This is a genomic window from Streptomyces sp. NBC_01294, assembly GCF_035917235.1.
Taxonomy (GTDB): Bacteria; Actinomycetota; Actinomycetes; order Streptomycetales; family Streptomycetaceae; genus Streptomyces; species Streptomyces caledonius.
This window is the reverse complement of sequence record NZ_CP108423.1, coordinates 7,213,508-8,121,189: the sequence shown is the minus strand read 5'-3', so window position 1 is coordinate 8,121,189 and position 907,682 is coordinate 7,213,508. Positions and strand designations below refer to the sequence as shown.

At 72.0% G+C, this 907,682-nt stretch carries 801 protein-coding genes, 1 tRNA gene, 48 pseudogenes and 3 riboswitches (2 of these 853 running past the window's edge); of the genes and pseudogenes, 377 read left to right on the top strand and 473 right to left on the bottom strand.

The genetic code is table 11. The annotated features are described in order from the left end of the window. Positions 1–22: the start of an ArsR/SmtB family transcription factor gene (locus OG534_RS36875; RefSeq protein ID WP_326593338.1), read on the bottom strand. It extends 296 nt beyond the left edge of the window; only the first 22 of its 318 coding nucleotides appear in the window; its start codon is at positions 20–22; its stop codon lies beyond the left edge, outside the window. Between the two features lie 101 nt (positions 23–123). Here OG534_RS36875 and OG534_RS36870 point away from each other — a divergent pair, with 101 nt between their 5' ends. The 3 genes from OG534_RS36870 to OG534_RS36860 all read left to right on the top strand — a co-directional run bounded on the left by OG534_RS36870 (position 124) and on the right by OG534_RS36860 (position 1,777). Continuing rightward, entirely contained in the window at positions 124–468 is a 345-nt protein-coding gene (locus OG534_RS36870) for a putative quinol monooxygenase (protein WP_326593337.1), read from the top strand. Positions 469–551: 83 nt separating this feature from the next. Beyond that, complete coding sequence (locus tag OG534_RS36865; protein ID WP_326593336.1) at positions 552–1,070, top strand: hypothetical protein; 519 nt, start codon at positions 552–554, stop codon at positions 1,068–1,070. A gap of 218 nt (positions 1,071–1,288) precedes the next feature. Further along, positions 1,289–1,777: a lamin tail domain-containing protein gene (locus OG534_RS36860; RefSeq protein ID WP_326593335.1), complete on the top strand. Its 489-nt coding sequence runs from the start codon at positions 1,289–1,291 to the stop codon at positions 1,775–1,777. A gap of 591 nt (positions 1,778–2,368) precedes the next feature. Here the strand turns inward: OG534_RS36860 and OG534_RS36855 are convergent. The 9 genes and pseudogenes from OG534_RS36855 to OG534_RS36815 all read right to left on the bottom strand — a co-directional run bounded on the left by OG534_RS36855 (position 2,369) and on the right by OG534_RS36815 (position 9,947). Then, a complete protein-coding gene (locus tag OG534_RS36855; protein ID WP_326586096.1) occupies positions 2,369–3,070 on the bottom strand; it encodes a 2-phosphosulfolactate phosphatase in 702 nt (233 codons plus the stop codon). Positions 3,071–3,358: 288 nt separating this feature from the next. After that, positions 3,359–4,278: pseudogene (locus OG534_RS38855) on the bottom strand (SDR family oxidoreductase). A gap of 202 nt (positions 4,279–4,480) precedes the next feature. Next, positions 4,481–4,924, bottom strand: a pseudogene (locus tag OG534_RS36840) (2'-5' RNA ligase family protein); the annotation flags it as partial. Positions 4,925–5,146: 222 nt separating this feature from the next. Beyond that, entirely contained in the window at positions 5,147–5,713 is a 567-nt protein-coding gene (locus OG534_RS36835; RefSeq protein ID WP_326593333.1) for a hypothetical protein, read from the bottom strand. Positions 5,714–5,952: 239 nt separating this feature from the next. After that, positions 5,953–6,739 (bottom strand): annotated as a pseudogene (locus OG534_RS38850) (class E sortase). Positions 6,740–7,029: 290 nt separating this feature from the next. Beyond that, positions 7,030–7,392 carry a hypothetical protein gene (locus tag OG534_RS36830; protein WP_326593332.1) on the bottom strand — a complete coding sequence of 121 codons (363 nt, stop codon included), beginning with the start codon at positions 7,390–7,392 and terminating at the stop codon, positions 7,030–7,032. 80 nt (positions 7,393–7,472) lie between these two features. Then, positions 7,473–7,715, bottom strand: a complete 243-nt coding sequence (locus OG534_RS36825) for a response regulator transcription factor (RefSeq protein ID WP_326593331.1) — start codon at positions 7,713–7,715, stop codon at positions 7,473–7,475. Positions 7,716–7,910: 195 nt separating this feature from the next. Beyond that, positions 7,911–8,673, bottom strand: a pseudogene (locus tag OG534_RS36820) (crotonase/enoyl-CoA hydratase family protein). A gap of 317 nt (positions 8,674–8,990) precedes the next feature. Next, entirely contained in the window at positions 8,991–9,947 is a 957-nt protein-coding gene (locus OG534_RS36815; protein ID WP_326593330.1) for an alpha/beta fold hydrolase, read from the bottom strand. A 125-nt stretch (positions 9,948–10,072) separates the two neighbouring features. Between OG534_RS36815 and OG534_RS36810 the strand changes: the two genes are divergently transcribed. Beyond that, positions 10,073–10,696, top strand: coding sequence for a TetR/AcrR family transcriptional regulator (locus OG534_RS36810; protein WP_326593329.1), 624 nt, complete (start codon positions 10,073–10,075; stop codon positions 10,694–10,696). 48 nt (positions 10,697–10,744) lie between these two features. Here the strand turns inward: OG534_RS36810 and ligA are convergent. Then, a pseudogene (ligA, locus tag OG534_RS36805) lies at positions 10,745–12,815 on the bottom strand (NAD-dependent DNA ligase LigA). A gap of 357 nt (positions 12,816–13,172) precedes the next feature. On the opposite strand from ligA, the gene OG534_RS36800 reads away from it, so the two are divergent. After that, positions 13,173–13,517, top strand: coding sequence for a hypothetical protein (locus tag OG534_RS36800; RefSeq protein ID WP_326593328.1), 345 nt, complete (start codon positions 13,173–13,175; stop codon positions 13,515–13,517). Between the two features lie 66 nt (positions 13,518–13,583). On the opposite strand, the gene OG534_RS36795 is transcribed toward OG534_RS36800, so the two are convergent. Both OG534_RS36795 and OG534_RS36790 read right to left on the bottom strand, forming a co-directional pair. Then, positions 13,584–13,715 (bottom strand): hypothetical protein, encoded by a 132-nt coding sequence (locus OG534_RS36795; protein ID WP_326594024.1) that lies wholly within the window; start codon positions 13,713–13,715, stop codon positions 13,584–13,586. A gap of 8 nt (positions 13,716–13,723) precedes the next feature. After that, complete coding sequence (locus OG534_RS36790) at positions 13,724–14,041, bottom strand: hypothetical protein (protein WP_326593327.1); 318 nt, start codon at positions 14,039–14,041, stop codon at positions 13,724–13,726. A 15-nt stretch (positions 14,042–14,056) separates the two neighbouring features. Here OG534_RS36790 and OG534_RS36785 point away from each other — a divergent pair, with 15 nt between their 5' ends. From OG534_RS36785 to OG534_RS36770, 4 genes are all read left to right on the top strand, one after another. Next, complete coding sequence (locus OG534_RS36785) at positions 14,057–14,317, top strand: hypothetical protein (RefSeq protein WP_326593326.1); 261 nt, start codon at positions 14,057–14,059, stop codon at positions 14,315–14,317. A 681-nt stretch (positions 14,318–14,998) separates the two neighbouring features. Then, positions 14,999–15,271 carry a hypothetical protein gene (locus OG534_RS36780; RefSeq protein WP_326593325.1) on the top strand — a complete coding sequence of 91 codons (273 nt, stop codon included), beginning with the start codon at positions 14,999–15,001 and terminating at the stop codon, positions 15,269–15,271. A 300-nt stretch (positions 15,272–15,571) separates the two neighbouring features. Then, positions 15,572–17,299, top strand: coding sequence for an ABC-F family ATP-binding cassette domain-containing protein (locus OG534_RS36775; RefSeq protein WP_326593324.1), 1,728 nt, complete (start codon positions 15,572–15,574; stop codon positions 17,297–17,299). Between the two features lie 255 nt (positions 17,300–17,554). Beyond that, positions 17,555–18,295: a class I SAM-dependent methyltransferase gene (locus tag OG534_RS36770; RefSeq protein ID WP_326593323.1), complete on the top strand. Its 741-nt coding sequence runs from the start codon at positions 17,555–17,557 to the stop codon at positions 18,293–18,295. Between the two features lie 298 nt (positions 18,296–18,593). On the opposite strand, the gene OG534_RS36765 is transcribed toward OG534_RS36770, so the two are convergent. Beyond that, positions 18,594–18,785 (bottom strand): hypothetical protein, encoded by a 192-nt coding sequence (locus OG534_RS36765; protein ID WP_326593322.1) that lies wholly within the window; start codon positions 18,783–18,785, stop codon positions 18,594–18,596. Positions 18,786–19,231: 446 nt separating this feature from the next. Between OG534_RS36765 and OG534_RS36760 the strand changes: the two genes are divergently transcribed. From OG534_RS36760 to OG534_RS36745, 4 genes are all read left to right on the top strand, one after another. After that, entirely contained in the window at positions 19,232–20,686 is a 1,455-nt protein-coding gene (locus tag OG534_RS36760) for a phenylacetate--CoA ligase family protein (RefSeq protein WP_326593321.1), read from the top strand. 1,435 nt (positions 20,687–22,121) lie between these two features. Further along, positions 22,122–22,640: a GNAT family N-acetyltransferase gene (locus tag OG534_RS36755; protein WP_326594022.1), complete on the top strand. Its 519-nt coding sequence runs from the start codon at positions 22,122–22,124 to the stop codon at positions 22,638–22,640. Beyond that, positions 22,637–22,804, top strand: coding sequence for a hypothetical protein (locus OG534_RS36750; RefSeq protein ID WP_326593320.1), 168 nt, complete (start codon positions 22,637–22,639; stop codon positions 22,802–22,804). Before OG534_RS36755 ends, OG534_RS36750 begins: the two co-directional genes overlap by 4 nt. A 92-nt stretch (positions 22,805–22,896) precedes the next feature. After that, entirely contained in the window at positions 22,897–23,142 is a 246-nt protein-coding gene (locus tag OG534_RS36745; RefSeq protein WP_326593319.1) for a hypothetical protein, read from the top strand. A 486-nt stretch (positions 23,143–23,628) separates the two neighbouring features. Here the strand turns inward: OG534_RS36745 and OG534_RS36740 are convergent, their stop codons facing one another. Continuing rightward, positions 23,629–24,060, bottom strand: coding sequence for a hypothetical protein (locus OG534_RS36740; protein WP_326593318.1), 432 nt, complete (start codon positions 24,058–24,060; stop codon positions 23,629–23,631). Here OG534_RS36740 and OG534_RS36735 point away from each other — a divergent pair. The 3 genes and pseudogenes from OG534_RS36735 to OG534_RS36725 all read left to right on the top strand — a co-directional run bounded on the left by OG534_RS36735 (position 23,984) and on the right by OG534_RS36725 (position 26,703). Next, the gene (locus OG534_RS36735) at positions 23,984–24,292 is read left to right on the top strand and encodes a LuxE/PaaK family acyltransferase (protein WP_326594020.1); all 309 of its coding nucleotides are present in this window, start codon (positions 23,984–23,986) and stop codon (positions 24,290–24,292) included. The genes OG534_RS36740 and OG534_RS36735 overlap by 77 nt on opposite strands. Positions 24,293–24,523: 231 nt before the next feature. Then, a pseudogene (locus OG534_RS38845) lies at positions 24,524–25,536 on the top strand (acyl-CoA reductase); the annotation flags it as partial. Next, positions 25,534–26,703 carry a phenylacetate--CoA ligase family protein gene (locus OG534_RS36725; protein ID WP_442807268.1) on the top strand — a complete coding sequence of 390 codons (1,170 nt, stop codon included), beginning with the start codon at positions 25,534–25,536 and terminating at the stop codon, positions 26,701–26,703. The pseudogene OG534_RS38845 and the gene OG534_RS36725, both read left to right, overlap by 3 nt. Positions 26,704–27,445: 742 nt before the next feature. On the opposite strand, the gene OG534_RS36720 is transcribed toward OG534_RS36725, so the two are convergent. Continuing rightward, positions 27,446–27,949 carry a MarR family winged helix-turn-helix transcriptional regulator gene (locus OG534_RS36720; protein ID WP_326594017.1) on the bottom strand — a complete coding sequence of 168 codons (504 nt, stop codon included), beginning with the start codon at positions 27,947–27,949 and terminating at the stop codon, positions 27,446–27,448. Positions 27,950–28,181: 232 nt separating this feature from the next. Here OG534_RS36720 and OG534_RS36715 point away from each other — a divergent pair, with 232 nt between their 5' ends. Further along, positions 28,182–29,312, top strand: coding sequence for an NADH:flavin oxidoreductase (locus OG534_RS36715; RefSeq protein WP_326586110.1), 1,131 nt, complete (start codon positions 28,182–28,184; stop codon positions 29,310–29,312). A 374-nt stretch (positions 29,313–29,686) separates the two neighbouring features. On the opposite strand, the gene OG534_RS36710 is transcribed toward OG534_RS36715, so the two are convergent. Further along, positions 29,687–30,442 (bottom strand): RNA-binding protein, encoded by a 756-nt coding sequence (locus OG534_RS36710; protein ID WP_326586111.1) that lies wholly within the window; start codon positions 30,440–30,442, stop codon positions 29,687–29,689. Between the two features lie 265 nt (positions 30,443–30,707). Between OG534_RS36710 and OG534_RS36705 the strand changes: the two genes are divergently transcribed. Further along, on the top strand, positions 30,708–31,232 hold the full coding sequence (locus OG534_RS36705) for a hypothetical protein (protein ID WP_326586113.1): 525 nt from the start codon (positions 30,708–30,710) through the stop codon (positions 31,230–31,232). A gap of 160 nt (positions 31,233–31,392) precedes the next feature. On the opposite strand, the gene OG534_RS36700 is transcribed toward OG534_RS36705, so the two are convergent. Both OG534_RS36700 and OG534_RS36695 read right to left on the bottom strand, forming a co-directional pair. Beyond that, positions 31,393–32,733: a S28 family serine protease gene (locus OG534_RS36700; RefSeq protein ID WP_326586114.1), complete on the bottom strand. Its 1,341-nt coding sequence runs from the start codon at positions 32,731–32,733 to the stop codon at positions 31,393–31,395. Between the two features lie 245 nt (positions 32,734–32,978). Next, positions 32,979–33,440 carry a hypothetical protein gene (locus OG534_RS36695; protein WP_326586115.1) on the bottom strand — a complete coding sequence of 154 codons (462 nt, stop codon included), beginning with the start codon at positions 33,438–33,440 and terminating at the stop codon, positions 32,979–32,981. A 562-nt stretch (positions 33,441–34,002) separates the two neighbouring features. Here OG534_RS36695 and OG534_RS36690 point away from each other — a divergent pair. Beyond that, positions 34,003–35,708 (top strand): annotated as a pseudogene (locus OG534_RS36690) (glycosyltransferase family 2 protein). A 14-nt stretch (positions 35,709–35,722) separates the two neighbouring features. Continuing rightward, a pseudogene (locus OG534_RS36685) lies at positions 35,723–38,738 on the top strand (acyltransferase family protein). Positions 38,739–38,805: 67 nt separating this feature from the next. On the opposite strand, the pseudogene OG534_RS36680 reads toward OG534_RS36685, so the two are convergent. Further along, positions 38,806–39,435 (bottom strand): annotated as a pseudogene (locus OG534_RS36680) (flavodoxin family protein). Between the two features lie 146 nt (positions 39,436–39,581). Here OG534_RS36680 and OG534_RS36675 point away from each other — a divergent pair. Then, positions 39,582–39,926: a MerR family transcriptional regulator gene (locus OG534_RS36675; RefSeq protein ID WP_326586117.1), complete on the top strand. Its 345-nt coding sequence runs from the start codon at positions 39,582–39,584 to the stop codon at positions 39,924–39,926. A 140-nt stretch (positions 39,927–40,066) separates the two neighbouring features. After that, the gene (locus OG534_RS36670) at positions 40,067–40,714 is read left to right on the top strand and encodes a sortase domain-containing protein (protein ID WP_326586118.1); all 648 of its coding nucleotides are present in this window, start codon (positions 40,067–40,069) and stop codon (positions 40,712–40,714) included. 68 nt (positions 40,715–40,782) lie between these two features. Here OG534_RS36670 and OG534_RS36665 read toward each other — a convergent pair whose 3' ends face one another. The 9 genes and pseudogenes from OG534_RS36665 to OG534_RS36630 all read right to left on the bottom strand — a co-directional run bounded on the left by OG534_RS36665 (position 40,783) and on the right by OG534_RS36630 (position 47,554). Continuing rightward, the gene (locus OG534_RS36665; RefSeq protein WP_326586119.1) at positions 40,783–41,061 is read right to left on the bottom strand and encodes a hypothetical protein; all 279 of its coding nucleotides are present in this window, start codon (positions 41,059–41,061) and stop codon (positions 40,783–40,785) included. A gap of 246 nt (positions 41,062–41,307) precedes the next feature. After that, a complete protein-coding gene (locus tag OG534_RS38840; RefSeq protein ID WP_326586120.1) occupies positions 41,308–41,667 on the bottom strand; it encodes a hypothetical protein in 360 nt (119 codons plus the stop codon). A 151-nt stretch (positions 41,668–41,818) separates the two neighbouring features. After that, positions 41,819–43,227 (bottom strand): annotated as a pseudogene (locus OG534_RS36660) (HAMP domain-containing sensor histidine kinase). After that, a pseudogene (locus OG534_RS36655) lies at positions 43,224–43,965 on the bottom strand (response regulator transcription factor). The pseudogenes OG534_RS36660 and OG534_RS36655 overlap by 4 nt, the downstream one beginning before the upstream one ends. A gap of 113 nt (positions 43,966–44,078) precedes the next feature. Then, the gene (locus tag OG534_RS36650; protein WP_326593315.1) at positions 44,079–44,687 is read right to left on the bottom strand and encodes a hypothetical protein; all 609 of its coding nucleotides are present in this window, start codon (positions 44,685–44,687) and stop codon (positions 44,079–44,081) included. Positions 44,688–44,772: 85 nt separating this feature from the next. Next, a pseudogene (locus tag OG534_RS36645) lies at positions 44,773–45,554 on the bottom strand (cytochrome c biogenesis CcdA family protein). Beyond that, complete coding sequence (locus OG534_RS36640) at positions 45,551–46,180, bottom strand: TlpA family protein disulfide reductase (RefSeq protein WP_326593314.1); 630 nt, start codon at positions 46,178–46,180, stop codon at positions 45,551–45,553. Before OG534_RS36640 ends, OG534_RS36645 begins: the two are co-directional and overlap by 4 nt. A gap of 113 nt (positions 46,181–46,293) precedes the next feature. Beyond that, positions 46,294–47,061: a thioredoxin family protein gene (locus OG534_RS36635; protein WP_326593313.1), complete on the bottom strand. Its 768-nt coding sequence runs from the start codon at positions 47,059–47,061 to the stop codon at positions 46,294–46,296. Between the two features lie 307 nt (positions 47,062–47,368). Beyond that, the gene (locus OG534_RS36630; RefSeq protein WP_326593312.1) at positions 47,369–47,554 is read right to left on the bottom strand and encodes a hypothetical protein; all 186 of its coding nucleotides are present in this window, start codon (positions 47,552–47,554) and stop codon (positions 47,369–47,371) included. 91 nt (positions 47,555–47,645) lie between these two features. On the opposite strand from OG534_RS36630, the gene OG534_RS36625 reads away from it, so the two are divergent. After that, positions 47,646–47,918 (top strand): hypothetical protein, encoded by a 273-nt coding sequence (locus OG534_RS36625; RefSeq protein WP_326586127.1) that lies wholly within the window; start codon positions 47,646–47,648, stop codon positions 47,916–47,918. 433 nt (positions 47,919–48,351) lie between these two features. Here the strand turns inward: OG534_RS36625 and OG534_RS36620 are convergent, their stop codons facing one another. Both OG534_RS36620 and OG534_RS36615 read right to left on the bottom strand, forming a co-directional pair. Continuing rightward, on the bottom strand, positions 48,352–48,756 hold the full coding sequence (locus OG534_RS36620) for a CAP domain-containing protein (RefSeq protein ID WP_326593311.1): 405 nt from the start codon (positions 48,754–48,756) through the stop codon (positions 48,352–48,354). After that, positions 48,669–49,148 (bottom strand): hypothetical protein, encoded by a 480-nt coding sequence (locus tag OG534_RS36615; RefSeq protein ID WP_326594060.1) that lies wholly within the window; start codon positions 49,146–49,148, stop codon positions 48,669–48,671. Before OG534_RS36615 ends, OG534_RS36620 begins: the two co-directional genes overlap by 88 nt. 312 nt (positions 49,149–49,460) lie before the next feature. Between OG534_RS36615 and OG534_RS36610 the strand changes: the two genes are divergently transcribed. Further along, positions 49,461–50,192, top strand: a complete 732-nt coding sequence (locus OG534_RS36610; protein WP_326593310.1) for a hypothetical protein — start codon at positions 49,461–49,463, stop codon at positions 50,190–50,192. Between the two features lie 72 nt (positions 50,193–50,264). Here the strand turns inward: OG534_RS36610 and OG534_RS38835 are convergent, their stop codons facing one another. Together OG534_RS38835 and OG534_RS36600 are read right to left on the bottom strand one after the other, a co-directional pair. Then, on the bottom strand, positions 50,265–50,660 hold the full coding sequence (locus tag OG534_RS38835) for a TetR/AcrR family transcriptional regulator C-terminal domain-containing protein (RefSeq protein WP_442807267.1): 396 nt from the start codon (positions 50,658–50,660) through the stop codon (positions 50,265–50,267). A gap of 490 nt (positions 50,661–51,150) precedes the next feature. Then, complete coding sequence (locus OG534_RS36600) at positions 51,151–51,588, bottom strand: DUF3592 domain-containing protein (RefSeq protein ID WP_326586131.1); 438 nt, start codon at positions 51,586–51,588, stop codon at positions 51,151–51,153. A gap of 230 nt (positions 51,589–51,818) precedes the next feature. On the opposite strand from OG534_RS36600, the gene OG534_RS36595 reads away from it, so the two are divergent. From OG534_RS36595 to OG534_RS38830, 3 genes are read left to right on the top strand one after another with little or no spacing between them, the layout of a single operon-like run. Continuing rightward, the gene (locus OG534_RS36595; protein WP_326593309.1) at positions 51,819–52,475 is read left to right on the top strand and encodes a TetR/AcrR family transcriptional regulator; all 657 of its coding nucleotides are present in this window, start codon (positions 51,819–51,821) and stop codon (positions 52,473–52,475) included. Then, the gene (locus tag OG534_RS36590) at positions 52,465–53,424 is read left to right on the top strand and encodes a hypothetical protein (RefSeq protein WP_326593308.1); all 960 of its coding nucleotides are present in this window, start codon (positions 52,465–52,467) and stop codon (positions 53,422–53,424) included. Before OG534_RS36595 ends, OG534_RS36590 begins: the two co-directional genes overlap by 11 nt. Continuing rightward, complete coding sequence (locus OG534_RS38830; RefSeq protein ID WP_442807266.1) at positions 53,334–53,681, top strand: GNAT family N-acetyltransferase; 348 nt, start codon at positions 53,334–53,336, stop codon at positions 53,679–53,681. The genes OG534_RS36590 and OG534_RS38830 overlap by 91 nt, the downstream gene beginning before the upstream one ends. A gap of 93 nt (positions 53,682–53,774) precedes the next feature. Here OG534_RS38830 and OG534_RS36585 read toward each other — a convergent pair whose 3' ends face one another. The 5 genes from OG534_RS36585 to OG534_RS36565 form a co-directional block, all read right to left on the bottom strand. Next, a complete protein-coding gene (locus tag OG534_RS36585) occupies positions 53,775–54,233 on the bottom strand; it encodes a kelch repeat-containing protein (RefSeq protein ID WP_326586134.1) in 459 nt (152 codons plus the stop codon). Between the two features lie 277 nt (positions 54,234–54,510). Then, positions 54,511–54,984: a GNAT family N-acetyltransferase gene (locus OG534_RS36580; RefSeq protein ID WP_326586135.1), complete on the bottom strand. Its 474-nt coding sequence runs from the start codon at positions 54,982–54,984 to the stop codon at positions 54,511–54,513. Then, positions 54,974–55,282, bottom strand: a complete 309-nt coding sequence (locus tag OG534_RS36575; RefSeq protein ID WP_326593307.1) for a hypothetical protein — start codon at positions 55,280–55,282, stop codon at positions 54,974–54,976. The genes OG534_RS36580 and OG534_RS36575 overlap by 11 nt, the downstream gene beginning before the upstream one ends. Positions 55,283–55,427: 145 nt before the next feature. Next, the gene (locus tag OG534_RS36570; RefSeq protein ID WP_326593306.1) at positions 55,428–56,024 is read right to left on the bottom strand and encodes a GOLPH3/VPS74 family protein; all 597 of its coding nucleotides are present in this window, start codon (positions 56,022–56,024) and stop codon (positions 55,428–55,430) included. Positions 56,025–56,326: 302 nt separating this feature from the next. Then, positions 56,327–56,806 (bottom strand): VOC family protein, encoded by a 480-nt coding sequence (locus OG534_RS36565; RefSeq protein WP_326586137.1) that lies wholly within the window; start codon positions 56,804–56,806, stop codon positions 56,327–56,329. A gap of 371 nt (positions 56,807–57,177) precedes the next feature. On the opposite strand from OG534_RS36565, the gene OG534_RS36560 reads away from it, so the two are divergent. Beyond that, positions 57,178–57,366, top strand: a complete 189-nt coding sequence (locus tag OG534_RS36560) for a hypothetical protein (protein WP_326594059.1) — start codon at positions 57,178–57,180, stop codon at positions 57,364–57,366. A 71-nt stretch (positions 57,367–57,437) separates the two neighbouring features. Here the strand turns inward: OG534_RS36560 and OG534_RS38825 are convergent, their stop codons facing one another. Together OG534_RS38825 and OG534_RS38820 are read right to left on the bottom strand one after the other, a co-directional pair. After that, positions 57,438–57,962: a ferritin-like domain-containing protein gene (locus OG534_RS38825; RefSeq protein ID WP_442807194.1), complete on the bottom strand. Its 525-nt coding sequence runs from the start codon at positions 57,960–57,962 to the stop codon at positions 57,438–57,440. Then, the gene (locus OG534_RS38820; protein WP_442807193.1) at positions 57,956–58,213 is read right to left on the bottom strand and encodes a hypothetical protein; all 258 of its coding nucleotides are present in this window, start codon (positions 58,211–58,213) and stop codon (positions 57,956–57,958) included. The genes OG534_RS38825 and OG534_RS38820 overlap by 7 nt, the downstream gene beginning before the upstream one ends. 129 nt (positions 58,214–58,342) lie before the next feature. Between OG534_RS38820 and OG534_RS36550 the strand changes: the two are divergent. Further along, positions 58,343–58,680: pseudogene (locus OG534_RS36550) on the top strand (PadR family transcriptional regulator). Between the two features lie 965 nt (positions 58,681–59,645). Here the strand turns inward: OG534_RS36550 and OG534_RS36540 are convergent. The 3 genes and pseudogenes from OG534_RS36540 to OG534_RS36530 all read right to left on the bottom strand — a co-directional run bounded on the left by OG534_RS36540 (position 59,646) and on the right by OG534_RS36530 (position 61,102). Next, positions 59,646–60,470 (bottom strand): annotated as a pseudogene (locus OG534_RS36540) (class I SAM-dependent methyltransferase). Between the two features lie 207 nt (positions 60,471–60,677). Beyond that, the gene (locus OG534_RS36535) at positions 60,678–60,833 is read right to left on the bottom strand and encodes a DUF6841 family protein (RefSeq protein ID WP_326593304.1); all 156 of its coding nucleotides are present in this window, start codon (positions 60,831–60,833) and stop codon (positions 60,678–60,680) included. Further along, the gene (locus tag OG534_RS36530) at positions 60,821–61,102 is read right to left on the bottom strand and encodes a DUF6841 family protein (protein ID WP_326593303.1); all 282 of its coding nucleotides are present in this window, start codon (positions 61,100–61,102) and stop codon (positions 60,821–60,823) included. Before OG534_RS36530 ends, OG534_RS36535 begins: the two co-directional genes overlap by 13 nt. Before the next feature lie 230 nt (positions 61,103–61,332). On the opposite strand from OG534_RS36530, the gene OG534_RS36525 reads away from it, so the two are divergent. The 3 genes and pseudogenes from OG534_RS36525 to OG534_RS38815 form a co-directional block, all read left to right on the top strand. Next, complete coding sequence (locus tag OG534_RS36525; protein ID WP_326586141.1) at positions 61,333–61,740, top strand: RidA family protein; 408 nt, start codon at positions 61,333–61,335, stop codon at positions 61,738–61,740. Positions 61,741–61,871: 131 nt separating this feature from the next. Further along, positions 61,872–62,702 (top strand): annotated as a pseudogene (locus OG534_RS36520) (aldo/keto reductase). Between the two features lie 145 nt (positions 62,703–62,847). Continuing rightward, positions 62,848–63,035: pseudogene (locus OG534_RS38815) on the top strand (hypothetical protein); the annotation flags it as partial. A gap of 771 nt (positions 63,036–63,806) precedes the next feature. On the opposite strand, the gene OG534_RS36510 reads toward OG534_RS38815, so the two are convergent. Beyond that, positions 63,807–64,655, bottom strand: coding sequence for a dienelactone hydrolase family protein (locus tag OG534_RS36510; RefSeq protein WP_326593302.1), 849 nt, complete (start codon positions 64,653–64,655; stop codon positions 63,807–63,809). 246 nt (positions 64,656–64,901) lie between these two features. Here OG534_RS36510 and OG534_RS36505 point away from each other — a divergent pair, with 246 nt between their 5' ends. Continuing rightward, positions 64,902–65,387 carry a VOC family protein gene (locus tag OG534_RS36505; protein ID WP_326593301.1) on the top strand — a complete coding sequence of 162 codons (486 nt, stop codon included), beginning with the start codon at positions 64,902–64,904 and terminating at the stop codon, positions 65,385–65,387. Between the two features lie 47 nt (positions 65,388–65,434). Here OG534_RS36505 and OG534_RS36500 read toward each other — a convergent pair whose 3' ends face one another. Further along, on the bottom strand, positions 65,435–66,067 hold the full coding sequence (locus tag OG534_RS36500) for a hypothetical protein (RefSeq protein WP_326593300.1): 633 nt from the start codon (positions 66,065–66,067) through the stop codon (positions 65,435–65,437). A 97-nt stretch (positions 66,068–66,164) separates the two neighbouring features. Here OG534_RS36500 and OG534_RS36495 point away from each other — a divergent pair, with 97 nt between their 5' ends. After that, complete coding sequence (locus OG534_RS36495) at positions 66,165–66,815, top strand: HAD family hydrolase (protein WP_326586147.1); 651 nt, start codon at positions 66,165–66,167, stop codon at positions 66,813–66,815. A gap of 222 nt (positions 66,816–67,037) precedes the next feature. Beyond that, positions 67,038–67,871, top strand: coding sequence for an ammonia-dependent NAD(+) synthetase (gene nadE, locus OG534_RS36490; RefSeq protein WP_326593299.1), 834 nt, complete (start codon positions 67,038–67,040; stop codon positions 67,869–67,871). Between the two features lie 130 nt (positions 67,872–68,001). On the opposite strand, the gene OG534_RS36485 is transcribed toward nadE, so the two are convergent. Then, the gene (locus OG534_RS36485) at positions 68,002–68,802 is read right to left on the bottom strand and encodes a hypothetical protein (RefSeq protein WP_326586148.1); all 801 of its coding nucleotides are present in this window, start codon (positions 68,800–68,802) and stop codon (positions 68,002–68,004) included. Positions 68,803–69,090: 288 nt separating this feature from the next. On the opposite strand from OG534_RS36485, the gene OG534_RS36480 reads away from it, so the two are divergent. Further along, on the top strand, positions 69,091–69,636 hold the full coding sequence (locus OG534_RS36480; RefSeq protein WP_326593298.1) for a hypothetical protein: 546 nt from the start codon (positions 69,091–69,093) through the stop codon (positions 69,634–69,636). Positions 69,637–69,729: 93 nt separating this feature from the next. Here the strand turns inward: OG534_RS36480 and OG534_RS36475 are convergent. Further along, a pseudogene (locus OG534_RS36475) lies at positions 69,730–70,559 on the bottom strand (IclR family transcriptional regulator domain-containing protein). Positions 70,560–71,437: 878 nt separating this feature from the next. Beyond that, positions 71,438–72,016 (bottom strand): RNA polymerase sigma factor, encoded by a 579-nt coding sequence (locus tag OG534_RS36470; protein WP_326586150.1) that lies wholly within the window; start codon positions 72,014–72,016, stop codon positions 71,438–71,440. 515 nt (positions 72,017–72,531) lie between these two features. On the opposite strand from OG534_RS36470, the gene OG534_RS36465 reads away from it, so the two are divergent. From OG534_RS36465 to OG534_RS36455, 3 genes are read left to right on the top strand one after another with little or no spacing between them, the layout of a single operon-like run. Further along, positions 72,532–74,463: a hypothetical protein gene (locus OG534_RS36465; protein WP_326586151.1), complete on the top strand. Its 1,932-nt coding sequence runs from the start codon at positions 72,532–72,534 to the stop codon at positions 74,461–74,463. 56 nt (positions 74,464–74,519) lie between these two features. Next, positions 74,520–74,792: a hypothetical protein gene (locus OG534_RS36460; RefSeq protein ID WP_326586152.1), complete on the top strand. Its 273-nt coding sequence runs from the start codon at positions 74,520–74,522 to the stop codon at positions 74,790–74,792. Beyond that, a complete protein-coding gene (locus OG534_RS36455) occupies positions 74,749–75,780 on the top strand; it encodes a monooxygenase (protein ID WP_326593297.1) in 1,032 nt (343 codons plus the stop codon). The genes OG534_RS36460 and OG534_RS36455 overlap by 44 nt, the downstream gene beginning before the upstream one ends. A 41-nt stretch (positions 75,781–75,821) precedes the next feature. On the opposite strand, the gene OG534_RS36450 is transcribed toward OG534_RS36455, so the two are convergent. Then, entirely contained in the window at positions 75,822–76,436 is a 615-nt protein-coding gene (locus OG534_RS36450; RefSeq protein ID WP_326593296.1) for a hypothetical protein, read from the bottom strand. A 135-nt stretch (positions 76,437–76,571) separates the two neighbouring features. Between OG534_RS36450 and OG534_RS36445 the strand changes: the two genes are divergently transcribed. The 4 genes from OG534_RS36445 to OG534_RS36430 are packed head-to-tail and all read left to right on the top strand — an operon-like array spanning position 76,572 to position 78,706. Beyond that, a complete protein-coding gene (locus tag OG534_RS36445; RefSeq protein WP_326586156.1) occupies positions 76,572–77,249 on the top strand; it encodes a response regulator transcription factor in 678 nt (225 codons plus the stop codon). Continuing rightward, entirely contained in the window at positions 77,242–77,853 is a 612-nt protein-coding gene (locus tag OG534_RS36440; RefSeq protein ID WP_326594058.1) for a hypothetical protein, read from the top strand. The genes OG534_RS36445 and OG534_RS36440 overlap by 8 nt, the downstream gene beginning before the upstream one ends. Then, positions 77,850–78,146, top strand: coding sequence for a HAMP domain-containing protein (locus tag OG534_RS36435; protein ID WP_326594015.1), 297 nt, complete (start codon positions 77,850–77,852; stop codon positions 78,144–78,146). The genes OG534_RS36440 and OG534_RS36435 overlap by 4 nt, the downstream gene beginning before the upstream one ends. Then, positions 78,065–78,706 carry a sensor histidine kinase gene (locus tag OG534_RS36430; protein ID WP_326594014.1) on the top strand — a complete coding sequence of 214 codons (642 nt, stop codon included), beginning with the start codon at positions 78,065–78,067 and terminating at the stop codon, positions 78,704–78,706. The genes OG534_RS36435 and OG534_RS36430 overlap by 82 nt, the downstream gene beginning before the upstream one ends. A 20-nt stretch (positions 78,707–78,726) precedes the next feature. Here the strand turns inward: OG534_RS36430 and OG534_RS36425 are convergent, their stop codons facing one another. Then, positions 78,727–79,038, bottom strand: coding sequence for an NIPSNAP family protein (locus OG534_RS36425; protein WP_326593295.1), 312 nt, complete (start codon positions 79,036–79,038; stop codon positions 78,727–78,729). A 42-nt stretch (positions 79,039–79,080) separates the two neighbouring features. Beyond that, positions 79,081–79,968, bottom strand: coding sequence for a nuclease (locus OG534_RS36420; protein WP_326586158.1), 888 nt, complete (start codon positions 79,966–79,968; stop codon positions 79,081–79,083). Between the two features lie 547 nt (positions 79,969–80,515). Here OG534_RS36420 and fusA point away from each other — a divergent pair. From fusA to OG534_RS36405, 3 genes are all read left to right on the top strand, one after another. Next, positions 80,516–82,585 carry an elongation factor G gene (fusA, locus tag OG534_RS36415; protein ID WP_326593294.1) on the top strand — a complete coding sequence of 690 codons (2,070 nt, stop codon included), beginning with the start codon at positions 80,516–80,518 and terminating at the stop codon, positions 82,583–82,585. Between the two features lie 139 nt (positions 82,586–82,724). After that, positions 82,725–83,264: an FABP family protein gene (locus tag OG534_RS36410; protein WP_326593293.1), complete on the top strand. Its 540-nt coding sequence runs from the start codon at positions 82,725–82,727 to the stop codon at positions 83,262–83,264. A gap of 195 nt (positions 83,265–83,459) precedes the next feature. Further along, entirely contained in the window at positions 83,460–84,230 is a 771-nt protein-coding gene (locus OG534_RS36405) for a polysaccharide deacetylase family protein (protein WP_326593292.1), read from the top strand. Positions 84,231–84,252: 22 nt separating this feature from the next. Here OG534_RS36405 and OG534_RS36400 read toward each other — a convergent pair whose 3' ends face one another. Then, positions 84,253–85,602 carry a cation:proton antiporter gene (locus OG534_RS36400; protein ID WP_326593291.1) on the bottom strand — a complete coding sequence of 450 codons (1,350 nt, stop codon included), beginning with the start codon at positions 85,600–85,602 and terminating at the stop codon, positions 84,253–84,255. A gap of 597 nt (positions 85,603–86,199) precedes the next feature. Between OG534_RS36400 and OG534_RS36395 the strand changes: the two are divergent. The 6 genes and pseudogenes from OG534_RS36395 to OG534_RS36370 all read left to right on the top strand — a co-directional run bounded on the left by OG534_RS36395 (position 86,200) and on the right by OG534_RS36370 (position 92,443). After that, positions 86,200–87,095: pseudogene (locus OG534_RS36395) on the top strand (sigma-70 family RNA polymerase sigma factor). A 402-nt stretch (positions 87,096–87,497) separates the two neighbouring features. Then, the gene (locus OG534_RS36390) at positions 87,498–87,842 is read left to right on the top strand and encodes a DUF1398 family protein (RefSeq protein WP_326586164.1); all 345 of its coding nucleotides are present in this window, start codon (positions 87,498–87,500) and stop codon (positions 87,840–87,842) included. A 99-nt stretch (positions 87,843–87,941) separates the two neighbouring features. Continuing rightward, positions 87,942–88,493 carry a GNAT family N-acetyltransferase gene (locus OG534_RS36385; RefSeq protein WP_326586165.1) on the top strand — a complete coding sequence of 184 codons (552 nt, stop codon included), beginning with the start codon at positions 87,942–87,944 and terminating at the stop codon, positions 88,491–88,493. A 146-nt stretch (positions 88,494–88,639) separates the two neighbouring features. Further along, positions 88,640–89,179: a 2'-5' RNA ligase family protein gene (locus OG534_RS36380; RefSeq protein WP_326586166.1), complete on the top strand. Its 540-nt coding sequence runs from the start codon at positions 88,640–88,642 to the stop codon at positions 89,177–89,179. Positions 89,180–89,649: 470 nt separating this feature from the next. Continuing rightward, complete coding sequence (locus OG534_RS36375; RefSeq protein ID WP_326593290.1) at positions 89,650–91,659, top strand: RICIN domain-containing protein; 2,010 nt, start codon at positions 89,650–89,652, stop codon at positions 91,657–91,659. 145 nt (positions 91,660–91,804) lie between these two features. Continuing rightward, on the top strand, positions 91,805–92,443 hold the full coding sequence (locus OG534_RS36370; RefSeq protein WP_326586168.1) for a hypothetical protein: 639 nt from the start codon (positions 91,805–91,807) through the stop codon (positions 92,441–92,443). A 65-nt stretch (positions 92,444–92,508) separates the two neighbouring features. Here the strand turns inward: OG534_RS36370 and OG534_RS36365 are convergent, their stop codons facing one another. Together OG534_RS36365 and OG534_RS36360 are read right to left on the bottom strand one after the other, a co-directional pair. After that, positions 92,509–92,844, bottom strand: a complete 336-nt coding sequence (locus tag OG534_RS36365) for a hypothetical protein (protein WP_326593289.1) — start codon at positions 92,842–92,844, stop codon at positions 92,509–92,511. Further along, positions 92,793–93,371, bottom strand: coding sequence for an ATP-grasp domain-containing protein (locus tag OG534_RS36360; RefSeq protein WP_326593288.1), 579 nt, complete (start codon positions 93,369–93,371; stop codon positions 92,793–92,795). The genes OG534_RS36365 and OG534_RS36360 overlap by 52 nt, the downstream gene beginning before the upstream one ends. Positions 93,372–93,818: 447 nt before the next feature. Here OG534_RS36360 and OG534_RS36355 point away from each other — a divergent pair, with 447 nt between their 5' ends. Beyond that, entirely contained in the window at positions 93,819–94,706 is an 888-nt protein-coding gene (locus OG534_RS36355) for an endonuclease/exonuclease/phosphatase family protein (protein WP_442807265.1), read from the top strand. Here OG534_RS36355 and OG534_RS36350 read toward each other — a convergent pair. From OG534_RS36350 to OG534_RS36320, 7 genes and pseudogenes are all read right to left on the bottom strand, one after another. Further along, complete coding sequence (locus OG534_RS36350; protein ID WP_326594012.1) at positions 94,701–95,675, bottom strand: NAD(P)-dependent alcohol dehydrogenase; 975 nt, start codon at positions 95,673–95,675, stop codon at positions 94,701–94,703. The two genes, OG534_RS36355 and OG534_RS36350, sit on opposite strands and share 6 nt — an antisense overlap. Next, complete coding sequence (locus OG534_RS36345; RefSeq protein WP_374778168.1) at positions 95,675–95,911, bottom strand: helix-turn-helix transcriptional regulator; 237 nt, start codon at positions 95,909–95,911, stop codon at positions 95,675–95,677. Before OG534_RS36345 ends, OG534_RS36350 begins: the two co-directional genes overlap by 1 nt. Further along, positions 95,908–96,336: a hypothetical protein gene (locus OG534_RS36340; RefSeq protein WP_326593286.1), complete on the bottom strand. Its 429-nt coding sequence runs from the start codon at positions 96,334–96,336 to the stop codon at positions 95,908–95,910. The genes OG534_RS36345 and OG534_RS36340 overlap by 4 nt, the downstream gene beginning before the upstream one ends. Positions 96,337–96,528: 192 nt before the next feature. Continuing rightward, positions 96,529–97,272 (bottom strand): SOS response-associated peptidase, encoded by a 744-nt coding sequence (locus tag OG534_RS36335; RefSeq protein WP_326593285.1) that lies wholly within the window; start codon positions 97,270–97,272, stop codon positions 96,529–96,531. Between the two features lie 144 nt (positions 97,273–97,416). Beyond that, positions 97,417–99,457: pseudogene (locus OG534_RS36330) on the bottom strand (helix-turn-helix domain-containing protein). Positions 99,458–99,580: 123 nt separating this feature from the next. Continuing rightward, positions 99,581–100,972, bottom strand: coding sequence for an MFS transporter (locus OG534_RS36325; RefSeq protein ID WP_326593283.1), 1,392 nt, complete (start codon positions 100,970–100,972; stop codon positions 99,581–99,583). Between the two features lie 1,123 nt (positions 100,973–102,095). Next, positions 102,096–102,587, bottom strand: coding sequence for a hypothetical protein (locus OG534_RS36320; RefSeq protein WP_326593281.1), 492 nt, complete (start codon positions 102,585–102,587; stop codon positions 102,096–102,098). Positions 102,588–102,918: 331 nt separating this feature from the next. Between OG534_RS36320 and OG534_RS36315 the strand changes: the two genes are divergently transcribed. Continuing rightward, entirely contained in the window at positions 102,919–103,500 is a 582-nt protein-coding gene (locus tag OG534_RS36315; protein WP_326593280.1) for a dihydrofolate reductase family protein, read from the top strand. A 162-nt stretch (positions 103,501–103,662) separates the two neighbouring features. On the opposite strand, the gene OG534_RS36310 is transcribed toward OG534_RS36315, so the two are convergent. Next, entirely contained in the window at positions 103,663–104,178 is a 516-nt protein-coding gene (locus OG534_RS36310) for a DUF4158 domain-containing protein (protein ID WP_326593279.1), read from the bottom strand. Here OG534_RS36310 and OG534_RS36305 point away from each other — a divergent pair. After that, on the top strand, positions 104,161–104,346 hold the full coding sequence (locus tag OG534_RS36305; protein ID WP_326593278.1) for a hypothetical protein: 186 nt from the start codon (positions 104,161–104,163) through the stop codon (positions 104,344–104,346). The genes OG534_RS36310 and OG534_RS36305 overlap by 18 nt on opposite strands. Positions 104,347–104,382: 36 nt before the next feature. Here the strand turns inward: OG534_RS36305 and OG534_RS36300 are convergent, their stop codons facing one another. Further along, positions 104,383–105,003 carry a methyltransferase family protein gene (locus OG534_RS36300; protein WP_326593277.1) on the bottom strand — a complete coding sequence of 207 codons (621 nt, stop codon included), beginning with the start codon at positions 105,001–105,003 and terminating at the stop codon, positions 104,383–104,385. A gap of 164 nt (positions 105,004–105,167) precedes the next feature. Then, positions 105,168–105,503 (bottom strand): ArsR/SmtB family transcription factor, encoded by a 336-nt coding sequence (locus tag OG534_RS36290; protein WP_326593276.1) that lies wholly within the window; start codon positions 105,501–105,503, stop codon positions 105,168–105,170. Between the two features lie 151 nt (positions 105,504–105,654). Between OG534_RS36290 and OG534_RS38810 the strand changes: the two are divergent. The 3 genes and pseudogenes from OG534_RS38810 to OG534_RS36285 form a co-directional block, all read left to right on the top strand. Next, positions 105,655–105,780, top strand: a pseudogene (locus OG534_RS38810) (zinc finger domain-containing protein); the annotation flags it as partial. An 82-nt stretch (positions 105,781–105,862) separates the two neighbouring features. Continuing rightward, positions 105,863–106,420, top strand: coding sequence for a recombinase family protein (locus OG534_RS38805; protein ID WP_442807192.1), 558 nt, complete (start codon positions 105,863–105,865; stop codon positions 106,418–106,420). After that, complete coding sequence (locus tag OG534_RS36285; RefSeq protein ID WP_442807264.1) at positions 106,321–106,695, top strand: hypothetical protein; 375 nt, start codon at positions 106,321–106,323, stop codon at positions 106,693–106,695. The genes OG534_RS38805 and OG534_RS36285 overlap by 100 nt, the downstream gene beginning before the upstream one ends. A 9-nt stretch (positions 106,696–106,704) precedes the next feature. Here OG534_RS36285 and OG534_RS36280 read toward each other — a convergent pair. Next, positions 106,705–107,513, bottom strand: a protein-coding gene (locus OG534_RS36280; RefSeq protein WP_326586176.1) for an IS5 family transposase whose coding sequence is annotated in 2 segments (ribosomal slippage) — positions 106,705–107,163 and positions 107,166–107,513 — 807 coding nt in all. Because the reading frame shifts where the segments join, the coding sequence is not laid out codon by codon here. 1,394 nt (positions 107,514–108,907) lie between these two features. Further along, positions 108,908–109,042, bottom strand: coding sequence for a hypothetical protein (locus tag OG534_RS36275; RefSeq protein ID WP_326593275.1), 135 nt, complete (start codon positions 109,040–109,042; stop codon positions 108,908–108,910). A 35-nt stretch (positions 109,043–109,077) separates the two neighbouring features. On the opposite strand from OG534_RS36275, the gene OG534_RS36270 reads away from it, so the two are divergent. The 4 genes from OG534_RS36270 (at position 109,078) to OG534_RS36255 (ending at position 112,001) form a co-directional block, all read left to right on the top strand. Continuing rightward, positions 109,078–110,328, top strand: coding sequence for a hypothetical protein (locus OG534_RS36270; RefSeq protein ID WP_326593274.1), 1,251 nt, complete (start codon positions 109,078–109,080; stop codon positions 110,326–110,328). Next, complete coding sequence (locus OG534_RS36265) at positions 110,306–110,689, top strand: hypothetical protein (RefSeq protein ID WP_326593272.1); 384 nt, start codon at positions 110,306–110,308, stop codon at positions 110,687–110,689. Before OG534_RS36270 ends, OG534_RS36265 begins: the two co-directional genes overlap by 23 nt. A 72-nt stretch (positions 110,690–110,761) precedes the next feature. Beyond that, positions 110,762–111,187, top strand: a complete 426-nt coding sequence (locus tag OG534_RS36260) for a hypothetical protein (protein ID WP_326593271.1) — start codon at positions 110,762–110,764, stop codon at positions 111,185–111,187. 541 nt (positions 111,188–111,728) lie between these two features. Further along, the gene (locus OG534_RS36255) at positions 111,729–112,001 is read left to right on the top strand and encodes a hypothetical protein (RefSeq protein WP_326586180.1); all 273 of its coding nucleotides are present in this window, start codon (positions 111,729–111,731) and stop codon (positions 111,999–112,001) included. A gap of 202 nt (positions 112,002–112,203) precedes the next feature. Here the strand turns inward: OG534_RS36255 and OG534_RS36250 are convergent, their stop codons facing one another. The 11 genes and pseudogenes from OG534_RS36250 to OG534_RS36200 all read right to left on the bottom strand — a co-directional run bounded on the left by OG534_RS36250 (position 112,204) and on the right by OG534_RS36200 (position 127,453). Beyond that, complete coding sequence (locus OG534_RS36250) at positions 112,204–112,377, bottom strand: hypothetical protein (RefSeq protein WP_326586181.1); 174 nt, start codon at positions 112,375–112,377, stop codon at positions 112,204–112,206. A 331-nt stretch (positions 112,378–112,708) separates the two neighbouring features. Continuing rightward, entirely contained in the window at positions 112,709–113,677 is a 969-nt protein-coding gene (locus tag OG534_RS36245) for an MASE1 domain-containing protein (RefSeq protein WP_326593414.1), read from the bottom strand. A 70-nt stretch (positions 113,678–113,747) separates the two neighbouring features. Continuing rightward, a complete protein-coding gene (locus OG534_RS36240; protein ID WP_326586182.1) occupies positions 113,748–114,578 on the bottom strand; it encodes a PP2C family protein-serine/threonine phosphatase in 831 nt (276 codons plus the stop codon). A 990-nt stretch (positions 114,579–115,568) separates the two neighbouring features. Then, positions 115,569–116,630: a hypothetical protein gene (locus tag OG534_RS36235; protein ID WP_326593270.1), complete on the bottom strand. Its 1,062-nt coding sequence runs from the start codon at positions 116,628–116,630 to the stop codon at positions 115,569–115,571. After that, complete coding sequence (locus OG534_RS36230; protein ID WP_326586183.1) at positions 116,609–117,001, bottom strand: hypothetical protein; 393 nt, start codon at positions 116,999–117,001, stop codon at positions 116,609–116,611. The genes OG534_RS36235 and OG534_RS36230 overlap by 22 nt, the downstream gene beginning before the upstream one ends. Before the next feature lie 553 nt (positions 117,002–117,554). Beyond that, positions 117,555–120,398, bottom strand: a complete 2,844-nt coding sequence (locus OG534_RS36225; RefSeq protein WP_326586184.1) for a TIR-like protein FxsC — start codon at positions 120,396–120,398, stop codon at positions 117,555–117,557. After that, positions 120,391–121,344: an AAA family ATPase gene (locus tag OG534_RS36220; RefSeq protein WP_326593269.1), complete on the bottom strand. Its 954-nt coding sequence runs from the start codon at positions 121,342–121,344 to the stop codon at positions 120,391–120,393. Before OG534_RS36220 ends, OG534_RS36225 begins: the two co-directional genes overlap by 8 nt. Further along, positions 121,341–123,413: a hypothetical protein gene (locus tag OG534_RS36215; RefSeq protein WP_326586185.1), complete on the bottom strand. Its 2,073-nt coding sequence runs from the start codon at positions 123,411–123,413 to the stop codon at positions 121,341–121,343. Before OG534_RS36215 ends, OG534_RS36220 begins: the two co-directional genes overlap by 4 nt. Next, complete coding sequence (locus tag OG534_RS36210; protein WP_326586186.1) at positions 123,410–124,408, bottom strand: hypothetical protein; 999 nt, start codon at positions 124,406–124,408, stop codon at positions 123,410–123,412. Before OG534_RS36210 ends, OG534_RS36215 begins: the two co-directional genes overlap by 4 nt. Positions 124,409–124,789: 381 nt before the next feature. Continuing rightward, positions 124,790–125,888, bottom strand: a pseudogene (locus OG534_RS36205) (MFS transporter); the annotation flags it as partial. A gap of 329 nt (positions 125,889–126,217) precedes the next feature. Then, the gene (locus OG534_RS36200) at positions 126,218–127,453 is read right to left on the bottom strand and encodes a PP2C family protein-serine/threonine phosphatase (protein ID WP_326586187.1); all 1,236 of its coding nucleotides are present in this window, start codon (positions 127,451–127,453) and stop codon (positions 126,218–126,220) included. A gap of 118 nt (positions 127,454–127,571) precedes the next feature. Between OG534_RS36200 and OG534_RS36195 the strand changes: the two are divergent. Next, a pseudogene (locus OG534_RS36195) lies at positions 127,572–127,703 on the top strand (TerC family protein); the annotation flags it as partial. A gap of 38 nt (positions 127,704–127,741) precedes the next feature. After that, positions 127,742–127,888: pseudogene (locus tag OG534_RS36190) on the top strand (carbonic anhydrase); the annotation flags it as partial. An 18-nt stretch (positions 127,889–127,906) separates the two neighbouring features. Here the strand turns inward: OG534_RS36190 and OG534_RS36185 are convergent. Both OG534_RS36185 and OG534_RS36180 read right to left on the bottom strand, forming a co-directional pair. Continuing rightward, a complete protein-coding gene (locus tag OG534_RS36185) occupies positions 127,907–128,119 on the bottom strand; it encodes a helix-turn-helix transcriptional regulator (protein WP_326586188.1) in 213 nt (70 codons plus the stop codon). Next, complete coding sequence (locus OG534_RS36180; RefSeq protein WP_326586189.1) at positions 128,116–128,535, bottom strand: hypothetical protein; 420 nt, start codon at positions 128,533–128,535, stop codon at positions 128,116–128,118. The genes OG534_RS36185 and OG534_RS36180 overlap by 4 nt, the downstream gene beginning before the upstream one ends. Positions 128,536–129,388: 853 nt before the next feature. Between OG534_RS36180 and OG534_RS36175 the strand changes: the two genes are divergently transcribed. Then, complete coding sequence (locus OG534_RS36175) at positions 129,389–130,789, top strand: MFS transporter (protein ID WP_326586190.1); 1,401 nt, start codon at positions 129,389–129,391, stop codon at positions 130,787–130,789. A 404-nt stretch (positions 130,790–131,193) separates the two neighbouring features. Here OG534_RS36175 and OG534_RS36170 read toward each other — a convergent pair whose 3' ends face one another. Continuing rightward, the gene (locus tag OG534_RS36170) at positions 131,194–131,487 is read right to left on the bottom strand and encodes a hypothetical protein (RefSeq protein ID WP_326593268.1); all 294 of its coding nucleotides are present in this window, start codon (positions 131,485–131,487) and stop codon (positions 131,194–131,196) included. Between the two features lie 161 nt (positions 131,488–131,648). Here OG534_RS36170 and OG534_RS36165 point away from each other — a divergent pair, with 161 nt between their 5' ends. The 6 genes from OG534_RS36165 (at position 131,649) to OG534_RS36140 (ending at position 143,489) form a co-directional block, all read left to right on the top strand. Next, the gene (locus OG534_RS36165) at positions 131,649–132,269 is read left to right on the top strand and encodes a hypothetical protein (RefSeq protein WP_326593266.1); all 621 of its coding nucleotides are present in this window, start codon (positions 131,649–131,651) and stop codon (positions 132,267–132,269) included. Positions 132,270–132,599: 330 nt separating this feature from the next. Further along, entirely contained in the window at positions 132,600–135,821 is a 3,222-nt protein-coding gene (locus tag OG534_RS36160) for a non-ribosomal peptide synthetase (RefSeq protein WP_326586192.1), read from the top strand. Next, complete coding sequence (locus OG534_RS36155) at positions 135,821–137,767, top strand: non-ribosomal peptide synthetase (protein WP_326586193.1); 1,947 nt, start codon at positions 135,821–135,823, stop codon at positions 137,765–137,767. Before OG534_RS36160 ends, OG534_RS36155 begins: the two co-directional genes overlap by 1 nt. 1 nt (position 137,768) lies before the next feature. Then, positions 137,769–139,562, top strand: a complete 1,794-nt coding sequence (locus tag OG534_RS36150) for a non-ribosomal peptide synthetase (protein WP_326586194.1) — start codon at positions 137,769–137,771, stop codon at positions 139,560–139,562. Then, a complete protein-coding gene (locus tag OG534_RS36145; protein WP_326586195.1) occupies positions 139,552–142,536 on the top strand; it encodes a condensation domain-containing protein in 2,985 nt (994 codons plus the stop codon). The genes OG534_RS36150 and OG534_RS36145 overlap by 11 nt, the downstream gene beginning before the upstream one ends. 395 nt (positions 142,537–142,931) lie before the next feature. Continuing rightward, complete coding sequence (locus OG534_RS36140; RefSeq protein ID WP_326586196.1) at positions 142,932–143,489, top strand: aldo/keto reductase; 558 nt, start codon at positions 142,932–142,934, stop codon at positions 143,487–143,489. A gap of 140 nt (positions 143,490–143,629) precedes the next feature. On the opposite strand, the gene OG534_RS36135 is transcribed toward OG534_RS36140, so the two are convergent. Together OG534_RS36135 and OG534_RS36130 are read right to left on the bottom strand one after the other, a co-directional pair. Further along, positions 143,630–143,995, bottom strand: coding sequence for an FAD-dependent oxidoreductase (locus tag OG534_RS36135; protein WP_326586197.1), 366 nt, complete (start codon positions 143,993–143,995; stop codon positions 143,630–143,632). 49 nt (positions 143,996–144,044) lie between these two features. After that, positions 144,045–145,694, bottom strand: a complete 1,650-nt coding sequence (locus OG534_RS36130; protein WP_326586198.1) for an MFS transporter — start codon at positions 145,692–145,694, stop codon at positions 144,045–144,047. 535 nt (positions 145,695–146,229) lie between these two features. Here OG534_RS36130 and OG534_RS36125 point away from each other — a divergent pair. Further along, positions 146,230–147,762, top strand: coding sequence for a hypothetical protein (locus OG534_RS36125; RefSeq protein ID WP_326586199.1), 1,533 nt, complete (start codon positions 146,230–146,232; stop codon positions 147,760–147,762). Positions 147,763–147,831: 69 nt separating this feature from the next. Here OG534_RS36125 and OG534_RS36120 read toward each other — a convergent pair whose 3' ends face one another. The 5 genes from OG534_RS36120 to OG534_RS36095 all read right to left on the bottom strand — a co-directional run bounded on the left by OG534_RS36120 (position 147,832) and on the right by OG534_RS36095 (position 150,958). Then, entirely contained in the window at positions 147,832–148,119 is a 288-nt protein-coding gene (locus OG534_RS36120) for a hypothetical protein (RefSeq protein ID WP_326586200.1), read from the bottom strand. Positions 148,120–148,626: 507 nt separating this feature from the next. Next, on the bottom strand, positions 148,627–149,022 hold the full coding sequence (locus OG534_RS36110) for a hypothetical protein (RefSeq protein ID WP_326593265.1): 396 nt from the start codon (positions 149,020–149,022) through the stop codon (positions 148,627–148,629). Between the two features lie 197 nt (positions 149,023–149,219). After that, on the bottom strand, positions 149,220–150,167 hold the full coding sequence (locus tag OG534_RS36105) for a class I SAM-dependent methyltransferase (RefSeq protein WP_326586201.1): 948 nt from the start codon (positions 150,165–150,167) through the stop codon (positions 149,220–149,222). 139 nt (positions 150,168–150,306) lie between these two features. Beyond that, a complete protein-coding gene (locus tag OG534_RS36100) occupies positions 150,307–150,675 on the bottom strand; it encodes a hypothetical protein (RefSeq protein WP_326586202.1) in 369 nt (122 codons plus the stop codon). A 157-nt stretch (positions 150,676–150,832) separates the two neighbouring features. After that, positions 150,833–150,958, bottom strand: a complete 126-nt coding sequence (locus OG534_RS36095) for a hypothetical protein (RefSeq protein ID WP_326586203.1) — start codon at positions 150,956–150,958, stop codon at positions 150,833–150,835. Positions 150,959–151,208: 250 nt separating this feature from the next. Here OG534_RS36095 and OG534_RS36090 point away from each other — a divergent pair, with 250 nt between their 5' ends. Both OG534_RS36090 and OG534_RS36085 read left to right on the top strand, forming a co-directional pair. Next, complete coding sequence (locus tag OG534_RS36090) at positions 151,209–151,442, top strand: hypothetical protein (RefSeq protein ID WP_326586204.1); 234 nt, start codon at positions 151,209–151,211, stop codon at positions 151,440–151,442. Then, positions 151,442–151,702, top strand: coding sequence for a hypothetical protein (locus OG534_RS36085; RefSeq protein ID WP_326586205.1), 261 nt, complete (start codon positions 151,442–151,444; stop codon positions 151,700–151,702). The genes OG534_RS36090 and OG534_RS36085 overlap by 1 nt, the downstream gene beginning before the upstream one ends. Before the next feature lie 127 nt (positions 151,703–151,829). Here OG534_RS36085 and OG534_RS36080 read toward each other — a convergent pair whose 3' ends face one another. Both OG534_RS36080 and OG534_RS36075 read right to left on the bottom strand, forming a co-directional pair. Then, positions 151,830–152,270 carry a hypothetical protein gene (locus tag OG534_RS36080; RefSeq protein WP_326586206.1) on the bottom strand — a complete coding sequence of 147 codons (441 nt, stop codon included), beginning with the start codon at positions 152,268–152,270 and terminating at the stop codon, positions 151,830–151,832. Between the two features lie 198 nt (positions 152,271–152,468). Continuing rightward, positions 152,469–152,630, bottom strand: coding sequence for a hypothetical protein (locus OG534_RS36075; protein ID WP_326586207.1), 162 nt, complete (start codon positions 152,628–152,630; stop codon positions 152,469–152,471). 255 nt (positions 152,631–152,885) lie between these two features. Between OG534_RS36075 and OG534_RS36070 the strand changes: the two genes are divergently transcribed. Continuing rightward, a complete protein-coding gene (locus tag OG534_RS36070; RefSeq protein ID WP_326586208.1) occupies positions 152,886–153,551 on the top strand; it encodes a hypothetical protein in 666 nt (221 codons plus the stop codon). Positions 153,552–153,771: 220 nt separating this feature from the next. Continuing rightward, the gene (locus OG534_RS36065; protein ID WP_326586209.1) at positions 153,772–154,077 is read left to right on the top strand and encodes a hypothetical protein; all 306 of its coding nucleotides are present in this window, start codon (positions 153,772–153,774) and stop codon (positions 154,075–154,077) included. Between the two features lie 509 nt (positions 154,078–154,586). On the opposite strand, the gene OG534_RS36060 is transcribed toward OG534_RS36065, so the two are convergent. Together OG534_RS36060 and OG534_RS36055 are read right to left on the bottom strand one after the other, a co-directional pair. Further along, positions 154,587–154,826, bottom strand: a complete 240-nt coding sequence (locus tag OG534_RS36060) for a hypothetical protein (RefSeq protein WP_326586210.1) — start codon at positions 154,824–154,826, stop codon at positions 154,587–154,589. Positions 154,827–154,945: 119 nt separating this feature from the next. Next, positions 154,946–155,356: a hypothetical protein gene (locus OG534_RS36055; protein WP_326593415.1), complete on the bottom strand. Its 411-nt coding sequence runs from the start codon at positions 155,354–155,356 to the stop codon at positions 154,946–154,948. 256 nt (positions 155,357–155,612) lie between these two features. Here OG534_RS36055 and OG534_RS36050 point away from each other — a divergent pair, with 256 nt between their 5' ends. Then, on the top strand, positions 155,613–156,053 hold the full coding sequence (locus tag OG534_RS36050; protein ID WP_326586211.1) for a hypothetical protein: 441 nt from the start codon (positions 155,613–155,615) through the stop codon (positions 156,051–156,053). Positions 156,054–156,168: 115 nt separating this feature from the next. Here OG534_RS36050 and OG534_RS36045 read toward each other — a convergent pair whose 3' ends face one another. The 3 genes from OG534_RS36045 to OG534_RS36035 form a co-directional block, all read right to left on the bottom strand. Next, entirely contained in the window at positions 156,169–157,440 is a 1,272-nt protein-coding gene (locus tag OG534_RS36045; protein WP_326586212.1) for a DUF4241 domain-containing protein, read from the bottom strand. A 176-nt stretch (positions 157,441–157,616) separates the two neighbouring features. Continuing rightward, positions 157,617–157,814 carry a hypothetical protein gene (locus OG534_RS36040; protein ID WP_326586213.1) on the bottom strand — a complete coding sequence of 66 codons (198 nt, stop codon included), beginning with the start codon at positions 157,812–157,814 and terminating at the stop codon, positions 157,617–157,619. A 78-nt stretch (positions 157,815–157,892) separates the two neighbouring features. Continuing rightward, positions 157,893–158,885 carry a GlxA family transcriptional regulator gene (locus tag OG534_RS36035; protein ID WP_326586214.1) on the bottom strand — a complete coding sequence of 331 codons (993 nt, stop codon included), beginning with the start codon at positions 158,883–158,885 and terminating at the stop codon, positions 157,893–157,895. Between the two features lie 71 nt (positions 158,886–158,956). Between OG534_RS36035 and OG534_RS36030 the strand changes: the two genes are divergently transcribed. From OG534_RS36030 to OG534_RS36010, 5 genes are all read left to right on the top strand, one after another. Beyond that, complete coding sequence (locus OG534_RS36030; RefSeq protein WP_326586215.1) at positions 158,957–159,277, top strand: cupin domain-containing protein; 321 nt, start codon at positions 158,957–158,959, stop codon at positions 159,275–159,277. A gap of 177 nt (positions 159,278–159,454) precedes the next feature. Further along, on the top strand, positions 159,455–160,039 hold the full coding sequence (locus OG534_RS36025; protein WP_326586216.1) for a DoxX family protein: 585 nt from the start codon (positions 159,455–159,457) through the stop codon (positions 160,037–160,039). A gap of 131 nt (positions 160,040–160,170) precedes the next feature. Continuing rightward, positions 160,171–160,530, top strand: coding sequence for a hypothetical protein (locus tag OG534_RS36020; RefSeq protein ID WP_326586217.1), 360 nt, complete (start codon positions 160,171–160,173; stop codon positions 160,528–160,530). 358 nt (positions 160,531–160,888) lie between these two features. Then, positions 160,889–161,062, top strand: coding sequence for a hypothetical protein (locus OG534_RS36015; RefSeq protein ID WP_326586218.1), 174 nt, complete (start codon positions 160,889–160,891; stop codon positions 161,060–161,062). 160 nt (positions 161,063–161,222) lie between these two features. After that, positions 161,223–162,686, top strand: coding sequence for an APC family permease (locus OG534_RS36010; RefSeq protein WP_326586219.1), 1,464 nt, complete (start codon positions 161,223–161,225; stop codon positions 162,684–162,686). 229 nt (positions 162,687–162,915) lie between these two features. Here OG534_RS36010 and OG534_RS36005 read toward each other — a convergent pair whose 3' ends face one another. The 4 genes from OG534_RS36005 to OG534_RS35990 all read right to left on the bottom strand — a co-directional run bounded on the left by OG534_RS36005 (position 162,916) and on the right by OG534_RS35990 (position 166,862). After that, positions 162,916–163,560, bottom strand: a complete 645-nt coding sequence (locus OG534_RS36005; protein ID WP_326586220.1) for a GAP family protein — start codon at positions 163,558–163,560, stop codon at positions 162,916–162,918. A gap of 404 nt (positions 163,561–163,964) precedes the next feature. Beyond that, positions 163,965–164,432 (bottom strand): SRPBCC family protein, encoded by a 468-nt coding sequence (locus tag OG534_RS36000; protein WP_326586221.1) that lies wholly within the window; start codon positions 164,430–164,432, stop codon positions 163,965–163,967. Positions 164,433–164,952: 520 nt separating this feature from the next. Continuing rightward, the gene (locus OG534_RS35995; RefSeq protein WP_326586222.1) at positions 164,953–165,852 is read right to left on the bottom strand and encodes a hypothetical protein; all 900 of its coding nucleotides are present in this window, start codon (positions 165,850–165,852) and stop codon (positions 164,953–164,955) included. Further along, positions 165,849–166,862, bottom strand: a complete 1,014-nt coding sequence (locus OG534_RS35990) for an SPFH domain-containing protein (RefSeq protein ID WP_326586223.1) — start codon at positions 166,860–166,862, stop codon at positions 165,849–165,851. Before OG534_RS35990 ends, OG534_RS35995 begins: the two co-directional genes overlap by 4 nt. Before the next feature lie 156 nt (positions 166,863–167,018). Here OG534_RS35990 and OG534_RS35985 point away from each other — a divergent pair. Then, a pseudogene (locus OG534_RS35985) lies at positions 167,019–167,141 on the top strand (TauD/TfdA family dioxygenase); the annotation flags it as partial. Positions 167,142–167,270: 129 nt separating this feature from the next. Here the strand turns inward: OG534_RS35985 and OG534_RS35980 are convergent. Continuing rightward, positions 167,271–167,450 (bottom strand): transposase, encoded by a 180-nt coding sequence (locus tag OG534_RS35980; RefSeq protein WP_326586224.1) that lies wholly within the window; start codon positions 167,448–167,450, stop codon positions 167,271–167,273. A gap of 132 nt (positions 167,451–167,582) precedes the next feature. After that, complete coding sequence (locus OG534_RS35975) at positions 167,583–168,398, bottom strand: methyltransferase domain-containing protein (protein ID WP_326586225.1); 816 nt, start codon at positions 168,396–168,398, stop codon at positions 167,583–167,585. A gap of 1,147 nt (positions 168,399–169,545) precedes the next feature. Here OG534_RS35975 and OG534_RS35970 point away from each other — a divergent pair. Then, positions 169,546–170,805 carry a Gfo/Idh/MocA family protein gene (locus OG534_RS35970; protein WP_326586226.1) on the top strand — a complete coding sequence of 420 codons (1,260 nt, stop codon included), beginning with the start codon at positions 169,546–169,548 and terminating at the stop codon, positions 170,803–170,805. Between the two features lie 4 nt (positions 170,806–170,809). Here OG534_RS35970 and OG534_RS35965 read toward each other — a convergent pair whose 3' ends face one another. The 8 genes from OG534_RS35965 to OG534_RS35930 all read right to left on the bottom strand — a co-directional run bounded on the left by OG534_RS35965 (position 170,810) and on the right by OG534_RS35930 (position 181,887). Beyond that, positions 170,810–171,511: a formyltransferase family protein gene (locus tag OG534_RS35965; protein ID WP_326586227.1), complete on the bottom strand. Its 702-nt coding sequence runs from the start codon at positions 171,509–171,511 to the stop codon at positions 170,810–170,812. After that, a complete protein-coding gene (locus tag OG534_RS35960) occupies positions 171,508–175,104 on the bottom strand; it encodes an amino acid adenylation domain-containing protein (protein WP_326586228.1) in 3,597 nt (1,198 codons plus the stop codon). Before OG534_RS35960 ends, OG534_RS35965 begins: the two co-directional genes overlap by 4 nt. Next, the gene (locus OG534_RS35955) at positions 175,101–176,252 is read right to left on the bottom strand and encodes an NAD-dependent epimerase/dehydratase family protein (RefSeq protein WP_326586229.1); all 1,152 of its coding nucleotides are present in this window, start codon (positions 176,250–176,252) and stop codon (positions 175,101–175,103) included. The genes OG534_RS35960 and OG534_RS35955 overlap by 4 nt, the downstream gene beginning before the upstream one ends. Then, positions 176,237–178,312, bottom strand: a complete 2,076-nt coding sequence (locus OG534_RS35950) for a fatty acid CoA ligase family protein (RefSeq protein ID WP_326586230.1) — start codon at positions 178,310–178,312, stop codon at positions 176,237–176,239. Before OG534_RS35950 ends, OG534_RS35955 begins: the two co-directional genes overlap by 16 nt. A gap of 5 nt (positions 178,313–178,317) precedes the next feature. Next, positions 178,318–179,220, bottom strand: coding sequence for a hypothetical protein (locus OG534_RS35945; RefSeq protein ID WP_326586232.1), 903 nt, complete (start codon positions 179,218–179,220; stop codon positions 178,318–178,320). 9 nt (positions 179,221–179,229) lie between these two features. Continuing rightward, on the bottom strand, positions 179,230–180,288 hold the full coding sequence (locus tag OG534_RS35940; RefSeq protein WP_326586233.1) for a 3-oxoacyl-ACP synthase III family protein: 1,059 nt from the start codon (positions 180,286–180,288) through the stop codon (positions 179,230–179,232). A gap of 517 nt (positions 180,289–180,805) precedes the next feature. Then, positions 180,806–180,964, bottom strand: a complete 159-nt coding sequence (locus OG534_RS35935) for a hypothetical protein (protein ID WP_326586234.1) — start codon at positions 180,962–180,964, stop codon at positions 180,806–180,808. 260 nt (positions 180,965–181,224) lie between these two features. Continuing rightward, positions 181,225–181,887: a deoxynucleoside kinase gene (locus OG534_RS35930; RefSeq protein ID WP_326586235.1), complete on the bottom strand. Its 663-nt coding sequence runs from the start codon at positions 181,885–181,887 to the stop codon at positions 181,225–181,227. A 706-nt stretch (positions 181,888–182,593) separates the two neighbouring features. Here OG534_RS35930 and OG534_RS35925 point away from each other — a divergent pair. Beyond that, on the top strand, positions 182,594–182,989 hold the full coding sequence (locus OG534_RS35925) for an Imm7 family immunity protein (protein WP_326586236.1): 396 nt from the start codon (positions 182,594–182,596) through the stop codon (positions 182,987–182,989). A gap of 149 nt (positions 182,990–183,138) precedes the next feature. Here the strand turns inward: OG534_RS35925 and OG534_RS35920 are convergent, their stop codons facing one another. Next, positions 183,139–183,456 carry a hypothetical protein gene (locus OG534_RS35920; RefSeq protein WP_326586237.1) on the bottom strand — a complete coding sequence of 106 codons (318 nt, stop codon included), beginning with the start codon at positions 183,454–183,456 and terminating at the stop codon, positions 183,139–183,141. Positions 183,457–183,847: 391 nt separating this feature from the next. After that, positions 183,848–183,979, bottom strand: a pseudogene (locus tag OG534_RS35915) (IS701 family transposase); the annotation flags it as partial. A 234-nt stretch (positions 183,980–184,213) separates the two neighbouring features. Here OG534_RS35915 and OG534_RS35910 point away from each other — a divergent pair. The 7 genes from OG534_RS35910 to OG534_RS35880 all read left to right on the top strand — a co-directional run bounded on the left by OG534_RS35910 (position 184,214) and on the right by OG534_RS35880 (position 192,131). Beyond that, positions 184,214–185,080, top strand: a complete 867-nt coding sequence (locus OG534_RS35910; RefSeq protein ID WP_326586238.1) for an SDR family oxidoreductase — start codon at positions 184,214–184,216, stop codon at positions 185,078–185,080. A gap of 390 nt (positions 185,081–185,470) precedes the next feature. Continuing rightward, the gene (locus OG534_RS35905) at positions 185,471–187,018 is read left to right on the top strand and encodes a carboxylesterase/lipase family protein (protein ID WP_326586239.1); all 1,548 of its coding nucleotides are present in this window, start codon (positions 185,471–185,473) and stop codon (positions 187,016–187,018) included. A 98-nt stretch (positions 187,019–187,116) separates the two neighbouring features. Further along, positions 187,117–187,437 carry a hypothetical protein gene (locus OG534_RS35900; protein WP_326586240.1) on the top strand — a complete coding sequence of 107 codons (321 nt, stop codon included), beginning with the start codon at positions 187,117–187,119 and terminating at the stop codon, positions 187,435–187,437. Positions 187,438–187,991: 554 nt separating this feature from the next. Further along, positions 187,992–188,285 (top strand): hypothetical protein, encoded by a 294-nt coding sequence (locus OG534_RS35895; RefSeq protein WP_326586241.1) that lies wholly within the window; start codon positions 187,992–187,994, stop codon positions 188,283–188,285. A gap of 147 nt (positions 188,286–188,432) precedes the next feature. After that, positions 188,433–190,268 (top strand): glycoside hydrolase family 15 protein, encoded by a 1,836-nt coding sequence (locus tag OG534_RS35890; protein ID WP_326586242.1) that lies wholly within the window; start codon positions 188,433–188,435, stop codon positions 190,266–190,268. Positions 190,269–190,632: 364 nt separating this feature from the next. Further along, on the top strand, positions 190,633–190,905 hold the full coding sequence (locus OG534_RS35885; RefSeq protein WP_326586243.1) for a carboxylesterase family protein: 273 nt from the start codon (positions 190,633–190,635) through the stop codon (positions 190,903–190,905). Positions 190,906–190,913: 8 nt separating this feature from the next. After that, positions 190,914–192,131, top strand: coding sequence for a carboxylesterase/lipase family protein (locus OG534_RS35880; RefSeq protein WP_326586244.1), 1,218 nt, complete (start codon positions 190,914–190,916; stop codon positions 192,129–192,131). Here OG534_RS35880 and OG534_RS35875 read toward each other — a convergent pair. Next, on the bottom strand, positions 192,118–194,166 hold the full coding sequence (locus OG534_RS35875; RefSeq protein ID WP_326586245.1) for an ATP-binding SpoIIE family protein phosphatase: 2,049 nt from the start codon (positions 194,164–194,166) through the stop codon (positions 192,118–192,120). The genes OG534_RS35880 and OG534_RS35875 overlap by 14 nt on opposite strands. 101 nt (positions 194,167–194,267) lie before the next feature. On the opposite strand from OG534_RS35875, the pseudogene OG534_RS35870 reads away from it, so the two are divergent. The 5 genes and pseudogenes from OG534_RS35870 to OG534_RS35850 form a co-directional block, all read left to right on the top strand. Beyond that, positions 194,268–194,528: pseudogene (locus OG534_RS35870) on the top strand (VOC family protein); the annotation flags it as partial. A 75-nt stretch (positions 194,529–194,603) separates the two neighbouring features. Continuing rightward, positions 194,604–195,533, top strand: a complete 930-nt coding sequence (locus OG534_RS35865) for an alpha/beta fold hydrolase (RefSeq protein WP_326586246.1) — start codon at positions 194,604–194,606, stop codon at positions 195,531–195,533. Positions 195,534–195,586: 53 nt separating this feature from the next. Next, a complete protein-coding gene (locus OG534_RS35860) occupies positions 195,587–196,477 on the top strand; it encodes a hypothetical protein (RefSeq protein ID WP_326586247.1) in 891 nt (296 codons plus the stop codon). Between the two features lie 208 nt (positions 196,478–196,685). Then, positions 196,686–197,738 carry a DUF4259 domain-containing protein gene (locus OG534_RS35855; protein ID WP_326586248.1) on the top strand — a complete coding sequence of 351 codons (1,053 nt, stop codon included), beginning with the start codon at positions 196,686–196,688 and terminating at the stop codon, positions 197,736–197,738. A gap of 35 nt (positions 197,739–197,773) precedes the next feature. Beyond that, entirely contained in the window at positions 197,774–198,871 is a 1,098-nt protein-coding gene (locus OG534_RS35850; RefSeq protein ID WP_326586249.1) for a helix-turn-helix transcriptional regulator, read from the top strand. Here OG534_RS35850 and OG534_RS35845 read toward each other — a convergent pair. After that, positions 198,862–199,833 carry an SDR family oxidoreductase gene (locus OG534_RS35845; RefSeq protein WP_326586250.1) on the bottom strand — a complete coding sequence of 324 codons (972 nt, stop codon included), beginning with the start codon at positions 199,831–199,833 and terminating at the stop codon, positions 198,862–198,864. The two genes, OG534_RS35850 and OG534_RS35845, sit on opposite strands and share 10 nt — an antisense overlap. Positions 199,834–200,343: 510 nt before the next feature. Next, positions 200,344–201,771 carry a hypothetical protein gene (locus OG534_RS35840; protein ID WP_326586251.1) on the bottom strand — a complete coding sequence of 476 codons (1,428 nt, stop codon included), beginning with the start codon at positions 201,769–201,771 and terminating at the stop codon, positions 200,344–200,346. A gap of 120 nt (positions 201,772–201,891) precedes the next feature. After that, positions 201,892–202,029: riboswitch (cobalamin riboswitch) on the bottom strand. Between the two features lie 80 nt (positions 202,030–202,109). After that, positions 202,110–202,242: riboswitch (cobalamin riboswitch) on the top strand. 109 nt (positions 202,243–202,351) lie between these two features. Between OG534_RS35840 and OG534_RS35835 the strand changes: the two genes are divergently transcribed. The 7 genes and pseudogenes from OG534_RS35835 (at position 202,352) to OG534_RS35805 (ending at position 210,984) form a co-directional block, all read left to right on the top strand. Then, positions 202,352–205,318, top strand: coding sequence for a prenyltransferase/squalene oxidase repeat-containing protein (locus OG534_RS35835; RefSeq protein ID WP_326586252.1), 2,967 nt, complete (start codon positions 202,352–202,354; stop codon positions 205,316–205,318). Beyond that, positions 205,315–206,232, top strand: coding sequence for a hypothetical protein (locus OG534_RS35830; RefSeq protein WP_326586253.1), 918 nt, complete (start codon positions 205,315–205,317; stop codon positions 206,230–206,232). Before OG534_RS35835 ends, OG534_RS35830 begins: the two co-directional genes overlap by 4 nt. A 4-nt stretch (positions 206,233–206,236) precedes the next feature. Then, positions 206,237–207,439 carry an energy-coupling factor transporter transmembrane component T gene (locus OG534_RS35825; RefSeq protein ID WP_326586254.1) on the top strand — a complete coding sequence of 401 codons (1,203 nt, stop codon included), beginning with the start codon at positions 206,237–206,239 and terminating at the stop codon, positions 207,437–207,439. Then, a complete protein-coding gene (locus OG534_RS35820) occupies positions 207,436–209,091 on the top strand; it encodes an ABC transporter ATP-binding protein (protein WP_326586255.1) in 1,656 nt (551 codons plus the stop codon). The genes OG534_RS35825 and OG534_RS35820 overlap by 4 nt, the downstream gene beginning before the upstream one ends. A 53-nt stretch (positions 209,092–209,144) precedes the next feature. After that, a complete protein-coding gene (locus OG534_RS35815) occupies positions 209,145–209,996 on the top strand; it encodes an ECF transporter S component (protein WP_442807205.1) in 852 nt (283 codons plus the stop codon). Between the two features lie 284 nt (positions 209,997–210,280). Next, positions 210,281–210,598: pseudogene (locus OG534_RS35810) on the top strand (GyrI-like domain-containing protein); the annotation flags it as partial. Positions 210,599–210,699: 101 nt separating this feature from the next. Beyond that, positions 210,700–210,984, top strand: coding sequence for a hypothetical protein (locus OG534_RS35805; RefSeq protein WP_326586257.1), 285 nt, complete (start codon positions 210,700–210,702; stop codon positions 210,982–210,984). Between the two features lie 91 nt (positions 210,985–211,075). Here the strand turns inward: OG534_RS35805 and OG534_RS35800 are convergent. Then, a pseudogene (locus OG534_RS35800) lies at positions 211,076–212,805 on the bottom strand (BCCT family transporter). A gap of 599 nt (positions 212,806–213,404) precedes the next feature. Here OG534_RS35800 and OG534_RS35795 point away from each other — a divergent pair. Beyond that, complete coding sequence (locus OG534_RS35795; protein WP_326586258.1) at positions 213,405–216,752, top strand: S8 family peptidase; 3,348 nt, start codon at positions 213,405–213,407, stop codon at positions 216,750–216,752. A gap of 467 nt (positions 216,753–217,219) precedes the next feature. Here the strand turns inward: OG534_RS35795 and OG534_RS35790 are convergent. Beyond that, positions 217,220–217,338: transfer RNA gene (locus OG534_RS35790), tRNA-Gly, on the bottom strand. 216 nt (positions 217,339–217,554) lie between these two features. Next, positions 217,555–218,514: an alpha/beta hydrolase family protein gene (locus OG534_RS35785; protein ID WP_326586259.1), complete on the bottom strand. Its 960-nt coding sequence runs from the start codon at positions 218,512–218,514 to the stop codon at positions 217,555–217,557. Positions 218,515–218,692: 178 nt separating this feature from the next. Between OG534_RS35785 and OG534_RS35780 the strand changes: the two genes are divergently transcribed. Further along, positions 218,693–219,289: a TetR/AcrR family transcriptional regulator gene (locus OG534_RS35780; protein ID WP_326586260.1), complete on the top strand. Its 597-nt coding sequence runs from the start codon at positions 218,693–218,695 to the stop codon at positions 219,287–219,289. Between the two features lie 119 nt (positions 219,290–219,408). Here OG534_RS35780 and OG534_RS35775 read toward each other — a convergent pair whose 3' ends face one another. Beyond that, the gene (locus tag OG534_RS35775; RefSeq protein ID WP_326586261.1) at positions 219,409–219,750 is read right to left on the bottom strand and encodes a hypothetical protein; all 342 of its coding nucleotides are present in this window, start codon (positions 219,748–219,750) and stop codon (positions 219,409–219,411) included. Between the two features lie 240 nt (positions 219,751–219,990). Between OG534_RS35775 and OG534_RS35770 the strand changes: the two genes are divergently transcribed. Continuing rightward, positions 219,991–220,950, top strand: coding sequence for an SDR family oxidoreductase (locus OG534_RS35770; protein ID WP_326586262.1), 960 nt, complete (start codon positions 219,991–219,993; stop codon positions 220,948–220,950). Between the two features lie 577 nt (positions 220,951–221,527). Here the strand turns inward: OG534_RS35770 and OG534_RS35765 are convergent. Further along, positions 221,528–223,066: a hypothetical protein gene (locus OG534_RS35765; RefSeq protein ID WP_326586263.1), complete on the bottom strand. Its 1,539-nt coding sequence runs from the start codon at positions 223,064–223,066 to the stop codon at positions 221,528–221,530. Positions 223,067–223,405: 339 nt separating this feature from the next. Between OG534_RS35765 and OG534_RS35760 the strand changes: the two genes are divergently transcribed. Beyond that, complete coding sequence (locus tag OG534_RS35760) at positions 223,406–223,669, top strand: hypothetical protein (protein ID WP_326586264.1); 264 nt, start codon at positions 223,406–223,408, stop codon at positions 223,667–223,669. Between the two features lie 10 nt (positions 223,670–223,679). Here the strand turns inward: OG534_RS35760 and OG534_RS35755 are convergent, their stop codons facing one another. Then, positions 223,680–225,269 carry a hypothetical protein gene (locus tag OG534_RS35755; protein WP_326586265.1) on the bottom strand — a complete coding sequence of 530 codons (1,590 nt, stop codon included), beginning with the start codon at positions 225,267–225,269 and terminating at the stop codon, positions 223,680–223,682. Between the two features lie 512 nt (positions 225,270–225,781). Here OG534_RS35755 and OG534_RS35750 point away from each other — a divergent pair. The 3 genes from OG534_RS35750 to OG534_RS35740 are packed head-to-tail and all read left to right on the top strand — an operon-like array spanning position 225,782 to position 229,069. Continuing rightward, the gene (locus OG534_RS35750) at positions 225,782–226,759 is read left to right on the top strand and encodes a Kelch repeat-containing protein (protein WP_326586266.1); all 978 of its coding nucleotides are present in this window, start codon (positions 225,782–225,784) and stop codon (positions 226,757–226,759) included. Beyond that, positions 226,731–227,918: a Kelch repeat-containing protein gene (locus tag OG534_RS35745; protein ID WP_326586267.1), complete on the top strand. Its 1,188-nt coding sequence runs from the start codon at positions 226,731–226,733 to the stop codon at positions 227,916–227,918. The genes OG534_RS35750 and OG534_RS35745 overlap by 29 nt, the downstream gene beginning before the upstream one ends. Beyond that, entirely contained in the window at positions 227,915–229,069 is a 1,155-nt protein-coding gene (locus OG534_RS35740; protein ID WP_326586268.1) for a Kelch repeat-containing protein, read from the top strand. Before OG534_RS35745 ends, OG534_RS35740 begins: the two co-directional genes overlap by 4 nt. Positions 229,070–229,085: 16 nt before the next feature. Here the strand turns inward: OG534_RS35740 and OG534_RS35735 are convergent, their stop codons facing one another. Then, positions 229,086–229,598, bottom strand: a complete 513-nt coding sequence (locus OG534_RS35735) for a universal stress protein (protein WP_326586269.1) — start codon at positions 229,596–229,598, stop codon at positions 229,086–229,088. A 385-nt stretch (positions 229,599–229,983) separates the two neighbouring features. Here OG534_RS35735 and OG534_RS35730 point away from each other — a divergent pair, with 385 nt between their 5' ends. Further along, positions 229,984–230,250: an SAV_915 family protein gene (locus tag OG534_RS35730; protein WP_442807023.1), complete on the top strand. Its 267-nt coding sequence runs from the start codon at positions 229,984–229,986 to the stop codon at positions 230,248–230,250. A 14-nt stretch (positions 230,251–230,264) separates the two neighbouring features. Then, positions 230,265–231,629 (top strand): diaminopimelate decarboxylase, encoded by a 1,365-nt coding sequence (lysA, locus tag OG534_RS35725; RefSeq protein ID WP_326586271.1) that lies wholly within the window; start codon positions 230,265–230,267, stop codon positions 231,627–231,629. Here the strand turns inward: lysA and OG534_RS35720 are convergent. From OG534_RS35720 to OG534_RS35710, 3 genes and pseudogenes are all read right to left on the bottom strand, one after another. Continuing rightward, entirely contained in the window at positions 231,626–231,799 is a 174-nt protein-coding gene (locus tag OG534_RS35720; protein WP_326586272.1) for a hypothetical protein, read from the bottom strand. The genes lysA and OG534_RS35720 overlap by 4 nt on opposite strands. Before the next feature lie 76 nt (positions 231,800–231,875). Then, a pseudogene (locus OG534_RS35715) lies at positions 231,876–232,357 on the bottom strand (hypothetical protein); the annotation flags it as partial. Positions 232,358–232,774: 417 nt separating this feature from the next. Continuing rightward, the gene (locus OG534_RS35710; protein WP_326586273.1) at positions 232,775–233,767 is read right to left on the bottom strand and encodes a hypothetical protein; all 993 of its coding nucleotides are present in this window, start codon (positions 233,765–233,767) and stop codon (positions 232,775–232,777) included. A gap of 265 nt (positions 233,768–234,032) precedes the next feature. Here OG534_RS35710 and OG534_RS35705 point away from each other — a divergent pair, with 265 nt between their 5' ends. Further along, positions 234,033–234,761 (top strand): GbsR/MarR family transcriptional regulator, encoded by a 729-nt coding sequence (locus OG534_RS35705; protein ID WP_326586274.1) that lies wholly within the window; start codon positions 234,033–234,035, stop codon positions 234,759–234,761. Positions 234,762–234,826: 65 nt separating this feature from the next. Here the strand turns inward: OG534_RS35705 and OG534_RS35700 are convergent, their stop codons facing one another. Continuing rightward, positions 234,827–235,429: a TetR/AcrR family transcriptional regulator gene (locus OG534_RS35700; RefSeq protein ID WP_326586275.1), complete on the bottom strand. Its 603-nt coding sequence runs from the start codon at positions 235,427–235,429 to the stop codon at positions 234,827–234,829. Positions 235,430–235,565: 136 nt separating this feature from the next. On the opposite strand from OG534_RS35700, the gene OG534_RS35695 reads away from it, so the two are divergent. Continuing rightward, the gene (locus tag OG534_RS35695; protein WP_326586276.1) at positions 235,566–236,996 is read left to right on the top strand and encodes an amidase; all 1,431 of its coding nucleotides are present in this window, start codon (positions 235,566–235,568) and stop codon (positions 236,994–236,996) included. A gap of 78 nt (positions 236,997–237,074) precedes the next feature. On the opposite strand, the gene OG534_RS35690 is transcribed toward OG534_RS35695, so the two are convergent. After that, positions 237,075–238,058 (bottom strand): hypothetical protein, encoded by a 984-nt coding sequence (locus OG534_RS35690; protein WP_326586277.1) that lies wholly within the window; start codon positions 238,056–238,058, stop codon positions 237,075–237,077. 51 nt (positions 238,059–238,109) lie between these two features. After that, positions 238,110–238,274 carry a hypothetical protein gene (locus tag OG534_RS35685; RefSeq protein ID WP_326586278.1) on the bottom strand — a complete coding sequence of 55 codons (165 nt, stop codon included), beginning with the start codon at positions 238,272–238,274 and terminating at the stop codon, positions 238,110–238,112. A 304-nt stretch (positions 238,275–238,578) separates the two neighbouring features. Between OG534_RS35685 and OG534_RS35680 the strand changes: the two genes are divergently transcribed. Continuing rightward, positions 238,579–238,815 (top strand): hypothetical protein, encoded by a 237-nt coding sequence (locus tag OG534_RS35680; RefSeq protein ID WP_326586279.1) that lies wholly within the window; start codon positions 238,579–238,581, stop codon positions 238,813–238,815. After that, on the top strand, positions 238,808–239,896 hold the full coding sequence (locus OG534_RS35675; protein ID WP_326586280.1) for a response regulator: 1,089 nt from the start codon (positions 238,808–238,810) through the stop codon (positions 239,894–239,896). The genes OG534_RS35680 and OG534_RS35675 overlap by 8 nt, the downstream gene beginning before the upstream one ends. A 125-nt stretch (positions 239,897–240,021) precedes the next feature. On the opposite strand, the gene OG534_RS35670 is transcribed toward OG534_RS35675, so the two are convergent. The 4 genes from OG534_RS35670 to OG534_RS35655 all read right to left on the bottom strand — a co-directional run bounded on the left by OG534_RS35670 (position 240,022) and on the right by OG534_RS35655 (position 243,692). Then, positions 240,022–240,810 carry a hypothetical protein gene (locus tag OG534_RS35670; protein ID WP_326586281.1) on the bottom strand — a complete coding sequence of 263 codons (789 nt, stop codon included), beginning with the start codon at positions 240,808–240,810 and terminating at the stop codon, positions 240,022–240,024. Positions 240,811–241,306: 496 nt separating this feature from the next. Beyond that, positions 241,307–241,876, bottom strand: a complete 570-nt coding sequence (locus OG534_RS35665; protein WP_326586282.1) for a TerD family protein — start codon at positions 241,874–241,876, stop codon at positions 241,307–241,309. Between the two features lie 234 nt (positions 241,877–242,110). Continuing rightward, complete coding sequence (locus OG534_RS35660; RefSeq protein ID WP_326586283.1) at positions 242,111–242,755, bottom strand: CatB-related O-acetyltransferase; 645 nt, start codon at positions 242,753–242,755, stop codon at positions 242,111–242,113. Positions 242,756–242,876: 121 nt separating this feature from the next. After that, positions 242,877–243,692: a sulfite exporter TauE/SafE family protein gene (locus OG534_RS35655; RefSeq protein WP_326593416.1), complete on the bottom strand. Its 816-nt coding sequence runs from the start codon at positions 243,690–243,692 to the stop codon at positions 242,877–242,879. A 464-nt stretch (positions 243,693–244,156) separates the two neighbouring features. On the opposite strand from OG534_RS35655, the gene OG534_RS35650 reads away from it, so the two are divergent. Then, entirely contained in the window at positions 244,157–245,200 is a 1,044-nt protein-coding gene (locus OG534_RS35650) for a PP2C family protein-serine/threonine phosphatase (RefSeq protein WP_326586284.1), read from the top strand. Between the two features lie 80 nt (positions 245,201–245,280). Here the strand turns inward: OG534_RS35650 and OG534_RS35645 are convergent, their stop codons facing one another. The 8 genes and pseudogenes from OG534_RS35645 to OG534_RS35610 all read right to left on the bottom strand — a co-directional run bounded on the left by OG534_RS35645 (position 245,281) and on the right by OG534_RS35610 (position 253,662). Further along, positions 245,281–246,318, bottom strand: coding sequence for an aldo/keto reductase (locus tag OG534_RS35645; RefSeq protein ID WP_326586285.1), 1,038 nt, complete (start codon positions 246,316–246,318; stop codon positions 245,281–245,283). Beyond that, positions 246,315–246,815, bottom strand: a pseudogene (locus tag OG534_RS35640) (ATP-binding cassette domain-containing protein); the annotation flags it as partial. The pseudogene OG534_RS35640 and the gene OG534_RS35645, both read right to left, overlap by 4 nt. Before the next feature lie 385 nt (positions 246,816–247,200). Then, the gene (locus OG534_RS35635) at positions 247,201–248,586 is read right to left on the bottom strand and encodes an LLM class flavin-dependent oxidoreductase (protein WP_326586286.1); all 1,386 of its coding nucleotides are present in this window, start codon (positions 248,584–248,586) and stop codon (positions 247,201–247,203) included. After that, a complete protein-coding gene (locus OG534_RS35630; RefSeq protein ID WP_326586287.1) occupies positions 248,570–249,376 on the bottom strand; it encodes an ABC transporter ATP-binding protein in 807 nt (268 codons plus the stop codon). Before OG534_RS35630 ends, OG534_RS35635 begins: the two co-directional genes overlap by 17 nt. After that, positions 249,352–250,413 (bottom strand): ABC transporter permease, encoded by a 1,062-nt coding sequence (locus tag OG534_RS35625; protein ID WP_326586288.1) that lies wholly within the window; start codon positions 250,411–250,413, stop codon positions 249,352–249,354. Before OG534_RS35625 ends, OG534_RS35630 begins: the two co-directional genes overlap by 25 nt. After that, entirely contained in the window at positions 250,410–251,474 is a 1,065-nt protein-coding gene (locus tag OG534_RS35620) for an ABC transporter substrate-binding protein (protein ID WP_326593263.1), read from the bottom strand. The genes OG534_RS35625 and OG534_RS35620 overlap by 4 nt, the downstream gene beginning before the upstream one ends. Before the next feature lie 44 nt (positions 251,475–251,518). Beyond that, the gene (locus tag OG534_RS35615; RefSeq protein WP_326586290.1) at positions 251,519–252,013 is read right to left on the bottom strand and encodes a flavin reductase family protein; all 495 of its coding nucleotides are present in this window, start codon (positions 252,011–252,013) and stop codon (positions 251,519–251,521) included. 395 nt (positions 252,014–252,408) lie between these two features. Continuing rightward, a complete protein-coding gene (locus OG534_RS35610) occupies positions 252,409–253,662 on the bottom strand; it encodes an ROK family transcriptional regulator (RefSeq protein WP_326586291.1) in 1,254 nt (417 codons plus the stop codon). A gap of 575 nt (positions 253,663–254,237) precedes the next feature. On the opposite strand from OG534_RS35610, the gene OG534_RS35605 reads away from it, so the two are divergent. Next, entirely contained in the window at positions 254,238–255,776 is a 1,539-nt protein-coding gene (locus OG534_RS35605) for an SDR family NAD(P)-dependent oxidoreductase (protein WP_326586292.1), read from the top strand. A 39-nt stretch (positions 255,777–255,815) separates the two neighbouring features. On the opposite strand, the gene OG534_RS35600 is transcribed toward OG534_RS35605, so the two are convergent. From OG534_RS35600 to OG534_RS35590, 3 genes are all read right to left on the bottom strand, one after another. Then, a complete protein-coding gene (locus OG534_RS35600) occupies positions 255,816–258,296 on the bottom strand; it encodes a SpoIIE family protein phosphatase (RefSeq protein WP_326586293.1) in 2,481 nt (826 codons plus the stop codon). A 205-nt stretch (positions 258,297–258,501) separates the two neighbouring features. Beyond that, positions 258,502–259,107 carry an HAD family hydrolase gene (locus OG534_RS35595; RefSeq protein ID WP_326586294.1) on the bottom strand — a complete coding sequence of 202 codons (606 nt, stop codon included), beginning with the start codon at positions 259,105–259,107 and terminating at the stop codon, positions 258,502–258,504. A 9-nt stretch (positions 259,108–259,116) separates the two neighbouring features. Then, positions 259,117–260,394 carry an MFS transporter gene (locus tag OG534_RS35590; RefSeq protein WP_326586295.1) on the bottom strand — a complete coding sequence of 426 codons (1,278 nt, stop codon included), beginning with the start codon at positions 260,392–260,394 and terminating at the stop codon, positions 259,117–259,119. A 170-nt stretch (positions 260,395–260,564) separates the two neighbouring features. Between OG534_RS35590 and OG534_RS35585 the strand changes: the two genes are divergently transcribed. Further along, positions 260,565–261,323, top strand: a complete 759-nt coding sequence (locus OG534_RS35585) for a DeoR/GlpR family DNA-binding transcription regulator (RefSeq protein ID WP_326586296.1) — start codon at positions 260,565–260,567, stop codon at positions 261,321–261,323. Here the strand turns inward: OG534_RS35585 and OG534_RS35580 are convergent. Together OG534_RS35580 and OG534_RS35575 are read right to left on the bottom strand one after the other, a co-directional pair. After that, positions 261,271–261,852: a hypothetical protein gene (locus OG534_RS35580; RefSeq protein WP_326586297.1), complete on the bottom strand. Its 582-nt coding sequence runs from the start codon at positions 261,850–261,852 to the stop codon at positions 261,271–261,273. The genes OG534_RS35585 and OG534_RS35580 overlap by 53 nt on opposite strands. Before the next feature lie 487 nt (positions 261,853–262,339). Then, complete coding sequence (locus OG534_RS35575) at positions 262,340–262,564, bottom strand: hypothetical protein (RefSeq protein ID WP_326586298.1); 225 nt, start codon at positions 262,562–262,564, stop codon at positions 262,340–262,342. Positions 262,565–262,757: 193 nt separating this feature from the next. Here OG534_RS35575 and OG534_RS35570 point away from each other — a divergent pair, with 193 nt between their 5' ends. Further along, a complete protein-coding gene (locus OG534_RS35570) occupies positions 262,758–263,888 on the top strand; it encodes an alpha/beta hydrolase family protein (RefSeq protein ID WP_326586299.1) in 1,131 nt (376 codons plus the stop codon). Between the two features lie 40 nt (positions 263,889–263,928). Here OG534_RS35570 and OG534_RS35565 read toward each other — a convergent pair whose 3' ends face one another. The 3 genes from OG534_RS35565 to OG534_RS35555 all read right to left on the bottom strand — a co-directional run bounded on the left by OG534_RS35565 (position 263,929) and on the right by OG534_RS35555 (position 265,015). Then, positions 263,929–264,342 carry a DUF1152 domain-containing protein gene (locus OG534_RS35565; RefSeq protein ID WP_326586300.1) on the bottom strand — a complete coding sequence of 138 codons (414 nt, stop codon included), beginning with the start codon at positions 264,340–264,342 and terminating at the stop codon, positions 263,929–263,931. A 128-nt stretch (positions 264,343–264,470) separates the two neighbouring features. After that, positions 264,471–264,710, bottom strand: coding sequence for a hypothetical protein (locus OG534_RS35560; protein WP_326586301.1), 240 nt, complete (start codon positions 264,708–264,710; stop codon positions 264,471–264,473). 62 nt (positions 264,711–264,772) lie between these two features. Further along, positions 264,773–265,015: a protealysin inhibitor emfourin gene (locus OG534_RS35555; protein WP_326586302.1), complete on the bottom strand. Its 243-nt coding sequence runs from the start codon at positions 265,013–265,015 to the stop codon at positions 264,773–264,775. Positions 265,016–265,276: 261 nt separating this feature from the next. Here OG534_RS35555 and OG534_RS35550 point away from each other — a divergent pair, with 261 nt between their 5' ends. Then, positions 265,277–265,987 carry a hypothetical protein gene (locus OG534_RS35550; protein WP_326586303.1) on the top strand — a complete coding sequence of 237 codons (711 nt, stop codon included), beginning with the start codon at positions 265,277–265,279 and terminating at the stop codon, positions 265,985–265,987. Positions 265,988–266,021: 34 nt separating this feature from the next. Here OG534_RS35550 and OG534_RS35545 read toward each other — a convergent pair whose 3' ends face one another. The 5 genes from OG534_RS35545 to OG534_RS35525 all read right to left on the bottom strand — a co-directional run bounded on the left by OG534_RS35545 (position 266,022) and on the right by OG534_RS35525 (position 269,709). After that, the gene (locus OG534_RS35545) at positions 266,022–266,654 is read right to left on the bottom strand and encodes a hypothetical protein (RefSeq protein WP_326586304.1); all 633 of its coding nucleotides are present in this window, start codon (positions 266,652–266,654) and stop codon (positions 266,022–266,024) included. Positions 266,655–267,050: 396 nt separating this feature from the next. Further along, complete coding sequence (locus tag OG534_RS35540) at positions 267,051–267,488, bottom strand: hypothetical protein (protein ID WP_326586305.1); 438 nt, start codon at positions 267,486–267,488, stop codon at positions 267,051–267,053. A gap of 335 nt (positions 267,489–267,823) precedes the next feature. Continuing rightward, positions 267,824–268,453 carry a hypothetical protein gene (locus OG534_RS35535; protein WP_326586306.1) on the bottom strand — a complete coding sequence of 210 codons (630 nt, stop codon included), beginning with the start codon at positions 268,451–268,453 and terminating at the stop codon, positions 267,824–267,826. 73 nt (positions 268,454–268,526) lie between these two features. Then, positions 268,527–269,009, bottom strand: a complete 483-nt coding sequence (locus OG534_RS35530; protein WP_326586307.1) for a DUF6114 domain-containing protein — start codon at positions 269,007–269,009, stop codon at positions 268,527–268,529. Positions 269,010–269,085: 76 nt separating this feature from the next. Beyond that, complete coding sequence (locus tag OG534_RS35525) at positions 269,086–269,709, bottom strand: DUF6230 family protein (RefSeq protein WP_326586308.1); 624 nt, start codon at positions 269,707–269,709, stop codon at positions 269,086–269,088. 417 nt (positions 269,710–270,126) lie between these two features. Here OG534_RS35525 and OG534_RS35520 point away from each other — a divergent pair, with 417 nt between their 5' ends. Beyond that, a complete protein-coding gene (locus OG534_RS35520; RefSeq protein ID WP_326586309.1) occupies positions 270,127–271,440 on the top strand; it encodes a cation:proton antiporter in 1,314 nt (437 codons plus the stop codon). 247 nt (positions 271,441–271,687) lie between these two features. Next, the gene (locus OG534_RS35515) at positions 271,688–273,709 is read left to right on the top strand and encodes a DUF7019 family protein (RefSeq protein WP_326586310.1); all 2,022 of its coding nucleotides are present in this window, start codon (positions 271,688–271,690) and stop codon (positions 273,707–273,709) included. 311 nt (positions 273,710–274,020) lie between these two features. Here the strand turns inward: OG534_RS35515 and OG534_RS35510 are convergent, their stop codons facing one another. Continuing rightward, positions 274,021–275,256 (bottom strand): cytochrome P450 family protein, encoded by a 1,236-nt coding sequence (locus tag OG534_RS35510; protein WP_326586311.1) that lies wholly within the window; start codon positions 275,254–275,256, stop codon positions 274,021–274,023. 250 nt (positions 275,257–275,506) lie between these two features. Here OG534_RS35510 and OG534_RS35505 point away from each other — a divergent pair, with 250 nt between their 5' ends. Beyond that, entirely contained in the window at positions 275,507–275,761 is a 255-nt protein-coding gene (locus tag OG534_RS35505; protein WP_326586312.1) for a hypothetical protein, read from the top strand. A 25-nt stretch (positions 275,762–275,786) separates the two neighbouring features. On the opposite strand, the gene OG534_RS35500 is transcribed toward OG534_RS35505, so the two are convergent. Beyond that, positions 275,787–276,956 (bottom strand): alanine--tRNA ligase-related protein, encoded by a 1,170-nt coding sequence (locus tag OG534_RS35500; protein ID WP_326586313.1) that lies wholly within the window; start codon positions 276,954–276,956, stop codon positions 275,787–275,789. 783 nt (positions 276,957–277,739) lie between these two features. On the opposite strand from OG534_RS35500, the gene OG534_RS35495 reads away from it, so the two are divergent. From OG534_RS35495 to OG534_RS35475, 4 genes and pseudogenes are all read left to right on the top strand, one after another. Continuing rightward, a complete protein-coding gene (locus OG534_RS35495) occupies positions 277,740–278,795 on the top strand; it encodes a helix-turn-helix domain-containing protein (protein WP_326586314.1) in 1,056 nt (351 codons plus the stop codon). An 80-nt stretch (positions 278,796–278,875) separates the two neighbouring features. Further along, a pseudogene (locus OG534_RS35490) lies at positions 278,876–279,009 on the top strand (IS5/IS1182 family transposase); the annotation flags it as partial. Between the two features lie 149 nt (positions 279,010–279,158). Then, positions 279,159–279,650, top strand: coding sequence for an SRPBCC family protein (locus OG534_RS35485; RefSeq protein ID WP_326586315.1), 492 nt, complete (start codon positions 279,159–279,161; stop codon positions 279,648–279,650). Between the two features lie 410 nt (positions 279,651–280,060). Then, a complete protein-coding gene (locus OG534_RS35475; RefSeq protein WP_326586316.1) occupies positions 280,061–280,303 on the top strand; it encodes a response regulator transcription factor in 243 nt (80 codons plus the stop codon). A gap of 82 nt (positions 280,304–280,385) precedes the next feature. Here the strand turns inward: OG534_RS35475 and OG534_RS35470 are convergent, their stop codons facing one another. Beyond that, positions 280,386–281,627: an erythromycin esterase family protein gene (locus tag OG534_RS35470; RefSeq protein ID WP_326593262.1), complete on the bottom strand. Its 1,242-nt coding sequence runs from the start codon at positions 281,625–281,627 to the stop codon at positions 280,386–280,388. A 212-nt stretch (positions 281,628–281,839) separates the two neighbouring features. Between OG534_RS35470 and OG534_RS35465 the strand changes: the two genes are divergently transcribed. Then, entirely contained in the window at positions 281,840–282,397 is a 558-nt protein-coding gene (locus OG534_RS35465; protein WP_326586318.1) for a hypothetical protein, read from the top strand. A gap of 102 nt (positions 282,398–282,499) precedes the next feature. Then, entirely contained in the window at positions 282,500–283,714 is a 1,215-nt protein-coding gene (locus OG534_RS35460) for a hypothetical protein (protein WP_326586319.1), read from the top strand. Positions 283,715–283,814: 100 nt separating this feature from the next. On the opposite strand, the gene OG534_RS35455 is transcribed toward OG534_RS35460, so the two are convergent. The 5 genes from OG534_RS35455 to OG534_RS35435 form a co-directional block, all read right to left on the bottom strand. Further along, complete coding sequence (locus OG534_RS35455; RefSeq protein ID WP_326586320.1) at positions 283,815–285,176, bottom strand: carotenoid oxygenase family protein; 1,362 nt, start codon at positions 285,174–285,176, stop codon at positions 283,815–283,817. Between the two features lie 95 nt (positions 285,177–285,271). Continuing rightward, a complete protein-coding gene (locus OG534_RS35450) occupies positions 285,272–285,712 on the bottom strand; it encodes an SRPBCC family protein (protein ID WP_326586321.1) in 441 nt (146 codons plus the stop codon). Between the two features lie 60 nt (positions 285,713–285,772). After that, the gene (locus OG534_RS35445) at positions 285,773–287,230 is read right to left on the bottom strand and encodes an MFS transporter (RefSeq protein WP_326586322.1); all 1,458 of its coding nucleotides are present in this window, start codon (positions 287,228–287,230) and stop codon (positions 285,773–285,775) included. Positions 287,231–287,330: 100 nt separating this feature from the next. Then, positions 287,331–287,897, bottom strand: a complete 567-nt coding sequence (locus OG534_RS35440) for a TetR/AcrR family transcriptional regulator (protein WP_326586323.1) — start codon at positions 287,895–287,897, stop codon at positions 287,331–287,333. Positions 287,898–287,966: 69 nt separating this feature from the next. Then, positions 287,967–292,718, bottom strand: coding sequence for a HEAT repeat domain-containing protein (locus OG534_RS35435; RefSeq protein ID WP_326586324.1), 4,752 nt, complete (start codon positions 292,716–292,718; stop codon positions 287,967–287,969). A 149-nt stretch (positions 292,719–292,867) separates the two neighbouring features. On the opposite strand from OG534_RS35435, the gene OG534_RS35430 reads away from it, so the two are divergent. Together OG534_RS35430 and OG534_RS35425 are read left to right on the top strand one after the other, a co-directional pair. Further along, positions 292,868–293,821, top strand: coding sequence for an endonuclease/exonuclease/phosphatase family protein (locus OG534_RS35430; protein ID WP_326586325.1), 954 nt, complete (start codon positions 292,868–292,870; stop codon positions 293,819–293,821). Between the two features lie 386 nt (positions 293,822–294,207). Then, positions 294,208–294,879: a hypothetical protein gene (locus tag OG534_RS35425; RefSeq protein WP_326586326.1), complete on the top strand. Its 672-nt coding sequence runs from the start codon at positions 294,208–294,210 to the stop codon at positions 294,877–294,879. Positions 294,880–295,020: 141 nt separating this feature from the next. On the opposite strand, the gene OG534_RS35420 is transcribed toward OG534_RS35425, so the two are convergent. Beyond that, positions 295,021–296,418 carry a hypothetical protein gene (locus OG534_RS35420; protein WP_326586327.1) on the bottom strand — a complete coding sequence of 466 codons (1,398 nt, stop codon included), beginning with the start codon at positions 296,416–296,418 and terminating at the stop codon, positions 295,021–295,023. Positions 296,419–296,536: 118 nt separating this feature from the next. Continuing rightward, positions 296,537–297,709: a PP2C family protein-serine/threonine phosphatase gene (locus OG534_RS35415; protein ID WP_326586328.1), complete on the bottom strand. Its 1,173-nt coding sequence runs from the start codon at positions 297,707–297,709 to the stop codon at positions 296,537–296,539. 427 nt (positions 297,710–298,136) lie between these two features. Between OG534_RS35415 and OG534_RS35410 the strand changes: the two genes are divergently transcribed. Further along, the gene (locus tag OG534_RS35410) at positions 298,137–299,246 is read left to right on the top strand and encodes a sugar ABC transporter substrate-binding protein (protein WP_326586329.1); all 1,110 of its coding nucleotides are present in this window, start codon (positions 298,137–298,139) and stop codon (positions 299,244–299,246) included. Between the two features lie 57 nt (positions 299,247–299,303). On the opposite strand, the gene OG534_RS35405 is transcribed toward OG534_RS35410, so the two are convergent. Next, complete coding sequence (locus tag OG534_RS35405) at positions 299,304–302,036, bottom strand: WD40 repeat domain-containing protein (RefSeq protein ID WP_326586330.1); 2,733 nt, start codon at positions 302,034–302,036, stop codon at positions 299,304–299,306. A 164-nt stretch (positions 302,037–302,200) separates the two neighbouring features. On the opposite strand from OG534_RS35405, the gene OG534_RS35400 reads away from it, so the two are divergent. Next, a complete protein-coding gene (locus tag OG534_RS35400; RefSeq protein ID WP_326586331.1) occupies positions 302,201–302,875 on the top strand; it encodes an ArsR/SmtB family transcription factor in 675 nt (224 codons plus the stop codon). Beyond that, positions 302,872–304,305 (top strand): MFS transporter, encoded by a 1,434-nt coding sequence (locus OG534_RS35395; protein ID WP_326586332.1) that lies wholly within the window; start codon positions 302,872–302,874, stop codon positions 304,303–304,305. Before OG534_RS35400 ends, OG534_RS35395 begins: the two co-directional genes overlap by 4 nt. 13 nt (positions 304,306–304,318) lie before the next feature. Here OG534_RS35395 and OG534_RS35390 read toward each other — a convergent pair whose 3' ends face one another. The 5 genes from OG534_RS35390 to OG534_RS35370 all read right to left on the bottom strand — a co-directional run bounded on the left by OG534_RS35390 (position 304,319) and on the right by OG534_RS35370 (position 309,284). After that, positions 304,319–305,734, bottom strand: coding sequence for a serine hydrolase domain-containing protein (locus OG534_RS35390; RefSeq protein ID WP_326586333.1), 1,416 nt, complete (start codon positions 305,732–305,734; stop codon positions 304,319–304,321). A gap of 214 nt (positions 305,735–305,948) precedes the next feature. Then, complete coding sequence (locus tag OG534_RS35385) at positions 305,949–306,431, bottom strand: phosphate-starvation-inducible PsiE family protein (protein WP_326586334.1); 483 nt, start codon at positions 306,429–306,431, stop codon at positions 305,949–305,951. 87 nt (positions 306,432–306,518) lie between these two features. Continuing rightward, positions 306,519–307,601 (bottom strand): hypothetical protein, encoded by a 1,083-nt coding sequence (locus tag OG534_RS35380; RefSeq protein WP_326586335.1) that lies wholly within the window; start codon positions 307,599–307,601, stop codon positions 306,519–306,521. A gap of 140 nt (positions 307,602–307,741) precedes the next feature. Further along, positions 307,742–308,539, bottom strand: coding sequence for a 3-hydroxybutyrate dehydrogenase (locus OG534_RS35375; protein ID WP_326586336.1), 798 nt, complete (start codon positions 308,537–308,539; stop codon positions 307,742–307,744). Positions 308,540–308,723: 184 nt separating this feature from the next. After that, positions 308,724–309,284 carry a pyridoxamine 5'-phosphate oxidase family protein gene (locus OG534_RS35370; RefSeq protein ID WP_326586337.1) on the bottom strand — a complete coding sequence of 187 codons (561 nt, stop codon included), beginning with the start codon at positions 309,282–309,284 and terminating at the stop codon, positions 308,724–308,726. Positions 309,285–309,526: 242 nt separating this feature from the next. Here OG534_RS35370 and OG534_RS35365 point away from each other — a divergent pair, with 242 nt between their 5' ends. Then, entirely contained in the window at positions 309,527–310,051 is a 525-nt protein-coding gene (locus OG534_RS35365; RefSeq protein ID WP_326586338.1) for a hypothetical protein, read from the top strand. Between the two features lie 80 nt (positions 310,052–310,131). On the opposite strand, the gene OG534_RS35360 is transcribed toward OG534_RS35365, so the two are convergent. Together OG534_RS35360 and OG534_RS35355 are read right to left on the bottom strand one after the other, a co-directional pair. Continuing rightward, complete coding sequence (locus OG534_RS35360; protein WP_326586339.1) at positions 310,132–310,830, bottom strand: HAD family hydrolase; 699 nt, start codon at positions 310,828–310,830, stop codon at positions 310,132–310,134. Between the two features lie 140 nt (positions 310,831–310,970). Continuing rightward, positions 310,971–312,422 carry a L,D-transpeptidase gene (locus OG534_RS35355; RefSeq protein WP_326586340.1) on the bottom strand — a complete coding sequence of 484 codons (1,452 nt, stop codon included), beginning with the start codon at positions 312,420–312,422 and terminating at the stop codon, positions 310,971–310,973. A 166-nt stretch (positions 312,423–312,588) separates the two neighbouring features. On the opposite strand from OG534_RS35355, the gene OG534_RS35350 reads away from it, so the two are divergent. Continuing rightward, positions 312,589–313,095 carry a GNAT family N-acetyltransferase gene (locus OG534_RS35350; protein WP_326586341.1) on the top strand — a complete coding sequence of 169 codons (507 nt, stop codon included), beginning with the start codon at positions 312,589–312,591 and terminating at the stop codon, positions 313,093–313,095. A 54-nt stretch (positions 313,096–313,149) separates the two neighbouring features. On the opposite strand, the gene OG534_RS35345 is transcribed toward OG534_RS35350, so the two are convergent. Then, a complete protein-coding gene (locus OG534_RS35345; RefSeq protein WP_326586342.1) occupies positions 313,150–313,620 on the bottom strand; it encodes a hypothetical protein in 471 nt (156 codons plus the stop codon). Between the two features lie 221 nt (positions 313,621–313,841). On the opposite strand from OG534_RS35345, the gene OG534_RS35340 reads away from it, so the two are divergent. Next, entirely contained in the window at positions 313,842–314,831 is a 990-nt protein-coding gene (locus tag OG534_RS35340) for an NAD-dependent epimerase/dehydratase family protein (RefSeq protein WP_326586343.1), read from the top strand. 61 nt (positions 314,832–314,892) lie between these two features. Here the strand turns inward: OG534_RS35340 and OG534_RS35335 are convergent, their stop codons facing one another. The 9 genes from OG534_RS35335 to OG534_RS35295 form a co-directional block, all read right to left on the bottom strand. After that, the gene (locus tag OG534_RS35335) at positions 314,893–315,543 is read right to left on the bottom strand and encodes a MerR family transcriptional regulator (RefSeq protein ID WP_326593418.1); all 651 of its coding nucleotides are present in this window, start codon (positions 315,541–315,543) and stop codon (positions 314,893–314,895) included. A gap of 102 nt (positions 315,544–315,645) precedes the next feature. Next, complete coding sequence (locus tag OG534_RS35330; RefSeq protein WP_326586344.1) at positions 315,646–316,467, bottom strand: class I SAM-dependent methyltransferase; 822 nt, start codon at positions 316,465–316,467, stop codon at positions 315,646–315,648. A gap of 115 nt (positions 316,468–316,582) precedes the next feature. Then, positions 316,583–316,927: a hypothetical protein gene (locus OG534_RS35325; RefSeq protein WP_326586345.1), complete on the bottom strand. Its 345-nt coding sequence runs from the start codon at positions 316,925–316,927 to the stop codon at positions 316,583–316,585. Positions 316,928–317,295: 368 nt separating this feature from the next. Further along, on the bottom strand, positions 317,296–318,177 hold the full coding sequence (locus OG534_RS35320) for an ABC transporter ATP-binding protein (protein WP_326586346.1): 882 nt from the start codon (positions 318,175–318,177) through the stop codon (positions 317,296–317,298). After that, a complete protein-coding gene (locus tag OG534_RS35315) occupies positions 318,174–319,178 on the bottom strand; it encodes an ABC transporter ATP-binding protein (RefSeq protein ID WP_326586347.1) in 1,005 nt (334 codons plus the stop codon). The genes OG534_RS35320 and OG534_RS35315 overlap by 4 nt, the downstream gene beginning before the upstream one ends. Continuing rightward, positions 319,178–320,095 carry an ABC transporter permease gene (locus OG534_RS35310; protein WP_326586348.1) on the bottom strand — a complete coding sequence of 306 codons (918 nt, stop codon included), beginning with the start codon at positions 320,093–320,095 and terminating at the stop codon, positions 319,178–319,180. Before OG534_RS35310 ends, OG534_RS35315 begins: the two co-directional genes overlap by 1 nt. Beyond that, on the bottom strand, positions 320,092–321,060 hold the full coding sequence (locus OG534_RS35305) for an ABC transporter permease (RefSeq protein WP_326586349.1): 969 nt from the start codon (positions 321,058–321,060) through the stop codon (positions 320,092–320,094). The genes OG534_RS35310 and OG534_RS35305 overlap by 4 nt, the downstream gene beginning before the upstream one ends. Then, the gene (locus tag OG534_RS35300; protein WP_326586350.1) at positions 321,057–322,727 is read right to left on the bottom strand and encodes an ABC transporter substrate-binding protein; all 1,671 of its coding nucleotides are present in this window, start codon (positions 322,725–322,727) and stop codon (positions 321,057–321,059) included. Before OG534_RS35300 ends, OG534_RS35305 begins: the two co-directional genes overlap by 4 nt. Before the next feature lie 271 nt (positions 322,728–322,998). Continuing rightward, a complete protein-coding gene (locus OG534_RS35295) occupies positions 322,999–324,681 on the bottom strand; it encodes an amidohydrolase (protein WP_326586351.1) in 1,683 nt (560 codons plus the stop codon). A 127-nt stretch (positions 324,682–324,808) separates the two neighbouring features. Between OG534_RS35295 and OG534_RS35290 the strand changes: the two genes are divergently transcribed. Beyond that, positions 324,809–325,522: a TetR/AcrR family transcriptional regulator gene (locus OG534_RS35290; RefSeq protein WP_326586352.1), complete on the top strand. Its 714-nt coding sequence runs from the start codon at positions 324,809–324,811 to the stop codon at positions 325,520–325,522. A gap of 89 nt (positions 325,523–325,611) precedes the next feature. Here OG534_RS35290 and OG534_RS35285 read toward each other — a convergent pair whose 3' ends face one another. The 3 genes from OG534_RS35285 to OG534_RS35275 form a co-directional block, all read right to left on the bottom strand. Next, the gene (locus OG534_RS35285) at positions 325,612–327,279 is read right to left on the bottom strand and encodes a serine/threonine-protein kinase (RefSeq protein ID WP_326586353.1); all 1,668 of its coding nucleotides are present in this window, start codon (positions 327,277–327,279) and stop codon (positions 325,612–325,614) included. Positions 327,280–327,392: 113 nt separating this feature from the next. Beyond that, positions 327,393–329,426, bottom strand: a complete 2,034-nt coding sequence (locus OG534_RS35280; protein WP_326586354.1) for a prolyl oligopeptidase family serine peptidase — start codon at positions 329,424–329,426, stop codon at positions 327,393–327,395. Next, a complete protein-coding gene (locus OG534_RS35275; protein ID WP_326586355.1) occupies positions 329,416–330,477 on the bottom strand; it encodes an AI-2E family transporter in 1,062 nt (353 codons plus the stop codon). Before OG534_RS35275 ends, OG534_RS35280 begins: the two co-directional genes overlap by 11 nt. Before the next feature lie 158 nt (positions 330,478–330,635). On the opposite strand from OG534_RS35275, the gene OG534_RS35270 reads away from it, so the two are divergent. Then, the gene (locus OG534_RS35270; RefSeq protein WP_326586356.1) at positions 330,636–331,925 is read left to right on the top strand and encodes an MFS transporter; all 1,290 of its coding nucleotides are present in this window, start codon (positions 330,636–330,638) and stop codon (positions 331,923–331,925) included. A 21-nt stretch (positions 331,926–331,946) separates the two neighbouring features. Here OG534_RS35270 and OG534_RS35265 read toward each other — a convergent pair whose 3' ends face one another. The 3 genes from OG534_RS35265 to OG534_RS35255 form a co-directional block, all read right to left on the bottom strand. Continuing rightward, positions 331,947–332,120 carry a hypothetical protein gene (locus OG534_RS35265; protein ID WP_326586357.1) on the bottom strand — a complete coding sequence of 58 codons (174 nt, stop codon included), beginning with the start codon at positions 332,118–332,120 and terminating at the stop codon, positions 331,947–331,949. A 504-nt stretch (positions 332,121–332,624) separates the two neighbouring features. Continuing rightward, the gene (locus tag OG534_RS35260; RefSeq protein ID WP_326586358.1) at positions 332,625–333,425 is read right to left on the bottom strand and encodes an MBL fold metallo-hydrolase; all 801 of its coding nucleotides are present in this window, start codon (positions 333,423–333,425) and stop codon (positions 332,625–332,627) included. Positions 333,426–333,533: 108 nt separating this feature from the next. Beyond that, complete coding sequence (locus tag OG534_RS35255; RefSeq protein WP_326586359.1) at positions 333,534–334,472, bottom strand: aldo/keto reductase; 939 nt, start codon at positions 334,470–334,472, stop codon at positions 333,534–333,536. Between the two features lie 99 nt (positions 334,473–334,571). Between OG534_RS35255 and OG534_RS35250 the strand changes: the two genes are divergently transcribed. Further along, on the top strand, positions 334,572–334,709 hold the full coding sequence (locus tag OG534_RS35250) for a hypothetical protein (protein WP_326586360.1): 138 nt from the start codon (positions 334,572–334,574) through the stop codon (positions 334,707–334,709). A 203-nt stretch (positions 334,710–334,912) separates the two neighbouring features. Then, positions 334,913–336,430, top strand: a complete 1,518-nt coding sequence (locus OG534_RS35245) for a UDP-N-acetylmuramoyl-L-alanyl-D-glutamate--2,6-diaminopimelate ligase (protein ID WP_326586361.1) — start codon at positions 334,913–334,915, stop codon at positions 336,428–336,430. A gap of 160 nt (positions 336,431–336,590) precedes the next feature. Here OG534_RS35245 and OG534_RS35240 read toward each other — a convergent pair whose 3' ends face one another. From OG534_RS35240 to OG534_RS35230, 3 genes are all read right to left on the bottom strand, one after another. Beyond that, the gene (locus tag OG534_RS35240) at positions 336,591–337,328 is read right to left on the bottom strand and encodes a VOC family protein (protein WP_326586362.1); all 738 of its coding nucleotides are present in this window, start codon (positions 337,326–337,328) and stop codon (positions 336,591–336,593) included. A 236-nt stretch (positions 337,329–337,564) separates the two neighbouring features. Next, positions 337,565–338,233 carry a hypothetical protein gene (locus OG534_RS35235; protein ID WP_326586363.1) on the bottom strand — a complete coding sequence of 223 codons (669 nt, stop codon included), beginning with the start codon at positions 338,231–338,233 and terminating at the stop codon, positions 337,565–337,567. Positions 338,234–338,339: 106 nt separating this feature from the next. After that, positions 338,340–339,284 carry a DUF5937 family protein gene (locus OG534_RS35230; protein ID WP_442807206.1) on the bottom strand — a complete coding sequence of 315 codons (945 nt, stop codon included), beginning with the start codon at positions 339,282–339,284 and terminating at the stop codon, positions 338,340–338,342. 112 nt (positions 339,285–339,396) lie between these two features. Between OG534_RS35230 and OG534_RS35225 the strand changes: the two genes are divergently transcribed. Next, a complete protein-coding gene (locus OG534_RS35225) occupies positions 339,397–340,305 on the top strand; it encodes an oxidoreductase (protein WP_326586364.1) in 909 nt (302 codons plus the stop codon). A gap of 105 nt (positions 340,306–340,410) precedes the next feature. Here the strand turns inward: OG534_RS35225 and OG534_RS35220 are convergent, their stop codons facing one another. Together OG534_RS35220 and OG534_RS35215 are read right to left on the bottom strand one after the other, a co-directional pair. Then, entirely contained in the window at positions 340,411–340,659 is a 249-nt protein-coding gene (locus OG534_RS35220; RefSeq protein ID WP_326586365.1) for a hypothetical protein, read from the bottom strand. A 44-nt stretch (positions 340,660–340,703) separates the two neighbouring features. Continuing rightward, complete coding sequence (locus tag OG534_RS35215) at positions 340,704–341,210, bottom strand: hypothetical protein (RefSeq protein ID WP_326586366.1); 507 nt, start codon at positions 341,208–341,210, stop codon at positions 340,704–340,706. Positions 341,211–341,488: 278 nt separating this feature from the next. Between OG534_RS35215 and OG534_RS35210 the strand changes: the two genes are divergently transcribed. Then, the gene (locus OG534_RS35210; protein WP_326586367.1) at positions 341,489–341,863 is read left to right on the top strand and encodes a toxin Doc; all 375 of its coding nucleotides are present in this window, start codon (positions 341,489–341,491) and stop codon (positions 341,861–341,863) included. 78 nt (positions 341,864–341,941) lie between these two features. Here OG534_RS35210 and OG534_RS35205 read toward each other — a convergent pair whose 3' ends face one another. From OG534_RS35205 to OG534_RS35160, 10 genes are all read right to left on the bottom strand, one after another. Further along, positions 341,942–342,328, bottom strand: a complete 387-nt coding sequence (locus OG534_RS35205) for a hypothetical protein (protein ID WP_326593422.1) — start codon at positions 342,326–342,328, stop codon at positions 341,942–341,944. Positions 342,329–342,640: 312 nt separating this feature from the next. Beyond that, positions 342,641–343,570, bottom strand: coding sequence for a MurR/RpiR family transcriptional regulator (locus OG534_RS35200; RefSeq protein WP_326586368.1), 930 nt, complete (start codon positions 343,568–343,570; stop codon positions 342,641–342,643). A 64-nt stretch (positions 343,571–343,634) separates the two neighbouring features. Then, complete coding sequence (locus tag OG534_RS35195) at positions 343,635–344,342, bottom strand: NADPH-dependent FMN reductase (RefSeq protein WP_326586369.1); 708 nt, start codon at positions 344,340–344,342, stop codon at positions 343,635–343,637. Positions 344,343–344,467: 125 nt separating this feature from the next. Further along, positions 344,468–344,800: a TcmI family type II polyketide cyclase gene (locus tag OG534_RS35190; protein ID WP_326593423.1), complete on the bottom strand. Its 333-nt coding sequence runs from the start codon at positions 344,798–344,800 to the stop codon at positions 344,468–344,470. A 29-nt stretch (positions 344,801–344,829) separates the two neighbouring features. Continuing rightward, entirely contained in the window at positions 344,830–345,309 is a 480-nt protein-coding gene (locus OG534_RS35185; RefSeq protein WP_326586370.1) for an SRPBCC family protein, read from the bottom strand. A gap of 1 nt (position 345,310) precedes the next feature. Then, the gene (locus tag OG534_RS35180; RefSeq protein WP_326586371.1) at positions 345,311–345,565 is read right to left on the bottom strand and encodes an acyl carrier protein; all 255 of its coding nucleotides are present in this window, start codon (positions 345,563–345,565) and stop codon (positions 345,311–345,313) included. A 54-nt stretch (positions 345,566–345,619) separates the two neighbouring features. Further along, complete coding sequence (locus OG534_RS35175; protein WP_326586372.1) at positions 345,620–346,858, bottom strand: beta-ketoacyl synthase N-terminal-like domain-containing protein; 1,239 nt, start codon at positions 346,856–346,858, stop codon at positions 345,620–345,622. Continuing rightward, the gene (locus OG534_RS35170; protein WP_326586373.1) at positions 346,855–348,126 is read right to left on the bottom strand and encodes a beta-ketoacyl-[acyl-carrier-protein] synthase family protein; all 1,272 of its coding nucleotides are present in this window, start codon (positions 348,124–348,126) and stop codon (positions 346,855–346,857) included. The genes OG534_RS35175 and OG534_RS35170 overlap by 4 nt, the downstream gene beginning before the upstream one ends. Next, positions 348,123–348,566: a cupin domain-containing protein gene (locus OG534_RS35165; RefSeq protein WP_326586374.1), complete on the bottom strand. Its 444-nt coding sequence runs from the start codon at positions 348,564–348,566 to the stop codon at positions 348,123–348,125. Before OG534_RS35165 ends, OG534_RS35170 begins: the two co-directional genes overlap by 4 nt. Positions 348,567–348,695: 129 nt before the next feature. Continuing rightward, positions 348,696–349,793 carry a SchA/CurD-like domain-containing protein gene (locus tag OG534_RS35160; RefSeq protein ID WP_326586375.1) on the bottom strand — a complete coding sequence of 366 codons (1,098 nt, stop codon included), beginning with the start codon at positions 349,791–349,793 and terminating at the stop codon, positions 348,696–348,698. Between the two features lie 275 nt (positions 349,794–350,068). Here OG534_RS35160 and OG534_RS35155 point away from each other — a divergent pair, with 275 nt between their 5' ends. Next, positions 350,069–351,703, top strand: coding sequence for an FAD-dependent oxidoreductase (locus OG534_RS35155; protein ID WP_326586376.1), 1,635 nt, complete (start codon positions 350,069–350,071; stop codon positions 351,701–351,703). 50 nt (positions 351,704–351,753) lie between these two features. Here the strand turns inward: OG534_RS35155 and OG534_RS35150 are convergent, their stop codons facing one another. After that, a complete protein-coding gene (locus OG534_RS35150) occupies positions 351,754–351,981 on the bottom strand; it encodes an acyl-CoA carboxylase epsilon subunit (RefSeq protein ID WP_326593260.1) in 228 nt (75 codons plus the stop codon). Between the two features lie 239 nt (positions 351,982–352,220). On the opposite strand from OG534_RS35150, the gene OG534_RS35145 reads away from it, so the two are divergent. Both OG534_RS35145 and OG534_RS35140 read left to right on the top strand, forming a co-directional pair. Next, positions 352,221–352,541, top strand: a complete 321-nt coding sequence (locus OG534_RS35145; RefSeq protein WP_326586378.1) for a hypothetical protein — start codon at positions 352,221–352,223, stop codon at positions 352,539–352,541. A 317-nt stretch (positions 352,542–352,858) separates the two neighbouring features. Continuing rightward, the gene (locus tag OG534_RS35140) at positions 352,859–354,304 is read left to right on the top strand and encodes a glycoside hydrolase family 16 protein (RefSeq protein WP_326586379.1); all 1,446 of its coding nucleotides are present in this window, start codon (positions 352,859–352,861) and stop codon (positions 354,302–354,304) included. Between the two features lie 166 nt (positions 354,305–354,470). Here OG534_RS35140 and OG534_RS35135 read toward each other — a convergent pair whose 3' ends face one another. The 3 genes from OG534_RS35135 to aceA form a co-directional block, all read right to left on the bottom strand. Further along, the gene (locus tag OG534_RS35135; protein ID WP_326586380.1) at positions 354,471–355,358 is read right to left on the bottom strand and encodes a 3-hydroxybutyryl-CoA dehydrogenase; all 888 of its coding nucleotides are present in this window, start codon (positions 355,356–355,358) and stop codon (positions 354,471–354,473) included. Continuing rightward, positions 355,355–356,953: a malate synthase A gene (gene aceB / locus OG534_RS35130; protein WP_326586381.1), complete on the bottom strand. Its 1,599-nt coding sequence runs from the start codon at positions 356,951–356,953 to the stop codon at positions 355,355–355,357. The genes OG534_RS35135 and aceB overlap by 4 nt, the downstream gene beginning before the upstream one ends. A gap of 90 nt (positions 356,954–357,043) precedes the next feature. Further along, on the bottom strand, positions 357,044–358,345 hold the full coding sequence (gene aceA, locus OG534_RS35125; protein ID WP_326586382.1) for an isocitrate lyase: 1,302 nt from the start codon (positions 358,343–358,345) through the stop codon (positions 357,044–357,046). Between the two features lie 386 nt (positions 358,346–358,731). On the opposite strand from aceA, the gene OG534_RS35120 reads away from it, so the two are divergent. The 6 genes from OG534_RS35120 (at position 358,732) to OG534_RS35095 (ending at position 365,981) form a co-directional block, all read left to right on the top strand. Next, entirely contained in the window at positions 358,732–360,147 is a 1,416-nt protein-coding gene (locus OG534_RS35120) for a short-chain fatty acyl-CoA regulator family protein (RefSeq protein WP_326586383.1), read from the top strand. 56 nt (positions 360,148–360,203) lie between these two features. Continuing rightward, a riboswitch (cobalamin riboswitch) is annotated at positions 360,204–360,374 on the top strand. A 187-nt stretch (positions 360,375–360,561) separates the two neighbouring features. Beyond that, positions 360,562–362,061, top strand: coding sequence for a CoA-acylating methylmalonate-semialdehyde dehydrogenase (locus OG534_RS35115; protein WP_326586384.1), 1,500 nt, complete (start codon positions 360,562–360,564; stop codon positions 362,059–362,061). Then, positions 362,058–363,209 carry an acyl-CoA dehydrogenase family protein gene (locus tag OG534_RS35110; RefSeq protein ID WP_326586385.1) on the top strand — a complete coding sequence of 384 codons (1,152 nt, stop codon included), beginning with the start codon at positions 362,058–362,060 and terminating at the stop codon, positions 363,207–363,209. Before OG534_RS35115 ends, OG534_RS35110 begins: the two co-directional genes overlap by 4 nt. Then, the gene (locus OG534_RS35105) at positions 363,206–364,300 is read left to right on the top strand and encodes an enoyl-CoA hydratase/isomerase family protein (RefSeq protein WP_326586386.1); all 1,095 of its coding nucleotides are present in this window, start codon (positions 363,206–363,208) and stop codon (positions 364,298–364,300) included. The genes OG534_RS35110 and OG534_RS35105 overlap by 4 nt, the downstream gene beginning before the upstream one ends. Next, positions 364,297–365,199, top strand: a complete 903-nt coding sequence (mmsB, locus tag OG534_RS35100; RefSeq protein ID WP_326586387.1) for a 3-hydroxyisobutyrate dehydrogenase — start codon at positions 364,297–364,299, stop codon at positions 365,197–365,199. Before OG534_RS35105 ends, mmsB begins: the two co-directional genes overlap by 4 nt. Beyond that, positions 365,196–365,981 (top strand): enoyl-CoA hydratase, encoded by a 786-nt coding sequence (locus tag OG534_RS35095; protein WP_326586388.1) that lies wholly within the window; start codon positions 365,196–365,198, stop codon positions 365,979–365,981. Before mmsB ends, OG534_RS35095 begins: the two co-directional genes overlap by 4 nt. A 66-nt stretch (positions 365,982–366,047) precedes the next feature. Here the strand turns inward: OG534_RS35095 and OG534_RS35090 are convergent. Then, positions 366,048–367,254, bottom strand: a pseudogene (locus tag OG534_RS35090) (helix-turn-helix domain-containing protein); the annotation flags it as partial. A 116-nt stretch (positions 367,255–367,370) separates the two neighbouring features. Between OG534_RS35090 and OG534_RS35085 the strand changes: the two are divergent. Continuing rightward, complete coding sequence (locus OG534_RS35085) at positions 367,371–368,414, top strand: LacI family DNA-binding transcriptional regulator (RefSeq protein ID WP_326586389.1); 1,044 nt, start codon at positions 367,371–367,373, stop codon at positions 368,412–368,414. 73 nt (positions 368,415–368,487) lie between these two features. Here the strand turns inward: OG534_RS35085 and OG534_RS35080 are convergent, their stop codons facing one another. Beyond that, positions 368,488–369,138 carry a DUF4360 domain-containing protein gene (locus OG534_RS35080; protein ID WP_326586390.1) on the bottom strand — a complete coding sequence of 217 codons (651 nt, stop codon included), beginning with the start codon at positions 369,136–369,138 and terminating at the stop codon, positions 368,488–368,490. A gap of 255 nt (positions 369,139–369,393) precedes the next feature. Between OG534_RS35080 and OG534_RS35075 the strand changes: the two genes are divergently transcribed. Continuing rightward, positions 369,394–371,202 carry a galactose oxidase-like domain-containing protein gene (locus OG534_RS35075; protein WP_326586391.1) on the top strand — a complete coding sequence of 603 codons (1,809 nt, stop codon included), beginning with the start codon at positions 369,394–369,396 and terminating at the stop codon, positions 371,200–371,202. A 34-nt stretch (positions 371,203–371,236) separates the two neighbouring features. On the opposite strand, the gene OG534_RS35070 is transcribed toward OG534_RS35075, so the two are convergent. Then, positions 371,237–371,839 carry a HutD/Ves family protein gene (locus tag OG534_RS35070; RefSeq protein ID WP_326586392.1) on the bottom strand — a complete coding sequence of 201 codons (603 nt, stop codon included), beginning with the start codon at positions 371,837–371,839 and terminating at the stop codon, positions 371,237–371,239. Positions 371,840–371,844: 5 nt separating this feature from the next. Beyond that, positions 371,845–372,285 carry a MarR family winged helix-turn-helix transcriptional regulator gene (locus tag OG534_RS35065; protein WP_326586393.1) on the bottom strand — a complete coding sequence of 147 codons (441 nt, stop codon included), beginning with the start codon at positions 372,283–372,285 and terminating at the stop codon, positions 371,845–371,847. 233 nt (positions 372,286–372,518) lie between these two features. Between OG534_RS35065 and OG534_RS35060 the strand changes: the two genes are divergently transcribed. Both OG534_RS35060 and OG534_RS35055 read left to right on the top strand, forming a co-directional pair. Further along, entirely contained in the window at positions 372,519–374,000 is a 1,482-nt protein-coding gene (locus OG534_RS35060) for an MFS transporter (protein ID WP_442807191.1), read from the top strand. Positions 374,001–374,122: 122 nt separating this feature from the next. Beyond that, the gene (locus OG534_RS35055) at positions 374,123–374,641 is read left to right on the top strand and encodes a mycothiol transferase (protein WP_326586395.1); all 519 of its coding nucleotides are present in this window, start codon (positions 374,123–374,125) and stop codon (positions 374,639–374,641) included. A 21-nt stretch (positions 374,642–374,662) separates the two neighbouring features. Here the strand turns inward: OG534_RS35055 and OG534_RS35050 are convergent, their stop codons facing one another. Both OG534_RS35050 and OG534_RS35045 read right to left on the bottom strand, forming a co-directional pair. Continuing rightward, positions 374,663–375,325 carry an NADPH-dependent F420 reductase gene (locus OG534_RS35050; RefSeq protein ID WP_442807024.1) on the bottom strand — a complete coding sequence of 221 codons (663 nt, stop codon included), beginning with the start codon at positions 375,323–375,325 and terminating at the stop codon, positions 374,663–374,665. Between the two features lie 167 nt (positions 375,326–375,492). Beyond that, positions 375,493–376,854, bottom strand: coding sequence for an FAD-dependent oxidoreductase (locus OG534_RS35045; RefSeq protein WP_326586397.1), 1,362 nt, complete (start codon positions 376,852–376,854; stop codon positions 375,493–375,495). 207 nt (positions 376,855–377,061) lie between these two features. Between OG534_RS35045 and OG534_RS35040 the strand changes: the two genes are divergently transcribed. The 3 genes from OG534_RS35040 (at position 377,062) to OG534_RS35030 (ending at position 378,909) form a co-directional block, all read left to right on the top strand. Next, a complete protein-coding gene (locus OG534_RS35040) occupies positions 377,062–377,253 on the top strand; it encodes a DUF5302 domain-containing protein (protein WP_326586398.1) in 192 nt (63 codons plus the stop codon). A 182-nt stretch (positions 377,254–377,435) separates the two neighbouring features. Beyond that, a complete protein-coding gene (locus OG534_RS35035) occupies positions 377,436–377,846 on the top strand; it encodes a rodlin (protein WP_326586399.1) in 411 nt (136 codons plus the stop codon). 217 nt (positions 377,847–378,063) lie between these two features. Beyond that, on the top strand, positions 378,064–378,909 hold the full coding sequence (locus OG534_RS35030; protein WP_326593425.1) for a glycoside hydrolase family 19 protein: 846 nt from the start codon (positions 378,064–378,066) through the stop codon (positions 378,907–378,909). A gap of 11 nt (positions 378,910–378,920) precedes the next feature. On the opposite strand, the gene OG534_RS35025 is transcribed toward OG534_RS35030, so the two are convergent. From OG534_RS35025 to OG534_RS35015, 3 genes are all read right to left on the bottom strand, one after another. Then, positions 378,921–381,689, bottom strand: a complete 2,769-nt coding sequence (locus OG534_RS35025; protein ID WP_326586400.1) for a helix-turn-helix transcriptional regulator — start codon at positions 381,687–381,689, stop codon at positions 378,921–378,923. A 236-nt stretch (positions 381,690–381,925) separates the two neighbouring features. Continuing rightward, a complete protein-coding gene (locus OG534_RS35020) occupies positions 381,926–383,689 on the bottom strand; it encodes a S8 family peptidase (protein ID WP_326593426.1) in 1,764 nt (587 codons plus the stop codon). 435 nt (positions 383,690–384,124) lie between these two features. Further along, positions 384,125–384,886: a DUF1838 family protein gene (locus OG534_RS35015; protein ID WP_326586401.1), complete on the bottom strand. Its 762-nt coding sequence runs from the start codon at positions 384,884–384,886 to the stop codon at positions 384,125–384,127. A 148-nt stretch (positions 384,887–385,034) separates the two neighbouring features. Between OG534_RS35015 and OG534_RS35010 the strand changes: the two genes are divergently transcribed. The 3 genes from OG534_RS35010 (at position 385,035) to OG534_RS35000 (ending at position 387,454) form a co-directional block, all read left to right on the top strand. Further along, on the top strand, positions 385,035–386,039 hold the full coding sequence (locus OG534_RS35010; RefSeq protein WP_326586402.1) for a DUF1996 domain-containing protein: 1,005 nt from the start codon (positions 385,035–385,037) through the stop codon (positions 386,037–386,039). A gap of 84 nt (positions 386,040–386,123) precedes the next feature. Next, positions 386,124–386,735 (top strand): sigma-70 family RNA polymerase sigma factor, encoded by a 612-nt coding sequence (locus OG534_RS35005; protein ID WP_326586403.1) that lies wholly within the window; start codon positions 386,124–386,126, stop codon positions 386,733–386,735. Continuing rightward, complete coding sequence (locus OG534_RS35000) at positions 386,732–387,454, top strand: anti-sigma factor (RefSeq protein ID WP_326586404.1); 723 nt, start codon at positions 386,732–386,734, stop codon at positions 387,452–387,454. Before OG534_RS35005 ends, OG534_RS35000 begins: the two co-directional genes overlap by 4 nt. Before the next feature lie 411 nt (positions 387,455–387,865). Here OG534_RS35000 and OG534_RS34995 read toward each other — a convergent pair whose 3' ends face one another. After that, positions 387,866–388,597, bottom strand: coding sequence for a DUF7873 family protein (locus OG534_RS34995; protein ID WP_326586405.1), 732 nt, complete (start codon positions 388,595–388,597; stop codon positions 387,866–387,868). Between the two features lie 9 nt (positions 388,598–388,606). Continuing rightward, positions 388,607–390,028 (bottom strand): hypothetical protein, encoded by a 1,422-nt coding sequence (locus tag OG534_RS34990; RefSeq protein ID WP_326586406.1) that lies wholly within the window; start codon positions 390,026–390,028, stop codon positions 388,607–388,609. Positions 390,029–390,179: 151 nt separating this feature from the next. On the opposite strand from OG534_RS34990, the gene OG534_RS34985 reads away from it, so the two are divergent. The 3 genes from OG534_RS34985 to OG534_RS34975 all read left to right on the top strand — a co-directional run bounded on the left by OG534_RS34985 (position 390,180) and on the right by OG534_RS34975 (position 392,877). After that, positions 390,180–391,085 (top strand): ATP-grasp domain-containing protein, encoded by a 906-nt coding sequence (locus OG534_RS34985; RefSeq protein WP_326586407.1) that lies wholly within the window; start codon positions 390,180–390,182, stop codon positions 391,083–391,085. Then, a complete protein-coding gene (locus OG534_RS34980; RefSeq protein ID WP_326586408.1) occupies positions 391,082–391,879 on the top strand; it encodes an ATP-grasp domain-containing protein in 798 nt (265 codons plus the stop codon). The genes OG534_RS34985 and OG534_RS34980 overlap by 4 nt, the downstream gene beginning before the upstream one ends. A 143-nt stretch (positions 391,880–392,022) precedes the next feature. Beyond that, a complete protein-coding gene (locus OG534_RS34975; RefSeq protein WP_326586409.1) occupies positions 392,023–392,877 on the top strand; it encodes a DMT family transporter in 855 nt (284 codons plus the stop codon). Between the two features lie 18 nt (positions 392,878–392,895). Here the strand turns inward: OG534_RS34975 and OG534_RS34970 are convergent, their stop codons facing one another. Next, positions 392,896–395,217 (bottom strand): bifunctional polysaccharide deacetylase/glycosyltransferase family 2 protein, encoded by a 2,322-nt coding sequence (locus OG534_RS34970; RefSeq protein WP_326586410.1) that lies wholly within the window; start codon positions 395,215–395,217, stop codon positions 392,896–392,898. 102 nt (positions 395,218–395,319) lie between these two features. Continuing rightward, a complete protein-coding gene (locus OG534_RS34965; RefSeq protein WP_326586411.1) occupies positions 395,320–395,871 on the bottom strand; it encodes a hypothetical protein in 552 nt (183 codons plus the stop codon). A gap of 829 nt (positions 395,872–396,700) precedes the next feature. On the opposite strand from OG534_RS34965, the gene OG534_RS34960 reads away from it, so the two are divergent. Further along, positions 396,701–397,096, top strand: coding sequence for a hypothetical protein (locus OG534_RS34960; protein ID WP_326586412.1), 396 nt, complete (start codon positions 396,701–396,703; stop codon positions 397,094–397,096). A 13-nt stretch (positions 397,097–397,109) separates the two neighbouring features. On the opposite strand, the gene OG534_RS34955 is transcribed toward OG534_RS34960, so the two are convergent. The 8 genes and pseudogenes from OG534_RS34955 to OG534_RS34920 all read right to left on the bottom strand — a co-directional run bounded on the left by OG534_RS34955 (position 397,110) and on the right by OG534_RS34920 (position 406,078). Continuing rightward, positions 397,110–397,835, bottom strand: coding sequence for a maleate cis-trans isomerase family protein (locus OG534_RS34955; protein WP_326593428.1), 726 nt, complete (start codon positions 397,833–397,835; stop codon positions 397,110–397,112). Between the two features lie 63 nt (positions 397,836–397,898). Further along, the gene (locus OG534_RS34950; protein WP_326586413.1) at positions 397,899–398,819 is read right to left on the bottom strand and encodes a fumarylacetoacetate hydrolase family protein; all 921 of its coding nucleotides are present in this window, start codon (positions 398,817–398,819) and stop codon (positions 397,899–397,901) included. Between the two features lie 18 nt (positions 398,820–398,837). Next, positions 398,838–399,956: a cupin domain-containing protein gene (locus OG534_RS34945; protein WP_326586414.1), complete on the bottom strand. Its 1,119-nt coding sequence runs from the start codon at positions 399,954–399,956 to the stop codon at positions 398,838–398,840. Next, the gene (locus tag OG534_RS34940; RefSeq protein ID WP_326586415.1) at positions 399,953–400,972 is read right to left on the bottom strand and encodes a carbon-nitrogen hydrolase family protein; all 1,020 of its coding nucleotides are present in this window, start codon (positions 400,970–400,972) and stop codon (positions 399,953–399,955) included. The genes OG534_RS34945 and OG534_RS34940 overlap by 4 nt, the downstream gene beginning before the upstream one ends. 12 nt (positions 400,973–400,984) lie before the next feature. Further along, entirely contained in the window at positions 400,985–403,297 is a 2,313-nt protein-coding gene (locus OG534_RS34935; RefSeq protein ID WP_326586416.1) for an oxidoreductase, read from the bottom strand. Continuing rightward, positions 403,279–403,905: an acyl-CoA thioesterase gene (locus tag OG534_RS34930; RefSeq protein ID WP_326593429.1), complete on the bottom strand. Its 627-nt coding sequence runs from the start codon at positions 403,903–403,905 to the stop codon at positions 403,279–403,281. The genes OG534_RS34935 and OG534_RS34930 overlap by 19 nt, the downstream gene beginning before the upstream one ends. Then, positions 403,882–405,501, bottom strand: a pseudogene (locus OG534_RS34925) (AMP-binding protein); the annotation flags it as partial. The pseudogene OG534_RS34925 and the gene OG534_RS34930, both read right to left, overlap by 24 nt. A 136-nt stretch (positions 405,502–405,637) precedes the next feature. Further along, positions 405,638–406,078, bottom strand: a complete 441-nt coding sequence (locus OG534_RS34920; RefSeq protein WP_326586417.1) for an ATP-binding protein — start codon at positions 406,076–406,078, stop codon at positions 405,638–405,640. 229 nt (positions 406,079–406,307) lie between these two features. Between OG534_RS34920 and OG534_RS34915 the strand changes: the two genes are divergently transcribed. Together OG534_RS34915 and OG534_RS34910 are read left to right on the top strand one after the other, a co-directional pair. Further along, positions 406,308–407,300 carry an alpha/beta hydrolase gene (locus OG534_RS34915; RefSeq protein ID WP_326586418.1) on the top strand — a complete coding sequence of 331 codons (993 nt, stop codon included), beginning with the start codon at positions 406,308–406,310 and terminating at the stop codon, positions 407,298–407,300. 190 nt (positions 407,301–407,490) lie between these two features. Then, positions 407,491–408,357, top strand: a complete 867-nt coding sequence (locus OG534_RS34910; protein WP_326586419.1) for a phosphatase PAP2 family protein — start codon at positions 407,491–407,493, stop codon at positions 408,355–408,357. A gap of 77 nt (positions 408,358–408,434) precedes the next feature. Here OG534_RS34910 and OG534_RS34905 read toward each other — a convergent pair whose 3' ends face one another. From OG534_RS34905 to OG534_RS34895, 3 genes are all read right to left on the bottom strand, one after another. After that, positions 408,435–409,442 (bottom strand): LacI family DNA-binding transcriptional regulator, encoded by a 1,008-nt coding sequence (locus tag OG534_RS34905; protein WP_326586420.1) that lies wholly within the window; start codon positions 409,440–409,442, stop codon positions 408,435–408,437. A 68-nt stretch (positions 409,443–409,510) separates the two neighbouring features. Then, positions 409,511–411,076, bottom strand: a complete 1,566-nt coding sequence (locus tag OG534_RS34900; RefSeq protein ID WP_326586421.1) for a carboxylesterase/lipase family protein — start codon at positions 411,074–411,076, stop codon at positions 409,511–409,513. A 112-nt stretch (positions 411,077–411,188) separates the two neighbouring features. Beyond that, entirely contained in the window at positions 411,189–411,932 is a 744-nt protein-coding gene (locus tag OG534_RS34895) for a phosphatase PAP2 family protein (RefSeq protein WP_326586422.1), read from the bottom strand. A gap of 663 nt (positions 411,933–412,595) precedes the next feature. On the opposite strand from OG534_RS34895, the gene OG534_RS34890 reads away from it, so the two are divergent. The 3 genes from OG534_RS34890 (at position 412,596) to OG534_RS34880 (ending at position 416,792) form a co-directional block, all read left to right on the top strand. Continuing rightward, positions 412,596–413,849, top strand: coding sequence for an MFS transporter (locus OG534_RS34890; RefSeq protein ID WP_326586423.1), 1,254 nt, complete (start codon positions 412,596–412,598; stop codon positions 413,847–413,849). 131 nt (positions 413,850–413,980) lie between these two features. After that, positions 413,981–414,910, top strand: coding sequence for a 5'/3'-nucleotidase SurE (gene surE, locus OG534_RS34885; RefSeq protein ID WP_326586424.1), 930 nt, complete (start codon positions 413,981–413,983; stop codon positions 414,908–414,910). A gap of 148 nt (positions 414,911–415,058) precedes the next feature. After that, a complete protein-coding gene (locus OG534_RS34880) occupies positions 415,059–416,792 on the top strand; it encodes a carboxylesterase/lipase family protein (protein ID WP_326586425.1) in 1,734 nt (577 codons plus the stop codon). A gap of 81 nt (positions 416,793–416,873) precedes the next feature. Here the strand turns inward: OG534_RS34880 and OG534_RS34875 are convergent, their stop codons facing one another. Then, positions 416,874–417,494, bottom strand: coding sequence for a hypothetical protein (locus tag OG534_RS34875; protein ID WP_326586426.1), 621 nt, complete (start codon positions 417,492–417,494; stop codon positions 416,874–416,876). Positions 417,495–417,720: 226 nt separating this feature from the next. Then, positions 417,721–418,836: an AI-2E family transporter gene (locus tag OG534_RS34870; protein WP_326586427.1), complete on the bottom strand. Its 1,116-nt coding sequence runs from the start codon at positions 418,834–418,836 to the stop codon at positions 417,721–417,723. Between the two features lie 182 nt (positions 418,837–419,018). Here OG534_RS34870 and OG534_RS34865 point away from each other — a divergent pair, with 182 nt between their 5' ends. Both OG534_RS34865 and OG534_RS34860 read left to right on the top strand, forming a co-directional pair. Further along, positions 419,019–419,756, top strand: coding sequence for a class I SAM-dependent methyltransferase (locus tag OG534_RS34865; protein ID WP_326586428.1), 738 nt, complete (start codon positions 419,019–419,021; stop codon positions 419,754–419,756). Between the two features lie 98 nt (positions 419,757–419,854). After that, a complete protein-coding gene (locus OG534_RS34860; protein ID WP_326586429.1) occupies positions 419,855–420,934 on the top strand; it encodes a S1C family serine protease in 1,080 nt (359 codons plus the stop codon). Between the two features lie 25 nt (positions 420,935–420,959). Here the strand turns inward: OG534_RS34860 and OG534_RS34855 are convergent, their stop codons facing one another. After that, on the bottom strand, positions 420,960–422,051 hold the full coding sequence (locus OG534_RS34855; protein WP_326586430.1) for a DUF2330 domain-containing protein: 1,092 nt from the start codon (positions 422,049–422,051) through the stop codon (positions 420,960–420,962). An 86-nt stretch (positions 422,052–422,137) separates the two neighbouring features. On the opposite strand from OG534_RS34855, the gene OG534_RS34850 reads away from it, so the two are divergent. Further along, on the top strand, positions 422,138–422,647 hold the full coding sequence (locus OG534_RS34850) for a hypothetical protein (RefSeq protein ID WP_326586431.1): 510 nt from the start codon (positions 422,138–422,140) through the stop codon (positions 422,645–422,647). Between the two features lie 7 nt (positions 422,648–422,654). Here OG534_RS34850 and OG534_RS34845 read toward each other — a convergent pair whose 3' ends face one another. The 5 genes from OG534_RS34845 to OG534_RS34825 are packed head-to-tail and all read right to left on the bottom strand — an operon-like array spanning position 422,655 to position 427,455. Continuing rightward, positions 422,655–423,317 carry an HAD family hydrolase gene (locus OG534_RS34845; protein ID WP_326586432.1) on the bottom strand — a complete coding sequence of 221 codons (663 nt, stop codon included), beginning with the start codon at positions 423,315–423,317 and terminating at the stop codon, positions 422,655–422,657. After that, entirely contained in the window at positions 423,314–424,417 is a 1,104-nt protein-coding gene (locus tag OG534_RS34840; RefSeq protein ID WP_326586433.1) for an ABC transporter ATP-binding protein, read from the bottom strand. Before OG534_RS34840 ends, OG534_RS34845 begins: the two co-directional genes overlap by 4 nt. A gap of 4 nt (positions 424,418–424,421) precedes the next feature. Beyond that, entirely contained in the window at positions 424,422–425,417 is a 996-nt protein-coding gene (locus OG534_RS34835; RefSeq protein ID WP_326586434.1) for an ABC transporter permease, read from the bottom strand. After that, positions 425,405–426,292 (bottom strand): ABC transporter permease, encoded by an 888-nt coding sequence (locus OG534_RS34830; protein WP_326586435.1) that lies wholly within the window; start codon positions 426,290–426,292, stop codon positions 425,405–425,407. Before OG534_RS34830 ends, OG534_RS34835 begins: the two co-directional genes overlap by 13 nt. After that, positions 426,292–427,455, bottom strand: a complete 1,164-nt coding sequence (locus OG534_RS34825; RefSeq protein WP_385149415.1) for an ABC transporter substrate-binding protein — start codon at positions 427,453–427,455, stop codon at positions 426,292–426,294. The genes OG534_RS34830 and OG534_RS34825 overlap by 1 nt, the downstream gene beginning before the upstream one ends. A gap of 232 nt (positions 427,456–427,687) precedes the next feature. Between OG534_RS34825 and OG534_RS34820 the strand changes: the two genes are divergently transcribed. Beyond that, positions 427,688–428,482 carry a GntR family transcriptional regulator gene (locus OG534_RS34820; RefSeq protein WP_326586436.1) on the top strand — a complete coding sequence of 265 codons (795 nt, stop codon included), beginning with the start codon at positions 427,688–427,690 and terminating at the stop codon, positions 428,480–428,482. A gap of 5 nt (positions 428,483–428,487) precedes the next feature. Here OG534_RS34820 and OG534_RS34815 read toward each other — a convergent pair whose 3' ends face one another. Next, on the bottom strand, positions 428,488–429,462 hold the full coding sequence (locus OG534_RS34815; protein WP_326586437.1) for an NAD-dependent epimerase/dehydratase family protein: 975 nt from the start codon (positions 429,460–429,462) through the stop codon (positions 428,488–428,490). Between the two features lie 71 nt (positions 429,463–429,533). Here OG534_RS34815 and OG534_RS34810 point away from each other — a divergent pair, with 71 nt between their 5' ends. Further along, on the top strand, positions 429,534–430,448 hold the full coding sequence (locus OG534_RS34810) for a LysR family transcriptional regulator (RefSeq protein ID WP_326586438.1): 915 nt from the start codon (positions 429,534–429,536) through the stop codon (positions 430,446–430,448). Continuing rightward, the gene (locus tag OG534_RS34805) at positions 430,445–431,986 is read left to right on the top strand and encodes a hypothetical protein (protein ID WP_326593258.1); all 1,542 of its coding nucleotides are present in this window, start codon (positions 430,445–430,447) and stop codon (positions 431,984–431,986) included. The genes OG534_RS34810 and OG534_RS34805 overlap by 4 nt, the downstream gene beginning before the upstream one ends. 85 nt (positions 431,987–432,071) lie before the next feature. On the opposite strand, the gene OG534_RS34800 is transcribed toward OG534_RS34805, so the two are convergent. After that, positions 432,072–432,800 (bottom strand): response regulator transcription factor, encoded by a 729-nt coding sequence (locus OG534_RS34800; RefSeq protein WP_326593432.1) that lies wholly within the window; start codon positions 432,798–432,800, stop codon positions 432,072–432,074. Between the two features lie 71 nt (positions 432,801–432,871). Then, positions 432,872–433,762 carry a sensor histidine kinase gene (locus OG534_RS34795; RefSeq protein WP_326586440.1) on the bottom strand — a complete coding sequence of 297 codons (891 nt, stop codon included), beginning with the start codon at positions 433,760–433,762 and terminating at the stop codon, positions 432,872–432,874. A 133-nt stretch (positions 433,763–433,895) separates the two neighbouring features. Between OG534_RS34795 and OG534_RS34790 the strand changes: the two genes are divergently transcribed. The 3 genes from OG534_RS34790 to OG534_RS34780 all read left to right on the top strand — a co-directional run bounded on the left by OG534_RS34790 (position 433,896) and on the right by OG534_RS34780 (position 438,499). Then, a complete protein-coding gene (locus OG534_RS34790; protein WP_326586441.1) occupies positions 433,896–434,606 on the top strand; it encodes an ABC transporter ATP-binding protein in 711 nt (236 codons plus the stop codon). Continuing rightward, a complete protein-coding gene (locus OG534_RS34785; RefSeq protein ID WP_326586442.1) occupies positions 434,603–436,912 on the top strand; it encodes an FtsX-like permease family protein in 2,310 nt (769 codons plus the stop codon). The genes OG534_RS34790 and OG534_RS34785 overlap by 4 nt, the downstream gene beginning before the upstream one ends. A 108-nt stretch (positions 436,913–437,020) precedes the next feature. Beyond that, the gene (locus tag OG534_RS34780; protein WP_326586443.1) at positions 437,021–438,499 is read left to right on the top strand and encodes a condensation domain-containing protein; all 1,479 of its coding nucleotides are present in this window, start codon (positions 437,021–437,023) and stop codon (positions 438,497–438,499) included. A 49-nt stretch (positions 438,500–438,548) separates the two neighbouring features. Here OG534_RS34780 and OG534_RS34775 read toward each other — a convergent pair whose 3' ends face one another. The 3 genes from OG534_RS34775 to OG534_RS34765 form a co-directional block, all read right to left on the bottom strand. Then, on the bottom strand, positions 438,549–439,778 hold the full coding sequence (locus OG534_RS34775; RefSeq protein ID WP_326593434.1) for an RNA polymerase sigma factor: 1,230 nt from the start codon (positions 439,776–439,778) through the stop codon (positions 438,549–438,551). Between the two features lie 68 nt (positions 439,779–439,846). After that, complete coding sequence (locus OG534_RS34770; protein ID WP_326586444.1) at positions 439,847–440,206, bottom strand: YciI family protein; 360 nt, start codon at positions 440,204–440,206, stop codon at positions 439,847–439,849. A 130-nt stretch (positions 440,207–440,336) separates the two neighbouring features. Continuing rightward, positions 440,337–440,606 (bottom strand): hypothetical protein, encoded by a 270-nt coding sequence (locus OG534_RS34765; protein ID WP_326586445.1) that lies wholly within the window; start codon positions 440,604–440,606, stop codon positions 440,337–440,339. A gap of 117 nt (positions 440,607–440,723) precedes the next feature. Between OG534_RS34765 and OG534_RS34760 the strand changes: the two genes are divergently transcribed. Next, on the top strand, positions 440,724–441,062 hold the full coding sequence (locus OG534_RS34760) for a thioredoxin family protein (RefSeq protein WP_326586446.1): 339 nt from the start codon (positions 440,724–440,726) through the stop codon (positions 441,060–441,062). A gap of 48 nt (positions 441,063–441,110) precedes the next feature. Here OG534_RS34760 and OG534_RS34755 read toward each other — a convergent pair whose 3' ends face one another. Next, positions 441,111–442,127 (bottom strand): BtrH N-terminal domain-containing protein, encoded by a 1,017-nt coding sequence (locus OG534_RS34755; RefSeq protein ID WP_326586447.1) that lies wholly within the window; start codon positions 442,125–442,127, stop codon positions 441,111–441,113. A 118-nt stretch (positions 442,128–442,245) separates the two neighbouring features. On the opposite strand from OG534_RS34755, the gene OG534_RS34750 reads away from it, so the two are divergent. After that, positions 442,246–442,599, top strand: coding sequence for a DUF1304 domain-containing protein (locus OG534_RS34750; RefSeq protein WP_326586449.1), 354 nt, complete (start codon positions 442,246–442,248; stop codon positions 442,597–442,599). Positions 442,600–442,634: 35 nt separating this feature from the next. Then, positions 442,635–443,228, top strand: a complete 594-nt coding sequence (locus tag OG534_RS34745) for a TetR/AcrR family transcriptional regulator (protein WP_326593435.1) — start codon at positions 442,635–442,637, stop codon at positions 443,226–443,228. 96 nt (positions 443,229–443,324) lie between these two features. On the opposite strand, the gene OG534_RS34740 is transcribed toward OG534_RS34745, so the two are convergent. Next, positions 443,325–443,531: a cold-shock protein gene (locus tag OG534_RS34740; protein ID WP_326586450.1), complete on the bottom strand. Its 207-nt coding sequence runs from the start codon at positions 443,529–443,531 to the stop codon at positions 443,325–443,327. Between the two features lie 215 nt (positions 443,532–443,746). Beyond that, a complete protein-coding gene (locus tag OG534_RS34735) occupies positions 443,747–444,115 on the bottom strand; it encodes an HGxxPAAW family protein (protein ID WP_326586451.1) in 369 nt (122 codons plus the stop codon). A 92-nt stretch (positions 444,116–444,207) separates the two neighbouring features. On the opposite strand from OG534_RS34735, the gene OG534_RS34730 reads away from it, so the two are divergent. Both OG534_RS34730 and OG534_RS34725 read left to right on the top strand, forming a co-directional pair. Next, positions 444,208–444,702, top strand: coding sequence for a MarR family transcriptional regulator (locus OG534_RS34730; protein WP_326586452.1), 495 nt, complete (start codon positions 444,208–444,210; stop codon positions 444,700–444,702). Positions 444,703–444,759: 57 nt separating this feature from the next. Beyond that, positions 444,760–446,238 (top strand): DEAD/DEAH box helicase, encoded by a 1,479-nt coding sequence (locus OG534_RS34725; protein WP_385149465.1) that lies wholly within the window; start codon positions 444,760–444,762, stop codon positions 446,236–446,238. Between the two features lie 148 nt (positions 446,239–446,386). On the opposite strand, the gene OG534_RS34720 is transcribed toward OG534_RS34725, so the two are convergent. The 3 genes from OG534_RS34720 to OG534_RS34710 are packed head-to-tail and all read right to left on the bottom strand — an operon-like array spanning position 446,387 to position 447,871. After that, a complete protein-coding gene (locus tag OG534_RS34720) occupies positions 446,387–446,869 on the bottom strand; it encodes a hypothetical protein (RefSeq protein WP_326586453.1) in 483 nt (160 codons plus the stop codon). After that, positions 446,866–447,171: a hypothetical protein gene (locus tag OG534_RS34715; RefSeq protein ID WP_326586454.1), complete on the bottom strand. Its 306-nt coding sequence runs from the start codon at positions 447,169–447,171 to the stop codon at positions 446,866–446,868. The genes OG534_RS34720 and OG534_RS34715 overlap by 4 nt, the downstream gene beginning before the upstream one ends. Positions 447,172–447,220: 49 nt before the next feature. Continuing rightward, on the bottom strand, positions 447,221–447,871 hold the full coding sequence (locus tag OG534_RS34710; RefSeq protein ID WP_326586455.1) for a TetR/AcrR family transcriptional regulator: 651 nt from the start codon (positions 447,869–447,871) through the stop codon (positions 447,221–447,223). Between the two features lie 212 nt (positions 447,872–448,083). Here OG534_RS34710 and OG534_RS34705 point away from each other — a divergent pair, with 212 nt between their 5' ends. Continuing rightward, positions 448,084–449,295 (top strand): NAD(P)/FAD-dependent oxidoreductase, encoded by a 1,212-nt coding sequence (locus OG534_RS34705; RefSeq protein WP_326586456.1) that lies wholly within the window; start codon positions 448,084–448,086, stop codon positions 449,293–449,295. Here OG534_RS34705 and OG534_RS34700 read toward each other — a convergent pair. From OG534_RS34700 to OG534_RS34675, 6 genes are all read right to left on the bottom strand, one after another. Then, a complete protein-coding gene (locus tag OG534_RS34700; RefSeq protein ID WP_326586457.1) occupies positions 449,292–450,152 on the bottom strand; it encodes an alpha/beta fold hydrolase in 861 nt (286 codons plus the stop codon). The two genes, OG534_RS34705 and OG534_RS34700, sit on opposite strands and share 4 nt — an antisense overlap. A 273-nt stretch (positions 450,153–450,425) precedes the next feature. Then, positions 450,426–451,073, bottom strand: a complete 648-nt coding sequence (locus OG534_RS34695) for a GNAT family N-acetyltransferase (RefSeq protein ID WP_326586458.1) — start codon at positions 451,071–451,073, stop codon at positions 450,426–450,428. A gap of 5 nt (positions 451,074–451,078) precedes the next feature. Further along, entirely contained in the window at positions 451,079–451,813 is a 735-nt protein-coding gene (locus OG534_RS34690; protein WP_326586459.1) for an SDR family oxidoreductase, read from the bottom strand. A 139-nt stretch (positions 451,814–451,952) separates the two neighbouring features. Further along, positions 451,953–452,510: an SRPBCC domain-containing protein gene (locus tag OG534_RS34685; protein WP_326586460.1), complete on the bottom strand. Its 558-nt coding sequence runs from the start codon at positions 452,508–452,510 to the stop codon at positions 451,953–451,955. 170 nt (positions 452,511–452,680) lie between these two features. Further along, positions 452,681–453,310: a hypothetical protein gene (locus OG534_RS34680; RefSeq protein ID WP_326586461.1), complete on the bottom strand. Its 630-nt coding sequence runs from the start codon at positions 453,308–453,310 to the stop codon at positions 452,681–452,683. A gap of 31 nt (positions 453,311–453,341) precedes the next feature. Then, on the bottom strand, positions 453,342–454,592 hold the full coding sequence (locus OG534_RS34675; protein WP_326586462.1) for an NUDIX hydrolase: 1,251 nt from the start codon (positions 454,590–454,592) through the stop codon (positions 453,342–453,344). Between the two features lie 252 nt (positions 454,593–454,844). On the opposite strand from OG534_RS34675, the gene OG534_RS34670 reads away from it, so the two are divergent. After that, positions 454,845–456,590 (top strand): VanW family protein, encoded by a 1,746-nt coding sequence (locus OG534_RS34670; protein WP_326586463.1) that lies wholly within the window; start codon positions 454,845–454,847, stop codon positions 456,588–456,590. A gap of 239 nt (positions 456,591–456,829) precedes the next feature. Next, the gene (locus OG534_RS34665; RefSeq protein ID WP_326586464.1) at positions 456,830–458,056 is read left to right on the top strand and encodes a heparan-alpha-glucosaminide N-acetyltransferase domain-containing protein; all 1,227 of its coding nucleotides are present in this window, start codon (positions 456,830–456,832) and stop codon (positions 458,054–458,056) included. Positions 458,057–459,427: 1,371 nt separating this feature from the next. On the opposite strand, the gene OG534_RS34660 is transcribed toward OG534_RS34665, so the two are convergent. After that, positions 459,428–460,030 (bottom strand): GNAT family N-acetyltransferase, encoded by a 603-nt coding sequence (locus tag OG534_RS34660; RefSeq protein ID WP_326586465.1) that lies wholly within the window; start codon positions 460,028–460,030, stop codon positions 459,428–459,430. 306 nt (positions 460,031–460,336) lie between these two features. Continuing rightward, the gene (locus OG534_RS34655) at positions 460,337–460,789 is read right to left on the bottom strand and encodes an iron chaperone (protein ID WP_326586466.1); all 453 of its coding nucleotides are present in this window, start codon (positions 460,787–460,789) and stop codon (positions 460,337–460,339) included. Positions 460,790–461,127: 338 nt separating this feature from the next. Here OG534_RS34655 and OG534_RS34650 point away from each other — a divergent pair, with 338 nt between their 5' ends. Then, the gene (locus OG534_RS34650; protein WP_326593438.1) at positions 461,128–462,987 is read left to right on the top strand and encodes an RNA ligase family protein; all 1,860 of its coding nucleotides are present in this window, start codon (positions 461,128–461,130) and stop codon (positions 462,985–462,987) included. Next, positions 462,987–465,923: a poly(A) polymerase gene (locus tag OG534_RS34645; RefSeq protein ID WP_326586467.1), complete on the top strand. Its 2,937-nt coding sequence runs from the start codon at positions 462,987–462,989 to the stop codon at positions 465,921–465,923. The genes OG534_RS34650 and OG534_RS34645 overlap by 1 nt, the downstream gene beginning before the upstream one ends. Before the next feature lie 18 nt (positions 465,924–465,941). Here OG534_RS34645 and OG534_RS34640 read toward each other — a convergent pair whose 3' ends face one another. The 3 genes from OG534_RS34640 to OG534_RS34630 form a co-directional block, all read right to left on the bottom strand. After that, on the bottom strand, positions 465,942–466,859 hold the full coding sequence (locus OG534_RS34640; RefSeq protein WP_326593440.1) for an NADP-dependent oxidoreductase: 918 nt from the start codon (positions 466,857–466,859) through the stop codon (positions 465,942–465,944). 294 nt (positions 466,860–467,153) lie between these two features. After that, positions 467,154–467,750 (bottom strand): HD domain-containing protein, encoded by a 597-nt coding sequence (locus OG534_RS34635; RefSeq protein ID WP_326586468.1) that lies wholly within the window; start codon positions 467,748–467,750, stop codon positions 467,154–467,156. A gap of 66 nt (positions 467,751–467,816) precedes the next feature. Next, complete coding sequence (locus OG534_RS34630) at positions 467,817–468,893, bottom strand: RNA ligase (ATP) (RefSeq protein ID WP_326586469.1); 1,077 nt, start codon at positions 468,891–468,893, stop codon at positions 467,817–467,819. 178 nt (positions 468,894–469,071) lie between these two features. Here OG534_RS34630 and OG534_RS34625 point away from each other — a divergent pair, with 178 nt between their 5' ends. After that, a complete protein-coding gene (locus OG534_RS34625) occupies positions 469,072–469,815 on the top strand; it encodes an SDR family NAD(P)-dependent oxidoreductase (protein ID WP_326586470.1) in 744 nt (247 codons plus the stop codon). 24 nt (positions 469,816–469,839) lie between these two features. Here OG534_RS34625 and OG534_RS34620 read toward each other — a convergent pair whose 3' ends face one another. After that, the gene (locus OG534_RS34620; RefSeq protein ID WP_326586471.1) at positions 469,840–470,031 is read right to left on the bottom strand and encodes a peptidoglycan-binding domain-containing protein; all 192 of its coding nucleotides are present in this window, start codon (positions 470,029–470,031) and stop codon (positions 469,840–469,842) included. Positions 470,032–470,949: 918 nt separating this feature from the next. After that, complete coding sequence (locus OG534_RS34615; protein WP_326593441.1) at positions 470,950–472,092, bottom strand: MFS transporter; 1,143 nt, start codon at positions 472,090–472,092, stop codon at positions 470,950–470,952. Between the two features lie 377 nt (positions 472,093–472,469). Between OG534_RS34615 and OG534_RS34610 the strand changes: the two genes are divergently transcribed. After that, positions 472,470–472,919, top strand: a complete 450-nt coding sequence (locus tag OG534_RS34610) for a hypothetical protein (protein ID WP_326586472.1) — start codon at positions 472,470–472,472, stop codon at positions 472,917–472,919. A gap of 124 nt (positions 472,920–473,043) precedes the next feature. Continuing rightward, entirely contained in the window at positions 473,044–473,334 is a 291-nt protein-coding gene (locus OG534_RS34605; RefSeq protein WP_326586473.1) for a hypothetical protein, read from the top strand. A gap of 8 nt (positions 473,335–473,342) precedes the next feature. Here the strand turns inward: OG534_RS34605 and OG534_RS34600 are convergent, their stop codons facing one another. Next, positions 473,343–473,777 (bottom strand): hypothetical protein, encoded by a 435-nt coding sequence (locus tag OG534_RS34600; RefSeq protein WP_326586474.1) that lies wholly within the window; start codon positions 473,775–473,777, stop codon positions 473,343–473,345. 144 nt (positions 473,778–473,921) lie between these two features. Between OG534_RS34600 and OG534_RS34595 the strand changes: the two genes are divergently transcribed. Then, the gene (locus OG534_RS34595) at positions 473,922–474,467 is read left to right on the top strand and encodes a hypothetical protein (protein WP_326586475.1); all 546 of its coding nucleotides are present in this window, start codon (positions 473,922–473,924) and stop codon (positions 474,465–474,467) included. Positions 474,468–474,761: 294 nt separating this feature from the next. Next, positions 474,762–475,493: a hypothetical protein gene (locus OG534_RS34590; protein WP_326586476.1), complete on the top strand. Its 732-nt coding sequence runs from the start codon at positions 474,762–474,764 to the stop codon at positions 475,491–475,493. Between the two features lie 56 nt (positions 475,494–475,549). Here the strand turns inward: OG534_RS34590 and OG534_RS34585 are convergent, their stop codons facing one another. After that, a complete protein-coding gene (locus OG534_RS34585; protein WP_326586477.1) occupies positions 475,550–475,846 on the bottom strand; it encodes a hypothetical protein in 297 nt (98 codons plus the stop codon). Between the two features lie 97 nt (positions 475,847–475,943). Here OG534_RS34585 and OG534_RS34580 point away from each other — a divergent pair, with 97 nt between their 5' ends. Together OG534_RS34580 and OG534_RS34575 are read left to right on the top strand one after the other, a co-directional pair. Beyond that, complete coding sequence (locus tag OG534_RS34580; RefSeq protein ID WP_326586478.1) at positions 475,944–476,396, top strand: hypothetical protein; 453 nt, start codon at positions 475,944–475,946, stop codon at positions 476,394–476,396. A 93-nt stretch (positions 476,397–476,489) separates the two neighbouring features. Beyond that, positions 476,490–477,362, top strand: coding sequence for a GNAT family N-acetyltransferase (locus tag OG534_RS34575; RefSeq protein ID WP_326586479.1), 873 nt, complete (start codon positions 476,490–476,492; stop codon positions 477,360–477,362). Here OG534_RS34575 and OG534_RS34570 read toward each other — a convergent pair. Next, entirely contained in the window at positions 477,349–477,819 is a 471-nt protein-coding gene (locus tag OG534_RS34570; RefSeq protein WP_326586480.1) for a GNAT family N-acetyltransferase, read from the bottom strand. The genes OG534_RS34575 and OG534_RS34570 overlap by 14 nt on opposite strands. Positions 477,820–477,991: 172 nt before the next feature. Between OG534_RS34570 and OG534_RS34565 the strand changes: the two genes are divergently transcribed. After that, on the top strand, positions 477,992–478,945 hold the full coding sequence (locus OG534_RS34565; protein ID WP_326586481.1) for an IS481 family transposase: 954 nt from the start codon (positions 477,992–477,994) through the stop codon (positions 478,943–478,945). On the opposite strand, the gene OG534_RS34560 is transcribed toward OG534_RS34565, so the two are convergent. Beyond that, complete coding sequence (locus OG534_RS34560) at positions 478,942–479,967, bottom strand: helix-turn-helix transcriptional regulator (protein ID WP_326586482.1); 1,026 nt, start codon at positions 479,965–479,967, stop codon at positions 478,942–478,944. The genes OG534_RS34565 and OG534_RS34560 overlap by 4 nt on opposite strands. Positions 479,968–480,090: 123 nt before the next feature. On the opposite strand from OG534_RS34560, the gene OG534_RS34555 reads away from it, so the two are divergent. Beyond that, positions 480,091–480,510, top strand: a complete 420-nt coding sequence (locus tag OG534_RS34555) for a DUF3224 domain-containing protein (protein WP_326586483.1) — start codon at positions 480,091–480,093, stop codon at positions 480,508–480,510. 393 nt (positions 480,511–480,903) lie between these two features. On the opposite strand, the gene OG534_RS34550 is transcribed toward OG534_RS34555, so the two are convergent. Both OG534_RS34550 and OG534_RS34545 read right to left on the bottom strand, forming a co-directional pair. Beyond that, a complete protein-coding gene (locus tag OG534_RS34550; RefSeq protein WP_326586484.1) occupies positions 480,904–483,636 on the bottom strand; it encodes a DNRLRE domain-containing protein in 2,733 nt (910 codons plus the stop codon). Positions 483,637–483,821: 185 nt separating this feature from the next. After that, complete coding sequence (locus tag OG534_RS34545; RefSeq protein WP_326586485.1) at positions 483,822–484,418, bottom strand: helix-turn-helix domain-containing protein; 597 nt, start codon at positions 484,416–484,418, stop codon at positions 483,822–483,824. Between the two features lie 78 nt (positions 484,419–484,496). Between OG534_RS34545 and OG534_RS34540 the strand changes: the two genes are divergently transcribed. From OG534_RS34540 to OG534_RS34525, 4 genes are all read left to right on the top strand, one after another. Continuing rightward, entirely contained in the window at positions 484,497–486,095 is a 1,599-nt protein-coding gene (locus OG534_RS34540; protein WP_326586486.1) for an MFS transporter, read from the top strand. Between the two features lie 138 nt (positions 486,096–486,233). Further along, a complete protein-coding gene (locus OG534_RS34535; RefSeq protein WP_326586487.1) occupies positions 486,234–486,536 on the top strand; it encodes a hypothetical protein in 303 nt (100 codons plus the stop codon). Positions 486,537–486,704: 168 nt separating this feature from the next. Further along, positions 486,705–487,166, top strand: a complete 462-nt coding sequence (locus OG534_RS34530) for a Crp/Fnr family transcriptional regulator (protein ID WP_326586488.1) — start codon at positions 486,705–486,707, stop codon at positions 487,164–487,166. A gap of 422 nt (positions 487,167–487,588) precedes the next feature. Beyond that, positions 487,589–488,032 carry an SSI family serine proteinase inhibitor gene (locus OG534_RS34525; RefSeq protein ID WP_326586489.1) on the top strand — a complete coding sequence of 148 codons (444 nt, stop codon included), beginning with the start codon at positions 487,589–487,591 and terminating at the stop codon, positions 488,030–488,032. A 49-nt stretch (positions 488,033–488,081) separates the two neighbouring features. On the opposite strand, the gene OG534_RS34520 is transcribed toward OG534_RS34525, so the two are convergent. The 4 genes from OG534_RS34520 to OG534_RS34505 all read right to left on the bottom strand — a co-directional run bounded on the left by OG534_RS34520 (position 488,082) and on the right by OG534_RS34505 (position 490,879). Beyond that, on the bottom strand, positions 488,082–488,531 hold the full coding sequence (locus tag OG534_RS34520) for a sel1 repeat family protein (protein WP_326586490.1): 450 nt from the start codon (positions 488,529–488,531) through the stop codon (positions 488,082–488,084). Positions 488,532–488,609: 78 nt separating this feature from the next. Then, on the bottom strand, positions 488,610–489,476 hold the full coding sequence (locus OG534_RS34515; protein ID WP_326586491.1) for a GNAT family N-acetyltransferase: 867 nt from the start codon (positions 489,474–489,476) through the stop codon (positions 488,610–488,612). After that, positions 489,473–490,411 (bottom strand): ATP-grasp domain-containing protein, encoded by a 939-nt coding sequence (locus OG534_RS34510; RefSeq protein WP_326586492.1) that lies wholly within the window; start codon positions 490,409–490,411, stop codon positions 489,473–489,475. The genes OG534_RS34515 and OG534_RS34510 overlap by 4 nt, the downstream gene beginning before the upstream one ends. Before the next feature lie 42 nt (positions 490,412–490,453). Next, positions 490,454–490,879 carry a hypothetical protein gene (locus OG534_RS34505; RefSeq protein ID WP_326586493.1) on the bottom strand — a complete coding sequence of 142 codons (426 nt, stop codon included), beginning with the start codon at positions 490,877–490,879 and terminating at the stop codon, positions 490,454–490,456. A 162-nt stretch (positions 490,880–491,041) separates the two neighbouring features. On the opposite strand from OG534_RS34505, the gene OG534_RS34500 reads away from it, so the two are divergent. Beyond that, positions 491,042–491,776, top strand: a complete 735-nt coding sequence (locus OG534_RS34500) for an SIR2 family NAD-dependent protein deacylase (protein ID WP_326586494.1) — start codon at positions 491,042–491,044, stop codon at positions 491,774–491,776. Between the two features lie 91 nt (positions 491,777–491,867). Here the strand turns inward: OG534_RS34500 and OG534_RS34495 are convergent, their stop codons facing one another. From OG534_RS34495 to OG534_RS34455, 9 genes are all read right to left on the bottom strand, one after another. Continuing rightward, on the bottom strand, positions 491,868–492,353 hold the full coding sequence (locus OG534_RS34495; protein WP_326586495.1) for a VOC family protein: 486 nt from the start codon (positions 492,351–492,353) through the stop codon (positions 491,868–491,870). Positions 492,354–492,478: 125 nt separating this feature from the next. Further along, on the bottom strand, positions 492,479–496,057 hold the full coding sequence (locus tag OG534_RS34490) for a bifunctional glycosyltransferase/CDP-glycerol:glycerophosphate glycerophosphotransferase (protein WP_326586496.1): 3,579 nt from the start codon (positions 496,055–496,057) through the stop codon (positions 492,479–492,481). Between the two features lie 197 nt (positions 496,058–496,254). Beyond that, positions 496,255–496,629, bottom strand: a complete 375-nt coding sequence (locus OG534_RS34485) for a hypothetical protein (protein WP_326586497.1) — start codon at positions 496,627–496,629, stop codon at positions 496,255–496,257. A 131-nt stretch (positions 496,630–496,760) separates the two neighbouring features. Further along, positions 496,761–497,180, bottom strand: coding sequence for a roadblock/LC7 domain-containing protein (locus OG534_RS34480; RefSeq protein WP_326586498.1), 420 nt, complete (start codon positions 497,178–497,180; stop codon positions 496,761–496,763). A 71-nt stretch (positions 497,181–497,251) separates the two neighbouring features. Further along, positions 497,252–498,043, bottom strand: a complete 792-nt coding sequence (locus OG534_RS34475; RefSeq protein WP_326586499.1) for a transcriptional regulator — start codon at positions 498,041–498,043, stop codon at positions 497,252–497,254. Continuing rightward, positions 498,040–498,480 (bottom strand): hypothetical protein, encoded by a 441-nt coding sequence (locus tag OG534_RS34470; protein ID WP_326586500.1) that lies wholly within the window; start codon positions 498,478–498,480, stop codon positions 498,040–498,042. The genes OG534_RS34475 and OG534_RS34470 overlap by 4 nt, the downstream gene beginning before the upstream one ends. Before the next feature lie 160 nt (positions 498,481–498,640). After that, entirely contained in the window at positions 498,641–498,883 is a 243-nt protein-coding gene (locus OG534_RS34465; RefSeq protein WP_326586501.1) for a helix-turn-helix domain-containing protein, read from the bottom strand. 209 nt (positions 498,884–499,092) lie between these two features. Beyond that, positions 499,093–499,713 (bottom strand): DUF6461 domain-containing protein, encoded by a 621-nt coding sequence (locus tag OG534_RS34460; RefSeq protein WP_326586502.1) that lies wholly within the window; start codon positions 499,711–499,713, stop codon positions 499,093–499,095. A gap of 56 nt (positions 499,714–499,769) precedes the next feature. Next, positions 499,770–500,333, bottom strand: coding sequence for a TetR/AcrR family transcriptional regulator (locus OG534_RS34455; protein WP_326586503.1), 564 nt, complete (start codon positions 500,331–500,333; stop codon positions 499,770–499,772). A 162-nt stretch (positions 500,334–500,495) separates the two neighbouring features. Between OG534_RS34455 and OG534_RS34450 the strand changes: the two genes are divergently transcribed. After that, the gene (locus OG534_RS34450) at positions 500,496–501,761 is read left to right on the top strand and encodes a PucR family transcriptional regulator (protein ID WP_326586504.1); all 1,266 of its coding nucleotides are present in this window, start codon (positions 500,496–500,498) and stop codon (positions 501,759–501,761) included. Here the strand turns inward: OG534_RS34450 and OG534_RS34445 are convergent. From OG534_RS34445 to OG534_RS34430, 4 genes are all read right to left on the bottom strand, one after another. Beyond that, positions 501,679–503,619, bottom strand: coding sequence for an APC family permease (locus OG534_RS34445; protein WP_326586505.1), 1,941 nt, complete (start codon positions 503,617–503,619; stop codon positions 501,679–501,681). The two genes, OG534_RS34450 and OG534_RS34445, sit on opposite strands and share 83 nt — an antisense overlap. 51 nt (positions 503,620–503,670) lie before the next feature. After that, positions 503,671–505,089 (bottom strand): PucR family transcriptional regulator, encoded by a 1,419-nt coding sequence (locus tag OG534_RS34440; RefSeq protein WP_326586506.1) that lies wholly within the window; start codon positions 505,087–505,089, stop codon positions 503,671–503,673. Between the two features lie 161 nt (positions 505,090–505,250). Beyond that, a complete protein-coding gene (locus tag OG534_RS34435; protein WP_326586507.1) occupies positions 505,251–505,706 on the bottom strand; it encodes a (2Fe-2S)-binding protein in 456 nt (151 codons plus the stop codon). A gap of 23 nt (positions 505,707–505,729) precedes the next feature. Then, positions 505,730–507,994 carry a xanthine dehydrogenase family protein molybdopterin-binding subunit gene (locus tag OG534_RS34430; protein WP_326586508.1) on the bottom strand — a complete coding sequence of 755 codons (2,265 nt, stop codon included), beginning with the start codon at positions 507,992–507,994 and terminating at the stop codon, positions 505,730–505,732. Positions 507,995–508,481: 487 nt separating this feature from the next. Here OG534_RS34430 and OG534_RS34425 point away from each other — a divergent pair, with 487 nt between their 5' ends. Further along, a complete protein-coding gene (locus OG534_RS34425) occupies positions 508,482–509,903 on the top strand; it encodes a PP2C family protein-serine/threonine phosphatase (protein ID WP_326586509.1) in 1,422 nt (473 codons plus the stop codon). A gap of 111 nt (positions 509,904–510,014) precedes the next feature. Here the strand turns inward: OG534_RS34425 and OG534_RS34420 are convergent, their stop codons facing one another. Continuing rightward, entirely contained in the window at positions 510,015–511,502 is a 1,488-nt protein-coding gene (locus OG534_RS34420) for a DNA-binding protein NsdB (protein ID WP_326586510.1), read from the bottom strand. Positions 511,503–511,732: 230 nt separating this feature from the next. Between OG534_RS34420 and OG534_RS34415 the strand changes: the two genes are divergently transcribed. Next, positions 511,733–512,857 (top strand): aminoglycoside phosphotransferase family protein, encoded by a 1,125-nt coding sequence (locus OG534_RS34415; RefSeq protein WP_326586511.1) that lies wholly within the window; start codon positions 511,733–511,735, stop codon positions 512,855–512,857. 244 nt (positions 512,858–513,101) lie between these two features. After that, a complete protein-coding gene (gene kstD / locus OG534_RS34410) occupies positions 513,102–514,904 on the top strand; it encodes a 3-oxosteroid 1-dehydrogenase (RefSeq protein ID WP_326586512.1) in 1,803 nt (600 codons plus the stop codon). A 33-nt stretch (positions 514,905–514,937) separates the two neighbouring features. Here the strand turns inward: kstD and OG534_RS34405 are convergent, their stop codons facing one another. The 10 genes from OG534_RS34405 to OG534_RS34360 all read right to left on the bottom strand — a co-directional run bounded on the left by OG534_RS34405 (position 514,938) and on the right by OG534_RS34360 (position 524,853). Beyond that, positions 514,938–515,438, bottom strand: a complete 501-nt coding sequence (locus OG534_RS34405) for a hypothetical protein (RefSeq protein ID WP_326586513.1) — start codon at positions 515,436–515,438, stop codon at positions 514,938–514,940. 110 nt (positions 515,439–515,548) lie between these two features. Beyond that, positions 515,549–515,827, bottom strand: coding sequence for a hypothetical protein (locus OG534_RS34400; RefSeq protein ID WP_326586514.1), 279 nt, complete (start codon positions 515,825–515,827; stop codon positions 515,549–515,551). Then, positions 515,827–516,309 (bottom strand): maleylpyruvate isomerase N-terminal domain-containing protein, encoded by a 483-nt coding sequence (locus OG534_RS34395; RefSeq protein WP_326586515.1) that lies wholly within the window; start codon positions 516,307–516,309, stop codon positions 515,827–515,829. Before OG534_RS34395 ends, OG534_RS34400 begins: the two co-directional genes overlap by 1 nt. Before the next feature lie 172 nt (positions 516,310–516,481). Beyond that, positions 516,482–519,364 (bottom strand): ATP-binding protein, encoded by a 2,883-nt coding sequence (locus OG534_RS34390; RefSeq protein WP_326586516.1) that lies wholly within the window; start codon positions 519,362–519,364, stop codon positions 516,482–516,484. A gap of 186 nt (positions 519,365–519,550) precedes the next feature. Next, the gene (locus OG534_RS34385) at positions 519,551–519,967 is read right to left on the bottom strand and encodes an ACT domain-containing protein (protein WP_326586517.1); all 417 of its coding nucleotides are present in this window, start codon (positions 519,965–519,967) and stop codon (positions 519,551–519,553) included. A gap of 129 nt (positions 519,968–520,096) precedes the next feature. Continuing rightward, positions 520,097–520,324 (bottom strand): DUF397 domain-containing protein, encoded by a 228-nt coding sequence (locus OG534_RS34380; RefSeq protein ID WP_374778183.1) that lies wholly within the window; start codon positions 520,322–520,324, stop codon positions 520,097–520,099. A 145-nt stretch (positions 520,325–520,469) separates the two neighbouring features. Beyond that, a complete protein-coding gene (locus tag OG534_RS34375) occupies positions 520,470–521,636 on the bottom strand; it encodes a thiolase domain-containing protein (RefSeq protein WP_326586518.1) in 1,167 nt (388 codons plus the stop codon). Further along, positions 521,633–522,697, bottom strand: coding sequence for a thiolase domain-containing protein (locus tag OG534_RS34370; protein ID WP_326586519.1), 1,065 nt, complete (start codon positions 522,695–522,697; stop codon positions 521,633–521,635). The genes OG534_RS34375 and OG534_RS34370 overlap by 4 nt, the downstream gene beginning before the upstream one ends. Then, on the bottom strand, positions 522,697–523,656 hold the full coding sequence (locus OG534_RS34365; RefSeq protein ID WP_326586520.1) for a Zn-ribbon domain-containing OB-fold protein: 960 nt from the start codon (positions 523,654–523,656) through the stop codon (positions 522,697–522,699). The genes OG534_RS34370 and OG534_RS34365 overlap by 1 nt, the downstream gene beginning before the upstream one ends. Before the next feature lie 396 nt (positions 523,657–524,052). Next, positions 524,053–524,853, bottom strand: coding sequence for a crotonase/enoyl-CoA hydratase family protein (locus OG534_RS34360; protein WP_326586521.1), 801 nt, complete (start codon positions 524,851–524,853; stop codon positions 524,053–524,055). Between the two features lie 198 nt (positions 524,854–525,051). Between OG534_RS34360 and OG534_RS34355 the strand changes: the two genes are divergently transcribed. Beyond that, positions 525,052–526,683, top strand: a complete 1,632-nt coding sequence (locus tag OG534_RS34355) for an acyl-CoA synthetase (RefSeq protein ID WP_326586522.1) — start codon at positions 525,052–525,054, stop codon at positions 526,681–526,683. A gap of 311 nt (positions 526,684–526,994) precedes the next feature. Here OG534_RS34355 and OG534_RS34350 read toward each other — a convergent pair whose 3' ends face one another. After that, a complete protein-coding gene (locus OG534_RS34350) occupies positions 526,995–527,852 on the bottom strand; it encodes an alpha/beta fold hydrolase (protein WP_326586523.1) in 858 nt (285 codons plus the stop codon). Between the two features lie 107 nt (positions 527,853–527,959). Here OG534_RS34350 and paaK point away from each other — a divergent pair, with 107 nt between their 5' ends. Then, complete coding sequence (gene paaK, locus OG534_RS34345) at positions 527,960–529,261, top strand: phenylacetate--CoA ligase PaaK (protein WP_326586524.1); 1,302 nt, start codon at positions 527,960–527,962, stop codon at positions 529,259–529,261. 99 nt (positions 529,262–529,360) lie between these two features. Further along, a complete protein-coding gene (locus OG534_RS34340; RefSeq protein ID WP_326586525.1) occupies positions 529,361–530,224 on the top strand; it encodes a YhjD/YihY/BrkB family envelope integrity protein in 864 nt (287 codons plus the stop codon). An 81-nt stretch (positions 530,225–530,305) separates the two neighbouring features. Here OG534_RS34340 and OG534_RS34335 read toward each other — a convergent pair whose 3' ends face one another. Next, positions 530,306–531,811, bottom strand: a complete 1,506-nt coding sequence (locus OG534_RS34335; RefSeq protein WP_326586526.1) for a fatty acyl-CoA synthetase — start codon at positions 531,809–531,811, stop codon at positions 530,306–530,308. 262 nt (positions 531,812–532,073) lie between these two features. Between OG534_RS34335 and OG534_RS34330 the strand changes: the two are divergent. Beyond that, a pseudogene (locus tag OG534_RS34330) lies at positions 532,074–533,678 on the top strand (penicillin acylase family protein); the annotation flags it as partial. Between the two features lie 444 nt (positions 533,679–534,122). Here OG534_RS34330 and OG534_RS34325 read toward each other — a convergent pair. The 4 genes and pseudogenes from OG534_RS34325 to OG534_RS34310 form a co-directional block, all read right to left on the bottom strand. Then, positions 534,123–534,284, bottom strand: a pseudogene (locus OG534_RS34325) (pirin family protein); the annotation flags it as partial. Positions 534,285–534,404: 120 nt separating this feature from the next. Beyond that, positions 534,405–534,596, bottom strand: a pseudogene (locus OG534_RS34320) (SulP family inorganic anion transporter); the annotation flags it as partial. Positions 534,597–534,723: 127 nt separating this feature from the next. Next, positions 534,724–535,128 carry a pyridoxamine 5'-phosphate oxidase family protein gene (locus OG534_RS34315; RefSeq protein WP_326586527.1) on the bottom strand — a complete coding sequence of 135 codons (405 nt, stop codon included), beginning with the start codon at positions 535,126–535,128 and terminating at the stop codon, positions 534,724–534,726. 156 nt (positions 535,129–535,284) lie between these two features. Then, positions 535,285–535,569: an SHOCT domain-containing protein gene (locus tag OG534_RS34310; RefSeq protein ID WP_326586528.1), complete on the bottom strand. Its 285-nt coding sequence runs from the start codon at positions 535,567–535,569 to the stop codon at positions 535,285–535,287. 181 nt (positions 535,570–535,750) lie between these two features. On the opposite strand from OG534_RS34310, the gene OG534_RS34305 reads away from it, so the two are divergent. The 3 genes from OG534_RS34305 to OG534_RS34295 all read left to right on the top strand — a co-directional run bounded on the left by OG534_RS34305 (position 535,751) and on the right by OG534_RS34295 (position 537,665). Continuing rightward, positions 535,751–536,215: a Crp/Fnr family transcriptional regulator gene (locus OG534_RS34305; protein ID WP_326586529.1), complete on the top strand. Its 465-nt coding sequence runs from the start codon at positions 535,751–535,753 to the stop codon at positions 536,213–536,215. Between the two features lie 40 nt (positions 536,216–536,255). Next, positions 536,256–536,900 carry a CBS domain-containing protein gene (locus tag OG534_RS34300; protein ID WP_326586530.1) on the top strand — a complete coding sequence of 215 codons (645 nt, stop codon included), beginning with the start codon at positions 536,256–536,258 and terminating at the stop codon, positions 536,898–536,900. A 72-nt stretch (positions 536,901–536,972) separates the two neighbouring features. Then, positions 536,973–537,665 (top strand): response regulator transcription factor, encoded by a 693-nt coding sequence (locus OG534_RS34295; protein ID WP_326586531.1) that lies wholly within the window; start codon positions 536,973–536,975, stop codon positions 537,663–537,665. Positions 537,666–537,679: 14 nt separating this feature from the next. On the opposite strand, the pseudogene OG534_RS34290 reads toward OG534_RS34295, so the two are convergent. From OG534_RS34290 to OG534_RS34280, 3 genes and pseudogenes are all read right to left on the bottom strand, one after another. After that, positions 537,680–539,413 (bottom strand): annotated as a pseudogene (locus tag OG534_RS34290) (GAF domain-containing protein). A 114-nt stretch (positions 539,414–539,527) separates the two neighbouring features. After that, positions 539,528–539,731 (bottom strand): annotated as a pseudogene (locus OG534_RS34285) (DUF1918 domain-containing protein); the annotation flags it as partial. 669 nt (positions 539,732–540,400) lie between these two features. Next, the gene (locus OG534_RS34280) at positions 540,401–540,820 is read right to left on the bottom strand and encodes a CBS domain-containing protein (RefSeq protein ID WP_326586532.1); all 420 of its coding nucleotides are present in this window, start codon (positions 540,818–540,820) and stop codon (positions 540,401–540,403) included. A gap of 591 nt (positions 540,821–541,411) precedes the next feature. On the opposite strand from OG534_RS34280, the gene OG534_RS34275 reads away from it, so the two are divergent. From OG534_RS34275 to OG534_RS34245, 7 genes are all read left to right on the top strand, one after another. Continuing rightward, a complete protein-coding gene (locus OG534_RS34275) occupies positions 541,412–541,612 on the top strand; it encodes a hypothetical protein (RefSeq protein ID WP_266616581.1) in 201 nt (66 codons plus the stop codon). Positions 541,613–541,665: 53 nt separating this feature from the next. Beyond that, positions 541,666–542,100, top strand: coding sequence for a CBS domain-containing protein (locus OG534_RS34270; RefSeq protein ID WP_326586533.1), 435 nt, complete (start codon positions 541,666–541,668; stop codon positions 542,098–542,100). A 359-nt stretch (positions 542,101–542,459) separates the two neighbouring features. Further along, positions 542,460–543,329 carry a universal stress protein gene (locus tag OG534_RS34265; RefSeq protein WP_326586534.1) on the top strand — a complete coding sequence of 290 codons (870 nt, stop codon included), beginning with the start codon at positions 542,460–542,462 and terminating at the stop codon, positions 543,327–543,329. Between the two features lie 28 nt (positions 543,330–543,357). Further along, the gene (locus OG534_RS34260) at positions 543,358–544,044 is read left to right on the top strand and encodes a CBS domain-containing protein (RefSeq protein ID WP_326593256.1); all 687 of its coding nucleotides are present in this window, start codon (positions 543,358–543,360) and stop codon (positions 544,042–544,044) included. A 246-nt stretch (positions 544,045–544,290) separates the two neighbouring features. Then, positions 544,291–544,899, top strand: coding sequence for a CBS domain-containing protein (locus OG534_RS34255; RefSeq protein WP_442807208.1), 609 nt, complete (start codon positions 544,291–544,293; stop codon positions 544,897–544,899). A gap of 12 nt (positions 544,900–544,911) precedes the next feature. Next, on the top strand, positions 544,912–545,538 hold the full coding sequence (locus tag OG534_RS34250; protein ID WP_326586537.1) for a CBS domain-containing protein: 627 nt from the start codon (positions 544,912–544,914) through the stop codon (positions 545,536–545,538). A 9-nt stretch (positions 545,539–545,547) separates the two neighbouring features. Next, positions 545,548–546,204 (top strand): CBS domain-containing protein, encoded by a 657-nt coding sequence (locus OG534_RS34245; protein ID WP_326586538.1) that lies wholly within the window; start codon positions 545,548–545,550, stop codon positions 546,202–546,204. 291 nt (positions 546,205–546,495) lie between these two features. Here OG534_RS34245 and OG534_RS34240 read toward each other — a convergent pair whose 3' ends face one another. From OG534_RS34240 to OG534_RS34220, 5 genes are all read right to left on the bottom strand, one after another. Next, positions 546,496–546,687, bottom strand: coding sequence for a hypothetical protein (locus OG534_RS34240; protein ID WP_008734969.1), 192 nt, complete (start codon positions 546,685–546,687; stop codon positions 546,496–546,498). A 368-nt stretch (positions 546,688–547,055) separates the two neighbouring features. Beyond that, positions 547,056–548,531: a bifunctional aminoglycoside phosphotransferase/ATP-binding protein gene (locus tag OG534_RS34235; RefSeq protein WP_326593443.1), complete on the bottom strand. Its 1,476-nt coding sequence runs from the start codon at positions 548,529–548,531 to the stop codon at positions 547,056–547,058. Positions 548,532–548,634: 103 nt separating this feature from the next. Further along, positions 548,635–549,510 carry a universal stress protein gene (locus OG534_RS34230; protein WP_326593255.1) on the bottom strand — a complete coding sequence of 292 codons (876 nt, stop codon included), beginning with the start codon at positions 549,508–549,510 and terminating at the stop codon, positions 548,635–548,637. A gap of 223 nt (positions 549,511–549,733) precedes the next feature. Continuing rightward, the gene (locus OG534_RS34225) at positions 549,734–550,270 is read right to left on the bottom strand and encodes a hydrogenase maturation protease (protein WP_326593254.1); all 537 of its coding nucleotides are present in this window, start codon (positions 550,268–550,270) and stop codon (positions 549,734–549,736) included. A gap of 719 nt (positions 550,271–550,989) precedes the next feature. After that, positions 550,990–554,637, bottom strand: a complete 3,648-nt coding sequence (locus OG534_RS34220) for a hydantoinase B/oxoprolinase family protein (protein ID WP_326593253.1) — start codon at positions 554,635–554,637, stop codon at positions 550,990–550,992. A gap of 102 nt (positions 554,638–554,739) precedes the next feature. Here OG534_RS34220 and OG534_RS34215 point away from each other — a divergent pair, with 102 nt between their 5' ends. Continuing rightward, positions 554,740–555,795: an NAD(P) transhydrogenase subunit alpha gene (locus tag OG534_RS34215; protein WP_326593252.1), complete on the top strand. Its 1,056-nt coding sequence runs from the start codon at positions 554,740–554,742 to the stop codon at positions 555,793–555,795. A 17-nt stretch (positions 555,796–555,812) separates the two neighbouring features. Here OG534_RS34215 and OG534_RS34210 read toward each other — a convergent pair whose 3' ends face one another. Further along, positions 555,813–556,451 (bottom strand): hypothetical protein, encoded by a 639-nt coding sequence (locus OG534_RS34210; protein ID WP_326593251.1) that lies wholly within the window; start codon positions 556,449–556,451, stop codon positions 555,813–555,815. Between the two features lie 406 nt (positions 556,452–556,857). On the opposite strand from OG534_RS34210, the gene OG534_RS34205 reads away from it, so the two are divergent. After that, positions 556,858–557,322, top strand: a complete 465-nt coding sequence (locus tag OG534_RS34205) for a cyclic nucleotide-binding domain-containing protein (protein ID WP_266616605.1) — start codon at positions 556,858–556,860, stop codon at positions 557,320–557,322. Positions 557,323–557,392: 70 nt separating this feature from the next. Then, positions 557,393–557,656 (top strand): annotated as a pseudogene (locus OG534_RS34200) (CBS domain-containing protein); the annotation flags it as partial. Between the two features lie 223 nt (positions 557,657–557,879). On the opposite strand, the gene OG534_RS34195 reads toward OG534_RS34200, so the two are convergent. Continuing rightward, complete coding sequence (locus OG534_RS34195; RefSeq protein WP_008734998.1) at positions 557,880–558,287, bottom strand: STAS domain-containing protein; 408 nt, start codon at positions 558,285–558,287, stop codon at positions 557,880–557,882. Between the two features lie 503 nt (positions 558,288–558,790). Here OG534_RS34195 and OG534_RS34190 point away from each other — a divergent pair. Together OG534_RS34190 and OG534_RS34185 are read left to right on the top strand one after the other, a co-directional pair. Beyond that, a complete protein-coding gene (locus OG534_RS34190) occupies positions 558,791–559,873 on the top strand; it encodes a lysylphosphatidylglycerol synthase transmembrane domain-containing protein (RefSeq protein ID WP_326593248.1) in 1,083 nt (360 codons plus the stop codon). Positions 559,874–560,102: 229 nt separating this feature from the next. Then, positions 560,103–561,011 carry a universal stress protein gene (locus tag OG534_RS34185; RefSeq protein WP_326593247.1) on the top strand — a complete coding sequence of 303 codons (909 nt, stop codon included), beginning with the start codon at positions 560,103–560,105 and terminating at the stop codon, positions 561,009–561,011. Between the two features lie 114 nt (positions 561,012–561,125). On the opposite strand, the gene OG534_RS34180 is transcribed toward OG534_RS34185, so the two are convergent. Further along, positions 561,126–562,301 carry a site-2 protease family protein gene (locus OG534_RS34180; RefSeq protein WP_326593246.1) on the bottom strand — a complete coding sequence of 392 codons (1,176 nt, stop codon included), beginning with the start codon at positions 562,299–562,301 and terminating at the stop codon, positions 561,126–561,128. Between the two features lie 592 nt (positions 562,302–562,893). Further along, entirely contained in the window at positions 562,894–563,445 is a 552-nt protein-coding gene (locus OG534_RS34175; RefSeq protein ID WP_326593245.1) for a CBS domain-containing protein, read from the bottom strand. 374 nt (positions 563,446–563,819) lie between these two features. On the opposite strand from OG534_RS34175, the gene OG534_RS34170 reads away from it, so the two are divergent. Then, positions 563,820–565,163 carry a phosphoribosyltransferase family protein gene (locus OG534_RS34170; protein ID WP_326593244.1) on the top strand — a complete coding sequence of 448 codons (1,344 nt, stop codon included), beginning with the start codon at positions 563,820–563,822 and terminating at the stop codon, positions 565,161–565,163. A 276-nt stretch (positions 565,164–565,439) separates the two neighbouring features. On the opposite strand, the gene OG534_RS34165 is transcribed toward OG534_RS34170, so the two are convergent. Both OG534_RS34165 and OG534_RS34160 read right to left on the bottom strand, forming a co-directional pair. Further along, complete coding sequence (locus tag OG534_RS34165; RefSeq protein WP_326593243.1) at positions 565,440–566,003, bottom strand: DUF5994 family protein; 564 nt, start codon at positions 566,001–566,003, stop codon at positions 565,440–565,442. A gap of 817 nt (positions 566,004–566,820) precedes the next feature. Then, complete coding sequence (locus tag OG534_RS34160; protein WP_326593242.1) at positions 566,821–567,732, bottom strand: universal stress protein; 912 nt, start codon at positions 567,730–567,732, stop codon at positions 566,821–566,823. 323 nt (positions 567,733–568,055) lie between these two features. Here OG534_RS34160 and OG534_RS34155 point away from each other — a divergent pair. From OG534_RS34155 to OG534_RS38795, 3 genes and pseudogenes are all read left to right on the top strand, one after another. Beyond that, a pseudogene (locus tag OG534_RS34155) lies at positions 568,056–568,411 on the top strand (universal stress protein); the annotation flags it as partial. Between the two features lie 45 nt (positions 568,412–568,456). Next, on the top strand, positions 568,457–568,942 hold the full coding sequence (locus OG534_RS38800) for a universal stress protein (RefSeq protein WP_442807263.1): 486 nt from the start codon (positions 568,457–568,459) through the stop codon (positions 568,940–568,942). A gap of 60 nt (positions 568,943–569,002) precedes the next feature. Continuing rightward, positions 569,003–570,087, top strand: a protein-coding gene (locus OG534_RS38795; RefSeq protein ID WP_442807180.1) for an IS630 family transposase whose coding sequence is annotated in 2 segments (ribosomal slippage) — positions 569,003–569,456 and positions 569,456–570,087 — 1,086 coding nt in all. Because the reading frame shifts where the segments join, the coding sequence is not laid out codon by codon here. A gap of 332 nt (positions 570,088–570,419) precedes the next feature. Here OG534_RS38795 and OG534_RS34135 read toward each other — a convergent pair. Next, positions 570,420–571,688, bottom strand: coding sequence for an IS256 family transposase (locus OG534_RS34135; RefSeq protein ID WP_442807262.1), 1,269 nt, complete (start codon positions 571,686–571,688; stop codon positions 570,420–570,422). Positions 571,689–571,923: 235 nt separating this feature from the next. Between OG534_RS34135 and OG534_RS34130 the strand changes: the two genes are divergently transcribed. From OG534_RS34130 to OG534_RS34120, 3 genes are read left to right on the top strand one after another with little or no spacing between them, the layout of a single operon-like run. After that, positions 571,924–573,135 carry a lycopene cyclase family protein gene (locus OG534_RS34130; protein WP_326593241.1) on the top strand — a complete coding sequence of 404 codons (1,212 nt, stop codon included), beginning with the start codon at positions 571,924–571,926 and terminating at the stop codon, positions 573,133–573,135. Positions 573,136–573,144: 9 nt separating this feature from the next. After that, complete coding sequence (locus OG534_RS34125; protein ID WP_326593240.1) at positions 573,145–573,855, top strand: class I SAM-dependent methyltransferase; 711 nt, start codon at positions 573,145–573,147, stop codon at positions 573,853–573,855. Then, positions 573,852–575,408 carry an FAD-dependent oxidoreductase gene (locus OG534_RS34120; RefSeq protein ID WP_326593239.1) on the top strand — a complete coding sequence of 519 codons (1,557 nt, stop codon included), beginning with the start codon at positions 573,852–573,854 and terminating at the stop codon, positions 575,406–575,408. The genes OG534_RS34125 and OG534_RS34120 overlap by 4 nt, the downstream gene beginning before the upstream one ends. Before the next feature lie 28 nt (positions 575,409–575,436). On the opposite strand, the gene OG534_RS34115 is transcribed toward OG534_RS34120, so the two are convergent. The 4 genes from OG534_RS34115 to OG534_RS34100 are packed head-to-tail and all read right to left on the bottom strand — an operon-like array spanning position 575,437 to position 580,176. Then, positions 575,437–576,429: a DUF5914 domain-containing protein gene (locus OG534_RS34115; RefSeq protein ID WP_326593238.1), complete on the bottom strand. Its 993-nt coding sequence runs from the start codon at positions 576,427–576,429 to the stop codon at positions 575,437–575,439. Then, positions 576,426–577,418, bottom strand: a complete 993-nt coding sequence (locus OG534_RS34110; RefSeq protein WP_326593237.1) for a phytoene/squalene synthase family protein — start codon at positions 577,416–577,418, stop codon at positions 576,426–576,428. Before OG534_RS34110 ends, OG534_RS34115 begins: the two co-directional genes overlap by 4 nt. Beyond that, positions 577,415–578,953: a phytoene desaturase gene (locus tag OG534_RS34105; protein WP_326593236.1), complete on the bottom strand. Its 1,539-nt coding sequence runs from the start codon at positions 578,951–578,953 to the stop codon at positions 577,415–577,417. The genes OG534_RS34110 and OG534_RS34105 overlap by 4 nt, the downstream gene beginning before the upstream one ends. Beyond that, positions 578,950–580,176, bottom strand: a complete 1,227-nt coding sequence (locus OG534_RS34100; RefSeq protein ID WP_326593235.1) for a polyprenyl synthetase family protein — start codon at positions 580,174–580,176, stop codon at positions 578,950–578,952. Before OG534_RS34100 ends, OG534_RS34105 begins: the two co-directional genes overlap by 4 nt. 505 nt (positions 580,177–580,681) lie before the next feature. On the opposite strand from OG534_RS34100, the pseudogene OG534_RS34095 reads away from it, so the two are divergent. Together OG534_RS34095 and OG534_RS34090 are read left to right on the top strand one after the other, a co-directional pair. After that, positions 580,682–580,889: pseudogene (locus OG534_RS34095) on the top strand (hypothetical protein). A 32-nt stretch (positions 580,890–580,921) separates the two neighbouring features. Further along, complete coding sequence (locus OG534_RS34090; protein ID WP_326593234.1) at positions 580,922–581,503, top strand: DUF4383 domain-containing protein; 582 nt, start codon at positions 580,922–580,924, stop codon at positions 581,501–581,503. Positions 581,504–581,551: 48 nt separating this feature from the next. Here the strand turns inward: OG534_RS34090 and OG534_RS34085 are convergent. Continuing rightward, a pseudogene (locus OG534_RS34085) lies at positions 581,552–582,690 on the bottom strand (ferrochelatase). Positions 582,691–583,027: 337 nt separating this feature from the next. Between OG534_RS34085 and OG534_RS34080 the strand changes: the two are divergent. The 8 genes and pseudogenes from OG534_RS34080 to OG534_RS34045 form a co-directional block, all read left to right on the top strand. Beyond that, on the top strand, positions 583,028–583,402 hold the full coding sequence (locus OG534_RS34080; RefSeq protein ID WP_326593233.1) for a Mu transposase domain-containing protein: 375 nt from the start codon (positions 583,028–583,030) through the stop codon (positions 583,400–583,402). A gap of 27 nt (positions 583,403–583,429) precedes the next feature. Further along, positions 583,430–583,570: a hypothetical protein gene (locus tag OG534_RS34075; protein ID WP_326593232.1), complete on the top strand. Its 141-nt coding sequence runs from the start codon at positions 583,430–583,432 to the stop codon at positions 583,568–583,570. Between the two features lie 437 nt (positions 583,571–584,007). Further along, complete coding sequence (locus OG534_RS34070; RefSeq protein ID WP_326593231.1) at positions 584,008–585,231, top strand: IS110 family transposase; 1,224 nt, start codon at positions 584,008–584,010, stop codon at positions 585,229–585,231. Between the two features lie 210 nt (positions 585,232–585,441). Next, positions 585,442–585,672, top strand: a pseudogene (locus OG534_RS34065) (DUF427 domain-containing protein); the annotation flags it as partial. A gap of 293 nt (positions 585,673–585,965) precedes the next feature. Then, on the top strand, positions 585,966–586,460 hold the full coding sequence (locus tag OG534_RS34060) for a TspO/MBR family protein (protein WP_326593230.1): 495 nt from the start codon (positions 585,966–585,968) through the stop codon (positions 586,458–586,460). A 38-nt stretch (positions 586,461–586,498) separates the two neighbouring features. Beyond that, the gene (locus OG534_RS34055; RefSeq protein WP_326593229.1) at positions 586,499–587,458 is read left to right on the top strand and encodes a MerR family transcriptional regulator; all 960 of its coding nucleotides are present in this window, start codon (positions 586,499–586,501) and stop codon (positions 587,456–587,458) included. 67 nt (positions 587,459–587,525) lie between these two features. Further along, positions 587,526–587,869 (top strand): annotated as a pseudogene (locus OG534_RS34050) (transposase); the annotation flags it as partial. Positions 587,870–587,887: 18 nt separating this feature from the next. Beyond that, positions 587,888–588,814 (top strand): annotated as a pseudogene (locus OG534_RS34045) (penicillin acylase family protein); the annotation flags it as partial. Between the two features lie 27 nt (positions 588,815–588,841). Here OG534_RS34045 and OG534_RS34040 read toward each other — a convergent pair. Next, positions 588,842–590,026: a calcium:proton antiporter gene (locus tag OG534_RS34040; RefSeq protein WP_326593228.1), complete on the bottom strand. Its 1,185-nt coding sequence runs from the start codon at positions 590,024–590,026 to the stop codon at positions 588,842–588,844. Positions 590,027–590,222: 196 nt separating this feature from the next. On the opposite strand from OG534_RS34040, the gene OG534_RS34035 reads away from it, so the two are divergent. Then, positions 590,223–590,951 (top strand): hypothetical protein, encoded by a 729-nt coding sequence (locus OG534_RS34035; RefSeq protein WP_326593227.1) that lies wholly within the window; start codon positions 590,223–590,225, stop codon positions 590,949–590,951. Positions 590,952–591,016: 65 nt separating this feature from the next. Here the strand turns inward: OG534_RS34035 and OG534_RS34030 are convergent, their stop codons facing one another. Beyond that, positions 591,017–592,591, bottom strand: coding sequence for an acyl-CoA synthetase (locus OG534_RS34030; RefSeq protein ID WP_326593226.1), 1,575 nt, complete (start codon positions 592,589–592,591; stop codon positions 591,017–591,019). Positions 592,592–592,596: 5 nt separating this feature from the next. After that, positions 592,597–593,712, bottom strand: coding sequence for an NAD(P)H-dependent flavin oxidoreductase (locus OG534_RS34025; RefSeq protein ID WP_326593225.1), 1,116 nt, complete (start codon positions 593,710–593,712; stop codon positions 592,597–592,599). Between the two features lie 289 nt (positions 593,713–594,001). Here OG534_RS34025 and OG534_RS34020 point away from each other — a divergent pair, with 289 nt between their 5' ends. After that, on the top strand, positions 594,002–595,870 hold the full coding sequence (locus OG534_RS34020; RefSeq protein ID WP_326593224.1) for a serine hydrolase: 1,869 nt from the start codon (positions 594,002–594,004) through the stop codon (positions 595,868–595,870). Positions 595,871–595,888: 18 nt separating this feature from the next. On the opposite strand, the gene OG534_RS34015 is transcribed toward OG534_RS34020, so the two are convergent. After that, positions 595,889–596,044, bottom strand: a complete 156-nt coding sequence (locus OG534_RS34015; RefSeq protein WP_442807190.1) for a hypothetical protein — start codon at positions 596,042–596,044, stop codon at positions 595,889–595,891. Between the two features lie 167 nt (positions 596,045–596,211). Here OG534_RS34015 and OG534_RS34010 point away from each other — a divergent pair, with 167 nt between their 5' ends. After that, positions 596,212–597,594: a S41 family peptidase gene (locus tag OG534_RS34010; protein WP_326593223.1), complete on the top strand. Its 1,383-nt coding sequence runs from the start codon at positions 596,212–596,214 to the stop codon at positions 597,592–597,594. Between the two features lie 287 nt (positions 597,595–597,881). Here the strand turns inward: OG534_RS34010 and OG534_RS34005 are convergent, their stop codons facing one another. The 5 genes from OG534_RS34005 to OG534_RS33985 form a co-directional block, all read right to left on the bottom strand. Then, positions 597,882–599,201: a hypothetical protein gene (locus OG534_RS34005; RefSeq protein WP_326593222.1), complete on the bottom strand. Its 1,320-nt coding sequence runs from the start codon at positions 599,199–599,201 to the stop codon at positions 597,882–597,884. 19 nt (positions 599,202–599,220) lie between these two features. Further along, complete coding sequence (locus OG534_RS34000; RefSeq protein ID WP_326593221.1) at positions 599,221–599,517, bottom strand: DUF1876 domain-containing protein; 297 nt, start codon at positions 599,515–599,517, stop codon at positions 599,221–599,223. Positions 599,518–599,573: 56 nt separating this feature from the next. Beyond that, positions 599,574–600,665 carry a mechanosensitive ion channel family protein gene (locus OG534_RS33995; RefSeq protein WP_326593220.1) on the bottom strand — a complete coding sequence of 364 codons (1,092 nt, stop codon included), beginning with the start codon at positions 600,663–600,665 and terminating at the stop codon, positions 599,574–599,576. Between the two features lie 216 nt (positions 600,666–600,881). After that, on the bottom strand, positions 600,882–601,259 hold the full coding sequence (locus tag OG534_RS33990; protein WP_326593219.1) for a VOC family protein: 378 nt from the start codon (positions 601,257–601,259) through the stop codon (positions 600,882–600,884). A gap of 9 nt (positions 601,260–601,268) precedes the next feature. Then, positions 601,269–601,898, bottom strand: a complete 630-nt coding sequence (locus OG534_RS33985; protein ID WP_326593218.1) for a TetR/AcrR family transcriptional regulator — start codon at positions 601,896–601,898, stop codon at positions 601,269–601,271. 148 nt (positions 601,899–602,046) lie between these two features. On the opposite strand from OG534_RS33985, the gene OG534_RS33980 reads away from it, so the two are divergent. Next, complete coding sequence (locus OG534_RS33980) at positions 602,047–603,255, top strand: FAD-dependent monooxygenase (RefSeq protein ID WP_326593217.1); 1,209 nt, start codon at positions 602,047–602,049, stop codon at positions 603,253–603,255. Between the two features lie 38 nt (positions 603,256–603,293). Continuing rightward, positions 603,294–603,743 carry a nitroreductase family deazaflavin-dependent oxidoreductase gene (locus OG534_RS33975; protein WP_326593216.1) on the top strand — a complete coding sequence of 150 codons (450 nt, stop codon included), beginning with the start codon at positions 603,294–603,296 and terminating at the stop codon, positions 603,741–603,743. 69 nt (positions 603,744–603,812) lie between these two features. On the opposite strand, the gene OG534_RS33970 is transcribed toward OG534_RS33975, so the two are convergent. From OG534_RS33970 to OG534_RS33950, 5 genes are all read right to left on the bottom strand, one after another. Then, positions 603,813–604,136 (bottom strand): hypothetical protein, encoded by a 324-nt coding sequence (locus OG534_RS33970; RefSeq protein WP_326593215.1) that lies wholly within the window; start codon positions 604,134–604,136, stop codon positions 603,813–603,815. 28 nt (positions 604,137–604,164) lie between these two features. Beyond that, the gene (locus tag OG534_RS33965) at positions 604,165–604,368 is read right to left on the bottom strand and encodes a hypothetical protein (RefSeq protein ID WP_326593214.1); all 204 of its coding nucleotides are present in this window, start codon (positions 604,366–604,368) and stop codon (positions 604,165–604,167) included. Positions 604,369–604,564: 196 nt separating this feature from the next. Further along, complete coding sequence (locus OG534_RS33960; protein ID WP_326593213.1) at positions 604,565–606,133, bottom strand: phytoene desaturase family protein; 1,569 nt, start codon at positions 606,131–606,133, stop codon at positions 604,565–604,567. Beyond that, positions 606,130–608,265 carry a serine/threonine-protein kinase gene (locus tag OG534_RS33955; protein WP_326593212.1) on the bottom strand — a complete coding sequence of 712 codons (2,136 nt, stop codon included), beginning with the start codon at positions 608,263–608,265 and terminating at the stop codon, positions 606,130–606,132. Before OG534_RS33955 ends, OG534_RS33960 begins: the two co-directional genes overlap by 4 nt. A 26-nt stretch (positions 608,266–608,291) precedes the next feature. Continuing rightward, a complete protein-coding gene (locus tag OG534_RS33950) occupies positions 608,292–609,182 on the bottom strand; it encodes an oxygenase MpaB family protein (RefSeq protein WP_326593211.1) in 891 nt (296 codons plus the stop codon). A 141-nt stretch (positions 609,183–609,323) separates the two neighbouring features. Between OG534_RS33950 and OG534_RS33945 the strand changes: the two genes are divergently transcribed. Then, the gene (locus tag OG534_RS33945) at positions 609,324–609,716 is read left to right on the top strand and encodes a TOBE domain-containing protein (RefSeq protein ID WP_326593210.1); all 393 of its coding nucleotides are present in this window, start codon (positions 609,324–609,326) and stop codon (positions 609,714–609,716) included. 74 nt (positions 609,717–609,790) lie between these two features. Here OG534_RS33945 and OG534_RS33940 read toward each other — a convergent pair whose 3' ends face one another. The 7 genes from OG534_RS33940 to OG534_RS33910 form a co-directional block, all read right to left on the bottom strand. Continuing rightward, on the bottom strand, positions 609,791–610,225 hold the full coding sequence (locus OG534_RS33940; protein ID WP_326593209.1) for a DUF11 domain-containing protein: 435 nt from the start codon (positions 610,223–610,225) through the stop codon (positions 609,791–609,793). A gap of 80 nt (positions 610,226–610,305) precedes the next feature. Further along, entirely contained in the window at positions 610,306–612,171 is a 1,866-nt protein-coding gene (locus tag OG534_RS33935; RefSeq protein WP_326593208.1) for a glycoside hydrolase family 15 protein, read from the bottom strand. 285 nt (positions 612,172–612,456) lie between these two features. Further along, positions 612,457–612,867 carry an enediyne antibiotic chromoprotein gene (locus OG534_RS33930; RefSeq protein ID WP_326593207.1) on the bottom strand — a complete coding sequence of 137 codons (411 nt, stop codon included), beginning with the start codon at positions 612,865–612,867 and terminating at the stop codon, positions 612,457–612,459. 249 nt (positions 612,868–613,116) lie between these two features. After that, a complete protein-coding gene (locus OG534_RS33925; protein ID WP_326593206.1) occupies positions 613,117–614,079 on the bottom strand; it encodes an FAD binding domain-containing protein in 963 nt (320 codons plus the stop codon). Further along, positions 614,076–616,655, bottom strand: coding sequence for a molybdopterin-dependent oxidoreductase (locus tag OG534_RS33920; RefSeq protein WP_326593205.1), 2,580 nt, complete (start codon positions 616,653–616,655; stop codon positions 614,076–614,078). The genes OG534_RS33925 and OG534_RS33920 overlap by 4 nt, the downstream gene beginning before the upstream one ends. Positions 616,656–616,848: 193 nt before the next feature. Then, the gene (locus tag OG534_RS33915) at positions 616,849–617,004 is read right to left on the bottom strand and encodes a hypothetical protein (protein WP_326593204.1); all 156 of its coding nucleotides are present in this window, start codon (positions 617,002–617,004) and stop codon (positions 616,849–616,851) included. Between the two features lie 16 nt (positions 617,005–617,020). After that, positions 617,021–617,890, bottom strand: a complete 870-nt coding sequence (locus OG534_RS33910) for a DUF3152 domain-containing protein (RefSeq protein WP_326593203.1) — start codon at positions 617,888–617,890, stop codon at positions 617,021–617,023. A gap of 190 nt (positions 617,891–618,080) precedes the next feature. Between OG534_RS33910 and OG534_RS33905 the strand changes: the two genes are divergently transcribed. The 3 genes from OG534_RS33905 to OG534_RS33895 are packed head-to-tail and all read left to right on the top strand — an operon-like array spanning position 618,081 to position 620,952. Beyond that, complete coding sequence (locus tag OG534_RS33905; protein ID WP_326593202.1) at positions 618,081–618,770, top strand: response regulator transcription factor; 690 nt, start codon at positions 618,081–618,083, stop codon at positions 618,768–618,770. After that, entirely contained in the window at positions 618,767–620,389 is a 1,623-nt protein-coding gene (locus OG534_RS33900) for a HAMP domain-containing sensor histidine kinase (RefSeq protein ID WP_326593201.1), read from the top strand. The genes OG534_RS33905 and OG534_RS33900 overlap by 4 nt, the downstream gene beginning before the upstream one ends. Continuing rightward, positions 620,386–620,952 carry a hypothetical protein gene (locus OG534_RS33895; protein ID WP_326593200.1) on the top strand — a complete coding sequence of 189 codons (567 nt, stop codon included), beginning with the start codon at positions 620,386–620,388 and terminating at the stop codon, positions 620,950–620,952. Before OG534_RS33900 ends, OG534_RS33895 begins: the two co-directional genes overlap by 4 nt. 69 nt (positions 620,953–621,021) lie before the next feature. On the opposite strand, the gene OG534_RS33890 is transcribed toward OG534_RS33895, so the two are convergent. From OG534_RS33890 to OG534_RS33875, 4 genes are all read right to left on the bottom strand, one after another. Then, positions 621,022–621,501 carry a hypothetical protein gene (locus OG534_RS33890; protein ID WP_326593199.1) on the bottom strand — a complete coding sequence of 160 codons (480 nt, stop codon included), beginning with the start codon at positions 621,499–621,501 and terminating at the stop codon, positions 621,022–621,024. Between the two features lie 97 nt (positions 621,502–621,598). Next, positions 621,599–622,150, bottom strand: coding sequence for a VOC family protein (locus OG534_RS33885; RefSeq protein ID WP_326594005.1), 552 nt, complete (start codon positions 622,148–622,150; stop codon positions 621,599–621,601). A gap of 273 nt (positions 622,151–622,423) precedes the next feature. Then, positions 622,424–623,284, bottom strand: a complete 861-nt coding sequence (locus OG534_RS33880) for an NPP1 family protein (protein ID WP_442807189.1) — start codon at positions 623,282–623,284, stop codon at positions 622,424–622,426. Positions 623,285–623,371: 87 nt separating this feature from the next. Further along, a complete protein-coding gene (locus tag OG534_RS33875) occupies positions 623,372–624,397 on the bottom strand; it encodes a hypothetical protein (protein ID WP_326593198.1) in 1,026 nt (341 codons plus the stop codon). A gap of 252 nt (positions 624,398–624,649) precedes the next feature. On the opposite strand from OG534_RS33875, the gene OG534_RS33870 reads away from it, so the two are divergent. Together OG534_RS33870 and OG534_RS33865 are read left to right on the top strand one after the other, a co-directional pair. After that, complete coding sequence (locus tag OG534_RS33870) at positions 624,650–625,042, top strand: hypothetical protein (RefSeq protein WP_326593197.1); 393 nt, start codon at positions 624,650–624,652, stop codon at positions 625,040–625,042. An 88-nt stretch (positions 625,043–625,130) separates the two neighbouring features. After that, the gene (locus OG534_RS33865) at positions 625,131–626,132 is read left to right on the top strand and encodes an ArsR family transcriptional regulator (protein WP_326593196.1); all 1,002 of its coding nucleotides are present in this window, start codon (positions 625,131–625,133) and stop codon (positions 626,130–626,132) included. Positions 626,133–626,175: 43 nt separating this feature from the next. Here OG534_RS33865 and OG534_RS33860 read toward each other — a convergent pair whose 3' ends face one another. From OG534_RS33860 to OG534_RS33830, 6 genes are all read right to left on the bottom strand, one after another. Then, entirely contained in the window at positions 626,176–628,476 is a 2,301-nt protein-coding gene (locus OG534_RS33860; protein ID WP_326593195.1) for a SpoIIE family protein phosphatase, read from the bottom strand. Between the two features lie 149 nt (positions 628,477–628,625). Beyond that, complete coding sequence (locus tag OG534_RS33855) at positions 628,626–628,838, bottom strand: MbtH family protein (protein ID WP_326594002.1); 213 nt, start codon at positions 628,836–628,838, stop codon at positions 628,626–628,628. 77 nt (positions 628,839–628,915) lie between these two features. Beyond that, positions 628,916–645,721 (bottom strand): non-ribosomal peptide synthetase, encoded by a 16,806-nt coding sequence (locus OG534_RS33850; RefSeq protein WP_326594000.1) that lies wholly within the window; start codon positions 645,719–645,721, stop codon positions 628,916–628,918. 2,199 nt (positions 645,722–647,920) lie between these two features. Next, positions 647,921–649,393, bottom strand: a complete 1,473-nt coding sequence (locus tag OG534_RS33840) for a sialidase family protein (protein WP_326593194.1) — start codon at positions 649,391–649,393, stop codon at positions 647,921–647,923. 319 nt (positions 649,394–649,712) lie between these two features. Further along, on the bottom strand, positions 649,713–651,338 hold the full coding sequence (locus OG534_RS33835; protein WP_326593193.1) for an ISAzo13 family transposase: 1,626 nt from the start codon (positions 651,336–651,338) through the stop codon (positions 649,713–649,715). 197 nt (positions 651,339–651,535) lie between these two features. Beyond that, complete coding sequence (locus OG534_RS33830) at positions 651,536–651,652, bottom strand: DUF6308 family protein (protein ID WP_326593999.1); 117 nt, start codon at positions 651,650–651,652, stop codon at positions 651,536–651,538. Positions 651,653–652,216: 564 nt separating this feature from the next. On the opposite strand from OG534_RS33830, the gene OG534_RS33825 reads away from it, so the two are divergent. Next, entirely contained in the window at positions 652,217–652,432 is a 216-nt protein-coding gene (locus OG534_RS33825) for a hypothetical protein (RefSeq protein ID WP_319191762.1), read from the top strand. A gap of 640 nt (positions 652,433–653,072) precedes the next feature. On the opposite strand, the gene OG534_RS33820 is transcribed toward OG534_RS33825, so the two are convergent. After that, positions 653,073–653,651 (bottom strand): SRPBCC family protein, encoded by a 579-nt coding sequence (locus tag OG534_RS33820; protein WP_326593192.1) that lies wholly within the window; start codon positions 653,649–653,651, stop codon positions 653,073–653,075. Positions 653,652–653,819: 168 nt separating this feature from the next. Here OG534_RS33820 and OG534_RS33815 point away from each other — a divergent pair, with 168 nt between their 5' ends. Then, a complete protein-coding gene (locus tag OG534_RS33815) occupies positions 653,820–656,171 on the top strand; it encodes an arylsulfatase (protein ID WP_326593191.1) in 2,352 nt (783 codons plus the stop codon). A 50-nt stretch (positions 656,172–656,221) separates the two neighbouring features. Here the strand turns inward: OG534_RS33815 and OG534_RS33810 are convergent, their stop codons facing one another. Further along, complete coding sequence (locus tag OG534_RS33810) at positions 656,222–657,208, bottom strand: formylglycine-generating enzyme family protein (protein WP_442807188.1); 987 nt, start codon at positions 657,206–657,208, stop codon at positions 656,222–656,224. Between the two features lie 114 nt (positions 657,209–657,322). Next, on the bottom strand, positions 657,323–659,017 hold the full coding sequence (locus OG534_RS33805) for a SulP family inorganic anion transporter (RefSeq protein ID WP_326593189.1): 1,695 nt from the start codon (positions 659,015–659,017) through the stop codon (positions 657,323–657,325). A gap of 405 nt (positions 659,018–659,422) precedes the next feature. On the opposite strand from OG534_RS33805, the gene OG534_RS33800 reads away from it, so the two are divergent. The 3 genes from OG534_RS33800 to OG534_RS33790 all read left to right on the top strand — a co-directional run bounded on the left by OG534_RS33800 (position 659,423) and on the right by OG534_RS33790 (position 660,720). Next, a complete protein-coding gene (locus OG534_RS33800) occupies positions 659,423–659,914 on the top strand; it encodes a hypothetical protein (protein WP_326593188.1) in 492 nt (163 codons plus the stop codon). A gap of 98 nt (positions 659,915–660,012) precedes the next feature. Next, positions 660,013–660,426: a DUF1622 domain-containing protein gene (locus tag OG534_RS33795; RefSeq protein WP_326593187.1), complete on the top strand. Its 414-nt coding sequence runs from the start codon at positions 660,013–660,015 to the stop codon at positions 660,424–660,426. Positions 660,427–660,435: 9 nt separating this feature from the next. Continuing rightward, a complete protein-coding gene (locus tag OG534_RS33790) occupies positions 660,436–660,720 on the top strand; it encodes a hypothetical protein (RefSeq protein WP_326593186.1) in 285 nt (94 codons plus the stop codon). Positions 660,721–661,291: 571 nt separating this feature from the next. On the opposite strand, the gene OG534_RS33785 is transcribed toward OG534_RS33790, so the two are convergent. Continuing rightward, complete coding sequence (locus OG534_RS33785) at positions 661,292–662,482, bottom strand: acyl-CoA dehydrogenase family protein (RefSeq protein WP_326593185.1); 1,191 nt, start codon at positions 662,480–662,482, stop codon at positions 661,292–661,294. Between the two features lie 144 nt (positions 662,483–662,626). Here OG534_RS33785 and OG534_RS33780 point away from each other — a divergent pair, with 144 nt between their 5' ends. Together OG534_RS33780 and OG534_RS33775 are read left to right on the top strand one after the other, a co-directional pair. After that, entirely contained in the window at positions 662,627–663,178 is a 552-nt protein-coding gene (locus tag OG534_RS33780; protein WP_326593184.1) for a DinB family protein, read from the top strand. A gap of 78 nt (positions 663,179–663,256) precedes the next feature. Beyond that, entirely contained in the window at positions 663,257–663,943 is a 687-nt protein-coding gene (locus OG534_RS33775) for a hypothetical protein (protein ID WP_326593183.1), read from the top strand. A 56-nt stretch (positions 663,944–663,999) separates the two neighbouring features. On the opposite strand, the gene OG534_RS33770 is transcribed toward OG534_RS33775, so the two are convergent. From OG534_RS33770 to OG534_RS33760, 3 genes are read right to left on the bottom strand one after another with little or no spacing between them, the layout of a single operon-like run. After that, positions 664,000–664,530: a hypothetical protein gene (locus tag OG534_RS33770; protein ID WP_326593182.1), complete on the bottom strand. Its 531-nt coding sequence runs from the start codon at positions 664,528–664,530 to the stop codon at positions 664,000–664,002. 38 nt (positions 664,531–664,568) lie between these two features. Next, positions 664,569–665,405, bottom strand: coding sequence for a class II fructose-bisphosphate aldolase (locus tag OG534_RS33765; protein WP_326593181.1), 837 nt, complete (start codon positions 665,403–665,405; stop codon positions 664,569–664,571). Continuing rightward, the gene (locus tag OG534_RS33760; RefSeq protein ID WP_326593180.1) at positions 665,402–666,304 is read right to left on the bottom strand and encodes an SIS domain-containing protein; all 903 of its coding nucleotides are present in this window, start codon (positions 666,302–666,304) and stop codon (positions 665,402–665,404) included. Before OG534_RS33760 ends, OG534_RS33765 begins: the two co-directional genes overlap by 4 nt. 190 nt (positions 666,305–666,494) lie before the next feature. On the opposite strand from OG534_RS33760, the gene OG534_RS33755 reads away from it, so the two are divergent. Further along, a complete protein-coding gene (locus OG534_RS33755; protein ID WP_326593179.1) occupies positions 666,495–667,274 on the top strand; it encodes a DeoR/GlpR family DNA-binding transcription regulator in 780 nt (259 codons plus the stop codon). A 111-nt stretch (positions 667,275–667,385) separates the two neighbouring features. Here OG534_RS33755 and OG534_RS33750 read toward each other — a convergent pair whose 3' ends face one another. From OG534_RS33750 to tdh, 4 genes are all read right to left on the bottom strand, one after another. After that, the gene (locus OG534_RS33750) at positions 667,386–669,347 is read right to left on the bottom strand and encodes a S41 family peptidase (RefSeq protein WP_326593178.1); all 1,962 of its coding nucleotides are present in this window, start codon (positions 669,345–669,347) and stop codon (positions 667,386–667,388) included. A 71-nt stretch (positions 669,348–669,418) separates the two neighbouring features. After that, complete coding sequence (locus OG534_RS33745; protein ID WP_326593177.1) at positions 669,419–670,333, bottom strand: LysR family transcriptional regulator; 915 nt, start codon at positions 670,331–670,333, stop codon at positions 669,419–669,421. Positions 670,334–670,363: 30 nt separating this feature from the next. Beyond that, positions 670,364–671,572: a glycine C-acetyltransferase gene (locus OG534_RS33740; RefSeq protein WP_326593175.1), complete on the bottom strand. Its 1,209-nt coding sequence runs from the start codon at positions 671,570–671,572 to the stop codon at positions 670,364–670,366. Between the two features lie 101 nt (positions 671,573–671,673). Then, positions 671,674–672,702 (bottom strand): L-threonine 3-dehydrogenase, encoded by a 1,029-nt coding sequence (gene tdh / locus OG534_RS33735; RefSeq protein ID WP_326593174.1) that lies wholly within the window; start codon positions 672,700–672,702, stop codon positions 671,674–671,676. Between the two features lie 214 nt (positions 672,703–672,916). Between tdh and OG534_RS33730 the strand changes: the two genes are divergently transcribed. Further along, the gene (locus OG534_RS33730) at positions 672,917–673,825 is read left to right on the top strand and encodes an alpha/beta hydrolase (RefSeq protein ID WP_326593173.1); all 909 of its coding nucleotides are present in this window, start codon (positions 672,917–672,919) and stop codon (positions 673,823–673,825) included. Positions 673,826–673,872: 47 nt separating this feature from the next. On the opposite strand, the gene OG534_RS33725 is transcribed toward OG534_RS33730, so the two are convergent. Then, positions 673,873–674,610 (bottom strand): class I SAM-dependent methyltransferase, encoded by a 738-nt coding sequence (locus OG534_RS33725; RefSeq protein WP_326593171.1) that lies wholly within the window; start codon positions 674,608–674,610, stop codon positions 673,873–673,875. Positions 674,611–674,824: 214 nt separating this feature from the next. On the opposite strand from OG534_RS33725, the gene OG534_RS33720 reads away from it, so the two are divergent. Beyond that, positions 674,825–677,008 (top strand): SpoIIE family protein phosphatase, encoded by a 2,184-nt coding sequence (locus OG534_RS33720; RefSeq protein WP_326593168.1) that lies wholly within the window; start codon positions 674,825–674,827, stop codon positions 677,006–677,008. Between the two features lie 223 nt (positions 677,009–677,231). Further along, entirely contained in the window at positions 677,232–678,785 is a 1,554-nt protein-coding gene (locus OG534_RS33715) for a S8 family peptidase (protein ID WP_326593167.1), read from the top strand. A gap of 127 nt (positions 678,786–678,912) precedes the next feature. On the opposite strand, the gene OG534_RS33710 is transcribed toward OG534_RS33715, so the two are convergent. Together OG534_RS33710 and OG534_RS33705 are read right to left on the bottom strand one after the other, a co-directional pair. Next, the gene (locus tag OG534_RS33710) at positions 678,913–680,742 is read right to left on the bottom strand and encodes a glycoside hydrolase family 15 protein (protein ID WP_326593166.1); all 1,830 of its coding nucleotides are present in this window, start codon (positions 680,740–680,742) and stop codon (positions 678,913–678,915) included. Between the two features lie 64 nt (positions 680,743–680,806). Continuing rightward, on the bottom strand, positions 680,807–681,373 hold the full coding sequence (locus OG534_RS33705) for a DoxX family membrane protein (protein WP_326593165.1): 567 nt from the start codon (positions 681,371–681,373) through the stop codon (positions 680,807–680,809). Positions 681,374–681,492: 119 nt separating this feature from the next. Here OG534_RS33705 and OG534_RS33700 point away from each other — a divergent pair, with 119 nt between their 5' ends. Beyond that, complete coding sequence (locus OG534_RS33700; RefSeq protein WP_326593164.1) at positions 681,493–681,957, top strand: MarR family winged helix-turn-helix transcriptional regulator; 465 nt, start codon at positions 681,493–681,495, stop codon at positions 681,955–681,957. Positions 681,958–682,012: 55 nt separating this feature from the next. Continuing rightward, positions 682,013–682,303 carry a YkvA family protein gene (locus OG534_RS33695; RefSeq protein ID WP_326593163.1) on the top strand — a complete coding sequence of 97 codons (291 nt, stop codon included), beginning with the start codon at positions 682,013–682,015 and terminating at the stop codon, positions 682,301–682,303. An 89-nt stretch (positions 682,304–682,392) separates the two neighbouring features. On the opposite strand, the gene OG534_RS33690 is transcribed toward OG534_RS33695, so the two are convergent. The 4 genes from OG534_RS33690 to OG534_RS33675 all read right to left on the bottom strand — a co-directional run bounded on the left by OG534_RS33690 (position 682,393) and on the right by OG534_RS33675 (position 685,314). Continuing rightward, a complete protein-coding gene (locus OG534_RS33690) occupies positions 682,393–682,764 on the bottom strand; it encodes a VOC family protein (RefSeq protein ID WP_326593162.1) in 372 nt (123 codons plus the stop codon). 68 nt (positions 682,765–682,832) lie between these two features. Next, a complete protein-coding gene (locus OG534_RS33685; RefSeq protein ID WP_326593161.1) occupies positions 682,833–683,468 on the bottom strand; it encodes an alpha-ketoglutarate-dependent dioxygenase AlkB in 636 nt (211 codons plus the stop codon). Between the two features lie 64 nt (positions 683,469–683,532). Beyond that, positions 683,533–683,898 carry a VOC family protein gene (locus OG534_RS33680; protein ID WP_326593160.1) on the bottom strand — a complete coding sequence of 122 codons (366 nt, stop codon included), beginning with the start codon at positions 683,896–683,898 and terminating at the stop codon, positions 683,533–683,535. A 195-nt stretch (positions 683,899–684,093) separates the two neighbouring features. Next, positions 684,094–685,314, bottom strand: coding sequence for a hypothetical protein (locus OG534_RS33675; protein ID WP_326593159.1), 1,221 nt, complete (start codon positions 685,312–685,314; stop codon positions 684,094–684,096). 366 nt (positions 685,315–685,680) lie between these two features. Here OG534_RS33675 and OG534_RS33670 point away from each other — a divergent pair, with 366 nt between their 5' ends. The 8 genes from OG534_RS33670 to OG534_RS33635 all read left to right on the top strand — a co-directional run bounded on the left by OG534_RS33670 (position 685,681) and on the right by OG534_RS33635 (position 693,569). Further along, positions 685,681–685,908: a CbtB domain-containing protein gene (locus tag OG534_RS33670; protein ID WP_326593157.1), complete on the top strand. Its 228-nt coding sequence runs from the start codon at positions 685,681–685,683 to the stop codon at positions 685,906–685,908. Between the two features lie 12 nt (positions 685,909–685,920). Next, the gene (locus OG534_RS33665; protein ID WP_326593155.1) at positions 685,921–686,751 is read left to right on the top strand and encodes a CbtA family protein; all 831 of its coding nucleotides are present in this window, start codon (positions 685,921–685,923) and stop codon (positions 686,749–686,751) included. Positions 686,752–686,867: 116 nt separating this feature from the next. Continuing rightward, entirely contained in the window at positions 686,868–687,218 is a 351-nt protein-coding gene (locus OG534_RS33660; RefSeq protein WP_326593154.1) for an ArsR/SmtB family transcription factor, read from the top strand. Positions 687,219–687,339: 121 nt separating this feature from the next. After that, positions 687,340–688,689 carry an MFS transporter gene (locus tag OG534_RS33655; RefSeq protein ID WP_326593153.1) on the top strand — a complete coding sequence of 450 codons (1,350 nt, stop codon included), beginning with the start codon at positions 687,340–687,342 and terminating at the stop codon, positions 688,687–688,689. A 179-nt stretch (positions 688,690–688,868) separates the two neighbouring features. Continuing rightward, the gene (locus tag OG534_RS33650) at positions 688,869–690,299 is read left to right on the top strand and encodes a hypothetical protein (RefSeq protein WP_326593152.1); all 1,431 of its coding nucleotides are present in this window, start codon (positions 688,869–688,871) and stop codon (positions 690,297–690,299) included. A 67-nt stretch (positions 690,300–690,366) separates the two neighbouring features. Beyond that, positions 690,367–691,707, top strand: coding sequence for an AAA family ATPase (locus OG534_RS33645; protein ID WP_326593151.1), 1,341 nt, complete (start codon positions 690,367–690,369; stop codon positions 691,705–691,707). Further along, positions 691,704–692,942 (top strand): vWA domain-containing protein, encoded by a 1,239-nt coding sequence (locus tag OG534_RS33640; RefSeq protein ID WP_326593150.1) that lies wholly within the window; start codon positions 691,704–691,706, stop codon positions 692,940–692,942. The genes OG534_RS33645 and OG534_RS33640 overlap by 4 nt, the downstream gene beginning before the upstream one ends. Before the next feature lie 150 nt (positions 692,943–693,092). Next, on the top strand, positions 693,093–693,569 hold the full coding sequence (locus OG534_RS33635; RefSeq protein WP_326593149.1) for an HIT family protein: 477 nt from the start codon (positions 693,093–693,095) through the stop codon (positions 693,567–693,569). Between the two features lie 42 nt (positions 693,570–693,611). Here OG534_RS33635 and OG534_RS33630 read toward each other — a convergent pair whose 3' ends face one another. From OG534_RS33630 to OG534_RS33590, 9 genes are all read right to left on the bottom strand, one after another. After that, positions 693,612–695,084 (bottom strand): hypothetical protein, encoded by a 1,473-nt coding sequence (locus tag OG534_RS33630; protein WP_326593148.1) that lies wholly within the window; start codon positions 695,082–695,084, stop codon positions 693,612–693,614. A 16-nt stretch (positions 695,085–695,100) separates the two neighbouring features. Beyond that, on the bottom strand, positions 695,101–696,387 hold the full coding sequence (locus tag OG534_RS33625) for an OmpA family protein (RefSeq protein WP_326593147.1): 1,287 nt from the start codon (positions 696,385–696,387) through the stop codon (positions 695,101–695,103). Continuing rightward, positions 696,384–697,286 carry a hypothetical protein gene (locus tag OG534_RS33620; RefSeq protein ID WP_326593146.1) on the bottom strand — a complete coding sequence of 301 codons (903 nt, stop codon included), beginning with the start codon at positions 697,284–697,286 and terminating at the stop codon, positions 696,384–696,386. The genes OG534_RS33625 and OG534_RS33620 overlap by 4 nt, the downstream gene beginning before the upstream one ends. Positions 697,287–697,428: 142 nt before the next feature. Continuing rightward, positions 697,429–699,729, bottom strand: a complete 2,301-nt coding sequence (locus OG534_RS33615) for a hypothetical protein (protein ID WP_326593145.1) — start codon at positions 699,727–699,729, stop codon at positions 697,429–697,431. Next, a complete protein-coding gene (locus OG534_RS33610) occupies positions 699,726–700,358 on the bottom strand; it encodes a toll/interleukin-1 receptor domain-containing protein (RefSeq protein ID WP_326593144.1) in 633 nt (210 codons plus the stop codon). The genes OG534_RS33615 and OG534_RS33610 overlap by 4 nt, the downstream gene beginning before the upstream one ends. Positions 700,359–700,831: 473 nt before the next feature. Beyond that, entirely contained in the window at positions 700,832–702,151 is a 1,320-nt protein-coding gene (locus tag OG534_RS33605; protein ID WP_326593140.1) for a helix-turn-helix domain-containing protein, read from the bottom strand. 142 nt (positions 702,152–702,293) lie between these two features. Then, the gene (locus OG534_RS33600; RefSeq protein ID WP_326593138.1) at positions 702,294–704,720 is read right to left on the bottom strand and encodes a SpoIIE family protein phosphatase; all 2,427 of its coding nucleotides are present in this window, start codon (positions 704,718–704,720) and stop codon (positions 702,294–702,296) included. After that, complete coding sequence (locus OG534_RS33595; protein WP_326593137.1) at positions 704,717–708,760, bottom strand: HAMP domain-containing protein; 4,044 nt, start codon at positions 708,758–708,760, stop codon at positions 704,717–704,719. Before OG534_RS33595 ends, OG534_RS33600 begins: the two co-directional genes overlap by 4 nt. 232 nt (positions 708,761–708,992) lie before the next feature. Continuing rightward, on the bottom strand, positions 708,993–709,337 hold the full coding sequence (locus tag OG534_RS33590) for an STAS domain-containing protein (RefSeq protein ID WP_326593136.1): 345 nt from the start codon (positions 709,335–709,337) through the stop codon (positions 708,993–708,995). Positions 709,338–709,547: 210 nt separating this feature from the next. Between OG534_RS33590 and OG534_RS33585 the strand changes: the two genes are divergently transcribed. From OG534_RS33585 to OG534_RS33560, 6 genes are all read left to right on the top strand, one after another. Next, positions 709,548–710,474, top strand: coding sequence for a SigB/SigF/SigG family RNA polymerase sigma factor (locus OG534_RS33585; protein WP_442807187.1), 927 nt, complete (start codon positions 709,548–709,550; stop codon positions 710,472–710,474). Between the two features lie 8 nt (positions 710,475–710,482). Next, positions 710,483–710,935 carry an STAS domain-containing protein gene (locus OG534_RS33580; protein WP_326593134.1) on the top strand — a complete coding sequence of 151 codons (453 nt, stop codon included), beginning with the start codon at positions 710,483–710,485 and terminating at the stop codon, positions 710,933–710,935. Further along, a complete protein-coding gene (locus OG534_RS33575) occupies positions 710,932–711,912 on the top strand; it encodes a sensor histidine kinase (protein ID WP_326593133.1) in 981 nt (326 codons plus the stop codon). The genes OG534_RS33580 and OG534_RS33575 overlap by 4 nt, the downstream gene beginning before the upstream one ends. 68 nt (positions 711,913–711,980) lie before the next feature. Continuing rightward, positions 711,981–712,454, top strand: coding sequence for an ATP-binding protein (locus OG534_RS33570; protein WP_442807186.1), 474 nt, complete (start codon positions 711,981–711,983; stop codon positions 712,452–712,454). A gap of 123 nt (positions 712,455–712,577) precedes the next feature. Continuing rightward, entirely contained in the window at positions 712,578–712,700 is a 123-nt protein-coding gene (locus tag OG534_RS33565; RefSeq protein ID WP_326593132.1) for a hypothetical protein, read from the top strand. 40 nt (positions 712,701–712,740) lie between these two features. After that, positions 712,741–713,403 (top strand): DUF4230 domain-containing protein, encoded by a 663-nt coding sequence (locus OG534_RS33560; RefSeq protein ID WP_326593130.1) that lies wholly within the window; start codon positions 712,741–712,743, stop codon positions 713,401–713,403. 27 nt (positions 713,404–713,430) lie between these two features. Here the strand turns inward: OG534_RS33560 and OG534_RS33555 are convergent, their stop codons facing one another. Next, complete coding sequence (locus OG534_RS33555; RefSeq protein WP_326593128.1) at positions 713,431–714,498, bottom strand: mechanosensitive ion channel family protein; 1,068 nt, start codon at positions 714,496–714,498, stop codon at positions 713,431–713,433. Positions 714,499–714,747: 249 nt separating this feature from the next. On the opposite strand from OG534_RS33555, the gene OG534_RS33550 reads away from it, so the two are divergent. Then, positions 714,748–715,197, top strand: coding sequence for an SRPBCC family protein (locus tag OG534_RS33550; protein WP_326593126.1), 450 nt, complete (start codon positions 714,748–714,750; stop codon positions 715,195–715,197). A 76-nt stretch (positions 715,198–715,273) separates the two neighbouring features. Here OG534_RS33550 and OG534_RS33545 read toward each other — a convergent pair whose 3' ends face one another. The 5 genes from OG534_RS33545 to OG534_RS33525 form a co-directional block, all read right to left on the bottom strand. Further along, positions 715,274–715,840 carry a VanZ family protein gene (locus OG534_RS33545; RefSeq protein WP_326593124.1) on the bottom strand — a complete coding sequence of 189 codons (567 nt, stop codon included), beginning with the start codon at positions 715,838–715,840 and terminating at the stop codon, positions 715,274–715,276. A gap of 106 nt (positions 715,841–715,946) precedes the next feature. Continuing rightward, on the bottom strand, positions 715,947–716,378 hold the full coding sequence (locus OG534_RS33540) for an ATP-binding protein (RefSeq protein WP_326593123.1): 432 nt from the start codon (positions 716,376–716,378) through the stop codon (positions 715,947–715,949). Positions 716,379–716,641: 263 nt separating this feature from the next. Further along, positions 716,642–716,815 carry a CsbD family protein gene (locus OG534_RS33535; protein ID WP_326593121.1) on the bottom strand — a complete coding sequence of 58 codons (174 nt, stop codon included), beginning with the start codon at positions 716,813–716,815 and terminating at the stop codon, positions 716,642–716,644. Between the two features lie 99 nt (positions 716,816–716,914). Then, positions 716,915–717,070 (bottom strand): DUF6131 family protein, encoded by a 156-nt coding sequence (locus OG534_RS33530; protein WP_326593119.1) that lies wholly within the window; start codon positions 717,068–717,070, stop codon positions 716,915–716,917. Positions 717,071–717,167: 97 nt separating this feature from the next. Beyond that, positions 717,168–717,656 (bottom strand): flavin reductase family protein, encoded by a 489-nt coding sequence (locus OG534_RS33525; protein ID WP_326593117.1) that lies wholly within the window; start codon positions 717,654–717,656, stop codon positions 717,168–717,170. Between the two features lie 233 nt (positions 717,657–717,889). On the opposite strand from OG534_RS33525, the gene OG534_RS33520 reads away from it, so the two are divergent. Further along, a complete protein-coding gene (locus OG534_RS33520) occupies positions 717,890–718,342 on the top strand; it encodes an SRPBCC family protein (protein WP_326593114.1) in 453 nt (150 codons plus the stop codon). A 272-nt stretch (positions 718,343–718,614) separates the two neighbouring features. Further along, entirely contained in the window at positions 718,615–718,848 is a 234-nt protein-coding gene (locus OG534_RS33515; RefSeq protein ID WP_326593112.1) for a DUF6479 family protein, read from the top strand. 41 nt (positions 718,849–718,889) lie between these two features. Here OG534_RS33515 and OG534_RS33510 read toward each other — a convergent pair whose 3' ends face one another. Next, complete coding sequence (locus OG534_RS33510; protein WP_326593994.1) at positions 718,890–719,984, bottom strand: carboxylate-amine ligase; 1,095 nt, start codon at positions 719,982–719,984, stop codon at positions 718,890–718,892. A gap of 314 nt (positions 719,985–720,298) precedes the next feature. On the opposite strand from OG534_RS33510, the gene OG534_RS33505 reads away from it, so the two are divergent. The 4 genes from OG534_RS33505 (at position 720,299) to OG534_RS33490 (ending at position 725,041) form a co-directional block, all read left to right on the top strand. After that, entirely contained in the window at positions 720,299–720,547 is a 249-nt protein-coding gene (locus tag OG534_RS33505; protein WP_326593110.1) for a hypothetical protein, read from the top strand. Next, on the top strand, positions 720,544–722,904 hold the full coding sequence (locus tag OG534_RS33500) for a heavy metal translocating P-type ATPase (RefSeq protein ID WP_326593108.1): 2,361 nt from the start codon (positions 720,544–720,546) through the stop codon (positions 722,902–722,904). The genes OG534_RS33505 and OG534_RS33500 overlap by 4 nt, the downstream gene beginning before the upstream one ends. Before the next feature lie 236 nt (positions 722,905–723,140). Further along, the gene (locus OG534_RS33495) at positions 723,141–723,623 is read left to right on the top strand and encodes a copper chaperone PCu(A)C (protein WP_326593106.1); all 483 of its coding nucleotides are present in this window, start codon (positions 723,141–723,143) and stop codon (positions 723,621–723,623) included. Positions 723,624–723,706: 83 nt separating this feature from the next. Then, positions 723,707–725,041 (top strand): hypothetical protein, encoded by a 1,335-nt coding sequence (locus OG534_RS33490; protein ID WP_326593104.1) that lies wholly within the window; start codon positions 723,707–723,709, stop codon positions 725,039–725,041. 37 nt (positions 725,042–725,078) lie between these two features. On the opposite strand, the gene OG534_RS33485 is transcribed toward OG534_RS33490, so the two are convergent. Then, entirely contained in the window at positions 725,079–726,140 is a 1,062-nt protein-coding gene (locus OG534_RS33485) for a YihY/virulence factor BrkB family protein (RefSeq protein ID WP_326593102.1), read from the bottom strand. Between the two features lie 167 nt (positions 726,141–726,307). Here OG534_RS33485 and OG534_RS33480 point away from each other — a divergent pair, with 167 nt between their 5' ends. After that, positions 726,308–726,676, top strand: coding sequence for a PRC-barrel domain-containing protein (locus OG534_RS33480; protein WP_326593100.1), 369 nt, complete (start codon positions 726,308–726,310; stop codon positions 726,674–726,676). A gap of 317 nt (positions 726,677–726,993) precedes the next feature. On the opposite strand, the gene OG534_RS33475 is transcribed toward OG534_RS33480, so the two are convergent. Both OG534_RS33475 and OG534_RS33470 read right to left on the bottom strand, forming a co-directional pair. Further along, complete coding sequence (locus OG534_RS33475) at positions 726,994–727,416, bottom strand: SsgA family sporulation/cell division regulator (protein ID WP_326593099.1); 423 nt, start codon at positions 727,414–727,416, stop codon at positions 726,994–726,996. Between the two features lie 176 nt (positions 727,417–727,592). Next, positions 727,593–728,126 (bottom strand): SMI1/KNR4 family protein, encoded by a 534-nt coding sequence (locus tag OG534_RS33470; RefSeq protein WP_326593097.1) that lies wholly within the window; start codon positions 728,124–728,126, stop codon positions 727,593–727,595. A gap of 224 nt (positions 728,127–728,350) precedes the next feature. Here OG534_RS33470 and OG534_RS33465 point away from each other — a divergent pair, with 224 nt between their 5' ends. The 4 genes from OG534_RS33465 to OG534_RS33450 all read left to right on the top strand — a co-directional run bounded on the left by OG534_RS33465 (position 728,351) and on the right by OG534_RS33450 (position 731,731). Then, on the top strand, positions 728,351–729,487 hold the full coding sequence (locus OG534_RS33465) for a PP2C family protein-serine/threonine phosphatase (protein ID WP_326593095.1): 1,137 nt from the start codon (positions 728,351–728,353) through the stop codon (positions 729,485–729,487). Positions 729,488–729,636: 149 nt separating this feature from the next. Further along, positions 729,637–730,641 (top strand): dihydroxyacetone kinase subunit DhaK, encoded by a 1,005-nt coding sequence (dhaK, locus tag OG534_RS33460; protein ID WP_326593093.1) that lies wholly within the window; start codon positions 729,637–729,639, stop codon positions 730,639–730,641. 50 nt (positions 730,642–730,691) lie between these two features. After that, positions 730,692–731,324 carry a dihydroxyacetone kinase subunit DhaL gene (gene dhaL, locus OG534_RS33455; protein ID WP_326593091.1) on the top strand — a complete coding sequence of 211 codons (633 nt, stop codon included), beginning with the start codon at positions 730,692–730,694 and terminating at the stop codon, positions 731,322–731,324. Continuing rightward, a complete protein-coding gene (locus OG534_RS33450; protein ID WP_326593090.1) occupies positions 731,321–731,731 on the top strand; it encodes a PTS-dependent dihydroxyacetone kinase phosphotransferase subunit DhaM in 411 nt (136 codons plus the stop codon). The genes dhaL and OG534_RS33450 overlap by 4 nt, the downstream gene beginning before the upstream one ends. Before the next feature lie 145 nt (positions 731,732–731,876). On the opposite strand, the gene OG534_RS33445 is transcribed toward OG534_RS33450, so the two are convergent. Further along, the gene (locus OG534_RS33445; RefSeq protein ID WP_326593089.1) at positions 731,877–732,269 is read right to left on the bottom strand and encodes an RNA-binding S4 domain-containing protein; all 393 of its coding nucleotides are present in this window, start codon (positions 732,267–732,269) and stop codon (positions 731,877–731,879) included. A 134-nt stretch (positions 732,270–732,403) separates the two neighbouring features. Here OG534_RS33445 and OG534_RS33440 point away from each other — a divergent pair, with 134 nt between their 5' ends. From OG534_RS33440 to OG534_RS33430, 3 genes are all read left to right on the top strand, one after another. Continuing rightward, positions 732,404–732,799, top strand: coding sequence for a TOBE domain-containing protein (locus OG534_RS33440; RefSeq protein WP_326593088.1), 396 nt, complete (start codon positions 732,404–732,406; stop codon positions 732,797–732,799). 169 nt (positions 732,800–732,968) lie between these two features. Further along, positions 732,969–733,787, top strand: a complete 819-nt coding sequence (modA, locus tag OG534_RS33435) for a molybdate ABC transporter substrate-binding protein (protein ID WP_326593086.1) — start codon at positions 732,969–732,971, stop codon at positions 733,785–733,787. 340 nt (positions 733,788–734,127) lie between these two features. Further along, the gene (locus OG534_RS33430) at positions 734,128–736,110 is read left to right on the top strand and encodes an ABC transporter permease (protein WP_326593085.1); all 1,983 of its coding nucleotides are present in this window, start codon (positions 734,128–734,130) and stop codon (positions 736,108–736,110) included. 162 nt (positions 736,111–736,272) lie between these two features. On the opposite strand, the gene OG534_RS33425 is transcribed toward OG534_RS33430, so the two are convergent. From OG534_RS33425 to OG534_RS33415, 3 genes are all read right to left on the bottom strand, one after another. Then, positions 736,273–738,342 (bottom strand): SpoIIE family protein phosphatase, encoded by a 2,070-nt coding sequence (locus tag OG534_RS33425; RefSeq protein WP_326593083.1) that lies wholly within the window; start codon positions 738,340–738,342, stop codon positions 736,273–736,275. Positions 738,343–738,354: 12 nt separating this feature from the next. Next, on the bottom strand, positions 738,355–739,086 hold the full coding sequence (locus OG534_RS33420; protein ID WP_442807261.1) for a response regulator: 732 nt from the start codon (positions 739,084–739,086) through the stop codon (positions 738,355–738,357). Between the two features lie 94 nt (positions 739,087–739,180). Next, the gene (locus OG534_RS33415) at positions 739,181–740,437 is read right to left on the bottom strand and encodes a sensor histidine kinase (protein WP_326593079.1); all 1,257 of its coding nucleotides are present in this window, start codon (positions 740,435–740,437) and stop codon (positions 739,181–739,183) included. Between the two features lie 126 nt (positions 740,438–740,563). Here OG534_RS33415 and OG534_RS33410 point away from each other — a divergent pair, with 126 nt between their 5' ends. Next, positions 740,564–740,812 (top strand): hypothetical protein, encoded by a 249-nt coding sequence (locus OG534_RS33410; RefSeq protein WP_326593077.1) that lies wholly within the window; start codon positions 740,564–740,566, stop codon positions 740,810–740,812. A gap of 420 nt (positions 740,813–741,232) precedes the next feature. Here the strand turns inward: OG534_RS33410 and OG534_RS38790 are convergent. Further along, positions 741,233–742,540: pseudogene (locus tag OG534_RS38790) on the bottom strand (DUF6777 domain-containing protein); the annotation flags it as partial. A gap of 93 nt (positions 742,541–742,633) precedes the next feature. On the opposite strand from OG534_RS38790, the gene OG534_RS33400 reads away from it, so the two are divergent. Continuing rightward, the gene (locus OG534_RS33400; protein WP_326593076.1) at positions 742,634–743,917 is read left to right on the top strand and encodes a streptophobe family protein; all 1,284 of its coding nucleotides are present in this window, start codon (positions 742,634–742,636) and stop codon (positions 743,915–743,917) included. Positions 743,918–743,998: 81 nt separating this feature from the next. Here the strand turns inward: OG534_RS33400 and OG534_RS33395 are convergent, their stop codons facing one another. Continuing rightward, entirely contained in the window at positions 743,999–744,670 is a 672-nt protein-coding gene (locus tag OG534_RS33395) for a hypothetical protein (RefSeq protein ID WP_326593075.1), read from the bottom strand. A 6-nt stretch (positions 744,671–744,676) separates the two neighbouring features. Further along, positions 744,677–747,073, bottom strand: a complete 2,397-nt coding sequence (locus OG534_RS33390; protein ID WP_326593072.1) for an ABC transporter ATP-binding protein/permease — start codon at positions 747,071–747,073, stop codon at positions 744,677–744,679. 179 nt (positions 747,074–747,252) lie between these two features. Between OG534_RS33390 and OG534_RS33385 the strand changes: the two genes are divergently transcribed. The 5 genes from OG534_RS33385 (at position 747,253) to OG534_RS33365 (ending at position 752,458) form a co-directional block, all read left to right on the top strand. Next, complete coding sequence (locus OG534_RS33385) at positions 747,253–748,260, top strand: cation diffusion facilitator family transporter (protein WP_326593069.1); 1,008 nt, start codon at positions 747,253–747,255, stop codon at positions 748,258–748,260. Positions 748,261–748,318: 58 nt separating this feature from the next. Continuing rightward, the gene (locus tag OG534_RS33380) at positions 748,319–748,798 is read left to right on the top strand and encodes an NUDIX domain-containing protein (RefSeq protein WP_326593068.1); all 480 of its coding nucleotides are present in this window, start codon (positions 748,319–748,321) and stop codon (positions 748,796–748,798) included. A gap of 48 nt (positions 748,799–748,846) precedes the next feature. Continuing rightward, positions 748,847–750,100, top strand: coding sequence for a Tm-1-like ATP-binding domain-containing protein (locus OG534_RS33375; protein ID WP_326593067.1), 1,254 nt, complete (start codon positions 748,847–748,849; stop codon positions 750,098–750,100). A 154-nt stretch (positions 750,101–750,254) separates the two neighbouring features. Continuing rightward, the gene (locus tag OG534_RS33370) at positions 750,255–751,853 is read left to right on the top strand and encodes a serine/threonine-protein kinase (RefSeq protein WP_326593066.1); all 1,599 of its coding nucleotides are present in this window, start codon (positions 750,255–750,257) and stop codon (positions 751,851–751,853) included. After that, positions 751,850–752,458, top strand: a complete 609-nt coding sequence (locus OG534_RS33365; protein WP_326593065.1) for a hypothetical protein — start codon at positions 751,850–751,852, stop codon at positions 752,456–752,458. The genes OG534_RS33370 and OG534_RS33365 overlap by 4 nt, the downstream gene beginning before the upstream one ends. Here OG534_RS33365 and OG534_RS33360 read toward each other — a convergent pair. After that, positions 752,436–752,768, bottom strand: a complete 333-nt coding sequence (locus tag OG534_RS33360) for a DUF6191 domain-containing protein (RefSeq protein ID WP_326593064.1) — start codon at positions 752,766–752,768, stop codon at positions 752,436–752,438. The two genes, OG534_RS33365 and OG534_RS33360, sit on opposite strands and share 23 nt — an antisense overlap. A gap of 292 nt (positions 752,769–753,060) precedes the next feature. Continuing rightward, positions 753,061–754,350 (bottom strand): ATP-binding protein, encoded by a 1,290-nt coding sequence (locus OG534_RS33355; RefSeq protein WP_326593062.1) that lies wholly within the window; start codon positions 754,348–754,350, stop codon positions 753,061–753,063. Positions 754,351–754,510: 160 nt separating this feature from the next. Between OG534_RS33355 and OG534_RS33350 the strand changes: the two genes are divergently transcribed. Both OG534_RS33350 and OG534_RS33345 read left to right on the top strand, forming a co-directional pair. Beyond that, positions 754,511–756,055, top strand: coding sequence for a hypothetical protein (locus OG534_RS33350; protein ID WP_326593061.1), 1,545 nt, complete (start codon positions 754,511–754,513; stop codon positions 756,053–756,055). A gap of 281 nt (positions 756,056–756,336) precedes the next feature. Beyond that, positions 756,337–757,113, top strand: a complete 777-nt coding sequence (locus tag OG534_RS33345; RefSeq protein WP_326593059.1) for a trypsin-like serine peptidase — start codon at positions 756,337–756,339, stop codon at positions 757,111–757,113. Between the two features lie 31 nt (positions 757,114–757,144). On the opposite strand, the gene OG534_RS33340 is transcribed toward OG534_RS33345, so the two are convergent. After that, the gene (locus tag OG534_RS33340) at positions 757,145–758,335 is read right to left on the bottom strand and encodes an acyltransferase family protein (protein ID WP_326593058.1); all 1,191 of its coding nucleotides are present in this window, start codon (positions 758,333–758,335) and stop codon (positions 757,145–757,147) included. 186 nt (positions 758,336–758,521) lie between these two features. On the opposite strand from OG534_RS33340, the gene OG534_RS33335 reads away from it, so the two are divergent. Next, a protein-coding gene (locus tag OG534_RS33335) for an IS5 family transposase (RefSeq protein WP_326593992.1) occupies positions 758,522–759,321 on the top strand; the annotation gives its coding sequence in 2 pieces (ribosomal slippage) (positions 758,522–758,861 and positions 758,861–759,321; 801 coding nt in all). A 9-nt stretch (positions 759,322–759,330) separates the two neighbouring features. On the opposite strand, the gene OG534_RS33330 is transcribed toward OG534_RS33335, so the two are convergent. The 4 genes from OG534_RS33330 to OG534_RS33315 form a co-directional block, all read right to left on the bottom strand. Continuing rightward, positions 759,331–759,837, bottom strand: coding sequence for an NUDIX hydrolase (locus OG534_RS33330; protein ID WP_326593056.1), 507 nt, complete (start codon positions 759,835–759,837; stop codon positions 759,331–759,333). Positions 759,838–759,874: 37 nt separating this feature from the next. Then, complete coding sequence (lnt, locus tag OG534_RS33325) at positions 759,875–761,512, bottom strand: apolipoprotein N-acyltransferase (protein ID WP_326593053.1); 1,638 nt, start codon at positions 761,510–761,512, stop codon at positions 759,875–759,877. Between the two features lie 176 nt (positions 761,513–761,688). Further along, positions 761,689–762,204 carry a hypothetical protein gene (locus OG534_RS33320; protein WP_326593051.1) on the bottom strand — a complete coding sequence of 172 codons (516 nt, stop codon included), beginning with the start codon at positions 762,202–762,204 and terminating at the stop codon, positions 761,689–761,691. Positions 762,205–762,378: 174 nt separating this feature from the next. Next, positions 762,379–763,476 carry an FAD-dependent oxidoreductase gene (locus OG534_RS33315; RefSeq protein WP_326593049.1) on the bottom strand — a complete coding sequence of 366 codons (1,098 nt, stop codon included), beginning with the start codon at positions 763,474–763,476 and terminating at the stop codon, positions 762,379–762,381. A gap of 104 nt (positions 763,477–763,580) precedes the next feature. On the opposite strand from OG534_RS33315, the gene OG534_RS33310 reads away from it, so the two are divergent. Together OG534_RS33310 and OG534_RS33305 are read left to right on the top strand one after the other, a co-directional pair. Continuing rightward, positions 763,581–764,171, top strand: a complete 591-nt coding sequence (locus OG534_RS33310) for a TetR/AcrR family transcriptional regulator (protein WP_326593047.1) — start codon at positions 763,581–763,583, stop codon at positions 764,169–764,171. After that, the gene (locus tag OG534_RS33305; protein WP_442807185.1) at positions 764,150–765,115 is read left to right on the top strand and encodes an ADP-ribosylglycohydrolase family protein; all 966 of its coding nucleotides are present in this window, start codon (positions 764,150–764,152) and stop codon (positions 765,113–765,115) included. Before OG534_RS33310 ends, OG534_RS33305 begins: the two co-directional genes overlap by 22 nt. On the opposite strand, the gene OG534_RS33300 is transcribed toward OG534_RS33305, so the two are convergent. Next, positions 765,085–766,707, bottom strand: a complete 1,623-nt coding sequence (locus OG534_RS33300; protein WP_326593045.1) for an ATP-binding cassette domain-containing protein — start codon at positions 766,705–766,707, stop codon at positions 765,085–765,087. The genes OG534_RS33305 and OG534_RS33300 overlap by 31 nt on opposite strands. Positions 766,708–767,392: 685 nt before the next feature. After that, the gene (locus tag OG534_RS33295) at positions 767,393–768,184 is read right to left on the bottom strand and encodes a glutamate racemase (protein ID WP_326593044.1); all 792 of its coding nucleotides are present in this window, start codon (positions 768,182–768,184) and stop codon (positions 767,393–767,395) included. Positions 768,185–769,064: 880 nt separating this feature from the next. Here OG534_RS33295 and OG534_RS33290 point away from each other — a divergent pair. The 5 genes from OG534_RS33290 to OG534_RS33270 all read left to right on the top strand — a co-directional run bounded on the left by OG534_RS33290 (position 769,065) and on the right by OG534_RS33270 (position 775,421). Further along, positions 769,065–770,243, top strand: coding sequence for a glycosyltransferase (locus OG534_RS33290; protein WP_326593043.1), 1,179 nt, complete (start codon positions 769,065–769,067; stop codon positions 770,241–770,243). A 246-nt stretch (positions 770,244–770,489) separates the two neighbouring features. Then, the gene (locus OG534_RS33285; protein ID WP_326593041.1) at positions 770,490–770,990 is read left to right on the top strand and encodes a DUF6643 family protein; all 501 of its coding nucleotides are present in this window, start codon (positions 770,490–770,492) and stop codon (positions 770,988–770,990) included. A 51-nt stretch (positions 770,991–771,041) separates the two neighbouring features. Further along, on the top strand, positions 771,042–771,866 hold the full coding sequence (locus tag OG534_RS33280) for an MOSC domain-containing protein (RefSeq protein ID WP_326593039.1): 825 nt from the start codon (positions 771,042–771,044) through the stop codon (positions 771,864–771,866). A 269-nt stretch (positions 771,867–772,135) separates the two neighbouring features. After that, entirely contained in the window at positions 772,136–772,747 is a 612-nt protein-coding gene (locus OG534_RS33275; protein ID WP_326593037.1) for an Rv1733c family protein, read from the top strand. Between the two features lie 202 nt (positions 772,748–772,949). Beyond that, entirely contained in the window at positions 772,950–775,421 is a 2,472-nt protein-coding gene (locus OG534_RS33270; protein WP_326593035.1) for a right-handed parallel beta-helix repeat-containing protein, read from the top strand. Here OG534_RS33270 and OG534_RS33265 read toward each other — a convergent pair. Beyond that, a complete protein-coding gene (locus OG534_RS33265) occupies positions 775,354–777,879 on the bottom strand; it encodes a hypothetical protein (RefSeq protein WP_442807260.1) in 2,526 nt (841 codons plus the stop codon). The two genes, OG534_RS33270 and OG534_RS33265, sit on opposite strands and share 68 nt — an antisense overlap. Positions 777,880–778,139: 260 nt before the next feature. On the opposite strand from OG534_RS33265, the gene OG534_RS33260 reads away from it, so the two are divergent. Next, entirely contained in the window at positions 778,140–778,628 is a 489-nt protein-coding gene (locus OG534_RS33260; protein ID WP_326593033.1) for an SRPBCC family protein, read from the top strand. A gap of 176 nt (positions 778,629–778,804) precedes the next feature. Here OG534_RS33260 and OG534_RS33255 read toward each other — a convergent pair whose 3' ends face one another. Beyond that, on the bottom strand, positions 778,805–779,950 hold the full coding sequence (locus tag OG534_RS33255; RefSeq protein ID WP_326593032.1) for a PLP-dependent cysteine synthase family protein: 1,146 nt from the start codon (positions 779,948–779,950) through the stop codon (positions 778,805–778,807). 199 nt (positions 779,951–780,149) lie between these two features. Between OG534_RS33255 and OG534_RS33250 the strand changes: the two genes are divergently transcribed. After that, positions 780,150–780,698 carry an ATP-binding protein gene (locus tag OG534_RS33250; protein WP_326593031.1) on the top strand — a complete coding sequence of 183 codons (549 nt, stop codon included), beginning with the start codon at positions 780,150–780,152 and terminating at the stop codon, positions 780,696–780,698. Between the two features lie 69 nt (positions 780,699–780,767). Here OG534_RS33250 and OG534_RS33245 read toward each other — a convergent pair whose 3' ends face one another. Next, on the bottom strand, positions 780,768–782,027 hold the full coding sequence (locus OG534_RS33245; RefSeq protein WP_374772658.1) for an ROK family transcriptional regulator: 1,260 nt from the start codon (positions 782,025–782,027) through the stop codon (positions 780,768–780,770). A gap of 43 nt (positions 782,028–782,070) precedes the next feature. Then, positions 782,071–782,736, bottom strand: coding sequence for an alpha-ketoglutarate-dependent dioxygenase AlkB family protein (locus tag OG534_RS33240; RefSeq protein ID WP_326593029.1), 666 nt, complete (start codon positions 782,734–782,736; stop codon positions 782,071–782,073). A 37-nt stretch (positions 782,737–782,773) separates the two neighbouring features. Between OG534_RS33240 and OG534_RS33235 the strand changes: the two genes are divergently transcribed. Further along, a complete protein-coding gene (locus OG534_RS33235) occupies positions 782,774–783,517 on the top strand; it encodes a maleylpyruvate isomerase family mycothiol-dependent enzyme (RefSeq protein WP_326593028.1) in 744 nt (247 codons plus the stop codon). 152 nt (positions 783,518–783,669) lie between these two features. Further along, complete coding sequence (locus OG534_RS33230) at positions 783,670–783,921, top strand: DUF6332 family protein (protein WP_326593027.1); 252 nt, start codon at positions 783,670–783,672, stop codon at positions 783,919–783,921. 20 nt (positions 783,922–783,941) lie between these two features. Here the strand turns inward: OG534_RS33230 and OG534_RS33225 are convergent, their stop codons facing one another. After that, positions 783,942–785,015 (bottom strand): saccharopine dehydrogenase family protein, encoded by a 1,074-nt coding sequence (locus tag OG534_RS33225; protein WP_326593026.1) that lies wholly within the window; start codon positions 785,013–785,015, stop codon positions 783,942–783,944. 70 nt (positions 785,016–785,085) lie between these two features. Here OG534_RS33225 and OG534_RS33220 point away from each other — a divergent pair, with 70 nt between their 5' ends. After that, the gene (locus tag OG534_RS33220; RefSeq protein ID WP_326593025.1) at positions 785,086–786,045 is read left to right on the top strand and encodes a helix-turn-helix domain-containing protein; all 960 of its coding nucleotides are present in this window, start codon (positions 785,086–785,088) and stop codon (positions 786,043–786,045) included. 251 nt (positions 786,046–786,296) lie between these two features. Here the strand turns inward: OG534_RS33220 and OG534_RS33215 are convergent, their stop codons facing one another. Then, positions 786,297–787,127 carry a VOC family protein gene (locus tag OG534_RS33215; RefSeq protein ID WP_326593023.1) on the bottom strand — a complete coding sequence of 277 codons (831 nt, stop codon included), beginning with the start codon at positions 787,125–787,127 and terminating at the stop codon, positions 786,297–786,299. Positions 787,128–787,287: 160 nt separating this feature from the next. Here OG534_RS33215 and OG534_RS33210 point away from each other — a divergent pair, with 160 nt between their 5' ends. Continuing rightward, positions 787,288–787,929, top strand: coding sequence for a TetR/AcrR family transcriptional regulator (locus tag OG534_RS33210; RefSeq protein ID WP_326593990.1), 642 nt, complete (start codon positions 787,288–787,290; stop codon positions 787,927–787,929). A 295-nt stretch (positions 787,930–788,224) separates the two neighbouring features. Here OG534_RS33210 and OG534_RS33205 read toward each other — a convergent pair whose 3' ends face one another. Further along, entirely contained in the window at positions 788,225–788,734 is a 510-nt protein-coding gene (locus OG534_RS33205) for a hypothetical protein (RefSeq protein ID WP_326593022.1), read from the bottom strand. A gap of 242 nt (positions 788,735–788,976) precedes the next feature. Continuing rightward, a pseudogene (locus tag OG534_RS38785) lies at positions 788,977–789,222 on the bottom strand (hypothetical protein); the annotation flags it as partial. Between the two features lie 137 nt (positions 789,223–789,359). Here OG534_RS38785 and OG534_RS33200 point away from each other — a divergent pair. After that, a complete protein-coding gene (locus tag OG534_RS33200) occupies positions 789,360–790,613 on the top strand; it encodes a hypothetical protein (RefSeq protein ID WP_326593021.1) in 1,254 nt (417 codons plus the stop codon). 116 nt (positions 790,614–790,729) lie between these two features. Here OG534_RS33200 and OG534_RS33195 read toward each other — a convergent pair whose 3' ends face one another. The 4 genes from OG534_RS33195 to OG534_RS33180 form a co-directional block, all read right to left on the bottom strand. Continuing rightward, positions 790,730–791,284 carry an SMI1/KNR4 family protein gene (locus OG534_RS33195; RefSeq protein WP_326593020.1) on the bottom strand — a complete coding sequence of 185 codons (555 nt, stop codon included), beginning with the start codon at positions 791,282–791,284 and terminating at the stop codon, positions 790,730–790,732. A gap of 111 nt (positions 791,285–791,395) precedes the next feature. Next, the gene (locus OG534_RS33190) at positions 791,396–792,718 is read right to left on the bottom strand and encodes a hypothetical protein (protein WP_326593019.1); all 1,323 of its coding nucleotides are present in this window, start codon (positions 792,716–792,718) and stop codon (positions 791,396–791,398) included. A 215-nt stretch (positions 792,719–792,933) separates the two neighbouring features. Beyond that, complete coding sequence (locus OG534_RS33185) at positions 792,934–793,182, bottom strand: hypothetical protein (RefSeq protein WP_326593018.1); 249 nt, start codon at positions 793,180–793,182, stop codon at positions 792,934–792,936. Between the two features lie 122 nt (positions 793,183–793,304). Then, complete coding sequence (locus OG534_RS33180) at positions 793,305–793,652, bottom strand: hypothetical protein (RefSeq protein ID WP_326593017.1); 348 nt, start codon at positions 793,650–793,652, stop codon at positions 793,305–793,307. Between the two features lie 122 nt (positions 793,653–793,774). On the opposite strand from OG534_RS33180, the gene OG534_RS33175 reads away from it, so the two are divergent. Beyond that, positions 793,775–793,903 (top strand): hypothetical protein, encoded by a 129-nt coding sequence (locus OG534_RS33175; RefSeq protein WP_326593015.1) that lies wholly within the window; start codon positions 793,775–793,777, stop codon positions 793,901–793,903. 27 nt (positions 793,904–793,930) lie between these two features. Here the strand turns inward: OG534_RS33175 and OG534_RS33170 are convergent, their stop codons facing one another. From OG534_RS33170 to OG534_RS33155, 4 genes are all read right to left on the bottom strand, one after another. After that, complete coding sequence (locus OG534_RS33170; RefSeq protein WP_326593014.1) at positions 793,931–794,143, bottom strand: hypothetical protein; 213 nt, start codon at positions 794,141–794,143, stop codon at positions 793,931–793,933. Positions 794,144–794,167: 24 nt separating this feature from the next. Beyond that, positions 794,168–794,290, bottom strand: a complete 123-nt coding sequence (locus tag OG534_RS33165; RefSeq protein WP_326593013.1) for a hypothetical protein — start codon at positions 794,288–794,290, stop codon at positions 794,168–794,170. 131 nt (positions 794,291–794,421) lie between these two features. Continuing rightward, positions 794,422–795,366: a spherulation-specific family 4 protein gene (locus tag OG534_RS33160; protein ID WP_326593012.1), complete on the bottom strand. Its 945-nt coding sequence runs from the start codon at positions 795,364–795,366 to the stop codon at positions 794,422–794,424. A 172-nt stretch (positions 795,367–795,538) separates the two neighbouring features. Continuing rightward, the gene (locus OG534_RS33155) at positions 795,539–796,237 is read right to left on the bottom strand and encodes a TetR/AcrR family transcriptional regulator (protein ID WP_326593011.1); all 699 of its coding nucleotides are present in this window, start codon (positions 796,235–796,237) and stop codon (positions 795,539–795,541) included. A 158-nt stretch (positions 796,238–796,395) separates the two neighbouring features. Between OG534_RS33155 and OG534_RS33150 the strand changes: the two genes are divergently transcribed. Then, positions 796,396–796,854, top strand: a complete 459-nt coding sequence (locus OG534_RS33150) for a nitroreductase/quinone reductase family protein (protein WP_326593009.1) — start codon at positions 796,396–796,398, stop codon at positions 796,852–796,854. Between the two features lie 250 nt (positions 796,855–797,104). On the opposite strand, the gene OG534_RS33145 is transcribed toward OG534_RS33150, so the two are convergent. Beyond that, on the bottom strand, positions 797,105–798,304 hold the full coding sequence (locus OG534_RS33145; protein WP_326593989.1) for a geranylgeranyl reductase family protein: 1,200 nt from the start codon (positions 798,302–798,304) through the stop codon (positions 797,105–797,107). Between the two features lie 520 nt (positions 798,305–798,824). Here OG534_RS33145 and OG534_RS33140 point away from each other — a divergent pair. Further along, the gene (locus OG534_RS33140) at positions 798,825–800,189 is read left to right on the top strand and encodes a dipeptidase (RefSeq protein ID WP_326593007.1); all 1,365 of its coding nucleotides are present in this window, start codon (positions 798,825–798,827) and stop codon (positions 800,187–800,189) included. Between the two features lie 166 nt (positions 800,190–800,355). Next, positions 800,356–801,051: an MBL fold metallo-hydrolase gene (locus tag OG534_RS33135; RefSeq protein WP_326593005.1), complete on the top strand. Its 696-nt coding sequence runs from the start codon at positions 800,356–800,358 to the stop codon at positions 801,049–801,051. Between the two features lie 306 nt (positions 801,052–801,357). On the opposite strand, the gene OG534_RS33130 is transcribed toward OG534_RS33135, so the two are convergent. Further along, positions 801,358–802,395: an NUDIX hydrolase gene (locus OG534_RS33130; RefSeq protein WP_326593004.1), complete on the bottom strand. Its 1,038-nt coding sequence runs from the start codon at positions 802,393–802,395 to the stop codon at positions 801,358–801,360. A gap of 189 nt (positions 802,396–802,584) precedes the next feature. Here OG534_RS33130 and OG534_RS33125 point away from each other — a divergent pair, with 189 nt between their 5' ends. Further along, complete coding sequence (locus tag OG534_RS33125; RefSeq protein WP_326593988.1) at positions 802,585–803,571, top strand: LacI family DNA-binding transcriptional regulator; 987 nt, start codon at positions 802,585–802,587, stop codon at positions 803,569–803,571. 64 nt (positions 803,572–803,635) lie between these two features. On the opposite strand, the gene OG534_RS33120 is transcribed toward OG534_RS33125, so the two are convergent. Next, a complete protein-coding gene (locus OG534_RS33120) occupies positions 803,636–803,830 on the bottom strand; it encodes a hypothetical protein (protein WP_326593003.1) in 195 nt (64 codons plus the stop codon). A 142-nt stretch (positions 803,831–803,972) separates the two neighbouring features. Next, positions 803,973–805,057, bottom strand: a protein-coding gene (locus OG534_RS38780; protein ID WP_442807010.1) for an IS630 family transposase whose coding sequence is annotated in 2 segments (ribosomal slippage) — positions 803,973–804,532 and positions 804,532–805,057 — 1,086 coding nt in all. Because the reading frame shifts where the segments join, the coding sequence is not laid out codon by codon here. Between the two features lie 78 nt (positions 805,058–805,135). On the opposite strand from OG534_RS38780, the gene OG534_RS33105 reads away from it, so the two are divergent. Then, positions 805,136–807,400: a WD40 repeat domain-containing protein gene (locus OG534_RS33105; RefSeq protein ID WP_326593001.1), complete on the top strand. Its 2,265-nt coding sequence runs from the start codon at positions 805,136–805,138 to the stop codon at positions 807,398–807,400. Positions 807,401–807,451: 51 nt separating this feature from the next. Here OG534_RS33105 and OG534_RS33100 read toward each other — a convergent pair whose 3' ends face one another. The 5 genes from OG534_RS33100 to OG534_RS33080 form a co-directional block, all read right to left on the bottom strand. Further along, positions 807,452–808,750, bottom strand: a complete 1,299-nt coding sequence (locus OG534_RS33100; protein ID WP_326592999.1) for a DUF6986 family protein — start codon at positions 808,748–808,750, stop codon at positions 807,452–807,454. 174 nt (positions 808,751–808,924) lie between these two features. Beyond that, positions 808,925–809,887 (bottom strand): electron transfer flavoprotein subunit alpha/FixB family protein, encoded by a 963-nt coding sequence (locus OG534_RS33095; protein ID WP_326592998.1) that lies wholly within the window; start codon positions 809,885–809,887, stop codon positions 808,925–808,927. Between the two features lie 59 nt (positions 809,888–809,946). After that, positions 809,947–810,732, bottom strand: a complete 786-nt coding sequence (locus OG534_RS33090) for an electron transfer flavoprotein subunit beta/FixA family protein (protein WP_326592997.1) — start codon at positions 810,730–810,732, stop codon at positions 809,947–809,949. Between the two features lie 200 nt (positions 810,733–810,932). Beyond that, a complete protein-coding gene (locus OG534_RS33085) occupies positions 810,933–811,478 on the bottom strand; it encodes a flavin reductase family protein (protein WP_326592995.1) in 546 nt (181 codons plus the stop codon). 335 nt (positions 811,479–811,813) lie between these two features. After that, positions 811,814–812,191, bottom strand: a complete 378-nt coding sequence (locus tag OG534_RS33080; protein ID WP_442807184.1) for a TlpA family protein disulfide reductase — start codon at positions 812,189–812,191, stop codon at positions 811,814–811,816. 234 nt (positions 812,192–812,425) lie between these two features. Here OG534_RS33080 and OG534_RS33075 point away from each other — a divergent pair, with 234 nt between their 5' ends. After that, positions 812,426–813,148, top strand: a complete 723-nt coding sequence (locus tag OG534_RS33075; protein WP_326592994.1) for a lysophospholipid acyltransferase family protein — start codon at positions 812,426–812,428, stop codon at positions 813,146–813,148. A gap of 95 nt (positions 813,149–813,243) precedes the next feature. On the opposite strand, the gene OG534_RS33070 is transcribed toward OG534_RS33075, so the two are convergent. Further along, positions 813,244–814,443: an alginate lyase family protein gene (locus OG534_RS33070; RefSeq protein WP_326592992.1), complete on the bottom strand. Its 1,200-nt coding sequence runs from the start codon at positions 814,441–814,443 to the stop codon at positions 813,244–813,246. A gap of 165 nt (positions 814,444–814,608) precedes the next feature. Further along, positions 814,609–815,169 carry a CGNR zinc finger domain-containing protein gene (locus OG534_RS33065; protein WP_326592990.1) on the bottom strand — a complete coding sequence of 187 codons (561 nt, stop codon included), beginning with the start codon at positions 815,167–815,169 and terminating at the stop codon, positions 814,609–814,611. 81 nt (positions 815,170–815,250) lie between these two features. Between OG534_RS33065 and OG534_RS33060 the strand changes: the two genes are divergently transcribed. After that, positions 815,251–816,504 (top strand): MFS transporter, encoded by a 1,254-nt coding sequence (locus OG534_RS33060; RefSeq protein ID WP_326592989.1) that lies wholly within the window; start codon positions 815,251–815,253, stop codon positions 816,502–816,504. Here OG534_RS33060 and OG534_RS33055 read toward each other — a convergent pair. The 5 genes from OG534_RS33055 to OG534_RS33035 form a co-directional block, all read right to left on the bottom strand. After that, positions 816,440–817,039 carry a transglutaminase-like domain-containing protein gene (locus OG534_RS33055; RefSeq protein ID WP_326592987.1) on the bottom strand — a complete coding sequence of 200 codons (600 nt, stop codon included), beginning with the start codon at positions 817,037–817,039 and terminating at the stop codon, positions 816,440–816,442. The two genes, OG534_RS33060 and OG534_RS33055, sit on opposite strands and share 65 nt — an antisense overlap. 77 nt (positions 817,040–817,116) lie before the next feature. Beyond that, positions 817,117–818,211, bottom strand: a complete 1,095-nt coding sequence (locus OG534_RS33050; RefSeq protein ID WP_442807183.1) for a threonine aldolase family protein — start codon at positions 818,209–818,211, stop codon at positions 817,117–817,119. Continuing rightward, entirely contained in the window at positions 818,190–818,951 is a 762-nt protein-coding gene (locus OG534_RS33045) for an SDR family oxidoreductase (protein ID WP_326592984.1), read from the bottom strand. Before OG534_RS33045 ends, OG534_RS33050 begins: the two co-directional genes overlap by 22 nt. Positions 818,952–818,977: 26 nt before the next feature. Next, complete coding sequence (locus OG534_RS33040; RefSeq protein WP_326592983.1) at positions 818,978–820,384, bottom strand: DUF6421 family protein; 1,407 nt, start codon at positions 820,382–820,384, stop codon at positions 818,978–818,980. Positions 820,385–820,620: 236 nt separating this feature from the next. Further along, positions 820,621–821,742: an LLM class flavin-dependent oxidoreductase gene (locus OG534_RS33035; RefSeq protein WP_326592981.1), complete on the bottom strand. Its 1,122-nt coding sequence runs from the start codon at positions 821,740–821,742 to the stop codon at positions 820,621–820,623. Positions 821,743–821,791: 49 nt separating this feature from the next. Here OG534_RS33035 and OG534_RS33030 point away from each other — a divergent pair, with 49 nt between their 5' ends. Beyond that, positions 821,792–822,460, top strand: a complete 669-nt coding sequence (locus OG534_RS33030) for a PadR family transcriptional regulator (RefSeq protein ID WP_326592979.1) — start codon at positions 821,792–821,794, stop codon at positions 822,458–822,460. A gap of 223 nt (positions 822,461–822,683) precedes the next feature. Beyond that, positions 822,684–823,343: a glycerophosphodiester phosphodiesterase gene (locus OG534_RS33025; protein ID WP_326592977.1), complete on the top strand. Its 660-nt coding sequence runs from the start codon at positions 822,684–822,686 to the stop codon at positions 823,341–823,343. Positions 823,344–823,356: 13 nt separating this feature from the next. On the opposite strand, the gene OG534_RS33020 is transcribed toward OG534_RS33025, so the two are convergent. Beyond that, positions 823,357–823,896 carry a GNAT family N-acetyltransferase gene (locus OG534_RS33020; protein ID WP_326592976.1) on the bottom strand — a complete coding sequence of 180 codons (540 nt, stop codon included), beginning with the start codon at positions 823,894–823,896 and terminating at the stop codon, positions 823,357–823,359. 131 nt (positions 823,897–824,027) lie between these two features. Here OG534_RS33020 and OG534_RS33015 point away from each other — a divergent pair, with 131 nt between their 5' ends. From OG534_RS33015 to OG534_RS33005, 3 genes are all read left to right on the top strand, one after another. After that, the gene (locus OG534_RS33015; protein ID WP_326592974.1) at positions 824,028–824,561 is read left to right on the top strand and encodes a DUF5134 domain-containing protein; all 534 of its coding nucleotides are present in this window, start codon (positions 824,028–824,030) and stop codon (positions 824,559–824,561) included. A gap of 80 nt (positions 824,562–824,641) precedes the next feature. Further along, positions 824,642–825,583 (top strand): M56 family metallopeptidase, encoded by a 942-nt coding sequence (locus OG534_RS33010; protein ID WP_326592973.1) that lies wholly within the window; start codon positions 824,642–824,644, stop codon positions 825,581–825,583. A gap of 112 nt (positions 825,584–825,695) precedes the next feature. Next, the gene (locus OG534_RS33005) at positions 825,696–826,343 is read left to right on the top strand and encodes a phosphatase PAP2 family protein (protein WP_326592971.1); all 648 of its coding nucleotides are present in this window, start codon (positions 825,696–825,698) and stop codon (positions 826,341–826,343) included. 112 nt (positions 826,344–826,455) lie between these two features. Here OG534_RS33005 and OG534_RS33000 read toward each other — a convergent pair whose 3' ends face one another. Then, entirely contained in the window at positions 826,456–827,103 is a 648-nt protein-coding gene (locus OG534_RS33000) for a hypothetical protein (protein WP_326592970.1), read from the bottom strand. Between the two features lie 79 nt (positions 827,104–827,182). On the opposite strand from OG534_RS33000, the gene OG534_RS32995 reads away from it, so the two are divergent. Both OG534_RS32995 and OG534_RS32990 read left to right on the top strand, forming a co-directional pair. Next, positions 827,183–827,509 carry a hypothetical protein gene (locus OG534_RS32995; protein WP_326592969.1) on the top strand — a complete coding sequence of 109 codons (327 nt, stop codon included), beginning with the start codon at positions 827,183–827,185 and terminating at the stop codon, positions 827,507–827,509. Positions 827,510–827,649: 140 nt separating this feature from the next. Beyond that, a complete protein-coding gene (locus tag OG534_RS32990) occupies positions 827,650–828,309 on the top strand; it encodes a TetR/AcrR family transcriptional regulator (RefSeq protein WP_326592968.1) in 660 nt (219 codons plus the stop codon). Here OG534_RS32990 and OG534_RS32985 read toward each other — a convergent pair. Then, entirely contained in the window at positions 828,300–829,784 is a 1,485-nt protein-coding gene (locus tag OG534_RS32985; RefSeq protein ID WP_326592967.1) for an LVIVD repeat-containing protein, read from the bottom strand. The two genes, OG534_RS32990 and OG534_RS32985, sit on opposite strands and share 10 nt — an antisense overlap. Positions 829,785–829,859: 75 nt before the next feature. Between OG534_RS32985 and OG534_RS32980 the strand changes: the two genes are divergently transcribed. Genes OG534_RS32980 through OG534_RS32970 form a run of 3 tightly spaced genes read left to right on the top strand, consistent with a single transcriptional unit; the run spans position 829,860 to position 832,395 of the window. Next, positions 829,860–830,564: a DUF305 domain-containing protein gene (locus tag OG534_RS32980; RefSeq protein ID WP_442807182.1), complete on the top strand. Its 705-nt coding sequence runs from the start codon at positions 829,860–829,862 to the stop codon at positions 830,562–830,564. A 52-nt stretch (positions 830,565–830,616) separates the two neighbouring features. Further along, complete coding sequence (locus tag OG534_RS32975; RefSeq protein WP_326592966.1) at positions 830,617–831,975, top strand: FAD-dependent oxidoreductase; 1,359 nt, start codon at positions 830,617–830,619, stop codon at positions 831,973–831,975. 12 nt (positions 831,976–831,987) lie between these two features. Further along, entirely contained in the window at positions 831,988–832,395 is a 408-nt protein-coding gene (locus OG534_RS32970; RefSeq protein ID WP_326592965.1) for a hypothetical protein, read from the top strand. A 14-nt stretch (positions 832,396–832,409) separates the two neighbouring features. Here the strand turns inward: OG534_RS32970 and OG534_RS32965 are convergent, their stop codons facing one another. From OG534_RS32965 to OG534_RS32955, 3 genes are all read right to left on the bottom strand, one after another. Continuing rightward, positions 832,410–832,775, bottom strand: a complete 366-nt coding sequence (locus OG534_RS32965) for an ArsR/SmtB family transcription factor (protein ID WP_326592963.1) — start codon at positions 832,773–832,775, stop codon at positions 832,410–832,412. 140 nt (positions 832,776–832,915) lie between these two features. Beyond that, positions 832,916–834,025, bottom strand: a complete 1,110-nt coding sequence (locus tag OG534_RS32960; RefSeq protein WP_326592962.1) for an NADH:flavin oxidoreductase/NADH oxidase — start codon at positions 834,023–834,025, stop codon at positions 832,916–832,918. A gap of 79 nt (positions 834,026–834,104) precedes the next feature. Beyond that, positions 834,105–835,433, bottom strand: coding sequence for a wax ester/triacylglycerol synthase family O-acyltransferase (locus OG534_RS32955; protein ID WP_326592960.1), 1,329 nt, complete (start codon positions 835,431–835,433; stop codon positions 834,105–834,107). A 221-nt stretch (positions 835,434–835,654) separates the two neighbouring features. Between OG534_RS32955 and OG534_RS32950 the strand changes: the two genes are divergently transcribed. Further along, positions 835,655–836,746, top strand: coding sequence for a WD40/YVTN/BNR-like repeat-containing protein (locus OG534_RS32950; RefSeq protein ID WP_326592958.1), 1,092 nt, complete (start codon positions 835,655–835,657; stop codon positions 836,744–836,746). Between the two features lie 106 nt (positions 836,747–836,852). Here the strand turns inward: OG534_RS32950 and OG534_RS32945 are convergent, their stop codons facing one another. Next, positions 836,853–837,530: a uracil-DNA glycosylase gene (locus OG534_RS32945; protein ID WP_326592956.1), complete on the bottom strand. Its 678-nt coding sequence runs from the start codon at positions 837,528–837,530 to the stop codon at positions 836,853–836,855. A gap of 243 nt (positions 837,531–837,773) precedes the next feature. Between OG534_RS32945 and OG534_RS32940 the strand changes: the two genes are divergently transcribed. Beyond that, positions 837,774–838,688: a sirohydrochlorin chelatase gene (locus OG534_RS32940; protein ID WP_326592955.1), complete on the top strand. Its 915-nt coding sequence runs from the start codon at positions 837,774–837,776 to the stop codon at positions 838,686–838,688. 146 nt (positions 838,689–838,834) lie between these two features. Here the strand turns inward: OG534_RS32940 and OG534_RS32935 are convergent, their stop codons facing one another. The 3 genes from OG534_RS32935 to OG534_RS32925 all read right to left on the bottom strand — a co-directional run bounded on the left by OG534_RS32935 (position 838,835) and on the right by OG534_RS32925 (position 841,913). After that, positions 838,835–839,896: a lactonase family protein gene (locus OG534_RS32935; protein ID WP_326592954.1), complete on the bottom strand. Its 1,062-nt coding sequence runs from the start codon at positions 839,894–839,896 to the stop codon at positions 838,835–838,837. Positions 839,897–839,950: 54 nt separating this feature from the next. After that, positions 839,951–841,087 carry a nitric oxide synthase oxygenase gene (locus OG534_RS32930; RefSeq protein ID WP_326592953.1) on the bottom strand — a complete coding sequence of 379 codons (1,137 nt, stop codon included), beginning with the start codon at positions 841,085–841,087 and terminating at the stop codon, positions 839,951–839,953. Positions 841,088–841,325: 238 nt separating this feature from the next. Further along, the gene (locus tag OG534_RS32925; RefSeq protein ID WP_326592952.1) at positions 841,326–841,913 is read right to left on the bottom strand and encodes a GNAT family N-acetyltransferase; all 588 of its coding nucleotides are present in this window, start codon (positions 841,911–841,913) and stop codon (positions 841,326–841,328) included. A gap of 135 nt (positions 841,914–842,048) precedes the next feature. Between OG534_RS32925 and OG534_RS32920 the strand changes: the two genes are divergently transcribed. Further along, positions 842,049–844,358, top strand: coding sequence for a HelD family protein (locus tag OG534_RS32920; RefSeq protein WP_326592951.1), 2,310 nt, complete (start codon positions 842,049–842,051; stop codon positions 844,356–844,358). Here the strand turns inward: OG534_RS32920 and OG534_RS32915 are convergent. From OG534_RS32915 to OG534_RS32895, 5 genes are all read right to left on the bottom strand, one after another. After that, entirely contained in the window at positions 844,348–845,850 is a 1,503-nt protein-coding gene (locus OG534_RS32915; RefSeq protein WP_326593984.1) for an FUSC family protein, read from the bottom strand. The two genes, OG534_RS32920 and OG534_RS32915, sit on opposite strands and share 11 nt — an antisense overlap. A gap of 300 nt (positions 845,851–846,150) precedes the next feature. Continuing rightward, positions 846,151–847,212 carry a winged helix DNA-binding domain-containing protein gene (locus tag OG534_RS32910; RefSeq protein ID WP_326592949.1) on the bottom strand — a complete coding sequence of 354 codons (1,062 nt, stop codon included), beginning with the start codon at positions 847,210–847,212 and terminating at the stop codon, positions 846,151–846,153. A gap of 168 nt (positions 847,213–847,380) precedes the next feature. After that, complete coding sequence (locus tag OG534_RS32905) at positions 847,381–847,809, bottom strand: universal stress protein (RefSeq protein ID WP_326592948.1); 429 nt, start codon at positions 847,807–847,809, stop codon at positions 847,381–847,383. A 9-nt stretch (positions 847,810–847,818) separates the two neighbouring features. Further along, on the bottom strand, positions 847,819–849,327 hold the full coding sequence (locus OG534_RS32900) for an APC family permease (RefSeq protein WP_326592945.1): 1,509 nt from the start codon (positions 849,325–849,327) through the stop codon (positions 847,819–847,821). Between the two features lie 51 nt (positions 849,328–849,378). After that, on the bottom strand, positions 849,379–849,972 hold the full coding sequence (locus OG534_RS32895; RefSeq protein ID WP_326592943.1) for a histidine phosphatase family protein: 594 nt from the start codon (positions 849,970–849,972) through the stop codon (positions 849,379–849,381). A gap of 70 nt (positions 849,973–850,042) precedes the next feature. On the opposite strand from OG534_RS32895, the gene OG534_RS32890 reads away from it, so the two are divergent. The 5 genes from OG534_RS32890 (at position 850,043) to OG534_RS32870 (ending at position 854,710) form a co-directional block, all read left to right on the top strand. Beyond that, the gene (locus OG534_RS32890) at positions 850,043–850,804 is read left to right on the top strand and encodes a YoaK family protein (RefSeq protein WP_326592941.1); all 762 of its coding nucleotides are present in this window, start codon (positions 850,043–850,045) and stop codon (positions 850,802–850,804) included. Positions 850,805–850,829: 25 nt separating this feature from the next. Beyond that, positions 850,830–851,309, top strand: coding sequence for an Lrp/AsnC family transcriptional regulator (locus OG534_RS32885; RefSeq protein WP_326592940.1), 480 nt, complete (start codon positions 850,830–850,832; stop codon positions 851,307–851,309). 45 nt (positions 851,310–851,354) lie between these two features. After that, positions 851,355–852,044, top strand: coding sequence for an HAD family hydrolase (locus OG534_RS32880; protein WP_326592938.1), 690 nt, complete (start codon positions 851,355–851,357; stop codon positions 852,042–852,044). A gap of 117 nt (positions 852,045–852,161) precedes the next feature. Then, entirely contained in the window at positions 852,162–853,529 is a 1,368-nt protein-coding gene (locus tag OG534_RS32875; protein WP_326592936.1) for a cytochrome P450, read from the top strand. A gap of 104 nt (positions 853,530–853,633) precedes the next feature. Then, on the top strand, positions 853,634–854,710 hold the full coding sequence (locus OG534_RS32870) for an FAD-dependent oxidoreductase (protein WP_326593983.1): 1,077 nt from the start codon (positions 853,634–853,636) through the stop codon (positions 854,708–854,710). A 23-nt stretch (positions 854,711–854,733) separates the two neighbouring features. On the opposite strand, the gene OG534_RS32865 is transcribed toward OG534_RS32870, so the two are convergent. From OG534_RS32865 to OG534_RS32855, 3 genes are all read right to left on the bottom strand, one after another. Then, on the bottom strand, positions 854,734–855,552 hold the full coding sequence (locus OG534_RS32865) for a hypothetical protein (protein ID WP_326592935.1): 819 nt from the start codon (positions 855,550–855,552) through the stop codon (positions 854,734–854,736). A gap of 216 nt (positions 855,553–855,768) precedes the next feature. Further along, a complete protein-coding gene (gene mltG / locus OG534_RS32860) occupies positions 855,769–856,632 on the bottom strand; it encodes an endolytic transglycosylase MltG (protein ID WP_326592933.1) in 864 nt (287 codons plus the stop codon). Positions 856,633–856,695: 63 nt separating this feature from the next. Next, entirely contained in the window at positions 856,696–858,558 is a 1,863-nt protein-coding gene (locus OG534_RS32855; protein WP_326592931.1) for an ABC transporter ATP-binding protein, read from the bottom strand. A gap of 133 nt (positions 858,559–858,691) precedes the next feature. Here OG534_RS32855 and OG534_RS32850 point away from each other — a divergent pair, with 133 nt between their 5' ends. From OG534_RS32850 to OG534_RS32835, 4 genes are all read left to right on the top strand, one after another. Next, a complete protein-coding gene (locus OG534_RS32850) occupies positions 858,692–859,144 on the top strand; it encodes a MarR family winged helix-turn-helix transcriptional regulator (protein ID WP_326592929.1) in 453 nt (150 codons plus the stop codon). A gap of 40 nt (positions 859,145–859,184) precedes the next feature. After that, positions 859,185–862,121, top strand: coding sequence for an FAD-binding and (Fe-S)-binding domain-containing protein (locus OG534_RS32845; protein ID WP_326592927.1), 2,937 nt, complete (start codon positions 859,185–859,187; stop codon positions 862,119–862,121). Positions 862,122–862,280: 159 nt separating this feature from the next. Continuing rightward, positions 862,281–864,125: an ABC transporter ATP-binding protein gene (locus OG534_RS32840; RefSeq protein WP_326592926.1), complete on the top strand. Its 1,845-nt coding sequence runs from the start codon at positions 862,281–862,283 to the stop codon at positions 864,123–864,125. Further along, the gene (locus OG534_RS32835; protein ID WP_326592924.1) at positions 864,122–865,903 is read left to right on the top strand and encodes an ABC transporter ATP-binding protein; all 1,782 of its coding nucleotides are present in this window, start codon (positions 864,122–864,124) and stop codon (positions 865,901–865,903) included. Before OG534_RS32840 ends, OG534_RS32835 begins: the two co-directional genes overlap by 4 nt. 26 nt (positions 865,904–865,929) lie before the next feature. Here OG534_RS32835 and OG534_RS38775 read toward each other — a convergent pair. From OG534_RS38775 to OG534_RS32815, 3 genes are all read right to left on the bottom strand, one after another. After that, positions 865,930–867,002, bottom strand: a protein-coding gene (locus OG534_RS38775; RefSeq protein WP_442807181.1) for an IS630 family transposase whose coding sequence is annotated in 2 segments (ribosomal slippage) — positions 865,930–866,553 and positions 866,556–867,002 — 1,071 coding nt in all. Because the reading frame shifts where the segments join, the coding sequence is not laid out codon by codon here. Between the two features lie 58 nt (positions 867,003–867,060). After that, the gene (locus OG534_RS32820; RefSeq protein WP_326592920.1) at positions 867,061–867,855 is read right to left on the bottom strand and encodes a hypothetical protein; all 795 of its coding nucleotides are present in this window, start codon (positions 867,853–867,855) and stop codon (positions 867,061–867,063) included. A gap of 83 nt (positions 867,856–867,938) precedes the next feature. Then, entirely contained in the window at positions 867,939–868,730 is a 792-nt protein-coding gene (locus OG534_RS32815; RefSeq protein WP_326592919.1) for a metal-dependent hydrolase, read from the bottom strand. 144 nt (positions 868,731–868,874) lie between these two features. On the opposite strand from OG534_RS32815, the gene OG534_RS32810 reads away from it, so the two are divergent. The 3 genes from OG534_RS32810 to OG534_RS32800 all read left to right on the top strand — a co-directional run bounded on the left by OG534_RS32810 (position 868,875) and on the right by OG534_RS32800 (position 872,819). After that, the gene (locus OG534_RS32810; RefSeq protein ID WP_326592918.1) at positions 868,875–871,397 is read left to right on the top strand and encodes a DEAD/DEAH box helicase; all 2,523 of its coding nucleotides are present in this window, start codon (positions 868,875–868,877) and stop codon (positions 871,395–871,397) included. Between the two features lie 88 nt (positions 871,398–871,485). Next, positions 871,486–872,409, top strand: a complete 924-nt coding sequence (locus OG534_RS32805; RefSeq protein WP_326592916.1) for an acyl-CoA thioesterase — start codon at positions 871,486–871,488, stop codon at positions 872,407–872,409. 8 nt (positions 872,410–872,417) lie between these two features. After that, the gene (locus OG534_RS32800; protein ID WP_326592915.1) at positions 872,418–872,819 is read left to right on the top strand and encodes a YchJ family protein; all 402 of its coding nucleotides are present in this window, start codon (positions 872,418–872,420) and stop codon (positions 872,817–872,819) included. Here the strand turns inward: OG534_RS32800 and OG534_RS32795 are convergent. Next, complete coding sequence (locus OG534_RS32795) at positions 872,783–873,646, bottom strand: DUF6397 family protein (RefSeq protein WP_326592913.1); 864 nt, start codon at positions 873,644–873,646, stop codon at positions 872,783–872,785. The two genes, OG534_RS32800 and OG534_RS32795, sit on opposite strands and share 37 nt — an antisense overlap. 119 nt (positions 873,647–873,765) lie before the next feature. After that, entirely contained in the window at positions 873,766–874,164 is a 399-nt protein-coding gene (locus OG534_RS32790; RefSeq protein WP_326592912.1) for a roadblock/LC7 domain-containing protein, read from the bottom strand. A gap of 106 nt (positions 874,165–874,270) precedes the next feature. Here OG534_RS32790 and OG534_RS32785 point away from each other — a divergent pair, with 106 nt between their 5' ends. Further along, complete coding sequence (locus OG534_RS32785) at positions 874,271–874,708, top strand: PPOX class F420-dependent oxidoreductase (protein WP_326592910.1); 438 nt, start codon at positions 874,271–874,273, stop codon at positions 874,706–874,708. A gap of 83 nt (positions 874,709–874,791) precedes the next feature. Here OG534_RS32785 and OG534_RS32780 read toward each other — a convergent pair whose 3' ends face one another. The 5 genes from OG534_RS32780 to OG534_RS32760 form a co-directional block, all read right to left on the bottom strand. After that, positions 874,792–875,517, bottom strand: a complete 726-nt coding sequence (locus OG534_RS32780) for a GTP-binding protein (protein ID WP_326592908.1) — start codon at positions 875,515–875,517, stop codon at positions 874,792–874,794. After that, positions 875,517–875,897, bottom strand: a complete 381-nt coding sequence (locus tag OG534_RS32775) for a DUF742 domain-containing protein (RefSeq protein ID WP_326592907.1) — start codon at positions 875,895–875,897, stop codon at positions 875,517–875,519. The genes OG534_RS32780 and OG534_RS32775 overlap by 1 nt, the downstream gene beginning before the upstream one ends. Positions 875,898–875,913: 16 nt before the next feature. Next, positions 875,914–876,357: a roadblock/LC7 domain-containing protein gene (locus OG534_RS32770; RefSeq protein WP_326592906.1), complete on the bottom strand. Its 444-nt coding sequence runs from the start codon at positions 876,355–876,357 to the stop codon at positions 875,914–875,916. Continuing rightward, positions 876,357–878,924, bottom strand: a complete 2,568-nt coding sequence (locus OG534_RS32765; protein ID WP_326592904.1) for a sensor histidine kinase — start codon at positions 878,922–878,924, stop codon at positions 876,357–876,359. The genes OG534_RS32770 and OG534_RS32765 overlap by 1 nt, the downstream gene beginning before the upstream one ends. 271 nt (positions 878,925–879,195) lie before the next feature. Continuing rightward, positions 879,196–879,975: an MHYT domain-containing protein gene (locus OG534_RS32760; protein ID WP_326593980.1), complete on the bottom strand. Its 780-nt coding sequence runs from the start codon at positions 879,973–879,975 to the stop codon at positions 879,196–879,198. Positions 879,976–880,152: 177 nt separating this feature from the next. Between OG534_RS32760 and OG534_RS32755 the strand changes: the two genes are divergently transcribed. Further along, on the top strand, positions 880,153–880,752 hold the full coding sequence (locus OG534_RS32755; RefSeq protein ID WP_326592903.1) for a class I SAM-dependent methyltransferase: 600 nt from the start codon (positions 880,153–880,155) through the stop codon (positions 880,750–880,752). A 51-nt stretch (positions 880,753–880,803) separates the two neighbouring features. On the opposite strand, the gene OG534_RS32750 is transcribed toward OG534_RS32755, so the two are convergent. Then, positions 880,804–881,718, bottom strand: coding sequence for an oxygenase MpaB family protein (locus OG534_RS32750; protein WP_326592901.1), 915 nt, complete (start codon positions 881,716–881,718; stop codon positions 880,804–880,806). A 135-nt stretch (positions 881,719–881,853) separates the two neighbouring features. On the opposite strand from OG534_RS32750, the gene OG534_RS32745 reads away from it, so the two are divergent. Both OG534_RS32745 and OG534_RS32740 read left to right on the top strand, forming a co-directional pair. Next, entirely contained in the window at positions 881,854–882,633 is a 780-nt protein-coding gene (locus OG534_RS32745; protein ID WP_326592900.1) for a hypothetical protein, read from the top strand. A 219-nt stretch (positions 882,634–882,852) separates the two neighbouring features. Continuing rightward, complete coding sequence (locus OG534_RS32740; RefSeq protein ID WP_326592899.1) at positions 882,853–883,851, top strand: polyprenyl synthetase family protein; 999 nt, start codon at positions 882,853–882,855, stop codon at positions 883,849–883,851. 127 nt (positions 883,852–883,978) lie between these two features. Here the strand turns inward: OG534_RS32740 and OG534_RS32735 are convergent, their stop codons facing one another. Beyond that, positions 883,979–884,161: a hypothetical protein gene (locus OG534_RS32735; protein WP_189967292.1), complete on the bottom strand. Its 183-nt coding sequence runs from the start codon at positions 884,159–884,161 to the stop codon at positions 883,979–883,981. A 190-nt stretch (positions 884,162–884,351) separates the two neighbouring features. Between OG534_RS32735 and OG534_RS32730 the strand changes: the two genes are divergently transcribed. The 3 genes from OG534_RS32730 to OG534_RS32720 all read left to right on the top strand — a co-directional run bounded on the left by OG534_RS32730 (position 884,352) and on the right by OG534_RS32720 (position 889,804). Then, on the top strand, positions 884,352–887,375 hold the full coding sequence (locus OG534_RS32730) for a DEAD/DEAH box helicase (RefSeq protein WP_326592896.1): 3,024 nt from the start codon (positions 884,352–884,354) through the stop codon (positions 887,373–887,375). A 3-nt stretch (positions 887,376–887,378) separates the two neighbouring features. Next, positions 887,379–888,668 carry an SWF or SNF family helicase gene (locus OG534_RS32725; protein ID WP_326592895.1) on the top strand — a complete coding sequence of 430 codons (1,290 nt, stop codon included), beginning with the start codon at positions 887,379–887,381 and terminating at the stop codon, positions 888,666–888,668. A 182-nt stretch (positions 888,669–888,850) separates the two neighbouring features. Beyond that, positions 888,851–889,804, top strand: coding sequence for an IS481 family transposase (locus OG534_RS32720; protein ID WP_326586481.1), 954 nt, complete (start codon positions 888,851–888,853; stop codon positions 889,802–889,804). Between the two features lie 160 nt (positions 889,805–889,964). Here OG534_RS32720 and OG534_RS32715 read toward each other — a convergent pair whose 3' ends face one another. Then, positions 889,965–890,402, bottom strand: coding sequence for a hypothetical protein (locus OG534_RS32715; RefSeq protein WP_326592894.1), 438 nt, complete (start codon positions 890,400–890,402; stop codon positions 889,965–889,967). Positions 890,403–890,603: 201 nt separating this feature from the next. Here OG534_RS32715 and OG534_RS32710 point away from each other — a divergent pair, with 201 nt between their 5' ends. Both OG534_RS32710 and exaC read left to right on the top strand, forming a co-directional pair. Continuing rightward, positions 890,604–891,995 (top strand): GAF domain-containing protein, encoded by a 1,392-nt coding sequence (locus tag OG534_RS32710; protein ID WP_326592893.1) that lies wholly within the window; start codon positions 890,604–890,606, stop codon positions 891,993–891,995. A 55-nt stretch (positions 891,996–892,050) separates the two neighbouring features. Further along, on the top strand, positions 892,051–893,574 hold the full coding sequence (gene exaC, locus OG534_RS32705; RefSeq protein ID WP_326592891.1) for an acetaldehyde dehydrogenase ExaC: 1,524 nt from the start codon (positions 892,051–892,053) through the stop codon (positions 893,572–893,574). A gap of 488 nt (positions 893,575–894,062) precedes the next feature. Here exaC and OG534_RS32700 read toward each other — a convergent pair whose 3' ends face one another. Beyond that, on the bottom strand, positions 894,063–894,347 hold the full coding sequence (locus OG534_RS32700) for a hypothetical protein (RefSeq protein WP_326592889.1): 285 nt from the start codon (positions 894,345–894,347) through the stop codon (positions 894,063–894,065). Positions 894,348–894,353: 6 nt separating this feature from the next. Between OG534_RS32700 and OG534_RS32695 the strand changes: the two are divergent. From OG534_RS32695 to OG534_RS32665, 7 genes and pseudogenes are all read left to right on the top strand, one after another. After that, a pseudogene (locus OG534_RS32695) lies at positions 894,354–894,545 on the top strand (MerR family DNA-binding transcriptional regulator); the annotation flags it as partial. Positions 894,546–894,793: 248 nt separating this feature from the next. Next, positions 894,794–895,132 (top strand): MerR family transcriptional regulator, encoded by a 339-nt coding sequence (locus OG534_RS32690; RefSeq protein ID WP_326594056.1) that lies wholly within the window; start codon positions 894,794–894,796, stop codon positions 895,130–895,132. A gap of 172 nt (positions 895,133–895,304) precedes the next feature. Next, complete coding sequence (locus OG534_RS32685; RefSeq protein WP_214346405.1) at positions 895,305–895,631, top strand: PadR family transcriptional regulator; 327 nt, start codon at positions 895,305–895,307, stop codon at positions 895,629–895,631. After that, positions 895,628–895,984, top strand: a complete 357-nt coding sequence (locus tag OG534_RS32680; RefSeq protein WP_326592885.1) for a DUF1048 domain-containing protein — start codon at positions 895,628–895,630, stop codon at positions 895,982–895,984. The genes OG534_RS32685 and OG534_RS32680 overlap by 4 nt, the downstream gene beginning before the upstream one ends. 1 nt (position 895,985) lies before the next feature. Next, complete coding sequence (locus OG534_RS32675) at positions 895,986–896,312, top strand: DUF1048 domain-containing protein (RefSeq protein WP_326592883.1); 327 nt, start codon at positions 895,986–895,988, stop codon at positions 896,310–896,312. Between the two features lie 329 nt (positions 896,313–896,641). After that, a complete protein-coding gene (locus OG534_RS32670) occupies positions 896,642–897,628 on the top strand; it encodes an ATP-binding cassette domain-containing protein (RefSeq protein WP_326592881.1) in 987 nt (328 codons plus the stop codon). Continuing rightward, positions 897,625–898,416, top strand: coding sequence for an ABC transporter permease (locus OG534_RS32665; protein ID WP_326592879.1), 792 nt, complete (start codon positions 897,625–897,627; stop codon positions 898,414–898,416). The genes OG534_RS32670 and OG534_RS32665 overlap by 4 nt, the downstream gene beginning before the upstream one ends. 387 nt (positions 898,417–898,803) lie before the next feature. On the opposite strand, the gene OG534_RS32660 is transcribed toward OG534_RS32665, so the two are convergent. After that, positions 898,804–899,319 (bottom strand): universal stress protein, encoded by a 516-nt coding sequence (locus tag OG534_RS32660; RefSeq protein ID WP_326592877.1) that lies wholly within the window; start codon positions 899,317–899,319, stop codon positions 898,804–898,806. Between the two features lie 148 nt (positions 899,320–899,467). Here OG534_RS32660 and OG534_RS38770 point away from each other — a divergent pair. Next, positions 899,468–900,552 (top strand): IS630 family transposase gene (locus OG534_RS38770; RefSeq protein ID WP_442807180.1). Its coding sequence is split into 2 segments (ribosomal slippage): positions 899,468–899,921 and positions 899,921–900,552, totalling 1,086 coding nucleotides; the frame shifts between segments, so codons are not numbered across the junction. Positions 900,553–900,616: 64 nt separating this feature from the next. On the opposite strand, the gene OG534_RS32645 is transcribed toward OG534_RS38770, so the two are convergent. After that, positions 900,617–903,097: a sensor histidine kinase gene (locus OG534_RS32645; protein WP_326592873.1), complete on the bottom strand. Its 2,481-nt coding sequence runs from the start codon at positions 903,095–903,097 to the stop codon at positions 900,617–900,619. A 176-nt stretch (positions 903,098–903,273) separates the two neighbouring features. Continuing rightward, the gene (locus OG534_RS32640; RefSeq protein ID WP_326592871.1) at positions 903,274–903,561 is read right to left on the bottom strand and encodes a hypothetical protein; all 288 of its coding nucleotides are present in this window, start codon (positions 903,559–903,561) and stop codon (positions 903,274–903,276) included. A gap of 54 nt (positions 903,562–903,615) precedes the next feature. On the opposite strand from OG534_RS32640, the gene OG534_RS32635 reads away from it, so the two are divergent. Continuing rightward, positions 903,616–904,347, top strand: coding sequence for a MerR family transcriptional regulator (locus tag OG534_RS32635; RefSeq protein ID WP_326592869.1), 732 nt, complete (start codon positions 903,616–903,618; stop codon positions 904,345–904,347). A 15-nt stretch (positions 904,348–904,362) separates the two neighbouring features. Here the strand turns inward: OG534_RS32635 and OG534_RS32630 are convergent, their stop codons facing one another. After that, positions 904,363–904,686, bottom strand: a complete 324-nt coding sequence (locus tag OG534_RS32630) for a hypothetical protein (protein ID WP_326592867.1) — start codon at positions 904,684–904,686, stop codon at positions 904,363–904,365. A gap of 716 nt (positions 904,687–905,402) precedes the next feature. Between OG534_RS32630 and OG534_RS32625 the strand changes: the two genes are divergently transcribed. From OG534_RS32625 to OG534_RS32615, 3 genes are all read left to right on the top strand, one after another. Beyond that, a complete protein-coding gene (locus OG534_RS32625) occupies positions 905,403–906,209 on the top strand; it encodes an SDR family NAD(P)-dependent oxidoreductase (RefSeq protein ID WP_326592866.1) in 807 nt (268 codons plus the stop codon). Between the two features lie 160 nt (positions 906,210–906,369). Next, complete coding sequence (locus tag OG534_RS32620) at positions 906,370–907,146, top strand: GNAT family N-acetyltransferase (protein WP_326592864.1); 777 nt, start codon at positions 906,370–906,372, stop codon at positions 907,144–907,146. Positions 907,147–907,163: 17 nt separating this feature from the next. Beyond that, positions 907,164–907,682 carry the 5' portion of an alpha/beta fold hydrolase gene (locus OG534_RS32615; protein ID WP_326592862.1) on the top strand. 309 nt of this gene lie beyond the right edge of the window, so 519 of the gene's 828 nt are visible here — the first part of the coding sequence; it begins with the start codon at positions 907,164–907,166; the stop codon falls past the right edge of the window.

The window sequence follows — 907,682 nt, the reverse complement described above, 5'->3', positions numbered from 1 at the left end:
GGTGGCCTTCACCATCGGGCATGCGGGACACCTTCCTTCAGGTACGGATTGCATCGTACCTGCGCGTTCGGTACCGTCCAGTAGGTACGAAATTGGTCGTACCTACTGGGGAGGGAACCCTGCATGTCTCAGCCATTCGCACTCGTCGGCACCGCTCACCCCAAGCCCGAACGCGCCGAGGAGCTGAAGCGGCTTCTGCTCTCGTTCGTCGAACCGACCCGACAGGAGGCCGGCTGCCTCGCGTACCACTTCCACGAAGACCGCAATGAGCCCGGCGTGTTCGTCTTCTACGAGGCCTGGCGCTCCCAGGCCGATCTCGACGCCCACCTTGCCCTCCCCCACATGCGAGCCTTCTGGGAGCGGCGCATGGACTACCTGAAGACCGACTTCGCCATTCACTTCCTCACCATGCACAGCCCCTACCAGTCGGCTGACCACCGGACCGGAGCGGAAGCCCCAGCCGGCTGAACCGGAACCCTCCGCATCACGGCAGGGCCCCGCCCCTCGCTAGGCTCCTCCGGCATCATCTGCACCCCGTGCCGGAGGAAGCCGTGGAGATCCGAGAAGCGCAGAAGCTCGCCTGGGCCAACAAGCTCGAGAAGGGGTTCAACACCACCGACGTGCCCCTGGAGTTCGGCCTGCTGACCGCCGAAGTGGGCGAGGCCTTCACCGCCTGGCGCAAGCGCCTGCCGGACTTCGGCGAAGAACTCGCCGATGTCGTGCTCTACGTCGCCGCCCTCGCCGAGATGGATCGCGTCGACCTGGCCGCCGAAGGTCGAGCAGAAGATCAACAAGAATCAGGCGCGCGCATACGAGCGCGACAGCCGGGGCGTCCTCATCCGGGTGCGCGAAGCGGGCGAGTGACGCACCGAAGTCGTCGATGGCGGAGAAGTATTCGCACGCCGGAATCGTTTCCGCAAGCGCATGCGAAGGAACGGCGAGGCCGGCTGTTACAGATTCCTGCACTCGTTCGGCGCAGGGACGAATCGGGCGGTCGAGGCCGGGCTTCCGGTGCCGGATGCCCCTGCTCGCAGGCGCCCCACGGGCTCGCGTCGAACTACTGCCCCTGAGGCGTCAACCCCGGCTTTGACGGTTGTCCGATACCAAGGGAGAGTTACGGACACATATCCGGATTGCGCCTGGCACGGGACGAACAGGCAGCATTCAGGGGCGAATGGGCGCCAAAGTATGGCTCCTACTCGGCAGGATGCCGAGGTCGTTCCGAGCCCTGCCGGCTTTGCACGAAGGCCGGGCCGGGCCGTCTGTTGAAGTTGAAGGGGTCATGTTCATGTCTGCTTCTCTCGCCACCCGCCGTGCTTTCGCCGCACTCCTGGCCGCCGGCACCCTGATCGGCGCGGCCGCTCTGCCGGCCGCCGCCGACGACCACCGGCGCGACCACCGCAGCCCTCACTCCTCGATCGTCATCGGCGGCGTCCAGTCCGACGGCCCCGGCCGCAGCAACGACCGCTCCAACCGCGCCCTGAACGGGGAGTGGGTCGAGGTGAAGAACACCGGCCGCCACTCCGTCAACCTGCGCGGCTTCACCCTCACCGACCGTGACGGCAACCGCGCTACCGCTGCAACGACTTCCGCCTGGACGGCCGTTCCAGCGTCAGGGTCCACCACCGGCGAGGGCCGCGGCTCCCGCCACGACGTCTACCAGGACCGCCGCCAGCAGGTGTGGGACGAGCGCGACAGCGCCACCCTCCGCGACAACCGCGGCAAGGTCATCGACACCGAATCCTGGAACCGCCGCGGACACCAGCACCGCGGCTGATCCTGACCGGCGGCCACTCCCCCAGGGGCAGTGAGCCGCCGGCCACCGAGGACGGCGTGCCACGGCTAACCAGCCGCGGCACGCCATGCCCATGCCCGCGGCGCAGTTCTTGGGCGCGGCGCGGTGGCGGACACTGCATGACGTGCCCGCTCACGCTCGTCCGCGACGCCGTCTCCTTCTGACGGGCCGACCTCCCGGCTCGCCCGATCCGTCCAACCCGCCCGAGGATGACCCTGAGGCGACCACGACTCTGCTCCATCGCCGGCCCCGTCTCGAAGACGTCGCCTACGCCGCAGCCTTCCTGACCTCCGACCGCGCGCCGACCATGACCGCCACAGAGGTCAATATCACCGGCGGTGCCGTCGTCGACTGAACGCACTCGCCGAGCTGTCCCCGTCTCGCATCGGCACGAGGGTCTCACGCGATGTGGCGCTCAGTCGGATTGCCCAGCTCCGTGCTCGCGGGGGGCCTTCCCCTGGCCGGGGAGTTCAGCGAACGCATCCGCATGACCACCGCCATCGGTGATGCAGTTGACACTGCATCCCCGACAGGGTGCTCGCTCTCGATGATGAAGTGAGGCCCCACCAGCGATCAGACCGGTTCCTCGTCAGTCAGCGAAGGCATCGAGCGTGGACGCAGGACCATGAGCGAGCCTTCCGACGTCGCCACCATGGCGAAGGGGAACCGGTCGACCTCAAGACAGAGCGCAACGTCATCAGCATGGACTCCTTGGCGCACCCCCTCCGCCAGTTCGGCGGCGGCGCGCGACTCAGCAGCGCGGCGGAGGTACTCGGCAGCATCCGTCCCGGCCTCGGTCGCTCTCCGAGCGATGTACTGAGCACACGCCAGATCTTCATCGGCCTGCCCATTTTCGCCGGTCACCACGAACGTGACACTGTCACTCTCGCGCGTCCGCAAGAGCCCAGCCGTTGCCCCCGCCACCACGAAACTCGCGCACAGCACCAGCGACGCCTCCTTCACCGCAAGGGCGCCCACCGTCCCCGCCGTGGTTTTCTGCACGACGGTCCGTCCGCCAAGGTCAATGGACCGCAGCAGACCCGGGGAGTTGACGGTGTCGAACCCGGGCGCGGGCGGACCGTCCTTGAGCGCCACCCAATCCGGGTGGCGGGCCTTGAGCGCCAGGGCTTCGTCCAGCGACTCAGCGAGAACGATCTTTTCCGCCCCCTGGGCAAAGGCCCAGGCAGCCACGGTGAAAGCACGCATGACGTCGACTACGACCGCCACGGACGGGACTTCGACCAGATCAGGGATGCCAAGGAAACGAGTGTCCATTCCGGTCATGATCGCGCATGCCCGACCCAAGGCACCCGGAGAGTGATACGCGTGACATCGAGGGCTCGGGACGCTGCCGCCAGCCAAGCCGCCTGCCGCCTGCCGCCTGCCGCCTGCCGCCGACGTACAACGGTCGAAGTCGACTGACCGGCACCATCATGCCCAGGTGTGTTCTGTCGCCTGGCGGTCACCGTACGTTCGCGGAGAACAGAGTCGGAGCTGTCACCATCTGCATACCGCCCACCATGCCCGCACCCCTTCAGAAGCGCCAGAAGTCAAAGAACGAGCTCAGGGTGCCCCCCAGCTGTCCGGCCGGGTCCCGTCGATGTCCGGTGAACCCGTATTCCCTCGCGAGTTCCGCTGACGGTGACCGACCCGCTGGTTCCACCGGGCGCGATGCGGGTCCGCGGCCAGGGCCGCGACGGCGCGGCCCACGTACCGCGGTGACTCCGACTGCGCGAAGCCTTCCGGTGCGGTCGGGTGGCCGTCGCTCCTGTCGGGGCACAGCGCGTCGCGCCAGTTGGCCTCCGTGACGCCGAAGTTGTCGAGCATCATCTCCGAGCGGAGCCATCCCGGGGTGATCGCGACCGCGGTGGCTTCCGCGTGCGGGTGCAGCTCGTGCCCCTGGGAGAAGGCCAGCCGGTTCACGGCGGCTTTGGCCAGGTCGTAGAAGACCGAGATCCGGTACCACGACGCGTTGATCTCGGTCGTCCCGTCCGTCACCTCGACGAGCAGGCCGCCGGGCTCCTCGATCAGCAGGGGCAGCAGGTGATGGGAGGTGATCAGGTGCGTGTCGACGGCGAGGTCGCCGATCCGCCAGGCCGTCGTCGAGATCGATGCTCCCACAGCGGCGTGTTCCACTGTGCGGGGCCGCCCTTGAGGAGTTCGGCCCCCCAGATGTCGTTGACCAGGACGTCGATGCGGCCGTGCTCGTCGCGGATCCGTGCAGCCAGACGGCGGACCTGTTCGGGGTCGAGATGGTCGACCTGGACGGCGATCCCCGTTCCGCCGAGCCGCGTGACCAGGTCCGCGGTCTCCTCGATCGTCTCCGCACGGTCGTAGTCCGACGCCGTCCTGCCGCTCACGCTGCTCCGCCCGGTGCAGATCACCGTCGCCCCCGACTCCCCCAGCGCGGTGGCGAAGCCACGCCCCGCACCCCGGGTCGCTCCCGCCACGACGGCAACGATGACCACGCAACGCGTCGGGATCCGGTGACCACACCATGGTTCGACTATCCCACCGGCCGGCGGCACCTGTCCCGGAGGCGGCGCCGCATCCGGTCCCGCACTGCTCACTCCGTACGGCGGCCGTCGCCGGGCCCGGGGTGAGGTGTCGGAGTCGTGGTGCCAAGTGCAGTTCGCCCGTGCCCAGGCGGATCGTGAGACGGGGTTGCATGGGCTCGTCGTCACGGCGTGAGACCACCACGATCTCCTGCACCTGCGCCGACAGGCTGCCCAGGCGGGCGGCGCACTCCGTGGCCAGGCGACGCGGATCGTGGGTGCGCCCCAGCGACAAGTGCGGCGTGAACGACGGGAACCGGCCGCGGCATCGGGGGAAGGGCTCCGCCAGGGCGCCCTGGAGGGCTGTCCACGGGGCCAGGCCGGCCGCGGCGGGGTCCAGCCACACGGTGGCGTAGCTGCGGTGCCGGAACGCGTGCACTCCGCTGAGGCGGATGGAGAAGGGCTCGATGTCGGTGGCAGCGGCGGCCAGCAGTGGGGCCGCCCCGTCGAAGTCGGCCTCCGGGACGAAGCCGAAGATCAGGTTCACGTGCGGAGGCCAGCGTCGGATCTGGGGGTCGTGCTCGGCGCGGATGTCCTGGATGGGGGGCCACAGTCCGGCCGGAGGCAGCCACACGACGGCGGTCCGAGGTGTGGGAGCCACCTCGAGGAACCCTGGGACGCCGGCTCCGCCACCGGCGGTCGGGAACGCGTTCACATGGCCATGATGCCCCTGCACGCCGGCCGGGCGGCTGTGCCGGGGCCGAGGCCGTGAGCCGGGGTGGCCGGGGACGACCTCGCAGGGTCCGGGGCGGGCCCTGAAACTCCAGCCCGCCCCGCCCTGCGCTGTGCCGCAGGCTCAGCGGAACAGCATGGACGCGTCCCCGGCCGGGGTGGCGACGGAGCCCGGGCACAGGAAACTGCCCGAGGTCTTGGCGGCGGTGAAGGCCCGGTTGACGTACTTCCGGCTCACTCCGTCGCGGTCCCACACGATGTTCGTCGCCTTGTAGCGACAGGAGATGAAGCTCTGCCGGCCGGTGATGTCGATCAGGTCGGTCCGCGCCGTGCCGGCCGCGTCGTCGAAGGTGAAGGCGGGGTTGTTGTTGAGGGAGGCGGCGATGCCGCCGCCACAGGCCAGGTTGCCTCCCGGAGCGTTGATCGTGGTGCGGTCGACGGTAAGGGGGGCGGGGGCGGCCGCGCTGGTGCTCGCGTTGGTCCAGCTGCAGCTGTTGCCGGCGACCACGATCACGCCGTCGACCTTCTGGTCGGCGGCCGCGGCGCCGGGGCTGTGCGCGAGGGCGGTGCCGGTACCGGTGAAGGCCGCCGCGACGAGCAGCGTCGCGATGCCGGCGATGCGCGAGACGCGGGTGCCATGGGTCCGGCGGCTGGTGGTGGTCCTGCTGCTCCTGTGCACGATGTGCTTCATGATTCGCTCCTCCATGCCACGTACTGGTGGGGGTGGGCGAGGCGCTGGGCCTCTCAGAGGGTGCGGAGTGCGTGCCGGGAGGGTCCCACAGCCACCTCTAAGTGTCAGGAGCATGTCAGCTGCGTGCCGAGAATTGGCTGGAATTACCGGTCGGTACGAGTCCGCGCGGGGAGCCGACCAGCCAGGAGTCGGCTTCCCTCGCGGAGCGGGGCAATGGCGCGATCCGCCTCTTGCCGCGCTCAGCCGGCGGCCGGGGCCGGGGCCGGGGAGGTCTTGCGCAGGACGCCTATCTTGTCGATGCGGTGCTCGGGGTTGCCCTGGGCGTCGCTCCAGGAGTTGCCCTCGGCGTTGGTCCTCCGGTGTGGCGCAGGTCGAGATCGTGATCATGGCCTGGGTGGGGGCCACCCCGGGCTTCCCGGGCACTGCCGCGCGCTGTTCGCTCAGCGAGCGCTCCGACCGGAAGGACGTCTTGCGGGTCGCGACGATCTCGTAGGTGTACTCCACCGCACCCGCGGTCACGCGGACCGTGTCGCCCTTGTCCACCGCGGGCAGGTCGCGCGGCGGAAGCCGCCCGCCGACAGGCGCAGTGCGCGGTGACCAGGAAGTTGCCCACCTGACCGGGGTCCGGCTCCGCCCCGCTTCCCGTACGGGCTCGCCGCCACGCCGCGGTCCTGGATGCGGGTTCCCGCGACGTCGTCGGTGGTGCCCTCGTACGCGCTCCACGCTCAGTCCGGAGATGCCCGCAGAGGGTATGGACAGCACCGAGGCCTGGGTCCGGAGGTCGACGCCCGGGTCCGCGGCCGCCGGGGCGGAGGGAGTGGTGCTGGGAGCGGAGGCGGGCGCCCGGGCAGGCGTGGACGCCGCGGAGGCCGCGGGCGGGGCGGCCGGAGACGAGGCGGGTACCGCCGCCGTCTGCGATCGTGCCGCGGCACCGGCGGCGGCCGAGGGCGCGCACGCCACCAGCAGGGCGGTCACGGCGCCGGCCAGTACGGCGGGCAGGGCACGGGACGGGAGCGGCAATGACATGGGCGTTTTCCGTGTCGGTCGGTCGTCCGGGTCGCGTGGCAGGCGGGTGACCCGATTCACCGGCCAGAGTGACATACGGAGCAAGAGGTCCATAAGGGTCCCGCCCTGTGACCTCCCTCCCCCGACCGGGCACCACGCCGGTTACGTCCTGGAGTCGGCCGCGACGTGAGGGTGGCCCGCGAGGCGGCGGGCTTCGGCAGTGACCGCAGCACTGACCTCATCCACGGCTCCGTCGCCGTATTCGGCTTCGAGCATGCCGTACTCGTCGTCGAGTTCGACGAGCCGTGCAGTCAGAGCCAGGTCGTGTCCATTGCCGGTGGTGGATACGGTGCGTGAGGTCCCAGGGCTCCAGCTCGCCCGGCCAGCATGCGGCGTGCGAGCGCTTCTCGCTGGCGAGCTTCCTCGGCGGCTTCGCTGCCGGCCGGAAGGAGGGTGAGGCCGAGCTCGTCGAGCGCGGGGGGAAGCAAATCGTGCACGTCATAGTCCGCCTCGGCGCGCGTGCAGGCGGCCAGGATGCGAAGAGCGGGGCTGTCGAGTCCGGCGACGAGCGCATCGCAGGCGGCGCTGACGACATCGGTCGCACAGCCTTCGCCCACGCGCCAGAGGGAGGCATGGTCCTGCAGGGCGCTTGCCGCTGATTCGGTGGGGGTCACCCGTTCATGATCCGGGTTTAGGGCGTCCCGGTCCAGGAGTTTTCACCAAAACTGCTGGTCAGCTGCCTGGCGGCTGGGTGTCACAGGCCGAGGCTCATGGCCAGGCGGGTGAGCTCGGCGGTGGTGTGGACGTTCAGCTTGGCGCGGATGCGGCGGAGGTAGGCGTCGACGGTGTGCTTGGAGAGTCCCATCTGGCGGGCCGTCTGCAGGTAGGTGTGACCTGCGGCGATGTATCCCAGGGCCTCCTGCTCGCGCGGGGCCAGTGCCACTGCGGGGGCCTGCGTCTGGGTCTGGGTCTGCGGCATCGTGAGGGTGAGGCTCATGGGATTTCCTCCGCCGGATCGGCTCGGTCATCGCTGCTCACGGCTTCGGAAGCAGAGGGCTTAATGCCCTGGTTTGTTCCTGTATGAAGAGCTTGGCCGGGCGACTTCGCGAGCGTGTCCGCCGACTGATCACAGGCGTGTGACAGGCCACGAGCGCCGGGCCAGGCGTCAGCTGCGACCGCGGTGCTGTGCTGATCAGCCGCTGAAGGAGCCGTGGCCGCCGGCTCCGGCGGCGAATCGGTCGGCGCCCGCCTGGGTCTCCCCCGCCGTGAGCGGAACGAGGCCGTGGCGGTACTCGACGGCCAGGGCCTCCTGCTCGGTCAGGCCGTGCTGCTCCCGTACGGAGAGCCGGTCGTGCCGCAGGCACACCTGCGGGAACCCGGCGATCTCGTGGGCCAGTCGCTCCGCCGCGCCGCGGGCTTCCCGGGCGGCACGAGGCGGTTGGCTGAGGCCGATCTCGTACGCCTCGGTTGCGGCCACCGGGCGGCCGGTGAGGATCAGGTCCATCGCGCGGCTCTCGCCGATCAGGCGCGGCAGCCGCACCGTACCGCCGTCGATCAGCGGCACGCCCCAGCGGCGGCAGAACACGCCGAAGGTCGCGTCCTCCTCGGCCACCCTCAGGTCGCACCACAGGGCCAGTTCGAGTCCGCCCGCCCACGGCGTGGCCGCTGACCGCGGCGATCACCGGTTTGGTCAGGCTCATCCGCGTGGGGCCCATCGGCCCGTCGCCCTGGGCGAGCACCTGGTTGCCGCGGTCGGTACCGACGGCCTTGAGGTCCGCGCCCGCGCAGAACGTACCGCCCTCGCCCCACAGCACGGCGACGGCCGCACTCTCGTCCTCCTCGAACGCACGGAAAGAATCGGCGAGTTGGGCCGCCGTCGGGCCATCGACCGCGTTGCGGACCCCGGGGCGGCTCAGGATCACCGTACGGACGGGGCCGTCTCCTTCGATCCGCACGGCAGGCGGATCGACGGGCGTCGTCCCGGGCGTTTCAGAGGTCGTGGCCACAGCGGAACTCCATGGGTCCAGTGGTGCTGCCGGATGCGCAGGGGTACGAACGGGGTGCGAACGACCACTCTGTAGCACTTGCGGCGGCGGCACCAGAAGCTGCGGAGCCACGCCTCGCCGGTCCTGCGCTCCGGACCGCCCACGTCCGGATCGGCACGGTCGTCCAGTGGCGCATGTACCTGGACACCCCGGAAGTCCGCGAGCAACTGTCGGTCCAGGACGGCCAGGAGCACGAGAGGCACCCGCCCTCCCGCGGGCCGTGGGGATTACGCGTCGACGGGCCCGCGGGCTGCGGCCGGGTCGAGGGAGTCGATGTCCTCCATGAAGCTCAGCATCCGGGCGTTGACCAGGTCGGGGTGGTCGATCTGCGGTCCGTGCCCGGTCGCGGCGACGATCTCGGCGCGGGCGCCCGGGATCAGGCGCGGTACGCGTTCCAGCTGCCGCTGCGGGTGGACGAGCAGGCTGCGCTTGCCCATGATCAGGTAGAACGGCGTTCGGATGGAGCCCAGTTCCGCGTCCGAGAGCGGCAGCGGGGCGGGGCGGCGGATCCGGAAGGCCTTCACGCTGGCCTGGATCATCGCGCGGAGCTCGGGGACGACGATCACCGGCTGCTCCAGCCACTTGGCGAGGCGGGGGCGCCACGCCTTGGGGGCGTAGGTGGCGAAGAGGCTGGCGAAGATCCATACGAAGAAGCGCAGGCCGACCTTCTCCAGACCGCCCGGGTCGAGGGCGGTGACCGAGGCGAGCCGCCCGGGTCGAAGGTGGGCCTGGTTGATGACCAGCCAGCCGCCGTACGAGGAGCCGACGAGGTGGACATTGTCGAGGCCCAGCGCGTCGAGGGCCTCGTCCATCCACTGGGCCGCGCGCTCGGGCTGCCACATCGGTTCGCGCTGGACGCTGCGGCCGGGGTCGCCGGGGGTGTCGAGGGCGTAGACGGGGCGCTCGGCGCTGAGGGCAAGGGTGTTGGGGTACCACTGGGCGGAGCAGCCTCCCGAACCGTGTATCAGGACCACGGGCGTGCGTGACTCGGCTGCCGGGTCGGCGGGGCCGTACCGGTAGACGTGCGTGGTGCCGAAGCTCGTCTCGACGTCCGTCTCGGAGCGGGCGGGCGCGCCCAGCGCGTCGAGCGCGTCGCAGGCGGCGAAGTACCGGTCGCGCAAGGTGTCGTTCACGTAGCGGCCGATGTCGCGGCGCGCGCGGGTTCGGGTCGTGTTCTCGGGCACGGGGCACCTCCGGGAAGATCCGTTCTTCGTAATACGAACGTACCATAAAAATGGTACGGCGGTATCATGAAGAGTCCGGCGAGACCGGACCGCGAACGCACCACCGACGGGCGGAGACACGACACATGCCAAAGCGCGTGGACCACGAGGAGCGGCGAACGCAGATCGCCGAGGCGCTCATCCGGGTCGCCGGACGGCGCGGACTGCACGCGGTCGGCATGCGTGACGTGGCAGCCGAGGCCGGAGTGTCACTCCGGCTCGTGCAGTACTACTTCCAGACCAAGGAAAGACTTCTCTTCTACGGGCTCCAGCACCTGACCGACCGCTTCACCGCACGTGTGGGCGCCCGCCTCCGCGCCGCAGGCCCCGACCCCGGCCCGCGCGCGACCATCGAGGCGCTGCTGCTGGCCTCTCTCCCCACCGACGAGGAGAGCCGGACCTTCCACCTCCTCTACAGCTCCTACTCCATCCTGTCCGTGACCGACGAGGCCCTGGCCGCGCAGCCCTTCATCGACAACCCGGACGCCGCGGAGAACGCCGTGGCCGGCCTCATCGAGCAGGCGCAGGAGGCCGGACTCGCCGACCCCGACGCCGACGCGCGCACCGAGGCGATCGGCCTGCTCGCCATGACGGCGACCATGGGCACCAGCATCCTCGTGGGCCAGCGGGGGCCGGAGTCGGCCGTCGCGGTGCTCCACCACCACCTCGACCGGATCTTCACCACGGCCGGCCTGACCGCCGCGCCGTAGCGGCTCGGCGGCTCGGCGGCTCGGCCAGGACGACGGCCGGGACAAAGGTCAGCCCAGGTAGTCGGTGACGAGTTCGGCGAAGGCCTCCGGGGTGAGGACCGTGACGCCCAGTTCCGTGGCCTTGACGGCCTTGGAGCTCGGCTTCCCGCTCGCGGACGGCGCGCAGACCAAGTAGGTGGTCTTGGAGTTGACGCTGCTGCCGGCCCGGCCGCCGGCCTTCTCGATCAGCGCGTTCATCTCCGAGCGCCCCATGTTCTCCAGCGGACCGCTCATCTTGCCGGTGACGACGACGGTGTTGCCCGCCAGCGGGCCTTCGACCGCCGCCTGAGGCTGCTGCGGCTCCTTCATGTTGACCCCGGCCGCGACCAGCTTGTCGATGACCTGGGCCAGGGCGGCGACCTGTTCGACGATGACAGGAGCCTTCTCCCCGCCGATGCCGTCGACTTCCTGCATGTCGGAGGCGTCGGCCTGCCGGATCGCGTCCATCGTGCCGAAGTGCGCGGCGATGCGGCGGGACATGCTGCGCCCGGTGCCGAGCACGCCCAGGGCGCAGAAGACGCGGTTGAGCGGGCGGGACTTGGCGGCCGCTATCTGCTCGGCCAGCTTCGCCCCGCGCTTCGCGCTGCCGGAGGCGGTCGTGAGCTGGTCCTCGGTGAGGGTGAACAGGTCGGCGACGTCGGTGACGTCACCGGACTCGATCAGCGCCTTGACGTACGTCTTGCCCAGCCCGTCGATGTCGAGCATGTCGCGCCCGGCGGCGTACTCGATCAGCGCGGGCAGCGCGCACGCCGTCCCCTTCGCACAGCGCCAGCGCTCCTGGTCCTTGTTGATCTCTCCACCGCAGTTGGGGCATGCCGTGGGCAGCGGCACCTCCGGTGCGCCGTCCGGGCGGCGTTCCACGACGGCCGCCTGAACGCGGGGGATGATGTCGCCGGCCTTGTAGACCGTCACGGTGTCCCCGAGGTGGAGGTCGCGGCGGCGGATGTCCGCGGGGTTGTGCAGGGTGGCCCGGGTGACCGTGGATCCGTCGATGTCGACCGGCTCGAGGATGGCCGTCGGGGCCAGGACGCCGGTACGGCCCACGTCCCAGACGACATCCTTCAGCACGGTCTGCCGCTCGACCGCCGGGAGCTTGAAGGCGATCGCCCAGTACGGGAACCTGCTGCCGAAGCCGGCCGCCGCCTGCTCGGCCGCGTCGTTCGCCTTGATCACGACCCCGTCGATGCCGAACGGCAGGGCGGGGCGCAGCGCCGCGATCTCGTCGACCTTCTGCTGCGCCTCGGCGAGGGTCGCGGCCACGTGCAGACCCGCGGGTGTGTCGGCCGTGGTCTGCACCCCGGCCCCGGCCACGGCGGCCAGGGCCTCGGCGTGCGTGGCCCCGGAGGGCGCGAAGGCGACGCCGTCGAGCTCGACCGCTCCGTACGCCCAGAACGTCATCGCGAGCCGGTACGGACGGTCCTTCGCGCGCAAGGTGCCGGCCGTGCCGTTGCGCGGGTTCGCGAAGACCTGCGCGCCGTGTGCGGTGCGGACCTCGTTCGCGGTCTCGAACTGCGCTTGCGTGAACAGGACCTCGCCGCGCACCTCGAACGTGGCCGGCACGGGCAGCTGCTCGGGCAGGCCCTCGATGGTGCCGATGACGTGGCTGACGTCCTCGCCGTGGGTGCCGTTGCCGCGGGTGATGATCTGCTCCAGCCCGGCCGGCCCGGTAGCGGGCGGCGACGGCCGCTCCGTCCATCTTCGGCTCGACGGTGAAGCCGCCCGTGGGCACGTGGCCCAGGCGGCGCTCGAGGGAGGCTCCCCATGCGGTGAGGCCGGCCGGGTCGAAGACGTTGTCGAGGCTGAGCAGGCGGGTGGTGTGCGCTATGTCGCCGACCGGGGCGGCGCCGTCCCCGACCAGGCCGGTCGGGGAGTCCTGGGCGGCCTCGTCGGGGTGCGCCGCCTCCCAGGCGAGCACGGACAGCCGCAGCCGGTCGTAACCGGCGTCGTCCAGCATGCTGTTCTCGCCGCCGTAGTACGCCTGCGACGCCTCGCGCAACTGCTGGAGCGCGGCGCCGTATTCGGCACGGCTGGACAGGGTGGGCAGGCCGGACAGTGCCTCATCGGCGGAGGTGATCGTCATGAGAATGATCCTCTCCCATGGGTCTGACAATGCCCGGCCGGCATGGCGGGTCGCGGCGGCGCCCGGGCCCGCGCCATCGAGCTCCGCGGTGGCTGTTCGCGCAGGCCAAGGCCCTCTTCGCGGACGGCCGACCGCCCCTGCGGGTGCGAGTCTCGGCCGGATGGGGGAAGCTGGGCATGGTCTCAGCGCCGACGGTGGGACCGACAGGCGAGGAGGGCGTCGTGGACGCATCAGGCGACGGACGGCACGTTCGTGCACCCCGGTCCAGAATGCGGACAGCCACTCTGCTGTGCGCGGCGGCAGCCCTGGTGGCGGCCACCGTCCCGGCCTCCGCTCACACCCGGGCCGCACCGGCCGGTGCCCGAGCCGGTCGTGGTCGTCGACTGCTTCTCCAAGGCCCAGGTGCGCCCCGAGGAGTACCTGCTGGCCTGTGGCGACGGCAACAACCGCCTCGTCGAGCTCCGCTGGGACACCTGGGGGCCGCGGACCGCGACGGCCACGGGCATCGACATGGTGAACGACTGCAACCCCTACTGCGCGGCGGGCCGCTTCCGGCCCTACCCGGTGACGGTGACCCTCAGCAGTCCGGAGACCTGGCCGGAGCACCCCGATGTCCGGCGCTTCACCATGATCCGACTCCTGTACACGGACACAGCGCCGGACCCGGTCCCGAAAGACGTCACCTACAAGCTGGTGTACTGACGGCTGACGGACACTGACGGCTGACGCCTGACGGACAGGGCCCGATGGTGCCCGGCGGTCCCGGCTTCAGCTGCGTTCGAAGCCGTGCGTCTGGCCGATGACGGAGAAGCCGCGGCGCTCGTACCAGTGGCGCGGCCAGTCGTTCGCGTCGGCGATCAGGAACCGGGTGTCGCAGCCCTGGTCGACGGCCCTGCCCAGTGCGGTGCTCAGAACGGCGTCCCCGTAACCATGCTTGAGGTGGGCCTCGAGGTGATCAGGTCCTCGATCTGGGCGATACCGGTCGCCGGGTCGAGGTAGAGGTCGGCCCAGGAGGCGACGTCACCTTGCGCCGCGCGGGCACCGATGAAGTACACGACGTCGGCTCCGCGCCGGCGAGCCTCGCGCCGGTCGACGAGCTGCCGCAGGACCTCTTCGCCGGCGTCCGGAAGGAAGCCCTGCCAGCGCCGGGTCAGCGGGATGCGCAGTGCTTCCAGGTCCACCTCTTCCGCCGGCCCACCGGCCCGCACCACGCCCGTGTGCAGCATGATCAGATAGGTGGAATGGCTGTATCCGGCCCGGATCAGCGGCTCCGCGCACGCCGCTCCGATTTCGTCGTCGAGGACGGAGATCAGGCGGTGCGAAAGGTGCTTCAGCGCTTCCTCCGCGATGGCCGGCAGGGCTTCGGGGTCGACGGCGGTGTCGATGACGAGGTGGTTGTTCGCGTGGGAGTGCGCGAGTGCCTCGTCGTACGCGGCGAACCCGCCGGGGACGTCGACGGTGCGCGCGGCCTGACGGCGGGCGAAGGCGGAAGCAGGCGTTGATCCGCTGTATCTCTGAGCTCGGCATGGGGGAATCGTATGCAGTCCAGCACCCTGCGGCCTGCGGATTCCCCCGGGCGGCCCGCAGGCGCCTCGTGGACGCGCGGCGTGAGACCGGGACGGCTGGCCGACTCCAGGTGATGACTCCGCTGCGCTGGTCGAGTCCCCAACGGTCCGCCGAGCCGAGCCCCCACGAGGTGTGCGCGAAGGCAAGCTGTTCGATCACGTCTTCACCCTGGAGGAGAAGCGTCCCCAGGTCCGACTGATCGGTCTCCGTCGAGGCAACGGCTTCCGGCTCGGCGCTTCGCTTGAACAATCGCATGCCCTGGACGTCTGGCAGGAGCCTGCGGCGCGCTGGGCAGCGGTCGGGTCGAGCGGTGGGCCGGAGCGGCTTCCGGCCGGAGGGACAGGGCCCGCCGACGGCCGGTGGCCTGCGGTGAGGTGTGCGCCGAGCAGCGGATGGCCGGCCGGCTCTCGGGCGCTCGAAGCCCCAGCGGGTGCGTGCGGCAGGGGGCTGCTCTAGCGTCGAAGGAGGGAGGGGAGGCCCTGCCGAGCCGGTCCGATGCGGGGGCCCGGACCCGGCGGCTGTACGCCGGCCGCGTGCGCTCGGCGCCGTTCCACACACGGATCCGGCACCCCCAGGTCCGGGCCGTGCGACGATCCCGGAAAGAGCAGGTGCGTCCCATGCGCACGTCGACCCGTATCGCAGGTGTCCTCACCGGCCTGACCCTCGCACTCGGTGGCGTGGCCTTCACTGCCCCGGCCGCCCACGCGGACGTCTCGGCCTGCATCAACCAGGTCGAGCGAGAGCTCCAGGGTGGCGAGGCCCCGGCCTCCGTCCGGACAGCGTGCAGCGTTGGCTACAGCGGCAACCACGAGGAGTGCGTGTCCGGCCTGACCAGCGGCGGCGTGACCAACGGGACCGCGGTGACCGCCTGTCGGGCCTCCGTCAGCTAGGAGCTCCGCCGGGAGTTCCACGCGGCCGCGCCCCTCGGCGCCGCTCCAGCGCGAGCTCCCTCCCGGCTCCGACGTGGTTCGTTCGCGACCTCCGCCACCCTCCCCGCGCACTGCGGGATCGGGGTGGCGGAGGCTCGTGTGCCACTGGTGTGGTGGTTCCGTCGATTTAATAGGTTGAGACGAGACGCATCGTCTTGTTATGGTGAGTGCATGGCCTTCTTCTGCTTTCTCTGAGTCCGGGCACGGCCGACGCCGCCGTCTCTGCTGCCCGTAGACACTTCTCATCCCAGGGAAAGCCCCATGCGCGAACGCGCCCACACCTCTGCGCCCGCTGCCGTGCCGCAGCTGTCCGTCAAGGACGTCACCAAGTCGTACGGCACCCGAACCGTCCTCGACCAGGTCTCCTTCACCGTCCGCCCGGGTGAGAAGGCCGCCGTCATCGGCGAGAACGGGGCCGGCAAGTCCACCCTGCTGCGGCTGCTCGCCGCGGCCGAGGTGCCGGACTCCGGGGAGATCACCGTTCACTTTCCCGGCGGGACGGGCCACCTCGCCCAGACCCTCGACCTCGACCTGACCGTGCAGGACGCGATCGACCTCGCCCTCACCGAACTGCGCGACATGGAACGCCGACTGCGCACGGCTGAGGAGCACCTCGGCGGGGCATCGGAGGACGAACTCGCCGCGCGTCGGCGAGCTGCTGATCGCGTACGAGCAGCGCGGCGGCTACGACGCGGACGCCCGCGTCGACGCCGCCAGGCGCAGCTCGGACTCGGACCCGGACCCGGACTCGCCGGGATCACCCGCGACCGCCTGCTCGGCTCGCTCTCCGGCGGCGAGCAGTCGCGGCTCGCGCTCGCCTGCGTGCTGGCCGCCTCCCCCGAACTGCTGCTCCTCGACGAGCCGACGAACCACCTCGACGCCGTGGCCGTGCGCTGGCTCGAGGAGCACCTGCGCGCGCACCGCGGCACGGTCGTCGCGGTGACCCACGACCGCGGCTTCCTGGAGCGCATCGCCACCACGATCCTCGAGGTCGACGCGGATGCGCGCACGGTGCGCCGGTACGGCGACGGGTGGCTCGGCTACCGAGCCGCGAGGGCCGCCGCCCGCCGTCGCGCGGAGCGGGAGCACGCGGACTGGCTGGAGGAGGTGGCCCGTACCGAGGAGCTGCTCGATGCCGCCGGGAAGCGGCTGGCGACCACCGGCAAGGACCCGCGGCAGGGTTTCGGCAAGCACCGCCGCTCGCACGAGGCGAAGCTCGGCGGCCAGGTGCGGGCGGTCCGGGAGCGGCTGGCCCACCTGCAGCGCAACAGGGTGGCGGCGCCGCCGGAACCGCTGCGGTTCACGGCGGCGCTGTCGGCGGCAGGCGGCGGGCATCCCGTCGACCGTCCGCTCGCCGAGCTCGACGGCGTGGCGGTCGGCGAACGGCTGTGGCTGGACGGGCTGCTGACGGTCGCTCCGGGGCAACGGCTGCTGGTCACGGGCGAGAACGGGGCCGGCAAGACGACGCTGCTGCGTGTCCTGGCGGGCGACTTGGAGCCGGATGCGGGGGCGGTGCGCCGCCCTGCCCGCATCGGGTACCTGGCGCAGGAGCTGCCCGCGCGCTCCACGCGACTCCCGCTGCTCGCGGCCTTCGCGGCCGGACGGCCCGGGCTGCCGGAGGAGTACGCCGAACAGCTGCTGGAGCTGGGCCTGTTCCGTGAGGAGGACCTGCCCGTGCCGGTCGCGGCGCTGTCCGCGGGACAGCAGCGACGGCTGCAGATCGCGAGCCTGGTGACCCGGCCCGCGGACCTCCTCGTACTCGACGAGCCGACGAACCACATCGCGCTCGACCTGGTCGAGGACCTGGAGGCCGCGCCCGGCGTACCCGGGAGCGGTGGTCGCGGTCTCGCCACGACCGCGGCTTCCGCGAGCGGTTCCCGGGGAACGGCTGGAGCTGCGCGGCGGCCGGAGGCGCTGGTCCGCGCCGCCGAAGGGGAGCCGACGCATGACACCTGCGCAAGCCGGCTGTCAGGCACACCTTCGAGTTGAAGAGCGTGGAGAAACCCTTGAGGGCCAGATCGCACATCGACGGCGCCGCAATGCCCCGATCCTCCAGCCCGCGGTCCGCGCAGCGCCTTCCTCTGCTCATGGACCCTGTTTCTGGACTCACCGCAGCGGTTCCCCCCGCGTGCTTGTACCTTCCACCCGTCACGAACTCCCGTGAGCACGGGCAGGGAGACTTCCCGCCGAGGGCCGCGGCTCATCCTGAGAGCCGACGCCACAAATCGAGGGGGAACCACCACGATGAGTGGTCAGTTGTACGACGGCATCGGCGAAGCATTCGAAGGCTTCAAGACCCTGCCCATCATTCGTTACACCGAGGTACCAGGCTTCCTCGCCCTGGTCGGCGACGTCACCGGCAAGTCTGTACTCGACATCGCCTGCGGTACGGGATTCTACAGCCGCGAGCTCAAGCGCCGTGGTGCCTCCCGTGTGTTCGGGTTCGACATCTCCAGCGCGATGATCGACGCCGCCGAAGCCCGCGAGCAGTCCGAACCCCTCGGCATCGCATACGAAGTCGGGGACACGGCCACCTTGCGGGCCTTCGATCAGCCCTTCGACGTCGCCGTGGCCGTGCAGGCATTCAACTATGCGACCGACGTCGCCGAGATCGAGCAGATGATGCGCAACATCCGGCGCAGCCTCGTTGCCGGCGGTGCATACTTCCTGTTCGCGCAGAACCCGGGCTTCGACTTCGACGGCCCCTCGCTGGCCAAGTACGGGTTCCTGTGCGAGGCGACGGGCAAGGACAACGCGATCGGCCGGGGGACGCGGATCACGGCCCTGCTGGATCCTCCCGTCTCGTTCGAGGCCACCACGCCGTCGAAGGAGACGTACGAGAGGACACTGACGGCGGCCGGATTCACTGGGATCGAGTGGGTTCCGCTGGACGTCTCGGATGCCGGCGTGGAGAAGTTCGGCGAGGAATTCTGGGCGGACTACGCCACGAACCGGCCGCTGATCATGATCCGCTGCACCGCCTGACCGACAATCTCCGGGACAGGTCCGGCCTTTCGGGGCCGGACCGTGCCCTGGCGCGGCGGTAACGGGTTGGCCACGGCCTTGATTGAGAAATGGCCGCGCGACGGCAGTGACGGCGCCAGCCGAGCTGAGCCAGGCGACGCGGAGGCCCCGCTCGAGGGCGGGGCCTTTCGCGGGCGCGCAGTGTCATTGGCGCGTCGCCGGCACTCTCGACCTCCTCTTCGACGGCCCAGTCATGCACAGGGCACCTTCCGGCCTCGACTCAACGAGGGCTTCGAGCGCGTTCGGTACGTTGGCGTTGTCAGCCCAGTCGTGGCGAGGGCCGGCAGGCCCGCGGCGCCGAAGCTGCGCGCCTGCCTCGAAGGCGCCTGAGCATTCCGCCGGCCTGTTCCCGCTTGCGCGGGTCGGAAGCTGCACGCCGCACCGATGCGATCGCCCTCTGCCCCTGCGGGCTGCGGCTGAACTGCTTGATTTTTGCGAATAGTCCGGACATAAGCCCTCCCGGTATGGCCCATCGTGACGCTACGTGGTGCCTCGAGGCCTTCCTCCTCCAACGGCGGGTGCCCGCCGAGGGCAGACGGCCCCAGGCCGCATCCCGGCAACGGGAGGGCAGAGCGGGCCGGAGCACGGACCGGGCAGCGTGTGAGGCTCCTGCGGGCACCCGGTCGATCAGCGTACGGGGCGCCGACCGCTACCCGGCGGGACGTACGGAGGAAATACCAGGGAATATGGCCGCATTGGCTGGAAATCCATGGCCAATTTGGTGATAAGTACACCGATGTTTCATCATCATGACTGCACGTCAGCTCTTGGCGTGCGTCGAGGGAGGCGGGGGCGCCGGGGCTCCCCCGTGCACACCGCGCTCTTCGATCCCGCAGCAGCGCCCTCGCCGCCGCGCCTGCCGGGCTCCGTCCCGTTCCCGTCACCAGGCAAAGGCCCATGTCCGCCCAGCAGCTCTCGGACCTCATACGTTTCGCCCGTCACAACTCACCCTTCTACCGGGACCTTTACGCGTCCTTGCCGCCGCACGCCGACCGCCTCACCGACCTCCCGGTGGTCGACCAGCAGGAGTTCTGGGCGGCCAACACCCTGCACGACAACCGCGTGCTGACCGGCCCGCTCAGCGAGGCCACGGTCTACAAGACCGGCGGAACCACCGGTTCAGCCAAGTTCTCCGTCTACACCCGCGACGAGTGGCGCACGTTCGTCACCTCCTTCGGCCAGGGGCTCGTGGACGCGGGCCTGCGCCCGGGACACCGCGTCGCCGACCTCTTCTACGCCGGGGAGCTGTACGCCAGCTTCCTCTTCGTCCTCGACTCGCTCGCCCACGCACCCGTGGACAACGTCCGCCTGCCCATCGGCGGCGGCGCGCCGCTGGAATCGACGATCCCCACGCTGCGCGATCTCGCCGCCCAGGTACTGGCCGGCACGCCCACCACCCTGTGCCGGCTCGCCGAACACGTCGTCTCGATCGGTGCCCGGCTCGACTCGGTGGAGCTGCTGCTCTTCGGCGGCGAGGCCCTCTTCGACGACCAACGGCGGCTGCTGGCCGCCGCGTTCCCACGCGCCGAGGCCCGTTCCGGTCGGGTACGCCAGCGTCGACGCCGGCCTGCTCGGCCGCCCCGTGCCCGGCTCCGGCCGCCCGGGCGCATCCGGGCGCTCACCCCGTACTCGGTCGTCGAGATCCTCGACGACTCCACCGACGAGCCCATCACCGAACCGGGGCGGCCGGGCCGGGTCGTCGTCACCAGCCTCTTCCGCCGCCTCATGCCGATCATCCGCTACCCCGCCTGCCGGCGACCGGGCCGAATGGACCGCGCACCGGGCCCCGGACACTTCCGGATCCTCGGCCGCGCCGAGGAGGGCGTACGGGCGGGGTCCCGTCTCCCTCTACACGCAGGGACGCCCAGGACGCCGTGGCCGCGGCGGACACCGCGGGTCACGTGGTCGGCATGCAGCTCGTCGTCCGCCGCTGGGACGGCCGCGACGGGCCTCGTCCTGCGGCTGGACGACCGCCCCCGGCGACGACGCGTCCGGTGGAGGTCGCGAGGGGTTCAGGAGGCGCCTGGCTGCAGCCGTCGTCGCGCGTGGAGCTGGAGGCCGTGCGGCCAGCTGCATCCGGACAGCGTGCGCGCCGGGTTCGTGCACCCGCTGTCCGTGGAGTGGGCACGCCATCGCGACCTCGCCGTCAACCCGCGCTCGGGCAAGCTCGTCCGGGTCCTCGACGAGGAGGCCGACCGCATGACCGCCTGCACCGGCACTCCTCACCCGCACCCTCGCCCGCGCCCTCACCCGTGGCCACGCGTGGGAACGACGTCGGGGCTGCTGCCGGGACTGCTGCCGAGGCCGCTGCCGGAACCGCCGGCGGGACCGACGGCCGGCGCGCTCCGCTGATCCTGCGCAACCGCGCCTTCGCCGCCGTATGGCTCGGCCAGGTTCTGACCCAGGGCGCCGTCCGCATGTTCCAGGTCGGCGTGTCCTGGTGGATCGTCGCCCACGCCGTGCGCGAGGCCCCCGGTCTGGCCTCCGGGCTGTTCGGCGGCGGTCTGCACGCTGCCGCGCCGCGCGTCGCGCCCTCGTCGCAACGGGGCCATCGCCCGGTTCGCCCACCGTTCCGTACTGCGGACCGCCGCCGGCCTGGCCGGGACCGCATCGGGGGCGCTCGCGCTGTGGGCCCACGGCGGCGGCCTGCCGCTCACCGCCGTGTACGCCGCCGCCCTCGCCCTGGCCACCTGCCAGGGCGTTCTTCGACCCTGCCTGACCACGTCGACTTCCCGGAACTTCGTCGGACGACGCCGACATCGAGGCGGCCACCGGCTTCGAGCTGTCCACCCAGTCCCTGGCCGGCCTCGGAGGAGCGCCGCTCGGCGCCCGACCGTCGACCGGGCGGGGGTGGCCGGGCTGGCCGCCGGCTGCGCGCCGTCACCTCGGGGCCGCCCTCCTCGTCGCGAGCGCACGTCGGCACCGCGGGAGCTCCCGGAACCGCCGCAACCACGGCGACCACGACGACCGCGACGACCGGGACCGCTGCGTCCGACCCGGCCACGGCCACGCCCCAGCGGCGCCCGCTCCGCCGCATCCTCGCCGAACTGCCCTACGTACGGCGGATCCTGATCTGTTTCACCGCGGCGAACCTCTTCACGACCGCCGTGTTCGTCGTCATCCCCCTCTACACGCGCTCGGTCCTCCGGGGCGGTGGCGGCACCGTGGCACCGCGCCAGCGCCTCCTGGGCCTCGGCGCGCTCATCGGGGCCTTCACCGGCACCCGTCTGCCGGGGCGCCCCACGGTCGCCGGTGCCTACTGCCTCGGTGTGATGGCCCTCGCCCTGGCGCTGCCCGGACTGGTCGCGCACCGTCCGGCCGTCGCGGGCTGCCTGGCCGTGGCCGGCTGGTGCGCCGGGGCCGTCAGCGTCCGCTTCGTGGCGCTCTTCCAGCGGCTGGTGCCGGCGGACAAGCCCGGCTTCTTCGCCGTGATGCAGGCCGTCCTGGGTGCCCGTGCTGCCGGTGGCGTCCCTGGTGTTCGGCTCCGCCGGCGACTTCCTGTCGCCCCAGACGCTGTGCCTGGTGCAGGGCGTCGGCCTGCTCCCCGCCGCCTGCGCATCGGCCTGCTGGTCCTGCTCCGGCACCGCCCGCCGCGGGATCCGGAAACGGAAACGGAAACCGGCCTACCGCCGAGTGCGCGCGGAACGCCGGAGGCGACCGGTGAACCCCGTCATCACCCCGGCCACCTGCGCCGACATCGCCGAACTGCGCCAGCTCTACTACGCCGTCTACGGGCCCCACTACCCCGTGGCCCTCGGCACCGACCCCGCCGAGATGGCCTGCCCTTATCGAGGGACCTGCACTTCAGGCTACTGTCGCCCGCTGCGCCGGCACCGGGGCCCTGACCGCGTCCGCCGCCATCCACGGCGAGGCGGGCAGCCGCATCGGACGCCTGGAGGGCATCGCCGTACACCCCGGGCACCGCTCGGCGGGCCTGGCCGCCGCCCTGACCGAGGCCCTGTGCGCCGGGATGCTGGACACGGGACGGCTGGACTCGGTGTACGCGACCGTGCGCACCGTCAGCGCCGGTCCGCAGCGCGTCGTCGCCCGCAACGGCTTCCGCCCGCTGGGCATCCTGCCCAACGCGGTGGATCTCAGCACCCGCGAAAGCCTCGCGCTCTACGCGCGTCACTCCACCGGCGTGCTCGACCGCCGGATCCCCGTCACCGCGCCTGCCCTGCTGGTGCTGCTGCTGCGCACGGCCGAGTCCGCGCTCGGCATCGGCTGGCCCTGGGGTCCGCGCCGCCGGCCTGGCGCCTGCTCCCGCCGGCCCCTCCGCACGGGGCCGTCGAACGGCTGGAGATGATCGAGGCGCCGGCCTTCGTACGCCGCCGCTTCCGCGAGCGGTTCCCCGGCGCCGAGGGCTGGTTCTACCCGCTCCACACCCCGAACGTGCTGCTCACCCCGGAGGACGGCCGCTTCGAGGTCTACGCCTACGCCTCAACTGCTGGCGGGTACGGCCCTCGCTGACCGCCCACCCCGACCCGGCCGCCGCGGCCACCCACCTCGAACCCGTCACCCGGGCCCTGGCCCGCGCGGGCGCCGGCTACGTCGAGGCCCTGGTGCCGCTCGCCCACCAGGAGGCCCTTTCGGCCTTCCTCGCCCAGGGTTTCGTGGCCGGGGCCCTCTACCCGGCGATGCGCGCGGACGGCGACGGCTTCCACGACTACGCCGTCCTGTCCCGCTCCAGCGAGCGGATCGACTTCCGCGGCGTCGCCGTCGAACCGCCCCTCCAGCCCTATCTGGACTGCTACGTGTCGGCCTGGGCGTCGGCACACCTGCCCACATCTTCCGAGGTTGCCTCATGAGCCCCGTCAACCCCCATCTCGCGCCGGTCGCCGTACCCGACCCGGCCCTGCTGCCGCACGTACAACAGCTGTGCGACCTGACCGACCCGTACGCCTCCGGGCCCGAGCAGGACGAACTGTTCGCCGCGGCCATGGCGGAGACCAACGCCTGGCACACCGAGCGCTCCCCGTTCTTCCGCTCCCTGTACGAGGCCACTCCCCCGGCCGAGCCGTACCGCACGCCGCTCGTCCACGCGAACTTCTTCAAGCGGCACGAGGTCCTCTCCATCCCCCGCGAGGACGTCGAGCTGCACCTGACCTCCTCCGGCACCACCGGCCAGAAGTCGCAGATGTTCTTCGACCACTGGACCATCCGGTCCGCCCAGCGCATGGTCGCCCGGATCTTCGAGCGCAACGGCTGGATCACCCCCGACCAGGAGGTCAACCACTTCTGGGCGCCAAGCGAGCCGCCCCTTCCTGAACCTCGGCACCGTTCTCCACCGACAACTACCGCGCGATCTCCTCGCCCCGGCGCAGCGTCGCGTACGCGCTGCGCAACACCGGTGCGAGCACGAGTTCGTCTCCTCCGGCTGATCGCCAGCGCTGCGCCGCTTCGAGCAGGAGGACGCGCCGGTCCGCATCCTGGGCTTCCCCGCCTTCCTCTTCTTCACCCTGGAGCGGATGCGGGCCATGGGCCTGCCGCTGCGCTCGCCCGGAGGTGGCCCTCATGTCCTCGGCGGCGGCTGGAAGGCACGCCGACCACGCATCGGCAAGCGAGGAGCTGTACGCGCGCGTCACCGAGCAGCTCGGCATCCCTTCGGGGTGAGCGGATCCGGGCACCTTCGGGTCGGTCGAGCACCGCATCCCGTACATCGAGTGCGACCACCACCGGCTGCACGCTCCCGTCTGGTCGCGGGTGACGATCCGCTCGACGCGCACGCTCGAACCCCTGCCGTACGGGGAGCGGGGCTACCTGCACCTCGTGTCGCCGTACATCACCTCGGTGCCGGCGCAGAGCGTGGTCATGGGCGACCTCGCCTCCCTCCAGCCGGGCGACGCCTGCGGGTGCGAGCTGCAGACCCCCTGGTTCACCGTCCACGGCCGTGCCGGGGTGAGCCGCAACCGCAGCTGCGCGGTGGCCGCAGCGGAACTGATGAAGGGAATGGCGTGACCATGACCGTGCACCACCACTACTGGCAGGGCGAGTTCATCGGCGACGAGGAGGCCGGGCGCCGCCTCGCCGACCTGCCGGCCGCCGTCGAGGACGCGCTGGCCGCGGTGCTGGAGACCGAGACCGTCCTGGCCGCCTGCGACGCCCTCGCCACCGCCCTGCACGACCCGGCCCACCCGGTGCACGCCAGGCTCGCCGCGCACCTGCCCGAGGGCGAGGACCTCGGCCGTCCTGGCCGAGCTCGGCGGCCTCCTCGGCCGTCGGGAGCTGACCCGCAAGCTGCGCCGGGAACTCGGCAGCGCGACGCCCGGGCGGCTGAACCGGGCCGATCCGCGCGAGACGGTCTACGAAGCGTGGGCGCCCGTCGGCCTGGTCGCCCACATCGCGCCGGGCAACGCCGCGACGGTCGCGCCGCTGAGCATCATCGAGGGCCTGCTCGCCGGAAACGTCAACGTCCTCAAGACCAGCAGCGCCGACACGCTGCTGACCCAGCACCTGATGGCCGAGCTCGCGGCCCTGGACCCCAGCGGCGCCCTGGCCGCGCGGATCGTCGTCCTGCGCTTCCCGTCCTCCCGGCAGGAGTGGCTGCGGCTGATGTGCGCGCCCGCGGACGCGGTCGCCGTCTGGGGGGCGAGGGCGCCGTCGAAGGAGTGGCGGCCCATGTGCCGGCCGGCTGTCGGCTGGTGGAGTGGGGGCACCGGATCTCCTTCGCGTACCTGACGGTCGACGCCTGGTCGGACGCCGGCACGCTCGACGCCCTGGCGGGCGACGTGTGTCTGTACGAGCAGCAGGCGTGTTCCAGTCCCCAGGTGGTCTACCTCGACACCGAGGACGAGGACGAGGTGTTCGCCTTCGCGGAGCGGTTCGCCGCGGTCCTCGCGACCCGGCCGCCGGCCGTGGCCGCCGCTGCGGCGGGCGCGCCGGATCCGGCGCAGGACGCGGAGCTCACGACGACCGAACTGATGGCCCGGCTGGAGGAACACCTGGGCCTGACCCGGGTGTTCACCGCGCCGGACGGCTCGTGGCGGGTCATGGCCGACACCCGGTCGCCGCTGACCGCCTCGCCGCTGCACCGCAGCGTGTGGGTCAAGCCGCTGCCCCGCAAGCGGCTGATCGCCACCCTGCGCCCGATGCGCCGCTACCTGCAGACGGCGGGTCTCGCGGGCAGCCCGACCGACATCGCCGAGCTGTCCCGCACCGCCCTGGCCGCGGGCGTCACCCGTGTCACTCCGGTCGGCGCCATGCTGGAGAGCTACGCGGGTGAGCCGCACGACGGCGTCTACGCCCTGCAGCGCTACAGCCGCCGCGTCGCGGTCCAGGCCGATCCGGCCCGCTTCGCGACCACCGCCTGCCTGGACGACCTGGCCCGGCCCGTGGTCCTGCCGCGGCCGACGGGCCCGCTGCTGGGCAAGGAGGACGTGCAGGAGCCGGGCCGGCAGCTGGCGCGGGCCGATGCCGAGCTGTACTTCCGCAGCGGCGGCAGCACCGGCGCGCCCGCGCTGTCGGTCTTCAGCTACGACGACTACGACACGCAGATGCACGCCGCCGCGCGCGGCCTGCTCGCCGCCGGTTACGACCCGGTCGGGGACCGCACCGCCAACCTCTTCTACTGCGGCGGCATGTACGGCAGTTTCATCAGCTTCTTCTCCGTGCTGGAACGGCTCGGCGGGGTGCAGCTGCCGCTGTCCGCGGGGCCGGACCACCGCGCCACGGCGCAGGCGGTCATCGACCTCGGGGCCGACACCCTCTTCGGCATGCCCTCGTACCTGTGGCAGCTGCTGCACGCGGAGGCGGACGCGCTGCGGGCGTACGGGGGCCTGCGCAAGGTCTTCTACGGCGGCGAGCACTTCACCGAGGATCAGCAGCGCACCCTGAGGGACGACTTCGGCATCGAGGTCGTCCGCTCGATCACCTACGGCAGCACCGATCTGGGTCCGCTGGGCTACCAGTGCACCGAGAGCTCCGGCGGTGTCCACCACTTGCACGCCGACCTCCACACGATGGAGATCCTGGACCCGGCCGAGGACCGGCCGGTGGCCCCGGGCGAGACGGGCCGGCTGGTGTTCACCACCCACGCCCGGCGCGGCCAGCAGCTGGGCCGGTACGTGATAGGCGACCTCGGCCGGGAGATCCCGGGCCGCTGTCCCTGCGGCCGGCACGCGCCCCGGTTCGAGCTGCGGGGGCGCACCGGCGACGTGATGCGGGTGGCGACGTACTTCCTCAACCACCGCCGCTTCCTGGAGCTGGCCGGGGAACGGGGCGGTCATCGCGGCGAGTTGCAGGTCCGGCTCGACGGGACGGACGCGCGTGAGCGGCTGACCGCGTACGGGTGGAGCGGGCCGCGGCGACGGATCCGGAGCGGCTGGGGAGGTGTTCCTCGCCCAGCCATCCGGAGCTGCGCTCGGCGGTGACGGAGGAGGGGCTGCTGGACCTGGTGGTCGAGGCGGTCGACCGCGCGTCGCTGGACCGCAGCCCGACGAGCGGCAAGCTCCTCGCGGTGGTGGACGCGCGCCGCTAGGCCGTTTTCCTGCGGCTCATCGTGCTGACCTAGATGAAGATGGCGCCGAGTAACGAAGGCAGCGCTGGGGTCCCCGCACCAGGCGGGGACCCTGGGCCTGAGTACCTATGTCTCATCCCGGAACCCGCAGGTCAGCGTTCCGAGGTAGCCGTCTGGGCAAGACGAAGGCGTTCGCTGAACGGTCACTTTGACGGATACGCGAACGGAACTGCCGGGGCCTCTGGGACCGCTGTCCGGTGCAGCTGCGGGTGCGGCGGGGGCCGTGCTCGACAAGCTGGCCGGTACGCACAGCACGCACTGGAGCATGCGGCCAGGCGAGTGGTGTGGAGCGGTTGAGGGCGGAGGTGATGATGGCGGCGGCCATGCCGTCGTGCGGGTCGAGGCCCGCCAGGACGGTCGCTTGGTGGGTGGCGCCGTCGCGGGGAAGGCCGGGCAGGCCGTTGACCTCCAGGAGGTGGAGGGCCCCGTGGCGGTCGAGGCGGAAGTCGGCTCGCGCCATGTCCCGAAGGCCCAGCCACCGGATGCGCCACCGTCCATCCCACCCCGACCCGCCCCTGCCGACCGGGCCCCGGCCGCTCGCCGGGTCTGGGCGCCGTCCGATGCACCGGCGTTCCCACGGGGGGCCGCCGGCGGTCCTACGGGGCGGGAGTCGCGGGTGCCCGCGGAGCAGGAGTCGGGGTTTCGTGCGGAACCGGAGGGTGGCAGGCGGCGCGGGTGTCGTCTTCCTCCGTGCGCGGCCAGTACCGTCCTTCGAGGGCCTCGGCGCTGCGGTTGAGCCGGACCAGGGCGTCCTCCAGCTCCCGTACTTCCTCAGGGGACCAGTCGGCGACCACCCGGGCCAGGCAGGACCGGTTGACCTCACGGTCTTCGGCGAGCCGGCGCCCGCCTTCAACGGTGATGCACAGCTTGCGGGCCATGCCACCGTCCGGGTCCGCGACGCGCTCGGCCAGTCCGCAGCGCAGCAGTGCGGCCGTCTGGCGGTTCACGGTCGAGGTGTCGAGCCCGAAGGCCTCCGCCAACTGTCCGATGGACATGGGCCCTTGTGTTTCGATCCGGCTGAGCAGCAGATACGCCGACCGCTCCAGGCGTTCGGGGTCGCGCTCGCGCCGGGCCAGCACCTGGTGCCGCGAGAGCAGCATCAGCTCCCGCTCCAGTTTCTCCAGCACTACGCCTCCCGCTCCTTCCGGCGCTCCATTATCGCGGACCTGTGAACCCGGGGACCGGCGGCCCCCTCCACGGCCCCTTCACGACTCGGTCCGTCGGGCGGCGCTGACCGACGGACCGACGGCAATATGCATGATACATAACATGCGTAGTATGCACTCCTCGTTGCCACCCCGACGAGCCACAGCCTCAACCCGGAGGACCCGCATGACCGTCACCACGTCCACCGCCTCCCGCGCGGCCGAGATCTTGTCCCGGCCCGTCAAGCTGAACGGCCTGACCGTCCCCAACCGCATCGCGATGGCGCCGATGACGCGGATGTTCTCCCCCGGCGGCGTGCCCGGCGAGGACGTGCAGGCGTACTACGCCAGCCGTGCCGCCGCGGGTGTGGGCCTGATCGTCACCGAGGGCACCTACGTCGGCCACGACTCCGCCGGGCAGAGCGACCGGGTGCCGCGGTTCCACGGCGAGGACCAGCTGGCGGGGTGGGCGAAGGTCGCCGCGGCCGTGCACGAGGCGGGCGGCACGATCGTGCCGCAGCTGTGGCACATAGGCATGGTGCGCAAGCAGGGCGAGGCGCCGTACGCCGACGCCCCCGCCGTCGGCCCCTCCGGCATCCGCGTCGACGGCACCGAGGGGACCGGCAAGGCGATGACCCGCACCGACCTCGACGACGTCATCGGTGCGTTCGCCGACGCCGCCGCGGAGGCCGAGCGGATCGGCTTCGACGGCGTCGAACTGCACGGCGCTCACGGCTACCTGCTCGACCAGTTCCTGTGGGAGCGGACCAACCGCCGCACCGACACCTACGGCGGCAGCGCGGTGGCCCGTACGAAGTTCGTCGCGGAGATCGTGGCCGCGGTCCGCGAGCGCGTCCCGGCCGACTTCCCGGTGATCTTCCGCTACTCGCAGTGGAAGCAGGAGGCCTACGACGCACGGCTCGCGCAGACCCCGGAGGAGCTGGAGGCGATCCTGGCCCCGCTGGCGGCGGCGGGCGTCGACGCGTTCCACGCCTCCACCCGGCGCTACTGGCTCCCGGAGTTCGAGGGTTCGGACCTGAACCTGGCGGGCTGGACCAAGAAGCTCACCGGCCGGCCGGCCATCACCGTCGGCTCGGTCGGCCTCGACGGCGACTTCATCCGCGCCTTCGTCGGCGAGGGTGCGGCGCTCGGCGACATCGACAACCTCTTGGACCGCATGGAACGCGACGAGTTCGACATGGTCGCCGTCGGCCGGGCGCTGCTCCAGGACCCGCAGTGGGCGGCGAAAGTCCTCGGCAACCGCTTCGACGAGCTGAAGCCGTACGACGCGACGGCGCTCAGGTCTCTCAGCCGGTAGCCGCAACCCGTCCGGACAGCCGGTCCGAGGACGCCCTGTGACATCGGTCCGTCGAGGTCACGGGGCGTTCGCGCGCCGGTCAAAGCTGCCGAGCCTCGCAGCGGCCGCGGCGGCCCACGCCCTCGCCCTCGCCCGACCAGATCACCGAACATGCCGAGCGGAACCTCAGCCTCAGGGGGCCAGAGCGACGGGGGCGGGCCACCGAGCATCGGGACGAGGACGGCCTTCGGAATGTTGCTGCAGCGCACGAGGTCGGGCCCGCTGTAGTTGCTGTAGACCTGGTTGGCGGCACCGTCGCGAGTGTGGAAGACGTCCTCGGGCTGCGTCCGCCCCTGCTGCACGGCACGAGCCGGCGCCACCCGGCGCGAGCCGCGTCACCACTGGGCGCGCAGCACGCCGTCGCTGCCGGGCAGGGCGGCGCGTAGAAGCGGGTGGCGTTCGTCGAGGTACAGGGCAGGGGCGCAGGCCGCCCGGGCGCCTGCCACCAGGGCGGCGAGCTCTTGGTACTCGGTGTCGTCGACGATCGCGTGTCTGATCGTCCCGTCCTGTGCCTCCCAGACGAACTCCGCGGATCCCTCCTCTGGCAGCGCGGCGAGGACCGCGTCGACATCGGGGTTCAGGCCGGGCCAGACGGCCAGCAGGGCGCGCGGGCTGAGACCGGTACGCACCACGTCGAGGTTCTCCGGCGTGGGGCGGTGGAAGCGTGCAGTGTTACGGACGAAGCCCTCCTCCAGGAGCACTGTCTGCCATGAGGCCAGCGCCGTGCGCACGCGCGCCCAGAAGCCCTCGTCGGCGGCTTCCGTCACGTCCGGTTCCTCCAGCTCCGCCGCGTAGGGGGAGGTCGTCATCGGTTCCGGGAAGAGGCCGAGTTCCCGTGTACGGGCCACGGCGTCCGCGCAGAGCCGGTCGCTGCCCACGTACACGTACTGGTCCCACCCGACGTGCACGGTGAACACGTCCCCCGCCTCCAGGCGACACCAGGCACCTTGGTCGCGGAGCATGGCCCGGACCAGCTCCAGAGCGACCGGAAGGGAGACCTCTGCCCCGTCGTGATAGCCGGCGAGGTCGGGCGGGAAGAGCCCGCCCAGGCCCTGTCCGCTTCGACCTTCGGCGATGGCAATCTCGGCCACGCGGCGCAGGGCGCTCCGTTACGCCGCGTCATCGCCCGGTCCCCGTGGCCCGCAGCGCCTCGGAGAGCCAGCTGGTCATGGGGACGACCGGGCGGTCCTGGAGTACGACCGCGGCCGCATCGGCAGGCTGCGTAGAGTACCTGCGGTCATCGGACGGAGAAAACATTGGACGCGGTCGAGTTCCCTCCTCAGCGCTCGGGTGCGCCGGGCCCGGCGATGGTTTGTGGCCGCGAGCACGGCGGGTGCCGTACTCGCGGGAGCCGCCGTGGCATCCGTGGTGGCCGACGCCTCCGGCTGGGTGCCGGTGCCACGGGGCGTCCAGGCGGGCCTGGTGCTGGTGACGCTGTTCGTGCTCCCCGTCGCATGGGTGGGAGTGCGCGCCGTCTGGGTGCTGCGCGGACGTGCCGAGCTGTTCGCCGCCGCCGGCGAACACCGCCGGCGGCGGCCCACCGACCGGCAGCTGGTCGACCACCTGAGCGACGAGCACCCGCTCACCCCGCTGTGGTGGATGCTGGCCGTCCTCGGCGGCCTCGGCACGCTCTGCCTCGGGTTCGCGCTTCCGTTCGCCCTGGCGGGCGGGGCCGTACTCGCCGGAGTACTCCTCGGCGCCGGGTTGGCCTCGTCCCTGACCGCTCTGGCCCTCGCCGTGCCCGGGATCCGCCGCGCCGACCGCCAGGGTGCGCGGGACCGGAAGCAGCGTACCGAGCTGTGGTCGCTGCCCAACGCCGTCGCACGCCGTCTCGCCGTCCCCCTCCTCGGCACCGGTGACGGGGCACACCTGGGCGCCTGAACACACGGCCAGGGCAGCCAGAAGCAGCCATCCCACCGCGCAGGCTCCCACGCCGGACAAGAGGGCGCCGGCGGGCCCCGGTTGACGCGCGCGGACAGGGGATGGGCCCCGCCCGGACGGAGTTCGCCGCGGCCACGATCGGAACTGGTGGCGCACAACTTCAACGGGCCGCTGTCTCCGTCTGGCCGGCCCACCGGCGCAGTGCCGCGGTGGCTTGTTCGGCGTCGTTCGGACGCAGGCCGGTGATGGAGATGTGGTGGTTGGCGTCGGGCACGTTGAAGAGGTAGGAGTCGTAGGTGCCGTTGCCTGGGCGGAAGTGTTCTGCGACTGCGATGTCGTTCTCGCCGTTGACGAACATGAGTGAGCTGCCGTGGCGGCGTACCCAGCGGTCGATGTCCGCCATTGCAGCGGGCTGGAAACGCAGGGGGATGTCCCGTGGCACATAAGTACGGATCTCCTGGATGCCCGGGTAGCGCAGCAGTCCGTCCAGGTAGGGGGTGGCGAACTGCGGGTAACCGAGCTGGGTGCCCAGTTGGTAGAAGTACGGCGTGAAGGATTCGACGGTCTGGTCGGTGTAGACGGGGAGCTGGGTCACCTTGGCGACCCATAGGTAGAGGGCATCATCGGTCGCTGTGGAGGTGGGTATGGATGCGCAACCGTCCGTGGACTGATGCATCCAGAACATCATCGGCAGGCGCACCACGGCGAGTTCGAAGGCACGGTCCACGCTGCCGATGGTCCCGAAGGTCTTCTTCTCGCCTTCGGCCCACCGGGCGTAGCGTTCCGTCATCGCCTCGCGCCGTATCAGCGCATCACGCTGAGCGGACTTGATTGCGGCGCGGCACTCGGTGGTGCCGACCTGTTCGAGGCGGGCGTCGTACGCGGTGTCGTCCCGGTCGTCCGTGTTGTTGGGGGCGGAGTAGGCGACCGTACCGGCCACGTCATCCGGATAGAAGCGGCGGTGATAGACGGCCGTCATCCCGCCTTTGCTGCCGCCGGTGGAGATCCACGCGCCGTGATACATCGTCTTGAGTGCGGTGATGAGGCGATGATGGTCACTTGCTGCCTGCCAGATGGTGAGCTTGGACCAGTCCGGGTCTTCAGGCCGGGACGTCCCGAAGAAGCGTTGCTCCGTGGTGATCTGGTTGGCGTCCAGCAACTGGGCCGGCTCGGTCATCCGGTTCGGCGACGATCCGAGGTCGTAGCCGCTGGAGTAGAGCACCATGGGGCGCTGGGTCGACTTGTGTACCAGAGTCAGCCTCTGGTCGAAGGAACCTTGGTCGGCGTGCCGATGGTCGGTGGGCTGCCGGTAGGTGAGGTCGAGGACGACCTGGCCTGGGGTGGCAGGCCGTTCGCCGAGCACGCGCATTCCGGGGATGGCCTCGATCCGGGCCCGGATGTCGCCGTCCGGCGGCTGCGCCAGAGCCGGTACGGACAGCCCGGTGGCCGTCAGCACGGTCATCAGGAACAGAGTGAGCAGGCGTCCTGTCGTGTTCTTCATGCCCTCAGACAACCGCACGCGGTGGGCCCGCGGATCCCCCGAGCGTGGAAGGCGTCTCCCTCTCATGGGGGGAGACAATCCATGTCCTCTGGCGTAGTCGTCACAGAAGCACGGTCAGAGCCTTGAATCTCCCCACCTCGCACCCAGGTCTCCCCGACCTGCCTACTTGCGGCAGGCTGCTTGGTCCTGCCCGGGCCAGGGGATTGTGGCTCCGCCTCGCGGAGCCGCAATCCCCAGATGCCGGACTAGGGAAGCTTCAGCCAGGGGCTGCGGTAGGGGTACGGAGGCGCCCACGACCCGTCACTCCACTGCACCTGCATGTACGTGGCGTACCCCTCGCCTTCCTCGTGGTGGCTGTCGTTGAAGTCGGGCGCCGCGAACCGCTTCGTCCGGAAGGCACCGGAGGGGCACGTGTGGACCTTGTTCGAGACCACCCTCGACCCGCCGGTGCGGACAGCGCGGATGAAGACCTTGCACGCCGGGTGGCCGGAGCGCAGGGTGAGGAATCCGTCGGGGCGCCCGACGCCGTGGCTCGGGGCGCTGATGCACACCCTCATCTCGATGAACCTCTCCCGGATCACCCCGGAGGAGTACCCGGCGCAGCCGCCCCCGCTGGCCGCCTGCGCGTTCGTCCCCGTCAGAACGGTGGTGGCCAGAATGCCCGCGACCGTGGTCACACGAGCGGCCGCGTTGATCAGTCGATGCAAAGGAACCCCCTGAGAAGGCTCGCCATCATGGGCGAGTGGTCACCGTGCACGCTAGACCCGCGCCGGACCGCTCAACCGGTGAACGGCGTGGCTCTGAGGACTTCGAGCTTTCCGCCCGGCCCACACGGAGGCCGGGAGGGACTCGACGACCACGGGGAACAGGACTGGGCGCAGTACCGCCCCAACTACCGGAAGCCGGTGACCGAGGTCGCCCGCACCGGAGCTTGGGCCGTCTCTTCCGGATCATCCGATCGTGGGTTGACGCGTGTCGTTGACTGACGCCCAGTGGGCCCGTATCGAGCCGCTGCTACCGGACCGGACTCCACATCGCCGCCATCTTCATCTGGTCAGCGAGGCGATCCGAAGGAAACGGCCTCGGCGGTCGCGCGATCCGTCACCCGTGATGCGCCGTCGTCTCCGGTCCGCGCACCGGGGACGACGGCGCATGTCGGCCAAGCTCCTTGAGTTTCAGGACTGTTCATCCCCGCGTGACAGTGGTCTATACCTTTAACACTAGGCTGGGTCACCTGAAACAGGTACATGCACAGCCGTGGGGGGCTTTATGACCTTTCATCATCTTCCGCAACCACCTTCCGACGAAGAGCTCTACTGGTACTTCGGACCCCAGCGCCGCTGGGTCCTGGTCACCAGCTCGCTCGCCTTCGTGTTCACGGCGGCGACCATGTTCACCTTCGCCCTGCGGACACCGGCCCTGTGGGCCTTCCTCGCCGTCCTCGGGCTCAACGTCGTGGCCCTCGCGCTCTCCTCCGTCAACAGCCTGCGCCCGCGCCGGCTCACCCGGCGGTCGCACGAGATACTCGTCCACGCCTGGCAGCCGGCCGCACCGCCGGGCGTCGACTTATACCTGCCGACCTGCGGCGAACCGCTCCCCGTCCTGGCCAACGCCTACCGCGCGGTCGCGGCCGTCGACTGGCCCGGTGCGCTGACCGTCTGGATCCTGGACGACGCCGACCGGCCCGAAGTCGCCGCGCTGGGCGCCTCGTACGGCTACGCGTACGTCGTACGCCCCGACCGGGGACACCTGAAGAAGGCCGGGAACCTCAACCACGCGCTCACCCTCAGCAGCGCGGAGTTCATCGCGATCCTCGACGCGGACTTCGCGCCCCGGCCGGACTTCCTGCACCACCTCGTGCCGTACCTGGCCGACCCCGCCGTCGGCATCGTGCAGAGCCCGCAGTGCTTCGACACCGACGCGACCATGGACTGGATCCAGCGGGCCGCCGGCTCCGCCCAGGAGTGGTTCTTCCGGTGGATCCAGCCGTCCCGGGACGCGAGCGACGCCGCCATCTGCTGCGGCAGCAACGCCGTCTACCGGCGCAGCGCGATCGACCTGGCCGGCGGCTTCGCCCGGCTCGACCACAGCGAGGACCTGTACACCGGCCTCGCCCTCCACGAGCAGGGCTTCCGCACCCAGTACGTCCCGGTACTGGTCGCCAAGGGCACCTCGCCCGACCGGCTCACCTCCTTCGTCAACCAGCAGTACCGGTGGGCGATGGGCAACCTGCACCTCCTCGGCGCCCCCCGTGCTGGGACGGATGCGTGCGCCTGGCGGATGCGGCTGTGCTTCTACGAGGGCGTCGTCCGGTACCTGACCACGGCCGTGAACACCTTCGCCGCGCCGCTGCCCCCGCTGGTGATGATGTTCTCGGTACCCGGACCACATCCGGGCCCTGGCACGTGCTGCCGCTGCTCGCCCCACTGTGGCTCTGGCACGTGCTGCTGCCGCGGATCGAGCCGGACCCGCTGGCGGGTCGAGGTGATCCGGGCGAACGTGCTGACGAGCGTGGCCGCCGCGACCGCGTTCCTGCACACCCTGCGGGGCGCAGCGCCGCCTGGGTGCCCACCGGCGCGCGGCGCGCGGGGGCAGCGGGCGGGATGTCCCGCCGGGTGGTGGCCGTCTCGCTCGTCTGGCTCGTCGTCTCCAACGGCGCGGCCGCGGCGGGCCTCGCCCTGGCCGTGGCCCGCAACGGCTGGGAGCCTAACTGGGGCCTGCTCCTCTACCTCCTGGTGCAGTGCCAGATCAACGGCCCGCTGATCCGGGACCTGATGGCCGAGCTCCGGCCGCGGACGGTGTCCGGGCGGGCGGAGCGCCGGTCGCTGCCTGCCCGCGTACGGGCCTCCCTGCGCTCCCGTACCGGGATGCTGCCCCGCCGCTGGCCCGAGACCGTCGCCGCCTCCGCGGTCCTCCTGCTCACCGGCCTGCTGGCATCGGGGTGGGTCGACCCGATGCTTCCCTGGCTGAGTTGAAAGGCCCCGCCACCATGTCCTTCCTCGTGACACCCGGCCGGCGCCGCCTTCGTGGGCGCGCCGCCCCGCAGTCCGCCGGACGGCTGCCGTCCGGGTCCCGCTCCGGCAGCGAGTCCGGGCCCAGCCCGCACCGGTCCGCCTTCCGGCCCGACATCGAGGGGCTGCGCGCGGTCGCCGTCCTCGCGGTCCTCGCCTTCCACGCCGGGATTCCCGGGACGGTCGGCGGTTTCGTCGGCGTGGATGTCTTCTTCGTCATCTCGGGCTACCTGATCACCGGTCTGCTGGTCCGCGAGGCGATCACCACCGGTCGGATCCGGCTCGGGGACTTCTTCTCCCGGCGTGCCCGGCGGCTGCTGCCCCTCGGCCGCCGTGGTGCTCGGCGCGGTGGCGGTGGCCGGGGCCTGGCTGACCGTACCGCTGCGCCGCACCGACGTGGAGTACGACGTCGTCGCGGCAGCCCTGTCCCTCGCCAACTGGCGGTTCGTGGCGCAGCGGACCGACTACCTCGCCGCCGGGCACGACCAGAGCCCGCTGCTGCACTTCTGGTCCCTCGCCGTCGAGGAGCAGTTCTACCTGTTCTGGGCGCCGCTGCTGGCGGTGCTCGCGCCTGCGCGGCCCGGGCGGTCCGCCGGGGCCGCGCCGTGCGCTGCGTCGTGGTGCTGGTCGCCGCGCCGCTGACGCTCGCCTCGTTCGGCCTGGCCTGTACTGGACGCGGCACTCCGCATCGCTCGCGTACCTCGGGACACCCTCGCGCGTCTGGCAGTTCGGCGTCGGCGCGCTGCTCGCCCTGCTGCCCTGGCACCTGATGCGCGGGCCGCGACCGCTGCGGCTGCTGTGCGGCTGGGCCGGGGCCGCGGCGATCGGCTGGTGCGTGGTGGCGTACGACGCCGCGACCCCGTACCCCGGCTGCGCGGCGCTCGTGCCGACGCTGGCCGCCGCCGCCGTGATCCTCGCCGGGATACCCGGCCGGGGCGAGCGGAACGCCCCGGGGGCCTGGGAAGTCGGGCGGCTGCTCGCGGGTCGGGCACCCCGGGCGGTCGGACGGCTCTCCTACAACCTGTACCTGTGGCACTGGCCGGTGCTCGTCCTCGCCGAGGCCCGCCTCGGCGCGCTCGGCTGGCCCGCGAAGACCGCGCTGACGCTGGCGGCCGTGCTGCCCGCCCTCGCCACCCTGCGCTGGGTCGAGCGACCGCTGCGGCGCAGCCGCACGGTATCCGAACTCCCCCGCCGCGGACTGTCCGTGGGCGTGACGGCCGTCGTGCTCCCGGTCGTCCTCGCCCTGGTGGTGGGCACGACGACCCTGAACCTGCTGGGCCCGGCCGCCCCGGTCGACCCGAAGGGACTGCCCCCGGGCGCCGCCTCCGGCCCCACCCTGCTCGCCCGGACCCCCGGCACGCCGCTCGTGGACGGCCCGGTGGTGCCGACCCCCGCCCAGGCCCGCGGGGACTTCCCGCCGGACGGGGCATGCGAGGTCGCCCCGGCCGAGACGCACAGCCCGGACTGCCTGTTCGGCGCGGTGGACAGCCCGGACCGGATCGTGCTGCTCGGCGACTCGCACGCCGGGCAGTGGTTCTCCCCGATGCTGGCGCTGGCCGCCGGACGGGGCTGGGCGTTGCAGGAGTTCGTGAAGCAGGGCTGCCCGCTGCCGGAGCTGACGGTGAACAGCCCCCAGCTGGGCCGCGCCTACCGGGAGTGCGACGCCTGGCGGGCGAACACCCTGGAGCGGCTGAGGCAGCAGCCGAAGCCCCGTCTCATCGTCATCGCCTCGCTCAACCGCTACACCGCCGACGCGGCGCTCCTGGCCGAGGGCTGGGAGAAGACGCTGCGGCAGCTGCGGGCACTGGGCGTGCCGATCGTCTATGTCGAGGACACCCCCGTACCCGGTACGGACGTCCCCGCGTGCGTCTCCGGCAGCCCGGACTCCCCCGCCGACTGCGCGTTCGGCCGCGAGGACGCCCTGCCGCCCGATGCGCTGGCACGGCGGATCGCGTCCGGCGAGCTGCCCGGCGTACGGAGCGTCGGCGTGAACCCGGTGCTGTGCCCGGCGACGACCGACCTGCCCGGCCGTGCTCGACCGGATCCTGCTCTACCGGGACGACGCCCACCTGACCAACGTGGCGGCCGTCGTGCTGACCAACCGGCTGGAGCGGCTGCTCACGGAGGCCGGGGCGCTGCCCCGCTCCGGCCGCAGCCGCTGCGGTGCCCGGTACGGGCGGGTGGACTCAGCTGCTGCGCGACGACTTCGACGGCCCGGCGGGCAGCCCGCCGTCCGCCGCGAACTGCTCCACGACCTCGGTACGTGCACCCGGGCTGCCCCGCGCCGCAGTGGGGCACCGGCGAGATCGAGACCATGACGGACTCGACCGACAACGTCCGCCTCGACGGGAACGGCGCGCTGGAGATCGTCCCCACCCGCAAGGAAGGCGCGTGGAGTTCGGGGAGGATCGAGACACGGCGCTCCGACTTCGCGCCGCCGCCCGGGGGCATCCTGCGGATCGAGGCCTCGATCGCCCTGCCCGACGTGACCGGGGCGAAGGCGGCGGGCTACTGGCCGGCGTTCTGGACCCTGGGGACCCCGTTGCGCGACGGGTGCACGGGATGGCCGGGCATCGGGGAGATCGACGTCATGGAGTCCGTGAACGGGCGGGACACCGTCTTCGGCCCCTGCACTGCGGGGTCCTCGAAGGCGGTCCGTGCCAGGAGCCCGTGGGCCTGACCTCAGGTCCGCAGCCGTGCCCCGGCTGCCGTACGGCCTTCCACTCGTACGCCGTCGAGGTCGACCTCGCACCGGGTGCGGAGGAGGTGCGCTGGTACCTGGACGGCCGCGTGTACCACCGGGTCGCGGCCGCCCGGATGGACGCCGGGACGTGGAACCGGGCGGTGGACCACGGGCTGTTCCTGATCCTCAACGTGGCCGTCGGCGGGAAGCTGCCGCTCGCCGACGGCGCGACCGCGGGCCCCGCCACCGAACCGGGCCATCCGATGCGGATCGACCACGTGACCGTCTCGGCCCTGAAGAGGGGCATGTAGGGAAGCGGCGCCGCCCGGTCCCCCCGCGCCCGGGCGGCGTCGCTTCCGGTGCGGCCCGTGCGGTCGGCTACGGCCGGTCCGTCTCCTCGTAGGGGAACCGAGCGAGCGGGGCCTCCCGCTGGAAGAAGGTCTTGGCGCGGACGGCCGCCGCTCGTCGCCCCGCACCTGGCCGGGCCGCGAGCCGTTGCCGAACAGCACCCCGCCGAAGCGCATCCGCAGGTAGGCCGCCGAGTGGTTGAGGCTGGTCACCAGCCCGTCGGCGACGACCTCGTCGTGGTCCGACATGACGGTCACGCCCCACAGGGTCCGGCCCGCCATCCGCTCCTTGAAGTCCGAACCGGGCACCGTCAGCCAGCCCGACCAGTAGTCGAGGTAGCGCTTGGCGTGCGCGGACAGGGTGTACCAGTACAAGGGCGAGACGATGACGACGTCGGTCGCCTCCAGGGTGGCCTGCCGGAGCAGTTCCTCGTTCTCCCCGACCGGCCAGGTCTCGGTCTCCGTGCCGCCCGTCCTGGAAATCGGGCAGCGGCAGGCGGGTCAGGTCCACCCAGCGCTGCGGGACGCCGGTGGGCAACTGTTCGGCGGCCGCCCGCGCGAGCATCTCGGTGTTGCCGTCCGGGCGGGAACTGCCGAGAACGAACAGGAACGAACGGGGAGTCGCCGCCGAGCCGTGGTCCTGAACATCAGAGGAAGACATGTCACTCCAGCATCGCGAAATCGAGTAGGGGTGCGAGGCAGAGCGAGCGACGGCGTGGACGGACCCGGCCGCGGAATGCCTGCTCACGCGGCGACGTTAGGGCTTCACATCAATGTGAAGGTCAAGTCCGGATGGGAGCAGGTCACATGCTGATCGGCGAATTGTCCCGGCGCACCGGGGTCAGCTCCCGGCTGCTGCGGTACTACGAGGCGCAGGGACTGCTCGACGCGAGGCGCGGCCCGAACGGGTACCGCGACTACGCCGAGGACTCGGTGGTCACCGTGCGGCAGGTGCGGGCGCTGCTGGACGCGGGGCTGACCACCGAGGTGATCCGTTCGGTGCTGCCCTGCATCCGGGGCGAGGAGCCGCGGTTCCACTGGTGCGCGGAGCTCCGGTCCCTCCTCGACCGGGAGTTGACGGCCATGGACGAGCGCATCAGCACCCTCCGGCACAGCCGCGACACCCTCTTCGGGTACCTGGCGCAGCCCTGACCCTGATCCTGGCCCTGCCCTGAACCCTCGGCTGCCACCGACTGCGTGCCCCTGCCGCATGCGCTCCCCTGTGCGACGCTGGAAGAGGCAACAGGGCCGGCCTGACCCCGCGCGGCCCCGGCCGACCCACGGACTCCGCCATGACCCAGCACCCGCGCACCGCCTCCCGTACCGCGCCGATGGCGCTCGCCTGCGCCGCGCTCGCCGTCCTGCTGACCGCTCCCGGCGCGCCCGCGGCTACGTCCGCCGCGCCCGCGGCCCGCGTCCAGGCAGCCGCCGGCATCCAGCAGGCGACGTTGTCGATTCCCGCAATCGGCGTGTCGGGGCTGCCCGTGATCCCGTACCCGGGCAGTCCCGACGACGCACCGGGCACCCGTATCCAGGACCGGGGCGTTGCCGCCAGCCCGTACGGGCCCGGCGGCGGCGTCGGACCCGGTGACGTGGGCAACTACATCGTGACCGGGCACCGCATCTCGGCCGGTGGGCCGCTGGGCAACCTGCCGTCGCTGCCGACGGGTGCGTCCGTGTTCGTGACGGCCGGCGGCGTGACGTACCAGTACGTGATCACCACGACCCGGACGACGTCCTTCCGGTCTCAGGCCTCCATCGACGCGCAGCGCGCGGCGGTCCCCGGCTCGCCCGGCGCGACCCCGACCCGCGCGATGATCACCGTGACCACGTGCCTGACGCCCGAGGACGACGCGGCGGGCAACTTCTGGCGGGACGCGCAGAACAATCCCGAACACCGCCTCGACAAGATCGGTGTCCTCACGTCGACCAAGCCCTGACCCGCACCCCGGACGCGGGGGTTCCGGCCCGCGGCGAGCGGGAGACGACAACGGCCCGCTCAGGGCTGTCAGTTGCTCGTGAGGTCCACCCATATCCACGGTGCGTAGTCCCAGGAGCTCACTCTGCCGACGACCAGTTCGACGGTGGTTCCCACCGGCGGGAGGTCCTGCGCCAGTCGTCTGACGCCCGGCTCGCCGCTGCGGCGGATGGTGTCGAGTGATGCGCCGACCGGCTCGTAGTCTCGGAGTTCCGCCGTGATGCCCCATGGCTGGTGGCTCGTGATGGTCGCTCGGACGGGTTCGCCCGGGTGGAGCTCGCTGAGAGGACGCTTGGATTCATCTGTCATGCCGACATCATCTCCCCGTCACCCGGCCGGACGGGGTCGCACGCCTCGGCGTCCGACGGGGCCTCTCGACCAGCGCGCGCCCTGAGCCCGCCGGGAGGAAAATCGAAGCGGGCGGGGCGTGCCAAGGCTCCCCGCGAGGGGTCCGCCCCGGTGAGGGCCACCCGGGCCCGGGACTCGACGCCGCCGCTTCACCCTGAGCGGTACAAGGGCCGCCGCGCCCTTCGTCACGGGACGGTCGGCCTGGAGTCAGTGGACGACGGTGAAACTGCGCCAGGGCCGGCTGGCGGGGGCCGTTACGTCCGAGAGGGTCGTGGCCACGTAGATGCTGTCGGCCTGCTCGGTCTCGCGGCAGTTCTCCGTCCGGTACAGGACGATGTCGACGAGGGTGTTGTTCTCGACGTGGGTGGCTCCCTTCGGGATGGCGATCTTGTGGCATCCCTTGACCAGGGTGTTGGAGTAGCTCAGCTCGATCGGCGAGTCGTGGCCGCGGAAGCTGAGCATGCCGACGGTGGTCCGGCCCAGGCCCGAGCAGGCGGTGGCGCTCAGCAGCACTGCTGCGGCCCCCGCGATGATGCTGATGCGTCGGATGCGTCGGCTGTGGGGCATGGCGCGGTCCTCGTCTGTGCGGTGGTGACGATCCTTGCCCACAGCCTGACCCGGCGGGGCGCCGGTGGCTTGCGCTGCTCGGCCGTCCGGATGAACGCCGGCGGCCGGCAGCGGGAAGGAGCCCGCGGAGGGAGCCCCGTCACGACCGCCGTCACGACCGCCGACGCGGCCACGTGGGCCGCCGTCGGGACATGCGTGGTCTGCGCTCGGACAGCGGCGATGGGGCGAGCGCGAAGGCCACGGTGATGTGGGCGCCTCCCCGGGGGGCCTGTGCGATATGCATCGAGCCGCCCGTGACGGCCGCGGCCCGTCGGGCGATGTCGAGGCCGAGCCCCGAGGAACCGGTGCTGCTCCCGCGGGAGAGGGCCCGCTCCGGTTCGGGGATGCCCGGCCCGCGTCCTCCACGATCAGCTCCACGGCATGGGCGGTGCGGACGACACGGACGCCGAACGGGGTTCCGGGCGCGGTGTGGCGGAAGACGTTGCCGATGAGCGCGTCCACGACGGCGGCGATGTCGTCGTCGGAGAGGCTGACGGCCGTGGGCTCCTGGGTGACGTCCAGGGAACAGGGCCGGTCCTGCTGCTCGGCCAGGACCGCCCAGAAGGAGGTCCGGCGCCGGACGACCTCCGCGGCCTCGCAGCGGGGCCCGGACGGTCCCGCGCCGGGCGCGGGCTGGACCGTGGTCGTCGTGTCCCCGCTGCGCATGCCGTGGCCCATGGGGCTGACCGCGAGCGGGGTCCGTGCCGCGGTGATGATGGCCTGGAGTTCCGTCTCCAGCGCGTGCACCGCCGCCTCGACCCTGGCCGACTCCGGTGTGCCGGCCATCCGCTCCGACGCCAGGTGCAGGGCGGTCAGCGGGGTGCGCAGCCGGTGGGACAGGTCGGCGACCAGTTCGCGTTCGATGGCGAGCAGCTCGGTCATGCGGTGGGCCATGGCGTTGAAGGCGACGCCCGCGTCGCGCAGTTCCTTGGGGCCCATGGGGTCCACTCGGGTGTCCAGGTTGCCCTCCCCCAGCGTGCGCGAAGCCTGCGCGAGCCGCTGCGAGGACCTGACGACCTTCGAGCCGAGGCGGTCGGCCACCAGCACCGAGCCGCCGATCAGACCCACGGCGAGGAGGACCATGACCGCCCAGGAGGCCTTGACCCCGCGGGTCAGCTCCTCCTCGGGGACGAAGTTCTCGATGACGGCGACCCGGTCTCCGGGGAGCACCACCGGCTGCAGGCAGATCCAGCCGCTGGGAATCTGCCGGGAGATGGACTCGCGCCCCTGCTGTGCCCGTTCGAGCAGCGCCTTGGGGGCCTGGGAGTTGCCGAGGGGCTGGGCGTCCGGCAGGTGGACGACCAGGTGCTCGGTCGCGTCCAGGCTGGCGGCGGATTCCCGGAGGGCGGACGGGTCCGTGGTCAGCGTGAGGACGGGCGCCAGGGCTGCGGCGCGCTGCTCGGCCGCGGTGACGCTCTGCTCCTTGACCAGCGACATCACCAGCGCGGCCAGGGGTATGAGGAAGGAGAGGGCGACCATGGACGTGACGGCGAGCGCCACTCCGGCCAGTGAACGTCTCAACGCGGCGCCACCAGTTTGATGCCGACACCGCGGACGGTCAGCAGGTAGCGCGGGGCCGCCGCGCGTTCGCCGAGCTTGCGGCGCAGGGACGACAGGTGGACGTCGACGGTCTGGTCGTCCACGTACGGCTCGCGCCAGACCTCGGTCAGCAGCCGGCGTTTGGAGACGACCTGGCCGGTGTGGTGGGCGAGGAAGGCCAGGAGGTCGAACTCCCGGCGGGTGAGGTGGAGCTCACGGCCGGCCAGGTGCGCGGTGCGCGCACCCGGGTCCACCGCCAGCTCGCCCACGGTGGCGGGGCGCAGCGGCTCGGCCGCCGGCGCCGGCCCCGAGCCCTGCCCGGTGTGGGCGCCATGCGCGGTGTGGGCGGCGGGCGCGTGGCTGGTGCGCCGCAGGACGGCGGAGAGACGTGCGATGAGCTGTCCCCCGGAGAAGGGCTTGACCAGGTAGTCGTCGGCGCGGCGTTGAGGAGCTTGATGATTTCCGTCTCGTCGTCGCGGGCGGTGGGCCACCAGGACGGGAACGGAGGAGATGCCCCGGATCATGCGCAGTGCGTCGCCTCCGTCCAGATCGAGGCAGCCCCAGGTCGAGGACCACCGCGTCGACGGGCATCTGGGTGACCTCGCGCAGGGCGCCGAACCCGTCGCCCACGCTGCGTACGGCATACCCGTGCTCCGCCAGGACCTCGATGAGTGACTGGCGGATGCTGGGGTCGTCTTCCACGACCAGGACGCTCGGCATGGGGACACCTTAGGGGCTCAGTCCGGGGAGGTCGTGGACAGGTGACGGAGGACCGGCTCGCGAGGGACGGGGGCGGGGGGCGGGCGCGGGGGCCGACGCGGGGGCGGCCGATGCTAGGAGGCGCCGAAGGTCGGGCCGTCGTCGGTGACGCGCAGGTGTACGGGGCGGTCCGTGACCGGAATCGTGCAGCCCTGCTCCGTGCTGCAGCTCGCGTAGCCGAGCAGCACCGTCGCGTCCCCGTTGCCGTCGGCGTGTATGGGCAGGGTGGCGGTGACCGGGCCGTCCGGATAGACGGGGACCGGGGCGTCGACGCCGGGCACGCTGATCGTCCGTACGCCTGCGGCGGCCGTCAGTTTCCCGTCCGCCTTGAGGATTCCGGTGACGTCCACGGTGGTCGGTCTGCCCACGCCCTCGATTCCGGTGGGCGGCAGATCGGTGCTGTAGAGGTGGAAACCCTTCTCCTCAGGGGTGAAGACCGCGGTCAGGGTGCCCTTCGAGGCCTGCCAGTCGGACACCGAGAGCGTGACGGTGACCCCGTTCTCGCTGAAGCGCGTCGTGGGCGCGGTGTCCGCGGTGTCCGCGGCGGCGCTCTTGGCGGGCTGCTGCTGCTCGCCGCATGCGGTGAGCGCGGCGAAGGAGAGGAGGGCGGCCGCGACGCGGGCCTTCCGGGAATGCCCGAGGGACGCCATGCGCGGTGTGGGCAGGGAAGCGTTCACGTTCATCTGTGTCTCTGTGCTCCTGTGTCTCTGTGTCAGGGGAGCGAGCAGGTCTGTTCTTGGTCTTCAGGGCGAACAGCGGCCCTGGAAGCTAGAAGGCGGTGGTGAAGTCCGCGCTCCACAACTGCAGCCGGTACACCAAGTCGTTCACGACGCCCGTGGCCAGCAGCACGCCGACGAGCACGAGCAGGCCGCCGCCGATCCGCAGAACCCACTGGTAGTGGCGTTTGACCAGGCCGAAGGCGCCCAGGGCCCGGCGGAAGGCCAGCGCGGCCAGGATGAACGGCAGGCCCAGCCCGAGGCAGTAGGCCGCCATCAGCAGGGCTCCGCGGGCCGCACTGGCCTCGCCCAGGCCAGCGCCTGTACGGCGGCCAGTGTCGGGCCGATGCAGGGGGTCCAGCCGACCGCGAACACCGCCCCCAGCAAGGGGGCGCCGGCCAGTCCGAGCGCGGGGCGCCGGTGGCTGCGGAACTCCCGCTGTGTGAAGCCCGGCAGGAGGCCCATGAAGGACAGCCCCATCAGCACGGTGAAGACGCCGAGCACCTGGGTGACCACCTCCTGGTGGGCCAGCAGGGACCGGCCGAAGTACCCGAACAGGGCGCCCCCGGAGACGAGGACGGCCGTGAAGCCCAGGACGAACAGCGCCGCGCCGGCCGCCATGAGGCTGCGGCGCCCTCCGCGGGCGTCCGCCAGGTCGGAGACCGACAGGCTGGTCACGTAGCTGAGGTAGCCCGGTACGAGCGGCAGTACGCACGGCGAGAGGAACGAGACGAGTCCCGCGACGAACGCCACGGGAGCGGCGACGGCCAGCGTCCCCTGGAGGAGGGAGGGGGCGTCGGCGGCGGCGAGCGTCCAGCCCGTGACCGTCGTCATGACTCCTCCTCCACCACGCGTGCGAGCAAGGGCCTCAGCTCTTCGTCGGTGACGGCTCCCCCGATGCTGACGGCGATGCGTCCGCGCCGGTCGATCACGAGGGTCGAGGGGATGGCCTGCGGGTTCAGGAGCGCGGGCGGGAAGCGGAGCAGGAGTTCCCCGTTCGGATCGTGCAGGCTGGGGAAGCCCAGGCCGTGGGCGCGTACGAAGGACTGCGCCGCCGCCCGGTCCCGGTCGCGGGTGTTGATCCCGAGGAACCGGACCCCGTCGGCCCGGGTCTGCAGGCTGAGCCGCTCCAGGTCGTCGGCCTCCGCCCGGCAGGGGGCGCACCAGGATCCCCAGACGTTGAGTACGACGACGTGGCCCCGGAACTCGGCGAGGCTGACCGGCTTCCCGTCGAGGTCGTCGCCCGCCAGGGCGGGCGCGGCCGGCCTGGCGCCGGAGTCCACGACCGTGGCGGCCGCCGCGGCCCTGATCGCACCCGCCTGCCCGGCCGGCGCCCCGGCACTGTTGCCGGCTTCGGCACCACTGCCGCCGTCGGCGCCGGTGCAGACGGCGGCGAGGACGCAGCCGGCCGCGGCCGCGAGGCCGCCAGGACCGCGGTGCGCACCCGCATCCGGCGCCATCCCGCGGGCAGGGCGGGGCCCGGCGGATTCCGCCGCCGGGTGTCCCGGGTGTCCCCCGTCTCCCGGGTCTGCCTGGCCACCCGGGTCCTCCTGGCCTCCCTGGCCCGGTCGTCTCATGACGCCCACTGGCGCAGGAAGGAGTTGATCCCCTCCGAGGTCAGGGAGGGGTTGCCCGTGGCGTGGGTGTCGGTGCGGACCGTGCCGGACGGCGTGACGACGATCAGGACGGGCATCTTGTAGCTTCCGCCCGAGGGGCTGTACTTGCGCAGGAGCGCGGAGTTGGCGGAGCTGTTGCCGCCAATGTCGATCTTGACCAGGTGGTACGAGGCTCCGAGGATCGCCGCCGTCTGCGGCTGGGCGAACACCTTGTCGGCCGCCTTGCAGTTGCCGCACCAGTTGGCTCCGAAGTCGAGCAGCACCATCCTGCCGTCGGCCTTGGCCGCCGCCAGCGCCGCGTCGATCTGCTTCTGCGCGTCGGCCGAACTGTCGTAGCCGGGCCCGGGTATCCGTGCCGGCGCGGGCGCGGCGGACGTACGGGACGGCTTGGGGGCGGCCGAACCGGTCTTGGCGCGCGAGGGCGTGGGCGAGGAGGACGGGGTGGCGCTGGCGGACGCCGACGGCGAGGCCGACGCGCTCGGGGACGCCTCGGCGGACGTGGACGCGGAGGCGGACGCCGTCGCGGAGGGGAGGGCCGACGACGACTGTCCGGCTGTGGACTGCGCGGCGGACCCGACGGGCTGGGAGGACGGTCCGCACGCGGTCGTCAGCCCGGCCGCGACCACGACCGCGGCGACCAGCGGCAGCCGCGCCCCGAGGGGCGCGGCGGAGCGGGGCTGCGCACGGCGGTCGGCGCGGACGGGTCGGAGTATGCGAGAAGTCATGGTGAAGACACCCCAAGGCACGGTGAGGACGACGGGAAGGGCGAAACGCCTCCCGGTTCGGTGAAGCCGACGGCCCGACAGTTCGCCGGGGCCGTCGGGCCCGGGCGCCGAGGGCCGCTCGGCTGACGCGAGCATAGGACCGCTCAGGGCCGCCCGGACCGTGTGGGCGTGATCTTGAGGTTCCCCTAAGGAAGAGCTCACCTTCCGCTTCACCGGAACTCGGGCGATGAGGGCACGCAAGGAGGCGAATCCCACAAAAGGGATCAGGAGGGCCGAGTGGTGCGGACCGGCCGAATCTGCCGGTCCCTCAGAACGAGGTCTCGCGGACGCTGGCCTTCGCCGACGGGACGATCGTCGCGGTGATGACGGAGCGGTGGTCCTCGCCGGCGAAGGTGACCGTGAGGGTGTCGTCCGCGGTCTGTGACGTGGTGGCCTTGAAGCCGCGGCTGGGGATCGCGGAGATCAGGCAGACGCCGCGGCCGCCGTACCGCACCGTGACCTTGCCGCCCTGCCGAGGGGACGGTGTGCAGGCCCGGGCCGCCTTCCTGACAGTCGACGGAGGGTTTCGGCGCGAGGGGGTCCGCGTGCTTCCCGACGAGGCCTTCGAGGGCGTGGGCGTCGAAGCCGAGGGCGACGGCCGATCCGTGGGCGTGGGCGAGCCGCCGGCGGACGCGGAGGGGGACGGCGGGCTCGGCGACCCGCCCTGGCCCGCCAGCCACGCAGGGGGCGAATCGAAGACCATCGGGGCGGACCGCGCGACGGGAGGCGTATGCCGGGTCGAGCCGACCACGAACTGGACCGTGGCGAGCACGGCGGTCACGCTGGTGGCCGTGCACGACAGCCATATGAACAGGTAGCGCGGAATTCGAGGCACCGCCCCATAGTGGCCGACGGGTCAAGCCGTCCGTCACCGCCTCCCCCGGAACTCGCCTCCGCAGCCGCGCGTACCGGTCCAGGGACGGGTACGGAGGGCAGCGCGGGCGTGGCGGCGCCGGGCGGCGCCGGGCGGCGCCGGGCGGCGCCGGGGCAGGGGGCGTCAGACCAGCGGGCGGCAGACCATCGGTGGGCGCGGTCGGCGCGGTGGGGGGCGATCCCCGGCACGGTCGACGCGGTTGGCGGCGGGCCCCGAACGCCGACGTCCTCCTGGCCCGCGTACGGGTCGGAGGACGTGCGCCGCTCGGCGGCCCTTCCGGGCGGCCGATGCCGGCGCGGGGTTCCCGGCGGACGATCCCGGCGAAACGAAGACGCACGTTCCCCAGGATCGTATGGAGTTGCCGGTCGGGAGGTTTCCTACTTCGACGCGCCGAAGTTCTGCGTCCACCACGGGCCGCCGTCGCCCTTGTGGACGCCGATGCCGATCTCCCGGAAGGCGCAGTTGAGGATGTTGGCCCGGTGGCCGGAGCTGTTCATCCAGGCCTTCATGACCGCGTCGGCGTCCGACTGGCCCCGGGCGATGTTCTCACCCAGGCGCGACCACGCGTATCCGGCGGCCTCCACCCGGCTGGTCATGGTGGACCCGTCGGGTCCGGTGTGGGACATGACGCCACTGCGGGGCCGCGGTGCTCGCCGGCACGCCCGCGCCGCGGCGTTCAGCTTGGCGTTCGCGGTCAAGGGACCCGCACCCGGGCCGCGGCACGCTCCTTGAAGCTGACCAGGGCGAGGACCGCGGACCTCGGCGTTCCGTGGAGCCCGCATCGCCGGAGGAGCCTCCGGAGCCGCTTCGCCGGTGGTGGTCGCGGCAGTCGTCCGTGCGGGCTTGGCCGGCTGGGTCGACGCCGGCTTGGCCGGGGTGCTCTCCGCTGCCGCGGGCTTTCGTGCGGGGTGGCGGATCCGGTGGCGCCGCCGGTGGGCGTTCCGGGCGGCATCGCGCCCGGCGCGGCGGCCGCGTCAGCGGTGAGCGTGGGGACGGCCTCGGTGGGGGTTGCCGTCGCCGCCCCGTCGCCGGAGGCCGCGGTACCGGACTTCGGGCCGGTGCCGCCGTCGGCCCGCTGGTCCACGCGCGCACCACCGTCGGAGTCGGCCACGGCCACGCCGACCGCCACCGCAGCGGCGGCCGCGGTGAGCGACAGGACGATGCGCGTGCGCACCGCCTTCTTCCTTCGCGCCTCGACGCGGGACGGCATTGCGGGAGTTCGGCTGCGACTCATGCCTGTAGCACCTCACAGAGAAGGGAACGAGGGGGTCCGACCGAGCCTAGGGCGGTGACCAGCGAAAAGATCGCTTTGGAGGCGTTCTTCAAGGTCCCTTAAGGAAGCCCGCAGGGTCGTCACAGGGACGAGCCGGGACAATCACCCCAACGTGAATCGGGAGGGCGGTCGGGCCGGGTCGGACCGGGTCGGGTGCGCACCGGCAGCCCGTGTGATCATGACGTCGGCACATCCGCACCTCATGGGGGGACCATGCGCACCCGCACCACCACCGCCACGACCCGCCTCGCCGTCGGGCTCGCAGCGCTGCTCGTCCTGACGGGTTGCAGCACCGCGGGCGAGAGCCGGTCCGGGGCGGCGACCTCCGGCGCTGCCGCTTCCGCCTCCGGCCCCGCCGCCGCGCCCGCGCAGAGCGGTGGGTCCGGGTTCGAAGGACCCCGGCCGCAGGACCAGAACCTGTTGGCGTGGACCGGCGACCCCAATGACGCGGGGCACGTCACCGCGCAGTCGGCCGCCGGGGTCGGCGGGCGGGTCACCTTGGTACGGATCGTCCTGCGCGAGCAGATCACCTGGTCGAACATCTGGCTGGGCCTGGCCGGCATCGACCCGAACGCCCAACTCGCCAACTGCTACCTCGGCGTGTACGACGCCAAGGGCAAGCTGGTCGCGACCACCCCGGACATCTCGCCCCAGCTGATGACCGACGCGATCGCCAAGCCGCTGGCTCTCGACAAGCCGTTCACCGCCGCCCCCGGCACCTACTTCATCGCCCTCCTGCTCAACGGGAACTGGACCACGAACCTTCTCACCCTCAAGTCCACGGGCGCCGGCATCTCGGTCAACGCCGGCCTGACGCCGCCGCAGCTCAGGTACAGCACCCTCCTGACCGGCCAGACCTCACTGCCGGCCAACGTGAACCTGACCGAGCAGTCCCAGAGCACCATCAACACGGGCTGGGCCAGCCAGTGGTACGCCATCTCCTGAGCTGAGCCGAGCGGGTCGGGCCGTCCGGGCTCCGCGGCATTCCTCTGGAACGGTTGTCGGTCCAGGCGGACTTCAGGACGGCCGCGTTGCCGTCCTGGCGGCCACCAGCGACTCGAAGCCGTCGAGGAGCCGCTCCAGGCCGAAGGCGAAGTGGTCGAAGTCGCCCGAGAAGGCGTTGTCGTCGAGCGCCGCCATCAGGGGGAACTCCCCTGTGGCCATGGCTCGGGAGAGCACGGGCGTCTGGGCCTGCCAGAACTGCTCTTCGCTGATTCCGCTGTGCCGCTCGGCCTCGACGGCGTTGACGTGCGTGCGGGCCACTCCGGCGACGTATCCGTCCAGGGTGACGATGACGGAGATGAGTTCCTGGTCGGTCAGGCCGTTCATGGTGTTGATGCGCGCCAGAGTCCGCTCCAGATGGCGTACGGCGTTGGGCCCGAGCACCGGGCGTGCCTGGTTGACGTGGAGCAGCCACGGGTGGCGGTGGTAGAGGGCCAGTGCCGCGCGCGCCGTGGCCTCCAGCGCCGCGAACGCGCCAGCCGCGGGCCCCTTCGAGGGCGGCGTGCGCTTCCTTCTGCACGCGGTCGAGCATCAGGTCCAGGAGTTCGGCCTTGCCGGGCAGGTAGCGGTACAGCGACATGGTGCCGACGCCGAGTTCGGTCGACAGGCGGCGCATCGAGACCGCTTCGAGGCCTTCGGTGTCGGCGGTCGCGACCGCCTTGTCGATGATCTTCTCCAGTGTCAGGCCGGGTTTGGGGCCGCGGCTGGGCCGCTGTCCGGCACCCCACAGCAGTTCCAGGCTGCGTGAAATGTCGCCGCTGCCCGAGCTGTCCGTCGTCGTCATGCGATCACCCTGTTCCTCTGGACGAAAACTGAGTACACCGTACTCTCAATAGAGTACACAGTACCCAGTTTCATGGCGAGCAGGATCTCGGAAATGGCCGGAAACGCCGGCCTCGATTCAGAGCAGGCTCAGCACCGCGAGGAGGACGCCGAACAGCCCGAGACCCGCCAGAATCAGGAGGGTCAGCACCGTGCGCACGGCGCCCCGGCCCGCTTCGACGAGGACCGCTCGCTCCGGGCTCGACGGGAGATAGCACAGTCGCATCGGCGCACCCAGGGGCCGCCGCCGTTCGGTGTCGAGGTCGAGCCGGTACTCGCGCCCGTCGACCGCGCGGAAGCCCACGATGGCGTGCTGCAGACCCGCCCGGCCCTGGTCTCCCGGGAGCACGTAGGCATCCAGCACTCTGCCCTCGGCAAATAGCCCTTCGTTGAACATCTTGCGGATGAACAGCCATCGACTGCAGGTCCGCACCGCGAGTGCGAAGGAGACCGATAGGGCGAGGAGCCCGACACCACCGAGCAGCAGCCGGTGGCCGTCCTCGCGCAAGAAGTCCATGACGCCCCTCCACGTCGACCTACCGCCGGGCCGCCGTCCGTGGCACTCCCGGACGAAATCTACCGCTCGTGCTGCCGCCAAGCCCTCGGCGACTGTGTCCCACCACAACCAGCCGCAGGGCCCCGCCGCACGGCCCCGCCGGACGGCCGGAATCGGCAGGGCACTACTGGGCACAGTCGGGTGGACCACCGGGGTGTACCACCAGTACACCCCGGTGGTACGGTGCGGTCATGCCTCTTCCCCGTTTCGATCGCCTGCCCGCAGAGCGCCGGGAGCTCATCCTGGGCGTGGCGCGCCGGCACTTCGCCGAGCACGGCACCGAAGGCGCCTCCTACAACAAGATCATCGAAGCCGCGGGGGTCTCCAAGACCGCCGCCTACCACTATTTCGACGGCCGCGAGGACCTGCTCACCGCGGTCCTCGACGGGGTGTTCGAGCGACTGCTCGACGCCCTCGGCCCCTGGGTCCCGGCCCGCGACGAGGCCGACTTCCGGGCCCGGTTCGCCGGCGGCTCCGCCGCCCTCGCCGCCCACCTGCGGGACCACCCCGAGGACCTGGCCCTCGCCGACGCCGCCATCGGGCGCACCCACGCCGGCCCGTGGCTCGCATGGTTCGGAGACCTGGTCACGGACGGACAGCGGCTCGGGATGATCCGGACCGATGTGGACCACGGGCTGCTGGTGTCGGCGACCGCGGCCGTCATCCGGGCCGCCGACGCCTGGGCCTTGGCCCGTATGACGACCGAGCGCGTCCTCCCCGAAGCCGCGGACTTCCCGGAGGACGGCGAGGCCCCGGCACAGCTGTGGTGCCTGTTGTACGGCCTGTGGGGCGGGGCAGTCACCGCGGCCGCCACAACTGCCGGAGAGGACCGGACCGATGCGCGGTGACGTGCAGATCTCCTGGGAGATACCGGCCACCCCGCCCGGCCTCGCGGGACGCCTGGAGCGGTTCATGGGCCCCGGCAAGTCCCGTTCCGAGTCCGTGGTGGAGACCCTGGGCCTCCTCGGCTGCGCCCTGCTCCTGGCCGCCGGCCTGTGGACCTCGGGGGTCGCGCGCGACCTGTCCACCGCGCAACTCGTCGTGGTCGCCCTGGCCGGGCTCGACCTCATCGGCGGGGTGTTGACCAACGCCACCAATGCCGCGAAGCGTTGGTACCACCGGGCCGACCCCGCGGCCAGGCGCGCCCGGCTGCTGTTCGTCTCCGCACACCTGATCCACCTCGCCGCGATGGGGCTCGTCGTCCTGTCCGGTGACCTCAAGTGGACGCTGGCCAACGCCGCGCTGCTGCTCGGCGGGGCGGTGGTCGTGGAATTCGCGCCCGTGCACCTCAAACGGCCGGTGGCGATGGCCCTGTTGATGGCCGGCCGTCCTGGTCAACCTGTTCTGGCTGCCGGTGCCCGCCGCGCTCGCCTGGTTCGCGCCGCTGTTCTTCCTCAAGCTGCTCGTCCTGCCACCTCGTGCCCGAGGCGCCGCTGGAGCGGAGGCGGGATGTCTGAGGCCGGGGCGGAGCGTTCCTGGCGGATCGACACCGACCCCGACCCGGTCGCCTGCGCCGACCTGCTGGCCGCCGCGTTCGCCCGGGAGCCCGCCGTCTCCTGGATCTGCGGCGGCTCGGCCCGCGCACGGACCCACTGGTTCCGGGCCACCCTGCGCACCCACGCCCGCCTCGACGGGGCCCGCCGTACCGCGCTCGTGGGCGCGGACGGCGGCTCCTCGCGGCGGCGGTCCTCACCCCGCCGGGCGCGATCCCGGCCGCGGGCGCGCGCGTCCTCTGGGCGGCCCGCACCGGGCTGCGCTGCGGGCCGCGCGCCCTCGGCCGGACCCTGCGCTACCTGAACGCCACCGACGGGGGCGCACCCCCGGGGGCCTGGACCCTGGAGTTCGTCGGCGTCCGTCCCGACCTGACCGGACGCGGCGCCGGCCGCCTCCTCCTGAACCACGTCCTGGCGACCACACCCGCCCCGCACGGCCTCTACCTGACCACGGCGGACCCGGCGAACGTCCCCCTCTACCGCCACTTCGGCTTCACCACGCTGCACGAAACCCCGCTGGGGCCGTTGACCGTCACCTCCATGAGCCGCACGGAGAAGTGATCCGGCACTCCTGACGGCGGTCGGCAAGGGCCGGCCCGTCCACCACTGCGCCGCCGGGGCCCGCCGTACGGGGACTCCGGCGGCGCTCGCGTGTCAACCCTGGGAGGGGATCGGAGGGTCGAGGGCTTCGAGCGTGGCTGAAACGCCGGTGTCTGCGTATCCGCCGGAGGCATAGACGCAGGTGCCGTCGATCCCGGGCGGGCAGCGCATGCTCGCGGCGCCGAAGCCGGCCCGGGGCGTGGGCATCGAGGGCAGGGCCGTCCAGATGTTGGAGGCAGGGTTGTACGAGTAGACGTGGCCCGACGTTCCGACTGCCGCCAGGCCACCGAGTGCGTAGACGCAGGTGCCGCCCTGACCGGGCGGGCAGGTCGCGGCGGCCGAGGCCACGTCCGAACGCGCCGCGGGCATCGACGGCAGCGTGGTCCAGATCGTGCCGTTGTTGGCGGCCGCGGGGAGCGTCGCGGACAGGAGCGCGGCAACGGCCAGGACCCCGGCCACGGCGAGTCGCCCGCGCCATCTCCTTCGGGACCTGGTGGGCGGTGATGTGCGCATGGGGGCACGGGGTCTCCTCCTTCGGCGAGCGGGGCATCTCCGGGGATGTCCCACGCCACGCCGCGGACCACGGCCGCTGCCGGCGCGTCTCCTTCCGTCGGCCCAGGCAGGCGCGGCGGACGGAGCAACCTCGCCGGCGCCGGTCCGCCGCACGGGCATGCACGGCGGGCGCTCGTCACGCAGGTGGTCGCTGGATGAGGAGAACCGGTCGCGGAAGTGACGGCACCCGCGCCGGCCTGGCGCCGCCAACGGGGTCCCGCGCCGGAAATGGATCTCATCAGGTGTCGAGTGGAAGTTCCAACAGCCCCTCTGGGGGCTGGAAACCGAAGCCCTGATAGAGCGGAGTGCTGCGCTCTGACGGCCAGACGATCAAGCCCTCGAGGCCGGCGCTGCACGCATGCTGCTTCAGCGCCTCGAGGAGCGCCGAGCCGGCTCCCTTGTTCCGTTGCGACGGCAGGACGAAGAAGTTCGTGACGTAGCCGTACGGGTTGTTGTCCAGGTAGGGCTCCGGCATCCGCTCCACCAGGCAGAGGAAGGCGTGACCGCAGACTTCGCCTTCGGTCTCCGCGACCCAGGCCAACCAGTGGCCATCCCTGAGCCGGTCGCGGATCCAGTGTTCTGCCTCTTCGAGGGGCCGCGCCGGAGCCGGCGGCCGCCCTTCGTGGTCCTCTTGCTTGAACGTCCAGCGCAGTTCTGCCAGGCGGCGCGCATCGGCGGGTCGGGCCGGGCGCACGGTGAAGTCAGTGGTCATGGGGCGAGTTTCCGTGCCGTACGGCTTGGTGAGAAGCCGTCCCGGAGATGACCCGCACGATCTGGCGGGGGGGCAGCATCCAGCTGGTGGGGGGTGTGACCTGCTTCCAGTCCTCGACGACCTTCGTCACGAACATCCCCCGTACCACGCGCCGGGTGAGCACGACCGCTCCTTCGCCGTACTCAGGCAGCTCTTCGAACGCCTCCGCCGCCGAGTCACAGACGAGCTTTCTCCCCTTCGCGTTCTGGATGACCCATTCCCTGTCATGGCTGACGCCGATGCCAGTAGGCACTGACATGAGCGCCACACCTCCTCGACCTCCACACATTGCGCATTCTATGCAAATCGGCCCATCTCGACCGTCAAGGCAGGGAGGGCTGATACACAGCAGACGCCGACCCGACCCGTGCGCTGACCCGGGCCCTCGGACGGCGCACGGGTTGTCAGAGGCCGCGCCAGATGTTGTCGAAGGCAGCCTGCTCGATGCCCCGCTTCTGTCGTTCGGCCTCCAGTTCCAGCAGTGCGTCGTTCACGGCGGCAAGCACCGTCGCCACCGCATAGTCCGCAACCTCTGGTGGCTCTCCGGTCCCGCCACGGATCCCCAGGCCTTCCGCCAGGCCGACAAGGACCGGCTCGGCGGATTCCCAGCGCTCCACTGCCTGATGGCGGGAGGGCGAGGCGACGAGGACTCTCTGCCCGTCTCGGAAGGTACGACCCCCTTGCCGCGCGACCACCCCTTCCGCCTCGAGGGCGGCCATATAGGTCCCGGCCAGGGAGTCACCCCTGCGCCACAGCCAATCGCCGACCGACTCGTACGGCTCTTCCATCATGAGCGAGGCGGCGGCCTCCACCAGGAGGCGATCCGCCGGGAGCGGCAGGTGGCCCGGCACGATGCGGCCGCCGTCCAATCGGATGGTCGGGCTCTCCAGCAGGTCGATCAGCTCGGCTCCGGCGAGCGCGAGCGAAAGGTCACCCGGTCCGATGGGGCGGCTGCCCGCAATGTCCATGGCGACGATCAACAGATCCCGCGGCGTGGTCATGAAAGCCTCACGTCCCAAACGTCGTGACCGCCAGGCCCATGCGCGGGCCGATGCCCTTGCTGAGAGACACCCTCGCGCCCTCGTGGTCGGCCGCTATTTCAGCAGTGATTCCATGTGGTGCGCGGCGTCGGCGGACGCCTCATCGGGAGTCCGGCTGTTCTCACAGGCGACCATATACGCGGCATACCAGTCCCACCAGTGGTGCTCTGGGGCCGATGCCTCGTACGGGCCATGGCGCTCCGAGGTTTCGTGCAGAAGTGTTGCCAACGCGGCTACGTCCACGGCTATGGCCTCCTGACTTGTCATCGTCCAGGCAGTCGCTCCTGCACCTCTTGCATCAACCACCCGTTTCCGTCCGGGTCGCTGAACGAGGCGTAGGAGGCGTAGCTTCGGCCGTCCGGATCGCGGCCGTCGACCTGCACTTCAGCGCCGGTGTCGTAGACCTTGTGGAAGATTTCGCTTACCTCGACACCGTGACTGACGAGGTCGGCGCGGGCTTTGTCGAGGTCGTAGACCACGAGGTAGCCATCGGCCGATCCAGGGGGCGCGGAGACGACCCCGCGGCCGAAGATGATCGAGCATTCCGACCCGGGCGGCGTCAGCTGGGCAATCCGGAATTCCGGGCCGGCCTCGAAGTCCGCATCGAGCCGCCATCCCATGCCCTGGTAGAAGCTCAGGGCACGATCGACGTCGGCGACCGGGATGAGGTGGACCTCGAGCTTCATGTCCACGGTCGCCTCTTTGACGCCGCCCTGTGCACCGCTCTGCTCTTGAGTGCTCATAATCGTTTTCCCTGCGCCCGATTGCCCAGAAATCCATGAGGACGTGGCCACGCAGCTCTGGGCGGCCGAGCGGCTTGGTATCGAGGCCCCGCCACACAAGAGGGCATGTGTGATCGGTCGGTCAGGCACGGGCCTACCGGAGGGAACGGAAGACCGTGCGCAACTCATCCACGAGGGGTTCCGGCTGCTCCCAGGCGGCGAAGTGCCCGCCCTTGGGCAGCTCGTTGCAGTGACCACCCCGTGCCACCTACATCCCACGTTAGACCGATGGGGTACACGATGCACCCGGGACAAGCCCCGAGGTGCGCTGTGGCTGTACCCCGTGGCTGCACCCCGGGGGTCTGGAGTTCGCGGGACTTTCGTGACGGGTCGTGAGTTCTCCCGGCGGCCTGATCCGGCCGACCGGACCGGTGGTGGACGGACCGGTGGTGGACGGACCGGTGGTGGACGGACCGGTGGTGGACGGACCGGTGGCGGACGGACCGGTGGCGGACGGACCGGTGGCGGACGGACTGCGGGTCGGCTGTCGCGGCGGGTGGTCACCGGGCTCCACGGGGTGAGGTGTTGCCGGTCAGCCGGGGCCGCGGGCAGGCTCCGAGTGACCAACGCGGCCCGGCACGCCGACCCGAGGTCACACGCCCGAGTCCGAGCCCGCGCCCGCACTCGCACCCGTCCCCGCGCTCGCCCCCACCCCCGCCAGTACGGCAACCGGGCCGCCCGACATCGCGCGGGCCATCCACGGAGGAGCGCAGGGTCTGCACGACGAAGGCGCCGCGGCCCACCCGAGGTCCGCAGGGCCGGGCCGTGGTCCACCGCGACCAGGGCGGCGGCGCCCCAGCAGTCCGCGCCACCCGGCCGTCACCGCCCGGCGGGCAGGCGGGGGCAGCCCGGCGAGGCCCTCCCGCAAGCGCAGGCAGTGGAACAGGACGTGCCGCCCCTCGTCCGCCAGGATCCGGCCCGCGACCTCGGAGGTCAGCGGGTCGGCGGCGCCGTCGCGCAGGGCCCGGTAGTACCCCAGAGCCACCACCTCGGCGATCATCAGCACCAGCAGCTCCACCCGCAGTCCGAGCAGCCGCCGCACGCGGACGAATACCGCGTCGCTCCAGTGCCCGTCGAGGGTGCCGGCTCCGCCGGCCGCCAACAGCAGCTTCAGCATGCGCGCTGGTTCTGCTCATCGGCGATGAAGAGCCGGACGGCCTCGAAGTAGACCGGATCGCCCGCGAGGTCGGCCTTGCCGGAGAGCGCGGAGCCGTCGCCGTCCTCGCCGACCTGGAACTTCTGGATGCTGCGGACGATCTCGGCCGGCAGCTGCGCACCCTTCCCCCAGTCGGGGTCGCCCAGAGCCGCCCGGCGCTCCCGCTCGGCCTCGAACTCGCCCACCCACGCCTCGTACCCAGTTTTGATCATGTTCAAGAATCTACCGACTGTTGAGCGTGTTCAAAAGGATGGGAATGTCATGGCCGCGTAACAGAACCGGCCGGCGGGGATCTACGGACCGGCGACGACATATGCCGGTGAGTGACTTACCATCCAGGCATGAGTGATCGTGCGATGCAGGAACCGACCCTCCTCCTCCTGACCGCCTTGGCGGACGAGCCCCGCCACGGGTACGCGATCGCACGCGAGGTGGAACTGATCTCGGGCGGACGCGTCAAGATGCGTACGGGCACCCTGTACGGAGCCCTGGAACGCCTCCTGGGTCAGGGACTGATCGAAGTCCACGAGGAGCAGATCGTGGACAGCCGGCTGCGGCGCACCTACAGCCTCACCACCACCGGCCGCCAGAGCCTGGCCGCAGAGGCGGAGAGGATCGCCGCCACCGCACGCGAGGCCGCTCGCCGCCTGGGCGTCCCGGAAAGACGGCCACGGCGTGAACCCTCGTCTGCTGCGCCTGTACCCCGCCGGTTTCCGCCGCGCCTTCGGCGACGAGATAGCCGAGGCCTACCGGGAGGCGACCGAGGATGCCGGCCCGGTCACCCGCCTGCGGGAAGCCGGAGACATCGTGGCGCACGCGCTGCGCCTTCGCCTGGGGGTGGGGTCCGCGCACCGCGGCGGACGCCTCTTCGCGGCCGCGGCGCCCTTCGCGCTGGCCGCGACGGGCGCGCACGCCGCCTTCCGGCTCGCTTCGACCGTCAACCTCGCGTACGTGAGCGGACAACCCGACTTCGCGGATCCCCTCGGCTACGCGATCAACGGGAGCTTCCTGCTCACCCTCATCGGCGCGGTCGTGGCACTGAGCGGACGCTTCGCCGTCGGCGCACGGTGCGCCTTCGCCGGAGCGGCCGGAACCGCGGCCTGCCTGCTCGTCGCGGTGCTGCCGGGCGCCCTCGACATGCCGCTGGAACACGCGGCCTACCTCGCGCCGCCGCTGCTGGTCGCCGCCATCCCGCTGGTCTGCCCTCCGGACCTGCGCCCACCGGGCCGGATCAGGAGCGCCGCGGGTCTCGTGGCGCTCCTGCTCTGGGCTCCGCTGTCCGTGGTGATCCTCGCCCTGCTCGATGCGGGCGGGCTCGGCATGATCGTGCTGTGGCGCTTCACCGTGGCGGTGGCCGCCGCACTGGTCCTGGCGGGGCGGCCCGCCCTGTCCGGTGTCCGCACCGCAGGCCAATTCGCCCTGGCCGCCACACCGTTCCTCGTCACCGGCTACTTCGCCGGGGGCGGTGGGCGAGGACACCGCGCTCCCGTGCCTCGCGCTGCTCGCGTGCACGGCCCTGGCCGTGCGCCTGTGGCGCCGCAGGAGCTCCGACTGCGGCCGGACACGCCTGAACCACGCGACTGCTCGGGACCGCGCGCAGCCGTCGCGGGCCGGGTCCGGTGCGCGGTCCGCTGCCCGGGGCGGTCAGGCGTGGTACCCGCCGGCACCGACGCGGATCTTGGACTGGCCGTGGCCGAGTTCCTCCCAGTCGTCCATGAAGCGGGCGGCCAGCCCGTGCTTCGCGGCGAGGTCGACGAGGGTCTGGGTGCGGTAGTAGAAGTCCTCGCGCAGCACCTGGTGTTCGGCGCCGGTGGTGCTGCCGGTCGAAGGTGAAGTCGAAGTAGCCCCCGGGCGCCAGCACGCGGCCCACGTCGGCGAAGCACTCGTCGATGACGTCGATCGGCGAGTGCGAGAACACGCTTGTGCGCGTGGACGACGTCGAAGTAGTCGTCGGGGAGGAAGTCCAGCTTCAGGTTTTTGGTGATGGTGAGGTGCGGGACCTTGGCCTGCAGCCCCCGGTCGGTCAGGGTCTGCTTCGCGGCGATGAGGATGTCGGGCGAGATGTCGATGCCGTAGTAGTGGCCGGCTTCGAGGTAGTCGATGAAGCGCCAGCCGGCGCGCAGGTTTCCGCAGCCGATGTCCAGCATGCGCGCCTCGGGCGTCAGGCCGTGCGCGAGGAGGTAGTCGAACTGCATCCGCCCCAGCGCGAGCCAGCGCTCGTGGGTCTGGCTGCCGACGGCCGCCTCGGGGTTGGCGGCGTCGTCCGAAGGCCATCACGGCCCGGCCGGCCGCTCCACGTGTGGTCGGGGTGCCGGGCGGCCAGTCCACCGGTCACGGGCGGCCCGCTTCAGGTACGGGGCGATGCGGTGCGGGCGGCTCGCGGCGTAGCGGACCTTTGTGGACGAGGGACTCCCGGTTCCGCGGTGAAGGTTCTCCTCGTGGCCAAGGGCAGCTCCATCTCCGTCGCAAGGCGAATCTCCGGCTGCAGGCAGGTGCGGGCTGCACGGCCGAGGAAGGCGCTTCAGGTCTCCACCATGCGTCGCCAGACCGGCCATCGCCCAGGCCACCTGAGTGACACTGCGAGCGGAGGTCCCCCTCGGGTGCGCAACGATGCGCCCGCAGGGCACCGCTGCGGCGCGGACCCACATACGCGAGGGGGCGCACCCGGGCCCCCACTCAGGGGGAGAGGATCGCCGAGGCGGTGGTCCGCCACCCGGCGACCGTTCTGGCCGCGAGGTACAGCACGCGTACGCGCTGGAACTCGCTGCCGCCGCTGTCATGTCGCGCCCAGGTCACCTCGATGAGCGCGGACCGCTCGTTCAGGGCGCGCACTTCGGGATCGAGCGCCGTGCTGCCTCCGTCCAGCCGGCGTCCCGCCGGGTCTGCTCGCTCGGCGAGGTCCCGCGGCGAGCGCGGCGATCGGAGGCGAGCACCGGGACATGGGCGGCGTCCGTGGTCATGGTGATCGGCGCATCGAAGTAGTCGAGCAGCGGCGCCGGGTCGGTACGCCCGGCGGCAGCCAGGCCGATGAAGGTGGCCACGTACTGGTCGAACCAGGTCCTGACGTCCGCTTCGACTGCGGAGAGATCCGTGTGCGGCATGCGCTTCCTTGCTCTCGTGCAGGGCCGGGCCGACCGCCGACTCACCCGGACGGCCCAGCAGAGAGTCGGCGGATGTGTGGAGTGTGGCGATATGTCCCAGATTGCCACTCGGTGCGCCGCGGGCCAACGCAACGCGCCCGCCGGCCGGGGTCCGGCAGGCGCGGTGCTGCGCGAGCCGGCGGCTCAAAGGCGCGACTCACCGTCAGTTGCCGTTCTGACACTATGAAGAGATGAAGAAGAGCATGCGTCAGACCGTCGGTTCCGGGTCACCGCTGGAGCCGCAGATCGGCTTCTCACGCGCGGTGCGGGCAGGAGACCACGTCGCCGTTGCGGGGACGGCTCCCATCGGGGACGACGGCTCGACCGTCGGCCCCGGCGACGTCCACGCCCAGACGGTGCGGTGCCTGGACATCGCCGAGAAGGCACTGCAGGACGCCGGGGCATCGATCGAGGACGTCGTACGGACCCGCATCATGCTCACGGACGTGACGCAGTGGAAGGAGGCCGCACGCGCGCACGGCGAGCGGTTCAGCTCCATCCGGCCCGCGTGCACGTTCGTGGAGGTCTCCCGTTTCATCGACCCCGACTGGCTCGTCGAGGTGGAGATCGACGCGGTGATCACTCGGGAACGGAGCTGATTCGCTGAGGAGCCGAAGGGGGCTGAGGGGGCTGAGGGGCCGCGTCCGCGCCGCGGATCCGGAGGAGGAATCACCGAGGTGGCAGCCAACCACACTGTTGGCGTTGCCTCTTGATCGAGGGGAGATGTCACATGTCATGGAGCACGTTTCGGATCGGCGGGGACCTGGAGGTGGGCAGGCTCGGGTTCGGAGCGATGCGCCTGCCGACCGGGCCCGGCCCTGCCCGTGAGGCCTCCCTCGCGCTGGCGCGGAGGGTCGTCGAGCTGGGCATCACGCTGATCGACACGGCCCACCTGTACGGCTGGGGAGCCAACGAGGAGCTTCCTCGCCGAGGCCCTGCACCCCTACGCGGAGGGGCTGCTCATCACCCACCAAGGTCGGCGTCGCCGATCGGCGCCCGGCGAGGGGCATCTCGACGGCCGGCCGGACGAACTGCGCGATCAGGTCGAGCAGGGCCTCCGCCGGCTGCGCGTGGAGCGGATCGAGTTGCTCCAGCTGCACCGCATCGATCCCGAGGTACCGCTCGCCGACCAGCTCGGCGCGTTGCGGGAGCTCCAGGTCCAGGGCAAGGTCGGCCGGATCGGCCTGTCGGAGGTGACCGTCGCCGAGCTCGGCCAGGCACGCGAGATCATCGAGGTGGCGAGCGTGCAGAACCGGTACAGCCTGGTCGACCGCGCACACGAGCCGGTGCTCAAGGCCTGCGAGGCGGCGGGGATCGCGTTCCTGCCGTGGCGGCCCGTCGCCGGAGCCGGTGTCCGGCGCGACGCGGTCGAGATCGCCGCCGTGGCGGCCGGGCTGTCCGCCACCCCGGCGCGAAGGTCTCGCTCGCGTGGCTGCTCGACCACTCGCCGGTCATCCTCCCGATCCCGGGCACGGCGCGGCTGGAACACCTCGAAGAGAACCTCGCCGCGGCGCAGCTCCGCCTGTCCCCGGCCCAGCGCGACCGGCTAGGCCGTGTCTGATGATTGATCAACAGGGTGCTGTGGCGGCTGCGGACCGGTGCTCCGCAGCAGCAGGATCCTCACTGCGCCCAAGCGGTACGGACCGTGGCAGACCGCCTACGAACGCTCCGCCCCCTGGGAAGCCGGTTGCACACGGGCCGAGCACCGAAACGTCGTGGAACGCTGCTTCGAAACCGCCTCAAACAGTTCCGGGCCGTCGCCACACGGTTCGACAAGCTCGCCACCCGCTGCCAGGCTGGACTGCATCACCAGGTTCGCTCATCCTCGGCGGCTACGCGCGACTTCCGGTGCCGTGACCACAGAGCGAACAGACGTCGCCGCCTGCGAGGTTGAGTCGTGAACGCCGCTTGCGGGACACCCAGCGCATCGAGCCGTGACGCCCAGGCTGAACCTCTTGCTCTGATGTGACAGCGATCCACAGGGCTGTGCCCGTGTCGCTGGCGCTGAAAGACTCTCCTCGACTTCCCCGTCGCCACGCCTCGGCGCCAGATCGTGTAGGGAGCCGCCTTGGCCAGAAGCACGTCGAATTGCGTGTCGTCGCGGACATCGATGTCGATCCCCATGCCAGGGTCACCTTTCGCAGAGCGGACGCCCTCGGCCACCTCGTTGGAGGCCATTGACAACACCTGCTCGTACGCGGGCGCCACTTCCCGTGGCCAGGCGATATCACTGTAGGCATCGACGTAAGCCGTCTCGATGCTCGCGACACGGACGTCCGCCTCACGGTGAGCACGTACCGCGTTGCTGTCCGCCTCCGAGGCCGTCTCGCAGGGACAGGGTTTCGACGGCTGGTTCATCGGCTTCGCTGGTCATGCGGATCAGCCTTTCACACGCCGATGTCGTCCGTTTCCAGCGCCTGACCTTCGCGGCTGTGGCTGCCGTTGTGGCACGCAGCTGACGACTTCGCTACGCAACAGGCGCAACGCAACCCTCCATGACGACCGGACGACCGGACGACCGGACGGCCTGCCGGCTCCAGCCGCCCGGTCGGGGATCCCTGATGCGGGGTGGGACCGGATCGGGCCGTTGGCGGAGCCGCTCGGATCCGGTTTCGGACCGGACCGGTCCGCGCGGTCGCCCGAGGGCGCCGCGCCGCTGGTCGCGTCACGCGGTCCGGGACGGCTGCTCCCCGAGGAGCCGGATGCGGAACAGGTCGAGGACCGTGTCGAGCGCCTGCCGCGTGGGCTGTCCGGGTTCGTCGATGAGGTGCTCCGTCAGGACGGAGTGCGGAGCGAGGGCGCTCGCCGGGTTCGCGGCCTCGGCGTCCAGCTCGACAGCGACGAACGCATCGCCGAGTTCGCGCCGCAGGTACGCGAACCGGTCGCCGGGTACGAGCCGGTCGCCCCGGAAGCGCAGCCCCAGGACCTGGAGCCCGTCGCGCTCGCAGCGCCGGCGGACGACCGCGAGTTCCCCGGGGCTGATGTCGATGGCTCCCGCGCGGCTTCGGGTACAGGCCAGCGGAAGCGACGGCTGGGGGGGGGGGACAGCACGGGCGGCGACGAGGCGTTCGTCCGTGGCCATGGCCAGGGCGAATCCGCCGGTCAGGCACATGCCCACGGCGCCGACTCCGGGGCCGCCGCAGCGCTCGTGTTCGGCGGCGGCCAGGGCGCGCAGCCACCGTACGACGCGTGAGCTCCGTCCCGTGGCCAGCAGCGTGAACTCCCTGCTCACGCAGACCTGCCACAGCGACGAGGCCAGGGAGCGGCCGACGCTCGGCCAGCCGACGGCGGCGGGATCCGTGTCACGGCCGGGCTCGCCGAAGAGCACGGGCAGCACGGCCGTGCAGCCGGACGCCGCCACGCGTTCGGCGAATCCGAGGACCTTGGGGGTGATGCCGGGGATCTCCGCCATGATGATCACTGCGGGGCCGGTGCCCCGGCGCAGTAGCCGGCGGGTGGCTCCGTCGTGGGTGAACGTGCTCTTCGTGAAGCCGGTCAAGTCGTGGTCTGCCATGCGCCCTGCTCCTTCCCTCTGCCCTTCTGGATCCACCTCAAATTACCGATAAGTAGAGGGGTGTGGGGTCTCACGCTTCTGCGAACTGCGGCGCGACAGCTACCGCGCGCCGCTTCTCGGCACGTCGGCCCCGGCGCGGCACCGGCCGGGCCGACGTCTGCACCTTGACCTCAACCAAACCTGAGGTCCTAGCTTCGTTGCAGAGCCGCAGGAGCCCACCGGCGGCACTTTACGAAGAGGTTCGCCATGACCGAGCACACCGTCCCCGTCGAGATCCCCGACCGCTACCGCTACGCCGTGGTCCCTCACATCATGGTCGACGACGCAGCCGCGGCGATCGACTTCTACCAGCGGGCCTTCGGCGCCCGTGAGGAGTTCAGGCTCGACGCCCCGGGAGGCGGCGTCCTGCACGCCGAGATCAGCATCGGACGGTCGGCCCTGATGCTGGGAGACGCCGGCGTGGACGAGGCGGAGGCCGCCTCCTTCGCCGCGCCGGCTGCCCTCGGCGGCACGTCGGTGACGCTGCACGTCTTCGTGCCGGACGTCGACGGCCTGGCGAAGCGCGCGGAGGCCGCCGGCGCCGAGATCCTCCAGCCGCCGACGGACATGTTCCACGGCGACCGCACCGTCATCCTCAAGGACCCTTCGGGCCACATCTGGGTCTTCCTGACCCACATGGAGGACGTCTCGAACGAGGAACTCCGGCGTCGTCTGGCCGCCTTCGCCGAGTGACGGGTGCGGCGACCGAGCCGGCCTCCGACGAGAACACGCGCGATGTTTCAGCCGGTGCGCGTCCACAGGGTGAGGTCACTGCTCGTGGCGACCGCGAGCGTCCGCCCCGACGGGGAGAAGCCGACTGCCCGCAGTTCCGAGTAGGAGGAGTGGAAGATGTGCCACCACCGCTCGCCGTGCGGGCCGGAGTGAGGCAGTCCGCCATCGGTGGAGAGCAGTACGCGGTCATTCGGCCAGGCAGGGCTGACGACTTCCAACGTCCAGCCGTCGGCGGTCGTATGGTGCAGGCCGCCACCGTAGAGCCCCGCAATGTGCACCCAACTGCCCGATACCGGACCCAGACCGGGGCAGACGAGGCCGGGCGTCGCGTCCGGGGTGCTGTACTCGGGGTCGGGGTCCCGGTCGCGCACGATCTTCTCCCCCGTGACCGTGTCGAAGAGGCCGTGGCCGTCACGCGAGACGACCATCACCAGGTCGTGGCCGGTGTCGGCGTGCGAGGCGAAACCGATGCCGAGAAGGCCCCCGACAGGGACACAGGGATCGAACACCGGTCGCCAGGCAGCAGGGGCCGGGACCACGGGGGCGGCGAGCAGCCGGTCCCGCAACTCTTCCTGATACGGGGACAACCCTGTCGTGCTGCTGACCGACGCGGGAGTCGACTCCGTGTTCCATTTCGCCACCGGGCCATGATGCCGCAGGACCCCGCCCGGGCGAGGTGGAAGACCGGGACGGACCGGGACCGGGACCGGGACCCGGACCGGTGTCTATGCTGCCGGAATGATCAAGCCTATTGAACTCGTGATATTCGACTGCGACGGTGTGCTGGTCGACAGCGAACGCATCGCGCTCCGCATCCAGGTCGCCCTGGGAGCGGAGTTGGGGTGGCCGCTCACCGAGGACGAGATCGTCGAACGGTTCATCGGGCGCTCCAGATCCTCCATACGCGAGCAGATCGCCGCCCGGCTCGGCGAGGGGACGGCCGACCTCTGGTGGGAGCGGCTCGAGCAGCACCACCGTGAGGCCGTGGACACCGGGTTGTCCGCCGTCGACGGACTGCCCGAGGCGCTCGACGCGATCACCCTGCCGACCTGCGTCGCCTCCAGCGGCTCCCACGAGAAGATGCGGCACACGCTCGGCCGCACCGGTCTCTACGCACACTTCGCGGGCCGCATCTACAGCGCCTCCGAGGTAACCCACGGCAAGCCGGCCCCGGACCTCTTCCTGCACGCCGCACGGCAGATGGGTGTCGACCCCGCGGCGTGCGTGGTGGTCGAGGACAGCCGGCCGGGCGTCCAGGCCGCCCGCGCCGCCGGCATGCGGGCGTTCGGCTATGCGGGCGGGCTGACCCCGGGCGAGCGGCTCGAAGGCGCCGACACCATCGTCTTCCAGGACATGCGTGACCTGCCCGGTCTCATCGCCGGAGGGTGACAGCGGGCAGGACGGCACGGGCCAGCCGCTCCCCCGCCCGATCACCAGGGAGGTCGGGCGGGCAGGCGGACGGACGGGCTGGCGGGCCGGCGGGAACCGCTTCGCGCACACGCCCTGAGCAGGGCTTCGGAGGCTTCCTCTAGAGTGCTTCCGTCCCCGTACGCGCCCGTGGCCTGGCCCCGCGGCACGTGCCGATCCCACCGCGCCGACCGAGGAGCAACCGTGACCGACCTGGCGTCCGCCATATCCCTGCGGCAGGAGATCGCCCGGGATCTCCAGGTGAGCGCGTCCTTCGACGTGGAGCAGGAGATCGAGCGCCGGGTGGCCTTCCTCACCGCCCAGCTGACCTCCACGGGCCTGCGCTCGCTGGTCCTGGGCATCAGCGGTGGCGTGGACTCCACCACGGCGGGGCGGCTGTGCCAGCTCGCGGTCGAGCGGGTGCGGGCCGCCGGGCAGGACGCGACGTTCTTCGCGATGCGGCTCCCGTACGGCGCCCAGGCCGACGAGAAGGACGCGCAGCTGGCGCTGGAGTTCATCCGGCCCGACCGGATCCTGACCGTCGACGTGAAGTCCGCGAGTGACGCCGCGCTGGACGCGGCGCTGGCCGGCGGAACGGTCTTCCGCGACGCGCACCACCAGGACTTCGTGCACGGCAACATCAAGGCCCGGCAGCGCATGATCGCCCAGTACGCGGTGGCGGGCGCGCACGAGGGTCTGGTGGTGGGCACCGACCACGCCGCCGAGGCGGTCTCCGGCTTCTTCACCAAGTTCGGCGACGGCGCGGCCGACGTGGTGCCGCTCACGGGCCTCACCAAGCGGCGCGTACGGGCCTTGTCGCAGGCTCTGGGTGCGCCGTCCACGCTGGTCCTCAAGACCCCGACCGCGGATCTGGAGACCCTGAAGCCGGGCCTGCCCGACGAGGACGCGCTCGGCGTCGCCTACGACGACATCGACGACTTCCTGGAGGGGAAGCCGGTCGAGGAGGCCGCCCTCGCGGCCATCGTCCGCCGCTACCGGCTCACCGAGCACAAGCGACAGCTGCCGATCGCCCCCTGATCCCCGAGGCCTGGGACGCCTGGGGGCGCCCCGGGCAGTGCACTCGTCCACGGCCGTCAGGGTGACGGCCGTGGAGGTACCCCCGACACGGATCACCCAGGGGCGGAGGCCGTTCCGCCGCCCCCGGTCGTCAGAGCCGTACGGTGCGGGCGAGCGCGGTCATCACGGCCCGGGTCTTGGTCTCACCGAAGGCCGGCGGGCTGATGTCTCGCTCACGGAGAGCACGGCCGAGCCGCTCCTGGACCTCGGCCGCCTCGGCGATGGCCGTGCGCACCGAGACCTCCAGGAAACGCAGGCCCTGGCCGGTGGTCCATTCCTCGATCGCCACGGTGCCGGGCAGCCCGTCCCACTCCTCCTTCCATTTGGCCGCGTGCACGGGACCGAGCGCCGTCAGGCCGTCGAAGCGGTCCTCGCCCGGCCCGCCGGCGTCCGACAGGTCCAGCAGCTCCAGTTGCTCCAGCAGGCCCAGTAGTTCCAGCTGCGGCTCGATGAGCATCCGGTCGGGTGAGCCGGCCTCGGCTTCCAGCGCCGACCCGAACTTCCCCTCCGCCTCCAGCGAGGCCGACAGCATGGCCTCGAACGCGGGGCCGGTCCGGTCCTCCTCGATCCTGAACTCCCAGTCCTCTCCCTCGCGGCTCTCCCGCCAAGGGGTCGGCAGCGCGGGACACGGCCGCAGCTTCACGGTCATGTCCGCATCACGCTTGGTTTCGAGCTCCTCGTTGTCCCGGCGCAGGCGCAGGATGATTCCCCGGTCCAGCAGGGGCAGTGCGACGCCGTCGCCGGCCGACCTCTCCGGCCGGTCCCAGAAGTGGATGACGCGATGGCGCGCCTCGTCACGGTCGAGCGCCAGCGCCTCGAATGCCGCCCCGGCCTCCGCACCCGCGAAGCTGATCTTGATCTCTGCGGCCTCGGCCGCGGGGGACTCTCCCATGGGGCCGTTATCCCACGGCGGGCGGAGGCACGCACCTGCGCGTCCCCCTCCCGAGCAGGCGCGCGAACGACCAGGCCCGCCGGAACGCAGCGGACGCGGACGGGCGCCCGCAGGGTCTCGGCGACCAGCTCCAGCTGGTCGAGCGCCTGCCCTCAGCGGTGCGCGATTACCCTGGGCCGGACGCAGGTGATGCCGGGCCACTGCGCACGGCAGGGTGCGGAACCGCGTGTACGGAGCAGAGAAGGGCGGGAGATGGATTCGGCAGAGCGCCACCCCTCCAACGACCAAATGACTGGGACGCAAGAATGGGAGCCAGTGGCGGCGCTCCCGGACGGTGAGCCCGAGCGGAGTTTCCACGGGCAGTGGCAGTACCGTTCGCGGCTGAACGTGCCCGGGCCGTTCTACACGGCCGGCGCGGACAGCGGCTGGACCGGGCGCGGGTACGCACCCCGGCACGTGCTCTACGGCGACCGGCTCGAGGGATACGGCGAGTTCGTGTACCGGCAGCCGAAGACCCCCGATGAGGTACGCGCTCTCGCGCTGGCCGCAGCCGAGGACCTGCCGGCCGCGTGGGCCTGTGACGGCGACCTGCAATGGACGCCCGCTGCCGTGCGGGAGTGGTGGCACGCCAGAAGAGAGGTCGAGGAGTACATCGCGACCATGCTCGTGGAGTGGGAGGGGAGCGAGCAGGAGGACGAGCGCGAGGCGGCCGAGGGCTTGCGGGACTACGAGGCATACCTGGCCGGTGAGTTGGCGGACGACCTGCGGGCGTACATCTTCCGGCTGGAGCACGGCCGTTATCCGGGTGACGAAGACGTGCTGCCGGAGCTGTGAGAGCACGGAGAAGGGGCCGGATGTCCTGTGACATCCGGCCGCCCCTCACCGACATTCCCCGAGCCCGCACCAGCCGAGTGGCTGCCGGCCGGTCTAGGCGGTGGTGGACAGGATGGTGTTCTCCGGCGTGCGTGCCGTGGGCCGGGTGCTGCCGGCGACGATCAGAGCGAGTAAGACCGCGGCCGCCTCGCTCTGCAGGATCCGGGCGGCCTGCTTCGGCCGGCCGGGGTCGGGGACCGGGATGGACAGGGCCACGCACTCCGGGTTCGGGCCCGCGGTGATCGGCACGGCCGCGCACACCGTCCCGAGCGCGTACTCCTGCAGGTCCAGCAGCGGTGCGTTGGGCGGGCGGGTGTCGAGCTGGTGGAAGAGGGCCTGCTGGCTGGTCAGGGTGTGGGTGGTGAAGCGGGTGAGCCGGTGGCGGGCCAGATGGTCCTCCCGGTCGTCGTAGTCGAGCTGGGTCAGCAGGGCCTTGCCCACCGCGGAGGCGTGGGCGGCGGCCCGGAAGTCGACCCATTCGTCGACGACGGGCGTGGCCGGTCCATCGGCGTACTGGGTGATGGAGACCTCGCCGTCGGTGTAGCGGGCGACGTAGACGGCGGCGCCGACCGCGTCCCTCACCCAGGCGAGGGTCTCGCGCAGGTGCCGCGGCCCTCTCCGCTCGCCGAATCGGCCAGCAGGAGCGCGTTGCCGGCGACGTACGCGTCCGGTCCGATCGGGGTGGCGAGGCTCGCACGGATCAGCTGCTCCATGGCCCGGGCGAGGACCAGTTGCGGCAGCCCCGTCTCGCGGGCGATCTGCGTCAGGTTCACACCGCCCGAGTAGCGGTTGATGACCTCCAGGACACGCAGTGCCTGGTGGACGGATTCCAGCGCGGCGGGTGCCGGGCGTCCTTCGGGGGACTTGCGGGCGGCGTGCGTCAGGTGGGGCTGCTTGAGTGCTTCGAAGGCCCACGCTTTCGCCTCGTCCGTCAGGTGCAGGGGATTGAGCCGTGCGTTCTGTGCGACGGCGACCGCGACCTGCGGCCCGGGGGTGAAGACCTCCCCCAGGTCGGGGTGTTCCTTGCGGGGCCGCGCCATCAGGGCTTGGCGCAGTCGCGTCGGGAGTCGGAACGGTGGGCGCCCGGCCCCGCCCGGGCCGCCCGTGAGGGCGGTGAGGTCCTGGGTCGTGATGGGCGGGGACGTCCAGATGACCGAGGCCCCGAGGGCCTCTTCGAGGCGTTCCGGGATCGGCGGCAGGGGCGGCAGGTGATCGTCGGGGGGCAGGGTCTGGGCCTGGCGCATCCAGTAGCGGGCGGTCGCGACCTCCGCACGGGAGAGGTGCTGGAGGTAGAGGCAGCGCGCGGCGGTCTGCGAGCCCGCGCCGGCCGCGTACTGGAACCAGAACTGCGCCCCCTCCATCCGGTCGGCCAGGTGGAGCAGGCAGCCGAACAGCAGCGCCGAGTCCACGCCGTGGGGCCAGGAGTCGACGTCCAGGGCGAGTTCGGCGAAGGACCGGCTCTCCACGAGGGACCAGGTGAGGTCGTCCAGGCCGCGGGCGGCCCGTACGTGGCAGGCGGCGTCCAGGACCAGGTCGTCGGTGGCGGTGGCGGCGGACCAGCCCGGCTGCCTCCGCGCCGGTACGCCTGGGCCGCAGGTGGTTCCCCGCGCCGAGCGGGCACGGTCGGCGACGATCCGGCGGGCGATCCGGCGCCGGGCGGCGCCCTCGTCGTATCCGGCGTACTCCTCCGCGAGCACCGTCGCGTCCTCCAGGGCCGCGTCCAGTTCACACAGCGGCATGTCGCGGTTGCAGGGCATGTCGCTCACTGGTCCTTCTCCTCTCCGGGGATCCAGGCCACCCCGAGCTTGCGGGACAGGGTTCGGCGTGCGCCGCGGATGTGCGAGCGGACCGTCGCGGGGGAGATCCCCATCATCCGGGCGACCGTGTCGGAGTCGTTGCCCAGGAGGAAGGCGAGCAGCACCACGTCGTACTGCCGCTCGGTCAGGCCGGCGATGGCCGCGTACAGCCCGAGCTTCGACTCCAGCAACTCCAGCCGTTCCCGGGAGGAACGGCGCAGCGCGGCGAACCACGCGGTCTCCACCATCGCGACCTGCCGGCCCAGGACCGCCAGCCGTCTCTCGACGTGCTCGCGCAGCACCGCCCACGCGAAGCCGTGGAGGCTCGCCTCCTTGAGCGCCTGGCGCCACACCTTCAGCAGGAAGGTGAAGACGTCGTCGACGACCTCTTCGGCGTCCTTGGGGTTGCCGAGCTGCAGGTGGGCATAGCGCAGGTAGGCGCGGTGCTGCTGGGAGTGGAAAGCGGTGAACTCCACCGGCAGCACACCGGCCAGCTCGCTGGAGACCGCCTGGTCCCCCGATGGATCGAATTCGCCCTCGCTCATACGCTCCCCCACAGCTGTTCGCCGCCGCTCACCGGTGCGGCGGCGGGGACGTCACGGACACGGATTTCGAGAAAACGGACCGCGGTGGCGACTAACAGCGCGAGGGGGACCATCTCGGCAACATTCACGTCGTCGCGAAACCTTCCAAGTGGACTAGGTGTAACCGGCATGCCTGCCCCCGGACCAGCAGCCGCGGAGCTCCAGGCGCTCCCAATCACCACCCCATCGGAAAACGAACCCGATCGTGCAGGCCGGTCTCCGAAAATCTTCGAAAGCAAGCGCATCCGCTTCGCTGCGCGCCCCAGTCCGCCCGCGCACGCCCCCGGCCGCCCCCGCCCGCCCCCGGTCGGCGCCGCTGCTTCTTTCACACGATCGGATGTCGATGCGGCCCCATCCGGTGGGACACGGCCCGACTCCCCCGCCCTCAGGACCGGATGCCTGCATGGTGGGTCCAGCTTCGGCGCCCCGGCACCTCCCGCCCCGCGCGCCCGTCTCATGGAAGGGCCTGTATCCGAATGGCGTTCGCGAGGACCCTGCTGCCCGCCCTGATCTCCCTGACTCTGGCCGCTGTTCCCGCCGCGCTCCCGGACGCCGCGGCCGCCGCGCTGTACGAGGGTCAGGTCCTCCACGAGACCGCGCTGTTCAGCGTGAAGTCCACCAACAACGCGGCGGCCCAGGCGTTCACGGTGGACGGCACCCGGCTCTCCCGGGTGAGCGTCTGGCTGGGCAGCGGGGCGGCGACGGGCACCGTGACCGCCCAGATCCGCCGGGTGCGCGCGGACGCGGGTTCGGTGATCGCCTCGAAGACCGTGGACCTCGCCGCCCTGGGCGGCGCCGGGGCCGGCTGGGTCGAGTTCCCGGTCAGCGCCTCCGTCACCGCGGGCGCCACGTACTACCTGTTCGTCCAGGCGACCACCGCGGAGAACAAGCCGGTCGCCTGGTACGGCACGCGCCGGTCCGTGCCCGGTTCGCAGACCAGTTGGAACTACGACCGGGCGTACTGGGGCGGCTGGCACGCCGATGCCTCCCGGCTGGCCTTCCACGTCGATCCCACCGGCAGTGAGCGCTGCGGGGAGACCGAACCCTGCTACGTACCCTCCTCCGCGCTCGCGGCCCGTACGTCGGGCCTGCTGGCCAACCGGGTGGGCGGTACCGAGGCGGTGCTGCCCTCCTTCGCCGTGGGCGCCTCCTACGTCGACGGGAGCAACGTGCTGCGCCTGCCCTCCGGCAGGTGGCGGTACCTGCCCGACGGGGCCTCGGCGTCGGTCGTGGTCGCGGCGGACGACCCGGGCGCCCTGGCGCAGGCCGAGGAGAGCCGCGCCTGGCTGGCCGCGGGCCGGGTGCCGGGCGCCACCGCCGCGCAGCGGGCCGCGGCGCAGCGTTCCCTGCTGTCGATGCGTGCGCTGCTGAAGCCCAACGGGGCGTTCGCCGCGGGGTGGTCGCCGCCGTGGGAGTACTCCTGGCCCCGGGACGGCGCGTTCGCCGCGGCCGCGTTCGCCGCCACCGGGCACGACGAGGAGGCGTACCGGATCCTGGGCTTCGACGCCCGTACCCAGCGGTCGGACGGGACCTGGGAGGCCCGTACGAAGCTGGACGGCAGCGGACCGCCCGACGCGCGGAAGTGGCAGCTGGACGGCAACGGCTGGGTTCCCTGGGCCACTTGGCAGTGGTACCAGGCGGCAGCGCCCGACGGGCGGGACGAACGGCTGCGCGAGCTCTACCCGATGGTGCGGAAGGCGGCCGACCACGCCGCGCGCTCCCTGGGGCCGGACGGGCTGCCTCCGGCGTCACCGGACTACTGGGAGCTGGACACGACGACCACGAACATCGGTACCGCCGCTCCCCTGCTGGCCGGGCTCAACGCCTCGGCCGACCTGGCCGCCCGGCTGGGCATGGACGGGGACGCGGAGCGCTGGGCCGACGCGGCGCGGCGGCTGTCCGCCGGGATCGCCGCCGCCTTCGCGCCGCTGGGGTACCAGCGGACCGTCGACGGCAAGCACGGCCGGGACAGCGCGGTGGCGTTCATGGCACCTCCGTTCAACGCCGCGCCGCCCGGTCTCGGCGAGGCGCTGGACTCCACCTACCGGGCGCTGCTGCTGCCCAACGGCGGCGTCTCGCCCGGCAACGACCCCGATTTCAGCTGGGGGTCGTACGCCTGGACGGCCAGCACCTCCTTCTTCGCCCTCGCCTGGTCGGGTACGGGCGAGCAGGCGAAGGCGGGCAGGGTGCTCGACTGGGTGCTGTCCAAGCGCAACGGCCTGGGCGAGCTCCCCGAAACCGTGAACGGGGCCGGTCATCCGTCCGCGGTGGCGCCCTTGGGCTGGACGAACTCGCTGGTCGTGCTCACCGCGCTGGCCCTCCAGGGCTCCGCGCAGCCCACCCCGCCGGCCCGGCCGGGTCCGGCGGCTTCCCCGGGTCCGGATCCGGCGCCGGGGCGGAATGAGTAGCATTGTCCGCCGCAGAACGTCGGTCACGTGCAGGGTGTTTCGACAGGAGGCGGTCAATGCGGGGCGGAACGGTCGCGGTGGTCGGCGGGAGCATCGCGGGCTGCGCCATCGCCACGGCGGCGGCGCGGGCGGGCGCCGGTGAGGTCGTGGTGCTGGAGCGCACGCGCGGGCGGCTGGAGGACCGGGGCGTCGGCTTGTGCATCCACGACGAACGGGCCGTGGAGCTCGGCGCGAGCGGGCGCCTGCCCGAGGGATCGCGCGCACCCGCTCCGGCGGCGCCGCTGGGTGGTCCGGGACGACACCGACGGGGCCGGCGGAGCCGGTGGTAACGGTGGTGCCGGCGGCAGCGCGGGCGGGCGGGTGATCTGGGAGCAGCCGTTCCCGTTCCACTCCTACCACTGGGGCCTGCTGTGGCGCGGGCTCCGGGCGTCCGTGCCCGACTCGGTGGTCTACCGGCAGGGGGAGACCGTCACCGGCGTCGAAGGGACCGGGACCGCGGGCGCCGAGGTGCGGCTCGCGGGCGGCTCCGTCGAGCGGTACGACCTGGTCGTCGGCGCCGACGGGTACCGGTCGGTGGTGCGCGCGGCGGTCTGCCCGGAGTCCCGGCCGCACTACGCGGGGTACGTGTGCTGGCGCGGGAACCTCGACGCGGCGCGCCTCGCGGAACTCGGCGGCCCGGCGGACTCGGTGCCCGAGGCGGTGACCACGGTCTGCTTCCCGGGCGGCACCTGCGTCGTCTACCGGATCCCCGGGCCGACCGGGCCCCGGGTGAACTGGGTGCTCTACGCCCCGCCGCCGCGTGACGGGCAGCTGCGCTTCGACGACCCCACGAGCTTCCCGCCGGGCGGTCTGACGCCCGAGCTGGCGCGGCACCTCGCCGCGTTGCTCGACCGGGAGTTCCCGCCGTACTGGGGCCGGGCGCTCGCGCTGACGGACCCGGCGGACACCTTCGTCCAGCCCATCTACGACCTGGAGGCCGCGCGCACCGCCGCCGGCCGGCTGCTGCTGGCGGGAGACGCGGCCAGTGTCGTACGCCCGCACAACACGAGCGGCGCCGCGAAGGCCCTCCAGGACGCCACCCCGCCCTCGCCGACGGGTGGCGCCGCGCCGGGTCACTTCGAGGGGCTGCTGCGCGGCTACGAGGAGACCCGCGGCGCCGCCGGACGGGAACTGGTCGCGCTGGCCCGCCGGCTGGGCCGCGCCCAGGTCGAGCGGACTCCGGCCTGGGCGGGCATGAACGGCAGCGAGATGGAGGCGTGGTGGCGGGGGCAGCTCGCCGGGGCGCCGGGCATCGGGGGCCGTGCCATGACTCCGTAGGCCCGGCCCTGGCGCGCGCGCCACCTCGCGGTGCGGCGCGGCTACCGGTCGACGGTGGTGCTGCTGGTGACCGTGCCGTCCGTGCCGGACACGGTGACCGCGTGCCGGACGCCGTCCGGTCCGAGGACCACGGCCAGCCAGGCGCTGCCGCCGCCTTCCTGCCCGACCACGCGCAGGCTCTCCACCTTCCCGCCCGTCACCGCCGCGGCGGCCTTGTCGGCGGCGTCGCCGATGGCCAGGGACGGAAGGGGCGCGGGCGCCGCCTTGCGCAGTTCCCCGAGGCCGCCGGGCCCGGCGGGTCCGGCAGGCCCGCCGAGCTTTTCGCGCAGCTTGGGGCCCACCTGACCGGGACGGCCTTCCACCTCGCGGTCGTGGGGCGGCTCGGCAGCCTGCGGACCGCGCTTGAGCCCGCCCTTGCCGCCGGGCTCGGACCAGACGATGTGCGGGCCCCGGTCCGCACGCTGGTGGTGGTCGTGGTGATGGTCCGCCACGGCCACCACCACCGCTCCGCCGCCCACGACCACCACGGCCGCGCCGGCCGCCACCCAGCGGGCGCGCTTGCCGCGGGGTACCAGGCGGCCCAGGACCGCGCGCTTGCGGGCTCCGGCCTCGGGGGCGTACTCGGGCTGCTCGGCCGGCGGGACAGAATCAGACATACAGGCACTCCTCAGGACAACCGGGCGTTGTACCCGGCTCGTTGCAGAGCATGCTGACCGGAACCTGAAGCCCCGCTGAAGCCACCTGAAGACCTCTTCAGCCGACCGCGGAGCGGTCCTGAGATCCTGTTCGACATGCGCGTACTGGTGGTGGAGGACGAACGGCGGCTGGCCGTGGCCCTGCAGCGAGGGCTGCAGTCGGAGGGCTTCTCGGTGGACGTGGCCCTCGACGGGCCCCAGGGCCTGTGGATGGCCACCGAGCACGACTACGACCTGATCGTGCTCGACATCATGCTGCCCGGCCTGAACGGCTACCGGGTCTGCGCGAAGCTGCGCGCGGCCGGCAACGAGTCGGGGATCCTGATGCTCACGGCGAAGGACGGCGAGTACGACGAGGCGGAGGCCCTGGACACCGGCGCCGACGACTTCCTGTCCAAGCCGTTCTCCTACCTCGTCCTGGTCGCCCGGCTGCGCGCGCTCGGACGGCGTACGGGCCGTCGGCGCCCCCAGGTGATGCAGTTCGGTGACCTGCTGCTCGACCCCGCCCGGCACTCCTGCTCCCGGGGCGGTACGGAGATCCGGCTGACGGCACGGGAGTTCGCGGTCCTGGAGTATCTGGCCCGGCGCTCCGGCGAGGTGGTGCCCAAGCGGGACATCCTGGAGCAGGTGTGGGACAGCGCCTTCGACGGCGATCCCAACGTCGTCGAGGTCCACGTCAGCGCCGTGCGCCGCAAGATCGACGCACCGTTCGGCCGCGCCGCGCTGGAGACCGTACGCGGCGCCGGGTACCGGCTGGCGGCCGACGGTGGCTGAGCGCACCCGCCTCCACCGCCGCGTCGGCGCCGCCCTGGGCGTGCTCGGCGGCGCGGCCCTGAACCGGTGGCCGGCGCTGCGCCGGATGTGGCCCACCACCGTGCGGGCGCGGGCCACCGTGGGCGCCAGCGTGGTGGTGGCCGCGGCCCTCGCCGTCGCCTCGTTCGCCCTGCTCGGGCTGCTGGAGGCCAATCTGCTCCGCAACGCGGAGAACGACGCCCGGCGGCAGGCCGAGACCGTGGCCCAGCTCGCCGCCACCGGGAAGCTGGGACGCGCCCGTCTGCCGGCCCGCGGGGTCGAGTTCGTCCAGGTGGTGAGCGCCGACGGGCGCATCCTGTTCGCCAGCCCGAACCTGCCCGGAGTGCCCGGCCCTTCCGCCGGCCGGCCCCGGCGGGCCGGGGACCCGCTTCCACACCTGGAACGTCCGCCCGCTCGACGGCGAGCACCGTCAGCGGGTCGTCCAGGTCATCACGAGCACCCCGGACGGCCTGGCCACCGTCTATGCCGGTGCCTCGCTGCAGGAGGTGGACGCGGCCGACGACACCACCACCGCCGCCCTCGTCATCGGCATGCCGGCTGCTGCTGGCCACCGTCGCGCTGGTGACCTGGCGGGTCACCGGCCACGCGCTGCGGCCGGTGGAGGCGATCCGCGCCGAGGTCGCCGCGATCTCCGACCGCGACCTGCACCGCCGGGTGCCGGTGCCGGCCACCCACGACGAGGTCGCCCGCCTGGCCGAGACCATGAACGCCACCCTGGACCGGCTGGAGGCGTCCGGCATCCGCCAGCGGCAGTTCATCGCCGACGCCTCCACGAGCTGCGCAGCCCCATCACCGTCCTGCGCACGCAGCTGGAGGTCGCCCTGGCCGTCCGGGACCCCGAACTGTGGCCCGAGCTGATCGGCGGGGCCCTCGAGGACATCGAACGGCTTCAGCACCTCGCCGCCGACCTGCTGCTGCTCGCCCGCATCGACGCGGCCCAGCCGGCGAGGGCCGAGCCGCTGGACCTGACCGTCCTGGTGCGCGAAGTGGTGGACAGCCGCCTCGGCGACCGGGTCCCCGTGGAGGTGAGGCTCGAACCGGGTGTGGAGGTGACCGCGAACGCGCTGTGGCTCGGCCGCGTCGTCACCAACCTCGTCGACAACGCCCAGCGCTACGCCGATCGGCGCGTGGACGTCACGCTGCGCACCAGGAGCGGTAGCGGTAGCGGTCCACGGGCGCAGGTCGCCGTGCTGGAGGTCGTCGACGACGGTCCCGGCGTCCCCGCGGCCGACCGGGAGCGGATCTTCGAGCGCTTCACCCGCCTCGACGACTCGCGCAGCCGTGACCACGGCGGAGCCGGGCTGGGCCTCGCCATCGCGCGTGACCTGAGCGCCCACCACGGCGGCACGCTGACGGCCGAGGACTCCGCGCGGGGCGCCCGGCTGGTGCTCCGACTGCCGACGACGCATCGGCCCTGACCGCGGTGGGGCGGCCCTGCCTAGGGGTTGGTGTCGAGCGGCCGGAGGAAGCGGCGCTCGTATCGCTTGATGCAGCGGGTGCGGCGGGCGAGTTCGAACGCGGCCTGGCATTCCGGATCGGACATGCTGTCCGTGCGGTACTGCTCGTAGGCGGCGAAGCTGGGGAAGGAGAAGAGGGCGTAGGCGATGTCGCTGTCGCCCTCGCTCGGCAGGAAGTAGCCGTGATGGGTCCCGCCGAAGCCGTTGACGAGCTTGACCCAGAGCCGACCGTACTCCTCGAAGTCCTCGAGCCTGTCGGGGTCGATCTCGTACTTCAGATGAATGGTGATCACAGGCACATCATGCCGTGCGCCGGCTCGGCCCCGCGGCGATCTTCACTTCTCGTCGAAGAGGATGTCCTCGGCTGGGTGGGTCATCCGCAGGGTCCGGCTGTTGGTGATCTCGACCACCTTGTGCAGGCCGGTGATGAGCTCGCCGTCCGGCAGGATGCGGAACGTGTCCGCGGCCCCTGCCAGGAAGGCGGGGAAGCAGTCCAGTGACGCGTTCGCGGGGGCGGAGTCCAGATAGTCCTTCAGCCGGCGGAACAGCTTGGGTAGGATCACCACACCGTCCGCGTCCGTGATCGAGGAGATGTCCTCGATCTTCGCACCCTTGACGGTCACGTCGTCGGACCACAGCCCCTTGGGAGGTGTGGCCCCCCGCGCCGCCAGGGCAGCGGCCTTGAGGACTTCGCGCAGGTGGGCGGGCAGACCCGTGTAGAAGGCCGGGTAGGCCAGCCCGATCGAGACCAGGTGGTGGTTGACGGTCCGCTTCAGCATCTCCTCGTCGACGTCGATCTCGTAGCCGCCGTATGCGGGCGGGGTGCGGCGGCCGACCAGGGCCACGCAGCGGCCGTAGGCGTCGGCGCCACGGGTGAGGAGGAAGCCGGGAACGCTGTCGGGCATGGTGGTGACGCACTCGTCCGGGTGCCGGTCGATGCTGGTGAAACCGAGCCAGGTCAGCATCGCGTCGGCGGCCCTGTGCGCGAACTTCAGCGGTTGGTGCCGCACCGGTCCGTAACTGCCGTTGCTGTAGTGGGTCTCCAGCGCGTCGATGCCCTCCAGGCGCACGCTCGCACGACCGTCCGCCTTGGGCACGATCTGGCTGCGCCCCGGCACGAGCTTCCAGTCCTCCACGTCGTCGGGGATGAACGGGATGGTGTCGCCGTCCGGCTTGGCACCGCCGTTCACCCGGAACGACCCTCTGATCAGCAACATGGACATGGCGGCTCCCGCGAACGTCGAGGGCGATCACTTTGCGTAGCAGTTCGTCACTCAGGGTACATGTCGGGGTGGGTTCGTGGGCGAACGCTGGACGCAGACGGTGACGGGAGCGGCGGCCGACGGTTCGCGGTGGCGCGAGCCCGTGGCTCGGCCCCGTGGCTCGGCCCCGGAAAATCCGGTGACGGCGGCCAACCCGCTTCTCTAGACTCGCCGTGCGCGCTGCCGACAGGGCACCGCGCACCTCATGCCGAGTGAGAGAGGCGAGCCGCGCCAGTGCACGTACTGCACCGCCGCCTTCGCTCCCCGGCTGTCCCGGTACGACGTGATCCCGGTGTCTCGCAGCGCGCGGTGCCGGCTGCGCGGCCGTCTCCGTATGCCCGTGACGCACCTTTAGGTTCCGTCCGCTTCCCGCTGCTCCCCGTAGCCCCCTGCCCGGACCTCTTCCGGGCAGGGCGGCGACGGTGTCGCCGCGGCTGCCCGCGGGACCGAAGCTGCCGTCCTGGAATCGCGCTGCCCTTTTCTCTCCTCACTCGAAAGGCCTCGGGCCATGCGCGCCAACCGGCGACCCTTCACGACCACTTCCCCCTCCGCCGTCCGCAATCTGGGCATCCTCGCCCACGTCGACGCCGGCAAGACCACGATCACCGAGCGCATCCTGTTCGCGACCGGCGCCATCCACAAGCGGGGCGAGGTGCACAACGGCACGACCGTCACCGACTTCGACGCCCAGGAACGCGACCGCGGCATCACCATCTTCGCCGCGGCCGTGAGCTGCACGTGGGGCGGTCACCGCGTCAATCTGATCGACACCCCGGGTCACGTCGACTTCTCCGACGAGGTCGAGCGCTCCCTGCGGGTGCTGGACGGGGCGGTCGCGGTGTTCGACGCCGTCGCCGGCGTCGAACCGCAGAGCGAGACGGTGTGGCGGCAGGCCGACCGGCACGGTGTGCCGCGGATCGCGTTCGTCAACAAGCTGGACCGGGCGGGCGCCGACCTCGACACGGCGGTCGCGTCGATCCGCGAGCGGCTGGGCGCCGTTCCCCTGGTGGTTCAGCTGCCCTATCGGGGCAGGACCCGCTCACCGGCGTCGTCGACCTGCTGGCATGCGCGCGCTGCACTGGCACGCCGACACCGGCACCTACGAGGAGGGGCCGGTCCCCGAACCGCTGCGCGAAGAGGCGCAGCGTCGGCGCCGCTCCTGGAGGAGACGGTGGCGGAGCTGCACGCCGACGCCCTGGAGGAGTTCTGCGCGACGTCGGCGCTGGCCGAGGAGAGCCTGACCCGCGCCCTGCGGGAGCTGACCCTGCGCGGGGACGGCGTCGTGGTGCTCTGCGGCTCGGCGTACCGCAACCGCGGGATCGAGCCGTTGCTGGACGCGGTCCTGGCGTACCTGCCGTCGCCCGCCGACATGCCGCCCGTACGGGGCATGGCCGACGGCGCGGAGCAGGAGCGCGCTCCCGATCCGGCGGAGCCGTTCGCGGCCCTCGCCTTCAAGGTGACGGCGACGGCGACCGGGCGGCTCACCTACCTGCGGGTCTACGCGGGCACCCTGCGCAAGGGCGCGACGGTACTGGACGCGGCCACGGGCCGTACGGAGCGGGTCGGCCGGATCCTGCGGGTCCAGGCCGACCGGCACGAGGAACGGGAGGAGGCGGTGGCCGGTGACATCGTCGCCGTGGTCGGGCTGAAGGCGGCCCGGGCGGGCACGACCCTGTGCGCGCCGGGGGCGCCGCTGGTCCTCGAACCGCCCTCGGTGGCCGAACCGGTGGTGTCGGTGGCGGTCGAGGCCCGTCGCAGCGTCGACACCGGCCGGCTCTCGTCGGCGCTGGCGCGGCTCGCGGAGGAGGACCCCTCGCTGGTGGTGCGGTCCGACGCGGAAACCGGCCAGACCGTGCTGTCGGGGATGGGCGAACTGCATCTGGAGGTCGCGGTGGAGAAGATCCGCAGCGGCCACGGGGTGGAGGTCGTCGTCGGCCGGCCGCAGGTCTCCTACCGGGAGACCGTCGTGCGCGGGGTGAGCGGCCTGGTCTACCGGCACGTCAAACAGGACGGTGGCGCGGGCCAGTTCGCGCACGTCGTCCTCGACGTCGAACCGGTGGAGGAGGCGTCCTTCGCGTTCCGCTCGACGGTCGTCGGCGGCCGCGTGCCGCAGGAGTACGCGCGCGCCGTCGAGGCCGGCTGCCGGGACGCCCTCGCCGAGGGACCGCTCGGCGGGTTCCCGGTGACGGGGCTGCGGGTCACGCTCACCGACGGGGCGACCCACTCCAAGGACTCCTCGGAGATGGCGTTCCGGGCGGCGGGCCGGTTCGCGCTGCGCGAGGCCCTGCGCCAGTGCGCCGTCGAGCTCCTGGAGCCGGTCGTGGAGGTCACCGTGACCGTCCCGGAGGACGGCGTCGGGGGCGTCCTGGGTGATCTCGCGGCCCGTCGCGGCCGGGTCTCCGGGTCCACGTCCGAGGGCGGGACCGCGGTGATCACGGCGGTCGTGCCGCTGGCCGAGCTGTTCGGCTACGCGTCCCGGCTGCGCGGCCGGACCCAGGGCCGGGGCACGTTCACCACCCGGCCGGCCGGTCTGGCGCCGGTACCGGCCTCGGTCGCGGGTGCCCTGCCGGCCCGGTGACCCCGCGGCGCGCGCCGCGCCGTACCGGGCCTGCCCCGTCCCCGACTTCGGGGGCGGGGCGGGCCCGCCCCGCCGCTGGTCCGCAGCCGGTCGCGCTAGGCTGCGGATCCCGGGGTATCCGCAGACAGGCAAGGTGAACATGTTCGAGTCGGTGCAGGAGAATCCCTACCCTGACAGCCACGTCCTCGGTGAGGGCCCCGAACCGCACCCCCTGCTGGGGCCCGTGCTGCCGCTGCTGGGGCGCTGGCACGGGCGGGGGCAAGGCGAGTACCCGACGTTGGAGAAGGACTTCCGGTACGAGCAGGAGATCACCTTCAGCCACGACGGGCGCCCCTTCCTGCGGTACGAGGCGCGCGCGTGGCTGATCGACGACTCCGGGACCCCGGTGCGGCCGGCGGGGCGCGAGGCCGGGTGGTGGCGGGTGACGCCCGAGGCCTCCCTGGAGGTCGTGCTGGCCCACCCCACCGGCATCGTCGAGACGTACGTCGGTCACGCGTCCGGTGCGGAGATCGAGATCGAGACCAAGGACGTGGCGCTGACCCCGCTGGCCAAGGAGGTCACCGGCACGCGGCGTCGCTACACCGTCCGGGACGGGGAGATGACGGTCGTTCACGACATGGCCGCGGTGGGGCAGCCCCTGCAGCACCACCTCACGACGCACCTGCGTCTGCGTCCCTGAACCGTCGTCGCCCGTCCGCCCCGGTGGCTTCCCTCCTCGGCTGCGCTCCCCCGGCCGCGGTGGTCGTCGTACGCGTCCTCATCGGCCGGGATCACCCAGGTGCCCGGCACGGCTGCGGGTGCCAGGGCGCCGTCATCGCATAGTCGAGACGGGCCCGCGACGGCGGCGCCGGCGGAGGGAGTGGTGGTTGTGGTGGTGGGACGACGTACCGCCTTGGCGGCGCTGCTGGCCGCGGGGCTCGTACCCTGCTCCGGCGCGGCCGCCGCCCCGCGGCGCACGGCACGGGCGTCCGCCGGCAGCGGCGCTCACGCGGGGCCTCGCCCGCCGGCCTCGCTGCTCGGCAACGAGATCCGCCGGCTGCCGACGTCCCGCAGGGTCGTGGCGCTCACCTTCAACGCCGCCTGGGACGAGGCCGGGATCGACACCGTGCTGACCGAACTGCGGCGGCGCAGGCTGCCCGCCACCTTCTTCCCGACCGGCGACTTCGCCGACGCCCACCCGGCGGCGGTGCGCGCCATCGGCGCGGCGCACGGCCTCGGCAACCACTCCTACAGCCATCCCCACTTCGGCGAACTCAGCACCGCGGAGCGCGCGGACGAAGTGCGCCGCGCCGACGCGGCGATCCGGAAGGCGTCCGGGGCCGAGCCCCTGCCGTTCTTCCGTTTCCCCTACAGCTCCACCACCCGGCAGTCCGTCGCCGACGTCAACGACCTGGGCTACGCGGCGATCGAGTTCACCGCCGACACCAACGGCTACCTCGGCCCCCGGGGCGGCATGAGCGTGGAGAAGGCGGTCAAGCGGGCCGTCGACGCCTTCACCCCCGGCGCGATCATCCAGATGCACGTCGGCAGTTCCGGCGACGGCGTCGTCCTCGACGCCGACGCCCTCCCGCTGATCATCGACGCGGCGCAGGCCGACGGCTACGAGATCATCGACCTGCGCGGCTTCCTCACGGAGGAAGCCTGATAGGCCTGGGCGGCCTCGATGGTCAGACCTGCCCCGATCTCTGCCGCTGCCGTGGCGGGCCGGTCGCGGTCGGCGTCATGAGTCGGTCCGCCACCTTCGACAGCCGGAACCCCGCGATCTGTGAGGTCGCGAGGGAGACGAGCACCAGGACCACGAAGAACTGGTCGTTGATCAGCTCTGCCTGACGGGTGACGCCGGCCAGGACGATGCCGATCGTGCCCCGGGCGTTGAGCGCGACCGCGAGGGACGAGGAGAACACCCGGTCCTCCCCGGCCAGGCGGGCCGCCGCCCAGATGCTGACCATCTTGACGCCGCAGGCGAGCGCCAGGAACCACAGGAAGAACAGCGGGTCGAAGGCGCGCACCAGATCCAGGCGCATGCCGACCAGGACGAAGAAGACGGGGATGAAGAACGCCATCGAGAACTGGCGGATGGCGGACCAGACCGCCGGTTCCCGTCCGGCCTCGCGGGACGCCTCGTTCTCGGCCGCCTGATCGCCGCGGGCGGCGCAGACGCCCGCCATCAGCGCGCCGAACACCGCGTTGATGCCGAGGCCCAGGCACAGCAGCACCATGGCGCACAAGAAGATCAGCCGGAAGGCCACCGGGCTCTGGCGGGCGACGATGTTGGCCCGGTGGCCGGCCAGCCGGTGGAAGAGCCGGGCGCCCCAGGTCAGGCTCGCGGCGAAGAACAGCAGGCTGACGACGGTGAAGTAGACGGCCGTCGGCACGACCGCGGTGGTGCCGATCACGTCCCACAGGCCGACCGGGCTGCTGGTGCCGGTGCGGGCGAGGCCGACGACCACGGCGAGGACGACGTAGAGGATGACGTCCTCGATCACGGCGACCATCAGGACGATCCGGCCGAAGGCGGTGTCCATGATCTTCAGGTCCATCATGATCCGGGAGATGACCGGAATGGCCGCGACCGCCATCGCGAGTCCCACGACGAGGGCCGTCGTCACCGTGGAGCCCGCCGGACCGGAGAACGCGCCGGGGACCAGTACCGCGATGCCCGCGCCGGCCGCGAAGGGCACCACGAGTCCCGCCGCGGCCACGATCGCCCCGGTACGGCGTTCCCGGCCGCCCGCCCGGATGCGCAGCTCCGCTCCGGCCAGGAACATCAGCAGCAGCTGGCCCAGTTGATAGATCGCGTCCAGGGCGCTGGTCACCGCGCCGGAGGCGGGGAACAGGGCCGCCCTGGCCTCGGGGGCGACGAGACCGAGGAGCGAGGGGCCCAGCAGGATGCCGCCGACCACCTCGCCGATGACCGGTGGTTGGCGCACGGCGCCGAAGAGGAAGCCGCATCCGTGGGCGGCGGCGCAGATCACGGCGAGCGCCGCCAGCAGCCGGATCGTTTCGCCCGCCGTCATGTCGTTGCGGGTGGGGCGGACAGAACGGACGGAGTGGACGGGACGGACGGGACGGGCGGGACGGGCGGGACGGACAGGGCGGACGGGACGGGCGTGGTGCACGTGGTGGACATCGTTCTCCTCGTTTCCGTCGCGGGCGGGGCCGGTCGTACTCAGGGCCGCCACCCGTGACACGTCGGCGAAGGGGAGCGCTGTTCAGTCGACTGCTCAACGATGGTGCGACAAGGGCCGGTTCGGCGCGGCCACCATTGAATACCGTCCGCCGTGCCCGGGGTGAAAAATCCCGGTGCGTATCGGGCCCGCCGACCCCACCGGGACTTCGTCGAGGCCTCCGAGGAGGCGCTGGACCGCGCGCCCGTCGAGGGAACGCCCACCATGGAGGTCAACAGCGTGGTGGTCCCGATGGGCAACCAGGCTCTCCACACCGACCGCAACCGCCTCTACCGGCACCTCAGGAAGCAGGTCCAGGCCCAGGCGGTGCCTGCGGGAAGTGGCGTGTCCATTCGATCCTCCAACTCGTTGGATTCCAAGGCTCGTTGCACTGGTCGGTTATCGTCCGTCTCTGAACCGACGGATCAGAACACGGGGATGTGACGGGTGAGCGGGAAAGACGTTCTGGCGCAGCACTTCGAGGAGCACCGTCCCCACCTGCGGGCGGTGGCCTACCGGATGCTGGGCTCGCTCAGCGAGGCGGAGGACGCCGTACAGGAGGCCTGGCTCAAGCTGAGCCGCTCCGACGCGTCCGCGGTGGAGAACCTGGGCGGCTGGCTGACCACCGTGGTCGGCCGGGTGTGTCTGGACATGCTGCGCTCGCGCACCACGCGGCGCGAGGATCCGCTGCACGACCAGGACGGGCAGGTCCGGTTCCCGATCCGATCGTCAGCCGCGCGGAGGGGCTCGACCCCGAACAGGAAATGCTCCTGGCCGACTCGGTCGGCATCGCCCTGATGGTCGTCCTGGAGACCCTCGCCCCCGCCGAGCGCCTGGCCTTCGTACTCCACGACCTGTTCGCCGTGCCTTTCGACGAGATCGCCCCCGTCCTCGGGCGCACCGCCGCCACGACCCGGCAGCTCGCCAGCCGCGCCCGTCGCCGCGTCCAGGGTGCGGCTCCCGCGCCGGAGCCCGACCGGGCCCGCCTGCGCGAGGTCGTCGACGCCTTCCTCGCCGCCTCGCGCGGCGGGGACTTCGACGCCCTCGTCGCCGTCCTCGACCCCGAGGTCGTGGCCCGCTCCGACGGCGGGACGCTGCGCCCCACCCTCGTGCGCCGCGGCGCGGCGGATGTCGCCTCCCAGGCGATCACCTTCGCCCGGTTCGCCGAGGCCGCGCGTCCGGTGCTGGTCAACGGGACGCCGGGAGCGGTCTCGATGGCGGAGGGCCGGGCGCTGTCGGTCATGGCGTTCACGGTCCGGGAGGGCAGGATCACCGCGCTCGACATCCTCACGGACCCGGAGCGCCTCGCGTACCTCGAACTGGGCATGGTGCTCGACGACTGAACCTGTGGTTCTTCCGTCCAGGCTTTCGCACCGCCCGGCCGGCCGGGCCCGCTCGCGTCGTCGTCCTCGTGGCGGTGCACCTGGTCGATCAGGCGGTGCAACAGGCCGCGTGCGGCGGCGATGTCGGCCTCGGGGATGTCCGCGGTCACCGTTCGGTGGATCGCGTCGGCGCGGGTCGTGATCCGCTGGAGCGTGGCACGGCCCAGCGGCGTGAGGGCCAGGAGCGGTGACCCGCGGTGGTCCGGGTTGGGCTGGAAGTCGGCCAAGGCCTCGCGGACGAGGTCGTTGGCGACGCGCTGGTCCCCCTGACGGGCGATCCCGAGGCGGCGGGCGGCCCGCGCGACGGTCAGCGGCTCCTCCGCGACGCTCTGGAGCGGGCGTCCGCCGTCCGGCTGAAGGTCGGTGGCTCCCTGCCTCGCCGAGACGCTGCGCCGGGCCGGCGTCAGCCACTGCCGGATGGCCGTGCCCTCCAACGCCATGCTCTACCTCACCGGCGCGGGGCCGGTCGCCGTCCAGGGCGAACCGCTGTGCACCGGCATGGTCAACGTCGCCCCCTTCGACCGCGAAGCCCTCGTGGCCGCGCTGCGGCGCGACCAGGCCGGGGAGACCACGTTCCCGGAGTTCGTCCAGGGCTGCTGGGAGGCCGGTGTCGTCTGGTACGACGTCGACCTGAACGCACGGACCTGCTCCTACTACGGAGCCGACGGCGCCGGCTACACCGAGGCCTACCCCGCCGTCGACATCTGACCGGGCGACAAACGCGGCGACCGCGGCCGGCATGCCCACCGCGCCCGCGCCTCGACCTACTCGATCGCTCCGCGCCGATGATCTTGCTAGATTGGCCCGATGTCTGAGTTGCGAACCGAACGTCTTGTGCTCCGCGGATGGCGCGAGTCCGATCTCGAACCCTGGGCCGCGCTGAACGCCGACCCCGAGGTCCGCGAGTACTTTCCCGGCGTGCTCACGCGGGAGCAGAGCGAGGCGTCCGCGGCTCGCTTCCAGGCCGACATCGACCAGCGGGGCTGGGGTTGGTGGGCAGTCGAGGTGGCGGCCACCGGTGAGTTCATCGGGTTCGCCGGGCTGGACCCGGTGGATGAGGACATGCCGTTCACGGGAGTGGAGGCCGGCTGGCGCCTGGCCCGCTCGGCCTGGGGGCACGGCTTCGCCACCGAAGCCGCCCTGGCCGCTGTGGCCTTCGGGTTCGAGACCCTCGCCCTGCCGGAGATCCTTGCGGTGACGACGGCCACCAACGTCCGCTCGCAGGCGGTGATGCGCCGCATCGGCATGACGCACGACCCGGCCGCAGACTTCGACGACCTCAGCGTGCCCGACGGACCACTGCGCGCGAACGTCGTGTACCGAATCCCGAGCGGGGTCCAGCGGCCCGTCACACGGTAGGGCCGACCAACCGCCGAGCGCGCGAGTCGCGATCCCGCCCCCCGAAGGGCCGGACCGGCACCGGGACATCGACTCTGCGGCGACGGTCGTGACCGTGCAGGAAAAGGTGCCGTGCCGCCTGCGGCAGGGTGACACCATGCGGCGTCATGACGCATGACAGCACCAGCACCTTCCTGGCGGGCCAGACGGGACTCATCGTCCGGATCCCGGAAGCAGAACCGGCCGTCCGCGCGTGGCGCGAACGGCTCGCCCCCTCAGCCCGAGCCGGCATTCCGGCACATGTCACCGTGCTCTTCCCGTTCCTCGACGAGAGCCGAATAGATGCGCTCGTCCACGCAGCCCTCGCGGACGTACTGAGCAGCCACCAGGCCTTCGACCTGCGGTTCGAGACGTGCGGGCGATTCCCGGAAGTGCTGTACCTCGCCCCCGAGCCGGACACGCCCTTGCGGCGGCTCACCGAGGCGATCGCGGCTCGTTGGCCCGAGGCTCCGCCGTACGGCGGCCGGTTCACCGAGGTCGTGCCGCACCTGACCATCGCTCAAGGTCAGGAAGACGCCGCCCTGCAGGACATCGAGGCCGAACTGATCAACCAGCTCCCGCTCACGTCTCACGTGGCGTCGGTCGAGCTCCTGGTGCACGACGGCTCCAAGTGGCACGTACGGGCGTCGTTCGCACTCGGAGGATGAGCAGACCTCAACCCCCGTACCACCACGGCCGGACCCGCCCGTCCGGCAGGAACTCCTGTGCGCCCCGCGAGGATCCGCGGCGGTGCGAGGCCGTGCGCACGAGGGGTTCCCTCACCGGTCGTGACGGAGGGAATTCGGCAGGTAGTAATTAGGTGAATTCCTGACTGAATTCCCGTCAATAAGCCCGCCCTCCATATCTCGATTTGATAACAACCCACCCGGAAAGGCCTGGACCATTGGGGCGCGACGCGCGTAACTCGCCTTTATTTATTGAGAGTTGAGTGTTCGTCAAATCAGACCGACAGGTAACGGAATGATTTCTCGCAGCACGCTCCCCTTTGTCCGAATTCTCCGCGGCATTCGTCTGGCAGGCTTCCGCGCACCCAGTCATCCGACAACGATTTGAGGTGCCCATGACAGGACGTCGTAGACGGCCTACCGCCGCCGACCACCGCCGCAAACCCCGGCGGTTGATACTCATCACCGCCGCCACGGCAACGGCGGCGGTGATCGCCGCAGGCATCGCCTACTCCGGGCTCGGCGACGGCGCCCAGGCGGTGGCGCCCGTCCAGGCCGCGGAGGCCGCCGCACCGGCCTCCGCACCCGCCCGGGACCATGAGCCGGAACCGATCGCGGCCGCACCCGCCAACGAGGGCGCGCGCGGCATGGTTTACGACGGTCTCGAAGCCGCACCGAAGGGCGACCGGTGCGTCGGCGTGTACCGCACCGACACCGGCCTGTGCACCCACGGACCCGACGCCCCGCCCAAGGGCGTGGACATCACGAAGGAGGTCGCGCCCGCCGTCAAGGAGACGGCTCCGGCGGCCGATCCGGCCCGCCCCGCGGCCGAGGACCCGGCCACCAAGGAAGGCGGCGGGCGTCCTCAGGACGCGCCCGCCGCGGACGCCGCCGCCACCAAGGCCACCGCACCCGAGCCGGCGGCCTCGTCCGCCGGCCAGAGCGTCGCCGCGGGTCCTGCGGGCCAGACCGTCCAGTGCGAAGGCGACGGCAGCACCGGCAATCGCGTGCAGGTCGTGTACGTCCACGCCCCCGGCAAGGACCGCTACTCCGAGTACGTCGCCTCGTTCCGCAAGTGGGCGGCCGACGCCGACCTCATCTACTCGGCGAGCGCCCAGGAGACCGGCGGAGTACGCCACATCCGCTACGTGACGGCCGCCGACTGCACCCCCACCGTGCTCAACATCGAGCTCCCGGCCTCGGCACTGGGCGAGTTCAGCGCGACCAACAACGCGCTCGCCGCCAAGGGCCTCGACCGTCGCGACCGCAAGTACATGATCTTCGCCGACTCCCAGGTCTACTGCGGCATCGGCACCTTCGCGGGCGACGAGCGTCCCGGCCAGGCCAACCAGAGCAACTTCGGCCCGTCCTACGGCCGTACGGACTCCGGCTGCTGGGGCGGCCACACCGCCGCGCACGAGCTCGGCCACAACCTGGGCGCGGTCAACAACAGCGCCCCGAACACCAGCCGCGGCGCCCACTGCACCGACGAGTTCGACGTCATGTGCTACTCGGACACGCCGTACTACCCGCAGATGCGCAACATCTGCACCAACCAGGCGTCCGAGAACATCCTGGACTGCAACCACGACGACTACTTCCACACCAGTCCCAAGGCCGGAAGCTACCTGGCCACGCACTGGAACATCGCGGACAACCAGTTCCTGATGCGTACGAAGGGCGGTGGCGGAACCGACCCGGGTCCGAACCCCAACCCGACGCCCACGCCGACCAAGAAGCCCACGCCGACCCCGACGAAGAAGCCCACCGGCGGCCCGGCCGCGACGGCCGGCGACATCCGGCCGGACTCCGTCGTGGTGAGCTGGCCCAAGGTCGAGGGCGCCGCCTGGTACCAGGTCATGCTGAACGGCAAGCACCTGACGTGGGTCCAGTCCCAGGTGCTGCGCATTTACAACCTCCAGCCCAACACCTCGTACACGGTCACCGTCTCCGTCCGCGACGGCTCCGGCCGTGACAGCGGACCCGGCAAGGCCGCGTCCTTCCGTACGACGGGGGCGGGCGGCGGCGCGACCACGCCGGGCGCCCGGTACGTGCTCGGCAACGGCAGCACCGGCATGGCCGCCGAGCTGTGGGGCGGCCGCACCGCCGACGGCACGGTCCTCGTCGGGGGCCGCACCAACGGGTACGCGCAGCAGCAGTGGTACTTCGACGACGCCGGCAACGGCCAGGTCCGCATCCGGTCCGCGGTCTCCGGCAAGTGCCTGCAGCCCGGCGGCACGCCCGCCGCGGGCATGTGGGTCGCCCAGCAGCCCTGCAACAACGGCAACGGGGCGCAGGCCTGGCGGCTGACGTCCCGCGGTGGCACGGTGACGGTCACGGACCCGGGCGGCGGCTTCGCCCTCACCGTGAGCAACCGCCCCTACTACGGGAACTGGCTGCTCGACCTCCAGCGTGCGGACGGCCGCGCGGCGCAGGCCTGGTCCCTCCAGAAGACCGGCTGAGCACAGCCGCGACTCGCTGAATCACCGGCTCACCAACTCGCTGACGCCCCGGCGTCGTGACGCCGTGAACCCGCCCCGCCCCGGCGGACGGCCGCCCCACGCGGCCGTCCGCCGGTCCCCTCATCTCGACCGGAGCACCCCGACGATGCGCATACGAATCGCTCTCTCGGCCGCCTTGACCGCACTCGGCCTCATGTTCCTGACCCCCGCCACGGCCCACGCCCACGGCGACACCTTGAAGGTGGTGGTGACCGGGCAGCGGGAGGGCCGTGTCACCGCCGACATCACCTGGGAGAACGACGGGGACGCCATCGACGAGACCGTCGCCGCCACTGTGAACGCGGTCAGCGTGGACGGCACCCGCACCCTGGGGCCCTGGCGCCTGATCCGCGACCCCGCTGCGGCCCCGGCCGGCTGGACCACGGCCGAGGCCCTGCCGCCGGGTACCTGGAAGGTCAGCGTCGACGTCGGGTTCCCGGCCCTGGGACACGGCGAACTCGAAGTCGGCGTACCCGTGGTGGACCCGGCCCCGGGCACCGGTACCGGCACCCCGGCCGCTTCCGCCCCGGCTCCCGTCGCGCCGTCCGCCACGCCGCCGTCGTCTTCCGCCTCGGCTTCCGCCGCGTCCGCCACGGCTTCGTCGCCGAAGCAGGGACCGGCCGCCGAGACCGAGGGGCAGGCCGTCTGGTGGACCACGGCGGGTGTGGCGGTGACGGCCCTGGCCGGAGCAGCCGTCGGGCTCCTGTTGCGCCGCCGCCGGACGCGCCTCGGACGGCTCGGGTAGCAGGAAGCAGAAGGCAGAAGGCAGAAGGCAGGTGTAACGGTCGATGGGGCGGCCGGGGCCGACGGCTACGCCGTGGCGTCCCGGCCCGCGGCCGTCACGGCCTCGACGAAGTGCTTCAGCCCCTGCGGGTTGATCCGCAGGAACAGGTTCGGCTCGATGAGCTCCAGTTCCATGACCACCGGTTCCCTGGCCCCGTCCAGTGCCAGGTCCACCCGGGCGAACAACAGGTCGCCCGGGGGCGGAACCGCGGCCAGCGCCGCCCGCGCCGTACGGAGTTCCGCCTCGGAGGGCTCGTAGGGGGCTGCCCCGGGGTGCGGCACCCGGAAGTTGTCGATCAGCCCCGCCTCGGTCAGCAGGGGCTGCTTGCGGATCGCGTGGCTGAACTCCCCGGCGAAGAACACCAGGGCGCGCTCCCCTCTTCCACGAGGGGCAGATACGGCTGGACCATCGCGGTGCGGCCCTGGTCCAGCAGCATCCGGGCATGGCGCAGGGCGTCCGCCCCGTGGCCGGGCTCGTAGCGAGCGGTGTCACGCGCGCCCGAGGAGACCGCGGGCTTGACCACCACTCCGTGCGCCGCGTCGAAGTCCTCTTCGTCGCAGTGTCCGCCCGGTTCGACGAACCGCGTCGGCACGACGGGGACTCCGCGTTCGGCGAGTTCCAGCAGATAGCGCTTGTCGCTGTTCCAGCGCACGAGCGGGGCCGGGTTCCACAGCCGCGTGACCCGGGCCGTCGCGTCGGCCCATGCCAGGAACTCGCCCAGGCGTCCCGCGTAGTCCCAGGTCGACCGGATGACCGCCAGATCGAACCGCTCGCACGCCTGCGGGCCCGCGCCCCAGGCCACCGCCTCCGCGGACAGGCCCGCCGCGCGCAGCGCCCCGAGGATCAGCGGGAGGTCCGCGTCCTCGTCGGCACCGGTGTCGCTCGTCACGACCGCGATCCTTGCCGCACCCATCCGACTCTCCCGTCGTCGTCACGTCCAGGGCCGCTCCGTGCGGCCGGACCCCCCGGCGCACTCTTCCACACGCCCCGCGCGGCGCCCCGCGGTGGTGCCCGCGGTGGCGGACTGCGCTGACGGCATGCGGTGATGGCCTGCGGTGACGGGCCTCCGGCGGGTGGGAACCCCGAGCACCGGATCATGCGTCGTACCGGGCAACGTCGTGCTCATGGCTGCGGGACGGGGAAACCGGTCCGAGGCGGACGGCGGACGGCGGACGGCGGACGGAGCGGGGCATTGGCGGAGCGGGCGAGCAGCGGCGGGCGTCGCACCGGCCTGTCGCAACGGGGCGGGGACGCGCGAAGCAGGAACGCACGAGGCGGGGACGCACGAAGCCGGTCTCGCTGGGCGCGCGGGCGCGTTCCCGCGTCGCTCGCCGCCCTGACCGCCGGCCTGCTGGCGTTCCACTCCGCCGTGCCCAATGCCGTGGGCCGGCTGGGCAGTCTGCTGGAGGCCTTCCTGCCCTGGCTCGGCCTGGCGGTTCCGGTCCTGCTCGTCTGGGCACTCGTACACCGCTCGGCCACCGCGCTGGTGGCCCTGCTGCTGCCCGCGGCCGCGTGGGCCCACCTCTTCGGCGGGCTCCTCCTCCCCGCGGACCGCGGCGCACACGACATCACGGCGCTCCAGCACAACGTCGGCGACGAGAACCCCGATCCCGCGGGCACCGCGAACGCCCTGATCGCGTCCGCACCGGATCTGATCGCCCTGGAGGAGCTGACGCCCGCGGCCCTGCCGGCCTACCGGGCGGCCCTGGCAGCGGAGTACCCCCATCACGCGGTCGAGGGCACGGTCGGGCTCTGGTCGAAGTACCCGCTGACGGGCGTCCGGCGCCTGGACATCAAACCGGCGGGGATCGGGGAGGGCTGGAGCCGCGGCCTGCGGACCGGCGTGCGCACGCCACGGGGCGAGATCGCCGTGTACGTCGCCCACCTGCCCTCGGTCCGCATCCGGGCGAGCGGCTTCGCTTCCGGCCTGCGCGACGAGAGCGCACGGCTGCTGGGCGCGGCCATCGCCGCGGAGGAGCTGGAACGGGTGGTGCTGCTGGGCGATCTCAACAGCACGGTGGACGACCGGGGCCTCGCCCCGGTCACCTCGCAGCTGCAGGCGCCCCGGCGGGGACTCGCCTTCAGCTGGCCGGCGGCGGTCCCGGTGTCCCGGATCGACCAGATCCTGACCCGCTCGGCCACCGCCGCCGAGGTCTGGACCCTGCCCGCCACCGGCAGCGATCACCTGCCGATCGCCGCCCGCATCACGCTCGGCGCGTCATAGCCGGATCACGATCTTCCCGCGTACGTGGCCCTCTCTCAGGTAGCGGATGGCATCGGGTACCTCGGCCAGCGGGTAGGTCCGGTCGACGACGGGGGTCACCGAGCCGGCCTCGATGAGTTCCGTGAGGACCTGGAGCTCGCTGTGGTGGTGCTCCATGGCGGCGAGTGCGCGAAGGCGGTGGCCGACGAACGGCGACATCAGGAGCACGCCCAACTGCCGCTCGTTGCCGCCGATCCACCGGCCGCCGCCTTCCCCGCCGACGATGACGAGGGTCCCGCGGGCGGTCAGCGCGCGGCGGAGCCGCGAGACGGGTCGGTTGCCCGCGATGTCGAGGATGAGGTCGTAGCGACGGCTGCCGTCGGTGGGGTCCGTGTGCGCGTAGTCGAGGACCTCGTCGGCACCGATGGAGCGGACCAGGTCCGCCTTGGCGCCGCTGCAGACCCCGGTGACGTGCGCCCCGAAGGCCTTGGCCAGCTGCACGGCGAAGGTGCCCACACCTCCGGACGCGCCGAGGACGAGGACGCGCTGCCCGGTCTCGACCCGTCCGCTGTCGCGCAGGGCCTTCAGGGCGGTGCACGCGGAAACGGGCACGGCCGCGGCTTCCGCGAAGCCGATGTTGCGCGGCTTCGGCGCGAGCGCGTCCTCCTTGGCACACGCGTACTCGGCGAACGAGCCGTCGCAGCTGCCGTACACCTCGTCGCCCGGCTGGAAGCGCGTGACGTCCGGGCCGACGGCCTCCACCTGCCCCGCGACGTCCATGCCGCGCACGCGCACCTTGGGCGCCCGCAGCCCGAACCCCATGGCGCGCAGTGCGTACGGCATGCCCGCCATCAGGTGCCAGACGCCCTGGTCGACGCCGGCCGCGTGGACCCGTATGAGCACCTCTCCGCGGCCCGGCACCGGCCGGTCCGTCTCCTCGAGCCGCAGGACCGCGGGCGGTCCGTAGGTGTCCTGGACGATGGCCTTCATCATGCGTCGTCTCCCTCTGCCTCGGTCACGGAGTACTGGAACACTGCGTCGAGCGGTACCGCGAACACACGGGCGATCTGGAACGCCTTCTCCAGGGAGGGCGAATACCGGCCCTGTTCGATGGCGATGACGGTCTGACGGGTCACTCCGATGCGGCGGGCGAGTTCGGCCTGCGTCATCTCGCCGTTGGCGAAGCGCAGGGCCCGGATCGAGTTGGTGACGCGCGTGGGCCTCACCACGGCTGGAAGCCCAGCCGGTAGGCGACGATCTTCGCTGTGGACCCGAGCAGCGCGGACAGGACGAACGCCAGGTAGATGGCGTTGGCGATCCAGAACTGGTCCACCTCGGCCATCGCCAGGACGAGCCCGGCCACGCCGCCGATCACGACGAACGACTGGCCGATGTACTCACCGAAGTGGTGGATCTCCCGGTCGCGCTGGTCCTTGGTCTTCTCCTCCTCGGGCGAGAGGAGGGCCACCGTGATGTGCAGCGCGATCGAGGCGACGATCGCCGCGCCGACCGTCCACAGCAGCGCGGACACGTACGGCTCCTGGGCGAGGGGCCCGTCCCCGGACCGCCCCAGTACGACGATCAGGTACGCCGCGTACGACACGACCGTGACCACGATCATGATCCACGCGCGTTTCTCCTCGACTGCCACTGCCACTCCCCATGTAAAGAAAACCCGACACCCGCAGTGTCAAGCAAGCAGGACATGGTGTCAATATTTCTTTACTCGCTCGGCCAGGTCGGTGCGCGCGAAGGGGGCAGGGTGAACGGTGGAGGGTGGTGCGCACGGCGGCGCGCCGAGCGCACTACGGGAAGGAGAGGGGTGCGGAGGCGGGGGGGCGTGTCAGCGGCCCGGGGCGGGAACCTCGTCCAGGAGCTCCGGCCCGTTGTTGCGCACGCTGTTGACCGCGGTCGACACCGCGCGGACGTCCAGCCGGCCGCCCGCGGGAGCCGCGAGCAGGGCGCGCAGCTCGTGCGGGTCCTGGTGGGACGGGTCGAGCCAGGCCTCGTAGTCGGCCGGGGCCAGGGCGAGCGGCATGCGGGGGTGGACGCGGCCGGCCGCGTCGGTGGCCTCGGTGGTGATGATGGTGCAGGTCGCCCGCCACGCCGCCGGATCGTCGTCGTCGGCGACGGCGGGGTCGCGCCAGAACTCGTACAGCCCCGCCATCGCCATCACCTCGCCGTCCTCGGGGCGGATGAAGTACGGCTGCTTGTACGCCTTCGCGGTGTCGGAGGCGGGAACGGCCTCCCATTCGTAGAACCCGTCCGCCGGCAGCAGACACCGGCGCTTGGCGAAGGCCCGCCGGTACGCGGGCTTCTCGTGCACCGTCTCCACCCGCGCGTTGATCATCTTCGCGCCACTGGACGCGCTCTTCGACCACGACGGCACCAGCCCCCACCGCAGGGGACGCAGTCGCCGCTCCAGTACGCCGCTCTCCCGGTCGGCGCGCTCCAGCACCGCCCACACCGCATCGGTGGGGGCGACGTTCCAGCTCGGATCCAGTCCGTGCCCGGCATCCGGGGGCGTGGCCTGGAAGAGACCGGACAGGTCCTCGGGACTGCGGGTGGAAGCGTAACGGCCGCACATACCGTCCACCCTGCCACCTGATCGCCGTTCCCGGAGGTTGCGCCGCGAAATCGCTCCTCGCCTCCGGGACGGTGGAGGAGCGCCGGGCGTCCGGCGGCAGTAGCCGTACGACCGGACGCGTACGGCCCACGGGACGGCTTCGGGCTAGGTGGTCGGCCGACCCGCATCGTCGTGGCGGCTCACCTGGTCGATGCGCAGGGCGAGTTGAAGCTCCAGTGCCCGCTCCGGCCGCTGCCAGTCCCGGCCGAGCAGCCGGCCTATGCGATCCAGGCGCTGCACCACGGTGTTGACGTGTACGTGCAGGGCTTCGGCGGCCCTGGCCTGGCTCGCGCCCGCGTCGAAGTACACCCGGAGCGTGTGCGTGAGGTCGGTGCCGCGCTTGGCGTCGTACGCGAGCACGGGGCCCAGCGTCTGCCGCACATAGCCGCCCAGGTCCGTCTGGTCGCCGAGCAGCACGCCGAGGAAGCCCAGGTCGCGCAGGGCCGCCCCGGTGCCTTCCCGGCCCAGCGCGCGCAGTGCGGTCCGGCAGCGGCGGGCTTCGGCGTGGGCGTCGGCGAATTCCGCGGGACCGGCGACCGGCCCCGCGGCTCCGACGGTGACGGGACCGGCGAGGATCTGGCCCAGTTCGCTCGCGAGGCTCGCGGCGCCGGGGCCGGGAGCCTCGGCGGGGAACACGAGGACCACGTCGTCGTGGTGCACCCCGGCCCAGGCCCTGCGCTGCCCGCACCAGGCGATACGACAGGCCGCGGCGGCCAGCAGTCGTGGCCGGGGCGCGGTGTCGGTGCCGGCGTGGAGGACGAACACCGCGTGCGAGATCGTGACCAGGTTCACGCCCAGTCGGCCCGGCGCGGGCCGGCAGGCCGGCCAGGTCCGCCGCCCCGGTGACTCGAGGAGGTCTCCCAGCAGTTCGCCCCGTGCCCGGTCCTCCGGTCTCGGCGACCGAGCGGCGCAGCAGCAGGAGCAGGGCGGTGACGACGCTGGCCCGTTCGAAGAGGCGGCGGTCGGCGTCGTCGAGGTCGGCGCGGCCGGTCAACGCGATGCTGCCGAGCAGTTCGTGCCCCGCGAGGACGGCGCACACCCAGGTTCCGTGGACGGACACGGCGCGCCCGCCGGCCCGGGAGGCGGCGACGGCCCGGGCGGACGGCGGGCGGGAGTCGGTGCCAGCTCTGGCGAGTTCGGCGCCTTCCGCGTCGTGGATGAGGGTGCCGCCCTGCAGGACGGCGCCGATGGCGGTGGCGACGTCGGTGATGTCGCCACCGCGCAGGACCAGGTCGGTCAGCCGGTCGTGGGCGTCCTCGGCCCGGCGCATGGCGTCGCTGTGCGCTTCGATGGTCCGCGAGGCCGCGTTGAGATCGACGAGCGCGGTACGCGTCTCGTCCAGCAGGCGGGCGCCGTCGATGGCGATGGCGGCGTGGTCGGCCAGGGAGGACAGCAGGGCGACTTCGTCCGGTGTGAAGGTGCGGGCGGTGCGGTCCGCGGCGTAGAGGACGCCGATCACCCTGGTGCCCAGGCGCAGCGGTACGCCGAGGATGGCCCGGAGGCCCTCCTCCGTGACGGCGCTGTCGATGGTCGTGGTGTGCCGGAAGCGCTGGTCGTCGCGGTAGTCGCCGGTGGAGTACGGGCGGGCCGTCTCCGCGACCAGTCCGCCCAGGCCCTCCCCCATGCCCAGGCGCACCTGTTGGAACGCGGCGGAGACCGAGCCGTCGGTCACCCGCATGTACGTGTCGCCCGCTTCGTCGTCGTTGAGGGACAGGTACGTCACGTCCGTGCCCAGGAGCAGTTTGGCGCGGTGGACGATCGCCTTCAGCACGGCGTCCGGGTCCCTGAGCCGGGCGAGGTCGCCGGCGGTGTCGAAGAGGGCGGCGAGTTCGGCTTCGCGGCGGCGGTGCTGGCTGAGGGTGCGGCGGATGCGCAGCGCGACCCGGGTGGCTTCCGCGACCGCCGCCGCGTCGGCGTCGGAGAGGTCACCGCCCTGGGCCGCGCCGGCCGGCGCCGTGAACTGCTCGGGCGGCGCGCCCCGGTCGAGCAGGTCCAGGAGGTTGTGCAGGTACCGCAGCGCGGTCGGGGACACATCAGTGGCGGTACTGGGGGTACTGGCGGTGCTGGTGTTGCTGGTGTTGCTGGCGGTGCTCACGCTGCTGCCCGTACTGGCGCCGGTGCTCACGTTCTTCCGGGTGGTGGGCATCGGGCGCTCTCCGTGGTGAGGGACGCGGACGGGTCGAGGAACGCCGGTCGAGGCGGCCCGCCGCCCGCCGCACCGCGCACGCGACGGACGGCGGTGGGACGGGCGGACCGCCCCGACCGGAGGTCAGCTGTCGGCCGGCACCTGGTCCTTCCCGGCCTGACGGCGGGCGGGAACCGCGGCGCCGACCGGGCCGTGCTCCCGGGCCAGGCTACGCCCGCGGGTCTCCTTGGCCACCAGGACGGTCAGCGTCGTGACCGCCGCCGCCGCGGCGAGATAGATCGAGATGGGCACGGAGGAGCCGTAGCCGTCGAGCAGGGCCACGGCGATGATCGGGGCGAGCGCGCCGCCGATGATGGAGGCGAGTTGGGATCCCATCGAGGCACCGGAGTAGCGGACCTTGGTGTCGAACATCTCGGAGATGAAGGCCGCCTGCGGTCCGTACATCGCGCCGTGCAGGAGCAGCCCGGCGGTGACGGCCGCGGCGATCACGGGGAAGGACTTGGAGTCCAGCAGCGCGAAGAACACGAACGCCCAGCCGATCATGCCCACGGAGCCGATGAGGGTGACGCTGCGGCGGCCGATGCGGTCGGACAGCGCTCCCCAGGCCGGGATGGTCACGAAGTGGACGGCGGAGCCGATGAGGACGGCGTTCAGGCCGTCGCTCTTGGGCAGCCCGAGGTGGCTGGTGACGTAGACGAGGAGGAAGGCGGTGATGATGTAGTACGAGATGTTCTCGCCGAGGCGGGTGCCGATCGCGGTCAGGACGCCGCGCCAGTTCGTGCGGAACACCTCGGCGATGGGTGCTTCGGCCCGGGCCCCGGCGGCCGCCTGCTCCGCGGCCTTGGCCTGCGCCTCCAGGAACACCGGGGACTCGGAGACGGACACCCGGATCCACAGGCCGATCATCACCAGCACGCCGGAGAGCAGGAAGGGGATCCGCCAGCCCCAGGCGAGGAAGGCCTCGTCGGACTGGACGGCGGCCAGGAGCGCGAGTACGCCGGTGGCCAGCAGGTTGCCCCCGGGCGCACCCGCCTGCGGCCAGGAGGCCCAGAAGCCTCGGTTCTTGTCGTCCCCGTGCTCGGAGACGAGCAGGACCGCGCCGCCCCACTCGCCGCCGAGCGCGAAGCCCTGGATCAGGCGCAGCAGGGTGAGGAGGATGGGCGCTCCGACGCCGATGCTCGCGTGGGTGGGGAGCAGGCCCATGGCGAAGGTCGCGCCGCCCATGAGGAGCAGGCTGAGGACGAGCAGCCGCTTGCGGCCGATCTTGTCTCCGTAGTGGCCGAAGACCAGGCCGCCCAGCGGGCGGGCGGCGAAGCCGATCGCGTAGGTGAGGAAGGCGAGGAGGGTGCCGACGAGGGGTTCGCTGCCGGGGAAGAACAGCTCGTTGAAGACCAGTGCGGCGGCCGAGCCGTAGAGGAAGAAGTCGTACCACTCGATGGTGGTGCCGATCAGGCTCGCGGCGACGATTCTCCGGATGCCTGACGGGGCCGGCGTAGCCGTTGCTGGGGAGACCATGTGCACCACTTCCGGGGGTCTGCGGGGACGTTCCGTGTCGCCACACCGTAGAAGCCCGCAGGTCAGCCGCGTATGTGGCGGTCCCTCACATTCGAGTACCGATCTGTGTGCCCGCCCACCACACCGCGGACACAGGCACGACAAGGGCCTCCGGAGGCCCACAACGGACTCCTGCCGGAAACACGCATTTCGACCCGCTTCGGAGCCACCGTGCTGACTCCCGTGCTGGTTCGGTGCTGACCCGAAGTCCCACGTCAGCACCCCTGATCACCTCTCCCGTGCTGACGCGTCGAGGGCGGCGAGCGGCGGCCCGCCCGGGCGTCGCTACGACGACGGCCCCCCACCGCGCTGGACGTCCCATGCGGCGAGGATCCCCCGCCCTCGGGCGCCGAAACTCAGCCGTCGAACTCGGCCCAATCAGCGTGGCCGTCGCCCGTGGCCGGGCAGGCCGGCCGGGATCGCGTACACGCTGGAGCCGCCGCTGCTGGGCACCGGCTCCGCCCGCCACCCTTGGGCCGGCGCGGGTGGGACCATGCGCAGCAGCCCGTCCACGACGGGGCGGGGAGCGGCCGGCGTCCTGTTCGGCTCTCCGGACAGCGGGCAGCGCTCCCAATCTGGCATGGGGTGCTGGGCGAGAGTGTCCTTGTGGGTGATACGGGCCCAGGTGCCGCAGGCGCACTCGTAGCTGTTCGTCAGCTCTTTGCCGGTCACGACCATTTCACCGGACTTCGGGCAGATGCCGGGGCACCCTGGCGCGGGGTCCTCGTAGAGGTGACCGTTACGCAGGCTCGCCTTCGTCGGGGTACCGCACTCGGGGCAGAGGATCAGCTTCGTTGGGGCAAGAACGCGCCTGGGCATGTCGTCACCCTTCAGCCGGCCGGCCCTGCCGCCTCGGTCAACTCTTTGCCTGCGGGCGGCCTTTTGGTTCTCCCCTGCTCCGCTGCCGCGCACACCCGCACGACCTGGCGCACCTGCTCCTGATATTCCGCTCGCTGGTCCGCAAACAGCCGGACCGCTGCTGGGACTTCATGCGGGGCTACGACCAGTCCTTCGAGCGGCTGGCCGATGCCGTCGACCCCGCCGCGAAGGCTGGACCCCATGCGTGCGGCACGCGTGTGCCTTCTCAGCGCAGGACTTCGACCAGCGCGATCCAGGAGATGACGAGCGCCGTGATGATTGCGACGATCGAACCGGCGGCGAACCATACGATGCCCTGTGGTGAGCCGGCGACAAGGAGCGCGGCACCGACGAGGTATGCGAATGGCGCCACAAAGCCGATGGCAGACTTACCGAACTTCATCTGATTGTCGGGGTGGCGGTTCTCGTAGATCCGTCTTGCCGCCTGCACCTGCAAAAGACCTGCGCCGACTGCGAGTGCGACCATTGACAACCCGTACGACACCGGCGAGACCTCGGGGACAAGCCCCACTGCAGAACCCGAGAGCGCCAGTACGAGGCCGGCGATGCCGCCAGCCAGTCGCGATGTGAGCGACGGCGCTTTGACGACCTCGGCGATGTTGACGCTTGCCGCCACGATCACAAGACCGGCGAGCGCCCCCGCCGATCCCATCATGGCGACATTGAAGTCATTCCAACCTTCCAGGTATTCCTCCACATTCACACCCTATCGGCATTGATGAGAAATTCACCCGAAGGCTGCCTGTGTGTGGCGGCCGCCGCCAGTCTTTTGAATGCCCCTCTGGCTCCGCCGGCTGGGGCGACCTCGCCTGTGGCGCAGGCTACTTCGACCAGGCCCACTTCGGCCATGAGTTCCGGGCGTTCACCGGGCTCACGCCGACCCGGTACGCCGAAGTCCGGCGGCGGTTCCTGCGCGAACATCCTGGCCACGCGCTGGACGGCTGGCCGCTGCCGGCCAATTGATTTCTTACAAGAGCGACAGCTCACGACACGCTAATTTGGGGCACCCCAAAGCAGAGGAGAGCCCCGTGGGCAAGGTGGTCATGTACAGCTCGGTGTCGGTGGACGGCTTCGTCGCGGACGAGAATGACCAGCCCGGACCACTGTTCGACTGGTTGTCCAGCGGTGACGTCCCGTTGGACGAGAGCGGCGAGCTGAAGGTGTCGCAGACGTCCTACGACTACACCCGGCCGTACTGGGACCAGATCGGAGTCACGATCGTCGGCCGCCACGTCTTCGACCTGACGGACGGCTGGGACGGGAAGCCTCCGGGCGGGATCGACCACGTGGTCGTCGTGTCGCACCGGCCGATGCCCGAGGGCTGGGACCCCGAGGCGCCGTTTCACTTCGTCGACGGCGTCGAGGCAGCCGTGGCCAAGGCGCAGGAACTTGCGGGTGACCGCATGGTCGAGGTCGCGGCTGGCGACGTCGGTGGCCAGGTGCTTGCCGCGGGCCTGATCGACGAGGTGCGCATGGACGTCGTACCCGTCGTGTTCGGGTCCGGCAAGCGCTACTTCGGGTCGGTCCACGCGCAGCACCTGTTGGAGGATCCTGACGTGGTGATTCAGGGCAACCGGGTGCTTCACCTGCGCTATCAAGCGCGCCGTTGACCGATCTGAGCGGGTACGCGAAGAAGTCCACTGCGAACAGTGATGTTTTGGGGTGGCGAATCGGCGCGGTCGGGAGGTGTCGATTGCGCGAGGTCGGGTGGTGTCGATTGCGCGACCACCGGTGGTAGCGAAAACGCAACCACCGGCGCAACCTGCGGTTTTTCAGGTTCTGGAGCGAAAATCGGGGTGAAAGCCGAGGTCGGGGGCCGCAGATTTCACCCTCGGCGCACGCCGATTTTCGGGGGCGGGGCCCGCCCGGTCGCCGGGTTCGAGGTAGGTCGGCGACCCGATTTCGGGGGCGCACCCTCCCGCCGCGGCTGTCAGCGGTTCGCTGACGTCATTGTGTGGGTGTGCGACATCCCGTGGGTTCCCCTGCGCGTACTCATACCGGTTCTGTCGCCGCGCCCCGTACGCGGCGAACTCGTCCGGCCCGACGTCGAGCTGCTCGGCCGCGAACCGCACCACCGCGGCCGGCACGACGGACACGTCCTCGGTCGGGAACACCCCGAGCATCCGCACGCAGCCCCACTGCACCGCCCACCCCAGCCGGTTCGCCGAGGCCAGCTTCGCACCGGCCAGGGCGAGCGCCTGCGCGTCCAGGCGGAAGAACTGCTCCGGCCCCGGGGACCAATGGAACCGTGGTTGGCGCCGAGATTGCTCTTGGATCAGCGGGAGCACGACGTCCTGGGCGAGGACGTCGCCTGGCTCTCCCCCCTACGGCACGCGAACCTCAACGTGCTGGGCCGCTACAGCTTCTGTGTCACCGTTCCGGTCGGCGGCGGCCTGCGCCCGCTGCGCGACCCGGGCGCCGCCGACCTCGATGACGAGGACGACCGGGAGGAGTGAGCCACCTGTGCCCCGGCTCCAGGTGCGGCGTCGCAATCACGGCGAGGGCGCGCTGCGGCCGATGCCGGGAAGGAAGCGTCCGGTGCGGTGGGTGTAGCGGGCGTAGGCCGGGCCGTGGGCTGTCGTGAGGTAGGGCTCTTCCACGACGCGGACCTGGAGCTGGATCGCGGTGACCAGTGCGGCCAGCGCCACGAGGGAGACCCAGTTGGGGACGATCAGGGACAGGCCGAGCGACGCGGTGACCATGGCGGTGAAGACCGGGTTGCGTACGTGGGCGAACAGTCCGTCGGTGACCAGTGCGGTGCGCTCACCGGTGTCCACGCCCACGCGCCAGGAGGTGCCCATGTTCGTCTGGGCCGCGGCGGTGGCCGCCAGTCCGGCCAGTGCGATCGCCAGGCCCGTCCAGCGCAGGGCGGGGCCGGCGGTGCCGGGCAGCGGGCCCAGTCCGGCGAGGGCGGCTGCCGGAGCGGCAGCGCCGCCGAGCAGGGCGGCGACGAAGAGCACTCCGGCCCACCATGAGGGCTGGCCGGGGCGGCCGGAGATGCCCCTAAAACCCGTGTCACCGGTGCGGTGGCGTTGCTGGGCGGCGCGAACGCCGAAGGCGAAGGCCGTCCAGCCGAGGTAGAGCAGCAGTGCGGTCCATGCCCAGGCATTCATTTCCGGTTCCCTTCTGACGGGGTGCAGCAGGCGCATCCCGGGCGGCAGCTGCATGCATCGGTCTGCCCGGCCGGGACGGCGGCGGCGGCGGGGGCTGCGCAGCAGCCCTTGCCCTGCCAGCACGTTCCTGCGGGCCGGGCTGGGGCCGACGGATATCGCGGTCATCAGCAGCAGCCCTTCGACTCGGCTTCGACGCACGTTCGGTCGGTCTCGACGGCCACCACGGCCGTACGCAGGTCGTCCAGCGCGTGGCCAAGTCGTTCGTCGGCCAGCTCGTAGCGGGTCCGCCGGCCGTCGGGCATGGCGACGACCAGGCCGCAGTCGCGCAGGCACGCCAGATGGTTCGACAGCCGGGTGCGGGAAATGCCGAGGGCGTCGGCGAGGTCGGCAGGGTAGGCGGGGGCGTCGCGCAGGGCGAGCAGGATGCGGCAGCGGATCGGATCGGCGAGCGCGCGGCCGAACCGGGCCAGAACCTCGATGTCACGGGCGAGAGTCAGCACCCCACGACAGTACACGCAATCCTGAATTCAGGAAACCTTGAACTCTCACAGATGACCATCTGTGAGAGTTCCGCGAGAGCCCCGGAAGTGATCACGTTTCCGCAGGTCGCCACTCGCGAAAAGCTTCTCAAAACCTGCATGTTGTGCTGCATTGGCGGTAGAACGTCACGACTGCCCGAACTGTGAAGCACCCGCTGGCAGCGCCTGCCGCACCCGGGGCGGAAAGACCGCCGCGAAGTACCACACCCTCCGCTTCGTCCTCGTCCCCGCGCTCCGCGCTCCGCGAGGAACTGGAGATCCCCGTACCCGCCGACCGGCTCCCCGGCCCGGCGTGGAAGCAGGGCCCGGCGCTCGCTGTCGTGCCCGCGCCCCGCACCGAGCGGCCGCTCCGGATCGGGTACGCCCGCACCTCGACCGCCCGCCAAGAGCCGGCGAGTCAGCTCGAAGCCTTCCACCGTGCGGAATGCCACAAGGTCTTCAAGGAGCAGATCAGCACCCGCATCAAGCTGCGGCCCGAACTGGAGAAGGCGCTCTCGCCAGCCCACCAGTTCAAGGAAGCCGCCCCGGAGACACCCGTCATCCTCACAGTGCAGGAGCTCAAGCGTCTGGCCAGGAACGCGGCCGAGCTGATGACGCTGTCCGTCGACCTCCAGGCCGGCGGCATCCAGGCCGGCGGCATCCAGTGGCTACAAGACCATGGAACGCTACCGAGCCATCGACAAGCCCGGCGGAGACCACCACTTCTTCTACGAGGAGAAATAACATGCGCACCAGCGAGGACAACCTCGTCGAACTCATCCGGGGCAGCGGCCTCGAAGTGGACAGGGTCCAGGGCAACGAACCTGGACCCTCGGTCGAAACGGCCTGGCGTGCCATGGCGGGATTCGGCGTGGAGCCCAGTGCCTCCTTCCCCTTGAAGGGAGACCTCGGAGGAGTCCACCAGATGTGGCTCGAACATGCCCGCCGAGCCGATGTCATCGGTGTTGACGGGACGTTCCTCCTCACGGCGGTCGTGACGGGGAGTTCCGGGGTCGGCTGGGTCCGCGTGCGTCTCACGGACAGTGCCGACGTCGCCCGCCTCATCGATGACCAAGGACGGATCGAATTCATCGCCCGGTCCTCCTCCGGCGACCACATCTGCGGCATCACCGCGGAGGAGTACGACTACTGGATCGTCAGCCTGACCCTCTAAGAGGTCGTTTCATTTGGTGAGGCGGCGGTGACAGATGAGTGCTGCAGCTATGCCGACGAAGGCGAGGAAGTGTTCGGCCTTGCGCTCGTATCGGCGGTGGAGCCGACGGCAGCCGGCGAGCCAGGACACGGTTCTTTCGACGACCCACCTGTGGCGGCCGAGCCGTTGTGAGGACTCGATACCACGGCGGGCGATGCGATGGCGGATGCCGCGTTTGCGGAGCCATCGGCGCAGGTGGTCGTAGTCGTAGCCCTTGTCCGCGTGGAGCTTGCCGGGGCGCCGTCGACGAGGTCCTCGCCGGGACCGGATCGGCGGGATGCCCCGCACGAGTGGTTCAAGACCGAGACTGTCGTGCATGTTCGCGCCGGAGACGCCCAGCGAGAGCGGCAGCCCGTTCCGGTCGGTGATCAGGTGGATTTTCGATCCCGGCTTGCCACGGTCGGTCGGATTCGGTCCCGTCAGAGGCCCCCTTTTGCAGCCCGCATGCTGACCGAATCGATCGCGCAGCGCGACCAGTCCAGTTCCCCGCGGGCCCCGAGTTCGTCGAGGATGACGCGGTGGAGCCGGGCCCAGACCCGGGCCCGGCTCCACTGGGCAAATCGTCGGTAGACGGTCTGCCAGCTCGGGCCGAACACCGGCGGCAGCTGCCGCCAGGTGCAGCCCGACGTCGCCACGAAGATGATTGCGGCCAATGCCTCGCGGTCACCCGCTCGACGCCGGCCGCCACCCTGTGGACGTATGACCTCCGTCGGCGGTACCACCCGCCGAAACAGCACCCACAACTCGTCCGGCACCAGCCGCTCAACCAGATCCGTCATGCACGGTTCAACGAACGATCACGCCATAAGAAACGACGTCTAAATGCCCCCTTCACTCGATCGCCCCGGTTCAACGCGTAGCGGCGGCCGTAGCCGCACTCCCCCGGTGGACTCTCCGGCGCGCAGCCGGTCGCGTCCGGGCAACGGCAAGCGACAAGCGGCGTTCGAAGGCGAGGGAATCGCGACCGGTCCGTCGCCGGTCGACCGGCGGAAGATGCCGGACTGGGCACTCAGGATCTACGGTGCGGGCGCCCCGATCGGGCTCACGTCGGCTGGACGCCGGCACCGTCAGGATGCTGCGCGAGCAGGTCTTCGGGAGTGGTACGGGCTCGCAAGATCCACACCTCCGCGCTCACCTGACGCCCGTGGGTTCGACGTCCGGGAAGCCGCAACGACAGCGGCGGGCGCAGCCCGCGCCCGTCGCGCCGCGGCCGACTCCGACAGGGGCCGGGCGGGTCGGCGTCGGAAGGCCGTCGGGGGCCGGCCGTCGTATCGTCGGGGCGTCAGAAGCCTGTCGCGAGGCCGACGAAGTGAGGCGGGAGCCATGAGCGTGCTTCAGATCGCGCTGCAGGAGGACTTCCAGGGCGAGCACGTCGTGGTCACGGTGGACGGAACCGTCATCCTGGACGACCCCTCGGTGCACACCAGACGGCAGATCGGCCTGGCCCGTTCCCTCGAGGTTCCGGTACGGGACGGCGGGGTCACGGTGGAGGTCTCGGTCCAGGGAGGGCCGCACCGGAGTGTGGAGATCGACACGACCGTCACCAAGGCGGTGCTGGTCGATCTCGACGCTGACGGCGGCCTCACCGTCCGCGCGGAGACCTCCCCCGTTACGTGTGACCGGCACGTCTGCCGGGCGAGCCGCTCCGCGGACGGGCTCGATCGGACGCGGCCGGATTGCGACCCAGGTTGGTTGCACTTCCACTTGAAGGGACCGGCCTTCCAAGGGCAGGGGTGTGCGCTCGGTGGCACAACCGGACGGAGCGCACACTCCCGGCCTGTTCGGCAGGCGTCCGCATCGCGCTCAGGCATCCCAACCGTCGCAACTCCCTCCGCGGATGTGGCAGGGCATGTCGACAGGCCAGACACCCGCGGGATACACACCCGCGCGGGCCACACACCCGCGGGCCACACACCCGCGCGCCACGCGCCCCGAAGCGGCCGGACACCCACCCCTTCCGCTGCACCACCACGCCCGGGCGACGGAGCCCGGGCTGAGGAGAGGCCGGCATGACCACGCAGAAGCACCGCCCGCCGAGTGGGCTGGACGAGCTCGTCCGCTCTGTCGTCGAAGAGATCTCCCGCCTTGCCGGTGACGGCCGGGCCCGAGCCGGCTACGGCTCGGATCCCTACGCCGAGGGCGTCCAGGACCGCTGGGACACGGCGGCCGGCGCTCAGCCGACAGCGTCGGCCGCGGCCCTCCTGGTCCAGCGCAGCGGCGTGTACGTCCGCACCGACCTGCCCATCGTCCCCGCCCCCGACCACGACGGCGCGCAGGTCGTGGAGAACATCACGACGATGCCCGGCATGGTCGCGCCCGAGGCTGCGGCCGACCGGTGCGGCGATGGCGGCGGGCGCCCTTCCCGACGGGACCGCGATCGCGGCCGAGCAGCCCCAGAACGGTCAGCCGCCGGCCGAGACGATCCAGCCCGGCGCCGCCCTCGGCCTGTTCGAGGAACTCCGCGTGGACGTGGACGGGCCCGCCCCCACGATGACCGTCTCGGGCCGCATCTGGCGGCTCATCACCGGCGGTCTCACCTGGATCGCCAAGGTGACCAAGCAGCCGGACGGCTCGTACGCCGGCCCGATCAGCTACCGCGACGGCAACACCTCCCTGCGCCCCGCCACCTCGATCCGCGTGCAGCTCACCGGCCGCCCGCCGCTGCAGCCGCTCTCCGCGCGGGTGACCTTCAGCCGCCCGGGCGCGGCCGACCTGGTCCTCGGCTACGCCTTCGCGCGGTCGGCATTCCGTGAGGTCGGGATCGAGTTCGACCGCGTCGAGGGGGCCGAGCAGACGGATGCGTACGCGCTGCACGACCACCCGGTGCGGCCCGCCGGCCTCCCCGACATCACCCTCACGGTGGAGGATGCCTTCACCCGGCAGGGAATCAAGGTCACCCGCACCCGCGGCAGCAACATGATCCCACGCTCGGCCTCCGTCAACGACAAGTGGTCCGACATCGAGATGCACGACGCGATGCAGCAGCACTGGTCCGAGTGGAAGCCCGGGCCCGGCGGACAGGGCGTCGCCCAGTGGCAGGTGTGGACCCTGTTCGCAGGTCTGCACGACGACGGCCTCAGCCTCGGCGGCATCATGTTCGACGACATCGGCACCGCCCAGCGGCAGGGCTGCGCGATCTTCTCCGACTCGTTCATCTCCGAGCGGCCGCCGAACGACCCCGCGCCTGAGGCGTTCGCCCGCCGGATGCGCTTCTGGACGGCCGTGCACGAGCTCGGGCACTGTTTCAACCTCGCGCACTCCTGGCAGAAGTCGCTGGAGACTCCGTGGATGCCGCTCGCCGACGAGCCGACTGCCCGGAGCTTCATGAACTACCCGTTCCGGAAGCCCCACCCCGGCGGGCCTCACCGTTCTCTCCGACTGGGTACTTCTTCTCGGAGAACGAGCTGCGGTTCTGCAGCACGCACCCGAGCGGTTCGTGCAGATGGGCAACATCCCGTGGTTCGACCACCACGCCTTCGAGCAGGTCCGCCAGTACTCCGCCCCCGGCACGCTGACGCTCTCGCTCCGCGTCAGCCGCAACCCCGACCACGAGGGCGCGTACCGCTACGGCATGCTCGAGCCGGTGATCGGTGAGCTGAAGCTGGCCAACACCTCCACCGACCCGGTGATGGTCGACCGCAACAAGCTGAAGGGCGACGACCTCGGCATCGTCATCCAGCGTGAGGGAGAGACCGAGGCCCGGATGCACCGGCCCTACCTGCGGTACTGCATGCGCCCCGAACCCGTGGTGCTGCAGCCCGGCGAGGCACTCTACGGGCAGGTCGTGCTCAGCTCCGGACTGGGCGGCTGGCAGATCGCCGAGCCCGGTACGTACCGTGTGTACGCCGCGCTGCGTACGGTCGCCGACGGTACAGCGGCCTCCGGCGCCGGTGCCTCGCCGGGCAGGTCATGGCCGCGCCGCTCATCGCCGGGTGGAGCGCCCGGCCAGCCGTGAGCAGGAGCAACTGGCGGACGACGTCTGCACGGACTCCGTCCGGGACGCGTGCTGGCGCTGGGCGGAAGCCGGGTGCTGCACGGAGCCAACGACGTACTGCGCGAGGTCGTGGACCGGATTCCCGACGAGGGCGTCGCCAAACACGCCGCCGCCTGCCTGGCGCTGGCGGATACCGTCCCGGGCAAGATCATGCAGGGTGGTGGCGACGGTACGGGTCCGCGCCTGGAGCTCACGACGTCCGACACCGAGTCGGGTTGGCAGCGCGCCGAGCAGGCGTACGGCGACTTGAACGCCGCCGCCGAGACGTTCGGCCACATCCGTCTGACCCGCAACATCGAGCACATGGCCCGGTCGCTCGACCAACAGGGCGAGGGCCGGGACGCCACTCAGCTGGTGGGCGATCTTGCCCGGACCCTGGAGAGCCGCCGGGTCAAGCCAGGTGTGGTCAAGCGAGTCCGCAAGCTGGAGCAGCAGCTCGCCGACGGCGGCGGTCGGTAGCGGCTGCCGCGCCCGGCGGATTCACCACGACCCCCTCCCGGAACCATCCGGGAGGGGGTCGTGGTGCGCACACCGCGTCCCGCTGTCCGGGACGGACTCGACCCGGTGGCACTCCCTTCACACAGCACCGGACGGGTCTGTCCTGCCGGGCTGAGAGGTGGCTCGATCTAGGGTGACGGCCATGGCGACGCTGACCGGGGCGGTAGGCAGTGTCCGGATACGGCTGCTTTCCGCGAGCCCGTATTCCCAGGATCAAGGGCAGGGTGAGGCTTCGGGTGCCCCCTGGTGGGCCGTTCCGGCAGCCACCCTCATCGGGTGGCGTGATTGCGTGGTTCGCGGCCTGGTTCTCGGCCAGACGGCTGCGCCGAAGTGCCCAGGAGGGACTGAGGCACGAGCAGGCGCGGCTGCTCAACGAGCGCTTCGCCACGGCTGCCGAGTTGCTTGGGCACGAGGAGCCCGCTTGCCGCCTGGCGGGCATCCACGCAATGGCCGGCCTGGCCGATGACTGGGCCGAAGCGAACGCCGACAGACGTGCATCGACGTGCTGTGCGCCTACCTGCGCATGCCCTACCCGGCCGAGCCGGCCGAGCCGGCCGAGTCCGCGCCGCTGGAGGAGCGGTTGGCCTGGCAGGCCACCCGCGAGGTCCGCCACACGGTGATCCGCGTGGTCCGCGATCATCTGTGCCCCCGAATCAGTGGGTCTGCGGCCTCCTGGGAGGGCTGCGACCTCGATTTCACCGGGGTGATCTTCGATGACGCTGTGCTGGCGCAGCCGCCTGCATGCCTGCTACTGCCGAGACCCGCCGAACCTTGAGGGGCGCGGTGATGTCTCGTGGCGAAGCGGCGGCGTCCGGTTCAGGGGTCCGACGCTGCTGCCGGGTCGGTGACGGCGCAGGGCACCGACCCATGCAAGGGGATGCGGATCCGACCCCGCCGGGCGCGGCGCGCAGGGGCTGCGGCGTCGCCTCCCGCTGCCTGTCGCGCTCCGCGGCGGGGCGGCTGGGCGGCTGGGCGGGTCAGCGGGCACCGATGGTGCCCACGCAGGCGACGACCAGGGCCACGGCCGTCCCGGCCGCCGCCAGCGGCGCGGCGAGCGCCGGGTGGCGGTGCGCGACGTACCCGACGCCGCCCGCCAGGAGCAGCGTCACGAGGACCAGGAGCAGCAGGACGGCCAGGGCGAGCGAGGACATGTGGGGCTTCCTTCCGTCAGGGCACGCCGGGTCGGCGTGGTACGGGGGGCGGAGCTTGGAGGCCGCGGGGCGGCGCGGTACATGGCGGTCGGGTCTGTGGCCCTCGGCGGGTGAGGTGACCGCGTCGCCGGTGTCGCAGCCATGGCCAGGACACTCTCCTTCGTGCTCGGCAAGCGAGCAGACGAGCCGCGTTCTGGCTTCTGCTCAGTACATCGCCCCCGGTCGTTCCAGGATCGAATCCCTTGAGGCGGTTGTTGCCGACGTGGCACCCGGCAGATTGTCGACAGGCTCGAAAGGGCGCTCGCAGAGGTTAAATCCACCCACTGGGGAATTATGGCGGCGGACGTTTCTCGGGCGGGTACTCGCGCGACTCGGGCCGCGGCTCCATCCGGGCCACCATCTCCGCAAGCCGAGCGCAGACCCGTTGGATCTCCTCATGCGTTCTGTCGCGTTCTGTGATGACTGCCGCGAGAAGGAGAGCCGTCAGCGCGGTCGTGCCGTTGAAGGCCTGGAGCGTGACCATGTTGGCGAAGACGCCCTCGCCGACGAACGGGCCTCTGCCGCCGTCGGCAGCCAGGATCGCGAGCCACGACACCACGAGCGCGCACGGCGCCGCTCCGGCCAGCCGGAAGCGGAAGGCCGCCCAGATCAGGACCGGCGAGACCAGGAAGAGCAGGTTCGAGTTGGGTGTGCGCGTCGCCAAGAGCGTGACGAAGACCGTACCGAGCGCCAGCGCCACCGCCTCCAACCAGCGGCCGGGCCCGGCGCGCAACGGCCACCGGGCCTTGCGCAGCACGAGCAGGAAGGGTGTGACGACAAGGATTCCCATCGCGTCGCCGGTCCACCACACCGACCATGTCGGCCAGAAGTCGCCCGCATCCAGTGCTCCGGACAGGACCAGTACGCCGCTGCCTATGGTCGAACTGATCAACATCCCGGCGAGCGCGCCGAGGAAGACCAGCGCCAGTACGTCCCGCAGGCGGTCCAGTTCGTTTCTGAACCCGGCTCTGCGCAGCATCAGACAGGCGCAGACCGGGGCGAGGGTGTTGCCCGCGGTGATGGCCAGTACGGCGATCAACGACGGCCCGAGGACGACATTGACCAGGAACGCGCCCAGTGCGATGCCCGGCCAGACGCGCAGCCCCATCATGAGCAGCGCGGCCAGCGCGACGCCGGTCGGCGGCCACAGGGGGGTGACCTGGTCGCGCACCAGCTGATGGAGAAGGCCGACCTGTGCGGCCCCGTAGTAGACGGCGGCGACGGCGAGGATGCGCAGAGAGGTGGACCCGAGAGGACCCATCGCTGCGCTGCGCACGACAGCAGTGTGCGCCCAGATCCCGCCACCGGCGACCCCAGCGAACACTCCTCGGTCAGGCCGGCTCCTGCGGGCCGTCGTAGCGGACGACGAGGACTGCGGCATCGTCGCGGTGTCCCGTCAGGTCGGCCACTTTCACGACGGCGGAGGCGAGCACGTCGGGATCGGCGTCGAACCCCGCGCGCACCAGCTTGGCCACCTCGGCCAGACCGGACTCCATCGGGAAGTTCGGGCCCTCGACCACTCCGTCGGTGAGCAGCACGAGCACCCCTGCCTCGGTCAGTCGCCGGTGGGTCACCGGATACCGCTGACCCGACACGATGCCGAGCGGCGGCCCGCCGCGGTCGAGTGCTATGCCATGACGGCCTCCGGCTGTCGCCCAGACCATCGGGACATGGCCGGCCCTGGAGGCCGTCAGATCGCGGCTGACCGGGTCGAAGCGAAGGAAGCAGCACGTGGCGAAGAGACCACACCCCATGGCGATCAGCAGATCGTTGGCGCGGGCCAGTACCTCTCGGGTGTCGCTCGTCGCCTGTGCGAGGGCGCGCAGGCTGGTCCGCACCTGCCCCATGAAGGCGATGGCCTCCACGTCGTGGCCCTGTACGTCGCCGACCGTGAGCCCCAGTGACCCGTCGTACATGACGAAGGCGTCGTACCAGTCACCGCCTACTTCCAGACCGCCTCGTGACGGCGCGTACCTGGCGGCCAGGTGCAGGCCGGGCAACTCCGGCAGCCCGGGTGGGAGCATATGGCGTTGCAGGGCGACGGCCAGCTCGACCCTGGCCCGCTGGTACTCGACCCGTTCCAGGGCCTGATCGACGAGCTGCCCGAGGGCGACCAGAAGATCCTGCACACTTTCGGACGGCTCGGGACGGTGTCCGCGCATAACGGCTCCTGGCTCGCCCACAGCCTTCCCACCTCACACTAGCCGCTGCTGCCGTGTGCCTCCACAGGGGTGAAACCGGCAGGCCGGAGGTGGTGTCGATGGCGCCGTGACGGCAGATGCCGACCCGGGGCCGGAGGTCGAGGGACGACCGCGCCTTGGATGCGGAGGTGAGGCATGGCCCGCCGTGGGGTCAGCGCCGTTCGGGGCACGGTGGGTCGAAACGACGTTGCGGAATGTATCGGTGCCAGAGCTCGGGGGTCAGCAGGTTCCCGGTCGTCCGGCACACCACTGGCGCGCAGTGGTCCGCCCAGGGCACGGGGGTGCTCAGGTTTCGAGATGTCCCACAGGTGGAGGGTGCCGTTCTCCGCCGCGGCCGCGGCTGATGGCAAGGCGGATCATCGAGCCCGCCTGCCCGCCCAACGGCGCTCCGAGAGATGCGGGGTGTGCCGGATCGGCGACGTCCCACAGCCGAACCGTGCCGTCGTTGTTGCCGCCGGCCAAGGTGCGCCCGTCCGGAGTGAGCGGGGCTCAGACTCCATCTGCAGCTGGGGGGCGCTACTGGCGATACAGGGCATGACTCCGCGTCACGACCGTCCGTCGTCGGAAACGTCGCCTCCCGGTGCAGTGGCGTACGGGGATCAAGCCAGTCCACAACCAGCACTCACCGTGCTGACTCCCGTGCTGGTTTGGTGGTGACTACGGAGCTGTTGACCGCGCCGACAGGGCCGCCCCGACCATCCCGACAACCCCCACCACCCGGCACCACCTCGCCTGGCGGCTGAGGGATGGGGGATGCGGGGACGCGGGGATGCGGCCAATGGCGATCGGTATCGCTCATCACCTGACATCGGGATCGCCTTCTTTCCCACCTCGCTCTGTCGAGGGGCGAGGACTTTGCAGGTGGCCAAGGTGCCGGGATGGTCCGAGCCCAGCACCCGGATGCAGCGGCACCTAGGTCTGTCGTCAAAGTGATCTCTCCAGGGTGTCCCCTCACTCGGGGTGGAACGTTCGGACTTCGCAGCGGAAGAGGAGGCGGGAGGCGGTGTCGGTGGTCCGGGCGTGGAGGAGGATGCCGGTGGCCGGGTCCACCGTGAAGTCGCAGACGAGGTCTTCCTCGGGAGCCCAGGCGCTGAGGGGAAAGCTGCGCAGGGGGCGGACGGTGGCACGGAGGGAGTGGGGGCCGGTCGGGGTGGCGTCGGCGAGGTGGGACACGATGCGGGCCGGCGTGAGGAGTTCGGCGAGCCTGGCGGCGGCAGGGGCCGCCAGGTCGCTGCGGTAGGCGCCGCTGATCTCGGCGGTCAGCGTGCCACTGGGGCTGTGCACGGTGACGGTCCATCGGCGCGAGGAGGGCAGCGCGGCCGCCGACAGTGGCGGGTCGAGGCCGGGTTCGGCGTGGATCTCGGCGCGCAGCCGTACGGGGTCGAGGAGGCTGGTGGCCATCCGGGCGAGTACGGGGCCAGCCCCCGTGCCGTCCGGGGCGGGGGCTGCCGTGTCCGTGTCCGCGGAGGTGCGGGCGAGACGGAGTGTGCCACTGCGGAGGCAGCCGTGGGTGTCGAAGGCCTTGGCGCGCAGTAGCAGGCCCGAACGGACGTCGACTGCGACGGCCAGGCGGGAGGCCCCGGGCGGGAGCCAGGGGTCGGTCGGATCGGCCGATTCGGGGTCGGGGGTGAGGACGAGGTCGACCGCGGGCCGGCCTTCGTGCCAAGTGAGCCGTCCGTCGGAGGCGGTGGCCACCGCGCCGACGAGCCTGGCCGGATCGGTGAGCGCGAGACACGGATCCGTACCGACCGAGACGTCCCGGCGCAGGTCCGCGGTCGAGGCATCGTCAAAGGTTTCGCGCGCGTCGGGTTCCGGCTCAGCGCTCTCGAATCGGGCTGCGCCGGTTGCTCCGTAGCGTCCGGAGACCTCGTGCGGGACCCGGTGCTGGATGGCTTCGGCCACCGCGGCGAAGCGGGTGTCCTCGGCGGCGGCCGAGGCCATCCGGCCCAGGGCCCAGCGGGCCGCCGCACGGGGGTCCGGGGTGATCCCGGTCAGGGGGTGGGGAGCTGCCATGACGCCCACTTCTGCGGCCGCCCCGGTCCGTCGGACGGCCACTGCACGTACAGGACACGGTACGGGTGGCTCTCCGGGGCGGGAGCCGACGTCTCGATGTGCCAGTCGTCGCCTGCGCCACGCGTGATGCGGCAGCCGGGCTCGGTGATGCCGGTACCGCAGGCCAGGACCCTCTGGTTCGCTGTGTCCTCCTTCGGGACGCCGGCCTGGTTCAGGGCCTTGTGGACCATGAAGGAGGCGTACCAGGGCCGACCCGGCCCGGCGACCTCGACGCTCAGCGGCTCGTCACGGGCCGCGCGCCGATCACGCTGCCATGTGAGCCGTGTGGGCGGAGCGTGCGAGCCGCCCTGCTCCCCCCACTCTCCGGCCACCAGGGGAAGCGTGCCGGCAAGGCGGGTGTCCCGTGCGCTCGGCGCCGAGGGGGCGGCGGGTGTACGGGGGACGGCACGAGGCGGGTCTTCCTGCCGGCCGCTGCCGCAGGCGGTGAGTACCGGCAGTACCCAGACGACGGCGACCCGAACGCCGTACTCCGGCGGCCGGTGAGGGGTCTCCCGTGTGCGCACCCGGCCACGGGTCGGCTGTTTCGGACTCGGGAAGCAGCGTTCCCAGAAGATCACGGCGTGGCGTTCTGGGCGGCGCTCGTGATCATCTATCCGAGTAGGAGAAAGCCGGGCGAACGCATCGAGCGCGGGGCGCTGCTGTGTGCGAGGGCCACCATCGACGGGTGCGCCGCCCTCCCGTTCGCTTCGGTGCGGGAGTTCCCGTCGTACCGGGGCAGGGGAACTTTCCGGGGCTGTACTGGACGGCCACGATGCTGCGGCATGTGGGGTTCGAATCCTGGCTGAAGCGTGATCAGGCGGAAAGACGCTACGGATCCTGGCCTCGGTGGGCTCGGTCCGCGCCCGGAGGTCATACTGCCGTGGGTCAGGTTTCTTCGGGCTCGTCCGGGAAAAGGGGTTCGGGAGAGGGCGGCATGGCTCGCATGGGCCCGCGCAGCCGGGGCCTGGGCGCCTCGGGCGGGTAGGCCTTGGTGGGTGGGTACGCCTCGGCGTGCCTGAGGTAGTCCTGGTAGGTCGCGGCTACGACTTGCGGCATGACCGCGCCGAAGTCCTCCATGCCGAGCACGCCCCGTGCTGCGGCCGAGGAGTTCCCCAAGGTCCGGCTCATCAGATTCGGAAGCGTGCGGTTCAGCCTGGAGGCCAGCTCGACATCCGAGGCGTGACTCTGCCGGTCGTACCGGCTCCAGGCGATGACCAGGCTCATTCCCGCCGGGTTCACCGCCTCCAGTGCCGCCAGTCCGTCCCGCAAGGCCGGCACCAATAGTGCCCACCGGTCCACGAGCAGGATCAACGGCCCGCGCGGAGGTATACGGTTGTCGGCCCTGGAGAGCTCCTCGTCGAATGTGGACATGTTCACCTGGTTGTTCAGGTGGAACGCCAGCTCGGTGGCCATGTGCGCCAGTGGCCTCCTGGAATCGGAGTAGTACGGATTCCAGTCGTCGGGGCTGTCGCCATAGTAGTGGGCGTCACGACCCTCAGGAAGGTCGCGCACGGTGGGTGCCACCACGGCGATCCGCAGGTTGCTCTGATCCGGGGACGAGGTCAGCGTTTCGAAGGCACTCGGAGCCGTCCGGTAGTCGACGCGGCGGCCGACGGCGATGTTCGCGGTGTCCGCTACGCGGACGATCCGCCTGGCCAGTTCGTACACCGCACGCTCGTACTGCTCTGCGTACCCGCGCAGTTTGATCAGACCGTAGAGTCCGTCGGTCGCGTACCGCTCGCCGAACACGCTGTGGTCGAAGTCCAACCGCCTGGCAACATACGGGAGGTGGTGCGGTGGCACGGGAACCCACGAGGCGGGAACGATCGCCTTCACCGCCGAGGCGCTCCGTGCCTGGTGGTAGGCGGTTCTCTGGGCGAAGGCGAACCACTCCTTGCCGCACGTCTCACTGGCGAAGTAGCGCGGGGAAAAGAGGGGTACGAACGTCCGGCAGGTCGCCAGCACCTCTCCGAGGCGGTCCGACCAGCCCTCCCCAGAGCGGAGTTGCCGGTCCATGAACCCCACCGGGTATCCGGACGGCAGGTCCGTCAGAGCCATGACGTGGGAGGACAGGTCGCGGAAGAGCATCTGGACCCACATGTCCGGGTCCGCGCCGGTTTCGCTGAAGCGCGGGGTGTGCGCGTAGCTGAGGAAGAAGTACGGTCGCTCGTCACCGTGATCCGCCACCGGGTTGGCCACCGGATCCAGCGCCCGCAGGGTCCGCGGGGACACCTCCGCGAACGGTGCGCCGCCGGACGGGACCTCCGCATCCCCGTCCGGATCGGGGACAAGTGCCGGAAGGCGCGACGCGGCGTCGGCGTGCTCCGCGATGAACCGGCTCACGGTGTCCCGCGTGCGCAGTGCGTCGCGCGCGCCGAGGCGGGGAGCCAGCCGTTCGCGGACACCGTCCCGGAAGGTCAGGACCGGGCCGCCGGCCACCAGCCCGCCTTCGTCGACCGAAACCAGGCCGCCGACGATCACCTCGGCCATGTCGGCCGGGCTCGCCTCCGGGACCAGTTCCTGCCGCACCAGATGCAGCATCCCCGCACTCGTCTGCGGGTACGTGGAGCAGAGCACGGCCAGCCGGACGGCGGGCGCCGACGCCCGGTGCAGGAAGGCGTCAACCAACTGGTCGGCATCCAGAGGCGTGTTCGGGGGTGTCGGCGTCCGGCTCACCGCGCCCGGCGCCGGGACCAGGACCGCCTCACATCCCTCGGGATCCCCGCGCATGAGCGTGCGGGCCCAGCGCGCGAGGGAGCGCGGTGTCAGTCCGACGACCGGCAGCGGCAGCCAGGTGGTCCGGCGGTCGCCCGGCAGGTCGAACACCTCCTCCATCAGTGGCGGCGCCAGGAAGTGCAGGCGGGCGTTGGGCACACCGGGCGCCCCGGGAGTCGTGACCTTTACCGCCGGCAGATCGAGCCCCGTGTGTCGCCAGATCTTCGGCGGCAGCGGGTTCACGAGCACGGTGGGGGTGGCGCCGGCCCAGCCGTGAATCCGGTCCCACAGCCCGTCCTCGCCTCCGGCCCCCGATACGTAGTCCGAGAAGACGAGCACCAGCCGCCGCTGCTGCGCCGTCCTGGACCCGACGCCCCCAGCGCGGGGCTCCGCCTCCCAGGCGTTCACCTCCCGAACCCGGAGCGTACGGAAGGCTCCCGTCGTGGCGAGGACCTTCAGCAACTCCTCGACGGTATCCCCCCACACGGCCATGGTCGGGGACCGGTCGAGGACGACGGTCAGGTCGAACCAGCGCTCCGGTGCCGGGCGGAACGCGGGGAGAAGTTCACCGCTTCGGGCATAACCGGACACCGTCTCCCCGATGTCCAGCTGCTGTCTGCGCCCCGCCGCCCACGGCCGTCGCAGCGGACGCAGGGCGCGGGCGATCTCCCGGGCTCGGGGCAGTGCGGATGCCCGGGGTACGGACACCTCCCGGGCGGGCACACCGTCGCCGCCGGGGACCGAAGGGCCGTACACCGGAGTCGTCAACGGCCCCCAGGAGCTGAGGCGTTCACGCGGGTCGACAGCCCCGACGGAGCCGTCCGCGGCCCTGCTCGGGTCCGCCCCGCCCTCATCCTCCGCACGACCGCTCCGCGTACGGGCGGCGAGCCAGAGGAGCTCGGCGACGGAGAGTCCGTCCAGGTCCCGGCCGAGTCCGTGGAGCGCCGACACCACGGCCGCCAGCGGGTCCTGGGGCGCCTGGGGCTCCAGGAGCCCCGGGCGTTCCTCAGACACCCGAGAGGTCCTTCATGAGGAGGGCGATGAGCCGCTCGCGTTCGGTCCCGTGCGACCGGGTGGGACCGTTCAACAGATGCAGGGTGCCCAGGAGCTGGTCGACGGCCACGCTCTCGCCCGACGCTACCCGACGTACGAACTCGTCGACGAGTTCCGCGGTCGGCCCCGATTCACCTACTTCCAGCCCCAGATGGCCGTGTACCACGTCACGGATGAGTGCGGCGGTCGGCTTGGGCATGGTGTAGCGCACGCAGCGGCGCAGGAAGGGCGCGGGCAGCTCCTGTTCACCGTTGCTCGTCATCACGATGAAGGGGAACTCGGTGCACTGCACGTGGCCGTCTTCCACCACGTGCCGCACATCGCTCTCCCAGGTCCGCACGCGGGCGGTCTGCTGTTCCTCGCGCATCAGCTCGGCGATGCGGAACTCCCCGCGTTCCAGGACGTCGAGGAGGTCTCCCGGCAGGTCGAGGTCGGCCTTGTCGATCTCGTCGATGAGCAGCGCGCGCGGACGCTTCGACGGCAGCAGCGCGGTGCCCAGCGGCCCGAGGGTCAGGAAGGCCGCCACATCGTCCACCCCCGCGTCCCCGCCCGCCTGCGCCTTCTCCTGCTGGAGCCGGTGGGCGTGGATCCGGCCGAGGGCGTCGTAGCGGTAGAGCGCGTCCGCGAGGCTGCTGCGCGAGGTGATGTGCCAGAGCAGTACGGGCCCCAGCGCCAGCTCCGCGGCGACCTGCTCGATCACCGTGGACTTCCCGGTGCCGGGGCCGCCGGTGATCAGCAGCGGCCGACGCAGCGCGAGGGCCGCGTTCACCGCCTCGGTCAGCCCGGCCGGCGGCCGGAACACGCCGGCCGCCGAGCTCCTCGGGAAGGTGCGCCAGGGGGGCGGTTCGGGCAGGGCCGTGCCGCCCCTCGGCACGCCGTCGCCCCGGTAGTACGCGTCCTGGGTCATGGAGTCCCCTCATCTCGGGTACGGGTCGGGGGAGTCACGGTCCTGAAGAACCGGCAGAAGCGCAGCCAGTCCTCGTCGTCCCAGACCGCCCGGAGATCGGCCAGGTCCGCGCCGGAGACTCCGCGCCAGCGGTCACGGTAGGCATGCGCGAGGGCGCCCGGCATGGCCCACCAGCTCCGGTCCAGGCAGCCGTGCCGCTCCCGCGGGAATCCGTCCGGCGCGTGCGGCCACAGCAGGACGGGCGTGTAGGCGAGCAGCATCTCCATGAGCCGGGCGTCGGCGCCGGGGTGCTGGGTGAGGCCGATGCCCCGCGTGTAGCGGCCGCTACGGAGGTGCCCGCGCAGGAGGTGCGGATCGGCGAGGTCCTCGTACGCGAGCCAGTCGACGGGCGTACCGGCCTGGTGCTGCGAGATCGACTGCCAGCGCTCGGCGACAACGGGCTCGACGCTGCGCAGCACGGCGTCTGGTGTGAGCCGGTTGCTCCAGTGCAGCCGCACCTCGTAGCGGACCCCCAGCAGCATGGCGACTCCGGCCTCCTCGGGCCGCCAGGCCAGGAGCAGCCCGCTGGGCACCGCCAAGTCAAGCCGTTTCAGGGGGAGATCCAGCAACCGGGCATGCTCCTCGGCCCACAGCACCGCGTCCTCGACCGCGTTCTCGGCTCCCTTGCGGTCCGCCGTCTCACTGGAAAACTGCTCGTGGTGGATCATCGCACCGTCCAGGAGCAGCCAGCCGTCCAGCACTTCGGGCCAGTCCCCGATGAGGGAGGAGTGCAGACTGACGACCAGGCCGAGTCGCTGGCCCTCCGTACGCCGGGCGGCGTGCTCGATGGCGTCGTTGACCTCGACGGGGGCTTCGATCCGCTCGGCCCAGGAACGCAGTTCGGGGTCCTTGAGGTCCTTCCCGCAAGCCTGGCCGAGCAGCGCCACGAAACGGGCGACGGCGCGCCTGCCGTCCGGGTCGTTGGCGGGATGGTTGAAGGTCAGCTCGTCGATGACGGCGATGTCGGTGAGGTGGGGGTGGTCGGCCGGCAGCCGGCCCTCGGCCGCGAGCATGGTGTGCAGCGCGTGCCGGATCCGGGCGGTGGTGAGCTCGCTGCCGATCCAGCCCCGGACGAACTGCACCGTGCGCACTGCGACGAGCAGCCCGTCGACGCCGCGCAGCGCGCGTTCACGGGCCGCGGCGGGCGGGTGCGACAGGAGTTCTGCTCGGCACCGCAGAGCCGCCCCCAGGTCCGGGGTGGCGTCGGGCACGGGCATCCGCGGGTCCACGGCAGCGAGCGCCTCGGTCAGCTCCTCCGCGGCAAGTCGGCCGCCGAGCCCACCGAGCAGACCCTCGCGGACCCGCGCGTTGCGCGCGATCCACAGCGTCTCCCGGGCCGAGCCGTCTCCGTCGTAGTCGAATCCAGTGACGTTCTGGCCGATGACGACGGTGCGCAGGGCGTCGCGCACCTCGCTCACGCCCAGGGTGCTGCCCGCCCCGGGCCGCCCGGCGCGCAGGAGTTCGGTCAGGTGCCGGGAGAATACGAGATCGACCGCCGGCTGGCCCAGGGACGAGGCCATCAGCAGGCCCAGCCGGGTGCGGCCGTTGCGTGCGCCCCCGGCGAGGTCCTCGGCCGGGGGTGGCGCCCCGCCCGCGTGGCAGGTGTCGACGAGGCCGAGTACGCCGTCGATTCCGGGGTGGTCCACGGCGACGGCCAGCAGATCGCGCACGTTCACGGAGTCGTGCCGGAGGTCTTCCGTGGAGTCCTCGCACATGAGGTGCAGGGTGCTGGTCCGGCCCGGCGTGAATCCGTGGCCGAGGAAGGCGAGGACCAGCGCGGCATGGTGCCGCGCCGCGTATCCGATCGCCTCGTCCACCGTTCCCCGGACGGCGCTGCTGGTCAGGCCGTCACCGGCGACCAGCGCGCTGCGCCCGTCCGGCAGGCCGGGTTCGCACGCTCCGAGCGAGGGGTCGGTCAGTACCTCGTACAGCCCGTTGGCGGCCTCCTCCAGACGCTCCAGCCGCACCATCGATCCACAGTGCGGGGCCACCACCAGGACGTGACGGCGGCCGCCCAGGCCGCCTCTCACCCGGAGCCACCGCCGCTGCCGGGCCCACCCGCCGTTCCGGCCAGAGCTTGCGCGACGGGACCGGCGACGGCCGGCTGGGCGAGGTACTTTGCGGCGTCGTGGACCCAGGTGCCGTCAGAGTCCACGCGCCGGCTGGTTGGGGCGACTCCGCCTCCGCTGGGGCGTAACTCCTTTTCCAGGTGGGGCCGAACGGCGATGATGTCGTCCCGGTCCCAGAAGTTGAGCCACTCGCCGACGCTCTCGGGGACACTCGGGGGCTGAGGGAGGAGCCGGGGCCACACCACGGTCCGCGTGGCGATCGGCGATCCGAGGGTCACGAACAACGGGACCGGTGTGCCGAGTTGATGCAGGGTCTCCAGGGCGACGACCGAACCCAGGGAATGCGCCACCACGACGGCCGGTCCGTCCCCGATCGCCTCGGCGACCCGGGCGCGGATGCGGCGGTCGAGGCTGATGCCCTGAGCGTCGGGCTCGGCACGCGCCAAGTAGCGGGCCACCTGGCCGAGGTGGCTCACCATCATCTTGGGGGTGATCCACCGGGCCGCGGCTCCCCACGGCTTGAGGGCCAGCAGTGTGGTCGCGACGTTGAGCGCGCGGCGTACGACGGCCAGGCTGCCCTGCTCCTGCGCTCTCGGCTCGGCCTCCGACCGGGCGTGATCGAGGATCTTGCGATCCCGCTCGTCGGAATGCTCCGCGGCCAGCCCGTCCACCCATGCGACGAGCAGATCCGAAAGGATCTCCGCCTCCGCCCCGACCCCACCGGCGGCGTCGGGGGCGTCGGGGGCGTCCCCGCCCTGGGCCTGCCCGCGCCCGAAGAGGTCGGCGTAATGGACGAACGCGTGCCTGCCCGATTCGTCGGAGACCAGGTCACGGGCGGCTGCGGAGTGCCCGGCCTCCCGCATCCCGGCGGCCAACGCCCGATTCCAGGCGGTGAGCTCCCGAGCCGGGTTGCGAAGGCCGCCGATCCCGTGGACGAATACCAGGCGCGACTCCATCAACCGCCTCCCCATGGCAAAGCGCAATGTCCACGAAGGCTAACAACCGCCGGAGGCATGCGGGCCCTGATCGCGATATACGGCCGGACCGGGCAGTGTCCTTTGGTGGTGAGATTCCACAGGCGGCCCGGGCGGAACTGCCCTTCCACCTGCCGGGCGCGGGTGGCCGGGTTGATCCGCTGGATCACCTACGGCCCCGACGCGTGAGCTGCTGGGAAGACCGCACGGCAGGCACTACAGACACTGGCGTCAGAGGACCTCCACAGGCCAGGCCACTGGCTGTCGTCATGAGAAACGAGAACCTGCACTGCCCGTGAACCAGCCGGCGGGTGCGACTCCTGTGCGGCTTCAAGGTGCCCGAGCTCGGCGGGGCACGGCGGGTCAGGGAGCGCCCGGCATGCCGGGGTTGCGCCGGTGGCGCAAGGCGGGTTCGCGGCGCAGGCGCCAGAAGGCAGCGAGGAAGCCGATGGCCTGGAGGGCAGCGCAGGCCGTCAGGCCGTGGCTGCCGAGTGCGGTCGCCGGTGTGACGGCGACGAGGATCCCGGCGAGCGGGAAGGCAGGAGCATGATCAGGATGGTGATGCTGAGGGTGACGCCGAAGACCTGTTCGGGGATGAGGTCGGAGCGCAGGGTGCGCAGGACGACGGTCATGCCGCCTTCGCCGGCCATCAGTACGGCGGTCAGGACGAGGAAGTGGGTGTAGGTGCCGGCCTGGGAGACGGCGAGGCCGGCCAGCGCGGCAACGGCCGCGCAGGCGGCTCCGGCGGCCAGAGGCCGACGCGGTCGATGGCGAAGCGGCAGCAGGCGACCGCGAGGAGGGAGGCAGCCGCTGCGGCCGACCGGATGAGGCCGACGGCGGCACTGGAGTAGCCCAGGTGCTGGACGACGGTGATCGGTGCGGCGGCCTGGAGCATGCCGGTGGCGATGTTGGAGACAGTGAGTCCGGCGATCAACCACGCGAGGGCCGGGAGGGAGACGAGGGTCTTCCATCCCGTGCGCAGTCCGGTGAGCGCGGATGGGGCGGCGGGGACGAAACGGGGCTCGCGGTGCCAGGGGGCGAGGGCGGCGCCCAGGAGGGAGCAGGCCGCGATGGTGATCAGATTGCCGGTGACTCCGGCCCAGTGCAGGAGGAACCCGGCAAGGGCGGGGCCGGCGAGGGTGGCGGTCTGGTCGATCCCCAGGAGCACCGATTGCACGCGGTGGGCCCGCTCCCCCGCGTCCTTGCTCGCGGTGGCGCCCGCGGTCTAGGCGGCGATGTAGGAGAACTCAGTGGCCACACCGGTGATGGCGGCGAGCGCCATCACCGTGATGGCGGCTCCAGGTCCTCCGGCCTGGGTGGGCAGGATGGCCGCCGCGGCCAGGACCACCAGGGCACGCAGCGCCGAGGCGATGCGGAAGACCCGCTTGGTACCGTGCCGGTCGACCATCGATCCGGCCAGGAAGAACGCCGCGAGGCGGGGGATCCACTCCAGCGCGAACGCAAGGCACCCTCTACTGCGCACTGCTCCTCCCCCGGTACCGCAGGCGGTTCACACGCGATGACCAAGCGGAGGAGACCCTGCCGAAGGCCTCGCAGGCGGACCTCACCTGAGATGGCGTCAGCCTTTCGCGTGATCCGTTCCTGGCTCGGCGTGCAATGCCCGATGGTCGGGCAGACGGCCTGTCGGCCATGGAGGAGGCGACGCCCTCCGGCTCGTACGCGAGGTGGGCCAGTCTGAGGTGGCCGTCTCGCCGGCGATCTGCTGCGTACTGATCGTGCCCGGTACGACGCGGTCCGGCTGCCGATCCGCAAGTGCGGGGGTGTGCGTGGTCAGAGGCGCACGACGACCAGGGCGATGTCGTCGCGGGCGCCGCCGGCTACGCCGAGGCGGGACAGCAGGGCGTCGGCGAGTTGGTTGGGGCTCATGCGGGCATAGTCGGCCAGGGCGTGGGTGAGCCGGTGCAGGCTGGTGTCGATGTCCTCGCTGCGGCGTTCGATGAGGCCGTCGGTGTAGAGCACCAGGGTGTCGCCACTGGTGTAGGGCGTGGCGGCCTGGGGCCGGGTGACGTGTTCGGGTCGGGCTCCAAGGGGCGGGTCGGTCGCCTGGTCCAGCAGGTCGCAGGTTCCGTCGGGGTGCAGCAGGACCGGTGGGGGGTGGCCGGCGCTGCTGTAGGTGATCCGGTGCCGGCTGGCGTCGATTACGGCTTTGAAGGCGGTGGTGGCCACTGCTCCTTCGACCGATCGGGCGTAGAGGCCGAGGACCTCCAACGATCTGGCGGGCTCGTGGAGTGCCCTGGTGGCGGCGCTCAGTGCGCTGCGGAGCATGCCCATGATGGTGGCGGCCTCCAGGCCGTGGCCGACGACGTCCCCGACTGCGACACCGAAGCAGTCACCGGGAAGGTCGACTACGTCGTACCAGTCGCCGCACACGTTCAGTGACCCGACGGCGGGCAGATAGCGCACGGCAATGTTCCGGTGCGCGTCGAGGTCGGGCGAGTGCAGCATCGCCTCCTGCAGCGTCACGGCGATCTGGCGTTCGCGGGCGTGCGCCTGGCGCAGTTCCTCGTTCAGCCGTTGCAACTCCCGTGCTCGCGCGTAGAGCTCGGCTTCCATCGCCTCCCGCTTACCCAGCGTGCCGCTCTGTGGGTGGCCGGGGCGGGAGAGGACGAACTCGGTCACGTCCTCCACCCGGTGGATGATCCACACCACCTCCCCGTCCGGCCCGAGAACAGGGGTGTTGATGGGGGACCACCACCGCTCCTCGAACATGCCGGGCTGGGACACCACTGGGATGTCGTACTTCTGCACTGCCATCGTGTCCGGTTCCTTCGACCGCAGGACCCGGTGCAGCGAGGCCCCCAGGTTCCGCACCCCGTCGGCGTTCGGATCCTCCGGATTGTCCGGGAAGGCATCGAACAGGTACTGCCCGACCAGCTCCTGCCGACCCCGCGCGGTCACCCTCAGGTAGGCATCATTGACATCGACGATCACCAGGTCGGGGTCCAGCACCAGATAGGGACTGGGCGTGGCCGCGAACAACAACTGGTGATCGATCTGGCTTACCACTGGCCTTGCGCCGGTCCTTCCGCTGGTCGCGGGTGCTCCTGCCAACCTACGAGGCACGCCGCGTCCGCGCCTTCCGGCTCGGCCATCGGTGTACTGGCTGCACGGGATGGTGGCTGGCGTGCTCGCGGTCCCGCTCTGGTTGTGGGCAGTGTTCGCCGCGACGGGGTGGTGTCGCCGGCGGTGGACTTCCTGGCCCACCGGCAGCGCGCACGTCATCGGCTTCAAGGAGGCCGCGGCCTGGAGCGGGCTGGGGTGAGTCCCGCCCTGATCCTCGGCGCGGTAAGCGACGACGCCTTCATCATGGTCCGCACCGCAGGGCATGTCCTGGGTCCGGAGGTGCTGGGCAGCATCGAGTACGGCACGAGCGTGCTCGACTGCCGCCTCGTCGTGGTCTTCGGGTATGGCTCCTGCGGCGCCGTTGCAGCGGCCCGCGCCGGCAGCCGCTGCCGGCGGTCACGGTTTGCAGTCCGTCTCGTCGTCGGGGTGGAAGAGGTTCTCGATGGGTTCGCCGAACAGGGCGGCGATCTTGAATGCGAGGGGCAGGCTGGGGTCGTAGCGGCCTGTTTCGATGGCGTAGATGGTTTGCCGGGATACGTCGAGGTGGTCGGCGAGGTCGGTCTGGCTCCAGCGGCGTACCGCCCTCAGTTCCCTGAGCCGGTTCTTCACCGGGTTCGAGGGGTCTTGAACAGCAGGGCTGCGATCCAGGTCAGGATGCTTGCGAGGAAGCTGATCTGGACCAGCTGGCGCAGGTCGCCGACCCCGGCCGCCTGGAGGAGCCCGACGGTGTAGATCGCCGTGATCAACACGCCGAATCCGATCACCAGGGCTTCGAGCTGGCAACGGCGCTGGTACTCGTCGGCGCGGCGCAGGCTCCTGATCACGGCCCGGACGATCCACAGCCCGGGGGCGAGGTTCAGCAGCGACCAGAACAGCTTTCCCGAGTCCGCCGAACCGAAGAGGCCGAACTCCGAGATCAGGCTGAGCAGCCCCAGGGCGATGACGGCCGGCAACCAGTCGACGAACCAGGCGCGGGTGCGGACCGTGTCGCTTCGGCTCTGCCGGTTCTCTGATGATTTCCCCATACGCCAAACAAACGTAAAGGGACCTTGTCTCAATGTAAATGGTCCTTGTCACAGAAGGTGGCGGTCCGTCGCGGTGCCGGCGAAGGAATCACCGGGTGCGGCGCTACTGGCGGCCCCTGCACGGATCCGCCCCCGGACCCCGAGGCGGCGGCAGCGATCCGGTCCGCGCCAGGTTGGATTTCCGCCCGGACGGCAGGCCGGGCAGCAAGTACGAGCATGGCGGCGAGTACTTCGAGGGACGGGAATCTGCCGCCACCCGCTTGCTCGTCAGTGACGACCTGGTGGTCGTCTGGGAGGCGGGTGCAGGGGTGAACGACGACATCGGGGATGCGGACGTCGTGGCAGGCGGGCCACTCGGGACTCGGCGGTCCGCTGTTGCACCCTGAGACGTTGCGGGAGACCGCGCCCGAGGCCGTCGTCGCCGCGCTGTACCCGCACGTAGGCGACGCACTGACCGACTCCGGCGACGAGGAGTTCGTACGGGCCGGAATCGCCGGCCTGCACATGCGGCCTGCACCCCTCCCGCCCCGGCAGGGGTACCGGCCGACGTCGGGTGCCGCTCATAGCGGACGGAATGAAACCTTCCGCAGGAACATGATCACGGGTGAGTCTTTTCGGTCAGGATGGAACCCGTTACTCAGGGTAAGGGAGGTCGCCCGGCTCCCCCTTGGGCCCCCTGATCCCCCTTGCCCCACCCGCCCCACGGTGCGCGTACAACGGGCAGGAATTCACGCGGCCGTACCCCGGGTAGTGCAAAGGATTTCCTGATCCGTGCCCACCACGCCGCAAAACAAGTCCGAAAATGGCAGGTTTGCTTTGACTCTTGAGCGATCGATCCGTGAATGTCGTTCACATGTCCGACACATCCCGAGCCACCGCCGGTGGCCCTATGCGCTTGCGCGACTTCCGACTGTTACTCGCGGGAGCTGCGACCGGACAGCTCGGTGCACAAGTGACACTCGTGGCGCTGCCCCTCGTCGCCGTCCTCGAACTCGACGCTCCTGCCTTCCAGGTGGGCCTCCTGACCGCCGCGGAGACCGCCGCCTTCCTGCTCGTCGGGCTGCCTGCCGGAGCGCTCACCGACCGGATGCGCAAGCGGCCCCTGATGATCCGCACGGATCTGCTGCGCGCCGTGGCCATGGCCAGCATCCCCGCTGCCGCGCTCGCCGACGTCCTGACCATGGCCCAGCTCTACGCCGTCGCGCTCGTGACCGGCGTGGCGACCGTGTTCTTCGACGTCGCTCATCAGAGTTACCTGCCGCAGATCCTGCCCCGTGATCAGCTCATGGCCGGCAACGGCGCACTGGAGACCGTCCGTTCCACCGCCCACGTGACCGGCCCCGGCATCGGCGGCGGACTGGTCCAGCTCGTCGGAGCGCAGTTCGCCGTCATCGTCGACGCCATCGGCTACCTGCTCTCCGCCCTCTTCCTCCTACGCGTCGAGCAGACCGAGGAGGCGCCCGAGCCCGCAGCCGCCGGGGGCTCCCTGCGCAAGGAGATCGGCGAGGGCGTCCGCTTCGTCTTCGGCCATCCGCTGCTCCGTGTCATCGCCCTCACCACCGGCCTCGCCAACTTCTGTACGGCCGTCCTCATGGCGACGCAGACCGTGCATCTCGTCCGTGTCGTCGGGCTGGAGGCCGGCGGACTCGGGCTGGTGCTGTCCGCGTCGGCCGTGGGAGGGCTCCTGGGCGCCCTGTGCGCCGGGCGCCTCGCGGCAATCCTGGGGCAGGCCCGGGTCATGCTCCTGTCCGTCCTCGTGACCGGCCCGTTCGCGCTGCTGTGGCCCCTGTCCGGGCACGGTCTCCCCGGGGCGGTCCTGTTCGCCGCCGGATCGGCGGTCGTCTCCTTCGGCGCCGTCGTCTACAACGTCGCCCAGGTCAGCTTCCGCCAAGGAATGTGCCCACCTCGGCTGCTCGGCCGGATGAACGCCACCCTGCGCTTCCTCATGTGGGGCACGTTGCCACTGGGCGCGCTCCTCGGCGGAACCCTCGCCCAGTCCTACGGGTCGCGTACGGCGCTCGCCTGGTGCGCCGTCGGCATCCTCGCCGTACCGCTGCCGCTGATGCTCTCCCCGCTGCGGCGGATGCGGGACCTGCCCGGTCCACAGGACGACGGTGGCGCCGGCACCGACGCCAAGGCCGACGCCGACACCAAGGCCGAGGCCGGTGCCGGTGCCGGTGCCGGCCACGGGACACGGCGGGACACTGCCTCCGCCGACGGCGACGAACGGCCGACCCCCGCACCCACCGGCTGACCACCGGCTGACCACGGGCTGACCACGGGCTGACCGCCGCCCGGCCACCATCTGCCGCCAAGGACGACCCCTGCGCGGGCACCGCCCGCCGCCACCGACCACACCGCCATACCCGCAAGGGCCGCGCCGGCGTTCCGCGCGACCGCGGCCACGACACAGAGGACCACGTGCGCAGCATCACGAGTCAGTACCTGGCCCGCTACCGGCGCCTCACCGGCGACCGGTCCGACAGCGTGCTGCCGGTCACCGGAGCACAGCGCCGCTTCCTGCTGGTGCGTTCGCTGGACCCGTCGGGACGCCCCGACGTGGTGCCGATGTTCTTCGCGTTCCCTCACGGAACCATCGACCCCGAACGCCTGCAGGCAGCGGCGTCCAGGCTCGCCGCACGGCACACGGCCCTGCGCTCACGGCCCGCCGTCGTCCGAGGCACTCCCGTCCTGTGCGTCGCCGATCCGGACGTCGGCGTGACCCGGCCGGCCCTCGTACCGGGAGAGTCGCCCGCCGACGCGCTCCGTCGCGCTCTGGAATCCTGGGATGCCCAGGGTCCCCCCTTGCGGCTCTTCCTCGTACGCGACGAGGAGCGCGAGGAGGAGATCCTCGCCGTCGCCCTGGACCACGCCGTCTGCGACGGCCGTTCGCTGGCGCGGATCGTCGACGAGCTCGGCGCCGCCTACAGCGAGGAGGCCACCGATTCCCACGCCGCGCCAGGGAGACGGAAGGCGAACTCGCCGCGTACCGGGACGCGGTCCTGCGTCAACTCGCCGCCGAGGAAAGGGCGGAGACGCCCGAAGCGGCCGCGTACTGGGCTGACCGGCTGCGCACGCTGCATGCCCACGCTCCGGCGCCCAGTCCGGCCCGCGTGCCCGAGGGCACCCGGCCCAGTGGAGCCGCGCAGGCCCGGCTGCCCGCGTACGACGGCGGCGTGTCCTTCCCCGGACTGCTCGACGCCTGCCGCTCCGCAGCCCGCGAGCTGTACGGACGCGGCCGCACGGTCCCGCTCGGCTACCCGTGGGGCGGCCGTCCCCCTGGAGCGGAGCCGGTCGTCGGCTGCTTCCTCAACACCCTCGTCTTCCCGGCCGACACCGACTACGGAACCGGCGACGAGCCCGGCACCGGAACCGGCTCGGAGGCGACGGCCGACGCGTGGTGGGACGACCTCGACCGGGCCGACGTACCGTTCGACGCGATCGTGACGGCCGCGCGGGCCGCCGGCTCGGGCTGGACCGGAGGCCTCGACGGACTGCTCACCGTGGACGACGACAACCGTCGCCCGCCGCTCGTGCTGGCCGGTGTCGAGGGACGGGAGGTCCACGTCGACGGCCGACCGGTCCGCGGTCCCTTCGCCGTCTCCATCACCCAGGGAGCGGAGATCCGCCTGCGGATGGTGTGGGACCGGGCGGTGCTCGACGACGAGACCGCGCAGCGGGCGTTCGAGGCGCTCACCCACGCGCTGCGCCCCTCGGAGCCCACCGTGCAGTGACCCCACCGCCCGCCGCCGCCCCTCCGCCGCAGGTCCCCGCGTCCCACGGCGGCACCCAGGATGCCCGACTCCGGCGCCCCCGGGCGCGTCACCGCCCCGCGGCCACCCCGCGCCGGCGCTCACAGGCAGCCCGCACCACCGGCACACCACACCGCACCACCCGGCACACCGCACCGCAGCGCAGCCCACGCCGCCGCGCACCCGAGCTTCCCTCCACGGCATCCCCCACGCAGAAAGCGGCGCCGCGCGACCCGCGAATCCGCCCGCACGACCACCGGACACGACCGTGACCGGCACCGGAGTCCGACCCGACAACCTCAGGGATCGCCCATGCTTCCCCTCTCCTCCTCGCAGGAGATCGTCTGGCTGCACGAGCAGATGCAGCCCGGCAGTCGCGCCTACAACTTCACCGCCTCACTGGACCTGTGGGGCACGCTCGACACCGAGGCGCTGCGCCGGGGGCTCGACGCCACCTTGGCGCGCCACCCCGGTCTGCGGCTCGAACTCGTCGCCTCCGCCGGGTCCGTACCGGCGCAGCGGGTCGCGCCGCAGTGTGCGCCGAGGCTGCACACGATCGACCTCGGCACGGAGGAGGACCCCGAGGCGGCATTCGCCCGTCTCCTGCGTACCGAGGCCGAGACACCGCTCGACACGTTCGAGGCGCCGCTGATCCGCTGGACGCTCGTACGACTGGCCGAGCGCCACCACCGGCTGATCCACGTCGAGCACCACCTGATCCACGACGGGCACTCCTTCGCGATCCTGCTCGACGACGTCTTCCGCGTATACCGCGCCCACGTCCTCGGCGAGACCCTCGAGCTCCCGCCCGCCTCGTCCTACGCGGACCACGTCCTGGAGCGGACCGAGGCCGCGTACGCGCCCGAATCGCTCGACTTCTGGCGGGCCGAACTGCACGACCAGCAGCACGACCTGCCGCTCCCGGGCCTGACCCGCCCCGGTGCCCGCCGCAAGCACCACGGCGGACAGCTGCGCCAGACGATCGGCGCCGATCTCGCCGAACACCTGCGCGGACACGCCCGTTCACGCGGCCTCACCCCCTTCTCCACGCTCCTGGGGCTGTTCGCCGAACTCCTGCGCCGGCACAGCGGCCGCTCCCGGATGGTCATCGGCACCGCCGTCGGCAACCGCCCCCTCGGTTACGAGGACGCCGTCGGCATGTTCGTCAACACCATCCCGCTGCCGCTCGCCCTGGACGGCGCCGCCCCCGCCCAGGACACCATGGACGAGGTCACCGACACCCTCATCCGGGCTCTGCCGCACCAGGACGTACCGGTCCAGGAGCTGACCCGGGCGCTCGGCATGCACACCTCCGGCGCCGACAACCCCCTCTTCTCCGTCATGTTCAGCGCCCACGACGCACCGCTGCCCGAGATCGACATACCCGGTCTCGACATCACCCTCTTCGAGGGCTTCAACACCGGCACCACCCGCTTCGACCTCGACGTGGTCCTGCTCCCGGACGACCGTCGCGGCGTCACCCCGCGCCACGGCTCGCCCGGTATGACCCTGGTCTGGGACTACGACGTGGACCTCTTCGGCGAAGACGTCGCCCGATTGCTCTCCGGCCGCTTCCTGGACCTGCTGCGCGCCTATCTCGACAGCCCCGAGACTCCCCTGGCCGAACTGGTACCGACCGCCGTGGAGCCGGCCGCCGAGCCCGTGCCCGTTCCGGCCGACCGCGATCCGCTGGATCCCGTGGCCGCGCACCACCCGTCGCAGCCGGCCCTGCTGTGCGGAGCCCGCCGGCTCACCTACGGCGAACTCGACGACCGCGTCGGCTCGCTCGCCGAGCGACTGCGCGCCGCCGGTGTGACGGCCGGCCGGCCGGTGGCCGTGGTCCTGCCCAGAGGGACCGACTCGCTCGTCGCCCTGCTCGCATGCCTGCGGACCGGCGCCGTCTACTGCCCGCTGTCCCCGTCCGATCCGCCGGCCCGGCTCGGGCTGCTGCTGGAGCGGCTCGCCCCTGCGCTGGTCCTCACCGGTGACGGCACCCCGGCCCTGCCGGAAGCACTGCCGACCGCCCGGATCGACGCGCCGGTCCTGCCCCCCGCGCGCGGAACGGCCGAACTTCCCGGCACCGCCTACGTCATCCACACCTCGGGCTCCACCGGGACGCCGAAGCCGGTCGCCGTCGGCCACGCGGCGCTGGTGCACCATCTGACGGCGGCCGCCGACCGGTTCGGCCTCACCACCTCGGACCGGGTCCTGATGTTCGCCCAGCCGTCCTTCGACGTGGCGCTCGAGGAGGTGCTGCCGGCTCTGCACGCCGGTGCCTGCCTGGTCCTGCCCGAGTACGAGGTGCCCACGGGCGCGGAGCTCGCCGAACTGCTGGCGTCCGCCCGGGTCACCGTAGCCAACCTGCCCACCAGCTACTTCCTCGCCACCCGCGAGGACCTGCGTCCCCCGCTGCGTGACGGGAGCTGGGCGCCCAGGCTCCTGGTCCTCGGCGGCGAGCGCCTGCCCGTGGAGGCACTGCACGGCGTCCTCGCCGACACCGACGCCACCGTGCTCAACGTGTACGGCGTCACGGAGGCGGCCATCAGCTCGACCGTCCACGAGATCTCCCGCGACGCCCTTGCCGAGGGCGCCGAGATCCCCCTGGGCACCGAGCTCCCGGGCGAGCGGGTCCACGTCCTGGACGCCCACCACCGCCCGCTGCCGTCCGGCGCGGTCGGCGAACTCGCCGTCGCCGGGCCCGGTCTCGCCGAGGGCTACGCGGGCAACGCGGAGGCGACGGCCGCCCGGTTCGTCACCGTCGACGCACTCGACGGGCAGCGTGTCTACCTGACCGGCGACCTCGGCTACCGCGGTCTGGACGGTCTGCTGTACTTCCTCGGGCGGCGCGACAACCAGGTCAAGCTGCGCGGTCACCGCATCGAGCTGGAGGAGATCGAGGCGGCGGCGTCCGCGGCTCTGGGCGGGCGGTCCTGCGCCGTCGTACTGGACCGGGAGAGCCCCGGCGGGCCCAGGCTCGTCGGCTTCCTCCAAGACCGAGCCGACGGCGCGGCCTTCGACGAGAAGGCGCTGCACGCCGAGTTGAGCCGCCGCCTGCCCGGCCCCCTCGTGCCCGCCCGGTGGGCACGGCTGGACAGCATGCCGACCCTCGCCGGCGGCAAGCCCGACCGTACGGCTCTGTCGCGCCGAGCGGCGGCGCTCGACCCCGACGACGCCGCGACGTCCCAGCCCGGAACCAGCGCCGAGCCCGGGCCTACGGCCACCGCCGTGTCCGCGGTGTCCGCGGTGTCCGCGGTGTCCGCGGTGTCCGCGGTGTCCGCGGTGTCCGCGGTGTCGGACGATCCGATGACGGCTCTGCTCACCGAAGGCTGGCGCAAGGTGCTCGGCCACAGCCGCTTCGACGCCCGCTCCCACTTCTTCCACAGCGGGGGCCATTCCCTGCTGGCCGCCGAGCTGGCCGCCTGGCTGGAGCCCCGGCTGGGCACCCGCCCGCCGTTGAAGGTGCTCTTCCGCAACCCCGTGCTCGCCGACCAGGCCGACGCCCTCGCCACCACCGCCCTTTCCACGGAGTCGTGATGACCCAGTCCCCGACCGCGCCCGCCATCCCCGCCGTCCCCGCCATGCTCTTCGACACCGGCCTCGTCACCGACACCTCGCTGAGCATCGCCCATGGCCCCTCCGCCGAACCGACCCGGGTGCTCGCCCGCTTCGAGGACTGGGCCCGGCGTACCCCGCAGGCCCCGGCAGTGATCGACCGCACACAGATCTGGACGTACCAGGACCTCGACGCGGCGGCCGCCCTGGTCGCCGCCGACCTGGCCGATCGTGTCCGGCCCGGTGACCTGGTCGGCGTCTGCCTCGACCGGTCCACCGCCCTCGTGGTGACCGCCGTCGCGCTCGCCCGGCTCGGCGCCGTCTACCTGCCGCTCGGCCCCCGCCCCGGCGAACGCCGCATCCAGGCCGTCACCGAGGACCTCGACGTCGCCTGCCTCATCGGCGACCCCGATGTCCTTCCCGCGGAACACCGCGGCGGGGAGCACTTCCCGCTGCTGCTGCCCACTGACGGCGTCAACGCCCCGGCCGCCGCGGTGGCGGCCTTCTCCGACTCCGTCCGTGGCACCCGGCGCGCACCCGAAGGCGCCCTGTACGCCGTCCTCACCTCCGGTTCCACCGGCCGCCCCAAGGCGGTCGCCGTGGCCGAGTCCTCGCTCTCCGTCGCCCTCGACTGGTACCGGGCCGAGACCGGCCTCGCACCGGGCGACCGCCAGTCCCTGCTCATCGGTGTCGCGTTCGACCCGCACCTGCTGGAACTGTGGGCCGCCCTGACCTCGGGCGCCGCCCTCGTCCCGGCCCCGGACGACACCCGCTGGGACTCGCACGTGCTCACCGACTGGTGGCGTGACACCGCCCTCACCCACGCCGTGGCGGCCACCCCCACCGTGGAACCGCTCCTGGACCGGCCGTGGCCGCAGGACCTGAAGCTACGTCACCTCGTGGTCGGCGGCGACCGCATGCGCCGCCGCCCCGCCGCCGACGTCACCGCGACCGTCCACAACGCCTACGGCCCCGCGGAAGCCACCGTCGTCACCACCACCCACACCATGCGCGGCACCGACCCGGAGGCCGGCGACCAGGCCCCGCCGCCCATCGGCACCGCGCTGCCGGGCGTCACCCTCGTGGTCACGGACGTCGAGGGCCGCCCCGTCGCCCGCGGGCAGGAGGGTGAACTGCGCGTCGGCGGCCACTGCCTGGCGCTCGGCTATCTTGACCCCGAACTCACCGCACGCCGGTTCACCGCCCCTCCGCAAGAACTGGCGCTGCCCGCGGTCGACCGCCTCTACCGCACCGGCGACCGGGTACGGATGAACGCCGACGGCAGCCTGGACTTCCTCGGCCGCCTCGACGACCAGGTGAAGATCAGCGGGGTGCGGATCGAACCGGTCGAGGTGGAAGCCGCCTTCGAGCAGGACCCCCGGGTACGCACCGCGGTCGTCACCGTGCTGCGCGACAGCTCCGGCCACGGTCGCCTCGTCGCACACGTACGGCCCGCCGACGGCGCCGAACCCCCTGCCGGGGATCTCCTCGCCGCGGTCCGGGCCTGGCTCCCCGAGCAGGCCGTCCCCACCGCCGTTCGGATCGTCGACGGCTTCCCGCTCGACGCCAACGGCAAGGTGGATCGCCCCGCCCTGGCAGCCCAGGCCCAGTCCGGGTCCCAGGCCACGGTGCCGCCCAGGAGCACCACCACGGGCGACCTCGCCGACGACCTTGCCGCCGCCGCCACCGCCACCGAGCGGCTGGTGCTGACGACCGTGCGCGAACTCCTCGGCCGGCCCGGAACCGGCCTCGGTGACAACTTCACCGACGCCGGCGGCACCTCCATGGTCGCCGCACGGCTGCTGGCAACCGTCGAACGCGAGACCGGAGTACGCCTGCGCGCCCCCGAGCTGCTGCGCAGCACCGACCTGCGGGCGTTCGCCGCCCTCCTCGACCAGCGCCTGACTGCGCGCCCGGAAGGAGCCTGACATGACGCCCACCGCCCTGCCGGCACTCGTCGCGCGGCACGCCGGACTCACCCCCGACGCCCTCGCCGTCGTGGACGGCGACACCACCCTCACCTACGGCCGTCTCCTCCAGGCCGGCCGCGCTCTCGCGGCACACCTGCGCGAACACCACGTGACGCGCGGCGACCGGGTGGCGCTCCTGACGACGCGCTCGTCCCGCACGATCGTGGCGCAGCTCGGGCTGTGGCTGGCGGGAGCCGTGTGCGTGCCGCTGGATCCCGCCCAGCCCCGCCCGCGCACCGAGGCGATGATCGCGGACGCGGAGGTGAAGCTCACCGTCGGCGACGCGAAGCTGCTGGACGCGGCCACGTTTCCCGGCCCCGTGCTCGCCCTGCCCGAGGAGCCGCTCACGACCGGTCGGCCGGTCGACGAGTCCGACCCGGACAGCCCGGCATTCATCATGTTCACCTCCGGTTCCACCGGCCGCCCCAAGGGCGTTCTCGTGCCGCACCGGGCCATCGCCGAGCTGGTCACCGGACCCGGTTACGTCACCCTCACCGGCCGCGACCGCGTCCTGTTCCACTCGTCCATGACCTTCGACGCCTCGACGTTCGAAGTCTGGGCAGCGCTCGCCAACGGCGCCGCAGTCGTCGTCTGCACCGAGCAGCGGCCCTCCCTGGAGGACCTGGCCCGGCACGTCGAGCGGCACGGCGTGACGGTGGCGTTCTTCACCACGGCCCTCTTCCACCAGCTCGCCGCCCGCCGCTCCCGCGTCTTCGCCCAGCTCCGCTCGGTCGTCGTGGGCGGCGAGGCGATGGCTGCAGCACAGGCCCGTGAGGTGCTCACCGCCTTCCCCTGGCTGGAGCTCGTCAACGGCTACGGGCCGACCGAGACGACCACCTTCGCCACCGCCCACCGGGTCACCGCGCAGGACTGCGAGGGCCCCATACCGATCGGCAGGCCCGTCGCCGGGGCCACGGCGCACGTCCTGGACGCCGACGGTCACCCGGTGGCCGACGGCGACCGGGGCGAACTGTGGATCGGCGGCAGCAGGCTCGCCCACGGATACACGGGCCTGCCCGCACTCACCGCCGAACGGTTCGTCGAGCATCCCGCCGCCGACGGGCGGCTCTACCGTACGGGCGACATCGTCTCCCTCCGGCCCGACGGCATCCTCCGGTTCCACGGCCGCAACGACGACCAGGTGAAGGTCCGCGGCTTCCGCATCGAACCCGCCGAGGTCGAACACGCCCTCCGCCAGCAGCCGGACGTGGACGACGCCGCCGTCACCGTCGACGGCGCCGGCTCCCCCGAGGCACGCCTCGTCGCGTTCGTCGTTGCCGCGCCCGGCCCCGTGCCCCACGGCGCGGCACTGCGCGAGCGGCTCACCGCAGTCCTGCCGGCCCACCTGGTTCCCGACGCGGTCACCGTGCTGGAGCGGCTTCCCCTCACCCCGGCCGGCAAGGTCGACCGGCGCGCGCTCACCGGACGCGCGCACGCCGCCGGGAATCAGCCCGCCGACCAGCCGGCGGCGCGGATGACACCGCTGGAACAGGCCGTCGCCGCGGTGTGGAGCCAGGCACTGGGCATCGAGGTCACCCGCGCCGAGGACGAGTTCCTCCTCGTCGGCGGCCATTCCCTCCTCGCCCTCGCCGTCACCGAAGACCTGCGGGAGGAACTCGGCGTAGAGCTCTCCCTCGCCGACTTCTTCGCCGCCCCGACCGTAGCCGCGCAGGCCGCGCTGGTCGAACGCGCCCTCCTGGCCGCCCACGCAGACCTCCACCCCGAGATCCCGGAGCACAGCGATGTCCACTGACACCGACTCCGCGGCCCGCGACCGCAAGGAGCAGCTCCAGCAGGAGCTGCTGCGCCGGGCCCGCGCCGGAACCGCCCGGCGCACGACGGCCGGGCCCACCGCCGGTGCGAGCGCCGCTGCGGAAGGCCACGCACCGCAGGACACCGCCCACCCCGGCGCCACCAGCGCACCGGCCGGAAGCGTCCCCCTCTCCCGCGCTCAGCGCCGCATGTGGCTGATGGAACGGCTCGGCGGCGCGGGCGACTCGTACCACGTGCCGTTCGCCACCCGTGTGCGCGGTCCGTTCGATGCGGCGGCGTTCGCCACCGCCCTCACCCGGCTGGTGGCCCGGCACGCCATCCTCCGCACCCGCTACGCGGAGCACGAGGGCGAGCCCTGCCAGGAGGTGCTGCCGACGCCGCGGACGGTCCCCGTACACGTCGTCGACACCGATGTGGCGGACGCCCCGGCGCTGCTGCGGCGCGAGGCGGTCCGGCCGTTCGACCTCGCGGCCGGCGACGCCGTACGGGCGTTCGTCCTGCGCCACGGCCCGCAGGACCACACCCTGCTGCTGACGTTCCATCACATCGCCGTGGACGCCGCCTCACTGGAGACCGTGGCCACCGAACTCGCCGTTCTCTACACGGCGGCCACCGACGGAACGGGCCGGCACACACTGGCCGCACCGCCGCAGTACGCCGACCACGCGCGCCGCGAGCACGACGGCCTGCCCGGCTTCGAGGCGGAACTGAACCGCTGCAGCGACCTGCTGGCCGACGCCGCCCCACCGCGCCTGCCCCAGCCGGCGGCGGCAGCGCCGCAGACGGCCGTGCGTCCCGGGGCCGTGTGCAGCGTGCCTCTGGCGCCCGCCGTGCCTGACGCCCTGCGGGCGCTGGGTGCACAGCGGCAGGCCACGCTCTTCGCGGTGTCGCTCGCCGCGGCCTTCGCCGCACTGCACCGCCTCACCGGCGACGACGACCTCGTCATCGGCGTGGCGGGCACCCATCGCAGCGGAACCGCCATGCGTGGCCTGGTCGGCCTGTGCGTAAACACCCTGCCCGTACGGGTGGACGTCTCCGGCGACCCGTCGTTCGCCGAACTGCTGCGACGCGTGAGCGACGCGCTCCTCGAAGCCCAGCGCCACCGGCACATCCCCTTCGACCTGGTCCTCGAACGTCTCGGCGCCGGGGCCCGCGGCGCCGACGGCACCGCACTGGTCCGCGTCACCTCCGACGTCCTCGGCGAGCCGACGGTACTGCGGCTGCCGGGTACGTCGGCCGAGTACGTCGACGTCCCCTCCGACGGCGCGAAGTTCACCCTGTCCTACGGCCTGGTGCCGGGCGGCGACGCCGCACAGCCCCTGGCACTCGTCCAGTACGACGCGAACGCGCTGGACGACACCGTGGCGGAGGCGGCCGTACGGGACTACGCGGCGCTGCTCCACGCGGTCGCGGCCGACCCGCAACTGGCCTTGAGCAAGCTGCCTCTTCCCGGCCCGAACGACAGCTCCGGCCCCCGGGACGCCGCCGATCCGGAGGGCGACGGCCACCCTGCCGCGCAGGCCCTGCGCACCCACCCGGGCGTCGCCGACGCCACGGTGGTCCAGCCCGAGCAGGGACCGCCCGTGGCCTATGCCGTCCTGCGCGACAGCGTCGGCCCGTCCGGTCACGAACTGCTGGGCCTGCTGCGCCGGTCGCTCGCGCCCGAGGCCGTGCCCGCCGCGGTCACAGTGCTCGACGCGCTGCCGCGCTCGGCCGCCGGGCCGCTCGACCACGCCCGGCTGCCCGGGCCGTCCACACCGGACGCCCCGTCCGGCCCCCGGGCCGAAGCGGTCAGGGAGACCTTCGCGGCTGTGCTCGGTGTCGCCCCGTCGCCGGACGACGACTTCTTCGCCCTCGGTGGCCACTCGCTGAAAGCCGTGCAGCTCGCCGAACGGCTGCGTACACACCTCGGACTGCCGCTCACGGGCCTCGACGTGCTCCAGGCCCGTACGCCCCGGGCGCTGACCGCGCTGCTCGACGAACGGGAGGCACGGCAGAGCGCCGCGAAGGCCGCGAGCAGGCCGGCCCCCCGCTCCCGGGACATCCGCCCGGGCACGGTGCTGGTCACCGGCGCGACGGGCGGAGTGGGCGCGTTCGTCGTGCGTGAACTCGCCGCGCAAGGCCGCCCCGTGCTGGCGCTCGCCCGGCCCGAGTCCGCCCATCTGATCGCCACCGAGGGCGTCGACGTCATCGAAGGCGACCTCTCCGACCTGGCCGGGCTGCGGGACGCCGTCGCGCAGGCCGACGCGGTCGTCCACGCCGCCTGCACCTTCACCCGGCACGACGTGGACCGGGCGGCGATGGAGACGATGGTCGACGCCTGGCGGCGCGGACCGTTCGTCTTCGTCAGCAGCGTCGACGCCTACGGACACCCCGGGACGGAGCGGGTCGCCGAGGAGTCGGCGCCCCGCGAGCCCGTGAGCCCGTACGGGAGGGCGAAGCTCGACTGCGAGGCGATGGTGCTGCGCGCCGCGGGGACCGAGGGACGCGGGGGCGCGAGCGCCGTGCGGTCACCGATCGTCTGGGGCGCGCACGACCGGCTGCGCGAACAGCTGCGCTGGGGCGCCATCGGCACCCTCTACCAGTCCGCCCGCCAGGGCCGGCCGATCGACCTGCCACGTCCCGGTACTGGTGGACACCGCTGGTACGGAGCCGCCTGGGTGCACGCGGCCGCCCTGGCCCGCGCGGTGGCCGAGAGCCTGGACCGGCCCGTCCACGGAGTCGCCAACGCGTGCAGCGGCCACGTGTCCTGGCACGACCTGGCGCAGGACCTCACGGAACTCCTCGGCACCCGCGCGGACTTCCGCACGACCGAGGCGGTACCCCAGGACCTCGACCACCGCTGGCACTACGACAGCGCACGCCTGGCCCGGCCTCTGCGCGCACGCGCGGGAGAGGACCGGCGGACCGTGCTGGCAGAGATGATCGGCGCCATGACACCCGACAAGGCCTGACACACCGCTGCGCCCGGAGCACCCACAGGGGGCTCCGGGCGCAGCGCCGAGGTGCCCCCGGGGGCGCCAATGGGGCTCCGAAGCAGCTGTGGATACCGCTGCCCAGGCCGAGGTGCCGGCCGGAGACGACGATGCCGCCGAGCTCGCCCCGCACGTCGTGGACCCTGTGCGGGGAGTGTGGCGGCCCGAAGGGCCGATTCGTGATGCGGCGCAGCCGGTCGTGGTCCGGCGGGCGCGCGATGAAGACCGGCGGCAGGGCCGATTCGCCGCCTTCGGACTGCGCCAGCGGGTCCCGCTCGCAGACAGGGTGAGTTGCGAGGGTCGGAGCTGATGCGCGGCTGCTGTACCTGCACCGCCGTAATCCGGACGTCCCGATCGAGGAGACCGTCGGGGCGATGCACGACCTGGTGACCGAGGGGAAGGTCCGCCACCTGGGACTGTCGGAGGTCAGCGCGGCAACCCTGCGGCGGGCGTGCGCGCAGGCGCCCATCCGCGCCCTGCAAAGCGAGTACTCGCCGTTCACTCGCGGCCTGGAACGTGAAATCCTCCCGACCGCACGTGAACTGGGAGTCGCACTGGTGGCGTACGCCCCACTCGGGCGCGGCCTACTCACCGGCACCGTGAACATCGAGGACCTCGCCGAGGAGGACATCCGGCGGAACCAGCCCCGCTTCCTCGGCGACAACCTCACCGCCAACCTCGAACAGGCCGCGCGCATCCATGCCCTCGCATCCGCCGCCGGCTGCACCCCCGCACAACTGGTACTGGCCTGGCTCCTCGCCCAGGGAGAAGACATCTTCCCGCTGCCCGGCGTCCGTCGGCGCACCCACCTCAGCGAGAACGCGTCCGCCACACAGATCACGCTGCCCGGCTCCCTCCTCCAGGCACTGAACAACACGTTCACGGAAGCAGCCGGCGCCCGCGCACCCGACACGTCCCGCCTGGAGCAATAGGCCCATGCCCGGACCTGACTCTGATCGCCACCACGCCCCTGACCGGCCAGGCGCTGTCGTGGGTGCCGGCTCCGTCGGCCCTGACCGGTACAGGGGACCCGTAGCAACAGGTCTGGTGGCTGGGGGTGGTTATGCCGGCGTCAGCCGGTCAGGTGGTTGTCGATGTCGCGGGCGGCGCGGTAGCCGCTTTCGGTGGCCCCGTCGATGAAGGACTGCCACGCTTTCGCGGAGTCGGCGCCCGCGAAGAGCAGCCGGCCCTCGGTGGTGCGCAGGTCGGGCAACACCTGTGCGAGTCGTCCGGGCCGGTAGATGCACCAGGTGCCCAGGGCGAGGGGGTCGCTGGCCCAGTCCCGGCCGACGACGAATTCGACCTCGACGCCGGGCAGGAGCGGCTGCAGTGCCTCCTGCATGCCGGTGGTGTCGTCGAAGGCGGTCATGGGCAGGCGTTCGGGGTTGGCGGCGAACACGATCAGCCACGTCCCTCGTGGGCCGCTGGCGTAGGTCACTGCCCAGTTGACGGCGACACGGTCGGCGACCGGCTGACCGGCCGAGCTCTCAGGCTCCCGGTCCGCTCGGCCTCTCGGTGACGGCGGGGGCGGCGGTGGCGGCGGGGGCGGCGGGGGCGGAGTCCTCGGTGTAGTAGCGCCGTAGGAGTTCCCGCTCGGCGTCCCGGTGCGGGAACATGAAGAAGATCAGCAGCGCACCCAGGGCGATCGCGGCCAGGCCGACGGTGTACGCCCAGTCGTCGCCGTGGAGGAACGACTGGCGTGCTGCCGCGACGATCTGGTCGGCGTACTGGGGGTGCTGCTGGGCGACCTGCCCGGCGGAGGCGAACGACTTCGTCAGCTCGCTCTGGACTTGGTCCGACACGTCCTTGCTCTCGGGGGAAGCGGCGATCGCCGCGCTGAAGGCCGAGGCATAGCCGGCCGTGAGGAGCACGCCCATGACGGACTGCATGATGGCCCCGCCGAGGTCCCGTTGCAGGTCGGCGGTGCCTGAGGCCATGCCGGCCCGTCGCACGGGCACCGATCCGGTCAGCGAGTGGGATGCGGGCGTCCCGGCGAAGCCGGCGCCGATTCCGATGAGCACGTAGGCGAAGCCGATCTGCCAGTAGCTGCTGTCCTCGCCCCAGAACAGCAGCATCCAGGCGAAGGCGAGGAAGAGGAATGTGTAACCGATCAGCAGGGTCGTGCGGGCGCCGCGTGTCTCGACCAGCTTCGCGGACCGTGGTGCCACGAGCACGATCATCACGACGAGGGGGAGGATGGCGGCGCCGGCTTCGACGGGGTTGTACTCGAGCACGTTCTGCAGGTACTGCTGGCTGATGAACGCCGACCCCATCATGGCGCCGTACACGATGATTCCCGCGCATGCGGCGACCCAGAACGTGCGCCGGCCGGCGATGTGGAGGTCGTACAACGGGTTGGGAGCCCGGCGCTGACGCCAGAAGAACGCCGCTCCGGCAGCCAGGGCGATCACGACGAGGCCGACGACCAGTGCCCCCTGGCCGGGCACGGCGGCGAAATTGATCGCCAGCACCAGTCCCGCGATCAGGAGGACGGACAGGATGCCGCCGAGGTTGTCCACCGGTTCGGCTGACTCGTTGGCGTGCGCGGGGACGAACAGCAGGGCCATGACCAGCGCGACCACGGCGAGGGGAAGGGTGACCAGGAACACCGACCCCCAGTAGAAGCGTTCGAGCAGCGCGCCCGCGATCACCGGCCCGAGCAGGGAGATGCCGCCGCCCAGGGCCGACCACAGCGCGATCGACTTCGTCCGCTCCGGCCCCGCCCACAGGGCGGTGATCAGTGCCAGGGTGGTGGGGTAGGCCATGCCGGCCGAGAGCCCGCCGAGGATCCGGGCCACCACGAGGACGGTGTCGTTCGGCGCGTACGCGGCGAGCAGGCAGGCGGGGACGGACAGAGCGATGCCGAGGAGCAGCAGCAGCTTGCGCCCGTGACGGTCGCCGACCGCACCCAGATAGAGCACCGATGCGGCCAGGCCGAGGGAGTACCCCACGGCGATCATGTTCAGCGTGGTCTGGGAGGAGTCGAAGGCCTTCCCGATCGCGGGCAGCGCCACGTTGGCCACCGACAGGTTCAAGTTGGCCACCGCGGCAACGACGATCAGGGACGCCAGAACGAGCGACGCCCGCGCCGGGGCCTCACGCGGAACGTCGGTGCGAGGCGCGCCGCTTTTCGACATGGAACCTCCGGGGCAGGCGAAGTTGGGCTTGGCGAGAGTCTTGCCTGATCCACCGTGCAGCACATCGCCCCATTGGGATGACACGCCCACCGTCGCCGACGCGGTCCGCCCGCCCCGCGGGTGCCCGCCGCAATGCCAGTCCTCCAACCGGAACCGGCGCGTCCCACGGCCGTCGACCCGGGGCAGTCGCGCCGAGGCATCCGGATGCCCGGCGTAGCTGCACCTGGAACGGGCAGGGAATCACGCTCGGTACTGAGAGCCGGTCGTCGGGGGACGGAAGCCTGGGCCTTCGGCCCGCTCCCCGAGCCGCATTTTGACCGCTGACCAGTGGTGGTGTCGGCGGGGCGTGCCCAGGAGCGGCGTCGGCTCCGGCTTGGGCGGGGACTCGCCCCCGAGTTCGCGGAGGCGCCTCGGGCTGATTCCGTTTCCATGTGAAACCGATCTTCGGGCGCTCGTTGTGACTGCGGGTGTGCGCTGGGTGCACGCCCCGGAGTGCAGCCGGATGGTGTGCGCTGGGCAGACGGGGTGGTTGTTCATGAAGGCTATTTCGACGGGCGCGGAGGTGTCGTGGCATGTGTCGGCATTCCGTTTGGGGCAGGAGGAGCCGGGGGCGGCCGAGTTGGTCGGCCTGATCCGGGAGTTGCGGGCGCGGACTCTGTTCGATCGCGGGCGTCGGCCGGACTTCCGGACGGCGGATGGCGCCTATACGGACAATCAGGATCTGGATTTCGGCGCCTGGCACTTCATCGCCCGCCGGGAGGCGGGCGGCCGGCCGCTGGGCTACGTGAGGCTCTCGACGCCGGAGACCGGGGAGCTCTTCCAGACCCGCGCGTATCTGGGTGCGGAGCGCTACGAGGACGTGCTTCGTGCGCACGGGCTCGGTGTGGCGGAAACGTTTGAGCACAGCCGCTTGGTGGTCGAGCACCAGGCCCGCAAACTGGGTCTGGGGGTCTATCTGAACGCCTTCGCCATCGCGGCCGCACGCTGCCTCGGCGCCAAGGCGATGATCGGGACGTCGGGTACGGCGGACGGGCAGGACCGCTTCCACGAACGGTTCGGTTTCCATCCGGTACCGGGAACGCGCCGCTACGTGGAGCACTACACCGAAGACGTGGCGATCATGCTGTACCGGGCCGCCCAGCGGAGCGGGCAGTACACCGACCTGATCGAGGGGCTGGAAGGGGACTTCCCGGCTGCCACCGTAACCGCCCAGCAGGCCGGGCTCGGCGCTGCCGTCGAAGCCTGCCTCCTCCCGGACACCGAAAGCCGGCGGCCCGTCGGTGCTGTCGCGGCCGAGGCCGAGGCCGACGGTGCCTGGCGGCCAGTGCTCCTCGACCTGCAACGCGAACATGACCGAGATGCCTTGGAGACCTCCTGGGATCGGGCGAGGTCCGCCAGGTCCTGGACACGATCGACGAACAGCCGAGCGAGCTGGTCAGTGGACGCGGTGTTCACCGCGATGGACTCCGACGACGACAACCAGATCCCCCTTTCGGTCCTGACCACGATGTTCACCCGCGGCGGCCTCAGCGAGGACGACGCCGCGGAAGCCGCACGCGTCTTCGACGTCGACGGCGACGGCACGGTCACCCACGAGGAATACGCCGCACCCTGGCAGCAAACCTGGCCAAAAAAGCCAGAAAGTATATTTTTTTACCTACTATGCACTCGCATGCCGGTGAGGCCGGGTCCTTCTCGTATGCTCCGACGCATGCGACGCACCTTCATGCCGCTCGCCGTCGCCGCTCTCGCGCTGACCGGGTGCACCACCGAGCAGGACAAGGCTGCGAGGTACTGGGACGGCCACCGGTTCGGCGAGCAGACGGCGACGGACTACGCGAGGCGCGTCCTCGACACCAACTTCACGTTCTGCACGACCGGCGGAGAGGTGGCTTCCCGGCAGGACATGTGTACTCGGCCTGGCGGCGTGGACACCCGGTACCCCGCTTCCGCAGGACGGCGGGAGTGCGCCGACGCTCTGCCCGACGGCCTGGGTGGCGACGAGCGCGAGGCGTGGAACGAGGGCTGCACCACTGGCATGTCCCGCTCGGCGTCCCGGATGTCGTGACCTACGGCGCCGACCCGAAGAAGTGACCGTCAGCACACCCCGCTTGGCTGCCGGGATCGGTGCCGGACGCTACGGCAGGGTGTCTCCCGCGGGCTCCGGCTCGAAGGCGTTCCGCAGACGTTCGTCCATCTCAGCCCGCAGTTCAGTCAGCCGCGAGAACAGCGCCTGTTCCTGGTCAGACAGGTAGTCTCCGGACTTCATCCTTGCCACCAATCCGTCAATGGCGTCCGACAGAACCTCCAAACAGATGCTGGCCGCCGCGTTGAAGCCGTCGTTGTATTCAGCGTCGAAAACACGGACTGCGCCGGTTCTCATCGCGTCGCCCAGTTCGCGCATGACGCGGTTGCCAATCGACATGCTGCCCCTCCCGTTCATCGTGCTCTTCACCGAGTGATGAACGTACCGTCCGGCTTGCCAAGTTGGCGATCTCGGGCCGCTGGCGCGCTGTCGACGTAGGGCTCCGCAGGGCCTTCGCCGAGCGGCACGGCGCACTATCCGCCTCGACGGGAACCAGCGCTGAACCGGGTGTTCATGCTCTGGCAGCATCGTCACCACAGCCAGGCGGTGGAGTGCCGCATCCGGGACAGGGCGCGGGCATCGCGGCGCGCGGCGGCACTGCCGATGCGGTTCTGCCGGGGCCGGGGCCGGGCCGACGCGACTGCCCTGCGTAGAACCGGCGTATCCCGGCCGCCTTGCGCTGCTTGCGCAGCTCCTGCTTCTTCTCCCGGTCGGTCTTCGGCTTCCGGGGCCGCTTCCAGATCGCCTCCCAGGCCGGCAGCGGGCCGTACGCTGCGGCGCGCTCCTGGACTGCCTCCCTCAGCCGGGCCGCGACCGCTTCGATCCTCGGGTCCTCAGGCGGCACGGTCATGCGACTCCTCCAGTGGATGTGGTCCGGCCCGGCGCGAGCGCCGCGGGCTGCTGGGTGCGCGGCGTCGCCGTGGCGGGCTGCGGTTGGGTGCGGCGAGCGGCGGCCCGTTTCCGGATACCGCCCTGGAGCTTGGCAGTCATCCGGGCGGCGGCCTCCAACGTCCGGCGGGTCTGCTCCACCGTGGCGACGTCGGTCGCCTGCTCCCGATTCCGGCCCGCCTTCCGGTCCGGCCTCGGGCTCAGGCTGGGGGTAGGGGTTTCGGTCGCACCACGCAGTTCCTGGTCAACGACCGCGCCCAGATCACCGCAGAGATCGATCCCACCGGCGCGACGACCCGCTTCGAGCACGACAGCCGAGACCGACTCCTCGCGCGCACCGACCCGCTGGGCCACACCACCCGTTTCACATACGACGAAGCGGGCCGACTGAGCAGCGTGACCCGCCCAGACGGCCGCCAGTCGCAAGCCGAGTACAACGCCCTGGGCCTCCCTGTACGGGTTGCACACCCTGACGGCAGGGTCATCCTCCAGACGTACGCCGGCCCCCGGACCGGATCCGGTCCGGGGGTGTGGTGTCAGCCCTTTCGGTGTCAGCCCCTGCGTCGGCGGTTCCGGGCGACGATCGCGCGGGTGACCACGGGCGGGAGCAGGTCCTTGGCCAGCTTGCGCCAGCGGGCACCGGGCCGGCGCGCGGGGGCGGGAGCGGGGGCGGGAGCGGGGGCCGGCGCCGGTTCCGCCGGCGGCGCGGGGTGTAGCGGCTGCGGGGGCACCGGCGCGACCACGCCCTGGTCCCCGATGCGTACCAGGGGGCGGCCGTCGATCACGTCCACGCCGTGCCAGAGGTCGGTGCGCTCCTCCAGCCACGCGAGCAGTGCCGCCTGGTGGGGCGCCGGGTCGCCCCAGGTTGCGTAGAGCTTCGAGGCCGAGACGCAGATGGGGTGCAGTTCGCCCGTGATCACGGCGGTCCAGACGGCGGCCGCGACGCCGGGGCAGTGCTCGGAGCGGTAGTCGTCGAAGACCACCACGGCATCCGGGGTCGCGACGAGACGCGAGGACGCGATGTCCGTGACGACGTGCTCGTAGAGGTGCGAGGCGTCGACGTGCACGAACCGGCAGCTCGTCGGCTTGACCCGGTCGGCGACGACCGAGGTGGGGGCTTGGATCAGTGTCGGCAGCGCCTCGTGGAAGGCCAGGTAGTTCGTCTCGAAGCCGCGCCGGGTGAGCGTGGGGTAGGAGCTGCGGTTCTCCGCGACGTTGAAATCGTCCGTCGCGGGCGAGTCGAAGAGGTCGCAGACGGTGAACTCCTCACCGGGCCGGAGGTACCGTCCGAGGAAGATCGCGCTCTTCCCCATGAAGGCACCGAGCTCCAGCAAGTCGCCCGGCTGCCCCTCACCGCTGTTCTGACGTGTCAGGAACCAGTCGAAGAGCACCTGGTCGTACGCCGAGAACCAGCCTTTGACCTCGTCGTACGTGGTGGGGACGAGCGGGGTCGGCTCACCGTCGGGGGTCGTGACGGAAGCTTGTGAAACGTGCGACACGGAGAGTCATCCTCCAGCGGAGTGGCATCGGTTTTCACGCTGATACCCGGCCGGGTAACGGAACCCTAAGCCCTGGGCGGAGGTGTGACGAGACGTGAGCGGGATCGATCTGTGATTCCTGCCCGCGCACCCCGTGCGCTCAGACCTCGGTCCGGCCGCGCAGCCGCTCGATGGCGGCGTTGCGGACGCGCCGGGTCCGGGCGGCGGTCGCGAGCTGGTACAGCGCCTCGTACCCGTCCTGGTGCTGGACGGCGGGGCGCCGGCACCAGTCGGACGCCTCGGTGAGCTGCTCGGCGGACCGGGGCTCGCCGCGGGTGATGACCTTGGGCAGCGTCCACTCGCGCTGCCGCCGATCGGGGAACACCCGGGCCGCGAGCACGCCGGTCACGGCCCGGGACCATGCCGGGAAGCCCTCGTCCGCCGGCAACTGCGCCGCGCGGCCGTTCAGACGGGTGACCACCGCGCTCTCGGCCGTCACCGGGCCGGGATCGCGCGGCACGGCGGCCACGGCCTCGGCCTCTGGCTCTCCCCCGGCGCTCCCCCGGCGCTCCCCCGGCTCTCCCCCGGCTCTCCCCCGGCGCTACGGCCAGGGACTCCAGGTGGCGGCTGTAGCGCCAGTGCTCGGGCGGGGTGGCGGCGTGGTGGTGCGGCGGCGTCGGAACGGCTCATCGGGCGACGCCTTCGCGGACGTGTCCCGCCCAGGCACCGTCCGGGAGCAGCTCCCAGTCGATCTCCACGGTCCGTCCACGACGGTCCCGCGCGACGGCCGTCACGGTCTCGGTACGGGCCAAGCAGCCAGCCGAAGCGCCCACTGGAACGCCCAGTCTCACCAGACCTACCGCCTACCCAGCGACGCGCTCGCGCAGCAGATCGACCATACGACGTGCGCCTCTTGCTGTCAGTGGCACAGGGAGTGCTTCCTGCATGAGAGCGCCCTCCCTCTTCAGGGACAGCCGGGGCCGGTTCGTCTCTACCGGGGCTCAGAGGCCCGCCCCGGCGCTACGGTGGTGACCGACGCCGAATGATGCCCAGGAGCACTTGATGAGCGAACAGCCGGCCCCCGCCAGCACCGTGCGGCAGCAACTGGAGCCCGCGGCCGCCGACGCGGTCCGCGCCTACGCCGCCAAGACCCGCGAGAACGCCGACCGGCTCGCCGCCGTCCTCGAGGACATCGCCACCAACGGCCTGCCCGCGGTGGAGGAGTGCACGCCCTGGGAGGAACTGCGCGAGGCCCATCTCGCCCGCCTCGCCGCCCAGCGTCCGGCCGTCGCCTGATGGCCGGACGGCGCGCCAGAATCGCGTTCGGCGAGTCCGCGGCCAAACAGCTCGAAGACCTCACCACCGAACGCGAACTCCACGCCCTGGACCGCGCACTGGTCGCCATCTCCGTCGACCCCGAGATCGGCGGGCCGATCCCGGCCGACGGCACCGGGCCCGAGCTGCGCCAGTACGCCGACGAGATCGAGGAAGTCCGCGTCCTGTACTTCGTCACCGCACTGCGCACCGTCGTCGTGGTCGCCTACATCGAGACCTGACCCGGACGACCGCGGTCAGGTCTCCAGAGGCGGACGTCCCGATGACGGCTTCGGCTCGACGTCCTTCTCGACGCGTTCCGCGAATCCCGGCTCCACCTCGACGCGAGTGTGCGCCTGGGGTCCCCTGTCAGCGGCGGCCAGTGGCCAGGATGACGAGGAACTGGCCACCGCCCGCCTCGATGCCGGCGGTCACCGGCAGCCCCGGTACCAGCCGGGAGAAGCGGTCCACCAGCCAATCCGCCGCCTCCTGGGCGTCCTTCCTGGACGGACAACGACCCACCACCTCGCGGCCGCCCTTGCGCTCCAGCCTCTCGGCAACGGCGATCAGCGGCGCGGGTTCGACTACGTACAGGCGCTCCGGCCAGGCGATGACCACCTTGACCGCGCCCTTGCGCGTGTTGCACCCGCGGTGCGCGAGCCGCTCGGCGACCTTGGCCTTCCGGTCGGCGGTCCGGCTGTCGACACTGGGCCCCCGCGGGTCGTTCACCGACTCGTCGGGGTCGACCGGTTCGTCACACACCCAGCACTGCCAGCCGTCGCGCTCGGCCACATCATCAAGGAGACTCATCCGAGCAAACTACCTGCCCGGCCACCACCCCGCGTACCAGGGCCGGCACGGCGCGGGTCAGGCCGGCTCCCACCGCGGCCGCAGTACGAGAGATGCTGTCTGGCGCGAGTCGGGGAAGCACGAGGAAACCGGGAGGCCAGGTCTCGGTCTTCACCGCGCCATCGGGCGCAGCCGTCCACCCCGCGTCGCAGACGACGCTCAGGCGGAGGCCATGCGGGCGAGCAGCGCCCGAATCCCGCCGACGCGGTAGTGGTTGGGGTGGAGGTAGCGTTCACATGCGGTCAGCGACTGCTCCTCCGCTGCGGCCACCAGGTCCGGGAACCGGTCCTGAATCAGAGAGCCGCCGCGGGTCTGCAACACCACCTGCCCGCCCGGGGAGGCCGGGGTGAAGAAGATCGCGCGGTGCCCGTCGAACTCCTACTCGAAGGCGGCGCCGCCCGCCGGCACTCCCGGGCCCGGCAGCGCCTCGGCGGCCTGCGCCGGCATCGGCTCAACCGGCGGTCGCAGCGTCACCAGGTGCCTCCCTCCTCAGTCGGACCGGGCAGCCGCGCTCTTTACGTGCCCCGTGCCGTCGCGGTTACCTGGAGCGCACAAGGACGAGCCACGGGGGCGGGCATGGCGGGCTGGCATGGAGGATGGGCACGCGGGCTCTGGCGGACCGCAGTGGCGCTGGCCGCGCCGCCGCTGACCGCGGCCCTGGCGTTCGGGGTGGCCTGGAAGTCGGCGTACGGGTCGCTGGGCAACTGGGGGTTCTTCCTCGGCGGGCTGCTGCTCCCGCTGGTCCTGCTCGGCTGGCACGCCGCCCTCGCCGCGCGGCGCGGGGCCTCGCTCATCGCGCTGTCCGCCCTCCCTGCCGGCCTCGGCGCCATCCTGGCACTGGCGTCCGTGGGGCACAGCGCGCTGGAGGACCGGGGCGTCGAGATCAGCTGCGTCGTGCTGAAGGTCACCGAGCACACCGAGACGCAGTCCTCCATGGACGCCGAGGGCCACTGGACCTCCACGACCCGGACCTCGTACGACCACCGCCTGGACTGCCCCGCGGGCGGCCCGGAGCACCTGGACACCCCCTCGCGGCTCGCGGAGGAGGGCGGGTCCCTGGCGGTGGTGCACGACCCGCAGGGCAAGGTCTCCCCGCGGGCTGCCGGGGACGTCCACGGCCGGGGCCTGCGCATCGCAGCCGAGGTGGCGGTCGGGGCGGCCGTGCTCCTGGGGCTGGCCGGCGGGATCCGGGAGGCGTACGAGAAGCGGCGCCGGAGGCCGCGGCGGCCGACAGGGCGGTGAAACGCCTGCCCGAGGGCGGCACCTTCCGGCGTTCCGCCACACCCCAGCCCAGCACCGGTGAAATCCGATGACGCACACCCAGTGCACATCACAGGACGCCCATCAGGCTCCAGCGGCCCCGCCCCACGTACGGAGGACGAGGTGCGTCCGTTGGTCGACGGCCGGGACCTGCTGGCGGAAGTCCACCCGGACGGCACGTCGAGCTGCTCAAGCCGGCATTTTGCCTGGCCCCGCCGAGGGATGGCCGTTCGCGGCCTCGGACGAACCGCGCCGGGTCGAGCTGTCCAACAACGGCTGTGTCACCTCGTGCTGCGGAGGCATCTTCGTCACCATCCGGCGCCAGGGCGACCGGGTGCTCTGGACGTCCTGGGAGAACACACACGACAACCGGATTCCCTTTCCCACCGACCTGCACTTCGACGCGGCCCAGTACGACGCCGAACTGGCCAGGGCAGGCGCGGACGTCAGCTGGGAAGAGCCAGTGGACACCGCCGCCCGGCTGCTGGCCCAGGAACTTGCGGACTGACAGGCCCAGAGCACGGGGAGCGCGCAGTGATCGCCGTCACACCGAAGCGTACGGAGCCCGCACGCGTGACGGTGCGCTTGGGCCGCCAAGGTGTTGCGTGGGCACCGGGGGAGGATTTGGTCCGCGACCTGCTCATGACCGGTCAGGAACCCGTTCGGGAGCTCGTTCGGCGGTTCGCCCTCGGGCTCACGGCCGAGGACCCCGGCAACACGTTCGGCCCGCGGTGAGCACCGATTGCCGATCCTCCCGGATGGGACCCGCCGGGGCACCGAATGAAGGTGACCAGGGCGACTTTGATCAAGGTGTCGTGCGACCGGTTGACCGCTGGCCCCTGGAAGCGTGCCGGAGAGCTCAGAAGCGAGCCCTTCGGGGCGCGGCAGGTGCCAAGCCGTCGCCTCAACAGCGTCGGCATCGCCTCCGGCCCGGCCTTTAACGCCCGCGCCGGCGTCCGGGAAGCCGGCAGCTACCGGACCTACATCACGGCCGACCTACAAGATGCTGACACGTCTTCAGGTCGCCGACACCGCAGAGGAGTTCGACGCCGCGCTGGTCGGCCGAGGCGGGAAGGTCGGGTCGCGGGCACGGGCACAGCGCAGGGCGGCGATGGTGATGTCCAGCAGGTGGTGCTGGTGGGCCTCGCGCAGCCCGACCGCCTGGTAGTCATCGGCCGGGCCTCGTTCGCCGGCAACGTCGCCGTGGTAGCGCTGGCCACACTGCAGCTCACCGGGTCGACGGTCGGGCGCGTTCAAGGAATCTGCAACACCCTGTCCGGTGACAACATCATCACCTGTCACCACCCTGGACTCGGCGCCCTGTCACCAGACCAACCGCCCCAAGCCCGCCACGCACCGCACTGGGCACGCAGGATCTACGGCGCGGCTGCTTTGGTGAGCTTCAGGGTCACCGGTCCGTCCGGATCGGGGCGGAGATACACCTTCTTCGGACCCGCCATGTAGAGCTGGACGTCGACGTCCAGCTCACCGTCATCGGCCTCCAGGTAAACGAAGTTGCTGCGGGTGAAGTCCCATTGACCACTGAAGTCGACGGGGTCAGCACTTCCCCACCCCGTGACCTCGCCTTCCGAGATGTCCGTGGCGGAGAACGTTCCGTCGGCATCGAGCAGGATCTCGCCGCCCGTCTTGTCGTTGCGGTACACGCCAGGCAGCTCATCAGGATCGACCGAGCCCGCACACCCCGAAGTGACCACCGCAGCAGCGATCAGTACAGCAACGAGCCCCCATCCACCTGTCACCCTCTTCACCGCAGCCCCAGCACGCATGTTCACACGCCTCTCCCCAGAGGTTGGATAGCCGGCCCTGCAGCCGCACCCCCTATTTGAACACGCTCAAAATTGAGACTTTCGCCGGGTCCCACCATCGGCACATCGGGACTCGACTGGGCGCGGTGATGCTGGACTGCTGTCCCTGAACGTTCCTGCCACGGCGCTGACCTGGTGCGAGCCAAGGGGACGGAACCACGCGGCGCGTGTTCGAAATCGGTTGCCGTCGACGTGTCGCGTGCGGTGATACTCCTGCATGAGCAGGATTGCGCAGGTCATGGTGTTGGCGACGTACGCGGACGAAGTCATGGAGCCTCTCACCCGCTTTGACGAGTCACGCAGCTGGGCGGGCAAGTTCGAGCCGCTCGGGTTGTTCGTCGGCGGCTGGGTTATGGAGTTCTACAGGCAGTACACGCGCTCGGGTCTGTTGAAGCACTTGGAATCGCTGCCGTGGCCCAACCCCGAGCAGGTACAGGTACTGATCCATGACGAGGAGGACGACTGCTTCGGCCTGTGGATGATCTACGACGGCGCTCTCGTCGAGGTGCCGCTTCCTCGTGTACAGCGGTTCCACGCCCCGGCACCAACGTCAGATGAGTTCTCGCCAAGCCCGGGATATCTCTGGCGGACGGACGGGAAAGCCAAGGTGCCCGCAGGCTTCTCGACCGAACCTCAAGACCCGCGACCGGCCTGGTAGCGCAACAGCCCAAGCCATCCTGCCCGCCCCCACAAATACATGACGATGCCGCCGTGCCTGCGGCCCGCACAGCGCCGGCCGCTTACCCCTGCACCAAAGGCCCCCGCACGCCGTCTCAGGCATCGGCGGTGGTTCCGTCCCGCTCCGGGAGCAGTTCGGGCATCCCCTCCACCAGCACGACGACGGCGACGACCTCACCGGCGTCGCAGCGGCCGATCCACACGGGGTAGGTACCGTCCCCGGTGGTGGCGAAGGCCATGAGTTCGCCGCCGGAAGCCTCGTCCCAGGTGCGCTGCATGAACATGGAACCGTCGTCGATGTCCTCGTACCCGTCCAGGTCCGGCTCTCCCTGGATCAGCCCCCGCTCGTAGAGCGCGACGAGTGGCTCCCAGGCGGCGGCGTCGGCGAAGCAGCCGGTGGCGCCGTCGGTGTCGAATCCGGCGATCTGTTCCTCGATGAACAGCCGGGGGTCGTCGTCCGGACCCAGGGCCATCTCCCAGGTCGCGGCGGGGGTCTCGTCGACGAGCAGGCGTACCGCGGTGGGTCCCGTGGTCGTGACCTCCCTGTCCCGCCACTCGCAGTGGTAGCTGAAGCGGACCCGCGCCTCGTCGAGTACGTACTCCCCGGGCGGGACGGGGACGGTGATCGCCGGCTCTTCGTCCACGTTGTCCGGGCCGGCGACGGCCAGCAACCCGCTGGGCACGCGCAGGGTGCCGACCCGGCGGGGCTCCACGACGGTCTGCTCGGGGTGGTACCCGTCGGTCACCCGCACCCCGGGCCGGAACAACGCGCCGATCGGCCCGGGCTGCGCGGGCCGCGGCGGCCGCCAGCACGTGGCAGGGGCGTCCCCGTGGCCGCCCTCGGCGACCTCGGCGACCTCGAAGACCGGCGGCTCGGTGAAGCCGTGCACCTGCGCGGAGAGCAGCGGCCACTCCCCGAAGGCGGGCCGGACCATCCACTGCTCGTCGTCGCGGTGGGTGGGCGAGGTGGAGTACCCCCGAGGCTCCTCCGTCCGCCGCCCCCGACCGTCCGGGAAGAGGTCCACTATGACGCGCGGGCACTTCGGGTCGAACTCCGCCATCACCGGACCGGTGTAGTTCCAGGCGACCGTGTACCGGCGCAGCAGCCGCGCCGGGTCGTCCAGCAGCCGCATGTCCAGGTCGTAGGTGCGGCGGCCCTGGGCGTCGTAGACCCACAGCCCCACGTAGTGGTCCCGCCAGGAGACGAGCCGGACCTCCAGCGGAGCCTCCCGACCCGGCTCCCGGTACACCACCACGTACGGAAGCCCGGTGGCATCCCGCTCCCGGGCCTCCCCGGCCGACATCGGCCGCCAGGCCTCGCGGGCCTCCAGGTCCCACGCCTGCGCGTACCCCACCGCGACGACCATGACCGCTCCCTGTGCCTCGTACCTCGCGCCTCGCGCCTCGCGCCTCGCGCCTCGCGCCTGTGCAAGGGAGCCGCCGGCTGTGACAACGGCCGCAGGTCGTGTCCTTCGGGTCAGGCCGGATCAGTGAGCGGGGTCTGGTGCCGCGCATCACAAGGCCGAAGCCACGGCCGCCAGGGTCAGTAGGCCTCGTCCAGGCTGCGCTCGTTGACGCTGACGCAGCCGCCGTCGCGGTCGAGCTCGTCGAGCCAGACCTTCTCGTTCTCCGCGAGGTACGCGTGGAGGGCGCACGTGTTGCGCGCGAGGCAGGCGGGGATGTGGCATGCCTCCCTACTGCGGGCGGCGACGAGCCGTTGGCCGTAGCAGTGCACCGGCAACGGTGCGGAGTTCCTTTGGGTGCGCCGCCGCCTCGCGCCGGCGTCGCGACGCTGGACCAGGGGCCGTACCGCACCCGGTCAGGCGGGGGCCACGTCGGAGCCCCGCGTGCGCGTTCCCGCGGCCTCGTGCCGGAAGGAGCGGCGATAGGCGGCGGGCGTGGTGTGCACCAGAGCGTGGAAGCGCCGGCGGAGGTTGGCGGCCGAGGACAAGCCGGTCCTGGCCGCGATCGTCTCGACGGCCAGATCCGTCTCCTCCAGGAGGGCCCGGGCCGCCATCACCCGCTGCCGCAGCAGCCAGTTGCCCGGGCTCGTACCGAGCTGCTCGGCGAACCTGCGGGCGAGCGTGCGCGTGGAGACGGCCCCGAACGAGGCGAGGTCGTCGACGGTCAGCGGCTCGTGCAGCCGCTCGGCGGCCCAGTCCAGGACGGGGGCCAGGGAGTCGGGGGTGCGGTCGGTGAGGGGGAGCGTGGCGTATTGAAGCTGGCCGCCCTCGCGATGAGGCGGCATGACCATGTGCCGGGCGACCTGGTTCGCGTAGGCGGCGCCCTGGTCGGTGCGGATCAGGTGTAGGCACAGGTCGATGCCCGCGGCTGTGCCCGCGCTCGTGGCCACGTCGCCCAGGTCGACGTAGAGCACGTCCGGGTCGACCTGGATCCCGGGATGCCGCGCGGCGAGTTCGTCGGCCATGCGCCAGTGAGTGGTCGCCCTGCGACCCTCCAGCAGTCCGGCCTCGGCGAGCAGGAAGGCGGCGGAGCACAACGCGACAATACGGGCGCCGCGGCGATGCGCCCGCCGTAGCGCGTCCACGACGCCGGGCGAGGGAGCGCTCGCGCGCTGCACCCAGCCGGGGATGAGAACCGTCTGCGCGCGCTGCAAGGCCGACAGCCCGTGCATGACCGCCATGTCGTAGCCGGCCAGCGTCGGCAGGGGGCCGGGCCGCTCGGTGCAGACGTCGAACGTGTAACGGGCGGGCAGGCCTGGCCGGTTCAGGCCGAAGACCTCTGCGGCGCTGGCCAGCTCGAACGTGGACTGAGGCGGCAGGAGAAGGCACACCACGCGGTGAAGGCTCATGGCAGAAAAGTACCTCTCCACGTCAATCCTGACTCTGGGGCGGAGGCGGAGCGGCCGCGAGCATGATCTACGTGACTCAAGAACCCGACCTCGTACAGATCGTCCACGTCGATGACATCGACCCGACCGAGGTCGCTCCCGGCATCACCCGCAGGCGCTTGCCCGCCACGGAGTGGGCACGTGGGTGGGTGTACGACTTCGCCCCGGGTGCGCAATGGCCCGAAGAGGACGTGCACGAGACCGAGGAACGCTACTACGTGGTGTCCGGCGAGTTCATCGACTGCGGCCGACGCCTCGCGGCGGGCAGCTACGTGGTGTTCGCGCCGGGCAGCACGCACCGCCCGCGCACGGAGACCGGGGCGCGCATGATCGGGATCACCGTTCTCGGGTGACCGGTCGGCCGCGCCCGGCGCGCGGGCGCGGTGATGAGCCAGTCGGGTCGGGTCGGGTCGGGTCGGCGTCAGCCGGGGATGGCGGAACGCTTCTGTTCTGTGCACATGCCATGCCGGGCACGTGCACCCGGCCCGAGCGCGACCGGCAGACCCACCCAGTGAAGGGATTCTCCTCCCATGTTCGGCACACTCATGCTCATCGCCGTTCCCACCGTGCTGTTCCGGCTGCTCGGCGCCTTCTGCGTCGAACGGTTCGCGACCTGGCGGGTGTCCGTCCTGCACGGCCTTGCGGTCATGCTCGTGTTCACGGCGAGCGCGCACTTCGTCCCGTCCGCCCTCGGCCCCGTGCCCGGCCACCACGACCTGGTCGCGATGGTCCCGCCGTTCGTGCCGTTCCCCCGCCTCGCGGTCTACGCGACCGGCGTCCTGGAACTCCTCGGCGCCGCCGGACTCGTCCGGGAGTCCACCCGGCCGACGGCCGGGCTCGGCCTCGCCGCGCTGTTCGTCCTGATGCTCCCGGCCAACATCCACGCGGCCGTCGAGCAGATCCCGTTCAACGGGGAGCCGGCGACGCCGCTGTGGTTCAGGATCCCCGAGCAGGTGATCTTCATCGCCGTCGCGCTGTGGGCCTACGTCCCGACGCGCGGCGCGGCTGCCCGCAAGGCCGACGGGGTCCCGGCTTGGACGTCGTTTCGCGATGGCTCCGCGAGCGGGGGGCTCACACCGCCATCGCCACCGCACGGATCGACCACCGGCGACTGACCGAGTGATTCGACTTCTCCGTCGAGATACGGCAGTCGTATCAGACAGGGACGCCTTGTCCAGCCACCGCCCGTTCGGATGCTGCATGACTGCCACGATGCGCATCCGAATGATCACGAAAGGGTTTGCCGATGCGAGCGGCACTCAGAGCGTTCTTCGCAGCGCTCTTCGCCATAGGACTGGTTCTTGCTTCCGGGCCCAGTCCCGCGCAGGCCGACACTCCCGATGCGCAGAACTGGCCGAAGCCGAGGTTCATCAGCTACAACGTCTGCGGGGCCGCGTGCGCCATCTACGAGGGGTCCAAGGACGCGTGGCGCGACAAGATCGTGAACGCCATGGACGGCTGGGACGCTGATCTGGTCATGCTGCAGGAGATGTGTCACGGGCAGTGGACCCTGCTGCGCGACTCGCTGGAGGGCCGCCCCAGTGGCAACAAGTACGACTCGGTCTGGGGCGCGACACTGGCGTCCACGAGCGGGTGTGCGAAGTGAGGCACCGACACGCGTTACGGTCTGGCCATCTTCGCCAAGGGTGCCCCCGGTACGATCAACAACGGCACTCGGTCCGTCAACTTCCTTCCCGAGGAGACACCGGGAGAGGACCGTATCCTTCTGTGCGCCAGGACGACCGTTACCGGGCGCACGGTCCGTGCCTGCAACACTCACATCGACTGTCCGCAGAGCGGGGATCGCTGCCGCAGCGGTGAAGCAACCGCTGAGCCGGGGTGTTCACCCAAGGTCAGCGAACCCGGGAAGATCGATTACATCTTCCTGAGCTACTACTGGTTCACCACCGTCCGCGGTGACTCCGCAGCCTGCACTCCGGGTATGTCGGACCATCACCTCCTGCGTGGCGCCGCCGCCTGGGAGCACTGACCGCAGCAACCGCGGCCCCTCAGGAACCGCACGGTTCCCGAGGGGCCACATCTACTTCAAGGACGGCGGAACCCGCGCCGACCAGCTCGAAGTCGAGTTCACCGACATCGACTACATCGAAGTCTCCTTCCGGAACGCTTCCGCCTGACCAGTCCTGCGTCGCCGAGGTGTGGCCGCATCTCTGGGCCGCTCGTGTGAGTCGAACAGCACACAGACGTGGAAAAATGGTGAAAATGGGGCACTGGTCGGGGCACTGCATGCCGTGTGCCGCGGCCCCGGAGGAGCTCCTGGAAGGTGAGGTGGCCCAGATGGCGGAGCCTTCGTCCGAGGCCCAGGATGCGGGGGCCGTCGAGGCCGGAGGCTACCGGCAGGAGCTGAAACGCACGCTCGGCCCCTTTCAGGTGTTCGCGATCTCGTTCGCGTTCATCTCGGTGGCGGTCGGCATCTTCGCGACGTACGACGAAGTCCTGCTGACCGCGGGGCCGGTCGGCATCTGGCTGTGGATCGTCGCGGCCGTGGGGCAGACCCTCGTGGCGCTGGTGGTGGCACAGTTCGCGGCCCGCATCCCGCTCAGCGGCTCCTCGTATCAATGGGCCTCGCGGCTGGCCAACCCGAAGATCGGCTGGTGGTTCGGCTGGCTGACCTTCTGCTACCTGGCGATCGGCGTGGTGGCGGTCGACAACGCGCTGGCGAGCCAGGCATTCATGCCCCTCGCCGGCATCACACCGGACGAGGGCACCGCACGCCTGATCACGCTCGTGGTGCTGCTCGTCCAGACCGCGCTGGCCGTGGCCTCCACGCGCCTCGTCAGCCTGATCAACACGGTCGCGGTGGGGCTCGAACTGGCGCTCGTCGTGGTGGTGGCTGTCGCCCTGGTCATCGCCGTCGCGGTCACGGGCGACGGCTCGGCCGGCAACCTCACCTCGCGCGGTGTCGTCGAGCACTCCCCCGACTACTTCGCAGTCGGCGGCGGGTTGATGCTTGCGATGATCATGGGGCTCGCGACACTCGTCGGCTTCGACTCGGCCGCGAACCTGGCCGAAGAAGCCAAGGATCCGTTCCGCACCGTTCCACGCGCGATCGTGGGATCGGTCGTAGCGGCCGGTGTCCTGGGATTGCTGTTCCTGATCACGCTCACCGTCGCGATCGACGACATCCCGCGCATCAGCAACACCGGCTCACCCGTCGCGGCGATCATGCGTGACCAGCTCGGTCCGGCGATGGAAAGGACGCTGCTGGTCGCGATCACCATCGCGTTCTTCGGCGCCGGGATCGTGGCGATGGTCGCGTGCTCACGGCTCGTCTTCGCCATGTCGCGCGACGCGCGCTTCCCCGCCCACCGCCTGATGCGGCGCGTGAATCCCCGCACGAGGACGCCCATCCCGGCGACCGTGCTGGTCTTCGCCCTGGGCGTCGTCCTGATGGTCGCGCTGCCCGGCGCCGCCCTGCTGGAACTGATCACGGCCTCGACCATCCTCCCCGCACTCACCTACGGCTCGACGATCGTGCTCTACCTGGCAGTACGCGGACGCCTGAGCCGCCAGAAGGGGGCCTTCAACCTCGGACGCTTCGAACTGCCGGTCGCGATCTGCGCCCTGGTGTGGACACTCTTCGCGTTGTTCGTACTGGTCGCCCCGGAAGAGGCATTGGTCTCCGTCGTGATCGTGGTGGGCCTCCTGTTCCTAGGTGGACTGTTCTTCGCCGCCATGCTCACGTTCGACCGCCAGGCACTGGAGACGGAGCCGGGTGAGGTGGACTCCTTCACCAAGTGACCGGGAGACGTCCGGCTTGCCGCTCCCCGCCGCAGACTGCCGGCCGGCGAAGGACGCGGCCGGTCGAATCAGACCCGCTGTCCGCCGTCCCACCTCGACGCCCAGGGGGCCATGCCGACCGTGGCCGGCCGGACCTCGGGCCGGCCGGACCTCGGGCCGGCCGGCCGCCGCCGTCGCCGCTCGTCAGCCTGCCCGCTCGAAGGCGAGGTCAGCACTCGGGGCCGACGTGTCAGGCGACCAGCTCGTAGATGCTCCGGGCCGTCAGCCACAGGCCGGCGAGCAGGGAGAGCGTGACGATCAGCTGCTCCTGGTGCTGCTCCAGCCAGCTCCGCAGGGCGTTCAACCGGGCGTCCGCGGCCGCGGGCGCCCAGACCGCGTACATCTCCATGACGATGAGGCTGAGGGTGGCCAGCAGGCAGTAGCCGGTCAGTGCGAGCCAGTCGGTGGCGGTGGAGAGGTCCGCGTCGACGGCGGTCGCGGCGCCGGCGCCGACCAGTGCCCAGGGTTGCAGCAGCCATGCCAGGCCGGCTGCGGTGGCCGGGGAGGCGTTGTCGATCCGGGCGGTCCAGCGCGGTGGGCCGTGCGGGCGGGGCGGTCGGCGGTGCCGGTGGGCGCCGTACAGCACCAGAGCCACGCCGATGGCGAGTTTCGCGGCGATCGCGGCGGTCGAGGGCGCGCTGTGACGGGCCGGGGGCTGTCCGCCGGTCAGCAGCATCACGCAGGCGATGACCGCGATCAGGTTGGCCAGCCACGACAACAGGAACGCCAGGCCCTGGCGGACACCGTGCCGTGAGGAGAGAAGCAGGATGAAGGCACTGTTGTGCAAAGGCCCCAAGGTGACGGCCGTACCGATCACCACCAAGTCGAGGACCATCGGATCAGCCGCTCCTGGGTGTCAGGACCCTCTGCCACGTGTGGACGGGCGGGACCGGTCGGCAGAGTCGGGCGGCGGTGCTGCGGTGCTGCACCCCGACTCTGCAGGCGGCGGCCCGGCCGGTCAAGCAGGCCACGCCCGGATTCTCGCCCGTGTCAATCCGGTCCTCAGACCGCGTTGGAGATCTGACCGATGCCGTGTTGCCGGAGCTGCTGCTCACCACCGGTCGAGGAGCTCGTGTGTCAGCGGAAGCCGACCTCGGTGAAGGCACACCCACCCCGCTCTGCGTGAGACAGTGCCTGTCGAGATAAGAGCGTCGGCGCCTGCCGGACGTACTGGCGGTAGCCGGATGCGCCGAACTTCACATCGAACGCATGGCCTTCGTGGTGCCAGAGCACAACTCCTCAGGAAGCGGGAGCGCCCTCCACCGAGGCTGCGACGTCCTTCAGGTCCTGGGCGATGGCCTTGGCCACGGCCTTGGCGCCCAACGCGCCGAACACCTTGGCGAGGAGTCCGCCGAACCCGCCGGGCGGCCGGGCCGAGAACGTCATCCGTACGACGGTCACTTCGGGGCTCTCCGCGCGCAGCGTGAACTCCGAGATGTAGTGCGTCTTGTGGGACTCGGCCTCGACGACATAGCGCTCGGCGACCGTACAGGCCGTGACCCGCATCTCCTCGGTGGCCTGCTTGCCGAACATCCGCCGTGTCTCACGCCACCGTGTACCCACCGCGAATGGTCCATCGCTGAGCACCTCCACGCTGTCCACGCCGCTCAGGACGGCCGGCATGTTCGCCAGGTCCGTCAACCCCTGCCAGACCCGTTCCGGGGACGCGGTGATCCGCCGTTCCACCGTCACCTGCGGATTACCCATGGCCTCGCTCCCTCGCGCATGGGGGCCCGACCGGGCCCCGTCTCGACCCATGGAAACAGCCGGGTCGGACATGTGCCCGCCTTGAAGCAGCGGCGCGGCCTCGCCACCGCTCCGACGAAAGCGCCGAGCCCTACCAAGCAGCGGTCACCCTCGCACCGCGCGCCAGCGCCCCGGTGCCCCGGTGGCCCGGGAGCGGGATGCCCCCGCACTCGCGCCGCTTGCACATGCACTCCTCCCCGTGCCCGCATCCGGGTCGGCCAGGACAGCCCCAGCCGGAGTCCGCCTGCCCTCGACCGGAACCTCTCGGACACCAGGCATCAGGGAGTGGAGGGTCGCGTCCACGAGGCGGCCCACCAGGGCAGTACCCGAGGTCTACTTCCAGGAGGTGCCGGCCGTCAGGCGGTTCAGGTGCCGGGCGACGGCATGTGTGCCATCGCTCTCGCCGATCCTCTGCGTGCGTCCCGCGCCGATCACGTCCCCCTGTGGGTCCGCAGTGGAGAGAGCCGGTCGGGCAGGGTGCTCACGTCACCAGGTGCAGCGACGTTTCCGCGATGGCCAGGCGTACGCTCTGGCCCCAGGTCAGCTCCAGGGCGTCGCTCTCCATCCCGTCGCCGAAGACCACGATCCGGTCCGACTCCACGGTCAGCTGCAGCCCCTGCCCCCGCCCCAGCTCACCGGCGACCTTCGTCGTTCCGGTCGTGGGGGAAGGCCAGGCCTCGCGCACGAACCACAGGAGCCGCCGGTCGCAGGGTGCGGGCAGTCCTGCGGAGCTGCCGCGCTCCAGCCACAGGGAACGCAGCCAGCCGGTGGCGCCCGTGCCGGTGCCCACCAGCACCCCGGAGGATGCCTGGGCCTCGCCCGGGCCCTTCTCGCCGTCGGAGCCCAGGCGGTAGCGGGCCGTCTGGTGGCCGGGCGAGCCCAGGTAGATCTCGTTCAGTGCGAGGAGGCGCTGGGTGTCGTCGGCGACGGCCTCGACCATGGTCAGTTCCTCCGCCCGGCTCCCGGCGGCGGTCGCCGCACGCAGCAGGGCGGGCGCGTCGGCGCAGCGGTGACGGACCAGGACCCCCGGATTGCGTCCCGGGTCGGTGTCGATGCCGACCACCGGCTGTCCGCGCAGGTACTTCGCGGTGTTGGCGACCAGGCCGTCCTGGCCGACCACGACGACCACGTCCTCCGGGGCGAACAGGAAGCGGTCCAGGTCCGCCCGTTCCACCCGGGAGCTGCGCCAGGTGAGCGGCACCGCCGCCGCCACCTCCCGCAGCGCCTGCCGCGTGCGGTCGTGGCGGCGTACCACCTCGTCGATCGACCGGCCCCGGCTGGAGAGGAAGAACGCGGCCTGCCCGTGCGTCCCGTGCCGGGCGAGCAGTTCCTCGTACTCGGTCCTGCGGTACACGAGCACCGCCCGCGGGGCCAGGCTCACGCGCCCGCGCCGCCTTCCGGACGTCCGAGCCTGGAGAGGAGGCCGGTGAGGACGTCAGGAGAGAGCGTGATGCTCTCGATCCGCGGCAGGTTCTCCGCCAGCCGGGTCACCGCCAGGGCGTGCAGCGTGCCCGGGCCGGCTTCGTCGTGCACGCGCAGCCAGGCGGCCTGGACCTCGGCGCGCGCGGCGCCCGTCTCGCGCGCCGCCTCGGCGTCCGCGCGGGCCAGGCGGACCTTGCGGGCCGCCTCGGTCTCGGTGCGTATGCCGTCCGCCGCCGCCTTCTCCTCGGCTTCGCGGCGGGAGTTGGTGCCGCGCTGGTCGATCAGCTGCTCCTCGCGCCTGGCCAGTTCGATCTGGCTGGCCAGCTCGTTCTCGGCGATGGCACGCTCGCGCTCGACGGCGACGGCCCGCCGTTCGTAGGTGGCCCGGTCCGCCTCCTGCTGGATCTGCTCGCGGGCCGGGGTCCGCAGGGCGCGCTCGACCTCGGCCTCGGGGCGGATCGCCACGACGCGCACGGTCACCACATCGATGCCGGTGGCCGGGAGTCTGGGCTCAGCGGCGAGACCGGCGGCGACGCTCCCGCGCACGGAGGCGACGCCGTCCACCAGGGCGACGGCCAGCGGAGTCCGGGCCAGTACGTCCAGCGTGTGCTGCTGCGCGGTCTCGGTGAGGAGAGTGGCGATCTGTTCCAAGGGAGCGCCGCGCCAGCTCCCGGTGTCCGGGTCGACGGAGAAGTCGAGTCGGTTCGCGGCCTCGGCCGGGTCGCTGATCCGGTAGGTGACGGTGGCCTGCACGGCGACGTCCTGGAAGTCGGACGTACGGGCGTGGAAGGCCATGGCCAGCTCCCGGTCGTCGACCGGCACTTCGGAGAGCGCCGCCGACAGCGACCGGTACCAGAAGCTGAGCCCCCGTCCGTCGTGGACGAGTCGGCCGCGCTTGTGGTGGCGGATGTGGGCGGTGGGCGCGGAGCGCAGATGACGCCAGCCGAAGCGCCGGGTGATGTCGGCCATGGCTAACCCCCTTCATTTCGTCAGTACGACGATAACGAGACGCGCCCATATCGTCAAGGGGACGAAAAGAAGGTTTCCGGGGAGCTGCCCCGCCGGCAACGGAAGCCGCTCGAACGGGTCCTCGGCCTGCGGGACGGACTGCCCCCGAGCGGTCTCATGGTCCGTGCGTCCGCACTGACCGAATTCGGCCGCGCCTGCGAGGCGACCGCCCGCACCCTGCGCCTGAATCCGGGCGACCTGGTCGTGATCGACAACCGCGTCACCGTCCATGGCCGCACCGCCTTTCGGTCCCACGCCTCCAGCGTGGCGAAACCACCGCGACCCGACCCCGCGGGCGCCCCACCGGCCTGGCCCGCCTCCTCCGTCCGGACTTCCTGGGCGACCACTCCCCAGAGCCGGACGCGGTCCTCACGTCGGGCAGCCGTTGGCCGGCGGGGGCTTGCCGCCCTGAAGGCTGAGCGCGGCCACGTTCTTGGCAACGGTGTTCTCGGAGACCTGCCGGCCTTCCGCCCACAGATCCAAGGTGATTCGCAGCGAGCCGTAGGTGTTGCCGGAGGCCGTGAAGAAATGACGGATCGCCTCCCTCATTCGTCGCGTTCGGAGTTGCCGGAGCCCCCGGCTGCCTCTGCGTCTGCGTCTGCCTCACTGCAGCCGCCGTCACCTCGCACGCGGCGATCGCACCCACAAGGTCACGACGGCTTCGCGTCAGCCCTGCTCACGTCAAGCGACGCGCCCCAGGGAGATCCACATGGTGAAGGCGTAGAGGAAGTCGCCTCGGTCCGCAGACCGGTCCACTGATGAGCAGAAGCGGTCGAACAACTCCTCCGACAGGTACTCTCGCATGAGGACGCGATTGAAGATCGGTGCCACAACTCCCGCATCCGCCGGAGAGAGGAAGCGAAGCGTCACGGGCAGCACGCTGGTCTCCCGCAGACCGGACCTCACCATGCGCGACCGGACGCACCGTCCGGCAGAGTGGCCCGGGAAGAAGCTGCCGACCACTTCGTCCAGGTGGTCGAAGCCGTCTCCGACGGACGAGGACCAGTCGGTGTCGATGACACACACCCGGCCTCCCGGCCGCGTTACCCGGGCCAGTTCGGCGATCGCGGCATCAGGGTCCGCCAGGTGCTGCACCACTCGTTCGCAGCGCACTCCGTCGAAATGGCCATCCGGAAAGTCGAGCGCCGTGACATCCCCGGACTGATACGTCACCGGCCCGCCGTCATGCCGGGCCTGGGCGACCGCCACCGCCTGCTGGGACCGATCAATCGCAAACACGGCGCCGGCGCTCCCCACCTGCGCTCCGAGCTCTCGCGCGACCTCTCCTGCACCACACCCGGCGTCCAGCAACCGCTCACCTTCGGACGGCGCGAAGATCGCCGAAGCGGCAGTCCGGACTCGCTTCATCTCCGGATGACCGGCCACGACATCGAGATAATCGATGATTTTCCCTCGCATCTCCGCGGATACGGCATCGATGCGAGCGAACGCGTTATCGGTAGGCCTGATATTCATTGATTCCTCTTCGTGTTCCAACCAACAATTTCCCTCATGCGCCATGGACGACCGTCGGCATGGTGGATATTTCTTCACGAATGCGGAATGCCGCACGCGTGAACGTAGGGTCGGCGAGCAGCTGCGACCAGCGCCGCCCCCGCTCCGGTTGCCGCGAGACGTTGCGCTTGCCGCTGAGCCCTGCCGTTCCGGGCCCGACGACGGCGGGAACCCCGAGGGCCACTGCGCCAAAAGTGGCGCCGGAGCCGCCTTGCCGTACGACAGCCGAGACGGTATCGAGAGCGCCCGCGCCAGCGACAGCAAAGGCAGTCACAGGATGTTCCTTGCTCGATCGATGGGAAGCAGCAGGCGCCCGCTCGCGTCCTTGCGATCTCTACCGCGCGTGCGACACATCGCTACCGCCCCTCGAGCTGCTCACTGTCATGTACCGATCGGTTGACTGCAGGCAGCAGCCAGGGCTGAACCTCGGCCCTTAAGAGCATATGCTCGCATACGCCGGTGAAGCACAGCAGCAGGTGCTGCTGCTGTGCGGAACGACGCTGATCCGGAGGGCCGTCGGCCGACTTCATGGAGGTGGCACACGACCTTCGTCGGCCCCTGGGAAAGACCGGCGGAACCGAACAAGCTCACGCCGGCCAGGGTCCGCAGGGCGTTCAGGAACCCACGTGCGAACGTGCTTCGACCGACGCCACTGTCGGACACGCTCCGTATGCTGCCGCCCATGAGCATGAACGGGGATACCTGCGCGTCACGCCTGCCGAACTGGACCGGGCCCTGAAGGATCCCGAGTGGGCGCGGGATCTCGCCGAGGAGATTCAGGACGTGCAGGCGGAGGGTGAGCCTGCACCGGCAGAGGCGCGGCACTTCACCACACAGGCCGAGGTCTACCCCCAGATCTGGGACTCGCCTGCCTCACTGGACGGCCGAGCAGGCCGTAGAGCTCAGCCGCGGACCCCCATGGATCAGAAAGCCGCCTCACAACGACCGGCCCGGTGACCCTGTCGGTTGGGTAGGCGGCGCCGGCGCCGGCGAGGGATCAGCCCGCCGCGTCGCCCGCGTCACCACCTCGTGCAGGAGCCGCTCGGCGGCCCTACGTGAGCGTGAGTCCGTGCAGCGGACCGGAGAAAGCGCCTTCCATGCCCGCACGCGACGGGTAGCCTGCCCGGTCATGGCACCTTTGTCTCTGATCGTCCTCGGCGCGGGCGACCGCGGCACCGGACACGCCCGCTGGGCGCTGAAGCATCCCGATCGGGCCCAGGTCGTCGCCGTCGCCGAGCCCCGGCCAACGCGGCGTCGGCGATTCGCGGCCGAACACGGCATCGCCGCCGACGGAGCGGTCTGCGACTGGCGGGAGCTGGCCGCGCGCGGCCGGATCGCCGATGCCGTGCTGATCTGTACGCAGGACCGGATGCACCTGGAGCCCGCGCTGGCCTTCGCCGAACTCGGCTACCACATCATGCTGGAGAAGCCGATGGCGCTGGACGAGCCGTCATGTCGCGCCATCGTCGACGCCGTCGAGCGGGCAGGGGTGGTCCTGGCCGTCGGCCATGTCCTGCGCTACACCCCTTACACCCAGGTGTTCAAAGACGTTCTCGATTCCGGACGGCTCGGCGACGTCGTGAGCGTCCAGCACACCGAACCGGTCGGCCACTGGCACCAGGCGCACTCCTTCGTCCGCGGGAACTGGCGCCGTACGGACGAGGCCACGTCCATGCTGATGGCCAAGTCCTGTCACGACCTGGACTGGCTCCAGTACGTCATCGGCCAACCCCCCACTCGCGTCTCGAGCTTCGGACGCCTCTCCCACTTCACCCCCGCGAACCGCCCTGCCGGCGCTGCCGACCGCTGCCTGGACTGCTCCATCGAGCCGCAGTGCGCCTTCTCCGCCCGGCGCATCTACGGGGAGCGGCTGGCCGGTGGTAACCACGGCTGGCCGCTGTCCGCCGTCGTGGACGAGCCGACCGAGAAGGCACTCGACGCGGCTCTGCGGTCCGGTCCCTACGGCCGCTGTGTCTATGCCTGCGACAACGACGTGGTGGATCATCAGGTCGTGGCAATGGAGTTCGCCGGCGGCACGACGGCCACCTTCACCATGACGGGTCTCAGCCAGATGGCCAATCGCCGTACGGTGGTCTTCGGCACCCGGGGCGAGCTGCACGGCGACGGCGCCACCCTGCGCGTCCACGACTTCCTCACCGGACACGACGAGATCATCGACACCACGCCCGCGGGCGGCATGTCCGCCGCCGGCGGCCACGGGGGCGGCGACGCCGGACTGATGGACGCCTTCGTCACGGCCGTCGCAACCGGCGATGCCTCGCTGGTCCGCTCCGGCCCCCGTGAATCCCTCCTCAGCCACCTCGCAGTCCTCGCGGCCGAACGCGCCCGACTCGCGGGAACCGTCGAACACGTCATCCCCCGCGCATGACCGGTCATACGAGCGTTTCGTGCGGGGACGGTAGGAGCAGCGCGCGGGTGAGCTCGGGGGCATGGGCGGCGAAGGGGCCGAGGTCGGTGGCGCGGGCGTAGGCAGGGTGGTGTCGATAGGTGTCGAGCCGGTCCAGGGCCCGCAGACCGTAGTACGCGGACGGTTCCGCCGCCGCAACGCGTGCTGAGTGGGCGGTTCCGGCGGCGACGGCCGGGAGGATCTGCTCGAAGAGGGCGTGACAGGCGCGGATCCCGCGGAGCATGACGTGGTGGTATCGGTCCTCGGGCCCGATGGGGAAGCGGTGTTCGGCCAGGACCGGACCGGTGTCGATGCCGGCGTCAACCTCGTGGGCGGTGGCGCCGTACTCCGTGTCGCCGTGCAGCAGGGCGAACAGGACGGCGACGGAGGGCAGTCCGCGATGTCGAGGCAGTAGACCGTTGTGGATGTTGAGGATGCGCAGGCCGTCGGCCCGGAGCAGGGGCTCCCGGAAGATCTGCCGGTTGTTGAGGGACCAGACGATGCCGTCGGTGCAGGCCCGGGCCAGCGTGTCGGCGTGGGTGTTGATGTCCGCCGCCGCGAGGTGGGGTGCGTCGGCGGCCGCGGCGTCCAGCGGGTCGGCGGAGCAGACCAGGTCGACCGGGTGGCCGCGGGTGGCCGCGTGGGTGACGGCGCGGCGGAGCAGGGCTCCCTCTCCGACGAAGATCATGCGGCGGCCTCCTCGCGGGCGGCGGTCAGGTGTGCGCAGACCTGCCCGAGCGTCAGGTTCCGTACGAGGCAGTCGAGACGGCCTGTGAACCGCTGGGCCTGACCGGGAGTCAGCAGGTCCGAGGAGACGGCGGTGACCATCTCGACGAGGGCCAGGGAATCGCCGCCGAGGGCGTGGAAGTCGGAGTCCGCCGACAGCAGTTCGCCGTCGACGCCGAGGATCTCCGACCAGTGGTGCCTGACCCGGGCCTCCAGGGTGGCAGGTGGGGACGCGACCGGCGCGGTGTGGGCGAAGGGGTCCGGTAAGGCGTCGAGATCGGCCTTGCCGCTGACCGTGCTGGGCAGTGTGTCGAGCACGACGACATGGGCGGGGACGAGGTACGCGGGGAGTGTCCGGATCAACTCGGTCCGCAGGGCCCGGGCCAGATCCGCGCGTATCGCGGGGCCGACGGTGGCGTCCGGCAGGACGTACGCACAGAGCACCGCCGCCGTGGAGTGCGGGCGGCGACGGGGCACGACGACGGCGCGGTGGACGGCGGTGTGGGCTTCGAGGGCGGCGACGACCTCGGCGGGGTCGACGCGGTGCCCGGCGATCTTCATCTGCTCGTCGATGCGCCCGGCGAACTCGACGGAGCCGTCGGCCAGTCGGCGTCCGAGGTCACCGGTGCGATAGGAGCGGACGCCGTCGGGGCCGGTGGTGAAGGGGGAGGGACGGCCGTCGGACGGCCCGAGGTAGCCGCGGGCCACCTGTACCCCGCGTACGACGATCTCGCCGGTGCGGCCGGTGTGGTCCGGTCCGCTGCCGATGGTCTCGCCGTCGGTGACGAGGTCGACCTGGGCGTACGGGCCGGGGAGGCCGATCGGGACGGTGGCGCCGGTCTCGCCACCGTCCACGGTGTGGGCGAGCACGGCGACGGCCGCCTCGGTGGGCCCGTACGCATTGATCACACGGCAATCCGCCCCGAAAGCGGCGCGTGCGGACCGTACGGCGGCGGGGGTGAGGGGCTCGCCACCCAGCAGCAGGGTGCGCAGGGAGTGCGTGTGACCGCTGCCCGCGGCGCCGAGGAGGGCGAGGTGGGAGGGCGTGAGCGCGAGGGTGTCCGCGCGGTGCTCTGCGACGAGCTCGCGCAGGGCGGCGGGTGAAGGGGTGCCGGGGGCGAGTACGGCCGTGCCACCGGCCAGCAGCGGCAGGAAGAGGGGGAAGCACGAGATGTCGAACGCGTAGGAGGAGGCGAAGCCGAAGCGCGTACGACCGGTGACCCGGCAGACGTCCGTCATCCAGCGGACGAATCCCATGAGGCTTCCGTGCTCGATCTGCACGCCCTTGGGGCGGCCGGTGGAACCGGAGGTGTGGATGACGTACGCGAGGTCCGCGGGCCGCACGTCTGCCGAGGCAGCGGGTCCGGCAGCACGGACCTCGCGGACATCCTCCGTGTCCGCGTCCGCATCCGCATCCGCGTCCGTGTCCGGGCCGGTGCCGGGGTCAGAGCCAGGGGCAGGACCGTCGAGGAGGTCCTCGACCGCGAGCAGGGTCCCGGGTACGAAGGGGGCGAGTTCCTCGGCCAGGTGTCGCCCGGTCAGACAGAGCGCGACGGCTGATCCCTGGAGGATCTCTCCGATCCGTGCGCCGGGATGGCCGGGGTCGAGCGGCACGTAGGCGGCGCCCGCCTTGAGGATGCCCCACAGGGCGCACACTCCGGCGGACGTGCGGTCGACGACCAGCCCCACCAGGTCCTCGCGCCCCACGCCGCGCCGCGCGAGCCGGGCCGCGACGGCGTCGGAGCGCCGGTCGAGTTCGGCGTACGTGACCACGCCCTCGGGCCCGTCGAGCGCGGGCGCGTCGGGCGTGCGGGCGGCCTGGGCGCGGAAGGCGTCCACGACGGTGAGCTTGTCGGCCGCCGGATTCGAGTCCGGGACGGCCGGATCCGCGACGGCCGCCGGATTCGGGTCCGGAACGGCCGGATCCAGGACGGCCGCCGGATTCAGGTCCGGGGCGGCCGGATCCAGGACGGCCGCTGGATTCAGGTCCGGGGCGGCCGGATCCGCCTGCGGCAGCGCCGCCTGTGGTGCGGGGCCCGTGGCCGAGGCCTCTCCTGCGGGACCGCGCGCCGGTATGGCTGCCGACGCGGGAGGAGATGCGGTCGCCGGAGCGGCCGCCCGACCGTCGGAGCCGGTCGCGGTGCCCGGGTAGAGCCGCGCCGGCGTCGCCGACCGGGCTTCGTGCGACCCCGCGAGTACGCCGCCCCCTTCGGCATCGGCATCGGCATCGGCATCCGCATCCGGCCCGGCCCGGCGAACTCCCGGGGCCATGTCCTCGCCCTCGAAGCCGGCCAGGACCGTGCCCAGTAACTCCGCGGCGCGGGCCTCGAGGTCCCGGCCCCCGCCGCGAACGCCGAGCGTGATCTCGGTCGCCGTGCCGCTCTCGGCGGCCACCAGGGAGAGCGGGACCAGTGGGGCATGCACCGGCAGCGCGTAGACCGTCGACGCCGTGAAGCCGCCGCCGGAGAGTTCCGCCAAGTCCAGGCGGCCGAGGTGGGAGACGACGGCCGAAGCGAGGTGCCGGTCGGTACGTGAGGCCACGGCCTGGGCGGTGCGCAGCAGCCCGGCGGTCACGGGCAGCGGCAGCGGCGCGAGGGCGGTCTCGAATCCGGCGGCGAGTTCACGGCCTTCGGCCAGGGCGGTCAGCAGGGTGGTGTGCGCGGCCGTCCAGTCCGCCCCGGGCCGCAGGTCCAGGAACAGTGGCAGGCTCAGGTTGCCCGTGGCCGCGATCCCTGGGCGGTGGCGGCGCAGGTCGACGGGGACCATGACACGGGTGTCGATCCGCGCGGCGTCGGTCAGGGCCTGGGCGAGGCGGGCGGTGAGCGCGGGATGGCGGCCGGGCAGGGTGCGGCGCAGCCACAGTGTCCGGAGGGGGCGGCTGCCACCGCTGCCCGGGCCAAGCAGAACGAGCGGACCGAGCGGGGAACGCCGGGGAGGACTCGGCGTGGGCCGCGGCCCCTTACTGCCGAGCCGGCGCAGCAGCCCGATGTCGGTGTCCGCGTCGAGCGCGGGCCGGGCGGGCTCGCCGCGCAGGGCCCGGAAGACCTCCCGTACCCAGGTCAGGGCGCCGTGACCGTCCATCACGGCGTGCGAGGCGCTGAAGACGACGGTGGTCGCCTTCCCGTCCGCGCCGGGCACGATCAGCACCTCGCAGCCCGGCGGCACCGCTCGGCGCGACGGCCCGGTGGGCAACTCGACCGTCCCCGGCGCCGAGTCGGCGTACGCACCGGCGCGCGGTACCTCGTACCGGACCTGCGGCAACGGCCCTTCGGCGCGCCACATCGCCCCGGCGCGCACGAGCCGCGATCCCGGGCACGACTCGGCGGCCCGTGCCAGGGCTGACTGGAAGTGCTCGGGGTCGGGTACGCCGTCGCCCTCGACGACGATGCGCAGAGCCATGGCCCCGCGGGCGTCCCCGGCGGCGAGGTAGAGGCGTTCGGTGGGCGATACCGGGCGCCGGTAGCGGGCGTCGGCACGGCCACCGACACCGGCACCCGTACTCGCACCCGCACCCGCACCCGCACCCGCACCCGCACCGACCTGAGTGGATGTCATGACTGTGTGTTCCCTTGTTCGGTGTGTTCGGGTGCGGGGCGGCGGGCCGGTGCGGCGGTACCGCTCCGGGCGGCCGGGCCGGCGGTCCAGGCGGCGACGCCGCCCACCTCCGTCACCCATTCCTGCAGCGCTCGCAGCCCGTCGGTCTGGGTGCGCGGAGCCGTGTAGCCGAGGTCGTGTCGGGCGGCATGGGTGTCGTACGTCGCCGAGCGGGTCAGCAGCGCCATCATGTAGCGGCTCAGGGGCGGAGCCGCCTCCGTACCGCCTCTTCCTCCGCTGCCCGCGGACCGGTGGCGCAGGTGCCAGCCCGTCTCGACCGCCGCGGCCATCGCGCGGCCGAGGACGAGCGGGATGCGCGGGGCGGGCGGCGGGCAGTCGAAGAGGGCGCCGACCCGGGCCAAAAACGGCCACAGGTCCGTCTCTTCGCGGTCCACGACGAAGTAGGCCTTGCCGCCGACCTGCCCGGCGGGGGCGAGCACGGCCCGCAGGCAGGCGTCCACCGCGTTGTCGACGTGGCAGAGCGAGACCAGCACCCGTTTGCCGCCCGACAGGTCGGGCAGTCGTCCCGCGCGCATGGCGTCGACCATGCGCGGCAGGAATCCGGCGTGGTCGCGCGGCCCCCAGATGCCGCGCGGCCGTAGGGCGCAGGTGGTGAACTCCGGCCCGTCCGCCGCCCGTACGTACTGCTCGGCGATCGCCTTCGTCTCGCAGTAGTGGTTGAACCACCGCTCCGGGTACGGGGTGCTCTCGTCGATGCCGAGACGGTCGCCCTCCCGTACCCGCATCAGCGCGCTCGGGCTGGAGACGAACACGAACCGCCGCGCGCCCGCCGACCGCGCCGCCGCCAGCAGCCGCTGCGTACCGGTGACGTTGGCGGCCTCGAACTGCGCGCGGCTGCCGTGGTCGACGACCCGCGCCGCGCTGTGCAGGACCGCCTCGCAGCCCTCTGCCGCCCGCCCGAGCGAACCATCGTCGGTGAGGTCGCCGGTGACGACCTCGACGCCGGGCAGGGAGCGCAGCCGTGCGGCATCGCTGCCTCCCCGTACGAGGGCGCGGACCTGATGGCCCTGGCGCAGCGCGCCGTCGACCAGGTGCCCGCCCAGGAATCCGGATGCTCCGGTGACCAGGATCTTCACAGCGCCCGCCACCAGGTCGCGCCGTAGAGCATGGTGCGCCCGACCACCGCGGCGGTCCCGTGTCCGGCCGCCCTGCCGCGCGGCAGCGCGAGCGGGATCTGCGCGGCGTGCACGCCGATGCTGAGGAATGCGTCGGCCCACCACAGCCACCGCAGCACCGGGATGTCGGGGACTCCCCCGGCCGCGGCCCACACCGCTCCGCCGACGAGGTACGCCCATCCGGCGAGCGGCACGATCCGGACCGCGCGGCGACCCGGGGAGGATGTGGGCCGGGCCTCCTGCTGCTCGGCCCAGCGGGCCAGCTCCTCGCGGCCGATCTTGGCGTTGTGCCGGATGTCCACGGGGAAGGCCGGGTGGCGCAGGAACTCCTGGAGGCCGGCGGTCGCGGCGTGTGCCCCGGCCATCGTGCGCAGTTCGGCGACCAGCTCCGTCCATGTGCTTTCGTCGAGCGCTGCCCCGTCCGCCCCTGTCTCGGTCTCCACGCAGACGACGGGCCGTTGCGCTCCGGCCGGCCCGATGCCGACCAGGGCGGTGCGCCGGACCAGGGGGTGGGCGTTGAAGACTCCCTCGCAGCGCACGGTGTGCAGGTCCCGGTAGCCGGTGCGGACCCGCTGTGCGGCGCGTCCGCAGAACCACAGCCGTCCGTCGGCGTCGAGGTGGCCGAGGTCGCCGGTCCGGTGCCAGGTGCGGGGGTCTTCGCCGCCGGGTCGTTCCTCGGTCACCTTGTGGGCGGCGTCGGACTGGGGTGCCCGGTGGTAGCGCCGGCTGACGGAGTCGCCGTGGACCAGGATCTCGCCGACGCGCCCGGTCGGCAGGCTGGTTGTGGAGTCCAGTCGAGCGAGCGGGCCGTCGGTGACGGGGGCGATGATCACGCGGGTGCCGGGGACGGGCCGGCCGACGCAGGTCCCTTCGCCCGCGGCGGCGCGGGCCGCGGTACCGCCGCTTCCGCGGCGGGTGTCGGTGTCGGCACCGGCATCGGCGTCGACATCGGCGTCGTCACCGAGGATCTCGGCCGCCTCGATCGAGGTGATCGGCAGAACCTCCGTGGCCCCGTACGTCACATGGATCCGCGCCTTCTCGTCGAGTACGCGGCGCAGCGCGGCCACGACCGCGTCTGGCACGGGGGCCCCGCCGGAGACGACGCAGCGCAGGTCGGGCAGCGGGTGGCGGCCGCGAGCGGCGCCTGTGAGGTGACCGGCCAGGTTCCGCAGCAGGGCCGGCGAGGCGAACATCGTGGTGACGCGGAATCGTTCCAGCGCGTCCACGAGCAGCGCGGGGTCCGCCTGGGCGACCCGGGCGGGGGCCAGCGGCGCGAGGACCAGGGTGGATCCGTAGACCAGGTCGAGCACCCCGTAGAAGGGCAGCGTGACCAGGGATACGTCGTCGCGGGTGCGGCCGTGGACGGCTTCTATCTGGCGGGCGATGGACAACGCCATGCGGTGGGTGTATTCGACTCCCTTGGCGGGGCCCGTGCTTCCGGTGGTGAAGCCGATCATCAGCAGGTCGTCCCCGCCGGCCGGTGCCGCCGCGTCCGCACGGCTTCCGGTCGCGGGGGTGGTGCGCAGCGCGGAGAGGGTGTGGCCGCGGCCGAGCCGGCGCCGTCCCAGGGTGACGGGCACGCGTACACCGGCGAAGGTACGGCGGCCCAGGACGCGCACGAGCTGGGCGAGGGGCGGCCCGATGAACGCCTCGGCGCCCACGGCCCGGTAGCAGTGCAGCATGCGCCGTACCCCCATGCCGGGATCCACGACGACGGGCACGGCCCCGACCCGGAACAGCGCGAAGCAGAGGGCGAAGAGCTCCGGCCCGGGTGGGGCCATCAGCACCGTCCTGGTGCCCCGGGTGATCCCGGCGCGCCGGAATCCGCGGGCCAGCTCCTCGACCGTCTGCTGTAACTCGCCGTAGGTGATGGTGCCGTAGCTGCCGGAGCCTCGGCCGTCGGGATGGATGACGGCAGGTTTGTCGGGAAAGGCACGGGCGTTTCGCTCGAGCCACCCGGCCACGCTGTCGGTAACGGTGGCCGGCTGCTCCGCGGCCCGGCCGCCGCCGTCGGTCAACCTCGTCTGCGGCACGGGGCTCACCACCCCTCGGGCCGGTAGAGGGCGCACGCCGCGCTGGGGCCGGCGCCGACCGACACGAACAGGATCTGGTCGTGGTCGTCGCGGCGTACGCCGTCCATCGCCTGGAGGTAGCCGAGTACCGGCGCCGCGGTGTGCGGCTCCCCCCGGACCGCGGCCGCGTCAGCGGATGCGCCCGCGGACGGGGACGCGGGCGGCGACGGGGACGCGGACGGGGACGCGCCCGCGGACGGGCCGATCACCAGCGTCCGGTCGAGGTCGATGCCGATCTCCTGCGCGTAGTCGGCGGCGGCGCTCGCCGCGAACGCGCTCAGCCGCTCCGCGTGGCCCGGCTCGCGCCGGACGGTGATCGTGGTCCGCCCGTGCCGGCCCATGGTGTCGGTGTCGAGGTAGCCCTCGACATCGGTGGGCCGGTCGGCGGTGTAGTGGCGTACCGGCCCGAACCCGGCGTGGGGGTCGGCGCTGCGCTCCAGCAGGAGGGCGCCGGCCAGGTCCGCGTACGGGTAGCCGGTGTCGCGGTCCGCGTCGCCGCCGGGGTGGACATCGGCAGCGGTGATCAGCAGCCGCTCGGTGCTGCCCGTGTCCAGCAGGGCCTGGCCCACCTGGACGGCGTTGAGTACGCCGCAGGCTCCGTTCATCAGGTCGAAGGAGAAGCCGGCGGCCGGTTCGGGGTCGGCGATGTAGTCGAGGTTGATGCCGACCTCCTTCTGGACCAGGGCCGACATGGCCGGTTCGAAGGTGTTGTGCTCGCGGTAGACGCCGACGTTGATGAGTACGCCGATGGAGGATGCCGACACCCGCGCCCGAGCCAGGGCGCCACGGGCGGCCCGGCCTGCGAGGTCCACGACGGACGTCGGGGCGGACGTGTCGGGCAGGGCTGTGCCGGCTGCCGTGATGACCATGCCCATGACTCAGACCCCCACGTTCGTGAGCGTCGCGGACAGGGCACCGGTGACCACACCGGAGGCGGCCGGCACCAGCAGGTACGTGGCCCCGGGGCGGGCGTCGCCCGCCCTGAGGTGCTCGCACAGCGTCAGGAAGTGCGAGGTCGTGGCGGTGTTTCCGTACCGCTCGACCACGGAGAGGGAGGCAGGCATCGGAGCGGCGAACTCGGCCTCGGCCGTCTGGTTGGCGTAGTCGATGAAGCGGGTGCCGACCTGGTGCTGGATGACGTAGTCGAACTCCTCACCGGCGAACGTCCGCCCCCTCTTGGCCAGGAAGTCCCCGTGGAACCGCGGCCACAGCTTGAGCCGGTCGCGGTTGTGCATCTTCTTGTTGTCTGTGTACAGGGCGATGCCCGGGGTGCGGTCGCTGGGCATGCCCATGCACAGGTGGGAGTACTCGGAGCAGGTCATCAGCTCGATGTAGTGGATGCGGTCGGCTGCGTCGGCGGAAACGTCGAGGACGACTGCGGACGCCGAATCCCCGACCGAGAGCGAGGCGAACTGCGGGTCGTAGGAGTCGGTCATCTCGCGTGCGGCGGTCTGCGCGACGCGGGTGGCCTGCTCGCCGCTGACGACCAGCCCGCGGCGCACGGCACCGGAGCGGATCATGCGGTCGAGCAGCCACACGCCGGTCATCATTCCGGCGCAGGCGTTGGAGACGTCGAAGTGGATGGCGGAGCGGGCGCCCAGCTCCCTGGCCAGCATCGCGGCGAAGGACGGTTCGAAGGTGAACCGGCCGCCGTCCTTGAAGCGCGTGATCGAGGCGGAGATGACGATGTCGAGGTCGGCGGCCCGGTAGCGGGAGGACTCGAGCGCGTCCCGCGCGGCGGACAGGGCCATCCCGAACGAGTCCTCGCCGGCCGCCGGTTCGGGGTCGTGGACGCGCCGCTCGGCGATCCCGGTGATCTTCTCGATGTCCACCTCCCCCAGCCCCGGGACCAGGGCGGCGAGTTGGGGGGTGGTCTGGACTGTGGCCGGAAGGCAGATGCCTAAGGCTTCTATTCGGCTGTATGCGGTGGTGCTCATGTGTGTCGTTCTCCGTAGCGTTCCACCGAGGGCATGGGAGTGCCAGAGCGGTGGTTGACAGAGGGATTCAAGAGGAGCCCGAGGAATAACGGACAGTCAAGTTACCGTAGCGTACGGAGATGTCCCCGAGATGTCAGGGATTCGCAAATCCGGAAGATACGGTCGAATATCGGCCACCCGTCGCCACCCTGGCATCAAGCAGAACCAGAGCCTCCGCCGCTCTCGGCGGCACCCACGCCCTCGAAAACCTGTCCGGAACCACTCGGTCCACCCCCGTCGGCACGACCGAGGCGGAACTCAGCGCGAAGCTGGCCTCCAAGTCCCGCCGACGGCGGGGCAGCGCGCTCGGGTGCCGTGAGCTCCCGGACGGGTGGGGTGTCCCGGCCGGGCGGCAAATGGCCGAGGCCTCTTCGCGGCGGAGCGACATCTCCACGTAGGACAGGGAGACGAGGCCCGCTTCGCGGGCCGCTCCGCGCCGTGCCGGGCGTCAACTCCCCCCTCCGCCGCCACCGGCACCTCACGCCCCGCCCAGCACCTCGGCGTACTCGGTGAGCCGACTTTCCTGGTCCCGGGTCACGTGCCGGACCTCCCAGACGAGCGCGGCCGTGTCGACGACCTCAGGTGCCGATGCGCGGCCGTTGGCCGCAGGGCGGACGCCGGTCAGCTCGGCCGGCACGGCGGCCAGTACGCCGAGCAGTACGCCGACCGGTACGCCGACCGGTACGCCGACCGGTACGCCGAGCGTCGCGGCGAAGCCGTTGCTGGTGCGGCCGGGGCTTTCAAGGAGTGAGCATGCCCGTCGGCGCGCTCATGGAGCGTGCACGGGTGCGCAGCAGCTGTCGGCCGGACGCGGGCAGGGCAAGGCAAGGCAAGGCAAGGGAACGCGACACGAGGGAACGCGACACGAGGGAGCTGGACGCGCCGCGTGGCACAGCTTCAGGCCCGAAGCCCGCCCGCTGCCAGGGCCTCCTTGACCTCCCGCGCCACGCGCGCCGCGTCCTCGGGGTTGTTCACCACGTCCGTGTGGTTCATGTCGACGACGAGGACTTCGCTGGCCGAGTAGTGCTTGTGCACCCAGTCGTCGTAGCCGGACCACAGCGTCCGGTAGTACTCGATGAGGTTCTCGTCCTGCTCGAAATCGCGGCCCCGCAGCCCGATGCGGTGCAGGACCGTCTCGAAGTCCGCCTTGAGGTAGACCATGAGATCGGGTGCCTTGCGGTACGGCAGGCCGTCGATCTCGCGCATCATCTCCTCGAGCAGCCCCTCGTACACCCGCATCTCGAGGGAGCTGATCCGGCCCAGGTCGTGATTGACCTTGGCGAAGTACCAGTCCTCGTAGATGGACCGGTCGAGGACGTTGTCGCCCTGCTTGTACGCCTCCTTGATCGAGGCGAACCGGGTCTGCAGGAAGTAGAGCTGGAGGAGGAAGGGGTAGCGCTTCGCCTCGATCTCCTCGGGGCTCGCCGTGTAGAAGAGCGGAAGGATCGGATTGTCTTCCACGCTCTCGTAGAAGACCTCGCTGCCCAGCTCCTTGGCAAGCACTTCGGCCACGCTCGTCTTGCCTATTCCGATCATGCCACCGACGCAGATCACTGACATACCTCACTTCTCCCCGGGGGTCTTCTGTTCGCGGGCGAGTGGGCTGAGCGCCCCACACCACTGAGACGCGTATCGGCGGTCACTCGATTCCCCGAGATCTTCATGATCAGCGCCATCTGGTCCCTGTCCGGACCGGGGCCCGACGCAGGACCCCCTCCGCGACCGGCCGGACCGACCGGACCGACCGGACCGACCGGACCGACCGCTTCGCAGTTGCCGCGGACGGCGACGAGTCACCGGCCCACGGCCGCCTTGAATCATAAGTGACGCTGCACCCCACACCGGCCGGAGCACCGGCTCCCACCCCACCTCGCTCTACGGCGCCACCGACATCGGCAGTGATCTTCGAACCCTTCGGGCCGGATGCCGTTCGGGGTACCCGGCCCGGGTGGGTGCCCGGTGGCCTGCGTCTGCCGGGGAATCCGCCCGTGCAGAAGGGCGGCGCCGGAATCGGGCCAGGGCTTCATTTCCCGGTAGGCGTAGAGAGCGCTGCTTTCCACCTCGGCGAGAAGGTCCTTCCGGGACTGCTCGTCCATGCCCCGCGCCTCTGACCAGGTGCGGGCCATGACGCGCTTCGGTCACGCCGCAGCCTGCGGTGTCCCTGCGGCCGCGGCATGATCCGCCGAACAGACTCCAGGGGGCTGGTTGATCTTGCCCGGTCGACGCAGTCACACAGGGCCGGCCTGACCCTGACTAGGATCGCGGTGTGTTCGAGTACCACGGGTGGATCACGATCAGGGAGACCGCGGCCAACGAGGATGATGATGTCCGGCTGCGGCAGATCATCGATGAGCTTCGGCTTCGCATCGCCGAGATGGCCGACCCGTACCTCCTCGACCTCAGGTGGATGAACGGTGAGCCGTTCATCCACCTGGGAGGCAACGCCAATCACCGCTCAGCGACCGATGTCATTGACTTGTTCGAGCATGTGGCTGAGGTGGCACCCGGCTCTTACGGGCTTCTTCATATGCACGATGACGAGGACCCGGGCCACGAGAACGAGGCACGCGTGCTCAGACTCGCTCGGGGCACGATCACGCAGCACACGGAGGCACTGCTGTCTCCGTGTATCCCGAAGCTGGAAGACCCCTTCACCGGCTAGAGACTGCCCGGCTCACGCGCGGAGCGACAAGCGGATCACGGCTGCGGTGACCGTGCCGTGCCGTGCCGTGAAATACGTAGGCCCGTTTGCCGGATGAGCCCCACCCACCTCCTGAGAGGTCGGCCGCCTCCGGAGCCGCCCACGGGCGGTCAGGAGCCCGCAGGGTTGTGAGGAGTCAGTCGGCGGTAGGCGGCGCGGGCACTGGCGATGCGGGCGATGGCGGTTCCGGTGCTCGCCGCCGCCAGGAGACATCCGAGACGACCCAGGTCGTAGCCGGCGGACCAGGTGAGTTCGCCCATGGGTGGTGTGGCAAAGCCGTTGAGGGCGAGCCAGCAGACCAGGGCCGTACCCGGTGCGGCGACGAGCCGGGCTCCGGTGCTCAGCACCGCGCACACCACAGACAGCACAAGGAGGTCGATCGTGGGGTCGCCGTGGCCGTTCAGGTAGTTGAGGACGGTGACCAGCACGAGAGCCGCGGCACCTGCGGCTGCCCACACGGAAGGAGTTGCGACGGGTCGGGGCACCGGACGAACACCGGAACTCAGACGCCTCCACTGCACCACGCGATTCTCCCGTCGCCTCGGCCCCCGCCATTGGAGACCTCCGTCATGATGCCCGAGCCGGAGAGGAACGGGCGTGGGGCCAGAAGGCAGCCGACCAATTCGGGCGACTCGCGGACGGAACGGTGACGGCATGAGGTCGCTCCACCGTCCACCTCCGTCTTCCGCCGACGACCGACCCCGCCTACTCCTCCCGCACCATCCGCCACCACCTGCGACGCCGGGGAATTGTTGATCACGCGGGCGGCGCGTGCGGGCTGCGTGGCGAAGCCGACCTCCTCGGGGATCCCGGCCGACCGGTGGCACCCCCGGCGTTCTCGGCCAGCGTCCAGCAGCTCTTGCGTGGCAAGTCCGACAAGAGCCCGAGCGCGAACTCCCGGGCCCGCCGCCGCGGTTCCACTCGCGCAGAACGCCTCGCGATGCAGCCCATCAGAACCTCGAACATCTCCTGCCAGCGGGCCGGATCTATGCCGTGATCTGCGGCCACCGTCTGATCCTCCGTCTTCACACACCGGTGATCGCCGGCGGCCTCACCCGTCCCTGGACCGGCCCCGACCCGCAAGATCATGACGGCCGGAGTACCAAGCGGCCACGTCCCCGCAACCCAGTGTCACCATTCGGATACTTTGAGCCGACGCGGGCCGACCTCGGGGAGTGAGCGATCATGGCGACGGTGCTGGTGACGGGCGCGACAGGGAACGTCGGTTCGAAGGTCGCCACGGAGCTGCGTGAGCGTGGCATTTCGGTTCGTGCCTTCGTCCGTGACCTGGATCGTGCGGCCGCCGTTCTCGACGGCAAGACCGAGATGGCGCACGGCGACTTCGCAGAGCCGGCGTCGGTCCGGCGGGCACTCGACGGTGTCGAGCGGATGTTCCTACTCTGCGCGAACGACCCCAGACAGGTGGAGTACGGGACGAACGCGATCGACGCGGCAGCGGCCGCGGGTGTCCGACAGGTGGTCATGCTGTCCACGATCGGGGCACGGGCCGGTTCCTCGACGGTCTTCTTCGACCAGCACGGCCGCATTGAGGAGCACCTGCGCGGCTCGGGCATCCCTGCGGTGGTGCTGCGCTCAAGCCACATGATGTCGAACATCCTCGGTTCTGCCACGACCATCCGGCAGGCCGGCCGCTTCTTCCTGCCTGCCGGCGACGCGCGCATCGCAATGGTCGATCCACATGATGTCGCCACCGCCGCTGCCGCGGCGTTGGTCACGTCCAGGCATGACGGCCGGACTCACGTCCTCACCGGCCCGGAGGCGATCACCTACGCCGAGGTCGCACGGCTGCTGTCGAGCGCCTTGGGCCGCCCGGTCGAGTACGTGAACGTCCCGGACGATGCAGCGGTCGCGGGAATGGCCCAGGCCGGCCTGCCGCAGTGGCTCGCGGAGCAGGTGGTGGCCGTCTTCGAGGCGCTGCGCGGCGGTGAGAACGCTTCCACCACCAGCTCGGTGCGGGAACTGACGGGCCGTGAACCGCGCGGCTTCAAGGAGTTCGCCCGCTGGGCGGCCCCGTTGCTGGTCGGCGAGTAGCACCTACTCGGCGCCGGCAAGACGCCACGAGCCCGCCGGGGCGCTGCGCCGTTGCGTTGGTGCGAGGAGAGGCAGGAGACCGCGTTCCGCGCGGAGGAACTGCCCAGAGGTCCCAACACGATCGGGAGCAGGAGCAGGAGCAGGGGCAGGAGCGGCAGCGAGAACAGAGCGCCCAGCGACAGCGGCAGCGGCATCAGGCAGCCAGGACCGGTCCAACCAGCCGGTCCGGGACTTCTGGTGGCTCCTCCACCCCTACGCCTCCGTCTCTTTCTGATCTTGGGCCGTCCTCCGGCTCGCGCAGAGCCCTCCCGCCCGCCCTAAATCGCTGGCGCGCGCCGGGCGGCAGCGGGATGATCCGGAACGTCCGGGCCGCCCAGTGAGGGAGTTGTGATGACCGTTGTCGCGTCCGAGGCCTCCGGGTCCCAGCCGGCCCAGCCGGAAGTCCGCGTGGCGGGCGGGGCGCTCCGTGGAACCTGCGAGGAGGGTGTGGCGGTCTTCCGCGGCATCCCGTTCGCCGAGCCGCCCGTCGGCGCGCTGCGTTTCGCCGCACCGAGGCCCGTACGAGGATGGGACGGCGTGCGGCCGGCGGCGTCGTACGGCCCGCCGCCCCCTCAGGGCGGCCACTTCGGCATGGATGCGCTGGCGCGGGACGCGGCGGGCGACGACTGGCTGACGGTCAACGTCTGGTCGCCCGAACCGAGCCCGGGCGCAGGGCTGCCGGTGATGGTGTGGATCCAGGGCGGCGCCTACTCGATCGGCATGTCCGGTCTCCCCGAGTACGACGGCTGCCGCCTGGCCCGTGACGGCGGTGTCGTCGTGGTGACGTTCAACTACCGTGTGGGACTTGAGGGGTTCGGGCAGATCGAGGGAGCGCCCGCCAACCGGGGCCTGCTGGACCAGGTCGCCGCCCTGGAATGGGTGCGCGACAACATCCGGGCCTTCGGCGGTGACCCGGGGCGCGTCACCGTCTTCGGCCAGTCGGCGGGCGCCGGATCGGTCGCCGCGCTGCTGGCGATGCCGCGCGCGGCCGGGCTCTTCGGCCGGGCCGTGGCACAGAGTGTGCAGGGCACGTTCTTCTCGCCGGAGCTGGCCGCCGACATCGCCGCCGCTTGCGCTGCCGAGCTGGGGTTGGAGCCCACGGTGGGCGACCTGTCCGGGGTCGACCCCGTAAGGCTGTCCGCCGCAGGTGACGCGGTCGGCGCCAAGATGGAGCGGTGGGCGGACCGCTGGGGTCCGGTCGCACACCGGGCGATCCCGTTCTCGCCGGTCGTCGACGGAGACGTCCTGCCGGTCACGCCGTGGCAGGCTCTGGCCGACGGCGCCGGTCGGGACGTCGAACTCCTCGTCGGCCACACCCGCGACGAAACACGTCTGCTCGCCGCGCTCGACGGATTGCTCGGCCAGGTCACTCCGGAGCAGGCGGAGACCGCCCTGAACATCTTCGGCCCAGGCCGGGACGCCGCGCGCCGCTACCGCGACGCGTTTCCCACCGCGGGCCCGGACGAGCTGTACGAGCTGGTCAACTCCGACTGGCTGTTCCGCATGCCGTCCCTCCACCTCGCCCAGGCCCAGGCTGCCGCCGGCGGCCGTGCCCACGTCTACGAGCTGACCTGGTCCGCCCCGGGCATGGGCGGCGCCCTCGGTGCCTGTCACGGCCTCGACGTGCCGCTGGTCTTCGGAAACCTGGACCGCGGCCAGCCCGCCGTGCTGATCGGGGAACGCCCGTTCCCGGAGGCGGAAGAGCTGTCCGCACGGATGCGGGCCGCCTGGACCGCGTTCGCCGCCCACGGCGACCCCGGCTGGCCCGCGTACGACACGGAGCAGCGCCTCGTACGGCTCTTCGGCGCCCGACCGACCCTCGCCGCCTACCCGGAGGAGGCCTCCCGCCTGATCTGGCAGGACCACGCCTTCCCCGCACTGCCGCTACTCGGCCGCTAGTCCGGTTCCTTTTTGAGCGATAGTTGCCGAGCCCAGCCCATGACTGTTGGCCGCCGCGACAGATGCGCAGGGCAGTTGTTGCGACCTTCGGAGGAGATTTGGACCTGCTTGCGGTTCTCGATGAGGCGGTGACTGCCCTCAAGGCTCCTCTGGGGGTGACCGACCGGAGCCAGGGCTGGACCGATGAACTCCGGCGCGAGATCCAGGAAGAGATTTCGATCAGCCGTTCAGTGCTGCGTCGCCACGGCCCAGGCATGGTGAGGTACATACGTCCGCGCCTGGACGAGTGGATGGAGAGCGAAGGGCTGGGGCCTGGACGACTTCAGCACCTGGTGTCAGATGTGCAGCGGCGGCTCAGGACTCCGGGAGGCACCCGCCGCCGCGACGAAGGGTCGATGTGCGTGACGGCTGTGCCCTGAACATCTCGGGCCGGTACTCCGCTGCTGCCAGGGCTGACGTGTGCCGGCCCGGCCCGGGAGGACGACCCCAGAGGCCCGAGCGTTCCCGGGCCTCCTGGAAGGTCCAACCACGGCGGTGGCGCGCAGGGTCCACTTCAGCACGGTGAGGCTCCGATTTCGGAGTGTGATGACATGCGCCTTGATCGCCGCCACCCATCCGGTGTCCGGGCATCGTCCGCAGGTCGGGACCGTATCCCCCGCACGGAGAGAGGCGCGGCCGCCGCGGGGTGCCGCCCGCCCCGACGGACTGGCAGCTTCACCTGCACTGACCTGGTACGGGGCTCCAGGATCAGCAGGGTGATTGACTCCGGTTTGACACGGCTCGGGCGGATGGCAGGGTGGTAGGAGGCGGGGTCAAGGCTGGGAGGCTCGGCATGGCATCCGGTTCGGCATGGTGTTCCGCAGCGCGGCAACTTCCGCTCAGGCTCACGGCTGGCGTCTTCTTCCTGAACTCCGGGATCTCGAAACACGGTGCGGATGAGGCCACCGCTGAGGGGCTGAAGCAGTTCGCCGCCATGACCTACCCCTTCCTGGGCAAGCAGGACGCCCAGAAATTCGTCCGGCTGCTCTCCGCCGGGGAGATCGCCATTGCCGCCACGCTGCTCGTGCCGGTCGTCCCCGCCGCTGTCGCCGGGGCTGCACTGACCGCCTTCTCCCTCGGCACCCTGGGGCTCTACCTGCGTACGCCGGGGATGCGGGAGGAAGGCAGCCTGCGCCCGACCGAACAGGGACTCACGCTGGCCAAGGACGTCTGGCTGCTGGGCATCGGCGTCTCCCTCATCGTCGACGGCGTGAACGAACACCGGTGACGCGCCAGGAGCTCGTCGGCTGCCACGGCGGCCGTACGCGCTCCGTGCCCGCCATCGGATCCGCCCGCCACGGCGCCGTCCTCAGCTCGACATCAGGCGGACCGGGGCTTCATCCCCTGGCCCGGCCACGGCGGCAGGGAGGCCGGCATGGCGTTCGACAGGTCTGGCTTCGAGCAGGCGGACAGCGGCCGTTACATCCCGATCTCCGAGCACGGCCTGATCGGCGATCTCCGTACAGCCGCCCTGGTCGGCACTGACGGCACCATCGACTGGTACTGCTGCCCGCGCTTCGATGCGCCCAGCGTCTTCGGGTCCATCCTCGACGCCGACCGGGGCGGGTCGTTCGAGTTGGCCGCCGAGGTCCCGACCCGCACCCGACAGTTCTACTTCCCCGACACGAACGTGCTGATCACGCGGTTCTTCGCCGCGGACGGGGTGGCTGAGATCCAGGACTTCATGCCCGTGGTCGACGAGTCGCGCGAGGCGGCCCGTCACCGGCTGATCCGACGGGTGATCTGCGTCCGCGGAACCCTCCCGTTCAGGGCACGGATCGCCCCCCGCTTCGGCTACGGCGCCGAAGCGCACACCGCGCACCTCGAAGGCCACACGGCGGTGTTCCGCTCCCCGTCACTGACGCTCGCGCTGACCGCCACCGCACCCCTGGAAGGCGACGGCCTGGACGTGTGGTCGCACTTCAAGCTCCTTGAGGGCGAGTCCCACGTGTTCGCCCTCGACCAGATCGGCGACGGCGTCCCGCCCCGGTCATGCCCTCGCGCCGAGGCGCAGGAGCAGGCCGAGGCGACCGTCCGGTTCTGGCGCCACTGGCTGGCCGGGTCGCGCTACCACGGGCGGTGGCGGGAAATGGTGAACCGCTCCGCGCTGGTGCTGAAGCTGCTCACCTACGCGCCGACCGGTGCGATCGTCGCCGCCCCCACCACCAGCCTGCCCGAGCAGATCGGCGGCGAGCGCAACTGGGACTACCGCTACGTCTGGGTCCGCGACGCCGCCTTCTGTGTCTACGCGATGCTGCGCCTGGGGTTCACCTCGGAGGCCGAGGCGTTCATGGGGTTCATCTCCGAGCGGGGCATCCTGCGGGGCAGAGGGGAGGCCGGTCCGTTGCAGATCATGTACGGCATCGACGGTCGCACGGATCTGCCCGAGTACGACCTTCCGCACCTGGAGGGATACCTCGGCTCCGCACCGGTCCGGGTGGGCAACGCCGCCACCGGCCAGCTCCAGCTGGACATCTACGGCGCGCTGATCGACTCGATCTACCTCTACGACAAGTGGGGGCAGCCGATCAGCAGTGACCGCTGGGACGAGGTCGGTGCCGTGGTGGACTGGCTGTGCGAGCACTGGGACCAGCCCGACGAGGGGGTGTGGGAGACCAGGGCGGGCCGGCGGAACTTCGTGTACTCGCGCCTGATGTGCTGGGTGGCGCTGGAACGCGCGATGCGCATGGCGAACCGCCGCGGCCTGCCGGCGGACCTGCCCCGCTGGCGGGAGTCCCGGGACGCGATCTACCGGCAGATCATGCGGCGCGGCTGGTCGGCCGAGCGGGGGGCGTTCGTCCAGGGACTGGACGACCACGTGCTGGACGCCTCGCTGCTGATGATGCCGATGGCCAAGTTCATCTCGCCCACCGACCCCAAGTGGCTCTCCACCCTGGACGCGCTCACCACGGACCTGGTCTCCGACTCGCTGGTGTACCGCTACGACCCGACCGCCAGCCCGGACGGCCTGTACGGCCCCGAGGGCACTTTCTCGATCTGCTCGTTCTGGTACGTGGAGGCGCTGGCCCGCGCAGGCCGGCTGGAGGAGGCCAGGCTCGCCTTCGAGAAGATGCTCACCTACGGCAACCACCTCGGCCTGTTCGCGGAGGAGATCGGCCCGACCGGAGAACAACTGGGCAACTTCCCCCAGGCCTTCACCCACCTCTCGCTGATCAGCGCCGCCTTCAACCTCGACCGCGCGCTGGGCTGACGCAGCATCACCGCCGGGGCGGGGGGCGGCGGTGCCCGCCGGCTTCCCTCGACTCGATCGGGCTCGTCCAGTTGCTCAGTCTGCTCGCAGCGAGGGATGTGCTGCGCGACGCAGGCTGTCCGGACGCCGCCTGGTACGACCCCGCACGGACCGGCGCGGCCAGCAGGCCGATCTCACCGCCTGTGTCGGAGTCGCCGTACAGCAGGATCCAGGAGGGTGTGGCCGACCCGGCCGAGGCTTCGGGTGGGGCGCGTCGACATGTACCTGCCCATCTCGGCGGATCGAATAATATTGACGCTCGCCATAATTTCGCAATAACTTGAGGGTCCGATGGCATCGATTCCGTTCTGGAAGGACGCACTGGATGGGTTTCACTCAGGACCGCCCTGCTCCCGTCGTGAACACGCGCTCGGGCCCGATCCGCGGCGTCGTCGAAGGCGACCTGGCCGTGTTCAAGGGCGTGCCGTACGCGGCGCCGCCCGTCGGGCCCCTCCGGTGGCGCCCCGCGCAGCCGCATCCGGGCTGGAGCGGCACCCTCGACGCGACGGCGTACGGGCCCGGTTCCCCGCAGGCCGTCCGCGAGGGCGACCGATACTCGGCGGCCACGGCTTCCCGCCCTTCGACGAGGACTGTCTGACGCTCAACGTGTGGACGCCCGGCACCGACGACGCCCGCCGTCCCGTCCTGGTCTGGATCCACGGGGGCGCCTTCATCTCCGGGTCCGGCGCCATGCCCAACTACTCCGGCGAGACCTTCGCACGGGACGGCGACCTGGTGGTGGTGAACCTCAACTACCGGCTCGGACCGCTCGGCCTCCTGTCCTGCACATCGGACGACGGCGCGGAGCACCACAACGTCTGGCTGACGGACCAACTGGCGGCGCTGCACTGGGTCCAGGACAACATCGCCGCCTTCGGCGGGGATCCCGACAACGTCACCGTCGCCGGCCAGTCCGCCGGCGCCCTGTCCACCGCGGCACTCGCGGGCCACGGAGGTGACGGCCGTCCGTTCCGCCGGGCCATCCTCCAGAGCGTCCCGCTCGCCATGCCCCTCGCCACGCCTGCCGAGTCCCTGGCCCGAACCGCCGCCTATCTGGAGATCGTCGGCGCGAAGGACGTGGACGAGCTGCGCACGGTGCCGTGGCCTCGGCTGGTCGAGGCCACCGCCGGACTCCTCACGGCCACCATGGAATGGGGACACTGGACCGCGCCGTTCATGCCGGTGCTCGACAAGGGGACGGCGGCGCGGCAGCCCGTCGAGAACCTGCTCGACGGTCCGGGCGCCGACATCGACGTCCTCATCGGCTGGACCAGGGAAGAGTCCGCCTTCACCTTCGCGCTGGGCGAGACGTACGCGTCGTCGACCGAGGAGCAGGTGCTCGGCCGGGCGCGGGACAGCCTCGGCGACGGCGCGGCCGAGGCGTACGCGGCGTACGCGGCCGCCCGCCCGGGCGCACGGCCCGTCGACGTCCTCGTCGACCTGACCACCGACGAGCTGTTCAGGAAGCCCACCCTGGCGTTCGCGGAAGCGCGGGCGGCACGGGGCCGCCCGGTCTGGGCGTACGAGTTCTGCTTCCCCACACCCGCGCACGACGGCCGCCTGGGTGCCCCGCACTGCCTGGAACTTCCGTTCGTCTTCGACAATTTCGACAGGTGGTCGCACGCGCCGTTCCTGACGGGAATGGACACCAGGATCAGGGACGGCCTCGCCAGGACCATGCACCAGGCATGGATCTCGTTCATACGCACCGGCGACCCCAACCACCCGGCCATGCCGCGCTGGGACCGGTACGACCGGCCATCCCGCACCACCATGAGCTTCGACACCGTCACCACGACCGTTTCCCCTCTCACGCCGCGCTGAGGGGCCCGCCTATGGGCTGCTCCGTCCAGATGGTCTTCCCCGAGCCGGTGAACCGGCAGCCCCAACGGTCGGTGAGCTGGGCCACGAGGAAGAGGCCACGTCCGCCTTCGTCCGTCTCCCGTGCGCGACGCAGGCGCGGCTGCGTACTGCTGGGGTCGGAAACCTCGCACACGAGCACCCGGTCGCGGATCAGCCGGAGCCCGACCGGGCCGCCCGCGTAGCGGATCGCGTTCGTGACGAGCTCGCTGACGACGAGTTCCGTCACGAAGCCCAGTTCGTCCAACTCCCAGTCGGAGAGCCGGCCCACCACCAGCTCACGGGCGTGCGCGACGAGGGAAAGGTCCGGTTCGAGTTCCCACGCGGCGACCTGATCGGACGCGAGGGCGTGGGTGCGGGCGAGCAGCAGGGCGATGTCGTCGGCGGGCTCTTGGGGCAGCACGCTGTCGAAAACGCCCTGACTGATCTCGCCCAGGCTCCGGCTCGAGTTCGCGCCGGCGAGCGCTCTCCGCAGTCTCTCCATTCCCTCCTCGATGTCGCCGCCGCGGCTGTCGACGAGTCCGTCCGTGAAGAACGTCAGAATGCTGCCGGGCCGTACGTCGAACTCCGTGACCTCAAAAGGAATTCCGCCGACTCCGAGCGGTGGTCCCGGCACCATGCCGACGAAGGCGGGCTCGTCACCCGGCGGCAGAAGGACCGGCGGCGGATGTCCTGCGGTGGCGGCGGCGCACCGCCCCGTCACCGGGTCGTAGACGGCGTAGAGACACGTCGCTCCGAGCACCGCGGGCTCCGCGCGGGATGCGCCGGTCACCTGCTCGCTGGAGAAACCGAGCACCAGATCGTCCAAGTGCGTGAGCAGCTCACCCGGATCCAGATCGAGGTCGGCCAGGGTCCGCACCGCGGTCCGCAGCCGCGCCATGGCCGCGGTGGCCTCGAGTCCGTGGCCGACGACGTCCCCGACGACGAACGCCACGCGCAACGACGGCAGCGGGATCACATCGAACCAGTCCCCGCCGACTCCCAAGCCGCCGCCCGCCGGCTGGTAGACGCCCACCGTCTCCGCGGCGGCGGAGTCCGAGGCCGAGCGCGGCAGCAGGCTTCGCTGCAGGGCCACCGCCGACCGGTGTTCCTTCGTGTAGCGGCGCGCGTTGTCCACGCCGAGGGCGGCCCTGGCGGCGACGTCCTGGAGCAGGGCCGCGTCCTCCTCGCTGAACGCGGAAGGCAGCTGACTGCGCCACACCGTGACGCAGCCGAGGATCAGGCCTCGCGCGTAGAGCGACACCGCCACGGAGGAGTGCGCCCCCCGCGGGACGAACAACGGCAGGCTCTCCGGATCCACGCCGAGTCTCGCGTGCAGGATGGCGACGTCCGGCACCAGCACGGGCAGCCCCTTCATGAGGGGACGCATCAACGCACTGTCCGTTACGGGGGGAATCGCCTCTCCCACCGCCAGGAGGTCCTCGGCGGATATCTCCGGGCTCTGCGCGGCCGCGGTCCGGCGCAGGCGGACGTCGCCGCTGGTGTCGAGGTGTGGGGGCTCGTCGCCCACGAGCACCTGTTCGGCGATGTCCACGGTCGCCAGGTCGGCGAAATCGGGGACGAGCAGATCCACGAGGGTCTCGGCCATCTCGATCACGTCCAGGGAGGCGCCGATGCCCGCGGCGGCGGCGTGCGACAGCCCCGTCCGGCGTCGCGACGCATCTCGCTCCGCCGCCTCCGCCGCGGTTTCCGCCGGGGTGACCAGGACGAGCCACTGCGCCTCGGCGTCGCCGTCGCAACCACCTGGAGTGCGGGCTTGAGCTGCAAGCCGGACAACCGTGCAGAACAGTGGGACCTTGTGACCCGCATGGTCTCCGTCTGGAAGTCTCACCAGGCGCCCGGCCGGTCCCGCCTCCGTTCCGGCGCGCGGCAGCAGCCCCAGCAACGGAGCACAGGTCCGGCCCGGCGGGCAATCCAGCAGCGTCGCGGCCCGCTCCGAACGGGCGACGACCACGCCTGCGTCGTCCAGTACGACCGCTGCCGTTTCGCTGACGGGCACCGAGGCCGGCCTCGGGCCACGACGCTCCGGTTCACGCATGTCGCCTCCACGCACCGTGACCTTCAGTATCGTCCCCGGCGGGAGACCCGGCGACCCGCGGCGCACGGGAGAACGGCCTGTGGCATCAGGGGGTCGGGCCGACGGTGTTCGCAACGTTCGAGTCCGAGACCGACCACTTCGGGTCCCGCGCCCAGCAGACCATGCTCAACTTCCGGGTCCGCGATCTGGATGCGATGCTCGCGCAGTTGCGCGCCAGGGGAGCGGACGTGGCCGAAGAAACGCAGGACATGGAGGGTGTCGGCCGCTTCGGCTGGGTCACCGACCCCGAGGGCCATCGGATCGAGCTGTGGCAGCCCGCTTGACCCTCGTCGCGCCGTACCGCTGGTACCTGCTCGACCGGGATGGCGGGGCGGCCGGCGGCGCGGGAGGCTGGGGGTATGCGAGGGCATGGCGCGGGCCGGCTGGCAGCCACGCTGGCCGCCGTTCTGCTGGTGGCGGCGTCCACCGGTCCGGGATCTCCCGGCGCCGGAGATCCCGGACGCCCGGTGGACATCGGCGGCGGGCGGAGCCTGTACCTGCAGTGCGCGGGGTCCGGGAGCCCCACCGTGGTGCTGCTCGCGGGGCTGCACGAGGCATCCGACTCCTGGTCGCTGACCGACACCACCCCACCCGTGCCGAAGGAGCCCGCGGTGCTGCCCGGGGTGGCCGCGTTCACACGGGTGTGCACCTACGACCGACCGGGCACCCTCCGCTACACCCAGCCACCGACGCTCACCACGCGCAGTTCCCCCGTACGGGGCACCCGGCCCCTGGCCGCCATGGTCCAGGACCTGGACCGGCTGCTGTCCGCCGGGCGCGTACCCGGGCCCTACCTGCTGGTGGGGCACTCCTTCGGCGGGATGCTCGCCCTGAGGTACGCGCAGGCGCATCCGGAACACGTCCGCGGGCTGGTCCTGGTCGACGCCCTCGGGCCCGGGCTGAAGCCCGCGATGGGGGCGGACTGGGCGGCGTACGTCGACGCCCTGCGGCATCCCGGGACGCCCTTCGACGCCGACCCCGCCTTCGAGCAGGTCGACATCGACGGCGGGGTCACCGCCATCGCCGAGGGCGGCCCACTGCCGCCGGTACCGGTGGCGGCACTCAGCAAGACCGCTCCCTTCGCGGCTCCGCCCACCATGTCGAAAGACCTGCTCGCCGAGCTGGAGGCGGCCTGGCCGAAGGCGCAGCAGGCGCTGGTGGGTCTGCGGCCGCAGACCCCGCACCTGTTGGCGACCGGCAGCGACCACTACGTCCAGCTCCACGACCCGGACCTCACGATCGCGGCGATCCGCCTGGTCGCGGACCGGGGCGGCTCGCCCGGCACGTGACGTTCCCCCGCGCGCGGGCCGCCGCGCGAAGCGCGAAGTGGCATCCTGTGGGCATGACGTCCGAGGTCACGGCCGCGGCGTGGGCGGCGCGACAGGTCGCCCAGGTCCGCGATGACCCTGCCGGGCGGACGGCCTTGATGGAGCGCTGCTATTCCGGCCCGTTCGGCAAGGCGCCCCAGCACCTGCCGTTCCGCCGGGCCGCGCTGTCGTTCATGCGCTGGCAGGTACGGCGGGGCGTGCTGCGGCCGGCGTCCGGCGACCTGCCAGGCAGTCCGTGGTGGCGTGAGGTGAACGAACGCATTCTCCGGGACGGCTGCGAGGCGGTGGGGCTCAGCGGCGGACTTGCGGGGCCGCCCTCCTCGCGTACGGTCGACCACTGGCTGTCCTTCGCCGAACGCCCCACCGCCCGGGCCTGGTACCGGGCGCACAACGGGAGCGTGGTAGCCGCCTACCTCGAGAACCGCGGCCTCGCGGAGGCGGAGAACGAGAGCGAGCGGTTCTTCATGAACGTCGTCCTCTGCCGCGTGCTCTACGCCCACACCCTCGTCGCGGCGCCCCGGATCTCACTCGGGCCGCTGCGTCCGCTCGCCCCGTTCCTCGGTGATCCGAGGCTGGGCATGACCGGGATCTTCCTGCAGCTGTCGCGGGTGCTCCCCGACGAGTACCCGCTCCGCGGCACGGTGCAGTGGCACCTCGACAGGGAGATCGGGTTCGGCCGGCTCCTCGATTTCGGGGTGATCGTTCCGCGCCTGCAACAGCTCTACGAGTGGTCGGCTCACGAACTCTCCGCGCCGGGCCTGCTCGGCTGCGTCCGTGAAGGAGCCCCGATCTACGCCTGGCCGTTCGACGACCGGCACGTCTGGCAGCCTCCGCGCTCCTTCGCCCTCCGGATGGTCCACCGGACGCTCCCGCCCGCACGACTCGCCCCGCCGCCCGGTCCGTAGCCACGGCCGCGAGCCGCGGAGGACGCGCCGTACGGACGGACGTGCCGTACAAGTCGTCCCGTACGGACGTGCCGCGCAGGGCGCGCCGTTCGGGCGGACGCCCTGTCAGAACCCCTGATGGCGAAGCCCGCTCCGGTGGAGCCGCCCCCGGACGCCCGCTGTCGGTGCCACCTGTCAGTATCGCGGACAACCCGCCTCGAGGAGACCCATGGGCACCTGGGACGTCGGCCCCTTCGACAACGACACCGCGGCGGACTTCTGCGGCTCCCTCGACGAGACCCCGGAAGCCGGCCGGCCCGGCCTCGTGCGGGACGCGCTCGTCCGGGTCCTCGACGCCGGCGACCCGCTCGATCAGCACCTGGCGGTCGAGGCGGTGGCCGCCGCGGCCCTCGTCGCCGCCCAGTGCCCCGGTGGCCGTCCCCTCACCAGCGCCTACGCGCCGGACCTGCCCGTCCCGGAGCTCCCGGCCGACCTGCGGGACACCGCCGTCCGCGCCCTGGACCGGATCACGGCCCCGCCGTCGGAGCTGCGGGAGCTCTGGGAGGAGACCGACCGGTACCTCCACTGGCTGCGCAGCCTGCACCTGCTGCGCCGGGTCCTCACCTTCCCGGCAGCGCGACCGGTGGCCGACTCCTGGGCCAGGATCGACGCGTGGATGCGACGGCACTCCCCCGCCTCCTACGCCCTGCTCGCGCCCCCGGCCGATCACGCCGAGGTCGAGGCCGCGCAGGAAGCGATGGGGATACGTTTCCCCGCCGACCTGCTGGACTCACTGGCCTGCCACAACGGGATCACCGAGTGGGACAACCTGCTCCCGGGCCGACCGCCCCTGTCCGTCGCGGGGATCCTCGGCCACTGGCAGATGTGCGTCGAGATCGCCGGGGACGACCCCGACCTGACCGAGGCCTCCGAGTGGAACGACGAGCCCTGGTGGCACCCGCAGTGGATCCCCTGGGCCCAGAGCGACGGCGACTCCGACGTCATCGACATGCGCGAAGGGCCCGGCCAGGGCCGCCTGGGCAGCGCGTCGCACGGCGACACCGGCCACTTCGACGACGGCTGGCCCTGCCTCGCCACCTACCTGACCGCGGTGGCCGATGCCTTCGAGCACGGCTCCGAGGTCGACGGGGCCGTCCCCTTCCTGACCACGCAGGGCACCGTGTGGTGGGACGGATCCGGCACGACCGACCTGAACGGCGAACCCCTCACACCCGCCCCGCGATCGCACGGGCAGGCCGCCGCGCACCGCGGAGGGCGGTGAGGCCTTTCGTTCGCCGGGTCCGTGATCCTGGAGGCATGCGTGCCGCCCGTCTGATCCGTATGGCCCTGCTCATCCAGTCGAGCCCCGGCCTGACCGCCGCCGCTCTCGCCCGCGAGCTGGACGTTTCCGAGCGGACGGTGATCCGCGATGCCCAGGCCCTGCAGGAGGCCGGCATCCCCGTCCGGTCGGAGCGCGGCCGGACCGGCGGCTACCACCTGGCCCCCGGCTACCGGACCCGGCTGACCACGCTGCATCCGGCCGAGGCGGAAACCCTGTTCCTGTCCGGGCTGCCGTCGGCCCTGCGGGACCTGGGACTGTCGGACGCGGCGGACACCGCCCGGCTGAAACTGACCGCCACCCTGCTCCCGTCCGTACGCGCGGCCGCCGAGGCGTCGGTACGCCGCTTCCACCTCGACGCCCCGGCCTGGTTCCGCGAGCCCTCCGCACCCGAGCTGCTGCCGGAGCTGGCCCGCGCGGTGTGGTCGGACCGGACCGTCGAGCTGTCCTACGCCCGGCCGGGCCGGGACGGCTCGCCGCCTTCCGCGGTGTCGCGGGTGGTGGACCCGTACGGGCTCGTCCTGAAGGCCGGCACCTGGTACGTCGTGGCACGTCTCCGTACCGGGGACGGGGATGGGGATGGGGACGCCGCTGGGGAGGGGCGCGACGGCGATTGGCGCACGTACCGCGTCGACCGTGTCACGGCCCTGGCGCCCGCCCCCGGCGTCCAGGAGCCGTTCGTACGCGATGCGGCCTTCGACCTGGCCGCGCACTGGGAGGCGCGCTCGCACGACTTCGCCCGCGCGCTGTTGCGCACCACCGTCACGGTGCGGCTGACCGCGTGGGGGCTGCGCCGGCTGCCGGCCGTCGTGGACGGAGCCGCCGTCGAGGACGCGCTGGCCTCCGCGAGCGCCCCGGACTCCGCCGGTCTGGTCACCCTCGACCTGACCGCGGAGTCCGAGGAGGTCGCCTTCGACCAGCTGGCCGGGCTCGGCGCGGACGCCGAGGTGCTCGCCCCGGCCTCCCTGCGCGCCCGCTTCCGTGAGCGCGCGGCGGCCCTGGCCGCCCTCTACCGGCCGGAGCCGAAGGGCGCGGAAGGGGCGAAGGGGGCAGCCGGGGCGAAGGGTCAGCGGTAGTCCTCGGCGGAGGCTTCCCTGCCGCCGTGGATGACGTCCTCGAAGTAGGCCCAGGCGTCCGGGCGGCTGCCGTCCGCGTCCCGCACCCCGTAGGTCTTCGCGAGCTCCCCGCTGGAGGTGGACTTCCCGTTCCAGCGGGCGGCCCGGCCGGGATCGGCGGCCAGCGCGGCGACCGCGCGGGCCAGGTACTGCGGGGACTCGGCGATGGCGAAGGCCGGCTCCCGGGCGATCGCGTCGCGCCAGTTCTCCTCGCTCACCCCGAAGTGGGCGAGCATCTGCTCCGAGCGCAGGAAACCCGGCGAGACCGCGACCGCCGTACCCCCGTACTCCGCCAGCTCCTGGCCCAGCCCGAACGCGAGCCGGATCGGGGCGTTCTTCGCCAGGTCGTAGTACATGTTCTCGCGGTAGCGGCGGTTGGAGCGCGCCGTGCCGTCGGTGACCTCCACGTGCAGCGGCGCGTCCGAACGGATCAGCAAGGGCAGCAGCAGCGCCGCGGTGATCACGTGAGAGCGCGCGCCGAGTTCCAGGATGCGCAGGCCGTCGGCGAGGGGGGTCTCCCAGCTCTTCTTCCCGAATACGGAGCCGGCGAGGAGGTGCTCACCGCCCCACAGGTCGTTGACGAGGATGTCGAGCCGCCCCTGTTCCCGGTCGATCCGCTCGACGAGGGCGCGTACCTGGTCCTCGTCGAGGTGGTCCGTGGGCACCGCGATGCCGGTGCCGCCGGCCGCGGTGACCAACTCGGCTGTCTCCTCGATGGTTTCGCTCGTCCGGCCGACCTCGCTGGCCCGGGTACGGGTGGTGCGGCCGGTGACGTACACGGTGGCGCCGGCCCGGCCGAGCTCGACGGCCTGGGCGCGTCCGGCACCGCGGGTGGCCCCCGCCACGAGCGCGATCCGGCCGGCGAGCGGGCGCCGCGGGTGGTCGGGGCCGGCGTTCCGGATGGTGATGTCCTCGTTGCTCATGTCATCCATCGTTCACGCCAATCCCGACAGATCCTGTCACCCTTTCTCCGCACCTCGCCGATCACCCGACGCCGCGCGCCGTCGGCCGTACGCCACCCGAGGCGTGCCGATCAGCACCCATCCTGGCGGCTACCTCGCCGGCGGACCGGAGGGTCCGCGTCCCGGTCACCGTCGTCGGCGGCAAGCCGAAGTCCCTGACGGTCCATCTCGTACGACGACGGCTACACCTGGCGCAGGGCCCCGGTCGCGTCCGGCGCGGTGACGGTGAAGAACCCGCCGAAGGGCGGCCACGTGTCCCTGCGGGGCACGGTGACCGACGCCTCGGGCAGCAAGTCGGAGATCACGATCACCCGGGCCTATCTGACGGACTGATCGCCGCGGCCCGGTCGCGCACGGAGGCTCGTCGGGCTCCGTGCGCACCGGGCCCGCACTCGTGCCTCCGGGTGCGGGGCCCGTACTCCGGCCTCCGGGTGCGGGGGCCCGTACGCGGGTCCCCGCACCCGGAGGGGATCAGGCGCCCCAGCGCAGGGCGATCGTGTCGCCCACGTTGATCACCTTCTCGCGGAGCGCGCCGGCGAAGGCGGAGCCGTCGACGCTCACCTTCCAGGTGTTGCCGCCGCTGTTGGCCTTGCCGTTGACGTTAGTGATGGTGCCGGTGCCCGACGAGGGGGTGACGCCGGTGACACAGCCCGACGGGGTGGCGCCGCTGGTCGCCGCGTTCAGGACGTCGCCGAGGGTGGTGGTCGTACCGGTCGGCGTGAAGGCCACCGAGCAGACCTTGAGGTTGCCGGCGCCGTCGTCGACGGTCAGGGCGAGCTTGGTGGCGGTGCCGGCGGTCAAGGTGGACTGCGCGACCCACTGCGGGGCCCCGGGGGTGACCGGGACGGGCGGGGCCGTGGTGAATCCGCCACCGGCCACGGCGCGCAGCGCGTCGATCGACGCGTAGGCGGTCGGGGTGGTGTCGGACGGCTTGTACTTGAAGCCGCCCGCCGGGTTGTACTGGTTGGCGATCAGGAAGTCGATCGGGGTCTTGCCGTTGACGGTGAGGAAGTCACCGGTCTGCGGGTTGATGCTGCAGGCGTTGAGGCCGGCGACGCCCCAGCCGTTGGAGCTGGTGTTGACCCCGTACAGGGAGTTGAAGGCACCGGAGTTGGCGACGAGCTTGCCCTTGAGGAAGTTCTTGGCCTGGACGACGTCGGTGTCGGTGTTGGGGACGCCGGAGACGCAGAGGGCGGCCATCGCGGCGCCGGTCATGTCGACGTCGCTCGCGGAGTTGAGGACGGTGGGGTTGCCCTCGGCCTTCTGGTAGGTCCAGCCGCCGTCGACGTGCTGGTTGGCCCGGATGCGCGTGACCATCGAGTCGGTGAGTGCCTGCGGAACACGGGCGCCGCCGGCCTGGGTCTTCGCGCCGCCCAGGGAGAGGGCCGCGAAGACGGTGCCGTTGAAGTTGCCGGACGGCCCGAAGTAGCCCGCCTCGGCGGTCTGCCAGTACGAGTAGACGTGCGCGATGAGGTTGCGGGAGGCCGACACGCGGGCCGGGTCGATGCCCGCGGCGTACGCGTTCAGGGTGCCGCGCTCGTAGTCGGTGACCACCGGTGCGCCGGAGGGCCAGCCCGCGGTGGACAGAAGGTTGCGGTAGACGGTCCGGGCGTTCTTCGTGGTGTCCCCGCCGGGGGCGACGTCGACGACCGCGGTGCCGGCGGCGGCGAAGGTGCTGAACGCCCACTCGTTGGACAGGCCGGAGCCGGCGTACGAACCGTCGGCCGCCTGGAGGGACTTGAGGTAGGCGACGCCGTTGGTCTTCGACGTGGCGATCTGCGCCGGCGACGAGGTCGCGAAGGCGGGCAGCGCGGTGAGGGCGAGGGCGCCGAGGGCGGCGGGCACCGCGAGCGCGAGGCGGCGGGGCGTGCGGGGACGGGGCGTGCGGGGACGGGACATGGCCTGCTCCTGGAATCGGCGGACGCCGGCCACTGCCTGGACACGCCGCAAGGAGCCCGCTCACGGTGGCGGGGCAGGGGCATGGCCGGAGAGCCGCCGTCCGGAACGCGTGGTACGGCTTCTGTGGTGCATCGCCGGATGGGCATTCGGGCTCGGAAACGGCCCCCGCCGTCCCACACCGCTGCGCGTCAGCTCCGGCATCGCACCGGATTCCCCCACGTGGCAGCCCAGGACGCTACCCGAGTGATCAAGGGACCGCCAGCCACCGGATCCGTGACGCGGACCGCCTCCGCCCGGGGCTGGTCCGCTGAGACTCAGGCCACCTTGACGCGTCGTCGGGATCCGTGTTGCACTCCGCCTGATAACTGCTCAGCACCAGGGGAAGCCGGTCGAATTCCGGCGCTGTCCCGCAACCGTAGGCCCGGTTCTTCCCGGGCGAGCCGGAATGCCTGGTGTTGGGCCACAGTACGAAGAGCGCCGTCGCGGATTGCGGTGTGGTCGTCGCAGCCTCTCCATGGCCTCAGGCCGTGCAGGGGCGCATCGCCACGTACGCAGCCGCCCGGCAGAGACGAGGGCTGCGGTGGGGACCGAACAGCAGGCAAAACGGCAATCGGGGACGAGACGGCGGCTCCTCTCCCTCGTGACCGCGACCTTCCTGACGCTCGGTGCGGGAGTGGCCCTCCTCACGGTTCCCTCGTCCGCCAACGCCGACCCGATCGAGCAGTGCACGGCCACCACCGGCGCCGTCGTCGCCGTCGACTTCGGACCCTTCGGCGGCAAGGTCGAGCGCGGCTGCGACACCACGCCGACGACCGGTTACGAGCTGCTGCACACCGGCGGCTTCACGACCGAGGGCACCGTCCACGACGGCCCGGCCTTCATCTGCCGCATGGGCAACGGCTCCTTCAACTCCGGTACGCAGTACCCCACTCCGGACAAGGAGGACTGCGTCCTCACCCCGCAGGCCACCGCGTACTGGTCGTACTGGATCGCCTCGCCCGGTCAGAAGAACTGGACCTACAGCCCGCTCGGTGCCATGTCGCGCACCCCGAAGCCCGGTGACGTGGACGCCTGGGTGTTCGGCGGCACCGACATCGGCGGCACTTCGGGCAAGCCCACCTTCTCCCCCGACGACGTGCGCGCGGGCGGCGGCGCCCCCTCACCGGACCCGACCGGGCCGACCGTGCCGCCGACCGTTCCGCCGGGCGCGGTCGACGTGGCCGCCGCCACCCGCTGGCTCACCGGGAAGCTGACGGACGGGGAGCGCGTCGTCGACGAGGGCTCCACCACTCCGAACCACTTCCTCACCAGCGAGGTCGTATTCGCCCTGGCCGCCACCGACAGGGAGAGCCCGGCGGCCCGGAAGGCCGCCGACTTCCTCGCCACGCCCGAGCAGACGGACGCGTACGCCTACCCGGCCGGCAAGGACGGGATCCCCGACGCCGGCGCCGCCGCGCGCCTCGCGCTCGTCGCCGAGGCCACCGGCAAGGACCCCCGTGCCTTCGGCGGCCACGACCTGCTCGGCGACCTCGTCAAGTACGTCTGCCCCAGGGACATCGGTGACGGTGAGACCGTCGAAGGCTGTCTGACCAGGGGGGACTTCCGGACCACCGGCCAGGCCGACGCCCAGGCCATGGCCGTCATCGCCCTCCTCAACGGTGGCGTGACGCCTCCCGCCGACGCCGTGAACCGGCTGAATGGCCTGCAGTGCGAGGACGGCGGCTTCACCGGCATCCTCATCCGCGCCGGCGAATGGTGCGACAGCGACGCGAGCTCCACGGGCCTGATCGCCCTGGCCCTCAAGCGGGCCGGCGGCCACGACGCGGCCGTCGAAAGGGCGCGGGCCCAGCTCAAGAAGTCCCAACTGGCGAGCGGCGCCTGGCCCTCCGCCTCCTTCATGACCACCGGCAGCCCGGCTTCCACCGGTTGGGCCGCCCAGGCCCTGCGCGCCCTCGGCGACGCCGGCCACGCGGACGCGGGCCTCTCGTGGCTCTCCAAGCACCAGTTCCCCGAGGGCGGTTTCGGCTTCGAGGCGGACGACACCGCATCGCGCGTGTTCGCCACCGTCCCCGTCGCCGTCGCGGGTGCCAAGAGCGACCTGGTGGCCCTGACGGGCAAGAAGGCCGACCCGACGCCGACGCCGACCGAGCCCAAGCCGACGCCCACGGATCCCAAGCCCACACCGACCGAGCCCAAGCCGACGCCCACCGAACCGAAGCCCACACCGACTGAACCGAAGCCCACGCCCACCGCCCCCAAGCCGACGGTCCCGCCGGGCGACGGACCGGACATCAAGAAGGGCGTGGCGTACCTCACCGCCCCCAAGCAGCTGATCCAGGGCCGCTACTACGAGAGCGAGCCCGGTGGGGGCCGTGCCGACTACGGCATGACCATCGACGGCGCCTACGCCCTCGCGGCCACCGGCGGTGACAACGCGACGCTGCGCAACATCGTCGACTTCTTCGACAAGGGCGGCAAGGACGCCCAGAACCGCGGCATCCACGACTGGACCCTCGTCGGCACGAAGTACGCGTCCGGCGGCTCCATCGGCAAGGCCGCCGTGCTCGCCGAGGCCGTGGGCCGCGACCCCCGCAACTTCGGCGGCCAGGACCTGATCTCCGCGCTCGCCAAGATCACCTGCCAGGCCAAGACCTCGACCCGCCAGGAGTGTGCGTCCAAGGGCAACTACGCCTACGCCACCTCCGTCTTCAAGCAGTCGCTCGGCGTCATCGCCCAGGTCCGCGCCGGCGAGACGGCCGCCGCGGCCGAGCCGATCGCGTACCTCAAGAGCCTCCAGGACCCCTCCGGCGGCTGGGTCAGCCTGATCGGCGAGCCCAGCACCACCGAGGTCGACTCCACCGCCATGGCCGCCATGACCGTGGACCTGCTGCCCGACGCCGACTCGCAGCGTGCCGTGGACCAGGCGCTGGCCTGGCTCGCGGCGCAGCAGAAGGCAGACGGCGGTTTCGAAGGCGCCTCCGGGAACTCCGTCAACTCCGCCGCCCTCGCCATCCAAGGGCTCTCGCTGGACGCGGCCAAGTACAGCGCCCAGATCGCCAAGGCCCGCACGTTCCTCGCGAGCCAGCAGAACGCCGACGGCGGCTTCAACGTCGCCAAGGGCAGCCAGCCCGGTTCCGACGTCCGGGCCTCCACCCAGGCCATCAGCGGCACCACCGGCGTCTCCTTCGGCACCCTCACCCGCAGCCTGGACGGCACCACCCCGCAGCCCGTCCCCAGCTCCACGGCCACCTCGGGCGGCACCGGTGGTACGAGTGGCAGCGGTGGTACGGGTGGTACGCCGGTCATCGTGACGCCCGGCGAGACCACGGGCGGCGCGGGCAGCGGCGTCGCCGTCGCGCAGGGCGGTCCGGGCGGTCCGGGCGGTCCGGGCGGTCCGGGCGGTCCGGGCGGTCCGGGCGGCAACCTCGCCTCCACCGGCGTCCAGGTCGGTGTGCTGGCGGGTACCGCAGCCGCGCTGACGCTGGCCGGCTGGCGCCTCGTCGTCATGGCGCGCGCACGCCGCAACCCCGCGGAGGCGGACCGATGAACTCCCGCTTCATGCGCGCCCTCGCCCGCGCAACGTCCGTGCTCGGACTGACGGTTGCGGCGTTCGCCGCCACCGCCGGCCCGGCCGGGGCCGCCCCGCAGCCGATGGGCCAGTGCACGACCTCGTCCGGTGTCGTCCTCGCGGTGGACTTCAGCCACTGGGGCGGGCCCGTCTACCGCTCCTGCGGCACCGCGCCCACCACCGGCTACGAACTCCTGAACCAGGGCGGCTGGGCGACCACCGGCACCGGCCACGACGGCCCCGCCTTCATCTGCCGGATCGGCTACAGCGGCCACCAGGGCGGCAAGCAGTACCCGACCCCGCAGCAGGACGACTGCGTCCTCACCCCGCCCGCCTCCGCCTACTGGTCGTACTGGCACGCGAACCCCGGCCAGAACACCTGGGAGTACAGCCAGCTCGGCGCCATGCTCTACAAGCCGAAGCCCGGCAGCGTCGACCTGTGGATCTTCGGCGGCACGAACATCGAGGGCACCGAGGGCAAACCCACGGTCACCCCCGACCAGTTGCGCGCCAAGAACACCAGGCCGACCGGCGGGCCCGCGCCCAAGGACACCCGCACGGCCGCTCCCCTCCCCCCGAGCGTCAACACGGGCCCCAAACCGGAGAACCCGCCGCCGCCGACCACGGCGCCCGGCCCCACGGCTTCGGAAAGCCCCTCGGCCTCGGCGAGCCCCTCCGAGAGCGTCTCGCCCACGCCCTCCGCGCCACCTTCGTCCAGTGCCCCCGCCGAGGCCGCGCCCGCACCCGGCCCCGCGGTCGTCGACGCGGCGCCCGCCGCCGACACCCAGCACGACGCGGGCTCGTACCTGCCCGCCGTCGCCACCGGAGCGCTGGTGCTGCTGATCGGCGCCGCCGCCGTGTTCGCGGCCAAGCGCCGCCGTCGTGCGGAGTAGCCGCGTGTCACGCACCATCACGGCCGCGGCCAAGCCGCCCGCGTCCGGCCTCGCGCCGGATGCGGGCGGCCGCCGTCTGCCCCGCACCGTGCATCCCGTCGCGTGGTGGATCTGGGCCCTGGCCCTGGCCACGGCGGTGAGCCGCACCAACAACCCGCTGCTGCTGTTCCTCGTCCTCGCGGTCCTCGGCTACGTGATCACCATGCGCCGTACCGAGGCCCCCTGGGCGCGGGGCTTCAAGTACTACCTCTACCTCGCGCTCACCGTCGTCGCGATCCGCGTCGTCTTCCGCGCCGTCTTCGCCACGGGCATCACGCCCCGCGACCACTTCCTCTTCTCCCTCCCCCACATCCCCACCCCCGACTGGTACGCGGGCATCCAGCTCGGCGGGCCGGTGTCGCTGGAAGCGCTGCTCTCGGCCGCGACCGACGGGCTGCGCCTGGCCTGCATGCTGTGCTGCATCGGCGCCGCCAACACCCTCGCCAACCCCAAACGGGCCCTGCGCGTCCTGCCCGGCGCCCTCTACGAACTCGGGGTCGCCGTCACCGTGTCCATCAGCGTCGCACCCCAGCTGGTGCAGAGCGTCCAGCGCGTCCACCGGGCCAAGCGGCTGCGGGCCGGCCGCGCCAAGGGGCTCCGGGCCCTGCGCGGCATCATCGTCCCCGTCCTCGAAGACGCCCTGGAGCGGTCCCTGCGGCTGGCCGCTGCCATGGACTCCCGCGGCTACGGCCGCGCCGGCACGGCCACCCGCCGCTCCCGCCGTCTGACGGGCGCCCTGATGCTGCTCGGCATGTGCGGCCTGTGCGCCGGGGCGTACGGCCTCCTCGACGCCACCGCGCCGAAGCTGCTCGGGCTCCCCGCCATGGGCGCGGGCGCCCTGCTGTGCTTCGCCGGACTCCGCCTCGGCGGCCGCCGCATCACCCGCACCACCTACCGGCCCGACCCCTGGCGGGCCGCGGAGTGGGCCGTCGCGGGCTGCGGCGTCCTGTCCGCGGTACTCCTCTTCAGCAACGCCGGCTTCAACGCCGCCGAGCTCAACCCGTCCATCTACCCGCTCAGCTGGCCCGCGCTGCCGCTGGTACCCGCCGCGGCGATCCTCCTCGCCGGGACCGCCGGCTTCCTGGCACCGCCCCCGGCCGCCCCCGCCCGACCGGCCGCTCCCGCCCGATCGACCGCCCCCGTACAGCGCACCGAGGAACCCAAGTGATCCACTTCGACCAGGTCACCGTCCAGTACGAGGACACGGCCGAACCCGTGCTGCGCGACGTGGACCTGACCGTCGAGGAGGGCGAACTCTGCCTCGTCGTCGGCCACACCGGCGTCGGCAAGTCCACCCTGCTCGGCGCCGTCAACGGGCTCGTCCCGCACTTCACCGGCGGCACTCTCTACGGGCGCGTCCTCGTCGACGGCCGCGACACCGCCGACCACCCGCCGCGCGAACTCGCGGATGTGGTCGGCGTCGTGGGACAGGACCCGCTCGACGGTTTCGTCACCGACACCGTCGAGGAGGAACTCGCCTACGCCATGGAACAGTTGGCGGTCCCCCCGGCCACCATGCGCAAACGCGTCGAGGAGACCCTCGACCTCCTCGGCCTCGCCGACCTCCGCCACCGCGCCCTGCACGAGCTCTCCGGCGGGCAGCAACAGCGTGTCGCCATCGGCTCGGTCCTCACCGCCCACCCCCGGATCCTGGTCCTCGACGAGCCCACCTCGGCCCTGGACCCGACCGCGGCGGAGGAGGTGCTCGCCGCCGTCACCCGGCTCGTGCACGACCTGGGCGTCACCGTCCTGCTCGCCGAACACCGTCTGGAACGCGTGGTCCAGTACGCCGACCGCGTCATCCACCTCCCCGGCGACGGCCGCGTCGTCTCCGGTACGCCCGCCGAGATCTTCCGTACGTCCTCCATCGCCCCGCCCATCGTGGAGCTCGGCCGCGCCGCGGGCTGGAACCCGCTCCCCCTCTCGATCCGCGACGCCCGCCGGGCCGCGGCACCGCTGCGCACCCGGCTGGCCGGCGCCGCTCCCCCGCCGGTACGGCCCGCTCCCGCCGCGGACGGCACGGAGCTGCTCACCGCGCGCGGCGTCACCGTCGCCTACCACGGCGTGCCGGCCGTACGGGAGGTCGATCTGACCCTGCACGGAGGCGAGGTCACCGCGCTCATGGGCCGCAACGGCTCCGGCAAGTCCTCCCTCCTGTGGGCCCTCCAGGGGTCCGGTCCCCGCAAGGCCGGCTCCGTGGCCGTCGGTGCTCCCGACGGCCCGAAACCGCGGGATCCGCAGAAGCTCTCCGCCGCGGACGCGCGGCAGTTGGTCGGCCTGGTCCCGCAGACCCCAACCGACCTCCTCTACCTGGAGTCGGTCAAGCAGGAACTCGACCAGGCAGACGCCGAGTCCGGGGTGTCGGCGGACGGGATCCGGGCCCGCACGATCCTGGACCGACTGGCTCCCGGCATCCCCGACACCACCCACCCCCGCGACCTGTCGGAGGGCCAGAAGCTCGCCCTCGTCCTCGCGATCCAGCTGACCGCCGCCCCCCGGGTGCTGCTGCTGGACGAGCCCACCCGCGGACTCGACTACCGCGCCAAGGGCGAACTGATCCGCATCGTCGACGACCTGGCCGCCGAGGGGCGCGCCGTGGTGATCTCCACGCACGACGTGGAGTTCGTCGCCCGGGCCGCCGACCGCGTCGTGGTCATGGCCGAGGGTGACGTCGTCGCCGACGGCCCGACCACCGAGGTCATCGTCGCCTCCCCCGTCTTCGCCCCGCAGACCGCGAAGATCCTGGCCCCGCTGCCCTTCCTCACCGTGGACCAGCTGGCCGCCGTACTCCCCGCCGACGGAACGGACCCGGACGCGTGAGCACGTACACCGCGGCCATCCGCATCCGCGCCCGGGCCGGGATCGTCATCGGCATGGCGGCCTTCCTCGGGGTCGTCGCGTTCTTTTGGCCGTTCCTCGTCGCCCCGGGCAAGTTCGGCTCGAACTACGCGCCGCCCCTGATCTTCGGTGTCCTGCTCGTCATCGTGCTGTGCGTGGTGATCTCCGAGATCGCCGAGGGCGGCATCAACTCCAAGGCCCTGGCGATGCTGGGTGTCCTGTCGGCCGTCAACGCCGCCATCCGCCCGCTGGGCGCGGGGACCGCCGGCATCGAGACGGTGTTCTTCATCCTCGTCCTGGCCGGCCGCGTCTACGGCCCCGGCTTCGGCTTCACCCTGGGCTGCACCTCGCTCTTCGCCTCCGCCCTCATCACGGGCGGCGTCGGGCCCTGGATGCCGTACCAGATGTTCGGCTGCGCCTTCGTCGGCATGCTGGCCGGCTTCCTGCCGAAGGCCACGGGGCGCCGGGAGGTCGCCCTGCTCGCCGTCTACGGCTCCGTGTCCGGCTACCTCTTCGGTTTCCTCCTCAACCTCTCCTTCTGGCCCTTCTCCCTCGACCCGAACAGCTCCATCGCCTACCTCCCCGGTCTTCCCTTCACCGAGCAGTTCCAGCGCTACCTCGCCTTCGACCTGGCCACCTCCCTCGGCTGGGACACCGGCCGGGCCGTCACCAACTTCGTCTGCATCTGCCTGGCCGGCCCGGCCGTCCTGACCGTCTTCCGCCGCGCCGCCCGCAAGGCCCGCTTCCACGCCCCCATCCGCTTCGCACCCCGTACGGTCACGGCCCCTCCCTGGCGGGCCGGGCGAGCGGGCGAGCGGGCCGGGGATGACGGCTACCCGTCTGCCGAGGCTGCCGCCGGTAGTCGCTGGTCACGGAGGCGAACATGACCGCCCGGGTGTCACCGGCGGCCCGCAGCAGTGCGGCGTGGGACATGGCCACGACGAAGGGGGCCAGGCTCAGCAGTGCCAGTGGTGTCGCGGCCGAGGGGCAGGTTGAGGGCGGTGTACATCGAGACCCGCGTGGCTCCGATGCCGGCGCACGCCCTGGAGGGTGAACGAGACGGCGGCGAAGGCAACGGCGAAGGCCATCACCCGCAGGGAGGCGGCGCCCGGCCCGATCAGGTCGTCCGGGGCGCCCAGCAGCGACAGGACCGGGCCGGCCGTGGCGCACGCGTGCATTCCGCGCCGTGCACGGCGACGGTCCCGGCGAGGCCAGGCGGTCCGGTGCGAGTCTGCAGTCCCCGCCACGGCTGTCCTTCCGCCTCACCGTCGAAGGGAGCAGCAGCATGCGGTACCGGGTCGTGGAGAAGGATGAGTTCCGTGTGGTCGGCAGGAAGGTGCGCGTCCCCCTCGTGCACGAGGGAATGAACCCTGCCCTCGCCGACTTCATCCGGGGCATCGGGCAGGAGACGCTGCAGCGCATGCAGAGTCTGTCCGACCAGGAGCCGCAGGGGATCGTAGGGGTGAGGGACAACCTCGACCCGAGTCGGGGATGCCGGCTCCCCACAGGGAACGGTCGCCCGGTGAACCTCCCGTACCGGGCCTGCGTCTTCTCTCTCGATCGTCACTACACGCACAGGAGAAGAGACCGTTGACCGACAAGGAAGTTGAGCAGACCGACGAGCGGGGTTACGGCCCGGGGCCCTGGTGGGCGGAACTCGGTGCGTGGGGGGCTGTCGGACTGATCGTCGTCGGGGTTGTCTCGGCCCTGTGGGTCTTCCTCCGGCTGCCCGGCACCCCGGAGAACCTGGCGACCGGCTACTACCAGGCCGCCAAGGTCCTCGCCATCGGCCTGGTACTCGCAGGAAGCGCCCTGCTGGGCCGCCGCCGTCCGGTTGCTGCCCGGGGAGCAACGTCAGACGGCGCGGCTTCCTGAATCCCGCATAGTCTCATCCATCCGGGGGGCAGGGACCCGGCAGGCAGGGACCGGCCGGGGCCGGTCGGGCGGCGTCCGGCGGCTGCGACCGTCAGGAGGCCGGGGGCGGGGGCGGGGCTCCCGGGTCCTTGCGGTCGCGGTCGTCCTTCTTCCCCCCGGGTGCCTCGTCCTGCGCCGGGCCGATGCGGAACTCGAAGCCGCCCGCGTACTTCTCGTGGCCCGCGATCACGGCGTCCTCCAGCGCCTCCTCGGCGAGTTCGCCGCGTACGATCAGCGGGTCCTGGCGGAGGTCCCGCAGAGGGCCCAGCACATGCCGATCATCACCAGGACGAACGGTGCCGCGACGAGGATCGTCAAGTGCTGCAGGCCCGCGAGGGCGTCGCCCTTGCCCTCGCCGACGAGCAGCATCACGGCCGCCACGCTCCCGGTCACCACGCCCCAGAAGATGACGATGAACCGGGCGGGTTCGAAGGTGCCCTTCTGGGAGAGGGTGCCCATCACGATCGACGCGGCGTCGGCGCCGGAGACGAAGAAGATGCCGACCAGAACCATCACGAGCAGGCTCATCACGCCGGCGATCGGGAACTCCTGGAGCACACCGAAGAGCTGCGCCTCGGGCGTGGTCGCTTCGCCGAGTTTCCCCTGCTCCTTCAGGCGCATGGCCGTACCGCCGAAGACGGCGAACCAGACGAGACTCACGGTGCTGGGCACCAGGATGACGCCGCCGACGAACTGACGGATCGTACGGCCCCGGCTGATGCGGGCGATGAACATGCCGACGAACGGCGTCCAGGAGATCCACCAGGCCCAGTAGAAGACCGTCCAGCTGCTCAGCCAGTCGGCGACGTCACCGCCGCCCGTGGACGCCTCGGTGCGGCCGATCAGCTGGGGCAGCTCGCCGAAGTAGGCGGCGAGGGACGTCGGGATCAGGTCGAGGACCAGGACGGTGGGGCCGACGACGAACACGAAGGCCGCGAGGATGACGGCCAGCACCATGTTGATGTTGGAGAGCCACTGGATGCCCTTGTCCACGCCGGAGACGGCGGAGAAGATGAAGCAGACGGTCAGTACGCCGATGATGGCGACGAGCAGCCCCGTCCCGGCCTTGCTCAGCCAGCCCACCTCGTGCAGGCCGCTGCCGATCTGGAGCGCGCCGAGCCCCAGGGACGTGGCGGAGCCGAACAGCGTGGCGAAGATCGCCAGGATGTCGATCACCCGGCCGGCTGCGCCCTCGGCGCGCTTCTTCCCGAGGAGCGGGATGAAGACGGCGCTGATCGTCTGCCGCCTGCGGCGCCGGAAGGTGCTGTACGCGATGGCCAGCCCGACGACCGCGTAGATGGCCCACGGGTGCAGCGTCCAGTGGAAGAGCGTGGTGGCGAGCGCCGTCTGCATGGCCTCCGCCGAGTCGGCGGGGTCGGTGCCAGGCGGCGGAGAGGTGTAGTGCGCGAGGGGTTCGCTGACGCCGCAGAACATCAGGCCGATGCCCATGCCGGCGCTGAACATCATGGCGACCCAGGAGACGGTGCTGAACTCCGGCTTCTCGTGCTCCTGGCCGAGCTCGATCCGTCCGTACCGGCTGATGGCGAGCCAGAGCGCGAAGACGACGAACCCCGAGGCGGCCAGGACGAAGGCCCAGCCGCCGTTGTGCATCAGGCCGCTCAACAGGGTGTCGGAGACGCGCTCCAGCGCGCTGGTGGCCGTGACGCCCCAGATCACAAAGCCCAAGGTCAGCACGGCCGTCACGCCGAAGACCACCCGGTCGGTGACGGGCGCCTTGTCCTCGTGCGGGTGGCGGCCGGGCAGGGCCGCACTCACGGGCAGCCGCAGCCTCTGCCCCGGTTTACGTTGCTCCTGAGACACAGGCGGCGCCTTCCGCGATCATTGCCCGATTTGGCTTCCGTTATCCCGTACCACGGCGGGCACACACACCTGTCCCGGTATCAACAGGCAGCAATCGGGCACCCCTCTGCGAGGTGGGGCCGCACAGGTGTCGAGGAGGAGCGGCACGAGAGCAGGCTCGGCCCGGGAGAGGGAAGATCACGATCATCCGGCTAAGGGGGCATCTGCTCCCCCGCGTTGCCCAGCCGGCTGCTCCAGCCTGATGGCGCACGCGTGCATGTCGCAGTTGGGTCATGTCGCAGTTGCGCCGCATGAAGCCGGTGTCGCCTCGGCCTGATCGGCGGATCATTCCCACAGCCGGTGATCACCGGTGCACGGAAGAAGGCTCCCGCTCGTGGCTTCGGCCCGTCCGGGGCCGGATGTCAACAGGGTCGACATCGATCGGCGGCGGTGTGTCGGCGGCAGTACAGCCGTACGTCCCACTGCCCTGCCGGGGGTTCCGTGCTGCAAGGCGCGCCTTCGTCTCGGGTCGGACCCTGCGATCCATCCGTGGGCGCAAGGTGTACGAGCGAGAGGAAACCATGAGGTTCGAGTTCACGAGACCAGCGTTCAGCACGGTCGTGGGGATCAGCATGCTGCTGGTCGCCGGCACACCGTCGACATCCCTGGCACTTGCAAATCCCGCCGGCACAGCATCGCCTTCGGCTTCGACGTCCAGCCTCCCCGGCAAGGATGCCTCGGCCGGCGCGCAGCAGTGGATCCCGCTGATCACCGGCGACCGGGTGGCGGTGAACGCGAAGGGCGAGGTCGTCGCCAGATATCCCGCCAAGGGACGTGAAGACATCCCCATCTTCACTGAGACCGTCGGCAAACATACCTACGCTGTGCCCGCTGACGCGCGGGCTCTCATCGACAGTGGCCGGCTGGACCGGCGCCTGTTCGATGTGACCACGCTGAGCTCGCCCTTCCACGCGAAGCACCAGGACGTGCGGCTCATCGTCATGTACGAGGGGGCTCGCCCGGCGGCCAGGACGGCGCTGTACTCAACCGCCGGCGCCGAGGTGCAGCGCACCCTGCCGAGCATCAACGCGGATGCCGTGACCGCACCCGTGAACAGTGCCGCGAAGCTGTGGTCCACGCTCACCAGCGGGACGGCCGACGCCACGAACCGCACAGCCGCGCCGGGCATCGCCTCGGTGTGGCTCGACGGTGTCGTCGAGGCCACCCTCGACAAGAGCGTGCCTCAGATCGGCGCTCCCGCGGCCTGGGACGCCGGGTTCGACGGAGCCGGCGTCCGCATCGCGGTCCTGGACAGCGGAGTCGACTCCACGCATCCCGACCTGGCCGGGCAGGTGGTCGCCGAGCGCAACTTCTCCGCGTCACCGAACATGAAGGACCTGTACGGTCACGGCACGCACGTCGCGTCCATCGCGGCCGGCACGGGGGCGAAGTCCGGCGGCACCCACAAGGGTGTGGCGCCGGGCGCTCGGATCCTCAACGCCAAGGTCCTCGACGACAAGGGCACAGGCTCCATGTCCGGTGTCATCGCCGGCATGGAGTGGGCGGCGGCCGAGAAGGTCGACATAGCCAATCTCAGCCTCGGCTCGACCGATGCTCCGGGGACCGACCCGATGGAAGCGGCCGTCGAAAAGCTGTCGGCGGAGAGTGGAACCCTCTTCGTCATCGCGGCCGGCAACAGTGGCGGTGCCGGCACGGTCGCCACGCCCGGCAGCGCGGACGCCGCCCTCACCGTCGGCGCGGTGGACAAGCAGGACCAGCTCGCCAGTTTCTCCAGCGCCGGCCCGCGCGTGGGTGACAGTGCGATCAAGCCGGACCTGACGGCACCCGGAGTGGACATCGCGGCCGCCATCCCGGAAGACAGCCTGCTGGCCAACATCGGCGCTCCGCCCGTGAATGGCTACAAGGGTCTCAACGGCACGTCGATGGCCACGCCGCACGTGGCCGGTGCAGCGGCCATTCTCGCCCAGCAGCATCCCGACTGGAGCGCCGACGACATCAAGAAGGCGCTGGTCGGCTCGACGAAGCCGGGCGCCCACACGGCGTTCGAGCAGGGCTCCGGCAGGGTCGACCTGGGCAGGGCACTCAAGCAGTCCGTGATCAGCCGGGAGACCTCACTCTCCTTCGGTCTCGCGCAGTGGCCGCACACCGGCGACCAGCCGGTCGCCAAGAACCTCACGTACCGCAACACGGGGAGTGCTTCGGTCACGCTGAAGCTGACCGTGAACGCGACCGGGCCGGACGGCAACCCCGCGCCCCAGGGCATGTTCACGGTTGACGAGCAGGTCACGATCGCGGCGCACGGCGAGGCCACGGTGCAGGTCACCGCCGACACCCGCCTCGGAGGTGACCTGCACGGTACCTACTCCGGGCGGATCACCGCCACGGGCGGCGGACAGAGCGTCGGCACCGCCGTGGGCGTGGAGCGCGAGTCGGAGCGGTACACCGTCACATTCAAACCCCTGGACCGCACGGGCAAGCCCATGCCGGCCCCGGCTTGGAATGCCACCCTGCAGGGCCTGGCCGGCCCCGCGGAGACCACCTTCGCGCCCCTGAACGAGGGCCAGTACTCGATACGCGTCCCCAAGGGCCGATACCTCGTCAACTCCGTACTCAAGGTGGATCCGGCTGGTTCCTACGCCCAGGGCATGGACTGGATCAACCAGCCCAGACTCGACATCACCGCGGACACCACGGTGACGCTGGACGCACGCACCACCAAGCCGATCGATGTCACCGTACCGAACGAGCACGCCCAGCAGGCGATGGGCCACATCGCCCTGTACACGGCGCAGGCGAGCGGAGCAGGAATCGGGTACGGACTCATCACGAAGTCGTTCGAGCGGTTCCGCACCGCTCACATGGGTCCGAAGGTGGACCTCAGCGAACAGCCGCTGAGTCAGGCGCTGTCCGTCACGTTCACCACCGGCGCGACCGGGCACGACGACTACCACCTGACCTACGCGCCGAAGGGCGACACGCTCCTGACCGGCTTCACCCACCACCCCAAGTCCCGCGACTTCGCCAAGGTCGAACAACGGCTCGGGGCAACAGCCAAGAACCAGCTCGGCTTCGTCACCATGCGCTCGGAGCAGGGCGGCGGCTTCGGCACTCCGCGCGCCCTTCCTTACACCGGTACCATGCACCTTCTCTCGTCCAGCCCCACCTGGTGGTCCAAGTTCACCCAGGTCGACATGAACGACGTTGAGCAGAGTTCCCACTACGAGGACGGACAGCAGTTCAAGCCGGGTCGCTCGTACAAGCAGACATTCAACGTGGGTGTCTTCGGCCCCGACCTGCCTCCGGGCGCCGGCCTCATACGCGCCGACGAAACCCTGAACGGCGATCTTCCCCTCTTCTCGGACGGCAACGGTCACTTCAACCTCAACGGGATGCCCCACACGGAAGCCCGCACCGAGCTCTACCGCAACGGCGAGCTGGTCAGTTCGAGCATCAACCCGATGGACGTCTTCTACATCGCGGAGCCCGAACGAGCCGACTACCGCCTGACAGCCATGATCGACCGGAGCACGCTGGCCCCCCGTGTCTCCACGCGCGTCACCTCGAGCTGGACGTTCTCCTCCGAATACGCCCCCGGAGTCACCGCTCTCCCCGTCTCCGTGGTCCGCTTCACCCCCGCGCTGTCCCTCGACAACACCGCCAAGGCGGGGGCGAAGATGCGGGTCCCCGTGACCGTGAAGGGCTCTGCCGCCGGGAACAACCTCAAGTCCCTGTCGGTGTACGCCTCGTACGACGGGGGAGCCCACTGGCACAAGCTGACCGTGCGTGACGGTCGGGTCGAGGTGACCAACCCCAAGGCCGGCGGCAGCGTTTCCTTCAAGGCCAAGGCCGTCGACAAGCAGGGCAACGCCGTTGAACAGACCATCTCCCACGCGTATCTGACCAAGTAGACATTCGGTCTCACGGCAGACTCGGGGCATCGTGGGTCGAACGAGATCCTTGACCCATCCTTCCCGGGCGAGCAGAAAAGAGGCCGACGACGCTCCGGTTCAAGTGCGCCCGGGTCGCTGATCCCCGGACGCATCAGAGGTAACCGGACGGTCGAACGCGGCTCAACCCCGCTGTCCCACTCGCAGGCACACCAGCGAGTGGGACAGCGGACTGCGTCCTGCTCCTCCTCGCTGACGGGCACTGCGATTCCGGCCCAGACCGGCTCCACTGGCGCACACCCGAGGTGGTGCGGACCAGCCCGTCCGGCGGACCGGGCCGTCGGCGTGAGGCCGGTCTGGTGCGGCGTGACACCAACACCTCGTCACGACAGGCCGACCGGCTACCGCACTCGGTATCAACGCCCCGCCATCGACCCACGGCTGCAGACGTGGTGACTCCTTGCGCTGGACCAAGTCCAGGTCGGCCGCGGTGCCGACGGGATTCGAACCCGCGGACAGATAGGGGCAGGCCCGCCCCGTCTCCGTCAGTCGCCGTGGGAAGGACCTCGCCCACGTCGATCGCAATGGGCCGCTCTGCCACGGCACCGCAACCTGCGGGAATGCGCGCGCTCCCGCTCCGACCCAGGGTAGAGATCTCGCTCTCCGCGGGCGAGTCCATTTCCGGGACACCGCCAACCGCCGCCACGGGATCACAGGAGTCGTGCCGGAACCCGAGCACCAGCAGCACTTGTTCATCAGTCGGAGCAGTGTCCGCGGTCGGCTGCGACGCGAACAGTTACGGGACCGTGGCTGCGGAGGGCTTCTACTTCGATTCGACGTGTCCCACCGGGTCGGGTCCGGTCGCCAGCGCCTCGCAGGCGACCTGCCAGGCAGAGGCGCCGGGGTGGAGCTGGGTGTGGAGGTAGGCCGCCGTGAGCCGGGCCAGGGCGGCGACTCGCTCGGGGTTCTCGTCGGTGGTCTCGGCGGCGTCGTAGCCGGCGATCCCGCCGAGCCCGTGCTCCGCGTCGAACAGGGTGAGCAGGGTCTTGGGGCCGGGGGCCAGAGTGTAGGAGTCGGCGTGCCAGGCCGGCCCCATGTCGGTGAAGTGCCGGGAGTCGTCCTTGTCGCCGGCGACGACCAGCGCGGGTGCGGTCATGGTCGAGAAGTCGACGGCCCCGATGATCGGCCACCGCTCGGCCATGGGTCCGTTGAGGACGTCACCGCCCCTGCCGGGCGCGGCGAGCAGTACTCCCGCCTTGATCCGGGGCTCGACGACATGCACCACGTTCCCGGTGTCGGGGTCGGTGAGCCCGGCACCCAGCAGGAGGGCGGCAGTGAAGCCTCCGAGCGAGTGTCCCGCGAGGGCGACCTTGGTGTGGTCGATCCGTCCGGCGAGCTGCGGCACGGCGTTCTCGATCACGTCGAGCCGGTCGAGGATGTGGGTCATGTCCTCGGCTCGGGAGCGCCAGAAGTCGGGTGCGCCGGGGGCGTCGGCGACCAGGTGGGTCAGTGTGCTGGAAGTGAGGTGGGTGGGTTGGACGACGACGAATCCGTGTGCCGCCCAGAAGTTGGCGAGCGGAGCGTAGCCGTTGAGCGAGGAGAGGTGGTTCGAGGGGCCGTGGCCATGGGAGAGGAGGATGACGGGGAGGGCGGTACCGGTCGCGGGTGCGGAGACGCGTACCTGGAGATCCACGGGACGTCCGGGCACGGACAGGACCACAGGGCTGAAGGACAGAACCGGGACGGGCGCGGGCAAGGCGTCGGCGGCGGTGGATGTGCTCACGATGTGGGCTCCCTTTCGGTGGCGCCTGCCGCCCGCCGGCCTCCTGTAGCCGGCGGGCGGAGAAGACGGTCAGGGGCATCCCGTTTCGGCTAAGCTGAAACGGAACGTTGCTCCATTTAGTATCCGGAGCGTCGCTCCGTTTTGTCAATCGGTATCGACGGTGTCGAAGGAGAACGTGATGGCCGCCGAGGATCCTGCGGGGAATGCGCCGTCCCGAAGCAAGCGGGCTGACGCCCAGCGCAATCGGGAGACGGTGCTCACTGCCGCGGCCGAGGTGTTCGTCACCTCCGGCGTCGACGCGCCGATCCGCCAGATCGCGGCGCAGGCGGGCGTCGGGATGGCCACGATCTACCGCCACTTCCCGACCCGGGCGGACCTCGTCACCGCCGTGTACCAGCACCAGATCGAGGCATGCGCCGAAGCCGGCCCGAACCTGCTGGCCATGGCCGACTCACCGCTCGACGCACTGCACCAATGGATCGATCTCTTCGTCGACTTCCTCGTCACCAAGCACGGCCTCGCCGACGCCCTGCAGTCCGACAGCGACCGCTTCGCCGCGCTGCACGCCTACTTCCTCGACCGCCTGCTGCCCGTCTGCGCCCACCTGCTCGACGCCGCAGTCGAGGCCGGCGACATCAGGCCCGGCACACAGCCCTACGAGCTGATGCGCGGCATCGGCAACCTCTGCATCGGACGCGACAACGACCCCCGCTACGACCCCCGACGGCTGATCGCCCTCCTCCTCCAGGGACTTCAGCGACCACAGACGTCCTGATGCCGACGAGCAACTCGCAAACCAGGCCATGCCGACGGCGAACCAGGGGACGTCATCCCGATGCGCCGCAACTCGACAGACGCAGGCCACCGACCCTGCCGACCCTCTGGACGGCAGGGTCAGTCCGCGTCCGCGAACAAGGTGCTGATGTTGTTCCATATGAAGGCGTCCTTCCAGTCCGGACGCCCTTCAGCCCAGCCGCTCAAGGCAGCGATCACCCGATCCTGGGAGATCGTCCGGGTCTGGTAGTGCTCCGCCGCGGTCCCCTCACGGAACTCCAGCTGATAGGTGTTGTCATCCCTCAGCCACACCTGCACGTACCAGTCGCCGTCCGCCCCGTCGTCGACTCGCTCGACGATCACAAAGGCGTTGCCCCGGCCGAGGTTCGCCACCATCCGGCTCAACGCCGACGGCTTCGGGTTTCCCACCAGGCGACCATGTTCATCTCTCGCGCGCAGCATGGCCCGATCATCGCCCACGGGTCTGACAGCAGCCGCTGAGCAACCGGGCGCACTCGACCGGGCAGCCGGCGTGAGCCTCTCCCAACTCGACGCTATGGCCTACTGCATGCCTGTCGTAGCCCCTGGTAGGATCCTCGATCTCGATCCGCAGCCTTGGTTCTGCGTCCATGCGGCACGGCAGCGGCCGTCCGGTGACGGGCCAGGTGCAAGATCCACGCCAACGCGTCGAAGGGTCTTGCTGTGAAGAGGTTCGAGCAGAATGAGACGGCACCGGAAGCCGAAGGCGTTTACCTGCTGACCGTCGTCAGCCCCCGTAAGGGCGAAGGCACCAGCCCGACCGGGATCGTCGGCCGGTGCCTGGCACGGCAACTGCTCACCATGGGCCGGCACGTGCGGGTCATCGCCGAGCGGGACCAGTGCGGCGGCTGGCCTGACACGGTCGAAGTCGTCGAAGGCTCCATCACCCGGCCGCTGGAGTGCGCCCGAGCCTTCGACGGGGTCGAGTCCGCGTTCCTCGCCGGAGCCCATCCCTCCACGGTCCAGGACGCCTTGACCCTGGCGCGGAACGCCGCCGCCAGGAGGATCGTCCTGTTGTCGTCACACGGGCCGGAGTACGAGGAGGCGAATCCGCCGGAGACCTGGTTCTGGCTGGCGATCGAGAAGGCGGTGGAGCGCTCGGGCATCGCCTGGACGCACATCCGGCCGTCGGCTGTGATGGGTGCCGTCATCGAGGGGACCTACCCGGCCACAGGGTCGGACTGGCCTGACACCGTCCGCGCCGACGGGGTGATCCGTGAGGCTTTCCTCGACCAGGGCCACTACCCCTTCATTCACGAGGAGGACCTCGCCGCCGTAGCGGCTGCGGCCCTGATCGGCGATGACTTCACCGGGACGGTCATCGAGGCGGTGGGCCCGCCGCTGAGCACACGTTCACGCGTACGGAGCATCGCTGCTGCTCTCGGCCGCGACATCGATACGATCGAGCTGGCGCCGGACGAGAGCCGGGCGATCTGGCAACATCTTGGCTGGCCCGCCGGTGCGATCGACGTGACGCTGTACGCCCTTGAAGAGTACGGCGCCCGATTCACCGAACTCGTTCAGTGGACGGCCGACCAGCGGCCGTCCGTGGGTGACATCACCGGCCGTCCGCTGCGCACCTACGACGACTGGGTAAGCGAGAACATCGACTCATTTCGCTGACCTCGGCTTCATAGCCACCCTGAACAGCTTCCTCGCGGAGTGCGGGCGGCCGCTGGACGCAGGGGTGCGCGAGCAGCTGGAGGAGTTGTGTGGGCAAGCCCATGAGGCCAGCACCGGCCGTCCAGTTGGAAAACCCTGCTTGACGAGGGCACAGCCATCGCCGGGGCCGGCGAGTCGCTCGAAGGCGCTGTTTCCGACGGGTCAAGGCAGGCCATCAGCGTGGAGGCAGGCCGGGAGCCCCCGGCACAGCCCCCGCCACGCAATGTGTCCCACAGGGCCCGAGCAGGCTGTACCGAGCCGTTGGTCGGCAAGGCTCTCACCGCCATCGGACTCTGGTGGCCTGCGTCGTCATCTGGGCGGCGTGAGCGGTGGTGACGGGACCGGAGCGCGATGTGCTCTATCCGCATGCCGAGTAGCCCGGGCTTCTGCTCGCCGTCTGCGCCCCGCTCATTCTGGCAGCCGCGGTCATCGTGCCGTTCGCCACCGGCGCCGACAAACTGGGGCCGGTGGTACGCAGAACTCGGCCGGCACCGGGCCGACTGCGCCGCGCACGGGGCCGCGTCGTGCCGTCGGCCCGCTACCCGCCCGACTGGGACTGGTCCTGGCCTGCGCCTTCTTCGGTGGAGCCGGCCTGCTCCTGGAGTTCCTTGAAGGGCGTCTGCGCGGTGGAGCCCCGCACCTTCGCGAGACCATACCGATCAATGATCTTTTGGTTGAAGTAGGGAAATTTAGGATCGAAAATTATCCTGTCGCCCGGCGGCGACATGGCCACATCTATGCGCGGCCACTCACCATTGGAGACGCGCCACACCATTATACGCTGCTGACCCCGGGTCACATTGAGAATCTCACTGCTGTTTGAAATCCGGGATTCATTCTTGTATTTCGCATCGTGAGGTTCCCGAGGGCCCAGCCCCTTCCCTTGCCTCGTGAGCTCCTCGACGGTCACCCGGGACTGCTCGTAACCGGCAGGCAGTATCATCCTGTCTTTCCTGACCACGTACACTTCGGTCTGCGCCCTGATTGCCTCGTAGTCCGCGTTTTTGGGGATCTCGACGACCGCATCCTGCGCGATTTCTTCCCCTGGATTCAGAACGCGACCCGCCGGCGTGACGAACTCGCCATCATAGATCTTTTTGAACAAAGGGGGCCTGTCCTCGGAAGTAATGTTCGCGGGCCCGCCATGGATCCAGTAGATACTGCCGAGCACATAGACCGGAATCTGGCCGTCGTTCTTTACATAGAGATGCACCGTCACGTACACCACCGCCCCCGTTCCATCCGCGCTCGCCTCCTTGAATTCGGCTCCGCTCATGATCAGCGGGATGGTCGCATAGGGGACGTAGAACTGCGCATACGCCAGGTTGATGCTGGCCAGGAGGGTGGGGATGATCGCCCCGATCGCGATTCTCCCGGGATTGCGCAGACCCTTCCACGCCCGGGATCTGATGAGTCCGATACCCGCCGCCACAGACCCGATGAGGAAGAATATTGCGATCGCGGACCATCTGTTGAAATGTTCGCCGATCTGCAGGAGGAGAAGCGAGGAACTGCCGAGAAATACGATGACGACTCCGACCAGAACAGCGACTCCCGAATAGCGCCATTTTCGCTTGTGCCAATAGTCGAGAGTGGCCGCCGAGGCGATCAGCATCATCAGGCCTGCGGCAAGGATCGTATATCCGGCGATTCGTCCGCCGAAGGTCAGGGCATCACGGCTGTCCGCCCAGCCGATCTTGATGAGCAGGCATGCGGGCAGGAGGAAGCCGACAAACATGATTCCGCCGACCGCTCGTCGATGCACCACTCGATCCGGCCAGACAGCGTCGCCCCCGCCGACCCAATGGATGTCGTGCCCGACTTCCGAACCGGCATGGCGCAGGAGTATTTCGAGTTCCCTGAGGGACCGCACCTTGCCCGCGGATTTCCCGTCGATGGTGACTTTCCGCCAGCCGAGGTCATCAGGCGCCCCTACGGTTACCTCGGGCGTGTTCGCCATACCATCAGCCTGCCGCGTGTCCGCAGGACGCGCCCCTGGAGCGGTCCGTACTACCCCTCCCTGCGGGGTCACACCCATCGGAGTGCGCTCGACCCGGCGCGGGGTGAAGCTGGTCATGACGTGTTGGTGTCGCTCATCCTCAGAGGAACTCCCATGCGTACACGACTTCTCGGGTTCACCGCTGCTCTGCTACTGGCCGCTCTTGGCGCCCTGGGTCCCACTGCGCAGGCAGCCGTACCTGCTGTACCTGCCATCGACGGGCCGGCGTGTGTGCAGGGTGGCGGAACGGTGGAGTACGACTCCGGTGCCGGCATCTGGACCTGCGTGAGCGGCAGTCACGACGGCGAATCCATCAACTGACCACGGCCTTGGCGCTCAACACAGCCCTTGGGCCGTGCGGGCGGCTGGGCGACACGGATCGGCTGGACGTGTCGTTGCGCCGGCATAACCGACTTCATGGTGCAGATCCCCGCGGACTGGCTGGCCCGGGTCTTCCTGTTACTCCGTCGTGGCGCATCGGCGGATGCGAAGGCTCTGGCGGCAGAGCTGCGGCCGTTCACGGAAAAGCCCGGCCATCGAGTACCCGTCCCCAGATCGACGGTGATGCGCACGGAGTTGGCCTTGCGGGGGGAGATCGAAATCGCCGACGAAGGAAGCCGACGGGCGAAACTGTCCGAGGAAGCCGATTACTTGATCAAGGCGGGACGGCCCCACCGGTAGGGCGGCTCGGTCACCGCCCAACCGAGCACTCCAGGATCCGGCCGTCGACGGTCCCCACGAGCAAGTGGCCTTGGGGCGCTACAGAAAGGGACAGCGCAGCCGTGGGCGCGCCGTCGACTTCAAGGTGCGTGTGCCGGCGCAGCGAACCGTCGTCGGCGTCCAGCGCTGCCAGGGCTCCGGAGCTGTAGGCCACGTACACCGTCTTCCCGTCGGTATCGAGGGCGGTGGCCGGGTGATCGGTGCGGTGCTCCCACTGCACGGCGCCGCTCAGGGACCGCCGTACCACGTAGGCGCCGCCAGGTTGAAGACCGTGACCGTGGTGGACGGTGCCGGCGTACACCAGGGACTGCCCGATCTCGGCCGCCGGACCGCCGAAATGATGCTCCTCCGGTACCCAGGAGTGCGGAAAGAGCCGGCGCGGTGTCCCGTCGGCATCCAGAGCAGTGACCCACTTGTCCCGGTGTGGCTTGTCCGGGTCCATGCCGACCAAGGCGTACGGGCGGCGCGCGCCACGGACGGGAAACGGGTGGTTGAACACGTCGAACGGGCCGACGTCCGGTCCGGTCCGAGGGCCGTCGAGATCGAACAGCATCAGCCGTGCAGGGTGCTTCCGGCGGCCACCCAGTGGCCTCAGGACCATCCGGTTGCCACCTGCGACGAGGACCGCGCACACGTCCGGGCTCAGGGTCTCCAGCACCTGCCCGTCGTCCACCGAGATCCGGGCGATGCGGGGCGCGGACGTCTCCCAGCGCCCTCCCTTCCGGCGGCCTTGACGTTCGGCGTTGGTCCAGACCGATGTGCCGTCGGAAGACAGCAGCAGCTGCCGACCGCCCTCCTCGTCCTCAACCGCCCACTGCCGCTCGCCCGACGGCAGCCACGACTCCGCCAGGGTCCCGTCCAGGGCGCCCAGCACGCGGCCGTCCGCCAGTCCTTCGACGGCCCACACCCGCCGGCGTACGGACCAGTGCCGGCCGGCTGCCGTCGCGAGATCCGCCAGGAGGCGGCGTGCCTCCCCGCTGAGATCCATGCGGACGGTCGGCTCTGCGGGGGCGGCCAGCTCCTCCGCTTCGATCGCCTTCTGCCCGACTGCGCGCCAGTCGGTGCGAGCGATGACGGCTGCATGCCCCTGCTCCCGCGCGTGCGGGTTGTCCCAGTCATCGCACGGCGCCAGGACCAGTCGCAGTTCCGTCCGGCTGAGCCATTCCGCGCTGAGCACTTCCCGCGGGTACCGCAGCGCGGACACCACGTCGCCGGTGTCCAAGTGGATCAGCAGCAGTTCGCCTTCGAAGGAGTAGCCGCCGTCGTAGCGTCCCGTCCCGACTGCCAGCAGGGGAAGTACGGGGTGGAAGGCGAGGGATTGCACGGGATACCGGGAGCGCACCAGGTGCCGGCACCGCAGGCCGTCCCGCTCGTAGACCCCGATCCGGTGGCCGGTCCACTTGCTGTCGGCGGCCGCACTGCCGCTCCATTGAAGGTGCCCAAGGTCCCCGCCCACCGCGACCAGCCGTGAGCGATCGTCAACGACGGCCAGAGCCGGTTCTCCGACCTCGGCGAACGGCCCGTCGCCGAAGACGCGTCGGACGAAAGGCACAAGGGTCATACAGGGTCCCTCCCGGGGCGGTACGCGAACAACCGCCGTCCCGGTGCGGGACAGCGGCAGCCCATGATCCCCTCGGGCAGCAGCCCGCACCACATGTTTTGCATGCCCCCAGACCAATCCGATCGGTCCGATCGGACCGATCGGACCGGATCGACGCTTCGGTCCGTGGTCTCGGACCCGCCTCGCCTCACCCTCACGCGGGCCCGCGGCGCTTCCTCTCCATAGGCGTACACATCAGTCGGCCCGTCGGGCCCTGCAGGGGTCCGGAGGGCGCGAGCCGGGCCGGGGCCGCCGCGGCCCCCGGCACGTGGACCGCCACTGGCCCGCTTCCCCATCCCGGTTTCTGGGGCCAGCCCGCCGACGCCGCCGTCCTCCTCGACGACGGTCGGGTGGTCCTCGCCGGCGGGGAGGACGGGCGCCGCACGCCCACCGCTGCCACGGCCGTCTACGATCCGGTCGCCGGCGCTTGGTCGGCGCCCGAACCGATGTGGACACCCCGCAGGTTGCACACCGTGACCCTTCTCGACGACGGCCGGGTCCTCGCCGTCGGCGGCATCTCCCGCGCTCCCGACGGCCCGGCCGAGGGACTCGCCATCGCCGAGGTCCTCGACCCGGCCGCCGGACGCTGGACGCCCACCGGCGGCCTGCGTCAGGCCCGCTTCTCCCACTCGGCGACCCGGCTCCCGGACGGCCGCGTCCTCGTGGCCGGCGGCGCCACCGCCCGCCCCGGACCCTCCCCGTACACCCTGCGCACGGCCGAGCTGTACGACCCGGTCACCGGGCAGTGGACGCAGGCCCGGCCGATGACCGACGCCCGTTTCGGACACCCGGCGGTGCCGCTCGACGACGGCCGGGTCCTGATGGTCGGCGGCGTCCTCGCGGCCGGCCGGGGCCACTACGGGGCGCTGGGGTACTGCGAGACGTACGATCCGGACAGCGGCGACTGGACACCGGCCGGCACCCTGACCAGCGCCCGCAAGGGTCACCAGGCGACCCTCCTGCCCGACGGCGGGGTGCTCGTGACCGGCGGCGACATGCGCGGCTTCCGCCCCGACGACTGGGCGTTCGACCCCTACAGCCAGTGGGTCACGGAGCGGTTCGACCCCGGCACCGGCACGTGGAGCCCCGACACGGACATGCCGTGGGGCCGCAGCCACCACCGGGCGGTCCTGCTGCGCTCGGGCGAGGTGCTCGTGGTCGGCGGCACGGACGACATCTCGCTCGCCGTCGGCTACCAGAACGCCATGGTTTACGCCCCGGGCACCCGCACCTGGTCGACGGAGTTCGGCACGGTGGAGGGCCGTTGGGCGCCGGCCGCGGTCGCGCTCCACGACGGCCGGGCCCTTGCCATCGGCGGACTCACCCGCTCAGGGCCTGCGGCGCCCGTCCTCGGCGAGGACGAGGTCACCGCCACCACCGAGATCTACACCCCCGCGAACCTCACCCGGGAGGAGGACGACGATGCGTCTGGTCGTGACGGACGGGGGTGACCGGCCGCCGCCGCTGTCGGCGGTCTCGGGCCGCTGGGCCCCGGCCGGTGCCCTGCCGTTCCCGCTGGTCTACTGGCACGGCCAGTACGAAGGCCCCGTCACCCTCCTCGACGGCCGGGTCCTCGCCGCCGGCGGCGCGGGCAGACTGTTGCAGGCCCTGCCCGCCGCGGCGCTCCACGACCCGGCCCGGGGCACATGGACCGGGACGGGCGGGCTGTCCGAGGCGCGCCGCACCCACTCGCTGACGGTGCTCCGGGACGGCCGGGTCCTGGCCGCGGGCGGCATCACCGGGCCTCAGGCCTTCCCGCCGCGCACCCTCGCGAGCGCCGAGCTCTACCACCCCGAGGGCGGGACCTGGACACCGGCCGAACCCATGTCCGGTGCCCGGTACGGGCATTCGGCCACGCTGCTGCCGGACGGCCGGGTGCTCGTGGCGGGCGGCAACCGGCCCCGTGACGCACGGACCGTCGCCACCCTGACGACCGCCGAGCTCTTCGACCCGGACACCGGTACCTGGTCACCCGCCCGGGAGATGGCCGACGCCCGCTGGCACCACATCGCGGCGCCGCTGCCGGGCGGACGCCCCCTCGCGGTCGGCGGCATGGCGGCCGCGGGGCGCATCGTGCCGACCGCGCTGGCCCTCTGCGAGATCTACGACCCGCAGACCGACACCTGGAGCGCGGCCGGGGCGATGCGCGACGCCCGGTTCGGCCATCAGGCCGTCCCGCTGCCCGACGGCACCGTCCTCGCCGTGGGCGGCGGACGTTCGGGCTCGGACGACGCCCGCTTCGACCCGTACGGCCCGACCGGGGTGGAGCGCTACGACCCGGCGGCCGGCACCTGGCACGACGAGGCGCCGCTGCCGTGGACCCGTGCCTACCCCCGGGCGCTGCCGCTGCCCTCCGGAGAGGTCCTGGTGCTCGGGGGCGCCGACCCCGCTGCCCTGGACGTGGGCTTCCCCAGCGCGCTGCGCTTCGACCCGGTCGCCCGCCGCTGGTCCCCGGCCGGGCCCCTGCACACCGGGCGCTGGGCGTTCGGCGCGACCTCGCTCGCCGACGGCCGGGTGCTCGCGGCGGGCGGAGTCTCCCGTACGGGCGTCGCCGCACCGGTGTTCGCCGCGGACGTCGCCGCGAGCGAAGCGGAGGTGTTCACACCATGAGCACGGGACACTGGGCGCCCGTCGGCGACCTGCCGTGGGAGCGCAACGTGTTCGGCGCGGCGAGCGGCGCGGTGCGGCTCTGCGACGGCCGGGTCCTCCTCGCGGGCGGGGCGGACGCGCGGCTGACCGCGACGGCCGAGGCCGCCCTGTTCACGCCGGCCACGGGAACCTGGTCGCCGACGGCGCCGCTGCGCACGGCCCGGCGGATGCACACGACCACGGTCCTCGCCGACGGCCGGGTCCTGGTGACCGGTGGCTACAGCGGCCCACTGGCCTTCCCGGTCCGTCCGCTGACCACGGCCGAGGTCTACGACCCGGTGGCCGGACACTGGACGGACACCGCGCCCATGGGTCAGCCCCGTTGTGCGCACTCCGCGACGGTGCTCGCCGACGGCCGGGTCCTCGTGGTGGGCGGCAGCGACCGCCGCTCGGGGGACTCGGAGCGCTCGCTGACCTCGGCCGAGGTCTACGACCCGGCGGGCGGCGGACGGTGGACCGCGACGGGCGACCTCGCCGACGGCAGGGCGCACCACCCGGCGGTGGCCCTGGCGGACGGCAGCGTCCTGGTCGCCGGCGGCTGGACCGCGACGAGCCGGGACGTGTCGGGGGGCGTCGCTCTCGCGCACTGCGAGCGCTACGACCCCGGCACGGGTACCTTGGCTCCCACGGCTGGTCTGGCCTCGCCGCGCACCGCCCACCAACTGACACCGCTGCCGGACGGATCCGTGCTGGCCACCGGCGGCGGCCCGGGCGGAGACATCGGTCCCGACGGACGGGTGGACCCGTACAGTCTGTCCACCGCCGAGCGCTACCACCCGGGGCGGGGCACCTGGACCCGGGAGCCGGACATGCCCTGCGGCCGGTCCCTGCACCGGGCGGTCGCGCTGGCCTCGGGCGAGGTCCTGGTCGTCGGCGGCAGCACGGAGCCCTTGCACGACGCGGGCCTGAGCAGCGCCGTACGCTACGACCCGCTGTCCCGGAGCTGGTCGGCCGCGGCCGGAATGACGGTGGGCCGCACCGGCTTCGCCGCGGTGCCCCTGGCCGACGGCCGGATCCTGGTGACGGCCGGCTCGGTCCGCACGGGCCCGTCCACGCCGTCGGGCGGCCACCACCGGCTGACGCGCACGAGCGAACTGTTCACGCACGGGTGACCGTGATGGGTTCCCGTCATGGGGCCGGCTCCCGCGGGTCCAGCGGAATTCTCCAGACGTTGCGACGGTGTACGGACTGCGGCTCGGCCTGGAGCGGAGACGGCGGTACCACCAGGACGGGGCAGGCGGCGTGCGCGAGGCAGTAGCGGGCCACCGAGGGGCGGACGAGGCGGCGCAGCGGGGCGCGGGAGCCCGTGCCGACCACGAGGAGGTCCTCCGGGCCGCGGGCGGTGTCCACGAGGGCCGCGCCCGCAGTGCCCCGCACCGTGAGCCCGGCAAGAGTGACACCCGCTTTCGCCGCCCCGAAGGCCGTACCGAGGACCTCGCGGAGTCTTTCGACGGCCGCGGCGCGGCATTCCTCCAGGGCAGCGGGCCCGAGCCCGTTGCGGCTGCCGAGTTCACCGCCCGGCGACTGCCAGGCCAGGACAACCCGCAGTTCCGCATCGCGCACGCGGGCTTCCGCTGCCGCCCTGTGCAGCGCGGTCAGACTTCCCGGGCTGCCCGTCACACCGACCACGACTCTCCGCACGGCTTGTGCCTCCTGCTTCCTCGTCCGCTGGTTCACATGAAAGGGCTCCGCGGAGAATTCGGTGCGGCTGTTGACGGCTCTCTCACGCCGAGAGCGGTGACCATGCCGGTTTCCCGACGCAGCCCGGATCCGGCGTCAGTGATCCGTATGGACTTGGCCGCTCGCCGTTAGAGCCCCGTTACGGAGCAGCCTCGGACGGGGGAACGCGGGGATAGCTTCGTTGCCGTGCCCCGGGCTGCCTCCCCGCATCCGGGGCCTCAACCGCCACTCGTGGTTCCTCTGGGAGGGCCTCATGTGTTTGTTCCAGTACGAAGACGACCCGGAGCCTGAAGAACGTGTCCCGGCCGGGCCCCTGTACGTGCCGGTCCTGCCGGGAAGGGCTGAGGTGGCGGTACGCCTGTTCCGCACCCCGCTGGGAGCGCGTACTGCCGTGGGCTTCACCAGTGCGGAGCGGCTGGCCGCGACGCTCGGCGCCGGCCAGCGCTGGATCCGGCTCTCCGAGGCCGCGCTCCGCACGATGGCCGAACCGATCGGAGCGTCGCTGCTGACCGTCGACCCGGCCCTCACCGCACCCGCGGTCACCGGGACGGCGACTGGTCCGGTCACTGCTCCGGTCCTGCAGACACCCGACATCGCTGCCCGGACCGCCTGAAGGGGACCTTCACCATGACCACCGCCGCCCTCTCCTCGACTCCGGCCGGTGCCGGTACCAGTACCAGTACCAGTACCAGTACCGGTGAACTGTCCGTATGGCCCGCGTCCACGACCCCGCTTCCGCACGGCGACCTGGCCGTCGGCGGGGTGTCCCTGAGAGAGATCGCCGACCGGTTCGACACACCGGCCTACGTCCTGGACGAGGGCGAGGTCCGCGGGCGGTGCCGCAGGTACCGGGACGCCTTCCCCGGAGCGGACGTCCTCTACGCCGCCAAGGCCTTCCTCTCCCGCGCGATGGTGCGCTGGGTGGAGGAGGAAGGACTGGGCCTGGACGTCTGCTCCGCCGGTGAGCTGGAGCTCGCCGTCACCGCGGGGTTCCCGCCCGAGCGCATCGTGCTGCACGGCAACGCGAAGTCGCCGCGGGACATCGAGGCGGCGCTGCGGTTCGGGGTCGGCCGGATCGTCATCGACAGTCCGTCCGAGATCGCCCGGATCGCGGCCGCCGTCGGGCCCGAGGGGATCCAGAAGGTGACGGTGCGGGTGGTGCCGGGCGTCTCGGCCGGCGGCCACGAGAAGATCCGCACCGGTACGGAGGACCAGAAGTTCGGGCTCTCACTCACCGACGGGTCGGCGCAGGACGCCATCGCGCGCATACTCGGCCGGCGTCAGCTCGAACTGACGGGCCTGCACTGCCACATCGGCTCGCAGATCACCGAGGTGCAGCCCTACCTGGTGGCCCTGCGCCGCATGGTCGGCCTGATGGCCCGCATCCGCGACGCGCACGGCATCATCCTGCCGGAGCTGGACATGGGCGGCGGCCACGGCATCGCCTACCGGCCCGGCGAACCCGCCCTCGACCTCACCGCCCTCGCCCGCTGCCTCCGCGCCGAGGTCCGCGAGAGCTGCGCCGCCGCGGGTCTGACCGTGCCCCGGCTCGTCATCGAACCGGGGCGGGCCGTCGCCGGTCCCGCAGGGGTCGCCCTGTACCGCGTGCTCGCCGTCAAGCACACGGGCGAAACGGTCTTCGTCGCCGTCGACGGCGGCATGAGCGACAACCCGCGCCCCGCCCTGTACGGGGTGCGCTACGCACCCCGCCTGATCGGCCGCCACTCCACCGCCGACACCTGCACGGCCACGGTCGTCGGCCGGCACTGCGAGGCCGGGGACGTCCTCGCCGCAGACGTGGAGCTGCCGGGCGACATCCACCCCGGTGACCTGCTGGCCGTACCGGTGGCGGGCGCGTACCAGCTGTCCATGGCCTCCGGATACAACATGGTGGGGCGTCCTCCGGTGATCGCCGTCCACGAGGGCACGTCCCGCGTGCTGGTCAGGCGCGAGACGCTGGAGGACTTCCGCAGCAGGGACATCGGCGGCTAGGGGCGGTAGACGAGCTCGATCGCGATCGCGGTGATCACTCCCCAGACGCCGATGCCGAGCAGCCACAGGGCGTCCAGGACGGCGCCGGTGGCGATGAGGGTCAGGCCGGCCGCCGCGAGGACGAGTACGGTCCGGTGCATGGCGCGGTCGGGGCGGGAGCGAGTGGTCACATCAGTGAGAATCCCGCCGGACCCTTCCTGTGGCGAGGGTCCGGCGGGATTCCTGTCGGCGTCTTGACGCGGATGCTCAGCCGGCGTGGACGTGGGGGCGGCGGGCGCGGTCCGGTTCGGCCTCGCGGATGACCTCGCGGGTGACGGGGGCGACTTCGCGCTGGCCGAAGAGGCAGAACCGGAGGAAGTTGGCCATCGGGTTCCCTCGGTCCACTCGAAGCAGATGTGGGGGCGCTGCCCGGTCTCGTCGCGTACGTGGAGGAGGAGGGCGGCCGAGATGACGCCGAAGCCGATGGTCCAGCCGCGCTCGCGCGCCCGGCGGGCGGCGATGGTCACGGCGACGGCCGCCGAGGTGATCAGGACGAGGACACCGGTGGCGTACGCGCCGCCCTGAGCGTCCACGTCGGCGCCGAAGATCCAGGTCACCAGGAACGCGACCAGGGTGAAGGCGAGAGGCGATCGGCGATTGGCGTCGCTTCCCTGCTGCTCGCTGCCCTGCTCGCGCTGGACGCGGGCGTCGGCCGGCTCGACACGACCCGCGGCGCCCTCTGGACCGGCCTGGCCGCCCTCGTCTTCGTGATCCTGCTGCCGCCCCGGGTCTCCACCCGGCCCGGTCTGCTGAGCGCCCGCGGACTGCTGGTGACGGACACCGTCCGCACCGACTCCCCCGTCTCGATCCGGTGGTCCGACGGGGTGTCTCAGCGGATGATCCTCCGGGACACGGAAGGCGGCCGGGCCGTGATCGACCCGGCCGTCCTCGTCCGCGATCCCGCGATGTGGCGGCGTCTCGACACGGACACCCGCACGTCCGTCCGGCGCGGCACTCTGCTGTGCGGCGCGAGGGGCCCGTGGCGTAGTGGACGTACTCGCGGGTCAGGCGGAAGCCGGCCGACCAGGCCAGGAGGTGGCCGGGGCGGTTGTCCGCCCCCCTTGCGGTGGGCAGGAGTTCGGTTCGTTCGGGGCAGGGAAGTGGTGTCAGCGCGCCGACCGGGAAGGTTCCGGGCTCTCGGCCGGTCGGGCCGTGGCGCGCTTGGCGGTCACGATCACTCGTGCGGTGGTCACCGCGGTGAGCAGCAGCACCGCGACGAGGGCCAGGAGGGTGGCGGCGTCCGGATGGATGAGGGACTGTCCGCGCCACGCCTGCCAGGTCACCACCGCGACCAGCCCCGTGTAGCCGAGGGCGGCACTGCCGACCAGGCGGGCCCGTACCTTCTCGTCGCGCAGCCATACGTGCTCGGCGGCCAATGCGGCCAGTACCGCGGCGATCAGGAGGAGCACCTGGATGCCGTGCAGGGCGAAGAAGTGCGGTACCCGGAAGTCGCCCCCGGTCACGCTCCAGTTGGTGAGGGGCATGCCGTGGCCGTCGGGGTCACCGATGCCGTGGCCCTGGTACATCTGCACGGAGTGGCCGTTGGCGTCGGTCACCGTACGGGAGTGGATCTCGGTGACCATCCAGAAGACCGGCACGACCATGCCGAAGGTGGCGAGCGCGAGACCGGAGCGGATGGCACGGTTCAGCGCCGCTCCGCCCGTGCGCTGGATCAGGACGACGATCGCGAGGATCAACTGCGCGATGACGATGACCATCACGCCGAAGGTGAGGAGGGGAACCAGGGCCAAGGTGACCGGGTCGGTCTGGTCCGCGTTGAAGTGACTGAAGGTGCCGCGCGCCGCCTGGGCGGTGATGGCGCCCACCTCGACGGTGGCGGCTACCGCGAAGACGGTGCCCAGCCATCGTCCCAGCCGCCTGCCCCTGGTCAGCTTGGTCAGCAGCCATGCCAGCGTGACCGCGTAAAGGCCGAAGCCGAAGCCGAACTTGAGCGGCTTCACCCACACCGACTCGTCCAGCAGCATCCGTCCGTCGACGACGGTCCCGACGCCGGAGACGAGCACCAAGCCGAGCATGAGGGCGGCACAGACCACCAGCGGCCGGTGCCAGGCACGCACGTGCGTGAGTAAGGGCGTCATGAGAGCTCCGATCAGGCCGGCGAGCAGCCCGTGTCCGGGCCTGCTCAGATCACTTCGCTCGTTCGCGAATGACTGAACGCTAAATTGCATTCACTCTTTCGTCAATCAGAAAGGCGGCTAGATCAGAGATTGCGCAGGTAGGAGCGAGAATCTCTTGCAATGACCATGGAGGCGAATGCAAATACAACCTCAACGATGTTTGCAATGGGCTGGCCGCGAACGCAATACTGGCCACACCCGCGGACCTGATACGGAGGCAATGCCGATGCCCGGAGGCAGACTGACCCACCACGAACGACAGGAGATCGCCGAGGGGTTGAGGGAGGGACTCACCTACACCGACATCGCCGGCCGCCTGGACCGGCCCATCTCCACCGTCACCCGGGAGGTGGCCCGCAACGGCGGCCCCGCCGCCTATCGGGCCGACGCGGCACATCGCGCGACCACAGGACGCGCCCGCCGCCGCAAGCAGCCCGCGGCCCCGACCACCTCCCCGACCGTGAGCGACGTACACGGACGCGACCCGGAGGCCGTCCTCGAACTGGAGGAACAGTTCACGGAGATGATGATCGGCACGGGTCTCCCGCGAATGACCGCCCGGGTACTGACGTGCCTCTACGTCACCGATGGCGGCAGCCTGACCGCCACCGAGCTCGCTCAGCGCCTCCAGGTCAGCCCCGCCTCCGTCTCCAAGGCCGTCGGCGAACTCGAACAGCAGGAGCTCATCCGGCGCGAGCGCGACACCGGCCGACGACGCGACCGGTACGTCATCGACGCCGATGCCTGGTTCCGCGGCTGGATGGCCAGCGCCCGTCAGAACACCATGCTGGCCGACTTCGCCCTGCGCGGCGCCCAGGTCCTCGGTACCGCGACACCCGCCGGCACCCGGATGCAAGACATCGGCCACTTCTTCGAGCACGTCGGCCGGACCATGGTCAAGGCAGCCGAGGAATGGCGGCAGGCCGATGCCACGAGGCGAAGCACACCCGGCTGAGGCGCCGGCGGGGACGGGTGCCCCGGCCTCCTGGTCTCCTGGTCTCCTGGTCTCCTGGTCTCGCCCTACGACCGGTGCCCCCAGAGGCCGGCCAGGTGTGCGTGGAGGACGTCGTACGCCTCCTGCGAGGTGAGGTGGCCGATGAGGACGTGCGCGGTGAGGCCGTCCGCGAGGGCCAGTAGCGCGCGGGCCTCGCGTTGCGGATCGAGGGGCACGGCATGGCCGGCGCCCTCACCGGCTTCCGAGATGAGGCGGGTGAACGCCTCCTGCAAAGTGGCGTAGTTCGCCTTGAGCGTCCTCGCGAGCACCTCGCTGACCGTCGCCTGCGCAACGAAGGCGAGCCAGACCCTGGCCTCGGCCCGGTGTTCTTCCCGGAGCAGCGAGATCTCGGTGGCCGCGTACCCCAGGGCGGTGCCGGCCGACTGGGCAGGACTCCTGACGAGGCGGACTTGAACGCGCTCCATGATCCGCTCGCCGATGTACCCGAGAGCGAACACGAGCATCTCTTCCTTGGTGCGGAAGCACCGTTGAACGGCGCCCATCGACACTTGCGCGCGGGCCGCGACGTCGCGAAGGGTCACACCCTCCAGCCCCCGTTCGTCGGCGAGGTGGCAGACGGCCTCGGCGATGAGGCGGCGCCGGCCCACGTGATCCACCTGCCTGGGCATGCCTGGTCCCCTCCTCGTTGCACATCGCACGGCGCTCTGCTTGCGCAGCACTTTATCCGATGCGCTCGCATCGCTTCCAGGGGTACGGTTCGATTCCGATGCAAGCGCATCGGTACGGGATGGGGAGGGAACAGCCATGCAGGACGCCCTGTGGAAGATGCCGGCCGCCGCGCAGGCGGAGGCGGTGCGCAGCGCACAAGTCTCGGCGGTCGAACTGGTCGACAGCCACCTGGAGCGGATCGCCGAGGTCAACCCGCAGGTGAACGCGGTCACGCAGCTCCTGGCGGAGCGCGCACGTGAGGCCGCGGCACAGATGGACCGTCGGCGGGCCGCCGGTGAAGCGCTGGGGCCGCTCGCGGGCGTGCCCTTCACGGTGAAGGAGAGCACCGCGATCGAAGGCGTGCCGACCACGTTCGGCACGGAGCGTTTCCGCGATCTGGTGGCGCCGGCCGACGCGCCCCCCGTGGCTCGGCTGCGCGCGGCAGGGGCCATCCCCATCGGGCACAGCAACATCCCCACCCTGATCCTGGCGGGGATGCACACGCGCAGCGAGCTGTTCGGGGACACGGTCAACCCGTGGGACCGCAGCCGGACTCCGGGCGGCTCCAGCGGGGGCGACGCGGTGGCCGTGGCCACGGGCATGGCGGCGCTCGGGCTCGGCAACGACTCCGGCGGGTCGGTGCGCATCCCGGCCCAGTTCTGCGGTGTGGCCGGGCTGAAGCCGTCCACGGGCCGGTTCCCCGCCGACCACCGCATTCTCGGCCCGGACGACCCCGGCCCGGCGTCCCAGATCCTGGTCACCGACGGTCCGTTGGCCCGGAGCGTGGGCGATCTTCGGCTCGCTTACGAAGCGCTGGCCGGGACCGATCCGCGAGACCCGCGCGCCGTGCCGGTGCCGGCGTACGGCGAGCCGCTCTCCGGACGGGTGAAGGTCGCGGTGGTGGCGGATCCTGGCGGGCACGGCGTCCACCCGACGATTCGCGGAGCCGTCGCGACCGCGGCCGACGCGCTCCGCGACGCCGGGTACGACGTGCGCGAGGTGCAGGACGTACCGCGGATGGACGAGGCCCTGGAGGCGTACGGCCGGATCACCGTGACCGAGTTCGCCCCGACCTGGCCGGTGGTGCGCAAACTGCTCGGCGAGGGCGGGGACCGCTATATCGAGATGATGATGGAGCAGACTCCGCCCGCGAGCGCGGACGAGTTCATGAAGTTGATGGGCACCTGGATGAACATCCGCCGCTCGTGGGCCGAATTCCTCGACGACTACCCGCTGTTGCTCGGCCCGGTCTTCACCGAGCCGCCGGTCGAGCCGGGGCTGGAGTCGCGTGACAGGTCTGGCAGGGACCGGGTCGGGTCGGGAATGCGTCTGTGCACCGTGACGAGTTTCGTGGGCGTACCCGGTGTGGCCGTACCGACCGGGATGGCCGACGGGCTCCCCTGCGGAGTACAGATCGTCGGGCGCGCGTTCCGGGAAGACCTGTGCCTGGGCGCGGCCCAGGCGATCGAGGACCGGCTCGGAGTCCTCACACCGGTCGACCCGCGCGCGGGAGTCCGGGCCGATTGAGCCCTTGGACCACGGAGGGCTCGCGCACCATCGGCTCCTCCGACGACCGACCTCCGCGAGGGCCGCGTCAACATCGCGTCAGCGCATCGTGTCGTCGCGCAGCACGGCGATCCGTTCCATGGTCTGTGGTCGGTGGGGTGCCGAGGCAATGCCCAGCAGCCGTGTCCGCTTCTCGCAGTCCCAGAGCGACTCGGTGTACGCGTCGTCCAGCCCGGTCGGGTCGATCGCGGCGAGCGCTTGCAGGTAGCCGGCCCGTTCGTACGAGTGCGGGGTGTGCAGCCAGTAGGCCCGCAGGACGGGAACGGCGTCGGCGGCTTCGGGTCCGAAGCGGGCCAGCCGCTTCGCCGTCTCGTCGGGGCCGCACCAGACGCGTGCCTCCCACTGGTCGGCGAGTTCGGCCACGAGCCCCGGTATCGCCTCGGGGCCGGGGTGGTCGGCCAGGACGTCCGTCCCCAGCCGGGACAGCCACTCCCGCTCGTCCACGGCCCACCCGCGGGCCGCCGGCACCGCGAGGGCTCCCAGTCGGTCGACCGCCCGCCGGAGGAAGGGCAGGGGCCGACGGCCGTTCCCGGTGCCGAGTGAGGGCACCAGCGGGAGCAGTCCCTCGGCCGGCTCCCGGCCGGCCAGCGCCCGCAGTGCGTCGGCCTTCGTGCCGGAGGTCGTGCCGGAGGTCGTGCCGGACTCCGTGTCGTCGGCGGCCAGCAGAAGGAGCAGCTCCTCGTCGCTCAGCCCGTCCAGCGAGGGTCGCGGAGGAAACCGCCGGCCCGGCACCTCGAGCCCGAACCGGCTCCACGGCTCGAAGGACCACGGAAGATCCTCCTCCCCGCCGATCCGGGCCCGCGCGACGTCGCCCAGGTCCTCCCACCACTCGCCCGGCCAGCTGTCCGCGACCGACTCCAGTACGCGGGCCCAGTGCTCACCCTCCCGTACGTACGTCCGAAGCCCCTCGCGGGCCTCGTCCGAACCGGCGACGGCGAGCAGCACCAGCACGTCGGCCGCCCGCGACCACTCCTCCTCGTCCCCCGCCAGCTGGTCGACGACCGGCTTCGGCGACAGGTTCAAGTCCCGGATCAGCCGCGCCTGGTAGAGGTAGCGGATGTCGGTCTGGTAGTCCTAATTCCAGTCCCGGCGGATCCCGTCGTACACGAACGCGGCGGCCTCGTCCGCATCCTGGTGCGCCCGTATCGCGCCCAGGCCGCGCCCCCGCTGCAGCAGGCCCTCCAGGCAGTCGTGGGAGGCGTATGAAAGGGTGCGGGACGTCTCGTCGTGGTAGCTCATCACCCCGCACCCTGCCCGAACGATTGCCGTCGGCGGCGTCTCGGTCTCGGCCTGTTGCAACACCCGACACCGATGCGGCCGTTGCCACGCTTCCGGATCCGTCGGTATGCCCGCTGACGGGCGGGAACGGCGTTGCAAGGACTGCCCCGTGGTGCCAGATGTCCGCCAACGTTGCCGATATCCCTGTTGCCCGGGCGCAACGGTCCGTTCACGTTCCATGCTGTGGGTCTCTCCTCCGGCTTCTGCCGGAAGAGCCGTGGAGCGCCCGGTCCGGCCTGGTGCGAATTTCAAGACGAGGGACGTGATGGACCATTCACTGTTGTCGCTGCGGGCGGCTCTGGTGCTCTTGCTGGCAGCCCTGGCAGGAGCCGTCGCCGGCGTGCTGACGGCATTCGCCGGCGAAGGGACGGCCCGCAGCCTGCTGTGCGGTCTGGCGGCCGCCGGCCTCGCGGTGCCGTTCTTCAATCGGCTGGTCGCGGCGGACTCCGAGGGGCAGTCCCCCTCCCGGAAGGGCGCCGGGAGGGGGAACCGTCGTGGGTGAACTCCGGCCGCTCGGGCACGCTCTACCGCAGGAAGCCCGGGCTCTGGCACAGGCGTTACGGGAACTGTTCGACGGGCTGGACGTCTCGGTGCGCAGGTATGCTGCCCGCCGGACCCGTGATCCGGGCACGCTCTCCCGCTACCTGAGCGGAACCCGAGTGCCTCCTTGGGAGGTGGTGATGGATCTGTTCACCGACCTCGCCGAGCACCGGGGGCTGAGCGCCACCCCCGAGGCCATCGAGCTCCTACGCGGCCTGCACCGCGCCGCCCTCACCGTCAGCACCTCGCCCAAGCACGCCATGGAAGTACTGGAACAGCAGCTCGCCGACGCCGACAGGGTCTCGCGCCGCTCTACCGTCCGCGGCGACGTACTGGGGGACGCCCTGCTGGATCGCCAGCACCGCATCGCCGACCTGGAAGTGCGCCTGAACCACCTGGAAGCCGAATGGAGCACCGAGCGGGAACGGGCGGACCGCCTGGCGGCCGCCCACCCCGACGTCTCCGAACTCCTTCGGGAACGGGACACCCTGCAGGACGAAGTGGCCCGGCTCTGCACGGAGCTGCTCGCCGCCCAGAAGCAGCACAGCGAAGCGGAAGAACGGTGCGCGCTCCTGGAACGGCAGCTCGAGGCCGTCGAACAGGTTCAGCAGACCGCGGTCCCCCTGCCCGCCACCGGGCCGGCGCCCAAGGGCATGCCCAAGATCCTCGTGGTGGACGATCAGCCCAACAACCTGCTCGCCATGAGCGCCGTACTGTCCACCCTCGACCAGGAACTCGTCGCCGTCTCCTCGGGGCGCGAAGCACTCAAAGCCCTCCTGGACCACGACGACTTCGCGGTCATCATCATGGACGTGCAGATGCCCGACATGGACGGCTACGAGACCGCCGCGCACATCAAACGCCGACCACGCACCCGTGACGTGCCGATCATCTTCCTCACCGCGATGGGCACGGATCCCGAACACTCCGCCCGCGGTTACGCCGCCGGAGCGGTCGACTACATCGCCAAGCCCTTCGACCCCTGGGTCCTGCGGGCCAAGGTTGCCGTCTTCACCAGCATCTATCTCGAACGCCACCCGTGACGCCCGTTCAGCCGCCTGGATCGTCCTCGCCCTCGCCGCTCCCGTCGACCACGCGGCGGCCCTCCTCGCTCTCCCCGCCTTCGGCGGGATCGCCGAGCGTCTGATCGACAAGCCGCGGTCGGCGGTCAGCGGAGGTTGCGTAGCCGCTGTACCTGACGGGTCATGAGCTCGGTGGGGAACTCCATGGTTTCCACCGAGGGGGACGGCTCCAGCTCGAACTCGGCGATCACCGAGCCGATCCGCACCACCGTGGACCTGCGGATGGTGCGGATCTCCTTCGCGTCGGGGTTGATGTCACTGACATCGGTCCAGGACGTCAGGGTGTAGGCCACGGCCTCGTCGCCCTGCGCGGGCGCCCGTCCCTCGGCGAGGGTGGTACGTGTGCCGACGCCGGCGCCGGGCGTGCGGAACTCGCGGCAGCCCTGCAGGCCCTTGCGGAGCCGGTTGAACTCCGCGGCGGCCGCGGCCGGTCCGGGGTGGGCGGTGAGTGTGGTCGCGCCGGTCCACTCGAGATTCTCCTCGCTGCGGAAGGTCTGGACCACGGTCGTGGGCTGCGACCTGTCCCGGTACGGGTCGACGATCAGCACGCAATCGGGAACGCTGATGGACTTGGGGGCCCACGCCAGGTCGCGTGCGTACACCTTCTTCTCGCTGGATCCGGCGGGGCCGATCTCGCCGTCCGGCAGGGCGGCCGTGAGCAGTTCGGCGGCGTCGAGCGGGCGGGTTGCGGGTGGCGGCACCGGCGTGGAGGGTGCGCCGCCCCCCGCGGCGGTGGCCGTGGCCTGGAGCGGTTTCGGAGCCGCGGGACCGGCCGGGTCCGCGGCGGTGCAGCCCGCGGTCAGGGCCGCCGCCAGCAGCAGCCCCGCGGCCGCCTTGCCTCGTCTGCCGTCTGGTCTGCCGCCCGCGATGTTCATGCGTTCTCCCTGGTGGATCAGGTACGTCCGGGATGCGACTCGCGCGGCGGGCGGAAGGTTGTACTGGTCCGGTGAACGGTCGTCCTCACGGTGCAGCGCGGTGTCGGTGTGCGCTGGACAGGTGACGGTTGTTGACGGAGCCCGCGGGCGGCGGCAAAATTGCCGATTGCGTGGCCTACGCCGAACCTCCCTCGACCGTCCCCGGCACGGTCTCCCTTCGGAGGCAAAGGGACCAGCGTCTCAGGCCGTTGTTGCAGCCCGATCGCCTCGGGCGAGGTTGCCGGGGGGCCGTCGCTCAAGGCGTGGAAGGCAGCGATGACAGCCCGCAGGCGTCGTGAGTCGCGTGCGGGCATCTGCGCCGAGCACCAGGTGACCGACCCACGCGGCGTGGAGCGAACGGCGGCCCTCCAGTCGTGCCCTGGCCGGATCACCCGAGCCGGACCGGGTTGTTGTGGCGGGTCGGGTGCACCCCGGCCCGCCACAGCCACCTGTCTCGTTACACCCCGAAGTCGGCGGTGATGCCGGCCAGGCCGGAGGCGTAGCCCTGTCCGACGGCGCGGAACTTCCACTCCGCGCCGTTGCGGTAGAGCTCGCCGAAGATCATCGCGGTCTCGGTGGCAGCGTCCTCGGAGAGGTCGTAGCGGGCGAGTTCGGCGCCGTCGGCCTGGTTGACGACTCGGATGAAGGCGTTGCGGACCTGACCGAAGCTGTGGCCGCGGCTCTCGGCCTCGTGGATGGAGACGGGGAAGGTGATCTTCGAGACGTCCGCGGGGACGGCGGCGAGGTTGACCTTGATGACCTCGTCGTCACCCTCGCCCTCACCCGTGAGGTTGTCCCCGGTGTGCTCGACCGAACCGTCCGGGCTCTTGAGGTTGTTGTAGAACACGAAGTTGCCGCTGGAGGCGACCTTGCCCGACTCGCCGACGAGCAGCGCGCTCGCGTCGAGGTCGTAGTCGGTGCCGGTGGTCGTGCGGACGTCCCAGCCCAGGCCGACCAGTACCGCGGTCAGACCGGGAGCCTCCTTGCTCAGCGAGACATTGCCGCCCTTGGACAGGCTCACACCCATGTCGCATCCCTCTCGTGTCCGGGCATCGGGACGCAGGGGTTCCGATGCACCAGGTGTCGGAGCCTGGAATCTACATTGCGTGGAAATATTGTGTGTGACCCACGCGGACACGGAGCGGCCCCCCTTGAGGCCGCCACCCCGCTGTGGTGGCGGACCGGGCAGACGTTTGCCCCGCCCTGCCGGTCTGCCCTGCCCTGCCCTGCCCTGCCGCGACACGCGGGCCTTGTCGGCGGGTCAGACTCGGGGCGCGATCTCTTCGAGGTCGTCGATGGTGCCGGACATGATGGTCCGGACGTGTGCGGTGAGGTGTTCCGCGGGCCAGTCCCACCATGCGAGGGAGAGCAGGCGGGCGATGTCGTCGTCGTTGTACCGGGTGCGGATGAGCCTGGCCGGGTTGCCGCCGACGATGCCGTAGTCAGGGACGTCGTCGACGACGACAGCGCCGGAGGCGATGATCGCGCCGTGCCCGATGCGCACTCCGGGCATGACCATGGTGCCGTAGCCGAACCAGACGTCGTTGCCGACGACCGTGTCTCCCCTGCCGGGCAGGCCGGTGAGCAGGTCGAAGTGGTCGGCCCAGGAGCCGCCCATGATGGGGAAGGGGAACGTGGAGGGGCCGTCCATACGGTGGTTGGCGCCGTTCATGATGAACCGCACCCCCGTGCCCAGCGCGCAGAACTTCCCGATGACGAGTCGCTCCGGCCCGTAGTGGTAGAGCACGTTCCGGGTCTCGAACGCGGTCGGGTCCTCCGGATCGTCGTAGTAGGAGTACTCCCCGACCTCGATCAGCTCGGAGGTCACCAGCGGCTTCAGCAACACCACGCGCGGCTGGTCGGGAAAGGGGTGAAGCGCCGTCGGGTCCGCGGGGAGGTGGTCCATGACAGTCCCTTTCGGCTCGGCATGCGCTGGCGGACCCCCTCCGTCCTGGTGATCAGCCGGGTGACCCGCTGCCGCTCGGAGGGGTCGACGGTGCCGTCGGCGGCGGCGACGCGGGCGTACATCACCCTACTGGCGCCACGGCCCACCGCAGGGCCTGGACGGCGTACAGCGCGCCGAGGCCGGCGGCGAGGGCGCCGAGGAGCAGGCACAGGGCGGCTTCGGGGAGGTGGGACTGAAGGCGGGCGCCGAGGTAGCCGCCGATCAGTCCGCCGAGGCCGCAGGCCAGGCCCAGCCACCAGTCGGGCGCGACGGCGCCGGGGCTCGTCAGGGCCAGTACGGCGTAGGCGGCGGCCCCGGCGACGGAGGTGGTGAAGGTGGCGGCGAGCGTGGCCGGTGCGATGCGTGCCATGGGCATGCCGCGCGCGGCGAGGATGGGCCCTAGCAGGGAACCGCCTCCGATCCCGTAGATCCCGCCCACCACCCCGACCGTCAGGGCCAGGCCGGCGAGCACGGGCGCCGACGGATCGGCCGCGTCGGGACCCGCGTCGGGGTGCTGACGGGCCGGGCGCAGGGTGCGGAGGCACAGCCACGCTCCGAGGGGCAGCAGGAGGGCGGCGACCAGTACGCGGAAGACGTCCGGGCCGGGGAGGGCGAAGACGCGGACCGCGGCGCCGACGATGACGCCGGGCAGCGTCCAGAGAACCAGGCGCCGCGCCAGTCCGCCGCCCAGAGCGCCGTCGCGGCGGTACCGCCAGAGAGCGCCGGGCCCGGCCACCACGTTGAACAGCAGGTTCGTCGGCGTGACCGCGGGGCTGGGCACACCGAGGACACTGAGCTGGACCGGGAGCAGGAACACCGCCCCGGACACGCCGACCGGCGCGGTCACCGTCGAGATCAGCAGGCCGGCCGCCAGCCCAGCCCAGATCGTCCAGTCCACCGCTGCCCCCACCGCTCCTCGATCGCGGGGTCAGTATCGACGGACCTGGCCGCAAAGGCGCAGGCCGGCAACGAGATGTTCACGAACAGCAGCTGCCGTCCGGATGCCCACTGCGACGGGTGTCCCGTCCCGGCCTGCCTGGCCGCCGCGGGTCCGTGACCGAGGTCCGGATCGTGGTTACTGTGTGTGAGCTTCGGCTGAGCGGGTGCCGCTGGGTTGCCGCGGCTTCGGTGGCCTGTGTGCGGGACGGCGATCTCGTCGTGGCGGCCGAGCGTGGGGGCCTCGATCGAGCGGACCGGGCGCGTCTGAGGCGCCGGCGGCTGATCACCGAGCGTGAGCGGTAGGTACTGTCGCAGCCGAGGTCTTTTTACACCGATATGATGCATTCTGTGATCAGGCCAAGACGGTCGGGGCGCCATCGCCCTCTCTACGGACGCCGGTGGGACGCAGCGCTGCTGTCACCGGTGATCGTTACCGTCCTCATCACCGCCCTGGCGTTCTCCACGCCGAGGGAGTTCGCCTTCAGCCGGCTCCTTCCTGCCGCACCCGCCCTCGCCGCCGCGATGTGGCCGGTGCTCCCCACGATCCTGCTGGGGACGTTCTGCCTGATGGCCATGATCGGCCTGAGCTTCGCCTACACCGACCTGGGGACGCCCTACACGGCGGCTGCGATCATCGCGGTCACCTTGGCGGCCGCCTACGCGAGCCATGTCCGGCTCCAACGCGAGAAAACGCTCCTCCACGTCCGGCTCGTCGCCGACGCGGCCCAGAAGGTACTGCTGCGCCCGCTGCCGCGCCGCATCGAGGACGTCGAGATCGAGTCGCTGTATGTGGCGGCCCAGGAGCAGGCCCGGATCGGCGGAGACTTCTACGAGGCGGTCGACACGCCGTTCGGGGTCCGGCTGCTCATCGGCGACGTGCGCGGCAAGGGCCTGTCCGCGGTGGGGGCGGCCTCAGCGGTGATCAACAGCTTCAGGGAGGCCGTGTACGACGAACCCGATCTGCGGGGCGTCGTCCATCGCCTGGAGGCCAGCATCTCCCGCCACAGCGCCGCGTTCCCCGCCCTGGACCTGCCCGAGCGCTTCGCGACCGCTCTCCTCGCGGAGATCCCGCACGGCGGAGGCCGCGTCAGAATTCTCAACTGCGGGCACCCGCCGCCCCTGCTCGTGCGCCGCGGCGAGATCCGCGTCGTAGAGCCCACCACCCCCTCTCCGCCCCTCAACCTCGCGTCGCTCATCGGCGACCACTACTGCGTCGACACCCTCATGTTCACTCCGGGTGACCAGCTGCTGCTCTACACGGACGGTGTCACGGAGACGAGGGACCGCGACGGCGAGTTCTTCCCGCTGCCGGAGTGGATGCGCGAGCAGAGCCCGGCGCCGCCCCGCGAACTGCTCGAGCGGCTTCATCGGGCCCTGCTCCACCACAGTGACGGACGGCTCGACGACGACATCGCGATCCTTGCCGTGCGGTCCTCGAACACCCGGGCCCGAGAGCAGCCCGTATAGCCGGCGGGAAGCACGGGGGATCCGATCGACGGGAGCCAGGAGCGGGCGGACAGGCAGGCGGGCGTCGGTCGGTCGCCCGGTCAGGTGCGCGGGCGGCGGCGGAGCTGCGGGTCGGACAGTGCGGGAGGCACGTATCCGGCGTCCCGGGTGGACAGGTTGGTGCCCGGCGGCACGATCTTGTCGATGCGGTCGAGCACGTCCGTGCCGAGTCGTACCCGGTCGGCGCCCAGCTGGCTCTCCAGCTGCTCGAAGGTGCGCGGCCCGATGATGGCCGAGGTGACGGCGGGGTGCTCCAGGACGAAGGCCAGGGCGAGGTGGACCAGGGTCAGTCCGGCCTCCTCCGCGAGCTGGGCCAGGGCCTCGGCGGCGTCCAGCTTGGCCGCGTTCTCGGGGTCGGCGATGTCGAAGCGCGCGGCCTGCCGGTCGATCCGGCTGGACGAGGGCTGTTCGGCACCCTTGCGGTAGCGGCCGGACAGCCAGCCGCCGGCGAGGGGGCTCCAGCTGAGCACTCCGAGCCCGTACCGCTGGGCGACGGGCAGCACCTCGCGCTCGATGCCCCGCGCGAGCAGCGAGTACGGGGGCTGCTCGGCCACCACCCGTTCGCGGCCCCGGCGCTCGGCGAGCCACTGGCCCTCGACGATCGCGGAGGGCTCGAAGGTGGAGGTGCCGATGTAGCGGATCTTGCCCTGGTGGACGAGGTCGCTGAGTGCGCCCAGCGTCTCGTCGAAGTCGTTCTCCGGCTCGGGCCGGTGCACCTGGTAGAGGTCGATCCAGTCGGTGCCGAGCCGGCGCAGGCTGTTCTCCACCTCGCGGATGATCCAGCGCCGGCTGTTGCCCTGCTCGTTGGGGTCCGTACCGAGGCTGCCGTGGAACTTGGTGGCCAGCACCACCTGGTCCCGGCGGCCGCCGGCGAGCGCCTTGCCGACGATGCTCTCCGACTCCCCGGCCGAGTACACGTCGGCCGTGTCGACGAAATTGATGCCCGAGTCGAGGGCCCGGTGGATGATGCGGACGCTGTCGGCGTGGTCGGTGTTGCCGCGGGCCCCGAACATCATGGTGCCCAGACAGAGCGGGCTCACCTTGACGCCGGTGCGTCCGAGCAGGCGGTATGCGGTCATCGTGCACTCCCGTTGACGAGTTGATCGGTAAGGGTGTCGGCCGGAACCGGACGGGTGCCGACGGTGCCCGTCCGGTAGGTGTCCCACAGGCGCCGGTACGGCCCCTGTGCGGCCAGCAGTTGGGCATGGGTGCCGGTCTCGACCACGGTCCCGCCGTCGAGGACCACCACGCGGTCCGCGCGGGCCGCCGTGGTGAGGCGGTGGGCGACCACGACGGTGGTGCGGCGCCGGGTGAGCGCCTCGACGGCGGCGGTGACCCGGCGTTCGGTGGCGAGGTCGAGCGACGCGGTCGCCTCGTCGAGCAGCAGGATGTCGGGGTCGACGAGCTCGGCCCGGGCGAGGGCGAGCAGTTGGCGCTGGCCCGCGGAGAGGCCCCGGCCGCGTTCCCCGACCTGGGTGAGGTACCCGTGCGCGAGTCCGGCCACCATCTCGTGGGCTCCGACGGCCCGGGCGGCGGCCTCCACCTCCGTGTCGGTGGCGTCCGGCCGGCCGTAGCTCCGCCGAACCGCAGCAGGGCGGCGAAGGCGTCGTTGCGCAGGTCGTACTGGACGCCGAGGGAGAGGCGTCCCGAGCGGTAGCGGCGGACGTAGGACACCCCGAAGCGGACCGCTCCGACGCAGGCCAGGAGCACGATCCAGGGTGCGAGGGCTCCGCCGTCGCGGGCGGCGACGTCGTCCACGACGTGGCGCAGCACGAGCGGCAGTACGGCGGTGGCGACGGCCGCCACCGCGGCGCCTCCGAAGGCCAGGACGAGGTCGGTGCGGTGGCGCAGGGTGTAGCCGGCGATCCGCCGTGCCCAGCCGTCGGCCGGTGGTGAGCCGCCGGGGCCGGCCGCCGTGTCGTGCGCGGCGGCCGGTTCCGTCGTGGCCGTGGGACAGCCCGTCACCGGGCCTCCACCAGGCCGGTGCCGGGCCGGACCGCCTGCGCGGCGGGGTCGTCGAACAGGCGGTTGGCGGGGCGCGGGAGGCCGTAGTGCTCGCGCAGGGTCGTGCCGGCGTACTCGGTGCGGAACAGGCCGCGTTCCTGGAGGATCGGGACCACCCGGTCCACGAACACCTCCAGCCCGGAGGGCAGGACGGCGGGCATGATGTTGAAGCCGTCGGCTGCCCCGCTGTCGTACCAGTGCTCGATCGTGTCGGCGACCTGCTCCGCGGTGCCCGCGAAGGTGCGGTGCCCCCGGCCTCCGCCGAGCCGGCCGATCAGCTGCCGTACGGTGAGCCGTTCGCGGCGGGCCAGTTCCACGACGAGGGTGTAGCGGCTCTTCGCGCCTTCGATCTCGTCCTCGGTGGGGATGTCGTCGGGCAGTTCGGAGTCGAGGTCCAGGGCGTCCGGGGCGATGCCGAGTCGCTGGGCGAGCTGCCGCTTGGCGTACTCGGGGACGATGAGCCGGTCCAGTTCGGCGTCGAGTGCGCGGGCCTCGGCCTCGGTGTCGCCGATGACGGGGACGATTCCGGGCAGGATCTTGATGCCGTCCGGGTCCCGGCCGAGTGCGAGGGCGCGCTGTTTGACGTCCTTGTAGAAGGCGATGCCCTCGTCGAGGGTCTGCTGTGCGGTGAATACCGCTTCTGCGTAGCGTGCCGCGAAGTCCTTGCCGTCCTCGCTGGATCCGGCCTGCACGAGGAGCGGGTGCCCCTGGGGGGAGCGTTCCACGTTGAGCGGGCCGTCGACGCGGAAGAACTCACCGCGGTGGTCGATGGGGCGGACCCGGTCGGCCAGGGTGTGGACGCCGGCTTCTTTGTCCGCCACGACTGCGTCGTCGGCCCAGCTGTCCCAGAGCTTGGTGGCGACCTCGACGAACTCGGCGGCGCGCCGGTAGCGGTCGTGGTGCAGCGGGGTGTCGTCGAGGCCGAAGTTGCGGGCGGCTTCGGCGCCGGCCGTGGTGACGATGTTCCATCCGGCGCGGCCGTTCGAGACGTGGTCGAGGGAGGCGAACCGCCGGGCCAGGTTGAAGGGTTCGTTGTAGCTGGTGGAGGCGGTGGCGATGAGTCCGATCCGGCTGGTCACCGCCGCGAGCGCGCTCAGCAGGACGGTCGGCTCCAGCTTGCTGGAGGGCCGTCGGCCGGGGTCGCCCTGCAGGACGGGGCCGTCGGCGAGGAACACCGAGTCGAGCAGGCCGCGTTCGGCGATGCGGGCGAGGTTCTGGTAGTGCGCGATGCCGGTGCCGCCGTCGGAGGGGCTCTCGGGGAGCCGCCAGGATGCCTCGTGGTGGCCCACCGACATCAGGAAGGCGTTGAGGTGGAGTGGTTTGCGCTCAGGCGTTCGCGACATCGGGGTCGTCCTTCTGGTGGTGGGTGGGTACGGGGTGCTCCGCCACGCCGAGCGCGGCGAGCAGGGTGTCCCGGTACTCCTGGAAGCGAGGGTGGCGCCGGCTCCGGGGGGTGGGCAGGTCGACGGCGAGGTCGACCGAGATCCGGCCCTGGTCCAGGACGAGCACGCGGTCGGCGAGCTCGACCGCCTCGTCCACGTCGTGGGTGACGAGGAGGACCGCGGGGCGGTGGCGTTCGTAGAGTTCGCACAGCAGTCCGTGCATGCGGATGCGGGTCAGGGCGTCGAGGGCGCCGAACGGTTCGTCCGCCAGGAGCAGTTCGGGGTCGCTCACCAGGGCGCGGGCCAGGGCGGCACGCTGCTGTTCGCCGCCGGACAGCTCGTGGGACCAGGCACGCTCCCGGCCCTCGAGTCCGACCTCGGCGAGGGCCCGTACTCCGCGTTCGCGTACGCCGGGTCCGCGCAGTCCGAGGGTGACGTTGTCCAGGATCCGCAGCCAGGGCAGCAGGCGGGAGTCCTGGAAGGAGAGGGAGACCCGCTCGGGTACGGTCAGTTCACCCGATCCCTCGACATCGTGGTCGAGGCCGGCCACGGCGCGCAGCAGGGTCGACTTGCCGGAGCCGCTGCGGCCCAGGAGCGCCGTGAACTCGCCCGCGCCCAGGGTCAGGTCGAGTTCCTCGAGGATGATCCGATCACCGAAGCGGCGTATCAGCCCGCTGGTGCGCACCGCGGGGGCGAGGTCCCGTACCCGGGTGCCGGATGCGGCCGTCAGCCCGCCAGCGTACGTCGCCATGACAGGGCCCTCCGTTCGATCGCGCGCACCAGTGCGTCGGAGGAGAAGCCGAAGATCCCGTAGGCCACCAGGCCGACGATGATCACGTCGGACTGCGCGTACTGCTGGGCCTGGAACATCATGTAGCCGATGCCGCTGGTGGCGTTGATCTGCTCGACGACGATCAGGCCCAGCCAGGCCGAGGTGACGCCGAGCCGCAGCCCGACGAAGAATCCGGGCAGGGAGCCCGGCAGGACCACCTTGCGCAGGAACCGCCATCTGCTCAGCCCCAGCACCTCGGCGAGTTCGACGTGGCGGTTGTCGATGCTGGTGAGCGACGCGTAGGTGTTGATGTACATGTTCACCCCGACGCCGAGGGCGATGACCGTGACCTTCATCTGCTCGCCGATGCCGAGCCAGAGGATGAGCAGGGGCAGCATGGCCAGCGACGGAATGGCGCGCTTGATCTGGAGCGGCCCGTCGACGAGGTACTCGCCCGTGCGGCTGAGTCCGGCGAGCACGGCGGCCGCGACGCCCGTCAGGACACCGAACAGCAGGCCGAGACCGGCTCGTTGGAGCGAGATGAGCACGTTGCCCTGCAGGCGGCCGTCCGCCACGAGATCACCCGCGGTGGCGATCACGGTGCCGGGACCGGAGAGGATGCGGGGGTCGAGGAGGCCCGCGGCGGACGCCGCCCACCAGACGGCGACGAGCAGCGCGGGCCCCAGGAGCCGGCCGAAGGGGACGCCGCGCCCGGGTCCCAGCCGCCGGGCCTTGCGGGCCGCGGGGCGCCGTCGTCCGGCGGCCGGACCGGAGGGCTCCGCCTCGGCGCCGGTCCGGTCCGATACGGGCTCGGGCGTCACGGGCCCGGGCCGGTCCGCCACCTGCTCGGGCGTCACGGGCTCGGGCGTCACTGCCTCGGGCCGGTCCGCCACGGGCTCGGGCGTCACGGACTCAGGCCGGTCCGCCACCTGCTCGGGCGTCACCGACTCGGGCCGGTCCGCCACGGGCTCGGGTGCCGGTGCCTGCACGCGCAGACCCGTCAGTGCCTCGCTCATGCGCCCGCCCGGAATCCGGCCGGCACGGCGGCGGCCGCGAGGCCCTCGAACCGCCGGTCGAACAGCGTCTTGACGTCGAGCTTCGGCACGAAGCCGCCTTCGGCCATCAGGTCCGCGGTCTCCTGCTCCCACGCGATGGCGTTGTCCCAGTTCGCCGGGAACCGGGGCTTCGCGAGGGAATCGACGATGCGCCGGCCGTCGGCCGCGCTGACGCCCTGGTCCTTGACGTAGTACGCGTCGATCCACTGGTCGGAGTTGTCCCACGCCCAGGCCACGCCCTGCGCCCAGAGCGTGACGTAGCTGCGCACGGCGGCCGCCTTCGCCGGGTCGTTCAGGACCTCCAGGGGCGCCCACAGGACGGTGAGCAGGTCGACCACGTCGGTCGGCACGCCGCGGGCTCCGTCCTTGCCGTACTGGGTCAGGTACTTGGTCAGCGTCGGTTCGCCGAGGGGCGCGACGTCGACCTGCTTCGACTGGAGCGCGGTGAGGAACTGCGTGCTCGGCAGCGCCACCAGCTGGACATCGGAGTTGGCGAGTCCGGCCTTCTTCAGGGCCCGCAGGACGACCACGCCCTGGGCCTGCCCCTGGGAGAAGGCGATCTTCTTGCCCTTGAAGTCCTCGGCGGTCCTGATGGACGAGGCGGGCGCCGTGGCGAACGTGTAGGTGGGGTGGTGGCGTTCCTGCACGGCGACGATCCGGGCCTTCACACCGATGGCTTCGGCCTGGATCGGCGGAATTCCCGCATTGCTCGCGACGTCGATCGAGCGTGCCCGGAATCCCTGGATGATGTCGGGTCCCGCGTTGAGGTTGATCCACGAGGAGACCTTGAAGGGAAGGTTCTTGTCGAGTCCGGATGCGGCCAGTTGGATCTGCGAGGTCCGCACCGCCACGGCCAGCGACGTTCCCGCGGGCGGCGGCCCGGTGGGCAGCTCGCCCGCGGGTTCGGAATGGGCCGCGTTCGTGGTCTGGGGGGCGCATCCTGCGGCGGCCAGAAGAGTGCCGCCGGCGAGGGCGAGGAATCCTCTGCGCCCCAATCGGGGAGAGGGTGAGGGGGTGGGCATGGAAGTTCCTGTTCTCATGACGGGGATGAGCCGGTCGCCGGTGTTCACAGGGAGTGGTAAGCGCCGTTGTGGAAGAGCAGGGGCCGGCCGTCCTCCGCCTGCCAGGCCTCGGTGACGCGGGCCACGACGATGTGCGCGTCTCCCGCGGGGACGAGCTGTTCGACGGCGAGGCGCAGCCAGCCGGTGACCCCGTCGAGCACCGGCTCGCCCTGCGGCAGCCGGTGCCATCGGGTCGGCGCGGCGAACCGGTCGATGCCGCTGGTCGCGAAACGCCTGGCCAGGTCCTCCTGCGCGGAGTCGAGGAAGTTGACCACGACCGACCCGGCCCGCTCCAGGTGCGGCCACGAGGAGGAGCTCTTCGCGATACCGAAGGAGACGAGGGGCGGTTCGAGCGACACCGACGTCAGCGAGGTGGCGGTGAAGCCGACCGGACCCGCCCCGGAGTCGGCCGTGACGACCACGACCCCGCCCGGATAGGCCCGGAAGATCTGCTTGAAGCGGGCCGGCTCGACCAGGCTCGGTGCCGGATTCGAATACAAGGAAATGCTCAATGTTCCCCCAGGGTGAAGGGTGCCGTGCGCTGCCTTTGCGCGGTGTCCGCCGGAATCGGGGTACGGAAATGGGCAGCAGGAAGCGGATCACGGCGGAATGGGCGCGGCAGAGCGCGGACCGGCACGGTGCCGGTCGAGCTCAGAAATGCCGGGGAAAGGCGTACGCGAAAGGAAGGGCGCAGCGCGTCATGACGGCAGTGGAAGCGCCGCCGGCTCTCGTGTCAACAACAGGAGCGGTGCGCGTACCGTCGATTCCTCTGCGGGCTGTTCATGAATCCATCCTCCCTTTCGGGAGACGACCCGGTCAACAATGCAACTTTCTGAATTAAGTCGGTTTCCGGCTGCCGCCCGGAGGCGGGGCGGGCAGGCAGCCGGCGACCGGGTCATGAGACGGCGGGCAGCGCCGGCCACGGACCGAGCGGGTCGTCGTGCAGGGCGCCCAACGCGACGGCCGCGCCCGCGGTGGCGAGCACCGAACCCGTGAAACTGCTCGGCACGACGGACCGGCCGGCGTCGTCGCACACCAGGGACCGCGCCTCCACCTCTGCCCGCAACTCGTCGATGCACGCGGGCAGTCGGCCCGTTCCCGGTTCGACCACGACCAACACCTCGGGATCGAACATGTCCAGCAGCACCGCCGCCGCCCTGCCCATGAGCCTGGCCCGCTGCCGGAACAGCACCTCCGCCACGGGATCACCCGCGACGGCCAGGTCCAGCAGTTCGGCGAACCTCGTCACGGGCAGGCCCCGCTCGGTGGCGCGGCGCACCATGGCCGGCTCCGAGACCTCGGACTGGAGGCAGCCTGCCGTACCGCAGGTGCAGAACGCGCCGGCGGAGGTGGTGCCCACCGGCAGGTGCGCCACGTTGCCCGCGCCGAAGCGCGGCCCCTGGTGCACGGCGCCCGCGGTGACGAACGCCGCGTCGACGACGTTGCCGACGAACAGCACGACGGCACTGCCGCGGGTGGCCGCGTCGCCGAAGAGCTGCTCGGCGCGCGCGAGGGCCCTCGAATGGCTGTCGAGGTGGACGGGCACACCGGTCGCCCTGGCGAGCGCGTCCCGTACGGGGACGTCCCGCCAGCCCAGTTGGGGATGGTGCACCACGGCTCCGGCCTCGGGATCGACCCAGTGCCCGGTGGCAACTCCCAGGGCGAGGGCGGTCCGCCCCGCCCCGTGCGCGGCCAGCAGCCGCGGCAGTCCCGCGGCCACCCGGGCGAGCACCCGCCCGGGTTCGGTGCCCTCGTGCGGCCGGCGCTCCTCCACGACGATCCGCCCGGTCAGGTCCATCAGGGAAAGCGTCGTATGGAGCACCGCGATGTGCGCCCCGGCCACGAGGAAGCGACTGGTGTCGATCTCGACCCGGATGTACGGGCGGCCCAGCCCACGGGGACCGGCGGTCTCGGGGCCTTCCCTGACCAGTCCTCTGTCCAGCAGAGCCGCGCAGTGGCCGCTGACCGACGCGGGCGAAAGTCCGGTGAGCCGGGCGATGGTACTGCGGGCGACGGGGCCGTGGTCGAGGACCGCGCCCAGCACCGCTCCGGTACCGGACGTCCTCCGCAGCGGGTTCGCGCCGGCCGACGGGATGTCGGAACGGCGCAGCGGGGCAAGGCGTTCGGCTGAGGTCTTCGATCGGTCCATGGGGGCCTTCCAGGTCCTGTGCGGTGGCACGCAACAGCCGGGCCTGGCGGGCTCGCGACGGGAGGCCGACTCCGGGCATGGGCGTGCGCGGGAAGCTCCACGGAGGGAGCGCTGTTCACCAGAACGCGGGGACACTGCGGGAGTTCGGAATCCGGGCCCACTGGGGGCAGGACGAAGACGAGGGATCCGCGCGGTCGCCGTACGGTCAGGACCACTGACACGCGGCGGAGCAGACACGCTTCAGGTCGACATGACCTCGTGTCGTCAGCAGCGCGGATCGGTACATGACGCGCAACATAGCCGGGGCGGCGCGAGCCGGTCAAACAGCTGCCCGCACCGTGGACAGCCGGGTCCTGGCTGATAAACCGACCTGCCTTTTCTGCCGACGGCCTATTCTGATCACCACCGACGGACGCGGCGACGTGCTGCGCGTCCGCCGTGAGCACGCCTTCCTCCTCCCCACCGGAGCCCGGCTGCCCTTCACTCCGCGGGGCCCGGTCTTCCCCGTGCGAGCGACGCCACCAGGCGGGGGTGGGGAGAGAGCCGCGAACGACCCATCACACGTGAGGCACCCCATGGATAGTGAGCTCATACAGACCTGTCTGGACCTGCTGCACCGGGCACGGCAGCTGCCCGTGGACGATGCCCAGCGCCGTCTGCTGGAACGGGCTGCCGGCACCCTCGTTCGCGACGGCCGGCTTCGACGCCGTGCCGAGGCGCGCGCGGAACGGGCCGCGGCCGACGCGAGGCTGCTCGCGGCCACCGCGATGGGCGCCTCCGACCGCGTGATGGACGCCGCTCTGACCGCCCCGGCCGCTCCGGCCGCTCTGACCACCCCGGCCGCGCCCGAACGAGGCCTGGCGGACCGCGAGTACGTTCAGCCCCGCCCCGGAGCGTCGGCGGCGCGACAGCTGCCGGACGGTACGCCGAACAGTGACGGACCGTCACGACTGCTGAACCGCCCCCAACTCTGTTATGTCTGCAAGAACCACTACCGGCAAGTCCACGACTTCTACCACCTGTTGTGCCCCGAGTGCGCCGGCGAGAATCTCGCCCACCGCACGGCCCGCACCGACCTCACCGGCCGACGCGCGCTGCTGACCGGCGGGCGCGTCAAGATCGGCTACCAGGCCGCGCTGATGCTCCTTCGGGACGGAGCCGAGCTCACGGTGACCAGCCGCTTCCCCCAGGACACGGTGCGCCGGTTCGCGGCGGCCCCCGGCGCCGCGGAGTGGTGGCACCGGCTGCAGATCGCCGCCCTGGACCTGCGCGATCCCCGGCAGGTCCTCGCCTTCACCGACCACATGCTCTCCCGGGGTCTGCCCCTGGACGTTCTGATCAACAACGCCGCCCAGACCCTACGCCGCTCTCCTGAGGCGTACACCGCGCTGTCCGCCGCCGAAACCACCCCGGCCCCCGCGTCACTCACCGCGCCACAGATCTGGACCGCTCCAGGGTTCTCCGTACCCGGCCCGCGCACCGCGCCTCTGCCGTGGACAGCGGAACTCGCCCCACGGCTCCGAGCGCCCCACGCCCTGGCCGGCACCGCACACACGGCCGGCGCCTCAGCAGCAGCCGCGCCCCTGCCACCGGAGGCCGTCGACGAGGCGGGTCTGCTGCCCGAGACGACCGCGACCAATTCCTGGACGCTGCGTCTGGGAAGGGTCGACCCGACTGAGCTGCTGGAAGTCCAGCTGGTCAACGCCGTCGCACCGTTCCTGCTCGCCGACCGCCTGCTCCCTCTTCTCGATGCCTCCCCGCACCCGGACCGCTACCTGATCAACGTCTCGGCAGTCGAGGGCCAGTTCACCGTGCGGAACAAGACCAGCGACCACCCGCACACCAACATGGCCAAGGCCGCCTTGAACATGCTCACCCGCACCAGCGCCGCAGACCTGGCCACCCGCGGCATCCACACCTGCAGCGTCGACACCGGCTGGATCACCGACGAGAAGCCCCTCCCCGCCCGGCAATGGCACGCCGCCACCGGCTGGCGCCCGCCGCTGGACATCGTCGACGGCGCCGCCCGCATCTACCACCCCATCGTGCAAGGGCAGGCCGGCGCACCCGTCCACGGCATCCTCCTCAAGGACTACCGGCAGGTCCCGTGGTGATCCCTCCCAGCAGGGTGACTCCGAGCGGCCACCCCGAAGTCACCAGTTGAGCGCGAGGGTCGCCGCTGCCGCGGAGTGCCCCTCCGCCGCTGTGGCCAGGGGGAGCTCCGTCCAGACGGTCTTGCCGTCCCGGGTGTAGCGCGTGCCCCACCGTTCGGTGAACTGGGCCACCAGGAAGAGACCGCGCCCGCCCTCATCGGTGGTGCGCGCCCGCCGTAGGTGCGGAGCGGTGCTGCTGCGGTCGGAGACCTCGCAGATCAGGCTGCGGTCGCGGATGAGCCGCAGGGTCAGCGGCGTGCCGCCGCCGTACCGGTAGGCGTTGGTGACCAGTTCGCTGACGACCAGTTCGGCGGTGAAGGCCATCTCTTCCAGGCCCCACCCGGTCAGTGTGGCCTCCGTCAGGTGCCGCGCCCGTGCGGCGGCGGTCGGCTCCGCGGGCAGCTCCCAGGACGCGACCTGCTCCGGTGCCAGCACGCGGGTGCGGGCGAGGAGCAGTGCGACGTCGTCCGGTGGGTGCTCCGGCAGCAGGGCGGCCTGCACCGCCGTACAGGTCTCCTCCAGCGACCGGCCGGGCCGGGACAGGACGTCTCGCAGCCGCGCGAGTCCCTCGTCGACGTCGAGGCCACGGGCCTCGACCAGGCCGTCGGTGTACAGCGCCAGCAGGCTTCCCTCGGCGAGTTCCAGTTCGGCGGACTCGAACGGGAGTCCGCCCAGGCCCAGCGGCGGCCCCTCGGGGAGGTCGGGCACGCTCACGATGCCGTCGGAGGTCACCACGACGGGCGGCAGATGGCCCGCTCGGGCCAGGGTGCAGCGCCGGGAGGTGGGGTCGTAGACCGCGTAGAGGCAGGTCGCGCCGACGATCTGCTCGCCCTGTGCGCCCCCGTCACCGGGCTCCTGCTCGGCTGCCAGGCGGTTGACCAGGTCGTCCAGGTGGGAGAGGACCTCGTCCGGGGCGTAGTCGAGGCTGGCCAGGGTGTGCACCGCCGTGCGCAGGCGGCCCATGGTGGCCGCAGCGTGCAGACCGTGGCCGACGACGTCGCCGACGACGAGGGCGACGCGGGCTCCGGAGAGCGGGATGACATCGAACCAGTCGCCGCCGACGCCGGTGGCGGGATCGGCCGGCAGATAGCGGTGCGCGACCTCGACCGCGCTGTGTTCGGGCAACTCCCGCGGCAGCAGACTGCGCTGCAACATGAGCGCGGCCTCGTGCTGCTGGGTGTAGCGGCGGGCGTTGTCGATGCACAGGGCGGCGCGCGCGGCGAATTCCTCCGCGAGGGTGAGGTCGTCCTCCTCGAACGGTTCGGGCCGCTTGGCGCGCCACAGGCTGAGCAGGCCGAGGAGCAGACCGCGGGCCGTCAGCGGTACGACGATCAGCGAGTGGGCCCCCAGACCGAGGGCGCGCCGTGTGCGCTCCGGATCCTTGAAATACCAGGCGGGGCTGCTCTCGAGCACTGGTTCGAGGACGGGCTGCTGTCCGGCGAGGCACCTGGCCTGCGGGGTACGGGGGTCGAAGTGGAAGACCTCTCCGGCGGAGTACATCACCTGCAGTGCCTCTGTCACGACCGAGTGGACGGCCATCCTCCGGACCAGTCCGCTCGTCTCCTCGGCGGCCTCTTCGCCGCGGGCCACCGACTCCAGCAGATCCACCGAGACGGCGTCGGCGAGGTCGGGGACGGCGACGTCGGCCAGCTCCCGGGTGGTCTGGCCGAGGTCCAGTGTGGTCCCGATGCGGGCGCTCGCCCGGTTGAGCAGGGCAAGCCGTCGCCGGGCCCGGTAGCGGTCGGTGACGTCCTCCACCAGTTGGGTGACGCCGAGGATCCCGCCGGAGGGGTCCTCCATCCGGAACGCGGACACCGACACCACCCGCTCGTTGCCGGGGTCACTCCTCAGGCGGCAGGGCTGCTCGGTGAAGATCAGGGGTTGGCCCGTCTCCAGCACCCGTTGCAGCCGGGTTTCGATGGTCTTCAGGTCCGGACCGATGAGGAAGTCGCCGATGCGCAGGCCCCGGATCTCCATCGCGGGGAGTTGTGTGAACCGGGCCAGCGCCCGGTTGATCCGCAGGATGCTCAGGTCGGGGGCGTGGACGGACAGACCGATCGGGGAGCGCAGGAACAGACCGTCCAGGACCGACCGGTCCGTCTCCCACTGGCGCACCTCCTCCGCCGGGGCGACGACGAGGAACCACTCGCGGGCCGAGCCGGCGCGGATGACGGCGCGGGCGCGGAAGCCCAGCTCCACCCGCTGCCCGCTGCGATGCCGGACGGGCAGGATTCCGGACCAGCCCCGGTCGCGCAGGCACGCGGCCACCGCCTCCATGACCGCCTCATGGTCACGGGCATCGAACAGGAACTCGATCGCTGCCCGGCCCAGCACCTCCTCGGGCGGGAAGCCGAGGTGCTCCTGTGCGCGCTCGCTCCAGCCGACGACCCTGCCGTGGTCGTCCAGTACCGCCGAGGCCGAGTTGTGCAGCGCGAACGGGTCCTCGGGCCCCTCGCCCAACCCAGGCGCCGGTGCGTCCATCACTACCGCCCTTCGACCCTTCGACCCTTCGACCCTTCGACCTGCCGAACGGAACGCTCGGCGGGTATGCCCGCAGCGACCACCCACGGTGATCAGAGACCAAGGATCGAGCGGTCGGCCTAGATTCAGTATCGCCGCGTCGCTGTACGTCGGCAGAGGGTCGTCCACAAATGCACCGGCGCGCCGTTCGCCGGGACGCGGTCGTTCACCACGAGGCTGCGGCGAGTGCGGCCGTCAGCGCGTCGACCGAGGTGAACACGTGTCCGCGCAGGCCCAGGGCTTGGGCCGCCTCCACGTTCTCGGCCCGGTCGTCGACGAAGAGGATCTCCTCGACGGGCACACCCAGTCCCCGTACGCACCACTCGTAGGCCGCGGGTTCCGGCTTGGCGCTGCGGAGGCGGCAGGAGAAGCCGACCACGGAGAACCGGTCGAGCCACGGCTGCGTGGCCACGTACCGTTCGGCCAGCTCCTCGGGGATGTTGGAGAGCAGGCCGAGGCTGAACCCCTGGCCGGCGAGCTCGCCGAGCAGGTCCACGCTGCGCTGATCGACCTCGCTCCAGCTCGCGAGGTCCGCAGCGATCAGATCGGCGGTCAGACGCGCGTCGAGCGGGATCCCCAGGGTGTCGCAGATCCCCTTCCAGTAGGCGGGTCCCGCCACATCGCCCCGGTCGTAGGGGGTGCGCTGCGACCAGTACGCGCCCCAGAAGCGGTCGGGGTCGGCGGCGCCGGCCTTACGCTCCAGTACGGCCTGCGACTCGGGCGACTGCACGCGCGCGATGACACCGAAGAGGTCGAAGAGAATGGCTCGCATGGTTCCTTCCTAGGTTCCGTGGGTTCTGTTTGTTCCGTTTGTTCCGTCGGCTGTGATCGTGTCCCGCTGGACGCCGCCGCCACGCGGGCCCGGCACGGCTCCAGGGTCCGGGGCCTTCCCGCGCAGCCAGAGGCTGAGCGCGGCGCAGGCTGCGGCCAGGACGAACAGCACCAACGGCACCATCGTGATGTTCATCGTGTCGATCACGCCGCCCAGCAGCGGCGGGAAGGCCACGCCGCCGATCATCGAGGCGGCGATCACGAAGGCCCCGGCTGCGGCGACGCCCGGTACGGCCCGGTTCAGCCAGGGCAGGCACGTGGGGAAGATGGGCGCGATCATCAGGCCGACGCCGAAGTACGCGTACGGGGCGAGGGCCGGGACGGTCGCCAGGAGGAGGAAGCCCGCCATGCCCACGCAGCAGACGGTCAGGATCGACGGCGCGGACCAGCGCAGGCTGAGGGGCGCGACGACGAAGCGGCCGATGGTCATCGCGGCCCAGTAGGCGGACGTCGCCGAGGCGGCGGTGGCGGCTCCGTATCCGACGGCCTCCAGGTGGGTGGGCTCCCAGCCGCCGACTCCTGTCTCGATGGCCACGTGCAGGACGTAGACGCCGATGAACGCGGCGATGACCGGCAAGGCGCGCGCCCCTCCCGCCTTCGCACCCTCCCCGGCGACGGGCCCGGGTTCGCGCGCCGCCACCCCGCCCAGGGTGAACAGGAGGAGCAGGCACACGACACCCATGCCGATGAAGATCTCCGGGTAGTGCTCCGCACCCAGCCACCCGACGAGGGCGGGACCCGCGATCGCGCCCACGCCGAAGTGCCCGTTGAGCAGGTTGAGCATGGCCGTGCTGCGGTGGCCGAAGCCGATGGAGAACAGCTGGTTGAGGCCGTAGTCGATGCCGCCGAACCCGAGGCCGATGACGAAGGTGCCGCCCAGCGCCGGGATCCAGCTCGGCGAGAACGCGAAGACCACGGCGCCGGCCGCCATGAGGACGTACGAGCCACCGAGCAGCAGGCGGTTGCTCAGCCGCCCCCGCAGCGGGTGGTAGATCAGCACGCCGAGGAGCGCGCCGACGAAGTGGGCACTGAGGCTGAGCCCGGCCACGGCAGGGCTGATGCCGAACTCCTCGCGCAGGGCCGGGATGGCCGGACCGTACAGCGCCTGCAGAGCGCCGATCACCACGAACGCCACGCAGGAGGCGATGATCGCGACGGTGGTCAGGAGGCGGGGCCTGCCCGCATCCGGCAGGTCGGCCTCACTGGTGGTGGCAGACATCGCGGACATCGCCCTCCCCTGACTCATCAACAAATGAACATGAATGATGTTCATTACGGCGCGTATCCCACACCACCGACCGAAGATTACTCACACAGAATGTTCATTTCAACAGATCCGGTGTGCACATCGGCTCCCTCCAGGCCTCCGTCTGTGCTAAAAGCAGACATGTGAACGTGATGGAGAGACACAAGCTCGTCGTGGCGCTGCTCATCAAGGAGAACCGCGCGACGGTCGCGGAGCTGGCCGCGGCCACCGGGGCATCCGAGATGACCATCCGCAGGGACCTGGAGGTCCTGGAGTCCCGCGGCGCACTGCGCCGGGTGCGCGGCGGCGCGGTGAGCAACCTGCCGGGCGGAGTCGAGCCGCCGTACGCGATCCGCGCGATGTCCGGCGCGCGGTCCAAGGAACGCCTGGCGCGCACGGTGGTCGCGCTGCTGACCGACGGCGAGACCGTTGCCCTGGACACCGGCACGACGGCGGTGGCCGTCGCCCACGCCATGGCCGCCCGGCAGCTCACGGTGGCCCCGCTCTCCCTGCACGCCACCTTCACGCTGTCCGGCCATCCGGGCATCCGGCTGCTGATGCCCGGCGGGCAGGTGCGCCCCGAGGAGCTCTCCTTCTACGGCCACACTCCGGTCCAGACGTTCAAGGACCTGTGCTTCGACACGTTCATCCTGGGCTGCTGCGGCATCGACCCGGTCCAGGGCGCCACCGCGTACAACCTCGACGACGTACAGGTGAAGCGCGCCGCCGTGGCCGCCGCGCAACGCGTCATCCTGGTCGCGACAGCGGACAAGCTCGGCCGTACGGCGCTGGGACGGATCTGTTCGGTGGACCAGATCACGCTCATCGTCACGGACGCGCCGGACGACTCGCCGGTGGTCAAGGAGTTGCGGGACCGGGGCGTGGAGGTGATCCATCCCCCGGAGGAGTGACGGGCTGGACGATGCAGGACAAGGCCTTCCGCGTGACCCGGAACAGTTCCTCGTCCCGCAGGATGTCGCCGCCGTGGCGGCGACGCGAGGACATGACCGCTTGCAGTACGGGCAGGGCCGCCGCGGCGGGGCGGCCGATCGCGCCCCGCGCCCGTACGGTCCGCAGGGTCACAGGGGTGACCCGGTGACTGGCCAGCGGCGCCAGTTCCGGCAGCAGGGCCTCGACCGCCGGCGCCGCGTCACCGGTGATGCGCCACCAGGCCTCGGCCGCTCCGACCCGGCTCCACTCCCCCGGGCAGGTCAGCAGCGGCCGTACCGCGTCGGCGTACGGCGCGGCCAGCGGGCCCAGGTCGGCCAGGTAGCGCAGCACCGGGCGGCCGAGGCCGGCCCGTGCCGCCGCGCCGCACACCCGGAGTGCCGTCTCGGGGTCGCCGGTGATCCGCCAGTGCGCCCACGCGGCCCAGGGTCGCGGTCTCCTGCGGGTGGGGCGCCAAGAGCTCGGCGAAGCGCCCGACAGGTCCATTGCCACCGGGCCACCACGGTACGTCCGGCAGCGAGCCCCTCCCGGTGTCGGTGAACGTACGGGCCACCGCCCGCCCCGCCCCTGCCGTCACCTCGCCGTCCGGGGTACCCGCGGACAGGACGCCCTCGGCGGCCGCCAGCCGGACCAGGGGGTGTGCGTGTTCCAGCCAGGGCCGGAGCCACGCTCTGCCCTCCTGCGACGGATCGGCGACGACGGAGGAGGACAGTCCGGACAGCGTGCCCACCGTGAGGAGTTGCGAGACGAGGGCCGTCGGGTCGTCCTCCACGGCGGCCTGGCGCCGCACCGCGTCGAGTGCGGCCGGGTCCTCGCAGCGGATCGCACGCAGGACCCAGGCGCTGCCGGTCCGCACGCCTGCCGCCGGGTCCGTGATCAGCGGGAGCACGCGGCGCCCGGCGTTCGCGAACACCGTGAAGGTCATGTAGTGCACGCCGGCGGATCGCTGGCAGGCGATGTGCCCGCGCCACCGACCGGGTCAGCTGCCGGCGGTCCACACCTCCGGCCCTCCGCCCTCCCAGCTGATCGGCCCGTCCTCGGAGAGGTCCACGTCCTCCAGGCCGGCCAGGCGCAGCAACTCACTCACGTCGCCGGGCGCGAAGGCCCGGCCCAGGTCCGCGTCCACACCCAGTGCGTGCACCGTGACCTTCCGGCCGCCCTTCGGCGACACCGGATGAACGACGATCTCCGTACGGTCCGACATGCCCCCAGCCTGCATTCGACACGCTCCCACGGCATCCCGAGAACATCGGCCGGCGGGCGTCAACCCGGGGATGTACGGCGGTTGCCGACGTACATCCCCGAGCCGATGGCAGCCGTTCGCGCCCCGCATAGCGTTCGAGGCATCGGCCCGCACGGGGCCGGATGCCACGAGAGACATCGATGGAGACGACTCGATGCGACGACGCTTGTTCCTGGTCGGTGCCGCCGTTGCCACGGCCCTGGCGGGCACCCTGTCCGCCACGACCGCCCAAGCCGACACCCGCCCCTCACCACCGCCCTCGGCCGCACTCGTGCTGCCCGCGCCGTCCGGGCACCACCCGGTCGGCCGGGCCACCGTCCACCTCAAGGACGAGAACCGGGCCGACCCGTGGGTCCCCTCGGAGAAGCGGGAGTTGATGGTCTCCCTCTGGTACCCGGCCGTCAGGCCCTCGGGCACGCCCGCGCCCTACATGACGGCCGAGGAGTCCGCGCAGTACGTGGCCTCCAGCGGACTGGACCTGCCGGCCGACCTGTTCGCCAAGGTGGCGACCCACTCGACGGTGGACGCCACACCGGCGAGGGTCCGCGGCGGACTGCCCCTCGTCGTCCTGTCACCGGGCTTCGGCATGCCACGCGCCACCCTCACCGGCCTCGCCGAGGAGTTCGCGGCCCGCGGATACGCCGTCGCCGGCATCGGACACAACTACGAGGCGGACGGCATCTCGTTCCCCGACGGCCGCACCACCTCCTGCCTGGCGTGCGTGGACAGGGACTACCCCAAGGTCGGCGCCGTCCGCGCGGAGGACATCTCCTTCGTGCTCGACGAGCTCACCGGCGCACGGACGGCCTGGAAGCGCGGCGCACCCATCGACCCCGACCGCGTCGCCGTCGTCGGGCACTCGGCCGGCGGATTCAGCACGATCCCGGCCATGCTGCGCGACCCCCGCGTCAAGGCGGCGGTCAACATGGACGGCAACTTCCGGTTCCCGAACGACACCCCCTTGGACCGGCCGCTCCTGATGCTGGGCCAGCCCAGCCACATCCCCGGCGGCGCCGACCCGACCTGGGACGAGACCTGGACCGAACTGACCGGATGGAAGCGCTGGCTGAGCGTCGACGACACCGGGCACCTGTCCTTCACCGACCTGGCACCGCTGGCCAAACAGCTCGGCATGCCGCTCCAGCAACTGGACGGCGACCGCGCCGACGCCATCACCAGGACCTACCTGACGGCGTTCGTCGACACCCACCTGCGCGGACGGAACACCCCGCTCCTGGACCGCCCGACGGCCCGCTTCCCGGAAGTGCGCTTCCACCGGCCCTGATCCGGCTCGGCCGGCTCCCCTCGTCCTGACGGCCGCCTGGTCAGCGGAGGGTGAGGAGCGGGGAGTCGTCCTTCAGCCGGGTGCGCAGGATCTCCTCGTCGCCGTGCGCGAGGATGTCGCCGCCCATGTCCACGATCCGGACGTGCCGCGCGCCGACGGTGTCGGCCAGCCGGCGGATCTGCGCGGCCATGGCCGCGAGGCCCCGGCAGGGGTCCAGGAGCAGCAGCCGGGCCGGCAGGTCCCCGGCCAGGCGCGGCAGGGTGGATCCGGCGGGCGGGACGGGCCGCGACGCCGGGGTCAGCAGGAGGGTGTCGCCGTACCGTCCGCCCTCCGGCGCGGGGCCGGTGAAGTCGGCCGCGCCCAGGGGGCCGGGGGTCGGGTCGACCTCCGGGCGCTCCCAGGCGTAGGTCGCGATCAGGGGGCGGGCTCCAGCCGTACCGGGGGTGCCGGCCACGGCGCCGGTATCGGCCGAGGCTCCCGTGAGGGCCGAGGCTCCTGTGAAGGCCCCGGCTCTGGTGAGGGCCGCTGCCGTGATCGTCGTACCGACCGGGTCTCCGCCGCCGCCCGCCGCGACGTACAGGTCTAGACGGTGCGGAGCCGGCGGGCCTGGATGACCTCGGCGTGGTCGCGGATCTGGGTACAGAGGGCGTCGGTGTAGGCGTCGTAGAGGTCCTCGTCGGTGGAAATGACGGTGTAGAGGTTGCAGAAGCCGCACTTGTAGCGACAGAAGGGGACGTGGAGGTAGAGGTTGAGTTCGGGGACCTGGTACGCCTCCAGGTCCCTGGCCCAGATGTCCCGGGTGTTCCAGGCACCTTCCTCCAACGGGCGGTAGGTGGAGCGCGGCGGGTAGGAGTACTGGTAGGGGCGGGATCACTCCCTGGTCGTCAGGCGCCTTCGCCGAGGACGGTGCGGATCAGTGTCCGCTGGGCGTCGGACAGGCAGGAGTCCTGGAGGTCGAGCACCTCGTCGTCGACGGTGATCCGGTAGTGGTAGCCGTCGGCCACGGGGGCGACGGCCCGCTGCGCGAGTTCCTCCAACTCCGCCGCGTCCGCGCGGCCCGAAGTGTCGAGTGCGCGGAGCTTCTCGAAGCCGGCGAAGCCTCCGGATCGGGTAACCGTGATCAGCATGGTTGTTCCTCCCTGTTCTGGTGGTGTCGCACGGTCTGCACGTCGCAGCCACTCCCGCGGGTGCCCCGAACACCGGCCCGCTGTCACGGAGCAGGGCCCCGACGGTGCGAACGTCCGGAAAGCGCCGCCGTGTGGCCGACCGGTCGGCGGCGGGCCGTACGGGTGCGGGTGCGGGTGCGGGTGCGGGCGGCGCGGCCCACGGCCTGCCGGAAGGGCCTTCCAGCTGGGCGGACTTGGCGGCCCACCCACTACCTTCCTCGTATGGAACGGGCCCACCTTCTCAGCAACCTCGCCGCCAACGGAACCGACATCACGGAGCAGCGACTCACTCAACTCGCCACCGAACTCGACTTACCAGCCGCCGACCTGCTCGTCATCGCGGGCCACCCGGTGCCGGCGGAACTCCTTCCCCCGGAGCGTGACGCCGAGGTCATGAGGCAGTTCGCCTACAGCGCCAGCCACTGCGACCACGCGCAACTGGCCCCGCTGGAGGGCTTCGTCCGCTCGCTGCCGCGCGTCGCCGCCCCAGGACCCTTCGTGCAGCCGACCTCGCGGTACCACCGCCCCGCCGAGACGGGCCTCGCCTCCGTGCTCAACGGGCTGATCCGGAACCGAGGCTTCGGCCTCCAGGAACTACCGTTCATGGGACTGTCCCGCAGCACGCTGTTCCAGATGGTGTCGAACTGGGACCCCAGTCCGCACCGGCGGTACCAACTCTGTGCCATAGCCGGCCCGCTGGGCTGGACCCTGCCCGATCTGTTCGCGGTCGTCGATGAGCCGTACTCGGACGAACTGCGCCCGATACTCCTCTGCCGTCACCTCGGGCGGGTGTTCGAGGCCGCCGTCCACTTGACCACCGCCCAGCTGACCGAGGCCACCGAGGAAGCGGACCGGCTGAGTGCGCGCGAGGACCACGGCGTGTGGCAGCCCGTCTCGGAGGGCTTCGTCGCGGCGTGCCCGGACTTCCTCTGACAGCCGGAGCGCCTCCCCTCCCTTCCCGGCTCCCTCACGGCCCGTACCAGCCGTCGGCTCCCGCTGCCTCCGATGGCTCACATGCCTGGTGGAGACCCACGAGCGCGGTGACCAGGCGGGGGTCCCAGCCGGGGACCAGCACCTGGAAGTCGTCGGCCTCCATGCCGCGGAAGACGAAGTGCGCCCGGCCCGAGTCGTCGCGCCAGATGATGCGCCGGGGTGAATCGAACCCGCCGTCACCATCGCCCAGGATGGAGAGGATGAGGCACAGCAAACTCACGGGGAGGCCGAACGGCCACCACAACGCCCACCACACGAGGCGGCCCCGGTAGCCGTGGAGCACGGGGCCCGCCGCGGGCTCCACGGTCCACCGCTTCCGGCCGAACCGGAGGAAACGGCGGCGGCGCAGCGTGATCCGCCCGAGCGGCATGCCGAACGGGTCCTCGACACGGTAGACGGCGGGGCGGCCGCTGAGGCGCGATCCCAGGGCCTGCTCGGTGACGACACGGGCGCTCGGAGCCTGGCCATCCGGAACGATGTGGAAGGCCCGTACGGAGCGGAGCCGGTCCAACGCGGGGGCGTTGACATCGCGGCAGAGCCGGGCGGCTCCGCCCTGCTGCCCATGTTGATCGCTCCAGGCGACGGCTGGTGGGTGCACCGTGGTCATCACTTCATACGTCACTCGCCCCTGGGTCACGCTCAGCCTCTCTGCGCACGTCCGGTCCAGGTCCGATGATCTCACTGCGGTGATCAAGGGCGAGGACGGAGGTGCACAGGGGTACGTCGACCACGGCGCGCCCATGCTCGGCTCGACGCCCCCGCGGCCCGTCGGCCGCGGGGGCGTCGCGTCGTGCCGTTCAGGACACGTCTGCGCGGACGCTGTCGCCGATCAACCCGTCCGTCGGGCGTCTTCGCCGACTGGGACGCTGCGGCCGCGGGCGGCGCGGCGGGCTCAACCACCGATGGAGGAAGCTCCTGGACTGCGCGCACCCGGCCGGGTGGTGCTGGCCTGCACCTGCCCGCGTGGACTCGCCGGTGACCGGCCTGTCGTGGGGCAGCCGGCCTACTGGCGGGCCATGTGCATGCGCATCTCGCTTTCGGCGTCGACGATGAGGTCGCCGGACAGGTCGACGGTGACGCTGTGGAGGGTGCCGGTGAAGGGGAACGGGGCCTGGTAGTCGGGGGTGACGGCAGAACCGGGGTTGGCGCCGCAGGCCATGCCGCCCGGATTGAAGGTGATCGGGGTGGTGACCGGCATGTCGCTCTGTCCGACGAGGCGGCCGTCGATGTAGAGCTGGGCGAGGCCGGGTGCGCCCTTGCCGTGGGCGATGTCCGGGGCGCCGGTGGGCTCGAACTCGAAACGCAGCGCATGCCGCCCCTCGGGCACGCTCTCGCCGGAGACCACGTGGTGCAGGGCTCGCTGGACGTAGTTGTGGGCGTAGTGGAGGTGGCCGTCCTTGACGTAGAGGGACCAGCCGCCGGCTACCTCGGCTGGTGCCACGGCACCCTCCCACGTCCTCGCCGAGCTCTCCCGCAAGGACTGGCCCCGCCGGAGCGCAGGAGCCGCACCGCGTCCAAGCCGAGGGCCTGCGCGCCGGCCGCAGTCGTGTGGACAAGACCTTCGGCAAAGCGATGCAGCAACTGGACCGCATGCCACGCTCACCACGGTAAAGACCCTTCAGCCTCGGTAGCCTGGCACGCACCCGGCATCACCGGCGCCGCAGTACGCCACCGCCTGTAGCGTGTGGGGGAAGTTGCACGTCGGAGGCCTCGCCCGCTGGATGACCACAGTGTCCAGCCACGCGTCCCTCTCCGCGGGCGGCCGAATTGCGCGGGTTACCCGTCAGTGGTGCTGAGGGCCGGCCCGGTGATGGACATGTTGCCGCTGACCGAGGCGATCTGTGAGACGGTCACATTCTCGAAGGTAAGGGTGCGGGTGGGAACAGCGGGGTGAGCGAGCCACGGGGGCAGGGCGTCGGGTGTGACGGTGACGCTGCGGTCCGTCGGCAGCGGAGCGCCGCCCAGGCCGATCACTGTGCCGGACAGCTTCTGGGTGTACAGAGTCACCACGTCCTTGCCCGTGACCGTGGATGTGGTCGTGGGCTTGGCCCGCAGGCGCATTGCGGAGCTGCCGCGGCCCACCGTCAGGTCGAGATCGCCGATGTCCAGCGACCGCACGGTGAACTTCAGGGCCCGCTCGGACCCGGCCGCAGTCCGCACGGTGACCACGCCGTGGAAGGCACTGTCGTGGAGCACGAGCCTGTCGGCGCGCAGTACCCAGGGGGCGTTCGCCGGGCGGGTCGGCGGGTGGTCGGTCGGCGTGCCGGTCCCGGCTGGTGTCTTGGAGGTGCGGATACCGTCGGCGAGTAACGCCTTCGAGGCCGCTGGTGTGGCGAGCGGTAGGACCACGGACAGCGCTGCTGCTGCCAGCGCGCAGACGAGGGGCCTCAGCAGTCGGCCGGTCACGCGGCTCTTCATCGCGCTGCTCGGATGGCCGGGCCCTGGTTCCTGTCCGCTTGCTGTACGACCGGTCAGGTCGTCACTTCTCACCGTGCTCCTCACGCGCGGGGATGGTCGTTGGTGCACGGTTCGTTGCGGGCTGTGGCTCGGTGGTGCCCGTCGGAGGGATCCAGGCACAGGCCAGGGATCCGCCGATCAGGCCGGAGAACAACCCGATGAGGAGGCCTCCGAAATTGGCGACGGGAAACGAGATGAGGGCAAGCAGAATGACCGTGATCCCGGCGAGCACGCGCACCTGCTGGTGGAACCAGAGGGAGATGCCCAGGGCCACGAGGAGGACCCCGATGATCAGCGACCCCGAGCCGCCAACGGTCGACAGTGCCAGTGGGATGGCGCCGAAGTTCAGGTTTGCGTACGGGATGTAGATGACGGGCAGCCCCGCCGCGAGCGTGAACAGTCCCGCCCAGAAGGGACGTTCGTTCCGCCAGATCCTGAATCGCTGTCGGGCGCCGGCGGCAGCGACGCGTGAATTCCGGCGTCTGCCGAATGGATTGGGGAACACGTGGCCTTTCCCTCGTGCGCGGCGGGCGGGTGCATGGGGCGAGTGGGCGTGAAAGGTGAGTGTTCCGTTCCGGGGGTCAGAAGCACTCGTGTTGGCCTTGCTTGAGTTGCACATCGAGGTCCGGAATGTTGAACGTCGCGGCCGAGACCGCGACCGTGGTCGCGTGCACGTCGCTCAGGGTGGCCGAATCCGCCTGCTGGGCAAAGCCGTTGGGATCGAAGAACCGGGAACTCCTGTCCGCCGGATTGATGGGGCCCTTGCTGACGGCTCCGGCCGCCACACCGATGTCGATGCCGTCGAAATTTGCCTGCCCGATCGACAGGGAGGTCGCGTCGAGGAACAAGTTCTTCGCCTGGACCTGGCTCTTTTCGCCGCCGGTGAGCCTGAGCGTGTACGGGCCCAGGACCGGGATCGGGACCACCACCGACAAGCACAGCCCGCTGATTTCCGCACGGCTGGCCCCGGTGACCACGACCGGCACGAGGGCGCCCTTCCTGGTCACGTCCACCATGCCGTAGATGCTCAGTCCATGGGCGTTCAGAGTGTCCACGGACACCGGGAACTTCTGGCCGGAGATGAAGAACGACGCGGCCAGCGCCCCTTGCGCCATGCTGATACCCAGGGCCGCTGCCGCCGTGACACTGGGGACGAGAACGGCGGCGAAGCGCTTCCAGGAAGTCCTGCCGGCGCGAAGCAGCATTCCGTCTCCTCCGATCACGAGGTGGCCCGGCGACTCCCGACGGGGGCAGGCGACGTCCCTCCGTCTAGTGGCGGATCCTAGGCTTCCGGGTGCGGCAGCGGACGGCACTCCAGGTCGGCCAGACGGGTGATGCAGTCTCCGTTGCGGCATCCGGATGACACGCGGTGCAGTGATGTGGTCCGCCGACATGGCGACGCGGACCGAACGGGCGCGCCGTGGCCAGGCCCCCCGCCGCTCCAGCTCCTGGGTGGCCCCACGCGGCGTGTCCTTGCCGACGTCGGCCTGTCGCGCTCAGTCGACCTGTAGAAGGTGGTCACGGGTGTGGTCCTGCGGGATCAGCGGGGCCGTCGCAGACCGGGGCGAAGGCGCCGACGACCGGCCGGCAGGGTCCGGCGGGTGAATCTGGAGGGCTGGTACATGAGCAGTGGCGCCTGGACCGTTGCGACGGTGGCGGCCGTCACGGCGGCGTACGCGCTGGGCTCGCGTCGGCTGTCCTCGACGCCGCTGTCGTCGGCGATCGTGTTCGTCGGCTGCGGCGTTCTCCTCGGGCCGGCCGTGCTGGACATCGTCAACCTGGAGCAGGACGCCGCGCCGATCGTTGCGCTGCTCGAAGTCACTCTGGTGCTCGTGCTGTTCACCGATGCCCTGTCGGTGCGCAGACGGGACCTTCGGACCGGTGGCTTTCTGCCCGGTCGTCTGCTGAGTATCGGACTGCCCCTGAGCATCGGCGCGGGCTGGCTCCTCGCGTGGCCCCTGCTGCCGGGGCTGACGATGTGGGAGCTCGCCTTGGTCGGCACCATCCTCGCCCCGACCGACGCCGCCCTCGGAAAGACCGCGATGTCCCACCCGCGGGTACCGGCGCTCGTACGTCACGGACTGAATGTCGAAAGCGGCCTGAACGACGGCATGGTGCTGCCCTTCTTCATCCTCTTCCTCGCAGCCATCCCGGGCACGCACTACGCACAGGAGGGCGTCGCGGGAGTCTTCTGGCGCGCCCTGGTGCTGAGCACGGCCATCGGTCTGCTGATCGGGTGGCTGGGAGGCCGACTGCTCCAGTGGTCACGCTCCCGGGGATGGGTCGCATGGGAGTGGCGGCAGGTCTACCTGCCGGCCGTCGCGGCAGCGGCGTACGAACTCGCCGTCGTGACGGAAGGCAGCGGCTTCATCGCCGCCTGGGTGGCCGGCTTCGCCTGCGGGTTCGCCATGCGCCACTCCCCGGTCGGCGGTGAGAAGGAAGACCCCGACCGGACGGTCGAGTTCAGCGAAACCCTCGGAGGACTCCTGGCGGCGATCAGCCTCCTCGTCTTCGGGGCGGTGCTGCTCGGCCCTGCACTGGAGCATCTGAGCTGGCGGATCTGTCTGTACGCGGTGCTGAGCCTCACCGTGGTCAGGATGCTGCCGGTGGCCCTCTCGCTTGCCGGGAGCGGACTACGGCCCCGCACGGTGGCGTACATCGGCTGGTTCGGGCCACGCGGTCTCGCGTCCGTGGTGCTGGCGCTGCTCGTCGTGGAGGAACACGTTCCGGGGGTGGAACTCCTGGGGAGGGTGGTCGCGATCACCGTCGGCCTCAGTGTCCTCCTGCACGGCGTCTCCGCCGTACCCCTCGCCGAGCGGTACGGCCGCTGGCACGAGAAGGCAGCGGCCGCCTCCCCTGATCTGCGCGAGGGCACCCCCGTACCCACGCCCCCCGCACGCCGCGGGCTCGGCCTCCGGGACCGGCCCGAGGCGTGACGCGGCGCCACTCGGCGCGGATTCGGCATGTTCGGGACAGTCGGCCCGTCGTTGACCTTGGGGGCTCCTCAGCGGGGCTCAGCCGCCTCCTCCTTCGCCGGCGCTGCGGTCGGCACCCACGACGAGCGCTGAGCGGTGCCGCCCGCGGCTCCCGGCAGCCGCGGGCGGTTGGCCGGATCGTTCGGCCATGGGCGGGAGTTGGTGGGTACCATGGCCAGGCTCGTGCCGCGCAGGGGAGACAGCGGGAATGTCGGTCCGCTATTACCTGTACATCAGTGACGCCAAGGTCGACATGCTGCTGTCGCAGATCGATCCGGCATGGGGGCGCAAGCGGGTCACGGAGCTGAGCCTCGGGCTGACCGTGGCGGGCGCGAAGCGGAGCATCGAGGCTCCCGGGGCCGACCGCGTCGCCCGGCTGGAGCGCGTACCGCGTCACCTGGAGGATCACGCCGACCTCGGGCACGTGGACGAGCCGGGGCAGTACGTCCACGGGGTCCTGCCGATGCAGTGGGGCGCGATCGGCGACGGCGGCACCGTCCACTTCGGCGGCCGCAGCGAGCACACCGTCGTCGGGCTGGGCGGCTCCGCCGGACACCTCCTCGGTACCGTGGCGGCGGCCCCGCCCGAGCAGAGCCTGCTGAGCGCCTCGCTCCCGCCCGTCCTGCTCGACCGACTGGCGGCGCTCGCCCCGCAGGACGCGGCCGCCGACCCCGAGGCCCTCGTCGACCCACTCGGCGAACACGCGCGGGTGATCCTCGACCCGGCGCACGTACAGGCAGTTGACCACGTTCGGATGCAGGCCGAGCCCGACCCAGGTGCCGCCTCGCCCTCGAAGCGGGCGCGCTGCGCGGCCGTGGCGGCCGGCTCCGAACGCGGCACCTTGATCGCGAGATCCGTGTTCCACTCGCGGTGCCGGACCCGGTACACCAGCCCCATGCCGCCGCCGTCGAGCACGTCGAGCACCTCGTACAGCCCGAGGACGACATCGCCGCGCTTCCAGCTCCCCACGGTCATGGCCACCTACCTTGCGTGCCGTACAAGGGAGTTGACAAGCCGATTGCGGGCGGGCCGCCCCGCTCGTCTCACCTGGGCGGAGCCGGCTCCCGGCGCTGTCAGCGGCGTGCCGCAGGATGACCGTATGAACGATCTTGTGACGAACCTGTTCGAACCCGGCAACGACTGGAGCGGCCGCACCCGCGAACGGCTCACCGGCCTGTCGCCCGACCTGACCGAACTGCTGCTGCACCTCGCGACGGCCGATGCGTTCTGGAACTGGCGCTACAAGGTCGACGCGGTGTGGAAGCGGCGGGCGAAGGCACTGCTCAAGGCGGACGGCGCCGCTGAACTGGTGCGCTACGCGGTGCGCGAACTGGCCCGGGACGGGTCCTTCCACAACATGAGCGACCCCGACGCGGTGATCCGCGACCTCGGGCAGGTCAAGCCGCCCTCCCGGGCCCGCAGCCTGGCGATCGGCTTCCTCCTCGCCGCCGGCTGGCTGCGCGAGGACACCGACGGACTGAGCGCCGCCCTCGCCCTCGTCGCGCGCAAGAACGCGCAGGCCATGGACACCTACTACCGCGTGGACCACGGCATCGCCGGCGCCGCGTTCACCGCCCTCGGCGATCTGCCCGGCCCCGGCGCCATGGAGGCGCTGTGGACCCTGCACTACCAGGTCACCACCTCGATGCATCCGCATGGCGTCCTGGTGAAGTCCGTGAAGCGGGCCGCGGCCCGCCTCGGGGTACCCTCGCACGAACGGGCCGAACGCACCGTGTCCCGCCACGGCCTGGAACCCGACCGGACGCTGACGATCGGCTGGATCGGGCGCGGCGCACTGTGGTGGAACGCCTCGATCGACGCGGTGATCACCCTGGAGGACAACGGCCGGGTCACCGTCGAGTGGACCGATGGGGACCGGGTCACCCGCACCACGGCCCCCTTCCGCTGCCCGAACGGCTACAAGACCCCGATGCGGGCCGACAGCATCACCCTGGTCCAGCGCACCGCGAAGCGGATCGAGGAGACCGTGGCGGAGGAGCGCCGGCGGCTCGGCGCGCAGGCCGCCGAGGCCCGGACCCTGAGCTGGCCGGACTGGGTCCACTACTACCGGGACCACCCCGTCACCGGCGTGGTGACGCGCTCGCTGGCCTGGGAGTACCAACTCCCCGGCGACCCCGCCCACCACCCCCTGGACCCGGCCGCGGAACCCACCGCGCTCCCGTCCGCGACCAGGATCCGCCTGCGGCCGGCGACGGTACCGTCCGGGTGAGCCGAGGGGCCCGGCGGCCCGGGCGCGCACCGTGGTGCCGCACCGCACGCCACCTGTGGCGTCGAGGCATTCGGGACGGTCCCGCTTCACCGGGCAGGGCATGCGGTGAGTTCGGAGCATACGAGTCCGTCATCCAGTTCCCGGGACCGGAGCTGAAGGAGTACGCGGCGGTCGGTTCGACCTCGGACTGCGCCCTCGTTTCCGTCTCCCCCGAGACGAGCCGAGCCACCGCGGTGCGGAACTCCCATGCGCTCCGCCCCAGCTGTTGGTCGTTCGGGGGGCGACCGTGGAACCTGGCGTTGGGGACCGCGTCAGCCCTTGGCGTCCCGGCCGCCGGGGGTGAAGGTCACCGGCAGGCTCAGGGGGCCGCGCAGGCCGCCCGGGCGCCAGCGGATCTCGTCCGGAGCCACGGCAAGAGCGAGTCCGGGGAGGCGGCGCAGGGCGGTGCCGATGGCGATGTGTCCCTCCAGCCGGGCCAGCGGGGCGCCCAGGCAGTAGTGGATGCCGTGCCCGAACGCGAGGTGGGCGTTGTCCTGCCGGGTGACGTCCAGGCGGTCGGGGTCGGGGAACCGTGCCGGGTCGCGGTCGGCGATGGCCGAGGCGATCAGTACGGTCGCGCCGCGCGGGATGGCCACGCCCGCGATCTCGACGTCCTCGCGCGCGAACCGGGCGATGCCGGGGCTGACCGGGCCGTCGTAGCGGAGGAACTCCTCGATCGCGCCCGCCGGCAGTTCGGGGTCGGCGCGCAGCAGGTCGAGCTGGCCGGGGTGGGCGAGCAGCATGGCGATGCCGCCGGCGATCAGGTTGACCGTGGTGATGTAGCCGGCGGCCAGCAGCAGGAACACCATGGCGATCAACTCGTCTTCGGTGAGCCGCTGTTCCTCGTCCCGGGCGGTGATGAGGCCGCTGAGCAGGTCGTCGCCGGGGTGAGCCCGTTTGGCCCGGATCAGCTCGGTCACGTAGGCGCGCATGTGCTGCCACGCCTCGTTCACCACGGCGGGGTCCGGCGGCTCCGCGCCCCGCATGATCATGCGGTCGGTCCAGCGCTGGAAGTCGTGACGGTCGTCCACCGGCACCCCGAGCAGTTCGCTGATGACCGTGACCGGGAGCGGCAGCGCGAAGTCCGCGACGAGATCGGCGCGGCCGGCCGGGACGACCTTGTCCAGCAGCTGGTCGGTGAGGAACTGGATCCGGGGCCGCATCTCGGCCACCCTGCGCGCGGTGAACGCCTTGGAGACCAGGCGGCGCAGGCGGGTGTGGTCGGGCGGGTCGCTGCGGAGCATGTTGCTCAGCATCGACTCGCGCTCCGTGTCGGGCAGCTGCGCCAGGAGCCGGGTGTCCGAGGCGTCGCGTACGTCACTGCTGAGGCGCGGGTCGGACAGGGCCTCCAGACCGTCCTCGTAACGGGTGACGATCCAGGCGTCCAGGCCGCCCGCGATGACGACCCGGCGCACCGGGCCGTCCTCGCGCAGTCGCCGGTACAGCGAGAAGGGGTCCGCGACGAAGGCCGGGTCGGCGTAGGGCAGAAGGACCGGCCGCTCGCTCATGATGCCTCCAGGAGTACGTCAGCCTCGCTACGGAAAGTGAGGATATATGCCTGAATCGTGATGAATGCAGGTTTCCCGGTCCTGCGCGTCGGCGTCCGCGCACGTCCGCGGTCACCCCGCACCGGCCACCGGGCCCGCCAGCCGGCCGGCCGCTCCCCCGGCGCATGTGGCCGCGGTCACATGGGGGCGGCGTCACATCCGGGGCGGCTGCGCGGTCCTCGCTTCGGAAGCGAGAGAAGGGATCGTCAGGATGAGGACCGTCATCGTGTGCGTCTCCGTGTCGCACGGCAATACCCGTCGCGTCGCCGACACCATGGCCCCGGTACTGGGCGCGAAGGTCGTCGCCCCCGCGGAGGTCGACCTGGGGGAACTGGCCGGCGCCGACCTCGTGGGGTTCGGCTCGGGCGTCGGCGGCATCAACAGGCAGCGGCCGGACACCGGGGACCTGGCCGCCGCGCGGGCGTTCGCGGAACGACTGCGGGACGGGAGCGGTCCGGTGTCCTGACGGGACGCGGCGCTTGCCCCCGTCGTCACTCGTGCCGCAGGCTCGTGATCAGGTCGCGGGGCAGACCATGGGTGTCGTGGAGGTAGTGGAAGTCCTCCTCGGTCAGCGGGCCTTGGAAGCGGGGGCGGGCGAGGACCGTCCGACCACGCTCCAGGAGCCGACGGAACCGGCGCTCCTCCTCCAGCAGCATCCCCAGCACGTCGCCCGGGCGCACGTCCTGCCGGAAGTGGTCCAGGGTGTGCTGGACCAGTTCCTCCGGCAGGTCTTCGACACCTCGCGAGGGATCGTCCCGCCACAGCACGGTGAGCACCCGCCGCACCAGGCGGCGCAGTACGTAGCCCCGTCCGGTGCCGGCCGGGCGCACGCCGTCGCCGAGCACCACGACGGCCGAGCGCAGGTGGTCGCAGACCAGACGCAGGGACCGTTCGTCCAGGGGCCACAGGGCCGGCACGAGGCGGCGCCAGGGGTCGAAGACGTCGCACTCGAACACGGACGACTTGCCCTGGAGCAGTGAGGCCAGCCGTTCCAGGCCGAGTCCGGTGTCGACGTTGCGCTGGGGAAGGGGCACGAGGGAACCGTCGTCGAGCCGGCGGTGGCTCATCGTCACGTGGTTCCACACCTCCACCCAGCGGTCGTCGCGGGTGGGTGTCGACCGGGGCGGGCCGTCGCCGCTCCAGAGGAAGATCTCCGAGTCGGGGCCGCACGGTCCGACGGGTCCGTTGGACCACCAGTTGTCCTCCACGGTGAGTTCGACGGGGACCCCGCGGTCCTGCCACAGCCGAAGGGAATCGGTGTCCGGTCGGGTCCGGCCGCCGTCGCCGGCGTAGGCGGTGGCGTGCAGCAGGCCGGGGTCGATGCCCAGTCCCTCGGTCAGCAGCCCGTAGGCCCAGTCGAGACTGAGCGGGCCGTCGTAGTCGCCCAGCGACCAGGTGCCGAGCATCTCGAAGACCGTGAGGTGGGTGGCGTCGCCGACCTCCTCCAGGTCCGTGGTGCGCAGACAGCGCTGTACGTTGACCAGCCGCTTGCCCAGCGGATGGGGGCGGCCCTCCAGGTACGGAGTGAGGGGGTGCATGCCGGAGGTGGTGAACAGGACAGGGTCGCCGGGCGGTGGCAGCAGCGTCGAGCCGCCGATCCGGCGATGGCCGCGCTCTTCGAAGTACTCGACGAACGTGCTGATCAGGTCTTCCGTCCTCATGAGGTGGACTCCTTCGCGTCACAGCGGGGAGGCACCGGAGAACGGGACCGTTCAGTCATCCGACCGGGGCAGGGGTGCCACGGCACTACCGACGGACCGTTTCCGGTCGCCGGGGAGAGGGGAACGTCAGGCGGCGGCAACCGGCGAGCTGGTCGCTCGCGCGGTCGCGGTGGTGTGGAAGCCGATGACGTTCATGGCGGGACCATAACGCGGCGCTGCCCGCCGAAGCACACGATTTTCCCGGCAGTGAGGCCCTGCCCGGCCCCGACGCAGCGCTTGCCGTACCGCCTGGCAGCAGGAGGCGCCGGATCCCCTCCGTCACCCACCCGATTCACGTGCGCGGAGTGCAGGAGGTGACCCCGCTCCCAGGATCGCGGGCCCCCCACCCCCGTGGGGGAGTCCGTTCCCGCGGGAACCTTCCGCACTCCGCGCCGGAGATGACCCCGTTTCCCGGGGTCACGACTGACACGACTGACACGTCTGACACGTCTGACACGTCTGACACACATCGCACGGCCCGCCCGCACGAGACACCCGTACCAACCCGACCGACCTGGCCACGTTATGGCCGAGAAGGTGCCTCGGCCCATGGCACCGCGCGCCAGCAAGGGGACCCAACGCGCCACAAGGGGACTCTCCACGCCGTGATGGGGACACGAGGTCCCAAGCACCGCCACTCATCTGGTATTTCGTGCTGGTCTATGCTCAACCCCTGTGGTCTCGCATGCACATCAGGGAACAACCTCCTCCGCCCTCACCCGGCTGAACGTCAACGCCGTACGTATGCTGGGCATACCCGCGGCTGGATACGCACACCTGCTGGGCATGGCGCCCGAGCACCTCAACGACGACCTGTGCCGACCCCCCGCGCTCACGAGCATCCGCATCGCCGAACTGGCGACCGTCCACGCCCACTGGACCGAAGTGGCCCAGCTGCTGACACAGCAGTCGGCCATCGGCACCCTCGGGGTCTGGGACTACCTGATCACCTCCGCGCCCACCCCCCTCGAAGGGATCCGGGACGCCGGGACCTACCTGGCCACCGTCGTCGACGTCAGCACGGACAACCTCCGGATCACCGAGGACGGCTACCGGATCACCATCAGCCACATCAACGAGGCCGATCTGGCCCACGAGGCGGCCTGCGCCGTCCGCGCCTGCGCGCTCGGCCTGTACCAGCGCCGTCTCGGCGAAGCCGCACAGCGGCGCCTCGTTCCCGTCCACGTCGCCCTGGCCGCCAAGGCACCCCGCCGGCACCAGGCCCTGATCGAGCTCTACGGTACGAGCTCCATCGAGTTCGAGGCCCCGGTCAGCTCCATCACCTTCCTCGCCTCCGACCTGACCGGCCCGACACCACGCGCCCAGCCCGGCCTGTCTACCGTACTGCGCAGACACGCCGAGCAGACGCTCGCCACCGCGGTCCCGCTGCACAACTGGCTGGACCTGTTCCGTACCGCCCTGGCCTCCGCCCACAACGGAACCGCTCCCGCGCTGTCCACGGTGGCGCGGCGCATGGCCGTCAGTACGCGAACCCTGCAGCGCCGCCTCGACGAACACGGCACCACGTGGAGCAACGAGGTCGAAACCATGCGCCGGGACCACATCACGCGGCTGCTCTGGAGCACCGACCTCAGCATCGACGCGATAGCCGCCCGGAGCGACTACGCCGACGCCCGCGCCCTGCGCCGGGCGGTCCACCGCTGGTACAGCACCACACCGGCCGCCCTGCGCCGCACCGGCCGCCCGCACGGCGACCGGGTGCAGGAGGCGGTTCAGTCGCCGAGGGTGGCGTCGACCGCCGCCCCCATCTCATCGTTGAAGCAGGGGAAGTGCCATTGAGCTGTTTCCAACCTGCTTGAGCACGACGGCAGTTGACGTTGGGGGTGGCGTCCAGACACACGGAAGCTCCTGGTGGACGGGCGATGCGGGCGGCCGCGGCCAAGGCGTACGTGGTCCTCGACGGGACCCGGCTGCCGATCGACCGGATCGCCGACGGCCGGCCCTCTGCTCAGGAAAGCCCAAGAGGCACGGCATGAACGTGCAGGTCATCGCCGGCCACAGCGTGCCCTCGCCCTCCGCTGACAGGGCGACATCCGCCAGGACCACGCGGACCGGGGGAATCGTTGACATGACGTGACTGAATAACATGAGGCGAGGCTGCACGTGCATGCCATTTCACTCGGGAACCCGGAGCACTCCGCCATGAAGTACACCGTTTCCATCGAGATCGCCCTGCCGCGGGAGAGGGTGGTACAGCTGCTCGCCGACCCGGCACACATGTCGAAGTGGCTGCGGGGTCTGGTACTGCACGAGCCGCTGAGTGGGGTGCACGGGCAGGTCGGTACCAAATCGCGGGTCGTGATGCAGACGGGGAAGCAGAAGTTCGAGTGCACCGAGACCATCACGCGCCGGGAACCGGCAGACCTGCGCGGGATCCCGAAAGGGCACGTCGTTCACTTCGACCGCGAGATCGTCGGCGAGGGCATGTGGAGCGCCGTGCGCGACCGGCTGACGGAAGCCGGCCCGGAGACGACGCTCTGGGTGAGCGAGAGCGAATACCGGTTCAGCGGTTTGCTGATGCGGCTGGTGGGGCTCCTGATGCCCGGCACCTTCCGCAAGCAGTCGCAACAGCACATGCAGGACTTCAAGGCCTTCGCCGAGCAGGGAAAGGACGTCCGCGAAGCGAAGGACTGATCTACGACCCATCCGCCATCGATCTGTCCAGCCGCACCCTGCAGCACCTCTCCGGCCTTCTCACAGTTCACCGACGCCGCATCGGCACCCGATGGCGTCGCCTCACCTGCGGCCGGCAGGCCGACCGGAGGCAGGGCCGCCGGCGATCCTCGAAGGCCCTCGGCCGGTCATCCGCTCCGGGTACCGGTTTGACCTGGGGAAACGGGCCGAATCCAGGGCCGGCGTACCGGCTGACCACACCGTCGCGTGCGCCTGCGCTCGTGGCCTGTCACACGCCTGTGACAGTCGGCGGACACGCTCGCGAAGTCGCCCGGCCAAGCTCTTCATACAGGAACAAACCAGGGCATTAAGCCCTCTGCTTCCGAAGCCGTGAGCAGCGATGACCGAGCCGATCCGGCGGAGGAAATCCCATGAGCCTCACCCTCACGATGCCGCAGACCCAGCCCCAGACGCAGGCCCCCGCAGTGGCACTGGCCCCGCGCGAGCAGGAGGCCCTGGGATACATCGCCGCAGGTCACACCTACCTGCAGACGGCCCGCCAGATGGGACTCTCCAAGCACACCGTCGACGCCTACCTCCGCCGCATCCGCGCCAAGCTGAACGTCCACACCACCGCCGAGCTCACCCGCCTGGCCGTGACCCTCGGCCTGTGACATCCAGTCGTCGACAGGGCACCTCCTGTTACCGACTGCGCCGATGACGCGCACGCGCGACGGAGCGGAGCGAACCGGTCGCTCACGGGGCTGGGAGGGGAACCGAGCCGGTTGAGGTCGCGACGTACGCCAGCCCGTCGTACTCCTTCGCCAGGGTGACCTGACTCAGATGGAGGCGATAGGTCCACAGCGGCGCAGCGGCGCCGAAGCTCCGCATGTCGTGACGGGCATCGAGCCACTCTCGAACGGCCCTCGGCGCACCTGCCGCACTGCGGAGTTCCAGGAAGTGGTCGCCAGGGTGGGCGCGGGCGAGCTGGGCTTCCACGGCGGTCGAGCGGGCGGGACCGATCCGGTGATCGACGACCGCGGAGGACGCGGCGCGGGTCCAGGGGCCGGGCCACATCCGACGGGCGCGGAAGGATCCGCTGCCGAACAGCAGGCCGAGCGCGTAGTACGCATCGCCGCAGCGTGCGGCCAGGTGCTCGCCCAGCGCCGCTACGGCGCCGTCGCCGCGGCTCTTGGCGATGTGGCCGTTGTGCGCCCACAGGGCGATCTTGACGGACGGTTCGTCCAGGAGTTCGCCGAGGTTGTCGGCCATGTAGCGGTCGCGCGCCGCGAAGACGGTCTGCTCCGGGTCCGTGTGCCGTGCGTCGCGCGTCACCAGGTCGGCCGCCTGCACCAGGATCCGGGCATGGCGCAGCGCGTCGTCCGCTTCGGGGCCGTGTTCCCGGAGGAACTCCAGGAGGTTCTCGGCCTCGCGCACCAGGCGACGCTCGGGATCGGGGCGCGAACCCGGATGCGCCGTGGCCAGTACACCGAGCGTGGAATGAAGCCCGGCCACCCGGTCGGGCGCCGCTTTACGCAGGAAGGAATCGAGCATCGCCAGGGAATCGCCGCACTTCTGGGGGTCGATGCCTACGAAACGTATCTTCACGTCGTCCGGCCGTCCCTGGTTGTACGTGCGCATCCAGGCGAGCATCGCCAGCACCTCCTGGGTCCGCCAGGTCCAGAACCCCAGCCCGGCAAGCACCTTGGCGGCGTCTCCGGTTCCCTCGCGTACGTACGCGTCCACGGCTTCACCCGCCGAGGCGCTCGCTTCCATGGCGAAGACCGAGAATCCCAGCTCCGTCACCAGGAACTCCAGCAGGCGGTGCTTGAGCTGGAAGAACTCGCGCGTCCCGTGGGTGGCCTCCCCCAGGCCAACGATCCGTACGCCGCCGAGCACGCTCTTCAGCGGTTGGAGGTCGGTGGTGGGCGCGCCTGCCGTCAGGCTGGTCAGCGGTAACGCGCTCCGGGCCAGCCAGGCAGTCACCTCATCGGACACGGCCATCCCCTCCGTCGCCGGCGTTTCCGCCCGAGGCTACCCAATCGGGGTGCGGAACCCGGCGGCATCGGCAGTCAGGTGGGTGTTCCGGGTCGTGTCGAAGACCCCCCGTTCGCCGAAGACCGGACGGGCAGGTGATCTCTGTCTGTGCGGATCTTCGCGTGCGAGACTGCAGGCGAGACGGGGTAGGCCGCCAGGGGAGGCACGGAGCGGTGAGGGTCTGGACGAGCACGACGATGCGGGTGTGCCTTGCTTCGGCGCTGAGCGGCGCGGTCGTGCTGTCGGCGGCGGGGTGCTCACCGGCGCTGCATCCGCTGGCCGCGGTGTACGTGGACCAAGAGGGCACTGCACACGCGCTGCTGAGACCGTGTGACGACGACGATCGGGTGCACGCCCCCCGGTTGCGGGGCTCGGTCGTCCGCGCTGCCGAAGAGGCAACGTCGGATGGGGCGCAGGACACCACACCGGAAGCAGCCCCGGCGGAGGATCCCTGGATCGGCTGGGACACCCGCGGTCTGCACGAGGCGGCGGACTTCCCGCTGTTCGCCCCGCCCTCGGGATGGGCGGCCGAGGTCCGGGGCCCACAGACCCTGCAAGCCGGCTACTCGTACGAGCTGGCGTTCTCCGATCCCCATGACGACTATGCCTACAACGGCTCGGTGACCTTTGACCCCGGGCAACTCGCGGGGGTGCCGGCCGGAGAGGTGTTGACCCTTCAAGGCACCATGACGAGAAAGGCGTTCGAGGATCTCGCGCGCAAGGTCTGTTGACCCTCCTCCTGCCTGTCCGGCGCCGTTCCGTCCAGGACCGGCTCCGGGCCGACCCGGAAAATCCCCTTCGGGGCACGGCGGCGTGCGCAGTAGCATCCCCGGATGCCGAACATCGAGACCTTGACGCCCGCGGTCGGCCGGGTCGACGCCGCCGGGCTGCGGGCGTACGACGCCGACCTGCTCGCGCGGTGCGCCGTCGACCGTGCGCAGCCCTGGTGGCGCCGAACGGCCTGCGTGGACGCGCTCACCGGCCGGGTACCCCGGGCCCGGGCGGACGAACTGCTCGCGTGCGTCCGCGACGCCGAGGACTCCGCGACGGTCCGCAAGGCCCTGCTGGGCCTCCTCTCGGACCGGGTCGAGCTCCTCCCCTGGCTGCGGCACGAGGACCGGCAGCGCGAGGGGGCGTACGGCATGTCGGAGGCGATCCTCCAGGCGCGCGGGGTCCTCGGGGACCGCGCCGCGGCGGCCGAGTTGGCGACCCTCGCGTTCAGCCCCTGGCGGAGCAGGCGGGCGGCCGGGGAGGCCGGACTGGACGCGCTCGTGGACCGGCACGGGGTGGAGGCGGTGCTCTGCGAGCTCGGTGGTGGGCGGCCGGAGGACCGGGCCGCCATCGTGTGCATGCGGGACCGTGCCGGTGAGGACGTCACCGACGCGCTCGCCGACCCCGACCCGCAGGTGGCCCACCTCGCGCAGTCGCTGCTGGCCGACCCCGACCAGATCCGCGCCTGCCTCGCCGGGGCTCCGACGGCCGACGCCGCCCTGTGGGCCGCGTACGCGCTGCACCGGATGACCGATGACGTGGCGCAGACCCGGGCCGTGTACGAGGCGTTGGGGCGCCCCCGGGTGGAGGTCGACGGCCTGGACGAGGAGCTCCGCCGGGCGATCGTGCACGAGTACGGGCACACGTGCGAGAAGCAGAGCGACCCGCGCTGGCGGATCGAGGCCCTGTGCACCGAGCCTCCGCAACCGCCGGACCAGGAGCGGCAACTGGCCCTGGCCACGGCCGCGCTGACGGCGGCGGAGCTGGCTCCCCGTACCCCGGTCTCCTGCGGCGAGGCCAACCAGCAGGGCGACGGTACCTACCACGTGATCGGGTACGGGGAGGGCGGCGGCAGCGAGGTCTTCATCAGCACGCTGGGGCGGTTCGCCGGCGACCACGAGGACGACCCCGCGGCTCGCGCCGCCCTCGAAGCGGCCGGCTTCCGCTGGATCGACGGGGCCACCGGTTCGATCCGCGTCACCGGCCTCGGCGTCTACTACTTCGGTTCGCGCGACCCTCTCAGCGTCGACACGCTGCTGTTCTACTGGCAGGACTGAGGAGGGCTGCGCGAGACGAAGACCGGCGGAGCGGATCCGGGGGACGGTTTCCGCTCGTCCCCCGGCGCGGGTGGGTGCCGGGTGCCCCGGGATGGGTGCGTCAGTCCCGCACGCCGTCGAGGGCGGTGTCGGGGATCCAGGAGCCGTGAATGCCGGCGGTGACGCGGCGGGGCAGGTGGACGGCGGCGATCCGGTCGAGGCCGGAGGCGTCCAGGACGAGGAGCTGCGAGGCGTCCTGCTTGAGGTCGGAGACCACGGTGAGCAGGTAGCCGTCGTCTTCACCGGTGGCTCCGGCGGCGGGGACGAAGACGGCCTCGCCGGGCAGCCGGGCGTCGCCGACCTCGTGGATGAGGCGGGCGCCCGTGGTGCGGTCGTACTTGACGACGCCGTAGCCGCCGAAGCCGTTCTGGTCGGGGAAGGAGACGGCGTACTGGTAGCGGTGCTCCGCGCCGAGGTACTCGTCGTTGAGGGTCGGGAACTCGACGGCCAGGTCGTCGATGATCTGCTCGTCGACGCTGCCGGCGGCCAGGTCGACGACCCAGCGCCGCGTGGAGGAGCGGGTGTTGGGTTCGGTGCCCCGGCCCGGGGCGCCGACCCACCAGTTCCAGGAGAGCCGGAAGCCCTCGCGGTCGACGGTGGGCCCTTCCAGGACGATGCGGCCCCGGCTGTCCTCGTAGGCGTTGGCGGCGTGCAGCATGTTGCCGGGCTCGATGGGGAACCAGCGGATGTGCCGGGCGCCTTCGGGACCGCGGGGCATCACGCCGATGCGGGCGGGCTGGTCGTCGTTCCAGCCGTAGGGGATGCCGGAGTGCTCGGTCGGGTCGAAGGTGACCGTGCCTTCGATGAAGACGATGTACCGGCGGGTGATGGCGAAGTCGTGCTTGAGGGAGGCCGTGGCTCCGGGGATCTCGGCGCTGTGCGTGATGTCGCCCCGGGCGTCGGCGACGTAGTACATCAGGTGGGGCGGGAAGGGCGAGGAGCCGAAGAAGTGCAGTTCGCCGGTGACCGGGTCGGCCTTGGGGTGGGCGGTCATGGCGCTGCGCAGCTTGCCGCCGAAGTCGTGGGCGCCGACGGTTTCCAGGTCCGGGGTGAGTTCGAAGGGGAAGTTGGCCTCGCACAGGGCGAGCAGGCGCCCGGCGTGCTCGATGACGTGGGTGCCGGCGGTGCTGGCGGTCAGATCGGGGCCGTGTTCGGTCATGTAGGGGGCGCCGTCCAGGGCGGGGGTGTGCACCCAGCGGTTGCGGTACCACTCGGCGCGGCCTTCGCGCAGGCGGATGCCGTGCACCATGCCGCTGCCCTTGAACCAGTGGGTGGGGGTGACACCCGGCTTGGGGTTGTGGCTGTTGCGGATGAGCCGGCCGCTCAACTCCGGCGGCAGGCTGCCCTCGACGGTCAGCCCGGTGGCGGTGACCTCGTCGACGGCGGGCTCGTAGTGGCCGGTCAGGAAAGGCTTGCGGGTCATGGCAGGAACCTCACTTCTCGATGGGCGGTGCGTGGCGCTGTGCGTGGTGTGCGGTGCGTGGTGCGTGGGCGGATCGGTGGAGGGCCGGGGCCCGGTCACGCGCTCTGCTCGGCCTGGGACTTCAGGGAGGCGAGCCAGCTCTGCAGGGACTGGTGCAGGGCCCGGCCGAGTTCCTCGGGCGCCGCGTCGACGGGGGCGCCGCTCCAGGACTCCTCGGTGTGGACGGTGACTTGCTCGCCGGTCTGCTCGAAGGTCCACACGTGGATTCCGGTGATGCCACTGGCGGGGCCGCCCCACACGATGCGCTCACCGGGGATCAGTTCGCGGACCGTGGAGGTGATGTCGAGCCCGTGGGTCTTCCAGGTGAAGGAGGAGCCGGTCGCCAGCGGGCCGTTGAGGACGGCCTGGTCGATGTCCGTGATCCAGGTCGCCCAGGCACCGATGTCGGTGTGCAGCTGCCACACGGTCTCCAGCGGGGCGTCGATCACGGTGGACAGGCGGGCGACGACGGGGGCGTTCTCGTCGATGGTGAACATGGCGGGGTTTCCTCTCGTGGTGGCGGTTGGTGCGGGTCGGTCGGGGGCGGTCGGTCGGGGTCAGGACGTCCGGGTGAGCGACGCCGCGTGCTTCGCGGCCGCGGCCGGGTCGGCTGCCCGTCCGCGTGGGCGGGCGAGGACCAGGGCGAGGAGGGCGGTGGCGGTGAGGACGGCGGCCGAGATGCCGAAGGCGGTGCGGTAGCCGGCCGTGAGCGCGTCCAGGACCGGCTGATGGGTCGCGGCCCGTGCGGTGACAGAGCCGGCGAGCGTGGTGAGTACGGCGAGTCCGATCGCGCCGCCGACCTGGCGGGTGGTGTTCACCAACCCGCCGGCCAGACCCGCGTCCGCCCGCGGCACCCCCTCGACGGAGAGCGCGGTGAGCTGCACGAAGGCGATGCCCAGGCCCAGGCCGATCAGGACGCTCGGCCCGAGTACGCCCGTGAGGTAGCTGCCCTGGGCGCCGATCCGCGAGAGCCACAAGAGCCCGCCGGCCTCGGTGAGCAGGGCCGCCGTCACGGTCGCCGTCGCTCCGAAGCGGTGCGAGATCCGCTGCGCGAGGGTGGAGCCGAGCATGATGGCTCCGGCGAGCGGAAGCTGGCCCAGGCCCGTCACCAGCGGGCTGGAGCCGAGCACCTGCTGCTGGTAGAGCGGAAGGAAGAAGAACAGGGCGATCCACACCGACCCGAAGAGCGCCATGAGCACGGTCCCGGCCGTGACCCGGCCCGTGGTGAACAGGCGCGGGGGCAGCAGCGGATGGGGGTGCCGCCGCTCGACCAGGACGAACAGCGCGAGGAGCACGGTCGCGAGGGCGAGCGCCCCGAGCACCTGCGGGTCCGTCCAGCCCGAGCGGCGCGCGGTCGTCAGTGCCCAGACGAGGGCCGTCAGCGCGAGCGACACGGTCGCGGTGCCCGGCAGGTCGAAGCGGCCTCGCTCGGTCACGGGCGCCGAGGGCGTGATCACCGCTACGGCGCCCAGGACGAGGAACGCCCCGATGGCGACGGCGTGGAAGATCCAGGGCCAGCCCCATGCCTGCGTGAGGACGCCGCCCAGGAGTACTCCGGCCGCGCCGCCGGCGCCGGAGACCGCTCCCCACACCCCCAGAGCCCTGCCCCGCCCGGGACCGGGCGGGAACAGGGCCATCACCAGCGCGAGCGCGGCCGGGGCGATCGCGGCGGCGCCGAGGCCCTGGACTGCGCGTGCGGCGATCAGGGCCGAGGACGAGGTCGCCAGGCCGGCCGCCAGGGAAGCGGCCCCGAAGAGCCCGAGGCCGGCGAGCAGGACCCGGCGAGCGCCCAGGAGGTCCGCAGCCCGGCCGCCGGCCAGCAGCAGGGCCCCGAAGGCGAGGCCGTAGGCGTTGACGACCCAGGTCGTGCCGCTGTCCGACAAGCCGACGCCGGACCGGATCCGGGGCAGGGCCACGTTCACGATCGACGTGGCGAGCATGACGGTGAACTGGGCCGCTGCCAGTGCCGCGAGCGCGGCCCCGGGGCGGGCGGTGGTTCCGGAACGCTTCCGCACGACAAGCTCCATTGTGTGGTCAACCACTCACAGATTTGGCCGAAGAAGAGGCGGGGCAGCGATGCCCCGCCAACAGCACCCGTCGGACCGGGCCGCGGGCTCAGTAGTGCCTGATGCCCGCCGACAGGGTCCGGCTCCAGGGGGCGTCCACCTGGTCCGCCCCCGTCGAGGCGATCAGGTGACACAGCATGCCGCGGGCGAAGAACTCCTGGACCTGCTGCTCACTGCCGCCCGAGGCACCCCGTACGTACTCCACCAGGCGGGCGTAGCCCTGGCGCACGACCTCGCGCACCGCCGGTTCGGAGGCCGCGGCCGCCTGCGCCTGGAGCTGGATCAGCATCAGGTCGTTGTCGCTGATCAGCCTGGCGTAGGACTCGCCCATCGCCGCCAGCACCGCTTCCGCGCTGCTCCCCGGAGCCTCGGTCGCGGCCCGCTCCAGGCTGGCCCGCACCTGCACGAAGCAGTGCTCCACCACGGCGACGAACAGCGACTCCTTGCTCGGGAACAGCCGGTAGACGTACGCCTGGGAGATGCCGGCCGCCTTGGCGACCTCGGTGGTGGTGGTACCGAAGTAGCCGCGTGCGGCGAAGGCGCCGATGGCGGTGTGCAGCACCGTCGCGCGGCGCTCTTCGGCGGTGGACAACTGGCGGGGACGTTCCGGCTTCATGTGAGTACTTAACCACTCACACTTTCGCCGGTCAAGTCTCGCGCCTCATGCCTCACGCCTCCTCAGGCGCTACTCGGCTTCGGCGGTCACGATCTGTTCGAGGACCGCTGTGTAGAGGGACCGCTTGTCGGGACGCACGTGGTCGGCGGCATGCCGGAGAGCGGGGATCGCCGGCGTGCCCAGGGAGATGAGCCCCTCGGCCGCGGTCCTGCGGACGACGGGATGGGGGTGCTCCAGCAATCCGGTCACGGCGGGGATCGCCGCCTCCCAGGTCGCGTGACAGAGGATCCGGATCGCCGTGCGCACCACGTCCGGCCGGGGGTCGGCCAGCAGGACCGACGTGTGGTGCAGGTAGGTCTGCCGGTCCAGCAGGGCCCGCGAGGTCCGGTGGGCGTGCAGGCGGACCTTGGGCTTGGGGTGATGGAGCAACTCACCGATCAGGTTCCGCAGGCCGGGGTCCCGGTCCGGGTCCGGTCCGCTGTGTCCCTCGGTCAGTCGCGTGAGTGCCCGGCGTATCCGCACCGGGTCGCCGGTACGGGCCAGGGCCAGCAGCTCCTCCCGGGACGGAGGTCGTGACGCGCCTGTCGACGCGGCCGGGGCGCGGTCGCGGAGTGCGGCCAGCGCGGCGGCGTCCTTCCGTACGGCGTCCGGGCGGCGCAGCGGACCGTCGACGAGGAGCAGCCGGTCCGCGAGGTCGTCGCGCCCTTCTGCGCGCAGCCGCCGGCAGGTCCGCTGCAGCGCAGGGGTGCGCAGCAGGGACCGCCCGACGAGCAGGTCGAGGAACCCCCAGGCGCCCGCGTCGAGGCGTTCGCCGAGGTGCTCCGCCAGCACGTCGGCGGGGACCCGGCGCAGCGCCTGCCCGGCTGCGGAGCCGCTGGACGGCGGGCCGTGCTCCCACCAGTCCAGCAGCAGCGGGACCAGCGGTTCGAGGTCGCACGGGTCGAGCCGGCCGGCCACGAGGGCCACCCGGTCGTGCAAAACGTCGTCCCCGCGGAGTTCCGGCTCACCGAGGGCGCTCAGCGTGCGGGCCAGGTCGGCGTCTACGGGCACGTCGATGCGGCCGTGCAGAAACGCCCGGAGTACGGGAAGCCTGGTCTCGGGCTCGGGCCACGCCAGGAGCGCCACAGCCGCAGTGTGCCGGCGGTCCGGAGCGGACGCCTGGAGCATGGCCAGCAGGCGCTCGCGCAATGCGGTCGAACGAGGCTGGTCGAGGTCGTCGATGCGAACCGTCCTCGGTCGCGGCGGCGGCGCGTGAGTGGTCTCGGCGATGGTCCAGGGTGGTGCGTCGAGGGGCTGGATGTCCGTCATCCAGTCGATGAGGGCGGCGCGGACCTCGGGCGCGGCGGAGGCGTAGACGTCGATCAGTGCGGTCAGGCGGTCCCGGGAGCCCGGGATGCCGTCGTGCTTCCCGCAGCGTCGGCGGAACTCCTCCAGGGCGCTCGGTGTGCGTACGGCGGCATCCAGCGCGGCTCGCCACTCCTCGGCCCTGGCCGGCGCGGTGGCCGCAACGGACTGCGGGGACGGCAGGGGGTGCGGGGACTGCGGGGACTGCGGGGCGGCGAACGCGTCCCGCAGCACAGCGGTCTCGGCCTTTCGGGGGTGGGCGCCCAGCCGGGCCGAAGCGAGTGCCTGCTCCAAGTCGGCGCGGACCAGCACCGCGCCGAGACTGCGGAGCAGCGTCAAGGTGGACGGGCTTCCCGGGCCTCCCTGGCTCCCCGGGCTTCCCGCGGGTGCGGCAGGCAGCCCGCGTACCACGTCGGCGACCGCGGGCTTCAGAGCCGTCGGCAGCGTAGGCGCGACCGCTTCGAGTACCGCGATGAGGCTGTGCCGGTCTTCCGCCTCGGCCTCGGCGAGGCCTTCGAGCCTGTCGAGCCTGTCGAGCCTGTCGAGCCCGTTGAGCCCTTCGAGCCCGTCGAGCAGGACCCGGATGGAGCGGGCGAAGGCCGCGAGTTCCTCGGTCGTCCACGGTGCGGGGCAGAGCCGGAGCGTGAGCCGCAGTACGCGAGCTCGGACCGCGGGTTCGGAGCCGGCCAGGCGAAGCCAGTCCGGCAGCATGGGCCGCAGCACCCGCAGCCGGGTGGGGTGCGGCAGCTCGTGCCGTACGGCGAGGCGTAGCGCGACGGGCGGATTCCAGCCCTCCGTGGTCAGCGACCTGATGTCGAGGTCCGCTCCGCGGTCCGCCCCGGGGCTTGGCGCGGCGGGCGTGGCGATCCCGTGCTTGGCCAGGGCCGTCGACAGGTCCTCGACCGTCCCGGAAGCGAGGCCGACGTGACGGGTCGCCACCAGGGTGAGCAGGGTCGGTGCGACCCGTGACGCCTGGTCGTCCAGTGCGAGGACCGAGCGCGCGGAGAGGACGCCGTCGAGGCCTGCCAGCAGCAGTTCGCGGGCGCGACCGCCTTCGCTGTGTTCGGCGGCCGCGAGGACGGTCGCCGGGTACGCGTCGCCGAGGATGGCGCGCAGCGCCTCGACGAGCGTGCCGCGCAGGCCTGGATTGTCGTGCTGCCCGAGCCAGAAGAGCAGGGCCGGCACCGCCGTGGGCGAGCTCGCGCGGACGAGAACCCCGGCGGCGGTCTTCTTGATGTTCATGTTCGGATGGCCGAGACATGCGGCGATCGCGGTCGAGGCCCAGCGGGCCCGCGCGTGACCGAGGGCGAGCAGCGCCTGCCGGACGGTCTGGATGTCCTGGGCGGCGGTCAGCGTGATCAGGGTCGCCGACAACGCCTGTGCGTCGTCCCCCGTGGCGTCGCGGGCGAGCAACGCGATCACCTGCTTGCGCACGCGCCGGTCCCGGTGCCGCAGCAGGCGGTGTGCCCGCGCGCGGGTTCCCGCGTACGGGGCACGGAGCAGGAGTTCGAGCAGGATCGCCTGCTCGCCGCTCGACAGTCCGGGCCGGTCCAGCAGATCCAGCGCCAGGGTCGCGACGAGGGCGTGTCCGGCCTCGTCCGGAGTCGCCGCGTCGAGCAGGCAGGACGGCCTGATCCGTCCCCGCTCGTGGAGACGACGGCCCAGGCCACGGAGGGCGTGCAGGATCTCCTGGGGTACCACGGGCTCCCCGGCCGGCTGTCCGCTCTCGTCCCGCGGGGTGCTTGCGCCCGGCTCCCAGGACACCGCCAGCTCGGCCACGATGCGCAGGAGCAGGTCCGCGATGACCGGCAGCGTTCCGGCGCCGCCGTGGGCCGCCAGCCTGCACAGCGCCGCCACCGGCTCGTCCGGGTCCAGGTGGGAACTCAGCAGGGCCAGTTCCTGCTCGTCCGGGCCACCGAGATCCGCCGCGATGCGCGCCGGCAGATCGGCGGGATCGAGGCGGACGAGGAGGCCGCGCCGCTGGGACGGATCGTGCGTCAGATGCCACAGCACTTCAAGGGCGCGGTGGCGCACCGCGCGCAGATGCGGTGCGATCACACCCACGCTCTCGTCCGTGGCCAGACCGAGCCCGTCTCTCAGCGCTGTCACCGTCCGGGGCCCGCCGATGGCCTCCAGCGCTCCCAGGGCGGCTGCCGGCGCCGATGGCAGGAGAGCGATCACGGCGTCTTCGGCCTCCGCATGGCGCAGCGCGCGGATCGCGTCGAGGAACGGCCCCGGGGCGGGAGCCGAGGGAAGAAGGCGTGCGATCGCGTCCCCGATCGGCAGCTCCCCCGTCCCCTGCCGGGCCAGGGCGACCAGCAGTGTGAGCCGCCGCGGCCAGCTCGGATCGTCGGCGGCCGCGTCCACCAGTACGCGGAACATCACCTGTCGGCAGGTGAACAGGATCGTGGCGACCTCGTGGGCCGGAATCGAGTGGTCGGCCAGCGCCAGGCCGATGAGGGACGGGACGTGCGGAGCGTCCGGGAAGTGCCCGCGCCGGTGCAGCCCGCGCAGGCACGTCAGCGCCGGCCCGCCGAGCAGCAACGTGTCCCGGGCGGCGATGGCCGTCACCGCGCCGATGTCACCGCGGTCCGCCAGGTCACCGAACAGTTCCATCGCGCGCCGGCGAAGGCCCGGCGGCAGGCCGGGGTCCTCGACGACCTGCCGCAGCAGGACGCCGTGCCTGTGATGGGCCGCAGCCGCGAGTGCGGCATCGGCCACCTGGGGATGGGTGTGCACCGCAGCGGCAGCGAGGAAGGGAGACAGCAGTCCCGGCGGCAGGCCGTCCAACGCCGCCCATGGCTGGCCGAGTTCGCCCAGGGTTGCGGCGACGACGTCTGCGCCGGCGGCACCGAGCAGGCTGATCAGACGTTCGCGCACGAGTGCGGGGGCCAGCAGACCGGCGTGCAGCCCTTCGCGGGCCAGCCGCAGTGCCTCGGCCTGCAACACCGCGTCGCCGCTGTCCACCAGCTCGTCCACGAGCTGCTCGGGCCGGTGCACCCGGGTGAGGGTCGTTTCCCGCACGGCCTGGTAGAGCAGTTCGCCGGGAGGCTCCTTGCGGATCGCGGTCGGCTCGTTCAGAAGCTCAGCGCGCAGCCAGGCGATCCGTACCCGGGCCGGCAGGTCGGCCGTACGCCACGACGGCCGGCCACCTCCCCGGAGGTACGGCCCCAGTCGCTCGTGGAGCCGCGCAAGGAGGAGCGCCGCCTCCGGAGGTCCCTCCACGGATGCCGGCAGCAGCCCGGCGAACTCGGCCATCTCGAACTCGGTCGTCTCGAACTCGTCGCCCGTCCGGCCCGACGTGACGCGCTCGGCCAGAAGGAACAACCCGAGGTGCCGCAGGCGGGGATCGCCGTGCCGGAGGAGACGTCCGAAGACGGCCGGCGTGCAGAGCCGCGCGTCAAGATGGCCGGTCAGCCAGTCGACGTCGGCTCGACACAACGCATCGTGGAAGGACTTGTCTGCCGGCGTCGTCATCGTCGGATGCTAGCCGGGACGTTCCCGGCCCCACCAGCGAGAATCAGGCGATGCGTCCATAGGGGGCTTCTGGCGGGCTTCTGGCGGCTTCTGGCGTACGAGCAACCGATGTCGGGGTAGCCGGAGCGCCTGCGGGAAGCATCACGGGTGTGCGCCGAACCCCTCCCACCCTGGCCGCCCTCGCCTTCACCGCCGCCACGTTCTGTGTCCTCGTCCCGCCCGGACCGCCCGCTGCCGCGGCCCCTGCCGCCGTAGCCTCGGCCGCCGCCGCATCTGTTGCCGCTGCTGCCGCCGCGGCTGCCGGGACGGTCCGGCTGACCAGCTACAACATCTGCGGCAACATGTGCTCCAGTCCCCCGTACGATCCGGCGCGCCGGATCGCGGCCGTGGCCGCCGAGGCCGAACCCGGCGGCTGGGACGCCGACCAGCTCTTCCTCCAAGAGGTCTGCGAGCACCAGTACCGCGGGCTCCTCGACCGCCTGGGCCCGCTCGGATACGCCGGGTTCCACTCCGCCACGCTCCCGGCCGGGAACCCGGCCATCTGCGAGGGCCACGCGTACGGGAACGCCGTGCTCGTACGCGGCCCGGTCTCGGACACGGCCGAACTCGACCTGACGGTGGGCGGCGAACGCGAGCCGATCACGGTGCCCTGCGCCCTGAACTCCCTGGCGGACCGGCCCACCTGGTCCTGCTCGGTACACCTCTACTGGGACGACGGCACCCTCGCGGTGCCCGAAGCCGACCGGCTGGCGGCGCAGGCCCGCCGGTGGCTGGACGAAGGGTTCACGGTCGTCCTCGGCGGAGACTTCAACCACTCCCCACGCACCGCCACGCTGTCGCGCTTCTACCGGCCGGAGCGGGGGGACGGTGCCGACGGGGCCTTCACCGAGGCCGACGAGAGCGACCCCGAGTTCTTCGACGCCGCCGTCTGCCCACCTGCCACAACCTCCGCATGCCGGTCGGGCGAGGTGACCTTCGGCGCGAAGAAGCTCGACTACCTCTTCCTCAGCGCCCCGCACTTCGGCACGGCGAGCGCCGACGCCCTCCCCCTCGACACGGCCGTCTCGGACCACAACCTGCTGCGCGTCTCGGCCACCACCTGACCCGGCGCCCACGACCACAGCGGCCGGGGCTGCTCAGCCCGTCTGTTCCGGCCCGCTGACCCAGGCCCGCCCGTATCGGCCCGCTGGCCCCAGGCCCGCTCACATCGGCCCATCCGGCCCGGACCGCAGCCCTCCACAACGCGCTGATACGGTGCCTGTGTCCGGTTGATCCCGGACCTGACCCGCAGACAGGGACGCGCCCCGCAAGGACGGTCCGCCGGTGCGGCCGGCCCCTGACCTCCCGCCGGGCCCGGTCGGTCGGCCGTCGGCCAGGCGGCCGGACACGCCGGGGTGCCCCGCTCCGGTCCGCACGGCAGCGCCGGCCCACCCGGCGGGCGCGCCACGCCGGGCGCGGCCGACCACCGACACTGCCGAAGGAAGCACGCATGACCGACCAGACGCCCCCCACCACCCCGGACGCGGCCGCGGACCCGCTGCGCCACGTCTACCTGCGGCTGGCCGCCGCCGCGACCATACCGGCGGAGGCCGCCCACCAGTTCGGCTACCTGCGGCCCGTGGCCACCGACCTGCTGGAGGGCATCGCGTACGACACCCCGGACAGCGTCCGCCTGCTGGACGACCAGGACGTCGCCCGGGTGGACCGCGACGTGCTCTACGCGGCCGCGCGCGCCAACCTGCTCGCCGAACCGGTGGGTTACGACACGCTGGAGCGGCCCGGCGGCGCCGTCCTCCACATCATCGGCGGCGAGTCCGTGTACGCCGCCAGCAAGGCACTCGTCTTCGAGGAGGCGGTCCGCGCCGCGGGCGGTCCCGAAATCCCCGCCGAGGGAGCGCTGCTGACGGTTCCGAACCGGCACAACCTCGTCTTCTACCCGCTCGCCGACCACCACGTGGGCGAGGCCGTCAACGACCTCGCCCAGTTCGGCCTCGGCGCCTACGAGAACGGCCCCGGAAGCCTCTCGCCGCGGGTGTTCTGGTGGCGGGCGGGCAGCCTGACCACGATCACCGTCCTCGACGACGAGACCAAGACGATGAGCATCGCCCCGCCGCCCGAGCTCATGGACACGATGCGCCGCCTCGCCGGCGCCGGGGCCTGAGCTCCCTCCCGGGTCACGCATGGTTCGGGGCGCCCGAGTACGTCCGGTACCCGGGCGCCCCGGCGCCGCGCGCTGCACGGCGCGGAGGCGGCGCCACCGGCCCCGTCGGGCGGCCGGCCGAGGACGCCGTCGGCCCCGCGGTCAGCGCACGGCCAGCGTGTCGCGCAGGCGCCGGGCCTGCTTGAGCAGCTGCGACGAACCCGGCCGCTGCGCGAGAGCGGTGACCTCGGGCAACTCCCCGTGCGCGCCCGACAGCCGAGCGGAGTCCGCCGCGACGGCCAGCAGCGCCCCGTGCGCCTGCGGCCGGGTGCACGCCAGGAGGCCCGGGAGCGCCGGGGCCAGGACCGCCCACACCGCCGCGGCTCCTTGGGGCAGGGCGGCCGCCGCCCGTAGCGACTCGGTCAGCAGGGGCACCTTCAACGTGCCCAGCCCCACGAGTTCGGTCGTCTCCCGGCCCAGCAGCTCCCCGTCCAGCCGGCCCCGCGAGGCCAGCAGGACCAGTGCCCGCGCGGCGGCCTCCCGGTCCCGCTCGCGGCCGGAGGCGAGTCCGTACGCGACGGCCAGGTGCACCGCAGGGCCGGCCGGGCCCTCGGCCGCGGCCAGCGCTTCCAGGAACACGGGCGCTCCCGGGCCGTCCTGGTCGGCCGCCGAGGCGACACCCGTCAGCAGCCGGGCCGCGGCGATCTCCGGGTGCCAGGGCAGGGTCGCGACGGTGTGCGCGTCCCGGCCGTCCGGCAGGGACGCGTGGGGGCAGCCGATGTGCGGCTCGAACGTCCGGAACAGCGACCAGAAACGCCGGGGGAAGGCACCGCGGCCCTCGACCGCCTCGTGACCCACCAGGATCCTGCGGCCTGTCCGTGCTCCCCGGCGCTTGCTCGGGCGCTCGGGCTCACCGGACTCACGCTCCCGCCACCACGCCGGTGGGGGCAGACCGCCCTGCCGCAGCCAGGCGGCCACCCGGGGCCCCTCCTCCAGCTCCAGCTTCTCCGCGGCGCGCACCACTTCGGGCTCGATCGGTCCGCCGCAGCGCAGCAGCGCCTGCCCCAGGTCCGCCGGGCCGGGCCGGACGCCCAGCCGCCCGTACTCGGCGAGGCGCGCGACCAGTTCGTGCGGCTCCACCGCCCCGGTCGGCCTGCTCGGCACGGACAGCAGGAACGGAACGGGATCACCGGCCCGCAGCCGCGCGCCCAGTTCCACGAGGCGCGCTCCCGCGACGTAGTCGAGCGCCGCGTGTCGGCACAGCTCCAGCCAGCCCGCCCCGGCGTTCTCCCAGGACTCGTCGGCTCGTACCGGCCCCACCGCGGCGCCGACGATGCCGGCGACCGAGCGCACCTGGGAGTGCGACATCACCGTCACCTCACGCGGGACGGACCGCAGCGCCGCGGTCACTGCCTCCCGGTCCCGGTAGGCGTGACTCACCACGGCGTTGAGCACGCGTTCGAACGTCTCCACGCCGGGGTCGCGCCGGTCGGCCAGCACGGCCGCGACCTCGTCGGCGAGCCCGCCCGGTGACGGTGCCGCGAATTCCCCCTCGATCATGTGACGAGGCTAGACCGTCCCACTGACAGCCCCGGTGACGGCGGTGGCGGCACTCCACCACGACGTCCACCGACCAGGTCCGACCATGTCCGACCACCCTGGTCAACGGGTCACCAGGTCACGTCGGGCCGCCGGCCGACCGGTGCCCCTCGTCTTCGCGCCGGTCGACGAGGATGATCGCCACGTCGTCCGCCAGCGGGCTCTGCGTGTGGCGGAGCAGGGCCAGGCGCAGCCCGTCCAGGAACTCCTGCCGGGGGAGGTCGCGCATGGTCACCATGGCCGCGGGCAGGTCGAAGAAGGTGTTGTTCCGGTCGCGGGCCTCGATGACGCCGTCGGTGCACAGCAGCAGCCGGTCCCCGGGTTGGAACGGGTAGCTGTCCGTCCCCACGGGAGGACCGCTGATGAATTCCTCAAGGCCGAGCGGCGGCAGGGGGGCGGTGGGCAACAAGGGCTGGACCGTGCCGTGGCGCAGCAGCAGCGGTGGCGGATGGCCCCGGTTGATCACCTCGATGTGAGGGCCGTCCGGGATCTGGACGACGAGCGCCGTGACGAAAGCCTCCAGGAGGGCGTCGTCAGCGCCGGCCGTACCCGCGCCCGCGCCCGCGACGACGGCGTCCCGCCGCAGGGCCGCTCCGCAGTGGTTGATGACCTCCGCCAGGTCGTCCTCGTAGTGCACGGCCTCCCGGAAGGCGCCCAGCACGACCGCGGCGGCCCGTACGGCGGGCAGTCCCTTGCCCCGGACGTCCCCGACGATCATCCTGACCCCGTACCGGGTCTGCACCGCGTCGTACAGATCCCCGCCGATCTGCGCGCCCTTCTCGGCCGCCAGGTACATGCTGGCCGCGTGTACGGGGCCCAGCCGGTCCGGCACCGGCCGCAGCAGGACGTCCTGGGCGGCCGTGGCGATCCGGCGGACCTGGTTGAGCTCGCCCTCCCGGCGCGTGCGCGCGGCGCGGCTCGTGATGAAGCTCGCCACCGTGACCAGGAACAGGGCGAGGAAGTTCGTATAGACCTGCTGCCCACCCCAGGATTGGTTGTAGGTGGCGGTGGTCACGCTGACACCGACGGCCACCCCCGCCGCCACGAGCGTGCCCTTGGGCCCCAGCGTCACGGCCGCCAGCGCGGGTGTGGCCACCAGCAGGGGGCCGGTGTACACGACGTGCATGGGCGTGAGCTCGATGAGGAGCACCAGCAGGGCGAGCGCGAAGGGCAGGCACTCCGCGAGCGCGAAAAGGACCTGGTGGTGTCCGCCGGCTCCCGGTCCCGGGGGCGAGCGCAGGGGCGCTCTCATGAGTACAGCCTGCCTCTCCGGGACGCATGGCCGCCACTCCGGTCCCCGCCCTCCCCGTGGCCGTCCGGCCGCTGCAGGAACGGGGTGTGCGCGGAACCGGGCGGCCGCGGCCTCGTCCGGGCGGATCCTGAGGCTGGTCGCCGGCTCTGCCGCCTGTTCGACGCCCGTCACCACCCCCGCGACCAACGTCAGATCGACATGGGCCATTCGCAGCGCAACGGCCCCAATTTCGCTTCACAAGTTGAAGTGGTGAATCACAGCCAATGATGCTGAAAAGACCGGCAAAAGACCGGAATGTTCGAGCGCGGAGGGTGATGGCAACGTTGCCATTACGTTAACTATTCACTTCTTGACGAGGGTGTCGACGCCGAGTTGACTGCCCCTACCTCGGCCGCAACGACACGGCCTCGTCAGGGAGGTTTACATCGTGAACGCACAACTGGGTCGGGCCGCCGTAGCAGTCGCCGCTTCCGCACTCGCCGCCGTCTCGCTCACCGCTTGCGGTAGCGGGGACGACGCCGACGGAAGACCCGGGGGCTCCGCGAAGGGCGACGACATCAAGGTCGGCCTTCTGCTTCCCGAGGACCAGACCTCGCGCTACGAGAAGTTCGACAAGCCTCTGATCGAGAAGGAGGTCGCCATGCTCACGCGCGGCAAGGGCAAGGTCCTTTACGCCAACGCCAAGCAGGACGCGACCGCCCAGAGCGCCCAGGTCGACGCGATGATCGCCAAGAAGGTGGACGTCCTCATCATCGACGCGGTGGACTCCAAGGCCATCGCCGGCGCGGTCAAGAAGGCCAAGGACGCCGGAATTCCGGTCGTCGCCTACGACCGCCTGGCCGAGGGCCCGATCGACGCGTACACCTCGTTCGACAACGAGGACGTCGGCACCGTCCAGGGCAAGGCCCTGCTCGAGGCGCTGGGCGACAAGGCCAAGGACGGCCAGATCGTCATGATGAACGGTTCGGTCATCGACCCGAACGCCAAGGACTTCAAGGCCGGCGCGCATGCCATCCTCGACGGCAAGGTGAACGTCGGCAAGGAGTACGACACGGTCGACTGGAAGCCGGAGAACGCCAACGCCAACATGGCGGCCGCCATCTCTGCCCTCGGCAAGGGCAAGATCGTCGGCGTCTACTCGGCCAACGACGGCATGGCGGGCGGCATCATCAGCGCCCTCAAGACCGCCGGCGTGTCCCCGCTGCCGCCGGTCACCGGCCAGGACGCCGAACTCGCCGGTGTGCAGCGGATCGTGGCGGGCGAGCAGTTCATGACCGTCTACAAGCGGTACGCCCCCGAGGCCGCGGCCGCCTCGGAGATGGCCGTCGCCCTGGCCAGGGGCGAGAGGATCGACGGCATCATCAACCAGCTCGTCGACAGCCCGACCACCAAGCGCGTGCCGTCGATGCTCGTCCCGGGCGTCGCCCTGACCAAGAGCAACGTCAAGACCACCGTGGTCGACGACGGCGTCTACACGATCGCCGAGATCTGCACCGACCGGCTCAAGTCCGCTTGCGAGGAGATCGGCCTGAAGTAACGGGGCTCCGGGGCCGACCGCACGGCACTGCCGAGCAGGGAGGCCCCCAGGCCCAGGTCAGCTCGGGGAGGTCGGGCGGAGTACCGCGATCTCCGGGCCGAAGGCGACCACGAGCCGCCCGCACGGCGCGGTGCTCAGGAGGTCCACCGGCAGCGGGAGCACGTACTGCTCGTCGGCTTCGCGCCCTGTCGTCGGATCCCAGAACTCCACCGTCCGCCCGTGCCCGGTGGCCACCACCGGCCGTCCGTCCCTGACGGTGACGGCCACCGTCCCGTTGGGATCCGTCCCGGAGAGCTGTGCGCCACCGTTCTGCCGCATGGTGGCGAGGTCCCACAGGCGGACGGTCTTGTCGCGGCTCTTGCTGATCGCGGCGGGCCGCCCGTCCACCACCGTGGCGGCCACCGACGTCACCCAGTCGGTGTGGCCGGTCAGGGGTTCGCCGATCTGCCGGCCGGTGGCGAGGTCCCACAGCCGTACGGTCTTGTCCCAGCTTCCCGTGACGGCGACGGGCCGGCCCTCCAGGACAGCCGTGGCGACGGCGGTGACCCTGCTGGTGTGCCCGGTGAGAGGCTCGCCGATCTGCCGGCCGGTGGCGAGGTTCCAGATGGCCGCGGTTCGGTCGCTGCCGGCCGTGACCGCGACGGGGTGACCGTCCAAGGTCGCGGTGGCGATGGCCAACACCCGGCCGTGGTGGGTGAGTACGGGTTCGTGGGCGTCTCGCCCGCCGGCCAGATCCACGACGCGCAACGTGGCGCCCGGACCAGCGGTCACGACGACGACGCGCCCGTCCACGACCGCCGTGGACATGGCGGCTGTCTCACCCTCGAGGTCGGTGACGGGGGCGGCAGCCTGCTGCCCGGTGGTCAGGTCCCAGGTGCGCAGGGTGCGGTCCGCGCCGGCCGTGACGGCTACGGAACGGCCTTCGAGCACTGCCGTGGCGATCGCCAGTACGGACCCGGTGTGCTCCGCTCCACGCAGGCCGGTATCGCGGGCCCCGGCGAGGTCCCAGACGCGAAGGGTGTGGTCGGCGCCCGCGGTGACGGCCACCGGACGTCCGGCCGCCGTCGTGGTGGACACGTCCCAGACCTGGCCGGTGTGGCCGGTCAGCGGTGAGCCGTGCTGACGCCCGGCTGCCACGTCCCACACCCGTACGGTCTGGTCGAGAGCGGTGGTGACGGCGAGGGTGGCCCCCGGCTCCCCCTCCGTCTGCCCCTCCGCCTCCGCCTCCGTAATGTCCATGCTCCACACCCGGTCGGTGTGGCCGGTGAGGGGCCGGCCCACGGGAAGCTTGTTCGTCGCGCGGACCACCACCGTGCCGTCCTTCTCCGCGGTGAGGACGACCGCGCCCTCTTCCCGCACCGCACGACTCCCCACCTGGACCGTACTGCCCCTGCTGGACCCGCCGTTCTCACGGCCGGAGAGCAGGCGCCACAGCGGGCCCTGCTCCTCCGCGTCGACCGAGGGGGCCGAGTCGGCGGAGGGGGCCGAGTCGGCGGAGGGAACAGGCGGCCGGCCCTCCGGGGCGATGCTGTCGATCACGCGCATGCCGTCCGTGCGATGGTGTTCGGTCGTCAGGTCCCAGAAGCGCAGCGTCCCGTCCGCTCCGGCGGTGAGGGCGACGGTGCGCCCGGCGAGCACTGCGGTCTCCTGACCCCGTACCGATACGCCGTTCCGGCGAGCGGGGGCGAGGTCCCCGATGAGCTCGGGCTCTTCGTGGTCGAGGCCAACGGCGACGACTCGCCCCTGCACCACGGTCACGGTCGACGCAGCGGGCAGGTCCTCCGCCTCGGAGCGAGCCGGGTCGTCGCCCGGAGCGATGTCCACCGGGCGGCCGGTGGTCAGATCCCACGCGCGGGGCGCCGGGTCGACCTCGGCGGTGAAGGCGACCAGGTGCCCGTCGAGTTCGGCGGTCCTCACCACCTCAAGGGACTCTCCCAGTTCGCTGCCCGTACTCAGGTCCCATACGCGTACGGTGCGGTCGGCGTCGATGCCGTCGACGGTGAGGACGACGCGGCGACCGTCCAGCGTCGCAAGGCCCGTCGCCCAGGGGAACGAGCCGACCTGGCGGCCGGTGAGCAGGTCCCACACACGCAGGGTCCGCGCCCCGCCCCGCGTGAGGACGACACCACGCCCGTCCAGCTCCGTGCTCTCCACGAACCTGACGCATTCCCCGGCCGCGCGGCCCGTGGCCAGGTCCCAGACGAGGACCGTCTCGTCGGCGTACAGCGTGAACGCCACCGGCTTCCGGTCGAGCACCGCCGTGGCCACGGACCGGACCTCGGCCGTCATCGACGACACCAGGTCGGTGGGGCCGGTGACGGGATGGTGGAAGGGGACGCCCGTTGCCAAGTCCCATATGCGCACCGTGGCGTCGCGGCTGCCGGAGACCGCGACCGGCGTGCCGTCGACGACCGCCGTCGCCACCGCCGTCACCGGGCCGTCGTGGCCGACGAGGGTGCGCAGCAGTCGGTGGTCCGGCCCGCTCGCCCAGTCCGCGGTCCACGCGGCAGGGGCTTCGCCGGGCAGTTCAGCCGCCGCGAACCATGCGGCCAGCTCCCGGTCACCGAGCCGGGCGGCGTCCAGGGCCAACACCTGGCGGCGCAGGCCCGCCCCGAGGGTCCGGTGCACGTCGACCGAGGACCGGTACACCGCCGCGACGAACCGGGCCTCCGGATCGCGCGCCCGGTCCAACAGCTCGAGTGCGCGGCCCGGTTCGGCCGCGACCAGCAGCCCCGGATTCGACAGCATGGCACTCACGTCGTGGGGCGCACCCTCGGAAGTCTCAGACATGACCCAGAGGCTAGGCGCTGGTTCTGACATCAGCCCTTTCCGCACGCCGCAGCAGGCCTGCCCAGGGCTGGGGCCGAGCCCCCGAGCCGCACTCCGAACCATTCCCCAAACAATGTCTGCAAAAATACTATGGGAAAACTCCCGGGCTGCCTTACCCTCCCGTCATGGTCAGCGAACAGCACGAGCACGAGCGCGTACTCGACCCCGAGCAGGACGCGGCGGCCCTGAAGGCGCTCACCCATCCCTTGCGCATCCGGCTGCTCGGCATGCTGCGGCAGGACGGCCCCGCCACCGCGAGCGAACTCGCGGTCGCAACAGGGGAGTCGTCCGCCGCGACCAGTTATCACCTGCGGGTGCTGGCGAAGTACGCGTTCGTCGCCGAGGCCGAGCATCGTGACGGCCGGGAGCGGCGCTGGCAGGCGGTGCACGCCGTGACCTCCTGGAGCAACAAGGCCATGGAAGCCTCACCGGACAGCCGCGCCTACGTCAGCCTGTCGCGCAGGACCCAGATCGAGCACCTGCGGTCGTCTCTCGTCCGGCACGAGGCGGACACCGGCGCCGGTCGCCTCGGTCCGGAGTGGACGGAACCGTCAGGGATCAGCGACCTGATGCCCCGTCTGACCCCGGAGTCCCTCACCGAACTGTGGCAGGCGATCGACCGCAAGCTGGAGGAACTGACGGCCCGCGATGCGGGGGATCCGCGTGCCGCACAGGTGGTGCTCCTGACAGCCGGACTCCCCCTCGCACCGCGTGACCCCGGCGGGGAGCCGGAGACATCCTCCCCTGCGAAGCCGGATGCCGAGCCCGAGGTCGAGCCGCATACCGAGGAGGCATCGTGACCAGGCCGCCGCTGGACCCACCCGCCGCGTGCCGTCGGTACGTCACGGTGAGCGTCCTCTTCTGGCTGCCGCTGGGACTGGCCATCTCCCCCCTGGTCCTGCTCTTCACCGAGCGCGGCATGGCCCTGGTCGCCATCACGGCCTTCTTCGCCGCACACTCCCTGTCCGCCGCCGTACTGGAACTGCCCACCGGGGGCCTGTCCGATGTCGTCGGGCGTCGCAGGGTGCTGGCCGCCGCCGGTCTGCTGAACCTGGCCGCTTTGACCCTCGTGGCCCTCGGCACCACTCCCTGGGTGCTCGCCGTCGGCATGACCTTGATGGGCGCGGGCCGCGCCCTGTCCAGCGGACCGGCCGAAGCCTGGTTCGTCGACACCGTCCAGTCTCACTCCGGCCCCGGCGCCGAACTGCGCACCGGTCTGGCCCGTGGCAGTTCCGCGACCTCCGCCGCGCTCGCGGCCGGCACCCTTCTCGGTGGAGGTCTGCCGTGGCTCTTCGGGCTCGCCCCCGGCCTCGGCACCTGGCTGGGCGAGTCCACCTCCGGGCTGGTGCTCCCGCTCTCCCTCCCACTGCTGCTGGGTGCTGCCGTCGAGGTCGTGTTCGTGCTGTACGTCCTGACCGCCCTGCCCGAGCCGCCCCGGCCACCTGCCACCCTGCGCGGCGTCGTCCGGGACGTTCCGGCGACCGTCATGGCTGGTCTGCGCCTCGCCGGACGCGACGCACTCGTCCGCCGGGTGATCCTGAGCGCCGCGGCCGCCGGGGCCGCCTTGGCCACGCTCGAACTGCTGACGCCAGGCCGTGCCGCAGGGCTCACCGGTACGTCGGAGTCCGGTGCGGTGCTCTTCGCGGGTCTCGCCTGCGCCGGTTTCGTCTGCTCGGCTCTCGGCAGCCACTTCGCGCCGTTCGTCGCGCGGCTCGCGGGCAGCGGCGAGCGCGCGGTGACCACGAGCCTGGGCATCAGCGCGGGCGGCCTGCTCCTGCTCGCGGCCACCGTCGCGGCCACGAGCCCGGTCGCCCTGGGCCTCGCGGCCGCGGGGTACGTCCTGGTCTACTTCGGTCTCGGCTCGGCAGGCCCGAGCGAGAACGACCTGCTGCACCGCCGGGTCGCGGGATCGGGACGCGCCACCGCCCTCTCCACGCAGTCCCTCGCCCTGCAACTGACCGCTGCCCTGGCCGGCCTGGCCGTCGGCATCCTTCCGGCGGGCCCGCTGCCCTGGCTGCTCGGGGGCACGGCCCTGCTGGCCGGAGCCCTGCTGTGGACCCGCCGCCGCAACGAGCCGGTGCCACCGGCCGGCGAGGCGGCACGACCGGCCACCACGCCGGAGCCGGCGCCGTTGCCCGAGCCGGCAACGGCGCCGCAACCGCAGCGCGTGCCGCCCTCCCCCGTCGCTGCCCCGGCAGGACAGCGACGGGAAGAGGGCCCCTCGTCCTGACTCTGCCGTCGGGTCAGCGGGCGGGGAGGGGCAGGGGCGCGGGGAGGAGCGAGACGGTCGGGGGCAGGGCGGGGGGTGCGGCCGGGGACTGCGTTGCCGGCGGCTCGGCCGAGCGGTTCTTCGCGGCGGGGTCCGGTGTGCGCGGCGTGGTGGTGCCGCACAGGGACTGGTCGCGGTAGTCCCTCATCGCGGCGTCGGCCGGGTGCGGGATGAAGGCCGTGTTGTCCGCGGTGAGGCGCTGGTACTTCATCAGGTTGTACCCGAGGGCGAACTGGCGGCTGCCGTCCGGGCTGGACATGGCCCACGTTCCGGCACCGAAGACGCCCCCGTCGTGGCCCCAGGCCGGGCCGCACGGCGTGTCCAGGGTGTAGATGCCGAGGCCGTAGCGCATGCCCACGGCTCCCGTCTCGTCCTTGACGTCGACGGTGGTGCGCATCTGGTCCAGCTGGCGGCGCGGCAGCAGGTCGCCCGTCAGCAGGGCGCGGTAGAAGGTGTTGAGGTCCTGCGGGGTCGAGATGAGTGCGCCCGCGGTGCCGGCCCAGGTCATGTTGTAGACGCTGTAGTCGCGCGGCGGGTCGATGAGCCCGTAGAAGTTCTCGTACATGCGGGCGTGCGCGCCGCGGATGTGCGGGTCGTTGCCCGGGAAGTAGGTGTCCCGCAGGCCCGCCCGCCGGATCACGTCCTGGGTGATCAGCCGCTCCGGGTCCTGGCCGGTCACCTTGCGGAGGATCTCGCCCAGCAGCACGTAGTTGGTGTTGGAGTAGGTCCAGTCGGTGCCGGGCTCGAACAGCTGCGGCCGGTCCACCCCGTACTTGATCAGCTCGGCGGGCCGTATCGTGCGGAAACGGTGGTCGTCCAGGCTGGTCGTGCTGCCCTCCAGCAGGGAGGGGAAGGCACCCGCTATGTAGTCGTTGATCCCGCTGGTGTGGTTGAGGAGCATGCGCACGGTCACCTTGCGGCCGCGCTCGCCGGGCAGGAGTTCGGGCACGTAGTCGCCGACCGGCCGGTCCAGCTCCACCCGGCCCTTCGCGGACTGCTGGAGCACGGCGACGGCGGTGAACGTCTTCGTCACGCTGCCGACGCGGTGGCGGAGGTCGGGGCGGACCGGGCGCCCGGTGGAGACGTCGGCGATGCCGGCGGCGCCGTCGAAGCGCTGGCGGCCGTCCCGGACGGCGGAGAAGATGCCGTACACGCCGGCCTCCTGGACCGCGTTCAGCCCGGCCTGCAGCTTGGCCCGGTCGAGGTGCTGCCGGGCCGCAGCCTGGGATTGAACGGGCAGCGGGCCCTGGCCCGCGGCGCTGGCGGCCGGGGCGAGGCCGGCGAGCAGGGCCACGGCGATGGCGCTCGCCGAGGCGGCGCGGCGCAGTCGCCGTGCGCGCCGGTCGGCGGGTCGGAGGGCAGGACGGTCGGCAGGACGGGTGTGGGGCACGGCGGCTCCTCGTCGGTGGCCCGTTGGGGCCCGGCGATCTTGGTCACCTCAATTCTTGACCCCCGACCTGCGGTGCGGACTCCTCCGCCAGGACGAACCGGGCATCAACCTGCAGAAGGAGAAGCACCTTGACAGGCCATTACATTTGTCACGTCCCCTCACGTCCCCTCACGCTCCACCGCATGACGCCACGCCTGTTCGCTCGCTCGCGGCGCTAGCTCGGCAGTTTCATCTCGGGGCGCGCGCCGATGGCCATGGCGCGACGCCAGATGAAGAGCGCGAGCGTCATGACGAGGATCAGCGCCGTGAGGATGACCAGTTCGATGCCCTGGACCTGCCAGCTGAAGGACTTCTCGGACTCGGCGGTCACGATGAGCACCTTGCGCACACCGGCGATCATGCCGACGACGAGGAAGGGTTCCGCGTTCAGTGCCCGGTCTCGGATGGTCAGGCGCACCGTGTGCAGGAGCTCGGCGACGATGAACAGCACCAGGCTGCTGTCCAGCGCCGACAGCACGATCGTCTGCTCTTCGTACGGTCCCCGGAAGGCCGCCACGACGTCGCCGACGACTCCGACCGCCAGCAGCGCGGCGAGCAGCACCAGGAACACCGCGACGACCAGGTGGATGACGTCCTCGGCCGTCTTCAGGGCGACCTGCACGCGAACGCCCTCGATCTTCTTGGACACCCCTGTCATGGACCGCATGCTAGGTCCACCGTACGAGCGAAGGCGGGCGCGGCCCGTGGCCGATCGGGTGACGGGGCCCGGCGCGGCCGTCCCGCCCTACGTCAGGCCGGGGCGGAACGCCCGTACGGCTCGCGAGAACAGCCGGAACCGGCGGGGCCACGTCGTTCCGCCGAGCCGGTCGACGTACAGACCCAGCTGGGGGTCGACGGCGCGCCGGCCTGTCTCCAACTGGACGGTCAGCGCCAGCTGCACGAGCTGTTCCAGCGCCGTCAGCGCCGGCACGGAGTCACGTGGCAGGGGTGCCGACACCTCGTACCGGTCCGAGGTCCGGTCCCAGGCCAGGCGTACCCCGCTGACCGGATGTACCACGGCCGTCCCGTCGGCCTCGGCGGCCGCGGCGGCGGTCGGCCCCAGGACCTCGCGGGCCTGCCGGGCGACCCCGTCCCAGGTGGCGAGGGCCGCGACCGGGCCGGTCGGGGCAGCGTCGGCGCGGAAGGTGATCACGTAGCGTCCGGGCACCCAGGTCCCGCCGGCGGCTTCCTCCGGGAGAACGTCGTCCGCCGGGTCATGCTCCTGCACGTGGGGAAACCGGCTGAGCAACCACTTCTCGGCGGTCACCAAGTCGCTCTCCCCCGCGCGGCCGACCCACCTCCGCAGCCGGTCGTCCGCCTCGGCCAGCACCTCCCCGGAGTCGACGGCCCGCTCGAAGCCGTACTCCAGCTCTTCCAGCTCTTCCAACTCCGCCGGATCGGCGGCTTCCGACTCCGTCGTCGCCTGCGCCTCGGTCGTCACCTTCGCCATCGGGCCGGACGGCGGCAGGAGCGCTCGCGCTCCATCGGTGCGTACGACCTCGTCGGCCGGTCCGTCCGCGACGCGGCGCCGGGTCAGCAGGAAGGACGTGGCGCTGCCGATCTCCTGGGCCTGGACGGCGAACACGTCCGGAGCGGGTCGCCAGGCCACCGTGCAGCGGAGGTACCCGTGCGTCGGATCGGCCAGGTGCGCGCGGGCCTCGGCGAGATCCGCGAAGGTGTACAGGTACCGGTCATCGATGTCGTCGGCGAACAGGAACACGGCCCCGATGCCCGCGTTCCCGCGCTCTGCCGGCGCGTCGCACACGTGCTCCAGGGCGAACGCCGCGAGCTCGTCCAACTGCCCGCCCGACGCCGCGCTCCGTGACATGAAGGTGCTTCCTCTCCGCCGACCGTTCTGCCCGCCGGATCATACGCGTATGCGAATACGCCGGGCCGATCCCGGGCGGCCGCCGAGGCACGGCCGACCGGCCGTATGACCGCATGACCGCATGACCCGGGCCGCGGTGTTCAGGCCGCGGTCCAGCCGCCGTCCAGGGGGATCGAGGCACCCGTGACGTAGCCGGTGTGCGGGCCGCAGAGCCACAGGACGGCGGCGGCGACCTCCTCCGGTTCGATCAGCCGCTTGACCGCGGAGCGGCTGAGCATCACGTCGGCGACGACCTGATCGGCGTCGATGCCGTGGGCGGCGGCCTGGGCCGCGATCTGCCGTTCCACCAGCGGGGTGCGGACGTAGCCGGGGTTGACGCAGTTGCTGGTGACCCCGTGCGGGGCGCCTTCGACGGCCGCGACCTTGCTCAGCCCTTCGAGGGCGTGCTTCGCGGTCACGTAGCCGGCCTTGAACGCGCTGGCGCGATGGCCGTGCACGCTGGAGATGTTGACGACGCGGCCCCAGCCCCGCGCGTACATGTACGGCAGGGTCTGGCGGAGCAGGAGGAAGGGGGCCTGGACCATCACGCGCTGCATGTGCTCGAACCGGTCCGGAGGGAACTCGTCCAGCGGGGCGATGTGCTGGAGTCCGGCGTTGTTGACCAGGATGTCGATGTCGGTGGGGAGTTCCCCGACGGGCCCGGCCTGCGCCAGGTCCACCACGTGGGCCCGCCCGCCGATCGACTCGGCGACGGACCGGGCCGCGGCGGCATCGACGTCCACCACGTGTACGTGGGCCCCGGCGGCAGCGAGCGCGGTGGCGCAGGCCCGCCCGATGCCGCTTCCGGCGCCGGTCACCAGGGCGGTGCGGCCCGCCAGGTCGATGCCCGCGGCTGCGGCTGCTGTGGGGTGGTCCACGGGAGGGGTTCCGCTTGTCATGGTCGGAATCATCCGGGACACGGACGGGCCGTTCCCATGTGCGCACCCGCCACAGTCGGGCCGGGGAGTGTGGCGGCCGCCGCCACGGGTGGCTCTGACGACACCACCGACCGGGCGTCGCTCCGGCCGCACGGGATGCCCACCCACGGGGTCGTGGGCCCGTTGCCGAGAACGTCCAGAACGTTCAGAACGTCCAGCGGGTGTGGGTGTAGACCCCGTCGTCCCGGCCGAAGCCGTACGCCGTGCCCGGGGCCACCGCGAAGACCATGTCGTCCCCCTTCCGGATCGCGTCCCCCATCCCGTGGAAGGTCCCTTCGGGCGAGGTCATGTGGTGCCCGTACTTCGTCTCGAACGCCGCGATCACCTCCTCCAGCACCGCCCGGTCGGCGACCTGCTCCGCCGTGCCCTCGATCACGAGGTCGAGCCCTTCGGTGAGCGAGTTGCCGCCGGTGGTCAGCGCGCAGTGCCCGTCGTGAGCGAGGTTCCTCGCCTTCTGCTCGCCCGGGCCGGTGGAGAAGTACAGCACCCCGGCGTGCCAGGCGGCGATCACGGGAGTGACGTGGAGCCGGCCGTCGGGGCGCACCGTGGACACCCAGAAGATCTCGGCCGCCTCCAGCTGTCGCTGCGCCTCGGCCCACTCGGTGGCGGTGACGTCCGCGGCACCCGGGCGAGGAGTGAGCGCGGAGTTGTAGCGGGCGTCGAGTTCGGTCGTCGCGGGTTGCTTCTCGGGACCCTGTGCCGACATCGCGGATCTCCTGCCTCTCCCCTGCACCCAGTCTCTACGGACCCTCTCCAGCCCCTGTATAGACCGGCTGCCCGCACCGAAGCCGCCGCCGCGCCGCCCGTCGGCCGCACATCCACCCCCGCCCACCGTCCGTGTGCCCCCGTGCCTGCGACGGAGCCTGCTCCGAGTCCGTCCATCCGCAGGGCGCCTCGGTCGGCGTACCCTCCTTCCTCGGGACAGGGCGAGGGCTGGGGTGCGCGGGTATGGGTGTGCGGGGGCGGGCTTACCGGTACGTTGGACCTGCCGAGCTGTTGGCGCTCGTCCGGCCCGGGTGCGAGGGCCGGAGGATTCGCTCGGCTGCGGACCTCGGGGACTGGGCTTCGGCGCTGCCGGCGGAGGAACTGGCCGAGCCCTTCACCTTCGTCGTCGACACCGCCGGTGTCCTGCGTCTCGCGCCGCGGCGCAGCGAGCACGTGGCGTGTGCCGGGGCGGAACCGGTTCTGGGAGCCGGTGAGATGGCCTTCCGCACGGAGTCCGGAGCATGGGCGGTCTGCGAGGTCAGCAACCAGTCGACCGGCTACTGTCCCGACGTCGGGTCGTGGACGGCTGTCGCGGACGCGCTGGACGCGGCCGGGATCGAGCGCCCGTCCGGGTTCACGCACGCGGTGGTGTTCCGGCGCTGCCCCGCCTGTCGCCGGCTCAACATCGTGCGGGACGGGGACTTCGTCTGCGTGTTCTGCGACGGGGCACTGCCGCCGGAGTGGAACGTGGACGGCAGTCACCTCTGACGCCGATGCCTGCTGGTCAATGACGCACCGTCACCGTCACCGTCACCTTTACCGGCGCTGACGGTCCGCGGAGTCGGCGGCTACGAGGACCCGAGCAGGTCCAGGAGCGGCGCCAGTCCCCCGGGGCGCTGATCGACCGGCAGGTGGTCGACGAAGTGCACCGGGCAGCCCAGGGCCCGCGCGCCGCCGTCCGCCCTGCGGTCGTCGCCGACCATCAGCACGTCGGCCGGCACCAGGCCGAGCCGGTCGCAGGCGGTCCGGAAGACGACCGGATCGGGCTTCTGCGCGCCCAGCTCGAAGGACAGCACGTAGGTGTCGACCAGCGCGTCCAGGCCGTGCGCGCGGAAGACCGGCCGGAGGTCCCATCCGATGTTGCTCACCACGGCCACCGGGACGCCCCGCCGCCGCAGTTCACGCAGCGTCGGTTCGGTGTCCGGGTACGGCTGCCAGGCGGCCGGGGTCATGTGGCGGTCGTAGAGCGCCTGCACCAGCTCCGCTGCCGGCAGCCCGGCCGCCTCCGCCAGCCCGCCGTAGGCGGCGCGGTGCTGCTCGGCGCTCATGTCCCGCTCGTGCCAGAGCGTTTCGAGGTGCGCGGGTATGTGCCGGGGCGCCGGCCCGCCCGGCAGGGCTCCGTACTCCGTCAGCCGCCGCGCCGTCTCGGCGAACTCCTCGTCGGCCAGCGTGATGCCGGTCGCCGCGAGGGTGGTGGCGAGCCACTCCTCGGTCGACTCGATGCGCAGCAGCGTGCCGGAGAAGTCGAACATCACTCCTTTGATCATGCGGTGATCGTAGGGCAGGCCCGGCCCCGCCCGTGAGCGGTCGCCGTACTGCGGCTCCCCGGTCCGTCCGCCGCCCACCCGACCCCGGGCACCATCCCCGACCCCGACCGCGACCGCGACCCCGACCGCGCCCGCGGCGGTCAGGTGGTCGGGTGCAGCCGGGACGGAGTGGTCGGTGAACTCTGCGGGCCGGCATCCATGGTGGCCAGGGCGCTGCCCGCCAGCCAGCTCCGCCAGTCCATGTTCCAGTCGCCGATGCCGTTGTCGAAGGGGGCCATCTTCGCTCCCCCGCTGTTGACCACCTCCACGATGTCCCCTTCGCGGACCGTCCGGAAGAACCAGGCGGCGTCCTCGGTGCTCATGCCCGTACAGCCGTGGCTGACGTTCTCCTCGCCCTGAGCCTCGACCGACCAGGGCGCGGCGTGGATGTACTCGCCGCTCCACGTCACGCGCGTCGCGTAGAGGACGGGCAGGTCGTAGAACTCCTTGGTGCCGCGCTTGATGCCGACGCTGTCCCCGCGCATCCGGACCTTGGGCTCCTTGCGCAGGACGACCTTGATGCCGCTGCGCGTCCTGAACCCCGCCTTGCCGGTGGTGACCGGGATCGTCTTGATGACCCGTCCGTTGCGGCGTACGGTCATCCGGTGGGTGGCGGAGTCGGTGACGGCCTCGATCCGGTCCGCGATGGTGAACTCCAGGGCGTCGGAGGGGCCGCCGTAGTCGTGGTCCCCGACCTGGACCCCGTCGAGACCGCTGCGGACGCGGACGACGGTGTGGGCGGGCCAGTACGTGCGCGGCCGGAAGTGCAGGGTCGAATCGTCGACCCAGTGCCAGGCGCCTTCGACGTGGGGCTCCGAGGTCACTTCCAGTGCCTGCTCCAGCCGGGCGCGGGCCGGGAGGTCGTCGGCGGGAACCGGCCGGCTGAGGGCGGCCGTCACGATCTCCCCCGCGCCGTACGTGCCGGGGCGGGGCCCGAACTCGACGGTCAGCCTGCCCCCGTCCGCGGGCGGCGCGGTCCGGAAGGCCATGGTCACGCCGACCGGGGTTCCCGCCTCGTCCTGGGCGCCGACCTGCACGGTGTAGGCCTGCCCCGCCCGCAGCGGCTCGGTGTTCGTCCAGCGCTCGCTGTGCGGGGCGAGTTCACCGGAAAGGTGGCGGCCGTGCGCGTCGCGTACGGTCACGTCCGTGAGGCGGCCCGGTTCCGCGAGGGTGATCTCCAGCGGGCCGCCGGCGTCCGTGGGAAGGACCTCCGTCCGGGCCGTGTGCGCCGCATCGCCGAGGGAGGGCTCCCTCAGTACGGATCCCACTCCGCGCGCGGTGGCCCGTACCCGCTGTTCCTGCCAGCCGCTGCACAGACCGGACCGGAACATGCGGACGTCGCACCCCGCCCCACCGGCCTCGCGGCCCTCGTCCAGCATCCTCCCGACCAGCAGGGTGAGCGCCGCTTCCCGCGGGGGACCCGCGAACGTCCCCTCCGAGTTGTCCGCACCGGGCGCCCGGCCCGGTGCCGCGGCGACGACCAGCATGGCCCCCGTCACCGCCGCAACGGCGCCCCACGCCTTGGTCGGTTGTGTCCGTCGCATTCGTGGCATAGCCGTATCAAACCGATGGGGAGACAAAATGATGATCATGGACTCGGCCCTGCGGCCGAACGGCACCCCAAGAGAACTCGTACGGAGCACAAACCGGTCGGCCGCGGCCGGGACGTGAGCCGAATACTCGGATGCCCCCGGGCGGCCCGCCCCGGACAATGCGTCCATGGCCATTCGCGCAGTACGCCCGGACGAACTGACCGTCCTCCAGGACGTCGAGCGGGCAGCCGGTCGCTGCTTCCGGGACATCGGCATGCCGGAGATCGCCGACGACGAACCGCTGACGACCGGTGAACTCGCCCGCTACCAGCGGGCCCGGCTGGCCTGGGTCGCGGTCGACGGGGCCGACGCACCGGTCGCCTACCTGATCGCCGACCGGGTCGACGGCAGCCTCCACGTCGAGCAGGTGTCCGTCCATCCGGACCATGCGCGCCGCGGCGTGGGCCGGTCCCTGCTGGAACACCTGGCAGGGCTGGCCGTGCGCGAAGAGGTCCCCGCGCTGACCCTCACCACCTTCACCGAGGTCCCGTGGAACGCCCCGTACTACGCGCGCTGCGGCTTCCGGCTCCTGAACGACGCCGGACTCACCCCCGGACTGCGGGAGATCCGCGCGCAGGAGGCGGCACACGGTCTGGACCGGTGGCCCCGCGCCTGCATGCGGCGGGACCTGTGACGACCGGGCCGACCGGGCGCTGCCCGGCGGCTGCCCGGCGGCTGTCCGCGCCGCTCAGATGCCGGCCGACGCCATCTCGATGATCGACCGGTAATGGGCTGCCGCGGACACCACGCAGGCGCGGTAGGTGCGGTTGTCCCTGACCACCAGGAAGTAGTCCCTGATCTGCTTCCAGTACTGGCGCAGGTAGCTGAGCCCCGGCACGAAACCCGGGGGCCTGGGGACCAGGGCGAAGGCCTCGGAGCACTTGAGGATGCCGCCGGTCACCTCCGACAGCACGTCCGCCACCTCGGCGTTCATGTTCCAGCCCGCGGCCAGTTCCGGGGTCCAGATAGAACCGGCGATCTCCCGCAGCCGCTCCTGCTCCTCGGGGGTCGGATCGCTCTCGATGGCCGGCGCACCCACCGTGACCGGGTGGCCGCCGGCGGCACCGGCGGCCTGCGCGGGCACCGCGGCGCCCGCCCCGAGCAGGGCACCCGCGGCGACCAGTGCCACCGCCGAAAGCCTGAGTGAACGTACCGCCATGTCCGCCCCTCCCGCCGTACCGGAAATCCGTTGCCAGGATCGCGCGTTGAGATTTCCATGCCCCTGTCACGCAGTCAACGGCGCCTCGCGGGCCTGGCCGGATCCGTACCCGCACCCCGCCTTCTCCCCGCCCTCTCCCCATCCGCACCCCTCCCACACCTGTCCTTCGCCGAGCGCGAACCGAGCTCGCGGGTGCACCCCCGATGTGCTGAGGTAGCGGGATGGATCTTCTGATACTGGGCGGGACCGCATGGTTGGGCCGTGAGATCACGCGGCAGGCACTGGAGCGCGGGCACGAGGTGACCTGCCTGGCGCGCGGCGAGAGCGGCGCCGTCGCCCCCGGTGCCCGGCTGGTGGCGGCGGACCGGAAGCAGGAGTCCGCCTACGACGAGCTCCTCGACCGCGACTGGGACGCGGTGATGGAGGTGTCGTGGCAGCCGGGCTTCGTCCGGGGCGCGCTCGCGGCCCTCGCCGGGCGGGCCAGGCACTGGACCTACGTCTCCTCCATCAGCGCCTACGCCGACCACGGCACGGTCGGCGCCGACGAGTCGGCCGCGCTGCTCGCCCCGGCCGACGGGCCGTACGTGGAGCGGGAGGAGTACGGCGAGGCCAAGGTCACCTGCGAGGCGGCCTCGCTCGCGGCGGTGGGAGACCGGCTCGTCATCGCCCGGGCCGGCCTGATCGCAGGGCCCGGCGACCACAGCGGGCGGTCGGGGTACTGGGTGGCCCGCTCCGCTCGCGAGGTGGACCAGCCGATGCTCGTCCCCCGTTCCCCCGGCCTGCCGACGCAGGCGGTCGACGTGCGCGACCTCGCGGGCTGGCTGCTGGACCTCGCGGAGAAGCGCGCCGCCGGAACCTTCGACGCCGTCGGGCCCGTCGTCCCCTTCGACGAGTGGGTGGACCTGTCGCGGCGCGTGGCCGGGCACACCGGGCCGGTGGCGTCGGTGGAGGCCCAGTGGCTGCTCGATCAGGGGGTCGGGCCGTTCATGGGCCCCGAGTCGATGGCCATGTGGATGCCGGATCCCCTGTGGGCGGGCTTCTGTGCGCGCAGCGGAGCCGCGGCGCGCGCGGCCGGGCTGCAGCACCGGCCGCGTGTGGAGATGCTGGAGGACCTGCTGCGGTGGGAGCGCGCCGAGGGGCTGGACCGGACCCGACGGGCCGGCCTGAGCACGGCCCGCGAGCGCGAGCTGCTCACCGCACTCGACGGCTGAGAGCGCCCCGGAGCGTCCGGGGGGCGGCCGGGGCGGCCGACGGTGGGGCTGAACCCGCGGGTCACGACAGGCCGTACCGCCGGGCCGACTCCTCCTCCTGGGCGAGTCGGTGCAGCGCCTTGAGCACCGGCTGGAAGAGTATGGCCGCCGCGACGGCCGCCTCGGCCTTCTGTGCCTCGGAGGGGTACGCCTCCACCAAGTCCAGGTCGCGCACGGCCGCTTGGTGCATCAGCCGGGCGTACGGGGCCATCAGGGCGGCATCCCACGGATGGCCGAGCCGGATGAGCGTGGCCACCCACGCCACGAGCGACCGGTGGACGGGGGACAGGTCGCCCAACTCCCGGGCGGTGGACCAGCCGAGCACGCCGACCTCGGCGCGCGCGGTGACCACGGCCTCGTCGTCGCCCTGCTGGTCGCCCGGCCCGGGCTCCTCGGGCAGCGCCCACTGGGCCGTGCCGAGGCGGATCGTCCGGCCCAGGGAGTCGTCGTCGACGTGCCGGAGCACTTCACGGACCGTTGCCACCGGGACCTGGCCGACCTGGCCGACCTGGATCATCGCGCGGACCAGCCGCAGCCTGCGCAAGTGGCCGTCGTCGTAGTCGGCGGTCGTCGCGCTGACCCGATGGCCCGGCGGCAACAGCCCTTCGCGCAGGTAGTACTTGATCGTGGCGATCGCGACGCCGCTCCGCTCACTCAACTCCGCGAGCCGCACTCTCCCGAACCCTCCCTCGGCCAGTGCGGCCAGTGCGACCATCCCACCATGTGACGGTTGGACGGCGGCGGGCCGGGCCCGGTCAGTGAACCGGGCCTCCGGTCACGGCCGAGGCCTCGTCGCGAGGGTGGCCGTGACGGCGACGGTCCGGGTGTACGTGCCGCCCGGGTCGTGGTCCAGCAGGGCCTGACGCAGCGCGGACTCGAAGGCCCCCTGCCGGTCGCCGAGCAGGGCCGGACTGGACCGGGGGAAGGAGAGCTGGAGGCCGACCAGCTGGTCCGCGGTGAAGCGCAGACGCTGGTTCCAGACGGTCGTGTCGATACGGGAGAACGCCGACTTCGCAAGGTGCTCGTCCAGGTCCTCGGGACGGGCCTGGTCCTCCGGACGGGCCGGGTCATCCGGACCGGCCACGCCGTCCTCCGTGCGCCCGTCGGCTCCGAGGAAGTGCGCGCACACCTCCTCCACGACGGAGATCCAGGGCGGACTCTGCCCCTCCGGACCGGCCGCGGAGGAGACGAGGACGATCCCGCCCCGGGGCGCGAGCATGGCGTCGAGGTCGGCCAGCACCCGTACCCGGTCCATCCGGCGGAACGCGCTGCCGATGACGCACAGGTCGATCCGGGGCAGGCACAGCCGGCTGACCACGGAGGCGTCACCCTCCAGCCAGGAGACGTTCGTACAGCCGTGCTCCTCGGCGAGCCTGCGCCCTTCGGCGAGCATGGCCGGTTCCGGGTCGACGGCGTAGACGTGGTCGACCAGCGGCGCCAGGGCCATGCTGTTCGCGCCCGGCCCGGCGCCGAGGTCCAGTACGGTCTGCCAGCCGTCGAGGGCGAACCGGTCCGCGAGCAGCCTGTAGAACTCCGCCGGGTACGGCGGCCGGTAGCGGGCGTGAAAGGGGGCGGCGGACGCGAACGGGGTGCTCATGGGGTCCTCCCTGGCCGGGGTTGCATCCGCCGATGGTGAATCACAACCCGGAGTTCGGCAGCGAGTGGCGCCCCGAATCCCCCGTACGGATGTCTGCCGTGGCGTGAGGCCATGATCAGCCGGCCTGTGACACCCCCGGGGCGAGGACGAGGTGCGTGCGGCGCGCGGGAGGTCGCCAGATGAACGTGTCTGCGATTTCGGCGCTGAAGGCATGCGCCTGCCACTGGCCGGTGATGTCGCGCCAGTGCTCGATGACGGCGTTGCGTTCGCCTGCCGCCTTCGTCCGGTCGTAGCCGAGGCCGAATTCGTAGACGCGACCCCCGTCCGACACGGCGACACCGGTCTCCGAGTGGGGCCCGTCCGGGAAGAGGTAGACGAGGACGGTGGTGGAGATGATCAGCCCGCGCTCGGCCAGCAGTTCTCGTAGGCGTGCCCAAAGGCTGTACGGACTCGTCCGCATCAGCCGAGTGCAGTTCACATGGACCCCTGCCGGCCGGCAGGGGTCGGCTGTGTGTTCGGGGAGCAAGGAAGCCAGCGCTTTCCAGGCCTCGGACGCCTCTGCCGGGATCGGTGCGTCTTGGCGCAGCTGTCCGGCTGCGGTCCCGGGCGAGAAGGCCGCGGTGTCCTGCGGGGACGTTGCCGCCGCCCGTGGGCGGGACGGCCGGCGGTGACGAGACGACTCGTGTCGGAGCCGTCCGGGGAGCCTACGAGGCATGGGCCTTTCGGATGGTCATGCCTCGTATCCTGCCATGTCCACAACCGTTTTCGCCCGGTCGGCGCCCGGCTTCGCGAGGTGTCCCCGGCGCCGCCGGCGTCGCCCGCGGGGCGCTACGGCGCCGCGGCCGGTCGGCTGCCTCCCCGGGAGGCTGTGCCCGTGGGCGGGGCGAGACGGCGCCGGTTGCGGCTGATCGAGTCGGGGTCCCAGCCCGGGCGGGGTACGGATGCCAGCAGCAGCTTGGTGTAGGGGTCCCGGGGGGAGGTGAGGAGTTCCGAGACGGGGCGGTGCTCCATGGTGCGGCCCCGGTACATGACGAGGGCCTCGTCGCAGACGTAGCGGACGACGGCCAGGTCGTGGCTGACGAAGACCAGGCCGATGCCGGTGTCGCGCCGGATGTCCGACAGCAGGTTGAGCACCTGCGCCTGGACGGACACGTCCAGGGCGGACACGGCCTCGTCGAGCACCAGCACGGCGGGTTCGACCGCCAGCGCCCGGGCGATCGCCGCGCGTTGGCGCTGCCCGCCCGAGAGGCGGCGGGGCAGGGCGGCCGCCTCCCGGTCGCCCAGGCCCACCTGGGCGAGCAGCTCCCCGACCCGGGCGGCCCGGGCCGTACGGTCGCGGGTCCCGTGCAGCCGGAGCACGCCGTCGATGGTCGCGCCGATGCTGATCCGGGCGTCCAGGGAGAGATAGGGGTCCTGGAAGACGATCTGGACGGCCTTGGCCCGGGCCAGCCGCGCCGCCCTTCCCCGTACGGACGCGGCCAACGGCTCGCCCTGGACGAGGATCTGTCCCGCGTCCGGGCGTTCGAGGCCGATCAGCATCCGGGCCGTGGTGGTCTTCCCGGAACCGGACTCGCCGACGATGCCGAGGGCCCCGCCCGCCCGGAGGGTGAACGACAGGTCGTCGACCGCGACGACCTCGCTCCCGCCCGTCCGGTAGGTCTTGCGCAGTCCGCTCACCCTCAGGAGCGCGGGAGTGGGGTCGGTGGTCAACGGTCCTCCTGGCGGGATGCGGGGGACGGGGCCGCCGCCGCCCCGGCGAGTTCGGCGGTGCGGTGGCACGCGACCTCCGCCGGGCCGTGCCGCCGCAGCACGGGCGGGGCCTGGTCGCAGCGGCCGGGCTCGGCGAACCGGCAGCGCGGCGCGAAGCTGCAGCCCGGAGCGGACTCCAGCAGTCCCATCGGGGCGCCGGGGATGGGGATGAGGCGGTCGAGCGGGCCGTCGAGCGGCGGTGACGAACCGAGCAGGCCCGCGGTGTAGGGGTGCCGGGGGGAGGCGAAGAGTTCCCCGACGGGCGCCGTCTCGACGATCCGGCCCGCGTACATCACGTAGATCCGGTCGCTGACCGCTGCCGCGAGCTCGATGTCGTGGGTGATGAGGAGGAGGCCGAGGCCCCGTTCGCGCTGGAGCCGGCCCAGGATCGCCAGGATCTCCGCCTGGGTGCTGACGTCGAGCGCGGTGGTCGGTTCGTCGCACAGCAGCAGTCGCGGTTCGGCGGTGAGGGCCGCGGCGATGACGACGCGCTGGAGCATGCCGCCGGAGAGCTCGTGCGGGTACTGGTTCATGTGCCGGGCGGGGTCGGGCAGGCCGACCGCGCCGAGCAGGTCGACCGCCCGGGCGGCGGCCTGGGCCTTGGACCAGCCGTGGACCAGGCGCAGCGGCTCGGTGAGGAAGTCCCCGACGCGGCGTACCGGGTTGATGGCGGCCCGGGGGTCCTGGTAGATCATCGCGGCCTTGGCGGTCCGTACCTCGCGCAGGCTCGCGGCGTCGGCGCCGACCAGGTCGGTTCCGTCGACGCGGACCCGGCCGCCGACTTCGGCACCGTCCGGGAAGAGTCCGAGGGCGGCGCGGGCGGTGACCGATTTCCCCGAGCCGGATTCGCCGACCAGGGCGACGACCTCCCCGGCGCGGAGCTGCAGGTCGATGCCGTCCAGGATCGGGCGGGCCATGGCGGGCAGCGTGACGCTGAGGGCGTCGTAGGCGAGCAGTGTCATCAGGAGTCCCTCCCCGCGAGCCGGTCGCCGAGGCTTTCCCCGACGACGTTGAAGGCGACGACCACCAGGACGACCGCGACGGCCGGCGCGATCGCGGAGAGCGGCTGGCCCTGCAGCACGGCGGCCTGCCCCTGGTTGATCATGGCGCCCCAGTCGGGGGTCGGTGGCTGCACGCCCAGCCCGAGGAACGAGAGGGCGGCGAGGTCGAGCAGTGCGTACCCGAAGTTCACCGTCGACTGGGCGAGCAGGGTCGGGGCGATGTTGGGCAGCATCCTGCGGACCGTCACGAACAGGGCGGAGTGGCCCTGGACCTGGTAGGCGGCGATGTAGGGCCGGGCCTTCTCCTGCACGGCCAGGCCGCGCACCAGGCGTGCGCTGTACGGCATGTAGGCGATCGCCATGGCGATCACCGGCGCTGTCATCCCCTTGCCGAAGAGGGCCACCGCGAGGATCGCGAGCAGCAGTGCGGGGAAGGCGAACACGACGTCGAGCACCCGGCCGGCCACGGTGTCGATCCATCCGCCGCGCCACGCGGTGAACAGGCCGACGGCCGTGCCCATGAGGGTGGAGAACAGCACCACCGCGAGGGGTCCGGCGAGGCTCGTCCGGGTGCCCTCGATCAGCGCGGAGAACGTGTCGTGGCCGCCCTGGTCGGTGCCCAGCCAGTGCTCGGCGCTCGGGCCCAGGAGGGTGTCGCCGAGCCGGCCGAAGGTCGGGTCCTGGGGCGCGAGCCACGGCGCCAGCAGCGCCACCAGGACGAACAGGACGAGCAGCACCAGGCAGAACTGCTGGAGCCTGCTGCCGCCGAGGGTCCGGAGCCCGGTCAGCAGCCGGGTCAGCGGGCCGCGGGCGGTGGCCCCCCGTGCGGTCCCTGTGGCGTGTGTGGTGCGTGTGGTGCGTGTGGTGCGTGTGCTCATCGTGCGCTCCCCGCTGCCGCCATGCGCGGATCGATCAGCGGGTGCACCAGGTCGACGAGGGCGTTGACCACGACGAACGCGGCCACGACCAGCAGGACGATCGCCTGGACGACCTGGAAGTCCAGCTGGTCCACCGACTGCACCAGCAGCGAGCCCACCCCGGACATCCCGAACGCGGTCTCCACGATCGCGGTGCTGACCAGCATCCCCGAGACCAGGAGGGCGGAGACGGTCACGATCGGCCCCAGCGCGTTGCGCAGGACGTGGCGCCGGATGACGGTCCGGCGGGGTGTGCCCCGGCTCAGGGCGACCTCGACGTGTTCGCGGCGCAGTTCGTCGAGCATCGCGGAGCGGGTCACCCGGGTCACCAGGGCCACGAAGGTGACGGACAGGGCGGCGGCCGGAAGCACCACGTGGTGCAGCCGGTCCAGGATGCCGGTGCCGTTCCCGATCGTCGGGAACCAGCCCAGCTGCACGCCCAGTACCGAGCGGAGCAGCAGGGCGGCGACGAAGGCGGGCGCGGCGGCCCCCACCGTCACCAGGAGCATCAGGGAGCGGTCGGTCCGCGTTCCCCGCCGCAGGGCGCCCACGATGCCGGACCCGATGCCCACCACCGCGATCATCAGGGCCGATACGCCGATCAGCAGCATGGAGGCGGGCAGCCGCGACCAGATGACGTCGCCGACGTCCTGGTGGAAGAGGTACGAGCGGCCGAAGTCGCCGTGCAGGACGCCGTCCAGCCAGTTCCAGTACCGGACCAGGAACGGCTCGTCGAAGCCGTACTGCCGGCGGATCTCGGCGAGCTCCTGCGGGCTGGGGCTGCGCCCCTTCACCAGGAAGGAGGCGGGGTCCCCCGGCGCCAGGAACAGGGAGGCGAAGACGAGGAAGGAGGTGACGAGCAGGGTCGCCGCCATGCCGGCCAGCTTGCGCAGCACCCGTCCGGCCCGTGCCACGGCGGCCGTCATCCCTTGGCTCCGATCTCGGCCGCCCACGGGTAGTAGAGGTAGGCGATGGACGGCTGGACGCCGGTGATCCGCTTGCCGAGGAAGACGCTCACGGGCTGGGTGTACAGGGGCAGCCAGGGCAGTTCCCGCGTCGCGATCCGATGGGCCTCGGCGTTGGCGGCGGTGTGCTCGACGGCGTCGTACGTGCCGATGGCCTTGTCGACGGCCGCGTCGAAGGCGGGGTCGGACCAGCCGCCGTAGTTGCTGAACGCGCCGGTCTGCAGGGAGCCGTACATGTCCAGCGGGTCGGTGATGGACGTGTACCAGAAGGTGAGGAAGAGGTCGATGCCCTCGCGCGCGGCCGGGTCGGTGAAGAGAGTCGTGTACTTCTCCGCGGAGAGGGACTCGATCTGCGGCTTCAGTCCGATGGCCGTGGCGGCCTGGGCGACGGCCTGGGTGATGATGGTCGTCTGGGAGTCCAGCGGACTGGTCGCGATCACGATCTTCTGGCCGTTCACGCCGGCCTCGGCGGCGAGCGCCTTGGCCTTGGCCGGGTCGTACGGGTACCTGGGGAGGTCCTTGAGGATCGCGTCCCGGGTCGTGTCGGGCGCGTCCTTCCAGAGGTTGTCGGTGACCAGCGAGTGGGCGACCTCGCCGACCCCGCCGGCGCCGGCCTTGAGGATGCCCTCGCGGTCGACGGCCATGAGCAGGGCGCGCCGCACCCGGGCGTCGCCCAGCGGTCCCTTGAGGTTGCTGACCACCTCGTCGGCGACCGTGGTGTTGCGGCCGAAGTAGAGCGTTCCGGCCTGGGTGTCGCGCAGTTGGGCGTAGGCGTTCGGCGGGACCATCCAGCCGCCGTCGACCTCACCGCTCTGGAAGGCGTTGACGCGGGTCGTGGCGTCGGCCAGGAAGACGAACTTCACCTGGCCGGACCTGGCCTTGAGCGCGGGGTTCCAGTAGTCGTCGAAGCGCTTGAGCGTGAGCGACTGGCCGGAGGTCCAGGAGTCGAAGGAGAAGGGGCCGGTGCAGTTCACGCCGGTCTGCGGATTTCCGTAGTCCTGGCCGGACTTGGCGAGGGTGGCGGCGGACTCCACCGTGCCCGGACTGGCGGCGAGGTACTTGTTGAAGGTCGAGTCGGGCTGGGTCAGGGTGACGGTGACCTCCAGCGGCCCGGTCCGGTCGACCGACTTCACGTTCCGGAAGGGGTAGGCCCAGACACTGGCCGTCTCCGGGGCGAGGTTGCGGCGCAGCGAGGCCACGACGTCGTCGGCGGTGAGCGTCGTCCCGTCGTGGAAGCGCACGCCGGGGCGGATCTGGTAGACCCAGGTGGTGGGGGTCGGGTTGGTGTACGAGGACGCGAGGTTCGGCGAGGTCGTCAGATCGGGGTTCCAGCGGAGCAGGCTCTCGCAGACGTTGGCGAGGATCTGGTTCGGCGGGTAGTCGAACGAGTGGGCGTAGTCGATGCTGGCCGGCTCCGCGAAGATCGACCAGGTGAAGGAGTCCACGTCGCCGGTGGCGTCGGGCGTCCTGTCGGTGAGCTGGAAGGCGGTGGTGCCGTCCTTCGCCTGGCCGGCGGTGCCGCTGCACGCGGTGGTGATGAGCACCGCGGCCGCCGCGAGGGCGGCCGCCACTGCGTGGCGGATCCGGCTGCGCCGGTACAGCGGGGTTCCCGATGTGGCTGATGACATCGTCTGGCTCCCTGAGGGGTGAGCGTGGTGGGGTGCGTGGTGCTCGGCCGGTGGCGGCCCGGCCGGTGACTGCGCGGTCCGCCGGCAGTCCGTGATCAGCGCGTCAGCGCCTCGATGTGCGGGTGGCTCGGAGCGCGGGGGCGCGGGGGCGCGGGGGCGCGGGGGCGCGCGTGCCCGGGAGGGCCGGACGGCCGGTGCGCTGGTGAGCCATTGCGCCGGTGAGCCGTTGCGCCGGTGAGCCGTTGCGCCGTTGCGCCCGGGGCTCCGCTGCTCAGTCCGTCGCGGCGAAGACGAGTTCGCCGTCGAGGTAGGTCCGGAGCACGCGGGTCTCCGCGATCTCCTCGCCGGGGTGGGCGAAGGGATCCCGGTCGAGGACGACGAGGTCCGCGTACTTGCCCACCTCGACGGTGCCGGTGACCTCGTCGAGGTGGTTCACCCAGGCGCTGCCCGCGGTGTAGGCGGTCAGCGCCTGGGCCAGGGTCAGGGCCTGCTCCGGGAAGAAGGGCGGCAGGGGTTCGAACGTCCCGGTCGTGTGGGGGGCCTCGTCGGGTACGGCGCGGTTGACGGCGACGTGGATGCCCCACAGCGGGTTGGGGCTGCTCACCGACCAGTCGCTGCCGGCGACGAGGCGGGCTCCGGCGCGCTGCAGGTCCCCGAACGGGTACTGGAGGGCGGCCCGTTCGGGTCCCAGGAAGGGGATGGTGAGCTCGTCCATCTGCGGCTCGTGCGCGGCCCACAGCGCCTGGATGTTCGCGGCCGCCCCCAGGCTCGCGAAGCGCGCGATGTCGTCGGGGTGGACGATCTGCAGGTGGGCGAGGTGGTGGCGGTTGTCGTTGGCGCCGTTGGCCGTACGGGCGGCGTCGAGTGCGTCGAGCACCTCCCGCACGGCACGGTCCCCGAGCGCGTGGAAGTGGAGCTGGAAGCCCGAGCGGTCGAGGCGGGACACGGCTTCGGTGAGCACGTCGGGGTCTATGAAGCTCAGCCCGGAGTTGGCGGTGGCGCAGCCGCAGCCGTCGAGGTAGGGCTCCAGCAGGCCGGCCGTGAAGTTCTCGGCGATGCCGTCCTGCATGATCTTGACGCTGGTGGCGTTGAAGCGCCCCACCCGGCCGGTGCGGCGGCGCTCCTCCAGCTCGGGGATCTGTTCCAGGCCTCGTTCGCGGTCCCACCACAGGGCGCCGACGACGCGGGCGCGCAGCGAACCCTCGCGGGCGGCGCGCAGATAGACGCCGTAGTTGTCGGGGTTGCCGGGGAAGGCGCCGATCATGGCGTCCTGCCAGCTGGTCACACCGAGCGAGAACAGGTGCTCCTGCGCGGCGAGCAGCCCCGCGTGCGCCTCGTCCGGCGTGGCGATGGGCACGTGGCGGGCCACCAGGTCCATGGCGCCCTCCTGGAGGGTGCCCGCCGGGGTGCCGTCGGCCTCCCGCTCGATCCGGCCGTCCGCCGGGTCGGCCGTCGTGCGGTCGACGCCCGAGAGTTCGAGCGCGCGGGTGTTGACCCAGGCCCCGTGGCCGTCCCGGTTGGTGAGCATGACAGGTCGGTCCGGCACGACCGCGTCGAGCATGGCGCGGGTCGGGGTTCCCCCGGGAAAGACGTCCATGGACCAGCCGCCACCGCGGATCCAGGCCGCCTCGGGGTGCTCCTTGGCGTAGCCGGCCACCACCGCCAGGTAGCCGTCGATGGAGCGCTCCTCGCTCAGGTCGCAGCTGAGCATCTGGACGCCGGCCACCGCCGGGTGGACGTGGGCGTCCTGGAACCCCGGGACGAGCAGTCCGCCCGCGAGGTCGACCACCTCGGTGTCCGCGTCGGCGAGGGAGTGCACCGTGGCGGTGTCGGCGACGGCGAGGATCCGCCCGCCCCCGATGGCGACGGCGGCGTCGATCGGCGTCGGACGGGTCCCGGTGAACACCTTCCCGCCCACGAATACGGTGTCGGCCCGCTGCCTGTTGTTGGACATCGACGCATCCTCCGGCTCGGCGGGTGAACCCGCTCGGCTTGTTGTTGAGGAGGAGTGAACGGGAGCGCAACAATGTTGTCAACGGTGTTGCGCTGGCTCTGTTCCAAATCGATACACTGGCCGCACCATGCCGAAGCCATCCGACACACCCGCCCGGTCCAAGCGCGCGGGCAGCCAGCTCACACCCGACGCGATCATCGAAGCGAGCCTGCGCATCGCGGCTCGCGGCAGCGAGGACGCCTTCACCGTCCGCCGCCTCGGCGAGGAGCTCGGCGCCGACCCGACCGCGATCTACCGGCACTTCCGCGACAAGGACGAGCTCCTGCTGTCCGTCGCCGACCGCACGCTCGGCGAGGTGCTCGACAGCATCCCCGAGGGCCTCGACTGGAAGGGCCGGCTACGGGCGCTCGCCGACGGCTCGCTGGAGGTCGCGCTGAAGTACCCGGTGGTCGGATCGACCATGGCCAGCCGGACCACCCGGCGGCCCAACGAGTTCCGGGTCGTCGAGCTCATCCTCGGCGCCGTCACGGAGGCCGGGCTCGACGGCGCCGAGGCGGCCGTCCACTACCGGATGGTCGGCGACTCGCTCCTCGCGTACGTCGGCCAGCGCGCGGCCTACCTGTTGTTCGACCCGGACGTCCGGGAGGCCGACGAGTCCTCCTGGAGCCGGGAGTACCGCCTGGTCGACCCCCAGGGGTTCCCCCACATCACCCGACTGAGCACGCAGCTCGCCGAGGTGACGGACGAGCAGATCTTCCTGGCCAGGGTCGAGGCGCTGATCACCGCGATCGAGAAGCGCGTCGAGACGCTCCGCGCGACCTCAGCGCCGTCCCGTGAATGAGCGCCTGATCCAGGACCGGTTTCCGACCGGCTCACCGGGACCGTCGAACCGCGTCCGCCGGCCTGGTCCCCACGGTCGTGATCCCGCCGCTACCGCTTCTGCCAGAGGGTGAGCCGGGTGGCGTAGTCGGGCAGGTTGCCGTGGCTGGTGGTGATGTCGGTGACCTCCAGCATGGCCAGCCGCTTGTCGGTCGTGATCGTGCACAGCAGCGCCCCGACGGGCAGGGTGCCGCGCAGGTCCTTCGCCTTGATCTCGGCGGGCAGCACGTCGGACTGGGCGCCCTGCAGGCACTGCTGCGGGGTCTTTCCGGCGCTCTTGCCCATCGGGGTGTAGAACTCCCAGCCGCCGCCCGAGATCTCGCTGAGCTGGATCTCCCGGCCAGGGGTGTCCTGCACGACCTGGGGAACGTCGAGGTCGGCCTCCACGATGTTGGCCCCGCTCGGCGAACGCAGGGCGAAGGGCCGGTCCCGGAAGACGACGGTGTACCCGGAGTCGTCGGAGGCGGCAGCGGAGGCGGAGGGCGTCGGAGCCGGCCCGGTGGAGTGGGACGGCTGACCCGACGGCTTGCCTTCGCCCTTCTCCTGCCTGCCGTCCGCGGTACTGCCGGCCTTGGCCACCGTCCAGGTCACGACCACGGCCAGGACGACGGCCATGGCGGTGCCGGCGACCACGAGACCGGTCCGCGTACGCCGTGGAGCGGCCGGTGCCGTCGGGGGGTACGGCGGCGGGGTCGGCGCCTCGGTCGGAGCGGCGGTCGGCGCGGTGGCGAAGGTGGGGCCGTGCGGCGGGCGTGGCCCCGGGTCGGTGACGGTCGGATCGGGCGTCGGGGTGCGTGCGGCACGCCCACGAGCGGCGAGCTCCTCGGTCAGCGGCTGCGGCAGCCAACCGGCGAAGTCGTTCAGGGAACGGCCCGCGGCCTTCTCGCACAGCGCGGCCAGTTCCCCGGCGCCGACGCGGGCCCCCGGGTCGGCGGAGAGACAGCGCTCGAGCAGCGGGCGGAGCCGGTCGTCGTAGAGATCCAGGCGGGGTGGACGTACGCCCGTGTTGGCGATCTGCGCGGCGAGGGTGAGGGCGCCGCCCTCGCCGTAGGGGTGGCGGCCGGTGGCGGCGACGGCGGCGATCAGGCCGAGCGAGAAGACGTCCGCGGCAGGTCCTACAGGGTCGCCGAGTGCCTGCTCAGGGGACATGAACTGCGGGGTGCCGACGACGCCGCCGGACGCGGTGAGCTGGGTGGCATCGGCGGCCCGGGCGATGCCGAAGTCGATGACGTACGGGCCCTGGTCGCTCAGCAGGACGTTGCCGGGCTTGAGGTCGCGGTGCACGATGCCGGCGGCGTGGATCGCGGTCAGGGCCCGTGCGGTGCAGCCGACGAGCTGGAGAACGGCGGGCAGCGGCAGCGGGCCGTGCGCGGCAAGGGCCTCGTGCAGGGACAGACCGGGCACGAACACCGAGGCCAGCCAGGGCTGTTCGCCGGTGGTGTCGTGGTCGACGACCGGGACGACGTGGTAGCCCTGCACCCGGCGCGCCGCCTGGACCTCCTGCTCGAAGCGGCGGCGGAAACCCGGGGCGCTGCCGTACTCGCGCCGGATCACCTTCAGCGCGACGGGCTGCCCGCCACGGGTGCGAGAGAGGTAGACGGTTCCCATGCCGCCCTCGCCGATGCGGGCCACCAGCCGGTATCCCGCGATCTCCCGCGGATCCTCGGCCCGCAGTCGTTCACCTGCCCCGTTCACCGACATGCCGGACCGGCCCCCCATTCCATGATCGTCTCGCCCGGCAAGGGTAACGGACCTCATCCGCGCCTCGGCGGTCTTTGCCCCAACCGCCACCGGGGCCAGGCCCGGACGACGGTCGCGGGCCCGGACCGGGGTCACTTCGACGGGGTCAGTCGCTCCCACAGGAAGGTGTGGACCAGGGCCTCGTTGAAGGCCGTCTGCCGGTGGTCGGTGGCGCCCGCGTGGCCGCCGCCGAGGTGCTCGTGAAAGAGGACGGGGTGCCCGAACTCGCGCAGCCGGGCGGCCATCTTGCGGGCGTGGCCCGGGTGGACGCGGTCGTCGCGGGTGGAGGTGAGCAGGAGCAGGGGCGGGTACGCCGGCCCGTCCGCCCGGACCTGGTGGTACGGCGAGATCCGCTCCAGGTGGGGGCGGTCGGCCGGGTCGTCCGGATCCCCGTACTCGGCGATCCAGCTGGCGCCGGCGAGCAGCTTGTGGAAGCGGAGCATGTCCAGCAGCGGCACGTGAGCGACGACCGCGCCGAACAGTTCCGGGTCGCGGGTGAGCATGGCGCCCATGAGGAGGCCGCCGTTGCTGCCGCCCTCGATGCCCAGCTGGGCGGGGGTGGTGATGTCCCGGGCGGTGAGGTCCCGGGCGACCGCGGCGAAGTCCTCGTACGCCCGGACCCGGTTCGCGCCGAGGGCCGCCTTGTGCCAGCCCGGCCCGTACTCGTGCCCGCCGCGGATGCCCGCGACGACGTAGGTGCCGCCGCGCGCGAGCCAGGCGCGGCCGGTGACCGCGCTGTACTGCGGGACCATGGAGATCTCGAAGCCGCCGTACCCGTACAGCAGCGTGGGGCCGGGGCCGGGACGGTCCTCGGGTCCGACGACGAAGTACGGCACGCGGGTGCCGTCCGCGGAGGTCGCGAAGTACTGGCGCACGGTGAGGCCGGCGGTGTCGAAGAGCGCCGGGCTCTGCTTGACGCTCTCGCTGTCGCCGCCGCTGTCGCCGCCGGCCGTGCCCCGGTAGAGGGTGGAGGGCTGCAGGAAGCCGGAGACGTGGTGGAAGTACTCGTCGCCCACGTCCGGGTCGGTGCAGGTGACCGAGGCCGTGGACAGCGGCGGGACCCCCGGGAGCGGGGCCCGGCTCCAGCCGCCGGGTCCCGGGGTGAGCAGCTCCATCCGGGAGGAGACGTCGGCGCGGGTGCTCAGGATGAGGTGGTTGCGGGTCCAGCTGTATCCGGCGAGCGCGATGTGCTCGTCCGGGGTGAACAGCACCTCGGCCTCCCGCTCCCCCGCCAGGAAGGCGTCGAAGTCGAAGGCGAGCAGGCTGCCCGCGGGGTGGCCGAGCCACGGCGACTTGGTCGTGACGGTGAGCCACCGCCGGTGGACGGAGGCGCCCGCGTCGTCCGGTACGTCGATCTTCAGCGGCGGTTCGGCGGACTCCTCCCGGAGGAGGAACAGCTCCTGGTTCCAGAAGTCGATCTGCCGGTGGACGAAGTCCCGTTCGAAGCCGGGGGTGTCGTCGCGCCATCCGGAGGCCGACAGGTCCGAGGGCCGGCCCTCGTAGACCGGCTCCGCGTCCTCGATCGGGGTGCCGCGCCGCCAGCGGCGCACCTGGAGCGGGTAGCCGGAGGGGGACATCGAGCCGGGGCCGAAGTCCGTACCGATCCAGACCCGGTCCCGGTCGATCCAGCCGATGCGGGTCTTGGCCTCCGCGACCGCGAACCCGTCCGCGACGAACTCCAGGGTCTCCAGGTCGAACTCGCGCACGACGCAGGCGTCCGCGCCGTCCCGCGAGAGCAGGACCAGGGCGTGCCGGTGCTCGGGGGCCAGGACCCGGCTGCCCGCCCAGGCCCACTTCTCGTCCTCGGCCTCGGCCAGTGCGTCGAGGTCCAGGAGCACCTCCCAGGCCGGCCGGTCCGTGCGGTACTCCTCGAGCGTGGTCCGCCGCCACAGGCCGCGCACGTGGTCGGCGTCCTGCCAGAAGTTGTAGAGGTGGGGGCCGCGGCGGACGACGTGGGGGATGCGGCCGTCGTCGTCCAGCACCTCGCGCGTCTCCTGCTCGAGCACCTTGAAGCCGGGGGCACCGGTCAGCGCGTCCACGGTCTCGGCATTGCGCTCCCGGACCCAGGCGAGGGCGCTTTCGCCGGATACGTCTTCCAGCCACAGGTAGGGGTCTTCATCGCTCATCAGGCGATTGTGCAGGAAGACGGGCCCGGCGCAGGGCCGAGTGCACCGACCAGACGACCGAGACCAGCGGGACGGCGACCACCGCGCCGACCACTCCGGCGGCGATGGCCCCGGCGACCACCGAGATCGCCACCACCAGCGGGTGCAGCCGGACCGCCCGGCTCATCACGAGCGGATGCAGGACGTGTCCCTCGATCTGGCCGATGACCACGATCAGCGCGACCACCAGGGCCGCGACCAGCGGCCCCTTCGCGGCGAGCGCGACCACCGCGGCGATGGCCAGCGCGACCGGTGATCCGATGAGGGGGATGAAGGCCGCGAAGAACTCCAGCAGCGCCAGCGGGACGGCCAGCGGAACCCCGAGGAGGTACAGCGCGACGCCGACGAGGACCGCGTTCGTCGCCGCGACCAGCAGGATCCCGTGGGTGTACCCGGTGAAGGTGCGCCAGGCCGCGCTCCCGGCGATCGCCACCCGCTCGCGGACCGGTCCGGGCAGCTGCGCGCGGAACCACGTCCACTGCCGGTCGCCGCCGTGCAGGAAGCAGACCGAGCAGAAGACCGCGAGGGCGAGCACCGTCAGCACGTGCACCAGGCGCCCGGCCCCGCTGACCGCCTGGCTGAGCAGTGTGGAGCGGTGGCTCGACAGGTACTGTCCGGCCCGGGCCTGGATGTCGGAGAGCGCGTGCGGGTTCAGCCGGAAGGGCGGCCGCTCCAGCCAGTCCTCGATGCTGGCGAGGCCCTGCCGGAACTCGCGGGTCAAGGTGGTGCTCTCCCCCGCCACCGCCTCGCCGACCAGCGTCAGCACGCCCAGCAGGAGCAGCGCGCTGCCGAAGAGGCACAGGGCGACGGCCGGAGTCCGGGGCATGGCACGCTCCAGGCGCCGGGTGGGAGCCCACAGCAGCGCGGCGACGACGAGGCCGAGGAAGACTGCCACGGCGATCTCGTGGAACCGGCCGAGCACGGCGAAGATCGCGTAGACGGCGGCGCCGACGACCAGCAGGCGCCAGGCGTACGCCGCGGCCGTACGCAGGAACGGTGACACCGGCGGCATGACCCATGCGTGCCACCGCGGCCCGCCGATGCCACGCGCCGGGCCCCTGATTCGCCCGTCCGAGGCGGGTACGGAGGCGTTCGGGCGGACGGGATCCGGCGGCGGTGCCGGAATAATCCGTTGCCGCGGCGGGTGACGCTCGCCGACGATGGCCTCTCGTGAGCACCTCCCGACTGACCGCCGTACTGCCCGACCTCGCCCCGTGGCGGTCGAGCCGCGACTTCCGGCTGCTGTTCTACCAGGGGACGGTCACGTACTTCGGCTCGTTCATGGCGATGATCGCGCTGCCGCTGCAGATCAAGCACCTGACGGACTCGCCGCTGGCGGTCGGCGCGATGGGCGCGGTGGAGCTGGTCCCGCTGGTGGTCTTCGGGCTGTACGGGGGCGCCCTCGCCGACGCGGTCGACCGGCGGCGGATGATCCTGCTGACCGAGGCGGGGCTCGGGGTGCTGGCCCTGGTGCTCCTGGTGAACGCCCTGCTGCCGGATCCGCTGCTGTGGCCGCTGTACGTGGTCGCGGCCGGCGTGTCGGCGCTGGCCGGGCTCCAGCGGCCGGCCCTGGACTCGCTGATGGCGCGGATCGTGCCGCACGACCAGCTCACCGCCGCCGCCGCGCTCAACGGGCTGCGCTACCAGGCCGGCGCGATCGCCGGTCCGGCGCTGGCCGGCCTGGTCGTCGCGTACGCCGGTCACGCCTCGGCCTACGGCGTCACGGTCGTGGGCTTCCTCGTCTCCGTGCTCCTGTGCCTACGGCTCAGCCCGGCTCCGCCCGCGAAGGACGCCGAGCGTCCGTCGCTGCGCGGGATCGCCGAGGGCGCGCGGTACGCGTGGAGCCGGCCCGTGCTGCTGGGGACGTACGCCGTGGACCTGGCGGCGATGTTCTTCGCCTTCCCGAACACGATCTTCCCCTTCCTCGCGGACGAGCTCGACGCGGTGTGGGCGCTGGGGCTGATGTACGCGGCGGGTGCGGTGGGCTCCCTGGTACTGGGGATGACCAGCGGCTGGACCTCCCGGGTCCGCCGGCACGGGCTGCTGGTGGTCATCGGGGCCGCGGTGTGGGGTGTGGCGATCGCGGCGGCCGGCGTGTTGCCCGGCATCTGGCTCGTGCTGCTGTGCCTCGCGGTGGCGGGCGCGGGCGACATGCTGAGCGGGCTCGGCCGCGCCACGATCTGGAACCAGACGATCCCCGAGGAGCTGCGGGGCCGGCTCGCGGGGATCGAGGTGCTCTCGTACAGCGTCGGCCCGCAGCTCGGTCAGGTCCGGGCGGGAACCATGGCCGGCTGGACCGGTACCCGTCCGGCCTTCTGGAGCGGCGGTCTGGCCTGTGTGGCATCGGTGGCGGTGCTGGCCGCGCTGCTGCCGAAGCTGATCTCCTACGACGCGCACACCGACGAGGACGCCCGGCGCCGCCGGGCCGCCCGGGAGGAACCGAGCGGCGCGCCCTCCTGAGGCCCCGGCCCGGCTGGTGTCTCAGTTCTCGTTCTCGGCGAGGATCCGGTCGGCCGCGTAGTGCGGGCAGTTGAGGGCGTGCCAGGTCACCGACAGGGAGACCGCTCCGGTCCGCAGGGTCCGCACGACACCGTCGGCGGCCGTGGCCTTGCAGAAGGGACACACAACGGTCTCCGGGCGTAGTAGATCGAACATGCCGGGTCCTTCCCGCAGCTTTCTCACACCGGACCAGTCCAGAACTATCAAATCCGGCGCCATTCGGCCGCAGTACCCACAAGTACGGATGGATATGGGAGGCCGTGGCCGTGCAGGAAGGGCGTCGGCGCGGGATCGGAAGGGGTCCGCGGAGGGCGGCCGCACCGGCGGGGACCCTTGCGGCGGCCCGGAGAGCGGCGGCGGACCGGGGGTGGCCGGCCGCCTGCGCCGTCAGCCCGGAGAGCGGGGCGACGCCGTTGGGATTGCGCAGGGCCGGCAAACTGACGGCGCCCGCGCGCCGCGGATGGTGCGGATGGTGCGGGGGTTACTCGCGAGGAAACACCGGCTTGTGCACGTACGAGACACCTCGCAGCACCCTCGGACGCGCGACGCGCGACGTGCGAGGGGGGACGGAATGACGGATGAACACCAAGCGCGGGCACAGTAACAGATGTTCAGCGGGGTGCAACCGCCCCTACCCCTACGATTCCAAGGCTATTCAGGTCATCCAGGTTCGAAGCCTGCGAGCATCTGTTCCAGTGCGGCCTGGTCCGGCCCCGTGTACGGATCGATGCCGGGGACCGCGGCGATGGTGTCGATGAACTGCGTGGTCAGGCCCACCGCCGGCGGCAGGTGCGTGCACAGGATGGTCTGCGGGTCCATCGACCGCAGCGGGTCCACGGTGGTCAGGAACCTGTCCGGATCCACCAGTTGCACCCACGGACTGTCCACGCTCGCCCACAGCCGCTGGGCGGCTCTCAGGTCCTCGGCCGGCACCGCCCCGACGTCGGTGCACGTGGCGGTGTCCGCGCTGGGCATGGGCCCGCCGAAGCAGTCGGAGCTGAAACAGGCCCGCGCATGGTCGTCGTAGAAGCCGACGGTCGCCGGATTGTCGAACAGCGGCGGCCGGAAGGCGTGCAGCGTACGGTCGCCCACGTCCAGGCTCTGGCCCGGATTGAGGAGGTAGACCCGGTCCATGGGCAGCGGCCGCTCGGTGGACATGATCCCGGCGCCCAGGAACGTGGTGATCAGGCGCGCCTCGGGAGCGGCGTCGAGGAGGGCGAAGAGGCCGCCCGTGTGATCGCGGTCCGGGTGCGTCAGCCAGATCCACCGCACGTCGGCGGGGTCGACCACCGAACCGAGCGTGTCGAGGAAGTCCCGGTCGGGCAGTCCGAGGCCGGTGTCGACGACCACCGGCTGCTCGGCGTGCAGCACGAACGCGTTGACCGGGAGGAAGCCGATGCCCGGTACCTCCAGGCAATCCGCGAGGACGGTGATGTCGGGTCCCACCTTGTGCGTGCTCATGGCGCCATCTCCCCAGGCCTGCGGGGTACGGGTTCTCCCTCCATCGTGGCGCCGTCGGGTTGCGCACGCGCGCGGGAGGCGGTACCCGCGCGGCTTCCCCGGCCGCGATCAGGGGAGCGGGACGCCGCGGGCCGTGATCCAGAGCTCGTACCACTCCTCGTGCGTGAGGTCGGGCTCGCGCAGCGCCGCGTCGCGGCAGGCGCGGATCCGGTCGGGGCGGGCGGTCCCGATGACGGGCGCGATGGCGGCGGGGTGCCGGATCAGCCACCACAGCAGGACCGACTCGGGCGTCGTGCCCTTGCGCCGGGCCAGCTCGTCCAGCAGCTGCGCGGTGGCCCGTTCGGCCGGTGTCTGCTGGAGGCCGGTGAACCGGCCCTGCGCCAGTGCCCCCCAGGCCTGGAGGCGGATGCCGTGGTCGCGGCAGTGCTCCAGGGTCCCGAACGGGAACCCGTTGGCCGCGGATCCGGGGGTGTTGAGCACCACCCCGGCCTCGACCCAGTCGCGGCTGTGCAGGCTCATCTCCAGCTGGTTCGCCACCAGCGGCACGTCGAGACGGGCCTGGAGGTGGGCGATCTGCGCGGCGCCCATGTTGGAGACGCCGAAGCTTCGTACGAGGCCCTGCCGGTGCAGGGAGGTCAGCGCGGCGGCGGTCGCGTCCACGTCCGCCAGCGGATCGGGGCGGTGCAGCAGGAGGACGTCGATCACATCGGTCCGCAGCCGGGTCAGGCTCTCCTCCACCCGCCGCGTGATGCTCTCGCCGCGCAGGTCGTAGATCCCCGGGCGGTCCGTGTCGCCCAGCCGGATCCCGCACTTGGTCTGGAGCGTGATGCGTTCGCGCAGCCCCGGCGTCCGCGCGAGCACCTCGCCGAACACGGCCTCGGCCTTGCCGTGCCGGTAGATGTCGGCGTGGTCGAAGGTGGTGATCCCGCTGTCGAGGGCGGCATGGACCGCCGCCTCGGCCTCGTCGATGTCGCCGGGCGCGTACGGACCGGGGTCCCAGCTCCCGCCCAGCCCCATGCACCCGTACAGCACCCGGTCGCCACTCATGCTCGCACTCCCGTTCGTCACCACGGCCTCACCCTAGGGGGTGCCCCGATCGTCTGCGGCCAGGGCTTCGCGTAGGCCGATCGGCCGTACACTCGGGCCATGGGTCATCCGGGTTCCACGAGGCAGTGCCTGCAGCAGGCCGCCTCCGTCGTGCGCCCGGCCGTCGTCCACCCCGCCCTCGCGGCTGACGTCGAGGCGCCCGAGACCCGCCGCATCGCCCTGCACGGCCACGGCTAGCGCTTCCCACCTCCCGGGCGGGCCGCTGCCCCACGCGACCGTCAGGCCTCTCCCGCCGGGCTGATCCGCCTCGTTCCGTTCTCACCGGACGAAGGCCCGCCCCGCCCCGCTCCACGGCACCACCGCAGCTTCCCGGCATGCCGCCGGCGCTGCCGCCTGGCTACGGCCGCACGCCCGGGCCGAGCCACCTCGAAGGGATCATTGTGAAGTTGAGCGAGTTGCTGGCCGGCCAGGAGCACCACGTACTCCATGGGAACCCGGAGACGACGTCGATCACCGCGGGAACCACGTTCGACGCCGACCGGGTGATGCCCGGCTCGCTGTTCATCGCCGTACCAGGACACCGGGAGGGGGGACCGGATTCCGTGTCTCCCGCACTCGCGCGCGGAGCGGCCGCGGTGCTCGTCGACGGCAGCGAACCGGCTCTCCCGGCGTCGGTGTGGCCGCCAGGCGCGTGCGCCGTACGGGTCCCCGACACCCGGACCGCCGCCGCGATCGTGACCTCGCGCTATTTCGGCGAGCCCGGGCGGCAGATGGACATGGTGGCGATCACCGGCACCAACGGCAAGACCTCGGTGTCGTACATGGTCGAGTCCGCCCTGCGGATCTCCGAGGGCGCGAAGGTGGGGGTCATCGGCACCGCCGGCAGCCGGATCGGCGACGAGCAGATCCCGATGCCGCGCTCGGTGCTGACCACGCCGGAGTCGCCGGACCTGCAGTACCTGCTGGGGTACATGCGCGACCACGGCGCCGGCAGCGTGGTGCTGGAGGCCACCTCGATGGGCCTGCTGACGCACCGGGTCGACCGTACCTTCATCGACGTCGGCGTCTTCACGAACCTGACGCAGGACCACCTGGACGACCACGGCACGATGGCGAACTACCGGGACGCCAAACTCCGGCTGTTCCAGGGCCTGTGCCGGCACGCGGTGGTCAACGCCGACGACCCCGTGGGCGCCGGCATCCAGGCGATGATGCCCGGGGCGGTGACCACGTACGCACTCGACGCCCCGGCGGACTACCGGGCCACCGACCTCGCCGTGAGTGCCTCGGGGACACGGTTCACCCTCCATCACGGCGGGCGCACATATCCGGCGTCGATCCCCGTCCCGGGCAGGTTCTCGGTGGCCAACGCGCTGGCCACCGTCGCGGCCTGTCACGTCCTGGGCCACGACCTGGGCGCCCTGGTCGCCGCGCTCGACCTGATGCCTCCCGTACCGGGCCGGTTCGAGCGCTTCCGGACCCCGCTCGGCACCTCCGTGATCGTGGACTACGCCCACTCGCCGGATTCCCTGGAGAAGGTCCTGACCACCATCCGCGGCTTCGCGCGCGGCCGGGTCGTCACCGTCTTCGGCTGCGGCGGCGACCGCGACACCACCAAGCGGGCCGACATGGGGACGATCGCCGGAACCCACTCCGACCTCTGCGTCCTCACGTCGGACAACCCCCGCAACGAGGATCCCGAGGCCATCCTGGACGAGGTCGCCCCCGGCATCGCGAAGACCGGCACCCCCTTCGAACGGTGCGCCGACCGCCGCCGGGCGATCGAGTTCGCCCTGTCGGCCGCGGGCCCCGAGGACGTCGTCCTGATCGCCGGGAAGGGCAGTGAGCCCTACCAGATCGTCGGGGAGGAACTGCTCCCCTTCAGCGACATGGCCACGGTGCGCGAGCTCGCCGCGGCCCAGGCCGCCGCGCTGCCCGCGCACGTGATCTGTTCGTAGGCCGCCCGTCCGCCGGTGCCGGACCGTCCGGAGGTCGCCGAAGGCCGGCGCGTAGCGTCGCCGTAGGCGCCGGGGCCCTACGGGCACCGCCGGTGGCTGCGGCCCGCTCGTGGCGGGTCTGCGCCGTTGGCCCGCAACCGGCCGGAGCCGTTGCTCAAGGTCAGCGAGGGGTGAGGAGACAGAACTCGTTGCTCTCCGGGTCGGCCAGAACCGTCCAGGAGATTGCAGACTGGTCAATACCGGGGTCGGTGGCGCCCAGGGCGCGCAGTCGGGCCTCTTCTGCTTCCAGGTCGTCACCGGGGTAGGGGCAGATGTCGAGGTGGACGCGGTTCCACACGCTCTTGGTGTCGGGGGTGCGGAGGAACTCCAGGTAGGGGCCGACGCCTTTGGCGGAACGCATGGTCGCGTGGTCGTCGGTGACCTCATGGAGCGTCCAGTCCATCGCCTCGCCCCAGAACCGGGCCATCGCTCGTGGGTCGGCGCAGTCGACCACCACCGCGGCGATCGGCCCGGTGTCCTGATGGATCGGACGGGGTTCCAGGACGCAGAACTCGTTGCCCTCCGGATCGGCCATGACCGTCCAGGGGACGTTGCCCTGACCCACGTCGGCGAGCGTCGCGCCCAGACCCTGCAGGCGCGCGACCAACTCCGCCTGATGGGCGGTCGAGGTGGTGGCCAGATCAAGGTGTACCCGGTTCTTCACCGTTTTGGGTTCCGGGCGGGCGATGATGTCGATGCAGACGGCCACGGGGTCGGGGTAGGCGAAGCCCACGGGTTCGAGGTTTGTCACGCCGGGTCCCTCGCTGTCGACACCCCACCCGAGTGCCTCCGCCCAGAACCGGCCGAGCGCGGAGTCGTCCTGGGCCTTCATGTTGATCTGTACGAGTCTTGTTGCCATGCCGGAGATCCTAGAAGCCGCCGTCGGCCCGGGCCACGGTCGGCCTGCTGGAGGGCATGCCATGACGCTGAGGGTCGCGGCTTCTTCACACGGTGCTTGAGTCGGACTTCCTCTTCCGTAGCAGCTGGACCGTTTCTCAGCCGTCCAATCGACATCGTGCGGCTCGGCGTTCTCAGCGAACGGGGAGAGCAACAGCTGCTCAGGCGATCCGCGCTTCGCTCGTCAGCCGGACAGACCTAGGCCCGGGTGCAGACGTGGGTGGTGGTGCTGCCCGAGGCTTCGATGTGGCGGACGGTCAGCTTGTTGTCGGCGTAGGTGACCGAGAGGCGCTGGCCGTCGCCCGCGTTCCTGTGGCCCGGCGGCTGCCAGGGGAGCGTGAGTTCGACGCGGTCGCCCACCGTCAGCGGGACCGCGTGGGCCTGGGTGCCCCGCTCGCGGGTCAGTGCCGCCGGGCCTTCGTGGGCCTCGATCGCCAGGACCCCGCTCCCGTGCAGCCGGTAGCCGCCCTGCCAGGTGCCCGCCTTGCCGCCCCATTCGATGGTCCAGGAGTGGAGGTCGACCGTGGCCTTGCCCCGGGCCACGTCGCCGCCCGGCACGGTCGACTCGATGGTCCAGGCGCCCTTGACGAACGCCTCGAAGGAGCGGTCCAGTACGCCCCGCTTGGTGGGGGTGGCCGCGGTGGCGGAGGGCTGCGCGGGCGCCGCCGAGGTCGGGGAAGCGCCCGAGGTCGGGGAAGCCGAGGCCCCGGAGGGAGCGGGGGCGCCGGAAGTGGCCCCCGTGGCCGCCTGCCGGTCCTTGCCCGTGCAGGCCGCGAGCAAGGACGCGCCGACGCCGATGGCCAGGTAGCGCAGCGCGTTGCGCCGGCCGATGATGCCCGCCGCGGTGCGGATGTCACGTACCGTCATTCTTCCCCCGATGAAGATGAGTTGGATCAAAGAGGCAAGTGTACGAGGGGCCCGTGCAGCCTTTCGGTCTCCCCCGGGCCTTGCGCCCCGGGCGGCGGCGGTGCCCTCACGGGCGGGCGGCGAGGAGGGACTCGGCCACGCCGGTGCGGGCGTAGAGCACGGAGCGGCCGGCCCGGTGGGCGCTGACCAGACCCGCGTCGCGCAGTGCGGTGAGGCACTGGGACACCCCGGCGGCCGAGAGCCCCGTACGGCGGGCCAGTTCGGTGGTCGAGGCCGGTGTCTCCAGTTCGGTCAGCAGCAGGGTCCGGGAGCGGCCGAGTACGGCGGCCAGGGCCTCGGTCCGGGTGACGGGCCGGGGTTCCCGCAGCGAGCCCGTGCCGCGCGCCGGGTAGGCGAGTTGGGGCGGCTCGGGCGGCGTCACCCGGGTGAACGGGACCGGCCCCGTGAAGGCCGAGGGGATCAGCAGCAGCCCTGCGCCCGCCGTCGTCCGGGACAGGGGCCGGTGGCGGCGGTCCAGCCGGAGCGCGTTGTCGTCCCGGCTCACCGAGGGGTGCAGAGCGTTGAAGAGACGGCCCGCGCCGTGCTCGGCGACCCGTCGGGACCGGTGGAAGACGTCGGCTTCGAGTACCGCCCGGATCCGTGCCCAGTAGGGCGCGAGCGCCAGCTCCCAGTAGGTCTCGATCTCTTCCGTGACCCGGCCCAGGCGGGCCCGCGGTTCGGCGTACAGGGTCCGCGCCCGCGGGCCGAGGCCTCCCTGCTCCTGCCCGAGGCGGTCGAGCTCCCGGCGTACCCGGTCGGCGGGAGAGGCCCGGATCCCGGCGAGCTCCTCGGCCAGGTCCGGAGCCGGCCCGGTCGGCGCCGGGTTGAGGAAGTCCGGCACGTACCCCGAGGGCGGGATCAGCTCGGCCAGCCAGCCCCGGTCCAGGCCGGCGGCCGCCAGCCGCGGCCGTACCTGCGCTGCCCAGGGCCGGTGCACGAGGGGTGTGGACCCGGAGCGCAGCAGCCGGAAGCTGGGCCCGACCTCCCACATCGGCGACACGGCGAACCGCATCTGCGCCAGATCACTCACCGAGAAGGACAACTCCGCCAGCACAGCCACCCCGTGGATTCGCACATGCCTGAATCAATGGCCTGGCAGCGTACCCGGTGGCGATCATCCGGGCATGACCTCACAGACCATCACCGCTGCGGCATCCGGCACGTGGACACTCGGCGACGTGGAGATCAACCGCATCGGCTTCGGCGCGATGCGCCTGACGCAGCAGGGCGAGGCCTTCGCGGACGACGCCGTGGCGAGCGACCGCGGCCGGGCGATCGGCGTGCTGCGCCGCGCGGTCGAGCTGGGCGTGAACCACATCGACACCGCCGCGTTCTACTTCTCGCCGCTGCGCTCCGCCAACGAGCTGATCAACCGGGCGCTGGCGCCCTATCCGGAGGACCTCGTGATCACCACCAAGGTCGGGCCCGGCCGCGGCCCGTCCGGGACGTGGCTTCCCCACGCCTCCCCCGGGCAGCTGCGCGCCCAGGTCGAGGAGAACCTGCGCCAGCTCGGCCGTGACCACCTCGACGTGGTGAACCTGCGCGTCGTCGGAACCGATTCCCTCGCGGAGCGCTTCGGAGAGCTGGCCCGGCTCCGCGATACCGGCCTCATCCGCCACCTGGGGATCTCCAACGTCACCCCCGAGCACCTCGCCGAGGCCCGGGCCATCGCGCCGGTGGTCTGCGTGCAGAACATGTACGGGATCGGCGTGCGGCCCGAGCAGGACGCGTTGCTGCACACCTGCGGCGAGCAGGGGATCGCGTTCGTGCCGTTCTACTCCATCGCCGCCGCCGGAGGGCAGGCGGGCGCGAGCGGCGCCGAGAGCGAGGAGGTGCGTGCCGTCGCGCGGGCGCACGGGGCGAGCCCGGCGCAGGTACGGCTGGCGTGGACGCTCCACCGGGGGCCGCACGTGCTGGCCATCCCCGGTACCGGCAACCCCGGCCACCTGGACGCGAACGTGGCCGCCGGAGCGCTGCGCCTCTCCGCGGACGATCTGGCCGTCCTGGAAGCCCTCCACCGGGGCACGGCGTGAGCCGAGGGCGGCGTAAGCAGCGGGCGGCGTAAGCCGAGCGATCGGGCCACCGCCGCCGAGGGTCCGGACGCCGGCCCCGCGGGCGTCGCGCGGGGACGGCGGCCGTCAGGGGAGGTCGTCGGTCGGCGGGTCCGCCTCGTACACGTGGGGGGTGTCCCCTTCCCACTCCACCAGCTCGATGCCGCTGAGGACCACGTCGTCGGGGTCCGGCATGCCGGCGCGCCGCAGGAACTCGATGACGTCCTCGTCCGAGCGGGCGAGGCCGAGGGACTCTTCTCCGCTCGGGGTCCGCAGGGTCACCTGCCGGCCTCCCGACGGGAAGATCCGGTGCACGACGACGGGCGCATGATGCATACCCCCAGCCTCGCTCCGCCGGCCCGGCCCGGCACCCCGGGGGCTCAGGGCGTACGGCCGACGGTGGCGGCGCCGTCCGACGCGGCCGGGATGCGGAACATCGAGGGGTCCGGGTAGGTCGCCTTCTCGGCCCGCACGACCTCCTCGATCTCCGCCCTGAAGGCGGGCTCGAAGAAGTCGACGGCCAGCAGGAGCCGCAGTCCCCGCAGGGTCGGGTCGAGCAGCGGGCGGGCCATCCGGGCCCCGCCTCCGGCGAGGCCGGTGAATCCGGCCCGCGCGGTCGTCGATCTCCCGCTCACGCGGTCCTCGAGTCCGGCGGCCGCGTACCCGGCGATCAGCGCGAGTTCGGTGAGGAACTTCCGGGTGCCGAGGGCCATCTCCTCGGCACCCTGCAGGGTCTGGACGGAGCCGCCCGCCACCTTGAAGTCGTCGCTGTTGCGCTTGAGGCCGCGCGCCTCGTACACGGCGTGCGCCTCCTCGAAGAGCCGCCCCGCCTCGTCGACCGCCTTCATCGCCGTCACCAGCTGGTCGATGTCGATCTCGCGCTTCACGCTGCCTCCTGGTCCGGAACTGTGGTGCACAGACCGTAGGAGGCAAAGCGTCCCCGGCGGAACACCCCTGCGCCGGTCAGATCTCGCGGCCGCCGGCGCCGCCCGGGGGTCCTTCTCGCGGCCCCGGATCCAACTCGCCCTGCCCTCTTGCGGCTTGGTTCCGGGACGGGCCGAACCGCCCCTGGCCCCCCGTGCCGCCCGAGGCGTACGTTCCGCGCGGATCCCCACCCGGGGCGAAACGCCCCGCGGCCGGGCCTCGGGCGGGGATACTCGGACGCGTGGAACTGCACATCGATCACCGCTGGCTGTTGGAGCGGCAGGAGGCGCTGTTCAAGGACGTGGAGGTGGCCGACCACTCCGCCCTGGTCGCCGCCGTCGCCCGGCACCGGGTGAACACGCCCAGCCTGGAAGTGGACGACCCCGACGCCTACTGGCGTGCGGCCGCCCTGCTCGACGCGATCGTCCTGCTGCGGCCGCTCCCCGACTCGAACGAGTACTTCGCCTACGGGGTGGCCGTCGCGTACATCGAGGCCTCCGGCAAGGCGGTGGAGGCCTCGTACGAGCAGTGGCGCGACCTCATCACCGACATCCGCATGCTGCGCGTGAACGTCTTCGGCGTGGCCGCCCGGCTCCGCTCCTGGCAACCCGCCTAGGACCCGACCGAGCCGGACCGGTCCGGGCCCGTCGTACGGGCCGTCGTACGGACCCGCCGCCCAGGCCCGTCCGCGCCCTCAGCGCCGGCGCTGGGCCGGGGTGCCCACGAGGAGCGCGTCGGAGACGAGCCGCGCGCCGCGGGCGAGGCGGCTGAGCTGCTCCAGCTCCACCGCGTACATCTTGATCGAGTTCTCGATGACCGATTCGGCTATGCCCATCGTCGGCAGTTCCGCGCGGCTGGTCTGCAGGGCCGTCCGCACGGCGCGCATCTCGTGCTGCAGCTGGAGCTGGACGTGCCGGGCCAGGAGCGCGTGGTGGCGGGTCAGGGTGAGGTAGCCGCCGTAGCGGGCCGGGAGGAGGTCCCGCAGCCAGCGCGTGGCCGTGCGTTCCCAGTCGTGCGTCCCGGGCGCCTTGACCTGCATGGGCCAGTCCGGGCTGAGCGTAAACGTGGCCGTCTGGGGCATTCTCGTCACTTCCGAGTGGTGTCGAAGCTCTGATCGAGACGTTCTGGGGGCGGCCTCGGCCCAGGGGTTGACCGAGGCCGCCATGGGCGCTCTGCAGGATCCGAAAGCCTGGACTCGACACGCGGTCGCGACGTGAGGAGGTTCGTCGTGCCGCGCGTACGTTCGGAAGGACGTGGGGACGTCCTCCTTGGCATCTGGTGGATCAGGAGCGCCGTCGTCAGTAAACATATATACCGTCGAGTAAGCAAGAGTATGAAAAATTTCATGCACCTCGACGGCTGAATATCCCCTGGTGGAGTCGACTGGAATGCCCTAGAGGAAGAAGCCGTGCTGATCGGCCACGTGCTCGTAGTCCTCCAGGCGCGCCTGCGTCCGCTCGGGGTCCGCGTCGGCCATCGCCTGCAGCAGGGCCGCGGACAGCATCCCGGGCGCCGCGTACGAGTCGAACACCAGGCGGGACCCCGTCCCCGCCGTCAGGGCCACGTCCGCCTCGTCCACCAGCGGCCCCAGGGTGGTATCCGTGATCAGGACCACACGCAGCCCCGTGCTCCGGGCGGCCCGGATGGCGGCCAGGGTCTCCTTGGCGTGCCGCGGCATGGCGAAGGCCAGGACCCAGGTGCCGCCGGCCGCCCTGGACTGGAGCAGCGCGTCGAAGGCGACGCTGCCGCCGCGCGTCACCAGCCGAACGTCGGGGTGGATGCGCCGGGCGGCGTAGGCGAAGTACTCCGCCAGGGAGACCGAGATCCGCAGGCCGAGGATGGTCAGCGGCACCGAGGCGGCCAGTTCGCGGCCGATGTCCAGCACCTGGTTGGTGTCGGCGAGCAGCCGGCGCACGTTCTCCAGGTTCTCGATCTCCGCGTCGACGGCCGCCTGGAGCTCATTGCGGCGGATCTGCTCGCGGGTGTCCGTGGCGCCGGCGACCGCGCTCAGCGCGATCGGCTGGAGCACGTCGCGCAGGGCGGGGTAGCCGCTGAATCCGAGGGAGGCGGCGAACCGGGTGACGGAGGGCTGGCTCACGCCCACCCGTTCGGCGAGCTCGGTGATCGAGAGGAACGCGGCCTCGGTGAGGTGGTCGATCAGGTACTGGGCGATGCGGCGCTGGCCCGGTGACAGGCGGCGGCCGTCGAAGAGCGCGAGGAGCCGGTCGGCCGGAGGGCGGACCTCTTCGGACGACTGACCGCTCGGCTGGCCGCTCGGCGTGATCGCAGCCGCCTGCGCGCGTGCCCGCTGCCCCGATGACACCGGAGGGCCTCCTTCTCACGTCACTCGCGCTCCAACATAGCTCACGCCCTGTGGCCGATGATGATCAGTCCTGGGCGCGGGAGGTCACCGGGGCGTCGGTGCGGTCGCCCAGGAACTCGTACCAGCGGCGCTGCAGGCACAGGTAGCGGGTGTCGGCCTCGACGAGGTCGAGGAAGGAGCCGATCGTCGCGTTGAGCCGTTCGTCGAGTTCCCGGTCGGCGAGTGCGCTCTCCTCGGTGAACGCGTGGTGGGCGTTGGCGAGGCTGAACATGTCGGGGTAGACGCGGGCGCCGAGGTGTTCCAGCGGTACGCGCAGGGCCCAGAGGCCGCGGTTGCCGCCGACCATCGAGGGCGAGGCGGACACCAGCAGCGTCTGCTTGTCCTTGAAGGGCTGCGGGCTGTAGCGGGAGACCCAGTCGATGGCGTTCTTCAGCGCGCCCGGGACGGAGGCGTTGTACTCGGGCGAGGAGATGATCAGCGCCTGCGCGTCCTCGATCCGCCGGCAGAGGTCCAGGGCGGCCTTCGGCAGCCCCTCGTCGGCCTCCGCGTCCCCGTCGTACGACGACATCGGGAAGTCACCGAGCGTGGCGGCTTCCGCGACGGCGCCGGCCCGGCCCACCTGGGCGGCGACCAGTGCCGCGAGCCGGGCGTTGACCGAGCCGGTGCGGGAGGAGCCGGACAGGACGAGCACGCGCAGGGAGGTCTGGGCGTGCTCGTCGTCGTGCGGACGGGCCGGATCCGCCGGGAAGCGGTCGTTGTCTGTCGGGTTCATGCCGGTCTCCTGCTCTCTGCGCTCTGTTCTCGGTTCTCTGCGCTCTCGGGCACCTGCTGCGGGGTCCTCGGCACGCGCGGCGGGACCCGCACACTCCGGTGTGCGGGTCCCGTCCGGGCCGCGGGTCACTTCGCGCCGGGGTTCTCCCAGCGGTAGAACTCGTGGGCCATGGCGTCCTTCGGGCTGCGCCAGGTCTCCGGGTTGTGCGGGCTGACGTAGGCGGTGAGCCGGTCGCTGAGGTCCCGGAACTCCGGGTGGCCGGTGACCTTCGCGATGGCCGGGCCGGGCGGCCGGTCCGCCTCGATCAGGTGCATGTAGACGTCGCCGAACTGGAACAGGCTGCGGCGCGAGACCCCTACCAGGTGCGGCAGTTCGCCCGCGTCCGAGCTCGCGAAGAGCTCGGCGATGTCGGGCGCCGATCCCGGCGCCATGCGGGCGACGATGAGGGCGCGGTGCATCTGGTTCATCCGGGTGGTTGCCTTTCGCTTCAGAGACGGCTGACGGCGGGAGTGCGGTTCTCGCGCTCGCGCTGCTCGATCTTGTCCCGGATGAGCGCCATCTGGATCGGGGAGTTGCGGTTGATGTTGTCGGTCATCCACACGTCGTCGACGGGTGCGTCGGGCTTCATCGCGAAGTCTTGGGTCCACTTCATCCGGGTGCCGCCGGGCACCTTGAAGTACTGCCAGTGGATGTCCATGTGCGCGAACGGGCCGGTCTCCACCCGCCGGGCCCGGACCGAGAGGGTCTTGCGGTCGACGGTGCGCTCCGAGACCCAGCTCCACACCTTGCCGTTCTCGTCGGGGTGCATCGTCAGGCGGAACCGGGTGGTGTCGCCCTCCTGTTCGAGGATCTCCAGCGACGCGTACTCGCTGAACAGCTGCGGCCAGCTCGGGAGGTCGTTGGTCATCTCCCACACGACGTCCACGGGCGCGTTGACGGTGATCTCGTTCTCGGTGTGTCCTGGCATCTCAGGCTCCGGTCATCAGGCTGTTGTTGACGAGGTCGAGGAATTCCCCGGGGGTCTTGCAGCGGTCGGCTTCGGTGGGCAGTGCCCGCCCGCGCCGGTTCTCCAGTTCGCCGACGATGCCGAGCAGGCCCAGCGAATCGAGGCCGTACTCGTCGAACGCCGAGTCCGGTCGTCGCGCCATGTCGGCGGGGTCGACGGTGATGCCGGCGGTCTTCATCAGCACCGCCAGCTCCTCCAGGGTCAGTCGGTCGGACATGCGGGGTCTCTCTTCCTGTGAGGGGACTGCACGGGTCCCGCCGGACCACTCCGACTACGTGGTCGCCGGGGAGCCTTTGCGGAGGACGAGCGCGGAGTTCGATCCCATCCGGCCGCGGCTGAGGACGAGCGCGGTGCGCAGCTCCGCGGGGCGGGCGCTGCCGGTCACCACGTCGAGGTCGTGGCACACGTCGTAGACGTTCGGGGTCGGCGGGATAACGCCGTGCTCCAGGGCCAGGACCGCGGCCGCCGTGTCGAGGGCGGGCGCCGCGCAGTAGGCCCTGCCGGTACCGGACTTGGGCGCCGTGACCGGTACCTTCCGTCCGTGTCCGCCAAGGGCGTCGGCGATGGCGGCCGCCTCCGCCGCGTCGGCCTCCGGGGTCCCGAGGGCGTCGGCGAAGACCACGTCGACCTCCTCGGGGGCGCATCCGGCTTCCCGGAGGGCGCCGCGGATGGCGTGGGCCAGCCCCTCGCCGGACTCCTCCCGTCGCCGGGTGCCGGTGAAGGTCGCGGCGTGGCCGGCCAGGACCGCGCGGACGGTGGCCCCGCGGCGGCGGACCTCCTCCTCGTCCTCGACGACGAACATCGCGCCGCCCTCGGCGGGGACGAACCCGCAGGCCTTCGCGGTGAACGGCCGGTAGGCGCGCTCCGGGTCGTCCAGGGTGCTCAGTCCCTCGTACTCCAGCTGGCAGACGATGGAGTACGGCGCGAGGGGTGCCTCCGTGGCCCCGACCAGCATGGCCCGGCTGCCCTGGCGGATCGCCCGGGCGGCGTGCGCGAAGGCGTCCAGTCCGCCCGCCTCGTCGCTGCACACGACACCGCAGGGGCCCTTGAGCCCGCGCCGGATGGAGATCTGGCCGGTGCTCGCCGCGTAGAACCAGGCGATCGACTGGTACGGGCCCACGAACCGCGGTCCCTGCTCCCAGAGGTGCTGCAGTTCGCGCTGGCCGAACTCGCCGCCGCCGGAGCCGGCGGCGGTGACGACGCCCACGGAGAAGGGATCGCCCTCGTAGTCGGCCCGGCCGAGCCGGGCGTCCACCAGGGCCAGGTCGGCCGCGGCCAGGGCGTGGTGGGTGAAGCGGTCGGTCTGGACGAGGAAGCGGTCCTCGACCATGGCGGCCGGATCGAAGCCCCGGACCTCGCCCGCGACGCGCAGCGGCAGGTGCTCGCACCCGGCCCTGGTGACGCGGTCCAGCACGCTGGCGCCGGACTGGGTCGCCTTCCAGAAGGCGTCGGCGCCCACGCCGTTGGGCGCGATGACCCCGATGCCCGTGATGACCGTACGGCTGGTCACGAGACCTCCTCCTTCGGCCGGGTCATGACGACGGCGGACTGGAAGCCGCCGAAGCCGCTGCCCACGGAGAGCACGCTGCGCAGTTTCCGGCCTCGGGCGACGCGGGGCACGTAGTCCAGGTCGCACTCGGGGTCGGGCGTCTCGTAGTTCGCGGTCGGCGGTACCACCTGGTGGGTCATGGCGAGTACGCAGGCCGCGAGTTCGATCGCTCCGATGGCGCCGAGGGAGTGACCCACCATGGATTTGATGGAGGTCATCGGCGTCTTGTACGCGTGGTCGCCCAGGACCCGCTTGACCGCCGCCGTCTCGTGGCGGTCGTTCTGCTTGGTACCGGAACCGTGCGCGTTGACGTAGTCGATCTCGTCGGCGCGGATCCCGGCCTGGGCGAGGGCGGTTTCGATGGCCCGGGCCATCTCCAGGCCCTCGGCGGTCAGCCCGGTCATGTGGTGGGCGTTGCCGAAGGTGGCGTAGCCGCCGATCTCGCAGTAGACGGTCGCACCGCGGGCGCGGGCGTGTTCCAGCTCTTCGAGAACGAGGACGGCGCCGCCTTCGCCGAGGACGAACCCGTCCCGGTCGGCGTCGAACGGCCGGGAGGCGTGGGCCGGGTCGTCGTTGTTCGGCGAGGTGGCCTTGATGGCGTCGAAGCAGGCCACGGTGATCGGCGATATGGGTGAGTCGGACGCGCCCGCGATGCACACGTCCATCCGGCCCTCCGCGATGGAGTGGACGGCGTACCCGATGGCGTCGAGTCCGGAGGTGCAGCCGGTGGAGACCGTCTGGACCGGGCCGCGTGCACCCGTCTCCTCCGCGACGGCGGAGGCGAGGGTGGCGGGCGTGAACGCCCGGTGCAGGTGGGGCCCGGCGCGCTTCTCGTCCACGTCCCACCAGGCGCCGGACTGGCTCACGGCGACGTAGTCGTGCTCCAGCCGGGTGGTTCCGCCGACGGCCGTGCCGAGGGACACGCCGGTCCGCCAGGCCTCGTCCGTGGTGAGGTCGAGGCCCGCGTCGCGGATGGCCTCACGGGCGGCGACCAGGGCGAACTGGATGTACCGGTCCGCCCGGGCCGCTTCGCCCTCGCCGAGGCCGTGCGCGGCGGGGTCGAAGTCGACCTCCGCGGCTATCCGGGAGCGGAATCCCGTCGGGTCGAAAAGGCTGATGGCCCGTGTCGCCGTCCGGCCGTTGGACAGCAGGTCCCAGAAGTCGCGGACGCCGATACCGCCGGGTGCGACGACTCCGACTCCGGTGACGGCCACCCGCCGGCGGTTCACGAGCCCACCCCCGTACGGTCCGGCGGCTGCTCCCAGGCGGTGCCCTCCGGGTGCGGGGCCTGCTCGGTGTCGACGTGCCCGAGTTCGGGGCGCGGGGCGAGCGGGCCGAGGTGGAAGACCATGCGGGCCTCGGTGTCCCCGACGTTGCGGAACCGGTGGCGCACGTTGAGGGGGACCAACAGCCCCTGGTCGGTGCGCAGCGGGTGGGTCTCGCCGTCGAGGTCGACCTCCAGCCGGCCGCTGACCACGTACACGAACTCCTCGGAGTACGGGTGGTAGTGCTCGGCGATCGACTCCCCGGGGGCCATGAGAGCCAGGCCCATGAAGCCGCTGGTGGAACCCACGGAGGTCGGGGTGAGCACCGCCCTCAGGTCACCGCCGCGCCGGCGGTTCGGCGGCGTCTCGCTGAGGTCCACGATGCGTGGGCGCTGTCTGGTCATGGCGGGTTCCTCCTGGCGTGTGGGCAGAGCCTGGACGCGGATGCGGGGATGGGACGGGGGGTGGAACGGGGAGGGGACGGGGATGGGTCCGGACGGGTGGACCGGGTCCGGACGGGTGGACCGGGAGGATCAGGACTGCGCGGGGGCCCGGCGGTCGGTGATCAGGTTCATGGTGTGGTGCGGGGCGCGGACCCGCCCGTCGGCCGGGACCGTCAGCCGGTCGAGCACCGCCGCCTTGCGCGGCCCGAAGACGCCGAAGGTGGTCTCGGGCTCGGCGTCGAGCGGGCCGCGCACGTCGATGAGGCGGACGACGATGTCGTCGCGCTGGAAGATGCTGCTGCTCCGAACGGGGCTCGCCGGGCGGTGTGCGGCCGCCTCGTCCTGCCGGGCGAGGAACTTGGCGAGGGCCGTCCCCAGGCCGGGCTTGGCCTGGTAGAAGAGCGCGTGCCGCTGCACGTCGGCGGATTCGGGCTCCGGTGCGGTGATGTGGTGGACCGCCGGGAGCGCGGCGCGCATGAAGAACATCCGGGCGGACTCGGGGTCGTTCAGGTTCCGGTCCTGTTCGAGGTAGGGGTTGATGGCCTCCTCGACCGCGCGTACCTCGGGCTGCTCGGAGACGTGCCGCAGGGCCGTGACCAGGTCGCCCTGGACCTCGACCGTCCGTACGACCCGGTTGCCGTGCATGAAGAGCGACGTGCGGCACAGGCGGGTGTGGTCGTCGACACGGGCCGCCGGGGAGGCGTAGCTGGAGAGGATGCCCGCCACCTGCTTCTCGCTGCCCGGCTTGACCGTGAAGGTGAGGGCGTGGCGCACGATGCCGGCGCCCAGGCGCGGGTTGGACTGGAGGCGCGCCGTGACGGGGCGGGCCGCCTGGTCGTAGCCCCGGCCGGTCTCGCGCAGGACGGTGAACTTGAGCGGGCGCATGGTGCGGGCGCACGCGCCCAGCGGCTTCACCTGTTCGGCGTGGTGCTCGCTGTTGACCCACGCGAGGTATTGCGGGGCGCTTTCCCACTCACTGGTGATGAGCCACTGCGAAGGGTCCTCGAAGGACTGGCACAGCTGATCGCTGATGTGGCCCGGGACCGACGCGATGTCGTGGCGGAGCTGCTCGTACGCCTCGAAGAACCTCTGCTGGGTCCCCTCGTGGAGATCCATCAGCAGGACGACCCGGAGCATGGAGCCGTCGAAGGCTGACTGCGACACCCGTTCGGACAGGGTGGTTGTCATCTACTCACTCCTTCATGAGGGGGTGGAGATCCATCGCGTACGGACCCCTCGTCCGTCACCGGTGGCGACCACCCGGGGCCGGCGGCCGCCTCCGGAGGGGACGGCAGGCCGGCGCGTCTCAGGGGAGCCGCTGTCGCTCATCGTCATCCGGGTGGCGACGTACCGCTACATGTCCGGATCAAGCGGGTGACAACCGGCGAATCAACCGGGCCTTATCTCGGATCGGGGGCATAAAGAGTTCACTCCCCCACACAGAAAACAGGAGCCCGCAGCTGATGGAAGACAACGCCGATGTTCGCGTACCGGTTCTCGTCGTGGGCGGCTCCCTCGTGGGCCTGTCCACCTCGCTTTTCCTGAGCCGCCACGGAGTGAGGCACCTGCTGGTCGAGAAGCACTCCGGTACCTCCCCGCACCCGCGGGGCCGCGGCATCAACGCCCGGACCATGGAGCTCTTCCGCACGGCGGGGGCGGAGCGCGCGATCCGCCAGGCGGCGTCCGTACTGGAGGGCATTGAGGGCATTCTGCAAGCCCGTTCACTGACCGACAGGAGCGACCACAACTGGCTGATCAAGTCGATCGATCCGTCCGGGGCGCTGGCCCGCTTCAGCCCGACCGGCTGGTGCCTGTGCAGCCAGAACAACATCGAGCCGGTGCTGGCGGCGCAGAGCCGCGCACAGGGCGCCGAGATCCGGTTCTCCACCGAACTGATGAGCTTCGACCAGGACGCCACGGGAGTGAACGCCGTGGTGAAGGACCGCAAGACGGGCGAGCACGTCACGGTGCGCTCCGACTTCCTGATCGCGGCGGACGGCCCGCGCAGTCCCGTCAGGGAAGCCCTCCGGATCCCCCAGACGGGTAACGGCGAGCTGTTCCACAACGTCAGCGTCACCTTCCGCTCGGAGCGGCTCGTCGAGGTGCTGGACGACCTGCGCTTCATCGTCTGCTACCTGATGCGGCCGGGAGCGGACGGGGCGCTGCTGCCGGTGGACAACCAGACCCAGTGGGTCTTCCACGCCCCGTGGCACCCGGACCAGGGCGAGACCCTGGAGGACTTCACCGACGAGCGGTGCGTGAAGCAGATCCGCGAGGCGATCGGCGTACCCGACCTGGACGTGCAGATCGGCGGCAAGGCGCCGTGGCATGCCGCCGAACGGGTGGCCGAACGGTACTCGGCCGGCCGGGTGTTCCTGGCCGGTGACGCGGCCCACGAGATGTGCCCCACCGGCGCCTTCGGCTCCAACACGGGCATCCAGGACGCGCACAACCTGGCGTGGAAGATCGCCGCGGTGCTGGAGGGGTCGGCCGGCATGGAGCTGCTCGACACCTACGAGGCCGAGCGGCTGCCGGTCGCCCGGGCCACCAGCGAGCGGGCGTCGGCCCGTTCGGCGGAACACAGCCACCCCGGGTACGCGCCGCCGCCCACCATGGGCGGCGGGCCGGGCAGCGGTGTCCTCACCACGGCGATGGGCTACTGCTACCCGCAGGGCGCGCTCGTGGGCGCCGAGCCCGGGCGGCCCGTCATCCCGGAGACGCTGAAGATGACCGGCGCCACCGGGACCCGGGCCCCGCACATGTGGCTGACCAGGGCCGGTGAGCGGGTCTCCACCCTGGACCTGTACGAATGCTCGTTCGTGCTGCTCAGCGGCGCGGGAACGCCGTGGCAGGAGGCCGCGGAGCAGGTGGCCGAGGAACTGCCGGCGCGGCTGGACGCCTACACCATCGGCTCCGGTCCGGACGCGGACCTGGTCCAGGAGGGCGACGCCGACTGGACCGAGGTCCACCGGATGAACGCCGAGGGCGCCGTGCTCGTACGGCCGGACGGGTTCGTCGCGTGGCGCTCCGAGGGCGCCGTGGCCGATCCCCGCGCGACCCTGTACGAGGTCCTCTCGACGGTGCTGCGCCGGGCGTGACCACCTCGTCCCCCCTTCCGCCGGCCGTGCGTGCGGCCGGCGGAAGGGGTTCAGCGGCAGGCCCAGCAGCCTGCCCAGCAGCCGGCGTCCGACCGGACGGTGCGGCGGCGGCCGGACCCGGAGCCGGCGCCGCTCGTGGCGTCGTGCTCACGGTCACGGTCGCGGGAGGTCCGATGGGCGTAACACGCGATGATGACTGCGATCGCGGCCAGTTCCTCAGGGGCGGCCATGCCCCTCTCCACACGCAGCAGGCTCGCTATCGGGACATCGTTCGACATCGGCACGGCCTCTCTCACGGGGGCTGCGCGTGCGCCCAGTCGCGTCGAGAGGGGCGGACCGGTTCGGCGCCAACGCGGGCGGCACACGGATGGCACGGCGCGCTGACGGGACGTGTTCCGCATGCGCGAACCGGCCGGGGGACTCCTGTCGGATCACCAGGACTCCTGTCGCGACCGACGCTACAAGCGCGCGGCGGACCCGGCACGCCGGCGAAGAACGCGGTCCGCTCCTCCGCGCCGTGCTCCGGGCGGAGTTCGGGCCGCGGTTCGGGCCGCAGTTCGGTCCGCAGTTCGGTCCGCGCCGTTCCCGCGGCCCCGGCGCTCCCGCCGGACCGGCCGTGACCGGCCACCGGTCCCTGCTCTGCCGGGGCTGCTCCGGCCACCTGTACGCCGTCTGCACCGTGGACCACGCGGGCGGGAACGTGGTCGGCCAGTGGGAGGTCGACCACGAGACGACGCCCGTGCCGTGCCCGCTGGCCGGGCTGCTGCCGCTGACCGGGACGGCGGCGTCCGTCCACGACCTCCCCGGTGCCGAGGAGGTGCTCGGCCCGCAGCGTTGAGGCGCGGCGGATTGGGCCGCACGGGTGAAACCGCCGTCCACCGCCGCCGGGTTCCCGGCGGCGGGATCGCGGCGGCGGGATCGCGGCGGCGGGATCGCGGCGGCGCTCGGCGATTCTCGGCGACCCGCGTTCACTGGTTGAACTCCCTCTCGCCACAAGCCCTTTCCCGGTTCCATCTCTTGACGCCCGCGAGGGCGCGGAGCACAGTGTCCAGCGGCCGCCGTCTTGAGAGCGCTCTCAAGACGGTGGCTCTCGGAACGACGACCCTTGGCTCCTCCCCCGCACCGCGCTCCATCCGCGCTTCAGAGAGGGCATCCATGCGTGAGATATCCGGCAGTAGGCGACCCACGGTCCGGCGGGCCGTCCTGGCCGCGCTGAGCACGATCGCCGTGGTCGCGGCGGCCGCCGCCGGCGTCACCCTGCCCGCGAACGCCGCGGCTCCCCCCGCACCGGCCGGCTGGTCCCGGGTGTTCCTGGACGACTTCGACGGACCCGCCGGATCCGGGGTGAACACCGCCGACTGGCAGTACACCACCGGCACCAGCTACCCGGGCGGACCCGCCAACTTCGGTACCGGCGAGATCGAGACGATGACCGCCGACCCGTCCAACGTCTCCCTCGACGGCGCGGGCAACCTGCGCATCACGCCGCGGCGGGACGCCGCCGGCAACTGGACGTCCGGCCGCATCGAGACCCGGCGGGACGACTTCCAGCCCCCGGCGGGCGGCACGCTCCGCACCGAGGCGCGCATCCAGATGCCGAACGTGACCGGCCCGGCGGCCAAGGGCTACTGGCCGGCGTTCTGGATGCTCGGCACCCCCTACCGGGGCAACTGGTGGAACTGGCCCGGCATCGGTGAGATCGACATCCTGGAGAACGTCCAGGGCATCAACACCGTCTGGGCCACCCTGCACTGCGGCACGAGCCCCGGCGGCCCCTGCAACGAGACGTCCGGCATCGGCGGACAGCAGGTGTGCCCGGGCACGAGCTGCCAGGCCGGCTTCCACACCTACGCCGTGGAGTGGGACCGCTCGACCGCGGTCGAGGAGATGCGCTTCTCCGTCGACGGCATCACCTTCCACACCGTGCGGGCGAACCAGGTGGACGCGGCCACCTGGACCAACGCCACGAACCACGGCTACTTCATCATCCTCAACGTGGCCATGGGCGGTGGCTTCCCCGACGCCTTCGGCGGCGGTCCCGACGCGGGCACCGAGCCCGGCCATCCCATGGTCGTCGACTACGTGTCCGTCCTCCGGTCGACCGGAGGCACGACCCCGCCCACCACACCGCCCACCACACCGCCGACGACGCCTCCCACGACGCCCCCGACCACCCCGCCGCCCGGCAACCGCGACGCGTACACCGCGATCCAGGCCGAGTCGTACGACGGCCAGGCGGGCGTGGTCAAGGAGACCACCGCGGACACCGGCGGCGGCCAGGACATCACGACGATCGGCAACGGCGACTGGGCGCTGTTCAGGGGCGTCGACTTCGGTTCCACACCGGCGAGGCAGTTCTACGGGCGGGTGGCGAGCGGCGCGGCCGGCGGGGTCAGCGGGCTCGTCGAGGTACGGCTCGGCAGCCGGACCTCGGCGCCGGTCGGGAGCTTCTCGATCGCGGGCACCGGCGGGTGGCAGAGCTGGCGCACCGTCCCCGCGAACCTCACCGCGGTCACGGGCACGCACGACGTCTACCTGACCTTCACCAGCGGCCGGCCCGCCGACTTCGTGAATGTCAACTGGTTCGGCTTCGGGCACTGAGCGGATCGCGGCCCGCCGGGTCCCTGTCCTCGGACGGGAGGGACGGGACACGGCACGGGGCGCGGGGCACGGGTGCGGCGCGGATGTGGCGACACCACTCGCCCCACCCGCGCCGCTTTCCCGCGTCTCCGGCGCACCCTCTGCCCTGGAGACCTGCCGGGGCCCCTCAGCCCCGGCCGTACGTGTGGAACCCGCGGCCGCTCTTGCGGCCGAGCAGACCCGCCTGCACCATCCGCCGGAGCAGCGGGGGCGGCGCGTACAGGGGTTCCTTGAACTCCTGGTACAGCGACTCGGCGATCGCCTCGACCGTGTCCAGGCCGATCAGGTCGGCGAGCTTGAGCGGTCCCATCGGGTGGGCGCAGCCCAGTTCCATTCCGGCGTCCACGTCCTCGGCACTGGCGAACCCGGACTCGGCCATCCGGATGGCGGCGAGGAGGTAGGGGACCAGCAGGGCGTTGACGACGAAACCGGCCCGGTCCTGGGAGCGGACGGTCGTCTTGCCCAGGGTGTCGCGGGCGAAGGCCTCGACGACGGCGAGGGTGTCCTGCGAGGTGTGGAGGGAGGACACGACCTCCACGAGGGGCAGGACGGGGACCGGGTTGAAGAAGTGCAGGCCCACCACCCGGTCCGCCCGGCCGGTGGCCATGCCGAGCCGCATGACCGGGATCGCGGAGGTGTTCGTGGCGAGGATCGCCTCCGGATCCTCCACGATCTTGTCGAGGCGGGTGAAGACGTCCACCTTGGCCTCGGGGTTCTCCGTGACGGCCTCGATGACGAGCCGGCGGTCGGCGAGGTCCTCCAGGTCGCCGGTGAAGACGAGCCGGGCGAGGGCGTCCTCGGCGGAGATCCGGTCCAGTTTGCCCCGCTGGACGGCGCGTTCCAGGGAGACGGCGACACGCTCCCGGGCGGCCCGGGCGGCGGCGGCGTCCGACTCGGCGACTACGGTGTCGAGCCCGGCGCGGGCGCACACCTCGGCGATGCCCGCGCCCATCTGGCCGCCGCCGACGACCCCGACGCGCTGGATGCGTGCCGCCGGCCGCACGGGGGCGCTCACGCGTTCACCCGCGCGTCGGCGCGGCGGACGAGGTGGCGGGTGTAGGCCTCGGGGGTGAAGAAGGCCGGGAGCCGGACCGACAGGGCGGTGTCCACGAAGACCTCCCGGGCTTCGGCCGCGAGCGCCTGCGGGTCCTCGTCCTGCAGCGCCGTGCATTCGGCGTCCAGGAGGTCGGTCACGGTCCCCCGGTCGACCCGGTCGTGGCGCAGCCACTGCCAGATCTGGACGCGGGCGATCTCCGCGGTCGCGGCGTCCTCCATCAGGCCGTACAGGGCGACGGCGCCGCTGCCGCGCAGCCAGGCGTCGAAGTAGCGCAGGGCCACGGCGACGTTCGAGCGGACGCCCTCCCGGGTCGGGGGCATGCCGATCCGGCGTACGGACAGCAGGTCGGCGGCCGTGACCTCGACGTCCTCGCGCATCCGGTCGGTCTGGTGCGGCCGGTCGCCCAGGACTCCGTCGAAGACCTCGCGGCAGACGGGCACCAGCCCGGGGTGGGCGACCCAGGAGCCGTCGAAGCCGTCCTCGGCCTCCCGCTCCTTGTCGAGGCGGACCTTCGCGAGGGCGGCGGCGTTGGCCCCCGCGTCGCGGCTGGGGACGTGGGCGGCCATGCCGCCGATCGCGTGGGCGCCGCGCCGGTGACAGGTGCGGACGAGCAGTTCGGTGTAGGCGCGCATGAAGGGGGCCGTCATGGTGACCTTGGCCCGGTCGGGCAGCTGGAAGTCGGTGCGGTGGCCGAAGGTCTTGATCAGGCTGAAGAGGTAGTCCCAGCGGCCCGCGTTCAGTCCCGCGCTGTGTTCGCGCAGCTCGTAGAGGATCTCCTCCATCTCGAAGGCGGCGGTGATCGTCTCGATGAGGACGGTGGCGCGGACCGTGCCGCGGGGGATGCCGAGGAGTTCCTGCGCGTGGAGGAAGACGTCGTTCCACAGGCGGGCCTCGTACCGGTTCTCCAGCTTGGGGAGGTAGAAGTACGGGCCGTACCCGGCGTCGATCTGGCGCCGCGCGCAGTGGAAGAAGTACAGGCCGAAGTCGACGAGCGAGGCGGACACGGGCCGGCCGTCGATCTCCAGGTGCTCCTCGGTCAGGTGCCAGCCGCGCGGGCGCACCATGACGGTCGCGAGGTCGGTCCCGAGGCGGTACTCCTTGCCCTCGGGGGTGGTGAAGTCGATGCGCCGTTCGACGGCGTCGAGCAGGGTGAGCTGGCCGCCGACGATGTTGGTCCAGGTGGGGGCGGTGGCGTCCTCGAAGTCGGCCATCCAGACCTTGGCGCCGGAGTTGAGGGCGTTGACGGCCATCCGGCGCTCCGGCGGGCCGGTGATCTCGACCCTGCGGTCGGTGAGGCCGGGTGCGGGCGGCGCGACCCGCCAGTGGGGGTCCTCGCGCAGCGCGCGGGTGGCAAGCGGGAAGTCGAGCGGGGTGCCGCCGGCCAGGTGGCCCGAGCGGCGGCGGCGCTCCTTGAGGATCTCCAGGCGGCGGTCGGCGAACGCGGCGTCGAGCCGGCCGATGAACTCCAGGGCCTCGGGTGTCAGGATCTCCTCGTGGCGCTCACCCGGTGCGCCGAGAACCCGGACACTGCTGGTCAGAGGCGAGAGGGACATGCGGTTCTCCTCAGCGGGGGCGGTGGGTGCCCGAGGGGGAAGTCCCTCGGGCACCCGGCGGGCCATGGCCGGCAGGACTGACGGCGCGGACTAGTGGAACTGCTCTTCCTCGGTGGAGCCGGAGAGCGCGGTGGTGGAGGAGGCCGGGTTGACGGCGGTGGAGACCAGGTCGAAGTAGCCGGTGCCGACCTCGCGCTGGTGCTTGACGGCCGTGAAGCCCTGCGCCTGGGCGGCGAACTCGCGCTCCTGGAGGTCGACGTAGGCGGTCATGCCCTGCTCGGCGTAACCGCGGGCGAGGTCGAACATGCCGTGGTTGAGGGAGTGGAAGCCGGCGAGGGTGATGAACTGGAAGCGGTAGCCCATCGCGCCCAGCTCCCGCTGGAACTTGGCGATCTCGTCGTCGTCCAGCGCCGCCTTCCAGTTGAAGGACGGCGAGCAGTTGTAGGCGAGCATCTGGTCCGGGTACCGCGCGTGGATCGCCTCGGCGAACTCGCGGGCCTGGGCGAGGTCCGGGGTGCCGGTCTCGACCCAGATCAGGTCCGCGTACGGGGCGTAGGCGAGGCCGCGGGCGATGACCGGCGCCATGCCGTTCTGCACCCGGTAGAAGCCCTCGGCGGTGCGCTCGCCGGTGGCGAACCGCGCGTCGCGCTCGTCGACGTCGCTGGTCAGCAGGTTCGCGGCGAGGGCGTCCGTGCGGGCGATGACCAGGGTGGGGACGTCGGCGATGTCGGCGGCGAGGCGGGCCGCGTTGAGGGTGCGGATGTGCTGGGAGGTGGGGACGAGGACCTTGCCGCCGAGGTGGCCGCACTTCTTCTCGGAGGCGAGCTGGTCCTCGTAGTGGATGCCGGCCGCGCCCGCCGCGATCATCGCCTTGGTCAGTTCGAAGGCGTTGAGCGGGCCGCCGAAGCCGGCCTCGGCGTCGGCGACGATCGGCGCCAGCCAGTCGGTCCCCCCGTCAATCGAACTGGTCGTGCCGCCCTCGGCGGTGGCGATCTGGTCGGCGCGCAGCAGCGCGTTGTTGATCCGGCGCACCACCTGCGGGACCGAGTTGACCGGGTACAGGCTCTGGTCCGGGTAGGTGTGGCCCGCCTGGTTGGCGTCGGCGGCGACCTGCCAGCCGGAGAGGTAGATGGCCTGGAGGCCGGCCCGGACCTGCTGGACGGCCTGACCGCCGGTCAGCGCGCCGAGGGCGTGGATGTAGTCGCGTTCGTGCAGCTGGCGCCACAGTCGTTCGGCGCCGCGCCGGGCCAGGGTGTGCTCCTCGCGGACGCTGCCGGAGAGCCGCACCACGTCCTCGGCCGTGTAGGTGCGCTCGATGCCCGCCCACCGAGGATCGTCGGCCCACCGCTGCTTGAGCTGCTCGGCCGCCGCCGTCGTGTTCGCCGTTGCCATGACCGTCACCGTTTCCATCCGTCGCTTGTCTTGCCAATGAGCGGGGCATTGACTGCTGCGCATTGGCACTCTGTGCCTGTTCGGGAGATGCGGCCGCCGAACCCGGCTGCAGGCCGAAGCTGAGCAATGCTGCCGAGCCGCCGGGCGGAACGGCCGGGGACACCGAAATCAGGGCGTGAATCGGGCCTGGAAGTCCACCTCGGCTGCCGGGTCCGGCTGACCGCAGGACCGACTCTGGCACTGACACCGAGTGCCAACAAGGAAGTACATCTGCCAAGCTTTGCGAATCTTCGGAGCCGAAATTGCCAAGGTTGCGAAGCTCCTCGGCGGCGAAGGTCCACGTACCCTGACGACGCATTGACGCATGCCAACGGTGGAGGAGTGCGGTGAGCAAGACGTACGCGGGAGCGCGGCTGCGGCGGCTCCGCGAGGAGCGGCGGATGACCCAGGCCGACCTGGCACGGGTGCTGGCCATCTCCCCCAGCTACCTCAACCAGATGGAGCACGACTCCCGGCCGCTGACCGTCCCCGTGCTGCTGCGCCTCACCGAGGCGTTCGGGGTCGATCCGGGGTTCTTCTCGGAGCGCGACACCAGCCGCCTGGTCGCGGACCTGCGCGAGGCGCTCGCCAAGGAGGTCGCCGAGGCCCGCGTCTCCCCCTCCGACCTGGCCGAACTGGCCACCCGGATGCCTGCCGTCGCCTCGGTCCTGCTGGACCTGGGCCGGCGCGGCCAGCTCCTGGCCGAGCGCCTCGCCGACGCCGCCGACGGCCGGGACGCGGTGACGGACGCACCCCGCTCGCCCCACGAGGAGATCCGCGAGTTCTTCTACCGGCGGCAGAACTACCTGCACGAGACCGATCTGGCGGCCGAAGCCCTCGCCCGCGAGATCGGCATCCGCCCCGGTGACGTCATCCGCGCCCTGACCCGCCGGCTGTCCGATCGGCACGGCGTCAGGACCGCCCCGGATTCCGACCGGCTGCACCACTACGACGCGACCGCCCGGGTCCTGCACCTGTCGAACCGGCTGCGGCCGGGCCAGCAGGCGTTCCGGATGGCCACGCAGCTGGCGCTGATCGAGTACGGGGCCGAACTGGACCGGCTGGCCACCGAGGACTTCCCGCCCGGCTCCCCCGTGCACGCCCTCGCGCGGATCGGCATCGCCAACTACTTCGCGGCCGCGCTCATCCTCCCGTACACGGCCTTCCACACCGCCGCGGAGGAGTTCCGCTACGACATCGAGCGGCTCACCGACCACTTCGGGATCGGCTACGAGACGGTCTGCCACCGCCTCAGCACCCTGCAACGGCCCAGGCTGCGCGGGGTTCCCTTCTCCTTCGTCCGGGTGGACCGGGCCGGGAACATGTCCAAGCGGCAGTCCGCCACCGGATTCCACTTCTCCCGCGCGGGCGGCACCTGCCCGCTGTGGAACGTGTACGAGGCCTTCGCCGCGCCCGGTCGCATCCACGTCCAGGTCGCCGCCATGCCCGACGGGCAGCGGTTCCTGTGGACCGCCCGCGCCGTCACCCGCCACCGCGGCGGCTGGGGCGAGCCCGGCAAGACCTTCGCGATCGGGCTCGGATGCGAGATCCGGCACGCCTCCCGGCTCGTGTACGCCGACGGGCTCGACCTCGACAACACGGCGGCGGCCACGCCCATCGGCATGGGCTGCAGGCTCTGCGAACGCCTCGACTGCCCGCAGCGGGCCGTCCCGCCGCTCGGCCGGGTCCTGGCCGTCGACGAGAACAGCAGCACTTTCATCCCGTACCCGGTGACCAGGAACTCCGCCCCGGCCCACGGCTGACGGACGCCGGCGCGCGGCAGGGGGGTCTGGACTTACTAGGACGTCCAACTATATGTTCGCCGCACAAGGTCCGCGGTGCAGGGAAGCCGGTGAGAAACCGGCACGGTCCCGCCACTGTGACCGGGGAGTGTGCTGCCATCCACACGCCACTGACGAGGTCTGTCGGGAAGGCGGGCGGCACGCGGTGATCCGGGAGTCAGGATACCGGCCGCGGAACGTTCCGTGTTGTCCACGAGGATGGAGCAGACACGCATGGCACCGGTTTGTACCCAGGACCCTGGTGATCCGGCGGAGCGCGCGCACACCTGCGCACGCTCGTAGTTCTCACGGCCTTCCCCAGCGGCGCACCCCACCGGGCGCGTTCGCCGGTCCGCCGTGCCATCCCCGGATCCAACCTGACGAGAGCAGGCACCCATGGTCCGTGAACTCACCCATTTCATCGGCGGCAAGCACACCACCGGAACATCCGGACTCTTCGCCGACGTGTACGACCCCAACACCGGCACCGTCCAGGCCCGCGTCCCGCTCGCCGGGCGCGCCGACACCGAGGCGGCCATCGCGAACGCCGAGGAGGCGCAGGCGGATTGGGGCCAGTGGAACCCGCAGCGCCGCTCGCGCGTGCTGCTGCGCTTCCTCCAACTGGTCGAGGGCGAGCGGGACTCCCTCGCCCGCATGCTGTCGGCCGAGCACGGCAAGACCGTCGCCGACGCGCACGGTGACCTGCAACGCGGCCTGGAGGTGGTCGAGTTCGCCGCCGGCGTCCCGCACCTGCTGAAGGGGGAGTTCACCGACAACGCGGGCACGGGCATCGACGTGCACTCCCTGCGCGCGCCGCTCGGCGTGGTCGCCGGGATCACCCCCTTCAACTTCCCGGCGATGATCCCGCTGTGGCAGGCCGCACCGGCTCTGGCCTGCGGCAACTCCTTCATCCTGAAGCCCTCGGAACGGGACCCGTCCGTACCGCTGCGGCTCGCCGAGCTCTTCCTGGAAGCCGGCCTGCCGCCCGGCGTGCTCAACGTGGTCAACGGCGGCAAGGAGGCCGTCGACACCCTCCTCGAAGACCCCCGCGTGCAGGCCCTCGGCTTCGTCGGCTCCACCCCGATCGCCGCGCACATCTACGCCACCGCCGCCGCCCACGGCAAGCGCGCCCAGTGCTTCGGCGGCGCCAAGAACCACATGATCGTGATGCCGGACGCCGATCTCGACCAGGCCGTGGAGGCGCTCATCGGCGCCGGATACGGGTCGGCCGGCGAGCGCTGCATGGCCATCGCCGTGGCCGTCCCCGTCGGCGAGGAGACCGCGGACGCGCTGGTGGCCAAGCTGAAGGAGCGCATCGCCACCCTGCGCGTCGGCCGCTCCGACGACCCCGAGGCAGACTTCGGGCCGCTGGTGAGCCGTGACGCGCTCGACCGGGTCAACCGCTACGTGGGCATCGGCGCCACCGAGGGAGCCGAACTCGTCGTCGACGGACGCGGGTTCACCCTGGCCGGGCACGAGAACGGCTACTTCGCCGGCGCCACCCTCTTCGACCGGGTCACCCCCTCGATGCGGATCTACCGGGAGGAGATCTTCGGGCCGGTGCTGTCCGTCGTACGGGCCGCCGACTACGAGGAGGCACTGCGCCTGCCCACCGAGCACCCGTACGGCAACGGCGTCGCGATCTTCACCCGCGACGGCGACACCGCCCGCGACTTCACCCGCCGGGTGGGCGCCGGCATGGTCGGCGTCAACGTGCCGATCCCCGTCCCGGTGGCGTACCACACCTTCGGCGGCTGGAAGCGGTCCGGTTTCGGGGATCTGAACCAGCACGGACCGGACTCCATCCGCTTCTACACCCGGACCAAGACCGTCACCTCGCGCTGGCCCTCCGGGGCCAAGGAGGGCGCGAGCTTCACGATCCCGACGATGGGATGAGCGCCGTGACCACCCTCACCGAGGACCAGCTCGCCCTCGCCGAGGTCACCCTCGACTTCGCCCAGGAGCACCTGGCCCCGTACGCCGTCGCCTGGGACCGGGACAAGCACTTCCCCGTCGAGGTCATCCGCCGGGCCGCGGTCCTCGGTCTCGGCGGCGTCTACGTGCGGGAGGAGCACGGCGGTTCGGGGCTCGGCCGCGCCGACGGCGTCCTCGTCTTCGAGACCTTGGCCACCGGCTGCCCGTCCATCGCCGGCTACCTCTCCATCCACAACATGGTCGCCTGGATGATCGACCGCTACGGGGACGCCGCGCAGCGCCGCCGCTGGCTGCCGGGCCTGTGCTCGGCCGACTCCCTGGGCAGCTACTGCCTCACCGAACCCGGGGCCGGCTCCGACGCGGGAGCCTTGCGCACCCGCGCCGAGCGGAACGGCGACCACTACGTGCTGACCGGCGTCAAGCAGTTCATCTCCGGCGCCGGGGCCGCCGGGGTCTACATCGTCATGGCCCGCACCGGCGAGAGCGGGCCCGGCGGGATCTCGGCGTTCGTCGTCGCACGCGAGGACCCCGGGGTCTCCTTCGGCCCCAACGAGCACAAGATGGGCTGGAACGCGCAGCCCACCCGCCAGGTCGTCCTCGACGGCGTGCGCATCCCCGCCGACCGCCGGCTCGGCGCCGAGGGCGACGGCTTCCGCATCGCCATGAACGGCCTCAACGGCGGCCGGCTCGGCATCGCCGCCTGCTCGCTCGGCGGCGCCCAGAGCGCCCTGGACCGCAGCCTGGTCCACCTCGCCGACCGCGAGGCCTTCGGAGGGCGGCTCCTGGACGCCCAGGCGCTGCAGTTCAGGCTCGCGGACATGGCCACCGAACTGGCCGCCGCCCGCGCGCTGGTCCGGCAGGCCGCCGAGGCCCTCGACTCGGACGATCCGCTGGCCCCCCGGCTGTGCGCGATGGCCAAGCGTTTCGCCACCGACACCGGCTACACCGTCGCCGACCGGGCTCTGCAGCTCCACGGCGGATACGGCTACCTCGGCGAATACGGCATCGAGAAGATCGTCCGCGACCTGCGCGTCCATCAGATCCTGGAAGGCACCAACGAGATCATGCGGGTCATCGTCGCCCGCGGACTCACGGAGACCCTGCGATGACCCACGCACCCCACGCACCCCACGAAGACCGCGACCACGTCCTGCTGCGCACCGAGGGCCACGCCGCGTACCTCACCCTCAACCGCCCCAAGGCGCTCAACGCCCTCAGCCACGCCATGGTGCTCCGCATCGACGAGGCGCTCACCGCCTGGCAGCACGACCCGGCCGTCGAGACCGTCGTCATCGAGGGCGCCGGTGAACGCGGCCTGTGCGCCGGGGGCGACATCCGCTCGATCCACGAGGATGCCCGCACGGGCGGCAGCGCCTCCGCGGACTTCTGGCGCGACGAGTACCGGCTCAACGCCCGCATCGCCCGCTACCCCAAGCCGTACGTGGCCCTGATGGACGGCATCGTCATGGGCGGCGGCGTCGGGGTCTCGGCCCACGGCAGCGTCCGGATCGTCACCGAACGCTCCCGCGTCGCCATGCCCGAGACGGGCATCGGCTTCGTCCCCGACGTCGGCGGAACCTACCTGCTCGGGCTGGCCCCGGGCGAACTGGGCACCCACCTGGCCCTGACCGGTACGCCGGTCGGGGCGGCCGACGCCCTGCTGTGCGGGCTCGCGGACCACTTCGTCCCCGCGGCGGAGCTCCCCGCACTGGCCGCCGACCTCGCGCGGACCTCCGTACACGAGGGCCTCGGCGCGCGGGTGCAAACGCCGCCGCCCGGTGACCTCGCCGCCGCCCGCGCGTGGATCGACGCGTGCTACGCGGCGGACACGGTCGAGGAGATCGTCCGGCGGCTGCTCGCCACCGGCGTCCCCGGCGCAAAGGAGGCCGCGGCCGCCCTGGCGGCGAAATCGCCCACGGCACTGAAGGTCACCCTGGCCGCGCTGCGCCGGGCACGCGATCTGGGCCCGCTGGAAAGGGTCCTGGAGCAGGAGTACCGGGTCTCCTGCGCGGCTCTGGCCTCCCCCGACCTGGTGGAGGGCATCCGCGCCCAGGTGATCGACAAGGACCGCACCCCGCACTGGACCCCGCCCACCCTCGCCGAGGTCGGCACGGCGGACGTGGAACGGTTCTTCGCCCCGCTCGGCGCGCGCGAACTGCGCCTCGCCGCCACCGATTCGACTCAGGAGGTGCCCTGGTGAGCAGTACCGTGGCGTTCGTCGGACTGGGCCACATGGGTGGCCCGATGGCGGCCAACCTGGTGAAGGCCGGCTACCGCGTCCTCGGCTTCGACCTGGTGCCGGAGCTCCTGGGCGCCGCCGCGGCGACGGGGGTGGAGCCGGCCGGGTCGGCCGCGTCGGCGGCCGCCGACGCCGATGTGGTGATCACCATGCTCCCGGCGGGCAGGCACGTCCTCGCCCTGTACCGGGAGGACGGGCTGCTGGCGGCAGCGCGGCCCGGAACCCTGTTCGTCGACTGCTCCACCATCGACGTGGCCGACGCGCGCGCGGCGCACGAGGCCGCCGTGGCGGCCGGCCACCGGTCCCTCGACGCGCCCGTCTCGGGCGGGGTGGTGGGCGCACAGGCCGCGAGCCTCACCTTCATGGCGGGCGGCGGCGCCGCCGAGTTCGCGGCGGCGCAGCCCCTGCTCTCCGCCATGGGCAAGAAGGCCGTGCACTGCGGCGCGGCGGGCGCCGGGCAGGCCGCGAAGATCTGCAACAACATGATCCTCGCCGTCTCGATGATCGGGGTCAGCGAGGCCTTCGTCCTAGCCGAGAGCCTCGGCCTGGACCACCAGGCCCTCTACGACGTGGCCTCCACCGCCTCCGGCCAGTGCTGGGCGCTCACCGTCAACTGCCCCGTGCCCGGACCCGTTCCGGCCAGCCCCGCCAACCGCGAGTACCGGCCCGGCTTCGCCGCGCCCCTGATGGCCAAGGACCTCACCCTGGCAGCGAACGCCCTGCGGGCCGGCGGCGTGGACGCCCCCCTGGGCCTCAAGGCAGCCGCCATGTACGCCGCATTCGCCGAGGGGGAGGGCGCCGGCCTGGACTTCTCGGCCATCGTCCGCACCCTCCGACCGCAGAACGGAACACCCGCATGAGCGCCCCCACGGCCTACGAGACCATCCTGCTGGAACGCAAGGGGCGGGTGGCCGTGCTCACCCTCAACCGGCCGGAGGCCCTCAACGCCCTCAACCTGCAGGTCATGACCGAGGTGGTGGCCGCCGCGGAGCAACTGGACCGGGACCCGGAGGTCGGCTGCATCGTCCTGACGGGCTCCGCGAAGGCCTTCGCCGCGGGCGCCGACATCAAGGAGATACGGCCGCAGGGCTACATGGACATGTACCTCAGCGACTGGTTCACCGCCTGGGACCGGCTCGGCCAGGTACGGACGCCCACGGTCGCGGCGGTCTCCGGCTACGCCCTGGGCGGCGGCTGCGAGCTCGCGATGCTCTGCGACATCCTGCTCGCCGCCGACACCGCGAAGTTCGGGCAGCCCGAGATCCGGCTCGGCGTGATCCCCGGGATCGGCGGATCGCAGCGCCTCACCCGGGCCGTGGGCAAGGCCAAGGCGATGGAACTCTGTCTGACGGGCCGCACCATGGGCGCCGAGGAGGCCGAACGTGCCGGGCTCGTCTCCCGGATCGTCCCCGCCGGGGAGCTGCTCGCCGAGGCCCTCTCCGTGGCCGAGACCGTCGCCGGGATGTCGAAGCCGGTCGCGATGATGGCCAAGGAGGCCGTGAACCGGGCCTTCGAGACCACCCTCGCGGAAGGCGTCCGCTTCGAACGCCGCCTCTTCCACGCGGTGTTCGCCACGGCCGACCAGAAGGAGGGCATGTCCGCGTTCGTGGACAAGCGCCCGCCGCACTTCGTCCACGGCTGAGCCTTCGGGGGCGACGGGGCCAGGGGCCGGAGGCCTGCCGCCGGGCGCCGGCCGCCGGGCGCCGGCTCAGGCGTCCCCGAAGACCGGGTACGGCACGTAGGTGCGCCGGTCGGGGTCCACCGCCAGGCGGCCCCCGGCCGGCGGCCGCGCCCGCTGGGCGCAGTCGCGGCGCTCGCAGATCCGGCAGCCCAGACCGATCGGGGTGGCCGCCCGCGGGTCGGCGACGGCGACGCCCTCGGCGTAGACGAGACGGCCGGCGTGCCGGAGTTCGCAGCCGAGCGCCACGGCGAACTCGGCCCGGCGGGCTCGGTGTCCGTGGCCGCGGTGGCCGCCCCGGGTGACGATCCGGGCGATCCAGAAGTACTTCTTCCCGTCGGGCATCTCGGCGACCTGCGTGAGGATCCGGCCGGGGGCCGAGAAGGCCTCGTAGACGGTCCACAGGGGACAGGTGCCGCCGAGGCGCGAGAAGTGGAAGTCGGTCGCGGACTGGCGTTTGGAGATGTTCCCCGCCCGGTCGGCGCGCAGGAACGAGAAGGGCACCCCGCGCTGTCCGGTGCGCTGCAGGGTGCTGAGCCGGTGGCAGACGGTCTCGAAGCCGACGCCGAAGCGGGCCTGGAGCAGCTCGATGTCGTAGCGCAGGTCCTCGGCCGCCGCCAGGAAGGCGCCGTAGGGCATGAGGACGGCGCCGGCGAAGTAGTCGGCCAGCCCGATCCTCGCCAGGCCCCCGGACTCGGCGGAGTCGAAATCGGCCCGGTCACGAGGGAGTCGATCAGGGGCCGGTGCCCGAGCAGCGCCAGCTGCGTCGCGAGCTGGAAGGCGCGCTGCGCGTCGGTGAGCCACGGGGACAGGAAGAGCAGGCCGCGCTCGGCGTCGAACCGCCGGGCGTCCGGCGCCTGCTCGGGGGCCGCCTCCAGCACCGTCACGCCGTGGCGGGCCGAGAGCGCGTGTGCGAGGTGCCCGGCGGTACGGGAGACCGATCCGGCGCCCAGGTCCCGGGCGGTGGACTCCGCCTCGGTGTGTCGAGCGCGTCGAAGTGGTTGTGGTGCGCGTAGAAGAAGTCCCGTACCTCGTCGTGCGGTTCGGTGCGGACCAGGGCCGCCGAGTCGCCGGGCGGTGCGAGGGCCGCGGCCTGCTCGGCCGCGTCGCGGTAGCGGTGGTGGAGGGCGACGAGGGCCTTCGCGATGTCCGGATGGTCGCGGGCCATGTCCGTGATCTCGTCGGCCGCCACCGAGATCCCGCCGGCCTCGTCCGCCAGCTCGGTGCGTACTCCGGCTCGCCGCAGCGGCCGCTGCCCCGGGCCGTCTGAGGGGCAGGGTGTGAAGCGGGCGTAACGGTTACCCTGCTGTCCGGCGATGCCGCCCCGTCCCTGGACACCCTGGAGGAACACCCGTGCCCGAACCCCGCCCCGGCAACCGTCCCACCCTGGAGGCCGTCGCAGCACACGCCGGGGTCTCCCGGGCCACCGCCTCCCGAGTGGTCAACGGCGGCGACGGTGTGCGGGCGCACCTGGCGGAACGGGTGCGCGAGGCGATCCGGGACCTGGGGTACGTCCCCAACCCCGCGGCCCGCACCCTGGTGACCCGGCGCACCGGGGCCGTCGCGGTGATCATCGCCGAGCCCGAGGTCCGGATCTTCTCGGATCCCTTCTTCTCCCGTCAGGTCCGGGGCATCAGCAAGGAGTTGACCGCCCACGACACCCAACTGGTCCTGCTGCTGGTGGAGGACCGGGGCGACTACGACCGGATCGAGCGCTACCTGGCCGGCGGCCACGTCGACGGGGCGCTCGCCTTCTCCCTGCACACCGACGATCCGCTGCCCGCCATCACCCGCCGCATCGGCATGCCCACGGTCTACGGCGGCCGCCCCGACTGGACCGCCGGCCCCGGCGAGAAGGGCGGCGTGACCTATGTCGACGCGGACAACCGCGGGGGCGCGCGGGAGGCCGTACGGTACCTGCTCGCCCAGGGCCGGCGGCGGATCGCGCACATCTCCGGCCCGCTCGACCAGACCTCGGCGCTCGACCGGCTGAGCGGCTACCGGGACGTGCTCCCGGACACCGTTCCCGAGCTGTTCGCCGAAGGGGACTTCACGGCGGCGGGCGGGGCCCGCGCGATGGCCGAACTGCTGGCCCTCGACGCCGGGATAGACGCCGTCTTCGCCGGGAACGACCTGATGGCGACCGGCGCGCTGCGGGTGCTGCAGGAGCACGGCCGGACGGTACCCGGGGACGTGGCGCTGGTGGGCTTCGACGACGCGGAGCCGGTGGCGGAGAGCGCCGAGCCGCCGCTGACGACGGTGCGTCAGGACATCGAGGGGATGGGGCGCCTGATGGCGCGGCTGCTGATGCGCACCCTGAACGACGGTCCGGACGGGGGCTTCGTTCCTGGTCCTGTGATCACCGAGACGGCGCTGGTCCGGCGCGCGTCGGCCTGACGCGGCCTGCGGACGCGGCAGCCGGGGCCCGCGCGACGGCGGGCCCCGGCGTAGGGGGAAGAGCCTTCCCGGGTCAGCGCGCGGGGCACTTCTTCCAGGAGAAGTGGTAGACGCTGTTGATGCTGCCGTCCGTCGAGTCGAGGGCCATGAAGCTGGTCTGCGACGGGTCGGAGGTGCCCACTTCCGCGCGCAGCTCGGTGTTGATGTTGAAGTTGCGCTGTTCGCCGCAGGGTGCGAACACCAGGGCCTCGATGCCCGTGGTGTCGGTCGCCTGCCAGTTGTCGTCGAGGTGGCCGTTGAACCGGTGCGTGCGCTGGGCGGTCTGGCTCATGCCCTGGAAGTAGTAGCTGGCCTTCTGCGTGCCGATCGCGCCCTCCTGCAGGCTGCCGAAGCCCCGGTAGTCGACCTGGGCCACGGCGTAGGTGTAGCCCTGGGGGACGTGCACTTGGAGGGAGAGGAGACAGTTCTTGCGGCCCTCGACGGCGGGGGCGCCGCCGCCGGCCTGGGCCAGGTACTCGCTGTAGGTGACGGTGAAGGCCGAGTTGTCCGGCGCCACGGCGACGGTGGCGCTGCCTGGGCGGCAGCCCGATCCGTTCACGGTGGCGACGTCCACGGTCACTTCGTCGAGGGGGGCCGAGGCGCTGGCCCCGGCCGTGGGGGTGAGCGTGACGAGCGTTGCGGTCACGGCGGCTGCGGTGAATCCGGTACGGAGCGACTTGATCACATCGACATGAATAGCCGTCCGCGGGTGCCTCGGACGGCCGACGGGTGCGCGGTCTCACCTCGTTGGCCGAAACGATTCACCGCAGAAACGATCAACCGGCCCCCACCGCTCCGCCGATCGGCCGCAGGAGGCGCGGTGCACCGAGTCGCGCCGGACGAATGTCCTGGTTCGTCCCTACCATCGGCGGGATCCTTCAGGCAATCAGCGGGTTCGGGAGCCGGCCGGGGCGCCGGGCCCCCTGCGGTGAGGAGTCCCATGTCCCGCGCACCACGGTCCGCCGTCCTGTCGGCGCTGGCGCTCGCCACGGCCCTGGCCGTCACGGTGGCCGGGCCCGCGCCGGCCTTCGCCGCGGCCCACCACACCGGCGACGAGGCCGCCGCGCTCGGCGAGGACCACGCCCGCACGCACGCCAAGCTGCGCCGGGCGGCCGAGGGCACCCAGGGGTACCCGCAGACGAAGCGCACGGCGAGCCTCTCCTCCCTGCAGGAGTCCCAGCGCAAGGTCAACGCGGGGTTCGACGCGGCGCGCTCCGGCCGGTTCGCGGAGTTCTTCCCGTCGCCCGACTTCGGCGTCCACGTGGCCCAGCTGCCGACGGGCAAGGTGTTGCTCTTCTCCTTCGAACGCGTGGAGGCCGATCCCACGAAGGAGACCGGGCCCACGAACACGATCGGCCGCACGAACGCGGGCCGCGCCTACCTCTGGGACCCGGCCAAGGGCACCGGGGCCCGCGCCTTCAAGAACGTGGAGCCGCCCGCGGTGCTGATGCCCGACGGCACCTACGCCCCGCGCCCGGCCCCCTTCTTCTGCGCCGGGCACTCCTACCTGCCCAACGGGATGGTCGGGGTCTTCGGCGGCAACGTCGGCGGAAAGGGCGGCAGCGGCGCCAAGCTGTCCTTCGTGTTCGACCCGTGGACGGAGAAGTGGTTCCGCAACCGCGACATGGCCGTGGGCCGCTGGTACCCCTCGGTCGTGACCGGGGCGGACGGCCGGCAGATCATCATGTCCGGCCAGTCCGAGCGCGGTACGGGCACGCCCACTCCGGTGGTGGAGCGCTTCCCCGCGCTCGGGCGTCCCGTGCCCTGGCGGCCGTTCGACATCCCGGTGAGCGTCGCCTCGGAGCGGCTCCGGTCGGACGCCCCGTTCCGCAACGACTATCCGCACCTCTTCTCGCTGCGGGACGGAATGATCTACGGGCTCGGCCGCGACGCCGATCAGCAGTGGCTGTTCGACCCGGTCAAGGACCTGCGCACCGACCTGCCGCGGCGGCCCGCCGACTTCCGGGGCTACGGTTCGGCCGTGCCGCTGCCGGCCGGCTTCCGGGGCCCGGACTCCGTGCTGGTGCTCGGCGGAGACCCGCGCGACCCGCACACGTACCGGCTGTCCGGCGGCCGCTGGAGCATCGAGGAGCCGAGGGCCTTCGGCCGCACCCAGGACGGGACGCTGATCCTGCCGGACGGCACGCTGATCACCGTGAACGGCGCCCTGGACACCCGGGACTACGGCAACGGGCCGTTCAATCCCGAGGCGGACCTGAAGTACCGGCAGATCGAGCTGCGCGACGCGCGCGGCCGCTGGACGCTCGGGCCGGCCCAGCGGCTGCCCCGCGGCTACCACTCCAACGCCCTGATCCTGCCGGACGGCCGGATGATGGTCACCGGCGACGAGCTGCAGCAGATCGCCAACGACCCCGACATCAGGGACGGGATGGACGGCAGCATCGAGCTGTACGAGCCCGCCTACCTGAACCGGGGCCCCCGGCCGGCGCTCAACCGGGTTCCGGCGGGCGACCTCGGCTACGACACGGCCTTCCAGGTCACCAGCTCGACCCCGAGGGACGTCGCGCGCGCCGTGCTGCTGGCGCCGACGACCGTCACCCACTCGGTGAACACCAGCCAGCGCCACCTGGACCTCCGGCTCACCGGCGCCCGCGGCTCCGCGATCGGGCTGCGGACCCCGCCGAGCGCGGCCGACGCCCCGCCCGGGTACTACATGCTCTTCCTGCTCGACGCGAAGGGCGTGCCCAGCACGGCGAAGTGGGTGAAGCTGGGCACCCGCCCGCGCTAGGAACCCGCGCCGGGCAAAATCCGAAAGACACGCCCTAGGAAGGGGTCGGCGCGAACCGTACGACCGCCGCGCGTCCGGTCGTGCGTACGAGGCAGTCGAGCGGTCCCGTCACCAGGGCCGCGTCGTACGGGGCCAGGTCCTGCGGGGAGCCGGCGCCGCCGGGCCGTTCGAGGACCGCCGGTCCCTCCAAGGCGACCACCAGCAGGGTCTCGCCCGGAAGGACCGCGAGGGCCGGCCGGCCCCGTACGACAGCGGTCCGCGCCTGCACGGCGCCCCTGCGGTACATCACGTTGAAGTTCACGACGGGACCGGCAAGGAGCCGGCAGTCGGTGGGCTCGTCCCCGGGGAAGTCCTGCGGCGCGAACCGCTCGTCCACGAGACGGCGTACGCCCCCCACCGTGAGGTCCATGCCCGCGCCCTCGGCCAGGGTCAGGGTGCGTCCGATCCCGGGGAAGGCCGAGAAGGGCCCGTCCGCCGCGACCTCGGCCAGGCTCACCCGCCAGCCGAAGTCGTCCATGCCGGCGCCCTCGGGCCAGGCCGCGATCTCGCGAGTGACTCCCCCGCCGTTCTTCCAGACGGCGGCGGTACGGTCGGCTGCCCGCAGGATCCGGACCCCGCTTCCGCTCGGCGTGCCCACCGCTCTCAGGCGCCCTTCTCCATCGAGGGGCGCAGGCGGCCCAGCAGTGCGTAGAGCGTCGCGCTCTCGGCCTCGTCGAGGGTGTCCAGCGCGCCGTGCATCGCCTGCATCTCCTCCCGCACCCGGCGGATGACCTCGCGGCCCGCGTCCGTGGCCACGACGTTCTTGACGCGGCGGTCGGCGGGGGCCGGTTCCCGGCGCACCAGGTCGCGGGCCTCCAGGCGGTCGACGATGCCGGTCACGTTCGAGGCGTCGCACACCAGCAGGGCGGCGAGGGCGCGCATGGGAACGGGGCCGTCGAGCTGGGCGAGGACGCGGGCCTGGGTGGAGGTCAGACCGTGCTGCGCGGCGGCGGCCGCGAACTCGCGCCATTGGGCGGTGCCGATGGCGGCGAGCAGCTCCAGCAGCTGGAGCTTGGTGGGAGTGTGCGTGGCGGTGTCGTGCATACCTGGAGGGTACTCAGGATGTTTGACATTATCAATTATTTACTTGACCACCTTAACTATCGACGTCTACCGTCGATCGAGTTACTTGATGACGTCAAACATCTGCGTTCCGAAGCTCTTCAGCTCCGAAACACGAAGAAGGTCCCCCCAGCCATGAGCTCCCCTCCCCCGCCGCCCCGGCCTCCGGGCACCGGAACGAGACGGTCGTCGTCTTCGCCCTGAGCCTCGCCGCCATGGTCGTGTCGATGATGCAGACCCTGCCGGTCCCGATCCTCGGCCTGATCCGCGACGACCTCGGCACCTCGACCGCGAACGTGAGCTGGGTGACCACCGCGACCCTGCTGTCGGCGGCCGTCTTCACCCCGCTCCTGGGACGCTTCGGCGACCAGCACGGCAAGAAGCCGACCCTGGTGGCCGTGCTCGGCGTCATGGTGGCCGGCTCCGTCATCACCGCGCTGGCCTCCTCGCTGCCGGTGCTGATCCTGGGCCGTGTCCTTCAGGGAGCCGCCACCGCGATCTTCCCGCTGGCCCTCTCGGTCCTGCGCGAGGAGGTCCGGCCGCAGAAGCTGCCGGGCGCCATGGCGCTGGTCAGCGGCACGCTCGCGTTCGGCAGCGGCCTCGCGCTCGTCGCGACCGGACTGCTCACCTCCGGGCCGGACGCGGACTACCGCAACGCCTTCTGGATGGCGACCGGCTTCGCGGCCCTCGCCCTGCTCGCGGTCGTCGTCCTGGTCCCCGCGACCCGGCACAAGACGGGCGGGCGCACCGACTTCCTGGGCGCGCTGACCCTCGGCATCGCGCTGCTGCTGCTCCTGCTGCCGATCTCCCAGGGCCACGAGTGGGGCTGGGCCTCCGCCCGTACGCTGGGCTCCTTCGCCGGCGCGGCCGTCATGGCCGCCGTCTGGGTGCTCGTCGAGCGCAAGGTCCGCGAGCCGCTGGTCGACATGCGGATGTTCGTCCACCGCCCGGTGCTCATGGCCAACCTGGCCGGCATCCTCGTCGGCTTCGGCATGTTCGCGAACTTCCTGGGCGTCTCGTACCTCGTCCAGATGCCCCGGGAACTCACCGGCTTCGGCTTCGACGCGTCGATCCTGCGCGCCTCCGTGCAGTTCCTGCTGCCCGGCGCCATCGTCTCACTGCTCGCCTCCCCGGTGGGCGGGCAGATCGTGCGCCACCGCGGTCCCCGCGTCGCCCTGGGCCTGGCCGCCGCGCTCGGCGCGGCCGGCTTCGCCTGGCTCGCACTGGACCACCAGCACAGCCTCTCGGTGATCGGCGCCGGCCTGGTCGTCGGCGCGGCGGTCAGTTTCGGCTACGCCGCCATGCCCGCCGTGATCATGTCCAGCGTCCCGCACCACCAGAGCGGCATCGCCAACGGCATCAACTCGATCTCCCGCTCCACCGGCAGTGCGATCGGCAGCGCCGTCGTCACCACGATCCTCGCCTCCCGCACCATCGAGCACCTGCCGGCCGGGGTCCCGCCGCTGCCCGCCGAGTCCGGGTTCACCCTCACCTTCGGGATCGGGGCCGTGGCCTTCGCGCTGGTCGCGGTGATCAGCCGGCTCGGCCTGCGGGGCGGGCACGGCACCGTGGCGTCGGCTTCCGGACGGCCCGCGGCGGACGAGCCGGCCTCCGGGGCGACGGCGGGGCGGCCCGCAGCCGCGCCCGCGGCCGCGGAACAGGGCGCGGTCGGCGCGCCGGCCGCGGCCACCGGCTGACCACCCGACCGATCCACCACCCGCCACCCACCACCCGCCATCGCCCCGACCCACCGCCCGGCGGCCGGCCCACCGCGTGTCGCTCGCGGCGGGCGGGCCGCCGGGCCTTGCATGGTGGGTGCATGAAGGCTACGGACGTCATCACCGACGGGTTCGGACGCATCCGGGAGATCGTGCACGAGGTCGTGGACGGGGTCCCTGCGGAGCGGCTCAACGCGCGCGTCGACCCGGGGGCGAACTCGATCACCTGGCTGGTCTGGCACCTGACCCGGATCCAGGACGACCACATCGCGGACGCGGCCGACCTGGAGCAGGTGTGGCGGGCCGGGGGCTGGGCGCACCGGTTCGCCCTGCCGCTGCCCGCCGGGTCGACCGGGTACGGCCACTCGGCGCGACAGGCCGGCACCGTCCGGGTCGAATCGGGCGAGCAGCTCCTCGGGTACTACGACGCGGTGCACGAGCAGACCGTGCGCTTCGTCCGGGGCCTCGCCGCCGGCGACCTGGAGCGGGTGGTCGACGAACGCTGGGATCCGCCGGTCACCCTCGGGGTGCGCCTGGTCAGCGTGCTGGCCGACGACCTGCAGCACGCCGGTCAGGCGGCCTTCGTACGGGGCGCGCTGGAGCGGGGCCCGGACTCCTGAGGGACCGCCCGGCGCGGCCGGTCAGCCCCGGAAGGCCTCCTTGCGGACCGGGGAGGCTTCGGCGAGGGCCTTGGTGACTGCGTCGACGCCTTCCCGGAGGCCGTAGACGGGGGTGTCGGGCTGCTGGCGCCAGGAGTCGTCGAGGCCGCCGGCGTCGACGGTGTCGAAGCCGAGTTCCTCGATGAGGGCGCGGACGGCCTTCTTGCCCGCCGCGTCGTCGCCCGCGACCGGCAGTGCGATCCGGTCCGGCGCGCCCGCCGGGCGGTGCCGGTCGAGGATGTCCTGGGCGTAGGTGCCGTTGAAGGCCTTGATCACGGGGTGTCCGAGCTGCCGCTCGGTCCAGCGGCTCTCGGTCAGGCCCTCGTCCTCGACCCCCGCGATCCGGCCGTCGCGCACTTGCGGGTAGTAGTTGCCGGTGTCGATGACCGTGAAGTCCTCGGCGGCCTCGTCGAAGAGGCCGGCGGGCAGGTCCGGCACGTTCTTGAAGGGGATGGTGACCACGACGATCTCGGCACCGCGCGCCGCTTCGGGCACGGTGACGGGAGTGGCGCCGGTCTCCTCGGCGAGGGCGGTCAGGGTCTCGGGGCCGCGCGAATTCGCCACGGAGACGTCGTGCCCGAGGGCCGTGAGCCGGCGGGTGAGGTTGCCGCCGATGTTGCCCGCGCCGATGATGCCGATCTTCATGAGCTTCTCCAGTGCATCCGGGATCAGGTCTCGCGCTGGTACCAACTCCCGTCGGCCGCACCGCATTCCGCCCCGGGGCGCCCATCACCCGTACGCGGGACCCGGGCGGTGCCCGGTGCACGCGGAGGGGCCGGGACCCCGTCCGGGTCCCGGCCCCTCACCTCTCGCTACGCTCCGCTCGCGTCGAGCATGTCCTCGCGCTCGACGATCTTCACGCGCTCGCGGCCCTGGGGCTCACCGAGGGCCTTCTCGGCCGCGTCGAGGCGGTGCCAGCCCTCCCACGTCGTGTAGCGCACGCTGCGCTCGGCGAGGAAGGCCTCGACGGCCTCGGGCGCCGGCGTGGCCGGCGCGCTCAGGCGGCCCTCCGCGTGGTCGGCGAGCAGGTTCGCGACCGTCTCGTTCGCGTCGCCCTTGGTGTGGCCGATCAGGCCGACCGGACCGCGCCGGATCCAGCCGGTGACGTACGTCGACTGCAGGTGGCTGCCGGCCTCGATCACGCGGCCGCCCTCGTCCGGGACCGTGCCGGATTCGACGTCCCAGGGAAGCTTGGGCAGCTCGTCGGAGAGGTAGCCCACGGCCCGGTAGACGGACTGGACGTCCCAGTCGGTGAAGTTTCCGGTGCCCTTGACGTTGCCGGTGCCGTCGAGCTCGGTGCGCTCGGTCCGCAGCCCGACGACCTTGCCGTCCTCGCCGAGGATCTCCGTGGGCGACTCGAAGAAGTGCAGGAACAGCTTGTGCGGCCGCTCACCGATGTCCCGGATCGCCCAGTTCTCCAGGGTTTTGGCGACCATGTCGGCCTGCTTGTTGGCACGGCGGGTGGCTATGGAGCCCTCGTCGTAGTCGATGTCCTCGGGGTTGACGATGACCTCGATGGTGGGCGAGTGGTCCAGCTCACGGAGCTCCATGGGGCTGAACTTCGCCTGGGCCGGACCGCGACGGCCGAAGACGTGCACCTCGAGCGCCTTGTTCGCCTTGAGGCCGTCGTAGACGTTCGCCGGGATCTCGGTCGGCAGCAGCTCGTCGGCCGTCTTCGCCAGGATGCGCGCGACGTCGAGGGCGACGTTGCCGACGCCGAGCACGGCGACCTTCTCGGCCTCCAGCGGCCAGGTGCGCGGAACGTCCGGGTGGCCGTCGTACCAGGACACGAAGTCGGCGGCGCCGTGGGAACCGTCGAGCTCGACGCCCGGAATGGTCAGCGCGCGGTCGGCCGTGGCGCCGGTGGAGAAGATCACGGCGTCGTAGAAGGACTGCAGCTCGTCGAGGCTGATGTCGTTCGGGTAGTCGACGTTGCCGAAGAGGCGGACCTGCGGCTTGTCGAGCACCTGGTGCAGGGCCGTGATGATGCCCTTGATCCGCGGGTGGTCGGGAGCGACGCCGTAACGGATCAGGCCGAAGGGCGCCGGCATCCGCTCGAAGAGGTCGATCGACACTCCGGGCTCGACGGCGGCCTCGGACTTCAGCAGCGCGTCGGCGGCGTAGATGCCGGCGGGGCCGGCTCCGACGATTGCTACCCGCAGAGGGCGAGGCATGGCAGGTGTTCCCTTCGAGCGACGGCAAGGTGGATCAATGGGAACCCTAAACGAAGGCAAGCCTAACCCAGCACCCGGTCTCACTTTATGACCCCATAAACAAAACTTATGACCTCTCCAAGCCACCCTTGGAGTATGAGGGAACTCGCTGGTCAGCACGCACGCCACCTGACAGACTGAAACGGCTTGATCACCCCAGGAGGACAAATGGCTGACGAAACAGACACCCCGCAGGACGAATCTCCGGCCGATGCGGCCAAGCGCAAGTTCCGGGAGGCCCTGGAGCGCAACGCCGCGAACGCCCAGTCCCAGCAGGCTCACCAGAGCCGGGCGAAGGTCCAGGGTTCCAGCAGCGGCCCCGGCGGCAAGAACAAGAAGGTCCGCCGCAAGACCGGCTGACCCTCGGGCACGAGGAGCTCAGTCTCGCCGTCGCGGCGGCGGGACCGGGCGGCTCCGCCCCGAGGCCGCCGTTGCGCCACCCGGGTGAGTGGGGATAACCCCTGGGCGCCGCCGACAGTTGATCAGCGCATCCCGCCGAGGGCCGCAATCTCCTGCGACAGCGCGACAGAAGGATCCCCCACATGTTGAAGAAGTTCATGGCCACCGCCGCCGCCACCGCCTCTGTGCTCGGCGCGGGCGCAGCGATCGCCTCCCCGGCGATGGCCATCGGCAACGACAACGGCGTCAGCACGGTGAACGGCAACCACGCCGCGCAGATCTACGGCAACCAGGAGACCCACGGCAAGATGAGCCCGCAGCTCAGCGCCGTCCAGGGCTCCCTGAACAAGCTCTGCATCGGCCTGCCGGCCAAGGTCAACGCCCAGGGGATCCTCCACGCGCTCAAGCTCGGCATCCAGGACGTCAACGTCCTGTCCAGCCCGCAGAACCAGCAGTGCACCGAGAACTCCACCCAGGCCAAGGGTGACGAGCCGCTCTCGCACATCCTCAGCAACATCCCGGTCCTCTCCGGCAACCTCTCCGCCGGCAGCTGATCGACCGAATCACGCGCCGGTGTCACGCGTCACGCGTGGCACCGGCGCTTTTCATTTGGTCTAGACCTTGACAGGTTCAGACCATTTCGCTTCAGTGGGCGCAGTTGCCTCCCCCCACGGCAATTCCCCCCACTGAAGGAGTAGTTACGTGAAACGTGCGCTTCGTCGCCGCGCCCTCTCGCTGGTCGCCGCCGCGGCCGCCACCCTCGGCCTCGTCATGGCCCTCCCCTCCTCCCCCGCCTCCGCCGCGGCCCCCTGCGCCGGCGCCTGGGCCTCCTCCGCCGTCTACACGAACGGGATGAGCGCCTCGTACGGCGGACGCAACTGGCAGGCGAAATGGTGGACCCAGGGCGAGACGCCCGGCACCACCGGTCAGTGGGGCGTCTGGTCGGACCAGGGCGCCTGCGGCGGCGGGGGCCAGGACCCGGATCCGGGCAACCCGTCCGGATTCGTGGTCTCCGAGGCCCAGTTCCAGCAGATGTTCCCGAACCGGAACCCCTTCTACACCTACAACGGCCTGGTCGCGGCGCTGTCCGCGTACCCCGGTTTCGCCAAGACCGGCGACGACACCACGAAGCGCCGGGAGGCCGCGGCCTTCCTCGCGAACGTCTCGCACGAGACGGGCGGGCTCGTGCACATCGTGGAGCAGAACACCGCCAACTACCCCCACTACTGCGACGCGAGCCAGCCGTACGGCTGTCCGGCGGGCCAGGCCGCGTACTACGGCCGCGGGCCCATCCAGCTCAGCTGGAACTTCAACTACAAGGCGGCCGGTGACGCGCTGGGCATCAACCTCCTGGGCAACCCGTACCTCGTGGAGCAGGATCCGGCCGTCGCCATGAAGACGGCGCTCTGGTACTGGAACACGCAGAACGGCCCGGGCACGATGACCGCCCACGCCGCCATGGTCAACGGCGCGGGCTTCGGCGAGACCATCCGCTCCATCAACGGCTCCCTGGAGTGCAACGGCGGAAACCCCGCCCAGGTCCAGAGCCGGATCTCGAAGTACCAGAGCTTCACACAGCTGCTGGGGGTGACCCCCGGGAACAACCTCGGCTGCTGAGCGCCGGGCGGTCAGCCGGTGCGCAGGGCGGTGGCCAGCTGGGCCCGTGAGCGGACGTCGAGCTTCTGGTAGATGCGGGTCAGCCGCGCCTCCACCGTCTTGACGCTGAGGAACAGCTTCGCGGCGGCCTCCTGGTTGCTGGCACCCTGGCTGACCAGCAGCGCGAGACGGGTCTCGGCCTCGGTCAGGGCCGCGGCCGCCGACACCTGCACACCGCCCGCCTCACCGGGAGCCGGTTCCCTGGCGAGTTCCGTCCAGGGGACGGCCCCGGCCCGTTCGAACACCTCCGCCGCGGCCCCGAGCGCCGCCCGGGCCGGCGCGCGCCGGCGCCGGCGGCGCTCCACCCGGGCGAGGGCGAGCAGCGTACGGCCGCGCTCCAGCGGCAGCAGCAGGTCGTCGAAGCGCTGCGCCGTGGCCTCCAGCAGCCGGACGGCCTGGTCGGCCTCGCCCTGTGCGGACAGGCACAGGCCCCAGGCCCGGTCGAGGGCGGCGACGACGCCGGTGCGGCCGAGCCCGAGGGCGACCGTACGGACGGAGGCGAGCAGCTCGGCGGCCTCGCCGGGCGCGTCCGCGGCGATCAGGGCCTCGGCGAGCTCCCCGTGCCAGCGCAGGATCGAGGGGTCCACCACCTGCTGCGCGGCCTCCAGTTCGGCGACGCGGCGCAGCGTGGCGACCGCTTTCGCCGCCTCTCCCGTGGCCAGTTCGACCAGGCCGAGCGCGTGCAGGCTGCGGGAGAGGAAGACCTGGTCGTGCTCCTCCTGCGAGGCCTGGATGCCTCGCCGGGCGTAGCCGGCGGCGCGCGCGAAGCTGCCGCCCATGGCCTCGGCCATCGCGGCGACGTACCAGGCGGGGCCGGGCGACAGGCCTGCCCCGATCGTCAGCTCCAGGGCCCTGCGGGCGTGGGCGGAGGCGGCCTCGCACCGGCCGCTGCGCAGTTCCACCTCAGTGAGGCTGCGCAGCACCTCGAAGACGTCCTCGGCGGAACCGGTGCGCTGCACGGCCGGCAGCAGCACCATCAGCTGTCCGCGGGCGTCGGCGAGGCGGTCGTCGAAGAGTGCGTGCCGGACGGCGAGGTACTGCGGTGCGTTGCGCATGCCGAGCGGAACCTCGGGGGCGGGCAGGGCCAGTGCCTCGGCCAGGATCTCCTCGGCGCCGGCGTCGCCGAGGATGCGGCCCATGCGGGCCCGTACGGTCAGGGCCATGGCCTCGGCCGTCTGGTCGCCGCCGAGGGCCGCGAGGGCTCCGGCCGCGGCGGCGGCGTCGCGGGAGCGGACGGGGTCGCCGTCGCTGAGGTTGTGCTTCGTGGCGATCCGCAGCTGGACGGCGGCCTGGAGCGCGGGGTCCCCGGCGGCGTCGTCCATGGCGTAGGCGAAGGTCTCGTCGAGGGCGCCGAGGGCCTGCCCGGCGGCGTCGATCACGGCGAGCCGGGCCCGTACCCGGTCGGCGGGCGAGGCGTCGCGGGCCAGGACGGCCCGGGTGGCGCGCCGCGCGAGGTCGGCGCGGCCGGCCCAGCCGGCGTCCTCGGCGGCCGTGACGAGACGGGCCAGTTCCTCGCCGGCCAGCCAGGACGGCGTGCGTTCGGCGGCGAGCAGGCCCAGTTCGGCGGCGAGCGCGCGCTGGCCCCGGCGGCGGCAGACCGCGGCGGCCTCGGTGATCTCCGCCGCGAGCCACTGGTCGGGGGTGTCCACGGCCAGCGCCCGGTGGCGTACGGCCTGCACGGGGTCGTCGACGGCGTCGGCCAACGCCGCGTGTCCGGCGGCGCGTTCGGGCCAGCCCGCGTCGGCCGCGAGCGCGGTGGGCAGGGCGCCGGCGGTGAACTCCACGCCGCCGTCCTCCCCCACCCTGACCAGCCCGGCCCGTTCCGCCTCGGCCAGCTCGGCCTCGGCGTCGGGGCGCCCGGCCCGGCGCAGGACGGAGGTGGTGGGGCGGGCGGCCAGGGCCGCGAGCAGCAGCGTGCGGCGGGCCTGCGCGGGGACCCCGGCGAGGAGCCTGCGGGCCACCTCGCGGGCCTGCCCGGAGACGGGCAGGGGGTCGGCGTGATGGGCGCTGCAGTCGCGGGCCTCGGCGGCCTCGGCGAGGGAGTGGCCGAGGGCCAGGGCGAGGCGCGGGTTGCCCCCGCTGGCCTGGTGGATGCGGCCGGCGAGGCGGGCCGGGAGGCCGTGGCACACGAGGAGTTCGGCGACTTCGTCGGCGCCGAGCGGGGGCACGCGTATCGCGGGGACATCGGGACCGCACAGGAGGTCGCCCACGGGGGCTCCGCCCTGGACGCATTCGGCGACGAGCACCCGGACGCCGGGCGGGGTGAGGCGCAGCGCGAAGCGGAGCAGGTCGGTGCTCTCGGCGTCGAGCCACTGGGCGTTGTCGAGGACGAGCAGGACGGGGTGGCCGGCGGCGAGCGTACGGAGCACTTCGACGACGGCGAGGCGCAGCGCGACGTGGTCGCGGCCGGCGCGGGGGGCGTCGGTCTCGCGGCGCAGGAGGGCGATGGCGGTGCGCTGGGGGCCGGAGAGCTGTTCCAGTCCGGCGCGGGGGACGGAGGCGAGCAGGGCGGCGGCCGAGGCCTCGGGTATCCACTGGTCGGCGGCCTCGGGGGCGAGGCGCAGCACGGTCTCGCGGCGCGCTTCGGCCGCCGCCGCGACGGCGCGGACGACCTCGGTCTTGCCCGCGCCGGCGGGTCCGGTCAACAGCGCCCGGCCGTGCGTGGTCAGCGCGCGGTCGACCGCCTTGATCAGTTCATCGTGTCCGACGCTTGTGTCAGCGTGCCCCGTCGCCGCCACCACGCACAGCCACCAGCCTCTCGGTCCCCAGCTCCTGTGCCCTTCCTGTGAGAGGCGACAATACGAGGTCGGATGGCGGGCGGGCCCCGATTGTGACGCAGAAATCAGTCCGGTTCCGGGAAAACCCTTCGGACCTGCCGGTACGAGGTGTACCAGCAGGTCCGAGGGCTCATTTGGTCCGTACTATCGATCCGTCACGCCGCGTCGGCGGGTGGGATCGCAGGCCGGGCGGATTCGGCTCAGAAGCCGAGGTTCCAGGAGTCGATCTTGCCGGTGTCGCCGCCGGCGTTGTCGTTGACCCGCAGCTTCCAGGTGCCGTTGGCGACCTCGGAGGAGGCGTTCACGGTGAAGACCTGGTTGATGTTGTCCGTGCTGCCGCCGGCCCGGTTGTGCACCGTGTAGACGGTGCCGTCGGGGGCGATCAGGTCGACCTTCAGGTCACCGATGTAGGTGTGCACGATGTTCACACCCACCTTGAGGGCGGCCGGCGCGTTGCCGGTGACGCCGGTGACGGTGATCGGGCTCTCCACGGTGGTGTTGTCACCGATGGCGACGTCCGCGGTGTTCTCGAACCCCGGGGTGGGCGGGGTCGAGGTGACGGCGGCCACGGTGGCGGCGGCGTCGGCCAGACCGGTGCCGCAGCCGCCGGTGCAGGTGCCGGCCAGCGGGCGGGCGTTCGTCTTGATCGCCGACTCGATCTGCGCCGGGGTCAGCGCGGAGTTCGCCGACTTCAGCAGCGCGGCGAGACCCGCGACGTGCGGGGCGGCCATGCTGGTGCCCTGGTAGGGCTTGTAGTTCTCGGCGCCGGGCGTCGTGGTGCCCGCGTTCAGGGTGGAGAGGATCGCGTTCTCGGGGGTGGTGACGGTGCCGGGCGTGTCCGTGGCGCGGCGGGTCTCACCGCCCGGGGCGGCGACGTCGATGACCGTGCCGTAGTTGGAGTAGTACGAGCGGTCGCCCGCACGGTTGCTCGCGGCGACGTTGATCACGTTGTTGCAGCTGGCGGGCGAGAAGCTCGCCGCGTTCGCGTTGCTGTTGCCGGCGGCGACGACGACGGTCGTACCGCGGGCGACGGCGGCGTTGATGGCGTTCTGGTAGCTGGTGCCGCAGGCGCCCGAGCCGCCGAGGCTCATGTTGATGACCTTGGCCGGGGTGGCGTTGGCCGGGACACCGGCCACGGAGCCGCCGGAGGCCCAGGTGATGGCGTCGACGATGTCCGAGGTGGCGCCGCCGCACTTGCCGAGCACGCGGACGGGCTGGACCTTCGCACCGTAGGCGATGCCGGCGATGCCCTTGGAGTTGCTCGTGGCCGCGGCGATGGTGCCCGCCACGTGGGTGCCGTGCCAGGAGGAGGTGCTCGCCTTGGAGCCGAGGCCGCACTCGCCGTCGGTGGCGTTCCAGTCACCCTGGTCCGCGGGGTTGTTGTCGCGCCCGTTGCCGTCGCGGGCGTCGGCGGAGCTGGAGATGAAGTCGTAGCCCGCGACGATGTTCGCGGCGAGGTCCGAGTGCGCGACGTAGCCGGTGTCGATCACGGCGACGGTGACGCCGGAGCCGGTGGTCTTGTCCCAGGCGGCGGGGACGTTCATGCCGGCGGTGGGCTCGAAGAGGTCCCACTGCTTGGCGTACTCGGTGTCGTTCGGGGTGACGGCCTGGGCGTAGGCGCGGGTGTCCGGCTCGACGTAGGCGACGTCCGGGTCGGCGCGGAACTGGGCCATCACGTCGGCCGCGTCGGCCGGGGCCACGGTCCCGCCGAGGTTGACCAGGGCCGCTCCGGTGCCGAGGCGGCGGTCGAACTTCGCCTTCTTGCCGGCCTTCTTGCCCTTGGCGGTGGCGTCGTCGGCGGCTGCCGTGTTCGAGCTGGCCTCGGTCGCCGAGGACTTGTACCCGACGATGAGGTTCTCGACCGGCGCGGTGGCGGCGATCGTGGCGGCGGGGGCCGCGCCGGGGGTCTCTACGGCCACGGCCACGGAGGCGGTGGCGGATCCGGCGAGCAGGGTGACGGACATGGCCACCACGGATATGAGCCGACGTCTGGAAGCGTGCACGTGTTCCCCTTCGAGGGCCGTTTCCGGGCAGGCCGGAGCGGCCGGTCGGTGCAGTGTGGGAGGTTCCGGCGGCCACGGGGCCGGGAGCGAGGTGGTCGAACTCGCCCCGGCCGCCGCCGCGCGCCACGTTGACCCGGCCTCGACGGTGGGGCAGGGCAACGGCGGTCCCGGCTCTTCCCCGGGCGGTGGCGGCCTCACGCCATGTGGGGTTGGCGTGTGTGCCGTTCGGCCTGGGGAAGATCGCCGGTGGGCAGACAGTAGGCAACACGGGGATGAACTCGATACGGGGAAAACCCTTGTCCGCCCCCGCCGCTCCCCCGGGGGGTCCCTCGGCGGGGCTGTGACCAGGCGGTTCCGCTTCCGCGCGGCGCCGCGTCCGTCACCGCCGGGCGCCCTTCAGCGCGGCGGGAAGAGCTTGCGGAAGTACGTCCAGCTGGTCTCGTTCGGCTCGCTCCACTTCTCCGGGGCGTGGGCGAATTCGGGGTGGCGGTCGGCGATGTACGCGCGGGTGCGCTCGGGGACCTGCGCGTAGGTGTCGAGCTTGCGGCCGCGGCAGTGGAAGGTGAGGCCGCCGGGGCGCGAGCCCTGTTCCATCCAGGGCAGCCACGGGGACATCCGGGTCCAGGACATCGTCGAGGGCACGCTCACCGCGTCGGTGGTCAGCGCGGTCGCGGGTGCGAAGAACTGGAAGAGTTCCAGCGCGCGGTAGGTGTCGTCGGCCGAGTGGGCCGGGTACTCCGCGACCGGCAGGGGCGAGGGGTAGGCCAGCGGGATCTCCAGGCTGAAACAGATCTGGTCGCCCAGATCCGTCACGGGGATCGGGAAGGGCCGCAGTTTCTGGTTGGCCGGGTCGTTCCAGACGTGGATCACCGGCTTGTCCTGCCAGGTCTCCATGATGTCCCGGGTCCGGGGGTCCAGGTAGAACGCGGCTTCCCTGGAGAGGAGCTGGTAGCCGCCGGTCTCCTCGTCCGCCACGAGGCGGGCGACGTTGAGCCCTTCGAAGCCGAAGAGGCGCTGGTAGGGCTCGCCCGGGGCCCAGGAGTGGACGTCGCCGGTCCACCAGAAGGTGACCTCGCCGCCGTCGAGCGAGGCGCGGGTGCGGGCGAATGCGTGCAGGAGCTCGGCAGGTGTCACGGCGGGTGTCACGGGTGATGTCATACGGCCCACTCTGCGCGGTCGTCACACGGGCGGACAAGCACCCGCACGGACAACCCGGGCCCCTTCCGCGGCAGGTGGGCGGCGGGGCGGCGCCCGCCATGCGGATGCCAGGTTGACGACGGCGTCGCCACCGGCAACCGTGACCGCCATGGGTAAAGAACGCCGCCTGCTCACTCTTGTCATCTGCCTGGTCCTGGGGGCCGGGCTGGCCGCCGCCGTGCTGGGGGCTTCGCGGGCAACCGCTCCTCACACGGGGTCGGCGGCCGGCGGTCCGGCGCCGTCCGACTACGTGGACATACGTGACGTTCCGCGCGTCCCGGCTCCCGCCCGCGCGCCCGCCGCGCGGGCCGACTCCTCGCCCGGCTCGATGGTGGTCGAGTGCGGCCGCAACGAGCAGGGCCACTACAACGAGGACAATCTGGTGGTCTCGCCCGGCCTGCGCTCCGGCGCCCACCACACGCACGCGTACGTGGGCAACCTCTCCACGGACGCGATGTCGACCGACGCCTCCCTGGACGCGGCCGCCACGAGCTGTGCGGGCGGCGACCGGTCGACGTACTACTGGCCCGTCCTGCGGCGCCTGGACCGGCCGGGCACGCGCCCGCACGAGCGCGCGGCGGGGCATGGGAACGCGGGCGCGATCCTGCCCGAGGCCTCGGTCCTGGTGGAGTTCCGCGGCAGTCCGGTGAGCAAGGTGGTGGCGATGCCCCGCTTCCTGCGCGGGATGACGGGCGACGCCGTCGCCCACACCGCGGACAGCGACGCCGACGTCCGCGCCCGCTGGGGATGTTCCAGCTTCCCCGACCGGTCCACCACCCGCTATCCGCGCTGCCCCGAGGGCGACCGCGTGACCCGCACCCTGATCTTTCCCAGCTGCTGGAACGGCCTCGACACCGCCGGCGCCGGGCACCGCTCGCACCTGCGCTTCCCCGCCGCGAACGGCGTCTGCCCCGCCAACACCTTCCCGGTGCCCGAACTGCGGGTCTCCCTCGCCTACGAGGTCCCCGCGGGCGTGCCCGTGGCGATCGACTCCTTCCCCGAGCAGCGGCACAGCCCCAAGACGGACCACGCGATGTTCGTGAACGCGATGACCGAGCGCCGGATGGCCGCGGTGGTCGGCTGCCTCAACGAGGGCCGCGCCTGCCGGAACTGAGTGACACAGGTCACGTGAACCGGAAGCACCCCTGTTCACGTGTTCCGACCGCACCACGCAAGCGAGGAAGACGGAGAGGGTGAGATGGCCGGACCACTGTGGCCCCGCGCTCGGCGGGGCTCGACCGACGAGGCACTGATCAAATCGGTGTACGAGGAGCACGGCCACGCCCTGCTCGCGTACGCCACCCGGCTGACCGGGGACCGGGCCGCCGCCGAGGACGTCGTCCAGGAGACGCTCATCCGGGCCTGGCGGCATTCCGAAGTCCTGGTCAACGGGAAGGGTTCGGTGCGCGGCTGGCTGCTCACCGTGGCCCGCAACATCATCACCGACCGCTACCGGGCCAAGGCCGCCCGGCCGCCGGAGGTCTCCGGGTCCGCCGCCGCTCCCCCGGTGGAGGCGGACCACGCCGACTCCGTGGTGGACAGCATGACGGTCCTGGGCGCCCTCGACCAGCTGTCGCCGGAGCACCGGGACGTCCTCAAGGAGTTGTACTACCGGCAGCTCAGCGTCGCGGAGGCCGCCGACAGCCTCGGCATTCCGGCAGGGACGGTCAAATCGCGCTCGCACTACGCGCTCAAGGCGCTGCGCGACGTTTTCAAGAGCGACGGCTTCAAGGACAGCAGCTTCAGAGAAGACAAACGATCGGGCAGGCCGCCCCAGCAGCCCGCCGGACTGCGTGAGGTGGTGGCATGAACCGGCAGCGGCACGAGGAGCAACTGCTCGGCCCGTACGTGCTCGGCGTCCTGGACGCCGAGGAGGTCCGCCGGATCGAGGAACACGTGAGCGGGTGCGTGCAGTGCCGGGAGGAGGTGGCCGCGTTGCGCGAGATGGAAGCGGCACTGGGCGAGGTTCCCGAGGAGGCGTTCCTCGACGGCCCGCCGCAGGGAGGTGACCTGCTGCTCCAGCGCACCCTGCGGCAGATGCGCGGTGAGCGGGCCGGTGAACAGCGTCGGCGCGCCGGGCTCGCGGGACTGGCCGTGGCTGCCTCGCTGGCGGCCGTGTTCTTCGCCGGTACGCAGCTGGGCACCGCCGATTCGGGGCCCGTCGCGCTGCCCCCGCCACCGTCCCCGACGGCTACGGCGGACCCCTCGCTGCCGCCCAAGAACAGCAAGGTGGCCTCGGCGACGGATCCGGGCACGGGCGCGCGGATGACCGTGCGGATGACGCCGGCCGCGAAGTGGGTGCGGGTCAACGCGGCGGTCACGGGAGTGCCGCCGGGCGAGCGGTGCCGGCTGGTCGTGGTCTCCAAGGACGGCACGCGCACCACCGCCGGCGGCTGGGTCACGGGCAACCAGACCGGTGAGTCCAAGGGGGCGTCGCTGGACGGTTCGGCGGCCGTGGACCAGGCGGACGTGAAGGCGATCCTGGTCGAGAACGAGGCGGGCAGGACGTTCGTGTCCGTACCGGTCTGACCTCCGAGCCCGAGCCGGAACGTGACGGAGCCCGGGAGCATATCCAGCTCCCGGGCTCCTGTGTGCCACCCAATTGCGCACACCGGCACGTTTAAGAGTCGCGGATCATTCTGAGATCGACGTGTTCTACCTTTGAACTACCGCGCCACGAGAAGAGGCACAGAGGGGACTTGAACCCCCATCCATCGATGATCGTCCACGCTCGGTCGATCCGGTGTTCGGCGGCGAATACTGAGACTGGAGCGAGAATCTGAGATTTACGGGGCCGCCTCTACCAGCTTGGGCCACCCCGGCACGCAATGCCGGGGGAGGGATTCGAACCCCCAACTGACACCCCAGTTCAGCTTCAACATCAGTTTCAGCTTGCGCTCTCGCGCACCCCCTGCAGACATACAGAGGGAGATTTCGGGGCTACCTGAACAGGTAGCCGAACACCGCGTCGCCGACCCGCTGGTCGGTGACCTCGGCGCTGTTGGCCTCCTCGCGGGCGAACTTGACGGCCTGCTGGAGCTTCTCCACGCGGTCGAGCAGCTCGTTCACCCTGCGGGCCGGCAGCGCACCGGAGAACTTCACGGTCGTCCAGTACCCGACCGGGACGTCCTCGTAGTAGACCTCGACCTGCGCCGGGTGCTTCTCGGTGGCCTCGGCCTTGACGTGGTTGCGCGGGACCTTCTTGGTGCGGATCGTGCGCACGGGGTCCGTCTTCCAGGAGTCCGTGGACGGGTCCAGGTTCCAGGACTCGGAGGCGTCCAGCACCGGCAGCTTCCGCACGAAGGTGTTCATGTCGGTGAGCTGCTTCTCGAGGAAGAGCAGGTAGGGCACGGGCACCTGCGCCAGCAGGACCGTCCCGTCCACGACGACGTCGGCGGCCGCACTGCGGTTCGCCCAGTCCTTGGTCGCCGTCACGTCGAACAGCCGCGTCAGGGTCCCCGCCGTCGCCCGCAGCACGTCCTCGGCCTTGACCTGCACCCGGGTGGACTCGGGCGGCAACTGCTCGCCCTCCTCGTCCTTGGGCTGGTAGGTCCGGGAGATGCCGGCCAGCAGGGCGGGCTTCTGGACGTCGTGGTGAGCCTGCGTGAGCTCCTGGAGGGACTTGGACTTGACGCCCTTTTCCACTGCGATGATCTGATTCAGCTTCGGCACGTGATCAACCTAGCAGTCGATTGTCCGATCATTCACCGGGATTTCCGGCACCCCGGCGCGGTCGAGCAGGCGGCGCATGTCCCCGGCGGGAAGCGCCGGGTTGGCCGCTGCGGCCGCCGCCGCGTCCCGGTCGGGATCGGCGAGCAGTGCGCGGATCCGGGCCACGGGGAGCCGCGGGTCCCGGCCGGCGTCCGCGCGCGTCTCCGGGTCCCGGCTGAGCCGGTCCAGGAGCTCCGGCTCCAGACCGGGGTCGCGCAGGGCCAGGCGCCGGCCCCTCGGGTCCGGGGAGTCGCCGAGGCGCGCGGCGAGCCCGGCGGCGGGGAAGCCCGGCCGGGTGACCAGCATGCCCACGGCGCGGTGGGTGCCGTTCAGGTAGAGGTCGAGGAGCAGCTCGGGCGGCGGTTCCGGGTGGAACTCGGCGAGCAGCAGCCGTACGGCGAAGTCCTCGTCCCGCGCGAGCAGTTCGACGGCGTCGGCCGGCAGGCCGGGGCAGACCGCGGCGCTGCGCCGCAGCCAGGTGTGCGCGGACTGGGCGCACCGCCGCAGGAACGCGGCGTCCTCGCGGCGCTCCCACACCCAGTCGAGGGTGGACAGCCGGTCCTCGGCACCGACCGTGTAGTCGATGGCGGCGCGCTGGGACTCGCTCAGTTCGGGGCGGGCGGAGACCTGGAGCCGGACCCGCGGGTCGGGGTCGACGGCCAGCCGCGCCACCAGGTCGGACGGGAGCGAGGGGTTGCCGGCGATCGCCGCGAGCCGTTCGCCCTCCGCGACCACGCGTTCGGCGAGTTCCCGGGTGAGCCGGCCCCTCGCCAGAACCTCGGACACCCCCGGCCATCCGTCCCCCAGTCGACCGGCCAGCCAGGTGGTCCGCTCCTCGTCCTCATGGCAGACCTGCAGGGCGGCGGCCTGCCGGACGTCCGGGTCCTCGTCGTGGAGGAGCCGCTCACGTGCCTCGTCCGCGAGCCGGTCCCAGACCCGGCAGGCCGCACTGCGGAACGCCGGGTGCCCGTGGTGCGCGAGACCCGCCAGGATGTGGGCGGGTGGAGCGCCCCACACGACCAGTTCGTGGCCCACCAGGCCGCGGGGGTGCGCCAGCAGCCGCTCGTACGCCCGGTCGGGCAGCGGGGCCACCCGCCGCCGGTAGGCCAGGGGGCCGTGCGCGAGGGTGAGGTGGACCGACGGGGCCGGGTCGTCGACCAGCCGGGCGCGCTGGCCGGGGTCGACGCTGCCGTTCTCGGCGAGGGCCATCCGGACGTGGCGGTCCGGGTGGACCAGAACGGCCTCGATCACCTCTTGCGGCAGAACCGCGCGCTTCGCAACCGCTCGCCGCAGCCACTCGTCTTCGTGGCCGAGCAGCCGCAGCAGCACGTCCGCCGGTGCGGCCTCGTTCGATGCCAGCCCGTGCAGCAGCCCCGTCCACTGATCGCCCATGCCCCGATCCCTCCCCCGAAGATCCAAAGCGGGCAGCGTAACAAGGAAGCCCACAGCCGGACCGATCATCACATTGCGGTCCATGACATCCTGTGACGTCACAACTCGCCGGACGGAATCGGCGGACGTCCGGGGAATTTGGGGAAGGTCGATGAGGCTCTGCTTCCTGGTGGAGGAGCACTACCGCCACGACGGCATGCCGAACGAGGTGATCGGGCAGCTGACCGCGTGGGGGCACCGGGTGGACGTGGTGCGGCCGGGCGGCTCGCTGCTGCGCATGACCGAGGCCGTGGACGCGGGTGCGCACGACGCCTGGGTGCTCAAAACGGTCTCCGGCGGCCCGGGGCTGACGCTCCTCGAAGCCGCCGCGGCGGCCGGGATGACCACGGTCAACGACGCCCGGTCGATCCGGGGCGTACGGGACAAGGCACTGGCCGCCGCCATCGGGCGCGGCCGGGGACTGCCGCTGCCGCCCACGTACGCGGTGGCCTGCCCCGAACTGCTCCGGGAGATACCGGCGGCGGAGTACCCGCTCGTCGTCAAGCCCGCCGACGGCAGTTCCGGCCGGGCCGTGCACCTGGTGTCCTCGCCGGAGCGGCTGGAGTCGATGCTCCCCGAGCTCGCGGGCGAGGGCATGCTCATCGCCCAGCCGTACGTGCCCAACTCGGGCACGGACATCAAGGTGTACGGGGTCGGCGGCGAGCTCTTCGCGACCGAGCGCTGCTCCCCGCTGCACCCGGACCCCTCGGTGCGGGAGCGGCGCGTGCCGCTGTCGTCCGAGGTGGCGGCGATCGCCGCCCAGGTGGGGGCCGTGTACGGGCTGGACCTGTACGGGGTGGACGTGCTGCTGGGCCCGGACGGTCCCGTCGTGGTCGACGTGAACGACTTCCCGAGCTTCCGTCAGGTGCCGGACGCGGCGGGGCGGGTGGCCCGCGCGGTCCTGGACCTGGCGCGGGCGGGCGGCTCGGCGCCGCCGCCGGTGATCGCGCCGCGGCCGTACGCGCTGCCGCTGTCGATTCCGGCGCAGGTTCCGGCCGCAGCGGGTGAAGCGGTATGAGGGTCGGACTGATCACCCCGGAACCCGGGCATCCGCTGCTCGCGGCCGCCACCGCGCTGCTGGCTCCGGAGCACACCGTCGAGGCGCTCGATCCGCGCACGCCCGGGGACACCACCCTGCCCCCGGCCGATGTGTACCTGCTGAAGTCGCGGACGCCACACGCCCTGGAGCTCGCACGGTCGCTGGAAGGGCGGGGCGCGGCCGTGCTGAACTCCGCGGCGGCCACCGCGCTGTGCCAGGACCGGACGGAGATGGCGGAGCTCGCCCTGCGGGCCGGGCTGCCATTCGCGGCCACCCGCATGGTCGGCTCCCTCGCGGCGTGGGCGTCCGGGACGCGGCTGCGCGCCCCCGTGGTGGTCAAGAGCCTGCGCAGCCGCCGGGGCGATCTTGTCGCGCGCGCCGACGACGACGCCGGGCTGCGGGAGTTGGCGCGGGCCTGGCCGCGCGAGCCGGTCGTGGTGCAGGAGTACGCGGCCAACAACGGCTGGGACCACAAACTGTGGGCCGTCGGGGATCAGATCTTCGCGGCCCGGCGCCGCTCCGAACTCTCGCCCGGAGGGCGTGGCCCCGACCTGCCGCTGTCCCTGGACGAACTGCCCGCCGGATGGGCCGGCCTGGTGCACGAGGTGGGCGCGGTGTTCGCGCTGGACGTGTACGGCGTGGACATCATCGACACCGGCGGCGGGACTCCGCTGATCGTGGACGTCAATGCCTTCCCCGGCATCCGCGGCCAGTCCGGCGCCCCTGAGGCCCTCGCGGCACTGACCCTGCGCCGGGCCGCCGAGCGGGCCTGACCACCGTCCGGCAGGTACCGACGGGCGGACGGCCGCTCCGGACAAGGCGAACAGCAGGTCCGGACGGGCGAATGCACCGGGCGCGACGCCCGCGGCCCGGTTTCGTGGCGCGGACGGGCGGCGGGCGCGGTGAGGATCGGGGCATGGGCGTCGTCCTGCCGGTCCTCTTCGCGCTGTTCGCGGCGCTCAGCAACGCGCTCGCCACCGTGCTCCAGCGGCGGGCCGCGCTCACCGTCCCGCAGAGCGACGGCTTCCGCTTCGGTCTGGTCCTCGACCTGCTGCGGCGGCCGGTGTGGATCGGCGGGATCCTGGCCGTGATCGCCGCCGGCGTCGGACAGGCCGCGGCGCTGGCCACGGGCGCGCTGGCCCTCGTACAGCCGCTGTTCGTGCTGGAGCTGCCGCTCGCGCTGCTGATCGCCTCGCTGGTGGCGCGGCAGCGGCTGCCGGGGGCGTTGTGGCTGGCCGTGGCGGGGGTGGTGGCGGGACTCGGGGTCGCGCTGGTGGCCGCCTCGCCCGCGGGCAACCGTACGGACGTGCCGCCCGAGCGGTGGGTGGTGGCCCTGGCGGCGTGCGCCGTCGTCGTCGCCGTCCTGGCCGTGGCCGGACTGCGCCGCCCGCCCGGCCGTGCGCGGGCCGGCTGCCTCGGCGCGGCCACCGCCGTCTGCTACGCGCTCACGGCCGCCCTGATGAAGTCCGCGGTGCACGTCCTCGACGACGGCGGCGTCGGCGCGTTCCTGACCACCTGGGAGACGTACGCCTTCGGCGTGAGCGGCATCTGCGCCCTCCTGCTGCTGGAGCACGCCATGCAGGGCGGTCCGCTGGTCGCCTCGCAGCCCGCGCTGACGCTCGGCGACGCGAGTGTCAGCGTCGCTCTGGGCGTGGTCCTGTACGAGGAACACCTGCGGTCGGACTGGTGGCTGCTCCCCCAGCTGCTGGGCATCGCGCTGATCTGCGTGGGGGTGCTGTCCCTCGCCAGGGCCGGGGAGGGCGCGCCGTGACGGCTTCCGAGCCGGCGTCTACAGGTCCCGGTGGTCGTGCGAGGGCCAGATGTGGTTCTGCGGGCTGGGCGGGATCGGCGCGGAGGGACGGGACGCCCAGGCGGGGTCCGCGCCGTGACCTCGGTACGGCACGGCCCCGGTACCGGCCCAGGGCTCGGGGGCCGGCGGGGCCTCAGGCGCGAACGCGTGGTCGGGCAGCCGCTCGGACGGGGTGGCGGGCACCTGGAGACTGCCGTAACGCTCCATCCGCTGCCAGCGCAGGCGGGAGCCCGCGATGGCGGTGAAGACCGACTGGATCACGACGAGATACATGAGCTGGCGGTAGACGAACTGCTGCAGGGGCAGGCTCCACAGCGGTCCCGGCCGCTCCCCGTCCAGGCGGAACGCGTACAGACCCATCAAGGCCTGGAGGAGCAGGAACGCCGTCCACAGGCCGAGGATGCGCACGGGGTCGAGGAAGACCAGGCCGTAGACGGCGAAGACGTCCACGACGGGCGCGAGCAGGGGCAGCAGAACCTGGAACATCAGCAGGTAGACCAGACCGCGCCTGCCGAGCTTGCCGGCCTGCCCCCGCTGAGTGAGGGCACCCCGGTGCTTCCACATGGCCTGGAGGGTGCCGTAGCACCACCGGTAGCGCTGCTTCCACAGGGCACCGAGCGAGGCGGGAGCTTCGGTCCAGGCCATGGCCCGCTCTTCGTAGACGACGCGCCAGCCGTCCCGGCACAGGGCCATGGTGAGATCGGTGTCCTCGGCCAGCGTGGTGTCGCTGACGCCGCCGACCCGCAACAGTGCCTCGCGGCGGAACGCGCCGACGGCACCGGGGACCGTGGGCATGCACTCGGCGAGGTCGAACAGGCGGCGGTCGAGGTTGAAGCCGACGACGTACTCGATGTGCTGCCAGCGTCCGAGCAGCCCACCCCGGTTGACCACCTTGGCGTTGCCGGAGACCGCGCCCACCCGGCGGTGGGAGAAGGGTTGGACGATCATGCGAACGGCGTCCGGCTCGAAGACGGTGTCGCCGTCGACCATGACGAGCAGGTTGCAGGAGGCCGCGGCGATACCCGTGTTGAGGGCGGCCGGTTTTCCGGCGTTCTGCTGCCGGATGACCCGTACGCCGGGCAGCCCGAGGGCCTCGACGATCTCGGCCGTGCCGTCCGTGGATCCGTCGTCGACGACGATGACCTCGACCTGGTGGTCGGAGGCCACCAGGGAACGGACGGCCGCCTCGATGCCGGCGCTCTCGTTGTAGGCGGGGACGATGACGCTCACGGGTTCGGTGACCGGAGCGCCCCAGGGCCGGCGGCGCATCCGCACGTGCCGCCTGGCGGCGACGAAGACGGCGATCGCACGCGACAGACTGATGGCGCCCGCCGCCCACAGCAGCCACGAGAGGGCTTCGAGGATCCAGTCGCTGGTGCGGATCGCGGTGATGAGGGCGAGGCCCTGCCACCGGTCCGCGGTCTCGGCCGGCTGGACGGCCTTGGGGAGGGCGACCGCGTCGCCCACGGTGGCGAACGTCCAGCCGGACGCCTTCAGCCGCGGCACGAGCTGTTCGAGCGCGGCGACCGTCTGCGTGCGGTCCCCGCCCGCGTCGTGCAGCAGCAGGATCTGCCCGGCGGTGTCCTTCGGGGTGGCGGCGGCGACGATCGTCTCGACGCCCGGGCGTCGCCAGTCCTGGCTGTCCAGGGTCGTCAGGACGGTCAGGTACCCCTCCTTCCCCGCTTGGACGGCGGCGCTCCAGTCGGCGTCGCCGAGAGCCTTGTTGGTGGAGGAGTACGGCGGGCGGAGCAGTGGTGTGGTGACGCCGGTGGCTCCGGCGATGACGAGCTGGGTCTCGCGCAGTTCCAGCGAACGCCGCCACGCGGACGCGGCGCCGAGATCGGTGTGGGTGAAACTGTGCAGGCCGATCTGGTGGCCCTCGTCGACGATCCGGCGGGCGAGGTCGGGGTTCTCGGCGACCCGGGTGCCGACCGTGAAGAAGGTCGCGCGCACGTCGTTGCGGCGCAGCACGTCGAGGATCTTCGGGGTCCAGACGGGGTCGGGTCCGTCGTCGAAGGTCAGGGCGATCGTGCGGGCCGCCGGGGCGGCGGTGCGGCCGGCCGCCCCCTCGATCACCGGCCCGCCGGAGGCGATCGTCTCCGGTACGGAGGTCCCCGGACCCCGCTCACGGGGAGCCGCGTCGGGGGTGGAGTCGAACAGGTGCTGGGTGTAGCCCTGGAGGAGCAGCGCCGCCGAGAGGGTGAGCACGAGGGTGGTCAGCAGCAGCCAGTGGGTGCGCAGGGGGACGTTGCGTACGGAGCTGTGCCTGCCGCGGGGTCGGCGGCGACGGTTCTTCGACAAGGGGTGAGTCTTCCTGCCTGCTGCGTTGTGCGGTGCGGTGTGGTGCGGTGCATTGCTATGTGATGCGGTGCGGTGGCGTGGGCCGCGCCGGGCCTGTCGGCCTCAGGGCCGCCCGGTGGGCTTGCCACCGCCCTGGCCCGGCGGCTCGGTGGCGCGACCCCGCCCCCCGCCGGGAGGCGACTGGGCCGGGTGCGCCGGTCCGGTCGTGGCCTTCGGGCCGGGTCCGGTGCCGGGCGTCGCGCCGCCGGTCACGGTCGTGGCGGCCGGCGAGGACGCACCGCTGCGCGAGGCTGCCGGGGTGGGGCGCGGGCTGCCATTCGCCGCGCCAGGGGCGGACGGGCCGCCGGTGCGGGTGCCGGCCGTGCTTTCGGGTACGGGGGTGTGCGGAGCCTGGGCCGAGGGGAGGAACGGCGAGTGGATGGTGGGGCCGCCAAGCAGGGTGCTGATGAGCAGGACGACGTAGGCGACGGCCGGTACCACCAGCAGGTACCCCCAGCGGCGCACCCGGCGCTGTCTGCGCCCCGACGTATCCACGAATACCGGGGCCGCTGCGGCGGCCGGGGCCGGCGTCTCCGGCGCCGCAGCGGGTGCACCCACATCACCGAGGAAGAGCTCCATCGTGTCCTGTTCCGGGGTACCGAGTGGTGGGTGCATGCGTGGTGGCCTCTGGGGATCGGGAGACGCGACGTCGGATGTCGGGGCAGGGTCGTGGTCGCGGTCGGAAGGGCGACTCATGCCCTTCAGCGCTGGAGCCGCCGCCGATGTCACTCCCAGGGCCGAACGGTCCTGTTCCGTACGATGCCGACCGGGATGACCCGGTCGGCATCGTGGTGCACCGGTACGGGTGGATCGGTCCGGGTGGATCGTCAGTACAGCGACACCTCGTACGGGGCGAGGGCCCGCGCGGGCGGCGCCCGCCCGGCTTCCCTGACGCGATGTCAGGATAGGTTCAGGTTCGGAGCGGGAGATCCCGGTCGAACCGGGACGGTCCGGGCGGAGAAGCTCGCAGGGACTTGATCACCGTTTCCCGAGTGGAGTCTTCCCAGGCGCCGTTCCTCGGACCCTGCCCCTGACCGCCGAGAGCCGGTTCGAGGAACCGATCAGCGTGCGGCAGTTGCTCAACCACACCAGCGGCCTGCCCCACGACTTCCAGGGCGCCCCGGCCACTCCCCGGCCGAGGCGATCGAACGCCGCAGGCCGTACCTGCCCGGCTACGACGGAGCCGCGCCTTCGCCTCCAGGGACCTCAACCGGCGCGCGGTCTACGCGATGGGCACCTCCTCCTCCGCCAACGGCTTCCCGGCGGTGGCCCAGCGGCTGGCTCTCGCGGCCTTCGGCGACTGGCGGGGCGGCGGCGCGGGGTCACGATCATCCTGCCGGGATCGGGCGCGCGGGGCTGAGCTACGATCCGCGCGTTGAACGTATGAACGACGCGGGATCGGTGGGTGGTGGGTGTGGGCGCCGGCGGCAGAGTGCCAGGAGCCGTGGCCGTGGTGCTGGTGGGCGGCCTGTTGCTGAGCGGCTGTTCCGGCGCCGCGGCCGGCGGCGCCCCGCCGGCCGCGGAGAAGCCGGCGACGCCGACCGCGAGCACCGACCCGGCGACGGCCTCGCCGTCCCCCGCGGACTCGCAGCCGGCGGCCCCGGAGCCCTCCGTCTCGGCTGCGCCCCCGGCGGCGCAGCCGAAGGCCTCGGCCGGCCGTGGATCGGAGCCGGCACCGAAGCGGAGCACGGCGGGTTCGCCGAAGGTCCCGCAGAACCCGCACCGGGGCCCCACCCCGCCTCCGGCGCCCTCCCACGTCCCGACGATGGACTGGAAGCCGACCCCCTTCGACCCGAACGACCCGTCGATCCCGACGTACACGCTGCCGCCGCTGCGCTAGGTCGTGTCGACCGCTACCCGGGCAGTGGGGCCCGGGCGTACGTGCCCGACAGCAGGTGGCCCGCCCCCGGGGCCACGGCGTCCAGGTCCAGGGCCCGGAGCATCTGATGGGCGGTGCAGACCGCCGCGGACACCACCGGCTTGCCCAGCAGCTGTTCGGCCTCCTCGATGGCGCCCAGGGACGGCATCTGCACGCAGGCCGAGAGCACGACCGCGTCCGCGTCGGCGTAGTCGAGGGCCCGTGCCAGGCCCGGCAGGCGGGCCGGGTCGTGGGCGGCGACCTCCAGGTTGTCCGGGATCTCGAGGGCCTGGTGGTCGAGGACCTCGATGCCCTCGTGCGTGAGGTAGTCCACGACGGTCTGCGTGAGCGGGCGCATGTAGGGAGCCAGCAGCGCGATCTTCTTGGCGCCGATGGTGTGCAGGCCGTGGACGAGGGCTCCGGCGCTGGTGACGACGGGGGCGGGCGCGCCGTTCTCGGCGGTGCGGGTGTGCAGGCGCTGCTCCGAGGTCCGGTGGTAGCCGAGGCCCATGCTCATGATGGCCACCAGGCAGGCGTAGCCGAGTACGTCGACGCGCGCGTCGGAGAGTTCCACGGCGCAGCGGTCGGAGTCGGCGTCCATGGCCTTGAGCTGCTCGGGGGTCACGTGGGTCATGCGCATCCGGCTGGAGTGGAAGGTGAAGCGCTCGTCCGGTGCGATGGCCTGGCGGGCCCGGAGGATGGCGGGGACTTCGGTTTCCATGGTGACGTTGGAGCTCGGCACGATCTGGCCGATGCGGTAGGTGCGGGGTGACACGGGTACTCCTCAGCGGGCGTCGACGACGGGGTTGGTCAGGGTGCCGATGCCTTCGACCGTGGCTTCGACGGTGTCACCGGGGTGCAGGAACTCGGGCGGGACCATGCCGGCGCCGACGCCGGAGGGCGAGCCCGTCGCGATGACATCGCCGGGCTCCAGGGTCATGCCCGAGCTGATGTCGGCGATGAGGCGGGCGATGGGGAAGAGCATGTGACGGGTGTTCGACTTCTGCTTGGTGACGCCGTTGACGCGCAGCGAGAGGTCGAGGGCCATGGGGTCGCGGATCTCGTCGCGGGTCACGATCACCGGGCCGAAGGGGGCGTAGGAGTCCTGGCCCTTGGAGAAGAACCACTGGCCGGACCGGCGCTGGTCGCGGGCGCTGATGTCGTTGAGGATGCTGAAGCCGAAGATGTGGTCGTACGCGTCCTCCTCGCTCACCCGGAAGGCGGTGCGGCCGATGACGACGGCGAGTTCGCACTCCCAGTCCAGCTGGGTGGTCAGGTCGGCGTTGTGCAGGATCGGCTGTCCGGGGCCGGTGACGGCGGTGGCGGGCTTGCCGAAAAGCACCGGGCGCGGCGGCAGGTCCTTGTCGGTGTCGAGGCTGCGGCTGGACTCCTCGACGTGCTCGATGTAGTTGAGGCCGACGCCGATGATCTTGCCGGGGCGCAGCGGGGCGCGCAGGGTCACGTCCTCCCGCCGGTGGACGGCGCCGGCGAGCGGTCCTGCGGGGTCGGCGGCGAGCAGCCGGCGGGCCGCTTCCTGCGCGGCCGGGCCGGCCTGGACGAAGGAGAGCAGGTCGTGCGGGATGCGTACGCCCGCGTGGTCGGCCAGGACCGCCAGGTCGAGGACGAGGCCGTCGGCCTCGACGCCCAGGCGTTCCGTGGCGCCGGCGGCTCCGGTGGCACTGGTGGTGAAGGTCAGCAAGCGCATGCTGGGGCTCCTCGTGGGTCAGGCGGCGGTGACGGGCTGGTGCCCGCCGTGGTCGGCGTACGCCTCTTCCCGGTGGAAACCGAGCGAGCGCATGACGGGGAAGTCGTTGAAGGAGAAGAGGCAGGCGTCCTCGGTCTGGTCGAGATTGTGGTGCTCGTGCCAGGCCCAGGACGGGACGCAGAAGATGTCGCCCTGCTTCCACTCGAAGCGCCGTCCGGCGATGACCGAGACCCCGCGGCCCTTGGCGGCCGTGTAGATCACCGAGCCGGTGTGGCGGTGGGCGAGGGTGGCCTGGCCGGGGCGCAGCAACTGCATGTGGGCGCCCATGGTGGGCATGACCGGACCGCCCGTCACCGGGTTGGTGTACTCCGCGATGACCCCGTCGTACGGGGACCCCTCGGTGGCCTGGGCGAGGCCGCGCAGGGCCTCGTACGTGGGCTCCCAGGGGTAGGCGAGCAGCGGCGAGTACGGCCGGGTCCACTTCTCCACTCCGTACGGCAACAGGTTCGCTCCGTAGGTCAGGACCGAGGAGTTGATGACCTTCCCCGGGGTCTGGTACAGCTCGGGGTGGACCTCGTAGAACCCGGCGTCCAAGGCGTTGACCAGCGGGATGTCGAGTCCGTCCTGCCATATGACCGGTGCGTCGTCGGCGTCGTTGCCGTGCTCGTGCCAGGTGCCGTTCGGGGTGATGGCGAAGTCGCGGGGACCGACCTTCAGCTTCTGGCCGTCGACGATCGTCCAGGCGCCGGTGCCCTCGTGGACAAAGCGCAGGGCCGCGGCCTGGTGGCGGTGGGCGGTCAGGGCCTCGCCGGGGCCCATGATCTGGAGTCCGGTGTAGAGGAGTCCGGCGGCGGCGCTGACGTCCTTGCGGCCCGGGTTGACGAGCATCACGACCCGGCGGCCGGCGTCGTCGCCCTTGACCAGGCCGAGGGCCTTGAGGACGTGGGGGCGCAGCTCGTCGTAGCGCCACAGCACGGGCACGGAGCGGGGCTGCGGGTACCAGGGCTCGATGTCGTTGGCCACGGTCCACAGGGCGCCCGCGTCGAGGGCGCCGAGCTCGTCGTAGTACGCGGTGAGTTCGGGGGTGTCGGACACCCGGGCGCGGCCGAGCATCGAGTCGTCCTGCTCGCTGGTCATACGTCCTCCTCAGGGGCGGCGCTGTCGGTGAAGGGGGCCGGGGGCACGGTGAAGGTCACGGGCAGCCGGGGGCGGTTGTCGACTTCGAGGCGGAAGATGTCGAAACGGTTGTAGTGCCCGGTGATGTCGTGCATCTGCTTGGGCTGGATGCACCGGGCGAGGTCGATCTCGCCGTAGACGATCCCCTCGTCGTCCACGAGGGGCTCGGTGACCGGGCGGCCGTCGGGGCCGAAGATGCCGGACAGCGCGCTGCGGGGACGGGTGAACTGCTTGCGCAGTTCCTCGTCGTCCCCGGCGAGCAGGTCGACGATCTCCGGGGAGACGGTGGAGCAGGCGACGACGGAGAAGACCTTGCCCTCGAAGCTGTGGGCGGCGGTGCGGACGGCGATGGCGTCGGCCATGTCGTAGTCGGCGGGGGCGACGGGCAGGGCGATGTAGCAGGAGGCATGGACGAGTTCGCCCTGCGCGAGGAGGGTGAAGCGGGCCAGGGTGTTGGTGTTCTCGCCGCAGGCGAGCGCCCCGAGGGGGCCGACGGGTGTGTCGTGGACGACGAGCGAGCTGCCGTCCCCGCCGGTCCAGGTGAGCTTCTCGGCCCAGGTCGGCACCAGTTTGCGGTGGACGCCGAGGAGGGCGCCGTCGGGTCCGATGGTCAGCAGGGTGTTGTAGAGGACGCCGAGGCTGTGCGGGGCGCGCTCGTTGACCCCGATGACGAGGACGATCCCGTGCCGGCGGGCCGCCGCGCGCAGGGCGTCGACGTGCGGGCCGGGCAGATCGACCGAGGCCCGCTGGAGGCGCTCGAACCAGGGCGAGCCCTGGACCGGGTTCATCGTCCAGTTCCAGTAGGGGTAGCCGGGGACGAACACCTCGGGGAAGACGACGAGTTCGGCTCCGTGGGCGGCGGCCTCGGCGATCAGGGCGACGGCCTTGCCGACGGTGGCGGCGGGGTCGAGGTAGACGGGTGCGGCCTGGACGGCCGCCGCCGTGAATCGGGGCAGGTTCTCCCTGTCCATGGGCATGGGAACCTCCGGCTATCGGGGGACGGGAGCGGGCGCCGGGGCGGCGGCGCGCGGCAGCCAGCGGCGGTGGGCGGACGCGGCGGGCTGCCGCAGCAGTTCGAGGCGGGGCGGGATCCGGTCGGTCCGGGCCGACGGGGGCCGGCCGCTGCCCGCCCGCCAGGCGCGCGCCCAGGGCGCGGCAGGGCCCTGGTAGCCCTGGGCGGCGGCCGCGTGCAGGGTCCACAGCGGGTCGTGGAGCTGGGCGCGGCCGACGCCGCACAGGTCCGCCCGGCCCGCCAGGATGATCGAGTTCACGTCGTCGTACGTGGAGATCGCGCCGACGGCGATGGTGGGGACCCCGGTGGCGTTGCGGATGAGGTCGGCGTACGGGGTCTGGTAGCTGCGGCCGTAGCGGGGCTGCTCGTGGGCGACGACCTCGCCGGTGGAGACGTCGACGGCGTCGGCGCCGGCCTCGGCGAGCGCGCGGGCGATGGCGACGGCGTCGGCCTCGCTGGTGCCGCCCTCGGCCCAGTCGGCGGCGGAGATCCGCACGAGCAGGGCCTTGCCGGCCGGCCACACCTCCCGTACGGCGCGCAGCACTTCGAGCGGCAGCCGCAGCCTTCCGTCCAGGTCTCCCCCGTACTCGTCCGTCCGCAGGTTGGTCAGCGGCGACAGGAAGCCGGAGAGCAGGTGCCCGTGCCCGTACTGGAGTTCCAGCACGTCGAAGCCCGCCCGGTCGGCGCGCCGGGCCGCGCTCACGAAGTCCCGTACGACGGCGTCCATGTCGGCCCGGTCGGCCTCGCGCGGCACCGGGCTCCGCTCGTCCCAGGCCAGCGCCGAAGCGGCGATCGGCTGCCCGTCGCGGGCGGCGGCGCGGCGGCCGGCGTGCGTCAGCTGGATGCCGAGGCAGGTGTCGGACTGGCCGTGGACGAAGTCCGTGATGCGCCGCCAGGCCGCTTCCTGTCCGTCGGTCCACAGGCCGGGGCAGCCGGGGGTGGCCCGGCCGTCGGCGCTGACGGACGTCATCCCGGCGAGGACCAGGCCCGCGCCGCCGAGGGCCTGCGTGCTGAGGTGGACCAGGTCGAAGTCGCCGGGGACGCCGTCACGCGCGGTGTGCAGCGCGGTGGGCGGGACGACGACCCGGTTGCGCAGCAGCAGTCCGCCGAGCGGGTAGGGGCGGAACATCGGGGGCACGGTCGAGGAGCGGTTGACCGCGCTGGTGAACCCCTCGTCGCGCAGGCGCAGGTTGTCGTAGGTGACGCGGCGGCTGCGGGTGAGGAGGTTGAAGGCGAACTGGTGCGGGTCCTGGCCGGTGTACCGGTCGATGTGCTCGAACCACTCCAGGCTGGCCTGGGCCGCGCGCTGGGTGGACTCCACCACCGGCCTGCGCTCGTCCTCGTACGCGGCGAGCGCGGTCGGCACGTCCGGGTGTTCGTGCAGGCTGGCGGCGAGGACGAGGGCGTCCTCCATGGCGAGCTTGGTGCCGGAGCCGATGGAGAAGTGCGCGGTGTGGGCGGCGTCCCCGAGGAGGACGACGTTCTCGTGCCGCCAGGTGCGGTTGCGGACCGTGGTGAAGCGGAGCCACTTGGAGTTGTTGGGGAGGAGCCGGTGGCCGTCGAGGTGGCCCGCGAGGAGTTCCTCGCAGCGCCGGATGCTCTCCTCGTCGCTGGTGCCCGGCGGATGGCCGCGGTCGGCGAACTCCTCGAAGCCGGCGCGCCGCCACGCCTCCTCCTCCATCTCCACGATGAAGGTGGAGCGGGTGGAGTCGTAGGGGTACGCGTGCACCTGGAGGGTGCCGAAGTCCTGCTCGTCGACGATGAAGGTGAAGGCTTCGAAGACCTTGTCCGTGCCGAGCCACATGTAGCGGCCGGCGCGCTCGTCGAGGTCGGTGCCGAACGTGTCGGCGTAGGCGGCGCGGGTGGCCGACCGTACGCCGTCGCAGGCCACCACCAGGTCGTACGACACGGCGAGTTCGGCGGCGGGCGGGGCCTGGGTGCGGTAGCGGACGTCCACCTCCAGCGCGGCGCAGCGCTCCTGGAGGATCCGCAGCAGGTGCCGGCGTCCGAGGGCGGCAAAGCCATGGCCGCCCGAGGTGAGGGTGGTGCCCCGGTAGCGGACGTCGATGTCGGCCCAGCGGGCGAACTCCGCGGACATGGCCTCGTGGATCTCGCGGTCGGCCTGGGCGATGCCGTCGAGCGTCTCGTCGGAGAAGACGACCCCGAAGCCGAAGGTGTCGTCGGGGGCGTTGCGTTCCCAGACGGTCACCTCCCAGTGCGGGGAGAGCTGCTTGGTCAGGGCCGCGAAGTACAGTCCGCCGGGCCCTCCTCCTATGACTGCGACGCGCACGGCGTACCTCCGGGTGATGCGGCGATGGTGAGTAGTTCGGGTGTCTGCGGTCCCGCCGTGCCCAGCAGCTCGCGCACGTCGGCGGGCCAGGGGGTCGCACCGGTCGCGTGGGCGGCCGAGTGGGCGATGACCATGCGGCCGGTGGCCGCCTCCACGCCCCGTTCGCTGCGCACGGTGAAGGCGTAGTGCAGGGAGGCCGAGCCGACCTTGACGACCTTCAGTTCGGTGCGCACCGCGTCCCCGAACCAGAGCCGTGCCCGGTAGTCGGCCTCGAAGTGGACCCGGGGGGTGCTTCCGAACAGGTGGGACAGGCCCAGGCGGTGGAGCAGGACGGCCTCGGCCGCCTCGACCCAGCGCACGACGGTGGAGTGGTGGTAGTGCCCGGCGGCGTCGGTGTCGGTCCACTCGACGCGGCGCTCGACGACGACGCTGGGCAGCTCGGGCGGTGTGGCCGGCCCGGGCGCGGTGGGCGGCGCTGACGGCGGTGCGGCCGGTCCGCCGGGCGGTCCGGAATCCGGCCCGGAGGCTGTGCCCGGCCCGGACGACGTGCCCGGCCCGGCGGGCGATGCGTCAACGCGGGCGCGCTCGCGCAGTTCGCCGCGCCGCAGCTTTCCGGTGCCGGTGCGCGGGAGTTCCGTGACGAATTCGACGGCGCGCGGGTACTTGTACGGGGCGATGGTCCGCTTGACGTGGGTCTGCAGCTCGCGGACGGTCGCCTCGGACGCCGGGACGCCGGCGCCCAGGACGACGTAGGCCTTGACCAGCATGCCGCGCCGCTCGTCCGGGGCTCCGACGACCGCGCACTCCTCGACGTGGGGATGGGCGACGAGGGCCTTCTCGACCTCGGGGCCCGCGATGTTGTAGCCGGAGGAGACGATCATGTCGTCGCTGCGGGCGACGTACCAGAAGTAGCCCTCCGCGTCGCGGACGTAGGTGTCGCCGGTGATGTTCCAGCCGTTCCTGACGTACGAGGTCTGGCGCGGGTCCGCCAGGTAGCGGCAGCCGGTGGGACCCGTGACCGCGAGCAGGCCGGGCTGCCCGTCGGGGACGGGGTCGCCGTGCTCGTCGACGACGGCGGCGCGGTAGCCGGGAACGGGTCGGCCGGTGGAGCCGGGCCGGATGTCCTCGTCGGCCGCCGAGATGAAGACGTGGAGCATCTCGGTGGCGCCGATGCCGTCGATGATGCGCAGGCCGGTGGCGGCGTGGAACTCGTGCCACACCGCGGCCGGGAGCGGTTCCCCGGCGGACACGCAGCGGCGCAGCCCCGCGAGCCGGTCCGCCGCCCCGGCCTCCATGATCGCGCGGTAGGCCGTGGGCGCCGTGAAGAGCACGGTCACTCCGTGGGCCGCGACGAGCTCGGCCAGCTGCAGTGGGGCCGCCTGCTCGATCAGCAGGGTCGCGGCCCCGGCGTGGAGGGGGAAGACCACCAGACCGCCGAGCCCGAAAGTGAAGGCGAGTGGCGGTGTGCCGGTGAAGACGTCGTCCGGGCGGGGTTTGAGGACGTGCCGGGAGAACGTGTCCGCGTTGGCCAGGACGTCGCGGTGGAAGTGCAGGGTCGCCTTGGGACGGCCGGTCGTACCGGAGGTGAAGGCGATCAGCGCCACGTCGTCCGCGGCCGTGACCACGGTGGTGAACCGGCCGTCCTTGGCCGCGCAGCGCGCGGTCAGGTCCGTCGCCCCGGGACCTCCGTAGGCGAGGACCGGCAGGTCCGGCAGGTCCGGCAGGCCGGGCCGGCGGTTCGCGTCGAGGTCCTCCACATAGCGGTGGTCGCACACGGCGACCGTGGGCCGGCTGATGTCGGTGAGCTCGGCGAGTTCGGAGGCGCGCAGCAGCGGCATGGTGGTGACGGCGACGCCACCGGCCTTCAGCACGCCGAACCACGCGGCCACGAGCCAGGGGTTGTTGGGGCCGCGCAGCAGGACGCGGTTGCCGGGCCGGAGGCCGAAGTCCTCGGTGAGGACCTGGGCGACCTGGTTGGCGCGGTGTTGCAGTTCGCCGTAGGTCCAGCGCTCGGTCGGAGTGAGCAGACAGGGGCGGTCGGGGCCGTGGAGCTCGACGGCGTCGTCGAGCAGGCGCCCAGCACAGTTGAGTCGGTCCGGGTAATCCAACTCCGGTAGTTCGAAGTGGAGTTCGGGCCAGAGGGAGAAGGGCGGCAGTCGGTCCCTGCAGAAGGAATCGGCGTGCGCGGAAGGGGAGAGCTCCATGGGGCGGCACCTCAATCAGGCAGCAGCGGGGAGATGGGAGCAACGTATGTCGAATATTTGGCGTCCGTCAACATCTCGCAATATCCTGCGAGGCGGAGCACCCCCTCACGACGCCTCCCGCCACCCCCGACCCGACTCAGGCCAGGGGGACGCACACCCGGACCGATTTCCCGAACTCATGGGCCACGACGGAGAGTTCTCCGCCCAGCTCCGCCGTCATCAGCTGCACGATCAGCAGTCCGCGCCCGTCCTCGGATTCCGGGTCGATCCCGGATCGGGGGGCGGGCAGTCGCGGCAGACCGACACCCCGGTCGGTGACCTCCAGTCGGAGCCAGCCCCCGCCGGCCGCCATCCCGACCCGCATGCGGCCGGCGCTCGCGTGCCGGACGACGTTGCCGACGAGCTCACTCACGGCCAGCAGCAGGACGTCCGCCGCCCCACAGGGAACCCGCCAGCCTTCGAGCGCGGCGCGCACACGAGCCCTGACTTGCGGAACGCTCTCCGCGCCGGGGTCGGTGACCCAGTGGGCGAAGCTCCGGACCACGGGAATCGCGGAACTGCCGGTGATGGTGAGCATGACGTGCTCCCGGAGGGGGAAGGCGGCGCGACCACTGGGGTAGCTCGTGTCACCGATCCTGAAGTCGGATCGCCTGTGGGCTTGTGGTCAGCGGAAACGCGTCGCTAAAGTCCTTGATTACACGTGTAACAAGCTACGCCTCCCCCGGCGGCTCGCGCAAGCATTTCGGACAAAGGACGCGAAGCCTGCACCCGCCCCGCCGGGTATCCGCCGCATTGGAAGGGCCGCAATGACGCAATCTCCCCCGGCCGCGTTCGACCTCGCCGACATGACCTGGCCGCCACCGCCGTACCAGTCACCCGTTCCGCCCGTGACGGGCGCGGACGGCGTGCGCCGCTTCGACGGGGTCACCTACGCGACCACCCCCGGCTACCGCCCCCGGCTGCTGGACGTCCAGGTGCCCGCCGGCGAAGGACCGTTCCCCGCGGTCGTCTGGATCCACGGCGGCGGCTGGCTGGACGGCGACCGCCGCTACCCGCCGCCGACCGTGCCCGCCGCCCTGCTGCACGGGGCGGTGCTGGGCGCCGGGCTCGCGCTCGTCTCCATCGACTACCGGCACAGCCTGGAAGCGCCCTTCCCCGCGCAGCTGCACGACGTGAAGGCCGCGATCCGCTACGTCCGCGCGTTCGCCGACGTCCTCGGCATCGACCCGGACCGGATCGGCGTCTGGGGCGAGTCCGCGGGCGGCCACCTGGCCGCGCTCGCCGGCCTCACCAGGCCGGACGGCCCGGGCGGCGCGGCGCTGGAGGGGACTCAGGGCGTCACCTCGGGCGAGACCGGGGTCCTCGCGGTCGTCGACTGGTACGGCGTCTCCGACCTGGTCGCGCTGGCCGGGCACCCCATGCCGCCCATGGCCTCCGGCCTGGAGTTCCCCGACCCCTACGAGGCCCTGCTCGGCGCTTCCGTGGCCGAGCGGCCGGAGGCGGCGCGGGCCGCGAGCCCGGTGACGTACGCCGACGGCTCGAACCCGCCGCCGTTCCTCCTCGTACACGGGACCCGGGACGGCCTGGTCCCGTACAGCCAGAGCGAGGTCCTCGCCGCGGCCCTGAGGAGCGCCGGGGGCGAGGTCGTCCTGCAGCCCGTCGAGGGCGCGGACCACATCTTCCTCGGCTCCCCGGACATCCCGGCGATCGTCGAGGAGAGCGTCGCCTTCCTGGCCGGGCACCTCGGGGGTGCCCCGCAGAACGGGCCGCATCAGGGACGGGGGCAGGCCCTGAGATAGGCCCGGGGAGAGGCCCCGGGACCGGGCCGCACGCACCCGGCCCGATCCACAGGACACTCCTCCGCGCGGGGCCCGGCCACGTCCCGGTCCCCCGTTCTCGTACCGCCGCGGGGGCGCGGCCCCGGCCGCGCCCCCGTTCCCTCCAGAGCACACACGGCCGCGGGCCCTCCCGCGGCCGCGAGAGGCAGCCATGTCCGGCAATCCCGCCACCACCCCGTACGACAGACCCGACAGAGCCGACAGGGCCGACAGGGCCGACGGGCCCGGCACAGCCGGCGGACCTGACCGGCCCGACGGACCTGACGGACCCGACGGGCCCCGCAGGAGCGAGCGCCGCGCCGCGTCCGCCTCCGAGGCGGCCCGCGGCCCCGGCCGCCTCCTGGCGGGTCTCCTGCTCCTGGGGGCCGCCGGGCTGTCGGCCCTCGTCGTCCGCTCCGATGTCGCGGATCCGCCCTTCCAGGAACTGGACGAGCGCTGGCTGGTCTGGATGGGCGGTCCCCACGAGGGGCTCTACCGGGCCGCCGCCACGGCCCTGGACTGGTTCGGCGGCCCGGTCGGCGCGCTCGTGCCGCTCTCCCTGCTGATCCTGCTGCTCGTCCGCAGGCGCTGGGCTTCGGTCGGCTTCCTGCTCACCGTCTACTTCGGCGGCAACATGCTCGTCGTGCAGAGCCTCAAGCACCTGGTGGACCGCCCGCGCCCGGCCGACCCGCTGGTCCGCGTCGACCACGGCTCGTTCCCGTCCGGGCACGCGGCCACGGCGGCGCTCCTCGTCATCGTCGTCGGGGCGCTGCTGGTCCCGGCCGCCCGGCGGCGGGCGTGGTGGCTCGGGGGCGCGGTGTTCACGCTGGCCATGATGTGGAGCCGTACCTGGCTGCACGCGCACTGGATCAGCGACACGGCGGCCGGAGCCGCCGCGGGCGCGGGGGCGGGCCTGCTGGTGTGGTGGCTCTTCCACCCGGCGCTCGCCCGGGAACGCGTACGGACCCACGAACGCCGCGCCCACGACCGTCGGGGGGCGGCCGCGGGCGCCGGCGCGGCGGTGACCGACGGCGGATGACGGCCGCGGTCCGAGCCGCCTGAGGGGCCGGGGGACGCTGTGTCCCCCGGCCCCTCAGGACGCGTACTCGGCCGGTCTCAGGAGGACAGTCGCTGGACCAGGACGGCTTCCACGGCCTGCACCGGCGTCGCCGTCCCGGTCTCGATCAGCTCGTGCACGGCGTTGGCGATCCGCGCGGCCGACGGCATGTCCAGCCGGACCGTGGTGAGCGCGGGCTGCTGGAGGGCGGAGAGGACGAGGTCGTCGCAGCCGACGAGGGCGACGTCGTCCGGTACGACGATGCCCTCGGCCCGAAGCGCGTGCAGCAGCAGCGCGGCGTACTCGTCGTTGTAGGTGAAGACGGCGTCCAGGCCCAGGCTCCGCCAGCGCCGGGCGAGCGCTGCCGCGGACTCGCGGGTGTAGGCCATCTCCACCGGGGTGACGGTCGCCATGTGCCGGGCCGCGACCGACTCGGCGCCCGCGAGGCGCGGCTCGGCGAGGGTGCCGAGGCCGCGCTCCTGGGGCATGACGACGCCGATCCTGGTCCGGCCGCGGGCGATAAGGTGCTCGGCCGCGGTGGCGCCGATGTGGGTGTGGTCGAAGCCGATGGTGTGCACGCCCTCGACGGGGTGGGTCGCGAAGGCCAGCAGGCCGCGCACGCCGGCGCGGCCCAGAACCTCGGCGGCCTGGGCGGTGAAGCGGTCGCCGTCCAGCGCGACGACGGCCGCGGGGCGCAGTTCGGCCCAGGCCCGGGCGGCGTCCACGGGGTCGGCGAAGCGGCCCGCGTGGAGCACGGCCGTGTAGCCGAACCGGTCGAGCTCGCTGTGCAGGTCGTCGACCCAGTCGCTGACGAGGCGGCCGACCGCGGAGATCGACGCGGGCATCAGGACGAGGTTGCTGCGGCCGGCGCGCAGGGACCGGGCGGCGGCGTGCGGGACGTAGCCGAGTTGCCTGGCCGCGTCGAGCACCCGGGCGCGGGTGCTCGCGCTGACCCGGTGGCCCTGGGTGTCGTTCAGGACGAAGGACACCGTGGCGCGCGAGACCCCGGCGAGGCGGGCCACGTCGGCGCTGGTGATGGATGCGGGGACGTGTATGTCTTTGGCCATGACGTCCCTCGACGCTCCTTCTGCTCGGGTTGCTGCTCGGTTGCTCCTTCCTTTTCAGGTTACACGAGTTAAATCAAGGGAGCGGAGGCGTGCCCGGACGTGCGGGCGGGACCGTGCAGCAGCCGGGAGGCGCCGGCGAGGTCGTCGAGGGCCGTCACGACCGAGTCGAAGCGCATCGTGGTGCGCGACTGCGTGTCGTAGCGCCGCCACTGCGGCAGGTCCGGATGGTTCGGGTCGCCGGTGCGGACGAAGGCGATCCAGGCGCGGTGCATGGCGTACGCGAGGCCGTCTCGGACGGCGGGACGGAGCCCGGCCAGGAAGGGCGCGTGCGCCCACTGGTCGAAGTTGTCGAAGACGAAGGGGAGTTCGAGGCAGTGCGCGGCGCCGAGCCGGCCCTCGTACGCGGGCGTGGGAAGGTCGAACTGGTAGGCCCACACCGGGCTGCCCGACTCGGCCCTGGCCTCGGCCAGCCGGACGGCCGGCACCCGGAAGAGCTCGTCCGTGATCAGGTCCATCAGGACGTCGGCGGGCCCGGCGCCGGGCCGGGCCCGCTCGTACGCCGCGTAGACACCGGCGGCGGCCGCGCTCCCGAACGTGTCCGCGATGCGGTCGGTCACCTGCTCCCGGGTCGCCGCGGCGTAGCCCTCGTCGAGGGCGAAGCCGAAGTTCGCCTCTTCCCGCGTCCAGCCGATCATGACGTCGATGCCGGCCGCCGCTCCGTCCAGCAGGGCCTGCGCCGGGTGGCTGCGGAGGGTGACCCCGTCGATCACGGGCAGGAAGGGCGTGGGCCAGTACCCCCACCGCATGGTCTGCGCGAACAGTCCGGCGCCCGCCCCGATCAGCTCCTGCCAGGGCAGCGCGCGCAGTTCCGCCAGGTCCTTGGCGCCCGCCAGCTCGAGAAAGGCGGCGGTGCGCTCCAGGTAGGCGTCCGGGTCGGGGAGGTCCAGGCCGAAGGGCGGACTCTGCAGGATCACCCGCCGGATCAGGCCCTGGGCCTGCGGATGTCCGGCGAGCGCGGCGGTGGAGACCGCGCCGCCCGACTGGCCGGCGACCGTGATGCGGTCCGGGTCGCCGCCGAGGGAGGCGATGTTCTCCTTCACCCAGCGCAGGGCGGCGAGCTGGTCGGTGAGCCAGTGGTTGCCACCCTCGTCGCCGTCGTCACCCTCGTCGGTGTACAGGTAACCCAGCGGCCCGATGCGGTAGTTGATGCTGACCACCACGAGGTCGCCGTCGCGCGCGAAGGTCTCGCCCGAGTAGCCGGGCAGCGAGCCGGAGCCCGACACGAAGCCTCCGCCGTGGATCCAGACGAGCACCGGGCGGCGGGCGCCGTCGGCGGCGGGCGTCCAGACGTTCAGGGTCAGGCAGTCCTCGTCGAAGGGGGGCGACCCGTGCCCGCCGAGCACGGGGTCGCCGCCTTCGCGGTACATCTGCGGGGCGCTCGGGCCGTCGGCGGTGGCGTCCCGCGTACCGCTCCACCCGGCGTGCGGCTGCGCGGGCCTCCAGCGCAGGTCACCGATCGGAGGCGCGGCGTAGGGCACGGCGCGGAAGACGGCCACGCCGCCCTCGCTCGCGCCGCGCAGGCGCCCTGCGGGGAGATCCACCACCGTCTGGTCCTGGCCTGGGGAGTGGGGCATGTGCCGTTCCTTCCTGCCTGCCGCGCACCGGATGCACGTCGACACCTGAGATTATGGCGTGAAATTGTCGATCGTCAACGCATCGCTATACGCGGACACTCGGGGCCGCACCTCACAGCCACAGGCTGTTCGAGGCCATGCGCTCCGACTCCGCCTCCAGCAACGGCGCGAAGACCCGCCACAGCACGAGGCAGGTTCCGACGCCGACGAGGGCGCCGGCGAGGGTGTCACTGAGCCACTGGGCGTGCAGCCAGGTCCGGCTCCCCATCATGGCGAGGACGTACGAGGCGCCGAACGCCCACCACCAGCGTCGCGCACGGGGCGGGAACACCACCACCGCAGCCACGATCACGAGGGTCACCGCGCTGAACACCTGGCCGGAGGGGTACGAACCGTCGTTGACCAGGACCCACGGGTGCGGCGGGCGAGGGCGGTCGGCCAGCTGCTTGAGGGGCAGGAGCACGACGACGTTGGCGACGACGGTCGCCGCGAAGACGAACAGCCCCGAGCGCCAGCGTCCGTAGACGCAGAGGCAGCCGATCAGCAGGAGCGGCAGGATCATGCCGAGCGGGCCGCCGAGCCGGTCGAGAACGATGGTGAACCCGCCGAGTCCGTCGGATCCGCCGGACGCCGCGGCGGAGGAATCGTTCACCGCGGCCGCCCAGCGGTCGTCGAGCCCCTGGAAGAAGGGCTGCGGGTCCAGCCGGAGCAGCAGTCCGACCAGCAGCGACAGGAGCAGGAGGCTGATCCCGAGGGCGAGCGCATGGCGCGGCGGAGCCGCCGGCAGGTGGTGCCGGGGCGGGAGGGCCGGGTGAGGCGGGCGTGGCGGCGGCACGAGGGAGGGTGAGGGGAACATGGCGGGCCTTTCACGGTCGTCTCCCCAGGCGGTGGGGCACGCGGAGAGCAGGCACGGGAGCGGGGAGCACTCGGGAACGGGGTAGGGCGGGGCACTCGGGAACGGGCGCGGCGAGGCACACGGGACCGAGGTGCGGTGGGGCACACGGGAACGGGGCGCGACGGGGAAGCGCACGGGAACGGGGGATGCCGGGGCACACGGAAGCAGGACGCGCCGGGGAGCGCAGGGGAGCGGGATGCGTCGGGGAGCGCACGGCCCGCAGAAGGAGCGACCGCCGCCACCGCCGGGGCAGGACGCCCTCCGGCGACGAGGTCGTCGCGGTGCGGCACGGAGTATTGCCGATGCGTGACGGCCGCCACAAGTGCAAGAGGGTTTTTCGACACATCGACCCTGCACAGTGACCGTCAGACGGTGGTTACACGTCTTGCCCCACCGCAGCCGGCGTCGGTCACGATCTGCGCAACGACCCGGCTCAGGCTCTGGCGGAGCCCGGAAATGGGTGCTACACAGTCTCCAGCGCACTTGGTGACACGTGTAACAACATCAAGTAAATCCGCGTCAGGCCGCCGCACCTCCCGGTGACGACGCCGCCCGGCGTCCGCTCGCGGCGCGCCCCCTCCCCCACGCACGCCACCTCCCCGCTCCGTCCCCCGAGGAGTCGTCATGGCCACGCACGAAGTAGCCGATCCGACCGTCCCCCCGATTCCGGAACCCGCCCGCCAGCGTGGGCTCCTGCCCCTGCTGCTGGTCGCCAACTCCGCGTTGATGGCGGTCTACATGGGTGTCGGCTCCGTGCTGCTGCCCACGCAGATCGCCGCGATCGCCCCCGATGACAAGGTCGCCGTCCTGGGCCTGATCGGCGGCATCAGCGCGATCTTCGCCACCGCCTTCAATCCGATCGCCGGCGCCCTCTCCGACCGCAGCGGGCGCCGCAACCCCTGGATCCTGGGCGGCGCCCTGGCCTCGCTCGCCGGCCTGGCCTTCCTCGGCAACGTGACCACCGCGCTGCTCGTCGGCATCGGCTGGTGCCTGATCCAGGCCACCATGAACGTCTATCAGGCCGCGGTCACCGCGATCGTGCCCGACCGGGTCGCCGCCACCCGCCGCGGCACCGCGTCCGCGCTGGTGGGGCTCGGCCTGCCCATCGGCGGCACGGTCGGCGTGCTCGTCGCCTCCCAGACCGCGGAACACCTGCGCACCGGCTACCTCGTCCTCGGTGCGATCGTCGCCGTGTCCGCGCTGCTGCTCACCGGCTTCTGCCGGGACATCCCGCGCACCGGGCCCGCCGCCGACGCGCCGGCCGCACCCAAGCGCGCCCAACTGGCCGCATTCCTCTCGGCGTTGGCCAACCACGACTTCCGGTGGGCCTTCATCGGCCGGGCCCTGATGGTCCTCGGCTACTTCTCCGTCATCGGCTACCAGCTGTACATCCTCGGCGACCACATCGCGCTGCCCGCCGGACTCACCCCGCCCGCCGCGATGGCCGTGCTCACCCCGGTGTCGATGGTCGCGATGGCCGTCTCCACCGTGCTGGGCGGTCTGCTGTCCGACCGCTGGAACCGGCGCAAGGTGTTCGTCGGCGTATCGGCCGCCCTCGCCGGGCTCGTCATGGTGGTCCCCGTGGTCAGCCCGACCTGGACCGGCATGCTCGTCTTCAGCGCGCTCAACGGCCTCGCCTTCGGATGCTTCATGGCCGTCGACACCGCGCTCGTCACCCTCGTCCTCCCGCGGGCCGAGGACGCCGCCCGCGACATGGGCGTCCTCAACATCGCGAACGCGGGACCGCAGATCATCGCCCCCTTCGTCGCCTCGGCCATCGTCACCGCGCTGGGCGGCTACACCCCGCTCTTCCTGGCCGGCGGTGTCCTCTCCCTGATCGGCGCGCTCGCCATCCTCCCGATCCGCAGCGTGCGCTGATCCCACTCCCCCGGGTCCGTCCCGCGGGACGGGCCCGGCCGGAACTCCGGCGGGCGCACGCCGAGGGTCGCGCGCCCGCCGGCTCACCACCCCACTCACCCTCATCTCCCTCCCCTCTGAAGGAGCACTCTGTGAGACGCAAGCGAGTTCTGCCGCTGGCCGCCCTGATGCTGTGCACGCCGGCCCTGGCCGGCACCGCACCGGCGGTCGCCTCGCCGCAGACCGCGCCCTCCGCGACGCCGGCGGCCGCGCCCGCCGGCCCGTTGCGGATCCTGCTCACCAACGACGACGGATACAACGCGCCGGGCATCCGCAAGGCCTTCGAGCGGCTGACCGCCGCCGGACACGACGTCACGATCGTCGCCCCGCTCACCAACCAGAGCGGCACCGGCACGAAGATGATGAACGCCCCCACGATCACGGTGAAGCACCCCGAGCCGAAGGTCTGGGCCGTCGACGGCACTCCGGGCGACTCCGTCGCCTTCGGACTGTCCGAGGTCTTCGCCGGCGCCGCCCCCGACCTGGTCGTCTCCGGCACCAACTTCGGCCCGAACGTCGCCGGGCTCGCCACCCACTCCGGTACGGTCGGCGGCGCCGTCACCGCGCTGGAGTCCGGCGTACCGGCCATCGCGCTGAGCACCGGCGGCCTGAGCGCGCCCGACCCGGTCACCACGGTCAACGCCATGGGGCCCACGGTCGACTTCGCGGTCAAGCTGATCGACCGGCTGCGGGCGCGGGCCCGGTCCGGTCCGCTGCTGCCCAAGGGCGTCGGCCTGAACGTCAACCACCCGGTCGTCGGCGCGGACGGCACGGGCAAGGCCGCCGGGGTGGCCGCGACCTTCCAGGATCCGCAGAACTTCCTCGAACCGGACTTCACCGACGCGGGCGACGGCACCTGGAAGATCACCGTGAAGGTGGACCTGCAGCCCGCCGCCAAGGGCGGTGACGTCGAAGCCGTGAGCGCCGGCCGGATCGCCGTCAGCCCGATGAACCCGGACTGGAACACCGGCCCGGCGGACCACGCCGTGACCTCCGCCCTGCTCGCCGGGCTCCGCCCGTAGGACCCGGGCACCGGCCGGGGCGGGGCGGGGCGGCGCGGTGCACCGCGCCACCGCCCCGCCCCGGCCGGTCGGGACCGGGAACGACCCGGCACGACCCGGCACGACCCGGCACGACCCCGCACGAACCGGCACGACTCCAGGAGGACGGATGAAGAGGCCCGGGAACCGGCTGCCTTCGGCAAGATCCCCAAGATCCCTGCTCGGTACGGCCCTCGGGCTGGCGGCTCTCCTCGTCTCGGCGGCGCCGACGACGGCGACGGCGACGGCGACGGCGACGGCGACGGCGACGGCGACGGCGACGGCGACGGCGACGGCGACGGCGACGGCGACGGCGACGGCGACGGCGACGGCGACGGCGACGGCGACGGCGACGGCGACGGCCTCCGGCGGATCACCGCGCCCGGTGGTCACCGTCGCGCAGGGCGCCCTGCGCGGCCAATCACAGGACGGGGCCCAGGAGTTCCTCGGTGTCCCCTACGCCGCTCCCCCGGTCGGGGACGCACGGCTGCGGGCGCCTCAGCCGCCGCCCCGCTGGAACGGCGTGCGCGACGCCGTCCGACAGGCCCCCGCCTGCCTGCAGTTCTCGCCGTTCGGCCTGAGCGATCCGCAGGCCGTCAGCGAGGACTGCCTCTACCTGGACGTGTACCGGCCGAGGACGGCCCGCCCGGGAGCCCGGCTCCCGGTGGTCCTCTGGATGCACGGAGGCGCGTACAGCCAGGGCACGGGCACCCAGTTCGGCGGGCGCACCATGGCCGACCTCACCCAGAGCGTGGTCGTCAGCATCAACTACCGGCTGGGGCAGCTCGGTTATCTGGCTCTTCCCGAGCTGGGCCGGGAGAACGACCCGCGCTCCGGGTCCTTCGGGCTGATGGACCAGCTCGCGGCGCTGCAGTGGACCCGGCAGAACATCGGCGCGTTCGGCGGGAATCCGGCCAACGTCACGATCTCCGGGCAGTCCGCGGGCAGCGGCTCCGTCTGCGCGCTGCTGGCCGCCCCGTCGGCCGCGGGCCTGTTCCACCGGGCCGTGCTGCAGAGCGGCCCGTGCACCCTGCTCCGTACGCCCGACAGCGCGAGCGCCGAGGGGCAGGCGCGGTCCTTCGCCGCGCGTGCGGGATGCACCGCCGGGGCGGAGGTGGCCGCCTGCCTGCGTGCCGCCTCCGGAGCGGCGCTGGTCGAGGCGGCCCGTACGCTGCCCACGCCGGGTCCGGCGTCGGGCGACGGGCTGCTGCCGCTGGCCCCCGCACAGGCCATCGGGAGCGGCGCGTGGAACAAGGTGCCGGTCCTGATCGGGAGCACCCGCTCCGAAGCCCGCTTCTTCGTCGCCCTGACACAGCCCCATCTGACGGCCGAGCAGTACACGGCGCAGATCCTGGCGGGGTACGGGGCCGCGGGACCCGAGGTGCTCGCCCGCTATCCGGTCGCGGACCACGGCTCGCCGTATCTGGCGCTGTCGGCGGTCATGACGGACTCGACCTTCGCCTGCCACACGGCGTGGACGGCGCAGCTCTTCGCCTCCCAGGTGCCGACGTACGTCTACGAGTTCGACGACCCCCGGTCGCCGACGCTCGCGGGCGCTCAGGTGCCGGGCCTGGACGAGTCGAACGCCCACAGCGCGGAGCTGGCGTATCTGCACGACTTCACCATGGGCGAGCGTCCGCTGACCCCGGTGCAGGTCGCGCTCGGCAACCGGATGAAGCGCCACTGGGCGGCGTTCGCCCGCTTCGGCGCCCCCGTCGTGGCGGGACAGACCCCGTGGCCCGCGGCCGGAGCCGGCGCCTCCGCGGTCCTCACCCTCCACCCCACGGCCACGCGGACGACCACGTCGTTCGGGGCGGACCACCAGTGCGCGTTCTGGCGCACCCAGCCGCCCCGACCGCTCTGACGCCCCCGCGGGTGCCGGGCAGGCACAGGTGCTCCTGCCCGGCACCGGCACCGGCACCGGCACCGGCACCCCGTCCCTCGGTCAGTACAGTTTGTTCACCCCGGTCCGGAGGATGTTCTTCCATGCCTGCACCGGCGGGTCGCCCCAGTAGCTCCACCAGTTGACCAGCGTGACGGTGTCCCCGTCACGGCCCACGCCCCACAGGTAGTTCATGTGGGGACGCTCCTGGGCATCGGCGTCGAAGGTGTACATGCCCTGGAGCGTGGCGCCCTCCTCCACGTCCACCGCACCGTGGTCATGGCCCGTCGCGGTCGTACCGGGCTCGTTCTGGCGGCGCGGGCAGTCGGCGAAGTTCAGCCGGGCCGCGTCCGCGAACGCGATGGCCTCTGCCTCGGTCGCGAAGACCACCACCTTCTGCTGGGCGGAGGCGGTCTCCGAGGTCGTGAAGTCCCGGTGCCAGACGTTCACCTCGGGAGGCTGTACCGACCAGTCGTCCAGGCATGCGTGCTCCTGGCCCCAGCCCCGCTGGACCGGAGCGGCGTACCACCCGATCCCGTCCCCGAGGCGGATGTCGGAGATGTACAGGGTCCCCGGCCTGGGCCGCCACTGCTCCGCGCCGCTCGCCGGCCCCGACGCCACGCCGGCCAGCAGCGCGGCCCCCGCCACGGCCGCCGATCCGCGTGTCCACGCGCGTACCCCCATCACGTTCCCCCTGTGCGTCCCGGTGCCCCCGCCCCGACCGGGACGCGGATCCGCTCCAGCGTGCGACAACGCCGCCCCGCCCGCGGAGGCCCTTCGGACACAACGACCTGAATTCCCATCACACTGTCCGAAAACGACAAAGACCCCAACGGGGAACCTAGTGCTCACCGCCGACGTGACGGTGCTCGCCCTCGCGGTGACCCCGCGGTGACCCCGCGGCGCGGTCCTATGACGGGGCAGGAGCTGTGGGCAGCCGTTCGTCGGGCTCCGGCTCGTGCGGTGGTTCGCTGAGCTGGTCGCGCAGGTAGTTCCAGACGACGGCGACGAGTGCGGCCACCGGTACGGCCAGCAGGCTGCCCACGACGCCGGCCAGGCTGCCGCCCAGCGTGACCGCCAGCAGGATCACCGTCGCGTGGAGACCGAGACTGCGGCTCTGGATCATCGGCTGGAACACGTTTCCTTCGAGCTGCTGCACGCCGACGATGATGGCCAGCACGATCAGCGCGTCCGTCAGGCCGTTCGACACCAGCGTGATGAGCACCGCCACCAGACCGGCGAACAGGGCTCCCACGATCGGCACGAAGGCGGAGACGAAGGTCAGAACGGCCAGCGGCAGCACCAGGGGCACGCCCACGATCCACAGGCCCAGGCCGATGAACACGGCGTCGAGGAGGCCGACGAAGGCCTGGGACCGGACGAACGAGCCCAGGGTCTGCCAACTGCGCTCGGCCACGACCGGGATGTCGACGGCGAGCCGGCCGGGGAGTTGGCGGGTGAGCCACGGCAGGAAGCGGGGGCCGTCCTTGAGGAAGAAGAACATCAGGAAGAGCGACAGCACGGCGGTGACCAGGCCGCTGAAGACGGTACCCACCCCCGTGACGACGGTGGAGACCGCGCTGCCGATGCTGTTCTGGAGGCGGGCCGTCGCGGCGTCGAAGGCGCCGGTGATCTGGTCGTCGCCGATGTTCAGCGGCGGCCCGGCCGCCCACTCGCGCAGCCGTTGGATGCCCTCGGCCACGCCTTCGACCAGTTCGCCCGACTGGGAGGCCACGGGCACGGCGATCAGCGCCACGACGCCCGCGGCCACCAGGAGGAACCCCACGGTCACCACGGTGGCGGCCAGGGCGGGCCGCCACCCCCGCCGGCGCAGCAATGCGGCCAGGGGCCAGGTCAGGGTGGTGAGGAACATGGCGACTATGAGCGGCCAGACGACCGACCACATCCGGCTCAGGACCCACAGGGCCGCCGCCGCCATGACCAGGACCACCAGCAACTCGGCGGAAACCCGCGCCGACCTGCGGAGTGCGGCAGAGGCCTTCGCGGAGCTCAACGTGACAGACATGGGGTCACCCTATTCACACTCCGTCCGCACCGGGACGGGGCCACCGGCCGGTGCCCAGGAGCAGGCGCGAACGGGCCGTCAGCACTGCGGTGGATTCAAGGAATCGAGGGATCGGATACGGGTCGTGTTCGATTCCTTCCGTCCGGCCGCGAGATAGGATCGTGATCACGGGAGGGGGCCGGATGGACCGGAACATACGCACGGTGGACGACGTACTGAGGCTCCTGGACGGCCTCTTCGCACCGGAGGCCGACCGCTGGACGGCCGACGGCGCCTCCTGGTGGGACGGCTTCTACGCGGACCGCTCGAAGCCGGTGCCGTTCTTCGTGTCGAAGCCGGACGAGAACCTGGTCTCGTACCTCGACCGCGGCCTGATCTCCCCGGGCCGCGCCCTCGACCTGGGGTGCGGACCCGGCCGCAACGCGCTGCGCCTCGCCTCCGCGGGCTTCGAGGTGGACGCCGTCGACCTGTCTGCGGCGGCCATCGCCTGGGCCGAGGAGCGGGCCCGCGAGGCGGGAGCCGATGTCCGGTTCCACCAAGGCGATGCCTTCGCCCTCGCCGCGACCACGCTGAGCGGCCCGTACGACCTCATCCACGACTCGGGCTGCTTCCACCACATACCGCCCCACCGCCGCATCAGCTACCTCGCCCTCCTCGAACGGGCCCTCGCCCCCGGCGGCCACTTGGCGCTCACCTGCTTCGCGGCGGGCGCGATGGGATCCGAGCTGCCCGACGAGGCCTTCTACCGTGAGGCCGGCCTCCAGGGCGGGCTCGCCTACACGCCGGAGTCCCTGCGCGCGATCTTCAGCGACCTGACCGAGGTCGAGCTGCGCCGCATGAACGACGAGGCAGCCGAGTCCCCGCTCTTCGGCGAGTCCTTCCTCTGGACGGCTCTGTTCCGCCGGCCCGTCGCCTCGTAGAAGGCCGGCGTGGCGGTCGCTCCGGGCTTGCCAGGACACCTCGGGACCGCGGGATTAGCCTGAAAGAGGGGATCCATCCTCGGGAAGGTGGCGGGCGCATGAAGGTGCAGCCCAGCGGCGTAGTCCTGGCTGCCGCGACCGTGGTACTCGGGGTCATGGCGGGCCCGGCGGCGTTCGCCGACGACATGGACCCCAAGAAGATCTACGAGCGGGCGGCTCCGGCCACCGTTCAGGTCCTGGGGAAGTACGGCGAGGGAACCGGCTTCATCTACGACGCGGAGAAGGGGCTCATCGCCACCAATGCCCACGTCGTGCAGGGCGAGCCCTCCCTGAAGGTCAAGGTCGGGGAACAGCCGCCGGCGCCGGTGCGGGTGGTCGGCATCGACCCCTGCGCGGACCTGGCGGTCCTGACGTTCACCTCGAAGCCGCCCGACCTGAAGTCCCTGGAGTTCGGCGAGAGCAAGGAACTCGAGGTGGCCGACACCGTCACCGCACTGGGCTACCCCGTGGGGATCAGCGAAACCAGCCAGAAGGTCGTGTACACGGCCGGCTCGGTGCAGAACCCGAACGTCGTGAACGCCGAGCCGTCGACCTCGTTCCCGCGTTATCCCTCCACGATCCAGCACTCGGCGACCGTCAACCCGGGCAACTCCGGTGGCCCGCTGCTCGACGGCCAGGGGAAGGTCGTCGGGATCAACGCCCTGACCGTCACCGGCGCCACGCAGGGGCAGTTCTACGCCATCAGCAGCGACCACGCCCGGCCCATCCTCGACACCCTGGCCGGAGGAGTCGTCCAGAACGACCCCGGCTGGACCATCGTAGGGCTGGACGACCCCGAACTCGGCCTGTACTTCGAGGAGAAGGACGCGACCAAGGCGGAAGCCGCCCAGAAGAGGCTCATCGACAGCGGAGTGACAGGGGTGTTCGTCATCAACGCCAGGACGAACTCTCCGGCGGGGAAGGTCCCGCTGGGCACCGGGGACGTGCTGACGGCCATGAAGGACACGCCGGTCGAGTCGGTCGCCGACGTCTGCGACATCCTCCAGTCCTCCGCACCGGGTGAGAAGGTTCCGCTGGAGGGCGTGTACTCCCTCACCGCCGACGGGAAGCAGACCAAGTTCGGTGAAGCCTGGTCAGCCGACCTCGTCCTCGACAAGAACACCGCCCCCTCACCGTGAGGCCGGACACCACCACCCGCCCGCCTCAGGCCGCCTGACCGGGGCTCGGCCTGCGACGGCCGCGGCGGCGGCGGATCACCGCGAAGCAGGACGCCGCCAGCGCCACCAAGACGCCCGACACCGTCAGGAGCCACACGGGGATGCCGTCCCAGACCGTGAGCAGCTCGTTGCGGTAGACGGCCCTGCGGTACGGAGTGTCCTGGGCGGTGGCGCGCAGTTCGTGGTCGGCGTCGATGCGCGCGGGCTCCGGGAACTCCTGGTCGATGGCCGTGAGGAACACCGGTTCGCCGCCCGCGAGTTCCGCGAGCGAGCCGTCCTTGGGGTGGATGGTCCCGGCGAAGGTCACCTTCGGCGCGGAGCCGCCGATCGGGGAGGCGGGCTCCATGCGGTGGTCGGCCAGCACGTACAGGCCGAGCGACTGCGGCGTCTTCGCCATCCGGGACAGCCGCATCGGGTAGACCAGCCGCTCGCTCTCGAAGCGGATCTTCAGCGGGTCCAGGTCGCCGCGCAGCACCTTGCCCTCCTGCCGGGGGGCGAGCCGTACCGCCACGTACTCCCACTTCTGGTCGACGTACGGCTTGACCTCGGCGGCGAGGCGGTCGGGGAGCGTGAAGCCGTTGCTCTCCAGCCAGTTCTTCAGGGCCTGCGGGTCGGTGGCGGTGAGCCGTGCGACGTCGAAGTCGCCGAGCTGCTCGCGGCCGACGACACCGACCGCCGACGGCGTGCGGCCCGGCGCGGCGCCCGCGCTGTCCCCGACCTTCGAGGCGAAGGGCCAGTCGCCGTTCCGGGGCCAGAAGTAGCTGCGGGTCCTGCGCTCGGGCCGGGTCATCTCGCTCAGCTCGCCGAACATGTTCCCGTCGCCCAGCTCGACCGTGGCCCGCCCCGGCACCGGCATGATCCAGGCGGCCCGCTGCGCGTCCCCGCCGACGGTGAACCGCATGACGATCTGCTCCGTACGGCCGTCCCAGCGCACCACGGAGGTCTCACGGTCCACCCCGATCCGGGACTGGCCGCCGGGGACCATGGCCCCGCAGCCGCACGCGTACGCGGGGCTGATCAGCGAGCCCACCTGGGTCGCGAGCAGGGCGATCAGCAGGGCGAGCACTCTTCGTTTCATCCACACGGGGTCTCAGACGGCCACTCGGGTGATCCGGTTCCGACCCCCCTCGCCGAGCCGTGGGGCCGGGGCCCATACTGTGCCCCATGAGGGGGAGCGAGAATCGGCCGTATGCAGTGCGGCGCCAGAGCGCGGTACCGCGCAACCCGTTGGTTCCGGACTCGGTGGAGGCGGAGATCGCGCGGCACGACTGGGAGTCGATCGAGTGCGGCTGCGGTCATTCCGCGGGGCATCTGGTGGACGCCGTGCGGGATGCCGCCGAGGGGCACCCCTCCGCGTTCCGCGCGCTGGAGGGCCACGTCTTCTTCGCGCAGCACCTGAAGCCGCCCGCACCCGCGGTGTGCGCCGTGCTGATGGCCGTGTGGTTGGTGCAGCCGCCCCGGCGGGCGACCCGCGAGGCCCTGCTGTGGACCCTGCTGGCGCTGCTGTGCACGGTGGACGACGGCGGCACCCACGAGGCGGGGCTGCACGGGCAGTGCGCCGCCTTCGTCCGCACCGGCGTGGACGGCTTCCGCCGCGAACTGGCCACCGCCCCGGGATCGGGAACCGCCGCCTACGCGGAGGGCATCCTGGAGATCCTCGGCCTGGCGGCCTAGAAGCCCTCTAGGCGCGAGGCGTCTCCAGGCAGGCGCGCAGGCCGGTCACGGTGACGTGTTCCAGGGAGTCCGCGAAGGTCCGCAGCGGTGACCGCGGCACCGGCAGCAGCGACGGGACCACCAGGACCCCGCAGCCGGCCGCCTCCGCGGAGGCGGCGCCGTCCGGCGAGTCCTCCACCGCCACGCACGCCTGCGGTACGAGGCCCAGCCGCCCGGCGGCCGCCCGGTAGGGGTCCGGGTGCGGCTTCGTCCGCGTGGTGTCGTCTGCGGACAGGGTGAAGGCGAAGGGGACATGGGCCAGCGAGCCCCCGACCACCGAGTCCACGACCACCCGGGGCGACGCGCTGACCAGGGCGAAGGGCACGCCTTCGGCCGCCAGGGCGGTCAGCAGCCGCTGGGCACCGGGCCGCATCGGCGCTCCCGCCTCCACGCGGCGGTGAAAGCGGTCGGTGAGCGCGGCCGCCACCTCGTACGGGTCTCCCCCTCCCGAGACCCGTACGAGGTGCGCGGCGGTGTCCTGCACCGCGCGGCCGACCACCTCGGGCGCGTCCGCGTCGGCCAGCCGGTGGCCGAGGCCGTCGGCCACCTCCTCGGTGGCCCGCCACCACAGCACCTCGGTGTCGACCAGGGTGCCGTCCATGTCGAACAGGACCGCGGCGAGGGCGCTCACACGGACCTGGCCACGACGAGCACCGGCCGCTCGGCCAGGCCCACGGCGGCCCGCGCGCCCGGCACGAGGGTTCCCGCGTCCCGCGAGGGCAGGTCCGCCTTGACCGGCACCCCGCCCGGCAGTTCCAGGTGGAGCCGGGTCACGGAGCCGAAGAAGGAGGCGGAGACCACGGTGGCCGTGCCCGAGGCGTCGGCGGTCGCCGTCACGTTCTCGGGGCGTACGAGGACCTCCACGTCCGGCGTGGACGGCACCGGGCCGTCCACCGGCAGGCGGGCTCCCGCCACCTCCACCAGGCCGGAGTCGGCGAGCCGGCCGGGCAGCCGGTTCATGGTGCCGACGAACTCGGCGACGAAGGGGGTCGCGGGCCGGTCGTACAGCTCGGCCGGGGCGGCGCACTGCTCCAGCTTCCCGGCGTTGAGGACGGCGACCCGGTCGGCCATCGACAGCGCCTCCTCCTGGTCGTGGGTGACGAACACGGTGGTGATGCCGAGGGAGAGCTGGAGGCGGCGGATCTCCTCGCGCAGGTTCGACCGCACCTTGGCGTCCAGCGCGGAGAGCGGCTCGTCGAGCAGGAGCACGCGCGGGCGCAGGGCCAGGGCGCGGGCGAGCGCGACGCGCTGCTGCTGGCCGCCGGACATCTGGTGCGGGTAGCGGTCGCCGTGGTCCGGGAGGCCGACCAGGTCGAGGAGTTCGGCGGCCCGCTCGCGGCGCTGCGCGGCCCCCACCTTGCGCACCCGCAGACCGAAGGCGACGTTGTCGCAGGCGCTGAGGTTGGGGAAGAGGCTGTACGACTGGAAGACCATTCCGGCGTCCCGGCGGTTGGCCGGGACGCGGGTGATGTCCTGTCCGTCGACGAGGACCTCGCCGGAGTCGGGCTGCTCGAATCCGGCGACGACGCGCAGGGCGGTGGTCTTGCCGCAGCCCGACGGGCCGAGCAGGGCGATGAGTTCGCCGGGTTCGACGGTCAGGTCGAGCCCGTCGAGGGCGACGGTGGTTCCGAACGCCCTGCGCAGGCCGCGGAATTCGAGGCGCGCGCCCCCGGACTCGGCGGAGTCGGCCGGCTTCCCGGCCGCGGGAGGGGTGGTGGGCGTGGTGGGCATGGGGTCAGGACTCCTTGCGGGAGGTGGTGGCGGGTGCGGCCGCGGTCGTGGAGGGGGTGGTCCCGGCCCGGGAGAGGGCGATCAGCAGCAGCCAGGTGATCAGCAGGCTGAGGATGGAGACGGCCACCGACATGCGGGCCTGGGCTCCGGAGATCGAGACGATCCACACCGCGAAGGGCTGGAACCCGAGGAGGGAGGCGATGGTGAACTCGCCGAGCACCAGGGCCAGGGTGAGGAAGGCGGCGCCGGCGAGCGAGGCCCGCAGGTTCGGCAGCAGCACGCGCAGGACGACGTACGGCCAGCTCGCGCCGCAGCTTCGGGCGGCCTCGACCAGGGTCGGCACGTCGACGGCGCGCAGGCCCGCGTCGAGCGAGCGGTAGACGAAGGGGAGCGCGAGGACCGTGTAGGCGAAGACCAGGACGACGGGGAACTTCTCGTTCTGGACGGCGATGAAGGTCTGGTAGAGCGGGGTCCGCGACAGGTGTTCCGGTCCCCAGCGCAGCACGGTGGTGATGCCGGTGACCAGGGCGATCGGCGGTACCACCAGCGGCAGCATGCACATCACCTCGACGACCGGGCGCAGCCGCGGCGAGCCGATGCGTACGGCCACCAGCGCGGGCACGGCGAGCAGCAGCGACAGCGCGATGGTCGCGGCGGCGAGGCCGAGGGAGAGCAGCAGGCTCTCGGTGAACCCGTCGGCGGAGAGCAGTGCGGTGTACGCCTCGAAGGTGATCCCCTGGCCGGGCACGTGCACGGTGAAGACGAACGAGGCGAGGAGCGGGACCAGGAAGTAGGCGCCGGCCAGGGCGAGGACGGCTCCGCGCCAGATCCCGGGCCGGGGGCGCCGGGCCGAGGACGACCGGCCGGGTGCCTCGGTGTCCGGGGCGCTCCCGGCAGCGTACGGTGCGGCCGGAGTGGTCTGGGTGGCGGGAGTGGCCGGGGTGGCGGGAGTGGCCGGGGTGGCGGGAGTGGCCGGGGTGGTCGGGGTCATCGCAGCCATCGGGCGCTCCGTCGCTGGAGGGGCAGGTAGACCGCCATGACCAGGCCGGCGATCAGGATCATGTCGAGGCCGAGGGCGAGCGCCACGTTCTCCTGGCCGGTGAGCACGTTCCCGGACAGCGCGTCCGCGATCTTGAGCGTGACCAGGGGTACGGAGCCGCCGACGAGGGCCGCGGCCGTGGCGTGGGCGGCGAAGGCGGTGCCGAAGAGCAGTACGAACCCGCCGAGGAGGGACGGAGCGAGCACGGGCAGGCCGACATGGCGCCAGAACTGCCATCCGGTGGCCCCGCTGCTCTGGGCGGCCTCGCGCCACTGCGGGCGCAGTCCGTCCAGCGCCGGGGCGATCACCAGCACCATCAGCGGGATCAGGAAGTACAGGTAGACCACGGTGAGGCCGGTGAAGGAGTAGAGGTTCCAGCCGAGGTCCGCGAGGTCGGCGAGCTGGGTGACGACTCCGGAGATACCGACGGTGGCGATGAACGCGAACGCGAGGGGCACGCCGCCGAAGTTGGCCAGCACTCCCGAGGCGGTCAGGGCCGCACTGCGCAGGCCCTTGGAGCGGGACGTGACCACGGCCTGGGCGATCACGACGCCCAGGACGCCGCCGACGAGTGCGGTGAGGGCGGAGAGCTGGACGCTGCCGATGAGCGAGCCCAGGTACGGGCCCTGCAGCGAGCGCGCGAGGTGTTCCCCGGTCAGCCGGGTGGCGCCGCCCGCCGGGTCGGTGCGGGTGACCGCGCCGAAGGCCATGGCGCCGAGCGGGATGCCGAAGCAGAGCCCGGTGAAGACGAGGAGCGGGAGGGCCGCGAGCCAGGTGCGCGGACCGCGCCGCCGGCGGCGGGTGCCGCCGGCGGCGCGGGAGTCTGAGGTGGGCATCAGGAGAGGGCCTTGTCCCACTTCTCGGCGAGGGTTGCCTTGGCCCGGTCGAGCTCCGCGGAGACCGGGAAAGCCGGGGTGCCCTGCACCTGCGGGAGCTTGGCGACGGCGTCCTTGTCGGCGGTGCCGTCCTCGGTCATGGCGGGCAGCAGCACCGGGCGGGCGTAGCCCTTGAGCCAGAGGTTCTGGCCCTCGCCGCTGTAGAGGAACTCCATCCACAGGCGGGCGGCCGCCGGGTGCGGGGCGTCCTTGTTGATGGCCTGCGAGTAGTACTGGGCGAAGACGCCGTCGGCGGGGACGGTGACCTTCCAGTCGACGCCCTTGCCCTTGAACTGCTGGGCGTAGCCGGCGTTCAGGTAGTCCCAGTCGATGGAGATGGGCGTCTCGCCCTTCTCGACGGTGGCCGGGGTGGACTCGACCGGGATGAAGTTCCCGTTCTTCTTCAGCTGCCCGAAGAAGTCGATGCCGGGCTGGATGTCCGCGAAGGAGCCCTTGTTGGCGAGGGCGGCCGCATACACGCCGCCGAAGGCCGAACCGGACTTGGTGGGGTTGCCGTTGAGGGCGACCTTGCCCTTGTACTCGGGCTTGAGGAGATCGGCGAAGGTCTTCGGGCAGGTGGGGATGCGGGCCGCGTCGCAGCCGATGGAGACGTAGCCGCCGTAGTCGTTGTACCAGCGGGCGTCGGCGTCCTTCTGGGTGACGGGGATCTTGTCCCAGGCGGTGACCTTGTACGGGGCGAAGAGGTTCTCGGCGGCGCCGCTGCGGGCGAAGGCGATGCCGAGGTCCAGTACGTCGGGGGCGCGCTTCTGGCCCTGGCGGGACTTGACGGCGGCGATCTCGTCGGCGCTGGAGGCGTCCGGGTTCTCGCTGTTCACCTTGATCTTGTACTTGGCCTCGAAGGCCTTGATGATCTCGCCGTAGTTCGCCCAGTCCGGCGGGAGCGCGATCACGTTCAGCTCGCCCTCCTTCTGCGCGGCGGCGGCGAGGGCCTCCATGGAGCCGAAGTCGGCCACCGAGGTCGCGGCGCCCGGCTGCACGCCGTTCTTGGCGCCGTCGGCGCCACCGGACTTCTGGTCGGGTGCGGCACCACACGCGCTGAGCGTGGTGAGGACGGCGGCGCTGAGCAGAACGGCCGCACCGCGACGGGCGGAGGATCTGAGCACGGTCTCTCCCGGAGACGAGGGTGGGTTCACTTGTCTGAACAAGTTGGCTCCAGTTCGCCCGGACTCGCTGTACGGACGGTGAACGGCGCCCGTCCGCTGGAGCACGGCTCGACGAAGAGACGAGAATGACCGGAAGAAGCCGTGACAGAACCTGTTGGAATGATCATGGGAGACCGGTGCACAGCGATTCCGGCACCGCTACGCCGGCCACGGCGGACAGGGGACGAACGGCATGAACACGAGCACGACCGGGGGCGGAGGCACGGGCGCGGGCACGGGCGCGGGCACCGTCCGATACCTGGAGATCGCCGAGGCGCTGCGCCGCGAGATCCTCTCGGGCGAGCTCCCGGTGGGGGCGCACCTGCCCTCGGAGAGCGATCTGGCGGCGCGCTGGTCCGCCTCGCGCGGGACGGTCCGCCAGGCGGTCGCCACGCTCGCGGCGGAGGGGCTGATCGGTTCCCGGCAGGGCGCGCGGCGGATCGTCCTGCGCAGGGAGCGCCGGCACAGCTTCGGCGAGCTGAACAGCTTCGCCCAGTGGGCCGAGGGGCTCGGGCACCGGGCCGCCGGCCGCTTCCTGTCGCGGACCCGCCGGCCCGCGACGACCGAGGAGGCGGACCGGCTCGCGCTGGCGCCCGGTACGCAGATCCTGGCCGTTCTGCGGCTGCGTCTGCTCGACGGGGAACCCACCATGGTGGAGCGGACCGCGTACGCCGACTGGGTCGCGGCGGCCGTCGAGGCGCTGCCGGCGGACTGCCGGTCCGTCATGGACAGCCTGGCCGAGGGCTCCGGAATCGTCGCCCACTACGGTGAGCACCTCATCGACGCCCTCCCGGCGGGCAGCGAGGACGCCCGGCTGCTGGAGATCCGGCGCGGCAGCCCGCTGCTGCGCCAGCGGCACGTCTCCGCGACGGCGACCGGCCGCCCGATCGAGTGGTCCGACGACCGCTACCGGGCCGGCAGCGTGACCTTCAGTGTGAGCAACTCGTCGGTAGCAACCCCTTTGGAGCGGCGCGTCGGCGACCAGTGACCCCGTCAGGCGGCGCGCCGGGTCTCGGCGATCGCCCCGGGCAGCCAGTCCGCGACCCGGCCGAACCCGAAGCCCAGGGCGGCGGCCCGGCCGTTGTCCATGGCGTAGGCACGGTCGAAGGAGAACGGCGAGGCGGCCTCGCCCTGTCCGACGAGCCGGTACCGCGGCCGCCGCCCGACCTGCCCGGCGACCGCCTCGCAGAGCGCGATGACGTCCGGCGCGCCGTGCGAGGCCGCGTTGACGGGCCCGGTGAAGCTCTGCTCCGCCGTCCAGTGCAGGAAGTCCGCCAGCTCCCGGTGGTGGATGAACGAGGTGGCGTACGGGGACTCGTGGACGGCGACCGGGGTGCCGGCGCCGATCCGCTCCACGTAGTGCGCCAGCCGCCCGGTGAACTCCGCCCGGCCGCCGCCGAGGACGTGCGCGCTCCGCACGGACACGTACGGGAAGGCGGGTTCGCGCAGGAAGACGGCCTCGGCCTGCCGCTTCCCCTCGGCATAGGCGTACGCCGGGCCGTGCGGGTGCGGGCCCGGCCCGGCGGGCGGCAGGCGCCGGGGGTCGAGATCCGCCTCGGTGACGGGGGCCGCGCGCCTGACGAGGGCCGCGCCCGTAACGGGGGCCGCGGCGGTGGTCGCGGCAGCGGACGGGGCGGCGGACGGCGCGGGGAGCGTCGCCGGGTCGTACACCTCCATCGTCGAGGTCATCACATAGCGCCCGGTCCGCCCGGTGAACACCCGCCGGGCGACGGCGGCCTGGAGCGGCGTGTAGCAGACCTGGTCGACGACCACGTCGAAGGCGCGCGGGCCCAGCGCCGCCCGCAGCCCTTCCTCGTCGTCCCGGTCCGCGACGAGGTGGCCCACGCCGGGCGGCGGCGCACTGGAGCCCCGGTTGAGGACCGTGACCTCGTGCCCCGCGTCGCGTACCCGGGTGACCAGGGTCTTTCCGAAATACCGGCTGCCGCCGATGACCAATATCCGCTTCATGCCCGCGACTCTGCCGCTGTAGGGTCCCCAGCGGAACTGACGGCCTGCTGAACGGGTGTTAAGGAAAACCGATGATCGATGTGCAGCGGCTGCGGGTCCTGCGGGCGGTGTCCCAGCACGGCAGCTTCAACAAGGCGGCCGCGGCCCTGCTGTTGACCCCGTCGGCCGTCTCCCAGCACATCGCGGTGCTGGAGCGCACGCTCGGCCACCCGGTCGCGGTGCGCAGCACCCGCGGGGTCACGCTCACCGAGCCCGGCCGGCTGCTGGTGGAGGCGGCGGAGGCCATCTCCGCCGAACTGGACCAGGTCCGCAGGGAGATCGACCGGCTGACCGAGGAGCGGCCGCGCCTGACGGTCGCCACCTTCACCAGTGGGGGCCGGCACCTGCTGCCCGCGGCGCTGTCCCGGTTCGTGGCCGCGCATCCGGAGGTGGAGCTGACGGTGCGGGAGGGCGAGCCGGAGGAAGCCGTCCCCATGGTGCGCGGCGGCGCGGCCGACCTCGCGCTGACCTACCACTTCGACGGGCCGGCGCCCGTGCGTCCGGGCGGGCGCCCGGGGCTCGACTGGATGCCCCTGATGGAGGATCCGCTGTGGCTGGTCCTGCCCCGCGGGCACCGCCTCGCCGGCCGGACCTCGGTGGACCTGGCCGAACTCGCAGCCGACCGCTGGGTGCTGGGCTGCCTCAAGACGGAGGCCTTCCTGCGCCGATACGCGGACCTCGCCGGCTTGGACCTCCGGGTGGCGGCCTCCACCACGGACTACTTCTTCGCGCAGACCCTGGTCGCGGCGGGCGTCGGCGTCTCCCTCGTCCCCCAGGTCGCACTGGCCGAGGCCCCGGCGCCGACCGTGGTCCGCGTCGAACCCCCGCGTCCCGCCCGGCACATCGGCCTGGTCCTGCCGCGCCGGCGCCGCGCGAACCCGTACGCCGCGGCGCTGGCCGAGGCCGTGACAGCCGCCGCCTCGACCCGGACCGGAGTCCGCCCGTGAACAGCCTCCTGTGCGGCCTCGCCGCCAACCCCGCGCTGCCGCCCGAGCTGGTCGACCGGCTGATCGCGCTGGCCGTGGCGACGCCCGGCCCGACCGACTTCTTCGACCCCTCCGACCATCTCGTCTCCACGCTGGTCAGGAACCTGGCCGAACGCGCCGACCTCGGCCCCGCCCAGGTGGCGGCCCTGGCCGCGCGCGACGAGGACACTGCCGTGCAGCTCGCCCGGCACGGGCACCTGACCGCCGCCGACGTCGACCCGGCGGTGTGGCCGGTCGTGGCCCTCGCTCTCCTCGACGAGGGCCGGGGCCTCCCGGAATGGGCCCGCCGGTTCGCCGCGGACGCCGACCCGTGCGTCCGGCTGAGGCTCGCCTCCTGCCCCGGGCTGCCCCCAGAGGTCGAAGCATCCCTGGCCGCCGACCCGGACGTCGGCGTGGCCGCCGAACTCGCGCTGGGGACGACCTCCGCGCCGGTGGCGGCCCGCCTCGCACGGCATCAGCACGCCGAGGTCCGTCGGGCGGTGGCCTACAACGAGGCCGTGCCGCCGGCCGCGCTGGCCGCGCTGATCACCGGCCACGGCGTGCCGCCGGCCCGGTCCTGCCTGGTCTGCGACAGCCGGGAGATCCCCTTCACCCATGATCCGTACTGCCCTGACGCCGACTGCGATCTGCCGTCCGGCGCCGAGTGCGACGGGACGCACGGCTCGACCGTCCACGCGACATGGCAACGGGCCCTGGAGAATCCGGTCACTCCCCCGGAGGCCGTGGTGGCCTTCGCGGACCATCCCTCGATGCTGCTGAGGTGGGCCCTGGCCGAGCGGACCGACCTGCCGCCGCACGCGTACGCACGCCTCGCCGAGGACCCCTCGCCCGGGGTACGGTCCACGCTCGCGCGGAACCCGGGCATCGGACCGGAGGTGATCCGCGTCCTGGCCGCCGACAGCGAGCACGGGATACGGCGCGCCGTGGCGCACCATCCCCACGTGACGCTCGACGTGTTGACGCAGCTGACCGCCACCACCCGCCTCGGCGCGGAGGCACTGCCCCGGTTCGCCTCCGCCCCTCCGGCGGAGCTCGCGGAGGCGGCCGGGTCGGCGCACGCGCCCCTGCGGATGGTCGTGGCACACCGGCACGATCTGCCGCCCGAGCTCCGCGACGCCCTGGCCGCCGATCCGGACGCCTCGGTGGTCAAGGCCGTCGCCCCGCACCCGGGGCTGACGCAGCAGCAGCTGCGGGCCATGGTCACGCGGCACGGCGTACAGGTCCTCGCGCGGGTCGCGGCCAACCCGGACGCGTCCGCGGGCCTGCTGGCGGAGTTGGCCCGGCACGATCCGCCGGTGCGGCGGGCGCTGCGGGAGATCGCCACGCACCCGAACGCGACCGCCGAGGCGCTCCTGCCCTGCCTGGCCGACAAGAGGGCGCGGATCCACGCCGCCGCCCATCCGGCGCTCCCCGCGGCGGTCGTCGTCGAGCTGCTCACCGACGACGACCCGCAGGTGGTCGAGGCGGCCGCCGGCAACCCTCGCTGCCGCGCGCCGTGATGGCGGAGCTGGTGCCCTGACGGCCGGCGAGACGGGGAGCGGCGACGCCGGAGCCGCTGCTGCGGGGCACGGGCCTACGGACCGGTCACCCGCCCGGCTCCGGAGCACGTGCTGAACGAGCGCAAGGGCCGACCGAGCCCGGGGTCACCAGGCCCGTCTCGTAGGCGAGCACCACGGCCTGGGCCCGGTCGCGCAGGGACAGCTTCGCGAAGATGCGGGCCACGTGGGTCTTCACCGTGGCCTCGCTGAGCGTCAGGTCCCGGGCCAGTTCGGCGTTGGAGCGGCCGTGGCCCATCAGGGTCAGCACCTCGCGTTCGCGCGGGGTCAGGGCGGCCAGCTCCCGGTGGGTGCCGGCCGTCCGGGCTCGGTCCCGGTCGGCCGCGCCCGGTGCGCAGCGCTCCACCAGGCGACGGGTGATCGACGGGGAGAGCAGCGCGTCGCCCGTGCCGACCAGCCGGACGGCGGCGGCAAGGTGTGCGGGGGTGACGTCCTTGAGCAGGAAGCCGCTGGCCCCGGCGGCCAGGGCGGCGTACACGTACTGGTCGAGGTCGAAGGTGGTCAGCATGATCACCCGGCAGTACGGGGCTTCGGCGAGGATGCGCCGGGCGGCTTCCAGGCCGTCCATGTTCGGCATCCGGATGTCGAGCAGGACCACGTCCGGACGCAGCCGGCGCACCGCCGCGACCGCCTCCACCCCGTCGGCGGCCACACCGACCACGTCGATCCCGCGGGCCGTCAGGATCAGCCGGAAGCCTGTGCGGACCAGGTCCTGGTCGTCGGCGATGACCACCCGGGGCACCGGCGCGGCGGGCACGGGCTCGGCGGGCGCGGGCTCGGCGGGCGCGGGCTCGGGTCCGGGCCCCGGCCCCGGCCCGTCGGGCGTGCTCACGGCCGGTCCAGGGGGAGGCGGGCGCGCACCCGGTAGCCGCCGCCGAGGCGGCGGCGGGCATCGAGGTCACCTCCGTAGACGGCGACGCGTTCGCGCAGGCCGAGCAGTCCGCGGCCGGCGCCCTCGGCCTTCGGCCCGGTCCCGCCGCCGGCGGGCCGGGGTCCCGGCGCGCCTCCCGTCAGCACGCTCGGTCCGCCGTTGAGCACCTCCACGCGCAGCGCGTGTTCCGCGTACCGCACCGTCACCTCGGTCTTCCCTCCGTGTCCGTGTTTGAGCGCGTTGGTCAGCGCCTCCTGGATGATCCGGTACGCCGTGACGTCGATCCCGGCCGGGAGCGGGCGCGGGTCGCCGGACATCCGCACCTCCACCGGCAGGCCGGCGAAGGAGAACCGGTCGATCAGCGCGCTGAGCCTGGCGAGGCTCGGCTGCGGCGACAGCCGGGCGGCCACGGACCCGGTGCCGGCCCCACCCCCGCCCCCGTGCGGTGCGGACGGCTCGTACGGCTCGTCCGCGCCGTCCTGGGCGGGTGCGAGCAGGCCCAGCAGGTGCCGCAGTTCGGTCATGGTGTTCCGCCCGGCCTGCTCCACGGCGCCCATCGCCGCCGACGCCTCCTCCGGCATCGTGCCCAGCACCTCGCGGGCGGCCCCGGCCTGAACCACCATCAGGCTCACGTTGTGGCTGACGATGTCGTGGAGCTCGGCCGCGATCCTGGCCCGTTCGGCGTCGACGGCGGTACGGGCCGCGCTCTCGCGCTCCCGCTCCAGCAGCCAGCCGCGCTCCTCGATCGCCGCCCGGTGACCGCGCCGGGCGCGCAGCAGGGCCACGCCGAGCCCGCCGGCCGCGGCCGCGGACAGGCAGGCCGCGACGACGGCGATGATCAGCCCCACCCTCAACTCCCCATCCCGTGTGCCTCGGTGACATTCTGCCGGACGGGCTGCGTACATCCCCGGGATGACCTGCCCCGGCCTTTACATCCGGGGACTGACGCACCGTCCGCGGGCTCCACTTTAGGTTCGGACCATGACAACTGATCACGACAGTGCGCGGCAGGTCGTCGTACGACTGGACGGGGTGCACAAGGAGTACGGCGACGCGAAGGCCCTGGACGGCCTGTCCCTGGAGATCCGGGCGGGTGACGCAGTGGCCGTGATGGGCCCCTCCGGCTGCGGCAAGTCCACGCTGCTCAACATGGTGGCCGGGCTGGACCGGCCGACGGCGGGCACCGTCGAGGTGCAGGGCCAGGACCTGGGCCGGCTGAACGAGACCGGACTGGCGCTGTTCCGGCGCCGGCACATCGGCATGATCTTCCAGTTCTTCAACCTCATCGACGACCTGCCGGCCCTCGACAACGTGGCGCTGGCCGCCCAGTTGACCGGAACCCCCGCCCGGCAGGCGCGCCGCCGAGCCCTGGAGCTCCTCGACGAGCTCGGCGTCGCCGACCGCCGGAACAACTATCCGGCGACGCTGAGCGGCGGCGAGCGCCAACGCGTCGCCGTGGCACGGTCCTTGATGAACCGTCCGGCACTGCTGCTGGCGGACGAGCCGACCGGAGCCCTCGACAGCCGCTCGGGCGAACAGGTGATGGACCTGCTCATCGACCTCAACCAGATCGGCCAGACACTGCTGATCGTCACGCACGACCCGCACCTGGCCACCCGCTGCGCCAGTCGCCTGGTCGAGGTCGCCGACGGCCGGGTCGCCCGGCAGAGCGCACTGGAGGCGACCGCGTGAGCGCCGTGTGGCGGGCCTCGCGCGCGGCCGTGAAGCGCCGCAGGCTCCAGACCTTCGTCATCGGACTGGTCGTGCTCTGCTCGACCACGACCGTCCTGCTCGCACTGGGGCTGCTCGACGTCGCCACCAGCCCCTTCGACAAGGCGTACGCCGCCCAGCGCGGCCCGCACACCGTGGCAGCCTTCGACACGGCGAAAGCCTCGCCGGAGCAGCTGGCGCGGACCGCCGGGCGGGCCGGGGTGACGGCCGCCGCGGGGCCGTTCGGGCAGAGCGTCGTGGACGTCCCCGAGGGCTGGCTCTGGATGCCGGGCGGCTCCCTCACGGTGGTGGGCCGGGCGGACCCGGGCGGCCCGGTGGACCGCGTCGAGGTCCTGGAGGGCCGCTGGGCGTCCGCGCCCGGCGAGATCACGGTCGGCTGGCCCTCCGGCGGCTCCCCCGGTCCGGAACTGCTGGGAACCAGGCTGGAGGTCCCCGGATCCGCGCCGCTGACCGTCGTCGGTTTCGCGGCCGCCATGAGCAAGTCCGCGGACGCCTGGGTCGCGCCGGAGCAGATGGCCGCGATGCGTCCGGCCACCGCGCAGATGCTCTACCGCTTCGAGGACTCCTCCACCGACGCGCAGCTGGACTCCGCACTGGCGAGAGCGACCGCCGGGCTGCCCGAGGGCGCGCGGATCAGCGTGCACACCCACCTCGACCTGAGGAGCGCCTTCTCGTCCCTGGCCGACGCCTATGTCCCCTTCATGACACTCTTCGGTGTCCTCGGCCTCCTGGTCTCCGCCCTGATCGTCGGGAACGTCGTCAGCGGGGCGGTCGTCTCCGGGTACCGGCACATCGGCGTGCTCAAGGCCCTCGGTTTCACCCCGAACCAGGTGGTCGCCGTGTACCTGATGATGATGGCCGTGCCCGCGGTCGTCGGTTCCGCCCTCGGCACCCTGCTCGGCAACGCGCTGGCCGAGCCCATCCTCAGGGTCGCGTTCTCCGGCATCGAGACGGGACGGGCCGCCGTCGGCGGCGTCGGCGCGTGGGTGTCGGTCGTCTGCCTGCTGGGCATGCCCGCGCTCGTCCTGCTCACCGCGCTGGTCCCCGCGCTGCGGGCGCACCGGCTGTCGGCGGCCCGGGCGATCAGCGCGGGCAGCGCCCCCCGGACGGGCCGCGGGCTGCGTGTCCAGCGCGTCCTCGGCGGCAGCCGGCTGCCGCGCCCGGTCAGCATGGGCCTGGGCCGGCCGTTCGCCCGCCCCGGCCGCACGCTGCTGACCATGGCGGCCATCGTCCTCGGGGTCACCACGGTGACCCTGGCGACCGGGCTGACCAGCACGATGCTCGCGTTCAGCGAGGCCGGACGCGGGAGCGGCGGCGCCCTGGTCAGGGTGGAGGCCGGGGGGCCGGTCAACGGCCGGACCCCTCCCCTGCTCGGCGACCCCGAGATCGAGGAACGGCTGCGGTCCCTGCCCGGTGCGCCGCAGGTACGGGCCCGCGCACTGGCGCAGGTGACCCTCGTCGGGCAGAGCCGGCCCGCCTTCGCCGATTTCTACCGCGGGACCAGCGCCTCGTACGCCACTCAGCTCGCCAAGGGCCGGATGCCCGAGGCGGCCGGCGAGGTCATGGCCGGGCCGGCCTTTCTCACCCAGCACGGGCTGCGGCTCGGTGACCGGGTCACCCTCGCGCTGAACGGCAGGCAGACCTCCGCGACCATCGTGGGCGAGCTCATCGAGGGCAACGCGCGGGCCCTGGAGGCCTCCTGGGAGACCCTCCTGCCGCTGGTGCCGGACCCCCACGCGGTCGAGTACGAGGTGCGGCTGGCTCCCGGAGCCGACGCCCGGGCCTACGCCGAGGCGGCCGAGGCCGTCGACCCCGCGCTGCGCGCCTCGGTGTCGGACTCGGGGAACACCGCCACCACCACGGTCGTCACCTTCTCGTCGGTGTTCACCGTCCTGCTGAGCACCGTCGCGTCGCTCGGCGTCTTCAACACCGTCCTCCTGGGCATCCGCGAGCGCCGCCGGGACCTCGGCATGCTCAAGTCGATCGGGATGACCCCGCGGCAGGTCGTGGCGATGACCGTGACCTCGGTGGCGGGAGTGGGCGCGGCCGGCGGGCTGCTCGGCATCCCCCTCGGCGTCCTCGCGCACCGGCTGGTCGTGGACAACGTGGGGGTGGTCACCTTCCCGGAGTCGATGAAGAACGTCTGGGACGCGCCTCAGTTGACCGGCCTCCTGCTGGCCGGGGTCGCGATCGCCGTCCTCGGTGCGCTGGTTCCCGCCCGGTCAGCGGCCCGGATGACGATCGCGGCGGCCCTGCACACCGAGTAGGGGCCGCGGCCGGCGGCGCCCCCGGTCCGAATCGAGTGATTTCGTCACTTCCCCCGGCCGGGGGTCGTTAGGGCCTGGGGGTTGACTCGGGGGCGAAGGGATGACGGTATGCGGCAGTTTCCTCTGGAGATGCACCACGTGGCACCCGGCCGGGTGGTCGAGTGGCGGCTCAGGTCGACGGCGGCGGAGGCCGGCCCCACGGGTGACCCGGCGAGCAGGAAGGCGTCCTTCAACCAGGACAAGCACTTCAGCGTCGCCGAGGAGAGCCGGGCCGCCGACGACCCCGTCGCGTCCTGGGTCGCGGTCACCTTCGAAGTCTCCGGCCCGCTGGACGAACAGGCCCTGGCCCAGTCCCTGCTCTCCTTCGTCCGGCGGCACGAGGTCCTGCGGTGCGCGTTCCTCCGTCTGGCCGGGGAACTGTCCTGCGAGCCCTTCGACCCCGCCGAACTCGCCCTGGATCCCGAGCACGTGGGCACCTTCGCCACCTCCGACCTGCTGCGCGACTTCCTCGTCGAACGGTTCAAGCGGAGCATCGACACCCTCTCCTGGCCCCTGTTCACCATGGGCGCGGTGCTCCGCGAGGACTCCGCGACCGTCTACCTCGCCTTCGACCACATCGTGTGCGACGGCATGTCGATGCCGATCGTCGTCCGCGAGGTGATGACCGCCTACGAGTCCCTGTGCCGCGGCGAGGACGTCGAACTGCCGCCCGCCCCCAGCTACCTCGACTTCGCCGACGAGCAGCGCCGCCGCTACCTGTCGATCGACGCCGGTGACGAACGACTGGACTACTGGCGGTCGTTCATCGAACGGGCCGGCGAGTTCTTCCCCCGCTTCCCGCTCGACCTCGGTGTCGAGCCGGAGCGCATGTACCCGATCGTCAACGAGGCCTCCCTGCTGCTGGACGCCGCCGAGACGGAGGTGTTCGAGAAGACCTGCCTGGCGGTCGGCGGCAAGCCGTTCATGGGGGTGCTCGCCTCCGTCGCCGTGTGCCTGCGCGAGGCCGGCGGGCCGGGCGTCTACCGGGGCCTCATGCCGGTCAGCGAGCGCGGCCGGGGAGCCTGGACGGACTCGGTGGGCTGGTTCGTCAACACCATGCCCATCGAGTTCGACGCTTCGCCCGGCCGGGACTTCGCCCAGGTCATGGCCTCGGTCCGGGCCGGCTTCAGCGAGATGATCGGCCATGTCGACGTGCCGTTCGTCCGGGCGTGGGAGCTGCTGGCGCCCGCGGAGTTCGCCGCCCGCGCCTGGCCGTACCCGGTGAACTTCTTCTCGTACATCGACATGCGCAGGTGCCGGGGCGCCGAGCGGCACGACGACTGGCGGCCCGCGACCCACGTCTGGTCGGCGCGCGCCAACGGGGCCTGTTCGTGGTTCCAGCGGGATGCGGACGGGATGCACATGAACTCCCTCTACGTCGACACCCCGGCGGCCCGCCGGACGATGTGCGACTTCCAGGAGGCGCTGCGCCTGACGGTCCAGGACATCACCCGCTCCGGCGGTTTCCGCCGGCCCATCGCGCTGACCGCGCCGAGGCGGCCCGTACGGACCCCGCTGGACGTGGCCGCGTACGCGCGGCGCGGCTGACCCGGGCCGGGGCTCGGCGGCGGGCACGCACGCGGGGCACAAAGGCGGCTCAGAGGCGGGCCGCGCGCCGCAGGAGGAGAGTGCGTTCCTGCTCGTTGCGGGTGAGCGAGGCCGCGCGTTCGAACTCCGCGCGGGCCTCGCCGGGCCGGCCGAGCCGCTCCAGCAGATCTCCCCGTACGCTCGGCAGCAAGTGGTAGGAGCGCAGGGCCGGTTCCCGCATCAGGGCGTCGACCAGCGGCAGGGCCGCCTCGGGCCCCTCGGCCATCGAGACCGCGACCGCCCGGTTGAGTTCCACCACCGGTGACGGGACCAGCTGGACGAGCCGCCCGTAGAGGGCCGCGATCCTCGGCCAGTCCGTGTCCTCGTAGCGGACCGCCGCCGCGTGGCAGCCGGCGATCGCGGCCTGGACGGAGTACGGGCCGTTCCCGGCCTGGCGCAGGGCCCGGGCACCGCGGTCGATGAGCATGCGGTTCCACCGGGCCCGGTTCTGGTCGGCGAGCAGCACCGGTTCGCCGTCGGGGCCGGTGCGGGTGGCGATCCGGGACGCCTGGAACTCCAGCAGCGCGGCGAGGCCGTGCACCTCGGGCTCCTTGGGCATCAGGCCGGCCAGGACGCGGGCCAGGCGCAGGGCGTCCTCGCACAGGGCGGGGCGGACGAGGTCGTCCCCGGCGGTGGCCGAGTACCCCTCGTTGAAGACGAGGTAGATGACCTCCAGCACCGAGGAGAGCCGGGTCTCGCGGTCGGCGCCGTACGGGACCTCGAAGGGCACCCCGGCCTTGGCCAGGGCCCGCTTCGCCCGGACGATGCGCTGGGCGATGGTCGGCTCGGACGCGAGGAAGGCGCGGGCGATCTCCTGGGTCGTCAGTCCGCCCATCAGGCGCAGGGTCAGCGCGATCCGGGCGTCCGTGGCGAGGACGGGGTGGCAGGAGGTGAAGATCAGGCGCAGCAGGTCGTCGTCGATGTGCTCAGGGTCCGCGAGCTCGGCCGGTTCGGCGGGCGGCGGTACGTCCTCCAGGCTCCGGCCGACCTCCGCGAGCTTGCGCGCGTACGTCTCCTTGCGGCGGACGAGGTCGATCGCGCGGTGCTTGGCGGTGGCCGTGAGCCAGGCGCCCGGCCGGTCCGGGACGCCCGACTCGGGCCACTGTTCCAGCGCGGCGACGAGGGCGTCCTGGGCGATCTCCTCCGCGATGCCGACGTCCCGCACGATACGGGCGACACCGGCGATGATCCGCGCGGACTCGATCCTGAACACCGCTTCGACCGCCTGGGCCGCACTCACTGCCGTCACGGCCACCCATCAGAGCAGCCGTGACGATGCAGGGCAAACGCGGCGCGGGCGCGCGGGGATCACATTTCCTGGATCTCCCGGACCTCGGCGCTGACGTTCCACTCCGGCGGGTGGATCTCGAGGAACCGGCGGGTCCACTCGATGGCCTCGGCCTTGTCCTTGCACTGGCTCAGGGAGTAGCCGCCGACGACCTCCTTGGTCTCGGTGAAGGGACCGTCGGTGTAGCTGACCTTCCCGCCGGACCAGGTGAGCCGGGTGCCCTCGGAGGTGGGCAGCAGACCCGCCGTGTCGAGCATGACCCCGGCCTTGGTGATCTCCTCGTGCAGGGCGCCCATCCGCTGCTCGAAATCGGCCGGGAACGGGGTCTCGGGGGAGAGTTGCTGCTCGTTGATGCGGATCATCGTCAGGAAGCGCGGCATGGTGACTCCTCGGTCGGAGGGCGGGGACTCTCCCCGCCTCTCACCCCTGCGTCGAACGGGAGACGCCCGGATCGACGGCTCTCCGGAAATTCTTCGAAGAATTTCCGGAGGCGGCCACCCGGCGTCGCACTCAGCGGCTGTCGCCCGTCCAGTCCCAGTGGCCCGGGTCGCCCGCGCGACGGCGGTAGTGGGCGCGGCCGCCCGCTCCGTAGCGCCCTATCTCCGTGGGGAGCCTGGCCTCCTCGGCGAGCTGGGGCGCGCTCCAGCCGGTGATGTCCAGGAGGAGCCCGTCGAGCGGCCCGCCGACCAGCTCGCCGTAGACATGGCCCTGGCGCGGGCCGGGGTCGGGGTCCTCGTGGTCGGCGCCGTAGACCCGGCGCCGGAGCATCCTGTCGTCCATGCTGATCAGCTTCACAGGCACCACTGACAACGGGCCCGGCAGCCGTCGCCCCGTGCGGCGGCGATGATGGGGGCCGCCCTCCCTACCGAGGGGGCGCACGAGCGAGGAGCGACACGCATGGCACGTCGGGTGCACCAGCCACTGGAGAACCAGGAGTTCGACTTCATCCTCTCGATGACGACGGGGCCCGTTCTCGCGTACTTCTGCGGCACCTGGCCCAAGGCCGTCGAGGCGTGCCGCGCGATGGACGCGGTCGTCGGCGAACTGGCGCAGGAGTACGGGACGCGGTTCACCGCCGTCCGCACCGACATGACCCGGTGCCCCGAGCCGACGAAGCGCTACGGCGTGACGAGCGCGCCGACCGCCGTGCTCATCAAGGACGGCGAGGCGGTCGCGAGCCAGGCGGGGCCGATGACGCGCGAGGAGTTCCGGGCGTTCCTGGACGCCCACCTCTGAGGGTCCGCCCGCCCCTGAGGGTCCGCCCGGCTCGGGGGGCCGCCCGGCTCAGAGCAGGGTGACGGCCCGGCGTTCCAGGTCCAGGGAGCGGTCCACCAGGCCGGCGCACTCGTCGAACAGGGCCCGGCGCCCCGCGGTGTCCACGTCCGGGCCGGCGGCGCGCGCCAGCTCCGCGAGCCGGGACCAGTGCCCGGCCGACGCACGGAACAGGGCGGCCGCCTCCGGCCGCCCGACGAGGTCGAGGAAGTCCGCGTACAGCGGCCGGGTGGCGCCGGGCGCGGTCCACTCCTCCTCCAGGCACGCGTACAGCCGGCGGGTCCCCGCGAGGAAGGCCTCCGGGGCGCCGAAGCGGCGCTCCCAGCCGGTCTTGGTGCGGGTGTCGCGCAGCTGCGCGGCGAGCTTCTCCATCCCGGAGAAGCCGAAGTTGACGTCGAACTTGTTGCCCAGCACCGGTCCGGTGAGGCGGGCGGCGGTGGCGGCCAGGGCCCCCTCGACGTCGGGGGCGCCGGTGGCGGGGCCGGTGGGCACGATCATCTGGTGGCGGCCCTTGCGGTGCCCGGACCAGGCGGCGCCGAACTCCTGCGCGTCGATCCGGTACGGGGCGGGTGCCCCGTCCTCGACGTACAGGACGTCGCCGTCGTACCCGGCGAGGACCACGGTGTACGGATCGGCACCGGCCATCTCGGGAGTGTCCTCGTGCCACGGGAGCCCGGACCGGTCGACCGTGCAGAACACCGGCCGCCCCGCGTCGAGGGCGGCGTGCACCCGGTCCCAGCGGGGCTTGGAGCTGTGGGCCACCTCGTAGGGGACGCGGAGCCGGTCGAGGGCCGACCGCGCCCACGGGTCGGGGTGGGCCTGCGCCACGATCGTGAGCAGGGGCGGGTGGCCGGCGTACTCGAAGACGAAGTACATGAAGCCGATCCCGCCGGCGAGGCCCGCGACGAGTGCCTCGTCGTGCGTGCTGCCGAGGGCGTGCCGGACCAGGGAGCTCTCTCGGTGGCGCCCGGTGCCGAAGTCCGCGTAGAGGAGTCCGGCGGGCGTCGGCCGGGGTGAGTGCTCGGTCATCGGGCCAGCGTATCCGCGCCGTCCGACAGTCGGATTTCCTGTACAGTTGTCCAGGAAATCCCCGGTGACGTTCCCGGACAGCCCCCCGACCCCCGACCCCCGAGAAGTGGAGACGGCCATGCATGCGGTCGCTCAGATCCTGATCGGCCTCGTGGCCGCGCTGCACGTGTACTTCCTGGTCCTGGAGATGTTCCTGTGGCAGCGGCCGCCGGGCCGCGCCCTGTCCGGCTTCGACGCGGACACCGCCCGCCTCACCGCGCCGCTGGCCGCCAACCAGGGCCTCTACAACGGCTTCCTCGCCGCCGGCCTGGTCTGGGCGCTGGTCATCGACTCGCTCGCCACGCAGATCTTCTTCCTGGTCTGCGTGATCGTGGCCGGGGTGTACGGGGCGGCGACCGCCAACCGCCGGATCCTCGTCGCCCAGGCCCTGCCCGGCGCCCTGGCCCTCGGCGCGGCGCTGCTGGCCGCGTGAGCCCGCACGGACCGCGCGAGGAGGACCGGCGCGAGGTGAGCCAGGGCGGGAAGGACCCGCGTCCGGAGGACCCGCGCACGGCCCGGACCAAGGCACGGCTGCGCGAAAGCCTGCTGGCCGAGTGCGCGGGGCGGCCGCTCGCCGAGGTCAGCGTGTCGGCGGTGGTCCGCCGGGCGGGCGTCGGCCGCGCCACGTTCTACCTGCACTACGAGGACCTCACCGGGCTCGCCGTGGACGCGTGCGCGGATGTGGTGCACGCGGCGGTCGACGCCCTGCACGCCTGGCAGACCGGCCCCTCGCCGCTCCCCCCGGCGCGGCCCCCCGCCGCCCTGGCCGAGTTCCTGGCGGGCGCCGCCGGGCGCGCACCGCTCTACCGGACGCTGCTCCTGCCGGGCGGCGGCGGCCCGCTCGGCGACCGCCTCCACCGGGAGCTGCGCGCCCGCGCCCGCGCCGAGCGCGCGGCGGCGGGCGCCCCGCACCCGGAGCTCGTCGCCTCGGCCGTCGCCGCCGCCTTCACCGGCGTCCTCGCGGACTGGCTGCACGACGGCATCCCGGGGAGCCCGGACGCGCTGGCGGACCGCCTGTGGCTGCTTCTGCTGGCCCTCCACCGCGCCATCGCGCACCCGTAGACGGGGGCGGCGAAGACCCCGCCGGGCCCGGAACGCACGAAACCCCGCCGGACGCACCGGCGGGGCTCGTTTCACGGGCGTGGCTCGTGAAGCGGACTACCCGATGGGAACCACCCGCTCGGCCTGGGGGCCCTTGGGGCCTTGGGTGACCTGGTACTCGACGCGCGCGTTCTCGTCCAGCGACTTGAACCCGGTGCTCTCGATCGCGGAGAAGTGCACGAACACGTCAGGGCCGCCGTCGTCCTGCTGGATGAAGCCGAACCCCTTCTCCGAGTTGAACCACTTCACGATGCCTGTTGCCATCTGGCTGATCCTTCACAACGTTCCACTGCGGGCCGCACGCGCGGCCGTCTCGATCCTGCCCAACAGTCCCCCACAGCACACGCTGAACGCGGCCAACCGGGGCGCGGCGCGCATTCGAACTTGTGGCCGTGTTGTCCGCGAAACGGGGGAGCCGCTCCTCGCGGGGCCCTCCGAGAGTGCCCCCGAAGTGCTCCCGGAGGGTTTCCAGCCGCACGTCACCCGCCGACGTCCGCCGCGGGCAACGGGGTGGCGGACCGGGGCCCAGGGGCCGCCGCCACGGCCCGGCGCGGTCCGCCGACGCGGCAGCCCAGGCAGTCGGCGTGCCCCGTGCGGGCGAGGGCGTCCCGGGTCCGCCAGTCCCAGTCGGCTTCCGGACGGGGCCCGCTCGGCTTGCCCCAGCCGGCGAGGTGCAGCAGCCAGGTGACGATCCCCGCGGCGGCGACGACGCCGAGGCCGATCCAGATCCCGGGGGCCCAGGCCGCGCACACGGCGACGCCCGCTCCGGCGAAGCCCAGCAGGGCCACGGTGGTACCGGTCCAGCCGGCCACCGTGTGGCCGAGGTCGACGTGACCGTGCGCGCTCATGGTTCTCCCCGTTCGGACGTGCGGCAGTAGGCTCGACGAGAGGTTCCTTTTATCTCACGAGCTAAGTTACTTAGATGCTAAGGAGTATGTGCGTGGAGGGCAAGACCCGCCCCCCGGCCACGGCCGCGGAGGCGATGTCACGCATGGACCAGTACGTCGCCCTGGGCGTCGTCGGCCAGCAGGAGGTGGCGCAGCGGCTCGGCCTCAACGTCACGGATCTGACCTGTCTGGGGCACATTCTGGGAGCGGGCGACAGCCCCCTGGCCGCCGGTGAGCTCGCCGAGCTGGTGGACCTCACCACCGGCGCCGTCACCGGGGTGCTCAACCGCCTCGAACGCGCCGGCTACGCGCGGCGCCGGCCCGACCCGGCCGACCGGCGCCGGGTACGGGTGGTGGCGGAGCCCGCGGCCGCCGCCCGGGTCGTCGCGGTCTACCAGCCGTTCTACGACCGGCTCGGCGCCCTGTTCGCGGACTACACGCCCGACGAGATCGCCGTGATCGCCGACTGGTTCGAGCGCGCCGCGGTCGAGGTCAGGGCCCACTGCGCGCAGGTGCGGTCGGGAGAACTGGACACGGAGGTGCCTTAGCGCCCACTGGTACCATGGGCGGTTGACCATCTCCTTCCTCGTTTCGAAAGGCCCTGCATGAGGAACCCGTCAGTTCATGGACGCTTCGGTGTGAAGGGCGGTGCCAAGGCCGGAGCCAAGTCCGGCGGCAAGACCCCCCGGAGCATCGGGCCGCAGGGCGAGTTCACGATGCACCAGCCGAAGGCGCCGGCGCTCCCGCCGGTGGCGTCGTTCGCGGAGCTCGACCTGCCCTCTGAGCTGGTGGAGACCATGGCCTCCCTGGAGGTCAAGGAGCCGTTCCCCATCCAGGCCGCGACGCTCCCGAACGCCCTGGCCGGCCGGGACGTCCTCGGCCGCGGCCGGACCGGCTCGGGCAAGACCCTCGCCTTCGGCCTGGCCATGCTGGCGCGCACGGCGGGACAGCAGGCGGACCCGAAGCGCCCGCTCGCGCTGGTCCTCGTACCGACGCGCGAGCTGGCGCAGCAGGTGACCGAGGCACTGGATCCGTACGCGGCGGCCCTGAAGCTGCGGATGGCGACCGTGGTCGGCGGACTGTCCATCGGCCGGCAGGTGAGCGCCCTGCGCACCGGCGCCGAGATCGTGGTGGCCACCCCCGGGCGGCTCAGCGACCTGGTCGGGCGGCGGGACGTGCACCTGGAGCGGGTGAAGATCACCGTGCTCGACGAGGCCGACCAGATGTGCGACATGGGCTTCATGCCGCAGGTCACCGAGATCCTGGACCAGGTGCACCACGCGGGGCAGCGGATGCTGTTCTCGGCGACCCTGGACCGCAACGTGGACCAGCTCGTCCGGACGTACCTGAAGGACCCGGTCTCGCACTCCGTCGACCCGCAGGCGGGCGCGGTGACCACGATGGACCACCACGTGCTGCACATCCACGCGGCCGACAAGATCTCGGCGGCCACCGAGATCGCGGCCCGCGACAACCGGGTGCTGATGTTCCTCGACACCAAGCACGGCGTCGACCAGTTCGTGAAGCACCTGCGCGCCATGGGCGTACGGGCCGAGGGGCTGCACAGCGGCAAGTCCCAGCCGCAGCGCACCCGGACCCTGGCGCAGTTCAAGACCGGGGCCGTCACCGTCCTGGTCGCGACCAACGTGGCGGCGCGCGGCATCCACATCGACGACCTCGACCTCGTGGTCAACGTCGACCCGCCCGCCGACCACAAGGACTACCTGCACCGCGGCGGCCGTACCGCCCGGGCCGGCGAGTCCGGACGGGTCGTCACCCTCGTCACCCCGAACCAGCGCCGGGACATGGTCCGGCTGCTGGCGGACGCACGGGTCCGGCCCACGATCACGCAGGTGCGCTCCGGTGAGGCGGCGCTGAGCCGGATCACCGGCGCGAAGGCCCCCTCCGGGGTCCCGCTGGCCGGCTCCGCGCCCACCGACGCCAAGGGCAAGCCCTCGGGGTCGGACCTCGGTTTCCGCGGCATGGGCACCCGCCCCGGCCGGGCCAAGGAGTCCCGCAAGACGCTGGAAGCCCGGCAGCAGGCCGAGGCCCGCCGCGCGGCCCGCGTCCGCCGCGGCGTCTGACGCGTCACGAACGCCCCCGGTACAGCGCCCTTCGCGTGGTGTGCCGGGGGCGTTCGGCTGCCCGGCCTCGATCGCCGCGCAGGGGTACGCCGGCAGCCCGGAGCGGACGCGACCGCCAGGGCGGGGCCGGCGCCGCGACCCGTCCGGGTCAGACCGCGGTACGGCGGCGCAGGCGCTCGGCGGCGGCGTTGCGGACGCGGCGGGTGCGGGCGTCGGTGGCGAGCAGGCTCAGGGCCTCGTAGGAGTTCAGGGACTGGGCGGCGGTGCGCTGGCACCAGTCGGAGGCGGCGGTGAGTTCCGCCGTGGACCAGGGCTCGTCGCGGGTGATGGCCTTGAGCAGGATCCACTCCCGCAGCCGGCGCTCGGGGAACGCGCGGCCGTCGAGCGCGGCGGCCATGGCGCGGGCCCAGACGGGGAACCCCTCGTCGGCGAGCAGTCGCGCCGCCCGCCGGTCGAGGTGCGTGACCACCGCGCTCTCGGCCATCACCGGGTCGGGATCGCGCAGCACGGCGGCGACGGCCTCGGCTTCGGCCTCGACCTCGGCGCTCTCCCCCGGCGCCAGGGCCAGGAACTCCAAGTGGCGGCCGTAGCGCCAGTGTTCGGGCGGCAGGTCGGCGTCGGTTCGGCTCATCGGGCGCCGCCTTCGCGGACGTGACCGACCCAGGCGCCGCCTTCGCGGACGTGACCGACCCAGGCGCCGCCCGGGAGCGGCTCCCACGCGATCTCGACGGTCCGTCCGTGACGGTCCCGGGCGATGGCCGTCACGGTCTCGGCCGCGACGGCCTTGGCCTGCCCGGCGTCGGCGACGGCGGGATCGGGCCGACCGCAGGCGACGCCGGCGATCGACTGCGCCCAACCGCCCGCCACCGGCGCGACCAGGACCCGGGTCGGCATGCCTATGGCAGGCCGCTGCTGCTTCTTCCCTCTCCCCATGGCACCCATTCCACACGACCGCCGTGAACGACCGGCGGCCAGGGTGCCGTTAGGGGCTGCCCGCTTCGTGCTCCCTGATCGCCGTCTCCACCAGGGCGCGCGCGGCCCAGGTGATGGCCTCCTGTTCGGCCTCCGGGTCGAGCCCGCGCACGTCGCGCAGGGCGATCTGCGCCTCCCAGCCGACCACGATGGTCAGGGCCGAGATCAGCCGCCGGAACTCCTCCTGGCTCAGGGTGTCGCGGAGCGGTGCACAGGCCTGCTCCAGCCATTCGATCCGGCGGGGGCCCCGGCGCGGGCCGGACGGCTCCCCGGTGTCACCCGTCACGCCCGTCGGCGGGTCGACGGTCAGCCGGATCAGCCGGCGGCCCAGGGGAAGCGACTGCGGTGAGTACTTCAGCAGCGTCCGGATGAGGGCGTCGACCCGTGCGGCGGGGTCGTCGGCGATCGCGGGGTCGGTCAACGCCTCCTCGACCGGGGGCTCGTTGAGCGCGCCGGCGGTCGCGTCGATCAGCAGGTGGTCGAGGCTCGGGAAATACACGTAGACGGTGCGGCGGGACACGTCGGCGGCCACCGCGATCTCGTCGATGGACGGCGTCACTCCGCCCGCACTCAGCCGGACCGCCGCCTCGACGATCGCCTTCCGGGTGCGGCGCCGTTGCGCTTCGCGTCCGCCGCGGCGGACCGGATCGTCACTGGTCATGTCCTGTCGCTCCCAAGTCGGTTGAGTGGGCAGGGGCCTTGACGGCCGCCCACCCCATGAGTATATCTTCATGCAGTCATTGCACATCAGTGCAGTGACTGCACTCTTGTGAGCCAGGTATGGCGCAGGTCACATGGCCGTGCCTGTCACAGGGACCGGGTCGTCGGTGTCTTGTGCCCGACAGCCGACAACGAGGGAAACGGGGAGAGATCATGAGCGAGAACACCGAGGTGGTCGTCATCGGCGGCGGGTACGCCGGCGTCATGGCGGCCAATCGACTGACGCAGCGCGATGACGTGACGGTGACCCTGGTCAACCCGCGCCGGACCTTCGTCGAGCGGATCCGCCTGCACCAGCTGGTGGGCGGGACCGACGACGCGGTGGTCGACTACCGGGAGGTCCTCAACGAGGGCGTCCGGCTGGTGGTCGACACCGTGACCCGGATCGACGCGGCCGGGCGCGGCGTGGAGTTGGCGTCGGGCCCGACGGTCGCCTACGACTACCTGATCTACGCGGTGGGCAGCGGCAGCGCCGACCCGGCCGTGCCCGGAGCCGCCGCGTTCGCCTACCCGATCGGCAGCCTGGAGGAGGCGCAGCGGCTGCGGCCGCTCCTCGACGCAGCGCCCGCGACGGCCGCGGTGACGGTGGTCGGAGCCGGTCCGACGGGCATCGAGACCGCCGCCGAACTGGCCGAGGCGGGCCGCACCGTGACCCTGGTCTGCGGAGGCGTGCTCGGCCCGTACCTGCACCGGCGGGGGCGGCGCGCGGTCGCCAAGCGGCTGGCCGGGCTCGGCGTGACCGTGCTCGACGGCCCCGACACGAAGGTGACGGCGGTGACCCGCGATGCCGTGCGGCTCAGCGGCGGCGGCGAACTGCCGAGCGTCGTGACCGTCTGGACGGCCGGCTTCGGGGTGCCGGACCTGGCCGTGCGCAGCGGGCTGAGCACCGACGCCCTGGGCCGCCTGCTCACGGACGAGACGCTGACCAGCGTGGACGACGTACGCATCGTCGCGGCCGGCGACTCGGCGGCGCCGTCCGGCCTGCCGCTGCGGATGAGCTGCCAGGCCGCGATGCCGCTGGGCGCGCGGGCCGCCGACACGGTGCTCAGCCGGATCGCGGGAGAGCAGCCGTCGACCCTCAACCAGGTGTTCGCCGGCCAGTGCATCAGCCTGGGCCGTCGCGCCGGCATCTTCCAGTTCGCCCACAAGAACGACATCGCGCTCTGGTTCCACGTCGCCGGTCGCCCTGGTGCGAAGCTCAAGGAGTTCGTGTGCAAGGGCGTCGTCAAGCACCTGGCCGACGAGGCGCGCAAGCCCGGTGCGTACGGCTTGCACCGCCTCTCGGGCGGCGGTGTGCGCGAGAAGCTGCTGCGGGCCGAGTCCGGCAAGGCGCCGGCGCCGGCCACCGCTGAACGGACGGTCTAGCGAGGCACTCGTGGGTCGATGCCGGGTCGGACCACGACGGATCCGGACCGCACGTCGCGCTGGACGCCGGTGAAGAAGGCCGTCAGTACAGGCGCGAGGGCGTGCGGGTCGACGTTGTGGTCCTGGCCGGGGAGGGTGCACAGCGTGTAGTTGTCCCCGTGGGAGGCAAGCTCTTTCGCCCCGTTGGCCATGTACGTCTCGCCCGCGCTGCCGTGGCCGACGAGGACGGGTATGTTCACCGGCCGCCACCGGTCCGGGGGCAACGGCCGGCCGGACATCGTGTCGGCCATCACCTGGCCGTCGTAGGGAAGGGTCGGGGCGGCGGCCTCCCACGCAGCCCAGACAGGGGTGTTCCGCATCCCGGCGATGGCTTCGTCCGGCATGGACAGGCCCACCGACAGGAAATAGCCGAGGGCCTGCGTCGCGTCGCCCCGCGCGACGACCGCCTTCATGCGGTCGACGTAGTCGACCGGCAGCGGCGGGCGGGTCGCGTCGACGACGAACGGCGGCTCGTACAGGGCCAGGGCCGAGACCGCGCTGCCCCTGGCCACGGCCTCCAGAGCCAGGACGGCTCCGGAGGACATCCCGAAGAGCAGCACGGGCCCGCCCACCCGCTCGATCACCGCGTCCAGGTCGTCGACCTCGCGCTGCACGTCGTAGACGGGGTGGTCACCGCTGTCACCGCGGCCCCTGCGGTCGTAGTTGACGACGCTGAAGTCACGTGCCAGCAGCGAGGCGAGCGGTGCGTGCCGTGCCCGGGTCATCAAGGTGCCGCCGACGAGGACCAGCGTCGGGCCCTCGTCGCCGTGCCGCTCGCAGGCGATAGCCGTGCCGTCGGACGAGACCACCTTGAACACGTCGGGTCCCCCTGCGCTGAAAGGCCGTTCGGGCAGTGTTCCCCGTCCGGCCTCGTCCCCGGGCGATGGCCCGGCACCGGGGCCGGCGGGGCGGGCCCGAGCGGTCAACTGCCCCTGCCCGTACGGTACGCCGGGCGCAGACTGCCCATGACCTGGACGGACGGACGAGGTCACGCGGTGGCCGGCTGGTCGAACCACCACAGGGCGACCGGCGCGGCGTAGGGGCGGCTGCTCTGCCGTCCCGTGGTCTCAGGGTGCGGGGGCCGGCATTTCTCAGGGTGCGGGGGCCAGCATCAGGGCCTCCGCTCCGACCGGCCGGTAGCCGGCGGCCTGGAAGGCACGGATGCTGCGTGCGTTGCCGGTGGCCTGCTGGGACCAGACCGGCTGCCCGTCGGGGACGAGGTGGCGGGCGGCGCGGGCCAGTTGCCGGCCCAGCCCGCGTGCGCGGACGTCCTCGTCCACCTCGATCGCTGCCTCCCAGCGGCCCGCGACGCCCCGGCCGAGGACGAGGACTCCCCCGTCGGCCGACCAGACCCGTACGTCGTCGCGGCGCCTCAGGGCCCGCCGTACGCGGGGGTGGTCGGGGTCGGCCAGCTCCCGGAGCTCCAGCGGGGGCTCGCCGGACAGCGGGCCGGCCACGGTGAGCAGGTCGATCGTGTCGGTGCCGCGTCCCGTGCGGTCCAGCAGTGCGGCCAGGAAGCGGGGGTTCATGGTCGCGGCCAGTGCGTCGCAGTCCAGGGCGGCGAGGGTGGATCTCACCCAGTCCGGGTCCTCGTCGGTGAACACCACGGAGTGCGCGGTGAAGGCGAGGACACCCGCGTCACGCCCGTTCTCCTGCGGAACGACGGTCGTGCCGCCGTCGGGGGGCGGGAACCGTCCCGCGGCCGCCGCGTCCAGGATCTCCGTCAGGGTCTGCCCCATGGCCGTCAGACCTGCTCGAAGTAGAACGACTTGATGAAGCAGTCGCGGGGCTGGCCGATCGCGAAGAAGATGCAGTCCACCACCGACTGCGCGGTGAGCGGGTCCTTCGCCGTGCGCGGGGCTCCGTCCCAGGAGTCCGACAGCGGGTCGTGGTTGTCGAAGTCCGGCGGGTACAGGGAGATGACGCGGACGCCCTGGTCGCGCAGCCGGCGGGAGAGGATCTCGGTGAAGCCGGCCTGCGCGCTCTTCGCCGCGTAGAACGCGCTGTGCGCGTCGGACCGGTGGTGGCCGGTCTCACCGCAGCCGGAGACCATGGTGACGATGTCCGGCTTGGCCGACTCCAGGAGCAGCGGGAGGAAGGCCTTGGTGACCAGGACGGTGCCGGTGGCGGCGGAGGCGAGGGTGTCGACGACGTCCTCGTCGGAGGCGGACAGCAGGTCCGCGCCGTGCTGGTAGCGGGCACCGTTGTTGACGAGCACGTCGATGTGGCCGGTGCGGGCCGCCACCGCGGCGGCGAACTCCCGTACGGAGGCGGGGTCGGTGAGGTCGCAGGCGAAGGCGTGGACGCGATCGGCGTCGTGGCCCTGCGCGATGATCTCCTGGCGGACGCGTTCGGCGGCTTCGAGGGTGCGGGCGGACAGGTGGACCTCGGCGCCCCGGCTCGCGAACCGGAGGGCGAGGGTACGCCCGAAGTCGCGGCCGGCGGCGGTGATGACGACGCGGTGGTGCTCGAGTGCCATGGGTGCGCTCCTGATTCGTGGTCGATACACATGATCTCAGGTGCGGGCCGGGGCAGGGCAGTTGGGGTGGTGGGAGGCGCGGAGAGCCTGGCTCCCGGCAACCGGTGGTGGGGCGTGCACCGGCTCTCCGCGCCGTGGTTCAGACCTCGGGCGTCCCGCGGTCCGGCCGGGACTCGTGGGCCTCGTACCCGCCGGCTCCCTGGTCCGTCTCGTGCTCCGGCTCGGGCAGCGGAGCCCCGGTCTCCAGCAGGGTCTTGAGACTCGACGCGAGCATCGGCCAGGCCCGCCCGCACATGCCGATCAGGGTGCCGCCGGGTTCGAAGCCCTCGTGCAGGATGGTCAGCCGCGCGAGGGTGTCGCCGACCGGCTCGATCTCGTACGTCACCTTCGTGCGGCGCTCCTTCGCCAGCTCGGCCCGCAGCTCCTCGCCGACGCCCACCGAGGCCGCCCACTGCGAGGTGAAGGTGTGCCAGGTGTAGGAGAGCAGGCGGTCCGGGACGCAGCCGAGGACCACCTGCTCGGGGTCGCTGGTGCGGGCCCCCCGCTCGACCCAGTCCATCGGCGAGCCCACCGCCCAATCGGTCTCGAAGCTCAGGCCCCAGTACCGGCGGGTGAAGGCGGGCTCGGTGAGTGCCTGCCAGACCCGGGCGGGATCGGCCTGGATGTACAGGGTGTAGGTGATCGCGCTGTCGCTCATGGCCCCATGCTGCGGGACCGCGGACCGTGGACGGCGGATTTCCCGGTCACGGCGATGGCCGCGGGCCGGGACGGGGACGCCGACCGGCACCGCCCACGCCACCGGCCCGCACCGCCCGCCTGCTGCGCCACAGGCCCGCACCACCGGCCCGCACCACCGGCCCGCGTCGCTCAGTACACGTGGCACGCCACCCCGCACAGGCCGAGCCCTGCCCGCGCGGCGGCCCGCCAGGCGCGCAGCGGGCCGTCGAGGACGCTCTCGTCGCGGGCCCCGTAGTCCAGCCAGTCCTGCTGCTCCGCCCGCTCCCGCTCCCCCGGTCCGAAGCCCAGGGCCCGCTCCACCTGCGGCAGCGACCGCCGCACTTCGGCGGCGGTCAGCAGGAAGTTCCCGCACCAGCCGGGCAGCAGGGCGGCGCGCTCGGGGCCGAGGGCGTGGAACAACGCGCTGACCGGATACTCCTTCCGGTGTACGGACACGAACATCGCCGCCGGATCCGGCTGCCGGTCCCAGATGTCCTCCATGACGTGGAAGTCGGGGTCGGCGGCGCCGACGCACAGGTCGTCGACGTGACGGCCCGGTCGGGTCAGGTTCTGGAAGGAGCGGATCGCGTCGTCGTCGGCCGCGGTGCCGGCCCACCAGGTGCGGTGGTCGGGGAGCGGGGCACGCTGCCAGGCCGCCCACCGGCGGCGGGCCCGCGGGCACGTCCGGTCGGCCTCGATGGCCGCCGCCGTCCGCGGGGCGAGCTCCCCGATGACGGGGTCCTCGTGGCTGCTGATCGACCAGGCGCTGGTGAATCCCATGCGCGCGACGGTACGAGGCGCCGCTGACAGGTCACCATCGGATGCCCTCCTCGGGGAGCTCCGTGAGCGGGGTGCGGGCGGGGGCGGGGAGGCCGAGGCGGGCGCGGGCCGTGTGGACCGCCGCGATTTCGTCGGCGCCGGCCGGGCCCCAGTCGCTCAGTTCGCGGACCTGTTCGGGGGTGGCCAGGAGGCGGGCGTGCGCGGGGTCCGAGGCCGGGGGAAGGCAGGTGAGGCGGGCCGCGTCGCGGGCGTGGGCGACCCGGTCGCCGTACCGGTAGCCGAGCGGGACCACCGCCCCAGCGGTCGATCCGGCCGTCGGGGGCGGGAGGTGGGCGGCGCCGGTGGCGCGGGCGATCAGGAGCAGGACCCGGCCGTCGGGGGCGAACAGCCAGCCCGAGCGGTCCCGCGGGGGCAGCTGCGCGGGGACCGGACCGGGGTGCCAGGCTCCGTGTTGCGGGGTCCGGCGGGTGCGGAGCACGCCGAGCCGGTCGAGGGCGGTCGGCGTGGTGGGCCGGCCGTCCTCCAGCAGGGCGGTGCCACCGCCGTTGATGCGGGCGCGCAGGGCGGACAGGGCGCGGCGGGCGTCGCCCGCGTCCATCAGGGCCGGCAGGTCGGCCGGCTCGACGAAGTGGATGCCGGTGATCTCCTGGTCCGGGAGGCGGACGGCGTCGATCCGGTCGGGGGTCCAGGTGCCGCCGTCGTAGACGTGCAGGATCTCTCCGGGGAACCGCATCTCCGGCGGGAAGCCGGGGGTGTCGGCCGGGACCCAGTCCACGGCGAGGCCGCGCGGGTAGCGGCCGTCGACGCCGAGCTCCTCGCGCAGCTCACGGGCGGCCGCCGCGGACGGCGCCTCGCCCGCGTCCACGGCTCCGCCGGGGAGCAGCCGGTCCGCACGGTAGTCGACGCTCTGGACGAGGACCCGGCCGTCGGTGTCGGTGACGAGGACGACGGCAGCGGTCCACACGGCGGCCCGCGAGGCGCCGTACTCCTCGGGGGTCATCCAGGTCCCCGCCCGCTCGAGATCGACGGTCGTCGGGGCGGCCGCGGGCGGGTCGGTCGCGGGCGGGTCGGTCGCGGGCGGGTCGGTCCCGGGCGGGTCGGTCCCGGGCGTGTCGGCCGCGGGCGGGTCGGCCGCGGCCCCGTCGGTCCCGGGTCGGCCGATCGCAGCCCCGTCGGTCAGGGGCGGGTCGGCCGCGTCCTGCACGACGGCGCCCTGTTCGGTCGCGCCTTCCTCGATCGTCGCGGCCCGGTCGATCGCGCCCTGGTCGGTCAGCTGCGGCATCGGACTCCGTTCACCGTGGGTGGACCCGCCGGCTGTGCAACAGCGGGCACGGCCCCCGGGTTACGGCGACCCGCGCGCCGGGGGCACCGGCCCCCGCCTTTGCCATTCCTATACCTCCTTATTACCTGGTTATGCGGGCCTTGGTACCTTCCAGGGGCGGACTGGCGGCATGAAAACCGCCGGTCCGACCACGTCACCGCACCGCACCGCACCGCCAGACCGGGCCCGAGGCCACCGAGGAGAGACCCCCACATGCGACGCCCCTCCCCCACGGGCACCCGGCGGGACACCGGAAAGCGGTGGACCGCGGCGGGTATCGGCGGCGTGGCCGCGGGCGCCGCGGTCGTCTGTTCCGGCGGGCTGTACGCCGCCGGGCTGCTCCTGGCCGGCGAGGACGTCGCCCCGGGGACGAAGGTGCGCGGGGTCTCCATAGGCGGCATGAGCCGGGCCGAGGCCCGCCAGACCCTGGACCGGGAGCTCGGCCCGGCCGCCGTGGCCCCGGTCGCGCTGCGGATCGGCGAGCGCACCGAGCAGGCGGACCCGGCCTCGCTCGGCCTGTCCCTGGACAGCGCGGCGACCGTAGAGCGTGCGGCACGCTCCGGCTCCGGGCCGCTCACCGTGATCGGCCGGCTCTTCGCGTCCAGCGATCCCGACCTGCGGCCGGTGGTGCGCCTCGACGAGAAGGCGGCCCGCGGCTCCCTGGACGCCCTGGGGAAGAAGGCCGGGCAGGCGGCCCGCGAGGGCGCCGTCGCCTTCGAGAAGGGCAAGGCCAAGGCGGTGCCCCCGGTCACCGGAATCTCCGTCGACGTGAACGGCTCCCTGGGCGCGCTGCGCGCCGGCTACCTCCGCACCGGGAGCGAACCGCTCGCCCTGCCCGTACAGCGGACCGAGCCGGAGGTCGGGCAGCAGGAGACGGACCGGGCCCTGCAGGAGTTCGCCGAACCGGCGATGTCCGCCCCGGTCACCCTCACGGTCGCCGGCAAGCGCATATCCGTCTCCCCCGCCGTCCTCTCCCGGCACCTGAGCCTCAAGGACGACGGCCAGGGCCGCCTCGCCCCGGGCCTCGACGCCAAGGCGCTCCTCGCCGACCCGGCCCTGGCCGCGCCGTTGCGGCAGGCCGCCCCGGGCCCCGCCGAGGCAAGGCTGCGGCTCGACACTGCGGGCCGGGTCACGGTCGCCGAGGAGGGCAGGGCCGGCCGGAAGGTCACCGAGCAGGCGCTGAGCACGGCGGTGCTGCCGCTGCTGACCGGGGCCGACGCGTCCGCCCGTACTGGCGAGGTCGCCACCGAGGCCGCCGCTCCCAGGCTCTCCAAGGACACCGTCGAGCAGCTCGGGATCAAGGAGAAGGTCTCCTCCTTCACGGTCAGCTTCGAGCCGGCCGCGTACCGCACGACCAACATCGGGCGGGCCGCCCAGCTGATCAACGGCTCACTGGTGCAGCCCGGCGAGACCTGGAGCTTCAACCGGACGGTCGGTGAGCGCACGAAGGAGAACGGCTTCGTCGACGGCCTGATCATCAACAACGGCCAGTACGAGAAGGCCGCGGGCGGCGGGGTCTCGGCCGTCGCGACCACCGTCTTCAACGCGATGTTCTTCGCGGGCGTCAAGCCCGTCGAGTACGGCGCCCACTCCTTCTACATCGAGCGGTACCCCGAGGGCCGCGAGGCCACCGTGGCGTGGGGCAGCCTCGACCTGCGCTTCGCCAACGACTCGGGCAAGGCGCTCTACATCCAGGCCGAGGCCACGGACACCTCGATCACCATCACCTTCCTCGGCACGAAGAAGTACGAGGAGGTTCGCGCGGTCCAGGGCCCGCGGACCAACGTCAAGCAGCCGGCGACCCGCACCGGCAGCGGCCCGAAGTGCGAACCCCAGTCCCCGCTGGAGGGCTTCGACGTGGCCGTCGACCGCGTGTTCGTGCAGAGTGGCAAGGAAGTCAAGCGGGAGACGATGAAGACCCGTTACACGCCGCGCGACAACGTGACCTGCGGCGCGTGAGGGGCACGGGGGACACGGAGTACAGGAGTGCACGGCGTACATGACGTACATGGGGACATGGGGACATGGGGCACACGGAAGTGGCGGACGTGACGGCAACGGGGGCGGGAGTGAAAGGGACGGACGCGGGAGTGAAGGGGGCGGACGCGAGGGCATCGGCGGCCACGGACGCGGGCGCGGGCGCAACGGCAGCACGGACGGCGGGGACTACGGCAGCGGGGGCCAAGGCAGCCGCGGACGTGGGCGGCGGGACCGGTAAGACCGGCGGCTCCGCCAAGGCCGGCGGTTCCGGCAGGCTGGCCGGGGTCGACGCCGTGCGCGGACTCGCCGTCCTCGGCATGTTCGCCGTGCACGTCGGCCCCAGCCCGCAACCCGAGGGCGCCGGATACGTGCTCGTCGCGGCCGACGGCCGCGCCCCGGCGCTCTTCACGCTCCTCGCCGGCTTCTCCCTGGTCCTCGCCCAGCGCGGCCAAGACCCGGCGCAGCGGCCCGACGGCTGGGCGGAGCGCTGGCGTCCGCTGTTGATCCGGTGCGCCGTGCTGGCCGTACTCGGCCTGTGGCTGGCCTCGTTGTGGCCCGGGATCCTGGTCATCCTGGCCTTCTTCGCCGTGTACTTCCTGGTGGCCGAGCCGTTCACCCGGCTCTCCACCCCGGTGCTCACCGCCGTGGCGGGCGTCTCGGTGGTGGCGGGCCCGGTGCTGTCGTTCCTGCTGGGCCCGGTGTTCGGGTACGAGGCCTCCGGGCGCGGTCTGGTCCCCGAGGCCACCGATCTGACGAGTTGGTCGGGGCTGGGCACGGCGCTGTGCGAGCTGCTGCTCACAGGGGCGTATCCGCTGGCCACCTACTTCCCGTACGTCCTGGCCGGGATGGCCCTCGCCCGCCTCTGCGACGTGCGGGAGGGCGCCGTGGCCCGGCGGATGGCGGTGTGGGGCACGGTGGCCGCGGTCGCCGGGTACGGCGCCGCCTGGCTCGCCGCCCACGTGTTCGGCGCCCGGGAGCGGCTGCTGGAGGCGATAGCCGTCCACCATCCGGAGGCCGTGGCCGCCGCCGACCCCATACGGGAGGTGTTGGGCGGGCAGTACGGCGCCGTGCCCAGCACGTCCTGGGACTGGCTGCTGGTGGCCGACCCCTACAGCCAGACTCCGCTGGAGACCCTCGGCAACGCGGGCGTGGGGTGCGCCCTCATCGGCCTGTGCGCACTCGCCGCACGGCACGGGGTGGGCGTCCTCCTGCTGCGGCCGCTCACGCTGCTCGGCGCGATGGCGCTGAGCGCGTACGTCGTCCACGCGCTGGTGCTGGCCGGCCCGGCCCACGGCGCCGCGTCCTGGTCCGCCTGGGTCGCGTTCAGCGGCGCGGCGCTGGCCCTGACGTGGGTCTGGCAGCGGGTCTGGGCGGACAGCCCGCTGCGCCGCGGCCCGGTGGAGCACGCGCTCCGTCTGGCGACGCGGGGGTGGAGCCGGGGCTGACGGGCTGTCCGGTCACCCGTCCGTGTGACGGGTTCGGCCCGCGCGGCGCCGGTACGGCAGGGTGGGCGGATGCAGCTGCGCCGGGCCCTGCCCCTGACCCTTGCCGCGCTCGTCATGGCCACCGGATGCGTGACGGTGCATCCCGCCGCTCCCCCGGACGCACCGCACTGGGCGCCCGCGGCGGCCCGTGCGCTGCCGCGGCAACCGACGGTCCCTGCATGGCCGTTGGGTCCGCTCCCGACGGCGGAGCCGGCGTCGCCCACCCCACCGGACCCGTCCCCGCCGGAGCCGGCACGGCCGGAGCCCGCACGGCCGGAACCCGCCCCGCCGGAGCCGGACCCGGTGCCGGCACCCGTCTCGGTACCGCGGCGGCCGGCCACGACCGCCGACCAGCCGCACCAGCCACACCGGCCGCGCCGGGCCAAGCCCGCGAGCCCCGCGAAACCGGCGAAGCGCGCGACCCCGGCAAAGCCCCGCAAGCGCCGGCCCGCGCCGGCCAAGCCCCGGCCCGCACCACAGCGCACGTTCGACATGACCCCCCTGTGCGAAGCGGCCCGGGGCACGGTGTCACCGTCCATCGTGGCCTTGTGCCGCTAGGGCGTGCCATTCGGATCTTTACCGGGCCCGCGCTGCCCGGCACCGCACCTCGCCGCGCTGCCGGGGCTCCCCAGTACGTCCAGTACGAGCGGAGCACCTCCGCCTTGCGATGCACGGACGCCCACGTCTCCACGGCCGCCTTCCACTCCCCGCCGGGCGCTTCCTGCAGGAAGTAGTGCACGGCCGTGGCCTGCCCGTCCTCCCGCCCGCTCGCCTTGCTGAACACGACGAAAGACCTCGGGTACGACGGCTGGTCCCGCTCTGCGGGAATCGCGAGGGATTCACCAGCCTGGGCGTGTCCGGGGCGGGGCCCCGAACCGCACTGATGGCGGCGCCCGCCTTCCACTCAGCCATCAGCGGACCGGTCGCCACCTTGGTGAGGGCGTCAGCCCCCTTCCACCCTGCCGGGGTGCGGCGCTCCCAATCGAACTGGTTGAAGACCTTCTCGGCCTCTGCTCGCGTGATCACCAGCGGCGGTGGCGCCGCAACCGACGGCTTCCCCAAGGCAGCGGACGACCCGCCGCTGCCGCTGCCGCTGCCGCTGCCGCTGCCGCTGCCGCTGCCGCCAGTACACCCTGCGGCCCCGGCCACTACCAGCACCACGGCCGCCCCTCTGACCCACCCCATCAAAACGCCCCTCCCCTGGACACCTCACAAGGAAGGTTCACCCCCCTGGCGTATCAGGGACCCTGCGACGCGAGGGCCTGCTCGCAGGCGGCGGGGCCTGGCGTCCCCGGGGGAGCATTGGCCGGGGCATGCGCGGTCCGGGCCGGCTCAGCGGCCCGAAGGGTGAAGAGGGCCATCACAACCCCTGTGGTGCTCTCGCTCACTCCGGTGGTTGCGTGCCGTCTCGGCGGTGATGGCCCAGCGCTCGTGGTCCCGCCATTCACCGTTGATGAACTGGAAAGCGGCCGAGTAGCCCTCGCGCTGGAAGCCCAGGCGCCTGATGAGGTTCAGCGAGGGGGTGTTGTCCGGCTGGACGTTCGCCTCCAGCCGGTGCAGTTCCAGCCGGCCGAAGGCGAGCTGGACCACGAGCCCCAACCCTTCCGTCATGTAGCCGTGACCGGTCGTGGAGGCATAGGCGGTATAGCCCAGGGTCCCGCTTTGGAGCGTGCCCCTGACGATGTTGTTGATGTTGACACCGCCCACGATCTCGCCGGTGCTGTGCAGGCAGATCACGAAGCCCTCATGTGTGGGCTGTTCAAACCGCTCAAGGTAGCTCTCGAACGCCTCCACCGTGTTCTCGCGAGCACCGAGCCAGCGGCGAAGCATCTCGCTGCTCTCCTGGGCCAGCGCTGTGAGCTCGTCGTAGTCCTGACGGCGGACGTGACGTATCGCCACCCTCGGCCCTTGCGGAAGATCACTGGTGATTGCCATCCAGGGATCCTATGCAGCGTGATCAAGGCCGATGGTTCAGGACTCGGGTCCGCTCTCGGTCCGTCGCTCGTGCCGGCTCCAGCCCGTCTGTGCGTGTCGCATTCGCCTGGCTTGGTGGGCAACCTGGTCGGCTGGTGCGCCGGCCGGCTGGACCGGCACCTCCGCCACGGCGGGATCCCGCTGCCGCAGCCTGCGCCGCCATCCGGATGCGGAGGTACGCGAAGCGGCGTACGTCATCGACCTCGGCAGTCCCTGAACGCCGACCGGCCGCCGTGACGTACTGCGGCCGTGGGCCCGGCTGTTGCCCTAGCCCAGCGACTGCTTCAAGAGTGCGGCGATCCGCGCCTCCGCCTCGGCCGTCACCTCGGTCAGGGCGAAACCGGCGGCCCACATCGTGCCCTCGTCCAGCTTCGCCTGGTCGCTGAAGCCGAGCGTCGCATAGCGCGCCTTGAACTTCTCCGCGCTCTGGAAGAAACAGATGATCTTGCCGTCCCGCGCGTAGGAGGGCATCCCGTACCAGAGCTTCGGCGCGAGGGACGGGGCGTTGGCCGCGATGACGGCGTGGACGCGTTCGGCGAGGATCCGGTCCGACTCCTTCATCTCGGCGATCTTCGCGAGCACCTCCCGCTCCGCTTCCGCCGCCTTGTCCGCCTTCGAGCTGCGGCGCGAGGCCGTCTTCAGCTCCTGGGCGTGATCCTTCATCGCGGCCCGCTCCTCGGCCGTGAATCCCTCGTGCCTGCTGCTCTCGGTGTTCGTCATGGCGGATATCCCCCTTGAGGATCGTGATCTCCGGGACTTGAAAAGGACGATATCCCGGCGCACTGACAACGGGCGGCGAACGCTCGTCAACCGTCCGGATCCTGGCTGATTCAGTGACAGCTGTGGTAGAGACCTGCCCCGGAAACCGCGCCTCCACCGGCACGATCAGCGTCAACCGGTGTGCCGCGTCACGGCATTGGAGCCCTCGGTAGCGGCCGGAATCATGTGGCGCGGCAGGCGCCCGCCATCGCCCGGAGCACGGCGGGGTTATTGGGTGGATGTGTCTGCTCCGGATACCTACAGTGACCAGGCACGCCGTCGTCGAGCAGGAGCGGATCATGCGCACCCACTATCCCCGTACACCGCATCTGCCCTGGTCCCCCGGGGCGGCGGCGGACGACGTCCGGGCCGTGAGTCTGGCCGGGCTGGCAGGGCGCGAGGTCGTCGTGACGGAGAAGCTCGACGGGGAGAACACCACCCTCTACGCGGACGGCCTGCACGCGCGGTCGCTCGACTCGGCGCACCACCCCTCGCGGGCGTGGGTCAAGGGCCTCCAGGGCCGGATCGGCTCCGGGATCCCAGCCGGTTGGCGGGTGTGCGGGGAGAACCTGTACGCCCGGCACTCGATCCCCTACGAGGACCTGGACAGCTGGTTCTACGGGTTCTCGGTGTGGGACGGGGACCACTGCCTTGACTGGGACCGGACGGTACGGTTCCTGCGGGGCCTGGGCGTGCCCACCCCGCGCGTGCTGTGGCGCGGCACCTTCGACGAACGCGCCCTGCGCAAGCTGAAGCTCGACACCGCACGGCAGGAGGGCTACGTCGTACGGACGGCGGCCGGCTTCGCGCGCGAGGACTTCGGGCGGTGCCTGGCCAAGTGGGTGCGGGGCGGCCACGTACAGACGAGTACGCACTGGATGTTCGCGCAGGTCGTGCCGAACGGGCTCGGGCCGGCGGCCCCGTTGTGGGCGGTGCGCTCGGGGGCCGAGCCTGATGTGGCCGGGTTGTCCGCCGCCGTCGGGATGCCCGCGGACGCTGCCGCAGATGGCGTCGGTGCCGCCGATGCGGACGAGGTGGCCGCGGTCGCCGAAGTCGCCGCCCGTGTCGACGGGTCGGGGCGGACCGGCGAGGACCGGCTGGCCGGTGTGCTGGCCGCCGTGCTGCGCCACGAGCCGCGGGCCCGGATCGCGGCGCGGCTCGCGGCGGGGCCGGTCGGAATGGGGCTCGCGCGGCGGGTCGGCGACCTGGTCGGGCTGTACCCGTACCTGCAGCAGCCGTTCCCCGACGCGGAGCGGCGGGCCGGGCTGGTGCGGATGGCCGCGGCGGCCGATCTCGGGGTGCTGCACGCGCTCGCCGGGGCACTGGCCGACGATCCGCAGGCGCGGGAGTGCGTGGAGTGGTCCGCGCTGTGCGCCGAGGAGGCGGGGCTGCTGGGCGGCCCGGATCCGCTGGAGTCCTTGCGGGCGGCGCTGCGGGAGCCCTTCGCCGGGCTCGGCGCGGACGCGGCCGACCGCTGCTGGGCGGAGGCCCGGCGGGCGTTCGGCCAGGGCAGGATCGCGGGCGCGCGGCTCGGCTGGGGTCCCGGTGTCAGCTGCGGCGTCGTCGAGGAGGCGGTGGCGGCGACGTGGCAGTGGCGCGACGGAACGTTTCCCCGGCTGGTGCAGCTGTGCGGGCCCTCGGGCAGCGGGAAGAGCACCTTCGGCCGCGGCCTGGCGGGCGTGGACGCGTACGTCAGTCTTGACGACCTGCGCACCGCCCGGGGTTCCCGGGCGGACCAGCGGGCCAACGCGGAGGTGCTGGGCGAGGGCCTGGACCGCCTCGACGCCGCGCTGGCCCGCGGCGGGACGGTGGTGTGGGACGCCACCTCGCTCACCGACCAGCAGCGCGGGCTCGCCGGCTCGGTCGCCCAGCGCCGGCGCGCGCTGGTCACCCACGCGGTGGTGCTGGTCGAGGAGGCCGAGCTGCTGCGGCGCAACGCCGTCCGCCCGCATCCGGTGCCGCAGCAGGTGCTGACCTCGCAGCTGCACCGGTTCAGCCCGCCGTACGCCGGTCAGGCGCACCGCACGTGGTACATCGGTGCGGGCGGCGGCATCGAGGACACGGCGGGCGGCCTCGCGGACAGCGACCTGACGGGCGGCGGCCTGACGGGCGGCGGCCTCACAGACGCCGGCCCGGTCACGGGACGGGGGGAGTACTGATGCGCACGAGCGAGGAGCTCTACCACCAGGTCCGCTGGGACGCCCGGTTCGATCCGGCGCGGTTCGTGCTCGGGCTGCTCCAGCGCGGGGCGCCGCCCAAGCGCGTCCCGCTGCCCTCCTTCGTGCCCGGCGGCGACATCCCCTGGCACCGGGTGCTCTTCGTCGAAGCCGACGGCGAGCTGGTGTGGGACCGGGCCACGGGCGTGGACCGGATCGACGTCACCGCGGCGGGGCGGGTGCGCGATCCGCGCCTGCTGCGGGCCCCGTTCTTCAGCGCGCGGACCGCGCACGCCTGGGATCCCGCGGGCGGCGGCGCCTGGCGGCCCGTGGAGCCGGGACCCCGGAGCGGGGCGGCGGCCCCCGCCGCGGTGCGGCTGCTGACGTGGAACACGCTCTGGGACCGGTACGACGCCCCGCGCATCGCCACCGCCCGGCGCAGGCCCCTGCTCCTGGCCGATCTGGCGGCCGCCGACGCCGATGTCATCGCGCTGCAGGAGGCCGAGCCCGAGCTGGTCCGCATGCTGCTGGCGGAGCAGTGGGTGCGGGCCGGGTACACCCTCGGCACGGATCCGGCCGGCCGGGACGTCGCCGAGTGCGGGCTGCTGGTGCTGAGCCGGCTGCCGGTGCGGGAGGCGGGGCTGCATCTGCTCGGCCCGCACAAGGCGGTCACCGCCGTTACGGTGGACACCGCGGCCGGCCCGCTGGTCGTCGCCAACACCCACCTGACCAGCGACCACACCGAGAACGGGCACGTGCGGCGGGATGCCGAACTGGCGCGGCTCGCCGAGGGTCTCGGCGGCATCGAAGCCGCGGTGGCGCTGCTCGGCGACTTCAACGACGGCCGCCACGGGGCCGAGGGGCCGGCGGCCGCGCTCGGCATGCGGGACGCCTGGAGCGACGTACACGGTGCGGCGGACGGTACGCCGACCTTCGATCCGGTGGCCAACCCGCTGGCCGCGGTGGGCTCGCTGACGGGGCGGGCGGCCCGGCTGGACCGGATCCTGCTGGGCTCCACGGGGGCGCGGGTGACGAGGGCCGCGCTGCGCGGGGACGCCCCGGCCCCGGACGGACTGTTCATCTCCGACCACTTCGGGGTGGAGGCCACGCTGGAGTTCGGCGCGCGGGACGGCGGGCCCGCACCGCTGGACGTCCCGGCGACCGCGCGGACGGCGGTGGCGTGGCTGCCTCCGCACCTCCCGGACGCGGTACGGCAGGTGCGGCGCGAGCACGACCCGCAGGCCGGCCGCTGGCCCGCGCACGTGAACCTGCTGTTCGGCTTCGTGCCGGAGTCCTCCTTCGCCGAGGCCCTGCCGCTGCTGGCCGAAGCGGCCGCGGAGACCGGGCCGTTCGAGGCCCGGCTGGAGGGCGTGCACAGCTTCGGGCACCGCGAGGAAGCCACCGTCTGGCTGGACCCGGCGGCGGCCGGTGAGGCGCCGTGGCAGGAGCTTCGGCGTGCGCTGGCGGAGCGGTTCCCGGGGTGCCGGGGGCGCGCGGACGGGCAGCAGGGCTACACCCCGCATCTGACGCTGGGGCGCAGCCGGGACCCGCAGCGGGCGGTCGCGGCCCTCGCTGCGCGGCTCGCCGGCGGGGTGACCGTACGGGTCGGGGAGCTGGCCGTGCTCTCGCGGCGCGGGGACGGGCCGATGCGGGTCCGGGCGACGGTGGCGCTGGGGACGGGCGAGGTCCGCTGGGCGCCGGAACCCGGACACGAGCACGGGCCCGACCGTCCGTGGACGCACCGGCCCGAGCACGGGCCAGGGCACGCGCCGAGCGACGCGTCAGGGCACCCGCCAGAGCGGCCAGCCGCGGCTGCGCCGCCCGGTCACGCCGAGTCGGTCACCGCACGCATCCGGGCTGCCCTGGGCGGGGCGGAGGTGTACCTGGCCGGGTCCCGCCGCATGGGCTGCGCCCTGCCGGACGCCGACCTGGACCTGGTGGCCGCGCTGCCCGGGCCGGCCGATCTCGCCGGGCTGCGGGACCGGTTGGCGGCGGCCCTGCCCGAGGCCGGGCGGCCGCGCGAGGTCACCGGCGCGCGGGTGCCGGGGCTGCGCTTCCGCGTCGGGGCGCTGTCCGTGGATCTGGTCGCGGTCTCCACCGGCGGGCTGGATCCGGCGGAGGCGGTGGCCCGGCGGGCCGAGCTGGGTGAGGCGGCCGCCGTCGCGCTGAGCGCGGTGAGCGACGCCGACGCCGTACGGCGAGCCGTGGGCGCGGAGCACGCCGCGTTCGCCGGGCTGGCGCGGGAGGTGAAGGCGTGGGCCCGGTCCCGGGGACTGGACTCGGCGCCGTTCGGCGGGCTGCCCGGGCTGGCCTGGGCGGTCCTCGCGGCGCGCACGGTCCAGGAGGCCGGGGCGCTGCCGCCCGGCGCCCTGCTGCGGGAGTTCTTCGGCAGGTGGGCCGCATGGGACTGGCGGGAGCCGGTCGAACTCTCGCCCTCGCTCCCCGGGACGGCGGACGGGCCGGGTCCGGTCACGGTCCTCACCCCCTCGGAGCCGGTGCGCAGTTGCACGGCCCAGGTGGGACCGGGCCTGCGCGACCTGCTGGTCCAGGAGTTGTACGGGGCCTGGGAGCTGCTGGAGGCCGGGGGCGGGGACGCCGCGCTGGCCCTCTCCCCGCCGCCGGTGCACCGTCGGCACGCCGCCTGGGCGGTGGTGACGGTACGGACGCCCGACGGGGAGTTCGAGGAGACCCTGGGCCGGGTGCGCGGACGGCTGCGGGCACTGCTCGGGGCCCTGGAGCAGGCCGGTGTCACGGACGCGCACGCCTGGCCCCGCCCCTTCTCGTCCGGCCCGGGCCTGGCCCGCTACGCGATCGGCCTCGGGGCCACCCCTCCGGACGCGGCGGTCCTCGCCGCCCTGGCCGACCCCTGGAGGGCCGGCCTGCCGGGCGTCGAGGTGGCCTGGGCGGCCTGCGGCGACGTGCCGGACCTGAGCGCCTGAAGCCGGCGGCGCGAGAGGTCAGAGCTCGACGACGATCTTTCCGGCCGTGTGCCCGCCCTGGCTCAGTTCGAAGGCCGCCGCCAGCTCGGCCAGCGGGAAGGTCTTGGCGACCGGCACCTTCAGCTGTCCGCTGTCGGCGAGCTTGCCGAGCGCGGCCAGGTCGCTGCCGACCGGGCGGACCCACATCCACTCGCCGCCCGATCCGAGCACGCTGGGGTCTGCGATGGAGGCGTGCCGGCCGTCGTTGTGGAGCACTTCGCGGGTGACGCTCCCGACGCCGCCGACGAAGTCCGCGACGACGGTGGGCCCGTCGGGCACCAGGGCACGCACGCGGTCCGCCAGCCCGTCTCCGTACGCGACGGGTTCGCCGCCGAGTTCGCGCACCCGGTCGTGGTTGCGGGGGGAGGCGGTGCCGATGACACGGGCGCCCAGCGAGCGGGCGATCTGCACGGCGAGGGAGCCGACGCCCCCGGCGGCGCCGTGGATGAGGACGGTGTCGTCCTTGCCGGTGCCGAGGCGGGTGAGCACCTGGTAGGCGGTGAGCCCGGCGAGCGGGAGGCCCGCGGCCTCGGCCCAGTCGAGCGAGGCGGGCTTGTGCGCGAGGGCGCGTACGGGCACGGTCACGAACTCGGCGAAGGTCCCGCCGTGCACGTAGTCCTTGCGGGCGTACGCCATGACCTCGTCGCCCTCGGCGTACTCGGGGACGTCGATGCCGACCCGCTCGACGGTCCCGGCCACGTCCCACCCGGGGATCACCGGGTAGATGACGTCCATCAGGCCGTCCAGCCCGCCCGCCATGATCTTCCAGTCGACGGGGTTGACGGCGGCGCACTTGACCCGGACGAGGACCTCGCCGGGGCCGAGCTTGGGCAGCGGCAGCCGGATCTCGGAGAGCACCTCCGTCCCGCCGTACGTCTCGTACGCCATCGCCCGCATGGTTGCCCGGCTGCTCTGGTCCGACTGGGACATGTACCCGACCTCTCCGTGTGCTGGTGGACCCCGCCCCGGGCCCATCCCACCACGCACGCCGCGCCCGCCCCAAGAGGCGGGCGGGCGCGGCGCGGCGTGGCGCGGGCGCGGCGTGGCGCGGGCGCGGCGTGGCGCGGGCGCGGCGTGGCGCGGGCGCGGCGTGGCGCGGGCGCGGCGTGGCGCGGGCGCGGCGTGGCGCGGGGCCCGGGCGCGGACACAGGCGCGGTGCCGTACGGCCCGGCCGGTCAGGCGGGCGGCCGGTCAGGCGTGCACGGGAAAGGCGGCCTGGAAGCCGAGCCGCCCGTCCGCCCCCTCGGCGATCCGCCCCAGCACCCCGTCCAGCTCCAGGTACGCCGCCCAGCGCTCGGTGCCGGCCGCCGCGGCCAGGCGGTCCACCAGGAGGTCCTCCAGGCCCTGGACCCGCTTGCCCTTCCACACCTTGTCGGCGACGCTGACCAGCAACTCCTCGACGCTCACGCCGTCGTCGTCCCATGCGGCGTGCGTCGCGGCGAACCGGGCCCGGTCCTCGGTGAACCCGTGCGCGAGCAGGAGTTCCCGGCCCGCCGGCTCGTGCGCGGAGCCCGGCCCGCTCAGTTCGGCGGTGTGCACCGCCTTGCCGATGTCGTGCGTGGCCGCCCCGAACAACACGGCCTCGCGGTCGAAGGCCAGGGCCGGGCAGTGCCCCGCCAGCCAGTCCGCGAGCTCGTGCGCGACGTCGTGCACGAGCCGCAGGTGCGCGGCCAGCCGGGGCGGGGCGGCCAGCGTGCGCAACAGCGCGGACACGGCCGGCGGCAGCGGTCGCAGCGGCGGTTCTCCCCGGGCGTCGAGCGCCCGGGACAGGGCATCGGTGGTGGGCATCAGATCACCGTAGGGGGTGATCACCCCCCACGGCTCCGACGGCTCCGAAATCCGACCCCGTTCCGGTCACTCGTACTCCGTGCCGCCCTTGCGCGTCAGGTACGCCGGACTGACCGCCTTGGCGATCGCGCGGCCGCCCACCACCGGGCTGTACCGCTCCGTCGACGACCGGATGACGACCCCCTCCCGCAGGTGCGCCTCCCGCCCGGACACGGTCTCGCGGCCGCTCGCCAGCTCCAGCACCGTGTCGAGCCCGTACGGGCCCTCGTACAACCGTGGCACCAGCGGCAGTTCACCGTCCTCCAGGACGACGGCCGGGTCCAGCCAGCGCACCTGTCCGTCGATCTCGGCGGACACGTCGAAGACGGCGTACCCGGGCGGCGTGTCGGCGGTGCGCACGTCGGTCCCGTACGACAGGTCCTGGACGCCCGCGCCGTACACCTCGGCGAAGATCCCGACGCGGGTCGCGCCGAGCCGGGCCGCCAGGGCCGCCGCGACGGCCGGCACGCCGTGGCCGCGGACGGCACGCCAGTAGACGTTGCGCTCGTCCTCCTTGAGCGCCAGCCCCTTCGAGCCGAATCCCTTGGAGGAGACGAGGCACCGCTCGTCCTCGGCCAGGTACGTGAACAGGCAGGCGGTGCCGTGCAGTTTCTCGGTGAGGACGACCGGCTCGCCGGACTCGAAGATGTGCGGGTAGCGCTGGAGGTTCTCGATGTCGACCCACGGCAGCAGGTCGGCGGCCGCTTCGACGTCACCGTCCATGGTGGTGGGGACGGGCGGGGCCCATTTGGTGATGCCGAGCAGCTCCGCGAAGTCCGTGCCCTCCTTGGCCGCTTGCGCCAGGTCGACGTCGGCGAGGGCGCGCGGCCTGCACACCAGTCCCTGCGAGAGCTCGCCGCGCAGCCGGACCGCCTTGACCCGGTCGGCGGAGCTGCCGGACAGCCGCCCGGTGAGGCCCAGTTCCTCGATCAGGGCGGCGGGCAGCACGGCCTGTTCGGGTATGTAGAGCGCGAACTCGCCGGTGCGGTAGGCCCCCTTGGCGATGACGGCCCGGTACAGGCCCACCTGGGCCAGTTCCAACGCATCGGCGTTCGGGTGCTCATGGACGGTCAGTTCTTCGGCGGTTACTCGCAGAGTGGACATGGAGGTCTCCCACGGTCGTCACGGACGCGGCCGACGTCCGGTGGTGCGGCGCGTCGGTGACGACCACTGTCCGTTCCACCATTTCCGCTGGTCCAGCGATTATCACGGTGTTAGCCTGCGCCACCGTGCGGGCGACCCGGTCGTCCGTGCTCCGCGTTCCGCGCCCCAGGAGGCTCATATGTCACGTCGTCCGGTCACCGTCGTCACCGGCGGGAGCAGGGGCATCGGGGCGGCGGCCTGTCTGCGGCTGGCCGCCGACGGGCACGACCTGGTGCTGGGTTACGCCCGCGACGAGGTGGCGGCCGAGTCCGTCGCCGCGCGCGTACGCTCGGCCGGGGCCCGCTGTGTGACCGTACGCGGTGACACCTCCGAGGAGTGTGCCGTGGAGCGGCTGTTCGACATCGCGGGCGCCGAACTCGGCACGGTGACCGGGCTGGTCAACAACGCCGGGGTGACCGGACCGCTGGGCCGGCTCGCCGACGCCCGGACCGAGGACCTGCGGCGGGTGGTCGAGGTGAACCTCCTCGGGTACCTGCTGTGCTGCCGCCGGGCCGCCCGGGACATGGCGGAGGCCGGCGGCGGGGCGATCGTGAACGTCTCCTCCGCGGCCGCCACCCTCGGCAGCCCCGGGGAGTACGTGCACTACGCGGCGACCAAGGCGGCCGTGGACGCGCTGACCGTGGGGCTGTCCAAGGAGCTCGGCCCGGACGGGATCCGGGTCAACGCCGTGGCGCCCGGCATCATCGAGACCGACATCCACGCGGCGATGGGCGACCCCGACCGCCCGGCCCGGGCCGCCGCCGGGATCCCGCTCGGACGGCCCGGCCGGCCCGAGGAGATCGCCGGGTCGATCGCCTGGCTGCTCTCCCCGGACGCCTCGTACACGACGGGCACCGTGCTGCGGGTCTCCGGCGGCCACTGAACCACCGTCGAAGACCTCGCGCTGCTACTCCATCGCCGCCCGGGTGGCCGGACCGTAGACGCCCGGGGGGTCGCCCTTGATGGACCGGTCGCGCTGGAGCTGGCTGACGCCGCGCTTGGTCTGGGCGTCGTAGACGCCGGTGACGGAGACGTACGTGAACCCCTGCCCGTAGAGCATCTCCTGCAGGGAGCGCACCTCGGGCCCGCTGTCCCCCATCCGCAGGGTTCCCGGAGCCGCCCGCCGGTGACGGGGCCGAGGAGCTCGGCGGGGGCGTCGGCTTCGGGCTCTGGCTCGCGGGCGTGTCCGAGGCCTCCGCGGCCGTGGGCGCGGCGGACCGTACGGACGCGGTCGGCCCGGGTTCGTCGTCGGCGCCGGGCCCGCCCGGGAGCACCGGCACGGACAGGTCGGCCGGTGGCGCGGCCCGGGGCGGCTGCGGGTCGGGGCCGGCCGACAGCAGCACCAGGGCGCCCACCGCGAAGAGCGCGAGCAGGGTGAGGACGGCCGCCGGAAGCCGGCTTCGGCCGGCACGGCCGCGGCTACGGCCGCGGCCCGTGGCGGAGTCCGCGTCACGGCGGTCGGCGGGCGGCGGGGTCGGAGCGGAGGCGCCGGTGACCGGGCCGCGCGCAGGGCCGGGGAAGGCGAGGGGGCCGGTCTGCGGCCAGGCGGGCGCCGTCGATTGGGGCGGTCGGCCCAAGGGGGCGACGTACGGGCGTACGAGCAGGTGGTCGTCGGGGACGATCCCGCTCTCATCGGGGTGCTGGGTCTGGGACATGGTGTCTCCCGGCGGGGGCGGGGGCAGGCGCCGCGGTGCGGTGCCGGCCCCTGCCCGGCCGGTCAGGCTCTGGGCCGCCGGGCGGCCGGAGCCGGGACCCCACCGACGCCGGGGGCGCCAGGGATGCCGAGTGCCGGAGAACCGCCGATCGTGGCCGGGGGGAGCGGGGAGCGAGCGGATGTGGACATCTGGCGTATCTCCGAAGTGCGGCTCAAGCAGTGGTTCTTGATTCGGGCGCACTCTTGCCCTCCGGAACGGCCAGGTCAAGCCGCATGTCCGATCTGATCCCGAGCGTCCGGTCTATCCGGTGCGAACCCTTCCACTTCACCTCTCGACTTCGCCTCTCCACTTCACCCGCAGCATCACCCCGCCGCCCGGTCGAGGGCGTCGGGCTTGCGGCGGACCGCGGTGGCCCAGACGGTGCCGGCCGCCACGAGCATCAGGGCGGCTCCGCCGAGCGGAGCGGCAGGCGCGGAGATGCCGTCGACCGCGAGACCGCCGAACAGCGCGCCCGCGGCTATGGCGAGGTTGAACACGGCCACCATGAGCGAGGACGCGGCCTCGGCGGCGGCCGGGGCCGCCTTGATCATCCAGCTCTGCAGGCTCACCGACACCCCGCCGTACACGAGTCCCCAGGCGAGCAGCAGCGTGGTCCCGGCGACCGGTCCCGGAACGACGGCGATGAGCGCGAGGACCACGGTGAGGGAGGCGCTGACGACGAGCAGGGTCCGGTACGCGTCGCGCGCCCCGGCCAGGAAGTTGCCCGCGACTCCCGCGAGGCCGTAGCCGAGCAGCAGCGTGCTGACGAACTCGGCGTCGATGCCGGAGACGTCCTGCAGGATCGGCCGTACGAAGGTGTAGGCGGCGAACTGCCCGGTCACCACGAGGAAGGTGACGATGACGCCGGCCCGGACGGCGGGGTTCTCGCGGAGCAGGGCGGGGAGTTCGGGGAAGCGGATGTGCCGGGTCGGCGGCAGCGGGGGCAGCAGCAGGAGCAGGGCGGCCAGCGTGACGAGGCCGAGGACGCCGACCGCCGCGAAGGCGGTGCGCCAGCCGCCGAGTTCGCCGAGCAGGGTGCCGGCGGGGACGCCGAGCACGGAGGCGGTGGGGACACCGCCGAAGACGAGCGCGGTCGCCCGGCCGACGTGGCGCTCCGGGACCAGGCGTACGGCGAGTCCGCCGGCGATGGCCCAGAATCCGCCGACGCTGACCCCGACGAGCAGGCGGGCGGCCAGGACGACGGCGAAGTTCGGGGCGAGGGCGGCGGCGAGGTTGGCGGCGGCCATCAGGGCGATGAGGACGCAGAGCACGAGCCGGCGGTCGAGGCGGCCGGCGCCGACGGTGACGAACGGCGCGCAGAATCCGGCGACGAGGCCGGGCACGGTGACCATCAGTCCGGCGGTCCCGTCGGACACGCCGAGGTCGGCCCCGACGGGCGTGAGCAGGCCGACGGGCAGCAGCTCGGAGGTGATCAGGCAGAAGATGCCGAGCGCGACGGCGCACACGGCCGCCCAGCCCTTCCAGGGGGCGGGACCGCTCCCGGCTCCCGGCCCCGCCTCCGGAGGGACTGCGGACTCGGAGGCGGCGGTCGACCGTACGGACTGGGGCGGTACGGACTGGGGCGGACCGGACTCGGACGGTCCGGACTCGGGGATGTGCGCGGGGTTGCCGGGCGCGGCGGCTGACGTCATGGACCGGTACTCCGTACGGGCGATCGGCGGGCAGGGCGCGGCAACACGGGGTGCCGGGGGTCGCGCCTCCCCTGCCGCCCGCACTGCCGTTCCAATCTGCCACACGCCCCGGGCGCCCGGACCGGCCCGGGGTCACCCGCACGCGTGAGGTGGGGAACCGGGTCGGGTACGCCGTGCGGCAAGGTGGTCGGATGCAGTTACGCCGGGCCGTGCCCCTCTCCCTCGTCGCGCTCCTCGCCAGCGCCGGCTGTGTCTCCGTCGGGCCGCAGGATGCGGCTCCGGTTCCCGTACGGGGTGCGGTACCGCCCGCCGGCGCACCCGACGTCCCCTCGTCCCCCTCGCCCCTCCCCCTGGCCGCCCTGCCCCTGGGCGAGCTGCCGGCGCCCGCGACGCACGGTCCGGACCCGGTGGCCGGCCGGGTGGCCGACCCGGTGCCGGAGGCGAACCCGGAACCGGCACGCGAGCGGACGCGCACGAAGGCGGCGCCGCCGCCCCGGCGGAAGCGCCAGCCGGGGCCGACGACCGCTCGTCCGCGCCGCCGGCCGGTCCCTCCTCCCCCGGCGGACGAGCTGTGCGCGGCCGCGGAAGGCGTCGTACCGCCGTCCATCGTCGACCTGTGCCTGCGCCAGTACGACCGCTGACCGGGCCGTGCCGGGCGCATCCTTCGTCGGCCGCGGCGGCGTCCTCGGCTCTCGGCCCGGCCCTGAGGGGCGCGGGAGGGCCTGCGCGTTCACACTGGCAGGACGAGTACCGCAGGGAGGCAGGATGAGCTGGGCATCATGGACCACTCGCGGGATCTTCGCCGGTCGCGACGGAGTAGAGACCGGTGAAGGGGGCCACGCCCTCACCGGTGAGCTCGACATTCACACCACCTGGACCGAGGCCGAGGGTCTGGCGCACGTCACCGTGCAGTACAGCGGCGGGTCCGACTGGCTCCCCCTCACCGGAAGCCCCGTGCCCTGCCCCAGCGAGGACGCGAGCCGTGCCCTGCATGACGCGGTCATCGATTCCGTACGCGCCGGGGCGACCCTCCCCCTGAGCACCGTCCGTCCCTGATTCTCGGGTCACTTTCCGGCCGGGGGCAGCACGCCCTTCTTCCGGGCTTCGGCGATCCAGCGGCCGGCCGTGGCCTCGGAGCGGGCCCAGCGGGTCGCGATCGCGCGGCGCGGGGGGATGTTGCGCTCGGTGGCCCACTGGTAGACCTCGGCGACTTTGGCGAGGTGTTCGCCACCGCCGCCGTAGGGGCGGCCCTCGGTGGCGGGGGCGGCGTCGACTTCCCCGGCGATCTCGGCGGCACGGGCCTCGGCAGCGGCACGCAGGAGTCTGTCGAGAGGAAGGCGACGCAGCCAGGTCGCGGTGACGGGTTGGCCGTCGGGGGCTTTGACGTAGAAGCCGTTGGGCTTCGTGCCGCCGGCGGGGAAGCCGATGATGAAGCTGTGGCCTTCGTAGCCGGGGAAGTCCTCCACGGTGACGCCGCTTCCGCTCCTTGTGATCCTCATGGGCCAGCCTGTCCAAATCCTGATCACTCGTCTGTGAGACGAGCGTGCAAGTTGATCGGGTGTCTGTCATAGTGAGCCGCCCCTGCCGCACGCGCCGCACACGCATGACCTGGGGACCCATCTGCTTTTCAAGGACACCCCATCATGTCTGGATACCCGCAGCAGCAGCCCCCGGCCCCGAAGCCCGGCATGTCCACCGGTAAGAAGATCGCCCTGGGCTGCGGCATCCCCGCCGCCCTCGGCCTCCTGGTTCTCGGCGGCTGCACCCTTGTGGTCGGCAAGGCCGCAGAAGAGGTGGGCAAGGAGCTCGACAAGTCCTACGACAGCGCGCAGGTCAACCCCTCCGACGGCACCTCGGCCGGCGGGAAGAGCGGCCAGCCGGACATCACCAAGGACGTCAAGGTGACCTCCTGCGCCGTGAAGACCGGCGACTTCGACATGAAGGAACTCGAAGTGAAGGTCGACTACGTCAACAGTGGCGACCGCCGCTACTCGTACCTTGCCGAGGGCGAGGTCCTGGTCAACGGCGAGAAGAAGGAAGACCTCCTCTCGACCGCTCAGAACCTGGCGCCGGGCCAGAAGTACACCGACGACAGCGCCGGCGCGCTCGGCTTCAACGTGGCCAAGGCGGCGAAGCCCGGCGACAAGATCGAGTGCAAGATCCTCAAGGTCTCCCGCAACGCGCTCTGACCGGCAACACCGCCTCTCACGCCGGAGCCGGCCCGTGCTCAGCCACCGGCCGGCTCCGTGGTTCTCAGGACACACCGCCGCACCGCCCCCGGGGTCACCGGCCCGGGACCCCGGGCCTCCGCACGCCGCGGCGCAGGCCGGCACCCGCCAGGTGGTTCGCGTGCGTCGATGCCGGCGCACGCGTCCTTCGCGGCACCTGCGCCATCCGCGTCGCAGCGGCCGACCGCGGCGAGCTCGGCGAGCTCGGCCGCCCCTCCTCTGCCCGCCTCCGCGCCACCCTCACAGGAGATCACCGTGTCCCAGCCTCCCGACAACGCGCAGCAGCAGCCCCCGCCGGGTCCCGCCTACGGCTACCCCGGCCCGCCTCCGCCCCCTCTGGCGCCCCCGCAGGCTCCCGCGCGGGCGCGAGGGCCCCTCTACGCCGCGATGGCCGCCTGCGTGGCCTCCGCCGTCATCGCCGGGACCGTCGGCTACGCCATCGGCTCCACCACCAGTGGCAGCAGCACGGTGAGCGCGTCCCCCGAGACGACCCCGACCCCCACCATCACGCCGGTCGGCACTGCCGCGGCCACGTACTCCACCTCGCCCGCGCCCGCCACCACCACCGCCCCGACGCCGACACCCACGCCCGCCACCCCGGCGTGCACGGACTTCGCCGAGCTGACCGACCGGGAGTTCAAGCTCCTGGGCAAGGACCCCGGCGCGCACTTCGGCAAGTGCTACCGGGTGTACGGGTACGTCACCCAGGCGGACAGCGCCACCGGCGCCGGCAGCTTCCGCGCCAACGCCTGCGGCGAAAAGCACCAGCCCAAGTACGGGTACATCGCCGACTGCGACACGAACTCGATCTTCACCGACATCAGCGCCAACGGCGCGAGCGGCATCAAGGACATCGTCGACGGCGACGCCTTCGAAGCCGACGTCATGGTCGGCAAGCCGTTCACCTACACCACCACCCTCGGCGGGCAGATGACCGCGCCGACCTTCGCCGTCCTGCGCGTCAAGCAGTACGCCACCACGAAGTGACCACGGCCCCGGCCGGCACCCTCATCCGGTTCGACACCTGATCGACACGACGGGTTCTAAGGGCGGCGGCCGCAGGCGCGGGCGCAGCGGCGGGCCGTGTCGCGGCGGGCCGTGCGCAGCCTGCGTACGGTGTTGTGGCCGCGCCGCTTCCATTCGCCCCGGGGCAGCGCGGCCCGCTGGCCGCCGCCCGCGATCAGGGCGTTGACCGGGGTCATCGGGTCCGCGGCCAGCGCCTTCGCGAACAGGACGCCGACCACGAGCGGGACCAGGGCCACGGCCAGGGCCGAGCCGGCGGTGGTCACGTGCTGCATGCGCGGGCGGACTGTCGCGCTGCGCGGGGCGTCTGAAGTCATGCCCCCATTCGACCAGCGGCGGCGCGGCGGGGAATCGGGGCGGATACTCAGGCCGTTGGGCACGAGGTACTCAGACGGGCGGGGCGGGTGGTGGGTGATGGCGGTACCCGGGCAGGGTTTCGAGGCCGCGAGCGGCGACGGCCCGGCCGCGCCGCCCGGCGGACGGGAGGCGGAGCTGCGCACGGCGCACGAGGGGCTGCTGCAGATCCGACGTCTGGTCAACGGCCCGGCGGGCGCGGCGGTTCCCGCGCCGTGGGAGGTACGGCAGCCGACGCGTGCGGTGGCCCTCGTACTGGAGGCGGCGGGGATCACGCCGTCGGCGCTGGACGCGGAGGGGCGGCGTACGCGAACGGGCTACCGCGTGGCCGCGGGGTCCGAGCCCGGGCGGGTGGAGGTGACGTGGCTCGGGCCGCCCGGAGGCGGCGCGGCCGAGGAGGAGCAGGAGCGGCTGACGGCCTGTGCGGCCGTGTTGGAAGGGCTCGGCTGGGTGTGCCTGCTGTACCGGGGACCGCGCCGACGCCGCTTCCTGGAGGTGGAACCCCCGCGCTGACCGCACCCCCGGCCTCGGGCCTCGGGCCTCGGGCCTCGGGCCTCGGGGCGAAATTCGCTGGCCGTGCCCGCCCCGCACCGGGAGACTCGCCCCATGGGCATGCTCAACGCGCTGGCGGACCGCATCGGCCGGGGCGAGACCGTGGAGTTCCGGCCGACCGGCGGATCCATGGTGCCGCTGATCCACAGCCGGCAGCGGGTCCGGGTCGCACCGGCCGACCCGGCTCTGGTCGAGGTCGGCGACATCGTCCTGGCCCGCGTCTCGGGCACGGTGTACCTGCATCTCGTGTCGGCGGTGGACGCCCCGCGCCGGCGCGTGCAGATCAGCAACAACCACGGCCGTGTCAACGGCTGGACCGGCCACGACCGGGTGGTGGGCATCTGCCTGGCCGTGGACGGCGTACCCCGGTCGCGGGCCGCCGACAAGGTGCGCCGGCCCGCGATCCGGGCCCTCCCGCTCGCCACCCGGCGCCTGGACCTGCTTCCGTTGCTCCCTTCGCACGCCGACGAGATGAGCCTGGTCCTGGCCGACCCCGCGCTGCACGCCTTCACCGGTGGCGCGCCGCTGTCGCGGGACGGACTCCGCGCCCGCTACGAGCGCCTCGCCGACGGCTCCCCCGACCCTGCGGTGGTGTGGGCCAATTGGGTGCTGAGCGTGCGCGGGCAGGGGCGGTTGGTGGGCACCGTCCAGGCCACGATCGCCCCGGCGCGCGGTCAGGCCGAGCTGGCCTGGGTCGTCGGCACCCCCTGGCAGGGCCACGGCTTCGCCGCGGAGGCCGCCCGCGCGCTCGCGGCCTGGCTGGAGCGGATTCCCGTGGACCGTCTGATCGCCCACATCCACCCGGACCACACCGCTTCGGCGGCGGTCGCCGCGGGCTGCGGAATGCGCCCGACCGAACGCCGCCGGGACGGCGAGATCCGCTGGGAGTCCGGCGGCGGCCGGGACGGCGGCCTCAGCGCAGGGTGAGCAGGACGACGTCCATCTCTTCGCCGCGGGCCAGGGCGAATTCGCGGACGCGGCCGGTGACGGTGAAACCGCACTTCTCCAGCACGCGGATCGAGCCCGCGTTGTCGGCCGCCGCCCCCGCGTGCAGGGGGCGGGTGTCCTCCAGCCGGATCAGCTCCGCCAGCGCCCGGGTCGCGATGCCCCGTCCCCAGTGCTCGCGGCCGATCACGTACGTCACCTCGCGCTCTTCCGGCGGCCCGAACACGGCGGCGTGGCCGACCACGACTCCGTCGGCCAGCACCGTGCGCGGCGTCACGGCCGGGTCGCCCCGCACTTTCTCCCAATGCGCGTCGAAGCGGCCCCGGTCGTAGTGGTACTCCCTCGTCAACGCCGCCATTCGCTGGAGGGCGGGGTCCGTCGACTGCTCCCAGAAGACGGCGAGATCGTCGTCCGTCGTCTCGCGCAGCTCGATCTCCACGTGCTCTCTCCTCTTCTCTCCCCGGGTGTGCGATCACGACCGCCCACCCTAGGTGTAATGCCCCGGGAGGTTGTGGACGGGTGATGCAGGTCTCGGCTGGGGGATCTTGAACGGGTGAGGGCCTTCCGGGTTTGGTGTGGATTGCGACGTCTACACCGACCGGAAGGCCCTCATGCCCCACCGTAATGCACCCCTGACCGAGACCGGACGGCTGCGGCTTGCCCGCTGCGTGGTCGAGGACGGCTGGACCCACCGCCGGGCAGCCGAACGCTTCCAGGTCTCCCCGACGACCGCCCAGCGGTGGGCCGACCGCTACCGAACGCTCGGCGACGCGGGCATGCACGACCGGTCTTCCCGCCCGCACAACAGCCCGCGCCGGACCCCGACCCGCACCGAACGCCGGATCATCAAGGTCCGCGTCCTGCGCAGGTGGGGACCCGCCCGCATCGCCCACCTGCTCGGCCTGGTGCCCTCAACCGTGCACCGGGTGCTGACCCGGTTCGGCCTGGCCCGCCTGTCCCATCTGGACCGGGCCACCGGCCGCGTCATACGACGCTACGAACGACCCAAGCCCGGCGAACTCGTCCACGTCGACATCAAGAAGCTCGGCAACATCCCTGACGGCGGCGGCCACAGGGCTCTCGGCCGACAGGCAGGCCGCAAGACCAGGTCCGGCACGGGCTACAGCTACATCCACACCGCCGTCGACGACCACTCCCGCCTCGCCTACAGCGAGATCCTGGCCGACGAGAAGAAGGAGACCGCCGCCGGCTTCTGGACCCGGGCCCAGGCGTTCTTCACCGGCTGCGGGATCACCGTCGAACGCGTCCTGACCGACAACGGCGCCTGCTACAAGTCCCACGCCTGGCGCGACACCCTGGCGGCGGCCGGGATCACCCACAAGCGAACCCGGCCCTACCGGCCCCAGACCAACGGCAAAGTCGAACGCCTCAACCGCACCCTGCTGGAGGAATGGGCCTATGCCCGCCCCTACCGGTCAGAGCAGGAACGACGCGACGCTTTCCCCGGCTGGCTGCACACCTACAATCACCACCGCGGACACACCGCGCTCGCAGGCAAACCACCCGCCAGCCGCGTCCCCAACCTCACAGGGCAATACACCTAGGGCCCGTCCTGCCCGTCCTGTCCGTCCCGCTCCTCCTGCCCGTCCCGCCCGTGCGGCGGGCAGGCGTAGCGTCCGGCGAGCGCGGTCACCGTCTCCGCGAGGGCGCGGCGCAGTTCGGGCGGGCCGAGCACCTCGGCTTCCGTGCCCAGCCGGAGCAGGTCGCCGACGGCGACGGCCTCGGACTCGACGGGGAGCCGCAGCCGGACCCAGCCGTCCGCGTCGGCGGGGCCGGCGTCGGCGAGCGCCCGCGCGCCCGCCGCCCCGAACCGCATCGGCAGCAGCCGCTGACCGAGCGGGGACAGCCGCAGCTCGGCGGTCTGCTGGTGGAGCGCCGCGTCCAGGCGGCCGGTGGACTCCCGCCAGTACGCGGCGAGTTCGAATCCGGCGGGCCGTTCGAAGCCGTCCGGCGCCGTCTCCACCGCCAGGAACCGGGAGACCCGGTAGGTGCGGACGGCCTCCTCGGCCGCGGCCACGAGGTACCAGATGCCGCCCTTGAGGACGAGGCCGAGCGGCCGCAGCTCGCGCCGCACCTCGCCGCGCGGGCGGCGGTAGTGGGCGTGCAGGAGGCGCTGGTCCCAGACGGCCTGGGCGATCTGCGCGAGGTGCGGGACGGGGTCGGCCTCCCGGAACCAGGCCGGTGCGTCGAGGTGGAAGCGGTCCCGGATCTGCCGGGCCCGTCCGGCGAGTGCGGCGGGGAGCGCGGCCTGGAGCTTCAGCTGGGCCGCGGCCAGGTCGGCGCCGAGGCCGAGTTCCCGCGCGGGTCCGGGGGCGCCCGCCAGGAAGAGGGAGCCGGCCTGGTTGTCCGTGAGGCCGGTGAGGCGGGTGCGGTAGCCGTCGGTCAGCCGGTAGCCGCCGGCCGGGCCCCGGTCGGCGAGGACGGGGACGCCGGAGGCACTGAGGGCGTCGATGTCGCGGTAGACGGTGCGCACGGACACCTCGAGCTCGGCGGCGAGCTCGGGCGCGGTCATCCGGCCGCGGTTCTGCAGCAGCAGGAGCAGGGAGAGGAGCCGGTCGGCGCGCATGGGGCCCATTGTCGCCGTCCACGCCGTACCTGACAGAAGGTGTCAGGTACGCCTGCCAGCCTGAGGGCGCACGTGATGAAGCGCCGGGCGGAGCAGACCGTCCGGCCGGCCGAGAGGACAGCCATGCCCACGCCCGTACAGCCCGTGGAGACCGGTGGCCGCTTCACCTTCGCCCACTGGGAGGAGACCCCCGTCGGCCCCGCGGAGGCCGTACCCCGGCTCGCCCACGCCCGTGTCACCAATGCCTTCACCGGTGGGATCGAGGCTCCTGGGACCGCCTGCGACTACACGATCGCCTACACCGGGAAGAACGTCGGCACCTACAGCGGCATGGAACTGCTCGCCGGCAGCCTCGACGGCCGCAAGGGCACCTTCGTACTGGAGGAGCGCGGCACCTTCGACGCGGCCGGCACCGTCTGCCGCTTCGAGGTGGTGCCCGGCTCCGCCACCGGGGACCTCGTGGGGCTGACGGGCTCCGGAGGATTCACCTTCCGCCACGGCGAATCCTCCGTCGCCTACTCCTTCACCTACGACCTGGGCTAGTCGGGGCCGGTGCTCGACAGGCCCGCCCGGAAGCCGGGGCTGCTGCGGACGTCGTGCAGGGTGACGCTCAGTGGGAGCCCGGGCCGGCCAGTACGAGCCCTGCCGCCGCGACGAGGCCGAGGACGAAGGCGAGGACGAGCCGGGACGGTAACGCGGGCAGGCGCCGGGACGGTAACGCGGGCAGGCGCCGGGACGGTAACGCGGGCAGGCGCCGGGACGGTAACGCGGGCAGGCGTGAGCGAGCCATCTGATGGATCCCCCCTGGACCAGTGGATGGTGTCGGACACCGGGGACCCTAACGCCGGAGGCACGCGTTCGGCAGGGTGCCTCGCACGCACGAGGGGGCGCGGACCGCTGCGGCCCGCACCCCCTCGTACTCGTTCGCCCCTCAGGTCACGGCGCGCCGAAGGTGAGGGTCAGCTGCGGCGTCCCCTCGCCCGCCTGCGCCTCGGAGGACCACAGCCACAGGGCGTCGGTACCGGTGCTGCTCAGCGCCAGGCCGTAGCCGCCGCCGAGCGCCGCCGCGACGGTTGCGGTGGTCAGTCCGGTGGTGTGCACCGCCGAACCGTCCGGGACCCCCGCGAAGGCGCCGAGCGCCGGACCGCCCAGGGCGGGCCGGTTGTTGTACGTCGTACCGCCCTCGGTCCACGACCCGGTCACCGGGACGACCGAGACGGTGTCCGTCGTTCCGGCGCCGCTCATCGTGCTCGTCTTCACGCTGAGGGTGGCCGACTTCAGCACCGTGCCCGCGGGCGCGGCGGGCAGGTTGAAGCGCAGGTAGCTCGCGTAGAACGAGGTGCCGCGCACGGCGAGCGATCCCGAGGTGCCGTAGTTCGTGGCGGGTGCGCCCGCGTTGGCGTAGGTGTCCTCCGCGGCCGTGACCTGGACCACGGAGTCGGCCGGGGCGGTGGCGAGGGCGTGGTGGTTCTGCACCTGGGCCGCGCTCAGGACGGTCGGGTAGACGGCGGTCTCGTCGAGCCGGCCCGCCCAGTACTCGCTGGTCGGGCGGTCGGGCCAGCCGCCGAGGCTGTCACCTCCGGCGTGCCAGTAGCCCGAGAAGTTCTCGTGCGTGGTGACGGCGAGGGTGCCCCGCTGGACGCCGTCCACGTAGAGGCTCATCCCGCCGGGTCCCTGGGTCGCGACGACGTGGTGCCACTGGTCGTCGTTGTACGCGCCGCTCGTGGTGATGGTGCGGGTGGCTCCGGTGTAGACCCCGTAGACCAGCCGGCCGCCATTGGTCATGTAGATGTGCTTGTCGTACTGATTGCTGCCGCGCGCCTGGTTGTTGCCGAAGCCGACGAGCTTGCCGCCCCGGGTGGTGGTCGTCTTGAACCAGGTCTCGATGGTGTAGGTGCTGCCCACCGTCTGCCGCTGGTCCCCGTACACCTGGGTGTCCGTGCCGTTGAAGCCGATCGCCGTGCTCGCACCGGAGACCGCGCCCGGGCTCTGGCGCAGGGCGGGGGCGTTGTGGTGCACGCCGCTCTGGTTGCCGCCGGCCGAGGAGTCGGCGGCGAAGGGCAGGGACGATTCGTCGTAGCGCCAGTACTGCTGGGCCCCGTCGGCGCGGACCTGGTTCGGGTAGCCGTCCACCGTGGTCGGGACCGTCACGCTCGCCGTCGCGGACAGGGCGCTGGTGTTGCCGGCCGCGTCGGTGGCCGTCACCCGGTAGGTGTACGACTGGCCCGCCGCGACGGTGGTGTCGGTCCAGGAGGCCTGCGGGCGCTTGAAGAACAGCGAGTCGGCGCTGACTGTGGCGACCGGCGTGGCCGCGCCGTTCCGGTAGATCCTGTACGTCAGCGCGCTGTCGTCGAGGTCGAGGCTGGTGCGCCAGCGCACCTGGACCTCGCCGGGCTTGAAGCTGACCGCGCTCGCCACGGGCACGGTGGGCGCGCCGGTGTCCCCGGTGGAGGCGAAGCGCGTCAGGCTCTGCTGCGCCGCCCCGTTGACGGTGGTGAACTCCCCGCCGACCCACAGGTACTGGACGCCGCCCTTGGAGCCGACCGTCATGACGCGCGGGCCGATGCCCTCGCCGATGCCGTCGTTGGTGTCGGGGGCCCAGCCCAGCTTGCCGGTGCCGCCGGTGGGCTGGGCGAGCAGGTGGTGACGCTGGCCGTCGGGGAACTCGCCGACGCTGGAGCAGTCGTGCGCGTGGGAGGCGCTGTAGAGCACGCTCTGGTACGGCAGCACGGCCTGGGTGGCACCGAGGCAGGTGTCGCGCCAGCGCTGGCCGAAGTTGCTGAGGTTGAGCGCGATCCGGCCGTCGAAGACCCCGCCGCCGGTGCCCTCGTTGGCGGTGTAGAAGCCGGTGGCGTCGGTCGCGATGTCCTTGACGACGGAGTTGGTCTCGATGAAACCGGGGTACGACGTGGTGAGCGCGCCGCTCGTCGCGTCGACGACGGCCAGCGCGTGCGTGTTCGTGCCGTTGACGGTGAAGAAGTCGCCGCCGAGGATCACGCCGTTGCCGTCAGGGGTGACCTCGACGGCGCGCCCGGGCTCGTCGGCGTTGGCGGTGAAGGGCTTCAGCGCCCCGTCGGCCGCGCCGACGGCGGCGAAGCGCTGGCGCGGCTGACCGGCCACGCTGAGGAAGTCGCCGCCCGCGTAGACGGTGTCACCGGTGACGGCGAGGGCGCGGACGGTGGCCGCGAAGGCCGGGCGGAAGCCGGTCTTGACCGTGCAGCTCGCCACGTCGATGGCGGCGAGGCTGGAGACGGCCGTGCCGTTGACGGCGCCGAAGTAACCGCCGGCGTACAGGGTCGTCTTGTCCGGCGAGAGGGCGAGAGCGCGGACCGTCGCGGTGCCGGAGCCGATGGTGAAGGACAGGGTGCAGGCGGTCGGGGCGCCGGTCGCGGCGTCGAGCGCCACGAAGTTCACGGCCGACTGCTCGCTCCCGGCTCCGCCCGCGGGCGGGCGCACGGTGGAGAAGGTGCCGCCGGCGAAGACCTGGCCGCCGGCCTCGGCGAGGGCCCAGACGACGCCGTTGGGCTGCCAGGTCGCGAGTGCGTCGGCGGTGAACGCGACGGGCGGGGTGACGGCCGCGGCCTGTGGGGCGAGGCCGAGGCCCACTCCTGCGCCGGTTCCGGCCAGGGACAGGACGAGAGCGGCCGCCAGGCTTCGGGATCTACGCATGAACCCCCCAGTTCGGTGTGCGGTGCGGCCGTTGTCGCGCGGCCGGGTGAACCATGGCCGGAAACCGCCGAACAGCAGTCCGCCGTCATGCTCACGGGCGCACCCTAGAGCGATTCGGCGCTCGGTTCATCCCACTTGACGCATCGGATGCCAAATCGCTCCGGTATCTCCGCTCGTGGCCACGCTCACGTGCGGGGCTTGGCGCGAATGTGCATGCGCTCCCCCTGCCGCCCGAAGAGGCTGAGGATCTCCACGGGCCGCCCGTCCGCGCTGGTGAACCAGTGGGGCAGCCGGGTGTCGAACTCGGCCACCTCGCCGGGGCCGAGGACCAGGTCGTGCTCGGCGAGGACGAGTCGCAGACGGCCCTCCAGCACGTACAGCCACTCGTAGCCCTCGTGCGTCCGGGGATCCGGCTCGCCGCCCCGGTCGGGGATGAGCATCTTGTACGCCTGGAGGGGGCCCGGGCCGCGGGTCAGGGGGACGGCCGTGCCGCCGTTCGGCAGGGTGCGCGGGGTCAGCCGGACCCGGGGATCCCCCACCTCGGGAGCGCCGACCAGGTCGTCCAGGGGCACCCGGTACGCCGCGGCGAGCGGCAGCAGCAGTTCCAGGCTGGGGCGGCGCTGCCCGGACTCCAGCCGGGACAGAGTGCTCTTCGAGATGCCGGTCGCCTCGGAGAGCGCGGCCAGGGTGAGGCCGCTCTGAGCGCGCAGCCGTTTGAGCCGGGGTGCGACCTCGTCGAGGACCGCTTGGTGGGGAGATGGCTTGTCCGATGGCTTGTCCATGCGGCCATTCCATCCACGGCGTCCCGGAAACAGCAACAAGGTTTGCCGCAACGCGCTGGTACGTCCACGCTCCTGCGCATGAGCCCCAGCAGAGATTCCGGACCCGCGCACCCGTACGGACAGCACCCCGCCCGCGGTGACGGGAGGGCCGGCGCCGTCGTGCCGGACGTCGGGCGGGCGGAACGGGCCGGGCCGGCCGCCGCCGCCACCATCACCACCGCGTTGGCGGCTCCCGCGGTGCGGTGGGCGCTGGCCGGTCTGTCGCTCTCCGTCCTGCTCTCCTCGCTCGGCACGAGCATCGCCCACGTGGGCCTGCCCACCCTGGCCGAGGCGTTCTCCGCGTCCTTCCAGGAGGTCCAGTGGATCGTCCTGGCCTACCTCCTCGCCATCACCACCCTGATCGTCGGCGCCGGACGGCTCGGTGACCTCGTCGGCCGCCGAAGGCTGCTCCTGGCCGGCATATCCCTGTTCACCGGCGCCTCGGTCCTGTGCGGGGCCGCGCCCACCCTCTGGCTGCTGATCGGCGCCCGGGCGGCGCAGGGCCTCGGAGCGGCGGTCATGACGGCCCTCACCATGGCGTTCGTGGGCGAGACGGTCCCGAAGGCGAGGACGGGGAGGGCCATGGGGCTGCTCGGCACGATGTCCTCGGTCGGCACCGCGCTCGGTCCGTCGCTGGGCGGCGCCCTGATCGCCGGGTTCGGCTGGCGGGCGCTCTTCCTCGTCAACGTGCCGCTGGGCCTGCTGGCCCTGTCCCTCGCCCACCGCCATCTGCCCGTAGACCGGCAGGAGCCCCGAGCCGGCCGGGCCCGCTTCGACCACCTGGGCACGCTGCTCCTCGCGCTGACCCTGGCGGCCTACGCGCTCGCCATGACCCTCGGACACGGCCGTTTCGGACCGCTGAACGTGGCGCTGCTGGTGGCCGCCGCCTGCGGAGTCGGCCTGTTCGTGCGCGCCGAGGCGCGAGCGGACTCCCCGTTGGTCCGGCGGGCGATGTTCCGCGATCCGGTGCTCCGTGCGAGCCTCGCCACGAGCGCGCTCGTCTCGACGGTGATGATGGCGACGCTGGTGGTCGGTCCGTTCTACCTCTCTCGCACGCTCGGGCTCGGCGAGGCCCTGGTCGGAGTCGTCCTGTCGGTCGGCCCCCTGGTCGCCGCGGTGAGCGGGGTGCCGGCCGGTCGCCTCGCGGACCGGTTCGGCGCACGTCGCATGACGGCCGTCGGGCTCGTCGCGATGGCGGCCGGCTCCTTCGTCCTGTCCGTGGCGCCGCCGGCGCTCGGGGTCCTCGGCTACGTCCTCCCCCTCGCCGTCGTCACCGCCGGCTACGCGGTGTTCCAGACGGCGAACAACACCTCGGTCATGGCGGACGTCCTCCCGGACCGGCGGGGGGTCGTGTCCGGCCTGCTGAACCTCTCCCGCAACCTCGGGCTCGTCACCGGTGCGTCCGTCATGGGCGCCGTGTTCGCGGGCGCGTCGGCGACGACCGACGTCACCCGGGCGTCCGCCGCGGCCGTGGCCGCCGGCATGCGGACCACCTTCCTGGTCGCGGCCCTCCTGGTCCTCGCCGCGCTCGCCGTGGCGCTGGGGAGCGGGTGGTACCGCGGGCTCACCGCCGGAAGGAATCGAACCGGGAGGACCCGAACGCGCGGACGGCTGCGGCGCGGCTCCGCAGGGCCGTGAACGGGACGGCGCGTTCACCGGGTCCGGCCGGTCGGGGCCCGCTCACGCAGGGTCACCCTGGCGAAACGGCCCCGCGCCGGGCCGCACCCCTCTACCGTGCCCTGAGGTGATGGGCACGGGCACCGGAGGGCGGGGCGGATGGACAACGAAGAAGACATGCGGCTGGCGGGGATGACGCCGGAGATCTCCCGCCGCACCCTCACCATGCTGCGCGGCCTGGCGGGCCTGGAGCCGCCCGAGCAGGTCCCCGAGGAGGCCATGGTCGTCGCCGACGCCGTCCTGGCCGAGCACGGCACCGACGGGCTCCGGGTCCTGGTGATGACCCTGGCCGCGTGGGCGACGGCCCAGATCGAGAACGTCGCCGAGCTGAGCGGGCGCAGCCACGAGGCGGTGCTGGACGCGATGGAGCTGGCCTGCCTGGAGGCGAATGCCGAGGACTAGGAGGGCGGGGCGGGCCGGGTCAGGGCGCGGCGGGCCCTGGACGGCCTCCGGGGCGGGTCGCGGGCCGGATCCCCGGAAGAATCCGCGTCCGGCCCGACCGGGATCGCCGGGCTTCGGCGACACTGGGGAGAGCAGGATCGTCCCGGGGGGTCGTGATCGGAGGCCGTCGTGAGCACACCTTCCCCCATCAAGATCGCTGCCGTCCTGTCCACGGAACACCGTGGACGGCTGATGTCCCAGGCCCGGGAGATCAATTTTCCGGAGAACGCCCGGATATTCGACGAAGGCAACCGGGCGGACTCGTTCTGGATCGTGCGCTCGGGCACGGTGACCCTGGAGATACCCGTGGCCGGCCGCAGGCCGGCCCCCGTGGAGAGCCTCGGCCCCGGCGAGCTGGTGGGCTGGTCCTGGCTGTTCCCGCCGTACGTGTGGCAGCTCGGCGCGTCGGCGATGACGCCGGTGCGCGCGTACGAGTTCGACGCCCCGGCCATACGCATGCTGATGGACGCCGACCCCGCCTTCGGGTCCGCGATCGGGCACTGGGTCGGACGCGTCCTCGCGCTGCGCCTCCAACAGACGCGCACCCGGCTGCTGGAGCTGTACGCCCCGCGCCTGACCACGACGGGCTGATCCCGCCCCGGCCACGACAGCCGGGCCCGCTCCTCCGCCCGGGAGGCGCGGGCCCCGTAGCCGTGCCCGATGACGGATCGAGCCCGGTCTGACCGTCCGAACACCCTCTAGCCCCGGACGCCGGCCGGCTCGATCGCCCGGCGCCGCAGCCCCTGCCCCTGCCCCTGCCCCCGGAGGGGTTTCACGCCCCGTCCGGGCAGATCACGGCCGCGTTCCAAAGGTTTCAGGGGTGTCTCCCGGTCGGTGTTCGGCCGATTCGGCGGCGCGCCCCCCCACAGGTCAGCCCCTCCCGCACCGCTGCGGTCTGCAGTCATTCGTACACGATCGGTGACGAGAAATGGGGGTGCGAACGGGCGTTCACGGCCTGGGTGGGCAAGACTCCGTCCGCTATCCGAAACACCAACCCAAAGGGAGTGTTCGAAATGCGGTCCATCGCAAGGGGTCTCGGGCTCGGTTCCGCCGCCATGGCGCTCACCGCGCTCACCGCACTGGCCTGGCCCGGCACGGCCGGCGCCGCCCCTGCCGGTACGGAGAGCCTGTACGCACCGTCCGCGCTCGTGCTCGGCGTGACGGCCGGGGCGGACGCCGACACCGGCACGGTGGTGCGTGCGGTGACGCTCGTCTGCGCGCCGACGCCCGGCGGGACGCACCCCGACCCGGTCGCCGCGTGCGGCGAATTACTCGCGAACGGCTCGCAGCTGGATCCGCTCGCGGCCCCGGCCGCCGACTCCGTGTGTACCAGGGAGTGGAACCCGATGACGGTGACGGCCGACGGCGTGTGGGAGGGCCGCCGGCTCAACTACAGCTACACCTTCGCCAATCCGTGCGGCCTGCGGAACACCACGGGCGTGCTGTTCGACTTCTGACCCGGCATGACGCGACGGGCCGGGCGGCGCCGTGCGACCGCCGTCCGGCTCACAGCGGATTGTTGCCGTCCATGTTCAGGGCATGTCCCGGCCGGAAGAACCGCTTCGCGAAGAAGTGCCCGCGCTCGGCGGCCATCCGGAACCACGGCTCGGACTCCCGCAGCCCGTCCCGCTGCTCGACGAGCCGCCCCATCTCCCACATCGACTCCACGTCTCCCCGCTCGACGGCGGCGCGCAGCAGCCGCTCGGCCTCGGTGAAGTCGCCGAGCAGCTTCTGCCGCAGCGCCAGGGCCCGCAGGGCACGCGGGTTCCCGGCGGCGGCCGCCGCCTCGGCCTCCTCCAGCGAGGCGAACCTGTGGCGGTTGCGCCGCCATCGCAGCACCAGGAGGAGGACGCCCACGCCCCAGGCCACCCAGCTCGCGGTGACCAGGCCGTCGCTGTCGTTGACCCAGGCGAGCACACTGAGCACGGCGGCGACGAGCAGCAGCAGATACGGCATGGCGTTCCCCCCGGAACAGCAAGGCGGCGATCGGGCCACGCGCAGTCTAGGCCGCGGGTGGGCCAACCGCCGGTGTTCTCAGCCCAGTTCGAGGCTGGTCACGCCGAACAGTTCGGCCAGGGCGAGGTTCGGGGCCGGGCCGGTGTACATCCGGGCGGTCTCGAAGGTCGGGACCAGGCCCAGGCCGGCGCACAGCGCGGTGGCCTCCGGGTTCGCGTCCGGCACGTCCAGGGCAACCAGCCCACCGGGCGCGTGCCCGGCGAGCCGCCGCAGCAGGGCGGCCGCCACGGCCGGGGTGGCCGCGTACAACGGGCCGATCCGGTGCGCGGCGCTGCACGGGCGGATCACCCCGAGGCCCTCGATCCGGCCGTGGCGGACGGCGGCCAGGGCCGTCCGGCCGGGCAGCCCGGTCCAGGCGGACAGGAAGGCGTCGCGCGCTTCGGGGAAGAACCGCCGGTCGTAGGCGGCGAGCAGGCCGAAGGGCAGCGAGGCCGCGTCCACGATCTCGGTCTCGTCCTCGATCTCGGCCTCGGGCCCGTCTGCGTCGTCCTCCCGGGCGACGCCCTCGTGGCGGATGTTGTTCCAGGCCGGGCGGAATCCGGACTTCCGGTAGTTGTCCTGCTGGTCGACGACCCCGTCCAGGCCGACGAGCCGCCCGTCGAGGCGCTCCATCCCGGCCTGCCACAGCCGGATCCCGTAGCCCTGGCCACGGAAGGCGGGACGGGCGATGTAGAAGCCGATGAAGCCGAAGCCGTCGCCGTACCGCACGGCGGAGATGCAGGCCACCGGTTCGCCGTGGAGCCGTCCGACGAGGAAGCCCTGCGGGTCGGCGACGGCGAAGGCGAACCGGTCCGAATCCCCCGGATTCCAGCCCTCCTCGTCGGCCCAGCCTCGGATCAGGTCCATGTCGGCGGCGCTCGCGCCGGTGATCTCGAATCCCGTCATGCCGGTGTTGTACCAGATGCGGACGGCGTGCACAGCGGTGCCCGATAAGCCGTCAGGAGGCTGACGAACAGGGCGGGATCGACGTCCCGGTGGAGGTCGCTGACCTGCCCGTCGCCCACTTCGACGACCCGCCAGACGCCGTCCGCTCGCAGGGCGAGGTCGGTGGTCACGAAGGGGCAGCCCAGCGCCTCGACCGCCGCCCGGACCGGTGCGAGGTCCGGCGCCGGGACCTCGGCGACCGGGCTGTCGGGGTGGGCGGTGACCAGCCGCGGCGCCGCGTCCCGCCACCACACCCGCACCTCCGCGGCCGCCGTCTCCGGCGCGACGAAGGTTTCGAAGGCCCTCAGCACCACCCCGCCCGCCAGGAAGTCGTCCTGGAGTTCGACGAAGCGGGCGACCACGCGGTGCAGGGCGGCCCGGTCGGCGAGGTCTGGCACGTAACAGGCCTCGTCCCACTCGTGCTTGCGGGACTTCACGTAGTCCTTGACGACGGCGGCTCCGGGCGGCAGGCCCGCGGCGAGGGCGGCGAGCCGCCCCGGGTCCGGGGTCCGCCCCGGCGCCGTCGGCAGCCAGCGGCTGACCGGGGTGAGGCCTGCGAAGGTCCCGTACCAGCCGGGGAGTTCGTGCGCCCGGCGGTAGGCGTCGGGCGTGACGGCGAGCTCGCCACCGCGCCGGCGCAGGGCCGCGTCCAGTTCGGCGTACCGGTGGGCGGGGACCATCCAGCCGCGGTACCAGACCGCGCCCGCCCCGTCGGGCACCCGCGCCACGGCCCGCTCGGGGTCCCCGGCGAGCAGCGCGTCGTGGTCGACGAGCAGGACGGCGCCCCCGGCGGCGCGCAACTGCCGGGCCTCCGCCGCGAAGTGGGCGTCGACCCGGCGCTCGTTGAGCGGGTCGGAGCAGTAGAGGACGGTGGTGGTCGCGGTCGACGTCGGCATGCGCCCACCCTACGGACCGTTCCGGGGAGCACCGTACGGATGTCAGCCCGCGCAGATCACGTCGTCGACCCGGATGGGCCGGGAGTCGAGGCGTACGTAGGCCGTGAAGGTATCGGTGTCGCCGGCGGCCCAGTGGGTGGTGACGGTGGCCCAGCCGACCCTGGCCGACTGGGCGACGGTGACCGCGCCGATGCCGATGGCGTGCGGTTTGTTCTGGGCGCAGAGCAGGACGTCGGCGTCCGCGTTCTCCTGCTGCCTGTCCTTGAGGACCTGCGAGACGCGGTGCTTCCGGTCGTCCGCGGAGGGGCCGTGGTCACCGTAGAAGCCGGCGAGGAAGCGGCCGATCTGGTCGGCGGTATGCCCCTCGGCCGTGGCAGCGGGCGCGGCGAGGGCGGGGGCGGGGAAGATGACCGGCGGCGCGAGCAGGGCCAGCAGCAGGGCGCCGAGTCTGTACGGCTTGAGCATCATGTCCGGTTTGTACCCGCCGGGTCGCTTCCACGGGAGGGCGTGGCCCGGATCTCACTCCTGTGGGGGGCGGGATTCACCGCAGAAACGACCCTCCCGCCCCTGCCGGCCGGGGCCGCCGAAATCGGGTCGCGGGCGGGCGGCGCCCGTACGTAGGGTCGGCGCATGGGAAAGCCGCTCGTCGCCGTGTTCAGTGGGGCCGGAATGTCCACCGACTCCGGAATCCCGGACTACCGGGGGCCACAGGGCCTGTGGCGGCGGGAGCCCGACGCCGAGAAGCTCGTGACCTACGCGTACTACATGGCCGATCCCGAGGTCCGGCGCCGCTCCTGGCTGATGCGCGCCGAACTCGCCGCGCTCGGGGCGCGGCCGAACGCCGCGCACCTGGCCGTGGCCGAACTGGAGCGCGGCGGCACACCGGTCCGGGTGATCACCCAGAACGTGGACGGGCTGCACCAGCTCGCCGGCATGCCCGCACGCAAGGTGTTCGAGCTGCACGGCACCGCCCGCTCGGTGGTGTGCACGGCCTGCCACGCCCGGTCGGACATGGACGAGGCGCTGGCCCGGGTGGCCGCCGGGGAGCCGGATCCCGCCTGCCCGGTGTGCGGCGGGATCCTCAAGGCGGCGACGGTGATGTTCGGCCAGCGGCTCGACCCCGAGGTGCTGGCGCAGGCGGTGGCCGTGGCCAAGGGGTGCCAGGTCTTCATCGCCGTCGGGTCGACCCTGCAGGTGCAGCCCGCCGCCTCGCTGGCCGGGATGGCCGCGGAGGCGGGGGCCCGGCTGATCATCGTGAACGCGGAGGAGACCCCCTACGACCCCCTCGCCGCCGAGATCGTCCGTGAACCGATCGGGACCGCCCTGCCGGCTCTGCTGGCCAGGATCGCCGCGGAGGGTTCCTGAGGGCCCCGTGCTCCCGAGGGCCCAGCGCCGGCGAGGCTGGCTTTGGCTCCGGCGAGGCTTGAGGGACCGGCGTTCCCGCAGAACCCGGGGGTCACGCCCCCTCGTCGGCCGCCCGGCGCATCTCCGCCACGTCCAGCTTCTTCATCTTCATCATGGCGGCGGTCGCCCGGGAGGCCCGCCCCGGGTCCGGGTCGCTGATCAGGTCGACGGCACCGGGCGGGATGACCTGCCAGGACACCCCGAACCTGTCCTTGACCCAGCCGCAGGCGGACTCCTGGCCGCCGTCCTTGGTCAGCGTGTCGTAGTAGTGGTCCGCCTCGGACTCGTCGGCGCAGTTGATCATGAAGGAGATCGCCTCGGTGAAGGGGAACTGCGGTCCGCCGTTGAGGCCGACGAACTGCTGCCCGTTGATCTCGAACTCGACGGTCAGCACGGAGCCCGCCAGCGCCGGGACCGCGTCCGTGTAGCGGGTGATCCGGCCGAGCCTGCCGTCCTTGAACACGGACAGGTAGTAGTCGGCGGCCGCTTCCGCGTCGCCGTCGAACCACAGACACGTGGTGAAACCCTTGCCGATCATCTCTGCCTCCAGGCCGGTGCGTGGACGGTGGATACCGTTCCTCACATACAGACCGGCCCCGGGCCCGAAATTCATCGGTGGGCCCGGGGCCGGTCTGTTTTCAGCCGGGAATGCGCTCGTACGGCCTACTTCGCGGGCTCCGCGCCCATCGCGAGCATGCGGTCGACGACGCGCTCGGTGGCGTGACCGTCGTCCAGGTCGCAGAACTCGGCGCGGAACGCCGCCCGCGCCTCGGCGTACTCCGTCCCGACCGCGTCCGCGTTGCGCACGGCCTCGATCAGGCTCGCCGAGTCCGCCAGCAGCGGGCCGGGCGCCTTCTCCTCCAGGTCGAAGTTGAAGCCGCGCAGCGTGCCGCGGTAGTGCGCCAGGTCGTACGTGAAGAGCAGGATCGGCCGGTCGGTGAGCGCGAAGTCGAAGATCGCGGAGGAGTAGTCCGAGATCAGCACGTCGGCGACCAGCAGCAGGTCGGCGGCGTCGGGCCAGCGGGACACGTCGACGACGAAACCGTCGCGGACGCCCTCGCGGACCTGCTCGGTCACGTGGTGGTGGCCGCGGACCAGCAGGACGTGGTCCTCGCCCAGCTCGCGGCGGGCCAGGTCCAGGTCGATCCGCAGGTCGAGCTTGTAGCCGGCCGACCAGCCCTCGCAGTTCTCGCGCCACGTGGGCATGTAGAGGACGACCTTCTTGCCCTCGGGCAGGCCGAGCCGCCGGCGGACCTCCGCGATCCGCTGCGCGTCGGGCCGTACGAGCGCGTCCGCACGCGGGGCGCCGGCCTCGATGACCTCGCCGTCGTAGCCGAGGGCACGCTTGAGGACGGGGGTGGCGTAGGAGCTCGGGGAGGCCAGCAGGGACCACTGGGCGCTGTCGTGCGCCAGCCCCTCCAGGATCTCCGGGCTCGTGTAGTAGTCGTGCACGAAGTCGTGGCCGATCTGCTTGATCGGCGTGCCGTGCCACGTCTGGACGACGACCTGCCCGGTGCGGCGCTGGAAGCGCCGCGGCACGTTGTCGTTGGTCACGTAGTAGCGGGCGCGGGCCAGCAGCTCCCAGGACTCCACGCTGCCGTACTGCACGGCGCGGGCGGTCGCCGGGACCTCGGCACGGCCGTCACGGACCAGCCAGACGTGCTCCAGCTTCTCGCCGCGGCGCACCAGCTCCTCGTGGACGGCACGGGGCGAGTCGCCCGCGCCGTTCCCCTGGAAGGTGTCGTAGAGGACGACGTTCTTGACCGGCAGGGCGCGCTGCGCCGGGTAGGTCTCGAAGCGGGCGACGCGCTGGGCGAAGCGGGAGCGGTCGTGCGGGCTGAGCAGCGGGTCGGCGACCAGCACCATGCGGTCGTGCAAGCGGGTCTCGACCCGCATCCGGCGGCCCTGCACGGTGAAGGGGTGGGGTCCGGCGAAGAGGAGGCCCGGGCCCATCTGAACGGGGGCGCCGCGGTCGACGCCGAGCAGGCCGGCGGTGTTTCCGCCCTGGGCGACCGGGCGCAGCGTCGGCCACCAGCGGCCCTCGGGCAGCGTGGTGCGGCCGGCGTACGCCTCGGGGAGCACGGGCTCGAAGACGGCCTCGAAGCCGTCGCCGTCGCGGGTGACCGGGTAGCTGAACTCCACGCCGAACGCGTCGTGCAGGACGAGCTCGTACGGCTCGTCGGTCGGCGCGACGAACCGGCCCCTCAGGGTCACGGTGCCGTCCTCGGTCGTGACCTCGTCGATCAGCGGCGGGGAGGGCTGCACGGAGAGGGTCAGGTGCCCGGTGTTGCCGCGCTTGGCGAAGAGGGCGCGGCCGGCGACCTCGCCCTGCAGGGGCAGCACCAGGCCGTTGAAGCCGCCGCGCTCGTCGTGGGCCAGGCGGTGCTCGGTGCCGTCGGCGCCGAGGACGGACAGGCTCCAGGGCTCGGGGGCCCACTCGCCGGGATCTACCTCCGCGTCCGGTACGGCGGCCAGCTCGGCCAGCGGGACGCGGGCGGTGAACGGGATCCGGCCGGAGCCGGCCGCACCGGTCTCCAGCGGGAAGCTGAGGACGGCGCCGGTGGAGACGTGGACGGCCTGCAGTGCGGACACGGCGCCGACCTCGGCGGAGAGCTCGCCGGTGATCTCGACGGCGTCGTCACCGGCGGGGTGGACGTCCAGGGCGCGGGCGCGGACGATCTCCACCTGGATGGTGAGGGCGCCGGACACGGCCGGGACGATCCGGACGTCGGGGGCCACCCAGTGCGCGGGCGGGTTCTGGCCGGTGTCGTGCTCGCCGCCGCGCAGGCGGGCGCGGTGCAGGCCGCCGGCTCCGGTGACGGCGATGGAAGTGGTCCATATCCCCTCGTGCCACTTGCCGCCCGACTGGAAGATCGAGGGGTCGACGACGGCGGTGAAGCCGGCCCAGTCGGCATGCCGCAGGGCGAGGTGGGGGGACTTCACGGTGGCCATCGGGGAGGCGACCGTTCGGGCGCCGACGACGGAGCGGCGGCGCTTGCCCCCCTCGCGGAAGACCAGCATCTTGCGCGAGCCGAGACGACTCTCCGCGCCGAGGTGGCCGGGCAGGGCGTAGCCGCGCAGCAGCAGCTTGCCGTCGGCCCAGGCCGCCTGCTCCAGGCGGCTGACGACCCGGCGCTCGCGCGGGCCGAGGGTGAGGATCTTGGCGGGGACCGGCGGACGGCCCTGCAGGAAGGGGTAGTCCGCCTGCGGGCGGGCCAGGCCCTTGACCGGCACGCTGTAGTGGTAGTCGCGCTGGTGGTCCTGGAGGGCGATGAAGTCCTCGACGCGGCCTTCCCCGGCCAGGTACGCCTTGAGCCGGTCGGCGACGGTCAGGTCGGACCAGGGCTCGGTGCCGATCTCGCGGACCAGGCCGCCGACTTCCTTGACGAACGCGGCGCGGAAGTCGGCGCCGCCCTCCCCGACGTACTTGTAGATGAGCGGGAGTTCCTCGCTCAGCACGTTGTAGTCGTAGTCGCGCAGGTAACGGGCGTACTTGGCGCCCTGCTTGGCCTTGAGGGACTCACGGACCAGGCGGACGGACTTCACGCGGTCGATGAGGGAGACCGGGTCGGTGGAGCGCTGGGTGATGGAGCGCTCGCCGGTCTCGCGGACGCGCCAGTGGTAGACGCAGTCGCTGAGGACGTCGACGCTGGAGGCGAAGTAGTGCGCGGGGATGCTGACCGGGGCGTCCTCGTAGAGGATGCCCTCCGGGTACTGGAAACCGTGCCTGTCCCAGAAGCTGCGCCGGTAGACCTTGTTCCACGCGGTGCGGTCGGTGACCAGCGCCGGGAACTTGGAGATGTGGGTCTTCAGCTGCGTCTTCGCGAAAGCGGCGCGGTGGCCCCACGACTGGTTCATGCCGACCGAGCGGAAGCGCTTGACGTTGCCGCCGGCGAAGTCCGATCCCGTCTCGTCCAGCGCCTCGATCAGGCGCTGGTAGGCGTAGTCGGGCATCGTGTCGTCACTGTCGACGAAGGCCAGGTACTCGCTGTCCGGGTGGACGTGGCGGGCGCCGGCGTTGCGTGCGGCACCGAGGCCCGCGTTCTCCTGCATCACCACGCGGAAGCGCTTGTCCTTGGCGGCGAACGCCTTGGCGATGACGGCGCTGGTGTCCGTGGACCCGTCGTCCACGAGGATGACCTCGAAGTCGTCGAAGGTCTGGCCTGCAATGGATTCCAGGCACTCGTCGAGGTAGAGCTCGACGTTGTAGACGGGGACGACGATGCTCAGGCGCGGGGGCATGGGTGGCGGTATCTCCAGCGTTTTATGCTTTTTCGATGATCAGCTCACAGCATCTTACTCTGTAACAGAGTCATAAACTCCGCCCATATGGGGCAGACGCGACTGATCGCCGGGGCGGACGGCAAAGAATTCAGCCGCCCGCCACCTCGACGCTGCGATTCGACCCGGCCGGACCGGGTCCGGCGGGCAGAACTCTGTCAGACCTCCAGCTCGGCTTCGATCTTCTTCAACTGATGGCGGGCCATCGCGAGGTTGGCCCGGCCCTTGTCGAGGGCCAGGTAGAGGAAGAAGCCCGACGACCCGCGGCCCTTCAGCAGCCGGATCAGGTGGTACTGGCTGCCGAGGGTGATGAGGATGTCCTCGATCTCGTCCTTGAGCCCGAGCATCTCCATCGTGCGGACCTTGGCGCGCACCACGTCCGTGTTGCCCGCGGCGGCGACCGCGAGGTCGAGGTCCTTGCCGCCGCCGATGGTACCGAGGGCCATGCCGCTGCCGTAGTCGACCAGGGCGGCGCCGATCGCGCCTTCGATGATGGTGGTCGCTTCCTTGAGCGCGGTGTCCACGTTGACCATGAGAGGTTCCTCTTCTCGTTTCGGTGTGCCAGTGGTGACTGGCTGTAGTCGTTGTTGTGGATGCGGATGCAGTCGTGGATGTCGATGTAGTCGTGGATGTCGATGGGGCGTGGTGCGGGCTCGTCCGCGGATCACCCGGGCGGGGCGATGGAGCCCCGCCTCCCGAGGGTGTGGTCGATCAGTTCGGCTATCCGGACGCTGGAGCGCCGGGCCTCCAGGTGGAGGCGCCCGACGTTGACGCGCGGCTCCGCCGTCAGGGTGAGGACGGCCGCCAGGCCCGCCGCGTAGGTGGCCACGTACCCGTCCTCGCCGCGTACGAGCAGTTCGCGGAAGGCTCCCTGGCCGGTGGTGTCGCTGAGCCGCTGGGCCACTCCGAGCGCGGCTGCGGTCAGTGCCGCGATGGACTCGGCCTCGGCGGCCGCGCTGTCCTGGGCGAGGACGAAGCCGTCGGCGCTCGCGGCGAGGGCGCCGGTGAGCTGGGGTACTCGGGCCCTCAGCCTGCGGAGTTCGGCGAGTATCTCGGCCTCCGCCTCGGGGGGCACCGTGCTCATGTCGGCCTTTCTCCTTTCGGGCTGCCTCCGCTCGGAGCGGTCGGCGCGCAGGGCCGGTCGCAGCGGGAGCCTCACAGGCTTGCCTCCAGTGCGTCGCGTAACCGGCGGAGCAGCGCCACGTCCGGGGATTGGTCCTGGGTCATCCAGTCGGGCAGGGGTGCCGCGGCCGGTGGCGGCGGCGGGGTGAGCGGCGTCTCGACCAGCCCGGCCGCCGCGAGGCGCCGTACGTCGAGCAGGGTGTGGAAGGCGGGCCGGCCCAGCACCCACGCGAGGTCCGCCGGGGTGCGCACGCCGTCGGCCTGGCCCAGCAGGATCCGCTGCCGGGCGGTGACCGTCTGGCCGGGGGCGGCCGCCCGCGGCACCACGGGGGCGGTGTCGAGCAGCGGGTACGGCCAGACCGCGTCGAGCAGTTCCCGGCGGCGCTGGGTCTCCCGCTCGACGGCGGCCGCCGGAACGGAGCGGACGGAGCCGATCCAGTGGGTGGCCCCGCGGCGGAACCGGGAGGGCCCGGTGCCCGGGGACAGGGCGAAGAAGGCGGCGTCGAAGATGGCGGCGAGATGGCAGATCTCCAGTTCCCCGCCGGCGAGCCCGCCGCTGTCGACGAGGAAGCGGGCGACCTGGCGGCGGGCACCGGCCCGGTCCACGGCTTCGCGCCAGCGTTCGGGGGCCAAGCCGCCGCCGGTGGTGAGCAGGACGTCGAGGCCGGGGGTCGCCGGGCTCTCCGCGTGGACTATGCGGCCGTCCTCCAGGAAGAGGGTGCCGCGGTCACGGAGCAGGGCGCCGGTGGCGCGTTCCGCGGCGAGCCGGGTGAGGAGGGGCGAGACGGCGGCGAAGGCGTGCGGAGCCGTGGCCTGGGTGGTCACCTGAGGACCAGCCCCTCTGCCAGGGCGCGGAGTCTGTGACGTGCGAGGGCGAGGTTGCCGTCGGTGCGGTCGAGCCACAGGTGCAGGAAGACGCTGCTGTCGAAGCTCGTCTCGACGAAGCGCAGGACGTGGTAGCCGGTCCGGGTGGTGACGATCAGGTCCTCGACGGGAGGGCCGGCCGCCTGGCCGGCGGACGAACCGGCGGAGGGGACGGCTCCGCCTCCGTGTGCCGGAGCGGACTCCGACGGGGCGAAGGACTCGTACTCGGCGGCCGCCCGGGCCAGCTCGGCGGTCTCGGCCGCGGTGGTCTCGTGGTCGCCCACGGGCGAGTCCCCGGCGGTGCCGAGGGCCAGTCCGCTGCTCCAGTCGACCAGCGCGGCCCCCCGCGCACCAGGCAGGGCCATGGCTTCGAGCAGGCATTCGTCGATCCCGGGCACGCGGGCTCCCCTCCCGGCCGGACGTGCTGGGTGCACGGTCGTACGGCGCGACAGGAGGGAACTTACTCAACTTCCGCAGGGCGAAAGGGCGTTCTGGCATTTTCCGCTGGAACATGCCAAGAAGCGAGTAAGACCTTGGCCGGAACGCGTCGCTATTTGATCACGAGGCGAGGGGGAGATCGTCTGCGAGACGGAACGACCCGCCTTCGCGCTGGACATAGCCCTCGTGGCTGAGGGTGCGCAGCAGGTGGTAGACAGTGGGCAGCGGGATCCCGGTGACCCGGGCGAGCCGTTTCGCCGTCGCCCCGCCTTCCGCGTACATCGCTTCCACGAGGCGCAGCGCGCGCTGCACGGAACCGATCAGGGTGGGTGTGCTGTCCTTCTGACTGTGGTCGGTGCCCATGGTTACTCCCCCTGCTCCGGTACGAGGCCTGGCAAACCCATCAAAGTCCCTCACCGGCCGCAAAACCAGCTGACTCGCGTAAACCTGAGCATAAGATCACCGGATCCCGGCCCTGTGGGCGAAAAATGCCGGGGGCGCCCGGAGTTGGCTCGGTGCCCGTCCGGAACCGGTCAGGAGCCGGCTGCGGAGCACGCGCACGGACCGCTCCGCTATCGCGTGCACGTCACGTACGCCGGGAGCGGGGCGTCCTCGATCAGGTGCCGCGGCAGGGCCAGCCCGAAGCGGTGCTCCAGGACGGCGAGGGTGTCGCGGTCGCGGCACTCGTACGGTTCCCCGTCGGGGCGGATGCTCGTGCCGTCCGGGGCGAGGATCTTGGCCGCCAGCAGCTCCGGAAGAAGGAAGTCCGGCTGATGGCCGCCGCGCCAGCATTCCTCGCCGAGGCCGAAGCAGCACACCAGTTCGCCGTCCCGGGCGTACGCGAACTGCTTGGGCGGGTGGTCGGGCTGGGGGTCGAGGTGGACGGCCTCGACGCCGCCCCGGGAGACCTCGGCCAGCCGTTCCCCTCCGGCCGGCAGACCGTGCTCGACGGCGAAGGACCAGCCTCCCCAGCTGCCGACCCGGGCCACGCCGTCGCCGTCCACGGTGTCCGCGACCATGCTCCAGGCGGCCGGGGCGGACAGCGGTCCGGGCCGGACTCCCGGCACGGCTCCGAGCCGCGCGGCGAGCTCCTCGGGGCCGATGCCCCGGGCGAAGGTCAGTCCGACGAACCACGCGTCCCAGTCGGCCAGCCACTGGATCCCGCCGGGCCCGCCCTCGGTGATGTACGCCATGTCTGCACTCCCCACGGTTTCCCCGCGATGCCGGTGCTCCCCCACCGGCACGATAGTCAGTCCGCGGACCCCTGCGGGAGGAGGCGCTCGACCATCGTCTCGATGAGCCCCTCCACCGGGTGGCCGGTCAGCGTCGCGGGCGCGGTCAGGTCGTCCACGATCAGCCCCAGCATCGCGAGGTACAGCAGGACCACGCCCTGCCGGTCCCCGGGCAGTCCGGACTCCAGGTGCCAGGCGACGTTCGCCTCCAGCTCGGCGCTCTGGAAACCGGCGAGCTCCGCCTGGAGTTCGGGGCGCCGGGTGCCCTCCAGCCGCAGCTCCAGCATCGCGATGTGCACGCTGCGTTCGCGCCGCATCCGGTCCACGAGCTGACCGAGCAGCACCTTGGTGTCCAGCGGGCCGGTCAGGTCCGCCGGGTCCGGGACCAGGCGCTCCCGGGTGCGGTGCAGGATCTGTACGAGCAGCTGGGCCCGGTTGGCGAAGTAGTTCGAGGCGGTGCCCGTCGGCACTCCCGCCTCCGCGTCCACCGCGCGCAGCGTCAGGCCGCGCGAGCCCTCGCGCGCCAGGACTTCGATGGCGGCGTCGAGCAGCGCGGCGCGGCGCTGTGGGTTCTGGCGCATGGCGGGTCCTCGGGGTGGGTGCGGCACGCGATGTGATCACTGCACGTGCAGTGCTTCGCACACGGTAGCGGACGCACCCGGTCCGGGCCCGCCCGCCGATCCCCCGCCGATCCCCCTCCGCCCCCTCCCCACCGGCCCCTCCCCCGTGTCAGGCTGCGGGTCATGGAGCGGATCATCGAGGAGATACGCGAGGACCTGTCCCGCCGGATCGCCGTGGCGGCGGACCGGCTCGCCGACCGGACGCTGACCGAGGACCCCGCCTACGCCGCCCTGCTCGGCCGGGCCGAGCTGCGCGAGCGGATCCACCACAACCTCCGCCAGGCCGTCGACGGCCTGGTCCGCAGCTCCCGCGGCCTCCCCGTGGAGCTCGCCGACGCCCGGGCCACCGGCACGCTCCGGGCCGAACAGGGGCTGCCGCTCACCTCCCTGCTGCGCACCTACCGCCACGGCGGCCGGCTGCTCTGGCACACCCTCACCGAGGCCGTGGCCGCGCACGACCGGGCGGCGCTGCCCCGGCTGCTGCCGAGCGCGACCGTGTTGTGGGACGTGCTGGACCAGATGACGGACGCCGTCACGGAGTCGTACCGCCGCACGGAGGCCGCGCACACCGACCGCGACCGGGAGCGCCGCGCGGCCCTGTTGGACGTCCTGCTGGACGGCGCGGCCGCCACGGACGGGCCGACGGCCTCGGAGGCCGCCGACCGGCTCGGCCTGCCCGAACGCGGCCGCTTCGCGGTGATCGTGGCGGCCTCCGGCGGCTCCGGCACGACCACCGGCCCGCCCGAGCGACCGGGCGCCCCGTCCGCTCCGCGCGTGCTGTGGCGGATCCGCGCCGACGGGGAGACCGGCCTGGTGGAGCTGGGACACCATCCGCTGGAGTCCGTACGGGACCTGCTCGCGCCGCTCGGGGTGCGCGCCGGGGTCAGCCCGGTCGTCGGGGCCCCGGCCGAGCTGGCCGGGGCGCACCGGCTGGCCGCCCTGGCCCTGCGCACCGCCCCCGAGTCCGGCGGCCCGAGCACCGCGCTGCTGGACGAACGGCTGCCCGCGGCGCTGGTCGCGGCCCAGGCCGAACTGGCGGGCCGGCTGCGCCAGGTGGTGCTGGGCCCGGTGCTCGCGCTGCCCGCGGAGGACCGGCGGACGCTGCTGACCACCCTGGGCACCTGGCTGACCTGCCAGGGCTCGACGACGTACGCCGCGCAGCGGCTGTACTGCCACCGCAACACCGTCTCCAACCGGTTGCGCCGCCTGGAGCAGCTCACCGGCCGCTCCCTCTCCGACCCGCGGCACGTGGTGGAACTGGCGCTGGCGCACGCGGCGGTGCTCCAGCGGGGCGCCGCGCAGCCGGCTACCCGTCCTGCCGCGCCGGCTCCGCGGGCTTCGCCGACTCCAGCAGGTACGGCACGTCGATCACCGCGACGCCCGGCGTGAACAGCAGGCGCGCCTTCAGCCGCAGGGCGTTCTGGTTGTGCAGGGGCTGCTCCCACCAGTGGCCCACGACGAATTCGGGGATCACCACCGACAGCATGTCCGTCGCGGAGTCGGCGGCCAGTTCCTCGATGTGGGCCATGATCGGGCCCACCACCTCGCGGTAGGGCGAGTGGATGATCTTCAGTGCGAGGCCCGTGTCGTGCTCGGCCCACGTCTCGCGCAGCCGGGTCGCCTCCCCCTCGTCCGCAGCGACGGTCACGGCCGTCAGGGTGTCGGGGCGCAGTCCCTGTGCGTAGCCGATGGCCTTGAGCGTGGGGGCGTGCACGGCGGCGACCAGGACCAGGACGTGGTGGCGGGCCGGCTTGCGCGGGGTGGCGTCGGGGCCGACGGCTACCTGCCGGGCGACCTGGTCGTAGTGGCGGCGCACGCCCTTCATGCCGAGGAAGAGCAGCGGCATGGCGATGACGACCAGCCAGGCGCCGTGCGTGAACTTGGTGAGCAGGACGATGACCAGGACCAGGGCGGTCAGGGTGGCGCCGACCGCGTTGATGGCGAGCCTGCGGTGGATGTGGACGCGCTCCGTGCGCGGGGTGCCGGGTGAGGCGAGCTCCCTCCTCCAGTGCCGGACCATGCCGGACTGGGAGAGGGTGAAGGAGACGAAGACGCCGATGATGTAGAGCTGGATGAGGCGGGTCAGTTCGGCGTCGAAGGCCACGATGAGGGAGATGGCGGCGAGCGCGAGGAGGACGACGCCGTTGGAGTAGACGAGCCGGTCGCCGCGGTTGGAGAGCTGGCGGGGTGCGTACCGGTCCCTGGCCAGGATCGAGGCGAGCATCGGGAAGCCGTTGAAGGCGGTGTTCGCGGCGAGGATCAGCACGCCCGCGGTGACGGCCTGGAGCAGGTAGAAGAGGAAGTGCCAGCTGCCGAAGGTGGCGCGGCCGATCTGGGCGAGGGCGGTGGAGGTCGCGGTGCCGGGCGGCAGGCCCAGTTCGGTCGGGTCGGCCGCGACGTGCACCTGGTAGGACATGGCGAGGACGGTGATGCCCATGAACATCGTCACCGAGAGCACGCCCATCGCGGCGAGCGTGGTCGCCGCGTTCCTGGCCTTGGGCTTGCGGAAGGCGGGGACGCCGTTGCTGATCGCCTCGACGCCGGTGAGGGCGGTGCAGCCGGAGGCGAAGGCGCGCATCGCGAGGAACACCAGGGCGAGCCCGGTGTAGGTGCCTTCCGCGGTGATCGGCAGGTGGGCGGACTCGGCGCGGATGGTGTCGCCGGTCCCGATCCGCACGGCGGCGACGGCGAACATGAGGTAGATGACGAGGACGAAGCCGTAGGTGGGGATGGCGAAGACCCGGCCCGACTCCCGTACGCCGCGCAGGTTCATCAGGGTCAGCAGCACCACGAAGGCGACGGAGAGGGCCACTTCGTGGTCGTTCAGCGCGGGAACGGCGGAGGTGATGGCGGAGACGCCGGAGACGACGGAGACCGCGACGGTCATCACGTAGTCGACGAGCAGGGCGCTCGCCGCGGTGAGTGCGGCGGTCTGGCCGAGGTTCTCCGAACTGACGACGTAGGCGCCGCCCCCGCCGGGGTAGGCGTGGCAGGTCTGCCGGTACGAGGCGATGACCACGACGAGCAGGAAGACGATGGCGGAGGCGGCGTACCAGGTGAGGTGGAGCAGTGCGACGCCGCCGAGGGCCAGGATCAGCAGGATCTCCTCGGTGGCGTAGGCCACCGAGGAGAGCGGGTCACTGCAGAAGATCGGCAGGGCGAGTCGTTTGGGCAGCAGGGTCTCGCCCAGCCGCGCGGTGTCGAGGGGTTCGCCGACCAGCACGCGTTTCGCATTGATACGCCTCATTTGGGCATGATCATCCATTTCACTCGCCGATCATCCCTTTTGAGGCTTGTGTCACTCGGCGAGCTGCTCCGCCCGGTGTGCCAGCCACAGGTCGTGCCGGGCGCTCGGGGACTGCAGCAGGGAGCGCTCCAGCAGCGCCTCGACGCGGGTCAGCCGCTTGCGGGCGCCGGGGACGGAGACGCCCAGCGCGGCGGCCGCCGGGACGAGTTGGGCGTCGTGCGCCAGCCAGACGCGGACCGTGTCGCGGGCTCCCGGCGGGGCGTCCGGCCCGGTCAGCCCGTCCAGTTGGGTACGGGCCCAGGCCGTCAGGCGCGGATCGCGCAGCACCGCGTCGAGATCGGGGGCGGCCGCCGCGGCCGCGCCCTCGCCCCGCCGCGCACCCGGGGTCAGCCGCAGGGCCAGCGAAAGCGCCGCCTGGTCCCCGAGGCGTGCGAGGTCCAGGCCGAGGAGCGCCTCGACCAGGCGGAGCCTGGCGGACAGGGTGTTGCGGTGGATCTTCAGCAGCCGCGTGGCGTGCGAGGTGAAGTTCAGCCAGGCGTGGGCGGTGGCGCGCAGTTCCTGCCCGCCGGGGTCCTGGGGGCGCCGGGGCCGGTGTGCGTGCAGGGGCGCGAGCAGGGCCTCGGCCCAGCCGGCCCCCGCCTCGTGGGCGGCGAGCGCCAGCTCGGGGCCGGGTCCGAACCGGGCGTGCCGCTCGCCCCGGCCCCGGGCGACCGTCAGCGCGTGGAAGGCCTGGGTGTAGGCGGCCGGGGCCTCGCGCAGGTGCATCTCCCCGCTGACGCCGACCGTGCAGTCCGGGGCCACCTGCACCAGCGCCCCGGCGAGGGGGTCGTGGTCGGCGGACACCGCCGCCGGGCCGGCCGGGACGAGCACGATGAGGTGGCGTACGTAGACCGGGCAGCGCACGATCCAGGCCCGGCCCGCCGTCAGCTCCCGGCACCGCCGCGCCACTTCGGCGCGCTGACCGGTCCGGCATTCGACGACGTACATCCGCATCGGCTCGGGCAGAGCGGGCCCCAGCGCCTCGGCGATCTGGTGGGCGATGGAGAGCCGGCCGTTCATCAGCAGGTGCAGCACCGCCTCGCGGGCCCGCGATTCGGCGAGCGCGGCCCGCTCCTCGCGCCGTACGGCCTCCTCGGCGCGCAGGACCAGGGCCAGCGGTACGGCGGCGTCCGCGAGCAGGGTGGGCGCGCCGGGATCGTGCGGCTGTTCCAGTACGGCGGCCAGGGCGCGGCCGCCGTCCAGTGCGAACAGCAGCGTGGCGGAGCCGGAACCGTGCAGGACGGCCGACCGGACGCCGCGGGCGTTCATCTCGGCGACGCCGCGCACGGCGCTCCGCGGCCCCTTGCCCTCCTCGGCGTCCACCACCCCGGCCCATCCGCCGAGCCGGGCCGCGAGCCACTCCAGCAGCGCGGCCGATCCCCCGGCGTGGGCGAGCCGGTGGAGCCTGAGGACGTCGTCGGACCGGGACACGGCCGCATTCAACCACCGGCCGCACACTGTGCGCTGTGATACCCGTCTCGCCGGGTCACTGGGCACGGCGAACCCTGCGCACGGACGGCCGGCCGCATAGGTTTGGCCACAGCGGCGGGATCCCGGTGCCCACGGGGGAGGCACCGGGATCCCGCCGCCGCTCACATCTTGCGCGCCGCGCTGCGGATGGCCTCCCGGATGCGGAAGTAGGTGCCGCAGCGGCAGATGTTGGCGATGGCGTCGATGTCCTCGTCCGTGGGCTCGGCGGTCCGCTTGAGCAGCGCGACGGCGGCCATGATCTGGCCGGGCTGGCAGAAGCCGCACTGGGCGACGTCCTGTTCGAGCCAGGCCTCCTGCACGGGGTGCAGCTCGTCCCCGTTCGCCAGCCCCTCGATGGTGGTCACCGCCTTCCCCGCGCACGCGGAGACGGGCACCACGCACGGGCGGACGTCGGCGCCGTCGAGGTGGCTGGTGCACGCCTTGCAGACGTCCACCCCGCAGCCGTACTTGGGGCCGCGGACGCCCAGCATGTCGCGGAGCACCCACAGCAGGGGCAGGTCGTCGGGCGCGTCCACGGTGACGCTCTGCCCGTTGACGGTGAAGGTGTGCGAGGGCACGGCGTACTCCTGGATCCGGCGGACTAGCGCGGGTAGGGGGTGAAGTCGACGTCGAAGTCGAGGGGGAAGCTGCGCGGCTTGGAACCGGTGGCCCGCGCCCAGGCGTTGGCGATCGCGCCGACCGCGGCGGGGACGCCGAGCTCGCCCGCGCCGCCCGGGTCCTCGCCGGTCGCCGGCAGGACGAAGACCCGCACGTCGCGCGGGGTGTCACGCTGCTGCGCCCAGTGGAACTGGCTGTAACTGCCCTCCAGCGGCAGCCCCTTGTCCAGGTGCAGGCCGGCGCGCAGCGTGGTGGAGATGGCGTCGGTGAGGCCGCCGATCATCTGGGCCTCCAGTCCGCGCGGGTTGACCGGCAGGCCCACGTCCACGGCGATGACCGCCTTGGTGACGCGGGCGCGCTCCGGGTCGCGGGTGTCGATCTCGACGAGGCAGGCGGTGCGGGACTTGTACTCCTCGTGGAAGGCGATGCCCTGCGCGCAGCCCGCCTCCATCGGCCGCCCCCAGTTCCCCTCGGTCGCCACCTTGTCGAGTACGGCGCGCTGGGCGTCGGTCTTCAGGAAGGTGCGCCGGAAGCGGTACGGGTCCCGGCCCGTGCGGGCGGCGAGTTCGTCGACCACGATCTCCTCGGCTCCGCGGGTGTTGGCGGAGTAGACCGAGCGCCAGGATCCGGTGGGGATGCCGGTCGGCACCTCGGTCAGCGCCTGGGTGGTGAGCCCGAAGTGGTACGGGGACTTCACCGTGGTCAGGAACAGGGTCTGTGCCAGGGTGGCGTTGCCGATGCCGAGCGGCAGGCTCGCCGCGGTCGCGGTGATCATCTCGCCGAGCCCGTGCCGGAAGTCGGTCTCAGCGGCGGCGACGCGGTGCTCGAAGCTGAGCACCTCGCCCAGCAGGTGGGTGGCCCGGATCCTGTGGTGGGTAGCGGGGCGCATCCGGCCGTGCCGGGTGTCGTCCACGCGGGTCCACATCAGCTTGACCGGGCGGCGGCAGGCCTTTGAGATCCGGGCGGCCTCCAGGGCCGCGTCGAAGAAGAGCCGGCGGCCGAAGGAGCCGCCGGCCTGGACCACGTGCACCGTGACCTTGTCCAGCGGGAGGCCGAGGTCGGCGGCGATGCTCTGACGGGCCACGATCGGGGACTTGAGGCCGGACCAGATCTCGGCCCGGTCGTCCCGCACGTCGGCGATGGCGCAGTTCGTCTCCATCGGGGCGTGGCTGACGAAGGCGAAGTCGAACTCGGCGTCCACGTACGGGGTCAGCAGCGGTGGCACCAGCAGCGGCGGGGTCGCGGCGCGCAGCTTGGCGCGGATCTGGGCGTCGGAGAGCTGGTCGGCGGGGCCCGGGCCCCAGGTGACCTGGAGGGCCGACTTGGCGTCGATCGCCTGCCCGAAGGTCTCGGCGACGACGGCGACCCCGGTCGGGACGGTCACCACGTGCAGCACCCCGGGCATGGCCCGGACGGCGGCGAGGTTGGTGACGGAGCGGACGGCGCCGCCGAGGGTGGGCGGGCGGCGCACCACGCAGGGCTTGGCGCCGGGCACGTCGAGGTCGAGGGTGTACTGCTGGGCACCGGTGACCATGGCGCGGGCGTCGATGCGGCTGGTCGGCTTCCCCACGAGGGTGTGCTTCGCCGTCTTCTTGGGGCCGGCGCCGAGGACGACCAGGCCGGGGTCGGCGGCGGCCGCGGCGAGGCCGCCGTAGTCGGCGGTGCGGCCGTCGGGGGCGTGGACGGCGCCGTTCGCGGTGGTCAGCGACGTCGGGGAGAGGCTCCAGCGGCGGGCGGCGGCCGCGACGAGGCGGGCCCGGGCGGTGGCGGCGCACTGGCGGACCGGCCCGTAGAGCGAGCGGATCGAGTTGGAGGAGCCGGTGAGCTGGTTGAAGAGCAGCTCGGGCCGTGCGTCGTCCAACTCCACGCGTACGTCGGCCAGTTGCGCGTCGAGTTCCTCCGCGACCAGCATGGCCACCGCGGTGGTGAGGCCCTGGCCGACCTCCTCGCGCGGCAGCCGGAAACGGATGGTCCCGTCCGCCTCCACGGCGAGCGCCAGCAGGGCGGAGGTGGGCGCGCCCGCCAGGATGAACAGGTCGCCGAGGTCGATCACGTCGGCGATGGCCGGCAGGGAGGGCACCACGGCGTGGGCGCTCTGCGGGGCGAGCGCGTCGGCGCCGGCGCGGGTGACGAGGGCGAGGGTCGGCGCCGCCACGAGGTAGGTGAGGAAGGACCGGCGGCTCTGCCCGGTGGCGTGGTTCCGGCCGGTGGCCTGGTTCTGCCCGGTGGCGTGGTTCTGGCCGGCCATGTTCTCGTGTCCCCACGCTGCGCGGGTCCGCCCGCGCGGACCTCCCCCGGTTCATTACCGGCACGTAGAGTAGCGACCCGCCGGTGCGGTGGGAAGTCCGGGCTCGGTGTCGAATCGGTGCCGTGGGTCCTCCGTTCGGGGGTACCGGGGCGGGCCGCGTTGATTCGGGGCGCGTCCGAACACGGTGGCGGGACCGCCTCGTACACATCGGTCGTACATGCGAGCCACGCCGCCCGGACGGCCGGTTTCCGGCCGCCGTTTTCCCCGCGTTCCGGTACCGAACGGCAGGTGCCGGACTCGCCGTCCGCAGCCCCTCTGACCGAATTCGTTCGCACACGAAACATGCCACCGCAGGCCTGCGGTATATGCCAGAAGCAAGAACATAGCGGATGTTGCCAAACGCCTTACACGCTGTCGCTGCCTGTGCAACAGTCGTTACCGGTCCTTCCTTCAGACTTGGCCGTGCCGCGCCTGTATCGGAGTTCTCATGCCGTCCCACCTGTTCGCGGACCGTCCCGCGCAACCGCCCGAGCCGGGGTCGGTGGACGCGCTGATCTCTCAGACCCGGCGCCTGCGGGGCGAAGTGGACGCGGTCCGCCGCGACACCGTCGTGGACGACGACGACGCCCAGGGCCGCTGGCAGCGCGCGCTGTGCGATCTCGCCGTCCACCACCTCGACGACCTCCGCGAGCACCTCGACCAGCTCAAAGAGGGCCTGCCTCCGGCGCCCGAGACCATCGAGTTCCCGCAGACGGCCCCCGAAGCCGGGCCCGAGGCCCAGACCCGCGTCGGCAGCGCCGAGTGGAACCTGCTGACCGACGAGGTCAGTTGGTCCGACGAGCTGTTCCAGATCTTCGGCCGCTCCCCCGAGACCGGCGCGCTCCCCCTCGACGAACTGGGGTCCACCCTGTTCTCCGAGGACCAGCCGCTGCTCACCGCGTGGGTCACCGCCTGCCTGGTGGACGGCAAGCCGATCGACGGCGAGTTCCGCATCGTCCGGGCCGACGGCCGCGTCCGGACGCTGCACATGAGGGGCGAGCCGGTACTCGACTCCGACGGCTGTACGGCCTCGATGTGGGCCGTCCTGCGGGACGTGAGTGAGCTGCGCCGGAGCCAGCGAGCGGTGCGCGAGTCCCGTGACTCGCTGCAGCGCCAGCGGGAGATCGCGCAGACCGAGCACCGGCTGGCGGTCGAGCTGCAGGAAGCCGTGCTCCCCCCGTGGCGCGGCTCCCTGCGGTTCCCGTACAGCAGCGCGGGCACGCTGGACGTGGCCGCCCACTATCTGCCGTCCGCGACCAGCGCGCTGATCGGCGGCGACTGGTACGACGCCCTCGAACTGCCCGACGGACGCTCGCTGCTGACGGTCGGCGACCTGACCGGGCACGGGGTGACCGCCACCTCGGGGATGGCGATGATGCTGGGCGCCCTGCGCGGCATGGCCATGGCCGGGATCGAGCCCGGCCCTCTGATGGGCTGGCTCAACCAGCTCCTGGAGACCTCCGTACAGCCCGCGCTCGGCTCGGCCGTGTGCTGCCGCTACGACCCCGCGCGCCGCGTCCTGTCCTGGGCGCAGGCCGGCCACCCGGCCCCCCTGCTGTTCCGCCGCGGCTCGGGCCGCTCCCTGGTGCCGCCGGAGGGCGTGCTGCTGGGTGCGACCTCCGGGGCCTCGTACGGGCAGGCCGAGGAACGGCTCGAGGTGGGCGACCTGCTGGTCCTCCACACGGACGGACTGACGCCGCGCAGCATCGAGTTCAGCCGGGCGGACGGGACCGAGCGGCTGCTGGCGCTGGCGCCGCGATTCTCGGCGGCGCGGTCGGCGCAGGACTGCGTACGGATCGTGATCGAGGAGTTCGGCGAGAGCGAGCGGGAGGACGACGCCTGTGTGCTCGTCGCCCGGGTCGGCGGGTAACGGGCAGTGCCGTACGGGCTTCGGGGCCGCGCCGGAAGGCGCGGCCTTTCTCGTCTCCGTGCAAGGCGCAAGGCGTGCACCGCAAGGCGTCCACGACGTACCGGCGCGGGACTACACCCCCGTACCGCGCGGCGCCGGGGTGTCGGGGAGGGCCAGCTTGATCTCCTGGCGCAGGTCCTCGATGCTGGCGTACCCGGAGTACTGGGCGGTGAGCCGGTACATCTCGCGCAGCCGGTCCCAGGTGCGGTGCGAGGAGGTCTCGTTCATCGACACCAGGGCGAGGCGCGCGTAGCGGTCGGCCTGTTCCGGCTCGTCGGCGATGAAGCAGGCCGAGGCCATGGAGATGTAGTCGAAGATCTGCGAGCGCTGGTGGCCCTCGCCCCGCAGCCGCAAAGCCTCCCTGGCGTGGCGCGCGGCGATCGGCGCCGCCGCGGCGTCGTGGTCGGCCAGGGTCCGGTACGCGAGGGCCTGCATGCCGTGCAGGTCGGCCTCGTCGAAGTGCTGCATCCAACTCGGCGGCGGCACGTCGCCCTTGTCGGAGACGAACAGCTCCTCCGCCTCGCCCAGGGTGCGGCGCATGGCCTGGCCCTTGCCCATGGCGGCCTGCGCCCAGGCCTCGATGGTGTGCAGCATGGCGCGGGTGCGCGGGAGGGTCTGCTCGCCCGAGCCGGACTGGGCGAGCTTCATCAGGTCCAGGGCCTCGTTCGGCTTGCCGAGGTGGACCATCTGGCGGGCGGCGCGGGACAGGGCCTCGCCCGCGCGCGGACGGTCGCCCCCCTCGCGGGCCGCGTGCGCGGCGATGACGAAGTACTTCTGCGCCGTGGGTTCGAGGCCCACGTCGTGGGACATCCAGCCCGCGAGCACCGCCAGGTTGGCCGCCACCCCCCACAGCCGGCGCTGGAGGTGGTCGGGGTGGTGGTAGGCGAGCATCCCGCCCACCTCGTTGAGCTGGCCGACGACGGCCTTGCGCTGGAGTCCCCCGCCTCTGGAGGCGTCCCAGGCCCGGAAGACCTCGACCGAGCGCTCCAGCGCCTCGATCTCCTGGGAGCCGATCGGGGCCGCCTCGTAGCGGTCGTAGCCCGCCGGGTCGCCCTGGAAGGCGTCCCCGAAGTGCCGGGCCTCCTTCGCTGCGGCGGGGTCGGTGTGGAGCCAGTCGTACATGGCGTTGCTGAGAGCGGAGCCGGCGGTGAGCACGGCACCCGCGCCCATCAGACCGCGACGGTTGAGCATGAGGTCCATTCCCGTGAATTCGGTGAGGACCGCGGCTGTGCGTTCGGGCGCCCAGGGCATTCCGTCGGGGTTCTCGCGAGCCCCGTCCGGCTGCCGTCTTGAGGTGCGCCGCTGCCGTACGAACCCGAGGTCCTCGATGGTCACGACACGACCGAGCCGCTCGGTGAACAGTGCTGCCAGTACCGTGGGCACCGGCTCGCGGGGGGTCTCCCCCATGTCGATCCAGCGCCGCACCCGCGAGGTGTCGGTGGCCAGCTGGGGGTGGCCCATGGCCGCCGCCTGCCGGTTTACCATCCTCGCCAGTTCGCCCTTCGACCAGCCGGCCAGGCCGAACAGGTCGTTCAAGCGGGTGTTTGGACCTTTGCTCACGTCAAGCCCCCAGGTTCTCGGCTGAGTTGACAGTAGCCCGCCGTCAGATGCCCAGCGACTATTCGCCAGGCTTCGCCAGGGCACGCCCGATGGTTCGCCACCTTGCGCCGGGTGTCAGGTAGGAATGCGCCTCCCCGACCCGGTCACCGGCGGAACTCCCCAGGGTGAAGCACGGGATCCGGCGGGGCGGCGTACGCAACTCGTCGGCGCACGAAGGGATCCGTATCACCATGTACGCAGCAACGTCCTCCGTGTCCGCACCGGTCCGGTCGCACCGCACGCTCCCTGCGGGCGGCGGCCCCTACCTCGACCCCGGCCGTCAGCCGGCCCCGGCGCAGGGCGCCGTGCGGGCCCGGCGGATGCCGGGTACCGGGTCTCAGCCCGTCAGCGGAAGAATCGACCTCTCGGGGCCGCAGGGCGCGCAACTGCGCACCGCCCTCGCCTCGGTGCAGCGGATCTGTCCCGAGTTCGCGCCGGTGCAGGTACTGCGGCGCAGCGGCCGCTCGGTCCTCCTGGTGGGGACCACCGGGCGGATGACCGCCGTCGCGAAGGTGTTACTGGATCACTCGCCGGAGTGGCGTGAGCGCTACCGGCACGAAATAGCGGCATACCGGGCGTTCGTCCGGCACCGCCCGCCGGTCCGGGTGCCGCGGCTGATCGCCGCCGACCCCGAGAACTGCACGCTGGTGGTGGAGCGGATGGCCGGCCGGGTCGCGGCCCTCCAGCGGCACCCGGTGGAACCGCCGCCGCGGGTCGACCTGCGGGCGGCCCTGGGCGCGGTGTGCCGGGTCAACCAGTGGCGGCCGCCGTCGGAGCTGTTCGGCACCCCGATGAACTACGCGCGGCGGATCGCCCGCGACTACGAGTTGGGCCTGCTGACCGACCGGGACCTCGGCGACCTGCAGAAGCTGCTGCACGGAGTGAAGCTGTCGGGCACGCCCCTGCAGTTCAACCACGGTGACGCGCTCCTGTCGAACCTGCTGCTGTCCCCCGCCGGTCCGGTGCTGCTCGACTGGGAGCACGCGGGCTGGTACCTGCCGGGCTACGACCTCGCCACCCTGTGGACGGTGCTGGGCGACGCCCCGGCCGCCCGCGCCCAGATCAGCCGGCTCGCCCAGTCGGCCGGTCCGGTCGCACGGGACGCCTTCCTGGTCAACCTGATGCTGGTGCTGACCCGGGAGATCCGGATGTCCGAGACGGCGGTGCAGCGCTCGATGCTGGCGACCGCCCCGACCCAGCCGCTGCCGGTGGGCGCCCTGTCCTCCGGTGAGGAGCAGCGGCTGCTGCTCCGCCGCCTGCACGACGATGCGGGGATGGCGCGCAGAGCGGTCCGCGCGGCGGTCGGCACGCGCTGACCGTCCCCTCGTACGCGAAGTCCCGTGGCCCCCACCGCCACGGGACTTCGCTCGTGCGGGCCCGGAAGCGCGGGGCGTTGGAGCCTGTGGGCGCGGGGCGCGGGGCGGAGCTGAGGCGGGGTGCGGTCAGGAGCCGGGGACGCCGGATGCCTTGACATCACATGATCCCCCGAACACCTTTTCTGACTCAGCATCAGACGTGCTGGAGTCACTCCCCTCCTCCCCACACCGCTGGAGCCTGCCCATGTCCGCAAGCGCTTCACGCACTTCCCCCGCCGCCCTCCCGTCCAGACGTACGGTCCTCGCCGGTACCGGGGCCGGGATGCTTGCCGCCACCGTGCTCCCGTCCGCCGCGGCGCGGGCCGACAGCGCCCAGGACGGGCCCCCGCTCGGCGAGTACGACGTCGTCGTGGTCGGTTCCGGGGCCGCCGGGATGACCGCCGCGCTCACCGCCGCCCGGCGGGGGCTGAGCGTGCTGGTGGTCGAGAAGGCCCCCACCTTCGGCGGATCGGCCGCACGTTCCGGGGCCGGCATCTGGCTCCCCAACAATTCGGTGATCCTGGGCGCGGGCGTGCCGGACACCCCGCAGAAGGCGGCGACGTACCTCGCGGCCGTCGTCGGGCCGGAGGTTCCGGCCGACCGCCAGGCCGCGTTCCTCGCCAACGGGCCCCGGATGCTGGACTTCGTGATGGCCAACAGCCCGCTCGGGTTCCGCTTCATGGAGGGGTACAGCGACTACTACCCGAATCTGCCGGGCGGGCTGCCGAACGGCCGCTCCATCGAGCCGGACCAGCTCGACGGCCGGCTACTGGGCGCCGAACTGGCCCGCCTGAACCCCGCGTACATGCCGGTACCGGCCGGGATGGTGGTCTTCAGCCAGGACTACAAGTGGCTGAACCTCGCGGCGGTCAGCGCCAAGGGGCTCGCCGTGTCGACCGAGTGCCTGGCGCGCGGCACGAAGGCGGCACTGCGCGGCGAGAAGCCGCTGACGATGGGCCAGTCCCTGGCGGCCGGGCTGCGCGTCGGGCTGCAGCGGGCGGGGGTGCCGGTGTGGCTGAACAGTCCGCTGGTCGATCTGGTCCGGGAGGGTGGCGCGGACGGTCCCGTGACGGGGGTCGTGGTGGAGAAGGAGGGCGTACGGGGCACGGTACGGGCCCGGCGCGGGGTGATCATCGGCTCGGGCGGGTTCGAGCACAACGCGGCGATGCGGGCGCAGTACCAGCAGCAGCCGATCGGCACGCAGTGGTCGGTCGGCGCGAAGGAGAACACCGGCGACGGGATCCGGGCGGGGCAGCGGGCCGGGGCGGCACTGGCCCTGATGGACGACGCTTGGTGGGGTCCGTCGATCCCGCTGCCCGGGGAGCCGTACTTCTGCCTCGCCGAGCGGACCCTGCCGGGCGGGCTGATCGTGAACGCGAACGGCGCGCGGTTCGTCAACGAGGCGGCGCCCTACGGCGACGTGGTGCACGTGATGTACGAGAAGGACCGGGGCGCGGCCGGCTCGCACATCCCGGCGTGGCTGATCGTGGATCAGAACTACCGCAACAAGTACCTGTTCAAGGACATCCTGCCGACGCTCCCCTTCCCGGACTCGTGGTACCAGGCGGGCGCGGCGAAGAAGGCGTGGACGTGGGACGCGCTGGCCGGCCAGATCGGGGTTCCGGCGGGTGCGCTGCGGGCGACCCTGGGCCGGTTCAACGCGCAGGCGTGGAGCGGGACCGACTCCGACTTCCACCGGGGGGCCACGGCGTACGACCACTACTACACGGACCCGAACGTGCACCCGAACTCGTGCCTGGCACCGATCTGGGCCCCGCCGTTCTACGCGTTCAAGATCGTCCCGGGGGACCTCGGCACGAAGGGCGGCATCGTCACGGACGCGCGGGCCCGGGCCCTGCGGGAGGACGGCTCGGTGATCCGCGGCCTGTACGCGGCGGGCAACGCCAGCGCCGCGGTGATGGGGCACAGCTACGCGGGCGCCGGATCGACGATCGGCCCCGCGATGACGTTCGGCTACGTGGCGGCGAACGACATCGCGGACGCGTGATCGAGCGGCCGGCGCCCGGGCACGCCCTGGATCCTAGCCCTGCTGGAAGAGCTCGGCGGGGAGCGGCTTCAGGAGGGCGTAGAGGTCATCGGTGATCGGGCGGTCCCAGCTGGCGATGGTGACCAGCACGTTGTCACTGCGGTCGAACTGGACGCAGGAGATGCGGGACTCCGACAGCTTGACCTTCCGGACGATGAGGAGGTTGTCACCCTGCATGACGGGGCAGTCCTCGATGCCGGTGACCTCGACGTCCTCGTCGTTCTCCAGCGCGTCGAGGAGCTGGGCCACCTCGAAGGGCACCTGGCCCTCGGTGAGGTCCCGGGCCGGGGAACCCTCGGGGAGGTTTCCGATGATCATCGCGGGGCCGCGTCCGCCGAACAGGTCGTAGCGGAGGAAGACACCCTGGCAGCTGCCGTCGGGCGCGGGCAGCAGCCCGGCCCCGAGATTGCCAGGCCAGTCCCCCGGGTCCATGGCCAGGACGTCGAAGTCCGGGCCGGCGGGTGTGGCGGCGCGGTGGCGGCGGAGGAAGGACATGCCGCCATGGTACGTGGCCGCACGGCTTTTCCGGCCCGGGGGCCCTCATCCCGGCGGCCGCCGCGGCCGGGCGCGCCGGGCCGGCCGTGCGGGCGCGCCGGGCCGGCGGGTCAGACCGGTGGGACCAGCGTGAAGTAGTACGGGAGCAGGGCGGCGTCGCCCGTGACCCGCAGGCCGGTGGCGGGCAGACGTTGCCAGAGGAAGAGCGCGAGGTCCGGGGCCGGGCCCGCGACCTCGACGTCCGCGGGGGCGGTGGAGCCGGGCTCCGGCAGGACCCGGTCCGGTGTGAAGACCACCGTCCAGGATTCCGGCCCGTCCGTACGCCGGAAGCGGTAACGCTCGCCCCGGCCGACGGGGGCGGCCTGCCAGGAGCGGCGGGCCGGGGCCATCACCTCGAAGGTCTGGGTGACGGCGTCCGCCGCGAGGGCCGGGTCGAGCGGGGCGGGCGTTCCGGTCGCGGATTGCGCGTCCCAGCGTGGACGGCCAGCTCGATCAGCTGCATCCGCAGCCAGAAGCCCGAGGTCTGCTCGTCCGACCAGGTCCACACCCGGGTGTCCGGCCCCAGCTCGCCCAGCAGCTCCCCCAGCTCCCGGGCGCCCTCGGCGAACCACTCGGTCAGCGCCTCCGGGTCGGCCGGGGCCTGCGGGAGCCCGAGGCCGGCGGGGTCGGGCGGGGTCGCGAGCCGCTCCCGCAGGACGTGTACCAGGTAGCGGTGCACGCCCCCGAGGTGTCCGACGAGGTCGCAGACCGACCAGCCCGGGCACGAGGGGACCTGCGGGGCCGGCCCGCCGAGGTCGAAGGCGTGGCGGACGGCCTTCTCAAAGGCCGCCGCCTCGCTCCGGAAGAGGGACATCCGGTGGAGGTGATCCATACGGTTGACCCTGCCCGCCGGACGGCGGAACCTCCCGCCTTGCGCTACGGGCGAACGCCTCCGGCGCGGCCGGCGGACCGGCGGAATCACGCACCACCACACCGCCGCACCGCCGCACTGGCGCACCGGCGAGCACGGCATCGCCGGCTTCCGGAACCGGTGCCCCGGCGGCCTACGGCGCGTACGAGTCCAGGACGGCCGGGAGGCCCGGAAGGTTGGTGCCGAGTTTGCGGCACGCCGCGGACAGGGCCCAGTCCGGACCCTGTTCCGGCAGGGCGGAGCCGTCCGGGACGGCCTGGCCCGCCGCCCGCCGCGCCGCCTTGAGCTCCTCCTCCGTCAGCCCGTCCTGCCAGTCCGGCCCGCCCGGCAGGCCGGCGCCCAGCCCCAGCAGGGTGTCGGCCGTCTCGGCCACCAGCCCGTCGGCCCCGCATTCCCGGGCCGTCACCACGGCCCGCTCCAGCAGGTCCGCGTCGCGCAGCTCGGTGCCCAGCGCGGCCAGGGCGCGGGCCAGTTCGTGTCCCGCCGGGGACTGCGACAGCAGGGCCACCGCCTCCCGCAGCAGCACGGCCCGGTCCTGCGGGGCCGCGACCTCGGCCGCCACGCGCAGGGCCTGGCCGATGCCCGACGGGGCGCCGAAGGAGCGGGCCCGCCGGACGGCGTCGTCGGCCAGTGTGCGCGCCCGCTGCGGATCCTCCCCGGCCACGGCGCGGGCCAGGAGCAGCTGCCACGGGCACCAGGCCGGGTTCTGGATGCCGCGCGGGGTCAGCCGCCGGTCGACCTCCTCCAGTTCGGCGACGGCCGCACGCATCTCACCGCGGGCGACGAGCAGTTGGGCGTACACGGTCTGGGAGTCGGGGAAGACCACGGCCGCCGGGAAGGGCCGGCCGTACTCGTGCTCGCGTCCCAGTTCCCAGGCCTCGTCGACGCGTCCCCGTGCGAGCAGCGTGGTCAGGAGGATGGCTATGGCGTACCAGTGCACGGGGGTGCGCCGTCCCACGCGTTCGGCGAGCCGCAGCCCGGCCCGCGCCAGTTCCTCGGCCTCCACGAGCCGCCCGCGCCGGTAGCGGATGTAGGCGCGCAGGCTGTACGCGAAGGACAGGTGCGCGCCGCGCCAGCCCATCCGCTCGAACTCGGCGGTGCCGGTCTCGAACAGCTCCTCCGCCCGTCCGGGGCGGTCGGCGTACATGTAGGCCATCGCGACCAGGACCGGCACCTCGAAGCCGCGGTCCTCGTAGGCCCAGCTGAAGGGCCGCTCCAGTACCCGTCCGGCGTGGTGCAGCACCACGTCCACCGGTTCTCCGCGCAGGCAGGCGTCCCAGGCGCGCAGCCCGATGACGTACCGCTCGGTGAGGTCGCGCCCGGTGAGGCGGTCGGCGAGCCGGGCGAGGCGCCGGGAGCGCGCCGGGGAGTCGGTCTCGGCGGCGTTGAAGGCGTCCCACATGAACTGCTCGGACTGCAGGCGCAGCCGGGCCCGGACGTCCTGGGTGTACGGGATCTCCCGCGCGAGGGATTCCGAGGCGTCGGCGAGGCGGTCGCTGTGTGCAAGGACCTGGGCGAGCCGGATGACGATGCCCTGGCGCAGGGTGGGGTCGTCGAAAGGTTCGGCGAGGGCGGCCCTCAGGTGGTTGACGGTGTTGGCGGGCTCGGTGAGCAGGGAGGCGCAGCCCAGTTCGTACAGGACGGCGGCGCGCTCGTCGAAGTCCGGGGGCTCGCGCAGGGCGCGGGCGAGCTGGCGGCGGGCGGCCTCGGGGGCGCCGGCCCGGAGGTTCTCGCCGGCGGCCTCGCGCAGGATGCGCACCACCCAGGGGTCGTTCTCGGGGTGGGTCTCCAGCAGGTGGCGGGCGGCGGCGGAGGGGCCGAGTCCGGCGTCGACGACGGCGGCCGCGGCCTTGCCGTGCAGGGCGACCCGCAGCGCGTCGGGGATGGCGCGGTAGATGGCGGTGGCGATGAGCGGGTGGACGAACTCCAGCCCGGTCTCGGGTTCCTGCGCCGGCCCGGTCACGGGTTCCTGCGCCGTCGAGGACCCGGCGGCCGACAGGATGCGGGCGTCCCGCAGCCGCCTGGTGGCGTCCACACCCTCCTCGGCGCCGAGGGCGGCGACCCGCGCGGCGAGGTCCTGCGGGATGGCGGTGCCGAGGACGGCGCAGGCCCAGGCGAAGCGGACGGTGGAGGGGCCGAGGCGTTCGAGGCGGGCCACGAGGCCGCTGCCGCGCTGGGCGGCGGCGAGGTCGCGCAGCAGCGGGGCGTTCGCCTCGACCGGGGGCAGTCCCTTCTCCCGGACCTTGGCGGTGAGTTCGACGGCCTCGAAGGGGTTGCCGGTGGTGACGGCCCAGGCCTCCCGGCAGAAGGCGTCCTCGGCGTGGTCGCCGAGGGCCTCGCGGACCAGCGCGGCGACGGCGGCCGGGGTGAGCGGCGCGAGGGGCAGCGGGCGCTGTCCCGCCCGGCCCGGCAGCGTACGGAAGGCGTCGGCGTCCGCGGGCAGTTCGTCGGGGCGGTAGGCGACGACGAGCAGCAGGGGGAGGTGTTCGGCGCGCGGGGCGAAGGCGGCGAGCCAGCCGAGGGACTCGGGGTCGGCCCAGTGGGCGTCGTCGAGGACGAGGGTGACGGGGGCGCGTTTCACGACGAGGTGGGTGAGGACCCAGTCGAGTCCGTCGCGCAGGCCCTGGGGGTCGGGCGGGGCGCCCTGTTCGGGGGCGCAGAGTCCGAGGGCGGGGCCGACGATCGAGTACCAGCTCCCGAGGGCGGCGCGCAGCTCCTGCTCGGAGGTGCCGGCCAGCTGGGGCTGGATGAGCTGGCGGGCGACGTGGAAGGGCTGCCTCTGCTCCTGTTCGCCGCCGCGGGCGGCGAGGACGGTGCAGGAGCGGGCGTGGGCGCGGCGGCGCAGCTCGGCGAGCAGGGTGGTCTTGCCGAGGCCGGCGGGGCCGGAGAAGGCGAGCAGCGCGCCGCCCGCGTCCGGCCCGGGACCGGTGAGCTGGTCCAGGGCCTCGTCGACGATGGCGAGTTCGGTCTCGCGTTCGACCAAGGTGCGCCGTTTGCGGGTACGGCGGTCCGTCATGGCTGGTACCCCCCAGGCCTGTTCGGGGGATCAGCGTACGCCCGCGCACATCGCGGGGGATCCCACTGTCGGGAAAGAATCCGATCTTCTTTACCGGTGTCCGTTCCGGAGTCTTTTCCGGCGTCTTTTCCACTGCGCTTCCGGTGTGCTTCCGGCGCCCTTCCGGTGGCCTCTCCGGCGTCTTCGTCAGGCGTGTCCGTCCCGGGCGGACCGTGCCGCGAGGTCCTCCAGGACGGCCACGGCCTCGGCGGCCCGGTCGGCGTCCACGAAGAGGTGGTCGTGGTGGTAGCCGGCGATGACGTTGCAGCTCAGGCCGTGTGCGCCGAGTTCGGTGGCGAAGGCCGCGGTGAGGCCGACGGCGTCGAGGGCGGAGTGGATCCGCAGGGTGATCCAGCCGGCCGTGTAGTCGTAGGCGAGGCCGGCCGCGTCGGCGTCCTCCTGACGCAGCACCAGGGTGAGGCCCTCGCGCTCCAGGACGGTGGCCACGGGCGCGGTCCCGGCGGGGACGGTGCTGCCGGGGACGGTGCAGAAGACGTACCGCCCCTCGTTCAGCTCGGGCCGCATGCCGCTCAGGAGTACGCGCAGGTCGTTCTCGCCGCTCATGCCGCCACCCTAGGCGGTGCGCCACCCTAGGCGGTGCGCCACCCTCAGGGCCGTCTTTCCGGCCGGCGGCCACCGGGGCGGCGGGGCCGCGCCCGGTGGTGCGCCGCGTACAGCCGGCCGCGGGCCGTCCTAGGTCAGGTCGAACTCCCCGCCCCGGGCGTTCAGCACGAACTTGTGCCACTCGTCGGGGGTGAAGATCAGCGAAGGGCTCTCGGGGCGCTCGCTGTTGCGCATGGCGATGAAGCCCTCGACGAAGGCGATCTGGACGTCACCCGCTCCCCGGCTGCTCGACTGCCAGTCCGCCTCGGTGAGATCGAGGTCCGGCTTCCCCCAGCCAGCGAGGGGCTGTGAAGTCATGCTCTCGGCCACGTGCGTGCTCCTCCCGGTACGTCGTCCGGGGGCAAGGTTAACCACCGCAGCGCGTGCCGCACAGGCCACGGTGAGTCACCCGTGGCCTGTGCGGCCCCCCGGCCGGCCCCTCCGTCGCCGGCCGGGCACGCGGTCAGGAGGCGGGCACCTCGGCCCCCACCAGCCACATCGCGAAGAACTGGGCGCCGCCGCCGTACGCGTGCCCCAGCGCCCGGCAGGCTCCCGGAACCTGGTGTTCCCCGGCCTGGCCGCGCACCTGCAGGGCCGCCTCCGCGAAGCGGATCATGCCGGAGGCGCCGATCGGGTTGGTGGAGAGCACCCCGCCGGACGGGTTGACCGGGAGGTCCCCGTCGAGTTCGGTGACCCCGGCCTCGGTGAGCTTCCATCCCTCGCCCTCCGCGGCGAAGCCGAGGTTCTCCAGCCACATCGGCTCGTACCAGGAGAAGGGCACGTACATCTCCACGGCGTCGATCTCCCGTCGCGGGTCGTTGATTCCCGCCTGCCGGTAGACGTCGGCCGCGCAGTCCTTGCCGGCCTGTGGCGAGACGAAGTCCTTGCCCGCGAAGAGGGTGGGTTCGCTGCGCATCGCCCCGCCGTGCACCCAGGCGGGCGGCTTCGGCGAACGGGCCGCGCCCACCCGGTCGGTGAGGATCATCGCGCACGCGCCGTCCGAGGAGGGGCAGGTCTCGGAGTAGCGGATCGGATCCCAGAGCATCGGCGAGGCCTGGACCTTCTCCAGGGTGATGTCGTGCTCGTGCAGGTGTGCGTAGGGGTTCTTCAGCGCGTTGCGCCGGTCCTTGTACGCCACCAGCGAGCCCACCGTGTCCGGCGCGCCCGTGCGCCGCATGTACGCGCGCACGTGCGGGGCGAAGAATCCGCCAGCGCCGGCGAGCAGCGGCTGCTGGAAGGGGACGGGGAGCGACAGGCCCCACATGGCGTTGGATTCGGACTGCTTCTCGAAGGCGAGGGTCAGGACCGTGCGGTGGACGCGGGCCGCGACCAGGTTCGAGGCGACCAGGGCGGTGGAGCCGCCGACCGAGCCCGCCGTGTGCACGCGCAGCATCGGCTTGCCGACGGCGCCGAGCGCGTCCGCCAGGTACAGCTCCGGCATCATCACCCCCTCGAAGAAGTCGGGGGCCTTGCCGATGACGACCGCGTCGATGTCGGCCCAGGTCAGCTCGGCGTCCGCGAGGGCGCGGACCGCCGCCTCCCGGACGAGTCCGGCGATGGACACGTCGTGGCGGGCGGCCACGTGCTTGGTCTGGCCGATGCCGACGACGGCAACTGGCTCCTTGCTCATGCTCGGTCCCCTTCCAGGACGGCGACCAGGTTCTGCTGGAGGCAGGGGCCGGAGGTGGCGTGGGCGACGGCCCGGTCGGACTCGCCTCGGTGGATCCGGGCGGCCGCCTCGCCGATGCGGATCAGGCCGGCGGCCATGACCGGGTTCGCGGCGAGCGCTCCCCCGGACGGGTTGACGGCCACGCCGTCGCCGTCGCCGAGGCCGAGCGCCTTGCGCAGCACGACCTCCTGGGAGGAGAACGGCGCGTGCAGTTCCGCCGTGTCCACCGGGGCTTCGAAGACGCCCGCGTGCTCGGCGGCGATCCGGGTGGACGGGGAGTCGGTGAGGTCGCGCAGGCCCAGGCCGTGGGCCTCGATGCGGTGGTCGATGCCGGTGATCCAGGCGGGGCGTTCGCACAGCTGCCGCGCGAGGTCGCCGGCGGCCAGGATCACCGCGGCCACGCCGTCGCCGATGGGCGGGCAGTCCCAGGTGCGCAGCGGCCGGACCTGGTAGTCGCCCTGCGGGACGGCGCCGCGGAGCTGGGCGTGCGGGTTCGCCTCGGCGGCGGCGCGGCTGCGCGCTCCGATGGCGGCCAGGGCGCGCTCGTCGGTCTCGCCCGCGTCGATCAGGGCCTGGGCCTGGAGGGCGGCCAGGGCCACCGAGTCGGGCCAGAGCGGGGCGAGGTAGTACGGGTCGAGCTGGCGCGTCAGTACGTCGCGTACCGAACCGGGCGAGGACTTCCCGTACGCGTAGACGAGCGCGGTGTCGGCCTCACCGGTCTGGATCTTGACCCAGGCCTCGTACAGGGCCCAGGCGCCGTCCATCTCGACGTGCGACTCGGAGATCGGCGGCCAGGCGCCGACCCCGTCGAGGGTCATGGTGAAGGAGAAGGCCCGGCCGGCCAGGTAGTCGCTGGAGCCGGAACAGGTGAAGCCGATCTCGCCGGCCTTCAGTCCGGTCGCGGCGAGCACCTGGTGCAGCACCGGCATGACCATCTCGACTTCGCTGAGTTCGTCGGTGCGGCGCAGGTGGTCGCTCTGCGCGAAGGCGACCACCGCGACCTCGCGTGCGTATCGGGCCATCAGATGAGCTCCTTGTACGCGTCGTAGTCCGCGTCCGGCTCGCCGGTGGGGCGGTAGTGGTCGGGGTGGCGGCCGCCCTCGGTCCAGACGGGCTCGACGCGCAGGCCCATGCGGACCTGGTCGTACGGGATGCCGCCGATCCGGCCGTGGAGGGCGAGGCCGGCGCCGTCGAGGGCGATGTGGGCGTAGACGTACGGGACCTCGATGTCGAGGTTCCTGGCCTTGATGTTGACGATGCAGTACGTGGTGACCGTGCCCGCCGGGCCGACCTCGACCTGGTCGGTGGTGGCCACCCCGCAGGTGGGGCACGCGCCGCGCGGGGGCACGTACACCTTGTGGCAGGAGGGGCAGCGCTCGCCGACGGTCCGCCGCTCGGAGAGGGCGTTGATGTACGCGGTCTGGGCGCGGCCGGGACTGTAGACGTAGTCGAGGCGGGCCTCGGCGACGATGCCGGTGACGGCGTCGGCGAAGACCCCGTCGTGCGGGACGGCCTCGGCGCCCGCGGGGCCCTCGTACGGTTCGAAGCAGGCGATGTCGGTGATGGCGCCGGTACGGTCGGCGGCCCATCGCACGCGCACCCGCATGCCGGTGCGGACGGCTTCCGGTCCGGGGACGTCGAGGGCGTGCAGGAGCGCGGTGTCCGCGCCGTCGAACTTGACCAGCACCCAGGCGAAGGGGGTGTCCAGCGGCTGGTGGGGGCGGGGCCGGCCGTTCCACGCCCAGGTGGTGACGGTGCCGGTGGCGGCGACCTCGACGAGCTCGCGGACCTCCTCGGCGGTGACGGGGTCGTACTCGACGGGCGGGACCACCACCTTGCCGCCGGAGGTCTTCACCCCGAGGACGACGCCTTCGCGCAGCCCGGTGAGGAAGGCGCTCTGGACGGGACCGAGGGACCGGGTGAAGGGGAACTCGACGATGAGGGGCGCGCGGAGCACTTCCGGCGGCGACGCGGCTGTCATGGGCGGCTCTCCGTTGCGGTTGATTCCGGTACAGGCACAATCCACCCCCGCCGGGCCAATCCGGCCTGGCCGGGCAAAATCCAGCCCCGCCGGCGTTTGAGGCGCGGGGTCCGGGGCGGAGCCCCGATCTTTGGCGGTCGGGCACATCCAGCCTCGCCTGGCCATTGCGGCCTGGCCGGGCACATCCAGCCCCGCCGGCGATTGAGGCGCGGGGTCCGGGGCGGAGCCCCGATCTTTGGCGGTCGGGCACATCCAGCCTCGCCTGGCCATTGCGGCCTGGCCGGGCACATCCAGCCCCGCCGGCGTTTGAGGCGCGGGGTCCGGGGCGGAGCCCCGATCTTTCGGCCCCGCCGGCGAGGGAGGCACGGCACCGGGGCCCCGACAACGCCGGGCCGACTACTCGCGCCGATACACCGCGGGCCTCTTCTCCGCAAAGGCCCGCGCCCCCTCCTTCGCATCCGCCGTGTCGAACACCGGCCACCCCCGCAGCAGTTCCGCCGCCAACCCCTCCCGCTCGGTCAGCTCCGCGGTCTCGTAGACCGACGCCTTGACCGCCTCCACCGCCAGCGGCCCGCACGCATTGATCTGCTCCGCGATCTCCAGCGCAGCATCCAGCGCCGTGCCGTCCGGCACCACCCGCCCGATCAGCCCGATCCGCGCCGCCTCCTCGGCCGAGTACGGCCGCCCGGTCAGCAGCATCTCGAGGGCGTGCGTACGCGGGATCTGCCGCGGCAGCCGCACCGTGGAGCCGCCGATCGGAAAGAGCCCCCGCTTGACCTCGAAGAGCCCGAAGGTGGCACCCGCGCCCGCCACCCGGATGTCCGTGCCCTGCAGGATCTCGGTCCCGCCGGCCACGCAGTAGCCCTCCACGGCCGCGATCACCGGCTTGCGCGGCCGGTGGTGCCGCAGCATCGCCTTCCAGTGCAGGTCGGGGTCGTCCTTGAGTCGGTTCCGGTACTGGTCGCCCGCCATCCCCTGGCCGGCCAGCGCCTTGAGGTCCATGCCGGCGCAGAAGTCGCCGCCCGCGCCGGTCAGGACCACCGAGCGGATCCCGTCGTCGGCGTCCGCCTCCAGCCAGCCGTCGTACAGCCCCACCAGCAGCGGCAGCGAGAGCGCGTTCTTCGCCTCGGGCCTGTTCATGGTGAGCACCAGGGTGGCGCCGTGCCGATCCACGCTCAGGTGTTCTGTCCCACCCATTGCCGTCCTCCCGTCTCAAGACCTAGAACAGGTTGCAGTAGGGGAGGGTGCAGTTCAATAGTTTTCTGACACCCAGTCAGATTTCTTGGGCGGCGCCCTTCCCAGTTGCCGGCTCCGGCGCTCTAATGACCGCCGGAGCAGGCCGGCCACCGGGCCAGTCGTCGGGAACATCGGGAACATTCGGGGTCAGGAGGAACGGTGGAGTACAACCTTGCCGACCTGTTCGAGTCGGTCGTGGACGTGGTCCCGGACCGCGAGGCCCTCGTCTACGTGGACCACCCCGGGACCGGCGCCGAGCGCCGCCTCACGTACGCGGAGCTGGACGCGGCGGCGAACCGGATCGCGCACCACCTGCTGAACAGCGGCCTGAAGGCCGGCGAGCACGTGGGTCTGCACCTCTACAACGGGATCGAGTACCTCCAGACCGTCCTGGCCTGCCTGAAGGCCCGACTGGTCCCGGTGAACGTCAACTACCGGTACGTGGAGGAGGAGCTGGTCTACCTCTACAACGACGCCGACCTCGCCGCACTCGTCTTCGAGGGCGAGTTCACCGAGCGGGTCGCGGCCGCCCTGCCGCAGACGACGCGGCTCCGGCACCTGGTCCGGGTCGGGCAGGTCCCCGAGGGGGCTCCGGAGCCCTCGATCGCGCCGATCGCGTACCCGGACGCCGAGGCCGCCGGGTCGCCCGAGCGCGGCTTCCCGCCCCGCAGCGCCGACGACCTGTTCATCATCTACACGGGCGGCACGACCGGCATGCCCAAGGGCGTCATGTGGCGGGCGGAGGACCTCTTCTTCGCCGGCCTCTTCGGCGGCGAGCCGACGGGCGAGCCGGTGAAGCGGCCGGAGGAGCTGGCCGAGCGCGTCGCCTCCAAGGGTGCGGGGCTGACCTTCTTCCCCGCGCCCCCGCTGATGCACGGCACATCGACGCTGACCTCGTTCATCGCCTTCAACTACGGCCAGCGGGTGGTCATCCACCGCAAGTACGCACCGGAAGAGGTGCTCCGCACGATCGAGAAGGAGAAGGTGTCGAGCGTGTCGCTGGTCGGCGACGCGATGCTCAGGCCGCTCATCGACGCCCTCAACGGCCCGCTCAAGGGGACGGACCTGTCCTCGCTGTTCAGCGTCTCCTCCTCCGGGGCGATCATGTCGGAGACGGTGCGCGCGGAGTTCCAGCGGCTGGTGCCGAACGTGCTGCTCCTGAACAACTTCGGATCGTCCGAGTCCGGGTCCAACGGCCGGGCGACGGACGACTCCAGTCCGGAGAAGGGCTTCCGCCTAGAGGTCAACGACCGTACGCAGGTGGTGGACCCGGTGACGCACGAGCCGGTGGCGGTGGGCGAACCGGGGCGCCTCGCCCAGCGCGGCCACGTCCCGCTCGGCTACTACAACGACCCGGCCAAGACCGCCGAGACCTTCTTCCGGAAGGGCGCGGAGCGCTGGGTGCTGCTCGGCGACATGGCGACCGTCGACGAACAGGGCATCGTCACGGTGCTCGGCCGCGGCTCGCAGTGCATCAACACGGGCGGCGAGAAGGTCTACCCGGAAGAGGTCGAGCAGGCGCTGAAGTCGCACCCCGACGTCTACGACGCCCTGGTCGCCGGAGTCCCGGACCCGACCTGGGGCAGCCACGTGGCCGCGGTGGTCCAGGTCCGGTCGGGCGCCCCGGCCCCGACCCTGGACGAGATCCAGAGCCACTGCCGCACCAGACTGGCGGGCTACAAGATCCCCCGCCAACTGGTCATCGCACCCGCCATCCAACGCTCCCCGAGCGGCAAGGCGGACTACCGCTGGGCCAAAACGATCGCAACGGAATCAGACACGATCAACTGACCCACCCCGGCAAGCCCACCCCACCCCACCCGGCCGGCCAAACCCAGCCCCGCCGAGCCAACGCCACCCCGGCGGGCAAACCCACCCTCGCCAGCCAAACCCAGCCTCGCCGGGCCAAATCCAGCCCCTCCGGCGTTTGAGGAGCGGGGTCCGGGGCGGAGCCCCGATCTTCAAGCCCCGCCGGCGTTTGAGGCGCGGGGCCCGGGGCGGAGCCCCACCCTTCAGCCCCGTCGGCGTTTGAGGCGCGGGGCCCGGGGCGGAGCCCCGATCTTTGAGGCGCACCCGCCCCGCGCCTCGTCGGCGACCGTCGGTCAAACCCCGGACGAGAGGAAGCGTTCCACCCGAGCCGAGAACCACCCCGGGTCGTCCAGCCACGGGAAGTGCCCGGCCCGGGGCTGGACGTCGACCGCGCCCCGCCGGAACAGGCCTGCAAGCTCCGCCGCCAGCACCGGACGGGGGTTGCCGTCCAGCTCCGCGGCCAGCACCAGGACCTCGCCCGAGACCCGGCGGAGGCCCGCACGGGTCGCGGGCGGATCGAAGGCTCCGGGGCCCGCATAGGCCTCGGCGGCCTTCTCGTTCTGCTGGTGCGCGTTCGCCGCGCAGTGCGCCCGGGCCGCCGCGTCCCAGCGCCCGTAGAACAGCGGCGCGGCCAGATCCCAGTCCACCTCGCTCCCGCCCGCGCCCGCGTCCGCCAGGATCCGCTCGTAGGCATCGATGGCCGTGTCGTACGGTTCGCTCCCCGCGCGCAGCCGGGCCGCCTCCAGCCGCTGCTCCGGGGTGACCGGGAGGTCCACCGCCCACGCGGTCGGAGTGACCAGCACGGTCCGGCGCAGCCGCTCCGGGTGTGCGGCCGCGTAGAGCTGGGCGAGGTTCCCGCCGGCGGAGTGCGCGAGGAGGTCCATGCGCTCCAGGCCGAGGTGTGCCCGCAGGGCCTCGACGTCGCCGACCTGGTGGTCGACGCGGTACGTCGACTCGTCCGCCGGCATCCCGGAGTCGCCCGTACCGCGCAGGTCGAGCAGGATGAGACGGCGGCCGTCGGCCAGTCCGCCGAGGTCGCCCAGGTACACGGAGGCCCGCATGGCGCCGCCCGGGACGCACACCAGCGGTTCACCCTCCCCTTGGAGGTGGTAGGCGAGTTCGGTTCCGTCGTAGGTGGTGAAGGTAGGCATGGGGGCCATCACAACAGACGATCACTCGTTCGAGTCATTGATTTCACCTGCGGAGGCCTGGCAATCTACCGAATGATCGTTCGGTAGATTCACGATGAGGTGACGACATGGCGGTGCACCCGGATTTCCACGACGACGGCGAGCGGCTCGGCCGCGACGAGCTGGCCGCCCTCCAGCTGACGCGGCTGCGCGCGACCCTGCACCGCGCCTACGAACGGGTGCCGTTCTACCGGCAGGCCTTCGACAAGGCCGGCGTGCATCCCGACGACTGCCGCTCCCTCGCCGACCTCGCCCTGTTCCCCTTGACCACCAAGACCGACCTGCGCGACCAGTACCCCTTCGGGATGTTCGCCGTACCGCGGTCCGAAGTGCGCCGCATCCACGCCTCCAGCGGCACGACCGGGCGTCCCACCGTCGTCGGGTACACCGACAATGACCTCTCCACCTGGGCCGATGTCGTCGCCCGATCCATACGCGCGGCGGGTGGCCGGCCCGGCCAGATCATCCACATCGCCTACGGCTACGGCCTCTTCACGGGCGGCCTCGGCGCGCACTACGGCGCCGAACGCCTCGGCTGTACGGTCGTGCCCGCCTCGGGCGGGATGACGGACCGGCAGGTCCGGCTCATCGAGGACTTCCGGCCGGAGGTCATCATGGTGACGCCTTCCTACATGCTGACCCTGCTGGACGAGATGGAGCGCCAGGGCATCGACCCGCGCGCCACCTCACTGCGGACCGGGATCTTCGGCGCGGAGCCGTGGACCGAGGAGATGCGCCGGGAGATCGAGGAACGGCTCGGCATAGACGCGGTGGACATATACGGCCTGTCCGAGGTCATCGGGCCGGGTGTCGCGCAGGAGTTCGCCTCGACCAAGGACGGTCTCCACATCTGGGAGGACCACTTCTATCCCGAGGTGGTCGACCCCCTGACGGGCGCGGTGCTGCCGGAGGGCGAGCACGGCGAGCTGGTGTTCACCTCTCTCACCAAGGAGGCCATGCCCGTCATCCGCTACCGCACCCGGGATCTGACGCGGCTGCTGCCCGGCACCGCCCGGCCGGCCTTCCGGCGGATGGAGAAGGTCACGGGCCGCAGCGACGACATGATCATCCTGCGCGGGGTGAACCTGTACCCGACCCAGATCGAGGAGGTCCTGCTGCGCACGCCCGGCCTGGCTCCTCACTTCCAGCTGCGGCTGACCCGCGAGGGGCGCATGGACGCCCTGACCGTACGGGTGGAGGCGCGCCGGGAGACGGTTGCCGATCGGCGGGAGGCCGCGGGCGCCGAGGTGGTCCGGGCCGTCAAGGAGGGGATCGGGGTCTCCGTCCGGGTGGAGGTGGTCGATCCGGAGAGCCTGGAGCGTTCGGTGGGGAAGATCAAGAGACTGGTGGACCTCCGCGGCGCAGGGTAGGGGCACAGACTCGCGTCCGGGCGGCTGAAACCACCCCTTCGGGTCCATTTCGGGGCGGCTCCCGGGAGCGCGGTTGCGCTCGCGGGTAGTGCATGAGGCGTGACCTCGACCTTCCGGAAGCTCTATGTCCGGCTCCAGGCCTCCCCCGCCGGGCTGGCCTGGAGCCGCGGCCGGGAGATGGAGCTGATGCACCGGGCGATGGGCTTCGCGGCCCTCGGGTTCCTCACCCTCGTGCCGCTGCTGGTCGTCGTCGCGGCCGCCGCGCCGGGCAGCGGTTCGGGCTTCGGCCGCTGGCTCGGCCAGGCCCTCGGGGTGACGGAGTCCTCGCGTGGCCGGGTCGAGATGCTGTTCAGCGCTGCGGACATGGCACTGGAGCGGACCACCGCCTTCGGTCTGGCCGCTCTCGCGGTGTTCGGCCTGACCTTCGGCTCGGCCGTGCAGACGGGCTACGAGAAGGTGTGGGACCTGCCGACCGCCCGTTGGCACACCATGTGGCGGCACGTCGTCTGGCTCGCCCTGCTGGTCTGCTACCTCGCCCTGCTCGTGGGGATCCCCCAACCGTCGGACGACGCCGTCGGGACCGTCCTCGGCACGCTGGGCGACCTCATCGGCACGTGCCTCTTCTTCTGGGGCTCCCAGCGGCTGCTGCTCGGCGGCCGGGTCCGCTGGCGTGCCCTGGTGCCGGGCACGCTCGCGACCAGTCTCGGGCTGCTGGGGCTGCGGATGTTCTCGCAGCTGGTGTTCTCGCCGCTCATCGCGTCCAACGCCGTGACCTACGGCCCCTTCGGCACCCTGCTGGTCGTCCAGTCCTGGCTCGTCGGAGTCGGCTTCGTGGTCTACGGCGGCGCGCTGGTCGGCCGCCTCTTCCACGAGTACCTCACCCTGCGCCGCTTCCGGCGCACCGGAATCCTGCCCGCCGACAGCGGCCACCCCGACCATCCCGGCCCGCCCCGACCGGCCTGACCGGCCTGACCGGCCTGACCGGCCTGACCGGCAGCACCCCACCGCACCCCGACCCGGGCCCCGATCCGGACCCCGGCCGGATCAGTCCGCAGGGGCCGGAGGCGGGGCGAAGCGGTCGCGGAGTTCCCGCTTGAGGATCTTGCCGCTGGCGTTGCGCGGGAGGGCGTCGACGAAGAGCACGCGTTTCGGGGCCTTGAAGTGGGCGAGCCGCTCCCGCGCGTAGGTCATCAGCTCCGCCTCCGTCGCCTCCCCACGCGCCACCACCACCGCCGTGACCGCCTCGATCCACCGCTCGTCGGGCAGCCCGACCACCGCCACCTCGGCCACGCCCGGGTGGGTGTAGAGCACGTCCTCCACCTGCCGCGAGGCAACCAGCACCCCACCCGAGTTGATGACGTCCTTGACCCGGTCCACCACCGTGAAGTACCCGTGCGCGTCGCGCACCGCGAGGTCGCCCGAGCGGAACCAGCCGTCCCGGAAGGCCCGCTCCGTGGCCTCCGGGTCGTTCCAGTACCCCAGGCACAGCTGCGGCGAGCGGTAGACGACCTCGCCTGCCGTGCCGTCCGGCACGTCCTTGCCGTCCTCGTCGACGACCTTCGCCTCGACGTGGCGGACCGGCCGCCCGCAGGACTCCATCCGCCCCTCGTGCTCCCGCGGCCCGAGCACCGTGGCCAGCGGCCCGATCTCGCTCTGACCGAAGCAGTTGTAGAAGCCGAGCCCGGGGAGCCGCTCGCGCAGCCGTTCCAGGACCGGGACCGGCATGATCGAGGCCCCGTAGTACGCCTTGCTCAGCGCGCCCAGCTCACGCACCGCGAACTGCGGGTGGTTGGCCAGGCCGATCCAGACCGTGGGCGGCGCGAAGAGGCTGTTCGCCTCCCCCGCCTCGACGAGGTCGAAGAGCTGTTCCGCGACCGGCGCGTCCACGATGGTGTTCCGCGCCCCCACCGCCAGGTACGGCATCAGGAAGACGTGCATCTGCGCCGAGTGGTACAGCGGCAGCGAGTGCACGGGCCGGTCCTCCTCGGCCAGGTCCAGCGCCTCGATCGCGCTCTCGTACTCGTGGGCGAGGGCCCGGTGCGTCATCATCGCGCCCTTGGGCAGGGCGGTGGTGCCCGAGGTGTACAGGAGCTGCGCCAACCCGCCCGGTTCCCTGTCGGGTTCAAAGGCGAGCGGCTCGGCCAGCTCCGCCAGGAAGGAATCCGGGGCGTCGCGCAGTGCCCGTACGCGTTTGCCGTCGGGGACCCGACCGGCCAGGTCCGGATCGGCGAGCACCAGGGCGCTGGCGGAGTCGTCGAGGATGTACGCGAGGTCGTCGCCGGTGAGGTTCTGGTTGACGGGTACGTGGGTGAGTCCGGCCCGGGCGCAGGCGAGGAAGGCGATGAGGTAGGCGTCGGAGTTGTGCGCGAAGGTGGCGACCCGGTCGCCGTCGGCCAGCCCGTACCGCTCCCGCAGCACGGCGGCGCCGGTGGTGACGGCCGCGTCGAGCTCCGCGTACGTCCAGCTCCGCTCGCGGTAGCGGACGGCGAGGCGGTCGGGGACCCGACGCGCGCTCTCGTGCACCAGCCCGTCGACCGTCCGGTGCCGCACTGCCTGTCCTGCCTGTCCTGCCTGTCCTGCCTGTCCTGCCTGTCCTGCCTGTCCCGCCTGTCCCGCCCGCCCTGCTTGCCCTGCTTGCCCTGCTCGAGCTGCCGTCATGGCGCGATCCTCGTCCCGCGCGCGCCCGAGGTCAATGACCGGGATACCAAACGGGATGTTGACAGATCATCGGACCGCCTGCATGAGTGTGGGGGCACGGACGCACCGCCTGTTCATCGGGTAACCACACCCATCCGCAGGCTACTTGGGAGGCATGTTGCACCTCAGCACCCGTCCGATACTCCGCCGCGTCGCCGTCACCGGATCCGCTCTGCTCGCCGCGACGGCCGCGATGCCGCAGGCCTCGGCGGCGACCGCGGACCGGATACCGGCCGGCGGCGGCCTGTCCGCCGTCATCCGGTACACCGAGAACGGCATACCCCACATCCTCGCCCGCGACTACGCGCGGCTCGGCTTCGGCACCGGCTGGGCGCAGGCCGCCGACCAGGTCTGCGTCCTGGCGGACGGGTTCGTGACCGTCGCCGGTGAGCGCTCGCGCTGGTTCGGGCCCGACGCCGCACCCGACGGATCGCTCTCCTCCGCCACCCGGAACCTCTCCAGCGACCTGTACTTCAGGGGCGTCCGGGAGTCCGGCACCGTGGAGAAACTGCTGGCGACCCCCGCCCCGGCCGGTCCCACCAAGGACCTCAAGGAGCTGATGCGCGGCTGGGCCGCCGGCTACAACGCGTGGCTCGCGCAGAACAAGGTCACCGACCCGGCGTGCAAGGGCGCCGGCTGGGTCCGCCCGGTCACCACGACCGACGTGGCCGCCCGCGGCTTCGCGGTCTCGGTCCTCGGCGGCCAGGGGAGCGGCATCGACGGCATCACGGCGGCGCAGCCACCGGGCGCGTCGGGCACAGCGGGCGCGACAGGCGCCCGCACCGCACCGGCACCGGTACCGGCTCCGGCACCGGAGGTCGATCCGGCGGCCGCCGCCGAGGCCGCGCGAGAGTTCTTCGACACCAGCCGGTACGACATGGGCTCCAACGCGGTGGCCTTCGCCGGCTCCACCACGGCGAGCGGGCGCGGACTGCTGCTCGGCAACCCGCACTACCCGTGGCAGGGCGGGCGCCGCTTCTGGCAGTCGCAGCAGACCATCCCGGGCGAGCTGAACGTGTCTGGCGGCTCCCTGCTCGGCACCACCGTGGTCAACATCGGCTTCAACGAGAAGGTGGCCTGGAGCCACACGGTCGCCACCGGCACCCCCGTGAACCTGCATCAGCTCACCCTCGACCCGGCCGACCCGACCGCCTACCTGGTCGACGGCACGCCGGAGAAGATGACCCGGCGGACCGTCACCGTCCCGGTGGCGGGCGGCGCTCCGGTCACCCGCACCCAGTGGTGGACGCGCTACGGACCGGTGGTCTCGAACCTCGGCGCCGGTCTGCCGCTGCCCTGGACCGACCGGACGGCGTACGCGCTGAACGACCCGAACGCGGCGAACCTGCGCGGCTCCGACACCGCCCTCGCGATGGGCAAGGCCCGCTCGGTCGCCGGGATCCAGGAGGCCCTCAAGCGCACCCAGGGCCTGCCGTGGGTCAACACGGTGGCCGCGGATTCGGCGGGCGGCACCCTGTTCACCCAGACCCAGGTGCTCCCCCGGATCACCGACGAGCTGGCGGCCGGCTGCTCGACCCCGCTGGGCCGGGCCACGTACCCGGCCTCGGGGCTGGCGGTGCTGGACGGTTCGCGCGGCGCGTGCGCGCCCGGCTCGGATCCGGACGCGGTGCAGCCGGGCGTCTTCGGCCCGGGGAAGGCGCCCACGCTGCGGGGCGCCCCGTACGTCGAGAACTCCAAGACCATGATCAAGGCATGGTTACTACGCGATCACTGGCGCGTAAATAGCAGCAGGTCAGGGTGGGGGTGGGCAGGACCGGGTGCCCGCTGGTCGTTGAGGGCTGGCGGGTGTCCGGCCATACGCGCGCTCCCTCTTCTCGGAGCTGACACAGCGCGTCGGTCCCGCTGGATCCCGACGAACTCCCCCACATACCAGGCCTGTTGCAGCGCGGCCACGTCTTCTTCGGTGACGTCCCGGTGCGCTGCTACAAGCACAAAGGCCGCTAGATGTACGACGAACGCGATATCCGCACTGCCAGGCGAGGGCGAGGCGCTGTGGGAGGTGCTGCGGGGTGTCCACGCCGCGTTCCGGGCCGACGAGCAGGTCAGGCACCCCTGAGTGGGGCCGATCTACGAGCGCCCGCCTGTTGGGCCAAGCAGCTCACACTTGCCACTCACGCGACCCCGCTTCCGGCATCAACACAGGTCAGCGCACACGACCCCGAGGTTTCAGGCGAGTTGCGGGAAGCTCTGGAGCCGGAATCGGAGGGCCGTCGTAGCCCTTCACCTCGCCGTAGCGGGTGCCGTTGATCCAGTCTTCGCGGGCCTGTGCGATGTCCTCTTGGGACCGTCCGATCCAGTTCCAGAACCATTAAACCTCTGGGAATTTCCGCAGGTCAGGGCGTTATGGGTTCCTGGAAGTCAGCAAAAGTCAGCATCAGCGCCTCACCCAGCGGCACCTTTCCTCCGAAACATGTCCAAGTATTTACAGGACCATCGCCGGCAGGACGGCCCACAGGCCTACCACCGGCGCCAGCCCAGCCACGACCGCGTAGGCCATGCCCTGGGGCACGAGGTACGCGGCGACGGTGATACCCGCGAGCAGGTCGCCGCGACACCAGCTGCGCTGGTAGCCGGCCAGAGCGGGTGGCTCGAAGGCAGATTTCAGACGCTCGGGCATGGCACTCCTTCTCGCCGCTGCCCACAGCATCCCGCGAGCGCCCCTACCTCACGGGCACCGACAGTCCAGGTCCCGCCCGTCGGCCTCTACTTCACACGTAAGCCGCCGACCAGGGGTCCGGGGGCGACTACTCGGCCGCGTCGAGCAGGAAGCCCGTGACAAGATCCGGCCTGATGCGCAGGGCCCTGGTCATCGTCTGACGTACCCACGGCACTAGCAGCGCCGCGTACGGGTCGGCCCCGTCCTCCTCGGCTACCAGAGAGACGTAGCCGGTGACGACGACGCTCCAGCCGAGGCAGGTCTCGGGGTCCACGACATCTGCCTCGTAGGCGACAACGACCCCGGGGGCGTCGGGCGTCGCCACGAGCGATGCGAGCGCTCCGCCGTCCTGGAGCCGGACGACGATGTCCTCCCCGTCCACGAGATGATTGACCAGCCTCACGGCCGGGAGAGCATGCTCGGTGAAGACGATGCGTCCCAGCGATACCGTGCCGAGCAGGCTCAGTGCTTCGCTTCGATCCAACGGCTTCATGCTCCGAGTTGGCGCCCCATCCGGGCTGCTGAGATCTGGTCGCCGCGTCGCTTCGTGGTTCATCGTTCGCGCCCCTTGCTCGGCTCCCTCTTCCCGATTGATCGCGAGACCGGGAGGCTTCCTGACGCGCCTTGCCTCCCTCTCGTAGGGCCGGGTTCAGCCCTCTCCCGGTCCGGGCCGGCTTCGACCAGGCCCGTGCTCACGCAGCACGGTCAGACTCCGTTCGAACTCTGCCTCGTCGATCTCCCCTCGGGCGAACCGTTCGGCGAGCACCTGCTTGGCGGAAGGCGTAGTGCGGGGCTCTACCGGGCCTGAGGGGAAACGGTCGACGCTGCGGAGGAGCAGAACGACTGCCATGACGGCCAGAGCCACGAGGAGGACCATGCTGAACGACATGGCGACCCAGCCCCATCCGCCCATTCCGTGTTCGTACCAGAACATGGTTCACGCTCCTGGGGCAACGGCTTGGGACTCGGCCACAGGGCAGGTCCGCGTGTTCCTACTGTCCACCGGCCTGCGGCGTCAGGGCATGGGCCCGTCGGGGTCACGACCAGGGCCGATCGGCCCATCCCCGCAGCCCTGCCGTGTCCCAGACTGAAGGCGGACTCGAACGGAGGCCGCGATGAGCACACCTTCCCCCACCCGGATCGCCAACGCCCTGTCGGCGGAGTACCGCGCCCGTCTGACGGACATCGCGCGTGAGGTCGATTTTCCCGTAGGTACCCGCCTCTTCAATGAGGGAGGCCACGCCGACCGGTTCTGGATCGTGCGATCCGGCACGGTCGGCCTCGACGTTCACGTGCCCGGCAGACAGGCAGCGGTGATCGAGGCGCTTGGTTCCGGCGAGCTGGTCGGCTGGTCCTGGCTGTTCCCTCCCTACACCTGGCACTTCGGTGCGGAGGCGACGAGCCCTGTACGCGCCCACGAGTTCGATGCGGCCGCCGTGCGCTCGATGATGGAGGCCGACCCCCGATTCGGCTCCGCCATGGACCACTGGGTGGGCCAGGTGCTCGCCCACCGGCTCGTGGCCGCCAGGGTCCGGCTCCTCGACCTCTACGCGCCTCATGGCAGCGGCAACTCGCTGTGAACCGGATCCTCCCCATCGAGATCATGTGAGGGAGCCGGCCATGCCCGCATCCCAGTACACCGTCAGCGATGTCATGACCCAGACCGCCGTGGCCATCGGCCGCGAGGCCTCGTACAAGGAGATCGTCGAGCTGATGCATCAGTGGAAGGTCAGCGCACTGCCGGTACTCGAAGGAGAGGGCCGGGTCGTGGGCGTCGTCTCCGAGGCCGATCTTCTGCCCAAGGAGGAGTTCCGGCGGAACGACCCGAGACTGCCCGAGCAGATGGAGGAGGCGTCCAAGGCCGGAGCAGTGCTCGCCGAGGAGCTCATGTCCAGCCCTGCCGTCACCGTGCACCCGGACGCCACGATCACCGAAGCCGCCCGCATCATGGCCAGGAAGGGCGTGAAACGGCTGCCGGTGGTCAATGCCATCGGCCTGCTGGAGGGCGTCGTCAGCCGCAGTGACCTGCTCAAGGTGTTCCTGCGGCCCGACGAGGAAATCGAAGACGAGGTCCGCAATGCCGTCCTCGCGGAACTGGCTCCCCCGGTAGGCATCGACTGCACGGTCGAGGAGGGCGTCGTCACCCTGCGGGGCGACCTACGGGACCGCGCCCTGGCACCTCTGATCGCCCGCGCCGCCCGCGCCGTCGAAGGGGTCGTGGACGTGCGGATGGAGCTCGCAGGTCCGGTCGGTACGGCCGTATGACCCGCTCCCCGGTACTTTCCGACCCTTCCTGCGACAATGCGACTGAGACGTACACCGACCTCAGGGGCGTGGATGTCCGATACACCGGCTGCTTCTGCGGAGGCGCCCATCAGGGTGTTCCTCCTGGACGACCACGAGGTCGTCCGCCGGGGGCTGCACGACCTCCTCGACGCCGAACCCGACATCGAAGTGGTGGGCGAGGCCGCCACCGCCGAGCAGGCTCTAGCCCGGGGTCCGGCCCTGCGGCCGCACGTGGCGGTCCTGGACGTACGGCTGCCGGACGGCGACGGCATCACCGTCTGCCGCGAGCTGCGCTCGCGCATGCCGGAGCTCGCCTGCCTCATGCTCACGTCCTTCGACGACGAGGACGCCCTCCTCGACGCGATCATGGCCGGCGCCGCCGGCTACGTGCTCAAACAGATCAAGGGATCCGACCTGGTCGCCGCCGTGCGGACGGTCGCAACGGGGCAGTCGATGCTCGACCCCGCAACCACCGCCCGGCTCATGCACTCACTGCGGGACCCGGAAGCCGCCAAGCCGCCGGAGGACGAGCGCCTCACCGCGCTCACTGAGCGCGAGCGGGCCGTCCTAGAACTCATCGGCAGCGGCCTGACCAACCGGCAGATCGCCAAGCAGCTCTATCTGTCCGAGAAGACCGTCAAGAACCACATCTCCCGGCTGCTCGGCAAACTGGGCGTCGAACGCCGGGTCCAAGCCGCGGTCATCGCCGCCCAAGTACACGAGCACGAAGCGGGCAAGCCCTGACAACCGCTACGGGGTCAGGCGTCGGCCCTGGGCAAGGGAACCGTCCATTCGAGGCGGGTGCCGTGTCCCGCCGCGCCTCGTGTCGAGACGGTCAGTCGGCCGCCCAGCTTCTCTGCCCGCTCGGCCAGGTTGCGGAGCCCGCTGCGGCGCCCATGTTCTGGGATTCCGACGCCGTCGTCGGTCACGGTGACCACGAGTACGCCGTCGACCGCCGCGATGGAGACTTCCGTATGCCGGGCACGGGCGTGCCGAACGACGTTGCTGAGCGCCTCACCGATCACGGCCAGCGCCTCATCGGCCACTGACACTGGCACGTCGGTTTCTACCAGCCCCTCCATCCGCAAGGCGGGGGCGAAGCCCAGCACGGCAGCGGCCTCGTCAACCGCTCGGACTGCGCGGAGCCTGAGTTTCGGCTCCGCATCCGGCATCTCGTGTTCTCGAAGGCCGAAGATGGTCGACCGGACGATCTTGATGGTGGTGTCGAGGTCGTCAATGGCCCGTCTCAACCTCTCGGACGCCTCGGGGTGCTCCACGAAGCGTTGGGCGCTCTGCAAGGTCATTCCAGTGGCGAACAGCCGCTGGATCGCGAGGTCATGCAGGTCCCGGGCAATGCGGTCGTGGTCCTCGAGCAGACTCATCTGCTCCGCGTCCCGCCGGCGATCGGCAAGCTCCAGGGCGATCGCGGCCTGCCCCGCGAAGCCAGGCAAGGCCAAGGTCTCCGTAGCCGCGAACGGTGCGCGACCGCGTCGACGGGCCAGCATCAGTACGCCGCTCAGCCGCTCCTTGGTGCCCACCGTCACCGCTACCGCGGGCCCGAAGCCCTTCCACCGCTCCGGCTGTACGGTCACGCGCTCGTCGCTCTCGACGTCCGGGACCGTGATCAATCCGTCCTGGGCGAGGGCCGCTGCGGCAAGGGTTCCCTCACTGCTCGGCAGCACGATGCCCCGATGTGCCTCGGCTCCCTCGCCGACGGCCAGTGAGCCGCGCAGCTCGCCGCCCGGGCCGACCAGGTAGAAGACGCCCATGTCGGCCGCAGTGATCTCGCGGGCCCGCTCCAGCATCCCTTCCAATACCTGGATCTAGGAGGAGCCGGACAGCAGCTCGTTCGTGAAGTCGGAGCTGGCCTCCAGCCAGCGTTCTCTGAGCCGGACGTCCTCGAAGAGCCGTGCATTCTCGATCGCGATTCCGGCCGCGACAGCCAGAGTCGACAGGACGGCCTCGTCCTCGGCGTCGAAGTCCGCCCGGCCCCGCTTCTCGGTCATGTAGAGGTTGCCGAACACCTCCTCGCGCACCCGGATGGGCACTCCGAGGAAGGTGTGCATGGGCGGGTGGTGGGCCGGGAAACCGTACGAGGCCGGATGGTCGGACAGTTCCGTCAGGCGCAGCGGTTCGGGGTGACGGATCAGCTCTCCGAGGATGCCGTGCCCGGAAGGCAGATCACCGATCTGGGCACGCAGCTCGTCGCTGATGCCGACGGGGAGGAATTCCGCGAGTTTGCGGTCATCCCCGATCACTCCCAGGGCCGCGTACTCCGCGTCCACAAGTACCACTGCAGCTTCCACGATCCCCGTCAGGACCTGCGGCAGGTCGAGTTCACGACCGACCGACATGACGGCTTCCAGGAGACCGTTCAGGTGGTCCCGGGTGCCGCGTACCTCATCTATCCGTACCTGGAGTTCGTCGAGCAGTTCATCCAGCCTCAGACGGGGCAGCGGGGTGCGCGGGGTGTCGTGGCCCTCCCCGACCACGGCACCTCCAAGGGCACGCGGGAATGGAACTGACGTCTCTCTCCACGGTAGCCCCGCGTTGCGATGGGTTCACTTCGGAGACGTGCGCGGCCGCCGCTGTGCCTGGCGGTCTGCCGGCTTTCCCTCGGCGTCGCCCAAATGCCTGACGTGGGCATCCGGACCAGGAAAGTAGAGCGTGACGCGGCCGGTGTCCGACCAGCGGATGTCGTACGGCGGAGTGCCGTCGTCATGGTGCAGTCCGACGACTTCGCCGTCACGGCCGGGCTTGCCGACCGTGGGGCCGCCCACGACCATCTGGTCCCCCAGGTGTGCATGGATGCCGCTTCCTGTGGTGTCAGGGTTCATCGTCTTGCAAGGAGGACGCTCTGCTCCTGCGCATACGACGGACCTGGGCACCGGCGGTCGCCGAACGCGTCGGCCTCCCCGGTGCCTCGGCCCTCGGCCCCGCGATGTACTTTCTCAACCTGGCCACTACGCGCGGCCGCCGGCACGTGGGCGGGCGCTCGGCAGCGGCTTCTTCGCCGCGATCGGCGGATGCCATGTCGACGCCCTGGGGCGGAGCTGGGTGTCCGCGCGGCTCCGCTTCCTCGGACGGAGCAGCGTCGCTGCAAGCAGTGCCGTCTCTTGTCACGCGTTGCGCCGGCCGTCCCCGTGGCCGCGCCACAGTCACTGCACATCTCCGACACGAGGCCGACGGATCAGCCGAAGAGATCAAGCACCCGGATGGTGTGTATGGGACGCAGCCCGGGTTGGTCCCTCCCCGGATCCCCGGGAGGAGGCGTCGGCGTCGTGCGCGTCGGCAGCGTGCCACTCGGACCACGACAGACCGGTTCAGGGGGAGCTGCCACGAGTTCCCCGAGTGGAGTCGCATGTGCCGTCACGGTCTCTCCAATCGGCAGTTCTGGGGTCCGCCGGTGGGCCGCCCGGCGTAGCACGTGAGCTGCCAGCCAGCCGGGCCCCAGATCCCTTACCCGCCCGCACAGGGCTTCAAGGGACGGCGCAGACGGCTTCGACGAAGTGCCCAACCTGGTCTTCTGACAGATGGCGTGCCAGGTCGGCTTCGCTGATCATGCCGACGAGCCGGTGGTCTTCGATGACGGGCAGTCGTCGGACACGGTGCTCTTGCATGATCTGCAGGACCTGTCCGCTGTCCGCGTCCGCGGCCACCGTGAACGGCTTGCCCTCAGCCAGCATGCCCGCCGTCATGTGGTGCGGGTCCTTGCCCTTGGCCAGGCACTTGATCACGATGTCACGGTCGGTGATGATGCCGTGCAGCCGGTCATCCGGCCCACAGATCGGGAGTGCTCCCACTCCCAGTTCGCTCATGCGGCGTGCCGCGTCCATGAGCGTCTCCTCCTCGCGGACGCAGGACGCGCCCTCGTGCATGATCTCTCGCGCGGTCGTCACGGCCGCCTCCTGGTTGGTTGTGGTGACAGAGCACGGAACTCCGAGTGACCTTTTCTGAGGGTCCGGGAACACGCTGTGCCTAAGTTTCCCCCTCCTCGATTCATCTGCCCTGGGCTCGAGCGCCCAACAGGGACTCCTCCAATCTGCGCCTGGCCTGGAGAACGGTCTTGAGACCATCGGGTCCCTTGAGGGGACCATTCGGCCTAAACGAGAGGTGATGACTGTCAACTCGGGCCACCAGTGAAAGCCTGCGGCCACATGGGTGGCTTCGGCACCGCCCCCGGCCGGACACACGGGCCGGCATCGAGGTAGTTCCTGTCGGTGCGTGTTGCCGGGCCGGCCCGGGCGGCACAGCACCCCACCCACGACATTCCGAACCGGATACGCACTCAACGCTCATGCCCCGCGCGCTGCGCTTCGCGGCGATGGCGCAGTCCGAGCGGAAGAACATCCGAGTGGCGACGCTGGAAGTCCGAGGCCAAGGCCCGCATGACACGCTGAGTTACATTGCAAGTCGCGGCAGCTTCGGGAGACCAGGGGCGTGACCGCTTGCGCACCCGCCGATCAGCCGTGGTTCTCTCACCCGGACGGGTGCCCGCTGCCACGTCGGGCCAGGCGGAACTGCCGCCCAGCTCCGAAGTCGTCGCCTACTGCCGCAGCGAGTACTGCGTCCTGCCCCACGACGCCGTTCGGCTCCTCAACGCCCTTGGCCATCGCGCCGTGCAGCTGACCGACGGCATGCTGGAAGGGCGGCTGTCAGAACGGCCCGTGGACACCGAAGCCGCAGCATGAACTCCAACCTCCTGCTGCCCCACGGGCTGCAGGCTTCAGGGAGCAGCTGAACGATGAACGTATCCGATCGAATGAGCGCACCAGCAGTGACGATTCCTCCGCGGACACCGGTCGGTGAGGTGGCCCGGCAGATGGGCGAGTACGGGATCGGTTCCGTGGTGGTCACGGAAGGTGGGGCGCTTCGGGGTATCGTCACCGACCGTGACCTGGCCTTGCGCGCGCTGGCCGAGGGCCTGGATATGGGCGAGCCGGTGGATGCGGTGATGACATCCCCAGTCGTCACCGTGAATGCGACCGACGACATCCACGAGGCGTACCGGACCTTCCGGAGAACTGGGGTCCGCCGCCTGCCCGTGCTGGACGGAAGCCAGGTGGTGGGCATGCTGACCGTGGATGACCTGCTGATGGACGTCTTCCAGCGGGTGGCGGACCTACTCGGTCCCGTCGCGTGGAGCGTCCTCGAGGAACCACCCGGGCCGCCCTCCTGAACGTGTGCCTTCGCCCTCACACACGCCTTGTCCCGGCCGCGGAGAACGATGCCTGCGACGGATCACTCCCCCCTCCCGAGTATGGGCGCGCCGGCGCACGGCGGTTTGCCGACAGCTCGACTCCCTCAAATTTCATCGAGGCGCTGAGCGAGCGCACCGGTCTCGCCCTGCCCGAGTCCGACTATCCGGCGGTGAACACCCTGGACGGCTGCGCGGACTACGTCGCCTCGCGCGCCTCCATGGAGTAGCGGGGGGCTGATCGGTCCCACATGGGGCCACTCGGCCCCTCCTCGGTCATCGCGCCGCAGGTGACGCTGGAAGAGGACCGCCGTCCCGCGCCGCCCAAGGAGGTTCTGGCCATGAAGCACCATGTGACCGTCGGCGTGGACGGCTCTCGCGAGAGCCGGGCTGCGGCTCTGTGGGGCGCCCGGGAGGCGGCCTTGCGGGACGTGCCGCTGAGGCTCGTCCACGCTGTCGACTGGCTGATCAGTCCCGCGGTACCAGGGCTGGGCAGCGAAGCGGCCGACCGTTGGGCCGACGAGGCGCTCACCGAGGCATTGGAGGACGTGCGACGCCGGCATCCCGGGCTGGAGGTCTCGACGAGATGCCTCTCAGGCAGGCCTGCGGCAGCCCTGGCCGCGGAGGCGGTGGACGCCGGGCTGCTCGTACTCGGCTCCCGCGGGGTGGGAGGTCTCGTCGGATTCCTCATCGGCTCGGTGAGCTTGTCGACTCTGGCGGCCACCGAGACGCCGGTGGCACTCGTACGCGTGTCGGACGCGCCCGAGGAGGCCCAGCCCGTCCGGTACGGGGAGATCGTCCTGGGGATCGACATCCACGAGGCAGCGGACAAGGTTTTGGCCTTCGCCTTCGAGGAAGCCGACCGTCGCGGCTGCGCCCTGCGTGCGGTCCACGGTTGGAAGCTGCCCTCCATGTACCAGTACGCGCCCTTCTTCGACCCGGAGAACGAGCGGGAGGTCGGCCGGAGTGTCACCGTGATGCTCGACGACATGCTGATGCCGTGGCGGCACAAGTTCCCGTCCGTTTGCGTCACCCACGAGGCGTTCATGGGGCCCGCCGGCGACCAGCTCGTCCAAGCCGCAGCGAACGCGGACCTCGTCGTGGTGGGCCGCCATCTGCGCCGCTCGCCTCTGGGGGCGCATCTGGGGTCCGTGGCCCACGCGGTCCTGCACCACGCCGCCGCCCCCGTCGCGGTCATCGCTCACGACTGACGGACCTACTCACAAGGGAGATCGGACCATGTCTCACCGCACTGTCGCAGACGTCATGACCAGGAACGTGGCCACGGCCGCCCCTGAAGCGTCACTCAAAACGGTCGCCCGGAGCCTCGATGACAACGGGGTCTCGGCCCTGCCCGTCGTGGACACCCGTCACCATCCGATCGGCATCGTCTCCGAAGCCGACCTGCTTCGCAGGCAGGCCGGGCTGCCCGATACCGAAGGGCGCGACCCCATGCGCGCCGCGGCGCCCATGGACCGTGCCTCCATGGGCGCCCGGACCGCCGGCGATCTGATGTCCACCCCGGTCCTGACCGCCCGTCCGGAGTGGGGCATCGTCGAGACGGCCCGCTTCCTGCACGAGCGAGGTGTCAAGCGTCTGCCGGTGGTCGACGAGACCGGAACCCTGGTGGGCATCGTCAGCCGCACCGACCTGTTGCGGCCCATGCTCCGTCGCGACGACGCCATCCGCGATGAAATCGTCGACGACGTACTGGGCCGGACGCTCAGGATGACCCCGGGAGGCGTTGCCGTGACCGTAAACGAAGGGGTCGTCTCCCTGAGCGGCCAGGTCCAGGAGCGGTCAACCATTCCGATTGTCGAACGACTGTGCCAGTCGGTCGACGGGGTCGTCAGCGTGGACCAAGCCCTCGGCTACGCGATCGACGACCTGTCTCCAGTTGCCGACCCTCGCCATGCCACGCATTGACCCCCGCGACACAGGGCGGAAAGAGTTCCGCCTGCTTCTCGCGGATCCCGATCGTGCGGTGCACGGCCGCCAGCCGCTTCTCCGCATCCTCCCAGGGACCCTTGCCGTCAATTTCATCCGTTCATGAAGTACGCCCGTCACCTGGAGAACAGGGCCAATCAGCCCGAAGTGATCCCCTGACGGCCCTACCGCCAGGCGGGCACAGGTGTCCACGATCGGATGTATCAAGACGCCGCTACTGGAGGCATCATGAAGCAGCTTCGCACCGTCGAGGACGTGATGACTCATGCCGTCATCTCCGTCGACCGCAGAGCACCGTTCAAGGACGTCGTGGAGGCCATGCGGCAGTGGCGGATCAGCGCCCTGCCCGTCCTGTCGGAGGAAGGACGGGTCGCCGGCGTGGTATCCGAAGCGGATCTGCTGCTCAAGGCCCAGGGCACGGACGAGTCCCGGGCAGTCACCGCCGGGCAGCTGATGACCGTACCGGCGGTCACGGTGACCAAGGACGCCACCATCCCCGGCGCCGCCCGTCTGATGGCCCGCGGCCACCTCAAGCGGCTCCCCGTCGTCGACGGCGACGGCCGCCTCGTCGGCGTGGTCAGCCGGAGCGACCTCCTCAAGATCTACCTCCGCCCCGACGCCGACATCGCCGAGGAGCTCCGCGAACTGATCATGGCAGAGCTCATCCCCGCCGGATCGGCCATGGTCCAGGTGCATGTGGCCGACGGCATCGTGCATCTGGACGGCTCCATCCCCGACCCGGCCCTGAAGGACGTGCTGGTCCGAGTCGCACGCACCGTACCGGGGGTAGTGGACGTCACGGCCGTGCGCCTCGACGCCGAAGTCCGCACGTGAGGGAGGCCGACGATGAGGCACCGCAGCGTCGCCGACCTGATGACCCCGACAGCCGTCAGCGTCCAGCGGGGCACCCCGTTCAAGGAAATCGCCAGGCTCCTCAAGGAGTTCGACATTTCCGCCGTGCCCGTGGTGGACGAGGCCGAACGTCCCGTGGGCGTCGTCTCCGAGGCCGACCTGCTGCGCAAGCGCAGCTCCGGCAGCGGCACGAACACGGCCGCCGATCTCATGACCAGCCCCGCCATCACCGCACAGACCGAATGGAGCGTCGTCCGCGCAGCGCGGGTCATGCGGGGGCGGCAGGTCAAGAGGCTGCCCGTGGTGGACGCCGCCGGCCGACTGATCGGCATCCTGAGCCGCAGCGACCTGCTCCAGCTCTTCCTGCGCAGGGACCACGCGATCCAGGAGGAAATCCTCGAAGACGTGGTGACCCACACCCTCGGGCTCAGCCCGTCGTCGTTGACCGTCGAGGTCACCGACGGGCTGGTGACCCTCAGCGGCACCGTAAGCCGGCGCAGCCTGGTCCCCATCGTGCTGCGCCTGTGCCAGAGCGTCGACGGCGTCGTCGACGTGGTCAACCGGCTCGACTACGCACAGGACGACGTGTCGGTCGGCGCTCGAACGCCCACCGAGCGGTAGGAGAAGAGCATGAAGCATCGGGAAGTCCGCGAGCTGATGACCCGCGAGGTCGTCACCGTCCCCAACAACGCCCCCTTCAAGGAGATCGCCCGCACCCTGACGGAACACAAAGTGTCGGCCGTCCCAGTCGTCGACCATTCCGGCCACCCGCTCGGCGTGATCTCGGAACGGGACCTGCTGCCGAAATCCGCAGGCCAAAGCGACTACTTCAGGTCACTTCCCGAACGGGAGGCCTGGCAGGAGGACAAGGCCGCAGGTACGCGCGCCGAGGAGCTGATGTCCTCGCCCCCCGTGTGCGCCAGACCCGACTGGACCGTCGCCGAAGCCGCCCGGTTGATGGAAGCACAAGGAGTCAAGCGGCTCCTGGTCGTGGACGACGCGGACGTACTGATCGGAATCGTCAGCCGACGGGACCTGCTACGGATCTTCCTCCGGGACGACGAGGACATCCGTCACGAAATCATGGGTGACGTGCTCGAACTCAGCCTGCGCCAGAGCCCCTCGGCCATCACCGTGGGCGTCACCGACGGCCGGGTCGAGCTGCAAGGAACGGTCGACTACAAAAGCCTCATCCCACTCATCGAACGCCTCTGCCGGACCGTGGACGGCGTGGTCTCCGTCACCTCACGTCTCGGATACGCCATCGACGACACGCCCTCAGCCTGAGCGAGCCAACCACCGTGTCGAGTACCTCCGGATCCCGCGGCCGGTCAGCACGTCGGCGCGGTCGAACCATCCCCTCCTCACGGTGAACGTGGCCCGTCAAGTGGATCCCGGTCATCCCCCATGCATGGGGAAGCCATCATGAACGATCGAATCGTCGCCAGCCTCTACTGATCCACGGAAAGCCCCGGAGCCGCCCACTGGGCGGCTCCTCGAGCGGCTGTGCCGATGAGGAGGGAGTGGACGTCTCCTACCCCCCTCGTCGCCTTCCACCATGCGGTCCTCCCAGTGGCACTACAGGCCCTGGGCCAGGAGAAGCTCATGAGCGAGCCGTGCGCCGCGCGCCGCGTGGGCCGATCCTTCTGTCTCCTGTGAGGGGTTGGCCTCCAACCCTTCGGCCAGTGCCCGCACTGCCTGGGCGAGCGTCTGCACCTGTGCTTCGACGAGGGACAAACGGTCCTGTTCGGAAGGGGTGCTCTGGGTCATGACAAAGCCTCCGTGATCAAGACAGCGGGTGTACGGCGTCACGTGCCACTGTGCGCCATGCCAAGGGGCGGGTCCACCGGAGGCATTCGGCACCTGCTCTTGCCGGGGGCGAGACAGATCTGCCGCAGGGCAAAGCAATCACCGCGGCCGTCCGCTTCGCGCTTCTTCTCTCCGGCCGGGCCGGCACCGGCAATAGAGGCCGCACTACCTCCCCCTGCACGTGCGTCATGCCGGAGAGACCCTGATTCACCCGGTCGTCGTGATCAGCCGCCCTGGCTTCGTGCTGGGACCACCGGCTCGCCCGGGCCCTTTGGAACAGGACGTTCGTTGCGGCGAGCGGGCGACTGCACACAGGCTCGCCACGCTGCTCAGTCCGGTTCCATGTAGGGGCGGCGGAAGACCGGGGCCTGGCCGGCGCCGTACGGGCGTACGGCCGCCATCGCCTGGATGACCGCGGCCTCCAAAGGGCCGCCGGTGTCGATGGGGACGGCCTCGTCCCACGGCGGCTCCGTGGCTGCCATGGCCCTGGCCACATCGGGGGTGGCGTCGGACGCCCCGGGGGCGCGGGTGCTCAGGCGTGCGGCCGACACCTCGCCCGGAGCCTGGCAGTGCAGGGCCACCAGGTCGGCGCTGGCGCGTTCGGCCATGCGCAGGGCGGCTTCGCGCTGTCCCGCATCGGACCAGGTGGCGTCGAGGACGACGGACTCGCCGCGGGACAGGAGGGCGGACGCCCGGTCGAGCAGGGCCGCGTACGTCCTCGCGGTCCATTCGGGCGTGTACAGCCCTTCGCCGTAGTCGGAGGCCGCGGATTCCTCCGCCGGCATGCCTGCCAGCTCCTTGCGGAGGCGGTCGCTGCTGAGCAGCGTGACGCCCAGGCGATCGGCCAGTGCGCCGGAGAGCGTGGACTTTCCGCTGCCCGGGAGGCCGCCGACGAGGGTCAGGCCGACAGCGGAGGTACGCAGGTGGCGCAGCGTCGTGGTGACCAGTCGCCGCGCTGCCGCATGCGCGCCGCGGGCGCCTTGAGCTGCCTGGATCAGGGAGACCTTGGCACGGACGAACGCGCGGTAAGCGACGTAGTGGTGCCATAGGGACGGCGGTGCGGGGTCGCCGGAGTACTCGCTGTACTGGGCGAGGAAGAACGCCGCGGCCTCCGGGGCACCCGTCTGCTCCAGGTCCATGGCGAGGAAGGCCGCGTCGTCGAGACCGTCGACGGAGCGAAGGCGGTCGTCGAATTCCAGACAGTCCAGGACGCGGGGTCCGTCGTCGAGACAGAAGATGTCCTGGGCGAGCAGGTCGCCATGGCCGTCGACCACCCGCCCCTGCCCAATACGCGCGTCGAACAGTTTCTCGCGGCCGGCGAGATAGCGACGCACCAAGCGCTCGGTCTCCTCCACCCCGTCGAGCAGCTGGCCGTCCTCGGTCAGTCCCCTGACCTGCGTGAAGCTTGCTTCCCAGCGCGCTGACAGCGCGTCCCGCCTGCCCTGCTCGTCGATGTCCGGGCCGCGGGGCGCGTCCGCGTGACGGGAGGCAAGGAGGCGTGCGACAGACCGCAGGGCTTCGTCGACGTCGGCGCCTTGACTCACGAGCAGGGACAGGCGGCGTTCCGCCGGCATGCGGCGCATCACCACGAGAGGTTCGGGCGTGTCCGCGTCCGGTCCGCGAAATTCACCCAGGCCCAGGTAGACATCAGGGGCGAAGCGACGGTTGAGGGCGACTTCTCGTTCGCACACGGCCCGCCGGGCCGCCGTGGTCGTGTAGTCGAGGAACCCCAGGTCGACCGGCTTCTTCAGCTTGTAGGCGCGGTCACCGACGAAGAACAGGACCGCGGTGTGCGTCTCGCACACCTCTGCGCGCGGTAGTGGCGGAACCTGGAGGCCGGTGCCGGTCCGGAGCGCGGACGCGTCGGTCCGGTGCGCCGGCACCGGCGGCTCCTCGTGGTGGCTCGGCTCAGTCATGGGGAATGACGGCGACGGGGCAGCGCGCGTGATGGATCGCGGCGGTGGCCACGGAACCCAATGGGGGTGCCAGGGCAGGGCGGTGCCTGCGTCGGCCGACGACCAGCAGCCCTGCGCCCTCTGCGGCCCGCACCACGGCCTTGGTGGGGCTTTCAAGACCGACGCTGTCGGCCACCTCCACACTCGGGAACTTCTCGCGCCAGGGGCGAAGGGCGTCGCTCAGGAGCTTCCGCGCGTCCTGCGTGATCTTCTCGGTCACGTCGTGGTCCGTGCCCCAGGGAGCGTGAGCGTGGAGGGGAACGCTCCGGCCGTGGACGGCTTGCAGGGGAACGCCCCGTGCCGCGGCGGCGGCGAAGGAGAACGCGAGCAGGTCGTCGCACGGACCGTGCAGTTTCAATGCCACCACTACGCCGCCTGAGGCACCTGGAGCGGACGGCGGACCCTCTTCGCGCGTCCCGGCGCGCACCAGGACCACCGGCCGCTCGGCCCGTGCGACGACGGGCATGCTGATGTCGCCCAGGAAATAGCTCTCGACGGGCTCCAGTCCTCGCGAACCGAGCACGGTCATCTCGGACTCCGCTGACGCTTTCAGCAGCGCCTCCTGAGCATCCTCGGCGACCAGGTTGCCGACGATGGTCAGGCCCGGGTGGCGCGCTTGGAGCTCCGCCTTCGCGTTGTGCACGATCCGCTTCGCCCAGTAGTTCTGATCCATCTCGGAGGGGACGTGGGTCGGTTCCGGAGCCAGCAGGGGCCACGCGTGCAACAGGCGCAGCGTGAGTTTGCGGCGGTCGGCTTCGTCAGCGGCCCAACGGGCAGCGGCGAGGCTCTCGGGTGAGCCGTCGAGGCCCACGGTGACGACTGGCTCCATGCCGGCTGCTCCGTCTGGTAGATGACTGGAAGGGCGCTGAGGTGTCCGGTTCCGGCCGGCCGGAGCCCTGTCGTCCCCGCGCTCGCGCCGGTAGCCGTGAAGCGACCGTAAGCGGTACTCGATGAAGCACCTGTGCGTCCTGGTGGTCGAGGACGGCTCCGGCGTCCGAAGCGTCGGTCATGGTGCACCTCTCGGTCTCCACGTGCCTAGATCCGGCAGCATGTCAGACCAGCGGGCTCCCGGGTTCGAAGCTGGTCCGGCGAGTTCTCCGGCTGTACTGCCGGACGTCTTCCTCGATGCGCCGGGCCAGAAGCGGCAGGGCGGCCGCCACCGCCGGGGTGAGCCCCGTGCCCAGCGAGCGGTCCGCTCCCTCGACCGCGTACACAATGAGACGGCCGGGACCGCGCCCGAGACTGTCGGCGAGGCACAAGGCCTCGGCGAGCCCCAGCCCGTGGGTGCTCTGCCTGCCTGCGGCAGCCGGGTGCGGCATCTCGCCCGGGGCCACACACCACCGATGTGTCCGCCCAGGCTGCGCCGCGGGTGGGAAGCAGGCGTCGACGACGAAGGTGAGGGCCTTGCCTTCCCAGAGGCTGATCAGCCGGCCGGGTTCTCCGTCGCACTGTGTGAGCTCAGTACCGGACGGGAGAGGTCGCTGCGCTTTCCGCGCGCGCAGCAAAGCGATGGTCGCCCACCCCACCCCGTCATCGCGCCTGAACTCGTTTCCGATCCCGATGACCGCCGTACCGGCGAGCGGCTTCATACGTACCCGCTTCCTTCTCCGGGCGTCTCCAGGCACAGCTTGCCCCACTCGCGGGATGACGTCCTGTGCCACGGGGCAAACGGCGCACGGCACCCCACCGAGTGATGTGCGGGCCCGGCCGCCCACCAAGGTGCCCGCGCCCGTTACGGCCATCGGTGATCCGTTGCGTCGGTGGTCAGATGCTTGCATCCCGGGTTTGTCATCCCTCCCCGTTGGGGGTTCCCTCGGCCGTTATGGACGCAGCCTCACCACGCTCCGGGGTCCTGAGGCCGAGCATGGGACGCGCGGCTCTGGAAAGGGACCGTCCGGCACTGGCCGTCCGTTCAGCGGGCGCCGGATCGTGGGAAACGCGGGGCTGGGCTTCCCGGCACTCTCCATTCCATCCGACCCCACCGGTATCCCCCGCCGCCACAGGGTGGTCGAGACCAACGCCCGGTGCTGGTCATGTGGGAACGGTCCTCCGGCACGCCCTACTCGATGCCCTGGTCGGTGACGCCGGGTTGCGCACCGAGATCGAAGCCGTGGTCCGCTCCACGGCGCCGGAGGCCGCGGACACCGTCCAGGTCTCGGCACACGCGGGGCAGTACGCTCTCCGGTTCTGTGGGCGGAACCGCCGTGGGCAGGATCCTTGCCGAAATCCGCAAGATCGACGGGGTATCGGAGGTGGCCGATCGGCTCATCGCCGTATGAGGGCCCGCCCGCGCCCCTTGACATCCAGATCATCGCTCTCCCTCTTGGCCCGGCTCGCCGTACCCGCCTCCTCCTGGGGTCTCCACCACGAGCACATCGCCGGTCCGGACCTCGACGGAGTCGCAGCCTGCCATCGGGACGGAGGTTCCGTCGGCCCGCTCCACGTGGTTGACGCCCAGCGCGCCGGGGGCTCCGCCGGCCATGCCGTAGGGCGGGACTCGGCGGTGGCCGGAGAGGGTACTGACCATCATCGGTTCGCGGAAGCGGATCTTGCGTACGGTGCCGTCACCGCCCCGCCATCGGCCCTCGCCGCCGCTGCCGCTGCGCACGGAGAACTCCTCCAGCAGCACCGGAAGGCGCCACTCGAGAACCTCGGGGTCGGTGAGCCTGGAGTTGGTCATGTGGGTTTGCACCGCGGATGCCCCGTCAAACCCCGGTCCTGCGCCGGAGCCGGAGGCGATGGTTTCGTAGTACTGGTGGCGTTCGTTGCCGAAGGTGAGGTTGTTCATCGTGCCGCTGCCCTCTGCCTGGGCACCCAGCGCGGCGTACAGGGCCCCGGTGATCGCCTGCGAGGTCTCGACGTTCCCTGCGACGATGGCCGCGGGGTAGACCGGCGCGAGCATCGATCCGGCCGGGACGATGATGCGCAGTGGCCTGAGACAGCCGTCGTTGAGCGGGATGTCCTCGGCCAGCAGCGTCCTGAAGACGTACAGGACTGCCGCGTTCACCACGGCTGTCGGCGCGTTGAAGTTCGTCTCCAGCTGTGGCGATGTACCGGTGAAGTCGATCGTTGCCGACCGCTGCTCGCGATCCACGGTGATGCGTACGGAGATGACCGCGCCGGAATCCATCTCGTAGCGGTACGCACCGTCGGCGAGGGAGACGAGCGCGCGGCGGACGGCCTCCTCGGCGTGGTCCTGGACGTGGCGCATATAGGCGCGCACAACGTCGAGGCCGAAGTGGTCGATCATCTTGCCGACCTCCTCGACGCCCTTGCGGTTGGCGGCGATCTGGGCCCGCAGGTCGGCGAGGTTGGTTGCCGGGTCTCGCGACGGGTAGGGCGCATCCGTCAGCAGTCGCAGCGTCTCGTCCTCCCGGAGCCTGCCGTTCTCGACGAGCAGCCAGTTGTCGAAGAGCACTCCTTCCTCGTCGATCTCGTGGCTGTTCGACGGCATGGATCCCGGTGTCAGGCCGCCGATCTCCGCGTGGTGACCACGTGAGGCGACGAAGAAGAGGATCTCCGCGCCAGGGGCCCCGTCCCTCTCGCCCCGCTCGTCGAAGACCGGAGTGACCACGGTGATGTCGGGCAGGTGAGTGCCGCCGTGGTACGGGTCGTTGACCGCGTAGGCGTCGCCGGGCCGCATCGCACCGCGGCGGCGGCGGATCACTTCGCTGACGGCGGTGCCCATCGAGCCCAGGTGCACCGGGATGTGCGGGGCGTTGGCAACGAGATTGCCATCCGGGTCGAAGAGCGCGCAGGAGAAGTCCAGTCGTTCCTTGATGTTGACTGACTGAGCCGTTGCCTCCAGACGGCCGCCCATCTGCTCGGCGATCGACACGAAGAGGCTGTTGAAGATCTCCAGCATGACGGGGTCCGCCCTGGTCTCGACCCCGGTCTGGGCAAGCCCGACCACGCGTTCGAGACGCAGATGCCCTGTGGTGGTCGCGGTTGCCTGCCAGCCGGGGTCGACAACGGTGGTGGCGTCGGCCTCGGCGATGACGGCCGGACCGGCCACGACGGCGCCCGATCCCAGACACTCCCGTCGCCGCAGGGGGACATCGCGCCAGGTTCCGCCAGTATGGAGCGGTACGGTGTCCGCTTCCTGCGCGCCGTCGTCAGCCGTTCCGGTCAGGGTGAGGCGGCCTAGATCGGGCTGCCGGGTCAGTCCCGTCGCCTCCACCGAGAGGGCGTCGACGATGACGGGGCGGTCCAGGAGGAACGAGTACGTCGCCCGGTGGTTCTGCTCGAATTCCGCTGTCATGGCGGTGGGGTCGGCCAGTGCCACCGTGACGGTCGTGTCGGTGCCGTCGTACCGCAACCGTGCCTGCCGCGACACCTGGATTCGGTCGGCGGGGACGTCCTCGTCGTGGAGCACGGCGCGGGCGGCGTCTTCCAGTTCGCGCGCCACAGCGAGGATCCGCGCCATGCTCGGCTCTTCGAGGGGAAGTTCCACCGACTGCTCGCGCAGGGTAGTGGTGTCGGCGAGTCCGATGCCGAGCGCGGAGAGCACTCCGGCCATGGGTGGTACGAGAACGGTGCGGATACCGAGGGAGTCGGCGACGGCGCACGCGTGCTGTCCGCCGGCTCCGCCGAAGGAGGTCAGCGCGTACTCGGTGACGTCGTGGCCCCGCTGTACGGAGATCCGTTTGACGGCGGTCGCCATGTTGGCCACCGCCACCTGCAGATAGCCTTCGGCTACCTGCTCCGGAGAACGCCGGTCGCCAGTGTGCGCCCGGATCTTCCCGGCGAGCTCGGTGAAGAGCCGCCGTACGACCTCGTGGTCCAGGGGCTGGTCGCCGCCCGGCCCGAAGACGTGCGGGAAGTGGGCCGGCTGCACGCGGCCGAGCATCACATTGGCGTCGGTGAGGGTCAGTGGGCCCCCCGCTCGGTAGCAGGCGGGGCCGGGGTCCGCTCCGGCCGAGTCGGGTCCCACCCGGTAGCGGATGCCGTCGAAGTGCAGGACGGACCCGCCGCCGGCCGCGACGGTGTGGATATCCAGCATCGGCGCCTGGATCCGGACTCCCGCCACGTGGGAGGTGGACACCCGCTCGTACCCGCCGGCGAAATGGGACACGTCGGTGGAAGTGCCGCCCATATCGAAACCGATGACCTTCTCGAAGCCCGCCAGCTGCGACATGCGCGCCATACCGACGATGCCGCCGGCCGGACCGGACAGGATCGCGTCCTTGCCCCGGAAGTGTCCCGCCTCGGCCAGACCGCCGTTGGACTGCATGAACATCAGCCGAACGCCGCGCAGCTCATCGGCCACCTGCTGTACGTAGCGGCGCAGGACGGGAGAGAGGTAGGCGTCGACCACAGCGGTGTCCGCGCGCGGGACCAGCTTCATCAGCGGACTGACCTCGCTGGACAACGAGATCTGAGGAAAGCCGATCCGCTCGGCCAGGGCGCCGATCGCCTGCTCGTGTGCGGGGTGGAGGCTGCTGTGCATGCAGACGACCGCCACGGCGCGGAACCCGTCGGCGTGCGCACGTCTCAACTCGGGGGCAAGGGCCTCCAGATCGGGCGGCGTCAGCACCGTGCCGTCGGCGGTGACGCGTTCGGAGACCTCGATCACCCGGTCGTACAGGGCCTCGGGGAGGACGATCTCCCGGTCGAAGATCCGGGGGCGGTTCTGGTAGCCGATGCGCAGGGCGTCCCGGAAGCCGCGGGTGATCACCAGTGCGGTCGGCTCACCGGCGCGCTCCAGCAGGGCATTGGTCGCCACCGTGGTACCCATCCGCACCGCATCGATCGCTCCGCCGGGGATCCCCTCCTGCTCGGTAAGGCCGAGCAGCGCGCGGATTCCCGCGACGGCCGCGTCGTGATAGTGAGCCGGATTATCCGAAAGGATCTTGCGGGTCAGCAGTTCGCCGTCCGGGGAGCGGGCCACGATGTCGGTGAACGTGCCTCCTCGGTCGACCCAGAACTGCCATCCGAGACCGGTACTGGGGGCCATGTACCCAGCATTACCCGTGCGGCACGCTCAGTGACCATGCGACTCGCCCTGAGGGAGATCCATACTGAACGGGGAACGCGTTCGGAGGGTGGTGCAGCAGTGATGGCTCCCATGATCGTCGGCGTGTGCGGGGAGACCGCGCCCGGGGAGCGACGCGTTGCCCTCGTGCCGGACGCCGTGGGCGCGGTGCAGGCGCTCGGGCTGGAAGTGCTGGTGGAATCCGGGGCCGGAGCAGCCTCCTGGCTGCCCGACCTCCTTTACCGGCAGTCGGGTGCGCGGGTCGCGACGCGCGACGAACTGCTCCATCGCGCGGACATTCTCGTGGGCGTACGACCGCCCGCCTTCCCGGCGGGACACCGGTTTCGCCACGGCCAGGTTCTGATCGCGCTCCTGGATCCCCTGCGCATTCCGTTCGACGTGCGGCGGTGGGCGGACGAGGGCGTGACCGCCATCGGGCTGGACCTGGCTCCCGACACCTCGGTACTGGCCCGGCCCATGGACGCCGTCGCCTCCCAGGCCCGGCTCGCCGGCTACAAGGCGGCCCTGCTGGCAGCCGATCGGTTCGGGCATCCCCTGTCGGGCACGGTTGTTCCCGCCGCTCCCCGGGCGGTTCGGGCATTGGTCCTCGGCTCCGATGCCGCTGCCCGGCAGGCTGCAGACATCCTCCGCCGCCTTGGGGCGACCGTAGCCGTCAGCGATCTTGTTCCGCCGTACGGTCCGAGATTTTCCGGCCTGGTGGCAGGTGCCGACATTGTCATCACCACGGTCCGCCCACGCCGGGGCCTGCGGCCACCGGTGCTGGTGACGGCACGGGCCATGGCGGGCATGCGGCCAGGCTCCGTGATCATCGATACCGCCGTCGGACCGGACGGCGGAAACGTCGAAGGCGTGCTGCCGGAGTCCACGACGACCGTGGGCCCCGGCGTCACTCTGATCGGCGCCTGCCGACTCCCGGAGTGCATCCCCCAAGCGGCTTCCGCGGCATACTCGCACAACGTCACGGCACTACTCGGGCACCTCGTACGTGACGGTGAACTGCTGATCGACCCGGCCGACCCCGTCCAGGCGGCGATGCTGGTCACCCACGGCAACGTGGTCCTGCACAAGGGCGTGTGGCAATTGATCGTGGAGCAGACCGCTGTGGCCGGCCTGCCCTGACCCGCCCACCGGCCTGCTCACCGGCCTGGTGCGGTCTCCTGGAGCAGGGCGATGTGACGGGCCACGGCAACGGCTCTCTGGGCGCACTCCTGGTAGCAGCGGCCGAGGACCGCCGCGTCGACGGCGTCACGGGTGGTGAGCGAGTCCCTGCTGGACAGCAGGACGCGACAGAGCTCCCGCTGGCGGCGGTCGATGTCCTCCACCTGCCTGTCCATGACCGCATGAGGCGCGGACAACTCAACGACATCAGCCGCCCGTCCGACCAATGCAAGGCAGTCATCGCCCATGTCACGTACGCGGAACCGCACTTCGTCGGGAAGAGGCTGCCTCGACCGGCGCGCCCATGCGATGTCACCGACCTGACGGATCAGCAGATCGATGCGTCCCGCGTCCTGGCCGACGTACATGTCCGTCACCAGGGAGCGGAGGTCTGCCTCCTCGATCGTTCCGATGGAAGTATCTGCCGCGACCAGCTCGTCCGTCTCCTGCCGGAGCTCGCCCAGCGCTCCGCTCAGGGTGATCATCCCCTGCTCCAGCCCGGCCTTGGGCGTCGCCAGCAAGTCTGTCGCCTGGCCTACGGCGGCGTGAGCCAGCCGAAGCACGTGCGCCACACGGCGGACAGCCTGCTCCGTCTGCTCCAGCGCTCTTTCACTCATGTCGAGCTCCTGCTCCTGCGGCCGGCCGGAGTCGGCCGCGTCGGCCGCGGCATCCCGAGAACCGCAGCCGCGGCAGCTCTCGCAACCGCGCAAGCATGGCAGAGAACAGCCTGCCGGACGTCGGCACGCCACGCCTCACGACACCCTCACCAGGGCCGCTCGGCCAGCGCCAGGTGACCACAGCTCCCGTTGCCATCCATTCCCCTGCGTGCGCGTACCGGCGGACGGTATCCGTTCCCGGCCGCTTCCACTTGGACCTGCCGGGTCTCTGCGAGCCCTTGCGCGCCGCATTCGGAGAAGGCTGCACTTCGTGCGGGTCTGATTGGGCCACCTGTGGGGCCGGTCGGCCCATGCCCTGCGAGGGACCTCTGAGCAAGACTGGAAACGGACTCGAACGGAGGCCGCCATGAGCACCCCTTCTCCCATCCGGATCACTGCCGCCCTCTCGGCGGAGCACCGTACACGGCTGATGAGCGTGGCCCACGAGGTGAACTTCGTGGAGGGAACACGGATCTTCAGCGAAGGAGGCCCTGCAGATCGGTTCTGGATCGTGCGGACCGGCACCGTCACTCTCGACGTCAAGGTGCCCGGCACGAAACCTGCGGTGATCGAGAGCCTCGGTCCCGGTGAGCTGGTCGGCTGGTCCTGGCTGTTCCGCCCCTACACATGGCACTTCGGCGCCGAGGCGATGACACCTGTACGTACCCACGAGTTCGACGCCGCGGCCGTGCGGATGATGATGGACGCAGACCCGGCGTTCGGGTCCGCGATCGGCCACTGGGTGGGTCAGGTACTCGCCCACCGGCTTCTATCCGCACGGATTCGCCTGCTCGACCTGTACGCCCCCCACGGAAGTGGCAGCACGCTGTGAGCCGCTCGGACCGAGAGCGGGATCCAAGGAGCCGGTCATGCATGCAACCCGTTAGGCCATCAGCGACGTGATGACGCATACGGCCATCGCCGTGGGCCGCAAGGCCTCGTACAAGGACATGGTCGAGCTGGTGCATCAGTGGAAGGTCAGCGCCCTGCCGGTGCTGGAGGGCGCAGGACACGTCGTGGGCGTCGTCTCCGAGGCCGATCTTCTACCCAAGGCGGAGTTCCGGCGGGACAACCCGAGATTTCCGGGGCAGCTGGAGGAGGCGTCCAAGGCCGGAGCGGTGCTCGCCGAGGAGCTCATGTCCAGCCCAACCGTCACCGTGCACCCGGAGATTGGCCCATCGGATAGGCGATCACTCCGTCCGTGAGAAGTCCGTCGGACCTCTCACGGAGCCGCGGCCGTCGCTCCCTCCGCCGAGCCGACCAGCGTGGCGGGTACGGCGGGACGTCCTCGACTGGTTCTTCTGGTGGTACCTGTGCGTGGTGGAGCTGACCAGTCGGCTGACCGCTTCGCGTCGCAACGCCTGACATGTGCGGCTCAGCTGTCGAAGCCTAAACTCGGGGCAGCCATCCGGCACCGAAGTCGGCGATGTCCCGTGCACGTTGTGCCCGTTGCTCGATCAGTCGGCGGAAGCCTGCCAGTGCGTATCGCTCCCCGGTGGCCGATCCCGGACCAGGAATCCCGGCAACCTGGGCCATCATCTGCTGCGGCTGGGGCTGCCACCCGACCACAAGCACTCGCAGCCCCAGGCGCTCGGCGCGCCGGTGCAGCTCCAGGAGGTGCAGCAGTCCGTCGGCGTCCATGGACAGCAGGCCGTGCAGATCCACCATCAGATCCCGCTCGCAAACGGTGACGTCGTCCAAGGCCCGCTGGAGCAGCGCGCCCGCACTCTCGTCCAGTTTCCCGCTGATGCCGACCATGGCCGAACTGCCACGGTGCTGAACGTCAATGGTGATCAATGCACTCTCCTTCCACCGGCGGCCCCGCGCCTTCGGCCCCCATCCTGGCCCCGTGTCCCCCGAACGGACGCGAGGCTCGCTGAGGCTCTGGCACCCTCTTGGCCTCAATATTTGACCCGGCCGACTTGCCGTGTTGGTGGGGGCAAAGCGGCCTGCCCGCCTGCATCCGCCTGGGAGCAGGACCCGGTGCGCGTAATGGGTGGGCTGGCTCACCGCGCCGATCACTGACGGCGTCGAGTGCGGCGAGAGTGAGGGGCAGGCCGGGGGGCTGCGGCAGTGGGGAAACGCGCCGGGTGCAGAGTGCGAGGACCGCATGCGTCCGAGTGGTTGGGAATTCGACGACCGCCCGGGACGGAACCGGTCCTGCCCGGAGGGGGCACTGACCCTGCGGCGCTGCGCCCGCTGCCGGAGATCAGCACCGCAATCGTCCTGATCCGCAGAGCCGGGCGGGTGCGCGCGGCGTATGCCGCGCCGAAGGCAAGCCCGTCCGTAACGTGGCCTGTATGGCGCATGGAACTGGCGAATCGGACGGTACCGGGCAACCGGTTCCCCGGCCGCTGCCCGCCTCGGCCCGTCACCCGTTGTGGTGGCTTCTGTCGGCCGTATTCGTGACGGCTGCCGCGGTCGCCGCTGTGAACCGGCGCCACGACATCGCCTCGGCCCTCCGCCTGATGGGGGCGGTGCCGCCGGCGTGGCTGGTACTGGGCGCCCTGCTTGAGGTGCTGTCCCTGACGTGTATGGCGGCAATGCAATGGTGGCTGCTGAAACTGGGTGGCGCCCGTCTGGGATTCCCCCTGATGGGTGCCATGGTCGCCGCAGCCAACGCAGTGGCTGGAGCACTCCCCGGTGGTGCGGCATTCGCCGCTGCATGGCTGTTCGGGCAGTTGCGGCGCCGACACGTATCGCTGGTGCTCGCAGGGTCCGTCCTCGCGGTCTCCGGCTTGCTGTCCGCTCTCGCCCTGTTCTTCTTGCTGGTGGTCGGTGTCCTTACCGGCAGCGGATCGGGGCCCGGAGCCGGTCTGCGCTCCGCCGTGCTCTGGCTGACGGTGGCCCTCGTGCTCGCCGCCACCGCGGTGGTTGCCCTGTCACGGTTTCCTTCCTTGCGGCGCCGCGCATGGCGTCTGTGGCGAAAGATCGGAGTCCGCACCCCCCGCATGTGGGACATCGAGGAAGGGCTGTCCCGCCTCGTCCGACACGTTCGAGTAAGTAGGCCCGGCGTGCGCCCATGGCTGGCGCCGTTCGCCCTGGCCGTCTCGAACTGGATTCTGGACGTGGCCTGCCTCATCGCCTGCGCATGGGGACTGGGGATCGCGCTGCCCTGGCCGGGGACACTGATCGCCTACACCCTCACTCAGATGACGGGGGCCCTGCGGCTCACACCCGGCAGCCTCGGAGTCATCGAAACCAGCCTCGCCGCGCTCCTGGTCCTCTACGGACTCCCCGCGGATCAGGCCATCGCGCTCACACTCCTGTACCGGATCGCGAGTTACTGGGTGCTGCAGCCGATCGGGTGGGTGAGCTGGCTCCTCCTCACCGTCGCCTCGCGTCATGGGGCAGTCACTCTACGAAGACGGCCGAAGGTATGAGGGGACTTGCCCGGGCGGCGCCTCACCGCTGCAGGGCGAGAATGGAAGAACAGGTACTTCACCTGCCGTCGTCAACCGCGACGTGGTCTGCGAGACGGCCGCCGGGTCCTGCTAAGGGCTGCCACGCGGCCGTGGCTTCCCAAACGAGTTGAGACCGGGGACCGGGCGGCCGTCCCGGTCTGGTGTGAGCGTGCCAGTGAGTCGATCTGAGTCTCGAGAGGCGGTGGGGATGATGAAGACCCTGGCTCCCCTTGTCGTAGGCGTCGACGGTTCCGATTCCAGTCTCACCGCGACGGACTGGGCCGCGGACGAGGCAGTACGACTCGCGCTCCCCCTGCGCATCGTGTACGCCTCGTTCTGGGAGCGGTACGAGGGAGCCGTACCAGCCTGGAGCCTGGACCGTCCCTCCGGACAGGTCCTCGCCGAGAACATCGTGGGGGTCTGCGCCGAGCGCGTTCGGCGACGCACACCCGGCCTGCAGGTCACGACGGACATCACGGCCGAGGACGCGGCGAGTGCTCTGCTACGCGAGGGACGCACGGCAGACGCCGTCGTCGTCGGCTCGCGCGGACGTGGGGAACTCGCCGACCTTCTGCTCGGATCCGTGGCCTTGGTCGTGACCGCCAGGTCCTCCGGCCCAGTCGTCGTCGTGCGCGGGGACCGGCACGCTCTGGAAGCACGCCACGGGCGCGTACTGCTCGGCATAGGCCCCTACGACGTGGACTCTCCCGCCGTACGGTTCGCCTTCCGCGAGGCCGCGGCACGGGACGCGGAACTCGATGTCGTCTGCACCTGGCGACGCTCACCACACGAACCGGTCGACCACATGGTCCTGCCCGGCGACGCCACCCGCGACCACGAGGAGCGGGCTAAAACGCTCCTCGACAAAGCCGTGGAAACCGCGGCCCGGGAACATCCACAGGTACGGCTCCGCCGCACCACACTCGAAGGCAACGCACGCAAGGTGCTCACGGAGCGGTCTGCCGCAGCAGACCTCTTGATCGTCGGCGCACGGCGGCCAGGCAGCCTGATCGGCATGGAACTGGGGAGGGTCGCCCACCGAGCCCTGCATCATGCCCTGTGCCCCGTCGCAGTCGTCCCACAGCACCACGGTGCACCGGCTCAGGAAGCACCGTGACCCAAGGGATGACCCATTACGGCACACCCTCCTGCGCCGCTGCAGGGCGCCATGCGGTCCCGGCGACGCGGATCCGGGAAGCCACTCGCCGCTCCGCGTGGAACCCGCTGCTGCTCAGGGCATATCTCTGGGGCCGCCGCCGCTGTGTGGGCGCCCCTTGGCCGGGGCCGTCATCAGCCAGGACACGGTGCGGCTGATGTCCGAGGACGCGACGATGCCGACCAGGCTGCCGCTCTCGTCGACGACGAGGGCACGCTGCCCGCCCCCCGCCAGCATCTGCGGCAGCACTTCAGCCAACTGGTCGTCCGGGCCGACCACGGTGACGTCCGACCGCGGGACCATCACGTCCCCAACCCTCGTCACCTCGCGTTGTCTCTCGGCCACCCGCCCTGCCGCGGAAAGCGTCAACAGCCCCACCGGGGAGCGTCCGTCATCACCGATGACCGGGAAAGCCGAGTGGTGGTAGCGGTAGCGGGGATCTGCCAGGAGCGCCGCAATGGTCAACCCGGCGGGAACGGTGACCGGGGAGGGCGTCATGGCATGCCGCACCGCTACACCCGCCAGCACCGCCCGCAACTGTGCCTGCTGCCCCTCCGCGGTCGCGGCGGCGATCAGGAACCAGGCGATCATGACGAGCCACAGCCCGCCGACCACGTCACCGCGCGCGAACAGCAGCAGGCCAAACAGGAGGAGGAACCAGCCGAACCCGCGCCCCGCCGCTGCCGCACCGGCCGTGGCCCGTGCCCGGTCTCCCGTCCTCCACCAGAGGAAGGCGCGCAGCAGTCGGCCTCCGTCCAATGGAGCGGCCGGCACAGAGTTGAACAAAGCCAGCAAGAGATTGATCACCGCGAGCCACATCAGCGCCTCGCTCGCCAGCCCGGGCCCGGCAGCAGTGACGACCAGCCACCCGGCCAGCGCGAAGCCCACCCCCAGAGCCAGGCTCACGAGGGGTCCGACGCCGGCGATCCGCAGTTCGGCTGCGGGCGTGGATGCCTCCGACCTGAGCCTGGCCACGCCGCCCAGCAGCCACAGCACGATGTCGTCCACTGCCACCTTGTTGCGCCGGGCCACCAGGGCGTGGGCCAGTTCGTGGGCGAGCAGAGACGCGAAGAAGAGCGCGGCGGCCAACAGCCCCACCAGCCAGTACACCCACCAGGAGCGCCCCGGGTAAGCATCCGGCAACCGTCCCTCGGCCAGCCCGAGTGCGATGAGCATGAAGATGACCAGGATGCTCCAGTGCACACCGACCCGGACTCCCGCGATCCGGCCCAGTACGAATGTCGGCTTCACGGTTCCTCCAGCGTCGCGCCCCCGCAGATCGTTCTCGGCCCCGCCAGTCGACGGGCCGTGCCACGTCCCGGCACACCACGGGACCTGCGAGGTGAGATCCCTCGCCCGGATTGCGTACCGGGGGCCATCACAAGCCGGTGATCAGGCAAGGCCTCGCCGCCGTTGACACCGGCGAAGCCGAGTCCCATGCTCGCCTCGCAGCCCACTCACCAGGCTAGACACCGGCCAGTCTCCTCACAGGGGCCGACTGGTCCCGCTCCTGTCCCCATTGGTCCTAGGCGCGGACTCGGCAACTGGCTGTGAGAACTGCACGGAAGACTGGCCTGGTGGTCTCGGCCGCAGTCACCGGCTGGCAACGGCGCGCGGTGCGGATCAGCCGACCAGTTCGCGGACCCGGATGGTCTCCACGGACCGATCCCGTGGTGAGGCGCCCCGGCCGTACAGGCGGTGGCCCGACAGGCTTCTCGCGTGCGGGCAGCGGACCGCTCGGTCCATCGGCGTCACCTGGTGACTGCCACTGCTTCGGGCTTGTCCTCTGTGTGCCCGCCCGGTCGTTCGTCCTGGTCGTCCTGCCCTCATCCTGTGGTGCCGTTCATGGGACAGGGTTCGCCCGGTCGTCGCGGCGGGGCCCGAGTCCCGGAGTCAGCGTGGAGGGTCCGATCGCAGGCGCCTCGGCGTTGCCGGACGCGGAGGCCGGGTACCGCACGAGGCCGGCCACGATGTCGGAGGCCGTCAGCAGGCCGACCAGCCTGCCGGCGCTGCCGAGCACTGGAAGCGCCTCGCAGTTGTTGTCCGTCATGGCGACCGCTGCCTTGCGCACGCTTTCCTCGGGCCTGACAGTCGGCCGCCGACGCCCGGAAAGCAGGGTGCCGACGTCCTGCGCCGAGAGCACGACTGCGGGCGCGGAGCACGCGACCGCGACTTCGCAGCGGTCGAGGAGTCCGGAGCAGCGGCCGTCCGGCAGCAGGACAGGAAGGTACGCAGCACCGGTCCTCTCCAGCAGCTCCCAGGCCATGAGCACGGTCTCGTCGGCGGCGACGGCCACCACCTCCGTCCGCATGACCTCCCCGACGGTCCAGGCCATGACGGCCATGTTCGCCCCGGCCGCTGGGGGATGCGCCTGCGGGTGCGTCGCCGATGCCATGGCGGTCTCCCCTCGCCGCGTTGTGAGGCCTTGTTATCGGACCTCCAGCATGGCCCCGTCTGAACGCCGACGGCGACACCACCTCACCGGCCGCCACCGCGGAGTCCATGACGGCCACGAGGTCGGCCCGCCGACCGCTCGACGCGGGCACCATCCGGATGCGGACTTCGTGCACCGGTACGACCCTGAAGTCAGGGGTTCTGTTGCGTGCCCGCCAGCACGTGATGCGCAGGTTGTCGGGGCTCCTGAGCTCGAACCCCGCGCACCACCGCGGCCTGGCCTGCCACCGAAACCGTCTGGTTCCGACCCGGCCCTCCGGCCGGTGTCTCTGCGGACGCTTGCCGACGGATCGGGGCCGTGAAAGGAGGCGCGGTATGTTCTTCTCCAATCGAACGGCCGCTGGCAGACAACTGGCCGGTGAGCTGGCCCGGCTCGGGCTGGTCGAGCCGGTGGTACTCGGGCTCCCCCGCGGCGGAGTACCCGTGGCCGCGGAGGTCGCGCGCGTCCTGGGCGCACCGCTGGACGTGATCGTGGTCCGCAAACTCGGGGTGCCCTTCCAACCCGAGGTGGCCTTCGGCGCCATCGGCGAGGGCGGCGTACGGCTGATCAACGGAGCGACGGTCCGTGCAGCCGGCCTCGGAGAGGGGGACTGCGCCAGGGTCGAGGAAGCCGAACGGGCGGAGCTGGAACGGCGACAGGCACGCTACCGCCGGGGAGGGGAACGGATCCCGCTCACCGGACGGACGGTGGTCGTCGTGGACGACGGCATCGCCACCGGATCGACCGCGTCCGTGGCGTGCCAGGTTGCGCGGGAGCACGGGGTCGAGCAGGTGATCCTCGCCGTTCCCGTGGCGGCTCCCCAGGCACTGGAACAGCTTCGGCGCGAGGCGGACGAGGTCGTGTGCCTGTCAGTGCCCCGTCATTTCTCCGCGGTCGGCCAGTGGTACGAGGACTTCTCGCAGGTGGGAGACGAGGAGGTCGCCGCGCTGTTGGCCGAGGCGGCGCGGGCACGCCCGCCAGCACCGGCACAGGCTTCAGATCGGGTCGCGCCACAGACTGGTGAAGTGGTGGTGGACGCGGGAGGCACGGCGCTGCCCGGGCTGTTGACCGTGCCCAAGGACGCCGAGGGCGTCGTCGTCTTCGCGCACGGCAGCGGCAGCAGTCGCCTCAGTCCCCGAAACCGCCACGTGGCCGAGGTCCTGAACCGTGCGGGGCTGGCAACGCTGCTCTTCGATCTCCTCACCCCGGCCGAGGCACGTGACCGGGCGAAGGTCTTCGACGTACCGCTCCTCGCCCTCCGCTTGACTCAGGCCACGGGATGGATCCGGGCGCGGCTTGCCCTGCGCATCTGCTACTTCGGCGCCAGCACGGGCGCCGCAGCCGCGCTCATGGCCGCCGCCGAACCGCGATCGGACATCGCCGCGATCGTCTCGCGGGGCGGACGCCCCGACCTGGCGGTCTCCCGGCTCGCGGCCGTACGTGCTCCGACCCTGCTGATCGTCGGCGGAGCCGACGATCAGGTACTGGACCTCAACCGTCAGGCCGCGGCGCACCTGCGCTGCGAGCACCAGATGGGGGTGGTTCCTGGTGCGACCCACCTCTTCGAGGAACCCGGCGCGCTGGACGCCGTGGCCGACGCCGCGCTGGACTGGTTTGTCCGCCATCTCCCCCACCTCGGCGTCGTTCCCCACAGGTCCGGCGAACACCGAGAAATGTGATGGCCACGCGCGCTGCCGAAGCCGGATGTCCCGGCCAGCCTCATCTGCCCCCGGCCTATACGGAGGCTTCCGGGCTCGGCGGCCCGCGCCTGGCGGCAGTGCCGGAGCTCCGGGTGCGCGCTGGCGAAATCCGTGTCGGCGTCGGACGACGCAGGTGTCGCCGAATTGACAGGCAGCGTGGCTCCTCGTGCCGATTGCCACGCGGGCGGGCAGACGTGCTGGCTGCGGTCAGGGAGAGGATCGCCTGGCGAGGACGAGGGTGTGTCTCCCCGCTGCTCACTTCCAGGTGCCTCCGGTCGGAGGCAGGTCTCGCCGACCGGAGGGTGCCGTGCGGGATCCACCTTCGCTCTCCCAGCTGTCCTCACGGTTTCGGGTGTCCCGTAGACCGCGACCGATGGCCGCTTCGTCGGCCATGAGAGCGCCGGCGGTAAGGACGCTGCCGGGGATGGCTGCGGCTGCCATGAGCCGTGCCGCGGCGGCGGGCTCAGTCTCGGGCGGGATTACGAGCAGGTCCCAGCGGCCGACGGTGTAGGAGAGCAGGATCAGCTTGTCAGGGTGCTGTTCGGTGAACCAGCCCACGTGGATGATGTGCCCGTCGGTGTTCACCGTGTGAGGTACGACGGGCCAGCGGGTGGGGTTCACGGTGACGCGTGTGATGCGTCCCCAGACTTCGTCCAGTGTCGCCGCAAGGGGCGGAAGTTCCACTTGGAGGTCGCGCGAGCGCGGCCACCAAGCCCCGTCCAGCTGGCCAGTGAGGGTGGTCTTCGGCGTGAGGGACAGACGGGCCGGGAGCACTGTGGCCAGGTCGCGGGATGAGGTCCGGCCGGGGGTGGTGGTCATGTCACGCTCCTGCCCCCGGGCTGTCCGTCGGCAGCCCGTACTTCGTGATCGCTGGGAACATCAGCCCCACTGTTAAGAATGTACGCCCGTCCGGCGGGACCTGACCGGTAGGCCAAGCCTGCCCGGCGCACGGCAGGGGTGAGAACCCTGTGGTGAGCCGTGGCACGGGGGCCGACACCACCCTGCCGAGCCAGACACGATGAGCACGGCGAGGTCGCTGTCGCGGAAGTGGCTCACGCGGCGGCCCGGGCTTGGCCGACCGCGACGCGTGTTACACCGACCAACGGACCCGTGTGAGCAACAGAAGGCTCCTCAGTCGAAGACGGCCCTTCGGCGCGGCATCCACAGCCGGGCGATGAAGGCCACGTGCGCATGCCCCGCGCTTCCAGAATCGGCCCTCGCGGCGAAAACGGCACGGCCGACACGGGCCGCCACCAGGCACGAGGACTGCCGGTCCGCCCAGCGTGCCAGGCGTCAAGCAAAGTGCCTGGCCACGGTTCCCGACTGCGGCCGGTGCGGGCGCGGGCGGGGTGCAGCCACGGTGAACGGGGCTGTCCGGCCCCCTTGGCCTTGACCCCGGAACCGGCGCCGCCGGTTCACTCGACTGCTCGGTCGAGGAGGGTGAGGACGCTCCGGGGCAGCCTCCACAACCGTGCTCTGGTCCCTCTGGTCATGCGCGCCGCCCGCGCCGTCCAAGGCATGGTGGACGTGCGTGTGGAACTCACAGCAGCTGCGGGGCCGCCCACTGACGGACTCACCGCAGCTGGCCCGGAGGTGTTCCACGAGGCTGACGCCGATTCCGCGGCCTTCGGGGTGGTCACAACCCTTGGTCCTCGTCGTCCTGCTTGCCATGGCGCGGAATGAGTTCCACGGGGCAGTGTGAGTGGTGCAGGAGGCTGTGCGTCGCCCAGCCCAGGGTGGGCCCGAAGTATCCGGGGGTGCGCCGTCCGCCCATGACCAACAGGTCCGCGTGGCGTGACGCCTCCACCATCACCCTTGCGACGGACGAACTCTTCTCTGTGTCGACGTGCAGGCTCAGGGCCGGGAACTCGTCACGGATCCGGTGGGCCACTGACGTCACCCTTCGTACGTGCACCTGCACTCCCTCGTCCGCATCGTCGAGCACGGTCACGCTCTCCGCCACGGACTCCAGCACATTCCAGACGTGCAACAACCGCAGTGACGACCGGCGCAGCTCCGCCTCACTCGCCGCGTACCTCGCGCACTCCACATCATGTTCGTCACGGATGGCGGCCAGCACGACCCCTGCTTCGGCGGTGTTCTCGTCCCCCCGGACCACGACCACGGGCGCCTTGGCGCCCGCGGCGACCTTCAGGCCGACCGAACCCAGCATCAGTGACTCGAAGCCGCCGAGGCCGCGGCTACCGACCACGATGGTGTCGGAGTCCGCAGCCGCAGCGTGCAGGCCGGCGACCGGCTCGTGGGGACTGAGTTCGGTCGACACGTGCAGCCCCGGATGGCGTTCGGCGACCTTGGCGGCGGTCTCCTCGAGCAGGTCCCGGCCCGCCCGACGTATCCGCTCGATGGCGTACATAGATGCATACAGCATCCGGCTGTCGGTGTCCGCGCCGTGCACGAGGTGCAAGGTGCCATCCCGCCGCACGGCCTCCGCCGCGGCCCAGAACACCGCCCGCTCCGCAGACCGGGATCCATCCACTCCCGCCACCACAGCGCCGAGCTCAGGACCATGCGTCATACCGACTGCCATGAATCCTCCTCACCGAAAGCCAGGAGGTGTCATCCATCACACGCTCCGAAACCTGATGACGAACGAGGTCGCCTGGTGGATCCGGTCAGCTCCTTCAAGAATGTCGCGAAGCCACGTGTCGCGCACGGCATCACCGAGCTCCCTGTGGACGAGCACGAGCGAGTGGCGGTATCCATCGGAAGCCGACCGGCTCGCCCGCCAGGCCGACCTCGCCTTGCCTACTCCCCTACCAGGGCCGATCGGTCTGATACGGGCCCTCTCGGCCCTTCTCCAGCGTGAGCCGTCGGGGGACTCTGGAGGCAGTAGCGCGCCATCCCAGGTAGATGTTCCTCATGACCAACCAGGTGACCGTCGGCCTCGACGGCTCCGGCGCCAGCACCGCCGCCGCCCACTGGGCCGCGCGCGAGGCCGAACTCAGGAACACTGCACTGGAGCTGGTCCACGCCACGGAATGGCTCGAGCAGCCGCCCCTCCTTCTGGCGAGCACCGAGATACGCGGCCAGTGGGCCGAGAACCTGCTGCGCGAGACGTCCAACGAGCTACGGCGCCTGCACCCGCTCCTGGACATCACCACCCAAGAGGTCCCGGACCGCCTTCCGAGGCCCTCGCAGCCGCCGCGCGCTCCTCGACAATGCTCGTCATCGGCTCACGCGGGCTCGGCAGCATCGCCGGGTTCATCGTCGGTTCGGTCGGCTCGGCCACCATCGCCGCGACCGAACATCCTGTGGTGCTGGTCCGCTCCTCCGGCAACGCCGTGACCCCCGCCGACGGACTGCGCACGCACGGAGCCGTCGTGGCCGGCGTGGACACCCGTCAGCTCTGCGACAAGCTCCTCGCCTTCGCCTTCGAAGAGGCAGCCCACCACCGGGCCGCCCTCCACGTGCTGCACGGGTGGACTCCACCGCCGATCCTGAGCTACGCGCCCGCCCTCGACCCCGTTGTTCTGCAGGAGACGGCCCACGGCATCACCGCCACACTGCAAGAGATGCTCAGGCCATGGCGCGACAAGTTCCCGTCGGTCGAGGTCGAAGTGCGGGCGCCCATCGGCCACGCCGCGATCCAGCTCGTCGAGGCCGCCTCCGACGCTTCTCTCGTCGTCGTCGGCCGCCGGATCCGCAGCTCCACCCTCGGCTCCCACATCGGACCGATCACCCACGCCGTACTGCATCACTCCACCGCACCGGTCGCCGTCGTGGCCCACGACTACTGACCTTGAAGTCGTCTTGTCGTAGGGGCTGACGGTTGCTGATTGTCGCGGTATGCCGGAGGTATGAGGTATCCGCAGGGTGGGGGTCTGACCGCGGAGAGGCAAGCGTTCCGTGAGCGGGTCCGAATGGAAGCGGTCGGTATGTTCGCCGATGGGCGGGGCAGTACGGAGATCGCGAAGGAGTTACGGGTCAGTGTCCGGTCGGTCCAGCGGTGGCGTCGGGCCTGGCGGGAGGCCGGTCAGGACGCGGTTCGTTCCCGTGGCCCGGCGTCCCGGCCGAAGTTGAGCGACGTGCTGTTCGCCGTGCTTGAGGAGGAGTTGGCCAAAGGTCCGGTCGCCCATGGGTGGCCGGATCAGCGGTGGACGCTGGCCAGGATCAAGACGCTGATCGGCCGGAGGTTCCACAAGAGCATGACGTTGTCGGGGATCTCGCAGATGCTGCGGAGGCACGGTTGGAGCCATCAGGTTCCGGCCCGTCGTGCCGTCGAGCGGGACGAGGCGGCGGTGGCCGGCTGGGTGAAGGAGGTGTGGCCGCACCTGGAACCATCGCGGCGGCGCTCGGGGCCTGGCTCGTCTTCGAGGACGAGGCAGGATTCTCGATGACGCCGCCGACCTCCCGCACCTGGGGCAAACGCGGCAGCACACCGGTCATTCGGGTGAGAGGCCGTTCCCAACGCCGCTTCTCCATCGCCGCTCTGTGCTGCTACAAGGCCGGCGAACGCTCTCGCCTGATCTACCGGCCCAAACGGCATACCGACCACAAGAGCGGCGGCCGCAAGAGCTTCGCCTGGACCGAGTACCGCGACCTCCTCATCGCAGCCCACCAGCAGTTGGACGGGCCGATCGTCCTCATCTGGGACAACTTGAACGTCCACAAGGACCGCCGGATGCGGGCCTTCATCGACGCGCAGGACTGGATCACCGCCTACCACCTGCCGCCCTATGCACCCGACCTCAACCCCGTGGAAGGCATCTGGTCGGTTCTGCGCCGGACCAGCCAGGCCAACACCGTTTTCACCGACCCCGACCACCTCATCCGCCGGCTACGACACGGCCTCCGCCAAATCCAATACCGCGGCGACATCATCAACGGATGCCTCTCCGCGACCGGCCTCACACTCACGACACCACGCCTACAACCTCAGTAACCGGCTCCGCAGGAAGCACCGTCCCGCGCCCGCACCACCCCGGCAACGCTGCCGCGACTGCCCTCGCCGAGACACGGTCACGCGTGCGATTTCTCCTTCGCCCTATCCTGCGCACTTCCCCTGGCGGCTGACCGGTACCGGTCATCGCGGCCAACAGCGTGGGAGCCTCCCGCCGCTGGACATGCCTCTCAACCCGTCGGCGGGATGCACGGCGGAATGTGGCAACGGGTCACGGCCGGCCGCTTGTGCGGTGGCAGCTCGCGTACTTGTGGCCAGAAGAGCCCAGGGCTGGGTCTGTAAAGTTTTCGGTGTAACTGGGTTGGTTTGTAGGCTCAGATTCGGTTGTTGGTGAGGCGTCCGTCGAAGGCGATGTCGAAGGCTTGGAGGGCCCGCTTCCAGCGGGTGGTCCAGCGTTTGCGGCCGGCGCCGGTCGGGTCCAGTGACATCACCGCGAGGTAGACGCACTTCAGAGCGGCGTTCTCCGAGGGGAAGTGGCCGCGGGCACGGACGGCCCGGCGGATCCTCGCGTTGACGGACTCGATCGCGTTGGTGGTACAGACGATCCGGCGGATCTCGGCGTCGAACTGCAGGAACGGGACGAATTCGGCCCAGGCGTTCTCCCACAACCGCACGATCGCCGGGTATTTGCCGCCCCATTCCTCGCAGAACTCGAGGAACCGGCTGGTGGCAGCGTCTTCGGTCGGAGCGGTGTAGACAGGCTTGAGGGCTTTAGCGATCTTGTCCCAGTCCTGGCGGCCGGCATAGCGGAACGACGCTCGCAGCAGGTGAACGACGCAGGTCTGGACGACGGTCTGGGGCCAGACCTCGCCGACCGCGTCGGGCAGGCCCTTCAACCCGTCGCAGACCAGCATGAGGACGTCCTCGACGCCCCGGTTCTTCAGCTCGGTCAGGACCCGGAGCCAGTGCTTGGCGCCTTCGCCTCCCTCACCGCCGGCCCACAGGCCGAGGATGTCGCGGTGGCCTTCGGCCGTGACCGCCAACGCCATATAGATGGGGCGGTTGGCGACCTGGCCGTCGCGGATCTTCACGTTGATGCAGTCGATGAACACGACCGGATAGACACGGTCGAGCGGGCGGGCCTGCCATTCGGCCATGCCCTCCATCACCGAATCGGTGATCGTGGAGATGGTCTGCTTGGAGACCTCGGCTCCGTAGACCTCGGCCAGGTGGGCGGAGATCTCGCCGTGGGCGAGGCCCTTCGCGGAGAGCGACAGGACCATCTCGTCGACGCCGGACAGCCGGCGCTGACGCTTCTTGACGATCTGCGGCTCGAACGCTCCCTCGCGGTCCCGCGGCACGTCGATCTCGACCGGCCCTACGTCCGTGACGACTGTCTTGGAGCGTTTTCCGTTCCTCGAGTTGCCGCCGTTCTTCCCGGCCGGATCGTGCCGGTCATAGCCGAGATGATCTGTCATCTCGCCCTCGAGAGCGGACTCCAGCAGCCGCTTCGTCAGCTGCTGGAGCAGCCCGCCCTCACCGGTCAGCTGCAGGCCCTCGGCCTGAGCCCGGGCCACGAGCTCGTTCAGGAACCGGTCATCCACGCCCGCCGACGCGGCCTCCGCCTCAGACGGCGTGGCTATGTTCTCGCTGGTCACAGGTGCAATCCTCCATGATCGGAGTTACACCGTTTCTTTTACAGTCCCGCGCCGCTCGTCGAGGACCAGGCGGTGCAGCTTGGCCCACACCCGGGCGATGTTCCGCGGCTGCTTCGGCCGCGTCCGATGTTTACCGGAGCCGGCAGGCGGTTTACTGCATCCGCCGGGATGTTAGGCGCGGAAGAGGGACGGTTGGCGCGCGGGGCGGGAGGCCGAGGGATTGAGTTGGGACGCGGATGTGACCGTGGTCGGGGCCGGGGCGGCCGGGCTTTCCCTGGCGGTCGGGCTCGCGCGGCCGATCCCAGGGGAAAGGGCGGCGCCGCGCGTGGTGGTGGTCGAGGCTCCGCCTGGGCAGCAGCGGTCCCCCAAGCGGACCTGGTGCTATTGGGAGGCGGGTGGCGGTGCGTACGATCACCTGCTGGCGGCGAGTTGGAAACGGCTGCGTGTGTATGCACCGGATGGCAGGGTAATTGACCGGCCGCTGGGTCCGATGAGGTACAAGATGCTGAGGTCGGACCGGTTCGAGGCTGCGATGACCGAGCGGCTCGGCGAGTTCGGTGTCGGCTTGCGGCAGTTGACGGTTGAGTCGGCATCCGACGCCGCGGGTGGGGCAGTGGTGCGGGGCCGTGATGTGTCGGGGGCGTTCTCGGTGCTCCGGTCGGGGATCGTCTTCGACTCCCGGCCGCTGCGTCGGCTGCCCGCTGCCCGGACCACGCTGCTCCAGCACTTCCGTGGCTGGTTCGTGCGCACGGCCAGAGCGGTCTTCGATCCCGGGGCTGCGATCTTGATGGACTTCCGCCTCCCGCAGCCGTCCCGAGGACTTGCCTTCGGCTATGTGCTGCCGCTGGGCCCCTGTGAAGCGCTCGTCGAGTACACGCAGTTCTCCCCCGCTGCCCTGGACGAGGCTGCGTACGAACGCGCCCTGCGCCACTACTGCACATCGGTCCTGGGACTCGGCGACTACACCGTCTGGGAGCGGGAGCAGGGAGTGATCCCGATGAGCGACGGAATCTACCCCCGCCGCAACGGCCGCCGGGTCTACTTGATCGGGGCTGCCGGCGGAGCTACCCGTCCGTCGACGGGCTATACCTTCGCCGCGATCCAGCGCCAGAGCCGCCACCTCGCCGAGGCAGTGCGGTCCGGCCGCTCTCCCGCCCGGGTGCCCGCCGTGCATGGCCGCAGGGCCCGGGCGATGGACGCGGTGCTGCTGCGCGCATTGGACTCGGGTCGGGTCGACGGCGGGGCATTCTTCGCGGACCTCTTCGCGTCCGCGCCTGCCGACCGGATCCTGCGGTTCCTGGATGGCGCGACGTCGCCGTGGGAGGACTTCGGGATCGGTCTGCGCACGCCTGTTCTGCCGATGCTGCGGTCCCTCGTCGAACTGCCGTTTCTTCTCCGAACCGTGCCGGCCGCAGGGCCGGGACACCTCTGAAAGGCTGTCATGTCACTGCTGCGCGACGACGCCCTGTCGGTTGCATTCGACCATGCCGCGGCACGTTACGACCTGCTGGTCGCGGCGAGTCCCGGTTACCACGGGCATCTGCGCCGCTCGGCCCGCCGCCTGGGCCTGCCCGACGCGGGCCGCGGGGCCCGGGTACTGGACCTGGGCTGTGGTACCGGCGCGTCGACCGCCGCTCTGCTGGCAGCTGCGGGAGCGGCCGACGTCACGGGGGTGGACGCCTCAGCCGGCATGCTGGAGCGGGCTGCGGCCAAGAAGTGGCCGGGCGGGGTGCGTTTCGTGCAGGGGTCGGCCGACCGGCTCGGCGAGGCGGGCGTCGACGGGCCGTTCGATGCCGTCTTCGCCGCCTACCTCTTTCGCAACGTGCCCGATCCCGATCTGACGCTGGCAGCCGTGCGCAAGGTCATGGCCCCGGGCGCGCGGATCGCCGTACACGAGTACGCGCTCAGCGGCAGGGCGGTGCACCGGGCGTTGTGGACGGCTGTGTGCCGGGCGGTGATCATGCCATTGGGGCGGGTGGGTGGTGACGCTGGGTTGTATGAGCACCTGTGGCGCAGTGTGCTCGGCTTCGACACAGCCGAGCGATTCGCGGCGCGGATGCGTACAGCCGGCTTTACGGATGTCCGGGTGCTGCCGCTGCCGGGGTGGCAGACGGGGATCACGCACACCTTCGTCGGACGGGTGGCGGCGTGAGCGGAGGCTACCCGGGCCGGGACCGGCGGGCGCGGCGGATCGATGCCCGCGGTGGGCGGGTGCGGGTCGAGGGGGACGGACCGCGGGTGGCCGTGGTGGGCGGGGGCATCGCGGGCCTGTCGGCTGCCACGGTGCTCGCCGAGCGCGGCGTGCGCGTCACCCTGTACGAGCGGGACGCGCAGCTCGGTGGCCGACTGTCCGGATGGAACACCCGGCTGGCGGACGGCTCACAGGCAACGATGAGCCGGGGCTTTCACGCGTTCTTCAGGCAGTACTACAACCTGCGGTCGCTGCTGCGCCGGACCGATCCGGGGCTGGTCGGTCTGACGGGGCTGGCCGACTATCCGCTGCGTCACCGTGATGGCGGACAGGACAGCTTCGCGCGGGTGCCGCGCACACCGCCGCTCAGCGCGCTCGGATTCGTCGCGCAGAGCCCGTCGTTCGGCTGGCGGGATCTGGGGCGGATGGATCCGCGGGCGGCTCTGCCTCTTCTGGACGTCGCTGTTCCGGGGGTGTACGAGGCGCTGGACGGGGTGAGTGCCACCGCGTTCCTGGAGAGCATCCGCTTCCCGGAGGCGGCCTACCACCTGGCGTTCGAGGTGTTCTCGCGGAGCTTCTTCGCCGATCCGGCGACGCTGTCGGCGGCTGAGCTGGTGCTGATGTTCCACATCTATTTCCTGGGTTCCAGTGAGGGTCTGCTGTTCGACGTGCCGCGCGAGCCGTTCCCGCAGGCGCTGTGGGACCCGCTGGCACGGTACCTGGGCGGGCTCGGCGTGGAGATCCGTACGGACACGGCCGTGGCAGAGGTGCGCCCGGCCGGCGAGGAGCGGGTGGAGATCGTCGCGGAGTCGGCGGTTGCCGAGCGGTTCGACGGTGTGGTGCTGGCCCTGGACACCGGCGGGCTCCGGGCGCTGGTCGGCGCGTCACCGAAGCTGGTGGACCCTGCGTGGCGGGCCCGGGTCGCGGGGTTGCGTACGGCGCCGCCGTTCTTGGTGTCGCGGCTGTGGCTGTCGCGGCCGGTGGCGGGAGAGCGGCACGGTTTCCTCGGCACCAGCGGGTTCGACGGCCTCGACAATGTGAGCGTCCTTGACCGGTGGGAGGGTGAGGCGCACCGGTGGGCGTTGCGGACGGGCGGTTCGGTGGTGGAGCTGCACGCCTATGCGGTCGATCCGGCGGAGAAGCGTCCGCAGGTCCAGGAGCGGCTGGTGCGGCGGCTGCGCGAGGTGTACCCGGAGACGGCGCACGCCGAGATCATCGACGCGCGGCACGAGTGGCGCGAGGACTGCCCCCTGTTCACGGTCGGCGGCTACCGGGACCGGCCTGCTGTCCGTACGGGCGATGTCCGGGTGGTGGTCGCCGGGGACCTGGTGCGTACGGGGCTTCCGGTCGCGTTGATGGAACGGGCGGCGACCAGCGGATTTCTTGCGGCGAACGCCCTGCTGGAGCGGTGGGGCGTGCGGGGCGAGACGCTGTGGACGGTTCCGGACGGGGGCCGAACGGCTGCGGCCCGGGCGCTGGCGCGTCTGGGGCGGAAGCCGGACCGTATGCCGTGACGGTCAGCCGGGCGGGGTCGGTCTCGGGTTAGCCGGGGAAGCGGCCGCTGCTGCGCAGTTCCCACCGGCGTTCGGCGTAGGCGAGGTCGTCTCGCCACAGGCGGCCCGCGGCGTGGCTCATGAGGGGGCGCAGCAGGGGGGCGGCGGTGCGGGCGAGGGTGAAGCCGGGGCGGTGAGAGGTGGCGATGATGGCTTCGGTGACCTGGGTGCGGGGGCGGCCGTCGCAGCCGGTTCCCCTGGGGGTCGCGTGGGTTTCGACGACGGAGCCCTGGCCTTCGCCCTCGGTGATGTGCATGACGACGGTGCGGGGGCCGGGGGCAGTGAACTCGGCGGTCACGGGTACGACGATGCGCCGGGCAAGCTTGAAGGAGACGCGTACGGTCAGGACGTCAGTTTCGGCGCCGTCGTCGAGGACGGTGAGGTCGACGAAGGAGTAGGGGTGAAACCAGGCTCCGTGCCAGGGGTCGAGGCGGTTGGCGACGATGTCCTCGGGCTCGCAGACTCCGGTGCCGGTGTAGACGGCGGCCAGGGAGGTCGCGGTTGTCGGACGGCGCGGCACGGCGGGGGCGTCGAGGGGTTTCTCGCCGCCGTGGTCGTCGAGGCGTACCCAGGCGAGGACGCCGTCGTCGTGGGCGGGGTAGGGGTTCCAGCCGGCGAAGGGGGTGCCGTTGAGGGCGAGTCCGTGCCAGGGACAGACCAGGGTGCCGCAGCGCACCGGGGCCTGGGCCAGGGCGGCGCCCAGGTGAGGGCAGGCTCCGGGGCCGGCGACGAGGGTGCCTTCGGCGCCGCGCCAGGCCACGATCTCCGTGCCCTGGACCGTGGCCCCGTAGCCGGAGTCCGGGCGGATGGCGGCGCTGGGGCCGAGGACGTACCAGTTGCCGGCGGCACGTGCCTGGGCGCGCTTGAGGGAGGCGTCGATGAGTCGGGGTGAGGCGTCCCGCCAGGTCGGTTCCTGCCGGTGCCAGGCCACGGGGTCGCGGCGCAGGCTGACCGGGAAGCGGCGGCGGGGGCGCGGGCTCATCGTGACGGCTCCTCAAGGGCAGGCTTGGCGGGGGCGGGGGGTGGGGCGGGGGCGGCAGGTGTCGTCAGGCGGGCTGCCACGATCTTGGCCAGTCCGGCCGCCGCGACGGCTGCCCGGCGGGTGAGGGGCACCGAGGAACGACGGTGGACGCTGGCGTACCCGTCGCGGACAACGGCGTCGAGGATCTCCCCGTAGAGCACGAAGGCGGTGCGGACGCAAGGCCGGGAGACGGGTTCCAGCATGTCCAGGCCCGGTTGGGCTTGCTCGTAGAAGCTCCGGGCCAGGGCGATGGCGGAGCGCAGGGCTCGGGTGATGCGGGGGTCGCGGCGGCCGGTGCGTCTGCTCCAGCGCAGCAGTTCCCGGTCCACGCCGTCGGCGGCGAGGAGGTCGGCGGGCAGGTAGACGCGGTCACGGTCGAGGTCTTCTCCGACATCGCGGATGAAGTTGGTGAGCTGGAAGGCCTCGCCGAGTGCGGCGGCATGCGGGGCGGCCTCGTCCCGCGGGGTGGTGTGGCCGAGCACGGGGAGCATTTGGAGGCCGATGACGGCTGCGGAACCGTGCATGTAGCCGCGCAGCGCGTCCAGGGTGGCGTAGTCGGTGACGGTGAGGTCGCTGCGCATGGAGGTGAGGAAGTCGTCGAAATGGCTGTGCGGGATGCGGTAACGGCGCGTGGTGTGGGCGACGGCGGCGACGACAGGGTGGTGGCCGGGGCCGCCTTTGATCGCCGTGCGGAGGTCTTCTGAGAGCGTCTGGAGGCGCCGGGCGCGGTCGGCGGGCGCGGCGGGGGCGTTGAGGTCGTCCACGATGTCGTCGGCGAGGCGGGCGAAGGCGTAGAGGGCGTGCACGGCGGGGCGGCGGGATGGGGGCAGGAGCCTGGTGGCGAGGAAGTAGGTCTTGCCGTGGAGGGCGTTGAGGCGGCGGCACTGCTCGAAAGCGGCGCGCAAGGTGGGGTCGGTGATGGCGGCGGCGTCGAGTTCGCGTCGGGTCATGCGGGGCGGCCTTTCGTCGCTGCGGGCGGGGGCGCCGTGGGGCGGCGGTGGGTGTCGGGGAGTCCGGTGATGCGGGCGGCGGCGAGGCGGCCGGAGATGAGGACGGTGGGGACGCCGACGCCGGGGGTGGTTCCGCAGCCGGCGAGGACGACGTTGGCGGCGCCTCGTGGGAGGTTGCTGGGGCGGAAGGGCCCGGTCTGGGGGAAGGTGTGGGCGACGGAGAAGGGGGTTCCGGCGGCGTGGCCCTGGGCGACCCAGTCGGCGGGGGTGACAAGGACCTCGGTGTCGATGGCGTCGGCGAAGCCGGTCAGGCCGCGGCGTTCGAGTTCGTTGAGCAGGGTGTCCCGGTAGCGGGGGCCGAGGTCCTTCCAGGATGCGGTGGAGGGGCCGACGGTGGTGTTGGGGCAGGGGGCGAGGACGTAGTGGGTGTGCTTGCCAGGCGGGGCGAGGCCCGGGTCGGTTGCGGTGGGCCGGGTGATGAGGAGGGAGGGGTCGCTCATCAGGCGTCCGGTGCGGATGAGTTCGTGGAAGGTCTGTTTCCACGCGGCACCGAAGGAGATCGTGTGGTGAGCCAGCTCGGGCCAGGTTCGGTCGGTGCCGGCGTGCAGGACGACGGCTGACGGGGAGTGGCGCAGGGCGAGCGGACGGCGGGGGCGGGCACCGAGCAACTGGTAGGTGACGGGGAGGTCCGGTGTCAGGACCACGGCGTCGCAGGGGATGCGCTGGCGGTCGGTGATGACGGCGGTGATCCGGTCGCCGGTGCGCTCCAGGCGGGTGACGCTCTGGCCGTAGTGGAGGGTGGCGCCTGCGGCGGCGGCGGCGGCGGACATGGCGGTGGGTACGGCGTGCATGCCGCCTTCGGGGAAGTAGACGCCTGCGATGGTGTCCATGTAGGCGATGACGGCGTAGGCGGCGAGTGCCCGGGCCGGAGGTACTCCGGCGTAGAGGGCCTGGAAGGAGAAGACGCGTTGCAGCCGTTCGTCGGTGATGAAGCGGCCGATCTGTGGCTGGAGGCGGCCGAACCCGCCCAGCGCGGCGAGTCGGGCCAGGTCCGGGTGCAGGAGGGAGAGGGGTGAGTCGAAGTTGGTGTCGATGAAGCGGCCCATCTGCGCCTGGTAAAGGTCGTGCAGCCACTGGCGCAGACGCCGGTACCCGGCTACTTCGCGACCTCCGGCGAAGCGTTCGATTTCCGCTTCCATGGCCTGGACGTCGGTGTGGACGTCGAGGCTGCTGCCGTCCGCGAACCGGGCGTGGTAGGCGGGATGGAGGGAATGCAGGGTCAGCCGGTCGGACATCTTCTGGCCGACAGCGGCGAAGGCATCCTCCAGCAGATGCGGCATGGTCAGGACGGTGGGGCCCGTGTCGAAGCGGTAGCCGCCTCGTTCGAGTAGGCCGGCCCGACCTCCGGGGAGGGGGTCGCGTTCGACAACGGTTACGGCCCGGCCGGCTCCGAGGAGGTGGAGGGCGCCTGAGAGGCCGGCGAGGCCTGCGCCGACGACCACCACGTGGTCGGTGCGGCCGTTGATCGTCCTCATGCGGAGTCTCCGTGGTGGCGTGTGTGCTCGACGATGGTCGTGTCTTGAGGTGAGGGGGAGGCCACCTGTCTGAGCAGTTCGCCGAGTTGCTGGGCGGCGGGGCTGTGCAGGTGCGCTGCGGCGAGGTGGCGTTCGGATGCGTGCGCCAGACGTTCGATTTGCTGTTCGATCTGCGCCGGTGCGCCGGTGGCGTGCAGGGCTTCTCGGACCCGTGCAAGGTCGGGGCCGGAGAGGATGGCGCCGCTCTCCCGGCATTCCTTGAGGAGGTCGACGACGTCAGTGGCGCCGGTGGCACGGGCGCGCGCGTGGGCCAGGGCGAGCAAGTAGGTCGCTTTGCCGGAGCGGATGTCGTCGCCCGAGGGCTTGCCGGTGACCTCGGGGTCTCCGAACACGCCGAGCAGGTCGTCGCGCAGCTGGAATGCGATGCCGGCGCACCGTCCCGCGGCGGCCAGGGCGTGGGCGGTCGAATCGTCGGCGCCGGCAAGCGCCGCGCCGAGGGCCAAGGGGCGTTCGACGGTGTAGCGGGCCGTCTTGAGGCAGATCGTGCGGATGGCCTGGCCGGCCGAGCAGGAGGAGGTCGCCTGGCCGTGCAGGTCGAGGTACTGGCCGGCGACCATTTCCGTCCGCATGGCCCGCCAGATCCGCAGGATGTCCGTTCGTACCCGCGGGTCGAGGTCTGCTGCGGCGACGAGGTCGTCCGCCCAGGACAGCGCGAGGTCTCCGGCGAGGACTGCGGCCGCCTGTGCGAACGGTGAGGGACGTCCGGGGATGTGCGCGGGCGCGGATGCGGGGTACTGGAGGTCGATCTGTGCGTGGAATGAGGGGCTGCCGCGGCGCACGGCTGACTGGTCCATGACATCGTCGTGAACCAGAGCGCAGCTCTGGATGAGTTCGAGTGCGGCAGCGACGCGCAGGGCGGCGGGCACGTGGGTGTCGCTGCCCCCGCAGGCCCGCAGGGCCCACCAGAGGAACCGGGATCGGATGCGCGAACCTCCACCGAGGGTGAAGTCGGCGAGCCGCTCCGCGACGTCGGTGGTGAAGACGGCATCGAGGGACCGGCAGTGGGCGAGGAACTCGGCGCAGCAGCGCTCCAGTTCGCGGGTGACCTCATCTGCCGGGTCGAGGTCGACAGTGGCAGCTGCGGGGATCGTGGGCGGCGTGCCGTGCTCGGTCAGCTGCCCGGGTGCCTTGACTGGGTGTCGAGCAACCGACTTCGCGTGCATTCAGTCCTCCGTGTCGTGAAGTGGCGCTCGCCATCTGCTTCCCCGTTCGCCCGTCGGACGGATGCGCTCGGTTCGATTCCTTTGAACTTGCGACCTATCGGTCCCCCGCAGGTCAAGGAACTCAGACAGCCTTGCCAGGCGATCCACCCAATGGGTGCATCGACCTCGGGTAGGCGGAGGTCGAGGGCTCGAACGAGCGGCCGCCACCACTGCGGCCGATGGTTCAGGCGGCAGTGACAACGGCAGGGCATCGCCGGGAGGGCGCCTACTGGAAGGAGGGGTTTCCCAGGGTCCGACGCTGCGGGAGCGGACCGGTTCCCCTGCATCTGCTCCGCGCGGCGCGTTCGCGCGTCCGGCCGGAGGGTGCCAGTTCAGTGCATCGATTGAAATGCTGCATAAAGGGTGCAAATAGACCGTGGTGTCTGCTGTGGATAGGTTCGGCGAGTAAGACACCTCTGCGGAGGCTCGGGCGCTTCTCCCGGAATGATCAGAAGGGGACTTCGCCATGATCGTCAAGAAGCTGCACGACGCAGGTGTGAAAAGCGAGCATGCCTACGTGGCCGTCACCCTGCCCATCGGCCTGTCGCTCGCATCAGGGCTGGCTTCCAGCAGCCGCGAGGACATCGAGCGTGCGGACCGGTGGGTCATCTTCGTCGGGGAGTGGCCCCACGTTCTTCGGCCTCGGCCTGGCCCTCGCGAACTACGAGAAGTGATCACAGTGCACGACCACCCATGAGGAGCCGACATGAAGCTGAGTGACGAGCTACCCGTCGATCACTGCCTCGCCACCGTCTACCGGTATGGCGCCCTGCTCTGCGGCCTGGTCCTGATTGTCTTCGGGGTACTGGGCTTCGCGGATGCCCTGCGCCCGTTCGACACCCAGGGGGAGACGATCGCGGGGATGACCACGAACACCACCCTCAGTGTCATCTCCGTGGTGGTCGGGCTCGCACTGGCCGTGGGCGCCTTCATCGGCGGCAATTTTGCGTCCACCCTCAACATCACGGTGGGAGTCCTGTTTCTGCTCAGCGGCTTCGCGCACATCTTCATCATCGGCAAGGACGCCAACGTGCTCGACTTCGGCATGACGAACGTGATGTTCAGCTTCGTCATGGGGCTGATCATCATGACCTTCGGGATGTACGGCCGTGTCTCGAGCAAGCTCCCCCACGACAACCCGTACTGGCAAAGCCGCCACACCAACCACGAAACAGGCCGCCCCTCACAGCCACGTCCCGCTCTCACCAGTCGGGCAGCCCACCCCGTTGCCCGCATCTCACCCACGCCTACGACCCGCTCTGTCGACGCAGGCGAAATCTCGCGATGACCGTGCGGGGGAACGCGCCGTAATCCGGCGCGGTCCCCCGCACTGCTGTCACGCGAAGGGGCTGTCGGCTCCCGCTGCTGCCGGCCGCGGCGCCCGCGGCGGGCAGCAGCCCACCGCGCAGAGGTTGGGACTCGACCCCAGCAGTCCGAGTGTGCAGCGTCGCACCTCCTCGCCGCGTTCGCCAGCGGCTCGTTCCACCAGGAGTTCGCGGACCGCGGCAACAAAGCGGGGGTCCGACCCGACGGTGGCCGAGCGGGCGACGGGCAGCCCCAGCTCGGCGGCCTTCGCCGTCGCCTCCGTGTCGAGGTCGTACAGCACCTCCATGTGGTCCGAGACGAAGCCGATCGGCACCATGACCACCGCCGGGGCGCCCGCTCCGTGCAGGGCCTCCAGGTGGTCACAGATGTCCGGCTCCAGCCACGGGATGTGCGCGGCCCCGCTGCGCGACTGGTAGACGAGCTCCCAGGGCAGCTCGGTGCCGGTCTCGGCGCGGACCGCGTCGGCGATCAGCTTCGCGACGTCCAGGTGCTGCTTGACGTAGGCCCCGCCCTCACCGTCCGCGCTGTGGTCCTCCACCGGGCCGGAGGCGTCCGCGGCCGCGATCGGGATGGAGTGCGTGGTGAAGACCAGGTGCGCCCCGGCGCGGACCTCCCCGGGCAGCGCGGCCAGCGAGGCCAGCACCCCGTCGATCATGGGCTGCACGAAGCCGGGGTGGTTGAAGTAGTGCCGCAGCTTGTCGACCTTCGGCAGGTCCGCCTCGGCCACGCCCTCTTCCACCAGCAGGGCGAGCGCGTCCGCGAGGTTCTCGCGGTACTGCCGGCAGCCCGAGTACGAGGCGTACGCACTGGTCGCGAGCACCGCGACGCGCCGGCGCCCGTCGGCGGCCATCTCCCGCATGACGTCGTTCAGGTACGGGCCCAGTTGCGGTTGCCCCAGTAGACCGGCAGGTCCAGCCCGTGCCCGGCGAAATCCTTGCGCAAGGCTTCCAGCAGCTCGCGGTTCTGGCCGTTGATCGGGCTGACGCCGCCGAAGCCGAAGTAGTGCTGCCCGACCTCCTTGAGCCGCTCGCGCGGGATACCGCTCCCTCGCGTGACGTTCTCCAGGAACGGAACGACGTCGTCGGGCCCCTCGGGGCCGCCGAAGGACAGCAGCAGGAGGGCGTCGTAGGGGGCGGCGGGCTTGAGCACGTGGTTCACACTCGTTTCTCGGAACTGGCTTCGTGGGACGCGGATACTTGCGGAACACGGGATCTCGGGAACCGGCTGATGGCCGAAGGGCAGCCGCCCTCGTCCCGGGCAGCCCGATGTAGACGGAGGCGAACGCGGAGGCCGCGGCCTCGATCGAATATCGCCCCAGGACCGTCGCCCGGGCGCGGCGTGCCATGTCGTCGGCCACCACGGGCTCCAAGGCCAACAGCCGCTCCAGGCCCTCCGCCATGGTGTTGGGCGAGGAGGCGCCAACCGCAGGATCCACCGGACCCTGGGCACCCGTCCGACGGACCGGTGGGAGGCGGACCGGGCTCAGATGCTGGCTCTCCCGGCCTCGGACCCGCCGGCCTGGTGGCGGTTTCAGACCCGCCTGGGCCGCGACCACTACGTCCGCGTCGACACCTGCGACTACTCCGTCGACCCGGCCGCGATCGGCCACCACGTCACCGTCCTCTGTGACAACGAGAAGGTGATCGTCCTCGCGGCCGGCAGGAAGATCGTCGCCGAGTACACGCGCTGCTGGGCCCGCCACCAGACCATCACCGACCCCCACCACGCCGAAACCGGCCGGATCATGCGGCAAGAGCACCACCGCCAGCGGCCCGCCGGTCACATCCGGTCCTCGAGAACGGCCCGCTGGTCGAGGTCGAGCAACGTGAGCTCGGCTCCTACGACCGGTTGTTCACCGTGATCGACGGCGGCAGGGAGGTGGGCTGACATGCCCCGCACCACCGCCCGGGACACCACCGGCGCCGACACTGAAGCGAACCGGCGGACCGGACAGCAAACCGCCTCCGACCTGGCCTTCCTCGCCCGAGCGATGCTCCTGCCGCGCGGTGACAGCGGGGAGTGGCCGTGAACGCGACCGGGACATCGGGCCGACCCGCCGAGTCCGTGTGGGACTACCCCCGACCGCCGCGCCTCGAGGCGGACGGCCGTCACGTGGTCTTCGAGTTCGCCGGGGTCCGCATCGCCGACACCCGCCGCTCGGTCCGGATGCTGGAAACGAGCCCCCCGTTACCTTTCTCGTGGCCCCGAAACGGGGCGCCTGGCCCCCGGGCCCGGTATGGCTGTTTGCCCCCTGTCGAAGGGATGATGAAGGGATGACCTGGGGGGTGTTGCCGCCGGGCTTCGGGGCACCGCTTGACCGCTGATGAGGGGCCTGACGACCGCCTGGCCCGGCGCAACGCCGGACCGCTTCAGGGACGGGATGTCTGCGTAACGTGGTTGCCGGCGTGTGGTGCCGCAGGGACGGCCAGGATCGGGCACGAGTGCACGTCGAGGGGGCACGCGAGCATGGTCGACACCGTCGACATAGATCTGTTCCTCGGCCTTGACCTGGGCAAGGAGTTCCACCACGCCCATGGTCTGACCGGGCAGGGCAAGACCGTCCACGACAGGCGGCTGCCCAACACCGAGCCGAAGCTGCGGGAGCTGTTCGAGAAGCTGGTCGCGAAGTTCGGCGCTGTCCTGGTCGTCGTCGACCAGGTCGCCAACATCGGCGCCCTGCCGATCGCCGCCGCCCGTGCGTCGGGCTGCCGCATCGCCTACCTGCCCGGCCTGTCGATGCGCCGGGCCGCCGACCTCTACCCAGGCGAGGCCAAGACCGACGCCCGCGACGCGTTCGTCATCGCGGACACCGCCCGTACCATGCCCCACACCTTGCGTGCGGTGGACCGCGACGACGAGAAACCGGCCGAGCTGACCATGCTCACCGGCTATGACAACGACCTGGCCGGCGAGGTCAACCGCACCACCAACCGGCTGCGCGGCCTGCTCTCCCAGATTCACCCCTACCTGGAACGAGTGGTCGGCCCACGCCTGGCCTACCCCTACGTCCAGGCCCTCCTGCAGCGGCACGGCTCCCCGGCCAAGCTGAAGAAGCTCGGCCGTGCCCGCTGCGAGGCCCTGCTCAAGGCCCACGGCTCGCGCAAGGCTCACCACCTGACCGCGGAGATCTTCGACGCCCTCGCCGAACAGACCCTTGTCGTTCCCGGCACCGAGGCCAGCGCGCTGATCGTGCCTGGGCTCGCCGCCCAGCTCGCCGCCGCCCACACCCAGCGGCGTCAGGCCGAGCAGGAGATCGCCGCCCTGCTGGAGGCCCTCCCTCTTTTCCACCTCCTGACGTCCCTGCCCGGCATGGGCGTCAGGACCACCGCGGCCGTGATCGTCGCGATCGGTGACGGCGCCACCTTCCCCACCGCCGGACACCTTGCCTCCTACGCCGGACTCGCCCCCGCCACGAAGTCCTCGGGCACTTCCATCCGCGGCGAGCACGCGCCCCACCGCGGCAACCGGCTCCTCAAACGCGCCCTGTTCCAAGCCGCGTTCGCCGCGATCGGCTGCAAGTCCGACCCGTCCTCCCGGACCTACTACGACCGCCAGCGCGCACGCGGCAAGACCCACACCCAGGCCATCCTCCGCCTGGCCCGCCAACGTGTGAACGTCATCCACGCGATGATCCGCACCGGAGCCCTCTACGAACCACGCACCCCCGACGACGTCGGCCTCGCCGCCTGAAATCTCCGCCACCCCTGCCCTCCAGGCCCCATCACGCCCGCACACCGGCACGGCCACCCCGGCGCTGCCGACCACCGTTCTGCCCACCAGGCACCCGATCCGCCGGGAACGCCCCGCTTCGCGGGGCGTTCCCGAAAACCAGGATCAACCCCTACAAGCCGACCCCACCGGGGTTGACGAAACAGATAGGGGCACCCCCCCCCGGTCTTCTACGTTCCGCCCCAGGACACGCGCCAAGAGCTGTCCAGGCAGTCCGGTACCCGAACGTGGTGCGAGTGGAAAGGCGCCGCCACGTACTGGGACCTGCGCATCGAAGGCATGACCGGGGTCCCGGACGTGGCGTGGAGCTACGAGGACCCCTCCCCCGGATTCACAGCGATCACCGGCTTTCTGGCCTTCTACCCGTCCCGGGTGGATCACTGCCGAGTCGGGGACGAGTAGGTGGTCGCGCAGCCGGGAGACTTCTACGGGGGCTGGATCACCTCCGAGATCAACGGGCCTTTCAAAGGCCCGCCGGGTACGCGGGGGTGGTGATGCCCGACCGCGCCGCCGCCGGACGGTCCCGACTTGCGCATCCGGCAGCGGCGCGGCAGGAGAAGAGGAGACAGGCAGCAACGAAGCTGTGTCCGAGCGGAAGAGATGCCGGGCCGCGGCGGACGCAGGTCGCGCTGCGCGTCAGAAGTCATCGAGTACACCGGGAGCCAGCCGTGGCACATTCCGCGACACCAGCACCGATGCCTGCCCCGGCCCGCCCGCACGGATCGGGGCAGTGGCGGGCCCTCGCGGGCTTCCTCGCAGTGAGTTACGGCGTCGCCGCACTTGGAGCACTGGCCTCCGCCGATGCGGGTGAGGTCTACGCGGCGCTGGTCCGGCCCGGCTGGGCCCCGCCGGCCTGGCTGTTCGGGCCCGTCTGGACCGTGCTGTACGGGATGATGGCGGTCGCGGCCTGGCTGGTCGGGCGCCAACCGGATCAGCTGCGCGTGCGGCGGGCCCGCATGTGGTGGTCGGTGCAGCTCACCCTCAATCTGGCCTGGACCCCGCTGTTCTTCGCGGCCCGACAGTTCGGGCTCGCCCTTCTGGACATCGTCCTGCTGCTGGCCGCGCTCGCCACCACGGTTGTCCTGTTCCGGCGACTGAGCCGCACCGCTGCGCTCCTGCTCGTCCCGTACCTGTTGTGGGTGGCCTTCGCAACGGCCCTCAACGCGTCCATCTGGCAGCTGAACCCGTGAAGGTCGAAGAGCAGCCCCTGACGCCGCCTGTGGTCGGCATGAGTACGGGAGCCGTGGCGCAGCGTCTCGCAGTGGCGGCGGGAACGCTGCGTTCGTGGGAGCGGCGTTATGCGATCGGGCCCGCTGTCCGCGTCGCGGGCAAGCATCGGCGCCGGCTGCCGGAGGACATCGCACGTCTGGAGGAGATGTGCCGTCTGACCGGGCAGGGGGTACCGCCCGCGGAGGCCGCGCGAGCTGCCCGGGTGAAGGCCGCAGGAGCGTTCCGGTTCGAGGACGATGCACCCGCGACCGGGGGGCGGGCTCCTGGAGGACCCGCGACGCTGCCCCTGGGGCCGGTCCGTGCCGAGTGCCGCGGTCTCGCACGGGCGGCGGTGCGACTGGACGGGGACGCGGTGGAGGCCCTCCTGGACCGGGCGATCGAGGACCACGGCTGTGTGGTGGCGTGGGAGGAGATCATCGCCCCGACGCTCCACGCGGCCGGACGTAAGTGGGCCTCTGCCGGCAACCGTTACATCGAGGTCGAGCACCTGATGTCCTGGCTGGTCTCCTCAACGCTGCGGCGCCGGCACGAGCCTCGGCCGCCCACCCGCGAGGGGGTCCGGCCGATCGTACTGGCCTGCGCGCCAGATGAACTCCACAGCCTTCCGCTGGAAGCGCTGTGGGCAGCCCTCACCGAGCGCGGACTGCCGGTGAAGATGTTCGGGCCGGCCTTTCCGGCGGAAGCCTTGATCGAGGCGGTACGACGCGTGGGCCCGTCGCTGGTGGTGGTGTGGGCCCAGGGCCGTCCCACCGCTGCGGCGGAACTGGTGAGTGCGGTCGAGGGAGTCGAGTGGGGGGTCAGGGGGGCAAGGTCCCACACCACGCTCCTGGTGGGCGGCCCAGGCTGGAAGTCGGTCCCTCAAGCGGGCACCAGGCAGCTGACGGGCCTGCGTTCGGGGCTCAACCTGATCGAACAGCGTCTCGCACAACCCGGTCGGAGCACTGGGGCGAGTTCGTAGCTGAGGCTGATCCCTTGGAGTGGACACCCCGACAATGGATCTTGATGGTTCAGGGAGGGATGTCCAGGTGGGACGCAGGTCTCCGTATTCGGAGGAGTTCAGGAAGGACGCTGTCGCGCTCTTTCGGGCTGCGGCTGGGAAGCGGACGTACGCGGCGGTGGCCGCGGATCTCGGTGTCACCGCGGAGTCACTGCGGACGTGGGTCCGCAAGGATGAGGCCCCGGCCACGTGCGACGGCCGTGACGCCGGCGTCAGCGTGGCCGAGGAGCTGGCCCGGCTGCGGGCGGAGCACACCCGGCTACTCAAGGGCGAGCAGGAGTGGCGCCTGGAGCGTGAAATTCTGCGCCGGGCGGCCGCCTCTTCTGCTCGGGAGGTGAAGTGAGATCCCGCCGTTGGAACTTCATCTCCGAGCTCTATCAGCCAGGTTGACCAGCGCCTTTCTCCACGCTTCCTACGTTGGATAACTCCAACGACAGTGCCTGGCTGACCAACGCCGACCGGCCGCTGACCGGGTACGAGCGGATCTGGGGCAACGTCGCCACCCCGCGCTCGCTGCGCACGCGCGGAGCGGTCGAGGACGTGTCGGCGATGGCCGCGAAGGGCCGGCTGACCGTGGCCGACCTGCAGGAGCAGCAGTTCGCCAACCGGGCGCCGGCCGGTGATCTGGCGGCGGCGGACGCGGCGAAGGCGTGCGCCGCCCTGCCCGGCGGCAGCGCGACGGCGAGCGACGGCGCGGCGGTGGACGTCTCGGCGGCCTGCGGGGTGCTGGCGGACTGGGACCGTACGACCGACAGCGCCAGCCGCGGCGCGCTGCTGTTCGACCGGTTCTGGCGCCGGCTGACGGCTTCGACACCGGCCAAGGACCTGTGGCTGGTGCCGTTCTCGGCGGCCGACCCCGTACGCACGCCCCGGACGCTCAACCAGGCGGCGCCCGGCATCGGGCGGGCGCTCGCGGACGCGGTGGCGGAGCTGAGGGCCGCCGGGATCGCGCTGGACGCCCCGCTGGGCGAGCACCAGTTCGTGGTCCGCGGCGGGCAGCGGCTCGCGGTGGGCGGCGGCACCGAGGCCCTCGGCGTCTGGAACAAGATCGAGGCGCCGTGGAACGCGGCGGCCGGCGGCTATCCGGAGGTCGTGCACGGGTCCAGCCACATCCAGGCGGTCGGCTGGAACGGCGGCCACTGCCCGGTGGCGCGCACCCTGCTGACGTACGGCCAGTCCTCGGACCCCGGCTCGCCGTACTTCGCGGACCAGACCCGGTTGTTCTCCCGGGAGCGCTGGGTGACGGCGCGGTTCTGCGAGCGGGACATCCTCACCTCGCCGCAGCTGAAGGTGGTCTGGGCCCGCGAGCGGCGGTGACCCGCGGCCTCTTCCCGGCCGCGGCCGTCACGGGCTGACGGCCAGGAAGAGGTACGCGGCCAGCAGCACGATGTGCACGCCGCCCTGGAGCAGCGTGGCGCGGCCCGGTGCGATGGTGAGGGCGCTGACCACGACGGTCAGGGCGAGCAGCACCATGTGGACCGGGCCGAGGCCCAGCAGGAGCGGGCCGGAGAGCCAGATCGAGGCCAGGGCGATGGCCGGGATGGTCAGGCCGATGCTGGCGATGGCGGATCCGTAGCCCAGGTTGAGGCTGGTCTGGACGCGGCCGCGACGGGCGGCGCGGACGGCGGCAAGGGTCTCGGGCAGCAGCACGAGCAAGGCGATGATCACACCGACGACCGCGTTGGGCAGGCCGGCGTCGGCCACGCCCTTCTCGATGGCCGGGGAGACGGCCTTGGCGTCGCCGACCACCGCGACGAGCGCGACCATCAGCAGGCCGAGGCTGATCAGCGCGGCACGGGCGGTGGGCGGCGCGGCGTGGTCGTCGTCGCCGCCTCCTGCGCCGTCGCCCTTCTGTCCGTCCCGGCCGTCCTGGCCGTTCTGACCCTTCCTGCCGTCCCGGCCCTCGTGCGCGCCGGGTCGCGACTCGGTCTCCACGGGCAGGAAGTAGTCCCGGTGACGGACCGTCTGGACGGCGATGAACAGGCCGTACAGGGCGAGCGAGGCGACGGCGGCGAAGGCCAGCTGGGCGGTGGAGAACTCCGGGCCGGGCTTGCTCGTGGTGAAGGTCGGCAGGACCAGGCTGAGGGTGGCGAGCGTGGCGACGGTGGCGAGGGCCGCCCCGGAGCCCTCGGCGTTGAATTCGGCGACCCGGTTCTGCAGGGCGCCGACGAGCAGGGACAGGCCGACGATCCCGTTGCAGGTGATCATGACGGCGGCGAAGACGGTGTCCCGCGCGAGCGAGGAGGCCTTGGGGCCGCCGTCGGCCATCAGGGTGACGATGAGCGCGACTTCGATGACGGTGACCGCGACGGCGAGCACGAGGGAGCCGAAGGGCTCGCCGACCCGGTGGGCGACGACCTCCGCGTGGTGGACGGCCGCCAGCACCGCGCCCGCGAGGCACACCGCGACGAGGGCCACCGCGATCGGCGCCAGGTCGCGTCCCCAGCTGAGGACGAGCGCGACGAGCGCCACCAGGGGGACCAGCAGGGTCCAGTCGGTCAGGGATGATCTGCGCGTAGCCGTACTCATATCAGCCAACTTGCCAGAAGTGTCCCTTCGATGCGGCTCGAGCGCTGCCCTCACCGTCCTGACGTGGCCCTTCTCACCCATGCGCCGGGCGTGGCGGGACCGCGGACCGGGGTCGCGGACGGGGGTCGGGCATGGCGGGGGCGGGTGCCGGGTGCGGTGTCCGCGGAAACCCGCGCACGACACCGCAGAATGGGGCATGACCGCAGCCGAAGTGCCCTCGCCCTGGGCCGAGGAGGATCTGACCCGACTGCACCGCGTCGCGGTCCGGGCGTTGATGCGCCACGTCTCCCCGGCACCCGGGGCCGAGGGCGCGCGCGGGGGCGCGGGCCGGCCCGTACGCGGGGGGGTGCAGCCGCCGGAACGGCCGGACACCACCCGTGTGGTCCTGTGGGACGGCCGCGACCTGGACAGTTCGCTCGCGTACGACCTGCCCCTGGTCGGCCCCTACGGCTGCAACGTGCCGTGGAGCGTCATCGCCGGGGTGCTGCGGCAGCTGGCCGCTGCCGGGCCCGACCCGGCCGCCGCCGCCACGTCCGTGGACGGCCTGGGCATTCCGGTCGTCGACGCCCGACCCGCGACCTGGCGGTTCCTGGACGAGCCCGCGTACGACCTCACCGACGCGCTCCACGCCGCCGTCACCATGATCGGGTACTACGGCGACGAGGATCCCGACCCCGAGCTGCTGCTCGGCGGTTTCCTGCTGGTCGCCCCCGCCACGGTACGGCTGTACGTCGACCGGACGGCCGGGCCGGCCGCGCGGATCGGCCTGGACATCGCGCTGCGGGACGAGGAAGGAGGCGTACGCGAGGGGTTCACCGGGACGATGGCGGCGCTGCCCTCCCTCGTACGGAGCGAGCTCGGCTGGAACACCTCCGACGCCGTGGACCCGTACTGCTCCGAGGTGTACGACTTCACCCACTGGTGACGCGGCCGGGTCCACCCCCTGCCGGCCGGTCCGCGCGCGCGGGTGAACGCGGCCGGCCCGCGGCCTCACATCGCGCGCTCGTGCCCCTCCCAGTACGGGTCGCGCAGCCGCCGCTTGTAGAGCTTGCCGTTCGGGTCGCGCGGCATCGTCTCGATGAAGTCGACCGTCTTGGGGCGCTTGTAGCCGGCGAGCTGCCGCTCGCAGTGGTGCAGGATCTCCGCGGCCAGGGCGTCGCCCGCCACGAAGCCCTCGGCCGGCTCGATGACCGCCTTGACCTGCTCGCCCCAGTCGGCGTGCGGGATGCCGAAGGCGGCGGCGTCCGCGACGGCCGGGTGGGTGAGCAGGGCCGACTCGATCTCGGCGGGGTAGATGTTGACCCCGCCGGAGATGATCATGTCGATCTTGCGGTCGCGGAGGAAGAGGTAGCCCTCCTCGTCCATCAGCCCCAGGTCGCCGACGGTGAAGAAGTCGCCGATGCGGTTCTTCTTCGTCTTGCCCTCGTCCTTGTGGTAGCTGAAGCCGCCGGTGTTCATCTTGATGTAGACGGTGCCGAGTTCACCGGCGGGCAGCCGGTTGCCGTCGTCGTCGAAGACGGCGAGTTCGCTGATCGGCCAGGCCTTGCCGACGGTTCCCGGCCGCTTCAGCCAGTCCTCGGCGGTCGCGAAGGCGCCGCCGCCCTCGCTCGCCGCGTAGTACTCCTCCACGCAGCGGCCCCACCAGTCGATCATCGCCCGTTTGACGTGGTCGGGGCAGGGCGCGGCGCCGTGGATGGCGTGCCGCATCGAGGACACGTCGTACGCGTCCTTCGTCTGCTGCGGGAGTGCGAGGAGCCGGTGGAACTGCGTCGGGACCATGTGGGTGTGCGTGCAGGCGTGCGCGTCGATCAGGCGCAGCATCTCCTGCGGGGTCCACTTGTCCATCAGGACGAGCGGGTGCCCGATGTGCAGGGCGGCGCCCGCGAACTGCAGGACGGCCGTGTGGTAGAGCGGCGAGCAGACCAGGTGGACGTTGCCGTCGAAGGGCCGGATGCCGAAGATGCCGAGGAAGCCGCCGAGGTACGTCTCCTCCGGGAGCTTGCCGGGCAGCGGGCGGCGGATGCCGCGGGGGCGGCCGGTGGTGCCGGAGGTGTAGTTCATGACCCAGCCGAGGGTGCGCCCCTCGGGGGCCGTGCCGGGCTGCCCGTCGAGGAGGTCCCCGTACGGCCGGAAGCCCGGTACCGCTCCGACGGCGTAGCGGTGGCTCGCGGGCAGGCCGGCCTCGTCGGCCGCGGCCGTCGCGGCGTCGGCGAAGCGCTCGTGGGCGATGAGGACCTTGGCGCCGGAGTCGGAGACGATCCAGGCGATCTCGGGGCCGACGAGGTGGTGGTTGACGGGGACGAGGTAGAAACCGGCCTGCGAGGCGGCGAGGTAGGCGGTGAGGAACTCGACGCCGTTCGGCAGCACGACGGCGAACACGTCGCCCTGCCGCAGTCCGGCGGCGCGCAGACCGTGGACGAGCCGGTTGACGTCCGCGTGCAGGCGGCCGGCGCTCCACGTCTCGCCCTCGGGAGTGACCAGGACGGTGCGGCCGGGGTCGGCGGCGGCCTGCGCCCAGAAGCCGTTGGGCGGCTGCTTGTCGGTCGTCGCTGTGGTGGCGGTCATGGCGGTCACACCTCTCGGACTCGGCCGGCGATGCGGTTGATGCGGTCGATCGCCCGCTCGAACCCGCTGGTGAGGTCGTCGAAGACGGCCTGGACGCTGCGTTCGCTGTTCATCCGGCCAACGATCTGGCCGACGGGGGTGCCGAGCAGCGGCTGGACCTCGTACTTCTGGATGCGGGAGACGGCCTCGGCGACGAGCAGGCCCTGGAGCGGCATGGGGAGCGCGCCCGGTCCCTGCGGGTCGTCCCAGGCGTCGGTCCACTCGGTGCGCAGCTGGCGGGCGGGCTTGCCGGTGAGGGCGCGGGAGCGGACGGTGTCCCCGGAGCCCGCGGCGAGCAGTTTCTCGGTGAGGGCGCGGGAGTGGAGGTCGGACTCGGTGGTGGTGAGCCAGAGGGAGCCGAGCCAGGCGCCCTGGGCGCCGAGGGCGAGTCCGGCGGCTATCTGCTCGCCGCTGCCGATGCCGCCGGCGGCGAGGACCGGGAGCGGGGAGACGGCTTCGACGATCTCCGGGACCAGGACCATGGTGGCGATGTCACCGGTGTGGCCGCCGGCCTCGTAGCCCTGGGCGACGACGATGTCGATGCCGGCTTCGGCGTGGCGGCGGGCGTGTTTGGCGCTGCCGGCGAGGGCGGCGACGAGGACGCCGTGGTCGTGGGCGCGCGCGATGACGTCGGCGGGCGGGGAACCGAGGGCGTTCGCCAGGAGTTTGATGGGGTAGTCGAAGGCGACGTCGAGCTGGTTGCGGGCGACCTGCTCCATCCAGCCGGTGATCCGCCAGCCGGAGGCCTCGCCTTCGGCGAGCTCGGGCACGTGGTGTTTGGCGAGGGTGTCACGGACGAAGGCGCGGTGCCCGGCCGGGATCATCGCCTCGATGTCGGCTTCGCTGATGCCGTCGACGGCCTTCTTGGCGGGCATGACGACGTCGAGGCCGTAGGGCTTGCCGTCGGTGTGCTCCTGCATCCAGTCGAGGTCGCGTTTGAGGTCGTCGGGGGCCGTGTAGCGGACTGCGCCGAGGACGCCGAATCCACCCGCGCGGGTGATGGCAGCGGCGACCGCCGGGAAGGGCGTGAAGCCGAAGATGGCGTGTTCGACTCCCAGTTTCTTGCTCAGCTCCGTCTCCATGGGCGGCAGGATGCCGCAGCCCGGCATGCGAGGGAAGAGATTTTCTGATGCAGTGTCAGATTCTTTACGGGGCGGTCCGTGCGGAGGGTGCCCGACGGGCGGGCACATACCCACTAGCGTGCGGCAGAGCCTGAGGCGCGGACGAGGCGGTCACCACCTGAGCGCCGCAGGCGGCCTCCCGGGCACATCCAGCCCCGCCGGCGTTTGAGGCGCGGGGTCCGGGGCGGAGCCCCGGGAGACGGCGCCGCACAGGCGAACTCGGACAGTGGCAGGGGACAGGAGGCCGAACATGGCAGCAGGTACGGGGGCTTACCACGCGACGGACGGCGAAACGCAGGCGTCTCCATCGGCAACGGGCGGCCCCGGCAAGGCCGGTGGCGGGCTGAACCGTCGCCGGCTCGGGGCCCGGCTGCTCGCGCTCGGCGGAGTACTCGTCCTGCACGCCGCCCTCCCCGGCGCCGCCGGTGCGGCCGGCGGCCCGGCCGAGCGGCGCGCGCTCCAGGGGCTGCGGTTGCGCTACGGCTCCGCGCGCCAGGCCGGGCTGCTGGAGAAGCACCTGGAGGGGGTGGCGGACGAGGCCCGGCGGTTCCTGGGGCCCTCCCCCGAACACCCCTACTACGCCGGGGCGGTGGTCCTCGCCGGCCGGGGCCGCACCATCGCCCTGCACCGCGCGATGGGCGACGCCGTCCGGTACGCCGACTACGACGGGCGGGCCGACCGGGTGCGGGAGTTCCCGGCGGCCGAGCGGATCGCGATGGCCGAGGACACCGTCTTCGACCTGGCCTCGCTGACCAAGCTGTTCACCTCCATCCTGGCCGTGCAGCTGATGGAGCGGGGACGCCTGGAGCTGGAGGCCCCGGTGCGCCGGTACCTGCCGGAGTTCACCGGGGGCGGCAAGGAGGTGATCACGGTCCGTCAACTGCTCACGCACACCTCGGGGCTGCGTTCCTGGGCGCCGTTCTACAAGGAGTCCACGCGGGAGGGGCGCCTGAGGCTGCTGTGGTCGGTGAGGCCGCAGGAGACTCCCGGTACGGTCTATCGGTACTCCGACCTGAACCTGATCACCCTCCAGCTGCTCTTGGAACAGATCACCGGTCGCACTTTGGACGTCCTGCTCCGCGACGAGATCACTGCTCCACTCGGGATGCACCGCACTCGTTACAACCCGCCGCTCTCGTGGCGCCGCGTCACCGCCGCCACCGAGGTGCAGCGCCCGCCCTGGTCCGGACTGGACCGCGGGCTGGTGTGGGGCGAGGTGCACGACGAGAACGCGTACGCGCTCGGCGGGGTAGCGGGTCACGCCGGAATCTTCGGCACCGCCTGGGACCTGGCCGTCCTCGCCCGCACCCTCCTCGACGGCGGGGTCTACGCGGGCAAGCGCATCCTGCGCCCCGCCTCCGTCGAACTGCTCTTCACCGACTACAACACGGCCTTCCCCGGCGACGACCACGGCCTCGGATTCGAGCTCTACCAGCACTGGTACATGGGCGCCATGGCCACCCCGCACTCCGCCGGCCACACCGGCTTCACCGGAACCTCCCTCGTCCTCGACCCCTCCACCGACTCCTTCCTGATCCTGCTCGGCAACTCCGTCCACCCCGTGCGCACCTGGCGGGCCGGCAGCGCGCCGCGGGTCGCCGTCGGCAACCGCTTCGCCCGCGCCGTGCCGGTCCGCACCCGTCACGGGGGCGCGGCCTGGTTCTCCGGGATCGACCCGGGGGGCTCGGGCACCCTCACCCTGCCGCCGCTCACCCCGGCCACGGCCGCCGCCCGGCTGCGCTGCGCGGTGTGGTGGGACACCGTGCCCGGCGAGGGCGCCCTCCATCTGGAGGCCTCGCCCGACGGAGAGCACTGGGAGCCGCTGCCCTTCAGCACCGTGCGGTCCACGGGCGGAGCCGCCGAGGAGTGGCCGCAGGGCCGCGTGGGCGGCTGGTCCAGCCGCGTCTGGCACCGCCTCGAAGCCCCCCTCACGGCTGCCTGGGCGGGCCGCGAGGTCCGCCTGCGCTTCCGCCACACCGCGACCGGCCGCTACGTCGGGCGCGGGGTCTACGTGGACGTCGTCCGCGTGGCGGAACCGGCCCGCCTGCTCTTCGCGGAGGACCGCCCGGCCGACGCCGCCCGCATCGAGTCCATCGGCTGGACCCGCTCCCCGGACTAGGAGTTGTCGTCAAGGTGGTCACGCCCACATCAGGAGCGATGCGAGGGTGACGGCTGCTTGGTAGGACTGGGCGGGCTTGTCGTACCTGGTGGCGATGCCGCGCCACGGCTTGAGGCGGTTGAAGCACCACCGGCTCAGCCCGCAACACTCCACCCATTCAGGCAAAATGCCCAAGACTGAGCATTCTGCAACACCCTTTAGGTGCGTGGTGGCCGCGGGTACCGCGGGTAGCGGGGGCTGGCCCCACCCCCGATCGGCCGGACAGCCGGATGGCCCGGTGGGTCCCGTGTCGGCGACGGTGGGGTGGTACCCAGCAAGTCGCCTACAGAGAAGGCAAGATCGTGCGCATCGTCACAGCCACCGCCGTCACCCTGGCCCTCGTCGGCGCAGCCGCGCCGACCGCCACCGCCCACCAGCCGGCCACCGACGGAATCTGGCGCACCGACGGCTACGGCACTGTGCTGTCCATCCGGAACGGAACACTCCAGGAGTACCAGACCACCGCCGTCAGCTGCATCGCGGGCGACACCGCGCGGCGGACCGGACCCGGCGCCTACACCACGCGCGGAGGCACCGTCCTCACCGTGCGCACCCGCGGGGACCGCGACCGCGCCTCCGTACGGCTGGACGGCGACGTCGGCGAACGGAACCTGCGCCGGATGACGGAACTGCCCGACGCCTGCACGCGTTCCGCCCCCGGGGGACCGCTCGCCTCCTTCGACGTCTTCTGGCAGTCCTTCGAGGAGAACTACCCCTTCTTCGCCGCCAAGGGCATCGACTGGCACGCCGTACGCGACCGGTACCGGCCCACGGTCCACGAAGGGACGACCCCGGACGAACTCTTCGCCGTCTTCAGCACGATGGTCGAGCCGCTTCACGACGCCCACGCCGCCGTCTTGGACGTCGACGCCGACAGCGACGGCTACCCCGACCGGGTCTTCGCACAGGTCCGCCCCGGCACCGTCCTGCCCGACGGGAAGCTCGACGCCAAGGTCAAGAAGTTCGTCGTGGAGCGCGATCTCAAGGACGCCCGGAACCTCCAGGACTTCGCCGCCGGGCGGATCACCTACGCCGACCTCCCCGGCGGGCAGGGCTACCTGCGGATCTCCGGCTTCGGCGGCTACGCGGGCAACAAGGCCTCCTACGCCGCCGAGCTGGCCGAGCTCGACAAGGCGCTGGACACGATCCTCGGCCAGGAGCGTACCCGGCACCTGAAGGGCCTGGTCATCGACCTGCGGATCAACGGCGGCGGCTCCGACGCCATGGGGCTCCACCTCGCCGGGCGGCTGACCGACACCCCCTACCTCGCCTACTCCAAGCGGGCCCGCAACGATCCCGCGGACCCCACCCGGCACACGCGCCCCCAGCCCCTGTACGTCACGCCCGCCCAGGGCCCCCGCTACACCGGACCGGTCGCCGTACTGACCGGCGGCTCCACCGCCAGCGCGGGAGAGACCTTCACCCAGGCCCTCATGGACCGGCCCGGCCGGACCGTGCGGATCGGGCAGCCCACGCAGGGCGTCTTCTCGGACGTCATGGTGCGCAAGCTTCCCAACGGCATGTCGGTCTGGCTGCCGAACGAGGAGCTGCTGACCCGGTCGGGCAGGACCTTCGACGGCGCGGGCATCCCGCCGCACCTCACCGAGCCGGTCTTCACCACGGAGGAGTTCGACCGGAACAAGGACTCGGCCTTCGACCGGGCCGCGAAGGTCCTGCGGGACTAGGTCGTGTCTTTCGGATCTTGCCTGCCCCACCCCCTGCTGAGCTGCGGTGACCAGCGTGCGAGACTCCTCCGACCGCCATCGGGGGAACGGTCTCCGGTGGCCATCGCACGGGGGAAACACAGCACATGCGCACCACCATGACCAGGTCCGGACGGGCGGCGGCAGCCGCACTCGGCACACTGCTCCTCGCCGGATGCGGTGGCGGCACGCAGCCGGGGACCTCGGCCGCCGCACCCTCCGCCCCCGCGACCTTCTCCTCGCCCGCGCCCTCGCCCTCCCTCTCATCCTCAGCCTCGGGCGCCTTCGGCAAGGAGGCCGTGCGGGCCGACCTGGACGCGGCCGTCGCCGCCGCCGGATTCCCCGAGGGGACGAAGACCGGAATCCCGACGCCCGATGCCTCGGCCGACCGGCCCACCACCGACGAGGAGCGGGCACGGGAACAGGTGGTGGCCCGGATGGCGGCGTGCGGGCCCGTCTGGTCGTCCAGCGACCCGCCGGCCTCCGGCGACGAGGATCCCGGCAAGGAGCGCCGGCAGTTCCACGCCGTTCTCGCCGGCCTCGTGGAACGGGGCTGGAAGGAGACCCGGCCCGCCGAGCAGGTGCCGCTCGGCGAGCGCGGCTCGATGGTCACGGCCGCGTACCAGAAACAGGGATGGTCCCTGTACGCCCACCACACCGACATGGGACTGCTCCAGATGGCCACGATCACGGCCACCAAGGACGCCTGCACGAGCCAGTTCACCGACGAGGAGCTGGCCCTCCTGGAGGACTGACCAGGGGCCGTCCGGCGGGGCGGGGTTCCGGAGTACGGGCCGGGACCAGGGCGCGTCGACGCCGCCGGATTCCGGCCGCAGCCCGAGTTCGCGGAGCTGGTTGACCGCCATCATGGCAGTGAACATCGTGTTCGGGTTGGCACCGCCGCTCCCCAGGCCGGCGAAGGCTTGCGCGTACCGGGTCGTGAACGCGCCGGGCCGTACCTGCCCGCTCTCGCCGGTCAGCGTGAGGGCCGCCTCCTGCAGGGCGGTGGCCTGATCCAGCAGCCCGTCCAGGTAGGACACCACCTCGGCGCCACGGCGTACGGCGAAGGTGTGCCCGTCGGTGAGGAGTGCGGCTCCTCCCTCCTCGAAGAGGAGGGCGACGGCGCCGAGCACGGTCTGGATCTTGAGCTGGTCGGCGCCGGCCATCGCACCGCAGGGGCCGTTGCCCTCATCGGACAGGTGAAGGATCCCGCAGTCGCTCAGGTGCACGATCACGTGCCCGGCGCAGTGCCCCTGGCTGCGCAGCACGCGGACCGCGCCGTCGGCGAAGGTCCAACCGGTGAACCGCGGCGAGCCGATCCGGATCCGCTCCAGCGGCCGCTCCTCGTAGGTCCGGCCGTGCGTGGTCAGCACCAGGGCCCGGGACCAGGGCCCGACCCGGCCTGCGGCCTCCCGCACTGCCGCGCGGAAGGCCGCCGTGACGCCGGTGTCGACGAGCACCAGGGTGTCGCCGACCCGGTGCACGAGGGCGTTGGCGACGTCCGGCTGGTCGTGCTCGACGTCCAGCTCCTGCCCGCGGACCAGCACGGTCTGGTCGTCGATCGCGATCAGGTCGCCGAGGGCGGTCATGGCCCCTCCAACCGGAGCGCTAAGGCCTGTCTTCCGGCCAGCCGTAGTCGGTGCGCGGCGGACTCGGGGCTGCCGCGCCCACCGCGGCCAGGTCCCGGTCGGCGGCCCGCATCAGCTGGCCGGCCAGGTCCCGCATAGCCCGGCTCGCCGCCAGCTCGTCACCGATCGCGGGGATCTCCACGTCCTCGGGATTGCAGCGCGCCGTGCCGCGGCCGGTCATCGTCGTCTTCCCGTTGTCGAGCACCGCCCGGGCCTTGGTCGTCCCGTCCTCCTCGGTCAGGTAGACGCCCACTGTCCACTCTTCGGCGTGTGTCATCACGTGCCTCCTCCCGACCCCTCACCCCCAGGATCCCTCCGAGGCGGCGGGTTCGGCTATTCCAGCCCGTTCCCCGCCAGCACCGAGGCCGAGGCGTCGCGCTGGTGCGGGACCGAGGCCCCCCACGGCTGGACCGAGACCGTTTGCATGGGGGCGGGGATGGAGATGCCCTCGGCCCGGTACCGCTGGTGCAGGCGCTTGACGAACTCGTGCTTGATCCGGTACTGGTCGCTGAACTCGCCCACGCCCAGGATCACGGTGAAGTTGATCCTGGAGTCCGCGAACGTGTGGAAGCGGACGGCGGCCTCGTGGTCGGCGACCCCTCCGGAGACGTCGGCCATCACGCTGTCGACGACGTCGAGCGTGACCCGCTCGACGTGCTCCAGGTCGCTTTCGTATCCGACGCCCACCTGGACCAGGATCGACAACTTCTGTTCCGGCTGGGTGAAGTTGGTCATGTTCGTCCGTGCGAGACGGCCGTTGGGGATGATCACCAGGTTGTTCGACAGGTTGCGCACCACGGTGTTGCGCCAGTTGATGTCGACGACGTAGCCCTCTTCGCCGCTGCTGAGCCGGATGTAGTCACCGGGCTGCACCGTCTTGGAGGCGAGGATGTGCACGCCCGCGAAGAGGTTGGCGAGGGTGTCCTGGAGCGCGAGGGCGACCGCGAGGCCGCCCACTCCGAGAGCCGTGAGCAGCGGCGCGATGGACACGCCCATGGTTTCGAGGGCGACGAGGAAGCCCATGGTCAGCACGACGACACGGGTGATGTTGACGAAGATGGTGGCCGATCCGGCCACGCCCGTACGGGACTGCGCCAGGGACTGTACGAGTCCCGCGACGACCCTGGCCGCCGCGACCGTGGCGATGAGGATCAGCAGGGCGATCAGGGAATCGTTCACGAGCCCCGTGACCCGCGTGGTGAGCGGCAGGGCCGACGCCGCCGCGGCGGCGCCCCCGATGACGGCGGCCCAGGGCGCGAGGGTGCGGAGCGCGTCGACGATGGCGTCGTCCCCGGTCCACGCCGTCCTGGTCGCGTGCTTGCCGAGCCACCGCAGGAGGGCGCGCAGCAGCAACCCCGCCGCGAGACCCGCCGCGATCGCGATGGCGGCCACCACCCAGTCGTGCAGGACGAGGTCCCGGCTCACAGGATCCCCTCCGGTCCGAGAGGGGCCGGGAGAACGGCGAGGGGGGCCGCCGGCCGCCGTATGTGTCGTGTCGTCACGTGTTCACCTGTCAGATCGTGCTGTACGGAGCCCCGTTCGGGCGTGTGTACGCACCGGCACGGGCTGCCATCCTGCCCCACGGGCAACACGGCGCCACAGGTGGGCCGGGGTCTGCGCGTTCCGCGCGCACGACACCCCCTAATGCCGGACCAGGCAGAAGGGGTGGCCGGCCGGGTCCGCGTAGACCCGCCAGCCGCGCTCGGCCGCGCCCTCGTCGAGCAGCGTCCCGCCGCTCGCCAGGACCTCCTCCTGTGCCCGGTCCAGGTCCGGGACGCCGAGGTCGAGGTGGAACTGCTGCGGGCGCGCGGGGTCGGGCCAGCGCGGGGGCAGGTGGTCCACCGCGCGCTGGAAGGCGAGGACCTGGCCCGACGGCGTGTGGAGCGTCGCCCAGTCCTCGTCGACCGACCAGCGCCGGTCCTTCTGGTTGACGTTTCCGCCCAGCAGGGACCGGTAGAACCCGGCGAGCAGCTGCGGCTCGGGGCAGTCCAGGACCACGCACTGCAGTTCAGCGATCATGGCCGGATCCTAGACGCCCGCCCCCTGGCCGGGGTGTGCGAGGGCCGCGTCGATCATCCGGCGGGCGACGGAGGCCAGTTCGGCCGGGTCCGGGGCCGGGCGGGAGCGGGCGAGGGCGCCGGCCAGCCGGTCGTAGAGGAGCCCGTCCGTCCAGGCGACCAGCAGCTCGGCGGCCTCGTCGGGCTGTTCGGCCCCGAGTGCGGCGAGGATGCCCGCGGCCCGGGCCCGGGGCCCCTTCCCCGCCTGCCTGAAATCCGCCTCCAGCGCGGGGTTGCGCGCCGCCTCCAGGCTGAGTTCGAAGCGGGCCAGCTGGCGCTCGCGCCCCACCGTCAGCCAGCGGTACAGGAGTCCGGCCAGCGCGGTCGCGGCCGTCTCGCGGTCCACGATCGGGAGCGCGGGCGGGCTCTCGCCGTCGACGTCGCCGAGGTCCAGTTCGGCCAGGCGCTGGTAGCAGGCGCCGATCAGGGCCGCCCTCGTACGGAAGTAGTACGAGGTGCTGCCCGCCGGCAGCCGTGCCGCGCCGTCGACGGCGCGGTGGGTCAGGCCCCGGAGCCCGGCGGCGGCCACGAGGTCGATCGCGGTGTCGGCGATCAGTCTTCTGCGATCCGCGCTCTGCGGGCTCACACGAGGGGTGGACATCACGCCACTCTACAGCTGTAGAGTGGCGTCCCGAGATCCTCTACAGATGTAGAGGATCGGCGGACCGAAGAGCCGCAGGAGCAGAAGCGGAAGCGGAAGCGGAAACAGGCCGCAGCAGCAGGACAGCAGGAAGAAGAGGGGACTCGTCATGTCGGCACTTCAGCGTCACGTGGTCGTGGCAGGCGCGGGGATCGGCGGACTCACCGCGGCCGTGGCCCTGCACCGCCGGGGCTGGCGGGTCACCGTGTGCGAGCGGGCTCCCGGCCCGACCGCCGTCGGCGCCGGGATCGTGCTGGCCCCCAACGCCCTGCGCGCCTTCGACGCCATCGGCTTCGACGTCACCCGCGCAGTGGGCCGCGCCGTACCCGCCGCGATGGGTCTGCGCCGCTCGGACGGCCGCTGGCTCAACCGCGCCGACACCGCCGCGCTGACCGCCCGGTACGGCGGTCCGCCGCTCGCCGTGCACCGCTCGGCCCTCGCCGGGGCCCTGGCCGCCGCGCTCCCCGAAGGCACGATCCGGTACGGCGTCGCGGTCACGTCGGTGGACGGCGCCGACGGCTCCCGGGTGGTCCGCACCTCGGCCGGCGACCTGGTCGGCGCCGACCTCGTGCTGGCCGCCGACGGCATCCACAGCCCGCTCCGCCGCCGGTACTTCCCGGACCACCCCGGCCTGCGCTACAGCGGCGAGACCGCCTGGCGCACCGTCCTGCCCTCCGTCGTGAGCCCCGCCGAAGCGCTCACCGCCGAGACCTGGGGCCGCGGCGAGCGCTTCGGCGTCGTCCCGCTCGCCGACGGCCGGATCTACGTCTACGCCACCGCCGTCGCCCCCGAGGGCTACCGCCCCGCCGACGTCCGCACCGAACTCCTGCGCCGCTACGGCACCTGGCACGACCCGATCCCGGCCCTGCTGGAGCGGATCGACCCGGCGGCCGTGCTCCAGCACGACCTGCACGACCTGGCGGCCCCGCTCCCCCGCTTCCACCACGGGCGCCTCGCCTGGCTCGGCGACGCAGCCCACGCGATGACCCCCAACCTGGGCCAGGGCGGCTGCCAGGCGATCGAGGACGCCGTGATCCTGGCCCACCTGCTGGACGGGGCCGGTGGCGGGGACGTCCCCGCCGCGCTCGCCGCCTACAGCGCGGCCCGCTGCGCGCGCACCGACGCCCTCCGCGTCCGCGCCCGCCGAGCGGGCCGGATCGCCGCGCTCACCCACCCCCTCGCCGTGGCCGTCCGCGACCTCGCCGTCCGCGCCACTCCGGCCCGCGCCGCGCACCGGGCGATGGACGACCTCTTCGCCGGATTCACCGTTCCGGGCGGTATGGACACCGTGCCCGTGGACGTTCGTACTCGTTGGTGAAGTTTGTTGACCCTTCAACACGAAGGCAGGCAGAGCCCATGACAACCGACATCGACTGGGACAACCCGACCGACCCCAGGCCGGGAAGCTGGCAGCTGGACCACGTCAAGCAGTACGTGGCCTCCAACGGCTCCGAGGGCCAGTACTGGAACGGCACCCAGACCCTCCTGCTCACCACCGTGGGCCGGGTCTCCGGCAAGGCCGTGCGCACTCCCCTCATCTACGGCGAGGCCGACGGCCGCTACCTGGTCGTCGCCTCCAAGGGCGGCGACCCCGAGCACCCGCTCTGGTTCCGGAACCTGACCGCGCACCCCGAGGTCCGCATCCAGGTCGGCGCCCGGATCCTCCAGGGCACGACCCGCACCGCGAACGCCGAGGAGCGTGCCGCGTACTGGCCGCTGATGGTGAAGCACTGGCCCGCGTACGACGAGTACCAGACCAAGACGGACCGCGAGATCCCGATCGTGGTCATCGAGCCGGTCGCATAGGCCCGTCGGCCGAGCCTCGTCGGACCACGCTTTTCCCCGGGCAGGGCCCTTCCCCGCCCGGGGCCTCCGTCACCTCAGTGGCACGTGCGTGCCACCTTCTCCAGCTCGCCCCCCCCACACGGCCACGTCCCGCGGGCCGATGTGCGGCGCGGCCAGGGACCGTACGCGGAAGGGGTTGTGCGGTGTCGTCCCGTCCGCCTCACGGATCATCAGGTCCTGCAGCGCCGGCGGAATGGAGCGGTCCTCGGTGAAGCGCAGGAACGTGCGCGGCACCCGACCCCACTTCTCCGGCAGCCCGCGGGCGTCGGCGGCCCCGATCGCGGCGGACTCGTCCGGCTCCAGGGTGTTGAGCAGCGCGCGCACCTCGGCGTCCGGGAGGTCACTGCCCAGCACCTCCTTGGCCGCCGCGAAGAAGGCGGGGTCACCCGAGCGCCAGTTGACCCGGGTTGACGCCGAGTTCCGGAGGGGTCTGGACGGCGGTGAGCCGGAACAGGGAGCTCGTGGACGCCTCCGGGGTCGCCATCAACTGCGTCACCGAGGCGTGCCGGGTCGGGCAGAAGGCCGACCCGTACACCAGGTGGGAGATCAGTTCGGGCACTTGGTTGGCGACCGCGTTCACCGTCACCCCCGTGGGAGTTGCTCCCGGCGCCGTGGACGAGGACGAAGGTGGGCGCGCCGTGCCGTGGTGCGTCGACGCCCAGGCTGTCACTCGTATCGACACCGCCATTTAAGTTACTCATGAGTAGGATTCTAGGCGTGGGCGCTCCCATGACCAGCTGGTTTCGGCCGTCCGCCCCGCCGGACTCCGCGGCGGCGTCCTGCTAGTGCCCGAGCACGGCCATCGCCGCGTTGTGCCCGGGGACCCCGCTGACGCCGCCGCCGCGAACCGCCCCCGCCCCGCACAGCAGTACGTTGCGGTGGGCGGTCTCCACGCCCCACCGGCCGTCCGACTCGCCGTACGGCCAGGACAGGTCGCGGTGGAAGATGTGCCCGCCGGGCAGCCGCAGTTCGCGCTCCAGGTCCAGCGGGGTCTTCGCCTCGATGCACGGGCGGCCGTCCGCGTCGAAGGCGAGGCAGTCGGTGAGCGGTTCGGCCAGGTGTGCGTCGAGTTGTGCGAGGGTGGCGGTCAGCAGCACCTCGCGGGCCTGCCAGTTGTCGTGTCCGAACAGCCGGGCCGGGGTGTGCAGGCCGAAGAGGGTGAGCGTCTGGTAGCCCTCCTCCACCAGCTCCGGTCCGAGGATCGTCGGGTCGGTCAGCGAGTGGCAGTAGATCTCCGAGGGCGGTACGGAGGGCAGTTCCCCGGCCGCGGCCTCCGCGTAGGCCCGGGCGAGCTCGGCGTACCCCTCCGCGATGTGGAAGGTGCCGCCGAAAGCCTCCCGCGGGTCCACCGTGGTGTCCCGCAGCCGGGGCAGCCGGCGCAGCAGCATGTTGACCTTGAGCTGGGCGCCCTCGGGGGCCGCTGCCGCGTCCTCGGGCGGCGTCTCGCCGAGGAGTTCGGCCAGCGCCTGCGGGGAGGCGTTCACCAGCACCGTGCGGCCGACCACCCGGCCTTCCCCCGTCGCCGTACGGAACACCACCTCGGCCGGAGCGATCCCGTCCGTGTCGATCCGCAGCACCTCGTGGCCGGTGGCGATCTCCGCCCCGGCCGCGCGGGCGGCCTGCGCGAGGGCGTCCGTCAGCGCGCCCATGCCGCCGACCGGAACGTCCCAGTCCCCGGTGCCGCCGCCGATGACGTGGTAGAGGAAGCAGCGGTTCTGCGCGAGGGAAGGGTCGTGCGCGTCCGCGAAGGTGCCGATCAGCCCGTCGGTGAGGACCACCCCGCGGACCAGGTCGTCGGTGAAGTGCCGCTCCACCGCCTGCCCCAGCGGCTCCTCGAAGAGCATCCGCCACGCGGCCTCGTCGTCGACCCGGGCCCGCAGCTCCGCCCGGGTGGGCAGGGGCTCGGTCAGGGTCGGGAACACCCTCTCGGCGACCCGCCCGGTGGTTCCGTAGAAGGCGCGCCAGCTCTCGTACTCCCGCTGCGAGCCGGTCAGCCGCGCGAAGGACTCCCGGGTGCGCTGCTCACCGCCGCCGACGAGCAGCCCGCCGGGCCGCCCGTCGCGTTCGACCGGCGTGTACGAGGAGACCGTGCGCCTGCGCACCGCGAAGCGCAGGTCCAGGTCGCGCACGATCTTCGCCGGGAGCAGGGAGACGAGGTAGGAGTAGCGCGAGAGGCGGGCGTCGACTCCCACGAAGGGGCGGGTGGAGATCGCCGCCCCGCCCGTGTTCCCGAGTCTCTCCAGGACCAGCACCGATCGGCCCGCCCGGGCCAGGTAGGCGGCGGCCACCAGGCCGTTGTGCCCACCGCCCACGATCACATCGTCGTACACGTCCCGCCCGAAGGTCGTCATGGCTCTTGGTAACACACCTGGCCGAGCCGCTCCAGACAGTGGGCCTCGTCGGCGTGGGCCAGGGCGGTGTCGGGATGCTCGTCGCCCAGGGCCCGCTCGCGGATGCCGGAGAGCTCCCGGTAGATGGGCAGCGCCTCCTCCCAGCGGCCCAGCCGGCCGAGCCCGACGGCCAGCTCCCGGCGGCTGACCAGGGTGTCCGGGTGCTCGGCACCGAGCACCTCGGCCCGTGCGGCGCCCACCTGCCGGGCCTCGGCCACCGCCTCCTCCCAGCGCTCCAGGCGGCCCAGGTTGACCCCGAGGACGTGCCGGGCGCGCAGGGTCTCGGGATCGGCCGCGCCGTAGGCACGGGTGCGGTCGCGGACCAGGGCCCGGAACAGGTCGAGGGCCCGGGCGCTGTTCCCGGTGCGGCCGAGCGCGATGCCGACCTCGTAGCGGGCGGCCAGGGTGTCGGGGTGGTCGCGGCCGAGCACCCGTTCCCGTACGGCGGCGACCTCGCGGAAGCCGGCCAGGGCCTCCTGCCAGCGGTCCAGGCGGCCGAGGGCGTACGCCGCCTCGTACCGGGTCAGCAGGGTGTCCGCGTGCTCGGCGCCCAGCACGGTCGCCCGGTCGGCGGCGACCCGGGCGGCGGTGGCGTGGGCCTGCGCGAACCGGCCCAGCGCCCCCAGGGCGCAGGCCAGGTTGTGCCGGCAGCGCAGGGTGTCGGGGTGCAGCGGACCCATGGTCCGCTCGCGGGCGACGAGCACCGCCCGGTAGATGTCGTGCGCCTCCTGGTGGCGTCCGAGCCGGCCCGTCTCGTACGCCGCCTCCTGGCGGGCCGCGAGGGTGTCGGCGTGGTCCGCACCGAGCACGCGGGTGCGCCCCTCGGCCACGGCCACGTACGCGGCGAGCGCCTCCTCGGGCCGGCCCGCACGGCTGAGGGCGTAGGCGCGGGCGTGGCCGGCTGCGAGCGCGTCGGGGCCGGTCTCCCGCGGGCCGGGGCGGCTCGCGAGGCCGTACGCCGCGGTGAGCCGGGGGTCCTCGGCCGGCTCGGGGCGGACGATGGCGGCGTCGCCGGGGCGGACGATGGCGCCGTCGCCGGGCCGGGCCGCGGGGTGCCGGCCGTCGGGGCGCGGGACGGGCTGCTCGCCGCTGGTGCGCGCGGCCGTCCAGGAGCCGGTGAGCACGGCCCATTCACCGCTCGCGGGGCGGGCGTCGATCCCGGCCTTGCGCCCGGCGGTCATTCCGTGGGCCCATGCCGGGAGCGGAGCCTGGGCACCGGGCAGGCCGCCCGGTCCCCGGCGTGCCTCGACGAGTCGGCGGTGCACGTGGCGGGCGTCTCCGGGCCGGTCCTCGGGGCGCTTGGCGAGCAGGTCCAGGACCACCTCCTCGAAGTAGCCGGGCAGCTCGGGGCGGTGCTCGCGCAGCGGTACGGGCGCGTTGTCGCGGTGGCCGACCAGCACCGACCAGGAGTCGCCGAGGTCGAAGGGCGGGGCGCCGGTGGCGATCTCGTACAGGACGCAGCCGAGGGAGTACAGGTCGCTGCGGTGGTCGAGCTCGCCGCCCGCGATCTGCTCGGGCGACATGTAGTGCGGGGTGCCCATGGCCATGCCGCCGCCGGTGAGCTTGGCGGTGAAGCCGATGTCGTGGGCGAGGCGGGCGATGCCGAAGTCGCAGATCTTTACGGTGCCGTCGGTGAGCCGCATGATGTTGGCGGGCTTCAGGTCGCGGTGGACGACGCCCTGGTCATGGGTGTAGCCGAGGGCGGCGGACATCTGCTCCGCGATGTCGACGACCACGTCCACGGGCAGCGGGCGGGTGTCGTTGTCCTCCAGGAGCTGGCTGAGGTTGCGGCCTTCGAGGAGCTCCATGACGAGGTAGAGGGGACCGCCCGCGGCGCTGTCGTCGCCGAAGTCGTGGACGACCGTGACACCGCGGTGCTGGAGGGACGCGGCCACGCGCGCCTCGCGCCGGAAGCGTTCGCGCAGCACCTGGGTGAAGTGGGCGTCCTGCTCGGCCCCGATCGGCTTGAGGCACTTCACCGCGACCTGCCGGCCCAGCGATTCGTCGCGGGCGCGCCACACCTCGCCCATGCCGCCGCGCCCGATCAGATCGAGCGACCGGTACCGGCCCTGGATCAGTCTGGACTCCGCCATGTCTTAAAGCCGCCCCCGTTGTCGCGCTACGCCCTCCCCGGCCGGTCCAGTATGGCCGCTGATGTACGCAGTGTGTACGGCGAGGGGCGGCTCCCGGGGCCCATGCGACGCATCGCTTTCAAGATGTGACCTGGCGGCAGCTTCCACCGCAGACCTGCGGGAATGCTGCGCAGCACGAGTCCGGTGAGGCGCAGGCGCCGGGTGACGCTGCGCGGTGCCGGAGCGGGCCGCCCGTACAGCTGGTGCGCCCATCCCGGGAGGGAACCGTACGCGGGACCGGCGATGCGGGGCCACAGCAGGTTTCGGCCAGGCACGAGGAGCGGGTGCACGGGCGGGCCCCGCAGGAAGTCGTCCACGGCGTGGGCGTCGGGGCCGGCGGCGAGCTCGGGCCGGATCCGCTCGAAGTAGGCGGCGAGCTGGGCGGTGTCGGCGGGGACCCCGGCCGGGTCGAGTCCGACGAGGCGGGCGCCCACGCGGTTCTCGTCGACGTAGCGGTCGGCCTGGGCGGCGGTGAGGCGGACGCCTGAGCGGCGCAGGACGTGCAGGAAGCTGTCGATCTGCGCGCAGTGGATCCAGAGCAGCAGCTCGGGGTCGTCGACGGGGAAGCGCTCGCCGGTGTCCGGGTCGGTGGCCGACAGGGCGCGGTGGATCGCGCGGACGCGGCTGCCGGCGCGCTCGGCGGCCTCGGTGGTGCCGTAGGTGAGGGTGCCGACGAAGTCGGCGGTGCGCAGCAACCGCCCCCAGGCGTCGTGTCGGAAGTCGGAGTTCGCCATGACCCCGCGGACGGCGCGCGGGTGGAGGGCCTGGAGGTAGAGCGCGCGGATCCCGGCGACCCACATGATCGGGTCGCCGTGGCACTGCCAGGTGACGGACGACGGGCCGTACAGCCCCGGATCGGCGGTCGTGGTGTTCCCCATCCCCGTACCTCCCCGTCGCAGGCGCCCGACGGCTCCAGCCTACCGATCAGCGGCCCCCGGCGCCCTCGCGCGCAGGCTCCGCGGGGATCCGGCCGCCGCTGCGGGGCGGGCGACGTCCTGGCTGCGGCATAGAGTTGCGGGGTGCAGCTCTACACCATCGGCGAGGTCGCCCAACTCCTCCGCGTCAGTACCGACACCGCCCGCCGCTGGGCCGATGCCGGTCGCTTCCCGACCGTGCGGGACGGTACGAAGCGGATGGTCGAGGGCGTGCACCTGGCCGCCTTCTGCGTGGAGCTCGCCCGGGAGGCCGCCGCGGACGACGACGGGTCCGCCACGTCGGCGCGCAACGCGCTGCCCGGGATCGTGACCGCGGTGACCCTGGGCGAGGTCGCGGCCCAGGTCGAGATCCAGGCCGGCCCCCACCGCGTGGTCTCCCTGCTGACCCGCGAGGCCGTCGAGGAACTCGGACTCGCCGTGGGCGTCCGGGCCGTCGCCCGCGTGAAGTCGACCAGCGTCCACATCGACGTGGACTGACCCGTCCGGTGGCGCCGACCCGGCAGGTGGCGGCGCCACCGGGCGGTGGGGCCCTTCCAGGAGTTCGGCCGAATTCAGCCGCGGCCGGTCACCCGGGTGGTGGCCGTGGCGGAGTCGTTCCTCCCGTTCGGATCCTTGGTCCGGGAGGCGACGGCGGCCGTCGCGGTCACGGTGGACGGGTGGGAGGCGCGCACCGTGACGTGGAAGAACCGCTGCTGTCCGGCGCCCAGGGTCTTGATCCGCCAGGTCGCCCGGGCGGGACTCCCCCGGTCCGAGTCGGGGGACGCACCCGTGACCGGCGCCCCGCGCGGCCGGTCCAGACTGACGACGAGGTCCTCGGCGGCGAAGGGTCCGGCGTTCGTCACCGTGACGGTGTAGGTGAACTCGGTGCCGACGCGTACGGCGTCGGGGGCGTTCAGACGGACCGCCAGGTCGGCCCTGGCCGGCCGGCGTCGAGCTTCAGGCGCCCGACGCGGTCGCCGGCGACCTGTCAGGCCACGGTGGGCCAACAGGCTGACGGCCGAGGGAGTGCTCTCCTGCCCCTCCCGCCCGAAGCCTGACCTGGAGGCCGCCCCCGGGGCCGGGCCCGCTAGCCGCGGCTCGCGGCCCGGTCGAGTTCCGTGTCCAGGGCTAGGGCCGCGGCGATCAGGGCGAGGTGGGTGAAGGCCTGCGGGAAGTTGCCCAGTTGCTCGCCCGTGGGTCCGATCTCCTCGGCGAACAGCCCCACGTGGTTCGCGTAGGTGAGCATCTTGTCGAAGGCGTAGCGGGCCTGATCGAGCTGTCCGGCGCGCGCGAGGGCGTACACGTAGAGGAAGGTGCACAGGGAGAAGGTGCCCTCGGAGCCCAGGAGGCCGTCGGGGGACGCGGCCGGGTCGTAGCGGTAGACGAGGCTGTCGGAGACGAGTTCGCCGTCCATGGCTTCCAGGGTGGACAGCCAGCGCGGATCGTTCGGGGTGATGAAGCCGACCAGCGGCATCATCAGCAGCGAGGCGTCCAGGACGGTCGTTCCGTAGTGCTGGACGAAGGCCTGCCGCTCCTCGCTCCACCCGCGCGTCATGATCTGCTGCAGGATGGCGTCGCGGGCGGCGGTCCAACGGGCCACGTCGGCCGGCCGGGCGAGGGTGGTGGCCTGGCGGATGCCGCGGTCGAGCGCGACCCAGCACATGAGACGGCTGTAGGTGAAGTCCTGCTGGCCGCCCCGGGTCTCCCAGATGCCCTCGTCGGGGCGGTCCCAGTTGTCGCAGAGCCAGTCCAGCACGGCGGCGGAGGACAGCCAGCCGTCGTAACCGGCCACGTCGCCGGTCCGGCCCGGCTGGGCGAGGGCGTAGACGGCCTCGCCGTAGATGTCCAACTGCAGCTGCCCGGCGGCGCCGTTGCCCGCGCGCACCGGGAAGGAGCCCCGCCACCCCGCGAGGTGGTCGAGGACCTCCTCGGTCAGGTACGGATCCCCGTCGACGCGGTACATGATCTGCAGCGGTTCGCCGTTCGGGGCTCCCCCGTCCTGCAACCGCTGCTGGAGCCAGTTGCGGAAGGCGTTCGCCTCCTCGGCGAACCCCAGCTCGCGCATGGAGCGCACGGCCAGGGAGGCGTCGCGGACCCACGTGTAGCGGTAGTCCCAGTTGCGCTCGCCGCCCTCCTCCTCGGGCAGACCCATGGTCGCGGCGGCGATCGGCGCGCCGGTGGGCGCGTACGTCATGAGCTTGAGGGTGATGGCCGAACGGTTGACGATCTGCTGCCAGCGGCCCCGGTAGGTGCAGCGTCCGATCCACTCGTGCCAGAAGCGGCGCACGGCGGCGAACTCCTCGGTCAGTTCGTCGGCGTTCGGGGGCCGCGGTGCCTCGCCGCCGGCGTCGCACACCGTCAGGACGACGGCCGCTCGCTCACCGGCCGTCAGCGTGGCGGAGCCCCGTACGTCACCCCCGTCGGCCTCCAGCGTCAGGGGGCCGACGGCCTGGAGGTGTGCGGTGATGCCGGGTCCCTCGAAGCGGGCGGTGGCGCCGTCCAGGGCCAGGTCGTGGCGCGCGCGGCCGTAGTCGAAGCGCGGCCGGCACTCCAGGGCGAAGCGCACCGAGCCCCGTACGGTCCGCAGCACCCGCACCACCTGGTGCCGGTCGGTGGCGGTGTGCGGATCCCGGACGGGCATGAAGTCGACCACCTCCCCCACGCCCTCGCGCGTGAGGAATCGGGTGATCAGGACGGCGGTGTCGGCCAGGTAGAGCTGGCGGGTGACGACGCGGGCCTCGGATCCCGGCCCGCCGACGGCGGCGGCTCCGGGCGGGTCCGCGGTGATGGCGAAGTACCCGCCGCGGTCGTGGTCGAGCAGTGCGGCGAAGACGCTGGGCGCGTCGAAGCGGGGTGAGCAGAACCAGTTCAGGACGCCCTCGGAAGACACGAGCGCACACGTCTGCAGGTCCCCGATCAGACCGTGCTCGGAAATCGGCGGATAGGGACGCATCAGCCCTCCACGACTTGCAGGAGCCACCCGTCCCATTCTCGTGCCCGCCGCCGGTGATCGCCATGCGGACACCGGATGGAATGGAGCGTCCCATACGACACGGCAGTCGATATCGCTTCGCCGACAAAAACTCGCGTTATCGCTTCGCATCGTGTAAGGGAATTCAGTCCACGTCTTTCCGCCGCGGACGCCCCACTTGGGGCCCGGCCGGCGCCGGGCCCCAGGGGTACGAGCGCACCCGTGGGACGGTGCCCGAAAGGGGGCACCCGGGTCGCTCGGCGGGACTCAGCCGAAGGAGATGTCGGCGCCGACCGCACCGGTGGCTTCGACGTAGGCGACCAGCTGGCACTGCTGCACCCCGCAGTCCACGGACACCGTGGAGCCGGTGCTCCAGTCGGTGGCGGAGAACACCTTCTTCACGGTGTAGTTGGTGGTGAAGCTGCCGTCAGCTGCGACGACGGCCTTCGCCAGGCTGTCGGTGCACTTGTTGCCGTCGGCGCACTGCGACACGGCGACCTCGACACCCGCGGGGTACCCGATGCCCGTCACGGTCACGGACTGGTCGTTGGCCAGGCCGGTGCCGGGCGACACGGTCACCGTTGCGGCCGCGGAGGCCGGGGCCACCGAGAAGGCGAAGGCGGCCGCGGTGGCGGCGGTCAGCATACCGGCCTTGGCGATTAACGAACGCTTCTGCATAAGGATCCTCCAATAACGCGCGGAACGGCCTGTCTTGTTGATCAAGCCACGACCAGATTCAAATGCGGCACTGGAGGTTCACTCGAATTCCACTCGAATTCGATCACAGGTCGCGCCTGAAAATCGGGCCGTTTCCGGGCCGCCGCACCGTGCCCTCACGCTCATTTCCACGAGGGCGAAAGACGCGGACGTGCCGAGCTCCGCGCGGCCCTCACCGGGCGCGCGGAGCTCGTGCAGAAAGGGGACGATCTAGCCGGCGGCAGCCGGGCCGGCGGCCTGTTCCAGGGCTTCCAGGACGGTGTCCCTGAACAGTCCGGCCTTGTAGCCGGTCTGCGGCAGCGGCCTGCAGCGGGCGAGTACCGTCGCGGCCGCGTCGGCGAGGACCGCGGGGGTGGCCTCGCGGCCGATCAGTGCGTCCTCCACCTCCGGCAGCCGCAGCGGGACGCGCGCCACCCCGCCCGCGGCGACGGCGGCGTACGTGATGGTGGCGCCGTCGAGCGCGAGCCGGGCGGTGGCCTCGACCAGGGGCCATTCGGCGTGGGCCCGGCTGATGGCCCGGTGGCAGGCGGCCCGTTCGCCGGGCAGGGGTGCGGGCAGGTGGACCGCGGTGAGGATGCGCTCCGGCGGCAGCAGGTGGTCGGCGTGGAAGAGCCGGTCGCCGTCCCCGTACAAGTCGGCGACACCGCGCGGGGATTCGCCGTGGATCTCAGCTTCGGCATCGTAGGTGAGCAGGGCCATCGCGAGGGTGGACGGGTGCGGTGTGACGCACGGGCCGTCGCCGCTGACCACGCCGAAGTGGTGGTCGCCGGCGCGCGCTGGGCAGTCGGTGCCGCCCTTCTGGAGGCAGCTGACGTGCGGGTTGCGGTAGTACCAACAGCGGTTGCGCTGCAGCAGGTTGCCGCCCAGGGTGCCGGCTGCGCGGATCTGCGGAGTGGCCGCGGTCCCGGCCGACACGGCGAGGGCCGGCCAGCCGGCGCGCAGCTGCGGATCGGCGACCAGCTCGGCGAGGGTGGTCAGCGCGCCGATCCGCAGACCGCCGCCGGGCAGCGGCGTGCAGCCGCGCAGGTCGCCGACGCCGTCGAGGTCGGTGAACGGCCCCGGGGACACGCCGCTGCGCTGCCGGGCGGTGGTGTCGGTGCCACCGGCGCGCAGCTCCCCGCCGCGGGCCAGGACGGCGGCCGAGAGGTCGGCGAGGGCGGGCTCGGTGCTCACTTGCCCAGTCCTTCCAGGAGCCGGTCGGGGCGGATGGGCATGTCGTACGGGCGCCAGCCGGTCGCGTCGTGGACCGCGTTGGCCAGACACGCCGCGGTGGGCAGGGTCGCGATCTCGCCGAGGCCGACACCGCCGCCGGGCACGTGCTCGAAGCCCTCCTGATGGAAGTGGACGGTGATCTCGGGGGTGTCGCCGATGCCGGGGATGCGGTAGTCCTCCAGGTTCTCGGTAAGCACGCGACCGGTGACCGGGTCGGTGCGCCGCTCCTCGTACAGGGCGTAGCCGACGCCCTGGACGACGGCGCCCTCGCACTGGCTGCGGGCCAGGCGGTCCTCGTGGATGCGGCCCGCGGCGATGCCGCTCCACACGCGCAGCGGGCGGATCCGGCCGAGCCGCGTGTCCACCTCGACCTCGGCGACCTGCACCGATCCGGTGAAGCCGCGGCCGATGGCGATACCGCCCAGGGTGAAGGGGGTCACGTAGCCCCGGCGGTCGCGGGGGCGGCGGCCGGTCACCCGCAGGCCGTGCGCCTCGTCCAGGCGGGCGGCGACGTCACCGCCGCCGAGCGCCTCGCGCAGTCGGGCGGCGGCGTCCGCGGCGGCGGGCGCGAGGGAGGGCGTGGTGCGGCTGCCGCCGGAGGTGGGACCGTGTACGGCATCGCTGCGGCCGACCTCGGCGCGCACCCTCCCCTCCGGTACGCCGAGCCCCTCGGCGACGGCCCGGCGCAGCACGGTCCGCGAGCCCGTGCCCATGTCCTGCACGGCGCAGCGGGCGACGACGACCCCGTCCTCGACAGTGAGCTCGACCTCGGTGACGGGATCGAGGAAGTACAGCCAGTTGGCCGCGGCGACGCCGACACCGCGGCGGAACCGCCCGGTGCCGCCGCGGGGGCCCGACCAGACCGGAAGCGCGGCGGCCCGGTCGTACAAGGCGTGCCGCTTGGGGTTGCCGTCCCAGCGGCGGCGCAGGGCGATCGGGTCCTGGCCGAGCCGGTGGGCCATCTCGTCGACGGCCTGTTCCAGGGCCCAGCACATCGTGGGTCCTCCCGGGCCGCGGAACGGGGCGGCCGGCGGCCGGTGGGTGACCGCGTCGAAGTCACGGAGCCGGCGCGGGGCCTTGCCGTACATGAAGCGGGCCAGTGATGCCACGGAACCGCCCACCGAGACCCCGCCGTCGGTGTCCGCGTCCATGGCCAGCGCACTCAGGTCGCCCGCCCCGTCCGCGACCATCGCCAGCCGGATCCGGGTGCCGGGCCGGTATCCGCCGTCGGTGAGCTCCTCGTCCCGGTCGAGCACCACCCGCACGGGGGCGTCGTGCAGCCGGGCCAGCTCCGCCGCGGCGACGACATCGGAGGTCAGCCCCATCTTGCAGCCGAAGCCGCCGCCTACGTGGACGGCCCGCGCCACCACCCGTTCGGCGGGCAGGCCGAAGCGCTCGGCGGCGAGCTCGGCCGTGTGCTTCACCGACTGCGTGGACACCTCCAGGTGGAGGGTGCCGTCGACCCATTGGGCCAGGCAGGCGTGCGGTTCGAGCGGGGTGTGGGTCTGCGCGGCGGTGGTGAACACACCCTCCACCACCCGCTCGGGGTTCCGGTCCCGGGCCTCCAGGATGCGGCGCACGGCCGTGGCGGGGCGCTTGCTCATGGCGGAGGGCCCCCGCAGGTTGCCGCGCCAGCGAGTGGGCAGCAGCTGGGGGGTCTCGCCGGACCCCGGCGCCCGCTTGCGCGCCGCCTTGTCCTCGTAGACCAGCGGGCCCTCGCCGGTCCGGGACCGGCGTGCGTCCAGGGCCGCCGGCAGCACCTCGTAGTCCACCGTGACCCGCGCCGCGGCGGCCCGTGCGGAGGCCCGGTCCGGCGCGGCGACCGCGGCCACCGGCTGCCCGACGTACCGCACCACGCCGTCGGGAGGCAGCAGCGGCACCAGCGGGTGGTCTCCCGCCTCCAGGGAGCGTACGTGCGCGTGCGCGTGCGGCGAGCGGATGATCACCCCCTCCAGCAGTCCCTCGGGGCGCAGGTCCGTGGTGTACCGGGCCGATCCGTCGGCCTTCTCCGGGGCCTCGGCGCGCGGGACCGCCGGCGCCTCCCCGCCGGCGGGCTCCGTGTCGGCCGGCTCCGTGTCGTACTCGCCCGCGCAGGCCGCGGCCACCGCGCGGAAGATCCCCTCGTACGCGCCGCACCGGCACAGGTGGCCCGCCAGCGCGTCCGCGATCGCCTCCCGCCCCGGCCGGGTGCGGCCGTGCGCGGCCCGCCACCGTTCGAGGAACGCCGCCGCCCCGACGACGAACCCCGGGGTGCAGTAGCCGCACTGGAGGGCGTCCTCACCGGCGAAGGCCCGCATGACCGGGTGGCCGGACAGGCCCTCCACGGTCGTCACCCGCCGGCCGGCCAGCGCGACCGCCGGCGTCAGGCAGGACACGCGGGGCTCACCGTCGACCTGGATCGTGCAGGCCCCGCACACCCCGCCCGAGCAGACCAGCTTGGTGCCGGTCAGCCCCAGCCGGTCGCGCACCACTTCCACGGCGGCCGGGTCGTCGTCCACTTCCACCGTGCGCCGGGCGCCATTGATCTCGATCTCCAAGAGACGTACTCCTCAGCCGTGGGGTGGCGACCGTCGGGCCTCGCGCTCACCTTCACGCTCCTTGATATCCCGCTCCGGGTGCCGGCGCAGTTCGGCACGCACCCGGATGAGTCGTCTCTTTACAGATTTTGACTGTCAGATCATCACTTTCCACCCGACCGGATCGAGCACGGCTTCGCCCGGATGGAGACCTTCAGGAGCGCAGAGCGGCGACGGGTTCCCTGCGGGAGGCCCGCAGTGACGGGTAGAGACCGGCCAGGCGTCCGACGAGGGCTCCGGCGACCGGGGCTCCGAACGCGAGAGGGACGTCCAGAACCGGAGTCCAGTCCCTGATGGCGGAGACGGCCACGCTGGCCGTCGCCCGTTCACTGCACGGGCGGGCCGGTGACGAATTGACCGTTCTTGTTGTAGGGCCAGGCGTTGGCGATGCATCCGTGCAGGCCCTTGATCTGCTGCATCATCACGGGAGCCGGTCGGCCGGGGCCCGCGCAGGTCGTGTGCGCGTGGCCCAGGAAGTGCCCCATCTCGTGGTTGATGATCAGCGCCCGGTAGTCGTGGATCGGACCGTCGAAGGTGGGCGAGCCCTTGACCCAGCGCTTGAGGTTCACCACCACCCCACCGGGGACCTCGCAGTTGTATTCGCCCTTGGTGTCCTGCTGGATGCCCGCCAGGCACAGGGCGTCCGTCGTCCCCGGTGTCGCGATCTTCACCGTGAGGTCGTGGGGCTGGCCCGCGCCCACCAACTGGAACGCGTAGGCCTTGTTGTGGGTCCAGCCCCGGGGGGCGGCGAGTATGTCGGCGATCTCGTCCGCCGCTTGGGCCGGTGAGATGCCGAGGCCGGTCTCGACCGTCACCACGTACCGGATGGGACGCGGACCGTGACCGACCTTCGCACCGCCGGCCTGCGCGGCGACGAACGTGCCGGCGCCCGTCGAGGGGACGTCGATCTCAGTGGGAGTCGGGGTCGGGGTGGGCGTGGGAGTCGGGGTGGGGGCCGGGGTGACGGGTGGCGCGCTCCGCGGCTGCGGCGCGCCGCTGGACGCGTCGCTTCGCCCACCGTCCAGGAAGAAGGCAGCGGAGCCGAGCAGACCCGCGGCCGCCAGCGTGCCGACCAGGTACCTCCGTCCCCGGCGCGGGCGGCCCCGGCGGTGCGAGGGCCGCTGACGGCCGCCGCGGTGGGAGGCCACGGCGCCGCCGGTGGTCGATGCGTCTTCCCGCTGTCGTTCCGCATGCATGGCACCACAAGCTGGTCAGTTCGGATGATCGTCATGAGTTCGAATGATCACGAACCGATAACGAGCGGCCGCCCGGCGGGTTCACCGGGTTTCCCGCCCGACGCCACGCCGATGTGACCCTTCTGTAACGGCTCCCGAGAGGGCTCTTTCGCAGGTCGGAGGCCCCGTGCGGTCTGCCCACACTGTCGAGGTGCCACGAGTCCTTATCGTCGAAGACGACCCAGATGTCCGTAAGGCTGTCCAGCTGGGCCTGCGGCACCAGGGCCATGACGTCTTCGCCGCCGAAACGGGTGAGGAGGGACTGGAGCAGCTCCATCCCTTCCATCCGGACGTCGTCGTTCTCGACCTCATGCTGCCGGGGATGTCCGGCCTCGACGTATGCCGGCGGATCAGGGATCGCGACCAGGTGCCGATCATCATCGTGACCGCAAAGGGCGACGACATCGACGTGGTCGTGGGGCTGGAGGCCGGCGCGGACGACTACGTGGTCAAGCCCGTGCAGGCCCGGGTGCTCGACGCCCGCATACGGGCCGTACTGCGCAGGCAGGACGCGTCCGTCTCCGACGCCGTCCGGCCCAGGGCGGAATCGCACGGCGAGCTGATCATCGACCGGGCCGGGCTCGTGGTGACACACCGCGGCGAACCGGTCGCGCTCGCCCCCTCCGAGCTTCGGCTGCTGCTGACCCTGTCGGCCTCGCCCGCACAGGTCTTCAGCCGCCAGCAACTGCTGCAAGCGGTATGGGAGCACAGCTATTACGGCGACATACGGCTCGTGGACGCATGTGTGAAGCGATTGCGCGCCAAGCTGGGTGAGCTGGGCGGGGATCCCCGGTACATCCAGACCGTACGCGGCTTCGGATACCGCTTCGGGTCCGCGTGAGCAGCCGGAGATCCGTACGGCCACGCAAACCCGTACGCGAGCACGTACGCGAGCACGAGGCCGTCGCAGCCGGGCAGCACCCCGCGCCGGCGGGGTTTCGTCGGGCGCTCCTGGCGAAGGTCCCGCTTCCGCTGCGGGGCCTGCGCCCCCGCCTGGTGGTGGCCTTCGTCCTGGTCGCCATGGCCAGTGCCCTGAGCACCGGAGCCGTCGCCTTTCGGGAGGCGCGCACGGGGGTGCTGCAGCAGAGCCAGGACTCCGTCATCCGGCAGTTCCGGACCAGCGTCGAAGCCGCGGTGGTCAACCTTCCCCCGGAGCCGGGCCAGAGCCACCTGCAGAAGGCGGTGAACCACGTGCTCCACGCCAACCAGGCACCGGGGCGGCGGGTACTGGCCACGTACGGCGACCTGCGCGCATCCGAGCCCAGTGGCGGCTTCGACAAGCTCAGCCCGGAACTGCGCCGGTCCGTGGACACCCGGCGCGCCGCCGTGTTCCAGCGGGTGGACGCCGGCGGGCATCCCTACCTCGTCGTCGGAATGCCGGTCACCTACCGCAGCGGCGAAGGCACGGGCGGCGGCGCGGAGCCCGGGCTCTCGGGGGTGGTGATGTACCTGGTGGCGCCGCAGAACACCGAACAGGCCTACGTCGAGGCGATGGTCAGTGCCATCAAGCACGCCACCCTGGTGGCACTGGGCCTCGCCGTCGTCCTGGCGCTGCTGGCCGCGAGCGGCGTACTCCGTCCCGTACGGGCGTTGCGCGGGGCGACACGCCGGATGGCCGAGGGGCACCTCGACGTCCGGCTGGACGTCAACGGTTCCGACGAGCTGGCCGACCTGTCGCTGTCCTTCAACCACACGGCGGCGGCCCTGGAGCTTTCGGTCGCGGAGTTGCGCCGCCTGGAGGCCCGGGCACGTCGCTTCGTCGCGGACGTCTCCCACGAGCTGCGGACGCCGCTGGCGGCGATGTCGGCGGTCACCGACGTGCTGGACGAGAACGCGCTGCAGGTGAACGAGGACGCCGGCGAGGCGTTGCGGCTCATCAGTGAGGGAACCAGCCGGCTGAGCGGACTGGTGAACGACCTGATGGAGATCTCCCGCTTCGACGCGGGCGCGGCCGAACTCAGCCTGGACGAGATCGACCTGGCCGAGTTCGTCCCGCACACCCTCGCCGCTCGGGGATGGCAGGGCCAAGTGGAGACCCACCTGCCCCGGCCGGGCGTGCTCCGGACGCGCGTGGACCCGCGCCGGCTCGACGTGGTGATGGCCAATCTGGTCGGCAACGCGCTGCGGCACGGGGCGCCGCCGGTGCGGCTGACCATGGGCGTGCGGGAGGAGCGAGCGGAAGAGACGTGGGCCGTCATCGAGGTGACCGACAACGGGCCGGGCATCGCCGAGGAGGCCATGCCCCACATCTTCGAGCGCTTCTACAAGGCGAGCACCACACGGACCAGGAGCAAGAGCAGCGGACTGGGCCTGGCCATCACGCAGGAGAACGTGCACCTGCACGGAGGACGCATCAGCGCCGCCAACCTTCCCGGGGGCGGCGCGGCGTTCACCGTCGAACTCCCCCTGCAGCGCGACATCGCAGGCGCCGACCCCGACTCCACCGAGGGTGCCCGGTGAAGGGCTCGCGCGTGACGGCGCGGCTGGTCGGGCTCGCGGCCGCGCTCACGCTGCCGCTGACGCTGACGCTGACGGCGTGCGGAGTCCCGCCGTCCGGCGTCATCCAGGCCGGCGAACCGGCGAGCGGCATGCTCGCCCCCGGTCCGAAGCCCTCGGTGCCGGCCGCCGTCTCCCTCTTTTTCCTGGACGACGGTGATCTGACGGCTTACCCGCGGAAGATCGGCGATCCCGCGGACCTCGGGACCGTCGTGGGCCGCCTGTTCGGCGGACCGACGACGAGCGAGGCCGCGACGGCCACCACGGAGCTGCCCCGGCTGAAGGACACACCGGAGGTGACGGCCGGCAGCGGCAACGGCGTCTCCATCAGGCTTCCCGATGACGTCGCTCCCCTCAGCCGTCCGGCCATGCTGCAGTTGGCGTGCACGATCGCTCACACGAGTGGGGCGTTTGCCGCACTGCCTGCGGCGCAGCGCTCCCCCGCACACACGAGCGTGCATGTACTCGGGGACGGATGGACGATGTCGCAGTCGGCCGACTCGTGCCCCGCCCGTCCGCAGCCGTAGGAGGAGCCGACGGTGCGGGCCGCCTGGGCCCGGAGGGGCACGCCGCCGCCTGTCGTCCCGGCTTCAAGGCTAGGTGCCCGCCGCTTCCAGCTTGTCGATGACACCGACCGTGACGACCGCGAAGAGGACGTGCGGGACGATGTCTGAGATCCAGTCCGCGGTTTCCCAGGTCCGTGGATCCGAGATTCCCAAGAGAACAATCGGCGCATTCGTGGCAGTCAGCGCAAAGAGAGACGCAACGGCATAACGGGAAGCGTTCGCCGGAAGCCAGCCGGCAGCCTGTGCCAATGCCAGCGCCGCCCCCATGCCCATCCCCACGGTGTATCCGGTCAAGGGGCCAAGGCCGGAGATCCGGTTCTCCCGGATCTGATCGTCCCCGGGGATGCGGATACCAAGCTTCGCGGCAATGGTACGCACCGTGATCTCAGGTGTATCGCTGATGGGCCGGCCTCGAACCGCGATGTCGGCATAACCTGCCATATTCAGCGCGCTCGTACCGACGAGTCCCGCAACAGCACCGTGAAGAAGCGGTCGTGTCACGCTGTTCATGGCGGTCCTCCTGCTGAGCAAGCAATCTCAAGTCGGTGACCCATACTCCGAGGATGAGCTTCAAGAGTCACATTTCCGTGAACGCTCCGCACCACGGTCATCGCCCGGGCAGTCGCTCTCGGACCTCCTGAAGCAGCCACCCGTTGCCGTCCGGGTCGCTGAACGTCGCGTACGACTTGTAGCTGGCCGCATCGGGGTGCGGGCCGTCCACCTGTTCCTGGGCGCCGGTGTCGTAGACGCGGTGGAAGATCTCGCTGACCTCGACACCCTGGCTCACCAGTCGGGCGCGGGTCTGGGCGAGGTCCTGGACGACGAGGTACATGCCCTGGGCGGAGCCTGCTGCCGCCGGCGTGATTCCGCGGCCGATGTGGATCGAGCATCCCGAACCCGGAGGTGTCAGCTGAACGATCCGGAATTCCGGGCCCGCCTCGAAGTCCGCATCGAGCCTCCACCCCAAGCCCTGGTAGAAGCGCAGGGCACGATCGACGTCAGCCACCGGCATCACGACGACCTCAAGATTCATGTCCATGGTCGGCTGTTCATCGACGTTCGTTGCGCGGTCCTGCTCTGCGATGCCCACAACGACCTCCCATGCTGCTTTCTGGTTGGTTTCATGGCCTCTGAAAGCCTGTACCTGGCGGAGCAGCATCTTCACCAGGGGATGCACAGGTAATTGATCACGCCTGCCGGCGCCCGCTCCTGCAGCTGTCCGGACGCGAGCGCAAGCCTCGGCGCCGTGCTCGCGGAACGTGATCTCCAGCCTACGCTCGCGGGCGGTGAACGGCTCGCCCAGCAGCCGCCACCGACAGAGGCCCAAACCTCCCCACGCCGACGCCCTGCGGGCCTCAACCGGCCCGCAGGGCGTCGATCACACGTCGACGCGACGCCGCGAGGTGGGAATCACTGCCTGACGTGGGGGACGTCAGCCGTAGGGGTTGAACGCGATAGGCGTGTCGATCTTTGCCTGTGCGGACGCGAGCTGGTTCTCGATGGTCCCGGTTCCGAGCTTGATCGAAGCACTGCCGAAATGGTTCTTGGTGCTTTGGCTGTAGATGAAGTGGTTCCGGTGGTCTACGTCGTTGTAGCCTTCCCAGCCGACCAGGCGCGGGTAGACCCAACCCCCGGTGACGTTCTCCACTGCTTCGTCACCACTGTTGGCTATGCGGAAGCAGTGCGTCGAGCCGCCGTCCTGGTGGTAGACGATCTTCGGATGGGTGCCGCTCGGATCGAAGCGAATGCTGGAACGACCAAAGGTGCTCCAACCGGCGTGGCACGACACCGAGACGTACTTGACCTGATTGTTCTGCACCCAAACGATCACGTGCTCAAAGTCATGAGTGTGACCGGCGCAAGCATTGGGCGCGCAGGTTCCGACCTGGTCCTTCTCGAAGTAGCTGGCGTACATGATCGCGCACCAGCCGTTGTTGCACTTCTCGCGGGAGTAGGTGTTGGAATTGTCCAGCCTCGCGCGATCGTGGCAGTTGACATCAGGGCCACCACCCCCAAGGGGCAGCCCGGAGTTGAGCCTCCAGTCGCTGCGGAGGGCGGCCGTGGCATAACAGCCGTTCCCGTCGTAATCGTAGGCCGGAGAGAAAGTCTGCTCGAGGCCGCTGGCCTTCTGCGGCAAGTTCGTAATGATCTCGGCCTGGGCGGGAGTCGACATGCTGAGCGTCAGGACGAAGGCGCCGAGCGCACTCGCGAGCGTGACACCCCATCCCCTGCGGCGCATCCGAGGCGTGAGGACCGACCTGTTGGGCTGGCCGGCTATCTGACTGATGGTCATGGATCCTCGTTCACTCTTGATGTTGCGGGGCATAAAGCCACCTATGGCACTTCGGTCATTCCTGCGAATGCCGAAGCAAAACAAGGTTCAGCGACTGGCCGTGCGCCAGGCCTCATCGAGGGCCATCTGCTTGAGTTGCTCGACTTTCAGGGCTGGTTCACCGCGGCCGGCGGGCAGGCGGTAGGCACGGGCGTTGACTGCCGAGACCACGACCCGCAGACCGTCCGTGCGGAGAGTGTCGGCGGTCCATGCGACCGCACCTTCGCCACCACCTGAAGCGGGCCCCCGACGGATGCTGATGCGGGTCCCGTCGGGCAAGGTGTCGGCCCCTTCGAACAGTTTCCGCATCGACGGGTCATGGGGTCTCCACCGCTGGACGTTCACGGCAACCAGGCTCTCGCCGTTTCCGTCATCGACCACGACGTGCCCAAATCCCTCCGCCCCTCCCTCGTGCGCCGCATTCAGTCCGGCGGGCAGCAGCTTTTCGATGACGTGGGTGATGTGCTGCCCGGTCATCCTTGGAACCGAAGCCACCCGGGGCCCTTCGGAGGGCGCGGGCATCATGGCGAGCACGGGCTTCCAAACAGGTGAGTTGGCCACGGCTGTGAGCTGATCGAATGTCAGCGGAAGAGCGGTTTTCCCGGCATCACTCTTGCCCTCACCCTCGCCCTCACCCTTGCCCTCGCCACTGCCGCCGGCTTCGGAAACGAAGACCTGCTTGCCGTCCTCATAGGTGAGCAGCACTGTCAGCAGCTGTTCGCCGGACGGCTTGTCCTGGTACTTCGGTGACTGGTCCTGCACGAGCGTTGCCCCACCGGACAGGACAGCCCGCGTACAGCGACTATGGGGGTGATAGGCGGTGTCGGGGCATTCCAGGAACTGGGACGGGACGGGCACCGAGAACCTGCCGAGCTTCACCGCAATCTCTGCTGCCCGACCGCCGTGCTCGAAAAGCAACTCGGCAGAGGGCGCCGGCCCGGACTTGTCGGTGAGCCCCTGTCCCTGTTGCGCCGAATGGTTCCCCTGCGGGAGGAGGGACTCAAGAAGGTGCACCATGTGCTGAGCCGACACCGACGCCGGGACGGGCGTGCGGGGCGGGCTCTCGGTGTACATGGGGCTGTAGGCGACGAGCAGGCCGGCACTCAGGCACACCGGCAGGCTCGACAGGAGTGCTCGAGAGCGCATCGAGCCGGCCGAGAGGCTCAGGAAGCAGCGGAGCCTGCCCAGCAGGGAAGGACCCGTAGGGTCGGTTGGGTTCACAGAGCACCGCTGCTAACCCGGGCTGGAGTAGGAGCTAATGGAGTCCTGGTAGGGGTAACTCAGCTGATTCCATGTGCCCCATGCGGGGAAGCGCCCATAAGTCCCTTGAAAAAAGAAGTCATTCCATGTTTCGAGAACGTACCCGTTGGTCTTGATGGATGTGATCGCATCGTTGAAACCCTCACCTACAGAGGGTGCGTGGTCCACCCTCCAGGGGGCACCGAACGCCTTCAGGCAATCGTTGGGCTGATTTCCTGCCACGTTTGCATGCTTGCAGAGGTACCACGCTTGGGGATCAATCGGCTGGGCGGCGGCGGAAACGCAAGCTGCGGTGCCGACGATACCAACAGCCAGAGCAAGACTCACGGTTACCCTGGCGAGGGATCTCTTGAAACGATGCACGATTCAGACCTTTTGGTGGGCGAGATTTCTGCATATACGATTCCACTCGCTGTTCCGCAAGCTGCCGTTCGAGGGACTGCCGCGCAGCGGATGTGAGTCCAGCATCATCGTCTGACGCAGCGATCACGATCTGATTCGGCCTGAACCGAAGAGTCACATTCCGGAAGGATCCCCCCAGCCCGCCATGGTCTACCGCATACACTTCACGGTGCAGGATCTCGCACGGACTCGTGTGGCCGATGGGCCGATGCCACTGCATGAGCTGGAGCTTGCGGCGCGGGCCGTACAGAGCAGCAGCCAGCCCGCGCGATTCGGTGCCTGGCGGGACCGCACCCGCGCACAGCTGTCTGCCCAAGCGCGCATGGCCCTCGCCCTCATGCCTGCCGTGGGAGCGTCGCCGGGCTTCCTCAGCCCCGCCAAAGCAGGTGCCCTCGAGGACCTCCTGGCACAGGTGCGCAGCACACCTGCCGAACGTATCCGCCACAATCTGCGCGCGATCGCGCCCCATCGCCCTTCGCTCCCCGACTGGACCCGCCGGTTGGCGGACGACGCATCTCTGTTTGCCGAGCTCTGCACGGGACTCGGGCATCTGTACGCCTGCCTGCTTGCCCCGTACTGGGCGCAGTTCGGTGAACACCTGGCAATCGACCGGACTCTGCGCCTGCAACAGCTGCTCACCGGCGGTGTCGAGCGTCTGTTGGCGCAGGCGAACCCTCAGTGGATGCGGTGGGACCCGCCTGTCCTCGAGATCCGGATGGTGGGCGGAGCCGACCGCGACCTGCATCTGGAAGGACAGGGCTTGCTGCTCGTTCCATCACTCTTCTGTGATCGTGCCGTCGTCACCCGCGGCCGGCCCGCAGCCGTCAGCTATCCCGCCGGCCAGGACCCGCAGCGACCCCTTCGGCTCACCGATCGAGCCGCCGCTCCGTGCCATGCCTCCTCCCCCGCCGTGGCCGCCCTCCTGGGGCGCACCCGTGCTGCTGTGCTCACCGCCATCGCAGAACACCAAGGCTGCACGACCAAGGAACTCGCCGCTCGGGCACGTCTCGCGCCCGCGAGTGCGAGCGAGCATGCGACCGCTCTCCGTGCAGCAGGGCTCACCCGTTCGCTCCGCCATCGCAATTCCGTACACCACAGCCTCACCCCCCTCGGCTCGGCCATCCTCAATGGCCATCACGGAGTCTGAGGCGATGTCGTGCCGGCGGGCAGGGCAGGGCGGGGCGGGCCGTTCATGAAGAGGTCGACGATGCCTTGGTGGGCAGTTCTGCCCAGACGCTCTTTCCCTGCGCCCGGTAGCGGGTGCCCCATTGCTCCGCGAGGCTGGCGATGATGAAGAGACCTCTGCCCGTCTCGTCGACGGTGCGGGCGTGTTTGACGTGCGGCGAGCTGGTCGCGGCGTCGCTGACCTCACAGGTCAGCATCCGCTCGTGGATCAGGCGTAGTTGCAGAGGAGGAGCGCCATAGCGGACGGCATTGCCGACGAGCTCACTGACGATCAGTTCGGCGGTGTACGCCGTCTCTTCGTCCACGCCCCAGACGTCCAGCTGACGACGAACCGCTGAGCGGGCGATGGGTGCGGCCTCGGGTTCTGCAGGGAGGTCGCAGGTCAGTACCCGCTCCGGGGGCAGGGGCTTCGTACGGGCGAGGAGGAGCAGGGCTTCGCCTCCGGTGAACGCCTCAGCGATGTCGGCGCACACGTCGGGCCGCGGCCTCCTGCCGGCGCTGTTCAGGAGCGGTCGCAGCGGGGCGGAGGATGCCAGGACCTCGTCCGCGAGCGCGGCTGTGCCCAGCGCCAGGACACTTCCCGCGGGCAGGCTGACGGTTGTCGCGGGGAACGGTGCGTCTCCTGTGTCGGCGAGCAGGGGACCGAGGGGGACGGGCACGGCGGCCGAGGTGCCGTCGGGGAGGATGGCGACCGGCTCCGGCAGGCCGGCGCGCGCGATGGCGAAGGTGAGATCGACCGGATCGTAGACGGCGATGGTGCAGCCGACGGTGAGCGGCTCGCTGTGGCGGGGATCTACGGAAGGCCTGGCGGCGTAGGCGGTGGCGAGTCGGACCGTGGTGTCACTCAGGCGGGCGAGCAGCTCATCGGGCTGCAGATCGAGGGCGGCGAGCGTGTGGATGGCCGTCCGCAACAGACCCGTCGTGATGGCCGCGATGATGCCTCGCCCTGTCAGTTCGCCGACGATCAGCGCGGTCCGTGCGCCGGGCAGGTCGATCACGTCGAACCAGGCTCCGCCGCCTTCCGGGTCGGGAAGGTGCAGGTGAGTGATGTCCACGGTGTCCTGCGTGGCCGGGTGTTGAGGGAGCAGCCTGCGCTGGACGGTCAGCGCGACAACCCATTCGCGCATGTACCGGGCGGCGTTGTCGATGCAGAGCGCGGCGTGCGCGCAGATCGCGGACGCGACCTCGATGTCCTCGTCTTCGAAGCGGTCTTGTGGACCGTGGCGGTAGAAGCTGACCACGCCCAGTGCCCGACCGTGCAGCGCGAGCGGCGCGACGATCAGGGAATGCGCACCGGATCGCTTGACGAGGTCGGCTCGGAACGGGTCCGCGGCCAACCACGCGCTGCCGCTGTCCTCCTCGATCTGGATGACGCGCGGACGGAGGTCGGTCAGGATGTCTGAGAAGGGGGTGCCCGCCGGCAGGGACCGCACCTCTCCCCCCGGGTGTGGCGAGATGGGGCCCTGGAAGGCTACTTGGCGCAGGGGCATGTCCTGATCGGCCGGGACCGGTGGCGCGTCCTCTCCGCGGACAAGGGCTTCGGCCACATCGACGACGGCAGTGCCCGCAAAAGCGGGCACGGAGGCCTGCACGACATCGCGGCAGACGGTGTCCACCATCAGGCTGGGCCCCACCCGGGTGCGGATCGCGTCCAGGAGAACCAGACGGTTCCGTGTCCTCTCGCTCTCGGTGACGTCGGCCTCGGATGTCACCAGTCCGAGCACGTCTCCGCGGGAGTCCTCCAAGCGGAAGTAGGAGACGGAATGGATGCGGCGCCCGGGCGAGCCCGGTGCTGCGCGGCCCCGTACCAGTCGGTTCACCACCGGCTCTCCGCGTTCCAGGACCCTGCGCGCAACGGCGGCTTCTCCCTCGGGGTCCTCGAGGTCGTACACCTCGGTGAAGTGCTTGCCCGACAGGGGCCCCGTTCGTGTGTCACCCGGGGTGCTGATGGCCGTGCTCGCGCGGACCACGCGCAGCTGGTCGTCGAGAACGTGCAGTCTCACCGGGAGCCGGGTGAACAGGGCCTTCAGGATCGTCCCGTCCCACGAGGACGGAGTGCGCCCCTCCCCCTGCACGTGCCAGAGAAGGGATTCGCCGCGCAGTACCGGTTTGACCAGTACCGCAGCCCCGTCCGAGGTCCCTTCGCGCCGCCCTTCGCCGCCGCCGGCGATCTCACGGACGAGGTCGGCCACGGACCGGCCGACGGCCTCCTTCGCGGACCACCCGAACAGCTCCTCGGCCGCGCGCCCCCACTCGACCACCATGCCCTTCTCATCGATCAGTGCGAACACGTCCGTGCCGGGCATACAGAGTCACTCCCTCGACGGATGCCCAGCGCGTGCACGTGGGTGCATGCGCGTGGGCCCCCTCTCCACCGTAGGTGGAGAGGGGGCCCACAGCATGCAGAGCGGGGTGGCAATCCGTGTCGGAAAGCCGCGCCGGTCCCCGAGCCTGCTCAGCCGGCGTTCATGGCGTCTACCAGGCTCTTGGGGCGCATGTCGGTCCAGGTGCTCTCGATGAAGTCAAGACACGCTTGACGCGCTGCCTCCCCGAAGGCCAACTCCCACCCGTTCGGCACGTCGACGAATGTGGGCCAAAGCGAGAACTGACCCTCCTCGTTCTTCAGAACAAGGTAGTTGGCGTCCTGGTCCTCAAAAGGGTTCGTCATCATTCATTCCTATCTGTCATTCAAAGGTATAGATATCAGGGTGGCCAACCCCGGCCAATGGGTTGCTCGACACCAGCTCAGCCGAGCAATTCACTGCCCTTTCCCGTGGACAGCCAACCGGCTATTGAATCCCAAAGCAGGGAGAGCATGGGGGGATCGGCCATTTCGTCGTGAGAACAAGGCAACCGCGCCTCGCTTATTTGACCGGAAGTATAAGGCTGCCACATGGCGCTACCCGAACCGTCCTCGAGCTCATCCGACGAAATGAAGAGAATGTCGCCGTGAAATCTCCGAGGATAATGCTGCACATAGATACGGGTGTTGTTCGCGATGATTCTCGCCCTCACTTCGGCCTCTTCATCCGAAATCTCACTGCGGAAGTAGTCCGGAAGTCCGGCGAGGCCACGGAGAGAAGGCGCCTCGTCGAATATTTCCGGTGCATCCGCCTGATCGTCATGGTCGTCGCCATCACGTTCTTGAATCGCTTGACGGATACGATCTGCAGACTCCTGGCCAGTCTCGCCCGAGTCGAGTGTGTCGAGTGGGGCGGGTGCATAGCCTCCCATGATGACAAGTGCCACCTGCTGGCCGTCTTCCTGCAGTTGTACAGCCATCTCCTGAGCCACGCGGCCTCCCATCGACCACCCCAGCAGATGATAGGGACCGGAAGGTTGCACGGTGCGCAACTCTTCGACGTATTCTTCCGCCATTTTCCGGATGGATTCCGGCAACTCACCCGCACCATCGACATCCCGGGCCTGCAGACCGTACAAGGGGATGCCAGGAGGTACGAATCCGGCCAGAGGTGCGAAGCACCAACTCAACCCGGATCGCGGATGGACACAGAAGAGGGGTGGCCGGCTCCCGTGCGTCCTGATGGGAAGAAGCGTACGAAGCGAGTCGTTCATCGCGGGAAGACTGAGCCGATGTGCAAGTCCTGCGACGCTGGGTGCTTCCATCAGCATTTTGACGGAGACATCGACACCCATGATCGAACGAATCCGACTCACCAGTTTGACCGCCAGAAGTGAATGTCCACCGCATTCGAAGAAGTTGTCCTCGACGCCGATGTGAGGGACGTTCAGTCCTTCGGCAAAAATTCTGCACAGGATTTCCTCCTGGACCGAGGAGGGTTCCCGGGTCGGCGCGGACCACATGTAGTCCGGCGCTGGAAGTTCCCGTCGGTCCAGCTTCCCGTTCGCCGTCAGCGGCAGACTCTCCAGGACCACCAGCGCGGACGGCACCATGTACTCCGGCAGCATCGCGCCGAGATGGGCGCGCAGGGCAGCCAGGTGAACCCCGGCGGTGATGCCGTCACCGCTGGTGTTGCCCCCGTTGGGGACAAGGTAGCCGACCAGGCGCTTGTCACCGGGGCGGTCCTCCCGCACCATCACGGCTGCCTGGGATACGGACGGATGTGCGCTCAGCGCGGCCTCGACCTCACCCAGCTCGATACGGAACCCGCGGACCTTCACCTGGTCATCCGTACGGCCCAGATACTCCAGTTGTCCCTCTGCGTTCCAGCGGGCCAGGTCGCCGGTCCGGTACATCCGCTCACCCGGGGTGAAGGGGTTGGCGACGAACCGCTGCGCGGTCAGTCCCGGCCGGGCGTGGTAGCCGCGGGCCAGTTGGGCGCCGGAGACGTACAACTCACCCGCAACACCCACCGGCACCGGCCGCAGAGACGGGTCCAGGACGTAGACCCGGGTGTTCCACACCGGACGGCCGATCGGCGCGGCGCCTGCGGGCCATGTCGCCCGGTCCGCCGGCAGGGTATGGGCGGTGACCACATGGGTCTCGGACGGACCGTAGTGGTTGTGCAGCACCGTCCCGGCCGCCCCGCACAGGTCACGGACCCGATCACCGAGCACAAGGGCCTCGCCGGCCTGGGAAACATGACTCAGCAACGGCAGGTCCGTGCCCTGCTCCGCTACGGCCTCACCCAGCGCGTCCACCATCATGTGGGGGGCGTACAGCTCGGTGACCTTCTGCTCCCTCAGCCATGCCACGAACTCTTCCGGGTTGCGCCGGATCTCTTCGTCCGGTACCACAAGGGTCTTGCCGTCCAAGAGGGCCGAGAGGATCTCCTGGGCCGAGACGTCGAAGCTGATCGCGGTGAACTGAGCGACCCGCGAACCGGCCTCGGCGGGGATGGCAGAAGCGTGCCAGGACAACAGGTTGACCAGCGCGCCACAGGACATCACCACCCCCTTGGGACGCCCGGTCGAGCCGGAGGTGTAGATCAGGTACGCGGGGTGCTGCGGCAGCAGCGGACCGGTCCGCTCCTCATCGCCGGGAACGTCGGCCGGCAGTGCACCGAGTTCGGCGACAACTGCGGGGGCGTCCAGCAGCAGCGCGGGCCCCGTAGCCATGCGCCCGGCGACCTCGGTGGTGGTCAGCGTCAGCGAGGGGACGGCATCGGCCAACATGAAGGCGATCCGCTCGGCCGGGTACTCCGGATCGATCGGCAGGTAACCGGCGCCCGACTTCAGCACGGCCAGCAGACCGACGATCAGGTCCACCGAGCGAGGCACGGCCAGCCCGACGATGTCCTCGGGACCGATACCGCGACGGATCAGCAACCGGGCAAGCCGGTTCGCACGCTCGTCGAGCTCCGCATAGGTGACCTCAGCGCCGCCGAAGACCACCGCGACCGCATCAGGATGCTTCGCGACCCGGGCCTGGAACAGCTCCGGCAGCGCCACCCCGGGCACCTCCTGGACGGTGTCGTTCCACCCCGCCAGAACCCGGTGCCGCTCCTCCTCCGACAGCACCTCCACCACGCTGACCCGCTGGTGCGGTTCCCTGGTGACGGTGTCCAGGACGCGGGCGAACCGTTCGGCCAGTGCCTCCACCGTTTCGGGGTCGAACAGGTCGAGGGCGTAGTCGATACCGCCGTGCAGGCCGGCCGGGCGAGTACCGGTGCTGGTGTCGGTGTCGGTGTCGGTGTGGAAGGTCTCGGCCAGGCTGAGGAACAGGTCGAATTTGGCTGCCGGTTCGCCGGTGGTCAAGGGCTCGGTGTGAATGCCGGGCAGGTCGAGTACGGCGTGGGCGTTGTTCTGCAGGGCGAGCATGACCTGGAAGAGCGGGTGGCGGGCCATCGAGCGGGTCGGGGCGAGGTCTTCGACCAGCCGCTCGAAGGGAACGTCCTGGTGCGCGAACGCAGCCAGGCCGTTTTCACGGACCTGCTCCAGCAGACCGGCGAACGTGGGGTCACCCGACAAGTCGGTGCGCATCACCAGGGTGTTGACGAAGAACCCGATCAAATCATCCAGCGCCTCATCGGTGCGCCCGGCAACCGGAGTACCCACCGGGATGTCACTGCCCGCCCCCAGCCGGGACAGCAGCACGGCCAAAGCCGCCTGAAGCACCATGAACACGGTCACGCCCTCGGCGCGGGCCAGCTCCGCCACCCGGGCGTGCACCTCGGCCGGCACCCGGATCTCCACCCGGCCGCCGCGGTGCGAGGCCACGGTCGGCCGGGGCCGGTCGAACGGCAGCACCAGCTCCTGCGGCACCCCGTCCAAAGCCTTGCGCCAATAGCCCAGCTGCTCGTTCAGCAGACTCTCCGGGTCGGTCACCTCACCCAGCAGCTGACGCTGCCACAACGTGTAGTCCGCGTACTGCACCGCCAACGGCTCCCAGACAGGTGCCCGCCCGGTAGTACGGGCCGTGTACGCGACCGACACATCCCGTGCCAGCGGTCCCATCGACCACCCGTCACCGGCAATGTGATGCACCACCATCACCAGCACGCACTCACCCGGCCCGGCCTGCAGCAGCCACGCCCGCAAAGGAAGCTCAGCACTCAGGTCGAACGCATGAGCCGCCAGCTCGGTGACCGCCTCTGTCAGACCCTCCTGCTCCACCTCGACCACCGGCAGATCAAAAGAGGAAGGGGAGGGAAGGATCTGCTGATAAGGCCTGCCCTCATCCGCAGCAAAGACCGTCCGCAGCACCTCGTGCCGGCCCACCAGATCACCCAACGCCAACCGCAACGCCTCAACATCCAGGTCGCCGGTCAGCCGCAGAGCCACAGGAATGTTGTAGGTCGCCGACGGGCCTTCCAGCTCGCCCAGGAACCACAACCGCTGCTGCGCGAACGAGACCGGTACCGTCTCGGGCCGTGCCATCGCCACCAGCGCGGGACGTGCCGCACCCGAATCCGTCAGCCGCAGCGCGAGTCCGGCCACGGTCGGCGCCTCGAACAGCGCCCGCATCGCGACCTCCACCCCCAGATCCGTTCGGATCCTGTTGGTCAGCTGCACCGCGAGCAGTGAGTGGCCGCCCAGCTCGAAGAAGTTGTCGTCCACGCCGACCTGGGGCAGGCCCAGGACCTCGGCGAACACCTTGCACAGGATCTCCTCCTGCACCGTGGCCGGTGCCCGCCCGCTGTCGGCTGCCTGGTAGTCCGGAGCGGGCAGGGCCCTGCGGTCCAGCTTCCCGTTGACCGTCAACGGCAGCACGTCCAGCACCACCAGCGCGGACGGCACCATGTACTCCGGCAGCATCGTCCCGAGATGGGCACGCAGCGCGGCACTGTCCGCCTGCGGAGCGTTGCCATCGTTGGGGACGAGGTAGCCGACCAGGCGCTTGTCGCCGGGGCGGTCCTCACGCACCATCACCGCTGCCTGGGCCACGGATGGGTGGGCGAGCAGCCCCGCCTCGACCTCACCCAGCTCGATACGGAACCCGCGGATCTTCACCTGATCGTCCGTACGGCCCAGGAAGTCCAGGACACCGTCCGGTCGCCACTTGGCCAGGTCGCCGGTGCGGTACATCCGCTCGCCCGGAGCCCCGAACGGGTTGGCGACGAACCGCTGTGCCGTCAGTCCCGGCCGGTCGAGATAGCCGCGGGCCAGGCCCGCGCCGGCAACGTACAGCTCACCCGCGACACCCGCCGGAACCGGCCGCAGAGTCGAGTCCAGCACGTAGACCCGGGTGTTGGCGATGGGCGTGCCGATGTGCGGGGTGTTGAGTGCGCCGGCGGACAGGGGGTTGGTGGTGGTGGCGCAGACGGTGGATTCCGTCGGTCCGTAGGCGTTGATGAGACGGCGGCCGTCGGCCCAGTGGGTCACCAGGTTCTGGCTGAGGGCTTCGCCGGCGGTGATGAGGGTCGTGATCGACGGCAGGCTGTCCGGTTCCAGGAGAGCCAGTACGGCGGGGGGCAGGGTGGCGTGTGTGACCGACCGCTCCGCGACCAGGCGGACGAGCGCCTGGCCCGGCAGCAGGTCGTGCGGCGCGGCCGAGACGAGGCAGGCCCCATTGCACAAGGCCATCACCATCTCCCAGGTCGCCGCGTCGAAGCTCGCCGAGGCGAACTGCAGCACCCGGCTACCTGCCCTGATCCCGAATGCCTCCGCCTGCACGGCAGCCAGGCTCGACAGTCCCTGGTGGGTGACGGCCACGCCCTTGGGCTGCCCGGTGGACCCGGAGGTGTAGATGACGTAAGCGGGATGGGCGGGCAGCAGGATGGTGTTGCGCTCGGTGTCGGCGAGTTCGGTGTCTAGGAGGCCTTCGAGTGCGGTGGCGGTCCGGGGCGCATCCACGACCACGTACGGCGGGTGGTTGCCGCTGAGGCGGGAGACCAGGTCCGTGCTGGTGAGCACCAGGACGGGCTGGGCATCGGTGAGGACGTAAGTGATGCGGTCGGCGGGGTAGTCGGGGTCGATGGGCAGGTAGGCGCCGCCGGCCTTCGTCACCGCGAGAAGAGCAACGACCAGATCGGCCGAGCGGTGCATCATGACCGCGACCAGCGACTCCGGTCCCACACCCCTGCCGATCAACAGGCGGGCGAGACGGTTGGCGCGGGCGTTGAGTTCCGCATAACCCAGTTCCACGTCCTCGAAGACGACGGCGACCGCGTCCGGGGTGCGTGCGGCCTGTGCCTGGAACAGCTCCGGCAGCGTCGCCGCGGGCACCTCCCGGGCGGTGTCGTTCCACTCGACCAGGACACGGTGCCGCTCCGCGGGATCGAGGACGTCCACCGTGCTGATCTGCTGGTGCGGTGCTGTTTCCAGGGCGGCGACGATGCCTTCCGCGGCGGTATGCACCATGGCGCACAGTGATGCACCCGAGACGGGTTCGGCGACCTGCACGCCGAGGATGAATCCGTCACCGGTGTCGTCGACGTTCAGCCCGATCGGGTAGTTCGTCCGCTCCTGGGAGTACAGCATCGCGATGCCGTCCAGGCGGTTGTCCGTCCCTGACTCAGCGTTCTTGGAGTGCCGGTAGTTGAACAGGGAGGTGAACAGCGGGGTGTCCGCCTTGATACCGCTGGCCTGCCGGGCCAGTTTCAAAGGGGCGTGTTCGTGGACGAGCAAGTCCGCCAGCTGGTTTTGCACCGACCGGACCGTTTCCATCACCTGCGCGCCGTGCGTCTGCACCCGGACCGGCAGGGAGTTGATGAACAGGCCCAGAACGCGGTCTGCGCCGCTTCCCGCGGCCATGCGGCCGAACAGGACGGTACCGAAGACGACGTCGTCCCGGCCCGCGGTGGCTGCCAGAACCCGCGCCCACACCACGTGCAAGACCGTGGCCGGGCTCACGCCCAGTCGGCGTGACTGGTCACGCAGTCGCTGCGCGAGTTCGGCATCCATCACGCGACGGGACTCCGTCACGCCGGTGCCGTCTCCGCGGACGTCGAGCAGGCCGAACGGCGCGGTCGGCTCGGTCACGTCCCCCAACAGGGTGGAGAAGTACCTCTGGTGTTCTTCCTCCGCTACCCGAAGGCGGGCCTGGGCAACGAAGTTCCGGAACGGCAAAGGCGCGGGCAGGGTGTCCTCGCGGCCCTCGATGAACGAGTGCACCTCCTCCAGCAGCACGTCCAGGGTGGTGTGGTCCGCGATCAGGTGATGGGCCTGAACGAGCGCGAGCCACTGACCGTTCACCGGGTCGGCTGCCGTGTACACGCGGATCAGGGGCGCCTGGCCGATGTCCATCGTTCCAGGACACGCGGCCAGCATCCGGCCGGTCACCTCATCGTCAGGCCCCTCGGGCAAGTCGACGCTTTCCACCGGGATCGCAGCACGGCGCACTACCACCTGTACCGGTTCGCGCAGTCCTTCCCATACGACGGCGGTCCGCAGGATGTCATGCCGGTCGACGATCTTCTGCAGTGCGCCCACAAACCCGTCGAGCCGCTGCCGGGAGTCGAACCCCAACAGCACCGGCAGCACATACACATCGGTGCCGTCACCGGAGTCACCCATCAGGTGGTGGAAGAGGATCCCTTCCTGCAGAGGAGCCAGCGGGTACACATCGGCCACGTTGCCCGCTCCGCCGGGAACCCGGGCCACGATCCGGTCGAGCTCCCCTCGGGTCAGATCCACCAGGGGAAGCATGTCGGGAGAAAGGGTCAGGGCGTTGTCCGGTATCCGGTTCTCCGGCACCGTCACCTCGGCTCGACCGTCCGACGCAGCCAGTCCGGCAGCCGTCGGCGCCGCGAACAACGACCGCACATCAACCGATATCTTCCGGGCACGCAGCAGCTCCACCACCCGCACCGCGAGCAGTGAGTGGCCGCCCAGTTCGAAGAAGTTGTCGTCCACCCCGACCTGGGGCAGGCCCAGGACCTCGGCGAACACCTTGCACAGGATCTCCTCCTGCACCGTGGCCGGCCCCCGGCCGCTGTCGGTCGCCTGGTAGTCCGGGGCCGGCAGGGCCCTGCGGTCGAGCTTGCCGTTCGCCGTCAGCGGCAGAGCCTCCAGCACCACCAGCGCGGACGGCACCATGTACTCCGGCAGCGTCGTCCCCAGATGGGCGCGCAGGGCCGCGGTGTCGACACCGCCTGTGTGACGGGTGGCGGGAACGATGTAGCCGACCAGGCGCTTGTCACCGGGGCGGTCCTCACGCACCACCACCGCCGACTGCGTCACGTCCGGATGCGCGGCCAGCGCCGCCTCGACCTCACCCAGCTCGATACGGAACCCGCGGATCTTCACCTGGTCATCGGTCCGCCCGAGGTATTCGAGCTGACCGTCGGCGTTCCAACGTGCGAGGTCGCCGGCGCGGTACATGCGCTCACCCGGGGTGAAGGGGTTGGCGACGAACCGCTGCGCGGTCAGTCCCGGCCGGTCGAGGTAGCCGCGGGCCAGGCCCGCGCCGGCGATGTACAGCTCACCCGCGACACCCGCCGGAACCGGCCGCAGAGCCGAGTCCAGCACGTAGACCCGGGTGTTGGCGACGGGCGTGCCGATGTGCGGGGTGTTGAGTGCGCCGGCGGACAGGGGGTTGGTGGTGGTGGCGCAGACGGTGGATTCCGTCGGTCCGTAGGCGTTGATGAGACGGCGGCCGTCGGCCCAGCGGGTCACCAGGCTCTGGCTGAGGGCTTCGCCGCCGGTGATGAGGGTCGTGATCGACGGCAGGCTGCCCGGTTCCAGGAGAGCCAGTACGGCGGGGGGCAGGAGTGCGTGTGTGACCGACCGCTCCGCGACCAGGCGGACGAGCGCCTGGCCCGGCAGCAGGTCGTGCGGCGCGGCCGAGACGAGACAGGCGCCGTTGCACAAAGCCATCACCATCTCCCAGGTCGCCGCGTCGAAGCTCGCCGAGGCGAACTGCAGCACCCGGCTACCTGCCGTGATCCCGAATTCCTCCGCCTGTACGACGGTCAGGCTCGGCAACCCCTGGTGGGTGACGGCCACACCCTTCGGCCGCCCGGTGGACCCGGAGGTGTAGATGACGTAAGCGGGGTGAGCGGGCAGCAGGGAGGCGCGGCGCTCGGTGTCGGCGGGGTCGGTGACTTGGAAGTCCTCGAGTGCGGTGGTGGTGCGGGGGTCGTTGACGGCCAGGTGCGACAGCTCTCCGCCGGTGAGGCGGGAGGCCAGGTCCGTGCTGGTGAGCACCAGGAGGGGCTGGGCGTCGGTGAGGAGGTAGGAGATCCGCTCGGCGGGGTAGTCCGGGTCGATGGGCAGGTAGGCGCCACCGGCCTTGGTCACTGCGAGAAGGGCAACGACGAGGTCGACGGAGCGGTGCATCATGACCGCGACCAGCGATTCGGGTCCCACACCGCGGTCGATCAGCAGGCGGGCGAGACGGTTGGCGCGGGCGTTGAGGTCCGCATAGGTCACCTCGCTACCCTCGAAGACCACCGCGACCGCGTCCGGGGTGCGCGCGGCCTGGGCCTGGAACAGCTCCGGCAGCGTCGCCGCGGGCACCTCCCGGGCGGTGTCGTTCCACTGAACCAGGACACGGTGCCGCTCCGCGGGGTCCAGCACCTCGATGGCGTTGATGTGCTGGTGGGGGTTGGCGGTGACGGTGTCCAGGACGCGGGCGAACCGTTCGGCCAGTGCCTCCACCGTTTCGGGGTCGAACAGGTCGAGGGCGTAGTCGATACCACCGTGCAGGCCGGCCGGGCCATTACCAGTGCTGGTATCGGCGTCGGTGTTGGTGTCGGTGTAGAAGGTCTCGGCCAGGGTGAAGGACAGGTCGAACTTGGCCACCGGCTCGCCGGCGGGCAACAGTGCGGCGTCGATATCGGGCAGGTCGAGTACGGCGTGGGCGTTGTTCTGCAGGGCGAGCATGACCTGGAAGAGCGGGTGGCGGGCCATCGAGCGGGTCGGGGCGAGGTCTTCGACCAGCCGCTCGAAGGGAACGTCCTGGTGCGCGAACGCGGCCAGGCCGTTTTCACGGACCTGCTCCAGCAGACCGGCGAACGTAGGGTCACCCGACAAGTCGGTGCGCATCACCAGGGTGTTGACGAAGAACCCGATCAGGTCGTCCAGCGCCTCATCGGTGCGTCCGGCGACCGGGGTACCCACGGGGATGTCGCTGCCGGCGCCCAGCCGGGACAGCAGCACGGCCAAAGCCGCCTGAAGGACCATGAACACGGTCACGCCCTCGGCGCGGGCCAGCTCCGCCACCCGGACATGCACCTCGGCCGGCACCCGGATCTCCACCCGGCCGCCGCGGTGCGAGGCCACCGTCGGCCGCGGCCGGTCGAACGGCAGCACCAGCTCCTGCGGCACCCCGTCCAGAACCTTCCGCCAGTAACCCAGCTGCTCGTTCAGCACACTGTCCGGCTCGGTCACCTCACCCAGCAGCTGACGCTGCCACAACGTGTAGTCCGCGTACTGCACCGCCAACGGCTCCCAGACGGGCACCTGGCCGGCAGTACGGGCCGTGTACGCGACCGACACATCCCGTGCCAGCGGTCCCATCGACCACCCGTCACCGGCAATGTGATGCACCACCATCACCAGCACGCACTCATCCGCGCGGGCCTTCAGCAGCCACGCCCGCAACGGCAAGTCAGTCGCCAGACTGAACACGTGACCCGCCAGCTCGGCAACCGCCTCTGCCAGACCCTCCTGCTCCACCTCGACCACCGGCAGATCAAAAGAGGAAGGTGAGGGAAGGATCTGCTGATACGGCCTGCCCTCATCGGCCGGGAAGACCGTCCGCAGCACCTCGTGCCGGCCCACCAGATCACCCAACGCCAACCGCAACGCCTCGACGTCCAGGTCGCCGGTCAGCCGCAGAGCCAGAGGCATGTTGTAGGTCGCCGACGGGCCTTCCAGCTCGCCCAGGAACCACAACCGCTGCTGTGCGAACGAGACCGGTACCGTCTCGGGCCGTGCCATCGCCACCAGCGCAGGACGTGCCGCACCCGAATCCGTCACCCGCAGCGCGAGTCCGGCCACCGTCGGCGCCTCGAACAGCGCCCGGATCGGCACCTCGGCCCCAAAGACCGACCGGATGCGGCTCACCAGCCGGGTTGCCAGCAGTGAGTGCCCACCCAGCTCGAAGAAGTTGTCGTCCACGCCGACCTGGGGCAGGCCCAGGACCTCGGCGAACACCTTGCACAGGATCTCCTCCCGCACCGTCGACGGCCCCCGGCCACCATCGGCCGCCTGGCAGTCCGGGGCGGGCAGGGCCCTGCGGTCCAGCTTCCCGTTGACCGTCAACGGCAGCACGTCCAGCACCACCAGCGCCGACGGCACCATGTACTCCGGCAGCATCGCACCGAGATGGGCGCGCAGGGCCGCGGTATCGACACCGTCTCTGTGACGGGTGGCGGGAACGATGTAGCCGACCAGGCGCTTGTCACCGGGGCGGTCCTCACGCACCACCACCGCCGACTGCGCCACGTCCGGATGCGCGGCCAGCGCCGCCTCGACCTCACCCAGCTCGATACGGAACCCACGGACCTTCACCTGGTCATCGGTCCGCCCGAGGTATTCGAGCTGACCATCGGCGTTCCAACGTGCCAGGTCACCAGTGCGGTACATACGCTCACCCTGACCGCCGAACGGGTTCGCGACGAACCGCTGCGCGGTCAGCCCCGGCCGGTCGAGATAGCCGCGGGCCAGCTGGATGCCGGCCAGGTAGATCTCACCGGGCACGCCGGGCGCCACTGGCCGCAGCGCGGTGTCCAGCACGAACACGCGCATGTTCCAGATCGGACGGCCGATGGGGATGTCGCCGTGCGCGTCCGGCTCGCCCGGAGCGAGCGCGAAGGTGATGCACCCGACGGCGGCCTCGGTCGGGCCGTACTCATTGGTGACGGCAACACCGGGGTGTGCGGTCCGCCACTTGGTGAGCTGTTCCCGGGTGAGGCTTTCGCCGCCGACAACGTTGTCACCACGGACGAAAGTACCGGCGGGCTGCTCGGCCAGCAGGCCCAGGTGGCTGGGCGTCACCTTGAGGAAGGTGGGTGCCGGCTCCTCGGGGAGACCGTCTCGGATGTCTGTGAGGAGCAGGGTTCCGCCTGCCGCCAACGTGCCGTACAGCGGTGTGACGGTCAGGTCGAAGGAGACCGACGAGTGCAGCACCGTCCGGCCGCTCAGCCCCGGGTATGCGTCGATCGCCCAGGTGACGTAATGGCACACGGCCTCATGGCTCACCACCACGCCCTTGGGTCGTCCGGTCGAACCGGAGGTGTAGATGACGTAGGCGGGGTGGGCGGGCAGCAGGGTGGTGCCCCGCTCGAAGTCGGACACGTCTGTGTCACCAAGGCGCGCCAGCATCGCGACGGTACCGGGAGCATCGACCACAAGACGAGTCTGCTCGTCCTGCAACACCGTCTGCGTCACCTCGCTGGTGAGTACCAGGAGGGGTTCGGCGTCGGTGAGGAGGTGGGTGATGCGGTCGGCGGGGTAGTCGGGGTCGACCGGGACGTACGCAGCTCCGGTCTTGACCACCGCGAGGAGAGCGACGATCAGGTCGACGGAGCGGTGCATCATCACCGCGACGAGTGTTTCGGGTCCCGCGCCCTGGGTGATCAGCAGTCGCGCCAGGCGGTTGGCCCGGGCGTTGAGTTCGGCATACGTGAGGCCGGCCTCACCGAACACCACCGCTGTCGCATCCGGGGTCCGCGCGACCTGGGCTTCGAACAGCGTGGCCAGCGTGGCCTGCGGCACCTCGTGGGTGGTGTCGTTCCACTCGACCAGGATCCGGTCGCGTTCTGCTTCGCTGAGGATGTCGATCCGGTTCACGGCGACGGACGGGTCCGTGGTCACCGCGTGCAGGAGTCGGTTGAACCGCTCACCGATGGTGACGGCGGTGTTGTGGTCGAACAGGTCTGCGGCGTAGGTGATGCTGCCGGCCAGGCCCATGGGGGCGCCGTCAGCCGTGAAGTCTTCGGCGAGTTGGAAGTCCAGGTCGAACTTGGCGGCGGGGGTACCCGCAGGCAGTACTTCGACGTTGAGCCCGGGCAGCTCGAGACGAGCCTCGGCGTTGTTCTGCAGAGTGAGCATGACCTGGAACAGCGGGTGGCGGGCCATGGAGCGGGCCGGGGCCAGTTCTTCCACCAGCCGTTCGAACGGGACGTCCTGGTGTGTGTATGCGCCGAGGTCCGCTTCCCGCGTTCTGGCCAGCAGCTGCAGGAAGTTCGGGTCACCGGAGAGGTCCGACCGCAGAACAAGGGTGTTGACGAAGAGGCCCACCAGATCGTCGAGTGCCTCGTCGGTGCGTCCGGCGACGGGGCTGCCGATGGGGATGTCCTGGCCGGCTCCGAGCCGGGACAGCAAGACGGCCAATGCCGCCTGCACCACCATGAACACCGTCACGCCCTGCACCCGGGCCAGCTCGACCAACTCCTGGTGCACCTGTGCGTCAATGGTCAGTTCGACACTGCCACCCCGATGGGAGACGACCGGGGGACGCGACCGGTCGAACGGCAAGGCCAGCTCCTCCGGCAGGTCGGCCAGTGCCCGTTGCCAATAGGCCAACTGCTCGGTCAGGAGGCTGTCGGGGTCGGTCTCGTCACCCAGCAGCTCGCGCTGCCACAAGCTGTAGTCGGCATACTGCACCGGCAACGGCACCCGCTCCAGGGCCTGGCCAGTGGATCGGGCCGCATACGCGGCCGACAGATCCCGCGTCAGCGGGGCCAGGGACCACCCGTCACCCGCGATGTGATGCACCATGATCATCAGGACGTGCTCGTCGGGACCGGTTTCGAACAGCCAGGCCCGCAGCGGGATCTCGGTGGCAAGATCGAAGTGGTGACCTGCGATCTCGGCGATCGCGGCCTCGAGGTCGGCTGCCCGTTCGACCACGAGTGTGATCAGGGCGTTTTCGGCCGGCAGGATCTGCTGGTAGGGCTGCCCGTCCACCGTCGCGAACACGGTGCGCAGGACCTCGTGTCGGCCGACCACATCACGCAGGGCGGCCTTCAGAGCGTCGACATCCAGCGACCCGGTCAGGCGCAGGACGAGGGGGATGTTGTAGGTCGCCGACGGGCCTTCCAGCTCGCCCAGGAACCACAACCGCTGCTGCGCGAACGAGACCGGAACCCGCTCCGCCCGCTCCACCCGCAGCAGCGGTTGCCGCCTCGCACCGGATGAGGTCAACCGGCCCGCCAGGGCGGCCGGGGTGGGCGCCTCGAACAGCGTCCGGATCGGCACCTCGGCCCCGAAGACCGACCGGATACGGCTCACCAGCCGGGTCGCAAGCAGTGAGTGGCCACCCAGCTCGAAGAAATTGTCCTCCACCCCGACCGTGGACAGGCCCAGGATCTCGGCGAACACCTTGCACAGGATCTCCTCCTGCACCGTCGACGGCCCACGGCCACCATCGGCCGCCTGGTAGTCCGGAGCGGGCAGAGCCCTGCGGTCCAGCTTTCCGTTCACCGACAAGGGCAGCGCATCCAGCACCACCAAAGCCGACGGCACCATGAACTCCGGCAACACACCCTGCAGATGCCTGCGCACTACGGCGACGTCCACACCCTCCGGACCGCTCGCCGGAACGAGGTAGCCGACCAGTCGCTTGTCGCCGGGGCGGTCCTCACGCACCATCACCGCCGACTGCGCCACGGACGGATGCGCTGTCAGCGCCGCCTCGATCTCACCCAGCTCGATCCGGAAACCACGGATCTTCACCTGGTCATCCGTCCGCCCGAGGTATTCGATCTGACCGTGGACGTTCCAACGAGCCAGGTCACCGGTGCGGTACATCCGCTCACCCGGGGTGAACGGGTTGGCCACAAACCTCTCCGCCGTCAGCCCCGGCCGCTCGAGGTAGCCACGGGCCAGCTGGATGCCGGCCAGGTACAACTCACCCGCAACACCCACCGGCACCGGCCCCAACGCCGCGTCCAGCACATAGACCTGGGTGTTCCAGACCGGACGGCCGATGGGGACACTGCTGCCGCTGGTGTCGCTGTCACACGTCCATGCGGTGACCTCGACCGACGCCTCGGTGGGACCGTAGAGATTGTGAAGCGGAACGTCCAGTACGTTCCGGAACTGCCCGGCGATGTCGCTGGGGAGCGCTTCGCCACTGCAGAACACAGCTCGTAGGTCGGTACAGGCGGCGGCGGCCGGTTCACGGAGGAAGACCTGCAGCAGAGACGGGACGAAGTGCGCGATCGTGACACGTTCGCGCTGGATCAACTCGGCCAGGTACCCGGGGTCGCGGTGGCCCGAGGGCTTGGCGACCACCAATGTCGCACCCTGGAGCAGCGGCCAGAAGAACTCCCGTACCGACACGTCGAAACCGAAGGGGGTCTTCTGCAACACCCGGTCCGAGGGAGTCACGTTGTAGGCGCCCTGCATCCAGGTCAGCCAGTTGACGATACCCGCATGGGGTACGGCCACACCCTTCGGCCGTCCGGTGGAGCCGGAGGTGTAGATGACGTAGGTGGGGTGGGCGGGCAGCAGGGGGGCGCGGCGCTCGGTGTCGGCGGGGTCGGTTCCTTGAAGGCCCTCGAGTGCGGTGGTGGTCCGGGGGTCGTCGACGACCACGTGCGGCGGGTGGCCGTCGGTGAGGCGGGAAACCAGGTCCGTGCTGGTGAGCACGAGGAGGGGCTGCGCGTCGGTGAGGACGTAAGTGATGCGGTCGGCGGGGTAGTCCGGGTCAACGGGTACGTACGCGCCGCCGGCCTTGACCACCGCAAGGAGCGCGACCACCAGGTCGACAGAGCGGTGCATCATGACCGCGACCAGCGACTCGGGTCCCACTCCGCGGTCGATCAGCAGGCGGGCGAGGCGGTTGGCGCGGGCGTTGAGGTCCGCATAGGTCACCTCGATATCCTCGAAGACGACGGCGGTCGCGTCGGGGGTGCGCGCGGCCTGCGTCTGGAACAGCTCCGGCAGCGTCGCCGCGGGCACCTCCCGCGCGGTGTCGTTCCAGTCCTCGAGAACCAGACACTGCTCGGAACGGCTCATCAACGTGATCTGGTGTACGCGGTCCTCCGCAGTGGAACGCGCCATCCAGTTCATCACGTCAAGGAATTTCGCAGCATGCTCCTGCGCTGCTCCCCGGCTGTAAAGATCCGGGTTGGCATCCACCACCACGGAAATGCTTCCGTCGGATGACCTGTCGTACACCGAAATCGACAGGTCATTGAAATTGATGCCACCGAGCCCGTGCGCACTGCTGGGGGCGTCACCGAATCTCAGGTCGTAGTCAAAGGAGACGATATTGACCAGCAGCGGGTAAAGTCCACTGCGCCCTACGAGCTTCAGGTCTCTGAGGATGTCCTCGTAGCGGTATCGCTGATGCCGCAAAGCATCTCTTACTCCGCGAGACACCTGCTTAACAAGTTCCCTCACCGCGGCCTTCGGCTGCACTGTGAGGCGTAGAGGAATGATATTCGCCGTCATTCCCGGGACGTCCCGCAGGGCAGTTGTTCTGCCCATGACGGGGACCCCGAGAATGATGTCCTCTTGTCCCGTGGCGCGATGGAGGTAGGCAGCGCTCGCGGCTATGGCCAGACCCGAGAGGCTCGTCCCCAGCCGACGTGCGGAGCTTCTGAGTTCCGCGGCGGCGGCGGGAGGAATGTGGAGCGTATGACGTGTCAGTTCATGGGGTGTTGTGGAGGGTTCCCGGCCGCTCAAGCTGACCGTTTGAGGGCGATCGGAAAGACGCTCCGTCCAGTACTCCCGGTCCAGTTCGAATTCCGCGGACATCCGATAATCGGAATCGGCATCCATCAGTACGGAACTCGAGGGAAGCGCACTTCCCGTGAGGGATTCGCCAGCCAACAGTGCCGTGTAAACCGCAGCCACTCGGGCGGCTATCAGGGATCCTGCGAGTCCGTCTGCGATGATGTGGTGAATTCTGTAATACCAGAGGAAGAGATCTTCGTCGACCTTGAACATGGCTTGGGTGAAAAGTTCAGCGCCCTGGAGATCGACTGGACGTCGCATGTCCGCCCACATCCAACTCTCCGCGCTGGAACGGGGATCCTCCTCACCGCTCACGTCGATCACGTGAAACAGCCAATCGCTCCGCAGGTCAAAATGCTGCCGCGGGACTTCATCTGCGGTTCCCTCGAAACGCAGGCGAAGACAGTCAACTTCTTGGACGACTCTGCGCACGGCCGCTTCAAAAGGGCCCGTGTCCACCTTTCCGTGAATCTCTATGTATTCACCCATGTTATAGATGGGATTATCCGGATTGAGTTGCTGCGCATGCCATACGCCAAGCTGTCCGGCCATCAGTTCACGACGGCCACCATGCGATCCAGACATATCCACACCTCGGTCAACGTTCGCGCCCCACACCAGGAGCAACTAATTTAAGATGAACGACTTCTCCGAGCCGTTCGGAGATAACTTAGGAGACAAGCCCCATAGCCACCCCATACCGACCCTCCGTAATTCCAGGTCGCATTTCCGTTCCTGATCGGCCACCTACGTATTGACAACGTTGTCAGTCCACGCAACAGCGATGTCACAGCGGGGGGCTTCACATATACAGGAGGGACGAGGTCGGCGTCGGGAGCCTGAGGAGCATACGCCCCGGGTGTCGCATCCGGATGATCAAAGTGTCCGGTGTCCGACATGGAGCCGAGCCGCCGATGATACTGGGAGTACGGGGTCCAGATGACATCCGGGCGGACCATCGTCGAGGAACTCGCTCACGTGCAGGCCGGCCCATTGTTGCAGGAGACGGAGACACGAGCGGCGCCGTCGAAAGACACAGTGGCGACGTTGCCCTTGCTGTCGCGTGCCTGGGCCCAGCCCGTTCCCGACCGCACCTGTGCGCCGCCAGGCCGTTCAGGGCTCCAGGTGCTGGACTCGCCGCTCTGTGGGTACGCCGGAGCGCCGGTCAGGAAACCCAGGGAGAGCGCCATAATGAACGCACCAAATCCCCAGGACGGCCTTTTCTTCGTCTTATTCGACATGAAATACGTCTCTTAGTTCTAAATCTTCTTCCGGAGGCGGCGGGCGTCTCTCCCCGATGCGGGACCGCAGGACGACTGATGAGCCCCTGCGTCGAGGGCAGCCGTGACGATCGGATCCGCCAATCGGGGCTTTCCACAGGAACGTTCGGAAGTCGCTGCACAGGTTTCCGTGTTCGACTCTGTGGTTCCGTGGGTGCATTGACATGCAAGCAACTACCCGAAGAGATCGGCGCAACCCTCCACATGGGGAGGCCCCTCAGCCAGATCTAGAGAAGTACCCCAGGAGCAGCTAAACCCATCACTTTGCCCCATTTCGCATCCAACCACGACGTCAGTCAACTCACCTTGGGGCTGGCCGACTTGATGCGAGCATATGCTCGCTCAAGCGGCCGGTCAACCACTACTGCAACAGCGATTGGTGTCACTGTTTGCCAAGGCGCTCAATGGCCTGGTCATGGGCGATGTGAGGACAGGTCTGGGCTAGGTGCAGGAGCAGATCGTGCACCGGTGCGCCCGGTCGGGGCCGCGTGAATCGGTTCTGCGTCTCCGCGAGGGCCGGTAGCGCCATTGGAGCGGAAGAGCAGCTGGACCCGCTGGCGGAGGGGCCGGGCATAGCAGCACGGACCGGATCCACCGGCTGCCCAGAAGCCCCTGGATCGGTGGCAGACATGCCAGCGGCCCAGGTGCTGGGCTGGTCCGAGGAGTCAAACGCGGTCCCGCACGGCCCGGAGTCAGGAGACCTTCGGGCGCCCGGCCGCCTCGGGTCGCCAGACATCGAGGTCCGGGGCCGCCGTGAGGAAGCTTGATCCCCGCGGCGATCTCCTCGGCGCGGACGTCGTCGAGCAGGAAGATGAAGTGCTCGATCACCACGGGCTGATCCCTGAGGTCGCCGTCCGGATCCACCGCGGTGTTCGCACGGTCCGCCGCGAGGCAGAGCACCATCATGAACACCTTGAGGTGATCCGCCCCGAGCAGCACGCTCGCAGTTCGGCAACGGGGGCCGGTACGCAGTGGCAACGACTGCCCGCCGGCCGTCAGGCCCTGCTCGCGCCGAATCAGCAAGTTGGTTGGCGCTTTGGTACACCGCAGGTCACGAGGCGTGTCAACCCGACGCCATCTTCCGCATGGACGAGTTCGGGCCGTGCAACCTCCAGCCCCGCCCCGGACGACAGGGGGCCGATCGCGGCGGCCGACACAAGGACCCGGACCGCGATCCGAGGCCGAAACAAGGGGCCACCTGCACGCGTCTGAACGGAGTTCATGCCCAGTCCACGGCACCGACCCCACCAGTCATAAAAGCCCGGCAGCATGATCCACCGCTACTCATCCGGCGGAACAAGCGCGCTGTTCCGGTCAGTCACGAACCAGACCGCGTTCACGCGACCCCAAAACAGGGCCGCCCCGCCGGGCGGGACGTGGTCAAACCTCCCCGCCCAGCGTGGTCACGGAGTGGGTCCGAGGCCTGTCTGCAGCCGTCGGCGGTCGGGCCGGCCGACGGCGTCCGCGTCGGTCAGCGGGTGCGGAGACTGCTGGTGTACACGTCCGTACGGTTCAGTGGTGCGCCGGGGTGGGTCTCGGTGAGCACCGCCCGTACTCCCTTGCCGTCCGCCACCAGGCCTTGGTAGTCGCCGAGGAAGTAGCCCCCGGCGAACGGTGCCTGCAGCCAGTCGAAGATCCGCGAGATGCGTCGCTCGGTCCGGCGCTTCGGGTCCCCGTGCGGCAGGGTGGCCAGCTGGTAGGCGGTGGGCAGGGTGGTGGTGTTGCCGGGCTCGAGGAAGCGCAGGTCGTAGTAGGTGAGCGCGACCGTACCCCGCTCGGTGACCGCGATCGACGGGGAGAAGGCCGGCACGTCCTCCGGGCTGATCAGCTCCGGGGCTCCCCAGGTGCGTCCGCCGTCGGTGGAGCGCACCAGCTGGACGGAGTCGAACCTGCCGCCGGAGAAGTCCGAGCCCTCGTACGCCATGTAGAGCGTGCCCGTCTTCGGGTCGACGGCCGGGCTGGGCAGGGTGGACGCGGCGCGCAGCAGTTTGGTGGGGTCGTTCGGGTCGACCTCCGGTACGGAGGTGTCCCGGGCCACGGTGACCGGGGCGCTCCAGGTCTCTCCGGCGTCGGTCGAGGTGACCACCTCGTAGCGGGCTTCGACGACGGTGCTCAGGTCCTCGGAGTGGGTGATCCGGTCGAAGAAGTCGTACAGGGTACCGGTGTGCCGGTCGACGACGATCAGATGGCCGATGGTCTGGGTGTTGGGCACGGTGCTGGTGTCGACGAACAGCCGGGCCCCGCTCCATGTACGGCCGCCGTCCCGGGTGACGGAGATGTAGCCCGGACCGTCGAGGGAGCTGGGGCCGGGCGGGTCGTTGTCGAGGCGGTCCCAGACCTGGTAGGCGGTGCCCTTGCGGATCGGGTCGGCGGTGAGCGAGGGCTTGTCGTTGAAGAACGGCTGCTCGTCGACGTGCGTGGTGGTGAGGTTCTGCCAAGTGCGGCCGCCGTCGCGGGACGTGGCGGCCAGGAGGCCGGTGCGCGTGCTCTTGGTGAAGTCGACGCCCTCGCCGCTCGCGTAGACGGTGCCGTCCGGGCCGGTGCTCACCCAGGGATCGGTGGCCCGTTCGAAGTCCGCTCCGCCCGGGGCGCACAGGCTGAACGGCAGCGTGCTCCGGTGGAAGGTGTGGCCGTCCGTGGTCCAGCCTGCCACCAGGCCACGGGCGCCGCCGTCGTTCCAGCGGTCCTGCTGGAACACGGTGACCACACGCTTGGGGTCGCGCGGATCGACGGACAGGTACGGCTCGACCTCTGTGCCCGGGTAGACGATGCTGTCGGGGGACCTCGCTCCGATGGTGCACGTCGCGTACGGGTCGCCCTGGGACACCTTGACCAGTGGTGTGCCGTCGGGGTTCCGGCCTACTGCGGCGGGAGTTGCACCGGTGACCGTGACGAGGAGGAGCGCGGCGGCGGTGACGGCGGTCAGGGGCAGGCGGACGCGCATGCGGGATCTCCTCCGGGCCTGTCGGCCGGGGTACGGGACCGCCGTCATCGGGGCGGCCTGGGGCACGGAGGCGTACCGGAACGCGAGGGGGGCGACTCCACTTGGTCCTTTTCGGCGTTAGAGCAGATCGACTAACCCCCACCAGGCAGGCGCCCCGCAGCCACGCGCCGCGGGGCGCTCCGCGCGAGCGAATCGGGGGCCAACTAGCGCTTTCGTGCCAACCAAAAGCCTCGTCACAACAGCATGTGACCAGGTTTCACATCTGGCACCAGGCCACGTCCGGGACCTGCATCGATGCCAACTAAGGGATTGCAGATCATTAACACGTTGTTTTGATCTTGTTGTCTTCGCAGGTCTGTGCCTGGACCCGGGCCTGAAGGGCGGCGAGGGCCGTGGGTGGGGTTGTCGCCGGTGGGATGGTGATGCCGTGTGTCTCGAGCAGGCGCCGGTTCTTCAGGAGGGTGCGGTGCATCGCGGTGCGGCTGGTGGCGAACAGCACGGCGAGGGGTTCCGCGGCCAGGGCGGCCCGTAGGTGAAGCACGGTGGCCAGGATCTGGTCGGGGAAGGTCAGCCGGGGCGGGCGGCCGCGCCGGATATCCCCGTCCGGGGCCAGGGTCTCGGTGAGGTCGTTCAGTTGCCGGCGGGTCATCCCGGTCAGTGCGGGATCGGAGAGCAAGGCCTGGTCCCACTCCGGATCCGGCGTCTGCGGGGTCCGGGCCGCCGGGATTACGGGTGATGGCTGGGGGTGCAGTGCATAGTTCCAGGCGCCCTGGAACGCGTGCCGGGTCAGCGGCAGGGCGGCCATCTCAGCGTCTTTGATGCGGACTCCGGTCGGGTAGGTGTTGGTGTCGAGTTCGGCCCTCACGCGCAGTCCGGTGCGGGTGGTGGTCGCGGCGATCGACTGCACGATGACTTCGTGGCTGGTCAGCGGGCGGCCACTCCAGTTCATGGTGATGTGCGAGAACAGCCTGTGTTCGATCTTGTTCCACTTCGATGTGCCTGGTGGTAGGTGACACACGGTGATCGTCAGTCCGGTTTCAGCGGCGAGTTGGGCCAGCTCGAGCTTCCAGGCCCGGGTGCGGTAGCCGTTGGATCCTCCGGCGTCGGCAGTGATCAGCAGCTGTGTCGCCTGCGGGCAGGCAGCCTGGCCCTGGCCGAGCCACCAGCGGCGGATCGATTCCACGGCGAACGCGGCGGTGTCGTGATCGGTGCCGACGTTGACCCAGCCGGTGTTCGCGGTCAGATCGTAGATCCCGTAGGGGACGGCTTTGCCCAACTGTGGGTCGGCGAAGTCGTGGACGCTGACCGGGACAGGCTCGCTGGCGGGACGCCACTGGCGGCCGCTGTTCTTGAACTCGCCGACGAGTTCCTTCTTCTTGGTGTCGACGCTGATGACCGGCTGGCCGGTGTCCCGGTGGTTGCGGGCCTGCTCGTTGAGGTAGCGGAACTGGGCGTCCCGGTCCGGATGCTGACTGCCCTCGAGCGTCTTCGCGTTGGCCTGAAGACTGAAGCCTTCCTCCCGCAGCAGATCGCCCACGGTATCGGCGCTGATCCGGTGCCCGGCCCGGGCCAGCTCCGCCGCGATCGTACGGGTCGATTTCACAGTCCACCGCAGAGGCGACATCGGGTCGCCTCTCTCATCGGGCTCGACCAGCGCCAGCAGTGCCGGCCGCACACCCGGATCCAGATCGGCGACCCGTTTGCGTCCTCCGCCGGGACGCCGGACCCGCCCCAACGGCTCCTCTCCGGATTCCAGCTCGAACACGCCATTGCGGACCGTCGTCTCACTGACCTGGGCCGCCCGAGCGACAGCGCGGATGCCGCCATGCCCCAGCAGCCGGGCCTCGGTTCCCATCAACAGCCGTCGCTGCCGCTCGTCCAGATGCGGGAACAACACCGCGAACTTCGCGGAGAGTTGGTCACGGGTCTCGTCCGGGATGCGCATACCAGACCAACGAGCCCCAGGTCGGGAAGCAACACCTTGATGATCTGCAATCCCTTAGAAGGTTCAGCAACTGCGGGTATGGAATCAGAGAGATAGTTGGCACTTTGGTACACCGCAGGTCACTGGGGTGTTTCGCCGGGGACACGAGGCCGTCGGTCCTCCGAGCGGAAGGCTTCCTCGGGTGAGACCGACGGACTTCAGATCCCGGTGCAGCTTCTCCGTTGGTGATCCGTACGGTGATGCATCCAGAGCACCACGTCGCAGACCCGCAACGCGCTGACGGCCGCGGGGAGGTCGGCGGACTGCCTTAGCAGTCAAACAAAATGACGGAGCCTTGCAGTCATCAGCGGCCCTCAGGGACATCGCCGGCGAGTCCGAGCGAAGGCGCCGTCTGCGCCCCCAAGCAGGCTTTGCTCCAGCACTCCGTGCTCGAAGACGGCGGTGTCCGCGACCAGCACCTCGTCCCCGGCTTACGTCCAGTCGGCGCGGGACCGGGCCTCAAGGGGCAGGCAGGAGCAGAAGCCCTGTTGGTGGCCGGGCCGACGCCGAGCCAGCCGTCAGCTCGGGCCGTGGCGAGCAGGCGTTCTGGCTCCCCACCCGAGATGCCGAGTTGCAAATGTATTACTAGAATCATATGTGGCTGTTGGCCGCGACTGCGGGAATCACTCCCGCAGTAACGAGCCCAGAGTGCGCGGCGGTCACGAACCGTACGCACCAGCCCAGCGAGTCCGTGGCCCGACGAGGCCGCGTTGACGGCGGACGTGCGCTCATTTGCATCTATGCGGCCTCCCGCATAATCCGCGTACGCCTCTTATGTAAGGAAGCAGAACAACTTCGCGCCGCAGCGAGTGGCACAACAACGAGAAGGGTTTTGAACCATGCAGGCACTGAGAGTGAAGCGACTCTTCGCGGTGTCCGCCATCGGCGTTCTGATGGCCGGTGGCGCCGCCCTCGGAGCCGCAGGTACGGCCTCGGCGGCAACGCCGACCTACTCTGTCGCCTCCGTCCAGGGTGGCGGCTGGGACGACGACGACGATTACGGCCACGGTGGGTACGACGACGACTGGGGCGGAGGGTATGACGACTGCGACTGACAAGCAGACTACGCTGTGCGGCCCGGCGACGGGCCGCACAGCGTGACGTTCCGCCACAGCAAACGGCCGCTCGACACGGCCCAGCTCACTCGCCGACCCCCGGAATCGACTGGGCGTGAGCGAGAGCCCGTTCCCCGGCTCCATGGCACGACGTCGAAGCTCCTCCTCATCAACGGCGGCCGGCGCGACCACCGCCTCTTCCTGCGCGGCCGGCACGATCTTCTCGCCCTCCGCCTTGCAGGTGTCCCCAGGGCGCTCGGGACGAGAGCTCGCCCAGTCGGCCAGGGTGTGTTTGGTCGTGAGGTGCCAGACCGTCTCGGGGTGGTGACCGCCTGGGGGTCTGCCCGGGCGGGTGCGCGAAGTGCCTGCGTACTGTCCCGCCCAGGCGGCCGCGGGTTACCAGCGGCTCCGCCTCGGTGACCGGATCAACCGTCACCGGGTCCCCCTCGCGAAGAAAGGCGTGGCTCACGGGCCGGGCCGTCTGGGACGAGGCCTTGGGCGGTGCACGCGGCTGAGGGGTAAGGCAGTCCTTGCGGTCGTCGCGCGTGCTCTCAATGTGGTGCGCGATTGGACGTCGACTCCGGAGGGGGTGCTGTTGCCGCAACCGATCGGGCTGCCGCGAGGTGGCCCTGCAGCCCGATCACCTGTCAGGGTGGCTGCACAGGTGTTCCAGACGCTTCATCCCCTCTTGGAAGATCTTGTCCAGACGACGTTGTGTTGCCCGGAGCAGCAGGTGCACAGGGGCTGAGCAGTCGACTGCGATGGTCCAGCTGACTCGGGTGCGTCCGTCGGCCGAGGGTGTCAGGGTCCACTGCTCCATCATGGCTGCGACGCCGCGCGCATTGGTGTCGTGGACCTGGTAGACGAATCGTCCGGGGGAGTCCCAGACGAGCAGTTTCTCGTGGGCGCGGATCACCTTGCACAGGCGTAGGTAGCGCACTGTTCCCACCCCGTACGGCGGCGTTCCTTCATAGCGGCATTCGTTGGCCGGCCCGAACCAGCGGGGCCAGTTCTCGGGGTGGGCCGCGAGCTGGTCGAAGATGGCGTCGGCCGATGCGCGGATGTCTCTGCTCCGGGTTCGCCGTACAGGCGCGCGTTCGAGGAAGCCGGGGTCTTCGGAGCGCAGTTGGTGGGCCATGGTGGTTCGGCCTTTCGGCTGGGCGGGTGAACAGGCGGCAGACGGGCGCATCAGCACGGCGGGGGTCAGGTCACCGCCCAACGGCTCATCATTGCGCAGCGTCCGGTGGAGCACTGGCTGATACGGCCGCGTGAGGTACGAAGGGCCTCTTCCGGACCAATCCCAGGGGCGTAGCGCAAGCGGACACGGTGGTTGCGGCATACGTTCCCCAGAGCAGGCAGGGTCCACTGCGAAGCTGAGGAGATGAGGATGCCCGTTCCGTTCAGGGGCGTGATCCAAGAGGACATCCGGGAGTCGGTGCCGGACTGGGAGCCGTACAAGCAGCCGGAGGCCCCTGAGGGCGCGCCGAACGTGCTGTATCTGGTGTGGGACGACGTCGGCTTCGGCACGTTCGACATCTTCGGCGGGCTGGTGGAGACCCCCGCGATGCGCCGGATCGCGGATATGGGGGTGAAGTTCACCAACTTCCACACCACCGCCCTGTGCTCCCCGACGCGTGCGTCCCTGCTGACCGGGCGGAACGCGACCAGCAACGGCATGGCATGCGTCGCGGAGATGACCAGCGGCTTCCCCGGTTCCAGCGGTCGTATCCCGTTCGAGAACGGCACCCTGGCCGAGGTGCTGGTCGAGCGGGGCTGGAACACCTATGCCCTGGGCAAGTGGCACCTGTGCCCTTCGGAGGAGGCCAACATGGCGTCCTCGAAGCGGTACTGGCCGCTGGGCCGGGGGTTCGAGCGCTTCTACGGATTCCTTGGCGGCGAGGCCGATCAGTACTACCCCGACCTGTTCTACGACAACCATCCGATCGAGCCGCCCTACACCCCGGAGCAGGGGTACCACCTGTCGAAGGACCTGACGGACCGGACCATCCAGTTCATCAGGGAAGCCAAGGTGATCGCGCCGGACAAGCCCTGGTTCACCTACTTCTGCCCGGGCGCCGGCCATGCGCCGCACCACATCTTCAAGGAGTGGGCGGACCGGTACGCGGGGAAGTTCGACGACGGCTACGAGATCTACCGGCGCCTGACGCTTCAGCGGCAGATCGAGCTGGGCATCATGCCGGAGGGCACCGAGCTCACCCCGATCAATCCGCACGGTGAACCGGAGACGACCGGCCCTTCGGGTCAGCCGTGGCCGGCCACGGATTACGTCCGCCCGTGGGAGTCGCTGAGCGCCGAAGAGAAGCGCCTGTTCGCCAGGATGGCCGAGGTCTTCGCCGGCTTCGTCTCCTACACCGACGATCAGATCGGGCGCCTGCTGGACTACCTGGAGGAGTCCGGGCAGCTGGAGAACACGATCATCGTCGCCGTGTCGGACAACGGGGCCAGCGCGGAGGGCGGTCCGAACGGCTCGATGAACGAGAACAACTTCTTCAACGGCGTGGCCGACGACATCGCCGAGAACCTGCGTCACCTCGACGAGCTGGGCAGCCCGAAGACCTACAACCACTACCCGACCGGGTGGGCGTGGGCGTTCAACACCCCCTTCAAGTACTGGAAGCGCTGGGTCTCCTACGAGGGCGGTATCGCCGACCCGGCGATCATCGCCTGGCCCAAGGGCATCAAACAGCGTGGGGAGACCCGCCACCAGTACGTGCACGCCATCGACATCGTGCCGACCATCTACGACCTGCTCGGCATCACGCCCCCTGACGTGGTGAAGGGCGTCAAACAGAGCCCGCTGGAGGGCGCCAGCCTCCGGAAGGCTCTGCAGGACGAGCAGGCACCCGATCCGCGGCAGACGCAGTTCTACACCATGCTCGGCACCCGTGGGATCTGGCACGACGGCTGGCATGCCGCGACCATGCACCCGCCGGCGCCTTCCAACTGGAGCCACTTCGGCGACGACGTCTGGGAGCTGTACAACCTGCGGGAGGACCGGTCGGAGAACCGGGACCTGGCCGCCGAACATCCGGAAAAGCTGGAGGAACTCAAGGCCCTGTGGAAGGCGGAGGCCGAGAAGTACAACGGTCTGCCTCTGGACGACCGCAGCCCCGTGGACATCCTGTCCACCCCGCGGCCCCAGCTCAGCAAGCCCCGGGACCGGTACGTCTACTACCCCGGGTGCGCCGACGTACCCGAGTCCGCAGCCGTCAACATCCGTGGACGGTCCTACTCGATCGTCGCCGAGACGCACCTGGACACCCCCGAGGCCCAAGGTGTGCTCTTCTCCCACGGCGGCCGCTTCGGCGGCCACAGCCTGTACCTCAAGGACGGGCACCTGCACTACGTGTACAACTGGCTCGGCCGCACGGAGCAGAAGGTCAGCTCACCCGACCGGGTCGGCACCGGCGACCTCAGCTTCTCGGCCGTCTTCCGGGCCGGTGACCGTGACGAGCAGGGCAGCACGAACGGAACGCTCGCCCTCTTCATCGGCGACCGGAAGGTCGCCGAAGCGGACATCAAGACCCAGCCCGGCCACTTCTCCCTGGTCGGCGAAGGCCTCGCAGTCGGCCGCGACAGCAGCCAGCCGGTCTCCAGCGACTACGAATCCCCCTTCGCCTTCCTCGGCGGCACGATCCGTGAAGTAGTGGTCGACGTCAGCGGAGAACCCTTCGAGGACCTGGAGAAGGAACTCATCGGAATGTTCCACCGCGACTGAACCGGGCACCTGGGGCTGCAGTCCCGCACCGGCCCTCTGCGCCGGGTCCGTCAACGAGAGACGACGGGCCCGGCGTCCGCTGCGCAGCGGAACCCCTGGTGGCCCGTGCTGCTGTCCGGGGTGCTGGAGCTGCGGGCTGCCACCCGATAGCGGCGGCAATAGGAGGCATGGCACAGGTAGGAGCCGCCGCGGATCACCCTTGCGGTGCCGAGCGCGGGCCCCTGGGGATTGTCCCTCGGGCTGCGCCGGTAGTAGTTCGGGGCGTACCAGTCCGCGCACCACTCCCAGACGTTGCCGCACGCGTTGTACAGGCCGTGACCGCCCGGCGCGTAGGCGGTCACCGGGGCGGTGCCGTACCAGCCGTCCGCGCGCGTGTGGTGGTCGGGGAAGCGGCCCTGCCACACGTTCATCCGGCGCTCACCGTCCGGCTCCAGGTCGTTCCCCCAGGGGAAGGCGGCCTGTTCGAGGCCGCCGCGGGCGGCGTACTCCCACTCGGCTTCCGTCGGCAGCCGCTTGCCCGCCCACGCCGCGTACGTGCGGGCGTCGTTCCACGAGACGTGGACCACCGGGTGGTCGCCGCGCCCGGCTACGTCGGAGCCGGGGCCCTCAGGACGACTCCAGGACGCTCCGTGGACCTGACGCCACCAGGGGGCCGCCGCAACGGCCCGTGTGTCCGGGAAACCGGCGGGCAACAGGCCGACGAAGACGAACGACCACTCGTACCGCTCGGCATCCGTCACGTAGCCGGTCGCGGCGGTGAAGGCCGCGAAGTCGGCGTTGGAGACCGCGCAGCGGTCGATCCAGTACGGGGCAAGCGACACCTCGTGGACCGGACCCTCACCGTCACCCGGCAACGCCCACGCGTCCTGGGAGCCCATCAGGAAAGCCGCCTCGCCCAACCTCACCATGCCCTCACGGTCCGTGCCGCCTACCGCAGGCGATACCCGCTCCCCTCCCGCCGCCGACTCGGCCACCAGTTGCACCGGGTCCGGCCGGGACGGGATGCAGCAACCGGAGGTCAACTCACTGTCAGACATCGTCCGTCCTTCACAGGGAATGAGGGGATGCGAGTGCTCCACGCGATTCTGATGCAGCCCGCGTCCTGGGGCGGGGGTCGACACGGCGTCACGCCGGGCACGGCAGCGGTGTGGTCAGCGCTGCCGCAGGGCGTCGTATGCCTCGCGCACGCTGGGGAAGACGGGTAGCTGCCGAGTAGCGCCATCCTGGTAAGGGCTTTCACGCAGCGTGGTCAGCACCTGCTCCCGAGGGCGGGCGACCACCAGCTGGCAGTCACGCGCCCTCAGGTCGGTGGCGAGCTGGGCGAGGGTTTCCGCGGCGGTGGCGTCGAGGTAGAACACCACCTCGGCGTCCAGGACCACATACCGCGGATACGGCGACCGGGCAGCCGCCAGGGTGTGGATCCGCTGCGAGATCCGGCCGGCGTTGGCGAAGAACAACGGCGCGTCCACACGGTAGATCAGCACATCCGTACCGACTGCCTCATCCGGAGCAACCTCGTGGGGCGGCCGGCCGTCGTCGGGGACGACGAGCACGGCGTCGTGAGGCCAGGCAACGCGGCGAAGCAGCTGCATCAGCGCCAGGACGACGGCCACCAGCAATCCGTAGAGCACACCGAGAGCCACCACACTGGCCATCGTCACGATCGCCAGCACACTCTCCCTGCGCCAGCCGTGCCACAACCGCTCGAAGCCCGCGAAGTCGAACAGGTGCGAGGCCGACACCATGACCACGGCGGCCAGCACCGTCACCGGCAACAGCGCGATCACCGGACCGGTGGTGAGGATGCCGACCACCACAAAGCCCGCGCACACCAACTGGAACAGCTGCGAGTGGGCCCCCGCGCCGCGTGCGGACAGGGTGCGCTGCGTACCCGGCATCGCCGCGAAGCCACCCAAGGCGCCCGCGCCCGCGCTCGCCGCACCCATCGCAACCGACTCCCGGACCAATGAGATCCGCGGCGCAGAGGGAAGTGCTGTACGGTGCAGGGCCGCCGTCCCTTCGATCGACGCGATCATGGCCATGCCGGCCGCGGCGGGCAGCAGCGCCCACACGTCCGCGGCGCTCACCCCCGGCCAGCCGGGGGCAGGCAGGCCGCCGGCGATACGGCCGGTCATCGCCACGCCGTGACCGGCCAGATCCGCAGCGGCCGATACGGCGACCGCCACCACACAGACCACGGGTGTGACGGGCACCGCGCGCAGGACGGGCACGGCGTGGAACACCGGCTTGAGCAGGACGAGTGCGAGGAGAGTGGCCACACCGACGGCGGCGGTCACCCACTGCACCTGGTCCAGATGGGTGAGCACCTCCCACACTTTGACCATGGGATGGTCACTGTCCGTCTTCACGCCCACCAGCTTGCCCACCTGACTGGCCATGACCTGCACAGCCGTCCCTGCCAGATATCCGAGCAGCACCGGCGCCGACAGGAGACTGGTCAGCCCGCGCAGCCGCCCGGGCAGCAACAGCAGGGCCCCCGTCATCAGCGCCAGACATGCCGCCAGTGACGCAGCCCGCCCGGCGTCGCCGTCAGCGCGGGAGCTCACTGCAGTGAACGTCATGATGGCCAGGGTCGACGAAGGGCCGACCGCGATCACACGTGTGGACGTCACCAGGGCGAACACCACCATCGCCCCGACAGCGGTGTACAGCCCTACAACCGGCGGCAAACCCGCCAACTGCCCGTAACCCAGGCCCTGGGGCACCAGCGTCACCGCGACCGCGAACCCGGCCACGACATCCCCGCGCACTGAGCGCAACGAACAGTGCCTCAGCTGCCCGAACAGCGGTACCGCATTCCACAATGACAACCGGCTCGCCTTCACCCCGTCATTGTCGGGATCCCAACCCGATATCGGCGGCACAACACCGCATGACATGGAAGTGCAGCCACATCGGGGTCTCCATCAGGACCAGCTCGCCCCTCCACCACGGCCTCGGCCGTGACCGCGATTTCCGGCACTGTCTGCCGGCGTTTCTCTGGGCGCGAGCCGAATCACCTCACTTCGCGGTCGGTGAGTCGCTGTCACCCGAAAGACGCGTCCCTCTATCGTCGACGGGAGGCGTGGCCTACGTCGCACGAATGGGTGCGCTGAGCGACTCGTCCGGGCATGCTGTGCTGAACAGTGGGAGCGAAAGTGGCTGGTGGAGTGCCTCCCGATCCGAGCCCTGAGGTGACGGTGAGCCCGCCAGGAATCGACCCCACTCTGCGTGCCATTTCCACTGCATCGGTGGCTGGAACGCTCGTCATCTGGTGGCCTGCTTTTACGCTCGGCGCATACGGTGCAATCTACTTCAACACCTTGATGACCATTTGGGCAGTGGCCACGACTGTATTGTTCTCGGGTGTGGTTCTACGCAGCAGAGGTGCAATTCCTTGGGGTGGCTGGATTGCCCTTGCACTGCCCTCCACATGGATCATCCTGGCCATCATGTTGCCGAGAGGAGGCGATTTTCACTTCATTCAATATTTCGAGATGGCGCTGACCCTGGTTGGCGCCCCGATACTGACGTGGCTGCTGTCGAAAATCCTGGTGCCTGACTACGCGACGCTCTCCCTGTTTCACCGCTTGGGAGCCGTCGGCGCCACGATCACCGTGGGAATCCTGGCCTACCTGCTCGGGGAGTTCAATTACCTGTTCCTCACCTGCACGGATTTCAGCGTCAGCGGCAACCAGCCCCCGACCGACTGTGCCGAACGAGCGTCCATCCGTCGCTACTGAAACCCACTTCGCTGCACTCCGGGGTGGGCTGTTCGAGCCGTGTTCACCGCCTCCGCGCAGAGACGGGGTCCCGCGCGGGTATGCCGAAAGACGTGATCATGTCTATCGAGGTGCTCCCGGAATCGTGGCTCAGCGACGCGATCGATCTCCTGGCACGCATCGTGGAGAGCATCGGCGCGTTGATCATCTTCGTCGGCGCCGTCTGGGCATTCGGCCGCTTCCTGGCGGTGCTGGTCAAGGACCACGGGAGGGAACGGAAGTACAACCAGATCCGCCTGAACCTCAGCAGGTTCATCGCGCTGGGGCTGGAGTTCCAGCTGGCGGCCGATGTTCTGCGCACGGCCGTGGCGCCGACTTTCACCGACATCGGACAACTCGCCGCGATTGCTGCGATCCGAACAGCGCTCAACTACTTCCTCGCCAAAGAGATCGACCGGGAAAGCGCGGAAGTCGAACAGGATCGCCAGGAGACGAGCAAAAAGGACCGCCAAGATCAACTGCCTCCCGCCTGAGTCCAAGGGATGAACAGCGTCAACGAAACCGCGGCACTCCTGGTCGCCGCTGCCGGTGCGATCTGCGCTCTGGTGGCCCTGGTCGTCTACGGGAGTCGCGCCGCGCTGCCGGTGCTGCTGGAATTTCTCACCGCCGCCGCGCTGATCCGTCTGGCCGCTGATCCGTCATGGGGCACTATTCTGCTCGCGGCCGGTCTCGTCGCTGGGCGCGTGATCACATCAGGCGGCCCTCATCTCAGTGGACGGCGTCCCGCGCGGAGCGGAAGAGGCTCGAACGTGCGACCAACTCGTTGACGGGCCTTCCTGGTGCTGCTCGTTACAAGTTCATGGAGGGTGTTGATCAGGCGGCCTCGAGTGGGGTGGCGTTGTAGGTCCAGCGGTAGGGCTTGGCGTTCTCGTTGTGCCTGATCACGTAGACATCGAGTCAGCTTGTGTCGGCCGATGTTCGCGACGCCCGGTGCCGACGTGCGTTGTAAACGCCGCTGCAGTAGCCATGAAGCGCCACCCGATACTCCTCAGCGAGATCCATGGCTCTAGGGACGCTCTCGGATGCCGCCTCTTCACAGACAACTTCGGACACGGAAACACTCAGCCCTTGGGGACCATCGCATGCTGTGGCGATTCGATCTGCATACAAGTAGAGGCGTCTCTGCAATCTGAGGGTCGCTCCCTCCCGAACGTCAGTCATGAACGTGCCGGCGCGCATGGCTGGTGTACTGGCTGCCGCGGTCGGAAAGAAGGCTGGTACAACACCCGCCGACTCCATTCCAGCCTCGGCTACCAAAGCCCAGCCGAGTACGAAAACACCGCAGCCTGAACACCACAAACAACCTGTCCGCCAAACAGGACCAACCTCACAACAGCACTAGCGGCGGACGCGGGGCATGCCCAGGCCGATCCAGGAGATGATCTCGCGCTGGATCTCGTTGTTGCCCCCGCCGAAGGTGAAGATCACGGCGCTGCGGTAGCCGCGTTCGAGTTCGCCGTGCAGGACCGCGCCGGCGGAGCCGTCCTTGAGGGAACCGGCCGCGCCGACGACCTCCATGAGCCAGGCGTAGGCGTCCCGGCGGGCCTCGGAGCCGTAGACCTTGACCGCGGAGGCGTCCTGCGGGGTGAGGGTGCCGGCCTGGACCGCGCCCACCATCTGCCAGTTGAGCAGCTTCATCGCGTCGAGGCGGGCGTGGGTGCGTGCGAGGCGGCCGCGGACCCAGGAGAGGTCGATGACGCGGCGGCCGTCGGCGAGCTTGGTCGCCGACGCCCAGCGCTGGACGTCGTGGAGGGCCCGGATGGCCATGGTGCCGTGCGCGGCCAGGGTGACGCGCTCGTGGTTGAGCTGGTTGGTGATCAGCCGCCAGCCCTTGTTCTCCTGGCCGACGCGGCGGTTCGCCGGAACGCGGATGTTCTCGTAGTAGCTGGCGGTGGTGTCGTGCGACGCGAGGGTGTTGATGAGGGTGCACGAGTAGCCGGGGTCCGAGGTCGGCACGAGGAGCATGGTGATGCCCTTGTGCGCGGGGGCGTCCGGGTCGGTGCGCACCGCGAGCCAGACCCAGTCGGCGGTGTCGCCGTTGGTCGTCCAGATCTTCTGCCCGTTGACGACGTACGTGCCGGTCTCCTCGTCGCCCTCGCGGACGGCCTTGCACTTGAGCGCGGCGAGGTCGGTGCCGGCGTCGGGCTCGCTGTAGCCGATGGCGAAGTCGATCTCGCCCGCGAGGATCCTGGGCAGGAAGTACGCCTTCTGCTCGTCGGTGCCGAACTGCATGATGGTCGGCCCGACCGTGTTGAGCGCCATCAGCGGCAGCGGCACGACGGCCTGCGCGGCCTCGTCGAAGAAGATGAACTGGTCCATCGGGGTCATCCCGCGGCCGCCGTACTCCTTGGGCCAGCCGACCCCGAGCCAGCCGTCGGCGCCGAGCCGCCGGATGGTCTCGCGGTAGAACCGCTTCTGCGCGGCCGGGTCCTCGTAACGGGCGTAGACGTCCTCAGGGACCAGCTCGGCGAAGTAGGCGCGCAGCTCGGTGCGCAACTGCTGCTGCTCAGGCGTGTATTCGAGGTGCACGGCCCCTCCGGGATCTCGCGGTCCAGCCGGTCGCTGGGGTGGCGGCGGTCAGAGTAGAACCAGTTCCAGAAATTCGGAAGGGGTGGGGGGATTCGGGGGGACCCGCGTGCCCGCCGTTCGGCGGTGGCGTTCATACTCCCGGCTATGACGAGCCCACGCAGCAGAGCGGAATTCTTCGTGGAACCCGAGCGGGACCAGCGCTTCAGCGGCCCCGCGACCGGGGACGAACGGCGGATGCTGGCCGCCTTCCTCGCGGACCACCGGGCGACCCTGGAGCTGAAGTGCGCGGGGCTGGGAGAGGAGTTGGTGCGGCGGTCCGTGGAACCGTCCACGCTGTCCCTGCTCGGGCTGGTGCGGCACCTGGCCGACGTGGAGCGCCGCTGGTTCCGCAAGGTCCTGGCGGGGCAGGACGCGCCGCCGCTGTTCTCCTCGGCGGACGATCCCGACGGGGACTTCGACGGAGCCGTGTCCGACCCCGCGGCCGTCGAGGCGGCGTGGGAGGCGTGGCGCACGGAAGTGGCCTTCGCCGAACGCTTCGCCGCCGAGGCGCCCGACCTCGACGTCGAGGCCGTCGACGCCTGGCGGGGGAAGGTGTCCCTGCGCTGGGTCCTGATCCACATGGTCGAGGAGTACGCCCGGCACAACGGGCACGCCGACCTGCTGCGCGAGCGGATCGACGGGGCCGTCGGCATCTGACGGCCGGCGGGCCCGAGACGCCGCGAACTGCCCTGAAAACATCGCGCAGTTCGGGCGCCTGCCGCACAATGGGCTGATATGGACCAGGAAGCATGGCGCCGCGAGGATCCCGGGCACACCCGGGCGGTGACGCAGATCCACGAGCCGGGTGCCCTTCCCGTCGAGGCCGGGATCCCCGCCCGGCACGAGTACTGGGAGCTGCTTCCCGAGGACGTGCGGGCCCGGCTGACGGAGAAGGCCGGCCGCCCCCTGACCTGGTGGGCCGGGCCGGATGCCGACGGGCGCCCCTCCGCGCTGATGGTCGGGGACCGCGGGCTGTGCCGGGTCGGGCAGGTACTGCGGGACGGCGTGGCGGAGTTCCGGGGGCGGCGGGTCCGGGTGGAGCCGGGCTCGCTGCGCAGCCGGTCCTTCGACGGGCGGCCGTCGCCGGACGGGCGGGCCGCCGCCCCCGGTCTGCCGGGAGCGGCGGTGCTGCGGCTGGAGCTGGACGCGCAGGCGCAGGGCGTGCTCGGCCATTTCCCGCTCCCCGTACAGGACTTCCTGCAGCGGCCGTTCCTCGCCGGCGGTGCCCAGGTCACCGCCGACTGGTACTACGACGAGACCGTGGAGCCCGGGCAGACCACCTGGTTCGTGGCCTTCGTCCTGTCCACCGACCACGTCCTGGCGGCCGCCGAGGGCACCCGGACCCTCGCCCGGGGCGCGCGCCCGGACCGGGCCGAGTGGCACGAGATCCAGTGCCACCAGGCCCGACTCTCACCCCGCTGACACCCGGCGGCCCACTCCCGGAAACCGGAACCCGGCCGTGCGCCCCGGCCCGCCCGTCAGGTGGAGGCGTACAGGACGTCGAAGTGGACGAGGTCGAGGGCCGTGTCGAACAGGTACCGGCCCGACGAGGACGCGTCCGAGCCCGAACCCTTGTGGTTCGCGTACGCGTCGAACTCCGGGCTGTGCCGCCACGCCGCGGCGGCGGGCAGGTACGGCTTCAGCGGGGCGGGCAGTGCGGACGGTGCGGCGGGCACGAAGGTGCGGCCGGGGTCATTCACGATCGCGGCGGCGCCGCCGGCCGGCAGGTGGGCGACGCCGACCAGGCGGACCCGGTAGTCCGGGCTCGGGATGGTCCGGTCGTCGCCGGTCCCGTCGATGTCGTACCCCAGCCAGTGCGCGTCGGTCAGCCCGCCCAGGTACGGCGCGAACCGCCGGTTCAGCGGCTCCGGCTCGGTGCGGACCTCGTGCCGGTACGGCTGCGGCCACGCGGCGTATGCCGTGAGGCCGCCCACGGCCGGCAGCGCGAGGCCTGCGATCAGGAGGAACCGGCGCCTGTTCGTGCGCCCCCGCTGCGGCTGCTCCGTCATCGTCTGCCCCGCCCCCGCCTCGCCCCACCCCGATGCCGTCAGTTGAGGGCGCCGATCATAGCCCTCGCCGTCGCCGTCATCGCCGTCCGGGCCGCCGTCAGGTACGGCCGGGGGTCCGCCGGGGTCAGGTGCGTGCGGATGGCTTCGGTCATGGCCAGGTTCAGCGCGGTGCCGATGTTGACCTTGCGGATGCCGCCCGCGACGGCCGCCGCCAGTTCGGCGTCCGGCAGCCCGGAGGAGCCGTGCAGGACGAGCGGCACGTCCACCGTCTTGGCCAGCCGGGCCAGCAGCGCGCGGTCCAGGGCCGCGGTCCGGCTGGTCATCGCGTGGCTGCTGCCGATGGCGACGGCGAGCGCGTCGACCCCGGAGTCGGCGACGAACCGCCGGGCCTCGTCGGGGTCGGTACGGGCGCCGGGCGCGTGCGGGTCGAGCGGCGCGGCGCCGTTCTTGCCGCCGACCTCGCCGAGCTCCGCCTCGATCCACAGCCCGTTGGCGTGCGCCCAGTCGGCGGCGGAGCGGGTGGTCTCCAGGTTCTCGGCGTACGGGAGCTGCGCGGCGTCGTACATCACGGAGCTGTATCCGGCGTCGCAGGCCTGGCGGAGCAGCTCGGGGCTCTTGACGTGGTCGAGGTGCAGGCCGACGGGGACCCCGGCGGCCTCCGCGCAGGCGACGGCGGCGCGGGAGATGGGCAGCAGCTGTCCGCCGCGGAACTTCACGGCGTTCTCGCTCAGTTGCAGGATGACCGGGAGCCCGGCCGCCTCGGCACCGGCGACGACGGCTTCGGCGTGTTCCAGGGTGATGATGTTGAAGGCGGCGACGGCGCGGCCGCTCGCGGCCGCCTCCAGGACGAGCGTGCCCGCGGGAACGAGGGTCATCGGACCGCCTCCTCTCCGGTGGTGAGGATCACCGAGCGGGTGAGGTGGCGCGGTGCGTCCGGATCGAGCTGCTGGTGGGCGGCGACGGCGAGGGCGAGGCGGTGCACGCGGACCAGTTCGGCGAGCGGGTCGAGCCTCCCGGCCACCCAGTGGGAGCCGGTGGCGCGCACCTGTTCGGCGAGCCCGTCGGGGGCGTCGCCCAGCGACCAGGTGACGGTGCCGGGCCCCGAGACGCTGATCGGCCCGTGCCGGTACTCCATCGCCGGGTAGGACTCGGCCCAGGACAGCGAGGCCTCGCGCATCTTCAGCGCGGCTTCGTGGGCGAGGCCGACGCTCCAGCCGCGGCCGAGGAAGGTGAACTGCCCCCGGCCCTCCAGTTCGGCAGGCAGCGGCTCGGTGAGGGCGGTGCGGGCGTCGGCGACCACGGAGGCGGTGTGCAGGCCGACGTGGGCGCGCAGCAGGGTGAGGGCGGTGGTCGCGAAGCGGGTCTGCACGACGGACTGCTCGTCGGCGAAGTCGAGGACGACGAGTTCGTCGGCGAGGGTCATGACGGGGGTGGCGGGATCCCCGACGACCGCGGTCGTGGGCACGCCCGCGTCCCGCAGCCCGGCCAGCAGGTCCAGTACCTCGGTGGTGGTGCCGGACCGGGTCAGGGCGACGACCCGGTCGTAGCGGCGGTGGCGCGGGAACTCCGACGCGGGGAAGGCGTCGGTCTCCCCCGCTCCGGCCTCCTCACGCAACACGGCGGCCGCCTGGGCCATGTAGTACGAGGTGCCGCACCCGATGATCGCGGTACGCTCCCCCGGCTGCGGGAGCACCGCCCGCCGGGCCGGGGCCAGTTCGGCGGCCCGCTCCCAGCAAACGGGCTGCGTGCCCAACTCGTACGCGACGTGACTCATACAGGCTCCCTCGTGCGACAGGCCGGTCTGAACGCGTGTTCTTGCGTGTTCCTGCAAGGTAGCCGCCAGTTTCGCGCAACTTCAAGCATTCACGGGTGGGGCGGCTGAGTTAGTGTCGCCGGGTAGGCCAATGGAGGCCGCCGGCGAGCGTCGTGGAACGAATGTCGCAGAACACCGAAGGGGGCGGCCGATGACCCGCAAGGAACGCTGGCAGACACTGCTGGACCTGCTGGTGGAGCGGGGCGGGTTGGAGGTGGAACCGGCGGCGGAGGCCCTCGGCGTGTCCGCCGCGACCATCCGCCGGGACCTCGACCAGCTCGCCGAGCAGCAGCTGCTGGTCCGCACCCGCGGCGGGGCGGTCCTGCACGGGGTCAGCTACGAACTCCCGCTGCGCTACCGCACCTCGCGCCGCGCCGCCGAGAAGCGCCGGATCAGCGAGGCCGTGGCGGCCCTGATCACCCCGGGCGAGGTGATCGGCCTGACGGGCGGCACCACGACCACCGAGGTGGCGCGGGCGCTGGCCGCGCGCCCGGACCTGGCCCAGGGCTCGCCGGCGCTCACGGTGGTGACCAACGCCCTCAACATCGCGGGCGAGCTGGTGATCCGGCCGCAGTTCAAGATCGTTCTGACCGGGGGCGTCGCCCGCCCCCAGTCGTTCGAGCTGACGGGCCCGCTCGCCGAGCAGGTCCTCGGTCAGCTCGCCGTGGACACCGCGGTGCTCGGCGTGGACGGCTTCGACCCGGCGGACGGCGCGGCGACCCGGCACGAGGACGAGGCCTCGGTCAACCGCCTGCTGTGCGAGCGGGCCCGCCGGGTGGTGATCGCGGCCGACTCCAGCAAGCTGGGCGTGCGGGCCTTCGCCCGTATCTGCGCGACCTCGTCGGTGGACGTCCTGGTGACGGACACCGGCCTGGCGGCGGAGGTCGCGCAGGAGTTCGCGGCGGCGGGCGTGGAGGTACTGCGGGTGTGAGGGGCGGTGATGCCGGTGTGTCAGGGGCGGGTGATGCCGATGTGTCAGGGCCGGTGACGCCGACGCGTCAGGGGCGGCGGCCGGAGCCCGGCCCCGGCCACCTCCCACCCGCTACAGCGGCCTGCTGCGGCTGGCGACGAGCTCGCCCCGGGCGAAGCCGTCCACGCGCACCGTCCGGGCCGAGGTGGCGCCCGGGACCGTGACGTCGGCCTGACCGTCGGGGATGTCCACCGAGGTGCGCGGCCGCCGGTCGAGGTAGACGTCGACGCGGTCGAGGTTGGCGGTCGTCAGCTTGAGGCGGAGCGAGCCGTCGGCGCGCGTGAGGTCGGCGATGGTCAACTCCCTCACGGGCTGGGCCTTGAGGAGTTCACCGGCCCGCGCCATCAGATCGACGTTGCCCTCCAGCAGGTCCCGGCTCGTCATCCGGTGGCGTTCGTCCGGTACGACGCCGAGGTCCTCCAGGGGCGTGCCGGCCCGGTCGCCGACGCGCAGGGACCTGCGGATCGACACACGCATGCCCGCTCCGTTCGGCAGCGGCCGGTACGGCGAGGCGGCGACCGGGAAGTCCGTGAGGAACAGGCCCTGCCCCCAGACGTTGGCGCCGCCGGCTCCGGTGTTGTCGTCGGTGCCCAGCACGGTGCCGATGCCGTGGTCCTGGAAGCCGGCCGCGAAGATGTCGGTGGCGGAGTAGCAGCGGGCGTTGGTGATCAGGACCACCGGGCCGAAGTACTGCTGACCGATCTCGTTGGCGCGGGCCTCCGGGGTGAGGGGGATGCCGGCGGAGAAGGTGGCGCCGGTCTCGACCGCCTGCTCCATCGACGGCACCCAGGGGCTCAGGCTGCGGCTGCTGCGACAGATGCGCAGGTTGAGGGGGGTGTTGACGAACTGGAACGGTTCCGGCGTGATCGGACGCGGCGTCAGGGTCTGGAGCGTGAGCTCCGACGCCCAGACCAGACCGCCGCCGTTGTCGCGCACGTCGACGATCAGACCGTTCTTGGGCAGCAGGCCGATGAGCCGGACGAACTCCTGGACGAAGGCATCGGCGCTGTCGACCGAGAAGGTGTGGATGCGGACGTGCCCGAAAGTGCCCGAGGGGGTCTGCACGGTGCGGGCCGTGAACACCTGCGGCATCGTGCTCGCGACCTCACCCGCCGCCGAGTCGGGGGCCTGTCCCGAGTCCACGGCCTGCTGCTGCTCGACGACGTGGGGGGCGAAGAGCATGACGTTGGCCCGGCTGATCTCGTCGGCCTCGTAGTCCATGCCCATGACGAGGGCGGCTTCACCGACCGGGCCGGCCATCGGCGGGAGGTTGTTCACGATCTGCCAGTTCTCGCGGAGCTCGCGCGCGGTGCCGTCGGTGCCCTGGTAGCTGACGGTCACCCACTCCTCGAACGGAGGGAGATGGGCCGAGAGCGAGCGCACCGTCAGCGACTGGACGCCTCTGCTGCGGCGGGCCGCCACGTTGCTCCCGGCGAACCGGGCGGCGTTGAGCTCGACGGCCTGCTCGATGGGGATGCCGCTCCAGTGGGTGATCTCGACGCCCGGCGCGAACCCCGGCGCGGAAAAGCCCTGGGTGATGCGGGTGACCAGGAAGCGCGGCCGCGGTCCGTCGGTGGTCTCCTCGACCCGGAAGGGCAGGAAGGCGATCTTCCCGGCGAACGGCGCGGGCAGCTGGTAGTTGGTGTGCAGGTCCCGGACCGAGTGGAACACCTTGGACATCTCCGCGTGGAAGATCCACTCGGGCGGCATGGTGGCCGCCGTCTGCTGCTCCAGCTGCCGGCGGATGAGGCGCAGCCGCTGCACGGGGTTGACCGCGTGCATCGCGACCTTCAACGGCAGGTGTACGTAGTTCTGCTCCAGCAGCACGAGCGCCTGGTCGACGAGGAGCATCCGCTGTTCCAGGCTGAGGGTGCCCGCACCCTGGAGGAAGGTTTCGAGCTGTGTGGCGGCGGCCAGGTGCTCGCGCACCGGTTCCGCGGTCTGGCTGAGGTACTCGGGAGGGGTTTCGGCGGTGACGCGGCCCATGATGTCTCCGTGGTCGGGGTCCGGCTCCTGCGGCTCACCCCGGGTCATCGGCCGGTCCGGCTCGCCTCCTCAGGGTTGGCACATCAGTTCACCCGTACGGCAGGCGTGACCCCGCACGCTCAGTGCGCCGGGAGCCGCTCCGCCTCACGGACCAGGGCGGCCAGGACGGGCGCGATCAGCGGGTGGGTCTCGCCGCCCCGGCGGGTGGCGGCGAAGACCCGGCGGGTGGCGGCCGGGCCGGTCACGGGGCGGACCTGGACCTCCTTGAGGTCGATGCCGCGCAGCGCCGAGCGCGGTACGAGGGCCACTCCGGCCCCCGCGCCCACCAGCGCCGTCACGGCGCGGAAGTCGTCGGAGGAGTGCACGAACCGGGGCTGGAAGCCGGCCAGTTCGCAGGCGAGCAGCGTGACGTCGTGGCACGGGTTGCCGGGGTACTGGCCCACCCAGTCCGAGTCGGAGAGGTCCGCGAGCGCCACGGCGGGCAGGTCGGCGAGCGGGTGTCCCGAGGGCAGGACCGCGTCGAAGGGTTCCGCGTACAGCGGGAGGACGGAGAGCCGTGCGTCGTCGGCGCCCGGGCCGCCCCGGTACTCGACCGCCAGCGCGAGGTCCGCCTCGCCGTCCAGCAGCAGGGGCAGGCTCTGGTCGCCCTCCGCGTCCCGGACCCGCAGCCGGATCCCCGGGTGCTCCAGCGCGAGGCGGGAGATGGCCGGGGCCAGTACCTCGGCGATCCCCGTCGCGAAGGCGGCCACGGTGACCTCGCCCGCCGAGCCGCCCGCGTACGCCGCGAGTTCGGCCTCCGCGCGCTCCAGCTGCGCCAGCACCTCGTGGGCGTGGCCGAGCAGGATCTCACCGGCCGCGGTGAGCCGGACGCCGCGGCCGCTGCGCGTGAGCAGCGCGTGGCCCGTCTCCTGTTCCAGCGCCGCGAGCTGCTGGGAGACGGCCGAGGGGGTGAGGTACAGGGCTGCGGCCGCGGCGGTCACCGTACGGTGGTCCGCCACGGCCCGCAGGATGCGCAGCCGGCGGGGGTCGATCACCCCACCATTGTCTCAGGGTGCAGAGGCCCCTCAGGCCCCAGTGGTCCCGAGCGCCGCACGGGCGTCGATGAAGGCCGCCACGGCGCGCTCCACGTCGGCCGTCGAGTGGGCCGCCGAGAGCTGGACGCGGATGCGCGCCGCGCCCATCGGCACCACCGGGTAGGAGAAGCCGATCACGTACACGCCGCGCTCCAGGAGCAGCTCCGCCATCCGGGCCGCCTCCGCCGCGTCGCCGATCATCACGGGCGCGATGGCGTGGTCGCCGGGCAGGATCTCGAAGCCGGCCTCGGTCATCTTCGTGCGGAAGAGCGCGGTGTTGGCGGCGAGGTGCTCGCGCAGGTCGCCGGCCGACTCCAGCAGGTCGAGGACCTTGAGGGAGGCCGCCGCGATGACCGGGGCGAGGGAGTTGGAGAAGAGGTACGGGCGCGAGCGCTGGCGCAGCAGCTCGACGATCTCGGCGCGCGCGGCGACGTAGCCGCCGGAGGCACCGCCCAGGGCCTTGCCGAGGGTGCCGGTGATGATGTCGACGCGGTCCATGACCCCGTGCAGCTCGGGGGTGCCGCGGCCGCCGGGGCCGACGAAGCCGACGGCGTGCGAGTCGTCGACCATGACCATGGCGTCGTAGCGGTCGGCCAGGTCGCAGATCTCCTGGAGGGGTGCGACGTAGCCGTCCATGGAGAAGACGCCGTCGGTGACGATCAGCTTGCGGCGGGCGCCGCCCTCGGTGGCCTCCTTGAGGCGCGTCTCCAGCTCGGCCATGTCGCGGTTGGCGTAGCGGAAGCGGCGGGCCTTGGAGAGGCGGATGCCGTCGATGATCGAGGCGTGGTTGAGGGCGTCGGAGATCACCGCGTCCTCGGCGCCGAGCAGGGTCTCGAAGACGCCGCCGTTGGCGTCGAAGCAGGAGGAGTAGAGGATCGTGTCCTCCTGGCCGAGGAAGGCGGAGAGCCGCGCCTCCAGCTCCTTGTGCACCTCCTGGGTGCCGCAGATGAAGCGGACGGAGGCCATTCCGTAGCCCCAGCGGTCCAGGGCGTCCTTCGCGGCGGCGACGACCTCGGGGTGATCGGCCAGGCCGAGGTAGTTGTTGGCGCAGAAGTTGAGCACCTCGCCGGCGGCGCCGCCCGAGGTGACGGCGACGGACGCGCTCTGCGGGGTGCCGATGACGCGCTCGGGCTTGTGCAGACCGGCGGAGCGGATCTCGTCGAGGGTGCTGCGGAGGTCGTCGCGGACGGTCTCGAACATGCTGCGTTCTCCTTGTGCGGCGGAGGGGGCCGGGCCCCGCGGAGGGGGGAGGGTGTGCGGGGCCCGGCCGGTGGGAGATGGTTCGGTGGGGCGGAGGGGTGTTACGCCGTCCAGTCCAGGATGATCTTGCCACTGCGGGCGGTCGACGCCTCGTCGAAGGCGGCCTCGAAGTCGCGGTGCGAGTAGCGGCCGGTGATGACCGGGCTGAGGTCGAGCCCGCCCTCCAGGAGCACCGTCATCGCGTACCAGGTCTCGAACATCTCGCGACCGTAGATGCCCTTGATGGTGATCATCGAGGTGACGACCTTCGCCCAGTCGACGGGGAACTCCGCCGCGGGCAGGCCCAGCATGGCGATCCGGCCGCCGTGCGTCATGTTGTCGATCATGTCGCGCATCGCCTCGGCGCGGCCGGACATCTCCAGGCCGATGTCGAAGCCCTCGCGCAGGCCGAGCCGTGCCTGCGCCTCGGCGATGGAGGACTCGGCGACGTTCACGGCGAGCGTGGCGCCGGCCTTGCGGGCGATCTCCAGGCGCTCCGGGCTGACGTCGGTGATCACCACGTTGCGCGCGCCGGCGTGCCTGGCCACGGCCGCCGCCATGATGCCGATCGGGCCGGCGCCGGTGATCAGCACGTCCTCGCCGACCAGCGGGAAGGACAGCGCCGTGTGCACGGCGTTGCCGAAGGGGTCGAAGATCGCGGCGACGTCCAGGTCCACGGCGGTGCGGTGCACCCACACGTTCTGCGCGGGCAACACCACGTACTCGGCGAAGGCGCCGTCGCGGCCCACGCCGAGCCCGATCGTGCTGCGGCACAGGTGGCGGCGGCCGGCCAGGCAGTTGCGGCATTTGCCGCACACCAGGTGGCCCTCGCCGCTGACCAGCGCGCCGATCTCGATGTCGCGGACGCCCGCGCCGAGGGCGGCGACCTCGCCGACGAACTCGTGGCCGAGGACGAGCGGGGTCTTGACCGCGTTCTGCGCCCAGCCGTCCCAGGCCCGGATGTGCAGGTCGGTTCCGCAGATGCCGGTGCGCAGCACCTTGATCAGCACGTCGCCGGGGCCGTACTCGGGCTCGGGGACGTCCATGAGCCACAGGCCGGGCTCGGCCTTGTGCTTGACGAGTGCCTTCATGGGGTGGCTCCAGGCCTGCGGAAGGGAACGCGCCACGGGCGTGCGGGCCCGGACGGCGTCGGTGACGGGCACCAATCTGCCGATCGGCGCGGTGATCAGTCCATCGAGACTTTCTTAAGCGGGTCGACAGCGCAGCTTCACGCCTATGCTCCTCCCTGGACGGGGAAGGGGCCCGTGCCGATGAGGGCACGGGGAAAAAGGGGAGGTGAGGGGCGTGCCGAGTCTGCGCAGCAGGGCGCTGTCGGCGGCGCTGATCGCGACGGGACGGCGAAGACGGTTCGCGAGCGCCGAGGCGGTACGGACCCGGGTGGCGCAGTCCGCCCGCCGGCCCGCGTCGCATCTGCCGCCGCGTTGGCTGGGCCGGGTCGCGGACATCTCGCGGACCTTCGTCGGAGCCTGGCCGGTGTACGACGTCTCCCCCCTCGGGACCGAGCCCTCGGCCCAGGTGCTGTACGTGCACGGCGGCGGTTACATCAACGAGCTGGTCCGCCCGCACTGGGCGCTGATCCGGACCCTGGTCACGCAGGCGGGGGCGCGGGTCGTCGTACCGGCGTACATCCTGGCTCCGCGCGGTACCGCCGACCGGACCGTCCCGGTCGCCACCGACCTGCTGAGCGGCCTGATCGCGAGCGGCGACGGCGGCGGGACGGTGCTCATCGGGGACTCGGCCGGGGCCGGGCTGGCGCTGGCGGCCGCGCAGCGGCTGCGCGACGCCACCGGGGCCCAGCCGTCCCGGATCGTGCTGATCTCGCCCTGGCTGGACGTGAGCATGAGCCATCCGGACCAGGAGGCCATCGAGGCGGCCGATCCGATGCTGGCCCGCCCGGGACTGCTGGAGGCCGGGCGTTTGTACGCCGGGACCCTGGCCCCCGACGACCCCCGCGTGAGCCCGCTGCACGGATCCTTCGCGGGGCTGGTGCCGCTGACGGTCTTCACCGGGACCCGGGACGTGCTGACCACGGACAGCAGGGAGCTGCTGCGCCGGGCCCGCGCGGACGGGGTCGAGGTGGAGTTCCACGAGGAGGCCGGGCTGCCGCACGGGTACCCGCTGATGCCGGTGCCGGAGGGGCGGGCGGCGCGCGACCGGATCGTGGAGCTGATCAGGGCGACGGCGGACCTGTGAAGGCCGCGACTGCCCTGACGGCCCTGGCCGGGCGGCGCCCGGGGCCCTTACGCCGTACAGGTCATCAGTGAGCTGATCGGCCAGGCGCGGTACGCCGTCCAGTACGCCTCGTCGCGCACGAGGTCGGCGGGCGGCGTCCGGTTCGGCTGCCAGCCGACCGTCACGAAGCCCGCCTCGACGGCGGCCTCGGCGAGGTCGGCGTGCGCCCACTCGCGGAACTCGAAGGGCACCGGCGGCTCGGTCAGGAACTGCGCCTTCAGCAGCGGTGCGTCGCCGTCTGGGATCCGGTCGACGATACGGACCCCGTACGGCGACCAGTCCACGCGCGGGAACGCCCCGGCGTTGGGCACGATGGCGAGCAGCCGCCCGCCGGGGCGCAGGTTGGCGCGGACGGACCGGAACATCGCGTGCAGGTGCCTGCGGTCGGGCGCGTAGCTGAAGACGTACGCGGCCGTGGCGAGGTCGAAGGGGCCGAGGTGCGGAAGGCCGGCGGCGTCGGCGACCACGTACTCGACGTCGCGGCGGTCCTTCGTCGCCTCGTGCGCGCGGGCCAGCCGGATCATCTCCTCCGAGACGTCCACGCCGACGGTCCGCCGGGCCCCGCCGCGCGCCAGCAGCCGGGTGTTGTAGCCGTATCCGCAGGCCAGGTCGAGGGCGTCGAGCCCGCGCACCCCGCCGAGCGCGTCGAGGGCGCCGTGCAGGGTGTAGGTGTCGGCCGCCGAGAAGGCCGCCGTGTTCGTGGACTCCGCGTAACGCTCGCCGATGGTGTCGTACTGGAACCGCATGCTCTGCCTTCCGGGGGCCTGCCGGGGGGTGGGACGCCTGCGTATCGTGCCCCGCGGCGCGTCCGGGGGGCGGCCCGTACACCCGTACGTCCCCCGGACGAGGGAAGCGGCCGGCTTCGGTCGGCCTATCGCGGCCGCTCCGGCCCCTGCCGGCCCGTCGGCATCAGCTCGCGGGCACAGGCGCGCAGCCAGGCGCGCCACCGGGGCGGCCGGGATGCAGTGGCCGCCTTCCAGGGCGCATCCTGACTGTGTGATCGCGAGAGCGGACAGCGGCGGCCCCGCCCCCGATGCCACGGCCCAGGCGCTCGCGCGCGGCGCCGTGAGCGCCGTGGAGGCCGTCGGCGGGTTCGCGGGCGGGGTCTACCTGCGCTCGCACAGCGAGGGGCTCCTGCTGCTGGCCGTGTTCACGGGACTGCCGCTGCCGCTGTACCGGCCGTGGTGGCGGATGCAGGTGAACCGCCCCTACCCGGTCGGGGAGGCCTACCGCTCCGGGCAGGCCGTGCACCTGCCCGACGCCGAGTCGGCCATGAGCCGCTTCCCCCAGCTGATGGCCGGGCTGCCGTTCCCCTTCGCCTCGCTGTACGAGCCCGTGACGGCCGGGGCCGAACGGTTCGGCGTGCTGCTGGTGCTGCGCGCGGCGACGCCGGGCGTCCCGGTCGGGGCCGCGGACCGGGAACGGCTGCGGGAGGCCGCGGACCGGCTGGCCCAGGAACTCGCCGCGCTCACGGCGGCCGGGGCGCCGGTGACGTGGGAGGGCGACCCGGTGGACGTGCCGGCGCCGCCGCCGCAGGCGGGGGCCGAGGGCGCCCGCGAGGCCGTGGACCGGCTCGCGATGGCGGTGCTCTCCCTGGACCGGCGGGGCAGGATCGGCTTCGTCAACAGGGCGGCCGAGGAACTGCTCGGCCTCGGCGGTCCGCAGCTGCGCGGGAGGGTGCTGTGGGAGGCGCTGCCCTGGCTCGGCAATCCCGCCTACGACGACCACTTCCGGGCCGTCTTCATGTCCGGCGAGCCGGTGCACTTTCCGGCCCGCCGCGGCCGGCACCCGCCCGGGGAGTGGCTGTCGGTGGACCTGTACCCCGCTCCCGACGGCGTGACCCTGACGATCGGCGGCACCGAGAAGCCCTCCTACGCGCCCACGTCGATGGCCCTGCCGGGTGCGGGCCTCGGGTCACCCGCCGCCGACCGGGCCTCCGCGCTGTACCGGCCGGTGGCCCTCGCCATCGCGCTGACCGAGGCGGTCACGGCCCGGCAGGTGTCGGCCGTGGTCACCGAGGAGCTGCTGCCGGCCTTCGGAGGTCGGCAGCTGGCGATCTACCTGCTCGACGAACGGCACCTTCACCTGGCCTGGGAGACCGGCTTCCCGACGGGTTTCCTCGACCGGTTCGACGGGGTCGCGCTCGACGTCCGGCTGCCGGGCGTCGAGACGCTGACCACGGGCCGACCGCTGTTCTTCGAGTCGATGGAACACCTGGCCGCCGCTTATCCGGGCATTCCGCTGGACGCCGACGTCGGCGCCCGCGCGTTCCTGCCGCTGATCGCCTCCGGCCGGCCGGTCGGCTCCTGCATCCTCGGCTTCGACTCGCCCCGCGGCTTCAGCCCGGAGGAGCGTACGGTGCTGACCGCGCTGGCCGGACTGATCGCGCAGGCCCTGGCGCGGGCGCGGCGCTACGACAGCGAGGCGGCCCTCGCCCGCGGCCTGCAGTCGGCCCTGCTGCCGCACCGGCTGCCGGTGGTCGAGAACGTGGACACGGTCGGCCGCTACCTCCCCGGCACCCTGGGCATGGACGTCGGCGGCGACTGGTACGACGTCGTCGAGACCGGCCGCGGCCTGCTGGCCCTGGTCATCGGGGACGTCCAGGGCCATGGCGTGGCCGCCGCCGCGACCATGGGTCAACTCCGCAGCGCCGTACGGGCCTTCGCGCTCAGCGGCAGCACGCCGGAGCAGGTCATGAGGGGCACCAACCAGCTGCTCATCGACCTGGATCCGGGCCAGTTCGCCAGCTGCTGCTACGTGTTGCTCGACCCCGCGTCGGGTTCCGTCCGGGCCGTCCGGGCCGGCCACCCCCAGCCGCTGCTGCGCCACCCCGACGGCCGGACCGAGGTGCTGGACCTGGCGGGCGGGGTGGTGCTCGGCATCGACCCGGACGCCTCGTACCCGGTCACGCAACTGCGGCTGGAGACGGGCTCGGTGCTCGCCCTCTACACCGACGGGCTGGTGGAGATGCCGGGCATGGACATCGATGTCGGCGTGGAACAGCTGCGGACGGCCCTGGCCGCGGCCCGGCCGTCCCCGCTGACGGAGACCGCCGACCGGCTGATCAGCGAGGCGGTCAGCAGCATCGACCGGCCGGACGACATCGCCCTCCTGCTGGCGTCCTGTAAGGGCGGGAACCCGTAGAAGACCCCTGCTCCCGCACCGGTTCGCTCATGACGCCGGTCCCACGCCCACCCCCGCCGTCTCACTGCGGATGGACCTGCATGTCGGCGCCGGGGGCGCGAAGTTGCCGCAGGGCGGGGGGACGCGGAGACTGGAGGAGAGGGGGGTGTTCCTCAGGCTGCGGATCCCTGGGCCGTGGTGTCACCGGCCAGGTCGTCCGCGTCGCTGAAACGAGGCGAGTGCGATGTCACGTCAGTACTACCAGCGTGGCCATCTCGTCGAAGCCGAAGAACTCGACGATGTGGTCGCGGTCAGGATGGGTCAGGACGGCCAGAGGACGGCGAGGGCCGAGGCCGAGGGCGAACTGGGAACGAGCGCGCTGACGGAGATGCACGAGGCCGGGGTCGACGACGAGACCACCGAAGCGTTCGCCCAGGCGCGCTGGGTCTTCGTCAAACCGAACCGGCAGACCCGTGATGCGTTCCGCGCCGGCGCGGAGATCTCTGGGGCCGAGGCGGTCGGCAAGGTGATCCGGCGTCCCAACGGGAGGATCGGCATCGCGACCGACGCGTTGACCGTCCGACTGCAGCCCGCGCTCTCGCAGCAGGAGGCCGAGCGCGAGCTCGAGGCGGCCGGTCTGGAAGTCGTGAGCAAGCTCGGCTTCGCGGAGAACCTGTACGAGGTGCGCGCCCCGGCGGCGGAGGACGCCCTGGCGGCCTCGGTGGAGCTGCACGGGAACGACCGGTTCATTTTTGCCGAACCGTCGTTCGTGGAGCACGTTCCCGCGCGCTTCCGCCCCGCCGGTCCCCGGTATGCCCGTCAGTGGCAGTGGCAGAACGCCGGTGCCAACGGGGGCACTCCGGGTGCCGACGTCCACATCGAGTCGGCGTGGGACCGTACCCTCGGGACCGGAATCCGGGTCGCCGTCATCGACAACGGCTTCGACGCACAGCATGTGGACCTCACGGACGGGGTGGACCGGGCTTCGGGCTTCTTCGGCAACAGCCTGGTGGGTGCGACCTTCACCCAGAACACCTCGGGGATGCCCGACAGCGATCACGGCACCTTCTGCGCCGGAATGGCCGGGGCCCGGCTCAACGACAGTGCGGGCGGGGCCGGGGCGGCCCCCGAGTGCGAGCTGATGCTGGTGGCGTGCCTGGACGATCAGGTCGGTACGCAGACGACGCTCGCGCGCGCCGTGGCCTACGCGGCCGACCCTTCGACGGAGGTTTCCGGGAGTGGCCCGGAGCACGGGGCGGACGTCCTGGTCAGCAGCCTGGGCCCGAACATCGCGGCGTGGGACATGGGCAGCACTCTGGAGATGGCCATTGAATTCGCCGCCACGAACGGCCGGCAGGGGAAGGGGCTCCTGATCTTCTGGGCGGCGAGCAACGGCAGGAACGTCGACGTCGGCAAGGACGAAGTGGTCTCCCATCCGGATGTGATCGCGGTGGTGCGGTCGACCAACAGGGACCTGGAGGACAACGCGGCACGCGGTCCGGAGGTCGAGCTGATCGCCCCCGGCGTCGACGTCGTGAGCACCGGGTCCGGCGGTGGATACCGCACCGACACGGGCACCAGCTTCGCCGCTCCCTGTGCGGCGGGGTGCGCCGCGCTGGCGCTGTCCGTGAACCGCGAGCTCACGCGTGACCAACTGCGCGCGGTGATGCACGAGTCGGCCGACCGGATCGGAGGTCCGGGAGTCGTCTACGACGCGAACGGCCACAACGACGACTACGGCTTCGGGCGGGTGAACGCCGCGCAGGCCGTGGAGCTCGCCGCCGGGCTGACGCCTTGAGCGAGATCCGCGGTCTGCGGGACGGCGGGTGCTTCCGCGGCGGCCGCGCCCGCCGTGGGGCCCGCGCCCGCCGTGGGGGCCGCCCCGGCCGAGAGGGCTCGTACAGTGGCCCGTAATCGGCTGCCGTTCACACGGAACCGACGGAACCGACGGAACCGACGTCGGTGCTCCGCACCCCGCCGCCCGCCAGGATCAGTGCGGTGTTCACCAGGCCGACGTGGCTGAACGCCTGCGGGAAGTTGCCCAGTTGGCAGCCCGCGACCGGGTCGTACTCCTCCGCCAGCAGTCCCACGTCGTTGCGCACGGCCAGCAGCCGTTCGAAGAGGTCGCGGGCCTCCTTCTCCCGGCCCGTCAGGTACAGGGCGTCTGCCAGCCAGAACGAGCAGGCCAGGAAGGCCCCTTCGTCGCCGGGGAGCCCGTCGACGGCCGCGCCTTGAGTGCTGTAGCGGCGGACCAGGCCGCTGCTGCCGAGTTCCGCGCGCACCGCGTCGACCGTGCCGATGACCCGCGGGTCGTCGGGCGGCAGGAATCCGACCCGGGGGATGAGCAGGGTCGCCGCGTCGAGCTCGCGGGATCCGTAGTACTGGGTGAAGGTGCCCCGCTCGGGGTCGTAGCCGTTGGCGCACACGTCGCGCTGGACCTCGTCCCTCATGGCGCGCCAGCGTTCCGGCTCGCCGGGGATCGAGGGGTCCTTCTCCAGGGCCCGCACGGCCCGGTCGGCGGCGACCCACGCCATCACCTTGGAGTGCACGAAGTGGCGGCGCGGACCGCGGACCTCCCACAGGCCTTCGTCCGGGCGCTGCCAGTTGCGCTCCAGGAAGTCGAGGAGTGCGAGCTGGATCTGCCAGGCGTGGCGCTCGGCGGGCAGTCCGGCCGACCGGGCGACGTGGAGGGCGTCCAGGACCTCGCCGTACACGTCGAGCTGGAGCTGGTCGACGGCCGCGTTGCCGACGCGGACCGGGGCGGAGGAGGCGTAGCCGCGCAGCCACGGGAGCTCGCTCTCGGGGATCCGCCGCTCGCCCGCGATCCCGTACATGATCTGGAGGTCGGCGGGGTCTCCGGCGACCGCGCGCAGCAGCCACTCGCGCCAGGCCCGGGCCTCGTCGAGGAAGCCGGTGGAGAGGAGCGAGCCGAGGGTGAGGGTGGCGTCCCGCAGCCAGCAGTAGCGGTAGTCCCAGTTGCGGATGCCGCCCATCTCCTCGGGGAGGGAGGTGGTGGCCGCGGCGACGATGCCGCCGGTCGGGGCGTAGGTGAGGGCCTTGAGGGTGATCAGGGAGCGGGTCACCGCCTCCCGGAAGGGGCCCTCGTAGCGGCACTGGGCGGTCCACTCCCGCCAGTCGGCGAGGCTGCACTCCAGCGCTTCGAAGGGGTCGGTGGGCGGCGGGGGCGGCTCGTGCGAGGCGTGCCAGCCGAGGACGAAGGCGACGCGCCGGCCGGCGTTGACCGGGAACTGGGAGCGGGTGCTGTTCGCCTCGCCCCAGGTGCGGACCGGGGGCTCGCTGCGGAACCGTACGGAGTCGGGTCCGGCGACGGCGAGCCGGTCACCGTCGCTGCGGCGCACCCAGGGCACGACGTGTCCGTAGTCGAACCGCAGGCGCAGGGTGCTGAGCATCCTGACGGTGCCGGTGATGCCCTCGACGATGCGGACGACGTCGGGGGCCACGTCGCGCTGCGGCATGAAGTCGACGACCTTGACGGTGCCCGTGTCGGTCTCCCAGTACGACTCCAGGATCAGCGACCCGTCGATGTACGCGCGGCGGGTGCACCGCTCGCCGTCGGCGGCGCCGAGGGGTGCGATGCGCCAGTGGCCGTTCTCCTCGTCGCCGAGGAGTTTGGCGAAGCAGGCGGCCGAGTCGAAGCGTGGCAGGCACAGCCAGTCGATGGACCCGTCGCGGCCGACCAGTCCGCTGGTCATCAGGTCGCCGATGAGTGCGTAGTCTTCGATGGGTTGTGTCATTTGTGCGCTCTTCCCGCGAATGTCCGGGGCCAATCAGCTCGGGCCCCGGACACCCCCCAGTGCGCTAGTCGCGTACGAGGAGCAGCACCGCGCCGAGGACCACGCCGAGGGCGAGGGCGAGCGCGCCGTGTGCCAGGCGGTGGCTCCGCAGGACCGGCAGGAAGCGGTCGGCGGCGTACCGGCCGGGGCCGGTGAGGGCGAGGGCCGCGGCGCCGGCGATCAGCAGCAGCTCGTACTCGATGCCCTTCGGGGCGAAGAAGGCGCCGGCGCCGTGGACGGCGATCGCGTTGATGAGCGTGCCGACGACGGCGGCGCCGGCGAGCGGGGTGAGCAGTCCGAGGGCGAGGCCGAGGCCGCCCAGGGTCTCGGTCAGGCCGGCGAGGACGGCCATGGCGTCGCCCGCCGGGTAGCCGCTGGCGGTGAAGAACTGCCCGGTTCCGCCGATGCCGCCGCCCCCGAACCAGCCGAAGAGCTTCTGCGTGCCGTGTGCGGCCATGGTCAGGCCGAGGACGAGGCGCAGGAGCAGCAGGCCGGTGTCGTGGCCCGGGGTGGAGAGGGCGGCGGCGGGACGGAGCTGCGCGTCCGGGGCGGCGGCCTGCGGCTTCGTGGCGGTGACGGAGGGGCTGGTCATCGTGGGGATCCTTCCGGTCGAGCGGCCCGGGGAGGCAGGGAAAGTTGTTCAAATTCGAACCGCTAGTCGTCGACCCTAACCATTGATTCAAATTGGAACAACCCGTGTAGTCTGGAGGCATGGCTGAACCGAGATGGCTGGACGACCGCGAGATGCGGGCCTGGAGCGGCTTCCTGGCCGCGTCGGCCCTGGTGAACCGCCGTCTGGACCAGCAACTCAAGGACGACTCCGGGCTCTCGCACCCCCAGTACGAGATCCTCGTGCGGCTCGCCGCGGCGCCCGGCCGCGAGCTGCGGATGACCGAGCTCGCGAACGGCCTGATCAACTCCAAGAGCGGGCTGACCTACCAGGTCACCCAGATGGAGAAGGCCGGGCTGGTGCGCCGCCACAGCTGCCCCTCCGACGTGCGCGGCGTCTTCGCCGCGCTCACCGACGCCGGCGCCGCCAAGCTGGAGGAGGCCGCACCCGGGCATGTGGCGACGGTCCGCGAGGTCCTCGTCGACGTCCTCACCCCCGGGCAGCTCGACGCGCTCGCCGACGGACTGGGCGAGGTCGGACGCCGGCTGCGCGGACAGGGGGCGTGAATGGATCCGGCCGCCGCTCGGGTAGCGCGGCCCCGTATCGGGGTATAGGGGCGTCATGGACGGAAAGGTCTGGCTCACCCTGGCCGCGATCGTCGCGGTGGGCCTCGCGATCGCCGCGGCCGTGCTGCTCGTACGGGTCTTCAAGGCGCGGCAGCTGCTGCTCGACGCGGGGATCCCGCTGCGCGACAAGGCCCTGTTCTGGGTCGCCGTGATCTACACCGTCTCACCGGTGGACCTGATTCCGGACCCCGTGTACCTCGACGACATCGGGGTCCTGATGCTGGCGCTGCGCTCCCTGCACGCGGCGGCGTCGAGCCGGTCCGCGAAGGAGCCCGGCGCACTGTAAGGCACCCTCCGCCCGATCTCGCGGAGCCGCCCACCTTTTCGTGATCCGGGGATCCGGATCCCGTCATACGGCGGCTCCGGATCCCCGGATCAGACGTGCTGGTCGAGGAGGACCGGATTGCCGTCCGGGTCGAGGACGAGGAAGCTGCCCGGGCCGGAGCCGGACTCGTCGACCTCCGTCACGAAATCCACGCCGCTCGCCTTCAGCTCCCGCTGCAGCTCGCGGATGTCGGTGAACGAGTCCAGCGGGTCGGCGTTGCCGTCCCAGCCCGGATTGAAGGTCAGCATGTTCTTCTCGAACATGCCCTGGAACAGCCCGATCACATGGTCGCCGTTCTTGAGGATCAGCCAGTTCTGCGCGGCGTCCCCGCCGTATTCGGCGAAGCCGAGCTTCCCGTAGAACGCCCTGGAGGCCTCGATGTCCCGTACGGACAGACTCACGGAGAATGCGCCCAGATCCATGCGCACCAGCCTGGCCGCCCTGCGATGGGGCCGCAACTCCGGCCTCCGAGGGGCGGCGGGGGCCGAGGTCAGAGGACGCCCCGGGGCCGGAACTGGACGCTGATGCGCGGTCCGACGGCCCGCGCCGACTTGGGTACGGCGTGTTCCATGGTCCGCTGGCAGGAGCCGCCCATGACGACCAGGTCGCCGTGGCCCAGGGGCAGCCGCAGCAGGGTGGCCCCGCCGTCGCGGGGGCGGAAGGCGAGATCGCGCGGGTCGCCGACGGAGACGATGGCCACCATGGTGTCCTCGGTCGAGGAACGGCCGGTCCGGTCCCCGTGCCAGGCGACGCTGTCACGGCCGTCGCGGTACAGGCACAGGCCGGCGGTGGTGAAGGGCTCCCCGAGCTCGGCGGCATAGTGGCCGGTCAGCGCCTCGCGGGCCTCGGTGAGCGAAGGGTGCGGCAGGGGCTCGCCCCCGGCGTAGAAGGCGAGCAGCCGGGGCACCTCCACCTCGCGCTCGTACATCTGCCGGCGCTCGGCGCGCCACGGAACGTTGGCGGCCAGCCGCTCGAAGAGCGCGTCGGCGCCGCTCAGCCAGCCGGGCAGGTGGTCGACCCAGGCCCCGGCGCCGAGCACGGTCCGCCGCATGCCGCCCAGGGGGCCGAGCCCGATCTCGTCGCCCTGGTCGAAGAGGGAGCCCTGAAGGCCCTGGACTGCGTGCATGACCCCAGCCTAGCCCCACTAACCGAACACGTGCACGAATAACCCGCCGATGGTTGCCCCCCCGTCATCCGCCGGCCGGGGGCTGGTGGAGGCCGAAGGGCGTGCCCTGGTCGTCGTGGCAGAGCTGGAAGCGGCCGAACCGGGCGATCGTCTCCTCGTCGCTCCCCAGGTCGACGGCGTCGACCGAGCCGCCGAGCGCCCGGACCCGGTCGAGCGCCGCGCCCATGTCGTCGACCTTGAAGAAGAGGTACGGGCTCGCGCCGGGGTCGTTCCCGTGCAGGCCGCCGGGAACGTTGGGTGTACGGATCGCGAACCCGCTGCCCTCGGTCGGGCCCGGCTCGAACTCCCAGCCGAACAGGCCGCCGAAGAACGTACGGGCCTGCTCGCAGTCGCCCGCGCCCAGCTCGAAGAAGGAAACCTCACCGGCCATCACTGACTCCCGTTCACCAGACTCGCGTCGGACGGCTCGCGTCGGAGCTCACATCGGACGGCTCGCGTCGGACGCCACCCGTCACACGTCGGCCGTCACACGTCACACGTCACACGTCACACGTCACGAGTCACCCGTGCGCGGGCCGTGTTCCCACCGTAGGTCCGACCCCGCCCCGCCGCAGCGGTGGCCGCCTCAGCGGTGGCCGCCGGACCGCTCGCGGCGGGACGGCCGGGAGAGGACGGTCACGGCGAGGGAGAGCGCGGCGACGAGGGCGATCGCCGCGCCCGGGGCGAGGTACTGGGCCAGTCCGCCCGCGATCGCTGCGCCGAGGCCCTGCCAGGTCATCCGCCCGGCCGACTCGACTCCCTGGACCTGGCCGCGGACCGGGTCGGGGGTCCGTGCGAGGAGCTGCTCCTGGAGGGGGAGGGTGCCCGCGAATCCGGCGCTCGCGACGAACACCGCGGCTGCCGTGACCAGGACGGGCGGGTGGAACGCGAACAGCAGGAAGGGGAAGGCGAGCAGCAGCCGCAGGGCGAACGCGTGGCGGCGCCGCCGGTCGGCGGTGAGCAGCCGGCCGACGGTCAGGTCCCCGAGCAGCATGCCCGCTGATCCCGCCGCCAGCAGGGTGCCGGCGTGGCCGGGGTCGTAGGAGAGGAACAGGGCCTCGCAGCCGACGATCAGACCGTTGGGGACCCACAGGTTCAGCAGCAGCACCCGTCGGCCGGGGTCGGCGAACAGCTCGGCGTTCGTCGCCCAGGTGCGGCGCAGTCCGGGGCGGCGGGTGAGCCGGATCGAGCGTTCCCGGACGGTGGTCGCCACCGCGGCCGTGCCGAGGGCGGTCAGGGCGGCGGCGGTGAGGAAGACCCCGTACGGGCTCAGGCAGCGCAGCAGTACCGCGCCGACGGCGTAGCCGAGGACCGCCGTGCCGCCCGAGGTGATGTTCATCAGCGAACGGGCGGGTGCGTAGCCCGAGATGGGCACGATCTCGGCGAGCAGCCCCAACCGCGTGCCGGTCCCGAGGGACTGGAAGAAGCCGAGCATCAGCAGCAGGCCGAACCGGGCTGCCAACGGCAGCCCCGGGACCGCCTGGGCGGCGACGCCCGCCAGCGAGGCGAACTGGAGCAGGAGGAGGGTCCGGCGGGGGCGCTTTCCGTCCGCGACCGACATCAGGGTCAGCGCGCCGAGCACCGTCGCGAAGGTGGCGCCGTACATGCTCACGGCCGTCAGGAACGGGGACCCGGTCTGCCGGCTGACGAGTGAGCCGAGTGCGAATCCGGACAAGGTACCCGCGGCGGTCGTGAGGGCGAAGCCGGCGTACAGCCCGGCGAATTCTCTGTTGCGGAGCAGCGCGCGATAGCCGGTGGCGGCCGGCATCGGGGGCGCGGCAGGTTCGGTGGAGTGGTCTGAAGGCATGAAAAAAGCCTCCGGACGCATGCACGGGGCACGCACGCCGAAGGCCAACGCGGTGATTTTAGCAGCCCCGCCGGTCCAACTGCTGGACAAACCCGGGCCCGTGGCACGGGCCCCAAGGGCATTCCTGCAGCGTAGACGTGTGATCAGGGACTCACCATCTTGGCCGCAGGCCCGACGCACGGTACCGTCACGGCGACATTTACACATAGCGACGACGGCGAGACGGAAGCCCGGTGTGAATCCGGCATGGTCGCGCCACTGTGTGCTGCGGCGGCATCCCCAGGATGGCGCCGCGGCGAGTCAGACCCGAGGACCGTCGTCCTGCACCACCGTATGGGACGCGTTGTTCCCCGAGGAGGTTCCATCATGGCCGAGGCTGTCGCTTCCGCTGCCGTATCCACCCCCGCCGGCTCCCTGTCGGCTCCGCTGCCCGTGCGCGCGGTGCTGCCCTGGGCGCTCTTCGTCGGTCTCCTGATGCTCGTCGCCCTGTACTTCGTCGGTGCCGAACAGGGCGCCACGTCCGTGTTCGCCGGCGAAGGCGTGCACGAGTGGGTGCACGACGGTCGTCATCTGCTCGGCTTCCCCTGCCACTGAGAGGCTGTGCACATGTACGCCTCTACTGTCAGAGGTCTGTTGGTCCGCGGCATGCTCGCGGGCCTGATCGCCGGACTGTTCGCCTTCGCCGTCGCCTACGTGGTGGGTGAGCCCCCGGTTCGCGGCTCCATCGCCGTGGAGGAGGCCCAGGCCGCCCAGGACGCCGCGGGCGCCCCGAGCGCTCACGCCGGGCACGGCGGCGACGCCGCGTCGGGCGAAGCCGCCGAGGAGGAGGAAGAGGTCGTCAGCCGACCGGTGCAGTCCACCGTCGGACTGGCCACCGGCGTCCTGGTCTACGGGGTCGCGCTGGGCGGCATCGCCGCGCTCGCCTTCTCGTTCGCCCTCGGCCGCGTGGGCGGGTTCAGCCCGCGGGCCACGGCGGCGCTCACCGCGGCGGGTGCCTTCGCCACGGTCTACCTGGTGCCGTTCCTGAAGTACCCGGCCACCCCGCCGGCGGTCGGCAACCCGGACACGATCGGTCAGCGCACCACGCTGTTCTTCCTGATGATCCTGCTCAGCGTGCTGCTCGGCATCGGCGCGATCATCCTCGGGCGACGGCTGGCACCGCGCCTGGGCAACTGGAACGCGACGCTGGCCGCGAGCGGCGGCTTCATCCTCGCCACCGCCCTCGCGTTCGTGTTCCTTCCGGCGAACGACGACGCGGTCAAGCCCGGTTTCCCCGCCGCCCTGCTGTGGGAGTTCCGGATCGCCTCGCTGGCCGTCCAGTTGGTGCTGTGGGCGGTGTTCGCCATCGTCTTCGGCGTCCTGGCCCAGCGGCTCCTCGCCGCGCGCGCCGACGACGCGGAGGCAACGGCACGGCAGACGGCGCCCGCCGTCGGCTGATCCGCCGCGCGACGCCTGTGCACGGGCCCCGTCACCCCTCCCGCGGGGTTGGCGGGGCCCGTGCACAGGCGCGCACGGGTGCACCCTTCGCCCTCCGGCCGCCCTACGATGAGCGCATGAGCGCAGGCACGCATCTGGCAGGTGCACAGGTTTCGCAGGAGCGGGTCGACCGGCTGGAGACGGCCGCGTCCGTGCTGGCCCTGCTCGCGGACCGCACCCGCCTGGCGCTGATGGAGCGGCTCGGCCGCGGCGAGGCCGACGTCACCACCCTCACGGAGGCGTGCGGGGCCGCCCGCCCCTCCGTCAGCCAGCACCTCGCCAAGCTCCGCCTCGCCGGGCTGGTCACCACCCGCAAGGACGGGCGCCGGGTCGTGTACGCCCTGGGCCACGGACATCTGCGCCGGCTGGTGGACGAGGCCCTGAACGTCGCCGACCACCAGCTCGGCTCGCTGCCGCCGCACGACTGACCCGACCCCCGGGGCCCTTCGGGTGAGGCGTTGCGCGCACCCGGCTCCAACACGTGCACAGGTACGCACATATTGGCTACGCTGACCCGGTGTCATCGATCCGCCGACCGGGACGGGGACCGTGCTGTCCGTACTGCGCAACGGCACCTACCGCCGTCTGTTCACCGCCCAGGTCGTCGCCCTGGTCGGGACCGGGCTCGCCACCGTCGCCCTGAGCCTTCTCGCGTACGACCTCGCGGGCGACAGCGCCTCCGCGGTCCTCGGCACCGCCCTGGCGATCAAGATGATCGCCTACGTGTCCATCGCCCCGGTGATCGGAGCGGTCGCCGACCGGGTGCCCCGCCGCACCCTCATGGCGGCGATGGACCTCACCCGCGCCGGCGTGGCGCTGGCCCTGCCGTTCGTCAGCGAGGTCTGGCAGGTCCACCTCCTGATCTTCCTGCTCCAGGCGGCATCGGCGGCCTTCACCCCGGTCTTCCAGGCCACCCTCCCCGTGGTGCTGCCCGCCGAACGCGACTACACCCGGGCCTTGTCGATGAGCCGGCTCGCCTACGACCTGGAGAGCCTGTTCAGTCCGGCGCTGGCCGCGGCCGTGCTGAGCCTGGTCTCCTACGAGTGGCTGTTCGCCGGCACGACCGTCGGCTTCCTCGCCTCCGCCGCGCTCGTCGTCGCCACCGCGCTGCCGAGGCCGGCCCCCGTGGAGCGGACCGGCGGTGTGTACGCCAAGGCCGCCTTCGGCACCCGGCTCTTCCGGGCCACTCCCCGGCTGCGGGCCCTGCTCGCCCTCGACCTCGCGGTCGCCGCGGCCGGATCGATCGTCTTCGTCAACACCGTCTCCCTGGTCCGCGACCACTTCGACCGCCCGGCCGGCGCCGTGTCGCTCGCCCTCGGCGCGTACGGCGCCGGCTCCATGCTGACCGCGACGGCTCTGCCCCGCCTCCTGCGGCGCGCCACCGACCGGGCGGTGATGGTCCGCGCCGCCTTCGCCCTCCCGGTGATCCTCGCGGCCGCGGCGGCGCTCACCGCGACCGCCCCGGCCGCCTGGTCCTGGCCCGCGCTCCTGGTGCTCTGGGCCGCGATCGGCGCGGCCTGCTCCGCCGTCCTGACTCCGGGGGGCCGCGTGATCCGCCGCTCCAGCGCCGACGCGGACCTGCCCGCCGCCTTCGCCGCCCGGTTCTCCCTCTCCCACGGCTGCTGGCTGCTCACCTATCCCCTGGCCGGGCGGCTCGGCACGGAGGCGGGCCTGCCGCTGACCGCCGTGGTCCTGGGGGCCGTTGCCCTCGCCTCCACCGTGGCCGCGGCCGTGATCTGGCCCGCCCGTGACCCGTACCTGCTGGAACACGTCCACCCGGACCTGCCGCCCGGCCACCCACACCTCGCCGACGCCCGCCCGGCCGGGGGCGGTTGGCGGCACGGCCACCACTACGTCATCGACCAGCACCACCACCGCTGGCCCGAGGGCATTCGCTAGGACCGGGGGCTGGGGGCTCGGGCTCGGGGGCCCGGGAGCGCGAGGGCCCAGGAGCCCGGGGGCCCGGGGCATCCGACCGGAAACACCTGGCCGATCGCGATCCGGGCCTATACGATCACCGCGATGACCACTCATTCTGCTCACAGATCGGGGGTCCCGTCCGCGCAAGGTGAGTGCTGATGCTCACTCATGCCGCGTACGGGGATTCCCGCCTTTCCTTCTGGCTACGGGTACGCGAGTACGCCGTACCGCCGTCCATGATCGAGTCTGCGACCGCCCGTCGTTCCGTCGGGGACTGGGCCGGCGCGTGCGCCGCCGCAGGCATCGACGTCGATTTCAACCTGCGCCACGTGGCGCGCTCGCACGGCCACGACCTCGCGGCCCGGATCCGGGCCGATCTCCGCCACCTCGCACCCGACCTGTTGCGCTGGCACATGCCGCGCATCGCTCCCGACGGGCTGCTGCGCCCGGGGCTGAGCCTCGCCCTGGCCCGGTACGACACGGCCGGGCGCGAAGACGCACGCCCGGTGTACCTCGTCGCCCGGACCCCACCGGCCTGGGCGGACGGCGGTCAGCGGATCAGCCTCGCGCTGTGGGACGGATCGCGCTCCGAGGCGGGCCTCTCGGGTGATCCGCGCCGCCGGGACCGCCCCGACCGGCGCTTCCGCCTCGACCTGCACCGCCACCTGTGGGACGCCCGCAGGGCCGGCGAGCTGCGGGTCCGGTCCGGAGCCGACCGGCCACCCGGCGGGGGCCGTTCCGTACTGGACCCGGAGCTCCTGGAGGCGCTCCCGCAGGGGCACCGCTGCGCCGTCGACCGGTGGGCCGCCGAGGCGCAGATCCTGCTCCGCGCCGAGGGGCGGCCCAGCGGGACCGGAACCGTCACCGTACGGTTCGGGGCCGGGCAGCGGCTGGTACTGGACCTGGCCGCGGAAGCGGAACGGAACGGGAACGGCCCCCGGCCGCCCGTCGTGCGGATCGCGGCGGCGCCCGCGCACGGCAGCGTCCCGGCGCTGCCGGTCCTGCCCGACGCCGCGGCATGGGTACTGCCCGATCTGGAGCTGATCCGGACCGGTTCGATCGAGGTCGACCGACTGCACCCGCTGGTGGCCTCGGCACTGGTACCGGATCGTTCGCCGGCCGGGGCGTCCGCGCCCGCGGACCGGGCGGGACAGCCGCGCCTCGTCGATTGCCGGGGGGAAGAGCACCGGATCGGCCTGGTCGACGGGGTGCTCGTGCCGCTGGACCACGATCCGGCGGAGATCCGCCGGGAGGAACTGCTGGTCGCGCTGACCGGCACGCCACTCCCCTGCCTGCAGGCCATCGACACGGCGCACCGCCGTCCGGACTGCCTCACCGGCGTCCGCGAACGCCTGGAACACGGCGACACCGCCGGCGCGCTGGCCGTCGTCGAGGGCCTGCTGGGTGCCGACGCGACGCTGCGCACCGGCGCCCTGCGGGACGCGCTGGAGGCGGCCGCCCAGCGGCGGATCACCTACGGACTGTTCCGTGCGGGCCTGGCCGGACCCGGTCCGGGCCGGACCCCCGTGCGAGCCCGCCGCCCCCGGCACCCCGACCGCTCCCACCCGCGCCGGGCGAACTCTCGCTGACCGGGGACCTTCCGTCCCCGCACCCACCGACTCTTCACGTCTTCACGAAACCCACAGGTGATCACGCATGCCCGTATACGCCCCGCTCACTGCACCCGACGCCACCTCCGCCGGCTCTGACACCCTGTCCGCTGCCGTCGGCGCCCCGTCCGTTGCCTGCGAAACCGCCTTCTCCCCCCCGGCCCACGCCTCCCAACTCGACGTCGCCGGAGCGCTGCTGGACCTGCTGCGCGAGACCACCACCGAGCCGCGCCCCGACATCCAGCTGGAGGCCCTGACCCTGGCCGTGGCCGCCGACCTGCCCGTGCTCCTGTGGGGTGAGCCGGGCATCGGCAAGACCGCGGCCCTGACGCAGCTGTCCGAGGCCCTGGACCTGCCGCTGACCACGGTGATCGCCAGTGTGCACGAGCCGTCCGACTTCTCCGGTCTGCCCATCGTCGGAGACGATCCCGCGGAGCACGGCGTCCCGATGGCCCCGCCGGACTGGGCCGTGCGCCTGGTCCGGGCCGGCCGCGGGCTGCTCTTCCTGGACGAGCTGTCCACCGCGCCGCCCGCCGTCCAGGCCGCACTGCTCCGCCTCGTGCTCGAACGGCGGATCGGCGCCCTGCAACTGCCGCCCGGGGTCCGGATCGTGGCCGCCGCCAATCCGCGGTCCTCGGCGGCCGACGGCTGGGAGCTCAGCCCTCCCCTGGCCAACCGGTTCGTCCACCTCCAGTGGACCCACGACCCCGAGGTCGTGGTCCGCGGGCTCGGCGGGACCTGGCCCCGGGCGACCCTGCCGCGCCTCGACGCGGAGGGCTTGCCGGCGGCCGTCGGCTACGCCCGCCGCGCGGTGTGCGCGCTCCTCGCCGCCCGCCCCGCGCTCGTGCACCTGCTGCCCGGCAACGAAGCGCGCCGGGGCGGCGCCTGGCCGTCCCCGCGCAGCTGGGACATGACCCTGCGTCTGATCGCCTTCGCCACCGCGGCGGGCTCCTCCAGGGAAGTCCTCTCCCTGCTCGTCAGGGGCACCGTGGGGGACGGTCCGGGGCTGGAGCTGCTGGCCTCCCTGGACCGGCTGGACCTTCCGGACCCCGAGGTGCTGCTCGCCGACCCGTCGGGCGCCGTCCTCCCCGATCGGGGTGACCTGCGCCAAGCGGTGCTCGACTCGGTGGTGGCGGCCGTCCGCAACCGCCCGGAGAAGTCCCGGTGGGACGCGGCGTGGGTGCTCCTGGTCCGGGCGGTGGAGACCGGAGCACCGGACCTGGTGGTCGTCCCGGCGACCACGCTTGCCGCACTGCGCCGTGCGGACTGGGACGTTCCGGCGTCGATCGAGCGGCTCGCCGGAGTGGTGACCCTGTCCCAGCGGGCGGACCGGGCGGCGGACCGCACGGCGGCCCGGGCCGCGGCCCCCGCTCGGGCCGGCCGATGAGCCCGGACACGGCGGGGGCACTGGACCGCGACAAGCTCTTCGCCGCCCGGCTGCACGCCGCCCGGGTCCGCCCGTACCTGGCGACGGCGCTGTTCGCCCTGCACACCGTCGAGTCGCGGCGGGTGCCGACGATGGCCGTCGACCGGCACTGGCGGTGCTACGTCTCACCGGCGTTCGTCGACCGGATGCCGGTGGAGGAGCTCGCCGGGGTCTGGGTGCACGAGGTGTCGCACCTGCTGCGCGACCACCACGGGCGCGGTGACCGCATCGCCCGGAAGAGCGGACGGACCGGCCCGGGGGAACGGCTGCGGATGAACATCGCCGCGGACTGCGAGATCAACGACGACGTGTTCGGGGACGGGTTGACGTGCCCCGAGGACGTCGTGAGGCCGGAGTCCCTGGGCATGCCCCCGGGGCTGCTCATGGAGGACTACCTGAGCCGGTTCAGCCTCGGCCCGATGACGCAGGAGCTGGTCTGGCTGGACTGCGGCAGCGGCGCCGACGGGCTGGACCGGGAGTGGGACCTGGGCCCGGACGGCGCGGACGGCCTCAGCGAACAGGCGCGGGACGCGGTGCGCTTCCGGGTGGCGCAGGGGATCACCGGCCGTCCCGGGAACGCCCCGCGGGCGTGGAAGCGGTGGGCGGAGGAGGCGTTCCACCCGCCGCAGCCGTGGCGGGCGTTGCTGGGAGCCGCGGTCCGCTCGGCGGCCTCCGGCTCGGGCGGGGCCCACGACTACAGCTACGGCCGGCCCTCGCGCCGCTCGGCCGGTGTGCCCGGCGCCGTCCTGCCGAGCCTGCTGCGCAGGCCGCCCCGGGTCTCGGTGGTCATCGACACCTCCGGGTCGGTCAGTGACGCCGAACTGGGCAGTGCTCTCCTGGAGGTCGCCGCGATCTGCCGCGCCGTCGGCGGCCGGCGCGACCTGATCACCGTCGTGCCGTGCGACGCGGCGGCCCGGATCGTGCATCCGCTGTGCAGCGGGGAGGGCATCCCGCTGCTGGGCGGCGGGGGTACGGACCTGCGTACGGGCTTCGCCAAGGCCCTGCGGTCGGGGCCCCGACCGGACGTCATCGTGGTCCTGACCGACGGCCAGACGTCCTGGCCGGCCTCGCGACCGCCCTGCCGGACGGTGGTGGGTCTGTTCCCCCGGGAGTCGCAGTGGGACGAGGACGATCCCGACCAGACGTACACACCGGACGCGCCGCCCGAGTGGGCGCACGTGGTGTCCATCGGGTGACCATCGGCTCCGCTCCCGCCGCCCGGTGAGAGGGGTGGGAACGCGTCCGCGGGACGTGCGCTTGATCGTGCACGGCCTCTCGGGTTCCGTCCGGGAACCCCCTACGGTGACGGGGTGCACGCATGCGGGGCGATGGGTATCGGAGGAGTCATGTCCCACCACGTCGAGGACCCTTGTCGGACGGAAGGCGCGTCCGTCCCCGACCGCCGGTCCCGGACCGACTGCCCGTTCTGCCGCATCGTGCGGGGTGTCGCGCCGGCGCAGGTGGTACGTGACTGGGCGGACGCCCTGGCGATCACGCCGCGCGGAGGGGGTGTCACGCGAGGGCACGTGCTCGTGCTCCCCAAGACCCACGTGCCCGACGTGGCCGCCGATCCGGCCGTTTCCGCCATGACGATGCGGCATGCCGCCGAGCTCGCCGCGGAGGTGGGCGACTGCAACGTCATCACCTCGCGGGGCGCGGCGGCCACCCAGACGGTCCGGCACCTGCACGTCCACGTGGTGCCGCGCCGGCAGGGGGACGGGATCCACCTGCCCTGGACGCACCCGCGGGCCGGACGAGCCGGCACGGGCGGCCGGCCGGGCCGGGAGCGACGGCCCTGGACGGCGGGTCCGGCCGACCGCTGAGCCGGACCGGGCGCACGGCGCCGCCGAAGGGTCGCTGCCGGGTCAGGTGCCGGGCGCCCCCTCCTCTGCGGGAGGCGGCTCGGCACCGCGTGACCCGGCGTCCGCCGGATCGCCGGCGCTCGGCTCGATGCCGGTCGGCTCGGCGCCCGGCACCTCGGCGCCCGGCACCTCGACGTCCGGCAGCTCAATCACCGGCGGCTCGATGTCCGGCAGCTCGAACTGGATGTTCAGTTCCTCGACGGTGTCCTCCAGCCAGTTCTCCAACAGGCTCGGGTCGTACCGGACCATCAGGGCGTCGCCGTGTTCGAGGACCTCCAGCTGCAGCCGCGGTGTGGCGGGCCCGCTCCGTCCCTCGTCCACCGGCCACGCGTACTCCCGCAGGGGCAGCTCCAGCGTCCCGGCCACGCCGGTGGCGGCCCGCTCCTCGACGATCAGGGCGCAGGCGTCGTCCACGACGTGGTGCGCGTCGGCCCTGGCCTGTTCCAGAGCGGCCCGCAGCTGGTGCCAGGAGGTGCTGTGCCGGGCGAGCAGCCGCCGCGCCTCGGGCACCAGGGCGTCCACCCGCTCCTCGACGGCCGCCGCGGCGGCCTTCGCGTCCTCGTCGCTCTCCGCGTACGGATTGTGCGCGAGGACCGTCGTCGCCAGCGTGGCGAGGCTGAGCGAGACGATGAGGAAGACCGCCATGGCCTCGCCGCCGTCGCCGAAGGCCGACGAATTGCTCTGCTTCGCCCGGGAGTACGCGGTCACGGCGAGGAAGGTGATCAACACGAGGTTGGCCACGACGGGCCAGGCCAGTCCGGGCCACGGCAGGTCGTCGGGCCGGCGGGTCTCGACCCGGGGCCGGTCCGGCCGCCACCAGTGCAATAGGGCGGCGCGCGCGCCGCGCCGCACTCGCTCGGGGCGGCGGCCGGCGCGGACCCGCCACCTGAAGAGCGACCTCCCGAGCAGGTGGCCCAGGGCGAACTGGAGCACGGACACACCGATCGTGACCAGGTAGGTGAGGCCGTAGACGATGGTGTCCCAGACGCCGCCAGGGCCGACGCTCAGGACCTGCGCCGTGGCCGCGCCGACGAACGGGAAGTCGAACAGCGCGCTGCACCCGAGCATGAACCACTGGAGCCGCCCCCACAGCCGCCGGTTGCGGCGCAGCCCCTCCGGCCCGTCCGCGGTGTGCCGGGCGCGTACGGCGCCGGCCTGGCGCCGGGCCTCGCCCGCCGCCCGGCCGACCGTGAACCGCTCCACCGCGTCGATGGCCGTCAGCGTGGCCTGGAACGTCTCCAGGAGTGTCGTGCCCAGCTTCCCCAGCGACTCCTGCGCCGCGCTCAGACCGGTGTTGGCCCTGCTGAACGCCCGCATCAGCACCGCGCGTTCGCGGCTGTCCACGGGGTCGGCGGGCGCTCCGGCCGGAGGGCGGCCGATCTGGATGCCGGTGGTGACCTTGTACTGGGGGCAGGGTATGGGCGCGTCACGCGGGCCGCCCGTCTGCTCCGAACGATTGCTGCCGTTGACTTTCATAGCGGAATGCCCGACCTCACTTCCCGATGATCTCGACGTTCACTCTGCGGTCGCACTGCAGCCTCTGCTCCCGGGACATGGATTCCGTGGCCGCGGCCGTGGGGCAGCCCGGCGACAGGCCCCGGCCGTGCGACTCCACCCGCGACTCGGGCACCCCGTGGTCGACGAGCACCTTCGCCACCGCGTCCGCGCGGGCCTGGGAGAGCGACTGGTTGTTGCCGGAGCCACCGCGCGGATCGACGTACCCGTCGACCAGGACACGCTCGAGGGACGGGGTCGTTCGTGCGGTTGCGGCGAGGGTGGTGAGCATGGGCACGGCCGCGGGGAGCACCTGCGCCGAGTTGCTGTCGAACAGGGCCTCGCCGGACAGCGCGTACGTCCGGGACGTGCCGTCGCCGTACGGCACCACCGGGTCGTCCGGCACGGAACCGGTCGTGGCCCGGTCGGACTCCTTCTCCTTGCCGACGGGCGTGTTGCTGCTGGTGCAGGACCCGCGGGCGGCTCCCGCGCGTTCGCACAGGGCCTTCCACAGCTCGCCGAGCCACGCGCGCTGGGCGCTGTTCGCGGCCGGCTGCCCGCCGGCGGAACGGCCCAGGCCCACGAACGTGACCTCCGCCCCGCGCAGATCGGGGAGTTCGCCGAACTTTCCGGGGGCGGCGCACACCGAGACGATGGAGTCGAGTTCCTGTGGGGAGCCGAACCTCGCGGAACGCAGGTCGGCGCAGCCGGTGGTGGCCAGCCCGTCGCTCAGGACGAGCAGCCGCCGTACGCCTTGGACGCCTTCGAACATGTCCGCGCCGGCCGCCAGCGCGGCGAGGACGTCGGTGCCGCCGTCGGCGGGTGCCTTCTGCTGGGCCTCGGTGATGTCGTCCTTGAGGCACCTGTTCGCGTCCTGCCGGTTCTGTTCCTGGTTGTCCGGGTTGGGGTTGCTCCGCTTCCAGTCGGCCGGCCGCCTCTCGACGGTCCACTCGACCTGTCCGGCGGGGCCGCCGAACGTGCCGATGGAGATGACCTCGCCCTTCTCGTCCTTCTTGTCGAGCAGGTCGCCGACCACTCGCCCGTAGTCGAGACCCCGGGTACCGGATGCGGCGCCGCGTACGGACTTCGAGCCGTCGACGAGGATCACGGTGCTGTCGGCGTCGGGGGTGGAGGTCTGCGTCTCCATCCAGCCGCACCCCTCCCTCGGATCGTCCGAACCGCAGCCGGCGAGTCCTGCGACGAGCACGCCGAGGACGGCCAGGGCGCTGACCGTCCGGGCGGTGGCGGACGGCAGGGACGCGCGGCGGCGCGGCGGGCGCCTCACTGGTTCCGGCCGTCGGCCGCGACGGCGTTCTCGACCCAGGAGAACGGGCCGACGCCCACCTCCCGGCAGAACGCGCTGAGGGCCTTGTCGTAGGCGTCGGCGAACTCGAACAGGCCGGCCTCCTGGTGGTCTCCGCGGGCCGCGTGCAGCGCCGTCACCAGCGCGTCGATGCTCGTACGGCGGTGCCCGCGCAGCGCCTCCATCACCTTGCGGAACTCCTGGTCGGCGAAGGTGGCCGCGAACGGGACCAGCAGGCGCCGCTGATGCGCGTCGAGTTCGCCGAGGAGCTCCAGCTCGCTGATCACCTTCAGCCAGGCCTCGGTGAGCGTCAGCGCCCGCTCGGCCCTGATCAGGCCCAGCCTCTGCGTCTCCTTGAGGGTCAACTCGTCCAGGTGGTGGGGCAGTACGTGCTCCCGCAGGGCCGGGTCCACGCGCACCCGGACCGTGGGCGTGCAGCGGATGAGACCGTTCTCGTCGTCGAAGCACCAGTTGCCCGCGGTCGACAGGACCGCGTTGACCGCCGTCTCGGCGGCGGCCGGGTCGGCCGGGTCGCACGCGCGGGCCGCCGACCAGGCGACCCGGAGCAGTTCCTCGCGCGCGGTCCCCTCGTACTGCTGGACGCGGGTCTTCAGCGTCTCCCGCGACATGGCCTGGCTGCTCCACTGGAAGGTGGGGAAGACCTGGAAGGAGAACACGTCGTCGCGGGCGGCCATGGCGAGCGCGGTCTCCTGGGGAAGCGACTGGACGAACACGTCCTTGCGTGCCGCCGGCGCGGAGCCGTCCGCGTCGGACCCGGTCGGATCCGGCTCCTCCGCGGGGATGTCGTCGAACTTCGAGTGCCACCACGTGCGTACTGCCTCGCGCACCGTGGTGAGCAGGCCCTTGGGCCGTCGTCCCATGGCTGGTCCTCCCGGGGATGTGCTGCTGGGTGTCGGATGTCGGGGTCCGGAACCCCGTGGCGGGTTCCGGACCCGAGGGCTGGGTGGGTCGGGTGCGGGTGGGTCTGATGCGGGTGGGTGCGCGCGGCGGGTGAGCCGCGTGTCACGCTCCGCCGAGCGAGCGCAGGAGCTGCGCCACGCATCTGGCTTCCGGCTGCTGCCGTGCCCAGCGGCGGAGGTGGAAGACGGCCCGGCTGAGGAGCCGGTCGACACAGATGCGCAGCCCGAACTTCTCGAGGAACGCGGCCAGTTCCTCGTCCTCGTCGGCGGCCAGCAGCCATTGCCGCAGCAGCTGCCATGCCTGACCGGAGTGGGCCGGGTCGATCAGCGCGCGCTGCCACAGCAGCAGGAGCGTCTCCTCGCGCTCGGGGTCGTTCATCGCCTGTTGCGCGAGGGTCGGCCGGTACGCCAGCTCGGGCCCGACGGCGAACGGGCCGAGGACGAGCAGGGTCCGCACCGCGTGCCGGGGCAGGTTGTCGTTGCTCGAACGGATCCACCGGCCGAGCGCCTCGGCGACCGGATCCGCCCCGTCGGGGGCGAGGTACAGCGCGGCGGTCGAGTAGGCGACGGAGGCGTAGGGCACGAGCGCCGGCCTGCCGGCCAGTGCCTGCAGGGCGGGCAGGGTGCCCGGCACGTCCCGGGTGCCGACCGGCGTGCCGTAGGCCCGCGCGGCGCTGTCCTGGAACGGTGTCCTGGGGCTGCCGGCCCAGTCGGCGACCTGCTTGTCGACGCGTTCCGTCAGCCAGGGGTCGTCGGCCGCCAGCGCGACGGCCAGGGCCAGGGAGGCGCACCGCCGGTCGTTCACCGATCTGCTGAGCGCCCAGAACTTCACCACGTACCGGTAGACGCTGTCGAAGTCGTGGCGGAGCAGGTGGCCCGCGATCACCGCGGCCCGCGCACGGACCCGCTCCAGGCCGTCGGAGCCCAGCCTCTTCAGCCAGCCCACGAGCGGTTCTCGGAGCCAGGGAAGGTCGTGCCAGATGACCTCGATGACGGCCGGCATCAGTTCCGGGTCCGAGAGCCGGGCGCGGCGGGGGTTGTCGGAGATTCCGGCGCCCGGTTCGGCGGCAATGCCCTTGCCCGGCGGTACCAGGTGGTCGAGGTCCGCCTCGAAGACGGGCCGGGCGGGCGCCGTGTCCCGGTTCTCGGCGCGCAGCACCTCGCCGCTCAGCAGCGTGCCCGCCCGGATGACGTCGGACAGCGGCAGGTTGTGGCCGAGCACGTAGGTGATGCGCAGCGCCTGCTGGTGCGGGTCGGCCGCCGGGGAGGGCGCCCCCGGGTCGGCCGCCGGCTCCGACAGCTTCAGGAACCGCCTGACCAGGCTCCTCAGGTCGCCGTGGGGCGTGTCGAGGAGGGTGTCGAGGGCTTCCTCGGGTCCGTGCAGGCACGAGACGAGGTCCCGGGCGAAACGGGCGACCCAGTGGACCGAGGAGGCCGCGGCGAGCGTTCCGTCCACCCGCGGGTCCGCAAGGACCCGGCTCGTGAACTCCTGCGTGCGACCGCGGGTGCAGCCGCCCGGCTCCGTGCACTGCGTCCGGTGCTCGGCGAGCTCCGCCTTCAGGTGTGCTTCCAGCACCGCCGCGAGCTGGGGCCTGGTGTGGTGGACGGCGTACGGGCCCAGGTCGCCGGGGTCGGTCCGCGCGTCCTCGACGATCAGTACCACGTACGCCCCGCGCTCGCGGGCCCGCAGGCGCAGGGCTTCGAGCGTGGCCTGGCCGGGGCTGCGGGTGCCCACGTTCACCCGGACGCCGTGCCCCTGCCGCAGACGGGACCCGTTGCGCTCGATCAGGGCCTGCGTCAGCCTGGCCTCCTCGCCGTGCAGGACGCTGAGGCGGTCGCTGCCGCAGCGGTCGGCCAGGAGGACACGGCCCGTTTGCTCCCGCCCGCTGCCCTTCGGCCCGGTCAGGACGACCAGGTGGTGCACTCGGAGGCTGTCGGCCATCCGCTCCTGTCGCGGGACCCGCTGGTGCAGCTGGTGGAGGCGGGCCGTCTCGGTGGCGTCGAGCGTCATCCGCTGGAACTCGGCGGGCTGGGACGTACCCACGTTCAGCGTGATGGCGTTGCCGTTGTGGGCCAGCGCGCTGTTGTACGCCTCCAGCGTCTCGACCTGGTCGGCGTCCTGCTGCGCGGGACGGAGCGGCGACGGTTCGCGGGCCGCCGCCGGTCCCGCGTCCTGGGCGTCCCGGGGCTCCCGGTTGTCCCAGGGCTTCCAGCCCCCGTCGTCCGGTCCGCCGCCGGGCGTCGCGTCGGGCGCGGGACCGGCGGGATCGCCGTTCGGGGGCTCGGTCCCGGGGACCGTCGCGTCGGCGGGACCGCTGTCGGCGTACGGGGCGTCCGCGCCCGGTTCGGCAGCGGCGCCGTGCTCAGGGGTGTGGTCCGCCGGAGGCTGGTCTGTCGTGCTCATGGGCGTCCCTGGTTCTCGGTCTCGTCCTCGGGGTCGGAGGTGAGGTTGTAGTTCCGGGCCGTGTTGCCCCGGCCGTTGATGACCACCGCGGAGTGGTCGAAACGGTTGCCGGTGACGGCTCCCTGGTTTCCGGTACCGGAGTCGTCCGGTCGCGCGGGGCGGAGCGTGGGGACGGCCTTGCGGATCGCCTGGATGAGGGGCGGGAGGTCGATCTCCTCGTGGTGGGGGCGGAAGGGAATGGCCTGCCGGGTCGTCAGTGCTCGGATGTCATGGCTCAGTTCCGACTCCTCGGGCAGCTCGGCGCCGTCGACCAGGACGGGGAGGACGACCAGGCCCCATTTCAGGGCGAGCGCGATCTCCGTGCGGACCCAGTCGCCCTTGTGGTCGAGGTAGCGGCTGCCCGTCGCGTCCGTGAGCGAGGCCCACTGCTTGCCCATGACCGCGAGCAGGATGTCGCACTTCCTCAGGTTCCTTTTGATCTCGTCGGGGAAGTGGGCGCCCTTGGCGATGGAGCGCTGGTCGCGGAACACCTCGTCCTTGCCGAAGGCGTTCTGGAGTGCCGTGTCGAGGTGCGCGCCGATGCGATCGGTGTCGGCACGGCGGAAGTTGATGAAGATGGAGGGGGCCATGTCGTCCTCGTTTCGGAGAGGGGGAGCGCACCCGGCGTTCAGGAATGTGCGGTGGGGGCGCCCGCAGGGCGCAGTCCTCGGGCGGCTCGGGACGGGGCGTCGGGCGCCGGCCGGGGGTCTGCGAGGGGCGGATCCGAACGACGGATCCGGTGGGTGAACCCGAGGGTTGAGCTCGGTGGGTAAACCCGACATTCTCAGCCGTTTTATGGGCGGTCAATGGTGTTGCCTGTGACCACATCCGTAGGCAACAGGGCACATGGGGGTCGGGAGCGACGATCGAGGCGTCCCTGATGGCCGTTGCCGCCGAAGGGCCGGCGGCATCAGGGCTGGAAGGGGCTGGAAGGGGACGCGAGAGGGCGGGAGGGCGGGTGCGGGGTGGCCGGAAGTCACGCGCCGGCAGGGGTGTTCGGGAGGGCAGGAGGACCGGCAGGGGTGTGGACGTCTTCCCTCCGCCCCGCCTGCGTGACGGCGGTTCAGCCACCGCCTCCCCGCGGGTCCGCGCCCGCGCGCAGGCTCGCGGCGATGACGGGAAGGGTGTCACTGACGGCAGGGTGCTTGCGCCGGGGGGCCAGGGACGACCGCAGCTGCTTCAAGTCGGTCCGGACGGTGGCGGAATCGGTGGTCATGACGTCCTGGGCGACCGACGCGGCCACCGCGCAGGCCCGTTCGACCTCTCCGGCGTCGGCCAAGGCCAGTGCCAGCCGGGCGCCGTGACGGGCGCGGGCGCGCAGCGCGTGCGGCGCGATGCCGTCCTGCCCGATGTCGAGCAGCGCGACGGCCTCCTCGGCCTCGCCGAGTTCTCGTAGGCACCAGCCCGTGACGAAGGCCGTGAGGTCGGGAAGGTGGGTGCCGCCCAGGGCCGGACCGCCGTCGCCCTGCGGCCGTGTGCCGCTGGCGAGTTCGCCGGCCCGGTCCAGGGCGCGCCGGCACTCGCTCTCGTTGCCCAAGAGCGCGTGCCCCTGGGCTTCGCGCTGCGCGGCCAGTTCCCTGGTCCGGCGGCCGCGCGCCTGCGCTCCGGCGGCGCCCGCGAGGGCCACGGTGGACAGCGAGTCGCCCTGGTAGAGGGCGATCTCCGCCTGGCGCAACAGGGCGTACGCGGCCATCTCATCGTCCCCGCCCGCCTTGGCCAGGCCCGCGGCCTGGCCGGTCCACCACCGGGCGGCCGGGTCGTCGCCGGCCTCCTGCGCCATCCAGCCCGTGTACTCGGCGAAGTGCGCGGCGAGTTGGAGGACGGCGCCGCGTCGGTCGGGCGGCGTGCTGCGGCCCAGGCCGCGCAGTGCGGCGGTCGCCGCGATGCTCATGGGCGCCACGACGGCCGGACCGGAGCACTGGCCGAGTCTGCGCTGCTGGTCGAACAGGGTCCGGAAGACCGTGAGGGTCTCCTCCACCGAGCCGCTCTCCTGGAAACCCGGGGTGAGGGCCCATTTGGCGGCGACGGTGGCCCCCTCCTCGGCGGGGGCGGCGGGATCGCAGGCGGTGAAGTCGCTCGCCCCGTCGGCCCGCAGCCGCAGCGACCAGGGACCGGGGCTGCCGATCTCGGCCGCGGACACGGCGGATACGTCCCCCGCGTGCGGTAACGGGCGGTTCAGCAGTCCGAACAGCAGCCCTCCCGCGCGCAGCTTCGCGTCACACGACTGCGCCAGCTGGTCGCTGGGATTGCCCATGCCCCGTTCGATCTTGCTCAGGTACTCCTTCGAGTAGTGGACCTTGGCAGCCAGATCGGCCAGTGACATCCCCGATGCGGTCCTCCGGCGGCGCATTTCCTCACCGAAGGCCGGGTCGACTGGTGGCATGGCGGCTCCCTGCCTCGCTCCGTTGCTGTGCCGATTTTGGCACAGCTTGGCCGAGGATCAACCGATCAATAGTTCCATACGACTAGATGAACACCTTTGAGTGACAGAGGAGTTGTTCTGACGCAGAATGCACGCGGACGCGTCAGCCGACCTGGATGCCGATCACGCACGTGTCGTCGTCCGTGTCGGACCGGCTCTGGGCGAGGAGGCGGTCCAGCTTCCCGTCCAGGTCCCCGGCCGAGGCTGCCGCCGCGTTCACGAGGTGGCCGAGCGAGTCCTGGACCGAGCAGTCCCGCCGTTCCACCAGACCGTCCGTGAACATCAGCAGGGTGTCGTCCGGTTCGAGCTGCATCTCCCGCTCCACGTACGTGACATCGGGCAGGGCACCGAGGAGCAGGCCCTCGATGAGCGGGAAGGCCTCGGCCTCGCCCTCGCGGACGAGTACGGGCGGCAGGTGGCCCGCACGCGCCCAGCGCAGCACCCTGGTCTTCGGGTCGAAGAGGCCGCAGACGGCGGTGGCCGTCACGTGCTTGGCCAGGTGGTGGGTGACCGTGTTGAGCCAGGACAGCAGCTGGGCGGGCCCGGCGCCCGTGACGGCCAGGCCGCGCAGGGCGTTGCGCAGCACGACCATGCCCGTGGCCGCCTCGATGCCGTGACCGGCGACGTCGCCCACGGACAGCATGATCAGCCCGGAGGGCAGGACCACTGCGTCGTACCAGTCGCCGCCGACGAGCGACTCGGTCTCCGCCGGCCGGTAGCGGACGGCGACCCGCAGCCCCGGCGCCTCGATGGCCGGTGGGGACGGCGGCATGATGGCGTGCTGGAGCTGGAGGGCCAGCCGGTTGCGTTCGGCGGACTCGGCCTCGGTGTGGGCGAGCTGGTCCCTGGTCGCGGCCAGCGCCACCTCGGTCCAGTGCTGGGCGGAGATGTCCTGGTAGGCACCGCGCACGGCGAGCAGCCGCTGGTCCGCGTCGAGGACGGGCTCGGCGACGACACGGATGTGGCGGGTGATTCCGTCGGGTCTCCGGAGGCGGAAGTTGACCGAGGAGGGACGGCGGTGGCGGAGCACCGCCCGCAGGAAGCGGCCGAGGGCGGCGGAGTCGTCCGGATGCGCGTAGCCGGGCAGCTCCCGCAGTTGTACGGGGGGCTCGGTGGCCGGGAGTCCGTGGAGCGCGTAGAGCTGCGCGTTCCAGGTGGTCTCCCCGGTGGCGAGGTTCTCCTCGAAACCGCCGATCCGGCCCAGGCGCTGGGCGTGCTGGAGGAGGTTGGCCAGCCGGGCGGTCTCGTCCTCGATCCGCCAGATCAGCAGGACGGCGGCGCCGTGGCGGCTCACGCTGATGTCCGCGACCGAGGTGAGCGGGATCTGGTCGACGAGCGCGGTCAGGCTCATGCGTTCGGCCCGGAACGGCTCGCCCGTCGCGTGCACGCGCTCGATGATGTCGAACAGCCCGCTCTCGCCGGCGGCCATCGGATAGGCCTCCAGCAGCAGCGCGCCGTTGACGTCACCGCGCGGGCGTCCCACCGGGTCGGCGAACCGGCTGCCGACGTGACGGATCCGGAAGTCGCCGAGCCTGCCGTCGGGGTCGAGGACCGGGGTGAGCACCACGGCCGGGTCCTGCAGTCCCTCGGCGAGGTCGATGAGTTCCACGACGTCCGGGAGCACCGCCTCGGCGGCCGCCGGGTCGCGCGGGGGCGAGACGTCCATGGTGCGGGCGCACAGCTCGGCGAGGGCCTCGACCTGACGTTCGATCTGCGGTGATTGCGGCGCCAGGGGCTGCGGCCAGCAGATTTCGAGGACGCCGTGGATCCGTCCGCCCGTCCCCGTCGGTACCGCCATCCGTCCGCCGTCGGGCCACTGGAGGTGACCGATCGAGGGCAGCCCCTCGCGCGCGAGGTCGGCGAGGGTGACCAGTCGGCGCTCGCCCAGCGCGAGGCGGGCGACGGTGGAGACGCCCGGGGGGACGTGCCGCCAGCGCGCGGCCTCCCCGGGCGGGAACCCGGCGTGGCCGGCGAGGGCCAGCGAGCCGTCGGGCACCGCGGTCCACACGGCGACGGCGACCGCTCCCAGGGGCCCCAGGGCGTTCGTCAGGAGCGACTCGGCCACTGCCTGGGTATCGGCGGCGGCGGCCAGCATGCCGCTCTCGGCGGTGCGCAGCCGGACCGACACCGTGGACTGCGGCTCGGCCGCGTCGTCGACCGTACCGGCGCGCTCGACGAACTCGGCGGCGATCTCGCTGACCCGGTCGCGGGACGCCTGGTTGACGATGTCGGCGGACAGTTCCAGGAGGGACGTCGCGCTCTCGCGGCACAGCACGTCGAGCTGCCGTGCCGCCGCGGCCGGGGTGCAGTTCAGCTGCCCGATCAGGACGCCCTTGGCCAGTTCGACCAGGGCCCTGCCGTCGGCTGCCGCGTGCGCCTCCAGCACCTCCCGGCGCAGCCGTTCGACCGTGGCGACGAGGCGTCCGAGCGGGGTCGGGGCCTGGTGCGGGACGGCGCCCGCCGCCTGCTGCTCACGGGCCGTCGTCCGGTGCGCGCCGGCATCGTCGTGCCGTTGTGTGTCCGCGGTCATCGCGTGAGCCAGTGCCGGACGCGGGCGATGAGGTCGTCGGCATCCACCGGTTTGGTCACGTAGTCGCTGGATCCCGCGGCGAGGCTCTTCTCCCGGTCCCCGGGCATCGCCTTGGCGGTGACGGCGATGATGGGCAGGCCCTCGAACTCCGGCATCCGCCGGATCTCGGCGGTGGCCGCGTAGCCGTCCAGTTCGGGCATCATGACGTCCATCAGGACGAGGTCGACACCCGCGTTGCCGGTCAGGGCGTCGATGCCCTTGCGGCCGTCTTCCGCGTGGAGCACGCGCATGCCGTGCAGTTCCAGGATCCCGCTGAGGGCGAAGAGGTTGCGTGCGTCGTCGTCGACGACGAGGACGGTGCGGCCGGCCAGGTCGCCGTCGAGCACGTGGGTGGTCTGCTGCCGCTGCGCGTCTCCCTGCACGAGGGGCGGCACGTCCCCCGGCTGCTCGGCGGACAGGTGGAGCGCGATGCGTTCCCGCAGCTCGTCCAGGCTGGACAGCATCTCCACGTGGCGTGCCGCGGACCGCTCCCGCAGGGCCTTCTCCTGACCGGTCCCGACCCGGGGATTGTCGTGGGCGAGGACGGGGAGCGAGGAGAGCGCCGGGTCGCCGTCGAGCGCGTCGAGGAAGCGCAGCGCCTCACCGTCTGGCATGTCCAGCTGCAGGACGACGCAGTGGAAGGAATCGGATGCCAGGGCCGCGGCGGCCTCCCGCGCGCTCGTGGCGTTGACCACGTGGCTGCCTCCGCGCTCGCCCGTCACCTGATGGCGGGGGGCGACGTCCCGGTCGGCGCTCTCGGCGACGAGGGTGAGCAGGCCGTTGGGCCGTTCCTCGATCACGAGCAGGCGGCGGGCCCGCCGCTGGGCGGGGAGTTCAGGAGTACTCGCACGGCCCGCACGGCCCGGATCGGCCGCCCTGGACACGTCGCCGCGCGAGGACGCCGTAGGGCTTGCCGAGTGGGCGGCGCCGGAGTCCGGGGCGTCCTCGTAGTCCGCGCGGCTGACCGGCAGGTAGAGGGTGAAGGTGCTGCCCTGGCCGGGCGCGCTCTCCGCGGCGACGGCCCCGCCGAGGAGCTGGGCGATCTCGCGGCTGATGGAGAGCCCGAGGCCGGTGCCGCCGTACTTGCGGCTGGTGGTGCCGTCGGCCTGCTGGAAGGCTCCGAAGACGGACTCCAACTGCTGCTCGGGGATGCCGATGCCCGTGTCCCGTACCCGGAAGGCCAGCAGCGGCCCGCGCCGGGGAAGCCCGGCGGGGATCTCCGAGGCCTTCGCCGGTTCGATGCGGAGCTCGACGCCGCCGCGCTCGGTGAACTTGACGGCGTTGGACAGCAGGTTGCGCAGGATCTGGCGCAGCCGCGAGTCGTCGGTGAGCAGGTCGTCGGGGGCGCCCGGGGCGGTGGTGACGGTGAAGTCGAGGCTCTTCTGCGTGGTCATCGGCCGGAAGGTCGCGTCGACGTACTCGAGCAGCTGGGGCAGGTCCACCCGCTCGGGATGGACGTCCATCTTGCCGGCCTCGACCTTGGACAGGTCGAGGATGTCGTTGATCAGCTGGAGCAGGTCCGAGCCGGCCGAGTGGATGATGCCCGCGTACTCGACCTGCTTGGGGGTGAGGTTGCGGGTGGGGTTCTGGGCGAGCAACTGGGCCAGGATGAGCAGGCTGTTGAGCGGGGTCCGCAGCTCGTGGCTCATGTTGGCCAGGAAGTCGGACTTGTAGGTGGAGGCCAGCGACAACTGCTGTGCGCGGGTCTCCAGTTCCTGCCGGGCCTGCTCGATCTCCAGGTTCTTGGCCTCGATGTCGCTGTTCTGGCTGGCGAGGAGGGCGGCCTTCTCCTCCAGCTCCGCGTTGGAGCGCTGGAGTTCCTCCTGCTGGACCTGGAGTTCCTCCGAGCGGGCCTGGAGTTCGCCGGTCAGCCGCTGGGACTCGCCGAGGAGCTCGTCGGTCCGGGCGTTGGCGACGATCGTGTTGACGTTGGCGCCGATGGTCTCCATCAACTGGGCGAGGAAGTCGCGGTGCACGGGGGTGAACGTGGTGAAGGAGGCGAGTTCGATCACTCCGAGGACCTGGTCGTCGACCACGATCGGCAGGATGATCAGGCCGCCCGGGGTGGTGCGGCCCAGGCCGGAGGAGATGACGTAGTCGCCGGGCACCTGGTCGGTGGCGATGATCCGGTGGCTGCGGGCCGCCTGCCCGACGAGGGACTCGCCGAGGGCGAAGACGGTGCGCTCCTCGGCGCCCGCGGGACGGCCGTAGGAGCCGACGAGGGTGAGCACGGTGCCGCCGGGACGGTCCTCGGCGAGGTGGAAGGCGCCGTATTGGGCTGCGACGAGCGGCGTCAGTTCGTCCATGACGAGTTCGGCGACGGCGGCGAGGTCCCGGTGGCCCTGCATCAGGCCGGAGATGCGGGCCAGGTTGGACTTGAGCCAGTCCTGCTCCTGGTTGGCCCGCGTGCTCTCGCGCAGCGAACCGACCATGGAGTTGATGTTGTCCTTGAGTTCGGCGACCTCGCCCGAGGCGTCGACCGTGATCGAGCGGGTCAGGTCGCCCTCGGCGACCGCGCTGGCGACCTCGGCGATGGCCCGGACCTGGCGGGTCAGGTTGCCGGCCAGCTCGTTGACGTTCTCGGTCAGGCGCTTCCAGGTACCGGAGACGCCCTCGACCTCGGCCTGGCCGCCGAGCCGGCCCTCGCTGCCGACCTCGCGGGCGACCCGGGTGACCTCCGCGGCGAAGGAGGAAAGCTGGTCCACCATCGTGTTGATGGTGGTCTTCAACTCCAGGATCTCGCCGCGGGCGTCCACGTCGATCTTCTTGGACAGGTCTCCGTTGGCGACGGCGGTCGTGACGAGGGCGATGTTGCGGACCTGGCCCGTGAGGTTGTTCGCCATGGAGTTGACGTTGTCGGTGAGGTCCTTCCAGGTGCCCGCCACGTTGGGGACCTGCGCCTGGCCGCCGAGCCGGCCCTCGGTGCCGACCTCGCGGGCCACCCGCGTCACCTCGTCTGCGAACGCGGACAGGGTGTCGACCATCGTGTTGATGACCCCGGCCAGCGCGGCGACCTCGCCCTTCGCCTCCACCGTGATCTTCTGCGAGAGGTCGCCGCGGGCGACGGCGGTGGCCACCTGGGCGATGGACCGCACCTGACCGGTCAGGTTGGACGCCATGACGTTGACGTTGTCGGTGAGGTCCTTCCAGGTGCCGGAGACCCCGCGGACCGTGGCCTGGCCGCCCAGGTTGCCCTCGGTGCCGACCTCGCGGGCCACCCGGGTGACCTCGTCGGCGAACGCGGACAGCTGGTCGACCATCGTGTTGATGGTCTCCTTCAGCTCCAGGATCTCCCCGCGGGCGTCCACCCGGATCTTCTGCGTCAGGTCGCCCTGGGCCACGGCGGTGGTGACCTCGGCGATCGAACGCACCTGGGCGGTCAGGTTGTCGGCCATGACGTTGACCGATTCCGTCAGGTCCTTCCACGTCCCGGAGACGCCCTTCACGTCCGCCTGCCCGCCGAGCCGGCCCTCGGTGCCGACTTCGCGGGCCACCCGGGTGACCTCTCCGGCGAACCCGGAGAGCTGGTCGACCATCGTGTTGATGGTCTCCTTCAGCTCCAGGATCTCCCCGCGGGCGGTCACGGTGATCTTCTGCGAGAGGTCGCCCTTGGCCACGGCGGTCGCGACCTGGGCGATGGAGCGCACCTGGGCCGTGAGATTTCCGGCCATGAAGTTGACCGAATCGGTGAGGTCCAGCCAGGCGCCCCCGACTCCCGGTACGTCGGCCTGACCGCCCAGCGTTCCCTCGGTGCCCACTTCGCGGGCCACCCGCGTCACCTCGGAAGTGAACAGGGACAGTTGGTTGACCATCCCGTTGAAGACGGTGGCGATCTCTCCGAGCAGCCCGTCGGCCGCATCGGGCAGCCGGGTGCGGAAATCCCCGTCGCGTACGGCAGTCAGACCGGCCAGCAGCTGGCGCAGCTCCGACTCGCCGATCCCGCCCTCACCCGGCAGTGCCGACACCCCGCTCTGTGCATCCGTGCCCGCCCGCTCGGCCATCCGCCAACCTCACTCTCGATACCAACCGCTCCGACACGCGGGACAGGCCGGTCCCTTGGCCTCGGGCCCCGCCGGAGCGACCGGCTCCGCCGGGATCCGTTCGCCGCGGAACCGGTCCGGTGAAGGCTAACGGGCCCGCGGGGACGACAAGACCCTTCCGGTACCGGGACGGTCGGGTACCGGACCGGGACGGTCACGGCCCGCAGGTGAGGGTCGTCACGCCGGCGCGAGTTCACGCCCCGAGGGCGTCCTCGACACTCGCGTGCAGGGAGAGGACCGTATCGGCACCGGTCACGGCGAAGAGCCGTCGCAACTGCTCGCCGGGGGCGGCGATGCGCAGCCCGGTGAGGTGGTGCAGCCGCAGGAGCAGGTTCAGGAAGGAGGAGTCACCGAAGGTGATGGAGCCGGCGTCCAGGACCACCAGCCGGTGCCGGTCCGCAGCGGAGGTGAGGGCCTCCTCCAGGGGGGCCAGCGTGTCCTGGTCGAGCTCCCCGCGGGCCGCCACCACCCAGCCGTCCGCGGCCGGGTAGCCCTCACCGACCACACCGTCCTGGTACGCGTCCCTTGCTCCGGTCATGTCCGCCTCCCCGGATCGCCACCTGTACGTTGTCCCCAGGGAGTATGCCTGCTCGAGCCACCGGAGCGGGCGTCTCCCGGCGCGGCGGAGCCGCTTCTGCGGCACGGCGCGACCCGAAGAAGAGACTGATCTCACGAAGGTGTGTAGAACCTCGAACCCGGGGCAGAAGCGCCCCGGCAGCCGTTAGTCAATCGGGAGGGAGCGGCCACCATGTCTCGCTCGGCCACCGCGACAGGCCCTATTCGTGCGATAGACCCGCAGGTCACTGTTCGTGACCGGGTTGCTGCGGGAGCGCCAACGCAGGACGCTGACCTGGTGCGGGTGGAGAACGCCCGTGAGATGGCACCCGCCGACGCACGCGAACTGTCCCGGGTCTTCTTCCGGAGACTGCGCACGCTGGAGGAGGGGACGCGCGAGTACCAGTACGCGCGCAACACCCTGATCGAGATGAACCTCTCCCTCGTGCAGTTCGCCGCGCGGCGCTTCCGTGCCCGCGTGCTCGGCGGCGGTCTCGACATGGACGACATCATCCAGGTGGGAACGATCGGCCTCATCAAGGCCATCGACCGCTACGAACCCGAGCGCGAAGTCGAGTTCTCCACGCTCGCACTCCCCTACATCACCGGCGAGATCAAGCGCTACTTCCGCGACACCACGTGGGCCGTGCACGTCCCGCGCCGCCTGCAGGAACTGCGTACGGAACTCGCCAAGGCCCAGGAGTCCCTGACCGACGTCCTCGGCAGGGCGCCGACGGTCAAGGAGGTCGCCCAGCACCTGGAACTGTCCGAGGACGAGGTCATCGACGGGCTGGTGGCCGCGAACGGCTACACCAGCGGTTCCCTCGACACCTCCGGCGCGGAGAGCGACGTACCGTCCACGACGAGCCGGACGACCCGGCCGCTGGCGGAGCGCGTCGGCGAGGTCGACCCCGCCATGGAACTCTTCGAGGAGTTCCACACGCTCGCGCCCCTGCTGGAACAGCTCGACGAACGCGACCGGCGCATCCTGCAGATGCGCTTCGGCCAGGAGAAGACCCAGGCCGAGATCGGTACGGAGCTGGGCATCTCCCAGATGCAGGTCTCGCGCCTCCTGTCCCGGACCCTGGCCCGGCTGCGCGCCGGCATGCTCACGGAGTAGGCCCGGGAATGACCTCCCTCCACCGGCACGACCGCTCCGCCTCCGTCCCGGGCGCCCCGGCGCGCCAGGACGACGCGGCGGGGGCGGACGCGGTCGCGCGGTGCGCGGACAGGCGGACGGGTGCGGGTACGGGCTCGGGCGCGGGCGCGGCGACCCCGCTGACCGCCCTGCCGTTGCAGGACCGCCCCGGCGCACGCCTGAGCGGCAGCTGCGACTTCGACACCCGGCAAGCCCTGTCCACCGCGCTCGGCGTCGTGACCGGGATCCCCGGTCCCGTGGTCCATCTCGATCTGTCCGCCGTGGCCTTTCTCGACACGGCCGCGGTCGCCGCGCTGGTGCAGGCGTCGGCCGCCCTGGGCGGCGAGGGGCGGCGTCTGCTGCTCCACGACCCGCCATACTCGCTGCGCAAGGTAGTGGAGATGTTCCCGGACGAATGCGCCGCGCTGGAGGTCGCAGCATGATCACTGTTCCTGCGCCCGCCGGGCCGGGGGCCTTCGTCCACCCCGCCCTCTTCTACCGGGACCTCCCCGAGTACCTGTCCGGTGTGGGCGGCTTCGTCCGTGCGGCCCTGTCGGCCGACGAACCGGTGCTCGTCGCCGTGCCGGGCCCGCACCTGGACGCCCTGCGCGAGACCCTCGGCGAGAGCACGGCGGAGATCGTCTGGACGGACATGACGGAGCTGGGCCGCAATCCCGGGCGCATTCTGGCCGCCCTGCAGGATTTCGCCGACCGGCACGCGGGCCGCGCCGCCCGGATCGTCGGCGAGCCGATCTGGCCGGGCCGTTCCGCCGCCGAGGTGCGGGAGGCCACCCGTCACGAGGCCCTCATCAACACGGCCTTCGCGGGCCGGCCGACCAGCATCCTGTGCCCGTACGACGTACGGGGGCTGGCGCCCGCGGTGGTGGCCGATGCCCGGCGCACCCACCCGACGCTCATCGAGCAGGGCCGGGACCTGCTGAGCCCGGCCTACACCGACGCCGCCACGGTCTCCGCGGACTGCGATCGCCCCCTGTCCGAACACGACGGCGAGGTGCTCCGGGTCGAGTACTCCCACGGAGGGCTGGCCGAGGTGCGCGAGTACGCCGAGGCCTGGGCGCGCGGAACGGCCCTGTCCCCGGCACGGCGCGGCGATCTCATCCTGGCCATCAGCGAGGCGGCGGCCAATTCCCTCTCCCACGGGGGCGGGAAGGGCACCCTGCGGCTGTGGACCACGGCGGGCACCGGGGCGGGCACGGGGGCGGGCACCGGGGCGGACGTCGTCGCCGAGATCCAGGACGGCGGCCTCCTGGCCGACCCCCTGGCGGGCCGTCGCCGTCCTTCCCTGGCGTCGCCCCACGGAGGCCGTGGTCTGTGGATGATCCACCAGCTCTGTGACCTGGTCGAGGTCCGCGCCGCGGACAGCGGGTTCACGCTGCGGCTCCACATGGCAACGCCCTGAGACCGGAGGCGCCTTACACTGTCCCGGGCAGAAGCCGAGAGCACAGACCAGTGTGAACGTGGGGGTGAATGACCACAGTGGAGACCATCGGTCCGGAAACGGGCGGTCCAATGAGCGCCGGCCTTCCCGCCGGAGGGCAGCGCCGTCGGCTCGCCCTGACGGGTGTGCGCGGCGCGGTGGGCAAGGGCCGCGACTTCACGCGCCAGGCCCTGCGGGACTGGGGCTGGGACGGGACCGAGACCGCCGAGGACACCCTGCTCCTCGTGTCCGAGCTGCTGACCAATGCCTCGCTGCACGCGGACGGCTGTCACGAACTCGTGCTCACGGCCGGGGAGGCCCTGCGCATCGAGGTGTCCGACGGCACGACGACGCTGCCCCGCCGCCACGCCTCCCCGCAGCGCGGCATCCCGGGCGGCCACGGCCTGTACATCGTGGAGCGTCTGTCCGATCGCTGGGGCGCGCACCCGCACGAACAGGGGAAGTCCGTCTGGGCCGAGGTCGACGCCTCCCGACTGGTGTCCGGCAGGCCCACCGGCCGGTAAGAGGTCCGGGCCGTGAGGTCCGCCGGGGCCGCCCCGCCCGACGAGTCCGCCCGGTCCCTCCGGCCCGCCCGCCGTCCCCGTGACGAGGGGCGTCAATCCGGCCGCCGCGGGCAGGAGCGCGTCATGACCTCACATCAGCTCACCTCGCTGTCCCTGACCCCGACACCGGGCCCTGCCTGGGTGCACCTGGTCGTCATCGCCTTCGCACTGCTCGTGCTCGTGCACACCCTCGCCCGGCACCGCTAGGAATCGTGCTGGAGCCGCCTGCACGGGGTATCCGCGACGTATGGAAACCTCTTCGGATCGGCCGGGCGGCTCGCGGCGCCCGTGGTGGGGACGGATCGTCGCCGGCGTGGCGGTGCTCGTGGTACTGATCGTGCTCGTGGAGCGCTTCAGTCTGGTTCCGGGATTCGGCGGCCTCTTCGGCGAGGAGACCCGGGACCGTTCCGGTCCCGCGCTCCTCAAGTCCATCCAGGACATGGCGCGTTACGAGGGCGCCGTCGGCAACTTCCAGGTGGTCGTGGACCTGGAGAAGGACGCGGCGCTGCTGCCGGACGCGATCCGTGGAACGCGCACCCTGTACGTGGGCTCCGGCACGGTCGGCGGCTACGTCGACCTGGGCGCACTGGACGAGCGGAACGTCACCGTGAACGGCGACCGCACCAAGGCCTCGATCCGGCTGCCCCACGCGGTACTGGGGACGGCCGCCCTCGACCCGCACCGCTCGTACGCGGTGTCGAAGCAGCGGGGCCTGCTGGACCGGCTCGGCGATCTGTTCTCCGACAACCCGGCCGGCGAGCAGGCCGTGCAGAAGCTCGCCGTGCAGCACATCGACGAGGCGGCCCGTGACAGCGGCCTCGCCGAGCGCGCCGAGAAGAACACCGCGTCGATGCTGGAGGGACTGCTGCGTTCCCTGGGCTTCCGCGAGGTGACGGTCGCGTACGGCTGAGTCGTACGCCACCGTCACCGCGTGCCGTCACCGGCCGCGCTCGGCCGCGGCGTCCCCCGCTCCCGGTGCCGGGCCCAGGAGGACGCGCGGCAGGGCGTCCGGGTGCTTCTCCACGAGCCAGGCGATCAGCCGTTCCCGTACGGCGCAGCGCACCGTCCACAGGTCGTCGGCGTCCTTGGCCGTGACGATGGCCCGCACCACGATGGTGGAGGGCGTCGCCTCGGTGACGGCGAGGTCCCAGCCGCGGCCGTCCCATTCCGGGCAGTCGTGCAGGATCTCGTGGACCTTGTCGCGGATGAGGTCCACGGGCGCGCCGTGATCGCAGTGGAGGAAGACGGTGCCGGTCATCTGGACGCCGCCGCGGGACCAGTTCTCGAAGGGGCGGGTGGTGAAGTACGAGACGGGCATGGTGATGCGGCGTTCGTCCCAGGTGCGTACGGCGAGGAAGGTGAGGGTGATGTCCTCGACCACCCCCCACTCGCCCGCGACCACGACCGTGTCGCCGATGCGCACCATGTCGCCGAAGGCGATCTGGAAGCCGGCGAAGAGGTTCCCGAGGGTGGACTGGGCCGCGACGCCGGCCACGATTCCGATGATTCCGGCGGAGGCGAGCATCGAGGTGCCGAGTGCGCGGAAGCTCGGGAAGGTGAGGAGCATCGCGGCGGCCGCGACGACGGCCACGACGACCGTGACGACCCGCATGATCAGCGTCACCTGGGTGCGGACCCGGCGCACCCGGGCCGGGTCGCGGGTGCCGGTGGCGTAGCGGGCGTACCCCGACTCGACGACGGCGGAGGCCACGGCCACGATCAGCCAGGCCCCCGCACCGATCAGGGCGAGCGAGAGGATCCGGCCCACGGCGGCCGCGTTGTCCTGCAGCGGCGGCCACGCGGTCTGCCGGTAGGCGCCCTTGAACAGTGCGGCGAGCAGCACGATCTGCAGGGCGCGGCGGCAGCGGCGCAGAAGGTTCCACAAGGGGGTCTCGGGGTGGCGTGCGTCGGCTCGGCGCAACAGCATGTCGACGGCCCAACCGGCCGCGAGGGTGAGCAGGATCGAGCCGCCCAGGACGGTCGGCAGGCGTAGAGCGCTGTTCATAACTCCCCAGTGGGTGGAGGCGGCATGGACTTTCCCGCGCCTGCCCTCTGGGAGGGAGCTGACACGACTCCCACCGACTCCCCTTTCGCCCCGGGCGATGCGGCACCATCCACCGACCCGCCACCCAGCCAACTCGGCTTTGTGTGGTGATGGTTCGCCGATGCGTTCCCCATCCAGGGCCGGTGCATGGGGCCTTCAGGGGCGGGTAGCCGCGCCTGGAGATGTCCGGACGCCACGGAAGGGGTACGCATGTCGCACGTCGAGGAGTATGTCGAGGTCAACGTCCCCATACGCACGGCCTACAACCAGTGGACGCAGTTCGAGGAGTTCCCGGCCTTCATGGAGGGGGTCGAAAGCATCGACCAGCGCACGACCACGCTCACCCACTGGGTGACGAACGTGAACGGTGTACGGCGCGAGTTCGACGCACGGATCACCGAGCAGCTCCCGGACCGGCGCGTCGCATGGATGACGGTCGACGGGGAGGCCCGCCAGGCCGGTCTCGTCACGTTCCAGCCGATCGACGCGACCACCACCAAGGTCGTCCTGCACATGAACTGGGTGCCGGACGGTCTGGCCGAGACGGCCGCCGACAAGCTCGGCTTCGTCAAGCGCCAGGTCGCGGGTGATCTGAAGCGGTTCAAGCTGTTCATCGAGTCGCGCGGCGTCGAGACGGGCGCCTGGCGCGGCGAGATCTGAGCGCGAGGGGCGCCGGCCCCGACCCGCCCCGCCCCGCCCCGGCTCGGTGAGCCGGGGCGGGGCGGGTCGGGGCAGCTCAGTTCGCCGCGCCGCGGCGGGTCCAGCGGTGCCACCAGTGGCTGCGGCGCGGGTGCACCGCCCGCCCCAGCCGCCGGCCGATCAGCAGGTATCCGAGCAGCGCTCCGGCCGTGTTGAGGATGACGTCGTCGATGTCGAAGACGCGTCCCGTGACGAGCGCGCCCTGGGTGAGCTCCACCAGCGTCATCAGGCAGACCATCACGGCGGCGACCCGCAGCAACCCCCGGGCCGTGGGCAGCAGAACGGGCAGGAGCACCCCGAACGGCAGGCCCAGCAGCACGTTTCCGCCCAGCTGGCGCACGGCCTCGGTCGTCGAGGGCCCGTTCAGGTAGGCGCTGATCGAATGGCCGGGCCGGACATTGCTGTGTACGAGCGCCGCAGAGGCGGTGGAAGGTTCGAGCGTCAGCCGGGCCAGGACCGCACTGAACAGGACGGTCCCGACGAAGGCGGCCACCACGGCCAGCGCCCGGACGGCCCGGTGCGCCGGACGGCGTTGCCTCCCGTTGGCCGGCAAGGCCGCTTCCTCCGGCTGCGCACCGCGCCACCACGCGTACTTCCCTGTCATGCGGGCGCGTCTACCCTGGGGACGGCCCGGTACGCAGGGACGGCCCGGCGTAGGCAAGGCCTCGACGGCGCGGGCGCAGGCGCGGGCAGGTGCACGCGCCCGGACCTCAGAGGCCGCGGGGCGGGGCCTGCGGGCCCCGGCGCCCGGTGGCCAGCCGGGAGGCCTCAATCTCCGCCCAGACGACCTTGCCGCTGCCGTGGGGGTACGAGCCCCACCGGTCGCACAGCCGCTGCACTATGTGCAGGCCGTGCCCGCCGGGGACACCCGGCCGGCCCGCGGCCGCCCGGGCGCGCGGCAGCACCGTCTCGCCGTCGATCACGTCGATGCGCAGGGCCTCACCGGCGGTCAGTACGAGCTCGTGGCAGCCACCCCCGTGCAGGGCGGCATTGGTCACCAGCTCGGACACGACGAGCAGGGCGTCCTCGGCGCTCTCGTGCCGGTCCCAGCCCCAGTCGCGCAGGGTCTGGCGGGTGAACTCGCGGCCCTTGCCGACCGCACCCCGGATGCTGTGCAGGGCGAGTCTGCGGCGCTGGCCCATCACCGGTGCTCCCGTATGCCGCGGAGGACCGCCGGTGGCTGCTCCCGTGATGCTCACTGTCGCCTCACCCCGACCGTTGACGCTTTCGTGTCCGGTGTTCGATGGGGACGGACGGCTCCGTGCCCGCGGCCGTCGTCCCTGTTCTCGCGTCTGCCCGCCCTGATCGCCCGGACACATGGACCGGTGAACGGGGTGGCCGTTCCCATGCCGAGGTCCCGCACCCCTCGTGGGTGCGGGACCTCAACGGGCAATGCTGCTACGCGTCAGTCCTTGAAGACATCCTTGATCTTCTCTTTGGCCTGGCGGGCGTCGCCCTTGGCCTTTTCCGCGCGGCCTTCGGCGGTCAGGCGTTCGTTGCCCACCGCGCGGCCGGCCGTCTCCTTGAGCTTTCCCTTGGCCTGCTCAGCCTTGGCCCGGCTCTTTTCCTTGTCCGACACAGCTGATCACTCCCTGGGGGAATAGAAGGCGTACGTCCTGCTCCTGACCGGGATTCCGAGTGTCAAACCCGATCACCCCGCAAGGCATTCAGGGACCGACTACCAGTAATGGCGCCGGCCGCCCACCGCGTGCCCGACGGAGCCCAGGACCCACAGCACCGCCCCGACCACGAGCAGGATGATCCCTATGGTCCACAGGATGGAGATTCCGGTCAGAAAGCCGATGAGCAGGAGGATGAGTCCGGCGAAAACCATGATGCCCTCGTTCTCACGTTGGGAATGCGGCGGAACGGTTGGATCCGCCGTGGCGCCTTGGATGCCGTCTACCCTCGAATACCGTCCTTATCAGCCGTCAGGCCGGGTGGCCGGGCTCCAAGTCCCGTACCTCCCGGTACCGGAGCAGCGCGGGCGACGTGTCCTCGGCCGGCGGGCACACTGCTGCGGGCGCCAGGAGGAAACCCACGTGGTCGCCGCCCTCGATGCGCCCTTCGATCCGGCCGGTGAACCAGGTCCGCACGTCGTTCAGCACCGGACTGCCCCCTTCTCCCGGCCTCCAGCCCACCCGTGCGAACTTGTCCACCCTGTCGCCCGTCTCCCCGCCGAAGAGCTCCGCCAGCGCGTGCTGGTCCCCGCGGAGCACGTGCACGGTCAGGTACTCGGCCTCGCGCGCGACCTGGTAGGTGTGGTTGGCGGTCGACAGCCAGACGGTGAACCTCGGCGGGTCGATGGAGCACTGCGAGGCGAACCCCACCAGGCAGCCCGCCCGCTCACCGCCTGAAGCGGCCGTGACCACGTAGACCGGGCCGTCGAGTACGTCGGTGAAGGGGTCCAGCTCCGTCACGGTGCCTCCTCGTGTTCGATGGAACTCAGCAGCCCATGTCCCCGCCGTCGGTCCGCGCCCCGCTGACGCCTGAGGTCGGCCGACCGGGAAGCGCCGCCCCTCGTCCGGCGGAGGTGGGATGCGCGGTGGGCGGGGTGCCCGCACCATGACCTTGACACCCCGTCGACGAACCGAGGACGAGCCACGACGCGGTGACCCCGCTCTCCGTCCGCCCCGGCAGGAGGACTCCCCTCATGGCTGTCCGTCATCAGCTGATCCATCGTCCCCCGCAGGCGGTCTGGGCGGTGCTGGCCGATCCGACCCGGTACGGGGAATGGGTGGTGGGGCCGTCCGAGTCCACGCCCCTCGACGCGGCCTGGCCGGAGGTCGGCTCCCGGCTGCGCTACACCGTGCGGATGGGGCCCTGGTCGACCGACGGGGTGACGACCGTACGCCACCGGGAGCGCGGCAAGGAGCTGGAACTGGAGGCCTCGTTCAAGGCCCTCGGCACCGCGAGGATCTTCCTCCAGCTCCGGCCGTGGGGCGAGGAGACCCTCGTCATCTGCGACGAGCACCCACTGCGCGGCATCGGCGCCACCCTCCACAACTCCGCGACCGAAACGCTTCTCCAGCTCCGGCACCGCGGCATGCTGGCCCGCCTGGCCCGGATCGTGGAGGAGGAGCACCAGGTGATCCGCCGCGCCTGACGCGGTGGCGATCGGATCCGTGTCGGCCCGGACCTGGGGCAGCCCCTGTCCACCCCCTTCCCGCCGGTCCGCTCCGGTCTCCGGCCTCCGACTGGCAGAGAAGCTCCGCGCCGCGGGTGGCCTGCGGCCGACCCGGAACCCGGCCCTGCCGGTGCGCCGCCTGGGCGACGAGCCGTTCGCCCTGTTCGGCCGGATGACCACGACGGCCTTGCGGGGCCGGACGGCCGAGGCGCGGGACGTGCAAGGTGGGCGATACCGGGTAGGCGCGGCGCATGATCGCATCAGCGCCCCTTGCGGCCACCGCTTCCTCGTCCCTCTTCTTGATCATCGCCGGCGTGATCGTGGCCGCGCTACTGATCGCCTCGTTCTGGTACGGCACCCGACGCGTTGCGCGGCGCCGGGACCCCGGGGCGCGGCCGGCCGAGCAGAGCCCGCAGGCGCAGGCCCGCCAGGACGCCTGGCAGACGCCCGACGACAGCGCTGACCCGCAGCACCCCCGCGCCTGACCTCTCGCTCGGGTCAAACCGCCCACGGCACCGCCCGGACCTCAGTCGGACGGTGCCGCCGCGTTGATCAGATCGAGCAGCCCCAGCAGGCCGCCCTCGGCCAGGGCGCGGCGCTGGCGGTCCGCCGGCGTGCCCTCCTGCAGGAGCCGGTGGACGAGGGCGCTCACCTGCCGGAGGTCCCCGGAGTCCTCCAGGGCCGGCGTGATGTGGCCGAGGAGTGAGCACAGCACGTCACCACTGCTGTGGGGGCGGCCCTGCACGTCCACCAGCGTGCTGTTCAATCCGTGCCGGGCGGCGTGCCAGTTTCCGGCCTGCAGCAGCTCCGGCGCGCACACGGCCGGCGGGAGGCCGGCCTTCTCCTCGGCGATGGCCGTGGTGACCAGCGCACGGACGATGCCCGCGAGCATGACGGCGTCGTCGGCTCGGAGCTGGACGTCCAGACACCGCACCTCGAGAGTGGGGTAGCTGTCGGACAGCCGTGCCTGCCAGTACGCCTGCTTCCTGTCGGCGATCACCCCGGAGGCCACCAGCGCCTCCAGGCGCTGCTCGTAGTCGGAGCCGCCGTCGAAGTACGGCGGGGATCCGCTCACGGGCCAGCGGCCGAACACGATGGTCCGCCAGCTCGCGAAGCCGGTGTCCCGCCCGTCCCACAGGGGCGAGTTGGCGGACATCGCCAGCAGCGTCGGCAGCCACACCCGGATCCGGTTCAACACCGCCACGCCCGTCCCCTGGTCGGGAACGGCAACGTGCACGTGCATCCCGCTGATCAAGTGCTCGTCGACGAGTTGCCGCGCCTCGCCTTCCATCTTCAGATAGCGCGGCGTCGGCGTCACGGGTACGATCCCGGCCCCCCGCAGCGGCGCGGCTCCGGTGGCGGCGATGCGGCAGCCGTTCTCCTCGGCGGCGGACGCGACCGCGTGGCGCAGGCGCAGGAGGTGACCGCCCACCTCCTCCAGGCTCGAGCACACGGGTGTGGCCACCTCGACCTGGGCCTGCAGCAGCTCGTCCTGGACCTCGTCGCGCTCCGCGAGCGGCCCGAGACCAGCGGTACGCCGCACGTCCTCCACGAGAGGGACGGGCAGAGCCGTTACCGGATCCAGGAGCAAATACTCTTCTTCGACGCCGACCGTGATCACGTTCTGCAACTACCCGGATCCACCATGATCCACTCCTGCGAAGCCCGGCGCGGCGGCGGGGCGGGCGGCGTCCTCGGAGTCGGAAACCGAAACCGGAACCGAAACCGGAACCGGAATCAGAGTCGGCCGGGGAACTCATCACGGGTGGTGCACGACTACCTCCCCGGCGGCTCCCCCGCGGACGGCCTTCACCTCCCCCTCCACCCGCCACACCAGGAGGCGTCCGACCGTCCGACGAGGGTCCGCCGACCGCCGACCGCCGCCCGCGGGCGGCGGTCGCCGTCCCACAGAGGTACCGCACACCTGGAGAACCGATGGCCGGACGACAATCCGAAAGCCGCACCGACGCCGCCTGGCCGCGTTGGGCACCGCCACCGGCCCTGGCCGGTTTCGTCGTGCTGCTCGCGACGATGTTCGCCCTCTCCTACGGAATCGGGTCGGCCGCCGGGCCGGTCGCCCCGGGCATGCACCCGAGCGGCACCGACGCGGGGCCCGGCTCCGGTACTCCGGGGGGCGGCGGCATGGGCGGCATGGGCGGCACGCACTCGGGGGGCGGACGATGACCGCGGACACCGCGGACACCGCGGGCACCACGGACACCGCGGGCACCACAGACGCCGCGGGCGTCGCCCTGGCGACGACCGATCTGATCGTCGGCGGCATGACCTGCGCGGCCTGCGTGAACCGGGTGGAGAAGCGGCTGGCCCGGCTCGACGGGGTGAGCGCGACGGTCAACCTCGCCACGGGGAGGGCGCGGGTGAGCCACCCGCCGGCCGTGTCCGCCCAGGACCTGGTCGCAGCGGTGGAACGCGCCGGTTACACCGCCGAGGTGCCCGCGCCGGCCACACCGCGCGAGGAGTCCCCGTCTGCGGGGCCGCTGCCGGCCGAGCCGTCGGCGGACGGCGAGCGCCGGGAGCGCGAGCGGCTTCTGATCACCGTTGCGCTGTGCCTCCCGGTCCTCGTGCTGTCGATGGCGCCCTCCCTGCAGTTCCGCAACTGGCAGTGGCTGTGCCTCACCCTGGCCGCCCCGGTCGTCGTGTGGAGTGCCTGGCCGTTCCACCTGCGGGCGGCGCGCGGGCTGCGGCACTCGGCCGCCACCATGGACACCCTCGTCTCCCTCGGGGTCCTCGCCTCCTTCTCCTGGTCCCTGTACGCGCTGTTCCTCGGCGGCGCCGGCGATCCCGACATGCGGATGCCGTTCACGTTCCTCCCGTCGGCAGGAGGGGAGGTCGCGCACGTCTACCTGGAAGCCGCCGTCGGAGTACCCCTCTTCGTCCTCGCAGGCCGCCATCTGGAGGGTCGGGCACGGCGCGGCACCGGGGCGGCCCTGCGCTCGCTGGCCGGACTCGCCGTCAAGGACGTGACCGTACGGGAGGAGGACGGCAGGGAGCGGCTGCTCCCCATCGAACAGCTGCGGGTGGGGCAGGAGTTCCTCGTGCGGCCCGGTGAACGGGTGGCCACCGACGGTGTGGTGGTCTCCGGCAGCTCCGCCCTGAACCTGTCGCTGGTCACCGGCGAGAGCGATCCCGTGGAAGTGGGCCCCGGCCGCAAGGTGGTCGGCGCCGCCGTCAACGCCGGTGGACTGCTGCTCGTACGGGCCACCGCGGTCGGCGCGGACACCCGCCTCGCCCGTATCACCCGGATGGTCACCGACGCCCAGGCCGGCAAGGCCCGGGCCCAGCGGCTGGCCGACCGCGTGGCGGGGGTCTTCGTCCCGGTGATCCTGGCCCTGGCGGTCACGGTGCTCGGCTTCTGGCTCGGTGCCGGGGCGGACCCCCAGGGGGCGGTGACCTCGGCGGTGGCGATCCTCGTCGTCGCCTGCCCGTGCGCCCTGGGGCTGGCCACCCCGACCGCGCTGCTGGCCGCGACCGGCCGGGGTGCGCAGCTGGGTGTGCTGGTCAGCGGTCCGCAGGCGCTGGAGGCACTGCGGCACGTCGACACCGTGGTCCTGGACAAGACGGGCACGCTCACCACCGGACACGTGAGCGTCGTCCACGTCACCGCGGTCGCCGGCGGCATCGGGCGCGAAGCGGTCCTCCGCCTGGCCGGGGCCGTGGAACAGGGCTCGGAGCACCCGCTGGGCCGCGCCCTCGCCGCGTACGCGCAGCGCGCGCAGCCCGGGCACACGCTGCCGCCGGTCACCGGCTTCCTGGCCACTGCCGGGTCGGGCGTCACAGGGGTCGTGGAGGGGCGGCGCGTCGACGTGCTCTCCGCCGACGACGGCCTGCCGAAGTCGTTGGTGCAGGCGCTGGCCGCGGCCGAGGCGTCCGCGCTCACGCCGGTCCTGGTCCGGGTCGACGGCTTCGACGAGGCCCTGATCGCCCTCGGGGACGTCCTGCGGCCCGGGAGCTACCGGGCCGTGGACCGGTTGCGCCGGCTGGGCGTGGAACCGGTGCTGGCCACGGGTGACCACCATGCGACGGCGCGTGTGGTGGCCGCCGAACTCGGCATCGCCGAGGTCCACGCCCGCTGCACTCCCGAGGGCAAGGCCGAACTGGTGACCCGCCTGAAGGAGGAGGGGCGCCGGGTCGCGGTCATCGGCGACGGCGTGAACGACGCCGCCGCCCTGGCCCGCGCCGATCTCGGCATCGCCATGGGCAGCGGCACGGACGTGGCGATCGGAGCCGCCGACGTGACGCTCGTGCGCGGTGACATCGAGGCGGTGGCCGACGCCGTCCGGCTGGCCCGCCGCACCCTGGGGACGATCCGCGCCAACCTCGTCTGGGCGTTCGGCTACAACGCGGTCACCGTGCCCCTGGCCGCGGTGGGCTGGCTCAACCCGATGGTCGCCGCCGCCGCGATGTCCGTCAGCTCACTGCTGGTGGTCGGCAACAGCCTGCGCCTGCGGGCCTGGCAGCCCTCACCGAAGCGCCCCGGCGGCTTCGGAGCCCGACCCGTCCGAAAGGGCTTTCAGCGATGACCGATTCCTGGACCGATCCCGCGACCGGTACCCCGACCGACGCCTGGCCGGATGTCCCGACCAAGGCCTGGCCCGATGCCCCAGCCTATGCCCCGACCAATGCCTGGCCCGATTCCCCAACCGATGCCTGGCCCGATGCCCCGGCTGATCCGCCGACGGCGTCCCCGTCCCCGTCCCCGTCCCCGGATGCCTCCCCCTCCCCCACGTGGTCCGGCAGCCGCCGACTGCCCGAGGGAGTGGTCGCCGTACTCGCACCGCTGACCGCCTGTCTCACGGCCCTGGTCGCGTTGACCGCGTGGACGACGGCGGGAGGCGCGGGCACTCCGGCCCGCATCGAGGTCGGCATCGGGCAGGTCTTCATGCCCTACGCCGACAAGCAGCGCACGGCGGCGTTCTTCCGCATCACGAACACCGGTGGCTCCGGGGACCAGTTGCTCTCCGTGACCTCCCCCGCCGCCGAGGGCGCCATGCTGAGCCGGCACGAGAGTGCCGGAGGGGCGGATTCCATGCGCATGGTCACCTCGGCGGAGATCCCGGCCGGTTCGGTGGTGCGGATGACCCCGAGCACGCTGGACGTGATGATGACGGTCAAGGGCCGCTGGCAGGTGGGCGACGCCGTGCCCTTCGTCCTGCACTTCCGCCACAGCGGGCCGGTCCAGACCGTGGCGTTCGTCGTGCGACCCGGGAGCGGTAAGGAGAGTCATTCGTCGCAGGGTTGACGGGACGCCGCCGGCTCGAAGCGTGACATGATCGGCTGCATGACCGAATTCTCTGCACGGAAGGGCGGCCACCGCCCCGTCCGATGAAGTGGCTGGACGAGGCCGTGGCCGCAGGCGACGCCACGACACCCGCCCACCCTTCCCGTATCGCGATCCTCGACGCGCTGCACGCCGACCGCACCGGACCCGTGGCCGTCCGGCTCCTTCAACTGACCCGGGCCGGCGACGCATTCGTCCGTCGTGAGGCCATGGACCTCCTGTCGCCTGCCTCGCACGGGAGCCCTTGGCCCGAGGCGGCTGAGGCAGCTGAGGCTCGGCTCACGGACCCCGACGAGGAGGCCCGGCGCCGGGCCGCACGGCTCGTCGTGTGGGCCGGAAGCCGCGATGTCGCGCTCAAGGCGCTCGGCGAAGTCACCGATCCTGTGGCGCGTACCACGCTCGCCACCTGGCTCGGCGGATCCGTGGCGCACCTGCAGGACGACCCCCTGGCGTCCGTCCGTTTCCTCGCCCACCTGGCCACCTTGAGGGCCGCCCCTCCGGAGCAGTGGCCGACGCTCGACAGGGCGTTGCTCAGCGAGGCCCCCGAGGCGGCGCGTCACCTGGACGGCGTCGGATGGCGCTGGGGGCGGGTCCTGTACGGGCTGCGGCGCGAGCATCACGTCTATGCCCTGGTGGCGCGGCTCCTCGGTGACCCCGCCACCCTGGACATCGGCGCCGGCTTGGCCCGGGAGGCGTGTCACGACTGGCGGGCGGCTCCGGTCGAACTCCTGCCCCTGCTCGTCCGTCACTGCGGACGGGGAATCAGCCCGGCCATGGCCGAAGCCCTCACCACGGCCTCCCTCTCGGAAGCGGCCATGCGGGCACACGGCGCTCTGCCGGCCACGGTCCCCTTCACCCCCTATCCCAAGCCCCGTCGGCCGTCGAGCAGCCTCCCGCCGACGCTGTCGTCGTCGTACGACCGCTTCACCGCCGCCGCGGTCCTTCGAGCGGAGCCCGTGGGCATCGGGCGCCTTCTCCGTGCCCCCGAGCTCTTCGGCGCTCTGCTGGACGCGGGCCCACTGACCTTCCGGCAGGCGGCCCAGCTGTACAACCTCACCTTCAAGCGCCCCGGCCGCATGCAGGCACTCTGCGCTCCCCTGTGGCTGCGGCACGCCGGCCCCACGGCCGTTCCCCGTCTCCTCGCCCTCATGACACCGCACCTCGGCAATTACGGAATAGGCGAGTACTACGCCGAGGGCCTCGCCCGCATGGGCCGGCACGCGAGGCCCGCGCTGCCGTCGCTCACGGCGCTGATCGACCGGCGTACCCGCCTACCGGTCAACGACGCCACACGGGACGGCGAGACGATGCTGGACGAGAGCCTGCTCGCAGCCGCGATCGAGGCCCGCCGCGCGATCCTCGCGGACACCGGTCCCTGACCTCGGCCCACGCCGCGAGCAGCTGCTCCCGCGCGGGTCACTGCTCCATGCTGCGGCGTTCCCGGTCGCTCCACGCGCGGGTGTCGCGAGGCCGGACGTAGGGCTCCTCGTCCTCGGGGAGCCCGCCGGCGATCGCCCGCCGGCGGACCAGTTCCGCGTCGAACTCGAGCCCGAGGAGGATGGCGAGGTTGGTGATCCACAGCCAGACCAAGAAGACGATCACGCCCGCGACCGTGCCGTACGTCTTGTTGTAGGAAGCGAAGTTCGCGACGTAGAACGCGAAGCCGCCCGAGGCGATCATCCAGATCAACAGGGCCAGGAGACTGCCCGGCGTCACCCACCTGAATCCGCGGCCCTTGGCGTTCGGCGCCGCCCAGTAGAGGAGCGCGATCATGATCGTGACGAGGAGCACCAGGACCGGCCATTTCGCGATCGACCACACCGTCAGGGCACTGTCGCCGACCCCCAGGGCCGTGCCCGCGCGTCGTGCCACGGCGCCGGTGAAGACCACGATCAGCGCGCCGGCACAGGCGAGGACCATCAGCGTGACGGTGAGCGCCAGGCGCAGCGGCAGCACCTTCCACACCGGGCGGCCCTCCGGTATGTCGTAGACGGCGTTCGCGGAGCGGATGAACGCGGCCACGTAGCCGGAGGCGGACCACAGCGCCACGACGAGACCGACGACCGCCATCAGCGAACCGACACCGCTGTGTCCCTGCAACTGCTCGACCGCGTCCCTGATCAGGGCCCGGGCGGATCCGGGAGTGAGCTGCTGCAGGTCGTCCAACAGGCGCGTGGTCGTCGACTCACCCGCCAGGCCCAGCAGGGACACGAGGACCAGGAGGGCGGGGAAGAGCGCAAGCACCCCGTAGTAGGTCAGGGCGGCGGCGCGATCGGCCAGCTCGTCGTCCTGGAACTCCTTGACCGTGCCGCGCAGTACCGCCCTCCAGGAACGTGCGGGCAGGTCCGAGGGCCGATCCGGCGCACGCTCCTCGACCCGCTCGTCCGGGCCCGCGACGGCGTTCGGCTCGGTGTCGGCACGCTCGGCACTCTCAGGCTCACGGTCGCTGCCATGGCCTCGGCTCGGTAGGGGTGTCATACCCAGGCGGCTGTCCACTCCCGCGCCACTCATGTCCCGGATCCGCATGCGATCCGGGTGTGTGAGGCGGTCGAGGCAGGGCAGGCGAGCGACGTACGGAACAAGGAGGATCGGCGGGGAATTCGATTCCCGGCCGTCCCCCATTGACCGGAGGAGTTGTTTTTCGCGTGACTGAGAATGTGTGGAGCTACCAGCCGACCGCAGGCCACCTGGCCGGTACGGACCTGACCGGTTACAAGGTCGAGGCGACCGACGGGAGCATCGGCAAGGTCGACAAGCACTCCGACGAGGTCGGTGACGCCTACCTGGTCGTGGACACCGGCGTATGGATCTTCGGCAAGGAGGTCCTGCTGCCGGCGAGCACGGTCGTCAAGGTCGACCCGGAGGAGCGGAAGATCTTCGTCGACCGCACCAAGGAACAGATCAAGGCCGCCCCCGAGTTCCACCGGGACAAGCACCTCGGTGACGCCGGCTACCGGGCAGAGCTGGGCACGTACTACGGCACCGGCGCCCCCTTCGGCGGCCGCCCCGCCTAAGCCGGCCATCCACGCAGCGTGACGCCGGTCCCGGCACCCGAACGGGTGCCGGGACCGGCGTCGTCCGCTTTGCGGGCGACCATGACCGAGAGGTGGGGTACGGAGGAGCCCGGGCCGCGCGATGGCGGGGGGATGCCACCGCGCGGCCCGGGTCCGCTCGGGAGTCCGCGCCGCTCACCGCCGCGGACTCCCGTGACGCGCTTATGGCCGGTCTCCGTCGACCCAAACGGTCGGCGCGCACCCTTTCTCGGCCCGGCCCGGACCGGGCCGGCAGCCGCGCCCGCGGGTCTGTGGGCAGGCGCGGCGGAGAAGGGGTCTCAGCGGGCCAGGAGCTCGTCGAGGAGCTTGTCGAGGTCGAGGAACTCCTCCCCCGCGCCCGTGACGGCGTACGTCTGCTCCAGAAAGCCGGTGAGCGCGCGGGCCTCCACGAAGAGGACGGCGTCGGCGCTTCCTTGCCCCTCGGCGCCGGGCCTTCGCAGAGCGACGCGGAGCTCGTCACCACCGGCCGCCCTGTGGGGGCTGAAGGCGACGTCCCCCTCGCCCACCGGGCGGTGGAGTCCCTCGGCGAGCATCTGCCGGTCGAAGTTCCAACGGGCCAGGACGGTGGGGCCGTCGAGGAACGCGGCCTGGACCACGTACGGGTCCTCGTCGTCGTACGAGACACGGGCGAGGAGCGGCACACGGCCGCCCGGTGCGTCGAGGCGGGCAACGAGCAGGGCGGACACGGACACACAGGACATCGACAGGCCTCCGGGATGGGCTGCACGGGGTTGCAGTCGTCTGCCCCGCTTCACCCTTGGCACGCAGGTCCGACCGCGGGAACCGTTCGGAGACCCGCCCGGCGCGACGCGGCGTCAGCAGTCGGACGCGATCGGCCCCGCGCCCTGACCGTTGGGGTCGGCAGAGCGCCGCATCGTCACACCGGACCGAGGCGGCTGAATTGATGGGTGGCCAGGGGAAACTGTGACCAGAGGATGTTCGACTGCAGCTCTCCGGTGAGGGCGGACGCGAGGAATTGCGTGCACGACATGGAGTAATGTTCCCATCGGGGGCCCCTCGCCTCGTTCACCATGACGGTCCATTCGTTCGGCTCAACGCCCGGAAGAACGAGCCAGTACAGGCATTCTCCGTTGTCCGTGGTCGCCCACGGGATGACCACGGATCCCTCGGTCTCCAGTTCTGCCGGCTTCTTCTCGACTTCCCACAAGCCTTCCAGGTCTTCGAACTGGTACTTGGCCCACTTGAGGAGGTCGTAGTGCTTGTTGGGGCAGTCGGGTTCCAGGACATAGAGGTAGTCGTCCCAGTCACTTCCTCCATAGACGCCGATGAGCTCCTTGTAGTCGTCGGGAAGCTTGACCGCGAGGGTACGTTCGACTTCGCCCCAATCCTTGTGGCGGGGCCGGCTCGGCGCCGGGGCGATTTCGAGAAGACGGGTAAGGGCGTTGGTCACGGCGTGGTCCTGTTCCTCAGGGGGTCGGCCCGGCGATACTGCCCCAACGGATGGACACCGGGCCTGACCTGCGCATGCCATCTCGGCACGGGCTGCAGCGACCCTAACCGGAGCCCCCTCGGTGTCCCACCCACTGGTGCGACTCGACGCAGGGCGACCGCAGACAACGGGGCCCGGCTGCGTCGTTTCCGCCTTGGACGGACACCTCCTCATATAGTGCCTGAATGTCTCGCAGCATCGGGTCGGGCTGGCGTGCACCGTCTTCGCGTCGGGGATGGCTGTGGTGGCTGCCCCTTGTCGCGGTCAGTGCAGACCTGCTCGCGGCGTGGGCCCTGAACGGGCGGGAGCCGGTGAGTTTCCTCCTGACGGGTGTTCCGCCGCTGGTCGCCGTGACGCGCGGACCGCGCATCACCGCTCTGTCCGCCGTTGTCTGTGTGGGGCTTCAGGTGTTCATGGCGTCCCTGCGGCCGGGGCACGTCGGTGAGCAGCACCACGTGGCGCTGTACGGCGCCTCCGTGCTCATCGGCATCGTCAGCACCATGCTCGCCTCACAACGCGAACGTGCCGACCGGAATCTGGTGCGTGCGGACTCGGTCGCCGAGGCTGTGCAGCGGACCATGCTGAGGCCGGTGCCGCAGCGCATCGGGCTGGTGGCCGCCGCCGCGTTCTACTCGGCGGGCGAAGGAGGCACGCTCGTGGGCGGTGACCTGTACGACGTGTACGCCACCCCGTTCGGGGTCCGGGCCGTCATCGGCGACGTGCGGGGAAAGGGTCTGGGCGCGGTACAGACCGTGGCGGCGGTACTGGGGAGTTTCCGCGTCTCGGCCCACGAGTGGCAGGACCTCGGCTCGCTCGCCGACCGCCTGGAGCTCAGCATGGCCCGCAACGGGCCAACCGTCGGCGGGAACGGCGAGACGGACGCCGAACTGTTCGTCACCGCCCTGGTCATGCAGATCCCACCGGACAGCTGCGAGGTGCACATCGTCGACCGCGGTCACCCCTCGCCCATCGTCGTGGGCTCCCACGGGGCGTACCGGCTCGAGACCTCACCCGATCTGCCGCTGGGCCTTGGAGCGCTGGCCGGCGCATCCGCCGTGACCACCGTGCATCCACTGCGCGTGGGCCAGGTGCTCCTCGCCTACACCGACGGGTTCAGCGAGGCCCGCAACGAGCATGGCGTGTTCTACCCGATCCTCGAACGCCTCGCAGAACGCTTCCGCGACGCCCCCTCACCCCACCCGGAAGCCGTCGTGTCCTTCGTCCGGCAGGATGTCACCCGCTGGGCCGCCACTTCGGAGGACGACGACCAGGCTCTCCTGGCCCTCAGCATCGGCCGGCCCCAGGCGACGGCGTCGCGGTGAACTGCACCGTTTCGGCTCACCGGCCGAACCCGGCGCCGCGATCCGCGAAAGGCGCCGCGGACCACCAAGGTCAATATCGCGATCTGAGCGATCTGACCTGCAAAAACACTGCTCAGAGAGTCGCCCGTCAATCTCACCGGGAGATACGCATGAGGATGCTGATCAACAGTCCGCAGACCGTGGTGGCCGACGCCCTGCGCGGGATGGCGGCCGCTCATCCCGAGCTGGACGTCGACGTGGAGCGGCGGGTCGTCGTACGGCGGGACGTGCGGGACAGCGGACGGGTCGGGGTGGTGTCCGGGGGCGGGTCCGGGCACGAGCCGCTGCACGCCGGGTTCGTGGGGTACGGGATGCTGTCGGCGGCGTGTCCCGGTGAGGTGTTCACCTCACCGGTGCCCGACCAGATGGTGCGGGCGGCGGGGGCCGTGGACTCCGGTCAAGGGGTGCTGTTCGTCGTCAAGAACTACACCGGCGACGTCCTGAACTTCGAGATGGCCGCCGAGCTCGCCGAGGAGGACGGCCTGCGGGTCGAGCGCGTGCTGGTCGACGACGACGTCGCGGTGACCGACAGCCTGTTCACCGCCGGGCGGCGCGGCACCGGGGCCACCCTCTTCGTCGAGAAGATCGCCGGGGCGGCCGCCGAGGAGGGGGCGCCGCTGGAGCAGGTCGCTGCGCTCGCCCGGCAGGTCGACGCGTCCTCGCGGAGCTTCGGGGTGGCGTTGAGCGCCTGCACCACTCCCGCGAAGGGCAGCCCGACCTTCGACCTCCCGGACGGGGAGCTGGAGTTGGGCATCGGGATCCACGGCGAACCGGGCCGGGAGCGGCGCGCGATGATGTCGGCGCGGGAGATCGCGGAGGTCGCGGTGGGCGCCGTACTGGAGGAGCTGGCCGAGGTCGGTCCGGCCGACGGGCCGGTGCTGGCGCTGGTCAACGGGATGGGGGCGACCCCGCTGCTGGAGCTGTACGGGTTCCACGCGGAGGTGGCGCGGGTGCTGGCCGCGCGCGGTGTGCCGGTGGCGCGGGCGCTGGTCGGAAACTACGTCACGTCGCTGGACATGGCGGGGTGTTCGGTGACGTTGTGCCGGGCCGACGAGGAGGTGCTGCGGCTGTGGGACGCGCCCGTGCAGACGGCGGCGCTGCGTTGGGGCCGCTGAACGTAGGGTGTCGGTGGGACCGGCCGGACGGGGCGAGGCGAGGAGATCCGATGCGTGACGCAGACTTCTTCCGGCGCTGGATGACGGCCGCGGCGGCCGCGGTGGAGCGCGAGGCGGACCGACTGACCGAGCTCGACTCCCCCATCGGGGACGCCGACCACGGGAGCAACCTGCTACGGGGATTCACGGCGGTGCGCGCGGCCCTGGAGGAGCAGGCCCCGGCGGCGCCGGGCGAGGTGCTTCAGCTGGCGGGAAGGACTCTGATCTCGACGGTGGGCGGCGCCTCCGGACCGCTGTACGGGACGCTGCTGCGGCGCACCGGCAAGTCCCTCGGCGAGGCCGCCGAGGTCTCCGACGCGGAGCTGCGCGAAGCCCTGCTCGCGGGGGTGGACGCGGTGGCGCAACTGGGCGGGGCGGCGCCGGGTGACAAGACGATGCTGGACGCGCTGGTGCCGGGGGTGGCCACGCTGAGTACGTCGTACCGGGCGGCCGGGGACGCGGCGGAGAACGGGGCGCTGGCGACGGTGCCGATGCAGGCGCGCAAGGGGCGGGCCAGCTACCTGGGCGAGCGGAGCATCGGGCACCAGGATCCGGGCGCGACCTCGTCGGCGCTGTTGCTGGGGGCCCTGGCCGACGTGGCCGGCGCGGCGGACGGCACCGACGCGACGGACGGGGTGCGATGACGGACGGCGGCGGCCTGGTCGGCATCGTGCTGGTCTCGCACAGCGCGGCGGTGGCCGAGTCGGTGGCGGAACTGGCCCGCGGCCTGGCGGCGGGCGGCCCCGTGGCCCCGGTGGCCGCGGCGGGCGGAACGGCCGTCGGCGGGCTCGGCACGAGCGCGGAGCGGATCGTCGCGGCCGCGCGGGAGGTGGACCAGGGCGCCGGGATCGCCCTGCTGGCGGACCTGGGCAGCTCGGTCCTGACGGTGAAGAGCCTGCTGCTGGAGGACGAACTACCGGCGGGCTCCCGCCTGGTGGACGCGCCGTTCCTGGAGGGCGCGGTGGCGGCAGTGGTCTCCGCCTCCGCGGGCGCCCCTCTGGCAACGGTCGAATCAACCGCCGCGGACGCCTACACGTACCGCAAGTCCTGACCGAGCGCGGCGCCCGGGTACCAGACCAGACCGGGCCGGGCCGGGCCGGGCCGGGCCGACGAGGAACGGGGGTCGCCGGCGTTCCGTACCCGTACCCGCACCCCGCACCCCGCACCCCGCACCCCGCACCCCGCACCGCCGGAGGCTACTGGCGGCCGCGGAGGCTTTCGATCTCCCGGCGTTCGCGCTTCGTCGGGCGGCCCGCGCCGCGGTCGCGGATGCCGACGACGGCGGCCTCCACCGGGGTCGGCGGCGGCGGGCTGTTGTCGATCAGGCACTCCGCGGCGACCGGCGCGCCCACCCGCTTGGACACGGGCCGCTTGACCACGACGATCCGCTCGCGCCCCGCATGGAAGAGCCGCACCTCGTCACCCGCACGGATCGTCTGCGCCGGCTTGGCGCGTTCCCCGTTGACCTTCACATGGCCCGCCCGGCAGGCGGTCGCCGCGATCGAGCGGGTCTTGGTCAGGCGCACGGACCAGATCCACGCATCGACCCGCACCGTGCCCGTTTCCGTTCCCGTTACCTCATCAGCCATGCCCCGACTCTAGCGAGCCGGGCCCGGCAGAACGGAATGACTTTTGGCAGATACACCAACAGGCATGGCATCTGCCATGGAGATCATCCCAAAAGAATTGCAAATGCGCCACACGTACCCCTACCTTGTCGCACATGCAGTCCTACACCATCGGACAGGCGGCGCGTCTGCTGGGCGTCAGCCCGGACACCGCGCGCCGCTGGGCCGACGCCGGCCGGGTCGTGACCCATCGCGACGAAGGCGGCCGACGCCTGATCAACGGCCGTGACCTGGCCGCCTTCTCCGTCGAGGTGGGCCAGGGCGCCCACACCGAGGACGGAGAGCCGTACACCTCGGCCCGCAACGCCTTTCCCGGCATCGTCACAGCCGTGAAGCTCGGCGACGTGGCCGCCCAGGTAGAGATCCAGGCAGGCCCCCACCGTCTGGTCTCCCTGCTCACCCGTGAGGCCGTGGAAGAGCTCGGGCTGGAGGTCGGGATGCAGGCCACCGCCCGCGTGAAGTCCACCAGCGTGCACATCGACCGCACCTGAACCCGGACGGCCCCGCCCGCCGTCCCCCGGCCCCCGTGGCCCCCGCGCCCCCGCACCACCCGCTCGGCATCACCTACATCCCCACCCGCTCCGCCCGTCACCGGCGCGGGTCACCACCGCGCGGACCCGGCACCCGCCGACCGCCGACCCGACCGAGGAGCGTCCGCTCATGTCCCTGCCCCTGTCCCTGACCCGCCGCCGTGCCGCGACCGCCGCGCTGACCGCCGCCCTGCTCGTGCCGCTGGCCGCCTGCGGCAAGGGTGACGAGAAGCCGGCCGCAGGCTCCACGCCCGGCTCCGCATCGGCCTCCGCCGAGCACAAGGCCGCGAACCTCACCGTCCTCGCCGCCTCCTCCCTCACCGACGTCTTCAAGACCGCGGGTGCGGCGTACGAGAAGGCCCACCCGGGCACGAAGATCACCTTCTCCTTCGCCGGTTCGCAGGAGCTCGCGGCGCAGGTCAAGCAGGGCGCCCCGGCCGACGCGCTGGTCACCGCCGACACGAAGACCATGGACGGGCTGAAGGCCGAGACCGGCGACGCCACGGTCATCGCGAAGAACCGCCTGGTCATCGCGGCCGGCAAGGGCAACCCGTTCAAGATCGACGAGCTCAAGGACCTCGCCGACACCAAGCTCAAGGTCGTGCTCGCCGCGCCCGAGGTCCCGGTCGGCCGCTACAGCAAGCAGATCCTCGACGCCCAGAAGATCGAGGTGAAGCCGGTCTCCCAGGAGCCCAACGTCCGCGCCGTGCTGAGCAAGGTCGAGCTGGGCGAGGCCGACGCCGGTCTCGTCTACAAGACCGACTCCGCCAAGTCCGGTGACAAGGTCGTCGCGGTGGAGATCCCGGACGACCAGAACGCCGTGGCCTCCTACCCGGCCGCCACGCTGAAGCAGTCCAAGAACGCCGAGGCCGCGGCCGCGTTCGTGGCCTGGCTGAGCACCCCGGAGGCGCAGAAGATCCTCCAGGACGCGGGCTTCCAGAAGGCGTAGGCGCCGCCGGCGTCCGGACGCCGAGAGGGGCTGCCTGGTTCGGGGGGACAGGCAGCCCCTCTCGGCGTGTCCGCGCGCGCCGCCCCGTACGACGAGCCCGCACGACAAGGCCGCACGACAAGGCCGTACGCCAGGCGCGTGCGGCGGCCCGTACGACAAGCCCGTAGGACAAGGCCGTACGACGAGTCCCTGCGTCGGCTCGTACGCGTGCCCGTACCAGTGCCCGTACGGCGCCGCCACGGGCGCCGCCGCGAGCGCCCGGATCGGCCCGGCCCGCCCGACCGGCCTGCCGCCGCATACGCTTCCCCCGCAGCCACCGCCCCCCAGGCCAGGAACCCTCATGAGCAGACTCCACACCCGCACCCGGCCCCCGTTGACCCTGGCACTGCCCGCGCTGCTCGCCGTCGCGTTCCTGCTGCTGCCGCTCATCGGCATCCTCGTCCGCACGCAATGGGGCGACCTCGGCGCCCACCTCGGCAGCCCCGGCGTGGTCGAGGCCCTGAAGCTCTCGCTCCTCGTGTCCCTCTGGGCCCTCGCCCTCTCGCTCCTCCTCGGCGTCCCGCTCGCCTGGCTGCTGGCCCGGGTCCCGTTCAAGGGGAAGGCTCTGGTCCGCTCCCTCGTGCTGCTCCCGATGGTGCTGCCGCCGACCGTCGGCGGTGTCGCCCTGCTCCTCGGCTTCGGCCGGCGCGGGCTGCTCGGGCCCTGGCTGGAGGAGACCTTCGGGATCACGCTGCCGTTCCACACGTCGGGCGCCGTCGTCGCGGCCACCTTCGTCGCCATGCCGTTCCTGGTCATCAGCCTGGAAGGCGCCCTCGGCGGGCTCAAGCAGAGCTACGAGGAGACCGCCGCCTCGCTCGGCGCCTCGCCGGTCCGGGTGTTCTTCACCGTCACCCTGCCCATGGTGGCCCCCGGCCTGATCGCCGGCGCGGCACTCACCTGGGCCCGCGCGCTGGGCGAGTTCGGCGCCACCATCACCTTCGCCGGCAACCTGCCGGGCACCACGCAGACCCTGCCGCTCCAGGTGTACCTGCTGCTCCAGGACCAGCCCGAGGCAGCCACCTCCGTCTCGCTGCTGCTCCTCGCGATCGCCATGGCCGTACTGATCGCCCTGCGCGGCCGCTGGACGGGCACCCCCGTCGCCCGCGAGGCCGCGGGGGCGCCGCCGGTCATCGACGAATCGCCCGACCCCGCCGCCGACCCCGCCGCCGGACCGGCCACCGATACGGACACTGCTGCACCCTCACTCTCGCCCTCAGCCTCCGAATCGGCGGCGCACGAGGCGGGCGGCCACTGGCCGCTGCACGCCACCGTCACCGGTTTCAACCGGCTCACCCTCGACGCCGCACCCGGCACCACCATCGCCGTCGTCGGCGAGAACGGCGCCGGCAAGACCACCCTGCTGCGCGCCCTGCTCGGCCTGACCCCGCGGGCCCACGCCGACCTGCGGCTCGGCGACACCGACGTCACCGCGCTGCCCCCGCACAAGCGGCAGGTCGCCTGGGTCCCGCAGGACGGCGCGCTGTTCCCGCACCTGAGCGCCCTGGCCAACACCGCGTACGGGCTGCGCGCCCGCCGGGTGCCGCGCGCCGACGCCCGCCGCGAGGCGCAGGCCTGGCTGGACCGGCTCGGCGTCGGACACCTCGCCCAGCGCAGGCCGGCCCAGCTCTCCGGCGGACAGGCCCAGCGCGTCGCCCTCGCCCGCGCGCTGGCCGCCCGCCCGCGGCTCCTGCTGCTGGACGAGCCGCTCGCCGCCCTCGACCAGACCACCCGCGCCCGCGTCCGGCACACCCTGCGCACGCATCTCGCCGGCTTCGGCGGGGTCTGCCTCATCGTCACCCACGATCCCGTCGAGGCGGTGTCGCTGGCCGACCGGGTCCTCGTACTGGCCGACGGCCGAGCCCTCCAGGACGCGCCGCCGTCCGAGGTGACCCGGCACCCGCGCTCGCCGTGGGTGGCCCGCATGCTGGGACGCAACGCCTGGCCCGGCATCGCGTCGGCGGACGGGCTCGCCCTCGCGGAGGGCGGCCGGCTGGTGGTCGCCGAGGCGCTGCCCGAGGGGGCGCAGGCACTGGCGATCATCGCTCCGGAGGCGGTTTCGGTGCACCGGGACCGCCCGGGCGGCAGCCCCCGCAACGTCTGGCAGGGCACCGTACGGGAGATCACCGCGGTCGGCAGCCGGCTGCGCGTGCTGATCGCGTCGGCCGGCGCGCCCGACCTGGTCGCGGAGATCACCCCGGAGGCGGCGGCCGAACTGGGCATCGTCGACGGGGCCGATGTGTGGACGAGCGTGAAGGCCACCGAGGTCACGCTGGTACGCCTCTAGCCACTGGCCTGGGCGGGGAGGGAGGGCAGGCTGTCGCGTCCCGGTCCCCGCCACGCGGCCATGAGAGCAGCCGGCCGTGAGGCCATCAGGCCGTGCCGATCACCGTGGCCGTGCAGGGGGCCTGGTCCCGCCTGGCCCGTCCCCGCCCGGCCCCGCCCGGCCTCATCCCACATCCTCCGGGGCGGCCAGCACGAACTCGCACCACACGGACTTGCCTCCGCCCCTCGGCTCCACGCCCCACTCGTCCGCGAGCTGGTCCACCAGCATCAGCCCGCGCCCCGACACCGCCCAGTCCCCCGCCTCTCGCCGCCGCGGCAGGGCGCTGCTCGTGTCCTCGACCTCGATGCGGATCCGGCCCTGCGCCGTGAGCCGCATGCTGACGTCGCCGCCGCCGTCCGTGTGGACCAGGGCGTTGGTCATCAGCTCGTCCGCCGCCAGTTCGATCTCGTCCGCCCGGTCCCGCGCTCCCCACGCGGCCACCGCCGCCCGGATCAGGTGCCGGGCCAGCGCCGGGGCATGCGCGTCCCCCGGTTCCAGCCGCTGGCGCAGCGGACCGCCGCCACGCGCGCCGGGCGTACCGCGGCGGCGCAGGACGAGCAGGGCCATGTCGTCCCCGCCGCCCGAGTCCCCGACCAGGTCGCACAGCACGTCGGCGAGTTCCTCCACGTCGACCGGGCCGCTGTGGACCGCCGCCATGAGCTCCCGCATGCCGGTGTCGTGGTCGGCGCCGGGGCGTTCGATCAGGCCGTCCGTGCACAGCACCAGGGTGTCCCCCGGGTGCAGTTCGAGGCTGGTGACGGGATAGCCGGAGCCCGTTCCGGTCTGCTCGCCGCGCGGCAGCCCGAGCGGAAGTCCGCCGGCCACCTGGATCCGGTGGCAGCTGCCGTCGCCGCGCCGCACGACCGGGTCGAGGTGGCCGGCTCGGACCATGCGGAGCATGCCGCTGACGAGGTCCACCTCGGCGTACGTGCACGTGGCGAACCGTTCCGTCTCCAGTTCGCGCAGGAAGACCGAGGCCCGCGCCATGGCCGTGCCGGGCGTGTGCCCCTCGACGATGTACGCGCGCATCACGATCCGCAGCTGCCCCATGACGGCGGCCGCGTCCGTGTCGTGCCCCTCGACGTCGCCGATCATCACCCCGACCCGGCCCTCGCCGAGCGGGATCACGTCGTACCAGTCGCCGCCGATGTCCCGTCCCATGCGGGCGGAGCGGTACCGTACGGCGATCAGCGCACCCGGCACGTCCGGGATCCGGCGGGGCAGCATGGCCCGCTGCAGGCCCTCGGCCAAGTCGTGCTCCTGCTCGAAGAGGATGGCGCGCTGCAGGCTCTGCGCGACGCCGCTGCCCAGCGCCATCAGCAGGTTCCGCTCCTCGGCGGTGAAATCGCCGTCGCGCGTGTAGAGCAGCCCGAGCGCCCCGATGGGCCGCCCCTGGGCGATCAGCGGCAGGTAGACGCCGCTGCGGACGGAGAGCGGCTCGATGTACGGCCACAGCAGCGGGTAGCGCAGCTGGAACTCCTCCCGGGAGACGAGGAAGACCGGCGCCATGGTGCGCACGGCCTCGCTCATCGGGAACTGCGCGTCGACCCGGGTGTACTCGATCTCGGGGACGTACGAGCCGAGCTGGCCCTCCGCGACCAGGTGGATGCGGCCGCCGTCGACGATGCCCAGCATCACGCTGACCGCGCCCAGGTGCCCGAGGGCCTGCGGGTCCTTGAGGATGTCGGTCACGTCGTTGACCGTGCGGGAGTGGGCGAGGATGGCGGTGGTCCGCTCGACGACGCCGGTCATCCGGCGCCGCCCCTCGGCCTCCTCCCCGGCGGCGCCGGGCTCGCCGGGATCGTGGGCGGCGTCGCGGAGGATCCCGATGACGCGGTACGGGCGGCCGTCCGGGTTGCGCAGGATGCTCCCCTGGATGTGGGTCCAGGCCGGCGAACCGTCCCGGCACCGGGTGCGGACGTACGCGCCGTAGTGGCTGCGGCCGTCCTTGATCGCCTGCCCGACCCGCGCGTCGAGCCGGGCCTCCTCACCGGGCACGAGGCGCAGCCGCAGCCCGTCGGGGGTGCCGTCGAACTCCTCCGGGCGCAGGTCGAGGACCTCGAGGGCGGTGGGATCCAGGTGCATCCGCCCGCTGTCGAGGTCCCAGTCGAAGGTGCCCATGCGGTTGAGCGCAAGGCTCGTATCCGGCCGCGCGGGCCAGTCGACCTCGGGGTTCTCTCCCCTACGGGCCATGCAGCCAGGGTCTCACTCTCCCCCGCCGGTGTCCCTGCGGGACGCCGGGCGGCCCGCGCCCGTTCCCTCCCGGGCCCGGCCTCCTGGCGCACGCCGCGCGTCGCCTCCTCGAGCGGGTCGGGTCGTCCCCGGACGAGCCCCTAGGGAGTCCTGCGTGCTCGCGTCGTGGACCAGCAGGGCGATCTGGACGCGGTTGTTGAGGTCGAGGCGGGTCAGGATCCGGGACACGTGGGTCTTCACCGTGGGCAGCGCCAGGTGGAGTTCCCGTGCGATCTCCGCGTTGGACAGGCCCCGCCCGACCGCGAGCGCCACCTCTCGTTCGCGCTCGGCCAGCAGGGCCAGCCGGGCGCGGGCCGCGGCCGCCCGGGTGTCCTGACCGGAGCCGCCCGCCACCTGGTCGATGAGCCGTCGGGTGACGGCCGGGGAGAGCACCGGATCCCCGGCCGTCACCGTCCGGATGGCCGTCACGATCTCCTGCGGCGGGGTGTCCTTGAGGAGGAATCCGGCCGCTCCGGCGCGCAGGGCCCGCAGGACGTGCGCGTCGGTGTGGAAGGTGGTCAGGACGAGGACTTCCGGAGCTCCCGGCCGTGCCCGCAGCGCCTCGGTGGCGGCCAGTCCGTCGACTCCGGGCATCCGGATGTCCATCAGGACCAGGTCGGGCCCGTGCGCGGCGACCAGGCCGGGCACCTCCGCCCCGTCGGCGGCCTCGGCGACCAGCTCGATGTCCGGGGCGCCGCCCAACATCAGGCGCAGCCCGGCCCGGACGATCGCGTCGTCGTCGACCAGCAGTACGCGGATCACGCGCGCCTCCTTCCTCGTCTCGTGCCCCGTCCCTTGATCAGCCCTGCCAGGGTAGCCAGGCGTGTACGCGGAATCCGCCGTCGGCGGGGAGGGCCGTCAGCTCCCCGCCCGCCAGCCGGGCGCGTTCCGCCAGCCCGATCAGCCCCTGCCCGCCGCTGCCCTGGCCGATTCCCGCAACCGCGGACGCGGCCGCGTCCGGGCCCGCGCCGTGCCCCGTGTCCGCACCCGCGCCCGGACCCGCTTCCCGCTGCGCCTCCCGCTCCGCCTCCGGTCCGGGTGGCCGGGTGTTGCGGATCTCGACCGTCAGTCCGTCCCCCGGGCCCCCGGCCACCCGTACGGCGACGGCCGCGCCCGGCGCGTGCTTGCGTACGTTGGTCAGCGCCTCCTGCACGATCCGGTACGCCGTACGCCCCACCAGGGGTGGTGGCGCGGCCCCCTCCGGCGGGCCCGCCACCTCGATCCGCCCGCCCGCGGCCCGGGCTTCCGCCACCAGCCGGGCCAGGTCCGCGAGTTCCGGCTGCGGCCGCTCGCCCTCCACCGGCCCGGTCCCGGACCCCGACCGCAGTACGCCGATCACCTCGCGCAGGTCGTGCAGGGCCAGGTGGGCGCTCTCCCGCATCACACCGGCCGCCCGCTCGATCTCCTCCCGCGGGGCGCCCGGGTTGAACTCCAGGGCGCCCGCGTGCACGCTCAGCAGCGACAGCCGGTGCCCGAGCACGTCGTGCATCTCTCGGGCGATCTCCTCCCGGGCCTCCATCCGGGCCCGCTCGGCCCGTGACTCCGCGTCCGCCTCGGCCAGTTCGGCGCGCTCCCGCAGTGAGGCGATCAGCTGCTGCCGGGACCGCCGGAACAGCCCCCAGCCGATGGCCCCGGCGATCAGCGCGAAGTACGTCACCGCCGACCCCGCCCGGTCCTCGGGCAGGTCCGGCAGCCGCCACAGGAAGAACGGCAGGGGCGCGAAGGCCAGCGCCGCCACCCACGCCGTGACGCGCCACGGCCGGGTCGCGGCCACCGTGAACACCGCGACCATCGCCGGGCCGGTCATGTAGTGCGCCACGCTGCCGGCCACCAGCAGCACCACGGCGAGCGGAACCGGCCAGCGCCGCCGCAGCAGTACCGCCGCGCACGCCAGCCCGCCGGCCGCCTGGTCGGCGGCCCGCCACCCCGGGCCGAGGCTCTCCGCCACCGGGATCGACTGCGAGCTGACGGCGGCGAAGCAGGCGGCGAAGAGGAAGAGCCCCAGGTCGGCGGCCCAGTCCCGGCGGGTGCGGTGGATGCGGTTGATGCGGCGCATGTCCCGGAAATCTACGCCGCCCCACCCCTGACCGGGCATCCGCGCCCCGCATCGCATACTTAAGTACGACCCCGGGCAGCCCTAAGGCCGATCCTCCGCCCGGGACCGCCCGCCTAACGTCGGAGCATGACCTCCAACACGCCGAAGTCCCCGCTGACCACCGTCACGGGCCTGCTCAGTTTCGTCCTCATCGTCGGCGGTGCGAGCGGCCTCCTGCACGAGTGGCTCGGCTGGATCCACTTCATGGGCTTCGTCCGCTTCCTCGCCCCCGACGGCTACGAGATCTACAGCTACGTCGTCATGGTCGTCCTCGGCGTCGCGGTGGGCGCGGCGGGCGCGGCGGGCGACACGCTCACCCGCCGCGGCCGCGCCTGACCGGGCGACGGCGGCGGCGCACCCCCTCCCCGGCACGAGGGGGAGGAGGTGCGACGTTCTCCGCTATTGGCCGTCGCCCGGGGGCTCCTCCTGTGCGGGCGGGCGCTCAGGCGCCTCCTGCTCCTGCTCCTGCTGCTGCTCCTGCTCCTGCTCTTGTTGCGTCTCAGGCTGCTGCGTCTGCGGCTGTTGCGTCTCCGGCTGCACCGATGTCGGCGGAGCCGGAGACGGTGGTTCCGCCGAGGTCCGCGGGGCCGTCGGCGATGACGGCGGAGAGACCGAAGGCGACGGAGTCGGCGACGCCGAAGCCGCGGACGGTGACGGTGACGCCGTCGGGGACGGTGAGGGTGACGGCGACGCCGTCGGGGACGGGGACGGTGAGGGCGACGCCGTCGGAGACGGCGACGGTGACGGCGACTTCGCAGGTGACTCCGACGGCGAAGGCGTCGGAGACGGCGACTTGGAAGGCGATTCCGACGGCGAGGGCGACGGAGACGGCGACTTCGAAGGCGTCGGCGACGGCGTCCCGGACGGGCTCGGCGTCACCGACGAGGTCGGCTTCGTCGGCGTCCCCGACGGGGTCGGCGTGACGGACGAGGTCGGCTTCGTCGGTGTCACGGTCGGCGTCGGCTTCGTCGGGGAAACGGTCGGGGTCGGCCTCGTCGGCCTCGGCGACGCGGTCGGCGTCGTCGGCGGCGTCGGGACCACCGGCGGCGGTATCGGCCTGTCGGGCTTGCCGTGCTGGTTGCCGCGGTTGCGCTCGTACCAGGTGTGGCTGCGCTGGTCGTAGATCACGATCTTGTTCACGACGGTCACCGCCGGCGCGATGGCCACCACCTTGGCCGGCTGGTACGAGGGCCACTCCTGCCCGACGCGCTTCGGCGCGGCCTTGAGCGGCACCGGCGGACCGATCGGGTTCCCGCAGGCACAGCGCACCCGCGGCACCCCCCGGTCGTCCACCAGCACGGCCGTCCCGGCCTCGAGCACGGCCTGGTAGCTGTAGACCTGGCCGTTCCGGTAGCCGTGGTTCGTGACCCGCGTGTCCATCCGCAGCGCCACCGGGGTGAGCGAGCGCAGGTACCCGGGAACGGCGGCCGCCTGGATGCCGAGGGTCGAGGCGAAGGCCGCGTTCTTGGCGGGCTGCACGGACAGCTCATGGATCAGCTTCTCCGTGTCGCAGCTGGCGACGTTCCGGGTGCCCGCGTACACGCCCGGTGCCGAGCCGCTGACGCTCCGGGTACCCGTCTGGGTGCCGGGACTGGCGGTGGCGCTGGGCGTGGGGCGGGCGGTGCCCCCGGGCGACGTCGTCGGGCTCTGCGGGGGCGGACTGTCCGGCGGCGGCGCGGCGTCCTTCACCGCGGTGGACTCGGTGAACGGGTCGGGGCCGCTGGAGGCGACCGGCTGGAGGAACACCTCGCCGCCGGCGCTGGTGGACGTACCGCTGGGGCGGGTCAGGACCACGACGAGGGCGGCGACCGCGGCCACCGCGACGAGCGCGGTGGCGAGCCGCGGTACGGATCGCCACCAGGGGCCCTGGCTCTTCTCCGGAGCCGGTTCTCCGGGCCCGTCAGAGCCACCGGGCCCGCCGGACCCACCGGGCCCGGCGGGCCCACTGGGCGGCGCCGGCGGTGGTGGGGGCGGCGGCCCCTGCTGCCCGCCCGAGAGCGGACCGGAGGGCGGCCCGGTGGGGCGTTCCGACGACGGCGGTCGCCCGGAGGGTTGCGTGGTCACGGGCTCTCCTTCCAAGGAGGAGTGCGTTCCCTGCCGACCATTGTGTGCGCCGTCCGGGTGGTGCCCGCAAGCCGGGAGTGCCACGGTTGCAGGATGAGCCGGACAGCGAGGTCGCCATCGTCCGGGGGGTCCGCCGGGGCCTGGCCCGGCGCGCTCGTAGCCGTCGTCGCGGCCTTTGCGGTGATGACCGCGGTCGCCGCCGCGGGTCTGGCGTGCGCCGGCGCGGGCGATCTGCCGGGCGGCGCGTTCCCCCGTGTGATCGCCGCGGTCGTCGTGATGGCGGCCGGCGGTTCGGTCGAGGTGTCGGGCGACGCCGGTTTCCTGGCGGGGGCGGACGCGAACCTGTCGGTGCTGCCGCTCTCGGTGAGCCTGGCGGGCGCCCTCACGGCCGGATGCTGCTTCCTGCGCCCCCTGCACAACCGGGCGGTGGCCCGGCCCCGTGAACTCATCGGCCGGGCCGTCCCGTTGGTCGTGCTGTGGCTCCTCGCACTGACCGGCACCGCACTCCTCGCCCGGCACACCTTCAGCATCTCCACCGGCGACTCCCCCGTCGCGGCGATCACCGAACTCCTCGACGCCGGCCCCACCGTGGGCTTCCGGGCTGACCTGCCCGCCACGCTCCTCTTCGGACTGCTGTGGATCCTCGGCCTGTTGCTGATCGCCCTGATGGTCTCGCGGCGCGCGCCGCTCCCGTCCGGACTGGTCCGCTTCCACGCCGCCCTGCGCCCGGCCGCGTTCGCCACGACCCTGCTGCTCCTCGCCTACGTCGTCCTCGGCATCGCCGTCGGCCTGGTGGTGGCCGCCACCCAGGGCCACGCCGCGCGGACGTTCGCCGTGATCCTGCTCGGGTTGCCGAACCTCGCCTGGTTCGCACTCACCCTGGGCTTCGGCGGCGCCTGGGAGGGCAAGGTCGACGGCCCGTTCGGACTGCCGATGCCGCAGTTGCTGGACGAGGTCCTGCGCGGCTCCGACCTGTCCACGGTCGACGTGGCCTCGCTCGCGGAGCGGGACGCGCGGGCATGGTGGCTGGTGGCGGTGGCCGCCGTCCTGCTGCTCGGTACGGGCGTACTGGCGGCCGTACGCTCCCCCGCGCACGTCCGGCCCTGGCAGCACGCCCTCCACCTGGGGGTGGCCCTGGCCCTCGCGACGCTCACGGTCTGCCTGCTCGCGCGGGTCCAGGCGCAGTTCGGGCTCTCCCTCCTGGGCATCGGGGAGGTGGACGGCCTCAGCGGCCAGGTGGAGCTGAACCCCGTCCTGTGGCGCACGGTCGGGCTCGGGCTCCTGTGGGGTGCGGTGGCGGGATTCCTGGGCGCCCTCCTGGCCCGCCCCGTGCACCGTCGCGGCCGCGTCGACGAAACCGCCGCGACCGGGGAGTGACTCCCGGCCGAGCGGCTTCTCCCTCACGTCCCTCGTGCCTCACTCGGCACCACGCCTCACCCGGCATCACCCGGCTTCGCCTCACCCGGCTTCGGGATCGCGCGTCTCCACGATCCGCGTGGGGTCGTGGCCCGCCTCCCGAGCGGCCTGGCCCTCGACCCCGTTGGCGGGCGGCGGATTCGGCGGTTCGTCACCGGAGGCGCCGGCGCCGCCCACATCCGTCTGCGCCGGCGGAGACTTCGGCCCGGACGAGGCCCCCGGTGCCGTGACGACCGCATAGGTCGTCAGGCCGGTCTCGTCGCCGTACAGCCAGCTTCCCGCCGTCGCGTCGTAGAGCCACACCGACTCCCCGTCCAGGACCAGCCCGGCGCGCAGCCCCCGTACGGCCCGCCGGAAGACATCGGTGTCCGTCCGCCCGGCGGCGAGGTCGTCCGCGGCGTGCCGGTAGCGCTCCAGGGTCTCGGCGGTGCGCTTGAACAGCGGGCGCGGGTCCTCCGTACGGGCGAGCGGCCGGTCGCCCGTCGGCGGGGGCTGCGGCACCGACACCAGGAGCCGGCCGTCCACCCAGGCGGACCAGCCGTTGGCGCAGAGGATCTCCCCCCAGTCCCCGCGCCGGGACAGCAGCTGTACGGGGAGGAAGGCGTCGAGCGGCACGGTGGGGTGGGACACGTCCGGGCTCTCCCACGCCGGCAGTCCCTCCGCCGGAACGATATGGGTGGGCCGGAACTCCTCGACCTGGCCGGAGCTGGTCATCGGCGGCTACTTCCGCATGATCGCGGGCTCGTTCCGGCGCAGCACCCGGGCCACCAGCAGGCCGAGCAGCACCGACAGGGCGACCAGCATGCCCACTTCGAGGAGCCACACGCCGGCCTCGTGGTCGAACATCGGGTCCTGGGTGATCGTGGTGGGCACGATGGCGCCGAGGTCGATCGTGCCCGCCATCGCGCCCATGGCCCACCGGGCCGGCACGAACCAGGCCAGCTGTTCGATGACGGGGACCGCGGTGAGCTTCAGCAGGGCACCGCAGAAGACGACCTGGACGATGGTGAGCAGGACCAGGAGCGGCATGGTGACCTCCTCCTTGGTCACCAGGGCGGAGATCAGCAGGCCGACCAGCATGGAGGTGAGGGACAGCAGGGCGACGACGAGGGCGATCTCGATCAACGGGGGCATGAGGACGCCCTTGCCGCCGGGGGCCTTGGTGTCGACTCCGGCGAGGCCGACCATGGTGAGCACCACGGCCTGGACGACGGTGACCGTGCCGAGGACCACCACCTTGGACATCAGGTAGGCCGACCGGGACAGCCCCACTGCGCGCTCGCGCTGGTAGATGACGCGTTCCTTGACGAGTTCGCGCACCGCGTTGGCGGCGCCGGTCAGGACGCCGCCCACGCACAGGATGAAGAGTGCGTTCAGTGCCGTCTCGACCGTGAGGGCGCTGCCGGCCAGTGCGCGGGCCATGGCTCCCAGGGCGAACGGCAGCCCCACCATGATGATCAGGAAGGTGCGGTCGGCGCTGAGAACGGCGGCGTACCGGCGGATCAGGGTGAAGAGCTGGGAGCCCCAGCTCTGGGCCTTGGGCGGCGGCTCCGGCTGCTGCTGCGGCGACGGGGCGTCGGCGCTCTGCCCGGCCGCCCCGGCGGGCGGGGGCCGGCCGGCGGAGGCGTCGACGTAGAGGCGGTGCATCGGTGAGGCCCGGTACTCCGCGGCCCAGTCGCGGTCGCGGTCGTTCTCGAAGGCCTCGAAGGCCTCGGGCCACTGCTCGTAGCCGAAGAAGCCGAGCGCCTCCTCGGGCGGGCCGTAGTACGCGATGCGCCCCCCTGGCGCGAGGACCAGGAGGTGGTCGCAGACGCTCAGGTTGAGCACGCTGTGGGTGACGACGATGACCGTGCGGCCGTCGTCCGCGAGGCCGCGCAGCATGTGCATCACCGAGCGGTCCATGCCGGGGTCGAGGCCGGAGGTGGGCTCGTCCAGGAAGAGCAGGGAGGGCTTGGTGAGCAGTTCCAGGGCGACGGAGACGCGCTTGCGCTGGCCGCCGGAAAGGCTGTGGATGGGCTGGTCGGCGCGCTGCTGGAGGCCGAGTTCGCCGATCACCTCGTCCACCCGCGCCTCGCGTTCGGACTTGGCGGTGTCCTGGGGGAAGCGCAGTTCGGCGGCGTAGCGCAGGGCGCGGCGGACGGTGAGCTGGGAGTGCAGGATGTCGTCCTGGGGGACGAGCCCGATGCGGCGGCGCAGTTCGGCGTAGTCGCGGTAGAGGTCGCGTCCGTCGTACAGGACGGCGCCCTGGTCGGCGGGGCGCAGCCCGGTGAGCGCCCCGAGCAGGGTGGACTTGCCGGCTCCGCTGGGGCCCACGACGGCGAGCAGGCTTTTGGCTCCGACGGGGAAGGAGACGTGGTCGAGGAGGGTCTTGCGGCCCCGGTCGACGGCGACGGTGAGGTCCTGGACGTCGAGCGAGACCTCGCCGGTGTCCACGTACTCCTGGAGCTGGTCGCCGACGAGGCAGAAGGCGGAGTGGCCGATGCCCACGATGTCGCCCTCGGCGAGGGCGGCGGCCCGGCGGTCCAGGCGGACGCCGTTGAGGTAGGTGCCGTTGTGGCTGCCGAGGTCGACGATCTCGTAGCCGCCGTCGGCGAGGGCGTGCAGTTCGGCGTGCTTGCGGGAGACGATCAGGTCGTCGATGACGAGGTCGTTGTCGGTGGCCCGGCCGATGCGCACGGCGGTACGCGCGAGCAGCGGACGGACGGTCGTCGGCTGCCGGAAGGTTCTGGACTGCGCCGGGTTCGAGACCCGCGCCGGCCGGACGCCGTCCGCCGCGGCGGGAAGCGGGGGCGGGGGCGCGGGGTCGACGAGGACGGCGCGCGGGCCGTCCTCGACGCTGCCGAAGCGCAGTTGGCTGCCGACGCCGACGCTCCACTCGTGCACGCGCTGTCCGTCGGCCCAGGTGCCGTTGGTGCTGTGCTCGTCCTCCACCGTCCAGTGGTCGCCGTCGGGGCGCAGGATCGCGTGGTGCCAGGAGACGCGGGCGTCCTCGAGGCAGATCTCGCAGAGCGGGTCCCTGCCGACGTGATAGGTCCGGCCCGGGCTCATCGGAACGGAGCCCGAGTCGGTCACCAGGACGAGCTCGGGCGCGGTCGGCACACCGGGACGCTGGACCATGAGCAGATTTTCCCATGAACCCGCCGACCCGGCAGCGGTCTGACATCGTCGCAGGTCAGAGGCCTCTTATAGGTAATGACAACGGTCCCCGTTGCAGCCTTTGCCCATCTCGCCGGGGTGCGCTTCACTTCACCCGACGGAACCGAACACACGGGTGCCGCGACGAGACGGGGGACGCCATGAGTGGGCCTGACCACGGGCACGACGGGCACGGGCACGGTCCCGGAGGCCACAGCCACGGGGTGGCCGCCGACGCCGACCGGCGCTGGCTGGCGATCGCGCTCGGCCTGATCGGCGCCTTCATGGCCATCGAGGTGGTCATCGGCGTCATCGCCAACTCGCTGGCCCTGATCTCCGACGCGGCGCACATGCTGACCGACGCCGTCTCGATCGTCCTCGCGCTGATCGCCATGCGGCTGGCGGCGCGTCCGGCCCGCGGCGGTTTCACGTACGGCCTCAAGCGGGCGGAGATACTCTCCGCCCAGGCCAACGGCCTGACGCTGCTCCTGCTGGCGGTCTGGCTGGCGTACGAGGCGGTGCGCCGGCTGATGGACCCGCCGCCGGTCGAGGGCGGGCTGGTCGTGGTGACGGCGCTAGCGGGCATCGTCGTCAACGTGGCCGCGGCCTGGTGCATCTCCCGGGCGAACCGGTCCTCGCTGGCCGTCGAGGGCGCCTACCAGCACATCCTGAACGACCTCTTCGCCTTCATCGGGACGGCCGTCGCCGGTGTGATCGTGGTGACCACCGGGTTCCGGCAGGCCGACGCGATCGCCACGCTCGTGGTGGTGCTGCTGATGGTCAAGGCGGGCTACGGGCTGGTCCGCGAGTCCGGCCGGATCCTTCTGGAGGCCGCTCCGGCCCATGTGGACCCGGACGCGGTCGGCGACCGGCTCGTCGCGCACCCGCCCGTGACCGAGGTGCACGACCTGCACATCTGGACCATCACCTCGGGGCAGGCGGCGCTGTCCGCGCACGTGCTCGTGGAGCCGGTGGGCGACTGCCACGCCGTACGCCGGGACCTGGAACGGCTGCTCGCCAAGGAGTACGGGATCACGCACACCACCCTCCAGGTGGACCACGCGCAGGAGTCCCTCCTCTCGGTCGGGCGCGCGGGCGAGGATCCGTCCGACCCCCACTGCGCGGACGCCCACGGGCCGGTCCACCGGCAGGGGCCGCACGACCACTGACCGGGAAACAGCGGTCGAGGATCACTGGCCCGGGCCGCCGCGGGGCATGGATGGAGCCATGACGGACAAGCGAAGTGCCGGACTGCTCCTGTTCCGACGGACCGGTCCGGGGCCGGAAGCCGGTGTCGAGGTTCTGCTCGGGCACATGGGCGGCCCGCTCTGGGCCGGGCGGGCGGCCGGGGGCTGGGCCATCCCGAAGGGCGAGTACGGGCCGGAGGAGACGCCGCGGGACGCGGCCCGCCGGGAGTTCACCGAGGAGATCGGGCTGCCCCCGCCGGACGGCGAGTACGTGCCGCTGGGCGAGGTACGGCTGAGCAGCGGCAAGCTGGTGACGATCTGGGCGGTGGAGGCGGACCTCGACCCCGCGCTGATGGTCCCCGGGACCTTCACCATGGAGTGGCCGCCGCACTCCGGAAACGTACAGGAGTTCCCGGAGCTGGACCGGGTGGCCTGGTTTGCTCCCCAGCTGGCGCAAAACATGTTGATTCCCTCTCAAGTCCCTTTTCTAGAGCGGCTGTTGGTGCTGCTGAAGGCTTGACCTGAGCTTGCACTTGCCAACATCCCCACCTGCATGGACATTGCACACATGACGAACGTCGTGCTGGTGGGAACCCTGGACACCAAGGGTGTGGAGTACGGCTGGCTGCGCGAGAGGCTGCTGCGCGCCGGCGTCGAGGTGGTACTGGTCGACACAGGAATCATGGGCGAACCCCGTGTGCCCGCCGATGTGCCGCGTGATGCGGTGGCCCGGGCGGCGGGAACGGAACTGTCGGAACTGCGCGCGGCCGCCGACCGGGGCGCGGCCGTGACCACGATGGCCCGGGGCGCGGAGGCGACCTTGTTACGCCTGCACGCCGAAGGCCGGCTGCACGGAGTGCTCGCGATCGGCGGCAGCGGCGGCACTTCCATCGCCACCCGGGCGATGCGCGCGCTGCCGCTGGGCGTACCGAAACTGATGGTCTCGTCGATGGCGTCCGGGGACGTCACCCCGTACGTGGGGTCCTCGGACATCACGATGATGTACAGCGTGGTGGACATCGCGGGGATCAACAGCGTCTCCGGACCGGTCCTGGCGAACGCCGTCGAGGCCATCGCCGGCATGGCACGGGGCTTCGCCCGCGCCTCCCTGGAGCACCTCCCGCCCCGGCTGGGAGCGGGCCCCCGCCCGCTGGTCGCGGCGAGCATGGCCGGCGTGACCACGACCGGCGTGGACGCGGCGCGCGAGCGGCTGACGGAACTCGGCTACGAAGTGCTGGTCTTCCACGTCAGCGGCACCGGCGGCCGCACCCTGGAGACCCTGGCCGGCCAGGGCGTCTTCGCGGGGGTCCTCGACCTCACCCTCAGCGAGCTCGCCGACGACCTGTGCGGCGGCATCCTCACCGCCGGCCCCGACCGGCTCAGCGCGGCCGGGCGGGCCGGGGTCCCGCAGGTGGTGAGCCTGGGCGCGCTGGACATGGTGAAGTTCGGCCCGCTGGAGACCCTGCCCCGGAAGGTCCGCGACCGGGGCGTCCACGTCCACAACCCGTCCATCACCGTGATCCGTACGACCGAGTCCGAGTGCGCGGAGCTCGGCCGCCGGGTCGCCGCCAAACTCCGCGCGGCGACCGGACCCACGGCCGTCTGCGTCCCGCTCCGTGGACTGTCCACGCTCGGCGCGCCGGGCGGGCTCTACCATGACCCCGGCGCGGACCGGGCCCTGTTCTCGGCGCTGCGCGACGGATTGCGGGGCAGCGCCGCCCGGCTCTACGACTACGACACGCACATCAACGACCCGGCCTTCGGACGGGCGGCCGCCGACCGGCTGCACGCCATGATCGGGGCGATGCCGGCCGCGGCCTGAGACGCGCCGCGGGGTTGGGAACCGGCCGTGGCGGAAACCACGTCCCATGGGGAGTCCGGTCCGGGGAACGGCCCGGTCGGTGGCCGGCCCCGTACCGGTCGTCCAGGGGACGCGGCGGCGCCGCACGGCAGGCAAGCAGGCAGGGGGCAGGAACATGAAGGACACGTGGGCGGTCCCCGGTTACACGGAGGTCCGGGAACTCGGCGCGGGCGGCAGCGGCCGCGTGGTGCTCGCCGTCCACGACGGCACGGGCACGGCGGTCGCGGTGAAGTACCTCAGCGACCGGCTGCGCCAGGATCCCGCGTTCGTCGGGGAGTTCCGGGCCGAGGCCCGCCTGCTGGGCGGGCTGGAGTCGCCGTACGTGGTGAGGCTGTACGAGTACGTGGAGGCGCCCGGCGGCGCGGCCATCGTGATGGAGCTGGTGGACGGCATCTCCCTGCGCGCGCTGCTGAAGCAGTCCGGCCGGGCCGACGCCGAGGCCGCGCTCGTGGTCCTCAAGGGGTCCCTGCTCGGGCTGGCGGCGGCGCACCGGGCGGGCGTCGTCCACCGCGACTACAAGCCGGAGAACGTCCTGGTCGCGCCGGACGGCGCGTCGAAGCTGGTGGACTTCGGGATCGCGGCGGGCCGCGGCACGACCCCCGGCGTGGCCGGCACCCCCGCCTACATGGCGCCCGAGCAGTGGCAGGGCCGGCCGGCCTCGCCCGCGGCCGACGTGTACGCGGCGACGGCGACCTTCTTCGAGTGCCTCACCGGGCGCAAGCCGTACGACGGGGAGAACTTCGCGGAGCTGGCCGTCCAGCACATCGAGGCGCCGGTTCCGGAGACCGAGGCCCCGGAGCCCGTGCGTCCGCTGATCCGGCGCGGCCTCGCCAAGCAGCCCGAACAACGACCGGAGAACGCCGAGGCCTTCGTGGCCGAGCTGGAGGGCGTGGCGCTGGCCGCGTACGGGCCCGAGTGGGAGGAGCGCGGGCAGCGCAAGCTGGCGGCGCTGGCCGCGCTGCTGCCGCTGCTGTTCCCCTCGGCCGGCTCGGCAGCCGGCACCACGGCGGTGGCCACGACCACGGTGAGCAGCGGCTCGGGCTGGGCTCCCGGCCGCAGCGGCTGGCTGGCGGCGGCCGTGGCGCTGGTCATGGGGACGGTGCTGGTGCTCACGACGGACGCGATCGGCGCGTCACCGGGCGGAGCCTCCGCACTGAGTGCCTTCGCCACGACGAGCGCGGCCCCTCCCGGATCGGCGTCCCCGGCGCCGAGTCCGACGGCTTCCGCTTCCGCTTCGCCGAGTCCGAGCCCTTCGGCGTCCCCGAGCCCGTCGGCGTCGCCGTCACCCAGTCCCACTCCCACCCACACCCCGACGCCGACGCCGACGGTGAGCTGGACCACCAAGCCCACCCCGACGCCGACTCCTACACCGTCGCCCACACCGACCGTGAAGGTCACGAGCGTCGACGTCTCGCTCAAGACCGGGGTCTACCGGGGCGACGCGACCATCACGGTCGCCACCCAGGGCACGGGCCCGGTCACCGTCGTGGTGGAGTGGTTCCTGGGCGGCCAGCGGGGCAGCTACTCCGTCGCCGACGGCACCGAGTCGTTCGTGGTGAAGGCCGGTTCGACGGTCACGGTGGTCAAGCCCCACACGTTCAGCCGCGACCGCGGCTGCTACGGCGGCGTCCGGGTCACCACCAAGCCCGCCGCCGGGAACACCTCCGCGTCCGACTCGGAGTACCTGCTGCGCTGTCAGGACGTGCCCCGATGAGCGACCCTCGCGCCCCGCAGGGCGACGACGACTACAGCGCCACCGTCCTCGGCAGTCACTGGTTCTCCGGTCCCCCGGCCACCGCGGAGCCGGTCGTCCCCGACCGGGTCGAGGGGTCCGTGCTCCGCTTCGGGCCCGGGGTGACGGCGGCCATGCCCGCTCCGTTCCCCGTGTCCGCGGTCGTCGCCGCCCCGCCCCGGCGGCGCCGTGGCGCCGGCCTGCGGCGGTACGCGCTCGCCGCCATCGTGCTGGCCGCGGTCCTGGCGTACCTCGGCTGGCAGCGGTTCGGGCCCGCGCTGGAGGTCCGGGACGTGGCCGTGACCACCGATCCGAAGGGGCCGTCGTGTGACGCGACGGCCGACGTGGTGGCCGTCGTGGGGACCAACGGGCGTCCGGGGACCCTCACCTACCGGTGGATCCGCAGCGACGGCACGCGGTCCGAGCGGCTGACCGAGCGCGTGCCGCGCGGGCAGCGGGAGGCCCGGCTGCACCTGCTGTGGACCTTCCAGGGCACGGGGAGCCACTCCGCGCGGGCCGAGCTGCAGCTGCTGTCCCCCGCGCAGCGCACGGCCGCGGTGGACTTCACCTACCGCTGTTCCCCGTAGCCGTGGCGGGCAGCCGGATGACGGCGAGCCCGCCGTCGAGGTCGACACGGGTCCGCGGCGGTGCGCCGTCCTCCTCGTCGTCGCGCATGACGAGGGCGCTCTGCCGCTCCTTGAGCTCGTTCTGCTTGCCCGGCGAGAAACTGGCGTGCAGCTGCTCGAAGCCGGTGGCGGAGATCTGCCCCTGGCGGCCGTTCCACCGCCAGGGCAGCAGGCCCGCGCGGCCGACTCGGACGAGTGCCAGGTCGAGGAAGGCCACCGCGGTGAGCAGCAGCGCAAGCCCCGGAAGGGTCATGAAGACGACGAAGCCCATGGACCGACGGTAGCCGACCCTCCCGTTCGTCCTTTCGGCCGAGGGGGCCGTGGCCGTTCGGCCGAAGCACGGGCACCCGGCCCGTTGCTTGACTGGAGGACGTTGACGAGGGCTCAGGGTTGCCCTCAGGCACCCGCGCGTCACGTTCCAGCCGGCGAACACCCCAACCGGAGCGTGCCGTCCCGCACGGATGCCACGTCCGCGCGGGAGGCCCGCGGCCGCTTTGGGGAGCGGCCGCGGGCCGTTCCGCGTTCCGCCCCCCGCCGCAACCGGGGGGACGGAAGCCAAGGGGTCAGAACCGGGCGTGCGCCGTGATGTCCGCCTCGAACTCGCCCGTCATCGCCGGGGTCACCGTCGGCCGGCACTGGCGGACCGCCGCCAGGTAGTCCTCGGTGGTCGCACCGAGCTGCCCGGCCGCCGCGCCCCGCGCGCCCACCGCCTCCAGGTCCCGTTCGAAGGACACCTGCGCCGCGATCCGCGCCGCGTGTTCGATGTCGGCCGGCGTGAACAGCTCGGTCACCGCCACCAGGGCGTTCACGTCGACGTCGGCGCGCCCCGCCGTGTAGCGGGACCAGATCGCGGCGCGCGCCCCGGCGTCCGGGGTGCCGATCGGGATCAGGTAGTCGAAGCGCCCGGGCCGCAGGAATGCCGGGTCGAGCGAGCGGATGGAGTTGGTGGCGCACACCAGCAGCCGTTCGTCGCCCTCCCGGAAGCCCGGTATCAGCTTCAGCAGCTCGTTCGTCACGCCGTGGATCCCGCCGGGCTGCGCGGGCTCGGTGCGCACTGGGGCGATCTCCTCCACCTCGTCGATGAAGACGAGTACGCGCTCCAGCTCGGCGATCCGGGCGAAGGCGTCGCGCAGTGCGGCGGCCAGGTTGCCCTCGTCGGCCAGGCGGGAGGGCAGCAGTTCCACGAAGGGCCAGCCGAGCCGGGAGGCGATGGCCCGGGCGAAGGTGGTCTTGCCGGTGCCGGGCGGGCCGAAGAGGGTGATGGCGCGCGGCGGCCGCACCCCGTGCGAGGCGGCCCGCTCGGGCTCGGCGAGCGGCAGCACCACGCGCCGCTCGATGAGGTCCTTCTCCTTCTCCATGCCGGCGACCTTGGCCCACAGGTCGTTCGGCAGGAAGCGGCCGCCGAGGTCGTCGAGGAGGCCGGCGGCCGGTCCGTGCAGCGGCTCGGTCTTCTCGAAGTAGGCGACGGCCGGCTGCCGGGTGTACCCGGCGTTGAGGAGGCCCTCGCCGAGCAGGTCCTCCTCGGGCAGGACGTAGGCGATGCGGCCGACGCGCGCGGCGATGAGCCGCCGCTCCAGCTCCACGAGCAGGGCGCTGGCCAGGCCGCGGCCGCGCCAGCCGGCGGCGATCGCGATGCGCATGACCCAGGCCCGCTCCCCGGTGACGCAGGCGAGCGCCGCGCCGATCGGGACGCCCTGGTGGACGGCGACCACGCAGGGCTGGCGGTCGGTCAGCGCGCTGATGCACTCGGCGAGCGAGAAGACGGACTCCTGTCCCAGTTCGGCCGTCGTGTCGATCAGATGCACCACCGCGGCGAGATCGCTCTCGCGGTAGTCGTGGATGAGCCAGTTCACCGGGTACCGCCCCTCGTTCGTGCTCCTGCGGCGAGGCTAGGGGCGGCGGGGCCGGACGATCACGCTCCGTCGTGCACAACAGGCGGTCCGGAAACCCTCCGTGTCGTCCATAGACTGGTGTCTTCCGCCCGAACGCCAGACCGAGGATCCCAGCACCTTCATGCATTGCCACATATCCGCGGCCCGACGCGGGCACTTCCTCTGGCTCGTCCCCTTCCTGTGGACCCTGGCGCTCGGTCTGTGGGGGCTGTCCCGGGACGACAGCGTGTGGCGGGACGAGGCCGCGACCTGGCAGGTGGCCGGGCGGTCGGCGGGCGACATCTGGAACATGCTCGGGAACGTCGACGCCGTGCACGGGCTCTACTACCTGCTGATGCACGGCCTCTTCGAGGTCTTCGGGGCGAGCACCACCACCTTGCGCCTGCCGTCGGTGCTGGCGGTCGCGGCCGCCGCCGCGTGCGTGGCGCTGATCGGGCGGCGCCTGGGCGGGCTCTGGACGGGACTCGGCGGCGGGCTGGCCCTCGGACTGCTGCCGGCCGTCCAGTTCTACCTCCAGGAGGGCCGGCCGTACGCGCTGATCGCGGCGGGGGCCGGGCTGTCGACCCTGCTGCTGGTGTCCCTCCTCGGAAGCGCGAGCGGGAGCGGGAGCGGGTCGGATAGCCGCGGCGGGAGCGGGCCGGGGCGGCGCGGCGGGAGCGGGCCGGGGCGGCGCGGCGGGAGCGGGCCGGGGCGGCGGGCCTGGCCGCGCTGGACGGCGTACGGGACCACCGTGCTGGTGTGCGCCCTGCTGAACTGGCTGTCGCTGCTGATCCTGCCCGCGCACGCGGTGACCCTGTGGTGGGTGCGCGCCGGGCGGGGCGTGTGGCTGCGCTGGGCGGCGTACGGCGCGGGCGCGCTGGCGGGGGCGCTGCCGCTGATCCTGTTCAGCCGGGGCCAGTCCGACCAGGTGTCCTGGATACCGCCGCTGACCTGGCACATGCTGATCGGCCCGGGAATCCTCCTGGCGGTCGGCGGGCTCGCCGCCCGGGCGGACCGGCCCGACCGCACCGGGCTTTCGGTGGCGGCGGTCGGCCTGCCGCTGCTGGCGGTGCCCCAGCTCGGGCTGATCGGGCTGTCCCTCGTGCAGCCCCTCTTCCTGGACCGGTACGTGCTGTTCAGCATGGTGGGTCTGGCCCTGCTGATCGGCGCCGCGCTGGGCGCTGCGGTACGGGCCTGCGCGCCCCGGTTCCCGCGGGCGGCGGACCTGCTGGTGCCGGGCGTGGTCGGGGTCGCGGCCCTGGCCCTGCTGCCGGTGGAGCTGGGCAAGCGGGCCCCGGCCAGCCGGGTCGACGACGTGCTGGCGGTGGCCGGTGAGGTGGCCCGGGTGAAGCAGGACGGGGACGCGGTGCTGTTCGTGCCGGCGGCTCGGCGGGACACGGCGCTGGTCTCCCCCGGCGCCTTCACGGGCCTGTCCGACCTGGCACTGGCCCGGACCCCGGTCGCCTCGGCCACCCTGAAGGGCGAGGAGGCGGAGCCGGCACGGATCCGGGCGGCGCTGCTCGCGCAGCGGCGGGTGCTCCTCGTGACGGACGCGGCGAAGGTCGCGAAGGCGCCGTCGGCGGAGCGGGACAAGACCAAGGCCGCGGTCCTGCGGGAGCACTTCGCGGTGGTGGAGGACCGTCAGGTACGGGGCCGCCGGGTGACGGTGTACGAGCGGCGCGGGTAGGTCCGGTCCGGGGCCGGCCTCATCGGGCGCCGGCCTCATCGGGCGCCGGTCCCGTACGAGGCCCGTCCCGTATGACGCCGGTCCCGTGCGACGCCGGTCCCGTGCGACGCCGGTCCCGTACGACGCCGGTCCCGTACGGGGTCGTCTCGTCCGGGGCTGTCTGGATCGGGGCCGTCTCGTCCGGGCATGACCCGGCTTTCACAGCGGGTTCACCGGATTCACAGGCTATTCATACGGAACATCGCCCTCCGGTCATAGGTTCGACAGGCAGGGTGGGGATCATGATCCACCACGTGCTCCCCCGAACGGCCCGGCGCTCCCGTGCGCGGCGGGCATCACGGATCCTGCTCGCGCTGACCGCGATGGCCGCACTGCTCGGCGTGGACGTGCCCGGCGCGGCGGCCGAACCACCGCTCGGCGTCACCGCGCAGGCGCCGCCCGGCGCCGCGGCGGACCGGGTGGGCGCGCTGTTCGCGGGCGGGCTCGACGGCGGGCACTTCTGCACCGCCGCGGTGGTGCGCAGCGACGGCCCTGATGTGATCGCCACCGCCGCGCACTGTCTGGAGAGTCCGTACACCACCCTCTTCGCGCCGGGCTACCGGGACGGCAGGGCCCCGTACGGCCTCTGGAAGCTCACCGGCGTGTACGTCGCCCCGGGCTGGACGGACGGCCAGGACCCGGACGACGACATCGCCTTCGCGACGGTAGCCCCTGCGGACGAGGGGCGGACCGGTTCCCTCGAAGACCTCGTGGGCGGCTTCCCGGTCGCCGCCTCGCAGCCGGACGACGCCACGGTGACCGTCATCGGCTACCCGCGGACCCGGGAGACCGCGCTGCGCTGCGCGAACTCGACCGCCCTGCTCTCCGAGACCCAGCGCCGGATCGGCTGCCCGGATCTCAGCGGCGGCACCAGCGGCAGTCCCTGGCTGGTGGACGGCGCGCTGGCCGGGGTGCTCGGCGGCCACGAGGGGGGCGGAACGGTGCCGGAGATCTCGTACAGCGCGGTGATGGGCGACCGGGCGGTGGGGCTCTACCGGAAGGCGGCCGTCGCCGGCTGACGGACCGGTCGCGCTCCCGGACGCCGGCGGTTCAGCGACCGGCCGGGATGCGTTCCGCCTCCGGCGCGGACGGCTGCGAGGGAAGCAGGTCGCTCGTCGCCCGGCTCGGGGTGCCCGACCGGATGTCCTGGATTCCGCGGCGCAGACCGTCGCGCAGGACGCGCCCCAGCGGGCGTTCGACGAACCGGTGGATGAGCCAGGCGAGCAGCACCATGAAGACGGTCACGCCGATGGCCAGGGGCACGGGCGCCATCTCGCGGCGGAAGTGGTGGATGAAGGTCAGCCCGGCCATCATGTGGATCAGGTAGAGCGGGTAGGTGATCGCTCCGGCGTGCGGGAGCCAGCGCCAACGGATGCCGTCGAGGGCGCCGAGCGCCAGGGCCGCCATGACGGCGAAGCCGAGCAGGATGACCCCGTGGGCGGGCCAGGCGGGCGTCTGTTCGGTGGTGCTCCGGCCGAGGCTGGCGAGCATGCGGGCGTGCACGTAGTGCTGTGCGAGGAGGAGCTGGACCCCGACGACGGCCCACAGGACGGCGTTCGGCCCGAAACGGCGCATCAGGTAGAAGGCTATGCCGGCGATGAAGTAGGGGGAGGCGGACGAGGCCGCGAAGAAGGACAGCAGGCCGTTGTCGGCAGAGGGGGCCACGACGCCGGCGAGGGTCCAGATCCCGCAGAACAGGACGCAGTTGCGGTAGGTCACGCCCCGCATGACGACGAGCGCGAACAGGACGTAGAACTTGAGCTCGACGAAGAGGGTCCAGTACGCGTCGTCGATGTCGGGGACGCCGATCCCGCCCTGGAGCATCGACAGGTTCACCACCACGTCGCTGACCGCGCTGACCCCCCGCACCTCGGGCCAGTTGAACAGCACGAGGGTGGTGAAGGCCACGGCCGCCCAGTAGGCGGGGAAGAGCCGGGAGACCCGGGACACCGCGAAGTCGCCCACGGAGCGGCCCCAGGCGCTCATACAGATGACGAAGCCGCTGACCATGAAGAAGATCTCGACTCCGAGCCAGCCGTAGACGGCGAACCGGTGGGCGAGGGGGAAGACGCGGGAGGTCGGTTCGCCCCAGGCGCTCTCCAGGGCCGCGTAGTGGTAGAAGAGCACGGCGAGCGCGGCGAGGACCCGGATGCCGTCGAGGACCGCCAGGCGTCCGCCGGGGGCTCCGGCGCACGTCCGGTCGCCCGCCTGCAAACTTCCGGCTGAACTGCACGCGCTCATCCCGCGACCCGCCCCCTCGAATGTACGACTGTCCGATGACCGCCGTCAGATCTGCGGAACCCTACAGCGCAGCTCAGGGCGGTCCACCGGGCCGGGTCGGACACCGGGGGCGACATCGGGGGACATGCAGGTGATTTAGAAGCCATCTCATTTGGGTGGTTGGGTAGGCTGTCGGTCGTGGCGGGGATTGTTGAGCGGCTTGTGCCGGATGAGTTGTGGGTGTTGTTCCAGCGGGTGGTGCCGGAGGCGCCGTCGCGGCCTCAGGGCGGTGGCCGGCGTCGGCATGGCGACCGGGAGGTGCTGGCCGCGATCGTCTTCGTTGCCACCTCAGGTTGCACCTGGCAGCAGTTGCCGACGGCGTCGTTCGGGCCGTCGGGGGCGACAGCCCACCGGCGGTTCACCGAGTGGAGCAAGGCGCGGGTGTGGGCCAAGCTGCACCGCCTGGTCCTCGACGAGCTCGGCGCTCGCGGTGAGCTGGATTGGTCCCGCTGCGCGATCGACTCGGTGAACATGAGGGCCCTGAAAAGGGGGACCTGACAGGTCCGAATCCTGTCGACAGGGGCAAGTTCGGGTCGAAGATCCACTTGATCACGGAGCGAACCGGTCTGCCCCTGTCCGTCGGAATCTCGGGCGCGAACCTCCACGACAGCCAGGCCCTCGAGCCGCTCATCCGCGGCATACCGCCCATCCGATCCCGCCGCGGACGCCGACGACGCAAACCCGGCAAGCTCCACGCAGACAAGGGCTACGACTACGCCCACCTGCGACGATGGTTACGCGGACGCGGCATCAAGCACCGCATCGCCCGCAGGGGCATCGAGTCCTCGCAGCGACTGGGCCGCCACCGCTGGACCATCGAACGCACCATGGCCTGGCTCGCCGGCTGCCGCCGCCTCCACCGACGCTACGAACGCAAAGCCGAACACTTCCTCGCCTTCACCAGCATCGCCTGCACCCTCATCTGCTACCGCAGACTCGCCAAATGAGATGACGTCTTATCGGGCGCCTCGGCGCGCCCTACTCCGCGGTCGCGCGGGGGCTTCGAACCACGTGGGCTCGTCGCGCAGGGCCCGGTGGACCCGGTCCAGGGAGAAGGGCGCCAGCGGCGGCAGCGCGTCCACGTCGAACCAGGCCACTTCGAGGGACTCGTGGTCGTTGGCCCGCGCCTCGCCGCCGGTCGCCCGGCAGCGGAAGGTGATGTCCTGGAACTGGCAGATGTCACCGTTGGGGTAGGTGATCGGGTCGAGCATCTGCACGAGGACCACGCGCTCGGGGACGCACGTCACCGCCGTCTCCTCGTACACCTCGCGCACGGCGGTCTCGGCTGGCTGCTCGCCCGGCTCGGCGATGCCGCCGACCGCGGACCACTGCCCGTTGTCGGAGCGCCGGCCGAGCAGCACCCGGCCCCGGTCGTCGAAGACGATGGCCGTGACCCCGGGCAGCAGGAGCAGCTGGTGCCCGGCGGTGGCACGGATCGCACGGATGAAATCGGGAGTGGTCATCCCCCGACCCTACGAGGCCGCCGGGCCTGCCCCCGTCTCACGCCGCCCGGCGGGCGCGGATCCGGCCGGTCAGGAGCCGGCCGAGGCCGCCCGCGGCGAGGAGCAGCAGCGCGTACTCCGGCAGCGGTCCGACGACGGTGGCCGGGGTGCGGCTGGACCGCAGCGGGATCTCGGCGACCAGCGCGTCCGCGGTGAACATCTTGGTCTCCGAGACGATCCTGCCATCGGGGCGGATGACCGCGCTGACCCCGCTGGTGACGGGGACGAGGACGGTCCGGCTGTGCTCGACGGCACGGATCCGGTCCATGGCCAGCTGCTGGTAGGTCATCTGGGTCCGGCCGAAGGTGGCGTTGTTGCTCGGTACGGCGATCACCTGGGCGCCGTCCTGGACGGTGGAGCGGACGGCGTCGTCGAAGGCGGCCTCGAAGCAGGTGACCATGCCGACGCCGCTGCCGGCCATGTCGAAGACGCCGGGGTCCTTGCCGGGACCGAAGTCGCGGCGGACCCGGTCCACGTCGGAGCTGAAGAGCCGGACGAAGGAGCGCATCGGGATGCGCTCGCCGAAGGGCTGGATCTTGCGCTTGTCGTAGGTCGTGGTGGGGCCCTTGACCGGGTCCCAGAGGATCATCGTGTTGCGCAGCGGGCCGGTCTCCGGGGCCACGACCGCGCCGATCGCGACGGGCACCCCGATGGCCTTGACCGCCTGGTCGATGACGGCGTGGGCGTCGGGTTCGGCGTACGGGTCGAGGTCGGAGGAGTTCTCCGGCCAGACGACGAAGTCGGGCTTCGGGACGCGGCCGGCCCTGACGTCCTCGGCCAGCTGGACGGTGCGCTTGGCGTGGTTGTCGAGGACGGCGCGGCGCTGGGAGTTGAAGTCGAGGCCGAGGCGCGGCACGTTGCCCTGGATGACGGCGGCCACGACGGTGCCGTCCTCGGCCGCGTCGGAGACCAGCGGACGGGCGGCGAGGCCGGCGCCGATCGGGGCGGCGATGGTGAGGGCGGTCAGCGCGGCGGTGGTGCGGCCGGGGTGGCTGCGGGCGATGCGCAGGGCTTCGTAGAGGCCGAACCCGCAGAGGGCGACGCCGAAGGAGAGCAGCGGCGTGCCGCCGAGGGCGGCCAGCGGGGTGAACACGCCGTCGGCCTGGCCGAAGGCGAGCTTGCCCCAGGGGAATCCGCCGAACGGGGCGCGGGCGCGCAGGGCCTCGCCCGCCACCCAGACGGCGGCGGCGAACAGCGGCCAGGCCGGGAGCCGGCTGACGAGGGCGATGCCGAGGCCGGTGAGCCCGATGAGCAGGGCTTCGAGGGTGCCGAGCGCCAGCCAGGGCACCGGGCCGACCTCCTCACCGGTCCAGACGAGCAGCGGCAGCAGGAAGCCGAGTCCGGCGAGGGTTCCGAGGCCGAAGCCGGCCCGGGCACGGCGGCCGTACAGGCAGCCGGCGAGCAGGGCGAGGGCGAGGGGGGCCAGCCACCACAGGGGGCGGGGCGGGAAGCTGAGGTAGAGCAGGCCGCCGGAGAGGGCGGCGAGCACGGCACGCAGCAGCCAGGATCCCTTCCGCTGCACGGGGGCCGGGGCGCCGGCGGAGCCGGTGGCGGTGGGCACGGCGGCCTCGGCGGGGGGTCCGTCGGCGGACTGCGGGGGCTCGTTCCCGGCCGCGCGGGTGACACTGCTGCTCATCTGGCGGAGTGTACGTCCCCGCGCCTCGGAGACCGGTAAGCGCCCGGGCCTGTCCCCGGATGCCCCTCCGGCGAGCCGGGGCGCACCGCCGGACGGCACCCGGAGAACGGTGGGACACCGGCCGGGCACTGGCTGGACACCGGACGGACACCGACCGGACACCGGCCGGACACGACTTAGCGGGCGAGGGCGCGCAGGTGGGCGCGGATGACCCGGACGGCGCTCTCGGCGTCGTCGACGGTGACCGTGAAGAGCTTGCCGTCGGCGAGCCTGAGTTCCAGGCCCTCGCCGCGCCGGACGATCACCCCGGTGCCCTGCTCGGGGCGCCAGCGGCAGCCCCAGCCGCCCCATTGCTGCGGGGTGATCCGGGGGAGGAACTCGGCGGAGGTCATGTCGGCGAACCGGATCTTGCGGCGCGGCAGTCCGATGTGGCCGCAGCGCACCTCCACGGCCTCGGCGTCGATGGTGACGGCGACGTGCACGAAGGCGAGCGTGCCGTAGAGGATGAGCAGCCCGGCGGCGAGGCAGCCGGCCACGGCCATGAGGAGCGGAACGAAGCCGGAGGTCCAGGCGTTGTCGACGGCGAGCTCGATGCCGAGCGCCACACAGGCCGCACCGGCCGCTGCGAGCAGCCACTGCACGCGGTTGGAGGCCCGGCCCGTCCAGACCGGCCCCGGGGGGTGAACCGTCATGTGTGCAGCGTACTCACGTTCCGCTGGTCCGCCACCGCCCCTCGTCCACTCGGTTCCGTGCGCGGCGGCCGGGGCGGGACGGCAGGGCGGCCGGGGCAGGGCGGCCGGGGCAGGGCGGCCGGGGCAGGGCACGGAGCTCGGCCCGCCTCCCCGCTCCCCCGCACGTGGCGAGCGTCACCCGGGGAGCAGGCCGACGAGCGCGTCGCGCAGGGCCGGGCGGCGGGCGGTCATGAAGCGGTGCAGGTTCCGGGAGCCGAAGGCGATGCGCTGGGCACTGCGGCGGCGCTCGCTGTCGTACGCGCGCAGGGCGCCGGGGATCCCGGGCAGTCCGGCCGGCCCGGCCGGCCCGGCAGCGGCGACGGCTCGGGTCAGGGCCTCGGCGTCGAGCAGCGCGGTGCAGGCGCCCTGTCCGAGGTTGGGCGTCATGGCGTGGGCGGCGTCGCCGACGAGGGCGACCCGGCCGCCTGCGACGAAGGTGGGGAGCGCCGGGTAGAGGTGGCGCATCTCGTACCGGATCCAGGTCGCGGGGTCGGTTTCGGCGAGGACAAGCGGGATGGGGTCGTGCCAGTCGGCGAAGGCGTCCCGCACTTCACGGGCGGTGGTGGCCCGGGGGACGGTGGCGTACCAGTTGGTGCGGCCGGGCTCGACGGGGGTCATGCCGAAGAAGCGGCCCTCGCCCCAGGTCTCGCCGTAGAGGCCGGTCTCGAATCCGGCGATGCCGATCCAGGCGACCGTGCCGATCGGGCGCGGACCGCTGCTGCGCCCGAAGTGCGCGGTGCGCACCACGCTGTTGATGCCGTCGGCGCCGACGAGGAGGTCGGCGGCGGCGAGTGCGCCGGGATCGGTGAGGCGCTGACCGTACGCGATCCGCGCGCCGCCGAGCCGGTCGAGCTCGGCGAGCAGCGCGTCGATCAGGTAGGGCCGGGAGATGAGCAGTTCCGGCCGGCCCGCCTTGCGCTCGATCCGTTCGAGCGGGAGGGCGGCCAGCACCTTGCCGTCGGGGCGCCGGATCCGGGCGTCGCGGTACGGGACGGCGCGCGCCCGCAGCGCGTCGCCGAGGCCGAGCCGGTCGAGCGCGGTCTGGGCGGTGGGGTGGATCCCGAAGGCGGTTCCGTAGCGTTCGAGGGCGGTCCGCCGTTCCAGGACGGTCACCTCCCAGCCCGCACGGCGCAGGCCGACGGCGGTGGCGAGCCCGCCGACCCCCGCCCCGACCACGACGGCGGTCCGCGCCTTGATGCCGGAATAGGCCTTGCTCCCCGTCTCTGCGCTCATGGCGGCTCACCCTTTCGCCTCGCACGGCTTACGATCCCCACGTCCGTACCACCACATCCGTGGTACCACATCTGTGGTACCACGGATGTGGTTAAGCTGGCAACGTGAATCAGGACCGGAGGGACCGGCTGCGGGACGCGGCCATCGCCGTACTGGCGGAAGCGGGCGGGCGCGGGCTGACGCACCGGGCCGTCGACGCCGCCGCCGACGTGCCGACGGGCACGGCCAAGAACTACTTCCCGACCCGCGACGCCCTGCTGCGCGCCGTGGCCGAGCGCTGCGTGGAGCAGTACCGGGCGCTGGCCGCGGCGCTGGCGGGGGCCGGACCGGGGCCCTCCGACGCGCGGCAGCTCGCGGCGCTGCTCGCGGGGCTGCTGCGGAACGTGGCCGGGCCCGGGCGCCCGCGCGTGCTGGCATACCTGGAGCTGCAGACCGAGGGGACGCGGCGGCCGTGGCTGGCCGCCCTGCTGGACCCGATCGCCTCGGCGGACTTCGCGGCGCACGCGCACCTGCTGCGCGTGGCCGGACTGCCGGCCGGACCGGAGCAGGCCCACACCCTCACCCTCGCCCTGCACGGCGCCATCCCGCACCTGCTGGCCGGGGCTCCGGCCACCCTGGCGGCGGCCGGCCTGGACGACCTGGACCGCTTCGCCCGCACCCTGCTGGCCACCGTATGCCCCGAGGAGAGCGCGTGAGCGTCGTAGGAGACACCGTGACCACCCGACTCGACCGGGCGGTGGGCGCCGTACTGGGCTCGGCGGCGGGCGACGCGCTGGGCGCGCCCTACGAGTTCGGCGAGGCCGGGCAGTTGACCGCGCGCGGGGAGGAGATGCGCGGGGGCGGCGGTTGGGATCCGGGCGAGGCGACCGACGACACGCAGATGGCCGTCCTGGTCGGCGAGTCGCTGCTGGAGCGGGGCGGTCTCGAACTCCCTGACGTCTTCGCCCGGTTCCAGCGGTGGGCGGCCGGACACCCCAAGGACATCGGGCTCCAGACCGAGGACGTGCTGACGAACGGCGAGCCCTGGAACCTCGCCGCCGCCCTGCACTTCCAGATCAACGCCCGGGCGGCCGGGAACGGTTCCCTGATGCGCGCCTCCACCTCGGCGGTCTACTTCGCCTCGGCCGGGCGGGAGGGGACCATGGAGGCGGCGAGGCGGATCGCGGCGCTGACGCACGGCGACCGGGCCGCCTGGGAGGGGACGGCGATCCTGCACGAGCTCGTCCGCGTCGCCCTGGACGGAGCCGATCCGCTCGCCGCCCTGCCCGCCACGCTCGCCGCGGTGCACCCGGACCACCGCGAGCGGTACGGTCGCGTGCTCGCCCCCGACTGGCACCCCGGCCTGGCCACGGAGTTCAACGGGGCGGTGTGGCCGTGCCTGGGCTCGGCGGTGTGGGCGCTGCGGACGACGGCCGGCTTCGCGGAGGCCGTACGGGCCGCGGTGGACCTGGGCGGTGACACCGACACGGTGGCCGCGGTGACCGGGATCCTGGCCGGGGCCCGGTACGGCCGGGGGGCGGTCCCAGAGCACTGGACGGCCGCGCTCCATGTACCGCTGCCCGGGTTCGGCGACCGGGTCCTCGACGCGGACGACCTGCGCGCGCTGGCTCAGCGGCTCGCGGCGGCCGGCTCCCGCTGAAGCTCCAGGCGCCGGCCCCGGAAGGCGGCGCGCAGCCGCCGGTCGTGCGTGACCAGGACCAGGGTTCCGCCGAACAGGGCCAGGGCCGCCTCCAGTTCCTCCACCACGGCCGGGGCCAGGTGGTTCGTCGGCTCGTCCAGCAGGAGCAGGTCGAGCGGGCGCGTCACCAGCCGGGCCAGCTCCAGCTTGCGGCGCTGGCCGGCCGAGAGGGCGCGTACGGGCCGGGTGAGGTCGTGCGGGGCGAGCAGGCCGTACGCGGCTACCTGGTCGGCGTACTCCTGGCCGAACATCTGGACGACGGAGCGGAGTTCGCGCGCCCAGCGGTCGTCCTGCCGGAGCAGCCCCACGTGCGGGGGTGTCCGTACGCGGCCCTGCGCGGGCTCCACTTCACCGGCCAAGAGCTGCAACAGGGTTGACTTTCCTACGCCATTGGAGCCGGTCACGAGGAGCCGCTCCCCCGGGGCTAGCGTGAGCGAGAGCGGTTCGAGCCTCCCCGGCAGGGCCGCGCCCGCCAGCTCCACCACGCCGGCGGAGCCTTCGGTGGAGCCGGTGGTGAACCGTCCGGTGAAGCGGAGCGGCCGCGGGGGCGGCGGCACCGGGTTCTCGGTCAGCCGGTGCAGCCGTTCGCGGGCGGTGCGCACACGGCTCGCGGCGCCGTGGGTCCGCGACCGGGCACGGAACGCGCCGGCGCCGCTGAAGCCGCGGGGCAGCTTCCGCGGGATCGCGGCGAACCGCCCGATGTTGGTGTCCGCGAGCCGCTCGGCGCTGCGGACCTCCTCGCGCCACTCCTCGTACTCCCGCTCCCAGCGGGCCCGTTCGGCGGCGCGGGCGGTGCGGAAGCCCGCGTAGCCGTTGCCGTAGCGGCGGACCGTCCGGCGGTCCTGGTCGACCTCCAGGATGGTCGTGGTGACGCGGTCGAGGAAGAGCCGGTCGTGGGTGACGGCGACGACGGTTCCGCGGTGGGCGCACAGGCGCTCCTCCAGCCAGGCGACCGCCTCGTCGTCGAGGTCGTTGGTGGGTTCGTCGAGCAGCAGCAGCTCCGGCTCGGCGGCGAGGGCCGCGGCGAGCGCGAGCCGGGAGCGCTGTCCGCCGGACAGGGTGGCGAGCCGGCGGTCCGGGTCGAGCCGGCCGCGTTCACCGAGGCGGCGCAGGGTGGTCGCGACGCGCCGTTCGGCCTCGCGGCCGCCGCGCGCCTCGTAGGCGGCGAGGAGGTCCCCGTACGCGGCCATCTCCTCCGGGCCGGCCCGGTGCAGGAGGGACTCGGCGGTGCGGATCCGACGCTCCAGCGCGCGCAGGTCGGCGAGCGCGAGGTCGATCGCGTCCCCGACGCGGGCGCCCGGCGGGAGGTCGAGGGTCTGCGCGAGGTGCCCGAGCCCGCCGGGGGCGCTGACGGCGACCTCACCGCGGTCGGGCCGCTCCCGCCCGGCGAGGAGCCGGAGCAGCGTGGACTTGCCGGACCCGTTGTCACCGACGACCCCGACCCGCTCACCGGGCCGGACCGTACAGCTGACGCGGTCCAGGACGACGCGGGCGTCGTAGCACTTGGTGACCTCGGACAGGACGATCCGGGTGGAGCCGAGCGGAGCACGCAAGGGCAATCCCTTCAGGTCGAGACATGTGCGAGACGGATCGTTCCGTCTCGCTACGCACCCAACCGTAGACCACCCCGGGGGTCATGACAAGACGATTCGTCTCACGATGGGGTGGGGACACGGAGGGACGACCGCCGCGCGTCGGCGGCGCCCGGGCGACGAGCAGGCATCGGCCAACGGGCGGCCGTCAGTCCAGGTCGGACCGCAGAGACGGTCAGCCCGAAGGCAACGGGTGTGCGGCATCAGCGGACAGGCCGCCGCCAAGGGCGACACGCACACGTCCGCGAGGCGGCAGGCTCGGGCCCCAGCCGACCGATGGCCGCCAGCGGACGGGCAAGCACACAAAACGAGGGCCGGGCATCCGCCGAAGGGCAGCCGTCAATCCGGGGTCGGACCTGGACCCGGCCGGTCAGCCCGAAGGCAACGAGCGGGCGGCGTCAGCTGAGCGGCTGCCGCCAAAGGTGGCGCGCACACGTCCGCCAGGCGTGAGTCGGGTCCCAGCCAACCCATAGGCCTCATCCGACGGGCGGGCGTCAAACCGGGTCGGACTTCAGCCCCGGTCAGCCCGAAGGCGACGAGCGGGCGGCGTGAGCGGAAGGACCGCCGCCAAGAGCGACGCGCAGGCGTCCGCCAGACGGGCGGGCCGAACCCCAGCCGACCGGAGGTGTCAGCCGACGGGCAGGCGTCAGGCGACGGGGGCGCCGTGGCCCGCGAGCAGCCGGCCTTCGGCGTACCCGAGGGCGGCAGCAGGGAGGGTTCCCTCGCGCCCGCTGCGCAGGACGGTCAAGCCGCCGGTGCAGGGCAGGCCGGGCTCGGGGCGGACGCCGAGCCGGCGCAGCGCCTGGACGGCAACGGGCTCTGCCGAACCGTAGAACACCAGCTCGGCCCCCTGGGTCCGCGCGGCGAGGGCGGCCCGGATGGGGCCCTCGGTCAGCTCGTAGTGCGTGCAGCCGAGCACCACGTCGGTGACGTCGGCCGGGGTCAGCGCGGCGGCGGCAGCGACGGCTGCCGTCACGGCGGCGTCGTCGGCCGCCTCCACGGCGTCGGCGAGACCGGGGCAGGGCACCTCGGTGACCCGGGCCCCGGCGGCGAAGTCGCGGATCAGACCGCGCTGGTAGGAACTGCCGGTGGTGGCCGGGGTGGCCCAGATCGCCACGCGGCCACCGGCGGCAGCGGCGGGCTTGATCGCCGGTACGGTCCCGATGACCGGGATGGCGGGCTCCAGCTCCGCGCGCAGGGCGGGCAGGGCGTGCACGCTGGCGGTGTTGCAGGCCACGATCAGCGCGTCCGGGCGGTGCTCGGCGGCGGCCCGGGCGACGGCGAGCGCCCGCTCGGTGAGGTCGGCGGGGGTCCGCGGACCCCAGGGCATCCCGTCGGGGTCCGAGGACAGGATCAGGTCCGCGTCCGGCCTCAGCCGGCGCACCGCCGCGGCCGCCGCGAGGAGGCCGATTCCGGAGTCCATGAGCGCGATCTTCACCGGGCCACCTTAGTCGACACCGCCCCTGCCCGGGCCCGCCATCCCCTACGCCCCACCCCTGAACCCCACCCCCACCACCCCGGCAAAGCGGGCACCGCCCCACTCCCGCCGGGCCGAAGGCCGCACCCACGAGCCCGAGGGCGCACCCGACCGGGGCCGCCACATCCAGCCGGAGTCACACCACCCGAGCCAGAGCCGAACCGAGCCCGCCGCTCACAACCGGACCGGAAACCACACCGGGCCCACAAGGCCGGGAGGCGCACCCGGCCACACGCCACTCCCAGGCCGGAGGCCGCACCCAGACCGGAGGCCGCACCCAGCCCAGATGCCCACCCCAGCCAGCGGCGACGGCCAGGCCGGCGTGCACGAACCCGGGCCGGCCGCCACACCCAGGCGGGGGCCACACCCGACCCGCCCCCGGGCCCCAGGCCCACCCCCAGAACGGAACCCCTGGCCCAAGGCCACGTCCAGACCAGACTCCCAAAGGTCGTACTCCGACGAAGGGGCCCGTCCTGACCAGTGGTCACACTCAGGCCGTGGGTCACATCCCCACCACGGGTCCCACCTGGACCGGAGGTCGCAGATCACACCCCCGACCGAGGATCCCGCCCCGCCCGGAGGCCAAAGTCGCACCCGCCCCAGGGCCCCGCCCAACCCCGGCCCACACCCCGGCCGGACATCACCACACCGAGGCGGGGCGCCAGGCCCAAGATCACACTCAGGCCGGACAGCACCGCACCAAGGCGGGGCGCCAAGCCCAAGATCGCACCCCCGGCCAACGGCCGCAGCCGAGCCACAGTCGGCGCCCCGGGCCGGAGGCCGCCGCACCGGGTCACGTTGGGTGCGGGACACGTCCGTCGGGGCGCGGGACACTGCCGCCATGGGCCTCCTCACCGCCGCCTGCGCGGCCTACGCCTCCCTCGCCGCCTGGCTCTGGCTCACCCTCGCCCAGGGCATGTTCTGGCGGACCGACGTCCGCCTCCCCCCGCGCACCGCCCCCACCCACTGGCCGTCCGTCGCGATCGTCGTCCCGGCCAGGGACGAGGCCGAGGTGCTGCCCCGGAGCCTGCCCTCGCTCCTCGCCCAGGACTATCCCGGCGAGGCCGAGGTGATCCTCGTCGACGACGGCAGTACGGACGGCACCGGCGGCCTCGCGCTCCGGCTCGCCGCGGAACAGCCCGGGCTCCCGCTCACCGTCACCTCCCCCGGCGACCCCGCGCCCGGATGGACCGGCAAGCTCTGGGCGCTGCGCCACGGCATCGCGATCGCCCGCACCGCGCACCCCACCGAGCCCGACTTCCTCCTCCTCACCGACGCCGACATCGCGCACGAGCCCGACAGCCTGCGCGAACTGGTCGCCGCCGCGACCTCCGCGGACCTCGACCTCGTCTCCCAGATGGCCCGCCTGCGCGTCGCGGGCCTCTGGGAGCGGCTCGTCGTACCCGCCTTCGTGTACTTCTTCGCCCAGCTCTACCCCTTCCGCCGGATCAACCGGCCCGGCGCCCGCACCGCCGCGGCCGCCGGCGGCTGCGTGCTGCTGCGCACCGGGGCAGCCGTGCGTGCGGGGGTCCCCGACTCCATCCGGCAGGCGGTCATCGACGACGTCTCCCTCGCCCGCGCGGTCCACCGCTCCGGCGGCCGGATCTGGCTCGGGCTGGCGGAGCGGGTGGACAGCGTGCGCCCGTACCCCGCGCTCGCGGACCTGTGGCGGATGGTCTCGCGCAGTGCCTACGCGCAACTGCGCCACCAGCCGCTCCTGCTGGCCGGGACGGTCGCCGGGCTGGCGCTCGTCTACCTCGTGCCCCCGGCCGCCCTCCTGACGGGACTCGCGACCGGGCACACCGCCACCGCGTGGGCCGGCGGCCTCGCCTGGCTGCTGATGGCCGGCACCTACCTGCCGATGCTGCGCTACTACGGGCAGCCCGCCGTGCTCGCTCCGCTGCTTCCGTTCACGGCGCTGCTGTACCTCCTGATGACCGTCGACTCGGCCGTTCAGCACTACCGGGGCCGCGGCGCGTCCTGGAAGGGCCGAACCTATGCCCGGCCGAGCGACGCCTGAAACCGTGAACTGCTGCCCGACGCAGTGTCATCCGAGGTCACCGCGTTGTGACACTGCGTCAGTCGGAAGTCGGTGCAACGCACAACCGGTGAGTACGAGTAGGAACAAGGTGGGGTGGAAGTGACGAATCGTGCACGTGAACGTCAAGTGAAAGGTGTGGCTCTGACCTGCGAATATGCAGGTCAGGGCGGTGTTGACGACACCTCGCTATGGACCCCGTGAAGTCGTGGGCTTAACTTAGGTCCCATGACCTCCCCCCGCTCCACTTATGGCGGCGGTTACTACTCCGCGCCCTCCTTCCCGGACACCCCCATCTACGACTCCCTCGTCGCCGAACGCGGCACTCCGCAGATCGCCCCGATCCGCGTCCCGGCCGCATACGACTCCCCGAGTGCCGGTTACTCGAGCGGCGGGTACCTGCCGGCCCTCGCGTCGTCGTTGCCCGCCCTTCCGCCCGCGGCCCCTCAGCAGGCTCCGGCGTACGGGTACCCGTACCAGCAGCAGGCCCCGCAGCCGATGCCGCTGCAGCACGCGCCCGCCCCGTACATCCCCCAGCAGCAGCCGGTCGCGGCCCGCGGCGGTTACATGCCGCAGCCCCAGCCGCAGCAGCCCCGCCCGGTCGCCACGGCCACCGGCTACGAGGCCATGCGCCCGGCCGCGCCGCGTCCGATGCAGGTGCCCGCGCCGGTACCGGGTGCCGCGTACGAGGACCCGTACGGCCGCCCGTACCAGGGACGTGGTTACTGACCCGGTCCACGGAAACGCGGAGGCAGCGGAGGGGGCTGGCAGGATTCCCCCATGTCGAACTTGCACGTCCAGGCGCTCCACGTCCACCCCGTCAAATCGCTGGCGGGGACCGCTCCCGAGGAAGCGGTCGTGGAGCCCTGGGGACTGTCCGGGGACCGGCGGTGGGCGCTGATCGACCCCGAGGGCACGGTCATCACCCAACGCCGTCACGCGCGGCTGGCCTTGGCCGCGGCGCGTCCGGCGGGCGGCGGCCGGATCGCGGTGACGGCGCCGGGCATGGCGGAGCTGGTCGTGGAGGTGCCCGAGCCGGGTCCGCTGGAGCCGGTCTCGCTGTTCGGGAAGAAGGTCGAGACGGTGGTCGCCGCGAGCGCCGCGGCCGACTGGTTCAGCACGTACCTCGGGGTGCCGGTACGGCTGGTGCACATGGATGATCCGGCCGTGCGCCGTCCCGTGGACCCGGACTACGCACGGCCCGGCGAGACGGTGAGCCTGGCCGACGGCTATCCGCTGCTGATCACCACGCTCGCGTCGCTGGACGCGCTCAACTCGCTGATCGCGCGGGGGGACCATCCCGAGGAAGGTCCGCTGCCAATGAACCGCTTCCGCCCCAACGTGGTGGTCGCCGGGGCCGAGGCGTGGGCGGAGGACGGCTGGCGGCGCGTCGCGATCGGTGACGCCGTCTTCCGCGGGGTGCGGGAATGCGGCCGGTGCGTCGTCACCACCACCGACCAGGCGACGGCCGAGCGGGGCAGGGAGCCGCTGAAGACCCTGGCCGCGCACCGGCGGATCGGCAGGTCGCTGGCGTTCGGGCGGCTGCTGGTGCCGGTGCGGCCGGGCACGGTGCGCGTCGGCGACGAGGTCCGCGTCCTCGGATGACCCGCGCGGAGTCGTTCCGCGGCGCGCGACCGGCCGAGCCCGGAATGACACCTTCGGGGGGCTCCGCGCCCGGGCTGGAACCAACCGGCACGACCAAGCCGTTGGAGCAGTCAGGACATGGGGCACCCACCGCACCCACCCGCTGGAGGACCGGCACCGCATCGGGGTGCCACATGTCTCGTACGTCCCGGAATGCGCGTCCCCGGGGCATGCGGAAGACCGGGACGCGCAGACAGACGGAGACTGGCACAAGTTGGGGGAGCCGGACCGTGCGGACAGCAATGGGTGTGTGGCGCTGGCGGCGCAATCCGCTGCGTCGCCCGACCGATCTCTGCGAGGCGTGGGTGGCGTTCGCCGCTATGGTGTGCGTCCTGGTGGTGGCTCCGGCCGTCGGCTGGGTCGCGGGCCTGCGGGTGGACGGCACTCTGCAGCAGGCCGCGCACGAGCAGCGGCAGGAGCGTCATCTGGTACCGGCGGTGGTGGTCCGGCCTGCCGTGGAGTCGGCCGCCGGCGCGTCCGCCGACGCGACGGCACAGCGGGCGGCCCCGCACCGTACGCAGATCGTGGCCGCGTGGACCGCGCCCGACGGCAGCAGCCACGAGGGCACGGTGCCGGCCGCGGAGGAACCGCCGCTCCCCGGCGACCGGTTCCGGATATGGACCGACACGCACGGCCGGGTCGTGGGGCAGCCGCTCGACCCGTCCGCCGCCGTCTTCCACGCGGGCACGGCGGGCCTGGCCGCCGCGATCTCGGTGGCCGCGCTGGTCGAGACGGTCCGCCGCCTGGTCGTACGACGTCTCGTGCATCGGCGGTACATGCGTCTGGACCGGGCCTGGGCGGCCGCCGGACCGGACTGGGGCCGAGCGGGTGCGGGCAGTTGACCTGGCAGCTCATCGGCTCCGCGCGCGCTACGGTGGAGCGGCCGGATCGGTCGCTCCAGCGGCTCCGGTGGCCTCCGCCGCTTCCATGGCACTGAGTCGCCCGGAACGGCTTCAGCGGTTCCAGTGACTACGGTGACGTCAGACTTCAGTGGCTTCGGTCGTATCGGCAGCGCGAGTACGAGGGTGGGGGCACGACAGCACCATGGTTCAGGGCACGGTCCAGGTGACGCACGGCGGGACTTCGCGGTGGCGGCGCCGCTCCGGTGAGTATCCGACGCTGACCGCCGCGCTCGCCGTCGCCGGCGACGGAGACGTGCTGTCCATCGCCCCCGGCACCTACCGGGAGAACCTGGTGCTGCACCACGCCGTCACCCTGCGCGGGCCCGAGGGCGGGCTGGGGTCGGTGCGGATCGCCCCGCTCGACGGGGTCGCGCTGACCCTGCGCGCCTCGGCCGTGGTCCAGGACCTGTATCTGGAGGGCCAGGACCGGGCGGCTCCCGCACTGCTGGTGGAGGACGGCTCCCCCGAGCTCACCGACCTGCGGGTGAGCACCCGTTCGGCGGCCGGTATCGAGGTCCGCGGCCCCGGGGCCCGGCCCCTGGTCCGGCGGTGCACGGTGGAGAACCCCACCGGCGTCGGGATCGCCGTACTGGACGGCGGCGGCGGGGTGTTCGAGGAGTGCGAGGTCGTGGCCGCCGGGCAGACCGGCATCTCGGTGCGCGGCGGCGGCCGGCCGCGCCTGGAGCGCTGCCGGGTCCACCACGCCACGGGCGCGGGCATCGCGGTCACCGGCGAGGGCTCGGGCCTGGAGGCCCTGGGCTGCGAGGTGTACGAGATCAAGGGCACCGGCGTGCAGATCGCCGCGCGCGCCACGGCCCGGCTCACCGACTGCTCGGTGCACCGCACCTCGGCCGACGGGGTCACCCTCGACACCGACGCGGTGCTCACCCTGGCCGGCTGCGACATCCACGACATCCCGGAGAACGCGGTCGACCTGCGGTCCCGTTCGGTGCTCAGCCTCAGCCGCACCACCGTGCGCCGGTTCGGCCGCAACGGCCTGTCCGTGTGGGACCCCGGTACCCGGGTGGACGCCGAGTCCTGCGAGATCCACGACAGCACGGGCGACTATCCGGCGGTGTGGATCAGTGACGGCGCGACCGTCTCCCTCGACTCCTGCCGGGTCCACGACGTGCCGGACGCGCTGTTCGTGCTGGACCGGGGATCGCGCGTCGACGTGGTCGACAGCGATCTGTCCCAGGTGCGCAACACCGCCGTCTCGGTGAGCGACGGGGCCACGGCCCAGCTCGACGACTGCCGGATCCGCGAGGCGGCCACCGGCGCCTGGTTCCGCGACCACGGCAGCGGCGGCACCCTCGCCGACTGCACCATCGACGGGGTGCAGACCGGCGTGATCGTCACCAAGGGCGCCGACCCGGCGCTGGAGCGGTGCACGGTCACCTCCCCGGCCGAGGCGGGCTTCTACGTGTCGGCGGGCGGCCGCGGCACCTTCACGGCCTGCCGGGTGACGGGCAGTTCCGGCTTCGGCTTCCACGTCATCGACGGCTGCCGCACCACGCTGACCCGCTGCCACACCGAGCGCAGCGCCCGCGGGGGCTACGAGTTCGCGGAGGACGGGCCGGTCGCCGAGGAGTGCACCAGCGACGAGTCCGGCCCGCGTCGGGCGGCCCAGTCGGCCTCGGGCGGCGGGCTCGCCGGGGCGCAGGCGGGCATCCGTACGGTCACCGCGGCGCAGAGCCCCGTGCCGCAGGCGGCGCCGACGTCCGTGCCGCGGCCCGCGGACCGGCCGGAGGACGGCGGCGGCGCGGCGGCGGCCGGGCGGGGCTCCGGCGAGGTGCTGGGCCAGCTCGACGCCCTGGTGGGCCTGGACAGCGTCAAACGCGAGGTGCGGGCACTCACCGACATGATCGAGGTGGGCCGCAGGCGGCAGCAGGCGGGCCTCAAGGCCGCCTCGGTGCGCCGCCATCTGGTCTTCACCGGCTCCCCCGGCACCGGCAAGACCACGGTCGCCCGGCTGTACGGGGAAATCCTCGCGTCCCTCGGGGTGCTGGAGCGCGGGCACCTGGTCGAGGTGTCCCGCGTGGACCTGGTCGGCGAGCACATCGGCTCCACGGCGATCCGGACGCAGGAGGCCTTCGACCGGGCGCGCGGCGGGGTGCTGTTCATCGACGAGGCGTACGCCCTGGCCCCGGAGGACTCCGGCCGGGACTTCGGGCGCGAGGCGATCGACACCCTGGTGAAGCTGATGGAGGACCACCGGGACGCGGTGGTGGTGATCGTCGCCGGGTACACGGCGGAGATGGACCGCTTCCTGACCGTCAACCCGGGTGTGGCCTCGCGGTTCTCCCGGACCATCACCTTCGGCGACTACGGGCCCGAGGAACTGCTGCGGATCGTGGAACAGCAGGCGGAGGAGCACGAGTACCGGCTCGGGGAGGGCACCTCCGAAGCGCTGCTGACGTACTTCACCGAGCTGCCCAAGGGTCCGGCCTTCGGCAACGGCCGCACGGCGCGCCAGACCTTCGAGTCGATGGTGGAGCGGCACGCGGGGCGGGTGGCCCAGCTGTCGGAGCCCAGTACGGACGACCTCACCCTGCTGTTCCCGGCGGATCTGCCGGCGCTTCCCGCCCGGCCGGCTCAGCCCGCTCCTTGCTGATGCCGAGCCGCTGACCCGGTACGTCGCCCTGGGCGACCGAGTCGGCTGGGTCGGCTGGGGCTACTGGGTCGGACGGGGCGGACGGGTCGGACGGGGCTACTCGGTCGGACGGGTGGACCGAGTCGGCTACAGGGGCCGGGGCGGCTGCGTCGGCCCGGGCGGCAGCGTCCAACCGGGCGAGCAAGGCGTCGCGTTCGGCGGCGAAGGCCGGATCGGCCTGGTAGTCGGAGTGGCCGAGGATCGGCGCGGGCAGCGGGTGGCGGGCGCTGCGCCCGTAGGCCAGCGGGTCGGCGAGCGGGCCGCGGTCCACGCCCTGCCCCGCTCCGGGAAGCGCCGCACCGCCGATGGGGTCGGTGGCCCGCCAGAGGTTGCGCCAGCAGTCGACCTCGCGGTGCAGGGCGGTCAGCGGCCCGGGGCCGAAGTAGGCGGGGAACCAGAGGCCGTAGAGGCGGGCGAGCGGAGATCCGTACGTCAGCAGGGCCACCCGGCGGCGGGCGGCCGGCGGCAGTTGCCAGACGGCGGCCGCGGCGAGCACGCTGCCCTGGGAGTGGCCGGAGATCACCAGGCGGCCGCCGGTGCGGCCGGTCCAGCCGGCCATCCGCCAGCTCAGGTCGGGGACCGCGCGCTCGGCGTAGCAGGGCGGTGCGAAGGGGTGGGCGGCGCGCGGCCAGAAGGTGCCGACGTCCCACAGGATGCCGATGGTCCGGCGGGCGGCGGCATCCCGGTAGGCGCGGCGCCCCCAGGTGACGAAGAGGACGAAGCCGAAGCCGATGAGCCACGACCCCGCGTCCTGGGCGGCGCGGGCGGCCGGTTCGAGGAGCGGCCCGGACCCGCGGGCCGCCTCGCCCGGGACCTGTCCGCTGAGCCAGGCTCCGGCGAGCGCGCCCGCGCCGAGGAGCAGCGTGATCCCCGAGACGGCCGCCACGAACCAGGGCGCTGAATCGGTGAGCGAGGCCGCGGTCCGCGCCGCGGCGATCCGGCGGCTGCGGTCCCGGTCCGCCGTCTCCCCCGGGTACTCGGCGGCCACGGCCGCCGCGAGCCGGCCCCGGGCGCGGGCTCCGCGCACCGCGAACCAGGCGGCGAGCAGCGCCAGTACGAGGAGCAGCGGGGGCAGCACGGCGGCCTGCCAGGACAGCAGTACGGGCGGCCCGGGCAGCGGGGCACCCGCCATCCCGGGGGTGGCTCCCCCGTCCAGCCAGTCGGCAACGCGCTGGGCGACCCCGCCGGACATCACCCCGCCGAGCGCGCAGCCGAGCATGGCGACGGCGGGCCCGCCGAGACCGTGCAGGGCGGCGGCCGGATCGGGGGCCCTGCGGTGCAGGTACCGGGCGACGGCGGCGAGGGCGAGCACGCAGGCGCCCTGCCCCAGCATGAGCACGCCGAAGGCGAAGTCCCCGGGCAGCCGGCCGGCGGAGGTCCAGCCGGGGCGCGACCAGCAGGCGTGCACGAGGACGGCGGCGAGCAGCACGAGGGCGGCGCCGGGCAGCAGGGTGACGGCGGCCCGGTCGAGCCGGTGGTCGGGGCGGGCCTCGGTGCGGCCGCGCCGGCAGACGACCCAGGCCACGGTGACGGCCCCGGCGGCGAGCAGCGCCTGCGTCACCCAGCCGAGGGCTTCGAGGACGGGGGCGCCGGCCCGGCGGTCGTAGCGGGCGGTGGGCGCGGCGACCGCCACCGCCACGGTGAGCAGCCCGGCGGCGGTGTGCGCGGCGCGCAGCCGGGCCACGAGCCGGCGTCCGTACCAGAATCCGGGTCGGCCGAGCGCGGGCGCGGTGTCCGAGGCGGTGTCCGGGTCGGCGGCTCCGGCGGGCGGCGGCTGGGACTCGTAGGCGCTCCAGGTGCGGTTCGACAGGAACCAGAGCAGCCCGGTCAGTGCGGCGGGGACCAGCGCGCAGAGGGCGAGGCGGCGCCCGGGCTGGGCCCACCAGCCGCCGCCGGGCGCGAGGAAGCCGAGCCGGGAGCGGGAGCCGGTACACGTGCCGGAGCCCGCGCACTGCCAGGCGAAGAGGTCGAGCGCGACCTCGCAGGCGGCCGCGATCAGCAGAACGGTCAGGCTGAGCGCGAGGATCCGTACGAGGACCCCGTACGTGCGCACGGCGCGCGGCGCGGGGTCGCCGGCGGGCGTGGCCGGCCGGGCCCAGTGCGCGAGGTTGGCCACCATGAAGGGCAGGAGGAGCAGCCACAGGGCGCGGGCGCCGTTGCCGGAGGTGAGCCGGGACCAGCAGTAGGCCTCGGGGACGGGCCGTCCGGCGTACCGCTCGGGGTGGGCTTCGGCGTCGGCGTCCTCGGTGCGGCGGAAGACGGCCGCGGTGGAGTCGCCGGTGACGCGGACGGTGCGCGGGTCGCCGAGCAGCTCGCCGGGGGCGGCGCCGGCGACTCCGTGGACCAGGAGTTCGAGGGCGAGGGGCGTGTCGGTCGGGGGGCGGTCCGGCACGGCGGGCCTCCGCTCGCGGGGCGGGATCGGTACGGCGGGCCAACGCTCGCGGGGCGGGATCGGCGCGGCTCCAGCATCCCGCGTGGCGGAGCCCGTGCCCAGGCCCCGCGCCGCGGAAATCCGTCGCGCGGCGGAGCGGCGCGAACTGGACCGGCGCGGACCCACGCGGAAACAGGGCGGGATCGCAGCGGACTTCTGGAGGGCGCCCGGCTATGGTGACGCGCACGCAGACGCCCGCGCACGTTCAGAACCTCAGAACCTCAGAACCTCACCCAGGAGGTACCGCCATGGCTCGCCGACTCCGTCCGGTGGGGCTGGACTTCATCGACGACGCGCCGGTCCGGCTGGTGTTCGCCACCGAGACCGCGGCGCCGCCCGAGGCCGTGTACCAGGCGCTCGCCGAGGAGGTGGAGGGCTGGCCGCGCTGGTTCAGGGCGGTGACCCTGGTCCGCCCCACGCACGGTGGCGCGGGCCGCGAGGTCAGGTTGATGGGCGGGGTGCGCTTCCAGGAGACGATCATGGCCGCGGACCCCGAGCAGCGTTACGCGTACCGGGTCGACACGACCAACGCACCCGGGTTCCGTGCCCTGTTGGAGGAGTGGCGGCTGACGCCCTCCGGCTCCGGCACTCACGTCCGCTGGACCTTCGCCGCGGACGGCTCGGCCCCGTTCCGCCTCGGCCTGACCGCCGCCCGCCCGGGCCTGGGCCACTCCTTCCGTACGGCGGTCCGGACCCTGGACGGGCGGCTCACCGGTCGGCGCGGGGCGGATCAGTAGCGGGTCCCGCAACGTGCCGCTCACGCGGTGGACTTCGGCCGGCCAGTTCTCCGAGTCCGCCGAGCGTGGCCGGGCAACTCCCTTGCGGGCAGGGCGCTTTCGTCACGGTACCGGCACGGCGGCGGCACGGCGCAGCCCGGCCCGGTGCGGGCCCGGCCCGCGGTCCCGACGGGGCGTCAGGCGGACGGTTCGCGCCAGACCCCGGTCGTCAGGAGCGTCTCGAGGGTCTTCGCGTACGGGGCGATGTCGAGCCGCTGCGTCGCCAGCCACTCGTCGGAGTAGTACTTGTCCAGGTAGCGGTCGCCCGGGTCGCACAGCAGGGTGACGACGCTGCCGGTGCGGCCCTCCGCGACCATCTCCGAGATGATCTTCAGGGCGCTCCACAGGCCGGTACCGGTCGAACCGCCCGCCTTGCGCCCTATGGCCGTCTCCAGCGCGCGGCAGGCGGCGACGCTCGCCGCGTCCGGGACCTTCATCATCCGGTCGATGGCGCCGGGCACGAAGCTCGGCTCCATCCGCGGCCGGCCGATGCCCTCGATGCGCGAGCCGCAATCGCTGCTCGCGTGCGGGTCGTCGTTGGTCCAGCCGTCGAAGAAACAGGAGTTCTCCGGGTCCGGGACGCAGATGCGGGTGTCGTGCTGCATGTAGTGCACGTAGCGCGCGATCGTCGCCGACGTACCGCCGGTGCCCGCGGTCGCCACGATCCAGGCGGGCTCGGGGAAACGTTCCAGCTTCAGCTGCTGGTACATCGATTCCGCGATGTTGTTGTTGCCGCGCCAGTCGGTGGCCCGCTCCGCGTACGTGAACTGGTCCATGTAGTGCCCGCCGGTACGGGCCGCGAGCTCCGCCGACTCCTCGTACATCTTCATCGGGTCGTCCACGAAGTGGCACTCGCCGCCGTGGAATTCGATGAGGCGGCACTTCTCCGGACTGGTCGTGCGCGGCATGACGGCGATGAAGGGGACACCGATCAGCTTGGCGAAGTACGCCTCGGAGACGGCGGTGGAGCCGGACGAGGCCTCGATGACCGGGCGGCCGGGACGGACCCAGCCGTTGCAGAGCGCGTACAGGAACAGCGAGCGCGCGAGGCGGTGCTTGAGCGAGCCCGTCGGGTGCGTGGACTCGTCCTTGAGGTAGAGGTCGATGCCCCACGCGCCGGGGAGCGGGAAGCGCAGCAGGTGGGTGTCCGCGGAGCGGTTGGCGTCGGCCTGGACCTTGCGGACGGCCTCCTTGAGCCAGGCGCGGTAGTCCGCGTCGCTGCGATCGACGTCGATGGTCGTGGCAGTCGTACCGGTGGTGCTGGTCGTGCCGGTGGTGCTCATGCGCCGCGCTCCTTCGTGGGTGTACTTCGCCCCCTGCTTTCGCAATGTACCTCGCTCACCTGCACAAACAGTCACTTTGGGTCTCTATGCGAATCCCTTTCGTTCGCGTTCGGTTGCACTGTGCGGCACCGTGGGTGACCCTGGTGGAGCATTACCGAGGGTGCAGCACCCGTAACACTCATGTCGGGGAGTCGCAGCCGTGATCAGTCATTCCCGCAGGCACTGCGTCGTCGAACTGCAGGCCTTGCCGTCGCGGATCGGCCAAATCCGCAGAATCGTTTCGGCACAACTGCGCCACTGGCAGCTCGACCCGCTCATAGACCGGGCTGCGCTCGGCGTGACGGAGCTGCTCAGCAACGTCCACCGGCACGCGCAGCCGGACAAGACCTGCACCGTCGAGATCGAACTCCGCCTCGGGCGCCTGACGGTCTCGGTCATCGACAGCGATCCACGGCTTCCGGTGATCCGCGCTCCGCAGGCGGAGTCGCTGGAGACCTGCGGGCGCGGGCTCGCCCTCGTCGCGGCGCTCAGCGAGGCCTGGGGCGCACGGCAGCGGCCCGACGGACCGGGAAAGGCGGTGTGGTTCTCGCTCACGGCCGCCCCCACCCCGGCTCCGCCGCCCCACCCGGTGCGGATCGGGGCCGAACCCGTACGGGAACCCACGCGCACGGTGGTCGTGGCCGTCGACCCGGGCAGCGTCCCGACGGGCCTGCCGGTGGCATCGCCGGTCGGCGTCCGGCCCGGGTGACCGGGCCACCCGGCCTCCGGGCCACCCGGCCTCCGGGCATCAGCGCCTTGCCCTAGGGCAGGTTCCGGCTCAGGCCAGCGCTCCCAGCGGGTCGTCGAGCACCGGCTGCCACGCCAGCTCCGCCGCGCCGACGAGGCTGTTGTGGTCCAGGGTGCACGGCAGGATGGGCACCCCGCCGCTGCGCCCCCACAGGCTCCGGTCCGCGACCACCGCGCGCAGCCGCTCCGGGTCGGCGTACAGCAGCTCCCGATGCAGCCCGCCCAGGATGATCCGGTCCGGGTTCAGGATGTTGACCAGGCCCGCGAGGCCGAGCCCGAGCCGGTCGATCAGCTCCTCCGTGGCCGCCCGTACCGCCGGCTCCCCGGGTTCGTCGCGCAGCAGGTCACGGGCCTGCTGGAGCAGCGAGACCTCGGGGCCGGGGCTGCGGCCCGCCGCGGTGAGGAAGGCCAGCGGATCCGCCTCCACGTCCAGGCAGCCGCGGCCGCCGCAGTGGCAGGCCCGGCCCTCGGGGTTCACGGTGAGGTGGCCGACCTCCAGGGCCAGGCCCGAACTCCCGCTGTGCAGGCGGCCGTCCAGCACCAGCGCGCCGCCGACCCCGCGGTGCCCGGTGGCCACGCACAGCAGGTGCTGCGCGCTGCGCCCCGCGCCGTGCCGGTGCTCGGCCAGTGCCGCGAGGTTGACGTCGTTCCCGGTCAGGGCCGGGCCGTCGATCCCGGCCGCCTTCACGCACTCCGCGAAGATGTCCCGTACGGGAGAACCGGCCGGCCAGGCCAGGTGCAGCGGGTTCAGCGCGGTGCCCTCCGGCTCGGCGACCGCCGACGGGACCGCGAGCCCCGCGCCGACGCAGCGGCGCCCGCTCACTTCGAGCAGCTCCGCGCCCGCCTCCACCACCGCGCCGAGTACCTGTGCGGGGTCGGCGGAGACGGTGACCTTGCCGGGGGCGGTGGCCACGATCCGGCCGCCGAGGCCGACCAGGGCGGCCCGGAAGCCGTCCGAGTGCACCTGGGCGGCGAGCGCCACCGGGCCGTCCTCGGCCACCGAGAGCCGGTGCGAGGGTCGTCCCTGGGCGCCGCCGGCGCCTCCGGGACGGGAGTCGACGCGGATCAGCCCGAGCGCCTCCAGCTCGGCGGCGACGGCTCCGGCGGTGGCGCGGGTGACCCCGAGCTCGGCCGTCAGGACGGCGCGGGTCGGGGCGCGGCCGGTGTGGACGAGCTCCAGGGCTGGTCCGAGCGCGCCGCGACCCCGTTCCAGCCTGGTCCGCGTGGCTGTCATGGACGCGGATGGCGTGGTCACATCCCCCACCCGCGGCGGGGCCCCGTTGCCGTTCATGGCATCGATCCTCGCATGATCGGAGCGTGCCGGGCGCCGCCGCTCAGTCCAGCCCGCCGACCCGGAGCGTGATGTTCAGGCGGCCGGTCAGCCCGAGGCCCCGCGGGCCCGTGCCCGGCAGGACCTTCGGCACGCCGTGATAGGCCAGGCGGCTCGGACCTCCGAAGACGAAGAGATCCCCGCTGCGCAGCTCCACGTCCTGGTACGGGCGCCCGCGCGAGTCGGTGTTCCCGAAGCGGAAGACGCAGGTGTCGCCGAGGCTGAGCGAGACGACCGGTGCCGCGGACCTCTCCTCGGCGTCGCGGTGCATCCCCATGCGGGAGTCGCCGTCGTAGAAGTTGATCAGCGCGATGTCGTAGTCGTGGGCGTACGTCTCCGCGGGGGCCGGCGGGTCCCCGTACGCGGCGGCCACCGCTTCCCGCCCCAGCTCGGCGAGCCACCCCGGCATCGGCTTGACCGGCGCCCCGTCCCCGTCGACGGCGGTGCGGGCGTATCCGTACGGGTACCAGTGCAGGCCGAGGCACACCTGCCGGGCGGTCATCACCCCACCACCCGGGGTGCGTACGGTGCGCATCCCGGCCGGCGGGCGGGCCCACGCGCGGCAGGCCGCCAGCAACTCGCCCTGCCGCGTGTCCCCGAGCCAGTCGGGCACGTGCACGGCGCCGGGGGCGATCACGGTCCGCTCGCGCGGGAAGAGTTCCCCGTCCATCTCTCCATTGTCGGGGCGGGCTGATAAGACTCCCGGTATGGAGACCAACGAACATGTGAAGGCCCTGGCCCGGGAAGGCGAGCTGCTCGCCGACGTGGCCGAACAAGCCGGTACGGACGCCGTGGTTCCCGCCTGTCCGGGGTGGCGCGTCACCGACCTGCTGCGGCACACGGGGTCCGTGCACCGCTGGGCGACCGCGTACGTCGCGGAGCGGCGGCTGGAGCCGACGGGCTTCCCGGACGCGCCGGAGCTGACCGACGGCGAGCTGGTCGCGTGGTTCCGGGAGGGGCACGCGGACCTGGTGCGCACCCTGACCGAGGCCCCGGCCGACGTGCAGTGCTGGACGTTCCTCCCGACGGCCCCGCCGTCGCCGCTGGCGTTCTGGGCGCGGCGCCAGGCCCACGAGACCGCCGTGCACCGGATGGACGCGGAGGCGGCGCTCGGCGTGGTGTTCTCGCCGGTGGAGCCGGAGTTCGCGGAGGACGGTGTGGACGAGCTTCTGACCGGCTTCCACGCGCGGCCGCGGAGCCGGGTGCGGACCCCGGAGCCCCGGGTGGTGCGGGTCCGGGCGGCCGACACGGGTGCGGTGTGGACCGTCCACCTGTCGGCGGCGCCGGCCCGTACGGTGCAGGGCGACACGGGTGAGGCGGCCGACTGCGAACTGACCGGTGAGGCGGCCTGGCTGTACGCGGCCCTGTGGAACCGGGTCCCGCTGGTGGGTCCGGGGGTGACGGGGGACCTGGCGCTGGCCCGGTTGTGGACGGAGACGGCCGGCGTCTGAACGGGGTGCCGACGTGTGCGGAGCGCGGGGGGGCTGAGTGCCGGGTGCCTGGTACCGGGTGCCTGGTACCGGGTGCCTGGCACCGGGTACCTGGTGCCCGGTCCCGCGCAAGCAGCCTTGTGACGGGCAGTGCGCGCTGTGACACTGTACGCATGGGGCGACGAACGCAGGCGGACCGGGACGCGATCACCATCGAGATCGGCTACGCCTTGGCCAGCGCCTGCTTCGCGGCGGCCCTCGCCTTCGGTGCGGTGTACGGCCCCGTACCGGCGTTCTCCCTCTCGCCCGCGACGGGCCGGGTCCTGGCGCTGGTGGGCGCAGGGGTCGCGGCGGTGGTGTTCGTGCTCCGGATCGCGCACGTCCTGCGGGGCTTCGCCCGCCGTCCGGAGAACGACGGCGCCTGAGCCGGCCCGGCACGCCGGTGTCAGGTCCGGCCGGTCCTCCCCGTCCGGCCGGTCCCCCCGGTCCGGCCGTGTTCGGGCCCGCTGAAGGACAGGTGGGCGGGGTCGAGGGCGCGCAAGAAGTCCGCGGCGTCGAAGAGTTCTCCCGGGGCGGCCACTCCGGTCGTGTTGATCCGGCCATCGAGGATCCGTGCCGCCGCCTCCACGACGATAGGTGCGGTGACCGCGTAGATGTCACGGCCGGACGCGCTCGCCCGGCGCGTTTCACCGCCCCTGCGCGCGACCACGTCGACGAGGAAGGTCTGGGCCGAGCGTCCGTCGGCGTCCACCGGCGTGGGCGGGGGCGTCTGTGGCGCCCTCAGGTCGCGCAGGGGTTTCTCGTTCATGCAGACCCGGATCTCCGGCACGCGCACGTGCCGGGAGATGGTGACCTGGTCGGCGCTGGAGAACTCGACGACCCTCTGTTCGCCCACGGGGTGCGGGAACGACCAGGAGTACGTCGCCGGCGCAGTCGCGGGCGGAGCGAAACGGTTGCCGGTGAAGACCACGTGCCGGCCGGCGTTGCGCCGCCCGGTCTTGCGGGTTCCCTCGGTCGGCTGCCAGCTGTCGAGGGCGATCGCGACCGTGATGTCGTCGGCGTCCGGCCAGTCGCCCATCGCGGCGCCGGCGAGCAGGTCGCCCAGCCCGCCGTAGAAGGCCATCGCCGGGGCGACGACCACGCCCGCCTCCCGGGCCTGGTGGGCACGCTGCTCGAACGTCTCCAGGACCACGGCCTGCTCCGCGGCCACGTCCAGGTAGGGGATGCCGGCGCGCAGTGCCGCGTCGATGACGGAGGGGGCGGTGTCGGCGAACGGACCGGCGCAGTTGATGACGGCGTCCGCGCCCGACAGCGCGCGGTCCAGGGACGCGGGATCGACGAGGGACGCGACCCGGGCCTGCGCCCCCGGGTGGGTCTGGGCGGCGGCCTCCAGTTGGTCGGCGTCCCGGCCGACGAGGAGCGGGGTGAAGCCGCGGCGGCGCAGCTCCGCGACGACGAAGCCGGCGGTGTGCCCGTACGCTCCGACGACCGCGACGACCGTCCGGTGGTGTGAGTTCATGCGGCCATGATCACGGCCGTGGGCGCCGACCACGAGTGGCCGAAACGACGAGATGCGTACACTTTCGGACGTGACGTCTGTGATGCTGGCGGTCTACGACGGGGCCATGCTGTTCGAGGCGGCAGCGGCCTGCGAGGTGTTCGGCGTCGACCGCGAACTGGCCGACGGATGGTACGACTTCCGCGTCTGCGCGCCGAGGGAGGCCCGGCTGGGTGGCTGGCTGCGGGTCGACACCCCGCACGGTTTTGACGCCCTCGCGGACGCGGACACCGTCATCGTCCCGGCCTGCGGCGACGTCGAGGCGGACCCGCCGGCCGATCTCGTGGAGGCCGTGCGCGCGGCCCACGACCGGGGCGCCCGGCTCGTGTCCCTGTGCACCGGGGCGTTCGTACTGGCCGCAGCGGGAGTGCTGGACGGCCGCCGCGCCACCACGCACTGGGAGCACACCGACGCGCTCGCGGCCCGCTACCCCGAGGTACGCGTCGACCCGGGCGTCCTCTACATCGACGACCGGGGCGTGCTGACCTCGGCCGGCAAGGCCGCCGGAATGGATCTGTGCCTGCACATCGTCACCGCCGACCACGGAGCGGCGGTCGCCAACGAGCTGGCCCGCCGGCTGGTGGTCCCGGCGCGCCGCGCGGGCGGCCAGGCCCAGTTCATCGCCGCGCCGGCGGTCGCCGACACCGGCCACGCCTTCGCGGACCTGCTGGACTGGGTGAGCGGGCGGCTGCACGAGCCGCTGACCGTGCCCGATCTGGCCCGCCAGGTGAACATGAGCACCCGGAACCTGACCCGCCGCTTCGCCGCCGCCACCGGGACCACTCCCCTGCGCTGGCTGCACACGCAGCGCATCCACCGGGCGCAGGAGCTCCTCGAAACCACCGAGGACAGCATCGAACTCATCGCCTCCCGCACCGGCATGGGCACTGCGGCCACCTTGCGCCGACACTTCCACCGCGCCCTCGGCGTACCGCCGGACGTCTACCGGCGCACCTTCCGCAACCACCGCTCCCCCACCCCGGCGACCTGACGGGCCGGTCCGGTCCGGGGCCGGGGCCGGGGTGGCGTGCGCAGGCCTCGACGATCGAGGCGGCCCTCATCCAGCGGGCGAGGCCGCGGCCGCGGTGCTCGGGCAGCACCGCCGAGAACGCCCTCGGCGGTCATGTCGGCCCCGGCGGTCATGCGTACGGACAAGCTGCCTCCCTTACGGAATGGAAGGCCTTACGGAATGGAAGGGCGCGGGGCGGGATTCGCTCGGCGCCGGGGACCCCGTACGGGCCCCTACTGGGCCCAGGGCAGGACGCGGGTGCCCTCGGTGCCGGGTACGGAGGCCACGCCGTCCGAGCGCATGGCGACGTGCGCCTCGGCCGCCTGAGGGGCGTGGACCTGGCGGAGCACGTCCGGGGGGAGGACGAAGGTCTGCCCGGCCGTGATCTTGTCGGTGCGGCCTCCGCAGGTGACGTGGAGGACGCCCGCGGTGACCGTCCAGACCTGCTCGCGACTGATGGAGTGCTCGGGTCCGGTCTGACCCGCTCCCATCTCGACGGTCCAGGTGCTGAGTTCCGTACTGCCCCGGCTCGGAGCGGCCAGACCGGTCATACGGGCGTTCGGGGACTCGGTGACGTTCTCGGCGGCGGGACTGATCACGCGCACGGCGGGCTCCTCGGACTCCTGGGCCTGTTCAGCCTGCTCGGCCTGCTCGGCCTGCTCGGTCGCATCGGGGATGACCCATTCGACGAGCTGGACGACGACTCCGTTCGGGTCGGTCAACTGGAACAGCCGCTCGCCCCAGGGCTCTTCGCGCAGCGGCATCGTGATCGGCGCGCCGGCCTCACGCAGCCGCCGTTCCTCGGCGTCGAGGCCGGTGACCGTGAGCGCCAAAATCAGGCCGCCGGCCTGTCGGTCGCGCTGATCGGCCGGGAGCACATCGGTTCCGCGGCGGAGCAGCACGATGTCGGCGGCGGCGTCACCGCGGGTCAGGGAGGCGAAGCCGTCGGCGGCCATGGCGACCTCGTAGCCGAGGTGGGTACAGAAGAAGGCGCGGGAGGCGTCCACGTCGGCGACGGTGAGGGACAGGGTGGAGGTGGTGACGTTCAGGGCATCTCCTGGCAATGGGGGTTCGGGTGGTTCAGGAACGCCTGGACGGAGAAGCGGATCCCTCCGGTTCCGTTCATCCAGGCGAATTTTGCGACGGACGTAACATTAGGCTCGACCCCACGAACCGTCAAGACTATTTTTGCTACGGATGTAAGATTGCTTCATGGCTACCGAGATGGGACTCCGCGAGTCCAAGAAGCTGGAGACCAGGCAGCTGATCTCCGACCGTGCGACCCGGCTCTTCATCGAGCAGGGCTTCGAGCAGACCACCATCGCCGAGATCGCCGCATCGGCCCGCGTGGCCAAGAAGACGGTGACCAACTACTTCCCGCGCAAGGAAGACCTGGCCCTCGACCACCACGAGGCGTTCACGCAGGGTCTGGCACGGACGGTCGCCGAGCGCGGCCCCGGCGAAGAGCCGCTCACGGCCCTCGGACGGACGTTCCGCACCGCTCTGCTGGAACACAGCCCGGTCGTCGGCTTCACCGGCCCCGCGTTCGCCCGCATGGTCGCCGACAGCCCCACCCTTACCGCCCGGCTGCGCGAACTGCACGACCAGCGGGAGGAGGCCCTCGCCGCAGCCCTGACCGCCGCCGACGCGGATCCCGCCTCGGGCCCGGCCCCGGCCATCGCACCCCGGGCGGCCGCGGCCCTGATCGCAGCAGCAGACCGCCTGCTGTTCCGGCGCATCCAGGAGCTCACCCTGGCCGGACACACCGACGACCAGATCGAAGCCACCCTGATCCCGGAGGCGGACCACCTCCGCACCCTCCTCGCCGCCGCCCTCAGCAACCACCCCACCACCGCTGCCTGGTAGACATCACCGCGTTCCGTCGCGGCCTTCGGTGCGTGCAGCGTGGTCCTGGCGGCGGACATGGCGGTGGCGGTGATCGATTCGTGTCCTAGGCCCTGGGCCCTGGGCCCTGGGCCCTGGACACCGTCACATCCGTGCGGCCGCCTGAGGTGGTCGCCGTCACCCAGAAGGCCAACGACCGTTCACGCAGTCTGCTCGAGTCCATCGGGATGCGGCTGATCGACACGTTCGTGGAGTGGCACGCGGACTAGGTCATGTACGCCACCCGGTACGACCCGTCGTGGTGCAGGGGTAAGAGTCAGGACCTGTGCATCGAGCCGGCCCGACTGGGAGCGCCGGTGCGGCCTTTGGATTCCTGGATGCGGCGGCTCGCGGCGTTGCGGACGCGGCGGGTGCGTCCGCACTCGGCGAGCAGGTTGAGGGCGCCGGGTGAGGAGATGATCTCCACGGCCGTGCGCTGGAACCAGTCGGATGCACTGGTGACCTCCTCGGCTGTCCACGCCTCGTCCAGGGCGATCGCCCTGAGGAGGGTCCACTCGCGCAGGCGGCCGGTGAGGAAGTCCCGGTCCCCGATGGTTGCGGCCATCATCCGGGCCCAGGCGGGAAAGTGGGAGTCGGTCAGCAACTCGGCAGCCCGGCGCTCCATGTGGCGGTTCACCGCGGACTGCGCCATCGATACGCAGTCATCACGCAGGACGGCGGCCACCAGATCGGCCTCGTCCGCCTCCGGGACGACGTCCAGGGCCTCCAGATAGAGGACGTAGCGCCCATGCTCGGGGGGTTCCTCGTCCATGTGAGGTTCAGTCATGCGGCAATCCCATCGTTTCGCTGGCCTCGCGGCTCAATCGACCACCCGCGAAGGCATGAAGGCATGAAGCTACGAAGGCACACCCTTCGGATGCTGCGACGGTGACGAATGGGCCACCGGTAGCAGCCCGAACCGCTCCTGGTCCACCCTGTACAGCGCTTCGGCCAACCGTTCACCGAAGCCGGTGATCTCGACCGGTGCTGCGCCATTTCCCGTCAACATCCAGCGTGCCGATGATCACCGTGGGCCGGCCGCCGGACCACGGTGTCACGCGCGACCCCTTGACGCCCGCAGCGATGGCACCGGTCGTCGGGCGCCACGACGCGACAGGACGGGCAGGCACGGTCGGGCTCGATTCGCTCCCGGAGACGACGAGGCCGACGTCGTCCCAGACGGCAGAAGATACTCAGGTCAGGGCAGACGAAGCCCGCCTTTCGGGTAGCGTCAGGCACGTCGAGGCCTTCCGGGTGAGGCGCAGGAACCCCCATCGTCAGGGGACCTCGACTCCTACCGGCCCAACGGCGCGCGGGCCTTCAACACACCCCCAACCATGAAGAACTGGTGCCGGCCCGGACGTCGGCTTCACGTTGACTCAAGGGCAGTGCACCCACTTCAGGAGCGGGCGATGGACAACGAGATTCAGCTGATCAGTGACGGCGATGGACTGGCGGTCATCGGGGATGCGACGGATGTCGAACGCTTCCTCGTCTCGGAGGGACTGCCGTCGAAGGACCTCGGACTGCAACGGCTCAAGTCCGTCGTCGGCACCGGGACCACAGTCGCGCAGGCAGGTTCGGAGTTTGCCGCCGAGTCCGGTCGCTGGGTGAAGCTGACTCAGGAGTCGGCACAGCTTGTCAAGAAGTACGGGCTGAGGGAAAGCTCGAAGACGGGTCTCAGCACGGGTGTGGCGAAGGGGCACAAGGGCCAGATCAGGGGATTCGTCCAATTCGTGAAGGGGCCCCGATCGCTTCTGACCAGCCCGGCGATTATTGCGGGTGCTGGAAAGATCATGGCGCAGGTTGCGATGCAACAGACCATGGACGAGATCACCGACTATCTCGCCACGATCGACGAGAAGGTCGACGACGTGCTGCGCGCCCAGAAGGACGCCGCGTTGGCCCGCATGATCGGAGTGGGCTTCGTCATCGAGGAGGCCATGACCATCCGAGAGAAGAGGGGCAGGGTCGACGAGGTTACGTGGTCGAAAGTGCAGGCCGCGCCGACGACGATCGCAGAGACCCAGGCATACGTACTGCGTCAACTCGACGCACTGGCAGAGAAGATGGAGGGCAAGACCAAGATCGGCGATCTTGCCGCGACGGCCCAGCAAGCTGAGTCCATAGTTCGGGAGTGGCTCGCTGTTCTGGCTCGCTGCTTCCAACTGCAGGACGCGATCGCCGTGCTCGAACTCGACCGGGTGCTGGACGCGTCTCCGGAGGAGCTGGACGGGCATCGCCTCGGGCTGAAGGCTGCCCGGCAGGGCCGGCTGGAACACATCTCGCGAAGCACCGAGCGTCTGGTGGCCAGGATGAATGCGGCTGCCGGCAGGGCCAACTCGAAGGTCTTGCTGCACCCGACCAAGTCCCCGGCTGTAGTGCAGTCGAGCAACCATGTCGTGACCGGCGTCCATGACTTCCACGGGCGGCTCGGGATTGAGTCTGGCCGCCAGTCATCGGAGGCGAGGCGATGGGTGGAAGCGGCTGCGGAGGCCAGAGACAAGGCGCTCGAGACGGGAGCAAAAGGCGTCGATGCCGCCAGAAGCCTCGGCAACGAGACCCTCGACCGGGCCGGCTCGGTAAAGGGCAGGCTCTCCAGCGAAATCGCCCAGCGAGCGCGGCGTCGGCGCGAGGACGAGAAGGAACGCGACCACGAGGGCTGAGTGAGCGCCGACCATCAGCCACGTCCGCGGCCCGACTACGCCCTCAACTGCGAAGAGCCGGCAGACGTCGCAGGTCTTGCCCGGGCCGGGAGATCAGTCCTCCCGGAGGCCGAGACTCACAAGAGGCTGGAGCTGGAGCTGGAGCTGGAACGGAACTCATGCGGCTCTTCCGTCGGGAAGTCGTAGAAGATCTCGGACTCGGCGTCACCGGTGAGAAGAATGGACTGCAAGAACTCGGAACACGACTGGGCGTGGAACTCCCATTCCCGGCCGCGTCCCTCCTTGATCAGAACGGTCCACTGCTCGGGTTCCTGGCCGGCGCGGGCCAGCCAGTACAGGCAGTCACCGTTCTCGGTCACGGCCCAGACGATGGTGCGTGACCCTGCCGCGTCGAGTTCGGCGGGCTTGGGCTCTCCGCCCGTCCAGAGCCCTTGCTGTGCTTCGCCCCGGTCTCGGTTCTCCGTCACCAGGTCGTAGTGCTTGTTGGGGCAGTCCGGCTCCAGTACCCAGATATCGTCGTCAAGGAGACCACCGCCGCAGAGGTCGACGAGCTGCTTGTAGTCGCTCGGCAGGATCGTTCCGAGCTCCCCTTCCACACGCGCCCAGTTGTGGGCCTGGGGGGAATCCGACGGCGGGATGGCCTGGATGAGGTGGGCGACGGCAGGATTCACGGCCACTCCTTCAGATTGGGTTCCGCTGTCTCTTGGGCAGTTGGACGAGCGATGCCGGCTACCACGTGGCCGCAGGACAGCCTTCTGCGATTCCCGCCGGCCGTCGCGGTGTCATCCGTTGGTCGGGTAGGCCGTCAAGGCGTCGTCAGATTCGGAGAGGGCCAGTCCCGTGTACTCGTTGACCAGGTACGGGGCGATGCCGGGCCGTGTCGGTAGGTCGGCGCCGGTACGCGCGTCCAAGGCCAGGGGACCGTCGGCGGTCTTGCCGTAGACCCGCCCGTGCCATACCGCGGTCACCTGAGGTGCGATGCGGCCGGCGTTCTTGTCCGGCAGCTGCCAGCGGACGGCACCGCTGGTGTCGTCGACGGCCCAGGCATAGGACTCGATGCCACGACCGGCACACACGACGGTGCTGGCACCGTCGTGAGCGCAGTCACTGCCGGGAAGGTCGTCCGGCAGGTCCCGCTTCACCTTGCCGGTGGCGGGGTCGAGGAATTGGCGGTACTGGATCCGGAAGTCGGACTTGTTCTTCGCCGTAGCCAGGATGAGGTGGGGCCCGGCCGGCGTCACCTGGAGGTTGATGCGGTCCTCGGCCCGCCACTTCTCGGCAGCGGTGGCCAGGTCGTATCCGGCTACGGCCGAGTAGTCGCTGTCGGCCCTGTCCCACTTCTCGCCCGTCACGATGCCGCCTGTGACCGCCGCCGCCCGGAACAGGTCTTTGGTCCACAGCACACGATGGCTGTCGAGATCGACAGCATAAGTGGTGGCAAAGGATGAGACCGTCGACTGTGTGGAGGAGAGCGTGAAGACGGCGACCTTGCCCGACGCCCCGACGACCGAGGAGGCGATCGGGGACCGGCTTTCCTTCGTCCACTCCGGAAGTTCCAACGGCAGCCGCCACGGGGCGGCGCCCGTAGCCGTGGGAATCGCCGTGAACTCCAGGAAGACACGCGGGGCCTGCGTTCCGACGCCCGGCTGGTGAACGAAGAAGGTGGTGAGGACCAGCGGTGATTCACCGTCGGTGATGAAGGGAGCCGGGAGGCCGTTCTCGAGGTTCGGGGTCAGCTTCACGAGCGGCTCGGCTTCGGCTGTGACCGCGGTCGTGGCCGCGCCGTTGGCCGTGTCGACCGCCAGGACACGATCGGGCAGGGCCACGTACGCCCTCTGCTTGTGGAGAGCCACCGGCGTCCCTCCCCCCGGCCACGTGAGCCGGCGCGACCTCGCTTCCTGCGGCATGAGAACGCCGGCGCCGGCGTCGAAGCGTGCCGGCGGGTCGTGCACCGCGCGCGGCGGCTTGCCGGGCGTGCCCGCGGAAGCCTGTGGAGCGGCGTCCGCGCGGCCCGGCGTCGGTTCCTTCGTGCAGCCCGCGGCCGCCATCGCTAAGACCACGGCGAACACACAACACCGGCGTGCATGACTGGACTTCACAAGCACCTCACCTTCTTCGGAGTCAAACGATCACTCTAAACCCGCACGCGGTCTGCCCGCCCGCGGGAAGACCCACCAGCCCGGCCCCAGCGGTTCCCGCCATCGATGGCACCGAGCTCAGGCGCCACACCGCCGCCGAGACCTGGACAAGAAGACCCCAGTGTCACGATCTCCGTGTGCCACGACGCCTTGCCTCGCTCTGGCCTTTGCCGCGTCTGTCATCACCCCGGTGGCTGCCCGTCACGGCCGGCGATGCGGTGCTCGCAGATGGCCTTGTGCTCGGGGAAACGCAGCGCGATCCGAGCGAGTACGGATGCCATCTCTGCACGCGCGGGCAGCGGATAGTACTCGTGGTGGAGGGCCATCTTCAGACGGACGGTGTCCTGCGCCTCCCGCACCCACGCGTCCAACCTGTGCTTCATCGAGGCTCCGTTGTCCGTGCCGGACCACACCGCCACGTTCAAGAACACGATTCCCTGCTCCACCGTCGCCCGCCCGGGCTCAGGCGAACGCCCCTGGCCCTGCCGTTCGCGTGGCGGGTTCACCCGTAAACGCTGCATGCAGGCCACGGCACCCGGCCGCCCCCGCAAGGCTAGGCGTCCACCGCTCGCCAAGCCGGGCCGGCTCCGTCCTGCTGGACGTGGCCGAACACCACGTCCGCGAAGTGCACGCCGAAGCCGATCGTGCCGGGCTCAGCCAACTCGGCGACGAGGCGGCGGCGGTGGTCGGCGGTGAGGGCCGGGTCGTGGTCGAAGGCCGAGGACCAGTCGGGGTGGTCGATCTGGATCGGCGAGTGCACGGCGTCGCCGAAGGCGATCAGACGCCGTCCGCCCCCGGTGATGACGCACTCGGCGTGCCCGACCGTGTGGCCGGGGAAGATCCCCTGCCCGTCGGTGTCCGTACGGACCCGTGGTGCGAGGGCCGCGCCCTGCTCGGCCATACCCTGGGCCTCCAGCAGGTCACGCCGGCCCCATTTCGGCTCGGAGATCAGGAAGTCGGCGTGGGCAAAAAAGAGCTGGTCACCTCCGGGGGAGGGAGACAGGCCCAGCCGAGGTGGTCGGAGTGGAGGGCACCGCACTGCGCGCACGCCTCCTCGAGCTCCTCGCCACGGACTCCCCGCTGTCCGGCCTCACCCCGCAGGATCAGCGCGCCCTGCACAGCCTGCTGGAACAGGCCATCGCCTCTCCCTGAGTCCGCGGAGGTCTTCAGAGGGGGTCTTCAGAGGTACTGGTGGGCGTTGCGTTCAGCAGCGGCATGCCACCAGCCGGGCGGGGAGGGATGCGTGGTCTCGGCAGTGGGCTGGTCGGGGTGCAGGCCGAGCCGACGTAGCGCGTCGGCACGCATGCGGACGGCGAACCAGCCATGCCAGCGGCCGTCAGAGCCTATGCCGCAGGACAAGTCACAGTGGACGTCGCTCGGATCGAACGGCATCCAGTCGATGCCGCGGTCGCGCAGTCAAGCGCGGGCGGCCGCCATCGGGTGGAGGCGGCCCAGGTCTTCATAGGCCGTGATGGTGACCCAGTCGGTGCTCGACGTATCCATGGAGACCATGTTGGCGGCCGGCCGTGCGGATGTCATGGCATTTCGTCGAGGACCGCGGACAGGGGGCGGTGGCCTCGTAGCGGACGGCGAGCCGCCGAGCCGCCAAGCCGCCAAGCCGCCAAGCCGCCCATCATCACAGATCTTGATCCACTTTCTGCGGACGGACCCTAGCCGAGGGTGGCCGCGTAGGTCGTCTGCGCGCGGAATTTCCAGGTCGGGCCCGCGTTCCAGGGGTTGGGCATGACCGTGCTGGTCGCGTACGCGTAGCCCGCTCCGCGGGCGAAGGCCGTGCGGAGGGTGGCGCGCATCGCGTCGGCGTCCGGGACGTCGTGGACCAGGTGCCAGAACGCCGTGGCGCTCGGGTCGAGTTCGGTGCCGGCACGGTAGCCGGACCGGTGGTCGAAGACGTTGCCGCCGAGCCAGCCGGCGCCGGTGTACGCGGCGTACGTGTCCTCGTACGTGACGAAGATGTCCGCGGTCCGGCGGCCCGGCTCCAGGTAGCAGTCGGCTATGGCGGTGCCGGGGTTGTTGACGACGAGGTCGGGGGCGGCCGGGTCCGCGGCGTTCATGGCGTCCTGGACGTAGCGGCGCAGTTCCGCGTAGTGGTCGCGGGTGGCGTTGGCCGGGCCGCAGTCGCGGCTGACGACGTCGAAGAAGATGCCGTCGACGTGCAGGCGGCCGTCGGGGGTCTTGAGGTAGTTGTCGACGGAGGCCTTGACGGCGGCGATGTCGCGGTTGCCGTGGTCGGTGTGGACGTACCCGAGCACTTTGGTCTTCTCGCCGGTGGAGGTGGTACGGGCGCGCAGCGCGTCGGCGCGGGCCCGCCAGGGGCCGTTGAACGGGGAGTCGCCGTTGCCCGGGTTCAGTACGACCACCGAGGCGGCCGGGCCGGTGGCGGTGAGGTCGGTCAGCATGGCGTCGTTCGCCCAGACATACGCGGGGACGCCGATCTCCAGGCCCCGTACGCCGGGCATCCGGGGCTTGGGGGCCGGGGTGGGGGGCGGGGCGGCGGCCGGGGGCGCGTCGCGGGCCGACGCGGTGAGGGCCGGCGCCGGAGCCGCCAGTAAGAGCGTGGCCAGGACGGCGAGCAGGGCCTTCACGGCGCGGGGCATGAACGTTTCCTCCGGCGGCTGCAGGGGGGCGACCCGAGGAACACTAGACGGGCGGCCCATCGTTCAAGGCTGAACCGCCCGCATTGGTGTGAGGAACAGACGAGCGAGTCATCACCTCATGATGTGAACTCCGGGAGGAAAACCGGCCGCCCTTGCCTTGCCCGCGCCTGCGTCATACGACGGGCAGCCCGACCCCGTGCGCCAGCTGGTCGGCGGCGTGCGCGAAGAAGGCGGCGCGGTCCTCGACGACCCGGTTGAACTGGCCGAACAGCTCGAAGGAGACCAGACCGACCAACTGCGCCCAGGCGGCGACCAGCGCGGCCGTGACCGCCGGGGGCAGGCCCTCGGCGAAGTCCGCGGTCATCCGGTCGGCCTCGGGGCGCAGCTCGGCCGGCAGCGGGGGGAGGGCGAGGCCGCGCCCTTCGTACGCGGTGCGCAGGATGCCGATGAAGGTGTTGCCGACCCTGCTGGCCGGGCCGATGGTGTCCATGGGGGCGCTGTAGCCGGGGACCGGGGAACCGTAGATGAGCGCGTACTCGTGCGGGTGCTCCAGCGCCCAGGTACGGACGGCCTCGCAGACCGCGACCCAGCGGGCGCGGGGCGCGGCCCGGGCGGCGAGGGCGCCGGCGTCGGCCTCCTCGGCGGCGGCGCCGACGCTGTCGTACGCGTCGACGATGAGCGCCGTGAGCAGCTCGTCGCGGCTCGGGAAGTATCGGTAGAGGGCGGAGGAGACCATGCCCAGCTCGCGGGCGACGGCGCGCAGGGACAGTTTTGCGGCTCCCTCGGCCGCGAGCCTGCGGCGCGCCTCGTCCTTGATGGCGGCGGTGACCTCGATGCGGGCCCGTTCCCTGGCCCCTCGCACGGTGTTCATGCGGATCAGTGTGCCACGCATGTGGAGCACTGCCCATAAAACAGAGCTGCGATCCATTTCGAGAGCACCGCTCTTGCCTTGGCGCACCGATCCGTGCACACTGATCTCAAGCGAGAGCAGTGCTCTCGCAAGGGTATGAATCGGCCCCGGAGGTCACCATGAGCACGCCCACCCCGCACTACGTCCCGGCCGGCCCCTTCGCCACGCGCTTCAACGCGCTCTTCGGCAAGCTGGCCCGCTTCGGCATCAGCCTGGCCGGCAGCGCCGAGCTCTCGGTCCGTGGCCGCAAGTCCGGCGAGATGCAGCGGATCCCGGTCAACCCGCACACGTACGAGGGCGCCCAGTACCTGGTCTCGGCCCGCGGGCACTCCCAGTGGGTCCGCAACATGCGGGTCGCGGGCGGCGGCGAGCTGCGGGTGGGGCGCAAGGTGCGTACGTTCACCGCCACGGAGGTCACCGATCCGGTCCAGAAGGCGGCCCTCCTGCGCACCTACCTGGAGAAGTGGGGCTGGGAGGTCAACCGGTTCTTCCAGGGGGTCACCGCGAAGTCCTCCGAAGCAGAGCTCCGGGCAGCCTCCGGCGACCACCCGGTCTTCCGCATCACGGTGTCGAACTGACCCGCGGGCCGGCCAACCCGCGGACCCCCGGCCGGCGGCCGGCGGCCGCCCAGAACGCCCCGACCACTCGGCTGATCTGCCGGGCAGCCGGGCAGCCGGGCAGCCGGGCAGCCTGTGGGCCTTCCGGTCCGGGGGCTCCAGCGCCCCCGCGGGCACGGGCAGCGCCGCCGCGGGGACGAGGTGGCTGAGCGCCGCCCGCGATGACGGCCGCCCCACCCCTGCCCTGCCCCCGCGCCCGCGGCGCGCCTCCCTAGCCCTGGCCGCCGCTCCGTGCCGCCGCCTGCCGGGCGTCCAGTACGTGCAGGGCCTTGCGGGCCAGCGGGTACGTACGGACCAGATCGGCCAGCGTCGTCGCGCCGCGCGTGATGCGGGCGAAGGCCCGCCACGCCGGACGGAAGCCGGTGATCACCGCGTGCAGCAGCCCCGGCCGGGCCTCGAAGAGGGCCAGCATCCGCTTCCCGACCCCCATCTCCACACCCAGCCCGGCCTTGACGGCGAAGGCGTAGTTGAGGGCCTGGCGGCGCGCGTCCACCGCGTCCTGCGCCTCGGAGATCTTCACCGCCCACTCCCCCGCGAGGCGTCCCGAGCGCAGTGCGAAGGAGATTCCCTCCCGGGTCCACGGCTCCAGCAGTCCGGCCGCGTCGCCCGCGACCAGCACCCGGCCGCGCGAGAGCGGCGAGTCGGGCTTGCGGCAGCGGGTCAGGTGCCCGGAGGAGACGGCCGGTTCGAAGCCGGCGAGCCCGAGCCGGGCGATGAAGTCGTCCAGGTAGCGCTTGGTCGCGGCGCCCTCGCCCTTGGCCGAGATGACCCCGACGGTGAGCGTGTCGCCCTTGGGGAAGACCCAGCCGTAACTGCCGGGCAGCGGGCCCCAGTCGATGAGCACCCGCCCCTTCCAGTCCTCCGCGACCGTCTCGGGAACGGGGATCTCCGCCTCCAGGCCGAGGTCCACCTGGTCCATCTCGACGCCGACGTGCGCGCCGATCCGGCTCGCGCTGCCGTCCGCGCCGACCACCGCGCGGGCCAGCACGGTCTCCCCGTCGGCGAGCACCACGGCGACGGTGCGCCGGTCGGGCACGGCCGCCCCGTGCTGTTCGACCCGGGTCACGGCGGTGCCCGTACGGACGGTGGCGCCGGCCTTCTCGGCCTCGGCGACCAGTCCGGCGTCGAACTCCGGCCGGTTGATGAGCCCGAAGAGCATCTGCTTCGAGCGCCGGGTGCGGGTCAGCTTCCCGTCCATCGAGAAGGTGACCGCGTGGATGCGGTCCTTCAAGGGCAGTACGAAGCCCGGGGGCAGGGCGTCGCGCGAAGGGCCGATGATGCCGCCACCACAGGTCTTGTAGCGGGGCAGTTCGGACTTCTCCAGCAGCAGGACCCGCCGCCCGGCCGCCGCCGCCGCGTACGCGGCCGAGGATCCGGCCGGTCCGGCTCCGACCACGACCACGTCCCACACCTCACCGGTCGCACCGGTCTCAGCGGGCTCCACGGCCTCATCGGTCTCACCGACCTCATCGGTCTCACCGCCTTCTCCGGCTTCCCCGGTCACACCAGCTTCCGCGGCCTCCCCGGCTTCTCCGGCCTCCCCAGTCACACCGGTTTTCCCGGTCTCACCGGCCGTCACCGTCTCACCGGCCGCCTCGTCGCCCCCGCCCCGCGCGGCCCGCTCCGCGCCCCTGCCCATGCCGACGCCCGCCTCTGCGCCCACGCCTGCGTCTCCGTCTGCGCCCACGCCTGCGTCTGCACTTGCACCTGCGTCTGCACCTGCGTCGCGTACGTCGTCGTCGCTGCTCACGATGTGTTGCTGCTCCTGATCACCCGGTTGCTCCGATGCCGGTGAAATCCTACGGCGAGACGCCGCCTCACCCTGCTGTGCGAGGATCGGGACTGTCTTTCGCCGTACCCGGCATACGCATACCCCGCGGATGCGGGCGGCGTACACGGAGAACAACGTCGCACCCAAAAGGAGCGTGCCCATGCCCCAGAATCCGATCGCCGAGACCGTCGCCTCGCTGATGCCCCGCGCCAAGCAGGAGCTGACCGAGTTGGTGGCCTTCCAGTCGGTGGCGGACTGGGCTCAGTTCCCGCAGAGCGAGAGCCAGGCCGCCGCGAACTGGGTGGCCGACGCCCTGCGCGTCGAGGGCTTCCAGGACGTGGCGCTGCTCGACACCCCCGACGGCACCCAGTCCGTCTACGGCTTCCTGCCCGGCCCCGAGGGCGCGCCGACCGTACTGCTCTACGCGCACTACGACGTCCAGCCGCCCCTGGACGACGCCGCCTGGATCTCCCCCGCCTTCGAGCTGACCGAGCGCCACGGCCGCTGGTACGGGCGCGGCGCGGCCGACTGCAAGGGCGGGTTCATCATGCACCTGCTGGCGCTGCGCGCCCTCAAGGCCAACGGCGGTGTGCCGGTGAGCGTGAAGGTGATCGTCGAGGGGTCCGAGGAGCAGGGCACCGGCGGCCTGCAGCAGTACGCCGAGGCGCACCCGGAGCTGCTGACCGCCGACACCATCGTCATCGGCGACGCGGGCAACTTCCGCCTCGGCCTGCCGACGGTGACGGCCACGCTCCGCGGCATGTGCCTGATCAAGGTGAAGATCGACACGCTGGGCGGCAACCTGCACTCCGGCATGTTCGGCGGGGCTGCCCCCGACGCGCTGGCCGCGCTGATCCGGGTGCTCGACTCGCTGCGCGCCGCGGACGGTTCGACGACCGTGGACGGGCTCGCCTCGGACGCGGTGTGGGACGGCCTGCAGTACTCGGATGCGGACTTCCGCGCCGACGCGAAGGTCCTGGACGGGGTCGAGCTGATCGGCGACGGCACGATCGCGGACCGGCTGTGGGCCCGGCCTGCCGTGACGGTCCTCGGCATCGACTGCCCGCCGGTGGTCGGCGCGACGCCGTCGGTGCACGCGAGCGCCGGCGCTCTGATCAGCCTGCGGGTGCCGCCGGGCGTGGACACCGCCGAGGCCATCAAGCTGCTGCAGGCCCACCTGGAGGCGCACACCCCGTGGAAGGCGCGCCTCGAACTCGAGGTGGTCGGCCAGGGCCAGCCGTTCCAGGCGGACACCGACAGCCCCGCGTACGCGTCGATGCGGGCGGCGCTGGAGGCCGCGTACCCCGGCCAGGAGATGCAGATCAGCGGCATGGGCGGCTCGATCCCGCTGTGCAACACGCTGACGTCCCTCTACCCGGACGCGGAGATGCTCCTGATCGGGCTGAGCGAGCCCGAGGCGCAGATCCACGCGGTCAACGAGAGCGTGTCGCCCGAGGAGCTGGAGCGCCTGTCGGTGGCGGAGGCCCTCTTCCTCGTCAACTACGCGGAGTCCCGGCGCGGCTGACGCGGGTCCGGGGCTCGGCCGGAGGGCGAGCCCCCCGTGGCGGCCGCGACCGCCACCGCCTCGATCCGCGCGTGTGTGTACGCCCAGGGCGCACTGCGCCCTGGGCGTACTGCGCTCCCGGCGAAGTCGCGTGCGCGGGCCGGTGGGCCGTGCGTACGTTCGCCGTATGGATCTTGTAGAAGTGCTTCCGGACCGGCTCCACATGCTCCGCTTCCCCATCGGCCAGGCCTACCTCTGGCAGGACGGCGAGGCCCTCACAATGATCGACGCCGGCAACGTCGGGTCCGCCGCCGAGATCGAGGAGGCGATGCGTTCCCTCGGGCTGCTGCCCGAACGGCTGGAGCGGATCGTCCTCACGCACTGCCACCGCGACCACGTCGGCGCGGCGGGTGAGCTCGCCGCGCGCTGGGGTGCGCAGGTGCTGGCGCACCGGCTGGACGCGCCGGTGATCCGGGGCGAGCGGCCCGTTCCCGAACCGGTGCTGCTGGACTGGGAGATACCGCTGTACGCGCACGGCCTGACCGTCCCCGAGGCTCCGCCCACCCGCGTCGACCGGGAGCTGGAGGACGGGGACGCGCTGGGCTTCGGGGACGGGGCGTACGTGGTGCACGCCCCGGGCCACACGGACGGCAGCATCGGGGTCCACCTCCCCGGCCACGGCGTGCTGTTCGCGGGCGACTGCGTCGCCTCCGTCGGTCCGCTGATGCTGGGCGTCTTCAACGTGGACCGCGGCCGGGCGATCGACTCCTTCCACCGCCTGGCGGCGCTCGCCCCTTCGATCGCCTGTTTCGGCCACGGCGATCCCCTGACGGTGGGCACGGCGGCCGCGCTGACCAAGGCCGCGGCCGAGACGCCTTCCTGACGGCCGGTCCGTCGCTCCGGATCCGCCGGGGGTGGAAGCAGTGCCCGGGCGCCTGCCGCGGGGCCCTCGCTGTCGCGACCCTTCGACTCACCCCTCGAACAAAAGGCCGGGGTCACCCGCGGGCGCCCGCACACAAGCGCGCGTAGGCATCCACAAGCGAGCGCCCACGCAGGCACCCACGCACGAACGCCCGCCCAGGCGCCCACGGGGTCATCCACGCGCGAACGCCCGCGCACGTGTCCTCGCGGGCGTCCACGCGCAAGCGCCCACGCACGCGTCCACACGCGGGCGCCGCTCCGGCCCGGCTCAGCCGACCGGGGCGCCCGCCTCCAGGTACAGCGGGCGGCCGCGTTCGCGGGCGCGCAGGGCCCCGCGCAGGCGTTCGTGACGGTGCTGCGGGAGGAGACCGGCGGCCTCGGCCTCCGTGACGAAGCGCCAGGCCCGCAGTTCCGGGCCCGGCAGCCGGAGCCGGGCCGCCGCCTCCTCCGACAGGCGGCCCCCGTCGAAGAGCAGGCGCAGCCCCCCGTACCCGGGCGGCTGCGGGGGCTCCCAGTCGACCACCAGCAGGCCGGGCGCCCGGTCCAGTACGAGGCCCAGTTCCTCCGCGACCTCCCGTACGCCCGCGCACGCCGGCGCCTCGCCCGCCTCGACGACCCCGCCCGGGAACTCCCAGCCCGCCTTGTACGTCGGATCCACCAGCAGCACCCGGTCCTGTTCGTCGAAGAGCAGTACGCCGGCCGCCACCGTCTCCCGCGTGGGCTCCGGGGTCTGCACGATGTCGCAGACCCGGGCCGTCTCCGAGCGGACGGCTTCGGCGATCCGCTCCGCCGTCTCCCGCGGGGTCAGGTTCCCGTTGTCGATGACGTGTGCGTCGCCCGTGAGCCAGCCGAGGGCCTGCTGGTAGACCGGGATGTGGTCGTACGCCCACTGGCGCACCCGGAGGTCCACCTCCGCGGGCTCCCCCGGCTCCTGCCGCGTGGCGATCCACTCCCGAAGGATCGTTTCCGCAGGAGCGAGCAGCACGTGGCGCACCGGTATCCGCCGCGCCGCCAGCCCGCCGAAGATCTCGTCCCGGTACTCCTGGCGCAGCAGCGTCATCGGTACGACGAGCACGCCGCCCAGTTCGGCGAGCAGCGCCGCCGCGGTGTCCACGACCAGACGCCGCCAACTCGGCAGGTCCTGGTAGTCGGTGACCTCCGCGAGCCGTTTGGGCGGCAGCAGCACCCGCAGCGCGTCGCCGATGAACTCCGGGTCGAACAGGGTGCTGTCCGGCAGGATTCCGGCCAGTTCGCGGGCCGTGCTGGTCTTTCCGGCGCTGAAGGTGCCGTTGATCCAGACAATCACGTCTACCCCTCTCCCCATGGCTCGTCCGGAGCCCCCAGTGCCTTGCCCGTACCACCCTGCCACGGAAACCTCACTCTCGGCCGAGTGCTTATCCTCAAGGTCACAGCCCTGCCCGAGAGCTCCGGAGGATTCACCACCGTGCCCCACAACCGCCGCCCGTCCGAGCCCCGCTACGGAAACCGGCCGACCATGAAGGACGTGGCGTCCCAGGCGGGCGTCGGCCTGAAGACGGTGTCGCGGGTGGTCAACGGCGAGCCCGGCGTCTCCCTCGAGACCGAGAAGCGGGTGCAGGAGGCGATCGACGCCCTGGGCTTCCGCCGCAACGACAGCGCGCGCGTCCTGCGCAAGGGCCGGACCGCCACCGTGGGCCTGGTCCTGGAGGATCTCGCCGACCCCTTCTACGGTCCGCTGAACCGGGCGGTGGAGGAGGTGGCCCGCGCGCACGGGGCGCTGCTCATCAACGGCTCCAGCGCCGAGGACCCGGACCGGGAACGGGAGTTGGCGCTCGCGCTGTGCGCCCGCCGGGTGGACGGCCTGATCGTGATCCCGGCCGGGGACGACCACCGCTACCTGGAGCCGGAGATCCGGGCCGGCGTGGCCACGGTGTTCGTGGACCGCCCGGCCGGGCGGATCGACGCGGACGTGGTGCTGTCGGACAACTTCGGCGGCGCCCTGAACGGCGTCGCCCACCTGATCGCGGGCGGCCACCGCCGGATCGGTTTCCTCGGCGACCACCCCCGCATCCACACGGCGACGGAGCGCCTGCGCGGCTACCGCGCGGCCATGGCGGACGCGGGCCTTCCGGTGGCCGGATCCTGGGTATCCCTCGGCTCGACGGAACCCGACCGGGTCGCGGCGGCGACGAGGGCGATGCTGGAGGGACCGGAGGCGGTGACCGCCGTCTTCGCGGGCAACAACCGCGTGACGGTCACGGTGGTTCGGGTCCTCGCCGGCCTGGAGCGGCCGGTGGCCCTGGTCGGCTTCGACGACTTCGAACTGGCCGACCTGCTCCGCCCCGGCGTCACGGTGGTTGCCCAGGACCCGGCGACACTGGGCCGGGTGGCCACGGACCGCCTCTTCCAGCGCCTGGCGGGAGCGGCGCTCCCCACGTCGCGCATCGAACTCCCGACCCATCTGATCGCCCGCGGCTCGGGCGAACTCCCGCCCGCCGCCTGACCCTCACCCGATCAACCCGCCCCGCCGCCTGCCCCTCCTCGGAACCCTCCCCGCCGCCTCACCCTCACCGGATCAGCCCGCGCGCCGCGGGTACGACCGCGCCTGCGGCGGTCAGGCCGGCGAGCAGGGCGAGCGCGGGCCGCACCCCGCCGAAGAGGCTCAGTCCGCCGACGACGAGACCGGCGAACAGGGCGAGCAGCAGGACGACGGCCGTGTGCAGGGTCAGGAAGGGCGGATCGCCGCCCGGACGTGTGGTCATGCCCTGATTGCAGCGCCGGCCGGGGTGGTGCGGGGCATCCGCCGGACGAACCCGGATCGCTCCCGGACGCCACCGGACCGCGCCGGGCACCGGCGGCGTTCCACCCCGTTCGGGATCGTCCGGCGGCGCGGCGTTCCCGCATCTACTGACCTTGTAGTCGTGGTGTCGTCAGGGTGAGTCCGGTGCCGGTGAGACATCCGTCGATGATGTCGCTGCGGTATTGGATCTGGCGTAGGCCGTGTCGTAGCCGGCGCATGAGGTGGTCGGGGTCGGTGAAGACGGTGTTCGCCTGGCTGGTCCTGCGGAGGATGGACCATATGCCTTCGACAGGGTTGAGGTCGGGTGCGTAGGGCGGCAGATGGTAGGCGGTGATCCAGTCGTGCTCCTCGATGAAGGCCCGCATGCGGCGGTCTTTGTGGACGTTGAGGTTGTCCCATACGAGGACGATCGGTCCGCCGAGCTGCTGGTGGGCGGCGATGAGAAGGTCGCGGTACTCGGTCCAGGCAAAGCTCTTGCGGCCTCCGCTCTTGTGATCGGTATGCCGTTTGGGCCGGTAGACGAGGCGGGAGCGTTCGCCGGGTTTGTAGCAGCACAGGGCTGCGATGGAGAAGCGACGCTGGGATCGTCCACGGACCCGGATGACCGGTGTGGTTCCGCGTCGGGCCCAGGTGCGGGAGGTCGGCGGCGTCATCGAGAATCCGGCTTCGTCTTCGAAGACGATCCAGGCCCCGAGCGCCGCCGCGGTGGTTCCACGTGCGACCACACGTCCTTCACCCAGCCGGCCACCGCCGGCTCGTCACGCTCGACGGCCCGACGAGCCGGAACCTGATGGCTCCAGCCGTGCCTCCGCAGCATCTGCGAGATACCCGAAAGCGTCATGGACTTGTGGAACCGCCAGCCGATCAACGTCTTGATTCTGGCCAGCGTCCATCTCTGATCAGACCAGCCATGCGCGACCGGACCCTTCGCCAGCTCCTCCTCGAGCACGGCGAACAACGCGTCACTCAGCTTCGGCCGGGACGCCGGGCCTTGAGAACGGACCCCGCTCTGGCCGGCCTCGAGCCAAGCACGACGCCACCGCTGAACCGATCGCACGCTGACCCGTAACTCCTTCGCGACCTCCGTACTGCCCCGCCCATCGGCGAACATCGCGACCGCTTCCATCCGGACCCGCTCACGGAACGCTTGCCTCTCCGCGGTCAGACCCCCACCCTGCGGATACCTCATACACCCGGCATACCGCGACGATCACCAACCGTCAGCACCTACGACAAGACAACTTCAAGGTCAGTAACCTGTGCGGTGATGAACAGCGTGCCTGCATTCAGCGAAGAACTCGCGGCGTTCGCGGCGGACTTGCGCAAGCTGCGACTCGACCGCGGCAACCGGTCCTACCGCGATCTGGCCGCGCGGGCGGCCAAGTCCCCGACGGGCATCCGGCTTCCGGTGTCCACCCAGAGCGACGCGTTCCGCGGGGAGCGGCTGCCGGGTCTGGACCGGCTCATGGGGCTCGTACGGATCCTGCACTCCTACGACGAGTTCGGACGGGAGCGACCCATCCCACCCCACAACTCCCCCGAGCTGGAGCCCTGGCGCCGCCGCTGGCGCGCACTGGCGGCCCGGGACCCCGGCACGTCACGGCGCGAGACCCTGCCGCCCCCGGCCGCCCCGGCAACCGCCGCACCAACGCCACCGCCCCCGGTCACCGCACGGGTACCGGCGCCGGACCCCTCGGCGACCGGCGACGCGGAGTTCACGATCACCCACCGGCTCGTCGGCCACACGCGCCTGGTGTGGCGGCTCGCCTTCTCTCCCGACGGCCGCACGCTGGCGTCCGCCGGCAACGACGGAGCGGTACGGCTGTGGAGCACCGCCGACGGCCGGTCCGACGGCGTACTGCTGAGCGGCGGGGAGAGCGCGGCCGTGCTCCAGGTGGGCTTCTCCCCGCGCGGGGACGGTGTGGCCGCCCTCAGCGACGACGGTGGCGCGCACCTGTGGGACACCCGCACACTCGCGCCCGTCCTGCTTCCCGGCGGGTACCGCCGCCTGACCGGAGGCCTGGGCTTCGCCGCCGACGGGCACCTGCTCGGCACGGCCGTGGAGGAAGGCGGCTGCCGGGTCGTGGACCTCGACACCGACACGCAGCGGGGTCCCGCCCACGCCCACTACAGCAGGCGGGCGGACGCACTCGCCTTCTCTGCGGACGGCCGCCTGCTGGTGGTCGCCAACGGTTCCGACGACGTCCGGCAGTGGGACACGGCCACCGGCCGTCCCGTCGGGGCGGCCCTGACCGGTCACTCCGACAACGTCGAAGCGCTCGCGTACTCCCCCGACGGCCGCCTGCTGGCCACCGGCAGCCACGACACCACGGCCCGGCTCTGGGACACCGCCACCGGGCGGCCGGCCGGTCCGCCACTGGCCGGGCACGACAACGCGGTGAACGCGGTGGCCTTCTCTCCGGACGGCGCGCTGCTCGCGACGGCGAGCGGGGACCGGACCGTCCGGTTGTGGGACACGGCCACCGGTCGCCCGGTGGGACAGCCCCTGGCCGGACACCACCTTGCCGTCAACGCCGTCGCCTTCTCCCCGGACGGCGTGCTGCTCGCGACCGCGGGCGACGACAAGACCGTCCTGCTGCACCGGCGGCGCCCCGTCCCCGAGCGCCCCGTCTCGCCGGGCGCGGCCGCCCTGGCGGCGGCCCTGCGCGAGCACCGCGTGCTCGCCCTGCCGTCCCGTGCGGGGACCGGTCTTCCGCTGGACGACGTGCGCTTCTCGCCCGACGGACGGCGGATCCTCGCCCTCGCGGGCCCTGCCGGGCTCGCCGTCTGGGACCCGGCCGAGCAGGGGCCCGCCCGCGCCCTGGACGTTCCGTCCCGCATGCCGCTCTGGGGGGTGGACTTCCCCGAGGACCGGGATCCGGTCGTCTGGGCCTCGCACGGGCTGGCCCCGCCGACCGGCGGCCCCGCGGGAACCGTCCGGCAGTCGCTGGTCGACCACATGTCCTACTCCGCGGACGGCCGGCTCGTGGCGGTGACCGACCGCCGCGGGCAGGTGACCGTCCACGACAGCCGTGGCTTCGCGCCCCGCGGCGGGCCCCTGGACGCCGGTGATCCCGAGGCGGGGACCGGCGTACGGTTCTCGCCGGACGGACGGCTGCTGGCGCTCCTCGGCAAGGAGCTGCTCGTCTGGGACACCGAACGGGGTCGGCCCGCGAGCAGGTGGAGGGCGGTCCGGTGTTTCGCGTTCAGTGCGGACGGCCGGGTGCTGGCCGTGGTCGGCGCCGACGGCGGACCGGTCGGCCTGTGCGATCCGAGGTCCGGTGATCCGTTGGCGGAGCCGCTCGGCCACCGGCGCCGGGACGTCGAGGACCTCGCGCTGTCGCCCGACGGCCGGCTGCTGGCCGTGGTGGACGGCGACGGCGCCCTGACGGTGTGGGACCTGGCCACCCGGCGGCGGCTGGCCGAGGTGACGGGGCGGATCGCCTCGGTGGCCTTCTCCCCCGACGGCACCCTGCTGGCGGGCGGCTGCGCGGACGCCACCCTGAGGCTGTGGCTGATCGGCGCTCCGTGACATGCCGCGGGGCCCGGCCGAGGACTCCCGGCCGGGCCCCGCGGAAGGGGGTCAGGCGGTCGCCGTCAGCGTCGCCGAGCGGCGCGGGATCGCAAAGGCGTCCAGCTCGGCGCGGGTCAGGCCGGTCAGGGCGGCGACCTCCTCGGCGCCCACCGCGCCGCAGTCGAGGCCGCGGACCAGGTAGCCGGCCAGGGCCTTGGCGGTGGCGGGCTCGTCCATGACGTCGCCCTCGATCTTGGCTACGTACGCCTTCAGGCGCGCGGCGGCGGCTTCGAGGCCCTCGCGGTAGAAGGTGAAGACGGCCGCGTAGCGGGTCGGCAGGTGCGCCGGGTGCATGTCCCAGCCCTGGTAGTAGGCGCGGGCCAGGGCGCGGCGGGTCAGGCCGTAGTGGAGCTTCCAGCCCTCGTGGACCTTCTCGGTGGTGCCGATCGGCAGCACGTTGGTGGAGCCGTCGGAGACGCGTACGCCGGTGCCGGCGGCCGCGACCTGCATGATCGCTTTCGCGTGGTCGGCAGCCGGGTGGTCGCTGGCCTGGTAGGCGGCGGAGACGCCGACGCAGGCGCTGTAGTCGAAGGTGCCGTAGTGCAGGCCGGTGGCGCGGCCCTTGGAGGCCTCGATCATCCGGGCGACGGTGGCGGTGCCGTCGGAGGCCAGGATGGACTGGCTGGTCTCGATCTGGATCTCGAAGCCGATCCGTCCCGGGCGCAGGCCGCGGGCCGTCTCGAAGGCCTCCAGCAGCTTGACGAAGGCGCTGACCTGCTCGGCGTAGGTGACCTTGGGCAGGGTGAGGACGAGGCCGTCGGGCAGGCCGCCGTGCTCCAGCAGGCCGGAGAGGAAGATGTCGGTGGTGCGGATGCCGCGGTCGCGGACGTTGGACTCCATGCACTTCATGCGGATGCCCATGTACGGGGCGTTGGTGCCGTTGGAGAAGGCCTCCGAGACAAGGCGGGCGGCGCGGGCCGCGGCCTGGTCCTCCTCCTCGTCGGAGCGGACGCCGAAGCCGTCCTCGAAGTCGACGCGGAGGTCCTCGATGGGCTCGCGCTGCAGCTTGGCGCGGACGCGGTCGTAGACCGGTACGGCCAGCTCGTCGGAGATGCCCAGTACCTTGGCGAAGGTGGCGGCGTCCGGGGCGTGCTCGTCGAGGGCGGCGAGGGCCTGGTCGCCCCAGGAGCGGATGGTGTCCGCGGCGAAGACGTCACCGGGTACGTAGACCGTGTGGATGGGCTGCCGGGTGCCTGGGTCGCCCGGGTAGTGGCGCGCGAGTTCCGCGTCCACCGGCGCGAGGGAGGCGCTGATGCCCTCGCTGACCGCGCCTGCGAGGCTCGTCGCCACCTTCTCCTGCTGACCCATCGTGCACTCTCCTCTTTTCCGCTTCACGGAAGCTTAGATCCGCATAGCAGAATTTAGCCACGGGGTTCCGCTCCGTCAATGGTCCCTCCGCCGTCCTGGACAAACGACTCGGGGCCGCGCGGTGACAATCACCACACGGCCCCTGAGAAGCGAAGCTACGGAGAGAAGCGCAGGTCAGCCCTTGCGCGCCTTGATCTCCTCGGTCAGCTGCGGGACGACCGCGAAGAGGTCGCCGACCACGCCGTAGTCGACGAGGTCGAAGATCGGGGCCTCGGCGTCCTTGTTGATGGCGACGATGGTCTTCGAGGTCTGCATGCCGGCCCGGTGCTGGATCGCGCCCGAGATGCCGGAGGCGATGTACAGCTGCGGGGAGACCGACTTGCCGGTCTGACCGACCTGGTTCGAGTGCGGGTACCAGCCGGCGTCGACCGCGGCACGCGAGGCGCCGACGGCCGCACCGAGGGAGTCCGCGAGGTCCTCGATGATGTGGAAGTTCTCGGCACCGTTGACACCACGGCCGCCGGAGACCACGATCGCGGCCTCGGTCAGCTCGGGGCGGCCGGTCGACTCGCGCGGGGTGCGGCCGGTGACCTTGGTGCCGGTGGCCAGGGCGCCGAAGGTGACGGCGAGCGCCTCGACGGTGCCGACGGCCGGAGCGGCCTCGACCGGGGCCGAGTTCGGCTTCACGGTGATGACGGGGGTGCCCTTGGAGACGCGGGACTTGGTGGTGAACGACGCGGCGAAGGCGGACTGCGTCGCGACCGGACCCTCGTCACCCGCCTCCAGGTCGATGGCGTCGGTGATGATGCCGGAGCCGATGCGGACGGCCAGGCGCGCGGCGATCTCCTTGCCCTCGGCGGAGGACGGGACGAGCACGGCGGCCGGGGAGACGGCGTCGTACGCGGCCTGGAGCGCGTCCACCTTCGGTACCACGAGGTACTCGGTGAACTCGGGGGCGTCGGCGGTGAGGACCTTGACCGCGCCGTGCTCGGCGAGCACCGCGGCGGTGGCGTCGGCGCCGGCACCCAGGGCGACGGCGACGGGCTCGCCGATGCGGCGGGCCAGCGTCAGCAGCTCGAGGGTGGGCTTGCGGACGGCGCCGTCCACGTGGTCGACGTAGACGAGAACTTCAGCCATGGGACTGCTCTCCTGCTATTGCGAAGTGTCTGGGGGCTATGGAAGGGCGGCGGAAGTTCTTAGATGAACTTCTGGCCGGCCAGGAACTCGGCCAGCTGCTTGCCGCCCTCGCCCTCGTCCTTGACGATCGTGCCGGCCGTGCGGGCCGGGCGCTGCGCCGCGGTGTCGACCGCGGTCCAGGAGCCTTCCAGACCGACCTCGTCGGCCTCGATCTCCAGCTCCTCCAGGTCCCAGGACTCCACCGGCTTCTTCTTGGCGGCCATGATGCCCTTGAAGGACGGGTAGCGGGCCTCGCCCGACTGGTCCGTCACCGAGACGAGCGCGGGGAGGGAGGCCTCCAGCTGCTCGCTCGCGGTGTCGCCGTCACGGCGGCCGGTCACGGTGCCGTCCTCGACCTTGACCTCGGAGAGCAGGGTGACCTGCGGGACGCCCAGGCGCTCGGCCAGGATCGCCGGCAGCACGCCCATGGTGCCGTCGGTCGACGCCATACCCGTGATGACCAGGTCGTAGCCGGCCTTCTCGATCGCCTTGGCGAGCACCAGCGAGGTGCCCATGACGTCGGAGCCGTGCAGGTCGTCGTCCTCGACGTGGATGGCCTTGTCGGCGCCCATCGACAGCGCCTTGCGCAGCGCGTCCTTGGCGTCCTCGGGGCCCACCGTCAGAACGGTGATCTCGGCATCGTCGGCCTCTTCGGCGATCTGCAGCGCCTGCTCGACGGCGTACTCGTCGAGCTCCGACAGCAGGCCGTCGACGTCGTCACGGTTGACGGTCAAGTCCTCGGTGAACTGCCGGTCGCCCGTGGCGTCGGGCACGTACTTCACACAGACAACGATCCTCAGGCTCACGCCGGCTCTCCTACCGCATCGTCTTTTCTGGTACCGCCTTATGCAGGCAGCATAGGCGCCTTGTCGGGCGGATCCCGGTCGGGGCGGCCCGCGCTCCGAAGGGAATGTTACTCGTCAGTACACCGTGGGTCCCGCCAAGTCGCAAGGTCGGTGAACTGTGATCTGCCCAACGCCCCGCGACCCACCCAAGCAGGGACGATTCAGTCGCGCAGTGCGTTGAAGCGCCCCTGGTGATAGAGCAGGGGACGGCCTTCCCCGGCCGGATCCCCGGCGACCGCCTCCGCGATGATCACACGATGTTCGCCGGCGGGCACGCGTGCCACCACCCGGCAGACCAGCCACGCCAGTACGCCGTCCAGCACGGGGACGCCGTGCGGGCCGACGTCCCAGCCGGTCGCCGGGCCGAACCGGTCGGCTCCGCTCCGGGCGAACAGGCCGGCCAGGTCCCGTTGGTGCTCGCCGAGTATGTGGACGCCGAGGTACTCGCTGTCGCGCACCGCGGGCCAGGTGGAGGCCCGGGTGCCGATCGTGAAGGACAGCAGCGGAGGGTCGGCGGAGACGGAGTTGAGCGAGGTCGCGGTGAAGCCCACCGGCCGGCCGCCGTCCTGAGCGGTGATCACGGCGACTCCGGCGGCGTGCTGCCGGAAGACGGAACGCAGGAGGTCGGGCGAGCCGGGGTGGCCGGCGAAGACGCCGGAACGGGGGGAAGCAGCCGTCGGGACCGTGGGGACCGTCGGAGCACTCATCAGGGTTCTGCCTTCTGCCGCGGGACACGCGGGCACAGTCGGGGATCAGGGGGCGGGGCGTTCAGTGATCCCGACAGCGCGCGCTCGCGTGGCGGACCAGGTCCACGTGGGCCCGTCCGTAGAGCAGGAGTTCATACCGCATACCGCCAGCCTGGCGATCTCCCGTGGACCCAGTCAAGCGAGATCGGGCAGATGTCAGGCGCGTCACGCTGCGTGCGGGCGCACGCACCGGCGCGTCCGGCGCCCCTGGACGGGTCCGGTCGCCGGCCGCGCCGCTCCCGTACCGTCCACGCCACTCATGCCGCTCCTACTGCACATTCCGCTCGTACCGCTCGTCATACGGCGGCCCCCAGAGCGGCGATCACATCCACCTTGCGCGGCATCCCGGCCGCCCGCCGCACGATCCGGCCCGCCGAGTCCAGGACGAGCACGGTCGGGGTCTTCTCGATCCCGAGGGCACGCACCAGGTCGAGCCGGTCCTCGGCGTCGATCTCGATGTGCGCGACCCCCTCGACCATCGCCGCGACCTCGGCAAGGATCCGCCGGGTGGCCCGGCAGGGCTGGCAGAACGCGCTGGAGAACTGCACCAGGCTGGCCCGCTCCCCCGGCTCCGCGCCCAGTTCGGCGGCGCCCAGGCGTGGCCGAGCACCGTCCGGCCCGTCCTCCGGCCGGTCGTCCCGCCCCTCGTCCCGCCCCTCGTCCCGCCCGAGCACCCGCGCTCCCGTCGCCGCCTTCGTGTACGTACGTCATCCTCGTACGCTCGTCCGTGCACCGAAGCACCCGCAGGGCCCGTGACATTCCCGGCGTGACGAGAATCTCCCCTGCCACGGGCCTCTGGACTGGCCAGCAGCCCTCGTATGGGGCACGATCCCCATGGTCGCGTACCTACGCTTCCGTAACTTCCGGCCGGGAGAACCTCCCCAGGCAGAAAGCGGGGTCTCCCCACCATGGCTGAGCTCGTCTACCCTCCCGTGATCGGCGCCGCGCACGGACTCTTCCGCGCGCTCGACATCCGCATCGACATGAAGGGCACCGAGAACATCCCCCGCAAGGGCGGTGCGGTCCTCGTGTCGAACCACATCGGATACCTCGACTTCATCTTCGCCGGCCTGACGGCGCGGCCCCAGAAGCGCCTGGTGCGCTTCATGGCGAAGGAGTCGGTGTTCCGGCACAAGGTGTCCGGGCCGCTGATGCGCGCGATGAAGCACATCCCCGTGGACCGCAAGCAGGGTGAGGCCGCCTACCAGCACGCCCTGGACTCCCTGCGGGCCGGCGAGATCATCGGCGTCTTCCCGGAAGCGACCATCTCCCAGTCCTTCACCCTGAAGAGCTTCAAGTCGGGTGCGGCGCGCATGGCGCAGGAGGCCGGGGTCCCGCTGATCCCGGTGGCGCTGTGGGGCACCCAGCGGCTGTGGACCAAGGGCCGCCCGAAGAACCTCAAGCGCAGCCACATCCCCGTGACGATGCGGGTGGGCGAGCCGATGGACGCTCCCACCGACCAGTACGCCGGCGCCATCACGCGCCGCGTGCGCGACCGCGTGCAGGAGCTGCTGGACGCCGCCCAGCGCGCCTACCCGGACAAGCCCAAGGACGCCACCGACTCGTGGTGGCTGCCGGCCCACCTGGGCGGCACCGCGCCGACGGCGGCCGAGGTCCGCGACGCGGGCTGACCGCCACACGCCTTGTACACGCGACGGCGATCGGTGACGGCCTCCAGGACCCCGCCGGGTCCTGGAGGCCGTCACCGATCCGCGGTGGAACCGGCTCAGTTGGGGTTCTCGGCGTGGGTCAGGGTCTCCCATGCCTCGAAGTGGTTCTCGGTGCCCGCCGGGCGCCGGCCCTCGGTGAGCCTGCGGGTGTTGTCCATGGTGATGCCGAGCCGGGTGTGCAGGGCGTTGTAGCCGACCTCGGTGGCCGGGCCGATGCCCTTGGTCAGGTTGCCGCCGCACAGCCAGGAGGGCACGGGCGCGCCGAGTTCGTACGTGGCGTGGAAGCCCAGCGCGTGCCGGAACCGGTCCTTGAACTGCGGGTAGAGGTCACGGCCCTGGATCCGCGAGGTCTCGGCGACGTGCATGGTCGCGGCGATGCCCATGCCGGTGTGGCCGAAGTCGCGGCAGGTCTCCTGCGCGAGGCCGTCCACGAAGGTGCTCTGGCCGTGCCAGTAGTCGATCAGCTCGCCGCGGGTGTCGATGGACGAGCGCGGCGGATACGCGGGCTGCGCGCCGTCGGAGGCCAGGTAGAAGTAGGCGGGGACGCGGCCGAGGTAGATGGCCATCGCCTTGTCGTAGCTCGCGCGGTCGTCGAGGTGGACCGAGATCCCGACGGCCGCGTCCATCATGATCAGTTCCCAGTTGCCGTTGCTGTTCGGCCGCCCGTTGATCACCTCGGGCAGGTAGACGTCGCGCAGCATGGTCGCGAAGCGCCCCTGGTTCGGCCAGCCGCCGGTGTAGGTGTGCTTGATGATCTCGGCGGCGCGCGGCCAGGTCGAGCCCGCCCAGCCGCTCTGCAGCGGCGCGTTGCTGTTGGTGTGGTCCTTGATCTTCGCGGACCAGGCGTCCATCAGCTCGATCGACTTCTTCGCGTACCGGGCGTCCCGGGTCATGTACCAGGCGAGCGCGTGGCTGTAGGCGGCGATGGCGTCCTCGCGCTCATCGGTACAGCCGATGTTCGGGTTCGAGTACGAGCCGCACTCGACGACCTCGCGCGGCTTGGGCGTACGCGACAGCGAGGCGTACCTGCCGGCCAGCATCTGATCGTAGGCCGCCTTCCACGGCTGCCGGCCGGCCTGTACCTGCGTGCGTACGAAGTCCAGTTGGGCGCGGCTGCTGAGGACTCCGGGGTGGGCGAACGGTGCGGGGGCGGCTGCGGTTCGGGGGGGTTCTGCGACTGCGGCAGGGGTGGGGGCGAGGGCCGCGACCAGCCCGAGGGCGAGGGCGGCCAGCCCGGCGGGAACTCCGTAACGCATCGAGCGCCTTCCGGTCGGAGGTGGGGGGTCCGGTGGTCCGGGGGTCTCCGTGGGGGGATTCCGCAGCCGAATCTACTCATGCCCATGTCAATCTGACAACGTTGTCCGACAGGAAACTTTCCTATTGGCCACATCCCCACCCCGGCACGACACCGCCCGAGCGGCTCAGCCCTCGGCTTCCGCACGCCTGCGGCGCCGGTGGGCCGCGACGCGGGCGCGCGTGGCGCAGCTGGTGGAGCAGTGACGGCGCACGCTGCCCGGCCCGGTGGCGAGGAAGAACCGCCCGCAGCCCTCGGCGGCGCAGGCTCCCCAGGCGATCCGCCCGTACTCGGTGAGCAGCTGGGCGAGCGCGAGGGCGCCCGAGGCGAGGAACCAGTCGCCCCAGCCGCCCCCTTCGCCCCGGTCGGCGTGCAGGTGCCACGGGTGGCCGTCGTGGCGGGTGAGCCGGGGCCGGGTGCCGTACTCCTCGAACAGCGAATTGAGGGCTTCGGCGGCGCGGTCCTCGTCGCGCTCGCCGAGCACCGCCGCCATCCGCCGGGCCGCGGCGCGCAACTCGGCGGCGCCCGCCTCGGGGAACGCCTCCTCGGTGAGGCCGGCGGGGCGCTCCCCGTGCCCGGCGAGCAGCTCCGCGAGGTCGGCGCGCGGCAGTTCGGGGTTCACGCGGACCGCCTCGGCGAGGTCGATCAGCCGCCGGGCCGCCGAGAAGCCCTCCCGGGAGTCCACCATGCCCGGATCCTTTCCCTGTACACACGCATGACGTAACGTCTTGTGCGGTTATCGCGTTACATAGTACCGGGGAGGGGTCGCATGGGCGGGTTCGGGCGGTACCTGGCGGCGGCGCTGGCCGCGCGGATCGCCTCGGAGGGGATGGGCATGGCCGTCGTGCTGCTCGCCCTGGAGCGCACCGGGAGCGCGGCGCACGGGGCGTTCGTCCTGACGGCCTGGCTGGCCCCGCACGTCCTGGCGGCCCCCCTCGCGGGCGCAGCCGCGGCCCGGACCCGTCGGCCGCGGCTGTTCCACGTCGGCGCCCTGGCCGGGTTCACGGCGGCCGTGGCGGCGCTGACCGTACTGCTCGGCCGGGCCCCGACGCCGCTGGTGCTCGCGGTGGCGGTGCTCGGCGGCACTTGCGGGCCGATGGTGACGGGCGGACTGTCCAGCCTGGTCACGGGCCTGGTTGCGGCGGGCCCCGGGCGCGACCGCGCATACGGCTGGGACGCCGCCACCTACAACGCAGCGGCGGTCACCGCACCGGCGGCGGTCGGCCTGGTCGCGGCGCTCGGCTCGGCCGGGCCCGCGATGGCCGTCCTGGCGGCCTCGGGCACCCTGGCAGCGGCGCTGGCGGCGACCCTCCCGTACGAGGACCCGGGCGCGGGCCGGGCCGCCGGCGCGCCCCGGGCCGGGATGGCCGCGGGCCTCCACGCGCTGTGGCGGGTCCGCGAACTGCGGGCCGTCACCTCGGCCACGACCCTGGCCTTCGTCGGCATCGGCTCGCTCACCACCACCTCGGTCCTGCTGGCCGCGGAACTCGGCAGTCCGGGCGCCGGGGGCGTGCTGATGACGGCCTTCGCGGTGGGGGCGCTGGCCGGCTCGCTGACGCTGGGCCGGATCACGTCCGTGGCGCCCGGCCGGCTGGCCCGGTGGGCGCTGGCCGGGACCGGCGCGGCCCTCGCCGCGGCCGCCCTCGCGCCCTCCTTCGCGCCTTCCGTCGCCGTGACGGCGGTGCTGTTCGCGGTGGCGGGGGTGTGCGACGGGCCGCTGCTCACGGCCACGCTGCGGATCCGCTCGGAGTACGCACCGGACGGGGCCCGGACGCAGGTGTTCACCCTGGGTGCGGGGTTGAAGCTGACGGCCGCGTCGGTCGGGGCGGCCGTGGTGGGGCTCGCGGCCGACGCCCCTGCGGCGGCGCTGCTGACCGGGATCGCCGCGCTGCTGCTCGCGGCCGCGCTGCTGCACGTCCTGGTGGCGCCGCGCGGGCCCCGGGCGGCCGCGGGTGCGGTCACAGCTCCGTCGGCAGCCGCCGCCACAGCTCCGGCCGGTCGGCGGACTCCTGGAGGGCCCTGAGCGCGGCCGGGTGCGGGGCGGCGTACAGCTCGGGGTGGTCGATCTCGCCGAGTTCCGGCCTTACGGGGAAGGCCAGTTGCTCGCGGTCGAGGTCGAACCGGGCGTCCACGCCGGGTTTGTTGCCGCGCGGGTCCAGGCGCGCCCACCGGTCGCTGCCGGGCAGCCGCAGGGCGATCAGGCCGTGGACGAGGTGGTTCGTGCCGTCGTCATCGGCCAGCCGCTGGTAGCAGAGGCCGGCCGGGACACCTTGGGCCCGCAACAGGGCGACGAGGGCGTGGGACTTGGCGTAGCAGATTCCGTTGCGCGTGCTCAGGACGTCCGAGGCGCGCCAGGCGACCCGCTCGTCCCCGAAATCGGCCGAGTGCGGGATGGTGTCGCGGACGAACTCGAAGGCGACCTTGGCGTATGAATATGCGTCACCGGTGGTGGACCAGAGGGCGTCCGCGGTGTCCTGCACCAGGGGATGCCAGTGGTCGATGGCTGTATCCGAAGTCAAATAGGCGTGGATGTCAGGGTTCTGCTGGATCAGCTGCATGGCCCGGAGCATAGGCATGCCCCCGACCGTGAATCAATAGATTTACAGTCGAGGGCATATCTATGCAGCTATGGGGTCTAGCGCGACAGCTCTTCCTTCAGTGCCTGGAGGAAGCCGTCCACATCCTCTTCCTGGGTGTCGAAACCGCACATCCAGCGGACGTCACCCGCGGCCTCGTCCCAGAAGTAGAAGCGGTAGCGCTCCTGCAGCCGGCGCGACACCGCGTGCGGCAGCCGCGCGAACACCGCGTTCGCCTGCACCGGGTAAAGGATCTCCACGCCGTCCGTCTCGCGCACTCCCGCGGCGAGCCGCTGCGCCATCGCGTTGGAGTGCCGGGCGTTGCGCAGCCACAGGTCCTTGGCGAGCAGCGCCTCCAGCTGCACCGACACGAAGCGCATCTTGGACGCGAGCTGCATCGACATCTTGCGGATGTGCTTCATCTGCCGGACCGCGTCCGGGTTGAGCACGACCACGGCCTCGCCGAACATCATGCCGTTCTTGGTGCCGCCGTACGACAGCACGTCCACGCCGACCGCATTGGTGAAGGCGCGCATCGGCACGTCGAGCGAGGCCGCGGCGTTGGCTATCCGGGCGCCGTCGAGGTGGACCTTCATGCCGAGCCCGTGGGCGTGCTCGCAGATCGCCCGGATCTCGTCCGGGGTGTAGACCGTGCCCAGCTCGGTGTTCTGGGTGATCGACACGACCTGCGGCATCGCCCGGTGCTCGTCCTCGAAGCCCCAGGCCTCCTGGTCGATCAGCTCGGGGGTGAGCTTGCCGTCCGGGGTCGGGACGCTGAGCAGCTTGAGGCCCGCCATCCGCTCCGGAGCGCCGCCCTCGTCCACGTTGATGTGGGCGCTCTTGGCGCAGATCACCGCACCCCAGCGGTCCGTCATCGCCTGGAGGGCGGTGACGTTCGCGCCGGTGCCGTTGAAGACCGGGAAGGCCTCCGCGTACGGTCCGAAGTGGCTGCGGATGATCTTCTGCAGGTGCTCGGTGTACTCGTCCTCGCCGTAGGCGACCTGGTGGCCGCCGTTGGCGAGCGCGACGGCAGCCAGGATCTCCGGGTGCACGCCCGCATAGTTGTCGCTCGCGAAACCGCGCACCGCCGGATCGTGGTGGCGCCGGGCATCGGTCTTCCCGGCATCGGTTCTCACGGTTGCGGAGTGAGCCACAGACGCTGTCCGTTCACATCGATGGCGGGCCGCTCCCAGACGCCGGCGATGGCCTCGGCCAGCTCCGTCACGTCGGTGAAGCCCGCGAACTTCGCATTGGGACGCTCGGCGCGCATCGCGTCGTGCACCAGTGCCTTGATGACCAGGATCGCAGCTGCCGCCCCCGGGCCCTCGTCACCCCCCACCTTGCGGAAGGAGTCGGCCATGGCCAGGGTCCAGGCCTCGGCGGCCGCCTTGCCCGCGTTGTACGCGGCGTTGTTGGCGACCGGCTTGTGCGCGCCGGACTGGCTGACCAGGACGTAGCGCCCGCGGTCGCTGCGCAGCAGTCCGTCGTGGAAAGCGAGGGAGGTGTGCTGGACCGTGCGGATGAGGAGCTTCTCCAGGAAGTCCCAGTCCGCGAGGTCGACGTCGGTGAAGGTCTTGCTGCCGCGCCAGCCGCCGACGAGGTGGACCAGCCCGTCGATCCGGCCGAACTCCTTCTCGGTCTGCTCGGCCCAGGCCTTGGTGGCGGCCAGGTCGAGCAGGTCCACGGTGTCACCGGTGATGGTGGCGCCGCCGTGGGCGTAGCGTGCCGCGTCCACGGCCTCTGCGAGCCGCGCCGGATCGGCGTCGGACGCGATGACCACGGCACCCGCCTCGGCGAGGCGGAGCAGGGTGGCGCGGCCGGCGGGCCCGCCGGCCCCGGCCACCGCCACCACCGCTCCGTGCAGCTTTCCGTTGCCGTTCCCGGAGCCGTTCATCTGTGCAGCCTCCTGTGGGCGAGCGCTCACGCGGCGACTCGCTCGGCCTGTTCTGCATTCAGGGCGGTGATGCCCTTCGTGGAGGCGATCACTCCCTTGAGCTTCTTGGCGAGCGCCTCAAAGAACATGCTGAGCGGAAACTCGTCCGGAAGCACGTCGTCCACGAGCTTGCGCGGCGGCTGCGTCATGTCGAGGGCGTCGGGACCCTTCGCCCACTTGGAACCCGGGTGCGGGGCGAGGTAGGCCGAGACGAGCTCGTAGGCCTTGAACCAGTGGACCAGCTTCGGGCGGTCGATGCCGGCCCGGTAGAGGTCCTCGATCTCGGCGCACAGCTGGTTGGTGACCTGCGGGGCGCGCATCCAGTCGATCTTCAGCTTGTTGTCCGTCCAGCGCACGACGTCGTGCTTGTGGAGGTACGCGAAGAGCAGCTGGCCGCCGAGTCCGTCGTAGTTGCGGTTGCGGTCGCCGGAGACCGGGAAGCGGAACATCCGGTCGAAGAGGACGGCGTACTGCACGTCACGGCCGTGCTCGTTGCCCTCGGACTCCAGCTTCACGGCCTCCTTGAAGGCGGTGAGGTCGCAGCGCAGCTCCTCCAGGCCGTACATCCAGAACGGCTGGCGCTGCTTGATCATGAAGGGGTCGAACGGCAGGTCGCCGTGGCTGTGGGTGCGGTCGTGGACCATGTCCCACAGGACGAAGGCCTTCTCGCAGCGCTCCTGGTCGGTGACCATGGCGGCGATGTCGGCGGGCAGCTCCAGCCCGAGGATGTCGACGGCTGCCGTGGTGACCTTGCGGAAGCGCGCGGCCTCGCGGTCACAGAAGATGCCGCCCCAGGTGAAGCGCTCGGGGGCCTCGCGCACGGCGATGGTCTCCGGGAACAGCACCGCGGAGTGGGTGTCGTAGCCCGCGGTGAAGTCCTCGAAGGTGATGCCGAGGAAGAGCGGGTTGTCGTACCGGGTGCGCTCCAGCTCGGCGAGCCACTCGGGCCACACCATCTTGAGCGCGACGGCCTCGAAGTTGCGGTCCGGGTTGCCGTTCTGCGTGTACATCGGGAAGACGACGAGGTGCTGGAGGCCGTCGGCGCGCTCGGCGGCCGGGCGGAAGGCCAGCAGCGAGTCGAGGAAGTCCGGCACCTGGAAGTCGCCGGCGGCCCACTTGCGCAGGTCGCCGACGAGGGCCTGGTGGTAATCGGTGGCGTGCGGGAGCAGCGGGGAGAGCGTCTCGACGGCGCGGATCACGCGCCCGACGGCGGCCTCGGCGGTGTGCCGGGCCGGGGCCCCCTCGGCCTCGAAGTCGATGGAGCCGTCCTTGGACTGCCAGGGCCGGATCTCCTCCACGGCGGCCTTGAGCTCGGGCCACGCAGGGTGGTCGACCACCCGTGCCTCGGCGGTTATCACGGCCCCGCCGGTACCCGGCACAAGAGTTTCCGTCATGTCACTTCCTCCACAGGAGAACCTCACGTCAACACAGCGTATGGGTGTGAGGCTCTTCCGCTCAAGAGGCATCTCAGGAAATTATCCTGCGGCACCCCCCGCTTCACCGGAAGTCTTCCCGTTGGCCAGGGTGGAACGGATGGCTCCGCCCAGTCGCGCCAAGGCCTCCCCCGCCCGCGGCCGTCCGCCCGCCCGGTCACCGCGGGCGGGGGCGGCGCGAGCGACGGAGGCGGACATCACAACGCGCGGAAGTACGGAATGACCTTTTCGCCCCACTGCCGCAGGGTTTCCAGGCAGGCCTCCTGCTCCACGGTGCCCATCTGGATCAGGCACATGATCTCGTCCGCCCCCGCGTCCCTGAGTCGCTCCACGTAGGCGATGGCGTCGTCGGCGGTCCCGTAGGCGTGGTCGGCGTTGAAGGTGGCCGTCGAGGTGGGCCGGACCGGGATGTCCAGCTCGTGCAGCCGGGCCACCACCTGCTCGGCGGCCCTGCGCATCTCCGCGTCCTCGTCGGCGCCCGCGACCACGGCCTCGTCCGGGACGCCGGCCCCGCCGTACCAGTGGCCGATGGACTGGGCGAAGAAGCGCTGCCCGCGGGTGCCGATCCGGCGCGCCTCCTCCCGGTCGTCGAGCACGATGGTCGGGCACAGGACAGAGAAGTGGTCGTTGACCACGCTGGAGACGAACCGGCTTCCGTCCCGCCCGGCGACCGCCGTGTCGTAGACGGAGCGCATCCGCGCGATCGACTCGGGCCCGGCGAAGCCCATCACCAGCGCCCCGATCCCCAGCTCGGCCGCCTGGACCAGGGTCTCGCCCCGGCTGCACGCCAGGAACAGCGGCGGATGCGGGGTCTGCCGCGGCCGCGGCAGGATCGGGTGCGGATCGATGTCGATGAGCTCGCCGTGGTACTCCAGTTCCTCCTCCTGCCAAGCCCGGCCGATGATCCGCAGAGCCTCCTCGACCTCCGCCGTGGTGCGCTCCCGGTCCACCCCGCACAGCGAGGTCTCCTGCTCGGTGCCGCCGCGCCCGGCGCCGAGGTCGAGCCGTCCTCCCGACAGCAGGTCGAGCATGGCGGCCCGCTCGGCGACCCGGACCGGGTGGTTGAAGTTGAAGGGCATGCACACGACGCCGTGGCCGATGCGTATGGTGCTGGTCTTGGCGGCGACCCAGGTCAGAAAGATCTCCGGGGCGCTCATGTGTGCGTACCACTTGAGGGAGTGGTGCTCGACCGCCCAGATCCGGTCGAAGCCCATGCGTTCGGCCAGCACGGCCTGCTCGACGCAGTCGCGGATGACCTGGTGTTCCCGCTCGGCGGTCGGATCGGCCAGCTGAGCCTCGAAGATCACGGAGAATTTCACGGTGCCTCCAGGGTTGCGTCGCGTGCCCGGTCTTACTTCAATTCGTAATATGACTAGTAGTCATGAGACGAAGAAGCAAGAGCTTCCGCCGACCGCGTGGGCCGTTCTCGGCCTGCTCTCCTTCCCCGGCGAGCGGACCGGCTACGAGCTGAAGAAGTGGGCGGACTCCTCGCTGCGCTTCTTCTACTGGTCGCCGGCCATCAGCCAGATCTACGCCGAGCTGCGCCGCCTGGAGGAACTCGGATACGCGGCCTCCGCGCGCTCGGGCCCCGAGGAGGCGCGGGCCAAGCGGCGCTACGCCATCACCGGCGCGGGCCGCGAGGCCCTCTCCGGCTGGGCCGCCGACACCGCGGAGGCCGGGCCCCCGGTGCTCAAGCACGGCCTGCTGCTGCGGATCTGGCTCGGCCACCTGGCCGAGCCCGAGCGGCTGCGCGCGATGGTCGGCGAGCACCTGGAGCGCACCCGGGGCGAACTGGCCGCCGTACGGGAGGCCATGGAGCACGCGGGCGGCGTACCGGAATGGGCCTTCCCGGCGCTCGCGCTGCGCTGGAGCGAGCGGCAGCACCTGGCCGAACTGGAGCTGGGAGAAGCCCTGCTCGGCGATCTGGAGGGGCTCGAAGGGGCCCCGCCGGTCGCACCGGCCGCCGAGTCCGACCCGGGATCGGAGCGCGGGAGCGGGCCCCGTCAAGCCGACGGGGACTCGCCCACGCCCGGGTGATGCGGCAGGCCCGGCACCGGCCGCCGCGGGGCGCACAACCCCGGCGTGAAGCGGCCGGAGCGCCCCGCCAGGGCGCTGCACGGACGGTCCCTTCGCACCCCCGGCGCACTAGCATGCGTCCTCATCGCGCGCGGCCGGTCGGGACACCGCGACCGCGCGGGGAGCCGCCGTCGACGGAAGCGAGAGAACCTTGACTTTCCTCACCATCGGTCACCGCGGGGTCATGGGTGTCGAACCGGAGAACACCCTGCGGTCGTATCTTCGAGCGGAACGTTCCGGCATGGACGCCATCGCCCTGGACCTCCGGCTGAGCAAGGACGGCGTCCTCGTCGCCGTGCACGACCCCGAGGTGGACCGGACCACCGACGGTTCGGGGGCCGTCGCCGATCTGACCCTGGCCGAACTGCGCGAACTGGACGCCGGTCAGGGCGAGCGCGTGCCGGTCTTCGAGGAGGTCCTGGACGCCGTCCGGTCGCCGCTCCAGGCGGCCGTCGCCGACCGGGCCGCCGCCACGGTGCTCGCGGAGCTGATCCTGCGCCGCGACCTGACCGCCCGGGTGGAGGTGGCCTCCGCCCACGAGGCGGTGCTCGCCGAGGCGGCCCGGCTGGTGCCGGGCGTGCGGACCGTCCTGTACGCGTCGCCCCTCGCCGACGACGCCGAGGGCGTCGTGGACCGGGCCCTGGCCGCCGGTGCGGGAACCCTCGCCGTGGACATCCGCCTGCTCACCCTGGAGACCGTGGAGGCGGCGCACGCGGCGGGCCTGCGGGTGACCGGCCGCGCGGTCGACACCCTGGACCAGTTGCGGCTCGCGCGGGCGCTCGGGCTGGACGGCGCGACCACGGACTACCCGGAGGTCCGCAGCACCGGCCGCTTCACCGCCTGACGGGTCCGCGGCCTCAGAGCGTCTTGACGAGCAGCTCGAAGGCCAGGTCGTCGCGGAGCGGGACGCCGAAGCGCTCGTCGCCGTAGGGGAAGGGGCTCAGTTCGCCGGTGCGCCGGTATCCGCGGCGCACGTAGTAGGCGATGAGCTCCTCCCGTACGTTCACCACCGTCATCCTCATCTCCCGGGCGGCCCACGTCTCGCGGGCCCTGCGCTCGGCCTCGGCCAGGATCTCCTTGCCGAGGCCGGCGCCCTGGAGTCCGGGCCGGACCGCGAACATGCCGAAGTAGGCGTGGTTCCCCCGGTGTTCGAGCTGGCAGCAGGCGACGAGTTCGCCCGCGCGCTCGACGACGAGCAGGACGCCGTCCGGGCCGTCGATGACCGCGCGGACCCCCTCGGGGTCCGTGCGCTGCCCGTCCAGGACGTCGGCCTCGGTGGTCCAGCCGGCCCGGCTGACCTCTCCGCGGTAGGCGGACTCGACGAGCGCCACCAGTTCCGGTACGTCCGCCTCCACGGCGCTGCGGAAACTCAGGGCGGCGTGCTGGGCGGTCGACATCGGACACTCCGTTCGGTGCGGCGGCATGCGGCATGCCTGGTGCGGCAGGGAGAGCGTATCCCGGGGCCGCGTGAGCGCCGTGTGAGAGGGGCATCCCTCCTCGTGACGCCGACGAACCGGGAGGTTCCGCCGTGCACGGTTCCGCCACGTCCCTTTCCGCCTCCGTCTCCGCCTGGCTGCTCGTGCTGCTGTGCGCGGTCAGCGGTGCGTACTGCCTGCGGCGGGTGCGCGGATCGGGCGCCGCCGCCGGGGAGGCGGTGATGGGGTTCGGCATGGCGCTGATGGCCGTGCCCCTCGGGCGCGGCGACGGGTGGCGGGTTCCCGTACTGGCGGTGGTCTTCTGCGGCGCGGCCCTGCACGCCCTGTGGCTGCTGCGGGGCGGGACGCACCACGTGCACCACCTGGTGGGCTCCCTGACGATGGTCTACATGACCCTGTCGGCGGGGTCCGGGCAGCACGGTCAGGGGGCGGGGCTGCCGCTGCTCACCGGGGCGCTCCTCCTCTACTACGCCGGGTACGTGGTGCTCGGCGGGTCCCGGCTGATCGCCGCGGGCGGACCGGCCGCGCAGCCGGCGGCCGTCGGCCGGGGCGGGCCGGTGGAGTTCATCCGCGCCTGCCGACTGGCCATGGGAATGGGGATGTTGGCCATGCTGCTCACGATGTGACGGAACTCGCGGACGTGTCCTGCGTCACCAATGCCCCGAGGTCGTACCCGCAGGTAGTCCCGCGCTCATAGGCTGGCGGCATGATGGTCCCCGCCGCACTCCTGTTGCTCGGCGCCCTGACCGCGGTGCTCGCACCCCGTCTGCTGGCCCGGGCCCGATGGCCCGAGCGCGAACCCGTCGTGGCCCTGTGGGTGTGGCAGTGCGTGGTCGCCGCGGTGCTCCTGTGCTTCGGGCTGTCCATGCTGCTGAGCGCGGCCGCCGCCTGGCAGGCGGTCCGGGGCCGGCTCTTCGCCGCCGCCCCGCACGGGGTGATCGACGCCTACGCGCTGGGCGCGTCCGGCGGTCCCTGGGCCGCCGGCACCGCGCTGCTGCTGGCGGGCGGCGCGCTGTGGACCGGGGCGATGCTGACCGGGGAGGTGCTGCGGGCGCGCGCCCGGCGGCGGGCGCAGGGCAGCGAACTGCTGGTGCGGGCCCCGCTGCTGCCCGGGGAGGACCCCGCGGGCGCGCGGCTCGTCGTACTGGAGGGTCCGCGGCCGGACGCCTGGTGGCTGCCGGGGGCGGCTCCGCAGCTGGTCGTCACGACGGCGGCGCTGGGCCGGCTGAAGGGCAGCCAGCTGGACGCCGTGCTGGCACACGAGCAGGGGCACGCGGCGGCCCGGCACGACTGGCTGCTGCACTGCTCGCGGGCGCTGTCCCGGGGGTTCCCGCAGGTGCCGGTCTTCGCGGCCTTCGAGGCAGAGATGCACCGGCTGGTGGAACTGGCCGCGGACGACGTGGCCTCGCGGCGCTACGGCCGCCTGACGATCGCGCTGGCGCTGGTCGGACTCAACGAGGACCGCGGGGTGTTCGGGACGTCCTCGACCGAGCACGCGCACGTCCCGCAGCGGGTGCGCAGGCTGCTGTCGGCCGCGCCCCGCCTGTCGCCAGGCCGCCGGCTGCGGCTGACGGCGCTGGCCGCGCTGGTCCCGGCGGTTCCGCTGCTGGTGGCCTTCGTACCGGGACTGAGCGCCCTGGCGGCCTAGGCCGGATCCGGGCGCGGCCGGTCCGGACACGACCGGTCCGGGCGCGGCCGACGCGCACCGGGGCACGGACCTGCGGCGCGGACCTGCGGGGTGGCGGTGCGAGGATCCCCCCATGCGGAACAATCCCCTGCGCTGGGCGGGCATCCTCGGTCTGCTGCTCGCGACGGTCCTGACGGCGCTGGTGGTGGCGGGGTGGCGGCCTCTCCTGTCCTACGACGACCGGGTCGCCCGGGACCTGCACGCGCACGCCGTCGCCCACCCCGGGGTCACGCACGCCATGAAGGTGCTCACCGACTGGGTGTGGGACCCGTGGACCATGCGGGCGCTGGCCTTCATCGCCTGCGTCCTGTTGTGGTGGCGGGGCGACCGGGAGCGGGCGCTGCGGGTGGCGCTGGTCACGGTGGTCGCCACGGCGGTGCAGCAGGGACTGAAGGCACTGGTGGGGCGGGAGCGCCCGGTGTGGTCGGATCCGGTGGACTCGGCCCAGTACTTGGCCTACCCCTCCGGCCACGCCCTGACGGCGACGGTGGTGTGCGGGCTGCTCCTGTGGCTGCTCCCCCACCCGGCCCCGGCGTGGGCGCCGTTCGCCTGGGCCCTGGCCGCGGTCTCGGTCCTCGGGGTCGGCTTCACCCGCGTCTACCTCGGGGTGCACTGGCTGTCGGACGTGGTGGCCGGCTGGCTCCTGGGGGTGGCCCTGGTGGCCCTCGCAACGTCCGGATCCGACCGCCGACGCAGATCCGACGCTCCACGCCGCGCCTGAACCGGCGAACCGGCACCGGCACGGGCACGGGCACGGGCGCAGCGTGCCTACGGGACATCCGCCCTTGAGGCCGAGCGGCGTACACGCCCCAACGTTTCTCCGGTGAACCCGATCAGCCGGCCGGGCGAACTGCCGTGCAGATCTGCCCCGCTGATACCGACCCCCATCGTGCAACCGTGACGCGAGCGAGGGAGGCCTGATGGCGGACGCGACGGGTGGGCCACCGGTTGACGATCCATGGCTGAGCCGAACGAGACGGTGGTTCCGCGTCCAGATGCCGTTCAGTGCTTCTCGTGCAGAGATGGGCCCCTGGGAGCAGAAAGAAGGGCTGCGGGCGAGGATCTCCGAGCTGCAGGCGATCCTGGACGCCCTGCTCCAACGGGCGCTGGCCGACCCGGAGCGGCGTGACCTGGCGCCGGGTTACGCGGCGAAGGCCCACGAGGAACTCCGGCACGCCCTGTCCGTGCTGGAACACCACTCGCACCCGCGCGTGCGCCGGGCGGCCCACCTCGGCGTCGCCCAGTCGCACGTCGATGCGGCTCTCAATCTCATGGTCTGGGTGGCCTCCGGCGACGACATCAAGGCGCTGCTCCCCCAGATGCTGGCGCTCATCGACGAGCACTTCGCTGCCGGCGACCTCCGGCGGATCCGCGCGACAGAGCTTGCGCGCAAGATCGAGCACGACGAGCTGGAAGCGGACGCGACCTCCGCCGAGCTCACCCCCAGCGAGCGTGCCTTCCTCGCCGAGACGGTCAGCCACGCCAGACGACTGCTCCGGAGGGAAACTCTCCGCGACCACACGATCGTACGACTACCTCGTCATCGAGATCATCGGCGTCGTGGCCGCGGGCATCGCATCCGCGGCAACCCTGAGGAGGATCAGAGGGACGGCGCTGCCGTACAACGTGCCGGTCGTACTGGCGCTCCTGAAGCTGCCGACCGGGGCCCTCACGGCTCCGCTGGGACTGCTGCTCATGCGCGGCGGCTTCGTCCCGGGTCTCAGCGCTCTCGACTCCACGGCTCAGATCATCGCGTGGGCCATCATCTTCGGTTACTCCCAGCAGCTGTTCACCAAGTTCGTGGACAGCCAGGGACAAGCCGTTCTGGACGCCGTCCGCGGGCCGAACGGCCTGCCTGCGACCGCCAGCCCCGAGGCCAGGCCGTGACCCGAGGCAACTGCCGAGTGCCTGCGCCGCGGCTGACCTGTCGTGGAGTACCTGCTCTGGGCGATCCCCCGTGTCACCCAGAGCAGGCGACCTCGTGCGCTGAGTATATTGGCTCTGAGCCAGTCAACGCAGGAGTAAGCATGTCCCCGCGCAGCGCATCGGTCAATGAAGAATTGCGCAGACGTTCCCGGGAGCGGCTGCTCCAGTCCACTGTCGAGCTCGTCGCCGAGCGCGGCTACGAGGCCACGACGCTCGGCGACATCGCCGACCGGGCCGGTGCGGCGCGCGGGCTCGTCTCGTACTACTTCCCGGGCAAGCGGCAGTTGCTGCAGTCCGCGGTGCATCGGTTGATGCACCTCACGCTGCAGGCCGCCCTGGAGCGTGAGCCCCGCAGCGAGGACGGGCGGGAGCGGCTCGCGCGCGCCATCGACGCCATCCTCGGGCTGGCCCGGGACCACCCGCTGCTGATGCGGACGCACATGGCGGGCATCCTCACGGCCGAGGGCTTCGTGCAGTGTCCGGAACAGCAGCGACTGGCGGAGCTGCTGCGGGACACCGTCGCCCGCTACGGCTCCGCGGACGTGGACGCGGACTATCCGCTGCTGCGGGCGCTGCTGATGGGCGCGGTCGTGGCGATCCTGCTGCCCGGCGCCCCGATGCCGGGGGCCCGGCTGCGGGCCGAGCTGTTCCAGCGCTACGGACTGGACTGGGAGCTCGGTGTTCCGCCGGACGGCGGGCCGCCGCCCGACGGAACGTTTCCCTCAACCGTGCGACCCCAAGGGGCCGGCGATCAGCGGTAGTCGGGCTGGCTCTGCACGTTGAGCCGGTCCATCCACACCCACTTGGCGCTCTCGGTGCGCCAGTCGTCCAGCCGCAGCACGTCGAGGCCCTTGGCGATGTCGTTCGAGTAGATGTGGCCGTTGTAGTAGTACGCCGACCAGGACCCGCCGAGTCCGATCCGGTCCGTCGACAGCGGGCCGCGCTCGAAGTAGGCGATCTCCTTGGGCCGGGCGGAATCGGTGAACTCCCACACCGAGACGCCGCCTTGGTACCAGGCCTGCACCATGATGTCGCGGCCGCCGCCGACCGGGATCAGCGAGCCGTTGTGGGCCACGCAGTTCTCGGTGTCGGCCTGGTGGCGCGGGATCTTGAAGTAGCTGCGGAAGGCGAGCTTGCGCTGGTCTCCGCGGCCGGTGATGTCGTAGATCCCGTCGGCTCCGCGGTAGGGACCGGTGGCCTCGTTGCAGGTGGCGCCGCCGCCTCCGCCGAGTTCGTCCGTGAACACCACTTTGTCCGCCCGCTCGTTGAAGGTGGCCGAGTGCCAGAACGCGAAGTTCACGTTGTCCTGGACCCGGTCGATGACCCTCGGCTGCTCGGGCCTGCTGATGTCGAAGAGGATGCCGTCACCCATGCAGGCGCCGGCGGCCAGCTTCCTGGACGGCAGCACGGTGATGTCGTGGCAGCCGGTGGTCTTGGAGACGCCGGGGTTGGTGGGCCCGCCCGGGTTGCCGCCGTCGGGGAAGAGGATCGGGAAGGCGACGACCGCGGCGTTCGCCGGCGCCTTCTTCGGGACCTTCACCACGGAGATGCCGTCGTGCGGCGGCTTGCAGTCGGGGAAGGCCTCGTTCGGGGAGTACGAGGCGACGTAGAGGTAGATGTCGCGGCCGTCCGGCACCAGGGTGTGGGTGTGGGAGCCGCAGGCGGTCTCGACGGACTTGATGTACTTGGGGTTCTTCTTGTCCTTGATGTCGAAGATCTTGATGCCCTCCCACGAGGACTTCTCCGTCGCGGGCTGCGAGACGCTGCTGCAGGAGTCGTCGCTGCGCGAGGAGTCGGTGGAGAGGAAGAGCAGGTCACCGTAGACGGAGATGTCGTTCTGGCCACCGGGGCACAGCACGTGGGAGACGGTCTTCGGTGCCTTCGGGTTGGCGATGTCGTAGATCGTGAAGCCGTTGTAGTTGCCCGCGTAGGCGTACCGGCCCTGGAAGGCCAGGTCCGAGTTGACCGCCGTGGGGTCGCTGCTGGGGATGTTGGCCAGGACTTTGATGTTGCGGCTGTGCACGATCTCGTCCTGGCCGGGGATGTCGCCCGGGGCGAGTTCCCTGCCCTCGACGGGGCCGGCGTTCTGCTGGTTGCCCTGGCCCGGCGCCAGGTCGCCCGGGTCGGGGGTGGCGGCCGCCGGTCCGGCTGTCAGCAGCGTGGTGAGGAGCCCGGCCGCGGCGACGGCCACCCCCACCCTCCTGTTCCGCACTCTCCTGGTGTGTAACGAGGTCACTGTGCCTCCCATGGGAGCCCGATCGGTTCCGACCGCAGGGGAACGGAACCTGGACCCCGGCAGTATCTTCCCTTCATGGACATGGCAAAAGCCCGCAGGGTCCGCGAGAAGTTGGGAACGATGCCGGGACGGTGTGCCGCGGCGTTGGCGGCCGCCGGCCTCCTGCTGACGCTCGCCGGCTGCCAGGGGGACGGCGGGTCCGACCGGGCCGACGACGGACAGGCCGTGATCGTCGCACCGGGCAGACCGGGCGAGAAGTCACGCACGCTCACGCCCGAACAGGCGGCGAAGGCGAAACCCGACGACAGCCCGAACGCCGCCGACCACGCCTACGTGCAGCGCATGATCGAACACCACCGGCAGGCCCTGACGATGAGCGCGCTGGCCCCGCAGCGGGCCGCGGCCGACGGGGTCAAGCGCCTGGCGGATCGGATCACGGCCGCGCAGAAGCCCGAAATCGGGGCGATGCAGAAGTGGTTGGCCCGCCATCCGACGCCGTCCGCGGGATCCGGCGGGCACGGTCAGGGCCACGACCAGGGTCACGACCACGGTGCGATGCCGGGCATGGCGACCGAGCAGCAGCTCAAGGAGCTGACCGAGGCGAAGGGGGCCGACTTCGACCGGCTCTTCCTGAAGCTGATGACCGCCCACCACGAGGGCGCCCTGACGATGGCCGGCGAAGCGCTGGCCGGGGGCAACAACGTCGCCGTCGAGGAGATGGCCAACGAGGTGGTGGCCACCCAGAGCGCCGAGATCCACCGGATGCGCGCGATGGGCTGACGACTGAGGGGGCCGGTGTCATGCTGGGACCACCTGCGGGAGGAGCTCCGCCGTGCTTCGTGTCGCCGTCGTCGGATCGGGCCCCAGTGGGGTCTACGCGGCCCAGACGCTGGTCCAGCAGCGCGAGGTGCCCGGAGTGCGGGTCGACGTACTGGACCGGCTGCCCGCTCCGTACGGGCTCGTACGCTACGGGGTCGCCCCGGACCACGAGAAGATCAAGTCGCTGCAGGGCAACCTGCGCACCGTGCTGGAGGACGAGCGCGTCCGCTTCCTCGGGAACGTCGAGGTCGGCGGCGAGGAGCTGTCCACGCAGCGGCTGCTGGAGCTCTACCACGCGGTCGTGTACTGCGTGGGCGCGGCGCGGGACCGGCTGCTGGGGATCCCCGGCGAGGAGCTGGCCGGCGTGCACTCCGCGACGGCCTTCGTGTCCTGGTACAGCGGTCATCCGGATGCCGCCGCCGAGGCCTTCGGCCTGACCGGGGTGGACGCGGCGGTGGTGGTCGGGGCGGGCAACGTCGCGGTGGACGTGACGCGGATCCTGGCCCGGGGCACGGCCGAACTGGCGCCGACGGACATGCCGCAGCCGGCGCTGGGCGCGCTCGCGGACAGCGGGGTGCGCAGGGTGGCGATGGTCGCCCGGCGCGGACCCTCGCAGGGCAAGTTCACCACCAAGGAGCTGCGGGAGCTGGGCACGCTGCCGGGCGTGGACGCCTGGTCGGACCCCGCCGAGCTGGCGCTCGACCCCCTGTACGACGACCCGGGCGCGGCCGCCGCGCTGCCGGCGGTGGCGCGGCGGAACCTGGAGGTGCTGCGCGGCTGGGCCGGGGCGGGCCCGGGCGGGGCGGCGCGCCGCATCGCGCTGCGGTTCTACCTGCGTCCGGTGGAGATCCTGGGCGGACCCGACGGCCGGGTCACCGCGATGCGCTTCGAGCGGACCGCCCCGGACGGCAGCGGCGGGGTGACCGGGACCGGGGTCTACGAGGACATCGAGGCGCAGCTGGTGCTGCGCTCTGTGGGGTACAAGGGCGTCCCGCTGGCCGGGCTGCCCTTCGATCCGGTGAAGGGCACGGTCCCGCACGCGGCGGGCCGGGTGCTGCGCGCGGGCCGGGCCTCGGTCGGCGAGTACGTGGCGGGCTGGATCAAACGCGGCCCGACCGGGGTGATCGGCACGAACCGGCCGTGCGCCAAGGAGACCGCGTCCTCGCTGCTCCAGGACGCGGGGGTGCTGGCCCGGCGCGAGCTGCCCGGCGACCCGCTGGACGCCCTGCGGGCGGCGGGCGTGCATCCGGTGGAGTGGCCGGGCTGGCTGGCCATCGAGGCGGCCGAGGCCGATCTGGGGCGCTCCCTGGGCCGCCACTCCGTCAAGATCCCGGACTGGCCCGGTCTGTTGGGCGCCGCGGGGCTCGCTTAGAGTGCTGCGGTGATGCGCGGAAGAATTCTGGTACTCGCGGTGACCGTGGCGGCCTGCACCGCACTGTCGGGGTGCACGGACGAGGGAGGTGGCGGGCGCACCGCGCCGGCACCGGGCCCCACCGTGACGGGTACGGTCGCGCCCCCGGACGCGGCGGCCCTCGCCGAGCGTTACCGGAAGGCGGGCGGGGACGCCGACGTGTACGGCATCGAGCAGGTCCCCGGGCCGGACGGGGCGGCGCCCCTGATCGTCGTCCGCACCCACAACCCGGACACGGACGACGCCTTGTTCAAGAGGCAGGCGATGTCCGTCACCGCGTACCTGACGCTCAGCGAGGGCGTCCGGCTGCCCGACGGCTACCGCATGGACGTCTTCGGCCCGGACGGCGGCCTGCTCCACCGCTGGGACACCACGCCCTAGGTCAACGGCTCAGGTCAACGGCTCAGGCCGGCGGCCTCGGACAGCCGTGCCGTCTCGGCCCCGGCCGCCGTGAGGACGCTGTCGAGGAGGCCGGGGAAGAGGGCCTCCAGGTCGTCCCGGCGCAGGGCGTTGAGCTTGGTGGTGCCCCGGTAGGCCTGGCGTACGACACCGCTCTCGCGCAGGACGCGGAAGTGGTGGGTGGTCGTGGACTTGGTCACCGGCAGGTCGAAGTGCGAGCAGGACAGGTCTGCGGCCGAGGCGGCCAGGTCCAGGACGATGGACAGCCGCACCGGGTCGGAGAGCGCGTGCAGCACGCCCTCCAGGCGGATCTCGGCCGTCTCGGGGTGGGCGAGGGTGCGAGCCGTGTCCCGTTCCGTCATGTCCCTGCTCCACTCAGTCGGCTTGGCTCCCTGCCCCCATCGTACGAGATTCGTCGAAGGAACCCTCGCACGCTCGGACATCGCGCGAAACGGGGGTGCGGCGCGGCTCCGGCCCGCGGGGCGCCGGAGCCGCGGCGCCGTCACCAGGAGCGCTGGTACTGCCCGGGCGTACGGATCTCCGCGCCCAGCTCGTCGGCCGCGCGGCGGGCCCAGTACGGGTCGCGCAGCAGCTCCCGGCCCAGCAGGACCGCGTCCGCCTCGCCGTTGGCGAGGATCTTCTCGGCCTGCTGCGGTTCGGTGATCAGGCCGACGGCGGCCACCGGGAGGGTCGTCTCGTTCTTGACCCGGGCGGCGAACGGCACCTGGTAGCCGGGGCCGACCGGGATGTTCGCGCCGGGGGCCAGGCCGCCGGTCGAGACGTCGAGGAGGTCCACGCCGTGTTCCCGGAGCAGTCCGGCCAGGCGCACCGTCTCGTCGCCGGTCCAGCCGTCCTCCTCCAGCCAGTCGGTGGCGGAGATCCGGAAGAACAGCGGGAGCTCCTCGGGCCACACCGCCCGTACGGCGTCCACGACGTCGAGGGCGAAGCGGGTCCGGTTCTCGAAGGAGCCGCCGTAGGCGTCGGTGCGCTTGTTGCTGTGCGGGGAGAGGAACTCCCCGATGAGGTAGCCGTGGGCGCCGTGGATCTCGACGACCTCGTAGCCCGCCGCGAGCGCGCGTTCGGCGGCGGCCGCGAACTGGCGCGTGATCTCGGCGATCTCATCGACCGTCAGCTCGTGCGGAACCGGGTGGCCCTCGGCGAACGGCAGGGCGCTCGGGGCGGCCGGCCGCCAGCCGTGCGCCTCGGGTCCGACCGGGCCGCCGCCCGTCCAGGGCCGGTCGGTGGAGGCCTTGCGGCCGGCGTGGCCGATCTGGATGCCGGGGACGGTCCCCCGGGCCTTGAGGAAGGAGGTGATCCGGCGCAGGGCCTCGACCTGGGTGTCGTTCCAGATGCCGAGGTCGTACGGGGAGATCCGGCCTTCCGGGGAGACGGCGGTGGCCTCCTGGATGATCAGGCCGGTGCCGCCGACGGCGCGGGCGGCGTAGTGCGCGAAGTGCCACTCGTGGGCCACGCCCGCGTTCGGCCCGAAGGCCTCGGCGCTGTACTGGCACATCGGGGCCATCCACACGCGGTTCGGGATGGTGACCGAGCGCAGGGTGTAGGGCGCGAACAGGGCGGTGAACGCAGCAGGGACGGCGGGTGCAGCACTCATCAGGACTCTCCAGATGTCACCGGGCGCGCCGGGATCGACGCCTAAGTACGAGATTCACCATACTACGAATTCCCTCGTACTACGAGACTTCTCGTACAAGCGCGTCGAGCTCCGCGCGCAGCGCCCCGGCCAGCACGGCCAGGTCCGGGACGGCGGCGGCGTCGGCGACCAGGCCGTAGTGGACGGTCCCCTTGTACGTGGAGACGGCGACGGCCAGCGACTGGCCTCGGGCCAGCGGGGCGAAGGGATAGACCTCGCGGACCCGGCTGCCGCCGAGGGAGAAGGTCAGGCCGGGCAGCGGGACGCTCGTGACCAGGATGTCGAAGAGCAGCCGGGCCGCCTGGGCGACGAGCGGGCCGCCGAGCCGGTGGCCGAGCGGGTGGACGTGGTCGGCGAGCAGGGCGACGGCTCCCGCGCCGCGGGCGGGGCCGGCGTCCTTGTTGCGGTCCATGGCCGCCCGGACCCGGTCCAGGCGCAGCAGCGGGTCGCGCTCGGCGAGCGGCAGCCGCAGCAGGTAGCCGGAGAGCCGGTTCCCGCCGCCGGCTCCGGGCCTGCCCCGGCGCGAGACGGGAATCAGGGCGCGGGGGCCCGGCCCGGCGGGCGCGGGATCGCCCCGCTCCTCCAGCCAGCGCCGCAGCGCCCCGGCGACCACGGAGATGAGCACGTCGTTGACGGTGCCGCCGGCCGCTTTGCGGACCAGGTTGACCTCGTCCAGGTCGAGGGCGAGACCGGCGACGGTCCGGGCCCCCGGACCGTCCGGGTCCGCCGTGAGGGCGGCGGGAACCCCGAGCGGCAGTCCCGCGCGGGCCACGGCGGCGCCGATCTCCAGGGCCTGGCCGACGTCCTGGACCCGGGCGGCGAGGGCCCCGGGGAGCCGGCGCAGCGCGGAGCCGGCCGCCCGCTGCTCGGGGACCGGGCGCGCGGGCGTCCGCAGGGCCGGTCCCTCGTCGAACAGGGTGGCCGCCAGGGCGAGCGCGCCCAGGCCGTCGGCGAGGGCGTGGTGGAACTTGAAGAGCACCGCGAAGGAGTCCGGGTCCGGCCCGGCCAGCACGTGCGCCTCCCACGGCGGGAGCTCCCGGTCCAGCGGCCGGGCCATCAGCGGCCCGGCGGCGGCGTGCGGGTCGGCGCAGTCCGTACGGACGAGGAACACGTGCCGCGCGGGGTCGAAGCCGGGGTCCGGCGTCCAGGCGGCCGCGCCGACCGGCAGCAGCACGTCGCGGATCCGGCGGCGCAGCCCCGGTACGGACGCGCAGCGGGCGGCGAGCAGTTCGGCGGCGTGCTCGGCGGCGCCGGAGCCGCCGCGCGGCGCGGCGCTGAAGACGGCCAGGGCGCCGAGGTGCATGGGGTGGTCGGCGGATTCGATCCGCCAGAAGGCGAGGTCGAGCGGGGACAGGCGCTCGGTGGCCACATAAGTCCTCTCGGGTGCGGCAGTAGTGGCTTGAAGTCAACCCATTCCAGACACCTACATGCAAGTAGCGATCATTGCCGCGCCGTAAACGATCGGTATCGATCAGCTGTTCGCGGACTCCGCGCGGTCCGCCGGGCCCATGTCAGTGGGCGGGTGCAGACTGGCCGAAAAGCTCTGCAAGGCAAAGCCCCACAGGACGACGAGGTCCGGAGGTGCCGGCCATGGCCGACGTACTACTGCTCGTGGGAACCCGTAAAGGACTCTTCATCGGGCGTCGCCGAAACGGCGCGCCGTGGGAGTTCGACGGACCCCATTTCAACGCCCAGGCGATCTACGCGGTCGCCGTCGACCGGCGGGGCCCGGCGCCCCGGCTGCTGGTCGGCGGGGACAGCACGCACTGGGGGCCGTCCGTCTTCAGCTCCGACGACCTCGGGGCGACCTGGCGGGAACCCGCCGCGGCCGCCGTGAAGTTCCCCCAGGACACCGGCGCCTCGCTGGAGCGGGTCTGGCAGCTGCAGCCGGCCGGGCCCGAGGCCCCGGACGTGGTGTACGCGGGGACGGAGCCGGCCGCGCTGTTCCGCTCGACGGACCGGGGCGAGTCCTTCGAACTGGTCCGCCCGCTGTGGGAGCACCCGACCCGGGGCAAGTGGGAGCCGGGCGGCGGCGGTGAGGGCCTGCACACGGTGATCACCGACCCCCGCGACCCGGACGCCGTGACCGTGGCCGTCTCCACCGCCGGCGTGTTCCGGACCAAGGACGGCGGGGCCAGCTGGACACCGTCCAACGAGGGGGTCTCGGCGGTGTTCCTGCCGGATCCGAACCCCGAGTTCGGACAGTGCGTGCACAAGATCGCCCAGGATGCCGGGGACACGGACCGCCTGTACCTGCAGAACCACTGGGGCGTCTATCGCAGCGACGACGCGGGGGCCCGCTGGACCGACATCGGCGGCGGACTGCCCTCCGACTTCGGCTTCGCGGTGGCCGCCCACCCGCACCGACCGGACACCGCCTACGTCTTCCCGCTCAACGCCGACTCCGACCGGGTCCCGGCCGGACACCGGTGCCGGGTCTTCCGCACCCGGGACGCGGGCGCCAGCTGGGAACCGCTGACGCGCGGGCTCCCCACCGGGGACCACTACGGCACGGTGCTGCGGGACGCGCTGTGCACGGACGACGCGGACCCTGCGGGAATCTACTTCGGCAACCGCAACGGCGAGCTGTACGCCAGCCACGACGACGGCGAGAGCTGGCAGTTGCTGACCGAACACCTGCCGGACGTCCTGTGCGTACGGGCGGCCACCCTGGAGCACTGAGCACTGAGCGAGCGCCGAGCACCTGAGCTGCGAGCGCTCCGGAGGCGGCGGGAGCCCGGGGCGGCCCGGTCCGACCGGTGGCCGATCGTGAAGCGGCCCCGGTCGGTCAGGGCAGCTGCCAGTCCACCGGCTGGGCGCCCTGGCGCACCAGGAGCTCGTTGGTGCGGCTGAACGGCCGCGAGCCGAAGAACCCGCGGTCCGCGGACATCGGGGACGGGTGGGCGGACTCGATCGCCGGGAAGCCGTCGAGGAAGGGCAGCAGATTGCGCGCGTCGCGCCCCCACAGCACGGACACCAGCGGCTTGCCGCGGGCGACCAGGGCGCGGATGGCCTGCTCCGTCACTTCCTCCCAGCCCTTGCCCCGGTGGGCCGCGGGCTTGCGGGGGGCGGTGGTGAGCGCCCTGTTCAGCAGCAGCACGCCCTGCCGGGTCCACGGCGTCAGGTCGCCGTTGGAAGGGCGCGGCAGTCCGAGGTCCGCGTGCAGCTCCCGGAAGATGTTCTCCAGGCTGCCGGGCAGCGGGTCGACCTCGGGCGCGACCGCGAAGCTGTGACCGATGGCCATTCCCGGGGTCGGGTACGGATCCTGTCCCATGATCAGGACGCGCACCTCGTCGAACGGCTGCTGGAACGCGCGCAGGACGTGCGCTCCGGCCGGCAGATAGGTGCGGCCCGCCGCGATCTCCGCACGCAGGAAGTCACCCATCGCGGCGATACGCCCGGCCACGGGTTCCAGCGCGTTCGCCCATCCGGGCTCGACAAGTTGGTTCAACGGAAGAGCTGCCACAACGCGTCACTCTACTGGCGCACAGAGTGCGCCGGTGCACGTCCCCGGTCATGATCGAGTCACTCGACGGCCGCCCCCGCCCCCGGCGTGGCCGCTTCCCGCCCGCGTGCACGGTCCGTAAACTGACGCTTGCCGTCCGTCAGTTGATCGTATCTGCTATTCACCGGATAAATGCGGACAGATGCCGCCGGAGAAGGCCCTGCCCGAACACCCTCTTCCGATAAGCCAGTAGCATGCGGCGCCATGAGCTCCCCCACTGGGCCCGCAAATGGCCTGCCCGTACGAATGCCGCGACCCCGCCAGACCGGACGGCACCGCCGGCCCGAGCCCGCGGCGGCGCCCGAGGGCGCGCCCGCGCTGGTGCTCGCCGTGCCCGGGGTCCCCTCTGCCGCCTCGCGTGGACTGGCGGAAGAGATCATCAGCATCGGCCGCTCCGAGCTGCCGGGCCTCGACGCCCGGATCGGCTTCCTCGACGGTGACGACGCCTCCGAGTTCCCGTCCCTGTCGGGCGTGCTGACCGCCGTCGCGACCGAGCGTGCCGCGCGCGCCGAGTTCGCCCGCGCCGCCGGCCACGAGGTGCCCGCGCCGACCGGCCCCGACGCCGTGGTCGTGCCGCTGCTCGCCGGTCCGGACGGCGACCTGCTGCGCCGGGTGCGCCAGGCGCTGATGGACTCCTCGGCGGCCGCCGAGCTGGCCGACGTACTCGGTCCGCACCCGCTGCTCGCCGAGGGCCTGCACGTGCGGCTGTCGGAGGCGGGCCTGGCCCGCGCCGACCGCGCCCGGCTCTTCACCGTGACCACCGCCGCCGACGGCATCGTCCTGGCCACCACCGGTGGCGAGGAGGCCGTACAGGCCGCCGGGATCACGGGCATGCTGCTCGCGGCCCGCCTCGCCGTGCCGGTCATCGCCGCCGCACTCGACCAGGAGGGCTCGGTGGCCTCGGTCGCCGAGCAGCTGCGCCGCGAGGGCTCCACGCAGCTCGCGCTCGCCCCGTACCTGATCGGCCCGGAGGCGGCCGAGGGTCTGCTGGACACCGCCTGCAAGGAGGCCGACTGCGCCGCCGCCGAGGTGCTCGGCGCCTACCCGGCGCTCGGCAAGCTGGCCGTCGCGCAGTACTCCGCGGCCCTCGGGATCACCCTGGGCGCCTCTGCACACTGACCCGTCCGACGCGACGGAAGGGCCCCCGCCGACCCCCGGTTTCCGGTGGCCGGCGGGGGCCCTTCCGTTGCCGGCCCGCGTCCGGACGCCGTACGCGGCCGTGCCGGCCGTCCACCCCGCCCACCCCGTCCACCTCCGCGGACGCGTCAGGCGAACACCACGCAGGTGGCCGCGGGCACGGCCACCGAGCCGGCCCGGTGCGGCTGCCCGGTCAGCGGGTCCACGTCGAACCAGGTGACGTCCCCCGAGCGCTCGTTGGCCGCGTACAGCCGGCGCCCCGACGGGTCGACGGCCAGATCCCGCGGCCAGTGGCCCCCGCAGTCCACGGCTCCGGTGAGCCTCGGCTTCTCGGCCCCGTCGGCGAGGGAGAGCGTGACGACGGCGTCGGCGCCGCGGACGGCCACCCAGGCGAACCGGCCGTCGGGCGAGGCGACGACCGCCGAGGGGTAGGCCCGTACGGCCCCTGAAGCGCCCGCGGAGGCCACCGGAACCTCCCCGACCGGTTCCAGCCGCCCGGCCGCCCCGTTCCAGCGGCAGACGGTCACCTGCGGCTCCAGCTCGTGCAGGACGTAGACCACCGCGCCGTCCGGATGGAAGGCCAGGTGCCGGGGTCCGGTCCCGGCCCGCAGCGCCGTCTCGCCGTGCACCCGCAGCTCCCCGGTGGCCGGGTCGAGCGCGCAGACCCGTACCGCGTCGGTACCGAGGTCCACGCTGAGCACCCAGCGGCCGGTCGGGTCGGGCAGCACCTGATGGGCATGCGGGGCCTCCTGCCGGTCGGCGTCGAGGCCGGAGCCCCGGTGCGCCAGGACGCGCGCGGGCCCGCCCGGGCTCCCGTCGGCGGCGAGCGGGAGGCTGCTGACGCTGCCCGAGGTGTAGTTGGCGGTGAGCAGCCGGCGCCCGGCCACGCTGAGGTGGGTGGGCCCGGAGCCGCCGACGCGGACGGCCGCGCCGAGCGGGGTGAGGCCCTCGGTGGTGGGCCGGAAGGCGGTCACCGCGCCCCGCTCGGTCTCGTTCACCGCGTAGAGCAGGCCGGTGTCCCGGGCGACGGCGAGGTAGGAGGGGTCCTCGGCGGCCGTGACCGAGAGCGGGGTCAGCGCTCCGGTCCGCGGGTCCACGGCCGCGGTGGTGACACCGCGGCCGCCCCCCGAGGTGAACGAGCCGACGTAGGCCCGGTGTACGCCGCTTCGGTCCGTGCTCGCGCCGCCCACAGGAAGCCCCTCTCACCACTGTCGGATCGTCCGGAGCCGACGGTAACAGAAGGTCTAGACCAAATCCCGCCCCTGCGCCCGTTCTTGCGCTCCGGCGTGGTGGACGTACGCCGTACTGCTCTCGCGGTCCTCGTAGGTGCGGTGGAAGACCGGGGTCGCGGAGCCGGAGATCGGCGGCACGATCCAGGACCAGTCGGCGCCCACCTCCCGCCCCTTGCGCTGCTCCCGTTCCATGTGGGACAGGAAACGCCGGGACTCGGTGTGGTGGTCGGCGATGGTGACCCCGGCGCGGTCGAAGGAGTGCAGGACCGCCCGGTTGAGCTCGACGAGCGCGCGGTCCTTCCAGAGGGAGCGGTCGCTGGAGGTGTCCAGACCCAGGCGCCGGGCGACGGCGGGCAGGAGGTTGTAGCGGTCGGTGTCGGCGAGGTTGCGCGCGCCGATCTCGGTGCCCATGTACCAGCCGTTGAACGGGGCGGCCGGGTAGTGGAGGCCGCCGATCTCCAGGCACATGTTGGAGATGGCGGGGACGGCGTGCCAGCGCAGTCCCCAGTCCGCCCAGCCGTCGCCGTCGGGGTGGGCGATCGGCACCTCCAGGACGGCGTCCGCGGGGGTGTCGAACCAGCGGGGTTTGTCGTCGACACCCTGGACCACCAGCGGAAGCAGGTCGAAGGGGGTGCCGGCGCCGCCGGGCCAGCCGAGCTGGAGGAGGGCCTCGGTGAGCGGCGCGTTGCGGGCGTCGCCGACGGTTATCGAGGGGTGGTCGCCGTAGCCGGCGTACCTGACGAGCTGCTCGCTCCAGATCAACGGCCCCGGGCGGTCCGGGGTGTCCGGCGCGAAGACCGTGATGGTGGGTCTGACCCGGCCGCCGTTGGTCGCCTCGCGCAGGTGCTCGAAGCACTCGGCGGCGATGTCGTCGGAGTCGGTCAGCCCGCGGCGGTCGCGGACGCGCAGTGAGTTCCAGTAGAGCCTGCCTATGCAGCGGTTGCTGTTGCGCCAGGCGACGCGCGCCCCGTGGACCAGCTCCTCGGGGGTGTGCACGTAGCTTCCGGTCTCCGCGAGCTCGGCCCGTACGGCGGCGAGCCGGGCCCGCGGATCACCTGCGTCCGTATTCTCCCGGTGGAAGAGTCGGATGAACTCCTCGGCCGCTTCCCACACCTGAGCGGTGGTGGAGCGCTGTTGAAGAATTTCCATTCCGGGCGGTTACCCCCTGTCCGACCAGATCCACCCTGTACGTGCCGGATGAATGTGCAATAAACAATTACCCGTTGTACATGCCGCAGGTCAGCGCCGCGGGATCGGCGGGCCCGTAACACTCCTCCGAGTGATCCTCACGGATCCGGCTGCGGACGGGGATCGCAAGGGCGTACGATCCCGCGCAGTCCGGGAGTTGAGCGCGCGGGGCATCGCGCGCGGGCGTCGCGCGAGCGCGTCAGCGGCAGGGGCGGCTCATGTAGAGCGCCTGCTCGCCGGCGGACGGCGTGCCGCCGTACAGGGTCGTGTCGAGGCCGCAGAAGCCGAAGCCCATGCGCCGGTAGGCGTGCACGGCCGGGGCGTTGACCGTGCTGACCTCCAACCACAGGTGATCCGCGCCCCGTTCACGGGCGAACTCCGCCGCGTGCTCCATCAGTGCGCGGCCGATGCCGCGGCCCCGGTGGCCAAGCGAGACCTCGATGTCCTCGATCGTCAGCCGCCGGTTCCACCCGGCGTAGCCCACGGCGGCGAAACCGCACACCTCGCCGCCGTCGAGCGCCACGAAGGTGCGCGCGTCCGCTTCCACGTCCGGGCCCGCGGCGCCGCCGGAGCCCTGCTCGTCGTGCTCCTCGGGTGGGAACACCTTGTGCACGGGCGGGTCCACGGGGACCTCGCGGAGCAGGAAGCCGAGGCCGGCGTCGGAGGCGGTCACCTCGAAGACCGTGGCGGTGGTGAAGGAGCTGTCCAGGGCCTCGATGGCGCCGGCGTCCTCCGGGCGGGCGAGGCGGTAGACGATGCCGTCGGCGGAGCCGTGTGCGGTGGTCATGGGATCCACGGTACGCAAAAAATCCCCCGGCGGAATTCGCTGCCGAGGGAGGAAGAGGAGTATATTCATTGATTCATGACTTCGTTGAAACCGAAGACATGGGGAAGCTTTCGAGGACACTGTATCGCGGCAGGAGTGCAATTGTCAACCGAGGAATTCCAGGAAGAGCAGCAATTCATCACCGATCTCTATGTGCGCCTCGACCAACTGCGTGACCAGGCCGGACGCGCGGTCGAGGGAGCATTGCGCGAGGTCGGGAACGGCGCACAGGCGCGCCTGGAGCGGGATGTCCTGGTCGCCGAGCAGTCCGGCCTGCTTTCCGCTCTGAATGCGGGTGAGAACGGCCTCTGTTTCGGCCGTCTGGAGTTTTCCGACGGCCGTGACCACCACATCGGCCGGATCGGAATCCGCGCGGACGACGCGGAACGCACACCGCTGGTCCTGGACTGGCGCGCGAAGGTGGCCCGCCCGTTCTACCTCGCCACCGGCCATACCCCCATGGGGCTTCGCCGCCGTCGCCACATCAGCAGCCGGGGGCGCGCGGTCACCGCCCTGCACGACGAGATCCTCGACCTGGCCGACGCGGAGCGCACCGGGTACGAGGGCGCCGACGCGGACGCCGTGCTGCTCGCCGCGCTCGACGCCGCCCGGACCGGCCGCATGCACGACATCGTGCGCACCATCCAGGCCGAGCAGGACCGGGTCATCCGCACCACGCACCGCGGGGTGCTCGTCGTCGAGGGCGGACCCGGCACGGGCAAGACCGCGGTCGCCCTGCACCGCGCCGCGTTCCTGCTGTACGCCCACCGGGAGCTGCTCGCCCGGCGCGGCGTGCTGATCGTCGGACCGGGCCCGGCGTTCCTCGGCTACATCGGCGGGGTGCTGCCGGCCCTCGGCGAGACGGGCGTGCTGCTCTCCAGCCCGGGCGAGCTCTTCCCCGGCGTCCGCGCGACCGGCACCGACCGCCCCGGGGCCGCCGCGGTCAAGGGCCGGGCCGCGATGGCGGAGGTCCTCGCCCGGGTCGTGGCCGACCGGCAGTGCCTGCCGGAGACCCTGCCGCAGGACACGGGCGAGGAGTACGACACGGTCCCCGAGCCGGCGCTGGAGATCGACCACGACGACTACGGGACGCTGCTGCTGGACCGCACGATGGCGTACGAGGCGAGGGACGGGGCCCGGGCCACCGGGCTGCCGCACAACCAGGCGCGCCCCTCCTTCGCGTTCCGGATCATCGACGCCCTCACCGCGCAGCTCGCGGACCGGCTGGGCGCCGACCCGTACGGCGGTCCGAACCTGCTCGGCTCGGACGATGTCGCGCAGCTCGGCAAGGAGATCGCGATGAGCTCCGCCGTGCACGCGGCGATCGACTCGCTGTGGCCCTCCCTCACCCCCGAGCAGCTGATCGGCGACTTCCTGGCGGACCCCGCGCACCTGCCCGCGGACGAGGCCGAGCTGATCCGGCGCGCCCCGTCGGCGCGGCCGGACTGGACCCCGGCCGACGTGCCGCTGCTGGACGAGGCGGCCGAGCTGCTCGGGGAGGACGACAGCGCCCGCCGCGCCGCCGAGGAACGGGAGCGGCAGCAGCGCATCGCGTACGCGCAAGGGGTGCTGAACGTGTCCGCGGGCTCGCAGTCGTACGAGTTCGAGGACGAGGAGAACGAGTACCTCGCGGCGCACGACATCATCGACGCCGAGCGGATGGCCGAGCGCCAGGAGGAGGCCGACCACCGGAGCACGGCCGAGCGGGCGGCGGCCGACCGGACCTGGGCGTTCGGGCACGTCATCGTGGACGAGGCGCAGGAGCTGTCCCCGATGGCGTGGCGGCTGCTGATGCGGCGCTGCCCGACCCGGTCGATGACCCTGGTCGGCGACCCGGCGCAGACCGCCGACGAGGCGGGCTGCGGCGGCTGGGACCAGATCCTGTCCCCGTACGTGGGCGAGCGCTGGGAGCTGGTCCGGCTGGGGGTCAACTACCGCACGCCGGCCGAGATCATGGAGGTGGCGGCGGCCGTGCTGCGCGAGCGCGATCCCGGCTTCGCGCCGCCGCGTTCGGTACGGGCCACCGGGGTGCGGCCGTGGGCGCGCGAGGCCGGGGACCTCGCGGCGGCGGTCGCGGAGGCCGTGGAGCTTGAGCGCCCGGCCGAGGGACGGCTCGCGGTGATCGCGCCGCGGGCGCGGCACGCGGCGCTGGCCGACGTGCTGCCGGGGGTACGGGCGGGCGCGGAGCCGGACCTGACCCGGGAGGTGGTCCTGCTGGACCCGCGGCAGGCCAAGGGGCTGGAGTTCGACACGGTGATCGTGGTGGAGCCGGCCGATTTCCGGCCGAGCGACCTGTACGTGGCCCTGACCCGGGCCACCCAGGCCCTCGGGGTGGTGCACACCCCCGGCCGGCTGCCGGCCGGGCTGGCGCGGGACGGGGCCGGGGTCGGGCTGCTCAGGCGCTGACGACGAACGGCGCCCGCGGGTCGCTGCCCAGCGGGGTGGCGAGTTCGGAGAGCGCCCGCTCCAGGCTCTGCAGGTGGGCGAGCGCGGGTTCGGTGGCGGCGGCGTGCGGCACGGTGTCGCGCGCGGCGGCGGGCCCGCCCGCGGCCCGCCGGTCCGCGGTGAGCGCCTCCACCGCCGCCTCGACGCGCCAGCAGGCCGCGGCGAGGCGCGCGTCGTGGCTGGCGTCCGGGTCGCCGGCGACGGCCACCAGCCCGCGCACCTCGCGGGCGCAGGCGTCCAGCAGCGCGATGACCTGTCCGGCGCGGGCCTTGCGGGCGCGGAACGGGCTGAGCGGGTGGACCAGCGGGGCGAGCGCCATCCGGACCCGGGCCAGCAGGGTCTCCAGCTCGGCCGCGTGCGGCGCCGGATCGGCCGTCGGGGAGCCGGCGAGGCGGGCGGTGGCCTGGGCCGTGGCCGCGTGGACGCAGTGCAGCGCGCGCTGGATCCAGGCGTCGTTCGTGGCGTGGGTGGTGACCGGCAGCACGAGGACCACGGCCAGCGCGGCGCACACCGCGCCGACGGCCGTCTCCTCCAGGCGCAGCACGAGCAGGCCCGGGTCCAGCACCCCCAGCAGGCCGTAGAGCAGCCCGGCCATCAGGGTGACCGCCAGGATCATCCAGCTGTACGAGACCGCGGCCGTGTAGAAGATCGCGAAGACGCACGCCGCGACGAGCAGGGCGGTGGGCGCGGGCGCGCCGTTCAGCGGGATGGCGATCAGCACGCCGGCGGCGACGCCGACAACGGTGCCGAGCACGCGGCGGAAGCCCCGTACCAGGGTCTCGCCGCGCGAGGCGGTGTTGACGAAGATCCACCAGGCCGTGCCGACGGCCCAGTACCAGCGGTCCTCGGAGAGCACCTGCCCGATGGCGAGGGCCACGGCGCACGCGGCGGTGGCCTGGAAGGCCTGGCGGGTGGTGGGCCGGGCCAGTCCCCGCCCGGGCAGCGGCGCGGGTGCGGCGGGCGGCGGGGTGCGCCGCTCGATGGGCCAGAGCAGGAAGCGCACGGCGCCGGCGGCGGCCAGGGCCAGGCCCACGGCGGCGTACAGCTCCGGGAGCTGGGCGGGGACGGCGTGCAGGAACTGCGTGATGAAGAAGTTCATGAACGCGAAGATCCCGAGCGCGTGTCCGCGCGGGCCCCAGCGGCGGGCGTAGACCCCGCAGAAGACGACGAGGACGAAGACGGCGTCCCGGGCGGGGGTCACCCCGTGCAGGGTGGTGGCGAGGGCCAGGACCGGGAATCCGGCGGCCGGCAGCAGGGCGGTGGTGACCGCCTGACGGCGCACGGTCGTGTCGGTGACGGTGAAGAGGGCGAGCAGGGCCGCCAGTCCTCCGGTGATGGAGGCGGTCAGGGAGAGACCGCAGAGCTCGGCCAGGGCGACGGCGGCGGCGACGCCGATGACCGCGCGGGCCGAGGTCCTGAGTCTCATTCGCCCCGGATCCGGAGCCACGAACATCCTCTTCACGGCGGTGTGCCGCCCCCCTTGCAGGTGATGCGCGCCGGCCGACGCCGCCCGGGGGTGGTGGGCGGCAGACGGGCACAGCGAAGGCGCCGCGCTCCGGAACCGGCCTCGTTGCCGTCCGGCGCCGCGCGGCGCCACAAGTAAATGGATACACCACAGATAAGCACCTGTGAGCCCACTGGCTCAACTCCGGCCGCCGGGGGTGAGCCATTGGTACAGCCGGACGGGAGGAGCATCGGCCATGGCCCGGCCAACGGACCAGTGACGGATCCGGGGACGGAGCCTGGGACGGGACTACGGATCGCCGGTGGGCGGGCGATCGCTTCCGCCGGAGAAGCGTGCGACGTCGGCGCACTCGCGGGCGATCCCGGCGGCCACGGCCGGGGGCAAGGGCTCGGCCCCGGGAAAGGGCTCGACCGTCACCGGCGCCCCGCGGCGGCCTCCCGACCAGGTGCCGATGGCCAGGCCGTCGACCAGCACGGTGGCACGGATCTGCCCGCCTCCGGGCCACACCAGGCGTTCGTGTTCCGCGGGCACCGACAGCTCCCGGCCGCGGTAGCCGACGAGGTAGTTGTCGTAGGCCGGCAGCAGCCGTACGTCGGGGTCTGCGGGAGCGGGCGGCGCCTCGGGCCCGGGGTCCGGTACGGCGGCCCAGGCGTTCCTGCCCGTGGTGGTCTTCAGCCCCGACCAGTGGACGAAGTCCAGGGCGTCGCAGGGCCCGTGGGCCAGGCGGTAGCGCCGCGCCAGTTCCCGTTCGGCGGCCGCTCCGGTGAAAGGCAGGGGGCCGGTGGCGGGCAGCCAGTCGTCGAGCAGGACGAAGGTGGCCTCGCCGTCCCGCTGCGGTCCGTGGCAGATGCGGCCGGTCAGCGCCGCGCGGCGGATCAGGTGGAAGGCGGACTGCCCCTTCGGATCGACGCCGAGGGTCGTGAGCCGGTCGGTGAGCTGCGCGCGGGTCAGCGGCCCCTCCCCGTCGACGGCGTCGGCGATGAGCCGCTCCGAGCGCGCGCACAGGGACTCGTCGAGGCCGAGTTCGCGCAGCCGCCGGGCGGCGAGGGCGAGGTGGACCGGGCCGAGGAGGGCCAGCAGCCACCGGGCGTCGGCGGCCGGCACGAGCTGGAGGGTGCCGCGCATGAACCAGCCGCGGACGGCCGTACGTTCCGTGTCGGTGGCCCGGCGCACCGCGTCCCGGGTCAGCCCGCGGGCCCGCACCCGCAGCCCGAGTTCCGCCGCGGGCAGGTCCTGGGCCTGGACGGCGAGCACGCGGTCGAGGACGGCGGCGACCGAGTCCTCCCGGACCTCGCCCCCGATGGCCTGTGCGCGCGCCCTGAGCAGCCGGTCGGCCGTACGTCGTTCCACGGGGTCCAGTCTTCCAGGCGGCCGGCGGCGGCCGCAGCCGCTTCTCCCCCGCGAGCCTGCCGCACCCGGCGCGGCCCCGCGGGCCCGGTACCGGCAGGCCCTTGGCGAGGGTTCAGCCGCCTTCCGGGCCCGGCACCGCCGCCGCCGGCGCCGCGAAGGCCCGTACCGTCACCGGCCGGGCCCGCCCTCGGTCGGTACGCACAGCACCGGGACCGGCGAGAGGTGCAGGAGCTTGTGCGGGGTGGAGCCGAGCAGGGCGCCGCGCATCGGGCTGTCGCCCCAGCTGCCGACGATGATGACCCGGGCCCGGTGCCGCTCGGCGGCGTCCAGCAGGGCCTGGGCCGGCTTCTCGTCGACCACCTCGACCGTCGACGGGACACCGGCGGCGTCGGCTTCCTCGACGGCGTGCGCCAGGGCGCTGCGGCCCGCCTGACGGATGGCTTCCCGGTGGGCGCGGTACTCCTCGCCGGCAGCGCCCGGGGCGGCCGCCCCGTAGACGAGGACGAGCGGCTCGCCGAAGGCGGTGGCCACCTCCAGCGCCACCATCAGGGCCCGTTCGGCGCCGGGCGACTCGTCGTATCCAAGGACCACGGACATCGGGACTCCTCAGCGCTTGCCGGCATGGACGAGGGCCGGGTCGACCACACCCCGCCGCTCCTGCCAGAACCTGCCGTCCCGTACCCGCCAGAAGCACATGACGAGCACGCCGACGACGGCGATCGCGATCCCGATGACCAGCGGCGGGCCGAGCCCGAACCAGGAGACGCCGCTCGCCGAGTTCTCCGGGTCGGACATGTCTCCGATCGACTCCACCAGCAGCCAGATCAGCAGGCCGGCGCCGACCACCGGGCCCACCCCGATGAGCAGGAGGTTGTGCGCGCTCTCGAAGAGGTGGCGGCGGTAGTAGACGGCGCAGGCCAGGCCGGTGAGCGCGTAGTAGAAGGCGATGAGCAGGGAGAGCGCGGTGAGGGAGTCCAGGAGCGCGTTCTCGCTGATCTGGTTGACGACGAGGTACCAGCCGATGGCGATGCCGGCCACCCACCACGTACTCACGTCCGGGGTCCGGAACCGCTGGTGGATGTGGGCGAGCGGCGGTGGCAGCGCGTGCCGGCGGGCCATGGACAGGGCGGTGCGGGAGGCCGGGATGATCGTGGTCTGGGTGGAGGCGAGCGCGGAGGTGCAGACGGCGAGGAGGACCACCCAGTCCCAGCCCCCCATGACCTCGTGGGCGAGCACGGCGAAGATCGCCTCCTCCTCGGCCGCGTTCTCGGCGAGGAAGGTGGTGCCGGCGTAGCCGACGACCGCGAAGCACACGGACAGGTAGGTGACCAGGAGGATGACCGTCGACCAGATCCCGGCCCTGCCGGGCGCCGTGGCGGAGTTCTCGGTCTCCTCGGTGAGGTTGACCGCGGACTCCCAGCCCCAGTACATGAACACGCCGAGCAGCAGTCCGCCGGTGAGGGCGGCGCCGCCGGCGCCGAAGGGGTTGAGCCAGGTGAGGGACGGCTCGATCGCCTCGAGGGTGCTGGTGTCGGCGTAGATGCGGGAGATGGCGACCACCGCGAAGGCCAGCAGGAAGAAGACCTGGGCGAGGATGAGGATGTCCTGCAGGTGGGCCGAGAGCTCGGTGCCGATGACGCAGATCGCGGTCATGACGAGGATCACGGCGACGGTGAGGCCCTGCCGGATCACGGCGTTGGCGGCCCAGCTGTCGAGTCCGGCGGCGAGCAGGCCGAAGTTGACGGCGACGTCCGCCAGCGATCCGATGACCAGCACGCCCGTCATGGCGATGGCCCAGCCGCCGAGCCAGCCCGCCCAGGGGCCCATGGCCCGGGTGACCCACGAGAAGGTCGTCCCGCAGTCCTGGTCGACCTTGTTCAGGTAGTAGAAGGCGGCGGCGATGAGCAGCATCGGCACGAAGGAGGCCAGCATCACGCCGGGCGCGTAGATCCCGACCAGGGCCACGATCGGCCCGAGGACGGCGGCCAGGGAGTAGGCAGGCGAGGTCGAGTTCAGGCCGATGACCAGCGCGTCGAGGAACCCGATCGCGTTGGCCTTGAGCCCCTCTCCCTGGATCTCCGTCCCGGGTCCGTCACCTGCGCTGTCGTGGGCCATGTACGAATGGTCACGCACGCCGCACCGCTGCGCGAGGCGACGCGGCCGCGGTCAGGGGCGGGTGTTCCAGCCCGCGATCACGGGGAGGCCGTGTTCCGTGGAGAGCGTGCTGACGGTGCCGGTGCGCAGCAGGAACAGCCGGCCGTTCTCGGGCTCCAGGCCCAGGTAGCGGGCGGTCAGGACACGCAGGAAGTGGCCGTGGGCGACGATCACCACGTCGCCGTCGTCCGCGCGGAGCACGGGGGCGACCCGGGCCAGGGCGCGGTCCGCGCGGGCGCCCACCTGGGCGGCGTTCTCACCGGGGTGCGCGGCGTCGCCGGGCGGGACGCCGTCGGTCCACAGGGACCAGTCCGGCGTGGTCTTCCGGATCTCGTTGGTGGTGACGCCCTCGTATCCGCCGTAGTCCCATTCGTACAGATCGGGGTCCGTGGCCGAGCCGGTGAGCCCCGCCAGGTCGGCCGTGGCGAGGGCCCGGCGCAGCGGGCTCGCCATCACCAGGGCCGGGTGTCGGTCGAGGAAGAAGGGCGCCAGGGAGATGGCCTCCTCGACCCCGCGCGCGGTCAGCGGGATGTCGGTGCGTCCGGTGTGCCGCCCGTTCGCGCTCCACTCGGTCTCTCCGTGCCTCACCAGCAACAGGTCGCTCACCCTTCGGACCCTATGCCCTGCGGCATGTCGGCGCGGGGGGATCCGGGTGGGCGTGTCACTGTCGGGCGTCATGGAGGAGAACCGAGAGGCCGGGCGGGCGGCCGGTCCGCGGCGGCTCCCCCTGCTCATGCCCACGCTGATGATCGCACTGACCGTGGTGACCGGGGTGGTGGAGGCGGTGAGCCTGCTCGCGCTCGGGCCGGTGTTCACGGCGATGCAGACCGGCAACGTGCTGTTCCTGGCCTTCGGTGCCGCACGGGTGGGCAATCTGCCGGCGCTGGCCGCAGCGGTCTCGCTGGCCGCCTTCGTCCTCGGAGTGGTCTGCGGGGCACGGCTGGAGGCCCTCGCCGAGGCCCGCGGGAAGCGCTGGTTCATCACGGGCCTGATCGTCGAGTCCGGGCTGATCGTCGCCGCCGCGGCCGCGGGGTGGGGGCTGGTGCCGCACTACGGGTCTCCGACCGACCGCCACCTGACGGTGTCGGCGATCCTGGCCCTGGCGATGGGGCTGCGCAACACCACGATCCTGCGGGCCAACCTGCCGGGGGTGCCGACGACCTTGGTCACCCGGTCCATGACCGCCTTCCTCGGCGGCGCCGCCATGGGGCGGGGCAACGTCTTCGGGTTCGGTACGTCCCGCTGGGCGCTGCGCGGCCTGTCCGTGCTGGCGATGTTCGCCGGTGGATTCCTCGGGGCGCTGCTCGTGCGGGCCGGCTGGACGGTGAACTGGCTGCTGCTGCCGACCGCGGCGGTGGTGCTGGTGGTGGGCCTGTCCTACCGGGCCGAGCCCCGGTTGCACACCGACCAGACCTCTGGCCGGGAAGGACCTGCGTGAACGGGGCCATTGGTACAGTCGCGGCATGGCGGTGGACGAGCTCGACACCAGAATCCTGCGCCTGCTGATCGAGCAGCCGCGCACCAGCGTCCGCGAGTACGCCCGGATCCTCGGCGTCGCGCGCGGCACGCTGCAGGCCCGGCTGGACCGGCTGGAGCGCACGGGCGTGATCACCGGGACCGGGCCGGTGGTCTCCCCCGCCGCGCTGGGGCACCCGGTGCTGGCCTTCGTGCACATCGAGGTCACCCAGGGCCATCTGGACGACGTGGGCGACGCGCTGGCCGCCATACCGGAGATCATCGAGGCCTTCTCGATCACCGGCGGCGGGGACCTGCTGACCCGCGTGGCGGCCCGGGACAACGCGCACCTGGAGGACGTGATCCAGCGGCTGATCCAGATGCCGGGCGTGGTCCGCACCCGCACGGAGGTGGCCCTGCGCGAGCGGGTCCCGCACCGGCTGCTGCCGCTGATCGAGGCCCTGGGTCGAAATGCCCGCAAAGCCTGACAGGATGACTGAGACAGGCCACAACCGGCAGGACGGGCGCAGCGGATGATTTCCGTCATATTCGATCTCGACGGCACCCTCGTGGACAGCGAGCCGAACTACTACGAGTCCGGGCGCCGCACCCTGGAGCGGCACGGGGTCCCCGATTTCACGTGGGAGCAGCACTCCCGCTTCATCGGCATCGGGACCCGGGAGACGCTGGAGATCCTCAAGGACCGGTACGGGATCCTGGCGCCCGTCGAACAGCTGCTCGCGGAGCAGAACGCCGCCTACCTGGAACTGGCCCGCACCCGGACCGAGGTCTTCCCGCAGATGCGGAAGTTCGTCGATCGCCTGCACGCCGAGGGCGTGCCGATGGCGGTGGCCTCCGGCTCCTCGCGCGAGGCGATCGACGCCGTGCTGGCGGGCACCGGGCTGGACGCGCTGCTGACCACCGCGGTCTCCGCCGAGGAGGTCACGCACGGCAAGCCCGCCCCGGACGTGTTCCTGGAGGCGGCCCGCCGGCTGGGCGCCGAGCCCGCCGACTGCGTGGTCGTCGAGGACGCGACGCCGGGGGCACGGGCCGCCCTCGCCGCCGGCATGGACTGCGTGGCCGTGCCGTACGTGGCGGACATCGCCGACGACCCGGCCTTCGCGTCCGTCGGGCTCCTCTTCCCGGGCGGGCAGCCGGAGTTCACCGCGGACGCGGCCTACGACTGGCTGACCGCACGGCGGACCGCCGCACGGATCGCCTGAGCGCGGTCTGCCCGTCTGCCCGTCCGGGCGAGGGAACGCAGGGCCCCGTACAGCGCGGTCCGTGACCGCCCGGTCCGCACTCTGGCGCCCTGCGGGGCCTGCTGTCACCATGCCTGCGTGACCGCGACCCCGCCTCCGGGCACCCGGAACGGCGGACCGCGCCGGTGGCCCCTGCTCGGTAACCTGCCCGCCTTCGCCCGCGATCCGCTGGCCTTCTTCGAGTCCCTGCGCGACGACTACGGAGACTGGGTGCCCTGGGCGCTCGGCCCGCAGCGCAACATCCTGGTCTCCCGGCCGGAGCACGCCGCGGAACTGCTCGGCGCCGTCGAGTCGACCTTCAAGCCGATGGAACTGGGCTGGGCCTTCCACCGGTTGCTGGGCGACGGGGTGGTCGTCGCCACCGGGGACGACTGGCGGCGCAAGCGGGCCCTGGTCCAGCCTGCCGTGCGGCCGCGCCAGGTGCGTTCGTACGCCGCCACGATGGTGGAGTGCGCGGACGCCCTGGCCGCCGGCTGGCGCGAGGGCGCGCGGATCGACGTGCACCGGGAGATGGCCGGGCTCACCCAGCGGATCGCGGTGCGCACGCTGTTCGGGAGCGATGCCTCCGGCCGGGAGGCGCCCATCAGCGCGGCCATGGCCACGGCGCAGCGGGAACTGGGGGCGGAGTTCAGGGGGCTGACGCTCTTCCTGCCGCCGTGGGTGCGCACGCCCGGACGGCGCCGGATGCAGCAGGCCGTGGCGGTCCTGGACCGGGAGATCGAGCACGTCATACAGGAGCACGAGGCGGCCTCGGCGGCCGGCGCGGAACGGGACGACCTGCTGAGCCGGCTGCTCGCGGCCCGCGACGAACACGGCGGCCCGCTGTCCCGCAAGGAGCTGCGGGACGAGTCGATCACCCTCTACATCGGCGGCCACGAGACCACCTCCACCACCCTGACCTGGGCCTGGCAGCTGCTGTCGGGGGCGCCCGAGGCGCGGGCCCGGTTGACGGAGGAGCTGGACCGGGTGCTCGGCGGACGGCTGCCGACGTACGAGGACTACGCGCGGCTGCCGTGGACGCAGCAGGTGGTCAAGGAGGCGCTGCGGATCTATCCGCCGATCTGGCTGATCTCGGCGGTGGCCGCCGAGGGCGCGTCCATCGGCGGGCGGGCGGTGCGGGCGGGGACGGCGGTGTGGACCAGCCCCTGGTCGATGCACCGGGACGAGCGGTGGTTCCCCGACCCGGAGGCCTTCCGGCCCGAGCGGTGGGACGCGGACGCCCCGCATCCGGTGCCCGAACACGCCTGGTTCCCCTTCGGCGGCGGCCCGCGGACCTGTCTGGGAGCGCGGTTCGCGCTGGTGGAGGCGGCCCTCGTACTGGCCGTGCTGGGACAGCGGTTCCACCTGGACAGCGGGAGCGAGCGGGTCGGGGTCTTCCCGGGGCTCACCCTGCAGCCGGCCGGGCCGGTCCCGGCGACGCTGCGCCGACAGCGGGCCACTGGCTAAGGGCTGCGGGCTGCGGGCTGCGGGCTGCGGGCTGCGGGCTGCGGGCTGCGGGCTGCGGGAAGATCCCGCGGCCCGCGCGAGTTAGTAGAACCGTGAACGATCTGATGCGGACCGTGGACGTGGACGTGGACGTGGCGGTCATCGGCGCCGGGCAGGCCGGCCTGTCCAGCGCCTACCACCTCACCCGGGCGGGGCTCGACCACGTGGTCCTCGACCACTCGCCCCGCCCGGGCGGGGCCTGGCAGTTCCGCTGGCCCTCGCTCACCTACGGCAGGGTCCACGGGATGCACGCCCTGCCCGGCATGGAGCTGACGGACGCCGACCCGTTGCGGCCGTCGTCCCAGGTGATCGGGGAGTACTTCGCCGCCTACGAGGACCGCTTCGACCTGAGCGTCCAGCGCCCCGTGGACGTGTCGGCCGTACGCGAGGGGGACGACGGACGGCTGCGCGTGGAGACCTCGGCCGGCATCTGGTCGGCCCGGGCCCTGATCAACGCCACCGGGACCTGGGACCGGCCGTTCTGGCCGCGCTACGCGGGCCAGGAGACCTTCCGCGGCCGCCAGCTGCACACCGCGAACTACCCGGGGCCGCAGGAGTTCGCCGGGGCCCGGGTGATCGTCGTGGGCGGCGGCACCTCGGCGGTGCAGCACCTGCTGGAGATCGCCGAGGTGGCGGCGGAGACCACCTGGGTGACCCGGCGGCCCCCGGTCTTCCGCGACGGGAGCTTCGGCGAGGCCGAGGGCCGGGCCGCGGTGGCCCTGGTGGACGAGCGGGTGCGCCGGGGACTGCCGCCGCAGAGCGTGGTCAGCGTGACGGGACTCCCGCTGAACGACGCCGTCCGGGCCGGTCTGGCCTCGGGCGTCCTGGACCGCCGTCCCGCGTTCGAACGGATCACCCCCGCGGGCGCCGTCTGGGCGGACGGGAGCCGGGTGGACGCGGACGTCATCCTGTGGGCCACCGGCTTCCGCGCCGCCGTCGACCACCTGGCTCCGCTGCGCCTGCGCGAGCCGGGCGGAGGCATCCGGGTCGAGGGGACCCGGGCCGTGCGCGACGAGCGGATCCACCTCGTCGGATACGGCCCGTCGGCGTCGACCATCGGCGCCAACCGCGCGGGCGGCGCCGCGGTCCGCGAGATCCGCCGGCTGCTGGCGCGCGAACGGGCGGTCTCGCCCGCGGCCTGACGGGGCCACGGGCCGCGGGGCCGTCAGCCCGCCTCCGGCGGCTCGACGGGGAACTCCCGGTCCGGGATGTCGGCCGCGTACGCCGCCGGGGTCGCGTAGACGTAGCCCGTCCCGTCCCGCACGCGCAGGACGGGCTCGGTCCAGTTCTCGGTGGGGTCCGGGACGAAGATGCGGGTCGTGCGCCGCTCCGCGTCGACGACCAGGAGCGAGACGATGGCGTAGAGCTGGGCACCGATGTGCCCGAGCCCTTGCCGAGGATGGTCGTCCGGTCCTGCGATGCGGATGGCGAAGAAACGCCCGTCTTCCCAGAGGCCGCCCTTGTCCAGCTGTTCGCCCTCCCCCACGGGCATGCCGTCCACCCAGAGCCGCGCCTCGCTCGGACCGCCGCGGAACAGGAGCACCGAGCGGTGACGGTCTCCCGCGGTGAAGTCCACCTCGACCTCGTGCGGGCTCCAGCAGTCGATGAAACTGCTGCACGCCCCCGGCACCTCTCCGCGCCGGCGGCGGGCGATCTCTCCGCCCGCCGGAACGACGGGATCCGCAGTGCAGACCTCGGGGAAGCGGCAGGCCCGCTCGACGTCCCGGCTGCAGCCGAGCCCCATCGCCGCGATGTCGCGCGCCGACGCCACCGAGAGCAACTCGGCCAGTCGTTCGACGTACCGGTCCTCGCCGACCAGAGCGGTCAGGTCGGCCTCGTCGAACCACCAGTGGAGCAGGTCGACTCCGACGGGGGAACGAGCCAGCCACTCGCGCCACTCCGCCCCGCTGTGTCCCCACCGTTCGACCGCCCGCTGGTGCGCCGCCCGCTCGGCGGCCTCGGCGGCCGCAGCGGCCGCGTCCACCGGCGGTGGAGCGTCCCGTTCCGCGCCGGCGGGCAGCACGCCCTCCGGTGCCTGCGCCTCAGCCTCCGCCCCGGCTCTCGCCCCGGTTCTCGCTTTCGCTGTCGCTGTCGCGGTCGCAGTCACAGTCGCTTTCCATGGCCACTTCACGGCTCGCCCCCTCGGTCCACGCGTCCGGCCAGCCGCCGATCGTAGGACCGATCCCGGGCACGGCGCCCCTCATTTCCCGGCGGCAGCGCCCTGGCCCGCACGGGAGCCCGCGTGGGCGCGGATCCGGTTGAAGTCCGCCACGTGCTTCTTGTGCTCCTCGTACGTCGCCGAGAAGCGGGTGTCCCCCGGCTTGACGGTGACGAAGAACAGCCAGTCGCCGGGCGTCGGCGCGACCGCGGCCGCCATGGCCTCCAGTCCCGGGCTGTCGATCGGCGTGGGCGGCAGTCCCTGGCGTTCGTAGGTGTTGAAGGGGCTGTCGATCCGCGTATCGCTCAGCGTGGTGTCCACGGTGTTGCGGTTCAGCGCGTAGTTGATGGTGGAGTCCATCTGGAGCGGCATCGACTTCGCCAGCCGGTTGTGCACCACCCGCGCGACCTTGCCCATGTCGGCGCGGTTCTCGGCCTCCGCCTCGATGACGCTGGCCAGGGTGGCCGTCTGGTACGGGGTCATCCCGTGGGCCTTGCCGCCGTCCGCGACGGCCTTGGTGGCGAGCTTCTCGTTCGCCGTGCGCACCATGTACGCGAGGAGCGCGGCCGGGGTGGACTTCGAGGTCACCGGGTACGTCGCCGGGAAGAGGTACCCCTCCGGGTTGCCCTTGGCCTCCGCGGGCAGGTCCAGCCCGGCGGTGGCCACCGCCGTCTTCGTGGAACCCTGCGGGAGCTTCAGCTCGCGGTCGACCGCGGCGTACACCTGGGGGGCGCGCCAGCCCTCGGGGATCACCAACCGGCGTGGCTTCTCGGGCACTTCCCCACCCCCCAGCATCGGGATCAGGACTGCCGCACCGAGCGCGATCAGCGTGCCGAAGAAGAGCGCCAGCCGGCCCCGGCGGGTGAGCCGGGATCGGCGCTGCGGCGGCCGGTACTCGTGACTCATGCGGGAACGCTAACTCGCAAAACGTCAGATTTCCGGCACCCAACCGGTGCGCCGGTCATACGGTCACACATTCACCCGAGCCAGTTGGAACTCCTCGGGCGGCTCGGGCGCCAGCGCGGCGTCCCGGTCCCGGCGGACCAGGGCCGCATACCGGCCGTCCGCCTTCAGCAGCTCCTCGTGGGTGCCGCGCTCGGCTATCCGGCCCGCGTCCAGGACCACGATCTGGTCGGCGTCGCGGACGGTGGAGAGGCGGTGCGCGATGGTGATGGTGGTGCGGCCCGCCGAGAGGTTGTCGATGGCCCGCTGAACCGCGTGCTCGGTACGGGTGTCCAGGGCGCTGGTGGCCTCGTCGAGGATCAGCACCGGCGGGTCCCGCAGGATGGTGCGGGCGATGGCCAGGCGCTGCTTCTCGCCTCCGGAGAACCGGTAGCCGCGCTCGCCGACCAGGGTGTCGTACCCGTCGGGCAGGGACGCGATGTGGTCGTGGATCTGCGCCGCACGGGCCGCCTCGGCGATCTCCTCGTCGGTGGCGTCCGGCTTGGCGAAGCGCAGGTTGTCCGCGACCGAGGCGTGGAAGAGGTAGGTCTCCTGGGAGACCACGCCGATGGAGCGGGCCAGCGAGTCGAAGTCGAGGTCGCGCACGTCCACCCCGTCGAGGGCGACCCGGCCGCCGGTCACGTCGTAGAGCCGGGGCACGAGGTAGCTGAGCGTGCTCTTGCCGGAGCCGGTCGGGCCGACCACGGCGAGGGAGCCGCCGGCCGGGACCGTGATGTCGATCCCCGACAGGGTCGGGCCGTTCTTCGCCTCGTACGCGAAGTGCACGTCCTCCAGCCTGACCTCGCCCCTGGCCCGGTCCAGCCGCACCGGTTCCGCGGGTTCGGTGATGTCCACCGGCAGGTCGAGGTACTCGAAGATGCGGGCGAACAGCGCGAGCGAGGTCTGTATCTGCACGCCGGTCGACAACAGGCTCACGGCGGGCCGGAAGAGGCCCTGCTGGAGCGTCACGAAGGCGACGAGGGTGCCGACGGAGAGCGAGGGGGCTCCGGTCTGCAGGGCTATGCCGGCGGCCCAGTAGATGAGCGCGGGCATCGCGGCCATGACGATGCCGATGGTGGACATCCGCCAGCGCCCGGCCATGCTGGAACGCACTTCGAGGCCGACCAGCTTCTCGGATTCCTCGGAGAAAGCTGAGGTGAGCGACTCGGAGCGGCCCATGGTGCGGCCCAGCAGGATGCCGCTGACCGAGAGCGACTCGGTGACCGTCGCGGCCATGGCGGCCATCTGCTTCTGCCGCTTCGTGGTGATCTTCTTGCGCTCGTGGCCGACCCGCCGGCTGATCCACACGAAGACGGGCAGCAGGAGCAGCGAGACGAGGGTGAGCCGCCAGTCGAGCGCGAGCATGGCGACGAGGGAGGCTATGACGATCGTCAGGTTCGAGACGAGCGAGGTCGCGGTGGAGGTGACGGTCGCCTGCATGCCGCCGATGTCGTTGGCGATGCGGGACTGCACCTCGCCGGTGCGGGTCCGGGTGAAGAAGGCCAGCGGCATCCGCTGGAGCTGTGCGTAGACGGCGGTGCGCAGGTCGTGCATGACGCGCTGGCCGACGGTCGTGGAGATCAGGGTCTGGAGCACGCCGAAGACGCTGGTGACGATGGCGGTCAGGATCATGCCGAGCGCGAGCAGGCTGAGCAGCCCGGTGCGGCCCTGCGGGATCGCGACGTCGAGTATCTCCCTGAGGAGGAACGGCGAGGCGACGCCGACCAGCGAGGAGGCGCCGACGAGCAGGCCCACGACGGCGAGCCGGCCGCGGTAGGGCCGGAACAGCGCCACGATCCGGCGCAGTTCCCGCGGCTGCTCCGCCGGGGCGGGGCGGCGTGGGTCGAGGGGATCTTTCGATGGGGTCCACTTCGGTTCGTCGTGTGGCATGGGCACCCTCTCGGGGTCAGGAGTCAGGGGTCGAGATCTTCGCGGAGTCGGTTTCGGCAGGGTCGCTGCCAGGGGAGCACCAGGCCATTGTTACCTATACTCACAATGAATGGCGTCCTGATATTGTTCCCGCATGAGCTCCGCCTCCGACACCGATCGCCTCCTCGCCGAGCAGCTCCTGCGCCTGACGCGCAGGCTCCACCGGATCCAGAAGCGCCACATGGTGCCGCTCGGGATCACTCCCGCCCAGAGTCGGCTGCTGCGCCTGGTCTCGCACTACGAGGGAGAGCAGGCACCCCGGATGGCGGATCTCGCGGCCCGGCTGGAGGTCGTCCCCCGCGCGGTGACCACTCTGGTGGACGGCCTGGAGGCGGCCGCGTGCGTGCGGCGCGCGCCCGACCCCGCGAACCGCCGCGTCATCAGGATCGAGCTCACCGACACCGGCCGCGCCACGCTGCGCCGTCTGCGCAACGCGCGAACCGACGCGGCAGAGGAGATCCTGGCACCGTTGACCGCCGACCAGCGCGAAGTGCTCGGCGGTCTGCTGAACGCCCTGTCGGACGCGCCGGCGGAGCGCAGCTGCTGAGTAGGCCACTCGTGGGCCGCGATGAGGCGAGGGGTCGCAGATGCCGCTGCTCGAACCGAAGCCGGGGGCCCTGCGCCCCCGCGGCATCCGCGGCCCCTCCCCCGACCGGGTACCCGGGCACCGGGCCTCCGGCACCCCCGAGCCGCTGCGCGCCGAGCTGATCGGGCTGCTGGGCGCCGAGAAGGTGCTGTGGAAGGTCTCCGACCTGGTCCGCTACGCCTCCGACGCCTCCCCCTACCGCTTCGTGCCCCAGGTCGTGGTGATCGCGGAGGACATCGACGACGTCTCGACGGTCCTCTCGTACGCCCGCGGCCGACAGCGCGAGGTGGTCTTCCGCGCCGCCGGGACCTCGCTCAACGGCCAGGCCCAGGGTGAGGACGTGCTGGTCGACGTACGACGCCACTGGGCCGGGATCGAGGTGCTGGAGGAGGGCCGGCGGGCCAGGATCCGGCCGGGCACCACCGTCCTGCGGGCCAACGCCGCCCTGGCCCGGTACGGCCGGGTCCTCGGCCCCGACCCGGCCAGCGCCATCGCCTGCACCCTCGGCGGGGTCGTCGCCAACAACGCGTCCGGCATGACGGCGGGCACCACGAGGAACTCCTACCGCACGCTCTCCTCGCTCACCTTCGTCCTGCCCGGCGGGACCGTCGTGGACACGGCCGACCCGCTGGCCGACGAGGAACTCTCGCGCGCCGAACCGGCCCTGTGCCACGGGCTGATGGAGATCAAGCGGGAGATCGAGGCCGACCCCGCGCTGGTCGCCCGGATCCGCGCGAAGTACGAGATCAAGAACACCACCGGCTACCGCCTCGACGCCTACCTGGACGGCACCACCCCCGTCGAGATCCTGCGGGGGCTCATGGTCGGATCGGAGGGCACCCTCGGCTTCATCGCCGAGGTCGTCTTCGACACCCTCCCCCTGGAGCGCGAGGTCTGCTCCGCCCTGCTGTTCTTCCCCTCGCTGCCCGCCGCGGCCGCCGCCGTGCCCCGCTTCAACGAGGCGGGCGCCCTCGCCGTCGAGCTGATGGACGGCAACACCCTGCGCGCCTCGGTCAGCGTCGAGGGGGTTCCGGCCGACTGGGCGGACCTGCCCCGGGAGACCACCGCCCTGCTCGTGGAGTTCCGGTCTCCGGACGCGGCCGGCCGGGACGCCTGTGCACTCCGGGCGGCGCAGGCCCTCGCCGGGCTCGACCTGGTCGCCCCGGTGGCCTCGGTCACCAATGCCTTCACCAGCGACCCGAAGACCGTGGGCGGCTACTGGAAGGCCCGCAAGGCCTTCGTCACCGCCGTCGGCGGGGCCCGCGCCTGCGGGACCACCCTGATCACCGAGGACTTCGCGGTGCCGCCGTCCCGGCTGGCCGAGGCCTGCGAGGCGCTCCTCGCACTCCAGGCGGAGCACGGCTTCGACGCGGCGGTCGCCGGTCACGCGGCCCACGGCAACCTGCACTTCCTGCTCGCCTTCGACGCCTCCGACCCCGCCGACGTCCAGCGGTACGGGGCCTTCATGGAAGCCTTCTGCCGGCTCACCGTGGAGCGGTTCGACGGCTCCCTGAAGGCCGAGCACTCCACCGGCCGCAACATGGCCCCCTTCCTCGAACTGGAATGGGGCCCCAAGGCCACCGGGCTGATGTGGCGCACCAAGCGGCTCGTCGACCCGGACGGGGTGCTCGCCCCGCGCATCCTCCTCGACCGCGACCCGCAGGCCCATCTGCGCGGCCTGAAGACGATCCCGCAGGTGGAGGCGGTGGCCGACCCCTGCATCGAGTGCGGCTTCTGCGAACCGACCTGCCCCAGCGGGGATCTGACGACCACTCCGCGCCAGCGGATCGTGCTGCGCCGCGAGATGATGCGCCAGCAGCCCGGCTCCCCCGTCCTGGACGGACTGCTGGACGCCTACGGCTACGACGCTGTGGACACCTGCGCGGGCGATTCCACCTGCAGGCTCGCCTGCCCGGTCGGCATCGACACCGGGGCGCTGATGAAGGACTTCCGCCACCGCCGGCACGGCCCGCGCGAGGAGGCCGCCGCCACGCTGGCCGCGCGGCGGTTCGCCGCCGTCGAGGCCGCCGCCCGCCTGGCCGTGGCCGCCGCGGACACGATCAGCCGCCGGGTCGGGGACGGGGTCCTCGCGGCCGTGACGGGGACCGCGCGCAAGGCCGTACGACCGGACCTGGTCCCGGAGTGGCTGCCGCAGCTCCCCGGCGCCGCCGCGCGCGCACTGCCCGCGACGCGGCGGGGGGGCGCCACGGCCGTGTACTACCCGGCCTGCGTCAACCGGATCTTCGGCGGGCCGGAGGGCCGGCCGGGCCCCTCCCTGCCGCAGGCCCTCGTGGCCGTGTCGGAACGGGCCGGGAAGCCCGTCTGGATCCCCCGGGACGTGGGCGGCACCTGCTGCGCGACCATCTGGCACTCCAAGGGCTACGACGCGGGGAACCGGCTGATGGCCGACCGGATCGTCGAGGCGGCCTGGGGCTGGACGGCCGGCGGGCGGCTGCCGCTGGTCGTCGACGCCTCGTCCTGCACCCTGGGCCTCGCGCACGAGGTGGTGCCGTATCTGACGGAGGAGAACCGGGCGCTGCACGCGCGGCTGCGGATCGTCGACTCGGTCGTGTGGGCCGCGGAAGAGCTGCTGCCGCATCTGGAGATCCGGCGCACCGTGGGCTCGGCCGTGCTCCACCCCACCTGCTCGATGCGGCATCTGGGCGACGAGGAACAGCTACGGGCGGTCGCCGCGGCGTGCGCCGACGAGGTGCTGGTCCCGGACGACGCCGGCTGCTGCGCCTTCGCGGGCGACCGGGGCATGCTGCATCCGGAGCTGGCGGCCTCGGCGACGGCGCGCGAGGCGGCGGAGGTGACCGCGCGGGACTTCGACGCGCACTTGTCGGCGAACCGGATGTGCGAGGTGGGCATGGAACGGGCCACCGGGCGGAGCTACTATTCCGCTCTGATCGAACTGGAGCACGCCAGTCGCCCCTGAGCGCCGGTGTGCGCGGCCCTGTGACCAGGCACTGAATCACCGCCCAGGGCCGCAAGCCTCTTCGTCGCAGGCTTCGGCCGACGGAAAATCGATTGCCCGGCACTGGTCCGGAAGGCGAACCTTGCACGGTTTGAACCACTCGACCAGTCATGGGGCGTCATGCAGATCAGCGATCTTCCGTATCCGGATCCGGGGGAACCCGACGCTCGTTCCGGGCCCCGCTTCCTCCTGTGGCTGGGGCGTGGTCAACTCGGTGGACAGCTCAAGAGCCTGTGCTGGGGGATGCTGCACTTCTCCGGCATCGCCGGGCTGCCGTACGCCGTGGGCCTGGGCGTCGACGCGGTCGTCGACCGCGCCCCGGACCGGCTGCTGCTCGTGGGCGCGCTGCTCGTCCTGATCGGCGTCGCCATCTCGGTCGGTGACGTCATGCTCCACCGCACGGCCGTCACCAACTGGATCACCGCCGCCGCGCGCGTGCAGCAGCTGCTCGCGCGCAAGACGGCCGAGCTGGGCTCCGCACTGACCCGACGGGTCGCCGCGGGCGAGGTCGTCGCGGTGTCCACCGGCGACGTGGAGAAGATCGGCTGGTTCGTCGAGGCGGTCTCCCGCTTCCTCGCGGCCGTCTTCGCCATCGTCCTTGTCTGCGTCGGCCTGCTGTTCTACGCGCCCGACCTCGGTGTGGTCGTGGCCATCGGCGTGCCGCTGATCGCCCTCGCCTCACTGCCGCTGCTGCCGCGCGCCACCCAACGCGCCGACATCCAGCGGGAGAAGGCCGGCAAGGCCACCGAACTGGCCTCCGACACCGTCGCCGGCCTGCGCGTCCTGCGCGGCATCGGCGGTGAGGAACTGTTCCTCGGCCGGTACCGCGAAGCCTCCCAGGAGGTGCGCAAGGCCGCCGTGCGCAGTGCCCGGATGTGGGCGCTGATCTCCGCGATCCAGGTGCTGCTCCCGGGCGCGCTGCTGATCACGGTGGTCTGGTACGGCGCCACGCTCGTCGTGGACGGGCGCATCGCCGTGGGTGAACTCGTCGCGGCGTTCAGCGCGGTGGCGACGCTGCTCTACCCGCTGCGGCACTTCGAGGAGATCGCCATGGCGTACTCCTTCTCGCGGCCCTCCGCCAAGCGGGCCGCCCGGGTGCTGTCGCTGACCCGGACGGACGCCACCGAGCAGCCCGCGCACGCCGAGCCGGCGCCGGCGCCGGCCGCGGGCGGGGACCTGTACGACCCGCAGACCGGGCTGCTGGCCCCCGCGGGCCGGCTCACCGCCGTCGTGTGCGGGGACCCGGACCTGGCCGGCCGGCTCGCGGAACGCCTGGGCGGCCATCCCATGGACGAGGGCGGCGACGCCGAGCCCGGTGGGCCGTCGGTGCTCCTCGGCGGGGTCGCGCTGGACGAGGTCGCGCTGGACACCGCGCGCACGCTGGTCCTCGTACAGGACAAGGATCCGGTGCTGCTGTCCGGCACCCTGCGCGAGCTGTTCGACGTACCGGCGTCCGGTGCGGTCGAGCCCGCTGCCGCACTGGACGCGGCCCAGTGCGCGGACGTCCTGGACGCACTGCTGCAGTCGGCGCCTGACGGGGTAGACGACCCCATGGACGCGCGGATCACCGAGCGCGGCCGGTCCCTGTCCGGCGGGCAGCGCCAGCGTCTCGCGCTGGCGCGGTCCCTGGTCACCGACCCGGAGGTGCTGGTGCTCGACGAGCCGACCTCCGCGGTCGACTCGCACACCGAGGCGCGGATCGCGGACGGGATCGCGGCCCTGCGCGCCGGACGCACCACGGTGCTACTGGCGTCCTCGCCGTTGCTGCTGGACCGCGCGGACCGGGTCGTGCTCATCGACGAGGGCGCGGTCGCGGCGATCGGAACCCACCGCGAACTGCTGCACGGCGAGCCGCGCTACCGGGCGGTCGTCACCCGGGAGACGGACGAGGAACAGCGGCTCGCCGGGCTCGAAGAGATGACAGAGCTGGAAGAAGCACTCACAGAGATCGAGGAATCCGCATGATCGGCGTGGCGCCACCGGAGCACGATCCGGCGGCCCCCGAATCGGCCGCGACCCTGCCCGTGGGCACGTCGGCGACCGTACGGGGCTATGTGCGCGGCCTGTTCCGGCGCCACCGGCGGGCCTTCGTGGTGCTGGTGAGCGTCAACGCGGTCGCGGTGATCGCCTCCATGGTCGGCCCGTACCTGCTGGGCCGGGTCGTGGACGATCTCGCCGCGGGGGCGCAGGAGCTCCACCTGGAGCGCGTGACGCTGCTGTTCGCGCTGGCGCTGGCCGTCCAGACGTTCTTCGTCCGGCTGGTCCGGCTGCGCGGGGCGATGCTGGGCGAGGAGATGCTGGCCGACCTGCGCGAGGACTTCCTGGTGCGGTCGGTGGGGCTGCCGCCCGGTGTGCTGGAGCGGGCCGGTACCGGTGACCTGCTGTCGCGGATCACCACCGACATCGACCGGCTGGCCAACGCCATGCGCGAGGCCGTGCCGCAGCTGGCCATCGGCGTGGTGTGGGCGGGACTGCTCTTCGGGGCGCTCTCGGTGACCGCGCCGCCGCTGGCGCTGGCCGCGCTGGTGGCGCTGCCGGTGCTGGTGATCGGCTGCCGCTGGTACTTCCGGCGGGCGCCTTCGGCGTACCGCTCGGAGGCGGCCGGCTACGCGGCGGTCTCGGCCGTGCTCACCGAAACGGTGGACGCGGGCCGCACGGTCGAGGCGCACCGCCTCGGGCCGGACCGGATCGCCCTGTCGGAGCGGCGGATCACGCAGTGGGTCGCGTGGGAGCGCTACACGCTGTTCCTGCGGACGGTCCTCTTCCCGGTCATCAACGTCACCTTCGTGACGATCCTCGGCTCCGTGCTGATGATCGGCGGCTACTGCGTGCTGCAGGGCTGGATGTCGGTGGGGCAGCTGACCACGGGTGCGCTGCTGGCGCAGATGCTGGTCGACCCGATCGGTCTGATCCTGCGCTGGTACGACGAGCTGCAGGTCGCCCAGGTATCGCTGGGCCGCCTGGTCGGCGTCCACGAGATCGAACCGGACGCGGGGGACGCGAAGGTGTCTCCCGAGGGCCGGGACGTCCGGGCGCAGGAGGTCCACTTCGGCTACCGGGAGGGCGTGGACGTCCTGCATCAGGTGTCGATGTCCGTGCCTCCGGGCACCCGGATGGCACTCGTCGGACCGTCGGGCGCGGGCAAGTCCACCCTGGGACGGCTGCTCGCGGGCATCTACGCACCCCGGACCGGCGAGGTCACCCTCGGCGGGGCGCGGCTGTCGAAGATGCCGGCGGAGCGGGTGCGCGAGCACGTGGCACTGGTCAACCAGGAGCACCACGTGTTCGTCGGCTCGCTGCGCGACAACCTGCGCCTCGCACGGACGGGCGCCGGGGACACGGAGCTGTGGGCCGCGCTGGGCGCGGTGGACGCGGACGGCTGGGCGCGGGCCCTGGAGGCCGGTCTGGACACCGAGGTCGGCTCGGGCAGCACGGCGCTGACCCCGGCGCAGGCGCAGCAGATCGCGCTGGCCCGGCTGGTGCTGGCCGACCCGCACACCCTGGTGCTGGACGAGGCCACCTCGCTGTTGGATCCGCGGGCGGCACGGCACTTGGAGCGCTCGCTGGCCCGGGTGCTGGACGGCCGTACGGTCATCGCCATCGCCCACCGGCTGCACACCGCGCACGACGCGGACGTGATCGCGGTGGTCGAGGGCGGCCGGATCAGCGAACTCGGCTCGCACGACGAGCTGGTCGCGGCCGACGGGGCGTACGCGGCGCTGTGGCGGTCCTGGCACGGGTGACCCTGCCGCAGGACCTACTGAGGTTTTCAGGGTGGGGTCGGTGGGTTGATAGCCAGACCTGTGGCGGTGAGGCATCCGTCGATCAGGTGGGGCCGGAGTTGGATTCTGCGTAACTCGCGGCGGAGTGTTCGGTCGAGGTCGTCGGGTGTGTCGAAGGCGGTGTTGGCCATCGCTCTGCGCGCGAGTGACCAGACGGCCTCGACGGGGTTCAAGTCGGGTGCATAGGGCGGGAGGCGGACGGTGGTGAGCCAGTCGTGCTCGGCCTCGTACCGTTTCAGCCCGGCGGCCAGATGAGTGTTGAGATTGTCCCAGACCACCACGATCGGACCGTCGAGCTGGATGTGTGCCCGCACCAGCAGGTCGCGGTAGTCCTTCCAGGAGAAGCTCTTGCGCGCGCCTTTGAGGCGGAGATGGGTGCGCGGCCGGTGGATGAGACGGCTCTTCTCACCCGGTTTGTAGCAGCACAACGCGGCGACCGAGGTCCGGCGGCGGGACCTGCCACGCACGCGGATGACGGGGGTCTGCCCACGCCGGCCCCAGGTGCGGGCACGGGGCGGAGTCATCGAGAAGCCTGCTTCGTCCTCGAAGACGATCCAGGCCCCGGATGCCGCCGCGAGGCTTTTACCCGCGGCCACACCTCCTTCTTCCACAGCTCCACCGCGTGCTCGTCACGCTCGAGTGCTCTCCGGGCGGGCGCCTGCCAGGACCAGCCGTGCCGTTTCAGCAACCGCCACACCGTCGCCACCGACAGGCTCACCCGCAGCCGCCGGCGAATCACCGCCTGGACACGGGCCAGGGTCCAGCGTTCGTCCTCAAAGCCGTGAGCCGACGGCCCCTTGCCGAGTTCCTCCTCGAGCACGGCGAACTGTTCATCGGTGACAGTCGGGGAGTTCGCCGGACCTGCCGACCGCAGGGCCGTCATGCCGCCCTCGCGCCAGGCACGGCGCCAGCGTTCCACCGACCGGACACTCACCCGCAGCTCTTTCGCGATGACCACGGTCTTCTCGCCCGCCGCGAACCCTTCGCCAGCCTGAAGCCGGATCCCCTCACGAAATGCCCGACGCTCAGCGGTCAGGCCCCCACCCTCTGGATACCTCACCTCACCGGCATACCGCAGGAATCATGGACCGTCACTACCCGACGACAACCCGAAAACCTCAGTAACTGGTCCACGGGAGTCGGACGGCCTCGATCACCGGGTCACGGAGCAGCGCTTCGACCAGGTGCTCGGGGCCGGCGACTTTCGTGGACCACAGGTCGTAGTCGGTGCAGAGGATCCAGGAGCGGTCCTCGGGCCAGAAGTTGGAGGGGGTGAAGTCCGCCTCCGGATTGTCGTAGAGGGCATGGGCGTCGCCGAGCCGGCCGGTGCGGACGTGGAGGGTGTCGAAGTCGACCTCGGGGAGCATCAGCGGGTTGTAGTAGGCGAGGCAGCGGGTGTCCGGCCCGTCGGGGGCGTGGTCCACGAGAAGGTCGACGAGTCGGTCCCATGTCGGACGGTCGAGGCTTCCTTCGGTAGGGGGCCGGATGCCGATGGGCCAGCTGCCGTCCTGCTTCGCGGAGGGGAAGCACCGGTACGAGGGGTACTGACCCTCCGGGACCAGCGGGTCCCCGCACCGGGCCGACAGCTCTGCCCAGCGCAGTCGGCGGTACCCCGGCCCGGGGTGTTCCGCGCGTCCCAGGCCGCCGCCGGTGGCGATGCCGATCTCGAGGTCGAGGTCGAGGTTCCCGAGTCGGGCGGGCTCGATGGCGCCCGCCGCAAGGGCCGCTTGGCGCAGCTCGTGGTGCGAGAGGCCGCCGGCCCCGCATTCGTGCTCGTACATGGCGTTCAGCACCCAGGCCGCGTGGGGTCGGCGGGGCGCCTCGAAACCGGTGACCCCGTCGCCGCAGAGGGCGGTCAGCCAGTCGGCCACGGACGGGTGCGCCACCGGCCAGAGATCGGATAGGTCAGCCATCGGACCAGGCTAGTGCCGGCTGCCGAGGACCCTTCAACCGGTCAGGCCGCCCCGCTGGCCGGCCTGACCGGTACGGCATTTCCCTAGATGAACCCGAGGGCCGACGCCCCGCCGAAGCCGCCCAGCAGGACGAACACCGGCATGAGGACTTTGAGCTCCACCCAGCTGCCGGCCCGGAACCGCATCATCTTCGGCGGGCCGATCGGGTACCAGCGCTTCCCCGCGATCGGGAGGGGCCAAAGGACCGGGCAGCCGGAGACGGTCAGCGAGTCGCCGATGTCGTGGACCAGGGCGCCGAGCACGATCGGCAGGCCGAGCCACAGGTACTCCTGGCCCGGTTCCGTGAACAGCCAGTTCGCTCCGTTGCCGGGCTGGGCGAGCACGCCCGCCAGGATCCAGGCGCTGGTGGCGCCGAGCAGCCAGACCAGGACGTCGCTGGACATCCGGGCCGCACGCCACAGCAGGCCTTCGACCGCCAGCACCAGGTGCACGAAGAGCAGCGCGAGGACGCCCCAGCGCTCGGCGGTCACGGCGAGCACGGAGGCGCCGCCGCCGATCAGGACCGCCCAGAGCCAGGTGTGCGTCAGCGTGCGGTGTCCGCCGGTGCGGCGGGCGTCCTTCTTGGAGCGGGTGGCCTTGTAGACCGCGTAGGAGATCTTGTCGACCACCTCGCACAGCCCTCGGGAGAGCGGGCCGAAGGCGCGCGAGATCGTCGCCGACTTGTGGTCGAGGTCGGGGGCGAGAGCCGCCCCGGCGCAGATCAGCGCGCCGACGACGAGGACCGGCCACGGCATGGGGTGACCGGCGGCCGCGGTCGCCGCTCCCACCCCCAGCCAGGCCGCTGCCCCGGACAGTGAGTGCGCCGGACCCATCATGGTCGTTCCCCGCCCCGGTGGTGTGTGCTCGGGCCCTGTCGACTGTTTCGTTCGGGCCGCATCGACGGCACAGCGTACCGTCGGTGATCTTCGTTCCGTCCGCCGGTTCCCTGATCCGGGGGGAAGCCAGGCAAGATGGGGGGCGTGACCCTCATTGATCAGCTCCCGCCGAACGCCGACCCCGATGCCCTCTTCGAGGCTTTCTCCTCGTGGGCGGAGGACCAGGGCATCACCCTGTACCCGGCACAGGAGGAGGCGTTGATCGAGGTCGTCTCCGGGGCGAACGTGATCCTTTCCACCCCGACCGGCTCCGGCAAGAGCCTGGTCGCGGCCGGCGCGCACTTCACGGCCCTGGCCCAGGACAAGGTCACCTTCTACACCGCCCCGATCAAGGCGCTGGTGTCGGAGAAGTTCTTCGACCTGTGCAAGCTCTTCGGCACCGAGAACGTCGGCATGCTGACCGGCGACGCCTCCGTGAACGCGGACGCCCCGGTGATCTGCTGCACCGCCGAGGTGCTGGCCTCCATCGCCCTGCGCGACGGCAAGCACGCCGACATCGGCCAGGTCGTGATGGACGAGTTCCACTTCTATGCCGAGCCGGACCGCGGCTGGGCCTGGCAGATCCCGCTGCTGGAGCTGCCGCAGGCGCAGTTCGTCCTGATGTCCGCGACCCTCGGCGACATGAAGCGGTTCGAGGAGGACCTGACCCGGCGCACCGGCCGGCCCACCACGGTGGTCCGCTCCGCGACCCGGCCCGTCCCGCTGTCGTACGAGTACGTCACCACGCCGATCACCGACACGATCACGGAGCTGCTGGAGACCCGGCAGGCCCCCGTCTACATCGTGCACTTCACCCAGGCCCAGGCGGTCGAGCGGGCGCAGTCGCTCATGAGCATCAACATGTGCACCCGCGAGGAGAAGGACAAGATCGCCGAACTCATCGGCAACTTCCGCTTCACCACCAAGTTCGGCCAGAACCTCTCCCGCTACGTCCGGCACGGCATCGGCGTGCACCACGCCGGAATGCTGCCCAAGTACCGGCGCCTGGTCGAGAAGCTCGCCCAGGCCGGTCTGCTGAAGGTCATCTGCGGTACCGACACCCTCGGCGTCGGCGTCAACGTCCCGATCCGCACGGTGCTGTTCACCGCGCTCACCAAGTACGACGGCAGCCGGGTCCGCACACTGCGCGCCCGCGAGTTCCACCAGATCGCCGGTCGCGCCGGCCGGGCCGGCTTCGACACGGCCGGCTATGTGGTCGCCCAGGCGCCCGAGCACGTCATCGAGAACGAGAAGGCGCTCGCGAAGGCGGGCGACGACCCGAAGAAGCGCCGCAAGGTGGTGCGCAAGAAGGCTCCCGAGGGCTTCGTCGCCTGGTCGGACACCACCTTCGAGAAGCTCATCGCCGCCGACCCGGAGGCGCTGACCTCGCGCTTCAAGGTCACCAACATCATGCTGCTGTCGGTCATCGCCCGGCCGGGCGATGCCTTCCAGGCGATGCGCCACCTCCTCGAGGACAACCACGAGCCCCGCAAGGCCCAGCTGCGGCACATCCGCCGGGCCATCGCGATCTACCGCTCGCTGCTGGACGGCGGCGTGGTCGAGAAGCTCGACACCCCGGACGCGGAGGGCCGCTCCATCCGGCTCACCGTCGACCTGCAGCAGGACTTCGCGCTCAACCAGCCGCTGTCCACCTTCGCGCTGGCCTCCTTCGACCTGCTGGACCCGGAGTCCCCCTCCTACGCGCTGGACATGGTGTCCGTCGTGGAATCCACGCTGGACGACCCGCGCCAGATCCTGGCCGCGCAGCAGAACAAGGAACGCGGCATCCAGGTCGGCCAGATGAAGGCCGACGGCATCGAGTACGAGGAGCGGATGGAGCGTCTCCAGGACGTCACCTATCCCAAGCCGCTCGAAGAGCTGCTCTTCCACGCCTACGACGTGTACGCCAAGAGCCACCCGTGGGTGCGCGACCACCCCGTCTCGCCGAAGTCGATCATCCGCGACATGTACGAACGCGCGATGACCTTCACCGAGTTCACCTCCTTCTACGAGCTGGCCCGCACCGAGGGCATCGTGCTGCGCTACCTGGCGAGCGCGTTCAAGGCGCTCGACCACACCATCCCCGACGACCTGAAGTCCGAGGACCTCCAGGACCTGATCGCCTGGCTCGGCGAACTGGTCCGCCAGGTCGACTCCAGCCTGCTGGACGAGTGGGAGCAGCTGGCGAACCCGGAGGTGGAGACGGCGGAGCAGGCCCAGGAGAAGGCCGACCAGGTCAAGCCGGTCACCGCGAACTCGCGCGCCTTCCGCGTCCTGGTCCGCAACGCCATGTTCCGCCGGGTGGAGCTGGCCGCCCTCGACCACGTCAACGTGCTGGGCGAGCTGGACGCCGAGTCCGGCTGGGACGCCGACGCCTGGGGCGAGGCCCTGGACGGGTACTGGGACGAGTACGACGACCTCGGCACCGGCCCCGACGCGCGCGGGCCGAAGCTGCTGCAGATCGAGGAGGACCCGGCGCACGGCCTCTGGCGCGTCCGCCAGACCTTTGCCGACCCCAACGGGGACCATGGCTGGGGCATCAGCGCCGAGGTCGACCTCGCGGCCTCCGACGAGGAGGGCCGGGCGGTCATCCGGGTCACCTCGGTCGGCGAGCTCGGAGCGCTCTGACCGTCCGCCGCATCCCGCACGACCCGCCTGCCCCGCCGACTCCTGTTTCCCGCCGGCCCCGCCCGGACCTGACAGTGGAGATCCTCTGATGACGAACCCCGCCGAGAGACTGGTTGATCTGCTCGATCTGGAGCAGATCGAGGTCAACATCTTCCGCGGCGTCAGCCCGCAGGAGTCCCTCCAGCGCGTCTTCGGCGGGCAGGTCGCCGGCCAGGCGCTGGTGGCCGCGGGCCGCACCGTCGAGAACGCCCGCCCGGTCCACTCGCTCCACTCGTACTTCCTGCGCCCCGGCATCCCCGGGGTGCCGATCGTGTACCAGGTGGAGCGGGTGCGCGACGGGCGGTCCTTCACCACGCGCCGGGTCACCGCGGTCCAGCAGGGCAAGACGATCTTCAATCTCACCGCCTCCTTCCACCATCCGGAGGAGGGCGGCATCGAGCACCAGCTCCCTCCTCACCACTACCCCCACCCGGACACGCTCCCCAAGGTGGCGGACGAGATCCGCGAGCACCTCGGGGCGCTCCCGGAGGCGCTGGAGCGGATGGCCCGCCGCCAGCCCTTCGACATCCGGTACGTGAACCGGCTCCGCTGGACTCCCGAGGAGCTCAAGGGCGCCGACCCCCGCAGCGCGGTGTGGATGCGCGCGGTCGGCCCGCTGGGCGACGACCCGCTCGTGCACACCTGCGCCCTCACCTACGCCAGTGACATGACCCTCCTCGATGCCGTGCGCATCCCCGTGGAACCCCTCTGGGGCATGCGCGGTTTCGACATGGCCTCACTGGACCACGCCATGTGGTTCCACCGGCCCTTCCGGGCGGACGAGTGGTTCCTGTACGACCAGGAGTCACCCATCGCGCACGGCGGCCGGGGTCTGGCCCGGGGCCGCATCTACGACGTGGAGGGCAGGATGCTGGTCTCCGTGGTCCAGGAAGGCCTCTTCCGTCCGTACGCCGCCAAGCCGTCCGGCCCGGCCCGGCCAGCCCCGCAGTCCGAGCCCGCCCCGAAGAACTGAGCACGCCCATGCCCACTCCCGCCCTCCCCTGCCCCTGCGGGCTGCCCGCCGCCTACCCGGAGTGCTGCGGCCGCTTCCACTCCGGTGCTCAGCAGGCACCCACCGCCGAGCGGCTGATGCGCTCCCGGTTCAGCGCCTTCGCCGTCGGCGACACCGCCTACCTGTTGCGCTCCTGGCACCCCTCGACCCGTCCGGCCCAGCTCGACCTGGATCCCGGGCAGCGCTGGGAGCGGCTGGAGATCCTCGCCACCGAGCGCGGCGGGATGTTCGAGACGGAGGGCTCGGTGGAGTTCCGCGCCCATTACCGCGAGGGCCGGCACACCGGCTCACTGCACGAGCACAGCAGCTTCTCCCGCGAGGCCGGGGCCTGGGTCTACGTCGGCCCCCTCTCCCCCGTCGACTTCGACTGACCGCGCGCCCCCGTCAGGGCGAAGTCCAGGCTGGTGCGGTACCAGTGGACCTCCTCCGGCGGCCCGGCCTTCAGCAGGCTCAGCGCCACCGCCGCGGCCGCCGGCACCTGCGGATGCCCGTACGGCGGGGGCGGGGCGAGCGCGGCCAGCACGATCCGTTCCGCCGGGTCGGGCACGGCCTCCCACAGCTCCTCCTCGGGGAGCACTGAGGCCAGTACGGCGGCGAGCTCCCAGGGGTCTGCGGTCCGTCTCAGCAGGAGCCCCACATGCCGCCCGCGCCACCTGCGCGGGCGCAGATCCACCCTGGCGGCCATCAGTTCCCGGTCCTCCGGGGGCGCGATCCCGCGCAGCATCCCGGGCTCCCGTGCGGCGAACCCCCGCAGCTCCGCGGCCAGATAGAGCCAGACCACGGCCCGGTAGCGGTTGATCCGGTAGCCGACCGGGGTGACGTGCCCGCAGCGGGCGAGCCGGGTGAAACGGGTCGGTCCGACCCCCAGCACCTCGGCCGCGGCCTGCGCCCCGGCCACCGCCTCGACCCGCGCGCGCAGAGCGCCCGGCGGGCTCTCGGCCGACCTGACCCGGTCCAGCTCGGCCCGTGCGTACCGCGCGGCCCCGCCGACCGCCGGCGGCCCGGCTCGGACGATCCCCAACTGGACCGCCCTGGCGAACTCGCTGCGGCTCAGGCCCAGTTCACCGGCGGCCTGCACACCGCCCACCAGCTTGTCCGCGGCGCCTTCGCCTCCACATTCACACGCGGTACCGACGGTCGCGGCCCCCTCCGCGCACGCGGCCACATCGTCCCGCAGTGCGGTCCCCATCTGCATCATCACGATCCTCCCCCACGAGCAGTGATTACTCTGTGTGAAGACCGTAACTCAACGCAACGGCACCCCGCGAGGCCTGTGGATAACTCCCCACCCGCCGCGGCCCGATGGCCCCGCCGGGCTCAGCCGCCGGTGATGCGCCGCTCCGCGACCCCCAGGTGCTCGCCCACCCGGTTGACCAGCAGCGTCATCTCGTACGCGACCTGGCCGATGTCCGCCTCGGCAGCACTCAGCACGCACAGGCAGCTGCCCGCGCCCGCCCCCATCACGAAGAGCACGCCCTCGTCGTACTCGACCATCGTCTGCCGGACCTCACCGGCCCGAAAGTGCCGTCCCGACCCCTTCGCCAGGCTCTGCAGACCGGCGGCGACGGCCGCCAGGTGCTCCGCGTCCTCCCGCGCCAATCCCGCGCTCGCCCCCGTGACCAGGCCGTCGTTGGACAGCACCACCGCGTGCCGCACCTGCTGGACCCTGCGCGTCAGGTCGTCGAGCAGCCAGTCCAGTTGCTTGTCCAGTGCCATTCCCAGCCCCTCCCCGTTGACGCGGCCCGAATGGCTGCGCCCCACCCCGCATACTCGTCCCGCAAGCCTTCCCCACCAGCTCCTTTCCGGCAAGGAGGATGTCCTCATGGCGAAGAAGATGACTCAAGAGGAATGGCGGGCATTCGCCTCCCATTCCACCCGCACCGGGAAGCTCTCCACCGTCCGCAAGGACGGAAGCCCGCACATCGCTCCCATCTGGTTCGCACTCGACGGCGATTCGTTCGTCTTCACCACCGGCAAGGACACCGTCAAGGGACGCAACCTCGCCCGTGACGGACGGGTCGCGCTCTGCGTGGACGACGACCGGCCGCCGTTCTCCTACGTCGTGTTCCAAGGCCGTGCCGAGGTCAGCGAGTACGCCGACGCAGCGGACGAGTTGCTCACCTGGGCGACCCGGATCGGCGCCCGCTACATGGGCGAGGAGCGCGCGCAGGCCTTCGGCCGCCGCAATGCCGTCCCGGGCGAACTCCTCGTCCGGGTCCCGATCGACCACGTGATCGCCATCGCCGGGGTGGCGGACTGACCGACGGACCGGCGGATCGGCGGATCGGCGGATCCACCGACCGACGGATCGGCACCCCTTGACCGAACCCGGGCCGGGCCCGTTCACACGGAATCGGCCTGCGGCTCCACCGAGTCCAGCAGCCGGGCGGTGTGCACCCGCCCGGCGTACTCGACCAGCCTGATGAGCACTTCCTTCCCCGAGTCCTTGTCCCGCGCGTCACACAGCACCACCGGCGTCCCCTGGTCCAGGTCCAACGCCCGCGACACGTCGTGCGCCCCGTACCGCCGCGCGTTCGTGAAGCAGTTGACGGCCACCACGAACGGGATGCGCCGGTGCTCGAAGTAGTCGACCGCCGGGAAGCAGTCCTCCAGCCGCCGCGTGTCGGCGAGCACCACCGCGCCGAGCGCGCCCTGCGACAGCTCGTCCCACAGGAACCAGAACCGGTCCTGCCCCGGAGTGCCGAACAGATACAGGGACAACCCCGACCGGATGGTGATCCGCCCGAAGTCCATGGCCACGGTCGTGGTCGTCTTCTGGTCCACGCCACCCGTGTCGTCGACCAGTTCACCCGCCTCGCTGAGCAGTTCCTCGGTCCGCAGCGGCCTGATCTCGCTCACCGCGCCCACCAGCGTCGTCTTGCCGACCCCGAAGCCGCCCGCCACCAGGATCTTCAGCGAGAGGGCGGCCAGTTCGGCGTCCTCCTCGGGACCGGGGTCCGGATCCGGATCCGGGCTCCGGTCCTGATCCGGATCCGGGCCCCGGTCCGTGCCCGCGTCCGCACCCGCGCCCCAGGGCGCTCCGGCAGGTCGGTCGTCATGCTGTCCCATCAAAGCGCTCGCAATCCCTCGATGACTTCACGCAGAATCCGTTCGTCCGGCAGCTGTGCGGGCGGTACCGGCCGGCTGACCTTGACGTGCCCGCCCTCCAGCAGGTCTCCGAGGAGCACCCGCACCACTCCCACGGGCAGGTCGGCGTCGGCGGCGAGTTCCGCCACCGACTGGGTCTCGGACCGGCAGAGTCCGAGCAGGGTCCGGTGTTCGGGGCCGAGCAGCGACTCGGCCGCCTCGTCCGGGCCCGCCGGGTCCACCGCGACCAGCGCGATCAGGTCGAAGCGGACCCCGTGGGGTCCCGGCTTCGTACGCCCGCCGGTCATCGCGTACGGACGGACGAGCGGGCCCGCGTCGGCGTCGTACCACTGACCGTTCATGCCGGACCGCCCGCCCTCAGCCGGCGGCCGGCGGCCGCGCCGCGAACCGGGGCGGGGTGTAGAGGTGCTCGCCGACCCGCTTCACGAGCCGGGCCATCTCGTAGGCGATCAGGCCGATGTCAGCGCTGGCGGCGCTGAGCACGGCCAGGCAGGAGCCGTCTCCGGCGGCCGCGACGAAGAGGAAGCCCTCGTCCATCTCGACCATCGTCTGGCGCACGCCCCCGGCGTGGAAGTGCCGGCCCGCGCCCTTGGCCAGGCTGTGGAAGCCGGAGGCGACCGCCGCCAAGTGCTCGGCGTCCTCCCGGCTGAGCGCGCTGGAGGCCCCGACCGCCAGACCGTCGTTGGAGAGGACGACGGCGTGCCGGACCTCGCGTACCCGGTGCACCAGGTCGTCGAGGAGCCAGTCCAGGTCACCGGACCTGCGGATGCCGTCGAGGCCGATCCTCTGGTGTTCGATCATCACACTTCTCCTTCGCTGCCTGCGTGGGGGGAGTTCTCCTGGGCACCGCGGACCCAGCCGGCCCGGTAGGCCGCCATCCGGTCCCTGGCCTGCTCGGGGCTGCGGCCGGGCGGTTCCTCGGGGAGGCGGGAGCCGGCCGGTTCCTTCGGGGCGGGGGCCTCCCGCAGCTGCGGGACGAGGCTGGCCTGGCGCACCCGGCGCGGCAGCTCCGTCACCGAGGCCGCGGGGGGTGCGGCCGACTGGTTGCGGGCGCCCGCGCCGCCGGGAGCGCGCGGGCGCAGCGACGCCACCGGGGCGGGGCGCGGCTCCTCGGGTGCGGGGGTCCGCTCCGGGGCCGGGATGCCGCGCGGGGCCTCCCGTACCGGCGGGGTGTGCGCGTCCTCCCGTACGACGGTCATGGCGGGCGGCTGCTCCGCCCTCGCGGACGGCTTCGGGACTGCGGCCGGCGCGGAGACCGCGGCCGGGGGCTCCGGGGCGGGCGCCCGGTCGGTGTCGCGGCCAAGGCCGGGGGCGGGGGCGCCGGCCGTGAGGGCGCCCTGGAGCATGGAGTTCGGCAGGAGCACCACCGCGGTGGTGCCGCCGTAGGGCGACGTGCGCAGGTGCACCTTCACTCCGTGGCGGGCCGCGAGGCGGCTGACCACGAAGAGCCCGAGCCGGTCGCTGTCGAAGAGGTCGAGCGCCTCGGACTGCTCGATGCGCCGGTTGGCGTCGTTCAGGGATTCGCGGCCCATGCCGAGGCCGCGGTCCTCGACCTCCAGGACGTAACCGGCCCCGACGGGTTCGCCACTGACCCGGACCTTGGTGTGCGGCGGGGAGAACTGGGCTGCGTTCTCGATGAGTTCGGCGAGCAGGTGGGTGAGGTCGGCGACGGCGCCGCCGACCACGGCGGCCTCGGCGAGCTGGCGGACCTCGATGCGGGGGTAGTCCTCGATCTCCGAGACGGCGGCCCGTACGACGTTCGTGAGGGGTACCGGCATCCGCCAGGCCCGGCCCGGGGCGGCGCCCGACAGGATGATCAGACTTTCCGCGTGCCGGCGCATCCGGGTCGTCAGGTGGTCGAGGCGGAAAAGGTCGCCGAGCTCGTTCGGGTCGTCGGCGCGCCGCTCCATCGAGTCGAGCAGGGTGAGCTGCTTGTGCACGAGCACCTGGCTGCGGCGGGCGAGGTTGACGAAGACGCCGGAGACGCCGCTGGCGAGTTCCGCGCGTTCAACGGCGGCGCTGAGCGCGGCCCGGTGGACGGTGCCGAGCGCCTCGCCGACCTGGGTGATCTCGTCGTCGGCCGGCGGCCCGAGCGGGGTCTCGGCGGTGACATCGATGTCCTCGCCGGCGCGCAGCCGTTCCATCGCGTGCGGGAGCTTGCGGTGGGCGATCTCCAGGGCGGTGTTGCGCAGCGAGACGAGTTCGACGACCAGCGCGCGGCCGATCCGCACGGAGATGACGAGCGAGGCGGCGACGGCCGCCAGGCCCAGCAGTACGGCGGCTCCGGCCGGGCTGAGCGCCCCTTCGCGGACCGGATCGGCCCGATCGGCGGCCGCGGCGTGCGCCGCCGCCTCGACCTCCCGCATCGAGGCGGCGATCCCGGTGTGGGCGGCCTCCCAGCCTGCGGGCGCTCCGCGGCTCTCCTTGGAGGTGCCCGCGGCCAGCGCCCGATCCTCAGCACCGGTGAGGTCCGCGTAGGCGGCGCTCTTGGCGACGGACTGCCAGGCGGCCTGCTGGGCGGCGGGAAGGTCGCGGGCCGCGGTGTCGGTCAGGGCGCGGCGGGACTCGATGTTGCCGGTCAGCTGCCGAAGCGTTTCGGCGCTGCGCGGGCCCGGAGCGGCGAGCAGCGCGTCCTCGCGGGACAGCAGTTCCCCGGCTCGGGCGAATTCGAGCAGGACCCGGGCGTCGGGGCCGAGTTCGGCCCTATCGCCGCCGGTGAGGGCGCCGCCGACGGCGAAGGCGGAGTCGACCACGCGGTTGTAGATCGCGTAGGCCGCCTCGGGGGTGGCGCGGCGGTCGGTGATGTCCTTGCGGGCCGAGCCCAGGGCTTCGGCCGCGGCGACGAACGCGCCGAGGCGGACCACGATGTCCGAGCGGTAGTCGCCGGAGTCGGCGACCGTGTGGCGGTCGCCCATCCGCAGCCGCTGGACGGCGGTGTCGGTGCGGCGGGCCTGCTGGTCCAGGGCTCCCGGGTCGGCGGCGGGGTCGGCCAGGAGGCGGACGGCGGCCCGGCGCTCGGCCTGGAGCTCGGTGACGGCGGCGGCGACGGGGGTGTGTATCTCGGCGTCGGCCTGTTGGACGCGGCTGAGCCGGGCTATGTCCTGGGCGGTGTTGACGGTGGCGAAGGCCCAGAGGGCGAGGAGCGAGACGACCGGGACCATCAGCAGCGAGACGATCTTCGCGCGGACGGTGGCGGGGCGCAGCCGCAGCCGGGGGCCGCGCTCGCGCGCGGCGGCCGGGAGGGGCGGGTGGGCCTCCGGCGCCGCGGGTTCCTCGGCCGGCGGCCCGGCGTGGGCCCGGCGGCCGCGTGCCGGGGGCGCGGGCAGCCGCGGCGCCGCTGCTTCCGGTTTTCTGCGGGGTGTTCGCATGGGCTCCTCGTTCCGGGGCGTGCCTACGGGTGCGGTCGTACGTGCGGGCATGTGGGGGGGTGGCGGTCGGGCGGCGGGCCCGTCGTGCGGTGAGAGGTCGGGGGGCGGCCGATCGGGCGGGGGACGGTTGGCGGTTGTCCGGGGTGGGCGACGGTGCGGGTGCGGGGGCGCGGTCCGTACGGAGGGCGCGGTCCGTACGGAGGGCACGGTCCGTACGGAGGGCACGGTCCGTGCGGCTGCGCGGCGGTGCGGTGCCGCGCGACCGGACCGCTCAGCCTGCGGCCACCGCGTGGTCCCCCAGGTGCTGGGCGGAAGCGGAGGCTGCACGCTCGTCGGCCGTCGGGGAGAGCGCGACGAAGGCGGCAGTGATGAACAGGTAGGAGCCCAGCCCGACGGCGAGCGGGAAGATGAACTGCATGGCCGTGGCGCCGGGCAGGGCGGTGTCCGAGGGGCTGACGCTGACGGCGACGGCCATCATCCCGGTGTAGTGCATGCTGCTGACGGCGGCGCCCATGACGAGCGAGGCGATGGCGACGGCCACCGGTGACTTGATGTTGAGCGCGGCCCACAGGGCGGCGGTGGCCGCGACCACGGCGATGGCGACGGAGAGCCCGACGGTGAGCGGATCGTAGGAGACGTCACCGTGCAGGCGCAGGGCCGCCATGCCCAGGTAGTGCATGCTGGCGACGCCGAGTCCGGTGGTGAGCCCGCCCAGTACGAGGGAGCGGCCGCGGTCCTTGCCGTAGCCGACGGCGAAGACTCCCGCGCCGACGACCAGCATGGCGACGAGCAGGCTGAGGATGGTCAGCGGCACGTTGTAGTGGATCTCGGTGCCCGTGACCTCGAAGCCGAGCATCGCGACGAAGTGCATGGTCCAGATGCCGGTGCCGATGGCGGAGGCCGCGGTGAGGAGCCAGTTGCGGCGGGAGGCTCCGGTGGCGGCGAGCGCGCGGACGGTGCAGCGCAGCCCGAGGGCGGCGCCGATCGATGCCATCACGTATGACAGCACGGGTGTCAGCCAGCCGTATGCGGCGTGGTCCAGATGTCCCAGGTGTCCCATGGCCACGGGACGCTAGTCCGGGTGAGGGCGCGAACAGGGGGCGCATTTCGAAAGCAGCTGGAACTGCTGGAATATGACAGAGCTACGTTCTTCTTCGATCACACCACGTGCCACCTTGCACACGGTCCGCAGGGACACGGGCGTGCGCCGGTGGGGGATCATGGGCGCATGAGCGAAGACCACACGCACGTGCAGGAGTTCTTCGGGGCGCGCGCCGCCGACTGGGACCGCAAGTTCCCGGGGGACGGGCCCGCCTTCGCCACCGCCGTGGCCGAGTTCGGGCTGCGGCCCGGCGACCGTGTGCTCGACGCGGGCTGCGGCACCGGGCGCGCCCTGACCGCGCTGCGCGCCGCCGTCGGGCCCGCGGGGACCGTGCTCGGCGCGGACCTCACCCCGCAGATGCTGGCCGCCGCGCAGCGGGCCGGGCGGGCCGCCGAGGGCACCCTGCTGCTCGCCGACGTGGCCCGGCTGCCGCTGCGGGACGGGGCGCTGGACGCGGTGTTCGCGGCCGGGCTCATCGCCCACCTGCCCGACCCGGCGGCGAACCTGCGCGAACTCGCCCGGGTGGTCCGCCCCGGCGGCCGGCTCGCCCTCTTTCACCCGATCGGGCGAGCGGCACTCGCCGCGCGCCACGGCCGCGAGCTGACCCCCGAGGACATGCGGGCCGAGCACAACCTCGGCCCGCTGCTGACCGGTTCGGGCTGGGACATGACCTCGTACGCCGACGAGGACGAGCGCTTCCTGGTACTGGCCGTACGCCGCCCCTGACAAGCGCCTGTACGTCGGCCCCGCGCCCGGGATCCGCGGACGCGCCCGGGATCACGCCGGAGGCTGGGCCTCCGCTCCGGCGGGCCGGCGGGGATGCGGGACCGGGCAGCCGCCCGCGCCGGGGACCGGGAACGTGCCGAGCTCGCCCACGTCGTAGCCGTCGGGGTAGCCCTTGATCTCCGGGTTCTGGCGGGCGTAGTGCGGAGCCCGGCGGGGAGGCAGCAGCCGCACCGCGCGGCCGCGCAGCCGCAGGGCTCCCCTGACCAGCCGCCGGACCTCGGGGCGCGGGGACGCGTACCGGAAGGCACCCAGCAGCGCCTCGTCGAGCAGGGCGAGGCTCGCGCCGCGCACGGCCGGGGCGAGCGGCGCCGGGTACCACGAGGCCATCAGGTCGAGGGTGGAGTCGGCGACCGTGCGGGCGCCCTCGTCCCAGCCGAAGTGGACCTCCTCGTAGGTGTCCAGGGTGGCTTCGAACCCCTCGAAGGAGTCCGGGATGTCCGTGATGCCCATGTGTCGGCCGAGGGTGGCGTAGTAGTTCGCGCAGGCCCGGCGCTCATGGTGGGTCAGCGGGCGCCAGCCGTAGGCGTCCAGCCAGCGGGACGGGATCACCACAAAAGTGCACAGGACGTACCGCATGTCCTCGTTGGAGATGTCGTAGCTGCGGTGCATCTGGTTGACGCGGCGGATCGCGGTGCGCGCGGTGTCGCTCTCGAAGCCGTGCTCGACGACCGCGTCGAGGAGCAGGGCGGTGTCGTCGTAGCGCTTCTGGGTCCGGTCGGTGAACTCGGCCGTCTCGGCCAGCAGGCCACCGATGCTCGGGACGGCGTAGGTCCGGAACAGGGCGAGTTCCAGGGCTCGGGTGAAGTCCCAGGGGAACTCGTAGGCGGCGGTGAGCCGGTAGATGGCGAGGAAGTCCTTGTCGGGGTCGAGACGGAGGATCTCCCTCAGCCGGTCGTAACGCTGCACCGGGTGTCCCTTTCTGTGGCGGGTTCCCAACTCTACGTGCAGGTAGCGGCCTTGGAAATCGTGGCCCGCAAGGCCTCGACGGGCGGGTTACCCGCTGGTTAAGGTGCGCCGACGAGAGAGCTACCAGGAGGCCAGGTGTCCGACGACGAGGGTGGCGGCTCGCTGTACGTGCTGACCGCCGTGCTGCTGACCCCCGCGCAGTTCCCCAGCATCCTGGGCGACGATTTCCCCGAGGCCTGCTCCCTGCTGGGCGTGCCGCCCAACGGGGACGGGTACGGGCTGGTGCTGGGCCAGGACGAGGAGGGCGCGCGCTGGACGGTCGTCGTGGACGACGTCTCGCTCGTGGCCACGGCCATCGCCTCCTGGGACTGCGGGATGGAATACGACCTGTCCCCCGACGAGCGGACGATCGTGGTCTCGCTGGCGGGCTGGCCGCTGGAGTTGTCGGTGGCCGCGCCGGGGATCCCGCACCCGCACGATCCGGAGCAGGGCGCGGACGGCACGGGGCGGGTGCCGCTGGCGCCGCCGTCGGCGGAGACGTGGGGTCCGGTGCAGCGTCGGATGGGTGCGGACCAGATCGCGCGGGAGTGGAGCGACTGGCGCGAGCGCGTGGCCACGGACGGCGGCGCGGCGGCCGCCGCGCACCCCGGGCTCGCACGGGCGCTGGAGGAGGCCTCGGCGTACACGCGGAACCCGCCACCGCCCGGCCGGGTCCGGTCCTCCTTCGCCGACGAGGGGGCCCGGACGCTGCGGGTGGACGGGCCGGGCTGGTCACTGGTGGCCCGTACCGGCGGGGCGGCCTTCGTCCTGCTCGACGAGGAGCCGGGCGAGGTGCTTCCGGTTCCCGAGGACGGGGATACCGAGCTGCCGCAGCTGCTGGCGGCGCTCGACCGCGTCGCGGTCCGCCCGGCCTGAGCACGAGCGACACGAGGCGGGGAGCCGTTCGGGGCGCCCGGAATGCGCGTACCGCCGGTACGGGCAGCACCCATGATCGAAAACAATCAGCCAAGGGGGCTGGAAATCGCTCTGGATCCCCTCCGTCCGGAATGATCGAATCGGCCAGTCACGGGCTCAAAGGGTGTGCACACCACACCCCTTGAGCTCATTCCACGACGGAGGCCACTCTTGAATTCCATGTCGTACCTGGACTTGCACCGGGCAGTCGCGCAGGACATCGATGCGGAGATCGAAACCGCCCTGGAGCGGCTCGGCCCGCCGGCCGGCACGACCAAGAGCATCGTGGCCAAGCTCTTGGAGCAACGGAAACTGAGACATCCCCTCTCCGTCCTGCCGCTGCTCACACACGCCATCGAGACGGGCCGCCCCGGGCCGGCCGTTCCGCTGTCCGCCGTCCACCTGCTGTGGTGGACCTCGGCCTGCTATCTCGACGACCTGGCCGATGCCAACGGCGCTTCCATCTCAGGCGAACTCACCGAGAACGAAGCACTGCTCGCATCCGTCATCACCGGAAACGCGCTCCCCATTCAGATCATCCTGGCGCAAGATCTTCCGGATTCGGTGCGCAGCGCGCTGATAACCGAGTTCCTGAACGGCTGGATCATAGGCGTCGACGGCCAGACGGTCGACATGCGCGGGGACATCGCCGGCGCCTCGCGGAAATCGGTGATCGAGACGTACCGCGGCAAATCCGGTGCTCCGTTCGGAATGATCACGGCCATGGCCGCGGTGTTCTCCGGAACGACGGCCGCCAAGGTGGACCTGTGGCGTGAATTCGGCTACGTCTTCGGCATCCTGTGGCAGATCTTCAACGACCAGGAGGACATCCTGTCCGGTCGTGACGAGGACCTGCTCAACGGCACGGTGACCTATCTCCTCGCCTCCGTCGTCGAGGACGCCTCTCCCGATGTCAGGGACCACATCCTGGGCCTGTGCGCCGACGCCGGACGTTCCGACCAGGCGAGAGCGGAACTGGCGGGTCTTCTCCGCACCCCCCTCGCCCTCGACCGGTACCGGGCGGAGATCGACGGCTTCCGCGCCGAGGCGTACCGCATCCTGGACGAGATCGGCGGCGACGAGTTCTACTCGCCGGTGCTCCGCCGACTCGTGGACCACGCGTCCCAGATGCTGCTCGAAGCGGAACTCGCCCCGGCCGCGGTGAGCGGCGCCGCCTGACCCCCGGCCGCCCGGGCGGGAGATGCACGCGACGTGCACGAGACACCCGCCCCGCGGCCACGACTGCCGGGCTCCGCGCACGATCCGGAGCCCGGCCACCCGCCGGACGGCTACGCCCCGGCCGCCGTCAGCGGCCTATCTGCTTCCTGGACATCCCCCGCAGACGACGCCGCTGGGAGGAGTCCAACAGGAGGTAGGCAGCGGCCGGCACGCCGATCAGGACCAGCAGCCCCGCCCAGAACCCCACCGCCCAGAACAACACGATGGCTGCCACGACTCCGGCAACCGCGACCTTTCCGCTCGTGGACATCTGCGGACACCTCCTTCTGTCGTCGACTACTACCCCCCTCAACGCGCCGCCACGACCCCGCGTTCCCCGACACCCGAACGGCCTTCGAAATGGCCCGGGCCACGGCCAGGCGGCCCAGCCCCCACCGCCGGGCACCTTCGGTGGGGTACGCTCGGCCGCCTCGTACCCGGTAGTCAAGTTTGAGGAATGCGTGCGCGCCGAGATTTCCGCCCTCATCCACCGCTCCGCCGTCTTCCTGCCCGCCGACCCGGCCCGCAGCGGCCGGATCGCCTTCTGGCCGGCGGACGGCGAGACCCCCGGCTCCGACGCGGGCGCCGGCGCAGACGCCCGCACTGCCACCGGTGCGGGTGCCGGTGCCACTGCGGGTGCCGGTGCCGGCAGGCTTGAGGAACTCGCCGTCATCACCCCCGACTTGCGACGGACCACGGTGACCGCGCTCGTGCTGCCCGTGGACGAGGCCCTGCCCCTCCTCACGCGCGCCCGCGCCGCCACAGCCGAGGCACAGACACCGGCACAGGCACAGGCACAGGCCGCGGCCGACGGGACCGATGGCTCCGCCACGGCGTTCTGGGGCGCCGCCGCGCTGCTGGCCCTGCGCTTCGCCGCGCAAGGGCAGCTCCTGCCCGGCCTGAGCCCCGCCGGCCACGACGCCTGGCGGATCGGGCCCCTGGAGGCCGCCGACCTCGACGCGGTCCGGGAACTGGCCGCCGCCATGCCTCCCGGCGCCCACTGCGTACCGCTGAACGCGGACGGGCCGCCCCGGCTGCCCGCCCCGGAGCCGCTGCTGCGCGCCTTCCTCGACGCCGTCGCCGACGCCCTGCCCCGCTCCCCCGCCGCCCCCGCCGCGGCCGGCGGGCCCGCCTTCGCCGCCCGCCCGCCGCGGCTCCACCCCGAGCTGCGCGACTGGGCCGCCGAAGTGGCCGCCGGCCACGACGCCGGCGTGCGGATCTCCCTGCGGATCGAGGTCGACGCCCCCGACCCGGCTGCCGGCCAGGCTGCCGGCCAGGCCCTCGGCGACGCCCCGGGTCAGGCCCGGAGCGAGGCCTCCGATGCCGCCGCGTCCTTCCGGGCCGTCCTCCAGATGCACAGCCGGGCCGACGCCGCCCTGGTCGCCGACGCCGCCGACGTCTGGGCCGGTTCCGGAGCCGCCGCGGCCGCGTTCCCGCCCGGCGCCCGCCTGGACGTCCTGCGCGCGCTGCGCCGCGCCGCCCGGCTGTGGCCCCCGCTCGCCCCGCTGCTGGGCGCCGCCGTCCCGGACGCCGTCGCCCTGGCCAACGAGGAGGTCACGGAGCTGCTCGGCGAAGCCGCCGCCGCCCTCGCTGCCGACGGGGTCCAGGTGCACTGGCCGCGCGGGCTCGTCCGCAACCTCAACGCCCGCGCGGTCGTCGGCTCTCCCGATGCCACCGGGACCGGACTCCCCTCCGGCCTGCTGTCCCCCGACGCCCTGCTCTCCTTCAGCTGGCACCACGCCCTCGGTGACCAGGGCGATCTCACGCGGGCCGAGCTCGACCGGCTCGCCGAGGCCAAGCGCCCCTTGGTCCGGCTGCGCGACCAGTGGGTCCTGATCGATCCGGCCGAGGCCCGCCGGGCCCGCACCCGCCAGGACCGCGAGGTCACGGCCGCGGACGCGCTGGCCGCCGTACTCACCGGGTCGGCGGAGATCGACGGCAGGCGGGTCGACGTGGAGGCGACCGGTCCGATGGAGCGGTTGCGTGCCCTGCTCGCCGCCGATCCGCAGGAGGCCGACGGCCCCGGCGCACCGCCGGAGCTGCGGGCCACCCTGCGCGACTACCAGCTGCGGGGCCTGCGCTGGCTGGCCCGGATGACCTCGCTCGGCCTCGGCGCCTGCCTCGCCGACGACATGGGCCTCGGCAAGACCGTCACCCTGATCGCGCTGCACCTGCACCGCGCCCGCCAGGACCCCGGCGCCGGACCCACCCTGGTCGTGTGCCCGGCCTCGCTGCTGGGCAACTGGCAGCGGGAGATCGAGAAGTTCGCGCCCGGCACGCCCGTACGCCGCTTCCACGGTCCCTGCCGCAGTCTCGCCGGCCTCGCGCCTTCCGGCGGGGGCTTCGTCCTCACCACGTACGGCACGATGCGGCTGGACGCGCCCGAACTCGCCGCCGTCGGCTGGGGCATGGTCGTGGCCGACGAGGCCCAGCACGTCAAGAACCCGCGTTCCTCCACCGCCAAGGCCCTGCGCACCCTCCCGGCCCCGGCTCGCGTGGCGCTGACGGGCACGCCCGTCGAGAACAACCTCTCCGAACTGTGGGCCGTCCTCGACTGGACCACACCCGGCATCCTGGGCCGCCTCGGCACCTTCCGCACCCGCTACGCCGAACCCGTCGAGAGCGGCCGCGACCCGCAGGCGGCGGCCCGGCTGGGGGCCCTCGTACGGCCGTTCCTGCTGCGCCGCAAGAAGTCCGACCCCGGCATCGCGCCCGAGCTGCCGCCCAAGACCGAGACCGACCACACCGTCACGCTCAGCCGTGAACAGACCGCGCTCTACGAGGCCGTCGTCCGCGAGACCCTCGCCGCGATCTCGGAGGCGGACGGGATGGAGCGGCGCGGCCTGGTGGTCAAGCTGCTGACCTCGCTCAAGCAGATCTGCAACCACCCGGCCCACTACCTGCGCGAGCACAGCCCGGGCGAACGCGGCGCCCGGGACACCTCCGGCGGCCGCTCCGGGAAGCTGGAGCTCCTCGACGAACTCCTCGACACGATCCTCGCCGAGGACGGCTCGGTCCTCGTCTTCACCCAGTACGTGGCGATGGCCAGAATCCTGGAGCGGCACCTCGCCGGGCGCGGGATCGCCTCGCAGCTGCTGCACGGCGGGACGCCCGTGCCGCGCCGCGAGGAGCTCGTCGACCGCTTCCAGGCCGGTGAGGTCCCGGTCTTCCTGCTGTCCCTGAAGGCGGCGGGCACCGGGCTGAACCTCACCCGGGCCGGCCACGTCATCCACTTCGACCGCTGGTGGAACCCCGCCGTCGAGGAGCAGGCCACCGACCGCGCCTACCGCATCGGCCAGACCCAGCCCGTCCAGGTCCACCGGATCACCGCCGAGGGCACCGTAGAAGAGCGGATCGCGCGGCTCCTGGAGCGCAAGCGGGCCCTCGCCGACGCCGTCCTCGCGGGCGGCGAGGCGGCCCTGACCGAACTGACCGATGCCGAACTGGCCGAGCTGGTGGCGCTGCGCCCGGCCCGCGGGGAGTGAGCGATGAGCACCCGGGACCCGTACGAGAAGACCTTCCCCGCCCTTGCGCCCGCGCCCGGCCGCGGCTTCGCCCGCACCTGGTGGGGCCACGCCTGGCTGCGCTCCCTGGAGGACAGCGCGCTCGACGGGGAGCAGGTCAGGCAGGGCCGGAAGTACGCGCGCTCGGGCGCGGTCGGCGCGGTCTCGGTGCGCCCCGGCGGGCTCACGGCGGTGGTCCGCGACCGGGACGGGACGGCGCACCGTACGGACGTGCTGGTGCAGGAGTTCACGGAGACCGAGTGGGACCGGCTGCTGGGCCTGGCGGCCGCCGAGTCGGGCTACATCGCGGCGCTGCTGGACCGGGAGGTGCCGCCGGAGCTGGCGGAGGACGCGGCGAACGCGGGGGTGGAGCTGCTGCCCGGCATAGGGGACCTCGATCCGCGCTGTGACTGCGGCGAGTGGGACCACTGCCCGCACACGGCCGCGCTCTGCTACCAGGTGGCGCGGCTGCTGGACCAGGACCCGTTCGTCCTGCTGCTCCTGCGCGGCCGGGGCGAACGGGAGCTGCTGGACGAGCTGGAGGCGCGCAGCACGGCGGAAGCGGAGGCTCCGCAGGTGTCCGCCGACGAGGGGGTGCCGGCGGTGGAGGTCTTCGCGGCGCGGGGCGTCCGGCCGCCGCTGCCCGCGCTGCCGCTGCTGCCGCAGGCGCCGGGCCAGCCGCCGACGCTGGACACCGAGCCGGAAGCGGAACCGGAACTCGATGTGGACGGGGTGGAGTTCCTGGCGCAGGCGGCCGCGGCGGAGGCGTACCGGCTGCTGGCGGAAGCGGTGGCTCCGGGCCACGCCGGTCGCGTCCCGGCGGCCCCGCTCACGGTGTCCGAAGACGCCGTACGCCTCACGGCCGAGGCCGATGACCTCCGGGTCCGTTCCCGCTTGGCGGCGGCTACCGGGCGCAGCCGGGCCGACATGGAGCGGGCCGTCCGCGCCTGGGGCTTCGGCGGGGCCCCTGGCCTCGCGGCGCTGGAGGACGACTGGACGCCGGACCGGACGACGCTGGCCCGCGCCCGGGCGGCACTGGCCGCGGCCTGGGCGGACGAGGAAGCGCCGGTGCTCCGCCGGGTCCGCGCCCGCTGGACGTCGCCGGACACCGACCGCCAGCTCCGGCTGGGGCGGGAGGGCCGCTGGTGGCCGTACCGCCGCGTGTCGGGCCACTGGATCCCTGCGGGCCCGTCGGCCCCGGACCCCGCCTCGGCCCTGACCACACCGGACCCGCTGGGCCCACCGGACCCGCCGGACCCGCACCCGGCGGGCTGACCGGCCGTAATTCTGTGGGGGGGGGCGGGGCAGAGTCGAAGCGGCTGCTCCCGGACGCCTAGGTGTAATGCCCCGGGAGGTTGTGGACGGGTGATGCAGGTCTCGGCTGGGGGATCTTGAACGGGTGAGGGCCTTCCGGGTTTGGTGTGGATTGCGACGTCTACACCGACCGGAAGGCCCTCATGCCCCACCGTAATGCACCCCTGACCGAGACCGGACGGCTGCGGCTTGCCCGCTGCGTGGTCGAGGACGGCTGGACCCACCGCCGGGCAGCCGAACGCTTCCAGGTCTCCCCGACGACCGCCCAGCGGTGGGCCGACCGCTACCGAACGCTCGGCGACGCGGGCATGCACGACCGGTCTTCCCGCCCGCACAACAGCCCGCGCCGGACCCCGACCCGCACCGAACGCCGGATCATCAAGGTCCGCGTCCTGCGCAGGTGGGGACCCGCCCGCATCGCCCACCTGCTCGGCCTGGTGCCCTCAACCGTGCACCGGGTGCTGACCCGGTTCGGCCTGGCCCGCCTGTCCCATCTGGACCGGGCCACCGGCCGCGTCATACGACGCTACGAACGACCCAAGCCCGGCGAACTCGTCCACGTCGACATCAAGAAGCTCGGCAACATCCCTGACGGCGGCGGCCACAGGGCTCTCGGCCGACAGGCAGGCCGCAAGACCAGGTCCGGCACGGGCTACAGCTACATCCACACCGCCGTCGACGACCACTCCCGCCTCGCCTACAGCGAGATCCTGGCCGACGAGAAGAAGGAGACCGCCGCCGGCTTCTGGACCCGGGCCCAGGCGTTCTTCACCGGCTGCGGGATCACCGTCGAACGCGTCCTGACCGACAACGGCGCCTGCTACAAGTCCCACGCCTGGCGCGACACCCTGGCGGCGGCCGGGATCACCCACAAGCGAACCCGGCCCTACCGGCCCCAGACCAACGGCAAAGTCGAACGCCTCAACCGCACCCTGCTGGAGGAATGGGCCTATGCCCGCCCCTACCGGTCAGAGCAGGAACGACGCGACGCTTTCCCCGGCTGGCTGCACACCTACAATCACCACCGCGGACACACCGCGCTCGCAGGCAAACCACCCGCCAGCCGCGTCCCCAACCTCACAGGGCAATACACCTAGGGCGTATCTTCCGGATCTTGCCGGGCCCACGCTGCCCGGCACCGCACCCCGCCGCGTTGTCGGGACTCCCCAGTACGTCCAGTACGAGCGGAGCGCCTCCGCCTTGCGATGCACGGCACCGGACAACGCGGGCTCGGCCGACAAATCCGAAAAACACGCCCTAGGCGACCCAGCAGTACAGGCCGTGGTCCAGTTCTCCGGTTCGGCGGGCGAGGGCACCCAGAGCCGTCACCATCTCGCGGGCCACGTCGGGATCGATCACCTCGCCGTCCTCGGCGCGCAGGCCGGCCCACTGCACCGCCGTCTCCTGCAGCCGGGACGGTTCCGCCTCGGAGAGAGCGTCGACCAGGCGGTCGGACAGCGCGAAGACGACCGCACCCCCGTCATCGTCCGCTCCGGCGACGATGCGCGGTTCGCCTGCTTCCACGAGGTCGTCGACGCTGCCGTCGGAAAGGAAGCTCTCCCACTCGACCACGGCCTCTTCCAGGTCGAAGTTGCCGAAGCCGAGCGACGCGAAAGCGCGTCCCGGTCCGGTCTCGACGACGAGGGCGGCCGACGCATCGTCCGGTGCGGCGAAGAACGTCACGATGGTGCTCACCGCTGCATCATGCACGACCGCTCGGACCGGCTTCGCGCCGGCTGCCGACAACCATGCAGGCTCTCACCCTGCGGGAAGTTCTCGGCCGCGTTCCGGCGCGGGCCCGATCGCGTACTGGCCGACGTACCGCTTGCCGGGGTGTGGGGAGCGGGCCGACGATGGGGGCGCTGCGATGGGGCGGCGGTGGCACGGGAGGGTGACATGGGCGATCCGGCGGTGGCGCTGCCGGGCGGGGCCGATCCGGCCGCGCGCACGCGCGAACTGCGGTGGGCCCACGACGCGTTCACGCGGGACGGACGGGTCGAGGCGCCGGTCCGGGCCGTCATCGCGAAGTCCTGGCTGCGGTGCGCGCGCGCCCGGCTCAGCCCGGAGTGCGCACCGCGGGTGGAGCTTGCGGAGGCGGAGTTGCGGCCGTACCGCGAGGAGCATCCACTGGCCCCGGTGATGCCGCTGTTCCGGGACCTCGTCGGGGCGTTCGCCGCGCACGGGGCGCATCTGCTGGCGGTGTGCGACGCGCGGGGCAGTCTCCTGTGGGTGGAGGGCGAACCGGCCACCCTGCGACGGGCGGAGCGGCTCGGGTTCGTGCCGGGTGCGCGCTGGGCGGAGACGGCGATGGGGACCAACGCCCCCGGTACGGCGGTCGCGGTGGGGGAGCCCGTGCAGGTCTTCGGGGCCGAGCACTTCAGCCGCCGGGTGCACCCGTGGACCTGCGCGGCGGCCCCGGTACGGGATCCTCGGACCGGCAGGCTGCTCGGCGCGGTGGACATCACCGGCGGCGACGGCCTCGCTCACCCGCACTCGCTCGCCTTCGTACAGGCGGTGGCCCGGGCGGCGGAGGCCCAGTTGACCCTGCTCGACACCGGCGCCCCGGCTGCCGCGGACACCCTCACCGCCCTCGGCCAGGACGAGGCACTGCTGGTGACCGGCAGTCGCACGCTGCGGCTGGGCCGGCGGCACAGCGAGATCATGGCCCTGCTCGCACACCACCCCGAGGGCCTGTCGGGCGAGGAGCTGACCATCGCCCTGTACGAGGACGAGTCGGTGTCATCGGTCACGTTGCGCGCCGAGCTGTCCCGGCTGCGCACCCTGCTGGGGCCCTCGGCGCCGCTCTCCCGCCCCTACCGCACGGCCCGTCCGCTGGACGCGGATTTCACCGCCCTGACCCGGCAGTTGGCCGCCGGGGCCGTCTCCGCGGCCCTCCACCACTACGCCGGCCCCTTGCTGCCCGCCTCCACCGCACCCGGCATCGTCCGGCTGCGCCGCCGGATCGAGGACCAGGCGCGGGCGGCCGTGATCGCGCGGGCCGATGCCGGGCTGCTGACCGACTGGGTGTGCAGCCCGTGGGGTGCGGACGACGCGGAGGCGTGGCGGGCACTGGCGGCGGCGCTGCCGCCTGAGGGCCGGCCGGCCGCGCTGGCCCGCGTAGCCGCCCTGGACCGCGAGTTCGGCGTGCGGCAGGACGGAGTACGACCGGGCGACCTGCCACCGGACGGCGTACGACCGGACGGCGTACGACCGGTGGGCGTACCGTCGCGCGAATCGCTCCCGGGCCGTCGCGGGCGTGCAACCTCTCCGCAACCTGCGCGCTCCTAGCCTCCACCCGAGCGCCGTCCGACGGTGGCCGGCGCCCGGCAAAGGGGAGGACACCATGGCCCGTTACGCTGCGCCCGGTACCGAAGGGGCGCTCATGTCGTACGCGTCCCGCTACGACCACTTCATCGGCGGCGAGTACGCCCCGCCCGCCCGCGGCCGGTACTTCGAGAACCCCTCCCCCGTCACCGGCCGGCCCTTCACGGAGGTCGCACGCGGCACGGCCGAGGACGTGGAACGGGCGCTGGACGCGGCGCACGCGGCCGCACCCGCCTGGGGGCGGACCTCCGTCACCGAGCGGTCGTCGGTCCTGCTGCGCATCGCGGACCGCATGGAGCAGAACCTGGAGGCTCTCGCGGTCGCGGAGACCTGGGAGAACGGCAAGCCGGTACGGGAGACCCTGGCGGCCGACCTGCCCCTGGCCATCGACCAGTTCCGCTACTTCGCGGGGGCCCTGCGCGCGCAAGAGGGTGCTCTGAGCCAGATAGACGACGACACGGTCGCCTACCACTTCCACGAGCCGCTGGGTGTGGTCGGCCAGATCATCCCGTGGAACTTCCCGATCCTGATGGCGGTGTGGAAGCTGGCCCCGGCGCTGGCGGCCGGGAACACGGTGGTGCTGAAGCCGGCCGAGCAGACGCCGGCGTCGGTGCACTACTGGCTGAGCCTGGTCGCGGACCTGCTGCCGCCGGGCGTGGTGAACATCGTCAACGGCTTCGGGGAGGAGGCCGGCAAGCCGCTGGCCTCCAGCCCGCGCGTGGCGAAGATCGCCTTCACCGGCGAGACCGCCACCGGCCGGCTGATCATGCAGTACGCGGCCGAGCACCTGAAGCCGGTCACCCTGGAACTCGGCGGCAAGAGCCCGAACCTGTTCTTCGACGACATCTGGTCGACGGAGGACGACCTGCGCGACAAGGCCCTGGAGGGCTTCACCATGTTCGCCCTCAACCAGGGCGAGGTGTGCACGAGCCCGTCGCGCGCCCTGATCGAGCGGGGCCGGTACGGGGACTTCCTCGACGCAGCCGTGGCCCGCACCGAACTGATCGTGCCGGGGCACCCGTTGGACACGGACACGATGATCGGTGCCCAGGCCTCCGAGGAGCAGCTGAAGAAGATCCTGTCGTACGTGGAGATCGGCCAGAAGGAGGGCGCGAAGATCCTCACGGGCGGCGCGCGCATCGACCACGGCGGCGACCTGGCCGGCGGCTTCTACGTCCAGCCGACCATCTTCGAGGGCGACAACCGCATGCGGATCTTCCAGGAGGAGATCTTCGGCCCGGTGGTGTCCGTGACCTCCTTCCAGGACTTCGACGACGCGGTACGGATCGCCAACGACACGGCGTACGGCCTGGGCGCGGGCGTCTGGACAAGGGACATCAACACCGCCTACCGCGCGGGCCGCGCGATCCAGGCGGGCCGCGTCTGGACGAACTGCTACCACGCCTACCCGGCCCACGCGGCGTTCGGCGGCTACAAGCAGTCGGGCATCGGACGCGAGACCCACAAGATGATGCTGGAGCACTACCAGCAGACGAAGAACTTATTCGTAAGTTACTCAACAAACGGTATCGGCTTCTTCTAAGAAATTGAGAATGGCGCCTGACCTGCACAAACGCAAGCCCCAGACCCCGCCCTGCACCCTAGGGGAGGCATCGAAATTGGGGGATTCCAGAGCCAGCGCTCTCCAATCATCCTCACTTTACAGAGAAGATCCGGGCCATACATGGGCCAGAGCGGACTCCGGACCACCGCGGCTACCAGCAGACCCTGGCAGCCTTCGTAACAAGGCAGCTCACCACCCCCACCGTTAATAGCAGGGAAGGAGAGGTTGACCGCGCGTCCCGCCGTCGTCACGTTCTATGAGGGCACGGCCCGACTCCTCGTCCGGCGCGAAACCCTGGGGGAATACCGGAGCCGGGACATCGGCATCTGAGGCCACAGCCGGGCACGTTCGCCAGCTGCACTCCTCACTTCGTCATGGCGTGATGCTGGTCGACGTGGCCGCGGACGATCGCGACGCGCAGCCGTCCGAGCTGAGATCCAGCAGGTTTGCGGCGGCCGGGCGGATCGTCAGTCTTGACGGCCGCCCGGTCTCTGCAGCAGCCGGTCCAGCTCCGTCCCAGCCTCTTCGTATCCGGCATCGGAGATCCGTTGCAGCTCGCGCAGGTCACCGGCTGCGGCCGCGCGTCGCGTGAGCAGCAGCCCGGCGTGCATGGACCCCTCGTCCAGCAGCTCGCTCAGCTCCCGTATGTCGCCAGCCTCGTCCGCCAGGTCGGCCAACCGGTCCAGTGCGGTCTCGTTGCCCTCGTCGGCCAGCTCGCGCAGAGTCTCCCGATCAACATTCGTCTTGTCCATGACGCCATGCTGCAGCCCTGCCCCGGGGGCAAGGCCAAGTGGGACGATGGCCGGGTAATCACCATCGGACAGCTGGCCGGCTACATCGGAGTGTCGATCAAGACCGTCCGCGTCTACCACGACAAGGGACTGCTCCCCGAGCCCGACCGAGACGCGTCCGACTACCGGCGGTACGGTGCGAGCGACGCCGTCGCCTTGATCAAGATCCGGACACTCGCCGAAGCCGGTGTCCCTCTGGCTCGTATTCGCGATCTGAGGGCGTCGGGCGAGGAGGAACTCCGGCAGGCGTTGGGCGAAATCGACGACGAACTCGACGCTCGTATCCGCCGCCTGCAGGAAACACGGGCCCGTCTGCGCCGACTCGCCGCGGGACGTCTGGTGCCACTGCCCGACGAAGTCGCCTCCCATCTGGACGACCTGGCCCGTTGGGGTTCACGTCCAGATGGGTGGACCTGCAACGCGACCTGTGGATCCTCGTGTTCGCCACCCACCCGGACCGCGCGACCATGCTGTTTCACGACCAGGCCGACATCCTGGCCGACCCGACGCTACGGCAGCCCTTCCGCGCCTACGACCACGCGTACGACCTCGACGCCGACGACCCACGCCTCGAAGACCTCGCCCTCCGTATCGCCGAGGCGAACCGGAAGCGTTACGGGTCCGACGAGCTGCCCGGCCTGGATGCGGACTCTGAGATCCCCGACCTCATCCAGGGCACGGTCAACGCCGCATCCCCGGCATGGGAACGGCTCGACTCGCTCATCCGCGCCCAACTGAACGCATGACGAAAGCACCCTGGAGCGACCCGCGCGACGCGCGTCCCGACATGGCCGGCTGCGCCCCCAGGCACCCGTGAACGCGCCTCGCCGATCGCTGGCACCCTCCACTACTCGGTGATACCGTATAGCTGTACTCGGTACTACGCAGTACCGATGACGCCGAGGAGGAAGACTTGAGATGGACGACCTGACGGAGATGCTGAAGGGCACGCTCGAAGGGTGCGTGCTCGAGATCATCGACCGCGAGGAGACCTACGGGTACGCCATCACCCGTCAGCTGAACGAGCTGGGCTTCACCGACGTCATCGAGGGGACGGTGTACACCATCTTGCTGCGGCTGGAGAGGAACGGACTCGTCCAGGTGACGAAGCGACCATCCGGGGTCGGTCCCCCGCGCAAGTTCTACGCGCTCAACGACGCGGGCCGCGAGGAGCTCGCGAAATTCTGGGCGAAATGGCAGTACGTCTCATCACGCATCGACAAGCTCAAGGAGGGCGGGCGATGAACTTCTGGGAGACCATCACAGGCAGCGATCTCACCAGGGAATGGAAGGCGTTCGAAGCCCGGGCCGCCGCCCTGCCGGGTGACTACCGGGCCGCGTGGGAACAGATCAAGGTCGACCTCCTCCCCCACGGGGACTTCACCGGCCGCAACCTGATGCCGATCCTCGACGCCGCCCTGGGACTGCTCGAAGAAACAGCGGCGGACGGGCAGAGCGTCCAGGAGGTGCTCGGCGACGATATCCGAGGCTTCTGCACGGCACTGGCCGGCGGCGAAGGGGCCCGCACCTATCGCGACCGCTGGCGCGAGCAGTTGAACAGGAACGTCGCCAGGAAATTGAGCAGGCTGGGAGGCTGACATGGGCATCCAGGACATCATCGAGGGCAAGAAGCAGTGGCGGGCGCACACGGCTCGGGTCAAAGCCCTTCCACCGGACTACCAGATCGTCTACAAGGAAATGCAGAAGTACCTGTTCAAGGTCGGACCGATCGACCTGCCTGATGGGCCCCTGCTCCCCGGGATCGTCGACTTCTTCGAGGAGGGCGTCGCCGCGGGCAAGGGCGTCTTGCAACTCACCGGCAGCGACGTCGCCGCGTTCTGTGACGACCTGATCAAGGACTCTCCCACGTATGCGGACGCCTACCAGGAATCCCTCAACAGGGAACCCGGCACGGCCGGGAAGTAGCCTCCACCGCTCACGTCAGTGGGCATAGCACGCAGGGCTCATCGCTTCGGCGCGGCGCGAACACATGCGGTCCGTCCGACCACCAGAGTCCGCCGCAGATCCTGCCCACCGAGGTGGCCGAGCAGCCCCGGCGAGGCCCGAATCAGCCCTGCCGACGCAGGCAACACCGTCGACGGTCAGGTCTCCGCGGCAGGGCGATCGTCACCCTGCCCAAGACGACGTGGCAAGACTGACGTGCCGTCACAGACGTTCGCTTGAGCCGAATTCCGAAACAGCATCCCCCTGCGCCTCCTGCCTTCGAAAGGGAAGTCGCCATGCCTTCATTTGTCATGCCCACATCCAACCGGGCGGACGGTCGCCCGTCGCCGACCGCTGTCTCCGCCGTCGGACTACGCAAGTCCTACGGCGAAAAGCTCGTCCTCGACGGTATCGATCTGCACATCCCGGCCGGGTCCGTGTTCGCGCTGCTCGGCCCGAACGGCGCCGGCAAGACCACCGCCGTGAAGATCCTGTCCACGCTCATCACCGCCGACGCCGGCGAGCTGCACGTCGGCGGGCACGACCTGGCCGCCGACCCGCAGGCGGTGCGGGCCGCGATCGGTGTCACAGGGCAGTTCTCCGCCGTCGACGGCCTGATCACCGGCGAGGAGAACATGCTCCTCATGGCGGACCTGCACCATCTGTCCAAGAAGGAAGGGCGGCGGGTCGGCCGCGAACTCCTTGAGCGCTTCGACCTGGTGGAGGTGGCGAAGAAGCCCGCCTCCACCTACTCCGGGGGCATGAAGCGCCGCCTCGACCTCGCGATGACGCTGGTCGGCAGCCCGCGGATCATCTTCCTCGATGAGCCGACGACAGGGCTCGACCCCCGGTCCCGCCACAACATGTGGAGCATCATCCGCGGCCTCGTCTCCGACGGCGTGACCGTCTTCCTTACCACCCAGTACCTGGAGGAGGCCGACGAACTGGCCGACCGCATCGCTGTGTTGAACGACAGCAAGATCGCCGCCGAGGGCACCGCCGAAGAGCTCAAGCGGCTCATCCCGGGCGGGCACGTCCGGCTCCGCTTCACCGACCCGGTCGCGTACCAGTCCGCCGCTGACGCCCTGCGCGAGGTCACCCGGGACGACGAGGCACTCTCGCTGTCCATCCCCAGCGACGGGAGTCAGCGCGAACTGCGCTCCGTTCTCGACCGGCTCGACTCCGCCGGCATCGAGGCGGACGAACTGACCGTTCATACCCCGGACCTCGACGATGTGTTCTTCGCCCTGACCGGCCCGGCCGACGTCCCCAACCAGCCTAAGGAGACAGCCCGATGAGCGCCCTCTCTCTCGCTGTACGCGACTCCAACACGATGTTGCGCCGCAACCTGCTGCACGCGCGGCGCTACCCGTCAGGGACCCTGAACCTGCTGCTCACGCCGATCATGATGCTGCTGCTCTTCGTCTACATCTTCGGCGACGTGATGAGCGCGGGCATCGGTGGCGGCGGCGCCGACCGTTCCGACTACATCGCCTACATCGTCCCGGGCTTGCTGCTGATGACCATCGGCAGCACCGTGATCGGGGCCGCGGTGTACGTCTCCATGGATATGACCGAGGGCCTCATCGCGCGCTTCCGCACGATGGCGGTCTACCGCCCTTCGGTACTCATCGGGCACGTCGTCGGCAGCGTGCTGCAATCCGTCATGAGCGTGGTCCTCGTCGGCGCCGTCGGAGTGGCCATCGGCTTCCGCTCCACGGACGCGACCGTCGTGGAGTGGCTGGCAGCATTCGGGCTCATCGTGCTCTTCGCCCTGGCGCTGACCTGGATCGCGGTCGGCATGGGTCTGGCCAGCCCGAACCCCGAGGCGGCCAGCAACATGGCCATGCCGCTGATCCTCCTCCCCCTCATCTCCAGCGCGTTCATCCCGGCCGACACCATGCCCGGCTGGTTCCAGCCGATCGCCGAGTACCAGCCCTTCACCCCCGCCATCGAGACCCTGCGCGGCCTCCTCCTCGGCACCGAGATCGGCCATAACGGCTGGATCGCGATCGCCTGGTGCGTCGGCCTGACCGCGCTCGGCTACCGCTGGTCGACCGCGCAGTTCAACCGCGACGCGAAATGAGTGGGCGGGCTGCTCCAGCAGCCCGTCCCGCTCCAGTGGCGTACCCCGACTCCGCGTCGACGTACGCTGCCCGGGCCGCGTCCCCGGCCTGCCAGGCCGGGGACGCGGCCTTCGTAGGCTGTAACTCCCTTAGCAGACTGAGCCGTTCGGCAGGCACGAGCAACTGCACCGCGGAAGGACCGCCACCTGGAGCGCCTGCCGCCCGCGCGGCGGGAAGACCGCGACGACATACGACACGCCGCGCCTTCGTTCTCATCGCCGCGTTGCGCGATGAGAACGAAGTTCTGGTGCCCTCCGAGCGCGGCCCCGCCCGCGGGTGGACTCATGGCCCGGCGCCCGCCTCGCTGCCCGCGCAGCCCAAGGCCAGCGACTGCGGCCGCCTGGGGCTCAGGAAGCCAGCTCCCTCGGGTCCAGCGGAATTCTCCAGAGGTTGCGACGGTGCACGGACTCCAGCTCGGCTTGGAGCGGGGACGGCGGGACCACCAGGACAGGGCAGGCAGCGTGGGCGAGGCAGTATCGGGCCACCGAGGGACGGACGAGTCGGCGCAGCGGGGCGCGGGACCCCGTACCGACCACGAGGAGGTCCTCCGGGTCACGTGCGACATCCACGAGGACCGCGCCCGGGGTCCCGCGTACCGTGAGCCCGGCGAGGGTGACACCGGGTTTCACGGCGCTGAAGGCCGTATCGAGGTACTCACGCAGCCTTTCGACGGCGGCGGCCCGGCATTCCCCCCAAGCGGAGGGCCCGAGGCCGTTGCGGCTCCCGAGTTCATTGCCCGGTGACTGCCAGGCCAGGACGGCCCACAGCTCCGCATCGCGCAGGCGGGCTTCCGCTGCCGCCCGGTGCAGCGCGGCCAGACTCCCCGGTGCTCCGCTCACACCGACCACCACGACTCTGCTCACGGCCTCGTACCTCTCCTCCGGATCCGCTGGCTCCCATGGAAAGGCATCAGAAGGAGACGCGGTGGGGTTGCTGATGGTCTTCTACTGACCTTGAAGTCGTCTTGTCGTAGGGGCTGACGGTTGCTGATTGTCGCGGTATGCCGGAGGTATGAGGTATCCGCAGGGTGGGGGTCTGACCGCGGAGAGGCAAGCGTTCCGTGAGCGGGTCCGAATGGAAGCGGTCGGTATGTTCGCCGATGGGCGGGGCAGTACGGAGATCGCGAAGGAGTTACGGGTCAGTGTCCGGTCGGTCCAGCGGTGGCGTCGGGCCTGGCGGGAGGCCGGTCAGGACGCGGTTCGTTCCCGTGGCCCGGCGTCCCGGCCGAAGTTGAGCGACGTGCTGTTCGCCGTGCTTGAGGAGGAGTTGGCCAAAGGTCCGGTCGCCCATGGGTGGCCGGATCAGCGGTGGACGCTGGCCAGGATCAAGACGCTGATCGGCCGGAGGTTCCACAAGAGCATGACGTTGTCGGGGATCTCGCAGATGCTGCGGAGGCACGGTTGGAGCCATCAGGTTCCGGCCCGTCGTGCCGTCGAGCGGGACGAGGCGGCGGTGGCCGGCTGGGTGAAGGAGGTGTGGCCGCACCTGGAACCATCGCGGCGGCGCTCGGGGCCTGGCTCGTCTTCGAGGACGAGGCAGGATTCTCGATGACGCCGCCGACCTCCCGCACCTGGGGCAAACGCGGCAGCACACCGGTCATTCGGGTGAGAGGCCGTTCCCAACGCCGCTTCTCCATCGCCGCTCTGTGCTGCTACAAGGCCGGCGAACGCTCTCGCCTGATCTACCGGCCCAAACGGCATACCGACCACAAGAGCGGCGGCCGCAAGAGCTTCGCCTGGACCGAGTACCGCGACCTCCTCATCGCAGCCCACCAGCAGTTGGACGGGCCGATCGTCCTCATCTGGGACAACTTGAACGTCCACAAGGACCGCCGGATGCGGGCCTTCATCGACGCGCAGGACTGGATCACCGCCTACCACCTGCCGCCCTATGCACCCGACCTCAACCCCGTGGAAGGCATCTGGTCGGTTCTGCGCCGGACCAGCCAGGCCAACACCGTTTTCACCGACCCCGACCACCTCATCCGCCGGCTACGACACGGCCTCCGCCAAATCCAATACCGCGGCGACATCATCAACGGATGCCTCTCCGCGACCGGCCTCACACTCACGACACCACGCCTACAACCTCAGTAACGCGGAGATCCCCAACCATGACGGGGTTCTGATGCCTCCCGGCACCAGCCGCGAGTGATCCGCTTCAGGCAGTCGTGGTCCTGGGGGCCGCTGCCGGAAGGGTGAGCTTGACCTCGAACCCGGCGCCGGAAACACCGGGTTCGAGCGTTCCCCCCATGGTTTCCACGAGGTCGCGGGACATCCGCAGGGTCAGGCCGTGAACCGTGCGGCCCGGGCGCGTCCCCGGCGTCATGCCCTCCGCTCCGTCCGTCAGACGGATCTCCACGATGCCGGGCCGAGTTTCGGCCGTCAGCAGCGCGGTCCGGTCCGGCGGGCTGTGCCGCTGGGCCTCGGCCGCCAGCGCGGTCAGGACCCGGGTGAGTACCGCCGCGTCGGCGATCACGTCAGGGAGCTGCTCCGGCAGGCTGCAGCGGACCGTACGCCCCCCGGGGCCGAGGGCGTCGAGAACGGCGGTCAGCACTTCATCGAGGTCGAGCGGGCGCAGGTACAGGTCGAGCGCTCCGGCATGCAGACGGCTGATGGCGTCGAGGTCCGAGACAAGCTGAACGGCGTGGCCCACCGACGACCGGGCCGTGTCGAGGAGGCGGTTCTGTTCCGGGCTCGCGAGGAGGTTGTGGAGGCTGACGAGGGCCTCGTCCGCGGCGTGCAGCGGGCCCCGCAGGTCGCGGCTCGCGGTCAGGAGCAGTGAGGCCCGGGTGTGCTCGGCTTCGGCACGGAGGCGGGATTCCGCATCGTGCGCGACGAGTCGGCCTTGGGAGTACGCCATGCCCAACTGCGCCGCACACACCCCGAGAACCCGCTGGTCGTCGCTGCTCAGCGGGCGTCCTCGGGCTGCCAACGTGAGGTCGTCACCGACAGGGCTTTCCACGTCGGCGGCGTACGGGCGCTCGGGCGGATCGGTGCCGGTGCTGGCGACGACGTACCAACGAGGCTCGGCGGGACGCGCCGTATCTCGTTCCAGCAGGCTCACCGCGTCCAGACCGAAGTCCTCCCGTACCTGTTCGAGCAGGGTCGGCAGGTCCTGGCCGTGCATCATGGCGGTGGCCAGCCGGCTCAGCGCCCGTGCCTCGGCGCTCGCGCGGACGGCCTGGTACGTGCGGCGCGCGGCCGTGCCCGCGGCCGTCCCGACAATGGCGGCCGTGACGACGTACACCACCAGCGCGAGGACGTCGGACAGGCGCTCGACGCGCAGTGAGTGGACGGGCGGGGTGAAGTAGTAGTCGGCGAGCAGTCCTGCGGCGAATGCGGCCAGCAGCGCGGGTACGAGGCCCCCGACCAGGGCGATCACGACGACGGCGAGCAGGTAGAGCACCAGGGCGAGGGCGAGGTCCACGGGCTCGCCCAGGAGGACCAGCACGGCGGTCAGGCCCGGGAGCGTGATCGCCGCGAGCAGCATCGCCGTCCAGAAGCGCCGGGGGCCGGTGGCGCGGCTCGGGTGCGGCAGCCGCAGGGCGGAGGACTCCCCGGCGGCGTGCTCGTGGGTGATCACGAGTACGTCGATGGGGCCGGACCGCCGGATCGTCCGGTGCCCCACACTGCCCTGGAGGAACGTGGACAGCCTGCCGCGACGGCCGGCGCCCAGCACGATCTGCGTGACGTTCTCGGCCTCCGCGAACTGGAGCAGCGCCTCGGGGATCTCGTCGCCGGTGGTCTGGTGGTAGCTGCCGCCCAGCGACTCCACCAGGGCCCGTTGGGCGGCGAGGGCGGCCGGATCGCCGTGGGTGAGGCCGTCGCTCGGTACGACGTGCAGGGCCAGCAGCTCACTGCCGGGGACTCGGGCGCTGATCCGGGCGGCGCGGCGGATGAGGGTGTCGCCCTCGGGTCCGCCGGTGAGGGCGACCATGATGCGCTCGCGGGTCTCCCAGGGGGTGGTGATGCCGTGTTCGGCGCGGTAGCGCTGCAGTCCTTCCTCGACGCGGTCGGCGAGCCAGAGCAGGGCGAGTTCGCGTAGGGCGGTGAGGTTGCCGACGCGGAAGTAGTGGGTGAGGGCGGCCTCGATGCGGTCCGACGGGTAGATCTCGCCGTGCAGCATGCGCCGGCGCAGCAGCTCGGGCGGCAGGTCGACCAGTTCGATCTGGTCCGCGCGGCGTGCCACCTCGTCGGGCAGGGTCTCGCGCTGTGGCACCCCGGTGATCTGCCGGACCACGTCGCCCAGGGACTCCAGGTGCTGGACGTTGAGCGTGGTGACGACGTCGATCCCCGCGTCCAGGAGTTCCTCGACGTCCTGCCACCGCTTGGCGTTGCGGGAGCCGGGCACATTGGTGTGGGCCAGTTCGTCGACCAGAGCGACCTGCGGACGGCGGGCGAGCACCCCGTCCAGATCCATCTCCGTGAAGGTCGCCCCGCGGTACTCCCTGGTCCGCCGGGGAACGATCTCCAGCCCCTCGGCGAGGGCGGCGGTGGGCCGTCGCCCGTGCGGCTCGACGAAGCCAACGACCACCTCGGCGCCGGCCGCGGCCAGCCGCTGCCCCTCCTGGAGCATGGCGTACGTCTTCCCCACCCCCGGGGCGGCCCCGAGGTAGATCCTCAATCGCCCACGCGCCATGGTCTGGTTCCTGCCCGGTCGTCACGCCTTCGGCCTCCCCTCCATCGTGCTCCGCCGTGACCGCCTCCGCGCTCTGTCACGCGGGGCTCGGGGCCGCTCCGGCACTCGCCCTCCAGAAGACGGCATCGATGCCTCCCCACGTGGAGCGGCGGCCTGGACTTCGTCCGGTTTGATCCTCAGCGCCGATGCCCTTCGGTCGGTGCGTTCAGCAGTCGGTCCAGCTCCTGCCCGGCCTCGTCGTACCCGGCGTCGGAGATCCGTTGCAGCTCGCGCAGGTCGCCGGAAGCAGCCGCACGTCGAGTGAGTAGGAACCCTGCGTGCATGCATCCCTCGTCCAACAGCTCGCTCAGCTCGTCGAGGTCGCCGGCTGCGTCGGCGAGGTCGGCCAGCCGGTCCAAGGCCGTTTCATTGCCCTCGTCGGCCAGCTCGCGCAGTGTCTCCCGATCAATCTTCATGTTCGCCATGACACCATCCTGCAACCCTGCCCCAGGGGAAGGGTCAAGTGTGAGGATGGCCGGGTGATCACCATCGGGCAGCTGGCCAGGTACGTCGGCGTGTCGATCAAGACCATCCGCGTCTATCACGACAAAGGGCTGCTACCCGAGCCCGACCGCGATGCGTCCGGCTACCGGCGGTACGGCGCGCAGGACGCCATCGAACTGATCAAGATCCGGACGCTCGCCGAAGCCGGCGTCTCCCTGGCCCGTATCCGGGACCTGAGATCGGCAACCGACGAGGAGCTCCAGCAGGCGCTGCGCGAGATCGACGACGAGCTCACCGCCCGCATCCGTGGCCTGCGGACAGCACGGGTCCGCCTGCGCCGGCTCGCCGCCGGGCATCCGGCGCTCCTGCCCACCGAAGTCGGTGACCATCTGGAGCACCTGGCCCAGTGGGGATTCACACCTCGATGGGTGGACCTGCAACGCGACCTGTGGATCCTCATGTTCGCCACCCACCCGGACAGGGCGCTCGCCCTGTTCCACGACCAAACCGAGAGCCTGGCCAACCCGGCGCTACGGCAGCTCTTCCTCGACTACGACCACGCACACGACCTCGACGCGGACGATCCCCGCATCGACGACCTCGCCCGCCGGATCACCCAGGCGACTCGGGAACGCTACGGATCCGACGAACTGCCTGGCCTGGATGCACCCTCCGAGATCCCCGCCCTCGTCCAGGACACGGTCAACGCCACGTCCCCGGCATGGCAGCGACTCGACACACTCATCCGCACACAACTGGGCGCATAGCTCGACGTCTACGGATCAGGCCCGCGTCGGTGTACCGCTGCCCTCCCGTCCGCCACCGGCGAGCTGACCCACCATCATCACGATGAGGCCGGCGACCAGAATCGCGCCGCCGGTCAGGGTGCCCCAGTGGCGGGTCCCGGCATCGCTGATCACCAGCCCGAAGAGCACTTGCCAGCACAACGCGAGGGCCGCCACCAACTGGCCGAGGCCGTAGAGGCGAGGGCTGCGGACGTGGCGCCGGTTCATGGGGAGCACCCAGCCACGGGTGAGCGCCGCCATTCCGGATGCGGCGACGAGCAGAGCGATGAGAACCAGAGATGCGGCGAGGCACAGCTTCACGATTCTCTCTCCTGCACGCCGGACCCGCGCCGCACGCGAGCGTGATCATGGCACTTGGCGCACCCCACGTCCACAGGCTTCGCCGCGGGTCCCGTGATCGGCCGGACACGTCCTGAACGATCAGGCAGACCACGTGAGCCGCCGGCCCCGGAATCCCCACCCCGGGAGCCGGACGGCTCATGTGTTGTGCGACGGGTAAGCGGCACGCGGTGCGTCGGCCCGGCCCCCCACGGCCCGGGCCTTGCGTCCTTCGGCGGAGTTCAGGTCACACGCCTCCAGCCGCGCGCCACGGACCGTCATCCCGGTCCGTCGCCGCATCAGTCTCTCCCGTCGAAACAGCCCTGCCGGCACTCCTTGACGCCTTCCTTCCGCGCAGCGATCGATCTTGATGCGCCCCTGATGGCGCGTACCAAGGCAGCGTCAAGGGCGCGTTCAGAAGCTTGTCTCCGCAGGTCGGATGCGCTGGGATGGGGTCATGAACAGCGGTCCGCGTTACGACGACCGGCCACCGAATCAGGTGCCGCCGGCAGCGCCCGCTGTCCGCCTGGCTGTCTGACTTCGGCCGCGCGTCGTTCGCGTACCTGCCACCACCGCCTGAAGGGCGCTGTTCGGGGCACCATACGCATCCCCTCCTTCACCGCATGAGCTGAACCCGTGCCCCCGCGTCCCGCCGGGGCGACAGGCAGGTCAGCCATGCCCGTTTCCAGGAATCCGACATGCCTTCATCCCTGTCCGGACGTACCGTCCTCGTCACCGGCGCCACCTCCGGCATCGGCTACGAGACTGCCCGCCAGCTCGCAGAGCGCGGCGTCACCGTCCTCCTGCACGGCCGCACCCCCGATGAGGCGCAGGCCGCCACCGACCGGCTGATCACCACCGCCGGCATCAACGGCTCCTCCCTGCGGCCGCTCGCCGCCGACTTCGCCCACCTCGACGAAGTCGAGAGCCTGGCCTACGCGGTCGTACGCGAGCACCCGCGTCTCGACGTGCTCGTCAACAACGCCGCCATTGCCGCGCCCGAGCGCCACACCGTCACGGCCGACGGCAACGAGATCGCCTTCCAGGTCAACTTCCTCTCCCACTACCTGCTGACGAACCTGCTGGAGCCAGCGCTGACCTCCGACCCCGGTGGCCGGGTCGTCAACGTCTCCTCCTCGCTCCACCGCACCGCCACGATCATGTGGAACGACCCGCAGCATCTCCGTCGATACTCCCGCCTCGCCGCCTACGCGCAGTCGCAGCTGGCCCTGACCGTCTTCGCCGCGGACCCTCGCGTCACCGCGGTCTCCGTCAACCCGGGCATTTGCGACACCGGGCTCCTCCCGCTGTACGGGAACGAGGGCGCGCCGGCCTCCGAGGGGGCGCAGCACGTCGTACGGCTCTGCGACCCGGCCACCGAGATCGTCAACGGCGCCTACTACGACCGCTCCGAGCACGTCACGCCGGCCGCGGCCGCCACCGACGACCGGACCGTCAAGCGCCTCAACAAGCTCGCCGACCTCCTCGTCGGCCACACCGCCTGAAGGGATCCACAGCCATGTCCAAGCGCGCACGCAAGAAGAGGGCCCGCCGCAAGAAGGGCTCCAACCACGGCAGCAAGCCCTCCTGCTAGCCATCAGCCCACCCCGTGGGGCGGCCCTCCGCCAGGGCCGCCCCACCTTCATGCCCCCGCAAGGAAGCACCGTGATCAATCTGCCCTCCCACCGACTTCCGGGCCTCGTCCGCTGGTTCCCTGTCGGCGCACCGGGCTCGGGCGCCCTGACCGAGCACGTACTGACCACCGAGGCCGGCCGCTGGTGGGTGGACCGGGTCATCCAGCCACGTGTCATCGCCGCCGAATGCGGGGACCACGTACTGCTGCTCGGGGACCCGCAAGCGCTGACACCCCAGGACCTGGCGCACTTCGCCCACCGGTACATCGAGGCACCCGGCCACTTCCGGCCGCTGATCGGGGCCGCGTTCGACCGCGTCGTGCCCTGGCAGCGCACGGTGTACGTCAAGCGCACCACGGCGCCGGCCGCACCGCGCCCGAGGGGGATCACGCTACGACGGCTGACCGCTCAGGACGCCCGGGCGCTCAGCACCCTGTCTCCCGCGATGCACCGGATCCACCGCACCTGGGGCGGCCCCAACGCGCTTGCCCGTTCCGGTTACGCCTGGGCAGCGTTCCGTAACGGCCGCATCGTGGCCGTGGCCTGCACGTATTTCCTCGGCACCGTCTACGAGGACATCGCCTGCGTCTCCGTGCCCGACCCCCGCCTTCAGCACCTCGCGCTCGCCTGTGTCGACGCCCTGTGCTCGGACATAGCCACCCGCCGCCGCACCCCCAGCTGGACCTGCTCCGTGGGCAACCGGGCCGGTCGCCTGCTCGCCTCCAGTGCGGGATTCCGCGCCGAACGCGAGTACGGTCACTACGCGGTCGGCGCTCCTGCCGCCACCGAAAGAGTGGCAGCGGGATGAGGGGCGATACTCGCCCGATGGACTCCATCTACCGCAGTGCGGCGGGCCGGGAGCACATCCACCGCTGGTGCACCGACCGGCTCGACGCGTGGCCCGTGCCGCACGAGCGGTCTCAGGTGACCGCCAACGGAGCGCTGACCCACCTGGTGACCGCCGGCTCCGGCCCGACCACGGTCGTCTTCGTCCCGGGGACGAACTTCAACGCCGCCGCGTCCCTGCCCCTGGCCACTGCCGTGACCGCGGCCGGACACCGGCTCGTCATGGCGGACGTCCCCGGGCAGCCCGGCCTCAGCTCCGAGAAGCGCACGATCTCGGGCGTCCGCCTCCCCTGGTACGGCACCTGGCTGAGCGAGGTACTCGAGACGGCCGTGGCGGGGCCCGCGGTGGTGATCGGCCATTCCTTCGGCGCCGCCATCGCACTCTCCAGCCCGTCACCACGCATCGACCGGCTCGTCCTCGTCTCCCCTGGGGGACTGGGCCGGCTACGCCTGGCCCCCGGCCTGCTGGCCGCCTCAGCCGCCTGGTTCATGCGGCCG

What these genes read in the sequence shown, in the direction of transcription:
- OG534_RS36870 (WP_326593337.1), top strand. Translation starts at nt 124, where the DNA reads ATGTCTCAGCCATTCGCACTCGTCGGCACCGCTCACCCCAAGCCCGAA.
- OG534_RS36860 (WP_326593335.1), top strand. Translation starts at nt 1,289, where the DNA reads ATGTCTGCTTCTCTCGCCACCCGCCGTGCTTTCGCCGCACTCCTGGCC.
- OG534_RS36855 (WP_326586096.1), bottom strand. Translation starts at nt 3,070, where the DNA reads ATGGACACTCGTTTCCTTGGCATCCCTGATCTGGTCGAAGTCCCGTCC.
- OG534_RS36835 (WP_326593333.1), bottom strand. Translation starts at nt 5,713, where the DNA reads ATGAAGCACATCGTGCACAGGAGCAGCAGGACCACCACCAGCCGCCGG.
- OG534_RS36825 (WP_326593331.1), bottom strand. Translation starts at nt 7,715, where the DNA reads ATGAGCCTCACCCTCACGATGCCGCAGACCCAGACCCAGACGCAGGCC.
- OG534_RS36810 (WP_326593329.1), top strand. Translation starts at nt 10,073, where the DNA reads ATGCCAAAGCGCGTGGACCACGAGGAGCGGCGAACGCAGATCGCCGAG.
- OG534_RS36790 (WP_326593327.1), bottom strand. Translation starts at nt 14,041, where the DNA reads ATGCTGCACACGGGCGTGGTGCGGGCCGGTGGGCCGGCGGAAGAGGTG.
- OG534_RS36785 (WP_326593326.1), top strand. Translation starts at nt 14,057, where the DNA reads ATGGCTGTATCCGGCCCGGATCAGCGGCTCCGCGCACGCCGCTCCGAT.
- OG534_RS36780 (WP_326593325.1), top strand. Translation starts at nt 14,999, where the DNA reads ATGCGCACGTCGACCCGTATCGCAGGTGTCCTCACCGGCCTGACCCTC.
- OG534_RS36775 (WP_326593324.1), top strand. Translation starts at nt 15,572, where the DNA reads ATGCGCGAACGCGCCCACACCTCTGCGCCCGCTGCCGTGCCGCAGCTG.
- OG534_RS36770 (WP_326593323.1), top strand. Translation starts at nt 17,555, where the DNA reads ATGAGTGGTCAGTTGTACGACGGCATCGGCGAAGCATTCGAAGGCTTC.
- OG534_RS36765 (WP_326593322.1), bottom strand. Translation starts at nt 18,785, where the DNA reads ATGTCCGGACTATTCGCAAAAATCAAGCAGTTCAGCCGCAGCCCGCAG.
- OG534_RS36760 (WP_326593321.1), top strand. Translation starts at nt 19,232, where the DNA reads ATGTCCGCCCAGCAGCTCTCGGACCTCATACGTTTCGCCCGTCACAAC.
- OG534_RS36750 (WP_326593320.1), top strand. Translation starts at nt 22,637, where the DNA reads ATGATCGAGGCGCCGGCCTTCGTACGCCGCCGCTTCCGCGAGCGGTTC.
- OG534_RS36725 (WP_442807268.1), top strand. Translation starts at nt 25,534, where the DNA reads ATGCTGGAGAGCTACGCGGGTGAGCCGCACGACGGCGTCTACGCCCTG.
- OG534_RS36720 (WP_326594017.1), bottom strand. Translation starts at nt 27,949, where the DNA reads ATGCTGCTCTCGCGGCACCAGGTGCTGGCCCGGCGCGAGCGCGACCCC.
- OG534_RS36715 (WP_326586110.1), top strand. Translation starts at nt 28,182, where the DNA reads ATGACCGTCACCACGTCCACCGCCTCCCGCGCGGCCGAGATCTTGTCC.
- OG534_RS36700 (WP_326586114.1), bottom strand. Translation starts at nt 32,733, where the DNA reads ATGAAGAACACGACAGGACGCCTGCTCACTCTGTTCCTGATGACCGTG.
- OG534_RS36675 (WP_326586117.1), top strand. Translation starts at nt 39,582, where the DNA reads ATGCTGATCGGCGAATTGTCCCGGCGCACCGGGGTCAGCTCCCGGCTG.
- OG534_RS36670 (WP_326586118.1), top strand. Translation starts at nt 40,067, where the DNA reads ATGACCCAGCACCCGCGCACCGCCTCCCGTACCGCGCCGATGGCGCTC.
- OG534_RS36665 (WP_326586119.1), bottom strand. Translation starts at nt 41,061, where the DNA reads ATGACAGATGAATCCAAGCGTCCTCTCAGCGAGCTCCACCCGGGCGAA.
- OG534_RS38840 (WP_326586120.1), bottom strand. Translation starts at nt 41,667, where the DNA reads ATGCCCCACAGCCGACGCATCCGACGCATCAGCATCATCGCGGGGGCC.
- OG534_RS36650 (WP_326593315.1), bottom strand. Translation starts at nt 44,687, where the DNA reads ATGAACGTGAACGCTTCCCTGCCCACACCGCGCATGGCGTCCCTCGGG.
- OG534_RS36640 (WP_326593314.1), bottom strand. Translation starts at nt 46,180, where the DNA reads ATGGCGCCGGATGCGGGTGCGCACCGCGGTCCTGGCGGCCTCGCGGCC.
- OG534_RS36635 (WP_326593313.1), bottom strand. Translation starts at nt 47,061, where the DNA reads ATGACTTCTCGCATACTCCGACCCGTCCGCGCCGACCGCCGTGCGCAG.
- OG534_RS36620 (WP_326593311.1), bottom strand. Translation starts at nt 48,756, where the DNA reads ATGCGGGCTCCACGGAACGCCGAGGTCCGCGGTCCTCGCCCTGGTCAG.
- OG534_RS36610 (WP_326593310.1), top strand. Translation starts at nt 49,461, where the DNA reads ATGCGCACCCGCACCACCACCGCCACGACCCGCCTCGCCGTCGGGCTC.
- OG534_RS36600 (WP_326586131.1), bottom strand. Translation starts at nt 51,588, where the DNA reads ATGGACTTCTTGCGCGAGGACGGCCACCGGCTGCTGCTCGGTGGTGTC.
- OG534_RS36595 (WP_326593309.1), top strand. Translation starts at nt 51,819, where the DNA reads ATGCCTCTTCCCCGTTTCGATCGCCTGCCCGCAGAGCGCCGGGAGCTC.
- OG534_RS36590 (WP_326593308.1), top strand. Translation starts at nt 52,465, where the DNA reads ATGCGCGGTGACGTGCAGATCTCCTGGGAGATACCGGCCACCCCGCCC.
- OG534_RS36585 (WP_326586134.1), bottom strand. Translation starts at nt 54,233, where the DNA reads ATGCGCACATCACCGCCCACCAGGTCCCGAAGGAGATGGCGCGGGCGA.
- OG534_RS36580 (WP_326586135.1), bottom strand. Translation starts at nt 54,984, where the DNA reads ATGACCACTGACTTCACCGTGCGCCCGGCCCGACCCGCCGATGCGCGC.
- OG534_RS36575 (WP_326593307.1), bottom strand. Translation starts at nt 55,282, where the DNA reads ATGTCAGTGCCTACTGGCATCGGCGTCAGCCATGACAGGGAATGGGTC.
- OG534_RS36570 (WP_326593306.1), bottom strand. Translation starts at nt 56,024, where the DNA reads ATGACCACGCCGCGGGATCTGTTGATCGTCGCCATGGACATTGCGGGC.
- OG534_RS36565 (WP_326586137.1), bottom strand. Translation starts at nt 56,806, where the DNA reads ATGAGCACTCAAGAGCAGAGCGGTGCACAGGGCGGCGTCAAAGAGGCG.
- OG534_RS38825 (WP_442807194.1), bottom strand. Translation starts at nt 57,962, where the DNA reads ATGCTGAAGCTGCTGTTGGCGGCCGGCGGAGCCGGCACCCTCGACGGG.
- OG534_RS38820 (WP_442807193.1), bottom strand. Translation starts at nt 58,213, where the DNA reads ATGATCAAAACTGGGTACGAGGCGTGGGTGGGCGAGTTCGAGGCCGAG.
- OG534_RS36530 (WP_326593303.1), bottom strand. Translation starts at nt 61,102, where the DNA reads ATGCCGCACACGGATCTCTCCGCAGTCGAAGCGGACGTCAGGACCTGG.
- OG534_RS36525 (WP_326586141.1), top strand. Translation starts at nt 61,333, where the DNA reads ATGAAGAAGAGCATGCGTCAGACCGTCGGTTCCGGGTCACCGCTGGAG.
- OG534_RS36510 (WP_326593302.1), bottom strand. Translation starts at nt 64,655, where the DNA reads ATGGCAGACCACGACTTGACCGGCTTCACGAAGAGCACGTTCACCCAC.
- OG534_RS36505 (WP_326593301.1), top strand. Translation starts at nt 64,902, where the DNA reads ATGACCGAGCACACCGTCCCCGTCGAGATCCCCGACCGCTACCGCTAC.
- OG534_RS36495 (WP_326586147.1), top strand. Translation starts at nt 66,165, where the DNA reads ATGATCAAGCCTATTGAACTCGTGATATTCGACTGCGACGGTGTGCTG.
- OG534_RS36485 (WP_326586148.1), bottom strand. Translation starts at nt 68,802, where the DNA reads ATGGGAGAGTCCCCCGCGGCCGAGGCCGCAGAGATCAAGATCAGCTTC.
- OG534_RS36480 (WP_326593298.1), top strand. Translation starts at nt 69,091, where the DNA reads ATGACTGGGACGCAAGAATGGGAGCCAGTGGCGGCGCTCCCGGACGGT.
- OG534_RS36470 (WP_326586150.1), bottom strand. Translation starts at nt 72,016, where the DNA reads ATGAGCGAGGGCGAATTCGATCCATCGGGGGACCAGGCGGTCTCCAGC.
- OG534_RS36465 (WP_326586151.1), top strand. Translation starts at nt 72,532, where the DNA reads ATGGCGTTCGCGAGGACCCTGCTGCCCGCCCTGATCTCCCTGACTCTG.
- OG534_RS36460 (WP_326586152.1), top strand. Translation starts at nt 74,520, where the DNA reads ATGCGGGGCGGAACGGTCGCGGTGGTCGGCGGGAGCATCGCGGGCTGC.
- OG534_RS36450 (WP_326593296.1), bottom strand. Translation starts at nt 76,436, where the DNA reads ATGTCTGATTCTGTCCCGCCGGCCGAGCAGCCCGAGTACGCCCCCGAG.
- OG534_RS36445 (WP_326586156.1), top strand. Translation starts at nt 76,572, where the DNA reads ATGCGCGTACTGGTGGTGGAGGACGAACGGCGGCTGGCCGTGGCCCTG.
- OG534_RS36420 (WP_326586158.1), bottom strand. Translation starts at nt 79,968, where the DNA reads ATGTCCATGTTGCTGATCAGAGGGTCGTTCCGGGTGAACGGCGGTGCC.
- fusA (WP_326593294.1), top strand. Translation starts at nt 80,516, where the DNA reads ATGCGCGCCAACCGGCGACCCTTCACGACCACTTCCCCCTCCGCCGTC.
- OG534_RS36410 (WP_326593293.1), top strand. Translation starts at nt 82,725, where the DNA reads ATGTTCGAGTCGGTGCAGGAGAATCCCTACCCTGACAGCCACGTCCTC.
- OG534_RS36400 (WP_326593291.1), bottom strand. Translation starts at nt 85,602, where the DNA reads ATGACGGCGGGCGAAACGATCCGGCTGCTGGCGGCGCTCGCCGTGATC.
- OG534_RS36385 (WP_326586165.1), top strand. Translation starts at nt 87,942, where the DNA reads ATGTCTGAGTTGCGAACCGAACGTCTTGTGCTCCGCGGATGGCGCGAG.
- OG534_RS36380 (WP_326586166.1), top strand. Translation starts at nt 88,640, where the DNA reads ATGACGCATGACAGCACCAGCACCTTCCTGGCGGGCCAGACGGGACTC.
- OG534_RS36370 (WP_326586168.1), top strand. Translation starts at nt 91,805, where the DNA reads ATGCGCATACGAATCGCTCTCTCGGCCGCCTTGACCGCACTCGGCCTC.
- OG534_RS36350 (WP_326594012.1), bottom strand. Translation starts at nt 95,675, where the DNA reads ATGAAGGCCATCGTCCAGGACACCTACGGACCGCCCGCGGTCCTGCGG.
- OG534_RS36335 (WP_326593285.1), bottom strand. Translation starts at nt 97,272, where the DNA reads ATGTGCGGCCGTTACGCTTCCACCCGCAGTCCCGAGGACCTGTCCGGT.
- OG534_RS36325 (WP_326593283.1), bottom strand. Translation starts at nt 100,972, where the DNA reads ATGGTCTCCCCAGCAACGGCTACGCCGGCCCCGTCAGGCATCCGGAGA.
- OG534_RS36300 (WP_326593277.1), bottom strand. Translation starts at nt 105,003, where the DNA reads ATGAATGCCTGGGCATGGACCGCACTGCTGCTCTACCTCGGCTGGACG.
- OG534_RS36275 (WP_326593275.1), bottom strand. Translation starts at nt 109,042, where the DNA reads ATGCCGGGCATCGTCGTGATGTTCTCCACGACCTGCGCGCCGTCGTGG.
- OG534_RS36270 (WP_326593274.1), top strand. Translation starts at nt 109,078, where the DNA reads ATGGCGGCGGGCGCCCTTCCCGACGGGACCGCGATCGCGGCCGAGCAG.
- OG534_RS36265 (WP_326593272.1), top strand. Translation starts at nt 110,306, where the DNA reads ATGCTCGAGCCGGTGATCGGTGAGCTGAAGCTGGCCAACACCTCCACC.
- OG534_RS36250 (WP_326586181.1), bottom strand. Translation starts at nt 112,377, where the DNA reads ATGTCCTCGCTCGCCCTGGCCGTCCTGCTGCTCCTGGTCCTCGTGACG.
- OG534_RS36245 (WP_326593414.1), bottom strand. Translation starts at nt 113,677, where the DNA reads ATGGGTCCTCTCGGGTCCACCTCTCTGCGCATCCTCGCCGTCGCCGCC.
- OG534_RS36240 (WP_326586182.1), bottom strand. Translation starts at nt 114,578, where the DNA reads ATGCGCGGACACCGTCCCGAGCCGTCCGAAAGTGTGCAGGATCTTCTG.
- OG534_RS36235 (WP_326593270.1), bottom strand. Translation starts at nt 116,630, where the DNA reads ATGGCAGCTCCCCACCCCCTGACCGGGATCACCCCGGACCCCCGTGCG.
- OG534_RS36220 (WP_326593269.1), bottom strand. Translation starts at nt 121,344, where the DNA reads ATGACCCAGGACGCGTACTACCGGGGCGACGGCGTGCCGAGGGGCGGC.
- OG534_RS36210 (WP_326586186.1), bottom strand. Translation starts at nt 124,408, where the DNA reads ATGGAGTCGCGCCTGGTATTCGTCCACGGGATCGGCGGCCTTCGCAAC.
- OG534_RS36180 (WP_326586189.1), bottom strand. Translation starts at nt 128,535, where the DNA reads ATGGGGAAATCATCAGAGAACCGGCAGAGCCGAAGCGACACGGTCCGC.
- OG534_RS36175 (WP_326586190.1), top strand. Translation starts at nt 129,389, where the DNA reads ATGTCCGACACATCCCGAGCCACCGCCGGTGGCCCTATGCGCTTGCGC.
- OG534_RS36160 (WP_326586192.1), top strand. Translation starts at nt 132,600, where the DNA reads ATGCTTCCCCTCTCCTCCTCGCAGGAGATCGTCTGGCTGCACGAGCAG.
- OG534_RS36155 (WP_326586193.1), top strand. Translation starts at nt 135,821, where the DNA reads ATGACCCAGTCCCCGACCGCGCCCGCCATCCCCGCCGTCCCCGCCATG.
- OG534_RS36150 (WP_326586194.1), top strand. Translation starts at nt 137,769, where the DNA reads ATGACGCCCACCGCCCTGCCGGCACTCGTCGCGCGGCACGCCGGACTC.
- OG534_RS36145 (WP_326586195.1), top strand. Translation starts at nt 139,552, where the DNA reads ATGTCCACTGACACCGACTCCGCGGCCCGCGACCGCAAGGAGCAGCTC.
- OG534_RS36140 (WP_326586196.1), top strand. Translation starts at nt 142,932, where the DNA reads ATGCACGACCTGGTGACCGAGGGGAAGGTCCGCCACCTGGGACTGTCG.
- OG534_RS36130 (WP_326586198.1), bottom strand. Translation starts at nt 145,694, where the DNA reads ATGTCGAAAAGCGGCGCGCCTCGCACCGACGTTCCGCGTGAGGCCCCG.
- OG534_RS36125 (WP_326586199.1), top strand. Translation starts at nt 146,230, where the DNA reads ATGAAGGCTATTTCGACGGGCGCGGAGGTGTCGTGGCATGTGTCGGCA.
- OG534_RS36120 (WP_326586200.1), bottom strand. Translation starts at nt 148,119, where the DNA reads ATGTCGATTGGCAACCGCGTCATGCGCGAACTGGGCGACGCGATGAGA.
- OG534_RS36090 (WP_326586204.1), top strand. Translation starts at nt 151,209, where the DNA reads ATGAGCGAACAGCCGGCCCCCGCCAGCACCGTGCGGCAGCAACTGGAG.
- OG534_RS36085 (WP_326586205.1), top strand. Translation starts at nt 151,442, where the DNA reads ATGGCCGGACGGCGCGCCAGAATCGCGTTCGGCGAGTCCGCGGCCAAA.
- OG534_RS36080 (WP_326586206.1), bottom strand. Translation starts at nt 152,270, where the DNA reads ATGAGTCTCCTTGATGATGTGGCCGAGCGCGACGGCTGGCAGTGCTGG.
- OG534_RS36070 (WP_326586208.1), top strand. Translation starts at nt 152,886, where the DNA reads ATGGCGGGCTGGCATGGAGGATGGGCACGCGGGCTCTGGCGGACCGCA.
- OG534_RS36055 (WP_326593415.1), bottom strand. Translation starts at nt 155,356, where the DNA reads ATGCGTGCTGGGGCTGCGGTGAAGAGGGTGACAGGTGGATGGGGGCTC.
- OG534_RS36050 (WP_326586211.1), top strand. Translation starts at nt 155,613, where the DNA reads ATGAGCAGGATTGCGCAGGTCATGGTGTTGGCGACGTACGCGGACGAA.
- OG534_RS36045 (WP_326586212.1), bottom strand. Translation starts at nt 157,440, where the DNA reads ATGGTCGTCGCGGTGGGGTACGCGCAGGCGTGGGACCTGGAGGCCCGC.
- OG534_RS36035 (WP_326586214.1), bottom strand. Translation starts at nt 158,885, where the DNA reads ATGAGCCTTCACCGCGTGGTGTGCCTTCTCCTGCCGCCTCAGTCCACG.
- OG534_RS36025 (WP_326586216.1), top strand. Translation starts at nt 159,455, where the DNA reads ATGTTCGGCACACTCATGCTCATCGCCGTTCCCACCGTGCTGTTCCGG.
- OG534_RS36020 (WP_326586217.1), top strand. Translation starts at nt 160,171, where the DNA reads ATGCGAGCGGCACTCAGAGCGTTCTTCGCAGCGCTCTTCGCCATAGGA.
- OG534_RS36010 (WP_326586219.1), top strand. Translation starts at nt 161,223, where the DNA reads ATGGCGGAGCCTTCGTCCGAGGCCCAGGATGCGGGGGCCGTCGAGGCC.
- OG534_RS36005 (WP_326586220.1), bottom strand. Translation starts at nt 163,560, where the DNA reads ATGGTCCTCGACTTGGTGGTGATCGGTACGGCCGTCACCTTGGGGCCT.
- OG534_RS36000 (WP_326586221.1), bottom strand. Translation starts at nt 164,432, where the DNA reads ATGGGTAATCCGCAGGTGACGGTGGAACGGCGGATCACCGCGTCCCCG.
- OG534_RS35990 (WP_326586223.1), bottom strand. Translation starts at nt 166,862, where the DNA reads ATGGCCGACATCACCCGGCGCTTCGGCTGGCGTCATCTGCGCTCCGCG.
- OG534_RS35980 (WP_326586224.1), bottom strand. Translation starts at nt 167,450, where the DNA reads ATGAGGGAGGCGATCCGTCATTTCTTCACGGCCTCCGGCAACACCTAC.
- OG534_RS35970 (WP_326586226.1), top strand. Translation starts at nt 169,546, where the DNA reads ATGGCACCTTTGTCTCTGATCGTCCTCGGCGCGGGCGACCGCGGCACC.
- OG534_RS35965 (WP_326586227.1), bottom strand. Translation starts at nt 171,511, where the DNA reads ATGATCTTCGTCGGAGAGGGAGCCCTGCTCCGCCGCGCCGTCACCCAC.
- OG534_RS35960 (WP_326586228.1), bottom strand. Translation starts at nt 175,104, where the DNA reads ATGACATCCACTCAGGTCGGTGCGGGTGCGGGTGCGGGTGCGGGTGCG.
- OG534_RS35945 (WP_326586232.1), bottom strand. Translation starts at nt 179,220, where the DNA reads ATGGTCATCACGGCAGCCGGCACAGCCCTGCCCGACACGTCCGCCCCG.
- OG534_RS35940 (WP_326586233.1), bottom strand. Translation starts at nt 180,288, where the DNA reads ATGAGCACCACCGCATACAGCCGAATAGAAGCCTTAGGCATCTGCCTT.
- OG534_RS35930 (WP_326586235.1), bottom strand. Translation starts at nt 181,887, where the DNA reads ATGTCAGTGATCTGCGTCGGTGGCATGATCGGAATAGGCAAGACGAGC.
- OG534_RS35910 (WP_326586238.1), top strand. Translation starts at nt 184,214, where the DNA reads ATGGCGACGGTGCTGGTGACGGGCGCGACAGGGAACGTCGGTTCGAAG.
- OG534_RS35905 (WP_326586239.1), top strand. Translation starts at nt 185,471, where the DNA reads ATGACCGTTGTCGCGTCCGAGGCCTCCGGGTCCCAGCCGGCCCAGCCG.
- OG534_RS35895 (WP_326586241.1), top strand. Translation starts at nt 187,992, where the DNA reads ATGACCTACCCCTTCCTGGGCAAGCAGGACGCCCAGAAATTCGTCCGG.
- OG534_RS35890 (WP_326586242.1), top strand. Translation starts at nt 188,433, where the DNA reads ATGGCGTTCGACAGGTCTGGCTTCGAGCAGGCGGACAGCGGCCGTTAC.
- OG534_RS35885 (WP_326586243.1), top strand. Translation starts at nt 190,633, where the DNA reads ATGGGTTTCACTCAGGACCGCCCTGCTCCCGTCGTGAACACGCGCTCG.
- OG534_RS35865 (WP_326586246.1), top strand. Translation starts at nt 194,604, where the DNA reads ATGCGAGGGCATGGCGCGGGCCGGCTGGCAGCCACGCTGGCCGCCGTT.
- OG534_RS35860 (WP_326586247.1), top strand. Translation starts at nt 195,587, where the DNA reads ATGACGTCCGAGGTCACGGCCGCGGCGTGGGCGGCGCGACAGGTCGCC.
- OG534_RS35855 (WP_326586248.1), top strand. Translation starts at nt 196,686, where the DNA reads ATGGGCACCTGGGACGTCGGCCCCTTCGACAACGACACCGCGGCGGAC.
- OG534_RS35850 (WP_326586249.1), top strand. Translation starts at nt 197,774, where the DNA reads ATGCGTGCCGCCCGTCTGATCCGTATGGCCCTGCTCATCCAGTCGAGC.
- OG534_RS35845 (WP_326586250.1), bottom strand. Translation starts at nt 199,833, where the DNA reads ATGAGCAACGAGGACATCACCATCCGGAACGCCGGCCCCGACCACCCG.
- OG534_RS35840 (WP_326586251.1), bottom strand. Translation starts at nt 201,771, where the DNA reads ATGTCCCGTCCCCGCACGCCCCGTCCCCGCACGCCCCGCCGCCTCGCG.
- OG534_RS35830 (WP_326586253.1), top strand. Translation starts at nt 205,315, where the DNA reads ATGAACTCCCGCTTCATGCGCGCCCTCGCCCGCGCAACGTCCGTGCTC.
- OG534_RS35815 (WP_442807205.1), top strand. Translation starts at nt 209,145, where the DNA reads ATGGCGGCCTTCCTCGGGGTCGTCGCGTTCTTTTGGCCGTTCCTCGTC.
- OG534_RS35795 (WP_326586258.1), top strand. Translation starts at nt 213,405, where the DNA reads ATGAGGTTCGAGTTCACGAGACCAGCGTTCAGCACGGTCGTGGGGATC.
- OG534_RS35780 (WP_326586260.1), top strand. Translation starts at nt 218,693, where the DNA reads ATGGCCGCCGAGGATCCTGCGGGGAATGCGCCGTCCCGAAGCAAGCGG.
- OG534_RS35775 (WP_326586261.1), bottom strand. Translation starts at nt 219,750, where the DNA reads ATGCTGCGCGCGAGAGATGAACATGGTCGCCTGGTGGGAAACCCGAAG.
- OG534_RS35765 (WP_326586263.1), bottom strand. Translation starts at nt 223,066, where the DNA reads ATGACCAGCTTCACCCCGCGCCGGGTCGAGCGCACTCCGATGGGTGTG.
- OG534_RS35760 (WP_326586264.1), top strand. Translation starts at nt 223,406, where the DNA reads ATGGTGCAGATCCCCGCGGACTGGCTGGCCCGGGTCTTCCTGTTACTC.
- OG534_RS35755 (WP_326586265.1), bottom strand. Translation starts at nt 225,269, where the DNA reads ATGACCCTTGTGCCTTTCGTCCGACGCGTCTTCGGCGACGGGCCGTTC.
- OG534_RS35745 (WP_326586267.1), top strand. Translation starts at nt 226,731, where the DNA reads ATGCGTCTGGTCGTGACGGACGGGGGTGACCGGCCGCCGCCGCTGTCG.
- OG534_RS35740 (WP_326586268.1), top strand. Translation starts at nt 227,915, where the DNA reads ATGAGCACGGGACACTGGGCGCCCGTCGGCGACCTGCCGTGGGAGCGC.
- lysA (WP_326586271.1), top strand. Translation starts at nt 230,265, where the DNA reads ATGACCACCGCCGCCCTCTCCTCGACTCCGGCCGGTGCCGGTACCAGT.
- OG534_RS35710 (WP_326586273.1), bottom strand. Translation starts at nt 233,767, where the DNA reads ATGACGCCCTTACTCACGCACGTGCGTGCCTGGCACCGGCCGCTGGTG.
- OG534_RS35705 (WP_326586274.1), top strand. Translation starts at nt 234,033, where the DNA reads ATGCCCGGAGGCAGACTGACCCACCACGAACGACAGGAGATCGCCGAG.
- OG534_RS35700 (WP_326586275.1), bottom strand. Translation starts at nt 235,429, where the DNA reads ATGCCCAGGCAGGTGGATCACGTGGGCCGGCGCCGCCTCATCGCCGAG.
- OG534_RS35695 (WP_326586276.1), top strand. Translation starts at nt 235,566, where the DNA reads ATGCAGGACGCCCTGTGGAAGATGCCGGCCGCCGCGCAGGCGGAGGCG.
- OG534_RS35685 (WP_326586278.1), bottom strand. Translation starts at nt 238,274, where the DNA reads ATGAGCTACCACGACGAGACGTCCCGCACCCTTTCATACGCCTCCCAC.
- OG534_RS35680 (WP_326586279.1), top strand. Translation starts at nt 238,579, where the DNA reads ATGGACCATTCACTGTTGTCGCTGCGGGCGGCTCTGGTGCTCTTGCTG.
- OG534_RS35670 (WP_326586281.1), bottom strand. Translation starts at nt 240,810, where the DNA reads ATGAACATCGCGGGCGGCAGACCAGACGGCAGACGAGGCAAGGCGGCC.
- OG534_RS35665 (WP_326586282.1), bottom strand. Translation starts at nt 241,876, where the DNA reads ATGGGTGTGAGCCTGTCCAAGGGCGGCAATGTCTCGCTGAGCAAGGAG.
- OG534_RS35660 (WP_326586283.1), bottom strand. Translation starts at nt 242,755, where the DNA reads ATGGACCACCTCCCCGCGGACCCGACGGCGCTTCACCCCTTTCCCGAC.
- OG534_RS35645 (WP_326586285.1), bottom strand. Translation starts at nt 246,318, where the DNA reads ATGACCGCATACCGCCTGCTCGGACGCACCGGCGTCAAGGTGAGCCCG.
- OG534_RS35635 (WP_326586286.1), bottom strand. Translation starts at nt 248,586, where the DNA reads ATGTCGCGAACGCCTGAGCGCAAACCACTCCACCTCAACGCCTTCCTG.
- OG534_RS35630 (WP_326586287.1), bottom strand. Translation starts at nt 249,376, where the DNA reads ATGGCGACGTACGCTGGCGGGCTGACGGCCGCATCCGGCACCCGGGTA.
- OG534_RS35625 (WP_326586288.1), bottom strand. Translation starts at nt 250,413, where the DNA reads ATGAGCGAGGCACTGACGGGTCTGCGCGTGCAGGCACCGGCACCCGAG.
- OG534_RS35620 (WP_326593263.1), bottom strand. Translation starts at nt 251,474, where the DNA reads ATGCCCACCCCCTCACCCTCTCCCCGATTGGGGCGCAGAGGATTCCTC.
- OG534_RS35610 (WP_326586291.1), bottom strand. Translation starts at nt 253,662, where the DNA reads ATGGACCGATCGAAGACCTCAGCCGAACGCCTTGCCCCGCTGCGCCGT.
- OG534_RS35605 (WP_326586292.1), top strand. Translation starts at nt 254,238, where the DNA reads ATGGATAGTGAGCTCATACAGACCTGTCTGGACCTGCTGCACCGGGCA.
- OG534_RS35600 (WP_326586293.1), bottom strand. Translation starts at nt 258,296, where the DNA reads ATGGACGCACCGGCGCCTGGGTTGGGCGAGGGGCCCGAGGACCCGTTC.
- OG534_RS35595 (WP_326586294.1), bottom strand. Translation starts at nt 259,107, where the DNA reads ATGCGAGCCATTCTCTTCGACCTCTTCGGTGTCATCGCGCGCGTGCAG.
- OG534_RS35590 (WP_326586295.1), bottom strand. Translation starts at nt 260,394, where the DNA reads ATGTCCGCGATGTCTGCCACCACCAGTGAGGCCGACCTGCCGGATGCG.
- OG534_RS35585 (WP_326586296.1), top strand. Translation starts at nt 260,565, where the DNA reads ATGGAGAGACACAAGCTCGTCGTGGCGCTGCTCATCAAGGAGAACCGC.
- OG534_RS35575 (WP_326586298.1), bottom strand. Translation starts at nt 262,564, where the DNA reads ATGTCGGACCGTACGGAGATCGTCGTTCATCCGGTGTCGCCGAAGGGC.
- OG534_RS35570 (WP_326586299.1), top strand. Translation starts at nt 262,758, where the DNA reads ATGCGACGACGCTTGTTCCTGGTCGGTGCCGCCGTTGCCACGGCCCTG.
- OG534_RS35555 (WP_326586302.1), bottom strand. Translation starts at nt 265,015, where the DNA reads ATGCTGATCACGGTTACCCGATCCGGAGGCTTCGCCGGCTTCGAGAAG.
- OG534_RS35550 (WP_326586303.1), top strand. Translation starts at nt 265,277, where the DNA reads ATGGAACGGGCCCACCTTCTCAGCAACCTCGCCGCCAACGGAACCGAC.
- OG534_RS35545 (WP_326586304.1), bottom strand. Translation starts at nt 266,654, where the DNA reads ATGACCACGGTGCACCCACCAGCCGTCGCCTGGAGCGATCAACATGGG.
- OG534_RS35525 (WP_326586308.1), bottom strand. Translation starts at nt 269,709, where the DNA reads ATGCTGCTTCGCGCCGGCAGGACTTCCTGGAAGCGCTTCGCCGCCGTT.
- OG534_RS35520 (WP_326586309.1), top strand. Translation starts at nt 270,127, where the DNA reads ATGAGCAGTGGCGCCTGGACCGTTGCGACGGTGGCGGCCGTCACGGCG.
- OG534_RS35515 (WP_326586310.1), top strand. Translation starts at nt 271,688, where the DNA reads ATGTCGGTCCGCTATTACCTGTACATCAGTGACGCCAAGGTCGACATG.
- OG534_RS35510 (WP_326586311.1), bottom strand. Translation starts at nt 275,256, where the DNA reads ATGAGCGAGCGGCCGGTCCTTCTGCCCTACGCCGACCCGGCCTTCGTC.
- OG534_RS35505 (WP_326586312.1), top strand. Translation starts at nt 275,507, where the DNA reads ATGAGGACCGTCATCGTGTGCGTCTCCGTGTCGCACGGCAATACCCGT.
- OG534_RS35500 (WP_326586313.1), bottom strand. Translation starts at nt 276,956, where the DNA reads ATGAGGACGGAAGACCTGATCAGCACGTTCGTCGAGTACTTCGAAGAG.
- OG534_RS35495 (WP_326586314.1), top strand. Translation starts at nt 277,740, where the DNA reads ATGCTGGGCATACCCGCGGCTGGATACGCACACCTGCTGGGCATGGCG.
- OG534_RS35485 (WP_326586315.1), top strand. Translation starts at nt 279,159, where the DNA reads ATGAAGTACACCGTTTCCATCGAGATCGCCCTGCCGCGGGAGAGGGTG.
- OG534_RS35475 (WP_326586316.1), top strand. Translation starts at nt 280,061, where the DNA reads ATGAGCCTCACCCTCACGATGCCGCAGACCCAGCCCCAGACGCAGGCC.
- OG534_RS35460 (WP_326586319.1), top strand. Translation starts at nt 282,500, where the DNA reads ATGCCGAACATCGAGACCTTGACGCCCGCGGTCGGCCGGGTCGACGCC.
- OG534_RS35455 (WP_326586320.1), bottom strand. Translation starts at nt 285,176, where the DNA reads ATGACCCGCAAGCCTTTCCTGACCGGCCACTACGAGCCCGCCGTCGAC.
- OG534_RS35450 (WP_326586321.1), bottom strand. Translation starts at nt 285,712, where the DNA reads ATGTTCACCATCGACGAGAACGCCCCCGTCGTCGCCCGCCTGTCCACC.
- OG534_RS35440 (WP_326586323.1), bottom strand. Translation starts at nt 287,897, where the DNA reads ATGAAGCCGGAACGTCCCCGCCAGTTGTCCACCGCCGAAGAGCGCCGC.
- OG534_RS35435 (WP_326586324.1), bottom strand. Translation starts at nt 292,718, where the DNA reads ATGACGACGCCGGCAGACAAGTCCTTCCACGATGCGTTGTGTCGAGCC.
- OG534_RS35425 (WP_326586326.1), top strand. Translation starts at nt 294,208, where the DNA reads ATGACCGACCAGACGCCCCCCACCACCCCGGACGCGGCCGCGGACCCG.
- OG534_RS35420 (WP_326586327.1), bottom strand. Translation starts at nt 296,418, where the DNA reads ATGATCGAGGGGGAATTCGCGGCACCGTCACCGGGCGGGCTCGCCGAC.
- OG534_RS35415 (WP_326586328.1), bottom strand. Translation starts at nt 297,709, where the DNA reads ATGAGAGCGCCCCTGCGCTCGCCCCCGGGACCGGGAGCCGGCGGACAC.
- OG534_RS35405 (WP_326586330.1), bottom strand. Translation starts at nt 302,036, where the DNA reads ATGTCTGAGACTTCCGAGGGTGCGCCCCACGACGTGAGTGCCATGCTG.
- OG534_RS35400 (WP_326586331.1), top strand. Translation starts at nt 302,201, where the DNA reads ATGGTCAGCGAACAGCACGAGCACGAGCGCGTACTCGACCCCGAGCAG.
- OG534_RS35385 (WP_326586334.1), bottom strand. Translation starts at nt 306,431, where the DNA reads ATGACAGGGGTGTCCAAGAAGATCGAGGGCGTTCGCGTGCAGGTCGCC.
- OG534_RS35380 (WP_326586335.1), bottom strand. Translation starts at nt 307,601, where the DNA reads ATGTCACGGAGCGCGGCGTCGGGCGGGCAGTTGGACGAGCTCGCGGCG.
- OG534_RS35375 (WP_326586336.1), bottom strand. Translation starts at nt 308,539, where the DNA reads ATGACAAGCGGAACCCCTCCCGTGGACCACCCCACAGCAGCCGCAGCC.
- OG534_RS35370 (WP_326586337.1), bottom strand. Translation starts at nt 309,284, where the DNA reads ATGTCGGCACAGGGTCCCGAGAAGCAACCCGCGACGACCGAACTCGAC.
- OG534_RS35365 (WP_326586338.1), top strand. Translation starts at nt 309,527, where the DNA reads ATGGGTGTGCGGGGGCGGGCTTACCGGTACGTTGGACCTGCCGAGCTG.
- OG534_RS35360 (WP_326586339.1), bottom strand. Translation starts at nt 310,830, where the DNA reads ATGATCAAAGGAGTGATGTTCGACTTCTCCGGCACGCTGCTGCGCATC.
- OG534_RS35355 (WP_326586340.1), bottom strand. Translation starts at nt 312,422, where the DNA reads ATGCCACGAATGCGACGGACACAACCGACCAAGGCGTGGGGCGCCGTT.
- OG534_RS35350 (WP_326586341.1), top strand. Translation starts at nt 312,589, where the DNA reads ATGGCCATTCGCGCAGTACGCCCGGACGAACTGACCGTCCTCCAGGAC.
- OG534_RS35345 (WP_326586342.1), bottom strand. Translation starts at nt 313,620, where the DNA reads ATGGCGGTACGTTCACTCAGGCTTTCGGCGGTGGCACTGGTCGCCGCG.
- OG534_RS35340 (WP_326586343.1), top strand. Translation starts at nt 313,842, where the DNA reads ATGGATCTTCTGATACTGGGCGGGACCGCATGGTTGGGCCGTGAGATC.
- OG534_RS35330 (WP_326586344.1), bottom strand. Translation starts at nt 316,467, where the DNA reads ATGAGCACCCCGTTCGCGTCCGCCGCCCCCTTTCACGCCCGCTACCGG.
- OG534_RS35325 (WP_326586345.1), bottom strand. Translation starts at nt 316,927, where the DNA reads ATGCGGACGAGTCCGTACAGCCTTTGGGCACGCCTACGAGAACTGCTG.
- OG534_RS35315 (WP_326586347.1), bottom strand. Translation starts at nt 319,178, where the DNA reads ATGACACTGCTCGCCTACGACGCCCTCAGCGTCACGCTGCCCGCCATG.
- OG534_RS35310 (WP_326586348.1), bottom strand. Translation starts at nt 320,095, where the DNA reads ATGAGCACACGCACCACACGCACCACACGCACCACACACGCCACAGGG.
- OG534_RS35305 (WP_326586349.1), bottom strand. Translation starts at nt 321,060, where the DNA reads ATGACGGCCGCCGTGGCACGGGCCGGACGGGTGCTGCGCAAGCTGGCC.
- OG534_RS35300 (WP_326586350.1), bottom strand. Translation starts at nt 322,727, where the DNA reads ATGTCATCAGCCACATCGGGAACCCCGCTGTACCGGCGCAGCCGGATC.
- OG534_RS35295 (WP_326586351.1), bottom strand. Translation starts at nt 324,681, where the DNA reads ATGTCCAACAACAGGCAGCGGGCCGACACCGTATTCGTGGGCGGGAAG.
- OG534_RS35290 (WP_326586352.1), top strand. Translation starts at nt 324,809, where the DNA reads ATGCCGAAGCCATCCGACACACCCGCCCGGTCCAAGCGCGCGGGCAGC.
- OG534_RS35285 (WP_326586353.1), bottom strand. Translation starts at nt 327,279, where the DNA reads ATGGGGGGCCGGTCCGGCATGTCGGTGAACGGGGCAGGTGAACGACTG.
- OG534_RS35280 (WP_326586354.1), bottom strand. Translation starts at nt 329,426, where the DNA reads ATGAGCGATGAAGACCCCTACCTGTGGCTGGAAGACGTATCCGGCGAA.
- OG534_RS35275 (WP_326586355.1), bottom strand. Translation starts at nt 330,477, where the DNA reads ATGCCGCCGGTGTCACCGTTCCTGCGTACGGCCGCGGCGTACGCCTGG.
- OG534_RS35265 (WP_326586357.1), bottom strand. Translation starts at nt 332,120, where the DNA reads ATGTTCGATCTACTACGCCCGGAGACCGTTGTGTGTCCCTTCTGCAAG.
- OG534_RS35260 (WP_326586358.1), bottom strand. Translation starts at nt 333,425, where the DNA reads ATGAGCACGCACAAGGTGGGACCCGACATCACCGTCCTCGCGGATTGC.
- OG534_RS35255 (WP_326586359.1), bottom strand. Translation starts at nt 334,472, where the DNA reads ATGAGTGGCGACCGGGTGCTGTACGGGTGCATGGGGCTGGGCGGGAGC.
- OG534_RS35250 (WP_326586360.1), top strand. Translation starts at nt 334,572, where the DNA reads ATGGGTCATCCGGGTTCCACGAGGCAGTGCCTGCAGCAGGCCGCCTCC.
- OG534_RS35240 (WP_326586362.1), bottom strand. Translation starts at nt 337,328, where the DNA reads ATGGCAACAAGACTCGTACAGATCAACATGAAGGCCCAGGACGACTCC.
- OG534_RS35235 (WP_326586363.1), bottom strand. Translation starts at nt 338,233, where the DNA reads ATGACGGTACGTGACATCCGCACCGCGGCGGGCATCATCGGCCGGCGC.
- OG534_RS35230 (WP_442807206.1), bottom strand. Translation starts at nt 339,284, where the DNA reads ATGCGGTTCGCCGTGTCGCCGATGTGGGAGGTCGGGCCCAGCTTCCGG.
- OG534_RS35225 (WP_326586364.1), top strand. Translation starts at nt 339,397, where the DNA reads ATGACCTCACAGACCATCACCGCTGCGGCATCCGGCACGTGGACACTC.
- OG534_RS35220 (WP_326586365.1), bottom strand. Translation starts at nt 340,659, where the DNA reads ATGCATCATGCGCCCGTCGTCGTGCACCGGATCTTCCCGTCGGGAGGC.
- OG534_RS35205 (WP_326593422.1), bottom strand. Translation starts at nt 342,328, where the DNA reads ATGCCCCAGACGGCCACGTTTACGCTCAGCCCGGACTGGCCCATGCAG.
- OG534_RS35195 (WP_326586369.1), bottom strand. Translation starts at nt 344,342, where the DNA reads ATGAACCCGACAGACAACGACCGCTTCCCGGCGGATCCGGCCCGTCCG.
- OG534_RS35190 (WP_326593423.1), bottom strand. Translation starts at nt 344,800, where the DNA reads ATGCACCGCGCCCTCATCGTCGCCCGCATGGCGCCGGGATCGGCGCCC.
- OG534_RS35185 (WP_326586370.1), bottom strand. Translation starts at nt 345,309, where the DNA reads ATGCCAGGACACACCGAGAACGAGATCACCGTCAACGCGCCCGTGGAC.
- OG534_RS35180 (WP_326586371.1), bottom strand. Translation starts at nt 345,565, where the DNA reads ATGTCCGACCGACTGACCCTGGAGGAGCTGGCGGTGCTGATGAAGACC.
- OG534_RS35165 (WP_326586374.1), bottom strand. Translation starts at nt 348,566, where the DNA reads ATGACCAGACAGCGCCCACGCATCGTGGACCTCAGCGAGACGCCGCCG.
- OG534_RS35160 (WP_326586375.1), bottom strand. Translation starts at nt 349,793, where the DNA reads ATGACAACCACCCTGTCCGAACGGGTGTCGCAGTCAGCCTTCGACGGC.
- OG534_RS35155 (WP_326586376.1), top strand. Translation starts at nt 350,069, where the DNA reads ATGGAAGACAACGCCGATGTTCGCGTACCGGTTCTCGTCGTGGGCGGC.
- OG534_RS35150 (WP_326593260.1), bottom strand. Translation starts at nt 351,981, where the DNA reads ATGTCGAACGATGTCCCGATAGCGAGCCTGCTGCGTGTGGAGAGGGGC.
- OG534_RS35140 (WP_326586379.1), top strand. Translation starts at nt 352,859, where the DNA reads ATGCGTGAGATATCCGGCAGTAGGCGACCCACGGTCCGGCGGGCCGTC.
- aceB (WP_326586381.1), bottom strand. Translation starts at nt 356,953, where the DNA reads ATGTCCCTCTCGCCTCTGACCAGCAGTGTCCGGGTTCTCGGCGCACCG.
- aceA (WP_326586382.1), bottom strand. Translation starts at nt 358,345, where the DNA reads ATGGCAACGGCGAACACGACGGCGGCGGCCGAGCAGCTCAAGCAGCGG.
- OG534_RS35115 (WP_326586384.1), top strand. Translation starts at nt 360,562, where the DNA reads ATGGTCCGTGAACTCACCCATTTCATCGGCGGCAAGCACACCACCGGA.
- OG534_RS35110 (WP_326586385.1), top strand. Translation starts at nt 362,058, where the DNA reads ATGAGCGCCGTGACCACCCTCACCGAGGACCAGCTCGCCCTCGCCGAG.
- OG534_RS35105 (WP_326586386.1), top strand. Translation starts at nt 363,206, where the DNA reads ATGACCCACGCACCCCACGCACCCCACGAAGACCGCGACCACGTCCTG.
- OG534_RS35095 (WP_326586388.1), top strand. Translation starts at nt 365,196, where the DNA reads ATGAGCGCCCCCACGGCCTACGAGACCATCCTGCTGGAACGCAAGGGG.
- OG534_RS35075 (WP_326586391.1), top strand. Translation starts at nt 369,394, where the DNA reads ATGTCCCGCGCACCACGGTCCGCCGTCCTGTCGGCGCTGGCGCTCGCC.
- OG534_RS35065 (WP_326586393.1), bottom strand. Translation starts at nt 372,285, where the DNA reads ATGCACGACACCGCCACGCACACTCCCACCAAGCTCCAGCTGCTGGAG.
- OG534_RS35060 (WP_442807191.1), top strand. Translation starts at nt 372,519, where the DNA reads ATGGTCGTGTCGATGATGCAGACCCTGCCGGTCCCGATCCTCGGCCTG.
- OG534_RS35055 (WP_326586395.1), top strand. Translation starts at nt 374,123, where the DNA reads ATGAAGGCTACGGACGTCATCACCGACGGGTTCGGACGCATCCGGGAG.
- OG534_RS35050 (WP_442807024.1), bottom strand. Translation starts at nt 375,325, where the DNA reads ATGAAGATCGGCATCATCGGCGCGGGCAACATCGGCGGCAACCTCACC.
- OG534_RS35045 (WP_326586397.1), bottom strand. Translation starts at nt 376,854, where the DNA reads ATGCCTCGCCCTCTGCGGGTAGCAATCGTCGGAGCCGGCCCCGCCGGC.
- OG534_RS35040 (WP_326586398.1), top strand. Translation starts at nt 377,062, where the DNA reads ATGGCTGACGAAACAGACACCCCGCAGGACGAATCTCCGGCCGATGCG.
- OG534_RS35035 (WP_326586399.1), top strand. Translation starts at nt 377,436, where the DNA reads ATGTTGAAGAAGTTCATGGCCACCGCCGCCGCCACCGCCTCTGTGCTC.
- OG534_RS35030 (WP_326593425.1), top strand. Translation starts at nt 378,064, where the DNA reads ATGGCCCTCCCCTCCTCCCCCGCCTCCGCCGCGGCCCCCTGCGCCGGC.
- OG534_RS35020 (WP_326593426.1), bottom strand. Translation starts at nt 383,689, where the DNA reads ATGTCCGTCACCCTGCTCGCCGGATCCGCCACCGCCTCCGTGGCCGTG.
- OG534_RS35015 (WP_326586401.1), bottom strand. Translation starts at nt 384,886, where the DNA reads ATGACATCACCCGTGACACCCGCCGTGACACCTGCCGAGCTCCTGCAC.
- OG534_RS35010 (WP_326586402.1), top strand. Translation starts at nt 385,035, where the DNA reads ATGGGTAAAGAACGCCGCCTGCTCACTCTTGTCATCTGCCTGGTCCTG.
- OG534_RS35005 (WP_326586403.1), top strand. Translation starts at nt 386,124, where the DNA reads ATGGCCGGACCACTGTGGCCCCGCGCTCGGCGGGGCTCGACCGACGAG.
- OG534_RS35000 (WP_326586404.1), top strand. Translation starts at nt 386,732, where the DNA reads ATGAACCGGCAGCGGCACGAGGAGCAACTGCTCGGCCCGTACGTGCTC.
- OG534_RS34990 (WP_326586406.1), bottom strand. Translation starts at nt 390,028, where the DNA reads ATGGGCGATCAGTGGACGGGGCTGCTGCACGGGCTGGCATCGAACGAG.
- OG534_RS34985 (WP_326586407.1), top strand. Translation starts at nt 390,180, where the DNA reads ATGAGGCTCTGCTTCCTGGTGGAGGAGCACTACCGCCACGACGGCATG.
- OG534_RS34980 (WP_326586408.1), top strand. Translation starts at nt 391,082, where the DNA reads ATGAGGGTCGGACTGATCACCCCGGAACCCGGGCATCCGCTGCTCGCG.
- OG534_RS34975 (WP_326586409.1), top strand. Translation starts at nt 392,023, where the DNA reads ATGGGCGTCGTCCTGCCGGTCCTCTTCGCGCTGTTCGCGGCGCTCAGC.
- OG534_RS34965 (WP_326586411.1), bottom strand. Translation starts at nt 395,871, where the DNA reads ATGCACCCACCACTCGGTACCCCGGAACAGGACACGATGGAGCTCTTC.
- OG534_RS34955 (WP_326593428.1), bottom strand. Translation starts at nt 397,835, where the DNA reads ATGGAAACCGAAGTCCCCGCCATCCTCCGGGCCCGCCAGGCCATCGCA.
- OG534_RS34950 (WP_326586413.1), bottom strand. Translation starts at nt 398,819, where the DNA reads ATGCGCTTGCTGACCTTCACCACCAGTGCCACCGGAGCCGCCGGCGCC.
- OG534_RS34945 (WP_326586414.1), bottom strand. Translation starts at nt 399,956, where the DNA reads ATGACCAGCGAGCAGGACGACTCGATGCTCGGCCGCGCCCGGGTGTCC.
- OG534_RS34940 (WP_326586415.1), bottom strand. Translation starts at nt 400,972, where the DNA reads ATGCCCATGGACAGGGAGAACCTGCCCCGATTCACGGCGGCGGCCGTC.
- OG534_RS34920 (WP_326586417.1), bottom strand. Translation starts at nt 406,078, where the DNA reads ATGCTCACCATCACCGGCAGTTCCGCGATTCCCGTGGTCCGGAGCTTC.
- OG534_RS34915 (WP_326586418.1), top strand. Translation starts at nt 406,308, where the DNA reads ATGACGCAATCTCCCCCGGCCGCGTTCGACCTCGCCGACATGACCTGG.
- OG534_RS34910 (WP_326586419.1), top strand. Translation starts at nt 407,491, where the DNA reads ATGTCCGGCAATCCCGCCACCACCCCGTACGACAGACCCGACAGAGCC.
- OG534_RS34905 (WP_326586420.1), bottom strand. Translation starts at nt 409,442, where the DNA reads ATGGCCAAAGACATACACGTCCCCGCATCCATCACCAGCGCCGACGTG.
- OG534_RS34900 (WP_326586421.1), bottom strand. Translation starts at nt 411,076, where the DNA reads ATGCCCCACTCCCCAGGCCAGGACCAGACGGTGGTGGATCTCCCCGCA.
- OG534_RS34895 (WP_326586422.1), bottom strand. Translation starts at nt 411,932, where the DNA reads ATGTTCCCCTCACCCTCCCTCGTGCCGCCGCCACGCCCGCCTCACCCG.
- OG534_RS34890 (WP_326586423.1), top strand. Translation starts at nt 412,596, where the DNA reads ATGGCCACGCACGAAGTAGCCGATCCGACCGTCCCCCCGATTCCGGAA.
- OG534_RS34880 (WP_326586425.1), top strand. Translation starts at nt 415,059, where the DNA reads ATGAAGAGGCCCGGGAACCGGCTGCCTTCGGCAAGATCCCCAAGATCC.
- OG534_RS34875 (WP_326586426.1), bottom strand. Translation starts at nt 417,494, where the DNA reads ATGGGGGTACGCGCGTGGACACGCGGATCGGCGGCCGTGGCGGGGGCC.
- OG534_RS34870 (WP_326586427.1), bottom strand. Translation starts at nt 418,836, where the DNA reads ATGTCTGTCACGTTGAGCTCCGCGAAGGCCTCTGCCGCACTCCGCAGG.
- OG534_RS34865 (WP_326586428.1), top strand. Translation starts at nt 419,019, where the DNA reads ATGGACCGGAACATACGCACGGTGGACGACGTACTGAGGCTCCTGGAC.
- OG534_RS34860 (WP_326586429.1), top strand. Translation starts at nt 419,855, where the DNA reads ATGAAGGTGCAGCCCAGCGGCGTAGTCCTGGCTGCCGCGACCGTGGTA.
- OG534_RS34855 (WP_326586430.1), bottom strand. Translation starts at nt 422,051, where the DNA reads ATGAAACGAAGAGTGCTCGCCCTGCTGATCGCCCTGCTCGCGACCCAG.
- OG534_RS34850 (WP_326586431.1), top strand. Translation starts at nt 422,138, where the DNA reads ATGAGGGGGAGCGAGAATCGGCCGTATGCAGTGCGGCGCCAGAGCGCG.
- OG534_RS34840 (WP_326586433.1), bottom strand. Translation starts at nt 424,417, where the DNA reads ATGCCCACCACGCCCACCACCCCTCCCGCGGCCGGGAAGCCGGCCGAC.
- OG534_RS34835 (WP_326586434.1), bottom strand. Translation starts at nt 425,417, where the DNA reads ATGGCTGCGATGACCCCGACCACCCCGGCCACTCCCGCCACCCCGGCC.
- OG534_RS34830 (WP_326586435.1), bottom strand. Translation starts at nt 426,292, where the DNA reads ATGCCCACCTCAGACTCCCGCGCCGCCGGCGGCACCCGCCGCCGGCGG.
- OG534_RS34820 (WP_326586436.1), top strand. Translation starts at nt 427,688, where the DNA reads ATGAACACGAGCACGACCGGGGGCGGAGGCACGGGCGCGGGCACGGGC.
- OG534_RS34815 (WP_326586437.1), bottom strand. Translation starts at nt 429,462, where the DNA reads ATGAAGCGGATATTGGTCATCGGCGGCAGCCGGTATTTCGGAAAGACC.
- OG534_RS34810 (WP_326586438.1), top strand. Translation starts at nt 429,534, where the DNA reads ATGATCGATGTGCAGCGGCTGCGGGTCCTGCGGGCGGTGTCCCAGCAC.
- OG534_RS34790 (WP_326586441.1), top strand. Translation starts at nt 433,896, where the DNA reads ATGACAACTGATCACGACAGTGCGCGGCAGGTCGTCGTACGACTGGAC.
- OG534_RS34780 (WP_326586443.1), top strand. Translation starts at nt 437,021, where the DNA reads ATGCGGCAGTTTCCTCTGGAGATGCACCACGTGGCACCCGGCCGGGTG.
- OG534_RS34770 (WP_326586444.1), bottom strand. Translation starts at nt 440,206, where the DNA reads ATGCCGCGCTTCCTGACGATGATCCGCATCAACGAGCAGCAACTCTCC.
- OG534_RS34765 (WP_326586445.1), bottom strand. Translation starts at nt 440,606, where the DNA reads ATGGACGACAGGATGCTCCGGCGCCGGGTCTACGGCGCCGACCACGAG.
- OG534_RS34760 (WP_326586446.1), top strand. Translation starts at nt 440,724, where the DNA reads ATGGCACGTCGGGTGCACCAGCCACTGGAGAACCAGGAGTTCGACTTC.
- OG534_RS34755 (WP_326586447.1), bottom strand. Translation starts at nt 442,127, where the DNA reads ATGACCGAGCACTCACCCCGGCCGACGCCCGCCGGACTCCTCTACGCG.
- OG534_RS34750 (WP_326586449.1), top strand. Translation starts at nt 442,246, where the DNA reads ATGCATGCGGTCGCTCAGATCCTGATCGGCCTCGTGGCCGCGCTGCAC.
- OG534_RS34740 (WP_326586450.1), bottom strand. Translation starts at nt 443,531, where the DNA reads ATGGCAACAGGCATCGTGAAGTGGTTCAACTCGGAGAAGGGGTTCGGC.
- OG534_RS34735 (WP_326586451.1), bottom strand. Translation starts at nt 444,115, where the DNA reads ATGAGCGCGCACGGTCACGTCGACCTCGGCCACACGGTGGCCGGCTGG.
- OG534_RS34725 (WP_385149465.1), top strand. Translation starts at nt 444,760, where the DNA reads ATGAGGAACCCGTCAGTTCATGGACGCTTCGGTGTGAAGGGCGGTGCC.
- OG534_RS34720 (WP_326586453.1), bottom strand. Translation starts at nt 446,869, where the DNA reads ATGAGCCGAACCGACGCCGACCTGCCGCCCGAACACTGGCGCTACGGC.
- OG534_RS34715 (WP_326586454.1), bottom strand. Translation starts at nt 447,171, where the DNA reads ATGGGGAGAGGGAAGAAGCAGCAGCGGCCTGCCATAGGCATGCCGACC.
- OG534_RS34710 (WP_326586455.1), bottom strand. Translation starts at nt 447,871, where the DNA reads ATGACCAGTGACGATCCGGTCCGCCGCGGCGGACGCGAAGCGCAACGG.
- OG534_RS34705 (WP_326586456.1), top strand. Translation starts at nt 448,084, where the DNA reads ATGAGCGAGAACACCGAGGTGGTCGTCATCGGCGGCGGGTACGCCGGC.
- OG534_RS34695 (WP_326586458.1), bottom strand. Translation starts at nt 451,073, where the DNA reads ATGGGGCAGACCCTGACGGAGATCCTGGACGCGGCGGCCGCGGGACGG.
- OG534_RS34690 (WP_326586459.1), bottom strand. Translation starts at nt 451,813, where the DNA reads ATGGCACTCGAGCACCACCGCGTCGTCATCACCGCCGCCGGCCGCGAC.
- OG534_RS34685 (WP_326586460.1), bottom strand. Translation starts at nt 452,510, where the DNA reads ATGAGCGACAGCGCGATCACCTACACCCTGTACATCCAGGCCGATCCC.
- OG534_RS34680 (WP_326586461.1), bottom strand. Translation starts at nt 453,310, where the DNA reads ATGGGATTCACCAGCGCCTGGTCGATCAGCAGCCACGAGGACCCCGTC.
- OG534_RS34675 (WP_326586462.1), bottom strand. Translation starts at nt 454,592, where the DNA reads ATGCCGCAGCTGACCGACCAGGGCGCGATCGACCGGGCCGCGACGATC.
- OG534_RS34670 (WP_326586463.1), top strand. Translation starts at nt 454,845, where the DNA reads ATGCGACGCCCCTCCCCCACGGGCACCCGGCGGGACACCGGAAAGCGG.
- OG534_RS34660 (WP_326586465.1), bottom strand. Translation starts at nt 460,030, where the DNA reads ATGGCAATCACCAGTGATCTTCCGCAAGGGCCGAGGGTGGCGATACGT.
- OG534_RS34655 (WP_326586466.1), bottom strand. Translation starts at nt 460,789, where the DNA reads ATGACGAACACCGAGAGCAGCAGGCACGAGGGATTCACGGCCGAGGAG.
- OG534_RS34650 (WP_326593438.1), top strand. Translation starts at nt 461,128, where the DNA reads ATGCGCACCCACTATCCCCGTACACCGCATCTGCCCTGGTCCCCCGGG.
- OG534_RS34645 (WP_326586467.1), top strand. Translation starts at nt 462,987, where the DNA reads ATGCGCACGAGCGAGGAGCTCTACCACCAGGTCCGCTGGGACGCCCGG.
- OG534_RS34640 (WP_326593440.1), bottom strand. Translation starts at nt 466,859, where the DNA reads ATGCGGGCGATGGCGTACGAGACGTACGGCGGGACGGAGGTGCTCTCC.
- OG534_RS34635 (WP_326586468.1), bottom strand. Translation starts at nt 467,750, where the DNA reads ATGCCCACCACCGATGCCCTGTCCCGGGCGCTCGACGCCCGGGGAGAA.
- OG534_RS34630 (WP_326586469.1), bottom strand. Translation starts at nt 468,893, where the DNA reads ATGTCCACTCTGCGAGTAACCGCCGAAGAACTGACCGTCCATGAGCAC.
- OG534_RS34625 (WP_326586470.1), top strand. Translation starts at nt 469,072, where the DNA reads ATGTCACGTCGTCCGGTCACCGTCGTCACCGGCGGGAGCAGGGGCATC.
- OG534_RS34620 (WP_326586471.1), bottom strand. Translation starts at nt 470,031, where the DNA reads ATGGGGGACAGCGGGCCCGAGGTGCGCTCCCTGCAGGAGATGCTCTAC.
- OG534_RS34610 (WP_326586472.1), top strand. Translation starts at nt 472,470, where the DNA reads ATGCAGTTACGCCGGGCCGTGCCCCTCTCCCTCGTCGCGCTCCTCGCC.
- OG534_RS34605 (WP_326586473.1), top strand. Translation starts at nt 473,044, where the DNA reads ATGAGCTGGGCATCATGGACCACTCGCGGGATCTTCGCCGGTCGCGAC.
- OG534_RS34600 (WP_326586474.1), bottom strand. Translation starts at nt 473,777, where the DNA reads ATGAGGATCACAAGGAGCGGAAGCGGCGTCACCGTGGAGGACTTCCCC.
- OG534_RS34595 (WP_326586475.1), top strand. Translation starts at nt 473,922, where the DNA reads ATGTCTGGATACCCGCAGCAGCAGCCCCCGGCCCCGAAGCCCGGCATG.
- OG534_RS34585 (WP_326586477.1), bottom strand. Translation starts at nt 475,846, where the DNA reads ATGACTTCAGACGCCCCGCGCAGCGCGACAGTCCGCCCGCGCATGCAG.
- OG534_RS34580 (WP_326586478.1), top strand. Translation starts at nt 475,944, where the DNA reads ATGGCGGTACCCGGGCAGGGTTTCGAGGCCGCGAGCGGCGACGGCCCG.
- OG534_RS34575 (WP_326586479.1), top strand. Translation starts at nt 476,490, where the DNA reads ATGGGCATGCTCAACGCGCTGGCGGACCGCATCGGCCGGGGCGAGACC.
- OG534_RS34565 (WP_326586481.1), top strand. Translation starts at nt 477,992, where the DNA reads ATGCCCCACCGTAATGCACCCCTGACCGAGACCGGACGGCTGCGGCTT.
- OG534_RS34560 (WP_326586482.1), bottom strand. Translation starts at nt 479,967, where the DNA reads ATGCGCGCCGACCGGCTCCTCTCCCTGCTCCTGCTGCTGCAGAACCGC.
- OG534_RS34555 (WP_326586483.1), top strand. Translation starts at nt 480,091, where the DNA reads ATGCCCACGCCCGTACAGCCCGTGGAGACCGGTGGCCGCTTCACCTTC.
- OG534_RS34550 (WP_326586484.1), bottom strand. Translation starts at nt 483,636, where the DNA reads ATGCGTAGATCCCGAAGCCTGGCGGCCGCTCTCGTCCTGTCCCTGGCC.
- OG534_RS34545 (WP_326586485.1), bottom strand. Translation starts at nt 484,418, where the DNA reads ATGGACAAGCCATCGGACAAGCCATCTCCCCACCAAGCGGTCCTCGAC.
- OG534_RS34540 (WP_326586486.1), top strand. Translation starts at nt 484,497, where the DNA reads ATGAGCCCCAGCAGAGATTCCGGACCCGCGCACCCGTACGGACAGCAC.
- OG534_RS34535 (WP_326586487.1), top strand. Translation starts at nt 486,234, where the DNA reads ATGGACAACGAAGAAGACATGCGGCTGGCGGGGATGACGCCGGAGATC.
- OG534_RS34525 (WP_326586489.1), top strand. Translation starts at nt 487,589, where the DNA reads ATGCGGTCCATCGCAAGGGGTCTCGGGCTCGGTTCCGCCGCCATGGCG.
- OG534_RS34520 (WP_326586490.1), bottom strand. Translation starts at nt 488,531, where the DNA reads ATGCCGTATCTGCTGCTGCTCGTCGCCGCCGTGCTCAGTGTGCTCGCC.
- OG534_RS34515 (WP_326586491.1), bottom strand. Translation starts at nt 489,476, where the DNA reads ATGACGGGATTCGAGATCACCGGCGCGAGCGCCGCCGACATGGACCTG.
- OG534_RS34510 (WP_326586492.1), bottom strand. Translation starts at nt 490,411, where the DNA reads ATGCCGACGTCGACCGCGACCACCACCGTCCTCTACTGCTCCGACCCG.
- OG534_RS34505 (WP_326586493.1), bottom strand. Translation starts at nt 490,879, where the DNA reads ATGATGCTCAAGCCGTACAGACTCGGCGCCCTGCTGCTGGCCCTGCTC.
- OG534_RS34500 (WP_326586494.1), top strand. Translation starts at nt 491,042, where the DNA reads ATGGGAAAGCCGCTCGTCGCCGTGTTCAGTGGGGCCGGAATGTCCACC.
- OG534_RS34495 (WP_326586495.1), bottom strand. Translation starts at nt 492,353, where the DNA reads ATGATCGGCAAGGGTTTCACCACGTGTCTGTGGTTCGACGGCGACGCG.
- OG534_RS34490 (WP_326586496.1), bottom strand. Translation starts at nt 496,057, where the DNA reads ATGCCCCCGCGCCTGAGCATCGTCGTCCCCGTCTACAACGTCGAGCTC.
- OG534_RS34485 (WP_326586497.1), bottom strand. Translation starts at nt 496,629, where the DNA reads ATGGTCAACGTGGACACCGCGCTCAAGGAAGCGACCACCATCATCGAA.
- OG534_RS34480 (WP_326586498.1), bottom strand. Translation starts at nt 497,180, where the DNA reads ATGAGCACGGTGCCCCCCGAGGCGGAGGCCGAGATACTCGCCGAACTC.
- OG534_RS34465 (WP_326586501.1), bottom strand. Translation starts at nt 498,883, where the DNA reads ATGGGCACCGACCACAGTCAGAAGGACAGCACACCCACCCTGATCGGT.
- OG534_RS34460 (WP_326586502.1), bottom strand. Translation starts at nt 499,713, where the DNA reads ATGGCGTACATCACCGAGGGCGGGCCCGGCGGGATCCAGTGGCTGGCC.
- OG534_RS34455 (WP_326586503.1), bottom strand. Translation starts at nt 500,333, where the DNA reads ATGCGCCAGAACCCACAGCGCCGCGCCGCGCTGCTCGACGCCGCCATC.
- OG534_RS34450 (WP_326586504.1), top strand. Translation starts at nt 500,496, where the DNA reads ATGGAGCGGATCATCGAGGAGATACGCGAGGACCTGTCCCGCCGGATC.
- OG534_RS34445 (WP_326586505.1), bottom strand. Translation starts at nt 503,619, where the DNA reads ATGAGGCGTATCAATGCGAAACGCGTGCTGGTCGGCGAACCCCTCGAC.
- OG534_RS34430 (WP_326586508.1), bottom strand. Translation starts at nt 507,994, where the DNA reads ATGGCCGGCCAGAACCACGCCACCGGGCAGAACCAGGCCACCGGCCGG.
- OG534_RS34425 (WP_326586509.1), top strand. Translation starts at nt 508,482, where the DNA reads ATGCCGTCCCACCTGTTCGCGGACCGTCCCGCGCAACCGCCCGAGCCG.
- OG534_RS34415 (WP_326586511.1), top strand. Translation starts at nt 511,733, where the DNA reads ATGTACGCAGCAACGTCCTCCGTGTCCGCACCGGTCCGGTCGCACCGC.
- kstD (WP_326586512.1), top strand. Translation starts at nt 513,102, where the DNA reads ATGTCCGCAAGCGCTTCACGCACTTCCCCCGCCGCCCTCCCGTCCAGA.
- OG534_RS34405 (WP_326586513.1), bottom strand. Translation starts at nt 515,438, where the DNA reads ATGTCCTTCCTCCGCCGCCACCGCGCCGCCACACCCGCCGGCCCGGAC.
- OG534_RS34400 (WP_326586514.1), bottom strand. Translation starts at nt 515,827, where the DNA reads ATGGCCCCGGCCCGCCGCTCCTGGCAGGCCGCCCCCGTCGGCCGGGGC.
- OG534_RS34395 (WP_326586515.1), bottom strand. Translation starts at nt 516,309, where the DNA reads ATGGATCACCTCCACCGGATGTCCCTCTTCCGGAGCGAGGCGGCGGCC.
- OG534_RS34390 (WP_326586516.1), bottom strand. Translation starts at nt 519,364, where the DNA reads ATGACGGACCGCCGTACCCGCAAACGGCGCACCTTGGTCGAACGCGAG.
- OG534_RS34385 (WP_326586517.1), bottom strand. Translation starts at nt 519,967, where the DNA reads ATGAGCGGCGAGAACGACCTGCGCGTACTCCTGAGCGGCATGCGGCCC.
- OG534_RS34380 (WP_374778183.1), bottom strand. Translation starts at nt 520,324, where the DNA reads ATGACTTCACAGCCCCTCGCTGGCTGGGGGAAGCCGGACCTCGATCTC.
- OG534_RS34375 (WP_326586518.1), bottom strand. Translation starts at nt 521,636, where the DNA reads ATGAGCAAGGAGCCAGTTGCCGTCGTCGGCATCGGCCAGACCAAGCAC.
- OG534_RS34370 (WP_326586519.1), bottom strand. Translation starts at nt 522,697, where the DNA reads ATGGCCCGATACGCACGCGAGGTCGCGGTGGTCGCCTTCGCGCAGAGC.
- OG534_RS34365 (WP_326586520.1), bottom strand. Translation starts at nt 523,656, where the DNA reads ATGACAGCCGCGTCGCCGCCGGAAGTGCTCCGCGCGCCCCTCATCGTC.
- OG534_RS34360 (WP_326586521.1), bottom strand. Translation starts at nt 524,853, where the DNA reads ATGGGTGGGACAGAACACCTGAGCGTGGATCGGCACGGCGCCACCCTG.
- OG534_RS34350 (WP_326586523.1), bottom strand. Translation starts at nt 527,852, where the DNA reads ATGCCTACCTTCACCACCTACGACGGAACCGAACTCGCCTACCACCTC.
- paaK (WP_326586524.1), top strand. Translation starts at nt 527,960, where the DNA reads ATGGCGGTGCACCCGGATTTCCACGACGACGGCGAGCGGCTCGGCCGC.
- OG534_RS34315 (WP_326586527.1), bottom strand. Translation starts at nt 535,128, where the DNA reads ATGAAGCCGTTGGATCGAAGCGAAGCACTGAGCCTGCTCGGCACGGTA.
- OG534_RS34310 (WP_326586528.1), bottom strand. Translation starts at nt 535,569, where the DNA reads ATGTTCTGGTACGAACACGGAATGGGCGGATGGGGCTGGGTCGCCATG.
- OG534_RS34305 (WP_326586529.1), top strand. Translation starts at nt 535,751, where the DNA reads ATGAGCACACCTTCCCCCACCCGGATCGCCAACGCCCTGTCGGCGGAG.
- OG534_RS34300 (WP_326586530.1), top strand. Translation starts at nt 536,256, where the DNA reads ATGCCCGCATCCCAGTACACCGTCAGCGATGTCATGACCCAGACCGCC.
- OG534_RS34295 (WP_326586531.1), top strand. Translation starts at nt 536,973, where the DNA reads ATGTCCGATACACCGGCTGCTTCTGCGGAGGCGCCCATCAGGGTGTTC.
- OG534_RS34270 (WP_326586533.1), top strand. Translation starts at nt 541,666, where the DNA reads ATGAACGTATCCGATCGAATGAGCGCACCAGCAGTGACGATTCCTCCG.
- OG534_RS34265 (WP_326586534.1), top strand. Translation starts at nt 542,460, where the DNA reads ATGAAGCACCATGTGACCGTCGGCGTGGACGGCTCTCGCGAGAGCCGG.
- OG534_RS34260 (WP_326593256.1), top strand. Translation starts at nt 543,358, where the DNA reads ATGTCTCACCGCACTGTCGCAGACGTCATGACCAGGAACGTGGCCACG.
- OG534_RS34250 (WP_326586537.1), top strand. Translation starts at nt 544,912, where the DNA reads ATGAGGCACCGCAGCGTCGCCGACCTGATGACCCCGACAGCCGTCAGC.
- OG534_RS34245 (WP_326586538.1), top strand. Translation starts at nt 545,548, where the DNA reads ATGAAGCATCGGGAAGTCCGCGAGCTGATGACCCGCGAGGTCGTCACC.
- OG534_RS34240 (WP_008734969.1), bottom strand. Translation starts at nt 546,687, where the DNA reads ATGACCCAGAGCACCCCTTCCGAACAGGACCGTTTGTCCCTCGTCGAA.
- OG534_RS34230 (WP_326593255.1), bottom strand. Translation starts at nt 549,510, where the DNA reads ATGGAGCCAGTCGTCACCGTGGGCCTCGACGGCTCACCCGAGAGCCTC.
- OG534_RS34225 (WP_326593254.1), bottom strand. Translation starts at nt 550,270, where the DNA reads ATGAAGCCGCTCGCCGGTACGGCGGTCATCGGGATCGGAAACGAGTTC.
- OG534_RS34220 (WP_326593253.1), bottom strand. Translation starts at nt 554,637, where the DNA reads ATGGCCCCCAGTACCGGTCTCGGATGGCAGTTCTGGGTCGACCGAGGA.
- OG534_RS34215 (WP_326593252.1), top strand. Translation starts at nt 554,740, where the DNA reads ATGGCTCCCATGATCGTCGGCGTGTGCGGGGAGACCGCGCCCGGGGAG.
- OG534_RS34210 (WP_326593251.1), bottom strand. Translation starts at nt 556,451, where the DNA reads ATGAGTGAAAGAGCGCTGGAGCAGACGGAGCAGGCTGTCCGCCGTGTG.
- OG534_RS34205 (WP_266616605.1), top strand. Translation starts at nt 556,858, where the DNA reads ATGAGCACCCCTTCTCCCATCCGGATCACTGCCGCCCTCTCGGCGGAG.
- OG534_RS34190 (WP_326593248.1), top strand. Translation starts at nt 558,791, where the DNA reads ATGGCGCATGGAACTGGCGAATCGGACGGTACCGGGCAACCGGTTCCC.
- OG534_RS34185 (WP_326593247.1), top strand. Translation starts at nt 560,103, where the DNA reads ATGATGAAGACCCTGGCTCCCCTTGTCGTAGGCGTCGACGGTTCCGAT.
- OG534_RS34175 (WP_326593245.1), bottom strand. Translation starts at nt 563,445, where the DNA reads ATGGCATCGGCGACGCACCCGCAGGCGCATCCCCCAGCGGCCGGGGCG.
- OG534_RS34170 (WP_326593244.1), top strand. Translation starts at nt 563,820, where the DNA reads ATGTTCTTCTCCAATCGAACGGCCGCTGGCAGACAACTGGCCGGTGAG.
- OG534_RS34165 (WP_326593243.1), bottom strand. Translation starts at nt 566,003, where the DNA reads ATGACCACCACCCCCGGCCGGACCTCATCCCGCGACCTGGCCACAGTG.
- OG534_RS34160 (WP_326593242.1), bottom strand. Translation starts at nt 567,732, where the DNA reads ATGGCAGTCGGTATGACGCATGGTCCTGAGCTCGGCGCTGTGGTGGCG.
- OG534_RS34125 (WP_326593240.1), top strand. Translation starts at nt 573,145, where the DNA reads ATGTCACTGCTGCGCGACGACGCCCTGTCGGTTGCATTCGACCATGCC.
- OG534_RS34115 (WP_326593238.1), bottom strand. Translation starts at nt 576,429, where the DNA reads ATGAGCCCGCGCCCCCGCCGCCGCTTCCCGGTCAGCCTGCGCCGCGAC.
- OG534_RS34110 (WP_326593237.1), bottom strand. Translation starts at nt 577,418, where the DNA reads ATGACCCGACGCGAACTCGACGCCGCCGCCATCACCGACCCCACCTTG.
- OG534_RS34105 (WP_326593236.1), bottom strand. Translation starts at nt 578,953, where the DNA reads ATGAGGACGATCAACGGCCGCACCGACCACGTGGTGGTCGTCGGCGCA.
- OG534_RS34100 (WP_326593235.1), bottom strand. Translation starts at nt 580,176, where the DNA reads ATGCACGCGAAGTCGGTTGCTCGACACCCAGTCAAGGCACCCGGGCAG.
- OG534_RS34090 (WP_326593234.1), top strand. Translation starts at nt 580,922, where the DNA reads ATGAAGCTGAGTGACGAGCTACCCGTCGATCACTGCCTCGCCACCGTC.
- OG534_RS34080 (WP_326593233.1), top strand. Translation starts at nt 583,028, where the DNA reads ATGCTGGCTCTCCCGGCCTCGGACCCGCCGGCCTGGTGGCGGTTTCAG.
- OG534_RS34075 (WP_326593232.1), top strand. Translation starts at nt 583,430, where the DNA reads ATGCCCCGCACCACCGCCCGGGACACCACCGGCGCCGACACTGAAGCG.
- OG534_RS34070 (WP_326593231.1), top strand. Translation starts at nt 584,008, where the DNA reads ATGGTCGACACCGTCGACATAGATCTGTTCCTCGGCCTTGACCTGGGC.
- OG534_RS34060 (WP_326593230.1), top strand. Translation starts at nt 585,966, where the DNA reads ATGCCTGCCCCGGCCCGCCCGCACGGATCGGGGCAGTGGCGGGCCCTC.
- OG534_RS34055 (WP_326593229.1), top strand. Translation starts at nt 586,499, where the DNA reads ATGAGTACGGGAGCCGTGGCGCAGCGTCTCGCAGTGGCGGCGGGAACG.
- OG534_RS34040 (WP_326593228.1), bottom strand. Translation starts at nt 590,026, where the DNA reads ATGAGTACGGCTACGCGCAGATCATCCCTGACCGACTGGACCCTGCTG.
- OG534_RS34035 (WP_326593227.1), top strand. Translation starts at nt 590,223, where the DNA reads ATGACCGCAGCCGAAGTGCCCTCGCCCTGGGCCGAGGAGGATCTGACC.
- OG534_RS34030 (WP_326593226.1), bottom strand. Translation starts at nt 592,591, where the DNA reads ATGACCGCCACCACAGCGACGACCGACAAGCAGCCGCCCAACGGCTTC.
- OG534_RS34025 (WP_326593225.1), bottom strand. Translation starts at nt 593,712, where the DNA reads ATGGAGACGGAGCTGAGCAAGAAACTGGGAGTCGAACACGCCATCTTC.
- OG534_RS34020 (WP_326593224.1), top strand. Translation starts at nt 594,002, where the DNA reads ATGGCAGCAGGTACGGGGGCTTACCACGCGACGGACGGCGAAACGCAG.
- OG534_RS34005 (WP_326593222.1), bottom strand. Translation starts at nt 599,201, where the DNA reads ATGACCGCCCTCGGCGACCTGATCGCGATCGACGACCAGACCGTGCTG.
- OG534_RS34000 (WP_326593221.1), bottom strand. Translation starts at nt 599,517, where the DNA reads ATGACACACGCCGAAGAGTGGACAGTGGGCGTCTACCTGACCGAGGAG.
- OG534_RS33990 (WP_326593219.1), bottom strand. Translation starts at nt 601,259, where the DNA reads ATGATCGCTGAACTGCAGTGCGTGGTCCTGGACTGCCCCGAGCCGCAG.
- OG534_RS33985 (WP_326593218.1), bottom strand. Translation starts at nt 601,898, where the DNA reads ATGTCCACCCCTCGTGTGAGCCCGCAGAGCGCGGATCGCAGAAGACTG.
- OG534_RS33980 (WP_326593217.1), top strand. Translation starts at nt 602,047, where the DNA reads ATGTCGGCACTTCAGCGTCACGTGGTCGTGGCAGGCGCGGGGATCGGC.
- OG534_RS33975 (WP_326593216.1), top strand. Translation starts at nt 603,294, where the DNA reads ATGACAACCGACATCGACTGGGACAACCCGACCGACCCCAGGCCGGGA.
- OG534_RS33960 (WP_326593213.1), bottom strand. Translation starts at nt 606,133, where the DNA reads ATGACGACCTTCGGGCGGGACGTGTACGACGATGTGATCGTGGGCGGT.
- OG534_RS33955 (WP_326593212.1), bottom strand. Translation starts at nt 608,265, where the DNA reads ATGGCGGAGTCCAGACTGATCCAGGGCCGGTACCGGTCGCTCGATCTG.
- OG534_RS33950 (WP_326593211.1), bottom strand. Translation starts at nt 609,182, where the DNA reads ATGGGGAACACCACGACCGCCGATCCGGGGCTGTACGGCCCGTCGTCC.
- OG534_RS33935 (WP_326593208.1), bottom strand. Translation starts at nt 612,171, where the DNA reads ATGCGTCCCTATCCGCCGATTTCCGAGCACGGTCTGATCGGGGACCTG.
- OG534_RS33930 (WP_326593207.1), bottom strand. Translation starts at nt 612,867, where the DNA reads ATGCAGAAGCGTTCGTTAATCGCCAAGGCCGGTATGCTGACCGCCGCC.
- OG534_RS33910 (WP_326593203.1), bottom strand. Translation starts at nt 617,890, where the DNA reads ATGCATGCGGAACGACAGCGGGAAGACGCATCGACCACCGGCGGCGCC.
- OG534_RS33890 (WP_326593199.1), bottom strand. Translation starts at nt 621,501, where the DNA reads ATGAACAGCGTGACACGACCGCTTCTTCACGGTGCTGTTGCGGGACTC.
- OG534_RS33885 (WP_326594005.1), bottom strand. Translation starts at nt 622,150, where the DNA reads ATGCTGCTCCGCCAGGTACAGGCTTTCAGAGGCCATGAAACCAACCAG.
- OG534_RS33880 (WP_442807189.1), bottom strand. Translation starts at nt 623,284, where the DNA reads ATGACCATCAGTCAGATAGCCGGCCAGCCCAACAGGTCGGTCCTCACG.
- OG534_RS33875 (WP_326593198.1), bottom strand. Translation starts at nt 624,397, where the DNA reads ATGTACACCGAGAGCCCGCCCCGCACGCCCGTCCCGGCGTCGGTGTCG.
- OG534_RS33865 (WP_326593196.1), top strand. Translation starts at nt 625,131, where the DNA reads ATGGTCTACCGCATACACTTCACGGTGCAGGATCTCGCACGGACTCGT.
- OG534_RS33860 (WP_326593195.1), bottom strand. Translation starts at nt 628,476, where the DNA reads ATGCCCGGCACGGACGTGTTCGCACTGATCGATGAGAAGGGCATGGTG.
- OG534_RS33855 (WP_326594002.1), bottom strand. Translation starts at nt 628,838, where the DNA reads ATGACGAACCCTTTTGAGGACCAGGACGCCAACTACCTTGTTCTGAAG.
- OG534_RS33850 (WP_326594000.1), bottom strand. Translation starts at nt 645,721, where the DNA reads ATGGCCGGACAGCTTGGCGTATGGCATGCGCAGCAACTCAATCCGGAT.
- OG534_RS33840 (WP_326593194.1), bottom strand. Translation starts at nt 649,393, where the DNA reads ATGCGCGTCCGCCTGCCCCTGACCGCCGTCACCGCCGCCGCGCTCCTC.
- OG534_RS33835 (WP_326593193.1), bottom strand. Translation starts at nt 651,338, where the DNA reads ATGCGCATCCCGGACGAGACCCGTGACCAACTCTCCGCGAAGTTCGCG.
- OG534_RS33825 (WP_319191762.1), top strand. Translation starts at nt 652,217, where the DNA reads ATGCAGGCACTGAGAGTGAAGCGACTCTTCGCGGTGTCCGCCATCGGC.
- OG534_RS33815 (WP_326593191.1), top strand. Translation starts at nt 653,820, where the DNA reads ATGCCCGTTCCGTTCAGGGGCGTGATCCAAGAGGACATCCGGGAGTCG.
- OG534_RS33810 (WP_442807188.1), bottom strand. Translation starts at nt 657,208, where the DNA reads ATGTCTGACAGTGAGTTGACCTCCGGTTGCTGCATCCCGTCCCGGCCG.
- OG534_RS33795 (WP_326593187.1), top strand. Translation starts at nt 660,013, where the DNA reads ATGTCTATCGAGGTGCTCCCGGAATCGTGGCTCAGCGACGCGATCGAT.
- OG534_RS33790 (WP_326593186.1), top strand. Translation starts at nt 660,436, where the DNA reads ATGAACAGCGTCAACGAAACCGCGGCACTCCTGGTCGCCGCTGCCGGT.
- OG534_RS33780 (WP_326593184.1), top strand. Translation starts at nt 662,627, where the DNA reads ATGACGAGCCCACGCAGCAGAGCGGAATTCTTCGTGGAACCCGAGCGG.
- OG534_RS33775 (WP_326593183.1), top strand. Translation starts at nt 663,257, where the DNA reads ATGGACCAGGAAGCATGGCGCCGCGAGGATCCCGGGCACACCCGGGCG.
- OG534_RS33770 (WP_326593182.1), bottom strand. Translation starts at nt 664,530, where the DNA reads ATGACGGAGCAGCCGCAGCGGGGGCGCACGAACAGGCGCCGGTTCCTC.
- OG534_RS33765 (WP_326593181.1), bottom strand. Translation starts at nt 665,405, where the DNA reads ATGACCCTCGTTCCCGCGGGCACGCTCGTCCTGGAGGCGGCCGCGAGC.
- OG534_RS33760 (WP_326593180.1), bottom strand. Translation starts at nt 666,304, where the DNA reads ATGAGTCACGTCGCGTACGAGTTGGGCACGCAGCCCGTTTGCTGGGAG.
- OG534_RS33755 (WP_326593179.1), top strand. Translation starts at nt 666,495, where the DNA reads ATGACCCGCAAGGAACGCTGGCAGACACTGCTGGACCTGCTGGTGGAG.
- OG534_RS33750 (WP_326593178.1), bottom strand. Translation starts at nt 669,347, where the DNA reads ATGACCCGGGGTGAGCCGCAGGAGCCGGACCCCGACCACGGAGACATC.
- OG534_RS33740 (WP_326593175.1), bottom strand. Translation starts at nt 671,572, where the DNA reads ATGTTCGAGACCGTCCGCGACGACCTCCGCAGCACCCTCGACGAGATC.
- tdh (WP_326593174.1), bottom strand. Translation starts at nt 672,702, where the DNA reads ATGAAGGCACTCGTCAAGCACAAGGCCGAGCCCGGCCTGTGGCTCATG.
- OG534_RS33725 (WP_326593171.1), bottom strand. Translation starts at nt 674,610, where the DNA reads ATGCGGTTCCAGTACGACACCATCGGCGAGCGTTACGCGGAGTCCACG.
- OG534_RS33720 (WP_326593168.1), top strand. Translation starts at nt 674,825, where the DNA reads ATGCAGTGGCCGCCTTCCAGGGCGCATCCTGACTGTGTGATCGCGAGA.
- OG534_RS33715 (WP_326593167.1), top strand. Translation starts at nt 677,232, where the DNA reads ATGTCACGTCAGTACTACCAGCGTGGCCATCTCGTCGAAGCCGAAGAA.
- OG534_RS33710 (WP_326593166.1), bottom strand. Translation starts at nt 680,742, where the DNA reads ATGACACAACCCATCGAAGACTACGCACTCATCGGCGACCTGATGACC.
- OG534_RS33705 (WP_326593165.1), bottom strand. Translation starts at nt 681,373, where the DNA reads ATGACCAGCCCCTCCGTCACCGCCACGAAGCCGCAGGCCGCCGCCCCG.
- OG534_RS33700 (WP_326593164.1), top strand. Translation starts at nt 681,493, where the DNA reads ATGGCTGAACCGAGATGGCTGGACGACCGCGAGATGCGGGCCTGGAGC.
- OG534_RS33695 (WP_326593163.1), top strand. Translation starts at nt 682,013, where the DNA reads ATGGACGGAAAGGTCTGGCTCACCCTGGCCGCGATCGTCGCGGTGGGC.
- OG534_RS33690 (WP_326593162.1), bottom strand. Translation starts at nt 682,764, where the DNA reads ATGGATCTGGGCGCATTCTCCGTGAGTCTGTCCGTACGGGACATCGAG.
- OG534_RS33685 (WP_326593161.1), bottom strand. Translation starts at nt 683,468, where the DNA reads ATGCACGCAGTCCAGGGCCTTCAGGGCTCCCTCTTCGACCAGGGCGAC.
- OG534_RS33680 (WP_326593160.1), bottom strand. Translation starts at nt 683,898, where the DNA reads ATGGCCGGTGAGGTTTCCTTCTTCGAGCTGGGCGCGGGCGACTGCGAG.
- OG534_RS33675 (WP_326593159.1), bottom strand. Translation starts at nt 685,314, where the DNA reads ATGCCTTCAGACCACTCCACCGAACCTGCCGCGCCCCCGATGCCGGCC.
- OG534_RS33670 (WP_326593157.1), top strand. Translation starts at nt 685,681, where the DNA reads ATGGCCGAGGCTGTCGCTTCCGCTGCCGTATCCACCCCCGCCGGCTCC.
- OG534_RS33665 (WP_326593155.1), top strand. Translation starts at nt 685,921, where the DNA reads ATGTACGCCTCTACTGTCAGAGGTCTGTTGGTCCGCGGCATGCTCGCG.
- OG534_RS33660 (WP_326593154.1), top strand. Translation starts at nt 686,868, where the DNA reads ATGAGCGCAGGCACGCATCTGGCAGGTGCACAGGTTTCGCAGGAGCGG.
- OG534_RS33650 (WP_326593152.1), top strand. Translation starts at nt 688,869, where the DNA reads ATGCTCACTCATGCCGCGTACGGGGATTCCCGCCTTTCCTTCTGGCTA.
- OG534_RS33645 (WP_326593151.1), top strand. Translation starts at nt 690,367, where the DNA reads ATGCCCGTATACGCCCCGCTCACTGCACCCGACGCCACCTCCGCCGGC.
- OG534_RS33640 (WP_326593150.1), top strand. Translation starts at nt 691,704, where the DNA reads ATGAGCCCGGACACGGCGGGGGCACTGGACCGCGACAAGCTCTTCGCC.
- OG534_RS33635 (WP_326593149.1), top strand. Translation starts at nt 693,093, where the DNA reads ATGTCCCACCACGTCGAGGACCCTTGTCGGACGGAAGGCGCGTCCGTC.
- OG534_RS33630 (WP_326593148.1), bottom strand. Translation starts at nt 695,084, where the DNA reads ATGAAAGTCAACGGCAGCAATCGTTCGGAGCAGACGGGCGGCCCGCGT.
- OG534_RS33620 (WP_326593146.1), bottom strand. Translation starts at nt 697,286, where the DNA reads ATGGGACGACGGCCCAAGGGCCTGCTCACCACGGTGCGCGAGGCAGTA.
- OG534_RS33615 (WP_326593145.1), bottom strand. Translation starts at nt 699,729, where the DNA reads ATGAGCACGACAGACCAGCCTCCGGCGGACCACACCCCTGAGCACGGC.
- OG534_RS33610 (WP_326593144.1), bottom strand. Translation starts at nt 700,358, where the DNA reads ATGGCCCCCTCCATCTTCATCAACTTCCGCCGTGCCGACACCGATCGC.
- OG534_RS33605 (WP_326593140.1), bottom strand. Translation starts at nt 702,151, where the DNA reads ATGCCACCAGTCGACCCGGCCTTCGGTGAGGAAATGCGCCGCCGGAGG.
- OG534_RS33600 (WP_326593138.1), bottom strand. Translation starts at nt 704,720, where the DNA reads ATGACCGCGGACACACAACGGCACGACGATGCCGGCGCGCACCGGACG.
- OG534_RS33595 (WP_326593137.1), bottom strand. Translation starts at nt 708,760, where the DNA reads ATGGCCGAGCGGGCGGGCACGGATGCACAGAGCGGGGTGTCGGCACTG.
- OG534_RS33590 (WP_326593136.1), bottom strand. Translation starts at nt 709,337, where the DNA reads ATGACCGGAGCAAGGGACGCGTACCAGGACGGTGTGGTCGGTGAGGGC.
- OG534_RS33585 (WP_442807187.1), top strand. Translation starts at nt 709,548, where the DNA reads ATGTCTCGCTCGGCCACCGCGACAGGCCCTATTCGTGCGATAGACCCG.
- OG534_RS33580 (WP_326593134.1), top strand. Translation starts at nt 710,483, where the DNA reads ATGACCTCCCTCCACCGGCACGACCGCTCCGCCTCCGTCCCGGGCGCC.
- OG534_RS33575 (WP_326593133.1), top strand. Translation starts at nt 710,932, where the DNA reads ATGATCACTGTTCCTGCGCCCGCCGGGCCGGGGGCCTTCGTCCACCCC.
- OG534_RS33570 (WP_442807186.1), top strand. Translation starts at nt 711,981, where the DNA reads ATGACCACAGTGGAGACCATCGGTCCGGAAACGGGCGGTCCAATGAGC.
- OG534_RS33565 (WP_326593132.1), top strand. Translation starts at nt 712,578, where the DNA reads ATGACCTCACATCAGCTCACCTCGCTGTCCCTGACCCCGACACCGGGC.
- OG534_RS33560 (WP_326593130.1), top strand. Translation starts at nt 712,741, where the DNA reads ATGGAAACCTCTTCGGATCGGCCGGGCGGCTCGCGGCGCCCGTGGTGG.
- OG534_RS33555 (WP_326593128.1), bottom strand. Translation starts at nt 714,498, where the DNA reads ATGAACAGCGCTCTACGCCTGCCGACCGTCCTGGGCGGCTCGATCCTG.
- OG534_RS33550 (WP_326593126.1), top strand. Translation starts at nt 714,748, where the DNA reads ATGTCGCACGTCGAGGAGTATGTCGAGGTCAACGTCCCCATACGCACG.
- OG534_RS33545 (WP_326593124.1), bottom strand. Translation starts at nt 715,840, where the DNA reads ATGACAGGGAAGTACGCGTGGTGGCGCGGTGCGCAGCCGGAGGAAGCG.
- OG534_RS33540 (WP_326593123.1), bottom strand. Translation starts at nt 716,378, where the DNA reads ATGGGCCAGCGCCGCAGACTCGCCCTGCACAGCATCCGGGGTGCGGTC.
- OG534_RS33530 (WP_326593119.1), bottom strand. Translation starts at nt 717,070, where the DNA reads ATGGTTTTCGCCGGACTCATCCTCCTGCTCATCGGCTTTCTGACCGGA.
- OG534_RS33520 (WP_326593114.1), top strand. Translation starts at nt 717,890, where the DNA reads ATGGCTGTCCGTCATCAGCTGATCCATCGTCCCCCGCAGGCGGTCTGG.
- OG534_RS33515 (WP_326593112.1), top strand. Translation starts at nt 718,615, where the DNA reads ATGATCGCATCAGCGCCCCTTGCGGCCACCGCTTCCTCGTCCCTCTTC.
- OG534_RS33505 (WP_326593110.1), top strand. Translation starts at nt 720,299, where the DNA reads ATGGCCGGACGACAATCCGAAAGCCGCACCGACGCCGCCTGGCCGCGT.
- OG534_RS33500 (WP_326593108.1), top strand. Translation starts at nt 720,544, where the DNA reads ATGACCGCGGACACCGCGGACACCGCGGGCACCACGGACACCGCGGGC.
- OG534_RS33490 (WP_326593104.1), top strand. Translation starts at nt 723,707, where the DNA reads ATGAAGTGGCTGGACGAGGCCGTGGCCGCAGGCGACGCCACGACACCC.
- OG534_RS33485 (WP_326593102.1), bottom strand. Translation starts at nt 726,140, where the DNA reads ATGACACCCCTACCGAGCCGAGGCCATGGCAGCGACCGTGAGCCTGAG.
- OG534_RS33475 (WP_326593099.1), bottom strand. Translation starts at nt 727,416, where the DNA reads ATGTCCTGTGTGTCCGTGTCCGCCCTGCTCGTTGCCCGCCTCGACGCA.
- OG534_RS33465 (WP_326593095.1), top strand. Translation starts at nt 728,351, where the DNA reads ATGTCTCGCAGCATCGGGTCGGGCTGGCGTGCACCGTCTTCGCGTCGG.
- dhaK (WP_326593093.1), top strand. Translation starts at nt 729,637, where the DNA reads ATGAGGATGCTGATCAACAGTCCGCAGACCGTGGTGGCCGACGCCCTG.
- dhaL (WP_326593091.1), top strand. Translation starts at nt 730,692, where the DNA reads ATGCGTGACGCAGACTTCTTCCGGCGCTGGATGACGGCCGCGGCGGCC.
- OG534_RS33450 (WP_326593090.1), top strand. Translation starts at nt 731,321, where the DNA reads ATGACGGACGGCGGCGGCCTGGTCGGCATCGTGCTGGTCTCGCACAGC.
- OG534_RS33445 (WP_326593089.1), bottom strand. Translation starts at nt 732,269, where the DNA reads ATGGCTGATGAGGTAACGGGAACGGAAACGGGCACGGTGCGGGTCGAT.
- OG534_RS33440 (WP_326593088.1), top strand. Translation starts at nt 732,404, where the DNA reads ATGCAGTCCTACACCATCGGACAGGCGGCGCGTCTGCTGGGCGTCAGC.
- modA (WP_326593086.1), top strand. Translation starts at nt 732,969, where the DNA reads ATGTCCCTGCCCCTGTCCCTGACCCGCCGCCGTGCCGCGACCGCCGCG.
- OG534_RS33430 (WP_326593085.1), top strand. Translation starts at nt 734,128, where the DNA reads ATGAGCAGACTCCACACCCGCACCCGGCCCCCGTTGACCCTGGCACTG.
- OG534_RS33425 (WP_326593083.1), bottom strand. Translation starts at nt 738,342, where the DNA reads ATGGCCCGTAGGGGAGAGAACCCCGAGGTCGACTGGCCCGCGCGGCCG.
- OG534_RS33420 (WP_442807261.1), bottom strand. Translation starts at nt 739,086, where the DNA reads ATGTTGGGCGGCGCCCCGGACATCGAGCTGGTCGCCGAGGCCGCCGAC.
- OG534_RS33415 (WP_326593079.1), bottom strand. Translation starts at nt 740,437, where the DNA reads ATGCGCCGCATCAACCGCATCCACCGCACCCGCCGGGACTGGGCCGCC.
- OG534_RS33410 (WP_326593077.1), top strand. Translation starts at nt 740,564, where the DNA reads ATGACCTCCAACACGCCGAAGTCCCCGCTGACCACCGTCACGGGCCTG.
- OG534_RS33400 (WP_326593076.1), top strand. Translation starts at nt 742,634, where the DNA reads ATGAGCCGGACAGCGAGGTCGCCATCGTCCGGGGGGTCCGCCGGGGCC.
- OG534_RS33395 (WP_326593075.1), bottom strand. Translation starts at nt 744,670, where the DNA reads ATGACCAGCTCCGGCCAGGTCGAGGAGTTCCGGCCCACCCATATCGTT.
- OG534_RS33390 (WP_326593072.1), bottom strand. Translation starts at nt 747,073, where the DNA reads ATGGTCCAGCGTCCCGGTGTGCCGACCGCGCCCGAGCTCGTCCTGGTG.
- OG534_RS33385 (WP_326593069.1), top strand. Translation starts at nt 747,253, where the DNA reads ATGAGTGGGCCTGACCACGGGCACGACGGGCACGGGCACGGTCCCGGA.
- OG534_RS33380 (WP_326593068.1), top strand. Translation starts at nt 748,319, where the DNA reads ATGACGGACAAGCGAAGTGCCGGACTGCTCCTGTTCCGACGGACCGGT.
- OG534_RS33375 (WP_326593067.1), top strand. Translation starts at nt 748,847, where the DNA reads ATGACGAACGTCGTGCTGGTGGGAACCCTGGACACCAAGGGTGTGGAG.
- OG534_RS33370 (WP_326593066.1), top strand. Translation starts at nt 750,255, where the DNA reads ATGAAGGACACGTGGGCGGTCCCCGGTTACACGGAGGTCCGGGAACTC.
- OG534_RS33365 (WP_326593065.1), top strand. Translation starts at nt 751,850, where the DNA reads ATGAGCGACCCTCGCGCCCCGCAGGGCGACGACGACTACAGCGCCACC.
- OG534_RS33360 (WP_326593064.1), bottom strand. Translation starts at nt 752,768, where the DNA reads ATGGGCTTCGTCGTCTTCATGACCCTTCCGGGGCTTGCGCTGCTGCTC.
- OG534_RS33350 (WP_326593061.1), top strand. Translation starts at nt 754,511, where the DNA reads ATGCATTGCCACATATCCGCGGCCCGACGCGGGCACTTCCTCTGGCTC.
- OG534_RS33345 (WP_326593059.1), top strand. Translation starts at nt 756,337, where the DNA reads ATGATCCACCACGTGCTCCCCCGAACGGCCCGGCGCTCCCGTGCGCGG.
- OG534_RS33340 (WP_326593058.1), bottom strand. Translation starts at nt 758,335, where the DNA reads ATGAGCGCGTGCAGTTCAGCCGGAAGTTTGCAGGCGGGCGACCGGACG.
- OG534_RS33330 (WP_326593056.1), bottom strand. Translation starts at nt 759,837, where the DNA reads ATGACCACTCCCGATTTCATCCGTGCGATCCGTGCCACCGCCGGGCAC.
- lnt (WP_326593053.1), bottom strand. Translation starts at nt 761,512, where the DNA reads ATGAGCAGCAGTGTCACCCGCGCGGCCGGGAACGAGCCCCCGCAGTCC.
- OG534_RS33320 (WP_326593051.1), bottom strand. Translation starts at nt 762,204, where the DNA reads ATGACGGTTCACCCCCCGGGGCCGGTCTGGACGGGCCGGGCCTCCAAC.
- OG534_RS33315 (WP_326593049.1), bottom strand. Translation starts at nt 763,476, where the DNA reads ATGAGCGCAGAGACGGGGAGCAAGGCCTATTCCGGCATCAAGGCGCGG.
- OG534_RS33305 (WP_442807185.1), top strand. Translation starts at nt 764,150, where the DNA reads ATGCCCCGAGGAGAGCGCGTGAGCGTCGTAGGAGACACCGTGACCACC.
- OG534_RS33290 (WP_326593043.1), top strand. Translation starts at nt 769,065, where the DNA reads ATGGGCCTCCTCACCGCCGCCTGCGCGGCCTACGCCTCCCTCGCCGCC.
- OG534_RS33285 (WP_326593041.1), top strand. Translation starts at nt 770,490, where the DNA reads ATGACCTCCCCCCGCTCCACTTATGGCGGCGGTTACTACTCCGCGCCC.
- OG534_RS33280 (WP_326593039.1), top strand. Translation starts at nt 771,042, where the DNA reads ATGTCGAACTTGCACGTCCAGGCGCTCCACGTCCACCCCGTCAAATCG.
- OG534_RS33270 (WP_326593035.1), top strand. Translation starts at nt 772,950, where the DNA reads ATGGTTCAGGGCACGGTCCAGGTGACGCACGGCGGGACTTCGCGGTGG.
- OG534_RS33260 (WP_326593033.1), top strand. Translation starts at nt 778,140, where the DNA reads ATGGCTCGCCGACTCCGTCCGGTGGGGCTGGACTTCATCGACGACGCG.
- OG534_RS33255 (WP_326593032.1), bottom strand. Translation starts at nt 779,950, where the DNA reads ATGAGCACCACCGGCACGACCAGCACCACCGGTACGACTGCCACGACC.
- OG534_RS33245 (WP_374772658.1), bottom strand. Translation starts at nt 782,027, where the DNA reads ATGAACGGCAACGGGGCCCCGCCGCGGGTGGGGGATGTGACCACGCCA.
- OG534_RS33240 (WP_326593029.1), bottom strand. Translation starts at nt 782,736, where the DNA reads ATGGACGGGGAACTCTTCCCGCGCGAGCGGACCGTGATCGCCCCCGGC.
- OG534_RS33235 (WP_326593028.1), top strand. Translation starts at nt 782,774, where the DNA reads ATGGAGACCAACGAACATGTGAAGGCCCTGGCCCGGGAAGGCGAGCTG.
- OG534_RS33230 (WP_326593027.1), top strand. Translation starts at nt 783,670, where the DNA reads ATGGGGCGACGAACGCAGGCGGACCGGGACGCGATCACCATCGAGATC.
- OG534_RS33225 (WP_326593026.1), bottom strand. Translation starts at nt 785,015, where the DNA reads ATGAACTCACACCACCGGACGGTCGTCGCGGTCGTCGGAGCGTACGGG.
- OG534_RS33210 (WP_326593990.1), top strand. Translation starts at nt 787,288, where the DNA reads ATGGGACTCCGCGAGTCCAAGAAGCTGGAGACCAGGCAGCTGATCTCC.
- OG534_RS33205 (WP_326593022.1), bottom strand. Translation starts at nt 788,734, where the DNA reads ATGACTGAACCTCACATGGACGAGGAACCCCCCGAGCATGGGCGCTAC.
- OG534_RS33200 (WP_326593021.1), top strand. Translation starts at nt 789,360, where the DNA reads ATGGACAACGAGATTCAGCTGATCAGTGACGGCGATGGACTGGCGGTC.
- OG534_RS33180 (WP_326593017.1), bottom strand. Translation starts at nt 793,652, where the DNA reads ATGGCCGAGCAGGGCGCGGCCCTCGCACCACGGGTCCGTACGGACACC.
- OG534_RS33170 (WP_326593014.1), bottom strand. Translation starts at nt 794,143, where the DNA reads ATGCCGTTCGATCCGAGCGACGTCCACTGTGACTTGTCCTGCGGCATA.
- OG534_RS33165 (WP_326593013.1), bottom strand. Translation starts at nt 794,290, where the DNA reads ATGACATCCGCACGGCCGGCCGCCAACATGGTCTCCATGGATACGTCG.
- OG534_RS33160 (WP_326593012.1), bottom strand. Translation starts at nt 795,366, where the DNA reads ATGCCCCGCGCCGTGAAGGCCCTGCTCGCCGTCCTGGCCACGCTCTTA.
- OG534_RS33155 (WP_326593011.1), bottom strand. Translation starts at nt 796,237, where the DNA reads ATGAACACCGTGCGAGGGGCCAGGGAACGGGCCCGCATCGAGGTCACC.
- OG534_RS33150 (WP_326593009.1), top strand. Translation starts at nt 796,396, where the DNA reads ATGAGCACGCCCACCCCGCACTACGTCCCGGCCGGCCCCTTCGCCACG.
- OG534_RS33140 (WP_326593007.1), top strand. Translation starts at nt 798,825, where the DNA reads ATGCCCCAGAATCCGATCGCCGAGACCGTCGCCTCGCTGATGCCCCGC.
- OG534_RS33135 (WP_326593005.1), top strand. Translation starts at nt 800,356, where the DNA reads ATGGATCTTGTAGAAGTGCTTCCGGACCGGCTCCACATGCTCCGCTTC.
- OG534_RS33125 (WP_326593988.1), top strand. Translation starts at nt 802,585, where the DNA reads ATGAAGGACGTGGCGTCCCAGGCGGGCGTCGGCCTGAAGACGGTGTCG.
- OG534_RS33120 (WP_326593003.1), bottom strand. Translation starts at nt 803,830, where the DNA reads ATGACCACACGTCCGGGCGGCGATCCGCCCTTCCTGACCCTGCACACG.
- OG534_RS33105 (WP_326593001.1), top strand. Translation starts at nt 805,136, where the DNA reads ATGAACAGCGTGCCTGCATTCAGCGAAGAACTCGCGGCGTTCGCGGCG.
- OG534_RS33100 (WP_326592999.1), bottom strand. Translation starts at nt 808,750, where the DNA reads ATGGGTCAGCAGGAGAAGGTGGCGACGAGCCTCGCAGGCGCGGTCAGC.
- OG534_RS33095 (WP_326592998.1), bottom strand. Translation starts at nt 809,887, where the DNA reads ATGGCTGAAGTTCTCGTCTACGTCGACCACGTGGACGGCGCCGTCCGC.
- OG534_RS33085 (WP_326592995.1), bottom strand. Translation starts at nt 811,478, where the DNA reads ATGAGTGCTCCGACGGTCCCCACGGTCCCGACGGCTGCTTCCCCCCGT.
- OG534_RS33075 (WP_326592994.1), top strand. Translation starts at nt 812,426, where the DNA reads ATGGCTGAGCTCGTCTACCCTCCCGTGATCGGCGCCGCGCACGGACTC.
- OG534_RS33070 (WP_326592992.1), bottom strand. Translation starts at nt 814,443, where the DNA reads ATGCGTTACGGAGTTCCCGCCGGGCTGGCCGCCCTCGCCCTCGGGCTG.
- OG534_RS33065 (WP_326592990.1), bottom strand. Translation starts at nt 815,169, where the DNA reads ATGGTGGACTCCCGGGAGGGCTTCTCGGCGGCCCGGCGGCTGATCGAC.
- OG534_RS33060 (WP_326592989.1), top strand. Translation starts at nt 815,251, where the DNA reads ATGGGCGGGTTCGGGCGGTACCTGGCGGCGGCGCTGGCCGCGCGGATC.
- OG534_RS33055 (WP_326592987.1), bottom strand. Translation starts at nt 817,039, where the DNA reads ATGCAGCTGATCCAGCAGAACCCTGACATCCACGCCTATTTGACTTCG.
- OG534_RS33045 (WP_326592984.1), bottom strand. Translation starts at nt 818,951, where the DNA reads ATGAACGGCTCCGGGAACGGCAACGGAAAGCTGCACGGAGCGGTGGTG.
- OG534_RS33040 (WP_326592983.1), bottom strand. Translation starts at nt 820,384, where the DNA reads ATGACGGAAACTCTTGTGCCGGGTACCGGCGGGGCCGTGATAACCGCC.
- OG534_RS33030 (WP_326592979.1), top strand. Translation starts at nt 821,792, where the DNA reads ATGACTAGTAGTCATGAGACGAAGAAGCAAGAGCTTCCGCCGACCGCG.
- OG534_RS33025 (WP_326592977.1), top strand. Translation starts at nt 822,684, where the DNA reads ATGGGTGTCGAACCGGAGAACACCCTGCGGTCGTATCTTCGAGCGGAA.
- OG534_RS33020 (WP_326592976.1), bottom strand. Translation starts at nt 823,896, where the DNA reads ATGTCGACCGCCCAGCACGCCGCCCTGAGTTTCCGCAGCGCCGTGGAG.
- OG534_RS33010 (WP_326592973.1), top strand. Translation starts at nt 824,642, where the DNA reads ATGATGGTCCCCGCCGCACTCCTGTTGCTCGGCGCCCTGACCGCGGTG.
- OG534_RS33005 (WP_326592971.1), top strand. Translation starts at nt 825,696, where the DNA reads ATGCGGAACAATCCCCTGCGCTGGGCGGGCATCCTCGGTCTGCTGCTC.
- OG534_RS32990 (WP_326592968.1), top strand. Translation starts at nt 827,650, where the DNA reads ATGTCCCCGCGCAGCGCATCGGTCAATGAAGAATTGCGCAGACGTTCC.
- OG534_RS32980 (WP_442807182.1), top strand. Translation starts at nt 829,860, where the DNA reads ATGGACATGGCAAAAGCCCGCAGGGTCCGCGAGAAGTTGGGAACGATG.
- OG534_RS32970 (WP_326592965.1), top strand. Translation starts at nt 831,988, where the DNA reads ATGCGCGGAAGAATTCTGGTACTCGCGGTGACCGTGGCGGCCTGCACC.
- OG534_RS32965 (WP_326592963.1), bottom strand. Translation starts at nt 832,775, where the DNA reads ATGACGGAACGGGACACGGCTCGCACCCTCGCCCACCCCGAGACGGCC.
- OG534_RS32960 (WP_326592962.1), bottom strand. Translation starts at nt 834,025, where the DNA reads ATGAGTGCTGCACCCGCCGTCCCTGCTGCGTTCACCGCCCTGTTCGCG.
- OG534_RS32950 (WP_326592958.1), top strand. Translation starts at nt 835,655, where the DNA reads ATGGCCGACGTACTACTGCTCGTGGGAACCCGTAAAGGACTCTTCATC.
- OG534_RS32940 (WP_326592955.1), top strand. Translation starts at nt 837,774, where the DNA reads ATGAGCTCCCCCACTGGGCCCGCAAATGGCCTGCCCGTACGAATGCCG.
- OG534_RS32930 (WP_326592953.1), bottom strand. Translation starts at nt 841,087, where the DNA reads ATGGAAATTCTTCAACAGCGCTCCACCACCGCTCAGGTGTGGGAAGCG.
- OG534_RS32925 (WP_326592952.1), bottom strand. Translation starts at nt 841,913, where the DNA reads ATGACCACCGCACACGGCTCCGCCGACGGCATCGTCTACCGCCTCGCC.
- OG534_RS32915 (WP_326593984.1), bottom strand. Translation starts at nt 845,850, where the DNA reads ATGTTCGTGGCTCCGGATCCGGGGCGAATGAGACTCAGGACCTCGGCC.
- OG534_RS32905 (WP_326592948.1), bottom strand. Translation starts at nt 847,809, where the DNA reads ATGTCCGTGGTCCTTGGATACGACGAGTCGCCCGGCGCCGAACGGGCC.
- OG534_RS32900 (WP_326592945.1), bottom strand. Translation starts at nt 849,327, where the DNA reads ATGGCCCACGACAGCGCAGGTGACGGACCCGGGACGGAGATCCAGGGA.
- OG534_RS32890 (WP_326592941.1), top strand. Translation starts at nt 850,043, where the DNA reads ATGGAGGAGAACCGAGAGGCCGGGCGGGCGGCCGGTCCGCGGCGGCTC.
- OG534_RS32885 (WP_326592940.1), top strand. Translation starts at nt 850,830, where the DNA reads ATGGCGGTGGACGAGCTCGACACCAGAATCCTGCGCCTGCTGATCGAG.
- OG534_RS32880 (WP_326592938.1), top strand. Translation starts at nt 851,355, where the DNA reads ATGATTTCCGTCATATTCGATCTCGACGGCACCCTCGTGGACAGCGAG.
- OG534_RS32870 (WP_326593983.1), top strand. Translation starts at nt 853,634, where the DNA reads ATGCGGACCGTGGACGTGGACGTGGACGTGGCGGTCATCGGCGCCGGG.
- mltG (WP_326592933.1), bottom strand. Translation starts at nt 856,632, where the DNA reads ATGAGTCACGAGTACCGGCCGCCGCAGCGCCGATCCCGGCTCACCCGC.
- OG534_RS32855 (WP_326592931.1), bottom strand. Translation starts at nt 858,558, where the DNA reads ATGCCACACGACGAACCGAAGTGGACCCCATCGAAAGATCCCCTCGAC.
- OG534_RS32850 (WP_326592929.1), top strand. Translation starts at nt 858,692, where the DNA reads ATGAGCTCCGCCTCCGACACCGATCGCCTCCTCGCCGAGCAGCTCCTG.
- OG534_RS32845 (WP_326592927.1), top strand. Translation starts at nt 859,185, where the DNA reads ATGCCGCTGCTCGAACCGAAGCCGGGGGCCCTGCGCCCCCGCGGCATC.
- OG534_RS32840 (WP_326592926.1), top strand. Translation starts at nt 862,281, where the DNA reads ATGCAGATCAGCGATCTTCCGTATCCGGATCCGGGGGAACCCGACGCT.
- OG534_RS32835 (WP_326592924.1), top strand. Translation starts at nt 864,122, where the DNA reads ATGATCGGCGTGGCGCCACCGGAGCACGATCCGGCGGCCCCCGAATCG.
- OG534_RS32820 (WP_326592920.1), bottom strand. Translation starts at nt 867,855, where the DNA reads ATGGCTGACCTATCCGATCTCTGGCCGGTGGCGCACCCGTCCGTGGCC.
- OG534_RS32815 (WP_326592919.1), bottom strand. Translation starts at nt 868,730, where the DNA reads ATGATGGGTCCGGCGCACTCACTGTCCGGGGCAGCGGCCTGGCTGGGG.
- OG534_RS32805 (WP_326592916.1), top strand. Translation starts at nt 871,486, where the DNA reads ATGACGAACCCCGCCGAGAGACTGGTTGATCTGCTCGATCTGGAGCAG.
- OG534_RS32800 (WP_326592915.1), top strand. Translation starts at nt 872,418, where the DNA reads ATGCCCACTCCCGCCCTCCCCTGCCCCTGCGGGCTGCCCGCCGCCTAC.
- OG534_RS32795 (WP_326592913.1), bottom strand. Translation starts at nt 873,646, where the DNA reads ATGATGCAGATGGGGACCGCACTGCGGGACGATGTGGCCGCGTGCGCG.
- OG534_RS32790 (WP_326592912.1), bottom strand. Translation starts at nt 874,164, where the DNA reads ATGGCACTGGACAAGCAACTGGACTGGCTGCTCGACGACCTGACGCGC.
- OG534_RS32785 (WP_326592910.1), top strand. Translation starts at nt 874,271, where the DNA reads ATGGCGAAGAAGATGACTCAAGAGGAATGGCGGGCATTCGCCTCCCAT.
- OG534_RS32780 (WP_326592908.1), bottom strand. Translation starts at nt 875,517, where the DNA reads ATGGGACAGCATGACGACCGACCTGCCGGAGCGCCCTGGGGCGCGGGT.
- OG534_RS32775 (WP_326592907.1), bottom strand. Translation starts at nt 875,897, where the DNA reads ATGAACGGTCAGTGGTACGACGCCGACGCGGGCCCGCTCGTCCGTCCG.
- OG534_RS32770 (WP_326592906.1), bottom strand. Translation starts at nt 876,357, where the DNA reads ATGATCGAACACCAGAGGATCGGCCTCGACGGCATCCGCAGGTCCGGT.
- OG534_RS32765 (WP_326592904.1), bottom strand. Translation starts at nt 878,924, where the DNA reads ATGCGAACACCCCGCAGAAAACCGGAAGCAGCGGCGCCGCGGCTGCCC.
- OG534_RS32755 (WP_326592903.1), top strand. Translation starts at nt 880,153, where the DNA reads ATGAGCGAAGACCACACGCACGTGCAGGAGTTCTTCGGGGCGCGCGCC.
- OG534_RS32740 (WP_326592899.1), top strand. Translation starts at nt 882,853, where the DNA reads ATGTCGTACCTGGACTTGCACCGGGCAGTCGCGCAGGACATCGATGCG.
- OG534_RS32735 (WP_189967292.1), bottom strand. Translation starts at nt 884,161, where the DNA reads ATGTCCACGAGCGGAAAGGTCGCGGTTGCCGGAGTCGTGGCAGCCATC.
- OG534_RS32725 (WP_326592895.1), top strand. Translation starts at nt 887,379, where the DNA reads ATGAGCACCCGGGACCCGTACGAGAAGACCTTCCCCGCCCTTGCGCCC.
- OG534_RS32720 (WP_326586481.1), top strand. Translation starts at nt 888,851, where the DNA reads ATGCCCCACCGTAATGCACCCCTGACCGAGACCGGACGGCTGCGGCTT.
- OG534_RS32710 (WP_326592893.1), top strand. Translation starts at nt 890,604, where the DNA reads ATGGGCGATCCGGCGGTGGCGCTGCCGGGCGGGGCCGATCCGGCCGCG.
- exaC (WP_326592891.1), top strand. Translation starts at nt 892,051, where the DNA reads ATGGCCCGTTACGCTGCGCCCGGTACCGAAGGGGCGCTCATGTCGTAC.
- OG534_RS32700 (WP_326592889.1), bottom strand. Translation starts at nt 894,347, where the DNA reads ATGGACAAGACGAATGTTGATCGGGAGACTCTGCGCGAGCTGGCCGAC.
- OG534_RS32685 (WP_214346405.1), top strand. Translation starts at nt 895,305, where the DNA reads ATGGACGACCTGACGGAGATGCTGAAGGGCACGCTCGAAGGGTGCGTG.
- OG534_RS32680 (WP_326592885.1), top strand. Translation starts at nt 895,628, where the DNA reads ATGAACTTCTGGGAGACCATCACAGGCAGCGATCTCACCAGGGAATGG.
- OG534_RS32675 (WP_326592883.1), top strand. Translation starts at nt 895,986, where the DNA reads ATGGGCATCCAGGACATCATCGAGGGCAAGAAGCAGTGGCGGGCGCAC.
- OG534_RS32670 (WP_326592881.1), top strand. Translation starts at nt 896,642, where the DNA reads ATGCCCACATCCAACCGGGCGGACGGTCGCCCGTCGCCGACCGCTGTC.
- OG534_RS32665 (WP_326592879.1), top strand. Translation starts at nt 897,625, where the DNA reads ATGAGCGCCCTCTCTCTCGCTGTACGCGACTCCAACACGATGTTGCGC.
- OG534_RS32645 (WP_326592873.1), bottom strand. Translation starts at nt 903,097, where the DNA reads ATGGCGCGTGGGCGATTGAGGATCTACCTCGGGGCCGCCCCGGGGGTG.
- OG534_RS32640 (WP_326592871.1), bottom strand. Translation starts at nt 903,561, where the DNA reads ATGGCGAACATGAAGATTGATCGGGAGACACTGCGCGAGCTGGCCGAC.
- OG534_RS32625 (WP_326592866.1), top strand. Translation starts at nt 905,403, where the DNA reads ATGCCTTCATCCCTGTCCGGACGTACCGTCCTCGTCACCGGCGCCACC.